The 922,746-nt window shown below is 55.2% G+C and carries 813 protein-coding genes, 7 tRNA genes, 5 pseudogenes and 3 riboswitches (2 of these 828 cut by a window edge); of the genes and pseudogenes, 332 read left to right on the forward strand and 493 right to left on the reverse strand.

Annotated features, from left to right (window positions below; all coding sequences use genetic code 11):
- The 3 genes and pseudogenes from FE788_RS09230 to FE788_RS14375 form a co-directional block, all read left to right on the forward strand.
- Positions 1-441: the 3' end of a Card1-like endonuclease domain-containing protein gene (locus tag FE788_RS09230; protein WP_138380366.1), read on the forward strand. 711 nt of this gene lie to the left of the window's left edge; 441 of the gene's 1,152 nt are visible here — the last part of the coding sequence; the start codon falls outside the window, past its left edge; the stop codon is at positions 439-441.
- On the forward strand, positions 438-1,490 hold the full coding sequence (gene csm6 / locus FE788_RS09235) for a CRISPR-associated ring nuclease Csm6 (protein WP_138380367.1): 1,053 nt from the start codon (positions 438-440) through the stop codon (positions 1,488-1,490). Before FE788_RS09230 ends, csm6 begins: the two co-directional genes overlap by 4 nt.
- 537 nt (positions 1,491-2,027) lie before the next feature.
- Positions 2,028-2,156 (forward strand): annotated as a pseudogene (locus tag FE788_RS14375) (CRISPR-associated endonuclease Cas2); the annotation flags it as partial.
- A gap of 304 nt (positions 2,157-2,460) precedes the next feature.
- Here the strand turns inward: FE788_RS14375 and FE788_RS09245 are convergent.
- From FE788_RS09245 to FE788_RS09260, 4 genes are all read right to left on the reverse strand, one after another.
- Complete coding sequence (locus FE788_RS09245; RefSeq protein ID WP_210413857.1) at positions 2,461-3,129, reverse strand: GntR family transcriptional regulator; 669 nt, start codon at positions 3,127-3,129, stop codon at positions 2,461-2,463.
- A 45-nt stretch (positions 3,130-3,174) separates the two neighbouring features.
- Positions 3,175-4,617 (reverse strand): aldehyde dehydrogenase family protein, encoded by a 1,443-nt coding sequence (locus tag FE788_RS09250; RefSeq protein ID WP_138380368.1) that lies wholly within the window; start codon positions 4,615-4,617, stop codon positions 3,175-3,177.
- A 90-nt stretch (positions 4,618-4,707) separates the two neighbouring features.
- Complete coding sequence (locus FE788_RS09255; protein ID WP_138380369.1) at positions 4,708-5,709, reverse strand: 4-hydroxyproline epimerase; 1,002 nt, start codon at positions 5,707-5,709, stop codon at positions 4,708-4,710.
- A gap of 65 nt (positions 5,710-5,774) precedes the next feature.
- Positions 5,775-6,683 carry a dihydrodipicolinate synthase family protein gene (locus tag FE788_RS09260; RefSeq protein WP_138380370.1) on the reverse strand — a complete coding sequence of 303 codons (909 nt, stop codon included), beginning with the start codon at positions 6,681-6,683 and terminating at the stop codon, positions 5,775-5,777.
- Between the two features lie 256 nt (positions 6,684-6,939).
- Here FE788_RS09260 and FE788_RS09265 point away from each other — a divergent pair, with 256 nt between their 5' ends.
- Both FE788_RS09265 and FE788_RS14265 read left to right on the forward strand, forming a co-directional pair.
- Positions 6,940-8,199, forward strand: a complete 1,260-nt coding sequence (locus FE788_RS09265) for an NAD(P)/FAD-dependent oxidoreductase (protein WP_138380371.1) — start codon at positions 6,940-6,942, stop codon at positions 8,197-8,199.
- Positions 8,200-8,292: 93 nt separating this feature from the next.
- Positions 8,293-8,817 (forward strand): annotated as a pseudogene (locus FE788_RS14265) (proline racemase family protein); the annotation flags it as partial.
- A 14-nt stretch (positions 8,818-8,831) separates the two neighbouring features.
- Here FE788_RS14265 and FE788_RS09275 read toward each other — a convergent pair.
- Positions 8,832-9,586, reverse strand: a protein-coding gene (locus FE788_RS09275; RefSeq protein WP_138378788.1) for an IS5 family transposase whose coding sequence is annotated in 2 segments (ribosomal slippage) — positions 8,832-9,253 and positions 9,253-9,586 — 756 coding nt in all. Because the reading frame shifts where the segments join, the coding sequence is not laid out codon by codon here.
- 73 nt (positions 9,587-9,659) lie between these two features.
- Here FE788_RS09275 and FE788_RS09280 point away from each other — a divergent pair.
- Positions 9,660-10,157, forward strand: a complete 498-nt coding sequence (locus FE788_RS09280; protein ID WP_168190354.1) for a proline racemase family protein — start codon at positions 9,660-9,662, stop codon at positions 10,155-10,157.
- 21 nt (positions 10,158-10,178) lie between these two features.
- A complete protein-coding gene (lhpI, locus tag FE788_RS09285) occupies positions 10,179-11,156 on the forward strand; it encodes a bifunctional Delta(1)-pyrroline-2-carboxylate/Delta(1)-piperideine-2-carboxylate reductase (RefSeq protein ID WP_138380374.1) in 978 nt (325 codons plus the stop codon).
- On the opposite strand, the gene FE788_RS09290 is transcribed toward lhpI, so the two are convergent.
- On the reverse strand, positions 11,138-12,937 hold the full coding sequence (locus FE788_RS09290; RefSeq protein ID WP_138380375.1) for a DUF885 domain-containing protein: 1,800 nt from the start codon (positions 12,935-12,937) through the stop codon (positions 11,138-11,140). The two genes, lhpI and FE788_RS09290, sit on opposite strands and share 19 nt — an antisense overlap.
- Positions 12,938-13,286: 349 nt before the next feature.
- Between FE788_RS09290 and FE788_RS09295 the strand changes: the two genes are divergently transcribed.
- On the forward strand, positions 13,287-14,312 hold the full coding sequence (locus FE788_RS09295) for a methyltransferase (RefSeq protein WP_138380376.1): 1,026 nt from the start codon (positions 13,287-13,289) through the stop codon (positions 14,310-14,312).
- Between the two features lie 76 nt (positions 14,313-14,388).
- Here FE788_RS09295 and FE788_RS09300 read toward each other — a convergent pair whose 3' ends face one another.
- Together FE788_RS09300 and rimK are read right to left on the reverse strand one after the other, a co-directional pair.
- Positions 14,389-15,435, reverse strand: a complete 1,047-nt coding sequence (locus FE788_RS09300) for a succinylglutamate desuccinylase/aspartoacylase family protein (protein WP_138380377.1) — start codon at positions 15,433-15,435, stop codon at positions 14,389-14,391.
- Positions 15,432-16,337 (reverse strand): 30S ribosomal protein S6--L-glutamate ligase, encoded by a 906-nt coding sequence (rimK, locus tag FE788_RS09305; RefSeq protein WP_138380378.1) that lies wholly within the window; start codon positions 16,335-16,337, stop codon positions 15,432-15,434. Before rimK ends, FE788_RS09300 begins: the two co-directional genes overlap by 4 nt.
- Positions 16,338-16,766: 429 nt before the next feature.
- Between rimK and FE788_RS09310 the strand changes: the two genes are divergently transcribed.
- From FE788_RS09310 to gabD, 3 genes are all read left to right on the forward strand, one after another.
- Entirely contained in the window at positions 16,767-18,437 is a 1,671-nt protein-coding gene (locus tag FE788_RS09310; protein WP_138380379.1) for a tetratricopeptide repeat protein, read from the forward strand.
- A 159-nt stretch (positions 18,438-18,596) separates the two neighbouring features.
- A complete protein-coding gene (locus FE788_RS09315) occupies positions 18,597-20,198 on the forward strand; it encodes an FMN-binding glutamate synthase family protein (RefSeq protein WP_138380380.1) in 1,602 nt (533 codons plus the stop codon).
- Positions 20,199-20,294: 96 nt separating this feature from the next.
- Positions 20,295-21,749 carry an NADP-dependent succinate-semialdehyde dehydrogenase gene (gene gabD / locus FE788_RS09320; RefSeq protein ID WP_138380381.1) on the forward strand — a complete coding sequence of 485 codons (1,455 nt, stop codon included), beginning with the start codon at positions 20,295-20,297 and terminating at the stop codon, positions 21,747-21,749.
- Between the two features lie 228 nt (positions 21,750-21,977).
- Here gabD and FE788_RS09325 read toward each other — a convergent pair whose 3' ends face one another.
- The 3 genes from FE788_RS09325 to FE788_RS09335 all read right to left on the reverse strand — a co-directional run bounded on the left by FE788_RS09325 (position 21,978) and on the right by FE788_RS09335 (position 27,076).
- Entirely contained in the window at positions 21,978-24,869 is a 2,892-nt protein-coding gene (locus FE788_RS09325; RefSeq protein ID WP_138380382.1) for a phosphoenolpyruvate carboxylase, read from the reverse strand.
- Positions 24,870-24,983: 114 nt separating this feature from the next.
- On the reverse strand, positions 24,984-26,405 hold the full coding sequence (locus FE788_RS09330; RefSeq protein WP_138381350.1) for an aldehyde dehydrogenase family protein: 1,422 nt from the start codon (positions 26,403-26,405) through the stop codon (positions 24,984-24,986).
- Between the two features lie 68 nt (positions 26,406-26,473).
- The gene (locus FE788_RS09335) at positions 26,474-27,076 is read right to left on the reverse strand and encodes a glutathione S-transferase N-terminal domain-containing protein (RefSeq protein ID WP_138380383.1); all 603 of its coding nucleotides are present in this window, start codon (positions 27,074-27,076) and stop codon (positions 26,474-26,476) included.
- Between the two features lie 259 nt (positions 27,077-27,335).
- On the opposite strand from FE788_RS09335, the gene FE788_RS09340 reads away from it, so the two are divergent.
- Entirely contained in the window at positions 27,336-27,761 is a 426-nt protein-coding gene (locus tag FE788_RS09340) for an Lrp/AsnC family transcriptional regulator (RefSeq protein ID WP_138380384.1), read from the forward strand.
- A 78-nt stretch (positions 27,762-27,839) separates the two neighbouring features.
- Here FE788_RS09340 and FE788_RS09345 read toward each other — a convergent pair whose 3' ends face one another.
- The 4 genes from FE788_RS09345 to FE788_RS09360 all read right to left on the reverse strand — a co-directional run bounded on the left by FE788_RS09345 (position 27,840) and on the right by FE788_RS09360 (position 30,445).
- The gene (locus FE788_RS09345; RefSeq protein ID WP_210413864.1) at positions 27,840-28,391 is read right to left on the reverse strand and encodes a carboxymuconolactone decarboxylase family protein; all 552 of its coding nucleotides are present in this window, start codon (positions 28,389-28,391) and stop codon (positions 27,840-27,842) included.
- 194 nt (positions 28,392-28,585) lie between these two features.
- Complete coding sequence (locus FE788_RS09350; RefSeq protein ID WP_138380385.1) at positions 28,586-29,062, reverse strand: RidA family protein; 477 nt, start codon at positions 29,060-29,062, stop codon at positions 28,586-28,588.
- 61 nt (positions 29,063-29,123) lie between these two features.
- Positions 29,124-29,492, reverse strand: a complete 369-nt coding sequence (locus FE788_RS09355) for a Rieske (2Fe-2S) protein (protein ID WP_138380386.1) — start codon at positions 29,490-29,492, stop codon at positions 29,124-29,126.
- Between the two features lie 212 nt (positions 29,493-29,704).
- On the reverse strand, positions 29,705-30,445 hold the full coding sequence (locus FE788_RS09360; RefSeq protein WP_138380387.1) for an iron-containing redox enzyme family protein: 741 nt from the start codon (positions 30,443-30,445) through the stop codon (positions 29,705-29,707).
- 263 nt (positions 30,446-30,708) lie between these two features.
- Here FE788_RS09360 and FE788_RS09365 point away from each other — a divergent pair, with 263 nt between their 5' ends.
- The 3 genes from FE788_RS09365 to FE788_RS09375 all read left to right on the forward strand — a co-directional run bounded on the left by FE788_RS09365 (position 30,709) and on the right by FE788_RS09375 (position 33,625).
- Entirely contained in the window at positions 30,709-31,179 is a 471-nt protein-coding gene (locus tag FE788_RS09365) for a GlcG/HbpS family heme-binding protein (protein WP_138380388.1), read from the forward strand.
- Positions 31,180-31,181: 2 nt separating this feature from the next.
- Positions 31,182-32,639 (forward strand): aldehyde dehydrogenase family protein, encoded by a 1,458-nt coding sequence (locus FE788_RS09370; protein WP_138380389.1) that lies wholly within the window; start codon positions 31,182-31,184, stop codon positions 32,637-32,639.
- 227 nt (positions 32,640-32,866) lie between these two features.
- Complete coding sequence (locus FE788_RS09375) at positions 32,867-33,625, forward strand: sulfite exporter TauE/SafE family protein (protein WP_138380390.1); 759 nt, start codon at positions 32,867-32,869, stop codon at positions 33,623-33,625.
- A 24-nt stretch (positions 33,626-33,649) separates the two neighbouring features.
- On the opposite strand, the gene FE788_RS09380 is transcribed toward FE788_RS09375, so the two are convergent.
- The 6 genes from FE788_RS09380 to FE788_RS09405 all read right to left on the reverse strand — a co-directional run bounded on the left by FE788_RS09380 (position 33,650) and on the right by FE788_RS09405 (position 40,726).
- Positions 33,650-34,423, reverse strand: a complete 774-nt coding sequence (locus tag FE788_RS09380) for an SDR family oxidoreductase (RefSeq protein WP_210413866.1) — start codon at positions 34,421-34,423, stop codon at positions 33,650-33,652.
- 13 nt (positions 34,424-34,436) lie between these two features.
- On the reverse strand, positions 34,437-36,008 hold the full coding sequence (locus tag FE788_RS09385) for an FAD-dependent oxidoreductase (RefSeq protein ID WP_138380392.1): 1,572 nt from the start codon (positions 36,006-36,008) through the stop codon (positions 34,437-34,439).
- Positions 36,009-36,103: 95 nt separating this feature from the next.
- On the reverse strand, positions 36,104-36,472 hold the full coding sequence (locus tag FE788_RS09390) for a Rieske (2Fe-2S) protein (protein ID WP_138380386.1): 369 nt from the start codon (positions 36,470-36,472) through the stop codon (positions 36,104-36,106).
- A 212-nt stretch (positions 36,473-36,684) separates the two neighbouring features.
- The gene (locus FE788_RS09395; RefSeq protein ID WP_138380387.1) at positions 36,685-37,425 is read right to left on the reverse strand and encodes an iron-containing redox enzyme family protein; all 741 of its coding nucleotides are present in this window, start codon (positions 37,423-37,425) and stop codon (positions 36,685-36,687) included.
- Between the two features lie 194 nt (positions 37,426-37,619).
- Positions 37,620-39,113 carry a gamma-glutamyltransferase gene (locus FE788_RS09400; protein ID WP_138380393.1) on the reverse strand — a complete coding sequence of 498 codons (1,494 nt, stop codon included), beginning with the start codon at positions 39,111-39,113 and terminating at the stop codon, positions 37,620-37,622.
- A 146-nt stretch (positions 39,114-39,259) separates the two neighbouring features.
- Positions 39,260-40,726, reverse strand: a complete 1,467-nt coding sequence (locus FE788_RS09405) for a hypothetical protein (RefSeq protein ID WP_138380394.1) — start codon at positions 40,724-40,726, stop codon at positions 39,260-39,262.
- A 435-nt stretch (positions 40,727-41,161) separates the two neighbouring features.
- Between FE788_RS09405 and FE788_RS09410 the strand changes: the two genes are divergently transcribed.
- Positions 41,162-41,845: a GntR family transcriptional regulator gene (locus FE788_RS09410; RefSeq protein ID WP_138380395.1), complete on the forward strand. Its 684-nt coding sequence runs from the start codon at positions 41,162-41,164 to the stop codon at positions 41,843-41,845.
- A 155-nt stretch (positions 41,846-42,000) separates the two neighbouring features.
- Here FE788_RS09410 and FE788_RS09415 read toward each other — a convergent pair whose 3' ends face one another.
- A complete protein-coding gene (locus FE788_RS09415) occupies positions 42,001-44,658 on the reverse strand; it encodes a TonB-dependent receptor plug domain-containing protein (RefSeq protein ID WP_168190355.1) in 2,658 nt (885 codons plus the stop codon).
- 1,179 nt (positions 44,659-45,837) lie between these two features.
- On the opposite strand from FE788_RS09415, the gene FE788_RS09420 reads away from it, so the two are divergent.
- Together FE788_RS09420 and FE788_RS09425 are read left to right on the forward strand one after the other, a co-directional pair.
- The gene (locus tag FE788_RS09420; RefSeq protein WP_138380397.1) at positions 45,838-46,365 is read left to right on the forward strand and encodes a PAS domain-containing protein; all 528 of its coding nucleotides are present in this window, start codon (positions 45,838-45,840) and stop codon (positions 46,363-46,365) included.
- A gap of 110 nt (positions 46,366-46,475) precedes the next feature.
- Positions 46,476-47,810 carry a methyl-accepting chemotaxis protein gene (locus FE788_RS09425; protein WP_138380398.1) on the forward strand — a complete coding sequence of 445 codons (1,335 nt, stop codon included), beginning with the start codon at positions 46,476-46,478 and terminating at the stop codon, positions 47,808-47,810.
- Positions 47,811-47,856: 46 nt separating this feature from the next.
- On the opposite strand, the gene FE788_RS09430 is transcribed toward FE788_RS09425, so the two are convergent.
- The 5 genes from FE788_RS09430 to FE788_RS09450 are packed head-to-tail and all read right to left on the reverse strand — an operon-like array spanning position 47,857 to position 53,627.
- On the reverse strand, positions 47,857-49,059 hold the full coding sequence (locus tag FE788_RS09430) for an acetyl-CoA C-acetyltransferase (RefSeq protein WP_138380399.1): 1,203 nt from the start codon (positions 49,057-49,059) through the stop codon (positions 47,857-47,859).
- 6 nt (positions 49,060-49,065) lie between these two features.
- Positions 49,066-50,298, reverse strand: coding sequence for an acetyl-CoA acetyltransferase (locus FE788_RS09435; protein ID WP_138380400.1), 1,233 nt, complete (start codon positions 50,296-50,298; stop codon positions 49,066-49,068).
- Positions 50,295-50,903 (reverse strand): 2-hydroxychromene-2-carboxylate isomerase, encoded by a 609-nt coding sequence (locus FE788_RS09440; RefSeq protein WP_138380401.1) that lies wholly within the window; start codon positions 50,901-50,903, stop codon positions 50,295-50,297. The genes FE788_RS09435 and FE788_RS09440 overlap by 4 nt, the downstream gene beginning before the upstream one ends.
- Positions 50,896-52,623: a class I adenylate-forming enzyme family protein gene (locus tag FE788_RS09445; protein ID WP_138380402.1), complete on the reverse strand. Its 1,728-nt coding sequence runs from the start codon at positions 52,621-52,623 to the stop codon at positions 50,896-50,898. Before FE788_RS09445 ends, FE788_RS09440 begins: the two co-directional genes overlap by 8 nt.
- Before the next feature lie 50 nt (positions 52,624-52,673).
- Entirely contained in the window at positions 52,674-53,627 is a 954-nt protein-coding gene (locus FE788_RS09450; RefSeq protein WP_138380403.1) for an NAD(P)H-dependent flavin oxidoreductase, read from the reverse strand.
- A 142-nt stretch (positions 53,628-53,769) separates the two neighbouring features.
- On the opposite strand from FE788_RS09450, the gene FE788_RS09455 reads away from it, so the two are divergent.
- Positions 53,770-54,714 (forward strand): winged helix-turn-helix transcriptional regulator, encoded by a 945-nt coding sequence (locus FE788_RS09455; protein ID WP_168190356.1) that lies wholly within the window; start codon positions 53,770-53,772, stop codon positions 54,712-54,714.
- Between the two features lie 161 nt (positions 54,715-54,875).
- Here FE788_RS09455 and peaD read toward each other — a convergent pair whose 3' ends face one another.
- From peaD to FE788_RS09530, 15 genes are all read right to left on the reverse strand, one after another.
- Positions 54,876-55,949 carry a quinohemoprotein amine dehydrogenase subunit beta gene (gene peaD / locus FE788_RS09460; RefSeq protein WP_168190357.1) on the reverse strand — a complete coding sequence of 358 codons (1,074 nt, stop codon included), beginning with the start codon at positions 55,947-55,949 and terminating at the stop codon, positions 54,876-54,878.
- 25 nt (positions 55,950-55,974) lie between these two features.
- Positions 55,975-56,292, reverse strand: coding sequence for a quinohemoprotein amine dehydrogenase subunit gamma (qhpC, locus tag FE788_RS09465; protein WP_138380406.1), 318 nt, complete (start codon positions 56,290-56,292; stop codon positions 55,975-55,977).
- Positions 56,293-56,335: 43 nt separating this feature from the next.
- Positions 56,336-57,946 (reverse strand): quinohemoprotein amine dehydrogenase subunit alpha, encoded by a 1,611-nt coding sequence (gene peaA / locus FE788_RS09470; RefSeq protein WP_138380407.1) that lies wholly within the window; start codon positions 57,944-57,946, stop codon positions 56,336-56,338.
- Between the two features lie 92 nt (positions 57,947-58,038).
- Complete coding sequence (locus FE788_RS09475; RefSeq protein WP_138380408.1) at positions 58,039-60,312, reverse strand: TonB-dependent receptor; 2,274 nt, start codon at positions 60,310-60,312, stop codon at positions 58,039-58,041.
- Between the two features lie 152 nt (positions 60,313-60,464).
- Positions 60,465-61,436 (reverse strand): transcriptional regulator FeaR, encoded by a 972-nt coding sequence (gene feaR, locus FE788_RS09480; RefSeq protein ID WP_168190358.1) that lies wholly within the window; start codon positions 61,434-61,436, stop codon positions 60,465-60,467.
- Between the two features lie 149 nt (positions 61,437-61,585).
- The gene (locus tag FE788_RS09485) at positions 61,586-61,966 is read right to left on the reverse strand and encodes a hypothetical protein (RefSeq protein WP_138380410.1); all 381 of its coding nucleotides are present in this window, start codon (positions 61,964-61,966) and stop codon (positions 61,586-61,588) included.
- A 64-nt stretch (positions 61,967-62,030) separates the two neighbouring features.
- Positions 62,031-63,413, reverse strand: a complete 1,383-nt coding sequence (locus FE788_RS09490; RefSeq protein ID WP_210413868.1) for a spinster family MFS transporter — start codon at positions 63,411-63,413, stop codon at positions 62,031-62,033.
- Entirely contained in the window at positions 63,410-65,107 is a 1,698-nt protein-coding gene (locus FE788_RS09495; RefSeq protein ID WP_138380411.1) for a hydantoinase B/oxoprolinase family protein, read from the reverse strand. The genes FE788_RS09490 and FE788_RS09495 overlap by 4 nt, the downstream gene beginning before the upstream one ends.
- 6 nt (positions 65,108-65,113) lie before the next feature.
- Positions 65,114-66,433 (reverse strand): purine-cytosine permease family protein, encoded by a 1,320-nt coding sequence (locus tag FE788_RS09500; RefSeq protein WP_138380412.1) that lies wholly within the window; start codon positions 66,431-66,433, stop codon positions 65,114-65,116.
- The gene (locus FE788_RS09505) at positions 66,430-68,103 is read right to left on the reverse strand and encodes a hydantoinase B/oxoprolinase family protein (RefSeq protein WP_138380413.1); all 1,674 of its coding nucleotides are present in this window, start codon (positions 68,101-68,103) and stop codon (positions 66,430-66,432) included. The genes FE788_RS09500 and FE788_RS09505 overlap by 4 nt, the downstream gene beginning before the upstream one ends.
- A 6-nt stretch (positions 68,104-68,109) precedes the next feature.
- Entirely contained in the window at positions 68,110-69,783 is a 1,674-nt protein-coding gene (locus FE788_RS09510) for a hydantoinase B/oxoprolinase family protein (protein WP_138380414.1), read from the reverse strand.
- 3 nt (positions 69,784-69,786) lie between these two features.
- Complete coding sequence (locus FE788_RS09515; RefSeq protein WP_138380415.1) at positions 69,787-71,874, reverse strand: hydantoinase/oxoprolinase family protein; 2,088 nt, start codon at positions 71,872-71,874, stop codon at positions 69,787-69,789.
- 123 nt (positions 71,875-71,997) lie between these two features.
- Positions 71,998-74,166: a TonB-dependent receptor gene (locus FE788_RS09520; RefSeq protein ID WP_138380416.1), complete on the reverse strand. Its 2,169-nt coding sequence runs from the start codon at positions 74,164-74,166 to the stop codon at positions 71,998-72,000.
- Between the two features lie 186 nt (positions 74,167-74,352).
- Positions 74,353-77,079 (reverse strand): winged helix-turn-helix domain-containing protein, encoded by a 2,727-nt coding sequence (locus FE788_RS09525; RefSeq protein WP_138380417.1) that lies wholly within the window; start codon positions 77,077-77,079, stop codon positions 74,353-74,355.
- Between the two features lie 280 nt (positions 77,080-77,359).
- Positions 77,360-77,434 (reverse strand) — tRNA-Gln (locus tag FE788_RS09530).
- A gap of 191 nt (positions 77,435-77,625) precedes the next feature.
- On the opposite strand from FE788_RS09530, the gene FE788_RS09535 reads away from it, so the two are divergent.
- The 3 genes from FE788_RS09535 (at position 77,626) to FE788_RS09545 (ending at position 80,750) form a co-directional block, all read left to right on the forward strand.
- Positions 77,626-78,624, forward strand: coding sequence for an NAD-dependent epimerase/dehydratase family protein (locus FE788_RS09535; RefSeq protein ID WP_138380418.1), 999 nt, complete (start codon positions 77,626-77,628; stop codon positions 78,622-78,624).
- Positions 78,625-78,636: 12 nt separating this feature from the next.
- Entirely contained in the window at positions 78,637-79,485 is an 849-nt protein-coding gene (locus FE788_RS09540) for a YdcF family protein (protein ID WP_138380419.1), read from the forward strand.
- Positions 79,486-79,931: 446 nt separating this feature from the next.
- Positions 79,932-80,750 carry a hypothetical protein gene (locus FE788_RS09545; RefSeq protein WP_138380420.1) on the forward strand — a complete coding sequence of 273 codons (819 nt, stop codon included), beginning with the start codon at positions 79,932-79,934 and terminating at the stop codon, positions 80,748-80,750.
- A 30-nt stretch (positions 80,751-80,780) separates the two neighbouring features.
- Here the strand turns inward: FE788_RS09545 and FE788_RS09550 are convergent, their stop codons facing one another.
- From FE788_RS09550 to FE788_RS09565, 4 genes are all read right to left on the reverse strand, one after another.
- Entirely contained in the window at positions 80,781-81,050 is a 270-nt protein-coding gene (locus FE788_RS09550) for a tetratricopeptide repeat protein (protein ID WP_138380421.1), read from the reverse strand.
- Positions 81,051-81,293: 243 nt separating this feature from the next.
- Positions 81,294-82,064 carry a response regulator gene (locus FE788_RS09555; protein ID WP_138380422.1) on the reverse strand — a complete coding sequence of 257 codons (771 nt, stop codon included), beginning with the start codon at positions 82,062-82,064 and terminating at the stop codon, positions 81,294-81,296.
- A 152-nt stretch (positions 82,065-82,216) separates the two neighbouring features.
- Positions 82,217-83,170 carry an alpha/beta fold hydrolase gene (locus tag FE788_RS09560; protein ID WP_138380423.1) on the reverse strand — a complete coding sequence of 318 codons (954 nt, stop codon included), beginning with the start codon at positions 83,168-83,170 and terminating at the stop codon, positions 82,217-82,219.
- Positions 83,171-83,354: 184 nt separating this feature from the next.
- Complete coding sequence (locus FE788_RS09565) at positions 83,355-84,992, reverse strand: vWA domain-containing protein (RefSeq protein WP_168190359.1); 1,638 nt, start codon at positions 84,990-84,992, stop codon at positions 83,355-83,357.
- A gap of 414 nt (positions 84,993-85,406) precedes the next feature.
- Here FE788_RS09565 and FE788_RS09570 point away from each other — a divergent pair, with 414 nt between their 5' ends.
- Positions 85,407-86,012 carry a peroxiredoxin gene (locus tag FE788_RS09570; protein WP_138380425.1) on the forward strand — a complete coding sequence of 202 codons (606 nt, stop codon included), beginning with the start codon at positions 85,407-85,409 and terminating at the stop codon, positions 86,010-86,012.
- Positions 86,013-86,164: 152 nt separating this feature from the next.
- Positions 86,165-87,049: a LysR family transcriptional regulator gene (locus FE788_RS09575; protein ID WP_138380426.1), complete on the forward strand. Its 885-nt coding sequence runs from the start codon at positions 86,165-86,167 to the stop codon at positions 87,047-87,049.
- A 38-nt stretch (positions 87,050-87,087) separates the two neighbouring features.
- On the opposite strand, the gene FE788_RS09580 is transcribed toward FE788_RS09575, so the two are convergent.
- From FE788_RS09580 to FE788_RS09590, 3 genes are all read right to left on the reverse strand, one after another.
- A protein-coding gene (locus tag FE788_RS09580) for an IS5 family transposase (RefSeq protein WP_425462971.1) occupies positions 87,088-87,887 on the reverse strand; the annotation gives its coding sequence in 2 pieces (ribosomal slippage) (positions 87,088-87,558 and positions 87,561-87,887; 798 coding nt in all).
- Positions 87,888-88,409: 522 nt separating this feature from the next.
- Positions 88,410-89,051, reverse strand: a complete 642-nt coding sequence (locus tag FE788_RS09585; RefSeq protein ID WP_138380427.1) for an HAD family hydrolase — start codon at positions 89,049-89,051, stop codon at positions 88,410-88,412.
- Between the two features lie 87 nt (positions 89,052-89,138).
- The gene (locus FE788_RS09590) at positions 89,139-89,627 is read right to left on the reverse strand and encodes a ferritin-like domain-containing protein (protein WP_138380428.1); all 489 of its coding nucleotides are present in this window, start codon (positions 89,625-89,627) and stop codon (positions 89,139-89,141) included.
- A 324-nt stretch (positions 89,628-89,951) separates the two neighbouring features.
- Between FE788_RS09590 and FE788_RS09595 the strand changes: the two genes are divergently transcribed.
- Entirely contained in the window at positions 89,952-90,452 is a 501-nt protein-coding gene (locus tag FE788_RS09595) for an SRPBCC family protein (RefSeq protein WP_168190360.1), read from the forward strand.
- Between the two features lie 144 nt (positions 90,453-90,596).
- Positions 90,597-91,292: a DUF998 domain-containing protein gene (locus FE788_RS09600; protein ID WP_138380430.1), complete on the forward strand. Its 696-nt coding sequence runs from the start codon at positions 90,597-90,599 to the stop codon at positions 91,290-91,292.
- A gap of 27 nt (positions 91,293-91,319) precedes the next feature.
- On the opposite strand, the gene FE788_RS09605 is transcribed toward FE788_RS09600, so the two are convergent.
- Entirely contained in the window at positions 91,320-92,522 is a 1,203-nt protein-coding gene (locus FE788_RS09605; RefSeq protein WP_138380431.1) for a pyridoxal phosphate-dependent aminotransferase, read from the reverse strand.
- A 113-nt stretch (positions 92,523-92,635) separates the two neighbouring features.
- On the opposite strand from FE788_RS09605, the gene uvrB reads away from it, so the two are divergent.
- Positions 92,636-94,813 (forward strand): excinuclease ABC subunit UvrB, encoded by a 2,178-nt coding sequence (uvrB, locus tag FE788_RS09610; protein WP_138380432.1) that lies wholly within the window; start codon positions 92,636-92,638, stop codon positions 94,811-94,813.
- A 266-nt stretch (positions 94,814-95,079) separates the two neighbouring features.
- The gene (ccsA, locus tag FE788_RS09615; RefSeq protein ID WP_138380433.1) at positions 95,080-97,320 is read left to right on the forward strand and encodes a cytochrome c biogenesis protein CcsA; all 2,241 of its coding nucleotides are present in this window, start codon (positions 95,080-95,082) and stop codon (positions 97,318-97,320) included.
- On the opposite strand, the gene FE788_RS09620 is transcribed toward ccsA, so the two are convergent.
- Positions 97,263-98,192, reverse strand: coding sequence for a LysR family transcriptional regulator (locus tag FE788_RS09620; protein ID WP_138380434.1), 930 nt, complete (start codon positions 98,190-98,192; stop codon positions 97,263-97,265). The genes ccsA and FE788_RS09620 overlap by 58 nt on opposite strands.
- A gap of 107 nt (positions 98,193-98,299) precedes the next feature.
- On the opposite strand from FE788_RS09620, the gene FE788_RS09625 reads away from it, so the two are divergent.
- Positions 98,300-98,806 (forward strand): tetratricopeptide repeat protein, encoded by a 507-nt coding sequence (locus tag FE788_RS09625; RefSeq protein ID WP_138380435.1) that lies wholly within the window; start codon positions 98,300-98,302, stop codon positions 98,804-98,806.
- 128 nt (positions 98,807-98,934) lie between these two features.
- Here FE788_RS09625 and FE788_RS09630 read toward each other — a convergent pair whose 3' ends face one another.
- The 5 genes and pseudogenes from FE788_RS09630 to FE788_RS09650 form a co-directional block, all read right to left on the reverse strand.
- Positions 98,935-99,438, reverse strand: a complete 504-nt coding sequence (locus FE788_RS09630; protein WP_138380436.1) for a periplasmic heavy metal sensor — start codon at positions 99,436-99,438, stop codon at positions 98,935-98,937.
- Positions 99,435-99,782, reverse strand: a complete 348-nt coding sequence (locus tag FE788_RS09635; RefSeq protein WP_138380437.1) for a hypothetical protein — start codon at positions 99,780-99,782, stop codon at positions 99,435-99,437. Before FE788_RS09635 ends, FE788_RS09630 begins: the two co-directional genes overlap by 4 nt.
- A pseudogene (locus tag FE788_RS09640) lies at positions 99,779-100,387 on the reverse strand (RNA polymerase sigma factor); the annotation flags it as partial. The gene FE788_RS09635 and the pseudogene FE788_RS09640, both read right to left, overlap by 4 nt.
- A 242-nt stretch (positions 100,388-100,629) precedes the next feature.
- Positions 100,630-101,646 carry a 2-oxoacid:ferredoxin oxidoreductase subunit beta gene (locus tag FE788_RS09645; RefSeq protein WP_138380439.1) on the reverse strand — a complete coding sequence of 339 codons (1,017 nt, stop codon included), beginning with the start codon at positions 101,644-101,646 and terminating at the stop codon, positions 100,630-100,632.
- The gene (locus FE788_RS09650; protein ID WP_138380440.1) at positions 101,643-103,517 is read right to left on the reverse strand and encodes a 2-oxoacid:acceptor oxidoreductase subunit alpha; all 1,875 of its coding nucleotides are present in this window, start codon (positions 103,515-103,517) and stop codon (positions 101,643-101,645) included. The genes FE788_RS09645 and FE788_RS09650 overlap by 4 nt, the downstream gene beginning before the upstream one ends.
- A gap of 367 nt (positions 103,518-103,884) precedes the next feature.
- Between FE788_RS09650 and FE788_RS09655 the strand changes: the two genes are divergently transcribed.
- Positions 103,885-105,306 carry an MATE family efflux transporter gene (locus FE788_RS09655; RefSeq protein WP_138380441.1) on the forward strand — a complete coding sequence of 474 codons (1,422 nt, stop codon included), beginning with the start codon at positions 103,885-103,887 and terminating at the stop codon, positions 105,304-105,306.
- Positions 105,307-105,431: 125 nt separating this feature from the next.
- On the opposite strand, the gene arsC is transcribed toward FE788_RS09655, so the two are convergent.
- Positions 105,432-105,779 carry an arsenate reductase (glutaredoxin) gene (gene arsC / locus FE788_RS09660; protein WP_138380442.1) on the reverse strand — a complete coding sequence of 116 codons (348 nt, stop codon included), beginning with the start codon at positions 105,777-105,779 and terminating at the stop codon, positions 105,432-105,434.
- Positions 105,780-106,014: 235 nt separating this feature from the next.
- On the opposite strand from arsC, the gene FE788_RS09665 reads away from it, so the two are divergent.
- Positions 106,015-106,263, forward strand: a complete 249-nt coding sequence (locus FE788_RS09665; protein ID WP_138380443.1) for a (2Fe-2S)-binding protein — start codon at positions 106,015-106,017, stop codon at positions 106,261-106,263.
- A 134-nt stretch (positions 106,264-106,397) separates the two neighbouring features.
- Complete coding sequence (bfr, locus tag FE788_RS09670; RefSeq protein WP_138380444.1) at positions 106,398-106,877, forward strand: bacterioferritin; 480 nt, start codon at positions 106,398-106,400, stop codon at positions 106,875-106,877.
- A gap of 145 nt (positions 106,878-107,022) precedes the next feature.
- Here the strand turns inward: bfr and FE788_RS09675 are convergent, their stop codons facing one another.
- The 12 genes from FE788_RS09675 to FE788_RS09730 form a co-directional block, all read right to left on the reverse strand.
- Complete coding sequence (locus FE788_RS09675; protein ID WP_138380445.1) at positions 107,023-108,093, reverse strand: quinone-dependent dihydroorotate dehydrogenase; 1,071 nt, start codon at positions 108,091-108,093, stop codon at positions 107,023-107,025.
- A gap of 206 nt (positions 108,094-108,299) precedes the next feature.
- Positions 108,300-108,722, reverse strand: coding sequence for a helix-turn-helix domain-containing protein (locus FE788_RS09680; protein ID WP_138380446.1), 423 nt, complete (start codon positions 108,720-108,722; stop codon positions 108,300-108,302).
- A 108-nt stretch (positions 108,723-108,830) separates the two neighbouring features.
- Positions 108,831-110,468, reverse strand: a complete 1,638-nt coding sequence (gene lnt / locus FE788_RS09685; RefSeq protein ID WP_138380447.1) for an apolipoprotein N-acyltransferase — start codon at positions 110,466-110,468, stop codon at positions 108,831-108,833.
- Complete coding sequence (locus FE788_RS09690; protein ID WP_138380448.1) at positions 110,458-111,423, reverse strand: hemolysin family protein; 966 nt, start codon at positions 111,421-111,423, stop codon at positions 110,458-110,460. The genes lnt and FE788_RS09690 overlap by 11 nt, the downstream gene beginning before the upstream one ends.
- Before the next feature lie 32 nt (positions 111,424-111,455).
- Entirely contained in the window at positions 111,456-112,013 is a 558-nt protein-coding gene (gene ybeY / locus FE788_RS09695; protein ID WP_138380449.1) for an rRNA maturation RNase YbeY, read from the reverse strand.
- Between the two features lie 2 nt (positions 112,014-112,015).
- Positions 112,016-113,074, reverse strand: a complete 1,059-nt coding sequence (locus FE788_RS09700; RefSeq protein ID WP_138380450.1) for a PhoH family protein — start codon at positions 113,072-113,074, stop codon at positions 112,016-112,018.
- A gap of 16 nt (positions 113,075-113,090) precedes the next feature.
- Positions 113,091-114,482, reverse strand: coding sequence for a tRNA (N6-isopentenyl adenosine(37)-C2)-methylthiotransferase MiaB (miaB, locus tag FE788_RS09705; RefSeq protein ID WP_138380451.1), 1,392 nt, complete (start codon positions 114,480-114,482; stop codon positions 113,091-113,093).
- Between the two features lie 119 nt (positions 114,483-114,601).
- Positions 114,602-115,447, reverse strand: coding sequence for a lysophospholipid acyltransferase family protein (locus tag FE788_RS09710; RefSeq protein WP_138380452.1), 846 nt, complete (start codon positions 115,445-115,447; stop codon positions 114,602-114,604).
- Between the two features lie 71 nt (positions 115,448-115,518).
- A complete protein-coding gene (locus FE788_RS09715; RefSeq protein ID WP_138380453.1) occupies positions 115,519-115,929 on the reverse strand; it encodes a Fur family transcriptional regulator in 411 nt (136 codons plus the stop codon).
- Between the two features lie 147 nt (positions 115,930-116,076).
- Positions 116,077-116,544: a ribosomal protein S18-alanine N-acetyltransferase gene (gene rimI, locus FE788_RS09720; protein WP_168190361.1), complete on the reverse strand. Its 468-nt coding sequence runs from the start codon at positions 116,542-116,544 to the stop codon at positions 116,077-116,079.
- 4 nt (positions 116,545-116,548) lie between these two features.
- Positions 116,549-117,268 (reverse strand): tRNA (adenosine(37)-N6)-threonylcarbamoyltransferase complex dimerization subunit type 1 TsaB, encoded by a 720-nt coding sequence (gene tsaB / locus FE788_RS09725; protein WP_168190362.1) that lies wholly within the window; start codon positions 117,266-117,268, stop codon positions 116,549-116,551.
- A 24-nt stretch (positions 117,269-117,292) separates the two neighbouring features.
- On the reverse strand, positions 117,293-117,889 hold the full coding sequence (locus tag FE788_RS09730) for a malonic semialdehyde reductase (protein ID WP_138380456.1): 597 nt from the start codon (positions 117,887-117,889) through the stop codon (positions 117,293-117,295).
- Between the two features lie 261 nt (positions 117,890-118,150).
- On the opposite strand from FE788_RS09730, the gene FE788_RS09735 reads away from it, so the two are divergent.
- Positions 118,151-119,239: a polysaccharide deacetylase family protein gene (locus FE788_RS09735; protein WP_168190363.1), complete on the forward strand. Its 1,089-nt coding sequence runs from the start codon at positions 118,151-118,153 to the stop codon at positions 119,237-119,239.
- Positions 119,240-119,303: 64 nt separating this feature from the next.
- Here FE788_RS09735 and FE788_RS14380 read toward each other — a convergent pair whose 3' ends face one another.
- From FE788_RS14380 to mutS, 8 genes are all read right to left on the reverse strand, one after another.
- Positions 119,304-119,858, reverse strand: a complete 555-nt coding sequence (locus tag FE788_RS14380; protein WP_138380458.1) for a NifU N-terminal domain-containing protein — start codon at positions 119,856-119,858, stop codon at positions 119,304-119,306.
- Positions 119,859-119,951: 93 nt separating this feature from the next.
- The gene (locus FE788_RS09745; RefSeq protein WP_138380459.1) at positions 119,952-120,443 is read right to left on the reverse strand and encodes a universal stress protein; all 492 of its coding nucleotides are present in this window, start codon (positions 120,441-120,443) and stop codon (positions 119,952-119,954) included.
- A 120-nt stretch (positions 120,444-120,563) separates the two neighbouring features.
- On the reverse strand, positions 120,564-121,529 hold the full coding sequence (locus FE788_RS09750) for a DUF2333 family protein (RefSeq protein ID WP_168190364.1): 966 nt from the start codon (positions 121,527-121,529) through the stop codon (positions 120,564-120,566).
- Positions 121,530-121,616: 87 nt separating this feature from the next.
- The gene (locus tag FE788_RS09755) at positions 121,617-122,270 is read right to left on the reverse strand and encodes a DUF4136 domain-containing protein (RefSeq protein WP_168190365.1); all 654 of its coding nucleotides are present in this window, start codon (positions 122,268-122,270) and stop codon (positions 121,617-121,619) included.
- 54 nt (positions 122,271-122,324) lie between these two features.
- Entirely contained in the window at positions 122,325-123,335 is a 1,011-nt protein-coding gene (trpS, locus tag FE788_RS09760; protein ID WP_138380462.1) for a tryptophan--tRNA ligase, read from the reverse strand.
- 149 nt (positions 123,336-123,484) lie between these two features.
- A complete protein-coding gene (gene murJ, locus FE788_RS09765) occupies positions 123,485-125,038 on the reverse strand; it encodes a murein biosynthesis integral membrane protein MurJ (protein ID WP_138380463.1) in 1,554 nt (517 codons plus the stop codon).
- Between the two features lie 20 nt (positions 125,039-125,058).
- Positions 125,059-127,866 carry a [protein-PII] uridylyltransferase gene (locus FE788_RS09770; protein ID WP_210413870.1) on the reverse strand — a complete coding sequence of 936 codons (2,808 nt, stop codon included), beginning with the start codon at positions 127,864-127,866 and terminating at the stop codon, positions 125,059-125,061.
- Entirely contained in the window at positions 127,859-130,525 is a 2,667-nt protein-coding gene (gene mutS / locus FE788_RS09775; protein WP_138381353.1) for a DNA mismatch repair protein MutS, read from the reverse strand. Before mutS ends, FE788_RS09770 begins: the two co-directional genes overlap by 8 nt.
- 442 nt (positions 130,526-130,967) lie before the next feature.
- Here mutS and FE788_RS09780 point away from each other — a divergent pair, with 442 nt between their 5' ends.
- Positions 130,968-133,265 (forward strand): NADP-dependent malic enzyme, encoded by a 2,298-nt coding sequence (locus FE788_RS09780; protein WP_138380465.1) that lies wholly within the window; start codon positions 130,968-130,970, stop codon positions 133,263-133,265.
- Positions 133,266-133,499: 234 nt separating this feature from the next.
- Positions 133,500-134,186, forward strand: coding sequence for a DVUA0089 family protein (locus tag FE788_RS09785; protein WP_138380466.1), 687 nt, complete (start codon positions 133,500-133,502; stop codon positions 134,184-134,186).
- 262 nt (positions 134,187-134,448) lie between these two features.
- On the opposite strand, the gene FE788_RS09790 is transcribed toward FE788_RS09785, so the two are convergent.
- Entirely contained in the window at positions 134,449-135,294 is an 846-nt protein-coding gene (locus tag FE788_RS09790; RefSeq protein WP_210413874.1) for a GNAT family N-acetyltransferase, read from the reverse strand.
- Between the two features lie 599 nt (positions 135,295-135,893).
- Here FE788_RS09790 and FE788_RS14095 point away from each other — a divergent pair.
- Complete coding sequence (locus FE788_RS14095) at positions 135,894-136,067, forward strand: hypothetical protein (RefSeq protein ID WP_168190366.1); 174 nt, start codon at positions 135,894-135,896, stop codon at positions 136,065-136,067.
- On the opposite strand, the gene FE788_RS09795 is transcribed toward FE788_RS14095, so the two are convergent.
- The 7 genes from FE788_RS09795 to FE788_RS09825 form a co-directional block, all read right to left on the reverse strand.
- Complete coding sequence (locus tag FE788_RS09795) at positions 136,068-137,429, reverse strand: AmpG family muropeptide MFS transporter (RefSeq protein WP_138380467.1); 1,362 nt, start codon at positions 137,427-137,429, stop codon at positions 136,068-136,070.
- Positions 137,430-137,551: 122 nt separating this feature from the next.
- Positions 137,552-139,072: a YifB family Mg chelatase-like AAA ATPase gene (locus FE788_RS09800; protein ID WP_138380468.1), complete on the reverse strand. Its 1,521-nt coding sequence runs from the start codon at positions 139,070-139,072 to the stop codon at positions 137,552-137,554.
- A gap of 185 nt (positions 139,073-139,257) precedes the next feature.
- Entirely contained in the window at positions 139,258-139,929 is a 672-nt protein-coding gene (locus FE788_RS09805; protein WP_210413876.1) for a hypothetical protein, read from the reverse strand.
- Positions 139,930-140,113: 184 nt separating this feature from the next.
- Positions 140,114-141,868 (reverse strand): hypothetical protein, encoded by a 1,755-nt coding sequence (locus tag FE788_RS09810; protein WP_138380470.1) that lies wholly within the window; start codon positions 141,866-141,868, stop codon positions 140,114-140,116.
- A gap of 424 nt (positions 141,869-142,292) precedes the next feature.
- Entirely contained in the window at positions 142,293-143,108 is an 816-nt protein-coding gene (locus tag FE788_RS09815) for an outer membrane lipoprotein-sorting protein (RefSeq protein ID WP_138380471.1), read from the reverse strand.
- 19 nt (positions 143,109-143,127) lie between these two features.
- A complete protein-coding gene (locus FE788_RS09820; RefSeq protein WP_138380472.1) occupies positions 143,128-145,461 on the reverse strand; it encodes an efflux RND transporter permease subunit in 2,334 nt (777 codons plus the stop codon).
- Between the two features lie 143 nt (positions 145,462-145,604).
- Complete coding sequence (locus FE788_RS09825; RefSeq protein WP_138380473.1) at positions 145,605-154,457, reverse strand: tandem-95 repeat protein; 8,853 nt, start codon at positions 154,455-154,457, stop codon at positions 145,605-145,607.
- Between the two features lie 403 nt (positions 154,458-154,860).
- On the opposite strand from FE788_RS09825, the gene FE788_RS09830 reads away from it, so the two are divergent.
- The 3 genes from FE788_RS09830 to FE788_RS09840 are packed head-to-tail and all read left to right on the forward strand — an operon-like array spanning position 154,861 to position 160,347.
- On the forward strand, positions 154,861-156,576 hold the full coding sequence (locus FE788_RS09830; protein ID WP_168190367.1) for a peptidase domain-containing ABC transporter: 1,716 nt from the start codon (positions 154,861-154,863) through the stop codon (positions 156,574-156,576).
- Positions 156,573-158,885 (forward strand): peptidase domain-containing ABC transporter, encoded by a 2,313-nt coding sequence (locus FE788_RS09835; RefSeq protein ID WP_138380475.1) that lies wholly within the window; start codon positions 156,573-156,575, stop codon positions 158,883-158,885. The genes FE788_RS09830 and FE788_RS09835 overlap by 4 nt, the downstream gene beginning before the upstream one ends.
- Before the next feature lie 13 nt (positions 158,886-158,898).
- The gene (locus FE788_RS09840) at positions 158,899-160,347 is read left to right on the forward strand and encodes an HlyD family type I secretion periplasmic adaptor subunit (protein ID WP_168190368.1); all 1,449 of its coding nucleotides are present in this window, start codon (positions 158,899-158,901) and stop codon (positions 160,345-160,347) included.
- A gap of 115 nt (positions 160,348-160,462) precedes the next feature.
- Here FE788_RS09840 and gshB read toward each other — a convergent pair whose 3' ends face one another.
- The 4 genes from gshB to rsmI form a co-directional block, all read right to left on the reverse strand.
- Positions 160,463-161,407: a glutathione synthase gene (gene gshB / locus FE788_RS09845; RefSeq protein WP_138380477.1), complete on the reverse strand. Its 945-nt coding sequence runs from the start codon at positions 161,405-161,407 to the stop codon at positions 160,463-160,465.
- Between the two features lie 3 nt (positions 161,408-161,410).
- Positions 161,411-162,298 carry a SirB1 family protein gene (locus FE788_RS09850; RefSeq protein ID WP_138380478.1) on the reverse strand — a complete coding sequence of 296 codons (888 nt, stop codon included), beginning with the start codon at positions 162,296-162,298 and terminating at the stop codon, positions 161,411-161,413.
- A gap of 89 nt (positions 162,299-162,387) precedes the next feature.
- Positions 162,388-162,780 carry a YraN family protein gene (locus FE788_RS09855; RefSeq protein WP_138380479.1) on the reverse strand — a complete coding sequence of 131 codons (393 nt, stop codon included), beginning with the start codon at positions 162,778-162,780 and terminating at the stop codon, positions 162,388-162,390.
- Positions 162,770-163,645 (reverse strand): 16S rRNA (cytidine(1402)-2'-O)-methyltransferase, encoded by an 876-nt coding sequence (rsmI, locus tag FE788_RS09860; protein ID WP_138380480.1) that lies wholly within the window; start codon positions 163,643-163,645, stop codon positions 162,770-162,772. Before rsmI ends, FE788_RS09855 begins: the two co-directional genes overlap by 11 nt.
- A gap of 141 nt (positions 163,646-163,786) precedes the next feature.
- Between rsmI and FE788_RS14385 the strand changes: the two are divergent.
- Positions 163,787-164,485 (forward strand): annotated as a pseudogene (locus FE788_RS14385) (penicillin-binding protein activator); the annotation flags it as partial.
- Between the two features lie 607 nt (positions 164,486-165,092).
- On the opposite strand, the gene hemW reads toward FE788_RS14385, so the two are convergent.
- From hemW to rph, 3 genes are read right to left on the reverse strand one after another with little or no spacing between them, the layout of a single operon-like run.
- On the reverse strand, positions 165,093-166,262 hold the full coding sequence (gene hemW / locus FE788_RS14285) for a radical SAM family heme chaperone HemW (protein ID WP_246057907.1): 1,170 nt from the start codon (positions 166,260-166,262) through the stop codon (positions 165,093-165,095).
- The gene (gene rdgB, locus FE788_RS09875) at positions 166,249-166,887 is read right to left on the reverse strand and encodes an RdgB/HAM1 family non-canonical purine NTP pyrophosphatase (RefSeq protein WP_138380482.1); all 639 of its coding nucleotides are present in this window, start codon (positions 166,885-166,887) and stop codon (positions 166,249-166,251) included. Before rdgB ends, hemW begins: the two co-directional genes overlap by 14 nt.
- Before the next feature lie 17 nt (positions 166,888-166,904).
- Positions 166,905-167,621: a ribonuclease PH gene (gene rph, locus FE788_RS09880; protein WP_138380483.1), complete on the reverse strand. Its 717-nt coding sequence runs from the start codon at positions 167,619-167,621 to the stop codon at positions 166,905-166,907.
- A 187-nt stretch (positions 167,622-167,808) separates the two neighbouring features.
- Here rph and hrcA point away from each other — a divergent pair, with 187 nt between their 5' ends.
- Positions 167,809-168,849, forward strand: a complete 1,041-nt coding sequence (gene hrcA, locus FE788_RS09885) for a heat-inducible transcriptional repressor HrcA (RefSeq protein WP_138380484.1) — start codon at positions 167,809-167,811, stop codon at positions 168,847-168,849.
- Positions 168,850-168,868: 19 nt separating this feature from the next.
- Positions 168,869-169,537, forward strand: a complete 669-nt coding sequence (gene grpE / locus FE788_RS09890; RefSeq protein ID WP_138381356.1) for a nucleotide exchange factor GrpE — start codon at positions 168,869-168,871, stop codon at positions 169,535-169,537.
- A 183-nt stretch (positions 169,538-169,720) separates the two neighbouring features.
- On the opposite strand, the gene FE788_RS09895 is transcribed toward grpE, so the two are convergent.
- Positions 169,721-170,227, reverse strand: a complete 507-nt coding sequence (locus FE788_RS09895; protein ID WP_138380485.1) for a copper chaperone PCu(A)C — start codon at positions 170,225-170,227, stop codon at positions 169,721-169,723.
- A gap of 274 nt (positions 170,228-170,501) precedes the next feature.
- On the opposite strand from FE788_RS09895, the gene dnaK reads away from it, so the two are divergent.
- Positions 170,502-172,415: a molecular chaperone DnaK gene (gene dnaK, locus FE788_RS09900; protein ID WP_138380486.1), complete on the forward strand. Its 1,914-nt coding sequence runs from the start codon at positions 170,502-170,504 to the stop codon at positions 172,413-172,415.
- A 123-nt stretch (positions 172,416-172,538) separates the two neighbouring features.
- On the forward strand, positions 172,539-173,672 hold the full coding sequence (dnaJ, locus tag FE788_RS09905) for a molecular chaperone DnaJ (RefSeq protein WP_138380487.1): 1,134 nt from the start codon (positions 172,539-172,541) through the stop codon (positions 173,670-173,672).
- A 60-nt stretch (positions 173,673-173,732) separates the two neighbouring features.
- Here the strand turns inward: dnaJ and FE788_RS09910 are convergent, their stop codons facing one another.
- Together FE788_RS09910 and FE788_RS09915 are read right to left on the reverse strand one after the other, a co-directional pair.
- Positions 173,733-174,281: a response regulator gene (locus tag FE788_RS09910; RefSeq protein ID WP_138380488.1), complete on the reverse strand. Its 549-nt coding sequence runs from the start codon at positions 174,279-174,281 to the stop codon at positions 173,733-173,735.
- 164 nt (positions 174,282-174,445) lie between these two features.
- A complete protein-coding gene (locus FE788_RS09915) occupies positions 174,446-174,883 on the reverse strand; it encodes a MarR family winged helix-turn-helix transcriptional regulator (protein ID WP_138380489.1) in 438 nt (145 codons plus the stop codon).
- A 276-nt stretch (positions 174,884-175,159) separates the two neighbouring features.
- Between FE788_RS09915 and FE788_RS09920 the strand changes: the two genes are divergently transcribed.
- Positions 175,160-176,602, forward strand: a complete 1,443-nt coding sequence (locus tag FE788_RS09920; protein ID WP_138380490.1) for an oxidoreductase — start codon at positions 175,160-175,162, stop codon at positions 176,600-176,602.
- Between the two features lie 71 nt (positions 176,603-176,673).
- The gene (locus FE788_RS09925) at positions 176,674-178,110 is read left to right on the forward strand and encodes a pyridoxal phosphate-dependent decarboxylase family protein (RefSeq protein ID WP_210413881.1); all 1,437 of its coding nucleotides are present in this window, start codon (positions 176,674-176,676) and stop codon (positions 178,108-178,110) included.
- 106 nt (positions 178,111-178,216) lie between these two features.
- Here FE788_RS09925 and FE788_RS09930 read toward each other — a convergent pair whose 3' ends face one another.
- From FE788_RS09930 to paaN, 5 genes are all read right to left on the reverse strand, one after another.
- The gene (locus FE788_RS09930) at positions 178,217-178,795 is read right to left on the reverse strand and encodes a cytochrome b (protein ID WP_138380491.1); all 579 of its coding nucleotides are present in this window, start codon (positions 178,793-178,795) and stop codon (positions 178,217-178,219) included.
- Positions 178,796-178,909: 114 nt separating this feature from the next.
- Positions 178,910-179,170 (reverse strand): DUF6460 domain-containing protein, encoded by a 261-nt coding sequence (locus tag FE788_RS09935; protein ID WP_138380492.1) that lies wholly within the window; start codon positions 179,168-179,170, stop codon positions 178,910-178,912.
- 27 nt (positions 179,171-179,197) lie between these two features.
- Positions 179,198-179,536 carry a hypothetical protein gene (locus tag FE788_RS09940; RefSeq protein WP_138380493.1) on the reverse strand — a complete coding sequence of 113 codons (339 nt, stop codon included), beginning with the start codon at positions 179,534-179,536 and terminating at the stop codon, positions 179,198-179,200.
- A gap of 166 nt (positions 179,537-179,702) precedes the next feature.
- Complete coding sequence (locus tag FE788_RS09945) at positions 179,703-180,143, reverse strand: hypothetical protein (protein ID WP_138380494.1); 441 nt, start codon at positions 180,141-180,143, stop codon at positions 179,703-179,705.
- A gap of 239 nt (positions 180,144-180,382) precedes the next feature.
- Entirely contained in the window at positions 180,383-182,050 is a 1,668-nt protein-coding gene (gene paaN, locus FE788_RS09950) for a phenylacetic acid degradation protein PaaN (RefSeq protein WP_138380495.1), read from the reverse strand.
- Between the two features lie 266 nt (positions 182,051-182,316).
- Between paaN and paaG the strand changes: the two genes are divergently transcribed.
- From paaG to paaK, 5 genes are all read left to right on the forward strand, one after another.
- A complete protein-coding gene (gene paaG / locus FE788_RS09955; protein WP_138380496.1) occupies positions 182,317-183,108 on the forward strand; it encodes a 2-(1,2-epoxy-1,2-dihydrophenyl)acetyl-CoA isomerase PaaG in 792 nt (263 codons plus the stop codon).
- Between the two features lie 127 nt (positions 183,109-183,235).
- On the forward strand, positions 183,236-184,753 hold the full coding sequence (gene paaH / locus FE788_RS09960; protein ID WP_138380497.1) for a 3-hydroxyacyl-CoA dehydrogenase PaaH: 1,518 nt from the start codon (positions 183,236-183,238) through the stop codon (positions 184,751-184,753).
- On the forward strand, positions 184,750-185,250 hold the full coding sequence (gene paaI / locus FE788_RS09965; protein ID WP_138380498.1) for a hydroxyphenylacetyl-CoA thioesterase PaaI: 501 nt from the start codon (positions 184,750-184,752) through the stop codon (positions 185,248-185,250). The genes paaH and paaI overlap by 4 nt, the downstream gene beginning before the upstream one ends.
- 22 nt (positions 185,251-185,272) lie before the next feature.
- Positions 185,273-186,478 carry a 3-oxoadipyl-CoA thiolase gene (gene pcaF, locus FE788_RS09970; RefSeq protein WP_138380499.1) on the forward strand — a complete coding sequence of 402 codons (1,206 nt, stop codon included), beginning with the start codon at positions 185,273-185,275 and terminating at the stop codon, positions 186,476-186,478.
- 43 nt (positions 186,479-186,521) lie between these two features.
- Positions 186,522-187,829 carry a phenylacetate--CoA ligase PaaK gene (gene paaK, locus FE788_RS09975; protein WP_138380500.1) on the forward strand — a complete coding sequence of 436 codons (1,308 nt, stop codon included), beginning with the start codon at positions 186,522-186,524 and terminating at the stop codon, positions 187,827-187,829.
- 113 nt (positions 187,830-187,942) lie between these two features.
- Here paaK and FE788_RS09980 read toward each other — a convergent pair whose 3' ends face one another.
- The 5 genes from FE788_RS09980 to qhpG form a co-directional block, all read right to left on the reverse strand.
- Complete coding sequence (locus FE788_RS09980) at positions 187,943-188,719, reverse strand: enoyl-CoA hydratase-related protein (protein ID WP_138380501.1); 777 nt, start codon at positions 188,717-188,719, stop codon at positions 187,943-187,945.
- Between the two features lie 2 nt (positions 188,720-188,721).
- Positions 188,722-189,333: a TetR/AcrR family transcriptional regulator gene (locus tag FE788_RS09985; protein ID WP_138380502.1), complete on the reverse strand. Its 612-nt coding sequence runs from the start codon at positions 189,331-189,333 to the stop codon at positions 188,722-188,724.
- 98 nt (positions 189,334-189,431) lie between these two features.
- A complete protein-coding gene (gene qhpE, locus FE788_RS09990; protein WP_138380503.1) occupies positions 189,432-190,157 on the reverse strand; it encodes a subtilisin-like serine protease QhpE in 726 nt (241 codons plus the stop codon).
- Positions 190,150-191,868 (reverse strand): ABC transporter ATP-binding protein, encoded by a 1,719-nt coding sequence (locus tag FE788_RS09995; RefSeq protein WP_138380504.1) that lies wholly within the window; start codon positions 191,866-191,868, stop codon positions 190,150-190,152. Before FE788_RS09995 ends, qhpE begins: the two co-directional genes overlap by 8 nt.
- The gene (gene qhpG / locus FE788_RS10000; protein ID WP_138380505.1) at positions 191,865-193,220 is read right to left on the reverse strand and encodes a flavin-dependent monooxygenase QhpG; all 1,356 of its coding nucleotides are present in this window, start codon (positions 193,218-193,220) and stop codon (positions 191,865-191,867) included. The genes FE788_RS09995 and qhpG overlap by 4 nt, the downstream gene beginning before the upstream one ends.
- 336 nt (positions 193,221-193,556) lie before the next feature.
- Here qhpG and peaB point away from each other — a divergent pair, with 336 nt between their 5' ends.
- Both peaB and FE788_RS10010 read left to right on the forward strand, forming a co-directional pair.
- Positions 193,557-195,053, forward strand: a complete 1,497-nt coding sequence (peaB, locus tag FE788_RS10005; protein ID WP_138380506.1) for a quinohemoprotein amine dehydrogenase maturation protein — start codon at positions 193,557-193,559, stop codon at positions 195,051-195,053.
- Between the two features lie 217 nt (positions 195,054-195,270).
- A complete protein-coding gene (locus FE788_RS10010) occupies positions 195,271-196,488 on the forward strand; it encodes a M24 family metallopeptidase (protein ID WP_138380507.1) in 1,218 nt (405 codons plus the stop codon).
- 167 nt (positions 196,489-196,655) lie between these two features.
- Here FE788_RS10010 and FE788_RS10015 read toward each other — a convergent pair whose 3' ends face one another.
- From FE788_RS10015 to FE788_RS10050, 8 genes are all read right to left on the reverse strand, one after another.
- Positions 196,656-196,976: a chorismate mutase gene (locus FE788_RS10015; protein WP_246057911.1), complete on the reverse strand. Its 321-nt coding sequence runs from the start codon at positions 196,974-196,976 to the stop codon at positions 196,656-196,658.
- A gap of 134 nt (positions 196,977-197,110) precedes the next feature.
- Entirely contained in the window at positions 197,111-198,712 is a 1,602-nt protein-coding gene (locus tag FE788_RS10020; protein ID WP_138380508.1) for an oligosaccharide flippase family protein, read from the reverse strand.
- Between the two features lie 23 nt (positions 198,713-198,735).
- On the reverse strand, positions 198,736-199,893 hold the full coding sequence (locus FE788_RS10025) for a hypothetical protein (RefSeq protein ID WP_138380509.1): 1,158 nt from the start codon (positions 199,891-199,893) through the stop codon (positions 198,736-198,738).
- Positions 199,894-199,900: 7 nt separating this feature from the next.
- The gene (locus FE788_RS10030; RefSeq protein ID WP_138380510.1) at positions 199,901-200,791 is read right to left on the reverse strand and encodes a CDP-alcohol phosphatidyltransferase family protein; all 891 of its coding nucleotides are present in this window, start codon (positions 200,789-200,791) and stop codon (positions 199,901-199,903) included.
- A 17-nt stretch (positions 200,792-200,808) separates the two neighbouring features.
- Positions 200,809-202,167, reverse strand: coding sequence for a CDP-alcohol phosphatidyltransferase family protein (locus FE788_RS10035; protein ID WP_138380511.1), 1,359 nt, complete (start codon positions 202,165-202,167; stop codon positions 200,809-200,811).
- 133 nt (positions 202,168-202,300) lie between these two features.
- Positions 202,301-203,734 carry a pyridoxal phosphate-dependent decarboxylase family protein gene (locus FE788_RS10040; RefSeq protein ID WP_138380512.1) on the reverse strand — a complete coding sequence of 478 codons (1,434 nt, stop codon included), beginning with the start codon at positions 203,732-203,734 and terminating at the stop codon, positions 202,301-202,303.
- A 115-nt stretch (positions 203,735-203,849) separates the two neighbouring features.
- Positions 203,850-205,454: a tetratricopeptide repeat protein gene (locus FE788_RS10045; protein ID WP_138380513.1), complete on the reverse strand. Its 1,605-nt coding sequence runs from the start codon at positions 205,452-205,454 to the stop codon at positions 203,850-203,852.
- 136 nt (positions 205,455-205,590) lie between these two features.
- Positions 205,591-206,799, reverse strand: a complete 1,209-nt coding sequence (locus FE788_RS10050; RefSeq protein WP_138380514.1) for an acetyl-CoA C-acetyltransferase — start codon at positions 206,797-206,799, stop codon at positions 205,591-205,593.
- Between the two features lie 174 nt (positions 206,800-206,973).
- Here FE788_RS10050 and FE788_RS10055 point away from each other — a divergent pair, with 174 nt between their 5' ends.
- The gene (locus FE788_RS10055) at positions 206,974-207,573 is read left to right on the forward strand and encodes a TetR/AcrR family transcriptional regulator (RefSeq protein ID WP_138380515.1); all 600 of its coding nucleotides are present in this window, start codon (positions 206,974-206,976) and stop codon (positions 207,571-207,573) included.
- A gap of 82 nt (positions 207,574-207,655) precedes the next feature.
- Positions 207,656-207,970, forward strand: a complete 315-nt coding sequence (locus tag FE788_RS10060) for a PilZ domain-containing protein (RefSeq protein WP_138380516.1) — start codon at positions 207,656-207,658, stop codon at positions 207,968-207,970.
- Between the two features lie 383 nt (positions 207,971-208,353).
- Here the strand turns inward: FE788_RS10060 and FE788_RS10065 are convergent, their stop codons facing one another.
- Positions 208,354-209,070: a phosphocholine cytidylyltransferase family protein gene (locus tag FE788_RS10065; protein WP_138380517.1), complete on the reverse strand. Its 717-nt coding sequence runs from the start codon at positions 209,068-209,070 to the stop codon at positions 208,354-208,356.
- Positions 209,067-210,188, reverse strand: coding sequence for an inositol-3-phosphate synthase (locus FE788_RS10070; RefSeq protein WP_138380518.1), 1,122 nt, complete (start codon positions 210,186-210,188; stop codon positions 209,067-209,069). Before FE788_RS10070 ends, FE788_RS10065 begins: the two co-directional genes overlap by 4 nt.
- A 452-nt stretch (positions 210,189-210,640) precedes the next feature.
- Between FE788_RS10070 and FE788_RS10075 the strand changes: the two genes are divergently transcribed.
- Together FE788_RS10075 and FE788_RS10080 are read left to right on the forward strand one after the other, a co-directional pair.
- Positions 210,641-211,165 carry an FKBP-type peptidyl-prolyl cis-trans isomerase gene (locus FE788_RS10075; protein WP_138380519.1) on the forward strand — a complete coding sequence of 175 codons (525 nt, stop codon included), beginning with the start codon at positions 210,641-210,643 and terminating at the stop codon, positions 211,163-211,165.
- 37 nt (positions 211,166-211,202) lie between these two features.
- Positions 211,203-211,634, forward strand: coding sequence for a DUF423 domain-containing protein (locus FE788_RS10080; protein ID WP_138380520.1), 432 nt, complete (start codon positions 211,203-211,205; stop codon positions 211,632-211,634).
- A 183-nt stretch (positions 211,635-211,817) separates the two neighbouring features.
- On the opposite strand, the gene FE788_RS10085 is transcribed toward FE788_RS10080, so the two are convergent.
- The 5 genes from FE788_RS10085 to FE788_RS10105 form a co-directional block, all read right to left on the reverse strand.
- Entirely contained in the window at positions 211,818-212,291 is a 474-nt protein-coding gene (locus FE788_RS10085; RefSeq protein ID WP_138380521.1) for an RT0821/Lpp0805 family surface protein, read from the reverse strand.
- Between the two features lie 105 nt (positions 212,292-212,396).
- Positions 212,397-213,785 (reverse strand): ATP-binding protein, encoded by a 1,389-nt coding sequence (locus FE788_RS10090; RefSeq protein WP_138380522.1) that lies wholly within the window; start codon positions 213,783-213,785, stop codon positions 212,397-212,399.
- Positions 213,786-213,858: 73 nt separating this feature from the next.
- A complete protein-coding gene (locus tag FE788_RS10095; RefSeq protein ID WP_138380523.1) occupies positions 213,859-214,536 on the reverse strand; it encodes a response regulator transcription factor in 678 nt (225 codons plus the stop codon).
- A gap of 5 nt (positions 214,537-214,541) precedes the next feature.
- The gene (locus tag FE788_RS10100) at positions 214,542-214,964 is read right to left on the reverse strand and encodes a PepSY domain-containing protein (RefSeq protein WP_138380524.1); all 423 of its coding nucleotides are present in this window, start codon (positions 214,962-214,964) and stop codon (positions 214,542-214,544) included.
- Between the two features lie 56 nt (positions 214,965-215,020).
- Positions 215,021-216,052 carry an NAD(P)/FAD-dependent oxidoreductase gene (locus tag FE788_RS10105; protein ID WP_138380525.1) on the reverse strand — a complete coding sequence of 344 codons (1,032 nt, stop codon included), beginning with the start codon at positions 216,050-216,052 and terminating at the stop codon, positions 215,021-215,023.
- Positions 216,053-216,229: 177 nt separating this feature from the next.
- Here FE788_RS10105 and FE788_RS10110 point away from each other — a divergent pair, with 177 nt between their 5' ends.
- The 4 genes from FE788_RS10110 (at position 216,230) to FE788_RS10125 (ending at position 221,524) form a co-directional block, all read left to right on the forward strand.
- Positions 216,230-217,234, forward strand: coding sequence for a right-handed parallel beta-helix repeat-containing protein (locus FE788_RS10110; protein WP_138380526.1), 1,005 nt, complete (start codon positions 216,230-216,232; stop codon positions 217,232-217,234).
- Positions 217,235-217,411: 177 nt separating this feature from the next.
- On the forward strand, positions 217,412-219,697 hold the full coding sequence (locus tag FE788_RS10115; protein WP_138380527.1) for a hypothetical protein: 2,286 nt from the start codon (positions 217,412-217,414) through the stop codon (positions 219,695-219,697).
- Entirely contained in the window at positions 219,694-220,863 is a 1,170-nt protein-coding gene (locus tag FE788_RS10120; RefSeq protein ID WP_138380528.1) for a mechanosensitive ion channel family protein, read from the forward strand. The genes FE788_RS10115 and FE788_RS10120 overlap by 4 nt, the downstream gene beginning before the upstream one ends.
- Positions 220,864-220,897: 34 nt before the next feature.
- Positions 220,898-221,524 (forward strand): DUF938 domain-containing protein, encoded by a 627-nt coding sequence (locus FE788_RS10125; protein ID WP_138380529.1) that lies wholly within the window; start codon positions 220,898-220,900, stop codon positions 221,522-221,524.
- Positions 221,525-221,646: 122 nt separating this feature from the next.
- Here FE788_RS10125 and FE788_RS10130 read toward each other — a convergent pair whose 3' ends face one another.
- Complete coding sequence (locus FE788_RS10130) at positions 221,647-222,978, reverse strand: dihydroorotase (protein ID WP_210413883.1); 1,332 nt, start codon at positions 222,976-222,978, stop codon at positions 221,647-221,649.
- 219 nt (positions 222,979-223,197) lie between these two features.
- Here FE788_RS10130 and wecB point away from each other — a divergent pair, with 219 nt between their 5' ends.
- Genes wecB through FE788_RS10145 form a run of 3 tightly spaced genes read left to right on the forward strand, consistent with a single transcriptional unit; the run spans position 223,198 to position 225,750 of the window.
- Positions 223,198-224,352, forward strand: a complete 1,155-nt coding sequence (wecB, locus tag FE788_RS10135) for a non-hydrolyzing UDP-N-acetylglucosamine 2-epimerase (RefSeq protein ID WP_138380530.1) — start codon at positions 223,198-223,200, stop codon at positions 224,350-224,352.
- Positions 224,324-225,154, forward strand: coding sequence for a CAF17-like 4Fe-4S cluster assembly/insertion protein YgfZ (ygfZ, locus tag FE788_RS10140; protein WP_138380531.1), 831 nt, complete (start codon positions 224,324-224,326; stop codon positions 225,152-225,154). Before wecB ends, ygfZ begins: the two co-directional genes overlap by 29 nt.
- A 2-nt stretch (positions 225,155-225,156) precedes the next feature.
- Positions 225,157-225,750, forward strand: a complete 594-nt coding sequence (locus FE788_RS10145; RefSeq protein ID WP_246057914.1) for a DNA-3-methyladenine glycosylase I — start codon at positions 225,157-225,159, stop codon at positions 225,748-225,750.
- A 487-nt stretch (positions 225,751-226,237) separates the two neighbouring features.
- Here FE788_RS10145 and rodA read toward each other — a convergent pair whose 3' ends face one another.
- The 10 genes from rodA to miaA form a co-directional block, all read right to left on the reverse strand.
- Positions 226,238-227,386, reverse strand: a complete 1,149-nt coding sequence (rodA, locus tag FE788_RS10150) for a rod shape-determining protein RodA (RefSeq protein ID WP_138380533.1) — start codon at positions 227,384-227,386, stop codon at positions 226,238-226,240.
- The gene (gene mrdA, locus FE788_RS10155; RefSeq protein ID WP_138380534.1) at positions 227,386-229,239 is read right to left on the reverse strand and encodes a penicillin-binding protein 2; all 1,854 of its coding nucleotides are present in this window, start codon (positions 229,237-229,239) and stop codon (positions 227,386-227,388) included. The genes rodA and mrdA overlap by 1 nt, the downstream gene beginning before the upstream one ends.
- Before the next feature lie 10 nt (positions 229,240-229,249).
- Entirely contained in the window at positions 229,250-229,762 is a 513-nt protein-coding gene (mreD, locus tag FE788_RS10160; RefSeq protein ID WP_138380535.1) for a rod shape-determining protein MreD, read from the reverse strand.
- Positions 229,762-230,649 carry a rod shape-determining protein MreC gene (mreC, locus tag FE788_RS10165; protein WP_138380536.1) on the reverse strand — a complete coding sequence of 296 codons (888 nt, stop codon included), beginning with the start codon at positions 230,647-230,649 and terminating at the stop codon, positions 229,762-229,764. Before mreC ends, mreD begins: the two co-directional genes overlap by 1 nt.
- A gap of 212 nt (positions 230,650-230,861) precedes the next feature.
- The gene (locus FE788_RS10170; protein ID WP_138380537.1) at positions 230,862-231,899 is read right to left on the reverse strand and encodes a rod shape-determining protein; all 1,038 of its coding nucleotides are present in this window, start codon (positions 231,897-231,899) and stop codon (positions 230,862-230,864) included.
- A gap of 356 nt (positions 231,900-232,255) precedes the next feature.
- Complete coding sequence (locus tag FE788_RS10175) at positions 232,256-233,797, reverse strand: 2-isopropylmalate synthase (RefSeq protein WP_138380538.1); 1,542 nt, start codon at positions 233,795-233,797, stop codon at positions 232,256-232,258.
- A gap of 530 nt (positions 233,798-234,327) precedes the next feature.
- The gene (ilvC, locus tag FE788_RS10180; protein WP_138380539.1) at positions 234,328-235,347 is read right to left on the reverse strand and encodes a ketol-acid reductoisomerase; all 1,020 of its coding nucleotides are present in this window, start codon (positions 235,345-235,347) and stop codon (positions 234,328-234,330) included.
- Positions 235,348-235,410: 63 nt separating this feature from the next.
- Positions 235,411-235,929: an acetolactate synthase small subunit gene (gene ilvN, locus FE788_RS10185; protein WP_138380540.1), complete on the reverse strand. Its 519-nt coding sequence runs from the start codon at positions 235,927-235,929 to the stop codon at positions 235,411-235,413.
- 85 nt (positions 235,930-236,014) lie between these two features.
- On the reverse strand, positions 236,015-237,769 hold the full coding sequence (locus FE788_RS10190) for an acetolactate synthase 3 large subunit (RefSeq protein ID WP_138380541.1): 1,755 nt from the start codon (positions 237,767-237,769) through the stop codon (positions 236,015-236,017).
- 330 nt (positions 237,770-238,099) lie between these two features.
- Positions 238,100-239,020 carry a tRNA (adenosine(37)-N6)-dimethylallyltransferase MiaA gene (gene miaA, locus FE788_RS10195; RefSeq protein WP_138380542.1) on the reverse strand — a complete coding sequence of 307 codons (921 nt, stop codon included), beginning with the start codon at positions 239,018-239,020 and terminating at the stop codon, positions 238,100-238,102.
- 141 nt (positions 239,021-239,161) lie between these two features.
- Between miaA and serB the strand changes: the two genes are divergently transcribed.
- Positions 239,162-240,061 carry a phosphoserine phosphatase SerB gene (gene serB, locus FE788_RS10200; protein ID WP_138380543.1) on the forward strand — a complete coding sequence of 300 codons (900 nt, stop codon included), beginning with the start codon at positions 239,162-239,164 and terminating at the stop codon, positions 240,059-240,061.
- Here serB and glpK read toward each other — a convergent pair.
- The 3 genes from glpK to FE788_RS10215 all read right to left on the reverse strand — a co-directional run bounded on the left by glpK (position 240,051) and on the right by FE788_RS10215 (position 243,517).
- Positions 240,051-241,547 carry a glycerol kinase GlpK gene (gene glpK, locus FE788_RS10205; protein WP_138380544.1) on the reverse strand — a complete coding sequence of 499 codons (1,497 nt, stop codon included), beginning with the start codon at positions 241,545-241,547 and terminating at the stop codon, positions 240,051-240,053. The genes serB and glpK overlap by 11 nt on opposite strands.
- The gene (gene glpD / locus FE788_RS10210) at positions 241,544-243,124 is read right to left on the reverse strand and encodes a glycerol-3-phosphate dehydrogenase (RefSeq protein ID WP_138381360.1); all 1,581 of its coding nucleotides are present in this window, start codon (positions 243,122-243,124) and stop codon (positions 241,544-241,546) included. Before glpD ends, glpK begins: the two co-directional genes overlap by 4 nt.
- Before the next feature lie 75 nt (positions 243,125-243,199).
- A complete protein-coding gene (locus FE788_RS10215; protein ID WP_138380545.1) occupies positions 243,200-243,517 on the reverse strand; it encodes a hypothetical protein in 318 nt (105 codons plus the stop codon).
- Positions 243,518-243,897: 380 nt separating this feature from the next.
- Between FE788_RS10215 and modA the strand changes: the two genes are divergently transcribed.
- From modA to FE788_RS10265, 10 genes are all read left to right on the forward strand, one after another.
- The gene (gene modA / locus FE788_RS10220) at positions 243,898-244,677 is read left to right on the forward strand and encodes a molybdate ABC transporter substrate-binding protein (protein ID WP_138381361.1); all 780 of its coding nucleotides are present in this window, start codon (positions 243,898-243,900) and stop codon (positions 244,675-244,677) included.
- Positions 244,677-245,357 carry a molybdate ABC transporter permease subunit gene (gene modB, locus FE788_RS10225; RefSeq protein WP_138380546.1) on the forward strand — a complete coding sequence of 227 codons (681 nt, stop codon included), beginning with the start codon at positions 244,677-244,679 and terminating at the stop codon, positions 245,355-245,357. Before modA ends, modB begins: the two co-directional genes overlap by 1 nt.
- Positions 245,354-246,424, forward strand: a complete 1,071-nt coding sequence (gene modC, locus FE788_RS10230) for a molybdenum ABC transporter ATP-binding protein (protein WP_138380547.1) — start codon at positions 245,354-245,356, stop codon at positions 246,422-246,424. Before modB ends, modC begins: the two co-directional genes overlap by 4 nt.
- 358 nt (positions 246,425-246,782) lie before the next feature.
- On the forward strand, positions 246,783-248,258 hold the full coding sequence (locus FE788_RS10235) for a sigma-54 dependent transcriptional regulator (protein ID WP_138380548.1): 1,476 nt from the start codon (positions 246,783-246,785) through the stop codon (positions 248,256-248,258).
- The gene (locus FE788_RS10240) at positions 248,251-249,558 is read left to right on the forward strand and encodes a transporter (RefSeq protein WP_138380549.1); all 1,308 of its coding nucleotides are present in this window, start codon (positions 248,251-248,253) and stop codon (positions 249,556-249,558) included. Before FE788_RS10235 ends, FE788_RS10240 begins: the two co-directional genes overlap by 8 nt.
- A 582-nt stretch (positions 249,559-250,140) precedes the next feature.
- On the forward strand, positions 250,141-251,163 hold the full coding sequence (locus FE788_RS10245) for a hypothetical protein (protein ID WP_138380550.1): 1,023 nt from the start codon (positions 250,141-250,143) through the stop codon (positions 251,161-251,163).
- Between the two features lie 122 nt (positions 251,164-251,285).
- Positions 251,286-251,747 carry a hypothetical protein gene (locus FE788_RS10250; protein WP_138380551.1) on the forward strand — a complete coding sequence of 154 codons (462 nt, stop codon included), beginning with the start codon at positions 251,286-251,288 and terminating at the stop codon, positions 251,745-251,747.
- Between the two features lie 262 nt (positions 251,748-252,009).
- Entirely contained in the window at positions 252,010-252,726 is a 717-nt protein-coding gene (locus FE788_RS10255) for a C39 family peptidase (RefSeq protein WP_138380552.1), read from the forward strand.
- An 8-nt stretch (positions 252,727-252,734) separates the two neighbouring features.
- A complete protein-coding gene (locus tag FE788_RS10260) occupies positions 252,735-253,916 on the forward strand; it encodes a hypothetical protein (protein ID WP_138380553.1) in 1,182 nt (393 codons plus the stop codon).
- Positions 253,917-254,179: 263 nt separating this feature from the next.
- Positions 254,180-256,867, forward strand: coding sequence for a winged helix-turn-helix domain-containing protein (locus tag FE788_RS10265; protein ID WP_138380554.1), 2,688 nt, complete (start codon positions 254,180-254,182; stop codon positions 256,865-256,867).
- On the opposite strand, the gene FE788_RS10270 is transcribed toward FE788_RS10265, so the two are convergent.
- The 10 genes from FE788_RS10270 to FE788_RS10315 all read right to left on the reverse strand — a co-directional run bounded on the left by FE788_RS10270 (position 256,836) and on the right by FE788_RS10315 (position 271,861).
- Positions 256,836-258,125, reverse strand: coding sequence for a purine-cytosine permease family protein (locus FE788_RS10270; RefSeq protein ID WP_138380555.1), 1,290 nt, complete (start codon positions 258,123-258,125; stop codon positions 256,836-256,838). The genes FE788_RS10265 and FE788_RS10270 overlap by 32 nt on opposite strands.
- A gap of 49 nt (positions 258,126-258,174) precedes the next feature.
- Positions 258,175-260,319 carry a TonB-dependent receptor gene (locus FE788_RS10275; RefSeq protein ID WP_138380556.1) on the reverse strand — a complete coding sequence of 715 codons (2,145 nt, stop codon included), beginning with the start codon at positions 260,317-260,319 and terminating at the stop codon, positions 258,175-258,177.
- A gap of 59 nt (positions 260,320-260,378) precedes the next feature.
- Positions 260,379-261,464 (reverse strand): S-methyl thiohydantoin desulfurase family protein, encoded by a 1,086-nt coding sequence (locus tag FE788_RS10280; protein WP_210413889.1) that lies wholly within the window; start codon positions 261,462-261,464, stop codon positions 260,379-260,381.
- Between the two features lie 2 nt (positions 261,465-261,466).
- Complete coding sequence (locus FE788_RS10285) at positions 261,467-263,050, reverse strand: hydantoinase/oxoprolinase N-terminal domain-containing protein (protein WP_138380558.1); 1,584 nt, start codon at positions 263,048-263,050, stop codon at positions 261,467-261,469.
- A gap of 194 nt (positions 263,051-263,244) precedes the next feature.
- A complete protein-coding gene (locus FE788_RS10290) occupies positions 263,245-264,090 on the reverse strand; it encodes a hypothetical protein (protein ID WP_138380559.1) in 846 nt (281 codons plus the stop codon).
- Between the two features lie 186 nt (positions 264,091-264,276).
- Positions 264,277-265,650 carry an aminotransferase gene (locus FE788_RS10295; protein WP_138381362.1) on the reverse strand — a complete coding sequence of 458 codons (1,374 nt, stop codon included), beginning with the start codon at positions 265,648-265,650 and terminating at the stop codon, positions 264,277-264,279.
- Between the two features lie 37 nt (positions 265,651-265,687).
- Complete coding sequence (locus FE788_RS10300; protein ID WP_138380560.1) at positions 265,688-267,178, reverse strand: aldehyde dehydrogenase; 1,491 nt, start codon at positions 267,176-267,178, stop codon at positions 265,688-265,690.
- 162 nt (positions 267,179-267,340) lie between these two features.
- Entirely contained in the window at positions 267,341-268,702 is a 1,362-nt protein-coding gene (locus FE788_RS10305) for a glutamine synthetase family protein (protein WP_138380561.1), read from the reverse strand.
- 516 nt (positions 268,703-269,218) lie between these two features.
- Entirely contained in the window at positions 269,219-270,997 is a 1,779-nt protein-coding gene (locus FE788_RS10310; RefSeq protein ID WP_138380562.1) for an amidohydrolase, read from the reverse strand.
- A 30-nt stretch (positions 270,998-271,027) separates the two neighbouring features.
- The gene (locus FE788_RS10315; RefSeq protein ID WP_210413893.1) at positions 271,028-271,861 is read right to left on the reverse strand and encodes a type 1 glutamine amidotransferase; all 834 of its coding nucleotides are present in this window, start codon (positions 271,859-271,861) and stop codon (positions 271,028-271,030) included.
- Between the two features lie 382 nt (positions 271,862-272,243).
- Between FE788_RS10315 and FE788_RS10320 the strand changes: the two genes are divergently transcribed.
- The 3 genes from FE788_RS10320 to FE788_RS10330 all read left to right on the forward strand — a co-directional run bounded on the left by FE788_RS10320 (position 272,244) and on the right by FE788_RS10330 (position 276,924).
- Positions 272,244-272,966: a GntR family transcriptional regulator gene (locus FE788_RS10320; RefSeq protein WP_210413895.1), complete on the forward strand. Its 723-nt coding sequence runs from the start codon at positions 272,244-272,246 to the stop codon at positions 272,964-272,966.
- 242 nt (positions 272,967-273,208) lie between these two features.
- The gene (locus tag FE788_RS10325) at positions 273,209-274,519 is read left to right on the forward strand and encodes an NAD(P)/FAD-dependent oxidoreductase (protein ID WP_138380564.1); all 1,311 of its coding nucleotides are present in this window, start codon (positions 273,209-273,211) and stop codon (positions 274,517-274,519) included.
- Between the two features lie 74 nt (positions 274,520-274,593).
- Positions 274,594-276,924 carry a TonB-dependent receptor gene (locus FE788_RS10330; protein ID WP_138380565.1) on the forward strand — a complete coding sequence of 777 codons (2,331 nt, stop codon included), beginning with the start codon at positions 274,594-274,596 and terminating at the stop codon, positions 276,922-276,924.
- A gap of 333 nt (positions 276,925-277,257) precedes the next feature.
- Here FE788_RS10330 and aptA read toward each other — a convergent pair whose 3' ends face one another.
- Entirely contained in the window at positions 277,258-278,571 is a 1,314-nt protein-coding gene (gene aptA / locus FE788_RS10335; RefSeq protein WP_138380566.1) for an omega-aminotransferase AptA, read from the reverse strand.
- A gap of 151 nt (positions 278,572-278,722) precedes the next feature.
- Between aptA and FE788_RS10340 the strand changes: the two genes are divergently transcribed.
- On the forward strand, positions 278,723-279,271 hold the full coding sequence (locus FE788_RS10340) for a cupin domain-containing protein (RefSeq protein WP_138380567.1): 549 nt from the start codon (positions 278,723-278,725) through the stop codon (positions 279,269-279,271).
- A gap of 255 nt (positions 279,272-279,526) precedes the next feature.
- Positions 279,527-280,282: a Card1-like endonuclease domain-containing protein gene (locus FE788_RS10345; RefSeq protein WP_138380568.1), complete on the forward strand. Its 756-nt coding sequence runs from the start codon at positions 279,527-279,529 to the stop codon at positions 280,280-280,282.
- 77 nt (positions 280,283-280,359) lie between these two features.
- On the opposite strand, the gene FE788_RS10350 is transcribed toward FE788_RS10345, so the two are convergent.
- The 6 genes from FE788_RS10350 to FE788_RS10375 form a co-directional block, all read right to left on the reverse strand.
- Complete coding sequence (locus FE788_RS10350; RefSeq protein ID WP_138380569.1) at positions 280,360-281,577, reverse strand: NAD(P)/FAD-dependent oxidoreductase; 1,218 nt, start codon at positions 281,575-281,577, stop codon at positions 280,360-280,362.
- A gap of 261 nt (positions 281,578-281,838) precedes the next feature.
- A complete protein-coding gene (locus FE788_RS10355; protein ID WP_138380570.1) occupies positions 281,839-282,834 on the reverse strand; it encodes a threonine ammonia-lyase in 996 nt (331 codons plus the stop codon).
- Positions 282,835-282,845: 11 nt separating this feature from the next.
- The gene (locus FE788_RS10360; RefSeq protein ID WP_138380571.1) at positions 282,846-285,269 is read right to left on the reverse strand and encodes a zinc-dependent metalloprotease; all 2,424 of its coding nucleotides are present in this window, start codon (positions 285,267-285,269) and stop codon (positions 282,846-282,848) included.
- 105 nt (positions 285,270-285,374) lie between these two features.
- Entirely contained in the window at positions 285,375-286,658 is a 1,284-nt protein-coding gene (locus FE788_RS10365; RefSeq protein ID WP_138380572.1) for an amidohydrolase family protein, read from the reverse strand.
- Positions 286,655-288,085, reverse strand: coding sequence for an amidohydrolase (locus FE788_RS10370; protein ID WP_138380573.1), 1,431 nt, complete (start codon positions 288,083-288,085; stop codon positions 286,655-286,657). Before FE788_RS10370 ends, FE788_RS10365 begins: the two co-directional genes overlap by 4 nt.
- A 214-nt stretch (positions 288,086-288,299) precedes the next feature.
- Positions 288,300-288,737: a GcrA family cell cycle regulator gene (locus FE788_RS10375; RefSeq protein WP_138380574.1), complete on the reverse strand. Its 438-nt coding sequence runs from the start codon at positions 288,735-288,737 to the stop codon at positions 288,300-288,302.
- A gap of 225 nt (positions 288,738-288,962) precedes the next feature.
- Between FE788_RS10375 and FE788_RS10380 the strand changes: the two genes are divergently transcribed.
- The 4 genes from FE788_RS10380 (at position 288,963) to FE788_RS10395 (ending at position 293,102) form a co-directional block, all read left to right on the forward strand.
- Entirely contained in the window at positions 288,963-289,772 is an 810-nt protein-coding gene (locus tag FE788_RS10380) for an ABC transporter permease (protein ID WP_138380575.1), read from the forward strand.
- 174 nt (positions 289,773-289,946) lie between these two features.
- Positions 289,947-291,200, forward strand: coding sequence for an aspartate aminotransferase family protein (locus FE788_RS10385; RefSeq protein ID WP_138380576.1), 1,254 nt, complete (start codon positions 289,947-289,949; stop codon positions 291,198-291,200).
- Between the two features lies 1 nt (position 291,201).
- Positions 291,202-292,149 (forward strand): ornithine carbamoyltransferase, encoded by a 948-nt coding sequence (gene argF / locus FE788_RS10390; RefSeq protein WP_138380577.1) that lies wholly within the window; start codon positions 291,202-291,204, stop codon positions 292,147-292,149.
- Positions 292,150-292,169: 20 nt separating this feature from the next.
- On the forward strand, positions 292,170-293,102 hold the full coding sequence (locus FE788_RS10395) for an Hsp33 family molecular chaperone HslO (RefSeq protein ID WP_246058012.1): 933 nt from the start codon (positions 292,170-292,172) through the stop codon (positions 293,100-293,102).
- A gap of 119 nt (positions 293,103-293,221) precedes the next feature.
- On the opposite strand, the gene FE788_RS14105 is transcribed toward FE788_RS10395, so the two are convergent.
- The 8 genes from FE788_RS14105 to FE788_RS10430 form a co-directional block, all read right to left on the reverse strand.
- A complete protein-coding gene (locus tag FE788_RS14105; protein ID WP_168190261.1) occupies positions 293,222-293,374 on the reverse strand; it encodes a hypothetical protein in 153 nt (50 codons plus the stop codon).
- Positions 293,375-293,434: 60 nt separating this feature from the next.
- Positions 293,435-294,007, reverse strand: coding sequence for a nitroreductase family protein (locus FE788_RS10400; protein WP_138380579.1), 573 nt, complete (start codon positions 294,005-294,007; stop codon positions 293,435-293,437).
- Between the two features lie 15 nt (positions 294,008-294,022).
- On the reverse strand, positions 294,023-295,195 hold the full coding sequence (gene argE, locus FE788_RS10405) for an acetylornithine deacetylase (protein ID WP_138380580.1): 1,173 nt from the start codon (positions 295,193-295,195) through the stop codon (positions 294,023-294,025).
- Positions 295,196-295,298: 103 nt separating this feature from the next.
- Positions 295,299-296,747 (reverse strand): TrkH family potassium uptake protein, encoded by a 1,449-nt coding sequence (locus FE788_RS10410; RefSeq protein ID WP_210413897.1) that lies wholly within the window; start codon positions 296,745-296,747, stop codon positions 295,299-295,301.
- Between the two features lie 45 nt (positions 296,748-296,792).
- On the reverse strand, positions 296,793-297,404 hold the full coding sequence (gene folE / locus FE788_RS10415) for a GTP cyclohydrolase I FolE (RefSeq protein ID WP_138380581.1): 612 nt from the start codon (positions 297,402-297,404) through the stop codon (positions 296,793-296,795).
- A gap of 75 nt (positions 297,405-297,479) precedes the next feature.
- On the reverse strand, positions 297,480-297,890 hold the full coding sequence (gene apaG / locus FE788_RS10420) for a Co2+/Mg2+ efflux protein ApaG (protein ID WP_138380582.1): 411 nt from the start codon (positions 297,888-297,890) through the stop codon (positions 297,480-297,482).
- Between the two features lie 5 nt (positions 297,891-297,895).
- Positions 297,896-299,116 (reverse strand): O-succinylhomoserine sulfhydrylase, encoded by a 1,221-nt coding sequence (gene metZ, locus FE788_RS10425; RefSeq protein WP_138380583.1) that lies wholly within the window; start codon positions 299,114-299,116, stop codon positions 297,896-297,898.
- A gap of 166 nt (positions 299,117-299,282) precedes the next feature.
- A complete protein-coding gene (locus tag FE788_RS10430; protein WP_138380584.1) occupies positions 299,283-300,221 on the reverse strand; it encodes a radical SAM protein in 939 nt (312 codons plus the stop codon).
- Positions 300,222-300,439: 218 nt separating this feature from the next.
- On the opposite strand from FE788_RS10430, the gene FE788_RS10435 reads away from it, so the two are divergent.
- The 9 genes from FE788_RS10435 to FE788_RS10475 all read left to right on the forward strand — a co-directional run bounded on the left by FE788_RS10435 (position 300,440) and on the right by FE788_RS10475 (position 307,765).
- Positions 300,440-301,399: a bifunctional enoyl-CoA hydratase/phosphate acetyltransferase gene (locus FE788_RS10435; RefSeq protein WP_138380585.1), complete on the forward strand. Its 960-nt coding sequence runs from the start codon at positions 300,440-300,442 to the stop codon at positions 301,397-301,399.
- A complete protein-coding gene (locus FE788_RS10440) occupies positions 301,396-302,589 on the forward strand; it encodes an acetate/propionate family kinase (RefSeq protein WP_138380586.1) in 1,194 nt (397 codons plus the stop codon). Before FE788_RS10435 ends, FE788_RS10440 begins: the two co-directional genes overlap by 4 nt.
- 156 nt (positions 302,590-302,745) lie before the next feature.
- On the forward strand, positions 302,746-303,147 hold the full coding sequence (locus FE788_RS10445; protein ID WP_138380587.1) for a MerR family DNA-binding protein: 402 nt from the start codon (positions 302,746-302,748) through the stop codon (positions 303,145-303,147).
- Between the two features lie 25 nt (positions 303,148-303,172).
- Positions 303,173-304,024: a transporter gene (locus FE788_RS10450; protein ID WP_138380588.1), complete on the forward strand. Its 852-nt coding sequence runs from the start codon at positions 303,173-303,175 to the stop codon at positions 304,022-304,024.
- Between the two features lie 17 nt (positions 304,025-304,041).
- Positions 304,042-304,350 (forward strand): heavy-metal-associated domain-containing protein, encoded by a 309-nt coding sequence (locus FE788_RS10455; RefSeq protein WP_138380589.1) that lies wholly within the window; start codon positions 304,042-304,044, stop codon positions 304,348-304,350.
- The gene (locus FE788_RS14340; protein ID WP_138380590.1) at positions 304,335-304,553 is read left to right on the forward strand and encodes a GDCCVxC domain-containing (seleno)protein; all 219 of its coding nucleotides are present in this window, start codon (positions 304,335-304,337) and stop codon (positions 304,551-304,553) included. The genes FE788_RS10455 and FE788_RS14340 overlap by 16 nt, the downstream gene beginning before the upstream one ends.
- Complete coding sequence (locus tag FE788_RS10465) at positions 304,546-304,935, forward strand: hypothetical protein (protein ID WP_138380591.1); 390 nt, start codon at positions 304,546-304,548, stop codon at positions 304,933-304,935. The genes FE788_RS14340 and FE788_RS10465 overlap by 8 nt, the downstream gene beginning before the upstream one ends.
- Positions 304,936-305,092: 157 nt before the next feature.
- A complete protein-coding gene (locus tag FE788_RS10470; protein ID WP_138380592.1) occupies positions 305,093-305,539 on the forward strand; it encodes a DUF2946 family protein in 447 nt (148 codons plus the stop codon).
- Between the two features lie 96 nt (positions 305,540-305,635).
- Positions 305,636-307,765, forward strand: a complete 2,130-nt coding sequence (locus FE788_RS10475) for a TonB-dependent copper receptor (protein WP_138380593.1) — start codon at positions 305,636-305,638, stop codon at positions 307,763-307,765.
- Between the two features lie 355 nt (positions 307,766-308,120).
- On the opposite strand, the gene pseH is transcribed toward FE788_RS10475, so the two are convergent.
- The 6 genes from pseH to pseB are packed head-to-tail and all read right to left on the reverse strand — an operon-like array spanning position 308,121 to position 313,750.
- Complete coding sequence (pseH, locus tag FE788_RS10480) at positions 308,121-308,684, reverse strand: UDP-4-amino-4,6-dideoxy-N-acetyl-beta-L-altrosamine N-acetyltransferase (protein ID WP_138380594.1); 564 nt, start codon at positions 308,682-308,684, stop codon at positions 308,121-308,123.
- 11 nt (positions 308,685-308,695) lie between these two features.
- The gene (pseI, locus tag FE788_RS10485) at positions 308,696-309,769 is read right to left on the reverse strand and encodes a pseudaminic acid synthase (protein WP_138380595.1); all 1,074 of its coding nucleotides are present in this window, start codon (positions 309,767-309,769) and stop codon (positions 308,696-308,698) included.
- A 45-nt stretch (positions 309,770-309,814) separates the two neighbouring features.
- Positions 309,815-310,870 carry a UDP-2,4-diacetamido-2,4,6-trideoxy-beta-L-altropyranose hydrolase gene (pseG, locus tag FE788_RS10490; RefSeq protein WP_168190371.1) on the reverse strand — a complete coding sequence of 352 codons (1,056 nt, stop codon included), beginning with the start codon at positions 310,868-310,870 and terminating at the stop codon, positions 309,815-309,817.
- The gene (pseF, locus tag FE788_RS10495) at positions 310,867-311,568 is read right to left on the reverse strand and encodes a pseudaminic acid cytidylyltransferase (RefSeq protein WP_138380597.1); all 702 of its coding nucleotides are present in this window, start codon (positions 311,566-311,568) and stop codon (positions 310,867-310,869) included. Before pseF ends, pseG begins: the two co-directional genes overlap by 4 nt.
- Complete coding sequence (pseC, locus tag FE788_RS10500; RefSeq protein WP_138381365.1) at positions 311,565-312,725, reverse strand: UDP-4-amino-4,6-dideoxy-N-acetyl-beta-L-altrosamine transaminase; 1,161 nt, start codon at positions 312,723-312,725, stop codon at positions 311,565-311,567. The genes pseF and pseC overlap by 4 nt, the downstream gene beginning before the upstream one ends.
- A 23-nt stretch (positions 312,726-312,748) precedes the next feature.
- Positions 312,749-313,750, reverse strand: a complete 1,002-nt coding sequence (gene pseB, locus FE788_RS10505; RefSeq protein ID WP_138380598.1) for a UDP-N-acetylglucosamine 4,6-dehydratase (inverting) — start codon at positions 313,748-313,750, stop codon at positions 312,749-312,751.
- A 214-nt stretch (positions 313,751-313,964) separates the two neighbouring features.
- On the opposite strand from pseB, the gene FE788_RS10510 reads away from it, so the two are divergent.
- Positions 313,965-314,038 (forward strand) — tRNA-Gly (locus FE788_RS10510).
- A 302-nt stretch (positions 314,039-314,340) separates the two neighbouring features.
- Here the strand turns inward: FE788_RS10510 and FE788_RS10515 are convergent.
- The gene (locus FE788_RS10515) at positions 314,341-315,681 is read right to left on the reverse strand and encodes a hypothetical protein (RefSeq protein ID WP_138380599.1); all 1,341 of its coding nucleotides are present in this window, start codon (positions 315,679-315,681) and stop codon (positions 314,341-314,343) included.
- Between the two features lie 174 nt (positions 315,682-315,855).
- Here FE788_RS10515 and rfbA point away from each other — a divergent pair, with 174 nt between their 5' ends.
- Genes rfbA through rfbB form a run of 4 tightly spaced genes read left to right on the forward strand, consistent with a single transcriptional unit; the run spans position 315,856 to position 319,234 of the window.
- Complete coding sequence (gene rfbA / locus FE788_RS10520) at positions 315,856-316,731, forward strand: glucose-1-phosphate thymidylyltransferase RfbA (protein ID WP_138380600.1); 876 nt, start codon at positions 315,856-315,858, stop codon at positions 316,729-316,731.
- Positions 316,732-316,740: 9 nt separating this feature from the next.
- Positions 316,741-317,289 (forward strand): dTDP-4-dehydrorhamnose 3,5-epimerase, encoded by a 549-nt coding sequence (rfbC, locus tag FE788_RS10525; protein ID WP_138380601.1) that lies wholly within the window; start codon positions 316,741-316,743, stop codon positions 317,287-317,289.
- Positions 317,286-318,155: a dTDP-4-dehydrorhamnose reductase gene (gene rfbD, locus FE788_RS10530; RefSeq protein WP_138380602.1), complete on the forward strand. Its 870-nt coding sequence runs from the start codon at positions 317,286-317,288 to the stop codon at positions 318,153-318,155. The genes rfbC and rfbD overlap by 4 nt, the downstream gene beginning before the upstream one ends.
- Positions 318,156-318,157: 2 nt before the next feature.
- Positions 318,158-319,234 carry a dTDP-glucose 4,6-dehydratase gene (gene rfbB, locus FE788_RS10535; protein ID WP_138380603.1) on the forward strand — a complete coding sequence of 359 codons (1,077 nt, stop codon included), beginning with the start codon at positions 318,158-318,160 and terminating at the stop codon, positions 319,232-319,234.
- A 266-nt stretch (positions 319,235-319,500) separates the two neighbouring features.
- Here rfbB and FE788_RS10540 read toward each other — a convergent pair whose 3' ends face one another.
- The 11 genes from FE788_RS10540 to FE788_RS10585 form a co-directional block, all read right to left on the reverse strand.
- Entirely contained in the window at positions 319,501-320,232 is a 732-nt protein-coding gene (locus tag FE788_RS10540) for a glycosyltransferase family 2 protein (RefSeq protein WP_138380604.1), read from the reverse strand.
- Positions 320,225-321,301, reverse strand: coding sequence for a glycosyltransferase (locus FE788_RS10545; RefSeq protein ID WP_138380605.1), 1,077 nt, complete (start codon positions 321,299-321,301; stop codon positions 320,225-320,227). Before FE788_RS10545 ends, FE788_RS10540 begins: the two co-directional genes overlap by 8 nt.
- Before the next feature lies 1 nt (position 321,302).
- A complete protein-coding gene (locus tag FE788_RS10550) occupies positions 321,303-322,106 on the reverse strand; it encodes a hypothetical protein (protein WP_210413901.1) in 804 nt (267 codons plus the stop codon).
- A 327-nt stretch (positions 322,107-322,433) separates the two neighbouring features.
- Positions 322,434-322,682 carry a hypothetical protein gene (locus tag FE788_RS14225; RefSeq protein ID WP_210413903.1) on the reverse strand — a complete coding sequence of 83 codons (249 nt, stop codon included), beginning with the start codon at positions 322,680-322,682 and terminating at the stop codon, positions 322,434-322,436.
- A gap of 136 nt (positions 322,683-322,818) precedes the next feature.
- The gene (locus tag FE788_RS10555) at positions 322,819-324,219 is read right to left on the reverse strand and encodes an MOP flippase family protein (RefSeq protein WP_138380607.1); all 1,401 of its coding nucleotides are present in this window, start codon (positions 324,217-324,219) and stop codon (positions 322,819-322,821) included.
- Between the two features lie 183 nt (positions 324,220-324,402).
- Positions 324,403-324,906: a class I SAM-dependent methyltransferase gene (locus tag FE788_RS10560; RefSeq protein WP_138380608.1), complete on the reverse strand. Its 504-nt coding sequence runs from the start codon at positions 324,904-324,906 to the stop codon at positions 324,403-324,405.
- Position 324,907: 1 nt separating this feature from the next.
- A complete protein-coding gene (rffA, locus tag FE788_RS10565; protein WP_138380609.1) occupies positions 324,908-326,050 on the reverse strand; it encodes a dTDP-4-amino-4,6-dideoxygalactose transaminase in 1,143 nt (380 codons plus the stop codon).
- Between the two features lie 286 nt (positions 326,051-326,336).
- Positions 326,337-326,906: an acyltransferase gene (locus FE788_RS10570; RefSeq protein ID WP_138380610.1), complete on the reverse strand. Its 570-nt coding sequence runs from the start codon at positions 326,904-326,906 to the stop codon at positions 326,337-326,339.
- Positions 326,907-327,133: 227 nt separating this feature from the next.
- On the reverse strand, positions 327,134-328,156 hold the full coding sequence (locus FE788_RS10575; protein WP_138380611.1) for a TDP-N-acetylfucosamine:lipid II N-acetylfucosaminyltransferase family protein: 1,023 nt from the start codon (positions 328,154-328,156) through the stop codon (positions 327,134-327,136).
- A 180-nt stretch (positions 328,157-328,336) separates the two neighbouring features.
- Positions 328,337-329,311: a Wzz/FepE/Etk N-terminal domain-containing protein gene (locus FE788_RS10580; RefSeq protein WP_138380612.1), complete on the reverse strand. Its 975-nt coding sequence runs from the start codon at positions 329,309-329,311 to the stop codon at positions 328,337-328,339.
- A 148-nt stretch (positions 329,312-329,459) separates the two neighbouring features.
- The gene (locus FE788_RS10585) at positions 329,460-330,929 is read right to left on the reverse strand and encodes a capsule assembly Wzi family protein (RefSeq protein WP_138380613.1); all 1,470 of its coding nucleotides are present in this window, start codon (positions 330,927-330,929) and stop codon (positions 329,460-329,462) included.
- Between the two features lie 263 nt (positions 330,930-331,192).
- Here FE788_RS10585 and galE point away from each other — a divergent pair, with 263 nt between their 5' ends.
- Positions 331,193-332,212 carry a UDP-glucose 4-epimerase GalE gene (gene galE, locus FE788_RS10590; RefSeq protein WP_138381366.1) on the forward strand — a complete coding sequence of 340 codons (1,020 nt, stop codon included), beginning with the start codon at positions 331,193-331,195 and terminating at the stop codon, positions 332,210-332,212.
- Positions 332,213-332,232: 20 nt separating this feature from the next.
- On the opposite strand, the gene FE788_RS10595 is transcribed toward galE, so the two are convergent.
- Positions 332,233-333,186, reverse strand: a complete 954-nt coding sequence (locus tag FE788_RS10595) for a complex I NDUFA9 subunit family protein (protein ID WP_168190372.1) — start codon at positions 333,184-333,186, stop codon at positions 332,233-332,235.
- Positions 333,187-333,337: 151 nt separating this feature from the next.
- Here FE788_RS10595 and FE788_RS10600 point away from each other — a divergent pair.
- Positions 333,338-333,424 (forward strand) — tRNA-Leu (locus FE788_RS10600).
- 544 nt (positions 333,425-333,968) lie between these two features.
- Here FE788_RS10600 and arsB read toward each other — a convergent pair.
- From arsB to FE788_RS10640, 8 genes are all read right to left on the reverse strand, one after another.
- The gene (gene arsB / locus FE788_RS10605) at positions 333,969-334,991 is read right to left on the reverse strand and encodes an ACR3 family arsenite efflux transporter (RefSeq protein ID WP_138381368.1); all 1,023 of its coding nucleotides are present in this window, start codon (positions 334,989-334,991) and stop codon (positions 333,969-333,971) included.
- A 17-nt stretch (positions 334,992-335,008) separates the two neighbouring features.
- On the reverse strand, positions 335,009-335,416 hold the full coding sequence (locus FE788_RS10610) for an arsenate reductase ArsC (RefSeq protein ID WP_138380614.1): 408 nt from the start codon (positions 335,414-335,416) through the stop codon (positions 335,009-335,011).
- Entirely contained in the window at positions 335,416-335,889 is a 474-nt protein-coding gene (locus FE788_RS10615) for an ArsI/CadI family heavy metal resistance metalloenzyme (protein WP_138380615.1), read from the reverse strand. Before FE788_RS10615 ends, FE788_RS10610 begins: the two co-directional genes overlap by 1 nt.
- The gene (locus tag FE788_RS10620; RefSeq protein WP_138380616.1) at positions 335,889-336,221 is read right to left on the reverse strand and encodes an ArsR/SmtB family transcription factor; all 333 of its coding nucleotides are present in this window, start codon (positions 336,219-336,221) and stop codon (positions 335,889-335,891) included. Before FE788_RS10620 ends, FE788_RS10615 begins: the two co-directional genes overlap by 1 nt.
- Positions 336,222-336,464: 243 nt before the next feature.
- Complete coding sequence (locus tag FE788_RS10625; protein WP_138380617.1) at positions 336,465-337,013, reverse strand: hypothetical protein; 549 nt, start codon at positions 337,011-337,013, stop codon at positions 336,465-336,467.
- An 18-nt stretch (positions 337,014-337,031) separates the two neighbouring features.
- Complete coding sequence (merA, locus tag FE788_RS10630) at positions 337,032-338,477, reverse strand: mercury(II) reductase (protein ID WP_138380618.1); 1,446 nt, start codon at positions 338,475-338,477, stop codon at positions 337,032-337,034.
- A gap of 2 nt (positions 338,478-338,479) precedes the next feature.
- Positions 338,480-338,815 carry a heavy-metal-associated domain-containing protein gene (locus FE788_RS10635; RefSeq protein ID WP_246057923.1) on the reverse strand — a complete coding sequence of 112 codons (336 nt, stop codon included), beginning with the start codon at positions 338,813-338,815 and terminating at the stop codon, positions 338,480-338,482.
- Between the two features lie 21 nt (positions 338,816-338,836).
- Positions 338,837-339,211 carry a mercuric transporter MerT family protein gene (locus tag FE788_RS10640; RefSeq protein ID WP_138380620.1) on the reverse strand — a complete coding sequence of 125 codons (375 nt, stop codon included), beginning with the start codon at positions 339,209-339,211 and terminating at the stop codon, positions 338,837-338,839.
- A 125-nt stretch (positions 339,212-339,336) separates the two neighbouring features.
- Between FE788_RS10640 and FE788_RS10645 the strand changes: the two genes are divergently transcribed.
- The 8 genes from FE788_RS10645 to ptsN all read left to right on the forward strand — a co-directional run bounded on the left by FE788_RS10645 (position 339,337) and on the right by ptsN (position 346,553).
- A complete protein-coding gene (locus FE788_RS10645) occupies positions 339,337-339,747 on the forward strand; it encodes a MerR family transcriptional regulator (protein ID WP_138380621.1) in 411 nt (136 codons plus the stop codon).
- A gap of 828 nt (positions 339,748-340,575) precedes the next feature.
- A complete protein-coding gene (locus FE788_RS10650) occupies positions 340,576-341,190 on the forward strand; it encodes a ribonuclease D (RefSeq protein WP_138380622.1) in 615 nt (204 codons plus the stop codon).
- A gap of 246 nt (positions 341,191-341,436) precedes the next feature.
- A complete protein-coding gene (gene lptC / locus FE788_RS10655) occupies positions 341,437-342,144 on the forward strand; it encodes an LPS export ABC transporter periplasmic protein LptC (RefSeq protein WP_168190373.1) in 708 nt (235 codons plus the stop codon).
- Entirely contained in the window at positions 342,141-342,695 is a 555-nt protein-coding gene (locus tag FE788_RS10660; RefSeq protein ID WP_138380624.1) for an LptA/OstA family protein, read from the forward strand. The genes lptC and FE788_RS10660 overlap by 4 nt, the downstream gene beginning before the upstream one ends.
- A 159-nt stretch (positions 342,696-342,854) precedes the next feature.
- Entirely contained in the window at positions 342,855-343,661 is an 807-nt protein-coding gene (gene lptB / locus FE788_RS10665) for an LPS export ABC transporter ATP-binding protein (protein WP_138380625.1), read from the forward strand.
- A gap of 16 nt (positions 343,662-343,677) precedes the next feature.
- Positions 343,678-345,225 (forward strand): RNA polymerase factor sigma-54, encoded by a 1,548-nt coding sequence (gene rpoN / locus FE788_RS10670; RefSeq protein WP_138380626.1) that lies wholly within the window; start codon positions 343,678-343,680, stop codon positions 345,223-345,225.
- Positions 345,226-345,497: 272 nt separating this feature from the next.
- Complete coding sequence (gene hpf / locus FE788_RS10675; RefSeq protein ID WP_138380627.1) at positions 345,498-346,067, forward strand: ribosome hibernation-promoting factor, HPF/YfiA family; 570 nt, start codon at positions 345,498-345,500, stop codon at positions 346,065-346,067.
- Between the two features lie 18 nt (positions 346,068-346,085).
- Positions 346,086-346,553 carry a PTS IIA-like nitrogen regulatory protein PtsN gene (gene ptsN / locus FE788_RS10680; protein ID WP_138380628.1) on the forward strand — a complete coding sequence of 156 codons (468 nt, stop codon included), beginning with the start codon at positions 346,086-346,088 and terminating at the stop codon, positions 346,551-346,553.
- 213 nt (positions 346,554-346,766) lie between these two features.
- Here ptsN and FE788_RS10685 read toward each other — a convergent pair whose 3' ends face one another.
- From FE788_RS10685 to FE788_RS10700, 4 genes are all read right to left on the reverse strand, one after another.
- Entirely contained in the window at positions 346,767-347,204 is a 438-nt protein-coding gene (locus tag FE788_RS10685) for an Hsp20 family protein (RefSeq protein ID WP_246057925.1), read from the reverse strand.
- 78 nt (positions 347,205-347,282) lie between these two features.
- Positions 347,283-349,022: an SPOR domain-containing protein gene (locus tag FE788_RS10690; RefSeq protein ID WP_138380629.1), complete on the reverse strand. Its 1,740-nt coding sequence runs from the start codon at positions 349,020-349,022 to the stop codon at positions 347,283-347,285.
- A 51-nt stretch (positions 349,023-349,073) separates the two neighbouring features.
- Complete coding sequence (locus FE788_RS10695; RefSeq protein WP_138380630.1) at positions 349,074-349,658, reverse strand: hypothetical protein; 585 nt, start codon at positions 349,656-349,658, stop codon at positions 349,074-349,076.
- A 41-nt stretch (positions 349,659-349,699) separates the two neighbouring features.
- The gene (locus FE788_RS10700; RefSeq protein ID WP_138380631.1) at positions 349,700-350,410 is read right to left on the reverse strand and encodes a ParA family protein; all 711 of its coding nucleotides are present in this window, start codon (positions 350,408-350,410) and stop codon (positions 349,700-349,702) included.
- Positions 350,411-350,643: 233 nt separating this feature from the next.
- Between FE788_RS10700 and FE788_RS10705 the strand changes: the two genes are divergently transcribed.
- The gene (locus FE788_RS10705; RefSeq protein WP_138380632.1) at positions 350,644-351,720 is read left to right on the forward strand and encodes an SPOR domain-containing protein; all 1,077 of its coding nucleotides are present in this window, start codon (positions 350,644-350,646) and stop codon (positions 351,718-351,720) included.
- A 91-nt stretch (positions 351,721-351,811) separates the two neighbouring features.
- Here the strand turns inward: FE788_RS10705 and pabB are convergent, their stop codons facing one another.
- Positions 351,812-353,677, reverse strand: coding sequence for an aminodeoxychorismate synthase component I (pabB, locus tag FE788_RS10710; RefSeq protein WP_138380633.1), 1,866 nt, complete (start codon positions 353,675-353,677; stop codon positions 351,812-351,814).
- A 184-nt stretch (positions 353,678-353,861) separates the two neighbouring features.
- Between pabB and purU the strand changes: the two genes are divergently transcribed.
- The 3 genes from purU to FE788_RS10725 all read left to right on the forward strand — a co-directional run bounded on the left by purU (position 353,862) and on the right by FE788_RS10725 (position 356,593).
- On the forward strand, positions 353,862-354,713 hold the full coding sequence (gene purU, locus FE788_RS10715; protein WP_138380634.1) for a formyltetrahydrofolate deformylase: 852 nt from the start codon (positions 353,862-353,864) through the stop codon (positions 354,711-354,713).
- Positions 354,714-354,914: 201 nt separating this feature from the next.
- Positions 354,915-355,502, forward strand: a complete 588-nt coding sequence (locus tag FE788_RS10720) for a GntR family transcriptional regulator (protein ID WP_168190374.1) — start codon at positions 354,915-354,917, stop codon at positions 355,500-355,502.
- 281 nt (positions 355,503-355,783) lie between these two features.
- Positions 355,784-356,593, forward strand: coding sequence for an undecaprenyl-diphosphate phosphatase (locus FE788_RS10725; protein WP_138380636.1), 810 nt, complete (start codon positions 355,784-355,786; stop codon positions 356,591-356,593).
- Positions 356,594-356,681: 88 nt separating this feature from the next.
- Here FE788_RS10725 and FE788_RS10730 read toward each other — a convergent pair.
- Positions 356,682-356,756 (reverse strand) — tRNA-Val (locus tag FE788_RS10730).
- 202 nt (positions 356,757-356,958) lie between these two features.
- Here FE788_RS10730 and FE788_RS10735 point away from each other — a divergent pair.
- Complete coding sequence (locus FE788_RS10735; protein WP_168190375.1) at positions 356,959-357,558, forward strand: DUF4136 domain-containing protein; 600 nt, start codon at positions 356,959-356,961, stop codon at positions 357,556-357,558.
- 47 nt (positions 357,559-357,605) lie between these two features.
- On the opposite strand, the gene FE788_RS10740 is transcribed toward FE788_RS10735, so the two are convergent.
- Positions 357,606-359,195 (reverse strand): peptide chain release factor 3, encoded by a 1,590-nt coding sequence (locus tag FE788_RS10740; protein ID WP_138380638.1) that lies wholly within the window; start codon positions 359,193-359,195, stop codon positions 357,606-357,608.
- Positions 359,196-359,415: 220 nt separating this feature from the next.
- On the reverse strand, positions 359,416-359,778 hold the full coding sequence (locus FE788_RS10745; protein ID WP_138380639.1) for an SEL1-like repeat protein: 363 nt from the start codon (positions 359,776-359,778) through the stop codon (positions 359,416-359,418).
- 474 nt (positions 359,779-360,252) lie between these two features.
- Here FE788_RS10745 and FE788_RS10750 point away from each other — a divergent pair, with 474 nt between their 5' ends.
- Positions 360,253-360,888: a glutathione S-transferase family protein gene (locus tag FE788_RS10750; RefSeq protein ID WP_138380640.1), complete on the forward strand. Its 636-nt coding sequence runs from the start codon at positions 360,253-360,255 to the stop codon at positions 360,886-360,888.
- Here FE788_RS10750 and FE788_RS10755 read toward each other — a convergent pair.
- From FE788_RS10755 to FE788_RS10765, 3 genes are all read right to left on the reverse strand, one after another.
- Complete coding sequence (locus tag FE788_RS10755) at positions 360,881-361,429, reverse strand: hypothetical protein (RefSeq protein WP_138380641.1); 549 nt, start codon at positions 361,427-361,429, stop codon at positions 360,881-360,883. The two genes, FE788_RS10750 and FE788_RS10755, sit on opposite strands and share 8 nt — an antisense overlap.
- 45 nt (positions 361,430-361,474) lie before the next feature.
- On the reverse strand, positions 361,475-361,906 hold the full coding sequence (locus FE788_RS10760) for a hypothetical protein (protein ID WP_210413905.1): 432 nt from the start codon (positions 361,904-361,906) through the stop codon (positions 361,475-361,477).
- A 165-nt stretch (positions 361,907-362,071) separates the two neighbouring features.
- Positions 362,072-363,298 (reverse strand): polyhydroxyalkanoate depolymerase, encoded by a 1,227-nt coding sequence (locus FE788_RS10765; protein ID WP_138380643.1) that lies wholly within the window; start codon positions 363,296-363,298, stop codon positions 362,072-362,074.
- A 212-nt stretch (positions 363,299-363,510) separates the two neighbouring features.
- Between FE788_RS10765 and FE788_RS10770 the strand changes: the two genes are divergently transcribed.
- Positions 363,511-364,317 carry a 3-hydroxybutyrate dehydrogenase gene (locus tag FE788_RS10770; protein ID WP_138380644.1) on the forward strand — a complete coding sequence of 269 codons (807 nt, stop codon included), beginning with the start codon at positions 363,511-363,513 and terminating at the stop codon, positions 364,315-364,317.
- A 303-nt stretch (positions 364,318-364,620) separates the two neighbouring features.
- Here the strand turns inward: FE788_RS10770 and meaB are convergent, their stop codons facing one another.
- The 9 genes from meaB to FE788_RS10815 form a co-directional block, all read right to left on the reverse strand.
- Positions 364,621-365,601 carry a methylmalonyl Co-A mutase-associated GTPase MeaB gene (meaB, locus tag FE788_RS10775; protein ID WP_138380645.1) on the reverse strand — a complete coding sequence of 327 codons (981 nt, stop codon included), beginning with the start codon at positions 365,599-365,601 and terminating at the stop codon, positions 364,621-364,623.
- Positions 365,602-365,620: 19 nt separating this feature from the next.
- A complete protein-coding gene (locus FE788_RS10780; protein WP_138380646.1) occupies positions 365,621-366,049 on the reverse strand; it encodes an OsmC family protein in 429 nt (142 codons plus the stop codon).
- A gap of 22 nt (positions 366,050-366,071) precedes the next feature.
- Positions 366,072-368,738, reverse strand: coding sequence for a pyruvate, phosphate dikinase (gene ppdK / locus FE788_RS10785; RefSeq protein ID WP_138380647.1), 2,667 nt, complete (start codon positions 368,736-368,738; stop codon positions 366,072-366,074).
- Positions 368,739-368,812: 74 nt separating this feature from the next.
- Positions 368,813-370,867 (reverse strand): glycine--tRNA ligase subunit beta, encoded by a 2,055-nt coding sequence (glyS, locus tag FE788_RS10790; protein ID WP_138380648.1) that lies wholly within the window; start codon positions 370,865-370,867, stop codon positions 368,813-368,815.
- On the reverse strand, positions 370,860-371,798 hold the full coding sequence (locus FE788_RS10795) for a glycine--tRNA ligase subunit alpha (protein WP_138380649.1): 939 nt from the start codon (positions 371,796-371,798) through the stop codon (positions 370,860-370,862). Before FE788_RS10795 ends, glyS begins: the two co-directional genes overlap by 8 nt.
- Before the next feature lie 119 nt (positions 371,799-371,917).
- Positions 371,918-372,205, reverse strand: coding sequence for a hypothetical protein (locus tag FE788_RS14230; RefSeq protein ID WP_138380650.1), 288 nt, complete (start codon positions 372,203-372,205; stop codon positions 371,918-371,920).
- Between the two features lie 85 nt (positions 372,206-372,290).
- Positions 372,291-373,172 carry a S49 family peptidase gene (locus tag FE788_RS10805; RefSeq protein WP_138380651.1) on the reverse strand — a complete coding sequence of 294 codons (882 nt, stop codon included), beginning with the start codon at positions 373,170-373,172 and terminating at the stop codon, positions 372,291-372,293.
- 34 nt (positions 373,173-373,206) lie between these two features.
- Positions 373,207-373,977 (reverse strand): tRNA1(Val) (adenine(37)-N6)-methyltransferase, encoded by a 771-nt coding sequence (locus tag FE788_RS10810; RefSeq protein WP_138380652.1) that lies wholly within the window; start codon positions 373,975-373,977, stop codon positions 373,207-373,209.
- Positions 373,978-374,048: 71 nt separating this feature from the next.
- On the reverse strand, positions 374,049-374,285 hold the full coding sequence (locus FE788_RS10815) for a putative signal transducing protein (RefSeq protein WP_138380653.1): 237 nt from the start codon (positions 374,283-374,285) through the stop codon (positions 374,049-374,051).
- 218 nt (positions 374,286-374,503) lie between these two features.
- Here FE788_RS10815 and FE788_RS10820 point away from each other — a divergent pair, with 218 nt between their 5' ends.
- Positions 374,504-375,547 (forward strand): polyprenyl synthetase family protein, encoded by a 1,044-nt coding sequence (locus FE788_RS10820; protein ID WP_210413907.1) that lies wholly within the window; start codon positions 374,504-374,506, stop codon positions 375,545-375,547.
- Positions 375,548-375,559: 12 nt separating this feature from the next.
- Here the strand turns inward: FE788_RS10820 and FE788_RS10825 are convergent, their stop codons facing one another.
- From FE788_RS10825 to megL, 4 genes are all read right to left on the reverse strand, one after another.
- Entirely contained in the window at positions 375,560-376,525 is a 966-nt protein-coding gene (locus tag FE788_RS10825; protein ID WP_210413909.1) for a tRNA-dihydrouridine synthase, read from the reverse strand.
- 11 nt (positions 376,526-376,536) lie between these two features.
- On the reverse strand, positions 376,537-377,220 hold the full coding sequence (locus tag FE788_RS10830) for an RluA family pseudouridine synthase (protein WP_138380654.1): 684 nt from the start codon (positions 377,218-377,220) through the stop codon (positions 376,537-376,539).
- A 13-nt stretch (positions 377,221-377,233) separates the two neighbouring features.
- Positions 377,234-378,649 (reverse strand): DUF3422 family protein, encoded by a 1,416-nt coding sequence (locus FE788_RS10835; RefSeq protein ID WP_168190378.1) that lies wholly within the window; start codon positions 378,647-378,649, stop codon positions 377,234-377,236.
- A gap of 160 nt (positions 378,650-378,809) precedes the next feature.
- Positions 378,810-380,003 (reverse strand): methionine gamma-lyase, encoded by a 1,194-nt coding sequence (megL, locus tag FE788_RS10840; RefSeq protein WP_138380656.1) that lies wholly within the window; start codon positions 380,001-380,003, stop codon positions 378,810-378,812.
- Between the two features lie 152 nt (positions 380,004-380,155).
- On the opposite strand from megL, the gene FE788_RS10845 reads away from it, so the two are divergent.
- The 4 genes from FE788_RS10845 (at position 380,156) to nadC (ending at position 384,514) form a co-directional block, all read left to right on the forward strand.
- Entirely contained in the window at positions 380,156-381,043 is an 888-nt protein-coding gene (locus tag FE788_RS10845) for an MBL fold metallo-hydrolase (RefSeq protein WP_138380657.1), read from the forward strand.
- 113 nt (positions 381,044-381,156) lie between these two features.
- On the forward strand, positions 381,157-382,461 hold the full coding sequence (locus FE788_RS10850) for a Y-family DNA polymerase (protein ID WP_138380658.1): 1,305 nt from the start codon (positions 381,157-381,159) through the stop codon (positions 382,459-382,461).
- Positions 382,462-382,611: 150 nt separating this feature from the next.
- Positions 382,612-383,643: a quinolinate synthase NadA gene (gene nadA / locus FE788_RS10855; protein ID WP_138380659.1), complete on the forward strand. Its 1,032-nt coding sequence runs from the start codon at positions 382,612-382,614 to the stop codon at positions 383,641-383,643.
- Positions 383,644-383,653: 10 nt separating this feature from the next.
- Positions 383,654-384,514, forward strand: a complete 861-nt coding sequence (nadC, locus tag FE788_RS10860) for a carboxylating nicotinate-nucleotide diphosphorylase (protein ID WP_138380660.1) — start codon at positions 383,654-383,656, stop codon at positions 384,512-384,514.
- Here the strand turns inward: nadC and FE788_RS10865 are convergent.
- Positions 384,496-385,665: a phosphatase PAP2 family protein gene (locus FE788_RS10865; protein WP_168190379.1), complete on the reverse strand. Its 1,170-nt coding sequence runs from the start codon at positions 385,663-385,665 to the stop codon at positions 384,496-384,498. The genes nadC and FE788_RS10865 overlap by 19 nt on opposite strands.
- Complete coding sequence (locus FE788_RS10870) at positions 385,652-386,755, reverse strand: phosphatase PAP2 family protein (RefSeq protein ID WP_138380662.1); 1,104 nt, start codon at positions 386,753-386,755, stop codon at positions 385,652-385,654. Before FE788_RS10870 ends, FE788_RS10865 begins: the two co-directional genes overlap by 14 nt.
- A 371-nt stretch (positions 386,756-387,126) precedes the next feature.
- Here FE788_RS10870 and FE788_RS10875 point away from each other — a divergent pair, with 371 nt between their 5' ends.
- The gene (locus FE788_RS10875) at positions 387,127-388,011 is read left to right on the forward strand and encodes a DMT family transporter (RefSeq protein WP_138380663.1); all 885 of its coding nucleotides are present in this window, start codon (positions 387,127-387,129) and stop codon (positions 388,009-388,011) included.
- A gap of 140 nt (positions 388,012-388,151) precedes the next feature.
- On the opposite strand, the gene FE788_RS10880 is transcribed toward FE788_RS10875, so the two are convergent.
- Both FE788_RS10880 and FE788_RS14345 read right to left on the reverse strand, forming a co-directional pair.
- The gene (locus FE788_RS10880) at positions 388,152-389,735 is read right to left on the reverse strand and encodes a Rieske (2Fe-2S) protein (protein WP_138380664.1); all 1,584 of its coding nucleotides are present in this window, start codon (positions 389,733-389,735) and stop codon (positions 388,152-388,154) included.
- 40 nt (positions 389,736-389,775) lie between these two features.
- Positions 389,776-389,904: a hypothetical protein gene (locus tag FE788_RS14345; protein WP_281277153.1), complete on the reverse strand. Its 129-nt coding sequence runs from the start codon at positions 389,902-389,904 to the stop codon at positions 389,776-389,778.
- A 90-nt stretch (positions 389,905-389,994) separates the two neighbouring features.
- Between FE788_RS14345 and FE788_RS10885 the strand changes: the two genes are divergently transcribed.
- Positions 389,995-390,696 carry a helix-turn-helix transcriptional regulator gene (locus FE788_RS10885; RefSeq protein ID WP_138380665.1) on the forward strand — a complete coding sequence of 234 codons (702 nt, stop codon included), beginning with the start codon at positions 389,995-389,997 and terminating at the stop codon, positions 390,694-390,696.
- A gap of 150 nt (positions 390,697-390,846) precedes the next feature.
- Here the strand turns inward: FE788_RS10885 and FE788_RS10890 are convergent, their stop codons facing one another.
- Entirely contained in the window at positions 390,847-391,332 is a 486-nt protein-coding gene (locus FE788_RS10890) for a urate hydroxylase PuuD (protein WP_138380666.1), read from the reverse strand.
- 14 nt (positions 391,333-391,346) lie between these two features.
- Positions 391,347-391,496 carry a hypothetical protein gene (locus tag FE788_RS14110; RefSeq protein ID WP_168190380.1) on the reverse strand — a complete coding sequence of 50 codons (150 nt, stop codon included), beginning with the start codon at positions 391,494-391,496 and terminating at the stop codon, positions 391,347-391,349.
- Between the two features lie 199 nt (positions 391,497-391,695).
- Here FE788_RS14110 and FE788_RS10895 point away from each other — a divergent pair, with 199 nt between their 5' ends.
- Positions 391,696-392,550: a phytoene/squalene synthase family protein gene (locus FE788_RS10895; RefSeq protein ID WP_138380667.1), complete on the forward strand. Its 855-nt coding sequence runs from the start codon at positions 391,696-391,698 to the stop codon at positions 392,548-392,550.
- A 51-nt stretch (positions 392,551-392,601) separates the two neighbouring features.
- Here FE788_RS10895 and FE788_RS14115 read toward each other — a convergent pair whose 3' ends face one another.
- The 4 genes from FE788_RS14115 to FE788_RS10910 all read right to left on the reverse strand — a co-directional run bounded on the left by FE788_RS14115 (position 392,602) and on the right by FE788_RS10910 (position 397,444).
- A complete protein-coding gene (locus FE788_RS14115; protein WP_168190381.1) occupies positions 392,602-392,754 on the reverse strand; it encodes a hypothetical protein in 153 nt (50 codons plus the stop codon).
- A 91-nt stretch (positions 392,755-392,845) separates the two neighbouring features.
- Entirely contained in the window at positions 392,846-394,198 is a 1,353-nt protein-coding gene (gene trmFO, locus FE788_RS10900; protein ID WP_138380668.1) for a methylenetetrahydrofolate--tRNA-(uracil(54)-C(5))-methyltransferase (FADH(2)-oxidizing) TrmFO, read from the reverse strand.
- Between the two features lie 484 nt (positions 394,199-394,682).
- Positions 394,683-396,236, reverse strand: a complete 1,554-nt coding sequence (locus FE788_RS10905) for a pentapeptide repeat-containing protein (protein ID WP_138380669.1) — start codon at positions 396,234-396,236, stop codon at positions 394,683-394,685.
- A 26-nt stretch (positions 396,237-396,262) separates the two neighbouring features.
- Positions 396,263-397,444 carry a DNA recombination protein RmuC gene (locus FE788_RS10910; protein WP_210413913.1) on the reverse strand — a complete coding sequence of 394 codons (1,182 nt, stop codon included), beginning with the start codon at positions 397,442-397,444 and terminating at the stop codon, positions 396,263-396,265.
- A gap of 82 nt (positions 397,445-397,526) precedes the next feature.
- Between FE788_RS10910 and def the strand changes: the two genes are divergently transcribed.
- From def to truA, 3 genes are read left to right on the forward strand one after another with little or no spacing between them, the layout of a single operon-like run.
- Positions 397,527-398,042 (forward strand): peptide deformylase, encoded by a 516-nt coding sequence (gene def, locus FE788_RS10915; protein WP_138380670.1) that lies wholly within the window; start codon positions 397,527-397,529, stop codon positions 398,040-398,042.
- A 31-nt stretch (positions 398,043-398,073) separates the two neighbouring features.
- Positions 398,074-398,994: a methionyl-tRNA formyltransferase gene (gene fmt, locus FE788_RS10920; protein WP_138381373.1), complete on the forward strand. Its 921-nt coding sequence runs from the start codon at positions 398,074-398,076 to the stop codon at positions 398,992-398,994.
- A complete protein-coding gene (gene truA / locus FE788_RS10925; protein WP_138380671.1) occupies positions 398,991-399,749 on the forward strand; it encodes a tRNA pseudouridine(38-40) synthase TruA in 759 nt (252 codons plus the stop codon). The genes fmt and truA overlap by 4 nt, the downstream gene beginning before the upstream one ends.
- A gap of 30 nt (positions 399,750-399,779) precedes the next feature.
- On the opposite strand, the gene FE788_RS10930 is transcribed toward truA, so the two are convergent.
- The 4 genes from FE788_RS10930 to FE788_RS10945 form a co-directional block, all read right to left on the reverse strand.
- A complete protein-coding gene (locus tag FE788_RS10930) occupies positions 399,780-400,391 on the reverse strand; it encodes a hypothetical protein (RefSeq protein ID WP_138380672.1) in 612 nt (203 codons plus the stop codon).
- Positions 400,392-400,423: 32 nt separating this feature from the next.
- A complete protein-coding gene (gene dapE / locus FE788_RS10935) occupies positions 400,424-401,572 on the reverse strand; it encodes a succinyl-diaminopimelate desuccinylase (protein WP_138381374.1) in 1,149 nt (382 codons plus the stop codon).
- Positions 401,573-401,584: 12 nt separating this feature from the next.
- On the reverse strand, positions 401,585-402,442 hold the full coding sequence (dapD, locus tag FE788_RS10940) for a 2,3,4,5-tetrahydropyridine-2,6-dicarboxylate N-succinyltransferase (RefSeq protein ID WP_138380673.1): 858 nt from the start codon (positions 402,440-402,442) through the stop codon (positions 401,585-401,587).
- Positions 402,443-402,544: 102 nt separating this feature from the next.
- Entirely contained in the window at positions 402,545-403,285 is a 741-nt protein-coding gene (locus tag FE788_RS10945; RefSeq protein ID WP_138380674.1) for a pyrimidine 5'-nucleotidase, read from the reverse strand.
- 182 nt (positions 403,286-403,467) lie between these two features.
- Here FE788_RS10945 and FE788_RS10950 point away from each other — a divergent pair, with 182 nt between their 5' ends.
- Together FE788_RS10950 and FE788_RS10955 are read left to right on the forward strand one after the other, a co-directional pair.
- A complete protein-coding gene (locus FE788_RS10950; protein ID WP_138380675.1) occupies positions 403,468-405,291 on the forward strand; it encodes a sensor domain-containing diguanylate cyclase in 1,824 nt (607 codons plus the stop codon).
- On the forward strand, positions 405,288-406,541 hold the full coding sequence (locus tag FE788_RS10955; protein WP_138380676.1) for a DUF2336 domain-containing protein: 1,254 nt from the start codon (positions 405,288-405,290) through the stop codon (positions 406,539-406,541). The genes FE788_RS10950 and FE788_RS10955 overlap by 4 nt, the downstream gene beginning before the upstream one ends.
- A gap of 122 nt (positions 406,542-406,663) precedes the next feature.
- Here the strand turns inward: FE788_RS10955 and argB are convergent, their stop codons facing one another.
- The 6 genes from argB to rpmH all read right to left on the reverse strand — a co-directional run bounded on the left by argB (position 406,664) and on the right by rpmH (position 411,176).
- On the reverse strand, positions 406,664-407,581 hold the full coding sequence (gene argB, locus FE788_RS10960) for an acetylglutamate kinase (protein WP_138380677.1): 918 nt from the start codon (positions 407,579-407,581) through the stop codon (positions 406,664-406,666).
- A 70-nt stretch (positions 407,582-407,651) separates the two neighbouring features.
- On the reverse strand, positions 407,652-408,317 hold the full coding sequence (gene yihA / locus FE788_RS10965) for a ribosome biogenesis GTP-binding protein YihA/YsxC (protein ID WP_210413919.1): 666 nt from the start codon (positions 408,315-408,317) through the stop codon (positions 407,652-407,654).
- A gap of 45 nt (positions 408,318-408,362) precedes the next feature.
- Positions 408,363-410,114 (reverse strand): membrane protein insertase YidC, encoded by a 1,752-nt coding sequence (gene yidC, locus FE788_RS10970; protein WP_210413921.1) that lies wholly within the window; start codon positions 410,112-410,114, stop codon positions 408,363-408,365.
- An 89-nt stretch (positions 410,115-410,203) separates the two neighbouring features.
- The gene (gene yidD, locus FE788_RS10975) at positions 410,204-410,476 is read right to left on the reverse strand and encodes a membrane protein insertion efficiency factor YidD (RefSeq protein ID WP_210413923.1); all 273 of its coding nucleotides are present in this window, start codon (positions 410,474-410,476) and stop codon (positions 410,204-410,206) included.
- Positions 410,473-410,952: a ribonuclease P protein component gene (gene rnpA / locus FE788_RS10980; protein ID WP_210413925.1), complete on the reverse strand. Its 480-nt coding sequence runs from the start codon at positions 410,950-410,952 to the stop codon at positions 410,473-410,475. The genes yidD and rnpA overlap by 4 nt, the downstream gene beginning before the upstream one ends.
- An 89-nt stretch (positions 410,953-411,041) precedes the next feature.
- Positions 411,042-411,176, reverse strand: a complete 135-nt coding sequence (rpmH, locus tag FE788_RS10985) for a 50S ribosomal protein L34 (RefSeq protein ID WP_138380679.1) — start codon at positions 411,174-411,176, stop codon at positions 411,042-411,044.
- 290 nt (positions 411,177-411,466) lie between these two features.
- Here rpmH and FE788_RS10990 point away from each other — a divergent pair, with 290 nt between their 5' ends.
- The 3 genes from FE788_RS10990 to FE788_RS11000 are packed head-to-tail and all read left to right on the forward strand — an operon-like array spanning position 411,467 to position 415,094.
- Positions 411,467-412,228, forward strand: a complete 762-nt coding sequence (locus FE788_RS10990; RefSeq protein WP_138380680.1) for a TVP38/TMEM64 family protein — start codon at positions 411,467-411,469, stop codon at positions 412,226-412,228.
- A complete protein-coding gene (locus tag FE788_RS10995; RefSeq protein WP_138380681.1) occupies positions 412,225-413,679 on the forward strand; it encodes a dihydrolipoyl dehydrogenase family protein in 1,455 nt (484 codons plus the stop codon). Before FE788_RS10990 ends, FE788_RS10995 begins: the two co-directional genes overlap by 4 nt.
- 5 nt (positions 413,680-413,684) lie before the next feature.
- A complete protein-coding gene (locus FE788_RS11000) occupies positions 413,685-415,094 on the forward strand; it encodes a sensor histidine kinase (RefSeq protein ID WP_138380682.1) in 1,410 nt (469 codons plus the stop codon).
- 78 nt (positions 415,095-415,172) lie between these two features.
- Here the strand turns inward: FE788_RS11000 and FE788_RS11005 are convergent, their stop codons facing one another.
- The gene (locus FE788_RS11005) at positions 415,173-415,814 is read right to left on the reverse strand and encodes a hypothetical protein (protein ID WP_138380683.1); all 642 of its coding nucleotides are present in this window, start codon (positions 415,812-415,814) and stop codon (positions 415,173-415,175) included.
- Between the two features lie 216 nt (positions 415,815-416,030).
- Here FE788_RS11005 and FE788_RS11010 point away from each other — a divergent pair.
- A tRNA-Arg gene (locus FE788_RS11010) sits at positions 416,031-416,107 on the forward strand.
- A 137-nt stretch (positions 416,108-416,244) separates the two neighbouring features.
- Here FE788_RS11010 and FE788_RS11015 read toward each other — a convergent pair.
- Genes FE788_RS11015 through FE788_RS11050 form a run of 8 tightly spaced genes read right to left on the reverse strand, consistent with a single transcriptional unit; the run spans position 416,245 to position 427,729 of the window.
- The gene (locus FE788_RS11015) at positions 416,245-417,474 is read right to left on the reverse strand and encodes an alginate export family protein (RefSeq protein ID WP_138380684.1); all 1,230 of its coding nucleotides are present in this window, start codon (positions 417,472-417,474) and stop codon (positions 416,245-416,247) included.
- A gap of 48 nt (positions 417,475-417,522) precedes the next feature.
- The gene (locus FE788_RS11020; protein ID WP_138380685.1) at positions 417,523-417,975 is read right to left on the reverse strand and encodes a hypothetical protein; all 453 of its coding nucleotides are present in this window, start codon (positions 417,973-417,975) and stop codon (positions 417,523-417,525) included.
- Positions 417,976-417,977: 2 nt separating this feature from the next.
- Positions 417,978-418,661, reverse strand: a complete 684-nt coding sequence (gene narI, locus FE788_RS11025) for a respiratory nitrate reductase subunit gamma (protein ID WP_138380686.1) — start codon at positions 418,659-418,661, stop codon at positions 417,978-417,980.
- Between the two features lie 9 nt (positions 418,662-418,670).
- Complete coding sequence (gene narJ, locus FE788_RS11030) at positions 418,671-419,369, reverse strand: nitrate reductase molybdenum cofactor assembly chaperone (RefSeq protein WP_138380687.1); 699 nt, start codon at positions 419,367-419,369, stop codon at positions 418,671-418,673.
- Positions 419,366-420,919 (reverse strand): nitrate reductase subunit beta, encoded by a 1,554-nt coding sequence (narH, locus tag FE788_RS11035; RefSeq protein ID WP_138380688.1) that lies wholly within the window; start codon positions 420,917-420,919, stop codon positions 419,366-419,368. The genes narJ and narH overlap by 4 nt, the downstream gene beginning before the upstream one ends.
- 11 nt (positions 420,920-420,930) lie before the next feature.
- Complete coding sequence (locus FE788_RS11040; protein ID WP_138380689.1) at positions 420,931-424,689, reverse strand: nitrate reductase subunit alpha; 3,759 nt, start codon at positions 424,687-424,689, stop codon at positions 420,931-420,933.
- A 24-nt stretch (positions 424,690-424,713) separates the two neighbouring features.
- Complete coding sequence (locus FE788_RS11045; protein ID WP_138380690.1) at positions 424,714-426,357, reverse strand: MFS transporter; 1,644 nt, start codon at positions 426,355-426,357, stop codon at positions 424,714-424,716.
- A 40-nt stretch (positions 426,358-426,397) separates the two neighbouring features.
- Positions 426,398-427,729, reverse strand: coding sequence for an MFS transporter (locus tag FE788_RS11050; RefSeq protein ID WP_210413928.1), 1,332 nt, complete (start codon positions 427,727-427,729; stop codon positions 426,398-426,400).
- A 246-nt stretch (positions 427,730-427,975) separates the two neighbouring features.
- Between FE788_RS11050 and FE788_RS11055 the strand changes: the two genes are divergently transcribed.
- The 3 genes from FE788_RS11055 (at position 427,976) to FE788_RS11065 (ending at position 432,143) form a co-directional block, all read left to right on the forward strand.
- On the forward strand, positions 427,976-429,643 hold the full coding sequence (locus tag FE788_RS11055; protein ID WP_168190382.1) for a nitrate- and nitrite sensing domain-containing protein: 1,668 nt from the start codon (positions 427,976-427,978) through the stop codon (positions 429,641-429,643).
- 49 nt (positions 429,644-429,692) lie between these two features.
- A riboswitch (molybdenum cofactor riboswitch) is annotated at positions 429,693-429,833 on the forward strand.
- Positions 429,825-430,802 carry a GTP 3',8-cyclase MoaA gene (gene moaA, locus FE788_RS11060; RefSeq protein WP_138380692.1) on the forward strand — a complete coding sequence of 326 codons (978 nt, stop codon included), beginning with the start codon at positions 429,825-429,827 and terminating at the stop codon, positions 430,800-430,802. It overlaps the preceding riboswitch by 9 nt.
- 72 nt (positions 430,803-430,874) lie before the next feature.
- Positions 430,875-432,143, forward strand: coding sequence for a molybdopterin molybdotransferase MoeA (locus tag FE788_RS11065; RefSeq protein ID WP_138380693.1), 1,269 nt, complete (start codon positions 430,875-430,877; stop codon positions 432,141-432,143).
- Positions 432,144-432,251: 108 nt separating this feature from the next.
- Here the strand turns inward: FE788_RS11065 and FE788_RS11070 are convergent, their stop codons facing one another.
- The 9 genes and pseudogenes from FE788_RS11070 to FE788_RS11110 form a co-directional block, all read right to left on the reverse strand.
- On the reverse strand, positions 432,252-433,058 hold the full coding sequence (locus FE788_RS11070) for a sugar phosphate nucleotidyltransferase (protein WP_210413930.1): 807 nt from the start codon (positions 433,056-433,058) through the stop codon (positions 432,252-432,254).
- A gap of 36 nt (positions 433,059-433,094) precedes the next feature.
- The gene (locus tag FE788_RS11075) at positions 433,095-434,570 is read right to left on the reverse strand and encodes an aldehyde dehydrogenase family protein (RefSeq protein WP_138381378.1); all 1,476 of its coding nucleotides are present in this window, start codon (positions 434,568-434,570) and stop codon (positions 433,095-433,097) included.
- A gap of 23 nt (positions 434,571-434,593) precedes the next feature.
- Entirely contained in the window at positions 434,594-435,784 is a 1,191-nt protein-coding gene (locus FE788_RS11080; protein ID WP_138380695.1) for a saccharopine dehydrogenase family protein, read from the reverse strand.
- Positions 435,785-435,828: 44 nt separating this feature from the next.
- Positions 435,829-437,346: an aldehyde dehydrogenase family protein gene (locus FE788_RS11085; protein WP_138380696.1), complete on the reverse strand. Its 1,518-nt coding sequence runs from the start codon at positions 437,344-437,346 to the stop codon at positions 435,829-435,831.
- 28 nt (positions 437,347-437,374) lie between these two features.
- Positions 437,375-438,385 carry an aminoglycoside phosphotransferase family protein gene (locus FE788_RS11090; protein WP_168190383.1) on the reverse strand — a complete coding sequence of 337 codons (1,011 nt, stop codon included), beginning with the start codon at positions 438,383-438,385 and terminating at the stop codon, positions 437,375-437,377.
- A 15-nt stretch (positions 438,386-438,400) separates the two neighbouring features.
- On the reverse strand, positions 438,401-438,745 hold the full coding sequence (locus FE788_RS14390; protein ID WP_138381379.1) for a cupin domain-containing protein: 345 nt from the start codon (positions 438,743-438,745) through the stop codon (positions 438,401-438,403).
- A 72-nt stretch (positions 438,746-438,817) separates the two neighbouring features.
- Positions 438,818-439,162 (reverse strand): annotated as a pseudogene (locus FE788_RS14395) (cupin domain-containing protein); the annotation flags it as partial.
- Positions 439,163-439,164: 2 nt separating this feature from the next.
- A complete protein-coding gene (locus tag FE788_RS11105) occupies positions 439,165-440,481 on the reverse strand; it encodes a glycosyltransferase (RefSeq protein ID WP_138380698.1) in 1,317 nt (438 codons plus the stop codon).
- Positions 440,482-440,609: 128 nt separating this feature from the next.
- The gene (locus tag FE788_RS11110; RefSeq protein ID WP_168190384.1) at positions 440,610-442,952 is read right to left on the reverse strand and encodes a TonB-dependent receptor; all 2,343 of its coding nucleotides are present in this window, start codon (positions 442,950-442,952) and stop codon (positions 440,610-440,612) included.
- Between the two features lie 349 nt (positions 442,953-443,301).
- Between FE788_RS11110 and FE788_RS11115 the strand changes: the two genes are divergently transcribed.
- Positions 443,302-443,916, forward strand: coding sequence for a TetR/AcrR family transcriptional regulator (locus tag FE788_RS11115; RefSeq protein WP_138380700.1), 615 nt, complete (start codon positions 443,302-443,304; stop codon positions 443,914-443,916).
- Between the two features lie 126 nt (positions 443,917-444,042).
- Here the strand turns inward: FE788_RS11115 and FE788_RS11120 are convergent, their stop codons facing one another.
- Positions 444,043-446,310 (reverse strand): nitric-oxide reductase large subunit, encoded by a 2,268-nt coding sequence (locus FE788_RS11120; RefSeq protein WP_138380701.1) that lies wholly within the window; start codon positions 446,308-446,310, stop codon positions 444,043-444,045.
- 284 nt (positions 446,311-446,594) lie between these two features.
- On the opposite strand from FE788_RS11120, the gene FE788_RS11125 reads away from it, so the two are divergent.
- Both FE788_RS11125 and FE788_RS11130 read left to right on the forward strand, forming a co-directional pair.
- Positions 446,595-447,161 carry an AraC family transcriptional regulator gene (locus tag FE788_RS11125; RefSeq protein ID WP_138380702.1) on the forward strand — a complete coding sequence of 189 codons (567 nt, stop codon included), beginning with the start codon at positions 446,595-446,597 and terminating at the stop codon, positions 447,159-447,161.
- Between the two features lie 214 nt (positions 447,162-447,375).
- Positions 447,376-449,736, forward strand: a complete 2,361-nt coding sequence (locus tag FE788_RS11130) for a heavy metal translocating P-type ATPase (protein ID WP_246057927.1) — start codon at positions 447,376-447,378, stop codon at positions 449,734-449,736.
- Between the two features lie 45 nt (positions 449,737-449,781).
- Here the strand turns inward: FE788_RS11130 and FE788_RS11135 are convergent, their stop codons facing one another.
- Entirely contained in the window at positions 449,782-450,792 is a 1,011-nt protein-coding gene (locus tag FE788_RS11135) for a DUF3179 domain-containing protein (RefSeq protein ID WP_210413936.1), read from the reverse strand.
- Between the two features lie 195 nt (positions 450,793-450,987).
- Between FE788_RS11135 and ppk2 the strand changes: the two genes are divergently transcribed.
- Together ppk2 and FE788_RS11145 are read left to right on the forward strand one after the other, a co-directional pair.
- Positions 450,988-451,752 carry a polyphosphate kinase 2 gene (ppk2, locus tag FE788_RS11140; RefSeq protein WP_138380705.1) on the forward strand — a complete coding sequence of 255 codons (765 nt, stop codon included), beginning with the start codon at positions 450,988-450,990 and terminating at the stop codon, positions 451,750-451,752.
- Between the two features lie 216 nt (positions 451,753-451,968).
- Positions 451,969-453,219 carry a serine hydrolase domain-containing protein gene (locus FE788_RS11145; RefSeq protein ID WP_138380706.1) on the forward strand — a complete coding sequence of 417 codons (1,251 nt, stop codon included), beginning with the start codon at positions 451,969-451,971 and terminating at the stop codon, positions 453,217-453,219.
- A 5-nt stretch (positions 453,220-453,224) separates the two neighbouring features.
- On the opposite strand, the gene FE788_RS11150 is transcribed toward FE788_RS11145, so the two are convergent.
- The 11 genes from FE788_RS11150 to FE788_RS11200 form a co-directional block, all read right to left on the reverse strand.
- Entirely contained in the window at positions 453,225-453,995 is a 771-nt protein-coding gene (locus tag FE788_RS11150; RefSeq protein WP_138380707.1) for a copper resistance protein B, read from the reverse strand.
- On the reverse strand, positions 453,992-455,821 hold the full coding sequence (locus FE788_RS11155; protein ID WP_138380708.1) for a copper resistance system multicopper oxidase: 1,830 nt from the start codon (positions 455,819-455,821) through the stop codon (positions 453,992-453,994). Before FE788_RS11155 ends, FE788_RS11150 begins: the two co-directional genes overlap by 4 nt.
- 106 nt (positions 455,822-455,927) lie before the next feature.
- Entirely contained in the window at positions 455,928-456,368 is a 441-nt protein-coding gene (locus FE788_RS11160) for a hypothetical protein (protein WP_138380709.1), read from the reverse strand.
- Positions 456,369-456,715: 347 nt separating this feature from the next.
- Positions 456,716-457,597 (reverse strand): ribose-phosphate pyrophosphokinase, encoded by an 882-nt coding sequence (locus FE788_RS11165; RefSeq protein WP_138380710.1) that lies wholly within the window; start codon positions 457,595-457,597, stop codon positions 456,716-456,718.
- Entirely contained in the window at positions 457,594-459,117 is a 1,524-nt protein-coding gene (locus FE788_RS11170) for a thymidine phosphorylase family protein (protein ID WP_138380711.1), read from the reverse strand. Before FE788_RS11170 ends, FE788_RS11165 begins: the two co-directional genes overlap by 4 nt.
- 13 nt (positions 459,118-459,130) lie before the next feature.
- Positions 459,131-460,498: an MBL fold metallo-hydrolase RNA specificity domain-containing protein gene (locus tag FE788_RS11175; protein ID WP_138380712.1), complete on the reverse strand. Its 1,368-nt coding sequence runs from the start codon at positions 460,496-460,498 to the stop codon at positions 459,131-459,133.
- 21 nt (positions 460,499-460,519) lie between these two features.
- Positions 460,520-462,961, reverse strand: a complete 2,442-nt coding sequence (locus FE788_RS11180; RefSeq protein WP_138380713.1) for a phosphoketolase family protein — start codon at positions 462,959-462,961, stop codon at positions 460,520-460,522.
- A 32-nt stretch (positions 462,962-462,993) separates the two neighbouring features.
- Positions 462,994-464,259: a Na+/H+ antiporter NhaA gene (gene nhaA / locus FE788_RS11185; RefSeq protein ID WP_138380714.1), complete on the reverse strand. Its 1,266-nt coding sequence runs from the start codon at positions 464,257-464,259 to the stop codon at positions 462,994-462,996.
- Positions 464,260-464,411: 152 nt separating this feature from the next.
- A complete protein-coding gene (locus FE788_RS11190; RefSeq protein ID WP_138380715.1) occupies positions 464,412-465,050 on the reverse strand; it encodes a methyltransferase family protein in 639 nt (212 codons plus the stop codon).
- A gap of 15 nt (positions 465,051-465,065) precedes the next feature.
- Positions 465,066-465,326, reverse strand: a complete 261-nt coding sequence (locus FE788_RS11195) for a DUF2933 domain-containing protein (RefSeq protein ID WP_138380716.1) — start codon at positions 465,324-465,326, stop codon at positions 465,066-465,068.
- A gap of 4 nt (positions 465,327-465,330) precedes the next feature.
- Complete coding sequence (locus FE788_RS11200) at positions 465,331-466,230, reverse strand: DMT family transporter (RefSeq protein ID WP_138380717.1); 900 nt, start codon at positions 466,228-466,230, stop codon at positions 465,331-465,333.
- A gap of 222 nt (positions 466,231-466,452) precedes the next feature.
- Between FE788_RS11200 and FE788_RS11205 the strand changes: the two genes are divergently transcribed.
- From FE788_RS11205 to FE788_RS11235, 7 genes are read left to right on the forward strand one after another with little or no spacing between them, the layout of a single operon-like run.
- Positions 466,453-467,727 carry a TolC family protein gene (locus FE788_RS11205; protein ID WP_138380718.1) on the forward strand — a complete coding sequence of 425 codons (1,275 nt, stop codon included), beginning with the start codon at positions 466,453-466,455 and terminating at the stop codon, positions 467,725-467,727.
- The gene (locus tag FE788_RS11210) at positions 467,724-468,845 is read left to right on the forward strand and encodes an efflux RND transporter periplasmic adaptor subunit (RefSeq protein ID WP_168190385.1); all 1,122 of its coding nucleotides are present in this window, start codon (positions 467,724-467,726) and stop codon (positions 468,843-468,845) included. Before FE788_RS11205 ends, FE788_RS11210 begins: the two co-directional genes overlap by 4 nt.
- A complete protein-coding gene (locus tag FE788_RS11215; protein WP_138380720.1) occupies positions 468,845-471,910 on the forward strand; it encodes an efflux RND transporter permease subunit in 3,066 nt (1,021 codons plus the stop codon). Before FE788_RS11210 ends, FE788_RS11215 begins: the two co-directional genes overlap by 1 nt.
- Before the next feature lie 19 nt (positions 471,911-471,929).
- Positions 471,930-472,241 (forward strand): DUF3240 family protein, encoded by a 312-nt coding sequence (locus tag FE788_RS11220; RefSeq protein ID WP_138380721.1) that lies wholly within the window; start codon positions 471,930-471,932, stop codon positions 472,239-472,241.
- On the forward strand, positions 472,234-472,581 hold the full coding sequence (locus FE788_RS11225) for a PepSY domain-containing protein (protein ID WP_138380722.1): 348 nt from the start codon (positions 472,234-472,236) through the stop codon (positions 472,579-472,581). The genes FE788_RS11220 and FE788_RS11225 overlap by 8 nt, the downstream gene beginning before the upstream one ends.
- Positions 472,582-472,585: 4 nt before the next feature.
- Complete coding sequence (locus tag FE788_RS11230; protein WP_138380723.1) at positions 472,586-473,263, forward strand: response regulator transcription factor; 678 nt, start codon at positions 472,586-472,588, stop codon at positions 473,261-473,263.
- Positions 473,250-474,587, forward strand: coding sequence for an ATP-binding protein (locus FE788_RS11235; RefSeq protein WP_138380724.1), 1,338 nt, complete (start codon positions 473,250-473,252; stop codon positions 474,585-474,587). Before FE788_RS11230 ends, FE788_RS11235 begins: the two co-directional genes overlap by 14 nt.
- A 50-nt stretch (positions 474,588-474,637) precedes the next feature.
- Here FE788_RS11235 and FE788_RS11240 read toward each other — a convergent pair whose 3' ends face one another.
- From FE788_RS11240 to FE788_RS11435, 40 genes are all read right to left on the reverse strand, one after another.
- Positions 474,638-476,068 (reverse strand): pyridoxal phosphate-dependent decarboxylase family protein, encoded by a 1,431-nt coding sequence (locus tag FE788_RS11240; RefSeq protein ID WP_168190386.1) that lies wholly within the window; start codon positions 476,066-476,068, stop codon positions 474,638-474,640.
- Positions 476,069-476,126: 58 nt separating this feature from the next.
- Complete coding sequence (locus FE788_RS11245; protein WP_138380726.1) at positions 476,127-477,086, reverse strand: FAD:protein FMN transferase; 960 nt, start codon at positions 477,084-477,086, stop codon at positions 476,127-476,129.
- Positions 477,083-477,652: a nitrous oxide reductase accessory protein NosL gene (locus FE788_RS11250; protein ID WP_138380727.1), complete on the reverse strand. Its 570-nt coding sequence runs from the start codon at positions 477,650-477,652 to the stop codon at positions 477,083-477,085. Before FE788_RS11250 ends, FE788_RS11245 begins: the two co-directional genes overlap by 4 nt.
- A 3-nt stretch (positions 477,653-477,655) precedes the next feature.
- Positions 477,656-478,477, reverse strand: a complete 822-nt coding sequence (locus FE788_RS11255) for an ABC transporter permease (protein ID WP_138380728.1) — start codon at positions 478,475-478,477, stop codon at positions 477,656-477,658.
- A complete protein-coding gene (locus FE788_RS11260; protein WP_138380729.1) occupies positions 478,474-479,397 on the reverse strand; it encodes an ABC transporter ATP-binding protein in 924 nt (307 codons plus the stop codon). The genes FE788_RS11255 and FE788_RS11260 overlap by 4 nt, the downstream gene beginning before the upstream one ends.
- A complete protein-coding gene (locus tag FE788_RS11265; protein ID WP_138380730.1) occupies positions 479,390-480,703 on the reverse strand; it encodes a nitrous oxide reductase family maturation protein NosD in 1,314 nt (437 codons plus the stop codon). Before FE788_RS11265 ends, FE788_RS11260 begins: the two co-directional genes overlap by 8 nt.
- A complete protein-coding gene (gene nosZ / locus FE788_RS11270; protein WP_138380731.1) occupies positions 480,700-482,661 on the reverse strand; it encodes a TAT-dependent nitrous-oxide reductase in 1,962 nt (653 codons plus the stop codon). Before nosZ ends, FE788_RS11265 begins: the two co-directional genes overlap by 4 nt.
- 48 nt (positions 482,662-482,709) lie before the next feature.
- Positions 482,710-484,860: a NosR/NirI family protein gene (locus tag FE788_RS11275; protein ID WP_168190387.1), complete on the reverse strand. Its 2,151-nt coding sequence runs from the start codon at positions 484,858-484,860 to the stop codon at positions 482,710-482,712.
- Between the two features lie 397 nt (positions 484,861-485,257).
- Positions 485,258-487,039: an aminotransferase class V-fold PLP-dependent enzyme gene (locus FE788_RS11280; protein ID WP_138380733.1), complete on the reverse strand. Its 1,782-nt coding sequence runs from the start codon at positions 487,037-487,039 to the stop codon at positions 485,258-485,260.
- An 82-nt stretch (positions 487,040-487,121) separates the two neighbouring features.
- Positions 487,122-487,583 carry an Lrp/AsnC family transcriptional regulator gene (locus FE788_RS11285; protein ID WP_138380734.1) on the reverse strand — a complete coding sequence of 154 codons (462 nt, stop codon included), beginning with the start codon at positions 487,581-487,583 and terminating at the stop codon, positions 487,122-487,124.
- A 372-nt stretch (positions 487,584-487,955) separates the two neighbouring features.
- Entirely contained in the window at positions 487,956-488,585 is a 630-nt protein-coding gene (locus FE788_RS11290; protein ID WP_138380735.1) for a glutathione S-transferase family protein, read from the reverse strand.
- Positions 488,586-488,696: 111 nt separating this feature from the next.
- Complete coding sequence (locus FE788_RS11295) at positions 488,697-489,368, reverse strand: YceI family protein (protein ID WP_138380736.1); 672 nt, start codon at positions 489,366-489,368, stop codon at positions 488,697-488,699.
- A gap of 208 nt (positions 489,369-489,576) precedes the next feature.
- Positions 489,577-491,271, reverse strand: coding sequence for an FAD-binding protein (locus FE788_RS11300; RefSeq protein WP_138380737.1), 1,695 nt, complete (start codon positions 491,269-491,271; stop codon positions 489,577-489,579).
- The gene (locus FE788_RS11305; protein WP_138380738.1) at positions 491,268-492,026 is read right to left on the reverse strand and encodes an SDR family NAD(P)-dependent oxidoreductase; all 759 of its coding nucleotides are present in this window, start codon (positions 492,024-492,026) and stop codon (positions 491,268-491,270) included. Before FE788_RS11305 ends, FE788_RS11300 begins: the two co-directional genes overlap by 4 nt.
- A complete protein-coding gene (locus tag FE788_RS11310; protein WP_138380739.1) occupies positions 491,962-493,275 on the reverse strand; it encodes an NADH:flavin oxidoreductase in 1,314 nt (437 codons plus the stop codon). The genes FE788_RS11305 and FE788_RS11310 overlap by 65 nt, the downstream gene beginning before the upstream one ends.
- A gap of 94 nt (positions 493,276-493,369) precedes the next feature.
- Positions 493,370-495,514, reverse strand: coding sequence for a TonB-dependent receptor (locus tag FE788_RS11315; RefSeq protein ID WP_210413940.1), 2,145 nt, complete (start codon positions 495,512-495,514; stop codon positions 493,370-493,372).
- A gap of 300 nt (positions 495,515-495,814) precedes the next feature.
- On the reverse strand, positions 495,815-496,687 hold the full coding sequence (locus FE788_RS11320) for an SDR family NAD(P)-dependent oxidoreductase (RefSeq protein WP_138380741.1): 873 nt from the start codon (positions 496,685-496,687) through the stop codon (positions 495,815-495,817).
- Positions 496,688-496,765: 78 nt separating this feature from the next.
- Positions 496,766-497,968, reverse strand: coding sequence for an acetyl-CoA C-acyltransferase (locus FE788_RS11325; RefSeq protein WP_138380742.1), 1,203 nt, complete (start codon positions 497,966-497,968; stop codon positions 496,766-496,768).
- A complete protein-coding gene (locus tag FE788_RS11330) occupies positions 497,961-498,437 on the reverse strand; it encodes a MaoC/PaaZ C-terminal domain-containing protein (protein WP_138381380.1) in 477 nt (158 codons plus the stop codon). Before FE788_RS11330 ends, FE788_RS11325 begins: the two co-directional genes overlap by 8 nt.
- 2 nt (positions 498,438-498,439) lie before the next feature.
- Positions 498,440-499,225 (reverse strand): SDR family oxidoreductase, encoded by a 786-nt coding sequence (locus FE788_RS11335; protein ID WP_138380743.1) that lies wholly within the window; start codon positions 499,223-499,225, stop codon positions 498,440-498,442.
- A complete protein-coding gene (locus FE788_RS11340) occupies positions 499,218-500,405 on the reverse strand; it encodes an acyl-CoA dehydrogenase family protein (protein ID WP_138380744.1) in 1,188 nt (395 codons plus the stop codon). The genes FE788_RS11335 and FE788_RS11340 overlap by 8 nt, the downstream gene beginning before the upstream one ends.
- Positions 500,402-501,574, reverse strand: a complete 1,173-nt coding sequence (locus FE788_RS11345; RefSeq protein ID WP_138380745.1) for an acyl-CoA dehydrogenase family protein — start codon at positions 501,572-501,574, stop codon at positions 500,402-500,404. Before FE788_RS11345 ends, FE788_RS11340 begins: the two co-directional genes overlap by 4 nt.
- A 5-nt stretch (positions 501,575-501,579) precedes the next feature.
- Positions 501,580-502,461: an SDR family oxidoreductase gene (locus tag FE788_RS11350; RefSeq protein WP_138380746.1), complete on the reverse strand. Its 882-nt coding sequence runs from the start codon at positions 502,459-502,461 to the stop codon at positions 501,580-501,582.
- Between the two features lie 9 nt (positions 502,462-502,470).
- Positions 502,471-503,622, reverse strand: coding sequence for an acetyl-CoA C-acetyltransferase (locus tag FE788_RS11355; protein WP_138380747.1), 1,152 nt, complete (start codon positions 503,620-503,622; stop codon positions 502,471-502,473).
- Positions 503,623-503,657: 35 nt separating this feature from the next.
- The gene (locus FE788_RS11360; RefSeq protein WP_138380748.1) at positions 503,658-504,686 is read right to left on the reverse strand and encodes an acyl-CoA dehydrogenase family protein; all 1,029 of its coding nucleotides are present in this window, start codon (positions 504,684-504,686) and stop codon (positions 503,658-503,660) included.
- A gap of 3 nt (positions 504,687-504,689) precedes the next feature.
- The gene (locus tag FE788_RS11365; RefSeq protein ID WP_138380749.1) at positions 504,690-505,856 is read right to left on the reverse strand and encodes an acyl-CoA dehydrogenase family protein; all 1,167 of its coding nucleotides are present in this window, start codon (positions 505,854-505,856) and stop codon (positions 504,690-504,692) included.
- Entirely contained in the window at positions 505,856-506,617 is a 762-nt protein-coding gene (locus FE788_RS11370) for an enoyl-CoA hydratase family protein (protein ID WP_138380750.1), read from the reverse strand. Before FE788_RS11370 ends, FE788_RS11365 begins: the two co-directional genes overlap by 1 nt.
- Positions 506,595-507,698, reverse strand: coding sequence for an NAD(P)H-dependent flavin oxidoreductase (locus FE788_RS11375; protein WP_138380751.1), 1,104 nt, complete (start codon positions 507,696-507,698; stop codon positions 506,595-506,597). The genes FE788_RS11370 and FE788_RS11375 overlap by 23 nt, the downstream gene beginning before the upstream one ends.
- Positions 507,698-508,603 (reverse strand): enoyl-CoA hydratase, encoded by a 906-nt coding sequence (locus FE788_RS11380; protein ID WP_138380752.1) that lies wholly within the window; start codon positions 508,601-508,603, stop codon positions 507,698-507,700. Before FE788_RS11380 ends, FE788_RS11375 begins: the two co-directional genes overlap by 1 nt.
- Positions 508,600-509,391 (reverse strand): CoA-transferase subunit beta, encoded by a 792-nt coding sequence (locus tag FE788_RS11385; RefSeq protein ID WP_138380753.1) that lies wholly within the window; start codon positions 509,389-509,391, stop codon positions 508,600-508,602. Before FE788_RS11385 ends, FE788_RS11380 begins: the two co-directional genes overlap by 4 nt.
- Before the next feature lie 10 nt (positions 509,392-509,401).
- Entirely contained in the window at positions 509,402-510,277 is an 876-nt protein-coding gene (locus tag FE788_RS11390) for a CoA transferase subunit A (RefSeq protein ID WP_138380754.1), read from the reverse strand.
- Between the two features lie 3 nt (positions 510,278-510,280).
- The gene (locus tag FE788_RS11395; protein ID WP_138380755.1) at positions 510,281-511,240 is read right to left on the reverse strand and encodes a VOC family protein; all 960 of its coding nucleotides are present in this window, start codon (positions 511,238-511,240) and stop codon (positions 510,281-510,283) included.
- Between the two features lie 79 nt (positions 511,241-511,319).
- Complete coding sequence (dmpG, locus tag FE788_RS11400; RefSeq protein ID WP_138380756.1) at positions 511,320-512,363, reverse strand: 4-hydroxy-2-oxovalerate aldolase; 1,044 nt, start codon at positions 512,361-512,363, stop codon at positions 511,320-511,322.
- Complete coding sequence (locus FE788_RS11405; RefSeq protein WP_138380757.1) at positions 512,360-513,298, reverse strand: acetaldehyde dehydrogenase (acetylating); 939 nt, start codon at positions 513,296-513,298, stop codon at positions 512,360-512,362. The genes dmpG and FE788_RS11405 overlap by 4 nt, the downstream gene beginning before the upstream one ends.
- A gap of 8 nt (positions 513,299-513,306) precedes the next feature.
- Complete coding sequence (locus tag FE788_RS11410; RefSeq protein WP_138380758.1) at positions 513,307-514,092, reverse strand: fumarylacetoacetate hydrolase family protein; 786 nt, start codon at positions 514,090-514,092, stop codon at positions 513,307-513,309.
- 2 nt (positions 514,093-514,094) lie between these two features.
- On the reverse strand, positions 514,095-514,925 hold the full coding sequence (locus FE788_RS11415; protein ID WP_138380759.1) for an alpha/beta fold hydrolase: 831 nt from the start codon (positions 514,923-514,925) through the stop codon (positions 514,095-514,097).
- 42 nt (positions 514,926-514,967) lie between these two features.
- Positions 514,968-516,131, reverse strand: coding sequence for an acyl-CoA dehydrogenase family protein (locus FE788_RS11420; protein ID WP_138380760.1), 1,164 nt, complete (start codon positions 516,129-516,131; stop codon positions 514,968-514,970).
- A gap of 139 nt (positions 516,132-516,270) precedes the next feature.
- The gene (locus tag FE788_RS11425) at positions 516,271-516,741 is read right to left on the reverse strand and encodes an Lrp/AsnC family transcriptional regulator (protein WP_168190388.1); all 471 of its coding nucleotides are present in this window, start codon (positions 516,739-516,741) and stop codon (positions 516,271-516,273) included.
- A complete protein-coding gene (locus FE788_RS11430; RefSeq protein ID WP_138380762.1) occupies positions 516,738-517,229 on the reverse strand; it encodes an Lrp/AsnC family transcriptional regulator in 492 nt (163 codons plus the stop codon). Before FE788_RS11430 ends, FE788_RS11425 begins: the two co-directional genes overlap by 4 nt.
- A 19-nt stretch (positions 517,230-517,248) precedes the next feature.
- Positions 517,249-518,805, reverse strand: coding sequence for a FadD3 family acyl-CoA ligase (locus FE788_RS11435; protein ID WP_138380763.1), 1,557 nt, complete (start codon positions 518,803-518,805; stop codon positions 517,249-517,251).
- A 104-nt stretch (positions 518,806-518,909) separates the two neighbouring features.
- Here FE788_RS11435 and FE788_RS11440 point away from each other — a divergent pair, with 104 nt between their 5' ends.
- A complete protein-coding gene (locus FE788_RS11440) occupies positions 518,910-519,704 on the forward strand; it encodes an SDR family oxidoreductase (protein WP_210413944.1) in 795 nt (264 codons plus the stop codon).
- Positions 519,705-519,927: 223 nt separating this feature from the next.
- Positions 519,928-521,004 (forward strand): aromatic ring-hydroxylating dioxygenase subunit alpha, encoded by a 1,077-nt coding sequence (locus tag FE788_RS11445; protein WP_138380765.1) that lies wholly within the window; start codon positions 519,928-519,930, stop codon positions 521,002-521,004.
- A 178-nt stretch (positions 521,005-521,182) separates the two neighbouring features.
- Here FE788_RS11445 and FE788_RS11450 read toward each other — a convergent pair whose 3' ends face one another.
- The 5 genes from FE788_RS11450 to FE788_RS11470 all read right to left on the reverse strand — a co-directional run bounded on the left by FE788_RS11450 (position 521,183) and on the right by FE788_RS11470 (position 526,704).
- The gene (locus tag FE788_RS11450; protein ID WP_138380766.1) at positions 521,183-522,883 is read right to left on the reverse strand and encodes an FAD-binding protein; all 1,701 of its coding nucleotides are present in this window, start codon (positions 522,881-522,883) and stop codon (positions 521,183-521,185) included.
- Positions 522,884-522,942: 59 nt separating this feature from the next.
- Positions 522,943-524,175: an NAD(P)H-binding protein gene (locus tag FE788_RS11455; protein WP_138380767.1), complete on the reverse strand. Its 1,233-nt coding sequence runs from the start codon at positions 524,173-524,175 to the stop codon at positions 522,943-522,945.
- A gap of 37 nt (positions 524,176-524,212) precedes the next feature.
- The gene (locus FE788_RS11460; RefSeq protein WP_138380768.1) at positions 524,213-525,478 is read right to left on the reverse strand and encodes a cytochrome P450; all 1,266 of its coding nucleotides are present in this window, start codon (positions 525,476-525,478) and stop codon (positions 524,213-524,215) included.
- A gap of 424 nt (positions 525,479-525,902) precedes the next feature.
- The gene (locus FE788_RS11465; RefSeq protein WP_138380769.1) at positions 525,903-526,244 is read right to left on the reverse strand and encodes a cell division protein ZapA; all 342 of its coding nucleotides are present in this window, start codon (positions 526,242-526,244) and stop codon (positions 525,903-525,905) included.
- An 88-nt stretch (positions 526,245-526,332) separates the two neighbouring features.
- The gene (locus FE788_RS11470; RefSeq protein ID WP_138380770.1) at positions 526,333-526,704 is read right to left on the reverse strand and encodes a hypothetical protein; all 372 of its coding nucleotides are present in this window, start codon (positions 526,702-526,704) and stop codon (positions 526,333-526,335) included.
- Between the two features lie 323 nt (positions 526,705-527,027).
- Here FE788_RS11470 and tkt point away from each other — a divergent pair, with 323 nt between their 5' ends.
- From tkt to thiE, 5 genes are all read left to right on the forward strand, one after another.
- Positions 527,028-528,998, forward strand: a complete 1,971-nt coding sequence (tkt, locus tag FE788_RS11475; protein WP_138380771.1) for a transketolase — start codon at positions 527,028-527,030, stop codon at positions 528,996-528,998.
- 42 nt (positions 528,999-529,040) lie between these two features.
- Entirely contained in the window at positions 529,041-530,045 is a 1,005-nt protein-coding gene (gap, locus tag FE788_RS11480; protein WP_138380772.1) for a type I glyceraldehyde-3-phosphate dehydrogenase, read from the forward strand.
- 25 nt (positions 530,046-530,070) lie between these two features.
- Positions 530,071-531,282 (forward strand): phosphoglycerate kinase, encoded by a 1,212-nt coding sequence (locus FE788_RS11485; protein WP_138380773.1) that lies wholly within the window; start codon positions 530,071-530,073, stop codon positions 531,280-531,282.
- An 84-nt stretch (positions 531,283-531,366) separates the two neighbouring features.
- Positions 531,367-532,287 carry a class I fructose-bisphosphate aldolase gene (locus FE788_RS11490; protein ID WP_138380774.1) on the forward strand — a complete coding sequence of 307 codons (921 nt, stop codon included), beginning with the start codon at positions 531,367-531,369 and terminating at the stop codon, positions 532,285-532,287.
- Between the two features lie 114 nt (positions 532,288-532,401).
- Positions 532,402-533,046 carry a thiamine phosphate synthase gene (thiE, locus tag FE788_RS11495; protein ID WP_138380775.1) on the forward strand — a complete coding sequence of 215 codons (645 nt, stop codon included), beginning with the start codon at positions 532,402-532,404 and terminating at the stop codon, positions 533,044-533,046.
- A 22-nt stretch (positions 533,047-533,068) separates the two neighbouring features.
- Here thiE and FE788_RS11500 read toward each other — a convergent pair whose 3' ends face one another.
- Positions 533,069-533,962, reverse strand: a complete 894-nt coding sequence (locus FE788_RS11500; protein ID WP_138380776.1) for a hypothetical protein — start codon at positions 533,960-533,962, stop codon at positions 533,069-533,071.
- Between FE788_RS11500 and FE788_RS11505 the strand changes: the two genes are divergently transcribed.
- Positions 533,953-534,180, forward strand: coding sequence for a hypothetical protein (locus FE788_RS11505; RefSeq protein WP_138380777.1), 228 nt, complete (start codon positions 533,953-533,955; stop codon positions 534,178-534,180). The genes FE788_RS11500 and FE788_RS11505 overlap by 10 nt on opposite strands.
- Before the next feature lie 70 nt (positions 534,181-534,250).
- On the forward strand, positions 534,251-534,703 hold the full coding sequence (locus tag FE788_RS11510) for a GNAT family N-acetyltransferase (protein WP_138380778.1): 453 nt from the start codon (positions 534,251-534,253) through the stop codon (positions 534,701-534,703).
- 82 nt (positions 534,704-534,785) lie between these two features.
- On the opposite strand, the gene FE788_RS11515 is transcribed toward FE788_RS11510, so the two are convergent.
- Positions 534,786-535,124, reverse strand: a complete 339-nt coding sequence (locus FE788_RS11515) for a DUF4870 domain-containing protein (RefSeq protein ID WP_138380779.1) — start codon at positions 535,122-535,124, stop codon at positions 534,786-534,788.
- A gap of 174 nt (positions 535,125-535,298) precedes the next feature.
- Here FE788_RS11515 and FE788_RS11520 point away from each other — a divergent pair, with 174 nt between their 5' ends.
- Both FE788_RS11520 and FE788_RS11525 read left to right on the forward strand, forming a co-directional pair.
- The gene (locus FE788_RS11520) at positions 535,299-536,039 is read left to right on the forward strand and encodes a glutathione S-transferase (protein WP_138380780.1); all 741 of its coding nucleotides are present in this window, start codon (positions 535,299-535,301) and stop codon (positions 536,037-536,039) included.
- Between the two features lie 107 nt (positions 536,040-536,146).
- Positions 536,147-536,575, forward strand: coding sequence for a DUF3775 domain-containing protein (locus FE788_RS11525; RefSeq protein WP_210413946.1), 429 nt, complete (start codon positions 536,147-536,149; stop codon positions 536,573-536,575).
- Between the two features lie 212 nt (positions 536,576-536,787).
- Here FE788_RS11525 and FE788_RS11530 read toward each other — a convergent pair whose 3' ends face one another.
- The 6 genes from FE788_RS11530 to FE788_RS11555 form a co-directional block, all read right to left on the reverse strand.
- Positions 536,788-537,771, reverse strand: coding sequence for a zinc-binding alcohol dehydrogenase family protein (locus tag FE788_RS11530; RefSeq protein WP_138381382.1), 984 nt, complete (start codon positions 537,769-537,771; stop codon positions 536,788-536,790).
- A 100-nt stretch (positions 537,772-537,871) separates the two neighbouring features.
- Entirely contained in the window at positions 537,872-538,288 is a 417-nt protein-coding gene (locus tag FE788_RS11535) for a DoxX family membrane protein (RefSeq protein ID WP_138380781.1), read from the reverse strand.
- Positions 538,289-538,367: 79 nt separating this feature from the next.
- On the reverse strand, positions 538,368-538,847 hold the full coding sequence (locus tag FE788_RS11540) for a GNAT family N-acetyltransferase (protein ID WP_138380782.1): 480 nt from the start codon (positions 538,845-538,847) through the stop codon (positions 538,368-538,370).
- A 191-nt stretch (positions 538,848-539,038) separates the two neighbouring features.
- Entirely contained in the window at positions 539,039-539,521 is a 483-nt protein-coding gene (locus tag FE788_RS11545; protein WP_138380783.1) for a peroxiredoxin, read from the reverse strand.
- Positions 539,518-540,942, reverse strand: coding sequence for a sodium/proline symporter (locus FE788_RS11550; RefSeq protein WP_138380784.1), 1,425 nt, complete (start codon positions 540,940-540,942; stop codon positions 539,518-539,520). Before FE788_RS11550 ends, FE788_RS11545 begins: the two co-directional genes overlap by 4 nt.
- A gap of 54 nt (positions 540,943-540,996) precedes the next feature.
- A complete protein-coding gene (locus FE788_RS11555; RefSeq protein WP_138380785.1) occupies positions 540,997-541,872 on the reverse strand; it encodes a protein-disulfide reductase DsbD domain-containing protein in 876 nt (291 codons plus the stop codon).
- A gap of 165 nt (positions 541,873-542,037) precedes the next feature.
- Between FE788_RS11555 and FE788_RS11560 the strand changes: the two genes are divergently transcribed.
- Both FE788_RS11560 and FE788_RS11565 read left to right on the forward strand, forming a co-directional pair.
- Positions 542,038-542,643, forward strand: coding sequence for a YqgE/AlgH family protein (locus FE788_RS11560; RefSeq protein ID WP_210413950.1), 606 nt, complete (start codon positions 542,038-542,040; stop codon positions 542,641-542,643).
- Between the two features lie 502 nt (positions 542,644-543,145).
- Positions 543,146-543,514, forward strand: a complete 369-nt coding sequence (locus tag FE788_RS11565; RefSeq protein ID WP_168190389.1) for an energy transducer TonB — start codon at positions 543,146-543,148, stop codon at positions 543,512-543,514.
- A gap of 149 nt (positions 543,515-543,663) precedes the next feature.
- On the opposite strand, the gene ggt is transcribed toward FE788_RS11565, so the two are convergent.
- Positions 543,664-545,445 carry a gamma-glutamyltransferase gene (gene ggt / locus FE788_RS11570; RefSeq protein ID WP_138380787.1) on the reverse strand — a complete coding sequence of 594 codons (1,782 nt, stop codon included), beginning with the start codon at positions 545,443-545,445 and terminating at the stop codon, positions 543,664-543,666.
- Positions 545,442-546,980 carry a S10 family peptidase gene (locus FE788_RS11575; protein ID WP_210413952.1) on the reverse strand — a complete coding sequence of 513 codons (1,539 nt, stop codon included), beginning with the start codon at positions 546,978-546,980 and terminating at the stop codon, positions 545,442-545,444. The genes ggt and FE788_RS11575 overlap by 4 nt, the downstream gene beginning before the upstream one ends.
- Before the next feature lie 204 nt (positions 546,981-547,184).
- Between FE788_RS11575 and FE788_RS11580 the strand changes: the two genes are divergently transcribed.
- Both FE788_RS11580 and FE788_RS11585 read left to right on the forward strand, forming a co-directional pair.
- Positions 547,185-547,820 (forward strand): carbonic anhydrase, encoded by a 636-nt coding sequence (locus tag FE788_RS11580; protein WP_138380788.1) that lies wholly within the window; start codon positions 547,185-547,187, stop codon positions 547,818-547,820.
- A gap of 50 nt (positions 547,821-547,870) precedes the next feature.
- Positions 547,871-548,293 (forward strand): SRPBCC family protein, encoded by a 423-nt coding sequence (locus FE788_RS11585; RefSeq protein WP_138380789.1) that lies wholly within the window; start codon positions 547,871-547,873, stop codon positions 548,291-548,293.
- 144 nt (positions 548,294-548,437) lie between these two features.
- Here the strand turns inward: FE788_RS11585 and FE788_RS11590 are convergent, their stop codons facing one another.
- From FE788_RS11590 to ispH, 4 genes are read right to left on the reverse strand one after another with little or no spacing between them, the layout of a single operon-like run.
- Positions 548,438-549,088 carry an ankyrin repeat domain-containing protein gene (locus FE788_RS11590; protein WP_138380790.1) on the reverse strand — a complete coding sequence of 217 codons (651 nt, stop codon included), beginning with the start codon at positions 549,086-549,088 and terminating at the stop codon, positions 548,438-548,440.
- Positions 549,089-549,135: 47 nt separating this feature from the next.
- Positions 549,136-549,570: a ribonuclease HI gene (gene rnhA, locus FE788_RS11595; protein WP_138381385.1), complete on the reverse strand. Its 435-nt coding sequence runs from the start codon at positions 549,568-549,570 to the stop codon at positions 549,136-549,138.
- Positions 549,570-550,535, reverse strand: a complete 966-nt coding sequence (locus FE788_RS11600) for a homoserine kinase (protein ID WP_138380791.1) — start codon at positions 550,533-550,535, stop codon at positions 549,570-549,572. The genes rnhA and FE788_RS11600 overlap by 1 nt, the downstream gene beginning before the upstream one ends.
- 2 nt (positions 550,536-550,537) lie before the next feature.
- The gene (gene ispH, locus FE788_RS11605) at positions 550,538-551,488 is read right to left on the reverse strand and encodes a 4-hydroxy-3-methylbut-2-enyl diphosphate reductase (RefSeq protein ID WP_138380792.1); all 951 of its coding nucleotides are present in this window, start codon (positions 551,486-551,488) and stop codon (positions 550,538-550,540) included.
- Between the two features lie 99 nt (positions 551,489-551,587).
- Here ispH and FE788_RS11610 point away from each other — a divergent pair, with 99 nt between their 5' ends.
- The 5 genes from FE788_RS11610 (at position 551,588) to gcvPB (ending at position 556,876) form a co-directional block, all read left to right on the forward strand.
- A complete protein-coding gene (locus FE788_RS11610) occupies positions 551,588-551,827 on the forward strand; it encodes a CDGSH iron-sulfur domain-containing protein (RefSeq protein WP_138380793.1) in 240 nt (79 codons plus the stop codon).
- Positions 551,828-552,025: 198 nt separating this feature from the next.
- Positions 552,026-552,114: riboswitch (glycine riboswitch) on the forward strand.
- Between the two features lie 252 nt (positions 552,115-552,366).
- Complete coding sequence (gene gcvT, locus FE788_RS11615; RefSeq protein WP_138380794.1) at positions 552,367-553,500, forward strand: glycine cleavage system aminomethyltransferase GcvT; 1,134 nt, start codon at positions 552,367-552,369, stop codon at positions 553,498-553,500.
- Between the two features lie 39 nt (positions 553,501-553,539).
- Positions 553,540-553,914 carry a glycine cleavage system protein GcvH gene (gene gcvH, locus FE788_RS11620; protein ID WP_138380795.1) on the forward strand — a complete coding sequence of 125 codons (375 nt, stop codon included), beginning with the start codon at positions 553,540-553,542 and terminating at the stop codon, positions 553,912-553,914.
- 41 nt (positions 553,915-553,955) lie between these two features.
- Positions 553,956-555,302: an aminomethyl-transferring glycine dehydrogenase subunit GcvPA gene (gcvPA, locus tag FE788_RS11625; RefSeq protein WP_138380796.1), complete on the forward strand. Its 1,347-nt coding sequence runs from the start codon at positions 553,956-553,958 to the stop codon at positions 555,300-555,302.
- Positions 555,299-556,876 carry an aminomethyl-transferring glycine dehydrogenase subunit GcvPB gene (gene gcvPB, locus FE788_RS11630; protein WP_138380797.1) on the forward strand — a complete coding sequence of 526 codons (1,578 nt, stop codon included), beginning with the start codon at positions 555,299-555,301 and terminating at the stop codon, positions 556,874-556,876. The genes gcvPA and gcvPB overlap by 4 nt, the downstream gene beginning before the upstream one ends.
- Positions 556,877-557,133: 257 nt before the next feature.
- Here the strand turns inward: gcvPB and FE788_RS11635 are convergent, their stop codons facing one another.
- The 3 genes from FE788_RS11635 to FE788_RS11645 form a co-directional block, all read right to left on the reverse strand.
- Positions 557,134-557,430, reverse strand: coding sequence for a type II toxin-antitoxin system RelE/ParE family toxin (locus tag FE788_RS11635; RefSeq protein ID WP_138380798.1), 297 nt, complete (start codon positions 557,428-557,430; stop codon positions 557,134-557,136).
- Between the two features lie 6 nt (positions 557,431-557,436).
- Positions 557,437-557,685, reverse strand: coding sequence for a type II toxin-antitoxin system Phd/YefM family antitoxin (locus tag FE788_RS11640; protein ID WP_138380799.1), 249 nt, complete (start codon positions 557,683-557,685; stop codon positions 557,437-557,439).
- A 122-nt stretch (positions 557,686-557,807) separates the two neighbouring features.
- Positions 557,808-558,671 carry a MipA/OmpV family protein gene (locus FE788_RS11645; RefSeq protein ID WP_138380800.1) on the reverse strand — a complete coding sequence of 288 codons (864 nt, stop codon included), beginning with the start codon at positions 558,669-558,671 and terminating at the stop codon, positions 557,808-557,810.
- Positions 558,672-558,874: 203 nt separating this feature from the next.
- On the opposite strand from FE788_RS11645, the gene FE788_RS11650 reads away from it, so the two are divergent.
- Positions 558,875-559,303, forward strand: coding sequence for a RidA family protein (locus tag FE788_RS11650; RefSeq protein ID WP_210413954.1), 429 nt, complete (start codon positions 558,875-558,877; stop codon positions 559,301-559,303).
- An 81-nt stretch (positions 559,304-559,384) separates the two neighbouring features.
- On the opposite strand, the gene FE788_RS11655 is transcribed toward FE788_RS11650, so the two are convergent.
- The 3 genes from FE788_RS11655 to FE788_RS11665 all read right to left on the reverse strand — a co-directional run bounded on the left by FE788_RS11655 (position 559,385) and on the right by FE788_RS11665 (position 564,105).
- A complete protein-coding gene (locus FE788_RS11655; RefSeq protein WP_138380801.1) occupies positions 559,385-560,623 on the reverse strand; it encodes a bifunctional alpha/beta hydrolase/OsmC family protein in 1,239 nt (412 codons plus the stop codon).
- Positions 560,592-561,959, reverse strand: coding sequence for a glycosyltransferase family 4 protein (locus FE788_RS11660; protein WP_168190391.1), 1,368 nt, complete (start codon positions 561,957-561,959; stop codon positions 560,592-560,594). Before FE788_RS11660 ends, FE788_RS11655 begins: the two co-directional genes overlap by 32 nt.
- Before the next feature lie 160 nt (positions 561,960-562,119).
- Entirely contained in the window at positions 562,120-564,105 is a 1,986-nt protein-coding gene (locus FE788_RS11665; RefSeq protein ID WP_138380803.1) for a sodium-translocating pyrophosphatase, read from the reverse strand.
- Positions 564,106-564,304: 199 nt separating this feature from the next.
- Between FE788_RS11665 and ppa the strand changes: the two genes are divergently transcribed.
- The 4 genes from ppa to FE788_RS14120 all read left to right on the forward strand — a co-directional run bounded on the left by ppa (position 564,305) and on the right by FE788_RS14120 (position 569,323).
- A complete protein-coding gene (gene ppa / locus FE788_RS11670) occupies positions 564,305-564,850 on the forward strand; it encodes an inorganic diphosphatase (RefSeq protein WP_138380804.1) in 546 nt (181 codons plus the stop codon).
- 220 nt (positions 564,851-565,070) lie between these two features.
- A complete protein-coding gene (locus tag FE788_RS11675; protein ID WP_168190392.1) occupies positions 565,071-567,497 on the forward strand; it encodes a bifunctional diguanylate cyclase/phosphodiesterase in 2,427 nt (808 codons plus the stop codon).
- Between the two features lie 73 nt (positions 567,498-567,570).
- Positions 567,571-569,079: a UbiD family decarboxylase gene (locus FE788_RS11680; protein WP_138380806.1), complete on the forward strand. Its 1,509-nt coding sequence runs from the start codon at positions 567,571-567,573 to the stop codon at positions 569,077-569,079.
- Between the two features lie 91 nt (positions 569,080-569,170).
- Positions 569,171-569,323, forward strand: coding sequence for a hypothetical protein (locus FE788_RS14120; protein WP_168190393.1), 153 nt, complete (start codon positions 569,171-569,173; stop codon positions 569,321-569,323).
- 139 nt (positions 569,324-569,462) lie between these two features.
- Here the strand turns inward: FE788_RS14120 and FE788_RS11685 are convergent, their stop codons facing one another.
- Entirely contained in the window at positions 569,463-569,828 is a 366-nt protein-coding gene (locus FE788_RS11685) for a MarR family winged helix-turn-helix transcriptional regulator (protein WP_138380807.1), read from the reverse strand.
- Between the two features lie 471 nt (positions 569,829-570,299).
- Between FE788_RS11685 and FE788_RS11690 the strand changes: the two genes are divergently transcribed.
- Positions 570,300-571,661, forward strand: coding sequence for a TldD/PmbA family protein (locus FE788_RS11690; protein ID WP_138380808.1), 1,362 nt, complete (start codon positions 570,300-570,302; stop codon positions 571,659-571,661).
- A 68-nt stretch (positions 571,662-571,729) separates the two neighbouring features.
- Here the strand turns inward: FE788_RS11690 and FE788_RS11695 are convergent, their stop codons facing one another.
- A complete protein-coding gene (locus FE788_RS11695) occupies positions 571,730-572,440 on the reverse strand; it encodes a TorF family putative porin (protein WP_168190394.1) in 711 nt (236 codons plus the stop codon).
- Between the two features lie 249 nt (positions 572,441-572,689).
- On the reverse strand, positions 572,690-572,863 hold the full coding sequence (locus tag FE788_RS14125; protein WP_168190395.1) for a type 1 glutamine amidotransferase family protein: 174 nt from the start codon (positions 572,861-572,863) through the stop codon (positions 572,690-572,692).
- Between the two features lie 152 nt (positions 572,864-573,015).
- Here FE788_RS14125 and FE788_RS11700 point away from each other — a divergent pair, with 152 nt between their 5' ends.
- Positions 573,016-574,017: a GlxA family transcriptional regulator gene (locus tag FE788_RS11700; RefSeq protein WP_138380810.1), complete on the forward strand. Its 1,002-nt coding sequence runs from the start codon at positions 573,016-573,018 to the stop codon at positions 574,015-574,017.
- A 12-nt stretch (positions 574,018-574,029) separates the two neighbouring features.
- Here the strand turns inward: FE788_RS11700 and FE788_RS11705 are convergent, their stop codons facing one another.
- The gene (locus FE788_RS11705; protein ID WP_138380811.1) at positions 574,030-574,860 is read right to left on the reverse strand and encodes a M23 family metallopeptidase; all 831 of its coding nucleotides are present in this window, start codon (positions 574,858-574,860) and stop codon (positions 574,030-574,032) included.
- Entirely contained in the window at positions 574,857-576,464 is a 1,608-nt protein-coding gene (gene xseA / locus FE788_RS11710; protein WP_138380812.1) for an exodeoxyribonuclease VII large subunit, read from the reverse strand. The genes FE788_RS11705 and xseA overlap by 4 nt, the downstream gene beginning before the upstream one ends.
- Before the next feature lie 82 nt (positions 576,465-576,546).
- On the opposite strand from xseA, the gene purD reads away from it, so the two are divergent.
- Positions 576,547-577,827: a phosphoribosylamine--glycine ligase gene (gene purD, locus FE788_RS11715; protein ID WP_138380813.1), complete on the forward strand. Its 1,281-nt coding sequence runs from the start codon at positions 576,547-576,549 to the stop codon at positions 577,825-577,827.
- A gap of 20 nt (positions 577,828-577,847) precedes the next feature.
- Here purD and FE788_RS11720 read toward each other — a convergent pair whose 3' ends face one another.
- Positions 577,848-578,216 carry a PIN domain-containing protein gene (locus FE788_RS11720; RefSeq protein WP_342779521.1) on the reverse strand — a complete coding sequence of 123 codons (369 nt, stop codon included), beginning with the start codon at positions 578,214-578,216 and terminating at the stop codon, positions 577,848-577,850.
- Between the two features lie 258 nt (positions 578,217-578,474).
- Positions 578,475-578,921, reverse strand: coding sequence for a helix-turn-helix domain-containing protein (locus FE788_RS11725; protein ID WP_138380814.1), 447 nt, complete (start codon positions 578,919-578,921; stop codon positions 578,475-578,477).
- Positions 578,922-579,213: 292 nt separating this feature from the next.
- Here FE788_RS11725 and FE788_RS11730 point away from each other — a divergent pair, with 292 nt between their 5' ends.
- Complete coding sequence (locus FE788_RS11730; RefSeq protein ID WP_138380815.1) at positions 579,214-580,368, forward strand: Na/Pi symporter; 1,155 nt, start codon at positions 579,214-579,216, stop codon at positions 580,366-580,368.
- 15 nt (positions 580,369-580,383) lie between these two features.
- Complete coding sequence (locus FE788_RS11735) at positions 580,384-580,614, forward strand: hypothetical protein (RefSeq protein WP_138380816.1); 231 nt, start codon at positions 580,384-580,386, stop codon at positions 580,612-580,614.
- Between the two features lie 20 nt (positions 580,615-580,634).
- Here the strand turns inward: FE788_RS11735 and FE788_RS11740 are convergent, their stop codons facing one another.
- The 3 genes from FE788_RS11740 to FE788_RS11750 are packed head-to-tail and all read right to left on the reverse strand — an operon-like array spanning position 580,635 to position 583,111.
- The gene (locus tag FE788_RS11740) at positions 580,635-581,993 is read right to left on the reverse strand and encodes a mechanosensitive ion channel family protein (protein ID WP_138380817.1); all 1,359 of its coding nucleotides are present in this window, start codon (positions 581,991-581,993) and stop codon (positions 580,635-580,637) included.
- A gap of 41 nt (positions 581,994-582,034) precedes the next feature.
- Positions 582,035-582,607: a TMEM165/GDT1 family protein gene (locus FE788_RS11745; RefSeq protein ID WP_138380818.1), complete on the reverse strand. Its 573-nt coding sequence runs from the start codon at positions 582,605-582,607 to the stop codon at positions 582,035-582,037.
- A 48-nt stretch (positions 582,608-582,655) separates the two neighbouring features.
- Complete coding sequence (locus FE788_RS11750; protein ID WP_168190451.1) at positions 582,656-583,111, reverse strand: nucleoside deaminase; 456 nt, start codon at positions 583,109-583,111, stop codon at positions 582,656-582,658.
- Between the two features lie 226 nt (positions 583,112-583,337).
- On the opposite strand from FE788_RS11750, the gene FE788_RS11755 reads away from it, so the two are divergent.
- The 3 genes from FE788_RS11755 to FE788_RS11765 all read left to right on the forward strand — a co-directional run bounded on the left by FE788_RS11755 (position 583,338) and on the right by FE788_RS11765 (position 585,225).
- Positions 583,338-584,360 (forward strand): pseudouridine synthase, encoded by a 1,023-nt coding sequence (locus FE788_RS11755; RefSeq protein WP_138380819.1) that lies wholly within the window; start codon positions 583,338-583,340, stop codon positions 584,358-584,360.
- On the forward strand, positions 584,357-584,920 hold the full coding sequence (gene rsmD / locus FE788_RS11760) for a 16S rRNA (guanine(966)-N(2))-methyltransferase RsmD (protein ID WP_138380820.1): 564 nt from the start codon (positions 584,357-584,359) through the stop codon (positions 584,918-584,920). Before FE788_RS11755 ends, rsmD begins: the two co-directional genes overlap by 4 nt.
- A 98-nt stretch (positions 584,921-585,018) precedes the next feature.
- Positions 585,019-585,225, forward strand: a complete 207-nt coding sequence (locus FE788_RS11765; protein ID WP_138380821.1) for a hypothetical protein — start codon at positions 585,019-585,021, stop codon at positions 585,223-585,225.
- A 24-nt stretch (positions 585,226-585,249) separates the two neighbouring features.
- On the opposite strand, the gene mutL is transcribed toward FE788_RS11765, so the two are convergent.
- Entirely contained in the window at positions 585,250-587,190 is a 1,941-nt protein-coding gene (mutL, locus tag FE788_RS11770) for a DNA mismatch repair endonuclease MutL (RefSeq protein WP_138380822.1), read from the reverse strand.
- Between the two features lie 241 nt (positions 587,191-587,431).
- On the opposite strand from mutL, the gene FE788_RS14130 reads away from it, so the two are divergent.
- On the forward strand, positions 587,432-587,605 hold the full coding sequence (locus FE788_RS14130; protein ID WP_168190396.1) for a hypothetical protein: 174 nt from the start codon (positions 587,432-587,434) through the stop codon (positions 587,603-587,605).
- 22 nt (positions 587,606-587,627) lie between these two features.
- Here the strand turns inward: FE788_RS14130 and FE788_RS11775 are convergent, their stop codons facing one another.
- The 7 genes from FE788_RS11775 to FE788_RS11805 form a co-directional block, all read right to left on the reverse strand.
- Complete coding sequence (locus FE788_RS11775) at positions 587,628-589,055, reverse strand: M16 family metallopeptidase (RefSeq protein ID WP_138380823.1); 1,428 nt, start codon at positions 589,053-589,055, stop codon at positions 587,628-587,630.
- The gene (locus tag FE788_RS11780) at positions 589,052-590,467 is read right to left on the reverse strand and encodes a M16 family metallopeptidase (RefSeq protein ID WP_210413956.1); all 1,416 of its coding nucleotides are present in this window, start codon (positions 590,465-590,467) and stop codon (positions 589,052-589,054) included. The genes FE788_RS11775 and FE788_RS11780 overlap by 4 nt, the downstream gene beginning before the upstream one ends.
- Before the next feature lie 100 nt (positions 590,468-590,567).
- On the reverse strand, positions 590,568-590,783 hold the full coding sequence (locus FE788_RS11785; RefSeq protein ID WP_168190397.1) for a DUF3035 domain-containing protein: 216 nt from the start codon (positions 590,781-590,783) through the stop codon (positions 590,568-590,570).
- Positions 590,784-590,853: 70 nt separating this feature from the next.
- A complete protein-coding gene (lspA, locus tag FE788_RS11790; RefSeq protein WP_138380824.1) occupies positions 590,854-591,363 on the reverse strand; it encodes a signal peptidase II in 510 nt (169 codons plus the stop codon).
- Positions 591,363-594,224 (reverse strand): isoleucine--tRNA ligase, encoded by a 2,862-nt coding sequence (gene ileS, locus FE788_RS11795; RefSeq protein WP_138380825.1) that lies wholly within the window; start codon positions 594,222-594,224, stop codon positions 591,363-591,365. Before ileS ends, lspA begins: the two co-directional genes overlap by 1 nt.
- A gap of 152 nt (positions 594,225-594,376) precedes the next feature.
- Positions 594,377-595,375, reverse strand: a complete 999-nt coding sequence (locus tag FE788_RS11800) for a bifunctional riboflavin kinase/FAD synthetase (RefSeq protein WP_138380826.1) — start codon at positions 595,373-595,375, stop codon at positions 594,377-594,379.
- A gap of 81 nt (positions 595,376-595,456) precedes the next feature.
- A complete protein-coding gene (locus FE788_RS11805) occupies positions 595,457-595,888 on the reverse strand; it encodes a MaoC family dehydratase (protein ID WP_138380827.1) in 432 nt (143 codons plus the stop codon).
- Positions 595,889-596,155: 267 nt separating this feature from the next.
- Here FE788_RS11805 and FE788_RS11810 point away from each other — a divergent pair, with 267 nt between their 5' ends.
- Both FE788_RS11810 and FE788_RS11815 read left to right on the forward strand, forming a co-directional pair.
- Positions 596,156-596,542, forward strand: coding sequence for a response regulator (locus FE788_RS11810; RefSeq protein ID WP_138380828.1), 387 nt, complete (start codon positions 596,156-596,158; stop codon positions 596,540-596,542).
- A complete protein-coding gene (locus FE788_RS11815) occupies positions 596,542-597,579 on the forward strand; it encodes a protein phosphatase CheZ (RefSeq protein ID WP_138380829.1) in 1,038 nt (345 codons plus the stop codon). Before FE788_RS11810 ends, FE788_RS11815 begins: the two co-directional genes overlap by 1 nt.
- A gap of 218 nt (positions 597,580-597,797) precedes the next feature.
- Here the strand turns inward: FE788_RS11815 and FE788_RS11820 are convergent, their stop codons facing one another.
- Entirely contained in the window at positions 597,798-599,039 is a 1,242-nt protein-coding gene (locus tag FE788_RS11820; RefSeq protein WP_138380830.1) for an EAL domain-containing protein, read from the reverse strand.
- A gap of 198 nt (positions 599,040-599,237) precedes the next feature.
- Between FE788_RS11820 and FE788_RS11825 the strand changes: the two genes are divergently transcribed.
- The gene (locus FE788_RS11825) at positions 599,238-599,723 is read left to right on the forward strand and encodes a hypothetical protein (protein ID WP_138380831.1); all 486 of its coding nucleotides are present in this window, start codon (positions 599,238-599,240) and stop codon (positions 599,721-599,723) included.
- A gap of 245 nt (positions 599,724-599,968) precedes the next feature.
- Here the strand turns inward: FE788_RS11825 and FE788_RS11830 are convergent, their stop codons facing one another.
- From FE788_RS11830 to FE788_RS14135, 7 genes are all read right to left on the reverse strand, one after another.
- Complete coding sequence (locus FE788_RS11830) at positions 599,969-601,369, reverse strand: tetratricopeptide repeat protein (protein WP_138380832.1); 1,401 nt, start codon at positions 601,367-601,369, stop codon at positions 599,969-599,971.
- A gap of 14 nt (positions 601,370-601,383) precedes the next feature.
- The gene (locus FE788_RS11835; RefSeq protein WP_138380833.1) at positions 601,384-601,989 is read right to left on the reverse strand and encodes an energy transducer TonB; all 606 of its coding nucleotides are present in this window, start codon (positions 601,987-601,989) and stop codon (positions 601,384-601,386) included.
- Positions 601,986-602,390 carry an ExbD/TolR family protein gene (locus FE788_RS11840; protein WP_138380834.1) on the reverse strand — a complete coding sequence of 135 codons (405 nt, stop codon included), beginning with the start codon at positions 602,388-602,390 and terminating at the stop codon, positions 601,986-601,988. The genes FE788_RS11835 and FE788_RS11840 overlap by 4 nt, the downstream gene beginning before the upstream one ends.
- Before the next feature lie 10 nt (positions 602,391-602,400).
- On the reverse strand, positions 602,401-602,928 hold the full coding sequence (locus tag FE788_RS11845) for a MotA/TolQ/ExbB proton channel family protein (RefSeq protein WP_138380835.1): 528 nt from the start codon (positions 602,926-602,928) through the stop codon (positions 602,401-602,403).
- Positions 602,929-602,930: 2 nt separating this feature from the next.
- Positions 602,931-604,304, reverse strand: coding sequence for a MotA/TolQ/ExbB proton channel family protein (locus tag FE788_RS11850; RefSeq protein ID WP_138380836.1), 1,374 nt, complete (start codon positions 604,302-604,304; stop codon positions 602,931-602,933).
- Complete coding sequence (locus tag FE788_RS11855; RefSeq protein ID WP_138380837.1) at positions 604,301-605,086, reverse strand: DUF3450 domain-containing protein; 786 nt, start codon at positions 605,084-605,086, stop codon at positions 604,301-604,303. The genes FE788_RS11850 and FE788_RS11855 overlap by 4 nt, the downstream gene beginning before the upstream one ends.
- An 899-nt stretch (positions 605,087-605,985) precedes the next feature.
- Entirely contained in the window at positions 605,986-606,159 is a 174-nt protein-coding gene (locus FE788_RS14135) for a hypothetical protein (RefSeq protein ID WP_168190398.1), read from the reverse strand.
- Between the two features lie 12 nt (positions 606,160-606,171).
- Positions 606,172-606,256, reverse strand: a riboswitch (cyclic di-GMP riboswitch).
- A gap of 760 nt (positions 606,257-607,016) precedes the next feature.
- Here FE788_RS14135 and ccoN point away from each other — a divergent pair.
- The 8 genes from ccoN to ccoS all read left to right on the forward strand — a co-directional run bounded on the left by ccoN (position 607,017) and on the right by ccoS (position 615,386).
- Positions 607,017-608,690, forward strand: a complete 1,674-nt coding sequence (ccoN, locus tag FE788_RS11860; protein WP_138380838.1) for a cytochrome-c oxidase, cbb3-type subunit I — start codon at positions 607,017-607,019, stop codon at positions 608,688-608,690.
- Positions 608,691-608,707: 17 nt separating this feature from the next.
- On the forward strand, positions 608,708-609,433 hold the full coding sequence (gene ccoO, locus FE788_RS11865) for a cytochrome-c oxidase, cbb3-type subunit II (protein WP_138380839.1): 726 nt from the start codon (positions 608,708-608,710) through the stop codon (positions 609,431-609,433).
- 35 nt (positions 609,434-609,468) lie between these two features.
- Positions 609,469-609,624 (forward strand): cbb3-type cytochrome c oxidase subunit 3, encoded by a 156-nt coding sequence (locus FE788_RS11870; RefSeq protein WP_168190399.1) that lies wholly within the window; start codon positions 609,469-609,471, stop codon positions 609,622-609,624.
- A 2-nt stretch (positions 609,625-609,626) separates the two neighbouring features.
- Positions 609,627-610,490 (forward strand): cytochrome-c oxidase, cbb3-type subunit III, encoded by an 864-nt coding sequence (gene ccoP / locus FE788_RS11875; protein WP_138380840.1) that lies wholly within the window; start codon positions 609,627-609,629, stop codon positions 610,488-610,490.
- A gap of 173 nt (positions 610,491-610,663) precedes the next feature.
- The gene (gene ccoG, locus FE788_RS11880; RefSeq protein ID WP_210413959.1) at positions 610,664-612,232 is read left to right on the forward strand and encodes a cytochrome c oxidase accessory protein CcoG; all 1,569 of its coding nucleotides are present in this window, start codon (positions 610,664-610,666) and stop codon (positions 612,230-612,232) included.
- A 55-nt stretch (positions 612,233-612,287) separates the two neighbouring features.
- A complete protein-coding gene (locus tag FE788_RS11885; protein WP_138380841.1) occupies positions 612,288-612,812 on the forward strand; it encodes a FixH family protein in 525 nt (174 codons plus the stop codon).
- On the forward strand, positions 612,809-615,082 hold the full coding sequence (locus FE788_RS11890) for a cation-translocating P-type ATPase (RefSeq protein ID WP_138380842.1): 2,274 nt from the start codon (positions 612,809-612,811) through the stop codon (positions 615,080-615,082). Before FE788_RS11885 ends, FE788_RS11890 begins: the two co-directional genes overlap by 4 nt.
- A 40-nt stretch (positions 615,083-615,122) precedes the next feature.
- Positions 615,123-615,386 carry a cbb3-type cytochrome oxidase assembly protein CcoS gene (gene ccoS, locus FE788_RS11895; RefSeq protein WP_138380843.1) on the forward strand — a complete coding sequence of 88 codons (264 nt, stop codon included), beginning with the start codon at positions 615,123-615,125 and terminating at the stop codon, positions 615,384-615,386.
- On the opposite strand, the gene FE788_RS11900 is transcribed toward ccoS, so the two are convergent.
- Positions 615,365-615,889 carry a cupin domain-containing protein gene (locus FE788_RS11900; RefSeq protein ID WP_138380844.1) on the reverse strand — a complete coding sequence of 175 codons (525 nt, stop codon included), beginning with the start codon at positions 615,887-615,889 and terminating at the stop codon, positions 615,365-615,367. The two genes, ccoS and FE788_RS11900, sit on opposite strands and share 22 nt — an antisense overlap.
- 196 nt (positions 615,890-616,085) lie before the next feature.
- On the opposite strand from FE788_RS11900, the gene dapB reads away from it, so the two are divergent.
- Complete coding sequence (gene dapB, locus FE788_RS11905; RefSeq protein ID WP_138381392.1) at positions 616,086-616,892, forward strand: 4-hydroxy-tetrahydrodipicolinate reductase; 807 nt, start codon at positions 616,086-616,088, stop codon at positions 616,890-616,892.
- A 186-nt stretch (positions 616,893-617,078) separates the two neighbouring features.
- Here the strand turns inward: dapB and FE788_RS11910 are convergent, their stop codons facing one another.
- Entirely contained in the window at positions 617,079-617,471 is a 393-nt protein-coding gene (locus FE788_RS11910) for a hypothetical protein (RefSeq protein ID WP_138380845.1), read from the reverse strand.
- 115 nt (positions 617,472-617,586) lie between these two features.
- Entirely contained in the window at positions 617,587-618,180 is a 594-nt protein-coding gene (locus FE788_RS11915) for a DUF2244 domain-containing protein (protein WP_138380846.1), read from the reverse strand.
- Between the two features lie 90 nt (positions 618,181-618,270).
- On the opposite strand from FE788_RS11915, the gene nth reads away from it, so the two are divergent.
- Positions 618,271-618,915 (forward strand): endonuclease III, encoded by a 645-nt coding sequence (nth, locus tag FE788_RS11920; protein ID WP_138380847.1) that lies wholly within the window; start codon positions 618,271-618,273, stop codon positions 618,913-618,915.
- Here the strand turns inward: nth and FE788_RS11925 are convergent.
- Positions 618,845-619,399, reverse strand: a complete 555-nt coding sequence (locus tag FE788_RS11925; RefSeq protein WP_138380848.1) for a hypothetical protein — start codon at positions 619,397-619,399, stop codon at positions 618,845-618,847. The genes nth and FE788_RS11925 overlap by 71 nt on opposite strands.
- Positions 619,396-620,151, reverse strand: coding sequence for an EI24 domain-containing protein (locus FE788_RS11930; protein ID WP_168190400.1), 756 nt, complete (start codon positions 620,149-620,151; stop codon positions 619,396-619,398). Before FE788_RS11930 ends, FE788_RS11925 begins: the two co-directional genes overlap by 4 nt.
- Positions 620,152-620,429: 278 nt before the next feature.
- Here FE788_RS11930 and FE788_RS11935 point away from each other — a divergent pair, with 278 nt between their 5' ends.
- On the forward strand, positions 620,430-621,440 hold the full coding sequence (locus FE788_RS11935) for an adenosine kinase (RefSeq protein ID WP_138380850.1): 1,011 nt from the start codon (positions 620,430-620,432) through the stop codon (positions 621,438-621,440).
- 14 nt (positions 621,441-621,454) lie between these two features.
- On the forward strand, positions 621,455-621,859 hold the full coding sequence (locus FE788_RS11940) for a hypothetical protein (protein WP_138380851.1): 405 nt from the start codon (positions 621,455-621,457) through the stop codon (positions 621,857-621,859).
- 114 nt (positions 621,860-621,973) lie between these two features.
- Here the strand turns inward: FE788_RS11940 and FE788_RS11945 are convergent, their stop codons facing one another.
- The 9 genes from FE788_RS11945 to hisB form a co-directional block, all read right to left on the reverse strand.
- A complete protein-coding gene (locus FE788_RS11945; RefSeq protein ID WP_138380852.1) occupies positions 621,974-622,432 on the reverse strand; it encodes a PAS domain-containing protein in 459 nt (152 codons plus the stop codon).
- A gap of 94 nt (positions 622,433-622,526) precedes the next feature.
- Positions 622,527-622,886: a histidine triad nucleotide-binding protein gene (locus tag FE788_RS11950; RefSeq protein ID WP_138380853.1), complete on the reverse strand. Its 360-nt coding sequence runs from the start codon at positions 622,884-622,886 to the stop codon at positions 622,527-622,529.
- A 41-nt stretch (positions 622,887-622,927) separates the two neighbouring features.
- Positions 622,928-623,269 (reverse strand): phosphoribosyl-ATP diphosphatase, encoded by a 342-nt coding sequence (locus FE788_RS11955; protein ID WP_138380854.1) that lies wholly within the window; start codon positions 623,267-623,269, stop codon positions 622,928-622,930.
- Positions 623,270-623,289: 20 nt separating this feature from the next.
- Positions 623,290-624,048, reverse strand: a complete 759-nt coding sequence (hisF, locus tag FE788_RS11960; protein ID WP_138381393.1) for an imidazole glycerol phosphate synthase subunit HisF — start codon at positions 624,046-624,048, stop codon at positions 623,290-623,292.
- On the reverse strand, positions 624,048-624,788 hold the full coding sequence (gene hisA, locus FE788_RS11965; protein ID WP_138380855.1) for a 1-(5-phosphoribosyl)-5-[(5-phosphoribosylamino)methylideneamino]imidazole-4-carboxamide isomerase: 741 nt from the start codon (positions 624,786-624,788) through the stop codon (positions 624,048-624,050). Before hisA ends, hisF begins: the two co-directional genes overlap by 1 nt.
- Positions 624,789-625,334 carry a GNAT family N-acetyltransferase gene (locus tag FE788_RS11970; protein WP_138380856.1) on the reverse strand — a complete coding sequence of 182 codons (546 nt, stop codon included), beginning with the start codon at positions 625,332-625,334 and terminating at the stop codon, positions 624,789-624,791. It abuts the gene before it with no gap.
- 56 nt (positions 625,335-625,390) lie between these two features.
- Positions 625,391-626,044 carry an imidazole glycerol phosphate synthase subunit HisH gene (gene hisH, locus FE788_RS11975; protein WP_138380857.1) on the reverse strand — a complete coding sequence of 218 codons (654 nt, stop codon included), beginning with the start codon at positions 626,042-626,044 and terminating at the stop codon, positions 625,391-625,393.
- Positions 626,045-626,150: 106 nt separating this feature from the next.
- Positions 626,151-626,561, reverse strand: coding sequence for a DUF2628 domain-containing protein (locus FE788_RS11980; protein ID WP_138380858.1), 411 nt, complete (start codon positions 626,559-626,561; stop codon positions 626,151-626,153).
- A gap of 20 nt (positions 626,562-626,581) precedes the next feature.
- A complete protein-coding gene (gene hisB, locus FE788_RS11985; RefSeq protein WP_138380859.1) occupies positions 626,582-627,193 on the reverse strand; it encodes an imidazoleglycerol-phosphate dehydratase HisB in 612 nt (203 codons plus the stop codon).
- A gap of 224 nt (positions 627,194-627,417) precedes the next feature.
- Here hisB and hslV point away from each other — a divergent pair, with 224 nt between their 5' ends.
- Positions 627,418-627,972 carry an ATP-dependent protease subunit HslV gene (gene hslV / locus FE788_RS11990; RefSeq protein WP_138380860.1) on the forward strand — a complete coding sequence of 185 codons (555 nt, stop codon included), beginning with the start codon at positions 627,418-627,420 and terminating at the stop codon, positions 627,970-627,972.
- The gene (gene hslU / locus FE788_RS11995; protein ID WP_138380861.1) at positions 627,969-629,279 is read left to right on the forward strand and encodes an ATP-dependent protease ATPase subunit HslU; all 1,311 of its coding nucleotides are present in this window, start codon (positions 627,969-627,971) and stop codon (positions 629,277-629,279) included. Before hslV ends, hslU begins: the two co-directional genes overlap by 4 nt.
- 406 nt (positions 629,280-629,685) lie before the next feature.
- Here the strand turns inward: hslU and rpsA are convergent, their stop codons facing one another.
- The 3 genes from rpsA to aroA all read right to left on the reverse strand — a co-directional run bounded on the left by rpsA (position 629,686) and on the right by aroA (position 633,541).
- Positions 629,686-631,398 carry a 30S ribosomal protein S1 gene (gene rpsA / locus FE788_RS12000; RefSeq protein WP_138380862.1) on the reverse strand — a complete coding sequence of 571 codons (1,713 nt, stop codon included), beginning with the start codon at positions 631,396-631,398 and terminating at the stop codon, positions 629,686-629,688.
- Between the two features lie 170 nt (positions 631,399-631,568).
- On the reverse strand, positions 631,569-632,222 hold the full coding sequence (gene cmk / locus FE788_RS12005) for a (d)CMP kinase (RefSeq protein ID WP_138380863.1): 654 nt from the start codon (positions 632,220-632,222) through the stop codon (positions 631,569-631,571).
- Positions 632,219-633,541, reverse strand: coding sequence for a 3-phosphoshikimate 1-carboxyvinyltransferase (gene aroA / locus FE788_RS12010; RefSeq protein ID WP_138380864.1), 1,323 nt, complete (start codon positions 633,539-633,541; stop codon positions 632,219-632,221). The genes cmk and aroA overlap by 4 nt, the downstream gene beginning before the upstream one ends.
- A gap of 346 nt (positions 633,542-633,887) precedes the next feature.
- Between aroA and FE788_RS12015 the strand changes: the two genes are divergently transcribed.
- The 11 genes from FE788_RS12015 (at position 633,888) to FE788_RS12065 (ending at position 642,249) form a co-directional block, all read left to right on the forward strand.
- Positions 633,888-634,226: an FYDLN acid domain-containing protein gene (locus tag FE788_RS12015; protein ID WP_138380865.1), complete on the forward strand. Its 339-nt coding sequence runs from the start codon at positions 633,888-633,890 to the stop codon at positions 634,224-634,226.
- 124 nt (positions 634,227-634,350) lie between these two features.
- A tRNA-Ala gene (locus FE788_RS12020) sits at positions 634,351-634,426 on the forward strand.
- Between the two features lie 262 nt (positions 634,427-634,688).
- Positions 634,689-635,597: a signal peptide peptidase SppA gene (sppA, locus tag FE788_RS12025; RefSeq protein ID WP_138380866.1), complete on the forward strand. Its 909-nt coding sequence runs from the start codon at positions 634,689-634,691 to the stop codon at positions 635,595-635,597.
- A gap of 23 nt (positions 635,598-635,620) precedes the next feature.
- Positions 635,621-635,902: an integration host factor subunit beta gene (gene ihfB / locus FE788_RS12030; RefSeq protein WP_138380867.1), complete on the forward strand. Its 282-nt coding sequence runs from the start codon at positions 635,621-635,623 to the stop codon at positions 635,900-635,902.
- Between the two features lie 220 nt (positions 635,903-636,122).
- A complete protein-coding gene (locus tag FE788_RS12035) occupies positions 636,123-636,431 on the forward strand; it encodes a LapA family protein (protein WP_138380868.1) in 309 nt (102 codons plus the stop codon).
- Between the two features lie 61 nt (positions 636,432-636,492).
- On the forward strand, positions 636,493-637,215 hold the full coding sequence (gene pyrF / locus FE788_RS12040) for an orotidine-5'-phosphate decarboxylase (protein WP_138380869.1): 723 nt from the start codon (positions 636,493-636,495) through the stop codon (positions 637,213-637,215).
- A 3-nt stretch (positions 637,216-637,218) separates the two neighbouring features.
- A complete protein-coding gene (locus FE788_RS12045; RefSeq protein WP_138380870.1) occupies positions 637,219-637,869 on the forward strand; it encodes a phosphoribosylanthranilate isomerase in 651 nt (216 codons plus the stop codon).
- Between the two features lie 27 nt (positions 637,870-637,896).
- Entirely contained in the window at positions 637,897-639,120 is a 1,224-nt protein-coding gene (gene trpB / locus FE788_RS12050) for a tryptophan synthase subunit beta (RefSeq protein ID WP_138380871.1), read from the forward strand.
- Between the two features lie 12 nt (positions 639,121-639,132).
- Positions 639,133-639,972 carry a tryptophan synthase subunit alpha gene (trpA, locus tag FE788_RS12055; RefSeq protein WP_138380872.1) on the forward strand — a complete coding sequence of 280 codons (840 nt, stop codon included), beginning with the start codon at positions 639,133-639,135 and terminating at the stop codon, positions 639,970-639,972.
- 67 nt (positions 639,973-640,039) lie between these two features.
- Complete coding sequence (accD, locus tag FE788_RS12060) at positions 640,040-640,921, forward strand: acetyl-CoA carboxylase, carboxyltransferase subunit beta (RefSeq protein ID WP_138380873.1); 882 nt, start codon at positions 640,040-640,042, stop codon at positions 640,919-640,921.
- Positions 640,922-640,941: 20 nt separating this feature from the next.
- Positions 640,942-642,249 carry a bifunctional folylpolyglutamate synthase/dihydrofolate synthase gene (locus tag FE788_RS12065; RefSeq protein WP_138380874.1) on the forward strand — a complete coding sequence of 436 codons (1,308 nt, stop codon included), beginning with the start codon at positions 640,942-640,944 and terminating at the stop codon, positions 642,247-642,249.
- A gap of 202 nt (positions 642,250-642,451) precedes the next feature.
- Here the strand turns inward: FE788_RS12065 and trxA are convergent, their stop codons facing one another.
- The 7 genes from trxA to ahcY form a co-directional block, all read right to left on the reverse strand.
- The gene (gene trxA / locus FE788_RS12070; RefSeq protein WP_138380875.1) at positions 642,452-642,772 is read right to left on the reverse strand and encodes a thioredoxin; all 321 of its coding nucleotides are present in this window, start codon (positions 642,770-642,772) and stop codon (positions 642,452-642,454) included.
- A gap of 108 nt (positions 642,773-642,880) precedes the next feature.
- Positions 642,881-646,303, reverse strand: a complete 3,423-nt coding sequence (addA, locus tag FE788_RS12075; RefSeq protein ID WP_138380876.1) for a double-strand break repair helicase AddA — start codon at positions 646,301-646,303, stop codon at positions 642,881-642,883.
- Positions 646,300-649,386, reverse strand: coding sequence for a double-strand break repair protein AddB (gene addB, locus FE788_RS12080; RefSeq protein WP_138380877.1), 3,087 nt, complete (start codon positions 649,384-649,386; stop codon positions 646,300-646,302). The genes addA and addB overlap by 4 nt, the downstream gene beginning before the upstream one ends.
- Entirely contained in the window at positions 649,386-651,164 is a 1,779-nt protein-coding gene (locus tag FE788_RS14240; protein ID WP_138380878.1) for a phosphotransferase, read from the reverse strand. The genes addB and FE788_RS14240 overlap by 1 nt, the downstream gene beginning before the upstream one ends.
- On the reverse strand, positions 651,157-651,675 hold the full coding sequence (tsaE, locus tag FE788_RS12090) for a tRNA (adenosine(37)-N6)-threonylcarbamoyltransferase complex ATPase subunit type 1 TsaE (RefSeq protein WP_210413963.1): 519 nt from the start codon (positions 651,673-651,675) through the stop codon (positions 651,157-651,159). Before tsaE ends, FE788_RS14240 begins: the two co-directional genes overlap by 8 nt.
- A 104-nt stretch (positions 651,676-651,779) precedes the next feature.
- Positions 651,780-654,287, reverse strand: coding sequence for a PAS domain-containing sensor histidine kinase (locus tag FE788_RS12095; protein ID WP_168190401.1), 2,508 nt, complete (start codon positions 654,285-654,287; stop codon positions 651,780-651,782).
- Positions 654,288-654,490: 203 nt separating this feature from the next.
- On the reverse strand, positions 654,491-655,786 hold the full coding sequence (gene ahcY / locus FE788_RS12100) for an adenosylhomocysteinase (RefSeq protein WP_138380880.1): 1,296 nt from the start codon (positions 655,784-655,786) through the stop codon (positions 654,491-654,493).
- Between the two features lie 285 nt (positions 655,787-656,071).
- Here ahcY and FE788_RS12105 point away from each other — a divergent pair, with 285 nt between their 5' ends.
- Positions 656,072-656,464: an NUDIX domain-containing protein gene (locus tag FE788_RS12105; protein ID WP_168190402.1), complete on the forward strand. Its 393-nt coding sequence runs from the start codon at positions 656,072-656,074 to the stop codon at positions 656,462-656,464.
- 57 nt (positions 656,465-656,521) lie between these two features.
- Positions 656,522-657,031, forward strand: a complete 510-nt coding sequence (locus tag FE788_RS12110) for a CYTH domain-containing protein (protein WP_138380882.1) — start codon at positions 656,522-656,524, stop codon at positions 657,029-657,031.
- 79 nt (positions 657,032-657,110) lie between these two features.
- Here the strand turns inward: FE788_RS12110 and FE788_RS12115 are convergent, their stop codons facing one another.
- A complete protein-coding gene (locus tag FE788_RS12115) occupies positions 657,111-658,703 on the reverse strand; it encodes a CHAD domain-containing protein (protein ID WP_138380883.1) in 1,593 nt (530 codons plus the stop codon).
- A 152-nt stretch (positions 658,704-658,855) separates the two neighbouring features.
- Complete coding sequence (locus FE788_RS12120; RefSeq protein WP_138380884.1) at positions 658,856-659,353, reverse strand: J domain-containing protein; 498 nt, start codon at positions 659,351-659,353, stop codon at positions 658,856-658,858.
- 421 nt (positions 659,354-659,774) lie between these two features.
- Between FE788_RS12120 and FE788_RS12125 the strand changes: the two genes are divergently transcribed.
- From FE788_RS12125 to FE788_RS12190, 14 genes are all read left to right on the forward strand, one after another.
- On the forward strand, positions 659,775-660,479 hold the full coding sequence (locus FE788_RS12125) for a response regulator transcription factor (protein ID WP_138380885.1): 705 nt from the start codon (positions 659,775-659,777) through the stop codon (positions 660,477-660,479).
- A gap of 26 nt (positions 660,480-660,505) precedes the next feature.
- Positions 660,506-662,155 carry a stimulus-sensing domain-containing protein gene (locus FE788_RS12130; RefSeq protein ID WP_138380886.1) on the forward strand — a complete coding sequence of 550 codons (1,650 nt, stop codon included), beginning with the start codon at positions 660,506-660,508 and terminating at the stop codon, positions 662,153-662,155.
- A gap of 92 nt (positions 662,156-662,247) precedes the next feature.
- Complete coding sequence (locus FE788_RS12135; RefSeq protein WP_138380887.1) at positions 662,248-662,667, forward strand: HPr kinase/phosphorylase; 420 nt, start codon at positions 662,248-662,250, stop codon at positions 662,665-662,667.
- A gap of 106 nt (positions 662,668-662,773) precedes the next feature.
- Positions 662,774-663,691 carry an RNase adapter RapZ gene (gene rapZ / locus FE788_RS12140; protein WP_138380888.1) on the forward strand — a complete coding sequence of 306 codons (918 nt, stop codon included), beginning with the start codon at positions 662,774-662,776 and terminating at the stop codon, positions 663,689-663,691.
- Between the two features lie 32 nt (positions 663,692-663,723).
- Positions 663,724-664,128 (forward strand): PTS sugar transporter subunit IIA, encoded by a 405-nt coding sequence (locus FE788_RS12145; protein WP_138380889.1) that lies wholly within the window; start codon positions 663,724-663,726, stop codon positions 664,126-664,128.
- Between the two features lie 44 nt (positions 664,129-664,172).
- Positions 664,173-664,451, forward strand: a complete 279-nt coding sequence (locus tag FE788_RS12150) for an HPr family phosphocarrier protein (RefSeq protein WP_342779566.1) — start codon at positions 664,173-664,175, stop codon at positions 664,449-664,451.
- Positions 664,452-664,948: 497 nt separating this feature from the next.
- Positions 664,949-665,635, forward strand: a complete 687-nt coding sequence (locus FE788_RS12155) for a hypothetical protein (protein ID WP_138380891.1) — start codon at positions 664,949-664,951, stop codon at positions 665,633-665,635.
- Positions 665,625-666,071 (forward strand): D-Ala-D-Ala carboxypeptidase family metallohydrolase, encoded by a 447-nt coding sequence (locus FE788_RS12160; RefSeq protein WP_138380892.1) that lies wholly within the window; start codon positions 665,625-665,627, stop codon positions 666,069-666,071. Before FE788_RS12155 ends, FE788_RS12160 begins: the two co-directional genes overlap by 11 nt.
- A 1-nt stretch (position 666,072) precedes the next feature.
- Positions 666,073-666,483 carry a 3TM-type holin gene (locus FE788_RS12165; RefSeq protein WP_138380893.1) on the forward strand — a complete coding sequence of 137 codons (411 nt, stop codon included), beginning with the start codon at positions 666,073-666,075 and terminating at the stop codon, positions 666,481-666,483.
- Between the two features lie 111 nt (positions 666,484-666,594).
- A complete protein-coding gene (locus tag FE788_RS12170) occupies positions 666,595-667,293 on the forward strand; it encodes an AsmA family protein (protein ID WP_138380894.1) in 699 nt (232 codons plus the stop codon).
- 43 nt (positions 667,294-667,336) lie between these two features.
- Entirely contained in the window at positions 667,337-667,897 is a 561-nt protein-coding gene (locus FE788_RS12175; protein ID WP_138380895.1) for a LemA family protein, read from the forward strand.
- Positions 667,898-667,955: 58 nt separating this feature from the next.
- The gene (locus tag FE788_RS12180; protein WP_138380896.1) at positions 667,956-668,903 is read left to right on the forward strand and encodes a DUF3137 domain-containing protein; all 948 of its coding nucleotides are present in this window, start codon (positions 667,956-667,958) and stop codon (positions 668,901-668,903) included.
- 85 nt (positions 668,904-668,988) lie between these two features.
- Positions 668,989-670,944: an alpha/beta hydrolase family protein gene (locus FE788_RS12185; RefSeq protein WP_168190403.1), complete on the forward strand. Its 1,956-nt coding sequence runs from the start codon at positions 668,989-668,991 to the stop codon at positions 670,942-670,944.
- Between the two features lie 198 nt (positions 670,945-671,142).
- Positions 671,143-672,231, forward strand: coding sequence for an AI-2E family transporter (locus FE788_RS12190; protein WP_168190404.1), 1,089 nt, complete (start codon positions 671,143-671,145; stop codon positions 672,229-672,231).
- A 39-nt stretch (positions 672,232-672,270) separates the two neighbouring features.
- On the opposite strand, the gene FE788_RS12195 is transcribed toward FE788_RS12190, so the two are convergent.
- The 6 genes from FE788_RS12195 to FE788_RS12220 all read right to left on the reverse strand — a co-directional run bounded on the left by FE788_RS12195 (position 672,271) and on the right by FE788_RS12220 (position 679,422).
- Positions 672,271-672,615: an ArsR/SmtB family transcription factor gene (locus FE788_RS12195; protein ID WP_138380899.1), complete on the reverse strand. Its 345-nt coding sequence runs from the start codon at positions 672,613-672,615 to the stop codon at positions 672,271-672,273.
- Positions 672,616-672,828: 213 nt separating this feature from the next.
- Positions 672,829-673,995: an isovaleryl-CoA dehydrogenase gene (locus tag FE788_RS12200; RefSeq protein ID WP_138380900.1), complete on the reverse strand. Its 1,167-nt coding sequence runs from the start codon at positions 673,993-673,995 to the stop codon at positions 672,829-672,831.
- A gap of 124 nt (positions 673,996-674,119) precedes the next feature.
- Positions 674,120-675,016, reverse strand: coding sequence for a hydroxymethylglutaryl-CoA lyase (locus FE788_RS12205; protein ID WP_138380901.1), 897 nt, complete (start codon positions 675,014-675,016; stop codon positions 674,120-674,122).
- Entirely contained in the window at positions 675,013-676,998 is a 1,986-nt protein-coding gene (locus FE788_RS12210) for an acetyl-CoA carboxylase biotin carboxylase subunit (RefSeq protein ID WP_138380902.1), read from the reverse strand. Before FE788_RS12210 ends, FE788_RS12205 begins: the two co-directional genes overlap by 4 nt.
- A 6-nt stretch (positions 676,999-677,004) precedes the next feature.
- Entirely contained in the window at positions 677,005-677,811 is an 807-nt protein-coding gene (locus FE788_RS12215; protein ID WP_138380903.1) for an enoyl-CoA hydratase-related protein, read from the reverse strand.
- 3 nt (positions 677,812-677,814) lie between these two features.
- Positions 677,815-679,422: a carboxyl transferase domain-containing protein gene (locus FE788_RS12220; protein ID WP_138380904.1), complete on the reverse strand. Its 1,608-nt coding sequence runs from the start codon at positions 679,420-679,422 to the stop codon at positions 677,815-677,817.
- Positions 679,423-679,633: 211 nt separating this feature from the next.
- Between FE788_RS12220 and FE788_RS12225 the strand changes: the two genes are divergently transcribed.
- Entirely contained in the window at positions 679,634-680,536 is a 903-nt protein-coding gene (locus tag FE788_RS12225; protein ID WP_168190405.1) for a LysR family transcriptional regulator, read from the forward strand.
- Positions 680,536-681,411 carry an AEC family transporter gene (locus FE788_RS12230; protein WP_138380906.1) on the forward strand — a complete coding sequence of 292 codons (876 nt, stop codon included), beginning with the start codon at positions 680,536-680,538 and terminating at the stop codon, positions 681,409-681,411. Before FE788_RS12225 ends, FE788_RS12230 begins: the two co-directional genes overlap by 1 nt.
- A gap of 392 nt (positions 681,412-681,803) precedes the next feature.
- Here the strand turns inward: FE788_RS12230 and FE788_RS12235 are convergent, their stop codons facing one another.
- Positions 681,804-682,067 (reverse strand): BolA family protein, encoded by a 264-nt coding sequence (locus FE788_RS12235; protein WP_138380907.1) that lies wholly within the window; start codon positions 682,065-682,067, stop codon positions 681,804-681,806.
- Positions 682,068-682,206: 139 nt separating this feature from the next.
- Here FE788_RS12235 and FE788_RS12240 point away from each other — a divergent pair, with 139 nt between their 5' ends.
- The 7 genes from FE788_RS12240 to FE788_RS12270 all read left to right on the forward strand — a co-directional run bounded on the left by FE788_RS12240 (position 682,207) and on the right by FE788_RS12270 (position 692,709).
- A complete protein-coding gene (locus tag FE788_RS12240; protein WP_168190406.1) occupies positions 682,207-682,812 on the forward strand; it encodes a J domain-containing protein in 606 nt (201 codons plus the stop codon).
- Positions 682,809-683,816 (forward strand): cobaltochelatase subunit CobS, encoded by a 1,008-nt coding sequence (gene cobS, locus FE788_RS12245; protein WP_138380909.1) that lies wholly within the window; start codon positions 682,809-682,811, stop codon positions 683,814-683,816. The genes FE788_RS12240 and cobS overlap by 4 nt, the downstream gene beginning before the upstream one ends.
- A 69-nt stretch (positions 683,817-683,885) precedes the next feature.
- Positions 683,886-685,787 carry a cobaltochelatase subunit CobT gene (gene cobT, locus FE788_RS12250; RefSeq protein WP_210413966.1) on the forward strand — a complete coding sequence of 634 codons (1,902 nt, stop codon included), beginning with the start codon at positions 683,886-683,888 and terminating at the stop codon, positions 685,785-685,787.
- Between the two features lie 138 nt (positions 685,788-685,925).
- Positions 685,926-686,939, forward strand: coding sequence for an SAM-dependent methyltransferase (locus FE788_RS12255; protein ID WP_138380911.1), 1,014 nt, complete (start codon positions 685,926-685,928; stop codon positions 686,937-686,939).
- Between the two features lie 14 nt (positions 686,940-686,953).
- Positions 686,954-687,928 carry an SAM-dependent methyltransferase gene (locus FE788_RS12260; RefSeq protein WP_138380912.1) on the forward strand — a complete coding sequence of 325 codons (975 nt, stop codon included), beginning with the start codon at positions 686,954-686,956 and terminating at the stop codon, positions 687,926-687,928.
- 72 nt (positions 687,929-688,000) lie between these two features.
- Entirely contained in the window at positions 688,001-689,806 is a 1,806-nt protein-coding gene (gene lepA, locus FE788_RS12265; protein ID WP_138380913.1) for a translation elongation factor 4, read from the forward strand.
- A gap of 497 nt (positions 689,807-690,303) precedes the next feature.
- Positions 690,304-692,709, forward strand: coding sequence for a TonB-dependent receptor (locus FE788_RS12270; RefSeq protein WP_168190407.1), 2,406 nt, complete (start codon positions 690,304-690,306; stop codon positions 692,707-692,709).
- Between the two features lie 118 nt (positions 692,710-692,827).
- Here the strand turns inward: FE788_RS12270 and FE788_RS14150 are convergent, their stop codons facing one another.
- Together FE788_RS14150 and FE788_RS14155 are read right to left on the reverse strand one after the other, a co-directional pair.
- Positions 692,828-692,980: a hypothetical protein gene (locus tag FE788_RS14150; protein WP_168190408.1), complete on the reverse strand. Its 153-nt coding sequence runs from the start codon at positions 692,978-692,980 to the stop codon at positions 692,828-692,830.
- 326 nt (positions 692,981-693,306) lie between these two features.
- Positions 693,307-693,471: a hypothetical protein gene (locus FE788_RS14155; RefSeq protein WP_168190409.1), complete on the reverse strand. Its 165-nt coding sequence runs from the start codon at positions 693,469-693,471 to the stop codon at positions 693,307-693,309.
- A 157-nt stretch (positions 693,472-693,628) separates the two neighbouring features.
- On the opposite strand from FE788_RS14155, the gene FE788_RS12275 reads away from it, so the two are divergent.
- Positions 693,629-694,222: a DUF924 family protein gene (locus FE788_RS12275; protein ID WP_138380914.1), complete on the forward strand. Its 594-nt coding sequence runs from the start codon at positions 693,629-693,631 to the stop codon at positions 694,220-694,222.
- A gap of 102 nt (positions 694,223-694,324) precedes the next feature.
- Positions 694,325-694,831 (forward strand): YHS domain-containing (seleno)protein, encoded by a 507-nt coding sequence (locus tag FE788_RS12280; protein ID WP_138380915.1) that lies wholly within the window; start codon positions 694,325-694,327, stop codon positions 694,829-694,831.
- A gap of 208 nt (positions 694,832-695,039) precedes the next feature.
- Here FE788_RS12280 and FE788_RS12285 read toward each other — a convergent pair whose 3' ends face one another.
- Together FE788_RS12285 and phaR are read right to left on the reverse strand one after the other, a co-directional pair.
- Complete coding sequence (locus tag FE788_RS12285) at positions 695,040-697,100, reverse strand: M13 family metallopeptidase (protein ID WP_138380916.1); 2,061 nt, start codon at positions 697,098-697,100, stop codon at positions 695,040-695,042.
- Positions 697,101-697,155: 55 nt separating this feature from the next.
- Positions 697,156-697,779: a polyhydroxyalkanoate synthesis repressor PhaR gene (phaR, locus tag FE788_RS12290; protein ID WP_210413968.1), complete on the reverse strand. Its 624-nt coding sequence runs from the start codon at positions 697,777-697,779 to the stop codon at positions 697,156-697,158.
- 268 nt (positions 697,780-698,047) lie between these two features.
- On the opposite strand from phaR, the gene FE788_RS12295 reads away from it, so the two are divergent.
- The 6 genes from FE788_RS12295 (at position 698,048) to FE788_RS12320 (ending at position 703,878) form a co-directional block, all read left to right on the forward strand.
- Entirely contained in the window at positions 698,048-698,245 is a 198-nt protein-coding gene (locus FE788_RS12295) for a hypothetical protein (protein WP_138380918.1), read from the forward strand.
- Between the two features lie 318 nt (positions 698,246-698,563).
- The gene (locus tag FE788_RS12300; protein ID WP_138380919.1) at positions 698,564-698,974 is read left to right on the forward strand and encodes an ExbD/TolR family protein; all 411 of its coding nucleotides are present in this window, start codon (positions 698,564-698,566) and stop codon (positions 698,972-698,974) included.
- Positions 698,975-699,142: 168 nt separating this feature from the next.
- The gene (locus FE788_RS12305) at positions 699,143-700,429 is read left to right on the forward strand and encodes an alpha/beta fold hydrolase (RefSeq protein WP_138380920.1); all 1,287 of its coding nucleotides are present in this window, start codon (positions 699,143-699,145) and stop codon (positions 700,427-700,429) included.
- 269 nt (positions 700,430-700,698) lie between these two features.
- Positions 700,699-701,874, forward strand: coding sequence for an acetyl-CoA C-acetyltransferase (locus FE788_RS12310; protein WP_138380921.1), 1,176 nt, complete (start codon positions 700,699-700,701; stop codon positions 701,872-701,874).
- Positions 701,875-702,136: 262 nt separating this feature from the next.
- Positions 702,137-702,859, forward strand: coding sequence for an acetoacetyl-CoA reductase (phbB, locus tag FE788_RS12315; RefSeq protein WP_138380922.1), 723 nt, complete (start codon positions 702,137-702,139; stop codon positions 702,857-702,859).
- 215 nt (positions 702,860-703,074) lie between these two features.
- On the forward strand, positions 703,075-703,878 hold the full coding sequence (locus FE788_RS12320; protein ID WP_138380923.1) for a class I SAM-dependent methyltransferase: 804 nt from the start codon (positions 703,075-703,077) through the stop codon (positions 703,876-703,878).
- Here FE788_RS12320 and FE788_RS12325 read toward each other — a convergent pair.
- From FE788_RS12325 to FE788_RS12335, 3 genes are all read right to left on the reverse strand, one after another.
- Positions 703,815-704,789: an alpha/beta hydrolase gene (locus FE788_RS12325; RefSeq protein ID WP_138380924.1), complete on the reverse strand. Its 975-nt coding sequence runs from the start codon at positions 704,787-704,789 to the stop codon at positions 703,815-703,817. The two genes, FE788_RS12320 and FE788_RS12325, sit on opposite strands and share 64 nt — an antisense overlap.
- Positions 704,790-704,859: 70 nt before the next feature.
- Entirely contained in the window at positions 704,860-707,040 is a 2,181-nt protein-coding gene (locus FE788_RS12330) for a TonB-dependent receptor (RefSeq protein WP_210413970.1), read from the reverse strand.
- Positions 707,041-707,425: 385 nt separating this feature from the next.
- Positions 707,426-708,499 carry a helix-turn-helix domain-containing protein gene (locus FE788_RS12335; protein ID WP_168190410.1) on the reverse strand — a complete coding sequence of 358 codons (1,074 nt, stop codon included), beginning with the start codon at positions 708,497-708,499 and terminating at the stop codon, positions 707,426-707,428.
- A gap of 302 nt (positions 708,500-708,801) precedes the next feature.
- Here FE788_RS12335 and FE788_RS12340 point away from each other — a divergent pair, with 302 nt between their 5' ends.
- Positions 708,802-710,322, forward strand: a complete 1,521-nt coding sequence (locus FE788_RS12340) for an NfeD family protein (RefSeq protein WP_210413972.1) — start codon at positions 708,802-708,804, stop codon at positions 710,320-710,322.
- On the forward strand, positions 710,312-711,115 hold the full coding sequence (locus tag FE788_RS12345; RefSeq protein WP_138380927.1) for a slipin family protein: 804 nt from the start codon (positions 710,312-710,314) through the stop codon (positions 711,113-711,115). The genes FE788_RS12340 and FE788_RS12345 overlap by 11 nt, the downstream gene beginning before the upstream one ends.
- A gap of 83 nt (positions 711,116-711,198) precedes the next feature.
- On the opposite strand, the gene metW is transcribed toward FE788_RS12345, so the two are convergent.
- Both metW and metX read right to left on the reverse strand, forming a co-directional pair.
- Complete coding sequence (gene metW, locus FE788_RS12350; RefSeq protein ID WP_138380928.1) at positions 711,199-711,831, reverse strand: methionine biosynthesis protein MetW; 633 nt, start codon at positions 711,829-711,831, stop codon at positions 711,199-711,201.
- Complete coding sequence (gene metX, locus FE788_RS12355) at positions 711,828-712,991, reverse strand: homoserine O-acetyltransferase MetX (protein ID WP_138380929.1); 1,164 nt, start codon at positions 712,989-712,991, stop codon at positions 711,828-711,830. The genes metW and metX overlap by 4 nt, the downstream gene beginning before the upstream one ends.
- 232 nt (positions 712,992-713,223) lie before the next feature.
- Between metX and hisC the strand changes: the two genes are divergently transcribed.
- Together hisC and FE788_RS12365 are read left to right on the forward strand one after the other, a co-directional pair.
- Complete coding sequence (hisC, locus tag FE788_RS12360; protein ID WP_210413974.1) at positions 713,224-714,321, forward strand: histidinol-phosphate transaminase; 1,098 nt, start codon at positions 713,224-713,226, stop codon at positions 714,319-714,321.
- Position 714,322: 1 nt separating this feature from the next.
- Positions 714,323-715,264, forward strand: coding sequence for a prephenate/arogenate dehydrogenase family protein (locus FE788_RS12365; RefSeq protein WP_138380931.1), 942 nt, complete (start codon positions 714,323-714,325; stop codon positions 715,262-715,264).
- 132 nt (positions 715,265-715,396) lie between these two features.
- Here FE788_RS12365 and FE788_RS12370 read toward each other — a convergent pair whose 3' ends face one another.
- The 5 genes from FE788_RS12370 to ftsE all read right to left on the reverse strand — a co-directional run bounded on the left by FE788_RS12370 (position 715,397) and on the right by ftsE (position 719,675).
- The gene (locus FE788_RS12370; protein WP_168190411.1) at positions 715,397-716,461 is read right to left on the reverse strand and encodes a DUF2125 domain-containing protein; all 1,065 of its coding nucleotides are present in this window, start codon (positions 716,459-716,461) and stop codon (positions 715,397-715,399) included.
- Between the two features lie 127 nt (positions 716,462-716,588).
- On the reverse strand, positions 716,589-717,371 hold the full coding sequence (locus FE788_RS12375; protein WP_138380933.1) for a lysophospholipid acyltransferase family protein: 783 nt from the start codon (positions 717,369-717,371) through the stop codon (positions 716,589-716,591).
- Positions 717,372-717,452: 81 nt separating this feature from the next.
- On the reverse strand, positions 717,453-718,031 hold the full coding sequence (locus FE788_RS12380) for a YdcF family protein (protein WP_168190412.1): 579 nt from the start codon (positions 718,029-718,031) through the stop codon (positions 717,453-717,455).
- A 19-nt stretch (positions 718,032-718,050) separates the two neighbouring features.
- Positions 718,051-718,932, reverse strand: coding sequence for a cell division protein FtsX (locus tag FE788_RS12385; protein ID WP_138380935.1), 882 nt, complete (start codon positions 718,930-718,932; stop codon positions 718,051-718,053).
- Positions 718,933-718,934: 2 nt separating this feature from the next.
- The gene (gene ftsE, locus FE788_RS12390; protein WP_138380936.1) at positions 718,935-719,675 is read right to left on the reverse strand and encodes a cell division ATP-binding protein FtsE; all 741 of its coding nucleotides are present in this window, start codon (positions 719,673-719,675) and stop codon (positions 718,935-718,937) included.
- A 205-nt stretch (positions 719,676-719,880) separates the two neighbouring features.
- Here ftsE and FE788_RS12395 point away from each other — a divergent pair, with 205 nt between their 5' ends.
- Positions 719,881-720,783: a DUF3426 domain-containing protein gene (locus FE788_RS12395; RefSeq protein WP_138381397.1), complete on the forward strand. Its 903-nt coding sequence runs from the start codon at positions 719,881-719,883 to the stop codon at positions 720,781-720,783.
- A gap of 128 nt (positions 720,784-720,911) precedes the next feature.
- The gene (locus FE788_RS12400; protein WP_138380937.1) at positions 720,912-721,286 is read left to right on the forward strand and encodes a response regulator; all 375 of its coding nucleotides are present in this window, start codon (positions 720,912-720,914) and stop codon (positions 721,284-721,286) included.
- A gap of 67 nt (positions 721,287-721,353) precedes the next feature.
- Here FE788_RS12400 and FE788_RS12405 read toward each other — a convergent pair whose 3' ends face one another.
- From FE788_RS12405 to FE788_RS12415, 3 genes are read right to left on the reverse strand one after another with little or no spacing between them, the layout of a single operon-like run.
- Positions 721,354-723,417, reverse strand: coding sequence for a DUF4175 family protein (locus tag FE788_RS12405; RefSeq protein WP_138380938.1), 2,064 nt, complete (start codon positions 723,415-723,417; stop codon positions 721,354-721,356).
- Positions 723,418-723,461: 44 nt separating this feature from the next.
- Positions 723,462-724,733, reverse strand: coding sequence for a diaminopimelate decarboxylase (gene lysA / locus FE788_RS12410; RefSeq protein WP_138380939.1), 1,272 nt, complete (start codon positions 724,731-724,733; stop codon positions 723,462-723,464).
- Positions 724,734-724,749: 16 nt separating this feature from the next.
- The gene (locus tag FE788_RS12415) at positions 724,750-724,947 is read right to left on the reverse strand and encodes a hypothetical protein (protein ID WP_138380940.1); all 198 of its coding nucleotides are present in this window, start codon (positions 724,945-724,947) and stop codon (positions 724,750-724,752) included.
- Positions 724,948-725,132: 185 nt separating this feature from the next.
- Here FE788_RS12415 and FE788_RS12420 point away from each other — a divergent pair, with 185 nt between their 5' ends.
- The gene (locus FE788_RS12420) at positions 725,133-725,519 is read left to right on the forward strand and encodes a VOC family protein (protein WP_138380941.1); all 387 of its coding nucleotides are present in this window, start codon (positions 725,133-725,135) and stop codon (positions 725,517-725,519) included.
- A 174-nt stretch (positions 725,520-725,693) separates the two neighbouring features.
- Here FE788_RS12420 and FE788_RS12425 read toward each other — a convergent pair whose 3' ends face one another.
- Both FE788_RS12425 and argH read right to left on the reverse strand, forming a co-directional pair.
- A complete protein-coding gene (locus FE788_RS12425; protein ID WP_168190413.1) occupies positions 725,694-726,380 on the reverse strand; it encodes a PEP-CTERM sorting domain-containing protein in 687 nt (228 codons plus the stop codon).
- A 340-nt stretch (positions 726,381-726,720) separates the two neighbouring features.
- Complete coding sequence (gene argH / locus FE788_RS12430; RefSeq protein WP_138380943.1) at positions 726,721-728,148, reverse strand: argininosuccinate lyase; 1,428 nt, start codon at positions 728,146-728,148, stop codon at positions 726,721-726,723.
- 35 nt (positions 728,149-728,183) lie between these two features.
- On the opposite strand from argH, the gene FE788_RS12435 reads away from it, so the two are divergent.
- Both FE788_RS12435 and FE788_RS12440 read left to right on the forward strand, forming a co-directional pair.
- Positions 728,184-728,771: a TlpA family protein disulfide reductase gene (locus tag FE788_RS12435; protein ID WP_138380944.1), complete on the forward strand. Its 588-nt coding sequence runs from the start codon at positions 728,184-728,186 to the stop codon at positions 728,769-728,771.
- Between the two features lie 152 nt (positions 728,772-728,923).
- Positions 728,924-731,011 carry a TonB-dependent receptor gene (locus tag FE788_RS12440; RefSeq protein WP_138380945.1) on the forward strand — a complete coding sequence of 696 codons (2,088 nt, stop codon included), beginning with the start codon at positions 728,924-728,926 and terminating at the stop codon, positions 731,009-731,011.
- Positions 731,012-731,153: 142 nt separating this feature from the next.
- On the opposite strand, the gene FE788_RS12445 is transcribed toward FE788_RS12440, so the two are convergent.
- Complete coding sequence (locus FE788_RS12445) at positions 731,154-731,600, reverse strand: universal stress protein (RefSeq protein WP_138380946.1); 447 nt, start codon at positions 731,598-731,600, stop codon at positions 731,154-731,156.
- A 429-nt stretch (positions 731,601-732,029) separates the two neighbouring features.
- Here FE788_RS12445 and FE788_RS12450 point away from each other — a divergent pair, with 429 nt between their 5' ends.
- From FE788_RS12450 to FE788_RS12510, 13 genes are all read left to right on the forward strand, one after another.
- Positions 732,030-732,800: a cyclic nucleotide-binding domain-containing protein gene (locus FE788_RS12450; protein ID WP_138380947.1), complete on the forward strand. Its 771-nt coding sequence runs from the start codon at positions 732,030-732,032 to the stop codon at positions 732,798-732,800.
- A gap of 233 nt (positions 732,801-733,033) precedes the next feature.
- A complete protein-coding gene (gene rplU / locus FE788_RS14400; RefSeq protein WP_138380948.1) occupies positions 733,034-733,555 on the forward strand; it encodes a 50S ribosomal protein L21 in 522 nt (173 codons plus the stop codon).
- 3 nt (positions 733,556-733,558) lie between these two features.
- On the forward strand, positions 733,559-733,816 hold the full coding sequence (gene rpmA / locus FE788_RS12460; RefSeq protein ID WP_138380949.1) for a 50S ribosomal protein L27: 258 nt from the start codon (positions 733,559-733,561) through the stop codon (positions 733,814-733,816).
- A gap of 154 nt (positions 733,817-733,970) precedes the next feature.
- Positions 733,971-735,080 (forward strand): GTPase ObgE, encoded by a 1,110-nt coding sequence (gene obgE / locus FE788_RS12465; RefSeq protein ID WP_138380950.1) that lies wholly within the window; start codon positions 733,971-733,973, stop codon positions 735,078-735,080.
- A 95-nt stretch (positions 735,081-735,175) separates the two neighbouring features.
- Positions 735,176-736,306 (forward strand): glutamate 5-kinase, encoded by a 1,131-nt coding sequence (gene proB / locus FE788_RS12470; protein ID WP_138380951.1) that lies wholly within the window; start codon positions 735,176-735,178, stop codon positions 736,304-736,306.
- Positions 736,307-736,425: 119 nt separating this feature from the next.
- Positions 736,426-737,694 carry a glutamate-5-semialdehyde dehydrogenase gene (locus FE788_RS12475; RefSeq protein ID WP_138380952.1) on the forward strand — a complete coding sequence of 423 codons (1,269 nt, stop codon included), beginning with the start codon at positions 736,426-736,428 and terminating at the stop codon, positions 737,692-737,694.
- Positions 737,675-738,328: a nicotinate-nucleotide adenylyltransferase gene (locus tag FE788_RS12480; protein WP_138380953.1), complete on the forward strand. Its 654-nt coding sequence runs from the start codon at positions 737,675-737,677 to the stop codon at positions 738,326-738,328. Before FE788_RS12475 ends, FE788_RS12480 begins: the two co-directional genes overlap by 20 nt.
- Before the next feature lie 23 nt (positions 738,329-738,351).
- On the forward strand, positions 738,352-738,795 hold the full coding sequence (gene rsfS / locus FE788_RS12485) for a ribosome silencing factor (RefSeq protein WP_246057934.1): 444 nt from the start codon (positions 738,352-738,354) through the stop codon (positions 738,793-738,795).
- 9 nt (positions 738,796-738,804) lie between these two features.
- Entirely contained in the window at positions 738,805-739,275 is a 471-nt protein-coding gene (gene rlmH, locus FE788_RS12490; protein WP_138380955.1) for a 23S rRNA (pseudouridine(1915)-N(3))-methyltransferase RlmH, read from the forward strand.
- A gap of 204 nt (positions 739,276-739,479) precedes the next feature.
- Positions 739,480-741,090 (forward strand): 2,3-bisphosphoglycerate-independent phosphoglycerate mutase, encoded by a 1,611-nt coding sequence (gene gpmI, locus FE788_RS12495; protein ID WP_138380956.1) that lies wholly within the window; start codon positions 739,480-739,482, stop codon positions 741,088-741,090.
- Positions 741,077-742,414 (forward strand): murein hydrolase activator EnvC family protein, encoded by a 1,338-nt coding sequence (locus FE788_RS12500; protein ID WP_138380957.1) that lies wholly within the window; start codon positions 741,077-741,079, stop codon positions 742,412-742,414. The genes gpmI and FE788_RS12500 overlap by 14 nt, the downstream gene beginning before the upstream one ends.
- Positions 742,415-743,749, forward strand: coding sequence for a S41 family peptidase (locus FE788_RS12505; RefSeq protein WP_138380958.1), 1,335 nt, complete (start codon positions 742,415-742,417; stop codon positions 743,747-743,749).
- A 122-nt stretch (positions 743,750-743,871) separates the two neighbouring features.
- On the forward strand, positions 743,872-745,155 hold the full coding sequence (locus FE788_RS12510) for a divergent polysaccharide deacetylase family protein (RefSeq protein WP_138380959.1): 1,284 nt from the start codon (positions 743,872-743,874) through the stop codon (positions 745,153-745,155).
- Between the two features lie 43 nt (positions 745,156-745,198).
- Here FE788_RS12510 and FE788_RS12515 read toward each other — a convergent pair whose 3' ends face one another.
- Positions 745,199-745,489, reverse strand: a complete 291-nt coding sequence (locus tag FE788_RS12515; protein WP_168190414.1) for a glutathione S-transferase C-terminal domain-containing protein — start codon at positions 745,487-745,489, stop codon at positions 745,199-745,201.
- A 16-nt stretch (positions 745,490-745,505) separates the two neighbouring features.
- The gene (locus FE788_RS12520; RefSeq protein WP_138380961.1) at positions 745,506-745,907 is read right to left on the reverse strand and encodes a Tom37 metaxin N-terminal-like domain-containing protein; all 402 of its coding nucleotides are present in this window, start codon (positions 745,905-745,907) and stop codon (positions 745,506-745,508) included.
- A 206-nt stretch (positions 745,908-746,113) separates the two neighbouring features.
- On the opposite strand from FE788_RS12520, the gene FE788_RS12525 reads away from it, so the two are divergent.
- The 3 genes from FE788_RS12525 to FE788_RS12535 are packed head-to-tail and all read left to right on the forward strand — an operon-like array spanning position 746,114 to position 748,376.
- Positions 746,114-746,593, forward strand: coding sequence for an RNA pyrophosphohydrolase (locus FE788_RS12525; RefSeq protein ID WP_138381398.1), 480 nt, complete (start codon positions 746,114-746,116; stop codon positions 746,591-746,593).
- A gap of 41 nt (positions 746,594-746,634) precedes the next feature.
- Entirely contained in the window at positions 746,635-747,468 is an 834-nt protein-coding gene (locus FE788_RS12530; RefSeq protein ID WP_138380962.1) for a hypothetical protein, read from the forward strand.
- Positions 747,469-747,521: 53 nt separating this feature from the next.
- Positions 747,522-748,376 carry a hypothetical protein gene (locus tag FE788_RS12535; RefSeq protein WP_138380963.1) on the forward strand — a complete coding sequence of 285 codons (855 nt, stop codon included), beginning with the start codon at positions 747,522-747,524 and terminating at the stop codon, positions 748,374-748,376.
- On the opposite strand, the gene FE788_RS12540 is transcribed toward FE788_RS12535, so the two are convergent.
- A complete protein-coding gene (locus FE788_RS12540; protein WP_210413975.1) occupies positions 748,373-748,744 on the reverse strand; it encodes a winged helix-turn-helix transcriptional regulator in 372 nt (123 codons plus the stop codon). The two genes, FE788_RS12535 and FE788_RS12540, sit on opposite strands and share 4 nt — an antisense overlap.
- A gap of 105 nt (positions 748,745-748,849) precedes the next feature.
- Between FE788_RS12540 and FE788_RS12545 the strand changes: the two genes are divergently transcribed.
- Positions 748,850-749,281 carry a GFA family protein gene (locus tag FE788_RS12545; RefSeq protein ID WP_138380964.1) on the forward strand — a complete coding sequence of 144 codons (432 nt, stop codon included), beginning with the start codon at positions 748,850-748,852 and terminating at the stop codon, positions 749,279-749,281.
- A gap of 8 nt (positions 749,282-749,289) precedes the next feature.
- A complete protein-coding gene (locus FE788_RS12550; RefSeq protein WP_210413976.1) occupies positions 749,290-749,991 on the forward strand; it encodes a DUF2461 domain-containing protein in 702 nt (233 codons plus the stop codon).
- A gap of 236 nt (positions 749,992-750,227) precedes the next feature.
- On the opposite strand, the gene FE788_RS12555 is transcribed toward FE788_RS12550, so the two are convergent.
- The 9 genes from FE788_RS12555 to FE788_RS12595 all read right to left on the reverse strand — a co-directional run bounded on the left by FE788_RS12555 (position 750,228) and on the right by FE788_RS12595 (position 759,519).
- On the reverse strand, positions 750,228-750,677 hold the full coding sequence (locus FE788_RS12555) for a VOC family protein (RefSeq protein ID WP_138380965.1): 450 nt from the start codon (positions 750,675-750,677) through the stop codon (positions 750,228-750,230).
- Positions 750,678-750,795: 118 nt separating this feature from the next.
- Positions 750,796-751,269, reverse strand: a complete 474-nt coding sequence (locus FE788_RS12560; protein ID WP_138380966.1) for an SRPBCC family protein — start codon at positions 751,267-751,269, stop codon at positions 750,796-750,798.
- A gap of 1 nt (position 751,270) precedes the next feature.
- Entirely contained in the window at positions 751,271-751,606 is a 336-nt protein-coding gene (locus tag FE788_RS12565; RefSeq protein WP_138380967.1) for an ArsR/SmtB family transcription factor, read from the reverse strand.
- Between the two features lie 528 nt (positions 751,607-752,134).
- Positions 752,135-752,545 (reverse strand): F0F1 ATP synthase subunit epsilon, encoded by a 411-nt coding sequence (locus FE788_RS12570; protein WP_138380968.1) that lies wholly within the window; start codon positions 752,543-752,545, stop codon positions 752,135-752,137.
- A 26-nt stretch (positions 752,546-752,571) separates the two neighbouring features.
- Positions 752,572-753,993 (reverse strand): F0F1 ATP synthase subunit beta, encoded by a 1,422-nt coding sequence (atpD, locus tag FE788_RS12575; RefSeq protein ID WP_138380969.1) that lies wholly within the window; start codon positions 753,991-753,993, stop codon positions 752,572-752,574.
- Between the two features lie 47 nt (positions 753,994-754,040).
- The gene (locus FE788_RS12580) at positions 754,041-754,919 is read right to left on the reverse strand and encodes a F0F1 ATP synthase subunit gamma (protein WP_138380970.1); all 879 of its coding nucleotides are present in this window, start codon (positions 754,917-754,919) and stop codon (positions 754,041-754,043) included.
- Between the two features lie 40 nt (positions 754,920-754,959).
- Entirely contained in the window at positions 754,960-756,489 is a 1,530-nt protein-coding gene (gene atpA / locus FE788_RS12585; protein WP_138381401.1) for a F0F1 ATP synthase subunit alpha, read from the reverse strand.
- The gene (locus FE788_RS12590; protein ID WP_210413977.1) at positions 756,489-757,073 is read right to left on the reverse strand and encodes a F0F1 ATP synthase subunit delta; all 585 of its coding nucleotides are present in this window, start codon (positions 757,071-757,073) and stop codon (positions 756,489-756,491) included. The genes atpA and FE788_RS12590 overlap by 1 nt, the downstream gene beginning before the upstream one ends.
- A 247-nt stretch (positions 757,074-757,320) precedes the next feature.
- Positions 757,321-759,519, reverse strand: coding sequence for a primosomal protein N' (locus tag FE788_RS12595; protein ID WP_138380971.1), 2,199 nt, complete (start codon positions 759,517-759,519; stop codon positions 757,321-757,323).
- Positions 759,520-759,745: 226 nt separating this feature from the next.
- On the opposite strand from FE788_RS12595, the gene fsa reads away from it, so the two are divergent.
- The 4 genes from fsa (at position 759,746) to FE788_RS12615 (ending at position 763,840) form a co-directional block, all read left to right on the forward strand.
- On the forward strand, positions 759,746-760,399 hold the full coding sequence (gene fsa, locus FE788_RS12600; RefSeq protein WP_138380972.1) for a fructose-6-phosphate aldolase: 654 nt from the start codon (positions 759,746-759,748) through the stop codon (positions 760,397-760,399).
- A 44-nt stretch (positions 760,400-760,443) separates the two neighbouring features.
- The gene (locus tag FE788_RS12605; RefSeq protein ID WP_138380973.1) at positions 760,444-761,166 is read left to right on the forward strand and encodes a DUF484 family protein; all 723 of its coding nucleotides are present in this window, start codon (positions 760,444-760,446) and stop codon (positions 761,164-761,166) included.
- Entirely contained in the window at positions 761,145-762,104 is a 960-nt protein-coding gene (locus tag FE788_RS12610) for a tyrosine recombinase XerC (RefSeq protein ID WP_138380974.1), read from the forward strand. The genes FE788_RS12605 and FE788_RS12610 overlap by 22 nt, the downstream gene beginning before the upstream one ends.
- Positions 762,105-762,232: 128 nt before the next feature.
- The gene (locus tag FE788_RS12615) at positions 762,233-763,840 is read left to right on the forward strand and encodes a SulP family inorganic anion transporter (RefSeq protein WP_138380975.1); all 1,608 of its coding nucleotides are present in this window, start codon (positions 762,233-762,235) and stop codon (positions 763,838-763,840) included.
- A gap of 86 nt (positions 763,841-763,926) precedes the next feature.
- Here the strand turns inward: FE788_RS12615 and lpdA are convergent, their stop codons facing one another.
- The 7 genes from lpdA to zapE form a co-directional block, all read right to left on the reverse strand.
- Positions 763,927-765,333 carry a dihydrolipoyl dehydrogenase gene (gene lpdA / locus FE788_RS12620; protein ID WP_138380976.1) on the reverse strand — a complete coding sequence of 469 codons (1,407 nt, stop codon included), beginning with the start codon at positions 765,331-765,333 and terminating at the stop codon, positions 763,927-763,929.
- 21 nt (positions 765,334-765,354) lie between these two features.
- Entirely contained in the window at positions 765,355-766,965 is a 1,611-nt protein-coding gene (odhB, locus tag FE788_RS12625) for a 2-oxoglutarate dehydrogenase complex dihydrolipoyllysine-residue succinyltransferase (protein WP_138380977.1), read from the reverse strand.
- Positions 766,966-767,135: 170 nt separating this feature from the next.
- Complete coding sequence (locus tag FE788_RS12630) at positions 767,136-770,078, reverse strand: 2-oxoglutarate dehydrogenase E1 component (protein WP_138380978.1); 2,943 nt, start codon at positions 770,076-770,078, stop codon at positions 767,136-767,138.
- 46 nt (positions 770,079-770,124) lie between these two features.
- Positions 770,125-771,000, reverse strand: a complete 876-nt coding sequence (sucD, locus tag FE788_RS12635) for a succinate--CoA ligase subunit alpha (RefSeq protein WP_138380979.1) — start codon at positions 770,998-771,000, stop codon at positions 770,125-770,127.
- The gene (gene sucC, locus FE788_RS12640) at positions 771,000-772,169 is read right to left on the reverse strand and encodes an ADP-forming succinate--CoA ligase subunit beta (protein WP_138380980.1); all 1,170 of its coding nucleotides are present in this window, start codon (positions 772,167-772,169) and stop codon (positions 771,000-771,002) included. The genes sucD and sucC overlap by 1 nt, the downstream gene beginning before the upstream one ends.
- 116 nt (positions 772,170-772,285) lie before the next feature.
- Complete coding sequence (gene mdh / locus FE788_RS12645; RefSeq protein ID WP_138380981.1) at positions 772,286-773,248, reverse strand: malate dehydrogenase; 963 nt, start codon at positions 773,246-773,248, stop codon at positions 772,286-772,288.
- 451 nt (positions 773,249-773,699) lie between these two features.
- Entirely contained in the window at positions 773,700-775,016 is a 1,317-nt protein-coding gene (gene zapE / locus FE788_RS12650) for a cell division protein ZapE (protein WP_138380982.1), read from the reverse strand.
- Between the two features lie 183 nt (positions 775,017-775,199).
- On the opposite strand from zapE, the gene FE788_RS12655 reads away from it, so the two are divergent.
- Together FE788_RS12655 and FE788_RS12660 are read left to right on the forward strand one after the other, a co-directional pair.
- Positions 775,200-775,412 carry a hypothetical protein gene (locus tag FE788_RS12655; RefSeq protein ID WP_138380983.1) on the forward strand — a complete coding sequence of 71 codons (213 nt, stop codon included), beginning with the start codon at positions 775,200-775,202 and terminating at the stop codon, positions 775,410-775,412.
- A 204-nt stretch (positions 775,413-775,616) separates the two neighbouring features.
- On the forward strand, positions 775,617-775,838 hold the full coding sequence (locus FE788_RS12660; RefSeq protein WP_138380984.1) for a hypothetical protein: 222 nt from the start codon (positions 775,617-775,619) through the stop codon (positions 775,836-775,838).
- Between the two features lie 218 nt (positions 775,839-776,056).
- Here the strand turns inward: FE788_RS12660 and FE788_RS12665 are convergent, their stop codons facing one another.
- Together FE788_RS12665 and FE788_RS12670 are read right to left on the reverse strand one after the other, a co-directional pair.
- Positions 776,057-776,497, reverse strand: a complete 441-nt coding sequence (locus FE788_RS12665) for a GFA family protein (protein ID WP_138380985.1) — start codon at positions 776,495-776,497, stop codon at positions 776,057-776,059.
- Positions 776,498-776,611: 114 nt separating this feature from the next.
- Positions 776,612-778,045, reverse strand: a complete 1,434-nt coding sequence (locus tag FE788_RS12670) for a M20/M25/M40 family metallo-hydrolase (RefSeq protein WP_210413979.1) — start codon at positions 778,043-778,045, stop codon at positions 776,612-776,614.
- 304 nt (positions 778,046-778,349) lie between these two features.
- On the opposite strand from FE788_RS12670, the gene FE788_RS12675 reads away from it, so the two are divergent.
- From FE788_RS12675 to FE788_RS12710, 8 genes are all read left to right on the forward strand, one after another.
- Entirely contained in the window at positions 778,350-779,243 is an 894-nt protein-coding gene (locus FE788_RS12675; RefSeq protein ID WP_138380986.1) for an HpcH/HpaI aldolase/citrate lyase family protein, read from the forward strand.
- A gap of 2 nt (positions 779,244-779,245) precedes the next feature.
- Complete coding sequence (locus FE788_RS12680) at positions 779,246-780,343, forward strand: MaoC family dehydratase (protein WP_138380987.1); 1,098 nt, start codon at positions 779,246-779,248, stop codon at positions 780,341-780,343.
- A gap of 159 nt (positions 780,344-780,502) precedes the next feature.
- On the forward strand, positions 780,503-780,898 hold the full coding sequence (locus tag FE788_RS12685) for a PA2779 family protein (RefSeq protein WP_138380988.1): 396 nt from the start codon (positions 780,503-780,505) through the stop codon (positions 780,896-780,898).
- Positions 780,899-780,905: 7 nt separating this feature from the next.
- Positions 780,906-781,847, forward strand: a complete 942-nt coding sequence (locus tag FE788_RS12690) for a PA2778 family cysteine peptidase (protein ID WP_168190415.1) — start codon at positions 780,906-780,908, stop codon at positions 781,845-781,847.
- Between the two features lie 205 nt (positions 781,848-782,052).
- Positions 782,053-782,439, forward strand: a complete 387-nt coding sequence (gene sdhC / locus FE788_RS12695) for a succinate dehydrogenase, cytochrome b556 subunit (RefSeq protein ID WP_138380990.1) — start codon at positions 782,053-782,055, stop codon at positions 782,437-782,439.
- Between the two features lie 13 nt (positions 782,440-782,452).
- A complete protein-coding gene (gene sdhD / locus FE788_RS12700; protein WP_138380991.1) occupies positions 782,453-782,827 on the forward strand; it encodes a succinate dehydrogenase, hydrophobic membrane anchor protein in 375 nt (124 codons plus the stop codon).
- Between the two features lie 25 nt (positions 782,828-782,852).
- Positions 782,853-784,640, forward strand: a complete 1,788-nt coding sequence (gene sdhA, locus FE788_RS12705; protein ID WP_138380992.1) for a succinate dehydrogenase flavoprotein subunit — start codon at positions 782,853-782,855, stop codon at positions 784,638-784,640.
- A 17-nt stretch (positions 784,641-784,657) separates the two neighbouring features.
- Positions 784,658-785,440, forward strand: coding sequence for a succinate dehydrogenase iron-sulfur subunit (locus tag FE788_RS12710; RefSeq protein WP_138380993.1), 783 nt, complete (start codon positions 784,658-784,660; stop codon positions 785,438-785,440).
- Between the two features lie 291 nt (positions 785,441-785,731).
- On the opposite strand, the gene FE788_RS12715 is transcribed toward FE788_RS12710, so the two are convergent.
- From FE788_RS12715 to ffh, 12 genes are all read right to left on the reverse strand, one after another.
- Positions 785,732-786,706: a DUF2971 domain-containing protein gene (locus tag FE788_RS12715; RefSeq protein ID WP_138380994.1), complete on the reverse strand. Its 975-nt coding sequence runs from the start codon at positions 786,704-786,706 to the stop codon at positions 785,732-785,734.
- 321 nt (positions 786,707-787,027) lie between these two features.
- Positions 787,028-788,833, reverse strand: a complete 1,806-nt coding sequence (locus FE788_RS12720) for a M2 family metallopeptidase (protein ID WP_138380995.1) — start codon at positions 788,831-788,833, stop codon at positions 787,028-787,030.
- A gap of 135 nt (positions 788,834-788,968) precedes the next feature.
- Positions 788,969-790,786, reverse strand: a complete 1,818-nt coding sequence (locus tag FE788_RS12725; RefSeq protein WP_138380996.1) for a DUF885 domain-containing protein — start codon at positions 790,784-790,786, stop codon at positions 788,969-788,971.
- Positions 790,787-790,977: 191 nt separating this feature from the next.
- Positions 790,978-791,997 (reverse strand): aspartate-semialdehyde dehydrogenase, encoded by a 1,020-nt coding sequence (locus FE788_RS12730; protein ID WP_138380997.1) that lies wholly within the window; start codon positions 791,995-791,997, stop codon positions 790,978-790,980.
- 44 nt (positions 791,998-792,041) lie between these two features.
- Positions 792,042-793,157 carry a 3-isopropylmalate dehydrogenase gene (leuB, locus tag FE788_RS12735; RefSeq protein ID WP_138380998.1) on the reverse strand — a complete coding sequence of 372 codons (1,116 nt, stop codon included), beginning with the start codon at positions 793,155-793,157 and terminating at the stop codon, positions 792,042-792,044.
- Between the two features lie 79 nt (positions 793,158-793,236).
- Entirely contained in the window at positions 793,237-793,854 is a 618-nt protein-coding gene (gene leuD, locus FE788_RS12740) for a 3-isopropylmalate dehydratase small subunit (protein ID WP_138380999.1), read from the reverse strand.
- A 15-nt stretch (positions 793,855-793,869) separates the two neighbouring features.
- Positions 793,870-795,267, reverse strand: coding sequence for a 3-isopropylmalate dehydratase large subunit (leuC, locus tag FE788_RS12745; protein WP_138381000.1), 1,398 nt, complete (start codon positions 795,265-795,267; stop codon positions 793,870-793,872).
- Between the two features lie 178 nt (positions 795,268-795,445).
- Positions 795,446-795,841: a 50S ribosomal protein L19 gene (rplS, locus tag FE788_RS12750; RefSeq protein ID WP_138381001.1), complete on the reverse strand. Its 396-nt coding sequence runs from the start codon at positions 795,839-795,841 to the stop codon at positions 795,446-795,448.
- Between the two features lie 241 nt (positions 795,842-796,082).
- On the reverse strand, positions 796,083-796,835 hold the full coding sequence (trmD, locus tag FE788_RS12755; RefSeq protein ID WP_210413981.1) for a tRNA (guanosine(37)-N1)-methyltransferase TrmD: 753 nt from the start codon (positions 796,833-796,835) through the stop codon (positions 796,083-796,085).
- 3 nt (positions 796,836-796,838) lie between these two features.
- Positions 796,839-797,447 carry a ribosome maturation factor RimM gene (gene rimM / locus FE788_RS12760; protein ID WP_138381002.1) on the reverse strand — a complete coding sequence of 203 codons (609 nt, stop codon included), beginning with the start codon at positions 797,445-797,447 and terminating at the stop codon, positions 796,839-796,841.
- A gap of 5 nt (positions 797,448-797,452) precedes the next feature.
- Positions 797,453-797,869 (reverse strand): 30S ribosomal protein S16, encoded by a 417-nt coding sequence (gene rpsP / locus FE788_RS14405; protein WP_138381003.1) that lies wholly within the window; start codon positions 797,867-797,869, stop codon positions 797,453-797,455.
- A gap of 108 nt (positions 797,870-797,977) precedes the next feature.
- Positions 797,978-799,345 (reverse strand): signal recognition particle protein, encoded by a 1,368-nt coding sequence (gene ffh / locus FE788_RS12770; protein ID WP_138381004.1) that lies wholly within the window; start codon positions 799,343-799,345, stop codon positions 797,978-797,980.
- Positions 799,346-799,799: 454 nt separating this feature from the next.
- Between ffh and FE788_RS12775 the strand changes: the two genes are divergently transcribed.
- From FE788_RS12775 to FE788_RS12800, 6 genes are all read left to right on the forward strand, one after another.
- Complete coding sequence (locus tag FE788_RS12775; RefSeq protein WP_168190416.1) at positions 799,800-800,483, forward strand: outer membrane protein; 684 nt, start codon at positions 799,800-799,802, stop codon at positions 800,481-800,483.
- A gap of 114 nt (positions 800,484-800,597) precedes the next feature.
- Positions 800,598-802,022 carry an SLC13 family permease gene (locus FE788_RS12780; RefSeq protein ID WP_138381006.1) on the forward strand — a complete coding sequence of 475 codons (1,425 nt, stop codon included), beginning with the start codon at positions 800,598-800,600 and terminating at the stop codon, positions 802,020-802,022.
- A 90-nt stretch (positions 802,023-802,112) separates the two neighbouring features.
- A complete protein-coding gene (gene dapF / locus FE788_RS12785) occupies positions 802,113-802,997 on the forward strand; it encodes a diaminopimelate epimerase (RefSeq protein ID WP_210413983.1) in 885 nt (294 codons plus the stop codon).
- Positions 802,997-804,304 carry a tRNA (N(6)-L-threonylcarbamoyladenosine(37)-C(2))-methylthiotransferase MtaB gene (gene mtaB, locus FE788_RS12790; protein WP_210413985.1) on the forward strand — a complete coding sequence of 436 codons (1,308 nt, stop codon included), beginning with the start codon at positions 802,997-802,999 and terminating at the stop codon, positions 804,302-804,304. Before dapF ends, mtaB begins: the two co-directional genes overlap by 1 nt.
- 9 nt (positions 804,305-804,313) lie before the next feature.
- Positions 804,314-805,252 (forward strand): signal recognition particle-docking protein FtsY, encoded by a 939-nt coding sequence (gene ftsY / locus FE788_RS12795; RefSeq protein ID WP_138381007.1) that lies wholly within the window; start codon positions 804,314-804,316, stop codon positions 805,250-805,252.
- A 34-nt stretch (positions 805,253-805,286) separates the two neighbouring features.
- Entirely contained in the window at positions 805,287-805,847 is a 561-nt protein-coding gene (locus FE788_RS12800; RefSeq protein ID WP_138381008.1) for a septation protein A, read from the forward strand.
- A 111-nt stretch (positions 805,848-805,958) separates the two neighbouring features.
- On the opposite strand, the gene FE788_RS12805 is transcribed toward FE788_RS12800, so the two are convergent.
- The 9 genes from FE788_RS12805 to FE788_RS12845 all read right to left on the reverse strand — a co-directional run bounded on the left by FE788_RS12805 (position 805,959) and on the right by FE788_RS12845 (position 812,787).
- Entirely contained in the window at positions 805,959-806,525 is a 567-nt protein-coding gene (locus tag FE788_RS12805) for an NUDIX hydrolase (RefSeq protein WP_138381009.1), read from the reverse strand.
- A 43-nt stretch (positions 806,526-806,568) separates the two neighbouring features.
- Positions 806,569-806,964 (reverse strand): hypothetical protein, encoded by a 396-nt coding sequence (locus FE788_RS12810; protein WP_138381010.1) that lies wholly within the window; start codon positions 806,962-806,964, stop codon positions 806,569-806,571.
- Positions 806,965-807,074: 110 nt separating this feature from the next.
- The gene (gene ccmI / locus FE788_RS12815; RefSeq protein WP_138381011.1) at positions 807,075-808,232 is read right to left on the reverse strand and encodes a c-type cytochrome biogenesis protein CcmI; all 1,158 of its coding nucleotides are present in this window, start codon (positions 808,230-808,232) and stop codon (positions 807,075-807,077) included.
- Positions 808,229-808,759 carry a cytochrome c-type biogenesis protein gene (locus FE788_RS12820; RefSeq protein WP_138381012.1) on the reverse strand — a complete coding sequence of 177 codons (531 nt, stop codon included), beginning with the start codon at positions 808,757-808,759 and terminating at the stop codon, positions 808,229-808,231. The genes ccmI and FE788_RS12820 overlap by 4 nt, the downstream gene beginning before the upstream one ends.
- Positions 808,756-809,286 carry a DsbE family thiol:disulfide interchange protein gene (locus FE788_RS12825; RefSeq protein WP_138381013.1) on the reverse strand — a complete coding sequence of 177 codons (531 nt, stop codon included), beginning with the start codon at positions 809,284-809,286 and terminating at the stop codon, positions 808,756-808,758. Before FE788_RS12825 ends, FE788_RS12820 begins: the two co-directional genes overlap by 4 nt.
- Positions 809,276-811,327 (reverse strand): heme lyase CcmF/NrfE family subunit, encoded by a 2,052-nt coding sequence (locus tag FE788_RS12830; protein ID WP_246057936.1) that lies wholly within the window; start codon positions 811,325-811,327, stop codon positions 809,276-809,278. Before FE788_RS12830 ends, FE788_RS12825 begins: the two co-directional genes overlap by 11 nt.
- Complete coding sequence (ccmE, locus tag FE788_RS12835; protein ID WP_210413987.1) at positions 811,324-811,839, reverse strand: cytochrome c maturation protein CcmE; 516 nt, start codon at positions 811,837-811,839, stop codon at positions 811,324-811,326. Before ccmE ends, FE788_RS12830 begins: the two co-directional genes overlap by 4 nt.
- Positions 811,836-812,042 (reverse strand): heme exporter protein CcmD, encoded by a 207-nt coding sequence (gene ccmD / locus FE788_RS12840; protein WP_138381014.1) that lies wholly within the window; start codon positions 812,040-812,042, stop codon positions 811,836-811,838. The genes ccmE and ccmD overlap by 4 nt, the downstream gene beginning before the upstream one ends.
- A 13-nt stretch (positions 812,043-812,055) precedes the next feature.
- Positions 812,056-812,787, reverse strand: coding sequence for a heme ABC transporter permease (locus FE788_RS12845; protein WP_138381015.1), 732 nt, complete (start codon positions 812,785-812,787; stop codon positions 812,056-812,058).
- A 265-nt stretch (positions 812,788-813,052) separates the two neighbouring features.
- Between FE788_RS12845 and FE788_RS12850 the strand changes: the two genes are divergently transcribed.
- The gene (locus tag FE788_RS12850) at positions 813,053-813,325 is read left to right on the forward strand and encodes a PGPGW domain-containing protein (RefSeq protein ID WP_168190417.1); all 273 of its coding nucleotides are present in this window, start codon (positions 813,053-813,055) and stop codon (positions 813,323-813,325) included.
- Between the two features lie 58 nt (positions 813,326-813,383).
- On the opposite strand, the gene ccmB is transcribed toward FE788_RS12850, so the two are convergent.
- The 4 genes from ccmB to FE788_RS14160 all read right to left on the reverse strand — a co-directional run bounded on the left by ccmB (position 813,384) and on the right by FE788_RS14160 (position 817,355).
- Entirely contained in the window at positions 813,384-814,052 is a 669-nt protein-coding gene (gene ccmB / locus FE788_RS12855; protein WP_138381017.1) for a heme exporter protein CcmB, read from the reverse strand.
- Positions 814,049-814,843, reverse strand: a complete 795-nt coding sequence (ccmA, locus tag FE788_RS12860) for a heme ABC exporter ATP-binding protein CcmA (protein WP_210414218.1) — start codon at positions 814,841-814,843, stop codon at positions 814,049-814,051. Before ccmA ends, ccmB begins: the two co-directional genes overlap by 4 nt.
- A 7-nt stretch (positions 814,844-814,850) precedes the next feature.
- Positions 814,851-815,081, reverse strand: a complete 231-nt coding sequence (locus FE788_RS12865) for a hypothetical protein (RefSeq protein ID WP_138381019.1) — start codon at positions 815,079-815,081, stop codon at positions 814,851-814,853.
- A gap of 192 nt (positions 815,082-815,273) precedes the next feature.
- Positions 815,274-817,355, reverse strand: coding sequence for a methyl-accepting chemotaxis protein (locus tag FE788_RS14160; protein ID WP_168190418.1), 2,082 nt, complete (start codon positions 817,353-817,355; stop codon positions 815,274-815,276).
- A gap of 433 nt (positions 817,356-817,788) precedes the next feature.
- Between FE788_RS14160 and acnA the strand changes: the two genes are divergently transcribed.
- Entirely contained in the window at positions 817,789-820,473 is a 2,685-nt protein-coding gene (acnA, locus tag FE788_RS12875; RefSeq protein ID WP_281277164.1) for an aconitate hydratase AcnA, read from the forward strand.
- A gap of 70 nt (positions 820,474-820,543) precedes the next feature.
- Here the strand turns inward: acnA and FE788_RS12880 are convergent, their stop codons facing one another.
- Together FE788_RS12880 and FE788_RS12885 are read right to left on the reverse strand one after the other, a co-directional pair.
- Positions 820,544-820,720, reverse strand: coding sequence for a DUF2783 domain-containing protein (locus tag FE788_RS12880; RefSeq protein ID WP_138381021.1), 177 nt, complete (start codon positions 820,718-820,720; stop codon positions 820,544-820,546).
- On the reverse strand, positions 820,717-822,408 hold the full coding sequence (locus tag FE788_RS12885) for an FAD-dependent monooxygenase (RefSeq protein ID WP_138381022.1): 1,692 nt from the start codon (positions 822,406-822,408) through the stop codon (positions 820,717-820,719). Before FE788_RS12885 ends, FE788_RS12880 begins: the two co-directional genes overlap by 4 nt.
- 135 nt (positions 822,409-822,543) lie before the next feature.
- On the opposite strand from FE788_RS12885, the gene FE788_RS12890 reads away from it, so the two are divergent.
- Positions 822,544-823,284, forward strand: coding sequence for a helix-turn-helix transcriptional regulator (locus FE788_RS12890; RefSeq protein ID WP_138381023.1), 741 nt, complete (start codon positions 822,544-822,546; stop codon positions 823,282-823,284).
- Positions 823,285-823,302: 18 nt separating this feature from the next.
- Here FE788_RS12890 and FE788_RS12895 read toward each other — a convergent pair whose 3' ends face one another.
- Positions 823,303-824,172: a hypothetical protein gene (locus FE788_RS12895; protein ID WP_138381024.1), complete on the reverse strand. Its 870-nt coding sequence runs from the start codon at positions 824,170-824,172 to the stop codon at positions 823,303-823,305.
- Positions 824,173-824,366: 194 nt separating this feature from the next.
- Between FE788_RS12895 and FE788_RS12900 the strand changes: the two genes are divergently transcribed.
- The 5 genes from FE788_RS12900 (at position 824,367) to FE788_RS12920 (ending at position 832,872) form a co-directional block, all read left to right on the forward strand.
- Positions 824,367-825,113: a DUF1223 domain-containing protein gene (locus tag FE788_RS12900; RefSeq protein ID WP_168190419.1), complete on the forward strand. Its 747-nt coding sequence runs from the start codon at positions 824,367-824,369 to the stop codon at positions 825,111-825,113.
- Positions 825,114-825,417: 304 nt separating this feature from the next.
- Positions 825,418-828,213, forward strand: coding sequence for an SBBP repeat-containing protein (locus tag FE788_RS12905; protein WP_138381026.1), 2,796 nt, complete (start codon positions 825,418-825,420; stop codon positions 828,211-828,213).
- 747 nt (positions 828,214-828,960) lie between these two features.
- Positions 828,961-829,416 (forward strand): hypothetical protein, encoded by a 456-nt coding sequence (locus FE788_RS12910; RefSeq protein ID WP_138381027.1) that lies wholly within the window; start codon positions 828,961-828,963, stop codon positions 829,414-829,416.
- A gap of 103 nt (positions 829,417-829,519) precedes the next feature.
- Positions 829,520-829,909, forward strand: a complete 390-nt coding sequence (locus FE788_RS12915; protein ID WP_138381028.1) for a hypothetical protein — start codon at positions 829,520-829,522, stop codon at positions 829,907-829,909.
- Positions 829,910-830,163: 254 nt separating this feature from the next.
- Complete coding sequence (locus FE788_RS12920) at positions 830,164-832,872, forward strand: TonB-dependent receptor plug domain-containing protein (RefSeq protein ID WP_168190420.1); 2,709 nt, start codon at positions 830,164-830,166, stop codon at positions 832,870-832,872.
- A 147-nt stretch (positions 832,873-833,019) separates the two neighbouring features.
- On the opposite strand, the gene FE788_RS12925 is transcribed toward FE788_RS12920, so the two are convergent.
- From FE788_RS12925 to FE788_RS12945, 5 genes are all read right to left on the reverse strand, one after another.
- Positions 833,020-833,229: a hypothetical protein gene (locus FE788_RS12925; protein WP_168190421.1), complete on the reverse strand. Its 210-nt coding sequence runs from the start codon at positions 833,227-833,229 to the stop codon at positions 833,020-833,022.
- A gap of 8 nt (positions 833,230-833,237) precedes the next feature.
- Positions 833,238-833,504: a hypothetical protein gene (locus FE788_RS14165; protein ID WP_168190422.1), complete on the reverse strand. Its 267-nt coding sequence runs from the start codon at positions 833,502-833,504 to the stop codon at positions 833,238-833,240.
- A gap of 285 nt (positions 833,505-833,789) precedes the next feature.
- Positions 833,790-834,062, reverse strand: a complete 273-nt coding sequence (locus FE788_RS12935; RefSeq protein ID WP_138381032.1) for a hypothetical protein — start codon at positions 834,060-834,062, stop codon at positions 833,790-833,792.
- 519 nt (positions 834,063-834,581) lie between these two features.
- Positions 834,582-837,359 (reverse strand): DNA polymerase I, encoded by a 2,778-nt coding sequence (gene polA / locus FE788_RS12940; RefSeq protein WP_138381033.1) that lies wholly within the window; start codon positions 837,357-837,359, stop codon positions 834,582-834,584.
- A 137-nt stretch (positions 837,360-837,496) separates the two neighbouring features.
- Positions 837,497-837,715: a zinc-finger domain-containing protein gene (locus tag FE788_RS12945; protein ID WP_138381034.1), complete on the reverse strand. Its 219-nt coding sequence runs from the start codon at positions 837,713-837,715 to the stop codon at positions 837,497-837,499.
- Positions 837,716-837,946: 231 nt separating this feature from the next.
- Between FE788_RS12945 and FE788_RS12950 the strand changes: the two genes are divergently transcribed.
- Both FE788_RS12950 and nadB read left to right on the forward strand, forming a co-directional pair.
- A complete protein-coding gene (locus FE788_RS12950; protein WP_138381035.1) occupies positions 837,947-839,035 on the forward strand; it encodes an ABC transporter ATP-binding protein in 1,089 nt (362 codons plus the stop codon).
- Positions 839,036-839,117: 82 nt separating this feature from the next.
- Positions 839,118-840,752 carry an L-aspartate oxidase gene (nadB, locus tag FE788_RS12955; protein ID WP_138381036.1) on the forward strand — a complete coding sequence of 545 codons (1,635 nt, stop codon included), beginning with the start codon at positions 839,118-839,120 and terminating at the stop codon, positions 840,750-840,752.
- A gap of 69 nt (positions 840,753-840,821) precedes the next feature.
- Here the strand turns inward: nadB and FE788_RS12960 are convergent, their stop codons facing one another.
- Entirely contained in the window at positions 840,822-841,382 is a 561-nt protein-coding gene (locus FE788_RS12960; protein WP_138381037.1) for a porin family protein, read from the reverse strand.
- 315 nt (positions 841,383-841,697) lie between these two features.
- Entirely contained in the window at positions 841,698-842,066 is a 369-nt protein-coding gene (locus FE788_RS12965) for a DUF2794 domain-containing protein (protein ID WP_138381038.1), read from the reverse strand.
- 371 nt (positions 842,067-842,437) lie between these two features.
- Here FE788_RS12965 and FE788_RS12970 point away from each other — a divergent pair, with 371 nt between their 5' ends.
- From FE788_RS12970 to FE788_RS13005, 9 genes are all read left to right on the forward strand, one after another.
- Entirely contained in the window at positions 842,438-843,127 is a 690-nt protein-coding gene (locus FE788_RS12970) for a glutathione S-transferase N-terminal domain-containing protein (protein WP_138381039.1), read from the forward strand.
- A gap of 98 nt (positions 843,128-843,225) precedes the next feature.
- Positions 843,226-845,130 carry a molecular chaperone HtpG gene (gene htpG, locus FE788_RS12975; RefSeq protein ID WP_138381040.1) on the forward strand — a complete coding sequence of 635 codons (1,905 nt, stop codon included), beginning with the start codon at positions 843,226-843,228 and terminating at the stop codon, positions 845,128-845,130.
- A gap of 163 nt (positions 845,131-845,293) precedes the next feature.
- Positions 845,294-845,584 carry a YggT family protein gene (locus FE788_RS12980; RefSeq protein ID WP_138381041.1) on the forward strand — a complete coding sequence of 97 codons (291 nt, stop codon included), beginning with the start codon at positions 845,294-845,296 and terminating at the stop codon, positions 845,582-845,584.
- Positions 845,585-845,593: 9 nt separating this feature from the next.
- Positions 845,594-845,917, forward strand: coding sequence for a DUF167 family protein (locus tag FE788_RS12985; RefSeq protein WP_138381042.1), 324 nt, complete (start codon positions 845,594-845,596; stop codon positions 845,915-845,917).
- Positions 845,914-846,798, forward strand: a complete 885-nt coding sequence (folD, locus tag FE788_RS12990) for a bifunctional methylenetetrahydrofolate dehydrogenase/methenyltetrahydrofolate cyclohydrolase FolD (protein ID WP_138381043.1) — start codon at positions 845,914-845,916, stop codon at positions 846,796-846,798. Before FE788_RS12985 ends, folD begins: the two co-directional genes overlap by 4 nt.
- 5 nt (positions 846,799-846,803) lie before the next feature.
- Positions 846,804-847,445, forward strand: a complete 642-nt coding sequence (locus tag FE788_RS12995; RefSeq protein WP_138381044.1) for a MarC family protein — start codon at positions 846,804-846,806, stop codon at positions 847,443-847,445.
- 215 nt (positions 847,446-847,660) lie between these two features.
- The gene (locus FE788_RS14350; RefSeq protein WP_281277165.1) at positions 847,661-847,789 is read left to right on the forward strand and encodes a hypothetical protein; all 129 of its coding nucleotides are present in this window, start codon (positions 847,661-847,663) and stop codon (positions 847,787-847,789) included.
- A 192-nt stretch (positions 847,790-847,981) separates the two neighbouring features.
- Positions 847,982-849,358, forward strand: a complete 1,377-nt coding sequence (locus tag FE788_RS13000; protein WP_168190423.1) for an MATE family efflux transporter — start codon at positions 847,982-847,984, stop codon at positions 849,356-849,358.
- A 105-nt stretch (positions 849,359-849,463) separates the two neighbouring features.
- On the forward strand, positions 849,464-850,198 hold the full coding sequence (locus FE788_RS13005; protein ID WP_138381046.1) for a lysophospholipid acyltransferase family protein: 735 nt from the start codon (positions 849,464-849,466) through the stop codon (positions 850,196-850,198).
- Positions 850,199-850,321: 123 nt separating this feature from the next.
- On the opposite strand, the gene FE788_RS13010 is transcribed toward FE788_RS13005, so the two are convergent.
- The 4 genes from FE788_RS13010 to FE788_RS13025 form a co-directional block, all read right to left on the reverse strand.
- Complete coding sequence (locus FE788_RS13010) at positions 850,322-852,625, reverse strand: TonB-dependent receptor (protein WP_168190424.1); 2,304 nt, start codon at positions 852,623-852,625, stop codon at positions 850,322-850,324.
- 161 nt (positions 852,626-852,786) lie between these two features.
- A complete protein-coding gene (locus FE788_RS13015) occupies positions 852,787-855,225 on the reverse strand; it encodes a TonB-dependent receptor (protein WP_168190425.1) in 2,439 nt (812 codons plus the stop codon).
- Positions 855,226-855,538: 313 nt separating this feature from the next.
- On the reverse strand, positions 855,539-856,603 hold the full coding sequence (locus tag FE788_RS13020; RefSeq protein ID WP_138381049.1) for a FecR family protein: 1,065 nt from the start codon (positions 856,601-856,603) through the stop codon (positions 855,539-855,541).
- Between the two features lie 132 nt (positions 856,604-856,735).
- Positions 856,736-857,266, reverse strand: coding sequence for an RNA polymerase sigma factor (locus FE788_RS13025; RefSeq protein WP_138381050.1), 531 nt, complete (start codon positions 857,264-857,266; stop codon positions 856,736-856,738).
- A 125-nt stretch (positions 857,267-857,391) separates the two neighbouring features.
- On the opposite strand from FE788_RS13025, the gene FE788_RS13030 reads away from it, so the two are divergent.
- The 4 genes from FE788_RS13030 (at position 857,392) to FE788_RS13045 (ending at position 860,591) form a co-directional block, all read left to right on the forward strand.
- Positions 857,392-857,961 carry a helix-turn-helix domain-containing protein gene (locus tag FE788_RS13030; protein WP_138381051.1) on the forward strand — a complete coding sequence of 190 codons (570 nt, stop codon included), beginning with the start codon at positions 857,392-857,394 and terminating at the stop codon, positions 857,959-857,961.
- A gap of 199 nt (positions 857,962-858,160) precedes the next feature.
- Positions 858,161-859,375 (forward strand): glycine C-acetyltransferase, encoded by a 1,215-nt coding sequence (locus FE788_RS13035; protein ID WP_138381052.1) that lies wholly within the window; start codon positions 858,161-858,163, stop codon positions 859,373-859,375.
- Positions 859,372-860,403, forward strand: a complete 1,032-nt coding sequence (gene tdh, locus FE788_RS13040; RefSeq protein ID WP_138381053.1) for an L-threonine 3-dehydrogenase — start codon at positions 859,372-859,374, stop codon at positions 860,401-860,403. The genes FE788_RS13035 and tdh overlap by 4 nt, the downstream gene beginning before the upstream one ends.
- A 111-nt stretch (positions 860,404-860,514) precedes the next feature.
- A tRNA-Pro gene (locus FE788_RS13045) sits at positions 860,515-860,591 on the forward strand.
- Between the two features lie 123 nt (positions 860,592-860,714).
- On the opposite strand, the gene FE788_RS13050 is transcribed toward FE788_RS13045, so the two are convergent.
- A complete protein-coding gene (locus tag FE788_RS13050) occupies positions 860,715-862,382 on the reverse strand; it encodes a sensor histidine kinase (RefSeq protein WP_168190426.1) in 1,668 nt (555 codons plus the stop codon).
- 335 nt (positions 862,383-862,717) lie between these two features.
- On the reverse strand, positions 862,718-863,194 hold the full coding sequence (gene msrA / locus FE788_RS13055; RefSeq protein WP_138381055.1) for a peptide-methionine (S)-S-oxide reductase MsrA: 477 nt from the start codon (positions 863,192-863,194) through the stop codon (positions 862,718-862,720).
- Positions 863,195-863,427: 233 nt separating this feature from the next.
- Here msrA and FE788_RS13060 point away from each other — a divergent pair, with 233 nt between their 5' ends.
- On the forward strand, positions 863,428-864,480 hold the full coding sequence (locus tag FE788_RS13060; protein ID WP_138381056.1) for a cytochrome-c peroxidase: 1,053 nt from the start codon (positions 863,428-863,430) through the stop codon (positions 864,478-864,480).
- Between the two features lie 467 nt (positions 864,481-864,947).
- On the opposite strand, the gene FE788_RS13065 is transcribed toward FE788_RS13060, so the two are convergent.
- The gene (locus tag FE788_RS13065; RefSeq protein ID WP_138381057.1) at positions 864,948-866,333 is read right to left on the reverse strand and encodes an EAL domain-containing protein; all 1,386 of its coding nucleotides are present in this window, start codon (positions 866,331-866,333) and stop codon (positions 864,948-864,950) included.
- A 98-nt stretch (positions 866,334-866,431) separates the two neighbouring features.
- A complete protein-coding gene (locus FE788_RS13070; RefSeq protein ID WP_168190427.1) occupies positions 866,432-867,142 on the reverse strand; it encodes a transglutaminase-like cysteine peptidase in 711 nt (236 codons plus the stop codon).
- Positions 867,143-867,500: 358 nt separating this feature from the next.
- On the opposite strand from FE788_RS13070, the gene FE788_RS13075 reads away from it, so the two are divergent.
- On the forward strand, positions 867,501-869,711 hold the full coding sequence (locus FE788_RS13075) for an HD domain-containing phosphohydrolase (RefSeq protein WP_138381059.1): 2,211 nt from the start codon (positions 867,501-867,503) through the stop codon (positions 869,709-869,711).
- A 39-nt stretch (positions 869,712-869,750) separates the two neighbouring features.
- On the opposite strand, the gene FE788_RS13080 is transcribed toward FE788_RS13075, so the two are convergent.
- The 4 genes from FE788_RS13080 to FE788_RS13095 form a co-directional block, all read right to left on the reverse strand.
- Positions 869,751-870,191, reverse strand: coding sequence for a hypothetical protein (locus FE788_RS13080; RefSeq protein WP_138381060.1), 441 nt, complete (start codon positions 870,189-870,191; stop codon positions 869,751-869,753).
- A gap of 186 nt (positions 870,192-870,377) precedes the next feature.
- Positions 870,378-870,587 carry a hypothetical protein gene (locus FE788_RS13085; protein ID WP_138381061.1) on the reverse strand — a complete coding sequence of 70 codons (210 nt, stop codon included), beginning with the start codon at positions 870,585-870,587 and terminating at the stop codon, positions 870,378-870,380.
- Positions 870,588-870,750: 163 nt separating this feature from the next.
- Complete coding sequence (locus tag FE788_RS13090) at positions 870,751-870,960, reverse strand: hypothetical protein (protein WP_138381062.1); 210 nt, start codon at positions 870,958-870,960, stop codon at positions 870,751-870,753.
- A 212-nt stretch (positions 870,961-871,172) separates the two neighbouring features.
- Positions 871,173-871,799 carry a cell wall hydrolase gene (locus FE788_RS13095; protein ID WP_138381063.1) on the reverse strand — a complete coding sequence of 209 codons (627 nt, stop codon included), beginning with the start codon at positions 871,797-871,799 and terminating at the stop codon, positions 871,173-871,175.
- A 392-nt stretch (positions 871,800-872,191) separates the two neighbouring features.
- Between FE788_RS13095 and FE788_RS13100 the strand changes: the two genes are divergently transcribed.
- Positions 872,192-872,527 carry a hypothetical protein gene (locus FE788_RS13100; RefSeq protein ID WP_138381064.1) on the forward strand — a complete coding sequence of 112 codons (336 nt, stop codon included), beginning with the start codon at positions 872,192-872,194 and terminating at the stop codon, positions 872,525-872,527.
- A 50-nt stretch (positions 872,528-872,577) separates the two neighbouring features.
- Entirely contained in the window at positions 872,578-873,399 is an 822-nt protein-coding gene (locus tag FE788_RS13105) for a class I SAM-dependent methyltransferase (RefSeq protein ID WP_210413991.1), read from the forward strand.
- Positions 873,400-873,483: 84 nt separating this feature from the next.
- On the opposite strand, the gene FE788_RS13110 is transcribed toward FE788_RS13105, so the two are convergent.
- From FE788_RS13110 to FE788_RS13120, 3 genes are all read right to left on the reverse strand, one after another.
- Complete coding sequence (locus FE788_RS13110; protein WP_138381065.1) at positions 873,484-873,876, reverse strand: DUF983 domain-containing protein; 393 nt, start codon at positions 873,874-873,876, stop codon at positions 873,484-873,486.
- A gap of 54 nt (positions 873,877-873,930) precedes the next feature.
- Positions 873,931-874,818: an NAD(P)-dependent oxidoreductase gene (locus FE788_RS13115; RefSeq protein ID WP_138381066.1), complete on the reverse strand. Its 888-nt coding sequence runs from the start codon at positions 874,816-874,818 to the stop codon at positions 873,931-873,933.
- An 86-nt stretch (positions 874,819-874,904) separates the two neighbouring features.
- Positions 874,905-875,141 carry a SlyX family protein gene (locus FE788_RS13120; RefSeq protein ID WP_138381067.1) on the reverse strand — a complete coding sequence of 79 codons (237 nt, stop codon included), beginning with the start codon at positions 875,139-875,141 and terminating at the stop codon, positions 874,905-874,907.
- A gap of 137 nt (positions 875,142-875,278) precedes the next feature.
- Between FE788_RS13120 and FE788_RS13125 the strand changes: the two genes are divergently transcribed.
- The gene (locus FE788_RS13125) at positions 875,279-877,129 is read left to right on the forward strand and encodes an autotransporter domain-containing protein (RefSeq protein WP_138381068.1); all 1,851 of its coding nucleotides are present in this window, start codon (positions 875,279-875,281) and stop codon (positions 877,127-877,129) included.
- Between the two features lie 70 nt (positions 877,130-877,199).
- Here the strand turns inward: FE788_RS13125 and FE788_RS13130 are convergent.
- The 4 genes from FE788_RS13130 to gltB form a co-directional block, all read right to left on the reverse strand.
- A protein-coding gene (locus tag FE788_RS13130) for an IS5 family transposase (protein WP_425462971.1) occupies positions 877,200-877,999 on the reverse strand; the annotation gives its coding sequence in 2 pieces (ribosomal slippage) (positions 877,200-877,670 and positions 877,673-877,999; 798 coding nt in all).
- A 330-nt stretch (positions 878,000-878,329) separates the two neighbouring features.
- The gene (locus FE788_RS13135) at positions 878,330-878,560 is read right to left on the reverse strand and encodes an HP1242/YdcH family protein (protein ID WP_138381069.1); all 231 of its coding nucleotides are present in this window, start codon (positions 878,558-878,560) and stop codon (positions 878,330-878,332) included.
- 217 nt (positions 878,561-878,777) lie between these two features.
- Positions 878,778-880,199, reverse strand: coding sequence for a glutamate synthase subunit beta (locus tag FE788_RS13140; RefSeq protein WP_138381070.1), 1,422 nt, complete (start codon positions 880,197-880,199; stop codon positions 878,778-878,780).
- Between the two features lie 2 nt (positions 880,200-880,201).
- Positions 880,202-884,857 (reverse strand): glutamate synthase large subunit, encoded by a 4,656-nt coding sequence (gene gltB, locus FE788_RS13145; protein ID WP_138381071.1) that lies wholly within the window; start codon positions 884,855-884,857, stop codon positions 880,202-880,204.
- 652 nt (positions 884,858-885,509) lie between these two features.
- Between gltB and hrpB the strand changes: the two genes are divergently transcribed.
- From hrpB to FE788_RS13165, 4 genes are all read left to right on the forward strand, one after another.
- Positions 885,510-888,074: an ATP-dependent helicase HrpB gene (gene hrpB / locus FE788_RS13150; RefSeq protein ID WP_138381072.1), complete on the forward strand. Its 2,565-nt coding sequence runs from the start codon at positions 885,510-885,512 to the stop codon at positions 888,072-888,074.
- A 686-nt stretch (positions 888,075-888,760) separates the two neighbouring features.
- Positions 888,761-890,605, forward strand: a complete 1,845-nt coding sequence (locus FE788_RS13155; RefSeq protein WP_210413993.1) for a ribonucleoside-diphosphate reductase subunit alpha — start codon at positions 888,761-888,763, stop codon at positions 890,603-890,605.
- 77 nt (positions 890,606-890,682) lie between these two features.
- Positions 890,683-891,642: a ribonucleotide-diphosphate reductase subunit beta gene (locus FE788_RS13160; RefSeq protein WP_138381074.1), complete on the forward strand. Its 960-nt coding sequence runs from the start codon at positions 890,683-890,685 to the stop codon at positions 891,640-891,642.
- Positions 891,643-892,107: 465 nt separating this feature from the next.
- Positions 892,108-893,265, forward strand: coding sequence for an NnrS family protein (locus FE788_RS13165; RefSeq protein ID WP_138381075.1), 1,158 nt, complete (start codon positions 892,108-892,110; stop codon positions 893,263-893,265).
- 56 nt (positions 893,266-893,321) lie between these two features.
- On the opposite strand, the gene prsT is transcribed toward FE788_RS13165, so the two are convergent.
- Positions 893,322-896,270, reverse strand: coding sequence for an XrtA/PEP-CTERM system TPR-repeat protein PrsT (gene prsT / locus FE788_RS13170; protein ID WP_138381076.1), 2,949 nt, complete (start codon positions 896,268-896,270; stop codon positions 893,322-893,324).
- 416 nt (positions 896,271-896,686) lie between these two features.
- Here prsT and FE788_RS13175 point away from each other — a divergent pair, with 416 nt between their 5' ends.
- Complete coding sequence (locus FE788_RS13175; RefSeq protein WP_138381077.1) at positions 896,687-897,448, forward strand: hypothetical protein; 762 nt, start codon at positions 896,687-896,689, stop codon at positions 897,446-897,448.
- Between the two features lie 162 nt (positions 897,449-897,610).
- Here the strand turns inward: FE788_RS13175 and FE788_RS13180 are convergent, their stop codons facing one another.
- The 3 genes from FE788_RS13180 to FE788_RS13190 form a co-directional block, all read right to left on the reverse strand.
- Positions 897,611-899,746, reverse strand: coding sequence for a prolyl oligopeptidase family serine peptidase (locus FE788_RS13180; RefSeq protein ID WP_138381078.1), 2,136 nt, complete (start codon positions 899,744-899,746; stop codon positions 897,611-897,613).
- Positions 899,747-899,991: 245 nt separating this feature from the next.
- Complete coding sequence (gene msrB / locus FE788_RS13185; RefSeq protein WP_138381079.1) at positions 899,992-900,387, reverse strand: peptide-methionine (R)-S-oxide reductase MsrB; 396 nt, start codon at positions 900,385-900,387, stop codon at positions 899,992-899,994.
- 46 nt (positions 900,388-900,433) lie between these two features.
- Positions 900,434-901,813 (reverse strand): FAD-binding oxidoreductase, encoded by a 1,380-nt coding sequence (locus FE788_RS13190; protein ID WP_138381080.1) that lies wholly within the window; start codon positions 901,811-901,813, stop codon positions 900,434-900,436.
- A gap of 130 nt (positions 901,814-901,943) precedes the next feature.
- Between FE788_RS13190 and FE788_RS13195 the strand changes: the two genes are divergently transcribed.
- Positions 901,944-902,993 carry a TIGR00341 family protein gene (locus tag FE788_RS13195; RefSeq protein WP_210413995.1) on the forward strand — a complete coding sequence of 350 codons (1,050 nt, stop codon included), beginning with the start codon at positions 901,944-901,946 and terminating at the stop codon, positions 902,991-902,993.
- A 42-nt stretch (positions 902,994-903,035) separates the two neighbouring features.
- Here FE788_RS13195 and FE788_RS13200 read toward each other — a convergent pair whose 3' ends face one another.
- On the reverse strand, positions 903,036-903,941 hold the full coding sequence (locus FE788_RS13200) for a DUF1853 family protein (protein ID WP_138381081.1): 906 nt from the start codon (positions 903,939-903,941) through the stop codon (positions 903,036-903,038).
- 114 nt (positions 903,942-904,055) lie between these two features.
- On the opposite strand from FE788_RS13200, the gene FE788_RS13205 reads away from it, so the two are divergent.
- Both FE788_RS13205 and FE788_RS13210 read left to right on the forward strand, forming a co-directional pair.
- The gene (locus tag FE788_RS13205; RefSeq protein WP_138381082.1) at positions 904,056-904,298 is read left to right on the forward strand and encodes a GlsB/YeaQ/YmgE family stress response membrane protein; all 243 of its coding nucleotides are present in this window, start codon (positions 904,056-904,058) and stop codon (positions 904,296-904,298) included.
- A 153-nt stretch (positions 904,299-904,451) separates the two neighbouring features.
- On the forward strand, positions 904,452-905,501 hold the full coding sequence (locus tag FE788_RS13210) for an aldo/keto reductase (RefSeq protein ID WP_138381083.1): 1,050 nt from the start codon (positions 904,452-904,454) through the stop codon (positions 905,499-905,501).
- Between the two features lie 18 nt (positions 905,502-905,519).
- Here the strand turns inward: FE788_RS13210 and FE788_RS13215 are convergent, their stop codons facing one another.
- Entirely contained in the window at positions 905,520-906,098 is a 579-nt protein-coding gene (locus FE788_RS13215) for an ankyrin repeat domain-containing protein (RefSeq protein ID WP_138381084.1), read from the reverse strand.
- 83 nt (positions 906,099-906,181) lie between these two features.
- Here FE788_RS13215 and FE788_RS13220 point away from each other — a divergent pair, with 83 nt between their 5' ends.
- The 3 genes from FE788_RS13220 to FE788_RS13230 all read left to right on the forward strand — a co-directional run bounded on the left by FE788_RS13220 (position 906,182) and on the right by FE788_RS13230 (position 908,064).
- Positions 906,182-906,823 (forward strand): SCO family protein, encoded by a 642-nt coding sequence (locus FE788_RS13220; protein WP_138381085.1) that lies wholly within the window; start codon positions 906,182-906,184, stop codon positions 906,821-906,823.
- Between the two features lie 12 nt (positions 906,824-906,835).
- On the forward strand, positions 906,836-907,300 hold the full coding sequence (locus FE788_RS13225) for a YcgN family cysteine cluster protein (protein ID WP_138381086.1): 465 nt from the start codon (positions 906,836-906,838) through the stop codon (positions 907,298-907,300).
- A 62-nt stretch (positions 907,301-907,362) separates the two neighbouring features.
- The gene (locus tag FE788_RS13230; RefSeq protein ID WP_138381087.1) at positions 907,363-908,064 is read left to right on the forward strand and encodes a M48 family metallopeptidase; all 702 of its coding nucleotides are present in this window, start codon (positions 907,363-907,365) and stop codon (positions 908,062-908,064) included.
- A gap of 2 nt (positions 908,065-908,066) precedes the next feature.
- Here the strand turns inward: FE788_RS13230 and FE788_RS13235 are convergent, their stop codons facing one another.
- Entirely contained in the window at positions 908,067-908,543 is a 477-nt protein-coding gene (locus tag FE788_RS13235; protein ID WP_210413997.1) for a MaoC family dehydratase, read from the reverse strand.
- 56 nt (positions 908,544-908,599) lie between these two features.
- Positions 908,600-910,546 carry a transglycosylase domain-containing protein gene (locus tag FE788_RS13240; RefSeq protein ID WP_168190429.1) on the reverse strand — a complete coding sequence of 649 codons (1,947 nt, stop codon included), beginning with the start codon at positions 910,544-910,546 and terminating at the stop codon, positions 908,600-908,602.
- 412 nt (positions 910,547-910,958) lie between these two features.
- Between FE788_RS13240 and FE788_RS13245 the strand changes: the two genes are divergently transcribed.
- The 3 genes from FE788_RS13245 (at position 910,959) to FE788_RS13255 (ending at position 913,727) form a co-directional block, all read left to right on the forward strand.
- Positions 910,959-911,579: a PAS domain-containing protein gene (locus tag FE788_RS13245; RefSeq protein WP_138381089.1), complete on the forward strand. Its 621-nt coding sequence runs from the start codon at positions 910,959-910,961 to the stop codon at positions 911,577-911,579.
- 174 nt (positions 911,580-911,753) lie between these two features.
- Positions 911,754-912,293, forward strand: coding sequence for a VOC family protein (locus tag FE788_RS13250; RefSeq protein ID WP_138381090.1), 540 nt, complete (start codon positions 911,754-911,756; stop codon positions 912,291-912,293).
- Between the two features lie 483 nt (positions 912,294-912,776).
- Positions 912,777-913,727, forward strand: coding sequence for an SDR family NAD(P)-dependent oxidoreductase (locus tag FE788_RS13255; protein WP_138381091.1), 951 nt, complete (start codon positions 912,777-912,779; stop codon positions 913,725-913,727).
- Here FE788_RS13255 and FE788_RS13260 read toward each other — a convergent pair.
- The 5 genes from FE788_RS13260 to FE788_RS13280 all read right to left on the reverse strand — a co-directional run bounded on the left by FE788_RS13260 (position 913,709) and on the right by FE788_RS13280 (position 919,658).
- Positions 913,709-914,449: a sirohydrochlorin chelatase gene (locus FE788_RS13260; protein ID WP_138381092.1), complete on the reverse strand. Its 741-nt coding sequence runs from the start codon at positions 914,447-914,449 to the stop codon at positions 913,709-913,711. The two genes, FE788_RS13255 and FE788_RS13260, sit on opposite strands and share 19 nt — an antisense overlap.
- A 60-nt stretch (positions 914,450-914,509) precedes the next feature.
- Positions 914,510-915,652, reverse strand: coding sequence for a CoA transferase (locus tag FE788_RS13265; protein WP_138381413.1), 1,143 nt, complete (start codon positions 915,650-915,652; stop codon positions 914,510-914,512).
- Between the two features lie 127 nt (positions 915,653-915,779).
- Positions 915,780-917,288 (reverse strand): L-piperidine-6-carboxylate dehydrogenase, encoded by a 1,509-nt coding sequence (amaB, locus tag FE788_RS13270; protein WP_210414001.1) that lies wholly within the window; start codon positions 917,286-917,288, stop codon positions 915,780-915,782.
- A 60-nt stretch (positions 917,289-917,348) separates the two neighbouring features.
- Complete coding sequence (locus tag FE788_RS13275; RefSeq protein WP_138381093.1) at positions 917,349-919,022, reverse strand: thiamine pyrophosphate-binding protein; 1,674 nt, start codon at positions 919,020-919,022, stop codon at positions 917,349-917,351.
- A gap of 195 nt (positions 919,023-919,217) precedes the next feature.
- Entirely contained in the window at positions 919,218-919,658 is a 441-nt protein-coding gene (locus FE788_RS13280; protein WP_138381094.1) for an Lrp/AsnC family transcriptional regulator, read from the reverse strand.
- 435 nt (positions 919,659-920,093) lie between these two features.
- Here FE788_RS13280 and FE788_RS13285 point away from each other — a divergent pair, with 435 nt between their 5' ends.
- Positions 920,094-922,746: the 5' portion of a helicase-related protein gene (locus FE788_RS13285; protein ID WP_210414003.1), read on the forward strand. 527 nt of this gene lie beyond the right edge of the window; 2,653 of the gene's 3,180 nt are visible here — the first part of the coding sequence; it begins with the start codon at positions 920,094-920,096; the stop codon falls past the right edge of the window.

Raw genomic sequence — 922,746 nt, forward strand, 5'->3', positions numbered from 1 at the left:
GAGGATCATATCTTTTATCCCTCAAAAAACCACCGCAAGTTCATCTGCGGGGTCTGGCTGGAATGCGCGGTGGAAAACGCTGTCAAACGTCTGGAAAAACAACATCCGGGACTAATAGATGACATCCGCGCCGGAATACAGTTTAATCAGCACAGGGGGGAAGCCGACGTTCTGGTCAGTCGTCCGACGGGGCTCGCCGTCATCGAATGCAAGACAGGTTCCTATGGGAAGGAAGATGGTCAAATCAAGGCCGGCGATGTGATCAAGCAAACCATGGAACAGAAAAAATATGGCGGCCTGACCACCACCAACATTCTGGTTAGCCTGAATCCGCTGGGCAATGATCATGCCTATAAGAAAGCGGGACGCAACCATATCCGGATCATCGAGGGGGATATGCTGGGCGACCTCGAACATCATTTGTACAAGTGCCTGCAATGACCCGGCCGGCAGTAACCGTTCTGGCCCTGTGTGGGCTGACCCCCCAAGTGATCACCGAAACCCTGTGGGCACTGCTGCGGGATGGAATCACCATTGGCCGGCTGCATATCGTGACCACTTCGCGGGGTAAGGAACTGTTCGATGCCAAGCTGGCCGGACCGGACGGTGCGTTGACCCGATTGTGGCGCGATCTGAACCACGACGCACCGCTGCCCCCCCACGAATTCCATCTGATCCGGCAACAAGGCAACACCCCCATTGAGGATATGGTTTCCGGAGATGATCATCTCGCGGCCACGGAACTGATCGGCCAACTGGTGCACCGTATGACCAGGCCGGAGTGCCCGCCACTTCATGCCTCCGCTGCTGGGGGGCGCAAGACCATGAGCATCATGCTGTCGCTGGCCATGAGCCTCTATGCCCGGCCGGAAGACCGATTGAGTCATGTGCTGGTCTCCCCAGATTACGAACGGGATCCCGACTTTCTGTACCCACCACCGGGGGACCAGCCGCCAGGGTCGTTCCTGGAATTGATTGACGTGCCGTTCCCCCGGCTCACCCCTCTGTTAAAAGACATAGCGGTGCCTCCTTCCATGGCAGAACTGATCGACAGCCTGGACCGGCGCCTGGAGTCCTTGGACATAGTGCATCTGGATCTCACCCAGCGACAGTTATTGATTCGGGATCAGTCGGTATGTCTGCCGCCGATATTGCTAGCAGTGTATCTCTTGTTTGTGCGCCATCGTCAAAAGGACGAAAGCGGTATTGAACCGCGTTATCTGGACATTGATCTGATGGCAACCTGTTACCGGGACGCCGGTGCTGCTCCCAATGATGTTGCAAATCTCGTCAAAAGACTGTCCGGTGATAACGTTCACGCCTGGTTTCTGGAACAAATTTCTCGCCTGCGGCGACTGATGACCGACCAGCTAGGACCGATCCTGGCGCAGGAGGCCGGCATTGAATCCCTGGGTAAACGCCCCCGGACCCGCTACCGGCTGCGCCTTCCGGCCTGGCGGGTGCTAATTACACCTGATGTTCCTACATAAAAGTTCTGCTCTCAGGTCCTTTTCAGGGCGAACCGGGCCCACATCTTACTCACTCTGCATGGATTTTATTTACAACTTATTATATACTCTCCACACCCTCTATAGGGATTTATGCCAACGGGGGATTTATGTATCGTCTGCACCACGCCAGACGGGCAGACGCAAGGGAGGGGGGAAATGTTTTACGCACATTCAACAGAAGACAAAAGCCGGCGCGACTGGCACCGGCTCCGCGATCATTTGACGGCGACCGGCGACATCGCCGCCCAATTCGCCGCCACATTCGGGGCCGCCCGCGCCGCCCGCCTGAAAAGGACGCTGGAGCCGCTTGACCCCGTCTGGCGGGAAGAGATCAGTCCGTACGGCGCTGGCCTCATGCCGTCTTTTAAGTGGAACCGGGACGAGAAAACATCCGCCCTCCAGTTAGGCCTTCTCGGACGGATGATTTTTTTCTGCCTGATCGATGCCGATTATCGCGATACGGAATCTTTTTATGGCCAGGTCAGGGGGGAGGCGAAAGACCGGGACTGGCCGGCGCTCGACGCCATCATCGACCCCGATCAAGACAGCCTGCGCTATTATCATCTGGACAAAAACTGGCGGCGCCGGGTGGAGCATGTGGGGGCCAAGCCCGCCGTCGATCTGGGCGGTACGCTGATCGTCTGACGGGGAAAGGAACCCATCTCTTTCCGGACCCGGAACCCCGGGTAAGGGGCCGTGCGAACCCCAAGCGTGCCCCAGAATCCCGGCTCGTTCGCACCGGCTCCAGCTCTTTGATATTGTGCATAAAAATCCGTTTTCTGATAAATTCCGTCTCCCGCGGCACGGTCAGCCCCTGCGGTTCGCACCAGAAAACTACTTTTCTTTTTTCCCTCAATAGGTTAGAAAAAAAGAGTCGCCCCTCCTGCAGGGGCGTGGCTTGAAACCGCGATATAGCAATATTTTCAGACAAGAGGCGTGATCAAGGCCTTCAGGAGTTGTTCTGGCCCAATTCGGCCTTGACCTGCTCAAAGGCGTTTTCGATATGCCGGCGCAACAGATTGGCAGCGGCCTCCACCTTTCCTTTTCTGCCAAGCTCCAGAAGCGCAGCATGTTCTTCATGGGCCCGCTCAGGGGCACCTTCCTTCAGCAACTGCTGGCGGATATAACGGTCCGTGTTGCCATGCAGCGTTTGTAGGGTCTTGATGGTATAGGGCCGTTTTGCGGCCTTGTAAAACTGGTAATGATATTCCCAGTTCAGGCGAGTCCAATGGTCAATATTGTCCAGACTGACCACCACCTTATCAAATTTGGCCAATGCAATTTCCGCTTCGTCAAAATCCTCCGGCCGCATATGAGGCAGGGATTTTTTCAACAGATCACATTCTATCAGAATCCGCAGGTCAAATAATTCGGTCGCCTCTTCCAGGGACAACCGGCGAACCACCCCCCCTTTATGCGGGATAATCTCAATCAGCCCCTCGGATTCAAGTTTGACAAGCGCCTCTCGGACGGGAATACGGCTGGTCCCCATTTCCCCGGCCAAAAGGTCCTGGCGCAGCTGGAAACCAGCCTTGTATTCTCCGGAAATAATGCGCTTTTTCAGCTCCTCAAAAACGCTATCGACAATCGTATTTCGACGAAAAGGCAATGTAGACAATGCTTAACCTGCTCTATGTATTTGTAAAATTCTCCTCACTTTACCCTATTCGCCGGCCCAAACATAGCTTGTTTTTACGATGGTATAAAATTCACGGGCATAGGCTCCCTGTTCGCGAGGGCCATAGCTTGATCCCTTCCGGCCGCCAAACGGTACGTGGTAATCCACCCCCGCCGTAGGCAGATTCACCATCACCATACCCGCCTGGGATTTCCGTTTAAAATCACGGGCATATTTCAACGATGTTGTGCATATGCCGGACGACAGACCGAATTCCGTATCATTGGCAACCGTGAGCGCCTCATCATAATCGGCAGCCCTGATTACGCTGGCCACCGGACCGAACACCTCTTCCCGGTTGATCCGCATATCCGGTGTGGTGTCCGTAATCAGGGCCGGCTGCATATAATATCCTCTTTTCTCAAGGTCGAGACGCTGGCCGCCACAAACAAGGGTCCCGCCTTCCCTGATGGCGCTTTCCACATATTCCAGATTCGATTGCAATTGTTTTTCGTCTATAACCGGGCCAATCTGGGTGGTCGCGTCACGCGCATCCCCCACCTTGAGCGCCGCCGTGGCCGCGGTCAGTTTTTCCACAAAAGCTTCATAAATGCCCTCGGTCACGATCAGCCGGCTGGAAGCCGTACAGCGTTGGCCAGTGGAATAAAATGCTCCCTGAAGGGCACAATTCACCGCCACATCCAGATCGGCATCATCCAGCACCACAAGCGGGTTCTTGCCGCCCATTTCAAGCTGGACCCTGGCGCCGCGGGCTGCCGCCGTGGCGCGGATCCGATGGCCGATCGCAACCGAACCGGTAAAGCTGATACCATCCACCTGTTCCGAAGACACCAGGGTCTCCCCCACCACCCGGCCAGGCCCCATCACCAGGTTCACCACTCCCCGGGGCAGACCGGACCGGGAAATAATTTCCACCAGCGACCAGGCCGATGCCGGCACCAGTTCCGCCGGTTTGAATATCACAGTATTGCCATAAGCAAGGGCCGGGGCAATTTTCCAGGCCGGAATGGCAATCGGAAAATTCCACGGCGTGATCATGCCAATCACGCCCACCGGCTCACGGGTGATTTCCACATCCACACCCGGGCGTACAGAGGCGCCGGTCTCCCCGCTCAGGCGCAAGGCTTCCCCGGCGAAAAACTTAAAAATCTGACCAGCGCGCAGAACCTCGCCCTTGCCTTCGGGCAGGGTTTTGCCTTCTTCCCGGCTCAACAACTCGCCCAGTTCATCGGCCCGGGCAAAAATCTCAGTGGCTATAAAATCAAGGATGTTGAACCGTTCCTGCGGGGTGGAATGAGCCCAGCTTTCCGCCGCCGCCCGGGCCGCGGCAATGGCTTCCCGGGTTGCCACCTCGTCCGCCGAAGCATACTCACCAATCACATCAGAAATATCAGACGGATTGATATTGGGGATATACCGATCCGCCGGAATCCATTCGCCATTGATGAAATTGTTAAATTTTGTCATGTCGTCTCCTTGATCTTCTTAAACTTTCCGGGATCTTCTTAAACCTTCCAGGCAGCATTACGCGGCCGCACCCCTTTGGGATCAAAGCCGTTATTTGACCTGAAAACCATAAGCATAGGGGTCGCGGGGATCCACAAAAATACGGTTCAGTCCCGTCACCCGGGCCCAGCCTTTGATGCTGGGCAAAATACCATCATACCCGCCAATTCTGGCGGTATTTTCCACCCGTCCCACAAAGCGGCTGCCGATAATGCTTTCATGGATAAATTCCTCTCCTACAGCCAATTTGCCTTTTGCAACCCATTGCGCCATGCGGGCGCTGGTCCCAGTGCCGCAAGGCGAGCGGTCAATGGCTTTATCACCATAAAACACCGCATTGCGGGCATGAGAGGTGTTGTCCTTTACCGGCCCGGTCCAAAGAATGTGGGATACGCCGCGAATGGTGTCGTCTTCGGGATGCACAGGCGTGATTTTCTTATTCAGCAGATCCCGCATCACCGGCGAATAGCGCAATACGTTTTCGGCTGTGAAGTCATCCTGTCCGTCATAATTTTTCTGCGGATCCAGAATGGCGTAAAAATTGCCGCCATAGGAAATGTCAAACACCAGTTCGCCGAAACCCGGACAGTCGATCGCAACCTCCGTATGGGCCAGATAGCTTGGCACATTGTAAATTCGCACCCAGTCAATAAACGCGCCGTTCTGTCCATATTCTATGCTGATCTGCCCGGCCGGCACATCAAGCACCAATTCCCCCGGGTTTTGCGGCGTGACAAGCCCCCGTTCGAGAGCGGCGGTCACAGTGCCAATGGTGCCGTGACCGCACATGGGCAGACAGCCGCTGGTTTCAATGAACAGGACAGCCATATCGCTGTCCTTATTCACGGGCGGATAAAGGATGGACCCCGACATCATGTCATGGCCGCGCGGCTCGAACATCAGGCTCAATCTGATCCAGTCATGATGTTTCAGGAAATCCTGACGTTTTTCGCTCATGGTAATGCCCCTGAGGTCCGGCCCCCCGTTCGTCACCACACGAACGGGGTTGCCGCAGGTATGGGCATCAATGCAGTCAAAAATATGAGTTTTCATCAATATTTCCCAAAATCACTCACCGTTCGGGTCCTTCACCATTCAGATTTTACACCATTCAGATTTTACAGGCCGTATTTGGACAAGTCCGGACGGGTGGCCAAGGCCTTTTCGGTGATTTCGATCACTCTGCGGCGGTCTTCCCCGGTCAGGGTCAGGCGCGGTGCCCGCACCATTTCGGACCCCCGTCCGCAAATCTGTTCACACAGTTTGATACACTGCACCAGTGTGGGAATAGTATCAAGATGCAACAATGGCATGAACCAGCGATAAATTTCCAGGGCCTCGGCATATCTGCCTTGGCTCGCAAGGGTGTAAATCGCCACGGATTCATGGGGAAAGGCACTGGTCAAACCGGAAATCCAGCCGGCCGTACCCAGCATCAGGCTCTCCAGTGCAATATCATCAACGCCGCAAAAGACGGTGAAACGGTCGCCAAAGGCATTATACAGATCGGTGATCCGGCGGGTATCCTCGGTGGATTCCTTAATCGCCACAATGTTTTTCACCTCTGCCAACTCCTGCATCATATCCAGCGTGACATCAATGCCATAGGTCACCGGGTTGTTATATACCATGACCGGCAGGCCGGTGGCACCGGCCACCGTTCGATAATGGGTGAGCACTTCCCGGCGGGTCGCCTTATAGGCCATCGCCGGCAATACCATCAGCCCATCCAAACCAATCCGTTCAGCCGCCTGGACATAGTTAACCGCATTCGCCGTCGTAAATTCCGATACCCCGGTGAGCACAGGCACCCGCCCGCCACCCACTTCCCGGGCGGCTTCCAGCACCTTGATTTTTTCTTCGGGCAACAGGGAATTATTTTCCCCACAGGTGCCCAGCACAATCAACCCATGCACCCCGTCCCGGATCAGGTTGTCATAGACTCTCTGGGTCCCATCAATATCCAGAGACCCGTCATTCTTGAATTGCGTTGTTGCTGCGGGAAAAACCCCTTTCCAGTCAATCATGGCATCACCTTATTTCACTTCACAAATTATCACTGTCGCGGCCATTCTTCCCTGGCGAAAAAACGGGGCGTCCGCCCCCTGTGCTCCACCCCGGAAGAATGCCTGTTGAATGTTTGGATATTTTATCGTATATTTTATACAATTTGTCAAAAGAACAATTGAAAATATTTTTATTTGTTAAATAACAATTAGTTAGAGTGAATTTCGTCAATCTTATCACCATTCACCCCGGAAGAGTTTTCTGAGAAATAACGTTATGCAAGAGAAAAAACAAAAAGAGGACTGCGTTGTCATCGGCGCCGGAATCATTGGGACCGTTCTCGCCTACGAATTGCGCCGTGAAGGCCGATCCGTCACGCTTATGGACAAGGCGGATCCCGGGATGGGCTGTTCTTACGGCAATGCCGGGCATTTCGCCACAGAACAGGTTTTTCCCATGCCCAATCCGGCTCTGCTGACGCAAATCCCAGGCATGCTGCTACGCCGCGACAGCCCGCTTATCCTCAAGCCCTCCCATCTCATGGTGTTCTTTCCCTGGGCCGCGAAATTCCTGTGGCACTGCCGCCCGGCGACGTTCGAGGCCGGCACGGCAGCTCTGAAACGGCTCAACCGAACGGCGCTGGAAGACTGGAAAGCTCTGCTCAAGGAAACGGGACTGGAAAAATATCTGGTCCACAGGGGCACATTGGAAGTATTCAAGACCGCCAGGGGCCGGGCGCACGGCGCGGCCGCCCTGGAGTCCTTCCAGCAGCACGGCGTGCCGGTCCGGCTTCTTTCCGGCGCAGAGGCGCGCGACAGGGTGCCCGCCCTCACGCCAGATCAACACGGCGCACTCTATTTCCCCGATACCGCCCATTGTCTCGACCCCTATGGCCTCACTCAGGCGCTGTATGAGAAATTCCGTAACCTTGGTGGCCACTTTCTTCAGGCGGAAGTGCGCGCAATCGAAAAGGCCTCGCCGGAGGAGGCCTGCCTCATCACACCCGAGGGAGACCTTGCGGCGCGCCACGTTTTTCTCTGCGCCGGGCTCAACAGCCGGCCGCTGGCCGCCACCTTGGGGTACGCCGTGCCCTTGACGGCGGAAAGAGGGTATCACCTGATGCTGCCCCGACCGGCTCTCAAGCTAGATTACCCCCTGACCTATCATGAGCGAAAATTCGTCATCACCCCGATGACGAACGGCATCCGACTCGCCGGAACAGTGGAATTTGCCCGGGAAAGCGATCCGCCGACCCTGGGCCGAGCCCGGATGTTAAACCGCTTCGCCCGGGAGATTTTGCCGAACCTCGACGCACAAGACGCCACGGAGTGGGTGGGATGCCGCCCCACCCTGCCCGATTACCTGCCGGTCATTGACCGCCGGGATAATATCTTTTTTGCCTTTGGCCATAGTCATCTGGGCCTGACCCAGGCAGCCACCACCGCAAAACTCGTAACCGACATGCTGCTTGACGATTCTGCTGCTGCCCCGGTCGGGGAACATGAACATAACCCGTTCCGTATCACCCGGTTTTGACATTCCGCGACGTGTTGAGCCAGGATATTGAACCAGGGTAGTGAAAATGAGTATATTTTGATGATGATCCCGAACAATCTGAACATCCTCGACATGCATGCGGCAGGTGAACCCGTGCGCATCATCCTGCCCGGGCAACTCCCCCTGAAAGGCATGACCATTCTGGAAAAACGCCAGGATATGAAACGGCGGTTTGATCCCTTACGGACCGCACTGATGCAGGAACCCCGGGGCCATGCGGATATGTATGGCGCCGTGCTCACCGAGCCCTGCGACCCGCGCGCGGATATCGGGGTGCTGTTCATGCATCATTCCGGCTATAGCACCATGTGCGGCCATGCCACCATCGCGCTTGGGCGGTATCTCTATGACGACCATCTCAAGGGCCATCCTGATTCTCCCCGTAGAACATTTCGCATCGAATGTCCCTGCGGCCCGGTGGAGATCCGCTTGACCGAGGACGACACGGGCGAACTCGCCTGCGCATTCGACAGCGTGGACTGTTTTGTCGAGGGCATGGGCGAGATTGCCGAGGTTGAGGGCCTCGGGCAGGTGACCTATGACATCGCTTATGGCGGCGCTTATTACGCCATTCTGCCGTCCTCCGCCCTAGGGCTAGGCCGAATCGACATTCATCGCATCCATATGATTGATGCGGCGAGGAGGGTGAAGGCGAGGAAGTTGCAGGCTTTTCGATCATATCGGGTTGCGAAGCGGCGGAAATGTTTGAGTTTGTTGAAGGCTCGCTCGATGGCGTTTCGCGCCTTATAGATGGTTTTATCGTAGGGGATCTCGATTTTTCTGGTCCGGTTTGACGGGATCACCGCCTCTGCCCCCATATCCCTGATGATCTGGCGCAGGGCATTGCTGTCATAGGCTTTATCGGCCAGTACATGGCTGGCGCTCAACCCGTCAAGCAAGGCGGGAGCCTGTGTGATGTCGCCCCGCTGTCCCGGTGTCAGGATGAACCGGAGGGGGCGCCCAAGGGCATCGCTCGCCATATGAACTTTGGTGGTCAGTCCTCCTCGGGAACGCCCCAGAGCCTGATTTTGGTCCCCCCTTTTCCGGTCGCTGCCTGCTGATGGGCGCGGACCAGTGTGGCATCCAGCATCACATAATCATTGTCGGGATCCTCCACCAGGTCATTGAAAATCCGGTCCCAGACCCCGCGCTTCGCCCAGCGCGTGAAGCGCTTGTGGACAGTTTTCCACTTGCCGTAGCGGGGCGGCAGATCGTGCCAGTGGGCCCCCGAGCGCAGCACCCACAGCACCCCGTTGACAAATTGCCGGTTATCGACCGCGGTACGGCCGGGATCACCCGCCTTGCCGGGCAAGAGCGGCGCGATCCGGTTCCATTGTGTGGTCGTCAGTTCATAGCGCTTCGACATCAAAAGGGCTCCAACATTAAAGGTGAAACCCTATGAATCACATAAAACACATCTTGTGAAGTATGAATGTCGATTGAACCTAGACTTTTACGCCACGGACGTGACCCGCCTCGCCGATGCCGCCCGCAAAATTATCAAACATCTGCGCAAGACCCGGCCGATTGCCCATCCCATGGCAAAAGATCTGTCCTTTCTTTATGGCACCATCCTTACCGATGATATCGGGCCGCAAGACAATGCCATAAGTCATAATCTCTGCCTGTTCGGAGCGGGACAAATCGATCGCAGCCCGACCGGCAGCGGCGTCAGCGCTCGCATGGCGCTCTATCATCACAAGGGTCTGCTGCGGGAAGGGCAAACACTTGCCTTTGCCGGCCCTTCCGGTATTCCCTTTTACGCCCGCCTTTGTCGTGAGACGCCGCAAGGTGTATCCGTCACCGTGTCAGGCAGCGGCCATTATCTGTCCCGGAGCGAGATTCGTTTTGACACCCGCGACCCCCTGGGTCAGGGTTTCACATTGCCCCAACAGTTCGCCGCCCTCAAACATGTGGATCAAACCGAGACGCCATAACCCCCTATCGAGAGATTCCCCATGAGTTTCCCCATGAATTTCCCCATGTCTTTTTCCCGACCTCCTTTTGTGACCGCCGCCGAAATCGCCGAGGCGTTGCCCTATGACCGTCTGGTGCCGGAATTGGAAAAGGCCTTTGCCATAAAAACCCATATTCCCGAGCGCGCCCATTATCAGATGGGGACGGACTGGGGACGGGACGCCCAGATGCTGATCATGCCCGCCTGGCGCGCAGACGGGTTTTTCGGCGTCAAGCTGATCTCCCTTTACCCGGACAACCCCAAGGCGGGCCTGCCGAACATTACCGGCGTCTATTGTCTTTTTGACGGCGACAGCGGCCAGCTGCTCGCCATGATGGACGCAGGCGAGATCACCCGGCGGCGCACCGCCGCCGCATCCGTTCTTGCAGCCCGTTATCTGGCCCCTGAAAATGCCCGAACTCTGCTGATTATTGGCACTGGCGCCCTGGCCCGGCCCTTTATCGAAGCCTATAGCAGCTGGTTCGATCTGGACAACATTCTGATCTGGGGGCGCTCGGAAGAGAAAGCGCAAAAAGTCGTTTCCGACCTACAGGATCGGGTCAAGGGACTGTCCATGGTCAAGGATCTTGAAAAAGCCGCAGCCCGGGCACAGATCATTACGACGCTGACCACTTCCAGGTCGCCACTATTACACGGGGACTGGGTTCCTAAGGGCACGCATCTTGATCTGGTGGGCAGCTACCGCCCGGATATGCGCGAAGTGGATGACAGGGCGATCCTGAAATCAACCCTGTTTACGGACATCATGGACGGCGCGCCCCGGGAAGCAGGGGATCTGGTGATTCCTCTTAAGGAAAAGCTGATTAGCCTGCAGGACATCCAGGCCGACCTGCACGCCCTGGTCACCAAACAGCATCCCGGCCGGACCTCCCCGGAGGAAATCACCCTGTTCAAGGCCGCCGGCGCTGCGCTGGAAGACCTTGCCGCCGCCGTCCTCGTTCATCGCTCCCGGCAATAGACCTTATCCGGAGTCTCGCCGCCATCGGCAATGAATTCCTTCATCCGCGCTTCCAATACCGGCAACGGCACAGCACCCAGAGCGAGAATGGCATCGTGAAATTTGCGCTGGTCGAATTTTGCCCCCAGGGCAGCCTCGGCCTCGCGGCGATGACGGCGAATTTGCAATTCGCCAAGTTTATAGGCAAGGGCCTGCCCCGGCCAGGAGATATAGCGGTCCACCTCGGTGGTGATTTCATGCTCGGACATGGCCAGATTGTCCTTCATATAGGTCAGGGCCTGCTCACGGCTCCAGCCATAATGGTGAAGACCGGTGTCCACCACGAGCCTGACCGCCCGCCACATTTCATAGGTCAGCCGCCCGAATTCCTCATAGGGTGTCTGATAGATGCCCATAAGAGTGCCCAGCCATTCGGTATACAGCCCCCACCCTTCCCCATAACCGGAAAAATACACTTCCTTGCGAAACTCCGGCCGTTCGGGGGCCTCCAGGGCCAACGCCGCCTGAAAACTGTGGCCGGGAGTGCATTCATGGAGGACAAGAGCCGGCAAGGTATAAAGCGGCCTTGCCGGCAGGTTATAGGTATTGAACATGCAGTTTTCCAGGCCGCCGCGTCCCCCCGTATAGATGGGCGCCAGATCCTTTGGTACGGGAATGAGTCCATGCCGGAAACGCGGCAGGAAACCGATTACATCCTTCAGTTTCCCATCTGCCTGTTTGACGATATAGGCCGCCCGGCCCAAAAGCTCCTCCGGTGTTTTCGCATAGAATTGCGGATCATTGCGCAGATACACCATGAATTCTGATAAGGTGCCTTCGAACCCTGTTTTTTTCATGGTTGCCTGCATTTCCGACTTGATGCGGGCCACTTCCTTAAGACCGATCTGGTGAATTTCTTCCGGCTCCATCTTCAACGTCGTGAATTTTTCGATCATGGCCCGGTAATAAGCCGCCCCATCAGGAAGCGCCGAGGCGCCGACGGTCATGCGCGCCTGGGGCAGATATTCATTACGCAGCATGGTCAACAGCCTGCTATAGGCGCCAACTGCATGATCCCGGATCGCGTCCCGCGCCGCCGCTTGCAGCGCCGTGCGCTGCGAAGCCGGGATGGTCGGCGGCATTTTTGTAAAAGGTTCAAACAGGGGATTGCCATCATCGGCCCGCAGATAGGGCTCAATCGTCTTGTCGCGCCCAGTTACTGCGACCCTGGGAACAGTGAACCCCCGCGCCAGCCCAGCCCGCATATTGGCGATCTGTTCGTCGAAATACCGCGGAATGTCTTTGAGGCGCCCGATATAGTTTTGATATTCCTGAACGGTGCGAAAGCCGCCCCGTGGGGTAAGCGCGGTCCAGAAAAAACTGTCTGAATTGAAAGGCGCTTCATAGGTTTTATAGCGAATGTCGGTGACGAAACCTTCCAGGATTGTACGAAAGATTTGGGCATTGACCTTTTCCGCATCCGACAGTTCGTTATGGGGGATGGCGTCAAGTTCATTTAATACGGCCGTCCAATACTCAAGGCGTTTCTGCTGGGTGGCGGCATCGACTTTCGGCAAATGATCCGAAGCAACATAGTTGCCCTCCTCGTCCAATTCCCGCGCCTCCTGAACCATGCGCCACGCCCATTCGGCTTCATACAGGGCGCGCAACCGCGCCTCCGCCCAAGTGATTGCTTCCTCAGGCGCCGAGCTTTTCCCCTTATTGGGCTGGGCACTGAGTTGACCAGGCAGAATTGTGCAGAACAGCGTCAGAATTAACGCCAACAATGAGCTTGCTCTCATCGGTCTCCCCTTGATTGATGAAACTGGCAAGCGCTCCTTTATTCCGCAGGGAGCGAGCATGTTTTCATAGGTTACATTTAATATAGTATATTTTATGCAAAATTTATCACGGCGGGGAAATTGCGTCAACACGACAGAAGTTTCGACGACAGCCGCCCTGGATGTGCAGTCCCCCGGGTGGGGGGCACGCCAAAGTCCGACGGCATTGGGCCAAACCGCCAGAACCGCTTCCCTTTCTTCACAACTCACGCCGCCCCCCTGATTGGACTTTGACCGGGAAATATGTCATGATTTCCCCGCCGATTTTCGGTGTACCAGCCTGTTCTCAGGTCGCTTTCGAGGAAGAACAATGGAACAACATCTGGATCCCGGCCGGATCATGCAAACCGCCACCGCCTTCTGGGCCTCGAAAGTGCTACTTTCGGCAGTCGAACTTGATCTGTTTTCCACCCTGGGGGAGGACGCCATGACGGCCCGCGACCTGGGCAGGGCCCTAAAGCTGCACCCGCGCGGCACATTTGATTTTTTTGACTCCCTGGTGGCGATGGGATTTCTGCAACGCGACGGCGACGGTGCCGAGGCCCGCTACAGCAACACCCCCGAAACCGCAGCCTTTCTGATCCGGTCCCGGCCCACCTATATTGGCGGCATGGCAGAAATGCTGAATGCCCGGCTGTTCGGGTTCTGGAACAATCTGACCACCGCCCTTAAAACCGGCGAAGCCCAAAGTGAAACCAGCAACGGCGACAAATCCTTCTTTGAGGAACTATATGCCGATCCCGACCGGTTGGAACAATTTTTACAGGCCATGAGCAGTTTTCAGGCCGCAAATTTTTCCGCTTTGGCGGAAAAGTTTGATTTCTCTGCTTATCACAGCGTTGCCGACATTGGGGGCGCACTTGGCCTGCTGTGCCAGATTCTGGCCCGGCACCACCCTCACCTCTCCCTTACTTCATTCGACCTGCCGCCTGTGCGGCCACTGGCCGAAGCCAGCATCGAGAAAGCAGGCCTTTCGGCGCGGATCACCGTGATGGAGGGGAACTTTTTCCAGGACCCCCTGCCCAAGGCGGAAGTGATCACCATGGGCAACATCCTGCATGACTGGAATCTTGAGAAAAAGAAATATCTGATCCGCAAGGTATTTGACGCCCTGCCGGACGGCGGCGCTTTTATCGCCATCGAGAACCTGATAGATGATGCCCGCAGGGAAAATATTTTTGGTCTGCTCATGTCCCTCAATATGCTGATTGAACTGGGCGATGCCTTTGATTATTCCGCCGCCCAGTTCCGCGACTGGTGCGGGGAAGCGGGTTTTCACCATGTCGAGGTCCTGCCCCTCACCGGCCCGACCAGCGCGGCCATAGCCTATAAATAGGATAATCTATAAATAACGGCCGCTCACCCTCGTTCCGGAACCTCTTGCTCCCAGAACGATGATCCAGAAAGAGGATTCAGATAATTTCATCCTCGTCAAAAAGCGGATCTTCATCCAGCTGGGCAGCAAGACTGTCCAGAGTCGCTTCCACATCCTTGTTGCGTCTGAGCCTGGCGATATGAAACAGGGCGTCGCCTTCATTGACAACGGGCAGATTGCTGCGGCCGATAATCAGCCCCCCTTCCTTCACCAGAACTTCGGTTTCCATCTCACCAAACGGGTCCGACACCACCCCCAGGACATCTCCCTCATTTACCTGTTCCCCAATGGTCTTGAAGGTGCGCAGCAGGCCCCCGGCCGGGGCCCGCAACCAATAACTTGACGTGGCCCGGATCGGTGCCGTTTTGGGTTTTGTCACGCCCCGTCCTGAAATCATGCCCAGATGGTGCATCACCCGCAATATGCCGGTCACGCCCGTACGGACGGCATATTCATCAAACCGCAATCCCTCCCCCGCTTCATAAAGCAGCACGTCGGTCCCCTGTTCCTGCGCCGCATGCCGCAGTGAGCCGTTGCGGACCTTTGACGTCAGTGTCAGCGGCGCGCCGAAAGCCTCCGCCAGCGCCATGGTCTCGGCGCGCGAAGGGGAAACCCTGATCTGCGGCAGATTGGTGCGGTGAATGGCCGCCGAATGGATATCAATGCCGGCATCGGATTTTTCCACGATTTCCCGCATAAAAAGATAGGCGAGCCTTGAAGCGAGAGAGCCTTGCGGGCTGCCCGGAAAGGAGCGGTTCAGATCCCGCCTGTCCGGCAGGTAACGTGAATGGCTCATAAACCCGAACGCATTCACGATCGGTACCGCAAGAAGGGTTCCCCTGAGCCGGTTCAGGCTAGGAGCCCGCAGCAGTCGCCGCACGATTTCAACACCGATGACCTCGTCCCCATGCACTGCCGCGCTGACAAACAGCGTCGGCCCCGGGCGGCGGCCGTGCACAACCTGCACCGACATGGTGATCGGGGTATGGTCCGACAGAACACTCACCGGCAAATCGACAATCTGCCGGGTCCCCGGGTCGATCAGCACCGACCCCAGTTTGAAGGCGTCGGGCTGCCGAATCATCCCCGGCCTCTTGTTCTGGTTTTACCCGGTTTGGCCTGTTTTTCCAGAAGTTCAATAATCCGGCCCGCCACATCAATGCCGGTTGCCTTTTCCACTCCCTCCAGGCCCGGAGAGGAATTGACCTCCATCACGACTGCCCCATGATTGGCCCGCAGCATATCCACGCCACAGACATTGAGCCCCATGGCCTTGGCCGAGCGCACCGCCGTGGATCGTTCCTCCGGTGAAATTTTCACGGCCTGGGCACTGCCCCCACGATGCAGGTTGGACCGAAACTCCCCTTCAGCGCCGGTGCGCTGCATTGCTGCAATAACCTTGCCCCCGACCACAAGAGCACGAATATCCGTGCCCCCCGCTTCCTTGATGAATTCCTGCACAAGAATATTCACCTGGGCCCCGCGGAAGGCCTCAATCACCGACTTTGCCGAACGGTCCGTATCGGCAAGCACAACACCAATGCCCTGTGTCCCTTCCAGCAGCTTGATGACAAGCGGGGCTCCGCCGGCCAGCTTCAACACCTCCTCGGTCTGTTTGGGGTCATGGGCAAAGGTTGTCACCGGCAGGCCCAGCCCTTCGCGCGACAAGATCTGCAGGGAGCGCAATTTGTCCCGGGACCGGCCAATGGCAACAGATTCATTCAGGGGATAGACGCCCATCATCTCGAACTGACGCAACACCGCAAGACCATAAAATGTCACCGAAGCGCCGATGCGCGGGATGACCGCATCATAAGGCGGCAGTTTTTCGCCGTTATAATAGATTTCCGGACGACGGGACGCGATGTTCATATAACAGCGCAGCGTATTGATGATATCCAGTTCATGGCCGCGGGCCTCTGCGGCTTCTTTAAGGCGCTGATGGGAATATAGATTTGGGTTCCGGGCCAGCATGGCTATTTTCATTATCTTTCTCCCAGGATGCGACACTGATGACCTGCCTGCCCCATACCCTGCTGCATTCATGCCGCATTAAAGCAATGCATAAGATTCCCGGTCGCGCCGATTGTGACAGAAGCAATACACTATGGATCTACTAAGATGATCATATCATAACCGGTCCTACAGGAAAACGGCTATGGGCCATGGAAACAGACTGACTGAAAACAATGGCTATCCCGTCAGTGATGGGTCAAAATTTACTCCCGGTATAGTATATATTATGGTATTCTTATGCAGGACGCTTTCCTTCTCACATCGATCGTTGCGTCTCTCCTGTACAGTCTGACAGATTTAAGAACCATCCGGTACCTGTAAATATCCAGTTACTCTCGTAAAATTCAAAAAGTCTGAGTCTATCCTTATTAAAACTCACTCTAAACAGAGGAGAAGCATATGCTTATGCGTTTCATTTTCTCTGCGGTCCTGTTGTTTTCCGCCGCACCTGGCCTGGCTCAGATCCACGATCCGAAAGCCCTTGAGGCGGACCCCCGGACGGCAACTGGTCCCATCGCGCCGGTGCTCAGTGGTCTGGGCAACCATCATTTCCCGGTTACCACCCAAAATGACCGCTCGCAGTATTTTTTCAATCAGGGATTTCGTCTTACCATGGGCTTCAATCATTCGGAAGCTCTCCGGGCTTTCAAGGAAGCCGCCCGGCTGGATCCGAATAACGCCATGGCTTATTGGGGCTGGGCTCTGGTGCTGGGCCCCAATCTCAATTTGCCCATGCAGGCGGACGTGATGCCCCAAGCTTATGCCGCGATCCAGACCGCTCAGCGGTTGAAAGACCGGGTCAGCGCCCGGGAAAGAGCATATATCGAGGCCTTGGCAACACGATATTCCAACGACCCGGAAGTCGACCGGGGGCTGCTGGACAGGGCCTATGTCCAGGCCATGAAAAAACTGATGGCGCAATATCCCGACGACCTGGACGCCGCCACCCTTTATGCCGCGGCGATCATGAATACCAACCCCTGGGATTACTGGTATCCCGATGGCACGCCCAAACCTCAGACAAAGGTGGTCATGGCCACCTTGCAGTCAGTGATTGAGCGTAATCCCGACCATGCGGGGGCCCATCATTACCTGATCCACACGGTTGAGGCCTTCCGCCCAGAGCTTGGCGTGGCAAGCGCCGACCGGCTGGGCAAACTGATGCCGGGTGCCGGACACCTGGTGCATATGCCGGCCCATATTTACATGCGGGTTGGTCGCTATACGGATTCTTACGCCGCAAACGTCGCGGCCATCAAGGCGGACGAAGGGTATATTACCCAGTGCCGGGCCCAGGGTCTCTACCCGTTGGGGTATTATCCCCATAACATTCATTTCCTCGTCTGGTCCGCCATGTTCATGGGCCGCAGCCAGGCCGCCCTCGCCGCAGCCCGCAAGGTGGCCGCAAAAATCCCGCAGGGCAACACCAGCAACACCTGGGCCCTGAATGAAACATTCCGCAGCCAACCCATGTTCGTGATGGTACGGTTCGGCTTGTGGGAGGACATGTTGGCAGAACCACAGCCGGACAAAAAAGCCCTGTTCATGACCGGTATCTGGCATTATGGCCGAGGCATGGCTTATGCGCATCAAGGCGACCTGTCCCGGGCCGAACAGGAACTCACCCGGTTAAGAACCATGCAGCAAAACGCCACAAAAACGCCCGCTTATATGCTGGGATTTGGGCAGGCCGGGCGGCTTCTGGCCATTGCCGAAAGGATCCTGACGGGCGAAATTGCCGCCAAACAGGGCCAGTATGACGCTGCCATCGCCTCTCTTGAAAAGGCCGTGCGGCTGGAAGACAGCCTGCTGTATAATGAACCACCCGACTGGTATTTCCCGGTGCGCCATATTCTGGGGGCCGTACTTCTCGAAGCGGGACTGCCGACGGAAGCGGAAGTGGTTTATTGGGAAGACCTGCGCCGCAACCCGAATAATGGTTATTCCCTGTTCGGGCTGAAACAAAGCCTAGAAGCGCAGGACAAAGCGGAACTCGCGGCTGTGGTCGAGAATCGCCTGGAACGCGCCTGGAAGGCTGCCGACGTGACCCTGAAAACATCACGTTTTTAAACACAGTGCGGGAACACGCAATCAGCAATCATCTGGGGGCATCCTCCCAATAAAAATCCATGAGCGGGGCCGGTATGAAACCGGCGCTGCTTGTGTTTAGCGGGGGCAGCGATTATCCTTGAAACCATTCTGAAAAATAAAACAAAGATCGTTGCGCTCATGAAGTCTCTTTCCCGTTATAGTGTGTTTTTTATCCTCCTTCTGTTGAGTTTCCTCTTTTTCGGGGCCGGATACTGGATTGCCCCCGGTTTTTACTGGGGCTTGTTGCTCACGCTGCCGCTCAGCGTGATGGGGGTCTATGATATGTGGCAACGTTCGCACAGCCTGTGGCGCATTTACCCGGTGATTGCCCATATGCGCTGGCTGTTTGAAGAGCTGCGTCCTTTTCTCAGGCAATATATTGTTGAAAGCAATCTCAGTGAGCGTCCTTATAACCGTGAACAGCGCACCACCATTTACGCCCGCGCCAAGGGGCAGGAGGACTATCATCCGTTTGGCACCGATCTTGACGTTTATACCCCTGAATATGAATGGCTGAATCAAAGCCTGACCCCGTGTGATCCCCCGGCGGAGGATTTACGTCTGGACATCGGCAGTTCCCAGTGCACCCGACCCTATAACGCCTCCATTTTCAACATTTCGGCCATGAGTTTTGGCTCCCTCGGTCGCCGCGCCATCGAGGCGCTCAATCTGGGCGCCCGGCAAGGGAATTTCTTTCACGACACCGGCGAAGGCGGCATCAGCCCCTATCATACAAAGCATGGCGGGGACCTGGTCTGGGAACTGGGCACGGGCTATTTCGGCTGCCGCACCCGTGACGGTGATTTCGATCCTGAGCAGTTCCGGGACAAGGCCCGCCTGGACCAGGTCAAAATGATTGAAATCAAGCTCAGCCAGGGGGCCAAGCCGGGTCATGGCGGTGTCCTGCCGGCCCAAAAAGTCACAGCGGAAATCGCCCAGACGCGGGAGGTGCCGATGCATCAGGATTGTGTCTCCCCCCCTTATCACCGGACATTTTCAACGCCGGGCGGACTTCTGGACTGGGCAGCGCAGTTGCGCGAACTGTCCGGCGGCAAACCGGTGGGCATCAAACTTTGTGTCGGTCAGCCCCATCAGATCTTTGCGCTAACCAAAGCCATGCGCCAAAGCGGTATTTATCTGGACTTCATTGTGGTTGACGGGGCCGAAGGCGGCACCGGCGCCGCCCCCCAGGAATTTGCCGACCATATGGGCATGCCGCTCAGGGAAGGACTAGTGATTGTTCGAAACGCCCTGGTCGGTTGCGATCTGAAACAGGACGTCCGCCTCGCCGCCAGCGGGAAAATTCACGACGCCTACAGCATTGCGGCCAATTGTGCCCTCGGGGCGGATTGGTGCAACGCCGCCCGCCCCTTCATGTTCGCGCTCGGCTGCGTCATGACCAAAAAATGCCATACCGGCAAGTGTCCCACCGGGGTCGCGACCCAGGATCCCATGCGTCAATATGCCCTGGTGGTACCAGACAAGGCCCGTCGGGTGGCCCGTTATCATGAAAGAACCGTCAAAAGCCTGAAAGAACTGCTTGCCGCTGCCGGGCTTACCCATCCCGGACTTCTGCAACCTTCTCATCTGTGTCATCGCATCAGCCCGGCGGAAGTAGGCATGATGGATAAGATGTACCCGTTTCTCAAGAATGGCGAACTTCTGGACGGTACGAATCATGACGTCTATCGCCAGTGGTGGGATATGGCCTCACCAGACAGTTTTGCGCCTCAGGGATAGCCCCCCGAGAGCTACCCTTGATTGCGTCTACCCCCCGCGATACCATAGGGGGAAACACCTTTTCCCTCCCCGGAACACACCCGAAAGGACTGTCCGATGAAAGACCTGCAAAATCCCGACTTGTTCCGTGAACAGTGTTACATCAACGGGCAATGGATCAACGCCCATAGCAACCAAACCCTTACCGTCACCAATCCTGCTACCGGGGAAACGCTGGGGACTGTGCCGAATATGGGCAGTGGTGAAACCCGGGCCGCCATCGCCGCGGCCAAAGCTGCCCTACCAGCCTGGCGCGCCAAAACCGCCAAGGAGCGCGCCACCCTGCTGCGTCGGTGGTATGACCTGATCATGCAGCATGTCGATGATCTGGCCCTGATCATGACGCTGGAACAGGGCAAACCGCTGCCAGAAGCCAAAGGTGAGGTGGCCTATGCCGCTTCCTTCATTGAATGGTTCGCCGAGGAAGGCAAACGCATTTACGGCGATGTCATCCCGCCCCATCAGGCGGATAAACGGATTGTGGTCTTGAAACAGCCCGTGGGAGTTGTCGCCGCCATTACACCGTGGAATTTCCCCGCCGCCATGATCACGCGCAAGGCGGGACCGGCGCTGGCGGCCGGCTGTACCTTTGTATCAAAACCGGCCAGTATGACTCCCTATACCGCATTGGCCATGACGGTTCTGGCCGAGGAAGCCGGACTGCCCGCCGGCGTTTTCAACATGGTTACCGGCTCCGCCCGTGAAATTGGCGGCGAAATGACCGCAAATCCAGACGTGGCCAAGGTTACATTTACCGGCTCCACCGCCGTGGGACGGCAGCTTCTGGCACAATCCGCCAAAACCGTGAAAAAAGTCTCCATGGAGCTTGGTGGCAATGCGCCATTTATCGTTTTTGATGATGCCGATCTGGACGCCGCCGTCGAAGGAGCGATCATGTGCAAATACCGCAACAGCGGCCAGACCTGTGTTTGCGCCAACCGCCTTTATGTCCAACAGGGGATCTATGAGGACTTCCTCGCCCGTTTTAAAGAGGAGGTCGAGAAACTGAAAGTCGGCCCCGGCACCGAACCCGGCGTGACGCAAGGCCCGCTGATCGAGGAAGCCGCCGTCCGCAAGGTCGAAGAACACGTAAAGGATGCGCTGGACAAAGGTGCGCGGCTGATCACCGGCGGCCGGCGTCATGCCCTGGGCGGCACCTTTTTTGAGCCCACGATTGTGGCCGACACCACCCAGGAAATGCTGATCGCCCATGAAGAAACCTTCGGCCCCCTCGCCCCGATAATTCCTTTTGCCACCGACGAGCAAGTCATTGCCATGGCCAATGATACGGAGTTCGGCCTGGCCGCCTATTTTTACGCCCGCGACATCGGACGCGTCTGGCGAGTGGCCGAAGCACTCGAAAGCGGCATGGTGGGCATCAATACCGGCATTCTGTCCACCGAAGTGGCCCCCTTTGGCGGCATCAAACAATCCGGAATCGGGCGCGAAGGATCCTACTACGGCATTGAAGAATATGTAGAAATCAAATATCTCTGCCTAGGCGGGATATAGGAATCTAATGTGAATTGTGAATGAGGAACACGTCATCGCAAACCCGCGCCATATATCTTGGGCCATATATCGTGGGAAAGGAGTGTGGCGATCCAGAATATGGCCCTGGATTGCTTCGTTGCCGCGTCTTGCAATAACGATAATGATGTCAAAAAACATCATCCCGGATCGCTCTTAAGCTTATCCGAAAGGACAGACCGAAAGGACAGACCAGATGACAGGAACAACTCAGCCCACAGCCCCGACATAAGCGGTAATCGCCAGGGAGATTTTGCGGATCTGGTCATAAGTGCTGCTGATTTCGTCAAAAATCACCCGGTTTTCATATTCATAGCCATGCGCATCATCCCCCCTGAACGTAATTTTTTCGGGATTGTCCGGGTCAATGTCATATTGGGCCTCCATCGGAAAAATTTCTCGCAGCATGTTTAAAGCCGGCGGGATTTGGAAACGCAAAATCTGCATTACCAGATCATCCACCGTCACCCCTTTATGATCCCGGAAACGTGGAATCCGGGTTACCAGCAGGAAAATTTTCTGAATCAGAGCCAAACGCAGCACATGCAGCAGAATATAAAAGGTCCGGTCTTCCCCGGTCAGCCGCAGTCCCGCTCGATGAATTTCCCCCTTGTCCGCCTTGCGCTCCTTGAGCTTGTCCTTAAGGAAGATTAGATCTTCGCGCAGTTTCAGCTCAATACGGTTTAATCCCTCATATACCCCGTGTTTTTCCAGCATCTTGGCCAATCTCAGCATACGCAGATGCATCGAACTGTCTTTTTCAAAACGGGCGCAGTGCATCCAGTAGCGCGGCCGGAACAATGCCATATAGGCCCCCAGAACATCCTCGTCCGTGAGGTCCGCCGCCGCCAGCACCAGTTTCATAATATGCCGTAGACGCGATGAGCGATCATAAGTTTTCCAGAACGCATCCCCGTCCTGGGCCAGGGCCGTACCAATGCCGCCGATGCTGTTGGCCAGATAACCTAACTGATGCAACAGCATATTGTTGGGGATGGCCCGGATCTGGGACAATTTTTCGAGCCCTCGGGACAATACCCCTTCATCCTGACGCAACGTCATGCGCGAGCCTGATGGATAGGAGACTTCCGGGCCCAGCAACGACAACAGCTTGATGTAATCCGGGTCCCCGGAAAGGCGCGTGTTATACTCCTTGACCGTCAGGAAAAAATCCAGCGACCAGTCGGTATCCTCATAAAGCCGGTCATTTTCCTCCACCGGCGACGCCAGCAGATTTTCCATCACCCGGGTGAGCGTGGCAAAGGCCAGATTTTCCCGACGCAGCCACAAATAGCCGTCGCCGCCCTGCAAACTGAACTCCTGCTTATAGGATATCCCCAACCGCCGGATCAGCCGCCGGGCTTCCAGGGGGTGTTTGTATTCCAGCCGTCCTTCGAACCCGTCCGAATGCGCGCCCCGGCCCAGACTTTCCCCCCCGGTATCGAAAATCACCAATTGCACATCATCAAGATCAAATTTTTTCCACAGACACGCGAGCTTGATACGCAGCCGCTCAATGCCAAGACCAGCCGCCACCTGGCCCAGATACCGCCCGGCATCCGAATACCCCGCCTGCACACACAGCCGTCCCCGCTTTTTCACATAGGCGTAATAATGTTCGTTTTCCAGAAGCTCCTCGATAATGCGCGCGCCGCGTTCCAGAGCTTCATCCGTTTCAAACAGGGGCGAGATATCCACCCGGTCCTCCACTCCAAACATTTTTGCGTAACACAGCGCCGCAAGAACCGTGAACGGCGTATCCGATTCCGCAATCAGAAACCGGATCGGGGTTTCCGGATCTATATATTTCAGAAACTGGGCCACGATCATAAAAAGCCGTTTGGCCGTCGTCTGTTCATGGAGAATATTTTCATAACCCGCCGTCACCGGCGTCATATGGTCCAGCACCCGGGTGGCTGCCTTCATATAGCGGCGCCGGTTGGAGGCATCATCGGGATCCTTTTCCAGCGCCACAAGCGGCCGAATGGCATTGTGCAACTGTACGGCATTAAGCCGAAAATGAATATGCGACAAGCCAATGCCGAAATTGGCAAATAGGGCTCTATAGACCAGAAGCCGGCGCAGAAGGCTTTGATCCCCTTCACGCGCAATACGGTCTGCCAAATGATCCAGTATGTCCCGCATCAGGTCCTGCACACGGCCTTTTTCTTTGCGGTTACGCACCACTTGCCGGCTGAATTCTCGTACTTGAACGACTTCCGACGGCCGGTCCGGCAGCGAGGCCCGGTCCTCCTGCAAAATTTCGTACACGATGGTCAACGCGGCCCGCACCGGATCTTCCGCCCGGCTCTCCTGAGACCCCGTTTTTGTGCTGATCCTGTCCCAATGGTCCAGATATCTTGTCACCTGCCGAAGCGCCATATCATATCGGAACGCCACGCTTTTCAGCCAGGTGATGTCATCCCGGCCGTCCACATCAAAACCAACCCAGCTGGCGGCGGTTGTCAGGCGTGGGGTCAGCTGTGTCCAGTCGTCCGGATAATGTTCCGCCGCCACCTCAAGGGCAATGTCATACAGTTCCGCAATCGCTTCCTGCAACTGGATCAGGGCCTGTTCGGCTTCCGTAAATTCATAATCCAGGCTCAACCCCTCATCCGGGCGTGCGGAAGCCACCTTCAGTTTTCTCCCCGCCTCATCCTTGTTGATCCGGCGATCCACAAGATCGGCAAGGATGTCGTATTGTGCCGCGCTGAACCCAAAAGTGGGATGAGCCGTAATCACAATGCCGGCCACATCAGATTCCAGCTGCGCCTGGAACCGGTCAAAGGGGCGTTTTCCTCCCGTTTCGTCCCACACAAGACGTTCCAGGCTTTGGCGCATCCGGATACGGTTTTTCCGCCGGTCCGTTTCCTTAAGGTAAGCACGGGCTCTTTCAGCGCGGTTTAAAAAAGCTTTTAGCGTCAGTTCATCAATCACCTCATTCAGGGCCTTCCCTTCCACATCGCCCTGTTTCATGGCATTCAGCAGCCTGTATGAAAGCTGCTGGTAAGGGTTGACCAAGGGGGTATCTTCGGCAAGCCGAAGACAATCCTGAAGTTCAGTTGAAAGCTTTCCGAGAAGCGCCGATACGGTTTTGTCCATCCTAAATGCCTTGTTGTCCTGTTTTTATATAATTAATGCCCGCAAGAAGCCCCCGCGCCATATCACGCTCGGGGGCTTTCCAGTTCCCGCGATCAATGTTCCCGCTCAGCGGGATTATTTGGGGATCTTGACGGTCTGAATGGAAGTGTATTCCTCCAGCCCATACCGGCCGAATTCCACCCCAATTCCAGAATTCTTGATGCCGCCAAAGGGCGCATCAGGCTGAACGGCACCATGTTCATTGATCCAGACGGTGCCACATTCCAGCCGCTTAGCCAGTTCCGACGCTTTCGCCCGGTCACTGGACCATATAGACCCGCCCAGCCCGTTCGGGCTGTCATTGGCCAGTCGGATCGCCTCGTCTTCGTCCTGATATTTAATAACCGGCACAATGGGCCCAAAGGGTTCTTCATCCACCAAACGGCTGCCATTAGTCAGATCCGCAACAATGGTCGGTTCGTAAAAATAGCCGGGGCGATCCATTTCCCGCCCTCCTGTGAGAAACCGCCCACCACTGCGCCGGGCATCTTCGGCAAGCTCCTTGACGATATCCAGCTGCCTGGCGTTTTGCAGCGGCCCCAGTTCCACATCCTGTTCCAGGCCGTGACCCACCTTCACCGTTTTGGCGATGGCGGCCAGTTCGTTACAGATATCATCATAAATGGATTCATGTACATAAAGCCTTTTCAACGCGGCACAGGTCTGCCCGCTGTTATGGAAACAGGCGCTGAACAGGGCGGGGGCAATTTCTTTCGGTTTCACATCTGCAAGCACAATGCCCGCATCATTACCGCCCAGTTCCAAAGTCAGGCGCTTCAATGTGCCTGCGGCATTTTCCATGATGCGTTTGCCCGTACGGCTGGATCCAGTAAAAACAATCTTTGCCACATCCGGATGTTGAGCAATGGCCTGCCCCACATCGCCCGCGCCTGTAACCACATTGAGCACCCCTTTGGGCAGGATCTCATTGGCCAGCTCAACAAAACGCAGAACGGAAACCGGGGTGTATTCGGAAGGTTTAATCACCACGGTGTTGCCGGTTCGCAGGGCGGGGATCACATGCCAAACGGAAATCAGCAAGGGCCAGTTCCAAGGCGTAATGGAACCGACCACCCCAAGGGGCTTGCGATGTACTTCAATCCGAGCTTCCTCATTGTCCTGAATCACCTCTACGGGCAAATCGAACTGGGCCGTGACCCGCGTCCAGGCCACCGCGCCGCCCACTTCCATGCCGGCCCCCACACCTTTATATCCCCCCTGGGGTTTGCCGGTTTCCAGGGTGACCAGTTCCATGAATTCAGGCATATGGGCTTCCAGTGCATCAGCAATGCGATTGATCATGTCCCTGCGATCTTCGTCACTGCTTTCCCGCCAGTCGGCAAAAGCCGCCTTAGCCGCCCTGACGGCCTGATCCACATGTGCCGGCGTACCCAACGCACATTCCGCAAAAGGTTCTGCCGTGGCCGGATTGATCACCTTCAGAGTCTGTTCCGTGGCCACGGTCGCGCCGTCAATCATCATTTCAAAACGTTTCATCATCTCTCATCCCTTCGGCTTGTGAAAACTCCCCTTTGTCCGCCCTGTCTGGCCTGATTTTATGTTGGTTATTTTGGCGGCCGGGTGGATGTCATGGAAACCCGTTCGGAAATTTCAGAAAACCATTCTGCTGTGGCTTCATGCCCCCTCCGCCAGTCGATTTCCGGCAGGCGGAAGTCAAGATACGCCAAGGCACAGGCTAGGGTGATCTGACCCAACTGGAATGGCTCTTCAAACATTGCTCTCTCCTGTTCCACCATTCCTACCGCCTGGGTGATGGCCTGACGCCAGCGGCTGATCCAAGAGGGAGACTGTTCATTTTCCGGCCGCCGCCGTTCTAACACCGTCGCCACAGCCGCATCCATGATACCATCCCCCAGCGCCTGATGACGCAACACCCGCCACCGCGCCGCGCCCTGAGACGGGATCAGCGGATTTTCCTTCGACAGGCTGTCAAGATATTCGGCAATCACCGGGCTGTCATATAACGCCGCCCCATCCTCCAGCATCAATGTGGGAATTTTGCTCAAGGGGTTAAGGCTTCTCAATCCGGTTGTTTCATCCAGTGGATTGCAGGACACGAGGTCAATGTCCTCCGTCACTCCTTTTTCAACCATGACCACCCTGACCTTGCGACTGTAGGGGGAGGTCTCCGTATAATATAACCGCATGAAAAACTCCTTAAGCAAAAACTCCTCAAATACACACCAGCGGCATGATCCCGAGTCATTGCCGTATATCCCGATTTTCCCCCAGAGTCAGGACCCTACCATAATTTCCGATCAAAAAGAACCATGACACAATACGTGATACTTACATAATACTTACATCCCCCCAGCCGTCAGCGACGGCCCGACGCGCTGCACTCGGGCCTGGCGAATTATAAAACGGCCATTGACATATCGCAGGAAATCCCGTTAATTCAACGGAATGGATCAGATTGATGAAAAACTAATTGAGTTGTTGCGACTGAATGCCCGTGAACCTACGGCGTCACTGGCCCGGAAGCTTAATTTATCCCGTTCCACCGTTCAGGACCGCATCGCACGGCTGATCGACCGCAACATCATTTCCGGGTTCACGGTGCGCTTTCATGGCGATTACCAACAGAAACTGATCACCGCCCATGTGATGATCTGCATCACTCAGCGCCATGCGGCCCAGGCCATTGTGACCATGCGCAAACACCCGGCCATCCGCACGCTCTATGTAGTCAGCGGCGTTTATGACATGATAGCGATCATCAAGGCGCCGACCATGGAGGAAATTGATAAAACGCTGGACGACATCTGCGCTATTGAAGGGGTGGAAAAAACCACCACCTCGCTGGTCCTGTCCACCAAGATCGACCGGTAAGCTCTCCCGGTAATTCCGTTATCCCCATCAGCACCAATACCGCAGGCCGGGCGACCCCGAATGCCAAGGGTCAAATAATCACGCGGACCATTCCGCCGGCCTGAAGGCGTCATCAAGCGGCGTTTCCGCCACATGGTTGACATAGTTGGACAGGGTTTTCATGGTCACGCCGACCAGTAGCTCCAGATAGTGTCGCGGATCATAGCCCGCCTCAAAAAAGGCCTGTTTGGCGCTTTCTTCGGGCCAACCGCGGGTTTCCACCACAGAACGGGTCAGTCGCGCCAGGGCATCCAGCTTGCCATCAGGTAACGTCCGCCCCTGACGCAGCGCCTCAATAACTTCTTCCGGCACACCGTTCATACCGGCAATGGCCGTATGCGCCGCCATACAGTAAGTGCATTGATTCACATAACTGGCGGACAGCAAGATGACCTGCTTTTCCGCAGCCGAAAAGGATGTTTTGTCAAAAATATCGTTCAAGGCCAGATAGGCTTCGACCGCAGCCGGCGCTTCTGCCATAATCCCGATCAAGTTGGGCACAAAACCGTATTTTTTCTGGGCTGTTTCGACAATAGTTTTGGAATCCTCGGGGGCGGTCTCCGGGGTGTGTATGGTGAACTTTGTCATCATCCTTATCCTTTCCTTGATTTGATCATTGAACCGCTAAAGTGACTCTAGAGTGAATTGTGAATAGATTGACCCATTCACAATTCACTCTAGGCCCTCCCCTCGATATATGCCGGGAGCGCAACACTTCAATGGACCGGACCGCTCCTGACCGATCAAGAAAATGTGAGGAAAATGTTAGTGAGACCTGACCCGGCTCAGAGTGAGCGGGGATCCAGTTCAAATATGCCGTCAATCTCGACGCTCGCCCCGCCCGGCAGGGAACTGCAACCCACGGCCGCCCGGGCATGCTGCCCCCTTTCTCCCAGACACTTCCTGAACAGATCGGACGCCCCGTCGGCCACCCGGGAATGATCCCGAAAATCAGCCGCAGCATTCACATAGACGGTCAGTTTGAGACAGGACTGCAAATGGTCCAGATCTCCCCCACAGGCGATTTTAAGTTGCAAGAACAGGTTCAGGGCGCAAAACTCAGCCGCCTTGATCCCCTCCTCTAGGCTTATTTCCTGCCCTACGGCGCCACGATAAACCAGCTTGCCGTTCCACTTACAGGTCTGTCCGGAAACATAGACCAAAGCGCCATACCTGCTATAGGCCACATAATTGCCCACCGGACCGTTTCTTTCCGGCAGGGACAGGCCAAGTTTTCGCAGTTTTTGTTCCACTTGGGACATTGTTACCAATTTTTCCCTGGTATTATGGTCACCCCACGCTGGAGCCACAATATTTCAGTTTTTATTTCGGGCATTTTTCGTTTTCCTGGGGAGGGGTTGTACGGATTTTTGGGGTTGGATCGACATAGACGTCTTGGCCGTCGATTTTGACGTTATAGACGGGCTGGCATTTGGCCCATTCATCGACCCATCCGGTCTTGAGATCGAACGCCCACTGATGGCCGGGGCAGATCACATTGCCCTGAAACACCAGCCCCTTATGCAGGCGGCGCTGTTTGTGAATGCAGATGTCATTCATGGCATACACGTCGCCGTCCACATAAAACAGCGCAATCTCCTGAACCTCCCCCTCGGCCCCCTCAACTTCCACCACCTGTTTCTTGCGCCGCTTCAGCGCCGCAAGATCCGTTACCCTGATCCATTCAGACATGTACCCTGCCCTTTCCTTGTCGTCTCCCTTAGCCTGATCATCCCTTGGGCCTGATCATCCCTTGGGCCTGATCATTCCCTGGGCGCGCGCCCCCTAAGATAGTTCTCGATAGTTCTTTGAGGCTTCTCTCGGTGATCTCTTTTGGCAATATTTCTCCGGGATAGTCCCGGGCACCAGGCGGCCCCCTCAGAAGCCGCCTGTCCGCTTTTCCCTCATACCGAGCCGATCGACGCCAAATCCGCCTCCGAATGTTCAAAGTCCCGCACATAATAATCATACAGCGCCTTGGTATAGGAAAACCGCATGTCCGCCGCATCCCGTACCGCTTCCAGACAGGCCTGCTGCAATTCCGGCGTCGTGGCCTGGTTCAGCACAATCTCATACCCCCGCTCCCCATGGACCTCATCCGAGGAAATATGCAGCTCGAAAAATTCCGCCTCATCTTCCGTAAACCCGTATTTCTCAATCAGCGGCGGATATTGACGCCGGTAAATGTCCGGCACTTGGGATTCCAGTCCCACCACCAAAGCCGCCGTCGCCACCACCCAGTGATCACGCATCGCCTTGGCGTAACACCAGCCCTGCAACCCCCGCGTCACCGGGTTCATGTTCCGCGGATCCTCAACCCGTTCCCGCGTCGTCCCGCAGGCTTCCGCAAAACGGATCAGAAGATCCGTATGGCGAATGTCCGCCAGTTCCTCCTCATACATGTTCTGCAACAGAAAATCCTTCGCCTCCGTCGCACTCTCCGGCGCATTGGCGTAAATATAGCCCAGATAATCCGCAAACGGCCCCACATAATGATAATGGTTCTCCGCCCAGCGCGCAAAATGCTCCCGCTTCAGCTCCCCGTTCGACCAGGCCAGGCTGAACGACGCATCCTTCGCCTCCCGACCCTTCATCGCCTCCTTGATCGCCTTGCGAAACTCGTCCTTGCTTAACAATTCTGCCATCTCTCTCTCCTGTCTCCTCAATACGTGGCCAAACCTGTTTAACTCAAAGTTCTCCAAAACTGTATACTGTATACAGATTGTTGTCAATGTACTTTTTTCCCCTTTACACCGGTTCCACTTTACATGCGTCACCTTATACATTTTATAAATAAGCCAGAGGCGTTTTCCCGCTCAGAATTCTTAAATATACACTTGACACAAATTACATACTGTATACAGTAATTGCTCATCTAATCCAAAACAAATCCACAGGAGAAGGGCGCATGATCACCAAAAAAGTACTCAGTCTGGCCGAAGCAGAATTCCTGCTTGACGCCGCTCAGAAAGCTTCCGAAAAATTCGGCGGCAAACACGTTATCTGCATTGCCGATGATACCGGATACCCCATTGCCTTGCGTCGACTGGACAATGCCAAGGTAACCGGCGTGCAGATTGCCGAAAACAAGGCGTTCACCGCCGCGGCGCACCGCCGGGTCACACACACCTTCACCAACACCTATCCGGGTGAAGAGGCCTGGGGCATTTTCACCCAGCATGGCGGCCGTATCACCGTGTTTGTCGGCGGTTATCCGATTTATGTTGACGGCGCCGTCGTCGGCGGCATCGGTGTATCCGGTGGCAATGGCGAAGAAGACATCGCCGTATGCGAAGCCGCCATCGAGGCCTTCAAGGAATATATGAAGGAAACCGGCGGTGGTGAAGTCACCATTCCGGAACAAGCCCAAAAGGCATGAGCATGTCACAAGATTTTATCGGCAAGAACTTTATCGGTGGCGCCTGGGTTCCCGCGAGCAACGGCGGAACCTTTGAGCGCAGAAACCCGGCAGACAATGAGGATGTGGTTGGACACTTCCCAGCATCCACGCCAGAAGATGCCAAGCGCGCCGTGGAAGGGGTGGATCAGGGCCGCCATGACTGGGCGGCCACCGATCCGGAAAAACGTATGACCGTCCTGGAAAAGGCGGCGGACCTTATCCTGGAACGTGTGGACGACCTGGCGCGGGAACTCACTCGCGAGGAAGGCAAGCCGCTTGGCTCAGCCACCATGGAATGGAAACGCACAGCGGCCAATTTTCGGCTTTATGCCGGGGAAGCCCTGCGCAGCCTCGGGGAAACCTTCCCGGTCGCGGGCAATAGCCTGGTCTGCTCCATCCGCGAACCCGTCGGGGTTGTGCTGGCCATTACCCCTTGGAATTTCCCGGTCTCCATCCCGTCACGAAAAATCGGTCCGGCCCTGGCCACTGGTAATGGCGTGGTGTTCAAACCATCCGAAGTCACCCCGCTTTCAGGCCAGAGAATGGTTGAAATTCTTCTGGAGGCTGGCGTCCCTGAAGGCGCCATCGCCCTGGTACAGGGGGGTGGGGCGGAACTGGGCACGGCTCTGGTCACGGCCCCGGCCGTCAAAGCCGTAACCTTTACCGGTTCGTTCGCCACCGGCAGCGCCATTCATCAGGCCGCCGGCCCCTCGAAACGCCTGCAACTGGAAATGGGGGGGAAAAACCCCTGCATCGTATTGGAGGATGCGGACACCGAACGGGCCGCCCAAATCATTGCCCAGGGCGCCTTTAATCTGACGGGGCAGGCCTGCACGGCCACCAGCCGGGCCTTTGTCATGGACAGTATTTATGATGAGGTTCTGGAAAAAGTCGTGAACAAGGCACGGGCCATCAAAGTGGGCAACGGTCTGGATAAGAACACCAAAATGGGCCCGCTCGCCACCCAGGCGCAGTTTGACAAAGTGCGCGAGATGATTGAAGTGGGCAAAGCCGAAGGTCTGCGCATGGCCTATGGGGCTGACGATCTGGAAACACCGCTGCCACAGAACGGCTTTTATGTGGCGCCCACAGTGTTTGCGGATGTGCCCAACTCTTCCCGGCTCGCCCAAGAGGAAATCTTCGGGCCGGTGGTTTGCCTGCATCGCGTTAACAATTATGAGGACGCCATCCGCCAGGCTAATACAGTGGAATACGGCCTTGCCGCGTCTCTCGTCACCCGGGATATGGGCCGCGCGCTGTCTTTCGCTCATGACATTGAGGCCGGTGTAATCAAGATCAACAGCGCAACGGGTGGGGTTGCTCTCACCGCCCCCTTCGGCGGCATCAAACATTCCAGCAACCAGACTTACAAGGAACAGGCTGGACACGGGGTGATGGATTTTTACACGACCACTAAAACCGTTTACCTCGCCAACTGATCCGTCCTGCCACATTGGCAAGAGGATATGAACCATAACTCCCGGATGGCATAAAACTCATCCGGGAGTTTTCAAACGCCCGGCCAAATTATCCCCGGCACTGGCGGACCAGTTGGGCGGGATGAGGGGAGCCCCCACCTTCCCTATAAAAACAAACAACAATATTGGACGACATCTATAGAAACGCCGATGGATCTGCTATAAGCGGCCGGAAAAAAAGGTATCACATGGACAATTTCGGTTTTGACATTATTCATCAGCTCCCCTGGTCCAGTCTGCTGCTGGGGGTTGTGGCTGTTTTTGCGGGATCCGTCATTCAGGGGGCCACGGGACTGGGGCTCGGTATGGTGGCGGCCCCCGTTCTGATGATCATCGACCCGGTTTTTGTGCCAGGACCATTATTGATGTTGGCCATGCTGGTTTCCTTTTTGATGGCGGTCCGCGAAAGACATCATATCGACCACAAGGGCCTCGCCCTCGCCTTGTCGGGACGAATTCCAGGCACCATACTGGCCGCCCTCACCATTTCGGCAATTCCTCTGGCTCTTTATGGGCTCATTTTCGGTCTTATGGTGCTCGCTGCGGTTTTGCTCAGCATTAGTCGGTGGAAATTCAAAACCTCTCCCTCCAACCTGTTTACCGCTGGTCTGGCTTCGGGCTATATGGGAACACTGACGTCCATAGGCGCGCCTCCCATCGCCCTGGCATACCAGCATGACACCGCGGCCGTGATCCGGTCTACGCTAGCAGCCTTTTTCCTGGTGGGATCAGCATTTTCCATCCTGACGCTGGTCTGGTTTGGCGGATTTTCGCTCAATCATTTGCTGGTCAGCGCGGTGTTTGTTCCGCCGCTACTGGTCGGTTTCCGGGTGTCCAGCTGGATGGTTCCCCGCATGAATTCCCGAATGGTCAGGCTGTCGGTGCTGGGCCTGTCCGGCCTGTCCGCCCTCATCCTGATCATCCGGTCTGTAATGTCGCTGCCCTGATTGAGAGTGCAGGATAAGGCGGGTTCAGAATCCCACGACCGCGCCGCCATCCACCCGGATGACCGAACCGGTCACAAAACTGGCGCGGGCGCTGCACAGAAAAGTCACCACATCAGCCAGTTCTTCGGCCCGGCCCAACCGGCCCAGAGGAATGGCCTTTTCATTCTCCCGGCGCATGGCTGCCGCCTCAATCCCTTCCCGGCTGGCCAGCCAGGCTTCGAAACGGGTATAGGCCGGTGTATCAAACTGGCCGGGCACAACCACATTCACCAGCACCTCAGGCGCAAGTTCCAGGGCCAGGGATCGAGCTGCCGCCGCCACTCCGCTTCTGAACACTGAAGACAATGCCAGTTCCGGCGTCGCTTCCAGCACAGAGCGCGCCGTGATGAAGATCATGCGTCCCGCGAATGAGTTGCCCTGAGAGGATTTTTTCAGATAGGGCACAGCTGCCAGCGCCGCCTCCAGAGCCGGTCGCAGCATGCTATGATAGGCCTTGTCCCGGCTTTCCCCCGTCATATCCAGAATGCCGCCGGGTGTGCCGCCGCCCGTATTGACCACGATGACATCCAGCCCCCCGAGCCCCCGGGCCGCCTCTTCTACTAGCCGGGTGGCCTCCCCTGCGACACTCAGGTCTCCGGTTACAGCCAAACGGCCACCGCATTCCTCTACCGCTTTGCGGGCCCGCCCGGGATCACGCCCGGCAATCGCAACCTCGGCCCCTTCAGCAGCCAGGGTATGAGCTATGGCCCGGCCCAGTCCGGAACTGGAGCCGAGCACAAGGGCTTTCCGATTTGTCAAGCCAAGATCCATGTCAGTTTACCTTGACATAGATATGGCCGTTCATTTCACGAACCGGATAGGTTCTCACCGGTTTGGTGGCCGGCGGGTTGACCGGAATCCCCGTTTCCAGTTCGAACATGGACCCATGACACAGACAGGTCAGACAATCGTCTTCCACTTTCCCGGAGGCCAGATGACAGGCCAAATGGGTGCACAGATTGTGTACGGCATAAGCTTTCCCTTTGGAGCGGGCAATGGCCAGTTCCACATCCCCCACCACAAAACGGCGCACCATGCCTTCCCCGATCTGGCCGCTGCGGGCGGCTTTAAGGTATTCCCCTTCACTCTCTGGGGCATCCGCGGCGCTTTCCGGTTCGGCTTCGCGTTCCTTGCTGGAGAGAATATCCTGCAGGTCCGCATCCTCATCTCGAAGCATGGCTGGATCCACCTTGATCTGTTCGGCGATGAAGGTCTTGGCCATCATTACATCCGCCCCCCGGTCCACGGCGAATGCCGCGCCAATCTTGCCGTCCACCATATAAAAGGCGGTAAAGTCCATCTCCTCAAGTGAGCCGCGGATCACAATGTCATCCCATTTGTCCGCATACCCTGCATATTGTAGGTTATGATCATACTGATCCGACCAGAACCAGTGCGGGTCATCATAGACCGTACGGATGCCCATCATATTCTTGGCCGCCACCGCGCCCTGCCGGGTGGCGTTATCGAAATGTTCAACCCGCATCCGCCGGTCATAAAGCGGATGATAATGATTGGCCACATCACCGGCGGCAAACACCCCTTCAGCAGAAGTCCGGCAGAACTCATCCACCCGGATTCCGTTTCCAACGGTGATTTCGGAGGCCCGGGCAATCTGGTCATTGGGCTCAATGCCGATCCCCACAACCACAAGGTCCGCTTCCAGCGTATCACCGGTGCTCAGCTTCACAAGTTTTTTACCCCCCTTCTCACTCACCGTTTCCACACTCACCTCGCAGCGCAGATCGACACCATTTTCTCGATGCATTCTGGCGCAAACTTCGCCAATTTCCGGGCCCAGAACCTTCTGTAACGGGGTATTCATGGCTTCCAGCATGGTCACCTTGGCCCCCAGCGCCCGAGCAGACGCGGCCACCTCCGAGCCGATAAAGCCGGCACCCACAACAACCACATGGCTGTCCTTGGTGATCTCCTCGCGTAACTGGTCTGAGTCTTCAATATTTCTCAGATATCTGACCAGCGCATCATCCACGCCATCCAGACGACGCGGCCGCCCACCTGTGGCCAGCAGCACCGCATCGGCCACCAGATGGGTTCCGTCTTCCAGTTCCACATCCAGATTGCCGGTATTGATCCGCGCCACCCGGCTGTGTAACCTGAGCTCCACATCATTGGCTGAATACCAGTCAAGCGCCGCAGCCCAGATTTCCTCCTTATCGGATTCGCCCTGCAGATACTCCTTGGACAAGGGCGGTCGCTGATAGGGAGCGATGGATTCTTCGCTCACTATGATGATATGACCATCAAATCCCAGACGGCGCAGCGTGCGCGCAGCGGAAACGGATGTCTGTCCGCCACCGATCAAAACAAATTGGCGTCTCATATTCACTTGTTCCTTTCTTATTGGCCCTTAGGCCCCTGCCTCACCACTATTTCCCAATTTTCCGTTGTTCACCAATGCCCGTGTGGAGTGGGCTCCTATTTCGGGCATTTTTCGTTTTCCTGGGGAGGGGTTGTACGGATTTTTGGGGTTGGATCGACATAGACGTCTTGGCCGTCGATTTTGACGTTATAGACGGGCTGGCATTTGGCCCATTCATCGACCCATCCGGTCTTGAGATCGAACGCCCACTGATGGCCGGGGCAGATCACATTGCCCTGAAACACCAGCCCCTTATGCAGGCGGCGCTGTTTGTGAATGCAGATGTCATTCATGGCATACACGTCGCCGTCCACATAAAACAGCGCAATCTCCTGAACCTCCCCCTCGGCCCCCTCAACTTCCACCACCTGTTTCTTGCGCCGCTTCAGCGCCGCAAGATCCGTTACCCTGATCCATTCAGACATGTACCCTGCCCTTTCCTTGTCGTCTCCCTTAGCCTGATCATCCCTTGGGCCTGATCATCCCTTGGGCCTGATCATTCCCTGGGCGCGCGCCCCCTAAGATAGTTCTCGATAGTTCTTTGAGGCTTCTCTCGGTGATCTCTTTTGGCAATATTTCTCCGGGATAGTCCCGGGCACCAGGCGGCCCCCTCAGAAGCCGCCTGTCCGCTTTTCCCTCATACCGAGCCGATCGACGCCAAATCCGCCTCCGAATGTTCAAAGTCCCGCACATAATAATCATACAGCGCCTTGGTATAGGAAAACCGCATGTCCGCCGCATCCCGTACCGCTTCCAGACAGGCCTGCTGCAATTCCGGCGTCGTGGCCTGGTTCAGCACAATCTCATACCCCCGCTCCCCATGGACCTCATCCGAGGAAATATGCAGCTCGAAAAATTCCGCCTCATCTTCCGTAAACCCGTATTTCTCAATCAGCGGCGGATATTGACGCCGGTAAATGTCCGGCACTTGGGATTCCAGTCCCACCACCAAAGCCGCCGTCGCCACCACCCAGTGATCACGCATCGCCTTGGCGTAACACCAGCCCTGCAACCCCCGCGTCACCGGGTTCATGTTCCGCGGATCCTCAACCCGTTCCCGCGTCGTCCCGCAGGCTTCCGCAAAACGGATCAGAAGATCCGTATGGCGAATGTCCGCCAGTTCCTCCTCATACATGTTCTGCAACAGAAAATCCTTCGCCTCCGTCGCACTCTCCGGCGCATTGGCGTAAATATAGCCCAGATAATCCGCAAACGGCCCCACATAATGATAATGGTTCTCCGCCCAGCGCGCAAAATGCTCCCGCTTCAGCTCCCCGTTCGACCAGGCCAGGCTGAACGACGCATCCTTCGCCTCCCGACCCTTCATCGCCTCCTTGATCGCCTTGCGAAACTCGTCCTTGCTTAACAATTCTGCCATCTCTCTCTCCTGTCTCCTCAATACGTGGCCAAACCTGTTTAACTCAAAGTTCTCCAAAACTGTATACTGTATACAGATTGTTGTCAATGTACTTTTCTAATCGGAAATGTCTTTCCGCCAAATCATCTGCTGCTGTGTAAATTCGCTGCATAAATTTAAGAAATTTTACGCTTCCGCTTTCACCACTGGACAGGTCAAAATGCCATCACACTGCCTACAGTGCGGGGATCAGCTGCCGCCGAAACACATAGACCATCCCCATCGGCGGCAATAATCTGCATCGCCGAACTGGTGGCCCACAGCTCGACTTCTTCAAGCCGTGAAGCCTGAGATCTGAGCAACGCCATTTCACCAGCGGTGAAACCGTCCTCCACCACAAGGGAATCATCAGCGGGAATCCATTCCCAGCGCGGCGCCACAATCAGTCGGCCGATATCCTCCTGCCCGGTGAGCAGCCGCGCCAGGGTTTGCGCATTCCATGGCATCTGATTGGCCCCGCCAGGCGTCGCCCCCAGCAAGCGGGTTTGGTCCTTTTTTTGTACAGCCCAGGCATGAAGAGTGGTGGCGGGACGGCGCCCAGCCACCGGGAAATTGGGATGTGCCGGATCACTGCTGTAGCCGCGCCCCGCCCGGTTGGACAAGATCAGGTCATAGTCATGAACGATCAGCCCGCTGCCAAAACGCGGGTAGGAATTGGAATGGACAATGGTCACCATGGTGCCATCCTGATCCACCGCTGAAACCATAGAGGTGCCGCTGGGGTCCGCCAGTTCCCGACGCTGCCAGGCAATGGCTTTCATCACCCCGGCATAGACCGCCGCCGCCGCATATTCTGTCGAAGGCGTCACCTCCTGAACCGCATGTATCAAAGAGGCGCCATGCGTAGGCGCCGGAGTCACATAAAGCGGCATATCCCCGAGCCTGCCGGCCTGACACGCCGTCCATTCCGCCGTCGCGAAGGCAAAATCATCCTGCTCCAGGATACCGCCATGCTCACGCACACAGCGCAGAATGGCCTCGCCCACCTCCCCGGCAAGAAATTCCGGACCGTCCGCCACCAGGGCCTCCAACGCCCGCGCCAGTCCCGGCAGGCGGGTTATTGTTCCCGGCCGGATTTCTTTGCCCTCAGGATAATAACAACACCCCGAAGGATTGTGGCGCGCCACAAGTTCGGCCGATTCCTGCGCCAGCGCCGAACAGATCCGGGACCAGCAAAACCCTTCCCGCGCCAGATCAATCGACGGTTGGGCCAGCTGTGCCAGCGGCAGGCGCCCCCGTTCAGCAAGCGCCAGATACCCTGCCGGGGCGGCCGGCACGCCCACGGAAGTGGGACCGGTTCTTTCCAGCTCGCCCCGTTCGGCCACCGCTCTCAGCCCCCGTGGTGCGCCGCCAATAGCCAAAAGCGTTTCGGGATCTTTGCGGTCTTTGTGCCAAACCAGCGCCACCAGATCCCCAGCCAGCCCGCATTTGGGGGGCAACAGCACCGTTTCCGCCAGGGCTGCCGCCACCGCTGCATCATAAGCGTTACCGCCGGCCCGCAACATTTCCGTCCCGATCAGCGCCGCCAGAGGAGCGGCTGCAGCTACCGCCGCGTGAGGACCGCGCGCCTGACACTGTTCTGCCATGACGGCTTCGGCCCCACCCAATCGCCAGCTTTCCTGCTGTGTGTTTTCCTGCTTGGCTTGCATGTTTTTTCCCTGCCCATTTAATGGTTTTCACACTCATCCAGCCTCTTCTCCCCGGTTTCAGAGGCCGCAGATCTCCTGTCCAACATCGTTTCCAACAGATTGGCCAATGTACTGACCAATATACTGGTCGAACTTGTTTTAAAGCCCTACATCATCACAATCGCCAGAATGGTGATCACCAGAATCCCCGATATCACCGGAACAAAATTACGGCGCACCAGATCCGATGGAGAAACACCGGCAATACCGGCATCGGCACAGGCCCCAAACGCCCAGGCCACCAGGGTGCCGCCGCCGGTAAAGATAGTGACCACCTGCCCCAAAGCCGCCAGCACCGCCACATCAAACCCCGCCCCATGGGCCAGGGCCCCTGACAAAGACCCCACCAACGGCAACCCGGAAAATCCTGAGCCATCCATTCCTGTCAGCAAGCCAATGGTGGTGACCCCAAATCCCAGCATCCATCCGGCACCGGCCACATGCTGCCCCAGATAATTCCCCACATCGAACAGAAATCCCGGGGTGCCTTCCCCCATGACCGTTTGGGCATATTCCGGATTGCCCAGCAGGAAAAATCCCGCAATGGGAATGATCGGCGCAAAAATCTTGATGGCGAAAAAGAAACCTTCCCGAATATGCAGGCTGATTTCATCCATCGCATGATGGCCGCGGGTGGCGAAGGTGGACAACACCAAAAGCGTCGTTGCCGTCCCACCGAGCAAGGCCGTGGCCGCCCCGCCGCGAATCGCCTTTTCCGGGACAAACAGGCCCCGGTAAATCATCAACAAGGCAATGCCGAGCAGAATAACCGGTACGGCAATGGCGAACAGTTGGGCATAAGGCCCCTTGGACTCATTCACCAGAACATGGTCCTTGCCTGTCCCCGCCGGCGCAGCGGACCCATTTCCCGCCAGGGGAAGCTTGCCCTGCGAGGTTTCCAGTTTACCGGCTCGCATGTCCCGTCGCAACGTCCATGCGGCCACCGCAAAGGCAACCATCCCCGCCACCAGGGAAAACAGAATTGTATAGGGCAGCAATTCATTGGTGGTGATGCCTGCCGCGCCTGCTGTTAGCCGGGTCGCTCCCTGAATTACCGGGTCCGCGGAAAGCGCCATGCCATGCCCGGACAGGTTAACCGCTACGGCCCCGCCCATGGCCGGCAACCCCACGCGCATCGCCACGGGAATAAGAACCGTCCCCACCAGAGCCACGGCAGGCGTCGGCCAAAAGAATACCGCGGCGATATACATGGTCACCGCCAGAACAAAAAATGCCGTCTTGGGTCCCACCATCAGCTTTTGCATCGGCGCCACCATGATCTGAGCCGCCCCCTGGGCCTGCAGGGATTTCAACATGGCCGCCATCATTGCAATCACCAGCATAATATCAAACAGCTCCACCCCTGCATTGAGCAAAGCCTTGAACATCACCTGCACGGCAAAAATGGTCTGATTCAGGACGCCGTCATCCTGCTGATAGGACAACAGCCCCAAGATAAAGGTTCCGACAATGGACGGAATAATCACACCCTTTCGAAATCCTATGGAAATGAAAATCGACACAACGACCAGCAGAAAAGCCCAATGGGCAATCGTCAACTCTATTTGTTCCATTTTATACCCTATCCTGACTTGGAAGCCTCCAAGCACCCTATATTTCATGCGAATTCTTCTTTTTTGTTTTGTTTCGCATGGCCCTAAACCAGTACTCTGGCATCAATACTCTAGCATCAGTGCCCTGATGACACTATAATTCCCGTTACATCACCCCCTACGCTCCGGTTCACCGGGTGTGATGTGCAGAGTGACCGGATTATTCCGTGACATTTCCGCAAGGCGAATTATTCTGTTGGAACAAGACCCTACGCTCCCAACTCAAAGCCTGCCACACATCCCAGTAATTCATTTTTCTTTTTTTTCGGGTATGCTATGTTAATTATACCATGACTTAATTCTGTATACAGTATACAATACGCAAAGCAAAAAAAGTCAAGTCCTAAATGTAACAACCGAGGTAGTCTGACTTTGAACGACGAAAACAGAACCAATATGTGGACTGAGGTCGGCCAACAGCACCAGTCCCTGAACGACACCGTCGCCAACGCCCTGCGCAAGGCTATATTCCGGGGCGACTTCAAACCGGGTGAACGACTAACAGAACCCGGCCTGGCGAAACTGTTTGGTGTTTCCCGCAATCCCATCCGTGAAGCGCTGCGCAAACTCCAGAGTGAGGGGATTGTCGAAATCCCGCCTCGCAAAAGCGCCCGGGTCGCCCTTCTTTCCCGCCAGGAAGTGGAAGAGATTATCGAGCTGAGAGCGGAACTCGAAGGGTTAAGCGCCCGTTTCGCTACACGGCGTTTGACGGACGAAACCCGAAAATCTTTCCAGAAACTTCTGGACGAAGGAAATGAGGCGGCAAAAAACAATGACATTGACAAAATCCGTGAGTTGAACAGTGAGTTCCATGGCCTTCTTGCCAGTTCCGGAAAAAATCGTTATCTGGCGGACTTCATGCGCATGCTGCGCGAGAGAACGTTATGGCTATTTAACCAGGTCATGCAGGATCGGGGAATTGACTCCTGGTACGAACATGCCGCAGTCCTGGAAGCGGTAATGTCCTCTGACGAGAAACTCGCGGGTCTTCTTGCGGCGCGCCATGTCAGAAAGGTCGGAACCGATATTCTGACAGCAACCGGTGAGGAAGACAGCCCAGAAGAGAACGACACGGCGTGACACATTTTCCCTTTGCCAGGAAACAGGACACGCCGTTGTCTTCCCTCAACATTTTCGTCATCTAGACGGTTTTTACTCACTTGTCCTCTCTTAAGTCGTATAGATCACAAAAAAGAGAGGCTCATCATCGAGCCCCTCCTCATTACAGTTATGACTTAGAAGTCGAAACGCAGTTTGGCGTAATAGAAGCCGCCATTGATCCCGGCCGGCGCCGTGGTCGGGTATTTTGACCCGACGATGAAACCGAAGGGGTTTTCATCGGGGAAGCTGTTGAACACATTATCAGCCCCCACCGCCAACTCGATTTCTTCGGTCAGATTGATCCCGGCTTCCACATCCACAGTAATCTGGGATCCGGCATCAATTCTCAAAGACCCCGCATTCACATGCAGTTCCGTAAATGGCCCGTAATAATTGGCCCGGACATGCGCGCGCCAGTTATCTTCACTATGGCGCAGGGTCAGATTACCGCGGAAGTTCGGATTATTGTCTTCCAGCTGAATAACCCGCGTTTCACTGAGCAGCTCATTGGGATCATCCGGATCAAAGGATGTTACTTCCGTTTTTGTCCAGTTGGCCGCCACCAGGATCTCCGTAGCCCCCGTCTCCGTCAGGTTCAGCGGAATGGTGGCCACCACATCAACGCCCTGGGTTTCGGTACTGAAGTCGTTGGTAAAGAAACGGAACGTGCCCAGCCCCGCTGCGGCGAAGAAACCTTCGGCGATCAGGTCTGCGCGCTGCTGATCCGTCAACTCATTACTTGCGGACTGGGTAATGCGGTCATCCATTGTGATGTAATAATAATCCACGGTCAGGCTCAGCCACTCGGTTTCATATACAAAACCCACCGAAATACTTTCCGAGGTTTCCGGCTGTATCTGCCTGCCGCCGACCGCCATGGCCACCGGGCTTGTGGGCGGGATCACCCCGGTTTCAATCAGATCCCCTTCCGGTGAGATTTCCGTGGTCAGGGCGCTGAAATTCTGCTGTCCGGGGGTGGGCGCATGAAAGCCTGTGGCAAAGGTTGAACGAATGCCCAAGGAATCCGTGACGTGATAAAGCCCCGCTACCTTATAAGTGGTTTTGCTGCCGAAATCATCGAAGTCCTCGAAACGTATGGCACCGCCAAGAACCAGTTTCTCGGTGATGTCCGCTTCTACATCCAGATAGAAGGCAATGTTGCTGCGGTCAAAAATGCCGGCAATGGTAGGCGAGAATCCGGGGAAGGCCTCTTCCCCGATCAGGAAGCCCTGATCCGCAAGAATACCAGCCTCAAAGGATTCCGGTGCCCCGGCCACAATCTCGAACATTTCCTTATGCCATTCAAACCCGGCCGCAATATTCAGCGGTGAATGCAACCCGGATATTTCCAGCGGATAAGTCAGGTCTATATTGACGTTGGTTTCCGTCTGAATCCTATCCCCGAGATCATCGAAGGTGGTCGGAGACAAGGATCCCAGGCTGGGGTTCAGCACATTATCAATATTAAACGCCAGCTTGTTACGTCCGGCACTGGCACTGACATCATAGGTCAGACCGTTTTCCAGCTCTCCTCGCACCCCGAGGGCCCCGCTCATATCTGTCAGCTTGCTACCGAAAAACGGCGTATAACCGCCGGGGAAGAATTCAAGGGCGGAAAAACAGTTGGGGTCTGCAAAAATGGCTGCAAGTCGGGCCTCCGCATCCGGGGATCCTACAGGAATCGGGTCATTGACCACACCTGTGCCACCAAAATCTATGCCGCCGTCACAGGTGATGCCGTCCTCCGGTGTCATGTCGCCAATCAGAAAATTTCCATTTTCATCTGCATCGGTGAATACACCAAAACGGCCTTCTGGATTACGGTAGAAGAAATCACCTGCCGTTTTTCTTTCCGCATAACCGGCAAACATATAAAATTCCCGGTTATCCCCAGCCTCAACTGCCATGTTCACAAACAGTTTGAGATCATCGTCAATCTGCGGAGTCCCGAAACGGGTCGCCGGATCAGGCACCGCCGTATTTCCGGCAGCTATCAACGCCGCCGCATCGGCACGCTGTACCGCGCGGGTGGTCAGGTCGCTTTCTCGGAACTCACCGCTAAACCTGACAAAACCGGAATCGCCAAGTGGCATGCCCCAGGTTGCAGCAATCTGATAGGCGTCACCGTCACCTTCATAGGTGCTGCCCACCTTGGCTTCGATGGTCCCGCCTTCCGGGTTATCATTCAGAATAAAGTTCATCACTCCGGCGATCGCGTCAGATCCGTACTGCGCCGCGGCCCCGTCACGCAACACCTGAATCTGTTTCAGGGCAATGGTCGGAATAGAGGACAGATCAGGCCCCTGCGAACCATCAGAAATCCCACCGGAGAAAGTGGCAATATCCGCCGCCCGATGTCGGCGTTTGCCATTCAGGAGAACCAGCACATGGTCTGGCGCCAGCCCCCTGAGTGTGGGTGGGCGCACATGCGAGGACGTTCCGCTCAACGGATGGTCCCCAATATTCAACGACGGAATTGACGTCCGAAGCAAATTGGCGATATCCACCCCACCCTGCGCAGCAAGCTGGTTGGCATCAATAATATCCACCGGCGCCGGAACGTCCGAGGGGGAACGGGCTTCGCGGCGCGACCCGGTGATGGTGATTTCTTCAATGACAGCGGCTTCGTCCTCCTCAACAGCCGAGGCCTCTTCGGCCCGACTGGACGTCACATTCGCCTGAGTAAGCGTGACGCCGGCCAAAAGCGTGACCAAAGCCGTGCTAAATGTTGCCCTTTTCCCTGCCGTCACGGGCAACCAGACGGTTTGTTTCTCATATTCCAAGCTCGACATTTTCATTCTCCTATAAGCGCTTCCCTTGTGCTCTGTTATTGCTTGCTCTGTTATTACTCTGTTTTCGTTATTTTTTCGGAGCTGCATGACTCTTTATATCTTACGGCTCTATTCACTACAGACCCGCCATACCCTGATCATACAGCTCGCTTATGGATGATTTAGTATTCTATACAGCACCTCATGTTTTGTATATGAATAATGATTACTGTATACAATTATAAGATTTTGTCAATTTTTAATAATAATCCGCAACAAAAAAATAGATCCCCCCTTTTCAGCCTAGGAAAAATGCGCCATGCCAAATCCAGAAAAAACATTATTTTTCATATATTAGAAAAGCTTAACCCAACCGATAACCAGGGAATACCAGCCTTTTCCATCTTTGCAAAAAAGCGCTCTTTGCGACGGGATTTGGGATTTAGGAGATATTGGCTAACTATAAAATACGTCAGGATTTCTTTTAAAATTGTATACAGTATATTATTTCAAAGATATTTATACCAATGATCCGAATACCCAAACAAAATCAGCAGACGGCCCTTTTCAACGGACCTGAAAAATATTTCTTTACAGCTCCCCCTTCCTCCCTTCCCGAAAAATTTTTGTGAGCGACCGTTCCCGACCCTCCCCTTTCTGTTTTTTCGGTGCCGGGAAACAAACCGGAAAAAAGTGTCCCCTCAAAAAAGACTCGCAGCAGGCGACCGTGAAATTCGAAAACCTAGGGTGAATTGTGCATAGGTTGGTCAATTCACTCTAGCAGCATTCCCTTCCTGGCCTTGATGTGCTCAGAACAGAATGTTGCTTTTTTAACCATGCGCTGGAGAGAAGAAAAGGTGAGGGAAAAGTTCACGATTAATCAATATATAAGAATATTACAATATTTTACTGTGATTTATGATTGAAAGTCTGCGAAATCCTAGGTAAGATATTTTCATACAATAATGTATCACAATAAAAGATTTACGAACCAAAGTATTCGCAAAAATAACTTCGCAAAAATAACTTCGCAAAAATAACAGGGCACAAAAAATTATCGGGCGTACTCAGCTGTGGTGATGACAGATCACCTTCAAAACCGGCCGCAGGAATTTTTGCGGAGGGGTGGCTGACATCACAGGACCCCAAAACGCAGTATGACTTATCAAGTTCAGATCAGTAGAGTTACGGAGTACGCTCATGTCCAGACCTATCACCTCCCCCACAGGTCACGAAAGAACCTTTGGCGAGAATGAGATCATCGTCAGCAAAACCGACCTGAAGGGAAAAATCATCTATGTGAATGAACTGTTCGAAAAAATTTCCGGCTATACCCAAAAAGAACTTCTGGGCCAGCCCCACAACATCATCCGCCATCCCGACATGCCCCGAAGCATTTTCCATCTGGCGTGGGAAACCCTGAAACAGGGTAATGAAATTTTTGCTTATGTGAAAAACATGTGCAAACAGGGAGACCATTACTGGGTCCTGGCACATATGGCGCCAAGTTACGATCTTCAGGGCACCCCCGTCGGCTATCATTCGAACCGCCGATGTCCGAACAGGGAAAATGTGGCGATTATGGAAGGCATTTACGCAGAGCTGCGACAGATTGAAAGCCGCGCCACCACTCCCAAAGAGGCCATCCTCAAGGCCAGGGCGCATCTTGATAACCTCCTGTCGCAAAAAAAACTTGCCTATGATGAGTTCATCTTTTCCTTGACCTGATCGCGAATGTTACGCCGCCATCATAGATGTGAAGAACCATAGAGATAAATCGGCCGAATTAGCGCCACTATCGCAAAAAAGAAAGAGGCAGACACAAAGGGAGAGTATAAATGAGTCTTTTTCGCACACACCGCCCCGCCCTTCCTGAAAGCGGGGATCACATATCCGCCGAAGACATCAAAAAACTGATCAACTATTGCCAAGCCCTCACTCAAAGGCCGGAACATGCCTCCTCACCGGCAAGTGCGGACCTGCCGGATCATCCTTTGCTTACCGAAGCCGCCACCGCCATCCAGCGTTTGGCCGAGCGGTCATCTCCCTCTGAGACCGGACGTTCCGAATTTGAAGACGCCGCCGCGGTCTGTGAACAGATTGCCTTGGGCAATATGGAAGCCCGGATTACAAACCGCAGTCTGTCCGGTTCCGCCGGGCAATTTTTTCTCAGGCTGAATCATATGCTTGATGTTGTTGACGCCTTTATGCGCGAGGCCGGGGCCTCGCTCATTGCCGTGCGGGACAAAAAATATTTCCGCCGTATTCTGCGTGAAGGACTTCAGGGAGAATTCCGGCGGCAAGCCAATAACATCAACAGCGTATTGCAGACCATCAGCGAACAAAACGCAAATTTCAAGGCGCTCACCGAAAAATTCATTGGCAATGTCAAGGCCGTCATTCAAAGCACATCGGAAATGGCCCCGAAAACTGACACCATGTATCAAAGCGCGGCCAAGACCAAGAAGTCCCTGGAGAAGGCTGTAGAGGCCGCCAATACCACAATGGTCAACGTCAATACAGTGGCCAGCGCCGCGGAAGAGATGACCGGATCCATTTCGGAAATCAGCAGTCAAATCGACCGTTCCAGCAAGGCCGTACAGGAAACCGTCGCCGATGTGAAACAGACCATCGATTCCGTGCAGGAACTGGATGCCGCCGCCACACAAATCGGTAATGTTCTGAACATTATTACGGAAATCGCCAACCAGACCCACCTGTTGGCGCTCAATGCCACCATCGAGGCGGCACGGGCGGGAGAAGCCGGCAAGGGGTTCGCCGTGGTCGCCAGTGAAGTGAAAAACCTGGCCCAGAAAACCGCCGAAGCCACAGAGGAAATCGCCAATCAGATTTCCGGCATTCAGGACGTGACCGGCCTGACGGTCAACGCTATTACCAATATCGGCAATAAAATCAACGATATCGACGAAACAACCCAGAGCATTGCCAGCGCCATTTCCCAACAAACCGCTGCCACCCGGGAAATCAGCAAAAGTGCCCAGATGGCTGCAACAATCACCGATGAAATGCTGGCGCTGATCAAGGAGGTCTCGGCACTGGCCAGTCAGACCGGCGCCAATGCCCAAGACCTGAACGCTGCCGTCAGTACGCTCACGTCAACCTCCCAGCTCCTTGAAAGTGAAATTCATGATTTTATGCAGTCGGCAGGATAATCCGATCCCTTTAGAGTGAATTGTGCATAGGTTGCCGCAATTCACTCTAACAGCGCTCAATAATCATGGCTTCGCCAACGCCAGCTCCGCCGCACAGGGAGACCAGCCCCCGTTTCAGGTTTTGTCGTTCCAGCTCATCCAGCAAGGTGCCCAGAAGGATCGCCCCACTAGCGCCCATCGGATGCCCCATGGCAATGGCGCCGCCATTGACGTTCATTTTCTCCGGGGCCAGATTAAAATCTTTCTCGAACTTCAGGGCCACGGCAGCAAACCCTTCATTGACCTCATAAAGATCAATGTCCTCCGGCCTGAGCCCGGCTTTATCCAGCGCCTTTTGTGCCGCCTTTTGCCCAGCGGTGAGCATCACCACCGGTTCCACACTGGCATTGGCAAAGGCCACCACCCGTGCCCGCGGCGTAAGCTCCTGTGCCCGTATCTGTTGGTCCGAGGCAAAAAGGACCAGCGCCGCCCCGTCAACCATGCCCGGTGAATTGCCGGGATGATGGACATGGTTGATCGCTTCCAGCTCGGGATACTGGCTAAGGGCGATGGCATCCAGACCCTTTTGTCCCAATTCCGCAAAGCTGGGCTCCAGCGCCGCTAGCTTTTCCATCGACGCATCCTCCCGGATAATCTGATCCTGGGCCAGCGCCACATTGCCCTCATTATCCCGGATCGGAATAATCGACCGCTCAAAATATCCCTCGGCTCGCGCCCGGGCGGCCCGTTGCTGGGAACGTAGGGCATAGGCATCCACATCTGTGCGCTCAAATCCTTCCAATGTCGCCACCAGATCGCCGGAAATGCCCATATGGATGAAGCGGGTCTTCTTCATCACCTCCTTGTCTGAATACCACGGCCCCCCATCGGAAAACATGGGGCAGCGGGACATGCTTTCCACACCGCCCCCGATCACCAGATCCTCCATACCGCTCATGATTTTCATGGCGGCAGTATTGCAGGCCGTCAGTCCTGAGGTACAGAAGCGGTTCACCGTATGGCCCGAGGTTTGTTCGCTCCAGCCCGCATAAAGGGCAGAGATCTTGGCAATATTCCCCCCCTGATCCCCGCTCTGGGTCACACAGCCCAGGATAATATCCTCCACCTCCGACGGGTCCAGATCATTACGCGCCTCCAACGCCTGATAAAGCTGCGCCAACAGTTCCACCGGTTTGATACTGGCCAGGCCACCCCATTCGCGCGCGGCGCCGCGCGGACTTCTGAGCGCATCAACAATAAAAGCTTCCATCGTTCTTTAATCCTTTGACAAAATAAAACTGACCGCGGTGGTGCCGCTACCGCCGATATTGAGGGTCTGTACCGTTTTTGCTCCAGAGACCTGATAATCACCGGCTTTTTCCATAAGCTGCTTCCACCCGTCCAGCATCATGCGCACGCCAGTGGCGCCCACAGGATGGCCACAGCCGATCAAACCGCCACTGGGATTGATGGGAATATCGCCGCTCATGGCAATTCGTCCCTCTTCAATGGCTTTCCAGCTTTCCCCCGGGGCGGTAATGCCCAAATGATCAATGGCCATATATTCCGTTGTGGTGAAACAGTCATGGGTTTCTACCACGTCGATTTCCCCGACACCAGAAAGGCCCGCACGTTCATAGGCATCAGTGATGGTGCCGCGCACATGGGGGAAAACATAATCTGCATCCCTGCTTTGCGCGATCTTGCGGTCATATTCGATGGGGGCGGAGCGATGCCCCCAGCCCCGGATATAGGGCAGGCTTTCAAACGGAATATTCCGGGCCTGAGCATATTCACGGGCTCGTGCGGCAGAGGCCAGAAACACCACGGCCGCCCCATCGGTGACTTGTCCGCAGTCCTGCTTGCGGATGCGCCCGTCAATCACCGGGTTGGCTTCGTCATCCTCGGTAAAATTGATGTCGGAAAACTGCCAGTGGCGGGTCTGGGCATGGGGATTGTTTTTGGCGTTGTCAAAATTGATCCGGGCAATAGCCGCCAGATGTTCATGTTTCAGGCCATAACGTCGATCATATTCATCTCCCAGCTTGCCAAACATATGTGGCCAGGGATATTTCACATCTTGACATTCATGACCGGCCCAGGTCGCCGCGCCCAGATATTGAGCCGCCTGCTCGCCCGGCACATTACGCATCTGTTCAATGCCCAATACACAGGCCAGGCCATAACGCCCCGCCTCGATTTCCGCCGCCGCCGCCAGAAGCGCAATGGAGCCCGAAGCACAGGCCGCCTCGTGCCGCGCCGTCGGCAATCCCGCAAGTGACGGATCCACCATGCCGAAAAATCCGCCGAGAATGCCCTGTCCGTTAAACAGGTCTCCGACAAAATTCCCCACATGGCCGGTTTCAAGATCCATATATTCGAGCCCGACCTCTTCTAGCCCCTGATTCAGGGTGTCAGAAAACACCTCAAGAAGATCAACGCCTTCGCGCGCCCAGTTGCGGGCGAAATCCGTCTGCACACCGCCCAGAATGTACACCCGCTCACTCATCTCTTATCCCCTGTTTTCCGAATGAAAGCCTCAAGGGACGCTAACCGGTCCGCACCCCAGAACATTTCCCCTCTGCATAGAAAAGTCGGGGCTCCGAAGATGCCCTTTTCCTGCGCCGCCGCTGTTTCGGCTTTCAGGCGGGTTTTGATATCTTCGGATGAGATACCGGTCTTGAAGGTCTCAGGGTCAAAACCCAGCCGTTCAACAATGCCGATCAATATATCCGGGCGGGCGATGTCCCGCCCTTCACCAAAGGCCGCTGCGAAAACGGCTCTGGCATAAGTTTTGGCCAAAGCCGGGTCCTGATCCTGCAGAAAATAGAATCCGCGCATGGCCGGAATGCTGTTCATGGGAAACGGATCAGGCCAGACATAAGGCAGGCCCTGTTCCGCTGCCGAGCGTTCCACGTCATGCCAGATATATTTCTGTTTCGCGGACCCCATCTTGGGCAGTCTGTGCTCCAACGCGGTAAAAATCGCCCCCAGAGAAATGGGTTTCCAATGAAGCGAGAGTCCTAACTCCCTGGCTAGGTCTTCAATTTTTCGATGCGCCACATAAGAATAACTTGACGAAAAATCAAAATAAAATTCAATGGGCTCAGACATGTTTCGATCCTTCTAAATACTGAAGCAGGTCCCGCCGGATCACCTTACCCAGCGGATTACGGGGCAGTTCCTTAACAAACACCAGTTTTTCCGGCAGCTTGAAACTGGCGATATGTTTGCCTTTTAAAAACTCGACAATGTCTTCGAGCGACAACTCCACGCCCGCACGCGGCACCACAAAAGCAGCAATCCGTTCCCCGAGCACATCATCGGGATAGCCAGCCACAGCGGCCTCTTCGATATCGGCATGACTGTTTAGCAGGTCATCCAGCTCCGCCGGGGCGATATTCATGCCACCGCGAATGATGATGTCCTTGCACCGGCCGACAAACTGGTAAAAGGCTTCCTCTTCCCCGTCACCGGCAATCTGAAACATATCGCCGGTTTTGAAATACCCATCATCGGTGAAGGCTTGCCGGGTCTGTTCCGGCGCCTTGAAATATCCCGCAAACACCCCGGCCCCTTTAATCTGTAGTTCTCCGGGGCGGCGGGGGGTCGTAATTTCTTCCCCGGTTTCCGGATCCACGATCCGGGTCACAAGACGCTCCGCCACCCGGTTCGCCCAAGCGTATCCCTTAACCCCGAAACGGGGAAAATACCGCGCCCGCCTTTCCGGATCGGGCACGTCCTCGGCTCCGCTGATCAATGAAACACCTTCGTTGGAGCCGAAATGATTGATGATCTGGATGCCATATTTTTCCAGATAGCCTTTCACCATCCACTCATCGAGCGGCGCCGAACCGGACCCGATGGCGCGGATGGACCCGATATCCACCCTGGACATAAGCGCTTCATCCTTCAGCAGCATATTCAGCAACGCCGGCGGCACCAGAGTAAAGGTGACTTTTTCTGTGGCGATCTGACGCAGAAAGGTGGGCAGATCCAGCGGATGATGCAGAACCAGGGTCCCCTTCGAATGAAGCCAACTCATGAACAGGCCGCCAATACTAGCCATGTTGATCATGGGAAACGGGTTCAGCAGAATGTCACCTTCCTGGATATGGCTGCCATCAAAGGTCCCATAGCTGATGGCGATCCAGTGATTATGGGTTCGGGGAATCCCCTTGGGTTTGCCTTCCGTCCCGGAAGTCCAGCAGATGGTAAACACATCATTGGCCGTCACGGTAATGGTTTCGAGATAAGACCGCAGGGTTCCCTCCGGCAACTCCTGCTCCATCAATTCGTCAAGACTGATAGCTCCGTCTGGTGTCTTGTCCCCCCAGGACAGCACCATCGGACGAGCCAGGCCGTGTTCTTCCATATAGGCCGCTCCCAGAAGCGCCCCTTCCGCATGATTGCCCCCCTTGAAATTATTGGTGGTGACAATCGCGGCAGGTTCAAGAATACGGGCAATCTGTGCCAACTCCCGGTCCCGGTACTGCATGGGCACGGGACTGACAATAATGCCAAGCCGGGAGGCTGCGAGATAGATGTAAAAATATTCCATGACATTGGGCATCTGGATCAGCAGGATATCATCCTTTTTGAGACCCAGATGCACCATGAGACGGGCAAACTGATCGACTCGCTCCTTCAGTTCCCGATAGGTATGTCGTTTTGGGGCACCATCGGTAAAGTCCGTCCTGTTCAACGGGTCTATCGCCGCTACCCGGTTCGGTACCGCCGCTACATTGCGCTCAAAAAGATCATGCAGACACTCCTGCCCCCACCATCCCCGGTCCGTATACTCCCGGATCTGTTGTTCATCACAGACAATCATGCTCTTCCCTGATAATTCTGGTTTTTTGTCATTATAAATAAAATAAAGGATCAAAAGGCGGGTTTTCGGCTGGCTTCCCTGTATTCCTGATACAAGCGCTCCACCATTTCCCCCAGCGGCTCGACCTTTTTCACCGTATTGATCCCGTGCCCCGCCGACCAGATATTTTTCCACGCCTTGCTTTCGCTTTGCGGGTCCGTAAAGTCGATCTTGTCTTTGGGTTTAAGATTGTCAGGATCAAGCCCTGCCTGCCGAATGCTGGGTTTGAGCATATTCGCCCACGCCCCCGTAAAGGCATTGGTGCAAACAATATCCTCATATGTGCTGTTCACCAGCATCTGTCGATACTCTTCCTGTGCCAAACTTTCTTTCGCGGCAATGAATTTGGTGCCCATATAAGCAAAATCAGCGCCCAGCACCTCGGTCGCACGAATGGCCCCACCATCACAGATGCTGCCGGCAAGCACGATCATGCCATCAAAAAATTCGCGCACCGCCGCCACAAAGGCAAAAGCCGCCATCTGTCCGGTATGGCCGCCAGCCCCGGAACACACCAGAACCAGGCCATCCACGCCGGTGGCTGCCGCCTTGCGGGCAAAGGCCACGCTGTTGACATCGGCAAACACCTTGCCGCCATAGGACTGCACTGCCTCGACCACAGCCGCTGGGCTGCCCAGCGCCGTAATCACGATTGGCGGGCGATATTTCATCACCAGCTCCATATCCGCCGGAAGCCGGTCATTGGAGGAATGAACCACCAAATTAGCGGCCCAGGGGCCAATCTTGCGATCAGGGTCAGCCGCCCGCGCCGCCGCCAGTTCCGTGGTAATCGCACGCATCCAGTCGTCAAGGGCATCGACCGTGCGGGCGTTTGGCGTGGGGAACGCCCCCACAATACCCGCTTTGCAGGCCGCAATAACCATTTCGGGGCCGGAAACCAGAAACATTGGTGCAGCAATGAGGGGCAAACGAAGGTTGTCTTTTATCTCAGGCGGAATGGCCATCTGAATACTCCCTGATAAGAACAAGTTTGGTGAACGAGGAAATTATGATTTTTATAACTTTCATAAAAAGACTAACTAAAAAGGATCATTTAAGCAAGCGACAATTGATTATTTTGTGGAAGCGGTTATGTTTCTGGATGTTATGTCTGTATCAGATCGCATTAGAGCCAGTTCCGTCACCCGCACGCTTAATCTCATCGGAGACAAGTGGACCCTGGTCATTCTCAGGGATGCATTTCTGGGCATTAAACGTTTCCAGGACTGGCAACGGCGCAACGGCATGGCCAAAAGCCTGCTCACCAACCGGCTGAACAAACTCCTCAAAGCCGGCTGTTTCAAAAAGGTCCTCTATCAGGAGCGGCCCAAACGGTATGAATACCAGCTCACGGAAATGGGCAAGGACCTTTACCCGCTATCACTTTTGATGTGGGAATGGGAACGCAAATGGATGAAACAGAGCCAGCGCCTGCCAGAAATGCTGGTACACAAGAGCTGCGGCAAAGCCTTTCATCCCGTAACCACCTGTAATCAGTGCGAGGGTGAGGTGCACATCCGCAACACCACCTATCGCAACGGCCCCGGCGCGGGTTATGACGTAAAAATGCCGCCCCGTTTTCAGCGCCGTTCCCGGCTGAAAACCAATCACGACACAGACAGTTATATTTTTGAACAGGCCGTGGACATCATCGGCGACCGATGGAGCAATATGGCGCTGGCGGCGGCCTATTTCGGCCTGAAACGTTTTGATGACATTCTTAATGAACTGAAAATCGCCCCCAATATTCTGTCAAACCGGCTGACCAGTCTGGTGGACTGCGGCATTTTTGAGAAAGTTCTCTATTCCGATAAACCGCCCCGCTATGAATACCGCCTGACCGACAAAGGACGCGATATATTCCCCATAGCCGTGGGCATGATGATGTGGGGGGACAAATGGCTCGCCGATGAAAAAGGCGCCCCCCATATCCTGATCCATATTAGCTGTGGGCAGGATATGCGCCCACATGTCACCTGTTCCGAATGCGGCAGCCTGCTACGCCCGGAAGATGTGGTTTTCAGCCGCCCTCCACAAAATCCCGCCACATAAGTTTTGACCACCAACACCTTGACGACCGCATCCTCTATCCTGTTTTTAGAGTGAATTGTGAAGAGGTTGCGTCATCGCCACAGAAACATGTATTGCTTCGTCGCCGGCGCGCCGCGCAATGACGGTGAGGGCGTACCGTCATCGCGCGCGCCCTATCAAATTTACCGGTCAACCATTCGCATCACACTGGCCCCCATATCAGCACAATCCGGCAGGATCACCTCGCCTTTGCGGGCCAGTGTATCGCTGTCGTAAATGGCAATGTCACAGGCGGTACCGCCAATATAAACCTCGCTGCCGTCATGGGAGATTTCCACCTGATAATAGCTGTGGTCCACGTCGATACGTTTTTCCGTCCGTGGCGTTTCCAGATCAATTTTCAGCAACGTGTTATAAACGGCATAGGCTTTTTTCCTGTTGGGGTGCAAAACAGAGGTGAACAACACTTCCGCTGCGCCCTGAAAATCATACAGATTGAACTCTTCGGTTTTCAGGTCAAGCGCCAGGATCGCCGCCCGATACCGTTCAATATCATCCACCGCCCGGTCGGTGCGCTCAAAAAACAACGGCGTGGACAAAACCCCATTATTATCCCAGGTTTGCCAGAAGGCCAGCGCATCGGGTTGTGTCGTATTTTCCCGGGTCCAGTGGCGCAGGGGAAAGGCCACTTCATAGGCGCCGGTCTGGACGTCAATTTTGTAGAAATCCCAGCCCATAGCATACAATGCCCCGCTTTGCGCAGCCGCCAAAAGATGAATGCGGCGGGGCATGGGAAACTGGCGGATGGGTTTGGCGTCAAGTCCTGCATCCGTGCGCCAGACACTCAGCCGCGTCTCTGCGCTTTCATAACGATCCGGGTGCAAAATGGTGGGAATGTCATAGGTATAGAGTTCCTTGCCATCGGGGCTGATTTCAACCCCGTAATTCCAGACCCGTTCGTTATCCTCTGTCGCCAGGTCGGCCCGGAACACCACCTCGCCGCTGTCCAGGTCGATGCCAACAATGGACCCCATGGAATTGGTTTGTAGATAGGCCACCTTACCATCCGGCGAAGGCACAATGGCCTGTGGCGCTGTGCTGTCGGGGATGGTGTAGCTTCGGGCCACTTTGCGGGCTTCCATATCCACCAGAAACAGCTTGTCCGGACGTGCCCCCACCAGAAGATATTCCTTGGCCAAGGCCAGGTCAGTCATGCCGAAGGCAAGCACCCCCATCAAGAAAAGTATTTTTTTCACAGAGTCTCTCCTCATTCTTCGGCTTTTACTCTTCGGGGAAGACAGCCTGAAGCTGACGCCAGTTCTTGCGGGTATCGGTCAGTTCGGACCAATCCGGATAGGTATTGACGGTATCCGGCACTGCCGCCGGCCACCAGCAAGGGTCAGAACAGCCGTAAAGATCCGCCTCCATCGGTTGGCACAAGGATGCCACGCTGCCAAACGGATCCACTTCCCAGCCCGGATCAAGGGAGGTGGTACAGCCGGCCACACTCTGCATGGCCACCACTTCCTCAGAGGTGCCGTCCGCCCGCGCCTCAAAGTAGCGGGCGGCTTTTTTGTTCAAGGGTTTTAAGCGTGTCATCTGTTGGTCTCCTCGCTCAAAAATCGGGCCAAAGATCGGGAATTCAAAGAATGGGGGGCGTGTTCCAGCGCTGCACCGTCGCAATCAGATGCGCCCGGGCACTGAGTTCCCGCTCCCCGTCTTTAACCGTCGCCACAATCGCCAGATCCCCAGCATTGTTGGTGCCATATTTCCGCTCCGGATTTGGTCCAGCGCCAGCCGGAACGAACAGGCCGTTCTGACGCAGTTCACCGGCATATTTCACATCTTCCATTTCCCGCGCGATTTCATTGTAGGGTTCGGCATGCCAGCGGGCTTCCATTACCCCCAGGCGGATGTCATCGGCGGTTTCCGGCTTACCGTCGGGGCCATTATGATACCCGATGGCTTCGAACTGAGCATGAACCTTGGGGATCGGTCCCCCGTTATCGCCGACCCGGGAAATCCCGTAGTCTGGGGTCACCTTGATATAATCCACCCGATCATACAGCACAATCTGCCCGCGGGCCTCTCCGATGGTCATCTCCGCTTCGCCCGCATTTCCTGTGGCCCGCGCCTTGACCACCAAGCGGGTTGCACTGCGTTCAAGGATTTCGGTTTCCACCCCCGGAATGACCAAATCGCCACTGAGCCCTACCCCATTAATGGTCAACGTGGCCTCTTCACCGATTTTAAGCGCCGCGGGGATCGTGGACAAAATTCTGCTGCCGGTCCCTTCCAGGCGCACAGCCGTCACATGGGCGCCGATTTCCTTGTATTGATCCAAAAAGAGTCGCCCCTTGAGCATCTTCCCATCGGGGGTGGCGGCCAGAACCTGCCGAACCTTATCTCCTCCAAGCGTACCACTGCCGCGCCACTCATAACCAGTGTGCACCGTGGATTTAGCAGTGCCTTCAAGGGCTTCACCGCCGGATAGACGCATAGTATAAAGCGCCTCGTACCGGTCATCGCCCAAGGCTTTTATCGTCATCATGCCCTCAAGGGCCCCCTTGCCGGGCCAGTGACCCACCAGGCGCCATTCGCCGGCATAATCCGGCCAGGGTGTATTTTTCCATTCCGTCCAGGCTGCCGTTTGCAAGGGATACATCTGCCCGAGCTGATCGGCAATGGGGCCCAGCGCGTCATCGCGCCAGTCACGATGACGGGCCAGCATCTGATATTCGATAGACGCCCATTGTCCCAGATGCATATGCACCAGTTTGCGCCATTCCTCCGCATCCCGCCGTTGCAACGCCACGCGGGCATAGGTATGGCAACGGGCACACATGTCCATTATGTTCTGATCGTCATTCTGTTCGATCACGTTATGTTGGCGTTCCAGTATGGCCCGGTGCGCCGTTGTTTCCGAAGGAGCCAGGCCTTGCGTATCCGATAAGAACTTCACCATTGCCCGACGGTCTTCGGGCTCGAAATAGGCGCCGTGGAAAATCATCATACGGGCAATATTCATGTCCCAGCCTTCCGGTGTCTTGCGAACCTCGCTGATCCGCGAGAGCGTGCCGTCCGCCCTTTCCACATGACAGCCGGAGCAGTTATTGACCAGCAATTCGTGTCCGGCCTCCAGTTCCGCCTGAGTCAGATTGGAGATGGGCCGCGACGTTTCCTGTTTTTCACCACAACCCATAAGAGCCAAAGTACCAATAACCGAAAGAAGCAAACCTGCGGATCGCACCATAATGAAGCCCTATCCTGTTAGCCGTTACGTATGGTTATGCAGGCCGCCCATTGCGGGCGACCTGCTGTTTATGTATGTCGCCTGCCCTGTCCTCAGTTAAAGCGAATGCTGAACTGAGCACCGAACCACTGCGGATGACCGATCATCTGCTGATAGAAACCATCCTCAAAGAACGGGAATTTATATGTGGTGTATTCCTTGTCGAACAGATTGTTCACAAAGGCAGCCACCTGCCACATATCATCAGCGGATGTATAGCTGATCCGGGCATTGACCAAGGCATAACCGTCCTGGCTCAACAGCGGGTCATTATCAATAGAATACCACTGATCGCCAGTGTAGGTGAAATCAACCTGGTAGTTCATCGTACCGCCAGTGCCAATGGTGTGGAAATAACGGAATACGCCATTGGCATTGAAGTTGGGGGCAAAGGCCAGTTCGTTACCGATAAAGGCTTCATTGCCGGCCGGAGCTTCCTTGATCTCGGAATCAATCAGACCGGCTCCCAGAACCACCTCAAACCCTTCAAATGGCTGGGCAATCAGTTCTGCCTCGACCCCGTATACATCCACCTGATCCAGGTTCAGCAATACGGAGGTCGCGCCACCGCCGCCTTCAAAAACCACGTTCAACAGGGCCTGCATGTCTTCATAGTCATAGAAAAAGGCCGTAGCGTTGAAGCGCACCGCCCCATCGGCGAATGTGGACTTGAAACCCAGTTCGTAACTGGTCAGGGTTTCCTTGTTATAGGGACGCAGGCCTTCCAGATCGAACAGGAAGGTACCGTTATACCCCCCGCTCTTGAAGCCACGGGCCGCATTGGCGAAAATCATCAGATCTTCACTGGGCCGGTAGGTCAAACCGACCTTGCCGGAAACAGCACTATAGTCGGTTTTGTCATCACCGGTTGTGGCATCGGTGCTTGGTCCCGGACCACCGTCGATCACGCTATTGAAGAAGAATTCCTTGCTTTCATCCGTATAACGCAGCCCCAAGGTCCCGGCGAGCTTTTCGCTGAAGTCATAATCCAGCTGCCCGAAGATGGCATAGCTGTCCGTATCAATGCTGTAGACCCCTTTATAGTCCAGCAGCACCGGTACGACATCCGCAGGCGGCGCAGCACCTACATCCACCAGGAACTGATCCAGGGCATTATTCACCAGAAGATCGGCCTGACCGTCTTTGCTGTCGGTGTAATAATAACCGCCGATGACCCATTTAAACTGATCGGTGCTGCCGGAGACACGTACCTCCTGGCTGAACTGTTCAGACTCAACGCCAAATGTGGGCTCAAGATAATTGCTTGGCCCCATATCAGTATCTTCCTGGTGCAACTTGTCCACATTTTCATAAGCGGTGACCGATACCACCTCAACCTCTTCCCCGGCATATTCAAGCTTGCCGGAAAAACCGTAGGTATCCACTCTCAGGAAACTCTGGCGGTCATAGGATCCGGTATAAATGTCGCCGTCCGCATCCCGATACCCGGTGACATCCTGACACTGATCCGCCAGAATCGCGTCCATGGCGCACATTTCGAAATTCTCATCCAGAAGCCCGACATGGTCATAATCCGCAGCATTCTGGTCCACCTTGCCGAAATGACCGTTCAGCAACAGGCTCAGCTGCTCCGTCGGCAGGAACTCAAGCTGCAAGCGACCGGCGTAATAATCAGTATTGTTGGCGTCGTGATCGCTGTTCAGACGGTTGGTGACAAACCCGTTATCCACATGACGCACGCCTGAAATACGGGCTCTGACTTTTTCATGCAGCGCACCACTGGCGGCGGCTTCCATCCTGATCTGACCGTGTTCTGCAATGGTCAGATCCGCATACCCCTGCAATTCCTCGGTCGGTTTGGCGGTGATGAAGTGCACCAGCCCGCCAGTGGCGTTACGGCCATAGAGCGTGCCCTGCGGGCCACGCAGCACCTCGATCCGCTCCATATCAAAAAGCTGGATTGTCTGCCCGGCCAGGGTCCCGATATAGACCTCGTCCACATACATGGCAATCGGCGCTTCGTTTCCGTCCCCGAAATCATTCAGCCCCACCCCACGCAGGGTAAAGCCCGGATTATTGCCTTCCCCAACCGGCGTTCCGAAAGTGAAGTTGGGAACCTGGGATGCCAGGCTGGTACTGTCTTCAAAGCCCAGGTCTTTCAGGGCCTCGCCGGAAAAGGCTGTGACCGAAACCGGTACGTCCTGAAGATTTTCCGCACGTTTCTGAGCCGTCACAACGATTTCATCGAGAATCGTCTGGGCCATGACAGTTTCTGCCGCAAAAGCGGAAAACACAAATAGCCCGCCCATCAGGCAGGTTGTCTCTCTCAGCGTTTTTCGAAAATTCTTTTGATTTTTGCTCCGCATATTCCTCTCCTGAATTTTAGTCTGGATTTATGGTTATTTATTATGTGTGTAGGATAAATAATAAATGAACTGTTCCGGTGACTCTTGTCTGAGCGCGCCTCAAATATTGTTATATAGTGACGACAATTACGCTACCACGGCACCATCACCACCTAGTTTAGATCTTTCCGCTCACGCATGGACAAGCGGTACTCCCGCGGTGAAAGACCAAATTCTTTTTTAAAGGCCCGGCTGAAATGCGCCGCATCATTAAACCCCCAGTGAAATGCCACCCGGATGATGCTGTAATGATCAAACCGGCTGTCCAGAAGATAACGCCGTGCCTCTTCCAAACGCCGGCGGCGCACCCATTCCCCGAATGACGTGCCGTTGGTCTGAAACAGCCTGTGCAGATGGCGGGTGGAAATGCCGCAAAGCCCGGCAATCATCGCTGGCGAGAGTTCCGGGTCGGTCAGATATTGTTCAATATGTTTTTGAATCTGGCGTAATTGAATGCCTTTAAAGGGGATCTTCTGGGCCTCGGCCACATCCGCGTCTTCATTTCTCAGGGTCGAGCTTAACAGATTAAGAAGCACCTCCCGCACGGACCCGAAATAACTGTCAGTGATCGTTTCCGCTTCGTCATAAATGGAATGTAAAAAACGGCTGGTCACTGCGCCGATCCCGCGACGCCCGGGAATGGTCTGGGCCTCGGGAATGTGACATTCCGGCAGGCAGGCTTCCAGCGTTTCCCGGGGGATATGAAGTGACAATTGTCGCATGAACCCGTCATAACGAAATTCCGACGGCATGCCGGAATCGATCAGCACCATGTCACCGGGTTCCATAAACGCCTCATTTCCGTTCTGACGCATGAGGGCCCGGCCTTCCATCTGCATGATCAGGAAACAAAATTTGTCGTTGCTTTCAGCAATTTGTTTTTGCGACCGACGCACAATCTCCGCATTAAGCGCAATATGGGCCACATCAAAGCCGCCGGCATTGCGTACCTCAATGCCGCCGCGAAAATTTGACCAGTCTTTCATGATGGTTTGGAAATTTCCACAAACCTCCACAATGGACCGGTTCCAGAGCTCCGCCTTTTCCTCGGCAGGGAGATCACCTATCTGATACAGCCTGCTCATTGTCCGATGAAAGTCTCCCTCGTACTTAAAGCCCCCTGATTTTTGCCCCTCCTTCAACATGAGAGGTGATCTGTAACAAGGCAGAAAAACGGTATCAGATTACATCTTTAGCGTCAATGAAGTGTCACGGTCCCCATACCTCTGCAACCTTAAACAATTTCCCCGGAAACTGACCTGAAAAGCGTAAGGGAAAGGACAATTACCCCGAAAATATTAATAACGATGGCCGCCGCCCAAGCGGTACGCGACGCATAGTCTTGGTCATTATACCCCACGGCGTGGCGATATATCCCGAACCGCAGGATCAATAGCAGAAATACGATAATCAGCACCCCCCAGGCCATCTCGCCCAGACCCTCCTGAGCGGTATAGACCACATAAAGAACGGTCATCATGACAATGGCCTGAACCGGTTCGGTAGGCGCCAGCGTGCGCCCTCTGAGGTCATTCAGAATCAGACTGAGGACATTATAGCCAATGGCCAGGATGAAATAGAGATTGACAGACTGTTCCAGTAACGCAGTGGTCATTCGTCAGACTCCCCAGATTTTTATTCGGTCAGATTTTATTCAGAAATTTATCCGGCGATATGGTTCAGCCTTGCCAGGCCTTCGCCCGCTCAAGGCTGTTCCCGAAATGCCGGCTTCCCCATTTGAGAAGAAAGGTCGCCGTAATCGCGGCTCCCCCGGCGACAAGGGCCATGGAATATCGGAGGTCCAGAGGGTCAGCAAAATAATAATCCGTGATAAGGGCAATCAGCGTCGGCCCCAGGCCAATACCAATAAGATTAACGGTAAAAAGATAAACGGCCCCCACCTGCCCGCGCAGTTCATTGGGGGAAATTTGCTGCAATGCTGAAACCGCCACCCCCCAGGGGGCACTGGAACACAAGATCATCGGCGCCATCAGAACCAGTGCCCCGGCGGCCGTAGGCATAAGGGGATAAGCAGCCGCCGGAAGGACAGCCCCGGCGGAAAACAGCAGGGCAGATTTGAACGGCCCGCCGCAACGCCCGTTCCGATCGAACCAATCGGCAAGCCAACCGCCAAGATAAACGCCACTCCCGCCAAATATCAGCAATAAGGCCCCATAGGCGACCCCTGCCTCTGCCATGTTCCAGCCGTAGGTGCGAAACAGGAACGTTGGCGTCCACAATGCCATGCCATTAACCAGCAACGCCATGCCGCCAAACCCCAGGGAATGGGCCAGGAAAGTCCGCCAGTTGGTTTTCAGGAAGGCCACAAATTCGCCCAATGTGGCTCCTTGGTGGACGCCGGTTTCCCGGTGCAACCGGCCGCGGCGCAACGGTTCGCGAATGGTCAAAAACAACAACAGCAGGAACAATCCCGGCGCTGCCACATAAAAAAAGGCAACCTGCCAGGAAAAAATATGCCCCAGGACAGGCAGCTCAAGATCCGGCATGTTGCTCACTGCCCCAACAACTGTGCCGCCGACAATATAGGCAATGCCAAATCCCAAATAGGTCCCCATCACATAGGTGCTGGTGGCGCGCGAAATTAAGTGCGGCGGAAAATAATCGGCAATCAGGGAATAGGCCGAAGGATTAAGCGCCGCTTCGCCAAATCCGACCCCAACCCGGGCCAGAAACAGGCTCCAGAAAGACTTTGCCAGGCCACAGGCCGCAGTCATGAGGCTCCAGATCATCACCCCCGCCGCGATGATACGCACCCGGTGATGACGATCCGCAAAACGGCCGATGGGAAATCCCATTAAGGTATAGAACAAGGCAAAAGCAATGCCGTGCAGAAGGCTGACTTCCGTATCTGACAGGCCGATGTCCCGTTTGATGGGCTCCACCAAAAGGGTCAGGATAGTCCGGTCCACATAGGACAGGATATAAGCCAGCATCAGGATCACAACCACATACCACGCATAGGCCGGGCGGGGATAAGGTTCAATATCGTCCGTTGCCCCGACAGCCCCGGCCATATCCGCTGTACCCGCTTTCGATTTCATCCTGTTTTCCCCTCCTGATCAAGCAGCGTGCTGTCCAACCCGTACAGATCTATAGCCTCACGGCGGGTGATATAACCGTTTTTCAGGTCCGCGAGCACTTCCGACGCCGGGCGGGTGCGCGGATCCCCAAAGCCCCCACCATTGCCCGTGACAATGCGCACAATGTCCCCTTGTTCAAGCGGCCGATTGCTGGCGTGATCCAAACATTCCGTCGTTCCATCCGCATGGAGAATTTCCAGCCGGTTCAGAGACCCCTCTCCCCCGCCTTTTACGCCCCAGGGCGGAATACGCGTGCGGGTATATCCCGCAGTAAGCCACGCCCTTTCCCCGAGAATCTTATACCGCAGGTCGATCCCCTTGCCGCCCCGGTAGCGTCCGGGCCCTGCCGGTTCATCATTCAATGCCAGCCGCTCCACCGCTATGCCGTTGCGCGCCTCATTTACTTCTACCGGGCAGGTAAAGGTATCGCCGTGCGAGGCGGAAAACTGAGCATTTTCACCATCCTTGCTGGCACCCGCGCCCCAGCCGCCGATTTCCGGTTCGATGAAGGTGTGCTCCCGTCCCTCGGCATCCCGACTGCGGATAAGGGTTGCACAGATGGAGGCAAAATGTCCGGCAGGCATACGATCGGGCATATGCGGCGCCAACGCCTTGCAGATCAGATCGGCAGAGCGAATCTTGTTTTCATAATACAGGCCGACGGCCGCGGGACGTTCGGCATGAAACAATGTCCCCGGTGTTGTCATCAGCTTGAGAGGGCGAAAACTGCCGGCATTGGCCCAGCGCTCCGGGGCCGCCACCCCCTTGAAAACCGCCTGAGCACTGACCAGCGTGGCGTAATAACTGGCATTTACCGGGCCCTCATCCTGCGGCGGGTTATCGCGCAAATCGACAATAAACTCATCATCCGTAATGGTCACTACTGCCCGAATTTTCCGTCCGTCATCCAGTTTATCTTCCGCTTCAAAACGGCCCTTGGGAAGTTTGCGAAGACCATGACGGGCAACCATCTCGCCGTATTCGAGATAACGACGGATGGCCTGTCTCACAGTTTTCTGACCGTATTTGCGACACAAATCCTCCAGACGCTGTGCCCCGATACGCAGCGCCGATATGCCGGCCCACAGGTCGCCCGTCGCCTGATCCGGCAAACGGCTGTTAGCGCGGATGATGTCAAAAACCGCCTCTACCGGCCGGCCGCCATCAAACAGCCGGATTTCCGGCAGGATCAAGCCTTCCTGAAAAAGTTCAGTGGCCAGCGGCGACAGCGAACCTGGCGTCATGCCGCCAATATCCACCCAATGCCCCTTATTTGCCGTCCAGGCAATGATCTCACCGTCATGAAAGACGGGCATCGCCAGAACCACGTCATTGGCGTGACTTACCCCCCCGGTAAAGGGGTCATTGGCAATAAAGACATCACCGGGCCGGAAGCCCCGCTCCTTGTATTTATGGATAATGGCCTTGACCGAAGGATCCAGCATGCCCACAAAGCTTGGGATTCCGGCGCCGGCGCTGGCCAGTTCCCCGTCGGCATCGGTTATGGCCACACCAAAATCAAGCACCTCATAAATCACCGAACTCATGGCCGCCAGGGCCATGGCGGCAAACATCTCATCCGCAATCGCGGTCAGCGAATTCTGGATAATCTCCAGCGTGATAGGGTCTATATGATCGGTCTGTAAAGACGGCATGGCCCCTTATCCTTCTATTTTGCCTTGTGTTTCCGGCGCCCCGGTCGTTTTTTTGCGCCATTTCAGCAATACATATAAAACCGCCGCCAGCAGGATGGAATCCACTGAGGCAATATAGGTAAGGCTGATCACCTCATGAGCGGCAAGATAACCCATCACCGTGGCTGCCCCCCAGGCAGTAAAGGCCGCCACGTCATAGGAGGGTTCCCGCTCAAGATCCTGTGGATCCACACCCCGTCGACGCAACAGCAAAACATCCAGCACATAAATCGCCCCGATCGGCGGGATGGTAATCCCAAGGAACAAAAGAAAATCAGTGAAATATTCCTGCGCCCGCATCAGGGCAAGACCCGTGCCAACAAGACCGATCACCAGAATGATCTGCCACAAATGGACACGCCGGATGATGGTCGATAAGGAAAGTCCCGAGGAATATAGACAGAGGACGTTGGACGACCAGGCCCCGAGCAGCAGCAGGAAAAAGGCCGGCAATCCGATCCCGATGGCAATCATAATGCCAATCAGATCGCTTTCTCCGGTTGCGCCACTGGGTACCGCGGTCAGAAACAATATAAGGGGAAACGTGAGCCCAAGCGCCAGAAATGCCGCCCAGACAGCATGAGTGACATTGCGGGCAAAGCGGCTGTAATCCGGCTGGATAATAACCCCGACAATATAGGTGCCCACCACCGCTGATACCGCCCAGGAAAAGCTGATGGGGGGTGTGTTCGCTACCGGCCGGGTCCAGGATTTCACATCGCCCCAGGACAGCCAGGCGGCATAGCCGATAAACGCCACCATAAACGGCACCAGATATAACGCCAGTTTGTCTATGCCCTGAAAACCGGACAATGTCACCCCGATCATCAACGCGCTTCCCAACAGGATGAAAAGCCAAACCGGAAGTTTGATACCGTAAAGGTCAGCCAGGACAAAACTGGCCGCTTGTCCAAACACATTGCTGATCACCCCATACCAGCCAATCAGGGTCAGCGCGATCAGCGCATTGACCCAGAGCGCGCCCTTACGTCCAAAGGCGAATTCCGCCAGCATATAAGTGGAATAGCGAGACTTTGCCCCGACATAGGAGGTGAGCGCCCCCAAAATGCCCAGAATCAGACTGCCGGATACGAATGCCAGTGCGGCCTTGTGAATTCCCAGGGCACTTCCCACTTGCGCCGCCATTAGGAACACAGCCATACCGATGGTACCGCCAATAATAATAAGCGCAATATGGACACCGGAATAGGTATGGTCTTCCGGAACCTGGCTTTGTGCGAAATCTTCGGTCTCTGCGACGCCCAACCCGGAATTATCCCTGTTCATGAGCCGTCCCCGATACCATAGACCTCCCGAGCTTCCTCCGGCGTGATAAAGCCGTTGCGCAAATCCGCCTCAATCGCTTCCGGCGCCCGCTCTCGTGGATCACCATAGCCCCCGCCGGTCGCCGTCACCAGGCGCACCACATCATCTTTTTGCAGCGGCAGCGCCGTCACCATGCTGTGGCGTTCGCGGGCGCCGTTGGCGCGCAAAATCTCCACATAGTTGGGGGTGCCGTCCTGTCCGCCATTCAGGCCCCAGGGGGGACAACTATCCCGGCTGAACGTAACGGTGAGCGCCGCCTCATCCGCCCTCATACGATAATCGAGGACCACCCCCTTGCCCCCGCGGTACTGCCCGGCCCCGCCAGGGTGGTTATGAAACGCATACTGATCTACCTGGATGCCATAGCGGGCTTCCGTGAGCTCTACCGGAATGTTATAGGTTTCCCCGTCACCACAGCAGAACTGTCCATTCTGGCCGTCCGCATCATGGGCCGCGCCCCAGCCGCCCACCAGCGGTTCGCCAAAAATGTAATATTCCCCTGTATCGGCGTGCCTGCCGGACAGAAACGTCCCACACACCGAACGCATATGCCCGGCCGGCAGGCGGTCAGGCGCAATCGGCGCCAGCGCCTTCCACATCAAATCCGCCGCCGCCGTATCCGTTTCATAATAAATGGAGGTCGGCGCGGGACGTTCCGCGGAAATAATTGTGCCCGGCGGACAAATGATGTTCACAGGGCGGAAGCACCCACCATTGGCCGGAATATCCGGGTTGGTCAGGCTTTTGACAATGGTCCTGACCGCACAGGACAGGCTGGTCAGCGAACAATTGATCGGCCCAGGCGCCTGGGCCGCCGTTCCGGTGAAGTCCGCCGTCACGCTCTCGCCATCCACAATGACCCGAACCTTGATCGTGAACGGCCCATTGCCCAGTCCGTCACTTTCGATGATGTCTTCGGCTTCATAGACCCCATCCGGGATCCTGCGCAGTTCCAGCCGCGTCATCCGCTCGCCATACTCCAAAAGGTCAGCCATCGCCCCCTTGACGTTTTCACGGCCGAACTTCCGCATCAACTCATGCAGCCGGCGGGCGCCGACCCGGGCGGCGGCAACCCCGGCCCACATGTCACCAATGGTACTTTCGGGCAAGCGCACATTGGCCGCAATCATGTCAATCAGGGCCTGGTTCACCCGCCCCTGCTCGATTAATTTCACATAAGGAAACTGCAAACCTTCCTGATACACTTCCGTGGCATTGGCCGATACGCTGCCGGGAGAGGCGCCGCCCACCTCCGTCCAGTGCGCCTTGTTCACGGTGAATGCCACCAGTTCCCCTTCGAAAAAAACTGGCAGCACAATCGACACATCCGAAAGATGGGTTCCGCCCCCGCCATAAGGGTCATTGGCGATAAAGACGTCGCCATCGTGAATGTCGTCTTTTGCGCCGTACCGGGTCAGGATTTCCTGCACCGTGGTATCCAGAGTGGCCAGAAACAGCGTCACCCCGTCGCCCTGGGTCAGCAATTCTCCCTTCGCATCCGTCAGTCCCACGGCAAAGTCCAGGGTTTCATAGATAATCGTGCTCATGGCCGTGCGGGCAAGCGCACTGAACATTTCGTCTCCTGTCGCCACCAGCGCATCCTTGATGATTTCCGAAGTAAAACGATCCATGCCCTGTCACACCTTTACGTTATAATCTGCGTGCGCCTGTTCCGGCGTGATATACCCGTTTTTCAGATCCCGCTCGACCGCCCGGCGATCCCTGGCGTCGGGATCTCCATACCCCCCGCCATTGGCCGTCACCAAGCGAATAACTTCTCCCTTTTCCGCCCGCACCGTAGTGCACATGCCATAGCGCTCCACACGGCCGTCATGACGCAGGATCTGGGCATAGTTGTTGGTCCCTTCCCGGCCCCCGACCATACCCCAGGGGCGGCTTTCGGTACGGCTTGCGGCATAAGTCAGAAACGCCTCTTCCGATGTCACCCGGTAATCCAGGACAACCCCCTTGCCGCCGCGATACTGTCCGGCGCCCCCCCCTTCCATGTTGAAGGCATATTGATCAATCTGAAGGCCGTAACGGGTTTCAAAAAGCTCTACCGGAATATTGAAGGTTTCCCCGTTGGCACAGCAGAACTGGCCATTATCCCCGTCCATCCCGTCGGACGCCCCCCAGCCGCCCACCAGCGGTTCGCCCATGACAAACAGCTCCCCGCTGTCGGGATGAATGCCGGAAATGAACGTTGCCCCGACGCTGCGCTGATGCCCTGCCGGCAGGCGGTCCGGCACCACGGGCGCCAGCGCCTTCCACATCACGTCTATGGCCGCAATCAGGGGCTCATAATATAACGATACCGGGGCCGGCGATTGGGCCGAAATCAGGGTCTTGTCAGGACAGATGACCTCCAGCGCCCGGAAACAACCGCCATTGGCCGGAATTTCCGTATTGGTCACCGCCTTGAACAGACACCGCGCCCCGGTGACCAGCCCGGTATAGGAACAATTGATCGGTCCTGGCACCTGCGGATCTGTGCCGGTAAAATCCGTAATCATCTTGTCATCTGTGATCGTCACCTTGACCCGGATTTTAAACGGCCCGTTGCCAAGACCGTCATCCTCGACCACATCTTCCGCTTCATAAACGCCATTGGGCAGTTTCTGCAATTCCACCCGGGTCATGCGGTCGCCATAATCCAGAAGCTCCTCCATGGCTGTGAGCACCTCATCCCGGCCATATTTTTCCATCAGTTCCAGAATGCGTTTTGCCCCGACCCTGGCGGCGGCAACCCCGGCATGCATGTCCCCGATGGTGGACTCCGGCAGGCGCACATTGTCCCGGATCAGGCGCACCAGGGAAGAATTCTGACGGCCTTCCTCATAGAGTTTCAAAAATCTGAAATGCAGGCCTTCCTGAAAAATTTCCGTCGCCTCGGTGGACACGCTGCCAGGCTTCGTGCCGCCCACCTCTGTCCAGTGGGCCTTGTTCACCGTAAAAGCCACCAGTTCCTCACCGAAAAATACCGGCAGCACAATCACCACATCTGACAGATGAGTCCCTCCGCCTTCATAGGGTGAATTGGTGATGAACACATCGCCAGGGCGAATATCTCCGGGGTTTGGGTAATGCTGCAACGTGCTTTGTACAGCCGTATCCAGTGTCGCCAGAAACGCTGTCACCCCGTTGCCCTGGGCCAGCAGATTGCCGCGGGCATCTGTGGCCCCCACTGCAAAATCGGTTGTCTCATAAATGATCGGGCTCATGGAGGTGCGCACCATGGCGTTGAACATCTCATCCCCCAGCGCCACAAGGGAATCCTTGATGATTTCGCTGGTAAAAACATCACCGCTCATGGCTCAGTCCTCCGCCCTTATCTCGACGTGGTAATTCCCATAATCATCAATGGTAACCCGATGACCGGGGGAGACCACCAGCGTGACCGATGGTTCCTGTACAACAGCCGGACCATACAACTCCATGCCCGGTTCCAGCTTCAGCCCGTCATAGATCAGGGCCTCATGGAGTCCGTGCTGATCAAAATCGACCTTGCGGGTATGCAGAATGGTTTCTTCCAGTGCCCGACCGGTGACCGGTTTTTTCGCAAGTTCCGGTTTCGGCACCTCCACCTTGGCGACCAGATGGAAATTGACAATCTGCACGCCGGTGTCCAGCCGATAGGTAAAACGTTTTTCATGGGCCGCGTGGAACCGCGCGATTGCCGCGTCAATGTCCGGACCGCCGTCCTCGCGCAACGGAAACGGCACCTTGACCGTATGTTCCTGCCCGCGGTAACGCATGTCGGCAAAATATTCAAATGCTATCTCCGCCTCTGCGACCTTCACTCCGTCGGCCTGATAATCCTGATGGGATTGGGCAGTCATGGCGGCAAAAGTTGCGGCGATCGTGGCGGCATTTCCCGCTTCAACCGATAAGGGTTTGGTTTGCAGATAATCACGTCTGAGATCGGTCAGCAACATGCCCCAAGCAGAAAACACAGAAGAATTCACCGGTACGATCACGCGCGGCACCTTTAATTCTTCTGCCAGGGCGACGGCATGCATTGCCCCACCTCCGCCAAAGGCGATCAGGGCAAAATCACGCGGATCGTGTCCCTTGTTGGTGGAGACCAGCCGCAGCGCATTGGTCATATTGGCATTGGCGATGCGCACAATTCCCCGCGCCAGTTCCTGCCGGTTCATCCCCAGTTCCTTTTCAAGCGGGGCGAAAGCAGCCGCAACAGCATCCCAGTCGGGTTCCACTTCCCCGCCTACAAAACTAGCCGGATCAATCCGGCCCAGAACCAGATTGGCATCCGTGGTGGTGGGCTTGGTGCCCCCCTTGCCATAAGCCGCCGGGCCTGGCATGGCTCCGGCCGACTGCGGCCCCACATGGAGTTTCCCGCCTTCATCCACCCACGCGATTGATCCGCCGCCATTACCGATTTCAACAATTTCGGAAACCGGGGTCTGAATCGGATAGCCGGGGTTTTTCCGGTCCTTTTCAATATAATATTCCGTGGTAACCTTGACCTCGCCGCCCTCAATCAGGGTGCATTTCGCCGTCGTCCCCCCGATATCCAGAACAATCAGGTTTTCCTCACCAATTGCCCGGCCCAGATAGGCGGCCGCGAAAATGCCGCTGGCAGGTCCGGATTCCACCATGGTGATGGGGTTGGCCTTGGCCGCCTCCACCGTGGCGATGCCGCCATTGGATTGCATCATATAGGGCTTTTCCTTAAATCCTCCGGCGGCCAGTTTTTCTTCCAGGGATTCAATATATTTTTTGGCGATGGGATGTACATAAGCCGACAAAACCGTGGTGTTGGTCCGCTCATATTCCCGCCACTCACGACTGATTTCATGGGACGCGAGCACAGATACTTCCGGCCACAATTCCTTTAGCCCTGCCACAACCTTCCGTTCATTTTCCGCATTGATATAGGCATGCAGAAAACATACGGCGATGGCCTCGACCCCTTCCGCCTTGAAGAATTTCACCAGCTCCGGCAGCGGTGTCAAATCAACCTCTTTCTGAATTTCCCCCTTATAGCTCACCCGCTCATCCAGTTCCGTACGCAGATACCGCTCCACAAAGGGTTTGGGTTTGCGGAAATTAAAGTTAAACAGGTCCGGGCGGTTGCCACGGGCGATTTCCAGAACGTCCCTGAATCCCTTAGTGGTAATGAGTGCTGTTTTGACCCCTTTCTTTTCGGTCAGCGCATTGATCACCACCGTTGAGCCATGGGCAAAAAAAGCCAAATCACCGGCACTAAGCCCAACCTTGGCCATGGCATTCATCACCCCGGCTTCAAAATTCGGCGGGGTTGTGTCCGCCTTGGCGGTTTTTACCTCGCCGCATTTTCCTGTTGCGGGATCAAGATCGTAATACACCAGATCAGTAAATGTACCGCCAACATCACTGGCTGCGCGATAAAGATTGCTCATTTTTTTCATCCTGATTGTTGTGCCGCCACCAATGGCGGTGCCAAACCACGTCCCGGCGCTGTTTTCCGGGATTCATTACGGGGTTAGGGCAGGCACCTGTCAGGGGTGCCCGCCCCTCACGGATCAGAAGTTGTATCTGAAATCCACACGCCACACCCGGGGATTGGCCTTGTGGGAGAAGGCTGGAATAACAAATTCCGAATTATACCGTTCATCGGTCAAGTTATTCACCGACCCGGCCAGGGTCCACCGCCCCGCCGCATCTTCCAGTGCAACGCGGGCATTTACCAGATCCAGCGCCGAGCGCGGGAAGATGTTGTCCGGCGACCAGAACTGCTTGCCGCGCCGTTCATAGTCCACCCGGGTAATAAGATTCAGGGTGCTTGAGATGCCGACGTTCCACTGAAAACCGGTGTTAAAGGTCATATCCGGCGTATAAGGGGCCTTGTTGCCGACAAATTGCGGATCGGTGGTATAGGCCTTGATTTCGCTGTCCGTGTATCCATAAGACGCATAAAGGTCCAACCCTTCCGCCGCGCGGAAGACAGCCTCAGCCTCAACCCCCCTGATATCCACATCGTCAATATTGATCAGCACCTGCGCGCCAATCCCGCCGATAAAGACAAAATACTGTTGCCCACTCAGCGAGGTATCAAAATAAGCCAGATTCAGCCGCAGACGGTTGTCAAGCAGGGTGGCCTTGGCACCCACTTCCCAGGATTTGGACACTTCCTGATCCACGACGTCATCCACGCCGGCAATTCCCGCGGCTTCGGCTGCATCGCGGGTGCCATTCTGGTTGAACTGACCACTGCGGAAACCTTCCCCGTATGTTCCGTAAAGGTTAATGTCCTCCGTAGCAGCATAACTGAGGGTGACTTTGGGGGAGAAATGGTTAAAGGTTTCAGAGTTCTGCGCACCGGGCACTCCACCCGTATTCTGGGGCGAAACGGACTGATCACGCTTTTCTTCGTCATAACGCCCTGCGACGGACAATTCCAGATTATCCAGAATGTCGTAGTTCAACTGGAAAAACAATGCCCAAGCGGTATTGTCATTATCATCAGCAAAGAAGGAAACCGTCGGATTGTCCGCCACATTAAAGAACGGTGTTCGGGTTACCCGGCGGATACCGTCTCCGGTGTCCAACCCGACGGTGGAGGAAATAAAACGATCCCAACTCAGAAAATAGGCCCCCACCTGCCAGCGCAAGCGCTGATCGGAAGGTGACGTCAGGCGAAGTTCCTGACTCCACCCTTCAATATCTGTATACTGGGACTGGGTGCCATCCCCAAACGGCACATTATCATCCACGCCATTGGCCAGTTCGGTATAGGGGAACTGGTCGGCCCGGGTCAGCGTGTTGATCTTGTCATAGGAAGTGACGGACAGCAACGTGCCAATCTCGAAATCCTTTTCAATTTTCAAAGAAGCGCCGAACGTTTCCCGCTCACCCAGATCCTCATTATTGGCCCGGAACGGCAGGCTGGTGTCATCGGCACTGGCCGCACCGAACTGGAAGCCAATGCCCCGCCCGTCATGTTTGGAATAGTTGGCATTAAAATCCACGGAAAGGGTATCATTGGGACGCCAAGCCACACGACCACGCAGCGCCCGGTCAAAGAAAGGATCATCCGGTGCATCGCGAGTGATGTTTGTGAAATAACCATCCCGGTTCACCATCCGGCCCGACAGGCGCACATAAAGCTCATCTTCAATGATCGGGGTGCTGACGGAACCTTCCGTGGTTACTTCATCCCCCTTACCATACCCAAATTTCAGATAACCTTCCGTTTCGTTTGAGGGTTCCTTGGTGTTGATGATAATGGCGCCGCCAGCTGCATTGCGGCCATAAAGCGCACCCTGTGGTCCTTTGACCACCTCGATCTGCGCCACGTCAAAAAGCTGCTGGACGAACTGACGATTGTTAAACTGCAACACCCCGTCGATGACCACAGCAACCGGAATTTCCCCGTTACGGACCTGGGTCAGGCCACGAATGGTCAGGAACGAGGTGCTGATACTCTGCGATTCCGCCAGCGTGATGTTCGAGGTAAGCTGAATAAAATCCGCCGTCTCCCTGATTCCGGCGTCTTCAATCGCCTGGGCATTAAACGCCGTCACGGAAATCGGGGCATCCTGGATGCTTTCCGCCCGTTTCCGGGCCGTCACGGTGATTTCCTCAATGGTTATTTCCGTATTTTCATCCGCTTCCAGCGCCCAGACAGGGCCCTGGGCAGCACTTATCGCAATCAGCGATGTGGCGCTGAGCATATGGCGAAGTCGAGACATTTACACCTCCCTTGGAATAATGGGGTCCATAGTTAAAGTTTTTTGTTTGTGACATGTGCCGAACATGTGCGAACCATTATCTGTTCGACACAATATCGACGCAATCTGCAGGAAGGGTAGCTTATCGTTTTAAAGGGATAGGCGGCGGCTCGGAACGGGTAGGCCACCCCCCGCAAAGGGATAGGGTCAGATAACAATATTTCTTGAGCGGATTTTGGCGATGGCCTGGGCGCGGCGTTCCACGCCAAGTTTCTTATAAATATTTTTCAGATGGAACTTCACCGTATGTTCGGTCATATCCAGCGCCCGGGCAATTTCCTTATTGGACAGATTTTGGGACAGCTCTTCCAGAACTTCAATTTCACGAGGGCTGAACATCTCCACCTCTCCCCCGGAAACACAGCCATTTCTGGCCTTTAAGGCCTCCAGACACTCGCCAATAAAACTTTGGGTCAGCATGTCCACAACCTCTGCCCGGCCATGTTTTTGCGCCGCCCGCAACAAGGGTTGAATGGAACGATGCACCAGAAAAGGCTGACTGATTTTTTCCGGCGCCGCCATCTCCAGCGCCGCCAAAATATCTGTAAGCCCGCCAGCACGATCCCCGGCCCGGTCCAACAGGATCGCCCGTAGGATAAGCGCTTGGATAAGATGGAAACGCGCCCCGATCCCCCGGCAACACTCAACAAGGTCGCCGGCAATAACAATCGCCCTGGCCCGGTCATGAGGCTCGTAATAAAAGGCCAGGGCCTGCCCGGCCACCTGATAGCCCCGCCAGGCAAAAGACTCTTTCTTCCAGCATCCGACCGGAAACTGACGCTCCAGACGATGGGCAAGCCGCATCAGTTCCTTATCATCCCTGTCTTCGCCGCCAGTGAGTAATAAATGGGCCTCCACCAGCGAGGGCAAGCGGACAATGCCCCGCTCTTCCGCAATACGGGCACAGCGGGAAATGGCATCATGGCAAATGGAAGGGTGCTGATCGCCGATTTTGCTGAAGGAATGAATATCCAGAACCGTGGCATAAATATCCAGCCATCCATCATATTTTTCCACATAATCGAATGCTGCCGAAAGCCGGGCCTGGCGCGCCTCATCCGCGAGCCCACCACGCCAAAAAAACAATGCGCTCAATAGGATACTGGCCAGAAATTTTAGGCCGCTATCCGCCCCGAAATTATCTTCAGCCAAACGGTAGGCTTCCCAAAAACTGGCTTCGGCCAATTGAAACCGCCCCTGATAAAAAGCGCTTAGGCCCGCATGCAGATACGCGTAATTCAGCCCCAGCACACTGTTGGCCATCCGCATGGACCGCATGGCTTCCCGGCAGGCCGCATCTGCCTCATTAAAAGCGCCGTTGGCCAGATAATGCATGGCGCCAATGCAGTGAAGCACCCCCAAGGTCACCCCGTCGGCGGGGCTGATGCGCGCCTCAAGCGCCTTATAATGCCGGGGCCAGTCCGGGTGATTCAGACGGTCTTCATAACTTTCCATCAACAATCGTATATTCAGCAGGTCACGCCCGAACCCCGGTCTGTCCACCATCTGAGCATCCGGACCGAGTGGATTGTTTTCCGCCGCATCGAGATAGGCCCGGGCCAGTCGGATTTCCCCGTCTTTGAGCGCCAGATAGGACCGTGCAATCTGGATTCTCGGGAAGCGGGGCAAGTCACGTTCCGGAATATTGCGCAGCAGGTTGCGCAAATAGCCAATGCCACCAAACAGGATCAGTTCCCAGCCGCCCGCTTCCTCAATCAAATGCGCACAGCGGTCAAGATCACCGGCCAGACGGGCATGGCGCACCGCTTCACTCACATATCCTTCCTGCTCAAACCACAAAGATGCCCGGGAGTGCAGGGCGTTAACCTCTGCCCCGGAACATCTTCGCCGCAGCAGATCCTCAAGGCATTCGGCAAACAGATGGTGATAACGAAACCATTCCGAAGCATCTTCAAGCGGCACCAGCAGCGCATGCAGGGGCTCCAGCCGTTTGAGAATGTCCCAGCTGTCGTTACTTTCCCGAATGGCGTCAGCCAGCGGCGCATTGAAGCGTTCCAGGATCGACGTTTTGATTAAAAAATCCTGAATATCGTCCGAGAGATTCCCCACAACCTGGTCGGTAAGATAAGTGGCGATATGGGAACTGTGGCCGTGAAACTTTCCAATACCGCCGGCCCCGTTGTAATCGCCGCGCACCACCAGCCGCGCCAGCTGCACCGCAACCGCCCAGCCTTCCGTGCGGTCAAACAGGATATCCAGGGCCGCATCATCAATGGCCGCATCCACAGCGGCCCGGGTTTCCTCTCGTGAGAATCGCAACTGTTCCGGGCCGATTTCCCGCGCCTGACCCGCGGCCATATAATGGGGCAAGTTCAACGCCGGCCGGTTACGGCTGTTGATCACCAAAGTGAAATTCGGCGGACATCCGGCAATCAGGTCATCAATAAAATGATCCACCGGCTCATAGTCCAGACGATGATAATCGTCCAGAACCAGAACAATTTTGCTGTCTGCCTTTGCAATACATTCCAGAATCGAGGCAAGCGCCACCCGAGGGGCAATATCCCCCTGCTCCGCCACTTTTTCCAAAGCTCCCATTTCCAGACCGGCTTCGGCAAGGGCAAAAATCATATAGACAATGAGCTGATGGACGTCCGCATCCCCTTCATCCAGTGTGATCCAGCCCACCTTTGTCCCCCGGGCCAACAGGCTTTCCCGCCATTGCGCCAAGAGGGTTGTTTTGCCAAATCCGGCCGGGGCCACCACCAACGCCAGCCCCCGCCCCAGCGCCTCATCCAAAAGCGACAGCAAATGGGGGCGGGGCACCAGGGAAACCTGCTGTCGGGGCACCCGCAGTTTCGCCCGAATAAGCCAGTAACGTTTCTCCATGTGCTCCTGATTGGTGGGGGTCATTGTTGATTTTGCGTCCTTTTATGCCTCAAACATTTCCTCAGCATTCTTGCATAACGGCATAGAAGGTCAATACTTTCCCGGATTTCTGATTTCGCGCCGTCCCTCTCCCCCCACCCCTTCCGTTTTGGGGCCGGGGGTATTCCGGCTCCAGAATGGATGGCATCGTTTCCGCTCGCGATGACGACAAAATGAGGCCGTCATCACGACCCCTGCCATATGAGGGGTGCGGCATCTCATTATCGTCAACGAATAAATAGGGGAAAATACAATGGGATAAAGATGGCTGGGGTGGCAGGATTCGAACCTGCGCATGGCGGTACCAAAAACCGCTGCCTTACCACTTGGCTACACCCCATTCTAACAAGGTCGCTGCGCCGGTGGCGCGGAAAGTGACGCGAACATAGCAAATTCATCTGAAGTTGCAATCCCGTTTTTTATTTTTTGTTATATTCCCGGTTTCGGCCCATTTTTTAAAGATTTGGCAACAAGGATCGGCTATAACCCCTAAAAGTGAGTGATGTTTAGTCAATATTGCAGAGGTATTTCATGGCCATTGTCGTAACCGGGGCTGCCGGTTTTATCGGTTTTCATGTTTCCCGTACTTTGCTGCAGCGGGACGAACAGGTTGTCGGCATTGACAATCTCAATGATTATTATTCCGTGGCGCTGAAAAGGGCCCGGCTTGCAGAACTGGAGCAGGACAAGGGATTTACCTTCGAAAAACTGGATTTTTCCGACTTCGAGGCCCTGAAAGAGGCGCTGGATCACTATACCATCACTCATGTGGTGCATCTGGGCGCGCAGGCCGGCGTGAGATATTCGCTCACCAATCCTTTTGCTTATGCCCGGAGCAACCTGGTCGGACATCTCAACATCATGGAATATTGCCGTCATCTGGACGGGTTCGATCATCTGGTCTACGCCTCCTCCTCCTCGGTCTATGGTGGCAACACCAACATGCCGTTTTCCGTCGATGACCGGGTGGACAATCCCGTCTCGCTTTATGCCGCGACCAAAAAGGCCGATGAATTGATGAGCCAGAGTTATTCCCACCTGTTTCGCCTGCCACAAACGGGGCTCAGATTCTTTACCGTCTACGGTCCGTGGGGGCGTCCGGACATGGCCATGTGGATTTTTACCGAAAAGATTCTCGCCGGCCAGCCGATCCCTGTCTTCAATTATGGCGACATGCGCCGGGACTTTACCTATATCGACGACATTGTGGATGGCGTCATCCGCTGCATGGACAATCCCCCCAGGGATGACGGCACCCGGCATACACCAGGCTCCAGCGCCCCGCACCGGGTCTATAATATTGGCAACAACAATACCGAAAACCTTCTGGACATGATTGCCGTACTGGAAGACGCGCTGGGCCGGAAAGCGGAAAAAGACCTTCTGCCGATGCAACCCGGCGACGTAAAAGAAACCGCCGCTGACATTACCGCCATTCGCAATGATCTGGGCTTTGCCCCCAAAACCAAGATCACCGAAGGCATCCCCAAATTCGTCCATTGGTACAAAACCTATCACAAAATTAACTGAACAGGATAACGGATGGAATGGGGGAATATCATATCACGAGGCATTTGGGCGTTACTACAGCCCAGCAATTCTCTTGTTCTTCTGGCGTTGGTCGGAACCTGCCTATTGTGGCGGGGATACAGAAAATGGGGGTTTTGGCTTAGTCTCGTGCCCCTGAGCTGCCTGATACTGGTCGGCATCACCCCGCTGGGCAAATGGCTGGCCATTCCATTGGAGAACCGTTTTGCCGCCTTCCGGGACCTGCCCCGGGGCGATTATGCCGGCATCCTTGTTCTGGCTGGCACCGAACGCCCCTCTCTTAGTACCGTTCATGACCAGCCTGCCCTTACGGGGCGAGCCGAGCGGCTGATCGGCGGGGTGAAAATGGCCCGGCTGTTCCCGCAATTGCCCCTTATCCATAGCGGCGGCACCGGAAAAAAGGGCGAATGGACAGAAAATGATGTGGCCCGACGGGTGTTTGAGGATGTGGGCCTCGACCTGAAAAAGGTTTATTTTGAAAACCGCTCCTATAATACCTATACCAATGCCACAGAAAGCCGGGAGCTGATACGTACGCAAGGCCTGGACAAGAGCGGCACCTGGATTCTGGTGACCAGCGCCAATCACATGCCGCGCGCCGTAGGCGCCTTCCATGCAGCGGGGCTCAGGGTCAGACCATATCCCGTGGATTTCAAAACCGATCTGCAGTATGCAACCTTTCCCAAATTCGCCGTGGCGGCCAACCTGAATGATTTTGATGATGTGGCCCATGAATGGCTGGGACTTGTGGTCTATTACCTCACCGGCCGCTCCAGCAGCCTATTTCCCGGGCCGGATACTCTGTCCGTCCCGCCTCCCCCAGCGGAACTTGCTGTTCCATAAAAAAAAGACCACCCATAAAGGGTGGCCCAAGTTTAGGGAGGAAACGCCCACGTAGGGCTCAAGCGTGTATTCCTACACCAAGAACAACGCTCTTCTCTATATTTAGGAAGACCCTTCCTAAAATCAAGGACAAAAAGGTATTTATTTTCCAACGACTTAGCGTAACATACATGTCACAGTGTTGTATTTTTGCACCACCTCTATAATCCTGAAAAAATTATATTTCCCATAGAGATAGCTCATGCTGTGTTGGTGTGGACACATAAAGATCACACCAGAAGTTCGGGATATATTTTCTCCAAACCAGCGTCTGAAAGAAGCCTCAACGGTCCGAGATGCGTTTTTTCTTGCCGGGTGATTCGAATTCCGCCATTACTTTTGCTGCAAGAACTCGGGGGTTATCGTCAGGGCACCCGGAAAACCCGAACGGAGGGGATAAAAAGAAAATGGTGGATTTCAGTAAAATTTATATCTCCGCGCTTTTGCTGCCCTTTTGCCTGAGTCTGGCCGGGCTTGCTCTGATCCGCTTTTTTGCCGGAGAAGGGTTGGGCCATGCGCTGGCCAGCGTGGCGGTCAGTATTGCGTTTCTCACGGGGTTCCTGATTCATTTCGGCTTGCCGGCGCTGCCGCCTGCTCAGACGTTTGAAAAACTTTTTTTTCTCACTCTGGTCGCGGCCGGATATGGGTTGCTTCAGGATCGTTTCCCCCGCTTTCCCCTGCTCTCCTCTCTGATAAAGACGGCGTTTCCCGTCATCACCGTTTTCTGGATGGTCGGCCATACGGAGCAATATCCGCTCACTCTGGCGGAATATCGGGACCTGGCTGTTTTGACCATTCTGGGCACCGGATTGTTTTTCAAGATGGAAAAGGACTGGGAAAACGGTCTGGATATTTCCCGCAATTTGCTGGGCTTCGCATTAGGGCTTCTGGCCGTGAGCTGGAGTTTTGGTCATGTCGCGATCTGGACCAGTGCCATGATCATCGCAGCCGCACTCGGTGGGTATATGGCCGCTGGTCTTTACAGGCAGGTGTTTCCTTTTGGAGCAGCGGCATTTTATCCGGCCTATATCGCCGTGCTGGGCAGCAGTGTCGATCTTCTCGCACGGGAAGAGGCCGCATTGCCGGCGCTGCTGGTCCTCTGTGCCGTCTTCTACAGTCAGGATATTACGGAACGCCTGCCCCTGAACATGCGACATGGCGTCAAAGGAACACTTATGCTCGCGGCCATCCTGCTGGTCGTTCTAGCCTTGGCTCAGTTCGGATGAGCCAGGAAGGGACATCCCCTGTAAGAAAACCTATTCCAATGTCTCCAGAAGCGCCTGCTGTAAATGAAAACGCATGCTTTTATCGCCCTTTTCCCGTTCAAGAACGGAAATCCCGTCTTCAAAATGCTGCCGGGCTTTCAGACGATTATTCAGGTTTTTATAAACCATCCCCAGCTTGTAATGGACATACACCTTTTCCTTAGGGGCCTCAGCATGATCCATGGCTTTCTGATACAGCTCAACGGCATCCTCGTAGCGCTGCAATACAAGTTGCTGATCCGCTTTTTCAATCAATGCCATATATTCTGACTTCGGAGTGGCTAGTGACAAGTTTGAAAAACCGAGAATAACCGCCATACCGGAAAACAGAAATAAACGTGCCGCTAACATAAATTCACCTTTCATCCGATCATAGGTCTTCCCCCCTTCCTCACACCATCACAACAAGAAAACTTGTTGTTTTTGCGGCAACGATTAAAAATTCTTTCCCGGAAGCCGGTTTTATACCTCTGAAATATTTATACAATAATTTTATGTGGTTTTTCAGGTGATGCCGAAACGCTGCAGGACTTCGGCAAGGTCAGCCCCGAAATTTTCTCCCCGGCGGATGATTCCCACCGTCATGGGCAGGGCCCGAAGATCCGGATGATTGAGATCCATACTGGTCAGCAATGCGACGGCCACATCCCGGGTTGTCGGCATGGCTTTCAGAGCACAGGCAAGATCAATACCCGACAGCCGGGGCATGACTGCCGTGGTAATCACCAGATCCGGGCGAGATTCCAGAATAATCTCAAACGCCTCAAGGGAGTCCAGTACAGTTGTGACGCGGTAACCGCATTCGGTAAGCTCCCGCCCCACCAGTCGTGCCGCGGACTTCTGCGGCAGGACCAGAGTGACTTCCTTGTCAATTTTCTTGACTTCACTCACATCAAAAGTGGTGTGATGCGGCAGATTCCTGATTTCTGCGGCCACATCTATTTTGGGTTCGGTCGGCCCGTCGAGCAGACCGAGGATCTTATCAGCAAACTGCTGAATATCGCGCACATTCTGATCGGTTATATCGTCAATATTCCACAGATAATCATCCAGACGCTGACAGATGGAAGACAGACCCGGCAGTTTGACAACCTTGACTTTAAGGCGCAGATTGGACGCATCCTGCGCCAGAAGGTTCCTTGCCTCCTCCCCCTTGAGTTCGCCACACAGGACCTGATTGATCCGGATTTCAAGACTTCCCGCCACATCACGCGCCTCATCCAGCGCTTCCCCTTCATGCAGCTTTTCAACTTCTTTTTCTGATAAAACAGCCATGAAACCTGCTTTTGCTTCCGTTGTCAGTATTGAACAATCTGATGATTCACTCTAGGAACAAGTCCTTAAAATATGCCTAACATAGGCATCGGCTTCGACATGACATGACATCAGACGAGGACCGAATGCGATAGCTGCCGCGCCAGAAACCATCAGAGATCAAGGAACTGCCGCAAATGATCCCACATCACCTGGCGCAGCGGCGCCGTTTCCCGGTAAATTTCATGATAGGCGCCTTTCACTATATGTATTTCCGCATTGGGCAAGCGCGACAAAAGACGGCGCGCGGCTTTGTTGTCCACCAGTTTTTCCTGTTGCGCCAACAGGGCCAGGAGCGGGGTCTGGATGGATTCTGCATATCCCGGCTGCCAAACCGTCTCCAGGCTTTTCAACGCCGCATCAAGCCAGCCAAACGTGGCCCCGCCGGAATAAAGATCGGGACAACGTTCCAGAATCCGGCGCTCTTCGTCATACCGCCGGGCATCATGGGTCAGGAGCGTATTGACCAGAAGTTTCAGAACCTCCCTGTTTTTGGCCCCCTGACCGGGGGCATAAACCGCGTCGAATCCCAACCGCATCGCCAGACGAACCAGCCCCCTGGACAGGGACGAAAAGAAGGGTGGCCCCAGATTAATGCCCATCATTGGTGAGAGCAAAACCGCCTTATCAAAAACCCCCGGATGGTCGTAAAGATACCGCAACGCAATATGCCCCCCCATGGAATGCCCCAATATATACTGCGCCCCGCCTGACGATACTGTTTTCCCCTCGCCCATATTTTTTACCAGACCAAAATGGTCAATCATCCGGTGCAGGTCCGCGATATAATCATCAAACGTTCTGATATAACTTTTCCTGCGATCCTCCAGCAGGCGACTAGACAATCCCTGCCCCCGATGGTCCATGCTGTAGACCGTAAAACCGCATTCCTGCCATTCGGTAATGAATTCCGCGTATTTTTCCATATATTCGCGGTGGCCGTTCACAATCACCAGTTGACCACGTTCAGGGGACCGGGCAGGAAAACGAGCCGTTCTGAGAGAGATATGATCGGCCGTTTCCAGCCAGACCACCTCCGTTTTTTCGGGAAGATCCGGATAGTGCAAGAGACTGTTACCTCACCCTTTTTTGCTTTTTTGAACCATTGTTTTGCGCCATGAGACTACCCTGATCTTTCAGGAAAAGAAATTAAAAAGGCGTCACCATAAGGCGACGCCGGTGAGAATTTTATGCCTGCAAGATCAGGAAAAACATCTGATTATAGGGTCAGAACCCCTCAATTATTCAGAATTATTTAGACAGACGCAGATTCGACAGCTCATTGGCGATTTCCCGAAAAACATCATTCAGGGAATCTTCATCCGGCGCAAAGAAATAATGATCCTCGTCCGTAGCCACCGCCTTGAGCAGATCGCCCAGAGAACCACTGCTTTCGGCAAACTGGATGGTGTAGATGATGATCCCTTGCTGTTTCATATTGGTCGCTATCGCCTTCAGTCGGTCATCGCGACCAGTAATCATCCGGTTATAGGCATCCCCCGAACGGCGGGTGTTTGCCCCGTCGGTAAGCAGGATCACCACCTTGTTCAAAGTCGTCGTGCTGTCCACCACAGTCCCCAAGAACGGCGCAGCAGCGCTGATGGTCCGCCAGGCCCAGGCAAGTCCCTGGGGAATATTGGTATAAGATCCGCTCAACGCATCCAGCTCGTCAATGGCATTCCAGATGGTTGTCTTGGTGTTCTGTAACGGCGTAATTCCGAATTCCGGGCAGGGCGTACATTTCTCAGTGCGGTTGTTCAGCCGCCCCAAGTGACAGCGATAGCCGTCATAATATTTTGGCTCATCTTCATCATCCGGGTCATCTTTCGGCGCATAACGATTATATTCCAACTCTTCGCCCATCGGGTACCAGCCCACCCAGTTCGGCTTGCTGCCCCCAAGGTCTACCGGACCATCATAGGTATCGGCGGAATTGTCATTGGCCGTGGAATTGTTGTTGGCCGGATATTCGTCATAATCCCATTCTTCCTCACGGGCATAACGGGCATAGACACAGCCTTTCCAGCCTTTGGGCGGTTTCGCCAGCAACGGCACAGACGGCGCATTATGGGCATAATACACCTTATCCAGGGTGGCCTCATAATTCTGCAGGACCTCATAATATTTCCCGGACAGGTCACTGCTGTTTCGGCTGCCGCCATTTTTGTTCTGAAAATACCCTTTGTCAAAGCGGTAATTTTCAATTTTATAGGGGTTGTTCACAGCAGGGCTCAACGCCACTGTTGTATATTTGTCGGCTTCCGCCAGTTCAGTCACCCCATCTGACTCAAAACCGTATTTTGTGCCATTTAGCGCCACATTTACGGTGCCTGACCACGGCACAAGTCCAATGTTCAGCAGCGTGTTTTGCTCGTTCTCCCCGAACAAGATTTCGACCATGGTCTTCGCCGCGTTTTTGGCCGCCCCAATTCGGGTTTCACTGCCGACATCAGCTGTCCGCATGGACCCCGACAAGTCAATGGCCAACACCACATCCATCAGCGAAACTTCGCGGGTCACCTCGGCCTCTTCTGACACCCGCATGCTGTCATGACCGAAAAGCTGCATGAACAGGGTATTAAACTCCGCACTTGCCCTCAGCCGCAAGATGGTGTCATCAGCCGTGTAGACATGATCATCCGGCAGCACCGTACCGTCCGCCGCCACCTCATCCGGGCCGCTCACCGAGGCTCCCATGAACCCATCGGGGAAATTGGCCACAAAAAACTTCTCGATAATGTCATGGCGGTTGGTTTCGTAATAGCTGCGCCCGCCGGCCAAAGCCGCCGCATCAAGTGCAGTACCGAGACGCTGTTTGACAATATAAGCCCGACTGACGTCCGTGGCGACCCCGATGACCGCCACAATAGGGATCAGAGTTGCCGCCATGATCACCCCGGACATGCCGCTACAATCAGTCCGCAGCCGTCGCCACATCCTGCCAAGGCGGCCTGTATTCAAACGGCACGCCCGTTCGAGTCTCGACCGATACAGTGCGGAAAAGAGGTGCTGTTTGCCAGAGACTCCCCTGCCGACTTTTCGTTCACTACCCATAAGTGGCCTCATCAGTTTACAAGTCAGGGGAGTATTCTGCGACAAACTTGTTAAAAAAACACTTATGGCAATAAACAGTTATATTAATATTTACATAAAATATTAGGATCAGGTCTCCTAGGCCCTTCCGGCCGGACAAACACAAAAAAGCCTAAAATTACGTCTTGACTTGAACTAAGGTTGCCTTATCTATTAGAATAATTCTAAAACAAACCATCAACTGAAAATTCCCTTACATGGAGGTCACTTATGGCATCATTAATTGGTCAGAAAGCCCCTGATTTCACCGCCGCAGCCGTCATGGAAAATGACGAGATTGTGGAAAACTTCACGCTCTCCGAATATCTCAAAGGCAGCTACGGCCTGATATTTTTCTATCCGCTTGACTTCACCTTCGTTTGTCCGTCAGAAATTATCGCCTTCAGCAACCGCATGGACAAATTCGCCGAACTCAACACCAAAGTGGTTGGAATCAGTGTTGATTCTCAGTTCTCACACTATGCTTGGCGCAACACACCGCCGGAAAAAGGCGGTCTGGGCAAAATCAAATTCCCGTTGGTGGCCGACATTACCAAGAAAATCGCCAGCGACTATGGTGTGCTGATTGAAGATGCCGGTGTCGCGCTGCGCGGCAGCTTCCTGATCGACAAGGAAGGCAATATCCGTCATTATGTCATCAATGACCTGCCGCTGGGCCGCAATGTGGACGAAAGCATCCGTATGGTCGAAGCCCTGCAATTCCATGAACAGCATGGTGAGGTATGCCCGGCCGGCTGGCAGAAAGGCAAATCCGGCATGAAACCGGATGCCGAGGGCGTGGCCAGCTATCTGGCGGAGAATGCCGAAGGACTTTGATCCGTCGTCATAAATTTTTTGAAGGCGGGATTTTGTCCCGCCTTTTTTATTGTCCAATAAAAATCTTACGGGTTAGTATGGTCCGGCCCGGGCTTTTTATAGTTTCATAGAACATTTTTCTTAGGCTTCTTTAGGCGTTTTTGGGGTGCGTAATGGATTGGGACAAACTCAGAATATTTCATACCGTGGCTTCCTCAGGAAGTTTCACCCATGCGGGTGAAAAACTGAATCTCAGCCAGTCCGCCGTCAGCCGGCAGATCCGGGCCTTGGAAGAAAGCCTGAATGTTTCTCTTTTTAACCGGCACGCCCGAGGCTTAAGCCTGACCGACGAAGGCGAAACCCTGTTCAGAACCGCCGAAGAGGTGGTGGACAAAATCCATTTTACGGAACAATTGCTCCTTGAAGGCACTGATGTGCCGCGCGGCGAACTCAGGATTTCCACGACTCAGAGTTTTGGCTCCACCTGGATGATGAACCATATTCGCGGATTTATCGACCGGTATCCGGAAATCAGCGTTCAGCTTATTGTCTCCGATTACGACCTGGACCTGACCACTCGCGAAGCCGATGTGGCCATTCGATTCCACCCGGCAGAACATCTGGACATGGTACAGAAAAAGCTGGGAATCTTTCATCACCATCTTTATGCTTCCCCGGAATATTTAAGCCGCAAGGGCCGTCCGGAAACTGTGCAGGATCTGGATCATCATGATCTGATTTCCTATGGCGACCTGCCCATCATTCCCGTTAAAAATATTGACTGGGCCCTGACCATAGGTGCCGAAGCGCCCCGACAGCCGGTGCTCAGAATCAACAGCATCTATGGTGTGCTCCAGGCCGTAAAGGCCGGCACCGGCATCGCCGCCCTGCCCGACTATCTGGTTCAGGGCTCCATGAATGTTATGCGTATTCTGGAAGATGTTGAAGGGCCGAACTTCGCCGCCTATCTCATTTATACCCAGGAACTGAGAAATTCGAAACGCATCACCGCCTTCCGGGATTATCTGGTTGAACAATTCAAAAGCTCCCGCTTTTAGAGTGAATTGTGAATAGGTTGACCCATTCACAATTCACTCTAGGTTACCGACTCATAAAACCGCATCCATATTTTGATGGCGGCGAGTTTGACGAGGGCGAGATAGTTTTCGGCATGTTTTTCGAAGCGCGTGGCGATGGCCCGGAAGTGCTTGAGTTTGTTGAAAAAGCGCTCGACGAGGTTGCGATATCGGTAGAGGAAGGTGCTGAATGCGGGCTTGGACTTGCGATGCGCCAATGGCCTGATGCAGGCCCATCCGCCCTGATCGGCGAGCCGTTGGCGCAAGGCGTCCGAGTCGTAGGCCCGGTCGGCCAACAGGATTTGTCCTTTGCCAATGACGCCCAGCATATCCTCGGCCGCGCGCCCGTCGTGCGCCTGTCCAGGCGTCAGCTTGAGCCCGACGGGCAGTCCATTGGCGTCCACCAGGGCATGGATCTTGGTCGTCAGACCGCCTCTCGAGCGCCCCACGCATCGGGCGTCAGCGGAACTTCCGGGGCTGGCATCGGGCCCCCCTTTTTTGCGTTCGCCCCATGCTGGTGAACGCGGATGGATGAGGAGTCGATCATTTGCAGATCGCCGTCATAAGCGGCCGATATCGCCGCAAAAATCCTGTCCCACACCCCCTGTTTCCGCCACCGCACAAAGCGATTGTAGCAGGTCGTCGCAGGGCCATAGCGCTCCGGAATGTCCGCCCACGGCGAGCCCGTCCTGAGCCGCCAGTAAATGCCGTTGAGCACCCGACGGTCATCCACTCGCGGAACACCCCGCGGCTTGTTCGGCAACAGTGGCTCAATGATCGACCATTCAAAGTCAGTCAGTTCATAACGACGACGCGACATCCGTCAACCCTCCTTGTTCAAACTGAACCAAGAGAATCAGATGTCGCCAAATCTCGCTAGCCCCTTTATGAGTTTATGACCTAGACCTTTACGCGCAATGACGGCGCAGCGGAAAACGTCATCGCGCCCCCTGCATATATCTTGGGCCTGTCATATATCTTGGAAAAGAGAGGTGGCAATCCAGCGGGATTATGGAGGAGGACGGCGGCAGTCGGGAAACTTGTCCGGGATTTGTCGGACAAAATATTTCAAGCCATGCATATTGTGCATGGCTGCCAGACGCAATCAGGGGTGGTCAAGGGAGCGGGTTCTGCCTATATTGTTTCTCAGATGTTGCGACGCAGCATCTTCTGGAAAATCTCCTCCCTGATTTTTCAGAACGCTGTAACCCATGACCTCCCTTTTGGGATACAGCATTGTTTCATTGTCTCCCAGACGTGAAGCCTCCCTATATTTTTCACTGTGCCGGGCTTGTCCCGGCATTTTTTTGTGCCTATCCCGGGCCCGTCTGCAAAACTCTGCTCAGATATATTTTTTCACGTCCAGTATGTTGTGAATCACCCTGCCCCCAGCCCGGGCCAGTTCTTTATCCTCGCCCCGCGCCGAATAGGCCAGCACGATCATACCGGCAGCCACGGCTCCTTTCACCCCAGGCAGGCTGTCTTCCACTACCAGACAGTTTTCAGGACGCGCCCCCATCTGTTCCGCAGCAAAGAGATACAGGTCCGGATGGGGTTTGCCGCGGGTCACTTGCGAGGCGCTGAAAATCCGCCCGTTAAAATCCACCTTAAGACCGGTAAGGCCCAATGTGACCTCCATCTTGGCAAAATCGCCGCTGGAGGCCACGCAACTGGCAATGTTTTTCGCTTTGAGATAGGCGACCACTTCGTGAATCCCTTCCACCGCCTGCAGGTCTTCGTGAAAGGCGGCAAAGGTCCTTTGCTGCACCCGGTCCAGAAAATCGGCCGGTAACGGCGTCCCCAACATTTCTTCCGCCCGGTGCACCACTGATGACATGGACAGACCGACAAATTCCCGCACCACTTCGTCAAGTGTCAAGGAAAGGCCTTCCTTAGCCAACGCCTCCCGCAAAACCCGGTTGGCGATGGGCTCGCTGTCCACCAGCACCCCATCACAATCAAAAATCACCAACTCTACTGTCATTCTTTCCTCATTAAAAAAGGCAGCCCTGAAGGGCTACCTCTTTACACGCATATGAACCGGTTTTCCAGCGTAAGAAACGCCGCCCGCTTATCCCAGCAGAGACCGCAACATCCAGGCGTTTTTCTCGGAAACCTCCATCCGGTCGCCAAGCAGGCCCAAAGAGGGTTCATCACCGGCTTCATCCACAATCGGTACAATTTCCCGGGCGGTTTTCACCACTGCCTCGTTGGCTTGCACCAAATTACGAATCATGTCTTCGGCCAACGGAATGCCGTCATCTTCCGGAATCCGGGTCAAGGCAGCAAATTCCTTATACGTGCCCGGGGCATATTCCCCAAGCGCCCTGATCCGCTCAGCAATCACATCAATGGCATTCCAGAGCTCGGTATATTGTTCTTCAAACTGAACATGCAGGGTCTGGAACATAGGACCCGTCACATTCCAGTGATAATTATGGGTTTTCAGATACAAGGTGTAGGTATCGGCGAGGAGTCGACTGAGGCCCTTGGCAATTTCCATCCGGGTTTTTTCTTCCATACCAATATCAATCTTCATAACGATCTCCTCTTTTTCCATTGAATAGGCAGGTTACCATTTAGTTTAGAATACTTCTAGTTCAAGGGGCGCATATAAAAATCCCCTATGATCGCGTGACGGCTTACCAAGGGCAGAATACCAAAAAAATACGACACTTGCATGTCCCTTGGAATTTACTTTGAGCATCTGCTCCGGAATGGGGGTGAAGGAGGTTATGGTTTTCGCGACACAGAAATTTCTTCATTTGACGTTTCCAGTGAGTATTTTATGGTGAAAAACTTTTACAATCCGGATTCAGGGAGACACGCCATGCGTTTATCATGTATTGCAAGGAGAAGGGGGGTTTTCCTTTGGACTTTGCTGATGAGTTTATGGCCCGGACTTGTGACGGCGCAAGATGATCCCGCCGCGCCCCTGCCCCCGGTCGTGGCGGAGGTGATTGTCCGGGATGATCTGGAGGATGTCTGGCTAGATTGGACCACTAGCGAGGGGCTCAGCGCCGTCATGGGTACGCTCGCCCATGTGGACCCCGATCTGAAACCGCGTGGCCTGTATGAAGTCCTGTTCCTGCCCGATGCGCCGGAAGGCGAGCGCGGAGCGGAGAAAGGCGCAATTCTCGCGGTGGAGCCGAAAAAAATGATTTCCTTCACCTGGAAGCAGCCGCCTTATATGCCCATTGGTGAAAATTATACTTTTGTCCAGCTCTTCTTTGAGCCAGTGGGGGAAAATGAAACCCGCCTGCGGCTGTATAACTGGGGCTGGGGCACCAGTCCGGACTGGAAAAAGGCCCGCGCCTATTTCGCCCAGAGCTGGCCCGCCGTTCTGGACATGTACCAAAAGCAAAAGGCCGCCCAGGCCGAGTGACGCCGGGCCAGGCAAAGACGGGCCGAAACGGCTTCCCTGCCTGAAGAATGAATTCTCTGTCGGAAAAGCGGCAGATCAGGTAAAATTATTCCCTCAACGCCATAGGCGAACCGTGCCAAAATTCACCACCGAAAGGAGGGGCCCATGTCACACGAGAGCACCAAAAGTAGATCTCTGGTGATTTCCTATCTTACCCTGAGAAAAGCCATCGGGGTTCTGGGCCTCAGCCTGCCTTTTGTGCTCGTACTTGGTGCCCTGATTCTGTTCGCCACGCCTCTTCAGGGCTCCATAAGTGACTATTATTATACCGGCATGAGGGATGTATTTGTGGGGATCATGTGCGCCATCGGGGTGTTTCTGTTTTCTTACCGGGGGTATGAACGGAAAGATGACCTGGCCGGGGATCTGGCCGGCCTGTTTGCCATCGGCATTGCCCTGTTTCCCACCAAACCGTCGCCGGCGGATCTGGTGACGGCACAGCAGCAGGTCATCAGCCAGATTCATACCCTGTTCACGGCGCTGTTCTTTCTCACGCTCGCCTATTTCTGTCTGCGCCTGTTTATAAAAACCACGCCCGACATGCCGCCAACGCCGGAAAAATTGATGCGGAACCGGATATATCGGATCTGCGGGTATACCATTCTGGCTTCGATCCTGCTGATTGCCCTTTATCTGTTTGTGCTTAACGGCGAAAAAAAGCCCTTTACCGCCCTGAAACCCGTTTTTTGGTTTGAAACTCTTGCCGTTCTCGCCTTTGGGCTGTCCTGGCTGGTCAAGGGCGAAGCAATCCTCAAGGACCAGAAATACGATGCCCCGGCAGGAAACCGGGGCGATAATTAAAATATATAAGTAGAGAAGGGTCCGGCCTTATTTCAGGGCGGCGCAGGCTTTTTGAATCCGCCGGCAGGCTTCGGTCAGCACCTCTTCTGAGGTGGCGTAGGACACCCGGAAATGGGGTGACAGGCCAAACGCCTCGCCATGCACCACGGCCACACCTTCGGTATCCAGCAGATAAGTACAGAAATCCAGATCCGTCTCGATCACCTTGCCAGCCGGTGTGGTCTTGCCGATGACGCCGGCGCAACTGGGATAGACATAGAAAGCCCCTTCCGGCGTGGCGCATTCAAGGCCCTCAGCGTCATTGAGCATACCCACCACCAGATCCCGGCGTTTCTGGAACGCGGCGGCGCGTTCTTTCAGAAAATCCTGTGGGCCAGTGAGCGCCTCAACGGCGGCCGCCTGGGAAATGCTGCAGGGATTGGAGGTGGTCTGCGACTGGATCTTGCGGATGGCGCTGATCAGTTCCACCGGTCCCGCTGCATACCCGATGCGCCAGCCGGTCATGGCATAGGCCTTGGACACGCCATTGACGGTGAGAGTGCGCGGGTAAAGATTGGGTTCGACCTGGGCCGGGGTGACAAATTCAAAATCATCATAAACAATATGTTCATACATATCGTCACTCATCACCCAGACATGGGGGTATTTCAACAGCACATCAGTCAGCCGCTTCAATTCATCACGGCTATAGGCCGCGCCAGAAGGATTGGACGGGCTGTTGAGGATCACCCATTTGGTTTTGGGTGTAATCGCCTTTTCCAGATCCTCGGGCATGAGTTTAAAACCATTTTCCTGCCGGGTTTCCACAATCACCGGCACGCCGCCCACCAATAGGGTCATGTCCGGATAGGACACCCAGTAAGGGGCGGGGATGATCACTTCATCGCCCGGATTGATGGTCGCCATCAGGGCATTGATCAGGGTATGTTTGCCACCGTTATTGACGGTGATTTGCGAAGGGTCATAATCCAGACCGTTTTCGCGTTTGAATTTTTGGGCAATGGCCTGCTTCAGTTCCGGTGTGCCGTCAGCCGGCGTATATTTAGTCTTGCCGTCGCGGATCGCCTGAATGGCGGCCTCCTTGATATTGTCCGGCGTATCAAAATCCGGTTCCCCAGCGCCAAGGCCGATCACATCCCGCCCGGCCGCGCGCAGTTCGGCGGCTCTGGTGGTGACGGCTATGGTCGGGGAAGGTTTCACACGGCTCAAGGAATCAGCAATAAACGCCATTGTTTTTCCCTTTCTGATTAAATAGTCCTAAATACCAGCGCGACCCTACGAAAACTGCCGTCCTTCTGCAAGAGGTGTTTGCAATATCGCTCATTTCTTTCCATATTAGGGACATGAGCACAGAAAACATCACCACCGATCGTCCCCAAATACCTGTTAGCGGGTTGAAACGCCCGGAAAAAACCGAAGGCGGGATCCGCTTTCGCATCGACTCAGAGTTTAAGCCCAGCGGCGACCAGCCCCAGGCCATTGACGCCCTGGTCGAAGGGATTGAAAACGGCCTCAGTGATCAAGTGCTGCTTGGCGTGACCGGTTCCGGCAAGACCTTCACCATGGCGCAGATCATCGAACAGACCCAGCGCCCGGCCCTGATCATGGCTCATAACAAGACCCTCGCCGCCCAGTTGTACGGCGAGATGAAGTCCTTTTTCCCAGACAATGCGGTGGAATATTTCGTATCTTATTACGATTATTACCAGCCCGAGGCCTATGTGCCGCGCTCCGACACCTATATCGAAAAAGACGCCAGCATCAACGAACAGATTGACCGCATGCGCCATGCCGCAACCCGCGCCCTGTTCGAACGCGACGATGTGATCATCGTCGCCTCGGTAAGTTGTATCTACGGCATGGGGTCACCCGAAACTTACCTGGAAATGACCATTCCTTTTGAAGTGGGCATGATCTTTGAACAGCGCGAGTTGCTGCGCCAGTTGGTCACCCTGCAATATCGCCGCAATGACCAGGCGTTCCAACGCGGCACCTTCCGGGTACGCGGCGATGTGATCGAAATTTTCCCGAGCCATTATGAGGATCGGGCCTGGCGACTTGACTTTTTTGGTGACGAACTGGAAAAAATCACCCTGTTTGATCCGCTGACAGGCGAGAAAATCAATGATCTGGAGCGGGTCAAGCTTTACGCCAACAGCCACTATGTAACGCCTGGCCCGTCCCTGGAACAGGCCATGAAAACCATCCGCATGGAACTGGACGAACGGCTCAAGGAGTTGCAGGCCCAAGGTAAAATCCTTGAAGAAGCCCGCCTGCGCGAACGGGTACAGCTGGACCTGGAAATGATGGCGGCAACCGGCACCTGTGCGGGCATCGAAAATTATTCCCGCCATCTCACCGGCCGCAATCCTGGCGAGCCGCCACCTACCCTGTTTGAATATCTGCCGGACAATATGTTGTTGTTTGTGGATGAAAGCCATGTGAGCGTACCGCAGATCGGCGGCATGAGCCGGGGCGATTATAACCGCAAGAAGACCCTTGCCGATTATGGCTTCCGTCTGCCCAGTTGCGTGGACAACCGGCCGCTCACCTTTGATGAATGGAACCGGATGCGTCCACAGACCGTTTATGTTTCCGCCACCCCCGGCAAATGGGAACTGGAACAGACCGGCGGCGCCTTTGTGGAACAGGTGATCCGGCCCACCGGGCTGATTGATCCGCCCTGTGACGTGCGTCCCGTGGAAAGCCAGGTGGACGATTTGCTGCATGAAGCACGCCGGACCATCGAGGCCGGCTACCGGGTGCTGGTCACCACATTGACCAAGCGCATGGCCGAGGACCTGACTGAATATCTGCATGAAAACGGTCTCAAGGTCCGCTATCTGCACAGCGACATTGATACGCTGGAACGCATTGAGATTATCCGTGACCTCAGGATCGGCGCCTTTGACATCCTGGTGGGCATTAACCTGCTGCGCGAAGGGCTTGATATTCCCGAATGCGGGCTGGTGGCGATTCTGGATGCGGACAAGGAAGGTTTCCTGCGCTCCGAGACCAGCCTGATCCAGACCATCGGCCGGGCGGCGCGTAATGTGGACGGGCGGGTGATCCTCTATGCGGACAAAATCACCCGCAGCATGAAAGCGGCGCTGGACGAAACCGAACGCCGCCGCGCCAAACAGCTGGCCTATAACGCCGAACACGGCATTACGCCCGAAAGCATCAGGAAAAATATCGGTGACATTCTCGACAGCGTGGCGGAAGGCGATCATGTGCTGGTGGATACCGGCATGGATGACAACAATCTGGTCGGCCACAATCTGCGCGCCTATATCGAAAGCCTGGAAAAACAGATGAAGGAAGCCGCCGGCAATCTGGAATTCGAGGAAGCCGCCCGCCTGCGCGACGAAATCAAACGGCTGGAGGATGCGGAACTGGGGATTGCGCCACTGGAAAAATATGCCCGCAAACCGGCGACCAAAGGCCGGTCTTCCGCGGGCCGCCCCGGCACCCGCCAGTATCGCAAGAAAAGCAAACATCCCAGCCCGCGCAAATTTTGAGGTTTTTGCCATATGGGGGATCGGGGCACGGGGCGGCACCCCCTGTCATGACGTGATGGATCGCCGTCCCCCCGCTGGCGGCACAGCCTCACCATCATTGCGAAACGCGACAGCAACGAAGCAACCCATATAACATTATGAGCACCTGCCGAAACATCTCTTGGAGTCCCCCGGAATCATTTTTTATGGCGCTGTTTGGCATGCAGTTTTGCCATTATGCTGTATGATGGCAGGCTACCGCACACAATCAGGGGGAGAGCAGGAACATGCTGACAGGGAAGCAGCTCAAGGATCAGCTGATCCGGATTCTGGTCCTGATGACCCTGACAAGTGCCGGGCTGGCCCTGGGCCCACTGGCGGAGCGGGGCCTGATCCTAGTGGCGGGTGTCTCCGCCCTCATGGCGCTGTTCTGGCCCACTTCAAGATGCCTATTTCTGCCCCTGATGCTGATCAGCCTTCTGGCCGCCAGTTTGGGCCTGGTCATCCATCTTGCGCAGGATCATTTCCATTACGCCTATGTCTGGCTGTACAGCGCGCCGGAGTTGCCGCTGTATCTGAAAATCAGCAATTTCTGGGGCGGTGAAGAAGGCACCCTGCTGCTGCTGGCTCTGCTGGCCGCCGTCTTTGGCGTGGTGCTTTGTCGTCACGGCGGCTGGGGAGGAACCGGCGCCCTGCTTTTGGCGGGAGTGTTCAGTGCAGGCGCCTTATATTGGCATCCCTTTTCCCTCACCACCGCTGAACAATTGGCCCATGCCCCCTATCAGGGCATGAATGCCCATCTCACCGAATTCTGGATGGCCATTCATCCACCGCTGATTTTCCTGACCTATATGTTACTGGTGGCCCCCTTTGGGGCGGCGGTGGAGGCCCTGGTCCGGGGCACGGGACAGTGGGCCCGGATCACGCGCACTTATGGCCGGCTGGCCTGGCTGGTGCTCAGTCTTGGTCTTGCCAGTGGCATGTGGTGGGCGTATGGCGATTATTTTTACGGCCAGATCTGGCACTGGGACCCGGTGCAGACGGCCACTTTTGTAGTCTGGTGCCTGCTGACCGGTCTGCTGCATGGCCTCAGGCTCTATCATCCTGAGCGGCGCTATGCCCGCCTGCTGCCGTTTTTGTCGCTGCTGACCGCCGCCGCCTGCCTGAGCTCGATGCTGGTGACTCGCAACGGCCTGCTGATCAGTTCCCATCGTTATCTGGGGGAAACCTCCATCGCCATCCTTGCAGGGCTCAGCCTGGTTCTGGTGCTGACGGCTTTTGTCAGTCTCGCATTGTCCTGCCGCAGGACCTTGCCCGCCAACGGCACAAAGACCAGTGAAGCACGGCTGATGATCACCTTGTCCATCTACGGGTTTTTCCTGCTGGCCCTGATTGGCTGTTATTTTCTGGGGGAAGCCTATCTGCGCGCCCTGTGGGACGTGCCTAAGGACAAACCACCGCTGTTTTTCAAATTTATCGCCAGTGTCAGCCCGCCGGACCTGGTCGCTCTTTTAAAAGAACAGCATAAAAAGTGGGCCCCCGATCTGTTTGCGCTGAATGACGGCCTCCTGATCCCCGCCATTGCTGGGGCTTTGATCGGCGGACACCGGTTTTTGCCAGCCTGGTCGCGACACGTCCGGTGGGGGATTAGCCTGGGGGTCATATTTCTTATGATTCTGATGGCCGAATATGTCCGGCCACTGGAATATTTTTACGACGCTTCCGGCACGTCTTCGGTACATACCCGGCGCAATTTTTATGAACTCAACATGCTGCTGGTGGGAGTTGTCTATTTCTGTCTGGCCTGTCTGGTCTATGCCGCGCCGATAGGGGTCAACCGCCGGAACCTTAGAGCCTATTACGGCTATGTCGCTCCGGTGGGGCTCATTCACATGGGTATGATGATCGCGCTGTTTTCCGCACTCTGTGCCACCATCCTGGACAGTACCAGCAAAACCCAGGTCAGCTTCCCCCAGGCCTTTCATACCCCGGTACGCTTGCCGGGGGGATATCTGCTGGACATTGCCCCACCGCAATATTCCACGAAACCTGACGGTATTTACATCCCCGGCGGCGGACAAAGCCTGCGGGCACTTACCAATGTCCGTCTCAGCCTGAGTACCGCCGACCGGGAGCTGCGGCTGCTGGGCGCGGGACAAACCCTGTACCGAGACGAACGCCGCGCCTTTAACGACGACAATATGCCGATCCGGCAGTATTGTGAAATGATGGATTACCGTTTTGCACGTCTCTCCCGGGGGCCGGAACATATTCTGGCACCCTATATTTATCGGGGACCGAGTTATGATCTTCAGGTCTGGCTGCCGTCAGTGGATGCCTATGGGGACTCCCCACCGGCGGCCGTTTCTCACGAGACGGCCAAGGCCACCTACACAATCGTCATCCGGAAATATCCAATGATGACCTGGCTTTGGCTGGGGCTGGCTCTGTCTCTGGTGGCAGGGATCGTTTATTGTGTGGTCGCCTGGATACCCCGGAGCGCATCAAACGGATCGATAAGATCCTGAAACCGGGCCCGGATACGTTCGCCAAGAAAATCATAAAGCGCCCGGATGCGGGCATTGTGGCGAATGTCGGCATGGGTCACCAGCCAGACCTCCATCAAAACCGGCTTCACCCCTGGAATATGCAATGGTTTTATTTCCCTGTAACGCTGCAATGATAACTCCGACACCAGACCAAGGCCCAGACCATTCCGGACAGCCTCAACCGACCCCAGAAGGCTGTTGCATTTAAACAGGATTTTTGCCGGATCACACGCCCGGAAGATTGTCCACACGGACGGATGGGTCATCATCTCATCAGAAAACCCCACAATCTGATGCTCCTTAAGGGCAGCACTGTCCCTTGGGGCCCCATACCGTTCCAGATAGGCCGCGCTGGCAGCCATGTGATTTTCAAACTGGCCCAGCTTTTTGCCAATCAGATCCGGCTGCATGGGCCGACCCAACCGGATGGCAATATCCGCTTCCCGGCGCAACAGGTCAATGGGTTGCATGCTCACATTCAAATCCACACAGATCCCGGGATAATTATCACGAAACAGCTTCATTTCTTCGGTGATCCAGTAAGTGCCAATAAATTCCGTCGTGGTCAGCCGCACCGTGCCTTCCAACCGCTTGTTCTGCCCCGTAACCGCCTTTTCCACATCCAGCGCCATTTCTTCCATCGCCCTGACGGCACTCAGAATCTTTTCCCCGGATTCCGTCAGCACAAGCCCCTTGGGCAGCCGCTGGAACAGCTGGCTGTCCAGATCCTGTTCCAGTTGCATCAGTTTACGGCTCAGGGTCGGTTGGCTCATGTGCAGTTTGCGTGAGGCGGCGGACAGACTGCCAGCTTCGGCAATCGCTAAAAAAATCTTTAACGCATTCCAGTCCATATCATTTCCCAGTCAATTCAATAATGAATAGATATTATAGAATAATATGATATTTCCATTCAATATTTTTATACTAAAATCATTCTTGATAAAAAGGAGACCTTATCATGCTTAACCTCAGGAAAATAACGGGCGGCGCCATGATCGCCGCTCTTCTTCTCAGCCCGGCGGCCTTTGCCCCGGCTCATGCGGAAAATGTCACGCTTGATCAGTCCCTGTTATGGCATGCCGTCAAGGGCGACCTGCCCCGGCGCGCCATGAAAGCAGTTTCGGAGGGCAAACTGGACAAGGCCCGCGCGCTTTATGTCAAGGCTTTCAAGAAACCCTATGCGGAAAAACAGCGTGGGCAGCTTTACGCCAATCTCTGCGCGCTGGATGTGCTGAGCGGCTCCTACGATCGGGCCCAAAGCCTGTGCAGCAAAGCTTTGGAAATCAACAGCAAGGACTGGACGGCTTTGAATAACCGGGCGGTAGCCCTGTATCATGCGGGACAGGTGGACGCCGCCATAAAAGATATCGAAACGGCACTTAACGTTAATGATGGGGATCAGGTGTTGCAGAATAATCTGAAGAAAATTTCTGCCGTTTCAGCCAACACGGTTGTCAAAAACTGAATTTTACCTTCCCGAAACCTGCATCCCCTCACTTTGCGCCCTCGTATAGACGGGGGCCCACTTTTTATGCTGTTCTTTTAAAAGAGCGACCAGGTCCGGCGTTCCTGACACTGTCCGAAAGTACAATATCAGGGCCCGGGGCTCGGGGGTGATTTTCGGGGACCATTATCAGCTCTCTTGAACCGTTTGGCCCTCAAGGTTTCCCGGGTTTCTTCAATAATCTTGCGGCGTTGCTCCAGCGGCATGGCCATCAGGCGGTCCACCAGCGCATTCTGCACCCGGCTGATAATCTTCAGATGCGCCTCCCTTTCCGCCGCCAACACCTTTTCCAGACGTGCCCGGTCCACATTTTCCGTCATCAGGAGATCCATCGCCTGCTGGCGCAAACGGGCAAGCTGTTCATGACTTTCCCGAAACGGATGACCATCCCGTTTCAAATGCCGGAACAGCTCCCGCCGGTCCTCCGGGGACATGTGCCGGGCAATGGCGGAAAGCCCATGCGGAGAATGAGAGCGGGCATGGCCGGACGGCATCATGGCGCGCGAAACCAGAAAACCAGCCAGAAACAGGTTAACCGCCAACGAGACAAACAGGATCACATGAAGCCATTTTCTACTCAGAAATTCTTTCATGACGCCCCCTCTTCCCCAAATAAAAACAAGATGTCATCTCCCAGAATAAGATACTGGTTATAGGCAAGGTCAAGATTTTCTTCGGTATCAACGGGGGGCATTGCCAGACCAAGATACACCCCGAGGAAACAGGCCATAACAAGCCCCGCCAGACGCGGCGCCAGGTACCCCCAAAAGGTTTTGCGCCCCAAACAATACCACAGCGAGACGGGAGACTGCACCACCTCGTCCGGAATCGCAAGCACGGCTTCCCGCAAACGGCGCGAGGGAGCCGGGCTATACCTCTGTTTATAGGGCTCCAGAAGTTTCTTCATTTCATCGGGTGTCATATCCTCATAGGTCATTTGCCGATCTCCTCCAGAAGCTCCTTGCGTTGCACGGCCAGAACGGTCGCCAGTTTTCTGCGCGCCCGCACCAAAAGAGCCTCCATTGCATTCACACTTACTCCCATAATATGAGCCGCTTCCTTGTTGCTCAGTTCTTCAAGATAACACAGGACAACTGCCATTTTCTGACGCTCGGGCAGGCTCTCCAGGGCCTCGCGCAGGCGGTAGCTTTTCTGCTGCCGGTCCATTTCCTCTTCCGCCGAAGGCTCCTCCGACGTGACGTCATGGGCATTTTCCAGATCATCACCGGGTTTGCGTTTGCGCAGCACATCCAGGCATAGATTCATCACAACCCGGTAAAACCAGGTGGTAAATTTGGCATTGCGCGCCGGATCCCAGTTCCCGGCATGTTTCCAGACCCTGACAAAGGCTTCCTGCATCACATCTTCAGCATCCTGGTTACTGCTCAAAAGGCGGGCCGCAAACGCCAGATGAGTAGCCAAGTGCCGATCCACCAGCATTTTGTATGCCGTACGATCTCCCTTCCCCACCCTCAGGATTAACGCCTCGTCACTTGGCTCCGTCAGCTTATGTTGTTCGCCCACCCTCGCCATACAGCCTTTCGTTTCCTTTGCCGATCTGTGGGATTATACGCATAATCCCGCAATACCCGTCACCGAAAATAAGATGAATTGAGGCATCTCATGACGAACATGAGAGGGAGTTTTGAAGAAATGGACTCGTTATTGCGCGGCGCACCAGCGACAATGCAATCATGCCACGGCCCCGTCTGTGGATCGCCACACCCCGCAGGAACTGGTCCAGGCCAGCCCGGCAGAATGGATCATATTTATGAGTTTACGACCTAGTCCACAACCCAGGTACGCCCCTTGCGCAACAGGGCATTGATGGACGGCGCGGGTTTGGCCTTGCGGGCCTGTTCGATCTGCTCATACACGGCGGTTTCATAACTTTCCGCCGGATTGCAATAGATGACCCCCACCACCACCGGCACATCGGGCCCGTGCAGGTCCACCAGAAGCCGCGCCAGGGTGAGATTGGTTTCGTCATGCACCAGGATATCATCCTCGCCCACGCCATTCTCGCCAATGGTCACCACCTCAAGCCGCAGGTCCCGGGCATTCAGCACAAGCCCCTTGTTCCGCTCCTTGCCGAAAATCAGCTTTTCGCCATGAACGGCATGCAGCTGGCGGTCGGCAGCAACCTTTTTGTCGGTAAAATGTTCGAAAGTCTTGTCGTTATAGACGATACAGTTCTGGTAGATTTCCACAAATGACGCGCCGTTGTGGTCTCGCGCCCGGGCGAGAATACCGGGCAGGCTTTTCAGATCCGTATCCACCGCACGGGCGACGAAACGGGCCCCGGCGCCGAGCGCGAAATGACAGGGCACCAGCGGCGCATCTACGGAACCCAGCGGGGTAGAGGGTGTGCGGGTACCCAGTTTGGTGGTCGGGGAATACTGGCCCTTGGTAAGCCCGTAAATCTCGTTGTTGAACAGCATGATCTGCATGTTTACATTGCGGCGCAGAACATGCAGCATATGATTGCCCCCGATGCTGAGCCCGTCCCCGTCGCCGGTGACCAGCCAAACATCCAGATCCGGATTGGCCAGTTTGACCCCGGTGGCAATCGCCGGCGCGCGGCCATGAATGGTGTGAAAACCGTAAGTTTCCATGTAATAGGGAAACCGTGAGCTACAGCCGATTCCTGAGACAAAGACCGTATTGGACGGTGTTGCGCCTATATTGGCCAGCGCCGTCTGAACCCCTTTCAGAATGGCATAATCCCCACATCCGGGACACCAGCGGACTTCCTGATCCGTGGCGAAATCTTTAGCTTTGAGTTTTACCTGTTCATTCATTTGTCCGCTCCCAATGTGGTGCGAATGGCATCCAGAATTTCCGAAATCTTGAAAGGCTGGCCCGTGACCTTGGACAACAGTTTCGTGTCCAGCAGATACTGGCTGCGCAACAGCGTGTTCAGCTGTCCCACATTCATTTCCGCCACGATCACCTGATCATAGGACTTCAGCAAGTCTCCCAGGTTGCGCGGCAACGGCCAGATATTGCGCAGATGGATATGTGACACATCAAGCCCTTGGCCCCGGGCCTTTCTGACCGCCTGATGTATGGCGCCGCGGGTGGACCCCCAGCCCACGACCACCAGTTTACCCCCGGCCTGTCCCTGATCCACAACCTGCTCCGGGATGTCATGGGCGATATTTTCGATTTTCTGGCGGCGAATATCGGTCATTTTCTGGTGATTGAGCGGATCATAGGAAATATGACCGCTATCATAACCTTTTTCCAGCCCCCCGATCCTGTGCATCAGTCCCTCCGTTCCCGGCTTGGCCCAGACCCGGGCCAGCGTTTGCGGGTCCCGCAGGAAGGGATGGAAGCCTTCCCGTTCCGTATGGAAACGCGCCGGGAAAGGTTTGAGCTTATCCACATCGGGAATTTTCCAGGGTTCGGCCGCATTGGCAATATACCCGTCGGACAGGATAATCACCGGTGTCATATATTTGGTGGCGAGACGTACGGCTTCGATGCCCACCTCAAAACAGTCCGTGGCATTGGAGGCCGCCAGAACCACCAGCGGCGCATCGCCGTTGCGGCCCCAGACCGCCTGGAACAGATCGGACTGTTCGGTTTTTGTCGGCAGCCCCGTTGACGGCCCCGCCCGTTGAATATCCACAATCACCAGCGGCAGTTCCGTACTAATGGCCAGGCCAATGGCCTCGGTCTTGAGCGCAATGCCCGGGCCGGAGCTGGTGGTCAGGCCCAGAGCCCCGGCAAAGGACGCCCCGATGGCCCCGCACACTGCGGCAATCTCGTCTTCCGCCTGGAAGGTGACCACGCCAAATTCCTTAAGACCCGACAGAATGTGCAGCAGAGGTGACGCCGGGGTAATAGGATAGGAGCCCAGCACAAGCTTAAGATCCGCCAGCTGCGATCCAGTCAACAGTCCCCAGGCCAGCGCCTGGTTGCCATTCACGGTCCGATATTCGCCCGGTTCTTCCTCATAGCGGCCCACATGATATTGGCGAATATTACCGGACATTTCCGCTGTTTCCCCATACGCATGACCGGCATTGAGCGCAGCAATATTGGCTTTGGCGATTTCCGGCTTAGAGGCAAATTTCTCTTCAAGCCAGTCGATAATGGGTTGACGCTTGCGCCCGAACATCCACAGCAGCAGCCCCAAAGTCCACATATTCTTACATCTGAGCGCATCCTTATTGCCCAGACCGTATTCCTTCACCGCCTCCAGCGTCATTTTAGAAATATCCAGCGCGCTCAACTGATATTCCGCGAGCGAGCCATCGGTCAGCGGGTTGCTGTCATATCCCGCTTTACGCAGGTTTTTGTCATCAAAGGCCGTTTCATCCGCAATGATCAGCCCCCCCACTTTGAGCCCCGCCAGATTGACTTTGAGCGCCGCGGGGTTCATCGCCACCAGCACATCCGGCTCATCCCCGGCGGTGGACACTTCAACAGAACCAAAATTGATCTGAAAGGCGGATACCCCGAAAGTGGTGCCCACAGGGGCACGGATTTCGGCCGGAAAATCGGGAAACGTCGACAGGTCACTGCCTTCAAGCGCCGTTGCCACCGAGAACTGGTTTCCGGTAAGTTGCATGCCATCCCCGGAATCACCGGCGAAACGGACGACAACGGATTCCATTTCCGTTATTGCTTGTTCATGTGCCGCGGCAGTGCTTTGCCCATCCATGTCTGAATTCCTTAACTTTCTTTCATCGCATCCGGAGACAGAACACCCGGATTTTCCTTCTGATGCTACGACTTATATTATTGCATATAATATCGGTAACGGCCGGAAACAACAATTTACAACACCGTCTTTCCCCGGCTTTTACACTATCATGATCCATATTCCAGTTTTATTTTTATTGCAAGTTTTAATGTAAAATATTTAATTTTACATTTGTTTAATGTTTTATCGTCGGCATTTTTATTTAATATATTAAATAATTACTGGCTCGTCTACCTTCATTTGCCGGATAAAGTTTTGCTCATTGAAGCCTTGTCACCTGAAGTTTGCCAGTTCCCTTTTTACCCTTTGCCGGTATGATGCAACCATGACCAAAAAAACCACAGCGCCCTCCCTTCCGCAGAAAACCGGCTTGAGCCAGGAAATGTGGCGCATTGCCCTTCCCTCTATTTTGGCCAATCTGTCCATTCCCCTGCTGGGACTGGCGGACAGTTATATTATGGGCCACTTGCCGGACCCGCGTTATCTGGCAGCCATCGCGCTCGGTGCCATGATTTTCGGCATCCTCTATACCGGGTTTAATTTTCTGCGCCTGGCCACCACCGGATTTACGGCCCAGGCGGAAGGCCAAGGCGATGCGGCAGAAGCCGGCCTGACCCTGCTCCGGGCCGCTTTGCTGGCTGTATTGATCGGCGCCTGCCTCATTCTGATCCATCCGCTGATTGCCCAGGCCGCCTTCGCCCTGACCGATGCGGAACCGCAGGTAGAGCGGCTGGCAGACGGTTATTTTGCCATCCGTATCTGGAGCGCGCCTTTCGCCCTGCTTAACTTCGTGGCCGTGGGCTGGCTTTTGGGCCTGCATCGGGCCGGCGATGCATTGATTGTGCAGATTTTCATGAACCTACTGAATATCGCGCTGAATGTTTTGTTCGTTTATGGGTATCAGATGGATGTGGACGGGGTGGCTCTGGGGACCTTGTGTGCGGAAGCACTGGCAGCGGCACTGTCCTTTATTTTGATTGCCCGGGCCTATCGCATACGTTTCAGATTGTCCCTGTTCAGCGCCCCGGCCCGCAAGGGGTTTTATAATCTTGCGGCTTTTGCCAGAATGTTTCGTCTCAACCGGGATATTTTTATCCGGACTCTGCTGCTGACGGGATCCATGGCTACCTTCACCATTCTGGGCGCGGGATTTGGCAAAACCATTCTCGCCGCAAATGCCATATTAATGAATCTGCAAATGCTCACATCCTACGGTCTGGACGGGTTCGCCCAGGCGGCAGAGATCCTGGTGGGACGGGAAACCGGGCGGCGGGATCCCGCCCGCCTGCGCGAGGCCGTCAAAATATGTGGGAAATGGGGGCTGATTGCAGCCCTTGCCTTCAGCCTCCTGTATGCCTTAGGGGGATCGGCAATTGTCGCTCTGCTGACCGACCTGGAAACTGTCCGCGAAACAGCCGGATCATATTTGATCTGGCTGATCCTGCTGCCGCTGGTGTCGGTCTGGAGTTTTCTTTTGGACGGCATTTTCATCGGCGCCACCGCCGGTAGCGCCATGCGCAACAGTATGGTGATTGCTGTGCTGGCTTACGGCCTCAGCCTTGCCATCGGACTGCCGCTCTGGGCCAATCACGGCCTGTGGCTAAGTTATTGTATATTTATTCTGGTTCGCGCCATCACGCTTGTCCAACGGTACCCGGCCATCGAACAGGCCGCCACCAAGGGTGGCCCGGCGGACGCCGGATCGCGCTTAAGCTTGTCCGGCATGACCAAGCAGAAGAGGTCATGAGATTCCCATGGATTGCTTCGCTGCTGGCGCGCCTCGCTATGAGGATTCCGGGATGAGAATTCCGGGATGAGGATTCCGGAACGGTCCCGGCTCATCAACATTCAGTCAAACCCCAAACATCCGGTTCAAAGAATATCCAGGACACTTTCCGGCGGACGGCCAATCGCGGCCTTGCCATTGGCTACCACAATCGGCCGCTCTATCAGGATCGGATGTTCGGTCATAGCCCGGATCAGAGTATCGTCATCAAGACGTTCATCATCCAGACCGTTTTCCTTATACGCCGCTTCTTTCTTGCGCATCAGATCCCGCGGCGCCATCCCCAGCATACGCAGAATGTCCTTCAGTTTTTCTACAGAAGGCACGTCTTTCAGATATTCAACAACCTGTGGCGTAATCCCCTTTTCCTCCAGCAGGGCCAAGGTCTGCCGGGATTTACTGCAGCGGGGGTTGTGGTAAATGGTGACCGTCATGAGCACTTTCTCCTTATAAATTTTTACTGCATAAATCTCTGCTGAGATGCTGTTTATCTCTTTTTTCCCGGAAAATCCAGTTTCCTGCGTCACGTCTTATAACCGCTATCTTCTTATAATTACTTATGGTATTAAGAAGCATTCTTATTTTTGTTGACAATCATTATTAATTTCATATATATTTTTCCAGAATTTGGTGAGTCGCAACACACGTGTTGAAGAGGACATTTCCGGGATGCCTCACGGATCCGAACCCGCGGAAACAGAGGCCCGAAAGAACAGCAGGGAGCAGGTTAAGGTGTATATCTGTATTTGCAACGGTTTGAATGAAAATGCAGTCCGGGAAGCCGCGCGCAATACCACCCCGGAAACCAATGTTATTGACCTGTACAAATCCATGGGGGTCAAACCGCAGTGCGGTCTGTGCCTGTGTGAAGCGGAAAATGTCTGTCAAAACGAAAGACAGGCCGCCTCAGCCGGATAACGTCAGGCTGACGTAACGAAGATTAAGAACGTTACTTATTATCACAATCAAAATCCTTTTAAAATCAATACGTTGACATAACCCTCCCCGGAATGTATCCTGATCTTAAATCTTCAGGATCAGGAGCATTAGCTATGAAGGGTGATAAAAAAATAATTGAGTATCTGAACAAGATACTCAAAAACGAACTCACAGCCATTAATCAGTATTTTCTTCACAGCCGCATGTTTGGAGATTGGGGGCTCAAGGCGCTGGAAAAGCATGAATATGATGAGTCCATCGACGAGATGAAACATGCCGATGAGCTGGTCAAACGCATCCTGTTCCTTGAGGGGTTACCCAATCTGCAAAGCCTCAATCGCCTGCGCATCGGTGAAAATGTGCGAGAAATGCTGGAAGGGGATCTCAAGCTTGAACTTGAGGCCACAAAAGACCTGCGCGAAGCCATCGCCTATTGCGAAGACATCCGGGATTATGTCAGTCGCGACCTTTTGGAAGACATTCTGGAATCAGAAGAAGAACATATTGACTGGCTGGAAACCAATCTGTCCCTGATCGACAAGGTCGGCGAACAGAATTACCTCCAATCCATGATGGGCGACACGGACGATTAGAGTGAATTGTGAATGGGTTGGCCCTCCCGGAAGGGACACGGTGATCCGCTGGGTTTATGGATTGCTTCGCTGCTGCTCGCGATGACAGCGTAAAGGGAAAATGTCATCGCGAGCCTGTGAGACGGGCGTAACGATCCCTCAAAACTTAGCGATGAGCCGCGCCGACCGCCTCCATGACAGAAGAAAAACCGTCTTCCCGCAGGCAGGCCAGCAACTCCCTCTTGATTTTCTGCACCAGACCCGGCCCGTGATAGGCCAGAGCCGAATAGAGCTGGATGAGGGATGCTCCGGCCCGGATCTTGGCATAGGCCTGCTGCCCCGTGCTGACCCCTCCCACACCGATCAGTGGGATCCTGCCTTCCGTCAACCGGTACATATCTTCCAGAACCTGAGTGGAAAATTCAAATAGGGGCTGGCCGCTGAGCCCTCCGGTTTCCTCCCGAAAAGAAGATTTCAGCTGGTCCCGCAGACCCACCGTAGTATTGCTGACAATCAGACCGTCAATCCCATGTTTAAGGATGATTTCAGCAATATCCGACCGTTCCTTGTCGTCCAGATCCGGGGCAATCTTGACCAGCAGGGGTGGCAGGTAAGACAATTTCTCCCGGGCATGGTTGCGCACTGTCATCAGGCGGCTGAGCAGTTCATCCAGTGCCTCACGGCCCTGAAGTTTGCGTAAGCCAGGGGTATTGGGCGAGGAGATATTGACGGTGAAATAGTCTGCAAGTCCCAGAAGACGCTCCAACCCGGTCACATAATCGGCAATCGGGTCTTCACTGTCCTTGTTGGCGCCGATATTGGCCCCTACGATGCCCTCCTTAGCCAAAAGACGCCGGCGCTCCAGATTGGCGGCATAACGCTGAAGCCCCTTATTATTAAATCCCAACCGATTGATGATCGCCTCATCCTCGGTCAGGCGGAACAGGCGCGGTTTCGGATTGCCGGGCTGGGGACGCGGGGTTACTGTCCCGGTCTCGACAAACCCGAATCCCTGCGCCAGCATGGCATCCGGCACTTCTGCATTTTTATCGAATCCCGCCGCGAGACCCAGCGGATTTGAAAAGTTCAGGCCCCATAAACTGATCCCAAGTGCAGCATCGTCCCCGCCGCCCTGTGCCGGGACCAGCCCCGCTTTTAAGAGACGGATCACTAGGCCATGGGCCGTTTCCGGTGACAAGGCAAAAAACAGCGGTCTGGTCAGAGCATAAAGGTCCATCAAACACCTCAAAACACAAAAAAACTGTCTCAGAGTGAATTGTTATTAGGTTGACCCGATTCACTCTAAACGTAAAGACAGATCATATACATGATCTGTCATACCAAACGGAAGCTTTTCATGCTAATGGATATCTTTTTATACTGCTGGAGCCTCTTCCCCTCTCTTGGGAAAAAGGCTCTGCCAGACGAATATGGTCACGGCACTTAATCGTTGGCCTGAATCGCCAGTGCAGAATTGCCCAGTGCCTTGACCAGTTCAAACGCTTTTTTGCGTACGGCCGGATCCGAAATCCGGTAATAAGCCCGAACCAGTTCCAGGGTTTCCCGACGTGACAACTGATCCACCTCGAATGTCTGCTTGCCCCCCTCAGACAAACCCCGCTGGCCAGCCTCCTTCTGGTCCATGTCATCAAAGAAAAACGACACCGGGACATCCAGAATCTGGGACAGTTGATAAAGACGGCTGGAACCAATCCGGTTCGCGCCACGTTCGTATTTCTGAATCTGCTGGAACGTCAGGCCAAGCGCATTGCCCAGCTTTTCCTGGCTCATGCCGAGAAGCGTTCTGCGCAGCCGGACTCGTGAACCTACATGCACGTCAACAGGATCGGGTTTTGATTTTTTCATAAGTTGTTCCCAAAAAAACCTTTTATATTTATCTACCTATCTGGATTATATGCGTTATGTATTATCCGACCCCATACTCTATTTTTTTAGAGGTGAATAATAAACAGGTCAAGTATTATCTCTGCGCCCTCGCCTCCCGGCACATAGAACGATACCGCCAATCAGGCAACTCCCTACCATGATAAAGAATATCACATCCCGCACATGTGTATAAAGTGTTCCGCCAGAAATTTTCCGCGGCAGATACTGGTCCAACACGCCTCTGCGATTCAGGTCAATCTGCCCGACCACCTGACCATATGAATCGATCACAGCAGAAATACCGGTACCCGCGGAACGGATGATGGGGATGCCTTCTTCAATCGCCCGCACCCGGGTTTGAAGGAAATGCTGATAAGGGCCGGTCCGGTCGCCGTACCAGGCGTCATTGGTCAGATTAAGCAGCCAGTCGGGCCGGTCCTTTTCATCAATGACAGCTCCCGGAAAAATGATTTCGTAACAGATCAGCACCCCAAACGGCGGCAGGCCTGGCATATGTTGCGTGACCCGTCCGGGGCCAGGGGAATATTCCAGCCCGCCCAGTGCCTCCTCGACCCCCAGCAGGGAAAACAGCAGATGAAAAAAATCCGGAATATATTCCCCAAAAGGCACTAAATGGCTTTTGTCATAAAGCCCGGCAATCTGACCGTTATGATCTATGGCGATAAATGAATTCCAGATGGATACTCCGTCCCGCCCCAGTTCCCGCCGGGGAAATCCGGTGAGTACCATGCCCTCATCCCCCAACATATCGGCGATCAGATAACGCCGGGAAGGCTCCTGGTCCAGAAAATAGATCACGGCCGTTTCAGGCCAAATAACATGGGTGATGCCTTCCTCGGGCTTGCGACGGCTCATATTCAGATAGTCCAGAAAATTATCCGCCCTTTTTTCCGGGTCCCATTTGTCCCATTGATTGATGTTAGGCTGAACCAGGCGCAGTTTGACGTCCTTGATAAAATCCGTCTGATCCGGCAGACGCCAGGCGCCATAGGCATAGAGGCCCCCAAGCCCTCCCAAGAACAAGGCCAGACACAACCCGCCTTTTATGGTCTTCAGACCAAAATGAAACATAAGATAAGGCAGAAACGCCAAAATCAGCACCACAGCGCCCAGACCATATACCCCCACCAGGTTTGTAACTTGTAACAGGGCATCGGAAAATCCGAAAACATATCCGTTCAAATTCCACGGAAAGCCCGTAAATAAATGCCCCCGTAGCCATTCGGCAAAACTCCACATCCCCACAAATACCAGCACGGCCGCAACGACCTGCCGCTCCGTCGGGCGCCGTCGGAAAAACAATCGAAACCCAACGCCTACCAACCCGGGATAAACCGCAAGAAGAGCCGACAATCCCGCCACCGCCACAACCCCGCCCCAGGCCGGTACATCATCCTGAAAATAAAAGGCGTTGGCGATCCATAAAAGGCCGATAAAAAACTGCCCGAAACCGAACCCCCAGCCATAAAGAAATGCCTGTTTTTGCGTGGTGGCCTGATGAAAACACATCATCAGCAACGGATAAGACAAGCACAGCAGAAAAACCAGATAGAACGGCGCAAAGGCAAACGCAGAAAGCATGCCGCCAATCAGACACAGCAGCAACCGCTGATGCAAATGGCGCCGGGCGAGCCAGAAGGTTACATCACGCAAAAGAGGATTTCGAGGCAATTGCACCGCCAAAACCTTTGCCTCAGCCTCCATTCTCGCTCTCCCTGGCCGATAAAGGCTGGACCTGGGTCAGCATTTCCGGTTTGGGACGATGGATCAAAACAGTTTTGATCCGTCGGGCGTCTCCCTCCATGATTTCAAACCGCAACCCCTTGTCATGGTCTATGATTTCGCCAATCTGCGGGATATGCCCCGCCAGGGTAAAGACCAGTCCCCCCAAAGTGTCCACGTCGTATTCTTCTTCATCTGGCAACAACTCAAACCCCAGAAGATCTTCCAATTCATCAATCTCCATACGGGCATCCACCTTGAGCCGTCCATCGGGCAATTCGGACAACAACTCCTCGGCGGCGATATCGTGTTCATCTTCGATATCCCCGACGATTTGCTCCACCAAATCCTCAATGGTCACCAACCCGTCCGTTCCGCCATACTCGTCCACCACCAGGGCCATGTGAATATGTGTCGCCTGCATCTTGACCAGAAGATCCATCAGACGCATGGAGGGCGGCACAAAAAGAATGGGGCGTTGAATGGTGCGCAACGCCGGACGTTTCCCGAACTGCTGATATTCATCAGACGCAAACACCCGGAACACATCTTTGATATGGACCATCGCGATCACTTCATCCAGGCTTTCCCGATAGACCGGAAGCCGGGAGATAGAGGCTTCCCGGAAAATCCGCATCAATTCGTCAAAGGGGGTGGAAGCCTCAACAGCAATAATATCGGCGCGGGGGACCATGACCTCCTCCACGCGCTTGTCGCCAAAAGCAAGCGTATTTCTGATGATGGAGCGCTCTTCTTCCCTGAGCGACAAATCGTCCGCTTCCAGCTCTTCCATCACCTCCTCAAGGCTTTCCTTGAGGCTTGTATCTCCATTTCGGGCAGTAAAGAGTTTTTTCAGCCAGCTCCATATACTGCCCCTGTTACTCGAAGAAGGGTCGGGGTCTGAACTTTCCCCGGCAAGGCTCTGATGTGTGTTCATTGTCCTGTTCTGTGATAGACTGCAATATATTTTTACGTTGACATTTCCTGATAGGGGTCGTCAATCCCAAAAGTCGCCAATAGACGTTTTTCAAGGGCTTCCATCACTTCGGCGTCCTTTTCGTCGATATGATCATACCCCAGAAGATGCAAAAAGCCATGCACGACCAAATGAGTAAAATGATCCGCGACGGTTTTCCCGGAAGATATGGCTTCCTTTTCCACGGTTTCAAGAGCCAGGATTATATCGCCCAACGATAAGGGGTATTCAGGAAGGTCAGGTTCAGGCCCAAAAAACTGCTTTAGCTCCGCCTCGTCCAGACCGGGAAAAGACAACACATTCGTCGCCTTGTCCTTATCACGGTAGTCCCGGTTCAAAACCCGGATCGCCGCATCGTCAGTCAGGACCACACTGAGTTCCAAATGGGGGAAGGCGGCAATATTCGCGGTTTCAGGCAATTCATGAAACAAGGCGGTTACAATCCGCGCCACCTCGATCTCGGGATCAGCGAAATGCACCCGCCATCCCTTTTCCTCGACGCTCACATCGAGGTGAAAACTGTCCGGCAGATGAAACCTGTCCGACGGCATGATCAGTTCTTTTTCCGTACCGACCGGGAAGATGTTGCCGAGGCGTTTTTCACCGGGTTTTTTTTGTCATAGGCTTCGACAATTTTACTGACCAGGGAATGGCGCACCACATCTGCTGCCGTAAAATTGACAAAGGCGATATCACGAAGACGGCCCAAAGTCTCAAGGGCATCAGCCAGCCCGGATTTCGAACCGTCCGGCAGATCCACCTGTGAGGGATCACCCGCCACCACCATACGGCAGTTTTCCCCGAACCGGGTAAGAAACATTTTCATCTGCATGGGTGTGGTGTTCTGGGCTTCATCCAGAATCACAAAGGCATTGGAAAGGGTACGCCCCCGCATAAACGCCAACGGCGCAATTTCGATCTCTCCCCGTTCAATGCGTTTTTCCGTCTGTTCCAGGGAAATCATCTGTCCCAGTGCATCAAACAACGGCCTGAGATAGGGGTCCACCTTTTCCCGCATATCTCCCGGTAAAAATCCCAGCTTCTCCCCCGCTTCCACCGCAGGGCGCGACAAAATAATGCGTTCCACCCGCCCCTCCAAAAGGAAAGAGACCGCCATAGCCACCGCCAGAAATGTCTTGCCCGTGCCCGCCGGTCCCAGACCAAACACCATGTCATGATCTCTGAGCGCTTCAATATATTTCGCCTGATTGGGGGACCGTGGGGAAAGCACCGTCTTGCGAGTCCGGATCACAATATCTGTACTGCCGGAAACTATACTGCCGGAAACTTTTCTAACCTTGTCTTCGCCAAGGGACGGTTTTTCCGTCAGCTGAGCCAGGCGCACGGCCGCATCCACCTCATTCAGTCCCACTTCCCGGCCCTGGTCCACCATATCATACAATTTCAACAGCACCGATTTGGCAATATCGCAGGCTTCGGACGCTCCATAAATGGCAATCAGATTGCCCCGGCTGTTGAGCATCACATCCAGATCCTGCTCCAGACGGGACAAATGAATATTATATTCCCCGCACAACAGCGCCAATAGCGCGTTATCCTCGAATTCCAGGACGATTTCTTCGTTGATCTGTGTGCTTTTGCGGGAAGGCATACGCGTCACTACCTTTTCAGGCCGCCGGCTGGCCGGCCTGTGCGGGCCCCACTACTTCCCCTTTCAGGCTGTGCGGTCCGGCAGCAAGGATTTTGACATCAACAATCTGGCCAAACAGCGCCGCCACATCTTCCTTGTTCGGCAAAGTGACATGCACGGCCTGCATATACGGGCTGCGGCCCACCAGTTGCCCGGTTTCCTTGCCGCGCCGTTCCAGAAGCACCGGCATCACCCGCCCCACCGTATTTTCGTTAAAAGCCACCTGCTGACGGGACAGCTCCGCCTGCAATTCAGCCAGTCGCGCAGCCTTGACATCCTCGGGCACCTGATCGTCCATAACGGCGGCGGGCGTTCCCGGCCGGGCGCTGTATTTAAAGGAATAGGCCTGGGCATAACCGATGTCCCGGACCAGGTGCATGGTTTCCCCAAACTCCGCATCCGTTTCCCCGGGAAACCCGACGATAAAGTCTCCGGAAAGGGCAATGTCAGGACGCGCCCGGCGCAATTCCTCAATAATCCTGCGATAGGACTCGGCCGTATGGTGGCGGTTCATGGCTTTCAAAATCCGGTCGGATCCGGCCTGTACAGGCAGATGCAGATACGGCATGCATTCTTCCACCTCCGCATGCACCCGGATCAGATCCTCACTCATGTCGGCCGGATGGGATGTGGTGTAACGAATTCTCCTGAACCCTGGATCCTTGGCCAATTCCCGGATCAGGCGTGCCAGTGACCACTCCTCACCAGAAACCGTCAGGCCGTGATATGCATTCACGTTCTGCCCCAGGAGCGTCACTTCCACCACGCCAGCTTCCGCCAGCCGGCGGGCATCATTCATCACATCTTCGACCGAGCGGGAAAATTCCGCCCCCCGAGTATAGGGCACCACGCAATAGGTACAGAATTTGTCGCAGCCCTCCTGAACCGTCAGAAACGCTGAACTTTTCCGTTCCACCTGTTTCCTGGACAGACTGTCGAATTTTTCATCCACCGACAAATCCGTATCCAGAATACGCGGCTTGCGCCCGGCGGCCTTGGCGGTGATGGCCCGGTTGACCATATCCGGCAGACGGTGATAGGTCTGCGGCCCAAAAACCATATCCACCGCCGGCGCGCGTTTCATGATTTCGCCGCCTTCCGCCTGGGCCACACAGCCACCCACGGCCAGAACCATGTCCCGCCCCTCGCGGTTGTGCTTTTCTTTCATCTGGCGGATACGGCCAATGTCCGAATACACCTTTTCAGCGGCCTTTTCACGAATGTGACACGTGTTCAGCACCACAAGGTCGGCATCATCTGGCTTGTCGGTCACCTGATAGCCTTCAGGCGCCATCACGTCCACCATACGTTCCGTATCATAGACGTTCATCTGACAGCCATAGGTTTTAATATAAAGTTTTTTCGTCACATTCAGACCTGCTCAAAAATAGGCACGCGCTCGTAAAACATCTTCAGGGCTTCTTCCCTGAAAATCCGCATCAAGGCTCGCAATCTACCACTTGCGGCGCAGGAGTCAACTCACGGGAGTTAACTCAGAAGCAGCCTTCCCCCGGCCTGCCGGCCCCGCAAGGTGTCCACCAGACGTTTTTCAATGGTGCGATGACAATAACTGGCCAATTCCTTACGGGACTTGAACAGGTTGCGGGAAACCGGCTCATGAAAATGAACTTCCACATCCACACAAAGCAGCTTCAAAAATGCCTTCAGATGCGGTGTCAGTTCCATGTCCCCATACCAGGCCACTTTCGGCAGCGTCGAACGCAACACCGGCATATTATTGATCCGCCGGTAGACAAGCGTGACCGGCTGCACCATCAGCGGCTTACGTTGACCTGCGGCTTCATCCTCAACATGCATGACCTGTTCAGTAACCCCAAACAGGGCACTTTTGAAGGGCAACACCCGGGACCCGTCGGATGTGGTACCTTCAGGAAACAGGATCAAATTGTCTCCGTTCTGCATGCGCTCATGGAGCTCCTGTTTCTGGTTATGGACGTCACTGCGTTTATTGCGATTGATAAAAATGGTCCTTTGCAGCGTCGCCAGATAACCGATCAGCGGCCATTCCGCCATGTCACCGCGGGCCACAAAACAGGCCCCTTTGAGGATCCGTCCCAACACCAGTATATCAATCCAGGAAATATGATTACAAACATATAAAACAGGGCGGCCATTCTGTACTGGCTGGCCCACCGTCCGGATCCGGATATTCAGGGCATTGCACAAAGAGCCGTGCACCATATGGGGCAACCGTTTATATCCGGGTATCCTGAATTTATGGAACAGGATCGTTGGCGGCAAAAGGACCATCATATAGGCCAACGCTTTAGCAATCCTGAAATACACCCGCATAGCGATCCGTCTTATCCGCATGAAAGCCCTTCCGCCGTTGCCCTGTGGGCATTTTCCACGGGATCAGGAAGGGCTTTTTGTGATTAGGTTTTTTACGATTTGATCTTCGTGCCATACAGCTCCAGGCGATGATCCACCAGTTTATATCCCAGTCGCTTGGCAATCGCATCCTGCAGAGCTTCGATCTCCTCGTCATTGAATTCGATGACTTCTCCGGATTCGATATCAATCAGATGGTCATGATGTTCCTCAGAGACCGGTTCATACCGGGAACGGCCATCCCGAAAATCGTGGCGTTCAAGGATACCTGCTTCTTCAAATAACCTTACGGTGCGATAAACGGTCGCAATGCTGATATGAGGGTCGATATTGGTGGACCGACGATAGACTTCTTCAACATCAGGATGATCATCAGCTTCCGAAAGAACCCGTGCGATAACCCTGCGCTGTTCCGTCATGCGCATACCCTTGTCGATACAGATTTTCTCAATTTCCGAAGTCATCTTGTTTCCTTGAGATTATTTCTGATAAAGCCTGATAAGTGCAGTAAAGTATATTTGTTGCACGGAACTATACACATATTAGCACCTGTTGCCAGAACTTTTCAAGAAATGTAGGTCCCGGAAAGCCCCCCCCTGTCCAACCGAACTTTACAGACGACAATGCATCACACAAGCGTCTTCCCGCTCCCCGCCTTCCAGCGCGTAATACCCTTTTCGGTTTCCCCTGACCTCAAACCCCATCTTGAGATACAGCCGCCGTGCCGCCTCATTTCCCTGACGTACCTCAAGATACAGATCCTGCACGCCCTGCCCCCTTAGGTGATCCAGCACATAGACCAGTATCCTCTGTCCCAGGCCCTTGCGACGAAAGGCGGGATGTACCGCCAGGGTCAGGATTTCCGCCTCGTCATTTACTCGCCTGAACAGGACAAAAGCCTTAGGACTTCCCCCCTCGCTCAGGAGACAAGCCGAAGTTCCCGGCATGGCGAACAGCTCCCCGAACTCCTTTGCAGACCAGGCTCGTTCCGGGCTTTCCCGGAAACAATCCTTATGAAGTTCCGCCAGAAGTGCCGTGGCTTCCGCCCCCATTATGTTGACACCTTCGCCGGCCGTCATGGCCCTAATCCTGAAATGGGAGGATGACCGGCTGAGGCAGCACCGCATCGGGCGGGCGAAGATACAGCGGCTGGACCAGATTTTCTTCCTGTGCCGTATCCCGTCGCTCCCAGGCGAGACGGGCCAATATGGCCGCATCGGGCTGGGTCTGTACATCCGGGAACAGCATATCGGCTCTGCCGGCCTGCATCAGCCTCTCCTTCACCAACCCCGCTCCTGTGCCAAACAGGAACCCCACCTGCGGATCAAGACGGTTCGGTACATCGTCCAAGGGCACCGCTTGCGGTTCCGTAAGCGGATGTATGCGGGAGCCTGTCCTGCAAAATTGCTGTAAATAGATTTCACCCCGGCGGGCATCATGGGCTACGGCGAACCCCCCTTCCGGAACCTCGTCATATTCCAGAACATTCATGGCGATGCTCTCAAGAGTTCCCACTGCGATCAACGGACGCCCCAGCGCCAGCCCCAGCCCCTTGGCCACCGCCAGCCCGATGCGCACCCCGGCAAAAGTGCCGGGGCCGCGGGTCACAGCGATATAATCCATCTCCCCAAGCGCAAGCCGGGCTTCTTCGCAAACTTCAGTAATCATGGGCACCAGCCGCTCGGCGTGGCCGCGCTGACGCTCTTCATAAAGACTCGCGACAAGCTCGCCCCCGGAAACGCCCCCGGAAACGATTGCAGCGGAACAGGCCCCGAAGGCCGTATCCATAGCCAGAAGATTCACAATATCTCCACTTACGTTCATCAATTAGATAATCGTGCAGGCTTCGTCGAAACCCAGCCTGTCTTCCTGCGGCGGCAAGGATGCGGGGTCCCCGTATCCCATGGCGCATAAAAAGTTTACCCGCACACTGCTGTCTTTGAAAAAGGTTTCGTTAACGGCCTTTTCGTCAAAACCGGACATGGGGCAGCAATCCAGCCCCAACGCCCGGGCGGCAATCATCATATAAGCACCCTGCAAGGATCCGTTACGCAGCGCCGTTACACGGGTGAAATCATTATTGCCCTCAAAAAATTTACTGACTCCCGGTGTCAGTTTGAACAGCCGGTCCAGAGTTTTCGGAAAATCAAGATCATAAGCCACAATAACTGTAAAGGGGGCTGTCAGGATTTTCGACCGGTTACTTTTCATGGCGCAAGCCGCCAATTTCTCCTTAGCCTCCTCACTCTGGGCGATCACAAAACGGGCAGGACTAGAGTTAAAACTTGTTGGCCCCCACCGCAGCAGGTCATACATGGCCCGGATGGTAATTTCCGATACCGGCCGGTCCTGCCAGCCTTTGAAGGAACGCGCCTTGCGAAAAATTACGTCCAGATCCTTGTCCGAAAGAATTTGATCAGTCATCCAGAATGCCTTTCCGTGTTTGGGCCAATGTTATTGACCCTAATGTTATTACCCAATGGTATCAAAATGAATTAATGACCAGTTCCCGCTTACAAAACGGGGGCGATCTCTTGAATGTATACAAATCCCTCCCGCCTTTGGGAAACATTAAATGGCACCAGACGAAGTGTTTTTTCCGCCGCAGAAAGCTTCTCTTCAATGATTCACATTTTGACAATTCCTGTTATACTCCCGCACAGTCTGTCAGAGATCGGAGTACACATGGATTTGAGAACTTCGGCGCACACAGGGCGCAAAACTGTTCTTGTGATATTATGTCTTCTGGTGTTGATGCTGTGTGCACAATACGACAAGGCCCTCAGCGAGGAGATGACCGCGGAAGATTCGGCCGTGGTTCTCATGTATCACCGTTTTGGCGAAGAGCGCCTGCCGTCAACCAATATCCGACTGGATCAGTTTGAAGCTCATCTGGAAGAATTGAAACAGCAAAAATACAATATCGTTCCCCTGTCAGTCATTGTGGACGCCTTCCGCTCCGGCACAAAACTCCCCCCCCGGACGCTCGCCATCACCATTGATGACGCCTATCTGTCCATTTACACTGAAGCCTGGCCCCGTCTTAGAGAAGCCGGGTTCCCCTTTACCATTTTTGTGGCGACTGAGCCGGTTGACCTGGAGCTTAAAGGGTATATGACCTGGGACCAGATTCGAGAGATGGAAAAGGATCCCCTGGTCAGCATCGGTCATCACGGCCACAGCCATACTCATTTGCTTCGGATAAGCCCAGAAGACGCCCGCCGGGATCTTGAGATCGCCTCCGAACGGTACCGACGTGAACTGGGATATGTGCCGAACATTCTGGCCTATCCCTATGGAGAATATGACAAAAATATCAGAAAAATCGCCAGAGAGATGGGGTTCAGGGCCGCTTTCGGACAACATTCCAGTGCGGCAAACAGTAACTATGACCGTTATGCTCTGCCTCGTTTTGCCTTTAATGAAAAATATGCCGGGATCGGGCGATTTCGCCTGATCGCCAATGCCCGTGCTCTACCGGTCAAAGACATATTGCCACAGGAACCTCTGATCACGAGTCCCAATCCGCCGCTCGTGGGCTTTACCGTGGAGCCATCCGTTACAGGGCTTGCCGCCATGAGCTGCTTCCCGTCCCATTTGGGCAAAGCGGCCAGACTCGAACGCATTGGCGGCAACCGGGTGGAAATACGCTTTGACAAACCCTTCCCCCCGGGACGCAGCCGCATCAATTGCACCATGCCGGGACCGGACGGCCGTTGGTACTGGTTTGGCATGCCGTTTTTTGTCCCCGGCGGCACAGAACCCGGGGCCTAATTACTCCGGATAGGTCTAAAGTGAATAGAGCCAACCTCACAATTCGCTCTAGAGTGAGTTGTGATTAGATTGCCTCGACGCTTTCCACTTCGGGAATATAATGCTTCAGCAGGTTCTGAATCCCGTATTTCAGGGTTGCGGTTGAACTTGGGCATCCGGAACAGGCCCCCTGCATGTGCAGATAGACAACCCCGTCCTTGAAGGCGTGATAGATGATATCCCCCCCGTCACGGGCTACAGCCGGGCGAACGCGCGTATCCAGAAGCTCCTTGATCTGTTGGACAATTTCATCGTCCTCCTCGGCCCCACCTTCGACCACCGGCGCCGGGGTGGCCCCGTCATCCATCACCGGTTCGCCAGCCGTGAAATGTTCCATAATGGTGCCCAGAATGACAGGTTTCAGTTCTGCCCAGTCCCGGCCATCGCTGGTGATGGTAATAAAATCATACCCGAAAAACACCCCCTTCACGCCGTCAATGGCAAACAAATGACGGGCCAGCGGAGAACAGGCAGCCTCTTCCGCCGTTTCAAAATTGGCCGTGCCCTGCGCCATCACAACTTCACCGGGGATAAATTTCAATGTTGCCGGATTCGGCGTCTGCTCAGTCTGAATAAACATATTCTTGCCCTGTTAATTACCCTTTCCCCATACATGGCGACAGATCAGGCAAAAATCAAGACCAAAATAGTCGAGTTTAGAAAAAAGCGGAGGTCAGACGAATTTATCTATTTCTTCATCAGTCATGTTCCCAGGCACGACAAGAACCGGCATATGCAGAACTTTTAGCAGCTCTTCTCGAAAAGCCCGGACAATCGGACCGGGGTCACCATCAACATTCGCCCCCAGAACCAGCAGGTGCACGTCCTGATCTTCCCGGATATAATCAACAATCACTTCCCGGAAATCCCCTGTGCGGATCACAATTTCGGGGGTCATGCCGCTCAGGGCCTCGGCCTCACGCACAAATTCCTGCAACATTTCCTCGGCCTCCTGGCGGGCTTCTTCCTCCATGAGTTCCTTGACACTGACCCAATGCTGAAAATCCTGCGGCTGGATGATATGCAGCATCACCATGGAGCCACCGACCTTGGCGGCCCGGAGACTGGCAAGACGCAACACCTTCCGGAATTCAGGTGTATTGTCGGCAATAACAAGAAACTTCCACTTGCTGTCTGTTTTGTCCGTTTTGTCCGTTGTGGACATATATCCCGATCCTGTTGTTATAACCTGCTTATTTTTTATGATTATTTATTTTCTGAGATGCTCCCTGGTATTTCTTTGGGCAACATTGTGCCATTGGCATACAGGCTTTTGCAACAGGAATTATTTTAGCAGAATATTGGTGAGTTCCTTGAGTTGGGTGCGCGCACGGAGCAGATAAAATCCCTGCGCCGCCAGATGATTGGGGAAAGCCATGCCGTCTGGTTGACAATTGGATATGATCGTGGGATCAAGATCCACGACAGAAGCAAAACTTTCTTCCATCTCATTCCAGGTGCTGTTCAGTTCCCTGTCCTTGATCACCTGTTCAAAATCGTGTCTCAAAGCCTTGAGAATCATGCTGTAGGCATACGCCTGACCCTTGACATTATAAAACAGGTCATCAGCTCCCATATCAAAAACACACCCAAACCCTTCCCGGATATATTTGTCCAGCGCCGCCGATGACGCGCCAAGATCCAGCGCAATCCGGTCAAGGGTGGCCAGAAGATTATCCCCGCGTCGTTCAAAGACAGCCTCGCCCGCGGCCAGACGCTGGTTATAATTTCGCAGCTTCTTCAGGGCAGAACGATACTGGGCTTCGGAAGTGGATACCGGCAGCAGGGATACGGACGGATCCCACCACCATTTGTCGGCCGGATATTGCAACAGACCCGATACTTCCTGCAAATCCGGATCCGCCTTGCTGGACCCCCGCGTCCGGCCCAACTGATCCACAAGTTCAAAGCTGAACCGGGCAATGGCGGCAATTATGCCTTGCTGGTAATTGGCCATATTGTCGAGGGGACCGCTGGGATAAAAAAACGGATCATTGCTGATCCAGCTGTGCTGATTCACTTCCCGGTCAATCAACGCCGACGACATCGCCACGGCGTAACTGGCGTTACCGGTCATGGTATAGTTGGCCGGCCGAAAGGTCCGGTCATCATCAATCACATGAATGACGATCATGCCGATCGGGTAATACAGCAGAAGAATGGCCAGAAGAACCAGAAATATTCTTTTGATACCAACGCCCCGGATATTTTCCGTAATCCAGAACCTAAAATCCTTCAACCATTCCCACATACAATCCCCCGTCCGGCCGGAAATCATTATGATATGTCTAAGTGTTACGCCTGCCTCTGCGCAGTTTTCCCGGGGCAGCCCCCAGGGTCAGTAGTCTTTTTGTTCTTCAAGGTCAATGACCACCTTCTGGGTCGTCCCGCTCACGCCGGGAAAATTCTCGAACATGGCCTGCACCAGATAAGGCATCAACGCCGGCAGGTCATTACTGCGCCCCATGCTTTCGACCCGTCCTTCATACAGGTTCTTGGCCCCGTCGAAATTGGGACGGATATTCATTTTCAGCACCCGCGTATATTTGACATAACTGCGGACATCCCGGCCATAGGGATAGCCCCAGTATCCGCCATAATACCACCTGTGATGCGGCCAGAAATGATGGAAATGATGATGCCCGAAATGGTGAAAATAGGGATATCCCCAATACCCAAAACCGGTACCATAGGAACGGACAAACACCTTGCCATCATCCACCCCGTAATCCAGTTCCACCACCAGGTCCGCAGGCTGGCCATTGGCCGGCCGATAGCCCAGCTTACCCAGCTCATTGCCCACCATGTTGGCGTATGTGGCGAATTCCAGACTGCCTTTCAGGCTGTCATCCATCGGCACGATCACAATTTTCTCTCCGGATGGCTGCGGAAGAGAATGAAAGGTGGTGACAGTGGAACGAAGGTTGTTACTACAGGCGGCCAGAAGACTCAGTACCGCCATTAATCCGACTGTTTTAATGACTCTATTCATAAGAATGGCCTTTCGCATCCCCTGACCCTATGGATGAGTATATAACATTCCTGGTCAAGGTTTCAAGAAACCCACAATCTGTTTTATGTTCTCCAGGATCGGCTCCGCCAGCGTCGCCGCCTTTTCCGCCCCATCCCGCAAGATGCTGTCCACATAGGATTTCTCCTCGCACAGCCGTTTCATTTCTTCGGTAATCGGTCCCAGGACCTCCACACTCAGAGCCGCAAGGTCGCTCTTGAAGGTGGCAAATCCCTGCCCGCCGTAATCTTTCAGGACATCTGCCACACACCGATCCGACAGGGCCGCATAAATGGTAACCAGGTTCCGGGCCTCAGGGCGATTTTCAAGACCGGCAGGTTCCGACGGCAAGGGGTCGCTGTCGGTACGGGCCTTGCGGATTTTTTTGGCAATGGTTTCCCGATCGTCGGTCAAGTTGATTCGCGCCATGTCGGACGGATCAGATTTGCTCATTTTCTTGCTGCCGTCGCGCAAGGACATTACCCGGGTGGCTTCCCCCAGGATAAGCGGCTCCACTTCCGGAAAGAAATCCACGCCATAATCATTGTTGAATTTCTGGGCAATGTCCCGGGTCAATTCCAGATGCTGTTTCTGGTCTTCGCCCACAGGGACATGTGTGGCCTTGTACAACAGGATATCCGCCGCCATCAGATTAGGATACACATACAGGCCAGCACTGGCCCGTTCACGATTCTTGCCCGCCTTTTCCTTGAACTGGGTCATGCGATTCAGCCAGCCAAGACGCGCCACACAGTTGAAAATCCAGGCCAGTTCTGCATGACCGGATACCTGGCTCTGGTTAAAAATAATAGATTCCGCAGGATCAATCCCGGCCGCCAGCATTCCCGCCGCCACCTCCCGGGTGGCCCGGCGCAGCTCTTCCGGATCCTGCCAGACGGTAATGGCGTGCATATCCACAACGCAGAAAATGCTTTCATACTGCTTCTGAAGTCCCACCCAGTTGCGGATCGCCCCCAGATAATTGCCCAGGGTCAGGTTGCCGGACGGCTGTACGCCGGAAAAAACGCGGTCTTGCTGTGTTGTCATCTTACTTTCCTTTGGGATTATCATTGCTTGGGGGCATTGTGGACATGCCCCTTATCTTTGAGCCCGTAAACTCTGGGTCCCATAAACTCTCTGGGTTATGACGATTAATCATGTCGCGGTCAAGGGAAGTGTTGTCGGTCGGGTCTGTTTCACTTCACAGCGCGTCGGCGGGTCAGCAGATCCAGGTCTTCACGACGAACCGCTCCAACGACAAATGCCAGCACAACATAACTGGCCACACCGCCGATCACCAGCACCGCCAATCCCACTAGCTGTGCGGAAAGTTCCCCGGCGATCCAGGGCGCCACAAGATGCGAAAGCTGCCAGACCAGAAGTCCCATGCCCAAACTACACAAGACATAACGCCCAAGGCGGGTCAACACCATACGGTCAAACCGGTACTGCCCCCGCCGGATCAGCCCCGTGCACAGCAGCGCCACATTAACCCAGGCGGATATGGCCGTTGCCAGCGCCAAGCCCACATGTTTGAAAGGAATCATCAGCGCAATATTCAGCACCAGATTCACCATCAGCGCCACCATCGCAAACTTTACCGGTGTTTTGGTGTCCTTGCGGGCGAAATACCCCGGGCTGAACACCTTGGCCAGTACATAAGCCGGCAAGCCAACCGCATACGCGGCCAGCGCCAGTGCCGTCTGCCGGGTATCCTCAGCTGTAAACTGATTGCGTTCCAGCAGCACGTGAATCAGCTCATAAGGCACAATAATAAACGCCACGGCAGCGGGAATGGTAAAAAACAGTCCCATCTCAATAGCCCGGTTCTGATTGGCACTAACCTGTCCTTCATTGCCGGCGGCAATTTCCCGTGCCAATAGCGGTAACAAAACCGTACCCAGGGCCACCCCGATCACCCCAATGGGCAATTGATTCAGCCGGTCCGCATAAAACAGAAAAGACAAAGACCCATCCGGCAGATGCGAAGCCAATATCATGTCCAGCATCAGGTTAAGCTGGATCACCCCGGCCCCAAGGGCCGCCGGCGCCATAATGGTCAAAAGCTCCCGCACCCGGGGGGTAAGCCGCGGCCAGCGCAGATGCAGGCGATACCCGGCCTTGCGACAGGCCATATAGAGCAAAACGAGTTGAAGGAACCCCGCCAGCGAGACAGCAATAGCCAAAGCATGAGCCGGGGTTTCCAGCACCTCTTGGGCAAAAACCAGTGCCGAAATCAGACAGATGTTAAGCACAATCGGCAAAGCCGCGGTTTCCGCAAACCGCCCCAGGGCATTCAGGATCCCCCCCAGCAGGGATACCAGGGAAATAAACAGAATAAAGGGGAAGGTAATCCGGGTCAGCACCACGGCGAGGGAAAATTTAGCGGCATCGTCGGCAAACCCGCCCGCCAACACGTAAATCACAGCTGGCGTGAACAGTTCCATCACCCCTACCAGCCCCAGAAGCGCCACTAAAAGCCCCGCCAGGGCCTCTTCTGCAAAATTCAGGGCCTCCTGTTTACCCTCCTTTTCCAACGTGGCGGAAAACAGCGGCACAAAAGAGGCGCTGAATGCCCCTTCTGCAAACAGCCGTCGGAAAAAATTGGGCAGCTTGAAGGCCACCACAAAACAGTCCGCCACAATACCCGCCCCCAAAATGGACGCCATCAGAATGTCCCGGACAAAACCCAGAATACGGCTCAGAAAAGTGAAACTGCCAAAAATGGCGGTGGCTTTTAAAATGGACATGTGAATACCGTGGCCCTACCCTATGACGCTTCCCTGACGGAAGGCTGTTGTTTTTTTGCCGCATTATCTGGGTCCTCCTGTCCGGTCAGGACCGCCATAAGCGCCTTTTCAATCTGGGCCAGTTTCTGCTCATGCGTCACCTTGTGGCCAAACAAGTCTCGCACAAAAAAGACCGTCACAGCACGCTCACCATAAGTCGCAATATGGGCGCTGCCGATGCTCAGTTTCAAATCCACCAGCGTGCGCGACAAGTCATACAGATATCCAACCCGGTCCAGGCCGTTCACTTCGATCACCGTATAGGTGTTGCTTGCCTTGTTGTCGATCAGAACCACCGGCTCCACGGTAAACACGGCGGTGCGTTTCGATTTCTTTTCCTCCTGCCGTTTCTGCAACACCTTGCGCGGCAGGATTTTACCCATCAGCGTTTCCTTGATCGTTTTTTTCAGCTTTTCCTGTTTATGGGGATCCTTGAACGCCGACCCGTCGGCTTCTTGGATCCAGAAAGTGTCCACGGCCATGCCATCCTTGGTGGTCAGGATCTTGGCGTCCTGAATGGTCGCGCCGCTCAGGGCAATTGCCCCGGTGATGCGGGCAAACAGGCCGGGGTGATCCTGGGCATAAATAATCAGTTCGGTGATTTCTTGAAATTCGTCGGAACGGATGTCAATGGTCAACCTGTCATCCCGAGCATCTGCCTTTTCCATGATCCGGGCGATCCGTTCATGATTGGTTTCGTCCAGCGCCATCCAGAAACTGTCATAAAAACGCTCCTTGAACGCTTCGAACTTTTCATCGGACCAGTCGGACAGCACCTGCCGCAAGGCATTGATCCTTTTTTCCACACGGAACAGATTGCTTTTTTCAATCTGTCCGCCCAACAGATATTCTTCGGCCCGATAATACAGGTCTCTGAGCAGCTGCCCCTTCCAGCCGTTCCAGATCTTCGGCCCCACAGCCCGAATATCCACCACCGTGAGAACCAGCAAAAGCCGCAGCCGCTCCGGGCTCTGCACTGCATTGGCAAAATCAATGATGGTTTTGGGGTCATTCAGATCGCGTTTGAAGGCAATACCGCTCATCAACAAATGCCAGCGCACCAGCCAGGCCACAGTCTCCGTCTCCGCCGGGCTCATACCAAACCGGGGGCACAGTTTTTTCGCCACCTCGGCGCCAAGTACGGAATGGTCCCCTTTGCGCCCCTTGGCAATATCATGCAGCAGCACCGCTACATACAACACCCGGCGGGAGAGCACCTTGTGAACGATTTCGTTGGCCAGCGGGTGATCCTCGGCCAGCTCACCCCTCTCTACTTCCGAAAGCAGTTCAATGGCCCGGATGGTATGTTCATCCACCGTATAGACATGATACATGTCATATTGCATCTGGGCCACCACCCGCCCGAAATCCGGCACAAAACGGCCAAACACCCCGGCCTCGTTCATTAGCCGCAAAATAAAGCCAGGGCCTTCACGGAACGTCAGAATCTCCATAAACAGCTCATTGGCCTCAGGATCATTACGCACATCTCGATCAATCAGCTTGAGATTCTGCCGGATCAGCCGCAAGGCGCGCGGATGCACGTCCAGGTGATATTTCTGGGCGACATAAAAAATGCGGATCATTTCCACGGAGTTTTCCGTAAAGGTACGCACGCCCTTGACCGAAAGGCGGCTGCCGTCAATGGGAAAACCGTCAACGCTTTTACGGCGCAGCCCAAAGCTCGGGATTTTCAGCCGGGTCTTACGTTTGTGCTGAGCTTCGAGATAGGAGCAGAAGATACGCGTGAGATCCCCGACATTCTTGGCATTCAGGAAATAATGCTTCATGAACCGTTCCACGCCGGAAGATCCCGGCCGGTCCATATATCCCAGTCGCCGGGCTAATGTTTTCTGCACATCAAAGGTAATGCGTTCTTCCGGGCGTCCCATGATGTAATGCAGATGACAACGGACCGTATACAGAAATTTTTCAGCCTTGCGGAACTGGCGGTACTCCTCGCGGGAAAAAACCCCCTTGCCCACCAGTTCGGAGGCCGATTGAACCTTATAGATGAATTTGGAAATCCAATAGAGCGTCTGCAGGTCTCGGAGCCCGCCCTTCCCGTCCTTCAGATTGGGCTCCACCACATATCGACTGTCCCCCATCTTCAGATGGCGCGTATCCCGTTCGGCCAGTTTTTCTTCCACAAATTCGGGTTCCTGGCCTTCAATAATCTCTTTATCGTAACGGGCGACAAATTCATCAAACAGGCTTTTATCCCCCCACAGATAACGCGCCTCCAGCAATGAGGTCTTGATGCTGAGGTCTCCCTGCGCCAACCGGATGCATTCCCCCACCGTCCGGGTGGCATGGCCCACTTTCAGCCCCATATCCCACATCATATAGAGCATATATTCCACCACCTGCTCCCCCCAAGGAGTCTGCTTGTAAGGCAACAGGAAAAGCAGGTCGATATCGGAATAAGGCGCCATTTCGCCCCGGCCGTATCCGCCCACCGCCACAAGACACAGTTTTTCCGCGCTGGTGGGATTGGGCTGGTGATAGATATATTCCGACGTCACATCATACAGCGCACGGATAATTTCATCGGTCAGATAAGTCTGGGCCCGCACCAGGGTAATGCCCCCTTCCCCGGCCTCGCAACGTCTTTTGATTTCTTCAAACCCCGCCTGATACGCCACCTTGAGCCGTTTCAGCAAAGGCTCCCGTACGTCGGCCGGGGAAAACTCCTCCTTGAGGGCTGCAATTTCCGCCCGCAACGCCTTGCCGTCCACAATATCTAGATGGTTCTTTACTTTTCGCATTCTCACATAAGGTCTAGTCACCAGCGGCATCCTTCAGCCGGTATATCATATCCAGGGCTTCCCGGGGCGTAAGCTCGTCCGGGTGTATTTCTTTTAACATGTCCTTCAGCCTGCTGTCGCGACTTTCTTCTGCGGGCATGGTTTCCTTAAAAGCAGAAAAAAGCGGCAATTCCTCGACCAGCGTCCCTAGGCCGCCCCCCGGCTTGCCCCCTGGCCCTGTGGTCCCATCCCCCTGTTCCAGACTGTACAGCACCTGTTGCGCGCGCTCGATCACCACCTGCGGCAATCCCGCAAGACGCGCCACCTGAATACCATAGGAGCGATCCGCCGCCCCTGGCCCCACCTCATGCAGAAACACCACTTCGCCGTCCCATTCCTTGACTTTCATATAATAGAGCGACAGATGATCCAGCCTGCTCGCGAGGGCGGTCAATTCATGGTAATGGGTGGCAAACAGTCCCCGGCAGCGGTTTTCCTCGTGCAGGTGCTCCACCGCGGCCCAGGCAATGGACAGACCGTCATAGGTGGCCGTGCCACGGCCGATCTCGTCCAAAATCACCAGGGCACGCCGCCCCGCCTGATTCAGAATGGCGGCGGTTTCCACCATTTCCACCATAAAAGTGGACCGCCCGCGAGCCAGGTCGTCGCTGGCCCCCACCCGGCTGAACAGCCGATCAACAATACCGATATGGGCCCTCTCGGCAGGCACATAGCTTCCCATCTGCGCCATCACAGCAATCAGGGCATTCTGACGCAGAAAGGTGCTTTTCCCGGCCATGTTGGGTCCCGTAATCAGCCACAGCCTGTTGGCCGGCGACAGGTCACAATCATTGGCCACGAACGGCCCTTCCTGAGCAACCTTCAACGCCGCTTCCACCACCGGATGGCGCCCTCCCACAATGGTAAATTCAAGACTGTCATCCACCTTGGGACGGCAATAATTATTTTCGGCGGCAAGTTCCGCCAGCGCCGAGGCCACATCCAGCTGCGCTAGCGCCTGCGCCGCTCGGGAAATGCTGTCCCATTCGGCCATGACCGTTCCGGTCAGATCTTCGAAAATTTCATGCTCCAGAGCCAGACATTGTTCTCCCGCCTGGCTGATCCTGCCGGCCAGCTTGGCCAGTTCCGTACTGTTGAAGCGCACCACATTGGCAAGCGTCTGACGGTGAATGAATTCTTCGGACAGCGGCGGCGACATCATTTTATCCGCATGGGTCGCCGTCACCTCGATATAATAGCCTAGGACGTTGTTGTGACGCACCTTCAGGGTCGAAATGCCGGTCTGCTCCCGGTACTGACCTTCCAGCGCGGCAATCAACCGACGGCTTTCATCCCGCAACATCCTGAATTCATCCAGGGCGGCATGATAGCCCCTGGCGATGAAGTTGCCGTCGCGGATGATGGTCGGCAGGTCCTCGGCCAGCGCCCGGTGCAACATATCCACCAGAGCCGCATGACGGCCCAGATGGCTGATGACCTTCTGCATGTCTTCGGGCAGCCCCAGCATATCGGCGGTCTGCTGCCCCGCGGCCTTTTCCAAAAGCTGGCGAATTTCCCCAGCCTGCTCCAGACCGTCCCGGATCGCCGCCAGATCCCGCGGTCCTCCCCGGCCCAGCGACAGCCGCGACAGGGCCCGTTCCATGTCTGGACACTTTTTCAGCAGGTCGCGCATCTTACGCCGCAGACTTTCTTCCTCCAGATAAAAGGACACCAGATCCAGACGCCGGTTAATGGCCGCAGGATCCGTCAGCGGCGCACTCAGGCGGGTGGCCAACAAACGGGCACCGGCCCCCGTGACGGTCCGGTCCAGCACACTCAACAAACTGCCCCGGCGTTCGCCGCTCAAGGTTTGCGATAGCTCCAGATTGCGGCGGGTCGCCCCGTCGATCATCATGGTCGCCTCTTCGCCGATGGGGTGCGGGCGGGATAGTTTGGGCAGTTTGCCCTTCTGGGTTTCCTGCACATATTCCAGCAACGCCCCACAGGCTGCCGCTTCGGCGCGGCCGATCTGCCCCAGCCCGTCCAGGACCGACAGGCCGTAATATTCTTTCAGTCGTTTTTCCCCAAGACGGCTGTCAAAATACCGGGTTTCCTGAAGGGAGAGACTGTCCCGCCAGGGCCTCAGACCGTCAGCCAATTCATCGCGGTCCAGAAGGGACGACGGCAGAAGCAGTTCGCCGGGTTGCAAACGCGCTAGTTCTGCCTCCAGATTGGCCGGATCCAGCCGCGACACATAAAAATCGCCAGTGGATATATCCAGCCAGGCCAGCGCAAATTCCCCCTGTATCTGACACAGCGCCGCCAGATAATTATGCTGTCGTGCATCCAGAAGATTTTCTTCGGTGATGGTTCCCGGCGTGACAAGCCGAATCACATCCCGTTTCACCACCGCTTTGGAACCGCGTTTTTTGGCCTCCGCCGGGTCTTCCATCTGCTCGCAGACGGCAACTTTGAATCCTTTGCGGATCAGGCGCGCCAGGTAGGTTTCTGCCGCATGCACCGGGACACCACACATGGGAACGTCTTCGTCCAGATGTTTGCCGCGTTTGGTCAGGGTGATGTCCAGCGCCTCGGACGCCTTGATGGCATCCTCAAAGAACAGCTCATAAAAATCCCCCATCCGGTAAAACAGCAGATAACCTTCATACGCCGCCTTGATCTCCAGATACTGGGCCATCATGGGGGTTGGCTGGGCCGGTTTTTTGCCAGTTTTTTTGCCAGTTGCTGTGGCAGCTTTTTTCGGCTTTTTCTCTGGGCATTGCTCCTCACGGGCCGCAGACGGCCGCCCCCTCTCGTCACTCTTTTGTTCCGGCTTGTGATGATCTGTGTCGAGCAATTCGGTCATAAGCGTCTTAATATCCGCAGTCTTTTAAAAATTTTCAGATAGTTTTTGAGAGAATTTTATTCAAAAATTCCAATAGACATTCTTATTAAGAAATATTAATACAAAAAACGAGCATGTTCACAGAACATAGGACTATTGGACAGTTCCTGTGCCTGTAACAAGCAAGGTTGAGTGACTCTATCCGCTTCGGCCCCGGAAATCAAACCCTCCGGCGTGGACGCTAAACAAAAAACCATCTGTCATAAGACAGACAAAAAAGACAGATAAGACAAGTGATATGACCAATAGTAAAAAACCTTTCGGGGACAAGGAAGCCCTGCATTACCATTCTTCCGGCCGGCCCGGCAAAATCGAAATTGTCGCCAGCAAATCTATGGCCACCCAGCGGGACCTATCTCTGGCCTATTCGCCCGGCGTCGCCGCCCCGGTGCGCGCCATCGCGGATCACCCCGCCATGGCCTGGGACTATACCGCCAAGGGTAATCTTGTGGCGGTCATTTCCAACGGATCGGCCATTCTGGGGCTTGGCAATCTTGGGGCTCTGGCCTCAAAGCCGGTAATGGAGGGCAAGGCTGTTCTGTTCAAGCGTTTCGCCGATGTGGACGCCATTGACCTGGAAGTGGATACCCAGGATGTGGAAGAGTTTATCAATTGCGTGCGGCCGCTAGCGCCAACTTTTGGCGGCATCAACCTTGAGGACATCAAGGCGCCGGAATGTTTTATTATCGAACAACGCTTGCGCGAGGAAATGAACATTCCCGTATTTCACGATGACCAACACGGCACCGCGATTATTACAGCGGCTGGCATTATCAACGCCCTGGACCTGACAGACCGCGACATTCACGATGTGCGCATCGTGGTGAACGGTGCAGGCGCCGCCGCCATTGCCTGCACGGAACTGGTCAAGGCCATGGGCGTTCCCCATGACAATGTTATCCTGTGTGACAGCAAGGGGGTGATCTATCAGGGCCGCAAGGAAGGTATGAACCAGTGGAAATCGGCCCATGCGATCAAGACCGACCTGCGCACCTTAGAAGAGGCGCTGAAAGGCGCAGATGTGTTTCTGGGGCTTTCCGTCAAGGGAGCAGTGACCCCACAGATGGTGAAAAGCATGGCCGACCAGCCAATCATTTTTGCCATGGCCAACCCGGATCCGGAAATCACCCCGGAGGAAGTGGAAGCCGTGCGTTCCGACGCCATTGTCGCCACGGGACGTTCAGACTACCCCAACCAGGTCAACAATGTTCTGGGGTTCCCGTATATTTTCCGCGGAGCGCTGGATGTGCGTGCAAGCCGGATCAACGACGAAATGAAAATCGCCGCCGCCCGGGCTATCGCCGAACTGGCGCGGGAAGACGTCCCGGACGAGGTGGCCTCGGCCTATGCCGGCGAACACCCCAAATACGGCCCCAAATATATCATCCCGGCCCCCTTTGATCCCCGACTGATCAGCGCCATTCCCCCCGCTGTGGCCGAAGCCGCCATGGAAAGCGGCGTGGCGAACAGGCCCATTATTGATATGGAAGAATACCGCAAGGAGCTGGCGGCGCGCCTCAATCCCACGACCGGCACCTTGCAGATGATATACGACCAGCTGGATGCAGCCCCCAAAAGGGTTGTCTTTACCGAAGCCGACGAGGAAACGGTGCTGCGCGCCGCGCTGGGTTTCGAACAGAACGGCTACGGCAAGGCGGTCCTAATTGGTCATGAAAACAAGATCCGCGATCTTCTGGAACATATTGGCCATGACCGCAATGATGATCTCGAAATTCATCATGCCCGCGCCAGCGACAAAAGCCAGAAATATGCGGAATATCTGTTTGCCAAACTACAACGCAAAGGATATCTGTTTCGGGACTGTTTGCGGTTGGTGCATTCCGACCGCAACGTATTTGGCGCTCTGATGCTGGTGCATGGTGACGCGGACGCCATGGTTACCGGCCATATCCGCCATTATGCCGCCGCACTTGAGAGTGTCATGAAAGTCATTGACCCTATCCCGGGGCGCAAGGCCATGGGCCTGTCCATCATGGTCAAGGGGGAACGAACCATTTTTGTGGCCGATACCGCCATCAATGAAATGCCCACCGGGGAAGACATGGCTGACAGCGCCGAACACGCCGCCGAGATTGTCCGTCATTTCGGCATGGAACCTCGGGTTGCCTTCATGTCCTATACCAATTTCGGCAACCCCGAAGGCGGCATTTTGGCCCAGTCCTCCCGCGAGGCCGTGCGTGTCCTGGACGAACGCCAGGTGGATTTTGAATATGAAGGGGAGATGCACGCCGGGGTGGCGCTTAACCCGGAAATCATGGCCAAATATCCCTTCTGCCGCCTGTCAGGTCCCGCTAATGTGCTGATCATGCCGGGCATGCATTCCGCGCACATTTCCACCAAGCTGATGCGGGAAATGGGTGGGGGGACGGTGATCGGCCCCATGCTGGTGGGGCTTCAACATTCGGTGCAGATCATTCCCATGGGCTCCTACGCCTCGGAAATCATCAATCTTGCCGCGCTTGCGGCCCATAATGTGAAACTGGTGCGAGGTAAAAACGGCGGGGGTCCTCGATAACAAGAAAGGCCCCGCCGTCATGGCAAGCTGAAGCGCAGCAATCCGTGGCGCCGCTTCATGGATCGTTCCGCGCCAAACACGCCAAAAGTGTCAGGATTTTTTACACTTCATCAGACTGTTTCGTAATAAGATTTCCCAATACATTGATATGAAAAACTTTTTTCTTTCTGGCATACTTTTTGCTTAATCACAGTAGTTGCACAAAACATCGTAATCAATGAAAGGATTACTCAAATGTTTGGGAAAAAATGGTCCATTCCAGCGGTGGCCTTGACTGCATTTTTTTACAGCAGTATGGCAGAAGCCGTCGTCATGGACGTCGAGGGGACGTCAAGTTCAGGCTTGAATGATACTGCTGCTACGGCACAAGCACTGGGAACACTCCCTGGCACCTTGACCGCGTTTGGTTGGATTTCCGATCAGGACATGAATGACTTGGATCTGTTCAGCTTCTCTGTGGGCGAAGGAGATCCGCTGACAGTCTATTTCGACGTGGACTTCGCCAATGACATTCTGACCCCCGATACGGATGACGATGACAGTCTCGATGCCGTGCTGAGCGTTTTCGATTCCGCGGGAAATCTTATCGATGATGATGACGATGTCGGCTTTCCACCCGATCCAGGATCCGACCCGAACGGAGACTATGATCCGTTCCTGGAACTCCAACTTGACCCGGGATCCTATTTCGTCGCCATCACGTCATATTCAAACTTCTCCAATGGCACGATTGACGATTTCGAGAATGAGGGCGATACATTCGGTCAATATTGCCTTCAGGTGCGCACCGGTGCCGGCTTTAACGCCCCGGCCAACGACTGCGGGAATTCCATCACGGTTGCGGAACCGGCAAGCCTGGCCCTATTCGGAATCAGCCTCGTCGGCCTGGGGCTGGCAAGGCGCCGTAAAAGAATCCTCTGATCCGTCTTTCGTTTAATGAACAATCAGGACGGCGGCTTTTCTTTTCGGAGCCGCCGTTTTTTGCTGGGGGAGCCGGCAGGAAAAATTTATGAGTTTACGACCTAGAGTGAATTGTGAATAGGTTGACCCATTCTGCCGGTCAGGTCTGGTCCAGTTCCGGCGGGGTTTGGCTTGGCCGTACCGCCAGTATGGCCTGCGCCAAACCCCTGGCTCCTGAACCAGACCTGACCGGCAGAATGGGTCAACCTATTCACAATTCACTCTAATCAAACAGGCCGAGATAACGCTGCTGAATCCGATCCACCGGCAGCAGGATGAACACATCCGTGGTGTTGAACTGTTCATCCACCACGGCCCCATCCCCAATATAACAGCCGAGCCGCAAATATCCCTTGACCAGCGGCGCCAAGCCCCGGCGCGCCATCCGGTCGTCGTAATCGCCCGGGGAAAGATAATTCATGGTCCGATATCGGCTGGAGATGGCCGGCACGTTAAATTCATCGGGTGTTTTGTGGCTGTGATACAGATAACTGAGCGGCAGTTTCAAGTCCTCCGGATTAGCCCCCGGCAGACTGGCACAGCCAAACAGATAGGCGATTTTATGTTTCTCAATATAGCGCGCAATGGCCCGCCACATCAAATGCATGATGTTGTTGGTGCGGTAATCGGGATGGACGCAGCTGCGCCCCAGTTCCAGAAGTTGCCGGTCGCCCATTTTTTTCCGGAACGCCGGTTTGAAAAGGTTGCTGATGTCATATTCCTGAGAGGAATAAAAATCATCAATCCCGCTCACCACCTCTTCCCGCAATAGCCGATAGGTCGCAACAACAGACTCCGGCCCTTTTTTGGTGGTGTCAAAGCACAAAAGATGGTCACAGATAGTGTCAAAATCATCAAAATCCCGCGACAGGCTTTTCATGGCTTCCGTGGGGATCGCCGACATTTCTTCATAAAAGACGTGATAACGTAAAGCCTGCGCAGCAGCGACTTCCTCATCATTACGGGCGAGCCTGACTTCATAAGGACCGCTCTTGATCAGAATCGGCTCCTTGTCTTCAGGGTGCCATCTGATTTTTTCCGCGCTTGCTTTCATCGGTTCCAGTTTCATAAGTTATAACTTAGGTCCTCTCAGGGACATATTCATGACAATAATGTAAAAGTTTTTTGTCAAAACCCCCAGAAGAAAAACGGTTTTTCTATACTTCCTGCCGAAGCTACTATATATAAATCGGAAACACATTTCAAAATCTGACCGTTTTTTCTTACGGAATCGGCATGAACATCACTCGCTGTCCGGCCTGCGGCGCCAGAATGCATGAGAGAATACGCGAGTCCGGCACGGTGTCCCCAAAAAAACGTGCACTGGTCTGCGACTTCTGTCATTACGAATACCATGCCCCTACCAATTGTGCACAAGGTATTGCGGGTGCGTCTGTGGCTTCCTGTTCCCCGGTGATTTTCCCCAAAGACATTGTAGAAAAAAGCGTCTTACGGTTACACAAGGTGTGCCCAAACGCCCTTGTGCATGTGGACCACATGTCCCCTTCCCGCTCGACTTTGCCCTCAGATGCGCAGCCGCTGCCCCATAACACAGCTCATCTGAAAAACCTTGATGCAATTCTTTCTGTTCTGGGACTGATATATGAAGAAGATCTGAACCACTGGTTCCGGCAGCGTTATCAAAATCTGAGAAAAGGGGGAGTTCTAATGATGCTTGTACCTGTTAAGGGGCGGTTTGGCGCCGCGCCATACCAATCGGGTCAGCGGCATGTCTTCGGGCCGCGATCCCTGATGTATCTTCTGGAGCGGCACGGCTTCAAACTATATTGGAAAAGCCGGCTCCGGAAAAACCCGCTGTGGCTGATTGCGCGCAAGATGTGATCAGCTTTGCTGGCGCAGCTTCTCGGCCACGATTCCCCGACGGTTCATGGCCACAAGCAACAGAATCGCCGGCACCGCGGCAAAGGTGGTAAAAACAAAAAACGCCGCCGCGCCCCATTCGCTGTAAATAAAACCCGATGGCGCTGACAAAAACCCCCGTCCCACTGACGCCAGCGAGGACAGCAGTGCATATTGGGTCGCCGTATAGGCCAGATTGCACAGCCCGGACAAATAGGCAATGGCCACTGTCCCCCCCACACCGGAAGCAAAATTCTCAAACCCGATGGTAAAGGCCAGGAATGGCACATGATGGCCCAGCTCCGCCAGCACCGCAAAACTCAGGTTCGACACTGCCATCAGGATTGCGGAAATCAGCAGCCCTTTATAGGTACCGGCAACTTTCAGCAACAACCCGCCGGAAAAAATGCCTGCCAGCAAAGCGAAAAAACCCACTGTTTTATTGGCGAAAATAATTTCCACATTGGTAAACTCGTTATCCACAACCAGTTTCGGTGTCATGACCGAAGCCATGCCATCCCCCACTTTGAGCAACATGATAAACAACAGAATCACCAGCCAGCCACGCCGCTCCATAAACTCCTTGAACGGCACCACCACACTGAGATAAAGGTTTTCCACCAGCAGCGCCCCGGCAGACGGCAGCCGCCTTTCACCACGCAGCCAGCGTTCCACCGCTCGGGTTTCCTTTTTGACCAGCTCCCGGCCATCGCCCTTCGGTTCCCCCATCAACAGCGCGGGGATCATGCCGAACAAAATCTGTAGCGCCAGAATCCAATAAGCCACATGCCAGCCATATAACGCCGCCAGATATAACCCGCCCGCGCCGGAGACAAAATTGCCAATACGGTACCCAAACTGGATCATGGCGGCCCCGGCGGGCAGTTCCTCGTCCTCAAGAATCTCGATCCGGTACGCGTCCAGCACAATATCCTGCGAGGCGCTCATGAACGCCACCAACAATGCCGCCAGCCCTGTGAGCAGCGCCCCTTCCGCAGGCGAGGTACTGCCCATCAGCACAATAGACACCGTCAGCCCCGTCTGAATCACCAACAGCCAGGAGCGGCGGCGTCCCAGCCGGCCATGCAATCTTGGCAACTGCAGCCAGTCAATCAATGGAGCCCAGAGAAATTTCAGGCTGTAGGGCAAGGTCACCAGGCTGAGCACGCCAATGGTTTCCGGGCTCACCCCTTCCTGACTGAGCCAGTACCCCAGTGTGGACAACACCAAAGTCAGCGGAAAGCCGCTGGAAATCCCCATACTGAAAATCCCCAGAAGCCGGGGTCTGCGGTAGATTTCTATGGCCTGCCACCAGCGGGAAAAATTCAATAAGGGATTTGTCACGGAATAGCGTCTCGACCGGTTATTGTTCTCAGGGTTGGCGATATGTGTGTTGCGTGAGTGTGGCCGATCCGCCGTCCTGCGTCAAGGCAGGCTCTATGCAGAATGGGGATAATTACCGGCCCCTAGAAAATATATTTCTTTTGACGGTAACTGAGTGCTTCGGCAATATGCCGCTGCCCAATACCCCCTGCCCCATCCAGATCCGCCAGCGTTCGCGCCACCCGCAACACCCGGTGGTAGCCCCGCGCTGTCAGTTTCATACTTTCCACTGCCTGCGCCAGGAGTTCCCGACCGGCATCATCCGGGCGCGCCACCTCTTCAAGGGCTTCGCCGTCCACCTCGGCATTGGTACGCACCTTGTCGCCCAGTCCCATCTTTCGATACCGGTCATTCTGGACCTCACGGGCGCGGGCCACCCGCGCGGCCACCTCCCGGCTGCCATCCGCCGGGGGCGGCAGGGTCAGGTCGGCGGCGCTCACCGCCGGAACTTCGATATGAAGATCAATGCGGTCCATCAAAGGACCGGATATTTTCGCCTGATAATCCGTCGCACAGCGTGGCGCCCGGCTACAGGCCCGGGCCGGATCATCCAGATAACCACAACGACACGGGTTCATGGCGGAGATCAGCTGAAACCGCGCCGGATAGGTGACATGCATATTGGCGCGCGCCACTACCGCCTGCCCGCTCTCCAGAGGCTGGCGCAGACTGTCCAGCGCCCCGCGCTGAAATTCCGCCAACTCGTCCAGGAACAGCACCCCCCGATGCGCCAGCGATACTTCGCCGGGGCGGGCCTTAACCCCGCCGCCCGTGAGCGCCGCCATGGACGCGGAATGATGAGGGTTGCGAAAAGGGCGCTGGCGGGTAATCCTTCCTTCTGTCAACAGCCCCGCCACTGAGGAAATCATGCTGACTTCCAGGATTTCCAACGCCTCCATCGGCGGCAGAATACCCGGCAGACGCGCCGCCAACATGGACTTCCCGGACCCTGGTGGGCCGATCATATTCAGATTATGACCACCGGCCGCCGCCACCTCCAGCGCTCTTTTAGCGCTTTCCTGTCCTTTAATATCCTTCAGATCTGGATAGGACCCGTCTTCACCCCCAACGATCGGGGTCGGTGCCTCAAGAAGCTGGGTTCCCTTTAAGTGATTAATCAACGCCAACAGATGAGCAGCGGCAACGATTTCAATTTCCCCGGCCCAGGCCGCCTCGCCCCCACAGGCCGCCGGACAGATCAGCCCAAGATCCTCACCAAGGGCGAGCATGGCTGATGGCAGTACCCCCGGCACGGCCTGCAGGCCACCATCAAGTCCCAGTTCTCCCAGGACCAGGTATCCGTCCACCATGTCACTGGCCACGGCGCTCATGGCCACCAGAAGTCCCAACGCAATGGGCAGGTCATAATGGCTGCCTTCCTTTGGCAGGTCCGCCGGCGCAAGATTAACGGTGATACGCTTGGGTGGCAGCGCCAGACCGATGGCCCCAAGGGCGGCGCGCACCCGTTCCCGGCTTTCCGCCACCGCTTTGTCGGGAAGTCCCACTATGGTGAAGCTGGGCAGACCACTGGCGATCTGCACCTGTACATCCACCAGACGCGCTTCAATCCCGACAAAGGCTACTGTCCCGATATGGGCAACCATCCCCCAACTCCCCCTGTTTTGTCCTATTTACAGGGTAACAGCAATCATGACGGGAAAAAAGCCTCTAGAGTGAATTGTGAAGAGGTAGAGTCGTCATGGCGAGACGCGACGGCGACAATAAATAAAACATCAGACATTCAAAGGAAACAGGTCACATCTTCGAGAAAACGGGTTTCTGGGGAAACTCAGACAAATGATAGGGATTCAAGGAAGCCTTCACGGCCTTTCTTTTTCCCGCGTTTTTCCGCATCGCCGTTTTTATCCTGATGATCACAGCTGTAATTGCGGGGAGCGGGCAAGGAATGATTTTTGGCTGAATGATTTTTAACTGCCGGGGCGCGTGGCGGTATCACCGGCGCAATATTCCCGGTAACCTTTTCCGCGGCAACATGAATATCTTTCACCTCAAGAAGAACGTGTTTGATCTGTTTTTCCGCCTCTCGAATCTGCAAAGTAATTTCCGCCAAAATCTCTTTGCGCAGAGCATCCGGAATGCGCGCCTGTCTTGCGACTTTTCCCAACGCCTTTGTCAGCTCATTAAGCCGGTGTTCCTGAACGACGAGTTCCTGTTCACGGGTCGCCAACAACTGTTCCAGTTCTCTCACTTCATGGCGTTTCAGGGCATCTGCATAGACGCGCGCGTGCGCTTCATCAATTACTTCGGCAGGATGAAAGATCACATCTTCACTGATCTGGGAAGAAACCCGGACCAATGACGCGGAAGGCAGCCCCCCGTTCATGGCACGTTCTGCATGATCAGCAGCATTTCCATGAAGCAGAGTGCCGGCGCCTACGGACATACCGGCCACAACCAGCAACGCCAGACAGAGTCCGGCGAGTTTGTCAATGACTGTCATGTCCTTGAAAGGTTTCATCTTTTCCCTATGCGGCTGAAGAATATCCCTATCCTTTTAGGTCTTGCAGTATAAGATGAATTCACAACCGACGCAATAGCTTACTGGCTCTGACGGCCGGCTCTCACCAAAAAGTGAAGATCACCGGTTCCTGTGAGGTTGCGAGGGTTTCTGAAAAATATTGGACCTAAAAATATCGGGCCACACGCAACTGTAGGAAATCATCCCGGCTGATCGGAAACAACGGGTCGGTCATGGGCACATTCAGGAAAAACCGTGCATCCAGGGAAATTTTCCAATAATCCCCGAGACGGCGACTGCCTTCCAGATTGATAAATTTGGCGGAACTGTCCAGATCCAACAGGGCCCCAAACAGAAGTTCCGTGCTGTCCACATCATTGGCGGTCCAGCGCAACCCCACGAATATATCGTCTTCCAGCAGACTGGGAGCCAGCTCGCCCCGATCATCATAGCTGTATTCCGCCAACAGTCCCAGATCAGAGTCCCCGCCGAACGCCCCATAGAGCGTATATTCCACTCCCCCGGCCAGGGCAAAGAAATCATCGCCCCACGGGCTGCCCTCGTTACCGCTCTGATAGATGGCTTCCAGTTTCCATAAAAAACCACCTCGTGTGGCCTGCACGTCGACCCCCGTCTGGTCAATCAGGTCATAACGGGGAATAAGCACTGGCTGGCCATTTCCGTCCACACCCATGACAAAGGACGGATCGCGTCCGGTGCCGTGAAAATGATACAGCCCAATATCAAAATCCCCCACCACACGGCTCCAACGCAGGGCCCAGTCCAGATGCCATTCTTCCGCCTCCGCCTCGTAAATGGCCCGCTCTTCATCCACCGGCAAGGCGAAACGCAGGCGACCATCGCGGCCGGGGAAGCGTCGTTCCCGGAAATAGGTCATGAAATAGGCGGAAAAGGTACCGAAATCGGTCATATAGCTGAGACTGACCATCGGCTGGCCCAGCTTGTCTTCCTGGTCCACATCCTCCAGCATGTCATCCTGATTGAGAATATCCACCAGATGATTGGATTCCGTCACGCCCCAGAACACCGTATTGATACCGGCCGTCACCGTAAGGGGGCCAAAAACGCCAAGCCATTTGAACTCACGCACGTCAAAATGACTGCGCTCCTCATCGGCAAGGTCCACTCGGCCAAACAGATTGGCAATAAAAATATGGTCGCCGCTTTCCGACACATATTCCAGGCGCGGTTCAGCCGCAAAGGAGAGGGTCCCATCATCCTGCCCGGGAAAACCTGCCGACTGGGTAAACAGGCGTCCCTCGCTTTCCACATAACCGGAAAAGCTGAACCCGTCATAATCGTCATCATACACCGTGTCGTCATACACCGCGGCGTCATAATTCGGCATTACGGTCTGTGTTTCACCAGAAGAGCGGTCATCAAGAGAAGGCGTGTCCTCCAGCGCGGAAAGCTCAGACGTGGGCCCTGCCGCCTCCTTTTTATCCCAACTTGCCGGTTTCGGCGGGATTTCCCCCGTCTTGCCCGGCGGCGCTTCTTGCGACTTCTGGTCAGCCTGTTGCGCCAGCATCCGGCGGTTCCACTCGGCTTCACTGACCGGCTTCAGATCAAAAACAAAACGATAGGGGCGGTTCTGATCGGGACGTAATGCAAAACTGCGCGATACCGTTGCCGGGTGGCGCAACGGAAAGGTGATTTCCATATTATCGCCGTGCCACCCCACCCGGATTCCCTTGAGCACCCCGACGGCCTCAAAATCTTTGGCCAGTTCCCCGGCCTCCCCCGCCAATGCCTGGTTTTCCAGAAGAATCTTGAGTTGATGGGGATTGTCTTCATAGAGCAGGGCATAGCGCACAGATTCCGTCAGATCCACCACCACACGGGTCATGTCGGGATGTGCCCCGCTTCTGATTGCCAGCACCTTTGCCCAACTGGGACTCATGATCGGCATGATCCCCGAGCACAACAACGCCACCGCAGCAATCATCCTGCCACGATACCATGCTCTTCGTTTCAGAGCCCTTCCACGTTTCAGAGGCTGTTGTGGTGGTTGAGTTTTTGTTCGGTTAACCGACACTTGGCCTTACCCCTTTGGTCATTCAACGAGTCTCGGAAAATCTGACAGAAACAAATGTACAAGCCGATAAAAACCAATGGCATTTAATGTGCTTTTTCTGCGAAGTTGAATAAAGTTTTTCATTACTGACGCATAACGTCTTCGCGCCTTAAGGTTAATTTTCCCCTCCCGAGTATGCCGACAACCTTAGCCCGCGTTAACCATAAATAAAGCAGAAAGTCCGCCCCTGAGGGGCAAACTGGTCGAAAAAACGCAGAATTCCTGGAGTTTATTCCGGGGCTTTCGCAAATTATTTTGCCGTCTGCATACGCTGGCGGGTGAAATCCCGTTCCTCAAGCCCCACCCGGAAGTCGAACCGACTCCACAGCAGGCGAGTCGTTTTTCCCGTCAGGGCATTAACCATATACATATCATGGGCCCGCCAGAATTTATCGAGATATTTTCGGTAATCGGAAAAGGTCAGGGTCTTGAGCAAATCACCCCGCCGGTTATAAAATTCGATTTTCTGAAACCGGTATTCCTGTTTGTCGATCCAGTTAATCAGCTTGCTGTAGCCGGAATCCTCATACAACGGATAGGATTCCACCACAAAACACTCCAGATCGCCGCCAGAACCATCGCCCCCATCCCCACAGGGTTCGTCTCTCAGCCATTTATAGCTGTATTTACCCACCTCACGCGATGACATATCCTCATAGGCGAATTCACTGCCCATGAAGGGACCGGATTTATTGCGGCTGTCGATCCGTTTAATGCGCCCTTTCTGCCCCAGGGCCGGCAGATACATCCACTGATCATCCGGTTCCAGGATTTTGGAGTGGGTCAACAGCACGGTCCCCTTGACGTCTCGCGGTTGGTCAAAAATCACAAGCGACTTGTCACCCAGCCCTTCTTCCGGCACTTCAAGAGTTTTGATTTTCAGTTCCCGGCGGCTGATCTTGCCCTGCCGGTTGCTAAGTATCATCTGTAATTCCGCCACGCTGTCGCCGAACCCGCTGTCCCTGCGGTCGGCTTCCTCGGCGATGGCCAGGCCTTTTTCCTCGGCCGTTTGCGTCATGCCCTGATGGGGCAGAACAAAAAATCCTGCCATCAGCAAAGCTGCCATCCGGCTAACCGTCAGAAAATCAGGCTTTCTGTTCGGAAAGAGCATGTTTTTCTCCCTTTTTCTTATCGACAAAAAGCAGAATTGTCGGCAGCAGCAAAAAGTCCGTCACCATGGCCACTGCGATAATCTGCGCGGTCAATATACCCATTTTGGCATTCATCACATAATCGGACAGGCCCAATGTACAGAAACCGAAAATCAGCACCAGCGACGACACCCAGAGCGGCGCCCCCACCATGGCAAAGGCATAACGCACTGAATCCCGCGCGCCAAAATTCTTTTCTTCCCGGGCCCGTTTGTATTTACTCAAGAAATGGACCGTGCAATCCACAATCATGCCCAGCGCCGTAGCCGTCACCCCAGAGGCATACAGGCCAATTTCGCCGACGAAGGCGGCCCACAGACCAAAGGCCACGATGGCCGGAATAATGTTGGGCACCAGGCTGACCAACCCCAGTTTCAGGCTTTTCAAGGCGAAAACCAGACACAGGGAAATCAGCAGAAAGGCAACCCCGGTGCCCCAAAACATGCTGTCAAAAGTGCGCTGGGTCAGAAACGCAAAAATCAGCGCCACACTGGTGCCACCGGCAGATCTCAACTCCTCTTCTGCAACGTTTTCACGAAACCACTGGTCCGTACGCTGCTTCAGGTCGATCATTTCATGGCTGTTGATATTGCCCAGAATGGCCGTGACCCGGGTCGCCGATTTACCCACGTCAATCTGGTTGTTCAGGTCCAGGCCATAAGGCAACGACATTTCATACAGCAGCAGATATTGCGCCGCCAGATCCCGCCTGTCCGGCAACCTGTACCAGCCGGGATCGTCCCCATGCATGCTTTTGTTCAGGCGTTTCATCACATCCACCATGGAAAACACATGCACCACTTCCGGCTGCACTTTCAACCATTCGGTAAACGCTTGTAGACGGTTCAGATAGGCCGGTTCAGCAATGGCACCGTCCTCCCCGGCGGGGACCGAAACCTCCATGGTGTAAGGCCCCGCCAGATGTTTCATCAGAAAATCCGAATCCCGTCGGAATTCAATGTCGGTATCGAAAAATTCAATGAATTTATCGTTATAGACCAGCCGGGGTATAAACACTGCCGTGCCCACAACCATAAGAATCATCAAAGTCAGAATGCGGTTTTTGCGGGCAATAACCCATTCCACATAATTTTCCAGCAACACCTGCCCCCGCTGTTTTTCACCCCTTGGCTTCATGGGCAGGATCACCATTAAGGCCGGCAACAGGGTCATGGAATAAAACCACGCCGCCCCCACGCCAATTGCAGAAATATTCCCCAGATCCCTAAACGGCGGGCTGTCATTGAAATTGAGGCTAAGAAACCCGATCGCCGTGGTCAGCGACGTGAGAAACACCGGCTGAAAATTAATGCGCAGGCTTTCAATCGTGGCCGCTTTCCTGTCCATGCCCCGGTGCATATAGACATAACAGGTCATCAGCAAATGAATGGCGTCCGCCACGGCAATGGTCAGAATGATGATCGGCGCGGAAATTGAGGCACTGTTGAGCTGAAACCCCAGATGCCCGACTAGGCCAAGCGCGCTCAGCACCGAGAACAACACCACCAGCATACTGGAGATCATGCCGCTGAAAGACCGTAGGAAAAACCACATGCCCAGCGCCAGTACCCCGAACATGCCCGGGATCAGGGTGCGGGAGTCATTTTCCGCCGCTTCGGAAAAGGCATTGGAGAGCATGATATTCCCCGACAGCGCCACGTCCACATCGGGGTGCTGCGCCTCGATCCGGGCAGCCATCCCGCGCACCGGATCCACGATCCGTTTCAGGGTCTCAGGCGCCGTATCACTGATTTCCAGGGTGATCATGACCTGACTGGTGGTCCCATCGGTCGAGATCAGCCGGCCAGCCAGGGACGGTTCGGACAGGGCCACATCCCGGATCTCAGCCAGTCGGGCCGGCGAAAGATCCGCTGGATCCCGGACCAAGTCATCAACCACCAGGTCATCCCCGTCCGCCACCGTATGCTGGTAATTGGACAGGGAATCGACCCGGACAACATAGGGAATTTGCCAGGCCTCCTCCGTCAGTTCATACAGGATTTCCAGCATCCGGGGCGTGAACATATCACCCTCGCGCGGACGGACCCCAATGGTCACCATATCAACCTTTGTATAGGTCTGTTCCAGATGATCCTGGGCCGCAAGCTGCGGGTTGTCGGGGCCGAAAAATACCCGATAATCAGTCGAAAAGGTCAGGTTTTTCATACCGACAATCAACGCGACGGCTATGGCCAAGGAGACCACCAGAACCGGCCAGCGCCAGCGGACGACAAATTTTCCGTATGATACTGTCAGATTTTGACCCATATCTCAGCTCCCTGATCAGCGCGGCTGTATCCCGGACCATTTTCTAATCCGCAGTGCCCGACGCCCTAATCTCACGCCCGAAAAAGCGCCTCTCAAGGGAGCATATATGAATTTACCGTCTGGTGAAGCCTTAAAACTGGATATCACCACACAATTTTTTCAATACCGTCAAAAGTGATCTCTCCACCGTCTTCAAAGACAATTGTACCGGAAGAATCTTCACTGAGCAGCATTTCCCCATTCACATTATCGGTAGAAGATATGCTGCTGCCTGCCTCCAGCACCAGCGTCCAGCCCTGTTCGGCATCCTGTCCGGCAAAATCGCTGAGCTGGATTGTGTCCGTCCAGCCGGCGCCGCCATGCACCGCGTCATGGCCTTCATTGACCCCAAAAATAAAGGTATCATCGCCCGCGCCGCCATGCAGGTTGTCGTTACCGGTACCACCATACAGGGTATCGTTGCCAAGCCCGCCTTCCGCGTAATCATCACCGTCACCTGCATGCAGGATGTCATCACCGCCGCCACCATAGAGCTGGTCATTGCCCTGATAGGCAGAGATAAATTCATCCGCCTCACCGCCGGTCAGGGTTTCATTGGCCGATGTGCCATAGATTTCCTCGCGGGCAAAGTCATTGTCCCGCACATCAACAGCCACTGTTCTGGTGACGGTCTGGCTATCGCCATTACTGGTTTCGGTACTGGTGACATTCACGGAAAGTTCAAAATCCGGCGTGCCGTCCACTACCGTGATCTGCAACTGGTCCAGATTCCATGCCGTCACATCAACCGCCGCCGCATCGGCCGTGGCCGTATAACTGTTCTCTCCGTCACTGATTACGGCGCCCTGCGGAAGGGCTGACAGGCTTACCGACAGGCTTTCGGAGCCGTCCACATCTCCCAGCACGGCTCTGATCTGCGGCAGGTCCACAGCCACATTTTCCTCGGCCTGAACCACCTCGCCCTGTTGTGGAGCAAAGGATACTTCCACCTGGGTATTCACATCCGTGTAATCACCATCACCCCCGCCCCAGAGATCCTCCCAGTTCTGATTGCCATGCGAAGCGGAATCCGAAAAGTGGTCCTGACCGTCAGGATTGAGGTCCTGATTACTGAAATAAGCCGGAGCATTTTGTCCGCGAAGGGCCACGCCGTCAACAAACGGAGTCCACACGCCGTCCACATTCTGGAAGATCACCGGCGTATCGTCCTCCAAGCCGGCATTTTTATTATCCCCATTGGGAATGATAAAAAAGCCCAAGGAAGCGGCCCCATCATACTGGGACGTATCCACCGTGACTGTTTTCGATCCACCGTCTTTGACATTATCCTGGATCACAGCCCCCCCGATGGGGTTTCCGTCGGCATCTGCGATATAATAGCCGTGAGAGTTTTTATATCCCGCATTGACGCTCAGATAACTCACATCAATGGTAATTATGCCGTTTTCGGGAATTTCATAATTGCCATGGCTGGCATCCAGGGTAAGGGTATGTGATAAATTGACATCCGGCTGATCGGCCACTGCCGTCACCTCCAGGGTGGCGGTGGATTGTACGGTTTGCGTGCCGTCACTGACCGTGAAACTGAATGGCACATCCGAACCACTCCAGTTTTCCGCCGGGGTAAAGCTGTAACTGCCCGCGCCATTGTCCACAACTGTGCCATAGGCCGGATCCACAGAAACCGCTGTTACACTGAGCGTGTCGCCATCCTCATCCGACGCATGAGCCAGAAGGTCGGCAGCGCTGAATGTAAACGCCGTATCTTCCGCCGTCGCCCCCAAATCCACAGCCCCCACCACCGGGGCTTCATTGACATCCGTCACCGAGATGCGCAGATCAGCCACATCCGTGCCGCCCTTGCCGTCCTCGACCGTAATGCCCAGCACCCTTTCGGACACATTTTCATGGTCCAGCCGGGACGGATCGGCAACACTGATTTCACCCGTGGCCGCATTGATCGCAAACGCCCCGTCTTCATTGCCGCTCGTAATGGCATAGGTCAGGCTGTCGCCATCCACATCCATCGCATCCGCATCCCCGATGACCGTACCCGCAGCGGCATTTTCCGCCACGGCTGCTATCAACTCCTCTCCCTCTGGAAGCGGAACCTGGTCCGCTTCATCAAATCGCACTGAATGGATGGCGAAATCACTATCCCGGAAACCGTTATAGTCCTCACCCGCCGCCTCAATTACTATTTTCGAAATCGGCGCACCAGCATCAATGCCATACCAGAATTCATTGCTGGAAACGGCACCAGCCGCCTGATCCGGATCCAGGACACCTTCCGCAAGCAGATTTCCCTCGCCGTCATAGGCTTTCCAGATCCCCACTTCATGTCGGCCTGCCCCACCTTCATTGAGGAACTGACGGTCCGTCATAAGCTCAAGATTGGTGACGGGATTGTCAAATTCCAGGACAAGCTGTTCACTGGTGCCGGTGGTACGGTCATAATCAATCTGGGAAGAAATGTCCCCATACGCCCGCGAATTGATACCAATGCCATGACGACCCGCCGTAATCTGCGACGGATTACCGTCTTCATCTAGGGCCGATATGGACACATTATCCCCCAACCGGCCGGTGGACCGTGACGGATCCAGAACCAGATTGGACCGGTCATATTCATAATGCTCCCCGGAACCGCCGACCATAATGACCGGATCATCATTGACCGCCGTCACCTCCAGGGTGGCGGTGGAGGTCACACTCTCCGTGCCGTCACTGACCGTGAAGCTGAACGGTACATCCGAACCATGCCAGTTCTCCGCCGGGGTAAAGCTGTAACTGCCCGCGCCATTGTCCACCAGCGTGCCATAGGCCGGATCCACACTGACCGAGGTCACCGTCAACACATCCCCGTCCACATCCGACGCCTGCGCCAGAAGATCATCGGCACTAAACGTAAAGGTCGTATCCTCCGCCGTCGCCCCCAGATCCACAGTCCCCACCACCGGACCGTCATTCTCCGGACTCACCGTCAGGGACACCGTGCCCGTGGCCGTGGCGGCGCCATCGGTCACCGTATAGCTGAAACTGTCCTCGCCATGAAAATCAGCCGCCGGAGTATAGGTGAAGCGGCCATCCGCCGCCAGCACCACCGTGCCCCCTTCGGCCGTCTCATAGGTGCCCGCCACCACACTTAAACTGTCCCCGTCCACATCCCTGTCATTGTCCAGAACAGCGCCGCTCAACGCCCGGTCCTCACCCCCGGCAAACCGGTCCTCAACCGCCACCGGACCATCATTGACCGCCGTCACCTCCAGGGTGGCGGTGGAGGTCACACTCTCCGTGCCGTCACTGACCGTAAAGCTGAACGGCACATCCGAACCATGCCAGTTCTCCGCCGGGGTAAAGCTGTAACTGCCCGCGCCATTGTCCACCAGCGTGCCATAGGCCGGATCCACACTGACCGAGGTCACCGTCAACGCATCCCCGTCCACATCCGACGCCTGCGCCAGAAGATCATCGGCACTAAACGTAAAGGTCGTATCCTCCGCCGTCGCCCCCAGATCCACAGCTCCCACCACCGGGCCATCATTCTCCGGACTCACCGTCAGGGACACCGTGCCCGTGGCCGTGGCGGCGCCATCGGTCACCGTATAGCTGAAACTGTCCTCGCCATGAAAATCAGCCGCCGGAGTATAGGTGAAGCGGCCATCCGCCGCCAGCACCACCGTGCCCCCTTCGGCCGTCTCATAGGTGCCCGCCACCACACTTAAACTGTCCCCGTCCACATCCCTGTCATTGTCCAGAACAGCGCCGCTCAACGCCCGGTCCTCACCCCCGGCAAACCGGTCCTCAACCGCCACCGGACCATCATTGACCGCCGTCACCTCCAGGGTGGCGGTGGAGGTCACACTCTCCGTGCCGTCACTGACCGTAAAGCTGAACGGCACATCCGAACCATGCCAGTTCTCCGCCGGGGTAAAGCTGTAACTGCCCGCGCCATTGTCCACCAGCGTGCCATAGGCCGGATCCACACTGACCGAGGTCACCGTCAACGCATCCCCGTCCACATCCGACGCCTGCGCCAGAAGATCATCGGCACTAAACGTAAAGGTCGTATCCTCCGCCGTCGCCCCCAGATCCACAGTCCCCACCACCGGACCGTCATTCTCCGGACTCACCGTCAGGGACACCGTGCCCGTGGCCGTGGCGGCGCCATCGGTCACCGTATAGCTGAAACTGTCCTCGCCATGAAAATCAGCCGCCGGAGTATAGGTGAAGCGGCCATCCGCCGCCAGCACCACCGTGCCCCCTTCGGCCGTCTCATAGGTGCCCGCCACCACACTTAAACTGTCCCCGTCCACATCCCTGTCATTGTCCAGAACAGCGCCGCTCAACGCCCGGTCCTCACCCCCGGCAAACCGGTCCTCAACCGCCACCGGACCATCATTGACCGCCGTCACCTCCAGGGTGGCGGTGGAGGTCACACTCTCCGTGCCGTCACTGACCGTAAAGCTGAACGGCACATCCGAACCATGCCAGTTCTCCGCCGGGGTAAAGCTGTAACTGCCCGCGCCATTGTCCACCAGCGTGCCATAGGCCGGATCCACACTGACCGAGGTCACCGTCAACGCATCCCCGTCCACATCCGACGCCTGCGCCAGAAGATCATCGGCACTAAACGTAAAGGTCGTATCCTCCGCCGTCGCCCCCAGATCCACAGCTCCCACCACCGGGCCATCATTCTCCGGACTCACCGTCAGGGACACCGTGCCCGTGGCCGTGGCGGCGCCATCGGTCACCGTATAGCTGAAACTGTCCTCGCCATGAAAATCAGCCGCCGGAGTATAGGTGAAGCGGCCATCCGCCGCCAGCACCACCGTGCCCCCTTCGGCCGTCTCATAGGTGCCCGCCACCACACTTAAACTGTCCCCGTCCACATCCCTGTCATTGTCCAGAACAGCGCCGCTCAACGCCCGGTCCTCACCCCCGGCAAACCGGTCCTCAACCGCCACCGGACCATCATTGACCGCCGTCACCTCCAGGGTGGCGGTGGAGGTCACACTCTCCGTGCCGTCACTGACCGTAAAGCTGAACGGCACATCCGAACCATGCCAGTTCTCCGCCGGGGTAAAGCTGTAACTGCCCGCGCCATTGTCCACCAGCGTGCCATAGGCCGGATCCACACTGACCGAGGTCACCGTCAACGCATCCCCGTCCACATCCGACGCCTGCGCCAGAAGATCATCGGCACTAAACGTAAAGGTCGTATCCTCCGCCGTCGCCCCCAGATCCACAGTCCCCACCACCGGACCGTCATTCTCCGGACTCACCGTCAGGGACACCGTGCCCGTGGCCGTGGCGGCGCCATCGGTCACCGTATAGCTGAAACTGTCCTCGCCATGAAAATCAGCCGCCGGAGTATAGGTGAAGCGGCCATCCGCCGCCAGCACCACCGTGCCCCCTTCGGCCGTCTCATAGGTGCCCGCCACCACACTTAAACTGTCCCCGTCCACATCCCTGTCATTGTCCAGAACAGCGCCGCTCAACGCCCGGTCCTCACCCCCGGCAAACCGGTCCTCAACCGCCACCGGACCATCATTGACCGCCGTCACCTCCAGGGTGGCGGTGGAGGTCACATTCTCCGTGCCGTCACTGACCGTAAAGCTGAACGGCACATCCGAACCATGCCAGTTCTCCGCCGGGGTAAAGCTGTAACTGCCCGCGCCATTGTCCACCAGCGTGCCATAGGCCGGATCCACACTGACCGAGGTCACCGTCAACGCATCCCCGTCCACATCCGACGCCTGCGCCAGAAGATCATCGGCACTAAACGTAAAGGTCGTATCCTCCGCCGTCGCCCCCAGATCCACAGCCCCCACCACCGGGCCATCATTCTCCGGACTCACCGTCAGGGACACCGTGCCCGTGGCCGTGGCGGCGCCATCGGTCACCGTATAGCTGAAACTGTCCTCGCCATGAAAATCAGCCGCCGGAGTATAGGTGAAGCGGCCATCCGCCGCCAGCACCACCGTGCCCCCTTCGGCCGTCTCATAGGTGCCCGCCACCACACTTAAACTGTCCCCGTCCACATCCCTGTCATTGTCCAGAACAGCGCCGCTCAACGCCCGGTCCTCACCCCCGGCAAACCGGTCCTCAACCGCCACCGGACCATCATTGACCGCCGTCACCTCCAGGGTGGCGGTGGAGGTCACACTCTCCGTGCCGTCACTGACCGTAAAGCTGAACGGCACATCCGAACCATGCCAGTTCTCCGCCGGGGTAAAGCTGTAACTGCCCGCGCCATTGTCCACCAGCGTGCCATAGGCCGGATCCACACTGACCGAGGTCACCGTCAACGCATCCCCGTCCACATCCGACGCCTGCGCCAGAAGATCATCGGCACTAAACGTAAAGGTCGTATCCTCCGCCGTCGCCCCCAGATCCACAGCTCCCACCACCGGGCCATCATTCTCCGGACTCACCGTCAGGGACACCGTGCCCGTGGCCGTGGCGGCGCCATCGGTCACCGTATAGCTGAAACTGTCCTCGCCATGAAAATCAGCCGCCGGAGTATAGGTGAAGCGGCCATCCGCCGCCAGCACCACCGTGCCCCCTTCGGCCGTCTCATAGGTGCCCGCCACCACACTTAAACTGTCTCCGTCCACATCCCTGTCATTGTCCAGAACAGCGCCGCTCAACGCCCGGTCCTCACCCCCGGCAAACCGGTCCTCAACCGCCACCGGACCATCATTGACCGCCGTCACCTCCAGGGTGGCGGTGGAGGTCACATTCTCCGTGCCGTCACTGACCGTAAAGCTGAACGGCACATCCGAACCATGCCAGTTCTCCGCCGGGGTAAAGCTGTAACTGCCCGCGCCATTGTCCACCAGCGTGCCATAGGCCGGATCCACACTGACCGAGGTCACCGTCAACGCATCCCCGTCCACATCCGACGCCTGCGCCAGAAGATCATCGGCACTAAACGTAAAGGTCGTATCCTCCGCCGTCGCCCCCAGATCCACAGCCCCCACCACCGGACCGTCATTCTCCGGACTCACCGTCAGGGACACCGTGCCCGTGGCCGTGGCGGCGCCATCGGTCACCGTATAGCTGAAACTGTCCTCGCCATGAAAATCAGCCGCCGGAGTATAGGTGAAGCGGCCATCCGCCGCCAGCACCACCGTGCCCCCTTCGGCCGTCTCATAGGTGCCCGCCACCACACTTAAACTGTCCCCGTCCACATCCCTGTCATTGTCCAGAACAGCGCCGCTCAACGCCCGGTCCTCACCCCCGGCAAACCGGTCCTCAACCGCCACCGGACCATCATTGACCGCCGTCACCTCCAGGGTGGCGGTGGAGGTCACATTCTCCGTGCCGTCACTGACCGTGAAGCTGAACGGTACATCCGAACCATGCCAGTTCTCCGCCGGGGTAAAGCTGTAACTGCCCGCGCCATTGTCCACCAGCGTGCCATAGGCCGGATCCACACTGACCGAGGTCACCGTCAACACATCCCCGTCCACATCCGACGCCTGCGCCAGAAGATCATCGGCGCTAAACGTAAAGGTCGTATCCTCCGCCGTCGCCCCCAGATCCACAGTCCCCACAACCGGACCGTCATTGCTGCCCATTACCGTGAGACTCACCGTGGCTGTATCGGTACCGCCAGCCCCGTCTGACACTTCATAAGTGAAGCGGACCGTTTCCTCTTCTCCCGCGGCCAGGCCATCAAACCGACGGCCGGGATCAAAACGGAACGACCCGTCAGGATTAATGACAAGGTCTCCCTTTTCAGGACCGGAAAGCAAGTGGTAGCTGAGGCTATCTCCATCCACATCAGTGGCCGTCAGCTGCCCTTCATACAGGCTGTGTTCCGCCGTCTGGCCAGACAGGTCTGAAGCCTCGGGGGCCTCGTTCACATTTGCCACATCAATAGTGAAGGTTTTGCTGAATTCCGCCCCGGCCTGGTCCCGGGCCGTGACCGTCACGTCGATCGAGGCGGCCTGCTCATAGTCCAAGCTGACCCCGTCTTTCAGTTTCAGGATACCGTTTTCCACCTCGAAACGGGAATCACTGACGTCATAAGTCACCGTATCATTACGATCTATATCCACACTCTCCAGCGCGCCGACCGCCGCTCCGGCATGATTTTCCGCAATGCTGTTGCCGGCAAGGGTAATATCCAAAGGACCGTCATTGTTGCCGGTTACCGTCAGGGTTAAGGTTGCCGTGCTGGTCTCTCCCGCGCTGTCGGCCACTGTATAGATCACGGTGACCGTTTCCTCTTCACCGGGCGAGAGATAATCATAGGCGCTGCCGGGGTTAAAGGTAATCTGTTGCCCGTCATGACTGATCGCCCCTTGTCCGTCTGACAGGACGGCATCTGTGATGATCAGCCGATCCCCGTTTGCATCACTGTCATTGGCCAGCACATCAATGATAAAGGCGCTGTCCTCATCTGTGTTGGCAACATCATCCACCGCCACAGGCGGCATATTTGCCTCTTCCGCCTCATTTCCAGCCCCTAAAGCATTTTCTACCGGCAGAGACCCCGCCGACGGGTCATCGACTTCCGCCTGCCCAGGAGCCGTATTTTCTGATACTCTCGCGGCACCCCCCGTGCGCGACTCTTCAAAATTCAGGGGAGTTGTCGCGCGCCCTGAAGAAACTGCCCCCCCCGAAAACGGCTCCTGAGTTTCAGAACGGGGTGTGGAGGCATCCTCCGTTTCACGCTCCACATCATTTCCGTCAGCGCCGGCCTGAAATGGCGATTCAGAAGCGTCCTGCGGCACATCCTCCGAACGCCATACGGAGGCCCCACCAACACCGCGAGTACTAGGAAGAGCTGTCCCTTCAGACTGATCACTGCCCTGATGAATATTGGCCCGAGTCTGGGTGTCCTGAACAACATCGTCTTGCTCTGTATTCAGGCGACTTTCAGGCCGTTCTACCTTTCTGACCCTGTCCGCCCCCTGCAATTTGGGATCCAGGTCAATATTAAAGACAGATGTTGTGGTGTTTCCGGATTCCTGAGTCATCATCAACTCCGCGTGGCGACTTGGGTTTCTTGTACGCAATAATAACAGGTGGCTCCAAAAGGTCGCCGCACCTTTGAGCCCTTTTAGAAATTATCAGACAGAGGTGAACAAAACCTTTCCAGTCATGGTTAACAAAATTTAAAGGAATAGATAAAAAACTCTTAAAAAACAAAATATTAGAAGATTCAATTGATAAAATTTTCATAAAATTGAAACCATCTTTTTAGTTAAATTGAAAATATCTTTTTATTCCTTGCGGTCGTTAACCATTATTCAACGCAATATGGGGTAAGAAAGAGCATCAGGGGCTAAAACCCCTTTTGCTGCCAAGATATTGAATATTTTGGAATATGCCCAAAAGGTTAACCGCAAGAAGTAGTAAGCGTTGATGTTCAAAGACAGCAATATGACAGGAACAGGATTGGAAAACCTTGGGTTTATGCCTATCCTGCGCAAAGATATCCTTCTGGCTTCATTGGTTTTGAATGCCTTGTCCCTGGCACTGCCCATGGTGCTGTTGCAGGTTTATGACAGGATTATTCCCAACGCTGCGCTGAATACACTGACCCTGCTAATCATCGGTTTGCTTGGGGTTCTGATCATTGATGTCCTGCTGCGCTCGGCCCGGGCCTATCTTGCCGGCTGGATTGGCGCCAAATTTGAACATGACATGGGCAGCTTCGCCGTCGAAAAAATTCTCAACGCCGAACTGACCGAACTGGAAAAAACACCCCCTGGTGTTCACCTGGACCGCTTGAGCGCAATTGATTCAGTTCGTGATTTTTACTCAAGCCAGGCCGGACTCACTCTGGTGGACCTCCCCTTTGTTTTTCTGTTTCTGGCCCTGCTTGGCATTATCGGCGGCAGCCTGCTGGTGGTGCCTGTGCTTTTACTTCTGCTCCTTGGCGCACTGGCTTTTGTTCTCGGAGTACGACTCAGAGACGCCATTGAAAAAGACGCTATCTGGGAAGACCGGCGTTACAGCTTCATCATCGAAGTGCTAAACGGCATTCATTCCATCAAAAGCCTGGCTATGGAACATCTGATGAACCGGCGTTATGAAAAACTGATGGAAAGCTGTTCCGCCGCCAGTTATTCCGTGATTTACCTCAATGGCCTGGCCCAAAGTCTCGGCAATATCTTTTCCCAGATTACCATGATTGCCGTGGTCAGCATCGGCAGCCTGATGGTCATTGACAGCCAGATGACCATCGGGGCGCTGGCCGCCAGCACGCTTCTGGCTGGGCGGACCGTCCAGCCCTTGCTCAGGGCATTGGGCATCTGGACCCGGTTTCAGCATATTCAGATCGCCAAAGACAAACTTGACGCCATCACGCACCTGCCCCAGGAACGCCCGACAAAAACAACGGAACCCGCGAAGGACCTTATCGAAGTGGACCGGATCGACAGCATTTCCCTGAAAAATCTGTCTTTTCGTTATACGCCGAATGCCCCGCTCATTCTTGAGAATGTCAGCCTGGATATCCGGCGCGGCGACATCATTGGCATCCGGGGCGGCAACGGGGCGGGTAAATCGACCTTGTTATGGGCTTTGATGGGCGGACTGACACCCCAACAGGGAGAAATCCTGATCAATGGTCACCCGCCAGAGGCGTTCACGACAGAAAGCCTGCGGCAGAAGATTGCCTATCTGCCCCAGAAACCCGTCATGTTCCGTGGGACGATCCTCGACAATTTGACCATGTTCCGCGGTGATGAACATATTGACGCGGCTCTGAAAGTAGCCGAAATGCTTAATCTCAACAGCATTTTGGCCCGCTTGCCGGACGGATATGAAACACAGATCGGAGACGGCGCCGAAAACGAACTTCCCACGGGCATCGCCCAACGCATCGCCATCGCCCGCACTCTGGCCTGGCAACCGGACGTCATTCTGTTTGACGAAGCCAATTCCGGTCTGGACAACCAGTCCGATGAGGACCTGATCAACGTCATGACGTCTTTGAAAGGGGTAAGCACCATGGTTCTGGTCAGTTACCGGCCTTCCCTGCTGAAACTCGCGGACAAGCTCTATGACCTTAATAAAGGCCACCTGACCCTGTCGTCCCATAGGGACGAGAAGACATCCGGCCCGGCCCCCAAAAAGGGAGAACACGTATGAACACGCGCGTCATTTCCCACAAGACGGCCCGGGAAATCCCCGCCAGCGCGCCAGACAAGACAAGCGCCGCAAAGCAAAAAGGGCCGGCACGGAAGATGATCGAGGACCTGCACGACAAATTCCGGGACAGCGCCCGCCTGACAGTGGCTAAATCAGATCAACTGGCCGAAGCCCTGCATTCCGGCCAGATCGGGTCGTTTCGCGCCTCTTCGGATTATGCGGCCTGTCTCCTGCCCCTCCTGCAAGCCCTGGGCTGGCGCGGCAATATCCGACGGCTGTTTGAAGCCCTGCCGCATTTTGCCGACAGCCTCAACCTGACAGAATTCAGAAACACCCTGGCGCATCTGCATTATATGACAACACCGGCAGAGGTGGATATGGCCTCTATTGACGCCCGTCTGTTGCCGTGCCTGTTTGTGGAACACGGCAAACCGGTAGTGCTCTTGTCCCGTGATGAAAAGGGCATTCGTTATTTCGATGGCCAGGATCAGCAGGAAAAATATACAGACGGCCGGAAACGTTTTGGCACAGCGTTTTTCGTTTCCACCCAATATGGCAGCCAGACCAACAAAGTGGCCAAGGCGACGACCCCGCAGAACTGGTTCTGGGATCTTTTTTTGCGATTCAAGGGGTCGCTCCGACAGCTTCTGGCCATGACGTTAATGCTGAATCTGTTTGCCCTGCTTGTACCGCTGTTTGTCATGAGCGTGTATGACAAGGTGATCCCGTCCCAGTCCACCAGTACGCTTGGATATCTGGTGACGGGCATCGGCCTTGCCGTACTATGCGAAATCGGCCTCAGGATCCTGCGGGCCCGACAGGTGGCCTATCTTGGCGCCAGAGTGGAAAACATCATCGCCAACGCCACCTTCCAGAAACTCTTATCGCTTCCGCCGATGATGACTGAATCGGCCCCCATCGGCAGCCAGGTCTCCCGTCTCAAGGAATTTGACTCCATCAAGGGATTTTTTTCCAGCACATTGGTCAATGTGATCCTGGAATTACCCTTTGTCTTTCTTTTTGTTGCAGTTATTGCCATCCTCGCCGGCAACCTGGCCTGGATTCCAGTGGTGATGATGGGGATTTTCGTCTTGGTGGCCGCCATTATTTTACCGGCCATGAAGCGCAATGTGGTGGCCTCCTCCCGGGCCCGGGCCCAGCGCCACAGTTTTCTGGTGGAAACCCTGTCCAATCTGCGCACCATCAAACAGACGGCAGCCGAAAGACCTTGGATAAAGCGCTATCGTGACTTGTCTGCCGAAAGCGCCTATACCCATTTCAGAACATCCCAAGTCAGTCTGCTGCTGCAAAGTCTGGCCCAGGCCATTATGATGGGTGCCGGCATTGCTACCGTGGGTTTCGGGGTGCTCAAGGTTCTGGACGGCAGCATGACCATCGGGGCGCTGATTGCCAGCATGGCGCTGATCTGGCGTGTGCTATCCCCTTTACAGCAACTGTTTTTGACCCTGAGCCGGGTGGAACAGATTCGCAACAGCATCCGCCAGATCAACCAGTTGATGAAACTGCCCTCCGAATATAATCCGGACCCCAACAGCCTGACCCAGCGTCGTTTTGCCGGCAATATCATTATGGACCGGACCAGTTTCCGTTATAAGCCGGACTCGGAACCTGCGCTGCTCGGCGCAGGCTTCAAGGTGAATGCAGGCGAAATGCTGGCCATTATGGGCCCCAATGCTGCCGGCAAATCCACCCTTCTCAAACTGCTTTTGGCCATGCATAAGCCGCAGGCAGGGCAAATCATTCTGGACGGCATGGACATCCGACAAATCAACCCGGCTGTCCTGCGCCAATCCATCGCCTATGTGCCCCAGCAGGCCCACTTTTTCCACGGCACCATTGCCCAGAACCTGCGCCTCAGCCAACCGACCGCATCTCAAAAGGAGCTTGAGGAGGCCTGCCGTATGGCCAATGTCCTGGACGATATTCAAGCCTTGGAAAACGGGTTTGACACACGTATCGGCGATCAGTCTATACAAAGCCTGCCCTCCAGTTTCAAACAGCGCTTGTCGCTGGCCCAGGCCTTTTTGAAACAGGCCCCCATTTTGCTGCTGGATGAGCCGGCCAAGACGCTGGATTTTGAGGGCGACAGGGCCTTCATGAAAACTCTGGCTACCCTAAAAGGGAAATGCACCATCCTGATGGTCTCCCACCGGCCCAGCCACATCAAGATGGCCGACAAGGTGCTGGTCCTTCAGGATGGCATGGTCCGCAATTTCGGGCCGCCGGACCAGATCTTCCCAAATCAGGCCCCGCGCCCTCTCGAAAAAACAGCCGGTGATCAGAAATAACAAGGCACAGATCATGACGAAAAAAGACATACATCCCCAAACCGCCCAGACCGGACCAGCCGGCGGGCCCGAAATGATCCATAAAAGCCGCAAACTTGCCCGGAACCTGCTGCTGAAAGCCACTGAAGCGGCCCGGGCAAAAAAAGAAAAACCGACCACTTATTACACCCGGTTTCTATCCCGCGCCATCCTGTTGGAAGAAGCCGGACCGCCCAAGGCGGTCATCTCCACCATCGGCATTATCAGCTTTTTTGTCTTGAGCTGCATTCTGTGGGCCGCTGTCACCAAATTAGACGAAGCCAGCATGGCTCAGGGACAGATTGTACCCGCCGCCTCAATCCAGCCGGTGCAGCATCTGGAAGGCGGCATTGTCGCCGAGGTGCTGGTGGAAGAAGGCGAGATGGTAAAAAAGGGACAGACCCTGCTCAGAATGGCACCCACACAAGCCACTTCCGAACGGGGCCGAATGCTGGCGCGCCATGCCGCGCTCAGCATGCAGGTAGAGCGCTTGAAAGCCTTTGCCTTGGACAAAACTCCGGACTTTTCCCGTTTCGAGGCCACATATCCCACTCTGGTGCGGGACCAGCGGGATATTCTGCAACAACAAATCCGCTCTCGCAAAGCGCAGGAAGACGTTATCCTGGCCCAGATCGCCGAACGGCGTAATGAATGGGCCACTCTGCTTGAGCAGGAAAAAAACCAAAGGCAAGCGCTGGAGATCATTGCCGAAGAACTGAAAATGCGTCAGGAACTGACTGAAAAAGGGCTGGGATCCAGACTCCGCCTTCTCGAAGCCCAGAAAGAATATAATAAAACCGAAGGCAGTCTTCAGGAGACCCTCACCCGCAAGGCCGGAATCAAGGCCAGTATCACGGAAGCCGAAAGCAACCTTGTCCAGCTCAGGGCCAATCTGCGCAATGACGCCCTGATACAGATGGGCAACCTGTCCAAGGAACTGGCCGAAGTCACGGCCGATCTTGAGCGTCTGGATGACCGCGTGACACGGCTGAATGTCAAGGCCCCCACGGACGGCATTGTCAAAGGCTTGAAATACCGGTCTGCCGGCAGTGTTGTACCTCCCGGTGACGTGGTAGCGGAAGTTGTTCCCTATACCGGAAAAATTCAGGCCGAGGTCCGGATCTCCCCCCGGGATATTGGTCATGTGAAGGTGGGCGACGAGGTATTGGTCAAGGTGGATACCTATAACTACGCCCGGTTTGGCGGCGTGGAAGGTCGACTGGAAAAGGTGTCGGCGTCATCCTTCATGGATGAGGAAGGCGTCACCTATTTCAAAGGAATCGTTGAACTGCCCCGTAATTATGTGGGCACAGACCCCTCTTCAAACCGGATCACCCCGGGAATGACGGTGGTCGCCGACATTAAAACCGGGGAAAAAACCTTGCTACAATATCTGGTTAAACCCATCAATAATGCGCTCAGCACCTCGTTCCGGGAACGGTGAAGAGCCCTGAGAAGGCGTGACGACCCAAGGGAGCGCGGGCCTTAAGTGTACAGAACTGTGTTGATGACAAGGAAGAGAACGCAATGACGAAAAAACAGCCCGCTGTGTCTCCCCCTCAGGAGGCCCGTTTTTCGATGGCGTCCCAGATAATGGCGGCAATATTGGTGCCGTCAAATCGTTCGATTTCCTGAATTCCCGTGGGCGAGGTGACATTGATTTCTGTCAGATAATCCCCAATCACGTCGATCCCCACAAAAATCAGCCCCTGTTCCCGTAAGGTGGGACCGATAGCTTCGCAGATTTCCATCTCACGTTGGGTTAGCTCGGTTTTTTCCGCCCGGCCGCCCACATGCATGTTGGAACGGGCTTCGCCTTTGGCCGGCACCCGGTTGATGGCTCCCACAGCCTCCCCATCCACCAGTATGATCCGCTTGTCGCCCTGACGCACTTCGGGCAGATATTTCTGAACAATGAAGGGTTCCACATAAAAATCCTGAAACAGCTCAATCAGGCTTTTCATGTTTTCATCATCATCACGGACCCGCACAACACCTTTACCACCATTGCCATAAAGCGGCTTGATCACCACATCCTTGTATTCTTCACGAAAGGCTTCCACATCACGGCCGTTGCGGGTGATCAGAGTCGGCGGCATAAGCTCGGGAAACTTGGCAAGGAAGATTTTTTCCGGCGCATTGCGCACGGAAACGGGATCATTGACCACCAGCGTCTCGTTGCAAATAAGTTCCAACAGATGAGTGGCGGTAATATATCCCATGTGAAAGGGCGGATCCTGACGCATCAGGATCACATCGGTCTCGGCCCCTAGATCCAGACGGCGCGGAGTTCCCAGGGAAAAATGGTTGCCGATTTCCCGGCGCAGAGTCAGCGGCCGGACATGCGAGAGAACCCGGCCATTCTCATAAGAGAGATCATTGACCAAGTAATGATACAGTCGATGTCCCCGCCGTTCCGCCTCCAGTCCCAAGGCAAAGGTGCTGTCGGCGTTGATGTCGATGCTTTCGATGGGGTCCATCTGTATCGCTACGGACAAACTCATAATTTATTCCTTTTCATGGTCGTTACTGACTAACGCAACAATATCCGGTTTATGGGCGCGGGAAATATCTCGCAAGGTTTCCAGCACATGTTTCTTCATTTTGTCCCCATCAGGCCGGTCCTGTAACCGGTCCAGGCAGATTCGCAAAATATGCCGGCTTTTCTCAAGCTCGCCCTGATAGGCCTGAAGTATGCCCAGCTCATATGTATGTTCGATTTTCTCAGGATCAATAAGACACATCCGTTCCAGGATGTCACAGGCCATTGTCAGGTCACTGATTTGCAGGCATCTGATTTTAATGTTGTTGAGCATTCTGGTAAGAACCCGGCGGTTTTCAACGGCGGCATAATAGGCCGGTTCCAATTCCGCTTTCTCCCCGCCAACCGCACGAATCATCGCCCGCAGGTCCCGTGCCGTCAACAACCGCCCCCCATGAAACGGATCAAGGATTGCCTGGTCATTCAGACCATAAACGCGCACCAGAAAATGGCCGGGAAAATTAACGCCTTCCGCCTGCCACCCCCGGGAACGGGCCGCATGAATATACAGAATGCCAAGTGTCACCGGAATCCCCAACCGGCGGTCGATCACCGACATCAGATTCGCGTTCTGTAAATCATCATAAAATTTTTCGTTGCCTTCGTAATTATGACGTCGCCACAACACTTCGGATAATGCTTCCGCCCGCTCCCCGGCTGTCTGCGCCGCATGACCATCATTGGCCAGATCCAGGCCCAGGATTTCCAGGTGATGGTGATATTTCTGCAACGCAACGCCCGGCCGGTCTAGCGCCGCCAGCACAAGAGCCGTATGAGCCAGGTCAACCTCCTCATCCGGCAGAGTGCCAACTTTCTTCAGATAGGCCATATGATCGCGTTTGTTTCCCGTCATCCCTTGGTGCTGCCTTTCCTGTTTCCTGAACCGTTTTCATCCTGTTCTGCGGGGCGCCATGCAGTACAATATCCGTGTCATGCTCCGTGTCATACCATGTCCTGCTCCATCTGCCAGGCGTTTTTCACATGCACTGGCCAGCGCCAGGGCGCCATCAGGATGGCATCGAACCGGCAGAAAGCCGCCTCGCGCCGCTCCCTTACCCCGACCCGATGCGCCAGATACCACTCCGCCGCCCGGTTAATGCGGCGTTGCTGGCGTCCGGTCACGGCCTCAGCGGCCTGGGCAAGTGTAGGCCGGACCTTGACCTCAACAAATACGATCCACCGGCGGCTTTCGGCGATAATATCGATTTCACCAACCGGACATTTAAAACGGTGCCCGCGAATTCGGTAGCCTTTAAGTCTGAGAAACAGAATAGCTAGGTTTTCGGCCCATATTCCCCGCCGATAAGTCCTGTTTCTGTTCGCCTCAGACCTCATGCTCCTCAGCCTCCCCCGCCAGCTCCAGAGCCCGGCGGTACACTTCCTTGCGGCGGCGCCCCGTTATATAGGTAACGGCCGCCACGGCCTCCCTGACACTCAGTTTTTTCAGCGCCGATCTCAGCGCCTCATCCAGATCATCCTCCGTGGCCTGTACCGCCTCTGGCGGCCCAACCACCAGGACAATTTCCCCTTTCGGTTCCCCTGCCGTGGCATAATGGCACGCCAGATCATAAAGGCCATCCTGGCGGATTTCTTCGTATAATTTGGTCAATTCCCGACATACCGCCGCCGGACGATTTCCCAATATGTCGCCAAGATCCCGCAAGCTGTCTGCAAGCCGGTGCGGGGACTCATAAAATACTAGCGTGGCCGCCAGCCTTTTCAATTCTTCCACCACTTTGCGCCGCGCCGCGGTTTTCCCCGGCAGAAAACCGGCGAACAAAAAACGGTCTGTCGGCAAGCCAGCACTGGATAACGCCGCCAGAAGCGCGCTGGCCCCGGGCAGGCTGGTAACATAATAGCCGGAATCCCGGGCCGCTTTCACCAGCCGGTATCCGGGATCGGAAATCAGTGGCGTGCCGGCATCACTGACCAGCACCACCTTCTTCCCCCGCGCCAAACGGTCAAGAAGCTGCGGCAACACCCGGTCTGCATTGTGATCGTGATAGGCCACCAACCGCGCCTCAATCCCGAATCTGGACAACAGCTTCCCCGTTACCCGCGTATCCTCGCAGGCAATGACATCCGCCTGGCGCAACACAGACAGGGCCCTGAGGGTAATATCTCCTAAATTACCAATCGGCGTGGCCGTGACATACAGCCCCGGCGTAATTTTTTTATCTGTTTTTTCAAATGCTTCCATGCAAGGATTCACAACTTTGCCGTAATTCAAGGCTAGCCTAGCCCACTCATACAGGCTATTAAAGTATTTATTGGCAGGTTATGAAAGTCTTTACTGCACAAAACAGAAAATTCGGAATCTATACAGAGCCCTACCGCCAACATGATCTCTATAAGGAAGCTACCAAATATCATCCTGTTTCTCTTCGTAGGCCTGTTGGGCCTGCAGGGATGCGGTCCCAAACCGACCCCTCTTGTGCGGGATGAAGCGCCGCCGCGGCAGAAGGACACGAAGCAAGAGACCCCGGACAGGGACCAGATTCGCCAGGAAATCCGGATTGGCATGCTGGTGCCGCTCAGCGGCCCCAATTCAGTTGTCGGCGAAGCCCTGTTTAACGCCGCAACAATGGCGCTGTTTGATTCCCGCGATAAACGATTACGGCTCATTCCCGCAGACACCCGGGGCACCCAACCGGGGGCACGGGGGGCCTTCGTATCCCTGCTGGAGCAAAAGGTGGACATCATTCTGGGCCCGTTATTTGCCGACAACATTCGCGCCATAAAGGACGACGCCCGAAAGGCGGGGGTGAAAATCATCGGGTTTTCCACTGACCATACTGTGGCCGGGAACGGTGTATATCTGCTGAGTTTCCGTCCCGAGGAACAGGTCCGGCGCATTCTCCACTTTGCAGCGCTGTCAGGACATGAGCGTTTCGCCGCCCTGATCCCAGAAACCAGCTATGGCCGTCGCGTGCTGGAAGTGTTCGGCCAGACAGTTGCCCAGCTGGGCAAGGAAATGACAGCGGTGGAATTCTACAAACCGATCGCCAGCGAATTGTTTGAGCCCGTCAAAAAAATTGCCAATTATCAGCAGCGCCGCCGGGAATATCTTGACGAAGTGGAATTTCTGGAATCCCTGGGAGAGGATGACTTTGCCCGGGACCTTCTGGACGAAATCAAACATCTGGAAACCCTAGGGGATGTGGATTATGACGCGATTCTGATTCCAGAAGGCGGTGCGCTACTGCGCACTCTGGCGCCACTTCTGCCCTATTACGAGGTGGACCCGGCAAAGGTAAAATTCCTGGGAACTGGCCTGTGGGATGATGAAACCCTGCGCCATGAACCGCCTCTCCGGGGAGGCTGGTACGCTGCCCCTGCCCGTGAGCAGGCCAATCGGTTTCTGGAACGCTATGAAAAAACTTTTGGCAAAACAGCTCCGCGTCTGGCCACGCTCGGCTATGATGCCCTGGCTCTGGTCGCAACCCTGGTTCGTCCCCGTCCCATCCCGGATTTTTCCGATCACCTCCTGACAGATCCGGCTGGCTTTATGGGTATAGACGGACTATTCCGCTTTAGCGAAGACGGGCTGTGTCACAGGGGGCTGGCGGTCTATGAAATTTCCGCTGAGGGCTTTACCATGGTCAGCCCCGCCCCACAGACATTTATGCGTCCTCGGGAAGATGATCTTATGCCAGAATCTGCCTCAGAAGAGCATTCAGAAGCGGACGGCCCCGACGCGTCGTTCGAAGAGTTCCGTCCCGCCAGTCCAGAAGGCCCTGATCCACAAGATTTTCCAGCCGGGTCTGATCCAGAAAATCGCTGATCGAGCGTCCTATACGCTTTTCCACGGCTTTCAGGGATACGCCTTCCCTGAGCCGCAACCCCATCATCACCATTTCTTCCGCCATCATCAGCGCGGATAAGGGCTCCAAAAATTCTGTGGCGTGCCCATCGGCTTCTACCTGCCTCAGCCAGTCTTCCGGTTTGCGTTTCTGAGACAAGGCATACACCTTTTCTCCCATGGACAGCCGGCCATGCGCGCCGGGACCTATGCCCAGATATTCCTCGTACCGCCAATAGGCGAGATTATGCCGGCTTTCCTCGCCGGGTCTGGCATGGTTGGAAATCTCATAAGCCGGGAGTCCTGCTGCTGCGCAGATATCCTGGGTAATGTCATACATGTCCGCCGCCACCTCTTCCTCCGGCAGGCGCAACCTGCCCCGGTGATAGGCATTGTAAAAAGCGGTGCCCTGTTCAATGGTAAGCTGATACAGCGACAAATGGTCCACCGCCAGCTCCAGAGCCTCCTGCAATTCCTGTTCCCAGTCGGACAGGCTTTGTCCCATGCGGGCATAAATCAGATCAAAACTGTGACGCCGGAAATATTTTTGTGCCAAGTCGATGGCCGTCCTGGCCTCGGCAACGTCATGTTCCCGGCCCAGCGCCTTGAGATCCGCATCTCTGAGGGATTGAACACCAAGAGACACCCGGTTAATCCCGGCAGCCGCAAAATCCCGGAATTTGCCCGCTTCCACGCTGGTGGGATTGGCTTCCAGAGTAATTTCTACTGTCTCCTCCAATTGCCAGTGATTCCCAACACGCTCCAGAATCCGCCCGACAGTGGTCGGCGACATCAGGGACGGTGTACCGCCTCCAAAAAAAATACTGGTGACCCGGCGCGGCCCGGCAAAAGTGGCAAAATAATCAAGTTCCCGGCACAACGCCTCGGCCCAGGCTGTTTCGTCAATGCGGGCGCGCACATGACTGTTAAAATCACAATAAGGACATTTGGACCGGCAAAACGGCCAATGCACATACACCGCAAGAGGCGGCATCTGGGTTTTATGCGTTTTCAAAGCAGGCCCTGATCAGTTTGCGAAAGGCATCCGCCCGGTGGCTGATGTCATGTTTTTCCGCGGGCTCCATTTCTCCAAAGGTAATCTCATACCCGTCCGGCCGGAATATAGGGTCATAGCCAAACCCCCTTTCTCCACGCGGCGGCCAGACCAGCACACCGAACACCCGCCCTTCAAAGGTTTCCACATGCCCTTCCGGCTCCTCCCGGCTTGGCGGCCAAGCGAGGCTCAACGCACAACTGAAATGGGCATGGCGCTTATCCACGCCTTTTTCCTCAAGGCACTGGTGCAACTTTTCCATACCATAGGCAAAATCCCGCTTGCCAGTATCCGGGCGCACCGCCCACCGGGCCGAATGCACGCCCGGCTGACCGTCAAGTGCACGCACCACAAGCCCGGAATCATCCGCCAGCGCCACCAGACCCGACGCCTTGGCCGCAGCCCGGGCCTTGAGTTCGGCATTTTCCATAAAGGTGGTGCCGGTTTCTTCCGGTTCGGGCAGGTCCAGTTCCGCCGCAGAATAGATGTCCACCCCGTAAGGTCTCAGAAGGTCGGAAATTTCCCGCACCTTCCCGGGATTATGGCTGGCCACTACAAGCTTGTCCTGAGTAAACTTTCTAGCCATGACATCTTTACCAGAGCTTATTTTTGCACTGCGGCCCGCTGCAAACTCACCAATTGCCCGACCCCGATTTTCGCCAGACGCAGCAACCGCAACAGTTCTTCTTCACTGAACGGGTCTTCCTCGGCAGTGCCCTGAATTTCCACAATACGTCCATCGCCGGTAAGCACAAAATTGGCATCGGTTGCCGCGGCACTATCTTCCTCATAATCCAGATCCAGCACCGGCACCCCATTGTAAATGCCACAGGATATGGCGGCAACCTCGGTCTTCAGGGGAATGGTTTCAAGTTGCCCCTGCTCCACCATATTTTCAAAACATTCATAAAGCGCCACATAAGCCCCGGTAATGGCCGCCGTACGAGTACCGCCATCTGCCTGGATCACATCACAATCGATGCGGACCTGGCGTTCACCAAGGGCCTCAAGATCACAAACCGCGCGCAAGGCCCGGCCAATCAGCCGCTGAATCTCCTGGGTGCGGCCGGTCTGCTTGCCCCGGGCGGCTTCCCGGCCCATACGCTGATGTGTGGACCGAGGCAACATGCCATATTCCGCCGTTACCCATCCCCGGCCCGTATCCTTGAGAAAAGGCGGGGCTTTGTCTTCCAGGGTCGCTGTGCACAGCACATGAGTATTTCCGAAACGGGCCATGCAGGACCCTTCCGCATATCTGGAAAATCCTTTTTCCAGTTTGACGTCGCGTAATTGATCGGGGGTACGGCCGGAGGGACGCATAATTATATGTCTCCTGAATATTTCGGTGAAAAGGTCATTAATGCTGTCAAGCTGTTCGGTTCCTGCCTGTTCTTCTAACGTGAACTGTTCCCATCGTCCAGACCTAACGCAGAAAAACCACAGGTAAAACGCATTTTTCACCGGGAGTGACATTGAAATTCTCCGAGGGAAGAATAAATTCAGGAACATGCTACTGGAAAAACTGAATGACAGATCGCGGGATATTTTCCGTCGTATTGTGGACACCTATCTGTTGACGGGTGACCCGGTGGGCTCGCGCACCCTGTCGAAACAGATTAACCCGCCGCTTTCCCCGGCCTCCATCCGCAATGTCATGGCGGACCTGGAGGAAAGCGGCCTGATTTATTCTCCGCACACTTCCGCCGGACGCATTCCTACGGAAGCGGGATTGAGACTGTTTGTGGACGGCCTTCTTGAAGTGGGCAACCTGTCCGAGGAGGAACGCACCACCATTCGCATCAAATGCCATGAAAGCGGCACCCGGCTGGAAGACGTTCTGGACAAGGCCACCGGATTGTTGTCCGGCCTGTCCCATTGTGCCAGCGTTGTCGTGGCCCCCAAGGCGGAACGCCCCCTGAAACATATTGAGTTTGTCAATCTGGGATCGGGGCGGGCCCTTGTGGTGCTGGTCAGTGAAGGCGATGACGTGGAAAACCGGATTATCGAGATTCCCGCAGGCCTGACGCCATCCGCCCTGATCCAGGCCGGCAATTATCTCAGCACTCGGATGGTGGGGCGCACCTTCAGCGAAGCCCGCAAAATCATTGAGGAGGAACTGAAACAACACAAAGCCGAGCTGGACGCCCTCACCCAGCAGGTGGTAGAACAGGGACTAGCGGTACGCACGAGCACAGATGCTCATGACGAAGGCACGCTGATTGTCCGTGGCCAGGCCAATCTGCTGGAGAATCTGGAGGCCATGGAGGATCTGGAAAAAATCCGGCTTCTGTTTGAAGATCTGGAAACCAAAAAGGATCTGGTCAACCTTCTGGATCTGGCCAGGGAAGCCGAAGGCGTGCGGATTTTTATCGGTTCTGAAAATAAACTCTTTTCCCTGTCGGGTTCATCTGTTATCGCTTCGCCCTATATGGATGCCAACAACAATATTCTGGGCGTTATTGGCGTGATTGGACCGACCCGACTGAACTATGCCCGTATCATTCCGATGGTGGATTATACGGCCAAGGTTATCGGTAACATTCTTTAGGAAACTGACTGGTATGGATATGAACGAGACGACAAATCACACCCCGGAAAAACCGGAGGCCGAAACGGAAAAACAGAGTCAGGCAGAAGGAAAACAGATGTCAGAAGAACAAACGTCTGCGAAAGCTTCCTCTGATGCTGCAAATCCGGAGGCGCCGGCACAGAAAACAACGCCTGAAAAAGACCCTCTGGAAGCGGCACAGGCGGAGATCGCCGAGCTCAAGGACAAGCTGCTCAGGGCCGTGGCGGAAACGGAGAACCTGCGGCGTCGCGCCGAACGGGAACGTCAGGATGCGGCCAATTTTGCGATTACCAATTTCGCCCGTGATCTGCTTTCCGTCGGCGACAATCTGCGCCGGGCTCTTGAAAGCCTGCCCGAGGGTGCCGAAAAGGATGAAACCATGAAAACCCTTCTGGACGGGGTGGAGATGACCGAACGGGAGCTGCTCAACAGTTTTGAAAAACACGGCATCCGTAAGATTGACCCCAAAGGGGAAAAATTTGACCACAATTATCATCAGGCCATGTTTGAAGTGCCAAACAGCGGCGAGCCGGACGGCACTGTAGTTCAGGTCATGCAGGTGGGCTATGTCCTGAAAGACCGGTTGTTGCGACCGGCCCTGGTGGGGGTTGCCAAAGGCGGCGACAAGGCGCAGCCGTCCCAGGAGCATGTGGACACCACCGCCTGATCCCCTCAGACACATGATATTCACCCAAAAGGCCGGCTCGAAACCTCGCGACCGGCCTTTTTCTCTGCTGGAGTGAATTGCAATCGGATAGAATCGTCATTACATGGCGCGCCATGACGCAGGCTCTCCGGAATAAAAACCTAAAACAGGATAGATGCCTCGGTCCCCCATTCGCCAAACACTCTAATGGTGTTTATGGTGTCCATCCTGGTGAGGGAGGGGGGTGATGCCCTGCGCCTCGGAAGCGGCCGGCGGGTTCATCATCACTTCCGCCTCTAGTGTCACTTGAGCGTGCTTTTCAAAAGTCAACGTCAGGGGAAATTTCTGACCAGGCAACAGCTTGTCCTTCACGTCAAATATCATGACGTGGTATCCGCCAGGCTGGAAGGTCAGCCTGCCGCCGGCCGGAATTTCCACCGCAGTCACCTGACGCATTTTCATCACCCCGTTTTCCATTTTATGCACATGCAGTTCCGCACGCCCTGCCAGTGGGGTTGAGACGGCCAGAAGCTGCTCTGGCATATTTGTCTGATTATGCAGATCAAAATAGACGGCACCCGGACGCCCCGCCACCAGCACAGGTCGCGCCCAAGCCCCTGAAACGACAATATTTTCCCCTTCGGCATGGACCCCAAAAGGCATCAGCAACCCTCCCACGACCATAAGCAGTAATAACCGTATTTTTTGCATAAAACCTCCTATTTGACCTGAAATACCCGCGCGGGCAGAAATATCTGATCTTTCTATAGCAGGTTCCTGCCCTCTGAAACATACAGTTTTCTGCCGTAAAAAGCATTTTTTCTGCTCTGGTGACTTGCAGCCTTCAAAAAGCAACTTATATAAGCTGCATACAACGCGATCGGCCTGTAAAGGCGGCTAGAGTTTTATTACAGATGGTAAATATGGTGTTCCGTCAGGTGCTTTTATATGGTCTTTCGGAACAGCCGAATAAAAGAGGATTAAAATGGGTAAGGTAATTGGAATTGACTTAGGGACCACAAACTCCTGCGTGGCCATTATGGATGGCGCCAAACCGAAAGTCATTGAAAATGCCGAAGGCGGCCGCACCACACCGTCAATGGTAGCCTTCACGGAAGATGGTGAAAGACTTGTCGGGCAACCCGCCAAACGGCAGGCCGTCACCAACTCCGAAAATACGTTTTTTGCAATTAAACGGCTGATTGGCCGCCCCTATGATGACCCTGCCACCAGAAAAGATATGGAAATGGTGCCTTACAAGATCATCAAGGCAGACAATGGGGATGCCTGGGTGGAAGCCCGTGGCAAGGAATACAGCCCGAGTCAGATTTCCGCCTTCATTCTTCAGAAAATGAAGGAAACCGCGGAAAACTATCTGGGCGAAAAAGTGGAACAGGCCGTCATCACGGTTCCGGCCTATTTCAATGACGCCCAGCGCCAAGCCACCAAGGACGCCGGGCGGATTGCCGGACTTGAAGTTCTGCGTATCATCAACGAACCCACAGCCGCGGCTCTGGCCTATGGTCTGGATAAGGAAGACGGCAAGACCATCGCCGTTTATGACCTGGGCGGGGGGACCTTTGACATCTCCATTCTGGAAATCGGCGACGGTGTGTTCGAAGTGAAATCCACCAACGGGGATACGTTCCTCGGCGGGGAAGACTTTGACATGCGGCTGGTGGAATATCTGGCTGAAGAGTTCAAGAAAGAAAACGGTATTGATCTGCGCAATGATAAAATGGCGCTGCAGCGTTTGAAGGAAGCTGCGGAAAAGGCGAAGATCGAACTGTCCAGCTCTCAGCAGACCGAAATCAACCTGCCCTTCATCACTGCGGATCAGTCTGGTCCGAAACACCTGACCATGAAACTGACCCGGGCCAAACTGGAAACCCTGGTGAAGGATCTGGTGGACCGGACCATCGCCCCTTGTAAAGCCGCGCTCAAAGACGCCGGCATCACCGCTGGCGAAGTTGACGAAGTGGTTCTTGTGGGGGGGATGACCCGCATGCCGAAGATCATCGAAACGGTGAAGGAATTCTTCGGCAAGGAACCCCATAAAGGCGTTAACCCGGATGAAGTGGTGGCCATGGGCGCCGCTATCCAGGCCGGGGTGCTGCAAGGGGACGTGAAAGATGTGCTGCTGCTGGATGTGACACCGCTGTCTCTGGGGATTGAAACCCTGGGTGGGGTGTTCACCCGTCTGATCGACCGCAACACAACGATCCCAACCAAGAAATCCCAGGTCTTTTCTACGGCCGAAGACAACCAGACGGCCGTGACCATCCGGGTGTTCCAGGGGGAACGCGAAATGGCGGCCGATAACAAACTTCTTGGCCAGTTCGATCTGGTTGGCATTCCGCCCGCCCCGCGTGGCGTACCGCAGATCGAAGTGACCTTTGACATTGACGCCAACGGTATCGTGAACGTCTCAGCCAAAGACAAAGGTACCGGCAAGGAGCAGCAGATCCGCATTCAGGCCTCTGGCGGTCTCAGTGAAGAAGAAATTGAGAAAATGGTTAAAGACGCCGAAGCCCATGCGGAAGAAGACAAGAAACGCAAGGAACTGGTAGAAGCCCGGAACCAGGCGGAAAGCCTTGCCCATTCCGTCGAGAACCAGCTGACGGAGCATGGCGACAAGATTTCCGCCGAGGAGAAAACCGCCATCGAGGACGCCGTCAAGGCGGCCAAGGATGCTGCTGCGGGTGATGACAAAGAGGCCATCGACCAGGCCGTGCAGAATCTGCAGCAGGTGGCCATGAAACTGGGTGAAGCTGTTTATAAGGCCCAGGGTGAGGACGCCGGTGCTGGCGCCGGAGCCGAAGGCACCGGGACTACGGACGGTTCCGATGATGATGTTGTGGATGTCGATTTCGAAGAAGTCGACGACGACAAGAAATAACAGCTCATCATGCGTGAACGCGTCTTCGCGTATATGTTCGATCTGATTTGACCGGCCGCCCCGTTTTCGGGGCGGCACGGCCGTAATTGGTGAACGGGACAAGGGGTAGTCATCGGGGTAGTCATGGCGAAACAGTGTTATTATGAAATTCTTGGAGTGGATCGCACGGTTTCTTCGGCAGAGCTGAAAAAAGCCTTTCGGAAGAAAGCCATGCAATTTCATCCGGACCGTAATCCCGGTGATTGCGAAGCTGAAGCCAGATTCAAGGAAATCAACGAAGCCTACGACATACTCAAAGACGAGCAAAAACGGGCCGCTTATGACCGTTATGGTCATGCCGCCTTTGAAAATGGCGGGATGGGCAATCATGGTGGCGGTGGATTTGGCGGCTTTGAATCGGCATTTTCCGATATTTTTGAAGACCTGTTCGGGATGGGAAGCTCCCGCGGGCGTCGCGGCAACCGGGGGCGACGCGGGGCAGACCTACGCTATAATCTGACCATTACTTTAGAAGACGCCTTTACCGGCAAAGAGGAAAAAATCACCATTCCGCGGGCCGAACTCTGCGGCGAGTGTCAGGGCAGCGGTGCAGAAGCCGGCAGCTCCCCCGAAGTCTGCATGACCTGTAATGGCATCGGCAAGGTTCGCACTCAACAGGGTTTTTTCATGGTCGAACGAACCTGTCCCGCCTGTCAGGGTCGGGGGCAGGTGATCACCAGCCCCTGTAAAAATTGTCACGGCGCCGGCAAAGTCGAAAAACGCAAAACCCTGTCCGTCAAGATTCCCGCTGGTGTCGAAGACGGCACCCGGATCCGGCTTCAGGGAGAAGGCGAATGCGGCAGCCGGGGGGCCCCGAACGGCGATCTTTATATTTTTATTCATATGGAATATCACCCGATTTTCCAGCGGGACGGTTCGACAATTTTCTGTGAAGTTCCCATCCCCATGACCGTGGCGGCGCTGGGCGGGGAAATCGAAGTGCCGACCGTTGACGGTCAAAAAACTGCGTTGAAGATCAGCCCCGGCACCCAGACCGGCAAGCAATATCGACTGCGCGGTAAAGGCATGCCGATCCTGCATTCCTCCCAATATGGCGACATGGTCATCCAGACCCGGGTGGAAACTCCGGTCAACATGACCAAAAAGCAAAAACAGCTGCTCCGGGAATTCGCTAATGAATGCGGCGATGATGTGAGTCCCGAATCCTCAGGATTTCTGAACAAAGTCAAGGAGTTGTGGGACGACCTGACAGACTAGAGTGAATTGAGCCACCCTATGCCCCATTCATTCTAGCCCCATAAGATCTCGCTAAGCAGCTCAGAAAATCCAGACCGATTCGTCTTCCCCGGTGTCGGGATTAAGTTCAGGGCCGAGTTCAGGATCAGCCCCCTGTCCCTTAACCTCCCCTTCTCCCAAAGCCATTTTTTCAACAATCGGAACATACCGCCCATCCAACAGGCGATACTGAAACTGTTGTTCAATGGTCCACATGATCCGACGGTATAACGATTCCGCAGAAATCGGTTTGACCAGAAACTGATTCACCCCGGCGGCACGTGCTTCTTGCACCCGGGTCAATTCACTATAGGCACTGACGGCGATTACCGGAATAAAACAGGTTGGGTAGTTTTTTTCGGCCCTGAGCACCTTGACGAATTGCTCACCATTCATGGGGGACATCCGCCAATCGGTCAAGATCATATCCGGCGTATGGGTTTTCAGTATTTCGAGCGCTTCTTCCCCGCCTTGTGCCACGACAAGCTGCCTTACCCCGAACGCCTTCAGCATAACCTGCAACAGGCTGATCATGTTCTGATTGTCATCAATCACCATCAATGACAGAGTGGAGAGATCATATGTTTTCATCACAGAGTTTTATGTTTTTATCATCTTTGTCTCGTTTACAGGGGACAACCAGCAGGCCTAACCGCGCTTTGCCCATCTGCGGCCTGAGCGGGAAACTTTATAGATCCGGTTAACGGCACAGATTCAGTTAGCAGGACCGACTCCTACAAAATCGCGGCCCTGTTTCACAAATCTTTTCGAAGCTTGTCCATCAACCGAATCGCCAGATCAGCCTCCTCTTCTGACAATATGTCAAAAATTTCATCCACCCAGATTTTGTGATACCCAATGGCCTCATGGAGGATGTCGCGCCCTTTGGAGCTGAGGGTTACCGTCTGCACCCGGCGATCCTTGCGGGAAGTCTTTTTCACCACCCAGCCTTTTTCAGCAAGACGTCCAACCATACCGGTGCTGTTGGCATTGGAGACCAACAGCGACCGCGACAGGTCCGTCATGGTCAGACCTTCCGCCCCAGCACGATCAATAGCCACCAAGGCGTCAAACTGTGCCAACGTCAATGGCGTCTGTTTGGACATCCGTTGATTCAAATCTTGTTCAATAAGTTTCGTGGTGCTCAGCATCCTGATCCAGAGCTGCAAATATTTTGGATCTTGCGTTTCCATTTATTGTCGTTTTCCCTTGGTCCGCTGATCAGGGCCGGAACTCTGTTGCCAAATCCCTTCATATCCCCTTCTTGGTATCCACAGATTACCGCCGCAAAGAAATAACTGCAAGCCCGGCTGCCCGTTTCCCTAGAGATAAATACAAAAATCGTCAAAGAAACCGCTTCATCAGACAACATGACAGGACGATCAGGGAAATAATTAATTAATATATTAAATATTTCTTTGCGAATGCCGCCTCTCATGTTATTTTAGCGCATAATGGAGGATCAAAACATGCAGCCAAATATTCTCAGCCCGCTGACCATCAATGGCATGACATTACCCAACCGGACCGTTGTTCCAGCTATGGTTACACGGCTTTCCGGTGAGGACGGTTATGTCAATCAGGACATTATTGACCGCTATGTGCGATTTGCTGAGGGGCGCGTCGGCCTGATCGTGGTTGAGGCCATGGCGATCCACCACTCCAAATCCGGCCCGCTATTGCGGCTCTCCGATGACAAATTTATCCCCGGCCATCGTGATCTGGTGCAACAAGTCCATGACACCAGCGACTCCAAAATCGTACCGCAAATCATTCATTTTATGAAAGTGGCCCGGTCCGGCTGGCGGCAAACCATTGACATGCTGGAAGAAGATGACATCAAAAAAATCATCGCGGATTTCGGGGCAGCAGCAGCCCGGGCGCGCGAGGCCGGTTATGATGGCATCGAGCTGCATTCCGCCCATGCCTATACCCTGTCTTCCTTCCTGTCGCGTCATAACAAACGCCGCGACCGGTATGACGGACGCACACTGGAAGGGCGCCTGCGCATGATCGGGGATGTGGTGGCCGAAGTGCGCCGCCAAGTGGGACATGATTATCCGGTGGGCGTGCGGTTCCTGGCTGATGAAATGATCAAGGACGGCTACACGCTGGAAGATTCCCGTCTCATTGCCCTGCGCATGGCCCAGCTGGGTCTGGATTATATCTCGCTCTCTGTCGGTGGCAAATTCGAGGATGCCATCAAAAAAGAAGGCCAGCCCCCCTACCCCTATACCGGATATTCCGGGGAACGCTGTATGCCGGGGGCCACCTTTCCCAAACTGCCGCATTATCAATATGCCTCCAGCATCAAAAAGTTCATTAATGAAAAAGGCTATAACGTACCGATCATCTCCGTCGGAAAAATCAATGATCCCGCCGACGCCAACTGGTTGTTGCGCGAAGGCCATGCGGATCTGATCGGTATGGCGCGGCAGCTTCTTGCGGATCCGGACTGGCCCAAAAAAGTGACCGAGAACCGCCAGGACGATATCGTCAAATGCGTCTATTGCAATGTTTGCAAACAGCTGGATGAAAATTTCAAGGAAGTCACCTGCTTCCTGTGGCCGAAACACCACAAACAGGCTCCGGCCGATGATCCGGCAGCGCAGGCGCCAGCCTGGACCGGCGAAGCCCCGGTTCTTGAAGCCAGCTATGACAACGGGACCGTCCATCTGAAATGGCGTCGGCCCGATACGGGTCAGGCCGCCGGGTATGATGTCTATCGTTCCGAAGGCGGCGAAGTCAAGATCATCGAAGCCATGAAAGGCCACAAATACGCCGACAAACTGGTGCTGGAAGGCCTGGAATACCAGTACTTCATCCGCGCCTATGACAGCAGCGGCAAGGCCAGCAAACCGTCCAATACGGTTACAATCAGACCCGGCGCGGCCCTCGCCGCCGCAGAATAGTCTTGCGCCGCCTTGCCTTGAGGCAAAAAAGCCCGTATTCCTCGTCAAGAACACAAAAACGAGGATATACCGTGAGCACTCCCTATGCCGGTTTTACCGAAGATGCAAATATCGTAGTCCGGGAACTGACCCGGTTTCTGGAACAATCCAGGAGCCGGGCGTATCCGGCCATTCATCAGAAACCGCTGGGCGACATTGTCGATGCCCTGAAGCTGGAAGATCTGCTCAGCCAGGGCGGCCTGGCTGGCGAGACCCTGGAACACTTTCTCAAAACCTATCTGATCAACACCACCCGGCTGCATCATCCGGGGTATCTGGCGCATCAGGTCACGGCTCCCCATCCCACCGGGGCCCTTGGTTCGCTGATTGACGGTTTCAGCAACAATCCCGGCACGATCTATGAAATGGGGCCGGCCGCTACCGCCATTGAAATCTTCATGACCAACTGGATGCTAAAAAGGATCGGCTGGACGCCCGCGCCTTATGACAGTGCGCAAAGCGCCGCACAGGAGCATGGCGGCGGGGTGCTGACCCATGGTGGGTCCCTGGCCAACCTCACAGCCCTATTGGCGGCGCGCAGCCATATGGTTCCCGACTTCTGGAAAAAGGGAAACCCCGGCAACCTGGTGCTGCTGGTACCGGAACAATCCCATTATTCCCTGAAACGCAGCGCCGCCATTCTGGGTTATGGCGAGGACAACTGTCTTGCCCTGCCAGCCGACAAAGAAGGCCGGGTCGATGCCGAACGTTTGCCTGAAATTCACGATCAGCTCAGTGCAGAAGGCAAAAAAGTCGTAACCTTAGTCGCCAATGCCTGTGGCACAGCGGCCGGATTGTATGATCCGCTGGAGGAAATCGCCCGCTTCTGCCGGGACAAAGGGATCTGGCTACATGTGGATGCGGCCCATGGCGGCGGGGCACTGCTGTGCGAGGAGTTGCGCCCTCTCACCCGCGGTATTCATTTGGCCGATTCCGTAATCTGGGATGCGCATAAAATGCTGCGCACCCCGGCGGTCTGTGCCGCTGTTCTGGTGCGCGATCACCGCACCCTTGACCGGGCATTTATGCAAGACGCCAGCTATCTGATCCATGAGAAGGATCAGCCAGGTTATGACTTGCTGCATCGCCATGTGGAATGCACCAAGGCGGCATTGGGGCTACGGTTTTTCATGGCCTTCGCGGCAATGGGAGAGAAGGCCATGGCGGACTATATTCTGGATCGGGTACGCCTTGCCCAGGATGCGGCACGGCTGATTGCAGAAGATGCGGCGCTTGAACTTGCCGTCATGCCGGAAACCAACATTGTCTGTTTCCGCCTGCCAGGGGATGACGAGCTGCAACTCACGCTGCGCAAGCGGCTTCTGGAACGGGGTGATTATTATATTTCCTCTACCATGTACAAGGGAAAGCGCTGGCTCCGGCTTGTGTTTATGACACCTGAAACCACGTTGGAGGACGTGCGGAACATGCTGGAAACGATCAAGGCGCTTCGCGCGGAACTGCCCTGACCCTTGCCGGGAACCTGCAAGGGACAATGCACAATACCTACCAGAAATATCAAAAAGGAGCCGGCAGAAAACCGACTCCTACGATAGTTTCGTCTGCTCCTATCCCTTATGGCCCGACTTTTTCCCCCCGCGGGGACATGCGGATGAGGACATTGTCCTTTTTGATAAAGTGATGATACAGGGCCGCGAAAACGTGCAGAACAAAAGCCAGCAACAAAAGCTTGGCGGAAATTTCATGCAGCTCTTCAAAAAATTCATGCATCTCATGATCCTTACCAAGCAGGACGGGCATCTGGAACAGCCCGAAGACGTCCACCGGCTGGCCATTATAGGTGGTGCTCATGAACCAGCCGGACAACGGCATCGCCAGCATCAGCACATAAAGCAATAGATGCACCCCATGGGCCAGATATTTTTCCCAGACCCGCATGCTTTCCGGCAGACGCGGAACCGGATTGCTCAACCGCCAATACATTCTGAACAGAATAAATAACAGCGCGATGACGCCTAAGGATTTGTGCAAGGCATAAATCCCGAACTTATAATCCCGCTCTTCCGGGGTCGTGGCCGGAAGGCCATGCATGTAATCCCCTGCAAGCCATAACCCCACAATCAGCAGGGCCATGATCCAATGCACCCAGATGGCCATACGGCCGTAATGTGTTTCAGTATTCCGGATGGTCATTTTCTTATCCCTTTCTACTCATACCCCATACATGATAAGGGGATAACCTGAAGTGAAACTGAAAAATACAAACATATTTCGGTATTTGATCCCACAATTTTAGTTTTCGCGATTTCATTTTCGACGCCGGAATTTTTCCAAAACCCCCGGCAGGTTCAGCAAAAGCCAGACCGGCACCACAATCACGGCCCCCAGTAAAATGTAATCTATGGCCCAACGCAACCCGTTCCAGAGCAGCTCAAAAATATGACCAATGGTTTCCGGAACTTCGCGGATCAGCTCCGCAGGGGTAATATCAAAATAGCTGAGCACCAGCCCCATGATCAACGAGGCCAGAAGCAGTTTCCAGATCAGTCCCACTGTGGTTTTGGTCAAAGGCAATCCCCTGGTGGTTTCAGCGTCTCAAGACCCGTTGCTTTGCTGGCGGGCAAGTTCTTTTTCTTCCATGTCATAGCGTAATTGACGCATTAAATCATCTACGGCGCGTTTTTGCGCCGCAGTCAGGCGAGTGGTATGGGAAATCAGCGCCAGTTCATTGAGGGCCTGCTGATAGGCCTTGGCGTCACTGTCAGCCACAACCTGATCAATACGCTGGCGCATCTCATCGGGCATGGTCGCAAAGGCGTCCACCAATCTTTCCTCCACCGTTTTTTTATGTTTGGTTTCAAAATTATCGCAACCCGTTAGGCTAAACGTCACCGCCAAAGCCAGAAACGCCATCACCAAACCCAAGATACGCATTTTCGTGATCCCTCATTGCCACCGGCGCAAGATATTAAAATATTATTGTCTGTGAACAGACTATCGACAGAGCCCGCAAAAAACAATCCCCGACAGATTTCTTTATGCTGTCGGGGACTGTAGGATTGAGTGTTTCGGGAAAGACCGAAAAAAAACTGAAAAAGGTCTATTTAAAGACGATCTCCTCGGCAATGCGCTCTCCCAGAATGGTGCGCAAGGCGCCCCGGTCAATGGTGGCTTGTTGGGCCTTGTCCATGGACCCCATGACTTTTTCAATCAACTTGTCCCAGTCATCATAGGACCGGTCAAAAACCGCCCAGTTCTTGTATTCCACCATCAGGACAAGATTGGCCCGTCCTTTGTCCGTTCCAATCATGTTGAACATTTTATAGGACAGGACATTGCCGGCTTTCTTCTCTTCTTCCATGAATTTGCGCCAGACGTTTTTCAGATCCGCCAGATAATCATCATACATTCCGGGTTTGGTTTCCACCAATGTGATATGCCAGGGATGTTTTTTGTCATATGCCCGGTCTGCGGCTATGGCCGCCGTGGAAAACGTGCTTGCAATTATGATCAGCAATACTGTTTTGAAAATTCTAGACATTTGTACCCTCCTTTTTCCCATAGGTCGATAATAAGAGGCCATCGGAACTGGCGTTCCGATGTGCCCCAGCCATGCTTGTGCAAAATGGCTCAAATAAAGATTACGGGTACAGATAAAAGGTACGTATACAATGAATATGTTCTTAGCATACCCCAAAGCGTATAAAAAAAGAAGCATTGTATGACAATTACAACGCTTCTTTAGTTTATTCATTTTAATAGTCTGTCTTCTAAGACAGCTCAGCCCTTAGGATGCCAACGGCTCTGCACAACCCGGTAGCGGTTGGACACATAGGCCGTATCGCTGAGCGCCGCATTGGCCGCCGGATTGGCGCCGGTGGCATGAAAATCACTAAAGGCCGCCGTCTGGTTGACAAAAACTCCGCCGGTGAGGTTGAAAGACACGGCCACACCAGCCTCGCAGGCCACCTCTTCCGCCTTGGCCAGCACCTCGTCAGAGGTGGAATAAATACCAAAGCTGATGGCGCCATGATTTTTAACACTGGCTTCAACCGTTTTCAGGCTATCATCGGTATCCTTTGTGGACACCACAAAGGAAATCGGCCCAAACAGCTCTTCCGTATAAGAGCTGTCATCGGTCGCCCGCAAAATCAGGGGGGTGCGGATCCGGGCATTGTCAAAGCCCTTCATGGGCACCGCACGGGGCGCCAGCAGCACATTGTCGCCAGCGGCATATTTTTCCAAGCGCTGCATCGTCGCGTCACTCTGAATGGCCCCCAGTACGGCAGCGGCCCGTTCATCGTCGCTGTTGAATTTTTCCACCCCCTTGGCGATGGCCTCAGCCACTTCATCAAAACTCTTGTGGCCTTCGTCGGTCTCGATGCCACCTTCGGGAATAAAGATATTCTGCGGTGTGGTGCACATCTGGCCGCTATATAGCGACAGGGTGAAGGCAATGTTGCCAATCATGCCGCGGAAATTATCAGTGCTGTCAATGACGATGCAATTGACACCAGCTTTCTCCGTATAAACCTGGGCCTGTTTGGCGTTTTCCTCAAGCCAGTTGCCGAATGCACTGCTGCCGGTGAAGTCGATCAGTTTCACCTCCGGCCTGAGCGCCAGCTCCTTGGTGATCGGCGCCGCGGCATCATCCACGGCCAAGGTAATTACATTGGGATCGAACCCTTCTTCTTTTAACACCTCACGGGCAATCTTGACCGTAATCGCCAGCGGCAATACCGCGCCGGGGTGCGGTTTCACAATCACCCCATTACCGGTCACCAGATCGGCAAACAGTCCCGGATAGCTGTTCCAGGTGGGGAAAGTGGAACACCCGATTACAAGACCGATGCCGCGCGGCACGATGGTGAATTTCTTGTCCATGACCAGCGGATCCCGCTTGCCCTGGGGCTTCACCCAGTGGGCCATGGCCGGGGTCCGTTTCATATCCTCATAAGCATAAGCGATCGCCTCAAGACCGCGATCCTGGGCATGCGGGCCGCCGGCCTGAAACGCCATCATGAACCCCTGACCGGTGGTGTGCATCACGGCATAGGCCATCTCAAAACTGCGTTTATTGACACGATCCAGAATTTCCAGACAGATTCCGGCGCGGGTGTCCACATCAGCCCGGCCCCAGTCTTTACGCGCTGCCTCAACCGCGCTGACAAGCTGATCCACATCCACCTTGGGATAGGTCACGCCCAGATCAAAACCGTAAGGTGATTTTTCCCCACCAACCGTACCGGATGCCCCGGGCAGGTCAAGGTCGAAAGCCTTGTTAAGATATCCCTTAAAGGCGACTTCCCCGTTCTTGTTGGCATCTTCGCCATACACTTTCGGGCTCGGCATTTCCGGATAGGCCGTCCAGTATTCCCGGCTGCGGCTGGCCGCAATGGCTTTTTCCAGGGTGTCCTTGTGTTTTTCGAAAAGGGGTGAAGCTGACATATTCTTATCTCCTGAGCATGTAACTAGAGCCTGTGATCGGTCCGATCGTCCCGATCTGATCCTTAATACCGTGCGCCTGCGCTCTCGGCCCGGGCCGCATATCTTTTTTATTGACCGATATCATTAAATATGTAAATTAATAAACCGAACGGTTGGTCAATTCAAGAAAATAAAAATTCCAAACCTGAAACAGGCCGTCATTTTAGGCTATACTATCAGGACGACCAATCCAAGCATTCAAGTGACAAAACAGGGTGGCCCTCCTCATGACTTATGACACCATTGAATTCGGGATCTCCGACGGCCTGGCCGTTTTGACTCTCAACCGGCCGGACTCTCTCAACAGTTTCAATACCCAGATGCACGAAGAAGTTCGTGATGCCCTCACCAGGGTGGAACAGGACGGCACTGTGCGCTGTCTGCTGCTGACCGGCAACGGCCGTGGCTTTTGCGCCGGACAGGACCTGTCGGACCGTTCCGTGGCGCCGGGCGATACCCCACGGGATCTTGGCGAATCCATTGAAACCAATTACAATCCCCTTCTGCGCCGGCTGATGGCCCTGCCCATGCCGGTCCTGTGCGCCGTGAATGGGGTCGCTGCCGGCGCCGGCGCTAATATTGCCCTGGCTTGCGATATTGTATTGGCCGCCCGATCCGCCAAATTCATTCAGGCCTTCTGCAAAATCGGCCTGATTCCGGACAGTGGCGGAACCTATACCCTGCCGCGTCTCGTAGGACAGGCCCGCGCCATGGGGCTAGCGATGCTGGGGGACGCTATTACGGCAGAGCAAGCCGAAAGCTGGGGCATGATCTGGAAAGCGGTGGACGATGATAAGCTTAAGGATGAGGCTCTGGCGCTAGGCCGACATTTCACGACCCAGCCCACCAAGGGACTGGCACTCATCAAAAAAGCCATCCGCGCCAGCTTTGATAACGATCTGGACACCCAGCTTGACCTGGAACGTGACTTGCAGCGAGAAGCCGGTTTTACTAAGGACTATCAGGAAGGCGTGGCTGCTTTTCTGGAAAAACGCAAACCGGTCTTCAAGGGGGAATAGGTCATCTCAGCACCGGCTTTGCCGCCTAACCAGAAGTCCATGAAATTGTTGCAGTGCGACAAATATTCGGGCAGACTATTATTTTATATCTAAAATAAATCTGTTGAAAAATGAGGTTCACTCGACCATGACTGCTTTGACGACGACTTCCCCCATCGCTGTAATCGGCGCCGGCACCATGGGTGCGGGCATTGTTCAGGTGGCGGCCACTGCCGGCCATGACGTTTATATTTACGACACGTCGCAGGAGGCCATCGAACGCGGTCTGGCGCAGATCGAAAAATTCCTGGCCCGCTCCGTGGAAAAAGGCAAACTGGAGGCGGGCGAAAAGGCGGCCATACTGGGCCGGATCAAAAAAGCCGACACGCTGCAAGACCTGGCCCCAGCCAAACTGGTGATTGAGGCCATTGTTGAAAATCTCGATATAAAACGCAAGGTATTCGGGGAACTGGAGGATATTCTGGCTGAAGACGCCATCCTCGCTTCCAACACGTCCTCTATTTCCATTACGGAAATCGGCGCTACACTGAAACGCCCCGAAAATCTGGTGGGCATGCATTTTTTCAACCCTGCCCCGCTGATGAAACTGGTGGAAGTGGTCCATGGTCTCGCGACCGACGCCAAGGTGGCGGAAACCGTGTTTGATACTGCCACGGCCTGGGGCAAAAAAGCCGTCCACGCCAAATCCACGCCTGGATTTATTGTCAACCGGGTGGCCCGGCCTTTCTATGGCGAAGCGCTGCGTATTCTCCAGGAAGGCGGTGCCGACATCCCGACCATCGATGCCTGCATCAAAGAAGCCGGAGGATTCCGCATGGGGCCGTTTGAACTGATGGATCTGATCGGCAATGATGTAAATTTTGCGGTCTCCAACTCTGTCTATAACGCCTATTTCCAGGATCCGCGGTTCAAACCTTCCCTGATCCAGCAGGAACAAGTGGCCGCTGGCCGGCTGGGCCGGAAAAGCGGTCAGGGCTATTATGATTACCGCGAAGGGGCGAAAAAGGCCGAACCGCACACCGCGCCTTCTTATCCCGCGCCCGAAAAAGTCACCGTGCTGGGTGAAAACCCGATCCTCGATCCTCTTATCGACCTGGCCCGGGAGGCCGGCATCAAACTGACGCACGAAGAAGACAGTCCCGAAACCGGCTTCCGCATTGGCGACCTGTTGGTCGTCCTGACCAATGGTGCCACGGCGACCGAAATGACCGTGTTGACCGAGGAACCCACTGTAGTCTTCGACCTGGCATTGGATTACAAAGCCGCGAGCCGCATTGCCATTGCCAAGGCCGACCAGCTGACCGATACGGCCTATGAAGCCGCCGCCGGTTTTTTCCAGGCGCTCGGCAAACAAGTCAGCATCGTGGATGACTGCCCGGGTCTGATTGTGATGCGCACTCTGGCCATGCTCGCCAATGAAGGAGCAGACGCCGTTCATCAAGGCGTCGCCACGCCTGAAGCCGTTGACATCGCCATGGAAAACGGTGTCAACTATCCTAAAGGCCCCATGGCCTGGGCACAGCAGGTGGGACTTTCCCACATTGCCGAAGTGATCGACAGTCTTGCAGTCTTTTACGGGGAAGACCGCTATCGTCTGTCCCCCTTCCTGCGCCGGGCGGTGATTGCCCAGAGGGACATCGTATGAGCGGTCCCGTCACCTCAAATACCGGCGCTGTAGATACTGGCGCTGTCCCGGCCGAAAAGGATCTGGTAGAGGCTATTGCCCGGGAGTTATCAGCCCGCAAGACCCTGGATGATCTTTTGGGCGTGAAACTGCTGGAAATGGCGGCAGGATATGTAAAAATGCGCATGACGGTTACCGACCGCATGACCAATTTTTACGGTTCTGCCCATGGCGGTGCCATTTTTGCGCTTGCCGACAGCGCCTTTGCTTATGCCTGCAACAGTGGCAACCGCATCACGGTTGCCGCCGGCTGCTCCATCGAGTATCTGGCCCCGGCCCATCCCGGCGATGTGCTGACGGCCACAGCCCGGTATCGGGGCGGCGTCGGTCGTCAGGGCATATATGACATTGACATACATAATCAGGAAGGCCGGCTGATTGCCACATTCCGGGGCAAATCCCATTCCACCAAAGACAGCATTCTGCCTGAGGCACAGGCCCTCCCCCCTTCCGAATAAGCGCAGTTTAAGGAGAATTAACATGACCGAAGCTTTTATCTGTGACGCCATCCGCACCCCCATCGGCCGCTATGGCGGCGCGCTTTCATCTGTGCGGGCAGATGATCTGGGCACCATTCCCTTGAAGGCGCTTATGGAACGCAATCCCGATGTGGACTGGTCACAAGTGGATGATGTGATTTTCGGCAATGCCAACGGCGCTGGCGAAGACAACCGCAATGTGGCCCGCATGTGCGCCCTGCTGGCCGGTCTGCCCGTGACCGTGCCCGGCAGCACCATCAACCGACTGTGCGGGTCCGGCATGGACGCCGTGGGCACTGCGGCCCGGGCCATCAAGGCCGGGGAGACCGATTTGATGATTGCCGGCGGCGTGGAAAGCATGTCCCGCGCCCCCTTTGTTCTGGCCAAAGCGGAAACCGCCTTTTCCCGCAATGCAGAAATTTATGACACCACCATTGGCTGGCGTTTTGTTAATAAACTGATGAAACAACAATATGGCATCGACAGCATGCCGGAGACGGCCGAAAACGTGGCCGAGGATTTTAACATCAGCCGCGAGGACCAGGACAAGTTCGCCTATAATTCCCAAATGCGCGCCGTTGCCGCTCAGGAATCCGGCCGACTGGCTGAGGAAATCGTGCCTGTCACCATTCCCCAACGCAAAGGTGATCCCCTCATTGTGGACAAGGACGAACATCCGCGCGCAAATACCACGCTTGAAGGACTGGCCAAATTGCCGACCCCTTTCCGCGAAGGCGGCACTGTTACCGCCGGCAACGCCTCCGGCGTCAATGACGGGGCCTGTGCTCTGATCCTCGCATCCGAGAAAGCCGCAGCGGCCAATGGCCTCACACCGAAGGCCCGCGTTGTCGCCATGACCACCGTGGGGCTCGAACCCCGTATCATGGGTTTCGGACCGGCCCCCGCCAGCAAAAAACTTCTGGAAATGACCGGCCTCAGCCTGGACCAGATAGACGTGATCGAACTTAATGAAGCCTTTGCCTCCCAAGGGCTAGCCGTGCTCAGGGATCTGGGCCTGCCGGACGATGCGGAACACGTCAACCCCAATGGCGGGGCCATTGCCTTGGGCCATCCGCTAGGAATGAGCGGGGCGAGGCTGGTCACCACCGCCATGTATGAACTGCATCGCCGGGGAGGCCGTTATGCCCTGTGTACCATGTGTATCGGCGTTGGTCAGGGCATTGCCATGATTATCGAAAAAGTCTGAGCCACCACAAGAAACAAACCATCGGAAAATACAGGGGTATATCATGTCTGACAAAGCCAAAACCCTGGGCCCCTATGAGCCCATCGAAGTTGCCAGCCGGGATGAAATCAGTGCGCTTCAGCTTGAGCGTCTGAAGTGGTCCGTGCGTCATGCCTATGAGAATGTCGCCCATTACCGTAAGGCATTCGACGAGGCAGGCATTCATCCGGATGACCTTAAGGACTTGTCAGACCTGGCCAAGTTCCCCTTCACCACCAAAAACACGCTGAGGGACAACTATCCTTTCGATATGTTTGCCGTGCCCATGGAGCAAGTGGTGCGCATCCACGCCTCCAGCGGCACCACCGGCAAACCCACCGTGGTTGGCTATACCCGCAAAGACATCGACACCTGGGCCACACTGGTCGCCCGCTCCATCCACGCGGCTGGCGGCCGACCCAGTGACAAGGTTCATGTGGCCTATGGCTACGGGCTGTTTACCGGCGGGCTCGGCGCTCACTATGGGGCCGAAAAACTGGGCTGCGCCGTGATCCCCATGTCCGGCGGCAGTTCGGAGAAACAGGTCCAGTTGATCGGCGATTTCAAGCCGGACATCATCATGGTCACGCCCAGCTACATGCTGGCGCTGGCCGATGAATTCCGCCGTCAAGGGCTGGACCCGCGGAAAAGTTCTCTCAGGATCGGCATTTTCGGTGCCGAGCCCTGGACCCGGGCCATGCGGGATGAAATCGAGGAAATTTTCGACATTGATGCCGTGGACATTTATGGCCTGTCGGAAATGATGGGACCGGGCGTGGCCAATGAATGTGTGGAAACCAAAGATGGCCCGACCATCTGGGAAGATCATTTTTATCCGGAAATCATCAATCCGGAAACCGGCGAAGTGCTGCCCGACGGTGAGGAAGGCGAACTGGTTTTCACTTCACTGACCAAGGAGGCCATGCCCATCATTCGCTACCGGACCCGTGATCTCACCCGGCTTTTGCCCGGCACCGCCCGCAGCATGCGGCGTATGGACAAGATCACCGGCCGCAGCGATGATATGATGATCATTCGCGGAGTAAACGTCTTCCCCAGCCAGATCGAGGAAATCATCCTGGAAGATCCGCGGCTTAGCCCCCATTACCAGTTGGTGATCGACAAAAAGGGGCCGATGGACATCCTTACGGTTAATATGGAAGCCGCCGATGCATCCATCAGCCTGGAAGACCGCGAGGCCGCCGGCAAGCTGGTGGCCAAACATGTCAAGAATCGTATAGGCATCTCCGTCATCACCAATGTCAACAGTCCCTGGGCCGTTGAACGCTCGGAAGGTAAGGCCAAACGGATTGTGGACCTGCGCAAGAAATAGGTTCACTAGAGTGAATTGAGCCAATCTATGCACAATTCACTCTAGAGTGACCAGTCATTACGGTCGCCGGCGGGACAATCCATGCCTGCCGCCTGCGGACCGCCGCGCTCCTCCTACCGGCCGGTGAATTCAGGGCGGCGTTTTTCGAGAAAGGCGCTCACGCCCTCTTTTTTGTCCTCACTGGAAAACAGGACACAAAAGGCGCGACGCTCAAAGGCCAGCGCGTCTTTGAGCGGCATATCCTCGGCTGCAAGCACGCTTTCCTTGATATAACGGAGCGCCAGTGGGGACTTGCGGCTAATCTTGGTGGCCAGTTTTTCCGCCCGGGCCATAACCTCATCGGACGGTACCACCTCGCTGACCAGGCCGCAGGCAAACGCGGTCCGGGCATCAATAAACTCCCCGGTCATGGCAATTTTCATGGCCACCGCCTTGCCGGCCATACGGGTCAACATCTGCGTGCCGCCCGCTCCCGGCATAATACCCACATTGATTTCCGGCTGGCCAAACTGGGCATCCTCACCAGCGATGATGATATCCGCCCGCATGGCCAGTTCATTACCCGCCCCCAGGCAAAAACCATTCACGGCCGCGATCAGAGGTTTGCGGAAACTGCGGATCATTTCCCAGTAATCGACCCGCGGATCATAGGTCGCATCCACCGCCGTGGCGTCTTTCATTTCATTAAGGTCTGCCCCGGCCGCAAAAATTTCCTTGCCGCCCGTGACAATCACACAGCGCAGTTCGGGGTCCTTGTCCGCATCGATCAGCGTATCGGCAATGGCCTTCAGCAACGAGGTCCTCAGCGCATTGCGGGCCTCGGGACGGTTCAGGGTCAGAATCCAGATGGCCGGGTTATCTTTGTTAACCAATAATTCTTGTTCACTCATTGTTACACCTGTTGTTCAAATTTTTCAGACATTAAACCGTTCAAAAAAAGATCCACAGCCAGATCGGCAAACTGCCGCACGCTCAGCGGGCCATTTTCATCAAACCAGGTATAGGTCCAGTTGATCATCCCCATAAACGCCATGGTCACCGGCTTGCGGTAGTGAGGGGTGTCCTTGAGCCGGGGGTTGATATCCTGAATAAGCTCCAGCACAATATTCACCACATCATCCTGCATTTTACGGATTTCCCGCTGTTTATCTTCCGGCAAACAACCGATGTCATTCAACAGAATGACATGCTGCGAGCCCGCATTGATGTAAATCGACATAAAATTCTGTACCAGTTGCCGGAAACGCTCTTCCAGGGGGCCCGGCGCGTCCCGATATTTCCGGGCACAGTCCAGCAGCTCCTCCACATGATAGGACATGATATCAAAAAGGATCGCTTCCTTGGACGGATAATAATGATACAGCCAGGATTTTGACGCATTGCAGGCTGCCGCAAGTTCGGATATGCTGGTTCGGGCATAGCCCTTTTCCGCAAAAAGATTGGCGGCCTGCTCCAGAATATTACGCCGCCTGTCATCATAATCCGCTGCCTGAGTTCTTGCCATCTGGTCTCTCAATTTTTTTGTTATGTTACGTAGTCCCCTGCGCCTACTTTGGCAGAATTCGGGACAAAAATCAAAACTTAGACCGGATATCCGGTCTATTATTTTTCATATGTTCCGTCATCCTGCGCCGTTTCCCGGACAGAAGGCCAAGCTTTTCGTTCAGGTCCGAAATATGTTGCTGTCTGTTGTAGCGCCTCAAGGCAGTCCTCTCGCCTCCAGTTCGCCTTCAGCCGGGCGGCGATGATCCCTGTCATATGGGCGGTGCCCAGACTCGCCCCGGCAGCCTCAGGGGTATCCGGCGCAGAAGGCACAATTCCCCGGGGGCAGGCCCCAAAGTCCGCCTGGGCCGAATTGAGATAGGAATATTCATGGGGAGCGCAGCGGGCATCCCCGGTGGTGCGGATCACCCCCGCATATGCCGCCGGATAGACTGCCGCACCCCGCGCCGGTGATGCGGCACAGATCACAACCCCCGCCGCCACCGCCCGGGCACAGGCTTCCGAAAGAACCTGCCGGTCATGGCGCAGGCCAAAGCTCATATTGATGACCTGAACCCCACGGCTGACCAGCCAGTCAAGCGCCGCAGCAACCACCACCGGAGCCGTGACTGCGCGGCCGTGAAATACCTGGGCGCTCAGGATTTCCACATCGGGCGCATGAAACGCAATGACCCGACTGATGGCTGTGCCATGCCCGAGACGGTCTGGACGTACGGCCATATCCTCCACCCGACCCGCCTCATCGAGCATAAAAGCCCGGCTGTCCACGACCCGGGACGACAGTTCAGGGGCCACGCCGCTGTCGATCAGGCCGACCTTAACCATGCCCGTCCTCCGCCACGAGTTTCTCCCGTAGCCCTCCCCGCTCCATGATATAGGTTCGGTCCGGACAGAAGGCGGCAAGGGGTCGGTGACTGATGACAATCAGGGTCACCCCCGGCATGGCACCTTCGATGGCGCGAAGCAGATCGGCTTCCGTGTCCCGGTCAATGGCGGACGTGGCCTCATCCAGAATAACCACTCTGGGCTGACGCAGCAGCGTCCGCGCCAGCGCCAGGCGTTGTTGCTGCCCACCGGACAACATGGCGCCCTTTTCCCCAACCAGCGTGTCATACCCGTCCGGTAGTTCGTCGATGAAGGTATCGAGACGCGCCAGGCGGGCCGCCGCCTTCACCTGTTCCAGGGAGGCGTCGCGCCGGCCAAAGCGAATATTGTCGGCGATGGTTCCCCTGAACAACTGCACATCCTGGCTTACCAGGCCGATCAACTGTCGGATTTCTTCCGCCTTCAGGCGGCGCAGGTCCACCCCATCCAGATAAATGGCGCCCTGATCCGGGACATAATGCCGGCATAACAGGTCCATCAGTGTGGTCTTCCCCGCCCCGGACGGTCCGGTAATCAACACCTTTTCCCCACGGCGAATGCCGAGATTGATATCTTTAACCCCCTGCCCGTCCCGGCCAGGATGGGTAAAGGAGACCCCTTCAAGCCGCAGTTCTCCCAAGGCCGTTTCCCCCAGATGCTCTGGCGCCTCCGGGTCACGCACCTTCACCGGTTCGGCGCGAACTTCTCTCACCCTTTTGAGACTTACCATCATACGTTGCCAGCCCACATAGAGACCGAGAAAAGTCTGCACCGGCCCCGTCGCCCGGGCCATATAGGCGGAAAAGGCCACCAAGGTGCCGACTGTCGCCTCACCTTGAATCAGCAGATAAGCCCCAGCGACAAAGACCGCCGCCGTCGCCACTGTGGTCAAAAGCCCCGGCACCCCGGACGTGACGTGATTAAGGATCTGCAACTTGAGAAGGCGATCCAGATATCCGCTGTTCAGTTGGTGCAGACGACGTCGTTCTGCCTCTTCCACGCTCATGGTCTGAATCAGCTTGACGCCCATAAGGCTTTCCATGAGATAACTGACAATGTCAGAAGATTTTTCGCGCACCTCACGGGTCTGTCGTTCCACCCGCGGCCTCAGACGTTTCAAGAACCAGACCTGCACCGGCAACAGCACAAACACCACCAATGTCAGTTTCCAACTCAAATACAACATCACCAGAAGACTGCCCAAAAGGGCCAGCAGGCCATTGACCACTGCCAGCAGGCTGTCGGTGGCAAACCGCTGCACTTCGGCCACATCGCCATCCAGCCGGTTCAGAATATCCCCCCGTCGCCATCGGGCAAAAAAATCCGGCGCCAGACGCAACAAATGGGCATAGACATCTTCGCGCAGGCGAAACAGGATACGCCCCGACAACGCCACATAAAGCCAACGATTAATGCCGCCCAGCACAAACACCACCACCGCCATCAGGACAATTAGCCCGGCAAAGGTAATCACCCGGTTAAGGTTTCCGGCGATCAGGCCCTCATCAATCAGGAGTTTGGTAAAATAGGGCTGCGCGAGGGCAAACAGGGTCATGATGGCGGCCATCAGCATCACCATCAATAAGTGCCCTGCCTCCGGCCGGATAAAGGACATCACCCAGCGGCGAATCTGTTTTTTATCCTGATCATTCAGGTCCTGGAAACGGGTCATGACAGCTCCAGCAAGTTGCGATACGCCAGCCAGTTCAGCGCCGTACCGATATGTTCCGGCGCCTGGTCAAGCTGTTGCGCGAGCGTAGAAATATCCTGACATCCCTGTTGGTAGAGGTCCAGCAACGTCACCAGTTCCACCCCAGCAACCTGCCATACCCCGCGCGGATGATCGGGGGTCACCACCACCTGCGCCGCCTCAACGATCCCGTTGCACACGACCGGTTTTGTCTCGATCTGTGCCGGCGCGGACAATGGCGGTGGATGTGATGCTGCCCGGAGGGGCAGATCATGGCGTTTTTTCCAGAAATGACCCTTGGACCAGCGCTGTTCCTGACGATAAAATTCCTGTTGACTGCCCAGCAGCCGGACAAAGGATTGTTCCATACGGCTTTCATAATACGCCTGCGCCAGCGCCCGGTTTTCTGGTTTGCGAAGCCAGGTATTGACCACCGGTACAGCGGCAAGTCCGCCCCCCAGCGCCTCGAAAATACCGTGACCGGACAACGGATCCATCGCTACGGCCGCATCCCCCACCCGCAGGCTGCCCAGCCCAATCAGTGGGCGACTGATGCGGCTTGCGGCATGACGCACCTTAACCTCTCCTCTGGCTTCGGCATCTTTCAGGAACGGCCATATCGCCTTCAAGCCTTCGGCAAGGCCTGTAAAATATTCCCCCAGCCGTGCCCGGGGCGGCAGATCTCCCCGCTCGCTATCGACAAAAATTTGCAAAACAGCTTTGCTTTTTTCGCCCGACACAAACCAGGCCCAACCGTGTTCAAAACTGGCCACTGCCGTCATCGGCCGAACGTGACGCGGCAGGACGTAAGGCCGATATAGCGCCGAAAGCGGCAGAGTGATCTCGCGCCCCCTATTTTGGGACAACCCCAGGGCAAGACCCGATTTTTGGCCCTGACCGGCCTCCCGTCCGCGCGCTTCCACCAGGTAATCTGCCTCATACACATATCCCCCAGCAGAAACCTGCCAACTTTTGTCTTTCAGAGACACCCCGCCCGCGCTGGCTTCCACCACATTCACATGACGCCGGGCCGCATCCCACAGAAGCGCCTGATCAAACAAACGGCGGTTCAGGATATATTCGTGATTGACACGGCGCCGCGCGCCACCCCAGGAGACTTGCCTAGGCACCCGCGGCCCCACACTGTCCAGTGCGGCGTCCAGCCGGTGGGCTTTCAGGGTTTCATATCCCCGCTCAGACAGCCCTTCCCAGGCATCAAAGGGCCGCATGCGGGTAATCAGCGTGACATGATGCCCAAGATCTGCAAGCCCCACCGCCGTCATCACCCCGGCCGGGCCACCCCCCATCACAATGATGACCTTGTCTTCCGCCACGCGTTCTGTGCCTCCTGTCCCTGTTCATCTTATCGGGACATAGCACAGATTGAGGTTGTGATAAACAGCGGGATCACCCGAGCGCCCCTGTACCGCTCAACACATTTCCGGCAAACACATTTTATGTCACTTTGAGACAAGCTTTGTGCCATGGTCACGATATAGTAGACTGCGAGTCTATGGATGCGGGCATAAAAAACACCGTCACCGCGAGTCCCGAAAGGGGCGCGATGATCCATAAGCGGTAAGATGCAGGATAGCCTGGATCGCATCGCGGTGTGTGCCATGACGATGCCAAGAACGGCAAGGAAAAAGGAACTGGGTCAGGAGCAATAAATGTCAGGGTTGGTCACGGAAAATCAGAAAACTCAGGGACTGAAATTTCTGTCGCATAACGCCCATGAAGTCCGGGTCGGAAACCGCAGGATTCTGTTCCATATTCCCACCTCTTCCCTGTTTGACCTGGATGAGGTCACCGGCGATGTGCTCGACCTGTTTCGGGAAAAGGGGGACGTTACGCTTGAGGACCTCAAAGGCCGTTTTGCCGGGCGTTATAGTCCGGAACAGATTCTTGACGTGCTCAACGACTTTCAGGACATGCAGATCATTTCCGGCAAAGGAGCGTCCCGCCCTGATTATCCAGCCATCAAGATCGAAAACTACCCGCTCAGCACCATCATCCTGAATGTGAATACCGGCTGTAACCTGGGCTGTAGCTATTGTTACAAGGAAGACCTCACCACGCCTGCCAGAGGCGAACGCATGGATCTGGACACCGCCAAAAAATCCATTGACCTGCTGTTTAAGGAAGGCCAGAACCGTGACCGCGTCAATGTGGTGTTTTTTGGAGGCGAACCGTTAAGTAATATGCCCCTCATCCGCGGCGCCGTGGAATACGCAGAGGATCGGGCCCGAAAAGAGGGCAAGAAGGTAGATTTTTCACTCACCACCAACGCCACACTTTTAACCGAGGATATTGTTGATTACCTCAACGCCCATAACTTCGGCATCGCCATCAGCATGGATGGCCCCAAAGCCATTCATGACAAGAACCGTAAGACCGTTGGCGGCAAAGGAACCTATGACGTGGTGGCGCAGAAGGCAAGAATGTTGCTGAACAGATATACGGCGCGGCCGGTGGGCGCACGGGTGACCCTGACGGCCGGGGTTACCGACGTGATCGGCATCCATCATCACCTGAAAAACGACCTGGGTTTCGCCGAGGTGGGCTTTGCCCCGGTGACCAGCGGCGAGATCGCCATTTTCAACCTGAACGGCCCGGAACTGGCGGAGGTATTCGCCAATATGAAACAACTGGGCCGTCAATATCTGGATCATGCCCTCGAAGACCGCAATAACGGTTTTTCCAATATGCATCAATTGATGACCGATCTGTATGAGGGCACTAAAAAGGCCCTGCCCTGCGGCGCAGGGATCGGGCTTCTGGCCGTGGACCATGAAGGTGAACTGAATCTGTGTCATCGCTTCACCGGATCCGATGTACCCACCTATGGCAATGTGGAGACCGGCATCAACAAACCGGAACTGGGCGCCTTTCTGGAAGCCCGGGCGGAACGGGATGGCACCTGGTGTGATACCTGCCGTATCCGCAATCTGTGTTCCGGAGGCTGTTACCATGAATCCTACGCCATGTATGAAGATCCGCAGCACCCCACCTATCACTATTGCGACCTGATGCGCGACTGGGTAGATTTCGGCATTGAGGTCTATGCCACCATTCTGGACAAGAATCCGGGATTCTTCGAGCGGCATGTAAGCCCCAGAGTGGTGCTCAACACCGAACGCAGCTACAGCGTCCTCCCTGCGAATTAAAAAGGGAGCAGGCTTTAAAAAGAGGCCTAAACTGGGCGATAAAAATTTGTGATATTTTTATGCCCCCTGGCAAAATAATATGCTGCCTGTATGTTTCTTTACAGAAATAAAAACCAAAATTATTTCTGATCTGCGTTATGTCTTGCCCCCTTCTGCTGATATTGCCATATATATTTTATACAAAATATCATTCCACCATAAAAACAGGACAGGCATCATGACAATAGGCGTAGGCGGTTCCACCATCGAAGCAGAACTGGACAAACTTTCCGACATGACGGCGGATATTGTGCCTATTGATATAGCAGAGTTTCAGGCCCGTCTGGACAAAGCCCGTACCCTGATGAAAAGGCAGGGACTGGACGCCATTTATCTCAATGCCGGCACCAACATGACCTATTTCACCGGCACCAAATGGTATGCCAGCGAACGCATGGTCGGGGCAATCCTGACGGCCGACGGATCGCTTACCTATATTGCGCCGGTCTTTGAGATCGGCACGCTCAAGGACTTCATGGTGATCGACGGGCCAATCGCTGGTTGGCAGGAACATGAAAGCCCCTATGCCCTGTTTGCCAGTCGGCTCAAGAACATGGGACTTCAAGGCGGGCGCATCGGTCTTGACGAGGCGACGCCCTTTTTTATTGTTGATGGTCTGCGTCAAGCCGCCCCGGCCTGTGACTTTGTCAATGCGACCCCCGTCACCGCCGGCTGCCGGATGATCAAAAGCCCCGCCGAAATTGCTCTGATGCAGCGGGCCAAAAACATGACGCTGGAAGTACACAAGGCCGCCGCCCGTATCCTTCGCCCTGGCATTTCCACCACGGAAGTGACGGCCTTTATTCATGAAGCCCATAAAAAGGTGGGGGCTCCCGGCGGCTCCAGCTTCTGTATCGTGCTGTTTGGCGAACCCACCGCCTACCCACATGGGGTTAAGGATCCCCAGATCCTCAGGGATGGCGATATGGTACTGATCGACACCGGATGTCTGTTGCATGGGTATAATTCCGATATCACCCGCACCTATGTCTATGGCCCGCCAACCGACCGTCAGCGCGAGGTGTGGAATATCGAAAAAGCGGCGCAGGCAGCAGCCTTCGAAGCGGCACAGATCGGTGTGCGCTGTGGCGATGTGGACCGGGCCGCCCGCACCTATCTGGAACAGCAGGGATTCGGTCCCGGCTATGACCTACCCGGCCTGCCGCACCGGACCGGCCACGGCATCGGCCTGGATATCCACGAATGGCCCTATCTGGTCCTGAGCGATGACACCCCGTTGGCCCCCGGCATGTGTTTTTCCAACGAACCCATGATCTGTATCCCCGGGGAATTCGGGGTCCGGCTCGAAGATCATTTTTACATGACCGAGGACGGGCCGCGCTGGTTCACAACCCCCAGCCCCAGCATTGATGACCCCTTCGGGCTTGGGCAATAGGCTTTTTCCAGAACAACACCCCCGTCATCTACCATGTTTTTTATTGGCGGGACGTTTTATTTATGGGCTGGATTGCCGCCTTCTCGGCAAAGACGTAGGAAGGGGCGGCAAAGACGTAGGAAGGGGAGGCAAGGACGGTGACGAAGGGGAGACAATAAAGACGCTCCCTACTCTCCTTCCGCCTCGCGGATCTGTTCATGATGGCGGATGACTTCCCGGATGATAAAATTGAGGAATTTTTCGGAGAAATCAGGATCCAGATGCGCCTCTTCCGCAAGCCGGCGCAACCGTTCGATCTGGCGCTTTTCACGTTCCTTATCGGCGGGCGGCAGATTATATTTCGCTTTGTATTCCCCGACTTTTTTGGTGATCTTGAAACGTTCCGCCAACATATAAACCAGGGCGGCATCAATATTGTCGATACTTTGCCGATAAGCCGTCAGCTGGGCTTTAAGCTGTTGCTGGTCCGGCATGTCCCTGTCATTCATATGGCGTCTCCTCTGCTGTGGGTGGTGGCAAACTGTTGTTCTGTTGAAGCAAAATTTACCCCTTCGCGCAAGTTTTTTGACGCGGCCACCTCTGACCCCTAGTGTGAATTGTGCATAGGTTAGCCCAATTCACTCTAGCCGGCCTGCTGCGCCGCCCGTTTGCCGCCCAGCCGGGCCCGCAATTTTTCCTTATCTTCCGGTTCCAAGCCAATCAGAATAAGGCTTGCGCCATACAGAAAAATCAAAAGAGGAATACCCAGGAAAACGCCCCACCCATGTATCAAATCCAGCGGAATGAAATTCAGGGCCTGATAAAAAATGCCGCTGCAGATCAGCGCCGCAAACGGCACTTTGAACAGTTTGGCGCTGAACATCCGAATTCCGAACAGGCGACGGATGAGATAAAGCCGAATGGCATTCATGGTCATATAGGTCAACATCAACGCCAGCGCCACACCGCTTGCATCCATGCCAAATAATTGCGTGAAAATCCAGGCCATAAGCACATAAAGCGGGATCATCATCAGGGAAATCGCCGGATTATACAGTGGGTTACGATAAATCAGCGGCAGATCCGATGTGCCAAACCCGCCATTAATGGTCTCCCCGATCATCAGCATCAGGAGAATGGTTCCCCCCATGGCCAGAATGCCCGTTTGCGTATCGCCATTGGCCACGGCGGCAATCACCGCCTCGCCATAAAAACCGGACCAGACCACTATCAGACACTGCACCATCAAAATCCAGCGCGACACCATAACCATATGCCGCTCGACCCGGGGATAATCCCGGCGCACCAGGCTGCTGGACATCACCGGCGCAAGGATCGGATAAAAGCTCTGATAGATTTTTTCCACGCTGGTGGCAAATTGCTGGGCGATGGTATAGACACCAAGCACCGCTTCGGAAAAAAAGAATTTTACGGTGAAAATATCCATTCGCATGAAAATCAGCAGGGCCATGTCATGAAAGGCGGTCGGGGCGGAAAAATTGGCGATTTTCAGGATCAGGCGGGGACAGGGGCGGGCAGAAAGGAAACTTTTCAGAGAATACAGATTAAACAACCCCCACAAAGCCACCGCCAGCGCCGAGAATAGCGCCACGGCATAAGCCATGAGCAATCCGTATTCATGATAGCCCAGCGCATAAAACAGCAACATGCTGCCCAAAAGGACATAAGGCTCCACAATGCTGCGGGACCAGACCTCATAACGCATCTTGCGGGTCGCCCGGGTCCCCGACAGCAGAACATCAACCGATGTGATCACCAACAAAATGGGCGCCAGGGTCTTGAGACCGGTTACCATTTGCGGATAATCAAAAATCTCTGCCAGAAAATCCGCCGAAAAAATCAGCAGCGCCGTCAGAATTCCCCCCACAGTCAACGACCAGCACAGGGCCGTAAGGATGACCTGCTCCGGACAATACAGCTTGGCATAGGCCCGGTCATGAATAAATTTAAATAAGGAGCGCTTCAGTCCGAACGTGGCGAACGCCGCGGCGATTTCAATGGTGGTAATGGTATAATTGTAACGGCCATAAAGTTCATTGCCGAACAGGGCCACAGCCAGAAACAGAAATGGCAGACGCGACCCCAGCCGGACCAGGAACCCGGCAAAATTGGCCCCGGCGCCACGGGCAATATCCTTTTTGTCCTTTTCCTCGCCGGGCTCTTTCCCTGCCTCCCCGCCCATCGCTGCGGACAAGGCCTGTTCGTGATTATCACTCGGGGTCATGATTTATCCTTATCCCCTTATCTTTATCTTTTTTTTCTGACCCTTTTCTTTTTTTCCACGGTCGGGGAAAGGATATCGACAAACTCGCTCAGCGCCTTGCCGGTTACCTTTTTCGTTCCCACCCCGGTTTTGTATACCAGATCATATTCGGCAATGTAACGATATCTGTTCAGCGAGGGATATGCTTTTGCCAGCATGCGTTCCAGGCTGCCCATATGGTCGTTCAGCCGGAAATGTTCTAATTTTTTGGTCAGAGTCAGGGTCCCTTCCAGCATACTATCGCCATTCCTGGCGGACAGGTGAAGTTTCACGGGATATTGACCAAGTTCTTTATCTTCCCCATAAACCAGGGGCGTCACCCTGATGTCCCTGAACCCGTCAATGATATCCTGGGCCCCGCGCAAATACAGCATATTTTCCTGCGCGCCTTTCGGCAAGGTAATGGAAGACAGGATCAATTCCGGGCCGGCCCCATTGTCCAGAGAAAACACCCGGAGCCAAGTATCCATTAGCTTATCCAGGTTGTCATTCACCAAGACGCGCATGCCAAACCCTGCCCCCTGCCCCAGGGAAATCCACGGGCCATGTTCTTCGCCGCCCACTTCCGGTCCGATCCGGAAACGCCCCGTCGCCGTAAAGTAAGGAGCATAGGCCATCATCTGAATCTTGTCAGCTTTAAGATTTTTGCTGTTCTCCGGCAGCAAAGGCAAGGCCACAGGAAGATGGGACGTCAGGTCAAGCTCGACTTCCGCCGTCGTATTATGCAGTTTCAGCTGATAATCGGGATAGGCGCCGCGAATATAATGATCAACTTCGTCGCCGAAACGGATGTCGAATTTGTCTTCCGCATAGACCCAGTCCCCAAATGCCCGGCCGTTCTTAATAATATACGTGGCCCCATCCGGACGCACCAACGTTGCCAGCACGATTCCCCGGTGTTTGTTAAACGGCAGGTTGAGCACGGAAAACTGGGTCGTCAGCAGTGTGCCGTCCTCAAAAACAAAATACTGATCCCAGTATTCCTTGTATTCCTGGGCATCTCGCAATTCCGGTTTATGCCGGTCGGGGTGACGCGACTGTGTGTTCAGCCCATCGGCGAAACCGGACTGAACAGAGAGGGACGAGGCAAAAAACAGAAACAATAAGGCCACCGCCTGCCGCTTCAGAATACATATCTTCATTCAGGAATTACTCCGCAAGTGCGTCTCTCAGCCGGCTTGTATAGAGTGTATTATATCTTTTCTGTTTCTGGACAAGCGCGAAAAGCACAAGGTTCAAGACCGCAATTTCAAACCAGAAATACCATAAAGGTTCTTTGAAAATACAGGCAATAAATATGGCAAAAGTGCGGTAGTTGGCGCACATCACAGACCATACTTTCACCGACCGGGCAAACGTTTCCCGATACAGCCGGCGCATTTCGGCATGTCGGTCGGGATGTTTGAGAAAAATTTCATGAATATGCCGCCGCTGTTCACAGGTCACCCCGGAAAAGGCATATTGCATTTTTACATACCCGCAATTGAGCCAGAAGGAGAGTCCCTGCACCCCCCCATTAGTGGGTTTTTTCAGGTCGTGAGGGTCCGGCAGGCGCGCAGAAGCCTTGCCATGCCCCCAATAATCATATTCCTGACGCTGAACTTCATAAGCGCCCGATTGAATGGCGTGGGATGCGCCGGCGCCCAGCACCACGATCCAGACCCAAAGACCCAGTTCCGCGGACAAGGCCAAAGCCAGCCCCACATAAACGGAAATGAACACGACATAATCACAAATCCCGTCGATCACCTTGCCGAATTCCGACTGGGTCTGTGTCAGTCGCGCCAGCTGCCCGTCCGCACCGTCCATGATATGCCAGATCAACATGAACGCAAAACCGGCCAGGGCAAAAGCGGTGTTCTGATATTGTGAATAGGCCACCCCTGCCAGAACCCCCGAAAACATACCACTAAGAGAGACCGCATTCGGGCTGACCCGCAAACTGGCCAGCCGGGGAACCAGCCAACTGCTGATGGGGTGAATGAGATAAAGATTCGTAAACTCCTCTATCTCACTGGTGCGTTTTACTGTTTCTGACATGATACCTGATTATATTATTAGAAAATCTTGGTTTTTTGGAAGGTTTTGACAAACTCCTCGCTGGTCGCCTCCATCAGATTTTTCGCATGGTATATGATTCTGATCTGATGAACAAAGAAAGTAATGATGCCGTAAGCACAAATAAAAATGAACCCGGCATACCAGGCCCCGAACAGGCCAAAGGGGATGAGCGCCCACATCTGGGTATTGCGTCGCCCGCCAATTAGACGAAACTTACGATCAAACGCCCCAGCATCACAGATCTGCCGATCTGACATGCGGCGGAAAAATTCGGCCTGAATTTCATCGGCCAGATGGAACAGCACCAAAGCCCCGGCAAAAACCCACGGCGCAAAGCCGTAAAGCGTGGACAAATAGCCGCCAATAGCAAAATACCAGCCATACTCCACAACCTTGTCCACCACATGTTCGATTTCCCCGATCTTGGTCTGCATCAACTTGGTACGGGCCAGTTTACCGTCAACCCCGTCCAGAACCCCGACGACCAGAGCCCCGGCCAGGGCAATCCCCATCTGCCCCGTGGCAAACAGATACATGATATAAAATCCCAGAATACCGGTCGCCACCGTAACCTGGTTTGGGGTGATAGGCAGATTGCAGATGTTTTTGACAATCCAGTTTTCTATGGGGCGATGAATAAACCAGGCCGGCCAGTCCAGGGTTCCTTTCTGGGCATTTTGCAACAACGCCTCAGTACCTTTTTCCCCGTCACGTTTGTTTAAAATCGGCAACCAGAGAATTTCCACATCCCGACGGCGGTTGGCGAGATACAGCGGGAGGCTGGAAATATTGAAAATTTCGCAGTCATTGGACACAGCGATATGCTCCAACGCGTCTTTCAGCGTTTCCAGACTGTTCAGTTTGTCCGCATGGGTCTGCATGGTCTGGCCTGAAATCAGCGCCACCGAAGCAAAAATTGTCTCTTCACCCCGCAAGGACAACGGAATACCGTAACTGGCTTTTTCTTCGGGCATATAGTTCCGGTCCATTACCGCAATCACAGACCCCGACTCATGACCGGCCACAGCTCCTAAAATCCGATCGTCCACCAGCACCCCTTCTTCCAGCAGAAGCCATCTGTCCAGCTCATGATTGCTTTCCAGCAGTTTGACCGGGGCTTCCTTGGTACGATGGATAAAAACCTTTTCAGGTTTGTTACGATAAGACAGAACGGCCTTTTCGAACTCGCTCACAAACCAGTCGGTAATCAAATGCACTTCCTCAACGCCATATCGCTTGAGAAGCTTAAGCTGGCGTTCCAACAGCGTAATCCCTCCAACGGGGATCAGGTTGCGCGCGAGTGTGCTCTCTGTTTCGGATTCCTGCCCTGTAATCAGGATTGCCTTATTCGCCATATTTTCCTCGCCTGTTTGCCCCAATCATGCCTGTTATGTTGCAAAAAATTATGTTGCAAAAAATTTCCAACATTATGGCCGCATATATGGGGCTAAAATGGGACAAGAAAAGGGGTGCTGGCAAGAATTTATTTCACATTTTTGAGAGAAAACGGGCTTTTTCCTGAATAAGTCGCCATGAGTCGTCGATATGACGCTGTTCCGTATAGGGGGACCCCGACACAAAACGCAGAACATACCGCCCCTGAACCCGGGTCTGTGTCAGATACAACTGCCCGCTGTCATTAATATCTTCCAGCAGTTGGGCATTCAAACGATCCAGCGCCTCGTCGGTCAGACCGCCCGGATTATACCGGAAACACAACAGCGCCAAAGGATGCGGCGCGACAATTTCAAAATCCTTTTCCTGTTTCATCTTCTGGGCCAGCTGCTGACAAAAGTCTATATGCCGGCGAATATGTGCCTGAAGCCCCTCGACCCCATAGGCACGCAGCACAAACCACAGTTTCAGTGCCCGAAACCGCCGCCCCAGCGGCACCCCCCAGTCGCGATAATTAATCACTTGGTCCCCTTCACGGGTCTTGAGATATTCTGGCAGGATTTCGAAAGTACGGACCAGAGTCTCCCGATCCCGCACATAAAAGGCGGAACAGTCAAACTGGGTCAGAAGCCATTTATGAGGATTGAAAACAAAACTGTCTACAAATTCGATGCCATCAATCATCCAGCGATATTCCGGCAGCACCAGAGCGCTTCCCGCCCAGGCGGCATCCACATGCAACCAAATCCCGTATTTGTGGCAGATTTCGCCGATGGGCCGCAAGGGATCAATGGCGGAAACGGACGTGCTGCCCAATGTCGCCACCACGCAGGTGGGCAGGCAGCCGGCGTTCAGATCGCTTTCAATGGCATGTTCCAGTTCCTCAGGGATCATGGCAAATGTTTCATCCACCGAAATCTTGCGCAGATTTCCGCTGCCAAGCCCCGCGATGCGAATGCCTTTATCCGTCGAACTGTGCACCTCTGCCGAGGCATAACAGGTATGCTGCCCGGTCACACTGAGCCCCGTATGATTGGTGGTGAAATTGTGCAAGCGTTCGCGGGCACATAAAAACGCGGAAAGCATGGCCGACGATGCAGTGTCCTGAATGCTGCCGTGAAACCCATCGGGCAGTCCGGTGATTTGTCTGAGCCAGTCCAGCATACGGGTTTCAAGTTCGGTGGCCGCCGGCGACGTCTGCCAGCTCATACATTGCGCTGCAAGCGTCGCGGTCAACATTTCCGCCAGCACAGACGGCGGGCTGGCATTGGCCGGGAAATAAGCCATAAATCCGGGATGTTGCCAATGTGTCATCCCCGGCAGAATGATGTCCTGGAAGTCCCTGAAAATATCTTCCATCGCTTCCCCCGTTTCAGGGGCGGCCGACGGCAGTTTGGCGGCAATTTCTCCCGGTTTCACCGGCGCCTTGACCGGATATGCTTCAATATTTTCCAGATAATCAGCCATCCAGTCGACAAATTTGTGAGCCTGGGCACGAAAATCTTTTCTGAAATCCTTGAAGGCCATGACCTTCCCCTATCGTATGCCTGCGTACAAAATATAGAGGCGTATAAAATATTATAAACTATTATAAACTATGTAGAACAGTCTGCGCTGACGCGGCAGGCAGCCCCTTTTCAGATTAACGCAACAACCCTGCTTTTTTTAGGCCCACCAGATATTTTTGCAGATCTTCTTCCCGGCGAAACCATTTCCGGCATTCCAGCTCGGCCTTGTCAGGAAACTCCGGATACAACCGCAAGACATTATCGGCGGCACGTTCACTTTCCTGGGGTTTGTCCAGCATGGCGTAATTGATCGCTTGCAGGGCATGCGGCCAGAACCAGTCAGGCATATCCACCACCCGCACGTGATCCATGGCCTCTTCATATTCGCCCTGTACAAAATGGTTATGAAACAGGGCGAAGCGGCACCAACCGGGATGTTGGGGATTAAGCGCCATCGCCTTTTGCACCAGCGACAGCCCTTTTTCCATTTCCCCACATAGACACAGATAAACCCCGCTGTCCGCCAGCAGTGCAGGACTATTGGGGGCAATGCTGAGCCCCATACGGACATTATTTTCAAACTTGTCCAGCTCCCACGCATGATAATGGATAATGGTCAGCGCATACCAAGCGATGCTGTAGGTGGAACTCATGCCGATGGCTTTTTCCGCATACTGGCGGGCCCGTTCCAGCGGGTCGCCCTTGTCATGCTGCACGTTGAAACTGAAACGGTATTCATCCAGGGCCATATAGGCCATGCCTGCCCAAGCATCGGGATAGTTAGGATCTATTTCAATCGCTTTTTCCAGGCTCTGGCGGGCTTTCAGGTGAGTTTCAGGACTCAGTTCAAACAGATAATCATGCAGCAGCAACATGCTTTCATAAGCTTCCAGATATTCGGTGCTGCTGCGTTTCATGGCCACGGCGCTGGTGCGCATAATGGCGCCGTAGGTATCCCCTATGGTGGCGGCCACCTGGGTAGCGATTTCATCCTGAACAGAAATCAGGTTATCCGGGGTCAGCTGGCGGTCATAGCTGTTGGCCCAAACCACCGCATCATTGGTGGCATCCAATAGCTGGGCTGTTACCCGCACGGTGCTGCCGGCGCGGCGAATACTGCCTTCCAGCACATAATGAACTTCCAGTTCTTCACATAATTTGCGGATGTCCACCGGCTGGCCTTTGTAACGCAATGTGGATTTTCGGGATACTACATAAAGGGTCGGGCTTAACGACAGCTGGGTGATGATTTCTTCGGAAATGCCATCACAAAACAGATCCGTTTCCTGATCCCCACTGAGATTGTCAAACGGTAAAACCGCAATGGCCGGCCCCGTAGGTGGTGCAGCAGCGGCAGAAATCAGCGGATCGCGTGCCGGACTGACACCCGCCGGAGCGCGTTTTTCGATTTCCGGGATATAGGTTCCTTTGGGCAGGGAAATGTGGATGGGATCATGCGTGCCCTCTTCCAAATAATAATGCTCCAAAAGCCGGCGCAGGCGGCCCGCCTCCACCCGCACGATGGCGTCGGTTTGCGGATCGAAATCCTCATCCTTGTCAAATACTTCGATCCCCAGCGTATACCCCTTGAGAAGCTCCGCGCGCCCCTTAAGCGTTTCCTCCACCACATAGGTAAGAAAACGTTTCGGTCGGTTTTTGTTTTCAAAGAGCCGGCTGTTCAGGATACGGTCCAACTGGTCCTTGACCTGCTCAGGCGACAATGGGGAAGCCGCTGACATACTTATTTTAATCCCTGCCTTCCGGGTCGTGGATGATCCCCCAAGATTATTACAGCTTAACGGTGAAGGCAACACGCCCTCACCGTTAATATAACCTATACAAAGGCCTGTGCAAGAAATGGAAGGATGTCACCGCTCAACACAGTTCCACGGCCACGGCTGTGGCCTCGCCCCCGCCAATGCAGAGGCTGGCGATACCGCGCGTTCCCCCATGGGTTTTCAGCGCGGAAATAAGCGTGACAATCAACCGTGCTCCGGTAGCCCCGATGGGATGCCCCAACGCACAGGCTCCGCCATGTACATTCACCCGGTCATGGTCAAGCCCCAAATCCCGCATCGCCGCCATGGCGACCACGGCGAAGGCCTCGTTGATCTCATACAAATCCACATCCGCATCGTTCCAGCCGACTTTTTCATACAGCTTTTTAATAGACCCGATCGGCGCCGTGGTGAACCAGGCCGGTTCCTGGGCATGGGTGCTGTGACCGCGGATAATGGCCAACGGCGCAAGCCCCCGTTTTTCCGCTTCGGACCGGCGCATCATGACAAGCGCCGCCGCCCCGTCGGAAATGGAACTGGAATTGGCGGCGGTCACCGTGCCATCCTTGGCAAAGGCCGGGCGTAGAGTGGGGATTTTTTCAGGATTGGCCTTGCCCGGCTGTTCATCCGTATCTACCACCACGTCCCCCTTGCGGCTTTTGACCGTGACCGGGCTGATTTCATCCTTGAACCAGCCTTTTTCAATCGCTGTTTTGGCCCGGGTCAGCGAGGTAATCGCGTAATTGTCCTGATCCTCGCGGGTAAACTGATAATGACTCGCGCATTGTTCCGCAAAAGTCCCCATCAGGCGGCCGGGTTCGTAGGCGTCTTCCAGCCCGTCAAGAAACATATGGTCGTAGACTTTTTCATGGCCGATACGGGCGCCAGCACGCATTTTCGGCAGAATATAGGGGGCATTGGTCATGCTCTCCATACCGCCGGCCACCAGAATATCGGCACTGCCTGCCAGCAAATGATCATGGGCCAGCATCACGGCTTCCATCGCGGACCCGCACATTTTATTCACTGTGGTACAAGCGCTCGCATAGGGCAACCCGGCCCCCACAGCCGCCTGACGCGCCGGCGCCTGGCCCAGGCCCGCCGGCAACACACACCCCATAAGCACTTCGTCAATGTCTTCCGGTTTGACACCACTTTGGTCCAGCGCTCCCTTGATGGCCACGCTGCCCAGTTCAGGCGAACGGACGCCGGCAAAATCCCCCTGGAAGCCCCCCATGGGGGTTCGGCTCATGCCGACGATGACTACCGGGTCCTTGTCCTGTTGATGTGTCTGTGACTCTGTCATAATGATTTTTCCTCATGGTTTAGCTGGCATTGTTTTCGCCGGAACAATATGATACGTTACTGGCTGGTAACATATATTAGGTGATCTGGTCAAACTTGGCAAGATACGTTACATACAGCTACAAAGCATCATGATCGCAAAAACGAAATAAAAACAAGGCAGTCGGTACACTATATGAAACGGGAAGAAAAACGCCAGCAAAAGCTGGATGCCATATTACGCCATGCCGCCAAGGCCTTCATGGAAAATGGCTATTACAAGACGTCGCTGGATGACATTGCCAAAATGCAGAAGGTGACAAAACCGACGCTGTATTATTATATCAAGAACAAGGAAGACATTCTTGTTAAATGTGAAAATGTCGCGAGCGAACGCATTAACGGCCTCTTGGACGAGGTGGAAGCACGCGGCGGCACCGGGTTTGAGCAGCTTTATAATTTCGTGCGCGGTTATATCGAAATCATCACCGATGACATTATTCGTTGTCACGTGCGTCACCGCGGTCAGCGCGAAGATCCCGCCGCCCGCGAAGCCAGTCTGAAAATGCACCGCGGCATCGAGCAACGGGTTCGCGGCATCATCGCCAAAGGGGTTGAAGACGGCTCCATCCGCCAGGACGCCCATCCCACCATCAACGCCATTTTGCTGTTTGACGCCATTAACGGCATTACAGCCTGGTACCGTGAAGACGGGGCACTGGACATGACTGCGTTGACCGAACAGATCCTGGCCCTGATTACCAAAGGGATGGAGGGCAATTGTCGGCAAGGATAAAATCCTTTTTGCCTTGATCCGGAAAATCCGATATTATCCACTCCTCGGTTGCAACCAGGAAAAAAATGTAGAGAGAGCACCCATGGATCAAAGCCATTTTCCGGAAAAAAAACGTGCAGATTCTCGCCTGGACGTATTCTGGGCGGCGGAAATGACCCTGGAGGGGAAAAGATATCCCTGCCAGTTGAGTAATGTATCAACGGCAGGGGCGCTTTTGAAAAGCGAAGAAAACCTGGCCCTGAAACAGGAACTGATCCTGCATATACCAGACTTCGGCGAAGCCGGCGGTATCGTTGTCTGGCGAAACGCGCCTCTTTACGGTCTGAAGCTGCTGATCGGGGATAATCTGAAACTGAAGGAATATGCCGACGAAGTTGGCCTTGACAACCATCGCTGAAGATCCAATACCCCCGTCTTTCAAACGAAAAGCCAAACAATACCGGACCTGAAGCCCGGTATATGAACCATATCAAAGTGAATTGTGACGAGATGGAATTGTCATTGCCAGACGCGATAGCGGCGAAGCAATCCAGTGGACCGGAGAAATGGATCACCACGCCCGCTGACACGGGTTCGTGATGACGTTTCCCCCTGCGCCGTCATTGCCGCTTTTCCTACGTCATTGCCGCGTAGGCGGCACCCCAGCCCCTCGCCAACAATGCGGTCTGCAAGCTCTGGGCTCCCGCCTGCGCGGGAGCGACGGAAGGGGGGCTTCCAGGGGGGTCGATGACGGCCTAGCTTTTAACGTCATTGCGGGCGGAAGAGACGCACCAAAACGACCTACAGCTTGCCTTCGTTGACCAGCACAACAGCCTTACCGAAAGCCATCGGGTCATCCACGTCAAGCCACAGACGGCCTTCGATGTCGAAGGTGCGCGCCCGCCCCTGATGACCCAGAACATTCATGGCCCCGGAAATGCTTTCATCCCCTTCCCTGGCGCTTTGTTCAAGGGCCTCGAACATGGCCGGCGTGCAATAAAAGATGCCCGTATCAAACGCATTATAGTCCCGGATCACCTTGCCAATCTGTTCGATGCCGCGGGGTGTGCATTTGACCCGCGTCACATCCTCCAGATCAATGAGCGGATTATGAATATTATAATCCACACACAGGGTCACCGTGTCCGGCTCATGTTCCGTCGCCGCAAGCGCGCGCAGGATTTCCGGATCAAAGAGATGATCACACATGGTGAGGATAAAATCCCCCTCAATCACATCCTTTGCCGCATAGACGGACAGGCCGTTGGGGCGTTGCCACTCTTCATTAATGATGTGGGTAATCTTGAGATTGTCACGTTCAGCCAGCCGGTCGAGGAAGGCGCGCACCTTGGTCCCACGATACCCTGTTACAACATAGATATCGTCAACGCCTCCCTTGACGGCATTGGTAATAACCCGTTCAATAAGGGGAGTGCCCAGCAACTCGATGAGCGGCTTGCTCTCCCCCTTTTCACGAAGTCGGCTGCCCTGACCGGCAGCAACGATCAGCAGTTTCACTCGGCCGCACTCGCCATAACCCGGTCCGCGATGAACTTTTCGGTCATTTCATAAGCCTGATCATCGGTATACTGAACCGGCGGATGTTTACAGAAATAGGCGGATGGCGCTTCCAGGATGCCACCTTCCCCACGATCCAGCGCCAGCTTACAGCAGCGAATCATGTCGATGGCCACGCCGGCGGAGTTGGGGCTGTCCTCAACAGAAAGTCTCAGTTCCAGATTCATGGGCACACCCCCGAACAGGTCGCCTTCCATACGCAGGAAGCAGACTTTGTTGTCATTCTGCCAGGGGATATAATCGCTCGGCCCCACATGAATGTTTTCATCCGCCAGCCGCGCCCCGGCCACAGCCTGGACCGCTTCGGTCTTGCTTTCCTTCTTGGACGCCAGGCGGGACTGGTTTTTCATGTTTAGAAAGTCGGTGTTCCCGCCAGTATTCAGCTGATAGGTCCGCTCCAGGATCACCCCGCGCTTGGCAAACAGGTCGGTCAGCGTCCGGTGTGTGATCGTGGCGCCCAGCTGCGCCTTGATGTCATCACCGATAATCGGCAGGTTCTTTGCCTTGAATTTCTCGGCCCACTCCGGATTGGAAGCGATAAAAACCGGCATGTTGTTGATAAAACCAACACCAGCTTCCAGCGCACATTCGGCATAGAATTTCGCGGCTTCCTCGGACCCTACCGGCATATAGTTGAGCAGAATTTCAGCACCGCTGTCTTTCAGTTCCTGTACGATGCTTTCTTTGGTGCCTTCGGGCACATCGGCAATCACAAAAGTCCGGTCTTCATCATAATTGGCCATATGTTCGGACACACCGTCCAGAATTTTGCCCATTTTGACGGTGGTGCCACTTTTCGGCAGGTCGCCGCAGAACACCGTTGTACAATTGGGTTTGGCGAAGATGGCGTCATTGACGTCCTGCCCCACTTTGCGTTTGTCCACGTCAAAAGCGGCAACAACCTCAATATCGCAGGGACGGAATCCGCCCACTTCCCAATGCATCAAACCCGGAACCTTGCCATCGGACACCCGTTCTGGGGTATAATAATAAATGCCCTGAATCAGGGAACTCGCACAGTTACCAATACCCGCAATGGCAATTTTGATTTTAGACATTTTTGTCACCTTATCTTTATGTAATTCTTTCTGATGTTCGTCTTACCGGATGAGTGAGGAAGAAAAGCGCCTCTGAATCCAAGTAGATAGGCAATCATCAATTTGCCACGGTTATATCACACAACTGTTACACAACAACAATATAACTGTTACATTTCGCGGCAAAAATGACTGCCTCCTTGTTTCTTTAAGTTATCTTTTCAGATAATGGCATGAATACGGCAAATCAATGGCTTACGCCCGTCTGTAACCGTTACATGAGCTGCGATGTGCGGCATTTTACAACGCTATGCATATAAAACAGGCCCCCTGCCCCACTTTCCACAAAATTCTGCCCCAAACTTACCGCCATAAATATACGGGCTTCATAAATATACGGGCTTGGAGCCCCGGAGGTTTTAAGTTATACGAATAAACTAGACCCTTTAAATCTAGAACACTGGAGCTTTGGAATGCTGAAACAGCTTACCCTTTTCCCTTCCCGACGCGGTAAAATTCTACTGGCGTTTTTGCTGGGAACATTTCTCGTAGCGTGTTCGGATCAGGACAAAACAGCTGAAAACAGTGATTCCACGGACCAAAACAAGGAAGAAAACGTGAGTGAAAACAAAAGTTTCCTGGAACTGAACAAAGACAAACCCGGCGTCATCGTAACCGAGTCCGGCCTGCAATATATTGTGCTTCTGGAAGGCACAGGCAAAAAACCCAAAGCCACCGATACCGTAACCGTCAATTATGAAGGCACACTGACCGACGGCACCAAATTCGACAGTTCCTATGATCGCGGTGCTCCGCTCAGCTTCCCGCTGAACCGAGTGATTCCCGGATGGACTGAAGGTTTGCAATTGATGAGAGAGGGGGCAAAATACAAATTCTTCATCCCCTCCGATCTGGCCTATGGCCCCCACGGGGCGGGAAATGTCATTGGTCCCAATGAAGACCTGATCTTCACGGTGGAACTGATCCGCGTAAATTAAGTTTAAATTCACTCTCACATTCCCTGGGGAGGGATGAATGACGTTCTGGCGGTTTCTTTTGATTATCACCGCAACGAGCGGCTTTCTTGCCGTATTGCTGGGTGCCGCCGGAAGTCATGCCCTGACCCCCCTCATGCAGACAGAAAAAGGACCGTCCCGTTTTGATATGGCAAGCCAGTATCATATGTGGCACACGCTTGCCCTTCTCGGCTGCTGCACCATGGGATTAGGGCGGGAGCGGCTGGCCTCCCCGACGAGCCCGCCGAGCAAAACCCGGCCTTTTCCCTTTGATCTTCTGAAGCTCGCAGCCCTGATGTTCCTGCTGGGCATCATGCTGTTTAGCGGCAATCTTTATCTTCACGCCTTTCAGGAACCTTATGCATTAAGCATTCTGATTCCTGTGGGGGGTATTTTCCTGATGGCAGGCTGGCTGATGCTGGCGCTCAGCGTGATTTGCCTGGAAAAATAAAGAAACGGGAAAAGGAAAAGGTTTAAGCGGCCCCGGGGGTGCAACATGCACAAGATGTGGGGGAGGGGATTTTGCTACATATTAATCCCGGGACCGCTTAACTCGAAAAACTCCTGAACTCGTTCTGTAACTCCTTGACAAAAACTTTTGGCATCCGTTGCAAAATTTGCCTTACCGTCCTGTTTAAACGATTTCCCAGCTTCCGTCCGGCTGGCGGCAGGCTTTCCCATAGGCCTGTTCGGTCCTGCCGCCGATGGTGACAGTCTGCTGGTACTCCCGGCAATACCGGCCATCTTCATTCTGATACGCCGGCTGGGGCACAAATGTGCCGGAATTTCCCGTATCCGGATTGTGCCAGGTTACCGTCTCGCCGGAAGGAAACCTTTCCAGAGCGACCTGCCGGCTTTGTGCCATTTTGATCCGGTCCGCCTCATCAAGAGACTTGCCGATATTATTGCCAATGGCAGCCCCAGCGATGGCGCCGGCCGCAATGGCGAACCCTTTCCCCGGCCCGTCGCTGTCTCCGGCAATGGCGTTGCCGATGGCCGCGCCACTGATGGCCCCAAGAACGGTGCCAAACCCCTGCTTGGAGCCGGTTTCACATCCAGCCAGCCCCAGGGTCGAAGCCAAAACCGCGATGACGGCAACTTTTTTCATTCATCTCTCCCTTGCGGCACGTCTTATTAACGCCTTAGCATCACGTCTTATGCGTTTAAGGTAGTCCATATAAACTGAACCGTGCATGAACAATAAATTCAGGTTTCAGGAAAAAGCCGCCGCCAGGGAAATTTTCACCAGAAGCCCCCGGTTTCCGGACTTTTCCTTCACGGAAAAGTGATCTCCCAGGGTAATTGACCCATCATACAAATCCACCAGATCCCGGACAATCGAGAGGCCAAGCCCGGCTCCAGGCTTGTTCTCATCCAATTTTTCCCCGCGGGCAAACACCGCCTCGCGTTCGGAACGGCTGATACCCGGTCCATCGTCCGCAACCTGAAGCAAGATCCTGTCTCCCTTACGACACACCGTCACCTCAATCTGTTCCTGAGCCCATTTGGCGGCGTTTTCCACAAGATTGCCGACGATTTCCTCAAGATCCTGTTTTTCCCCCCGGAACAGAAGCCGTTTTTCGTCTCCCTGAATGGTGACGTTAATCCGCCGGTTTTTATAGATGATCGACATGGCCCGGGCGATATCCCGAACCACCGGGGCGACCTCGGTGCGGCTGCCAATCACCTTGATGCTGGCGGCCACCCGGGCCCGTCGGAGATAATGGTCAATCTGACGCCGCATGAGTTCCGCCTGACGCGTCACCAGCCCTGCAAGGCCCACATCTTTTTGCAGTTCCGCCTCATTCATCAACACCGCCAGCGGTGTTTTCAATGCATGGGCCAAATTGCCCACCTGGGTGCGGGAGCGGGCAATGACCTCTTCATGATGTTCCAGAAGCGCATTCAGTTCATCAGCCATGGGCTGGATTTCGGACGGCAGGTTGTCAGGCAGACGTTTTTGCGCGCCGCTGCGAATTTGGGCCAACAGGGTTTGAATCCGACGCAGCGGTTGCAGGCCATAAACCAGCTGGAAAACCGATGCCAGAATCAACCCGGCCCCGAGAATCCCCAGAGACCAGATCAGAATCCGGTTAAAATCCTTTGCCTGCGCCTCAATTTCGGATTTGTCGATGGCAACGCTGTAGCGAAACGTGACCTCAGTGCCGGGCATGGAAATATCCTGTTCGATCACCCGGATCAACTGGTCCTCAGGACCGATCGCATCATAATATATCGGTCGCGGCCGGGGGGTTTCCAGATCCGGGTTTAAACTTTGATCCCACAGGGAACGTGACCGGAACGGGGTATACCCGCGGGCGGAAATCTGCCAATACCATCCGGAATAGGGTTGTTCAAAACGTGGATCAGACAGGGCACGATAGAAGCTGACATCTTCCTGAAATTCTGCATGGCTGATGCCGACAAGATTATCCAGAAAGCCGGCCAGCCGATCATCCAGATTTTTTTCGATAATCCCCCGGAATGTAAGGGACAGGATATAACCGCCCACCAGCAGCACAAATACCGTCCAGATCACGGATACTGTCAGCAACCGAAACCAAATGGATTTGTTTTTGGGGCGGGTCCTGGGCACAATCATCCGTCGTGGTTATCTTCCTTTTTTACGGGATGGTTTGATGGGATGGCGTCAAAACTTCATTTCAGCCCTGCCCCTATTCCGGGCTTTCTTCTTCGGGATTGATCAGCTGATAACCCATGCCCCGTATGGTTTTAATGATATTGACGCCAAGTTTTTTACGTACCCGGGTCACAAAAACCTCAATGGTGTTGGAATCCCGGTCAAAATCCTGATCATAGATGTGTTCGGTCAGTTCGGTCCGGGAAATGACCTTGCCGGGATGATGCATCATATAGGCCAACAGCTTGTATTCCTGTGCCGTAAGCCGAACCGGCATGCCTTCCACCGTCACCCGGCTGCTATTGGTATTAAGCACCACAGGACCGCAGACAATTTCGGGCGAGGCCTGACCGGCGGACCGGCGGATCAGCGCCCTCACCCGCGCCAACACCTCTTCCATCTTGAACGGTTTGGTCACATAGTCATCCGCCCCGGCATCAAGTCCCGACACCTTATCGGACCATTCATCCCGGGCCGTGAGGATCAGTACCGGCACCGCAATCCCCGCCTGACGCCATTTTTTCAGCACGCTCAATCCGTCCATAACCGGCAGGCCAAGATCCAGGATAATAGCATCATAACTTTCGGTTTCACCGAGAAAATGGCCTTCTTCCCCGTCATGGGAGACGTCCACGGCATAGCCGCTTTCTTCCAGCAGAAATTTCATCTGACGGGCCAGATCCCGGTCATCTTCGACAAGCAGAATACGCATTAGTCTTATTTTCCCCGTCCTTTTGGCCCCCGGACGCTGAGAATCCGGGCGGTTTTGGCATTTAACGTCACATTTAGAACCTGCCCCTCTGGGGTCAGCACCTTGACCATATAGGTATAAGGCATACTCCGGCGACCACTTTCCAGAAGCTGTACATCAACAATGCGTCCCGGATAGGACTTCTGCACCGTACGGCGGATCACCCTGAGCGACACGATTTCCCCGTTCCTCAGGGCCTGCTGTACATTGTCATGCCGGTAAAATTGTGGCATGGGTTTTTTGTATGAGGGCCTTAATTGCTGCATGACCGGTGGTGGTTTTTTGGGGTTAGCTTTGCGATGTTGCGCCGCAACTTCACCCGTCCCCGCCGCCATCACCAGCAGCAGAGCCAACACGCCCCCGATGATCCTCCGTCCGTTACCCATCATATTATACTCATACCCAGCCCCGGCTTAATCCAGGATGAATATCCTCACGACCCGAATTATTTTACCCCCAGCCGGTCCTGCAAAACAGAACTGGTTGTGGTATAACCGCCGGCGATCTTGCGGTCGGGATAAGCATATTTGAAGGCCGCCCGCGCCATAACAGCCGCTTCATAAAATCCGGTCAAAATAAGTTTCAGCTTACCGGGATAATTACAGACATCCCCGATGGCGTAGATTCCCGGCGTCGAGGTGGCAAAGGTGGCAGGGTCCACATCCACATGGTTCCGGGTCAGGTTCAACCCCCATTCCGCAATGGCGCCCAGGCTGATTTTCAGCCCCAGGAACGGCATCAGGATGTCGCACTCCTCCAGCACTTCTTCCCCGTTTTTTTTGTGAATATGCACGGCCTCAAGCTGCCCGTTCTTGCCAAAAAGCCCGGTGATTTCCCCCACATGGTGATCTATTTTTCCTTCTTCCGCCATCCGGAGAACCCGCGCGGCGGAATCCGGTGCGCCTCTGAAAGCCTCACGGCGATGGACCAGTGTAATCCGGCGGGCCAGGGGATACAGATTCATCACCCAGTCCAAAGCCGAATCTCCGCCGCCGACAATCACCAATTTCTTGTCCCGGTAATTATCCATGTTTTTCACGGCATAGCGGACGGATTTTTCCTCAAACAGCTCCAGATCGGGATAGGGTGGTTTCTTGGGCACAAAACTGCCGGCCCCGGCGGCCACCACCACAACCGGCGCCTCGATCGCCACGTCTCGCGTTGTCTCGATCCGCCAGTGACCGCTGGACAGTTGCCGCAGGGCGCCGGCCTGCTGCGAGAGGTGAAAACGCGGCTCAAAAGGACGGCATTGTTCAATCAGATTATCCACCAGTTCCTGACCGGTCACCTTGGGACGAGAAGGGATGTCGTAAATGGGTTTTTCCGGGTAAAGTTCAGTACACTGCCCTCCCGGCCGGTCCAGATTGTCGATAAGATGGCATTTCATGCCCAAAAGTCCTGCTTCAAAAACAGCAAACAGCCCCACAGGACCGGCACCGATGATAATCATGTCGGTCTGGTACGTTTCCTCACCCATACAGCTCCCCTTAACATAAAAAAATTACAGACACGGCCCCGATACCCTGTTACTTTTTCCGATAACCCGTTATTCTGATAATACTTTGTCGCGTCCTGAAAAACCAGAACAAAACCCTTTATCGGCCATAAGGCGGGCCGACGGATAAAGACAGAGCAGGAACAGTAAGGATAGGAAATGCATAGATCCCGCCAAAAGCTCCCCTTCCTCGCATGGGCCCTGCTGGTTATTTTCCTGTGGCCCAAAGAACAGGGTATGGCCGCTCACCTCTATGTTGGGGCGGGGCATCAATATCAGACGGTTCGGGATGCCCTCAATAACGCCCAAAGTGGCGATACCATTCTCATTGAAGAAGGCCTTTATGAAGGAGAAACCGCGGTTATCCAGCAAAATGACCTGCGGATCATCGGCCTTGGCAGCGGGGCCACAGGCCGGCCGCGTCTCATTGCGCCGGCTCATATTCCCAACGGCAAGGCAATCTGGGTAATCCGGGGCGACAATATCATTCTGCGCAACCTTGATCTGTCCGGTGCCCGGGTCCCCCACCTGAACGGCGCCGCCATTCGTCATGAGGGCGGGCATTTGCAAATCGAGAACAGCATCATCCATCACAACCAGATGGGCATCATGACCGCCAATCATGCCGGGACAAGCCTGTCGATTATCAACAGCACGATCCATTCCAATCATCTGAGCCAGGCAGGGCGGCGGATCGGTCACAATATCTATGTCGGCCAGATTTCCCGATTTGAGCTTCGCGGCAGCCATGTTTATAACGCCTGGATCGGCCATAACGTCAAAAGCCGCGCCCGGGACACCCTGATCCGACATACCACCATTGAGGATAGCCAGAAAGCATCAAGCTACCTCATCGACTTGCCCAATGGCGGCCGGGTCACCATTGACAATTGTGTTTTGAAAAAGGGTGTTGAAAGTGAAAACAACGCGCTGATCAGTTTTGGGTCCGAAGGTCTGCCGGACGATCTGCACACCCTTACCATCAGCAACACCCTGGCGCAGGCGGAAGGCCCCGGCAGAATTTTATTGCGCAATCACAGCGACATCCGCCCGGAATTCAGAAACAACGAACTGGTGGGCCTGAAGCCGTTCGCTGAGGAAAACAGTGGTCTGGGGCGATATTTCCGAGCATTCAAGACCATGATCAGGGATATTTTTAAATGAGGGGATCTCCATCATCAAAGGAACATCCCGCCGCAGGCACGGGGGTGGACATCTCCCCTGGAAGATCAGGCAGAGAAAGATCATGCAGAGAAAGATCAGGCCGAGGCCAGATTGAAATCAGGGGGAAAACGCCTATGAAAGACGGCCTATGTTGCTGATAATAAAAACAGAGGGGGAATGATGGTGACAAAAAAAATACTGCATGGGGGCGCGACCACGGTTTTTCTGCTGGCCGGGGGATATCTGGCCTGGGATTTCCCCTATGCCAGAACCGTTGTGTTCGCGCTCTCCCTGATCTGTTTCCTGGTTCTGCTGCGCAATGATAAGGCCTGGTTGTTTTTTCTGCCTGCCCTGTTACCGGTTTATGACCTTGGACTTTATTCCGGGCGGATCTTCGTGACGGAATTTGACATCCTTGTCCTGTTCTGCCTTGCCGCGCTGCATGCTCGACATATGATCCGTCCCGCCCCTTCCCTGACCATCGGCAGGGAGGATGTGCTGGCTTCAGTGCTGATGATTTCCGCACTGACCAGTTTACTGATTTATTTTCCGTATGGCGCGGGAACAGACCCCAACAGTTTCAGCAGTTACAAAAGCCCCTATAATGGTCTTCGGGTGATCAAGGGGGTGATATGGATCTGGTTGTTCTGGCCCTTTTTAAAACGGGCCTATCGCCATGAACCGGACAAAAGCCGCCAGTATCTGATAACCGGCATTCTCTGTGGCCTTGTGCTGATGGGCATTGGCGTGTTGTGGGAACGGGGGGTGTTCCACAGCCTGGTACAGGATCGCAATATCTATACAGTGCTCAGAACCCTGCTCGACTTTTCCGGCAGTTATCGCATCACCGGCCTATTTTCCAGCATGCATGTGGGCGGAACGGCCCTTGACGGTTATCTGGTCATGGTCATTCCCTTTGGCTTTGCCGCCTTTTTTGCCCACGGCACATTTCGGGACCGGTTATTTTCCCTGATCTGTCTCAGTCTGGGCAGCTACGCCATTATGGTCAGCTTTTCCCGCGGGCTGTATATGGGCTTTTTTGTGGTGCTCAGCGTGTTGGCCCTATCCTATCTTGTCCTGCAACATCATGCCAAAACCATTTCCGTGCGCAGCATGGTCCTTGCCGCCTTGGGTTTTGTCGGCGGCACCCTGTATATGTACGGGCTTTTTCAGTATGGAGGATATCAGGTCATGCTGGCCGCCATCCTCACCCTTGCCGGGGCGTTGCTGACGGCCCAGCTGTTTAAAAAACATCCGCAATATCTTGACGTGATCCTGCTGGTTTGCGGCACGCTTTTGATGATTTATGTCAGCTATGACGGTTTTATGGAAAGCCGCTGGTCCAGCAACAGCCGTCTCTTCTCCCTCGTCACAGCCGTGCTGTCCTGCAGTTTCTTGGCGCTGATCACCTACGGCCTGACCCCGAGGACGGCCCGCCGGCGCACCGTGGCCAACAGCGTCACGGTGGTCCTGATGGGCGCCATTTTTTGGCTGGCGGTTATTCCGTCTGTTTCGGGATACCGTATGAGCGCCCGTTTTTCCGCCTCCTCGGAAGACCTTGCCCACAGAACCGGTCAGTGGCTGAAAGCCCTCGATTTTATGGATAAGGGGATCAAAAGCACCCTTCTGGGCATGGGGACCGGCTCTTATCCCCTGCACTATTTTTATTATCACCTGGAAGATAACAGCAAAGTCCATTACAGTTTCCACAAAACTGCCCAGACCAGCTATCTGGCGTTGGGGGCCGGCGATTTCAATATCATCCAGAAGGTCCCCCTCAAGCCGCACACGGATTACCTTCTCAGAGCCCGCCTCAAAACGGACCGCCCCTCAGGCGTGACATTCAAATTTTGCCCCAAACATATTATTTTCAGCGAGCGCTACACCCCGCAATGTATATCGCGACAGCTGAAATCCCCTGGCGGCGAAGACTGGGTCGAAGTGGAGACCACCTTCAATTCCCGCCATCTCGGGCAAAGCGGCCTTTTCTACTGGCCGACCACATTGCAACTGCATTACGGCCGCACCGGCAGCATCGCTCGGATCACGGATATCCAACTGCTGGATGCCTTTGGCACCAATCTGATTGCCAACGGGGATTTTTCCCAAGGTGCGGATCGCTGGATCATGGTACGTGATTTTTCCCATGACGACTGGCACACCAAAAATATTTTCCTGCATTATTATTTTGAGCAGGGGCTATTTGGCCTTGGCGCTTTCCTGCTTCTGACCGGGGTTGCCCTGCGGCGTCAATATACAGCCACAAAAGCCGGCGACTCCCTGGCCCCCATTCTGTTTGCCGCGATCCTCGGCACCCTCACCGTCGGCTTTTTCGGCAGCATCATTGACAATCCGCGCATTGCTTTTCTATTTTACCTGCTTGTTTACTTGGGGCTCCTCAACAGGCAGGCGCGCCCGGCCACAGTATCTTCACAATCTTCCAATACAGAATCACAGCCATGAACGAAGACAGCCTTAAAGATTTCATCACCCTGGTCAAAGACGTCTGGACCCACGGGGTCTATGGCGTCGACATCGGCAAAATAATTCTCGCGCTGCTGGTTCTGTCCCTGTTTTTTATGTTCAGGGGACTGTTCAGCCGTTTTGTCATCAATCGTCTGAAAAGCCTTGCCCAAAGAACCAAAAGCGACATGGACGACGAGATTATCGACGCCCTCGGAAACCCGCTGCGGTTCATCCCGGTGGTCATCGGGGTTTTTCTGGCGACTGAAGTGCTCACACTAAACGGCATCATGGAGACTGCCGCCTATAACCTGAACCGTTCGCTGGTGATTTTCACCATTTTCTGGGCCCTGTTTAAAATGGTTGGTCCGTTGAGCTTCGCCATTCGCAAGCTTCAGGACATTTTCACCATCAGCATGATTGAATGGATGGTCAAGGCCCTCAAGCTGCTGGTGATTTTTCTTGGCGGGGCGTCCATCCTGGAAATCTGGGGCATTGAGGTCGCCCCGCTGATCGCCGGGCTGGGCCTGTTCGGTGTGGCGGTGGCGCTGGGGGCGCAGGATTTGTTCAAAAACCTGATAGCCGGACTGTTTGTGATCGGCGAGCGGCGTTTTAACCCAGGCGACTGGATCCGGATCGACGGGGTGGTGGAAGGCACCGTGGAACATATCGGCTTTCGAACCACCACCATACGCCGTTTTGACAAGGCGCCGGTCTATGTCCCCAACTCCAAGCTGGCGGACAGCGCCGTGACCAATTTCAGCCGCATGACTCATCGGCGGATCTACTGGAAAATCGGTGTGGTCTATGATACGACCATCGACCAGCTCAGGGCCATTCGGGACGGAATCGAAAAATATATCCTGGAAAGTGACGATTTTGCCTCCCCTGACGAGGTCTCCACCTTTGTCAATGTGGACAGCTTCAACGACAGTTCCATTGATTTTATGTTATACTGTTTCACCCGGACCACAAATTGGGGCGAGTGGCTGAAGATCAAGGAAGAGCTGGCTTATGCCGTCAAGGATATTGTTGAGAAGAACGGCAGCAGCTTTGCCTTCCCGAGCCAGTCCGTCTATTTGGAAAGCCTGCCGGACGGCGCGGAATACTTTCAGCCACCCGAAGACCGCCCGGCAAAAAAACTGCCTGCCGACGTAATGGCTTAACCGTTTTGCAAGAACTCGCTGCTATAGCGAACTGATGACCAGGAAACAAACATCCCCGGCAGCGGAACGCAACAAGGGCCCCATCCTGGAGGTTCTGAAAGACACGCTGCCCCGCTATGGAACCGTGCTGGAGATCGCCAGCGGCACGGGGCAGCATGCCGTTTATTTTACCGAACATCTGCCCCCGTTGCTCTGGCAACCCACCGACCCCGACCCCGAAGCCCGGACCAGCATTCGGGACTGGTGGTGGGAAGTGCAGCTCAAGAATATTCTGCCGCCGCTGGATCTGGATGTCTGCAAAACCCCCTGGCCAGTGGAAATCACTCCTCCGCCGGAACCAATTACGTCAATTGTCTGTATCAATATGATCCATATTTCCCCGTGGGCCGCCTGTGTCGCGCTGATGGAAGGTGCCGGACGCCTTCTGCCGCCCGAAGGAATCCTGTATCTTTATGGCCCCTATCGCCTTGATGGCAACCATACCGCCCCCAGCAATGCGGAATTCGATCGTTGGCTGAAAAACCAGAATCCGGAATGGGGGGTGCGAGATCTTGGCCACGTCCGGCAGATGGCCGCAAAGAACGGTCTTGAATTTGTCAGAACCGTTGCCATGCCCGCCAATAACCTGTCGGTTATTTTCCGGAAAAATCCTGGGTTATAGACTCATTAGAGTGAATTGGGCCAACCTATTCACAATTCACTCTAAATCCAAATCTGAGCCAGATCCATAAAGCCTATGGCCATAAAGCCTATGGCCATAAAGCCTATGGATCGCCACGCCCCTCACTCATGCCCCAGGGTTTCCTGGAAACGCACCGGCTGTCCCACAGGGGTTTCCGCGAGCGCACCTTCCCAGACCACCTTGTTGCCGCGCACGAAAGTCCCCACCGGTTTGCCCACGATCTGACGCCCTGTGAAGGGACTCCAGCCGCATTTGCTCTGCAGCCAGTCTTCTTCGATAACCCATTTTTTCTTCAGATCAATCAGGGTGAAGTCGGCATCATAGCCCACCGCCAGGCGGCCCTTGCCAGCAATATTGAACACCCGGGCCGGGCCGGCACTGGTCAAATCCATAAACCGCTCCAGCGACAAGTTGCCCTTGTTCACATGGTCAATCATCAGTGGCACCAAGGTCTGCACCCCCGGCATGCCGGACGGGCTCGCCGGATAATCCTTGGCTTTCATTTCCTTTTCATGGGGCGCGTGATCGGAACCGATCACATCCACAATGCCCACGGCCAGCGCCTTCCACAACCCCTGACGATGGCGTTCATCACGGATCGGCGGATTCATCTGGGCATAGGAGCCCAGTTCCTCATAACAGTCCGGGGCGGACAGGGTCAGATGCTGTGGCGTCACCTCCACAGTGGCAATATCCTTATAGGCGGCGAGGATGGCCATTTCATCCTCCGTCGTCACATGCAGCACATGGATACGCCGGCCGGTTTTGCGGGCGATACGCAAAATACGTTCGGTGGCCAGGATCGCCGTTTGTTCATCCCGCCAGACCGGATGCTGGGCCACGCCCCCCGTTTCGGCCAGCGCCTTGCGCTCAATCAACCGGCCTTCGTCTTCCGCATGGATCGCAATCCGCCGCGTGCCATTGGCCAGAACTTTTTCCAGCACCTCATCCTCCGCAACCAAGAGATCGCCGGTGGACGACCCCATGAAAATCTTGATCCCGGCACAGCCCGGCTGCCTTTCCAGATTGGCAAGGCGCGACACATTGCCGGCCGTAGCCCCCACATAAAAGGCAAAATCACACCACATGCGCCCCGTAGCACGTTGTATTTTGTCCTTTAGCGCCTTGATGGTGGACGTAGCGGGCTTGGTATTGGGCATTTCAAACACCGTCGTCACGCCCCCCATGACCGCAGCGCGACTGCCGGATTCCAGATCTTCCTTCTGTTCCGCACCGGGCTCGCGGAAATGAACCTGTGTGTCAATAACCCCGGGAAACAGGTGCAGGCCATTAGCATTGATCACTTCGGCTGCCTCCGCATGGCCCAAATGCCCCAACGCCACGATGATTCCGTCGCGCACGGCAATATCGGCAAGTTCCACCCCGTTATGGGACACACAGACGGCATTGCGGATCAAAAGGTCTAGGGTCACTGGAATGTCCTTTCTGTTTGCTTTTATTTGATTGGCATTCTGCAATATATATGCAACTATAGGGTGTTTTTATCACTGCTGCTACAGTTGTTACACTCCCCGGGCTCACAAATACCCGTATAAAAGTGAATACTATTCTTGGCCCGCAACAACAAGAACTTCTTGGGGCAGCGTGTTTTTCTGTAACGCAAAAGGATACTGAAAAAGCGCGAGGGAAAAATGGGGGAAAAATACCGAGTGATGCTATGCGCCGGCTCCCGGCCGGAACTGATTAAACTGGTGCCGCTCTATCGTCTTTTGCACCAGAACCGGATTATTCGTCCTGTGTTGTGTCTGACGGGACAACATCAGGATCTGCTGCAGCCGTTCCTGGCGGAATTTGGGATACAGCCGGATGTCATGCTCCAGGGGGAAACGGTGCACAGATCCCTGGAGGAATTAAACCGGCGGCTTTTCCGCCAGCTTCCCCATGCCATAAAAAGACATGCCCCTCATCTGGTTATTGTTCAGGGGGATACCACCAGCGCCCTGACCGCCGCCGTCGTCGCCACCCGGCTGTCTATCCCGGTTGCCCATGTGGAAGCGGGCTTAAGAACCTATGACGTCAATGCCCCCTTTCCGGAAGAAATCAACCGTCAGACCATCAGCACACTGGCCAGCTGGCATTTTTGTCCCACCGAGCGCAACAGGCAGAATCTGCTGAATGAAGGCCGGCATCCCGCGCATCTGTTTGTCACCGGCAACACCGGAATTGATATGCTGCTCCAAACTCTGGGGCAGCGACAGAAAGATCCCCAAAATCCGGACCCGGCGCCCCCCCGTCCCTATTTCCTGATCACTCTGCATCGCCGGGAAAGTCACGGTTACCCCCTGCGGCGTATTCTCAATGCGCTGCGAAAATTCGCCGAAGCCTGGACAGATTATGATTTTATTATGCCCGTTCATCCTAATCCCGCTGTCAAATCCGCGGTTCATGCCCTGTTTCAGGGACCGGAAAACGTCAGACTGCTGCCCCCTGTGGCTTATGGCCGGTTTGTGGGGTTGATGCAGAAGGCGTTCGCCATTCTCACTGACTCCGGAGGTATTCAGGAAGAAGCCCCGGCGCTTAATGTGCCGGTGGTGGTGCTCAGGGATAAAACTGAACGTCAAGAAGGAGTTCAGGCCGGTTGTTTGCGCCTTGCGGGGACCGGACCGAATGGAATTTTTACGGAACTTGCCTTGTTAATTCAGAACCCTGACCATTATATAAGAATAAGCCGTGCGCCAAATCCGTATGGCGACGGCCGGGCCAGTGAAAGAATTGGCGTTCATCTGAACAAGATACTGACAGGGCAACATTTCAACGATGACAAAGGCTTATACAATTCTGAATGACCGCGCCGTGCTCACCCTTAGCGGACCGGACCGATATACATTCATGCAGGGACTGATCACCAACGACATTGAAAAGGTCAATGGCGGCAAAGCAATCTATGCCGCCCTGCTCACCCCCCAGGGCAAATATCTTTTTGATTTTTTTATTGTTGAGGCGGGTGACATTCTTTATGTGGATTGTGAAAAGGCACGGGCCGCAGACCTTATGCGCAAACTGATACTTTACAAACTGCGCTCTGATGTGGACATCCGGGATCGCACAGAAGAGCTGACCGTCATCGCCCTGGACCAGGCGGACAAGGACATCCCTCTATGCTTTGCGGACCCGCGTCATCAGAAGATGGGATACCGGGCCATTGTGGAAACCCTGCCCGAAGGATATACGCCCCAGAACCCGACCGACTATGATATAAAAAGGCTTGCTCTTGGCTTGCCGGACGGGGCACGGGACTTTGTGGTGGACAAGATGCTGATCCTGGAAGGCAATCTGGAGGCGCTGAACGGCGTTTCCTTCAGCAAGGGATGTTATGTGGGTCAGGAACTCACCGCCCGCACCAAATATCGCGGTAATCTCCGCCGGAAACTTGTCCCAGTGCATATCGACGGACCGCTCCCCGAACCGGGAGCCCCTATCCTGAATAAAGCAGGACGGGAAGTCGGCTCTCTGCGCAGTGGCCGGGGGGACAAGGCCATCGCCTGGATGCGCCTGGATGCACTTGAATTTGGAACCGCCTATCGCTGCGGCGACAGCCATGTGATCCCCCAACGCCCGGACTGGTGGCGCCACCTTGAGGAAGAATGAACATGACGACAATACACAGATGCTGCTGGCCGGGTGAAGACCCCCTTTATTGCGCCTATCATGACGAAGAATGGGGTGTTCCCGTCTATGAGTCCCGGGCATTGTTTGAAAAACTGATTCTCGACGGATTCCAGGCCGGTCTGAGCTGGATCACCATCCTCAGACGACGAGATCATTTTATCCGGGCCTTTGACGGTTTCGACCCCCGGATTATTGCCGCTTATGACGAAAAGGACATTGAGCGGCTGATGCAGGATCCGGGCATTATCCGCAACAGACAGAAAATCATGGCGACCATTAAAAATGCGCGCGCCTATCTCGCCATCGAAGAGAAACAGGAGGGCGGTTTTGCCGATTTACTCTGGAGCTTCACAGATGGCAAGCCACGCCAGAACGAATGGCGCGAAGATCATCAGATTCCTGCTGAGACCGCGGAATCCCGGGCCATGAGCAAAGCCCTGAAAGAGCGGGGATTCGGCTTTTGCGGCCCGACAATCTGCTATGCATTCATGCAGGCCGTAGGCATGGTCAACGATCATGTGACAGACTGTTTCCGGTATGAGGAAATTCGTCGCCTTTCCTCCGGTACGAGGTGATAAGCAGAGCTGCCAGCACCACAATTATTATACTATTATACAGGAGATATCAGAAGAGGGGCCATCCGCCCCCTCTGGATCGCCGCCCCCCTTTCCCAAGATATATGGCGCGGGTTCACGATGACGTTTCCCCTTCATTGTTCTTGCCGCTTTTTCTGCGTCATTGCCGCGAAAGCGGCAATCCAGCTCATCCCCAAAGACGTTCCCGCCCAGCTTGTCCGGGAGGGCTTTGTGTGAAAGGACACTTAGATAAGGACTCTTGAGAAAGAACTCTTGTAAAGACTCTTAAGGACTCTGGGCTCCCGCCTGCGCGGGAGCGACGGAAGAGGGCTTCGGGGCTCACGATGACGGCACAGCCTCAACGTTATTGCGAGGCGCAATAGCGGAGACGCAATCCATTTTGCTGTAAAGATGGATCACCATCCCCCAAAATTTGGAAACATGGCGTGTCAGCGCCTACGCCCGAAAGGCCAACCCCCGTATCCCCTCAGGCAAAGGCGCCGCCGCGGGAAATCATTGTATTTTTGTGGATTGCCACACACATGACAAACCCGAGTCCCACCAGCACAGTCAACATGGCCGACCCGCCATAGGACACGAGCGGCAACGGCACGCCCACCACCGGCAACAGGCCCATGACCATGGCGATATTGATAAACATATATAAAAACAGTGTTACCGCCATGCCCAGTGCCAGAAGTCGGCTGAAATGACTGCGCACGCTCATACTGACCAATATGGCGTATCCCAGCAAAACAAGATACAGAAGAAGAAGTGTCAGCCCCCCGACCAATCCGAACTCCTCCGCCAATACCGTAAAAATGAAATCAGTCTGTTTTTCAGGCAAAAAGTTCAACTGACTCTGGGTGCCCTGCATATACCCCTTGCCATAAAGACCACCGGATCCGAACGCAATCTTGGACTGAATGATATGATATCCAGCCCCTAAGGGATCCCGTTCAGGATCCAAAAAGGTGAGCACCCGTTCCTTTTGATAAGGTTTCAAAAAGGACCAAGCCCCGAAAGCAGCCGGAATCATGGTAATAATCCCGGCCACAAACAGCCACATGCGCATTCCTGCAGCAAACAACACTGCAATCCCGCCAAAGGCGATCAGCAAGGTGGTGCCAAGATCCGGCTGCCGCACGACAAAAAACGCCGGCATGGCAATCAGCAACAGCGGCCAGATCAGGCTTTTATAGCGGCCCGTATCCTCGGGCGGCAGGCAGTGAAAATACCGCGCCAGTGCCAGAATAAGGGTAATTTTCATAAATTCCGAAGGTTGCAGATTCATGAATCCCAGATTAAGCCAGCGCGTCGCGCCCATACCCGTGTGTCCCTTGATTTCGACAATCACCAGCAGGGCCAGAGACAGAAAATACAACGGATAGGCCAGAAACATCCAGATCCGGATATCTACCAGCGCGATCACCAACATCATCCCCAGTCCCAGCGCAAAACGGATCAGCTGTTTTTTGGCCCAGGGATCAAAACTCCCCCCAGCTACGGAATACAGCAAGGCAATGCCCACACCGGTGATCATCACGACCACCAGCACAATCAGCCAGTTGATTTCAGAAATCTTCTGAAACAAGGGTCTGCTGCCACGGTTGTGGCCGGGGCTGAGTATGGTCATCAGGCCCGACGCTCCTTTCCAAGCTCCTGCTTTCTTTCCCGGTCCTGCTGCATCACAAATTCCAATATATCACGGGCCACCGGCGCAGCACCGCTGGCGCCGCCCCCGCCATGCTCCACCAGAACGGAAACGGCATAACGCGGATGGTCAAGAGGACCATATCCTACAAAAATGGCATGATCCCGTTCAATCCAGGGCTTTTCCTCATTCTTGCGGATGCCGCTTTCCCGTTCCGCCTTGCTGATGCGACGCACCTGCGACGTCCCGGTCTTTCCTGCAATCATCATGTTCTTGTCCCGGATGCGCGACCTGAAGGCCGTGCCCCGCGGATCGTTCATGACGTCTTCCATGCCCTTTTGTACCAGTTTAAGGTGATAGGGGGAGACACCAAGTTTTTCCGCCGGGGCCAGTATGTCATCTTTTGCACCACTGAGCAGGCGGGGAACCACTGCCCGCCCGCCATTGGCAAGGCGCGCGGTCATCACCGCCAGCTGTAACGGCGTTGCTAACACATATCCCTGGCCAATTCCCGCATTGACCGTGTCCCCGCCCTGCCAGCGCACCCCCTGGGTAGCCAGTTTCCAGCCTTCACTGGGAATAAGTCCACGGGCTTCGCCGGGCACGGTAAGACCATATCGTTCACCAAGACCGAAGCGCAGGGCCATTCGGCGAATTTTTTCGATTCCCACACGGCGCGCAACATCAAAGAAATACACATCACAGGATCTGGCAATCGCATCCACCAGATTCATATGGCCATGCCCCTGCCGCCGCCAACAATGAAATGTGTGATTGCCAAGCTGATATTTCCCGTTACAGAAAATTTTTTCCTCTTCCCTCACCACCCCGTCTTCCAGGGCGGCCAAGGCTACAATCATTTTGAAAGTGGAGCCCGGCGGATATTGTCCAGTCACAGGCTTGTTAATCAAAGGTTTGCGCTGGTCATTGACCAGTTCATTCCATTTCTTTTGACTGATGCCCAGATTAAAATCATTGGGATCAAAGGCCGGGGTCGAAGCCAAGGCCAGCACATCGCCGTTATGGATGTCCATCACCACCGCAGCCGCGCTCTGATCCCGCAACCGGCCGGCGGCAAAATTCTGGATGTCCCGATCAATGGTCAGACGAATATCTGTGCCCGGCTGACTGTCCTGACGCGACAATTCCCGGATCACCCGGCCTAGGGCATTCACCTCCACGCGGCTGTTGCCGGCCTGGCCGCGCAGCAGATGCTCCAGTTCGCGCTCAATGCCGTTTTTGCCGATCTTGAACCCCGGCAGTTCCAGTAACGGGTCCTCCCCCTGGCCCAGATCCGTCTCACTGACCGATCCCACATATCCCACAAGGTGAGCGAAATTTTCCTTTTCCGGATAATACCGTGTGGTGCCCACATCCGGCTGAATACCCGGCAGATCGGGAATATTGATATTCACATTGGCAAAGGTTTCCCAATCAAGGTTTTCTGCCACCGCCACTGGCAAAAACGACCGCTGACGTTTTACCGCTTTGAGAATACGGCTATAATCCCGTTCCGTAAGGGGGATATAACGGGCCAGGGTGTTGAGAGTCTGGCGCACGTCATCTGCCTGTTCCGGAATGAGGTTAATGCGATAATCGGAACGGTTGAGCGCCAACGGACGGCCATAACGGTCCAGTATTTTTCCCCGCTCCGGCGCCAGAAGCCTGAGGCTGATACGATTCTCATCCGCCAACAATTCATACTGATCCCGGCTGACCACCTGAAGATAATACATGCGCCCCACCAGCGCCGAGGACAAAACCATCATGCCGCCGGCAACAATTGTCGCACGACGGGTATAGGTTTTGTATTTCACTTCATCAGAAAAGGTCATGCCGGTTCCATTACCCGCCTTTCAGCCTTTTGCGTACCCCGCCCAGCACCCAGGTAATCACCGGAAACAGCGCGATGGTCAGCAGGCTTTGCCCCAGCGCATTCCAGAAATTCAGAACAGCCTTGTAATATAGTGACGCCAAGGCCCAGCTTACAGCCCCAAAGGCCAGAGAAATCAGCATAAAAATCAGCCAATTAAACAAAAAATCCCGTTCCAGGAAATTACGTCCCTGCAAAAGCACGAATTGCCGCACCAACAACAGCAGCAACGCCATCATCCCCAGCGGTCCGCCGGATAAAATATCCTGCACCAGCCCGACCAGGAAAACCGCGCTTACTGGCAACAATTCCGGACGCACCACAGTCCAGTAATAGACCGCAATCAGAGTCAGAAACGGCATCAGATTGACAAAATAGGGAATTTTATACGGCAGCACCATCACAATGGCCAAAAGCAGAACCGTGCCAACGGGTAAAATCCCCCGCAAGCCAACACCGGTTTTGTTTTGATCTGCGATGGCCATCAGTTCTGTCCCGTTTCCTTATCTTGCGGCGGCACAACCGCCTTCGTTCCCGCCTTTGTGCCGTTTCTGTCACGCGATGGACCGGGCGGCGTTTCCGCAATATCATACGCCAGAACGGAGACATAATTCAAACGATCCATATTGGCGCTGAGCTTAACCCGGATACCCTCCGTTTCGCTGACCTCAACCACCTGTCCAACCGGCAGATCGGGCGGGAACACCTTACCAAACCCGCTGGTCAATACAACATCCCCCACCATTACTTGTGCTTCCAGGGGCAAAAAGTTCAACCGCGGCAGACCCGAATTGTCCCCTTCCAAAATCATATTGATTCCACTTGATGCAATTTTCACCGGTACTCGGCTGTTCAGATCCGTCACCAGCAACACCCGGGACGTCCCGGGCCCCACATTGATGGTGCGCCCGACAATGCCTTCCTCATTGACCACGGCCATGCCTTTTTTAAGGCCATCCCGGGCACCGGCATTGATCAGAACACTTTTGAAAAACGGACTGCCGCTGTCAGCAACCACCCGCGAGGTAGCAATGGGGCGCACGCTCCCCTCCCGGATATTAAGCAGCTTTTTCAAACGCTGATTGTCAATGGCCATCTGCGACGCGGTGATATGTTCCTGGCGCAGCCGGATATTTTCTTCGCGAAGCCGTTTGTTTTCGGAATAGACCAGCGCAATTTCCTGCGTCCAGCGCACCAGATTATCCGCCGCTTCGAGTGGCTTGGACAGAGTCTCCAGCACGACGGCAAACCCATCAAAAACCACTGCACGGCCCCGGTCCAGTATTTCATGATGATTTCGCCCAATCAGCAGCAGAGCTACAGAAAGCATGATGAAGAAGATGGCTGAAAAACGTTGTCCAAACCCCTTCATACTGTTTCTGATCCCTTACCTTTGAATAGGCCGGCCTTCCACCGCCGGTTCATGATTTCTGCCCAGACTTGTATAAATATCAACTACATTCCGCCATTTTGACCATTACGATCTTCTTGAGCGCGATCCTCTTGCGCGGCGTAATGCCCCAAGAAACACAACAAACAAATGACGTGCCGTGCCGCCCCCCGGAGCGGCTTAACAGGAGCGGCTTAATAGGAATCGCTCAACACATGTTTGAGAATTTCATCCTCCAGCGAACGCCCCGTGCCCAAGGCCACACAGGTCAGCGGTTCATCCGCCACAAACACGGAAAGCCCCGTGGCCTTGCGCAGGACCTTGTCCAGGTCTCTCAGCAACGCACCGCCGCCGGTGAGCACAATTCCCTTTTCCACAATATCCGCCGCCAGTTCCGGAGGAGTCTGTTCCAAAGCATGTTTCACGCCCTCCACAATGGCGCCAACCGGTTCGGCCAGAGCCTCGGAAATCTGCAACTGGTCAATCACGATTTCCTTGGGCACGCCGTTCATCAGGTCACGGCCCTTGATTTCCATGGTTTCACCCACGCCGTCCTCCGGCGGCGCCGCCGTGCCGATTTCCTTTTTGATCCGTTCCGCCGTGCTTTCCCCCACCAGTAGGTTATGGTTACGGCGGATATAGGCGATGATGGCTTCATCCATCTTGTCGCCCCCTACCCGGACCGAAGACGCATACACAATACCGCCCAAGGAAAGAACCGCCACCTCGCTGGTGCCACCACCGATGTCCACAATCATGGATCCGGTGGGTTCGGTAACCGGCAGCCCGGCTCCGATGGCAGCCGCCATGGGCTCCTCGATCAGAAACACCCGCCGGGCCCCGGCCTCAAGGGCACTGTCGCGGATCGCCTTGCGTTCCACCGGAGTAGAGCCGGACGGCACACAGATCACGATCTGCGGGCTGGCCATCATGCTGCGATTATGCACCTTGCGGATAAAGTCCTTGATCATGGCCTCGGCCACCTCGAAATCAGCGATCACCCCGTCCCTGAGTGGCCGGATGGCTTCGATATTGCCGGGGGTGCGACCCAGCATCATTTTCGCCTCTTCACCAACGGCAAGAACTTCTTTTACGCCGCCCATATTTTTCAGCGCCACGACAGAAGGCTCGTTGAGCACAATGCCCCGGCCTTTTACATATACAAGAGTGTTGGCGGTTCCCAGATCAATCGCCATGTCGGAGGAAAACATCCCCAGAATTTTTTCAAACATACAAGTCTAGCCTATCCCAATACGATGCGCAGAATGAGCCCGCGCGCTGAAGTGTTAACACTTCCGGCTCGGGCCGGTTAACTATAACGGAATCACTTATAAAGTCTATCTCTTAAGATAAGGTTTTTCGTGCCGCAATTTCATGACAAAATCTGGGCACCCCCCCTAAAAAATAAAAAGTCAGGCCCTTGGTCTGCTCATTGGCACTGTCTGCGGCAATGACGGCCCGAAAGGCGGCTCCCCATTAAGAGGAGCCTGGATAGGACGGCGATCCACAGGCGACAACCATGGATTGCGGCACTTCCGCCCGCAATGATGGAACCATCTGAAAAAAACAAGGCAAACGATATGTTCGCTTACGCCGACATTTCCTCCGGCGCGGTTTTTTCCCGTTTTACCAGAAGCTTGTTCAGCGCATTGACATATGCCTTGGCGGAAGCCACCAGGGTATCCGTATGGGCGGCATGACCGTTGACCGTCTTGCCGTCCTCCTCCAACCGAACGGTCACCTCAGCCTGCGCATCAGTACCACGGGTCACCGCATGTACCTGATACAGCTGCAGGTGGGGTTCTCCGCCCACCAGGCTGCGCAATGCCTTGAAGGCGGCGTCCACCGGCCCGTTGCCCTCGCTGAACACGGTTTTGGTCTCACCATCAATTTCCAGTTCCAGTTCAGCACTGTTGGCCTTGCCTTTTTCGCAGACGAATTTCCAGCCGGTAATCTTCATGCGGTCATTGTCGCGCAGATTATCGTCTACGATGGAAATAATATCCTCATCATAGACCGTTTTTTTACGGTCGGCCAGATCCTTGAATTCAGTAAAGGCGCGCATGAATTCATTGTCCGCCAGCTCATACCCCAGGTCCTTGAGCTTTTCCCGGAAGGCGTGACGGCCGGAATGTTTGCCCATCACCAAAGAGGATTTCTTGAGTCCCACGGATTCCGGGGTCATGATTTCATAGGTGCCGGCATCCTTCAACATGCCATCCTGGTGAATGCCGCTTTCATGGGCAAAAGCGTTGGCGCCCACAATGGCTTTGTTGTTCTGAACCGCAAGCCCCGTCACGCTGGACACTAGGTGAGAGGTTCGGGTGATATTTTCTGTCACTACTCCCGTTGTATAGGGCAGCATGTCGTTGCGGGTGCGAAAAGCCATAACGATCTCTTCCAGTGCCGCATTACCAGCCCGTTCGCCAATACCGTTGATGGTGCATTCGATCTGTCGCGCCCCGCCCTGCACAGCGGCAATGGAATTGGCCACCGCGAGCCCCAAGTCATTGTGGCAGTGAGTGGAAAAAATAGCCTTGTCCGAATTGGGTACATTTTTGATGATGTTCTGAATCATCACCTTGTATTCCTCAGGCGTCGTATACCCCACCGTGTCCGGCACATTGATGGTGGTGGCCCCCGCCTTGATGGCGATTTCCACGGCTTTATACAGGAAGTCGGGTTCGGTGCGGGTGCCGTCCTCACAGGACCATTCCACATCCTCGCACAGATTACGGGCATAAGACACGCTGTCAGCGATGGCCTCCAGCACCTCTTCCGGCGTCATTTGCAGTTTCGCCCGCATATGCAGCGGACTGGTGGAGATAAAAGTATGGATGCGCGGACGCACCGCCGGCCTCAACGCTTCCCAAGCGCGGTCAATATCCTTGCGAGACGCCCGGGCCAGGGAACAGACACTGGTGTTTTTCAGGCGCTTGGCGATTTCATTCACGGCTTCGAAATCCCCATTGCTGGCAATGGCAAAGCCGGCTTCAATAACATCCACACCCAGTTCTTCCAGCGCATCGGCCACACGGATTTTTTCTTCAAGGGTCATGGAGGCGCCCGGCGACTGCTCGCCGTCACGCAGGGTGGTATCAAAAATAATCACGCGGTTTTTGTCAGTCATCGGTTTCAAACCTTCTTCAAATCTTAACGAAGTATATCATGTCGTCGCGCAAAAGACAGCTTGCGAACGTCGGGTGGTTGGCTCCCCTAAACGCCTGCTGGGTACACAGCTTGTCACAGGATAAAGGCGCTCAGGGGCGACTAAGTCGACCGAGGCTTAGCAGAAGAGATAGAAGAAGTGCGGAAGACAAAAAAGGCGCACGCCCGGAACCGTCTTTTCCGGCAGACATCAGTTCGTCAATGTGGCGCGTGCTTCGTATCATCTGTCTTCATTTCATCAGAGTCGACCTCTGTTTTACCCAATAAAATACGGTTTGTGAACCACAAAAATAAGGATTATGCGTCTCTTTCCGTCTGATTTACCCATCTCTCCGCCCGCGAATAAAACAAGAGCACGTTTATCCGGCAAATACAGGGCATCTGGTTCTGGTCGGTTTCAAAGATGGTGCCAGCCGGAATAAGTTTTTTCAATGGCGAAAAAAAGCCCCCGGCATAACCGGAGGCCTTCCCACGTTTTGTGACAAAAATTTTTTAATTCTTGTCCTTGTCGACCAGCTTGTTTTCCTTCAGCCAGGGCATCATGCCGCGCAGGCGCTCGCCCACTTCCTCAATGGGATGGGCCGCACCCTTGGCCCGGGCCGCTTTCAGTTTCACCTGCCCCACTTTATTGTCCAGCATGAAGTCATTAACAAAGCGGCCTTCCTGAATGTCAGCAAGCACGCGTTTCATTTCCTTCTTGGTTTCCTCAGTGATGATGCGCGGGCCGGTGACATAATCGCCGTATTCGGCCGTGTTGGAAATGGAATAACGCATGTTGGCAATGCCGCCTTCATACATCAGGTCCACAATCAGCTTCAGTTCGTGCAGGCATTCAAAATAGGCCATTTCCGGCGCATAACCGGCCTCCACCAGGGTTTCAAACCCGGCCTGTACGAGCGCTGTCGCGCCACCGCAAAGTACGGCCTGTTCACCGAACAGGTCGGTTTCGCATTCCTCCTTGAAGGTAGTTTCGATAATCCCGGCACGCCCCCCACCGATGGCTGATGCATAAGACAGCCCCAGATCCAGGCTGTTGCCGGAGGCGTCCTGATAGACCGCGATCAGGGTTGGCACCCCGCCGCCGCGCAGATATTCTGAGCGCACCGTATGGCCGGGCCCTTTGGGCGCAATCATGAACACATCCAGGTCCGGGCGCGGCTCGATCAACTTGAAATGAATATTCAGGCCATGGGCAAACAGCAGCGCCGCGCCCTGTTTCAGATTATCCCGGAGGTCATCCTTATAGAGATCGGCCTGCAGTTCGTCCGGCACCAGCACCATGACCACATCGGCCCATTTGGCGGCTTCGGCCGGGGTTTGGCATTTAAAGCCGGCCGCCTCGGCCTTCTTGCGGGAGGCAGAACCTTCTCTGAGGCCCACAACAATTTTTTCCACTCCGCTGTCCCGCAGATTGGCGGCATGGGCGTGTCCCTGGGAGCCATAGCCAATGATCGCCACATTCTTGGTCTTGATCAGGTTTACGTCTGCATCGCGATCATAATACACGCGCATGGTTTTTTCCTTTCTGTGCTAAAAATATCTGACAAAGTCTCTGCAATATCTTTTCTGCAATACCTAAAGAGGGTCCCGGCCGCGGGTGAGCGCCGCAACACCGGTCCGCACCAGTTCCACAAGTCCGAATTCCCCCATTAATTCAATAAATGCCTTGATTTTTTCCGTTTTCCCGGTGATCTCAAAAATAAAGCTGTCGCGGGTGCTGTCTACGACGCGGGCGCGGAAGGCGTCGGCGATGCGCTGGGCTTCATCCCGTTCTGTCCCTTCACAGCGCACCTTGATCAAGGCCAGCTCCCGTTCCACGGACGGCCCGTCCAGGGTCAGATCACCGACCCGATGCACCGGCACCAGCCGCTCCAGTTGCGCCTTGATCTGTTCAATGACCATGGGCGTGCCGGCGGTAACAATGGTAATGCGGGATTCCGCGCCTTCCAGATCCACGGGGGCCACGGTGAGATGTTCAATATTATAGCCCCGTCCTGAAAACAGCCCGATCACCCGGGCCAGCACCCCGGCCTCGTTATCCACAATAACACTAATCGTGTGACGGGCGATCTCTTCCAGTTGTTTTGGTGTCATATTTCTGTCTTTCCTGTTGTATCGCAGCAGCTCTATTCCTTTTCTCCCGCTCCCGACCGCTTCCTCGCGGGCAAGCGGCAGGCCCTCAGACTAATGCCGCGCCCCCTTCATATTCCTCAAACTCTTCGTCATCAGGAAGGATCATTTCATTATGGGCTGCTCCGGATGGCACCATCGGGAAACAGTTGGCCAGTTTCGAGACCCGACAGTCAAAAATCACCGGCTTGTTCACGTCCAGCATTTCCTGAATGGCGTCGTCCAGATCCCCCGGCTTGTCGCAGACAATACCGTGCGCCCCGTAAGCCTCCGCCAGTTTCACAAAATCAGGCAGGGATTCGGAATAGCTGTGGCTGTAACGGCTGCCGTGGTTCAATTGCTGCCACTGGCGGACCATGCCCATATATTCATTGTTCAGAATAAACAGCTTCACCGGCAGGTCATATTGCATGGCGGTGGCCATCTCCTGAATATTCATCTGGATGGAGGCTTCGCCGGCAATGTCGATGACCAAGGCATCGGGATGCGCCATCTGCACCCCGATGGCTGCGGGAAAACCGTACCCCATCGTGCCAAGCCCGCCGGATGTCATCCAGTGATTGGGGTCATCAAAACCGAAATACTGTGCGGCCCACATCTGATGTTGCCCCACTTCGGTGGTGATATAGGGATTTTTGTCCTTGGTCAGGGCATAAAGCCGTTCCAGCGCATATTGCGGCATGATCTCATCGTCGCGCATTTTGTATTTCAAACAGTTGCGCGCCCGCCAGGACTCAATCGTGGCCCACCATTCCTTGAGACCGGTGTCATCCAGGCGATGAACGCCGCTTTTCCAGATCTTGATCATGCTTTCCAGAACATGGGCCGCATCCCCGACAATGGGCACATCCACATGCACATTCTTATTAATGGAGGACCGGTCGATATCCACATGAATTTTTTTGGATTTCGGCGCAAAGGCATCCAGCCGGCCGGTCACCCGGTCATCAAACCGGGCGCCAATGCACACCATCACGTCGCAATCATGCATCGCCATATTGGCCTCATAGGTGCCATGCATGCCCAGCATTCCCAGAAACTGTTTATCCGAAGCCGGATACGCCCCAAGCCCCATCAGCGTCGAAGTAATCGGCGCCCCGGTCAACTGGACAAACTGGCGCAGTAATTGACAGGCCGCGGGACCGGAATTAATCAGCCCCCCTCCGGTATAGAAAATGGGTCTTTTGGCGGCGGCGATCATCTTGACCGCTTCTTCAATACGTTCCAGATCCCCCTTAACCTGGGGCCGGTAACTGCGATGCTCTACCCGCCCGCTATGGATTACATCGCTTTTGTCGATCTGAACGTCCTTCGGAATGTCCACCACAACCGGACCCGGCCGGCCGGAACCGGCCACAAAAAAGGCCTCATGAATGACCCGGGACAGTTCATCCACATCCTTCACCAGATAATTATGTTTGGTACAGTGCCGGGTAATGCCGACCGTGTCGGCTTCCTGAAACGCATCCGATCCGATCAGATGCACAGGAACCTGACCCGTAAGACAGATTACGGGAATGGAATCCATCATGGCGTCCGTCAGCCCGGTCACCGCATTGGTGGCTCCGGGGCCGGAGGTGACGAGAACGACCCCCGGTTTGCCGGTGGAACGGGCATATCCTTCCGCGGCATGGACGGCGGCCTGCTCGTGTCGCACCAGAACATGTTTGATTTTGTCCTGCTTGAAAATCTCGTCATAGATCGGGAGCACGGCACCGCCCGGATATCCGAAGATCACCTCCACCCCCAAATCCTGCAAGGATCTGAGAACGATTTCCGCGCCACTGATCTTGTTCGAAGACATTTGTCTACCTTTCACTTATTTTGTTACTCACAGGTTTTAATATATAAAATTCTGCTTTTTAAGCTTTTTCAGAAAAATATTTCAAACCGCCTTTTAATTCCTTTCATGCTGCCTCAGACCAACGTCCGGCACCTTTTCCCCGCCTATGGGGCCGGTTTTGTTCGTCGCCAGACCGGTTGTCTCAACGACCCCGTACGGTTTTCGGTTTTGGCTGCACTGCAACATCCCCTCGCACCTGCGGGAGAAGCCGGAAAAATATAGACATATAATTTCTCGGTCAAGTGGTTTTCTTGTAATATTAATACATAATGATCGAAAAATGTGTAATTTTTATTTCACTGGCGAAAAATCCGGTCCTTGGTGATGGATCCAATCCCTGCATTGATTGCGGAACCAGGTCATTTGCCGCTTGGCATATTGCCGGGTCGCTGTCTGCGCCTGCTGAATGGCCTCCTCCAGAGGCAGACGGCCTTCAAGATAAGCCGCCAGTTGCGACACCCCCAGTGATTTCATTACCGGCTGATCCGGGCTGTATCCCCTGGCCATGAGGGAACGCACCTCCTCAAGCGCCCGCCCCTCACGCACCATTTTCTCAAAACGCGCATCACACCGAGCATAAAGCCACTCCCGGTCCGGCATCAGTACATGTTTTTCCAAGGCCAGGTCCTCCCGCTCTTCAAGCCCCCCCTGACCCGGCTGACGTTGCCACCAGCTTAAGGGCCGTCCTGTGGACAGGGCAACCTCCAGCCCCCGTGCGATCCGCTGCCGGTCGGTCGGGGCAATTTTTGCAGCCCAGTCAGGATCAAGCGCCTTCAGGCGTATATGGGCGGCTTCGGCCCCCTCCGACGCCACCTCCTGCCGCACGGCCTGCCGAATCTCCGGCGCTACGGATGGGATCGGAGACAGCCCCTGAAGCAAGGCCCGAAAATACAGTCCCGTCCCCCCGACCACAATTGGCACCCCGCCCCTGGCCCAAATATCCCCAAGAACATTCAGCGCCATTTCCCGCCAGGTTTCGGCAGAACAGGCATCATTGCCGCCCAGCACGCCATAAAGATGATGCGGCACCTGGCATTCCTCCTCTTCCGATGGACGCGCCGTCAGGTCCCGCAATTCCGCATAAACCTGCATGCTGTCCGCGTTGACGATCTCACCGTCCTTTTCACTGGCCCACCGCAAGGCCAGTGCCGATTTGCCGCTGGCCGTCGGCCCCGCCAGAAGAATGATTTCTTTTCTGCTTTCCGTATTCATCTTTTTTCACTTGTTCCACTTGCGCCGGGAACTGGTTTCCCCACAAAACCCTCAAAATTTTCATAGCCTTCCTGACCGACTTGGTGTACCGATAAGGCCACTGATCTCTTTTTGTTGTAACGGATTTAAAAACCCTGCGCCATGACGAATGTTCTGACCCTGATCTGTAATCCGGAAACAGCCACACTGGATACCACCGTGGCAGACAAATATTACGATGCCCTGCATGACGCCGGCCTGAGGCCGGCCGCGCCGATCTGGCTGGCGGCGGGGGAAGCGATGGACCTACCCTTTTCCGGCTCCTTGGACACCGCCCGGGAAACACTGACACCGCTTCTTCAGGCTGAAGCCCTGGATTACGCCATCCAGCCTCAGGCAGAGCGTCGCAAACAGCTGCTGATCGCAGATATGGACAGCACCATCATTCAGGTGGAATGCATTGACGAACTGGCGGATTTTGCGGGTCTGAAGGAAAAAGTGGCCGCCATAACCGAGGCCGCCATGCGCGGCGAACTGGATTTCGCAGCAGCATTGAAAGAACGGGTCAGCCTGCTCAAAGGCATAGACATCGCCGTACTGGACCGGGTCTTTCATGAACGGGTCCGCCTCACTCCTGGCGCTGTGGAAATGGTGCAGACCATGAACAAGACGGGCGCCATGACCATTCTGGTGTCCGGCGGGTTTACCTTTTTCACCCACCGGGTGGCAGAAGCCACCGGCTTTCAGGTGAACCGGGGCAATGTGCTGGGCATTTCCAATGGCAAACTGTCCGGCGAGGTGGTCCCCCCCATCGTGGACAGCTCCACGAAGCTCAACTCCCTGATCGAATTTCGGCAGTCCTCCGCTCTCACGCCCCGCCAGACTCTGGCCGTCGGCGACGGCGCCAATGACATTCCGATGATCCAAGAAGCCGGGCTGGGCGTCGCCTATCATCCCAAGCCAGCTGCAGCCGCAGCCGCTGACGTGGTCATCCGTTATGGCGACCTCACTGCCCTGCTCTATCTTCAGGGTTTTCACAAAGAGGAATTTGTCACGGCGTAACAGAAAGGGTACGCACCACGGCCTGACGCCATCCGGCAAGCAACGCCTGCCGCATCTCTGGCTCCATACGGGGCTGATATTGCTTGCGAGCGGTCCAGCACCGGGAGATTTCCTGTACGCCGGACCATTCCCCTGCCGCCAGTCCCGCCAGATAGGCCGCACCCAATGCCGTGGTTTCGTGATGCCGGGGCACTTCGACCGGCAGATCCAGAATATCGGCCACAAAAGCACAGAACCAGTTGTTAACCGACATCCCGCCATCAATGCGCAGGGCCGTGGGGGCCGCCGCCCCGTCCCGACGCATGGCGGTCATCAGATCATGACTTTGATACGCCACCGATTCCAACGCAGCGCGGGCCAGATGCGCTGGTGTTGTCTCCAGAGTCAAGCCGCAGATCAGGCCCCGGGCTTCGGGATCCCACCACGGCGCCCCCAGACCAACAAATGCCGGTACCATATAAACCCCGTGATGATCGGACAGGGATCCGGCCAAGCCCTCCGTCTGGGCGGCCTCGTCAATGAGCCGCAAGCCATCCCGCAACCATTTCACGGCCGCCCCGGCGCTGAAGATTGCCCCTTCCAGAGCATAATTCATCTGCCCGCCCAGGCGATACGCCGGTGTGGTCAGAAGCCGCGCGGAAGAGGAGAGCGCCTTTTCCCCGGTATTCATCAGCATGAAACAGCCCGTGCCATAAGTTGCCTTAATCATGCCCGGCGCAAAGCAGGCCTGGCCAATCAACGCCGCCTGCTGATCCCCCGCCATGCCGGTCACGGGAACAGCGCGCCCCAGCACCGCGGAATCGGTTTCGCCAAACGCATGGGCATTGTCACAAACCTCGGGCAAAAGGGCAGCGGGAATGCGAAACAGCCGTAACAACTCCTCGTCCCAGCATTGCCGGTGAATGTCATAAAGCAATGTGCGGGATGCGTTGGTGACATCAGTGGCGTGAACCGTGCCGCCGGTCAGCCGCCAGAGCAGAAAGCTGTCGATGGTACCTACCGCCAGCGCCCCATTTTCGGCCTTTTCCCTGGCGCCGGACACATGGTCCAGCAGCCAGGCAATTTTTGTAGCGGAAAAATATGGATCCAACAAAAGTCCCGTCCGGGCCCGCACCATGTCTTCGACCCCCGCCTCTTTCAGACGCCCGCACACATCGCTGGTGCGCCGGTCCTGCCAGACAATGGCCCGATACACAGGTTTTCCAGTTTTGCGTTCCCATAGGACCACGGTCTCGCGCTGATTGGCAATGCCAATGGCGCTGATGGCCCGCACCCCGCCTGGAACCATTTCAAGGGCTTCCCGCGCTGTCTCCAGAACGTTTCTCCAGATTTCCTCCGCATCATGTTCGACCCATCCTGCTTTGGGGTAATATTGCGGAAATTCCCGTTGCGCCTGACTGACAACCTGCCCTGTCAGATCAAACACGATGGCCCGGCTGCTGGTGGTGCCCTGGTCCAGGGCGAGAATATGGCGTTTTGCCGTCATTGTTCGCTCCTCAGTAGGGTTTCATACCGGCCAAGAGCGCCGCTTTGACGGAGCGCGACCATATAACGGCTGAGCCGCTGCAGCGTCTCCGGCGGGACATGCAGGCCGAGCTTGCTGCGCCGATACAGAATATCTTCCGGTCGACGCGCCCATTCTTTGAGCACCAGATAATCCACTTCTGCCTGATAAAGTCCACCGCCAAAATTCTCCCCCAGATCCTCCAACGAGACGGCTTCACCCAGCACTTCTTCCACCCGTGTGCCATAGGCCCGGCACAAACGTTCGGCCAGCACCAGTGGCACAAAAGGACGCCGGCGACGAAAATCTGCAAAGAATGCGTCAAAATCCGCATCCGGCATGTCCCCTCCAGGCAGGGGACTGGTTGCCGTCCAGGAGGGCACGTCACAGCCCAAATGAGGCGCAAGGCGGTTCACCGCCGCTTCGGCCAGTTTGCGATACGTGGTAATCTTGCCCCCATAGACATTCAGCAGCACAGGGCGAGCTGCCCCGCCCTCATGCGCGGCCTCTCCTTCCAGATCCAAGACATAATCCCGGGTGATCACTGACGGATTTTCGACGCCATGGTCAGGATCTTCATCATAAAGCGGGCGGATTCCGGCATAGCTCCAGATGACATCCCCGGGTGTAATGGCATGGCGAAAATAACCATTGACGCTGTCACACAAATACCGGATTTCCTCGGGCGAAATCCGGGCCGGGCCAGGCGCTTCCTGCCACAGAACATCCGTAGTGCCAACCAGGCTGAAGGTCTTTTCAAAGGGGAGGACAAACACCACCCGGCGGTCCGGGGTCTGAAGGATATAGGCATAATCTCCGTCATAAAGCCGTGGTACCACAATATGACTGCCCTTGACCAAGCGGATGGTTCGGGGGCGATTGTCCCCCATACAGTCCTTTAACAGGTGGGCAACCCAAGGCCCAGTGGCATTGACCAGGGCCCGGGCCAGAACACGCCGGTCGGCGCCACTGTCCTCATCCTTCAGCTCAACCTGCCAGAATTTCCCCCGCGGCACCGCTTTCACCAGCCGGGTGAAGGTCCTAATTATGGCTCCCCGTTCCGCCGCATCCAACGCATTCAGAATGACAAGCCGGCTGTCCTGTACTTGACAGTCAGTATATAAAAATCCGCGCCGAAGATCTGGTTTCAGCCCGGCCCCGTAAGGCGACCCCCTGAATTTAATGCTGCGCGAGGGCGGAAAAGATCCGCGACCGCCCAAGTAATCATACAGGAAAAGCCCCAAACGGATGAGCCAGGCCGGGCGCATGCCCCGCTGATGTGGCAATATGAACGTCAGGGGACGGATGATATGTGGCGCCAGCCGCCAGAGCCGTTCGCGTTCCTGAAGAGCTTCTCGCACCAGTCGAAACTGCCCCTGCTCCAGATACCTGAGTCCGCCGTGAATAAGCTTGGTACTGGCCGACGAGGTATACGCGCCAAGATCGTCCTGCTCCACCAGCATCACCGAAAGACCGCGCCCCGACGCATCGCGGGCAATACCGACACCGTTAATTCCGCCCCCGGCCACCAGCAGGTCCACAGAAGACTCACGCTGCATCACGTCTCCCCTTCCTGACGGCATTGGTATGGGCGACACGGATCCTTTCTGTGTTATGGTGTTTCGGCCCCACGATCACTCCGGTGGTTCCTCTTTGCGCCTGGGGGGACGGCGGATCATGTAACGCGCTCCTAAAAAAGCCGGCACCACCATGATCAGACCCGCAACTATGCCGGCCCAAATCGTCTCCAACAGGCTCTGGGACTCTGATGATGTCCAAAAAAGCAGGGACACAAACAGCAGGGCACCCGCCTCAAGTACAATAAAAACCGTCACAAAAATCAGATAGGCTTCCACAGGTTTTAACTGAGGGTGCCGTGCATGTGTGGCGTAAGGCCAGGCCACACATAAAAAAGCAATCCAGCCAACCCAAGCCAACGCGCTGAAATCCATGCCTCCTCCTTACCAATCCATTCCGTGCATCTGCCAGACATATTATATTGTATATTTTATCATAAACCAAAATGGCATCATTTCACCACATTTGTCTTGGGACACTTGTCTCGGGCTATATGTCTCGGGCTATATGTCTCTGGGCACACCGTCTTGCCGCCCGCCGTCAATCCCTATATAGTCACTTCAAAAACGGACAGGATTTTTACCCAGAACAGGGAACGGATCGGCAAGATTGCCCGGGGATCATGCCTCAAAATCAGGGCCTCAAAATCAGGTAAGACGTAAAAATGAGTCATCACAATTCGGTCATCCCTGAATATTCCAGCAACTTATCCAGAAGATTATCCAACAGGATGTTCAGAATGGCCCTGGGGATAATGACCTGTCTCATGCTGTGGGCCTGTCTCATGCTGTGGGGAAGTGGAACACATGCCCGAACCGAAGAGATTACCGTGGCCGTTGCTTCCAATTTTGCTGCCGCCATGCGGGATATTGCAAAAACCTATGAGGAACGGTCGGGGCACAAGGTGGTTCTGGCATTCGGCTCCACCGGCAAACATTACGCCCAGATCCTGAACGGCGCACCGTTTGACGCTTTTTTCGCCGCCGACAGCACGCGGCCCCAAAAGCTTGAAGAACACGGCCTCACCGTGCCTGGATCGCGATTTACCTATGCCCGCGGCCGCTTGGCGCTCTGGAGTGCGACCCCCGGTTTTGTGGATGATCGGGGAGACATCCTTGCCAAGGGAAAGTTTGCCCATCTGGCCCTGGCTAATCCCAAACTCGCCCCCTACGGTCGGGCCGCTAAGGAGACGCTAATGCGTATGGGGCTCTGGAACAAACTCATGCCCCGTCTTATCCGCGGGGAAAATATCGGACAGGCGTTTCAGTTTGTCAAAACCGGAGCAGCTGAACTGGGATTTGTAGCCTATGCCCAGATCGTCACACTCACACTGCCCCTTTCAGGGTCATATTGGCTGGTGCCCGAACATCTTCATATGCCCATCGACCAACAGGCCGTCCTGCTCAATGACAGGCCCGCGGCTCGGGACTTCTTTGCCTTTATCAAAGGGGAAAGTGCACAAGAAATTATTCGGGCGTATGGTTACGACAGACAGGCGCGGCCCCTGAACAAGCCGGGGAAGGAGACAGACTGATGTTATCTGCCGAAGACCTCACTGCGCTGGGGCTGACCCTGAAACTGGCCGGCCTGACCACCTTGATCCTGTTATTGCTGGGAACACCGCTGGCCTGGTGGCTGGCGCACAGTCGCTGGCGCCATAAATTTCTGATCGAAGCGGTCATTGCCCTGCCTCTTGTTCTGCCCCCCACCGTGTTGGGGTTTTATCTGCTGATTGCCCTGGGTCCGCAAGGCCCCCTGGCGGCGGTGTTTGATCTCATAGGCATTCACGCCCTCAGTTTTACTTTCAGCGGTCTTGTCATTGGTTCGGTGTTTTATTCCCTGCCCTTTGTGGTCCAGCCCTTGCAGCACGCCTTTACCGCCATGGGGCAACGCCCTTTGGAGGTTGCGGCAACGTTGGGCGCAGGGCCTGTGGATCGGTTTTTCAGTGTTGCCCTGCCGTTAGCCCGCCCCGGTTATCTCACCGCCGCCGTGTTGGGCTTTGCGCACACTTTGGGCGAATTCGGCGTGGTACTGATGATCGGCGGCAATATTCCGGGCAAGACCCAGGTACTGTCCATCGCCATTTATGATCATGTAGAAGCCCTTGAATATACCCATGCGCACTGGCTGTCCGCAGGGCTTCTGGCGTTGTCTTTTACACTGCTGCTCGGTCTTTATGCGCTAAACCGCCGTTTTGGAGTGATGCCGCAATGAGCCTTGATGTGTCCCTCACCCTCACCCGCGGCACTTTTCGACTGAACGTAAATTTTTCTGCCCCCGGCCACGGCATCACCGCGCTGTATGGCGTGTCCGGAGCAGGGAAAACCACCCTTCTGCGCGCCCTGGCCGGACTTGAGACAAACGCTCAGGGCCAGATCAGCGTCAACGGCCAGCTCTGGCAATCCCCGAAGCAATGCCTGCCCCCGCATCAGAGGGCAGTGGGATATGTGTTCCAGGAAGCCAGTCTGTTTCCCCATCTCAGCGTACAGGGCAATCTGGACTATGCCTTAAAACGCGCTCACCCCGCCCGCCGCAACCTCAATCGCAATGAGGTGATCAGGCTGTTGGGCCTGGAGCCGTTTTTGGGCCGCCCCCCCCATACCCTGTCCGGCGGAGAGCGTCAGCGGGTGGCCTTGGCCCGGGCCCTGCTCAGCGGCCCTCGGCTGCTGCTGATGGATGAACCTCTGGCCGCACTCGACATGAGCAGCAAGGCGGACATTCTGCCTTATCTGGAACGGCTGCACGACATTCTGTCCATCCCGGTATTGTATGTCAGTCATGCGGCCGAGGAACTGGCGCGACTGGCCGACCATCTTCTGGTGATGGAAAGAGGACGTATTTCGGCACAGGGTCCGCTGAACGATATCCTCACGGCGCTGGAGGCGCCGCTAGCCCAACAGGAAGACGCCTTTAGCGTATTGCAGGGCCGCGTCATTACCCCTCGGAATGCCCACCATCTGACCCTGGTGGCTTTAGGTCGCCATGAAATTCGGCTGCCCCGTGTGGAGGCGAAGGAAGGGCAAGGTCTCCGCCTCAGGGTCTATGCACGGGATGTCAGTTTATGCCTGGACCCCCCGGGACGCACCAGCATCCTGAACGTATTACCGGCCAGGATCGTCGCCATCAGCCCTGCCCGCGGGGACGGGCAGAGACTCATCCGCCTGATGATCGACGACCAGCCCCTGCTGGCTCACCTGACGGAATATTCCTGTGCAGCACTGGGGCTGGAGCCGGGACTGTCTGTATATGCCCAGATCAAGGCACTTGCCTTGCTCCGGTAAGACCCGTCTCCGGGAAATTATGTTTCGTCAAGAACAGGACGATCTTCCAGATTCTTGCAATTGTCATACAATATTCATTGAAAAAAATCTGAATATATATAATATATTCTAATATAAAATCATACAAATAGCCGTAATGACTACGGCAATGACTGCGGCCGTCCGGCCCTTCCACACACAGTTTTGTATACCACCGAATCTTGCGAGTAGCGTCCCGAAGTTTCCAGAGTTCCATTTCTAGTATCAGTTAGCGCGTTGGGGTGAATTGAGGCAATTTGATCACAATTCACTCTAAAAAGAGGGCATCTCTACTTTTCTATACTTTTCTATCCGTCACCACTCACGAGGGGGCAACGGGATGATGTATCTGGAGTTTACGCACAGCAATCCAGAAACGGCAGAACATACACACACAAAAGAGAACAGCGACAGGGAAACATCGCTGCCAAACCGGCTTGTCCTTTTTTCCGCGCGGGGCGAGAAGGATTTAAAAAATCTTGCCTCCTGGTTTGACCAGCACAACTACCTTGTGGCCGTCTTTAGCAAATTCCAGGATATGTGCCGTCACCTGGACCAAAACACTTGTATTGCAGTCCTCATTGACACCCATTCCAATGGAGACGCCTTCCCCTGTTCCGAACAACAGCTTGCCCAGCTTATGGCCCGCTGGCCGCATTTGCGCCTGATCGCGCTCACCTCGCGCAATTTATCAAAACAGAGTAAATTAGGGAACCTGATCCGTCAGGGCTTGATCTATGACTTTCATACCTTGCCGGTAGACCGGACAAGACTGCTTTATTGTCTGGGCCATATCCAGGGGCTGGTCTCGCTGGAGAAAAACACCTGTCCGCCCTCACTTCACAACCGCAACGGTTTCGGTCATCTGCTTGGCGTCTCCGAGGTCATGAAACGTGTCTATCACACCATTAACCGGGTGAGTCAGGTCAATACCCCGATTCTGATCACCGGCGAGAGCGGCACTGGCAAGGAGCTCGTCGCCCGGACCATTCACGATCATTCCCCTTTTCGGGAGGGGGAATTTGTCGCCATTAATTGTGCGGCTCTTCCCGTTTCGCTGATTGAATCGGAACTTTTCGGGCATGAAATCGGCGCCTTTACGGGGGCGTTGCGCCGCAAAACGGGCAAAGTGGAACTGGCGGATAATGGCACACTTTTTCTGGACGAAATTGGGGACATGCCCGCCGACCTGCAAACCCGTTTTTTGCGTTTCCTGCAAAACTCCACTTTTGAGCGGGTCGGTGGTTTGAAGAGTCATAACATCAATACCCGCATTATTGCCGCCACCAATGTCAATCTGCAGGAAGCCATTCAAAACGGCCGGTTCCGCAAAGATCTTTATTATCGCCTGAATGTTATTTCCATCATTCTACCCGCGCTGCGCAAGCGCGAGGAGGACATCCGTCTGCTCGCCGAGACATATCTTGAAAAGTTTAAAACCCGGTATGGCAAACCCCGGCTGATGTTTTCACAGGCCAGTTACGAACTCATGAATAAATATCCCTGGCCCGGTAATGTCCGGGAATTGATCAGTGCCGTGCGTCGCGCCACCATTCTGACCCGGGGACGGCTCATTCACCCGGAAGACCTGGCCTTGCATTTTTCCTTGAGAGAAGCCCGTGAAACCAGCATTCCCCTAACCCAGGCCCGGGCGGATTTTGATCGCCGCTTTATCCGCACCACCCTTATCCGCAACTGCTTTAATGTCTCCAAAGCCGCAGAGGACCTGAGCATTTCGCGAGCCGCCCTTTATCGTCTTATCAAACGCCTTGGACTTGACTTTACAAAAATGAAAGGGGAGCACACCAATGTCTGATTATAAGTCCCTGTTATTTCTGTCCGGCCTGATGGCGGGCAGCTTAACCCAGAATGTGACGGCTCAGGAAACCTCCACGCCGGATCTCGAAACCCTGCTCAAAATCCTCGAAACACAGGCCCAGCAAATCGACCGGCAGGCGCGTGAACTGGAACGCCAGCGCCTAGAGATTGCCATCCAGAAACAACGGCTCGACCGCCTCACCGGCCAGGAAACAAACGCGGCCCCTTACCCGTCGGGGACGATCGCCTCTCCCCCGCCGGCACGGCTGATACGGACCAAAGCTGTGCAGACAGCCTCTGCGCCGGAAACCTCTGTCCCGGAAGATGCCGCCACCCGCCCCAGCGAGGAACAGCGCCCCCAACAGGAGATCACCGTAATTGCCGATGTGGGCGGGGTACTCACCCCCAAAGGACAGCTGACCATTGAACCCACCCTGACGGCCTCTCATACCTCAAGCAACAGATTTTTCTTTCAAGGCGTTGAATTTGTGGATTCCGTCCTGATCGGCGTGATTGAAGCCACGGAAACCCGCCGCAATTATATTTCCGGACAATTGGGGTTCCGTTACGGCCTGACCAACCGGATGGAGGTTTCGACAAAGGTTCCTTTCATCTACCGGGATGACCGAGTGGAATCCACCATAGTCAGCGAACAAAACGATAATGACGGCAGCTCCACCACCTTGCAGGATCTGAGCGGAGAGGGATTGGGCGATATCGAATTCGGAATCCAGTATCAGCTGAATGACGGCCAGGAAAACTGGCCCTATTTTGTTGCCAATATCCGCGCCAAATCCAGGACCGGTGAAGGGCCGTTCGAGGTGGACCGGGACGAAGACGGGCTGGAAACCGAATTGGCCACCGGGTCCGGTTTCTGGAGCGTGGAGCCCAGCCTGACCATGATTTATCAGACGGATCCGGCGGTGTTCTTCACCAATTTCGGATATATCTGGAATATTGGGCGGGACGTCAATTTTCAGAACGAAGATATCTTTATCAGCCATGTCGACCCCGGGGATGCCGTGACCGGGAATTTCGGCATTGGTTTTGCCTTGAATGAAACCCTGTCCATGAGCTTCGGTTATCAGCATAACTATATTTTTGGTACCGAGACGGAAATCAATGGCCGTTTTACCCAATCCCGTGATTTTCAGGTGGGGTCACTGCTGTTCGGGCTGGCGCTGGGCCTCGGGGAACGCACAGGGCTCAGCATGAATGTGGCCGTGGGCGTGACAGATGATTCCCCGGATGTGGAATTCACACTCAGAATGCCCTTCTCCGTCATGCTGTTTGAATGAAAAATATTAACCACCCTTCTAAAGTGAATTGAGCCAACCTATGCACAATTCACCCTAAGTCCCGGCCTTCTGGCCGGGAACTTTTTGTCTGTACCCGCAAAATTTTTCTTTCCATATTTCCTGAGGAGGCCAAGAATAAGAATTGTAACCGAAAGGTTACAGTTTTAGCCAGCAAAACCGCAGAAACTATATTTATATAATATTACCCTAAAGTACAGATATTATAAAAATTTCATAGATATCATGGGGCTACAAAGTTGTTCTCAGACAATAGTTCTCATTCTTCCTTTTCCCGCTCGCCTGACATCATTCTCCGTGTCAGGATTCTGCGTCTATTCCCTGAAAAGTCGCCGTACGTATACAGTTTGCTAACCATAATCTTCCTCTGACTTCCTCCCCCATCTTCAACCTTCAGAAAAAATCTTTTTCTTCTTTTATATTCAATAAGATAAACAAAATAATCCGCTATGGCACGCTCATTGCAACAGAGAAGGCGATGGGCACGACAGTCCTGTCACGAGCAAGAGGGCTCCGTATTTACTGCCGAGCCAGATTTCATTCACCATTGAAGTGGAGGACGATATGAACAGACTAAAACTATTGGGCAGCGTCTCTGCCATTGCCTGTATCATAGGCTTGGCCAATATTACATATGCCCAGCCGGAACAGAACGCCGACGCCGATGAATCTTCCCAGGCCTCAACAACAGGCGGGGAAAATGTGGCCGCGGGCGGTAACGCATCCAACGCGGGTGGTCAGACCGCCGGCAGCAATGCATCCGATGACGGATCGCAGGCCGGGGATGGGGGGAACACCTCAGACTCTGACGGGCTGGATCTGGATCTTGCGCTGGATAATGTTGCCAATGACTATTCCACCACCGACGACAATAGCGATGACGACGGTTACGATAATGACGGTACCATCGACAACAGCTATACCGAAGTCACCGACGACAATAGCGATGACGACGGCATAGACGTGGATGCCCCGGTCAATATCGGCAATAGCGACGACAATAGTGATGACGACGGTTACGATAATGACGGCACCATCGACAACAGCTATTCCAGTGACGACAACAGCGATGACGATGGCGTCGATGTGGATGCGCCGGTTAATATCGGCAATACCGACGACAACAGCGATGACGACGGCATAGATGTGGATGCCCCGGTCAATATCGGCAACAGCGACGACAATAGCGATGATGACTGGCTCGACAATGACGGCACCATCGACAAAAGCTACACCGAAGTCACCGATGATAATAGCGACGATGACTGGATCGACAATGACGGTATGATTGATAAAAGCTATACCGACAACAGCGATGATGATGGTTTCGATCTTGACCTGACCATGGGCGACGTGGCCGTAAACCTGTCATCCCTGTCAAGCTCAGTCTCCGGTAACTATTTTGTCTATGACACCGCACGGCGGGGCCGGGTGACGGTTACCACCGGGGATATCCGGGATACCAGCATCTCCAATGCCCGCGGCATCACGCAAATCAACCAGAACACTGGTATTGCGTCCCAGACCAACAACATTTCCATCAGCGCCAAGGTGGACATGGCTGGTGGTGGCGGAACAACCAACTAAGCGTTGTCTGGCACTTAAAAGACTGCCGCACTCATCCAATACTAACATGTCAGCGGTTTTATTCCGCTGGCATGTCCCACTTCCCGGTAACAACCTGATAAGGGACAAGGAAAATGTTGTACATGCCTGACTTGCTTACGGTTGACTTACGCAGGGTCACGGCCTTGTGCGTCATATTCGGCTTTATGACCGGCGGTCTTGCCCAGACGGGATATGCTCAGGATAGCTCGAAACATTCACTCTCTTTGCCCCCATCACAGATGGCATCTTCTGTCCTTTCTTCAGAAACTGAAGTTCTCCCTGACGGTAGTTTTGACGAGAATTTTGCGGGCTGGACAACCCTGTCTGCCGCCGAGATGTCACAACATAATGGCGGGACTGAAATCAATCTGGGGGATGTCGGGGTTAATCTCGCCACCAACAATGCCGCGTTACTCGGTAATAGCGTCGACGGCACGGTAACCACCGGACAGATCAAGGATCTGAACCTGAATGATGTGGGCGGTATTAACTCCCTGATGTTCAACACCGGAAACAATGTGAATTTTCAGAGTAACATGCTGATCAATATCTTCGTGAAATAAAATAACAGGTGGAAATGGCGGAATTGACTGAAGCCGTACCTCCTGACGCCCGACATGATTCCGCCAGAACGGGTAAGATATCAATGGGTAAGATATCAATGGGGCGCCGGATAATGCTTTCCCCGAGAAAGCTTCAACAAGAAAGCTTCCAAACATGACGCCCGGCAAACTCAAGAGCTTATTCCTGCGAAGGAAGACAACGAAGACAACAAAACTTAAACGGAATACGAGACACCCCATGCCCGCGTTGTACAAGAAAACCATGTCTGATAAAATCATAGCTGGCAAAACTCTGCTCGCATTTTGCACCGGCTTTATCTTTGCTCTAGTTTCCGCAAGCGCCCAGGCGGGAACGGTTTATCTACCTACACATCTTGGCGGACCGGCCAAAATAAAAGTTGTCAGCCTCAAGGAAGCCCGTTTCAAGACCGTTATCAAACAGCAGTTTGACTTTAGCTGCGGATCAGCCGCTCTAGCGTCTCTGCTCACATTTCACTATAACCATCCGGTTTCCGAGATTGACGTTTTCAAGACCATGTTTGAAAAAGGCGATCAGGAACGCATCCAGAAATTCGGGTTTTCTCTTCTGGATATGAAAAAATATCTGGCCAGCATTGGCTTTAATTCCGACGGCTTTCGGGTGGACATTAACCGGCTGGAAAAAGCCGGCATTCCCGCCATTGTGTTGATTAACACCGATGGCTACAAACATTTTGTCATCATTAAGGGGATTTCCAAGAATGAAATTCTGGTCGGTGATCCGGCGCTAGGGGTGCGCATCATGGACCGGGAAGAATTTATCCAGAACTGGAACGGTATCATTTTTGTCTTACGCAGCAACATCCGGCAAGGCCAGACCCATTTCAACATGGAAAAGGATTGGAAAGTCCGCGCCCAAGCCCCCTTTGGCAGCGCACTGAGCCGTCATAGCCTGGCCGGCTTTTCCGTGCATTTAACAGGAACACTTAACAGCTTCTAGGTGTAACCATGCCTCAGAAAACCGCATCATGCGTTACCTGTCCCGTCATACCCGGCGACGCTATCCATGCTCCCACCTCAAGCTTGCCGAAAAAAATAGCGCGCAGGCTTCTGCTGTCCATCTCTCTTCTGGCTTTCTCAACCGGTTCCCTACCCCGTGTTCAGGAAGATGGGTTGATCTGGCTTGAAGCCGCCCAAGCTGCCGGAGGGAGCCCCCAAGAGCTTTTTGCAGACCTTGCTCCCCTAGAAGATGATGATTTGGCCAGACAACGCGGCGGGTTTTCCGCCGGTGGTTTTGACATTGATGTGGGGGTCACGGTCACAACAACCATAGACGGCTTTGTGGAAGTCTCCACCTCTTATTCCTATACGTCCCCGGATGGCCTGGTTCATCTGGGCAGCGATGTCAAAACGCTGGCTCAGGACCTTTCCCAAAACATCAAAGCAGCCGTTAGTGAAACCGTTGCGGACGCCCAGCAGGAAAAGGTTAAAGTTGTTTCCGCGGCCGCCGCAACAGTTGCAGCCCTCAATCTGGCCGTGGAGGAAAGCAACAGTTATGATAACAATATGTCCGCCTCCGAACAGGCCACCGCCCCATCCGTTGCGGCCAATACATCCTCACCAGATCAGGGAGGCTCTCCGGTTCTGACATTATCGTCGGCACCATCATCTGGAGTAGCGCCATCATCTGGGGCGGCTCAGGCACCTGTCGCAGCTTCGTCCCCGACTTCTTCTGCACCGCCTGCGGCAGAGGAAACAGGGATAAAAGTGACGGTACAGAATACATCTTCCGGTCCGACCACGACGCCCGTACACGCGTCGGCAGCCGCTCAGTCCGAACAATCCCCAACATCCCCTGTCCCGATGTCATCGGAAGTTACCCCGCCGCAACCTGCAACTACGCCTTCTCCGGCCGTAACAGCAGCCGCCGCCGTACCAGCCCCCACGGCATCCCAGGAACAGGAGTCCCCGGTCCCGCACGCCCCCGTGCCCACCACGGAAATTATTCACCAGAATGGTCAGGGACATACTACCGTTTTGACAAATACGCAAAACGGCATGTCAATCCGTCAGACCATCACCTACAACATTACTTTGCAGAATTTCTCCCAGATTCAGAAATTCTCCAAACTGCAAAACAGCCTGACCCACCTCGCCCGTCATATCAGCCTGTTCAGCCTGCGCCATTAACTCTTCTCTCATTGCGCTGGACAGATTTAAAGGAAGGAGGTCGTCTACCGGCCCCCCTTCCTGTTTTATGCCCCATTTGTGGCCCTGTTTTATGCCCCGAACGCATTCAGGTGATATTCTTGTGTTACTGGGCAACTCACATTGTTATACTTCCCGGGTTATACTTCCCGGGTTATACTTCCCGGGTTATACTTCCCGGGAAATCCATGATCCGTAACGTATCTTCGGAATAAGTGAGCAGCGAAAAACAGGCATCGTGTTTCATGAGTTCTTCAAACGCCCAACACTCCCGTTTTCCCAGATGGTTATTACGTTCCAAACTGTTGCCGCAAAAACAACTGATCTCCCTTTTGCCGCGCAAGGAGCTGCTGCGGCGTCTAAGCGAAGGACTGGAGCGGAAAATAACTGTCATTTCAGCTCCTGCCGGATACGGCAAAAGCACCCTAGCGGCCTCCTGGCGCAAGGAACTGCAGGAGCGGGAGATTCTGGTGCCCTGGCTCACACTGGATAACGATGACAATGAGTTCGGAATTTTTGTAACCTATCTTGCCTACGCCTTCCATACAGGGGGATTTTCAGAGGAATTGGATGCCTTAGCCCCCGATGGTTTCAATATATCTCAATCCCCCCGGCAAGTAATCGGCCTGATCTGTTCCATGCTCACTGCCTCATCCCGCCGGGCCGTGCTTATACTCGACGATTTTGAAAAACTGTCGTCGCGCATCTGCCGGGAACTGATTGATCCCTTTATCGCCTATATGCCGGAAAATTTGCATCTGGTGGTGCTGTGCCGGGGACACCCTGCATTGTCGCTGAATCATCTCCGGCTTCAGGGGCAGCTCAATGAAATTGACGCCAGGGATCTGAAATTTACCCTTTTCGAAATTCAGGAATTTCTGCCGAAAGGATTTTCACGCCAGCATTTGCAGCGTATCACCGAACGCAGCGAGGGCTGGCCCGTGGCACTTCAGGTTCTGCGCCATACCCTGCATCAGAACCGCGACTATGAGGCCGTAATGGAAAAATTCTGTCACAGCAGTGAAATGACAGACGACTATTTTTCCGAACAATTTTTCAGCGGGCTGGAGGAAGAAACCCGGGACTTCCTGCTGGACGTTTCCATTCTGGACAGAATCGACGCCAAAACGGCCGATTATATCCGCAACCGCCAGGACAGCGCCCGTTTTCTTGACGAACTCGGCGAACAGGAAACCTTTATTGTGCCACTGGAGACGGAAGACCCCAGTTTTCGCCTGCATCCTCTGCTGCGGGATTTCCTGATGGCGAAATTGTCGGTTTATCACGCAGAACGCAAACATGAGCTTCACACCCGCATGGCCGATTTTGAGGTGGCGCAAGGCCATCTGATCCGTGCCATGCGCCACGCTCTTGCCGCACATGATGCGCAAAGGGCAGGACGCATTCTGGAACGTGCCGGGGGAATTCTGCTCTGGAATCGGGAAGGAATGACCCGCCTGCGCCGGGCCCATGAACTCCTGCCCGATCATGTGGTCAACAGCCGCCCCCGCCTGCAACTGGTCCGGGCGCTGATTTACCTGAAGAGCGGGCAGATCAATGTCGGTCGCGATATCTATCATCATGTTCGGGCTGCGGCGGAATTCGAACGGTTGCATGACCCGCAGCTGGATTATGATCTGGCGCTGATTGCGGCCACACTGGCGGTTTATGAAGGCATGCCGCTGGACGATCAGATCTGCCGGATCCTCATGGAACCCACGGGCCACATCCAACAGGATGATCAGGCCCAGCTTGGATTCGCGCATACCTTTCTGTGCGTTCAGCATCTGCAAAAAGGACATTTCGCCGAAGTGGAAAAAACCGGACGCAAAGCCATTGCCCTGTTCCGTCAGGTTAAATCCATTTTTGGGGAAGCTTATATTTATTTTCATCTCGGCGTCGCCGCCATGGCCGCCGGCCAACCGGACCAGGCCATGACTCATTATCACAGAGCCCAGGATATGGCCCGGCGTCACTTTATTGACGATCCGGAAATGAAACTGATCGCCAATATCCTGATGGCTGAATGCCTGTATGAACAGAATGACATCCCCGCCAGCCACCGCCTGCTAACTGATGTGGTGCGCCGGCTGGAGAAACACGAAGCCTGGTACGAAATATATGCCGCCGGGTATATTACTGCCGCTAATATCACCTTCCTGAAAGAAGGCCTGGAACCGGCTCTCACCCTTCTGGACCAGGCTCAGGATTATATCCAAAGGGAGCGTCTCACTCTGTTAAACAGGCTGGTAATCAGCCAGAAAGTTCATCTTCTGACCCTGGCCGGGAACCCCGCCAAAGCCCGCAGGACGCTACAAAAGGCAGGATTGTCGCTCGAAGATTATACACAAAGCAATACCTCCATTCGGGAAACCTGCCACGTGGTTCAGGCCATCGGCCGGTTGTTGCTGAGCGAAGAACGCTATGATGACGTATTGCGTGAACTCCCGGCTTTCCGGGACAGGTTTCATCGCTGCGGTTATCCTTATGCCGCCCTGAAATTTGACATTTTTCTGGCTGTGGCATTGTACAAAACCGGGGCGATGGCAAAAGCTTTTGAACAATGCCGGGCGCTGTTTGCCACATTGCGCACTCACCGGCTTGTCCGGGTATTTCTGGACGAAGCGGTTTTGGTTCGGGATCTTCTTACGGCCTATATTGCACACTCCGACGCACAGGAAAAAGATCATGCTGCCTATCTTTTGGATCTTCTGGAACCTCAGGAGATCTCCGATATCTCAATATCCCTGAGCAAACGGGAAAAACAGGTGCTCGTACTTCTGGCGGAAGGGCATCCCGACAAGGTGATTGCCCGCCAGTTGGGCGTTTCGGAGAATACGGTCCGGTTCCACCTGAAAAACCTCTATGGCAAGCTCCGGGCTCAAAACCGCCTTCAGGCGGTCAATGAAGCGCGCCGGCAATCTTTGCTTTAAACCATTTATGTCCGACCACATAGGCGAGAACGGCCACTATCACGGAATCGCAGGCAGCAATGCCGGTGGGTGACAGGCCAGTGAGAGAGCCAGCATAAGCCAGTCCCACCGCCAGTACCCAGACCAGCATGGCCCGAAGGGAAATGCCAGGGAGCGGTGTTTTCTTGTGGGGGGCAGCGTTCATCATAAAGTCCGTCACATAGATCCCGGCAATGGGGGGAACCGCCACACTGAGAAACACCAGAAAAGACACCAGATGCTCCATGATACCCGCTACCGCCATAAGGCCGCCGATAGCCCCGGCACCAACCGTAATTTTCCAGGATGCGGCCCGCGGAAACAACTGGGCCATCCCTAGCGATGAGGAATACAGATTGCTGATATTGGTGGTGAGGGTGGCAAACACCATCACAAACAGTGCCGGCAGGCCAAGACCGCTCTTATACATCAGGGTGATCAGGTCACTGTCCCCGGAGATCAGGGCCGGCAATCCCGCCCCGATCAGAATAAGCGGCGCCGCCAGCACATAACTGAGCAGCGAAGCCGGCACGGCGTCCCGCCGGCGGCGCAGAAAACGCGCCACATCCGGTACCACCGTGAGTCCCACCATGAAGGAGCCGACCATCAAAGAAATCCCGGCCCCGAGACCGGAAATCTGCGCCGAAGGCCGCCCATCCAGCGCCATCATCGGCATTTCACCAGCCGCTGACAACACATTGTACAGACCAAGTCCCAGGATAAATAACATAAAAGGCACCGTCAGGCGGCTCAGCAGATCCATGGCCCGAAAGCCAAAGATGGTGATTACCGTCATCAAGGCACTGCCTGCCAGACTGAGGACAGCAGGAGACAGTGACAGATCAAAAATCTCCTTAATCGCGGGGGCCAGAGCCCTGCCAAACAGGGAGGCTGTCACCCCAAACCACCCCAGCAATGTAAACGCAATAAAACCACTGACCATCCGGCTGCCCAGGTCGCCAAAAGCAAAAGCGAGAATCTGGTAAGTGCTCATCCTCAGGCGCGCCGCCAGTGACATATTGATCACGCCCAGAGCGCCCAGAATACTGCCCCCAATGAAAATCGCGATCATGCCGTTGACAGTGCCCAGCGCCGTCATGATTTCCGCCCCCACCAGAAAAGCGGGCAAGGTGATGGTGATCCCCGTCAAAACCAGGGCAATGTGCCAGCCCTGCACCGTCTGATTTTCGGGAACCCGGCTGTGGGTATAGTTGCTGTCGGCGGAAAAACTGTCTGTCATGGACTTTCATGCCCGGCGCCGCACAAGACGCCGGGCCTTCCTGGTATGGTCAGAAACGCACTGAGGCTTCAATGCCGTAAGAACGCGGCAGATTGTTGGACCGGACAAATCCGATGCCGATAAACCCGAAGTCATTAGCCTGGCGTTCGTCAAACAGATTATTCACAAAGCCGCCAATGGACCAGGTGTCGTTGCGGAACATCAGCCGGGCATTGACATAATCCTTTTCGCCCACTTCAAAGGCCGTACCGGTGCCGTCCACAATCAGGAAGGTGCCCTGATGACGGTAGTCCACACGGGCATAAGCTTCCCAAACATCGGTGATCGGCTGGGTGTAACTTACCGACAGATTCAGGGTATATTCCGGGGTGGCCGGACTTTTATCCCCTTCTACGGTTTTCGCATCCGTGACGCCAAGTCCGCCGGAGACCTCCAACGCCTCGGTCACCAGCGCGGTCATTTCCAGTTCCAGCCCGTCAATATTGGATTCCGGAATATTGGTGGTCAGCCGGAACGGCGCCTCACCAATGACAGAAGTCAGTTGCTGGTCGGAATAATCAATATGGAACGCCGCCCCGTTGAGGCGCATCCGCCCCCCCGCCAAGGTTGACTTGAACCCAATCTCATAATTCTGGGTGCTTTCGGGCGCCGTCAGGTTGCCGGTGTTGAAGAATCCCGACCGGAACCCTTCGGCATAGGTCACATAGGTCATGAAATTGTCTGACCAGTCATAGGAGAGCTGCACCTTGGGCTGCCATTTGCTGTCATTGGCTGTCTGGGTCTCAACGCCGTCCGGTGTCGGCACCACGGTTTCCAGATCCAGCCCCGTGAACTGGGTGGTTTCATAGTCGTTTTCGTCATAACGCAACGCCAGGGTCAGCTCCAGACGGTCGGTAATGTCATAGTTGGCCTGGCCGTAAATGCCCCACATGCTGTCCTTGCGCAGATCCGCCTGTTCCACCAGACGCAGCATATTTTCCTCAACCTTTTCCAGACCGCTCAACAAACCGCCGATGCTCAAAAAGTTGACCACTTCCCGATCCAGATAAGATGCCCCCACCAGCCACCGGAACCGCCCGTCCGAACGTGAGGTAAAACGCACATCCTGGGTGAAGGTTTCGATATTGTCAGCCAGATCCTGAAACGCGTCTGTGAACGGATCAGCCGGTCCGCCCACCGGACCCAGCAGGCTGATGGCCGGTGGTTTCTGCCAGGACACACTGCCGAACAGGTCCTGGTCGATATCGCTATACCCGGTAACGGAAGTAAAAGTACCATAGTCCGTGTCCCAGTCGATCTTGGCAGACAGTTCCACAAACTGACGGTTTTCTTTGCCGATGATGCCCCGGGCCGGCCCCGGCGCAGCAGGCGTGTCAAACGCGTCAATCAGGTCAGCGCTGGTCACCAGTTCCTGGGTCGCGGCCCCGGCTTCGATATCGGAATAAGACGCCCGCAGATCAAACACAAGATTTTCGAAATCCGCGATCAGACGGCCACGGATGGTCGCCTGTTCCTCAAAATCCAGTCCCTCTCCATCGGTGGACTCCAGGATGCCATCCGTATTACGGTAATAGCCATTCAGCCGGAACAACAGCTTATCCTGCACCATCGGCCCGGACACCGCCGCCGACAGTTTCAGGTCGTTGCCATTGCCAAAGGACGCCTTGCCGGCATATTCCATGTCGTTGGTGGGTTTTTTGGTCACCACATTGATGGCCCCGGCAATGGCGCCTGCACCATAAAGTGCACCTTGGGGGCCTTTCAGCACCTCGATACGCTCAATATCGGTAAGCGCCCCCTGGTTAATGGCATCCAGCGAGCCGGCCTGCACCCCGTCTACCACATAGGTCACCGGCGCCCACCCCTGCTGTCCGGTGGTAATGCCGCGAATGGTGATAAAAGTCACCCCGGCCCGGAAGGTTTCCCGCATGATGATATTGGGGGTGAGATCCACAAAATCCTGCACGTCGTCAATGCCGGCATTTTCAATGGCCACGGCGTTGAAGGCGGTCACGGAATCCGGCACGTCCTGAAGGCTTTCTTCCCGTTTCCGAGAGGTCACGACGATTTCGTCCAGCACGATGCTTTCTTCATTTTCCCCGGCTAGTCCTTCTTCGGCCATTACCGGACTCGAGGGCAGCCATAAAGCCAGTGCCGCAGTGGTCAGCACACCCTGTCTGAAAGGTTTTTTCATTTTGTTTCTCCCTTGCTTATCCTGAAATTATCGTTTTGACAAAGTCGCATTTTCATAAGTCATAGTCGTTCGATGGGAACAAAATCCTCATCAAGGCCAAAAGCCCGCGGCCCCATGACCGCCAGTGATTCCGGCGTACGCATGATCGGCGCCGCGGAAACCCCCAACACCTTGAGCCGCTGGCCGAACCGCAATTGTTCCGCCGGCACCGGTTCCGCGGTTTCCCGGTCCACGGTACAGATCAGATCCGGCACAATCGCCTTGGTCACCCCCTCTTCCCGGGCCACCAGATGCTCATTCTGGAAAATCACTTCCAATTGCCGCCCGGACCCGTCCAGTGCTTCCAGCAGACAATGGCCAATGGACCAGCCCCGGGTAATCTCCCGGCGCATATCCACCACCTTGCCGTCAAAAATCACCTTGCATTTGTTGTAATAGGGGGTGCTTCTGAGATAGGTTAGAAGATATTCGACAGGATCGCCCCCCGTGCGGCCTTCCCGGATGGCGCGACCGATGCCCAGCGCCAGGCTGAGCGTGCCCCGCACCGCGGCACGTTTGACATCCGCGCCGGTCATGGGATAAGGCGAGGTCATGGCGCTGGCGCCCATCTGTGTGGCAATGACGCGCGCAAATTCCTCCGCCTTTTTACAACTTCCCGTCTCCAGGATGACCGCATTCAGATGTTCGTCGGTCATCACCATTGGCGTGGCGGAAATGCCGTAAATGTTAAAGGTCACCATGTCCAGTTCCGGGAAGGCCCGGCCCATGCCGTCCGCATCAATGATCGGCAGCCCCAGCCGGGCCGCAGCCATGATCGGCAGCATGGAATTGATCCCACCCATTTCCGCGGGCAAGATGGCCTCGGTCTTGCGGCCCAGATATTCATCAAGCTTGCGGATGGCCAGATCAATGTCATCGCCGCAAGCCCCTTTTTCCAGGATCACCGGCGGCGAGCCCAGCATGGCAGCCGTGGATACCGCCATATCGTCGTCCAATTCTTCCACCGGCAGAATCTCAGGCGCTCCGAATTCCCAGATGGCATTTTGGGCCAGAAGTTTTCCAATTAACGGATCGCCGCCGCCGCCAGCACCCAGAAACGCGGCCCCCGTGGCAATATCTTCCAGATCTTCCAGATGAATTTTCATGATCATACTCCCTGCTTCTCGCTGTCCTGTGCAGACCCGCCGATCAGGGACAGATCACCCGCGGCTTTCACCCGTACCCTGACCGCCCCGCCTGGTACATAGGCCAACGGAACCTCCTCCACATCCAGAATGGTGACACTGTTTTCTTCGGCTCCGGCGGCCACCGCCTGCCGGGTGGCCTCTGCCTTGGCTTGCGCAAGAGCGGTCTCCCGGCCCACCTCTTCATAGCTGAAGACCTTGTCGATCTCGCCGCCAATCTGGGCAATGGAAGCGCCGATGGCATTGGCGACCCCGGCATAATCGGGGATGATCACCTCACTGGCTCCGGCAATGTCCCGATCGACCAGAACCGCGCCCCCACCCACCAGGATCAAGGGCACGGGATCGCCACTGGTTTTCATGCGATCCAGCCCCTCGGCAATCATGTCATGGATTTTCTGCACAGCAGTTTCGACCAAAGCCGGGGAAAGGTCCGCCACGCGGGTTTTGTCGCCCATTTCCGCATAGCCCGCCGCAACGGCGATGTCGCTGGTGGTCAGGGTTCCCCCTCCGAAAACCATCGCTTGTTCTGTCAGACGATAGCCCACCGAGCGGGGACCGATGATCACCTGTCCGTTTTTATTCTGCACCAGGCTGCCGCCGCCCAGGCCCAGTGCCAGAATATCCGGCATACGGAAATTGGTCCGCACCCCGCCAATATCCACGGTGACCGAAGATTCCCGGGGGAACCCCTTATTCAGCACCCCGATATCGGTGGTCGTGCCGCCGATGTCCGCCACAATGGCGTCTTCCAGTCCCGACAGGAAGGCCGCCCCGCGCATGCTGTTGGTGGGGCCCGAGGCAAAGGTCAGGACAGGATATTTTTCCACAAATTCAGCGCTCATCAGGGTGCCGTCATTCTGGCTGATATAAAAGGGCGCCGTAATATTCAGGTCCTTAAGCGCGGTCTGGAACGCGCCGACCACATGGCGCGCCATGTCCGCCAGCGACGCATTCATGATGGCGGCATTTTCCCGCTCCAATATGCCCAGCCGACCGATGGTGTGCGACAGGGTCAGGTTCACCTCCCCCATTTCCTCCTGCAAGATTTCCGCCGCCCGTTCCTCCATGTCACTTTTGACCGACGAAAACACCCCGGTCACGGCCACGGTCTGGATGCCTTTGCTTTTAAAATTTCGGGCCGCAGCCGCGACGGCCGCCTCATCCAGCGGCGCATACATGCGGCCGTCAAACTGATACCCACCGCCCACAAAATGCACATGGCCGCCAACCGCTTCGGCAATATCCGCCGGCCAGTCAATCATCGGCGGCAGCGCCCGCCCGGCCGGCAGACCGATCCGCAGCACCCCGACCGGCAGAAGGCCGCGCCGTTCCACAAAGGCATTGGTGAAATGGGTGGTGCCGATCATCACGCCGCTCAAACTTTGCGGATCAACCCCGGACTCACTGAGCACCTGACGAATGGCCATCTTGATGCCGCTGCCTACATCCGGGGTGGTGGACATTTTGGTCCAGGCCTTGACGTCCTTGCCGTCAATCAGCACCGCATCCGTGTTTGTGCCTCCTACATCTACGCCGATACGCATAAAACGGTTTTCCCTTCTGATGACTTTTTTTGTTGCCGTTTCTTTTTTTTGGAAGAAAACCGTCCTGTTCTCAATGCCGCTCACCGGTAGGTTTGGTGGTTATTCCGGTAGGTCACAAAAAACAGGGTGCCGCGAAGGCACCCTACTAAAATCGGTAGGTTTTGAAAATTCTGAGGCCCCAACCTCCTTTCGAATTAGGTCGAAACCGTTTCAGGATGGGAGGTATGTTCGTGCCATTTGAACAGATTCATTTCGATAAAGACGAACGCCATGATCCACAGGAAAGCATCCCAGAAATCCAGGAAATCCCCGAGAAAACCCCAGTAGATTGCCGCCATCAACAGGATACCATAGACCACAACCTTGAAAATGGTGCTGACTCTCAGCACCATTCCCTCATACATGCCCTTCAGCTGTAGCCAGACATCCACTTCCAAGATCACCACAACACCAATCCAGGCCCCGGCATTCAGCACATCGACCACCGCAAGGCCCCGAGTGTCCATGAGTTTGGCATGATCGGTAATCACCAGCTGGTCCCCCACCTGGTAGAACGGGGCCGTCAGTTGCCGGCAGGTCTCCATTGTCAGCGGCAGATAATCGTCCATATTCAACAGGATCGAATAACCTGCATGTACCAGGCTACACGGCTCCACGCTTCCCAGAGGCGTGACATTCAGGCTCATCAACAATTTGGTGATATAGCCGTAAAAGGCATAGACAATAAACCCGTAACACAGGAACCGTACAGCCATCAGGCTGCCCTTTACCACCGCCTTTTTCAGCACTCGATCCGGGATCACAAAGGTTTCCAGCTCAAACATCATCAGCAGCACAAACCAGAAAAAGGTATCTATAAATTGTGCAAAAGCGCTGATCAGCTGTCCCAGCCCGACTTCCTCCCCAAACAGATGCCGGGACGTTTCCAGGTCTTCCCTAAAGAAAAAATAAACATTGCCCAGCAAGGAAAGATAGATGGCATATTTGAACAACATATACAATCTGGCTTTCAGGACAGACGGCTCAGACATGACGTTCATCTGCACTCCCTTGTTTTTTCAATCTTATCACCCCAGCATATGATTTTAAGGACGGCCTTATCCGCTTTCTCTGCTTTTTCCTTTTATCCGCTTTCCCTGCAAAGACAAAGGGCCTGAAAGATAAGGGCCTGAAAGATAAGGGGAGGAAAGATAAGGGGAGGAAAGTTGCCTTTCCTCCCCTTATCCTCACATCAACCCGAAATCCTTTGCCGTGAGATCCAGGCACAAACGCGCCTTTTCGATCAGTTCGTCAATCTCGCTTTTGGTAATCACCAACGGCGGACTGGCAATCATGCTCTGATCCACCGCCCGCATGATCAGATTATTGCGGAAACAATAATCCCGGCACACGGTCCCGGCGTCTTCCTCGCCGCTGAAAATGGTTCGGCTTTCCTTGTCCTTGACCAGTTGCAAAGCCCCCATCAGCCCCCGCCCGCGGGCTTCGCCCACAATCGGGTGTGTCTCTGCCAGGTGGTGAAGCGCCGCCTGAAAATAAGGGCCCGTTTCCTCGCGCACCTGGTGCACCAGGTCATGCTCCTGCGTATAGCGGATGCTGGCCAACGCCGCCGCACAAGCAGCCGGATGCCCAGAATAGGTATACCCATGATTGATGTCCCCGCCTTCAATCAGCACCTCGGCCACGCGGTCATGGATTCCGACGGCGGAAATCGGGATATAACCCGACGACATGCCCTTGGCCATGGTCATCAGATCGGGTTTGATGTCAAAGGTTTCCGACCCGAACCAGTTGCCGGTGCGGCCAAAACCGCAAATCACTTCATCAGCCACCAGCAAAATGTCGTATTTGCGGCAGATGCGCTGAATTTCCGGCCAGTAGCTGTCTGGGGGTACGATCACGCCACCCGCCCCCTGAATGGGCTCACCAATAAAGGCCGCAACATTTTCCGCGCCAAGTTCCAGAATCTTGTCTTCCAGCTCCCGCGCCCGCTGGAGGCCGAACTCCTCCGGGCTCATCCCGCCACCTTCGGCATACCAGTAAGGCTGGCCAATATGTTCAAAGCCCGGCAGAAGGGACCCCCCCTCGCCGCCCATATTGTGCATGTATTTCATACCACCCAGGCTGGTGCCTACAAGGGTGCTGCCATGATAGGCGTTCAGCCGGCTGATGAAGGTCCGTTTGCCGGGTTGTCCTTTTACAGCCCAGTAATGTCGGGCGAGGCGCACAATCGTATCATTGGCTTCGGAACCGGATCCCGCAAAAAAGAAATGATTAAACCCGTCCGGTGTGACCTCTGCCAAGAGGGTCGCCAGTTCAATCTGCGGGGGGTGGGAAGTCTGGAAAAAGCTGTTGTAATACGGCAGCTCCTTCATCTGCTCATGCACCGCCTCGATAAGCTCGCTGCGGCCATATCCCACATTGACACACCACAGTCCGGCCATGCCATCCAGAATTTTGTTGCCTTCGGAATCATAGATATAGACCCCTTCGCCGTGGGTAATTACCCGGGTGCCTTTACTGTTCAGCGCCTTGGGGTCGGTAAAGGGGTGCAGGTGATGCTCCCGGTCCAGTTTCTGCCATTCCGCCGTTGTATTGCGTATCATCATGTTCATCACATTTACCTCACAACCTTATAGTTCAGGACAACTGCACCCAGGTGGTTTTCAGGTCCGTATATTTTTCCAGAGCATGCAAAGACTTATCCCGGCCAAAACCGGACTGCTTGAAGCCGCCAAAGGGGATGGTCATGTCCCCCGTCGGGTCCCAGCAATTGACCCAAACCGTCCCCGCCCGCACAGCGCGGGCCATGCGATGCGCCCGGGAAATATCCCGGCACCAGATCCCCGCCGCCAAACCATAGATGGTATCATTGGCGATTCTCACAGCCTCTTCTTCCCCTTCGAAAGTCATAACGGACAGCACCGGACCAAAAATTTCTTCGCGCGCCACGGTCATGTCCGGGGTGACATTGTCAAAAATGGTAGGATCCACAAAATACCCTTCCCTGTCCGCCGGGCGCGTGCCGCCCAGTTTCAACTCCGCACCTTCCTCCCGGGCCCTGTCGATATAGCCCAAAACCCGCTCAAGGTGTTTCTCCTCGACCAGGGCGCCCAGAGTTGTGGCAGGATCCAGCGGATCACCTACCACCTGTTTTCCGGCGGCCGTCATCAATTTGTCCATAAATTCGTCTTTGATGGCCCTATCCAGAAGCAACCGCGATCCAGCGGTACAGACCTCTCCCTGATTGAAAAAGATCGCCCCCGCCGCCGCAGAGGCCGCCGCATCCAGGTCGGGACAGTCACCCATGACAATATGCGGGGACTTGCCGCCGCATTCCAGGGACACCCGTTTCAGGTTGGACTGACCGGCATATTGCATAAAATATTTGCCCACTTCAGTGGAGCCGGTAAAGGCAATCATGTCCACATCCATATGCAGGCCAAGGGCGCGGCCGGCCGTTTCCCCAAAGCCCGGCACCACATTGAACACGCCGTCCGGCACGCCCGCCTCCTGCGCCAATTCCGCCAGCCGCAACACAGACAGCGGGGACTGTTCCGCCGGTTTGATCACGATGCTGTTGCCGGCCGCGAGCGCCGGGCCGATCTTCCAGCAGGCCATCAGCAATGGAAAGTTCCAAGGCACCACAATGCCGATTACGCCCAAAGGTTCACGGGTCACCATCGCCAGCGCGGATGGATCCGTAGGGGCAATTTCGTCCATCAGCTTGTCGGCGGCTTCGCCGTACCAGTGCAAACACCGCGCGCAGCCCGGAATATCAATGGCCATGGCGTCGGAAATGGGCTTACCCATATCCAACGTTTCAAGAAGGGCCAGCTCTTCCCGGTTCTCCCGAACCAGATCCGCCAGTTTCATCAGGATGCGGCCGCGTTTGGCCGGGTGCATGCTTGCCCAGTGCCCCGCCTCGAAAGCCGCCCGAGCGGCTTTGACCGCCTCGTTGACGTCGGCCTCGTCACATTCCGCCACCTGCGTCAACACCTTGGCCGTGGCCGGATTGATATTTTCGAACTTTTTGCCGGACAGGGCATCCACAAAACGCCCATTGATAAATGCCTGACGGCGAAAGTTCAGTCCGGCCGCCTTTTCCACCCAATACTCACGCGTTGTCATGATATTGCTCCATATCTTTATATCTTTCCTCTTCAGGCCCAAAAACATTCTGTCCGGAAAACAGTCTGGTCCGGGAAACAGTCTCACCCTGGGAAGCCCGCCCAAGGCAGGCTTACCTCTCATCGTTCCGGTGCCTGACGGTTGTAAAAATTAAGGTCTCCCCTAAACGTTAAACAGCAGATATTTACTGTCCCAAGGGGACAAAACGCCTACATTAGCGTCATATTCCTGGCGTTTGATGTCCGCATATACATCCACAAACGCATCTCCCAAAAGATCCCTGATTGGCTGACAGCTCTCAAATTCCGCCAGCGCCGACAGAATATGATCCGGCAATTTGTTGCTGTCCAGATCATAGGCCGGCTCATCCATGGACGGACTTGGGTCGATTTTTTCGACCATGCCCAGATAACCACACAACAGCGTTGCGGCCAGGGCCAGATATATATTCACGTCCGATCCCGCAATACGGTTTTCAACCCGGCGCGCCGCCCGGCCGCCAAAAGGCACTCGCAGGCCCACCGACCGGTTTTCCCGGCCCCAGTGGGTATTGGTCGGCGCACTCCAGCCACTTCCGATACGAAGGTAAGAATTTACATAAGGCGCCAATATGGGCATCACGGCCGGCAGATATTTCTGCATGCCGCCAATATGATACAGGAACAGAGGCGTATCCTTGCCGGCCTCATCGGCAAAAATGTTTTCTCCCGTTTTCATATCCACCACGCTTTGGTGAATATGCATGGCGCTGCCGTAATCTTCCGGATAGGGTTTCGCCATAAAACTGGCAAACAGATCGTAGCGAATGGCGCATTGTTTGACGATGCGTTTGAAATAAAAGGATTGATCGGCAACATTCAGCGCCTCTCCATGCAGGACGTTGAACTCGAACTGGCCTGGCCCTGCTTCATGGATCAAAGTATCCACCTGGACATTTTGAATTTCACAATAATCATAAATCTTGTCAAACAGGTCCCCAAACTCATCCACGGCATCAATGGAATAGGCTTCCTGGGAACGGTCCACCTTGCCAGAGCGCCCGCGCGGCGGCAGAGGCGGGCTTTCCGCCACATCTTGCTTGGCCAGAAGGTAAAATTCAAACTCCGGCGCGACAATGGGCTTCCATCCATTATCCGCATAAAGTTCCAATACCCGGCGCAGCACCTGCCGGGGAGAGTAGCTGGCCGGCGTGCCATTTTCATGCACCACGTCACAAATCACCGACGCCGTGGGCGATGTCTGCCAGGGCACCATCACCAGAGTGCTGAAATCCGGCACCATGATCAGATCCTTTTCCAGCGCCGTCAGATGATCGTTGCGGATAAAGTCCCCATCCACCGTCATGGCAAACAGGCTGTCCGGTACCCGGTGAGAACGGGAGCGTATGCCATCCAGAAACTTGTCCCGCGGCATGGATTTGCCGCGACTTATTCCGGCATGATCGCAAATCATCACCTCCAGATCATCGACGTCCCGTTCCACCAGCCATTTTTCGATTTCCTGCAACTGTTTTTCGTCACTCATGACTCACCTGTTATGTTTTTTTAGAGCTTGCTGAAGAAGATCAACCCTATCACGTTTCTCCGCTTCAAAGACGCAAAACTCAATTGTTTACCGAGTATGCCCGATTTCCAGGGAACTTTCCAGAAAAATGTGATCACAAAATGTAAATAAATCTTTGGACAAAGAAAAGACACTCCGAAACGTGGAAAACACGCTCCCCTCCGACTCTTGTATTCTGGACTGAATTCTATGGAGATGGACTTGTCAGTGCCAATAGCACCAAATTTCTCCGGGGCGGGAAGCACTTCACCTTTCTTTACCTCTTTCCTTTCAAGACAACAGGTTATGGATCAAAACTATAGATTACCACCCCCTTTTCAGGGGGCGCGATGACACAATCATCAATTCGCAAACACACCTATTTATCTCAAACTAATTGCCATGACCCTAGACATATAGAAGGCCCTGGGGAGACAGAAGACCTTGGGGGACGCTAAACCTTTTCACCATTTTGCCCCCGACTAAAGCCATTTGTGATCACTTGTATTTCTTATTCTGCTCCGGTTTTTCGTAAACCACCTTGCCACCCATCATGGTCAGCAGTACTGGAATACGGTGAATGTCATAGGCATTCACGTCAAAGGGATTCTGTCCCAGCACCACCAGGTCCGCCTTTTTCCCCACTTCGATCGACCCGATCTGATCTTCCAGATGAAGCTGATAAGCTGCATCCAGCGTATACCCCCGGATCAGCGAAGCAATATCCAGGCGTTCACTTTCCCGGGGTTGAATCGGCGCATCGGGCGTCCCGGCATACTGACGGGTATGGCCAATTTCCATATTATAGAGGGGTGACATGCCCAGCGTGCCGGCCCCGGACGCCGGATAATCGCTGCCGAAGGTCAGACGCACCCCGGCCTGTTTCAGACTGTTATACCGAAAATATCGCTGAAACTGATCATCGCTGACAAACTGCCGGCCCATATCATCATAACTGGCCCATAGGGGGGTGCTTTGGGCAATGACGCCGAGCCGGGCAAAACGTTCCAGATCCTTGTCTACAATCACCTGCACATGGCAGATGGTAAACCGACTTGGGCTGTCGGCGGGGGCGTCTCTTTTAACAATTTCAATGGCATCCAGCGTTTCAGAAATGGCCCGTTCTCCCAGGGCATGAACATGAACATCATATCCCCGCGCCACCGCTGCATTCATCAGACTAACCAGTTGATCCACCGTGAACACGGTGGCGCCTTTATTGCCGGGATCGTTTTGATATTCTTCAAACATGCCCGCCGTGCGGCCTTCTATGGTACCGTCATCCATGATTTTCAGAACCCGGAATTCCACAAGATCGGATTTGGTTTTTTCTTCCAACGCTGCGAGCTGATCCAGCGCCCCCTCCATCTTGTCCGGATGATTGACCATCAGCGATCCCACCAGCCGTACCGTCATCGCCCCGCTCTTCTGCAGGCTGGCAAGAATATCGGGCAGCATCTCCCCCACATCAAGCGATCCGGCGTCAAAGGCCGAAGTCACCCCATAGGCATTCATAATGCGGAACACTTCTGCTGCCCCTTCACTCACCCGCTCTTCATTCATGATATTAAGATCTTCCATCGCCATCCCCGCTGTGCCTTCCAGAAACCAGCCGGTGGGGTGACCATTTTCATCCCGTTTGTACATACTAAACCCAGGCACCGGATCCGGCGTCTCCTTGCCAATACCCAGCTTTTCCAGTGTGCGGCTGTTACCCCAGGCAGTATGGAATCCTTCATCCATGATCAGCACCGGGCGGTCCGATACAATCTCATCCAGCATCTGGCGTGTCGGGCCACCTTCCCCAAAGGCAGTCGCCAGATAACCATATCCAAATACAATCGGCATGTCCGGATGTGTCGCCGCATAGTCCTTAATGGCTTCAAGCCAGGCGTCCACAGAGGCAAACGGATCCAGCGCCAACGCCTTCACAAAACCACCACCATCAATGGGGTGACTGTGGGTATCAATGAACCCCGGCATCATCACCTTACCGCCCAGATCCCGGACCTGGGTTGCCTCCCCCATATAGGCCCGGCTTTCCTCCATACTCCCCACATAAAGGATCCTGTCGTCCTTGATGGCCACCGCCTCGGCCCAGGGCCGGGTTTCATCCAGGGTATAAACGCGACCATTGGTGAACACCAGATCCGCTTTTTCCAGATCTGGCGCTGGTTTTTCCGCCTCACAGCCCACCAATAGCCCAAACGTCAGCATCAGACCGATCCCGCGGATCATGCGTCCTGCCTGCCCCCATACAGTTTTGACATATCTCATGACTTCTCTCCCTCCCTCCAGATCATTTCATTACTCACGGACTTCCAGGCTGTCCAGCCAGTTGGAAATTTCCCTGAGCCGGCAGGCCGGGTCCAGAACATCCGCCCCCAGGCCATAACGCCATTGCAAATCCTTGCGATCGGGCCGGATTGCCGCCAGCAGATCCGCCGTCAGCTGCTCCACATCCTCCTCATCACGACAAAAGCCTTCCGCCACCATCACGTCCCGATACCGCCACATCAGGCCCGCAATATAAGGAATGTCAAACTCGGGATGATACTGCACCCCCCAGAACACCGCGCTCCCCCGCCGCAACTCCATTGCCTGCACCGCACTCATCTCATTTTCCGCCAGGACCACGGCCCCGTCCGGCAGGCGCGTGACATGATCCTTGTGAATAGCCACAGAATCAAAGGCTCCACCTTTATACTGATATAACGCATGAACCCGGCCGGCCTCCGTCAGACGGATATTGCGGGCGATGCCGATTTCACGCCCCTTGGCGTTGGCTTGAACTACGCCGCCAGCGGCCACCGTCGCCACCTGCAACCCCCAGCAACTGCCAAACATCATAACAGGACGGGAAAGGCATTCTCGCATCAGGTCCACCTGACGCATGATTTCCGGCGTGCCGTCATAAATATTCAGAGACGACCCCGTCCAAACCAGCCCATCATAATCTTCCAGAGCCATGCCGGCAGGCAACGGGGCAGCCCCATCAGCCGGACAAATGATGTCACAGGCCACATCCGGCCGCAGACTTTTCAGTACAGAGACATAAAGCTCACTCTGACTCGGCAGCCCTGCGGCTTCCGCCTGACGTCGCGCCTCAGCCGTATTCCCCTCAATAATCAGCAGTTTCACGATATTTTCCTCACATTTCGGGCCCTTATCGGGCTCAGCCTCTTGACCCGCATTCCGGCTTATCCCACCAGCGCGCAGCCTAACATCCCTTTTGCCTTACATCAATCCATAAATATGATCACAAATTATAACAATAAGTTCTCAGGAATCTTTTCCCCAAAAAGATTTTTCTCAATTGTTATTTATTTATATATAGTTATGTATAATATACCTTTAGAGCTAAAAATAACTTCACTACATTCCCTAAAAATATAAAACAATATTTGTGATCATATTTTTCGAAGGCAAGCAGAAACTCTATAAAATTCACTTCACCCCCCGCATAAATAATGATAAGCCCTTAAAGAAGTTATGGCCTTAACAGAACAGGGAACCGCCGACCTTGTCAACAAGAAGCCCCACTGCTAAACCCCAATCCGCTTCCGCCCGCCCGGAGGATACAGCCCCCCCGGATCGCCAGATCACCTATGAAACCGTTTATGACTCGCTGTATCACCGAATCATCACGGGACGCCTGAAACCCGGTAAAACCCTGACCATACGCGGGTTGGCCGAAGACATGAATGTCAGCCCCATGCCCGTACGGGAAGCCGTGCGTCGTCTGGTGGCCGTCGGCGCCCTAGAAATGCAGAACACGCGGCGGGTAGCGGTCTCGCGCATGACCGAGGAACGTTTCAGCGAGATCGTCAAGGCCCGCACCCTGCTGGAACCGGAACTGGCGGCACGCGCCCTTGACCATACTGACAAATCCCTGATCCAGCAACTCAAGGACATTGACGCCGAAGTGGACGAGGCGCTGGCGCGGGGAGATGCCGACAACTACAGCCTGAAAAACTGGGAATTCCATTTTACCCTGTATCACGCCGCTCGCGCCCCCATCCTGATGCGCCTGGTGGAAAGTCTGTGGCTGCAATTCGGCCCTTTCATGCGCACCGTTGTTGGACGCATGGGCACTTCCACAATTGTCGACCAGCACCACAACACCCTGGACGCCTTGAAAAATCGCGACGAAACCGCGCTCAGAGAAGCCATCCGGCTGGACATCTATGATGGCATGGACAGCATCGGACAGGAACTCCTGGGGCACAAGGCCCGGCCGGAATAACCCCCGTTTTTCCTGAAGACTTCCTGGCATTTCCCGCGACTCTGAAGCCCTGTAAATGATGAGTCCGTAAATTACGCCTTGACAAACCCCTTTTGTGATCACAAAATGTTTTGCAAAAGAATAAAAACGCATCATAACAAAACATATTTGGCACAAAACTTACCCCTCCTTTATCGTTGTCTCGTTCCTCATGACCAGAGACAGGAAATGTGTATTTATGGCATCAGCCAGGAGAGATTTGTATGAGCCAGCGCGCCAAGTTTATTTTGTCACAGGACCGTCGGCACGCGCCTTCCTATTACCACGCCACCCTAAAATATCAGGATGCCTACCCGCCCCTTACCGAAGGCAAGGACTGTGACGTCTGTGTCATCGGCGGGGGATTTACGGGGCTATCCGCGGCGCTTCACCTGCGCCAGAAGGGGTATCGCGTGATCCTGCTGGAAGCCCATAAAATCGGCTGGGGCGCCTCGGGCCGTAATGGCGGTCAGGTGGGATCCGGTCAGCGCGTGGACCAGATCAGTCTGGAAAAAATTGTCGGCATGGAACGGGCCAAGGTGCTATGGAACCTGGCCGAAGAATCCAAACAGCTGGTCCGAGATCTGGTCGCCAAATACAACATAGATTGTGATCTTAAGTCCGGTGTGCTGCATACGGCGCACAAAGCCCGCTATTATCCAGAATATGTCCGGGAGGCTGAACATCTCAACAAGGTTTATGGTTATGATAAAACTCGCGTCATGGACGCTGATGAGGTGGCCGAAATGCTTGGCATGCGCACCTATCATGGGGGAGTACTGGATTTGGGGGCGGCGCATCTGCATCCGTTGAATCTGGCTCTCGGCGTGGCGCGCGCCTGTGCTGCCGAAGGCGCAGAGCTTCACGAAGGCAGCCCGGTCACGGATTATACCGAAGCCCAAGGTAAAATTCACCTCACAACCCCGCAGGGGCATGTCACCGCCACCGAGATGGTTGTAGCCTGCAATGGCTATCTGGGGGAACTGGTACCGGAGCTTGCAGGCAAGATCATGCCCATCAACAATTTCATCGTTGCCACGGAACCGCTGGGTGAGGCCCGCGCCCGCACCATCAACCGTGACGATGTGGCGGTCGCCGATTCCAAATTTGTGATCAATTATTTCCGCATGAGCCCGGATCACCGGCTGCTGTTCGGCGGTGGGGAGAATTATTCATCCCGCTTCCCGGAAGACATCGCTTCGTTTGTGCGCAAATACATGCTCCAGATTTATCCGAACCTAGAGGACGTCAAAATAGACTATGCCTGGGGCGGCACGCTGGCCATCACCTTAAACCGTCTGCCTCATTTTGGCCGGCTCGGGAAACACATCTATTACGCCCAGGGTTATTCCGGTCACGGCGTGGCGCTGGCCCATCTGGGCGGCAAACTCATCGCCGAAGCCATCAACGGCACCCGTGAGCGGTTTGACGTCATGGCTGATCTGCCCACATACAGCTTCCCCGGCGGCCGCATGCTGCGCACCCCGTTGTTGGCGTTGGGCATGATGTATTATGCGTTGCGCGACAGGATCTGAAAATTAATTTACCCGGCCCCTGTTGGAAATTATATAGTTGCGAGAGAATACCTAAAAAAGGAGGAGGAAAACTCATGTATGATACAAGCGTTCCCTGGACCAGACGACTGGCTGTACCAGTCATGGCCTGTAGTTTCGTCGCTCTGGCCCCCGCCGCCATGGCTGCCGAGGAAAGCACTGCCGTGATCGAGGAAATCATCGTGTCGGCGCAGAAACGGGATCAATCCATTCAGGACGTTCCGATTGCCATTTCCGCTTATGATGCCAATTTTATCGAAAGAACCAAACTGGATGATGTGAAGGATATGATCACCTTCACCCCGGGTTTTTCCGGACAAACCAAGGACAGCTTTGTGGATGCCATTAATATTCGCGGCATTTCCACCAACAGCTTCGGGTCCGCCGTTGACCCCTCTATCGGCATTTTCAAGGATGGCATCTATCAGGGTCGCACGGGTTCCGCCATCACCAGCTTTTTTGATATTGAGCGGGCTGAGGCCCTGCGGGGGCCACAGGGATTCCTGTTTGGCCGCAACGCCAGTTCCGGCGCCATCAGCATCATTACCCAAAAACCCACCACAGAAGGGGTTGAAGGCTATGTCCATGCCGGCATCGCCGAACGCGGCCACATCGAACTGGATGCGGCGCTGAATGTGCCCCTGAATCAGAACTGGGCGATCCGTATGGCCGGATATTCGCTGGAAGAAGACGGCCATGTCACCAACCAGTTCGCCCCCGAGGCCGACAAGCAGCAGTTTCAGGATAAAAAGGCCGCCCGCGTTTCCATCGGATACGAAAGCGAAGACCTGTCCTTTACCCTGATCGCCGAAGCCGAAGACCGTCGGCAGTCCGGGACCATTTACCGGGCCATTGATGCCAGTGATGGCACGCTGGATTTTTTCGGGGTCACCCTGCGCGGTAGCCGGGAGGATTCCGATTCAGACTTTCTTGAAGACATTGACGAAGGCAATATCCTGAGCCTGACAGCCCTGCTGGACTGGAAATGGGGAGATCTTACATTTACATCCATTTCCGGATATCGGGATTATGATTATCGTTATGCCGAGGATTTCGACGGCGCGCCGTTTACCTCCAACCATTATCTTCAGGATCAGGAAGGCGATTATTACAGCCAGGAATTCCGCCTCCTCTCCCCGGATACGGGACGCCTGACCTGGTATGTGGGGGTTTCCGCCTATAAGGAAAACATCAAAACCCTGTTTACCCAGATCGCCGACGAAGAAATCATGTGCCAGGCGTTTTATGAAACCGATTGCACCACCGCCGTGACCGATCCGGACGGCGATTTCGGATTTGATGAGTTCATTCCCAACCCGGACGGGCTTGTGGAAAGCAACGACATTATTGGTGAATATACCGGATGGGCGGCCTATGCGGATCTGACCTATGCCGTAACCGAAAAACTGGAACTGAGCTTCGACCTGCGTTACACCTATGACAAAAAGGATTTCTCCCTGCGCGTGCATGAAGTGGAAAGCCAGCTCGGGCCGTTCTTTGCCTTCGGCTATATTACGGACGGTTATGTGAGCGGCTCAGAAAGCTGGGATGACTTCACCCCCCGTTTCGTCGCCCGCTATGCGGTCACTGATGACCTGAATGTCTGGGCCAGTGTCACCCGTGGCTATAAAGCGGGCGGCTTCGGCTCCTTCACGCTTGATATCCCGCTGAATGGCGCCACGGATATTTTTGAAGTTCTCGACGAAGACGGTGTTGTGCCCGAAGGCACCAAACCCGCGGCGTTTGACCCCGAAACCCTATGGTCCTATGAGGCAGGGCTGAAAGCGGACTTGGCCGACCGGAAAGTACAGCTTGCCGTCAATACCTATTATTACACATTCAAGGACCTTCAGGTCAGCTTCTTTGACGAGGATACCTTCAATACGATGGTCGCCAATGTGGGGGAAGTTGACGGCTACGGCATCGAGGCCAGCGTGCGGGCCCTGGCCAGCGATAATGTGGACATGCTGCTGGGCTTTGCCTGGGCCGATACCTCGGTCGAAGGGGCCGATGCCATCTGTGATGATTGTGATGGCAACCGGCTGACCAACAACCCAGAATGGACCCTGACCGGGGTGATCAACGGCCACTATCCGATGGGCTCGGACGAACTGTTCGCCACGGCCGAATTCCGCTATCAGAGCAAAGTCTATGGCGGCCTGGAAAATGACGAAACCATTTCCATTGACGGCTGGACCGAGGTGAACCTGCGCGTGGGATATGAATCCGCCAATGGGTGGGAAGTTTCCGTTTATGCAGAAAACCTGCTGGATGATTTCCACTATGATGGCGTATCCCTCAATGAACTGCCGATCCCGTCCCATAATTTCGGCTTTGCCCGCCCACGGACATTCGGGGTTGATTTCACCTACCGGTTTGGCAAATAAGCCCGTTCGTCCGTCTGCCCCCTCTTCTTCCGAAGACGGGAAGCCAGACCAAAATAAAACATGCCCCTTCCGGAAACCGGGAGGGGCTTCTTTGCTTGTTTATGGGCTGGAGTGCGTTTATGGGTTGGACTACCGCCTCTGCGGCAATGACGTTGAGGCCGTGCTATCATCGCGACCTCTTCCATATAATTTTGGACCATATATTTTGAAAAGGTACGTGGTGATCCACATGTTGTATTTTATCCAAAAAAACTGCCCGGCTGATGGGCCGGACAGATCAGTTGAGGCACTAAACATCCGGCGCCTTTGCCGGATCACCCCTCGCGGGATTCTCTAGACCATCGCCAATACCTCATCCAGGATATTGGCCAGGCGTTCAATTTCCGTTTCCGTGATAATCAAAGGTGGGGACAGGGCGATAATGTCCGCCGTCGTGCGGATCAGCAGGCCCTTTTCAAAACATTTCAGATAGGCTTCGAACGCCCGTGCTGTCGGCTGTCCTTCCCGTGGCTCCAGTTCGATGCCCGCCATGATGCCATAATTGCGAATATCCTTCACGATTTCATGGCGGGACAGGCTGTGTACCGCCTTTTCCCAGATCGGCGCCAGGTCCCGAGCCCGGTTGAAAAGGCCATCCTCCATATAGACGTCCAGGGTCGCCAAACCGGCGGCACAGGCCAGCGGATGCGCAGAATAGGTATAGCCATGAAACAGTTCGATCATGTTTTCAGGGCCCGTCATCAGCGCCGCATGAATTTTGTCGCTGATCATCACCGCCCCCATAGGCACCGCCCCATTGGTCAGTCCCTTGGCCGTCGTGATGATGTCCGGCTGCACACCGAAAACCTCTGCCGCTGAGCCCCCGCCCACACGCCCAAAGGCCGTAATCACCTCGTCAAATATCAGCAGAATATCATGGGCGGTGCAGATTTCCCGCAGGCGCTGCAAATAACCCTTCGGCGGTACCAGAACACCCGTAGAGCCCGCCACGGGTTCAACGATCACCGCCGCAATCGTGTCTGCCCCATGCAGGGCAATCAGGTCCAACAACACATCGGCCTTTTCCCGGCCATAATCCGGCTGCCCTTTGCTGAAGGCGTTGCGCTCAAGGGCATGGGTATGGGGCAAATGATCCACTTCCGGCAGAAGCGGCGCAAAAGCCGTTCGGTTGGGCATAATGCCCCCCACCGAAAGCCCCCCGAAATTAACCCCGTGATAGCCGCGTTCGCGCCCGATCAGCTTGACCTTGCCCGCCCGGCCCATGGCCTTGAAATAGGCGCGCGCGACTTTCAGCGCCGTTTCCACGGATTCTGAGCCGGAATTGGTGAAAAAGACATTATTCAGATCGCCCGGAAACAGATCGCTCAACCGTTCGGCAAATTCAAAAGCGAGCGGATGACCGGCCTGAAACGCCGGAGAATAGGTCATCACATCCACCTGATTTTTGATGGCGTCGTTGATTTCGCGCCGACCATGACCAGCATTGACACACCACAGTCCCGCACAACCATCCAGGATTTTCCGCCCTTGATCATCGGTATAATACATACCTTCGGATGCCGTAATGATGCGCGGAGCTTTCTTAAAGGCCCGGTTGGCGGTAAACGGCATCCAATAGGCGTCAAGATTGTTTCTGTTCCCAGTCATTTTAATGATCCCAAACACTATTTCATTTCCTTTGACTATAGGTAAAGAAAACCACCCTCGACAAGACGTTATTTTCAGGGCAATAAGTCCTTGAAAAAGCCGAAATTCATCGTAAAATGTTTACTATCCTAAACAACCTTAAAGAAACAAGATGAGTTTCGAGATCGGAGAAAGGCTGAAAGCCGTGCGCATGGCCCGCGGATTGTCACAGCGGGAGCTGGCAAAACGCTCCGGCGTGGCCAATGCGACAATCTCACAAATCGAATCCAATCGGCTGAATCCCACGGTCGGTGCCCTCAAACGTATTCTTGACGGTATCCCCATCAGTCTTGGCGCCTTTTTCGAAATGGAACTGGAAAGCGAAGAACAGATCTTTTTCTCGGCCGATGATCTGGTAGAACTGGGAGACGGCCAGGTTTCCTTCCGGCAAATCGGCATGAATCTTCAGGGCAAGGCCATCCAGTTTCTGCACGAGAAATATCAACCAGGCGCCAGTACAGGCAAGATTGCCCTCAGCCACGATGGCGAGGAATGCGGACTGGTCCTCAAAGGTCATCTGGAGGTACAGGTGGGGGACAAACGCAAGATTCTAGGCCCCGGCGACGCCTATTATTTTGACAGCCGCAAACCGCATAAGTTCAAGAACCCCGGCAAGGAAGTCTGTGAAGTGGTCACCGCCTGCACCCCACCCAGTTTTTAGCCCCTCTCAGAGAGAAGCAGTCGTCGATATAAGGGGCGTCAGGCCTTGTGTGGTTTCTGAATTTGAAGTTCCTGTTATTGATTATGTCATACGACTTAGGAACTTCAAATTCAGAAACCACACTAGAGTCAAATAATTAACTAGTCTTCTTGTTGACTCTGAAATTCGAATAGCCTGCTACAAATATGATACGAATTTCAGAGTCAGAAGAATAGAGTGAATTGTGCAGCTCTGGACAGAAGGTTTAAGAAAAACATGCAAAAAATCATCAAACTTCTGGCACAAAAATCAGCCCGTCTGTCAAAACGGGAGACCGGTGATATCGAACTTGCGGTCCGGCGCCAAAACCTGACCAAATATCTGTCGCGGAATTTTGTCCCGTTTAACCATGTCAAAGATTATCTGTTTCATGGCGGCCAACGCAAACTCTCCGGCCGGGATGAGCAGGTGCAACACGTCATTGAGCGGCTGATGGATATGGACATGATCGTTGCAAGCCCCCGGGGAAGCGCCCGCTACCGCCTCGTCGATGACGCCGGTGTCCGGCGTTATCTGGGGGGCGGCTGGCTCGAAGAACTGGCCTGGCTTGCAACTCTGGAAGCGGGGGCGGATGATGCGCTTTTCTCCCAAGTGATCGAATGGGAAACAACCGGGTATGAGGGGCGCAATGAAGTGGATGTTCTGGCCCGGGTGCGCAATCACCTGCTGTTTATTTCCTGCAAGGCCCTGAAACCGGATTTTCACGCCTACAGCAATGTGAAAGCCAAGCTGGAAAAACTGACCTATTTTCTGCATGAGGCAGACAATCTGGCGGATCATTTCGGCAGCAGCGACGACAAGGTTGTTCTGATCATCACCACAGACCTGATTGACGAGGCTGCCGGGGACAAAGCTCGCTTCCCGCAGATTTTCGGCAAGGCCGAGGCGCTGGGGGTCACCATACTCGGCCTTGAGGATTTGCGTTATGAAATTCTGGTGGACAGGCTGCGGGAGATTGTCGGAAACATCTGAAGGCCAGTGGACCGCCATGCCCCTTGCGAGGGCCTTGCCCCCTCCACTCCCTTCACACAATCCTCCGAAAGCTTTGGCTACAGGAATTCCTTCATAGATACGCTGCTATCGGCCAGTTTTTCCGGATCCGGCGTGGCTTTCTGTGCAATCAGTTTTTTACTGGCCATGAACTCGCCTGGGCTGTTGACCCCGTCCATCGCAATCAGCACCCCGTCTTTTAGATAAAAGGCCGCCAGATGGCGACTGTCCGGATCGCCCCGCAGGACAATCTGGTCATAGCCCTGGGACAGGCCGGCGATCTGCAATTTCATGTCATACTGATCGGACCAGAACCAGGGGATTTCATCATATACTTCCAGCTTACCGCAAATGGCCTTGGCGGCGACTTTCGCCTGTCCCATGGCATTGGGCACACTTTCCAGACGGATGCGCCGGCCGTAAAGCGGGCTCGGGTGCGACGTACAATCACCGATGGCATAAATATCCGGCGCGCTGGTCCGGCAATATTCATCCACCTTGATGCCGTTATCCAGGTCCAGTTCTGCCGACTCGGCAAGTTCCTGGGCCGGGGTAATGCCAATGCCAATGATCACCAGATCCGCCGCAAACTCCTGCCCGTCGCCGGCAATCACCCGGCTGACGCGACCATCCTGGCCATCAAAGGCCGTGACTCCGGTATGACACAGGATCCTGACACCCTCTTCTTCGTGAACCCTATGGTAAAATTCGGACATTTCCGGTGCCACAACCCGGTTCAGTATCCGGTCTGCCATTTCCAGAACCGTCACCGCCTTGCCTTTCTGCCGGGCCACCGCCGCAATTTCCAGACCGATATAGCCGCCCCCCACGATGACGACATTTTCTGCGCCGTCGAAATCCGCCTGAATGGCATGCACATCGGCAACGGTGCGCAGATAATGAATGCCCTTCAATTCATGTCCCGGCGCATTCAGCCGGCGGACATTGCTCCCGGTGGCAAGGATCAGATGATCCCAGGAAAGAATCTCATCCGTCTCCAGGCTGGCGGTTTTGGCAACCGGGTTGATGCTGGTCACACGGTGCCCCAGCTTCAGCTCCACATCCCGATCAGCATAGAATTTTTCCGGTTTGATATAGAGGCGTTCCAACGGCAGCTCCCCTTTCAGGAAATCCTTGGACAGTGGCGGACGCTGATAGGGAATATAGGGTTCATCCCCTACGACAATGATTTTTCCATCAAATTTTTCCTGGCGCAGGCTGGCAACCGCCTGGGCACAACCGTGCCCCGCGCCGACAATCAAAACTGTTTCAGTCATAATGGTGGCTCTCTACCTCTATAATATATTGTTCGTTATGGATTGTTCGTTATGGCTTAGTCATACCTTATATTCATAACGAACAAAATGATCAAATCCTCAAACAAGACATGACATGGAAACGTCATCGCAAGGCGCGGCAACGACGACGCAATCCAGTGCACCGGGGAATGGATCGCCACACCCGCTGACGCGGGGTCGCGATGGCGCAGGCTCTCCGGAATAAAAACCTAGAGTGAATGGCGCGGTCATCAATTCACTCTAGGTTTCCAGGGCGCGGATCAATGTCTGCCGGTCAATATTACCGCCACTGAGAAGAAGACAGACTGTTTTGCCCTCTACCTCCAGTTTACCACCAAGAAGCGCGGCCAACGCCACGGCCCCGCCCGGCTCCACCACCAGCTTCAGCTTTTCCCAGGCATATTTCACGGCCCGAAGGGCCTCCTGATCCGTAACCGCCCTCATGCCGGTGACATTCCGCCGGATAATGGACCAGGTCAGCATACCGGCCGATGGCGACAGAAGAGCATCACATACCGAGCCCGACAAGCGGTCATTTCGTTCCAGTCGGCCGCTTTGCAGTGAGCGGCCCACATCATCAAAACCGGCAGGCTCCACCCCATAGATTTCTGTCTCAGAGGTCAAGGCCCGCAAGGCAATAGAGCAGCCGGAAATCAGGCCTCCGCCCCCCACGGAACAGGCAAACAGGTCAAACCGGGCATCGGGATTGCGGGTCTGTCGGCGCAGTTGCTCGACACTCTCCAGCGCTGCCGTGCCCTGCCCCGCTATAATATGCGGGTCCTCAAAGGCTGGCACTACAGTCGCGCCGCTGCGCATGGCAAGATCCGCGGCAATTTCTTCGCGGCTTTCCCGTTCCCGGTCATACAACACCACCTGCGCCCCGTAAGAGCGGGTGTTGTCCACCTTCATTTGCGGTGCATCCGAGGGCATGACAATGGTCGCCTGTATCCCCAGAATCCGGGCCGCTGCCGCCACCCCCTGGGCATGGTTTCCGGAAGAAAACGCCACCACCCCACGGGCCTTTTCCGCTGCGGTCAGCTGCGCCAACCGATTATAGGCCCCCCTAAACTTAAAGGCCCCGACCCGTTGCAGGTTTTCCGGTTTCAGAAAAACGCGGGCGCCAGTATCCTCTGACAAGGGCGCGGAAGGCAATAAGGGCGTGCGCACTGCCTCATCCCTGATCCGCGCCGCTGCCCGGCGGATCTCTTCCAAAGACGGAATAGCATGTTCTGTCACGGTTTTTCTCCTCAGATCGGCGATCCCGGCGGCATAGCGGCAATTTTCTCTTCGGCGGGATCAAACCGTCCCTGCAGAAAGGCCTCAATGCGGGAGGCTTCGAACCGGTAATGAGCGCGCCAGCCGCTTTCCCGAACCGTCTTGGCCTGTTTCTCCAGCCAGTTTTTGAGGATCATCAAATGCTGGCGCAGCCCAGCCCGAACGGAATCGCTGGCCGTGGTGCTGCCAGCCCCTGTCATCATCCGGTGAAACAGCACATGATTGACCCGCCGCTGCACCGCCCCGGCAAACCCGTCTTGTCGCGCCGCCATATAGGTGGTGCGGGCAAGACGTTCAAAATAAGTACCAAGGGACAATGCCACCAGTCCTCTCAAATTATGCTCTTCCAGCCGGGCCAGACGACTTTCTTCCAGAAGAATGTCAAACACATGCCCCGCCAGGGCTTCGGCGCTGGTCAGCGGATCAAAACTGCGTCCGGTGCGACGCGGGAAACTTTCCCGGCTGAGATTATATCCATACGCCTTGGGCGGCAGAAGCCGCATCACCCGTTCCGGCAGGATCAGGTTTTCCGGCGCAAGCCCCGCAAGAAGCTGATCCAGGGCGGCTACCTGCTGTTCTGAAGGCACCGGATCATAGGCGTTCGTCACCTCCTCCATACGCAGGGCATAGTCATATTGCAGCCCCCCGATCAGCTTGCCCACCGCTTCCATCTGATAACGCGGCAGATAATAAAGCGGCACCAGAACCTCTTCCAGCGACGACAACGGCGCCCCGAACGGAATGGCCGCGGCGGAAAAGTTGTCAAGCGCCACCCGGCGCAGCTGATAAAGGCGCGCCAGTTCCGCCACCATGTCCGACCCGTTATCCCACAGATGAGCGGTGGCGTGAAGATTGCCGATCCCGCGGGCGGCTTCATCGGAAATAAACCTTAAACCTTCCGCCTTCTGTTTTTCCAGAATGGCGGCAAGGTCGGCTTCTTCCGCCGTCTTATCGGAAAATTCCCGATAGGCATATTCCACGGCCAACTTATCCCATTCCCCAATCCCCGTATCATAAGCATCGGAAAGATCAACGGTGCCATCCTCTTTTAAGGTGACCCAGGGATGGGGGTAATCCATGACCGAAGCCCGGTCTGTGGGGCTGGCGGCAAAGTTATGGGCAAATCCCAGTGTATGGCCGATTTCATGGGCCGAAAGCTGCCGAATTCGGGCCAGCGCCATATCTTTTTGCGTCTCAATCGTGCTGTCCTTTGTGGCATAAGGAGAGGTCAGGGCCGTGGCAATCAACAGGTCCTGGCGCACACGCAGGGAGCCTAAGGTTACATGCCCTTTGATGATTTCCCCAGTGCGCGGGTCCACCACGCTCGCCCCATAAGACCAACCCCGCGTAGCGCGATGCACCCAGTTGATCACATTATAGCGCACATCCATCGGATCGGCCCCTTCAGGCAACATTTCCACCCGAAAGGCATTGGAAAAGCCTGCGGCTTCAAACGCCTCCGCCCACCAGTTGCCGCCTTCGATCAGAGCACTGCGAATGGGTTCCGGCGTACCAGGATCCAGATAATACACAATCGGTTCCACCGGATCGCTGACGGCCCGCTCAGGATGTTTTTTCTTCAATCGGTGACGAATGATCAACCGCCGGGTCATGTCTTCGCCCAGCGGTGCTGCATAGTCCTTATATTCCAGATAGATGGCACCGCTGCGTGGGTCAAACACCCGCGGTTCATACCCCGGTTCAGGCAGGGCGACGAAAGAAATATGCTGGCGCAGGGTGAGAAAATGGCTGTGCGGCGCCACATCTTGCACATAAGGGCCGGGATTGTCGCCGGTCAGGGTGAGCGTGGCTTCAAATTCGCTGTTGCGCGGAAAGTTCCGGATCCGGGGCAGATAAAGCGCTGAACGGGATGGCTCCACACTGAAACGGCCCTGTCCGCGGGCCGCGATGGTCCGGGCAATGCCGTGCTGGTCACTGAGCAGAAAATCGGTGATGTCCACCAGGAAAGTCTTGTCTGCCGTGGCCTGGATGGGAAAACCCCATAACACGGAAGCGGCAAAGGCGTCCTCAACCGCCCTGACTTCCTCCAGGTTGTCGCTTAGAGCTCTATAACGGGTATTAATTTCCTGAAGCAGGATCCTGTTACCGGATCGTGTGAACTTCACCAGTCGCGTGGCCCCGATCTGGCCGCGATCAAGACCGATATCATTGGACCCCAGCCCCTGCGGCAACCCTACCTGATAAATAAAGGGATCATCCAGGCGATCCACCTGCAGATAAATTCTGCTCTGATTTTCATCCACAAAAAAGGTAAAAAAGCCCTCGCGGGCTGTCATCCCCTTTGTAAATTCCGCAATGGTTTCCGCGTGGGCAGTCCAGCTCGCCCCGCTGAACGCTATCACGATCACGACCCTGGCAATAATTTTCCGTATCATGTGCATCCCCGATTAACCTGATCACTGCTTATTCGCAGAAAATGACGGCCTTGCAACCGATAAAAAACGGGCGGCGCAATCCCGCCGCCCGGTAAGATGGGGTTATCAATAATAGGCCGGCGGCAGATCCCGATCCAGTTTCATATACCGGTCCCTCAGCAAAGTCCGCCGGGAAATGAGCGGATATTCCACACCTTTGACCAGCACATGTTCCGGGTTGGTGGCGACCTCCAGCGGATCCCCGTCCCAGACCACGATATCCGCGTCCTTGCCCTTTTCCAGAGTGCCGTAGCGGTCCGCGATACCGAAGATTTTTGCCGGATTCACGGTAATGGCTTTCAACGCCGCTTCATAGCTGAGCCCGTGTGCGACCGCATTGCCAGCAAGCTGTCCCAGGAGATATGCCCGGTGCGTTTCGCCCAGTGAGGAAATGGCAAACAGAACGCCGGCTTGCTCCAGACGGGCCGCATTGCTTAAGCTGGCGCCGATGGACGGGAACTGATACGGCAGGTTCGCCACCGCATCTATGACGACCGGAATCCCCGCTTCCGCCAGTTCGTCGGCCACTTTCCAAGCTTCAGGCACATCCATAAGGATCAAATCCAGATCATAATCCTTCTTCAGGCGAATGGCTTCACGAATGTCTGCGGCCCGCTCAAGAGCAAGCACCAGTTTCCGTTCCCCCCTGACCACCGGAATCAGGGCGTCCATGTCTTCAAGCGGCAGCAGATACTCCTGCCGCCACCGCCCCTTCATCACGTCGGAACGGCGATCCTCATACTCCTTGACCTGGTCCAGGATCAGACGCAGTTTGGTCCAGGCCACCGCATGATTGCCTCCGTCGAGAAGATTAGCAAACAGCGGCCCAGGCCCGGCCGTGACCCTATCCCCATCACCAAGGGCCAGAATCATGCCTCCCCCGGAAAAAAGCCTTCCAGAACCGGATGGGGCGGAAACGGCACGAGTCAGCCCCTCGACGCGGTTGGCGTCAATCACCACAGACTCCGGATTAAGGCCATAGCGCACCTCAAAGGCCGCGCTGAAGGGTTCTTCCCTGGCACTGTGGGAATTGGAATCCTCCGACAGGGAGATTTCGGTAATGCCCAATCGCGAATGGGAATTCATGAAACCGGGGGTGACCACTTTTCCACCCGCATAGATAACTTTTACCCCGTTAGGAATGCTCACATTGGGACCCACATCACGGATTTTCCCGTCTTCAATCAGGATTGTGGCCTCTTCCAGCGTGCCCTGCTTGCCCAGGGTCATGACCTTGCCGCCGGTAATGGCAATGGTTTCCGCCAGCGCCTGCCCCGAAACGGCGGAAAGAAGAAGGGCTGCGCCGAGGGCGGCTTTTCTAACAATCTGTTTCAGTGCCGGCTGTTTCATTGGTGGTCTCCTTTCCGGTTCTGGCCCAATTCAAAATCGCTCTGTGGATAAAGGTCGGGATTATGCCGGTCATACATCAGCGCCCCGTCGATATAGACCTTCTCGGCCACACTATAGGTGCTGAACGGATCCCCAGACCACACCACCACATCGGCCATCTTGCCGCTCTCAAGGGTGCCTGTCTGATCGGCAATACCCAAGGCTTCGGCCGGCTTTGATGTCAGCCAGGTGAAGGCTTCCGCCTTGGTAAATTCGATTCCGGCCTTGCGCCCATCAGCCCAGGCCTTTGCCAGTTCCTGATTGAGCCGCTGAATACCAATGTCGGAATCCGAATGCACAATGGCACAGGCCCCGGCCTTGGCGACCATGGGAATATTTTCGTTAATGCCGTCAAAGGCTTCGAGCTTGAACCCCCACCAGTCGGCCCACATGGCCGAACAAATGCCTTCTTCGGCCAAAATATCGGCAATCTTGTAACTTTCCACCGCATGGTGGAAGGTGGAGATCTTGTAACCAAATTCCTTGGCCATATTAATCATGGAGACCATTTCATCGGCCCGGTAGCAATGGTTATGAATCAGAACCTCTCCTTCCAAAACCCCGACAAGGGTTTCCATTTCCAGGTCCCGGGCCGGTGGAGTGGGATTTTTGCCGGCGTCATAATCGGCGTAATATTTATCCCATTTCGCCTTGTATTCCTTGGCCTTGATCCAGGCTTCGCGATAGCCGGCCATATTGGCCATGCGGGTGCTAGGACCGCCTTTGTTACCGTAAACCCGTTTCGGATTCTCGCCGCAGGCCATTTTCAGGCCGTAAGGCGCACCGGGAAACTTCATCGCCTCCACCGTGCGCGCCGGCACATTTTTCAGCGTCACACCCCGACCGCCAATCAGATTGGCCGAACCGGGCAAAATCTGAAGGGTGGTAATCCCGCCGGCCAGCGCCCGGGAAAATCCCGTATCCTGCGGCCAGACAGAATGTTCTGCCCACACCTTTGCCGTCACCGGGCTGGTGGCTTCATTGCCGTCAGCCGTAGACTTCACATCCGGCGCCGGATAAACCCCGAGATGGGAATGCACGTCAATAATACCTGGGGTCACCCATTTGCCCTGGGCATCAATCACCTTAGCGCCCACAGGGATATCCAGATCGTGGCCTACTGCCACAATCTTGCCCTCGTCCATCAGAATCGTACCCCCTTCGATCTGCCGGCCCGTCCCATCCAGAATGGTCGCGCCGACAATGGCCGTCATCTGGGAAGGAAACGGTTTATAAGTGCTTGGATAAGGATCCTTGTTGATGCGGACGAGCGGCGCCTGTTCTTTGGCCGGGTCCGCCGTTTCCTGGGCCTGAACCGCCCCGAAGCATAAAGAAAAAGCCATTCCGGCGCTCATCAGCCAGAAGGCAGTTTTTTTGTGATAGTGCATATCTATCCCCGTATTGTTGCGTGCGTTTTCTTGTTCATATTTTTCAAGCACCGGAACGGTAGCAAATAATGTTCCGCAAGAAAATATGAAACATCATAAAAAGGGGAAAAGGCAGAAAAAATACAAACAGGCACAACCTGTCGAGGATAGGCGCTCTCTCCTTCCTTACGGGGAATAGACTTCAGAAAGGAGAGAGCGATATTTCAAGAGAGCATCAGCGAATGGGAGAAGCACTGATCCGGCCGCGGTTGGTACGCCGGTCGCGGCGGGGCTGCTGCACCTGATAGGCTTCGGCGCAATGTTCCTGACAATAGGGAAAACCAGGCCGGGAAGGTTTGCCGCAAAAATGGAAATCCGGCTCTCCAGGATGGCCAATGGGCCATTTACACATTCGGTCCGTCAGCTCCAGAAGAGAGACCTTGCCCCCGGCGGCTTTCCTGGACGGTTTTTTCTTCTCGACAGCCTTTTTGACTTTTTTGGCCGGGTCGGTTTTCACCGGAGACGGCCGCGAGGCGAGCCCCATGCGATGCGCCTTGCCGATCACCGCATTGCGTGTCACCCCTTCACCCAGTTCTTTGGCAATCTGACTGGCGCTTAAGCCCTTGTCCCAAAGTTCTCTTAACTTTTCAACCCGTTCATCTGTCCAGGCCATGAGATATTTCCTTCATTCAGACTATCAAGAAGCAGCGTCACCAACGCTTAAATATATACTGATTATATAGGCAACATGAAGGGCCTTGTCTAATGCTCTGTCACAAAAAGGTCAAGATCGCAGTATTCTTCCCCTCCCCCACTGCCCCGGGCTTGTTCCATTGGCGATTCTCCTGTACAAGAAGCCTTCGATACGCCCGAGGAATAACTTTAAGGCAAACAGGACATGAGTGACCAACAGCTTCCCGCCTTTGGCAGCATAAAAATCGGCACCGTCAACTGGTACGGGGTGTGGACCCTTTATGGGAAAGAAGTCTGGCGCTTTTGCAAGGTTCTGGGACAGACGGTTCTGGCGCCTGTGGTGACCACATTTCTGTTTATGACCATTTTCACCCTGGCCTTGGGCGGCGGCACCCGGGTCAGCGGGGATATTTCCTATCCGCTGTTTCTCGCCCCGGGGCTGATTATCATGTCGGTGCTGCAAAATGCCTTTGCCAATCCCTCGTCTTCCCTGATGTCCGCCAAGATGCAGGGAAACATTGTGGACATCCTGCTCGCGCCGCTGGGCCCGGGGGAGATTGCCGTCGCCTATATGTTGGGCGGTGTGACCCGGGGTCTGCTGGTGGGGGTGATCCTCACGCTGGCCATGTTCCTGTTTGTACGTCTGCCGTTCAGCCATGTCTGGGCCATGCTGTATTTTGGGATCGGCACCGCCATGTTGTTGTCACTGCTGGGTATTATTGCCGGCATCTGGGCGGAAAAATTTGAACAGTCCGCAGCCATCAACAATTTTATTATCGTGCCGCTATCCTTTCTGTCCGGTACGTTTTATTCCATCGACCGGTTGCCGGGGATCTGGCATGATCTCAGCCATATCAATCCCTTTTTCTATATGATTGATGGTTTCCGTTACGGCATGATCGGACGGGCGGATGCAGATCCGCTGATTGGCATGTTGTACTTGGCAGGCTTGAATCTGTTTCTTTGGATTGTCACATACCGTATGCTGAAATCCGGGTATAATCTGCGCCCCTGAATTTCCGCATTGAATTTTCGCGTTAAGTCTCCGCGTTATGTCTCCGTATTTCTGGGGACAACCGGCCGAACACAATAGTTTCTATTGACAGGCCCTGGAGTTCCAGGGATATTTCGCGGTTCCGGCATCCGGTTTCCGCGGCCCCAACGACATTGATAAATCGAGATTAAGGTAATGATTAAAAACAGCAAAAACGATAACACGGAAGAAAGCCTTGTTCCGCCTGTCCTGCCGACCTATGCCCGTGCAAATGTCGCTTTTGTCCGCGGTGAAGGCGTCTATGCCTATGACCGGGAGGGCAACCGCTATCTCGATTTCGGCAGCGGTATTGGCGTGAACAATCTGGGTTACTGTCATCCGGCGTTGGTGGCTGCGCTCACCGACCAGGCTAGCAAGATCTGGCATACCTCCAATCTCTACCGTATTGAAGGCCAGGAGCGCCTGGCGGAACGTCTGGTGACGGAAAGCTTCGCCGACAGCATGTTTTTTACCAACTCAGGGGCCGAAGCTCTGGAATGCGCCATTAAAATGACGCGTAAATATTTTTATGACAAAGGCGAAGCGGACCGCAACCGTATCATCACCTTTGAAGGCTGTTTTCACGGCCGGACCATTGCCACGATCTCGGCCGCAGGTTCGGAAAAACTGGTCAAGGGATTTGGTCCCTTACTTGACGGTTTTGACCATCTGCCGTTCTACAAGGATATGAACAAGGTGGAAAAGGCCGTGACCGAAGAAACCGCCGCCATTCTGATTGAACCGGTTCAGGGCGAAGGCGGCATTCGCCCGGTCAGCCCCGAAAACCTTCAAAAACTGCGCGATATTGCCGACAAACATGGTCTGCTGCTGATCTTTGACGAAGTCCAGTGCGGTATGGGCCGGACCGGCAAGTTGTTCGCCCATCAATGGAGCGATGTAACCCCCGATATTCTGGCCACGGCCAAGGGCATTGGCGGCGGTTTCCCGCTGGGCGCGTGTCTGGCCCGGGATCATGTGGCGCAATGTATGACGGCCGGGAGCCATGGCTCCACCTATGGCGGCAATCCGCTGGCCATGGCGGTGGGAAATGCGGTGCTTGACGTGCTGCTGGCGGAAGGGTTTCTGGAGCATGTTGACAGCATGTCCTATGAACTGAGAAAATCCCTGGTCAAGCTTGGCGCCACCTATCCCGATGTCATTGAGCTGGTGCGGGGCATGGGCCTGATGCTTGGCTTGAAACTGAAGGTGCCGGTTCCGGATTTCGTGGCCGAGGCGCTTAACAACAAATTGATGGTAATCGGCGCCGCAGACAATACCGTCCGGCTGTTGCCGCCGCTGATTATTACCGAGGAGCATATTGAAGAAGCCCTGGCAAAACTGGAGAAAACCTGTCAGACCCTGAACAAGGCACTGGCCGCCGCCCGGCAGGCGACGGAAACAGAGGACTAAAATGGGTACATTCAAACTGAATCCCCCCCAACGGCATTTCCTGGACCTGGCCTCCTTAACCCCTGAGGAAGCCCGGGAAATCATTGACAAGGGCAAAGCCCTGAAACAGGCCGTCACAGGAAGCGGAAAGGGGTTTGTGCACCCCGACCGGCCGCTGGCGGATAAAAGCCTGGCCATGATTTTTGAAAAACCTTCCACCCGGACCCGGGTCTCCTTTGAAATGGCAATACATCAGTTGGGAGGATCTGCCGTGATTCTGCAGGGCCAGGACATGCAATTGGGCCGTGGAGAAACCGTTTCTGACACGGCGCAGGTGCTCTCGGGGTTTGTGGACGCCATCATGCTCCGGGCCAACAGCCATGAGGCGCTGCTGGAAATGGCCGAACATGCCCGTGTCCCGGTGATTAATGCGTTGACGAATTTTTCCCACCCCTGTCAGGTCATGGCCGATATTCTCACTTTTGAGGAACATCTGGGCGCCATCGGGGGGCGCAAGATCGCCTGGTCCGGAGACGGCAATAATGTGGCCACCTCGTGGATCCACGCCGCCGTTCTGTTTGACTGTGAACTGGCGCTGGCCTGCCCGAAAGAATTCATGCCTCCTGCCCATGTCCTGGACTGGGCCCGGGACAAGGGCGGCAGGGTGACACTCACCCATGACCCGCAGGAAGCGGTCCGGAACAGCGACTGCGTGATCACCGATACCTGGGTGTCCATGGGCGATACAGATGCAGAACAGCGCCTTAAAATCCTCGCCCCCTATCAGGTCAACAAACAGCTCATGCGTGAGGCCCGCAAGGAGGCCATCTTCATGCATTGCCTGCCGGCCCATCGCGGTGAGGAAGTCACTGACGAAGTGATTGATGGCCCCCAATCGGTGATCTGGGACGAGGCAGAAAACCGGCTGCATATTCAAAAGAGCATCCTGATGTGGTGTTTTGGCAAATAGGATTGAAAGCTGCTGTGACCATGACGGACCAGATCACTCTTTCTTACCGCGATATATGCCTGCCCTTCAGCCTGGAAAACCGGGACATCAAAGGACGCATTGTCCGGCTGGATCACACCCTTGACCAGGTATTGAAAACCCATGCCTATGCCGAGCCGGTCAGCACTCTTCTGGGGGAGGTTATGCTGCTGTCCACCCTTCTCGGCAGTATGATGAAATATGACGGCATCCTGACCATTCAGATCAAAACGGAAGGGGCTATCCGTTTCCTGGTTAGCGATTTTGCCACCGACGGAACAACGGATGGCGGCGTGATCCGGGGGTATGCCCAATATGACGCCGACGCCGTCGCCCAGGCTTCACAGGAGGAACGGAACGCTCCCATACGACTGTTGGGTGGGGGATATATGGCCATCACCCTGGATCAGGGACGGTATATGGACCGGTATCAGGGAATTGTCCATCTTAAGGGGGAGAGCCTGGCTGAAGCCGCCGAAGAATATTTCCAGACCTCCGAACAATTGCGCTCTCATGTCAAAGTCGTCTGCCGCAAGGAGGCCAGCGGCCAATGGCGCGGCGCAGCCATCATCATTCAGCATCTGGCCCGCAGCAGCGAACAGGACCGTCACAGGGAACTGGAACAGGAAAAGCTGGATGAAGATTGGCGCAATGCCTCAACGCTTCTCGCCAGCCTGACTGAGGCGGAAATGCTCAATCCCGACCTCTCACTGCAGGAAATCCTGTTCCGGCTGTATCATGAGGGCGGAGTGAGGGTCTATGAGCCGGTCGGTGTGCGCAACGGCTGTCGCTGTTCCGAGGACAAACTGCGTCAGGTCCTCAGTAATTTCAGCCGCGAAGACCTGGAACATATGGCCCAGAACGGTATCATCACCATGGATTGTGAGTTCTGCAAAACCAGCCATCAGTTCGAGCTGAACAAGCTGATCAATTAGAGTGAAGTGAATGGGAATGAGATCGAGGCCAGAGTAAATTGCGCCACCCTATGCACAATTTACTCTAGAGTGAATTGTGAATAGGTTGGCTCAATTCTGTTGGCGGATTGCGGCCCGCTTCACGCGGAAGACGGCGCCGGGCGATGCGGGGCATCGGGCCAGGCGTCTGACAAGGTGAGCGGCCCCAAGCCGCCAACCCGAAGGGCCGGGCCGATCTGGTCCAGTTCCGGCGGGGTTTGGCTGGGCCGTACCGCCAGTATGGCCTGCGCCAAACCCCTGGCTCCTGAACCAGACCTGACCGGCAGAATGGGTCAACCTATGCACAATTCACTCTAGTCCTCCAGCCATCGGGTAAAGCTTTCCCCCGGCGGCCGTTCAGCCGGCGGCAGCGGACGGACCGGATGCCCCAGATACATGAACCCCACGATCTGCGTCCCTTCTTCAAACCCCAGAAGATGACGCATCCGGTCATTATAGGCAAAGGATCCGGTGCGCCAGATACAGCCCAGCCCCAATTCCTCTGCCGCCAGTAGGATATTCTGGCAGGCAACCGAAGCCGACGCTACATTTTCCGCCATCAGCGCCTTGGGATGGTCGGAGCGGGCGGCCGCCACCACGATGATTACCGGCGCACGAAATGGTTTAGCCGCCAGGGTTTCCATTTTCTGCCGGACCTCGGGGCTGTCGGGATTATCCTGTTCCGCCGCAAAACATTGCGCCATATAGCTGCCCAGGCGCGCCCGCCCCTCTCCCCGGATCACCAGAAACCGCCAGGGGTTCGTGTTGTAATGTACCGGCGTACAGACCGCGGCATCGAGGATCCGTTCAATCAGTTCCTTTGAAACGTCACGCTCTTGCACAAAGGGATTGCTGCGCCTTGTTCTGATGGCGGTAATGACAGACATACACTTTTCCTGTTCTTAATCTGAACTTTTCTCACAAACCACGTCCTGAAGGCGTTTCAAAAACGCATCACAGGCGTCGAGTTGGGCCTGGTCAATATATTCATCCGGCCGGTGTGCCTGCAAGATACTGCCTGGGCCGCAGACCACGGTCGGCACCGCGGCGGTTTTCTGGAAGGCCCCCGCTTCGGTGCCATAAGAAACCGCCGATACGCTGTTCTGTTCCGCCAGCGCCAGCACCAGACTTTCCGCCGGCGACCCTGTTTCCGGCAACAGCGGCAGAACATTAGCGATCTGTTCGGTCTGAACCGCTTCCGGAGTACCGCCTTCCGCCCTCATTTTCGGCAGAATTTCATCTTCCACAAATTCCTGGAAGCGGGTCAGAATTTCGTCCGGGTCGCTCCCCGGGACGGGACGATATTCCCATTCGAATTCACAATGGGCCGGGGTAATGTTGGCGGCTTCCCCCCCGCGAATAGTGCCCACCTGCACGGTGGTATAGGGCGGATCGAATCCTTCAGATGGGGCTGGACGGGTTTTCATCTCTTCCCTTAGGCGGTTGAGATATGAAATCAGTTCCGCGGCATAATAGATGCTGTTGAGTCCCCGATCCGTGCTGGAATGAGCTTCCCGGCCCTGGATACGGGTTTTCATATATCTGATGCCCTTATGGGCGTTGACCACCTTCATGTCGGTGGGTTCACCGACAATACAGGCCCGAGGCCGCGGGGACATATCCCGGATCATATCCAAAAGACTGCTCACTCCGGTGCACCCCACCTCCTCATCATAGGAAAAGGCCAGGTGAACAGGCTCTTTCAGTCCCCGCCGCAGGAAATCCGGGACGGCCGCAAGACAGCAGGCAATAAACCCTTTCATATCGCTGCTGCCGCGCCCATAAAGACGCCCGCCCCGTTTGGTCAGTTCAAAAGGCGGGGTTGTCCAATCCTGCCCCGTTACCGGCACCACATCGGTATGACCCGACAGGATGATCCCCCCCTGATCCGCCGGGCCGAGTGTGGCAAACAGATTGGCTTTATTTTGCGCTTCATTGAACAAGAGTCGCGAAGGGACGCCATATCCAGCCAGATAGCGTTGCACAAAACGGATCAGATCCAGATTGGACTTCCAGCTTGTGGTATCAAAGGCAACAAGCCGGGCAAGAAGCTCACAGGAGGTATATTTGTCCATATTGGTTTCAGCCCCTGTTTGGGAAGTTGTTGACTGCCTGATATACATAACAGACTTGTTCCCAGATACAATCTGTTCCTAGATACAATGGGTCTCTCTTTCATCAGTTTCGCCAGAATTGCGGCATGAACAGTACCATGACGGCAAACAGTTCAAGGCGGCCGATCAGCATGGCGAAGGTCAGAAACCATTTCGCCACATCCGGCAGATTCTGAAAATTGCCCGCCGGCCCGATCAGGGCCCCCACCCCCGGGCCCACATTAGCCAGCGCCGTCCCCACGCCGGAAGCCGCGGTCGTAAAATTCACGCCCGTCAAGGTGACGCCAAAGGTCAACACCACAAAACTGACAATAAAGATAAACAGATATGAGGCAACAGAGCCGGCCACTTCGGAGGAAATAGGTTTGCCGTTGAATTTCGGTATATAAATGCCGTTGGGCCGTAACATACGCTTCAGCGAAGTCACTGTGCTGGCGAAAAAAACCTGGAACCGAAAGACCTTGATACCGCAGGAGGTGGACCCGGTACATCCACCGATAAACATGATAAAAAAGAACAACGGCGTGGCCACTGGTCCCCACAAGGTATAGTCGGTGGTCGAAAAGCCCGTTCCGGTAATCACCGAAATCACATTGAAAGTAGTGTATCTGAGCGCCTGCGCCATATCATATCTGCCGTCCAGCCAAAGCCATAGCGACAGGGAAATAATCAGTACAGCAAACAGCGCCAGCAACATACGCACCTGGGAGTCCTGGAACAATATGCCCGTCTCCCCCCGGATCATCTGCAAATACAAAAGAAACGGCAGACTGCCCACCACCATAAAAAAGGAAATCAGATAATCAATCAGCATGCTGTCGAAATACCCCACGGACCCGTCCGAGGTGGAAAATCCGCCGGTGGCCACCGTGGTAAAGGCATGACAGACGGCCTCAAAAGGCGTCATGCCTGCAAGCCACAAGCTGATACCGCAAAACAGAGTGATGGCGATATAAAGAATGGACAGCACCATGGATAACTGGGTGGCCCGGGGAATTTCGCTGCCCATGGTGTCAAAGGCCTCCACCTTAAAAAGCTGCATCCCCCCCACCTGCAGATAGGGCAAGATCGCCACCCCCATGACCACAATGCCCACACCGCCAAACCATTGCAGAATGCTGCGCCACAGCAACAAGCCCGGTGGCGCCCCGTCGAGTCCCGTAATGACCGTCGAGCCGGTGGTGGTAATGCCCGACATGGCCTCAAAAAATGCATCCGTGAAGCTTAAGGACAGTTCGGAATAAATGAAGGGTAAGGCCCCACAGGCCGGCAGGATAATCCAGGTCACCACTGTCAGCAGAAAAGCCTGCTGAATACTCAACCCTTTCTGTTTGGTGCTGTTGCTGAGAAAAAGCAGGCTGCCCAGAAACAACACCAGTCCGGAAGTAACCGCAAAAACCTGCCAGTCGGGATTGCCGACGGCTGCATCCACCAGAGCCGGGAACAACATCCCTACACCGAGGATCAACAGAAACAGACCGTTGATTTGCAAAATAGGCCTGAAATCAATCAAGCCGGCCCCTCCCTTGTCAACCCGGGCCTGAAGCCCCTCTACTCTTTACCCGCCATAGGGCGAAAACTGCCCCACGACAGAGAGGAATTCCTTGCGGGTTTTTTCATCCTCGCGAAAAGCCCCGACCATACGGCTGGTCACCATGGACACCCCGTGTTTATGCACCCCGCGTGTGGTCATACATTGATGAGCCGCCTGGATGATAACACCAACCCCATAGGGCTCCAAGACATCTTGTATGCAATCTGCGATCTGAGCCGTCATTTTTTCCTGCACCTGAAGCCGCTTGGCGTAGGTTTGCACTACCCGCGCCAACTTGCTGATGCCAACCACCTTGTTCCGGGGCAGATAGCCCACATGGGCCTTGCCGATAATCGGCGCCATATGATGTTCACAATGGGATTCGAAGGGGATATCCCGCAACACCACCATTTCGTCATACCCTGCCACTTCCTCAAAGGTGCGGGACAGAATATCACGCGGGTCTTCCTCATAGCCCCGGAAAAATTCCTGATAGGCCTCCACCACCCGACGGGGCGTATCTTTCAATCCTTCGCGGGACGGGTCATCCCCGGCCCATCTCAGTAAGGTGCGCACGGCTTCTTCCGCTTCGGCCCGGGAAGGCTTGCGAAAGCCCTGTTCCTTATGTGACGTCACTAATTTACTCCTTCTTACCCTGAAACCCTGAATATTGCGTGTCCTGGTGTTACCACCCCCTTAACCGGGCGCGGATCAGTTGATCATCAGATTGCTGTGGGGACTGTCCAGGGAGAAGGCCGGCACCTCCACATTGAAATGAGTCCCGTCCTTTTTGCGCATCTGGAAACTGCCCACCATGATCCCCGACGGCGTTTTCAGGGGCGCCCCGCTGGTATATTCAAACACCTCACCGGGACCCAGCACTGGCTGTTCCCCGACCACGCCTTCTCCGCGCACTTCATGAACCTGCCCCAACGCGTCAGTGATGACCCAGTGACGGCTTTCCAGCTGCACTGTTTCCGCGCCAAGATTTTCGATCTGAATCTGATAGCCCCAGAAATACCTGTTTTCTTCCGGATTGGACTCATCTTCCAGATAAAAGGGCTGGACCGACACGCTGATCTGCCGGGTCACGGCCCTGTAGGTGTTGCCGGTGTCATCCATCTGGTTTACTCCGCAATGCCTGCTTGGGCCGCAGCCTGCAGCAGGTCTTCCATCAAATCCTCTACATGTTCCAATCCGACGGACAGACGCAACATGCCTTCGGTGATCCCCATTTGCAGGCGCGCTTCTTCCGCCACACTGGCATGGGTGGTGCTCGCCGGATGGGTCATCAAACTTTTGGCATCCCCGATATTATTGGAGATATCAATAATTTTCAGACTGTTCAGAAATTTGAACGCCTGTTCCCGCCCGCCAGGCACTTCAACGCATAAAATCGTCCCGCCGCGGCTCATCTGTTTCATGGCCAGCTCATGTTGGGCAAAATCCTTACGCCCCGGATAACTGACCCGCACGAACCCCTTCATATCGGCCAGCATATCGGCAAGACGCGCCGCATTGTCGCACATGCGATGAATCCGCAACTCCAGGGTCTCAAGCCCCTTGAGCATCACCCAGGCATTAAACGGGCTGATATTGGGGCCCGTGTTGCGCAAGAACGGCAGAAGCTGTTCTTCAAGAAGCTGTTCGGAAGACAGGATACAGCCGCCCAAACATCGTCCCTGCCCATCAATATGTTTAGTGGCGGAATACACCACAATATCAGCACCATAAGCCATGGGTTTCTGCAACACCGGCGTGGCAAAAACATTGTCCACCACCACCAGCGCCCCATGATCATGGGCCAGGTCACAAACAAACTGAAGGTCCACCACATCCAGTGTCGGATTGGCCGGTGTTTCCAGGAACACCGCCGCCGTCTCCGGCCGCATGGCCGCCTTCCAGGCTTCGACATCCCTGCCATCCACCAGCGTCACCTCCACGCCAAAACGAGGCAGAAGGGTTTCCACCACATAACGACACGACCCGAACAGCGCCCGGCTGGACACCACATGATCGCCGGCCTTGAGAATGGCCAACAAGGCAGCCGTCACCGCGGCCATACCAGTGGCTGTAGCGCGAGCCACTTCCGCCCCCTCGATTAGCGCCATACGGTCCTCGAACATGGCAGCTGTGGGATTCCGCAGACGGGAATAGGTATAACCGTCTTGTTCTCCGGCAAAACGCGCGGCGGCATCCTCGGCGCAGTCATAGGCATACCCGGAGGTCATGAACATGGCTTCGCTGGTCTCCCCCATTTCGCTGCGCCAGGTTCCCCCCCGCACCAGCCGCGTTTCCAGCCGCCAACTTGACGTTGCCTCTTTATCCTGCCCGGTATGCCTTTTCATGACCTATAATCCCAGAGTTTCTCAAAGGGTTTTTCAAAGGGTTTCTCGAAGAGTTTTTCGACCAGCTCTCCTCCGGTCAACCTTCCTTAAGTCTCAATTCAAACTTGGTATCGGGTAAATGCGGCAGCGTCAAGACAAGCCTGTAAAAATCCGGGCAGGTCGTGTCTCAGCCGCTACAAGATGCCCCGCCCAGAACACAGAAGCGGGCACAATGCGGATGGTTGAGCGCCACGGTTTTTTTCATATCCCCCAGGCATTCGCCCATCTCGAAAGCCTTGTCATACGCCAAAAGTGTGCAGGGCATGAGCACTGGACGCGCCGCTCCCCGGCGTTTGACCACCATGCGCGATGTGGCACACATCATATCTTCCGGCGCCACATTGAGAATCTCCCAGCATGCCGTGGTAATTTCGGGAACATCAGCCGTCTCATCCATTTCCGGAAACAGAACCAGCTCTGTCGGGTCCGAAGCTGTCAGGGAAATTCCCAGTTGGTCAAACAGGTGCTGATAGCCGATCCGCAGCCGGGCTTCCGACTCATGGGCAAAAGTACGGCCCGCAACACTAAAATTAAACCCGTTTTCGGCCAACCATTGAAGCCCGCGTACCATGGGCGCCCAGCTTCCCGTCCCTCGTTCCCGTTCATGCACAGCCGGATCATAATGATCCACAGACACCCTGAGACGCAGCGCCGGACCGTATTTTTTCTTCAAGGCCAAAAGCCCCACAGTCTTGTGCTGCATCGGTTTCATGGCGTTGGTCAGCACCAGAACCCTGAATTCGCGCTGCAAACAGTCTTCCAGCATTTCCATAATATCCGGGTTCATGAACGGTTCGCCGCCGGTGAAGCCAATGTCACGAACCGGCCAGCCCTCGCGGTGGACTTCCTCAAGATAGTCCCGCACCTCCTCTGCCGAAATATAGGACAAGCGGTCATTGGTCGGTGAAGACTCAATGTAACAATGACCACATTCCAGGTTACATAATGTACCTGTATTGAACCACAGAACTTCTAGTTTTTTAAGGTCTACCCGCGCCCGCGGCGCGCCAGTGGTAGTTACATGGGGATCGGAAAATTTTTTCTTTTGTGGGATTATGGCATCCATACTGTCCTCGTTACCCTTTAGTTGTTCCAAGCCCTTTGCTCATTCCCGCATCTTATACCCGTATTTTATCAACTTGCCAGCCGGGGATGAATCAACTTGTCGTGAAAGTCATCTGCCTTATGATCGCCTTATCATGAAAAGGTCACAAAAAGGTGAGAGACTTCTTTTTGCTTGATCCAACTCAATGATTTTTCTCCCGGCAATGACAAGATATCATCATGACAGATATTTTCCCCTCCCCAACAAAACCCGCGGACGGCCGTTATACGGAGATCATCGCCCGCACCCACACCATTCCGCCCCGGGTTACGGCAATTGTGCATCCGGTAGACGCCCCTTCGCTTCAGGGGGCGCTGGATGCAGCGCGGGAAGGCATGCTGATTCCCCTTCTGGTGGGACCGGAAGCCAAAATCAAGGCCGCGGCGGAAGCAATACACCAGGACATTTCGGGGTATGACCTGATCAACGTGCCTCACTCTCACGCAGCGGCGGAACGGGCGGTTGAGCTTGTGCGGGAAGGCCGGGCGGTGGCACTGATGAAAGGGGCCTTGCATACGGACGAACTGATTTCCGCCGTACTGCACAAGGAAAAAGGACTCAGGACCGAACGCCGGCTCAGCCATATTTTTGTCATGGATGTACCACGCTATCACAAGCTGTTGTTTATTTCCGACGCCGCCATCAATATTTATCCGGACCTGACCGTCAAGAAAGACATCGTGCAAAATACCATCGACCTTGCACAGGCCCTGGGGATCGAAACCCCCAAAGTGGCCATTCTGTCAGCGGTTGAAACCATCAACCCCAAGATTACCTCTACCGTTGACGCGGCAGCTTTATGCAAAATGTCGGACCGAAACCAGATCACGGGCGGCATCCTTGACGGACCGTTGGCCTTTGACAATGCCATCTCCCTCAGCGCCGCCAGGACCAAGGGAATCAAATCCGAAGTGGCCGGCGATGCGGATGTGTTGATCGTGCCGGACCTTGAAGCCGGCAACATGCTGGCCAAGCAACTTGAATATCTCGCCGGGGCCGAGGCCGCCGGCATCGTGCTGGGGGCCAAAGTGCCCATCATTCTCACCAGCCGCGCCGACAGCGCCCACTCCCGTCTGTGTTCCTGCGCCGTCGCACAGCTTCTTGTCAGCCATCGGGAAAAAACGGGATCTCCCCTATGACGCCCCGCCAGAACGCCATTCTCGTCTTCAACGCCGGATCTTCCAGCATCAAGGCCGCCTTGTATGGTTTGTCGGAAGATCGGCACGCGCCCCTTGAGCTCATCAGCCGCTTTCATCTGTCGGGGCTCAGAGGCCCGCATCCGCAAATCCGACTTACCGACGCCCAGGAAAAGGTTCTGCTGGAACGCTCCTTGCCCGCCTCCTGCGATCATGAAACCGGCGCTCAAACCGTTTTGGAACGATTACTGAAAGACGGGCAGATCAATCTTCTGGCCGTCGGCCACAGGGTTGTGCACGGCGGCAGCACATATACCGCTCCCGTGCTCATCACCGATGATGTTTTAAGGGATCTTTCCACATTTATCCGGCTTGCGCCCCAACATCAGCCCCACAATCTGCGGGCCATCCGCCTGATCCAGGAAATGCTGCCGACCCTGCCCCAGATAGCCTGTTTCGATACCGCCTTTCACAGCAGCATGCCCGACATGGCCACGCTTGTGCCCTTGCCCCGGGACATCCGGAACAAGGGGGTGCGCAATTACGGTTTTCACGGCCTGTCTTATGAATATATCGCCGGGCGGTTGCCGCAATTACGCAAAGACGGGCGCATATATGGACGATGTATCGTCGCCCATATGGGGCATGGGGTCAGCATGTGTGCCCTGAAAGACGGCAAAAGCATCGCCACAAGTATGGGATTTACGGCACTGGCGGGATTGCCCATGGGATTTCGTTCCGGCACTGTGGATCCCGGCATTCTGCTTTACCTTCTGGAAGAAGAGGGGCTCTCCGTGGCCGAACTCAAGGACCTTTTATACCATAAATCAGGGCTTTACGGCCTGTCAGGCGTGAGCGATGACGTACGGGACCTGTTACGGAAGGACAGCCCCGATACCCGGCGGGCGCTCGACTATTTCGCTTACCGCATAAACCGGGAAATCGGCTCGCTTACGGCCGCTTTGGGCGGGCTGGACGCACTGGTTTTTACCGCCGGCATCGGAGAAAATTCCCCGGAAATCCGCCGCCAGGTCTGTGCGCTTGCCGCCTGGCTCGATATTCGCCTTGATGAGGGGAAGAATGCCCAAAATGCCGCGCTGATCAGCACCCCCGACAGCCCGGTCGAAGTCTGGGTCATCCCGACCAATGAGGAAGTGATGATCGCCCGGCATACCATCGCCCTGCTCCCCTGATCCTCGCCCTCCCGACAGCGTTATCATGATACCCCTGTCCTGGTCTCACTAACATGTGATGACACCCCCCTAATCTTGCCTTGACTCTGGAGTATACTTCAGAGTCCAGAATTGAGATCAGACATCGGATTCTGATACCGATCACAAGAGGCAACCATGTTCATAGGCGATCTGGCGAAAAAAACAGGGATTAGCATTGATACGATCCGCTACTATGAGAAGGCCGGATTGATCTTCCCGGTTTCTGTATGCAAATCCGGATACCGTGAATTCGACGACACGGCGGCAGAAACATTGCGCTTTATCACGCGGGCCAAACAGCTTGGCTTTTCACTCCGGGAGATTCGCGACCTGCTTGCCCTGAAAAAGACCCCTGAGACAACCTGCAAACAGGTCAAAGCACGCGCCGAACAAAAACGCGCTGAAATCATCCACAAAATACAAAGCCTCCAGGAAATGAAAAAAGAACTGGACGCCCTTGTCCACGCCTGCCGGGGAGATGAGTCCGGGCTGGAGGCCTGCTCTATTGTAAAAACGTTAGAAGGAAAGGAGCAATAAACTGCGACAGTATGGGCTAAATCTGATGTTTATATTTGTGCTGCTTGCAGCCGACAAAGCCGCGGCGGCGCCGATCACCTTCAACACAGCTCTGCCGATCAGCAAGGGCGAAATCATTTTTCGTGAACAGCTCATCTATGGCCGTGCAAAGGAGGGCGGACGCGAGATGACACGGCTGACCTTCCTGTCGGTGGCGGCCTATGGCGTCACTCCAGATCTGGCCCTCTTCGCCGTGTTGCCCGTCCTCCGAAACAAATTGAGCATGCCGGGGCTTGAACGACAGGCCACGGGCCTTGGGGACATGCGCCTGTTTAGCCGATATACCATTTACCGGCGGGATTTCCGGGGCGGCACCTTCCGCTTTGCCCCCTTTGCTGGGCTTGAACTGCCGACCGGAGAACATCAGGAACGAGATGAGCGGGGGCTACTGCCCCCTGCTCTCCAGGCTGGTTCGGGAAGCTGGGATATTGTTTTTGGTCTTATCGGCACCTATGCCACGGTGGATTTTAACCTGGATGCTCAGGTCTCCTGGCAAGAGAACCGCAAAGCCGGCGGCATTGAGACCGGTGATGTTTTCAGGACAGACGTTTCAGTTCAATACAGACTTTATCCGCAGGAAATCGGAGACGGCGAAATAACGGGTTTTCTTTATGGCGTGCTGGAAGCCAGTCTGGTTCATGAAGGCAAAAACCGCACTGCAAATCTGCCTGATCCCAATTCGGGCGGGACAAAACTGTTTATCTCTCCTGGCCTACAATATGCGGCAACACGCTGTATTGCCGAGGCAACTGTGCAGCTTCCCGTACTCCAGAACTTAAATGGTGCAAACCTGAAACAGGACTATGTCTTGCGCGCGGGCTTCAGGATCAATTTCTAAAGGACGGGGCAAAGATCATGAAAAGATATTTATGGTTATTGGTTTTTTTGGCACTAGGAACAGAGACAGCGCTGGCGGAAGAGGTGCAATATATCCTGCATATCGACGGAATCACCTGCCCTTTCTGCGTGGCAAGCTCGGCGAAAGCCCTTAAAAAGATCGAGGGCGTCAAGGATATCAGATCAGACTTGAAGGCGGGCACGATTACGGTATGCGCCGATGCCCGAAAGGTTGCCTTTACGGACGAGCAGCTTACGGCGCTCTTCAGGGAAAAAGGATTTACCTACCGGGGTATGGAAAGAGCTGAACAATGCCAGCCTCTGTAAGACGACACTCCATTATCACGTGCCCCTTATGCGGCTTCTCCCGGGAAGAAACCATGCCGCTCAATGCCTGCTGGTATTTTTATGACTGCTCGAAATGCGGCGGCTTGATCAAGCCGAAGACCGGCGACTGTTGCGTGTTCTGTTCCTATGGAACAGTGCCCTGCCCGCCCGTTCAGGCAAAACGGGGGTGTTGTCATGGATAATATCAGAAAGCCAAAACAATGGGGATGGCTTGTTCTGTTCACTTCCACCGCAACGCTGGTCTGCTGCGTCATCCCCATTCTTCTCGTCAGCCTGGGCCTGGGTGCCGTCGCCGCAACCCTTTATGCAACACTGCCTATACTCACCTTTTTAGGGCTTCATAAGGCCTGGGTTTTTATCCTGACGGCCGCTATCCTGGCTTTGGCCGGCTGGGCCCTTTACCGGCCCGGCTGGCGCTGTCCGGCTGATCCCGTACAGGCCCGGGCCTGCCTGACCACGCGAAAATGGAACATTCGCTTGTTTTGGTTATCTTTGCTGATTTGGGGCGTGAGCTTCTTGGCGGCCTATCTTCTTCTCCCCCTCACCACATGGCTTGGCATATAGAGATATAGGTTTCTGACAATTATACAAAGATGCCCCTATACAGATGCCTCCCGAAACAGACAAACATGCTTACAAAGCCGCCGCCTGATTTTTTTTGTGGCGGGCGGGGAAAAATTGGTTTACATCATTGGAAAAGCCGGGGGAGAAACCTTCACTCATGTCACAGATTATTCGACAGAAAAGCCTGCTCAGCGGCCTGATGCCCCGCCTTAACCGGGCCGTCAGCCTGATGCTGTTCCTGTCGATATTCTTCAACATCGTCATGACGGTTTCGGCGGCCCGAGCTGCGCCGCTCAGCCAGATTGACGGTTCATCGACCCTGGCCACAGGCGGCACTTTCTATTTGTGTTCCCCTTACGGCCTGAAATCCGTCACGCTTGATGAAAACGGCAACCCGGTGGATCATGATATCGCCTCCACCGTATTCTGCGTCTTCTGCCTGCCGTTCAACAAAACGGATCTGACACCGCCGGCGATGGCACACGTGCCTCTCGCCCCCGCCCCTGTCACCGCGCCTTCATATCCCATATCCGACGCCACGCCTTTGCCGGTCGCCTTGGTTGCTGTCCCCCCGGCCCGCGCCCCCCCAATCTTTTTCCTCTAAGTCCATATTTCTCAAACCCAAATGCACCAGCCATCTTCCCAAGAGGAAGGGTAGCGTTCGCGTGTTTCAAAGACCATTTCGAGGAAAAACAAAGTAATGAGTTCTTATACAAAGTTCACCACCACACAAGCGGCCTCGCTCGCCTCCTGCCTGGCCCTGATGCCTTTTATGGCCACAGCCCAGACCACCGTGATCACCGAGGGGGGAAAACAGCACACCATGATGGAGGAAGTCACGGTCACCGGCCAAATGACCGACACCCCCACCCTGTATATTGCGATCCCCAAGGATTCCGGCCTGATATCCCCCGCCGATGGCGGCGATTTTCTGCGCACGCTGCCCGGGGTCACCGGCAGCCGTATGGGCGGACACGGCATAGACCCCGTCATCCGCGGGCAGACGGCCAACCAGCTCAACATCATCAATAACGGCGCCTATATTTACAATGGATGCCCGAACCGGATGGACCCGCCGTCCTCCTATGCGGATATTCTGACCACCGACCGGGTGATTGTGCAGCGCGGCTATCAGTCCGTGCAACATGGGCCCGGCGGCAGCGGTGGTACCGTGATCTTTGAACATCAGCCGCCCGAATTCGACACCGGCGAGACTTTCAAGGCCGGCCTGGCGGCAGGCTATGAAAGCAACGGCGACAATGTCTTCACCGCCGCCGACCTGGCCGGCAAGATGGGCAAGGGCTATGTGCGCGCCACAGGGCACTTCCGGGATGCCGGCAATTATGAAGACGGCAACGGTGATGAAGTGCGCTCCTCTTTTACCCAGTATGGCGGCGCCATCGAGGCCGGTTTCAAAAACGAAACAACCGAAGCCAGCCTGGGACTCGATTATGAAAAACTTGAGGACGTGCTGTTTCCCGGCGCGGGCATGGACAGCCCCTCTTCCGAAAGCTATACCCTCCGCGGCAAACTGCGTCATGAACTGGCCGGCGGTGGCAGCCTCAAGGCCCTGGAGGCCAGCGCCTATTACTCCGACGTGGATCACCTGATGGATAACTTCTCTTTGCGCGACCGGACAATGATGTTCCGCGCCTCGCCGTCGCAGGCCAAAACCACGGGCGGCAAGATCGTTGCCAACCTTGTCCTCGGCCAGTCGGAACTGGATCTGGGGGTTGATCTGCAAAACGCCAACCATGACGGCCAGCGCCTTGGCAATGACATGACCCCGGACATGCTGAATTTTGTCCAGTCCGTCCTGCTGCCGGACACCACGGTGCGCCAGATCGGTTTTTTTGCCGAGAATGTCGCGCCCATGGCGGACCGGATGCGTCTTAAAACAGGGCTGCGGCTTGATATTGTGGATGCCTCCCTCGACAAGGCTGATGAGGTCACCACCATGAGCATGAGGCGCGCGCCCAATGACCTATACATCAAATATTACGGCCACGCGGCCGAAGACCAGACGGAACATAACCTGGGCGGTCTTGTGCGCCTGGAATATGACGCCACCGACGACAGCACTTTTTTCCTGGGCCTAAGCCGCAGCGTCCGCACCGCCAGCGCCACCGAACGCAGCATCGCCAGCGACATGGGCAATGCGCCCGCCATGAATATGAGCTGGGTCGGCAACCCCTTTCTGGAACCGGAAAAACACTATCAGATTGACCTTGGATACGGCATCCGCAAAACGGATTGGCAGCTATTGATTTCCGCCTATTACGACAAGGTGGATGATTATATTTTCCGCGATCACGCCCGCGCTCAGGCCGGCATCCTGGTCAGCGACGGCGCGACCATCTATCGTAATATTGATGCGGAACTGATGGGGCTGGAAATCGAGGGTCACGCCAAACTGAGCAAGCACTGGCATGTGAGCGCCGATGCCGCCTGGAGTTATGGCCAGAATGAAGATCTAGACATTCCCCTACCGCAGATTCCGCCGTTGCAGGGACAAATGACACTGACTTATGAACAGGCTGATTGGCAACTGGGCGGGCGTCTGCGGGCGGCCACCAAACAGACCCGGATTGACGATAATCCCATGACCGGCAGCGGTCGGGATACGGGTGAAACCCCGGGCTATGTCACCGTCGATCTATTCGGTCGCTACGCCATACAGAAGAATGTGACGCTGAAAGCCGGAATTTCCAACCTTTTTGACAAGACTTATGCCGATCATCTGAATCGGGAAAATCTGGATACGGGGGCTGCCGTCCAGGTTAATGAACCGGGCCGCTCCGCCTATATCCGGTTTGAAGTAAAACTCTGAATTATTGATTCTGAATCATTGGGCAACTGCGTTTGGGGAAGGGCCTTCGAGCTCTTCCCTCTTTTTTTTGAGATTTGAGTTTTGCGGATTGATGACCGTGTCATCTGTCATGTTTTCCCCCGTCCGTCGCTCCCGCGCAAGCGGGAGCCCAGAGTCTTTAGTCTACCAGAGTCTTTATTCTAAGAGTCCTCCCGGACAAGCCGGGCGGAACGTCTTTGGTGAAGGGCTGGATTGCCGCCTGCGCGGCAATGACGGGCATAGGAGAGGCATCATTGCGAACCCGCCCCAAATTTTTTTTTGGGGGGGGCGGCGATCCACAGGGTTCATGTATTGCACCGCCACTTTAATGGACCCTTCATCCTCCGGCGAATAAATTTCTCTGATGCCTGTCCCGTTCCTCTCGCCATACTGCCTCGAATAACGCCAGTTCCACCATATCGCGTGGTTCACCGTCAATGACATAATGCTCCTTTCGCAAACCCTCCTGGATGAAACCAAACCGTTCATGAAGCCGGATCACCCCGACATTGCTGGTCAATACCTCACAGCAGAGCTTATTCAGCCTCAGCCGGTCAAAGGCATGATTCAGCGCCAGAAATTCCATGACCGGTCCGCACCCTTTCGGGGCGTCGCTCTCCCCGAGATAAAAGGCCCAATCGGCCCGCCTGTGCGTTACCTGTATGTCATAAAACCCCACCACGCCCATCGGGCGCCCCTGATACAGAAAAATATGATATTCCTTGTCCGGCGCCGCCATCATTCCTGCAAACCAGCGCTCATGTTCTTTCGTTGAAATGATATGGTTTGTATACATATGACGGCGCACATGATCCCGGTTACGCCAGTCCAAAATCCGCTCTTTGTCGCTTTCCTCGACAGGACGCAGGACATAATCCGCATAATTCAAATTCAAAGCCATCCAGCGCCCCCTTATTCTTCATGCGTTAACACATCATGCCGCAGCGGGGTTCCCCTGCTCACATCCCGAACAAAACGCTGCCCCATCACCCGGTCCAGTTCCTTGGGCGCAAGACCGAAACCGGGGCGGATGCTGCGGACATTTTCCGGCGTAACCCTCTCCCCTGCCTTCACATCCCTGACCACATAAAGCGAACGGCGGAATTTGATATTGCCCTTTTCACTTTCAGCCCGCTCAAACCGGCCATGACCCAAAGCCTGCCAGGCGGTGAAACTGTCGCGGCACAGGGCCTTCAGGGCGTCTGGCTCCAGAGAGAAACTATCATCCGGTCCGCCGCCATCACGGTCCAGCGTCACGTGTTTTTCGATTACACAGGCCCCCAAGGCCACCGCCGCTATGGCGGTTACATTGTCAATGGTATGATCTGACAGACCCACCGGCACCTCAAAGGTCTGACGCAACCGTAAAATAGCGTTCAGATTATAATCGGCGGCCGGAGCCGGATAGCCGCTGATGCAATGCAGCAGCACCAGTTCTTCACACCCCCCTTCCGCCGCCGCGGCAATGGCTTCGGCAATTTCCGTTTCACTGGCCAGACCGGTAGAGATAATCAGCGGTTTGCCCGTCTGCGCCACCCGCCGGATCAGCGGCAGATCAATGGCTTCGAAAGAGGCGATCTTATAGGCTGGCGTCCCCAGATCTTCCAGAAGATCCACCGCGGTCTCGTCAAAGGGAGAACTGAAAATGGTGATGCCCAGGTCCCGGGCCTTGTCAAACAGGGGGGTGTGCCAGTCCCAAGGCATATGCGCGTCCGTATAAAGCTCATACAGGGTTCTGCCGTCCCACAGCCCGCCGCGAATCCGAAACTCTTCCGTATCACAATCCAGAGTGATGGTATCGGGCCGATAAGTCTGCAATTTGACTGCATGGGCCCCGGCCTCTTTGGCCGCCTCCATGATTGCCATGGCCCGCCCCAGGTCTCCGTTATGATTGGCGGACAGTTCGGCAATAATGTAAGGAGGATGGCCAGGGCCGATCTTCCGGCCGTCAATGGTCACTGTCTTGAGAAAAGCCTGTCCCGTCATTTTATTTCGCCTGTTTGTCGTCTTACCCACTATAGCCTGCCCGGGTTATGGAAGAAACTCCCTGATTTTTTGTGCGACGCGCTCTGCTCCCCTGCCGTCGCAGACACGGGCCGCCGTTGCGGAAATCCTGTGCAGTCCCGACATGTCGCGCAGAAGCGGCCGCAGCTTTTCCGCCAGCCCGGCCACGGTCAGGGTCGCCGCCTCACCCCCGTTAATGGCTGCCCCAAACCGGGCCAGATTTTCTGAGGCTGTTTTCTGATTTTCCGCCACCACCAGTTGCAGCGTGGGCAGGCCCAGACAGCACCTTTCCCAGGCCGTGCTGCCCGTAGCCCCAATGCAGAAATCCGCCATTGCCATCAGTTCCGCCATATTCTCCACCCCGACCCGCAATCGGGCCTTGAGGGCACTGCGTTCAAGATAGGCCGCCAGCATATCCCGATGTGGCGCCGACGCCCCCATTACCACCGTCACCTCATGGGTTTCCGGCAAAGGGATTTTCTCCAGCGCCTTCAACACCACAAGTGTGACATTGTCCCGGTCCATGCCGCCCAGCGTGACAAGAATATGCCGGACCTTCTTCAGATCCGCGCGCCGGTTCAGACTGCTCTCTCTCAAGGCCGCAAATTCCGGGCGCAGCAGGGCATACCGGCTGCCCGCATATACCGTGCCGCCTTCCGGCACCAGTTCCCGATAGGCCGTGGCCTCTTTGCCGAATGTCTGATCCAGAAGGAAATGGCAAAAATGGGGACGATCGTTCAGGTCATCAATCACGCCGACAAAAGGCAAATGCTCATAAAAAGGCCGCTCCCACTCGGCATCCAATTCGTAATGATCCACCATCAGGCCCGTGACCGCGGCGCCGGTGTCCGCTTCAAGCTGTTTTAAAGCCGATATGATGCTTTCTTTATTCTCGTCCTGCACCAGCCGTACCGGGTACCCCTTATCCTGGATCAGACCGCCCAGATGCCCTTCACGTTCACGGCACAGGAATGAAGACCGCACCTCCCGGTCCCGCAAAGCACCGGCCAGCGTGAGACAGCGCATCACATGCCCCGCGCCGATATCAATACTACTGTCGGTGCGGAAAACAATATGGTTCACCCGTGTCCCTCCGGTGTGGTCATCACCCGATACATCAGTTCCGCCCGGGTCCAGTCTTCTTCCGTATCAATATCCTGTACCCGATGACGCGGCAAAATGATCGGCAGGGAATGGGGCGCAAAAACAGGTTTTCCTTCCCGAAATGCCGTGGTTTTGCCCCAATAAAACTGCCCCGCATCGTGAAAGGCCTCTTCCAGATCCTGTGAACGGGTGGTGTTATATTCCGGCGTGAACGCTTCGACCCGGCCCCGTTTGGTGATCTTGACGGCCCGCTGGATGGGGAAGGCATAGCTGGTCACCGAAAAGGCATAAAGCGCATCGCTGTTTTTCAGTTTATCCAGCCCGTCCCGTAAGTCTTCCGGCCTTAAAAACGGGGCCGTCGCATAAATGCAGCATACAAATTCCGGCAGTTCCTCCCTCTCCGCCAGCCAGTCCAGCGCATGGGCCATTACCGCCTGGGTGGTGGCATGATCATCGGCCAGGTCCGCCGGACGCAAAAATGGCGCCTCCGCCCCCGCCGCCCGGGCAACAGCCGCGATTTCCTCATCATCGGTGGATACAATGACCCGGTCGAAACAGCCGCTCAGTTCCGCCGCCCGAATAGAATGTTCGATCATGGGCCGGCCCGCAAAGGGGCGGATGTTCTTGCGCGGGATACGTTTACTGCCGCCACGTGCCGGAATAATGCAGATGGTCATGATATTGCGTCCTTCACACTCCGGATCACCTTATCCTGCGCCTCTTCCGTGAGCGCCGGATACAGCGGCAATGTGATGGCGCGGGCGTAATACGCCTCGGCCAAAGGAAAATCCCCTTGTTCAAACCCCAGGGCGCGGTAATAGGGCTGGGTATGCACCGGAATATAATGCACATTGACCCCGATGCCGCGTTCTTTGAGCCTCTCGAAGACCGCGCGGCGGCTTTTGCCGATTTGATCCAGATCCAGCCGCACCACATAAAGATGATAGGCGGAATAAACATCGCTGTCCTGGCGTAGCGGGGCGAGAGGAAGGTCCCTGAATGCCACGTCATAGCGGGCGGCAAGCACGTGCCGACGGCGGACATAGTCTTCCAGCCGCGCAAGCTGGCTCAACCCCAGCGCCGCCTGCACATCAGTCATACGGTAATTATAGCCAAGGTCCACCTGTTCATAATACCATGGGCCATCGCTTTTTCCCGTCATCTGTGCCGGGTCGCGGGTAACGCCATGACTGCGTAGCAGGGTCATCTTTTCGGCAAGATCGTCCCGATTGGTCAACGCCATGCCGCCCTCGCCGGTGGTGATGATTTTTACCGGATGGAAGCTGAACACGGTAATGTCCGAATAGGCGCAGGCCCCCACTGGCCGGTCCCGGTAGCGCCCGCCCACTGCATGGGAGGCATCCTCGATCACGGCGAACTCATACTCCTGCGCGAGCGTCGCCAAGGCCGCCATATCGCAGGACTGCCCCCCGAAATGCACCGGCATCACCACCTTGGGCAGACGACCGCCCATCTTTGCGGTGCGGGACAGCTTTTCGGCCAGGGCCGGAACAGACATATTGGCCGTGTCCGGGTCGATATCCACAAAATCCACCTCTGCCCCGCACATTCGCGCCACATTGGCGGTTGCCACAAAGGTAATCGGCGAAGTCCAGACCACGTCCCCCGCTCCCACCCCGAGCGCCCGGCACGCCAGATGCAGCGCGGAGGTGGCGCTGTTCACAGCCATGGCATGTCGTGTACCACATTGTTCCGTCATCGCCTTTTCAAAGGCGGGCACGGCCGGCCCTTGGGTCAGGAAATCGGAGTTGAGAATCTCCCCCACCCGGGCGATATCTTCTGCCGTAATGTCCTGGCGGCCATAGGGGATCATGGGCAAAACTGTCATGGAGGCGGTCATAGGGCGGCCTGTTGGTCAAACGCCCGGATTTCCGCCACACTGAGAAAATGCGGATTGTTGCCGGAATGATATTCATACCCCTGCGGGACCGGTGTGCCGGTCTCGCCCAGCGCATTGCGACTATAATCATTTTCGCGGCTGTAGAATTTTATTGTCGGGGTGATCACATAATGATCCTCAAACTCCAGGGTAAGGTGGCTGTCATCGGCCGGACACATGATTTCATGCAGTTTTTCCCCCGGACGGATGCCGACAATTTTTGTGGGAATGCCTGGAGCATAGGCTTCGGCCACATCGGTGATGCGCACGGACGGAATCTTGGGCACGAAGATTTCCCCGCCCTGCATGCGTTCGAAATTTTTCAACACAAAATCCACCCCCTGCTGCAGGGAGATCCAGAACCGCGTCATCCTTTCATGGGTGATGGGGATATGGTCATGGCCTTCGGCCGCCAATTTTTTGAAATAGGGCACCACGGATCCGCGTGAGCCCACCACATTGCCGTAGCGCACGGCAGAAAAGCGGGTGCGGGCCTTGCCCACCATGTTATTGGCGGCAACAAACAGCTTATCGGACGCCAGTTTGGTCGCCCCATACAGATTGATGGGGTTGGCCGCCTTGTCGGTGGACAACGCGATCACCTTTTCCACATTATTGGCGATGGCGGCCTTGATCACATTTTCCGCCCCGTGCACATTGGTCTTGATGCATTCCATCGGGTTATATTCGGCCGCCGGTACCTGTTTGAGCGCCGCCGCATGGATCACAAAATCCACATCCCGCATGGCCTGCATCATGCGTTCGCCGTCGCGGACATCGCCGATGAAATACCGCATGGCAGGATCGTTGAACTCCTGCTGCATTTCATATTGCTTGAGTTCGTCGCGGGACAGGATGATCACCCGGCGCGGGCGGTAGCGTTGCAAAATGGTTCTGGTGTATTTCTTCCCGAAAGAACCGGTCCCGCCGGTAATCAGTACAGACTTGTCGTTAAACATGTATTTTCCGGTCCTTGTCAATGCCAGAAGGCCGCCCCCAGAATGGGCCCCTTTCCCCTTTTCGGAAAGAGTACCCCAAAGCCGGAAAATTGCAAAGTCCGGAATACGGGGGAATGGGGACGCGTTTGATCCGCACGAAAAAATTATCCGCAAAGACAAAATTTCGGATTGCACGAAAAAGGCAAACAGGTTAGAAAATGGGGGCTTTGGATCGGCGGGTGTAGTTCAATGGTAGAACGAAAGCTTCCCAAGCTTTAGACGAGGGTTCGATTCCCTTCACCCGCTCCAGAATTACACGGTCCGTTCATTCCTAAATGTTAGCTACTAAGACGGCTTTATTACCTGATAGTGATGGCTCAACCTTATCCGGATACACCCGGATAAGGTTGAGCTATGCATCTTCTGATTATTAAATTTTGCTTTGCAAACACCCAACGATCAGAAGACCAAGAAAGGTAAGGTAGCTCGCCACAATCTCAATTTAATAAAACCAGCAGGTGAGTAAAGAGTGTCCAGACTGAACACCCTTCAGCTGGTTAGGACTCAATACGGACAACCTTATGAGACTGCACAGCGGACTGGCCACAATATTAATCTTGTGGCCGGTAGGACTCAATACGGACAACCTTATGAGACTGCACATGTAGCTGAGTTAATATTTCTTTGGCGTACCCCTTGCCTTTTTCAACCATGGGCTGATCAAAGGGGTTAACACCTAGCATTGAGGCAGCAAATATGGTTTCCAACATGAAGTGCATCATCAGTGCTCCCATGTAAAACTCATTCATTTCTTCAATTTTTATTTCACGACACGGTATCTTCGAATCTGTCAAGCTTTTTAATGTCCCTTGAAAAAAGGCGTTTGTGATGGAGTCCAAATTTTTATGTTGTAGATGGTCTATTTCCTGTGAGTTAAAAACGTCAGGATTTATATAGGATCCGGTTTTTTTTCGGTTCAGAGTGATGAAGGTAAAGGATTTATCTTTTTTGCCATCAAGGAACATTTGCAACAAGCTGTGTTGATCTCTGGGGCCCAAGGCGGGAAGAGGCGTCGTTCCACGCCCTTGTTTTCCCAAGCTTTCTGCCCAGAGCTGTACATACCAGTCGTTAAATCGGGCCAACCGGTTGATATAAGGCATAATTACATTGATGGATTTATTATGATTAGCATCAGCACTGACCACAAATGCGGCCCCCATGATCGCGGGTATATGTTCGGGGGGAAGGCCAGAAAGCGTGTAATCTAACACGCATTTTGCACCTTCACGTATTTCTTTTATATTCAAACCAGCAATTGCTGCAGGCAGAAGACCGACGTTAGAGAGGACTGAAAAACGCCCCCCTAGATTGGGGTCATGAGTCAAAGTTTCAATGTTATATCTTTGTGCAAGTCGTCTTAAAGTATTGTCTCCCGGTTGAACCAGAAAGATAAAGCTGTTCTTTATATCGTTTTCTGAAAGTCTGTTTTTTACTTTCTGAATGGCGATCAGAACTTGGGCAATAACTTCTGTTGTCTCACCTGATTTGGAAATCACGAGAAACTTTGTTCTGCTATAGTTTAGATCGTCAAGAAATTCTTCATAATCACCGCCTGCCAAATTCGGCAGAGTCTTGACCACGGGGGATGTTTTATGGGCAATATTTCGTAAAGGGAGAAGAGCCCGGGCACCAAGACTGGAACCACCTGTCCCCAATATAATTACAGTTTTTGTATCTTGTTTAATTTGTTCAGATATTCTGTATATTTCTTGTAAATCGCATGTGGTGCCAGGCAGTTCAAAGAGTGGATGGCCCCCACGACCAAGCTTGTCGTTAATTTCAGCAATCTTTTGTTGTGCCTTGGCGATCAGCCTTTCAGACGAAGACCAAACCCTGAAGTCATTTTTGAGGTCGGATAAAAGATTTTGCCGAAGAGGGTAAATAAGTGACATTTTCGAACAAGCTCCGCGCTCTGAGTAAGACGTATTTTCTGTAGAAATTAGCTTGAAAGGTCATGGCATTTTCAAGGAAAGTGTTAAAATACCGTGTATGGCTTGCTAGTCCATATAAAAATAGATATAGGTGCTCTAAGACTGTGAACAGAATCTAACAATTGGAAAACTTATATGACAAGGAAGAAAGGAATTATTCTGGCTGGGGGGTCTGGAACACGGTTGCACCCTTTGACAATCCCTGTCAGCAAACAATTGATGCCTGTGTATGATAAGCCTATGGTTTATTATCCCCTATGTACATTAATGCTGGCGGGCATTACGGATATTCTCGTCATTACGACACCCGAAGACCAAGCTGCATATCAAAAGCTTCTAGGGGATGGCTCACAATGGGGTATTTCATTAGCCTACGCTGTTCAACCTGAACCTGGGGGTCTTGCTCAGGCTTTTTTAATTGGCGAAGATTTTATTGGTGATGAACCAGTGGCCTTGATTTTGGGGGACAATATCTTTTTTGGCCATGCGCTAGAAGATTCTTTGGTAAAAGCCGCAAACAGACATGAAGGCGCAATTGTATATGGGTATCACGTTGACGACCCGGAACGATACGGGGTTGTCTCATTTGACGATAATGGCAGGGCTATAGAAATCGTTGAAAAACCCACACACCCCAAATCCAACTACGCCGTCACTGGACTCTATTTTTACGATAATAATGTCGTAAGTTACGCCAAGACTCTTCAGCCCTCCGCACGAGGGGAGTTAGAAATCACTGATATTAATAAGATTTATTTGGAAGAGGGAACGTTAAGCGTAGAAATACTCCAAAGAGGTTGTGCCTGGCTGGATACTGGGACCCATGATTCTTTGTTAGAAGCTGGACAATTCGTTCAGATTATTGAAAAACGCCAGGGGCTGAAGATTTGTTGTCCAGAAGAAGTCGCTTATCGCAAGGGCTATATTGGTCGTGAAGAATTATATCTCCTAGGCAAATCTCTGGAAAAGAGTGGGTATGGAGCCTATCTTTTGAAAATTCTGCAAAATTGAGGTTTGCCGGTGAAGTTTATTAATACAAAAATTCCTGATCTGGTGATTATTGAACCGAACGTTTATGGGGACCATCGCGGTTTCTTTATGGAGACTTGGCGAGCAGATATTTTTAAAAAAAATGGCATAGATGCAAATTTTGTTCAAGACAATCATAGTCAATCCAGACAAGGAATTTTGAGAGGTTTGCATTATCAGATAAGACAATCTCAGGGAAAGTTGGTTCGTGTAATTCGGGGGGAAGTTTTTGACGTTGCCGTTGATATGCGTCAGCATTCCGAGACATTTGGGCAATGGGTTGCTGTAACACTTTCTGCTGAGAACAAAAGGATGTTCTGGATACCAGAGGGTTTTGCGCATGGATTTTATGTCATGAGTGATGAAGCAGAATTTGTTTATAAATGTACAGATTTCTATGCGCCAGAACATGAAAGGTGTCTTCTGTGGAATGACCCTGATTTGGCTATCGAGTGGCCCTTGGTCGATGAGGCCCCCCCTATATTGTCGGAAAAAGACAAAGCAGGAGTTCCTTTTCATAAGGCAGAAACATTTTCATGAAGGTTATGATAACAGGCGCCCGTGGTCAGCTTGGCCGAGAGCTGGCTGATACAGCGCCCCAGAACATAGATATAAAATCATGCGCCCGACAAGATCTGGATATTACGGATAGTAAATCCGTTGTCCAATGGGTAAAAGATTTCTGTCCCGATGTGATTATCAATGCTGCTGCCTATACTGCTGTTGATAAAGCTGAGAAAGAAAAAGAACAAGCTTTTGCAATCAATCAGGATGGGGTAAGGAACTTGGCTGTAGCGGCAAACATAATTGGCGCCAAGTTACTCCATATTTCAACTGACTTTGTATTTAACGGGCAACGATCCGAACCTTATACCGTAGAGGCCTTGCCCGATCCCTTGAATGTGTATGGGGCAAGCAAACTAGCGGGAGAAAATATATTACGGGAGGTCATGCCAGGCCGCCATGTTATAGTGCGGACGTCATGGGTTTATTCTTCGTATGGGCATAATTTTGTGAAAACCATGCTGAGACTCATGAAAGAAAGGGAAAAATTGTCGGTTGTTGCGGATCAAATTGGAGGTCCCACTTGGGCCAAAGGGCTAGCAAGATTCCTGTGGGAAATTGCTAAAAGAAATAATTTTTCAGGTACTTTGCACTGGAGTGACGCTGGTGTTGCTAGTTGGTATGATTTTGCGATTGCCATATTCGAAGAGGCCAAAACAAAAAACATGTTAACACGAGACATCTTGATCAGTCCTGTGCCCTCGACAGCCTATCCAACACCGGCTAAAAGGCCCAATTTCAGTGTACTTGATAAAATGTTGAGTTGGGAGATATTTGATGTAAAGGCTGTTCATTGGCGTGAAAATTTAAGACTAATGTTGTCAGAATTGAACGAGAAATAGTTATGGTTAATTTTTTGGTAACTGGTGGTGCAGGTTTTATTGGATCAAACTTTGTTCATTACATGAGGAAGAGGAGACCTGAAGACAATATCATTGTCTTGGATGCTCTAACCTATGCAGGGAACAAAAAGAACCTTGATGCTATTCAGGCTGACGAAAATTTTTCCTTTATTCATGGGGATATCTGCGATACGGCCCTTGTTGAAAATATTTTAATTGAGAACGATATAGACACAATTGTGCATTTTGCGGCTGAATCTCATGTGGATAGGTCGATAGAGGGCCCTGACGTCTTCTTGCAGACAAATATTGTCGGCACGCACAGCCTTTTGAAGGCGGCTAAAAAAGTTTGGCTTGATGAGAAGGGCAAAAAAGATCATCGTTTCCATCATGTGTCAACGGATGAGGTATATGGAACGCTTTCGCCTGATGATCCCGCTTTTTCAGAAACAACGCCCTATGCACCGAATTCACCTTATTCCGCAAGTAAGGCGGCCTCAGATCATTTGGTCAGAGCTTATCACCATACTTATGGTTTAAACACGACAATCAGCAATTGTTCCAACAATTATGGTCCCTATCAGTTCCCTGAGAAACTGATCCCTTTATTTATCCTGAATGTGCTGCATGGAAGACCCTTAACCATTTATGGGGATGGTCAACAAATCCGGGACTGGTTGCATGTGGAGGATCATTGCCGAGGAATTGAACTGATTCTTGATAAAGGAAAGCCTGGAGAGGTGTATAATATTGGCGGGAACTCAGAACTGACGAATTTATTTGTCGTGGATACGCTTTGTAACGCGATTGATGAGGCCTTTGAAAAGGATGAAACTTTAAGAAAGCGTTTTCCTGACGCGCCCTGCAGCAAAGGGAAGCCCAGTCAGGAGCTTAAGGTTTATGTAAAAGACCGCCCGGGTCATGATCGTCGATATGCCATCAATGCCTCCAAGATTGAAAAAGAATTGGGCTATAAGCCTGTGCACACTTTTGAAGCAGGGTTTTTCAGTACATTAGAGTGGTATCTGAATAATGAAAAATGGTGGCAAGAAATTCTAGACGGCAGTTATCGTGAATAAAAAAATAAGGGGCTGTCCTAAATAACTGATTAAGGTTATTGATAGGGACATGCGTAAGAGCCGATTAAGTAAAGCGAAGCAAGAGCGGCTGATTAGTGTACAGAGACCGTAATTACCTGACAGATGCCGCTTCTGGGTTTTCATTTTAGGCGGCTTTTGTCAGGTAATTACGGTCTCTGTACACCCGATGTTGAAACCGTTGCTGAAATCAACCTAACAGCCAAGGACCACTAACCCTCAAGAAAATGTGCGAAATTTTTTATACGTTATCCTTTGTTAAGTCTTTTATTTTTATAAGATTTGTAATGAAAATATAATCCTGAGTATATTGCTTTCAAAATATATTTATTTTTTGACTCCCCTCCCAAACCGTGCATTAACTTAACACGTGAAATTTCTTCGACCGGATATCCCAAAGCCCTAGCACGATCACATAACTCTGCATCTTCAGCATACATTGGAAACCCTAAATCAAACCCACCAAGTTTGTAGAAGAAAGTTTTATTGCAGATCAGTGCCGCTGCAAAATACCAATAACTTCCCTCAGGTGATTCACGTTTAAGACCGAATACAGACGCAAAAAAAGTTACAATTTGGTCTAAGATATTTGGCTTTTGCTTCCCATGAATTTGGGGAGAACCATCTGGATATATCAGTTTAGGATAATATAAGCCGTCATTTATAATATTTTCAGACAAATAATCAGATAATGAAGTATCAAACAGGGTTATATCCGGATTTAGCAGCACAATCGTCTCGTTGGAAGCAAGACTGACTCCAATATTATTATTATATGAAAATGACATAGGAGAAATATTTCTAATAATTGAGAATTTTTCCAAGCCACATTTTTGACAAAGGCCTTCAAAATCAAAGGTAGAATTTAAATTATCTATTAAAATAAACTCAAAACAACACTCCATATATTCAGAAAGCGAAAATACTAATTTTTTTATATCCGACTCGTGCCCGTGAGAAACTGTAATTATACTAATCATTTAATATTACACTCACTAACGTTTTTTTAAAATTTTCAAATTGGTATTTCCGAGCAGAGATTATAGCCTTTTTCTTTAATATTTTTAGCTCAGCTGTAGATAATTTTAATATATATTCCAGTTTGTTCACAAAGTCACTTTCCGAATTTCTATTAAATACTAGCTGCTGCAATGGGTTTATTTCAGAATAAGCCCCGGAATCGCTTGAAACCACAGGCGTTCCGACACAACAACCTTCAATCAAAATACGTCCAAATGTTTCGGGCAACAAAGAAGGGGCAACCAGGGCCCTCGAAGCTTGAATAAGCGGATAAGGATCATTTTGAAATTCAAACAGAGTAATTTTAACTCTTTTAAAATCAGCTTGAGCCTGAAAAATACGTGATAAAATATATTCTTCACCTCTTTTTACGTTCCCTACAAAAGCCACTTTGATTGTGCGCTCTAATTTTGAATCTAAAACATTCAGAGCGCTCAAAAAGCTGAGCACACCCTTGCGTTCACTTAAACGCCCCACAAACGTTAAATCATAATCGTAGCGGGTTTTAGCCAATGCTGTTTCCAAAGAAAACCCTTCTGGTGGGTCAATTCGATTATATAGAAGGCTAACCTTGTCCCTACCGTTCAGCATCATACTCGTATATTTTGAATTAGTGATCAATTTTTCAGAAACCCAAATTAGAAACTTTCTATATAGCCAATACAATTTTGGATAGTCTGATAAGCTCTCCCTAACAAACACATACAGTTTAATTCCCATAATACGGCACGCAAACATAACCTCAGGCATCAACGATATATTTACAATGACCTTATCTGGTTTCTCATTTCTTAGAATTTGGCTGATCTTCCATACAGTATTTAAAGATAGACGCATCCTTCCCTTGGATAGAACATTCATATCCACACAACGAACGTTGTTTTTTATACGGTACCAAGATGGAATTTCGACACTCGGGTTCATATAAGTTTTTACACAATTATTATCTTTTAAAGCCGCAAATATATCTTCTAACGACTTTTCAGATCCAAAATATCCTGAGTAATTGGAAAATATCAGAATCTTCATACTAATATACCCGGGCAGAATAGTTTCTAGAAAATGCACAAACAAATATTAGAAACATTGCGTAATATGAATAAATTACATCTGCATAGAATGCGTAACCAAGAAATAACGAAATTGCGAAAAAAGATTTTTGATCTTTGGACGCTTTTAAGCAGTAATAAAGAAAAATTGGTAACCCAAATATAGTAAACATGGAGACTATACTGAGGTACGAATTATCATAAACAATTTCCGCGGACGCTGTGGGAAGCATAAAATTCACATTTTTGTTGTTTTCATAAAATGCTAAAAGTGTTTCAATCCTCGCATTGAATGTACCAAAGACAAAAAGTCTTTTCTCTGGAAAGAGGAGAGCGACTGCTGGTCCAACTATGGTTAATAAGAAATAGACACCAGCATTTATAACTAATGATACTAAAGCCAACACTTCATATGAACCACGATGCCAGAAGCGAGCCTTGAAGTACATTAAGAAAGAAGCTACCCAAAAGGCTACAATTACACCTCTCGATCCGCTAACAAACATCATAGACAAACAGAAAATGCACCCCAAAAAACTCTTTCGCCGATAGAAATAAAGGAAATATAAGCAGAAAAATATAGTAAGCTCCGGTGTCCCCGCTAAAAAGGAGATTGGTCTAATGTCATCTCGAATAAAATAACCCACTTCACTGACTTGTCCCAAACCCGACTTAATCCAGTTCAACTCAACTTGTGTATAACCAAACAAATTTTGGTAAATGGCATATAATGATATCAAGAGAAAAAAGGGAAAGAATTTTGCGAGGATGACATTAAACGTCATCTCTTTAAACACAGGAATAAAGAGTATTAATGCTATTATTGGAATGGTTACAAACAAAAGATCAACATTAATAACACTGATATAAATCAGTATCATTATTGATGCAAATAATGAATAAAGTGATATGCGCAAACCAACACAGGATATGACAGAAGAAAAAGACACAAGCTGGTAAATTAGAGGCTCAAAAAAAAACAACCGCTTTACAAACGGGCTAAAACAGACCCAAAACATTCTCAAAACATGCATCGATTTTACCAGACAATTGCATCAGGCCAGAATAGTATTCCTAATACTTGCTATCACACAAAGTAAATTAATAAGACTTCATTTTTTCAAAAACTTATACGCCAGCCTATATATCAATTTAAATTTGGAAAACATAGGAAGTGTACGATCGTCATAAACAAAAGCTTTCCTGATTAAATCTTCATTCGCGGCTCTAAATTTGCAACTTCTAACCAGATCTGGAATCACCTTGCTATTCTTGAACCAATCAAGATTTTCAATAGCATGAGCTCTTGCAGCTTTTTTATAACGTTCCAAATTTTCAAAATTCTGAATAAAGTGTTTCATTTGACACGTAAGATCCTTACGAGAAGCAATCGCCAAAGGCCAACAAAACTTTCATTTAGGATCCCTAATGTGTCTTAAAACAATAATTGCCCAGATAATTTAATGTTCCGGAAACTAAAATGGATTGTGAGCTATTTTATGTTTTAGCCATTAGCCCTAGCCAAAGTTGCCTATTAACATATATATATGTCGCCCCTCCAAGAAGAGCTATAACGATTTTGACCCCAAGGGGTTCAACCAAAAGAAGTCCCCCAAAACACCCAAGGGCCCAAAGAACAAGTTCAGTAATTTTACCAAAATATTCCCAAAATCCAGCACCGCATAATTTGAAAACAAGAAAATACCACCCAGGAATTTGCAGCATCAACATCATCCCGACCAATCCCCAAGCTACACCTTGATTTCCCCAGCCAGAAAAAAACAATACGACAGAAACAGTGATAACTAACAATATAGCATTCCAATAGAAACTTACATCTACCTTACCTTTTGCCATCAAAAGGCTCCCAACTGGGTTGTTAATTGCCCGCTGAATACCATAGAAAGATAGGATCATCATTAACAACACCCCCTCTTCCCATCCACGCCCCAAAAATATCCAAACTATCTCATAGGCAAACCCGGCCATTAAGAAATAAATCGCGCAATGAATAAAAGACAATGCATGTATGGTTTGTAAAAACCCATATTTCAATCTTTGATGATCACATTGGACTTTTGCAAATAAGGGTAATGTTATTTTGGTAATTACTGGATTAATAAGTTGTATAGGGCGCAATACTAATTGTTTAGCCATAAAATAAACACCTAAGGATTCCGGACCTAATATTTTCCCAATCACCATAATATCAATTTGCAAATTGAAATAATTAACCGCATTTTCCCCAATTTTAAACGCGCCGAACTTTAAAAAGTATTTCGCTCTGTTCCAAGAGAAGGCTATTTTAAAACCGAAGAGCTTACTACCATAATATAAGAGAATAAATGTACGAAGCAGGGCCATTAGAATTTGTGAATAAACTAAGGCCAGCACACCAAACCCATTGTAAGCTAGCAGAATAGAAAAGACCGCCCCAACAATGACCGTCAATATATCTATCTTCGCCAGAAAATTGAATTGCAAGTCACGCTGGAATTGCGCTGAATACAGCATGCCCCAAGGAAGAATAATAAAAATAAACGCCATAATATGTATATACTCTACGAGGCGCTGGTCATTATAATAGGAAGCAATCGGATAAGCTAAAACCACCACACAGACGTACACAACTAAACCAAGGATAAGGTTCACCGTATATACATTGGCCAGCTCTTCTTTCGTAGCATTTTGTCTATGAATTACCGCATTATTTAAACCTGCTTCCACGAAAATCGTGCCAAAGCCAAGAATAACCGTAATGATTGCAATAAGGCCAAAATCATTTTGAGAAAGTAGCCTAGCCAGAATAGCAAGCTGAGCAACTTGTAAGCCCCCATTACATATAGATGCCAAACTGGTCCACTTGAGCGCAGAAAGCCCTTGCACTTTCAAGCTCATATCATACCTTCTTAGCCGTCACAAAATATCCGGTTGTTTCTAAGGCCCAGTTTTTATCCAGCTTATCTAAATAAGGTGCCAGAAATTGCCCTAAATACCAAAACGGCAAAAGAAGCCCCCCAAACAACCACCGAAAAGGGCCGGAACGAGGAATAAACCGCCCGCTAAAATAAGTCATTTTCATCACACACATCGAAATCCGACCTGCGGTTCCACGCATACACTACTAAACCCAGCCTTTTCAAACATATATTTTAGTCCGTAAGGTGTATATCGAAAAAAATCATAGGGCTCTTCATGAATTTTCCACTGCCATGGAACTTGAAGTATTATTGCACCCCCAGGTTTTAGAATCCTAAACGCTTCGTTCAACATGACTTGAGGCTCACATAAATGTTCCATAACTGATAACGAGACAACAGTATCTGCTGTTTCTGAAACAATTGGCAGAACCTGGTTAAGGTCAGCTACAATATCGAAATCAGCTTTGTGCATACTTTCTGCCCAATCTACAGCGATATATTGATCCACATATTTAAGGAAATAGTCTTTATATGGCGCTTCTCCGCACCCCAAGTCATGTAAAACACCTTGATAATATGCAGAGTATCTCTCTAGGAATCTATCATTAATATTGTATATTAGCCAATTGCTGTGCCTTCTATTTGAATGATTTGCACTGATCATTTCAAATCTCATAAAAAGCGTTGACAGAAGTAATTACTCTACCCACTTCCCCCTCCGTCATACCAAAATACATTGGTAGTCTGAGCAATCGTTCACTCTCTAAGGTAGTGTATTTATCAACACCATTAAATCTAGAAAATTTCTTGCCTGCCGCGGCACTATGGAGAGGAATATAATGAAATACCGCCATTATTTTATCTTTTTTAAGATGTTCTATCAAAGCGTTTCGCTCTGATAGATCTTTTGTCTTAAGATAAAACATGTGAGCATTATGGACACAGCCCTGAGGAATGTTAGGCAAGGCTAAAAGCTTTCTATCTTCGAGATAGTTAAACGCCTCATAATAACGCTGCCAAATTTGCAATCTGCTGGTATTAATTTCCTCTGCTTTTTCAAGCTGCCCCCATAAGTAAGCAGCTTGTAACTCACTCGGCAAATAGCTGCTTCCTATATCAACCCAGCTGTATTTGTCCACCATTCCTCGAAAAAACTGACTACGGTTCGTCCCTTTTTCACGTATGATCTCGGCTCGCTCAGAAAATTGCTTATCATTTATAATCAGCAGCCCTCCTTCTCCACCACTTGTATAGTTTTTTGTTTCATGAAAACTATAAGCCCCAATATGCCCGATTGTTCCGAGATGTCTGTTTTTATAGCGAGACATCATAGCCTGTGCAGCATCCTCAACTACGAACAAACCATAGCGGTCCGCAATGTCCATAATGGCGTCCATATCACAACCAACACCAGCATAATGAACCGGAACAATCGCACGGGTTTTAGAGGTAATAGCTTGCTCCACAAGAGATTCGTCAATATTCATGGTATCCGGGCGTATATCGACAAAGACGATTTTAGCGCCACGCAATACAAATGCATTTGCTGTACTAACAAAAGTATAGCTGGGCATAATTACTTCATCACCTGGCTGAATACCAATCAAAAATGCTGCCATCTCTAAAGCATGCGTGCATGACGGAGTTAATAAGGCCTTAGGACACCCCAGAAACTTCTCGAACCAAGCTTGACATTTTCGGCCATAAAAACCATCCCCTGAGATTTTCTCACTTCTTACAGCATTCAAGAGGTACTGCTCCTCATTGCCAGTATATGGAGGCTTGTTGAACGGGATAGAATATGTCATGTTTTTAATCTTCTGAACATTTCGATCAACTGATCCTATTTTTTATTTATCATACTATTCAAGTAAAGTAACAAGGAACCACAATTCACAACACTCTTCTTATAGCAGACCTCACCCCCAACAAAACCCAAACAAACACAGAAGCAGTCCCCAATGTTTGGACACATCAGCAGCCTGATTAAGGTGGAACCTTTGTTAAACTTAAGCCACCACACTCATACCAAGGCTATGCCCCTGATATGAGAAATAAGCCTGTCAGAGAAATACTAAATATTAACGTTAGACGTTATTTAGGATGTGATAATTTTGTTAAATATTTTTTCTCTAACTCTAACAAATCTTTTCTACGCTTTTTTATCTTTTTTGCAGGATTTCCGATGTAAATATGCCATGGATCCGTTGACTTTGTTACCACTGCCGAAGCCCCAACAGCTGTACCTTCCGCTAGTGTAACTCCAGGGAAAACTATTGAATTAGTCCCTAAGATGCAATGACGACCAATATATACTGCGCCCTTAATCTCTTTTTTAAATTCAGTTGGAATAGTTGGATTAGTCATTGTCCGCCCACTATAATCATCACTTTGCGAAAAAACATGACATCCATAAGCCAAACCAGAAAAATCCTCCATTACAATCCCTTCTGTTCCGCCAGCAAGGTTACAAAAAACCGCAATGTGAACATTTCTTCCTATTTTGACTTTTCCTGAAATTACACAATAATCATCTATGCGCGAATTATCGCCTATTTCAATCTGGAACGCATCATGGATGGACGCTCTGTCACTAATTTTTACATTTACGCCTATTTTTTTAAAACCCAGTTTTCTCACTTCTTTATCAGACAAAAAAGGCATTATGTATTCCTGTTCATATTTAGCAATAAAATTAAAGAATATTTGACAAACTGCCCCATTTTTACTGTTATACTACACAAGAAAATTTAATTTATAATAAGATTTTTCATCTTCTCAGTGACTATAAAAAATACAAGAGAACCTACCGGCGCTCCCAAAAGAATCTAAAAATCAATAACACCCTCGAATATTTTTTAGAATTTTCCATATACTTTTACTATACGGACTTAAAAAATAGTTTGATATTGCCTTTTAAGGTTTTCCTCAGAAAAATATTCCTTAACCTTCTCTTTATTCTGAACCAAGGCTTCTTGATCTGCTGGGCAGATATCAAAATTTTCAAAATCAAACACTTTCACGCCAATATCTTCAAATAATTTCCATTGCACTACATCATTTCGCATATACACTTTTTTACCCAAGCCTATAAGGGTAATGCTATTACCCATTCCCTGTTGACGCGTATGAGCGAATACAGCAATATCCATTTCCCCTAAAAACTCCAAATACTTGTCTAGAGGCATAAACTCAAATATTGGTATAAATTTTTCACCAAAACGCTTTTTGCCTTCTTCAGCAACATTCTTCGCTGTTTTTTTACAACCATAGGAAAGAGGACAATAAATTTCGATATTTTGTTGTTTATAAGGCTCGAGCTTTTCAAAAATAGCGAAATGATTATTAGTCGGGCTTGCAGAATTCCCAATCAGAATTCGAGTAGTAGCGTCGCTTTTTGGTTTTAAAGCAATATGTTCTCTATAAAGATTACTCAAATACATAAAACATTCATGATGTTTTGCTTGGGCACCATACCACCTTTGGGCTAACTCATAATCACCTCTAATATATGTTATAATATGCCCGATCCTTTTTATCACTATGGACCTCACTCTGTCGTAAAGAAAGTATTTGAGACCTTTTTTTCGGTCCTGATAAAAATAAAGATCCCTCCCCCAAATAACCCAATAACATTTTTTAAGCAGCCAAGGCTGGAACAGTAATAATATAACAACTAAAGGATCAGATAATCCATGCAGGATGACCTTTTCAGATCTATTAGCAAGTTTTATGAATTTTCCTGCCCAGACAACAATATTCCCTGTTTCCATATTTATGCTGTTTTTTGGCCTTGGCTCGGAATTTGCTTCTCTATAAAGAAATATATGATCTTTTATAGGAAAGTTTTTTTCAAGGAAGCCCCAGAAAGGAATAGTAAATTTCTCGAGATTACCAATATGCAATACTTTCATAATTTATAACAACCACCAGGTGCCTCTAGAAAAATATTTCTGTATCAAATAAACGGTTTCAGGCTATTGCTTTACTTGGTTTTCTGTTCTCCATCAATTCTAATGAGGCATATTCAGAATTTTACTGTAATGTTTCAATAGTGTTTTTACGCGATTAGAGTCCCCATATAGTACTAGGCATTAACTCTTCACTTCAGTATCTGACACACCCCCATGGCTCTGACCCAAACTATATTTAACCAATACCCAAAATATGCCTAAGAAACTTCCTAATAAAAATCCCATTATAACAATCAAAACGCGCTTAGGCCTCGACTTCTCTAACGGAGCAACTGCAGGATCAATGACTTCAAAAATATACTCGGTTTTGGTTTCAGCTAATAAAACCTTACGCATTTCATTCTCAATTAACTTGAAAAAAATATTCTTTATTTCAGCAACTTGAGTTTTTTCTAGCTGGTTCTCAAGATAAGCAATGCTTTGTGTGGCTTCTTTAATATCTTTTTCTCGCATTACTCTATTAATATCTTCAACTAACCAATCCACCCATTGTTTAGCAACATTTGGGGAATAGAATTCAATAGAGATTCGAACAAAGCCTGTATCTTCATCACGCGACACAGAGAGTATTTCTTGGAATTCAAGGTAGGCCTCCCAATCACTCGGTATAGGCTTTTTGGGAGCTCTTACCTTTCTCGTCCACTTCTGTTTCTCAGAATCATATATATCATCATCATATATAAGTTTATCTTTTTCACGATCCCAGCCATCCACAGCAAAAAGGGGAATCAAAATATCGTGTGCCTTAATATACTCCGTAATAAATTTGCGTGACTTAATTATTTCTGTAGCTAAAGTTACTTTATCACCCTCAACAGAACTAAGATTTGCACCCGCTAAACTTGCAAGGCCTTTAAATTGATTAGATAGTGTTGAAAGTTGGTTTTGCTGTTGCGTAATGGGAGCAAGAAGAACATCTGCCTTGTACATATCTTTTAGATATAAAGCAATAGCTACTGCTGCAATGGTGATTATCAAGGTTATCGTTAAAATTAACAATTTACCTTTCCAGATAATCTGCCAAAGCAGATAGACATCTATTTCACCTTCTCTATCTGGTACATTCAAAGAATATTGGTCAGTACGCTCGTTCATATTGTAACCCCATTATTTTTTATTCTGGGAAAAATCATAGCGACCTTATATCGGACCCATCTATTAAAATCACCCACATTAAGATAACAACAACCTTTAACACTTCACCCATATATAATTTTGTAAAGAATATATGGAATACACAATGTTAGAAGTAGAGAAACCATCCTAAGTTAGCAGTAAATTCTCTTTTATTAATAAAAGGGGTGTTAGGGCGGTCATCATGAAACCTAAAGTCAAACCTGATTTCTCCTAGACGGGTTTTTGTTATAAAATTAGCCTCCGTTATATTTATTTTTTCCCGTGACTTACTAGAAACTTTTCTAGAGTCACCAGTTCGGTTTAATAAGACATTGTGATATTTTATTGTGACCCCCCAGTTCTTTGTGGCCATAAAGTTAGCGATTACGGATATTAAACGCCCATCCCCATCAATGCTATGTCCCAGGGACCGGCCTTTGAACCGATATCCCGAACGATAGATGTGATGTTCGTATATCAGATTATTTCGTCGATCCCCAAACAGCCAGTATTCGGTAGAGGTAGTATCAGCGTATTCCGCGGTTAGCCTCCACTGAGCCCCGCCATCGCCCCACGGACCATAAGCACTCGCTCCCAAAAGGCGAGCGAACCGTTTCGGCAGGAACAGCTGCCCGGCTTCATCCTCTGCCGTGGCCTCACCATAAATCTTCAGCGTCGTTTCTTTGCCGATGCCAAAGCTGTAGGCCATGTCCACACTGGCCAACTGGTTGCCGGGTTCTCTGGCGGTGCCGGTATTGTCCAGATCCCCCCCCGCAATCAGCGCCCGCGCCCAGGTTTCCAGATCACACGGCCGGCCCTCCCCGCACAACTGAATGGTCCGCGCCAGGCCCACCTCGAAATTCTTCACCGGTTCAAAGGTCAGACGCAGCCCCGCAATCAGCGCATCAGGAACATGCCGGTCTTCCTCCATCTGCGCCACAAAAGCCCGCAGCTGCCACGGCCCCATCCAGCTCAGCCACTTGCTTTCAAAAGCTTCCGGCTCCATGCGCATGATGCCTACCGACGGCATCGGCCGCGCATTGTTGCTGAGCAAAAGCGTGCCCTCGCGCCCCGGGCCCCACCACCGGTCAATGGCGCCGGCATAAACCTGCCAGTTGCCCAGTTCCTGGGCCAGATAGCTGCCATCAAAATTATAATCATCGGTGCCGTTACCATTGCGATAGCCCACATTAAGCTTCGCTGTGGTGCTCGTCCCGTTATATTGCAGGGTGGCCGACGTATCCAGGTCATTACGGGCCGTCTCATCAAAGCCGCGCACGATCTCGGGCTCCGTGGTCGCCATCACCTTAAGTCCCACGCGCCATTCCCCCGGCACCTTGCGCTCAACCCGGCGCAACGCCATAATTACATGGGGGGGCAAATCCTGACCATCCGCCTTGTGAAAATCCCGGGTGATGTGTTTCCAGGACAGCGGCCACGTGCCCACCGGGCCGGAAATCAGCCCATACCGCGCAAGAAGCTCCACATCATTACGAAGCTGCTGATCCCCCACTTCCGCAAACGGCGCCGCCGCCGCAACCGACACCGTAAAAGCAACACCAAGTCCCAAACCTGCCAGATATCGTTGTAAACGCATTTATAATCCAAGCCCCAAGAATTACCTTCTGATCAAATCCGTAACCTTGTAGCCCAGAAGACGGCTCTGGCCAACCCAAAACTGACCTAACCGGCAAAGCTCAGGAGCCCGCGCCCTGCCCGATACAGGAAAATCCCCGCGTGGCCAAGATGGCCCCAACAAAGCGCTGGATTAATTACTCCGTAATCTTTAGGCTTTATAGGTTCTACTGACGATACAGGACCAGACAAAGACAAGATATACATACAGATATAATTATGACCATGAACATACTGGTGACCGGCGGCGCAGGGTATATCGGCAGCCACACGGTGCTTGAACTGCTTGAGGCCGGATATGACGTGACGGTCATTGACAATCTCTGCAACGCTTCGGAGGAATCCCTGCACCGGGTTCGCGCCATCACCGGAAAAAACAACCTTCAGTTTCATTATCTTGACATTCGTGACCGCGAAGGGCTCGATGAGCTGCTGGCCGCCGAACAGTTTGACGCGGTAATCCATTTCGCTGGCCTGAAGGCGGTGGGCGAATCCGTTACAAAACCGCTGGATTATTACGAAAACAATGTGGGCGGCACCATCACCCTGTGTCAGGCCCTGCGGGATCATGGGGTAAAAAACCTGGTTTTCAGTTCCTCGGCCACGGTCTATGGCGCGCCTCGCAGCGTGCCCATCCGCGAAGACTTTCCCACCGGCGGCACCACAAACCCCTATGGCACGTCGAAACTGATGGTTGAACAGATTCTCGCGGACTGTCACCGGGCCGACCCGTCCTGGAATATTGCCCGGCTGCGGTATTTCAATCCCATTGGCGCCCATGAAAGCGGCCGCCTCGGCGAAGACCCGCGGGACATTCCCAACAATCTCATGCCCCATATCACCCAGGTGGCCATCGGCAAGCGGCCGCATCTGGCCGTATTCGGCAATGATTACCCCACCCGGGATGGCACCGGGATCAGGGACTTTATTCATGTGGTCGATCTTGCCAAAGGGCATCTCAAGGCACTGGAGAAACTGGCCACGGGCCCGGGACTCGTCACCTATAATCTCGGCACCGGCACCGGTTACAGCGTTCTGGAACTGGTAAAAACCTTTGAACGAGTCAACGACATCCCCATCCCCTATGAAATCACCGATCGCCGCCCGGGCGACATTGCCGAATGTTTCGCCGATCCCTCCCTCGCCCGGAAAGAACTGGGCTGGAAAGCGGAAAAAAGCCTAGAGGACATGGTGCGTGATGCCTGGCGCTGGCAAAGCCAGAACCCGGACGGTTACGAAGCCTGAACACCTGAAAAGCCGCGGCCTTAAGCCTCCACCTCAAACTGTCCCTTGGGCCGGTAGTGAATCATATAGGACGGGATCACCGATTCCACTGGAGTCGGGGTGAGGCCAAGCTCTCTCAACCCGTCCGCTCCCTCACGAACCACATTGTCCTTTTCAAGCTGCCTGAGCTGATCCAGGGTCAGCATCGGTTTTGGCAAAAGCCCCAGGAAAAACGCCTGTAGCCGAGCCAACGGCAGCGGAATCTCGATCATCGGAATATCGTTGCGGGTTTCCTTGAGGATGAGTTTCAACAGCTCGCGGAAGCTGTAGACTCGTGGCCCGCCGAGTTCAAATGTCCGGCCCTCAAATCCGGGCGTGTCGATCACCTTCAGGATAGCATCCGCCACATCGCCCACATAAACCGGCTGGAATTTTGTATCGCCACAAATCACCGGCATGAAGGGCAAACACTTGGCCAGCGCGCCAAAGCGGTTAAAAAAGCTGTCATCGGCGCCAAAAATAATGCTGGGGCGAAAAATGGTCGCCGACGGGAAATAGTGGCGCACGGCTTCCTCACCCTTGGCCTTGCTTTTGGCATAGGCGGACGGGGACTCGGCATCCGCGCCGATGGCGGAAATATGCACCAGCTTCCGGACCCCTGAGGCCGCTGCGTTTTTGGCAATCAGCCCGGCCCCCAACGCCTGCACCGTATTGAATTTCTGCCGGCCGCTTTCATAAAGGATACCCACCAGATTGACCACGGCATAAGAGCCCTGCACCGCCGCCCGCACCGATTCTTCATGTCGGATATTGGCCTGGCATACCTGAATCTGACCCACTTCACCAAGCGGTTTCAGAAACAGCGCCGAATTGGGATGACGTACCGCAACACGAACCCGATAGCCGGCCTTGGCAAGATGCTGCACCAGGGTCCGCCCCACGAATCCCGATCCGCCGAATATGGTCACCAGGCGTGCGTCCTTTTCCATCGCCATGTTTTTCTCCAGAACTATCCGTTAACCTGCTGAAATCTACTCCGTCTTTTAGACATTATTGCCGCCTGTCGTCCAGTCTATTTTATTTTTTTAACATAACACCTTGACAATACGTTCATCTGAGCGTAACAAACCGCTCACACCAACCGTTGCCCAGATGGCGGAATTGGTAGACGCGCTAGCTTCAGGTGCTAGTGTCCGTATGGACGTGGAGGTTCGAGTCCTCTTCTGGGCACCATTCCCCCATAAGCCCCCCCACCATTCCCCCCTAAGCCCCCATGGATTATTATAGATATAATTCCTTACGCACTTCCATGATCATTTTCACAATATGATAGGCATTTCTGGAAACGGGCGCGCACAAAACTTTTCTAAGGCCGAAGATATCTCGAATATTCTTGCATAAATAATACTCAAACAGTCTTACAAGAGATGGAGGACGTCGCACCACCCGGCCAAAATAATTAAGCTTATGCCATACCCAAATCTTGCGCTCCATAGACATCAAAATCCAGAGTATGCACTGCTCCAGCCCCTGTAAATATTATAGTGTGGACCGTTATCAGGTTGCCCGATCCTTCATCGCCGGGAAGGGCTGCCTGAACCTCTGGACGATTAGAAAATGTTTTTCAGACCGGCGCCCGTCCCCTTTCAGCGTCCCCTCATGTACCGGCATCTTTCCCACATTCTCATAAAGTTATATCCCAAGGTCGGACTAAAACTTCTCAGGAAAATCTGCATCTCCAAAGCCAGGCTACAGGGCTGAATGGTATGGAAGGGATTTACGCTGTTCTAAAATAGTCTTTGGTTCTATTGGCAAAAGCAACTAGTGAAAGCATCACTGGCACTTCAACCAGGACCCCAACAACCGTTGCCAAGGCCGCACCAGAATGCAGTCCGAAAAGGCTAATTGCCACCGCCACTGCAAGCTCAAAGAAATTTGATGTCCCAATCAATGCTGCGGGTGCGGCGGTACTGAAGGGCACGCGCCACAGGTAAGACCAGCCATAAGCAACGGCAAATATACCATAACTCTGAATCAATAGCGGGATGGCAATGAGGCCAATAACCATTGGCTTTTCAATAATTGTTCCAGCCTGAAACCCAAACAACAATATAACGGTCGCCAGTAAACCCATTATAGAAAAAGGCTTTATTCGTGCCGTAAAGTGATCAATTTTTTCTTGAGTATGCTTGTTTTCTAAATTCTTTCGGGTGATGTAGCCCGCCGCCAATGGAATAATCACATAAAGCACTACCGATAGCAAAAGTGTCTCCCACGGGACAACAACATCCGTGATGCCCAGTAACAACGCCACCAACGGCGCAAAGGCAAAGACCATAATGATGTCATTGATCGAAACCTGCACCAGAGTATAGTTGGCGTCCCCGCGCACAAGCTGGCTCCAAACAAATACCATAGCAGTACAAGGCGCAACACCTAACAGAATCATCCCTGCGATATATTCTTTAGCGTCTTGCGGTGCGACCAGACCGGCAAAGATATATTCGAAAAACAAAACCCCCAACGCGGCCATGGTAAAAGGCTTTATTAGCCAGTTGACGACCAGCGTAATGCATAGGCCCTTAGGTTTCTTACCTACATCCTTCAGGCTCTTGAAATCCACATTGACCATCATCGGGTAAATCATCACCCAGATAAATACAGCGACCACCAGATTAACCTGAGCGTATTCAAAATTGGCTATAACCCGGAACACACTGGGTACAAGCAAGCCAAACCCAACGCCAACAACAATGCAAAGCCCCACCCAAAGAGAGAGGTAGCGTTCGAAAATACCCATAGGAGAAGTTTGGCCACTCATAGCAATTCACTTTCTATTTTGGCTTTAAGTAAGTTAAACGCCTCGTCAAAGGCGGTGTTAATTTCTTCCTCATTACCGGTGACAGCGGCAGGGTCTGGCGTACTCCAATGTAGTTTTTTATGCTTGCCAAGAAACACTGGGCAGCTTTCAGCAGCGGCATCACAAACCGTAATCACCAGATCAAAATTCATGCCTTGAAATTCATCCCATGACTTGCTGCGTGCCTCACCCGCTTGAACACCGTGGCGTTTTAGAGTTTCAATGGATTTAGGATGCACATACCCTTCTGGCTTACTGCCAGCGCTGACCGCGTGATAGCGCCCCTGAGCGAGTTGGTTAATCAAAGCCTCAGCCATAATGCTGCGGCAGGAATTCCCGGTGCACAGTACAAGTACATTTTTCATCAACTGCAACAACCCACTGTTTTTTCAGAAGGTTCGCAACAGTCTGGAAGTCCTTTTGTTTCAGGTACACAGCAAGCGCTTTGTTTCTCTTGGATCTCATCTGAATATATCTGTGCATCATCCATGGTATGGTAAGCTTCCCAGGCAATGCCATTAGGGTCGTTCACCCATGATTTTTCTGATTTGGCATAACAGCAGATTGTTTCGCCATCGCTGTGGGTTAAAATGTTCGCAGCAGACATTTGCTCTCGAATAGTGGCTAATTCTTGAGCTGAGTCTACCTGAATACCTAAGTGGTCCACCCCCTTCTTACTTACGCGCGTTGATATGGCAAAGTTTACAGAAGGGTCATCAAGCATCCATTTTGCATAATTTTCTTTTGTCTTAATAGGTTCAGCACCAAAAAACGCTGTATAAAAACGGATGCTTTTTTCCAGGTTTTCTACGCCCATATGTATGTGTAAACGCTTCATCAGCAACATTCCTTTTTTTGTTTTATTTCAATGCGGCAATCCATGTCGCTTTCTTTACAGCAATTTTCAGTGAGATATTTAATCGCGCCCACAAGAACATCATAATTTGCCTGATAAATTGTAGTCCTTCCTTGTTTCTCACTCACAATCAACCCTGCCTGGCGCAGCTTATCCAAATGAAAAGACAGGGTGGCATGAGGTAAGCCCAACTTTTCGCCTATAATCCCAACGGGATATCCGGTAGGCCCTTTTTCGACCAATAGGCGAAAAATATCCAGACGGCTTTCCTGAGCCAAAGCATTAAGGGTATTTATGACAGCTAATTTATCCATATCTCTAGATATATAGATATATCTGAGATTCTGTCAAGACTTAAATATGCGACGGCGTAAAATAAAAATCGGTGGTTTGATAATGAGCAGCACTAAAAGCCATATAAAGACAGTATGTTATCTTGAAAAGTCAAGCTCTCGACTTCGCTCCAGTTCGCGGCGTCGCTTCATATACCGGTCGCGGGAGCAGCACACGCTATGAACTTGTCGTGTCTCGGGTATAAACATAAAGGCTTACTCAAGCTATCTCATCCATTTTTGTTGCGCTTCCCATTTATCAATAGGTGTGAGCGGGCCAACAGGACAATGATGCTCTTTGGTCGGTATTCTAGTAATTAAAGAAAAAAGATGATGAAAAGCACGCATCTCGCAGCCCGGGGTGCCGAGCATAGCGGCAAACATAAATGCCAACCCCAAATGGCTGAAAACATATACCTCCCATGCATGGACAGTATGCGCCAACAGGGAAGTCTCTATCGAACCCGTCAGTATATATCCTGTGCCGGCTACTCCCAGCATAATTACCACACTTGCAATCGCAGGCCATTTTTTCCAAGCACGGGAAAAACCGATATTGATGACATAACTCACGAGAAAAAGGCCCGGCAAAATACCGTTCCAGATAAGCGGAATAATAGCGCCCGCAGGCGTCAGGATATGGCCCCATGCAGTGATGAGACCGTATACATAATAAAGACACAACAATCCAAACACTAATCTGACACCCCTACCTACTGGCCCCGGCTTTTTCAGCGCCCCGCTTTCTTCCAATTTTAAGTCTGTAGTTGCCATTGTTTGGCTTTCTATTATTTATCCTGCACAGCAGGACAGCGTGTTAACATCCTTATCAAAGGTTTGCGCGGCCAGTTTGAGACCTTCAACACCCGTAAGATATGGGAATATGGTCTGCCCCAGTTCTGTTGCGGTCATACTAGCTTTAAGGGCGATTGCAGCGGTCTGGATTAACTCACCGCCTTCGGGTGCCAATACATGTGCCCCCAACAGTTTGTCGGTGTCTTTATCAGCCACAAGTTTGATTAAACCGCGTGTATCCCGTGCTGCCAGATAACGCGGAACATGATCAAGCGTGATAACGCTTGTTTTTACACTATAGCCTTGCTCACTTGCCTGAGATTCTGTCAGACCAACACTGCTGACTTGCGGATCGGTAAAAACAACCGAAGGCATGGTAGCATTATTGTAAGACTGTGCATCACCACCTACGGCATTTTGGGCGGCAAGCTTTGCACCATAAGCCGCCATATAAACAAACATATCCTTACCCGTGACATCACCAGCGGCATAAATATCCGGGTTGCTGGAACGCATAAAAGCATCAACTTCAATCCCGCCGTTTTTTGTAAGCAAAACGCCTGCCTCTTCAAGTCCAAGGCCAGCCGTATTTGGCTTGCGTCCGGCGGCAAGCAAAATTCTGTCTGCTTCCAACATACGCGCCTTGCCTTCATTCTTGCAATGAAGCCTGACACCATCCCCGTGTTGTTTAACTGATTGATAGCCGATGCCCGCGCATACAGTGATACCTTCAGATTCCAGATAAGTTTGCAAAGCTTTGCTGATCTCTGGTTCCATGTCTGGCAGCAAACGACTTCGACAGCATAAAGTAACTTTCACGCCAGCACGGGCAAACATCTGCCCCAGCTCACACCCGATAACACCCCCACCAATGATGATCATGGAACCAGGAAGCGTCTCAAGCCCGAGAGCAGACGTGCTGTCAAGGTAATCAATCGTTTCAATGCCGAGGATCGAAGGCACCCTGTTTGAAGACCCCGTGGCAATGATAATCTTGTCAGGCGTATGAAGCTTGCCGTCCACCATAACGCCGTCTTTGCCAAGCTGTGCCCGACCTTCCATATAACGAATATTCGGATACGCGGACAGCACATCACTATATTTAGCTTGACGCAGATCTTCCACAAGCTGCTGCTTGTGCGCAACAACGGCCTGCCAGTCGAGCACGCTGGCCGAGGATGTGATGCCGTGAAACCGTGCGGCATGGGGCGCCTGATACAGTATTTCCACAGCCCGGATCATGGTTTTAGACGGCACACAACCAACATTCACGCACGTGCCACCAATGGTGCCTTCACCAACAAGTGTTACATCAGCACCAGCTTCCGCCGCTGTAATAGCGGCTGAAAACCCGGCCGATCCAGCACCAATGACCATAATCCTTATTTTGGCTTTACTACTGCCTGATACACAGCAACTGCTTTCTGGTTTGTCCAATACCATACTTAGGAGCCCTGGCTATCAACAAGAATAGCAGGGTAGCCCGCATTTTCAGAAGCCTTGGCAATGTCTTCAACGTTTGCCTTTGCCGGGTCAAAAACCACAACCGCTGTTCTTGTGTCATAATCTGTTACCACAGACAGCACGCCCTCAACCTTCTCCATCGCTTTGCGCACAGTGATAGGACACATGGCGCAGGTCATTTTTTCAATAGTGAAAGTCACTTTTTTTTCAGTGACCTGCTGTGCTATCGTGCTGACATCATCCGCAATGACAGCGGTAACCGGCATCGCTACGCCGAGTACAGCAGCGACTGCACAGGTTCTGATCAATCGTTTCACCTTCATACTCCTTGTTTGCATTTAAATATATTCACCTAGGACTGGTGCCCAGAAATCAACCGTCAGCGCCAGTAGAACCAGCACTATTGATATCCATAGAACAGCTTTAATGACACGCTCAGACTTTGGTGTTGCGCAATACCCCTCATCACATTGTTTCTTCGGTTTGAAATAAACCTGCCAAAAACCGATCCCTAAAAACCCAAGTGCAACCACTGCAAAATAATCCTTATAAGGCTCCATAACTGTAAGGTTGCCAATCCATGAACCACTAATACCCAGCATCAGGAAAATAAACGGCAAAATACAACAGGACGAGGCCAATATTGCTCCAATAGCACCAAGGCTGGCGCTCCAGTTTTTGCTCTTGTCTATTGGTCGTCTAATATCACTCATTACTGTTGTCTTTCTTTGATTGCTAACGTCATTCTTGCCTATGTATCCGGGCAAAATACTATTTGCATTACGTCTGAATTTAATGTAGCCTACACCCTGTATTAATTACAGGGTAAAGCAAAAAAGTGACTACATCTCAAAAACGTGAATATACGAGAGGTAAACTTGCGAAAGAGGCTGGTGTAAATCTGGAAACAATCCGATTTTATGAGAAAATCGGTCTTATGCCTGACCCACCGCGCTCTGCTGCGGGATATCGGTGTTATTCGTTAGAGCATCTGAAGCGACTTAAATTTATCCGCAGATCACGGGAGTTGGGATTTACCAACAATGAAGTTGCGGGACTTCTGGAAATGGTTGATGGAACCTATACCTGCAATGATATTAAAGAGCTCGCGTTGACAAATATTGATCTCATCGCTCACAAGATAGCAGACCTGAAGAAAATGAAAAAGTCATTGGAGATCATGGCATCTCAATGCAGAGGAGGAGCCACGCCTGACTGTGCCATTGTTGATCACTTATTTGAAACCTGATTTATGAAGACCGGTTGTCCTTTGGTGACAATCAAAATCGAAATAGCCAAGGTGTCATAATTTCCTTACCTATCATTCTACTAATCCAGATAATCTAGCTCTAGCTCCCAGTTATATTCAAGGTAGCATGCCCAGCCGCACAGCTCGCTTGGCTACCGTCCGCCGGCACCGCAGGCCGTCGTCAGCCATGAGCCGTATGGAGCGTAGCGGAATATGGCTCATGGCCAAGCGCATTAAGCATACAACGAAGCAGAACGATGGAAGAACATCACGAGATTGCAACTGGACCTAAAATCGGGGGTTGACCAAATTGATTCCCAAAGGCACAGGGACACACAAGTTGATTGGCGTCGCAATCAAGCCCTAAATATGTATCAACCATATGAATTACCGCAGGAAATCAAAGAAAAGATTCGAAAGTTCCAAAAACTCTATAACTTGAGTTATGGTGCTTATGACTTTATTGTTATCCCAGACGGTCAATATGTTTTTCTGGAAAATAATCCCAGTGGTCAATGGCTTTGGCTTGAACGGGCCCTCAATATACCGATAAGCCGAGCCGTCGCCCCCGAGGTCGCGACGCTCAGGGCCCGGTCGATCTCGGCCCAGAAGCCCATGCATTCTGGCGAGAACTTCTCCGCCCCATTCACAAGAAAAAAATTGTATATAATTTCCAAATATATAGTCATCATATATATTCATCCTGGCGATACATGTCACGGCCATTTTTTTTACTCCCGCCGTCTGCAAGACTTTGCGGTTGCCTGGACAGGTTCTGTGGTACTATAACAAAAACAACTGCAACGACGATCTTGGCATGGACATCTGATGAGTATAAAATTGTATAAGGGCGACCTACCCGAGGATCTGAAATTTGACGGCCCCGTCGCCGTGGATACGGAGACGCTGGGGCTGAAGCCGCACAGGGACCGGTTGTGTCTGGTGCAGATTTCCGGCGGCGACGGCCAGGCCCATCTGGTCCAGATCGCCCAAGGTCAGCACCAGGCGCCACACCTCAAGGCCCTGTTGGAAAATCCCAAAATCCTCAAGATTTTCCATTATGCCCGCTTCGATGTGGCGGTACTCAAACACCATTTAGACATTGAGGTGGCGCCACTTTATTGCACAAAGATCGCCTCCAGACTGGTGCGCACCTATACCGACCGCCACGGCCTGAAAGATTTGTGCAAGGAGCTTTTGCAGGTGGACCTTTCCAAACAACAGCAGAGTTCCGACTGGGGTGCCGATGAATTAAGCCACGCACAGCAGGAATACGCCGCCGCGGACGTGCTTTATCTGCACCGGCTGATGGACCGGCTCAACATCATGCTGGACCGGACCGGCCGCAAACACATGGCCCAGGCCTGTTTTGATTTTCTCAACACCCGGGCGGAACTGGATCTTGCGGGGTGGGACGACACCGATATTTTCGCCCATAGCTGAAGACCGGCCCCGAAACGGACAGAAACGGGGGGGACGAACGGCAGGCAGACTGATCTGGAGCTTGCCCTTCAGCGAGCTCCCCTTCTGGAGATTGATCTTTTGGGATTGATCTTTGGGGATTGGCCTTTGCACGATCCCCGCTTATGGGTAGAATGTCGATAAGTTGATAACATGCCGCACCAGCCATAACGCCGGAGCAATTATCTTGAGCAACCATGCCGTAGTAACACTCTGGAGAGAGATACCGTGACGGGCAGCCCTACCCACAACCTTGACCAGAACGATCAGGATCATTTCAGAAACCTGTCGCCCAAGTCCCTGTCTTATAAAGACAGCCAGAAGGAAGTCAGGCTTGTGACGCTGCTGAAAAAAACCGTACCCGTCTTTACGGGCCTGGTGCTGGCTGCCCTGGTTTTGTGGCCGCTGCTTAGCCAGAAGGAAGGCAGTTTCACGCTGGCCGTTGACCGGCTGGAGAAACGCGATGAAACGGCCAAACTGATCAAACCGCAATATGTGGGCATTGACCGCTATGGCAATCCGGTCAGAATTGCCGCCGAAAGCGCCTATCGGGAAAGCCATGGTCAGATGGATTATCATCTGAAAAACCTGTTGGCGGAACTGAAACTGAAAGGCGGGGAAAATATGCAGGTGAAAGCCTCCAGCGGTATTTTCCAGGCCGACGCGCAAAAAATGATTCTGGATGGGGATGTCAAAATCACAACGGATACCGGGTATAAACTGACGGCAACCGAATCCGCCTTCCTGATTAATGAAAAACTGGCCACCGGTGATAAGGGGGTTTCCGGCACCGCCCCCTTCGGCAAATTCAGCGCCACCCGTTTTGAGGTGGATGTGGACGAAGAAATTGTCCGCTTGTCCGGCAATGTGAAAATGCATATAAATCCTCGCAGTCCCCTGGATCTTGCGCAACCAACCAAAGAAGAAAGAGAATGAAACCGGCTTTGTTTTTCCCCCGCCATCTTCTGATGGCTGTTCTGTATTTCGGTCTGATGGTTTTGCCTGGTGCTGTTGTACCGGCCCACGCCGAGGTCTCGGCGCTCAAGGATCATGACGTCAAAATGCCTGTCGATATCAGCGCCGATAAGCTGGAAGTCCGGCAAAAGGAAAACATTGCCGTCTTTGCTGGCAATGTGATGGTGACTCAGGGCGACATGACCATGACCTCTGACAGGATCACCGTTTTTTATGAGCCCCAGGAAAACGGGGAACTGTCTTCCGCCATCACCCGCCTGGATTCTTCGGGCAACGTGGTGCTGAAATCCCCCACAGAGGAAATCACCAGCACCTGGGGCGTTTATGACCTTTCGGAACGGATCATCACACTTGGCGGCAAGGTGGTGCTTAAACGGGAAGACGGCGTGTTGCAAGGCAAACGCCTGCAACTGAATATTGACACCGGCACCATCAGCATTGAAGGAGCCGTTACAGGAGAAACCGGTGAAAACCGGGTCAAGGGACAGTTTACCATCCCGGACAAAAAATAGACAAAACCGGCTTTGCCCTTTGATTTTCCACGCCCGAGACATATATTTATTTATATCTGTCAGGGCTCATAAAAATAGTTTCTTAATCTTCTATGGGCTAAATATTAGGACATGGATCATAAAAACGCACAAATAACGTCCGAGAAGGAAGCTGCCCGAATGGCAGACTCCGATCCGTCGGCCATCAGCCCGCAGGTGCAGGCAACGGCCGGGGGAGAAAAACCCGTGGAGGTATCTTCCACCGATACGGGGCTGGTCGTGGATTGTATTCAAAAAAAATATCGCAAGAAAACCGTATTGCGGGGCATTAACCTGGAAGTACACCGGGGCGAAGTTGTCGGCCTTCTGGGCCCGAACGGTGCCGGGAAAACCACCTGTTTTTACACCATTACCGGCCTGATCGAACCCGATTCCGGGCGAATTCTCCTTGACGGTCATGACATTACGCGGCTGCCCATGTATCGCCGGGCGCGGCTGGGAATCGGCTACCTGCCACAGGAGGCATCTATTTTTCGGGGCATGACGGTGGAGGAAAATATCTGGTCCGTTCTGGAAATTTCCGAACCCAACCCCAACCGGCGGGCCGAAATGCTGGAAGATCTGCTGCATGAGTTTTCCATTACCCATATCAGCCAATCTCCGGCCCTGGCCCTGTCCGGGGGAGAACGGCGCCGGGTGGAGATTGCCCGGGCGCTGGCGACGCGCCCCAGCTTCATGCTGCTGGATGAACCTTTTGCAGGGATTGATCCCATCGCCATTGCCGATATCCGGGATCTGGTGTCCCATCTGAAGGACCGCGGCATCGGCGTGCTGATTACGGATCACAACGTCCGGGAAACGCTTGATATCATCGACAGAGCCTATATCATTCATGATGGACAGGTTCTCATGTCTGGCACGCCACAGGAAATTGTCGCTAATGAAGACGTCCGTCGTGTATATTTGGGTGACAGATTCAGTCTGTAAAATGGGGTAGAATGTTATGGCTTTAACGCCACGTCTGGAATTAAAACAGACTCAGACACTGGTCATGACACCGCAATTGCAACAGGCCATTCGCTTGTTGCAATACTCCAACATGGAATTAACGGACTTTGTGCTTCAGGAAGTGGAAAAAAATCCGTTCCTGGACGTGGCAGATTCTTCCGCCGAACAAAATAACCCGGGGGCGGATCAGGACAACCAGTCCCCCCCAAAGCCGGAAAATGACCGCAGTGAAAAACCAACAGGGTCTGATGAATATCTTTCCCAGGATGTCACCCGTTCGGATCAGACGGACAGTCCGCTTGATACCGATTATGAAAATGTTTTCAACAATGACACGACCACCGATGGCCTGGGCAGCCTGTCCGATTCCCTGAGCCTGAACGGCAGTCGCCCGTTGAAAGGATCAAATGGCGGGTTTGAAGAATCGGACTTCCCGCTCGACCAGCGGCTGGAAAGAAGTGAAACCCTGGCCGAACATCTGGAGGAGCAGCTAAACATGATGCCGCTGCCTCCTGAGGATAAGCTGATTCTGCAATATATGATCGGCATGCTGGACGAGGCCGGTTATCTCCTGGAGGATCTGGAGACCCTTGCCGAGCGTTTCGGATGCAGTACGGCAGAAATTGAAAGAGTGCTGCTCATCGGTCAAACATTTGACCCTTCAGGCGTTTTTGCCCGCAACCTGTCGGAATGCCTGAAAATACAGCAACGCGAACGTAACCGGCTGGATCCTGCCATGGAAACCCTTCTTGATAATCTGGATATCCTGGCCAAAAGGGACTACAATACGCTGAAGCGACTCTGCAGGGTGGATAATGAGGACCTGAAGGAAATGATAGAAGAAATCCAGTCCCTGAATCCCAAACCCGGACTTATTTTTGACGGCGCTATTGTCCAGACAGTCATCCCCGATGTTTTTATCCGCAAAGATCCCAAGGGGGAATGGTATGTCGAACTCAATAATGAAACCCTGCCCAAGGTCCTCCTGAACAATGTGTATCACGCCAAAATCCGGGAACAGACCAAAAACAAAGAGGATCGGGAATATCTCGCTGATTGCATGGCTTCGGCCAATTGGTTGGTCAAAGCCCTGGACCAGCGCGCCAGAACAATTCTGAAAGTTTCCAGAGAACTGGTTCGCCTGCAAAAGGAGTTTTTTGAAAAAGGAATCAAATACCTGAAACCCCTGAACCTGAAAACCATCGCCGAAGCGATCGACATGCATGAAAGCACGGTCAGCCGGGTGACGGCCAATAAATATATTGCCACCAACAGGGGGATCTTTGAAATGAAGTATTTCTTCACCACCGCCATTTCCGCCACCAAGGAGGGAGATGCCCATTCTGCTGAATCTGTAAAATACAGTATCAAGTCTCTGATTGATAACGAAGACCCCAAAAAGATATTGTCCGACGACAAGCTGGTCGAACTTCTTCAGGCCGAAGGTATTGATATCGCACGCAGAACTGTCGCAAAATACCGGGAAGCCATGAATATTCCGTCATCGATTCAGAGACGCCGCATCAAGAATTCTACCCTGTAGGTTCGGCCTGTCCCCGGCCTGGCGGCTGAGTCTGACGTATCCGGCCGGCGCGTTTGCCGAAACCAGCGGGACAAAAAATTAACCAGACAGCGTTTTTTGTCCCAGCAGGGTGTGATTATGAAAGACCGTCCGGGCGCAAACCGGGGTCTTTCCGCGGGAATTGAGGGAAACCTTGACAAAGTGTCAACTTGCCTCTAACTTCCGCGGCCTTGTACTGATAAATGCACGAGGCTTACTTCGGTTAAGCTGTCTGAGAAGGATCTGAGTTGAACATGAGAATAGTTGTTACCGGGAAACAAATTGATATTGGCGATGCTCTTCGAACCCATGTGGAAAGCCATTTGGAAGGCGCCGTCAATAAATACTTCAACCACCCCATTGAGGGGACCGTGACATTCTCGAAAGACGCGCATTTATTCAGGGCGGACTGTCATGTGCATCTCGGACACGGCATGGATTTGATGACCCATGCTGAAGAGACAGACATTTATGCTGCGTTTGACGCCGCAGTGGAACGCATGGAAAAACGGCTGCGTCGTTATAAACGGCGTCTGACCAATCATCATAACCAGCGGACCAACGGCGAAGCGCTGATCCCGGCTCAATACAATGTCCTCGCCGTGGAAGAGGATGAAGTGGAAGAACCGGAAGATGGTCAGCCGGCTATTGTCGCAGAAACTGAAACCCAAATTCCCGAAGCTTCCGTCAGCGAGGCCGTGATGCGGCTGGATCTTGGCAATTTGCAAACGCTGATGTTCCGCAATCGGGCTCATGGCAGAATGAACGTGGTCTATCGACGGGCAGATGGCAACATAGGGTGGATAGACCCCCAAGTGGACTAACAACAAAAAGTGATCCGTATGGATATTGCTGATTTAATAAGCCTGGAATCGATCATTCCGGATATGAAGGCGACCAGCAAGAAACAGATCTTGCAGGAACTCGCCACAATCGCAGAAAAAATTGTCGGGCGGCCGGCTCATGAGATCGTAGACGTTCTGGTGGAACGGGAACGGCTGGGCACGACCGGTGTGGGGCATGGCGTTGCCATACCCCACGGCAAGATCAATGACCTGGATCGGCTGTATGGGTTTTTTGCCCGCCTGAAACAGCCGGTTGATTTCGATTCCCTGGATGGGGAGCCAGTCGATCTGATTTTCATGCTGCTGGCGCCGGAAAGCGCTGGAGCTGATCATCTGAAGGCACTGGCCAAGGTCTCCCGGCTGTTACGTGACAAGTCAATCTGCGAAAAACTCCGGGGCTCAGAAGGCGGGGATGCCATCTATGCTATCCTTACCGCCTCTTATAAAAATTCCCACGCGGCCTAAGCGCTGATTACCCTATATGTGGTCGTTTGCCTTAGAGTGAATTGTGATGAGATTGATGCAATTCTCTTGAGTCCCTATCCGGATGGAATACGGAGAAATAAATTCGTCGTAGCGGACACCGTCATGACCTATGGCGGTGTGCGTATCCTGGATGAGCTTTTGTCCCCTCATCCAGGTCTTTTCTCGTATTCTCCCCCCTCATCCAATCCCGCTTCACTCGATCTCGATGGTGATCCGTTCAGGGGTCGGGTCCGGTTCCTCAAGGTCAATATGCAACAGGCCATGCCGCAGGCTGGCCCGGATCACACGCACCCCGTCCGCTAGCACAAAACGGCGCACAAACTGGCGTGTGGCAATTCCCCGATGCAGATAGGTCTTATCTTCTGCGTCCTGGCGTTTGCCACGGATCATCAATTCCCTGTTTTCCACCGTGACCGCCAGGTTATCCCGGCAAAAGCCCGCAACGGCAAGTGTAATGCGCAACCTGCCGGGCTCCGGGGTTTCAATATTAAACGGCGGACATCCCTCACTGCCGGTTTTCGCCGCCTGCTGTAAACGTTGTTCGAGATATTCAAACCCCAGCAACAACGGATTATCGGAAATGCTGTACCGTGGAATGGCTTTTCTCCCGCTTTTTGATGGGCTTGTCATCTCATAAATGGGGGGAGGCCGAAAAAAAACAAGAGGCGGGTCTGCACCCGCCCCTTAGAGTGAATTGTTCCATCGGGGTTATTCTTCGGAATCATCCTCTTCAGGGCCGCCTTCCTCAGTCGGGGCACCCTGGGGATCTTCTTCTTCCAGTGCCGGCTCGACTGCGGCGTCGGAGTGAACGGTTTCAGGGGATGCTTCAGCCGTCTGCTGATCCTGCTCCGGAATACCGGAGTCCCGGAACAATTTCCAAACGATAGCGCGGGCTTTTTCCCTGTCCTCTGGTGAGGCGGTCACCGTTGCAGAGGTTTCGGCGTCAATCACCTCTTTCTGTGGCTTTTCACCCGCGTCCTGATCCGGGATCTCATATGGATCAGCGGACGGCTGCTGTTGCGGTGTTTCCTTCACCATATCGTTCTGGTCCAGGACGCGGAACGGTTTGGCCTTCTCCAGATCCGTCTCGGGAATTTTGCCTTCGCTTTTCTCCGGGGGACGCACCCAGCAATCCGTACCGCGTTCGCGAATCTTACGGCAGGCCTCATTGGCTTCTTCATAAGAGGTCAGCGGGCCGGCATTCAAACGATAATAAAATCCGCTCGGCTGCTTACCACCCCGGTCTCCGAAATCCACCTCTGAACGGCGCGGTTCCAGATGGCCGATAATATCTTCGTATTTCTTTTTCAGTTTTTCCCAGCCGGGACGCAGTTCCGACTTCTTGCGATAGGCCGCAATCTGTAAGGCCCAGCCTTCCGGCCCCAAAAGCGGCGGAACGGACGGGTCCTCGGGCTCTGGTTCGGGCGCCGGCACGACCACCGCCACCGGTTCGGGTTTTTCCTCCACCAGGCGAGCAACCGTCATGTTTTTGGTCAGGCTGTCATCCTTGAAACTTTCATAGCCGGGTTCCTCCAGGTCCTTCTTAGCAGAAACCGACCGGCGCAAAACCTGGTCAAAACGTTTCTCCGCCGGCATATTGGCGAGCACCCGGTAATAATTCAGATTGTCATCGGTCAACTCCGGGCCGCTATCAATGGATAACAGCCGCGCCGCCATCATCTCATTACCGGCCAGCGCATAAGCCATCGCCAGATTTTGACGATGCGTAGCATCGGCGCCCTTATGCTGGGCGGCCTGTTTGAGGATCCGGATCGCCTCATCATGGCGGGACTGCAACGCCAGGGAAAGGCCATAATTATTCAACAGTTTCAGGTTATCGGGATCAATCTCCAGACCATCCCTGTAGACTTCCAGCGCCGCCTGTTTATGCCCCTGCAGTTCCAGGGCCAACGCCAGGTGACTGATGGCATCCCCGTCGGCAGGCGCAAGCCGGACAGCTTTGTTCAACACCGGCACTGCCATGGTCGGGCGGCTCAGTGCCAGATAAACCTTGCCCAGACCTTTCAAGGCCTCGATATTTTCCTCATTACGATCCACCGCCTTCTGGAAGGCTTCCAGCGCATCGGGATATTGCCCCACCGCGCTCAGGGACTGTCCAAGCCCCACCAGAGGCTCGGACGAAAACGGATGCCATTTATGGGCCCGACGAAACAACGGAATGGCCGCGTTATGGTCCCCTTGCGCCACCATCTCCCGCGCCAGATTGAGAAAACTATTGTCTTCGCGGCTTGAAATTTCATGGGAGACCCGGGCAACACCAGGAGACATCTGCGCAGAAGGACCGGCCCCAGCAGAGGAAGGCGCCTCACCGCCCGTCGTCGTGCAGGCCGCCACCATCAAGGGGACCGCCACCGTTGTCATCAGACGGATCAGCCCGCGGGATTTCCCCGAGCGGGTGTTCAAAGTTCGTTCTGCAGGTGCCTTCATGGTCTTTATCCTCAGTTTCCGGCCGCAATATGCAGCCCTGTCATTGCCGCCTCATTCGGCCAGGCAGGAACAGTTCTTTTTATCCAGATCACAACAATGCTGCTCAAAATACATTTCCAACGCTTCCATCAAAACTTCCTGGCAGCTTTTACGGGAATGTGCCGTATACAGCCGAAGTCTCAAGTGGCTCTCCTTGTCCATGCGCAGGGTCATGGCAATACGTTTTCCTCCAGAGTCTTCTCCAGACTCTGGATCCGGCTTCGCCGCCATGGGACGGCCCTGGCCGGTCAGCGAACGGGCCTTCGGGGCCGGCTGGCCGGAACGTCCGCCAGGTGTGCGCTCCCGAGATCTTTGTTTTTTGCGTGGTTGGTTCTTTGTTTCAGCAGCCGTCCCACCCGCTTTTTCCGGAACCGTTTCCTGTTGAAAACTTTCCGGTGTGGAGGCTTCTTGTGCCGTTTCAGAAGGGACCATAGGCACATCCTGCGCCGGCGCAACATCGGCTACCGGGTCGGCAGCCACATATCCTGTGCCAAACCGGTCTATTGCCGGAACAGAAAGTTTTGGCGTTGCCAGGGAGGGGGCGGCGTGCCCTTTGCGGGCCAATAGTGAACTCGTTAACCTAGCCTCTTTTTTCATTGTGCTCTCTTCCTGCCTTACACTTCTTTACCGGAATTTTCTCAGTTCTGGATCTGGCGCCGACCAAATCCCTGAGATGATGCGGGCATGCGACGCTGCTGGGCGGTGCTCTGGAAAACAGTGCGGCGGAAATTTTTCTCCAGCCGGTCGCTGATATATTCCCACAGATCGGCAACTTCCTGGGCCGATTTAGAGGCCGGGTTGACTTCCATGACCGTACGGCCATCAATCATGCTGGAGGCATAATCGGTGCGCTGATGCAACGTCACAGGGGCCACCGTGCCGTGCTGGGACAAAGCAATGGCCGCATCGCTGGTGATTCTGGCGCGAGGGGTTGCCCCGTTGACGACGAACATGAAGGGTTTGTCGGTGCGGTCTGCCAACTCAACCGTGGCCCCCGCGGCCCGCAGGTCATGGGGACTGGGACGGGTGGGGATAACAATCAGATCGGAAACCGCAATCACACTCTGGATCGCCAGCGTGATGGCAGGCGGCGTATCAATAATCGCCAGTTTGAAACCCTGGGAACGTAACTCGTCCAGGTCCGTAATCAAGCGGGAAACATTGGTTTGGGCAAAAGCGGGCGTCGGAGCCTCGCGTTCATTCCACCATTCTGTCAGGCTGCCCTGAGGGTCAGTGTCCACCAACACCACCGGACCTTCACCAGCAAGTTCGGCCTGGACCGCGATGTGACCGCTCAGAGTGGTTTTCCCGGACCCGCCCTTCTGTGAAGTAAATGCCAAAACACGCATATGATCCAACCTTGTTCGTCGTTTATAAATTCTGTTATAGTTTTATTATCGGGCAGCTACAGAATGCGTAGTCCCTTTCATTGGACCATAGTGCCGTGCAGGTCTTAATAAATCGTAAAATAGAAAACAAAATTTTAACTACTAACTTATTATAAATAAAAGATATTCACCGCAATTGGGATAAACACCTCCTTGTACAGGGGGGAGTGACCTCTCTTTTTAAGAGCACCGCCATGAGAAAAACACCGTTGATCTGCCTGCTTTTGACCCTTGCGCCCCTGGCGTCTTCGCCCCTGTCCGCCTCCGCCACCATTGCCGATGGCGTGCGCGCCTATGAAGTGGGGGATTACGAACGGGCCCGGGAGGAGTGGCTGCCCTATGCGGCCCTGGGCAATCCCAATGCCCTTTATAATCTGGGGCAGCTATACAGAATGGGGCGCGGCGTCGAACAGGATTATGCCCGGGCGGCGGAATATTATCTACGGGCCGCCGGAAAGGGACATGTGGGGGCCCAGCGCAATCTGGGCACGCTGTATTATTTCGGACGCGGAGGAAAGAAAGACCTGGAAAAGGCCATGCTCTGGCTCAGCCGCGCGGCAGCCAATGGCGATGCCCGCGCCCAGAATATGGTGGGCATCATGCATTACACCGGCGAAGGCGCCCCGCAGGACCGGGTAAAGGCCTATGCCTGGATCTCCTTATCTGCCCGCCAGGGCCTTGGGGATGCGATCCGCGCGGAGCAGCAGCTCAGGCCGTTTCTGACGGATGCCGAACGACAGGAAGCCAGCGCACTGGCCCCGACCCTGGTGGCAGGATATGATCGCAGCGACAATACCGCCCTAATGGTCAACGGTCAGGAAGAAGACGAGATATCGCAGCAAGCGGCTTCAGAAGTAATTCCCACCTCCCGGGCAACGCCCGAAGCTTCTCTCCTTCCGGCCCCAGGGGACGGGAATGAATCGGCTCAAGCCGGTACCATCGTAGCGCCGTCCTCCTCTGAAAAAAAAGCTCCAGAGAACACTCTGGCTAAGGACATTCTGGCCGAGGACCTGTATCGGGTTCAGATTGGCGCCTATCGCAGACAGGAGGAAGCCCGGGCTGCCGGCGACCATTTGACCCTCAAATATCCCGATATCCTCGGACCATACGGCCATGTGGTCGAAACGGTTGATCTTGGCCCGGACAAGGGAGTTTTTTATCGTCTACAACTGCGTCCCTTCGCCAGTCGCGAAGAGGCCAATGCCCTTTGCACCCGGTTGAGCGCCGCCGGTCAAAGCTGTTTTGTTCTGAAAACACCCAATGATAAATGATAAAAGCTGACAGGGCCTTTGGGGATTTTCCGGATACTTTCGAATTTTGGGTATGCAGATTTAGAATGAATTGAGTCAACCTCTTCACAATTCACTCTAGACGTCCTCTGATCAGCCCCCGAACCGAATTGCCCACATAAAGTTTGTCTGCGGCACGCAAGTCTTCCGGGAAAAGGCGTTTCTCCCGGGCCCGCCCCTCGTCAAGGAGGCGCTGACGCAGAATGCCGCCCAAAAGCCCGGCTTCGAGCGGCGGGGTATATAACCGTCCGTTTTTTTCCACAAACAGATTGGTGAAACTGCCCTCGGTCAGTTCTCCCCGTTCATTGGTGAACAGCACCTCGAAACAGCCGCTTTCCCGGCGGGCCTGCTGCAAAGCATCATCGTAAAAAGACCGTCTGGTGGTCTTGTGATAAAGATAGGGGGAACGACTGTCCACCGCCTCGGGCCAGAGCCGGAAGCGCCTTTCTTCCCCTTCCGGCGACGGGTTCAGGCGGGTTGATGTCACTGACGTCATGCCGTCCCGTGACAAGAGCAGGCGCACTCGCCACGATCCAGTCGGATCCAGCCGGGCGCAATGCCGGATCAGATCATCGCGGATCCGGACCAGATCACAGGCAAAATCAAAATAGATGGCGGAGTCTTTCAGTCGCGCCAGATGAGCGTCCAGATGCTCCAGTCCCCCCGCTCCCGTCCACCGCATGGTTTCAATTAGGGCAAACTCCTCTTGCCGTCGGGTCAGGAACGCGGCCTTAAGCAGACATTCTTCATATTCTTCCTGCGCGGCGGAATCCGCAACGATGCCGCTGCCGATTCCCATTTGGCCCCCGCCGGTCCGGTTCAGGGTGACTGTGCGGATCGGAACATTGAAACACATCTCCCCATCGGGCGTCAGATACCCAATAGCCCCGGTATAAATTCCTCGCGGCACGCCTTCCAGTTCCGCAATGATTTCCATGGCGCGGATTTTGGGGGCGCCGGTAACCGAACCACAGGGGAACATGGCCCGCAGAATATCGGTATTTTTCACTCCCGCCGCCACTTCCGCTTCGATACTGGAGGTCATCTGAAACAGGGTGGCATATTTTTCCACATCATACAGGCTGTGGACCTTCACCGATCCCGGCCGGGCCAGTTTTGACAGGTCATTGCGCAGCAGATCCACAATCATCAGGTTTTCGGCCCGGTTCTTTTCATCCTCTCGCAACCGTGCGGCAAGGTTCTGGTCCTCCGCGACCGTGCGGCCCCGGCGCAGGGTGCCCTTCATGGGACGGGTCAGCAAACGATTGCCGTCCCGGCGCAAAAACAGTTCCGGACTGAGGGAAAGAATATCCTGGTCCGCTGTCTGGATATAGGCCCCATAGGAGACCCTCTGCGCCCGACGCAGCGCGGCATAAAGAGCCGAACTATCTCCCTCAAAGTCGAATTCCGCCCGCAGCGTATAATTCACCTGATAAATGTCCCCGGCCCTGAGATATTCATGAATCCGGGCAATGTCTGAAAGATAAGCCGCCTTGGCCTTTGACAGACGAATATCGCCGATCACCGCCCGCCCCCGTTCTTCCCGCTCACGCCAGTAGCGTTCAGCCTCATCCGGCAAATAACGGCGGCGTCCGTCAAAAACCCCGAAACACAGGTAGGGCACCTCCACCCGTGGCGGCAGATGAACTCTCAGGCGTTCTTCAAGGGTAAGTCCGCTCTCATAACTGATCCAGCCGGCCAGGTGATAACCTGCGGCAAGGGCCTCTTCCATTGCCGTAAACCCCTGCGTCAGCTCCTCCGGATGGTTGACCGTAATCACGTCAAGCGGGGACTCGTATAAATATGAAACACCCCCTGTTTCATTGCCATACCCATGCCGTCCATGTCCATGTTGGCGACCGGCCGTCCCTTGGGCAAGGCTGTCATCCAGAAACAAGCGAAGATGTTGTTTTTGTCCTGCACCGTTCTTAACCGGCATGGTTACCGAACCTTAAGCTTTTTACCTTAGTGATAAGGCATATTGTCATATTGTGCGTTTATTTGTCGCACAAATGTCATATGCTATCTTGCATCAAATCACAATAACCGGAAATAAAGCATCAGAACATTCCACCGGCAAATACCACCAGGAAATATCAACGGGAAATACCAACGGGAAATAAATGTCCGATTATATCCTTACCATCACCTGCGATGACCGAACCGGCATCGTCTCAGCCGTCTCCACCTTCCTTTCCGAACGCAGCTGTTTTGTCAAAGAGGCCGCCCAATATGGCGATCCCGACACCAACCGTTTTTTCCTGCGGTTGGTGTTCACCATTCAGGATCAGGCCCTGTCCCTGCGCCAGATTGAAAAGGATTTCGACCCCGTCGGACAGAACTACCGGATGACATGGAATTTTTACGATACCGACGAAAAACCCCGGGTGATGCTCATGGTTTCCCGTTTCGGCCATTGCCTTAATGACTTGCTGTATCGCTGGCGGCAGGGCTTTTTGCCCATTGAAATTACCAGCATCGTTTCCAACCATCGGGATTTTGAAGAAATTGCCAGCTGGCACAAATTGCCCTATTATTATTTGCCGGTCACAAAAGAAAACAAACCTCAACAGGAAAAGGCCCTTTTTTCCCTGATTGAAACCCAGGAGGTGGACCTGGTGGTGCTGGCCCGTTACATGCAGGTTCTTTCCGATGAATTGTGTCAGAAACTGAAAGGGCGGGCCATTAATATTCACCATTCCTTTTTGCCAAGTTTTAAAGGGGCGAAGCCATATCATCAGGCCCATGCCCGGGGTGTAAAGTTGATCGGGGCGACGGCCCATTTTGTCACGTCGGATCTGGATGAAGGGCCGATTATTGATCAGGACGTGGAACGGGTTGATCATTCCTTCAGCCCGGACGATATGATCGCGCAGGGACGGGACATCGAAAGCCGGGTTCTGGCGCGTGCCGTTAAATATTTCGCAGAAAAAAGAATTCTGCTCAACGGCACCAAAACGGTTGTATTTAAGTAAGATCAGACAATGACAGAAAGGGCCACAGAAAGGCTAAAGAACCAACAAAATATTGGCATATACATTATATATATGCTAAGCCAATTCTGCTGATAATGAGATTCATAAAAAATACATGATACAGGCAATGTCATTTAACTACACAAGGGATATACGGTAGTGTCAGTTGGAATTTTAGAGGCAAAAGAACGCCAATCAAGGGTGGACACCATAACCCACCACCTTGCATCGGGTATTCGTCAGGGGCGATATGTTCCGGGTCAGAGACTGGTTGAAGCGGACTTGACCAGAGAGTTGAATATCAGTCGTGGTCCATTACGCGAAGCCCTGCGGCTGCTTGCTGCCGGCGGCCTCATTGATCTGATTCCCAACCGCGGCGCTGTCATCAAAAAACTCGAACCGGAAGAAATCATTCAGCGTTTTCAGCTGGTCGATGTAATGGGGGCTTTGGCCATTCGGGGATACAATCCCAAGGACGAAAATATCAAGGCCTTGTCCGAGATGACAGAAGCGCAGCTTGAGGATCACGCCAGCCTGCTCAGCGCCAGTATGGAATTTTATTGCGCCATCGCCAAAAGCAGTAATAACGGCCTGTTGGAGGAAATGCTGTACCGGCTGAATATTGCGCATTTCTCCCGCCATATTTTGCAGGTCCTTAATCTTGATGCCACAGAACTGAAAAAGCACTTTCAGGTTTTGGTCAAGGCCGTCCTTGAGGGCAACCGGGAAAAAGCTTTGCAAGCGCACAGCTCATGGATCAAGACAATCCTGACGCAGCACAATCTTTGAGAGTGCAATAACGTCCCGGATACAGGTTTTGATCCCGACCTTTCAGAAAGGGTGTTTCTTGGTACGGAACCGCGTGGCTTCGGCCTTTCCGGTTCCGTATAAGGTGGCCCATGAACGCCCCTTCCCTATTTTTCTTTTCATATAAATCCCTCCGTCACAAATCCCTATTGCCAGATTCCGGCGCAGCGCATATGGTGAGGCAAACTTTCAGCATTAAACCACCCCCGACAGATCGCCGCGCCTGTCGGTCTCATGTCATTTGAGCGGAAAAAGGGGAAGTCGTGAGTTTTTTACAGATTGTTGTCCTGGCCATCGTTCAGGGGATTACCGAATTCCTGCCCATCAGTTCTTCGGCCCATCTGATTCTTGTGCCCCGGCTGACGGATTGGCCCGATCAGGGGGTGATGATGGATGTGGGGGTGCATCTGGGCACATTGGGGGCTGTCATGCTGTATTTCCGCACGGATGTCGGGCGGTTGTTCAATGCCTTCTGGCAGATGCTGACTCTGAAACAGGATTATGACCGTATGGAACGGCGGCTGTTTCTGGCGCTGATCCTGTCCACTATTCCGATCATTATCTTTGGCGGGCTGGCTGCGGCATTTGACCTGAATGATTTGTGGCGGACGCTGGAAGTGATCGGCTGGACCAGCATTCTGTTCGGCCTGTTGCTGTATGTTCTGGACATGCGTGCGCCTGTCACAAAAAAAATCACCGATATGCGTTACGGGCACGCCCTGATCATGGGGTTTGCCCAGGTGCTGTCCATCATTCCGGGCACCAGCCGCGCCGGGATTACCATGACCGCCGCCCGGGGGATGGGGTTCAGCCGGACGGAAGCGGCACGGTTTTCCATGCTGATGTCGATTCCCACCATTATCGCCGCCGGTAGTATGGAAGGGGTAAAGCTGGCGCAATCCGGTGACTTTGTGCTGGGGCTGGATATCCTGCTGGGGGCGGGGCTGTCTTTCCTGGCGGCCCTTGTCGCCATCGCCGCGCTGATGAAGTGGCTAGAGCGGGCCAGCATGACACCCTTTGTGGTCTATCGGGTCATGCTCGGCGCCGCCTTGCTGGTCTGGGCCTATGCCTAGAGTGAATGGGTCAACCTATTCACAATTCACTCTAATACGCGATCGGTAAACCGAGAAAGCAAAGAGAAACGATATGTCAGGAAAGAAATGGTGGGCGGTACAAGGTTCGAACTTGTGACCCCTACGATGTCAACGTAGTGCTCTACCACTGAGCTAACCGCCCGTGCAAAACTGTGTGAAAGGGATTTATAATGATTTCCTCTCAAGAAGCAAGCCCTTTGATGCGGTTTTTTATCTACTGCCCCCGCAGGCCTCATGGCGGTATGCTGTCATGGTTCAGGTTACATATGGTTCAGGTTACATATGGTTCAGGTTATATTCAGGCAAGTCGTTCTAAACTTTTGGGGAACACTCGGAGGCGTCCCATGTTAAAAAAAATCGGAATCCTGTCCATCGTCGCAGGTGTCCTTGTGCTTTCAGCCTGCAGCAGCAAACTCACCGGGACCGTGACCCGCTTCCATCAACTGCCCGAACCGCGCGGGGAACATGTCGAAGTGGCCGCCATGACCCCCCAATTGCAAAACAGCATTGAATTCAGCCAATATGCCAACATGATTGGGGCCCGTCTCGGACAATATGGCTACCAGCCACCGGGGAATGCCCCCAGCGAGCTGATCGCCCGGATCGGTTATGGCGCCAGGCCCGTCAGCTCCGTCGGCTATGAAGAGGGGTCTTCCGCCGCTGTCAGTGTGGGCACGGGCAGTCACGGCAGCCATTTCGGCCTTGGCGTCTCCTTTCCCCTCGGCGAACGCCAACCGCGCCAGGATTATGTCTATGGCCTCAGTCTCGACATCATACGTCGCAGCGACGGCATGAAACTCTATGAGGGGCAGGTCAGCATCCGCCGTACCGACAGCAGCATGGCGGAAATGATGCCCTATCTGATCGACGCCCTGTTCCAGAACTTCCCCGGTCCCAGTGGCACTTCCGAACGGGTCAAGGTGGATCGCCGCACCCCTCCCTAAAAAATATATGGCGCGGGTTCGCGACGACAAAGGCCGCTACATAAGGTTTAAGCCGTCTGTTCCTTGACCTTGAGAAAGCGGATGTCGGGATAGTCTTCTTTCGCCTTGTCCAGACGCCAGCTGTTACGGGCCAGAAAAACGGGGGCACCGGTATGGTCTTCGGCCATATTGGCCTTATTCGCCTCAATAAACTGTTTCAGCTTGTGCCGGTCATCACAATCCACCCAAACGGCGGTATAAAGTGAGGTCGGCTCAAACCGGCAGGCCACGTCATATTCGGTCCGGATGCGATCAGCCATCACATCAAACTGCAACATCCCCACCACCCCCACATACCATTCGGACCCGATCGTGGGTTTAAACACCCGCGCCGCGCCCTCTTCGGCTAGTTGCTGCAACGCACGGGCCAGATGTTTGGCTTTCATGGGGTCTTCGGGCCGCACCGTCTGGATATGTTCGGGCGCAAAACTCGGAATTCCGGTAAATTGCAGGTCCTCCCCCTCGGTGAGGCTGTCGCCGATCCGCAGATTCCCATGGTTGGGAATGCCGATAATATCGCCGGGCCAGGCTTGTTCGGCCAGTTCCCGGTCCCGGGCCAGGAACAGCACCGGATTATGCAGATTGATCAGTTTTCCAGTGCGGTTGTGTTTCAGTTTCATGCCGCGCTTGAATTGCCCAGAACAGAGCCGGAAAAAAGCGATACGGTCCCGGTGTTTCGGGTCCATATTGGCTTGAATCTTGAAAACAAAACCGGACACTTTTTTCTCTTCCGGGTCCACCTTGCGACTTGTTGTGCTGTACTGCCCCGGCTTTGGCGCAAAACTCCCAAGCCCTTCCAGAAGTTCCCGCACCCCGAAATTGTTAATGGCGCTGCCGAAATAAACCGGGGTCAGCGTGCCGTCCAGAAATGCCTGCTGATCAAAGGGCGGGCACAGTTCCCGAACCATGTCCACTTCCTCACGAAACTGGGCCAACAGATCCGCCGGAATCAGATCATCCAGTTTCGGATCATCAGTGCCGTTACAGGTGATGCCTTCATCCGGACGCTCGTCCGTTCCCTTGTCGATCAGAATCAGCCGGTCATTGAAAATATCGTAACAGCCCTTGAAATTCCGGCCCATGCCGATTGGCCAGCTGGCCGGGGTGACATCCAGCGCCAGGGTCTGTTCGATTTCTTCAAGCAACTGGAAGGGGTCCTGCGCTTCTCGGTCCATTTTATTGATAAAGGTGATGATGGGCATATCCCTGAGCCGGCATACCTCAAACAGTTTGCGGGTCTGGCTCTCGATCCCCTTGGCCGCGTCCAGCACCATCACCGCGCTATCCACGGCCGTAAGCACCCGGTAAGTGTCTTCGGAGAAGTCTTCGTGGCCCGGCGTATCCAGAAGATTGAACATACGCCCATCATATTCAAAGGACATCACCGAGGACGCCACGGAAATACCGCGTTCCTGCTCCACCTTCATCCAGTCGGAACGAGCCCGGCGCTGTTCGCCGCGAGCCTTGACGGCACCAGCCATCTGAATGGCGCCACCAAACAGCAACAACTTTTCGGTCAGAGTGGTCTTCCCCGCATCCGGGTGAGAAATAATGGCATAGGTCCGCCGCCGGTTAACTTCCTGTATCTGGCTTGTCATCAATCTTGTGTCGGTTTTCGGTTGTTCTAAAAATCCTGCGGACTGTAAAAATTTGCCTTTCACTTGTACAGCGAAAAAGATGCTTTTGGGGGAAGAAGCCCGCTTTTCTCCATAAGACATACCGTTTTTCAGCAGCCAACAAAACTGCAGGCAAAAGAAAACCGGGCGTTGATAGCGGCGCCCGGCCTGCCCTTTTGGGATACCCTCCTGAAGGGTGAGATTACTCCAGATTAAATTGTCCGAGGGCCTCTTTGGCTTCCTCGCTGCCGTTACGCATGGCTTCCCCCAACCACCATTTGGCCAGGCTAAGATTCTTTTCCACGCCTTCCCCCAAAGCATACATCAGACCGGTCACCAGCTGGGCGTCTCTCATGCCGCCCTGAGCCAGCGGCAGACACACCGTGTGGGCCAGATCAAATTCAGAATTGATAAACGCTTCTAGGCAGCGGATTTCCTCAACCGGATCTGCACCCCGGGCCATTTCCAGGGACTGGTCACTGCGTGTGGCAGCAGATGAAGCCGCCAGAGCGCCAAAAACGGTAAAAATGACGGCGGAAATCCCCATAAAAAATTTTCTAGACATAAATTTCCCTGTTCCCAACTTTCATTTAAGTTAATTTTTCGTTAACGCCTTCAGTATAAGCAAATCACAGGCCAGAACGGATTACCCCTTTATTTTCAATAGCTTTCCGAAAAACCAGTCTTTTCAGCTTTGTTCAGCCGCTCCCAACTGTAACATTTTTTAACATTTTTTATAGAAGATTGTGCCAAATCGGGATTTTCAGAGCGCCATTTTTCCGACTGCCCCGCCCCTTGTCCGTAGATCCTCGCCCCTTTGCAAAAGATCCTCGCTGGTTTCCGCTCCCGGTGCTGAAGTTAGAGTGGCCCGAGCTTGAAGTTAGACTAGAGTGAATTGTGAATAGGTCGCCGCAATTCGCTCTGGAATCCTGGTACTCTGGGGTCCAGATCATCAGGAAACTATGATATACTGCGCAAAAGCTGGCCCGGTTGCGTATCCGGCATCTGAAATCTGGATTCGTACCGTGGAACCCTTCGGATGAAACTCTATTACAATCCCATCTCTAGCTACTGCCAAAAAGTCTTAATTGCCTTTTATGAAAAAGGGTTAAGCTTTGATCCCCAGACCGTAGACTTGCGAGACAAGCTTGCGGCCGCCAATTACCGCAAGGTACATCCCCTCGGAAAACTGCCCCTGCTGATCACCAACCAGGGGCGTAAAATTCCCGAGTCGAGCATTATTATAGACTATCTGGATGCCAATTATCTGACCGGCTGCCGGCTTATTCCCTCTGACCTCGAGATGGCAAGAAATGCCCGACTGAAAGATCGTATGTATGATCTTTATCTCAACGACCCGACCACCACCCTGCTTTTTGAGCTCCAGAAATCACCGGATAAACGGGACCCTACTATCCTTCTCAAGTCCCGTGAGACGCTCAATATCATGTATGACCAGATGGACCGGGATCTGCACGATCACAGTTGGGCTAATGGTCAGGATTTCAGTCTCGCCGACTGTGCGGCGGCCCCCGCCCTGTTTTATGCGCAAAGGGTACATCCCTTTACCCATCATCCGGAAATCAAGGCGTATTTCTCCCGCCTTATGGGACGCCCTTCGTTACAGAAAGTAATGGGACAGGCGGAGCCGCTGATCAGAGGGTTTTTCAGTTAGAGGTCTCGCTGAGCCGTTCATAATAGATCACCCACAGATCGGTCCAGTTTCGGCCTCCATCCTCGCTTTTCTGCCACCGCCAGGTCAGGCTGTCCGCGGTAATATCCGTAAACAGCATCCGCCGCAGCGGCCCTGCCCGGGACGTCTCTGGCCGGGTTTCAAACACAAACTCTTTGCCCAGATCCTTGCCATAAAAATCAAAATAGCCCCCCTGGTTATCCACCCAGGTCTGGCGCCACTGGCCGCTGTGTTTGTCAAAAATGGAATAACTGCCGCCGCGGAAATGATGACCACCCATCACCCCGCCATCAAACCGTTCCTCCACCACGCAGCCCTCATAAATCTTACGGATCCGGTTTATGCCCTCACCCCGTTTGTCCCCCTTGCCCCAGGACACTTTCCAGGTTCCAAGCCAGAAATCCAGTCGGCCATAGTTGGCGTCCGCGCAATAGGCCTTGGCGGACGTCTCTTCGGCGGTTGCCAGAGCCATGCCCTCCAGCAGCAGAAACACCCCCACCAGAAAACCGATGATATGTTTCATTGTCATCTCCCTTTTTCCAGAATGAATTCTGATGAGGCACCGAAATTATTTGACCCGTTTGACCCGGACAAAGGAGGTTTTGCCGGGAATATTCATATTATAGCTGCCCAAGGCCCCCTTGTTGATGGTCACGGTCACCCCCGGTTCCAGAAAAGAAATTTTCCGGCCCGACGTCTGTTTCCAGATCTGTCCGTTTTCCAGCTTCACAACAAAATAATCGCGAGGGGAATACACCACCTTGACAATCTTGGCGGAAATGGATTCCAGTTCCTCGTCTTCTTCCCGCTCTTTTTGAGTTTTTTTGATTTGTTCACTTCCGAAAGCCGCCACTCTGGATGCCCCATCTTCTTCCGGCACCGGGTGCGGCGGCGCTTCTTCGCCCGGCTTTGTATCCGCGCTTGCGGACAATGACCGGCTCAACGCGTCATAGCAGGCCAAACGCGCGTCATCATTCCCGATTTGAGAACAGCTCAACATATCCGCTAAAGGGTCTGCCCGGCCAGGCGTCAACGGCAGAAAAACCAAAAGGCAGCCTAAAAAAATCCATACAATCGCAGAACTCCTGATAGCATTCATTACATATCATCCCCTTTTTTTGGACCGGGGACACTCTGCTTTGATCAGGAAATTTTAAAGTTGTCCTCAGTCCCGTTGATGTTTCAGGATAAACTCTTTTACTTTGGGAGCAATCTTGTTTTTCCATTTTCGGCCGTTAAAAATGCCATAATGGCCAACGCCTTTCTGTTCATAATGGCGCTTCATATCGGAAGGGATATTGGGGCAAATATCATGAGCGGCACGGGTCTGGCCGATGCCGGAAATATCGTCCAGTTCGCCTTCTACGGTCATCAGGGCGGTCCGGGTGATGGCGGAACAGTCCACCGGTCGCCCGCGTGATGTCATTTCCCCCTTGGGCAGAGCATGATCCTTGAACACGGTTTTAACCGTTTGCAGATAAAATTCTGCCGGCAGATCCATCACCGCGAGATATTCCTCGTAAAATAGCCGATGCTTATCCGCGCTTTCCTCATCCCCCTCAACCAGATGATCGAACATCTTACGATGTGCATCCATGTGGTCGTCCAGATTCATGTTCACAAAAGCGGACAATTGCAGAAAACCGGGATAAACCTTGCGCATGAACCCCAGATTGGGCCAGGGCACGGTATGAATGGCGTGTTGCTCAAACCACTCCATACTGCGTTTATAACTCAGTTCATTGACCACAGTGGGGCTTTTGCGGGTATCAATGGGCCCGCCCATCAATGTCATGCTGAGCGGAACACAAGGGTTGTTTTCCGCCGCCATCAAGGCCACCGCCGCCAGAACCGGCACGGAAGGCTGACAGACCGCCAGCACATGGGTATCGGGCCCGAGATGCTCCAGAAACTCGATCACATAATCAATATAATCGTCCAGGTCGAACGCCCCCTCATACAGGGGCACATCCCGGGCATCCTGCCAGTCGGTAATATAAACATCATGATCCGGCAGCATGGCCTCCACCGTGCCCCGCAACAGCGTGCAATAATGGCCGGACAACGGCGCCACGATCAACAGTTTCGGATCATTGCGGCCGTCAATATCCCGATCAAAATGTTTGAGATGACAGAATGTCTTGCGCAGAACATCATGCTCACGAACTTCCACCTCCATGCCGTCAATCTCGGTGGTCTCCAGGCGGAATTTCGGTTTCCCATACCGCCGGGTCAGAAGCTCCATCACATCACAGGCCGCTACAATCTGTTTGGCGCCCGGCATTTGGGAAAAGGGATTGAGAGGATGCTTCAGGGATTGTTGTGTCAGGTCGATCATAAATCTCGCAGGTGCAAAAACCGTGTGCTGAAACTCGTACATATGATACAGCATCCTGAACCCCTTTGACTTAACTTTTTAACCCTGACACATAATTTTGTGGAACTAAAGCCATACACCACCAATATATAGAGCCTAGCATAACTGTCACCCTGGACCAAAGGTTATTTGCGCTGCAATATTTTTTATGACACAGTCAGGGCTGTGTTCCATAGATAACATCTCTTATCATAATTATGAGACGGCAAGGTTAACGGGAGTTTAAAATGAGCAACATTCTGCAAACAGATATCCTGAAAGGAAAGAATGCCCTGGTCACCGGCTCCACCAGCGGGATTGGCCTGGGCATGGCCCGGGCGTTGGCCAGCGCAGGGGCCAATGTGATGATCAATGGGCTGGGCGAGGCGGACGAGATCGAGGCCACCCGGGCGGCGATTGAAGCGGATTTCGGGGGGCGCGCCCTGTTTCACGGGGCCAACATGCTGAACGGGGAAGAAATCCGGGACATGGTCGCCACCGCAGAGGCCGAACTGGGCAGTGTGGATATTCTGATCAACAATGCCGGCATCCAATATGTTTCGGCTATTGACGAGTTCCCGGAAGACAAATGGCAAGCCATCATCGCGATCAATCTGGTGTCCAACTTTCATACCATCAAGGCCGCCCTGCCCGGCATGAAGGCGCGCAACTGGGGCCGCATCATCAATCTGGCCAGCGCCCATGGTCTTGTGGCCTCGCCCTATAAAAGCGCCTATGTGGCCGCCAAGCACGGGGTGCTGGGGCTGACCAAGACAGTAGCCCTAGAGATTGCCGAAACGCCGATCACCTGCAACGCCATCTGTCCGGGATATGTGCGCACGCCGCTGGTGGAGGGACAGATCAAGGACCAGGCCAAAGTGCACAAGATGAGCGAGGAACAGGTCATTCGTGACGTGATTCTCGCCGCCCAGCCCAATAAACGTTTTGTGGAGATTGAAGAACTGGGGCAACTGGCCGTTTTCCTGTGCGGTCCGGCTGCGAACAGCATCAATGGCGCCAGTCTGCCGGTCGAAGGCGGCTGGACCGCTCGATAAATTCAGGGGAAAGGGAATTCAGGAAAAAGAGAATGTGGCGATCCAGGGGGTCATGGCCTGTGAGCATGAATTGCAACGGGGAGATCGCCATGATAAATATATTTGAAGTCAATAAAAGAGACGTGCTACCCTGAGACCCCAGTAGCCCGTTACGGCGCAACTGTATGATTATGGGGATGAGATGAGCAAATTTCACCGGAACAGAAAAAAAAAGCCTGGCGGAAATGAAAAAAACACCTTGTGGCTGCTGATTATTGCCGCCGCCATTCTGGTCATTATTCTATCCATTGCAAGCTGAAGCGGTTATTTCTCCAGTCCCCCGGCCAGAACCCCAGAATGTTCCAGTTCCCACAAGCGGGAAAAAGGGGAGGCACCGGGCGGCAGATCAAGCTGGTCCGCCACTTTTTTCAGGCCCTGCGTGCCATATTTTTCGCGTACACTTTCCCTAAGCCACGCCTGCCCCTGCGCCTGACGGAATTTTTCCAGCATTCCGCTGCGCTTCAGCCAGTTTTCATGATCATCCACTGCCTGCAAGAGCTCTTCAAGCCCCTCCCCCTGCGCCGCGCTAAGCTTGAGCACCGGAATGGCCCAGTCCGCCACGTCTTCGCTTCCCTCTCCGGCCGGGAGATGTTCCGAAAGTCCCAAGGCCCCGGCCACATCGGCACGGGCCCGCTCAGCCCTGGCGCCCATATCGGCCTTGGTCACCACCATAATGTGCGGCACTTCCATGATGCCGGCTTTCATGAATTGCAGGCTGTCGCCGGAGCCCGGCTGAATACAGAAGATCACCGTGTCGGCCACCCCGGCCACATCGGTTTCCGACTGTCCGACGCCCACCGTTTCCACCAACACAATATCATAGACCGCCCGCATCAGGATCATGGCCGGCGCGGTAAGGCCCGCGAGCCCGCCCAGACGATCGCGCGCCGCCATGGATCGGACATAAATGCCCTCATCTTCCGGATCTGTGGCCAGCCGGGTTCGATCTCCCAGCAGCGCCCCGCCCGTTCTGCGGGAACTGGGATCGACGGCAATCACCCCCACCGTCCGGCCCATTTTCCGCCAACCGGCAATCAGGCTGCCGATCAGGGTGGATTTTCCTACCCCTGGTGGTCCGGTCAGCCCCAGTACATGACCATGCGGACTTTTCCAGGCTTCATCCAGAAGGCGGATCACCTCATCGCTGTCGGGGGCCTGCTCAATAGCGGCCAGCGCCCGGGCCATGACGGCCTTACCGCCGGCCTTGAGGTCCTTGATGGTCTGGGGAACTTGCGTGCGGTTCATGAAACCCCCGATATGGTGATCAGGCTTGTTTTATATCCCAATCATAGGTAAGTTTCGCGCCCTTGGCCAGCGTGGCGGAGGCGGAACAGTATTTGGTCATGGACAGTTCCACCGCCCTTTTGACGGCCTCTTCCCTGAGATCCGTGCCGGTGACAATGAAATGCATATGAATGTCCGTATAGACCTGGGGCATTTCCTCGGCCCGGACGCCGGAAACCTGGCAAACACAGTCCACCAGCGTCTGGCGCGCTTTTTTAAGGATCATGACCACATCAATACAGGCGCAGCCCCCGGCCCCCATCAGCAAGAGGTCCATAGGGCTGTGGCCAAGGCCAAGACCGCCATTGTCCTTGCCCGCATCCATGGTGACGGTATTGCCGGAGGCGGCTTCGCCGATAAATGTCATTTTACCGGCCCAGGAGACCGTGACGTCCTTCTTCATGCCCATTGCATTGCTCCCTGTTGTCGTCTCAGGCTTCTTCCTTAAGGGCAGCCTGGGCCGCCGCAAGACGCGCAATCGGCACCCGGTACGGGGAACAGGACACATAATCCAGTCCCACCCGGTGACAAAATTCCACCGACGCCGGATCGCCGCCATGTTCACCACAAATGCCAAGCTTGATATCCGGCCGGGTACTGCGGCCCCGCTCTGCGGCGATTTTCACCAGCTCACCCACCCCATCCTGGTCGATGGTGACAAAGGGGTCCTGTTCAAAAATACCGTTGCGGATATAATCATCCAGGAAGCGCGCGCTATCGTCACGGCTGATGCCATAGGTGGTCTGGGTCAGATCATTGGTGCCGAAACTGAAAAATTCCGCTTCATGGGCGATTTCCGCTGCCTGCAACGCCGCCCGCGGCAATTCGATCATGGTCCCGACCATATAGTCCAGTTTTGTCCCGGCCTCGGCGATCACTTTGTCGGCCACCGCACAGACCTGAGCTTTCAGGATTTCCAGTTCCTTGCGGGTCCCGACCAGCGGAATCATGATTTCCGGCACCACCGGCTCGCCGCTGTCTCTGGCCACCTGCAAGGCAGCCTCGATAATGGCGCGGGCCTGCATCTCGTAGATTTCCGGATAGGAAATCCCCAGACGGCAGCCCCGATGCCCCAGCATGGGATTGAATTCATGCAGTTCCCCGGCCCGCCATTTCAGATGTTCCACGGAGACGCCGGCAACTTTCGCTACATCGGCGAAATCTTCCTCATGCTGCGGCAGGAACTCGTGCAGCGGCGGGTCCAGAAGACGTACCGTCACCGGCAGCCCCCGCATGATGGTAAACAGTTCCACAAAATCCTGACGTTGCACCGGCAGCAGTTTATCCAGCGCGGCGCGACGTCCGGCTTCATCCTCGGCCAGAATCATCTGACGCACGGAGATGATCCGGTCTGCGTCAAAGAACATATGTTCCGTACGGCACAGGCCGATGCCCTCGGCCCCGAATTCCCGCGCCGTACGAGCATCCAGCGGCGTTTCCGCATTGGTGCGCACCTTGAGCTTGCGCACCCGGTCCGCCCATTCCATCAGCGCCGCAAAATCGCCGCTTAGTTCCGGTTGAACGGTGGCCACCTCGCCAAACATCACTTCGCCGGTACTGCCGTCGATGGTGAGTGTGTCGTGCCGTTTCACCTCGCGGCCGTTCACCTTGATGATGCCCGCGGCCTGATCAATATACAGGTGACCGGCGCCGGAGACACAGGGACGCCCCATGCCACGGGCGACCACGGCCGCATGTGACGTCATGCCGCCACGAGAGGTCAGAATTCCCTTAGCCGCATGCATGCCGTGAATGTCTTCCGGGCTGGTTTCCACGCGCACCAGAATCACATCTTTGCCCTGCTTGGCCAGTTCTTCGGCTTCATCAGCGGTAAAAACCACAATCCCGCTGGCCGCACCGGGGGACGCCGGAAGGCCGGTGGTCAGGACATCCCGTGTTGCGTTGGGGTCCAGGGTCGGATGCAGCAATTGATCAAGTGCCGCCGGGTCCACGCGCAAAACGGCTTCTTCTTCACTGATCACGCCATCGCGGGCCATGTCCACAGCGATTTTCAACGCCGCCTTGGCGGTGCGTTTGCCGGAGCGGGTCTGGAGAATCCACAATTTGCCTTTTTGCACAGTGAATTCAATATCCTGCATATCCCGGTAATGGGCCTCCAGCTTGTGGAAAATATCGGTGAGTTCCCGATACACTTCCGGCATGCTTTCTTCCATGGAGGGCTTGTCAGAGCCGGACGCCTCGCGGGAGGCCTTGGTCAGGTTCTGTGGCGTGCGAATGCCGGCTACCACATCTTCGCCCTGCGCATTGATCAGATATTCACCGTAAAAGGCATTCTCGCCGGTGGACGGATCGCGGGTAAAGGCCACGCCGGTGGCGGACGTCTCGCCCATATTGCCGAACACCATGCTCTGTACATTCACCGCCGTTCCCCAGTCTTCCGGGATGCCGTGCAGCCGGCGATAGGTCTTCGCCCGCTCAATCTGCCAGGAGCCGAATACCGCATTAATGGCGCCCCAGAGCTGTTCCTTCACATCCTGCGGGAAAGGATGTCCCAATTCCTCTTCGGCCTTGGCCTTGAACGCCTCGCTCAACGCCTTCCAGTCTTCGGCGCTGAGTTCCGTATCCAGGATGTAGCCGTTTTCTTCCTTGTGAATTTCCAGAAGTTCCTCGAACACATAATGTTCAACGCCCAGCACCACGTCGGAATACATCTGGATAAAACGGCGATAACTGTCATAGGCGAAACGTTCATCGCCGGACTGTTTGGCAAGTCCCTTGACCGTCTCGTCATTGAGGCCGAGATTAAGGACCGTATCCATCATGCCGGGCATGCTGACCCGGGCCCCGGAGCGAACAGAAACCAGCAGCGGGTTTTCCGCATCGCCGAATTTGGCCCCGACCGTGGCTTCCACCTGGGCCATGGCCGCATCTACCTGCGCGGCGAGGTCTTCAGGGTAAGTGCGATCATTTTCGTAAAAGGCGGTACAGACTTCGGTAGTGATGGTAAAGCCCGGTGGCACAGGCAATCCCAGATTTGACATTTCCGCAAGGTTGGCGCCTTTCCCGCCCAGCAGGTTTCTCATGGAAGCTTCGCCTTCCGCCTTGCCGTCACCGAATGTATAAACCCATTTTGTCATTTTATCCTAAATCCTGTTATTACTTTCCGGCCCGTTATTATTTTTATCTGAATATTAATTTACAGAACGCGACCTCATCCTTCAATTTTTGAAAAATCCGCCACCAGGTTCATGGTGCTGCGGATGTGCGACAAAAGTTTCAGGCGGTTTTGCCGCTCCCTCTGATCCTCGCTGTTGACGGTCACCTGATCAAAGAAGTTGTCAATGGGCGCACGCAGGGTGGCAAGCTGCGCCATAGCCTCTTCGAACAGTTCCCGCCCAACGGCGTCCTTCACGGCGACGGCCACCTGGCCGAGACTGCCGAAAAGCTGTTTTTCCTCCGCCGCGGACAACAGTGCCTCGTCCACCGGCCCATCATAAGAGGTTTGATCCCTTTTCTCTTCAATACGTACAATATTCACGGCCCGTTTGTACCCGGCCAGCAGGTTCGCCCCGTCTTCGGTATCAAGGAAGTTTTTCAACGCCTCCACCCGGGCCAAGAGCCGCACCAGATCATCTTCCCCGCCCAGCGCAAACACCGCCGTGATCAGGTCATGGCGCACGCCTTCGCCCTTCAGATGTACTTTCAGCCGGTCAGCGAAGAAATCGAGGAGATCGGAGATATCCTGTAAGTGTACAGCATGACAGGATTTCGCCTGTTCAAACAGGTCAACAAGATGAAGCCGCAAGTCGTTTTCCACAATCAGCCGGATCACGCCCAGGGCGGCGCGGCGCAGGGCAAAGGGGTCTTTGGATCCCGTGGGTTTTTCATTAATGCCGAAAAAGCCGACCAGCGTGTCGATTTTTTCCGCCAGCGCCACGGCCACGCTCACCGGATCGGACGGGCATTGATCATTCGGCCCCTTGGGAGCGTAATGTTCAGCGATGGCATGGGCGACAGCAGCGTCCTCGCCTTGGGCTTCGGCGTAATATTTGCCCATCATCCCCTGAAGTTCGGGAAATTCACCAACCATGCCCGAGACCAGGTCGGCCTTACTAAGCCGCGCGGCGCGTTTGCTTTTTTCCACATCGGCACCGATTTTTCCGGCAATAAAGCCGGACAATTCCACCAGCCGCCTGACCCGGTCGCCCACCGTGCCGAGTTTTTCATGGAACACAATATCATTTAATGCCGGCAGGCGGTCTTCAAGCCGCACCTTCCGGTCCTGGTCCCAGAAAAACTTGGTATCCGCCAAACGGGCGCGCAGGACGCGCTCATTACCGTCCACGATCTTGCCGCCGTGGTCATTGGTTTTCATATTTGAGACGAAGATGAACCTGTTGGCGAGCCGGCCGTCTTTATCCAGAAGCGAGAAATATTTCTGATGGCTTCTCATGGCGCTGGTCAAGGCTTCCGGCGGCACGTCGAGGAATGCTTTGTCAAATTCGCCCATCAAGGTCACCGGATATTCGGCAAGTCCCGCCAGTTCTTCCAGCAGCCCCGGATCCTCAAGCAATTCAAGCCCGGCATCCTGGGCGAGAGAGCGGGCATCATTCAGAATTTTTTCCTGCCGGTCCGCGGCAGCCAGAATAACGCAGGCCTTTTCCAGCTTGTCGCGATAATCGGCGAAATCCGCCACAGTGAAACTGTCAGGGGCAAGGAAACGATGGCCGCGCGTTCGGTTGCCCGACATCAGGCCCTCATCCAGGTCAAAGGGTACCACCTCGCCACCATGCAGGCACAGAATGCTGTGCAACGGCCGGACCCAGCGCAAGCTGCGGCATCCCCAACGTTGTGATTTCGGCCAGGGGAAATTGCGGATGACCTCGGGCAGGATCTCGGCCAGCACTTCGGCGGCGGGACGCCCCTTACGTTCGATCACCGCATAAAGGAAGGTGCCTTTTTTCTCCTCCCGCATCTCCAGTTGATCTCGGCCAAGCCCGGTGGATTTGAGAAATCCTTCAATCGCCTTATCCGGGGCATCGGCCCGTGGGCCGCGGCGTTCTTCCCGCACGTCCGGCTGCACCTGCGCCAGCCATTTGATATGCAGCACCAAACGCCGCGCGGTAACATAGGCGGTGGCCTCTTCAAAGGCCAGGCTGTGTTCGGCAAGTTTGTCGGTCACCAGCCGTTTCAGATCGGCAGCGGCCTTTTTCTGCATCCGGGCCGGAATTTCTTCGGAGAACAGTTCGAGCAGGAATTCAGCCATGCGCGTGGCCTCCCCCGTTTTCCACCCCTTCGCCGATGGCGTTGAGATAAGCTTCACAGCATTTTTTGGCGAGCGTGCGCACCCGGGCAATATAAGCCTGACGTTCGGTCACGCTGATCACGCCGCGCGCATCCAGCAGGTTGAAGATATGGCTGGCCTTGATGCATTGGTCATAGGCGGGCAAGGGATAGAATTTACCGTCTTCACGCCCCCGTTCCAAGATATGCTCACATTCCGCTTCCGCATCCCGGAAATGCTGAAACAGCATGTCGGTATTGGCAATCTCGAAGTTATAGGCGGAAAATTCCCGCTCATTCTGCAAAAACACGTCGCCATATTTGACACCCCCCTCTGAGTCCGGCAGCCCGTTCCAGTCCAGGTCATACACATTGTCCACGCCCTGGATATACATGGCGAGCCGTTCCAGACCATAGGTCAGCTCCCCCATGACCGGGCGACAGTCAAAGCCACCAACCTGCTGAAAATAGGTAAACTGGCTGACTTCCATACCATCGCACCAGACTTCCCAGCCCAATCCCCAGGCGCCGAGCGTTGGGCTTTCCCAATCATCCTCCACAAAGCGGATGTCATGCTCCATGGCATCAATGCCCAGGGCTTTGAGACTGTCGAGATACAGGTCCTGAATATTGTCCGGCGAAGGTTTGAGCACCACTTGAAACTGATAATAATGCTGCAAGCGGTTGGGGTTTTCGCCGTAGCGGCCGTCCGTCGGCCTGCGGCAGGGCTGCACGTAAGCGGCGTTCCAGGGTCTGGAGCCCAGAGAGCGCAGCGTCGTGGCTGCCTGAAAGGTGCCGGCCCCCATCTCAAGATCGTAAGGTTGCAGAATCACACACCCTTGATCTGCCCAGTATTTTTGCAGCTTCAGTATCAGATACTGAAAAGCCGTTTCCTTTGACGACGCGGCATTCATCGGCTTGTGGTTTCCTTCTGGGATCCTTTCGGATGATGTTTTTATCATGCAATCGCAAATTACCGCGGAAACTACCCACCCGTCCCACACTCGTCAAGAAATGAATCGGCTTTTAACGGTTAGAGGCTGGGCCGATAGAGTGAATTGTGAAGAGGTTGACCCATTCTGCCGGTCAGGTCTGGTTCAGGAGCCAGGGGTTTGGCGCAGACCATACTGGCGGTACGGCCCAGCCAAATCCCGCAGGAACTGGGCCAGACCGGCCCGGCCCTTCGGGGTGGCGGCTTGGGGCCGCTCACCTTGTCAGACTCCTGGGTCAGACGCTTGGCCCGATGCCCCGCATCGCCCGGCGCCGTCTTCCGCGTGAGGCGGGCCACAATCCGCCAACAGAATTGGGCCAACCTCTTCACAATTCACTCTAGTCCTCCTTTTGGGTCATTCCCGATAGCCTGCAGCATCGCGAGCCCGTCACACGGATGTGGCGATCCATGAATCTTACAACCCGTAACGGCTCCATTCCGCCCGTTCTTCCAGCGCAGCCAGGATCTCCTGGGGCAATTTGCGGGACTGGGGCAGGCTGGCCTGGGGCACATAGCGCCGGACAATCCCCAAAAGCCCTTTCAAAAATCCTTTTTCCCCCTGAATGCGTTTAAAACGGGTCCGTTTGCCGTATTTCTCCCGCATGACGGTTCTGAGATCGCCAAGTCCATCTACAAGACCCAGCTTGACAGCCTCTTCCCCGGTCCAGAACAGGCCGGAAAACATGACCTTCTGGGTGCCCTTGAGTTTGCCTTCTCGACGCTCCTTGACGATTTCCTTAAAGAAATCATGGATCCGGTTTTGCAGGCCCTTGATAATTTTCACGTCTTTTTCCTGTTCCGGCTGAAACGGATCAAGGATGGATTTATGTTCGCCGGCCGTATAGACCCGCCGGTCCACCCCAAGCTTTTCAATGGCCTTGTCAAAACCGAAACCGGCAGAAATCACCCCGATGCTACCGACGATGCTGGCCCGGTGCGCGTAAATTTCATCTCCCGCCAGGGACAAGAGATACCCGCCGGAAGCCGCCACATCCTCGGCAAAAGCGAAAACCGGTATGTTCTTTTCTTCGGACAGGGCGCGGATGCGGCGCATGATCAGGTCGCTTTGTACCGGGGAGCCGCCCGGCGAATTAATGGCCAGCGCCACCGCTTTCACATTATAAACGTCAAAAGCGGCCTCAATATCCTTTTCCACTTTCGCCAGATTGAGGCTGCTGCTAAAGCGGCCGGAGACGCCAATTGGCCCTTCCAGCGGCAGCACCGCCACCACGGGCGCCGGATCCTTCAGATACGGCAACGGAAGTCTGGCCAGCATAGCGCGAATTTTTTTGAGCATATCAGTTCCCCTGATTAGATGTCTGTTTATCAATTTATCCTGTAATATCAAGGCCCTCGCCATGACGTAGAACAGCCTCCGCCGCGGCGGTATAGGTCCCATCAGATTTATGCACGACAATGCCAGCTTTCAAGGCCGTGGCTCCCCGACCGTCCTTGCGGGCCCGCACCAGAACCCGCCGCGCATCCCGACCCGGCACCGTCCAGATGGGAAAAACCGTGATGCTGCCGCACCGACCATGCAGGACCGCGAGAATATCATCCAGGCGGTCAGCCCGCTGCACCAGACTGAGATACCCCCGCGGGCGCAGCATACGCAGACACAGCCCGATCCAGTCTTCCAGCGGAATGTGACTGTCCATATGCGCCAGCGCCTTGCTGTCATAGGGAGATGGTGTCGCCATGCCGTTCTCCAGATAGGGCGGGTTGGTCACCACATGGTGATAGCTGCCCGGCACACACAATTCCGGCGGCGTCGCAATGTCCCCTTCAAAATAGGTGATTTGATCGGCAAAACCGTTAAGTTCGGCATTGGCCCGGGCAAAGGCCACATGATGGGGCTGCAACTCTATTCCATGCAGCGTCAATGTGTTGACCCGCTCTCCGAGCCGCCCCGCAAGACAGGTCAAAATACCGCCGGTTCCAGCCCCCATATCCAGAATCCGCTCCCCCTTTTTCGGGGTGAGGCTCGCCGCCAGGAACACGGTGTCATTCGCAACTCGGTATCCCTGTCGCGGTTGATGAAGTTTGATAATCCCGCCGAGAAAATCATCGGTGGTATAGTCAATACCGGATAAATCACTCATGAAACCCAATCACTCGCCAAACATTTATCGGATCATTCAGGCACAGGATAACTCAGGAGATCGGGACGCAATCAGTCGATATCTTCCGCAAAATCCACTTCGGTTTCCAGCCCAGCCTCCCGAATCAAGCGGCGGGCCTCGGACAGAAATTCCGTCTCCACCATCATGTTTCGGGGAATGGCCCCAATTCCGCCGCCAAACAGACTGGCATTGGCATCCAGAACGGTATAGGGGATGTTTGCCCCTTCAAAAAGGGCAGAAATCCTCGACATCAGCACCATATCATTTGTTGAGAAAAGAAATTTCACGGTAATTTGATCCTCTAAAAGCCACCTGTATGTTCATGTATGCTTGACCTGATGGTGCTGCCATGACTATTTTGCCCGAGACATATTTCTCTGTCCTGATATATTTCAGGCATTTTTATGGCCCACTGCGCCGGACAGGACATAAAATATAACGCGCTTAAAGGATAACAAGCATTAGGGCTTAAAAACAACGCTTAAACGAGTAGCAGAGACAGAACGTGGGTGTAGTCGTACAATTGGAAGAAGAAAAATCGGCCGCCGCTGGCAAAGACGCCAACAAGGGCGAAACTGCACTCGCGCGGTTGCAGGCGCTGGTGCGCGAGGATATGGAAAAGGTCAACCAGACCATCCTCCATAAGATGCAAAGCCCCGTGGCGCTGATCCCGCAACTGGCCGGCCATCTGATTTCCTCCGGTGGCAAACGGCTTCGGCCTATGCTCACGCTGGCCTCCTCGCGCCTGTGCGGTTACGAGGGCGAGCGCCATGTGGAACTGTCGGCCTGTGTGGAATTTATCCATTCCGCGACTCTGCTGCATGATGATGTGGTGGATGAAAGTGATCTCAGACGCGGTCAGGATACCGCCAACGCGGTCTGGGGCAACAAAGCCAGCGTGCTGGTGGGTGATTTCCTGTTCAGCCGGTCCTTTGAGTTGATGGTGGCCGATGGCTCGCTGGAAGTGCTGCGTATCCTCTCCAATGCCTCCAGCGTGATCGCCGAAGGCGAAGTGCTTCAGCTGGTCACCGCCAATGACACCGAAACCACCGAAGACAGCTATATGGAAGTGATTGCTGCCAAGACCGCCGCACTGTTTGCCGCGGCCTGTGAGATTGGCGCGGTCATCGCCGAACGCCCGGCGGCGGAACAGGACGCGCTTCAAAGTTATGGCCGCAACCTGGGCATTGTGTTCCAGTTGATCGACGATGTGTTGGATTACTCTGCCCAGCAGGAAAAGCTGGGCAAAAGTATCGGGGATGATTTCCGCGAGGGCAAGATCACCCTGCCCATCGTGCTGGCCTTCCGTCGCGGCTCCGAAGAAGAACGCCAATTCTGGCGTCGGACCATGGAAGATCTTGACCAGAAAGACGGCGATCTAGAACAGGCCCTCGAACTTATCCACAAACACAATGCGCTCAAGGACACCATTGAGCGGGCCCGCCATTACGGCGCCAAGGCGCGGGATGCGCTGGTCATCTTCCCAGACAACGCCTATCGCCAGGCGCTGATTGATATTGTGGACTTCTGTATCGACCGGGCATATTAGGGCGCGCAGGTGCTAGACGGTCTCGCCGTCGCGCAACAACGCCACAATGTCCTCCAGATTCTGCAATCTCTTGAGCCGGACGAACATCTGTTCCGCCTCGGGATATTGGCGCCTGAGATAGGTGAACCACTGTTTGATGCGGGCCGGCAGAAAGCCAGCGCCATGTTCAGGGCGCTTTTCTCCCGCGTAACGAATCAAGAGCCGTTTCACCCCGTCCCAGTCAAGCGGTGGGGCGCCCGCGCGGATACAACGGGACAGATTGGGCAGAGACAATGCCCCGCGCCCGATCATAATATCGTCACAGCCGCTCTCCCGCCGGCAACTCTGGGCGTCATCGGCCGACCAGATCTCGCCATTGGCCACCAGCGGCAGACGCACCACCTCGCGTACCCGGGCAATGACATGCCAGTGGGCCGGGGGACGGTATCCTTCCGTCCTGGTTCGCGCATGAATGGTCAACAGGTCCGCCCCCGCCGCCTCCACCGCCCGGGCATTGTCCAGTACCAGAGACTTGTCGTCATAACCTAAGCGCATTTTCACACTGACCGGTTGATCGGCAGGTACGGCCCGGCGCACAGTCGAGATAATCCGATACAGTGTTTCAGGCTCCTTCAGCAACACCGCCCCGCCCTTATTCCTGTTCACCGTTTTGGCCGGACAGCCGAAATTGAGATCCACGCCGGGCGAACCCAGTTCCACTGCTCGCACCGCATTTTCCGCCATCCAGTCCGGATCCTGCCCCAGAAGCTGAACCCGTACCGGCGTTCCGGCAGGGGTCCGTCCGCCCTGTTTCAATTCTGGACAGAACCGGTGAAACAGCGCCGGTTTATACAGCTGATTGGTGACCCGGATAAATTCAGTCACACACAAATCATAATCGCCCACGGCCGTCAGCAGATCGCGCATGATATGATCCACCACGCCCTCCATGGGGGCGAGAAAGATTTTTCCAGAAGACATACCCAGATTCACACTCATCCGGTCTTTATTCAAAATGGCGCAGGCGATGTAAAGGTGATTCTGTCTCCCCCCGTGGGATGATACAGGGTCAGGCTCTCGGCATGCAATTGCAGACGATCCGCCATACGAACCACCTCTGGAGGGGCGTAAAAGGGGTCGCCAAGGATCGGATGGCCCAGACTCATGCAATGCACACGAAGCTGATGCGAGCGACCGGTTACAGGCCTGAGCTCCAGACGGGTCGCCGTTGTTTCCCGGGCCAGCACCCGCCAATGGGTGAGCGCCTTCCTACCCCGTTCATGATCCACCATTTGCCGGGGCCGGTTGGGCCAGTCGCATATGAGCGGCAGGTCAATCGCACCCTCGTCTTCAGATACCAGACCCGCCACCCGGGCGAGGTAGACCTTTTCCGTATGGCGACGTTCAAACTGCAACCCCAGATGCCGGTGCGCCGCCCGGTTCAGCGCCATCACCAGGACCCCCGAGGTTTCCATATCCAGCCGGTGCACTGTGGTGGCCGTGGGGAATTTTTCCTGTGCCCGACGTTCCAGACAATCCTGGAGGTGGGCCCCGCGCCCCGGCACACTCAACAGTCCGCTTGGCTTATTCAGCACCAGAAGATCATCATCCTGATACAGAACATCCAGATAGGGCTTCCGGGGCGGGGTATACGGATTTAACGCATGTTGTTGTGCTTCAGAACCGGTGCTCATAACAGGCCGCCTCTCACTCATCCCCACGCCGGATCAGACGATGCAAACGCCTGAGCCCCCAATAGACCCCGCCAATCACGAAAGGCGCCGCCCCCGCCGTCGCCACATAGGGGTTGAGCAACGGCCAGAATTCCTGTCCCCCCTTGGCCAGGTAATTGATGATGCCAAGCGCATAATAGCTGATGGCCACAACAGACAGACCTTCCACGGTCTGTTGCAAACGAAGCTGTACGCGCGCACGACGATTCATGCTTTCCAGCAATTGCTTGTTCTGCGCCTGTAGCGTGGTGTTGATCCGGGTTTGCAGCAGCGTGCTGGCCCGGTTTACCCGGCGGGAGAGAATGGCAATCCGGTCTTCCATCGCCAGACAGGTACGCATGGCCGGTTCCAGCCGGCGTTCCAGAAAACTGGAAATGCGCTGAAACCCTTCCAGCGGCTCTTCCTTGATATTTTCCAGGCGTTTTTTCACCAGCGCATAATACGCCTTGGACGCATTGAAGCGAAAGCTGCTTTCCGCCGACATATGTTCGACCGTGGCCGCCAGCCGGGTCAGTTTGGCCAGCAGCTCTTGTTCCTTTTCCGCCTCATTCCCCCCTTCCGGCGCCAGGGTCATATGTTCGACGCTTTCCGCAAGCTGCTGTTCAATCTGCCGGGTGCTTTTGGCGATCCACCGGGTTTGCGGCACCGCCAGCAAAGCCATCATACGATAGGTTTCAAGCTCCAGCAGCCTCTGTACCAGTCGCCCGGCGCGGCTGGCGGACATGTTGAGATTATTGACCAGAATGCGGGAAAAGCCATCACTGTGAATCTGAAAATCCGTCCAGGCAAGGGCGCTGGCATCGGCAACCCGGACCCCCGCTACCATATTGCCACCGAAAATATGCTCCAGATCTCCGGCGGATTGATAGGCGTCTTCCGGCGGCCGGTCCAGAAACAGATGCACCCCCACCAGCATTTCCCCGGGGATCTGCCGCAACCATTCTTCGGGGACCACCCTGAGCGCCGTGTCCCGAAACGACTCCACCCCCGCTCCCTGGGCCGCCCCGTGACGCAAAAAGGTGTAACTACAAAATTCCGTATGCCGTTCCCATTTCAGCCGAAATGTTCCAAAATCAAAGATATGGTGGCTGCTGCCTGATTGAGGCGCCGGCAGATTATAATGCCGGCACAATGTCGCCAGATGATCCCGGTCTGCCCGCGCGCCGTTTTCACCGCTGAGTACGGCAATATGGGAACACCGGGTCGGACTGTCCACATTAATGAAAGGCCGACTGTGCAATTCGTTATTCAGAGCATGCCGGGTCGGATATTCCCTGAGCAGACAGGGGGTGACCTGCTGCGCCGGCAGGGTCGCGCCGATACGTGTTTCATGCCCGGCCTGCTGCTGGCTGTTATTTGGGCCGCTGTTCTGGTCCGCCTGCCTCGCCATCTCCCTCTCCGGCATTCTTTCACCCGCCATAAATCCCACCATAAATCGTGGAATCAAAAGCCATAGAGGAATTGTGGCACAGACACAATAATTTTGTCAGTAGCCCAAAAGGTATAACCCCAAAAGATATAATAATACCGGTCTTTTTCCGTTTGCTCTCTTATACTCGATCCAGGGCGCGGGAAATATCCTCCAGAATATCCTCCGCCGTTTCCAGCCCGGCGGACAAACGCACCAGGCCGTCAGTAATGCCGTATAGCGCCCGTTCCTCGGGGCTATAGGGCGAATGGGTCATGCTGGCCGGATGCTGCACCAGGGTTTCCGCATCCCCCAAGCTAACGGCAATCCGGCACAGGGCCAGATTATTGAGGAAGGCGAGCCCCGCCTCCATACCGCCTTTCAGTTCACAGGCGATCATGCCCCCGGGCCGGCGCATCTGTTTGCAAGCGATATCATATCCTGCAAAGGACTTGAGTCCCGGATAATAAACCGTTTCCACCTTGGGATGCTCCGCGAGCAGCACGGCGATTTTTTCCGCCGTTTCCGAATGACGTTCCATGCGCAGCTCCAGGGTCTTCAGGCCCCGGGTAATCAAAAAGGCATTCATGGGAGAGAGCACCGCCCCGGTCATGTCTTTCAGGCCCACAAGACGGATTTCATCCAGGGTTTCCCGATCTCCCATAATCGCGCCGGCCATGAGATCCCCGTGGCCGCCCAGATATTTGGTTGCGGAATGCACGACAACATCCGCGCCCAAGGACAGCGGTGTTTGCAGATAAGGCGTGCAATAGGTATTGTCCACAACAACCCTGGCCCCGTGCGCATGGGCAATCTCGCTGATCCGGGCAATGTCAATCAGGCGCATATTGGGATTGGCCGGCGTTTCAAAATAGACCACTTTTGTATTCTTGCCGATTTCCCGCGCCAGGTTTTCAGGGTCGGTCATGTCCACATGCCGCACATTGACCCCGAATTTGGACAGGCCATGCCGGAAGTAAGCAAAGGTGCAGCCATAGAGCGTCTTATCCACAATCAGTTCTTCCCCCGGCGCCATCAGGGTCCAGAACACCGAAGTAATGGCGCCCATGCCGGAGGCCGTCATCAGACAGGCATCCGCACCTTCGAGACCGGCGAGTTTTTGTTCCAGATGGGTGAGCGTGGGATTGCCAAGACGGGTGTAAATATATCCTTCTTCCTCGCCGGCAAACCGGGCCCCGCCCTGTTCCGCCGTATCGAATTCAAATGTGGAAGTCATGTAAATGGGCTGGGTCAGGGAGCCATACGGATCTCGGTCCGCATTTTCCAAATGTATTGCCCGCGTGGCGAAGCCTTTGTTATTATTGTTGAATGCCATGATGGCCCTCCTTTACTTTACGTCTTAACCTGCCTGCAAAGGCAAAGTGTAATAAGTCAAACGAGAACAACGCAATGGTTTGAACGTCTTTCCTGAAAATTCGATGACAGATGGATAACCATTGCCGCAACACTGAAAAAAGATTTCTTTAGATGCTGAATTTTGATAAAAATTTTTCTCCGGAATACGGCGTGGTGACTCGTCTCAGCCCGCTGGTGCGGCGAATCGTGGCGCATAACCCCTCGCCTTTTACCTTTATGGGTACCGGCACCTATATCGTGGGACAGGGAACGGTTGCGGTTATTGATCCGGGGCCGGCCATGCCGAGCCATCTTCATGCCCTTGAACAGGCACTGGAAGGCGAGGTTGTCAGTCACATTCTGATCACGCACAATCATATGGACCATTCCCCGGCCGCCCGGCCGTTCCAAAAAGTGGTTGGCGGCGGAATTTATGCCTTCGACCCGTCACAACAAACCTACAGCGACAACCATACGGAAGAAGGTCTTGATACATCCTTCCACCCGGATCATCTGCTACGGGACGGGGACGTGATCAAGGGCAACGGCTGGACCCTTGAAGTACTGCATACGCCGGGGCACCTGTCCAACCATCTGTGTTTTGCGCTCAGGGAAGAAAAGGCCCTGTTTTCCGGCGACCATGTCATGGGCTGGTCCACCACCGTGATCTCCCCGCCGGACGGCCATATGGGCGCCTATTTGCAAAGTCTGGAACGCCTGTTGGCGCGGGATGATGAAATCTATTACCCGACCCACGGCAACCCGATTCCCAACCCGCAACACTATGTGCGGGGACTGATCGCCCACCGCCAACATCGGGAAGAACAGATCTTGCAGGTCATCCGAACCGGCGCTGCCACCATCCCGGAAATGGTGGACATCATCTATGCCGACGTGCCGAGTTATCTGCATCCGGCAGCGGCACGTTCCGTGCTTGCACATCTCATTCACATGGTGGAAGACGGTCGTCTGGTGACCTCGGGCCACACCGATGAACAAGCGGTCTACCGCCTGCCCTAGAGTGAATTGAGCCAACCTAGTTGACATCCCAAATGTTCTTGATTTGTTCTACATATGGATTTATCATTTAGCTTATCGGGAATCGGAAATATTCTGTTCAAGAAAGGCTGTTCATGCGTGCGACGCTTTCTGATCTGCCCCTGCTGCGAAACATCCCTGATCATCCGCGCTGGCTGTATCTGGATCTCAACAGTTATTTCGCCAGCGTGGAACAGCATCTTCAGCCCCGCCTGCGAGGCCGGCCAGTGGCCGTGGTGCCCATCCGCGACACGGACACGACCTGCGCCATTGCCGCCAGTTACGAGGCCAAGGCGTTGGGGATCCGAACCGGTACCATGATTTATGAGGCCCGGAAAATCTGCCCTTCGCTTCAGATTGTGCCCGCCCGCCACGACCGTTATGTGGACTATCACCACCGCATTCTTGATGAAATCAACCGTCATTTACCCATCACCAGGGTCTGCTCCATTGATGAGGTAGCCTGCCGGCTTCCCCCCACGGTGCAGGCCCCGGAGGCGGCGCTGACCCTGGCCCGGAACATCAAACGGGGCATTCACGATAATGTAGGCGAAAGTCTGAAAAGCTCCATCGGCATTGGCCCCAACCGGCTTTTGGCCAAGATCGCCAGCAACCTGCAAAAACCGGACGGGCTAACGTTGCTTACTAAACGGGACCTGCCGGAAAAAATCCTGCATTTGTCTTTACGCGACTTGCCCGGCATCGGTCGCAACATGGAACGACGGCTGCACCGGGCGGGTATCACAAACCTTCAGGGGCTTTGGGACATTGCCCCCAAACAAGCCCGCAAAATCTGGGGCAGTGTGGAAGGCGAGCGGTTCTGGTACGCGCTGCATGGGGTGGATCTGGGCGAGGAGATGGAAACCACCCGCCGCAGTGTCGGTCACAGCCATGTTCTGGAACCCGCCATGCGGCCGCCGGAACGGGCCCGGCTCGTGGCCCGGCGGCTGACCACCAAAGCGGCCAGCCGGTTACGCCGCGAAGGGTATTATGCCGGTGCGCTGAGCCTGTATGCCCGCTATGAAGGTGCTGGCCGCTGGCGCAGCGATCTGAAATTTCCTGCGGCTCAGGATAATTTCACCTTTCTTAAGGCACTGAATAAACTGTGGGCCGAAATGATACGACAGGACCGTCCAAAACGCCTCAAACATGTGGCTGTGAGCCTGTTCGGGCTGACCCCGGAACAGGAGATCATGCCCGACCTGTTTGACCGGCTTCACGATCCGCTGCATACCAAACAGCAACGCCACATCCGGCTGTCCCAGGCCATGGACAAGGTCAATGCCAAATATGGACTGGACACTGTGGTCCTCGGCTCCTTACCGCAGCCCTTGGCCCGCTTTACCGGCACCAAGATTGCTTTTACCCGCATTCCCGAGCGGGAAGAGTTCCATGAATGAGCCCCAAAGCCTTTCAGTGTAACTTTCATTGTGGCTTTCCGGATGGCCGCCGCTTGCATTTCTGGTGCATTTATAGTCTTGCCAAGCTTGATTCCAGCCGCTAAACCACCATCTTTAAAGAAGATGCAGTCAAGGAACGGGGTAAAGAGCATGTCCATACCTTTAACGGCGCCCATCGCCAAGACCACCGGTATGAGCGATGACGAACTGATTGCGGAAATCAACCGTCTTCGCAAGGAAAGAAATGCCGTTATTCTGGCCCATTATTATCAGGACGGCAGAATACAGGATCTGGCGGATTTTGTCGGCGACAGCCTGGACCTGTCACGCAAGGCCGCCGCAACAGATGCGGACGTGATTGTGTTTTGCGGGGTGCGTTTTATGGCGGAAGTGGCCAAAATCCTGAGTCCCGAAAAAACCGTGATCCTGCCGGATATGGAAGCAGGCTGCTCCCTGGAAGACAGCTGCCCGCCGGAGGATTTTGCGGAATTCCGCAAAAAATACCCGGATCATCTATGCATCACCTATATCAACTGCTCTGCGGCCGTAAAGGCGCTATCGGACATTATCATCACCTCGTCCAATGCAGAATACATCATTAACCAGATTCCTGAGGATCAGCCCATCATCCTGGCGCCGGACCGGCATCTGGGTGCCTATCTGTCCCGCAAGACCGGCCGCGACATGGTGCTGTGGCCGGGAAGCTGCATTGTTCATGAACGGTTTTCCGAACAGGAACTGATCCGGTTGAAAACCGAACATCCGGACGCCCCAGTGGCAGCACACCCGGAATGCCCGGAACATATTCTGCGCCATGCGGATCATGTCGGGTCCACCTCGTCCATCCTGAAATTCGTTCTGGAAAACCAGGCGCAAAAATTCATCATCGCCACGGAACCGCATATTATCCACCAGATGCAAAAAACCGCGCCGCACAAAACCTTTATCGGCGCACCGGGCATGGATGATGATTGCAACTGCAATAACTGTCCCTTTATGGAGCTGAATACGCTGGAAAAGCTTTACATCTGCATGCGCGACATGACCCCGGAAATTCTGGTGGATGAAGAAACCCGCATCAAGGCCCTGGCCCCACTGGACAAGATGCTGGAAATGTCCCCGCCGGTACCGAAAGACCAGCGGCCGCCCCAGAACTTTCCCATGACCGGCCGGGCCTATTGACGGGGATATGATGAGCGACCTGCCCCTGTTCAAGGAAGAACTGCGCCAATTTGTCAAAAATGCGCTGGATGAAGATATCGGCCGTGGCGATATCACCACTTTGGCCACTATTCCGACGCATCTGCGCCTCAGTGCGGCCATGAACAGCCGCGAGAATCTGGTGGTGGCCGGCATGCCGCTGGCGGTGGAAATCCTCAAGACCGTTGACTCTTCATTACAGATCGAGGTGCTGGCCGGAGATGGCCTTGAAGTGACTTCTGGAAACACGCTGATGCGCCTGGAAGGCAACGCTCAGAAGATTCTGACCGCCGAACGGACAGCGCTGAATATTCTGCAACATCTGTCGGGCATCGCCACCCTCACCCGCCAGTATGTAAAAGCCATCAGCCATACCGACTGCAAGCTTCTGGACACCCGCAAAACGCTGCCACTATACCGTAAGCTGGCGAAATACGCCACCCGTCTGGGCGGCGCCATGAACCATCGTATGCGGCTGGATGATGGCGTGCTGATCAAGGACAATCACATCGCCCGGGTGGGCAGCGTCAAGGCGGCCATCGACGCGGCCAAAGCCTTTGACATCAGCGCCAGCCGGATTGGCATTACCGTGGAATGCGATACCCTCGATCAGGCCGCCGAAGCCGTGGAAGCCGGAGCTGACCGTCTGCTGCTGGACAATATGACGCTGGATCAGTTACGCGAGGCTGTCTCACGCTACAAGGGACAGGTGGAACTGGAGGCTTCCGGCGGGGTGACGCTTGAGACCATCAGCGCCATCGCCGAGACCGGCGTGGATTATATTTCCGTCGGGCGCATTACCCAGTCCGCCCCCGCCGTGGATATCGGTCTGGATTATCTGAGCGAATCCTGAGGCAGCGGGGTTCCGCGCCGGGTTCTGTAAGCCTGATAACGATCCACAAGCCAGCCGGAGAAACGCCACAATCCCCAAGTGCCCAACATCGACACATAGCCGTCCACCGCATAATGCCAGCCCAGATGCACCGACCCGATCTGAATGATGATCAGATAGGCCAGCATCACATAACCCAGCGGCCGGTTAAAAGCCCGACTTGAAAGAAACAGCAGCATGGCAAAGGCCACATGCATGCTGGGCATGGCGGTAATGCCGCTGCCCAGCCCCAATTCGCCGTCCGTATAATAGTCCCAGAGCAGTTTCTGGTATTCAAGCGCCGAAAGACCCATCTTTCCGTCTGCCGTGCCAATGGCGGCGGCGATTTCCTGAAGCCGGGCCATCAGCGGGGAAAAAACATCCGGCCCGTCCACAATATTGCCGTAAAAACAGGGTCCAGCCGCAGACAGTGTAATGGCCATCAACGATCCCAGAACGGACCAGGACAGAAAATAGGTCAGCAAATACTGATGATGGATCTTCCCCAAACGCCTGTGATGAACAATCATCCACAGGGTATGAAACATCAGAAACAGAAACCACAACCGGTAAAAGAAATCCAGAACCCTGGTCGACGTCACATCCCCGAACAAGGCATGCGTGATCTGCCATGGATGAACCCCGAAATGCAAAAACCGATCCGCCTGCATGAAAAATTCGTCAAGATAAAAAGGGTTTATCGCCGGCAGCAGGGTCTTGACGCTGCTGAACACCGACATAAAGAAGGAAATCATCACAAAAGGAATGAAAATGCGCACCAGCGCCGACGGATGCACCCCATATATATAAAGGTCCCGCAGCGCCCTACGGGAAAACGCATACCGGCCGTGGCGAAGGACATAACTTGCCAATTTCACGAACAATACAAATCCTAGCGAAAGCAAAAAGGGCAGTTTGTAAATTTCATAACTGACCAGATCGTTCACCCCATAGGCTGCCAACAGGATATTGACGCCCAGCACATAGGCCAGGAAAACGCCGGTCATTGGCATATAGCTCGCCAGCACTGCCGTGAGCCGTTCCGCCTGAGCAAATCCAGATTCTCTTCCGGATTTTTTCCCGGAGTCTGCCCCGACTTTTGTGCCGGACATTGTCAACTCAGCTTGCGACATGGCCTGTTCCCCGTCCGCGGCACTGGACCAGCCAGCCGGACACCCGCCACAACCCCCAGGTGCCCAACATCGACACATAGCCGTCCACCGCATAATGCCAGCCCAGATGCACCGACCCGATCTGAATGATGATCAGGAAGGCGAAGAAAAAATATCCCACATAGCGGCTGACCTCGCGGCCGGACAGGTAAAGCAGCATGGCAACGGAAACATGCATGCTGGGCATGGCGGAAATGCCGCTGCCCGCGCCGGTCGCATTATCCTGGTAATAGGCCAGCAGGTCTTTCTGGATGTCCAGAGCATAAAGCTGAAACAGGCCGCCGGTAGCCTGGCGCTGGTCATAAAAGTCCTGCAGGCGGGCCATCAATGGCGCAAACACATCCGGCCCGTCCACAAATACACCATAATAACAGGGCCCCGCCGAAGACAACATCACCGCCAGCACCGAGCCCAGCACAAACCAGCACAACAAAAACGCCAGTAAGAACTGGGCCCGTTTTGCCCCGAAAGAGACATTCACCACCTGCCATAACACATAGGAGAACATCAGGAAAAACCAGAGATTATAGAAAAAATTGATTACCCCGCTCATCAATGCGGTGCCAAATAGGGCATGGGTGATTTTCCAGGGATCAACGCCAAAATGGAGCAGGCGGTCCAGTTTCATGAAAACTTCATCCAGATAAAAAGGCTGGAGCGCCGGAATGACACTTTTCAGGGAGGAAAAAATGGAAATATAGCCGGGGAGAAACAGGAACGGCACGGCAAAGGCCAGAAGATAATCCGCATTCAGCCAACCGGCCCGGAAATCGGAAATGATGCGCCCGGCTCCTTTTTCCGAACGGTCATAGGACAGATACCGCAACAAATAGGTGGTGGTTTTGATAAAGACAATCGCCGCCAGACTGATATAAATAATCTCCACATACAGGCTGATGGTAAAATGTGCCGCCAGCCCCTGCCACCACATCACGGTCCAAATGCTTGCCGCCTGAAGAAGAAACACCGTCAGCAACACCATATGCCGATACAGGTTTTCCCGATCCAGTGCCATATGGCGGTTTAATATGTTCAAAACGGCTTCGCTCATTTTCCCTGCCCTCGAAATTCCTGTTCAAGGCTATTCCGAGGAAGTTAAAAAAAAGCAAATAAGTCTCCACTCCCTCCCCGAAAAAGCGGTAGCCTCAAACCACTTTTTCGGTGTATACAACCGCTTCGCCCCCATATTAGAATGAATTGAGCCAACCTATTCACAATTCACTCTAGAGACACTCTCATCACGGTTCACTCCAAAGGCATGACATGACCCGATCACAGGCTAGGTCGTAAACTCATAAATATGATGCAATTCTGTAGGGAAATAACGTCAAACCGGTGCGAAGAACAGGGCTTGCCAATAGCCCCGCTATTGCTGGCGCCTGTTCGCGAAGCAAAAGCGCGCGCGCAGAATGGAGCATATTTATGAGTTTACGACCTAATCTTCTGTTGACTTTGGCGGCTCTGATCTGGGGCGTGGGGTTTGTGTTCCAGAAGGAAGCCATGGCTCATATGGGCCCCTTTATGTTCAACGGGCTGCGCTTTCTGATCGGCGGCGGTGTCCTGTTGCCGCTGATTTACCTCCAGCGCCACAAAAGACAACGCTACGGCACACGCCTGTCCCGTCCCCTTCTGAGAGGCGCAGGGCTCGCCGGAACCATTATGTTCGCCGCCGCGGCCCTGCAACAATTCGGTATTGTTCATACCACCGTCACCAATACAGGATTTATTACCGGATTGTATATGATCCTGGTGCCGGTGCTGGGCTGGTTTCTCGGCCACAGATATCGCCCGGGTATCTGGGGGGCGGTGTTGATGGCCTGTGTGGGGCTTTATCTTCTTTCCGGGGCGGGGCAGGTGATGCCAGCCTACGGCGATATGCTGGTATTTGCCGGAGCCGTGTGCTGGGCCGCCCATGTGCTGACCATCGACCATCTAACCACCCAGTATGACCAGATCCTGATCGCTATGATCCAGTTTATGATTTGCGGCCTGTTAAGCTGTCTGGCCGCTTTTCTCGCAGGGGAAACCCTCCCGGTTACCTCCGCTGCCGCCTGGACATGGATTTTATTGAGCGGGATATTGGCCGTGGGGATCGCCTTTACCCTGCAGGTGGTAGGACAGGCGGTTGCACCACCGGCCCAGGCGGCCATGCTGATGAATCTGGAAGCCGTCTTTGCCGCCGCTGCCGGATATATGTTTTTCGGGGAATATCTTACCCCTCTCGCGCTGACCGGTTGTGCGCTGATGCTGGCGGGATGTGTTCTGGCGCAGCGTTATCCACCGCTGCCAGCCGGCCATCGGGCCTAGAGTGAATTGTGATGACATGGAACGGCCATTGCGGGTGGAAGCGACGCAATCCATCCCCCGTGAGACGGCACGCCCCCTTTCGGGAGTTTGCTATAACGCGTTTATCAATTCGCCCCCCCAGAGCCCGGACTCTGGGCCTATTACTCCCGGCTCGTAAAGTCCAGCGCCTGGCGCGCCGTGCGCAGGCTGTGTTTGCGCCGCACCGGATGGGCCCGGAACCGCTTCAGCGCCGCCAGGGCCTCGGCCTGCCAGGACGCGTCGGGAAAGGCCGACCGCTCTTCCTCTACCGCACAGAGGGTTTTCAGATAATGACAGGAAATGATCGGTTCCGGCAGGCCGTGATTCAAAAGGAATTCGTGAAAATCCCGCAAAAAAGCGGTAGTGTCCGGAACCCGCCAGTCCTCAAGGGACACCGTTTTATCCAGATATTTCATATTCCGGCCGGCGAAACAAGCCATCTGTAACAAGGCTGCTGGCCACAGGTCCGGTGTCTCCCGACACAGGTGACGGACCGCATTGGCGAAAGTCAGTCCATGGGTGAAATCCAGCCAGTCCACATTATCCGCCACCTTGTTGTCCGTGCGGGCCGCCAGCCTCACATCAAAATGCAACAAATTCCGAACCAGTACCTGAAACAGAATCGAAAACAGATGGGCAGGACTGTTGCCGCTGCCCCCCACTCGCGTCAGTATTCTGTTGACCGGCATGTCCTGAATCTCTTCGGGCGCAAGGTCCGTTTTCTGCCCCACGGTCCAACCCGCCAGCGCCGGACCATAAGCCCGAAATTCCGGAATAAGGTCTTCGCGGGTGGCATAGACGAGCCTTCTGACCAGAGGAAGCAGCACCACATCCAGACTGTCTTCACCAATCTCCGCCAGAAGCTGCCCGCTTTTGTAAACATAAATAGCCGCATGGCCAAAATCATTGTAATGGGCCAACGCTGCCCGGGCCAATACGGGTCTCAGTTCGGCATAGGTCATGCCTTCCCCTATGGCTCCGCGAATTCGGGCCACGGCCTCGGCTTCGTTTTCTTCCTCCACCGCTTGAAGAAACGCCTCCGCCTCAAAGGGAAGTACTTTTTCCGGATAGGGAAAGCGGCCGTAACGCAAGCTGTCCCAGGCAAAATGACTAACACATTCCAACGCCGCCACCAGCGCCGCTTCGGGGCGGTCTTCGGCTTCATATCGACGGATCAGGGAAAGCCAGTCGGCGGCCGCGGCAAAGGCGTGGGACATACCATATTCAAACCGGTCCCAGGTCCGACGGATCACCTCCGCCACCGCCGCCGAATACTCTCCGCCCGCCTTTCTGAAACGCGCCAATTCACGCCCCATGCGGGCATAGTCATAGCGATAAAAAGCCTCCTGTAGACTGTCCAGCGCTTTTTTCTGCATCTCTTCAGGGGCAGGTCCAGAGAGATCAACATAAAGATTCCCCTCCTGCCAGCGCAGCGGATAGGATCTCAGACGGTCTCCACCGACAAGGGTTTCCCCGCTCTTCAGATCAAACTTCCAGTTATGCCAGTTGCAAGTCAGGGTGCAATCCGCAGAAAGCTGCCCTTCGCTTAACGGGTATCCTTCGTGAGGACACCGGTTATTGACCGCGAAAAACCTTTCCCCCTGTTTCAGGATCAAAATCTGGCGGGAAGCGGCGCGGAATACCATCCGCCCCGTTTTCAGAAGTGGCGAAAGATCCTCAACCTTGGTCCATTGGCCGTGCGACATGTTCAGTCCTCATTTAGGCTGCCAGTATATTACCAGTATATTATCTATAATCCCACGGCCCCAGATCTTTTGGATTACGGGAAGGAAAACCGCGAATAACCCGATCCACAAGATCTCCCCACCAGCCAGAAGCGATATGTTGAAAACGATAAGAATAAGAAACAGTCATGGCTCTTCTCCTTTTCCAAAGTTTTTTCTTTACAAATCTAAATAGCATATTTTCTTTACTTTAAAAAGATTTTTCTTTAAAAAATAAACCATGAACACAAAACCCCAAAAAAACACCCCGAGAAACACCCCGAGAAACACTAGGGAGCCGGCCAAAACCAAAGACCGGATTCTGACGTATCTGAAACAGGACGGCCCGCAGGAAGCCCCGGAACTGGCGGCCCGTCTCAACATCACCGACATGGCTGTGCGTCAGCATCTTTATGAATTACAGGATCAGGAGCTGGTGGCCCCCATAACACGCCCGCGCCCCAAGGGCCGACCGGGCAAAGCCTGGTCCCTGACGGAAAAAGCCAACCGCCATTTTCCCGATAGCCATGCAGATTTTGCACTGGGCCTGATCCAGTCCATTCGCACGGCATTCGGGGAAGAGGGCATGAACCGGCTTCTGGACCTTCGCGCCGAGGAGCAGACGGCGGAATACCGCCGGCAACTGGAGAAACAGCCCACATTGAGGGAGCGACTGGACCACCTGGCCCGTATCCGCAGCCGCGAAGGATATATGGCCGAGGTGCTGCCGGCAGAAAAAGAAGGTGAATATCTGCTGGTGGAAAATCATTGCCCTGTCTGCGAGGCCGCCCGGGAATGTTCGGGCATCTGCGCCCGGGAACTTTTGGTTTTCCGCCAGGTCTTGGGCGCGGAGGTAGAAATCAAGCGGATGGAACACATTATTGAAGGCGCCCGACGTTGCGCCTATCTGGTCAGGCCGGCAAGAAATCGCCCCCCGAAGTAATCCCAAAAGGAAACCGTCATTATCTCAGACTGTTGTGATAAGGGGGAAACATTATCGCAAACTCTTGAACAAGGTGCGGGAAACTTTGTTAGCGAACTGAGGCCGGCACAAGCCGGCCTCTCTTTAAAGACGTTTTTTCAAAACGATCTGTCAAAGTCCCACACTGTTCTGCCCGGACACCATGCTGAACAGCATGGGAATGGACAACAGGGTGTTGGTGCGGGAAAACAGCATGGCCGTGCGTGCCGCCGCCGGTTTCGCCTCCGCCGGCGCCTCTACAATGCCTAAGGCCTTTTTCTGGTTCGGCCAGATCACGAACCAGACATTAAACGCCATAATCAGGCCCAGCCACATGCCGAAACCGATATCCGGACGCTGCAACACCAGGGCATCCACCAGATAGCCGTTCATCCAAGCCAGAAGCAGACCAAAAATAACCGTGCTGAGCGCCGCCCACCGGAACCAGAACAACGCTTCGGGGGCGATCACCTTGCTGATGGCCGGTTTCTGATCATCAGGGATTTTCGGCATGCTCGGGATCTGGACAAAGTTGAAATACCACAAAATGCCGATCCACATAATGCCGCTCAATACATGAAGATACCGTACAATAAACAGTCCGAATTCATGGGTCATGATACCCGCCTCCCTTATTTCATTTTATCCATACTGTTTGAAACGGCGGACCCCACATCCGCAGTGCTTCCGCTGTCAAGATAATTGGTTGCAAGTACCATGATAATGGTCAGCACAACCCCCGCGATAATCGTTAGCGGCAATGATTCCAGTATTTTGCTCATTCTTTACATCCCTATATTTTTGTCCCTGTAATTGTATCTCCGTTGCGGAAAATACTCCCTCTATCCTGTCATAAGGATTTGTTAAGGTTATCAGTTTCTTTGGAAATCGTCAAAATAAGCTTGTTGGGACCTGGCAGCACTTGTTTTGTGAGAAAATATCGGCCATGTAAGGACATTATTCAAAAAACATGAAAAGATCATGCCACGTCACAACAAACTTCGGCTCAGTTATTGCGCGGAGCAGGTTCGCCGACAGGATCACGATCGGTTCCTGACCGTACTATTTGCTCCCCAGAACCGGCGGGAGGCATTATTCGCCCTGTACGCCTTTAATCAGGAGCTGGCCAGAATCCGGGAAACTGTGTCCGAACCGATGCTCGGGGAAATCCGCCTGCAATGGTGGTACGAGGCACTCAGGGACATCTATGCCGGTCAGATCCGCCATCACGAGGTAGTCCAGGCTTTGGCCCAGGCCATCCGGGATCATGACCTGCCCCGGGAGGCGTTCGAGCAACTCATCGAGGCCCGCCGGCAAGATCTGTATGATGAAACGCTGGCAGATCTGGACAGTTTGCGGGACTATCTGAGGAAAACACCCGGCACCCTCGCCGCCCTTGCCGCCCGGATCCTTCAGGACAGTGACTCCCGGCTTCAGGCGCGCGCCGTGGAAATGGGGGAACTTTGGGGGTTGGTCGGCATTATGCGTGCCGTGCCCTATCATCTGTCCCTCAACAAACTACTGTTGCCCGAAACGATGATGAAAAAATACGGCCTGACCAAAACCGGCCTCGCAAACGCCCAAAATCAGGACAACCTGCAACGGCTCATTGCCGAGCTGTGCGGAACGGCCGAAGACCAACTGGCTGCCTTGCGCCGCCACAGGAAAACCATCCCTGCCCGGGCGCATTCGCTGTTTCTTCTGGCGTCCCTGAGCCAAAGTTATCTGAAATCCCTGCGCAAGGCCGGGCATAATCCCTTTGCCCTTGCCGAACGCGCAGACGCCCTGCCCCGACAATTCCGCCTAATCCGGGACGGCCTATTCCGCCGGTTCTAGAGTGAATTGTGAAGAGGTTGGCTCAATTCTGTTGGCGGATTGTGGCCCGCCTCACGCGGAAGACGGCGCCGGGCGATGCGGGGCATCGGGCCAGGCGTCTGACAACGTGAGCGGCCCCAAGCCACTAACCCGAAGGGCCGGGCCGGTCTGGCCCAGTTCCTGCGGGGTTTGGCCGGGTCGTACCGCCAGTATGGCCCGCGCCAAATCCCTAGCTCCTGAACCAGACCTGACCGGCAGAATGGGTCAACCTATTCAAAATTCACTCTAGAGTGAATTGAATCGATCTCATCACGATTCACTCTGCCGCCGCGAGCCACTCCTGCAATGCGGCCAAGGCCCGCCGGCTTTTGGCCGGTTTACGGTCCCGGCGCTTGATTTTCTTGCCTTCCAGCGGCGGCATGATACCGAAATTGATGTTCATGGGCTGAAAGGTTTTCTGTTCCGGCGCGCCGGGAATATGGCCGCCGGTAATGTGGTTAAGCAGCGCGCCAAGCGCCGTGGTCGGCGGCGGCGGGCTGACTGTTCTGCCCAGACGTTCGGCAGCAGCAAACCGCCCTGCCAATAATCCCATGGCGGCGCTTTCCACATATCCTTCCACCCCGGTGATCTGCCCGGCGAATCTGAGCCGCGGCATGACTTTCAGGCGCAACTGGTGATCAAGCAGTTCCGGGCTGTTGATGAATGTGTTGCGATGCAACCCGCCGAGCCGGGCAAATTCCGCATTTTCCAGCCCAGGAATGCGCCGGAAGATTTCCTTCTGGGCGCCGTATTTCAATTTGGTCTGGAACCCCACCATGTTATAGAGAGTGCCCAGCGCATTGTCCTGACGCAACTGCACCACGGCAAAAAGTGGCTCGTCACTGTGTGGATTTTTCAACCCCACCGGCTTCATGGGCCCGAACCGCAACGTGTCCCGGCCCCGTTCCGCCATCACTTCGATCGGCATACAGCCTTCAAAATAGGGGGTGTTTTTCTCCCATTCCCGGAATTCGGTCTTTTCACCTTCCAGAAGGGCATCTACAAAGGCATAATACTGGGCTTCGTTGAGCGGGCAGTTGATATAGTCGGCCCCATCCCCCTTATCATAGCGGGACTGGAACCAGGCCTTGGAAAAATCAATGCTGTCCTTATACAGAATCGGGGCAATGGCATCAAAAAACGCCAGGGATTCCTTGCCCGTAAGCGCCATGATCTCCTCGGCCAACGCCGCCGAGGTCAGCGGCCCCGTGGCAATGATCACACTGTCCCAGTCTGCTGGCGGAATGCCGCTCACTTCCTCACGCACCAGGGTAAAATCCGGTTCCGCCTCCAGGGCGCTTTGCACCTCGTGGCTGAACGCGTCCCGATCAACAGCAAGAGCGCTGCCGGCAGGCACCCGCGCCTTTTCAGCGGCGGCCATGATCAGGCTGTTGCAGCGGCGCATCTCTTCATGCAACAGACCCACGGCGTTATGTTCCGCATCGTCGGAACGGAAACTGTTGGAACAGACCAGTTCCGCCAGCCCGTCGGTCTGATGCGCATCGGTTTTCACCCGGGGGCGCATTTCATGCAGAATGACAGGAAGGCCAGCCTTCAGAATCTGCCAGGCAGCCTCTGTCCCGGCCATGCCGCCGCCGATGATATGAATGGGCTTGTGCTCTGCTGTCATCCGGTTGTCTCCTGAACCTGCGGCCCATACAGCCGCCGTCCCGATTTTGTCATACCGGCTAAATAGCACCACAAGAGGGGGAAGAAAAGAGCCTTTTCCGCGCTACGCCGCTGGCGAACAGACGACAGAACAAAAAGCGCCCCCCCCGGAAAACCGGGCAGGCGCCAAGCACATGGAGATACCTATCGGAGATACAATCGTGTAACAGAGTTCCAGAGTATTGCCGGAGTATTCTAGGAGAGCCAGAGTTCCGTAATGGCCTCAGCTTAAGGGGTTTATGGTAAATAAAGGGTTAAAAAACAAAAAATTTTAGAAAGGTTCCGGCCATAAAGAAGGCCTCTTCCGGGGATCAGGGAAGAGGCCTTGAATGGCAGAAAGGATAATGTCCAAAGCGGGAACACCATCCGTCCGTGAGAAAATGCCTGAGACCAGGCAACTTCCTTTATATTAGACAAATATTAACAAAAGATTTCTGTAGGACAACCTAATTTCTTTTTACTTTATTGCGTATTGATAACGCGATCAGAGCCAATTGGAAGGGACCAATAATCCTAAACGCCAGGTCAAGCCATTGATGAACTCCTTCAATACCTAAAGTATTGGCCGACGCCTTTAAGGTCATCAAGGAAAACCCACTGTAATATCTTTCCAGCCCATGAGAAAAATCACCGCTGATCGAGGCTGATATTAGTACATACAGGGTCAGCAAAAAGAAAAAGGCTATAATGGCCCGTACTGGTTTTGTCGCATAACCGCTAAGAAGTTTATACCAACCTATAATGCTAAAAAAATATCCTTTTACGCCAAGCCTTTTCAGCCTGTAATCCATCTCCCCGACATAAAAATCACTTGCCGCCAAGAAATCCTTATTTGCTTCCAAAACACTTCGTAAATGACGGTATTGGGTTTCGATTTCCGGATTAATATATCTTTTGAAGTTCCAGTCAGGGGTCTCTAATGCACTGACATCATCATAAATCCCATTACGCCGCAGCTTTTTTTGATACCAATTCACATCGATCAGCTTTACTTCTGAAAAGTTGGTACCCCTAATATAAGCTTTTCGGAAATCGGCACGTTGTATTGTCACCTTTTCTGGCGTTAGAAATTCTACATCTGTAAAATCAATTGGGCCGGATAGTGATGGTATAGCGTTGCCATAACCATCTCCCAATCTATTTCGTACATTTTGTATTAAATTTTTGAACCATTTCAAAAAAACATCTTTTTTTTCATTTATAGTTTTTTTGAAGCTGATCAAACAGCTTCTCCTTCTTCGAAAGAAAATCTGCCAATATCTATTTATATTATAGGATATATACTTACCAATACCATCCCGCTTTATAGAAATGGGAGATTGAGAGGAAACAACATCTTCACTCAAAGTTTCCACATTAGTAGAAAAGCTTACATCAATATCAATATCCCTAGCTCCTAAGAATTTCACAACACTATGGAACACGACGGAATTAAAATTCCCCCCATGTGAAAATGCCCCCCGTGCAATAAACGGCCCTTTAAACTCACATTCGTTAAAAACTGGCAGCATGTTAAACTTAACGCGTGTTAATTCAACAATCTGGCCAAATCTAGCCTTGGAGAATTTGGCTGCTCCACAAAAAGTCGCATCCCTTAATATACGGACAGGACAATTGAAATATGCTTCAGAAAAATCTGCATTCTTCTCAAAGGTCGTCTTGTCTTTTAATTCGAAATTATCTTCAAAAATAGCGCTCGTGAAGTCAACATCCTCTTTAAAGCTCACGTTAGATAGATCAAGCCCTTTTATGGTGGCGGCACGGGCACATATGGGAAAGTCAATTTCTATATCAGATAAAGTTATGGGGTCTCGAAGCTTGAAGCCGGTCCATTCACCATCTTTTTCTTCAATCAGTTTTTTCAAGTTAGATGAAGAAATTCCGGACTCAGAATGTCCGAGACAATAATCACGATTATTTACAGTTCGTCTTCCACAACTGTAATTCCATTCCTTGCCTTCTTTTCTATATTGGCAAACGGTCTTTTTAACATCAGACATTTTCATAACCCCCAAATCACTGTTCCTCACGCTTCATTATTCGGCTTGGTTTTCTCCAGATGTTTCTGGGCGGGGCTGAGCACGGCTTCGGGGTTTTCCCCTTCCTCCAGTTGCAATGCGCCGATTTTTTCGGCCCGGGAGGTGATTTTGCGGGTCGAGGTAGAAATTTCCGAAAGATCCTTTTCCGCCTGCCGGAAGTGACGGTTCAGGTTATCCACCCGCCCTTCCAGCCGCCCCACATCGGTCAGCAGCGTTGTCACCTCTTTCTGAATGACCCCCGCCTGTTCGCGCATACGCACATCTTTGAGCACCGCCCGTACCGTATTCAGGGTCGCCATCAAGGTGGTGGGGCTCACAATCCACACCTTGGCCCGAAAGCTTTCTTCCACCAGTTCCGGGAAATTGGCGTGCAGTTCCGCATAAACCGCCTCACTGGGCAGGAACATCAGCGCCGATTCCGCCGTCTCTCCCGGCAGGATATATTTTTCGGCAATATCCTTCACATGTTTGCGGATGGCGGTGCGGAACGCTGCCACGGCCTGCTTGGCCTGAGCCTCGGTTTCGGCCTGGCGGATCTGGTGATAACTTTCCAGTGGGAATTTGGCATCCACGACGATAGGGCCCGGCGGGTTGGGCAGCTTGATCAGACAATCGGCGCGCCGGTTGTTGGTCAATGTTTCCTGAAAGCCATAGGCGCTAGGCGGCAGAATGGTGCTGACCAGGTCATTGAGCTGAATTTCCCCGAACATGCCACGGGCCTGTTTGTTGCTCAGGATATCCTGTAACCCCACCATCTGGCCGGACAGTTCGGTAATATTCTTCTGCGCCTCGTCAATCACCGCCAGGCGGGTCTTGAGTTCGCTCAGACTTTCAGACGTGGTCTTGCGGGTATGCTCCAGACTCTCGCCCATGCGCTGGCTGACCTTGTCGAGCCTCTCTTCCAGCGTGCGCGACAGTTCCGCCTGGGTCTTGGTCGTGGCTTCGGACAGCTGGCTGAGGCGACCTTCCAGCGCCGCCTGAGATTGCATCATGCGCATCAGTGCCTCCTGGGCCCGGGCCTGGGCCTCGGCCTGTTGCTGACGCTCCGCTGCCAGGGTCTCCATCAGGGTATTGTTCCGCCGCGCCGTTAGCCACACCAACAGCAGAACAAGTGCCAAACCAAACAACACGGCCGCACCGGCCATCATATATGTCGGAGTAAAGTCCACGCCTTATTTCCTTATCTCTTGACGTTGCGGGTTTCACATATTACCTACCAGATGGAGAACATGAAACACAAGATTGGCTGCCATGGCAATATTACCGATACTCACTGTTCCGGACCCACTTTTGAAGACCGTTTCCAAACCGGTGGAACGGGTGGATGACGATCTGCGCCGACTGATGGATGACATGCTGGAAACCATGTATGACGCGCCGGGTATTGGTCTTGCCGCCATTCAAGTGGGCCACCCCCTGCGGGTGTTAGTGATCGACCTGGCCGGTGAGGACGAAGAGCCCCGCCCGATGTATTTTGTTAATCCGGAAATCTACTGGACGTCGGAAGAAATGGCTAATTATACCGAAGGCTGTCTGTCGGTTCCGGAACAATATGCAGAAATCACCCGCCCGGCCGAATGCAAGGTCAGATATCTGGATTACAATGGTGAGGAACAGGACCTGCATTGTACCGGTCTGCTGGCGACCTGTCTTCAGCATGAAATGGATCACCTGAACGGCATTCTGTTTGTGGACCATCTATCCAAACTCAAACGCGACATGATTGTCCGCAAGGTGAAAAAACTCACCCGCGAAGCCGCCCTTTAAACCACCCGGGGGAAATCCGATGACTACACGCCTGCGCCTTGCTTTCATGGGAACCCCCGATTTTTCAGTTCCTACCTTAAAAGCCCTTCTGGACGCTGGCCATGAGGTGGCCGCCGTTTATTGCCAGCCCCCACGCCCGGCGGGACGCGGGAAAAAGGAACGCCCCTCCCCCGTCCACAGCTTTGCCGAAGCTCATAACCTCCCGGTATATTGCCCCACAAGCCTGAAATCTCCGAAAGAACAGGAAAAATTCAAAGCCCTTGATCTGGATGCGGCGGTGGTGGTGGCTTATGGCCTGCTGCTGCCCAAAGCTATCCTGGAGGCGCCAAGGCTGGGCTGTATCAATATTCACGCCTCGCTGTTACCACGCTGGCGGGGGGCGGCCCCCATTCACCGGGCGATCATGGCCGGGGACAAGGAAACCGGTGTGAATATCATGCTGATGGAGGAGGGCCTCGACACCGGTCCCGTACTCCTGGAACGTCGTCTGCCCATCCACCCGCATGACACCACGGGCCTTCTGCATGACAAGCTGGCCGCGCTGGGCGCGGAAGCCATCGTGCCCGCCCTCGAAGGATTGGCCGCCGGCCGCCTCACCCCACGCCCGCAGGCCGAGGAAGGTGTCACCTATGCGCACAAGATCGACAAGGCCGAAGCGCGCATTGACTGGCGCCGCCCGGCTGAGGAACTGCGCAACCATATTCATGGCCTCAGCCCCTATCCCGGTGCCTGGACGGAAGTAAACGGCGAACGGCTGAAAATTCTCGAAGCCGAAGTGGAAGGGGGGCTCGGCGGCACCACCGGGGCCGTGATCCAGGGGCCGCTTGTGGTCGGCTGCGGTGACGGCAACGCGCTCAGAGTGCTGACGGCGCAACGGGCCGGCAAGGCCCCCATGGCGGCCGGTGACCTGCTGCGCGGGTTTCCCATCCCGCTGGGAACCATTCTCAAATGAGCGAAACCTTTCGCTATAAGCTCACTCTGGAATATGATGGCAGCAGCCTGGTAGGCTGGCAATATCAGACCAATGGCCCGTCCGTTCAGGGACTTCTGGAAGACGCCACCCGAAAATTCTGCCCCGCCTACAACCCGGCGGAAAGCCGGTATGTGGCGGCAGGACGCACCGACGCCGGCGTGCATGCCCTTGCCATGGTCGCCCATGTGGACCTGCCGCAGGAAGTCGAAGCCCGCCGGCTGTGCGAGGCGCTGAACCATTTCCTTAACCGCGGCCCGGTGGCCGTGCTTGAGGCTGAACCGGTGTCACAGGAATTTCACGCCCGCTTCTCCGCCAAAAGGCGCGCATACCGTTATCATATCATCAACCGTCGTGCGCCACTCACCCTGATGCGGCACAAAGCCTGGCACGTCAAACATCCGTTGGATACCGACGCCATGCATGAGGCCGCCCAGCAGCTCGTCGGACGTCACGACTTCACCACTTTCCGCAGCGTCCAGTGTCAGTCCCGCTCCCCTGTCAAAACGCTGGACCGGCTCGACGTCCGGCGCGAGGGGGAAAATATCTATGTGGAAACCTCGGCCCGCTCCTTTTTGCATCATCAGGTCCGCAGTATGGTCGGCTGCCTGTATTATGTGGGGCTCGGCAAATGGAGCAAGCAGGACCTGAAAGAGGCACTTGAGGCGGCGGACCGCACCCGGCTGGCCTATAACGCCCCGCCCGATGGACTGTATTTCACCGGTGTGGACTATTGAATCAATCTATGCACAATTCACTCTAAGACCCTAAAGCCCCTTGGTCATATACCCAAAATAATCCGGGCTCAGGACACGGATCAGGATCATGTCCACGGTCAGGACAAACAATTGCTGGAACAGCAACACGCCGATCGACAGCCACCCACTGATCTGCAATGAAACCTTAAAAACAAACCAGCGATAAATATAGACATAGCCGGAAACAATCATGGTCATCAGAATCCCCACATCCGGCCTCACAACCCCCGTCATAATCAGCAGATGCACCGGTACCGTGACCAGATAGGTGATCACTGTGGACCAGTTATAGGTGATAATCATTGGCGCATAATTGGCATCAATCTTCATGTAACGGGTAAAATAAATCATGATGAAAGCCGTAAGCGGAAGATGCAGCGCATAACTGATCAGGGAGGGCAACAATGTGCTCGGCAGGTCATTTAGACGTGCGGCCTCCTGTCCCACATAAAGCGACGCCAGAAACAGCGGGGCCGCCACCGCCATGGCCCAGAAGGATTTCCAAAACCCCTCGGCTGACATGTCAAAATAGGCCAGTCCCAACGGATTAAACTGGGCCAGGGCCCAGGCTCCCTTGACAGACTGGACCCATTCGGCGATCAGCGACTCTTTATGTTCCATCCCTCAAATTCTCTTTATTTTATTTATTGTCTCTAACCCGTTTCAAAAAAACGTTCTAAAATGGCGGCATAGATATCGGTTAGCTGTTCAATATCCTCCACCCTCACCCGTTCATCAATCTTGTGCATGGTCTGACTAACCAGGCCGAATTCGGATACCGGACAATAATCCTTGATGAATCGCGCATCGGAGGTGCCACCGGTGGTGCTGAGTTCGGGTTCCCGCCCCGTAACCTCCTTTACAGCCTGGGTAATCAGATCACTTAACACCCCGGGCGGCGTGAGAAAGGCATCACCGGACGCCTTCATCTCCAGCTCATATTCACCGCCCACGTCATCGCACACACTGCGGATCCAGTCCTTCAAACCGTCGATGGTCTGTTCATTGTTAAAGCGGATGTTAAAGCGGGCTGTGGCCTCGGCTGGAATCACATTGCTGGCCTCGTTCCCCACATCTATGCTAACCACTTCCAGGTTGCTGGGCTGAAAATGAGCATTGCCCTGATCCAGTTCCCGGCTGACCAGACGGTCCAGAATTCTGATCAGACGCGGAATCGGGTTATCGGCCAGATGCGGATAAGCCACATGCCCCTGGGTACCCTTGACCACCAGACGGGCATTCAGACTGCCGCGACGGCCGATTTTGGCCATTTCCCCCAGTGTCGAGGGGTTGGTGGGTTCCCCCACCAGACAATAATCCAGCTTTTCCCCCCGTTCTTCCAGCCATTTCAACATCTTGACTGTACCGTTGATGGCCGGGCCTTCCTCATCTCCGGTGATCAGGAAACTGATGGATCCTTTAAAACCTTGCGGCCGCCGGGCCAGAAAGCGGGAGGTGGCGGCGACAAAGGCCGCAATGGCCCCCTTCATATCCGCGGCCCCGCGCCCCATCAACCAGCCGTCCTTGATATGGGCTTCAAACGGTTCAACACTCCAGGCGTCTCGCGCCCCCACCGGCACCACATCCGTGTGCCCGGCAAAACAGAAATTGGGGCCGTCCTGTCCCAAACGCGCATACAGATTGTCCACATCCGGCGTGCCGTCGTCGGAAAACCGGAGGCGATGACAGACAAAACCCAGCCCCTTCAGGGCCGTTTCCAGCACATCAAGGGCGCCGGCATCCTCAGGTGTGACACTGGGACAACGGATCAGTGCCTGGGTGAATTCCACGGGATTGATAATGGTGACCAAACCCTAATCCCTCAGCAAATCATTAATGGAGGTTTTGGCCCGGGTTTTTTCATCCACCCGTTTGACAATAACCGCCGCATACAGATTGGGCCCTGGCGTGCCGTCCGGCAACGGTTTGCCCGGTAGCGCCCCCGGCACCACCACACTATAGGCCGGCACGCGGCCATAAAAAATCTCGCCCGTCTCCCGATCAATGATTTTCGTGGAAGCCCCGATATAGACCCCCATGCTCAACACGGCGCCCTCTTCCACGATCACCCCCTCGGCCACTTCGGACCGGGCCCCGATAAAGCAGTTATCCTCAATGATCACGGGTTCCGCCTGCAACGGTTCCAGAACGCCGCCAATGCCCACGCCCCCCGACAAATGCACATTTTTGCCGATCTGGGCGCAGGATCCTACGGTGGCCCAGGTATCGACCATGGTGCCTTCGCCCACATAGGCCCCAAGATTGACAAAGGACGGCATCAGCACCGCCCCCGGGGCAATATAGGCCGAATGACGCACCACTGCAGTCGGCACGGCCCGAAAACCGGCCTGATCAAATTCCGCCTGGCCCCAGCCTTCGAATTTTGACGGCACCTTGTCATACCACGGCGCGGTCTCACCAGGACCGCCGGGAATGATTCGCATGGGATTCAGGCGAAACGACAACAACACCGCCTTTTTCAGCCATTGATGCACGACCCATTGACTTTTTCCGTCCGCGCCGGGTTCTCTGGACGCCACGCGGACTTTGCCGCTGTCCAGAAGGTTCAGGGTTTCCTGTACCGCTTCGCGGATCTCCCCTTGAGTATCGGGACCAATTTCCGTACGATTCTCCCACGCCTGCTCAATGACGTTTTCCAGTGAGGTAGACATTGTTTTTATCCTTTATGCTAACGGGCTCTCTAAATCTGTGGCACTCAAAATACAATTGCGGACTTTCTTAACGGCCTGACAATAGCGATCAGGGGCCGGCTGTCAATAAGCCCCTTGCCTGCGCCGGGCGTTTTTGCCGGCGGCGGGCTCTTCTGCCTCTGGCACCGTTTCACCTGAAGAACGGTCCAGAAGGGACTGCAACCATCCGGTCAGATCTTCTGCGGTATGGTCGATATGTTTTTCTTCCATACCGTCCCGGGACCAGGACAGTGCTGTGGGCACCCAGACCGTTTTCATGCCCAGATGATGGGCGGGAACAAGATTCCGGGCAATATCCTCAATCATGACGGCTCGCTCCGGGGTAATGCCAAACAGACGGATCATTTTCTGATAACTTTCAGGGGCCGGCTTGGACCGATAATCCGCCTGATGAATATCGAAAACCCCGGAAAAGGCCCGGCTTAGCCCCAGACGGTCAAGGACTTTTTCCGCATAACCGACATCCGCATTGGTATAGATCACCTTGGTGCCCGGCAAACGGCTCAAAACCTCTTTCAACGGCACATTTTCCGTCAAAACCGAAAAATCAATATCATGGACATAATCCAGAAATTCCCGCGGAGGAATGTCATGTTCGCTCATCAGGCCACGCAGGGTGGTGCCATAGGTACGAAAATAGGCTTTCTGACGTTGACGGGCCTGATCATAGGGCAGGTTCAGCCGTTCGGCGATGAACTCCCCCATCCGCCGGTCCACCTGGGTAAACAGGTTACAGTCCGCTGGGTAAAGCGTGTTATCCAGGTCAAAAACCCAATGATCAAGCTGTGCGGGATCAAAAGTCATCCTGTATGTCCCAATTTATATACCTTAATCTTAATATGCCTTAATCCTGACTTGGACAGTTATCTGCCTCAAAACACCCTCTCTGCACAAACACCGAGTAAACCAGTTGTTAACAGCTTGCCTCTAACATGGGTCAGATCGGGGCTTCACTATAGTACAGGGTAACAAGAGCGTTCAGAGTCATGGAAGTGAATATTGCACGGATCATTCAGAAAGCCAATCTTGAAGACCAAAAGGATCATCTTCCCGATCTCTCCACCTATCGGTTCCAGACAGAAGTTATTATAGAACTTTTCCCCGGCCCTGCCCTGATGGTGGGAGCGGACTTTAGCGTTCTGCATCATAATGTTCATGCCAGTGGTCTGGTTGAGGCCCTGCATCACAAAGACCCTGCCCTGCACAGCCTCATCAGTCGCAGTCTGAACAACAACAGTCCGGAAGCCCAGAAAATGACGCTCCATGACACAAAAGGTCGCCGTCATTATTATCTCTGTGCCCTTCCGGCCTGTGAAGAAGCGGTCAAACGCCCGCAGGCGGTGCTGGTTACGGGCCGGGAGACCACTGTGGAACACAATCTGACCACCGCCCTGGTGGACAGCCGCCAGATGTTCAAGGATCTGGTCAGTTGCTCATCCGATTTTTCCTGGGAAACCGACGGTCAGGGTCGGTTTAAATATGTTTCTCCCAAAGGGATGCTGGGATATACGGCTTTTGAACTGAATGGTAAAAAAGCCGCCGAACTGATTATCGACAGCGGCGGCAAAAACCCCTTTGATACCCTGGATGTCGTGCAGGATATGGAGCTGTGGGTTCGCCGCAGCGACGGCTCCAAGGCCTGTCTTCTGGTGTCTGCCGTTCCCATCATCGACAAAGACTCCTGCTGGCAGGGCGCGCGCGGGGTTTGCCGGGATGTGACCACCATTCGGGAACGTGACGCCATGCTGCGCAAGGCGCGCAAGCGGGAGCATGTACTTAACCGAATCGTTACCTCCATCCGGGACCTGTCCAACCCCGAAGACATGCTCAACACCATTCTGAAGGCGAGCCTGGACGCCGTTCGCGCCACATCCGGCGGCATCTATGAACTGGTTCACACCTCTGCGCCGTCCCAGGACAACGTCGCCACGGTTCATCCCCGGCTGCGCCACGACCTCGGAAAGATGAAAGAGACCGACATACAAGACGGCATTTATCAGATGGTTTTGGAATTGTGCCGACATATTGAACAGGGGCCGGGTCGGGCCGCCCAATCCATTTCCCTCAATGGTCATCATATTCTGGTGGGGGTGAGTTCACATCACAATCGGCCCAATGGAGCCCTATATCTGATCCGCGAAAAAGATACGCCGGGCTGGAACGATGACGATGCCCTGTTGTTCGGTGGCATCCTCAGCCATCTGGGCATCGCGCTGGACCAATTGCAAAACCAGGAAGAGCTAGTTCGCCTGTCCTGCACAGATGAACTGACCGGCCTTATGAACCGGCGGGCTTTTTTCAATCATGTGGAAAAAAGGCTTTCGCACCTGCTCCATAATCCGCAAGACTGCGCCCTGCTGTATATTGACCTCGATAATTTCAAGACCGTCAATGATACACTGGGACATGCCACAGGTGATGTGGTTTTGCAAAAACTGGCCCTGGAATTGCGGCGGCATGCCGGGGCCGGAACATGTGTCGCCCGCCTTGGCGGTGATGAATTTGTGTTGTGGCTGGAAGGTGTTAGCGAGGAAGAAGTCACAGAAAAAGCCCAGAAACTGCGGTCTCTCAGGGACCCGCTTCAGGCCATTACTGGCCCACTCATACCGGCTCTTTCCCTGTCTATTGGGATTTGCCATCAGCCAACCGGTCACAACAACAGCCTTTACGGTCTTTTGGAACAGGCTGACGCCGCCCTTTATCATGTCAAAAAAAATCGCAAAGACGCCGTAGCCTGCCATGTGACGCCAGAAACTGCCCCTGACAAGCTGACAAACGGCAAGCTGACAAATGGGGAGTCTGATCCATGAAAAAGCTCCTGACCCGTCTCTTTGACAAACCGGCATCGAAAAAAAAGCTGTCCTATGAAGAGGCCCGGACGATCCTGGAACAGGAAAAAACTGCGGATAAGCGTCTTTTGGCCCAACAGGAAGATACGCGGCCGGAAATGTTATATTATCTGGCGACAGACGCCGATCCGGTTATCCGCCGCCATGTCGCAGGAAATCCCGGCACTCCGATCCAGGCGGATGAAATACTGGCCAATGATAATGATGACGAGGTACGTAGCGAACTGGCCCGCAAGATCGCCCGTATTTTTCCCGACCTTTCTCCATCAGATCAGGCACAGATCCGGGAGAAAGCCATCGAAATTCTTGAAAAACTGGCTCAGGACCAGTTCCCGAAAGTGCGCCGCATCCTTGCCGAGGAACTGAAATCCTGCGCTGAGGTGCCTAAAAACATCATCCGGCGGCTGGCCGAGGACGAAGACCTGAAAGTATGCATTCCAATCCTGGAATATTCTCCGTTGCTCAGCGACGTGGATCTCAAGGAAATCATTGCGGCCAGCACCCTTAGCGGGGCGCTACAGGCCATCGCCCGGCGTCGTCATGTTAGTGAGGATGTGGCCGAAGCCATTACCAACTCCTTGGATATCCCGGCCGTGGCCACGTTGCTGGCCAATAAAAATGCACAGATTCGTGAAGATACCCTGGACAGCATCATTGACCAGGCCCACACCGCAGACATTTTGCATCCACCGCTTGTGGAGCGGCCCAATCTGTCACTCAGGACCATAAAACGTATCGCCACCTTCGTCGCCTCCTCCCTTGTTCATCGCATGATCGAGCACAACCACCTGGACCAAAACGTCGCCGATGAAATTCTGGCCAAAGTCCGGGCGCGTATTCAGGAACAGAAAGTCGATGAGGAAGACATCGAAACCCTTGCCCAACAGGCCCGGGACCTTTTTAACAAGGGCGTTGTGGACGACGCCTTCATCAAAAACGCTCTGAACAATCGTCAACGGGAACTGGTGATTCAGTGTCTGGCGTTATTGTCCGGTCTGGAGGCCAATACGGTACGGAAAATCCTTCAGAGTAAGAAAGGCCAGCGGGTCGTCTCCCTTGCCTGGCGGTCCAATCTCAGCATGCGCACCGCCATTGAGTTACAGAACAAGTTGGCGTTCATTCCGCCGGACAGCTTTCTTCATGCCAAAGGCGGCATTGATTATCCGCTGAGCCCGGCGGAAATGGAATATGAACTGGCCCTGTATGAATGAACTTTTGACCCCCGGTCGAGAGCGAATTTAAAGACGAGGGGGATCATCATTGCGAGCGGCCGCGACGCAAGCCACAAAAAAACATCCTAGAGTGAACTGAGTCGACCTTTTCACAATTCACCCTAGCGGCGGATAAAGGTTCCCGCGCCATGTTCGGTGAACAACTCCAGAAGCAGGGCATGTTTGACCCGCCCATCAATAATCACCGCCGCCCCCACGCCGTGATCTACGGCATGAATACAGGTGTCGATTTTGGGGATCATACCGCCTGAAATCGTACCGTCCGCAATCATGGCTCTGGCTTTTTCTTCGGTCATCTCGGTAATCAGATTACCTTTCTTATCCAGAACCCCCGTCACATCGGTAAGCAGCAAAAGCCGTGTCGCCCCCAACGCTTCAGCGATGGCACCGGCCATGGTGTCCGCATTGATGTTATAGGTTTCCCCATTTTCGCCCAGACCAATGGGGGCGATCACCGGAATCACATCGGTTTTTTCAAACATGCGCAGAAAATCCGCATTGACCTTCTTGGGATATCCTACAAAACCCAGATCCAGAACCTGTTCGATATTTGAATCGGGATCCTTGCGCGTACGGCGCAGCGGTTCGGCAATAGCGAGATTGCTGTCCTTGCCCGACAGGCCCACCGCCTGCCCGCCCACATTATTGATGGACGCCACAATCGCCTTGTTGATGCTGCCACACAGCACCATCTCAGCAATGCCAATGGTATCCTTGTCGGTCACCCTCAACCCGTCGATGAAGGAACTTTTGATCTGGAGCGCGTCTAGCATACGGCCGATTTGCGGGCCGCCGCCATGCACCACCACCGGGTTCATACCCACCTGTTTCATCAGCACCACATCATGGGCAAAACTGCGGGCCAGATTTTCATCCCCCATGGCGTGCCCCCCGTATTTGATCACGATGGTCTGACCCGCATAACGCCGCATATAGGGCAAAGCTTCGGATAGGGTCGCGGCTTTTTTGAGAAAAACTTCCTTCTCTGCATCTGTGACTGTTTTATATTCTTCACTCATCTGGTCCTGTACCCCGTCTTGTTTCTCGCCGTTCGATCCTGTCCCGGTGTCATGCCGGCCTTTACGACCTTTAGAGGGCGGCCACAGAAGCCACCGCCGCCCGCAGCTCCGCAATACCGTCTCCTTTGACGGAACTGGTGAGAATCACCTCGGGATGGGCCGCAACATGTTTAACGATGGCCTGTTGCGTCGCGTCTTTAATCTTTTCCTGCGCTTGTTTCTTCAGCTTGTCAACTTTTGTCAGCACAATCTGATAGGAAACGGCGCTGTCATCCATCATTGTCATGATCTCCCGGTCCGCCTCCTTAAGACCATGCCGGCTGTCGATCAACAGATACACCCGCCGCAGATTAGGCCGCCCCCTGAGATAGTCCTTCATCACCCGGGTCCAGTGCCGCACCTGGGACTGGGACACCTTGGCATAGCCATATCCCGGCAGGTCCACCAGATACAACGCCAGATCCTCAGGACGCCCGAGCAGGAAAAAATTCAATTCCTGGGTGCGGCCCGGCGTGTTTGACGTTCGCGCCAGGGTCTTACGTCCGGTCAGGGCATTAACCAGACTGGACTTGCCCACATTGGAGCGTCCGGCAAAAGCAATCTCGGCATAATCCGCCGGTGGCAACTGGGCGAGATCATACACGCCCAGAACAAAGTCGCAATTTTGCGCAAAAAGCCGGCGGCCCTGCTCCAGCCAGGCCGCCCGCTCTTCTTCGGTCATCTCGACTGTCATCATGTTACCCGACAGAATGAATATACCAGATCTTGGCACAACAGGACATTAGGACGTCGCATTCTCAGGAAGCTCTTCTTCCACACGTCGCATAATGATCCATTGCTGAATGATGCTGAGGATATTGTTCCATGTCCAGTAAATCACCAACCCGACAGCAAACTGCGCCAGAATAAAGGTAAACATGATCGGCATGAACATGAAAATCTTCTGCTGCACCGGATCCCCCACCTGCGGGTTCAGCTTCTGTTGCAACCACATAGTGACCCCCATGAGAATCGGCAACACGCCAATAGCCAGAAAACCCGGCGGATCCCAGGGTATCAGCCCGAAAAGATTAGTGACCAACAGCGGATCCGGGGCTGACAGGTCCTTGATCCAACCGAAAAACGGCGCATGACGCATGTCAATGGTCACATAGAGCGTCTTATACAGGGCAAAGAATACCGGAATCTGAATAAAAATCGGCAGGCAGCTGGCCAGTGGATTGACCTGTTCCTTTTTATACAGCGCCATGGTCTCCTGCTGCAGACGCATCCGGTCATCCCCGTATTTTTCCTTGAGCGCCTTGAGTTTTGGCGTGAGCTTCTTCATCTTGCTCATGGAAATAAACTGCTTGTTGGCAATAGGGAACAAAATCAGCCGGATCACCACCGTAAACAGCAGGATCGCCACGCCAAAATTGCCGGTCAGGCCATAAAGGTAATCCAGCCCATAAAAAATCGGCTTGGTGAGAAAATCAAACCAGCCCCAGTCAATGGCGTAGTTGAACAGCTTGATATCCAGCTTGTCGCGGTAATTTTCCAGAAGACCAACCTTCTTGGCGCCGGCAAACAGGCGGTTCGTGACCTTGACGCTTTGGCCCGGCTGAAGCGTGACCGCTTCGCGGATATAATCCGCCTGAAACTTCTCAGAACCGCCAGAGAGATACCGTTTCAGGCCACCGGTAAACAGCCCCTTCTGATCCGGAATCAACGCCACCAGCCAGTATTTGTCAGTGATCCCCAGCCAGCCGCCGTCATGGCTTTGCTCCTGGCGGGGCTCTTCTGCAATCTCGTCATAGCTGAACTCTTCCTTGCCTTCATCCATGACCCAGATCGGGCCTTCATGCAGGATATAAAGAGCCTTGTCTTCGGGGCGCCCATGACGCACCACCCGCCCGTAAGGGGCAAGGGTCACCGGCTGGGCAGAGGTGTTTCTCACTTCCTGGGTGATGGTAAACATATAGTTTTCATCCAGCGCAATGGTCCGGACAAACAACAGCCCCTCCCCATTGGCCCAAGTCAATGTCACCTCGCTTCCAGCCACAAGTTCGTCCTTATCGGCCTGCCAGACCGCATTGTTACGCGGGGCGTTCTCTATGCCCGCCCAACCGAATTCCGCGAAATAGCCTTGAGCAGTTTCAGACGGAGACAGCAAAACCACTTCCGGCGCATCCTTGTCCGCTTCCACCCGATAATCCGCCAGTGTCAGATCGTCGATACGCCCCCCCCGCAGTGAGATGGAGCCGTGCACCCGGTCCGATCTGATCGGCAGGCGGGGCGCATTGGCCAGCACATTATCCCGCGCCACGGGAACCTGCTTGACAATCGGTTGTTCCAGCGCCGGAATGCTGCCGGCATCCACGGCAGCACCGGCTTGAGCGCTCTTTCCGTCAGCTTCCTTCTGGGCGGCCAGCTGTTCCTGTCTGGCTTTTTCCGCCGCTTCCTGACGCGGCTTAGTATAAAAATAGTCATAGCCCAGCAGGATCCCCATGGTGAGAACGATTGCCAGTATAAAGTTACGGTTTTCCTGCATCATCCCTGCTCAATATCCATCAAAACTTTACGGCCGCACATTGACCGGATTTGCTATCCATTGCCGGCATCCACATTTCCAGCAACGCGCGATTAACACATATGCTTTTTATTCCGACTGTTCTCCTGCTCCAGCGGGGGCACCGGATCGAACCCATGCCCACCCCAGGGATTGCAGCGCAAAATCCGCCACACAGCCAGAACCGTCCCCTTGAAAGGCCCAAACCTGTCTATGGCTTCATAGGCATATTCCGAACAGGTCGGCAGATACCGGCACTTGGGCCCCAGAAGCGGGGAAATCAAATACTTATAGAGCTTGATGAGCCCTTTCAAGACATAAGAGAGGATCAGGGAGAGAAATCTCATTTTTTCACCTCTGTTTTTGCGGCGCGATTGATCTTTCCGCTCTGCTTTCCCGGAACGGGCCGAGGGCTTTTGGAGTCCGGTGCACCACCCGATTTTTGGCCTGCGAGACGTTTCAATGACCATTTCAAATCACGAATCAGATCATCAAAGGCCCGGTTTTCAATCCCCGCGCGGGCAATGAGCACATAATCATGCCCCTTGTGCCCTTTGTCCGGAATGACCCGCCGAGCCACTTCCCGAAGGCGCCGTTTGGCCCGGTTTCGCTGAACCGCCGAGCCCACCTTTTTGCTGGCAGTGAACCCCACCCGGATCTGTTGGTCCCCGGCCCCGTCCTGATGTGGCTGAGGGCAAACCTGAACCACCATACCGGGAGAGACCCAACGGGTCTGTGCCTTTGCCACCCGCAAAAAATCCTCGCGCTTTTTCAGCACGGAAATTTTTTCCTTTTTATATCCAACCGGTTGGGTGATCGTCATTCTTTTCTGCCTAAAAGCTCAAAACAAAACCGGCCGCTGATTGCTCAGGGCCGGTCTGTCACTTGCCTTGTCAGGCGAATTCTGGGCCTTTACGCAGAAAGGCGCTTCCGTCCCTTGGCGCGACGGGCAGCAAGAACCCGGCGGCCACCAACAGAAGCGGAACGTGCCCGGAAACCGTGGCGACGTTTGCGAACCAGAACACTGGGTTGATATGTACGTTTCACTGGTGTACTCCATTTGCCGCTGCGGGCTGTAACAGCCCTCTGCACCGAATCCCATGATTCAGCGCCTGCTATTGAAGTGGGGTGTATAATGCCTTTCCCGACACAAGTCAACGCATCTTGACTCTTTTTCTTGTCCTTTGAGGACCTCGCCTGTCCTTATTGCCGGCCACATGGTCCTGCCGCCTGTGACCAATTTCACGCAGTCGTGATAACGCGTTATTTTATCTATGGTAATTTCCCCTATATTCTGGCTTCCTAGAGCAAATCCTATGGAGCCTGAAACAATATCAATGAAAGACGACATTTCCGCAAAATCCGCTAAGGCGCTAACCCGTGCCCGTCGATATTTGCCGCTTGGACTCATTGCCGCCGGTTTCATTCTGGCGTTGGCCTTTGATCTGTCCACCTATCTCAGCCTGCAAAGCCTGAAAGATCATCGTGAAATGCTCAGCTCCTATGTTTTCGATCATTTCTGGATGAGCGCCGGCCTGTTCAGCGCCGCCTATACCGCCGTAGTTGCCTTTTCCATTCCCGGCGGGGCGGTCATGACACTGGGCGCCGGCTTTCTGTTCGGCACCCTGATCGGCGGCAGTCTGGTGGTTGTCAGCGCCACTGTTGGGGCAACGCTTATTTTCCTAGCCGCCCGGACCGCCGCCGGTGGGTCGCGCTTTAGCGACATTCTGGCCCGACGCGCGGCCCCCTGGCTTAAAAAAATGGAGCAAGGCTTCGCACAAAATGCCACGAGTTACCTGCTGACCCTGCGGCTGGTGCCGATTTTTCCGTTTTTTATTGTCAATCTGGTGCCAGCTTTCCTGGGGGTCAGGCTGCCCGTCTATGTCCTGACCACCTTTTTCGGCATCATTCCGGGCACCTTTATTTATGCCTCGGTGGGCAGCGGTATGGGACATCTGATTGATCAGGGGCAGGACCCGGATCTGAATATTATCTTTTCCCCGGAAATCCTGCTGCCGCTTCTGGGGTTGGCGGTGCTAGCGCTGCTGCCGGTTCTTTATAAAAAACTGAAACAGTATCGAGGGGGGCAAAATACATGACAAATTTTTTACAGGCGGATCTTTGTGTGATCGGGGCTGGGTCCGGCGGCCTGTCTGTGGCTGCGGGAGCCGCGCAACTGGGATTGAAAACCCTGTTGCTGGAAAAAGACAGAATGGGCGGAGATTGTTTGAATTATGGCTGCGTGCCGTCCAAGGCCCTGCTTGCCGCCGCACATGCCGCCTGGCATGTGCAGGCTGGGACGGATTTTGGCATCGCTCCGGCCACCCCGACAGTGGATTGCTCAGCGGTAGATTTTTCAAAGGTGCACCGCCATGTCCATAAAGTGATCGCCGCCATCGCCCCCAATGATTCCGTACAGCGGTTTAGCGCTCTAGGCGTAAAAGTCATTCGGGAGGCCGGCCGTTTTATTGACGACCGCACCGTTGCCACCCCCTCCTGCCGGATTCGCGCCCGGCGCTATGTCATTGCCACCGGGTCCCGCCCGGCCATTCCGCCATTGCCCGGCCTGGACACAGTAGACTACCTGACCAACGAAACCATCTTTGATCTGGAAGAACGACCCGATCATCTGATCATCATTGGCGGGGGACCAATCGGCCTGGAGATGGCGCAGGCCTTTCGTCGCCTGGGATCCAGAGTGACAGTACTGGCGCTCGCCTTTATGGAACAGGACGATCCGGAACTGGCCGCAGTGGTGCTTGAACGCCTGCGCCGTGAAGGCATTCGCCTTGAAGGCGGCATCGACATTACCGCCATTCACAAACGCAACGACCGTTATGACGTTTGCTTTTCCGGAAACGGACAGGCGCAAACAATCACCGGATCGCATCTTCTTGTCGCCACAGGCCGCAAGCCCAACCTGGACGGCCTTAATCTCATGGCCGCTGAAATCAAACATTCCCCAAGCGGCATTACCGTTGGTCCCGATCTGCGCACCAGCAACAAACGGGTTTATGCGCTTGGCGACGTCACCGGCGGACCACAATTCACCCATAAGGCAGGTTATGATGCCGGCATTCTAATCCGTCGCCTTGCCTTTGGCATGTTCTGGACCCGAACGGACTATTCCGCCCTGCCCCGCGTGACCTATACGGACCCCGAACTGGCGCAGGTGGGGCTGAGCGAACCGGCGGCCCGGGAAAAATATGGTGATGATTTTTCACGACAGATCCGAATATTACGTTGGCCCTATAGCGAAAATGACCGGGCCCAAGCCGAACGCCGAACCGAGGGCCTGATCAAGGTCATCACCAGCCCCAAAGGACACATTCTGGGGGCCGGAATCGCCGGGGCCGGGGCCGGAGAACTGATACAGGTCTGGGCGCTTGCCATGAGCAAGAAGCTGAAAATATCTGCGCTGGCCAGCATGATTTCCCCCTATCCCACCCTTGGCGAAATCAGCAAACGCGCTGCGGGCAGTTTTTATACCCCTTCCCTTTTCAGCACAAAAACCCGTAAACTAGTACGCCTGTTGTCAAAATTGGGATAACCGGGATGGCCGACGAACAACACCCTCTGGCTCTGCGTCACAGCCTGTCCAACAGGCTGCTTTTGCTGACTATCGCCTTTGTCATGCTGGCGGAAGTGCTGATTTACGTGCCCTCCATTGCCAATTTCCGCAAAACCTGGCTGGAAGAACGTTTGGCCGCCGCCCAAATCGCCATTCTCGCCATTGAGGCGGCCCCGGATTATATGGTCAGCGAGACCCTGGCCAAAGAGCTTCTGCAATCCGCCGAGGTGATGGCCATTGTCCGCAAAAAGGACGACAACCGTCTTCTGGTGCTGGGCACCGACCGGCCGCTGGAGGTGGAGGCCCGGTATGATCTGCGCAATGCCGGTTTTCTGGACCTGATCCGGGACGCTTTTATCACCATGATGCATACCCATCCCCACAGCCGGGTCATCGAGGTTACAGGCTACACCAATGATGAAAGAATGGACTTTCTGCAAATTATTTTCGAGGAAGAGAAGCTGTGTCATGCCATGCTCGTTTTTTCCCGGAATGTATTGCTGCTGTCCATCATCATTTCCCTGATCACCGCCGGCCTGGTTTATTACAGCCTGAGCTGTCTTCTGATCCGTCCGGTCCGCAAAATCACCGACAGCATGGTCGCCTTTCGCAACGCCCCGGAAGATCACCGCCGACAGATCGTACCCGATAACCGCCGTGACGAAATCGGCATTGTCATGCGAGAACTGGCCGTGATGCAGGACCAGTTGCGCCGGGCCTTGAAACAAAAAACCCATCTGGCAGATCTTGGCAGCGCCGTCAGCAAAATCAATCACGACCTGCGCAACATCCTGGCCAGTGCTCAGCTTGTCTCAGACCGGTTCATCACCGTTCAGGACCCCACGGTCCGGCGGCTCACCCCCCGTTTCGTGCGCGCCATTGACCGGGCAGTGCGCCTGTGCGAAGCCACATTGCAATATGGCCGGGCCGAACCGGAAAAACCCGATTATACAAAGGTGGAGCTGCACCCTTTGGTTGACGAAGTGGGCATTTCTTTGGGCCTTGCCGAAAACAGCCCGATAAAACTTCGCAATGACGTGCCCGAAAATTTTACGCTTCAGGCCGATCCGGATCATTTGTTTCGGATTTTTATGAATCTCGGTCGCAATGCGGTACAGGCCATGACCCAGGCCGGACGGCTGTCCGGGACCATCAAATTTTCCGCCCATCGCCACGGCAATGACGCCGTCATTGATATCTGCGACCAAGGGCCCGGGATTCCCGCCAAGATCCGGGAAAAACTGTTTGTGCCATTTCACGGCAGCGGCAATGGCGGTACCGGTCTTGGACTTGCCATAGCACGGGAGCTGGTCCAAGGGCATGGCGGCAGTATCGAGCTTCTGTCTTCCGGTCCGGAAGGCAGCTGTTTCAGAATCACCCTCCCCCTCGCCTAGAGTCAATTGAGTCAACCTATGCACAATTCACTCTAAGGCCCACCCCCAACAATAATCAGGGCGACAAACAAACATCCATCAGGGCGAAAGACCGAGACTCTCCTGCGCCCGGCGGATCAATGCGTCGGTGTGGCGCTGTTCCAGACGCGCTCGATCTAGCAATTCTTCAAGCCGGTGGTGGGGTGTTGGCGCTTTATCCGCTGTGGTCTTCGGGGGCTGTCGAAGGCGAACGTGAATGTCCTGCAATTCCACAATCAATTTTTCCAGCCGGTTTTCCCGATCCATGAGTCGGGACAGGGCAAGCTGCGCCCCACGCCAAAGTTCGCCGCGCCGTGCCGCACGCTGTTGTGCGGAATCATCTGCCGTCCCCCCAGACGCCTCCTCATAGGTTTTAAGCATTTGGATCAGGTCTTGGCGGAACCTGTCAAGCTCCCCGCTGAGATTCTGAAAGGTTGTTTCGTATTCTTGCAAGCTTTCTTCCGCCACCATCTGAGGGGCAGACACATCTGGCGCAGAGGCCAAAACATCCTCTTTTGGTGCGGGCGCCGACTCCGGCGTCAGGGGCTTTTGACGTTCGGCCTCAATCTCCTGCCAGGTCCGGTCTGCCTGCAACGCCGGCCAACCCTGTTGCGCATCGCGGGAACATGCACCCAGCACCCCGCCGGCTGAAATCGCAAGAATTATGCCTAACACCTTGGTATTATAGAGCTTCTCTAACATACGGACTTCTCGATTTTTGTTTTTGGCGGGACGTTTTTCCCGGTTCAGGTCCTGTCGTGGCCGCGAGTTTAGGGCAGCCCCCGGGCAAGGACAAGCGGCCCATTGTCGAAAGCGTAAAAAAATGTCATATTTTTTGCAAAGGGGGCTTGCATTCCCCGGTCATTCTGGGTAGGTTGCGCGCCACAGGATGATTCCTGTTTCAAGGAAACGACATGCGCGCTCGTAGCTCAGCTGGATAGAGCACCAGACTACGAATCTGGGGGTCGGGAGTTCGAATCTTCCCGAGCGCGCCATTCTCTTCAAGGACTTAGCAGTTTCAACGCTGAGTCTTTTTTTATTTGGGGGCACAGCGGACAGCATTGCGCCCCGGACATGGCCGGGGCGGCAATCACTGAGATAAATATAAATCAAGATCAGACAGCGGAACGGCCTAGAATTTGGCCGCCAGCGTCAGCCAGATTTTTGTCGTATCGGTGGCAAAGGCATCGGCCTCATAAAACGCCGCCTTGACAGAAGCCGTATAGTGTTTGGCAAAGGGTTTGGAGACCAGAAAGTCCCATTCGCTGCCATAACTTACCCCGCCCACATCCGAAGAAAAGTCATGATAGATGCCTTTCAGCAGCAGGCCGGCAAGCGGTCCCTCTCCCATCATTTTATAGGCCAGGGAAACACTGATGTCTTCCAGGCCCTGGGCCGGTGTGGAGAGGAACTTGTCCGCCCAGCCGTTAAATTTATGCAGCGTGGCCAGAGGGGTCTGGAAACTTACCCCATTGTCGCTCCCCAGAAGCTCATATCCAAAACCCGCCGTGAAGCCAGCGGTTGACACGCTGAGCGCCGCATTCCAGTAATCCGCCTGATACTCAGCCGGGTTGTCCTCATAATCGCTCTGGCGCGCATATTCCAGTTCATATCCCAGCCGGACGGTGTCCGTGACCGCTTGGGCGCCCGCAAAACGCACCCCGTAGGTGCTGCTGGACAGGCCAAGCACCGGCGCGTCATTGAGGTCGAGCAGATAGGCATAAGCGGTGAGTTTGCCGAATTCCAGTCCCGAATAGCTCACATTGATCAGATGGGTATTCGTATCCAGATCACCCAGTGGATGATCATCGCTGAAAATCCGGTTGACATTCCAGACATAGCCATACAACGCCGTCAGCTCTTTGATCGGTGTCACGGTCGCCGTGACGATGTCATAGGTCTGGTCATTCTGGCGAAATCCGACGGTACCGATAAAGCGCTGATTGTCCAGATTAACGCCGATGCGGCCCGCCTTCAGCGTGAACAGGTCCTGGGTATAGGCCAGATAAGCCTGGTTGACTTCCGTGCTTTCCGGATCAGCAACCACGGGGCGGTCGGTCTTGCCATTGATGGTATTGTTGTAATTCTCGTCCCCCACCACGGTCACATTGGTGACTTCCGCAAATCCGCTTATCCCTTTCAGGCTAGCGGTTTTGTACCATAGTTTGCTTAACAGGGTGGATGCCGTGGCATCTTTTTCAAAACCATCCTGATCGACATTTTCAAACCGGTAGCGGAACGCCAGTCCGGCATCGCCCTGGGTGAACATTTCCGTAAAATTTGCGGCCTCCCCGGCCCCGGCTGGCGCACTGGCCGACAGCGCCAGTACCCCAGCCAGACATGAAAGGGCAATTTTTTGCATCACTCTTACTCCTTAAAACAACATTTTTGGGAAAAACATCTTCGAATGTTAGAGCGAAGCTGCGAGGTCAAATCCCGCAATCTGCGCCCGATGTGCCAAGTCCAATATGTAAGACTGTATTCCATGACGAATGCTCCTGACATGCAGGTAATCCCGAATGCGATTTTCCACGTCCTCAAACGGCAGTGGCGCACCATCACCGTTTTCCACCGTAAACCGGTCAATATTCTGATCGTAATAGCGGCGACAGGCTTCGGTTGTGGCCTCGGGCGTCGTCACCATGTTTTCCACCAAACGCATGATCCCGCTGTCCACAGCGTCTGCCGCGGCCTGCGGTTCAAGAAACCCCTGCTCCACCGCTTCCTGGCGCAACAATTCACGGATCAGGAGCGCCCCTGCTGCCTCATCACGGGCTTTTTCTTGAGTGGGCGCCGGATGAAACTGCATTTCCCGGAACACCTCATCATCGGTAATTTCCACTTCATTCACATATATCGGCATGATCAGGACCTCTTACGAACGATCTGGTATCCGGAACGGAACAGATATTTGACCGGCGCCGACAGCACATGCACCAGTCGGGTAAAGGGGAACAACAAGAAAATCGTCAGCCCCAGCACAATATGCAGCTTGAAGATCAGTGAGGTTCCGGCCACGAAATCCGCCGCCCCACCCCGGAAGGTGACAATATACTGTGCCCAGTTGGCCAGCGCGATCATGGAACTGCCGTCCGGATGACTGGCAGAGGCGGGAATGGTGGCCAGCCCCAGAATGAGCTGCACATACAGAACCAGAAGGATCATGATGTCCGCAGGCCGACTGGTTGCCCGGATGCGGGGGTCCGTCAGCCGCCGGATAATCAAGATCGTCAGACCAATAAAACAAATCACGCCGAAAATGCCGCCGGCCACCATCGCCAACATCTGCTTGGCCGCCGCCGACATCACCAGATGATAGACGGGTTCCGGCGTCAACAGCCCGATCAGATGGCCGAAAAACAGCAAAATAATCCCGATATGGAACAGATTACTGCCAATCCGCATGCCGCGTGACCGCAGCAGCTGACTGGACCCGGCCCGCCAGCTATAGGGATCCTGATCATAGCGCAGGATCGTGCCCAATATCATAACGACAATCGCAAGATAGGGGTAAATCCCGAAAAAAAACTCATTCAGATATGCGCTCATGCTCGCCTCCTATGAATGATGAGGGCTGGAAGCCCCGCTCCTCCCGGCGCGGTGCCGGGTAACCTGCGGGCAAAGATTGCAGTCCGCCGTGTCCGTGCCATCGAAGGCGGGAGCTTCTTCCCATTCCCTGTCAAGCGCCTCAAGACTCGTATCCTCGCGGGCGGCATCGTCCATCGCCTGCTGGACGATCTTCTTGTCCACCTTGACGCTGCTTAACGCTTCCAGCGCCCGGAAGACATGCCGGTAGGAACTCCCTTTCACTTTCATCTTGGCACCGATGGTGGCGATGATATGCACCGTGTCCCCCAACAGCTCCTGCGCCTCGGCGAAAGGCGACACAGAAAGGAATTCCAGAAACAGCGGCAGATAATCCGGCAGTTCGTTGGCGGCGATTCTGAAACCCTGCCGGGCGTAATATTCCATAAGATCAACCATGGCCGGACCGCGGTCCCGGCTTTCGCCGTGAACATGTTCAAACAGATACAGGGAATGAGACCGTCCCCTGTCAAACAGGGACACGTACTCTTCCTGGATGGAGAGGATATCGTGACGGGCCAGATCATCCATGAACACAAACAGCGGTTTGCGAATTTTTTCGGGGATCAGCCCCTCATCAACAAGAATGGTTTTCATCTCGGCCATATGCTGCTGCAGTTCCTCATGGGGATATGTCAACAACAGCCCGAGGACTTTAAACGTACGCATCATGATTTCCTTATGTTGCCGTTCATGGTGTTTTTGTGGGTCGGACCGCCAAACAGTCCCCCGGTGCGCGCCGCCCCCCCGGCACAGCCATTGCCAAAGCTGAAACCGCAGGCGGAACGGGTTTCAAAGGCAATGTCATTATCAAACGGGGTCTGACCGGCATATTCCCGGTGGTTGGTGGGGATCACAAAACGGTCTTCATACTCCGCCAGCGCCATGATCCTGTACATTTCCTCTACGGTTTTGGCCTCCAGCTCAACCCGTTCAAGCGCCCTTATATCCCCATTTCCGTTGATGGTTTTGGCCCGCATATAGCTGCGCATGGCCAGCATGCGCTCCAGCGCGTGCACCACCGGTTGTTCCCGGCCACCCGTCAGCATATTGGCAAGATATTTCACTGGAATGCGCAGATTTTTCACATCCGGCATGATGTCATCCCCAGCGATCTTGCCCTCTGTATGGGCGCTTTGAATGGGGGAAAGCGGCGGAATATACCAGACCATCGGCAGGGTGCGGTATTCGGGATGCAACGGGAAAGCCACCTTCCAGTCAATCGCCATTTTATAGACCGGCGATTTTTTTGCCGCCTCAAGCCAGCTGTCGGGCACGCCATCCTTGCGGGCCTGTTCAATCACCTTGGGATCATGCGGGTCAAGGAAGATGTCGCACTGGGCTTGATACAGGTCCCCTTCATCCGCCGTCGCGGCCGCTTCCTCGATACGGTCCGCGTCATACAACAACACGCCAAGATAGCGGATGCGTCCGACGCAGGTTTCCGAACATATAGTCGGATCACCGTTTTCAATACGCGGGAAACAGAAAGTGCATTTTTCCGATTTGCCAGACTGCCAGTTGAAATAGATCTTTTTGTAAGGGCAGCCAGACACACACATGCGCCAGCCCCGGCATTTGTCCTGGTCGATGAGCACAATGCCGTCTTCCTCGCGTTTATAGATGGCACCAGAAGGACAGGCCGCCACGCAGGTCGGGTTCAGGCAATGCTCGCACAGCCGCGGCAGATACATCAGGAAGGTGTTTTCAAACTGACCATAAATATCCTTCTCAACATCTTTGAAGTTATAGTCCCGGGAACGTTTTTCGAACTCGCCGCCGAGAATCTCCTCCCAGTTGGGCCCCCATTCCGGTTTTTCCATTTTCTCTCCGGTAATGGCGGAATGGGCCCGCGCCGTCGGCGGTGTCTTCACGTCGCCCGCCGTTTGCAGATGGGCGTAATCAAACGTGAAGGGTTCATAATAGTCGTCAATTTCCGGCAGGTCCGGATTGGCAAAGATTTTGGCCAGGAGCCGGAACTTTCCGCCCATTTTCGGCTGGATCTTGCCATTGGACTTGCGCACCCAGCCGCCGTTCCAGCGGTCCTGGTTTTCCCATTCCCGCGGATACCCCACACCGGGTTTGCTTTCCACATTGTTGAACCAGGCATATTCAACGCCTTCACGGCTCGTCCAGACATTCTTGCAGGTCACCGAACAGGTGTGGCACCCGATACATTTGTCCAGATTGAGAACCATCCCGATTTGTGCACGTATCTTCATTTCTGCTACTCCTATTCCGCGACCTGAACAGATGTGTCACCATCCGCCGGGTCTTCGCCCCACTCCACATTTTCGGCCTTGCGCACGACCACAAACTCGTCCCGGTTGGATCCAACCGTACCGTAGTAGTTAAATCCGTAAGACAGTTGCGCATACCCGCCGATCATATGGGTGGGTTTGAGCACCGCCCGGGTGACGGAATTATGAATGCCGCCGCGGGCGCCAGTGATTTTGGACAAGGGGGTGTTAACGATTTTCTCCTGGGCGTGATACATCATCGTCATGCCTTCGGGCACCCGCTGGGACACCACGGCCCGGGCCATAATCACGCCGTTGCTGTTATACAGCTCCAGCCAGTCGTTATCTTTCACGTCCATCTTGCGGGCGTCGGTTTCTGAAATCCACACCACCGGCCCCCCCCGGTTCAGCGTCAGCATCAACAGGTTGTCGCTGTAGGTGGAGTGAATGCCCCATTTCTGGTGCGGCGTGATCCAGTTGAGCACCACTTGTTTTTTGCCGTCACCATATTTGTCGATCACCGGTGCGATGGTTTTGGTGTTCACCGGCGGCTTGTAGACGCAAAAGCCCTCGCCGAAATCGCGCATCCATTCATGGTCCTGATAGAATTGCTGGCGACCGGTTAGCGTGCGCCACGGGATCAGTTCATGCACATTGGTATATCCCGCATTATAACTGACATGTTCATCCTCAAGACCGGACCAGGTGGGTGAAGAAATGATCTTCCTCGGCTGCGCCTTGATGTCATGGAAGCGGATCTTCTCTTCCTGTTTCGGTTTGGCAAGATGGGTATGTTTACGACCCGTCACCTCGCCCAGTGCCGCCCATGATTTTACAGCCACATTGCCATTGGTTTCCGGCGCGAGGGAAAGCACCACTTCCGTGGCATCCACATCCGTAACAATTTTCGGCAGCCCCTCATTAACCCCAGGGTCATTGTGAGTGCCGTTCAGGCGCGCCAGCAATTCCACCTCCTCATCGGTGTTCCAGCTGATGCCCTTGCCGCCATTGCCCAGTTTCCCCATCAGCGGACCAAGCGCGGTAAAACGCTTATAGGTATTGGGATAATCCCGGGTGACTTCCACAAGGGCGGGCATGGTTTTGCCCGGAATGGGTTCGCATTCGCCTTTTTTCCAGTCGGCCACGCCCAGGGGTTGCGCCAGTTCACCCGGCGTATCATGCAAAATGGGCAGGGTGACGACATCCTTTTCCACGCCCAGATGTCCCTCGCAAACTTCCGAGAATTTTTCTGCAATCCCGCGGTAAATGTCCCAGTCGCTGCGGCTTTCCCAAGCCGGATCCACCGCGCGGGTCAGCGGGTGAATAAAGGGATGCATGTCGGAAGTGTTGAGGTCGTTCTTTTCATACCAGGTGGCCGACGGCAACACGATGTCCGAATAGACGCAGGTGGTAGACATCCGGAAATCCAGCGTCACCACAAGATCCAGCTTGCCCTCCGGCGCGTCCTCATGCCAGACCACTTCGCTGGGTTTCTGTCCCCCGCTTTCCCCCAGATCCTTGCCCAAGAGGCCATGCTGGGTGCCCAGCAGGTGTTTGAGCATATATTCATGCCCCTTGCCCGAGGATCCCAACAGGTTCGACCGCCAGATAAACATGTTGCGAGGAAAGTTTTTGGGATTGTCCGGATCTTCGCAGGCAAATCCCAGCTCCCCGCTTTTCAGCTTGTCCACCACATAATCCGCCACCGGCTGGCCGGCTTCTTCTGCGGCCCGGGCCACCTTCAGGGGGTTATCATTGAGCTGCGGCGCGGACGGCAGCCAGCCCATGCGCTCTGAACGCACATTACAATCCACAAGCGTGGTGTTCTGCCATTTGTCCCGGTCCGCAAGCGGCGAAAGAATTTCATCCACTTCCAGTTTTTCATACCGCCACTGATCCGAATGGGCGTAGAAAAAGCTGGTGGAATTCATCTGCCGCGGCGGACGCGCCCAATCCAGCCCGAACGCCAGCGGCAGCCATCCGGTTTGCGGACGCAATTTCTCCTGGCCCACATAATGGGCCCAACCGCCCCCCGATTTGCCAACACAGCCGCACATGATCAGGAGATTCATAATCCCACGGTAATTCATATCCATATGGTACCAGTGATTGATCGCCGCCCCCAGAATCACCATGGACCGCCCGCGGGTCTGGTCCGCATTCATGGCGAACTCCCGCGCCACCTGGATCACCTTGTGGCGATCCACGCCGGTGATTTTTTCCTGCCAGGCCGGCGTATAGGGCACATCATCGTCAAAGGAAGAAGCCACATTGTCGCCGCCCAACCCCCGGTCCACGCCGTAATTGGCGACCAGCAGGTCAAACACCGTGGCGACCTTCACCGGGCCATCCTTGGTCTCAACGACTTTCAGCGGCACGTGCCGTTCCAGAACGCTGTCATGATCCGTGTGTTTGAAGATGGGCTGGTCATTGACGATATTGCCGAAATAGGGGAACGCCACCGGCGCGACCTCATCACGGTCCTCCAGAAGAGAAACTTTCGGCCACACATCACTGCCATCAGCCACATTCTTCAGTTCCAGATTCCATTTTTTGCTTTTGTCCCAGCGTGAACCGATGGTGCCGTTCGGCACACAGACTTTGCCGGACGTCCCGTCAAGAATGGTGGCTTTCCATTCGGCATGCTGCGCCTCGCCCAGACTATTTTCAAAATCAGACGCCCGCAGTAACCTGTCGGGCACCAGTTTACCGTCTTTTTCTTCAAGCCGCACCAGGAACGGCATATCGGTATACATGCGGCAATAATCGTCAAAATATTCGGATTTTCCGGCAACATGGAACTCTTTGAGGATCACATGTCCCATGGCCATGGCCATGGCGCTGTCGGTTCCCTGGCGCGGATTGAGCCAAATGTCCGTCAATTTGGCCACTTCCGAATAGTCCGGGGTCACGGAGACGGTCTTGGTGCCTTTATACCGAACCTCGGTGAAGAAATGGGCGTCGGGCGTGCGGGTTTGCGGCACGTTGGAGCCCCAGGCAATGATATAGCCGGAATTATACCAGTCGGCGCTTTCGGGCACGTCCGTCTGCTCGCCCCAGGTTTGCGGCGAACTGGGCGGCAGGTCGCAATACCAGTCATAAAAAGACATGCACACCCCGCCGATCAGCGACAGATAACGGCTTCCGGCGGCATAGGAGATCATCGACATGGCCGGAATCGGCGAAAAGCCGATGATACGGTCAGGGCCAAATTCTTTTGCGGTATAGACATTTGCCGCGGCAATAATCTCATTCACCTCGTCCCAGCTGGAGCGCACGAACCCGCCCAGACCTCGGACCTGTTTATAAGCCCGCGCCTTATCCGGATCGCAGACAATGCTCTGCCAAGCCTCCACAGGATCCGGATGTTCGGCCTTGGCCGCGCGCCACAGTTCAATTAGCCGACGGCGGACCAGGGGAAATTTAAGCCGTGCCGCGCTATAGAGATACCAGCTGTAACTGGCGCCACGGGCACAGCCGCGGGGTTCGTGATTTGGCAGGTCCGGCCGGGTCTTGGGATAATCCGTCTGCTGGGTTTCCCAGGTCACCAGGCCGTTTTTGACATAAATTTTCCAGGAACAGGACCCCGTGCAGTTCACCCCATGGGTGGAACGCACCACCTTGTCATGGGCCCAACGGCCACGATAGGCCTTTTCCCAGTCCCGGCGTTCATCGGTTGTGATGCCATGCCCGTTCGCAAAGGTTTCGGGCGTTTTGGTGAAATAGGAAAGTCTGTCGATAAAATTGCTCATGAAGTATCTCCGATACCCGCTGCTTCAAGGATTTTTCACATAGGCGTTGCGACGCAGATAGAACCACCAGTTGATCAGGATGCAGACCGTGTAGAAAATGGCGAAACCATACAGTGCATATTCCGGTGTGGTGGCCTTGATCTGTTCCCCGAAAACCTGCGGAATGATGAAAGCGCCGTAAGCCGCCACCGCTGAAGTCCAGCCCAAAACGGGACCCGCCTGTTCCTTGTTGAACACCATGGCAATGGTGCGGAAGGTGGACCCATTGCCGATGCCGGTGGCCGCAAACAGAATGATAAACAGGATCAGGAAGGGATAAAAATAATCCTCAGGGGTGGCGGAGGCATAGGCCGCCTGCATGAAATAGGCCACACCCAGTGCCGACAAGACCATTACCACGCTGATGATCTGGGTCACTTTCGCCCCACCCATCCTGTCCGCCAAGGCGCCCCCCAGCGGGCGGATCAAAGCGCCAATGAACGGCCCCATCCAGGCATAGGTTAGGGCGCTGGGACCATTGGGATTGACTGTGCTGTGGGTCATGACTCCATCAACCAGAATATGCTGATAGCCGAACACCACCTTGATCGCGAGCGGCAACGCTGCGGAAAAACCGATGAAAGAACCAAAGGTCATGGTGTAGATAATGGTCATGGCCCAGGTGTGCTTGTTGCTGAAAATCTGGAACTGACGTTTCAGATTGGCCTGGATCTTGCCCGGGATCAGCCGCAACAACAGCAGGGTGAGCACGATCACCAACGGCAACACGATCCACTTGTTGAGTTCTGTCCCCGCCCCGCCGGTCGCCGCCGGCAGCATCAGCCACAGTCCAAACGCCGCCGTCAGCAAACCAATGGCCAACATGCCCAGAATTTTAGCGAAGGCCGGCAACGCCGCCTTGGCATCCGGAGAGACATGTTCGTCACGAATGTTATTCATGCCAAACCAGATGGCAAACGACAGCGGAACAAGGAACAGAAGCCACACCCAGCCGGCATTAAAGATATAGGTTTCAGTCCCTGCCGGGATTTTGCCGATCAGCGTGCCGGAGGTGTTCTGAAGCGTCATGCTTTCGCCGCCGAACAGTCCAAACGTCATCACCAGCGGCACCAGGATCTGCATTGTCGTGACCCCGAAATTCCCGAGGCCCGCATTCATGCCCAGCGCATATCCCTGAATTTTCTTGGGATAAAAGAAGCTGATATTGGACATGGAGGAGGCAAAATTACCCCCGCCCAGGCCCGACAGCAGAGCCATCAATTGAAACTGCCACAGAGGGGTTTCAGGATTCTGAAGCAGGTACCCAGTCCCAGCCGCCGGAATAATCAGCAACGCCGTCGTGAGGAAAATGGTATAACGTCCGCCCGCAATGCGGATTAGAAAAGAACTGGGAATCCTCAACGTGGCCCCGGAAAGCCCGGCAATCGCCGCCAGTGTGAAAAGCTGGCTTTGCGAAAACGGAAAGCCGAGATTAAGCATCTGCACCGTGATGATGCCCCAGTAGAGCCACACCGCAAACCCGCATAGCAACGCCGGAATGGAAATCCAGAGATTGCGGGTGGCAATGCGCCGGCCTTCCGACTGCCATTGTTGTTCATTATCCGGGTTCCAACCGATAATATCCCGGCCTGTTTGCTGAAAACCTTGTACTGTTTCCTCGGATGACATTGTTTCTCTCCTTTAAAACCGTGGGGAAGCGGAAGGGGGGTTACCCCTTCATCCCTTCCAGTTCCGGCAGGTTGTGAGGCCCGCGCAGTTCGGGATTGCGCTGTTTTTCAAGGCGCCGGATCGCAAAGTGCATCCAGGTCAGCGCTATGGCGATAATGACAGTCAACAGCATGAAACAACTGGTCCAGACCCCGATCAGGTCATTCATTGCCCCAAAAATAATCGGCAGGAAAAAGCCGCCCAGGCCGCCAACCAGTCCAACCATGCCGCCCACGGACCCCACATGGTTCGGGTAATAAACGGGGATATGTTTGTAGACAGCGGCCTTGCCCAGCGACATGAAGAAGCCGAGAATCACGGTCAGCGCAACAAATACCTCAAGCGGAATTGTGATGTTGAATTCAATGGGGCCGTTAATGCCAGCCACCCGGTAATCCGTGGAAGGATAGGACATGATGAATGTACAGATGACGCTGGCGATAAACGTCCAATACATGACAGTCCGGGCCCCGTATTTATCAGACATCCAGCCGCCCAGCGCCCGGAACACTGATCCTGGCAGGGCATACATGGCGGCCAGCATACCGGCCGTTTTCAGTTCCAGCCCATAGGCCCCCACATAATAACGCGGCAACCACAAAGCCAGCGCCACATAGGCGCCGAAAACAAAGAAATAATACAGTGAAAACCGCCAGACCTGCTGCTTCTTGAGCGGTTCGATCTGTTCCAGGAAAGAGGGATGTTTCATCCCTGAAGTCTTGTGGGTGGCATGAACCGGATCGTCTTTGGAAAACAGGTAAAACAGAATCGCTGTCACCGCCAGCACGATGGCATAAACCTGGGCCACACCCTGCCAGGCGCCACCCATGGCCGCCAGCAGGAACGGCGCGCCGAAATTGGTGACCGCCGCCCCCACATTCCCCATGCCGAAAATACCCAGCGCCGTCCCCTGTTGTTCCTTGGGGTACCAGCGCGAAACATAGGCCACGCCAACGGCAAAGCTGCCCCCCGCCAGGCCCACGCCCAGCGCCGCGACAAGAAACATTTCGTAACTGCTGACCAGAGTCAGCAAATAGACTGCCACCGCCGTGGTCAGCATCTGCAGGGTATAGACAAGCCGTCCGCCATACTGGTCCGTCCAGATCCCCAGAAACAGCCGACTCAGGGAGCCAGTCAGAACCGGTGTGGCAACCAGCAGGCCGAATTGAGTATCATTCAGCCCGAGTTCGGCCTTGATTCTGATGCCGATAATGGAAAAAATCGTCCAGACGGCAAAACATACGGTAAATGCCAGTGTGCTGGTAGACAGCGCACGATACTTATCCCCCGGCCTTACCGGGACATCGCCTTTATTTGCCAACGTATCGGTCACAACTTCCTCCTGATACTGTCGCGTTTCAAAATTGAGAACATTGTGACCGCAGGACCGGACCCTGTGCTTGACTTTGGTCAAGTAACGTCGTTTTTTTGGAAAGGCGTCCCGTTCCCCACTCCGGGAGATATGGACAAGACAGCAAAAAAAGTATATTCCTCAGCCTTACGTAAAACACAAACGCCCAGACAAATTCCAAAAATAAACAACCAAGAGCCGGCAGATCAGGGGATAAAGGCGGAAGGCGTGACTAAACCGACTGAGAATACGTTGCTGGTGCAGGACCTGTTGCACAGACTTGGGGATGTTGTGCATCAGATTCAGCGCGAGCGCGGCTGTGCCGGACTTTTCCTGGACAGTATGGGAAAAATCTTCACCGAAGAGCTGAATGCACAAAGCAAAACCGTGGATCAGGCCATTGCCAATCTCCATGACTTTTGCACCCGCCGTGACGTCAAGAACGCCTTGCCGGCGAATTTTGAAGGGCGCCTGAACTTTCTGTTTGTCAAATATGATGGCCTGACCGAGTTGCGGGACAAAATGCGCCTGCTGGCCATGCGCTACACCCAGGCGCTTAATACCTATACGTTCAATTTTATCATTCCGACCATCGACGCCATGATTGAACTGGCGCAGCGCGAACCGTCCCACAATTCCGCCCTTGTCTCGGCCTATGCCAATTTTTTGCAATGGAAGGAAAGGGTCGGCATGGAACGGGCCTTCGGCGCACGCGGTTTTTATACCTTTGCCTTCCGCAATCAAGAATTTTGTGACCGGTTTGTGGCCCTGATCGCAGAACAGAAAACCTATTTCGACACATTCAAGGCGCTGGCGTCGCCCTCCCAGATCGCCCTATTGCAGGAAACAGTGGACACAAACGCCCTGGAGGCGCTGAATACGATCAATCGGCTCCTGGAACAGGAAGCCCCGCCGGGTGAAATTGAGCAATATTCCGGCGAAGCATGGTTTGACATCCTGACCCGTATTATTGACGGCCTCCGATGCGTCGAGAAAGAACTGGTCCGGGGACTGGTCGGTGTTGACAAGAGAGAAATCAACGCCTCGGCACAAAGCAGGCCCGGGCGATTCACAGATCTGCCCCCGCCGGATGCCGGCAGCCGGGAATGCCGCAAGCAACCGGGGGTTAAAACCAAACTCGATCAGTATCGCCCGTTTCTTCGCTCCCTGCCCATTTTTGCCGCACTGGAGGAAAAAGATCTGGAAGAACTGCTGGCCTTTGCGCAGATCAGGGAATATGAAAAGGACAAGCTCCTGATTCTCAGGGACGAACCCGTTTCGCGCCTGTATATTGTCCTGGACGGCTGGGTCAAGGTCTACAACGGTCTTGAAACCGGGGAAGAGGCCATTCTGCAAATGCTGGGCAGTGGGGAAACCCTGCTGGAATCTGCGGTTTTTCTTAATGTGCCCACGCCGGTCAATGCCCAGGTGGTCGAACGGGCGCTGCTGCTGTCCCTTCCCGCGCCGGTGATCCGGCAATATATCCAGTCCAGCCCACAACTGGCCATGAACATGCTGAATACGGTCTCTCTGCGTTCCCAGCGGCTGGTGCAGCAGATCGAACTGTCCCGCCTCAAAACCGCCCAGGAACGTGTAGGCTGGTTTCTGCTTCGTCTGGCACTGAATCAGAAACCGAAGGATGGCAGGGTGGTTCTGCCTTATGAAAAATCCATCATTGCCTCTTATCTGGATATGCGGCCGGAAACCTTTTCCAGATCCCTGAAAAAGTTTAAGGCAGAAGGCTTTGATGTGAACACCGATAGTGTCAGAATCCCTCATGACCGGGCCCTGTGCGACTATTGTGACGTGGAACTGGCCAGCCAGTGTGATAGCGCCGGAACCGAGGATTGCCCCCGCCCCGAATTGGCTGATGCGGTCAATTCCACCGACACTTGACGCAGGTCAAGCCGCCCATCTGCGGTTCGGATTAAAAGATTCATACTATAAGATTTTTTAACTCCGAAGCCTCTGCGCCTAAGTCCGCCGCATCGGATAAGGCGCCTTGGCCGCAGCGCTGATGCTGCCGGGTCAGAAGGGGAAACCGTCTGGCCTCTCGTGTTCAGAAAGGAGACCGCTTGTGACTCTTAGCGACGGATTTGGCCGCACCTTCAGATATCTTCGGCTATCAATTACCGAAGCCTGCAACTTTCGCTGCAGCTACTGCCTGCCAGACGGATATAAAAAACGGCCCGGTCCCGCGCCATTATCCCGCGTCGAATTGCGACGCGCAGCTACGGCATTTTCCGAACTCGGCCTGACAAAAATCCGCCTCACGGGCGGCGAACCAACCCTGCGCAAGGATTTCGAACAAATTGCTGCTGATATCAGCGCTTTGCAGCAGGTCCGCACCCTGGCCCTCACCACCAATGGCTACCGGCTGGAAAAACGGGCCCATCTCTGGCGCGCCGCCGGCATCAACGCGCTCAATATCAGCCTGGACAGTCTGGACCGCGAACGTTTCCGTCAGATTACCGGCCATGACCGCCGTGACGAAGTGCTGCGCGGCATTGACGCCGCCTTTGAAGCGGGGTTTGAAACCATCAAAATTAATGTGGTTTATATGAAGGGGCTGAATGATCATGAAGTTGGGGATTTCATTAACCTTACCCGTGAACGCCCCCTGTCTGTCCGGTTTATCGAACTGATGGAAACCGGTGAACACGCGGCCTTTTTCACCCGCCATCATATTCCGGCTGACACCATCGCCCGCAAGCTGTATCAGCAGGGCTGGACCCCGAAACTAAAGGCCGCTGATGCCGGTCCCGCCAATAACTTCATCCATCCCGACCATCGGGGCAGTATCGGCCTGATCGCCCCTTATTCAAAGGATTTCTGCCAAAGCTGCAATCGCCTGCGGTTTTCCAGCTTCGGCAATCTTCATCTGTGTCTGTTTGGTAATTTTGGTCTTCCCCTGCGCCGTTATCTCCAGCATGACGAACAGATCGGGGATCTGAAACAGCAGTTGATCAAAGCCGTCCGGCGCAAAACCGCCGGGCATCAGCTGGCACAACACCAGACCGGCATGACCGGCAATCTTTCCGCCATCGGCGGTTGATATGAAACCCGCCGCAAGCTCGCCGTGAAGTTCTTACCGGCAAATCATTGTCTCTGACAGGAGATTACAGCCATGTCCAATACCCCGTCCTCCCAAGGCATGCCGATGACCATGCAGTCCTATGACGACAGCCTGGCACGCATTTGTGCCGAAGCAGCCCCCCGCCCCCCCGTCTCCCGACCGCTTTTTGAAAGTGTGGGCCTGGTGCTGGCGGAAGACCTCACTGCGCCCCTTTCGGTCCCGTCCTTTGACAACAGCGCCATGGACGGATTTGCCTTTTCCGCTGCGGCGGTCGCGACAGCCACGCCGGACAGGCCAATAAGGCTCACCGTAGCAGGCGCCAGCATCGCCGGCGCAGAACCCCCGCCGCCCTTGCAGAAAGGAACCGCCGTCAAAATCATGACCGGCGCCCCTCTGCCGAAGGGGGCCGATACCATCCTGCCGGTCGAAGCGGCAGGATGGGATCACGAAACGCTGATCTTCGACCGCCCCTATCCCGCCGGCCGGCATGTGCGGCGGGAGGGAGAAGATATCATGGCGGGCGCTCCCCTGCTTGCCGCCGGAACTCGGATCGCACCGCAACATCTGCCGTTGCTGTGTGCAGCGGGACAGGCCCGTCTGCCGGTTTCTCCCGCTCCGAGAGTGGTTTGGATTTCAACGGGACAGGAAATTTCCGACGATTTCAACGCGCCGCTGACCGCCGGGCAGATCTATAACGCCACCCGGCTTTATGGACAGGTCATGGCCTCTGACATAGGCATGAAGATAATCGGCAGCTTCACCGTCAGGGACACGCCGGAAGATTTCGCCGATGCCCTGCATCAGGCGCTGGAGAGCGACCCGGACCTTATTCTTTCCACCGGCGGGGTTTCGGCAGGACAGTATGATTTTGTCCGTCCGGTCCTGGAACGCATCGGCGCGGATATTATCCTGCACAAGGCACGGATCAAACCGGCCAAGCCGGTGCTGTTCGCCCGCCTGCAACAGGGCAGTTTTTTCTTCGGCCTGCCTGGCAATCCGATCTCCACGGCCCTGGCGCTCAGAATTTTTGTGGCTCCATTCATACGCCGGTTTACCGGACGCGCACCGGAAACGATGCGGAAGGCCCGGCTGGCCGGCGCGATTGAAACCGCGGACGACAAAACCGTGTTCCTGATGGGCACGGTGGCACCGGACGCCACAGGCGCTCTGATCGCCACCGCCCAAACCGGCCAACATTCCTTCCGAACCGCATCTTTCGCTGCCGGCAATGCCTGGATCATTGTGCCCGAAGGCACCGGAAGACTGGAAGCCGGGGCCGAAGTCATCTGGCTACCGTTTCATCCTGAAGCGGCCCTGTAGGTCTCGTGTGAATTCTGATGAGATGGAAACGTCATAGCGAGATGCATTAACGACGAAGCAATCCATGGTTCTGTGGCGTCTGTGGGTTGCCACGCCCCTTTCAGGGGCTCACGATGACGGCCCAGCTTCATCGGCATGGCGAAAAGCATCAGTGGCGACGCAATCCTGTCCGTCTCTGAGCAGTTCCTCAAGGCGGGATAATTCGGCAGGGGTGTTCACCCCTGTGACTTCCAGAGGTGATGTTTCCAGGGCAGCCGAGAAATAGCCGGCCTCACGGGCGAGACGGACAAGGTCCGTCAGATAATATTCTCCCTTGGCATTTTGATTGTCTAGGCTGTCCAGTAACCGAAACAGCAGCTCCCCACGGATCATCATGATACCTGAATTACACAGTCCGATCCGCCGTTGTGCCGTCGTTGCCTCCTTATATTCAACAATGGCCTCAAGCTGACCGTCTTCCGACATGACAAGCCGACCGTATTCCCTGCCGTCTTCCGGCCGGAAGCCCAGAACGGTGACTGCGGGACGTTGGCCCCGGATTGCCGTCTGATGCACCGATTTCATCCTGTGTATGGTTTCGCAGGAAATCAGCGGCACATCCCCATAAAGCACCAGAACATCCCCGGAAAAACCAGCCAGCTGCTCCCGACAGGTCATGACCGCATGCCCGGTGCCCCATTGTTGTTCCTGAACAGCAAAATCAACATTGCGGACAGCCGCCATGACCTGCTCTTTCGCCTCTCCGACCACAACAATCCTTTTCTGTGCCCCCAGCTTCCCGGTCATTTCAAGAAGATGACAGATCATGGGTTTGCCGGCCAGCGGATGCAATACCTTATGCAGGGGCGATTTCATGCGGGTCCCTTGTCCCGCCGCCAGTATGATCACGGCAAGGGGACGGGACTGTAACGTCACAGCATGTTCCATATGATTTTCTCTTGATTCCCTAAGCTAACCAATGCCGTACCACCCCAATTTCTCGCCATCACGAAATCGGGTGACCTGTTTTGTCTCAAGGTAGTTCTCCAGCCCCCAGGGGCCAAGCTCACGGCCAATACCGCTCAGCCCTCTGCCGCCCCAGGGCGCTTCGCAGAATGTCGGTTGTGAACAATTGAGCCAGACAATGCCGGCCCTGAGCGCTCGTGCCATACGCAGCAGGCGATCCTCGTCTTGTGTCATGACGGCGGCGGCCAATCCGAAACGGCTTTTATTGGCCTGACCGATGGCATCTAATTCATCTTCAAATGTTCTTGCTGCCAAAACAGGGCCAAAAATTTCCTCCCGCCAGATTTCGCTGTCTTCTGGCACCTGATCAAAAATGGTGGGTGCAAGAAAATATCCTTTGGACAAATGTGCCGGCCGTACCCCGCCCGTCAGCAGCTTCAGTCCCTGGGCCTTTGCCCGCTGAAGATAAGCCGAAACCTTTTCATACTGTCCCTGGCTGACCAATGGGCCTAGCTGGATACCCTCTGTCAATCCATCCCCAATTCTGAGTTTCTCTGCGGCATCCACCAGCTTTTTCATAAGCGGTTCATATATGCCTTGCTGCACCAAAAGGCGTGAGGTTGCAGAACAGACTTCCCCCTTGTTCCAGAAAATCCCGAACATGATCCACTCTACGGCAGTGTCAAGATCAACGTCATCAAACACCAGGATCGGAGACTTCCCCCCCAGTTCAAGACTGACCGGGGTGATGTTTTCCGCCGCCGCTTTCATCACAGCGCGGCCGGTCTCCACACTGCCGGTAAATGCGACTTTCTGAACATCCTGATGCCGACACAAAGGCGCCCCTACTTCGAGGCCTGTACCGGTTACAACATTTAACACCCCGGCCGGCAAATGCACCTGATGGGCAATTCTAGCCAGTTCCAGAGCCGTCATGGACGTCAGTTCAGACGGTTTCAGAACCATGGCGCAGCCCGCCGCAAGGGCAGGGGCAACCTTCCAGGCGGCCATTAACATCGGATAATTCCAGGGAATAATCAGCCCTGCCACACCGGCCGGTTCACGCACCGCCTGCGACTGGAACCGTGGATCAGGAAGCTCGACCGGGCTGACGCAGCCCTCCTCCAACTCCCGCGCCAGGCCGGCATAATATCTGAAACATCCCGCCGTATCTTCAATATCCCAGAGGGCTTCGGCAAGAGGTTTGCCATTATCCAGAACTTCGAGGCGGGCAAGATGTTCTTGTTCCCGTTCGATGACCTGCGCAATCTGTTCGAGAAAACAGGCTCTCTCCCGCCCTGATGTATGCCCCCAGGATCCGTGGAATGCTTTTGTAGCTGCCGAAACGGCACGCTCAATATCCTCCGCATTGCCGGCGGCAAAACTGCCGATCTTTTCTTCGGTCGCCGGATTGATGATCGGCAGGCTACCCCCGCTGCTTGGCCGGCACCATTGTCCTCCGATATAGATTTCTTCCCGGATGAACAGATCTCGCATGATGTCCCCTATCCTTCCTGAATGTCCAGCCTGTAGTCAAAATGACGTTTTTGAACTTCCGCAAAATATGCGTTGACGTCAAAAAACTCCTCCGGCGCCCACACGCCGGGGCGGGGGGATTTCAGCAGCAATTGCGCGCTGATCGACGCATTCATGGATGTTGCCGCATCCACATAAGCCTCATAATCGGCATGAGGGCGCACGATGACTTCCCCCCGCACCGTACAGGGCCGGCCGTTTTTCTGCCCCCGTCCAATGACAAAATGAATTTCATGGCTTTCCTGCTGCGGAATATCCGTTTGGTTTTTCTCGATATTCTGGGTGATAACCGCATTCAGAAGATCCAGTTTTCTGAATTTGACCCCATTCACCTCTACATCTTCATCAAAATCGCCGAACCCCGCCTTGACCAGCCCGATCCAGGCTTCATGCTCACGACGCGGCAGATGCAGCTTCCACGTAAATTCCCGAATACCTTTCTCCCGGATGCCTTCCGCCAGTGGCACTGTCAACTGTTCCGAATGAGGGGAATACATAAATTCCGCTTGGCCCCAAGGGTCCGGCAGTTCGATGACCTCTACCCCTGTGCGCGGCGGACAGGACACATGCGCGCCGTTGAGAAACTGGGTACTTTCCTGAGCATATTCGGCAAGCACCGTGGAAAGGCTGTAGGGCGGAATAAGAATCGGGTTTTCAGGGCCAACAAATTCCGCCGCCCAATACAGATTGAGGCGATCAATCGTCTCCAGCTGATCCGCCACCGCCCGGCACAGAACGTTGGACATGCCTGGGTCCGCCCCGACACCAATCACCGCACAAACGCCCGCCGCCTTGAATTTTTCGTGATATGATTTTTGTTCCAGGGTATAGATCCCCATTCCCCCCAGATCAATATAGGGCACCCCCGCCGCAAGGCAGGCCTCGAAAATTTGCATTTGTTTCCCGACAAATGTCGGCACCGAATTGATGCAGAGGTCATATCCTTCCAGAATACCGGCCAGGTCATCGGAAGCCCTGATGTCAAGCGTCAACGCCGACAGACGCGGATCGCCCATCTCGTCGATAAAGGCGCTGATTTTTTCGGCTGAAATATCGGCAATGCACAATTCTGTGAAATCAATGATGCATTTTTCCGAGACCAGGTCGCGCACAATACCGGTGCCCATCAGCCCGGCACCACCCAAAATAATGATTTTCATCCGATAATCCTCTTGCAACAGTATTTGTTTTTCACATTTCCCGATCAGTTCTGCTGACGGCCTTTGGCGCCATAGAACCAGTCATCCGCATAGGGGTACCACCAGTCCTGAACGTCCGGCTTGTAGTCCATAAAAACCATCTTGGTTTGTCGGAAACTGTCCAGCCCAAACTTGCCCAGCGATCGGCCAAGGCCGGAATTTTTCCATCCCCCAAAAGGAAGCGCATCATTGTCAGGCATCGGGTTATTGATCCAGACCATACCGGCCTCAAGCCGATCAGCCGCCGTCATGGCTTCCTCAAGATTGGCCGTAAAAACACATGCCCCGAGGCCAAAATCGCTGTCATTGGCCAGGCACAACGCCTCTTCAAAATCCTGAACCCTGATGATGGACGCCACAGGACCAAAACTTTCTTCTTTCAGGATTGACATATCAGGCGTCACCCCGGTCAGAAGCGTTGGTTCATAGAACCAGCCCTTGCCACAATTTTCAGGGATTTTTCCGCCACAGGCGAGGGTCGCCCCTTCCGTCACTGCCTGTTGGACCAGTTCCATCACCCTCGTCCGGGCCGCCTCGCTCACCAACGGGCCGATTTCGTTTTTCCCCAAACCATCGCCAATGCGCAACTTCTGTGTGGCTGCGACAAAACGGCGGACAAATTCATCATGGACAGTATCTTCCACATAAAACCGTTCCGTAGAGACACAGATCTGACCGGACAGGTGAAATGCCGCCGTTACCGCCGCCGGAACGGCCACGTCCAGATCACAATTTTTTGAAACAATCAGGGGATCACTGCCTCCGGCCTCAATCACGCAGGGTTTCATATGGGCCGCACAGCTCATGGCGACCCGGCGCCCGGTCTCAACCCCGCCGGTAAAGGCCACCACATCGGTACCACCATGCTCAATCAACTGCTGGCCGACCCGGCCATCGCCTGGCAGGCAGGCGACCAGTCCTTTGGGAAGCAGTGAAAAATATTCCATGAATTTCAATGTGGACAGCGTCGTGGCCTCGGCCGGTTTAATGAGAACCGCATTGCCCGCCGCAAGGGACGCTGCCACGGTCCAGACCATCAGAATGATGGGAAAATTAAAGGGAACAATATGCACACTTACCCCATAAGGGTACTGACGCATATATTCCAGGGTATGGGGATGGGTGCTGCCCGCCACATGACCTTCGTCATGACGGGCCAGTTCGGCAAAATACCGGAAAATCGGACCGCAATTTGCCAGTTCCCCCTCTGCCTCGGGATAGGGTTTCCCCATTTCCAAAGTAATCAGCTTTGCCACATCATGAAAAGGGTTTTTTTCAATCCTGTCGGCCAGTTGATGCAGATGTCGCGCCCGGCTTTTGGCATCCAACCCTGCCCATTCTTTTTGCGCCCTTCGCGCCGCCGCCACGCTCTGGTCAATCTCCTGTGCTGTGGATCGTGTCCTGTGCCCCACCGTCTCCAATGTCGAAGGATTAAGGACCGGGATCCGCTCCCCTCCTGCCGAAGGAACATAATCGCCGTCCAGATAAAGGCAGGGGCAAAAAGGATCGAATGAACCCACCATTGTATGACTCCTTGATAGAGGTTTATGATCAGGGCAGATAGGGCAACGCCACTCTGCCAAAATCGGGAACCATTGTTTCCATGACCGATTTCACTTCGACCAAAGCAGAATGATTGAGAGATGTTTCCAGCAGCTTCATCACGCGCGGCAGGTGTCTGAGATACGCGGCCTTTCCGTCACGGACATAAAGCCGGACAAAAATGCCGGCGACCTTGGTATGGCGCTGCGCCCCCAATATGGCCATATCCGTCAGAAAGATTTCACTCAGAGCCCCACAGCCTTGGGCATAACGGTGCAAGACCCGCGCCTTTAGGTCCGCAGAAACATCCTTGCGGGCATCTTCCAGCAAAGACACCAGATCATAAGCCCGCGGCCCGGCCAGCGCATCCTGATAGTCCAGAAGCCCACAGGCCCGAACGCCAGGACGCCCCTTCAGCAGCATTAGATTGTCCACATGATAATCCCGCAACACCAGGGTTTCCGGTCGATCAGCCACTCGTTCCAGAACCTCCCGCCAGGCCATATCAAATGCCCGGCGTTCTTTTTCAGTCGCGCTGCGCCCCAATGCCGCCGGCACATACCAGTCAACAAAAAGAGAAATTTCCTCTTTCATCCGCGCAAGGTCATAGAGGGGCAGGTCGGCATCAAGAACCCTTTGATTTTGATGCAAGGCCACAAGAACATCCGTCGCCAGGAGATACAGACTTTCCTCATCCCGGCCTTCGGTAAAAAGCCTGGTGAAGGTTGCATCGCCAAAATCCTCGATCAGGGCAAATCCGGTGGCCCGATCTTCGGCGAATATTTCAGGAACGGAAAATCCATGTTTCCGGAGATGGCCAGTCATATCAAGATACGCGCCAATATCTTCATAAGGCGCCGCGGCATCCATCAATAACACGGACCGATCCTCGCCTGTCAGGCGGTAATATTGCCTGAATGATGCGTCCGAGGTTAACGCCTGCCAGTGGACATTTCCCCAACCATGCTTTCTGGCGAAGGCCTGTCTTTGCTGATCCCGGTTTAAAGTATAAAAATTCACAGGAACACCCAGAGCTTAGCGGATCATATAAACCTTGCGCACCGTTTCATGAACCGTGCAGACTCCTTTCCAACCTTCTGGGAAAAACGCGATGGTATCCGGTTTAATCTCAATCACTTGCCCATCTTCCCCCACATAGGTGCACCGTCCTTCCAGAAAGTGACAAAATTCGTCCCGCGTCACATGACAATCCCATTTCCCGGGCGTACATCTCCACAACCCGCATTCGGACTGCCCTTTAGGTCCTTTATGCAGCAAAAAACCGGATATATGAGACTGCCCTTCGATCATGGTGGGGATCACCCCCCAATCCGTCACATTGGTTTCCGCCAGAGGATTTTTCTTGTAACTGACCTTCATCGTTCCCTCCTTGTCCATCTTCGAAGTGCTCTCTGGAGCATCTGTATCTGGAGCATCTGTTTCGGATTTGACCAGAATGTAGGTGTTGCGCATGGTTTCATGCACCGTGCAAATCCCTTTCCAGCCCCGCGGAAACAGCACCGCTGTTTGAGCCTGCACATCAATTTTCTCACCCTCCACGCTTTCATAAGTGGCTTTGCCTGCGGTGAAATAACAAAACTCATCATCAGGGATGTGCAGGAACCATTTGCCTGGCGTGCACCGCCACAGGCCGCTTTCCTGAGCGCCGCCATAACGTTTATTCAGCACCAAGCCGGAACTTTGGGACAGTCCCTCGATCATATTTGGCTGATTTCCCCAGTCATTCAGATCCATACGTGTAGAGGCCCGGGAAAGCAGCGAAACCGTATTGCCCATGATCATGACCTTTCCATTTCCTGCCCCAGCAGCGCATCAAGCAGCGCATCAAGCAGCGCCGCCGCCTTCGCTGGCCCCTTGGCCGCCTGCATCACGGTTTTGCTGTGGTGCAATTTTTGATGCATGTCCCGATCGGTCAGAACACGCTCGATCGCACGGGCCAGGTCTTCTTCCGCCCAGTTATATCGGTCCAGTTTCAAGCCATGTCCGGTTTCCTGAATTCGCATGGCATTGTCATGCCCATCCCAGCAATAGGACATGATAATGGCCGGTTTGCCGAAATACAGGCATTCCGTAAAACTGTTATTGCCCCCGTGATGAATGACAGCATCCACCTGCGGGATCACGGAAGGTTGGGGATACCAGCTGGCCAGATGAACATTGTCAGGCACCTGGTCATAACTTTCGATATGTTCCCCGACATTCACAAGAGCCCGCACCGCTAGCTTGCCGATCGTTCGGATGACACGTTTCATCAACGCCGTATCCCCGGCGCCAAGACTTCCAAAACTGATATAAAGAAGCGGAGCGTCCTTATTGGCCCTGAATTCCGGAATTTCATAGGGGTCATCCTGGCGCACACAGCCTTCCAGATACTGAAATCTCGCAGGGTCCAGGGGGATCTTGCGCGCGAACCGTACGACATCGGGATACAGCAGCAGATTCAAATAAGGTGACGTTTCACAAAATTCCGTGGGGGGATAAGGCGGAATGCCGCATTCGGCAAGAAAAGCATTATATTTGTCATGAACGTCTTTCAGGCTGGCGTCATAATGGGCCCTGAAACGCACAAAGCCTTCCTTGTCATCCTGCGATAATCCCGACAGATAAGGAGGAATGTTTTCGTCGGGAATTTCATTTTCGCTACAGGATGTTATCCTCACCCAGGGCACCCCGTGCTGTTTGATTGCCGGATGCATGATCACCGCATCCATACAGATCAAATCCGGGTTTATCCGATTCAGAACGTCCGGCAGTTCTTTATGGGCCCAGATCGCCGTATCCACCGTCGCTTCCCAGCATTCCCTGATATAATTGTCAATCTGCTCTTCGGGACTCAGGCGGAAATTAGGAATATGGCGATTGACAAAATCCACCCAGTAGCGAGACATTGCCTCCGGCGGCATCGGTTCCGAGAGATGAACCTCATATTCGTCAAAACCGTATTTTTCAAAAACCCCTCTAAAACCGGGGTCGCAGATAAAAACAGCTTTATGGCCTCTTTTTTCGCAAGCCTGGGCGATGGCAACGGAATTCAGGGCCGGGCCATAGGCCGCTTCGGGAAAAAAGGCAATAATCTTCTGTTTTTTGGTATCCATCTCTGTTCCAGTTAAAGTCTTGGGAAATCGTCTTTGTATGGCAACCGCGCAGGCGCTCTCTTTTTCTGAATAAAAAGGGCCGGAACTTTCCCGGTGCGCCGCCCGAACGGCACACCGGGCTTGTGTGATCAGAACGCGTAATTGGCTTCCACGCCGTACCAGCGCGGCGGACCATAGACATCAAGGGAATATCCGAAGCCGCTGACATCAAAACCGTATTGTTTGTAGCGTTTGTCTGTCAGGTTCTTGACATATGCCGCAAATTCCCACTCGCCCCCCGCATTGGTATATCCAATCCGGGCATTCATCAGAAAATACCCGTCAGCCTGAACGGTGGGATGGTTTACCGTGTTGAACACCTGATCATCCACATAGGCACCGTCTATCTGGGCGGCTACCGTCCCCCAGTCTCCCTGCCAGGTTTTTACAAATACCGCATTGGCGGTGAAATCCGGAGCCAGCACCAAATCCTGGTCCCGTACCGTCACCGTATCCGGCATGGGGACGTCATATACCACGGAATCCATCAGCGAGATGCCGGCCATCAGATTAAACCCGTTCCCCAGATCCGTGACCAATTCCGCTTCCATGCCATAAATCCGCGCATCCGCGTTAAACTGAAACTGGGTCAGGCCAACAAAGTTAAATGCTTGAAAATCGTTATAGTCATAATAAAACGCCGCCATATTCAGCCGGGTTCTGCCGTCATTCAGGGTGGATTTCAGCCCAACCTCATAGGAAATCAGGACTTCAGGATCAAACGGTACCTTATCCTGCCCCACGGCCGGATCGGCATCTCCCAATCCGTCGATCGGCGCGTTAAATCCCCCGCCCTTGGTGCCCCGGCTCACACTGGCATAAAGCAAAATATCCTCCGTCGCCCGCCAATCCAGCTGGACCTTTCCGGCCCATTCATTATCTTTGCGCGCGCGAGATACAATTTCGTGTTCATTAAGCTGTTTCACCCCATCATCGGGGAAATAGAAAAACTCGATACAGGACGCCCCGCCAGGATTATCAACCGCCACGCCATTTTCAAAGGTGATAACCGGCTCCCACTGATCACGAGCCGACAGATCCGCCGCCTGGGGATAGCCCGGCACCCCAAAACACCGGCTGACCAGATCAATGGATTTTTTATCCTGATACCAGCGCCCCCCGACCGTCAGGGTCAAAGCCTCATTCAGGTCATATTCGATCTGGCCGAAGGCAGAGAATGTTTCAGTTTCCTGGGTGAAACGGTTGCGGCTGTCTGCAACGGCTACCGTCCCGTCCCCTAGCGGCCAGACCGACCAGATGGAAGATGAATACTCCCCATCCACTTTCAGATAATACACCCCCGCGGTCCAGCGTATCCGTTCCTGCGTCCCGTCCAGGCGCAATTCCTGGGTAAACTGATAGGAATCCTGGCCTGAAATAAACTGCAACAGTTCGGTCGGCGAAGAATCGCTGTCTTCCATATAAGATTTCTGCACGTCCAGATAATCCGTAATGCTGGTGAATTTAACCGCCTCAGAAAACTGCCATTCAAAAGTGGCGGACGCATTCCAGGATTCCTTGTCGATAAACCCGAGCGGGTTAAAGGCCCCGGCCAGCACATCTCCGTCCGTATCCCGATACCCGGCAAAATCTACATCATCGACAACCGCACCCAGACCGAATTCCCCGGTCCGTGACGGTTTGTGCTGATAAACCCCGCCATCCGCATGATCCACACGATTATAGCGGCCAATGAAGGTCGCCATCAGCTCGTCACTGAGATCCACCTCCACAATTCCCCGCAACGATGTGCTGCGGTCCTCACGCGCATCCTTGCCCAGCCGGTTTTCGATATAACCATCATGCCGGTTATGGACCCCGGCAATTCTAGCCCGCACGGCATCACTCAACGGCCCGCCCACGGCCCCCTCCGCTCGTACCATGTTATAGGAGCCGGCCTGAATATTTATATATCCATTCGGTTCCTGTCCGGGGCGACGACTGATAAAATGGACCAATCCCCCTGTGGCATTCCGCCCGTACAGCGTTCCCTGCGGCCCCCGTAAAACCTCGACCCGTTCCAAGTCAAACATCTGAAGCCCGGTGGCGCCGGGAAAGGATACATAAGACCCGTCCACATAAATTGCCGTGGGTGTTTCCTGATGGTCTGAAAAATCATTCTGGCCGACGCCCCGCAACGTAAAAAAGGACACCGATTTGTCACCGGAAAAAGATCCCGTCTGCAGACCCGGGACATGCAGGTTCAGATCCTCGGCGTTTTTCAGACTAAGCAGCCGCATCTGATCCCCGGACAGGGCCGTGACGGAAACCCCCACCGACTGAAGGCTTTGTTCCCGCTTCTGAGCCGTTACGGTAATTTCCTCCAGGAGGAGAGAGCCATCATTGTTGTCCGCCGCCTGGGCCGCCACGATCATACTGCCCGCCAAAGCCGTCGACACGCATAAACCCGACACTTGTTTTGAAATCGACATTGTCTTCCCCTTTGCCTTTCCTCTTGCCAGCGCCATCAAAAGCGACGCCTTTTCCCTATAGATGATGATATTTTTCATTATTGTTTTTAGTCTATCGTACTAATTAGTACAGTCAATAGTTTTTTTGACAGAAATAAATCTTTTTTGAAAAACGCCCCACCAAGATATTTTTTCTTTAAAATACATACAATTAAGCGAATCTTAGTTTTGTCTTATTTGATCTCATGACTTGACCCGAACCTGGAGACACTCTATTTTTTAGTCAAATAAACTAAAGATGGAGTCTCTGGAGGCCTAACCAGTCCTTCCTGTTCTCCTCATCAAAACACCAAAGGGCACGACTTTCGACATGAACAAAACTCCTGCCAAAACGCAGCGCACCAGCACCAAAGGCAAACGCACCCGCGACAATATTGTCAAAGTGGCGCGGGACGTTCTGGCCCATGAAGGATATGAAGGATTTGTGTTACGGCAGATTGCTGCCAAAGCCGGAGTCAAACCCGGAAATCTGCAATATTATTTTTCCAGCAAAAAAGAACTTCTTCAGGCGGTTCTGGAACAGGAACTCCATCGTTATCAGGAAACATATGGGAAGGTCGCCGAAGACAAACACGGCAAAACTGCCCGAATTCTGGCCATCGTGGATTTCCTGTTGGATGAAATCAAAAACAACAAGGCCACCAGCAACATCTGGTATACGGTCTGGGCCCTGGCTCCTCTGGATCCGGAAATCGCGGAACTGATGGATGAGTGGTATCAGCAATATATGGAAAAACTCAAGGACGTTTTTAAAACGGCCGCCCCCGAAATCAGCGATATCCAAGCCGGCCATACGGCCAGCATCCTCACGGCCCTGATGGACGGGCTGACCAACCAGATCGGGTATGGCAAAACCCCGCATGAAATTCATGACGGTATAGAAAGCGCCGTCAGGTCCCTGATCCTGGACCTGATTGACAGCTGAGACCTTACAGCTGAGACCTTATGGTGTGTCAGACACAGACAGAGTGTAAGATGACGAAACGCACGACGCAAAAGCGCCGTGCGTTACCGCTTGGGATCTCCCTTTGGGATATTCCGGACCGGAAGATCATGACGTTTCCGTCACCGGAACCGCCTCGCTGCTGCGTTTCAGCCGGAACATCACCTTCAGCGCGAACCAGACAATAAACAGGCCGCCAAAGGCGAACAGAACGTCGCCCGGAAGCCGCATCCAGACCAGTGTTTCCACCAGCGGCGAATGGATCACCTCCGGTGAACGGGCATACCAGTAACCATGTTCCAGCGCGGCCGTAAACTGCACCACGCCCACCGGCAGCAATGAGAACAGCGCCATCATCGCCAAGCCACCATTCAGCGTCCAGAAGGACCATTTCAGTAGCCGGTCGTCCCAGAAGCGGCCGTCCGCGAACTGTCGCGTGCAATACAGGATCAGGCCGATCCCCAACATGCCATAGACGCCCATGAAAGCAGTATGGGCATGCAGCGGCGTGGTGTTCAGACCCTGCAGGTAATACAGTGAGATCGGCGGATTGATGAGAAAGCCGAACATCCCCGCGCCCACCAGGTTCCAGAACGCGCAGGCCACGAAGAACATCACCGCCCAGTGATAGCGGCTCATCCAGGGCGATGCCTTGCGCAGTCTGAAACTCTCATAAGCCTCAAACCCGATCAGTGCAAGCGGCACCACCTCTAGGGCGGAAAAGCTCGCCCCCCAGGCAATGACCGAGGTTGGCGCCCCGGTCCAGTACAGGTGATGCAGTGTCCCCAGAATCCCGCCAGTGAGGAAGATCACCGTGGAGAACAGCACTGCGGAATTGGCGGATTTCGCCCGGATCAGGCCCAACCGCACGAACATCAGCGCAACAACCGCCGTGGCGAAGGTCTCAAAAAAGCCCTCAACCCACAGGTGAACCACCCACCAGCGCCAGTATTCGGCAATGGCGATATGAGTGTGTTTCCCCATGAACAGCCCGGCCGCATAAAACAGGCCAATAGCAATGGACGACAGGAACAGGACATACACTACCGGCCGATGGTCATGCCGCTCCCAAAGCGCTGGGCGGATCGCCCGGACCACCAGGGTCAGCCAGATCATCAGACCAAACAGCAGCACGAACTGCCAGAACCGGCCCAGATCGACAAATTCATAACCTTGATGTCCGAACCAGAAGCTTGTGTCCAGGTCCCAAATCTGTTGAACCGCCGCCCATTCGCCGAACATGGAACCCAGCACCAGCACCACCAGCGCAAGCCACAGGATATTTACGCCGGCCTTCTGAAATTTCGGCTCATGCCCCGACAGGGCCGGAGCAATGAACAGCCCCGTGCCCAGCCAGGCCGTGGCGATCCAGAACACAGCCAGCTGGGTATGCCAGGTTCGGGTCACCGTATAAGGCAGCAATTCCGACAAAGGAATGCCATAAAAATCCTGACCTTCCACAGCATAATGGGCGGTAATCCCTCCCAGGCCGATTTGCAGCAAAAACAGCCCCAGGGCCGTGAGAAAATATTTTCCCACCGCGCGCTGCGACGGCGTCAGCTTCGCCGACAGCAGGGGATCATTGGCGGACGGCTGCGGCAACGGCTCATGCTTGAGTGACGCATGATACCAGGCCAGCGCCCCGATCCCGGCAATCATGAGCACGATGGAAAACAGCGACCAGCCGAGCACCCCCGGCGTCGGCGTATTCTCCACCAACGGTTCGTAAGGCCAGTTGCTGGTATAGCTGATCGTCTCGCCCGGCCGGTTGGTCACCGTGGCCCAAGTAGACCAGAAGAAAAAGGCAGCCAGACGCTCCCGGCGGCCAGCATCCGGGACGGGGTTTTCCTTGAGGGCATATTGTTCCCTCAGGCTCTGGAACTCGGGGTCGGCCCCGAAAAGCCGCGCATAATAGGCGGTCAGGTCTTGCACCGCGTCAGCACGGATCTCCGATAATGTAACGACGCCGGTCGCCGCGTCATAGCTGTTGCGACGCATATCCTGGGTCAGCTTTTTCTGCAAAAAAGCCTGGGAGGCCTCGTCCAGGCTGTCATAGGCGGCGCCATATTCCTGCTGCGCCAGACTTTCCAGCATCAACAACGCCTCACGGTGCAACCAGTCCGCGTTCCAGTCCGGCGCCACCAGGCTGCCATGCCCCCAGATCGACCCCGTTTGATGTCCACCCATGGACCGCCAAACCAGCTGGCCGGCCTCAATATCCTCTTTTGTAAACAGCACCTCTCCCTCCACGGAAATGATTTTCTCCGGAATGGGCGGGGCTTTCTGATAAATCTCACTTCCGAGATACAGCAATATGCCAAAAGAGACCACACACACGGCAATGAGTGCGATCCATATACGACTTAAATGACTCATCGTCTTTTCTCATTCTCACATGATTTTTGCCTGACCCTCATCCCCCATAATGCGACTCAGATCAGGACGGTTCTGAATTATGACGCCGGAGGTCGTTGATTTTCCTCACTTTTCCGACACAAAAAGATCACAGGGCTGTCGGGTACCGTATTTTAAATAATAAAAGATGTATGTCAAATACATCTTTTATTAACCCCAGAATGAACCCTCTTTTCTGACTGGGTGGTCCGGTTTATGATAAAAAGGGTAAAAGCGCCCTCACCCTGAAGGAAAACAAACTCTCCATGAAATTATATGTTAAAAATATGGTCTGCCAACGCTGTGTGATGGTGGTGAGGGATCTTCTTGAGAAGACCGGTTTTCCTCCTATGGTGGTCAATCTGGGAGAAATCGATTTTGGGGACAGGACGTTAAGCCCTGAGGAAATCAGCCAGATCGGCAAAAAGATTGAAGATTGCGGTTTTGAGCTGATCGACGATAAAAAAAGCCGCCTGGTCAACAGCATCAAGACGCACATCATCGAACTGGTGCAGAACCGGGATGACCCGGCCCCTATCCGCATCTCGGCCTATCTCACTGAAAGGCTGCCGTATGAATACAGCTATCTGAGCAACCTGTTTTCCGCGGTGGAGGGCACCACTATCGAACAGTATCTGATCCGCCAAAAAGTGGAAAGGATCAAGGAGCTTCTGGTCTATGATGAACTGAGTCTGAAGGAGATTTCCTACCTTTTGGGGTATAGCAGCCCGGCTCATCTCAGCACCCAGTTCAAGAAGGTGACCGGCCTCAGCCCCAGCCATTTCAGCCGGCTGAAAAACACAAAACTCAGAAAATCTCTTGATAAACTTTAAATTCTGTAAATCTTTTCCAGAATCTTGTAACGGGAAAATTGCAGGTCGCCTGTATGCTGTGATCAATACATCCCTTCCCGAGGCATCATAACGGCCCGGCTCTTCAAACATCCGGGCAGATATCTGAAGCCGGCCAGATCAAAAAATCCGAGGGAAGGGCACTCTTTATCCGTATACGAAAAATGTATTCATGTCATTTCAGGGAAGTCATCTTATGAATAACCGCTGTTCGCACCACACCCCGTCACATAAACATAAACACAATCACCAGCATCAAAACACAGCAACACAAAAGGATCCCGTCTGCGGTATGGCGGTCGACACCGATGTCACCTCCCATGTTATGGATCATGACGATAAAACCTATTATTTCTGTTCTGCGCGCTGCAAAGACAAATTCGCGCGCGATCCGGAACGCTATCTTGGGGATCACCCTGTTCAGGACGCCATGCCCCCGGGCACCCGCTACACCTGTCCCATGCACCCGGAAATCATTCGTGATGAGCCGGGCTCCTGTCCTATCTGTGGTATGGCCCTGGAACCCATGGGGGTACCAACTGGTGAAGAAGGCCCCAATCCCGAGCTCATCGATTTCACCCGACGGTTCTGGGTCGGTCTTGTCCTGTCGCTTCCTGTTTTATTTCTGGAAATGAGTGGGCATTTCAGCACCGCCTTCCATGAGCTGGTGAGTGAAAAACTTTCCCTCACCCTGCAATTTTTGCTGGCAACCCCCGTCATGCTGTGGTGCGCGGCACCGTTTTTTGTAAGAGGCTGGCAATCGATCCGCAGCCTAAACCCGAATATGTGGACCCTGATCAGCATCGGTACCGGAATTGCTTATGTCTATAGTGTGGTGGCTTATTTCGCCCCGGACATCTTCCCCGAAACGGTCAAAACCGAAAGCGGGATTGTGCCGGTGTATTTCGAGGCGGCGGCGGTAATTATCGTGCTGGTGCTTTTGGGGCAGGTGCTGGAACTCAGAGCCCGGGAGAAAACCGGTGGTGCCATCCGGGCACTTCTGGATCTTGCGCCAAAAACCGCCCTGCGCCTCCGTGAGGATGGCACCGAGGAAGAAGTCCCCCTGGACGAGATCAAAAAAGGTGACAGGCTGCGCGTGCGCCCCGGCGAAAAAGTCCCGGTGGACGGCACCGTTGTGGAGGGACGCTCCGCCATTGACGAATCCATGTTGACAGGCGAACCTGTGCCGGTGGAAAAAACCATCGGCGACAAGGTGACCGGCGCCACACTCAACGGCACGGGTAGTTTTATCATGCAGGCCGAACGGGTGGGCGCGGAAACCATGCTGTCCCAGATCGTCGCCATGGTGGCTGACGCCCAGCGCAGTCGGGCCCCGATCCAGAAATATGCCGATCTGATTGCCAGCTGGTTTGTGCCCAGCGTGATTGTCATCGCCATTGTCTCATTTTTTGTCTGGTATCTGTGGGGACCTGAACCGGCGCTCCCCATGGGCCTGATTGCCGCCGTTTCTGTGCTGATCATCGCGTGCCCTTGCGCCGTGGGACTGGCTACCCCCATGTCCATCATGGTCGCCACCGGCCGGGGCGCCCAGTCCGGGGTGCTGATTAAAAATGCCGAAGCCCTGGAAGTTTTCGCCAAGGTTGACACGCTGATCGTGGATAAAACCGGCACCCTCACCCGCGGCAAACCGGCACTTACTGATGTTGTGGCGTTTGAGGGATTTCAGGAACAAGACGTTCTGGCCGCTGCCGCCAGCCTGGAACGGGGCAGTGAACACCCCCTCGCCGCGGCCATTGTCAGCGGTGCCAAAGAAAAGGGCGTGAACCTGACAAAGGCGGAAGAGTTCGACGCCATCACCGGCCAGGGGGTCAAGGGCGTTGTAGACGGCCGCAAGGTGGCGCTGGGCAATGCACGACTGATGGAAACCCTGAGCCTGTCCACGACCGGCCATGCTGCACAGGCTAACACCATGCGCAAGGAAGGCAAAACCGTCATGTTTGTAGCCCTCGACGGAAAACTGGCGGGGCTGGTGGCGGTGGCCGATCCGATCAAGGAAACAACGGCCGAGGCCTTGGACGCCTTGCACCGGGAAGGTTTGCGCATTGTCATGGTAACCGGCGATAATGAAACCACGGCCCGGGCGGTGGCAGAACGGCTGGGCATTGATGAAGTCCGGGCCGATGTAATGCCAGAGACCAAAGCCGAAATTATCAAGGAATTTCAGGCCCAAGGAGCCGTGGTTGCGATGGCCGGAGACGGCGTTAATGATGCCCCGGCCCTGGCCCAGGCAGAGGTGGGAATCGCCATGGGCACCGGGGCCGATGTGGCCATGGAAAGCGCCGGCATCACCTTGGTCAAGGGAGATCTCAATGGTATTGTCCGGGCCCGCCGCCTGTCACAGCTCACCATGCGCAACATCAAACAGAATCTTTTTCTGGCGTTTATCTATAATACCCTGGGCGTTCCCGTGGCCGCCGGTGTGCTTTACCCCTTCTTTGGGGTACTGCTCTCCCCTATTATCGCAGCCGCGGCGATGAGCCTGTCCTCCCTTTCGGTGGTCGGTAACGCCCTGAGGCTGAGAATGATCAAATTCTAGGGTCAGGACCTAGTAAATAAAGGGGAAAAAAGTCATCGCAAACTTTTATGGGGATGGCGCCTTGCCGTCCTCACGCGCGGTGCTGTGAATGACGCCGTCAGGGTGGAAGGCCTTGAAGGCAAAGGCGAAGGTCATGTGGTGAGGCACCTCCTCATGGCTTCCGCCCGGCAGCAGGCGGCGGACATTGACAAAACCGATATCGCGGCCTTTGGCGATGCGGCGGCTGTCGAGCGCAGAATTCATACCCGCCCGCCATTCGAGACGCAAATTGCCATGATCTATGCGCCCCGCCCGCCTGATATCTTCCAGTAACCAGGCCTCCTTTCCGACGCTGATCACATAGGACAGCGGCAAGCCGGGGCCGTCATAGCGGCCATCATAAAGAAACGGCGCGGTGGCCCGATCATAGCCGGCATAGGGATTATCGCCATAGGGCCGGACGCGGCGGTCCGGCGGGATCAGCACCCGCCCCCCGGGAAACGCCGCCCTGAAGGCAGAGAAGGGGCGGAGGACGGCGGGCAAATGCCTGAGCCGCATCCCGGTCATGACACCAACGATTCCCTCTCCGACAAACTGCTGCCACCAGCTTTCCGTCTGCCGGTCATACATTACCATGTCCGAATGACGCAGCTTGCCCGAAACGCCGAAATCCAACACCCGCCCCTCGATGCGGCGATCAAAGGCCACGGCGGCATTGCACAGCGGGCAATAGGTCACCGCGACCGGTACATCGCCAATCTGGTCATTGACAATTTCATGCCACATCAGAATACGCAGGGGATACGCCCTGGCCTCACCTTTCATGTTCAGGACGATCACCGGTTCCCGGGGGTCAAGGTCGCGAATCTCCCGTGCCGGCCTGAAGCGTGGATTGTCAATGGCGGGGATGCCATCCTTGGGCGGCCCGCCGGACAGGATTTCGGAAAACTCAACAGACGAGCGGCTGAAATCCGTGCGCGGCCATTCCCGCACCCATTCCTCGGGCACAGGGTCGGCCCACACCACCAGGCCGCCTCCCCCCAATATCCTTATGATGATCAGAAAAGCCGCAAACAACAGGACGTTCCTGACCGGGAAGCCAGGTTTCATGATAAGAAGTTACTAAATCTGCTATTATCTTTCTATGTTTTTCTTTCTAAAAAGACCGAGCAGAACAACGGATCAGAAAAAAAGGCCCCCTCACCAAATCCTTTTTAGGTTAGAATAAAACAGAAATGACGTGGCTTTTTCCCTTGCCTCAAGGAACCGGTTATGAGTGTTACGCCTGACGATTATAAAAAAAACCTGCGGCAATTACAGATCGAACTGGTCAAATTGCAGCGGCACATCATTAAATATAATCACAAGATTCTGGTGATTTTTGAAGGCCGTGACGCTGCTGGCAAGGATGGGGTGATCAAACGGATCATCCAGCATCTCAGCCCCCGCGAAACCCGGGTGGTGGCGCTGGGCAAACCCACAGAACGGGACCGCCATTCCTGGTATTTTCAGCGTTTTGTGCCGCATCTGCCTGCGGCACAGGAAATGGTGCTGATGAACCGCAGCTGGTACAACCGCGCCGGGGTTGAACGGGTGATGGGCTATTGCACAGACCCCGAATATGAAGACTTCATGAACAGCGTGGTGCCCTTTGAACAGATGTTGGTGCATTCCGGCATCCAGATCTTTAAATATTATCTGGATATTTCCAAAACCGAGCAGCGGAAACGACTGGAGGAACGACGCACCAACCCGTTGAAACAGTGGAAGATCAGCCCCATAGATGAAGTGGCTCTACACTACTGGTCGGCCTATAGTTCCGCCCGGAATGAAATGTTTGAGCGCACCCATAACCCGCTTACGCCCTGGGTCGTGGTACGCGCCGATGACAAAAAAACCGCACGCCTGAACGTCATCCGGCACCTGATGTCAAAGGTGGATTGCCCGGACAAGGACCACCATGTGGCCACGCCGGATGAAAATATCGTTTTTCCCTATCACCCTGACCATCTCAAAAACGGAAATATCGCGTTTTAACGGGATACGGGATACGATCCTGAGCGGAATACAATACCGCGCATCGTCTTCCCCATAACCGAAATTTATACCCTGCCAAACGCGTGATAATGGACAGATCCGGATCCGGTACCTACCCTGCTCCGGGATCATAGAGGGAATTGTTATCAGATTCACTCTAGCTAGAGTGAATTGTGAAGAGGTTGACCCATTCTGACGATAAAACGGGGAAGATTTATGACACACCAACCCAGGCACATCAGGCAGGCGGCAATCATGGCGGTCATGGCAACACTCATGATCTGCAGCCTTGAAATCCGGACGGCATTGGCACACTCCCCCACCGCCCCCGGGACCGGCACTCCGGCCACAGTGCTTTCCCCTGGTATTCCCGAAGAAGTCGGCATGGATGCCGGAATTCTCAAGGCCGGAATTGAGATGTACCGCCGAGCCATCGCCCGGGACGAGGGGCGCGGGGCGGTATTACTGGTGGCCCGGAAGGGCAAGGTGATCTTGCATGAGGCCGTAGGCTGGCGAGACAAGGAACAAGACCTTCCAATGCAAAAAGACACCATGTTCCGTATGGCCTCCAACACCAAGCCGGTCATAGCCACGGTCCTCGCCATGCTGGCGGACCAAGGCAAGCTGAATTTTGAAGATCCGGTGCATCATTATCTGCCCTCTTTTGACCACGGCCAGGCCCGGGACATCACGTTGCATCATCTCCTGACCCACAGCAGCGGCCTGCGCATCCGGCCGATTTTCTTCCAACCGCTGATTGAAAAATCATCCGACCACCCCGAGGCCCCCAGCCTGCAACTGGAAGTGGCCCGGTTCGGCGCAGTGGGCCCCGAAGCGCCGGTGGGTGGCCCCTATCAATACAGCAATGCCGGTTATAACACGCTCGGCGCCGTGGCCGAGGTGATCACCCGGCAGCCGTTGGACAAACTCCTTCGGGAAATGCTGTACCGCCCGCTCGGCATGACGGACAGCTATCACCATGAAGTGGCGGACAAGCTGGATGGCAAGCTCGCACGTATGGGCACGGTCTATTACTGGCGCGAAGGGCGCTGGACCATTGGCTGGAAACCGGGGCAGCCGCCCAAATACCCGTTTGTGCGGGCCTCAGGCGGCATGATTTCCACGGCATTGGATTACGCCGCCTTCTGCCAGATGCTCCTCAATGGCGGGGTTTATGACGGCCAGCGGCTGCTGAGTGAGGAAACCATCGCCCGGATGATACACCCCCATGTGAAGGTGCTAAACCGCAATGGCGTCGCGCCGGAACCCCCGGAATATTATGGTTATGGCTGGCGCGTCCGGCCCGACGGCGTCTATCATCACGGTGGCTCCGATGGTACCGCCGCCTGGATCGATCCCGAACGGCAGTTGGTTGTGCTGGTCCTCACCCAAAGCCCGAGCGCCGCCGGCAAGACGCTGCGCCGGCGGTTTTTCGAACTGGTCCGGTTGGCTGTGGAAACCCCCTAGCAGGCTTAATACCAGAGACGCAGGCCAACCACAAAGGACAGGCTATCCACCGTCTCCCCTTCCAGGCGGGCGAAATCTGCCGTATCACCTATTTTGCGGTTCCAGGCAAAGCCGATATAGGGAGCGATCTCACGCTTGATTTCATAACGCAGTCGCATTCCGGCCTCCACCGTAGACAAGCCGGAGCCGATCCCGAGTTCTTCCACATCCTGTGCGGCAAAACTCAACTCTGTGCGAGGCTGTAAAATAAGACGTTGCGTCAGCAACAACTCATATTCGGCTTCGATGCGGGCCGTTACCTCTCCTTCGTCACTGACAAAGGCGGCGGCGTCCACTTCAAACCAGTATGGCGCCAGCCCCTGGATGCCGATCACCGCATGCGTACGTGACGGATTGGGAGTTATGTCATGACGCAGGCCGACCTGCAGATCGAAAAAGGGAGAGATGGCCCGACTATAGAGCGCCTGGACTTCCGCCTCCTCAAATTCATCAGCATCCAAAAAATATTCGCCTTCTGTCTTGAACCAGAATTTGTTGATATCACCGCCAATCCAGCCCTGGGCATCCCATAACAGCACCCCTTCCCCTTCATTGGTCTGATATTCCAGACGATCAGCCTGAACAAAGGTGAAGGTCTGCCCTCCGGTTTCCTGCCGCAGGGCGGTACGGGCCTTTTCCATCTCCGCCGGATCATAATAGGCGTCAGCGGCTGTTTGCGCATGAACCGATGTTGCCGCCAAAGACAAAAGAGCACATAACGTCAGAAGGTATTTCATTGGGCCTTCTCCCTGGTTTTCTCACGGACGGACACGACCTGCATCATGCCGGCGTGCATGTGGTACAACAGATGACAATGAAAGGCCCAGTCGCCAACGGCATCCGCCGTAATGTCCACGGACAGTTTTTCACCGGGTTTGACGATAATGGTATGTTTGCGCGGCTTGTGGTGATGTTCCCCATTCACCACATCAAAGAACATACCGTGCAAATGAATGGGATGGGACATCATGGTATCGTTGACCAAGGTCATCCGCAGACGTTCGTCCTTGTAAAACAGGATCGGTTCCGTCACTTCCGAAAATTTGACCCCGTCAAAAGACCACATATACCGTTCCATGTTGCCGGTCAGATGAATTTCGATTTCCCGTTCCGGCGTCCGGTGATCAGGATTGGGATCCAGACTTTTAAGATCGGCATAGGTCAGAGCCCTGTGTGGCACATCTTCAAGACCGAGACCCGGTTCATGCAACCGGTTGACCGGCATCATGGCCGTGCTGTCAACGCCCACCCCCGTGGGATGATTATGTTTCTGCATGGTCCCCCCTTGCGCCATGGTATCATGTCCCATGGCGGCATGATTCATGCCAGAATGGCCCATATTTGAATGATCCATACCGGAGTGATCCATACCGGAGTGATCCATCGCATCTTGCCCGCTCATATCCCCATGTGTTGTCATGTCCCCATGTGTTGTCATGTCATGAGCCATACCCATGTCTTTCATGGTCAGCAGCGGACGCGGACGCAAGGGCGGTATCTCGGCCTCCATACCGGGGCGGGGGGCGAGAGTGGCGCGGGCATACCCGCTGCGGTCAATGGTTTCACACATCAAGGTAAAGGCCCGGTCCGCCTGCGGATGGATAATGACATCATAGGTTTCGGCCACCCCGATCTGGAATTCATCAATCTCTACCGGCTGCACATTCAGCCCGTCCGCCTGCACCACAGTCATGGGCAGTCCCGGGATACGGACATTGAAAATCGTCATGGCGGCCGCATTGATAAATCTGAGCCGGACCCGCTCGCCCGGAGTGAACAGGGCCGTCCAGTTGTCTTTGGGGCCATGACCGTTCACCAGATAGGTATAGGTCGCGCCGGTCACATCCGAAATATCCGTGGGGCTCATACGCATTTTACCCCACATCAGGCGGTCGTTGAGGGTAGCGCCCAGCCCCTCCTCGCGCACCTCCCGGAAAAAGTCGCCGATGGTGCGTTGCTGGAAGTTATAGGTCTCGCTCATTTTTTTGAGCTTGGCAAAAAGCCGGTGCGGATGCTCAAAGGTCCAGTCCGACAAAACCACCACATATTCCCGGTCATAGGCAACCGGGTCGGCATCTTTCGGCTCGATAATAATCGGACCGTAATGACCGGACTGTTCCTGCAGGCCGGAATGGCTGTGATACCAATAGGTACCCGCCTGCTTGAGGGGAAAACGATAGGTAAATGTTTCGCCCGGTTTGATGCCGGGGAAAGTCACGCCTGGCACCCCGTCCATCTGGAACGGCACCAGAAGCCCGTGCCAGTGAATAGAGGTATCTTCTTCCAGGTTATTGGTGACGCGCATGGTCACCTCGTCCCCTTCGCGAAAACGCAGTAATGGCGCCGGCAACTGGCCATTTACGGTAATGGCATGCCCACGCCGACCATCAATCATAACCGTGGTTTTGTCGATAATCAGATCAAAATTTGTACCCGACAGAGCCCTGAGCCCCTTAACGTTATTATGAACTCCGCTGCGGGCCCAGGCGGGCAAAAGCGCCTGAACGGCCACCCCGGCGCCAAAAGCCGCCGTTGTTCCAAGGAGTTTTCTGCGTGTCAGCATTTTTTCGTTCCAAAAGTGCAAGAGTAATGAGTTGAAGATAATAGACAAAATGCATCAGTCCGCCAGACGGCATGAGACCGCAGACGGGATCATATTGCAAAAAGTCTTAATTCAGGAGAAGGGTGCCCATCTCGAACAGTGTCGTCACAATTAGGGAAGGAGAGACACCGTTGGGAAAATCGGTAGTCGCGAGGGGCGCAATTTTTTCCTCGGGAGGAGCCGTAGCAAAAAAGCCGCCCGTAATTTCAGAATGGCCGGAATTTGCCAGTGTGACCCCGAATGCTGGAGATGGCATCTCCACACAGACTTCAGGATCAGAACAACCTATCGCACATATGTCGCAATCATGCTTTACGGACGGATCATAGCCCCCGCCATAATTGTCAACGCCCTCATTGCCAGCTGTGTGATGGAGGGAATATCCCTGCCCCCCGGACAGGACAGGCGAAATATCGCCCTCATTGCCGGAAACACACCGTGCCAGTGCCTCGCCCGAGAGCGAAACGACCAGCAAAAACATCAAAACTGAAATCAGTTTCTTGTACATGGCTTCCGACATAATGATGGGGAAAATACATTCCCCATATAGAAGTTGTCAATGTGCGAAACAGCCCTGCCCCGTTATGTCACATTAGAGTGAATTGTGAAGAGGTTGGCTCAATTCTGTTGGCGGATTGTGGCCCACCTCACGCGAAAGACGGCGCCGGGCGATGCGGGGCATCGGGCCAGGCGTCTGACAACGTGAGCGGCCCCAAGCCGCCAACCCGAAGGGCCGGTCAGGTCTGGTCCAGTTCCGGCGGGGTTTGGCTTGGCCGTACCGCCAGTATGGCCTGCGCCAAACCCCTGGCTCCTGAACCAGACCTGACCGGCAGAATGGGTCAACCTATTCACAATTCACTCTAGATGATCCAGATGCCGGGCAATCATGGGACAAAGATCAATTGCATTGGTGAAGTGGGAAATTGTGTTGCAGGTGACAATGCTGTCCACCCCCGCAGCCTTCAGGGCCTCATACCCATCGCCGGCAAACACCGCATGAACCCCCACGCAGACCGGCGGGCGCATCCCGGCATCACTTAAATGTTTTACCGTTTCAATCATGGTCCGTGCGGTGGAGATAATATCATCAACCAGAACCGGCGTATGATCTTTATAGTGCTCTGTGTCCGGGACGGAAACCTGCACATCTTTGTCGCCTCGGCGTCGTTTGGTCAGAACCGTATAGGGCGCTCCGGCCCGGCCCGCCACATCCGACACCCACTGCCGGCTTTCTTCATCAGGGCCGATCAGAACCGGCTGGGTTACATGCCGACTGATCCATACCGCGATAGACTCCGCCGCATGAACTACTCTGGCCGGAATACTGTATATTTCCTCCAGGGATTTATGGCGATGCAGATGCGGATCGACAGTGATCAGAGCGTCGAAATATCGGGACAAGAACGCCGCAAAGATCTTGGACGTCACCGCCTCGCCCTCATGGAACCGTTTATCCTGGCGCATATATCCCAGATACGGCGCAACCAGGGTCACGGAACGCGCCCCGAACTCCCGCGCGGTCTGGGCAAAAAACATCACCGTCATGGCCTTGTTGTCGGGGTGGTCCAGGCTACACAACAAGATCACGTCCTTATCCCGCACCTCTGACTCCAGCCGCACCAGGCTTTCCCCGTCCGGAAAATGGTGCACCGTCATCTGTCCCAGTTCAGCCCCGCTTTCCCGAGCCAGAGAGACCGCCTGATCTTCATTGCCAGGATAGGCAAACAAAAGCCTCATTCCTCGTTCCCTTCTGTAATATCAATTATATCCTGTTTTTCTTCGAGATAGGAAAGCGCATAATCCAGTTCGCCCGGCGAGCCGGCATATACGGTAAACAACGGCTGTCCCACATCCACCCGGGTTCCGACCGGTGCATGAAGATCGACACCGGCGACATGATCAGCCGGAGCCCCCGCCAGTTTGGCCAGACGGGAAATGGATCTGTTGTCAATGCCCCTTACAAAACCCGCTCTTTTGGCTGGCACGGCATAGCTGTACTGCCCCTTCGGAATATCCCGCATGCCCCCCTGAGCTTCGCAAATCGCCTGGAATTTTTTCCAGGCCCGGCCATCCTCCAGAATCGTCATCGCCAGAGTTCGGCCCTGCCCGTTTTTAACATCCGGCGAAAATTCCAAAATATGCCCGGCCAGATCAAGGGAGCGTTTTTTCAGATCCTCCGGTGCGTCCTTATCATTTTTCAGCACCGCCACCAGATCACGAGCTTCCAGCGCCGGACCAATGCCGCGTCCTACCGGCTGGCTGCCGTCGCTGATATGGACCCGGACACCGGTGCCCATTGTGGAACCGGTGGCTTCCAGATAGGTGGTCAATTCCTCCGCCATAGCCATACTGCGCACCTTGGCGGTGGGGCCGACCGGCATGTCAATCAGCACATGCGAGGACCCGGCGGCGATTTTTTTGGACAAAACGGAGGCCACAAGCTGTCCTTCGCTGTCAAGATCGAGGGCTTTTTCCACCCGGATCAGCAGATCATCTGCCGGGCTGAGGGACACTGATCCTCCCCAGACCACACATCCCCCTTCCTGTTCAACCACCCGACGCATCTGCGGTACATCCAGATCTACCGGCGCCAAAACCTCCATGGTATCCGCAGTCCCCGCTGGCGAGGTGATCGCGCGGGACGATGTTTTCGGCATTGTCAGCCCATAAGCGGCCACAATGGCGACAACGATGGGAGTGGTCCGGTTGCCCGGCAGCCCGCCGACACAATGTTTGTCCACCACCAGTTCCCGCCCCCAGTCGAGTCTGTCGCCGCTGTCCACCATGGCGCGGGTCAGACTGACAATTTCTTCCCTGTTCAGCCGCCCGCCGGCGCAGGCCGTCAAAAAGGAAGAAATATGAATGTCCGAATAATGCCCGGCCACGATGTCCTCAATAATGGTTCTGATCTGGTGATCCGACAAAGCATTGCCATAGATTTTCGAGCGCACAAAACTTAATGAATGCACGGCAGGGGGGTGGGAAACATGAATTTCATCCCCTTCCCGGGCTCCCAATTTTTCAAAGGCATATTTGGAAAGTCCTGCTTCTCCCTGTTTGAGAATATCCGAATTCACCATATTCAGGGTCGCCGTCAGCGACGCACCGTTCAGCGAAACCTTGACCCGCGCCTGAACCTCAAATCCTTCGGCCCGGCAGACCGCACAATCCTCGCGCATGTAGATCACAGCTTCCTTATAGGTATCAATACCCAGACGGCGCAGTTTCAAAACAGATTTTACCTGGTGCTGTTGCATGATCATCCCCCTGTTACAGTTCCACCGTCTGCTTGTATTCCGGCACTGCGCAGTCCCAATCGAACCTGTCTTCTATTTTTTCCTTCATGCTCTGGGCCGCCCCTTCCTCGCCATGGACCACAAACACCTTCCGCGGGGGCGCGGTGAAATTTTCCATCCAGGCCAGGATTTCCTCATAATCCGCATGCGCCGACATGTTGTCCAGTTGCACGATCTGGGCCTGAACCGGCCACATTTCGCCATGAATCTTGATTTCCTTCTCCCCGCGCACCAGCCGGTCCCCCCGGGTACCGCCGGCCTGAAACCCTGCCAAAAGAATGGTATTGCGCGCATCACCGAGATAGTGTTTCAAATGGTGCAACACACGTCCGCCCGTCGCCATGCCGCTGGCGGAAACGATTACTTTCGGCATACTGTTGGTTCTGGTATAGATGGCCTTAGACTGTTCCACCGTCCGGGTATAGTCCGCCACACCGCACACCTCCATGCATAACTTCTGTGGCAAACGGTGATCGTTTAAATGCCGACACAGCAAGCTAGAGACATTGATCGCCATCGGGCTGTCCAGGAAAATCGGCAGATTTGCCGGAATCCGGCCCTGCCGTTTCAATTCATAAAGATAATACAGGATCATCTGGGCCCGCCCCACAGCAAAGGACGGGATAACCACCGTACCACCCCGGATTATTGTTTCCTGAATGATGTGCTCAAGATCATCCACAGGATCCGTCGCGCCATGACGGCGATCGCCATAGGTGGATTCCACAATCAGATAATCGGCATTCTGTATCTTGGCCGGTTCTTTCATGACTGGGTCGTTTGGCCGGCCAATATCGCCTGAGAACAAGACGGAGGGGCCGTTTTCCTGAGTGATCCTGACAAAGGACGCCCCCAGGATATGTCCTGCCCGGTGCAGCGTGAACCCCAGTTCCTCGCTCAAGGCGTGGAACTGTCCGAAATCCACTGGCCGGAAATGCTGAAGCGCGTCGCGGGCTTCCTTTGCCGTGTACAAGGGCAAGGCAGGCTTATGCCGCGTATAACCGTACCGGTTGGCACGCTCGGCATCTTCTTCCTGAATGCGCCCGGAATCAGGCAACAGGATTTTACACAGCTCAAACGTGCTCTCGGAACAATATATCGGTCCTTTGAACCCGGCTCGGGCCAGTTTGGGGATATAGCCACTGTGATCCAGATGGGCATGGGTCAACACCAGCGCATCAATATCCCGGGGATTGACCGGCAACACATTCCAGTTTCGCAGGCGAAGCTGTTTGTGTCCCTGAAACAGGCCGCAGTCAATCAGGATTTTCCGGCCCTCGGCCTGGAGCAGGAATTTTGACCCGGTAACGGTTCCCGTTGCGCCTAAAAATGTGAGTTTCATCAAACGATCCTTGGTTCTGTATTATGAGAGTTTGGTGATCACGCCGTCCGGGGACAGGGTACCGTCCAGGGCCTGACGTTCCGCATCGGACAGGATTTCCGCCTCATCCCCTCCCAGAAGAGCGATACTTTCCCGCAAGATATGCGCCCAGCTGCAACGATTGACAAAATGCATATCGTCCACACCCAGCGTGCCACCCCGATTGATAAACCCCAGCGCGCTCACCGCCCGCCCCCGCCACAAGGGCTGCAACGTGCCCAGCATCACCTCGGGACGGGTATGACTGACAATCAGCAAATTTTGCACCGCCTTAGGAAGCAGCCGATCCTGTACGCTTCCGGGGGCAACAAGCGCCGCCTCCCCAGGGTTGCGGGGCCGGCGAAAGCGTCCCGGTTCGATCAGATAGGATACGGTATGCGGGATTTTTTTGGCCGTAAGCCGGCGTGAGGCTTTCAGGACCTCAACAAGTTGATAGGCGCCGATAGCCACAAGGGTTAGGCGGGCCTTGTCCGGTTCATATTCTGTCCAAGTCAACCGAAGGCCGCCCTCCCCCAAAAGGATGCGAGCCTCCGCCGGGGAAAACAGGACGGGCATCTTGCGTTTCGGAACAACCAATGTCCAGATCTGTCCCTGGGTCTGATACAGCCGGGCGAGCGTTTCCGCCGCGGTGTTGAAATCTGCCGGAAACAGCACCCGGGAAATATCCGACGTTTCCGACAACATGCTTTCCGCAAGCGACGGGTCCTGATGGGACAGTTCATTCTTGCTGTTCTCCCAGGTATTGGAGGTCAGCACCAGGGGCACAGAAAGCCATTTCGCCGGTCGGCCAAGGTCTTTTTGGTGTTTGGAAAAGATCACTTCCTGACGCGCACCACCGAACATCTTGGCGCCGAAAGCCTCATAGGTCACGATCAGATTGATCCCCCCTTTATTCCCGAAAGCCGCCCCGGCCACAGCTTCCTCATTCAGCGCGGTAATCACTTTCCCGAGGGTAGATTCTTCCGCGCCTTTTTCCGGATCCACCACCCGAAATTCAAGAGCCTCCAGCGTATCATCCATGCGGTTGGACAGCATCTCATCCGGATTGCCGACCCGCGGCCTGAGATGCGGATTGGCTTTAACAATGGCGAGAAACGTCTCATCAACTGCATCCATGGGGCTGACAAATTCCCCTGTTCCGGCCTCCACTGCCCGCTCCTTCACCTGTCGGGCCGGCAGGGCGGGAAGCGCCTTGAGACTGACATTGCGATGGGCCAGCGGATGATCCCGTTCCCGAGGACGAGCGGATGCCTCATGGTTCTGGAACAGGCCGATGGCCTGCTCCAGTTCGGGACGGGGGACAAACAGTTTTTTGCTATGGGTGTTGAACCGTCGGGCGGCCACCTCATTAAACCGGGGGTTGTCTACCAAAGGCAGGTTATGGGCATAGTTGGTCCCCTCGTTATAAAACCCCGCGCCTTTGGGGGCTACTGCAATGCCATAAGGGATGGGGACATAATAGCGGTCAATCGAGGTCAGGTTGTCCGCGTAAGCCTGCAACCGGCGTTCCTGTTCCCAGATCGCCCAAGCAAAGGCTGCCGGATCGCGGCCGTCAAACACGATTGGTTCAAAGCCGTGCAGCTTGAGATGTTTGACAAACCAATCCACACCGCCTTCCTGCGACAGCGTTGTGCGTTGGTCGATACGGCGGCCATTGGCAATCATGATGGGCACCACGCTGCCGCAATCCTCGGCCCGCCACCAGCGCGGCGTCCAGTCCGCCCCGCGCTGCTCCTCGAAAGCACCGTCACTCAAAAACGCCACTAGGGATTCCCCCGGCAAGGGCATATGGACATATTGCAGGGACGCAAATCCCAGATAGCCACCTTCCAGATGCCCGCCAGCCGTATGAGGATTGACATGGCTGCCCAGGGGCGAGTCCTGCTGTCCCTGGGCATTCAGTCTGTAGGAATAAAAATCCTGTGCAAACCGGCTCAGCCCCTCCTCACTGAGATCATACCGTTCGGCATGGGCGGGGGTCATATTGTTCAGCAGCAGATTGACGCTGTCAATGGCGGCTACCGCGTGGCCCTGCCCCATGACCCAGCTGCGCGTGAAACCGGTCAGGGCATTGGCCAGCATATAGCCCACATAGGCCGGAATCATGTTCAACGAGCCGCCGAGATGACCCTGCGGATCCGTCTTGAAATCCTCCGGCGCCAGCGCTCGTCCGTCCAGATACACCCGACGGGCATAGGTCTGGTGCACCGCCAGCCACATGGCCGCATTGGTGATACGGTCCGCCGCTGCCAACAGAGTATAAAACGGCGCGCCGTCACCAGAAACGCCTTCTGCTGCCAACGCCGCCGCCATGTCCTCTATGCGCCGGACTGTTTCCGGGGCATGCCGGATGACACCATATCCCTTACGCCATTCTTCCGCCCCCTGTGGAGACAAGGAAGCCGCGTCTATTTTATCCTGCATTGTGTTACTCCGTCTTTAGGATCAGGATTCATTTAAGTTGTTTCCCCGTTAGTTATTTCCCCGTCAGTCATTTCCGGTTGGCCCATTCGTTCTGCTGGCAGCTCATCGGACTGGTCTTCCGACTGTTTTGCGGGCAGATGGACATGGAGCCAGACAGAACCGATCACCGCCGACAGCAGGGAACCGATCAGAACCGCCATACGGCCGGTTTCCGGATTGCCATTATGGGGAAAAGCCAGGGCGTTCAAAAACAACGCCATGGTAAACCCGATGCCCCCCAGCAGCGCTACACCAAAAACCAGCCGCCAGGTGACATGACTGCCCAGCCGGGCAATTCCCGACATATGAGCCAGCCAGGCAAAGGAAAAGATACCCAGCGGTTTACCCACCACCAGCCCCGCGACAATGCCAAGCGATGGCATGACAAGCAACTGGGAAAAAGTAAAATCCGCCAGCACAATCCCGGTATTAAAAAACGCAAACAGCGGGACGATAAAAAACGTAACCCACGGATGCAGCCCCCTTTCAACAAAGTGGAGCGGGACATAGACACCGTCTTTATGGAGGCGCAGGGGCAAGGCCGCTCCTACCATCAGCCCTGCCAGCGTCGGATGAATGCCGGAGTCCTGAAACGCGGCCCATAAAAAGATCCCGATCACAATATACAGGGATGCATGGGTAACGTCGAACCGGTTCAGAAAAAACAGCGTGACAAGTCCCAGAACCGTCACGGCCAGAACATTCAGGCTCAGATGGCCGCCATGCAGCAGAACAATAATCAGAATGCCCCCCAGATCGTCAAAAATGGCCAACGAGGCCAGAAACAGTTTCAGTTCTACTGGCACCCGCCGGCCGAACAGAGACAGCACCCCCAGGCTCAGCGCAATATCCGTCGCCGTCGGAATGGGCCAGCCCCGGGAAAATTCAGGATTATTTCCGTTTATCAGAAGATACAGCGTCGCCGGCACCACCATGCCGCCCAGCGCCGCAAAGGCCGGCAGAAAGATCTGCCGCTGGGCCGACAGGTGACCTTCCAAAATTTCCCGTTTGATTTCCAGGGCAACCGCCAGAAAGAAAAACGCCATCAGCCCCTCATTGACCCAGACCACCAGTGGTTTCTCCAGGCTGAAACCGCCAAGACTGATGGACAGCGGGGTATGATGTACCAGGTCATAAAACGGGCGAAGCGGCGTGTTGGCCCAAAGCAGCGCCACACCGCAAGCGCCGATCATCATCAGGCTGCCCCACTGGTCCATACTCGCGGTTTTGCCGGCAATGATAAAATGACGTTTGCGCATATTTTGGTGCCGCTCCCGAAAGCGTGAAAAATTAAAATAACGGCCAGTTGTCCCCTTCGGCCCTGAAATCGCTTTCCATCTTATTCTGTTATACGTTTTATGGAACTGATCTGTGTCATGAATGTGTCTCTGGAAGACCACAAAAGGAAATGTTACGCACCGGACCCTGACAATACTCTTGGAATGAACCCCGGCACCGCTTTGGCGTACTCGTCATAGGCTGTACCGAATGCCGCCCGGGCGTCCGCTTCCTCTTTGCTGGCCAGCCGGATATACATATACGCCAGCACGGGAAACAGCACCAGGGTCGGCAGGGTCGGCCACTGCAACAGAAAACCGAACATGATCAGGATAAAACCGATATACTGTGGATGACGAACTTTGCTGTACGGTCCCGTCACCGCCAGCTTTCCTTCCTTCTGAGCCTTGTAGAGAACACTCCAGGCCGCCGACAATATCCAGAACCCACCGCCGATAAACACAAAACTGAGAAGATGCATGGGATCGAAATGGGCATCGCCCTCAAACCCCAAAATAGTATGCCACAAATGACCATTCTCATGGGTCAGAAAATCCACGCCGGGATATTTTTCCGCGAGCCATCCGGACAGCAGATATATCGTCAGCGGAAAGCCGTACATTTCCGTAAACAGCGCCACAAGAAAGGCTGAAAACGCCCCGAATGATCGCCAGTCGGTTTTGGTTTGCGGTTTGGCAAAACTGAAAGCAAAAATAATAAAAATCAGCGAATTCAGGATCACCAGAGACCATAACCCATATGCGTTGTCCATGCCGTTTTCCATCATTTATTCTCCGTCTCTGCCATCCGAATTTCCGGGATGGCCATGTCCGCCATGTCCCCCATGTCCGCCATGCATAAAAATATGCAGTAGCGGACATAACAGCAAAATCAGCCAGATCCAGTTGCCCAAGAGATGGGCTTTATGCTCGGCAATCAGGAAATAGCCGATGAGGCCGAAAAAAAAGATTGCCACAATCCCCGCCGGGGTGCGCCACCAGGCCTTCTGCTTTTCAGGTTTATGGTAATGTTCATGATGTTGGTCCATGATCCTATCCTGTGATGTTTTGCCTGTTTTTGTCGTTCCCGTTCACCAGAACGATTCCCAGGACTGTCATAACAATCCCCGCCGCCACCATGGCCCCGATTTTTTCCTGAAAGAAAACTTGTCCCAAGGACAGCCCGAAAACCGGCACCAGAAAACTGAAGGCGTTGGCGTGGTTGAGTTCCGCCTGTTCAAGAATACGGCACCAAAGCCAATAAGCCAGCGCCGTCCCCGGCACGGCCAACCCCAGGAGACTCAGCACAAACGGCCTTTCCCACATAACCGTCCCGACGTCTTCTGTTGCCAAAGCGGGTATGGCCAAAAAAACACCGCCAAGAACCAACTGCCATCCCATGGCATGTAAGGCATCCATCCGGCCCGCCTGATACCGGATCAGCACATTGCTGACCGTAATGCCCAACGCGGCAAGAATAATATAAACAACGCCACGCACATACCTATCGTCGGTGCCGGTTTCCGAGAACAGCGTCGGTAAAGCAATGAACAGAACCCCCAGAAACCCCAGAAAAAGACCGGCTTTCCCCCGTCTGTTCAACCGTTCCTTCAACACAATCGCCGCCAGACCGGCGGCCATGAGCGGCTGGGTATTGGCGATCACCGTGGCAATGCCTGGTGACACAAATTCCGCCGCATGAAACATGCCGAGAAATCCCAATGTCGTCGCCCCGAGCCCGATTGCCCCCAGCATCATCCATGTTCTGAGGCCAGTGGGGAACGAACAATTCATCATCAGGGCGGGAACAAGCAAAACAACACCCGCCAGAAACGCCCGCAATGCGGCAAAAGTGAGATGTGGCGCATAGGGCAGTCCCCAGTAGATCAGGGGAAAACACATGGCCCATAAAAACATGACCAGAATTGTCTGAACCGTCAAACTGGCCGTCATTCTAATTCCCAAAAGCCCATGGTATACCCCGCATCTCCCTTTCTTTTACTAGCAACGGCAATCCTGATACCTCTGATACGTCATCAAAGGGGGTCATCCCTCAAAAGTTTGCCCCCGACAATCTACTTGTCCGGCCACTTGTCCGGCCACCTGTCCGTGAAAATTCAGTTTTATTTCAGTTTGAGCTGTTAAAACCTCTCCCATGAGTGAAGGAGCATCTCTATGCCGTTAAGAAAAACCGTGCCGTTTGAAAAAACCGTTCTCAGGGCTTGTCTTCTGGCCACACTGTGTCTGTGGCCAGGCCCGGCGATATCCGCTGAGGAGGAAAGCGAGCATGTCAGGCTTGTTCCGGACAGCACCCTGTCCCTCAGCAACGTCATAGATGCCGCCGCGAACCAGGCCCCGGACCGGCTCATGGCCGCGGCACGGGAGACGACAAGCCGCGCCTATGCCAAACACGCCGGCAGCCTGTTTGCCGACAGCCCGCAGCTTTCCGTCAGCCACCAGAATGATTTTCTGCTCTCAGACCAGGGGTTGCGGGAATGGGAAGGCCGGCTGGAACTTCCCCTCTGGATCCCCGGCGAAAAATCGGCCTATCAGAACAGGGCCCGCACCGCCGAAAACGAGGCCCGGGCCTATCGTGCCCGGATGATCTGGAATGTCGCCCGTGAGGTCAGGGAATTGGTCTGGCAGGTAAAACTGGCGGAAGCGGCGCTTGAAGAAAGTCGCAAGGGGCTGGAGATGGCCGAAAAACTGCTGCACCATGTGGAACGGCGCATTGCTTCAGGAGATCTTCCCAGAAACAGCTTGATCCTGGCCCGACAGGAAGTCGCCGCCCGAAAAATTGCCCTCAAGGGGGCCGAACGGGATTATGTGGACAGCGCCGTTGCCTATCAGAGCTATACCGGGCTGGAAGCCATCCCCGCTGAAATCAACGAGTCCCCTCAAGAGGTCGAAGACGCGTACGCCGTCCCCCCTGTGCTTCATGCCCGGCGGCTGGTTGAATATTACCGTGCCGAATATAACGCCGTTCGACAAAGCTGGAGCCGTTCTCCCACACTCTCCCTTGGTGTGAAACGCGAACGCGGCGGCTTTGATGACCGTTCGGTGGATTCCGTAAGCCTTGGCATTTCCATTCCCTTGGGCAGCGGGGCGCACACAGCCCCGAAACGGGCGGAAGCCGCGGCAAGGCTGGCCGAAGCGGAACGGCAAAAGGAACGCGCCCTCAGGGCCCAGAAAATTGCCCTGCATGAAGCGGAACATGAACTGGAAGTCTGCCTGATCCAGCAGAAGATTTCCCGGGAACACCATGACATGGCCCGTGAAAACCTGCAGCTGGCCCAAAGGGCCTTTGACCTCGGGGAAAGTGACCTGATGGACCTTCTGCGGGTTCAGGACCAATATGTGCGCTCTTCCACAGCCCACACCCGACAGCAACTTGAATGCGGCCGGGCCATCGCCCGGCACAATCAGACAAAAGGACTCCTTCCGGAATGAAGAAAAAGACCTTGACCCTATTGGCTGTGTGCCTGACGGCGGGTTCAGCCCTTCCCCCTATAATCTCCCCGGTTCATGCCCAGGAGATCATTGCCCTGGATGAAACAAAATTCGATACACTCGGTATCCGCACCATCAGACCGGAGCCCGCCGAAAATGTCTGGAGTATGGCCTATCCCTCACAGGTCACCATCCCCAATGACCAGATCCGGATCATCACCTCTCTTTATCCGGGGCTGATCAAAACCCTTTATGTGGCGGAAGGAGACAAGGTCAAACGCGGTCAGAAACTCGCCGAAATCGCCAGCCCTGCCTTTCTGGATGCCCAGCAGAACTATCTGGATGCCGTGGCAGCGCTGGAAATGGAACGGAAAAACTTTGCCCGGGACAGTTTGTTGCTTGAGGAAGGTATCATTTCCGAAAAAAGATATCTGGCGGCGCGCACAGCCCTTACTCAAGCAGAAAACAATCATGCCCGGCAAAAACAGGCCCTGATGGTTTCGGGAATTGACGCTTCACAGATTTCCCGACTGGATCAGACCCGGCAGATTTTCGGCACACTCCCCCTCACGGCACCATTCGACGGCGTCATTCTGGAACAGATGGGCCGCCCGGGAGAAAAAATTGACGAAGCATCAGCACTGTACAGCCTGGGACAGACCAGCCCCATCTGGCTTCAGATCCATGTCCCGCTTTCCTTCCGTCAAAACCTCACACCGGGCGGGCGCGTCAAGGTCGCTGATCCGTCCCTTGAAGGCCGGATCATTTCCATCGGGCGTATGATTCATGAGGCGGATCAGGGCATTCTGGTGCGGGCCGAAATCCGTGAGGAGGCCAATAAACTGATCCCCGGCCAGTTTGTGCGCGTTCATCTGGAACAGAAGTTTGACACCCGCACCGCTTTCCGCGTGCCGCGCCAGGCGGTTGTTCGCGAGGGCAGCCGGGCCTATGTTTTCCGGCAGGCGGCGCAGGGGTTTGCCCTGCTGAGTGTCTCGGTTCTGGCGGAAGAGCAGGACGCGATGATCATAGAGGCGGAACTTGCCGCAACAGACCGGTTGGCCATCAGCGGCATTGGCACCCTAAAAGGCATGTGGCAGGGACTGGGGAGTGAGGAATAATGCTGAAACAGCTGATCAAGTTTTCCCTCACCCAGAGGCTGATGATCCTTCTGGTCTCTCTGCTGATTGTCGGCGGCGGCTGGGTGGCGTTCCAGGCCACCCCCATTGACGCTTTCCCCGATGTATCAACAACCCAGGTCAAAATCATCCTCAAGGCGCCCGGCATGACACCCGAGGAAGTAGAAGCCCGCATCACCGCGCCGGTGGAGGTGGAGATGCTGGGACTGCCGAAACAAAGTATCCTGCGTTCCATCACCAAATATGCCCTCACCGATATCACCATCGACTTCGAGGAAGGCACAGATATTTACTGGGCCCGCCAGCAAGTGGCCGAACGGCTGAACGCCATCATGGAAGACCTGCCGGACGGGGTGAGCGGCGGCATCGCCCCCATGACGACGCCCCTGGGCGAAATGTTCATGTTCAGCATCGAAGGAGACAGCCTGTCCCTGATGGAAAAACGATCCCTGCTGGACTGGGTGATCCGGCCGGCGCTCAGGACCGTGCCGGGGGTAGCTGATGTGAACGCCTTGGGCGGTCATGTACGCAGTTTCGAGGTGATTCCCGACAATCAGGCGCTTCTGGCGCGGCAGATCCCGTTGGGCGAACTGATCGACGCACTGAAACAGAACAACCGTAATGACGGGGCTGGGCGCCTTGATGAAGGTGAGGAAGTTCTCTTGGTGCGGACCGGTGGCAGCATCAACACCCTTGAAGATGTGGCCAATATCGTGGTCCGCCCCCATGCCACGGAGCCTGTCCGGGTGCGCGATATCGCCCGGGTGCAGCTGGGGGCTATTACCCGGTATGGCGGCGTGACCGCAAATGGAAAAGGCGAAACCGTGGAAGGGCTGGTGCTGGGGCTGCGCGGCGCCAATGCACGGGAGGTGGTGGACGGCGCGCGAGCACGTCTTGCCGCCCTGGAACCCAGCCTGCCGGATGGCGTCAGCATCAATATTTTTTATGACCGCGGCAAATTGATCGACAAGGCCATTGCTTCCGTGTCCAAGGCGCTGGCCGAAGCCATCGTCCTGGTTTTGCTGTTGCTTGTGGTGTTTCTTGGGGATCTCAGAGCCGCCCTTACCGTCGCCCTGATTTTGCCCTTGGCGGCACTGAGCACCTTTATCCTCATGCATCGTTTTGACATGTCCGCCAACCTGATGAGCCTTGGAGGACTGGCCATTGCCATCGGCATGCTGGTCGATGCCGCCGTGGTGGTGGTGGAAAATATTGTCACCCATCTCGGACAGCACAAAAACAGCCGCCAGCCCCGCTTGCATATGATTTATCGAGCGGTGAGCGAGGTTTCACTGCCGGTGGCATCCGGCATCCTGATCATTATTATCGTGTTCCTCCCGCTCTTGTCGTTGCAGGGGCTGGAAGGCAAGCTTTTTGTCCCCGTGGCGCTGACCATCGTTTTTGCCCTATCGGCCTCCCTTGTGCTGTCGCTGACGGTGATTCCGGTTATTGCCTCTTTTCTGTCGTTTAATTCGGGGCACAAGGAAACCTGGCTGGTTCGCAACCTGCAAAAATATTACCGTCCCATATTGGCCTGGTCGCTGGATCATAGCCGGATTGTCGGAATGGCCTCTGTGGTCCTGCTTGTCCTGGCGGGCGTCACCTATAGCCAGGTGGGCAAAACCTTCATGCCAACCATGGATGAAGGCGACATTATCCTTCAGGCCGAAAAGCTGCCCTCCATTTCCCTGAATCAGTCCCTGGAAATCGACCTGATGACGCAGAAAAAACTGATGACGGAAATCCCCGAAATCATCGGTTATGTCTCCCGCGCCGGGTCCGATGAATTGGGGCTGGACCCGATGGGGTTGAATGAAACTGATGGCTTTCTGGTCCTGAAACCCCGGTCAGAATGGACCGTGGACAGCAAGGAAGACCTGATTGAAAAAATTCAGGCCGTTATCGCAGATATTCCCGGCGTGGCCTTCAACTTCACCCAGCCTATTGACATGCGCGTCTCCGAAATGCTGACCGGGGTGCGCGGCGACATTGCCATCAAGATTTTCGGGGAGGATCAAGACAAACTCAACCGCCTCGGCGAAGAAATTGTCAGCCTGCTGTCCGGCATTGACGGTGCGGGCAACATTTACAAACCGGCCAATGACGGGGCACAGTATCTGCGCCTTTCCGTCGATCGGCTGGCGGCCGGACGGCTGGGGCTGAATGTGGATGACCTGACCACGGCGCTCCGGGCCCAGATTGAGGGCATTACGGTAGGCACCGTCTATGAAGGGGCCCGACGCACGCCGCTTTTGGTGCGGGGCGCAGAACAACTGCGCAACAATCCGGCGCGATTTCAGAATCTCACGCTCACCCTGCCCGACGGCCGGAACGTGCCGCTATCCAGCGTGGCCCGTATTGACCGGGTCGAGGGCCCGGTTTCCATCAAGCGGGAAAAAGGATCGCGCATGGTGGTGGTGATCGGCAATGTCAAGGGCCGCGATCTGGTGGGTTTTGTGGACGAAGCCAAACAAATAGTCGCAGAAAACCTCACCCTGCCCAGCGGCTATTATCTGGAATGGGGCGGCCAGTTTGAAAACCAGCAACGCGCCTCCAAACGGCTGGCGTTGGTGGTGCCGGTGGCCATTGGCCTGATTTTCCTGCTGCTGTTTTCCACCTTCGGGTCGGTTCGCCAGGCGCTTCTTGTGCTCAGCAACATTCCCTTCGCCATGACCGGCGGCATCATCGCCCTGTGGCTGTCCGGGGAATATCTGTCGGTACCTGCTTCTGTGGGCTTTATCGCCCTTCTGGGCATCGCCGTGCTTAACGGCGTCGTGATGGTCACCTATTTCAATCAGCTGAAGGCCATGGGCAAACCGGTCATGCAGGTGATTTTTGACGGTGCCAGCCGGCGGCTGCGCCCGGTGATGATGACCGCCAGCATCGCCGCCTTCGGGCTGGTGCCGCTGCTGCTGGCCACGGGACCCGGCTCGGAAATTCAGCGCCCCTTGGCGGTGGTGGTCATTGGTGGCCTGTTCACCTCGACGCTGCTGACCCTGATCCTGCTGCCCATTTTGTACCGCCGTTTCGGTTTCACGGAAAATTAGAGAAGTAAGGAAGTCCGCCATGTCTCTTTGCCTTCTGAACATTATCGTGCCCGCCGCACTGGAAGACCATTTCGTCGACTGGCTCATGGAACATCCCCGTATTGAAGGATTTACCAGCATGGCAGTGTCCGGTTACGGCGCCGCAGAACACAAAATGTCACTGGCGGAAAAGGTCAGTGGCAGGTCCCGCCGGGTGATGTTCCAGATCCATCTGCTGGCCTCCGAGGCAGAACAGATCCTGGACCAGATGAAAAGGGACTATGCGGGCGCCGATCTCCACTATATGCTATATCCGCTTTTGGACGCAGGACACCTGGAACCACATGCCTAAACATTTAATGCTAAATCTCTGCCGGACCGGCGCGATCTTTTCCCTGCTTGTTGCAGGCATGCTGCCTGTGCAGGGCAGAGCAGAGGATGATCCTCAATACAGGTCCCACCACCTCAGCCCCGAACAGTTGCAGAAGCTGCGCCAGGACGGCAGCATCCTCAGCCTGGAAGAAATCATCCGCCTGATCCGGCGCAATGACACGGACCGGCTGCTGGAAGTGGAACTTCTGGAAAAGGACAATATCCTGTTCTATAAGGTGGAACTTCTGGAACAGTCCGGCATCGTGCGGAAATATTTCCTGGACCCCAGGACCGGTACCCCTTTCAGCCTGGAGGACTAACCCCATGCGTCTTTTGCTTGCCGAAGACGACCCCAAGCTGGGCCCCCATCTGCAAAAGGACCTGCAACAAAAAGGGTACGCCGTGGATCTGTCCGCCTCCGGGCGGGAGGCCGAATATATGGGGTTTGAAATTCCCTATGACATTGTGGTGCTTGATATCGGCCTGCCCGACAAGACCGGCACCGAAATCCTCAAAAACTGGCGTAAAGGTAATCTTGACGTGCCTGTTCTCATTCTCACAGCCCGGGACAGCTGGCAGGAAAAGGTGGAAGGGTTTCAGGCCGGGGCCGATGATTATCTGGCCAAACCATTTCATTTCGAGGAATTGGTGGAGCGCCTGGCTGCCCTGATCCGCCGGGCCAATGGGCAAACCGCCCGCATGATCACGGCCCACGGCCTGAAACTGGATGAGAACAGCCAGTCGGTTATCCTGCCGGATGGCACCAGACAGGCCCTCACTGGAACAGAATACCGCCTGCTGCGGTATTTTATGCTGAATCCGGGAAAAATCCTGTCCAAAACCACCCTGACCGAACATGTCTATGACTTTGATTCGGACAAGGATAGTAACGTCATCGAGGTCTATATCCGCCGCCTGCGCCGGAAACTTCCGGACGGCCTGATCCACACCCAGAGAGGACAGGGATATATTTTCAAAGGGCCATCAGATGCAGAGCCTTAAAGATCGCCTGACCGGGAATGTGCTGGTCGTATCCGTCCTGTTTTTCATTTTCCTGATCGGGTTCAACATTTATTATTTCAACAGGTTCGGACAGGAATTTGTCAAAACCCGCCTGGAACACGATATTGACACCCTGCTGGCCGCCCTTGAAATGGATCCGGCAACCGGCCGTCTGCGTCTGGAGGAAAACCGGATCAATCCGATTTTCCTGCAGCCCTATTCAGGACATTATTTCCGGATTGATACACAGGAACAGACCTTTCTGTCCCAATCCCTGTGGGATTTTGAAATCCCCTCTCATAAACACCGGCTTGGCACCACTGATCTGCACCGCATTCCCGGCCCGCAGAATCAATCTTTGCTGTTGATGGAAGGCAGCTACCGTAAGGAAGACCAGAATGTCTGGATTACCGTGACCGAGAATTATTCCCCGATCCTTGATAATCTGAAATCACTGGGCCTGCTGATCGGGGCACTCGGGGCAGGTGTGATAGTTTTGCTCAGCCTTTTACAACGCTGGATCGTGATCAAGGGGCTAGAACCCCTGACCGAGGCCCGGCAGGACCTGAAACGGCTGGACAAAGGTGACGCCACGCTGTTGCGGGAAGACGTCCCCGAAGAAATCCGCCCGCTGGTCCAGGAAATCAATCAACTGCTCAGCCTGGCCGACAACCGGATCAAACGCTCCGCCACAGCGATCGGTAATCTGGCTCACAGTCTGAAGACCCCGCTGGCGCTGGTGGAACATGTGCTGAATAATTCCGACACCCGTCTGAACCCCGAGGACAGGGCCGAATTGCAGCAGGCGCTGGGCGACATCCGTTATCTTTTGGACAGCGAACTCAGAAAGGCCCGCATCATTGGCACCCCGACCCGGGGAAAAAAGGTGTCCGTGGCGGCGTATGTCCCCCCGCTTGTCGATATGCTGAAAAAAGTTTATGCCTCAAAGGGGCTGGAATTCACCGTTGACATTGACAAAGGAGCAGAATTTGCCGGGGACAGTCATGACCTGATGGAACTGATGGGCAATCTGCTGGACAATGCCTGCAAATGGGCCCGTCAAAGGGTCGGGCTTTGTGTGCGCCAGACACCTGAGGGGCTGACCATTGAGGTCAGCGATGATGGGCCGGGGGGGACGCCAGAAGTCTTTGCCCGACTTGAACAACGGGGAGTGAGGCGGGACGAATCCGGCGAAGGGCACGGGTTGGGCCTGGCCATCGTCCGGGAAATCATCGACCTATACCACGCCGATATCGACTTTTCCCGCAGTTCTGATGCCGGCGGGCTCAAGGTTGCCATTCACTTTCCCGAGAAAGACACCTAAAGACACCTAAAGACACCTGGAGTGAATTTTGAAGAGAAGGCCCGGCGGTCTCAGGGGGTGGTTTCATCCCCGATCTGTTTCAGCAGGGCCAGCAGCTCCCGGATTGCCTTTTTCTCCACCCGCGGATTAATGGTGCACAGCCTCAACGCCTTGCGTCCCTTCAGTTCCGTTGACGACAAAAACACCCGTTTCGTGGCGTTCACCTGCTGATTAATTTTTTCATTCAGCCGGTTCAGGGCCCCGTCATCCAGTCCCGGCCGCCGATAGCGAAAAGCGATAATGCCCAGTGTCGCCGGCGAGGCGATCTGCCAGCAAGGATCGGCCCGCAGCAACTCTTCGGCATATTCGGCAAGCCCCAGCCCCCATTCCACGGCGTCCCTGAACGCCTGCTCCCCAAAAGTCTGCAACGACATCCATAATTTCAGAGCCCTGAGCCCCCGAGTCAGCTGAATACCGTGATCCCGATAATGGATGCTGCCATGACCTTCCGCCGAGTCTTTTAGATAGCCCGGCAGGATATGAAAAAATTCATGCAGCCAGGCCATCTCGCGGACCAGGATGGTGCCGCACTCATAGGGCTGGAAGAACCATTTATGCTGATCCATGGCAACGGAATGGGCCCGTTCCACCCCCTTCAGCAGCGATCGTTTCCGCGTCGACAGCAGGGCGCCACCGCCATAGGCCGCATCCACATGAAACCACAAATCCTCCCGCTCGCAGATCTCCGCCAGCGCCTCCAGTGGATCGACCGTGCCCGAACTGGTCGTGCCCAGCGTACCCACAACCAGAAACGGCCGCCGCCCCGCCTTGCGGTCTTCGGCGATACGCTGTTCCAGTAAGTCCGTGCGCATACGAAAGTCCAGATCCGTCGGAATCCGGATCAGCTGGTGCGGTTTAAAACCCAGGATCCGAAGCGCCTTATCCACACAGCTATGGGTTTCATCGGAACAATACAACACCGCCTGGCGGATATCATCTTCCAGCTTGTTATGCCGTGCCAGGATAAGCCCGGTCAGATTGGCAACCGACCCGCCGCTGACAAAGGTGCCGCCGGCCGTGGCCGGATAGCCGACAAGCCCCTTAAGCCAGTTGATCGCCGCTTCCTCCACTTGGGCGGTGCCGTGGCTGTGGGTGGCGGTGCCGGCAAAAATATTAAATCCGGCACACAGCGCATCGGCCATGGCGCCCACAAAATTGCTGGGTCCAGGCACATAGGCGAAAAAATTGGGGTCAGAAACATGCTGAATATCCGCCAGAACATGTTTTTCCACCAGTTCCAGAACCTTGAACGGGTCTTGCCCAGCGGCCGGGATTGGCACCTCGCGGGTGCCCAGCCCCGGATCGCGGCCCTCGATGTTGCGGATCATCTCCCGCTGGCCATGACCCTGATAATAATCGACAATCATGTCCACCACCTTATATCCCAAAGCGATCATCTGCTCGCGGGACAGGGAAAGCTTGTCATTATCCAGTCGGCTCATCGGCAGGCTCCTTTGATTTTTTTTGGGCGAGACTATACGGAATCCGGTACCCCTAGGATCAGGCCCCGGCAGCAACAAAATATCCGGTGACCCCCCTATAGCGATCCAGCAGGGCCCGGGCCTTGGCGTCAGGCAGCAGGCTCGCCGCGGTGGACAGACCATCGGCCAACAGCGCCGTTGGCGCCCGCACCGCTACTTCCGCCACATAGGCCGGACTTTGGCCCGTTTGCGGGTCCAGAAGGTGATTGAGCCCCGGCCGGCCGGGGAACGGGCTGGCGCTGCCGCGGCTCACCGCCAGGGCGTTATCGTCCAGCGTCACCTCGCGCAGCGCCTGGCCGGGCCGGGCGGGATCCTCGATGCCCACCCGCCAAGGCGCGCCGTCGCGACGCGGTCCCAGCGTGCGCGTCTCGCCCAGTTCCACCAGCGAATGTGTCAGGCCATAGTCCTTAAGTAGCGCCACCACCCGGTCGGTGATGAAGCCCTGGGCGATACCATTGAAGGTCAAGCCCATGCCCAGCGCCTTGAAGCGAATCCCGTCCGGCGAAAATATCACCCGCCCAAAGTCCACGCGCGCCAGCGCCTGTTGCAAGTCTTCCCCGGAGGCTCCGGCCGCATGGGCCTGCCATACGGGCAGGATGCTGGGATCGAACGCCCCGCCGCTCTGCCGCCAGAGATCCCGGGATAGCCCCAGCACCGCCAGAAGCTCCGGCGGCGGATTGTCCACCCGGCCTTCCCGGTTTAGTTGGCACAGGACGGAGTCTTCGCGATAGAGGCTGAAAATATTCTCCAGCCGGTCGATTTCCGCCGTGGCGTGGCGGACGAACTGTTCCGCGACTTTAGGATTTTCCACCCCCAGGACCATCTGCGCCGCGCCGCCCAGCACCACCCCCCGCCAGCGATAGGCCTCGACCGAAGAAGGCGATGCCAGAGCATCGGGGCGCAGCAGGCCCGGCAGGCTCAGCAGCGGACTCGCCGCTGCCGCGATCAGCAACCGTCTTCTGGTGTCTCGGAATGTCATTGGCTTTTCCTCTTCTCGCTGTTGGGTTGAGGCCGCTGCGGCTCATTCCTCGGGGACAGGGCGTTTTCTTCCGCCCCTGTCCCCAGGATATAACTCTCCGGGATGTCCCCCAGAGCCACGATTTGCCCGCCATGCTCCTTTACAAAGGCCTGTGCCTTTGTCCGGTCGGAAAAGGGCACGGTCTCAAGCGCCCCCATGCCACCCCGGCGGTTACTGCCGATCACATAAATAGCGTCTTCCGCCGGGACCCAGGCGTCATCTCCCGGATTTTCCCAGCTTTTGGCCCGGGCCATGTCATGGACATACACGCCGGTGATGCGAGGACCACCTTCCGGCATGCGCAGATACGCCACCGCATCCCGCACGGAAGTGAACCAGATTGGTGTCGGCCGGTCCTCCAGATGGATCTGCGCCTTGGGGCCTTTATGATCCGCAACAATCATACCGCAGAAGAACCCCTGCGCCGTACGGTCCAGTGCCGCCGGCGGAGGGGGCGGGACCTGTTCGTCACAGCCGGCCAGTGCAAACAGCCAGACCAAGCCAAAAAGATGCCAAACAACCTTCACAGCCTATAACTCCTTACGCCGAAAAATCAGCCAGCACCCTCCCAGGCCAGCTACCAACCAGAGCATCATGACCAGAACCAGCAGCTCGTGCCCGATATCCGTCCCCGCACTGCCCATGCCGGAAGCCAGCGCCATCGCCTCGGTCGAGGTGAGATTGAGCAAGCGGAACAAATCCGCAGGATTCAGAAAAAACAGCCCTGTTACCAGCCAGGATGGCAGATTTTCCCCTGCCAAAACCAGCAGACCCAGGAAAAGCAGGTCATAAATGATCACGAAAATCAACCAGATGCCGATGGCCAGACCAATCGCCGTGGCCCTTTCCTTTACCAGCACGCTGGATATGTACCCCAAAGCCAGGAAAATGGCACTCATCAGCAGGGCGCTGCCCACCAGCGCAGCAAAAGCCGTGATCGCATCGGTGCCGGGCGCGCCGGAACGCAGCCCTACCACCAGCGCCGCCGCCCCATACCCCATCAGGACGGCGAAACCAATGATCCCCATATGACCAAGAAACTTGCCCATCAGAAACTGTCCGCGCGTTACGGGATAGGACAGGGTCAGCATCAACGTACCCCGTTCCGCTTCGCCGACAATGGCGTCATGGCCTAAAAGCAGCGCAATCAGCGGCAACAGGAAAATGGACAGGCTGGCGAGGCTGACTGTGACGACGGACAGTGCACCCACGCTGACCTCACCGCCCGGCGCATTGCCCAGAAGCGCCAGCGACAGCGAGAACAGAATCATCAGGGACACCGCGGCCGTCACCCAGAAATTACGCATCCCGGTCTTGATTTCCTGCCGGGCCAGGATCAGAACGGGGGTCATGGATTATTCTCCTGTGCCATATGGGCGTAAAGTTCCCCCAGCGTGGGGGGAAAGGTTTCCAGATCACAGATCCCATCCGTCTGGCCCAGAATATCCCGCAGAATCTCCAACTTATGCGCGCCGGCACAGATAATTTCCAGATGCTCCTCTGCGGGGCTGGTCACCGTCGCCCCATTGGGCAGTAAAGCCCGGATCCGGTCCTGACAACCGGGTCGAGTCTTGAGCCTGATCCGCACCGGCAGGTCCGCCGCTGCCCGGATCTCCGGAAGGCTGCCGACCTTTAACAATTTTCCCCGCGCCATCACGGCAACCCGGTCCGCCTGATGTTCTAGTTCACTCAGCGCGTGCGAAGAAATCAGCACCGCGATGCCGGAAGCTTTCAGTTCCGCAACCAGGTTGTAAAATTCCAGCCGCGCCTCGGGATCAAGCCCGGTGGTGGGTTCGTCCAGCAACAGCAACCGCACCTCACCCAGCAGGGTTTGGGCAATGCCGAGCCGCTGACGCATACCCTTGGAATATTGCCGCACCCGCCGTCCCGCATCCCGTGACGACAGGCCCACCCGCTTGAGAAGCGGCTCACCGGCCTCGGCAGATAATCCCTTGAGGCGGGCATAAAATCGTATTACCTGGCGGCCGGTCATCCCTGGATCGAAGGCGACATTTTCCGGCAGATAGCCGATCAGCCCCTTCTCCCGGGCATTGCCGGGCTGGTTGGGGCCCCGCCCCAGAATTTCTACATCGCCAGCTTCCGGCTGGACAAACCCTAACAGTGTCTTGATCAGGGTGGATTTGCCGGATCCATTATGGCCCGACAGTACCAGACATTCCCCCCGCCGAATGTCAAGAGACACCTCCTTAAGGGCCTGAGTTCCATTATAAGTCTTGGAAACATTCATCAAACGCGCAATCGCATCAGTCATGGATTACCTCCCGCGCCCCGTCCATCAGGTCGGTTTCCAGGGCCAGTTTCGGGGGCTGCATCAACGGCGCCGGGTCAATCACACCGCCCGGGTGCAGCGCCGGCAATTGCCGTTGCGCATAGCGCAAAATCTCAATGGCCGGGCTTTTCAACAGCAGCTTGGCGTCTGGATGAGCCCAGATGATATGATCCACCAGATCATTGGGGCGATAGGGGCGATCGCCAATACCGTCACCACCCAGGTCATAATTGGCATAGTCGCTCCAGTAATTGCCACGCCCATCCCGTGACCAGTTCAATCGCCGCGTGCCCACATATTTCACCTGATGGCGATTACCGACAAAGGCATTACCGGTGATGACATTGCGTTCCGAACCGGCCGTAAAATGAATACCGATGGCGCAGCCCTCAAACCAGTTGCCGGTAAAAACATTGATATTGGCATTGTAGATGAAGGTGCATTTGCCGGCACTGTCTTTCACCTTGTTACCATCAATGGTCGAATTCAGCACATAATTCAGGAGCAATCCGTGATCCCGGTCGCCGACCGACAGATTGCGCCGAACATCAAGCTTTCGGGAATACATCAACGCATACCCCACATGATTGCCGTAGGAGCGATTCCCCCTCACCCGGCTGTCTTCGGTATACATGTAATGAATGGCAAAGCGCACATCCCGAAAGTCGTTATTGGTAAATTCATTGTCCCGGCTGGTGGTCACGAAAATGCCATCGCGACCATAGCGGACGACATTACGGTCCACAACCGCGCCCGGCGCGTTCCAGATATGGATGCCGTTGCCGCGTTCATTGAGGCGTGCGTCGCGCTGGCCGTGGATCACATTGTTGCGCACCACCGCCTTTCGGGCACCTTTTAGATAAATGCCGATCAGATTATTGCCCAGCCGGTTGTCCCGAATCACGCTACCCTCGCCCTTTTCCGTGACGAATATGCCGGCGTCTTCCCGCGACAGGTCGGACCCGGAATTCACCACCGTCACTCCCTGCACCACAACGCCGGGCGCATCCACGGTCAACACCCGGCCGCGTCCTTCACCATCCAGGCGGCTGTCAGGTGCCCCGATCAGGGTCAGGGGTTTGTCAATAACGAAATTTCCCGCATAGCGGCCATCCATGAGCCGGAGTACATCACCGGCCGACGCCTGGCGCAGACTGTCAGCCAGCGCCCCTGGCGCCACGGTATATTCGGCGGCATTTGCCGCCGAAATACCGAGCCAGAGTCCGGCAGTCAGAGTACCCCCCATTCCTGCCAGACTCAACAGGACTCTCACAATCCATCGCGTCATGTATTCCGCGGCTCCACCAGCATGCGGCCCCGCATTTCCATATGCAAGGCGTGGCAGAAGAACTGGCAGTAATACCAGTGCACGCCCGGCCGATCGGCCGTAAACGTGACGGAGACGGTCTCCTGCGGCGCAATTTCCACGGCAATACCGTAACCACCCAAGGTAAACCCATGACTCAGGTCATCAACCTCATCAATATTGGTGAGGATGATTGTCACCTCGTCGCCCTGTTTAACCTTGAATTCCTCCAGGCCAAATTGAGGCGCCAATGAATACATATAAACCCGGACCTTGTTCGGCCCCTTGCGGATGACCTTCGCGTCCTCTTCCAGGATGATGCCATCTTCCTTGGCCCACTGCCGTTCGACTTCAAACAGCGGATCGTCCCGATCAAATACGGCCTTCGGATTCACGATATCCCGACGCACGATAATACAGTCATGGGGTTCCGCATAGGTGGGGCCGTCATGGACCAGTTTCATCTTATCACCGGAAATGGAAATCAACTGGTCGTTCTCGGGCTTCATGGGACCCACATTGATGAAGCGATCCTTGGAGAACTTGTTGAGGGAAACCAACCACTTGCCGTCGGCTTCCTTGGTTTCGCCCATGGACGTGTGGTTATGTCCCGGCTGATAATGAACGTCGAGTTTTTCGATAATCGGATCAACTTTCTTACCGGCATAGGCCTGCTTGGCCTTTTCGATATTCCACTTGGCCACCTGGCTGTCGATAAACAGCGTGGTAAAGGCATTGCCCTTGCCGTCAAAGGCGGTATGAAGCGGCCCGAGCCCCAGTTCCGGCTCCGCCACCACCACGTCGCGGGGCTTGATCTTGTTTGCAAACAGGTCTGGCAGACGACGCACGTCAATCACCGTCACGGTCGGGGATAACTTGCCATTGATGCACAGATGTATCCCGTCCGGCGCCATATTACAGCCGTGCGGGCTGGAGGAGATAGGCACATAACGGGTATAGGGAGAATTCGCCTTTTTGCGGCCGTCAAGCACCTTGACGCCATTCATGACTTTATAATCCCCCTTCTTTACGCCTTCCTCAATGGCCTTGATGTCAAACATGACAGCCCAATCCTGTTCATTGGCGGTCATGCCAGCAAGGTTGGTGGCCTCTTCGGAGTTGTAGCAGGTGGAAAAGGCGTATTTGCCTTCATAATCCGCATCACAGTTATCCAGGTTGCCATCAACCAGCACCTGCCAGGCCACTTCCATCTTGTCGCCATCAATGGCGGTGAAGACGCATTTATATTTGCTGCTGTCTTCAAGAACGCTGCCATCATTAGGCATGGGCACCCGGTGTTCCGCATTAACGAAGACATAGCCGGTGCGCGGATAACGTTGCAGGCGCAGGCCGTGCATGTCGGACCCATTGGGCACCTCGATGACCTTGTCCACGCGCATAATGTCGCAGCGGATGCGGCACACCCGGGAATTCGCCTTGTCCTGGGCGAAGATATAACGGCCGTCATAGGTGCCGTCGGTAAACGACATATGCGGATGGTGCAGATCGCCATTCATAAACATGCCACCGCGGTTTTTCAGAAATTCCTTGGTTTCCGGCAGCAGGCCCTCAGTCATGATGCGTTTGCTGGCATTGGTAAAGCCCCAGCCGCGCGCGCCGTCAATATTGAATACCGGAATGCGCATCAGTTCGCGCATGGACGGCACGCCGAAGATGCGCACCTCGCCGCTCTGACCACTGGACCAAAACCCGTAATATTCGTCCAGTTGGCCGGGCATTACTGCCCCCTCGACGCCTTCTGCAGCCTGCGCCGAAGACAGGAGGTGACCTCCTTCGCCGAAAGTAAGGCCGCCAACACCGGCAAGACCCGCCAGCGCCGCCCCCCCGGCTGTTCCTCCAAGAAGGCCACGGCGGCTGATGGTCAGCGCCTTGTCCTTCTCGTGACCCGTATTCGGGTTTTCCTTCTTATCATTGGGCATAATACTCTCCTTTTTTGGATAAGTGATTTTTGGATAGGCTGTTATTTTTTATTTCTGTTGTTTTTTATTCTTCCCGGAATTGGCTTTTCTCTCCTGCAGCCTCGCTTTTTCCTCCCGTTGTTTTGCGCTAAGAGTGGAATCCGAAGCTTTCAGCAGGCGCTGCTCACGCTTGATGCGCTGCTGAATCATATGTGGGCAAAGCTGATCGTCATAATAGAGTTTCTGACAATCCAGGCAGTAGATGCATTCATTGACATTGATGCGCCCGTCCGGATGAATCGCCGCCGTCGGGCAGATATTGGCACAGCTCTGACAAGGGTTGCCACATTCCTTGTAGCGCTTTAGCCAGTCAAACATGCGCATCTTACCGGGAATAGCCAGCGCCGCGCCCAGCGGACACAGATAGCGACAGAAAAACCGTTCAATGAACAGGTTGACAACAATCAGCCCGCCGGCAAACAGCACATAGGGCCAGGCGCGATTGAAATTCATGATAATTGCCGTCTTGAACGGTTCCACCTCGGCCAGTGTTTCCGCCAGGCTCATGGAATAGAAAGAGACCGCAAATAACCCCAGGAAGATGATATATTTCACCGGCCACAGACGCTCATTCAACCCCCAGGGCAGTTCGATCTGCGGGATTTTCAGGAACCGACCCAGCCGGTTGGTCAGTTCCTGCAATGCGCCATAAGGGCACAGCCAGCCACAGAATACACCCCGCCCCCAGAACAGCATGCCGGCCGCAACACCGATCCACAAGATGAAGATCAGCGGCGCCATCAGGAAATACCCCCAACTGAAATCCGTAATCAGGGCGTTGGCAAAGGTCAATACATTGACCACCGACAACTGCGCATTCAGATAGAAGCCGAGCCAGAGCAGGACGATCACAAGAAAGGAAGTGCGCAGCCAGGTCATCAGCTTCTGCCGCCGCACCAACCAGTCCTGAAAGAAGAAAATCACCGTCAAAACGCCCAGTAACACGGCAAGAATCGCGATCTCGACCACGCTGCCCTTCCACATGCGCTGCCACAACAGGTTACGGGCCTCGGCCTCATCCTGAGGGGCGGCGGCGGTCGTCCCCTGCGGCGACACAGCCGGCAACAGTTCAATTCGCTTCAGATAGCGTTCCGGCAACTGATACCCCAGGTCAAAGCTTGTGAAACCTTTTTCCCGCGGTCCCGTCGCGCGACTGACCAGCAATTCGATGCGCCAGGGCTGGGTCGCCTCAAAGCCGGCACGCCGTGGAATATAAAATAGAGACACTTCTGTGAAATCCGGCGCGCCTTCGGCCTTCACATCGGACAGACGCTTGTGATGCCGGTCCCGGAACCGCACCGACCGGTCGCCTTGCACCAGTTGCAGGCGGTCAAAGACCCCGCCGCGCACATAGCCGGACCCTTTGAAGGAATACAGTCCCGATCCCATCACCAGAAAAGCCTGCTGCCCATCCTTGAGGCGCTTTTGAAGATTTCTGTATTCACGTTCCCCCAACAGGCTTTTGCCAATGGTAGGAACGCTGACCTGGGCCACATAAAGATCAATAAAACTGGCATTGGGATCTGGGTCTTCAACATTCTGCGCCGCAGCCATCTGACCGCTCTGCTCAAATGCCCGGGTGACCTCGCCCACCGTAAGCGACATGCGTCGGACCGACCCGTCCCCCACCAAATCCTCCCAGCTCCGTGTTTCCACGGGCCCATCTTTAAGGACCACCTTTTCCGATACGTCCTTTTTCTCGGCGGTCAGATGCCCCAAACCATATTGCCGGGCAATGATCAGCGCAGAGCGGCGGATGGAATCATCAATCACCATAATGGTTACTGTGGCCCCGGCGATAATGTCCAGGTCTGACAGATCCACCGGCGTGATGGTCTCCTGCACGATGTCATGCCCCACATAACCGTTGATATAATCACGGATCTGCGGTTCAGGAATGCCGATCAGAACAATCGGTTCATGATGATCCATCAAACGCGCGCCAATGATCTTACCGTCCATATCCAGGGCCACCAGCACATGGATAGGTTTGCCGGAATACCCCACGGCATTGACCACATCAGTATTGAGGAACGCATATCCTGCGTGTCTGCCGTCTTTCATCACCGGTGCCACGGGCGGTGTGCCCTCAATGGCGCCGAAGGCCTCTGCCCCAGACACCAGTTCACTCGCAGAAATTTCCCGCAGATATTTTGCCAAACCGGCGTTTGCCGCCTGGGCCGGCGATACCAGAAACACAAAACACAGCAGTAAAAACAGAACCGGAAGAAATAAAGAAAAGGAAATGACGCCGGGGTGGCATTTGCAATAACCTACTGAGCACATATTCAGAAATCCTCCGGATCCTTTATTACAGTTTCTTCAGAAACAACATATGCCGTCCCGGAGCATTTATCCAAAACAGGCCACAGCATTTGCCTTATCCCCCCGCTCGTTTCAGACCTGAAAAGACTAGCACATTGCGTTTTCTGAACAAAATGGAAAACAGAAAAAGTCATTTACACCACAGAGATAACCGATTCACAGCAGACTCCGGCACAACGCCGTCTGCGCAAAGTAACAAATGAGCCATGTCCCAGACTTGACCCACGTCAAGTCAGCTCTGACAATTTTCCCAATCCTGGGGAAGGGCAAACCAACGCAACCTTTCCACCTCTTCAGGCAGAGGGGACGACAGTAGGCGATCAGGCACCCGCGGCGCGGCGCGAAGGATGTCTTCCGCCGCCTTAAGATAATTCCGAAGATCGCCGGGCGAACAGGTCGTTGCGGCAGTTTCGCCTCTGTGGGCGAGAGTTTCAGACATGTTTTTATGCAGGGGGAAGACCAACGGCACTGCATCATTTTCCCCATCATCCCGGTGGATCCATTCCCCGCTACCAGCATGAAAGTCATATAGCGCATAGAGTTTCCAGCCATGTTCGGCAACCAGTTCCACGGCACGCAGGATATAATCGAATGTCTCGCGGTCGATGAAATAATTGAAATTGAGCCGCACCCAGCCCATTTTCAGAATATGAAACCCGGCCTCCACCGCCTTTTCCAACGCCGCGCTGCGGGCAGAATCCAGCCCCAGTAGCTCGTGACCATAAGGCCCTGCGCAGGAACACCCGCCGCGCACCTGGATCCCGAACAGATCATTCATCAACGCCGCCACAAACCCGAAATGCAGTGGGCGCCCCTGACGCAGAATATTAAACGATACGATGGAAATACGCGGCAGTTCCGGATTGCCCAGGATCTGAATATTCGGATTTTTTCCCCAGCGCCCAAGGGCCGTGCTGACCATCTCCCGTTCCAGCCGTTCAATCCGTTCTGCCCCGACGGTCTCTTTCAGTTTAAAAACCAGCCCGGCCCGGATCGATTCCACAATGGCCGGGGTGCCACCTTCCTCCCGGGCCTCCCCAGCCGGCAGATAAGTATGGGCCTGAGGCGTGACATACAGCACCGTTCCGCCCCCCGGCACCGCCGGCACCCGGTTGGTCAGGAGCGCCTTTTTAACCACCAGAACCCCCGGCGTGCCGGGCCCGCCAATAAATTTATGGGGCGAAATGAAGACTGCATCCAAACTGCTGTCGCCCTGATCGTCGGTCCTGCCGGTCACATCAATCCCCACATAGGGGGCGGCGGCCGCATAGTCCCAGAATGCCATGGCCCCGTGGCGGTGCAGAATCCGGCTTATGGCCCTCACCTCGCTCAACACGCCGGTGACATTAGAGGCGGCCGAGAAACTGCCAATTTTCAGGGGACGGTCCTGATAATGGTCAAGACAGTCTTCCAGGTGTCGCTGGTCAATAAGCCCTTCCGGAGTAAGGCGGATCACCACCAGATCGGCAATGGATTCCCGCCACGGCAGTTCATTGGAATGATGTTCATAAGGACCGATGAACACCACCGGTCGTTCCGCTTCGGGGATCCGGGCCAGAAAATCATAACGATCATTCAGGTCCGCTGGCAGGCGCAGGTTCAGAATGTCGATTAGCTTGTGAATGGCGGCCGTCGCCCCTGAGCCGTAAAAAATCACCAGATGATCCTCCCCCGCCTTGACGGCCTGTTTGATCATCTGGCGGGCGGCTTCCCGGCAGGCCGTGGTCCGTTTGCCACATACCGAACTTTCCGAATGGGTGTTGGCGTAAAAGGGCAGCACCTGATCACGGATATAGTCCTCGACGAAACCAAGCGCCCGCCCGGACGCTGTATAATCCGCGTAGATCAACGGCCGCCAGCCAAAGGCGGTGCGAAACAGTCGCCGTTCGCCAATTACCGACCGGCGAATTTTTTCGATAATGTCCGCCCCTGCCCCGGTCCCGGGTTCGGCCCCGGTCGGGACACCCCTTGCCCCGCCCCGGGCCGCCAAAATGGTTTTGATCAACTGTCTCATGATCCGGCTGCACTTTGTCGTTTCATGCCATCCTGTTCTTTCATTCAGGACGAATTGGGCACCGGGGTTTCTTGTCTGCGCCCTATTTCCTCAGCGGCAGTTCCGTGGTGTTTTTCAGCTCTTCCATCGCAAAATTGGAGGTCACATCGGTCAGGCTGGTGGCATCAATCAGACGTTTATAAAATTCGTCATAGGCTGCGATATCGGAAACCACAACCCGGAGCAGATAGTCATATTCCCCCGCCATCCGGTAAAATCCCACCACTTCGGGAAAACGTTTGACCGTTTCCGAAAATTTCTCCAGCCAGGCACGATTGTGCTGCGACGTTTTGACCTGAACAAACACCGATACCCCAAGATTAAGTCTCTCTGCATCCAGCAAGGCCACCCGGCGTTTGATCACACCGCTTTTTTCCAGCTTCTGAATGCGCCGCCAACAAGGGGTTTTGGTCAGTCCCACACGCTGCGCCAACTCGTCGATAGAAAGACTAATATCCCTCTGAATTAAGTCAAGAAGTTTCAAATCTGTGATATCAAAGTCCATTTTGATCTATCTTTTTAGTTATAAAGAGAATTTTATTCTATAGCCTATACCCTGAAAACAGGCTCTCGGCAACCCCGTTCCCGCCGATCGCACGCCTGCGAAACACAGTTTCCGGAATCGCCCCGAAAAAAGAGCCGCTCGGAGCCCAAAAAGTTCGTTTAAAACAAAATAAAGGAGGCTTTTCCCGCGCCGGTGCGCGCCGCACACCCGAATGGGTATAGTCTGCTCCACCGACTCGCCTGGAGCCTCAAGGTGGTGTGCAAACTCCATGGTTCCCTTAAGAAGACGACAGATATGTCGCAAGATTTTCAAGCGCGCCGGCCCACCCCAGACGCTGCCCGGCAATCATGGTCACACCGACCAATACCGCGGTCATGTGTGGTCCTGCTGGGGGGTAAGCTGATCATCCAGTTCCTTGGCCCGCCTGCAAGCAGGCCGATCTTTGAGACGGTCCCAGTAGGCGATAAATTCCGGACGTTCCGGCATGGTGCCAAACTGAATCCCCCATCCGACATGCGCCCCCACATAGACATCAGCAGCCGAAAACTTTTCTCCGGCGATATAGTCGCTCTGGGAAACGGCATAGGCCAGCGTGTCTATCACGTTCTCATAGGTACCATATCCTGCCATCCTTTGTTGGTCCGCGGGCACCTCAACCCCGAGCGCCTTATTTGTCAGCGCCGCCTCCATCGGCCCCGCCCCGAAAAAAAGCCAGCGATAATAGGCGCCTCGTCGTGCCGGGGGCGGCGCCAAACCGGCCTCGGGAAAAGCATCGGCAAGATAAGCACAGATGGCCGCGCATTCCGTTACAATCATATCCCCGTGGCGCAGGGCCGGCACCTTGCCCATGGGATTGATCGCCAGATAGTCGGCCGATTTCATGGCGGGCCCATAGTCGATCACCCGGGTATCATAGGCCACACCGGTTTCTTCCAGCATCCAGCGCACAATACGCCCGCGCGACATGGGGTTGGTATAAAAAACAAGGCTTGTATCGGACATGGACGATCTCCTTTTACGGGCTCTGATCTGAAAAAAATCTGTTTCTGCGATTATACTTCTTTGGGAATGGCAGGACTTCAACTCCGTCCGGCCTGTTCTCTAACACAAGGCTCATTCGACAAGCGGCGGGCCGGTAAACTCAGCTTCGATGATAACGTCTACCCTGTCCCCGACACCAAAACTGGACCCTTCCGGCGGCAAGCCGTAAGCCATGCCGAACTCAGAACGTTGAAAGCTCCCCATAGCTGAAAAACCGATCCGTGCGGCCGGGTCATGGGGAATCATGCCCGCATAGCCGCCGTTGAAACGGGCTTCCAGCGCGACGGGTTTTGTCACCCCGTGCAGGCTGAGGTGACCATGAATGCGCATGGTCCGCGGGCCGGTCATTTCGATGGCGGTTGAAGCATAGGTGATTTCCGGATAACGCGCCACATCAAGCCAGCCCGGCCCCTGTAGTTTTTTATTAAAATCAAACCCCGGATCGGGATAATCGGTTTCAAGGGAAGTCGGATCAATTTTTGCCCGCACCCATGATGCGACAGGATTGACGGGATCGAAATGAACGCTGGCCTCGAAACGGGTAAAGCGCGCCGTATAATTGGAAAATCCCAGATGATTGACCCGAAACAGCAGGCTGGCATGCGCCTGGTCAAGCGTATACAGCCCCGCTGGCGCTGCTGTCTCTGCCGGGATTGGCGCCTGATCCCCGCCATAGACCGCGCCGCCTGCCCCGCAAAACGCCATGACGAACACTAGCCCCGCGGTCTTCCCAACCCATTTCATGCCTCTCTCCCTTTTGACCCTGATCAGGGCAACCCGGCCCGGATGGCGCCCTATCGCCCCCTTTCCCCCCTTTGGAACAAAGGGCATCGAATGTGGCCCGACATCTCGACAATACCGCAAAACGGCATGTGATGACAGGCCCAAAGCTGTCTTTGGCCTCTCATTATACAGGATAGGGGCTGGATAGGGGCTATGTCCGGCCCAGTGCTCAATTGGTGGTCAGGTCAAGGGCGGCCAGATAGCCGAACGTCATCGCCGGCCCCAAAGTGGAGCCGGCCCCGGGATAGCCCGCCCCCATCACGGAAGCTGCACAGTTGCCTATGGCATATAACCCTTCGATGGGGCAGCCGGTTTTGTCCAGGACCCGGGCCTTGCTGTCCGTCAACAGCCCGCCTTTGGTACCGATATCACCGGGGTAAACTTTCATGCCGTAATAAGGAGGTGTCTCAACAGGCATCAGACACGGATTGGGCTTAACCTGCCGGTCGCCGTAATATTGGTCATAATAACTTTCGCCCCGATGGAAGGCCGGGTCCTCCCCCTTCCGGGCATGCCGGTTGAATTCTTCCAGCGTCGCCATGAGCCCGTCCGGATCAACCCCCATCTGCGCCGCCAGCTCAGATATGGTTTCCGCCTTGAACAAAAGGCCCTCGCGCACCGCCTTGGGCAATGCCCTATCGGGCTGGATATTGCCCGGCATCAGGGGCCCCAACGGATATTGCTTCCGAAACCGGGAGTCAAAGATGATATTGGCTGGCACGGCACCGCCGCCTTTTTCATGGGCTTCATAATAGGACACGGCGGATTCCAGATAGGGCATCGCTTCATTACTGAACCGCTGGCCATGGCTGTTGACGACGACAAGGCCGGGCAAGGAGCGTTCCGCAAACAATACGCGCGCCGTTGGTTCTCCCGGCACCGGAATTGTTGGCGCCCACCATGCGTGTTCCATCAAGCCGGTCGCCGCGCCATGCGCCAGGCCGACCCGGATCGCATCGCCCGTATTGTAGCGGTTGCCCCCGCTCCACCCGGCAGAGGTCGGCGAGGGCAGATATTGTTCGCGCATTTTCTGATTATGTTCAAAGCCGCCCGCCGCCAGCACCACGCCCCGACGCGCCCTGACCCGGAGCTTCCCCCCCTTATGGTTTAGCACAGCTCCGTTCACCCTGCCGTTCTGGACGATCAGGTCGGTAAAGGCGGTCTGCAACAACAGGTCAACCCGTCGCCGTTTCAGGGACAGGCGCAGCCGTCCGGTCAATGCATTGCCCAGGGTCAGCCGGCGGTCCTTTCGGCTTTGCAGGCGGGTCCGCAAATCCAGCCAGTATTTGGCCATAAGCTTCAGGCCCAGCTTCTGCGCCCCCGGAGCCTGTGTGAGCATCATGCGTCCTTCCGCCATGGTAATGGCAACCCGCCCGTAAATCAGGGTTTGTACATGCGGGGGGCGCTGCTTTAAAAAATCCTCCCCCAGCAGCCAGCCATCCAGCGGCACAGGCTCCAGGGTGCGGAACCCTTCCCGTCCGCCCGGCTTTTCGGGAAAATAATCCGGATAGGGGGCCGGCTGATATTTGACATCCGAATGATCTTCAAGATATTTCAGCATTTCTGGCGCATGGGTGATATAAGCCAGAAGTTTTTCCTCTGGAACCAGTCCTCGGGTCATTTCCTTCATATAGGCCAGGGCCGCCTCAGGAGAATCCTGTTCTCCCCGAGCCCTCATCAAATGATTGTCGGGAATCCAGATGGCGCCCCCGGACATGGCGGACGTGCCCCCGAACAGATCACTTTTTTCCACCACCAGAACCCGGGCCCCATGATCATGCGCCACAAGAGCCGCAGTCATGGCGCCGGCGCCGGAACCTATGACCAGTACATCCGTCTCCTGCTCCCATTGCGCCGCGCTCATACGCCATATCCCCCGGCCACCGAAATGGTCTGCCCCGTGACATAAGACGCCCGGGACGACGCCAGATACAACACCGCTTCCGCCACATCTTCGGGCTGGCCGAAACGTTTCAGCGCCAGACCTTTCAGGACCTCCTCGCACCAGGTTTCATCAAACACGCCCTTTTCTCGCAGCCGTAAAAAGATTCCGGTTTCGATCACCCCCAAAAGAACACTGTTGGCACGTATCCGATATTTGCCTTCCTCTTTTGCAATGCCCTGGATAAGGGATTCAATGGCGGCCTTGGGAGCAACAGACAACACATCTTTTTCCGGCCATTTCAGCAACCCGGCCGAACTGATATGAACATATGATCCCCCCTCCGCCCGCAACAGAGGAAGGGAATGACGGACCACATGAAAAAAACCGTTCAGATCCTGTTCAATAACGTCACGCCATAACGCCGGGGAAACCTCACTGATGTGGAGCTGGGGAATATCATATCCCGTAGCCATCACCACGGTATGAAGCCCGGCATATGTGCTGGCAACATGATTGAAAAAGGCCGCCACAGCCTGTTCATCGCGCACATCCAGCGGTCTGCAGGCAACGCGGGCTCCCCCACGGCTTAATTCTTCAACGATCTGTTCAGCCCGGCATAGGTTATTATGATAGGTAAAACACACCTCTGTACCGGCCTCAACGAGTTTTTCACATATGGTCCGGCCGACACCGCCCGTACCGCCGATCACCACCGCCACCCCTTCTGGAAACATGATTTTTCCTTTCTTGGATCGTTTCTTTGATCATTTCTTGGATCTGGAGTTGATCATTATCCGGCAAGGACAGGGCACACCTTACCCCGCCCGGACGCGCCATTTCCCCCACGCATTTGTTACACGGCCTACAGGTGGATGTTTTCTGTTTTCCCGCCTGATAGCGGGCAATCAGGTCCGGTTGATGAATGAGAGCCCTCCCCATTGCCACCATGTCAAACCCTTCTGCCATCGCCTTGTCCAGATGCGCCAGATGCTTGATCCCTCCAAGCAGAACCAGCGGCATCCGAACCGCCGTGCGTATTTTCCGGGCCAGTGGCAAAAAATACATATCCTCATAAGGCATGTCATAAAAGGCTGCCTTGCCCCCCAGTTTCAGGATCCAGCGATGCCACCAGGATGCTTCGCTGGCGATCATGGCCTCAAGCGGAGACTGTCCGCGAAACAGATACATGGGCGTGCGACTGACAAAACCGCCGGACATGACAAGAGCGTCCGCCCCTTCTTTTTCCAAAATTTGCGCCACCCGTATCGCCTCCTCGATCGTCAGTCCTCCCTCAAAACCGTCACACAAGTTCATTTTGATCAGGATCGGCAGATCCGCCCCCACCTGCCCGCGCACCCGTTGAAGCACTTCTACCGGGAAACGCATTCGGTTGATAAGTGTCCCGCCATATTGGTCCTGGCGGCGATTGGTGGCGGGACTGATAAACTGGCTTAACAGATATCCATGCCCCATATGGATTTCTAACGCATCAAACCCAGCCTCTCTGGCGACGGCTGCGGCCCGGCCATACGCCTCCACCGTCCGGGCGATTTCATTGACGGTCATGGCTCTGGCAAAGGGAATGCCAGAAAACAGGCCGTAACTGTTCAACGAAAAAGACGGGCCCTGAGCCCAGAAGGAGGACAGGGTGGGGCTGCGGGTAAAGGCCCCGCAATGACTGAGCTGGATGGCCGCTGCTGCCCCTTCCCGATGCACCGCATCGGTCAGTTTTCTCAGAGGGGAAATGACCCGGTCATCGAGTATAATCTGATCCTTGAAGGTCAGCCCGTCGCCCGAGACGCCCCCATAAGCCACCGTGGTTAACGCCACCCCGCCCGCCGCCATCCCCCGATGGTATTCCGTCAAGTGTTTTGTCGGAATACCCCCGGGGGTCATGCCTTCATAAGTCGCGGCCTTGATCACCCGGTTGCGCAGTCTCAAACTGCCCAAGCGCAGCGGCTCAAATGCTTTACTTTTCACCATATCGGCATCCTGCTTACGCGATCCGACGGGCCGTTTCCCCGACCATGCCGGCCCCGTTCCTAGAGTGAATTGAGCCAACTATTTACAATTCACTCTAGAAAGTGAATTTTGCTGCAACCCCGTAGGTGCGGGGATCGCCATAATAATTGATGGAATATCCCGCCGATGCGATGGGAATTCCGTTCAGGCGATATTCACTGTCGGTGAGATTCTTGCCCCAGACACTCACTTCGATTTCCTGACGATCATTAAACGGCACCATCAGCGCAATCCGTGCGTTCAGTACATCATAAGCCTCACTTTTCGACAACAGGGCCTGGTCCACCTCATGGTAAAAGAACTGCTCATCCGTCCAGCTATAATCCAACCGGCTGTGTAGTTCGCCAAATCCCAGATTGACGACATGTTCCAGGCCGACGGAAACCTTGTTTTCCGGCATGTAGGGAAATTTGGCAATATCCTTTTTCTGGACACCGCCGCTGGAAAAATCCTGATAATCGCCTTTCATATAACCATAATTCAGGAATGCGGTGAGAGATTCCGTAACCGCAAGAACACCCTCAAATTCAACCCCCTTGACCGTGGCCTCCCCGGCATTTTCGATGAAGGAATAGGCCCCGAGGAAACTGGAAAGCTGCATATCCTCCACCGTATTGTAGAAGGCGGCGATATTGGTTTGCAGCCGCCCGCCAAGCCAGCGGGCCTTCAAACCAATTTCATAAGACGTCAGCGTTTCCTCATCATAGGGTTTCTGTGCTTCTTCTGCCGTTGTGGGCTCGCCATTGAAACCGCCGGCCTTCCATCCCCGGGCCACACGGGCATAGGCATTGACGTCATCGTCAATTTTATAACTCACTGTGGCCATCGGCGAAAAATTGTCCCATGAGGCATTGGCTTCCACGTCAAAGGTCGGGGCCCCGATCAGCGCCCCATCCGGATGGCGGACGAAACTGTCTTTTTCTTCCGTGGTCCAACGTGCCCCAAAAGAAACCGTCCATTTTTCCGATATGGTCCAGTCCACCTGACCAAAGGCCGCATATGACGTACTTTCCACACCATAAAAATTCCGGATCGGGACACCGAAACCGAAGTCAAACGGATTGACGGCATCCGCCTTTTCATTGAAATAAAACAGACCCAGCACATAGGACAGGCTTTCTCCGTTGCCGACCAACTGGAATTCCTGAGAGGTCTGTGAGTGTTCCACATCCCGAATGGTATGGAACCCCGTAAACGGCACCCCGTCATAATCATTGCTGTCATTAAACTCCATTTCCCGATAAGCGGAAATGGACTTGAACGTCACCGTATCACTGATATCCCAGGTCACATGCACCGCATGCCCCAGGCTTTTGGACCGGTCAAACAGCGTGCCATCCAACGACCCCTCTTTCAGACGTTTCGTTTCCGCCGGACCGATCAGTTCGCCGCTGTCATTAAAAGTACCCACCTCGAACTGTCCGAAAGCCGGGGTATTGTCCCGCCTGGCCCAGTCGAAGGTATAATAAAGCTCAAGATTTTCGGACAATTCAAACAATGCCGCCACGCGGGCCGCTTCCGAATCCAGCCGGTTAAATTCGTCAATGACCGGCGGATTGGCAAAAGGCAGGCTGGAGGGAACATTGTCATAAAGCCCGTCCCGCTCCCGCTTTTTATAGGAAAAGCTGAGGCTAAGCAAATCGCCCAGCCGGGCGGTATCCAGCGTGCCCCCAAATTCGTAATACCCGAAATTTCCAAGGCCGCCATGCACCGAACCACTGAATTCTCCCGCCGGACGCCGGGTGATCAGATTAATGGCCCCGCCGGTGGTGTTTTTCCCATAGAGGGCGCCCTGCGGGCCGCGCAACACCTCAATCCGTTCCAGTTCAGCCACATCAAACAGCCCCCCCACATTCTTGGCCACAAAAACACCATCAAAATATATCCCCACGGCCGGTTCCCAAGTCACCGCAGGATTGATCATTGCCGAGCCGCGAATGGCCACCGTCGCCCCCGTTGTCCCGCCCGGGGACGGCGCAATCTGCAAGTTTGGCGTCAAGGCGCTGACATCGCTGATATCACGAATAACCTGAGCCTCCAGAGCCATCCGGTCAAAGGCCGCCAGTGAAACCGGCGTTTCCTGAAGATTCTGTTCCCTTTTCTGGGCCGTAACCACAATCTCTTCAAGGCTGAAACCGGCCCCGACATCTTCCCCGAAACTTTCTTCCCCAAAACTTTCTTCCTCTGAAACGGCCGCCAAGGCCGTATTTCCCCAAGCTCCTGACGCCAGTATTGTCGATATCATAAGCGTTACTGTTTTATTATGATTATTGAGGATCAACATCATACAACCTCCCAAACGATAAACCCTGAATTTGTTTCTATGTATCAGGAGCCTCCCGCTCCCTCCTCTTCTCACAACACAGACTCTATACAACACAACTCAATCAATCAAGATATTTCGTAATATTTTATATAAATAACTACGCAAACGGCAAATTATATTCTGATTCATGTTTTTTATACGCACATATAAGCCTTCTTATATCCCTGTCTGCCGTTACATAATTTCAGCTTCTGACGGCTCAGCCGGCCCTCCCAGGATATGCCGGTAAGACGCGGGAATGTTGCCATCACGGTCTTGCACGTCATATATTTGCCCCAATTCCGCGGTGTACCAGCTCCTGCCTGACCTTTGGTGCAGATCCGGCGCCTGAAAAAGCGCATCAATGATGCGCCCGGCATACTCTTGGCTTTCAAAACCGTCTTTCAGCGCCGCATATTCCGGCGGCAACTGTCCGGATTCGACGGCCGGCATGACCCGTTCCGTCAACACAATACCCGGCCACAACGAAACGGCCGCCACCTGATAGGCGCGCAACTCCCGCGCCATGTCATGCGCCATTTTATCGGTCGCCGCCTTACCCATTCCATAGATGACTGAATGCATATAACAACGGGCCCCGGGGGAGGAAATATTGACAATCAGCCCATGCCGCTGCGCCACCATGATCGGCGCCGCAAGCCGACTGGCCACATAATGAGCACGCAGGCCCAGATCTATCATATCGTTCCAATGCGATAAGGGGCGCTGCCAGAATGGCTTGTGCTGCTGAAGATCGCCGGGAACCGCAAACACATTATTGACTAGGATATCAAGTCGGCCCTGCTCCTGTTCTATCTTGCGGAACAAGGCTTCAATCTGTGCATCATCCCGATGGTCGCAAGGCACCGCGATCCCCTCACCGCCGCGATTGGCGATTTCTGCCACCGTCTGTTCCAGACTGCCAGGCAGTCCCGTAGGGCGCTGATGATCGGGTCGGGCGGTGACATATAGGATCGTGCCCTCGCCCGCCAACCCCAGCGCCACCCCCTTGCCAACGCCGCGAGACGCGCCGGTGACAATCACCACACGATGTTTCCCCGATGCCATAATCCGCTCTCCCTCATACCTTTATTATTCATGGGTCATTTATTATTCATCGGTCGTTCAAGAACAGGACGCACACACCTATACAACCTCGAACAGGCCAGCCGCCCCCATGCCACCACCGACACACATGGTGACCACCACATATTTCGCCCCCCGGCGCCGGCCTTCCCGCAAAGCATGGCCCACCATGCGCGCCCCCGACATGCCAAAGGGGTGTCCGATGGCAATCGCGCCCCCATTTACATTCAACCGCTCCTCAGGCAGGCCCAACCGGTCCCGGCAATACACCACCTGACAGGCAAACGCCTCATTAAGTTCCCACAGATCAATGTCAGAAATTTTCAGACCGTGTTGTTTCAGCAGCTTCGGCACGGCAAAAACCGGCCCGATGCCCATTTCCTCCGGCGCACATCCGCCAAAGGCAATGCCGCGAAAAACGCCAAGCGGGGCCAGTCCTTTTTGTTCGGCTCGCCGGCCATTCATCACCACGACGGCAGCCGCGCCATCAGACAGCTGAGATGAATTTCCGGCAGTGATGAATTTCCCCTTTGGGACAAAAGCGCCGTCCTTCCAGACCGGTTCAAGCCGCGCAAGATCCTCGGCCGTGGTCTGCGGCCGGTTGCCTTCGTCCCGCGTCAAAGTGACTTCTTGATGGGTAACCTCGCCTGTTTCCCGGTTGCGGACTTCCTTTATGGTGCAAAGAGGAACGATTTCATCATCAAACAAACCGGCCTCCTGTGCCCGGGCTGTCCGCTGCTGGCTGCTCAGGGCATAATCATCCTGCGCCTCACGGGAAATACCATATCGTTCCGCCACAATTTCGGCGGTTTCGATCATCTGGATATACGCCGTTGGCGCTGCCTCAAGCACGGCTTGTGATGGGGTACGGTAGCTGTTTTTATATTTGTTCTGCACCAGGCTGATGGATTCCACTCCGCCGCCGACGACCACCGCCGCCCGGCCGGTCATAACATGATCCGCCGCCATCGCAATCGCCACCAAGCCGGAAGAACACTGCCGGTCCACCGTCATGCCCGGCACGCTGTGGGGTAGGCCAGCGGTATAGGTGCACAAACGCCCCAGATTATACCCTTGGGTGCCCTGTTGCGCCGCGCATCCCAGGATCACATCCTCCACTTCCGCCCCTTCAAGGCCGGCCCGCTCAACGGCCGCCCGTATCACATGCCCGCCCAGAACCGGGGCTTCCGTATTGTTAAATGCCCCTTTATAGGCTTTCCCAATCGGGGTTCTAGCCGTGGAAACAATTACCGCTTCATTCATGTTCCGCTCCTTGTTGCGGGTAAAAACGACTGATGGTGTCAACAACACAACCGGGGCGGTCTTCGCCGTCAATGTCGATTGTTATCCGAATGACCGCTTGCACACCGCCTTTAACATCCTCGGCACTGAGAATTTCGCCACGAGCGCGAATACGTTGCCCCACTTTCACCGGCTGGGGAAAGCGGACCCGGTCGCAGCCATAATTGATGCCCATCGCCACACGGCGCACCTCGATCAGTTCCGGCAGGAACTTATTGGCCAGGGCCAGGGTCAGATAACCGTGGGCAATGGTGCCACCAAAAGGCCCTTCCGCCGCCCGCCTGGGATCCACATGAATCCATTGATGGTCTCCGGTGGCCTCGGCAAACTGATCAACGCGTTTCTGGTCAATCTCCAGCCATGTCGTGGGCCCCAGCCTGTCTCCCGTGGCCTTCCTCAGTGCAGCGGGTGTATCAAAAACCTTTTTCATCATCAGGCCCTCTGGCTGGAAACCGAGATCGTTTCCCCGGTCATATAGGTTGAATAATCGCTGGCCAGGAAAATCATCACATTGGCCACTTCCCATACCTCGGCAGGACGGCCATAAGCTTCTTTCGCCGCCAGTTCCGCAAGCAGTTCCGGCGTCGTCACCTTATGCAGAAAGGCATGCATGGCAAGACTTGGCGCCACCGCATTAACCCGGATGCCAAGCTCCGCCCCTTCCACCCCGGCACATCGCGTCAGCGCCATGACACCGGCCTTGGCGGCAGCATAATGCGCCTGCCCCTTCTGTGCCCGCCAGCCCAGAACCGAGGCATTGTTGACAATGACGCCACCCTGCCCCTGCATGCGTCGAAAAGCTTCACGCACCATGCGGAAAGTGCCGTTTAATGTGACGTCCAACACCGCATGCCACTGATCATCCCGCATCTCTCGGATATCCGCCGTCCCCCCCAGTCCGGCATTATTGATCAGGACATCCACCTTGCCCAGTTCCCGTTCTGCGGCCTGAAAAAGAGCCTCCACCTCTTCCTGCTGTGTGACATTGCACAAGGCATGCGCCGGCCGGACACCAGTGGCCTCCTGAATATTTTCCACGGCCTGGCGCAGTCGTTCCTCATGGATGTCCGACACCATGACATGGGCCCCTTCTTCCACGCTGCGTTTGGCCACGGCATAACCGATTCCCGTCCCCGCAGCAGCGGTGATAAGCACCGTTTTATCTTTCAAAAGGCCATGCGCCGGCGGATAAGGGGGAACATGTTTTAAATCAGCCATGACATTCTCCTCTCGGTTCGCGGGGCAATTCCAGAGCGCGTTCCGCAATAATGTTGCGCTGGATCTGGTTGGTCCCGGCATAAATCGTGTCAGAGCGGGAAAACAGGAACAGCCGCTGCAACAGATTAAAACCGTCCTCACCGACAACTTCCGCCTCCGGCCCCATAACCTCCATGGCCAGTTCCCCCAGATCCCGGTGCCAGGTCGCCCAGAAAATTTTGGTGATATAGGCTTCGCGAGGCAGACCTCCAGCATGGTCATGGCTGAGCATACGCAGGGCGTTGTACCGCATGATTTTCAGACCTGCATAGGCCGCAGCAAGACGACGGCGGATTCCGGCGTCTTCAACGGCGCCATTTTCCCGGGCTGTCTCCATGATCCGGTCCAGTTCATTACGAAACAGCATTTGCTGCCCCAATGTGGAAATGCCCCGTTCATAGGATAGGGTGGCCATGGCCACCTTCCAGCCCGCGCCGATCTCACCCACAACATTTTCAGCAGCGGTTTCTGCACCATCGAAATACACCTCGTTAAATTCGCTTGTGCCAGTAATCTGTACAATCGGGCGCACCGTTACCCCTGGTTGATCCATCGGCACCAGAAGATACACCAACCCCTCGCGCCCCCGGGAGCCGTCCACCGCCCGCGCCAGCACAAAACACCAGTCCGCCTCATGGGCCAGAGACGTCCAGATCTTTTGCCCCTCAATACTCCAGCGCCCCCCCGCAAGGCGGGCCCGGGTTTTAATATTAGACAAATCGGATCCGGCATTGGGTTCCGAATATCCCTGACACCAGAATTCCTCCCCGCGGCGGATCTTGGGCAAAAATCGCTCTTTCTGCGCTGTGGTTCCAAACGCCAGAAGCGTCGGTGCCAGAAGGGTTTCCCCGATATGTCCAGCCCGGCCCGGCCCCCCGGCGCGGGCATATTCCTCGTTAAAGATGACTTGTCGAGACAAATCCAGGTTCCGCCCGCCCCATTCTTCCGGCCAGCCCAATCCAATCCAGCCGCCTTCTCCCAAACGTCTTTCCCAGCGTTTGCGTTCTTCGACAAAAGCATCTTCATCGCCCGGACCGCCGCGCCCTTTCAGGAGGGCAAATTCCCCCCGCAGATTGTCCGACAGCCACTGCGCCACTTCCGCCCGGAAAGCTTCATCCTCAGGTGAAAACGTCAAATTCATGCGGTATTCTCCCGTGACTGTTTCGGCACAGAAACAAGACCGATCATGTGGGCCAGGGTGTCCCGGTGACAGTCGGGCGCGCCAAAATATGACCGAGAAGCCCGGGCCCGCTTGAAATAAAAATGCAAATCATATTCCCAGGTAAACCCAATCCCGCCATGCAATTGCAGAGCGTTGCCCGCCACCTGGAAATAGGCGTCTCCGCAATAAGAGGCGGCAATGGCGGCCGCCTCGGCAATCTCCTGTGCAGCCTGGGCGGAAACCGCAGCCGCATAATAGGCCGCCGAGCGGGACGCTTCAGTCGCGACCATCATATCCGCGCAACGGTGTTTAACGGCCTGAAACGATCCGATCTTGCGGCCAAATTGTACGCGTTCCTGGACATAATCCACCGTCATATCCAGACAACGTTGCATGCCACCCACCTGTTCCGCCGCAAGCGCCGCCATACTATGACACAGGGCCGCATAAAATGCCGGCCATGCATCGCGGCCACTGTCCCCCAGTCGTGCCGTTTCCGAGGCGATAACATTGTCATATTGCAGGATAAAAAGCGGTCTTGTGGGATCCATGGAACCGGAAGACCGTCTGTTCAAGCCAGGACTATCGGCTTTCAGGGCAAAAACCGCAACCTCACCGGTCTGAGACTCCCGGGCGGCCACCAGCACAAGGCTCGCCGCCTCCGCCGCCAGCACATAATGCGTTTCACCAGTAAGAAGATATCCCTGCGGTGTTTTTTCGTATCTCACCCCTAGCGTATCGGGAGACAAAGATCGTGCCCCCTTTGCCCACCACCCCACGGTGGCGCTTTCCCCCTCGTTCAAAATCGGCGCCAACAGCATTTTTTTCTGTTCCTCATCAGCCAGCGCCAGGATCACATCCGTCGCCAAGCAGCAAGTGGCAAAAAACGGGGCCGCAAACAACACCCGGCCCATTTCCTCCATGAGAATGGCCCGTTCCACCGCGCCCAGCCCGCTACCGCCGTACCTTTCGGGCACAACAATCCCGGCCCAGCCCAGATCAACTGCCACCTCACGCCAGGCTCCGCCATCATGGGACAGTTTGCCATCCGCAATCCTGCGCAATCCACCACTTGAGGCCCAGTCAGACAGATATTGCCGCGCCATATCGCGGATCATGTTCTGTTCATCGGTGAAACTGAAGTTCATCTTCCTCAGCTCCCGTAAACTTTCTGTGCCGGTGGGGTGCGGGCAATCAATCGGGGAAGCGCCTGATCCAGTTCCGCCACAGTCCACCGTGCCCCCTTACTAAGGGCTTCTCCGCTTCGCCAGCCATCCGCCACGGAAATTTCCCCCCCACAAATTTCAAAACACCGCCCAGTCACTTCGGCCGAACACGCGCTGGCCAGCCAAACCACCAGCGGCGCCACATTCGCCGGGTCAAAGACATCAAAACCGCCATCCTCGGGTTTTTTCATCATGTCGGCAAAGACCTCTTCGGTCATACCGGTCCGGGCCTGCGGAGCGATGGCATTGGCCGTGATTCCATAACGCGCCAGTTCCGCCGCCTGCACCAGCGTGAGGCTGAGAATACCGCCTTTGGCGGCGGAATAATTCGCTTGTCCCACAGATCCCTGAAGTCCGGCCCCGGAGCTTGTATTGATAATACGTCCGGAAACGGCGCCACCCGCCTTGGCCCGGGCGCGCCAGTATTTTGCGGCATGACTGGAAATACAGAAATGCCCCTTCAGATGCACCGCCATTACCCGATCCCAGTCTTCCTCGGTGAGGCTGACAAACATGCGATCCCGGCAGATCCCGGCATTGTTGACCACCGCATGCAGATCCCCAAAAATCTCAAGGGCATCACGGACAATACGGCCCGCGGCCTCATAGGACGTGATGTCCCGGGTATCGACCCGTGCTTCCCCCCCGGCGCGGCGAATCTCGTCCACGGTTTGCGCAGCAGTTTGCTCATTAATGTCATTGACGATCACCCTGGCCCCTTCTGCTGCCAGCGCAAGGGCGTAGCCGCGTCCCAGCCCGCTGCCCGCCCCCGTCACAATCACAACACGGTTTTGACAGAACCCACTCATTGCTGCCTCCTATAGTCTTTCAATAATGGTCACATTGGCCTGGCCGCCGCCTTCACACATGGTCTGCAATCCGTAACGGCCGCCCGTGCGCTCCAGTTCATGCAGCAAAGTGGTCATCAGCCGCGCCCCGGTCGCCCCCAAAGGATGGCCCAGGGCAATGGCCCCACCATTCACATTGGTTTTCTCATGGGCAAACCCGGTTTCCTTGAGCCAGGCCATGGCGACGGAGGCAAAAGCCTCATTCACCTCTGCCAAATCAATGTCCTGCATCGACAAGCCGCTTCGCTTGATAGCCTTTTCGGTCGCCGGGATCGGCGCCGTCAGCATCCAGACCGGGTCATCCGCCAACACCGTCATATGATGAATGCGGGCCCGCGGCTTCAGGCCATAACGCTTTACCGCGGTTTCAGATACAATCAACAGGGCTGCCGCCGCATCGGCGGTCTGGCTGGATACTGCGGCGGTAAGTCGTCCGCCTTCCTGTAGCGGCTCCAGAGCCGCCATTTTCTCCAAGGACGTCTCCCGGCGCGGCGTTTCATCCGCCATAACACCTTCAAGTGCCACGATTTCCCGGTCAAACCGGCCTTCGTCAATGGCCGCCAGCGCCCGGCGATGGGATTCAAGCGCAAAAACCTCCATATCTTCACGGCTGACCCCCCACTTTTCAGCAATCATTTCCGCCGACCTGAACTGGGAGATCGGTCCGTCACCGAACCGCTCTACCCATCCCCTGGACCCCGTAAAGGGGTCATCGAAACCATATTCCCGCCCTGCAAGCATCGCCGCGGAAATGGGGATTTGCGTCATTGTCTGCACCCCTCCCGCAATCACCACATCATTCATGCCGCTCATAATGGCCTGAGCCGCAAAATGTATCGCCTGCTGGGAAGAGCCGCATTGCCGGTCAATGGTCACCCCTGGCACATGCAGCGGCAAGCCCGCTGCCAGCCAACAGGTGCGGGCAATATCCCCCGCCAGACTGCCAATCGTATCCACACATCCGAACATCACGTCATCGTAATCGGTAGCCGGGACGGCATTGCGTTCCACCAGCCGTTTCAGGACAAAGGCACCAAGGTCCGCTCCATGGACATGGGCCAGCCCGCCCTTCCGCCGCCCGACCGGTGTTCTCAAGGCGTCAATAATGTAGGCTTCAGCCATTACCTTTACTCCCCTTCCGTCTCATCTCTTCTTTTTTACTCAAATGTCTGCCCCGGCCCCAAGGCAGCACCATCCGCCAACACATATCGTTCCAGGCGACTGGTATGGAAATCTCGATCGCCCCAAAGCCCTTGGAGCGCCCAGACGCGCTTCATCCAGAAATGCAGGTCCGCCTCATAGGTGTATCCCATGCCGCCAAACACCTGGATTGCAGTTTCCGCCGCAAAACAGGCAGCATCCCCTGCTGCCAGTTTGGCATGAGCAACGGCAACATCAATTTTTGATGTCTGCGGGGAAAGAGCCGCCGCCCGATAAACCACGGGCCGGGCAAATTCCAGTTTGACAAAGGCATTGGCCAGATGATGTTTCAGCGCCTGAAAGGAACCAATGGGCTTCCCGAACTGCTCCCGAGTCTTGGCATATTCCGTGGCCATTTCAATCATGCCGGCCGCCAGCCCCAGCAATTCCGCCGCCGTCAACACTGCGGCACGGGTAAACACCTGTTTTTCCATCTCCCCTGCCGCCTCGCCGACCAGCACTTCTTTGCCGTGCCAGGCGTCATAACTCACCCTGGAAAGGGATCTTAAGGGATCAATACTGTTGACTTTTTCCAGGCGCAGCGCCGCCGCGGGCAATACCCCTATCCTTTCCCGTTTACAGATGATCGCGGCACAGGCCTGTTCCGCATGATTGACAAAAGGCACCGCCGGATGCACCACAATGACACGTCCACTCCCGGACATCACCTTGTCCAGCAGTTCGCTCTCCCCGCATTGCGCCAGCAACGGCACAGCCAGTCCCGCATTCTCCACAACCGGCAAGGGTAATGCTACCCGGCCCGCCTGCTCTACCAAAAGAGTAAGATCAATCAGGTCCAGCCCCAAACCGCCAACCTCTTCCGGCGCCAAAATCCCCAAAAACCCCATCTGGGCCACCTTGGACCACAGCTCTTCGCACATGCCCCCTTCCAGACGGCGCAACACGGCAGGCGGACATTCGCCCACAAAAAACGCCGCAGCCCCTTCAACCAGATCCTTTTGATCCTGTGACAGTCGAAATTCCATAGTCTATGACCTCGGCAAACCGAGACACCGCTCGGCGATAATATTGCGTTGAATTTCATTGGTCCCTGCATAGATCGGCCCGGCCAGCGAAAACATATACCCATCCAACCAGCGCCCATCGTCAATCGCCTCGGGTGTCCCCTCCTCCAATTCTGCAAACGCCCCCATCAGCGCCATTGCCGCACGATGCATGCGCCGATCCATTTCAGACCAGAAAATCTTGTTGCAACTGGCTTCCGGACCGATGGCCGCCCCGGACATCAACCGGGAAGCCGTATAATAGGTATTCAGGCAATAGGCTTCCGTCTCCTGCCAGGCTCTGAGAACAGCCGCCTTGGCTTCGGGTGTGGCCCTGTCCGCTCGACTTTTATACAGAGCCACCAGCCGTTCGGCAGTTTTCTGAAAACGGGCCGGGCTGCGCAACATCAGCCCCCGCTCAAACCCGGCGGTTGCCATAGCGATGGACCAGCCCTGTCCTTCCGCGCCAAGACGGTTTCCCACGGGCACCTTGACATCGTCAAAAAAGATCTCGGCAAATCCCGGATCCCCATCAAGCTGTTCAATGGGACGAACCGTTACGCCCTTTGCCGACAGCGGGATCAACAGGAAGGACAATCCCTTGTGGCGCCGGGAAGCGGGATCAGTGCGGAAAATACCGAAACACCAATCGGCAAACACCGCCCGGGAAGACCAGATTTTCTGACCGCTGACCACATAATGATCGCCCTCGCGCACGGCCCGGGCGCGGATCGCGGCCATGTCGCTGCCGGCATTAGGCTCCGACCAGGCCTGAGCCCAGATTTCATCCCCATTGGCCATCGGCGGCAGAAAGCGGGCTTTCTGTTCCGGCGTGCCAAACTCCATCAATGTCGGCCCCAGAAGAAAAATACCGTTCTGGCTCACCCGTAAGGGAGCCTCCGCCCGGTAATATTCCTCTTCAAAAATCAACCACTCAATTAAATCACATCCCCGTCCCCCATAATCGCGGGGCCAGGTCACCATGCTCCAGCCGCCGGCATGCAAGCGACGTTCCCAGGCGCGGTGCTGCGCGAATCCCTCGGCTGTATCCAAAGAAGGCAAACGTTGTCCGGGGACATTTTCCGCCATCCACGCCCGCACTTCGGCACGAAAGGCTTTCTGACGGTCGGTATAGGTTAAATCAAACGACATTACGCCTCTTCCTCAAATGACGCGGCCGTACCGGATTCAACAAACGCGTCTCGCGCCTTCTGGGAATCCGCATGCATATACATTTCGAAGGTAAACCCCTGCTCCCAACGATAAGAACGATCCACATCAAAAGGTTCGATTCCGTTGAGGGCCTGCTTGGCAATACGAAGCGCTGTACGGCTTTTGGCGGCAATAACCGCGGCAAAAGCCCACGCCTCTTCCACCAGATTTTCCCGGGGCACCACCTTTTCCACGCCGCCCAGCCGATAGGCTTCCCGGACCGGAATGCGCCCGCCGGTCAGAAACGCCGCGCGCACCTTAGGCAACGGCAAGATGCGTTGCAAATGCGACGCCCCGCCCATGGCGCCCCGGTCGATTTCCGGCAGGGAAAAGAAACAATCCTCCGCCGCAATAATCGCGTCCGCCGCCCCGCAAATCCCTATTCCTCCCCCAATTACAAATCCGTGAGGCGCACAAATCACCGGCACCTGACACTGTCGGATTGCCTGAAAGGTCAGGAAATTGCCTTTATTGACTTCGACAATTCTTGAGGCGTCCGCCTGCAACTCCTTTATGTCCACGCCGGCGCAAAACCCCTTGCCTTCCGCCCGGATCAAAAGACAGCGTACATCGGGCCTTTCGCCAAGCTCCCGAATAAGAGCAGGCAGGCTGTTCCACAGCGCCGCGTCAAAGGCATTGACCGGCGGGTGATCAAATATGATTTCCGCAATCCTATCCTTAACCTGCGTGCGTACCGGCATGAGCCTGCCTCCTTCCTTGTTCCAAATCCTCACCGATTAATGCCAGACGGCTTTCGGCCTCCTGGATAAGGGTCATGATCAACTCCCGGCATGAGGGCAGATCCCGGATCAGCCCAGCGACCTGCCCTGCCGGCAGGATACCCTTTTCCGGATCCCCTTCCACCATAGCCTTCTGGATCAGCATGGGCGCGTTGGCCGCCATCAACGTCTGCCCCAGTGTCATGTCGGTTTTGCGCGACAGGGTCCAGGCTGTACACAGCAGATCCAGAAACGATGCCCTGGTCCGAGAACGGTATTTCAGTCCATTGACCACCCCCCGACACAACATCGCCAGCGGGCCGGAGTGTTCCAGGCGGGCCAGAGTTTGGTTCATCACCATGCGTTGGGGCAGGCCATCCAGTTTTTCGGAAACAGGAATGCCCGTCACCCGGGCCGACAGATAAGCCTGTTTGGTGGCTTCCGGCACAGGGCTTTCCGCCGTCAGCAGAAAACGGGTTCCCATGGCAATGCCAGCCGCTCCGAAAACAAGTGCAGCCGCCAGGCCGCGCCCGTCCCGGAAACCGCCGCAGGCCACCACCGGCACCTCCACCTGGTCCAGCACCTCCGCCAGTAACAACCAGGTAGGGGTAGCCCCAGTGTGGCCGCCGCCTTCGGTCCCCTGGCACACCAGGATATCCGCCCCCATCTCCACGGCCTTACGGGCGTGTTTACCAGCACCGATGGTCGGTACACATTTGATCCCGGCCGCCTTCAGCTTTTCAATCAGTTTTGCCGACGGTGCTCGCCCATAGCTCACGGCTTTGACCTGATAGTCGATACACAGGTCAACAATTCTTTCCGCTCCCGGCTGGAAAGCATGAAAATTGACCCCAAAAGGCCGATCAGTGGCGGTTTTGATCCGTTTGACTTCCGCTTCGGCCTCTTCCGGCGTCATCACCGCCGCTGCCAGAAAACCAAAGGCTCCTGACGTAATACTGGCCAACACCAGATCCGAAGTGGAAACCCAGCCCATCGCTGTCTGGATAACGGGATAATCGCATCCCAATTCCGCCGTCAGCGGAGTATGTCTTACGCGGCTCATCAGCTTTCACCCTCCCCGGCCCGGGACTTGTTGGAACGGGCCATGGACTTGCCATCAAAGCCGGCAATATAATCTCCCCGAGTCAGCTGGTTCTGGGCATGGGCAAAGTGATGCATGGCGAAGACCGCATCCATGCCGCTGCGTTTCCCCTGCAAATCCTCCATGTGGTTGACAGCCTGCTTGACCAACAGAAGCGCCAGGCGAGGCTGTTGTGCAATGGCCTGGGCCATGGCCGTCACGGTCGCCGCAAGGTGCGCACGCGGCACGACCCGGTTGACCATGCCCATCTGCCATGCCCGTTCTGCCGGCATGCGTTCTCCCAGAAACAGAAATTCCTTAGCAAGACGCGGGTTGAGCTCATGGGCATGGGCGAAATATTCCACGCCGGGAAAGCCCATCTGCACCACCGGATCCTGGAAATAGGCGTCCTCGGAAGCGACAATCAGGTCACAAATCCACGCCAGCATCAGCCCGCCGGCAATACAGGCGCCATGCACCTGGGCAATGGTCGGTTTCGGGATGTCACGCCAGCGCCGACACATGCCCAGATAAACCTCCTGCTCCCGGATAAAGGCCTTCTCGGCACCGGGTTTATTGGCATGGTCATACCACATCAAACGGCGCTCAAAGGAGGCATGGAAGTCCCGGCCTGGCGTGCCGATGTCATGACCGGCAGAAAAATGTTTTCCTTCCCCCTGCAACACAATGACCTTGACGGCATCATCATCGGTGGCCCGGCGAAAGGCATCATCCAGCGCATAGATCATCTGCGAGTTTTGGGCATTGTGATATTGCGGGCGGTTCAGGCTCACCCGCGCCACGGGCCCCTCTACCTCATACAAAACCGGTTCGTCGGTCTCATAAGTGGCCTTAGCGTCCACGGGGGGAATGGTCTCATCGCTCATGCCGCCCTCCTGTCGCCCGCGGGATTACCTTCAAACACCGTCGCCCGTAGATTATGGGGATCCAGAACCTCGCGGATCAGGCGCAGCTGCTCTTGGCTGGGTGCCGGAGTTGGGCCCAGCTCCGGCGCTTTATACAACTCAAACCCGGTCTGATCTTGCACCTCGTCAAAACTGACGCCCGGATGCAATGACACCACCCGGATGGCATGATCCGGCCCCTGAAAATCCATCACACATAAATTCGTCACAATACGCCGGAGATCCAGATAAGGCGGTTTACGCCCATCAGGCCAGCGGGCCGGATTGTAGCCCACGGAACACACCACATCCACTTCCCCCGCCACAAAGGCCCGTGGACTATGATTGGGCACAAACATGGAATTGATATTATTGATGCTATTGCCGGGAAAACCCCGCACGCCGAGCAAGGCCGCCTTGGGCCTATCATATGCCCCGATCGCGGAAATATTCATTTGCCCGAAACGGTCTACCTGAACAGGCCCGACGAAACAATGCCGCTGACCGCGATAGACAATATCAAAGACCCGTTCATAGGTCATCAGTCCTTCGATTTTCGGGCGATAATCCCCCCGCGGGCCAAGCGGCACCGGCTCGGACACAAGATAAGCCTCGCCATCAGTCATCATCAGATCTGGCGCCAAAGTCAGTTTCGCCAGCCCCCCCGCCAGCCGCGGCACCACACCAATAAGGGTGGCAAGTTTTTCCCCGTCGCCGCGAAAGGCTTCCGCCCCGGCGCATATACAAAGTTCTGCCAGACTATAGTCCATGAACCTCTCCTCAGAATACCGGCAACGGCAAGCGGCGGATCATTCCCGCACCACCCACGGCCGCGCGGTAGCTTTCTTCATCCCGGCCATCAATATAACTGCCACGATAGTCCGCAAATGCCGCCCCCGTAGCTTTGGAATATTCCCCCAGATGATCGATATCTATGCCATAGCCGGGCGCACAGGAGGTAGGATGCGCCCCGAACGGCACCTCACACACCCCATGCACCAGCGCGCGTTCAATCGGCATGCGCAAGGCCATCTCCGGGCTGTCGAACTCCGCCGTCTCCACCAGTTCCTCACAGGTCAGAAACGCCCGCTCTGCGGCCCGGCAAAACCATTCGTCAAAAAACGGGTCGGGTCCGTAAATCCAAGAATTGCCTTTCACATCAGCCTTGTTCACATGCACAATTGCCGCATCCAGCTTCAAGGCCGGCATGGCCACAAGTTCTTCATTGTCTTCATAAGGCGAACGGATGCATTTAAGCCCCGGATTGTATCGCAACACATCAGTCGCCACTCCGACCCGCGTCGGCAAAAACGGCAGACGCATCGCGGCCGCCTTCAGGCCCAGCTGCACCATTCCCTCATCCAGTTCCATCACGTCGAACGCTCCGACCTGACGCGCGCGGCGAAAATGCGCATCCAGCGGAAACACATCCAGCGAAACAAACCCGAAAATCAGCTTTCTGATTTTTCCGGCACTGGCCAAAAGGCCCACATCCGGCCCGCCGTAACTGACGATCGTCAGATCCTTAAGGTCACTGCGCAGGATTTCCCGGATCACGGCCATAGGTTTACGCCGGCCGCCCCAACCGCCAATGCCGATGGTCATGCCGTCGCGCAATTCACCGACCAGTTCGGACAAAGACAAACTCTTATCCATGTCTCATCCCTCCCCCCGGGGAAACTGGTAGTCATGCCCCCAGATATCGCCGCTTGTGCTTTGTGTCGCGGTGAAGGCGGACCAGTCCTGAACCTGCAGCCCATCATAACCGAATTCAAATCCAATACCCCCCGGCGCCATCACATAGAAGGAAACCATATTGTCATTGGAATGTCGCCCGAGAGAGGCAAGAAACGGCACGCCGGCCTCTTTGGCCCGATCCATGGCCAGCCCGACTTCATCTAGCGTGCCCACCTCGGCCATGATATGCACCACACCCGAAGGCGTATCAAAATTATACAGGCCCAGACTGTGATGCCGCGGATTGTCCGCATGCAGAAACAGAATTCGTTGATTGGGCAAGCCGTCTCCGGGCGGCGGCAAAACAAGGTCATCGCTGATGCCGAACCCCAGCAGATCACAATAAAATGCCGAGACCGCCTCAATCTCCGGCGCCGGCAGGACCAGATGCCCCAGCCCCATCTCGCCGGTAATAAATTCCTTGACATATTCCGTTGCCCGGTATGGCTCCGACGCCGGTTTTCGACCATAAAACAGCTCAAAACGGTTGCCGGCCGGATCCTGCGTGATGACGAATCTTTCCACTGCCCGAAGCGCCGCGTCATCAGTCTGCCCTTCGGTCACCGACATACCTGCCGTCTCCAGACGCCGGCACAGCAGATCAAAGGTAGCCTCGTCTCCCGCATCCCAGCCGGCGGCGACGTACCCCTCCCGATCGCCAGGCCCCTCTTGATCGCCAGGCCCCTCTTGATCGCCAGGCCCCTCTTGATCAGCCGGAATAATCATATAACGGAACGGCGCCTCATCCATGCGCAGAAAACGCTCTCCTCCCGGACCCGGCTGATCCACGGGCCTCATACCCAGGATATTGGCGCCAAACGCCACCCAGTCATCCGGTTTCGCCATCCGAAGAATAATATAACCCAGATTGGCTACAGACATGCTCCCTCCCTTCAATATGCGAATCTAGTAATAATTTATATTATAAAACCACTTTATGCAAATTATTTTGGGATAAATTTTACGAATTTAATTTATTTTTGGTCAAATCCAGGGCCACATCAACAATCATGTCTTCCTGTCCGCCGACCATTTCGCGCGCCCCCAGTTCCACCAGAATTTCCCGCACATCAAGGCCGTATTCCGCCGCGGCCCTTTCCGCATGACGTAGAAAAGAGGAATATACGCCGGCATATCCAAGGGACAGCGTTTCCCGGTCCACCCGCACCGGCCGGTCCTGTAGGGGCCGCACCAGATCTTCGGCCGCATCCATCAACCTGAAAAGGTCACAATTGTGCCGCCAGCCCTTGCGACTGGCAGCGGCAACAAACACTTCCAGCGGCGCATTGCCCGCTCCCGCCCCCATGGCGGCAAGGGACGCATCCACCCGTCGCGCCCCACTTTGAACCGCCACCAGGGAATTGGCTACTCCCAACGCCAGATTATGATGGGCATGTACTCCGCGTTCGGTTTCCGGCTTCAAGACGGCATCAAACGCCTCCAGCCGCGCCTGGATGCCATCCATATCCAGCGCGCCCCCGGAATCGGTGACATATACACATTGGGCCCCGTATGACTCCATGAGCCTGGCCTGGTCGGCAAGCGTTTGCGGATCAGTCATGTGACTCATCATCAGAAACCCGACCGTATCCATGCCCAGCTCCCGGGCCATACCGATATGTTGGCGGGCCACATCCGCCTCGGTACAATGGGTCGCCACCCGCACCGACCTCACCCCAAGCTCATATGCCTGTTTCAGCTCCTCAACAGTGGCAATGCCCGGCAGGATCAGCGTTGTCAGAACCGCCCGCTCAACCACCTCCGCCACGGCGGCGATCCACTCCCAATCGGTATGAGCGCCAAAGCCGTAATTGAAACTGCTGCCATTGAGCCCGTCACCATGAGCGATTTCAATGGCATCCACCCCTGCCTCATCCAGCGCCCGGGCAATGGCTTGCACATGGTCCAGACTGTATTGATGGCGGATGGCATGCATCCCATCACGCAATGTAACATCCTGGATATAAAGGTTTTCCCGGGTAGGATCGTTCAGTTTGCCCGTCATGCTGCTGCTCCGAAATGTTTGATGGCCAGACGCTCCGCCGTCGCCAGGCCGGCAGACGTCATAATGTCCAGATTGCCCGCATAGGGCGGCAGATAGTGGCCGGCCCCCTCCACTTCGAGGAAAATGGACGTCTTCACCCCCGAAAACATCCCATATCCCGGTATGTTCAGCGGGCTGTTATGCCCGAACCGCTCAAACTGCACCTCCTGCTTCAGCCGGTAGCCCGGCACATATGCCTGAACCTCCTGCACCATAGCCGCAACAGACTCCGCGATTTCCGTCTCCTCGGCACCTTCGGAAAGGGTATAGACCGTATCCCGCATGATCATGGGCGGTTCCGCCGGATTAAGAATAATGATAGCCTTGCCGCGCTTGGCGCCGCCGATGACCTCAACCCCTTTTTTTGTAGTCCGAGTAAATTCATCCAGATTAGCCCGCGTGCCGGGCCCGGCCGAACGTGAGGAAACCGAAGCAACAATTTCCGCATAAGGTAGAGCTTGCGAAACCCGCCGGACGGCATACACCATGGGAATCGTGGCCTGCCCCCCACAGGTCACCATATTCACATTCTGCTGATCCAGGTGATCCTCCATATTCACCACTGGCACGCAATAAGGACCAATGGCCGCAGGAGTGAGATCCACCATATATTTGCCATCCATGCGGCAGATGTCGTTATGATAGGCGTGCGCTTTGGCGGACGTGGCGTCAAATACGATCCGCACCTCCTGCCATTCCGGCAACATCCGGGCGCCGTCAATGCCGTCATGACTTGTGGCAATACCCAGCGACCGCGCCCGCGCCAGGCCCTCTGACTCCGGATCAATCCCGATCACAACAGCAAGTTCGAGATGGGCGGAAGTTTCGCGGATCTTGATCATCAGATCCGTGCCGATATTGCCCGATCCGATAATGGCACATTTTGTCTTCGGCATGATTTTCCTCACTTGAATTGAACTTTTGCCTCCCCGATCCCGGGCACACTCATATGCAAAACATCGCCAGGTTCCACCGGCTCCAGCGGCACCAGAGACCCCGACAAAATGATTTCTCCCGCCTTGAAGGGAATACCGAACGCCCCCAATGTATTGGCAAGCCAGGCCACAGCATTTTGTGGCGCCCCCTGAACCGCCGCACCGCGTCCCTCGCTCAGGAACCGGCCGTTTTTATGCACCTTCACCACACAGGCCGACAGATCCACATTTCGCGGATCAACCCGGTCCCGCCCCAGGACAAAAACGCCACAGGAAGCATTATCGGCCACCGTGTCCTGAATTTTGATTTTCCATCCCTCAATACGAGAATCCACAATTTCAAAACACGGCGTGACATAGTCGGTCGCTTCCAGGACCTGCTCCGCCGTCACGCCCGGCCCCTGCAGATCCTGCTTCAACACAAAGGCCAATTCGGCTTCCGCCCGGGGCTGAATCAACCGCCCGGTCTCCACGCTTGCATTCCTGATGAGCATGGCGTCCGTCAAAAATCCAAAATCCGGTTCAAAAACCCCCAACATGTCCTGAACGGCCTGACTGGTCACACCAATCTTCTTGCCAATAACCCGTTCCCCATTTCCCTGAAGCCGCTGATCCAGAAACGCCCGAGAGATGGCATAGGCATCCCCAAGGTCCATGTCCGGCAGCCGGTCCGTCAGGGCTGGCACGGGTTGGCGCGTCTCCATCGCCAAGAACAGCTCCCGCCCCAGATGACAGCAGGTTTCCTGCGTCAACATCTTCACTCCCCCTCTTTGAGAAAATTCAGACAGGCCCGGTTGAACATGTCCGCATGTTCCATCATGACCCAATGACCACAGTCGGGAACAATCTCACAACGGCACCTGGCACATTGGGTGCGGAATTTTTCTGCGCCGGAAACGGGACAGAAGCCATCTTCCCGTCCCCAGAACACCAGAACCGGACAGGCAATCTCCCCCAGACGCGGGGCAAGATTGGGAATCTTCATGCGCGAAAGCACATCGCGGGGCTGGGTCTGGAGAATGACAAACCGCTCCTCGACCAGCTCCGGCGTGACAACCGACGGATCGTAAGTCAGTGTCTGAAGCACCTCCCGCAAGGCCGCCCTGTCCATGCCCCCCGCCACGAAACGGGCAATCATGTTTTTCATGCCGGGCATGGCCAGATACGTTTCCAGATCCTCGACCCCCCCGGGGGCCATCATCACCATCCGCTCCACAAATTCCGGGTGATCCAGCGCGATCTTGAGGCTGACGGCCCCGCCCAGCGAATTGCCCACCAGCGCGCATCGCCTCACCCCCAGCGCCTCCAGCGCCTGTTTTAGTGTTTGCGCAAAAAAATCCAGGGTATAATCAATGCCCTCCGGCTTGTCGCTATAGCCAAAACCGATCATATCCGGCACGATCACCCGATAACCGGCTGCAGCAAAGGCTTCTATATTCAACTTGAAGTTGCTGTAGCCGCTGGCCCCGGGACCGCTGCCATGCACAAAAACAACTGCTGGCCCCTTGCCCCTCTCATGATAATGCAGCCGGTATTCTCCGGCCCTGACAAACGCGCCGCGCGGCGGCGCTCCGTTTCTGTCGCGCATTGTCGTGTCCCGTTCTGTCAAGATGAAAGTCAGCTTTCGCGCTCAGACGAACTGATCCTGGTTTTCGGCCCCCAGATACATCCCCCCGTAATTACGGGCAAATCCCACGGGATTGTTGGCCACATGGGCGCGGGCGATATGAATATCGTGCCAGATGTTCTGGATCGGCGCCCCTGTAAAGACGCTGCGCCCCCCTGCCACATCAAACAACATGTCCACCACCTTGATCATTTTTTCGATCACCAAGCTTGCCTGGTAACGATATTTCACCCGGTCGATCATGGGAATTTCCCGCCCGGCGGAAACACAGTCCATCATGGCGTCAAAATTACGGAACAGAACAAGCTCTGTCTCATCAATGATATTGGCGGCTTCCGCAACCCGGCGGGTGATGTCCGGGTCAGTCTGTAATTTGGTCGGATCGGTACTGCTGCTGGCGGCATTATCCCGAAACAGCCGAAGCGCGCGCCGGGCCGCCCCAATGGCCGGCGTGGACACCACACGTACAAAAAACTGCGCCCAGGGAATACTGTAGATGGGATCGTCCTGCTCATGCCGGGCAAGAAAACCGTCGATGCGCTTATGGGTTCGATAGTCCGGCACAAACACCGGTTCTTCAATAACAATATCGTTGGAGCCCGTCCCCTGTAGCCCCATGGCAAACCAGGTATCCTCAATACGATAGTCCGCCCCCGGCACCAGAAAAGTCCGATAACCTTCGCCTTTTACGATTCCCCCCAGCAGCGCCCAACTACAATGATCGGCCCCGGAACTCCAGCCCCAGCGGCCAGACAGCATAAATCCGCCATCGCAAGGCTCCACCTTTGCCCCGACGGGATTGTAGGAACTGCTGATACAAACATCCGGCCCGGCGGCATAAACCTCATCCCGCGCCTGGCGGGACATCAGCGCCAGCTGAAAGGCGTGCACTGCGACAACGCCGCCAACCCAGGCCGCGCTCATATCCCGCTCGGCAATTTCCATCTGTGCCCTAAAAAACGCCTGCGGTGAAACGGCAAGTCCCCCATGATTTTTGGGCAACAACGAGCGGATAAATCCGGCGGCCTTCAAATCCGCCATGGTCTGCGCCGACAACCGCCGCACCCGACGACCTTCTTCGCCCCGCTCCTCAATACCATCAAGATAGGGGGCAATATTTATGCCCTCATAGTCGCCCCCCGTGATCGCTTCCGCATAGTCGTTCATTATGATCTCTCCCGTTTAGACAAAATTGTTATGCCATAAACGGGAGAGGATTGTAAACTAAATTCGTAATTTATTAGTTTATTTTTTACGTTTTTAGTTCTTTATTGGTTTTGTTGTTGCTTTTATAGTGAAATAACTCCTAACTTTTTTCGACTATCCTCCCCCAGCGATAATCGTATTTTACGGAGTGCACTGCCAGAGTCGTTTCCACATGCCGCACCCCCTCGACCCGCATCACCTGGTCATTGACCACATCCAGCAGTTCCCGGCCCGAAGAGACCACCACAAAGGCCAGAATGTCATAACGGCCCAGCATAGTGGCCGCAAAACGCACAAAATCGAAATCGGCCACCTCCCGGGCCACTTCCTTCAGCCGGTTCAGGTCCGCGCGTATGCCCATATAGGCCATCAGATAATTCTGGGTGTCCGGGGTGCTGGTGACAGCGGTGATCTTGATAATTTTAGCTTTCTGCAACTGCTTGATCCGCCCGCGCACCGTGCCTTCTGTTACCCCGATATGCGAAGCGATTTCCCGATTACTCATCCGGGCATCCCGGGACAAATGCTCCAAGATCAGTCTGTCGACATCATCTATTTCATGTTTTTTCATAATTCCGGAGTCCATTCAGATTGATATTTCAACACATCCATAGCCAGCCCCGGAGACAGTTTTGCTATACCGGGGATCGCGGCCACCTTGTCCTGCAAGAACGTGGACAGGTCCGAAAAATTCTTTGCCGCCACCAAAATCTCGATATCATATTCCCCTGTGGTCAGGGTGACGGAAAAAACATCCTCCAACTGCGCCAGTTCATTGGCAATATCGCGGGCCGGACGACTATCCACCACAATGCCGATCGCCAGAAGCAGCTCGAACCCCGCGGCGGCAAAGTCGGTCACCGCCACCACACGCAGCATGCCGGCCTCTTCCATTTTTGTCATGCGGGCCCGCACTGTGGCCGGCGTTGCGCCGCTGCGTTCGGCGATTTCCTGCACAGGCATTCGCCCATCCTCCCGCAGCAACATCACAATTTTCTTATCCAATTCATCCAGACCCGGCAGGCCGTCCAGTGCAATACGCGAATAATCTGCGCTCACCACCTTGATCCCTTCCTATTCAGACCAGTTTATATTTTTCCACTTTGCCCGATGCATTTCTGGGAAAGTCGTTTACGAAAGTAACATAACGCGGCACCTTATAATTAGCCATGTTTTTTCTGGCCCATTCCATTACCTGCGCAGCATTTAAATCTGCGCCTGTCGCTGGAATAATATAAGCATGTCCCACTTCGCCCAGCCGCTGGTCCGCCACCCCCTTCACGGCCACATCAGCGATTTCCGGATGCCGGCGCAGAATAGTTTCAATTTCCGCCGGGAAACAGTTAAAGCCACCGGTGATATACATATCCTTTTTACGGTCAGTGATGGTGATGTATCCTTGCTCATTCATGACGCCGATGTCCCCGGTGTGCAACCACCCCTCTTCGTCGATCGCCTCCCGGGTTGCCGCCGCATCATGCAGATAGCCCCGCATCACATTGTATCCACGCACCAGAATTTCCCCCGCTTCCCCCGGCGAAACCCGGCATCCCGCCGCATCACGGATACAAACCTCCACTCCCTTTATGGGACGTCCCGCCGTGGCCGACACCGTCTCCAAACTATCGCCCCGCTCACACAAGCTCACCACACCGCAGGCTTCCGTCAGGCCATATCCCGTCAACACATCCGCAAATCCGAGGTCCTCGCGCATGCGGCGCACCAATTCCACCGGCACCACCGCCGCGCCCGTAATGGACACCCGCAGCGACGACAGATCATATGCCCCGCGCGCCCCATGTTCCAGGAGCGACTGAAAAACCGTCGGCGGCCCCGGGAACACTGTAATGCGCGCCCGGGAGATGATCTCAAAAACTTCAGCTGTATCGAATTTGGCCAGCGGATACACCGTCGCCCCGGTCAACAGGCAGGCCAGCCAGCCGGCCTTGTAGCCAAAGCTGTGAAAAAACGGATTCACCACAAGATAACGGTCTCCCTGCCGCAATCCCACCGCCGCGCTCCAGCTCCGGAAGACCCGGACATTCTGGCCGTGACAGGTCATAACCCCCTTGGGAGCGCCCGTTGTGCCCGAAGTAAATATAATATCCGAGACATCCCCCTCATCCAGTGCCGCCAGGCGCGTCCACAAATCTGCCGCCGTGACGTCAGACCCCATTGCCTCAAATTCCGCCAGCGGCAGAGCCCGCGCCGACCGCCCCCGCAAGGTAACGACCATTTTCAGGTCCGGCATGTCCTCATCCGCCAGCAACGTCGGGTAATCACATCCCAGAAACCCTGACACCGTAAACAGGATTCGCACATTGGCGCGACGCAGGATTTCCGCAGCCTCTGCCCCCTTATAGCGCGTATTCAGAGGCACCAGCACGCCGCCAGCCATCTGCCCGGCCAGTGCCGCCACAATCCATTCCGCACAATTAGGCGCCCAGATCGCGAACCGCTCCCCCTTTTCAAGCCCCGCCGCCAGCATGGCCCGTCCAAGTCGCTCGACCCGGTCCATCAAACCGGAATAAGTCATCCGGATCTGCCCATCGCAGACAGCAGGAACCGCCGCCCAGCGCCGGACCGCCTCACACAACATCCCAGGAATGGTTACCGTATTTTCAATTTTGCGCATTTTTTATAACCTTAATTACGCTTATAGACATTTATTATCGGTTATGACACATTATATGCGTAATGTTAAGTTTTAAATCATCGCACCGTGAAGGGAGCACTCACGTGACAGAATTTCAGAAAAAAACCGTAATTGTCACCGGTGGAACCAAAGGCATTGGCCGTTGCATCGCCCGGCGCTTTTTACAGCAAGGCGCCCGGGTCTATGTCTGCAGCAGATCCACCCCCGACGACCTGCCCACTTACGAAAATAACCGGGCCGCTTTCATCCCCGCCGACATCCGTGATCCGGAACAGATCCAGCAGGTCATCGACACGGCCTTGGAAGAAGCCGGCCGGCTGGACATTTTGATCAACAACGCCGGCGGAAGCCCGGAAACCTCCGCCGCCACAGCTTCGCCGCGCTTTTCGGACTCGATCATCCGGCTTAACCTGATTGCGCCCCTGATCTTTAGCCAAAAAGCCTATGCCGCCATCAGGGCCACTGCAGGCACCGGAAGCATTATCAATATCGCTAGTGTATCCGGCACCCGCCCCTCACCCGGCACCGCTGCCTACGGCGCGGCCAAGGCCGGCCTGATCAGCCTCACCCGCTCTCTGGCCCAGGAATGGGGGCCGGATGTGCGCCTTAACGCCGTGGTGGCCGGCCTTATTCAGACCGATGCCGCCGACGACCATTACACCGGCACACACGGACCGGAAGCCATCGCCCGCGCCCTGCCGCTCAAGCGTTTGGGCCGGCCCGACGACATCGCCGAAGCCTGCCTGTTCCTGGCCTCCCGCGCCGCCTCATATATCAGTGGTGCGGCACTGGAAGTTGCGGGCGGCGGCGAACCGCCGGTCCATCTTGTTCTGACAGGACAGCCCCTAAAAACAACCGACAAAGACACAGCCGGCTGAGGAGAGCGGGCTAACAGCCCCGCAACCATCAGCCTGCCCTCACGAACCACAAAAAAGAAAACTACGAAAAAAGCGAAAATATATTAATATAATTTTCAATATTAGTAATTATTCATTGATATTTTTGCTGTTTTATTGTAGTTTTCACAAAACATCCATAAAATACCATAATCTTCAGGGCGGTACATCGTCATAGATTAAAAACAATTTTGGGAGACATATCTTGGCTCAAACCAAAGATTACAATCTGGGAGAATTCACCTATCCGCGGGGCTGGTTTGTGATTGCCGAATCCTGCGAACTGGACAACGGCCCCAAAGCCGTGCGTTTTTTCGGCAAGGATTTTGCCCTGTATCGCGGCAAGAGCGGCCGGCCGGTTCTGCTGGATGCCTATTGTTCCCATATGGGCACCCATCTTGCGGCCAGCACCAGCACCTCTATCGTCCGCACCGGGGAACAAATCGAAGGCGATTCCATCCGGTGCCCCTATCACGGCTGGCGGTTTGGCCCTGATGGCAGGTGCGAGGAGATCCCCTATTTTGAGGGACGCTGTCCCACTGCCGCCAACATCCGTTCTTATCCCGTCAGGGAAGTCATGGGCTGCATCGTCACCTGGCATGACCCCGAAGGCGGCGAACCGGATTACGACCCGCCCGTCTTAGAAGAATGGAACGACCCGGCCTGGGTACGCTGGAAACTGGACCACTTGGGAACGCTCGACGTGCATCCCCAGGAAATCATCGACAACATGGCCGACGCCCATCACTTGGGCCCCACCCACGGCGCGCCCAGCGAATATTTTGAAAATGAATTCAGGGACCATGTTTATATTCAACGCCAAGGCGGCGTTCACAAAGGCTATCAGACTATGCTCATGACCAGCACATGGTACACTGGCCCCGGTATTTTGTTGTCCAAACAACAATTTGGGGACAAGCTGATTTATGAGTTCATTGCCAATACGCCGGTGGAAGACGGTAAGGTCCAGGTCTGGCACGCCACCCTGTACAAGGCTGCCAACACCCCACCAACGGAACAGGACATTGCCGCCGCCCGTGACGTGCAGGCCAACGCCCTGGCCTCTTTCGCCCAGGACTTTGAGGTCTGGAAAAACAAACGCCCAGCACTGAATATTCTTCAAATCGTCACCGACGGCCCCTTCGCCAAAGGACGCCTCTGGTACAAACAGTTTTATAATCCCCGCGCCATGGCCGCAACCTTCCAAGAAAAGGTCAACGGCAGGCGGAATCCCACCAATCTGCCGGATCCGACCGAAGAACGCCGGGCCTTCGGCATATAGTCGCCTGTGGCATTCAGAGTGAATTGTGCATAGATTGACCCATTCATAATTCACTCTATTCTTCAGGATTCTGGGGACCCTTGACACGTTTGTCACCGCTTTGGGCACGTCTTCCCACAGCCTCAAACGCAACTTGCCCCGGCACAGTTAGTGCCGGGGGCCTTTCAGCCTCCTTTGTTTAAGGAATATTCCCGTGACCGGCACCCACTGCATGCCGGGCCGCCCGGCGACCTGAAAAAACACAATCCGCCAGAGACAGGCCGGACACATAAGAACGGGAACAAATCCCCACTGCCGCCCGCCCGACGGCATAAAGCCCCCGCACGGGCCGGCCATCCTCGCACAGCACTAGCCCGCTTTCCTCTGCCACCACCAGGCCACCAAGCGTCAGCGTCGCCATCGGATAGACCGAACTTGTGATGGACATGTCCAGGGCATAATAGGGAGGTGCTTGCAACCGGGCCATATGCGCCGGGTCTTTGCGGTAAAGGTCATCTTCCCCCTTGAGAACCGCCTGATTATACTCATCCACCGTTGCCTGAAGCGCCGCTGCCGGTATCCCAAGCTTCCCCGCCAATCCGGCCAGGTCAGCGGCTTTCTGACAATTAAACATCATATTGACAACCCCAAGCAGCCATTGCAGACCCGTCATCCTCCGCCCCAGAAGATTTCGTATATGCCACAGCTCGCGCCAGGTCGCCCGAACCAAATCCGCATCCAGGATCAAATAACCGCGCCCCTGCCCCTTTTCACAAATTGCCTCCCCAAGCGTGCCGCCATATTGCGATTCATCGTCCAGGCGCCGACCGTCGCCATCGACCAACACGCCCCGAATCCAGTTTTGCGGCGGATTGATAAACCGCCAGGCCGAAACACGCTGCATATGGGCTGTCGCCCCGCCAACCGATTGTCCCAGCGCAATGCCGCTACCGTTACATCCTGCGGTTCCAAGAGGAAACCCCCGGGCATAAGACGGCGCATAATGTGCCATCATGTCGCGATTAAACACAAACCCGCCCGTTGCCAGAATCACAGCTTTGCGGGCCTTTAGAAAAACCCTTTCCCGTGGCGCACCGGCTTCGATCTCAAGCGCCTTTTGTCGTGCCGCCCGGGCCTTGTCCGGCCGGGACAAATGACACACCCGCGCCCGGCGCATATATCGACAAAAACGACGGGCTGCATTGCTCTTCGGCGGCAGGCGCAGCATTTCCACCCCGATCACCCGCCCCGATACGTCCTGTAGCAAACGGACCACTTCACACAGCAGATACGGCACAGCCCCTTTGTCCAGGGCCGCCCGTTTCAAGGGCGCAAACAGATCCGGGCGACCGGAAGACGGCGACCGTCTTTTCCGGGGATGACGGGCCCGATGCCCGCGGGGAGCGGGCTTCGCCTGATCACGAAAACGCAGGCCCAATTCATTACCGGAATGATACAGAGAATAAAGCCCCGGAGGCAAGGCGGTCTTCCCAGGGAAATACGCCCCTCCAAAGGTCACACCCTGCCGCTCCAGCCAGTCAATCATGCCCGCACTCCCCTCACAAAAAGCCCGCAGCGTATGGTCCGTGACCACCTCCCCCACTTCTTGCTTCAGATAAGCAAACATATTTTCAGGACTGTCGAAGATATTGTTCTGCCGTTGATACCTGGTGCCCCCACCAGCATAGACCACATTGCCGCTTATGGCCGTTGCACCGCCCGGCTCAAACCGCTCCACGAGCGCCACCTGTGCCCCTTTATCCAGCGCCTCAAGAGCTGCCACCACTCCGGCGCCGCCAAATCCCACGACCACCACATCATACGAGGCCGCCCACGGAATAGCGTCTTCCGATGCCACGATCTGTGGAGGACTGATACGGTCATGAACAAAGGGGAGCATCACCCTCTCCCTGATTAAGGTGAAAATGGACGTGCCCCGACAACAGAACCATCAGCCTGTCATCCGGAGCCTTCCTGTCTCGCAACGGCCTGTGTCACCGGATGATCTGCATCCGCGCGCCACAGCTCATCAAACAGGTTCAAGGTATCCACCGCGTAATGAAAGCCGGCCTGTCGGGCCTTGGCCATTGAATAACAGACATCCCAGTTGCAAATCATCGCCATGTCTATGAAGCGCAGATGGTATACCAGCATCTCTTCCATCGGCAGCCCCCGCCCGCGCACTTGCTCCAGAATAAACCGCTCGGCGCTCACGGCCTGCTCCGGCACCTGCCAGGCCAAATCATAATGTTGCGCCAGACGTGGCCATAATTCCTGCCAGGTAAAAGGGTCGCCATTGGCGGCTGTAAAGCTCTGGTTCACAACTGGAGATGCTGCCCCATCTTCGTCATTTTCCTGACATCCCGCATGAGAAGCCACCCACCAGGCCATTTTGGCCAGCAGATCCGTGCTGGTCACCTCCCACAACCGGGAAAAAATCTCCCGCCCGCCGGGGAACAGCAGCGGCACCCCCATCCGCCGACAGGCCTGGGCATAACAGGACAACGCAAGGACCAGATTTTGGAACGAATATTCATTCTGCCCCACCAGATAGGTCGGGCGCAAAATATTCCAGGCCACCCCGGAAGCCTTCAACTCATCCTCAACGTCAAAATACCAGTTGGAGACTTCAAACCGTCGATCTGTTTCCCTAATGGGAAGCTTCCAGTGAGGATTGAATACCGGTCCTGCCTGAATGCCGTAATAACGGGTCCCCGTCACCAGCGTCACATGTTTCAGATCGTGCGGCTCTTCTCTTAACACCATAAGAACATTGCGGAAAGCCGCCAGATTGCGCTTTTCGGGATCGTGGGTGAATGTCAGCGCGGCCAGTTTATGCAGAATGGCTTCGGAAATTTCCCGCCGCCCCGCATAGCGGCGCAACAGCCGCCGAAACGCTTCAGGATTTATGGGAAATTTCCCTCCCATGGCCGCCGTGACCGGAATATGCGCCGCATAAAACAAATGGGTCACACGGTAGCCTTCCAGGGCCTGACGCAACCCGCCGCTGTCCTGAATATCGGCATTTATAATCCTGACCGATGCAGAAGGCGGCGTAAATGGGCGCCGCGCGAGTGCCAGCGGCTGAACCGTTGCCTTGCCCGCAAGTTCCCGTAAAATGGCGCTGCCCGCCATCCCGGATCCGCCCACCACAAGGGCCGTCATAGAAGGCTGGTTTGCTGGCACCGTCATGCGGAACTCACCCCAGCGCCTTTGTTCGGAAAAAATTTCATGAGTCCCCTCCCTGTTTGTGTACAAGAAAACGCTTCAGGGCTCGTAACACTTTGTTGTGTTCGTCATAAACCGGTTCGGAAACCAGGGTCAGATCTGGAAAATGTTCAAACAACATGGACACGGCAATCCGGCTTTCCATAATGGCAAGGAACTGCCCCACACAAATATGTTTGCTGCGTCCGAAGGCAATCACCTTGGACGTATCGCGGGTCACATCGAAGACATCGGGACGGGGAAACACCTCCGGGCAGAACTGCGCGGCCGCAGAAATGGGATAAACCATTTCTCCCTTGCCGATCCGACAGCCCTTCCATTCCACATCTTCCAGCGCGTAGCGGGGAACTCCCATTTTCATAAAGAAGTCATATCTCAGCACTTCCATAATGGCGTTATCCCAAAGCTCCGGCCGCTCTTCGAGAATCTGGCGTTGCTGCGGGAAACGCATCAGATTGAGCACAGCATTGCAGATCAGATAGATTGTGCTTTCCGAGCCCCCGGCCATCACCATCCCCACCAGCGCCACCAGCTCATCATCGCTGAGACGATCCTCCTGGTCACAGGCCAGGATCAGATGCTCCAGGATGGTCTCTGCCGGGCGCCCCTGCTGAATCTGGCGCCGCTGCCTCTCGATAACCTCACGAACCAGCCTCACCCCGTTGGTGATCAGCCGCCTTTTCTCTGCCACCTCTTCAGGCGGGAAATCCAGAGACGGATCAAACAGCTCCACATAGGCCACAGCGAACTGCTGAAATTCCCGATGCAGGTGGAAGGGAATGCCCAACAGGCCCTGCATGACCTGAACGGGAATATCATAAGCAAAATCATGCACCACATCGAAAACCTCCCTATCCCTGAGAGTGTCTATTTTTTGAGCCACGATGTTTTCGATAATGGTTTTGTATTTCTGAAGGGGCCCCCTCTGGAAACTGGGCATGATCAAACGCCGGACCCGGTTATGGTCAAGACCGCTCAGCGCCAGAAGATCGTTGCTTTTCAGGTCATCCCATTCCTTGTTTTCCCCGACCTCCCCCGGATCGTAATATTTCCAGTCGGCCAGATTGATGGAAAAACGGCTGTCCGACTGAATGCGAACCACATCCTCATAATCCGACATCAGCCAGGCCCGGCCTTCTCGCCAATAGGCCACCGGCGCCTTTTCCCGCAACTCCTTATATGCCGGATACGGATTCTTCAGGAATTCTTCCGAATGCGGATCAAAGGAAACTCTATTTTCGACAGCCTTTTCTTCCACAACACTCATCTTCCGCCCCCTTTCGTCACATTACGTTAACTGTCCAGATCAACTCGCTGACCCCCTACACTTCGACACCCCTTATTTACTGCTACATAATTTACGCATATTTTTATATTAGTCAAACTTAATTGACTTTTACTGCAAAAAAATTGTTATTTATTTACGAAATATTCAATATATGCATCCCCTAAGAACACAAAAAGCCCCCTCGCCCTGACCGGGCGACACACCCAACAGCCGTTTTATGAGAGACTTATTCTGTGCAAGAATTATAGAGTGAATTGTAAATAGGTTGACCGGCGCCGAACCCCGAGCCCATAAATATCCGCATGAATATCCGCGCGAATATTCCTGTGGATATCATTGTGTATATCCTTGTGGATATCGTTCCGCCCCAGAAGCTCTTTCAGGCCGGGGAAAAACGAAAACCTCATTCGTTCTCCAAGGAACGGGCGAGGGTTTCAACCCTTTTGACGGCTGTCTCCAGAAGGCGTTCATATTCCGGCGCATCCCTCGTGGAAAGAGGAATTCCGGACGGTGTTCCCCCCTCTGTCGCAACGCCCGCCCCATTACGAAGTTCAAACAGTTCATCAGCGATCAGAATAGAGGTCATCAGTAACAAACGGGTATCGGTAATCAGCGGAAGCCGGTCTTTCAGTTGCTGTGCCTTTTCATCCACATAGGCGGCGAGCTGGGCCAGACGCTCCTCTTCGCCGTCGCGACAGGCAAGGTGATAGGACTGATTGTTAAAGGTGACGGTAATTTCGGCCATGATGTTTTCTGTTTCCTGAAAGCTGATGTTGTGGAGCAGATGCCATTAACACCCGCGTTCTCCCCGGGGTCTCTTCAGAGTCGGAGTCTCAGTGCAGTCGTTCGTCCGCCATGATCCGGTCCAGCCGGTCAATCACGGCCTCCAGGTCCCGATCTGCCGATTCGGTCCGGTTTTCCAGTTCCCTGACATAGTCCCGGAGTTTTTCATGCTCCCCCTCAAGCGTTTCATATTCTTCCCGGAGCTTGTCCAGTGTCCTGAGCAAGGTGCGGTTTTCCGCTTCAAGCCGGGCCAGATATTCGGCCTGTTCATCGCCAGCAGCCGCCTGATCCGGGCCTACCTTACGGGCCCGCCCCTTAAGGTCAAGCGCCGCCCGTTCCAACCGGACCAGCGCTGCTTCCAACGCTTCCTCAAGGGCGGCAATTCCGTTTTCTTCTGTAGTCTCTTTTTTGTTTTGCGTCATGTTCTTCCCCCTGATCCGTCCGCGCACGGGGCCGGATATGCCTATGGCATATAGCCTAGAGTGAATTGTGCATAGGTTGGCTCAATTCACTCTAACGCCATTTCCCCCGGAAAATCCACCGAAAACGAATCCCGTCCGACAATCCGCCCCATTTCTGCCCGCCCCACCATAAGGATTAAAGCACTGAATCTGTTTTAATTGTCAGAAAATGTTGACGCAACGACGGGTTTTGTCCATTGTGCGCGCGATTAACGTGTAGTTTTGCATGTCGTGTGCTGGCTCACCCGACATGTCCATTGAACATACAGATCGGCAAGAGGAATATGACAGTATCACATGGCGATATGGCCAATGCCATCCGTGCGCTCAGCATGGATGCGGTGCAGGCGGCAAATTCAGGTCATCCGGGCATGCCCATGGGAATGGCGGATGTGGCGACAGTTCTTTTTACCCAATATCTGAAATTTGACCCAGCCTGGCCGGAATGGCCCGATCGCGACCGGTTTGTGCTGTCCGCCGGTCACGGCTCCATGCTGATCTATTCCCTCCTTTACCTCACCGGCTATGACAGCCCGACCCTGGAGGACATCAAAAACTTCCGCCAGTTGCATAGCCCCTGTGCCGGCCATCCGGAATATGTGGAAATTCCGGGCGTGGAAATGACCACCGGACCGCTGGGCCAGGGACTGGCGACTTCCGTTGGCATGGCGCTGGCCGAACGCCTGAGCGCCGCCCGCATGGGAAATATTATTGATCATTATACCTATGTGCTGGCCGGGGACGGCTGCCTGATGGAAGGTGTCAGCCACGAAGCCCTTTCCCTTGCCGGCCATCTCAAGCTCGGCAAGCTGATTGTGCTGTGGGACGACAACAGAATCTGTATTGACGGCAGCACCGACATGACCGTCAGCGATGACCAGATGGCGCGCTTCGCCGCCCATAACTGGCATACCATTGCCGTGGACGGCCATAATCCGGATGAGATTGCCGCCGCCATTGAAGCCGCACAACAGGATGAGCGGCCATCGCTGATTGCCTGCCGCACCACCATTGGCTATGGCGCGCCCAACAAGCAGGGAACGGCCGCCACCCACGGCGCGGCTTTGGGCGAGGCGGAAGTGGCAGCCGCCCGGGAATTCCTCGGCTGGCCCCATGCGCCTTTTGAGATTCCGGAAGATATTCTTCAGGCCTGGCGCGCTGCCGGCGCCCGCCACAAGGCCACGGTGGCCGCCTGGAAAGAACAGTATGAGGCCCTCGACGCCGGCCTTAAGGCCGATTTTGAACGGCGCCTGAACCGGGACCTGCCCGAAGGTCTCGAAGCCGCCATTGTCGATTACAAGAAACAGCTTGTGGCCGAACCGAAAAAAGTCGCCACCCGCAAGGCGTCCGAAATGGCGCTCAATGTCATCAATCCGCTGATGCAGGAAACCATTGGCGGGTCTGCCGACCTTACCGGCTCCAACAACACCAAAACCGCTGATATGACTGTCGTCACCCGCGATGACTTCTCCGGCCGCTACATCCATTACGGGGTGCGCGAGTTTGGCATGGCAGCCTGCATGAACGGCCTGGCGCTGCATGGGGAATATGTCCCTTACGGCGGCACTTTCCTGGTCTTTACCGATTATTGCCGCCCGGCCATTCGTCTGTCCGCCCTGATGGAACAGCGGGTGATTTATGTGATGACCCATGACAGTATCGGTCTGGGCGAGGACGGTCCGACCCATCAGCCGATTGAACATCTGGCAAGCTTGCGCGCCATGCCCAATCTGGCCGTCTACCGGCCTGCGGACGCGGTGGAGACCGCCGAATGCTGGCTTGCGGCCCTGGAAGACAAGGACCGGCCGAGTATTCTGGTGCTGACCCGTCAGGGGCTGGAACAGGTCCGCCTCAGCCATACGGATGAAAACCTGTCCGCCAAAGGCGGTTATGTGCTGCATGAGGCAGACGGTGAGGCCCAGGCCACCTTGATCGCCACCGGCTCCGAAGTCGAGCTGGCCGTCAAAGCGCGAAGCGAGCTGCAACAGGCCGGCATCCCGACCCGCGTGGTGTCCATGCCGTGTCTCGAACGTTTCGAGGAACAGGACGATGCCTATAAATCCCATGTCCTCGGCAACACCCCCACCAATGTTGTTGTGGAAGCGGGCGCCACTTTTGGATGGGAACGGTATGTGGGCCGCAAGGGCATCATTATTGGTATTGATCGTTTCGGCGCCTCCGCCCCGGCGAAAGACCTGTTTGCGCATTACGGCATGACGGTTGACGCCATTGTCAATGCCGTTAAAAACGCGTAAGAACAAGAAAACAGCAAAATCTATCAACTGGAGATACACCTCATGGCAACACGTGTAGCAATCAACGGTTTTGGACGTATCGGCCGCCTGGCCCTGCGCGCGATTTACGAATCAGGTCGGGAAGACATCGAAGTGGTCGGCATCAACGACTTGGGCGATGTTGACATGAATGCCTACCTTCTGAAACGGGATTCCGTGCACGGCCCCTTCCCCTTTGACATCAAGGTGGAAGGTGACAGCATCAATCTTGGCCGGGGGCCGATCAAGGTCACCGCGGAACGCGATCCGGCCAATCTGCCTTGGGGTGAACTGGGTGTGGACATCGTTTATGAGTGCACCGGCATCTTCACCCATCGCGACAAAGCCAAGGCCCATCTGGACGCCGGCGCCAAAAAAGTGCTGATTTCCGCGCCTGGCACCGAAGTAGATCTGACCGTTGTTTACGGCGTCAACCATGACAAGCTGGAAGCCGGCCACACCATTGTCTCCAATGCCTCCTGCACCACCAACTGCCTGGCGCCTGTGGCCCAGGTGCTCAATGAAACCGTGGGCATTGAAAAAGGCTATATGACCACGGTGCATGCCTATACCGGGGATCAGCCGGTGCTTGATACGCTGCACAAAGATCCGCGGCGCGCCCGTGCCGCCGGCCTCAGCATGATTCCGACCTCCACCGGTGCGGCCAAAGCCGTGGGTCTGGTGCTGCCGGAACTGGCCGGCAAGCTGGACGGTTCCGCCGTGCGGGTCCCGACTCCGAACGTGTCCATGATCGATCTGAAATTCGTGGCCAAAAAATCCACCACGGCCGAGGAGGTCAATGCCGCCATCCGCGAGGCGGCCAATGGCCGCCTGAAAGGCGTTCTGGCTTATGTGGACGAACCGTCCGTTTCCATCGACTATAACCATGACGCCCACAGCTCCAGCTTCGATGCCTCCCAGACCAAGGTCATGGACGGCACACTGGTGCGGGTCTTAAGCTGGTATGACAATGAATGGGGCTTCTCCAACCGGATGTCCGATACCGCCAGCGTGATGGCGTCTCTGTAAGACCAAAAAAGGGGGACGCGCCATTATGGCAACGTTCAAGAATATTCAATCCCTGGGCGCGCTTGAAGGCAAGCGCGTCCTTGTTCGTGCTGACCTCAATGTGCCCATGAAGGCCGATCATGAGGGCGACATGACCGTCACCGATGACACCCGCATCCGTTCCGTGGCGCCTACACTCAAGGCCCTGTCCGAACAGGGCGCCAAGGTCATCGTCATGTCCCATTTCGGCCGCCCGAAAGGCCAGACTGTTCCGGAAATGTCTCTGGAACCGCTGGGACAGCCGCTGGCCAACATCACCGGCCTGCCGGTATTGTTCATTAATGACTGTATTGGCGCCGAAGTGGCGGAAACCATCGACGGCATGGAAAACGGCGCTGTGTTGCTGTTGGAAAATGTGCGCTTTTATCCGGGCGAAGAAGACAACGACCCTGAATTCGCCAGGGCGCTGGCCCAGAATGGCGATGTTTTCGTCAATGACGCCTTTTCTTGCTGCCACCGGGCACACGCCTCCACCGAAGGCATTGCCCATTTGCTGCCGAGCGCGGCGGGCCTTGCGCTGGAAGCGGAACTTAAGGCGCTGGAAAACGCCTTGGGCAATCCGCAACATCCCGTCGCCGCCGTGGTTGGCGGGGCCAAGGTGTCCACCAAGCTTGATGTGCTCACTCATCTGGTGGAAAAGGTCGATCATCTAATTATCGGCGGCGGCATGGCCAACACCTTCCTTGCCGCCCAAGGGGTGGATGTGGGCAAGTCGCTGTGTGAACATGACCTGGCTGACACCGCCCGCGATATTCTCGCCCGTGCCGAGGCCGCCGGCTGCACAGTTCATCTGCCCACTGACGTGGTAGTGGCAAAAGAATTCAAGGCCCATGCAGACAACCGCACCGTGGCCCTTGATGACGTGGCCCAGAATGAGATGATTCTGGATGTGGGGCCGGCTTCCGTCGCCAAGCTGGCGGAACAGCTGAAAAGCTGCAAGACCCTGATCTGGAACGGCCCGATGGGGGCCTTCGAAATTGAACCGTTCGATGCCGCCACCGTCACCCTGGCCAAGGCGGCCGGGGCGCTGACCGAGGCCGGTAGTCTGCTGAGCGTTGCTGGCGGCGGCGACACGGTGGCGGCCCTCAATCATGCGGGCGTGGCGGAACAGTTTTCCCACATTTCCACCGCTGGCGGGGCCTTCCTCGAATGGATGGAAGGCAAGGAACTGCCCGGTGTGAAGGTTCTAAAACAGTAGCCTTATCTTAAGGACCCCGCCGTATAAGGACGGGGTCCCGTTTTTCCAAAATAACAACCGATATCTGTGACTAAGGATAATCCCATGAAAATAACACGCAAAGTTAAACAGATCCTGTCCTATTACGAAAGCGACAATCCGGGCACCAAGGCCAACCTCGCCCGCATTCTGATGACCGGCAAGCTGGCCGGAACCGGCAAGATGATCATTCTGCCGGTGGACCAGGGCTTTGAACACGGCCCGGCCCGCAGCTTCGCCCCCAACCCCCCGGCCTATGATCCCCATTATCATTACAAGCTGGCCATTGATGCCGGCCTGAATGCCTATGCCTCGACGCTCGGCATGCTGGAAGCGGGCGCGGATACCTTTGCCGGCCAGATCCCGACCATCCTGAAAATCAACAGCTCCAACAGCTGGGCCACCACCAAGGACCAGTCCGTCAACGCCTCCGTTAATGACGCGCTCCGGCTTGGCTGTTCCGCTGTCGGCTTCACCATGTATCCAGGCTCCGAACATGCCCTGGAACTGATGGAAGAATTCCGGGAAATCGCCGAAGAAGCCAAAGCCGCCGGCCTCGCCGTGGTGCTCTGGTCTTATCCGCGCGGCGGGAAGTTGAGCAAGGACGGGGAGACCGCCATGGATGTGGGCGCCTATGCCGCGCACCTGGCTGCCGAGCTTGGCGCCCATATCATCAAGGTGAAACTGCCGTCTGACCATCTGGAGCAGCCGGAAGCCAAAAAAGTTTTCGAAGAACAGGGCATCGACATTTCCACCCAGGCCGCCCGAGTGCGCGAAGTGATGCGCTCCGCCTTTAACGGCCGGCGGCTGGTGGTCTTCTCCGGCGGGGCCAAGAAAGGCGCCAACAGCGTCTATGACGACGCCCGCGCCATCCGCGACGGCGGCGGCAACGGCTCCATCATCGGCCGCAACACCTTCCAGCGTCCGCGCGAGGAAGCCCTTGAAATGCTCAATAAAATCATCGCCATCTATAAGGGCCAGGACTAAGGCCCCCACCAAGCAATTCGTTTCGGAAAAGCCGGGTCCCGACGGGCCCGGTTTTTTATTGACCCTTCCGCGCTTTGCGCTATCAATGAAACAGTATTCACAGAGGGACACGTGATGGCACAAACGCGACTTTATCTGATTACGCCCCCGAAAATTGACCTGAACAGGTTCCCGGAACAATTAAGCGCGGCACTGGACGGTGGGGACGTGGCCTGTGTGCAATTGCGCCTCAAGGATGTGCCGGAACAAGACATACTTCATGCTGCCGAGCGGCTGATGCCGGTCTGTCACGACAGGGACGTGGCATTTCTTATCAATGATCATGTGGAGCTTGCGGCCCGAGTCGGGGCCGACGGCGTCCATGTGGGTCAGGACGACATGCCGTACAAGGAGGCCCGCGCGATGCTTGGCAAAGACGCCATTGTCGGCGTGACCTGCCATGCGAGCCGCCATCTCGCCATGGTCGCAGGCGAGGCCGGCGCGGATTATGTAGCCTTTGGCGCCTTTTATCCCACCACCACCAAAGAGCCCAAAGCAACCGCCGATCCGGAAATTCTGCGCTGGTGGGCGGAGCTGTTCGAGGTGCCCTGTGTCGCCATCGGCGGCATTACCGTGGACAACTGCCGTCCCCTGATCGAGGCAGGGGCGGATTTCATCGCCGTCAGCAGCGGCGTCTGGGGCCATCCCGACGGTCCCGCCGAAGCGGTCAGGCAGTTTAACGAAGTGATTGCCAACGTACCAGCCGGCGAGGATGTTTAGAGTGAATTGTGGATAGGTTGGCTCAATTCACTCTAGACAATCTTTTCTTTGAGGATTGCTTGGTCTTGAACAGCCACCGCATGCCCCAGCCCAGCATGCCCGACAGCCCAAGCACCAGTCCATACGGCAAAGTTTGATACAGCAGGATGTTTTGCCCTTCCGCCTCCCCCGCGACGCCCGGCAGCGCATACCCCTCATATTCCAAACTTGCCTCCATCAATAGATAATCCCCCCGCCCGTCCAGCGTGAACGGCAGGATCCCGTCTTCGGTCAGATCCCGCATGGCCGCGAGGCTGAGCATTTTGCGGCGAATAGCGAAACGGTCGGCGTAACCGTCCCATTCCTCCCGCAGCCGACGCTGGGTAATCTGGTAAAGCGCCCGCCTTTCCCCGCTTACCGGATCATCCCGCAGTCCCATGAAACTGCGGGCTTCGCCCCGGTCCAAAGTCCTCTCATGCCGTCGACGACTGGACGCCGCGAAAAACATGTCGGCACCGATGCGCAACCGCGCCAGTTCTTCGGGATTGGAATAAGTGACCACCACTTCCTGCATATAGGTTTCTTCCACCGCCGGACGCGGCGCACGGTTCCCCCCTTCCGTCATAAACCGTCTTGACGCATTGACCTTCTGCGGCAGCCCCCGCCGCTCCCTGCGGTGCCATATATCATTGTCCTGAAAAAGAAACGTTACCGAAAGCCGAGTGAGAATAACCCGGGGCGCGTCCCCCCATTTGCCGGTCAGGTCAAAATGACCGGTATAAGGGTTCTCCGCCGTGATCAGAAGAGCGTCGGGCCGCAAGGTCAACCGACCAGATATTTCCCGCCCAACTTCCCGTTCAGTTTCCCGCCCCTTGGCCCCGCCCGGCGGCGCGACCAGCGACAGGGCCATCAGAAACTGCCAGAGACGTGTATTCAAACGGAATTTCCGGAGCGAATGCAGCAAAACTGGCACCTTTATCAACAAAGCTTTATCAACAAAAAGGGAAAAGCGCCTTTCTGGCTGCTACCCTGCTGGCGGGGGACATTCTACACCCGCATCATCATACAAAACGCTATCTGAAAAACCTCATCAAGCTCTTAACAAAAGGTAAAACCTTAACAATCTGCCGTTTTTTTCCTCGCCTGGTCCTTTAACCCTAAAAAATTTGTTTGAGCTGTCATTTTCCTGTTTTCTCAGCCGCCCCCGATATGGCATGATGCAGCCATGCCAAGAAACATCCCCGCAAATATCACCGTACGGTGCCTCGGCCCTGAAGATTCCCGCGATCCGTGTTTTATGATTCGCCGCAAGGTTTTTATCGAGGAACAAGGCGTACCCGAGGAAGAAGAGATGGATGGCCTGGACGACCAGGCGGATCAGTATCTGCTATATGTAAACGGGGCGCCTGCCGCCACGGCACGGATTCGGTATCCCGATCCTGAACGCGGCAAAATAGAACGAGTCGCCGTCCTGCCCCGGTATCGCAACCTGGGAGTTGGCGAAAAGCTGGTGATCCGCCTGATGGCGGATATTAGTACCCGCAATACGGTCAAGGAAATCATTCTGGCGGCCCAGACTTCTGTGGTCGGGTTTTATGAAAAGCTGGGTTTTACGGCCTTTGGCGAGGAATTCCTCGACGCCGGCATTCCCCATTTATGGATGAGCCGTAAACTGTAACGTCGATATCACGAAAGAGCACCGGCATTGCGCCCGCTCGTTGAGGCGTCTCAAGCCTGTTCGCTGATATCACAATTTAACATCACAATTTAATATCTCCGGCCCATTTTTCGGCCAGATTGCCCACAAGAGGCAATTTGAACTTTTCCCCTTGATAAGCCTTGATCATCAGAATGATCCAGCAGGCCACGCCCAGAATATACAACAGCGGCACCAAAAAAGCCCCCACAAGGGAGATGGCGAGCAGGAATCCCAGAACCTGCAATCCTCCAAAGGTCACGATGGATTGCATGGCGTGAAAACGCACCGTTTGGTTTTTCTTTTCAATAAGCAGGAATATCAGTCCCGTGATCCAGCCCAGAAGATAGCATAACAGACCAGCGATATTTTCCTCAATTCCCGTGCTTGTTTCCTCGGTCATGGTTTCTCCCCTATTGTACCCGTGACTTATGCTCTAGAGTGAACTGTGAATAGGCTGACGCAATTCACTCTAGTTTACCGTGTTTTAGCCTGTTGTACCAGCACCGTTCATCAAGGCGCATAAAATTCATCATCAGGACTTGTACTTTGAGAGCGTCTTGGGTAAGCCATCTACATGACCTTGCCAATACTCTATAGTTTCCGCCGTTGCCCCTACGCCATGCGGGCCCGCCTGGCGCTGGCCTATGCTGGACAGCAATGTGAATTGCGCGAAGTGGTGCTGCGCGACAAGCCGCCAGAACTTCTGCAAGCCTCGCCCAAAGGCACCGTACCGGTCATAGTTCTGCCTGACGGGCGAGTGCTGGAGGAAAGTTATGACATCGTGAAATGGGCACTGGGGCAAAACGATCCGAGGAGCTGGTCCCGCGTTCTCCCCGAAACGGATGAGCTGGTGGCACAAAATGACGGGCCGTTCAAAGCGGCGCTGGACAAATACAAATATGCCAGCCGCCACCCGGAACAACCGCCGGGAAGCTATCGCCGGGAAGGCGAAAAATTCCTGGCGCAGCTTGAAAAAAAGCTCTCAGAAAACCAAACCCGGGCCGGGCAGGCTTACCTTCTCGGGTCAGAGCAGACCGTGGCGGATATTGTGATCTTTCCTTTTATCCGCCAGTTTGCCTTTGTGGATGAGGTATGGTTTTTTTCCAGCCCTTACAAAGCCCTGCAAAACTGGCTTCAATGGCATCTGGACAGTCCGCTTTTTGCGGCCGTCATGCATAAATACCCGCAATGGCAACCGGGAGCCAACCCGGTTATATTTCCGTCCCCGTCAATTCCCGGCCAAAATTCGGGCCAAAATTCGGGCCAAAATTCGGGCCAGAATTCCGGTCAGAACTCAGGTCAATCCTCCTCATGACCTGGGTCAATGACCATCAAGAATGCTTGGCGCAATTTAGGGGGGATGTTATGATCCTTAAAGGTGGAACACACAACCGGGTCCCCGTATAAAGAGGTATATAGTCCATGCCAGCCATAAATACAGATACTGTCAATTTCATCATCGCCTTGGCCCGTGAGGTTCAGGAAGCCGCCGAAGCCATGATCGAGGAAGAGCTGGGGGAAGATAACGGCACAGATTCCTTCAGCGAAGATGACGTCATTAGCATGGACGAACTGACCAAACTTGACGAACGGGCCCATGACATCGCCTATCAGGAATTTGTTGCGGCCGTGGACCGACTCAATCAGGACGACAGGAATGCCCTTGTGGCGCTGATGTGGGTGGGACGCGGCACCTACGGCCCAGACGAGTGGGACGCCGCGTTTGCCGATGCCGCAGATGCCGATAACGACCATACCGCGGATTATCTGCTGCGCACACAGCTTCTGGCCGATTATCTTGAGGAAGGGCTCAGCCAGATGAGTGAGATTTGGGACAGTGAAGAGGACTGAACCTTTTCACATTGACGTTTCCCCCGAACGCCGCCATGGCGAAACGATGACGTTTCGCTCTTTGTTGCCATTGTCGTTTCTGCTTCTCCGCCGTCATTGCTTTTTCCTTCGTCATTGCCGCGAAGGCGGCAATCCAGCTCATAAATAAAACGTCCCACCGGTTTTGAGGAGAGTTTCTAGAGTGAATTGAGCCAACCTATGCACAATTCACTTTAAGGAACCAATACCGCCGCCCCGTCAAAGCGCCCCTGCCGGAGGTCTTCCAGGGCCTTGTTGGCATCTTCCAGCGCATAGAGCGTCACACTGGTCTCAATCGGCAGGCGCGCGGCCGCCTCCAGAAATCCTTCGCCGTCGGCCCGGGTCAGATTGGCCACCGACGAGACATGTTTTTCCCGCCACAGATCCGCGTAAGGAAAGGCTGGAATGTCGCTCATATGAATTCCGGCGCAAACCACCTGCCCACCAGGACGAATTGTCCTCAGCGCCTGGGGTACCAGCGCCCCTACCGGCGCAAATAGAATCGCTGCATCCAGAAGGCAGGGCGGCGCATCTCCTGACTCTCCGGCCCATACCGCGCCTAGGGAGCGGGCAAAATTTTGACTTTTGTGGTCTCCTGGCCGGGTAAAGGCGTAAATTTCCTTGCCTTCGCCTCGCGCTACCTGAGCGATGATATGGGCCGCCGCCCCGAAGCCGTACAGTCCGATCCGTTGCGCCGTGCGCACCCGGGCATAGGAACGAAACCCGATCAGCCCGGCGCACATCAACGGCGCCGCATGAACATCGTCATAGGGTTCAGGGATCCTGAAACAATATTGTGCCGTGGCCACACAAAATTCTGCAAATCCACCATCCAGCGTATAGCCCGTGAATTTGGCCTCCCCACACAGATTTTCCTGACCCGAACGGCAATAGTCACAGCTCCCGCAGGTCCAGCCAAGCCAGGGCACCCCGACCCGTTCTCCGGGCGCGAAGGCCGACACGCCCGCCCCGGTCTCCTCCACGATTCCAATGATTTCGTGACCCGGGATCAACGGCAATTTCGGGGAAGTAAGATCCCCATCCACAATATGAAGATCGGTGCGGCACACAGCGCAGGCCAGAACCCGGATCAACACCTGTCCGGGACCGGGCTCGGGCCGTTTCACATGTTTAAGGGCCAGGGGCACCCCCGGGCCTTCATAAATCATCGCGCGCATGGTTTTCATCATGACCTGAGCATAGCACAGCCCCGCCCTATCCCAATGATGTGCATCAAAGGATATTGCTAGAATGAATTGCAATTAGGGTGACGCTGAATCACCTGCCCCGCTCATCCAGGGCCAGTTTCACATCCCAGTCCCGTAAACGGTATAACAGCCAGAACCCGGCAAGAACCGGCACCCCGGTCATAAACAAATGATGACCCGGCGCATAGGGGGTAATCAGCTGCTGCCAGGTGGACACCGTTGAAATGCCGTGAATGATCAGACCGATTAAATAGGAATATTTCTTTTTAAACCCGGTGATGATCGCCAGAGCCAGAAGACTCTGCAATACCCCCAGGATGGGGCTGATACTGATTGGCAGATCCACCATATAGAAATGGCTATATATTTTTTGGGTGGTTTCCGGCTGGATGATCTTTTCCCCACCCCATTGCAACAAAAAAACCCCCAACGTCACCCGGAGGATCAAAAGCGGCGTCTGGATTTTCTCAGAGAGCTGTTCCGACATATAGCCTACCCCTTTATTCTGTTTTAGGCAGACAGAATAAGTCAGGAAGGATCAAAGGCGAAGTCACGTCTTCGTGAGGTTAATCCAGCAGTCTGTCCATCTTTTCATCTTCCAGATGATAAATGAAATGGCTGTCTTCCCGGCGTGCACCTAACGATTCGTAAAAGGCAATGCCGCTATGGTTAAAATCAGCCACCCACCAGCGCAGGAAATACCCGCCGGCCTCTTTCACTTCCCGTACCAGAAAACGGAACAACGCCTTGCCCACCCCCCGGCCGCGGGCTTCGGGTTTGACAAAAATATCTTCCAAATAAATGCCCGGCTTGCCGCGGTAAGTGGCGAAAAAATAAAAATATACAGCGAAACCCAGCGCTTCTCCATCCATTTCGGCAAAAACCACCCGGGCCATGAGGGGTTCCCCAAACAGGTGCTCCCTCAACGTCTCCGGCGTTGCGGTCACATTATCCAGCTCATTTTCATAGTCGGCAAGAGCCCGGATAAATTCAAGGATCAGCGGCACGTCCTCTTCCGTGGCCCGACGCAGGGTGATTTCCGGCATAGATTGTTCCTTAATTATATGTCTTGATGATATGTCTTGGATTGGTGACTTAGAGGGTTTTGGGGAGCGAGGCTAGATGTCGTGCCCCGATCCCCCATATTTTATCCTGTCCAACAGGCGTGTGGCGCGGCGCTTCCTTATCGTCGCCTCATGAAATACCGCGCCCCGGTGACATAGAGGGTGACATAGAGTCAGAGTTGGGACAGCACATGTTCGGCGCTGGATACCCGAAACTCGCCCGGCGCCTCCACATTGAGTTGCTTGATCACGCCGTCTTCGACAATCATGGCAAAACGCTGGCCACGAAGGCCCATGCCATAACCGCTGGCATCCATCTCAAGACCCAGCGCCCGGGTAAATTCCGCATTGCCGTCCGCCAGCAACGTCACCTTGCCCTCGGCATTCTGATCCTTGCCCCAGGCCCCCATCACAAAGGCATCATTGACCGCAATGCAGACAATCTCATCCACACCCTTTTCCTTAAACGCCGCGGCATGGGAAACAAACCCCGGCAGATGTTTCGCCGAACAGGTGGGTGTAAAGGCGCCCGGTACGGAAAACAGAACCACCTTGCGCCCGCCAAAAATTTCGGAGGTTGTACGTTTTACCGGCCCATCCGCCGTCATTTCAATAAGGGTGGCTTCGGGAATTTTATCGCCAATGGAGACAGTCATGTTGTTTTCCTTTCCGTATGTTTTACCCTGAATACAAAAAGCATCAAACTGGCCAGCAGGAAAGGTAGCATTCTTTCAAGAATGTCTCCAACAGAATCCGGACGCAGATAAAAATAAACGGTGAGCCCAAACCCCGTTACCATGGCCGGGACAATGCTCTGTGCCCTGAGTCTGAGCCCTGCCAGCCGCAACACCACCACCGGCCCGAATGCCGAACCCAGCGCATTCCAGGCAAACAACACCCGACTAAAGATACTTTCCGGCAAGGTCAGCGCCACCACAATCGCCAAGGCACATAAAACGGTTATCACAAACCGGGATATTTTCAGCCGGCTTTCTCCCTCATTGGGCTCTCCCATAATGTCATGCGCGACCGCCGCGGCGGAGACCAGAAGCTGACTATCCGCCGTAGACATGATCGCCGACAACACCGCGGCCAGGAAAATTGCCCCGATCACCGTCGGGAACAACTGCTCCGTCAGAATAAAAAACAGATTTTCCGGATTGCCGGCCTGATGCACCAGAATTTTACCACACAGGCCCAGCAAAATCATATTGCCCAAGACAATGATAAACCACAACACCGCCATGCGTTGGGCAATACGCACGCTTCTTTGATCCCGAAGCGCCATATAGCGGGCCAATAAATGGGGCTGTCCGACGGTCCCCAACCCCACAGACATCGTGCCCAGAACAAATCCCAGCGCCATCAGCCCGGTATTGGGCCCCGTAGGCGATAGTTCCGATGGTGAAGCCACCCCTTCCAGCCCCTGCCAGAAACCGGACCAGCCGCCCACCTCCAAGAACGCCGTGACCGGCAGCACAAGCGCGGCAAGCAGCATCAACATGCCTTGCAACATGTCGGTCATGCTGACCGCCCAGAAGCCGCCGAGCAGGGTATATATAAGGATAATGACCCCCCCACCCACCACACTTTCAGTGACGGAAATGTCGAATGTGGCGGCAAAGCTGTTGCCCGCCGCCTGAAACTGGGCGGCCACATAAAAAAGGAAACAGAAGGTGATCATCCCTGAAGCCGCCCAAGTGATCCACCGCCGGCATCGCGCGTCCCCTTCAAGCGCCAGAAAATCGGTCAGGGTCACAAGACCCTCCCGATGGGCGATCCGGTGCAATCGGGGAGCCACCCAGAACCAGGAAAGGGCATGCCCCATAATTAGCCCTGCAAAGAGCCACAAAACAGACAGCCCCATCACATATGCCGCACCGCTCAACCCCAGCAGCGACCATGCAGACGCGGAACTGGCGGCATAACTGAAAGAAGCCACCACCGGCCCCAAATGCCGCCCGGCGATAAAAAAATCGGCATTGTTATGCGTCCGTCCTCGCGCCCAAAGCCCAATCAGAACAAGTGTAACCTTATAGACCACCAACGTGGCCAGTATTGTCATCTCCCGTGACATGGCTTCCCCTTCCATCCTTACCGGATGCTGTTATTCGTTATTCTGTAATATATATTATGGGGAGCTGACTGTAGCACGAATTTCGTGGCCATGCCCGGTTTCTGTGACAAAGGTGAGAATAATGTCCTGGCCGGATAACGTCGGGGCATGCTTCTGTTTTTCATAGCCGATGCGCAGATCCAGCGAACCGTCCGGGCCGGACAGGACCGCTTCATCCGTCCTTTCCGGGCGGGAGAAAGAATATCCCTCTGGTGCTTCCACATACAGGTCCCGAATTGGCCCGGAGACCAGTTTCGCAAGGTTCCCCCGGATATGCAGGCGGCCATTTCCCTGATCCACCACACGAACCCGCCCGGCCGGCAGCTGTTCCGGCAACCGCGCCCTGTATTTCTGCAACAACGCCCGCTGATACGGTGAAAAGGACATATCGGCAGCTGGCGGCAGATCCAGATGATATTCCCCGTTGAGCGGCACACAGATATCCTTGCAGACCATATAATCCAGCGCCAGGGATAGCTGTGTGGCCGCTGTGGGATCTTTCAGGTCCACCTCCACCGGCAGAATCACCTCGTCATGATAGACAAAAGTATCATATCCATAAAAATTGAGCCGTTCCGGTACCGGCCATTTGACAGAAATCTGCCGCAGGTTTTTTGTCTCATGCCAGTTCCAGCGCGGTGGCATGCCCGCCTCCCCCGGTGAACGCCAATAGGTCTTCCATCCCTTTGCAAGAAGGACATGCCATCCGAGATGCAGCTTCTGTGTCGCCGGATCATAACCGCCGACCATAAGACGCGACTGTGTATAAGGAGTCTTGACCCAATCGGAAGACAACCCCGCCGCCGCGGCCTGACCGGCAAGCCACGGCGCCACAAAACAGATACTGAGAATGGTGAAAACAAGGCTGGAAAGATGCTGGTAATATTTCATGTCGGTTATTTTAGCTGTATCCCGTGTGACGAAAAAATCACTTCTTTGTGAAACCGTTTCCCGAAATAAGTGGCAAACATTTCTGGCGTGACCCGCAAGGGTGTTGTACAATTATCCCCTGCACAGACCGTGTTTATTAACCCATATAAGCGATCTGGAGTTTCTTTGAAAGTGACAAGAGAAGGTTATCTGGAAGGACAGCTGCTGATTGCCATGCCGGGCATGACAGACCCCCGCTTTGCCCATAGCGTCATCTATATTTGTTCCCATAACGAAGATGGGGCCATGGGGCTGGCCATCAATAGGCCGACACAGCATATTGATTTCCCTTCCCTTCTGGATCAGCTCGACATCGACCCTTATCAGGGCGGGAACTTTACCGAGACGACCGAGATCCCCCCCGAGATCCCCCTGCCGCAACTGCATGCCGGAGGGCCTGTAGAAGTAGGGCGAGGGTTTGTGCTGCACTCCGCCGATTATGTACAGGACAGCACTCTGGTCATTTCCGAAACCATAGCGTTGACGGCCACAGTGGATATTCTGAAAGCCATTGCCCGCGGACGGGGCCCCCGACACTATTTGGTGATTCTGGGGTATAGTGGCTGGGGCGCAGGCCAACTTGAATATGAACTGCAACGTAACAGCTGGCTGACCACAGAAGCGGATGAGGAACTGGTATTCTGCACCGAACCGGATATGAAATGGCCACGCGCCATGGCGAAGCTCGGGGTGGATGTCACCATGCTTTCCTCCGAAGCCGGTCACGCCTGAGACCAGGAACATCGAGTACCAAGTTTCACGGCCTCAAGACCATGCTTTGGACCATGCTTTGAGGCCATGCATTTTTTGCATGGCTGCATTGAAATATTAAGACTTCTCATCCTTGCGGAACATCCCTATATATCCCCCCAGATGTTGTATGCGTCTACTGACTGAAATCCTCCCTTTTTTCAGTCCGTTATGGCCTCCTTCCTCCCCTTAGAAGGTCATAACATTGTTTCATTGTCTCCTAGACATGAAGCCTCCCTATATTTTTGGACTTGCCGGGCCTCGGGCCCGGCATTTTTTTTATTTTGGGCATTTTTTTATTTTGGGCGGCAAATTCAAAAAAAAATATCTAAAATTTGATCCATTAAATTTCCATTAACCCCTCTCCGATACAACTTTTCTCAGACAGGCCGGAGAATCCATGGGCACTAGGCCCTATGAGAAAGCCTGAAGCGTATAAAATCAGGTCATATACAAAGTAGTTAGGATGAATCGAGTAATGAAAATGTCCCGTTTTTTTAAATCTGCCGTCGTGGCGCTCACTCTTTCCGTTTCCTTCATCATGGCCAACACGTCATTTGCCTCGGACTTCAAATCGTGGCAGACCGAAGTCGTAAAACTCGTGGCAAAAAAGCAGGTTTACCCGCGCGCCGCCATGCGACAGGAGCTGGAAGGCAGGGCCAAAGTCAAGATCAACATTGACCGCTCCGGCGCCATCACCAGCTATGAACTTGTCGAGCCGAGCGGGGTAGAGATCTTCGACAAGGAAATCGACAGTCTGGTAGAACGTCTCAACCCGTTGCCTGCCCCGCCGGCCAGTGCCAGCGAGTCCCAGCTCAGCTTTATTCTGCCGCTCACTTGGCAAATTCAGTAATTGCAAATCCAGTAATTTTCTGTCAGTCGTTTCCAAAGTTTTCCGCTGTCTCATCAAGACAGCCTGTACCGCGTAAAGGGCTGCTCTGCGGAGCAGCCCTTTTTCTTGAATGGATTGCCACACCCTTTCATGCCGAAAAGGCTTCCCGTTTAATAACCCGCGACCAGTCCGTCCTTGCGCATTTCGCTGGCGCCCTTATAGACGCCCTGTTCCGCATCCCACAGGATGGCCTGATAACCACCAAAGCCGCCCTTGCCTACCCGGACCTTATGGCCTTTGGCTCGCAAGGCTTCAACGACAGGCATCGGCACACCGCTTTCCACATTCAGGACACCGCCATCGCTCATATGTTCTCCCGTAGGCTGGGATGAGCCGTCATGACGGTAACGCGCCGCATCGCCGGCCTCCTGAACATTCATGCCGAAATCAATGATGTTGGAAATAATCTGGGCATGCCCCTGAGGCTGCATTCCGCCCCCCATCAGGCCAAAACTCATGATCGGCCTACCGTCCTTCATGATAAAGGCTGGAATGATGGTATGGAACGGCCGTTTGCCCGGCGCATAGTCATTGGGATGCCCCGTCTCAAGAGCAAACAGCTCCCCCCGGTCCTGGAGCATGAACCCCAGACCATCCGGCACCAGACCGGACCCCATGCCCCGGAAATTGCTCTGGATCAGGGACACCATCATGCCATCCTTATCGGCCACGGTCAGATAAATGGTATCGCCGTCTTCCAGAATTTCAGGATCGGCATAATCCACATCCGTCATGGCGCGATCCATGCTGATCAGCTTGCGCCGTTCGGCAGCGTATTCCTTGGACAACAGTTTTTCCAGCGGCACCTTGTAAAATTCGGGATCTGCATAAAACCGCGCCCGGTCCTCGAAAGCCAGCTTCTTAGCCTCCACATGCACATGCAGATAGTCGGGGGAATTATGCCCCATGGATCTGAGGTCAAAACCTTCCAGAATATTCAACTGCTGCAGGGCGGCGATCCCCTGGCCGTTGGGCGGCAGTTCGAAAACATCGTACCCGCGATAGGTTACACTGACCGGCTCCACCCATTCGCTTCGATGCGCGGCCAGATCCTCTTTGCGCAGATATCCGCCGAGGCGGCGCATATAGGCGTCGATCACCTCGGCAATTTCGCCTTCATAAAAAACGTCGCGTCCCCCTTCGGCTATTTTTTCCAGGCTTCTGGCCAAATCCGGATTGCGGAAAATCTGCCCTTCCGCCGGTGGCTCGCCCCCCGGCAGATAGGTTTGGACAAAATTGTCCGTTTCTTCGACCCCCGCCTCAGGATCAAGATAGCGATCCCGGGCCATGCTAATATAATGAGCGACGAGCTGGCTGACCGGGAACCCCTCCCGGGCATAGGTGATGGCCGGCGCCAAAATGTCCCGCATCTTCAGACGCCCGAAGCGGTTATGCATATCATACCAGCCATCAACCGTCCCGGGCACGCTGACCGGCAGAACCCCAAAGGGCGGGATTTTGTCCACGCCCCGTTGGCGTAATTCATCTTCCAGCATCGCTTTGGTCAGCCCCATCGGCGAGCGGCCGGAGGCATTCAAACCATACAGCTTCCTGCTTTTCGGGTCCCAGATGATAGCGAACAGGTCCCCACCGATGCCATTGCCGGTGGGTTCCATAACCCCAAGCGCGGCATTGGCGGCAATGGCCGCATCAACGGCGTTACCACCCTGTTTGAGGATATCCAGCGCAATCTGGCTGGCAAGCGGCACGCTGGTGGCGGCCATGCCGTGCTGGGCAATCACTTGGGAGCGGCTGGCAAACGCCGCGCCTACATTGCGATCTCCCTGCCCTGTGAAAGGCCAGGGAAAAACAGTATTGGCTTGCGCCTCGACCCTGGAAACAGAACTCAGGCCCGCCACCACGACACAACAGAGCAAAAGCAGGTGTTTCATTTTTCCTGCCCCTCAAGAATGAAGCGACGCACAGTCGAGGCCAGTTTTTCCAGAGACGGTTCATGAGTATACATCATGTGACCCGCCTCGTAATAGGTCATGGTCACCCGGGAAATATCCATGCCATACTGGCTAAAGGTTTCCTCGGTGGCAAAAAACGGCGTGGCCAGATCATAATAGCCGTTTGCCACATAAACCCGGAAATCCTTGTTCTGGCGCAGGCCGCGGGCAATGACGGGGCCCAGCGTGGGATAACCGCCGGTCCAGGACTCATCGGTTTTCCAGTTCCACTCCTTGCCGGGTTTATGGCTGAGCACCTCATAGGTGTCGTCCCGATCCACCTTCAGGCCGCGGCTCAGATAATCATTGATGGCCGCGGTATAGGCGGCGCTGATGCCATAGCCGGACGGGTCAGCGGTAAAAGTCTCTCCGGCATCGTCCTGCTCTTCGCCCGTATAGCGACTGTCAAGACGGCCGACCACCTTGCCTTCCTCCCGCAAAAGCTCGCGCATAAAACGAAACTCATTGACCCGGAGCCGGGTTTTCTCAAGATAGTCCCGGTCCAAACCGGTATAAAGGGACAATTTATCCAGAATCTCGGCCCGCTCTGCGTCTGTGAGGCGATTGCCCTTGAACAGCGCGACGGCATAGTCATTGAGGGCGAAGTCCCGGGCTTCCTGAATAAAGCTTTCCAGCGTACGCCCCTCCTTGTCCACCTTGCCATGATACCAGGCCGTTGCGGCATAGGTGGGCAGGAAGAAAATATACGGCTCCACATTACCCGGGCCACCGTCCACCGTCTGAAAATCCAGAATGCTGGAAACCAGGATTACCCCGTTCAGCGCCATACTGTTATATCCTTCCTGCAACTCCTCCACCAGGGCCGCGGTGCGGGTGGTGCCATAACTTTCCCCACCCACATATTTCGGGGAATTCCAACGGTTGTTCTGGCTGATATACAGACGAATGAAATCACCGACAGACTTGGCATCTTCCTTGATGCCCCAGAAATCCTTGCCATCGCCCTTGCCAATGGCCCGGGAATAACCGGTACCCACCGGATCAATAAACACCAGATCAGTCACATCCAGCAGGCTAAGCTCATTATCCACCAGCGGATATGGTGCGGCACCGGCATTTTCGGCGTCAGAAGGAACCACAACCCGTTTCGGGCCAAACGCCCCCATATGCAGCCACAGCGACGCCGATCCCGGCCCACCGTTAAAGAAAAACGTGATCGGACGTGTGGAAGGATCCTTCACCCCGTTTTTGGTATAGGCGATCGAAAAGATGCTGGCGACGACCTCCCCCTTGTCATTCTTCAGATGAGTATCGCCTGCCACCGCGGTATATTCGAAAGTCTTGCCATTAAAGCGGCCCTTGTGTGTGGTTTTGAAGACACGCGGTTCGGGAATGTTTTCCGCGGCCCCGGCGCCGTTTTCTTTCCCCGGCGCTTCTTTGGCAACACCGGGAAAGACAGGAGCCACCATCATCCCGATCAAAACAACGAATTTCAAAAAATGATTTTTCAGCATGCTATCCCCGTAGTAGATATGATGTGTTTGATTCTTCTTTGTGCCGGAAGTCTGACAAAAAAAACCGGCCGAAGCAATCATTTCAGGGATACCGGTACGGCTTGTGCTGGCATAGCCGACCGCATCGGTGCCTGGAAATTCACACAACACCGGGGTAACTGGACAAGAAAAACAGGGTAGAGAAAAACAACTCGGAGAAAATTAATGCCACTGAAAAAACTGATCGCCGGACATAAAAACTTTCGTGAAGGGAAATATCAGGAACAGAAAGATCTTTACCGGGAATTGGTGGAAAAAGGCCAATCTCCCGAAGTCATGATCATCTCCTGCTGCGACAGCCGCGCCGATCCAGTAATTATTACCGAGGCCGAACCGGGCATGGTCTTTTCTGTACGCAATGTGGCCAATCTGGTGCCGCCCTGCACTCCCGACGGTAAATATCACGGCACCAGCGCGGCGCTGGAATTCGCCGTTCGGCATTTGAAGGTCAAGGACATCGTGGTCATGGGGCACGCCCATTGCGGCGGTATCAAGGCGCTCTATAAGGGAGATTTTGATCATCAGGAAAATGTGGACTTCATCGAACCCTGGATGAGCATTGCCGAACCGGCCCGCCGCGCGGCCCTGAGCCAGAGCGAAGGGGAAGCAGAAGACGTCATTCTGCGCAAAATGGAAGAGGAATCCATCAAACTCAGCCTGAAAAACCTGCGAAGTTTTGACTGGATTGCCGAGGCGGAAAAGAAAGGGACGCTGCGCCTTCATGGCTGGTATTTTGAAATTTCCAGCGGCAGACTGTTTGGCGTGGATGAGGACACCGGGGTTTTTTCCCCTCTTCTCTAGGGAAAACTTTTCAGGCATAGTTCCTGTGTCATAAATAACAGGACCGGGCCATGATTTCCGTTAGCCTTGATATAAAAGCCACCCCCGCCACCGTCTGGAGTTGCCTGACCCGGCAACAACACCTCCTGTGCTGGTGGGGAGAGAATGTCAGCCTGGATGCGTCTCCTGGCGGAAAGTTCAAAGAAGTCTGGATCGACCGGGATGGGACGGAAAAAGTCACGACCGGTGACGTCAAAGCCATCGAGGCTGGCAAAAAACTTCATATCAGTTGGACAGATGAAGACTGGGAACTGCCTACAGATGTCGTGATTCGCCTCGACGCCAGTCCCCAGGGGACCCGCCTCACGCTTGAACATACGGGCTGGGAAAACTTCATGGGCGATTTGATGGACAGTCTGCGCGAAGATCATGAAGCGGGCTGGCGCAGTCATCTGTACAGCCTGAAATCCTATGCCGAACGGCTGAAGGAATAACCGCCACCCGGCCATGATTGCCCCCGTGGACAGCGTCGTTAGGCGTCGTTACTAACGCGCCTCACAATGACATTGAGGCTGTGCCGCGGGCCCAGATGTGCCCCCGGATATGCCCATATGCCCCTTGCACAAACCGGGAATGAACTATTCCAGAAGTTCTCGCAATGCCGTCTGGCCGGCCGCACGAGCAAAGTCCGACGCCTTACGCCCGTCCGCGGCAATGATTTCCTTGTTCGCGCCGTGATCCAGTAGCACCCGCACAATATCTTCATGGCCCTGATGCGCCGACGACATCAGCGCCGTATACCCGCCATCCTGCTGCGCGTCCGGATCGGCTCCGGCCACCAGCAACGCCTTGACGATATCCGTCTGCCCGCTTGCCACCGCGCTGTGCAATGGACAAAGCGCCGACCCGTTGGGGGCCATCGCATTGGGGTCCGCCCCGCGCGCCAGAAGCAGATCCACCGTCTCCGCCTGTCCGAAAAACGCTGCCAGATGAAGGGCGGTAAAGCCATCGCCGGCAAACATGTTTACATCCACCCGCTGGTCTTTCAGCAGCACATCCAGAAGATCGTTCATCCCCAAAGCCGCCAAATCGAACAGATCCAGTTTCGGCTCATAGGACATAAGAATATCGGTGAGCTCCTGTTTTTGCAGATACAGGGTGAACAGGACGGCAGACAGGCCATCGGCGCTGCGCGCGGAGGCAAGCCCGGGATCCTGATCAAGGATTTCCTTAAGCTTCCCACCATCCGCCACATCAATCGCCTTGAACACGTCATCCCTGTTTGCCATGCTGCACCCCTGTTTCGAAATATAATCGTCTCTTTGCGTGAGATCCCTTACTGGTAATCCGCCATACCGCGCCGGGCCAATTCATCGGCCCGTTCGTTCCCCGGATCCCCCGCATGACCCTTGACCCATTTCCAGGTCACGTCGTGGCTGCTGAGCGCGGCGTCAAGCTCCTGCCACAGCTCGGCATTTTTCACCGGTTTTTTGGCCGCGGTGCGCCAACCGTTTTTTTTCCAGCCATGAATCCATTTGGTAATGCCGTCTTTCAGGTAAGTGCTGTCCGTATGCAAAATGATCCGGCAGGGATATTTGACGGCATTAATAGCCTTGATGGCGGCGGTAAGCTCCATCCGGTTGTTGGTGGTTTCCGCCGCACCGCCAAAAATTTCCTTTTCATGCGGCCCCGATTTCAAAACCGCGCCCCAGCCGCCCGGGCCAGGATTGCCGGAACAGGCCCCGTCCGTATAAATCACCACCTCTTTCATCACATGCCATACCCATAGGCCGTGGCGCTTTGTACGCCTTGATGAAACTTCAATTTCTTGAGATATTCCACCGGATCCTTGATCTGCACCAGTGCCCCCTCCGGCCGGTTGAGCCAGTCATAAAGCCGGGTGAGCAGGAACCGGAGTGCCGCCCCCCGACAAAGTAGCGCAAACGCCTCAATCTCTTTTTGTTCCAGAGGGCGGATTTCATTATATCCTTTCAGAAGCTGCGTCGCCTTGGTGATATTAAACGACACATCCGCCTCAAAACACCAACTGTTGAGACAGACGGCAATGTCATAGGCCAGAAAATCATTACAGGCGAAATAATAATCAATCAGACCACTGAGCTGTCCGCCCAGAAAAAACACATTATCCGGGAAAAGGTCCGCATGAATCACACCGGTCGGCAGATCCGCCGGCCAATGGTTTTTCAGATAGGCCAGTTCGGCGGCGAGCGTGCGGCGCATTTCCGGAGCGCATTCATCAGCCCGGCCTTCACAGGCAGCCATCAGCTTTTCCCATCCCGCAACAGATAGATCATTGTCCCGCCGCATGCCAAAGTCCGCCGCCGCCAGATGCATGCGCGCCAGTTCCCGGCCTAATTGCCGGCAATGATCAGGCTGGGGTTTTGTGATGGCCATGCCCTGCAGAAAGGTAATCAGCGCCGCCGGACGCCCGCACAGGGTTTTAAGATAGTTCCCTTTACGATCCCGCACCGGCGTGGCGCAGACGATGCCCTTGTGATTGAGATGATCCATCAGCCCCATGAAAAACGGCAGATCTTCCTCACGCACCCGCGCCTCGAACAGGGTCAGGATAAACTGATCCCTGGTGGTTTGCAGGATATAGTTGGAATTTTCCGACCCTTCGGCAATGCCCTTGAAGGTGACCATCTCCCCCACATCATATTCGGCAATAAATCGGGAAATTTCCTCAGCGGTAACATGGGTATAGACGGCCATTTCTACTCCTGGTCCTTCAGCAGAATTGCAGGTACCTTGAACTGGACATTTTCCTCAACGGTCATGACCGGCTCCAGCCTCACGTCATAACGTTCCTTAAACGCCGCAATTACTTCCTCTACCAGAACTTCCGGCGCGCTGGCACCGGCGGAAATACCGATTCTGGTGATGCCCTCCAGCCACGTCCAGTCAATGTCAGAGGCCCGCTGAATAAGCCGGGAACGGCAACCGGCCCGGCTGGCGACCTCCACAAGGCGTTGAGAATTGGAGCTATTGGGCGCGCCGATGATCAATACGGCCTCGGCCTTTTCCGAAACAGCCTTCACCGCCCCCTGCCGGTTGGTGGTGGCGTAACAGATATCTTCCTTTTTCGGATCCTGGATTTTCGGAAACCGCTTTTTCAGCGCGGCAATGATATCGGCGGTGTCATCCAGGGAAAGGGTGGTTTGGGTGATATAGGCCAGATTGTCCGGATCGCCGATTTCCAGCGTCTCGACATCTTCGACCGTTTCCACCAGCTTGATGCGCCCTTCGGGCAACTGGCCCATGGTGCCGATCACTTCCGGATGCCCCGCATGGCCGATCATCACAATCTCATACCCATTGCGTTCATGACGTTCGGCTTCGCGGTGGACCTTACTGACCAGGGGACAGGTGGCGTCCACATACAGCATCTTGCGCCGTTCCGCCTCCGCCGGCACCGACTTCGGCACGCCATGGGCGGAAAACACCACCGGCGCATCATCCGGCACCTCATGCAGCTCGTCTACAAAAATAGCGCCGCGCCCTTTCAGGCCCTCAACCACATATTTGTTATGGACGATTTCATGACGCACATAAACCGGCGCGCCGAATTTTTCCAGCGCCATTTCAACGATCTGAATGGCCCGATCCACACCGGCACAGAAGCCGCGCGGATTGGCGATATAAAGTGTCACGGGGGTCTTGCTCATAGGCTCGCTTATACACAAACTTGCCCGACTTGAATATAGTTTATTTCGGGGTCATACTGACAAAGTCAAAGAGAAATCAAGAGAAATAAGGAAGCACTCATGAGCGAACCGCATATCCCCCAGAAGGCCCCCTATGTGGTTGAGGTGGTCGCGGGCAAAAAATATTTCTGGTGCCGTTGCGGGCAAAGCCGTCAACAGCCTTTCTGTGATGGCAGCCACAAGGGCAGCCCCTTCACCCCCCTTGAATGGCAAGCTCCGAAAAACCAGCAAGCCTTTTTCTGCGGTTGCAAACACAGCAACACCGCCCCGCTGTGCGACGGCACCCACAAAAGCCTGTAAAACCGGCTGGTCAGCCCCCTGGCCGGTCAGCCCCATTGTCCTCACCTTCCTTGTTTCGTGATTCGCGGAACAGTCGCTGCAGATCAACGCTCTCATGCCACCCCGACATCAGAATTCACTCTAAAAAGCACGTATTTTTTCATAAGGCCTGTTTCCGGGTTTGACTCTTTGGTCAAGCTTTCTATTATGGAGAGGCTGATTAGACCTGCGGGAGAGACTGAACATGTTTCAGCGCCGAAGGAGCAACCGCCCCGGAAACTCTCAGGCAAAAGGACCGCATGGATAAAGCACTCTGGAAAGCAGAGAGTTCGATCGGACCCAGACGACAAAAATGTTCAGGGTATCTGAAGCTCTCTCACCGACGGGGTAAATCAGAGTTCCGTTGAGGCCGCCCTTAAATTGACTTGGACAGCGCGCCCAGGAAGACTGATCAAATCTCTCAGGTTCCATGACAGAGGGGGCAAAACGGGATTTATCAAACAGGATTTTGCCAAGTCCATGTTGCCAAGTCCCCGGAACACCCCTTATTGGAGAATTTTATGAGTGCTGATCAGACAGATCTGAAAAAAACCCCGCTATTTTCCCTGCATGAAGAACTGGGGGCAAAAATGGTGCCTTTCGCCGGTTATGCCATGCCGGTGCAATATCCGTTGGGTGTGATGAAGGAACATTTGCACACCCGCGCCGCCGCCGGGCTGTTCGATGTCTCTCATATGGGACAGGTGGTGATCCGTGGCGAGAATGCCGACGCCTGGATGGAAACGCTGGTGCCTGGCAATATCACGGCCCTGAAACCCGGCCGGCTGCGTTATACCCAGTTCACCAATGATGAGGGCGGCATTCTGGACGACCTGATGGTCACCAAACGGGAAGATGACCTGTTCCTGGTGGTCAATGCCGCCTGCAAGGAACAGGATATTGCTCATCTCAAGGCCCATTTGCCAAAGGGGTTCACCCTGACCGAACTTGACGACCGGGCGCTGGTGGCGCTGCAGGGCCCCAAAGCAGCCGAGGTCATGGCGCGCTTTGTCCCCGATGCCGCCGACATGCCGTTTATGTCCTATATGGAAAAAGACATTGAATCCGTGCCCTGTTATATCAGCCGCTGCGGCTATACCGGCGAAGACGGGTTTGAGATTTCCATACCGGCGGATCAGGCGGAAATGCTGTGCCGCCGCTTACTAGCAGAACCAGAAGTGGAAGCCATCGGCCTTGGCGCGCGCGACAGCCTGCGCCTTGAATCCGGCTTGTGCCTGTATGGTCATGACATCACCACCGACACCACCCCGGTAGAGGCCGATCTGGTGTTTTCCATTGCCAAACGCCACAAGGATCAAACCGGCGATGAAGGCGGTTTCCCCGGCGATCACATTATTCTGGAACAATTGCGCACCGGCCGCATCGCGCGCAAGAGGGTTGGTATTCTGCCCGAAGGCCGGGCCCCCGCCCGCGAAGGCACCGAAATTCTCAACGACCACGATGAAGTGATCGGCCATATCACCAGCGGCGGCTTCGGCCCGACGCTGGGCGGCCCTGTGGCCATGGGCTATGTGAAGGCGGACTACGCCACCAGCGGCCAGCCGGTTTTCCTTCTGGTACGCGGTAAGAAACTGCCGGCCCACGTGGCCGACATGCCATTCGTGGAACAACGTTATTACAGAAAGCCCAAATAATTTTTGACCATTTTTCAGTGTATCTTGAGGAAACAAACCATGACAACCTATTACACAGACGAACATGAATGGATCCGCGTCGACGGCGAGATCGGCACTGTCGGCATTACCGATTATGCCCAAGAGGCCCTAGGCGACATCGTTTTTGTGGAACTGCCGGAAGTGGGCGCTACCCATAAAAAAGGCGACGAGGCCGCAGTAGTGGAATCCGTAAAAGCCGCCAGTGAAATCTATGCCCCTGTGGACGGCGAAGTGACCGAAGTCAATGACGCGCTCGAAGGCGAACCGGCCCTCGTCAACAGCTCAGCCGAGGCCGACGGCTGGTTTTATAAAGTGAAGATCACTAATACCGCTGATCTGGAAGGCCTGATGGACGCCGACGCCTACAAAAAATTTGTCGAAGGCCTGAACTGATCGCCTGTCAAATATTTATAGGGAAACTTTAAGGGACCACCATGCGTTATTTACCCCTGACCCCTGAGGACCGTGCCCAGATGCTCGCCAAAATCGGCGTTAGCCATATTGACGAGCTGTTCCGGGACGTACCCAAAGAGGCGCTTCTGGACAAACCGGTCAACCTGCCACCGCATGCCACCGAAATGCAGGTGGAAGCCGATTTTCGCGCCTTTGCCGCACGCAACCTGGCTGCCGGCGACGCGCCGTTCTTTATTGGCGGCGGCGCCTATCGGCACCACGTGCCAGCTACCGTGGATTACATGATTCAGCGCGGCGAGTTCCTCACCGCCTATACGCCGTACCAGCCGGAAATTTCCCAAGGAACCCTGCAGGCCCTATTTGAATTCCAGACCCAGGTAGCGCAGATTTTCGGCATGGATGTGGCCAATGCCTCCATGTATGACGGCTCCACCGCCGCTGCCGAAGCGGTGCTCATGGCCCGGCGCATCACCCGCAGGAAAAAGGCGATCATCTCTGGCAGCCTGCATCCGCAATATATTGATGTCATCAACTGCACCACCGCCTTTACCGAGGATGTGACCGTAATTAATCCGGTCGCGGTGGACGGCGTGGAAGACCTGATCGGCCAGATCGACGATGAAACCAGTTGCGTGGTGGTCCAAAATCCGGACTTTTTCGGCAACCTTCAGGATTTCAGTCAATTGGCCGAAGCCGTGCATGAGAAAAAAGCCCTGCTGATTGTGGTGGTCACCGAAGTGGTCTCCCTGGGCGCGATCAAATCACCGGGGGAGATGGGGGCCGATATCGTGGTCGGCGAAGGCCAGTCGCTGGGCGTCGGGCTTAACTTCGGCGGTCCCTATGTGGGCCTGTTTGCCACCAAACAGCAATATGTACGTCAAATGCCGGGCCGGCTGTGCGGCGTCACCAAAGATGCGGACGGCAAACGCGGTTTTGTGCTCACCCTGTCCACCCGGGAACAGCATATCCGTCGGGAAAAAGCCACCAGCAATATCTGCACCAATGCGGGACTGTGCACCCTCGCCTTTAGCATCCACATGACACTTTTGGGCGAAGCGGGGTTTCGCAAACTGGCCAAGATCAACCACGCCAAGGCCGCCATCCTGGCCAACCGGCTCGCGGCACTGGATGGGGTTGAGGTGTTGAATAAGACATTTTTCAACGAATTTACTGTAAAACTCCCCCGCCAGGCCGCCCCTGTGGTGGAAGAACTGGTGGAGCGGGGCGTTCTGGGCGGTCTGCCGGTAAGTCGTCTTTATCCCGATGACAAGGCGCTTGAAAACCTGCTTCTGGTGGCCGTCACCGAAACCTGTAGTGACGAGGACCTGGACACGCTGGTCCATGAACTGAAAGAGGTGCTGAAATGATGAATAATCAGGGACGCCCCACCAATATCGACAATGTTGCGGCGCTCAGCGGCGATCGCATCGACACCTTCACCGGCAACCAGGCGCTGGAACAGGAAGAAAAGCTGATTTATGAAATCGGCGATACCGCACGCAGCGGTGTCGACCTGCCTGACGTACCGGAAGCCCAAAGCCGTCTTGGCGGTTTGGAACGGGACGGAGAGATTGGCCTGCCGGGGCTTTCCGAACCCGAGGCCATGCGCCACTACACCCGTCTCAGCCGGCAGAATTATGCCATTGACATGGGGCTTTATCCGCTGGGCTCCTGTACCATGAAACACAATCCGCGGCTTAATGAAAAGGTCACCCGGCTGCCGGGACTTTGCGACATTCACCCGTTGCAGCCGCAATCCACGGTGCAGGGCGCATTTGATCTGATTGACACGCTGGCCCACTGGCTCAAGGAACTGACCGGCATGCCCGCCGTCGCCATGTCGCCCAAGGCGGGCGCGCATGGGGAACTGTGCGGCATGATGGCGATCCGCGCCGCCCACGACAAGGCCGGGGAAAAGCAGCGCACCATCGTCCTGGCGCCGGAATCGGCCCATGGGACCAATCCCGCCACGGCGGCGCTGTGCGGCTACAAGGTCAAGGCGATTCCCGCCACCGAAGACGGCCGGGTGGATCTTGAGGCGCTGAAAGCGGCCCTGGGCCCGGATGTGGCGGCAATCATGCTGACCAATCCCAACACCTGCGGCCTGTTTGAGCGGGACATCCGCAAAATTGCCGATGCCGTACATGAGGCCGGCGCTTATTTCTACTGCGATGGCGCCAACTTCAACGCCATTGTCGGCAAGGTCCGCCCGGGCGATTTGGGCGTGGACTGCATGCACATTAACCTGCACAAAACCTTCTCCACCCCCCATGGCGGAGGCGGTCCGGGGGCCGGTCCGGTGGTCTTTTCCGAGGCGCTGGCCCCGTTTATTCCCGTCCCCTATGTGGTCATGAACGAAGACGGGTTCGAAATGGTGGAACATGTGGGCGAAAGCAGCAGTTTTGGCCGCATGACCGCCTTCCATGGCCAGATGGGCATGTTTGTGCGGGCCCTGGCCTATATGATGTCTCACGGCGCTGACGGTCTCAGGCAGGTAGCCGAGGACAGTGTGCTGAATGCCAACTATATCCTCGCCAGCCTGCAAGACGTCATGACGCCCAGTTTCGACGGCCCCTGCATGCACGAAGCGCTGTTTGACGACCGCTTCCTGAAAGGCACCGGTGTGGAAACCCTGGACTTTGCCAAGGCCATGATCGACGAGGGGTATCATCCCATGACCATGTATTTCCCGCTGGTGGTGCATGGCGCCATGTTGATCGAACCCACGGAAACCGAAAGCAAACAGTCCCTGGATCAGTTCATCGGCATGATGCGGCATCTGGTGGAACGGGCCACCTCCGGCGACAAGGACCGCTTCAGCGGCGCCCCCTATCTCGCGCCGCGCCGGCGTTTGGACGAAACAACGGCGGCCCGAAAACCGGTGTTGCGCTGGACGCCCGAAATTTCCGCCCCGAATGACACCGCTGCTGCTGCGGAATAACACAAATATAAAAGGGAGCCTCCGGGTTCCCTTTTATATATCGGATCTATATCGGATGGGAATGCGCCGAGAGGGGCTTGTGAGTGCATCTGGACGTCGCGGGCTCGGTACTCCATTATCACTCTATGGATTGCGTCGCTTTCTCCCACAACGACAATAAAGGGAAAACATCGTCATCGCGAACTCCCGCAAGGGAGTGTGGCGATCCAGAAAAGGCGGCGACAGGGAGTTCTTCGGACCTGCCATTCAAACAAATATCAAGGACCTTGGATATTTCGCTTTGCGGCGATTTTATAGACCTGATTGCGTTCGCGTTTACCCACCGCAATCACCGTCACAAGGATTTCGCGGTCACTGACTTCATAGACCAGCCGGTACCCCGCAGCCCTTAACTTTATTTTATACCGCTTCTGGCTGCCGAACAGGCGCGAAGACGGGACATGCGGATTTTCGAGCCGCTCAGCGAGTTTTTTCTTGAACTGACTGCGCACCGGTGCATCCAGCACCCGCCACTCCTTTAACGCCGGGGCCAAGAATGCCAAGTCATACGCCATCTCCGCTTATAACTCATCCAGGGTGACTTTCACCCGCGCTGCATCTTGGCGGGCGTCGGCCAGAGCATTAAGCTCCATATCCTCAAGTTTGTCCATCAACGCCTCATAGGCCTCGGCTGGCACACAGTAAAAGGCCGGCCGGTTCCGATTGAGAACCGCCACGGGAAAACCTTCGCCCTTCTCAATCACCCGCATGGGGTTTTTTTTCAGATCAGAAATGCTCACCGTCATATCGGCCAGAATAACATGGGTCATAAGATCACCTAAAAGACTGTTCATTAGGTCTAATAATAGGTCTTGTAAATGGTTTTGTCAAGGGGTCCGCAGCCGCCGAGAAGTGACTTTTTGATACCACATTCCTCAATTTACAAAACACTTTAAAACCGATACACCACACCGGCGAGAGACATGAATTGGTTTTTGCTGTCGATCAGCGGACTTTTACCCGCATCACCAACCAAATGGCTGTAATTGGCCAGCGCAAAAAAGCCCACACGACGGGAAAAGAACGTCAGCAGATTGGCCCGTAGTCCCAGTTTTTCGATCCCCGCACCGGCCGAGAAGGTCTCAAAGACACTGCGAGCCGCCTGGTCATCGGTAATCCCGTAAAAAGTTTGCATATAATTGCCATCACCAAAAGACGCAAAGGGACCGAAACGCACCATATAATGGCCAAACAGACGCTGGATATATTCCAGATACAACGTGGAGGAAATGCCTTCGTGTCCCCCGCTATTCAGCGCCTTGGCCCCCTCCCAGCCCACATTCCAGTCCCCGAAACGGTAATTGGCGAACATCATAACTTCGATGGAATTATCCACCTCGCCAAGCCCGGCAAAACGCGGGTCATCGTCTTCATCGCGATTGGCGAAGCCGTATCTCAGGGATGCGGACAGGGAAAAGCTGTGTTTCTCATCAAACTTTTTTTCAAAAAGACGGCCACCGATGCCGTAATAGGCATTGAGAAAAAACCGGTCCTGATAGCGGATTTCCCCGAATGGGATCGGCGTGACGTTATAAGAGGAACTGCCGGGAAATTCGGGATGAACCACGGTCCCGACACCAGCGAAAATTTCCCAGCTCTGCGCCTTTGTGTTTTCTGGTGATGGCGCCGCGCCTGTTTCCGCCAAAGCAGGTGAGGCTACTCCCACAGCCAATAACAGGACAACACAACATCCCATAAAAACCAGACCCAGAACTTTACTCAGGTTTTTCCACATATCCGCATCTCTCTTACCCATCCCCCTTTTGTAGAGGTCTTTTAAAGACCGAATGGCTCTTTCCCCCAGCGACCCGTAATATGTTCTGCATCAACAATTTGTTGTGATTAGGGCTTTTTTACTGCATCCTTCATAAAAATACTTACTCTTTTTTCAAAAACGTTTCCATGTTGACAAAGGTCAAGAATATGAGAAAAAAACTTTTCATCCGGAGACGAGGCCTAATGCCGCTGGTCATCGCCGCTCTAATGACCAGCCCGGCCCTGGCCGAACGTCCGCTTTATCTGAAATCAGAAATGACCGCCGGATTGCCGTTTTCCGATGCTGTCAGGCATAATGGAGTGCTTTACCTTTCCGGACAGATTCCGGCAACCCCTGATGGCACGCTCGCCAAAGGCGGTATGGCAGCACAGGCCAGACAGGTTATGGACAATATCCGCGCCACCGTGGAAAAATACGGCTCCGGCATGGACCGGATCATCAAATGCACCGTGTTTCTAAGCGATATGGACCAGTGGGCCGAGTTCAACAAGGTTTATGTGACCTATTTCGACAAGGGCCGTCTACCGGCACGCTCCGCCGTGGAAGTCAGCGGTCTGGCCATGGGGGCACTGATGGAAGTGGAATGTCTTGCGGCTATGGACGACGACTAGAGTGAATTGTGAAGAGATTGACCCATTCTGCCGCTCAGGTCTGGTTCAGGAGCCAGGGATTTAGCGCAGGGCAGGGCAGGGTTATTCCCCTTCCTTTTCGATTTTGGTGATCACTTCCGGCCGGCTTTCAAGGGTGCGATGCACCGGACATTTGTCGGCAATGCGCAACAGGCCGTCCAACTGCTCCTGCGTCAGATCCCCCCGCACCACAACCCGGCGGCGCATCACTTCGATCTTTGCATCGGGATCTTCCTGTTCGGAGCAATCGGCGCAGTCGCGGGCATGAAGACGGTCATGTTCCAGCGTGACCCGGACATGCTCCAACGGCAGGTTTTTGTGCCGAGCATACATGCGCAGGGTCATGGACGTACACGCCCCAAGTGCCGCGAGCAGATAAGCATAAGGCGTCGGCCCCTCATTGTCACCGCCGACACGTTGTGGTTCATCCACCAGAAAAGCATGATCGCCATAGATCACTTCCTGCAGAAAATTGCCGAGCCCCGTCTCTTCCACCAGAACCTTGTCGCCGTCGGGAGCGTCCCGTTTTTCAAGGGGGCTGATATACCGGCCGCACCAGGCAGACAACATTTCCGCGGCAAATTCCGCGTCCCGCTTGCCCCGAAGCAGGTGATCGGCCCCATCCAGGGAAATAAAGCTTTTGGGATGGCGGGCATGTTCATACAGTATGCGGGCATGATCCACACTCACCACCTGATCCGTGGGCGAATGCATCACCAGAAGGGCTTTGCCCAGATCTTTCAGACGGTCGACAATTCTGTGATTCTGCACATCCTCAATAAACTGCCGGGTGATGGTAAAAGGCCGACCCGACAAATCCACCACCGCCTCGCCGTGGCGGGTGATTTCGTCCATCTTTTCTTCAAACATATGATTGATGTGCCCTGGATCGGACGGCGCACCAATGGTCGCCACCGCCTTCACGTCAGGCAAATCCTGAGCCGCGGCCAGCACGGCAGCTCCCCCCAGGCTATGGCCAATCAGAAGTTCGGGCGCGACATACTGCTGTGCAAGAAAAGCGCAGGCCGCCATAAGGTCCCCGATATTGGAGGTAAAATTGCTGTTGGCGAAATCGCCCTCGCTTTGACCCAGGCCGGTAAAATCAAACCGCAACACCGCAATCCCCCGCCGCGCCAGCGCCCGGGCAATGCGCGACGTGGCAAAAATATCCTTGTTGCAGGTAAAACAATGGGCAAACACCGCATAAGCGCGCACAGGACCAAAGGGCGGTAGTTCAAGACGCGCATCCAGGGTATCGCCCTGCGCCCCCTCAAAAGTGACTTTCCGGCTGTGATGAATCATGGCGGTCTCCTTTTCCCGCAACACGGAACAGGAATTTTTCCAGTTTGGCGAATTGCGCATTCCGATCATACCCCGCCCGCCTGTCGGGGTCCAGAGCACTGCGCTCACCAGCCATCTTGGCCGCCAGCCGTTCCTTCAGATATCCGGCAATAGCGTCAGGATCACGAGAGACAAACCCGAAGCCATTGTCACGGATGATGTCCGCTGCCTCGCCCGTCTCCAGCCCCACCGACAGAATGGGTTTGTCAGCCCCGATATATTCGAACAGCTTGCCGGCGATCACCCCTTCCTCACGCGGATTATCCCAGCGTAGCAGCAGCAGGACATCCATCCGCGCCTGAACCGCAAGAAGCTCTTTCTGGGGGATATACGGATGAAATTTCAGCTTGTCGTCCAGACCATATTTCCGGATCACCGCCTCCTGTTCCTCATCCAGGTCGGCCCGGCCGTTCGGAGTATAAAACAGCACCCGGATCTTGTCCGCTTCCGGCCCCAAACGGCCCAGCGCCTCAAACAAAGGCATCGGGTCGCGCTTGCGGCCATACAGAATACCCGCATAAAGCAGGGTCAGCCTGTTCATCTCCTGTGGGGTCCGGTCCAGACCGGCAAAGTCATCAGGATCATACCCGTTCATCACACATATGACCGGTTGGGACCTTTTTTGTCGCAAAAGATCGGTCCAGGTCCGGGTCACGGTGACGATCCCCCGACAATTGGCCAAGGCGCAGTTTTCCAGAAAGCGGTCAATCTTTGCCCGAAACCAAGGGGCGTCATAATAACCGTGATCCGCCCACAAATCCCGGTAGTCCACCACCCAGGGCACATCCACCAGGCGCGCCAAGCGGCTTGCCACCAGAAGCGTGGTATGGGGCGGGGTGGTGGCAAAAATAATATCCGGGCTCCAGTGGCGGAACAGCGCACGGCCGGCACGCACCGCGTGGGGATACCAGCCAATCAGGCTGTCGGGAATATTGGTCAGCATGCGATAGGCGCGGCTGAGGCGGGATTCGGGCCGGTGGGAAAGTTGTGCCCCGGAGTTGGCACCTTGTTCCTTTTTTTCATCACGCACCGCCGCCGTGTCTTCGGAGCGGGAGAAGGTGTTTTTCAAGACGGTTTTCACCCGCCCCGGCAGATCATTGATGCGGCTGTAGCCGGAATAAATAATCTTGTCCGGAGAAATTTCCGGCTGTAACGTCGGCGGGAAATCAGGATTTTTCGGGCCCAGCACCCGCACGTCATGGCCACGCGCATCCAGATATTTGACAAATTTGTTGACCCGGCTTGCCGAGGCCGGGGCATAGGGGGGAAAATACCCGGCCACCACCAAAATACGCAAATCAGGACCCTCCCGAATAAATGCTTTTGTTCATCATATTGATATTGATGAGAAAATAAACACGAGGGTGTAAATTTTTGATGAAATCCTGCCGCCAGCGGCATAAAAAACCCGCCGGAAAGCCTCCCGGCGGGTAGAACAAGGTTTTCTGAAATCCCCCTTACAACAGCGGAGCGATCACCAGCGAGACAATGGCCATCACATTGATCAGGATGTTCATGCTGGGCCCGGAGGTGTCCTTGAACGGATCACCTACCGTATCGCCAACCACGGCCGCCGCATGCACCGGGCTGCCCTTGCCGCCGTGATGACCCTTTTCAATGTATTTCTTAGCATTATCCCAGGCCCCGCCCGCGTTGGCCATCATCAGCGCCAGCAGCACACAGCCCAGCAGCGCCCCACCCAGCATGCCGCCGAGGCTTTCGGCACCAAGACCAAAGCCCACCACCACCGGCACAATAATGGCAATGGCCCCCGGCAGGATCATCTTTTTCAACGCCGCCGTGGTGGCGATATCCACACAACGGGCATTGTCCGGTTCAGCGTTCCCCTCCAGAAGACCGGGGATTTCCTTGAACTGGCGACGGATTTCCACAATCATTTCCATGGCTGCATCGCCCACTGCCGTCATGGTGATGGACGCGATAAGAAACGGCAGCGTGCCACCGATCAGTAAGCCCACCAGCACCTTCGGATTATCCAGCGCCAGGGCAAAGCCCGGATTATGCATGCCCACCGTCTCCACAAAGGCGGCGATGATGGACAGCGCCGCCAGAGCCGCCGCACCGATGGCAAAACCTTTGCCGATGGCCGCGGTGGTATTGCCCAGTTCGTCGAGACTGTCCGTGATGTCGCGCGTTTCCTTACCGAGCCCCGCCATTTCCGCAATGCCGCCCGCATTGTCGGCCACCGGACCATAGGCGTCAATGGCCATGGTGATGCCCACGGTCGCCAGCATAGCCACGGCAGCAATGCCCACCCCATACAGACCCGCCAACATGGTGGACACAAAGATGATGGTGGCAATAGTCAGGACCGGGATCACCACCGACTGCATGCCTACCGCCAGACCGGTAATCATCACCGTCGCCGTGCCCGTCTCGCCGCTGCTGGCGATTCGGCGCACCGGCCCCGCGGCGGTATAATATTCCGTGACCAGGCCAATCACAATGCCGCCCAGTGCCCCACACAGAATGGCGAACCAGATATGAATATTCAATCCGAAATGATCAAGCAACAGATACGCCACCAGAATAAACAACAGCGAGGCCCCGATGGTGCCGGTCCTCAGTGCCTTTTCCGGAGAATTTCCAGACATGAGCTTGACCAGCCCGATTCCGAGCACCGAACAGATCAGTCCCATACTGGCCAGTGCCAACGGCAGGAACATCAGAATATTCTGGTTCGGCACCTGCATGGTCGCCGCCAAGGCGATGGTGGCGATCATGGACCCGCAATAGGATTCGAAAATATCGGACCCCATGCCGGCCACATCGCCCACATTGTCACCCACATTGTCGGCGATCACGCCCGGATTGCGGGGATCATCTTCGGGAATGCCAGCTTCCACCTTACCCACAAGATCCGCCCCCACATCGGCCGATTTGGTGTAAATCCCGCCGCCGACGCGGGAAAACAACGCCACGGTGGAAGCGCCCATGCCAAAACCGTGAATGGCGTGTGCCGTTTCCGGATCGCCGCCGAAAAACCAATACAACGAGCCCAGACCAATAAGTCCGAGAGAGGCCACGCACATGCCCATAATGGACCCACCGTAAAACGATACCTCCAGCGCCGCCGGGGCCCCCTTGTCATGAGCCGCCATGGTGGTGCGCATATTGGCGCGGGTGGCGGCATACATGCCCAGATACCCAGCCAGGGCCGAGGCAATGGTGCCCACCGCGAAGGCGATGGCCGTGTTGGTGCCCAGGAAATACCACAACGGCAGGATCACAAGAATATTAAACCCGAGAAGCATCTTATATTCCCGGTTCATAAACACCATTGCCCCCAGATGAATGGCGTCTCCGATCTTTTTGACTTTTTCATTCTCCACCGGCTGTCGGACAACAATCCGGTACAGGATAAACGCGACAATCAGGCCCACAACCCCCAAAACAGGAGGATAATTTACTAACTCTTTCATGTCCTCTCCCTTGACTTTGCATAAATCCCCTTGTAGCTGTATGCGTTTGCTTTCGATATAAGGGTCGGGAAACGTTAAATCATCAATTCCCCGATAGCAAGATTCATGCTGACAAAGTCGAGATTTTCAGTATATTGCGGCGCAACAGGCAGCAATGCCCTGCACGTTGTTCAACCCCAGACAAACAGGTGGAATTCCCATGCCCCTCGTCAGCAAAATCAGCCCGGGTAAAAACCCGCCCGAAGAAATCAACGTCATTATCGAAGTGCCCGCCGGCGGCGCAGCCGTGAAATATGAAATGCATAAACGCTCCGGCGCCATTCTGGTAGACCGGATCTTGCATACTCCCATGCGTTACCCCACCAACTATGGATATATGCCTCATACCCTGTCCGAAGACGGCGATCCATGCGACGTCATGGTAGTGGTGGATGAGCCGCTGGTGCCCGGATGCGTGATTCGCGCCCGGCCGATCGGGGTTCTGCTTATGGAAGATGAAGCCGGCGGGGATGAAAAGATCCTTGCGGTGCCGGATCTCAAGACCGACCCCACCTACAAACATGTCAACAGCTATGAAGATCTTCCGGAATTGCTGCTGCAACGGATCCAGCACTTCTTTGAGCATTACAAGGATCTGGAAAGCGGCAAATGGGTCAAGGTCAAGGGCTGGGAAGGCCCGGACAAGGCCAAAGCCATGATCCTCGACGGCCTGAAACGCGCAAAAGACGCACCGGAAGAAGAATAAATATCCTGACAACACAATGCCCATAGGCCTCCTGACGGGGGCCTATGGGTTATTTTATGCGCCGTGTGGCCTAGAGTGAATTATGAACCGCGCTTTCTTCAGGAATAGGCTGGGCATCAGCCTGTACAGGAGTGTTTTTCTTGTTGTTGTCCTGGAAAATTGACACATTATTAACTGAGTCAAAACTAATATGCCCTTCCCGACATCAAGGGCATATTCCATGTTTCCAAGGTTATATTTCCATCTGTTGACCTATTACAATTTTGGGTTTGTTCTGCTCGCTGCGGCAATTTGCCTGCTCACCTGTTTTGTGGCTTATCTTCTGATCAAGCGGGTGAAGACGTCCAAAGGCAAAGCGCCGTACATCTGGACCATTATCTACGCCATAGCAGTCGGCAGTGGATTTTGGACAACCCATTTTATCGCCATGCAGGCCTGTCCTCTTCCCTATACCGCACATTATGATCTCAGCTTCACGGTTTTGTCGGTGCTGCTGACCATCCTGGCCTGCGGGCTCGGTCTGGCCCTCACCCTGTTAAAAAGGTGGCGCTATAACAGGCTGACCGGCAGCCTGGTGATGGGGGGTGGTCTTGCCCTGATGCATGTGACTGGCCTTGAGTCTATGACATGGCCTGAGGAATCGGCTTATGCCCCGCTTCTTCTGGGTGTGGCGTTGACCTTTGGCGCGGGAAGCGTAGGCGCTGCGCAGCTCGCGCTGGTCACCCATCGACAGGGGCAAAGTGTACTGCCGGGCATCATTGGACTGGCAAGTGGTGTCTTCCTGTTGCATTTCATAACCATACTCCCCATGGACGGGGGACAGAACAGCCCGCTGCCAACGGGGGAAACTGGCGATGCCTACAAGGCATTTTTGACACTGGCCGTCACAGTGACCAGCCTGGTTATCCTGAGTTTCACGCTTTTGGGCATTTATCTTGACAACAAGATCATGACAATTGCCGCCCGTGAAACTCAGCGTCTCAGAACCCTGGCCAATGCCAGCATGGAAGGACTGCTTCTGATCCGCAACGGCTGTATCATCGACGCTAATCAGCAGGCCTGCACCCTGATCGGACAGGCCCGCAAGCGGTTAAAAAGGCTGCCTTTTAAAGCCTTGTTCAACTTTCCGGATCACATGGCCGAACGTAAAGACCTGTTGACAGTGGGAGCGCAGTATGAAGCGGGACTGACCACCGTCGCAGGCGACGTCATTCCCGTCGAAATTCGCATCCGAACCATGCAAACCTCTCGACATTCCCACCTGATCGCGGTGATTCGGGATTTGAGGAACGATCAGGCCCAGAAACATAAAATCCGGCAACTTTCCACCATGGACAGCCTGACCGGTCTGATCAACAGAAGTTATTTCAACATCCGGCTGGATCAGGCCATTCAGCAGGCCAAGCGATCCACCACGAAACTCGCGCTTCTAATCCTTGATATTGATGAATTCCGGGATACCAACCTTCTTCTGGGATTGGAAGATGGCGACCGCCTGCTCCAGGAAATCAGCAAAAGACTGCTGAGCGTTACCCTGGCTTCTGACACACTCGCGCGCCTCTCAGGCGACGAATTTGCCATATTACAGGAAGATATTGACGGCTTTACCGATCCGGAACATCTGGTCAAGCGCCTGAAAGAAGCCTTTATGCTGCCATTTACCCTTCAAGGCAAGGAAATCGCCCTCACCCACTGCATTGGCATCGCCCTTTATCCGGAAAATGGGACGACGGCCCCCGAGTTGATGGCCAACGCCATCAACGCACTGGAGCGGGCCAAACAGGAAGGGACCAACACGGCCCGGTTTTTTGAGGCCATCATCGATTCGAAAATCCGCCTGCGCCGACGGTTGGGCCTGGACCTGAAGAAAGCCCTCAAGCGCAATGAACTTCTGCTGCATTATCAACCGCTGATCAATCTTGACCAGAACCGCCCCACCGGGTTCGAGGTTCTGTTACGCTGGAAACATCCGGAACTGGGATATGTCCGGCCAGATATTTTTATCCAAGTCGCCGAAGAAAACGGCCACATTATCGAGATTGGAGACTGGGTGCTGCATCAGGCCTGCCGCGAAGCCGCCTCCTGGAAGGTCCCCTTGCAGGTGGCGATCAATTTGTCCCCCGTTCAGCTCAGGGACAACCAACTGCCTGACAGGATTCACTCGGTGCTGGAAGAAACCGGGCTGCATCCTTCGCGGCTGGAGCTGGAAATCACGGAAGGCGTTTTTATTAAAAACCAGTGGGAGGCTCTGCAGATTCTCAATCGACTTAAAAAACTCGGCATCCGGATTTCCATGGATGATTTCGGCACGGGGTATTCCTCACTGGCCTACTTGAAGAATTACCGCTTTGACAAAATCAAAATCGACCGGTCCTTTATTCACGGACTGGGCGAAGACGAACAGTCGGCCACCATCATCCGCGGTATTATCGGCTTGGCCAAGGGGCTGGACCTGCCCGTTCTCGCCGAAGGCGTGGAAACAGAAGCCCAGAAAGACTTTCTGAAAAACGCCGGATGTACGGAAATTCAGGGATATTTGATTTCACCGCCGGCCCCTATCGATACCTTCAGGCACATCACCACAGAAACAGCCAATACCGATGCCGCCGCCGGACAACTGCGACAGGGACTCCGGTCGGCAGAATAAAAGCTGTGCGGATTTCCTTGCCGCATCGGGACAGATCACTATAATCCCGCAAAACATGTTCTGAGGTGAGCTTATGGCGTATCAGTCCCTGCGGGATTTCATGGATCAACTGGAAAAAGCCGGCCGTCTGGTGCGGGTCCGTGAACCCGTCTCGACCCATCTGGAAATGACCGAGATCCAGACCCGGGTAATTGCCGAGGGCGGCCCGGCGATCCTGTTTGAAAACCCGGTGGGCCCTCATGGCGAAACCTATGACATGCCGGTTTTGGTCAATCTGTTCGGCACAGTGGAGCGCGTCGCCTGGGGTATGAACCGCAAACCGCATGAACTGCGCGAAATTGGCGAGGCTCTCGCGGTGCTGCGTCAGCCGCAGCCGCCCCGCAGCCTGCGCGACGCCGTGGACATGCTGCCGATCCTCAAGCAGGCCATGACCATGGCCCCCAAGACCGTCAAAAAAGCGCCGGTGCAGGACGTGGTGCTGAGCGGCGACGATATTGATCTTGGGCGCCTGCCGGTCCAGGGCTGCTGGCCAGGCGAGCCGGCGCCGCTGATCACGTGGCCGCTGGTGGTCACCAAGGGCCCCGGCAACAGCGCGGAAGATGATTTTAATCTGGGCATTTACCGCATGCAGGTTTTGGACAAGAAGCGTACCCTGATGCGCTGGCTCAAACACCGCGGCGGGGCGCAGCATTATCGCCGCTGGAAAAATGAAAAACCGGAGCCCCTGCCCGCCGCCGTGGTGCTGGGCGCCGATCCGGCCACCATTCTGGGCGCGGTGACGCCGGTGCCGGATACTTTGTCGGAATATAAATTCGCCGGCCTTCTGCGCGGGCGCAAGACCGAACTGGTGGATTGTGTGAGCGTACCGCTGAAAGTGCCGGCCACGGCTGAGATCGTGCTGGAAGGCCATGTTTCTCTGGACGAATACGCGCCCGAAGGTCCTTATGGCGACCATACAGGATATTACAATTCCGTGGAACCCTTCCCGGTCTTTACCATCAGCGCCATCACCATGCGCAAAAATCCCATTTATTTAAGCACTTATACCGGACGGCCGCCGGACGAACCATCCGTGCTGGGCGAGGCACTCAATGAGGTGTTCATCCCGCTCTTGCAACAGCAGTTCCCGGAAATTGTCGATTTCTGGCTGCCGCCGGAAGGCTGCTCCTACCGCATTGCCGTGGTCAGCATGAAAAAGGCCTATGCCGGCCATGCCAAACGGGTGATGATGGGCGTGTGGTCCTATCTCAGGCAGTTCATGTACACCAAATTCGTGATTGTGGTGGATGACGACATCAATTGCCGCGACTGGAAAGATGTCATGTGGGCCATTTCTACCCGCATGGATCCGGTCCGTGATACCACGCTGATGGAACATACGCCGATTGATTATCTTGATTTCGCCTCCCCCGTCTCGGGACTGGGCGGCAAAATGGGACTCGACGCCACCAATAAGTGGCCAGGGGAAACCGACCGGGAATGGGGCGAAAAAATCCGCATGGACGAACAGGTGATCCGGCGGATTGATGACATTTGGGACACGCTGGGCCTGCCCGGTTCCGGAAAAAGCCATCTAGAGTAAATTGCGAATAGGTTGGTTCAATTCACTCTAGAGTGAATTGTGAATAGGTTGCCCCATTCTGCCGGTCAGGTCTGGTTCAGGAGCCAGGGGTTTGGCGCAGGCCATACTGGCGGTACGGCCCAGCCAAACCCCGCCGGAACTGGACCAGATCGGCCCGGCCCTTCGGGTTGGCGGCTTGGGGCCGCTCACCTTGCCAGACGCCTGGCCCGATGCCCCGCATCGCCCGGCGCCGTCTTCCGCGTGAGGCGGGCCGCAATCCGCCAACAGAATTGAGCCAAGCTATTCACAATTCACTCTAGCCTTCCAGGAAACAGCCTTCCTGATCTATCTCCGACTCAAGTTCCTGCCCTGCAATCTCGGGGCCTGAATCTTCCCAGGTCGTCTCAGGACAGTTGCGGATCGTGAATCTTCAACACCGCATCAGATATATTGTTGATTGCCGTCAGGTTATTCTCAAACTCTTCCTCTGAGAATGCCGAGAAAATCTTGTTTTGCGCCTTGTTCCAATGTTCCAGACACTCCTCGACCCTCTCCTGCCCCTTGGCGGTTAGCGACACAATTCTTTGTCGCCTGTCGGTCCCCGGAATAATCTGGATCAGCCCCTGTTTATGCAACGGACGAAGGTTGCGCGCCACCGTCGAGGCATCCATGACAAGCTCTTCGGCCAGTTTGCTTACCGTAACTTTTTCCAGATGTTCCAGAACCATCAAAATGATCAGTTGGGTGGACCTGATCCCCGTTTTCTGCAAGGCTTCGTCATATAACCGTGTGACTGCCCTGGATGCTTTTCTTACATTCAGGCATACACAGTTATCTATATAATCTTTTATATGCCTTTTAGATACCCCCGGACGTGATATGTCCACTTGTCTTCCCCACTCTATTTATACAAATATTCCTACTAAGACCTTGTTTCCTATAATATTTATCGAAGAACATTTTTCCCTGGAACACTATAGAAAACATGTATTTTTACCTGTACTTTTCTACTATCTTAAAAAATGATGACTATAATGTCATACAATATTAACCATATTCCCCCGGTACTACAATCGAATATGACACCCGGACAGCAAAAAATTTAACAAGATAAGTAACAAACCTTTCAAAATTTTGCTGTCCTGACCCCGTCCCGCTCTTTTTCCTTCGGGATTTTATCGCTATGTATAGGATGGTCAGTCACACTTCATGATTCAATGATAATGAGAACAGGAACCTATATGTCCCAGATTGCAATCCCCTCTACTGCAGACCACCTGGACAGGTTAGAGGATTTAATCAAGAAAGCCCTTCGGGCCGGCGCGGATCAGGCCGACGCCATCTTTTTCACCTCCCGGTCAGAATCGGTTTCCTGGCGGCTTGGCAAACTCGAAGATATTGAAAGATCGGAAAATGTGGATCTGGGCCTCAGGGTTTTTATCGGCCAGAAACAGGCCATTGTCTCCTCCAGTGATCTCAGCGCCCAAAACATGGATCCCCTTGTCGAACGCGCCGTCAGCATGGCACGACATGCCCCGCAAGACCGTTTTGCCGGCCTTGCGGACCCGGCGCTTCTGGCTCAGCCGCCGTTTGAGGACCTGGATCTGTATGATACAACCACCCCTTCTGCGGAAACGTTGCAAGACATGGCCCGGGAAACCGAGGCCCTGGCGCTTGCCACCGAAGGCATCACCAATTCACAAGGTGCCGGCGCCGGGTATGACAAAGTGGAAATCGTGCTCTGCAATTCTGACGGCTTTGCGCAAAGCTACCGCCGCAGCAGTTTCAGCCTCAGCCTTTCTGTCATCGCCGGCGCCGGCACCGCCATGGAGCGGGATTACGCCTACAGCTCAAAACACCACCTGGCTGACCTGGACAGTCCGGCGGAAATCGCCCGGGAAGCCGCGGAACGGGCGCTCAGACGCCTCAACCCCCGCAAGGCGGCCACGGCACAAGTCCCAGTGGTTTATGATCCCCGGGTTTCCAAAACCCTGCTTGGCCATTTTGCCGGAGCCATAAACGGCCAGTCCATCGCCCGGGGCACCAGCTTTCTCAAAGACCGCATGGGGGACCGCATTTTTCCCGAGCACATCACCATCATTGACGATCCACACATTGTGCGCGGGCCGTCTTCCCGGCCGTTTGACGGGGAAGGTGTAGCCAATGACAAACTGGTGCTAGTGGAAAACGGCATTCTGAAAAGCTGGTTTCTAGACAGCAGCAGCGCCCGTCAGTTAGGGCTGAAAAGCAACGGTCGAGCCAGCCGGGGAACCTCGTCACCACCCGCGCCATCTTCCACCAATATCTATATCGCGCCCGGCAAACTTTCGCCGGAAGAGCTGGTGGCCGATATCGCCAGCGGATTTTATGTCACAGAGCTCATCGGCATGGGGGTGAACGGAATCACCGGGGATTACAGCCGGGGCGCCAGCGGTTTCTGGATCGAAAATGGCCAGATCACCTATCCGGTCAATGAGGTGACCGTGGCTGGCAACCTCAAGGACATGTACCGTCACATGCAGGCGGCCAGCGACCTGGAGTTTAAATATGGCACCGACGCCCCCACGCTGCGGATCGACAGCATGATGGTCGCCGGGAATTGATCCGCCAAAAACAAAGGGCCTGCCCCGAAAAGGCAGGCCCCCACACCCTTCAATCCATATGAAAGTCCTTAGAAATAGGCCCCGACGCTAAATACCACCGTGGCGTCGGACAAATCCCCGGCATTATTCGTATCCACATATTTCAGACCGAAATCCAGGCCGCCATAATTCACACTGGCCCCCAGACTCCAGTCCAGCTTGGTGGTATCGCCAATCCCGGCATAGTCAAAGCCGTCTTCGTATCCGATATGGGCGCTGATGGTCAGGGGCGTATCGGGAATGGCGCTTTCCACATCCGCATAAACATAGATGTTATCCGTATTGCCGGTATTTTCGCTGGAAAAGGCGTAAGCGGCGCCGAGACTTGCCGATGCCACGCCAAGATCAACGCCGGCAGAACCGTAAAGTTCCAGATAGTCCACATTCTCCCCGCCGGGATAATGATAGAGCAGCAGGCCAATATTATAGGAAATACTGTCGATCTGACCGCCATATCCGGCATAGATATCCTGCTCGATTTCCGCGCCGCCAAACTCGGAAATATTGGACGCCCATGTGCCCACATAAAACCCGCTGTCATGCGCATAATCAAAGCCGCCCTGCAACGCAAAATTTTCATCATTCAGGGACACCCCGCGAAAACGATAATCATTCAGCATGGCCACATTGGCGCTGATCTCTCCTCCCAAAAAGCCCTCCTCCGCAAAAGTCGGAGCTGAGGAAAAAGCTGTTACAGCCACGGCAACGGTGGCCAACATAGCGGTTCTCAATTTCGTCACGTTTCTCTCCTTAAACTTGGAATTATTTTCTGCACCATAATCTGGATTGCGCATAAAACTCTACAAGATACGTGCCAGATTTTTGAAGCTATATGGGTTCTTATATAATTTCAAATAGTTAACAGCAGTTTATAGTCCAGCATATCATTGCAGACGACGCCGCTTTTGTTATCTTCACGGGAAATAGGGCAAAATTTTGGTCACAAAATGACTATTTATTACTCATGATTAAAAAATAGTCATATCGAGTCATCCCGTTTTCAATCCCTTGGCCGCGTGCACATCTCGCCCGTCAGGGGACAAGATTACACAGTTCAGTTCGTCAGGTTTCAAATCTTGCGCCACGCGGAAAATTTCCCATGGGCCGATGGCGTCAAGCTCCTCATACCCGTCAAATACCAGGATGGCGATCCTAAAAGTCATATCCTTACCTCCTTGCTTTTTATTTCTCGTCTATATGGTGAAACTCTTGTCAGGGTCTCACTCTAGCTTGACGGCATATTGTCATAAATGACATAATACCCATGAATTATGACATACCGATCCACGTCAGGATCGCCCCCAGGATCTGACCCATGCCCCGACCGAAAGAATTTCCCCGCAAAACCATTGCCTTTATCTGCTATGACAAGTGTGAAATTCTCGACCTGGCCGGGCCGGCAGAAATCTTTTTCAGCGCCAGTGAGTTGTGTGAAAGGGACTATGGATTTCCGGCCTATCAGGTCCAGTATCTCTCTCTCGGGGGTGGCCCGGTGCGCGCCTCCAACGGCATGGTCTTCAACACCCAACCCCTGAACAGCGTGCCCGAGGAAGACACGCTGATTGTTGTTGGCGGCCGAGGGGCGGAACATGCCGCTAACAGCCCGGCCCTGACCGGCTTCCTGCGCAACCGTTATTCCATAGTTCGCCGAATGGTGTCCATCTGCACCGGGGCCCTCATTCTGGCCAAAGCTGGTCTTCTGGAGGGCCGGACCGCCACAACCCACTGGGATTACACAGACAAGCTCAGACAAATGGCTCCCCAGGTGCATCTGAATCCGGATGCGCTTTATGTGCGGGACGACAAACTCTATACTTCGGCCGGGGTGACCGCCGGCATGGATCTGGCGCTGGCATTGGTGGAAGAGGATCTGGGTCGGGACCTGCCGCTCACCGTGGCCCGGCATCTGGTGATGTTTTATAAACGCCCAGGCGGGCAATCCCAGTTTTCTTCATTTCTCAAAGCCCAGACCGCCGAGACCGCCCCGTTTCGCGAGCTTTGCCTGTATATTGCCGAAAACCCGACCGACGATCTGTCCGTGCCTGCGCTTGCGCAGCGGCTGGCCTTGGGAGAAAGAACCTTCATTCGCCATTTCACCCGCCATGTGGGCTGTTCCCCGGGGCGATTTGTGGAACAGGCGCGATTGGAACATTCCCGCCGGCTGCTGGAAGACACGTTCGACAGCCTTGAACAGGTGGCCCTCAAGTCCGGCTTTTCCAGTGCGGAAATTCTGCGTCGTCTGTATCAGCGCCACCTTGGCATTTCGCCCCGCGAATACCGCGAACGGTTCGGACGTCGCCGGACGGCCGTGTTCTGATCACAATATCGCTCAAGACGCCGGCAAGGACAGTTCCGGATTAAGCCGCTCTCCTTCCCAGTTCATCCCCCAATGCAGATGCGGCCCCGTCGCCCGGCCGGTCATGCCCACAGTGCCAAGAGGATCTCCTTGGCCGATTTTCTGTCTTTCCCGAACCGCCACACTGTCCAGGTGACAATACACCGTGCTCACGCCATAACCGTGATCAATGATCACCGTATTCCCCGTGTAATAAAGATCGGCGACCATGATGACTATGCCCCCCAACGGAGCCACCACCGGCGTGCCCTTGGGAGCGGCAATATCCATCCCGGTATGCGGGCTTTTCGGGGTGCCATTCAGAATCCGGTGATTGCCAAAATGTCCAGAGACTCGCCCCTTGACGGGCCAGATCATCTTGCGGCCAAAATCGGTCAGGTCACTGAGGACTGAACGGGCCTCGCGCACCCGCGCCGCATCATTGGCAATGCGCTGCCGCACCTCCGGCGGCGGCGTGACCATTTTCGGGGGCAGCCCGTCAATCACAGACACATCATATTTGTGTTCCTGCACCGGAAACCGGTATTCCCGGCGCTCGCCATCGGGGGGTATTACCGTAAAGGTGACCGTGCTCCCCTCTTTCCAGTTCAGTCCGAATGGGAAATAGCCCGCCGGCGTGAGCCGCAGCTTTTTGCCCTTGAAGATCACTTCACTACCCGCGGGGGCCTTGCCCACATAAAACCCGCCCTGAACCAGCGGGGAAGGCACCCGGAACTCAGGCCGGATCGCTTCTGTTGCGGCATTTACCGCCCCGGCAAAAAACAGCCATACCAAACACAATCCAAAACAAAGGACACCCCTCATAACAGTCTCCCCTGGCGCTCATCCCCGGAAGGGGGTTTTGTCTTGTTTTTGGTTTTTTTTGCCGGTTTCACCGGCTCGGAGGGCATGGGGGCGCTCACTGCCTGTGCCGAAACATGCCCATCCCGGAATTCGATATCCATCACATCACCGGCAGAAACCCGCGCCGCATTGGTAAGGGTCTTGCCTCGGGAATCGCGGATCACCGCATAGCCCCGTTCCAGCACCCGCTTGTAATTCAGGCTATCAAACAGACGCACCGGACTGTCCAGACGGCTTTTCTGCTGCTGCATCAGACGGGTCATGGCCGGCTGCAAACGTTCCGCCAGCATAGTAACCTTCTGCCGTTCCCGCCCGACATCCTGCACCAGAATATCCCCTCTCAGCCGCTCGCCAAGGGTTTCAAGCCGCATATGCTGCCGCTCACACATATGCCGCAGCGCTCGCGGCAAACGCACCGTTTTTTCGGCAAGGGTCTGCTGGTGGCGGCGTAGATCTCGCACCAACATATCGGCCCTGAGCCGCGCGCCCAGCGTATCAAGCCGCATGTGTTGTTTATCGCTGAGATGTTGCAGCGCCCGCGGCAGGCGGTCGGCAAGTTCATCAAACCTCTGCTGACTGAGCGACAGCAGGTCCTGCGGCCTGGGCAGGCCCCGTCCCAATCCCTCAATCCGTTGCCGCCGGTCCAGAAGCAGGCGCTGTTGGGCCCGCCCCAGCCGCACGGACAGATCCTGCACCGTATAGACCAGATCGGCCTTCACCGGCACGGCTATTTCCGCCGCCGCCGTGGGCGTCGGCGCCCGCCGGTCCGCGGCATAATCAATCAGGGTGGTGTCCGTCTCGTGCCCCACGGCGCTGATCAGGGGAATTTCGCTCGCCGCCGCGGCCCGCACCACCACTTCCTCATTGAAGGCCCACAGATCTTCGAGGCTGCCCCCGCCACGTGCCACAATCAGCACATCCGGGCGCGGAATATCGCCGCCCTCCTCCAGTCGGTTAAACCCCTCGATGGCTTCGGCCACCTGGGCCGCCGCCCCTTCGCCCTGCACCAGAACAGGCCAGACAATCACGTGGCGCGGGAAACGGTCCTCCAGCCGGTGCAGGATATCGCGGATCACCGCCCCCGTCGGGGACGTGACGACACCAATCACCTGCGGCAGGTAGGGGATCGGCTTCTTGCGTTCCGAAGCAAACAGTCCTTCAGCCGCGAGTTTTTTCTTGCGTTCCTCCAAAAGCGCCATTAACGCCCCGGCGCCCGCCGGTTCCATACGGTCAATGACAATCTGATATTTGCTGCGCCCCGGATAGGTGGTGAGCTTGCCGGTGCAGATCACCTCCAGCCCGTCTTCTGGCCGAAACGTGAGCCGGCCTGCCATGCCTTTCCACATCACCCCGTCAAGGACCGCTTTGTCATCCTTGAGGGCCAGATACATATGGCCGGACGCAGCGCGCTTAAGGCCGCTGAGTTCGCCGCGCACCCGCACATAACCGAAATTTTCCTCCACCGTACGCTTGAGCGACAGGCTCAACTCACTGACCGAATATTCCGGGGCATTGCTGCGGGCCGCCTGCGGGGGCCGGCCCGGGAAATGGGAATGATCTGACATGGACCGCTTACTTCTACTGCTTGCTTGAATCTCAGGCATCTTATGTTACAAGAGAGGAAATTTTTTAAAAGGACAAATCATCATGAATATTCTGGTCATCGGTTCCGGCGGCAGAGAACATGCGCTGACCTGGAAAATCGCCCAGTCTCCATTGGTGGACAAAATTTTCTGCGCCCCCGGCAATGGCGGCATGCAGGATCTGGCGGAATGCGTCAGCCTCGATCTTGCCGATCACGGCGCGGTCATCACCTTTTGCGACGAAAACGACATTGATCTGGTGGTTATCGGCCCCGAAGCCCCGCTGGTGGAGGGGCTGGTGGATAGTCTGGATCTGGCGGAAATTCCCGCTTTTGGCCCCACGGCCGCTGCAGCCCAGCTGGAAGGCTCCAAGGGGTTCACCAAGGATCTGTGCGCCAAATACAATATTCCCACCGCCGCCTACGGCCGGTTTCGTAACGCCGAGGCCGCCAAGGCCTTTATCAATGAAAAAGGCGCCCCCATTGTGGTCAAGGCCGACGGCCTGGCCGCGGGCAAGGGCGTGATTATCGCCCAGACCGTCGAGGAAGCCCACCAGGCCGTAGACGACATCTTCGGCGGACAGTTCGGTGCGGCCGGGGCGGAACTGGTGATCGAGGAATTTCTGGAAGGCGAAGAGGCCAGCTTCTTTGTGCTCACTGACGGAGAGACCATCCTGCCGCTGGCCACTGCCCAGGATCACAAACGGGTGGGAGACGGGGATATCGGCCCCAATACCGGCGGCATGGGTGCCTACAGCCCGGCCCCGGTGATGACTGAAGCGCTGATCGAACGCACGCTCAACGAGATCATCCTGCCCACAGTGCGCGGTATGAAAGAGGAAGGCATGCCGTTCGCCGGGGTGCTGTATGCCGGACTAATGATTACAGACAAGGGCCCGCAGCTCATTGAATACAATGTGCGCTTTGGCGATCCGGAATGCCAGGTGCTGATGATGCGACTGAAATCCGATATCGTGCCGGCACTTTTGGCCTGCGCCGCCGGCACATTACAGGAAGAAAGCCTGGACTGGCATGACGATGCGGCACTGACCGTAGTGATGGCCGCCAAAGGGTATCCGGGGTCTTATGAGAAAGGCACGGAAATCCGGGGACTTGATCAGGCCGGAACCACAGAAGATGTGGTTGTTTTCCATGCGGGAACAACCAGACAGAACAACCGGGTTCTGGCCACGGGCGGACGGGTGTTGAATATCACTGCCCGCGCCGGCAGCATCACAGCGGCCCGGGACCGCGCCTATGCCGCACTGGATAAGATCGACTGGCCCGAAGGTTTCTGCCGTCGTGACATCGGCTGGCGCGCCATCGCCCGCGAAAATGAAAAATGAAAAATAGAGTCGTTTTGATTTTAATGAAATGGGGGTTGACGAACTGGTTTGGCAAGAGTGCCATGTGAAAGCAGCCCCAATTCCCTCAGCCTGAAAGCCGACTTCGTTAACCCCCGTTTCTCCAAGCTCACCAAATATTGCTCGACAGAAAGAGGCGGGGCTTTCAGACTTTGTAATTGTTTGCTGATCGCCTGAAAAACAAGTCTGTAATTTAAATCAATCTGGCAAAGTACAAAATCATCCGGATGCTGAATTTCAATCTGCATTTCCCATAGATAGTCTTCGGGGAAATCAGCAAGATTATACGTCACAATCATATCGGCACGAGCCTTGAGAGCCGCCGCCAATACATGGCGGTCATTCACATCCGGTAACTTCAAATCCCCCATCAGTGTCTCATAATTTGTGATCAAGCTGTATTTGTGATCAAGCTGTCCGGGACTGCCTCGTTCATCAGTTTTCTGGTTCTGGACAACTTCGTTTCAGATATGTCAGGACGGTTTTGCCGCAAAGCACTGATCCATTCGTCATGGATTCTTTCAGTCCATTTTGCCCGGTATAATCCCGTTTGCGAAATCCTGATCAACAGGTCCCGCAAAACAGATGGATATAAAACACATGCATCCAGTACAACAACAAACGCCAATCTATGAATCCACCCCTAATTCTTGGGACAGCACCGCCAATTCATCCGCCGCCTTGTCCATTTCTTCATCACGACGTTTCTTATATTTCACAAGCTCTCCAAACAAAATTCGCCGATGTGTCCCCACTTTGTGATAGGGCAATTCTCCCCGCTCGAGCAGTTTGATCAGGAAAGGACGCGAGACATTTAAGAAATCCGCGGCCTCCTGAGTTGTCATCTCCTTATGCACTGGGACTATATTCACCGCATCCCCTTGAGCCATATATGTCATAATGTCGACCAGCAGACGTACGGCCTGACGGGGAAGAATAATCGTTTCGCGATGATCTTCTGCAATTTCGACACGAATTCCTTCTTCCCGGTCCAGAAAGCGGGCAAGACGACGACTGTTTTCCGTCGCGATTTTTCTTTCTTTGTCATCCGGCAATACAGGCATGATACCAACCATTATTAACACTCCCTTGTCGGACGAAACAGATCGCTCTGACAATCTCAGAGCACTTTAATGAAAGACATTATACATGATAATCGAAATAACCGCAACAAACAAAACAAGCAAAACAATCGAAATAAATGAAACTCAAACCTTATTCCAGAACCCCTTTCAATAGGTCTGCTGATACGATGCATAAACCTTCGCCTCTCTACACAATTCGTGACAGTTTTGTTGCATTTTCATGACGGGCGTGAAATTATGCGCCCGAACGATTCTGAAAAATTCTGAAACGCCGGGGTTTTGCATGACAGAAGCACCTGTGGTGGGGGAAACAACTGAGAATTACGGCCAGCGCCTCCTGCACTGGCTGTTTGTGTTTTTTCTGATTTATATGCTGATCTGCGCTGTAGGCATGATCGGATCAGGCTTCAAAGGCGCCACAAAAGGGCATGCGGAAGACTTGTTTGCCTTTGCCACAAATCCCTTCATGGGCCTGATTATCGGGGTGATTGCCACCGCCATGATCCAGTCTTCATCTACCGTTACCTCGATTATTGTCGGTCTGGTGGCCGGCGGTCTGCCGGTGGGAACCGCCGTGCCCATGATCATGGGAGCCAATATCGGCACCACCATCACCAACACCATTGTCAGCCTCGGCCATGTGCGCAAGAAAAAGGAATTCCGCCGCGCCTTTGCCGCTGCCACCATACACGATTTCTTTAACGTAATGGCGGTGGCAATATTCCTGCCCCTGGAAATCATGTTCGGCTTTCTGGAAAAGGCCGGGGCCCTGCTTGCCGGTATGATGGTCGGCGGAGATGATATGAGCGTCAAGGGTTTTAATTTCATCAAACCCCTGACCAAACCTGTCATTAATGAGGTGAGCAATGCCGCCCATTTCATTTCCGGTGAACTGGGGCCGATCGTGTTGATTTTCATCGGCATCGGTATCATTTTCCTGGCCATCACCTGGATCGGCAGGGTGCTTAAGAAACTGATGGTGGGGCGGGCCAAAAAAATCCTGCATGCCGCCATCGGCCGGGGGCCTCTGACCGGTATCTTTTCCGGAACGATCATCACCGTCCTTGTGCAGTCTTCTTCCACAACCACCAGCCTGATGGTACCGCTCGCCGGGAGTGGTGTGTTCCGCCTGAAACAGATTTATCCCTTCACCCTTGGTGCCAATATCGGCACCACCATCACGGCCCTTCTGGCCGCAACCGGCGCCGTTGGCCCTCTGGCAGTATATGCCCTGCAGATTGCCCTGGTGCATCTTTGTTTCAACATCGCCTCAGTGGTCCTGATCTACGGCATTACCCCATTGAGAAAACTGCCCCGGGCCGGGGCCATGTGGCTCGCCCGGATCTCCACGGAAAACAAAATTTATGCTATTCTGTATCTCTTGATGGTGTTTTTTGTTGTCCCGGGCCTATTGGTCCTGCTGTACCGGTTTTTCTAACTTTAAGGGAAGTGAATGATGATTGAGAAAGACCTGAGTTCCCTGTCCAACAAGAAACTAAAAAAAATGATTGCAGATACCGAAGAAATGCTGGCCATGATGAAGGAGGAACTCAAGCGCCGCAAACTGGCCAATCAGCATGAGGAGGTGGAGCATCTCGAAGATCACATGAACGAGGCCGAACATCGCATGGCAAGCCTTAAAACTTTCCTTACCGCCCTGTTCAAGGAAATGAAGAAGAGCTGATGTAATTCAGGAACCTGGGGTTACTCTCCAGCCCGGTTCGGCTGATCCTTATCCCCGTTATGCATCGCTTCGCGAATGGCGTCCTGCACCTGATCCTTCAACCCCTGGGCGGAGACGATGTGAATGTCCCGTTGTGGGAACGGCATTTCGACTTTGGGGTCTTCGGAGAATTTTTTCCAGATCAGGTAGTTCACATCGCTGGCCACATTGCTCACGCCCTGTTCGCTGTCGCGGATCCAGATCCTGAGCTCCAGGTCAATGGAGCTGTCCCCAAATCCCTTCACCTGCACCGTCGGGGCCGGCATTTTCAACACCCGCGGCACTTCATGGGCCGCTTCCAGCATCAGCTCCATGGCCCGGTCCAGATCCGAGGCATAGGAAACGCCCACCGGTAAGTGGCGGCGCACCTCGCTATTGGTATAGGTCCAGTTGATCACCGGTTGGGTGATCATGTCTTCGTTAGGCACCAGGAACTCCCGCCCGTCCCGGGAAATGACCGACGTATAACGGGCGGCCAGTTTGTCGATCCGCCCATAGGTACCGGACACTTCAATCACATCGCCGGGCTTGATGGATCGGTCCAACAGCAAGATCACCCCGGAAATAAAGTTGGATACCACCTTTTGCAGGCCAAAGCCCAGCCCCACACCGATCGCCCCGCCAAACACCGCAAGCGCCGTGAGGTCGATCCCCATGCTGCTGAGCGCCACCAAGAAGGCGATGGACACCAGCAGAATCTTGGTCAGTTTTCCCAGCAACACCCGGGCCGAAGGGGTCACCGTCGGCACCTTGCGCAACCAGTTTTCCATCAGCCCGGACAGAAACACCCCGATCCAGATCAACACCAGCAACGTGATCATGCCGGTAATAATGCCCAACACGCTGACTTCCGCCCCGCCCAGAGAAAAACGGGTATTTTCCAGCACCGCCATAACCGGTTCCAGCCAACCGACAATATTGAGCGCCACCAGGAGCCACACAAACACCCGCACCAGCCGGGCAATTTCCCTGTTCCGAATGAGATTGGTCGCCAGCCGGATCACAATCCAGGCTGACAAGAGACTGATGGCAATGCGCACCACATCATCGGGGTAGGCCTGGACTCGCATGACGGCCTGGGCAATTTGCAACAACAGAAGCCAGAAGATCGGCAGATATAGCGGATTGAGGTAACGGGCTTCGAGTTTCTGATAGATGATTTTGTCCCCCCAGAGTTTTTTCACCAGGGGTTTGAGCCAGAATACAATGCCGGTGCTGGTCAGCCACAAAAACAGAACGATGCCCAACTGCGCCAGAATGGTATAGGTCAGAACCCGCTCATCCATCCACAGGACGAGACTGTCCAGAATTTCCTGCCCCTTTATAAATAATTCTTCCATAGGCGAAGTTTAGCTTTTCCCGCCAGAGATGTAAAAGAATATCAGAAGGGCATCTTCTGCCCTTCCAGGAGCGTCCACAGCCCGATTCCGACAAACAGCAGGCTGGCGCCCCAGCGCGCGGCGTTGAGCGGCAGGCGCTGCATCAGCCAGTTGCCGGCGTAAATCACGGGCACATTGGCGATCATCATGCCCAGTGTGCTGCCAACAACCACCGCTCCCAAGGGCTCATACCGCGCGCCCAGCAAGACCGTCGCCACCTGGGTCTTATCCCCGATTTCCGCAATAAAGAACAAGATCAGACTGGCTAAAAAAGCACCATATGCCATAAACCGGCTCTCCTCCTCATCCTCATGGTCTGGGATCAGCAACCAGCCAGCCATCAACAGGAAACTTCCCCCCACGATCCAGGACAATAGCTCCACCGAAATCAGACCGGCAATAAGCTCTCCAAACCATGCCGAAGGCGCATGGTTAATGACGGTGGCCAGGAATATCCCGGCGATCAGCCCGATACGGTTGGAAAATCGGGTGGCAAGCACCAAGGACAATAATTGTGTCTTATCGCCAATTTCGGCAAGAGCGACAGAGAAGGTCGAAGTCAGTAACGCATCCATTTTAAACCATATTCCTGTTGAGAAATCCCCCAAAATAGAATCCCGCCGTTACCGGCGATCCTGAAAAAACGCCTTTAGCAATGCTGACGCCTGCTTTTCGCCAATCCCCCCATAAATCTCCGGCTGGTGATGGCACGTCGGCCGATGAAAAATGCGTGGGCCATGTTCTATCCCGCCGCCCTTGGGATCACTCGCCCCGTAATAAAGGCGCCGCAGGCGGGCAAAACTGATTGCCTGGGCACACATGGGGCAGGGTTCCAGCGTGACATAAAGATCACAATCCACAAGCCGTTCGCTGCCCAGCATCCGGCATGCCGCGCGAATGGCCAGAAGCTCCGCATGGGCCGTGGGATCCCGGTCCAGAATCACCCGGTTGGACGCCGCGGCCAGTATTTTTCCCGTCGCCCCATGCACGATCACCGCGCCCACGGGCACTTCCCCGTGTTGGGCGGCCCGCCGCGCTTCTGCCAGCGCCTTGTCCATATATGTGGTTTTCAGAATCATGTCCGGACCATGCGCATTCCGGTGCCAAAGGTCAAGGCCAAGATTCCAAAGCCAAGATTCCAAGGCCAAGTTTCATTGAAGAAGAGATTGATTTTTGCCGTATTTCCCTCTACATCGCAGCTCTGATAGTATGCCTCGGAGAGTATTTACTGATATTATTTAGGGCCAATATCCCCCGACGCGTCCCCAATGGACAAAGTGTTACCCCAATGGACAAGGTTTTACCATGAGCGACAAACCGGATCTTTCGAGTCCCTCAACTCCCACCGCCAAACCGGAACGCATCGCTAAGCTGCTGGCGCGGGCTGGGGTCGGCTCGCGCCGGGCCGTGGAACGCATGATCGAGGCCGGCATGGTCCGGCTCAACGGCAAACTGGTCACCACACCCGCCACTTTGGTGACATCGGTGCAGGGCATTACCGTAGACGGTGAAAAAGTCAGGGAACCGGAACCGCCGCGCTTGTGGAAATACCATAAACCTGCGGGACGGGTGACCAGCTATTTCGACCCCGAAGAGCGCCCCACCATTTTTCAGGCGCTGCCCGAGCATATGCCCAGGGTGATTTCCGTGGGCCGTCTCGACATCAACACCGAAGGTCTGCTGCTGCTCACCAATGACGGGGAATTGAGCCGCTGGATGGAATTACCGGATACCGGCTGGCTGAGGCAATATAAGGTGCGCGCCCATGGCCGGCCCAATCAAAAACGGCTGGAGGAAATCCGCGCTGGGGTGACTATTGACGGGGTGGTCTATCGGGAAGTGGATATCGAAATCCCCGAGCAGGCGGAAACCTCCAACATCTGGCTAACCATTGGCCTTCGCGAAGGTAAAAACCGCGAGGTCCGTAAACTTCTGGAATACGCCGGACTAAAGGTCACCCGCCTCATCCGTCTGCGTTACGGTCCCTTCGACCTGGGGCGGATGACCCGGGGCCAGGTGGTGGAGATTCCCGAGGCGGAACTGAAACTGAAATGTCGGGAATTTTTTGAAACCAGAGGGATCGAGATCCCAGAAGAGCCCCAGCGGGAAAAACCAAAACCCAAAGCCGGATGGGCCAAACCTAAGCCCAAGGCTCACCCGCGTCGCCAGGGCAAACGCCGCGCCGCGCTTTCCGCAAAACCGGAGAGTTTACCCAAATCCCCAAAAAAATCCGGAGCAAAATACACGACGGAATCTGGAGTCAGCCGGGCACGCCCTGCAAAACCCAAAACGGTGGGCGGGGCCAAGACCAGCAGGACCAAAAAATGAGAATCATTGGCGGCATACACAAGGGACGTCGTTTGACCCCCCCAGAGTCCCGAAATATCCGCCCGACCACGGACCGCATGCGGGAGACCCTGTTTAATCTTCTGCAAAATTCTCTGGGCCTCTGTTTCGCCGATTGTCATGTCCTTGATGCCTTTGCGGGAACCGGAGCTTTGGGGCTGGAAGCCCTGTCCCGCGGTGCCGCCCATGTCACCTTCGTGGAAAAAAACCCCCGCGCCCTGCGGCTGCTCAAGAAAAACGTCGCCCTGCTCAAGGCAGAAAAAAATACAACTGTAAAGAGTACAGATGCCTGCTCCATTAAGCGGCCTGACAGGCCGTTCGCTCTGGTTTTCCTAGACCCACCCTATCACCGGGATCTGCTGCGACCGGCATTGGATAATCTGCACACTCAACAGGCGCTAACCCCAAACGCCTATATTGTTGCAGAATATTCTTCAAAGGAAGATATTGTTTTTTATGAATTTTTAGAAAAAATAAGCGAACGCATCTATGGCGACAGCAAAGTTTCCATTTTTCGCTACCATCCTCATTCACAACTTTGAAAAATATATATTTGATCCGGAACACCTGGAAGCTTATACTCTCCTGCGCGAAGGAAATACACGCATTAGGTGTTTTTACTCTCATAAAAGAGTCCCCGATGACAACGGACAAAAACCGCTTTTCCCACAACGACTATGAACGTTCCATGGAATTGGAACGGCGGGGGCTGATCAGTTGCCTGAGCTATATTCTCCAGGAGGTGGAACTTGCCGGGCTGGACCTGGCGGCACTCCATCTGAAAATCGCCATTGAAGAGATCAGAGACGCCCCCCGCACGACCTCGACCGGCCCTGTCGCGGAATAGCCCTCCTTCTTGCCCAAATTCACTCTAACGCCGGCCAAACAGCTTTTCCACATCTGCCAGCTTAAGCTCCACATAGGTCGGACGGCCATGATTGCATTGCCCGGAATGGGGCGTGGCTTCCATCTGCCGCAACAGGGCGTTCATTTCCTCGGTGGTCAGCCGGCGGCCGGCCCGTACGCTGCCGTGACAGGCCATGGTGCCGCACACCTCTTCCAACCGTTCCTTGAGGCTAAGCGCCTCATCCAGTTCCGCCAGATCGTCCGCCAGATCCCGCACCAGCCCCTTGATATCCACCTCCCCCAGAAGGGCAGGGGTTTCCCGGACCACCACGGCACCTTCCCCGAAAGGTTCCAGCACCAGCCCCATTTCCTCAAGCTCCTCCCGACGGGCGCAGAGCCTGTCGGCCGCCGCCGGATCCAGCTCCACCACTTCCGGCAGCAGCAACGCCTGCCGGGCCACGCCGTTTTCCGCCATATGGGCTTTCATTTTTTCATAAACCAGCCGTTCATGGGCCGCGTGCTGATCCACAATGACAATGCCGTCACGGGTCTGGGCCACAATATAGGTTTCATGAAGCTGGCCCCTGGCCGCACCCAGCGGATATTGTGCATAATCCTGTTCCGGCAAGTCCGGTGAACCGCCCCCCTGTCCCGAGATCCCCCCCGCATCGGTGCGTCCCACTGGCGGGGCAAAATCCCGGCTTTCCCGGTCCAGCAACATTTGTTGAGACGGGCCAGGCAGCGGGCCGGCGGCCGCCGGCATTCCCAAAGGCTGGTAGAACGCCTGGGCCTGATCCGACATTCCCTGTGGTGGTGGCGCAGGAGAGGACAGATGGCGGGTTCCGTACTGGCCCTGGTAACGGCCCGAATGTGCCGAAAGAGACGCCCCTTCCGGCGTCAACGCCCCTAAGGCGGAACTGGCCACGGTGGTGGATGCCCGGTGGCCGGCCTCGGCTAGGGCATGTTTCAAAGAGCCCACAATCAACCCCCGGACCAACCCACTATCGCGGAACCTTACCTCAGCCTTTGCCGGATGCACATTGACATCCACCAGTTCCGGCGGCATGTCCAGAAACAACGCCAGAACCGGATGGCGGTCCCGGGCCAGAAAGTCCATATAGGCGCCGCGCACCGCCCCGGTCAGAAGTTTGTCTTTCACCGGCCGGCCATTGACAAACAGGTACTGATGCTGGGCATTGCCCCGGTTATAGGTGGGCAGGCCCGCATATCCGGTAAGGCGCACATCCTCCCGCGTCACATCAAGCGGCAAGGCATTGTCTGCAAATTCGCTGCCCAATATGGCCGACAAGCGCCGCAAACGGCTGTCTGCCGGATTGTTTTCGAGACTGTCCTCAAGGTCAGGTTGTTGGGCGGAGACCTGAAAGGCCCGCCGGGCACCATCATACAAGGTAAAGGAGATCTGCGGATGCGCCATGGCCAGCCGCTTGATCACATCCAACGCATAAGAAAATTCCGTCCGCTCGGTTTTCAGGAATTTAAGCCGGGCCGGAGTGGCAAAAAACAGATCCCTCACCTCAACCCGGGTGCCGCGGTTCAACGCCGCCGGGACGGGAGGGGATTTGCGCCCGCCTTCAATGTCAATTCTCCATGCCTCTTCGCTGCCCTCGGCCCGACTGATCAAGCTGAAACGGGCCACGGAGGCGATGGAGGGCAACGCCTCTCCCCGGAATCCCATCGTGGTGATATGGGTCAGATCGTCTTCACGCAGTTTGGAGGTGGCATGACGCTCCACCGCCAGCTCAAGCTCCTCTGCCGTCATGCCACAACCGTCATCGGTTACTGAAATCAATGTCCGGCCGCCATCGCTCATCACCACATCAATGGTTTTCGCCCCCGCATCAATGGCATTCTCCACCAGTTCCTTAACGGCACTGGCCGGGCGTTCAATCACCTCGCCGGCAGCAATATGGTTGATGGTGCGTTCTGACAAACGACGGATTTTCAATGAAGTTTCTCCCGAACAACGGTTCTTTCTGATTGCTGTAGTTTATTCTAGAGTGAAAAGTCACAAGATGGAACCGCGCCATAAAATAGCCCCAACTTTTTCCCTTTTCTGACACCTCAGCGACATATTCCCCAATTAATCTCCGCTCATATAGATACGGGCAATTTTTTTGGAAACTCTAGACTTGTTATTCACGACACATGAAGATACAAGACACATGAAGACACCGGGGATTATCATCATGACACTTTTTCACGGACTAACTTTCGGGCTGGGGCTCGGCGCGCTCAGCGCGACTTTTTTAACGCCTTCCGCAGACCATGTATTCATTTTGGCCGCGACCGGTTCGCTTTTGCTGATCATCGAAGGCGCCCGGCTCATGGCCACCCGCCCCCGCCGGGCCCAACAGAATTGAGCCAACCTATTTACAGTTCACTCTAGTGAGCGGCGCCGGCGTCCTTACCGGCCTGCCCCAGTTTCGTGAGAGGAAGGTCATCCAGACCTGCCGGATCGCCGACCACAACCCAGAAAAGCCGATCAGGATGCAGAAGCCGGCGGGCCACGCGACCGATCTGTTCGCGGGTGACGTTGTTGATATATTCATTGCGGCGGGCAAAATAGCTGGGCTCAAATCCTAAAATCTGGGCCCCAATCAACTGACTGGCAATGGCGCCGCTGGTGGCAAAGTTCAGGGCATAGGATCCCGTCAGATAGGTTTTGGCGTCCTGAAGTTCCTCTTCACTCACCCCATTCTCGACAAGATTGCGGATTTCCTGCTGCACAAGGGCAATGGCTTCCGTCGCGCGCTCATTCTGGGTGCCCAGACTGCCGATAAATAGCCCGCCATATTCCATGGGCTGAAAAGAGGTGCCGACGCTGTAGGCCAGCCCCTTTTCCTCACGCACACTTTCTGCCAGCCGCGATGTCAGCCCGCCCCCACCCAGAATATAATTCATCACATAAGCCGCATACCAGTCCGGATCCAGCCGTTTGAGGCCCTGATGGCCGAACAGGATGGTGGACTGATGCCCCGGGTGACGGTGCAGATACACAGCACCGGGAGTCTTTGCCTTCACATCCTGAAGGTACCCATCAATCGCCTCATCCGCCAGCCGACCAAACGCCAGATCCAGAAGCTCGGCGAGTTCCTGCGCCGTAATATCCCCTACCACGCCGATCACCAAGCGGTCCCGGGTCAGGCGCTCTTCCCGATAAGCCACCAGATCGTCCCGCGTGAGCGCACGAATGGTGTCTTTGGTCCCGTCGCCATCGCGGCCATAGGGGTGTTCGGGATAGACCATCTCGCGGAAAATTTTACTCGCAATGCTCCCTGGATCTTCCTGTTTGCGAATCAGGATGGTCAACATTTGCTGGCGGATACGTTCAATGGCGTCCTGATCAAACCGCGGTTCGTTCAGCGCCAGGGATAAAAGACGAAAAGCTTCATGGCGATTTTCGCTCAGGGTTTTTAGCGATCCTTCAAGACGTTCACGCCGTGACGAGAAGCCCAACTTGATGGCTTTGTTTTCCAGGGCCGTCTGGAATGCTCGCGCATCCATATCGCCTGCCCCTTCATCTAGAAGCGCCGCCACCATGGTGCTAAGCCCTTGCTTGTGAACCGGATCGCGCACCTCGCCCCCCTGGAAGGCGAATTTCATGCTGATCAGCGGGATAGTGTGGTTCTCCACAAGCCAGGCTTCGATCCCCAACGGGGTAATCACTTTTTGCACGGGAATATCGGCCCGCGCCGGCACAAGAAACAGGCCCAGGAGCCCCCCAATCACTCCCCCAATCACCAGGACAAGGCGTGATGAATTTTTCAAGGAATTCATCAGAGGATTCATCAAGGGTTTCATGATGCTCATGGGGTTTCTCCCGTTTGCGCCCCATCGGCGGGCAGCAACAGCCCGGTGACGGATTTACGAAGATCCAGCACATACCCGGCCGCGGCCCGAACATCTTCCGGGGTCACCGTCCGGATGCTTTGCGGCCAGTTTTGTACGTCTTCAATCGTGCTGCCGGTGGTCAGCGCCTGACCGTAAATCTGCGCCATGGTGCTGATGCTGTCGCGCGCATAGACAGCCTCCGCCACCAGGCGGGTCTTCACCCGTTTCAAATCTTCGGCCCACATACCCGGGTCTGTCTGGTCGGCCAGAAATTCAGCAATCACCTGATCCACCGCCTGTTCCACAATTTTCAGGGCTTCTTCCGGGGTTTCGGCAAGACCGGGCCGGGGAATGGCATAAAGCAGGAAGGTATCCGGATCATATGAAGTGCCGTTATAATTGCTGCCTGCCGCCACCGCAATCTTCTGTTCCACCACCAGTTTCTGGTATAAAAGGCTGGTGGTCCCCGATCCCAGGAGGCCACTCAGAACATCCAGAGCCGGGGCATGATGAGAAGCGCCCGCGCTATAGCTAGGCGCATGATAGCTGCGGATCCAGGTAGGCTGCTGCACCCGTTCGTCGCGATGCTCCACCCTGAGGGCGGCCTCTTGCGCGGGTTCCGGGGGCCGGCGGCGTTCCGGAACAGGGGTACCGGGAATTGGTGCGTAATATTTTTCGGCCAACGCCCTGACCTGATCCGGGGTAACATCCCCTGCCACAATGAGGATGGCATTGGCCGGATTGTAATATTTTCGGTAAAATTCCCGCACATTTTCCAACGACAGTTTTTCCAACTCCCGCCGCCAGCCGATAATCGGAATGCCGTAAGGATGTTCTTCAAACAAAGCCGCTGCCATTTTTTCCCGCAGCAAGGCCAAAGGCTGGTTGTCGATGCGCATGCTGCGTTCCTCCAACACCACGTCCCGCTCCGACAGCACATCCTGCTCATCCAGTTCCAGGTTGACCATGCGGTCCGCTTCCAGCTGCATCATCAGCGGCAGACGGTCTGCTGCCACCGTCTGGTAATAACCGGTATAATCCGCCGAGGTAAAAGCATTATGCCGGCCACCGTTGCGGGCGACAATGCGGGAAAATTCCCCCTCGGGCAGGGTTTTGGTGCGCTTGAACAGCATATGCTCCAGGAAATGAGCAAGGCCCGACTGCCCCTCAGGGTCATCCGCCGCGCCCACCCGGTACCAGACCATATGGGTGACAATGGGCGCCCGGTGATCGGGGATCACCACCACCTGCATATGGTTATCGAGAACAAAACTTTCGATCTCCGTCCCGTCGGCCCGCACAGCCGGCGCGGCAAAGATCAGGACCAGCATCACACAGGTGAAAAAACAGTGCTTTATCAAAATGCCCCGACCAGCCCAAAAATCAGTCACTGTTTTCTCCTTGATGTTTTTCCGTCCCCTTCTGCAAAGAGAGCAAAAAGGGAAGGAAACATGACGAAGCAATAAAGAGGCATTGCCGCGGGGGTATACCCTAACGCCCGAAAAGCGCCTGCCGGGCCAGTTGTTCAGGCGTATAGGTGCCGGAGACTTCCGTATCGTCCCCCGGCGGGCGCAAATGATATTCCGGCGGGACAACCAATGCCGGATTGCGCAGAACCAGAAACTCATCGGGCGCATCCTTGCCGCTGCAAGCTGCCAGAAGCATCACCATAAATGCCGCCCCACTCAAAAGAAGTTTATTCGTCACAGATCAATTCCCTTTCACACATTTTTCCGCCCCGGTATCACCTTCGGGACGTCATCGCGACTGTCCTGCGTCACTTTTGTTTCGTCCCGTTTTCCGTATCGTGTTTCTTTCGGCCCGTGGTCCCCTGCCGGAAAAAGGCATCCCACACCAAAAGGGCGGCCCCGGTGGAGATAAACGCATCCGCCACATTAAAAATGGCGAAAGACCAGTCTCCCCAGTGGAACTGGAAAAAATCCGCTACGGCCCCAAACACGACCCGGTCGTAAATGTTACCCAATGCGCCGCCAATGACAAGCCCTATTGCCACCATAGCGAGACGAGACGGCACGGATTTGAGCCAAAACAGCAACGCCAGCACAATGGCGCTGGTCAAAGCCACCAGTGCCCAGCGTCCGGTATCGCTTTCGGCGCTGAACAATCCAAAGCTCACCCCCCGATTCCATACCATAACCACATTAAAGACCGGCAGGATTTCCACCACCCCTTTTTCCGGCAGGCGGAAAATATCCAGGAACCACCATTTGCTGGCCCGGTCGATCAGAAACACGGCCAGAGCCAATGCGACCCCCCGGATAAACATCAGCCTTTTCCACCATTTTGGGCGGCTGCAGCCTCTTTTTCAGGAAGGTCGATATCCAAGGCCTCCACCGCCTCGGCACAGCGCCCGCAGATATCCTCATGACCAGGAAGGTTGCCCACTTCGGGCAGCACCTGCCAGCAGCGTTCGCATTTTTGTCCCTCGGCCAGCGTCGATACCACCGCCACACCGGCCACATCCTCAAGACGGAAGGCGCCTTCCGGCGCGGCCTCCAGGACCAGTTCGGCCGCCGATGTGATGCTGAGCTCCGCCAGATCAACCCCTTCCAGCGCCGCGCCATAGGCCGGATCATCCACATAGACCCGGACCGCCGCCTGCAGGCTGGAACCAATGCGCTTTTCGCGCCGTTCCACTTCCAGCGCGCCCGTCACGACCCGGCGCAAGTGCCGGATTTTCACCCATTTTTCCGCCAGCGCCGCATCGTGCCAATCGGCGGGAACGGGATAAAATTCCTTCAAATGCACACTGTCCGCCTCATCGGGGAAACGCGCCTGCCAGACCTCTTCGGCGGTAAACACCAGGATCGGGGCCAGCCAACGGGTCAAGCAGTGGAAAATCGCATCCAGTACCGTCCGCGCTGCCCGCCGTCGGGCGGAAGCGCGGGCATCGCAATACAGCGCATCCTTGCGAATATCGAAATAAAACGCCGAAAGGTCAACGATACAGAAATTATACAGCGCATTATACATTCGGTGGAAATTGTAATTTTCCACACAATCCCGCACCAGAGCGTCCAGCTCGCTCAGACGATGCAGAACCCAACGGTCCAGTTCCGGCATTTCCGCAACCGACAGGCGCTCCGTCTCCTCGAACCCCGCGAGATTACCGAGCAGAAACCGCAAGGTGTTGCGGATCTTGCGATAGGCTTCCACCTGTCCCTTGATGATGTTTTCGCCGATACGATGATCATTGAAATAATCGGTGGACGTCACCCACAAGCGCAGAATATCCGCGCCGTACTGTTTGACCACTGCCTGCGGTTCAATGCCGTTGCCCAGTGACTTGGACATTTTCATGCCTTTTTCATCCAGCGTAAAGCCGTGGGTCAGTACCGCCTTGTAGGGCGCATGGCCCCGGGTGCCGCAGCTTTCCAGAAGAGACGACTGGAACCAGCCGCGATGCTGGTCGGTGCCTTCCAGATAGAGATCTGCGGGGCTGCGTAAGTCCTCGCGGTCTTCCAGGACAAAACTGTGTGTGGAACCGGAATCAAACCATACGTCCAGAATATCCATAACCTGCTCATACTCTTCGGCCGCATAGTCATTGCCCAAAAAGCGGGACGGGTCACTGTCAAACCAGGCATCGGCCCCTTCCGCCGCCACCGCCTCGGCAATGCGGGCGTTGACCGCCTCGTCCCTGAGCAGCTCGCCACTTTGTTTGTTGACAAACACCGCAATGGGCACGCCCCAGGCGCGCTGGCGGGAGATAACCCAGTCGGGACGACTTTCCACCATAGCGGTAATCCGCCGTTCCCCGCTGTCAGGGATCCAGCGGACCTCACCAATAGCCTTCAGCGCCTTGTCGCGCAACCCGTTGGTCTCCATCGAGATAAACCACTGCGGCGTGTTGCGGAAAATCAGCGGCGCCTTGGAGCGCCAGCTGTGGGGATAGCTGTGTTCCAACGTATCTCGCGCCAGCAGCGCATCAACCTTTTCCAGTTCCTCACACACCCGATCATGCACCTTGAACACATGGTCGCCAGCAAAAAGCGGCACATGATCATAATACCGGCCGCCGTCATCCACCGTGAACGGCACCTCAAGACCGAATTCCAGTCCTACCTCATAGTCTTCCTGGCCATGACCCGGGGCGGTATGGACAAACCCGGTCCCCGCCTCCGTCGTCACATGCGCCCCCGGCAACAGCGGTACATCAAAATCATACCCCTTGCCATGCCAGGGATGATGGCAGACGCTGCCCTCCAGCGCCGCCCCTTTGAACCGGGTCAGCGTGGTGAATTCAGTGATGCCGCAGCGGCCCCTCATCTCCTCCAGAAGCGCTTCGGCCACCACAAGGCGCCGCCCGGAGCGGACCCGGCTGTCTTCAGCCACGCCAGCCACCTCGATCACCACATAGTCGATCTCCGCGCCATAGGCGATGGCCCGGTTGCCCGGCAGGGTCCAGGGCGTCGTGGTCCAGATGACGATATCAGCACCTTCCAATTCCGCCAGGGAAGGTTTCACCACCGGGAACGCCACATCCACCATATGCGAGGTATGAGTGTGATATTCCACTTCCGCCTCGGCCAGCGCGGTTTTTTCCACCACCGACCACATGACCGGTTTGGAACCGCGATAAAGGCTGCCATTCATGAGAAATTTGTGTAATTCACGCACGATCTGTGCTTCGGCGGCGTAATCCATGGTGAGATAAGGATTATCCCAATCCCCGAAAATGCCCAGCCGTTTAAATTCCTCACGTTGCACGTCGATCCATTTTGCGGCAAACTCCCGACATTCCCGCCGGAATTCCACCAACGGCACCTCGTCCTTGGATTTTTTCTTTTTGCGGTATTTTTCCTCGATTTTCCATTCAATGGGCAGGCCATGACAATCCCAGCCCGGCACATAGACCGCGTTATAGCCGGACATCTGCCGCGCGCGCACAATCACGTCTTTGAGAATCTTGTTCAAGGCGTGACCGATATGGATATTACCGTTGGCGTAGGGCGGACCATCATGTAGGATAAACTGCTCCCTGTCCTTGCTTTTCTCGCGCAGCCGGCCATAAATGTCCATGGTCTGCCAACGGGCGAGCCAGCCCGGTTCACGATTGGGCAGATTCCCCTTCATGGGGAAATCCGTCACCGGCAAAAAGATCGAAGGACGGTAATCTCTGGTCATGACGCACTTTTCATATCTACTGTGAGTAAATAAATATCCTGCTTACTTCCCAAGGCGGAAAATTGCCACTTTGTAGCAAGGGAAGCTCCCGGCTGTCGAGCCTTTTTCGCGGTTATCTGCCTCTTGAGGCCGATATTTCCCCGATCCCCTGTTCAAAGATAATCTTCCAGACGCGGCGGCGGAATGAAATCATGCTGGTTTTCCGGTTTGGCCAGTAACATCCGGGCGACATCGCAATCCTGGGCAATCTGAGCCTTCAGCGCCTCCAGACCATCAAATTTGCGCTCTTCACGGATAAATTCGACAAATTCCACCTTGACCGGCATTTCATAGATATCTTCTTTGAAGTCAAAAAGATGCACCTCCAGGGTCACATCCTTCTTGTTGAAAGTGGGTCGCCGTCCCACATTGGCCACGCCGTCAAGAATGCGCTCCTCCCTCCCGCCGGGCCCTTCCCCGGGAATCAGCATACGGACCGCATACACCCCGAATTTTGGTTTGATATACCCCTCCATAGACAGGTTCGCCGTCGGAAAGCCAATGGTCCGCCCACGTTGGTCACCTTTGCGCACATGGTCTTCCACATGCCACCAGTGCCCCAGACGATCGGCCACAATGCGCACCTGCCCCTCACGCAAGCTGTGGCGAATATTAGTGGAAGAATAGATATGATCGCCCTCCATCACCCGTTCCACAATGGTCAGTCCGAACTGTTCCATCTCACTGAGCCAGCTCAACACTTCCGCCCCCCCGCCGCGACCGGCGCCGAAACGGTAATCGTAACCGACCACCACATGCAGGGCGCCAATTTCCTTCAGCAGGATCTCGGTCACAAAGTCCTGGGCCAGAATGCGCGAGAAATCCCGGTCAAAGGGCAGGGTGAACAGGAAATCCACCCCAAACTGTTCCATCAGGTGGGCCTTGGTGCGAAACGAGGTCAGACGAAAGTCGGGCTGTTCAGGGTTAAAAAACAGACGGGGATGCGGTTCCACAGTCAGAACCGACAAAGTGGTACGCATGTCCCGGGCCACTCGCCCCCCCTCAGCGATGACTTTCTGATGGCCTTTGTGAAATCCATCAAAATTGCCCAGCACAATGACCGAACCCTTGCAGGCATCGGGAAGGTTGGTGTAATGCCTGAAAATCTTCATCGCGGTAAAGCTTCGTCCTTATCCCTTGTTTGAGTCACGGGTTTTGTTCACGGGGTTCTCTTTCACGGGTCCCCGATCCGATCAGGCCGGCCGGCTCGGCACCATCAATTGGGCTTCGCCTTCCATAACCACCGTATCGTTCACCCGACATACACAGGATAACCGCACCCGCTTTCTGCTCACAACCACTTCCTCCACTGTAACCGTCGCATGGACCGTATCGCCAATTCTGACCGGTGCCTTGAAGGTCATATTTTGGGACAGGTAGATGGCGCCCGGACCCGGAAGGCGGGTTCCCAAGACAGCCGACAGCAGGCCGGCGGTCAACATACCGTGCGCAATACGGCCTTCGAATATGGTGGTTTTGGCATATTCTTCATCAATATGCAAAGGGTTCGTATCCCCCGTGATCCCGGCAAACAGGGTAATATCGGCATCGGTAATTGTCCTGCTGAGGCTGCTGCTTTGCCCTTCTTTCAGGTCCTCAAGATAGTTGATGACCACATCAGACATGACAAACTCCTTTAATAGCTTAAGTTTCTGTCCCTGAAGTCATCTCAACGGACCTCGAACAGGATTTTTTTGCGCTGCACCATATCCCAATTTGAAAAAAAACGGAAGCATTCAGTTTCATTAACTTTTTTTTTAACCCCAGAGGCTAACTTAAGCCGAAAGGGCCGGCACTGTGCGCCAGCCCCCTAAATTATGTAAAAAGTGAATGTGTAAAAAGTTAGTTTGTAAAAAGTTCCAACTTATTTGCTGCAAGAGCGGGGAAAAAGAATGGCTGTAGACAAGTCAATGCCAATCCTGATCGTAGATGATTACAAGACCATGCTGCGGATTATCAGAAACCTTTTGAAACAGCTGGGTTTTCAGAATGTGGACGAGGCCAGCGACGGTTCTGAAGCGCTGAACAAGATGCGTGCCAAGAATTACGGTCTGGTGATTTCGGACTGGAATATGGAACCGATGACCGGATATGAGCTCCTGAAAGAGGTGCGTGCGGATGAAATGCTAAAATCCGTCCCCTTTATCATGGTGACCGCCGAATCAAAAACCGACAATGTAATCGCGGCGAAAAAAGCCGGCGTGAACAATTACATTGTCAAACCGTTCAATGCGGCGACCTTGAAACAGAAACTGGTTTCAGTGCTCGGAGAATTCTGATGGCATCGGGGCTTTTGCCGGATCATATCGGGCCGCTAGTGGATCGTTTGAGACGTGGCGACCACCAACCGGTCTCCCTGCCGGATGTTGCTGCCCTCACCGAAGTTCTGATGCGCTCGCTGGAAAGTTATTTCCGGTCAATCGACCTCACGCTGTATCAGGAATGTCAGTCTCTGGCGGATTACATCAATGATGCGCGGGCTGAAATCGCTTCCCTGTCCCCTGACCATTCCGACAGCGCCCAGATTCCCCGCGCTGGCCAGGAACTGGAAGCGATCGTTCAGCAAACCGAAAACGCCACCCATATCATCATGGAATCTGCCGAAGCCATCATGTCCGCAGAAACCGATGATCCGGAAGCCTTCCAAGCCACCGTCCATGACGCCGTCATGAAAATTTTCGAGGCCTGTTCTTTTCAGGACATTACCGGCCAGCGCATCAGCAAGGTGGTCCGCACCCTGGAATATGTGGAAAACCGGATCGACAGGCTGATCAATATCCTCGGGATTCAGGAAGAAGACCTGAAAAAACATGCCGAAAATACATCGCCCCCAGAGGAAGAGGATGAGAACAAAGCCTTACTGCATGGTCCCGCGTTGGAAGGAGAAGGCATTGACCAGACAGAAGTGGATGCGCTAATGGAGGACACTTCAGCCTCCAAGCCCCCCACAAAGACCGCAGGCGGCGAGGATGCCGAAACGCCAGAACCGGCGGAGCAGAGTAGCGCAACGACCGCTCCCGCGGCCGATGCCGAGTCAACTCAGGTCCAAACTTCCCAGGCCCAAACTTCCCAAAAAACGGCCTCCCCGGCGAGCGACGCCGTTACCGAGGACCTGCCTGAAAATCTGGACCCCGATGATATTGATGCCCTGTTCGCCGAGCCATCGGCAACGGCGCCAGCCCCAGCGGCGCCGCCGCCGAAACCGGCCAAAAAGCGCGTCGCCCCGCCCAAATATGAAGAAAATGCTGAAGTGGCGCTTGATGTCAAATCATCGGACAAGACCACTCAGGCCGACATCGACGCCTTGTTCGGATAACCTCTGGTGGGAATTCCAGTGTATTGGCGCATTACTGAATGCGTCATCGCGAACCCCTGCCATATATCTTGGGCCATATATCTTGGGAAAGGGGTGTGGCGATCCCTAGCCTGGAACGCGTTCCTCTCATCAGAATTCATTTCAAAGATTTTCCGGCCAAAGATTTTCCGGTCAAAGATTTTCCGGTCAAAATATGGTTAAGCAAGACCGGAAGGTTCCTATAACGACATGGAAAGTTCGCTGCTGAGCCGGGGTTCCCCGAACAGATATCCCTGGCCATAATCCATGCCATAATCTAGGATTTCAAGGATCTCCCGCTCCTCCTCGATTTTTTCAATAATCAAATCAATGTCAAAACGGGCATAGGCTTCTTTCAGATCCTGCGGATGAATGTCGCCCTTCTCATCAAGAAGCAAAGCCGGTTTGAGCTTGATATAACGAAAATATCGTGAGGCCAGATCCGCCAGGTCAATATTGGTGTCAATGACATGATCCATGGAAAACCTGAATCCCCGCCGGCCCAGCGCCACCAGGCTACGTTCCACCTCGGGCGTGTGACGTATCACGTCCTGTTGGGCAAATTCAAACACCAAGCGATCTGCAAGCTCCTGATTTTCCAACATAAAATCAATAAACTGCGGAAAAAATTCCTGATCATTCAGGGACACGGAAGAGATGTTACAGAAAAACCGTAATCCCGGCCGGCGCGGCCCCAGACGCCGGATTACCTGAATACAGCGAAATAGCAGCAGATTGTCCAGTGTCCCCACCAAACCGCTGTCTTCGGCAAGTTTAAGATACTGATTGGGAAAAATCACATTATTATGGTCATCGCGCACCCGGGAATAGGCCTCAAAATACACCACCCGGCGCGCCGGCAAAGCCACAATCGGCTGAAGGTACAGATCCACCCGATTATCCTCCAACGCATGATGCATGATCTTGAGGATTTCTTCCTCATTGCGCTCGGCCTCGGCAAAATGGCGAGGGAGCGACACGGCGCCGATGCTTTCTTGCTCCGCCCTATTCTGTCGCCGCTCCTCTGCTTCAAGCCGTTCGGCCAGGGATTTTCCGGACTTCTGGACCACCTGGTTTAGCAGAGTCTGCAACACCCGCATCTCAGAAATAATTTCGGCATTGCGGCTGTAATCCGTCTGGGAGAGCTGTTTTTCCAGCCGGCCCACATCATTTTCCAAATGTTCCAGCTTGTCGAGACTCATCTGATAATCCTGATGCAGCGCCAACATGCGGTTCGCCATATCCTGACGTCCCTGGCGCCAGACATAGGCCACATGGAGCTGAACCCCCAGCAAAAAAATAAGCCCCCCCAAAACAAGCGGCGCGGACGGACCGAGACGGCCGATAAGGTCAGGACCGAGAAGATCAGGAACAAGCAATGCACAAAAAAAAGCAATAATCGCGTAAGACGCAGTAATCAGGATATGGGCCAGCACGTTCATTTGTGTTCCTGTTTAGTATAACCGGGTGTTTCTGACCGTTGACTTGGGGCCAGGATTCTTATCCCCCCGGTTCCCTCCTCTGGACAGGCTGTATTATTCACTTGCGGTTAAGATACGATAGAATAGTATAAATTACCGATCAAGCTTTGTGAAGAAATAGACAAACACCACAAAGTCTTCAGGAAGAGCCCAAAGTATATGACAATCACGTGTTCTTATCGCCCCACAGTACTGAGCGTTGTTCTTCTGGCCGGGCTCTGCGGGCTGGTCTTTGGGACACTGATGACACCAGATAAAACCTTCGCCCAAGATACACCAACCAAAGACATCCCTGCCAAGGACCCACCCGCCAAGGACCCCTCTTCCTCCTCTTCGGAAGCGGAAACCGTACGCCGCGAAGAAAGATGCCTAAATGTCCGCCGGATCCGACAAACCCGTGTTGTGGATAACCAGACCATTCTGTTTTATATGTATGGCGGAAAAGTCAAACGGGTCACGTTACTCAATACCTGTTATTCACTGGCGTTTCACGGTTCCTTCAGCTATCGCACCTCTACCGGCCGGCTGTGTTCGGGGTTTGATCATATCGTTTCGCGGGCCGGGAACTACTGCCTGATTGACAGCATCATCGACGTCACCGAAGACCTTAAAAATCAGAAAAAGAAAGACCAAAACGATCAATAGAGTGAAGTGTGAATGGGTCAACCTATTCACACTTCACTCTAAGCCCTAAAGGGCCGCAACATCTGGATCGCCATGTCCCTTTAGGGGCCCGCAATGACGTTGTTCTGTTGTCATCGCTAGCGCACACGACGCCATTCATATAACATTACCGATTCTCATCTTGAAAAAAGGAGGGGGCAAAAAAACAGGGCGGAAAACCGCCCTGTCTGTTTGTTTTGGAAATTCAGCCTCTTGAAAAAGAGGTATTACTTTTTGCGCTTGTCTTCGCCCAGGAATTCCTTGATGTCGGCGAGACGTTTGGCCTCTTTTGACAGGTAGGAAATCCATTTATTGGCCATGTTGCGGCTACGGTCATATTTCTTGGCCTTGACAAATTCCTGGCGGGCTTTTTCCAGCTCGCCCATATTGAAATAGGCCATGCCGCGAACCACATGCGCCGTATCGGGTCGTTTCAAGCCCCCTTTATCAAGGGCCAGACCGATATATTTGGTCGCATTTTCATAATCGTCGAGCTGCATGTAAACCTGACCCAGGCGCATATAGAGATTGCCGTCTCCGGACATCTCAGCCGCTTTTTTCAAAGGCTCCAGAGCCTTGCGCATCTCCTGGCTGTTGATATAAGCCTGAGACAGATACTCCCAGTTTTTCTTGTTCTGTTCCACCAGCCCCTTTTTCAGCCCCTCAGCCAGGACCTTGGCGGCTTTATAGGGAATTTCGTGATACAGAAACAACTGGGACATATTCACCAGTTCGCTGTTTTTCTCCAACAGTCCCTGGCGATGCGCAAGCTCATAAACGGTGAGCTGTTTTTTCTCCAGCTCTTTTTTCTCGGCCGCGCTCAGCCCCGGTTCATTGGTCAGTTCGCCATACATGCCCGCAAGCTGGATCCAGTACTCCTTCTTGGGCCATTTGGTCACGAGCAATTCCAGAATATCGGTCACTTTCTGATATTCCTTCAACTCGAAATACATGACCCGCAGAAGCAGATACCAGTTTTCCTTGGGTTCTTTCCCCTTTTCCTCATACAGGCTGATGGCCTGTTCAATATAGGGGATACCCTTGCGGTAATAGGACAGATCGTTCTTCTTATCCCCCAAGGCATAATAGGCCTGGCCAAGAAGAATCAGCGCCTGTTCGCTGGGGGCCTCCTGGTATTCCATCCACCGGTTCATATAGTCGATGGACTTCTGGTAATCCTCCTTCACAAAATAGAGCTGAGCCAGCGTGTAAATCATATTATCCTCCATGGCGGGAGGCAGATTTTCCTGTCTCAGCACATTCTGATAGGCAGCAATGGCTTCGTTATATTTTTCCTGGCTGTAGGCCAGAAAACCTTTGAAGTTGTAATACTGGGCCCGTTCATAACTGTTGAGACTGTCCAGTTTCTGACCCAGGCCGTCTTCAAGCACCTTGTTGGCTTCGACCCAGTTTTCGGCATCGGCAAATTCCTGCGCCTTACCCAGCACTTTGTAGACTTTTTCGCGCAAGGCCGGAGTCTTGCGTGTTTTACGATTGGCGTATTTGCTTTCTTCTTCGGCCGCATAGGCCCGGTCCGTTGACACAGAAGCCAACGGAAACACAGCCAATACACCGGCAAGAGCCGTAGCGGAAATTAGAGTTTTCGTAAATTTGCTAAAGGTCGTCATTACGCACTCTCCGCTTACTTCTCAAGCTCGAAGGTGATTTTATGCAGAACCCCGGCCACATCAACCGGCTCGCCATCCACCACTTTGGGCTTGTATTTGAACTTTTCGGCCGCCTTGATGGCCGCCCTGTTGAACAGGGAACTTGTGCTTTCAACCACACGGATATCCGTGACAGTACCGTGTTTGGTCACGGTGAATTCCAGGATCACATATCCTTCAATTCCCCGCTCCGCAGCACGGCGTGGATAAACCGGCGCCACTTTCACAATCGGCAGGTAATCCCCGTCGCTGGCGGCAAATCCGCCCGTCCCGGCAACTTGCACTTCTGCGGAAACCGGCGCATTACCGATTTCGATTCCGGTATTCACGTTACTGAGATTGGTATCCATCTGGATTTCAGGAGTTTCCGGAGGGGCTTCCACCTCTTCCGGCTTGTCGGGTTTACGAATTTTCTGCTCAACTTCCTGAGCTTTTCGTACCTCGGCGATCTCAACACGGATCTTTTCCCCTGTGCCTGTCAGCGCTTTTTTACCGGTGGCAATCAGCAGCTGCATCGCAAAGAAGAGCATGAAGGTGATGAGAGCGGCAAAGGCAAATGAGACTGTATATCTTGCAATCATTGTTCTCTCGTCGATACCACATAATCCGTGACACCAGCCTGACGAACCGCATCCACGACGTCCATGACTATGCCGGATTTGGCATCCTTGTCAGCTTGAATCACCACACTTCCTTCCGGGTTTTCAGCCCTCAGGCGCTCCACATTGGCCCGGATAGCACGCACGTCGACCCGACGTTTCTGCATCCAGACTTCATTTGTGTCGCTAACGGCAATCATGATGTTTGCCTTGTCCTGCTTGAGGGCTGTTGCGGACAGAGGACGGTCTACGTCGATCCCGGCTTCCTTGATAAAGGAGGCCGTCACGATAAAGAAGATGAGCATGATAAACACGATGTCGAGCATCGGTGTCATATCGATAGCTGCTTCATCCCCGCTTTTTGCAGAAGAATGTTTACGCATACCTGTCCTCTTAGTGATCCATTGTCAAATGGTCTTCAAGAAGTTCGGCTTCCTTATTGGCGCGGTTCTCCAGATAGCTGGAAGCAAACACGCCCGACAGGGCACCGACCATTCCGGCCATAGTGGGAATTGTGGCTTTGGATACCCCCGCGGCCATTGCCCGGACGTTACCACTTCCCAAAATCGCCATCACATCAAAGACCTCAATCATTCCGGTTACGGTTCCAAGAAGACCCATCAGCGGACAAACCGCCACCAATGTCTTGATCAAAGGCAAGGGTCCTCTCAGATCCATGGTCACTTGACTGATCATGGCTTCGCGAATTTTATGGGCGAACCAGGAAGTTCGCTCAGCGCGAGCTTCCCAGGTTCCCATAACTTCATTCACTTGCTTACGATGTCCGGTCTTGAAATAGATCAGACGTTCGAAAACCAGGCCCCACATCAGCAAGATGACCAGGAAGATCCAGGTCAGGATCGGGCCTCCCCGCTCCATAAAATCCCGGACTGCTTCCAATGCATCCATCAGGGGCATCATGATCAAGCTCCTTTGTTAGACTGCTGTTCCGCGTGTACAGCAATGATCCCGGCGCTCTGCTCTTCGAGCGTATGGATAATGCGCTTGCTCATGCCGGCCACGACGCTATGCAGGAACAGGGTCGGCAACGCCACGGTAATCCCCAGCACGGTTGTGACAAGAGCCTGAGAAATACCGCCAGCCATCAGTTTCGGATCCCCCGTACCGAACAGTGTCATGGACTGGAAGGTCTGGATCATCCCGGTCACTGTCCCCAGCAGCCCCATCAGCGGCGCCACAGCGGAAATAATTTTGATCAGGACCAGGAACCGTTCAAGTGCCGGAGTCTCTTTCATTATAGCTTCATCCAGCTTCAACTCAAGCGTTTCCACATCAACTTCCTTGTTGGCGTCATATACGCTCAACACACGCCCCAGCGGGTTGTTTTCACTAACCACATCGCTGCTGATCTGGGCTTTCACCTTGCGGCTGGCAATAGTCAGATAAATGAAACGCTCTATGATGAAAATCATGCCAATGGCACCGACAATCAGGATCAAATACCCGATGGTTCCCCCTTGGTCGATCCGCTCCCGCAGGGACGGGGCCTGAATCAACAGGGCCAGAATGGAACCACGAGAGGGATCAAGACCAAAAGCGGTAAACCCTTCTTTGGCCTGCTGCAGGGCCGCCGCGGTTTCCAGGAAACGATCCGCCGGCTGACGCACCAGTTCTGCAACACGCTGAGCCTGCGGGCGCCATTCAAGATATTTGCCGTCGGAAACCAGGTTAAAGGGACCGACACGTACCACTTCTTTTTCTTCGGTCGCCCCGTCCGGATACTGAACCGTGGTATCGAAGGCTACCACTTTTCCGGCTTCGGTCATTTCCCGCTGAATTTCAAACCACAGACGTTCGATTTCCTCGATGGTCGGCAGCTTGGAACTGGAAGCGGTCTTCTGCACCAGCTCATCCAGGAATTCATCGCGGTTCGGATACTGGGCGCTGATAATAGAATGTTCAAACACGCCGCGGGCATCACCGGAGACCTGCTGAAGCACCCCGAACAGCTCTTTCAGCGCGCCCAGTTCCTCGGACAGTTCGGTCTGAAGCTGGGCCAGCTTGTTTTCATTGGCCTTGAATTCGGCTTCAAGACGATCAGAACGACGCTCCTCAGCGCGCTGTTCCGCCTGGGCCTTATTCAGAAGAGCCTGCTGCTCAGATTTGTTGCGCAGGAATTCCTGCTCGCGTTTACGATATTCAGCCGTTTCATTGACCTTACCCTGCCGAACGATTTCCAGTAGCTCGTCAAGGTTTTTCACCTCTTTCTGAGCCATTGCCGTTGAGGCCATGCCGCCAAGAGCAACAGCAAGAACAAGTGTAACTAATTTCTTCATTGTGCCCGCTCCGGTGCTAGAATAGGTAATTTCAGCAATCTGTCAGCAGCCGCCTGTTTGTTGGCCACACGCAGGGCTTGGGCCACTGAGCTTCTGTATGAATCGTCAAGGATTTCAAACTGCTTGGTTTGGTTGTTCCAGGCACCGGTAATCTGACCATCCCGGGTCTGATATACCAGAGCGACACGCCCAACCTGCAGGAAGTCCACCTCGCGGGAAACGCCGTCAATTTCAATGGTGTCCGTATACGCTACCAAGGCCCGGCCATAATCGCTTTCAATCTGATACGCCTCAAAAACGCTGCGGAATTTCTCTGACGTGTCGACGCTCGGATCATCCATCAGGTCTTTAAGCCGCTCAATCCCTTCAAGACGCTTATTCAGCTGGAACGGCACATCCATCTTGATGAAAGCTTCGAGAGCATCAACCATCTTCAGCATCAGCGGCGTGATCTGCCGCTTCACATAGGTGACCTGCTTGATGGACGTGCTCAGATCTTCCATCTCTTCCACCTGGCGGTCAATCTGGCGCTGCAACTGCGCGTTATAGATCTTCAGGCCTTCAATGGTTTTCTGAACGGCTTTATATTGGCTGACAATCTTGTCTGTTTCTTCAACAATCTTGTCGATACGTTTCTGAGATTCCTGTGCCAGCTTGTTGATGGCCATGCCCTCATCGAGGACCTCCTTCAACTCGGTAGCACCCGCTGTTCCAGCGCCCATCATAAGGGCACCAGCAGCAACGGCGGAAAGAACAAGTGTCCTTACACGATGCTTATTCATGCGTCTTCCTACAGCTTTTTAAAGGTTGTTAAGATTAAACCATTGAAAATGGCGAAAAAAGCACCCGGGGACCGAGTCCTGTCATACAAAGAGTCATAACGGGCGGCACATAGTGAATTACCAATCCACCCCAGACCTCTTTCTCTCATGCGTGTCCCCTTGTACCTACTTCATTAAAGACACACCTTCCAGCCATTTTCCCGCCACAAAGCATGCCTATAATTTAAAAAATAAATCATGTCCCTTTTGCAGGGATCAGTTGTTGTTATCTGTCTAAAAAAACTGGCACTTGCCAGCCTCTCACCTCACAGACTGTGCGACACACTAGCCCAAAAGATAACCCCATTTCAAGGCTTGCTTCACAGCAAAATAAAAAAAAACGTTTTTTTATTATCGGAAACAAGCAAATGGGCAAATCTTCTGCCCGCCGCCTCCCTCTGCAAAGCAATATTTTTTCAATGAGTTAGAGGCAAAAACAAGCAGCTCCCCAGACCGGAAACACGCAGAAATCAGCTTGGCGTTTTTCCCTTCCGAGAAACAAAAAACTGTCTTTTTTTCAACAAATATGGTGAATTTTGTATACTAGAACCAAAGAATCGCATCAAAAACCGGGTTTTGGTACACGATTCTTTTTTGAGGGCTATTTTTTGTAAGACAATCCTCACTCAGCCCTGATGGCGGCGCAGCAACCGCAGCCCCCGTTAGCGCTAATACCCCCTAGAGTGAATTGTGCAGCGTTGGCTCAATTCACTCCAAGCCACTGCTGTTCCGAAGCTCAGGCGGTATATCACAAAAGAAAATGAAAGATCATAAAAAATCGGAGAATCGGAGATCTTCAATAGGAGACCTTCGAGACGGGATCTACGGAGACCCGGACAGAGACAGAGTCAATAGGGGCGTCAATGGGGGCGAACCGAATTAACCGCTTCCAGGACGCTGTGCCATTTATTTTCGATACAGGTACGCCGGGCCGCCGCCAGACCGAAACGCCTGATCAGTTGATGGGCCAGTTCCTGTTTATAACGAAAGTTATCCTTCCTAACGGAAGCGGGGATTGGTTTTTTTGCAGCCATTCTGTTTCTCCTTGCGGCAGCCCTGCCATCCCGAATATGGTTTCCGGGATCAGTGGTTTTGCGTCCCGCCGTTACCGACGGTTTGCCGTTTGTCACAGGAACGCTACTGCTGAACGCCACCTGCTATTAGAGTAAATTGTGAAGAGGTTGACTCAATTCACTCTAGCATTCACCCTAACAGGAAGAAGTGAAAAGCCGGTAAAAGAACCGGTAAAGTTTTACAGATTCTCCATAACAGATTCTCCATAACAGATTCTCCGTGACAGATTCTTTCTGCCTTGCTCCCGAATTTCGGCCTCTATCAAAAAATCACACCCCCTTGTTCAAAAAATAATGTTTTTCGATTCTCTTTTCCGGTCTCTTTTCCGGCAAGTATCTGTTAGCCTTCTCTGACAGGAAAAAGTTCTGCCCACCGGCATGCGCAGCCGGAAGTCGGACCTGAAGCGGGACCAATAGCAGGAATAGAGTTGACGATAGAAACAGGGAATGACGGGGGTCTGAAATCGTTACAGAATCAACTAATTACGTCCTGCTTGGGCAGCCTCCCATTCCTACCAGCAATTCGGCCGGTAATTTGAAAGCAGACCCCAGAACGTGTTCCCGGAGACGATTCCCCAAGGTGCTGTTTCGCAGAACGGCAGCCTGTGAAATATTAAGAATTCATCAAAAGATGCAACCAGCCGCTTGGAACTATTGATACATGTCCCTGGAACTATTGATACATGTCAATGTGCCCTTGCGCCGATTGGCCTATGTGGAGCATGGTAGATTTTCCCTCAAAAGGGGGCTAACTTGAAGAATATTCGAATAAAGTGAACCAACGTTATGCAGTCTCAACAAAAACAACAGGTTAGGATATGACAACCCACGACACACAAACTGCCGCCAGACCTCCTCAGGTAAGCTCCCTGGCGCAATGGCTGTCCGCCCTGGGGCTTGGGCTGGCCGCCGTTATTGCTCTTCTGATTGCGGCAAAAACCACTTCATCCGCCTTTCAGATACACGCCTTTATCATGCTGGGGGCGTTTATCCTTGGTATCATTGCGATCTTCAATATGGGGTTTGGCAACAATGGCAGACTCGCGGCGGAGGCATCGCCGTCGGGGGTCTATTATAATGATGGCGTTGTCAAAGCCGGGGCCATTGCCACCATCTTCTGGGGCATTGCCGGCTTCTTGGCTGGCGACCTGATTGCCTGGCAGTTGGCGTTTCCGTGGCTGAATTTTGACACCTCCTTCCTGAATTTCGGCCGCATGCGGCCCCTGCATACCTCGGCGGTGATTTTCGCCTTTGGCGGCAACGCGCTGATCGCCACATCGTTCTATGTGGTGCAACGCACCAGCAAGGCGCGGCTGGCCGGGGAAATCGCCCCCTGGTTTGTGTTCTGGGGCTATCAGCTATTTATTGTGCTGGCCGCCACCGGTTATCTGATGGGAATCACCCAGTCCAAGGAATATGCCGAACCGGAATGGTATGTGGACCTGTGGCTGACCATTGTCTGGGTGGCCTATCTGCTGGTCTATCTGGGAACGCTATGGCGGCGGCAGGAACCGCATATCTATGTGGCGAACTGGTTCTATCTGGCGTTTATCGTCACCATCGCCATGCTGCATATTGTCAACAACCTCACCGTGCCGGTCTCCTGGACGGAACCCAAAAGCTATATCCTGTTTTCCGGGGTACAGGACGCCATGACCCAATGGTGGTACGGCCATAACGCCGTAGGGTTCTTCCTGACCGCCGGCTTCCTCGGGATCATGTATTATTTTGTGCCCAAACGGGCAGAACGGCCGGTCTACTCCTACCGCCTGTCCATTATCCACTTCTGGGCACTGATCTTCATTTATATCTGGGCCGGCCCGCACCATCTGCATTACACGGCCCTGCCGGACTGGGCACAGACGCTCGGCATGACATTCTCCGTCATGCTGTGGATGCCGTCCTGGGGCGGCATGATCAACGGCCTGATGACCTTAAGCGGCGCTTGGGACAAGCTGCGCACCGACCCGGTGCTGAAAATGCTGGTGGTCTCCGTCGCCTTCTACGGCATGAGCACCTTTGAAGGGCCGCTGATGTCCATCAAGGCGGTCAACGGCCTCAGCCACTACACCGACTGGACCATTGGCCATGTACATTCCGGCGCGCTCGGCTGGGTCGCCTATGTCAGCTTTGGTGCCATTTATTGCCTGGTCCCCTGGTTGTGGAAACGCGAAGGCCTGTATTCCCTGAAACTGGTCAATCTGCATTTCTGGATCTCTACCGTGGGCATTGTGTTCTACATCTGCGCCATGTGGGTCTCCGGCATCATGCAGGGCCTGATGTGGCGGGCCTATAATGAACTGGGCTTCCTGGAATATTCTTTTGTGGAAACGGTGGAAGCCATGCATCCCTATTACATCATCCGCGCCTTCGGTGGCCTGCTGTTTGTGATCGGCTCCCTGATCATGTTGTATAACGTGATCATGACAATCCGCGGGGCCGGCGCCGCCAAACGCATCGCGACCACGGCCACCCCGGCGATGGCCGAGTAAGGGAAAGGGTAGATAAAATGTTTAAACACGAAATTTTTGAAAAAAACTCTATCCTGCTGCTGATCGGCATTCTGATTGTCGTCTCCATCGGCGGCATTATCGAAATCGTCCCGCTGTTTTATCTCAACAGCACCATTGAAAAGGTGGAGGGCATGCGGCCCTATACGCCGCTGGAATTGGCCGGACGCAACATCTATATCCGTGAAGGCTGCTACACCTGCCATTCCCAGATGATCCGCGCCACCCGGGACGAAGTGGAACGCTACGGCCATTATTCGCTGGCGGCCGAAAGCATCTATGACCATCCCTTCCAGTGGGGGTCCAAGCGGACCGGACCGGACCTCGCCCGGGTCGGCAATAAATATTCCGATGAATGGCATCGGGAACATATGATTGACCCGCGGGCGCTTGTGCCTGAATCCGTCATGCCAGGCTATCCGTTCCTGGCCACCACCGAATTGGACTACACCACCATTCAGCAGGACCTGAAAGCCAACCGTATGGTCGGGGTGCCCTATACGGAGGAGATGATCGAAAACGCGGCGCTGGATCTGGAAACCCAGCTCGATGAATATCACGATAATCTGGATGCCTTCCTGGAACGTTATCCGGGGGCTCAGGTGCGTGATTTTGACGGTAATCCCGACAAGATCACCGAACTGGACGCCATGATCGCCTATCTGCAGATGCTGGGCACTCTGGTGGATTTCTCCCTTTTCGACGCCCAAGAGAACAACAGGTAATTACAGACAGCGAGTCAAAGGAATAAGGACAAGAGATGGATATTACACATCAAGACGCAGCCTCCTTTGCCCAAACATGGGGCCTGGTGTTCTTTGTCGTCATGTTTCTTGCGGTCGTGGCCTATGCCCTATGGCCCAAAAACAAAGACAAATTCAAAAACGCCGCGCGCACTCCACTGGATGAGGAATAATAATGAGCAATACACCTGAAATAGATCAATTCAGCGGTGTCCACACCACGGGTCATGAGTGGGACGGCATCAAGGAACTGAACAACCCCCTGCCGCGCTGGTGGCTGTGGACCTTTCTGGCGACCATCGTCTGGTCCATCGGCTATTGGGTGGTCATGCCCGCCTGGCCACTGATCAGCGATTACACCAAAGGGGTCATCAACTATTCCCAGAGGGATGTTGTCGCCGCCCAGCTTCAGGCGGCACAGAATGCCAGAAAGCAATATGAAGAAAAACTTCTGGCGTCCGATCTGGAGACCATCAAGAACACCGAAGAACTCTGGTCCTTCGCCATGGCCGGTGGAGAGGCCGCGTTCGGGGATAACTGCGCAGGCTGCCACGGCTCCGGGGCCAGCGGCGCCAAAGGGTACCCCAACCTGAACGATGATGACTGGCTCTGGGGCGGCACGCTGGAAGATATCCACTACACCCTCAAGGTGGGCATCCGTGCGGCCCATGAAGAAACCCGTTTTAATACCATGCCGGCCTTCCTGAAAGACGAGATCCTCAGCAAAGAAGAAATCAACAGCCTCGTCACCTATGTGCAGTCCCTTTCTGACAAGACGATTGCTGCCCCGGAAGGCGCCGAACAGCTTTACATGGACCAGTGTGCTTCGTGCCACGGTGAGGACGGCACCGGCATTCAGGAATTGGGCGCGCCCAACCTGACGGATCAGATCTGGTTGTATGGTGGTGATCGCAAGACACTGTTCGAAACCATCGCCTACAGTCGCCAGGGGGTCATGCCTTCCTGGGAAGGGCGGCTTGATCCGGCCACCATCAAAAGCCTGGCCGTGTATGTGCACTCTCTGGGAGGAGGACAGTAAACCAACAGTAAATCACATGATACTCGGAAAACTGTTTTCTGAAGGTCATGATTTCATACCAGATCTCCCGGCGGCACTGCGGGGAGGAGGCCGCATCAGGTCGGTAGTCCGCCGGGGATCTGACAACCATATGGTACAGACAGGGTATCACCAATATTAAGGGTATATAGATTATGGCCAATTCGCCTGAATCACATAGCGGCATGTCCCTTGACGGCCGCACCGCCACCTCCCCCGCAACCACCGGCGCCACCGTCTCTTCGTCCTTCCGCCCGCATGAGGCGGTCGAACGGGCGGATGTGGAAGCCGTCAACAAAAAAGAAGCCCGTTCGCTTTACAAAAAACGCGAACCCATCTACCCCAAACGCGCCAAGGGAACGTTCCGCACGATCAAATGGGTCATTATGGCGATAACGCTTGGCATTTATTATCTGGCTCCCTGGATTCGCTGGGACCGGGGAGAGGGCCTGCCAGATCAGGCCATCCTGATTGATTTCCCGGCCCGTCGGTTCTATTTCTTTTTTATCGAAATCTGGCCGCAGGAAGTCTATTACATCACCGGATTGCTGATCCTCGCGGCCATCGGCCTGTTTCTGGTGACCAGCACCGCCGGGCGGGTCTGGTGCGGTTATACCTGTCCGCAGACGGTGTGGGTGGATCTGTTCCTGGCGGTGGAACGTTTTTTTGAGGGGGATCGCAACGAACGCATGCGCCTGGACAAGGCCCCCTGGAGTTTTTCCAAACTGCGTAAAAAGACGCTCAAGCATATCACCTGGCTGCTGATCGGAGTCGCCACGGGCGGGGCCTGGGTGTTTTATTTCGCCGATGCCCCCACCCTGTTTAATCAGCTTATCCACTTCGAGGCGGATATGACCGCCTATTTCTGGATCGGGCTGTTTACCACCACGACTTATCTTCTGGGCGGTTTCGCCCGCGAACAAGTTTGCACCTATATGTGTCCCTGGCCCCGTATCCAATCTGTGATGCTGGACGAGGATTCGCTGGCCGTAATGTATCGTTATGATCGCGGCGAACCGCGAGGCCCCCATAAAAAAGGCGACAGCTGGGAAGGCCGCGGCGACTGTATCCAGTGCCGCCAATGCGTTGTGGTCTGCCCCATGGGCATCGACATTCGCGACGGCATGCAGCTGGAATGTATCCAGTGCTCGCTCTGTATTGACGCCTGTAACGCGGTCATGGACAAGGTTGGCCGGCCGCGGGGGCTGATCGCCTATGATTCCCTGGCCAATTTCAAAGCCAGGGCCAAGGGAGAAAAAGAACGGTTTCGTATCATCCGGCCGCGGACCATCCTGTATACTGCACTGATTCTGGTGGTGGGCGGCGTGATGCTGTACAGCCTGCTGACCCGCAGTGAGCTGGATGTGAATGTGCTCAGAGACCGCAACCCGGTATATGTGCAATTGTCCAATGGCGACATCCGTAACGGTTATACGCTGAAAATCCTCAACAAAGCCCGGGAGCCACGCCGTTTTGCCGTAGCCGTTCATGGGCTGGAAAACCACCAGATGTGGATTGAAGGCATCCAGAGCATGACCGAGGATGGCCTGCCTGTTGTGGATGTGGGTCTTGATCGCCTGCGCTCCGTCAAGCTTTATGTGGCCGCCCCGCGCACCGCCCTGCAAAGCGACAGCACGGACATCACCATCGAGGTTCGCGATCTTGACGGTAACGTGCGCGACATCCATGAAACCACCTTCAAGGGACCGGACCCGCGGCGCTGAATGCGCCGTTCCGCGTCTCTGATTTATAAAGCTATTGACCTAAAAGGTTACGGATATGAGCAAGATGGATAAACCGCTGACGGGGAAAACCGTTCTCCTCTGGCTGATCGGCTTTTTCGTATTTGTCTTTATCGCCAATGGAATTATGGTCTGGGTGGCGCTTGAAAGCTGGTCGGGGCTGGAAACTGAAAACGCCTACCGCAAGGGGCTGGCCTATAATGAGCAGATCCGGGAAGCCCGCCGGCAGGCGTCCTCGGGATGGGCCATGACGTTGGATCAGCGCCCGACACAGCAAACAGGCGATACCCTGCGGATCACCCTGTCCGTGCCAAAAGGCGAACAGGTCCCGCAGACCCTGCTGGTTCGTTTTATCCGCCCGACTGCCGAAGGTTATGACCATGATCTAATTCTTACGCCGCAGACCGGACACCCCGGCGTGGTGTCCTATGGTGCGCCGGTCGCATTGCCGCTGCCGGGGGTGTGGGACATGGTGATTCTTGCAAAAAGCGAGGATGAGGTTAAATATACCCTCAAGGACCGTCTTTTTGTCCAATCACCATCTGACGAGCGGCAGCCATGAGCACAACCAACCTGGAAAAACACTATCCGGTCGATCATTTTGTGGTCGAAGGGCTGCATTGCCCCTCTTGCATCCGAGAGATTGAGGGTACCCTGCGCAAAAATCCCGCCATTCGTCATGCCCGGGTCAATCTCACGACCCAGCGGCTGGCCGTGGAATGGGCCAATGACGACGGCCCATCCGACAGAACGGCCTCCCCCAGCCGCACAGATGTCGTGATCGGAACCCTGAAAGATCTTGGATTCCGTGCCTTCCTGTTTCGGGACGATCCGGCCCTGAAACAGGCGGACCAGGAAAGCAAGATGCTGCTCAAGGCCATGGCCGTGGCCGGCTTTGCCATGGCCAACGTGATGCTGCTGTCGGTATCGGTCTGGTCCGGCGTGGTGACCGACATGGATGAAGGCACCCGGTTGCTAATGCACTGGCTGTCAGCGTTAATTGTATTGCCCGCCGCCGCCTATGCGGGTCTACCCTTTTACCGATCCGCTTGGGGGGCCATCAAAAATCGCAGCCTGAATATGGATGTGCCCATTTCACTGGCCGTGATCCTCGCTGCTGGCATGAGCCTGTTTGAAACGATTCAGGGGGCAGTACATACCTATTATGACGCGGCGGTCATGTTGTTGTTTTTCCTGCTGATCGGCCGCTATCTGGACCGCAAGATGCGCCAGCATGCCCGGTCGGTAGCGCAGAACCTGATGTCATACCGGGCCCACCGGGCCACCGTGGTGCAGGAGGATGGGGAGACGGAGAACCTGCCGGTGGAAATGCTGAGCCCCGGCCAGACGGTGCGCATCATGCCCGGCGAACGTATCCCCGTGGATGGCATTGTGACCCGCGGCCTTTCGGACATTGACACCAGCCTGGTGACCGGTGAGACTCTGCCCTCCAAGGCGGAAACCGATACAAAGGTGTTCGCCGGCACCATGAATCTGAGCGGTGCCCTGGACGTAAAAGTCACTGCACTGAGCGGGGAAACCCTGCTGGATGAAATTATCCGGCTGATGGAGGTTGCCGAACAGGGCCGGGCCAAATATGTGCGTCTGGCCGACAAAGCGGCGCAGGTCTATGCCCCCGTGGTTCATCTCCTGGCGCTTTTAACCTTTGTCGGCTGGATGATCTTCAGCAGCGTCGGCTGGGAACAGTCGCTGATTACCGCCATTTCCGTGTTGATCATCACCTGTCCCTGCGCGCTGGGCCTGGCCGTGCCGGTGGTACAGGTGGTCGCCTCCAGCTTGTTGTTTAAATCCGGTATTTTGGTCAAGGCCGCTGACGGGTTGGAACGGCTGGCGGAGATCGACACTGTGGTATTTGACAAAACCGGCACGCTGACCCTGGGCCAGCCGGAACTGGCCAATGGTGATGATGTTGCGCCCGCACATCTGGAACTTGCCGCCAGCCTCGCCAAAAGTTCCAGTCATCCATTATGCCGGGCCCTGATTGTGGCCTGCCATGAACGGGACATCCCCACCATCGCCACCGACAGCCCCCTGCATGAGGAAGCCGGCATGGGTCTGAAAGCCGTGATTGACGGCCGGGAAGTACGGCTTGGCAACCGCGACTGGTGCGGCATTCCCGCAGACCAGATAGACAATACCCGCTACAGTGAATTATGGCTGGCCGTTGAGGGCGAAGAGCCCGTCTTTCTTGCCTTCCAGGATCGCCTGCGCCGGGACGCCCGTGACGTGGTGACCTGGCTCCGGAATGACGGCCTTAAGATTATCCTGCTGAGCGGCGATCGCGAGGAAGTGGTACGGGACGCGGCAAGAGACCTGGGCATTGACGACTGGCAGGCCGGCTGCAAGCCCCAAGACAAGATCCGGGTCCTGGAGGACCTCAAGACGCGTGGCCGCAAGGTGCTGATGGTGGGCGACGGCCTGAATGATGCGCCGGCCTTGAGTGCCGCCCATGTGTCCATTTCCCCGTCCACCGCGGCGGATGTAAGCCAGACAGCCGCAGATTTTGTGTTCCAGTCCCAAAAACTGGAAAGTCTGGTGCGCACATTGCAGGTCTCCCGTCACAGCCGCCGGCTGGTGTTTGTCAATTTCGCCTTTGCCGCACTTTACAATGTGGTGGCGGTGCCGTTTGCCGCCGCTGGGTATCTGGAACCGCTTTATGCGGCGCTGGCCATGTCCGGCTCATCCATAGTGGTGACCGCCAACGCGCTCCGGCTCAATCTGGCGAAACTCTACACCAGCCCGACGCCGGCGGCCCCGATCCAGGCAGATTCCCCCCGGCCTTCCCCGGCCTCCGCGCCGGAACAGGCCTAAAGGGGGAACGCCGGATGGAGAGCCTGATGGAGAAAATGTGATGGACATCATCATTTACCTGATTCCGATTGCCCTGTTTCTGGGACTGGTGGGGCTGGGCGCGTTCCTGTGGTCCCTCAAAAGCGGCCAATATGACGATCTCGACGGCGCCAGCTACCGGGCGCTGTTCGAAGAAGACGACATGGCCGCAGAACAGCAAGGGAAAGAGGATAAGTTGTCCAAAACTAATGGCATCGAAGATAACGGGACAGGCAAAAACCAGGGCAAAACACTGCCTCCCTCTCACTCCTCCCCATCCCAGTAACCTGCGTCCTGTGGATAAAAGAAACGGGTCATGGTGCGCTTTTTCGGATCGCCGCCAGGGGCAATGCCGGCGAGGATACCGATCTTGCCACTGTCGGGATAGACGGCTACTTCTGGCTCCTTCATCGTGGATATACACAGATACACCAGATCCTTGTCCGAGCTGTTCCAGACCTGATGGGCATGATCAGCGCCGCGCCTGAGCGCCACATAGTCACCCGCCCGGATCGGCACCTGCTGATCTGCGTAAATCAGTGTGCCTTTCCCCTCCAGCACAAAGATGGCTTCCTCATTGGTCAAATGATAATGTTTCGGAAACGCCTTTTTGCCTGGCGGCTGACGATACAGCGAACTGCCCAGTTCCTCGGCCCCGCTGGCCATAGTGAAGGATTTGCGGAAATAATGATAGGCCGCACCGTGCCGCACCTCTTCCCAGTTCAGGTCCGCTGCATTCACCACATTGTCTGGACGTTTTTTGCCGTCCGAAGCCGCTGATTTGTTCATCCTTCGCTCCCCTGTTTCCCCCGGTTATCCCCTCTTTGCCCCCTACGGGCTTTCCTTGATGAAAAATATCCTTTAAAACAGATCAAGAGATGAGAGAGTATAGGGGGCAGGTCCAGATCCGGGCAAGGCCAAATTCAAGCCCATAATTCAGGCAAAATTCAGGCCCCATACATTCAGGAGAAACAAGATGACCGATATCAGCGTAGGCGTTGTGGGATGTGGCGGCCGCATGGGCCAGGCTCTGGTCAGGGAGGTTCTGGACAACCCGCGGACCGTCCTTTCCGGAGGCACGGAACGCTCGGACAGCCCGCTGATCGGCAAGCCGCTGCGCCATCCCGCCACCGGTGAGGAAACCATTCTGAAGATCACCGATGACGCGGAACACCTGTTTAAGGTTTCTGACGTGGTGATTGACTTTACCTGCCCCACTGCGACCAACCTGCACGCCAGTTTCGCCGCGCGGCACAAGACCGCTCATGTGATCGGCACCACGGGCCTGTCAGAAGAGGATGAGGCCGCCATCTATCAGGCGGCCGGCACCGTGCCGGTGGTTTATGCCTCCAATTTTTCCTTCGGCGTTAATCTGCTGTTTTATCTCACGCGGCTTGCCGCCGGTATTCTAGACGAGGATTTCGACATTGAAATCCTGGAAATGCATCACCGCCACAAGGTGGATGCCCCCAGCGGCACGGCGCTCAGCCTGGGCAAGGCGGCGGCGGCCGGACGCGGCGTCAATCTTGCGGAAGTCTCAGAACGGGCCCGCGACGGCATCACCGGTGAGCGCGGCCGCGGCTCTATCGGTTTCGCGGTACTGCGCGGCGGCAACGTGCCCGGGGAACATGTGGTCAGCTTTAACGCCGATGATGAGCGGATCGAACTGACACACAAGGCCGGCGACCGGGCCATTTTCGCCCGCGGCGCCGTCAAGGCCGCCATCTGGGCGCTGGAGCGGGGCGAAGGCCTGTATGACATGTTCGACGTGCTCGGCCTGCCGAAAGAATAGCCTGCGGCACGTCATCGGTTAAGAAGTTTTCCCGCACCCCCTCCGAGGAAAAACGGGGAGAAAAACGAAAAACGAAAACGGGGACAGTATACTATTTAATTGAGAACGGAATGAATAAGATTATAAATAGTATACTGTCCCCGTTTTCGCCGTTTTCCTGTCCCCGTTTCTCTTTTTCCAGAACATTTATCCATACAAAACCAGGCCGGCGACATAGGGGGCCACAAGGTTCACCAGCAACACCACCAGCCATAGTCGCCCTTCCCAAAGTTTGTAATCAAGACCCAGACGGGTCCAAGGAAGTTTGCGGATAAAGCGGAAAAACACCACCTCGAAAATCACGGTGGCCAGAACCCATATAACCCCGGTCTTGAGCGCGTTGACAGGCCATTGGGCCGCACCGGAACGATCCATGACGAACCATGCCACCCCAGCCGTAGCCGCCATCAGCACCACGCTTTTATAAAGGTGGTTGACATATTCCCCAAAGCGGCGCTCGATAAGAACCTGGCCCAGAATCCCGTTGATTACAGCCACGCCCAAAAGGATACACCAGCCCCAGAAAATCCACACGATCATCCCTCAAAAAATCCCCTAACTCTCTCTTGATTCATATTTTGACGCGATCCGCACTGCGTAATCCGCCCTTGTTGTTGGCATCATTCATCAGCCATACCGCAGATTTTTGATCAACTTATGACAGCCCCGCCCCGGACGATACCAGGCGTTCGGCCACCGGCGCGGTCTTATAGGCCCTAAGCGCCTTTTTCAGTTCGCCCAAGACTTCCCGCCGTTCCTGCTGCGTCAGAAAGGTACCGATGAACAATCCCCGGCCATGAGACGTCACAAGAATGTGTTTTTCCCGGAACGTGGCCGCATCTTGCGCCCTGTATTGCAAATTCACATTGACCCAGTATGGATTGAACGACCAGCTTTGTTCGCTTCCCTTATGGTCAATGCGCCGGACCAAAAGCTCATCCCCGGCCAGACGGACCTGTTCAACACAGTTTCCCGAGCGGTAGTTGAGCTTGAAAGCGCCGTAAATCAGCAGCACATCCAGCCCCATAAACCCGAACACCGGCCATGCCCCACGCAGGAAAAAAAACGCCCCTACCGAAAAACTCACCAACGCGACCAGACTCATCAGAATGACAAAGCCTCTGGGACTGAGGGAGCGGTGCGGATACAAAACCGCATCAAACCACACCCGCGTCCCGGGCGGGGGCGGCACGGCGGGAGAAGGCGGGGATGTTTCCGCAGACGGGGGGTATGTCTTTTTTTGTGCCATAAGAACAGTATAGCCCTCTTCCCTTCCCTCTCCAACCCCGTTAATATCCGCCTTTATCCTGAACCGACCATAAAAGCAGCCGGCAAACACATGAACAAAAAAGATATTCACGAATTTTTCGCCCGCCTTCACGCCCGGGATCCGGAACCCAAGGGAGAGCTGAACTACACCAATCCCTATACCCTACTGGTAGCTGTCGCCCTGTCCGCCCAGGCTACGGATGTGGGGGTGAACAAAGCCACCAAAGATTTGTTCAAAGTGGTCTCTACCCCTCAGCAGATGCTGGAACTGGGGGAAGAACGGCTCAAGGGCTATATCAAAACCATCGGCCTGTATAATTCAAAGGCCGCCAATATCATAAAGGCGGCACGGGTATTGGTAGAAGACTATGACGGGGAAGTCCCCCAAAGGCGTGAAGATCTGGAGAAACTGCCGGGTGTGGGGCGCAAGACCGCCAATGTGGTGCTCAATATCGCCTTTGGCCAGCCGACCATCGCTGTGGACACCCATATTTTCCGGGTCTGCAACCGGACGGGCCTCGCCCCGGGAAAAACCCCATTGGCGGTGGAAAAAAAGCTGGAAGAAGTGGTGCCCAAGGAATTTGCCCTGCACGCCCATCACTGGCTGATCCTGCACGGTCGTTATATCTGTAAGGCGCGCAAACCTAATTGTCCGGTATGCCCGGTTGAGGATCTGTGCCGTTATCCCCAGAAGACGGTCGTTGAGGAAGCGTAAAATTGCCGGCTTTCAGCCGTTCCTTGTCCACATGGCTGTCAATGCAGGCATCCGGGGAGACGGTGGGATTGACGCTTTGCAGGTCAACCGCATGGCTGTTGACATAATCGAGCTGAAGATCCCCGTTTTCGTTTTCATAAAAGAACAGGTGCGAGATGCACTGGGGGCTTTTATACATCCAGACCTCGGCCTGTTTTTCCCGGCGACGCAGGTCCGGTTCGCCAAAAATAACCTCTATGGTCGCCGGCGTAAGCCCCAGAATATTTTCCAGTCCAAACAACGGTGCCGGATCAGGTTCTTGTGTCACAGAGGGCACCGCCGCCTGTAGCGTTTCAGGAACGGGGGCAGGCGCGGAAACGGTTTCGGCCCGGTCTGCTGCGCAGCCCGCCAGTCCCCCCGCAAACCCCATCGCCACCATCAGGACGAAAAGCCTGAACAATACTTCCTGTCTGATCTCTGCCTGTCTGATCTCTGTAATGTTCATTCTATATCCGTTTTTGGCGTTACCCTGTCTGCGGAAAACTCCGGCGCAGCCGCACCCCCCGCTGTCCGCGCCCGCAGGGTCAGATGAAAAATATGGCAGATGATGGCCACCGACAGGATCGGTGCCGCCAGATTGACGATTGGTATGGTAAACAACACCGTCATCAACAAACCGGACAACAACACATAGCCGCGAATGGCCCGGCGGTGATACCCCGCCTCGCGAATGCCCAGATGCCGCACCGCCACCATTTCATAATACCCCCAACCCAGAAGATAACCGTTCAGGAGGTAAAAAATCAGAAGCGGCACAAAAGGCATCCAGAAAAACGCGATATAAAGTGGAATGACTAGAATGTTAAGCACAATGATCAGCACAGCCAGACGGACCGCCAGATAAGTCAGATGGCCCATACCCAACCGTTTCCCCGCCTTGCGTTCAGGGTAATAGCGATACTCCACCGCATCCACCACATCATCCAGAAAAATGGATACAAAAATAGTGGAAATCGGGGGAAAGAAAATGCCCGCCAGCCAGAAGAACACCAGCCCGAACACCCACTCAAACAGGCTGTTCAGCCAATCCCAGTCAAAATTGAGATAGGGAACTTCATCCTTGAGCAGGATGACCAGAAAAAATGTCACAATGACGGCCACGATGGTGGTTAGCATGCCCAGAAGAAAGACACGCAAAAAAGCGGGGTCGAACAGCTGAGACAGCGTTCTTTCCAGTGATGCTACAAGATATCGCACAATCCGGTCCTGTTTTTGTCGCCCCCTACCCTTCCTGAGCAAAATATGGGATGTTCAGGTCAAAAGACAAGGTGTTTTTATTTTCCTTTCCCCGTGAGAAGGAGAACATCGCTCTGCGATCGGTATTTTCCCTTTTTCATGCCCCTGCTTTCCCTGTCTCTGCTTTTCATATCCCTGTCGCTCAGACCAGGAATATTGTTTCCATCCCACAAATCTGCCGCACAAGACTTTAAACCTGCTAAAAAATCTTATACTGTGCCCCAAACAAGGAGTTCTGCATGAAAACAAAATACGACGTTCTGGGGATTGGAAACGCCATTGTGGATATTCTGACCCATGTGGAAGAAGAATTCCTGATCCGCGAAGGACTCACCAAAGGCAGCATGCAACTGGTGGACGAGCCGACCGCCGCGACGCTGTATGACAAGCTGGGGCAGGCCATCGAATGTTCCGGCGGGTCCGCTGCGAACACCGTAGCTGGTCTCGCCGCACTCGGCAGCCGCACCGCCTTTATCGGCAAGGTGCGCAATGATCAGCTGGGCCGCATTTTTCGTCACGATATTCAGGCTTTGGGAGCGGATTTTCCCACCCCTGCGGCTGAGAACGGCCCGACGACCGCCTATTGTCAGGTGTTGGTAACTCCGGATGCGGAACGCACCATGTGTACGTATCTCGGCGCCTGCGTGAATCTCACCGAAACCGATATTGACCCGGATCTGGTTCAGAATGCCGCCATCACCTATTTGGAAGGGTATCTGTGGGATCCTGATGCCGCCAAGGCCGCTTTCCGCAAAGCGATTCGCCTGGCCCATCAGGCCGGGGGCAAAGTCGCCCTCAGCCTGTCGGATCCGTTCTGTGTCACCCGACACAAAGAGGAATTTCTCTCCCTGGTGAAAGAGGATATTGATATTCTTTTTGCCAATGAAGAGGAAATCCTCACGCTATACGGAACCCGCGATCTGGACGAAGCCAGCCACCGGGCGCGGGAAGATTGTGACATCGCCGTGATTACCCGCAGCGAAAAAGGCTGCCGCATTGTAAATGGCGGAAATGGCGGCAACCTGCTGGACATTGCAGCCCGGCCGGTCCACGCCCTTGTGGACACCACCGGTGCCGGAGACATGTTTGCCGCCGGATTTCTCTATGGGCTTACCCGGGGAGATGACCTTGCCACCTGTGGGCGTATGGGTAATCTTCTGGCCGGCGAGGTCATCACCCATCTGGGCGCACGCCCAGATATTGACCTCAAAAGCTTTCTGGATGAAAATCTGGAGAATAATTTAGCGTAAAGGACGCTCAAAAGATGTTCAAAACTTCTGCGATTATCCTGGCTTCCACATTGATCTTGGGCAGTGTCAGCACGGCGGCGCTGGCCGATTGCACCTTTCCGAAAAGACCGGAAATTCCCGACGGCACCACAGTCAGCAAAGAAGACCTGATGGCCACCATCCGGGAATTCAAAAACCGCTTCCAGCCGGCCGTCAAGGACTTTCAGCGATGTATTGAAAATGAAAAGGCCATTGTCGGCGATCTTGCCACCGAGGATCAGATTGCCGAATGGGACGCCAAATATAACGCCGCCTATGAGATTGAAGCACGCCTGGCCAACCAATTAAACGAAACCATTCGCGCCTTCAAGGCCCGCCAGGCCAAAGACAAAGCCAAAGATAAGGCCAGCGATAGCCCCGGCAAGCAAGGCAGCCAATAAAGCTGGCGATGAGGGCAACATCCGGCGCCTGGACTAGAGTGAATTGTGAAGAGATTGACTCTGGGTCTCTGATTGACCCTTTGACTTTGAGGGGCTGTTTGATTCTGGGGGCCGTCAGACAGGTTCCGGCAGAAAATAATACATGCCGAACATAATGATATTGACGTCTTCCCCGTTTTTGGACAACGGCAGGCCAAGGGCATAATAGTCCATGAAATTTTTCGGTGACCATTCCAGTTTCTGTCGGGAAAAATAGGGTTTTTTGTTGTCAATCAGCCACAGATAACGGTCATGGACAGGCGCAAAATTTTTCAGGGTATCCGTATATTTTCCGGTGACATCCTCCCCCATGGCTCGGACGGTTTCGGTGCCTACCAAGCGCACCCTGAAACGGCGGGGATGTTCTTCCACGTCAATCAGCGAGATATGCGGCAGAAGATGCGGAATCTCGGCCGGGCGAATATCGGCGCGGACAGGCATCCGCCGGCCCGCACATTTCGAGCACCAGTAGTCATACAGTTCCCGTAATGGCCTGACGGGAATATCTTCGGAGTCAAAATCACTTAGAAACATTCAAGTGTCCGCAACATCTCGCCCTTGTTTTTTTCACAAAATACCCAATCTTAAGTCAAAGTCTTAAATCAATATCCGCCTGCCGAAAGCGCCGTTATCGGGATAACATGGGCCCCAAGGGCCGCCCGCCGAAAATATGAATATGCAGATGCGGCACTTCCTGACCGGCATGGGAACCGGCATTGGCCAGAATACGGTATCCGGGCTCCACCAGCTCCAACTGTCGGGCCACTTCCCCCACGGCCCGGAAAAACCCGGTGATCAGATCAGCCGGAGCATGCGCGGTGAAATCATCCATGTTCACATACTCCCCCTTGGGGATGACCAGTACATGAACCGGCGCCTGAGGGTTGATGTCATGAAACGCCAGCGCATAATCATCCTCATAAACCTTTTTGCAGGGAATTTCGCCGCGCAGGATTTTGGCGAAAACATTATTCGGATCATAGGTCATGGCAACTTCCTCATTCTGTAGACTTATTACTGGCTGTAAACTTATTCACTGGCCGGCTTGGATGCCGCACGTGATTTTTTCTCCTCAATCCCGGAAAGCCCTTCCCGGCGCGCCAGTTCAGTATAAATTTGTTCCGGCCGAATATCCATATCCGCCCACAAAACCATCAGATGAAACAAGAGATCAGCAGATTCCGCAATGACGTCCTCTTGACTGCCCCCCGTCGCGGCAAGCGCTACTTCCACGCCTTCCTCCCCCACTTTCTGGGCAATTTTACGCCGCCCCTTGTCATACAGCCGGGCCACATAGCTGGTTTCCGGATCGGCTTCCCGGCGCGCGCGGATCACATCGGTCAGCCGTTTGAGAATATCAGAACTCGTCATGGTGGCTCCTTTGGCGATCCCTATAGTCTGACCGGAATACCGGCCTTGTGCATATAGTTTTTGGCATCCTGAATACTGTATTCCCCAAAATGGAAAATCGACGCGGCCAGCACCGCAGACGCATGCCCTTCCTTCACTCCTTCCACCAGATGTTCCAGGGTACCCACACCGCCCGAGGCAATCACCGGAATGGGCACCGCATCGGCAATGGCACGGGTGAGCGAGAGATTGAACCCGCTGCGGGTACCATCTTTGTCCATGCTGGTCAGCAGAATTTCACCCGCCCCATAGTCGGCAACTTTGCAGGCATAGTCAACCGCATCAATGCCGGTGGCTTCACGCCCGCCATGGGTGAAGATCTCGTATTTTCCGGGGCCGGTCTGTTTCGCGTCAATGGCCACCACAATGCACTGGCTGCCGAATTTTTCCGCCAATTCGCGCACCAGTTCGGGCCGTTTCACCGCCGCTGTCATAACCGATACCTTGTCCGCACCCGCCAGCAGCAGTTTGCGCACATCTTCCTCGGTTCTTACTCCGCCCCCCACAGTCAACGGCATGAAACACTGTTCGGCCGTCTGGCGCACCACATCCAGCAAAATGCCACGATTGTCGCTGGAGGCGGTAATATCCAGAAAACACAGCTCATCGGCGCCTGCCGCATCGTAAATCTTCGCCTGTTCCACCGGATCGCCCGCATCCCTGAGGCCTACGAAATTCACCCCCTTGACCACCCGGCCGTCCTTGACGTCAAGACAGGGAATAATCCGCGCTTTCAACATCACGCCGTCCCTTTCAGAAAGTTGAGCGCCTCGGTCATATCCAACCGGCCATCATATAGCGCCCGCCCGGAAATCACTCCTTCAATGGTGCCCCGGGCCGTCTCGGCCGCGGCCTTGAGCCGTTTCAGATCTTCCAGGGACGCCACCCCGCCTGACGCGATCACCGGGATTTCCAGCGCGTTACACAATTCTACCGTGCTCTCCACATTCACCCCCTGCATGGTGCCGTCCCGGTCAATATCCGTATAAATCAGCGCCGCCACCCCGGCATCCTCGAATTTCCGCCCCAGATCGACAGCCGTCATTTCCGAAGTTTCGGCCCAACCTTCCACCGCCACGCGGCCCCTACGGGCGTCAATGCCCACCGCAATGCGTCCGGGCCAGTCCCGGGCGGCCTGGATGACAATGTCCGGATTTCTGAGCGCCACTGTGCCCAGAATCACACGCCGGACCCCCTTATCCAGCCATAACGCAATGGTTTCCAGATCTCGGATGCCCCCGCCAAGCTGCACCGGAACATCCACCGCCGCCAGAATGGCCGTTACCGCCGCCGCATTGACCGGCTTTCCTGCAAAAGCCCCGTTGAGATCCACAAGATGCAGCCATTCACATCCGGCCGCAACAAACTGGCGGGCCTGATCTGCCGGATCAAGGTTAAACACCGTAGCCTGGTCCATTTCGCCTTTGTACAGACGGACACAGGCCCCGTCTTTCAGATCAATTGCGGGAAACAGCTTCATCTAATCAAGATCCTTTGTATAAAAATAACCCGGCACAAATTTACCGTTAATCATGGCATAACGTTCCTTGGTGCCCCAGCGTTTCATGCCCAGCCATTCACAAACCGCGATGGCCGCCTGCTGATCGGCACGCATATTGACGTTCAAGGATCGGAACCCCTGACCAATGGCATGATCTTCCACTTCTTTCAGCATCATCTTGGCCAGGTCATGCCCCCGGGCCCACGGGGCCAGGAAAAAATTCACCACCTCGGCGGCAAATGCCCCGGCTTCGTTATTGGCCGGCGGTCGCACCAACTGGCAGGCCCCGGCCACCTGCCCGTCAAGGCGGGCAATAAACAGGGTCCGGTCCGGCATGAGCATGACCCCTTTCCAGTAATTTTCCAGGGTCTTTTGCGGCGGCTGGTGCAACCAGCCAAAACCGACGCCATCGTCAATCGCTTCCCGGGTAATGGCACATAACTGCGATAATGTGACGTTGCCCAGTACGGATGGTATTTCCACGCCCAGCCGTGAAGAAGATTTGTAGGTATTCGTCTTGTCCATAACCTGTTTCCGGTTTTGCCCTGAGTTGCCGGCCTTTCTTCATCAGTCACCGGCGCCTACGGGGTCCAGTTCAGAAAATTCCGGATCAATCTTAACCCCACATTCTGGCTTTTTTCCGGATGGAACTGGGTCCCAATGATATTGTCCCGGCCGATGATGGCGGTCACCGGGTCGCCATAATCCACCGTGGCCAGCACGGCCTCTGGCTGCGCCGCCTGAAAAAAATAACTGTGGACAAAATAGGCATGATCGCCATCCTCTAGTCCCGCAAGTACCGGATGATCCGCCGCACCGGGAGCAAATGTCAGTTCATTCCACCCCATATGAGGAATCTTGAGCCCGCTCTCCGGCGGAACCCGCAGCGGTTCCACCGTACCTTTGATCCAGCCCAGCCCCGTATGATGGCCATGCTCATGCCCTTCCTCCGCCAATAGCTGCATGCCGACACAGATGCCAAGAAACGGGCGGCCCCGCCGGAGTATCACCTCTTCCAATGCCTCGCGCATGCCAGACAGCGCCGACAGCCCCCGCATACAGTCCCCATAGGCCCCAACCCCTGGCAGAATAATCCTGTCCGCCCCGCGCACATCCTCGGCCCGCGAGGTGACAAGAATCTCCATCTCCAGACCCGTTTCCCGAGCCATACACTGCGTGGCCTTTTCCGCTGAGCGCAAATTACCGGATCCGTAATCAATCAAAACTGTTTTCATCACTTCGTGGTATTCCCCACAGAAACAGGTGAAATCTGTCCACCTGCCTTCTCCCGAAATTTCCTGTTAATCCTCATATGGCGCCTCATCATGATATGGCGCCTCATTATGACGCCTCAGGCCCAAACCGGGGTATGTTGAACTGTCCCCTTTGCAGAAGTCGGTAAAACCGTTCGGCGGCCATGTCCTCATCATCACCGCCAACCACGCCCAGTTCCACATATCCCTTAAGAGACAAGGACCAGCGTTTCAAATGAAACCCTTCGAGCCCCAGAAAGATCGCCAAGGCCAGGACGATCACATCCTGATGCTGAAATCCCGTAAACGCGCCACCACCAAAAATAATCAGCAATAAAACCGCGGCCAGACCCCACATGCGATGGTACAAGGCCCAGAACGGTCCAAACAGAAAAGCCCAGAAAGACCCTTTTTCCGGCACCAGAACCACGTCATGCGCCGATACCTCCGCCCCCCAGGGCAAGGGGCGCATATGGGCGGTATAGGTCCTATATTCCATTGTCCCACAGCTCCCTGGGCCTATCCATCAAGATCCTGCTGATCGCCCAGAACCCCTTTGGTGGACGGAATGGCATCCGCCTTGCGGGGGTCGATTTCAATCGCTTGCCTGAGCGCCCGGGCCAGGGCCTTGTAGCTGGATTCGATAATGTGGTGGTTGTTTTCCCCATACATGTTTTCCACGTGCAAGGTCAGCCCCGCGCCAAAGGCAAAGGCCCGGAACCATTCCAGGAACAACTCGGTATCCATGTCGCCCAGTTTATCACGGGTAAAATTCACTTTCCAGACGATGAAGGGCCGCCCGGACACATCCACACTGGCGCGGGTACAGGTCTCATCCATAGGAATGATGGCATTGCCGTAACGCGTAATCCCCTTAAGATCCCCCAACGCCTTGGCCACCGCCTGTCCCAGCACAATGCCCACATCTTCCGTGGTATGGTGATAGTCAATATGCAAATCTCCCTTAGCCCGGATAGTGATGTCAATCAAGCTATGACGGGAGAGCTGTTCCATCATATGATCCAGAAACCCAATACCGGTATGCACGTCATAGACTCCGGTGCCATCCAGGTTCACCGAAACGGAAATTTCGGTTTCCTTTGTCTTGCGCTCTATGCTCGCCTGGCGCATAGGGACCTCCGCTGTTTTTGTTGCTTGGCATTGATATAGCAGCGCTGGGTCAAAAAACCAACAAAACTTATTACAAGACGATACAGGCGTGCTGTCTAGCCCCGGCCTGTCCCGCCAATTCCCCAAAAGCTTTTGAGGCTTTTTTCTGCTGCCCCCTTGACCCTTCCGGAATAATTCCCCAAATGTGAGGTCAACGCATAACGCAACACAACAGGAACCACCTTATGACCGAAACTCAAAAAGGCTGGCGCGGGACGACCATTCTGAGCGTCCGCAAGGGAAACAAAGTTGTCATTGCCGGAGACGGGCAAGTCTCTCTGGGCGACACTGTCATTAAGGCCAATGCCCGCAAGGTGCGCCCTCTGGGTGACGGCAATGTGATCGCCGGTTTTGCCGGATCAACCGCCGATGCTTTTGCCCTGTTTGAGCGGCTGGAAGAAAAGCTGGAACGTTATAGCGGGCAACTGACCCGCGCCTGTGTGGAAATGGCCAAGGACTGGCGCACGGACCGCTATCTGAGGCGGTTGGAAGCCATGATGATTGTGGTAGACCCTGAAGTCAGCCTGGTGCTAACCGGCAATGGCGACGTCTTGGAAACGCCGGACGGCATTCTCGCCATTGGGTCGGGCGGCAATTATGCCCTGGCGGCGGCCCGGGCGCTAATGGATCAGGACCTGGATGCGGAACAGATCGCCCGCAAGGCCATGGGTATCGCCGCCGACATCTGTGTCTATACCAACGACAACCTTATTGTGGAAGTATTGGAAGCCAAAGAATGACATCATTTTCCCCCCGTGAAATTGTTTCCGAACTGGACCGCTATATTATCGGCCAGAAGGACGCCAAACGCGCCGTGGCTATTGCCCTGCGCAACCGGTGGCGGCGGCAGCAACTGCCCGAAGATATGAAAGAGGAAGTTCTGCCGAAAAACATCCTGATGATTGGCCCGACCGGGGTCGGTAAGACGGAAATTTCCCGTCGTCTCGCCAAACTGGCCAATGCCCCCTTTGTCAAGGTGGAAGCCACCAAATTCACCGAAGTGGGATATGTGGGCCGCGACGTGGAGCAGATCATTCGCGATCTGGTGGAAGTCGCCATCGGCATGGTGCGTGAGGAAAGCCGGCGCAAAGTCACGGCCAAGGCGGAAATCAGCGCCGAGGAAAGAATCCTTGATGCGCTGGTGGGCGAGACGGCCAGCCCGGAAACCCGACAAAAATTCCGCAAGATGCTGCGGGAAGGGGAACTGGACGATAAGGAAATCGAGGTGGAAGTCAGCGACACGTCCCCTGCACAGATGCCCACTTTTGACATTCCCGGCATGCCCGGCGCCAGCATGGGCATGATCAACCTGAATGACATTATGGGCAAGGCATTTGGCCCCCGCACGGTAAAGAAAAAAATGACCGTCCGTGAAGCGGCCGAAATTCTTCTGGCGGATGAAGGCGACAAACTTCTGGACGAAGAAGCCATTATTCGTGACGCCTTGGAACGGGTGGAGCAGAGCGGCATTGTTTTCATCGACGAGATTGACAAGATCGCCGGACGTGAAGACCGCCGTGGCGGGGAAGTCAGCCGCGAAGGCGTGCAACGCGACCTGCTGCCGCTGATTGAAGGCAGCACCGTCGCCACCAAATACGGCCAGGTCAGAACCGATCATATCCTGTTCATCGCCTCCGGCGCGTTCAGCCTTGCCAAACCCTCGGATTTGTTGCCCGAACTTCAGGGCCGCCTGCCGATCCGGGTGGAACTGCGCGCCCTGACCGAGGAAGACTTCAAACATATCCTGCTGGAACCGGATTATAGCCTGATCAAGCAGTATACCGCGTTGCTCGGCACCGAAGGCGTCAAACTCAGCTTCACGCCGGACGGGATTGATGCTATCGCCCGGCTGTCCGCCGAAATCAACGACACGGTGGAAAATATCGGGGCGCGGCGGCTGCATACGGTGCTGGAACGTATTCTTGACGAAATCAGCTTTGAGGCCACCGATAAACCCGGCACGGAAGTTGTGGTGGATGAGGCCTATGTCACCAAACATATTGGAGATCTGGCAGATACCTCAGACCTGACCCGGTTTATCCTGTAAAGGGCCGCGTCCCAGAACCGGAAAAATGGGTTGCCACAGCCTTCCCAATATATATGGCCAAAATATATAACGGGCCAAAAATATATGGTGGTGCGGGCGATGAGGCTGTTTTCCGTCCTTGCCGCTTCTCCTTCGTCCTTGCCGCGAAGGCGGTAATCCAGTCCGTAAATAAAGACATCTGCCCGGTTTCCGGGAGGGGTTTTTGAAAGAACTCTGGGCTCCCGCCTACGCGGGAGCGACGGAAGAAAAAAACGGAAACAGCGCCATCCATACTCACAGCGCCATGATTCATGTGGATCTCCGCATTCCTTCCACGGGCGCGCAATGACCATATTCCCAAACAAATCCCCGCCCCGACGAACCGGAGCGGGGATATATCTTTTTACCGCAGGGAGACCTGTCCGGCTTATTTGGACTCGTCTTCCTTGCTTTCGGCCAGAGCGGCCCCCAGGATATCCCCCAGGCTCGCGCCGCTGTCGGAAGATCCGTACTGGGCCACAGCTTCTTTTTCTTCGGTGATTTCAAGCTGCTTGATGCTGAGGCCAATCTTGCGGTTCTTTTTGTCCACGGAGGTGACCATGGCATCGACCTTGTCGCCGACGGAAAAACGCTCCGGACGCTGTTCGGAACGATCCCGGCTGAGATCGGAACGACGGATAAAGGCGTCGATGGACTGCTCACCCTCGCCGATGCTGACTTCCAGGCCATTGTCGGTCACATTGGTCACCGTACAGGTCACCACACCGCCTTTTTTCAGGCCGGAAATGCTGCTCATCGGGTCGCCACTGAGCTGTTTGATGCCCAGGCTGATACGCTCTTTTTCGGTATCAATATCCAGCACTACAGCCCGCACCACATCGCCTTTCTTGTATTCGGCAATGGCTTCCTCACCGGATTTGTTCCAGTCAAGGTCAGACATGTGCACCATGCCGTCCACATCGTTATCCAGCCCCACAAACAGACCGAATTCGGTAATATTCTTGATCTCGCCTTCGATCTCGGAGCCGATCGGGTGTGTTGCGGCAAAGCTTTCCCACGGATTGTCCATGCATTGTTTCAGACCCAGGCTGATGCGGCGTTTCTCCGGTTCGATTTCCAGAACCATGACTTCCACTTCCTGGCTGGTGGACACGATTTTACCCGGATGAACGTTTTTCTTGACCCAGCTCATCTCGGACACATGGACCAGACCTTCAATGCCGTCTTCCAGCTCCACAAAGGCGCCGTAATCGGTGATGTTGGTGATCCGGCCCTTGAGCTTGGTGCCAACCGGGAATTTCTCTTCGATATTGTCCCACGGATCGGCCTGAAGCTGTTTCATGCCAAGCGAAATCCGCTGAGTTTCCGGATTGAGCCGGATAATCTGGACCTGGATGGTATCGCCGATATTAAGCACTTCGGAGGGATGGTTGATCCGCTTCCAGGAAATGTCGGTCACATGCAGTAGACCGTCAATACCGCCAAGATCCACAAAGGCGCCGTAATCGGTGATGTTTTTCACCACACCTTCCACCTGCATGCCTTCATGCAGGCCGCTGATCAGCTCAGCCCGCTGTTCGGCGCGGGTTTCTTCAAGGATGGCCCGGCGGGAAACAACAATATTGCCCCGCTTGCGGTCCATTTTGAGGATCTGGAAGGGCTGTTCGATATTCATCAGCGGGGAAACATCGCGGATCGGACGAATATCCACCTGGCTGCCCGGCAGGAAGGCCACGGCGCCGTTCAGGTCAACGGTAAAGCCGCCTTTCACGCGGCCAAAGATGACCCCCTTGACGCGTTCGCCGGCCTCATAGGATTTCTCCAGCTGAACCCAAGCTTCTTCGCGGCGGGCTTTTTCACGGCTCAGGATGGCTTCGCCCTTGGCGTTCTCAACCCGCTCCACATAGACTTCCACGGTATCGCCGACTTTCAGGTCGGGCGTCTGTCCGGGTGCGGCAAATTCTTTGAGGGGAACACGGCCTTCGGCTTTCAGGCCAATATCAATTGTTGCAGCTTCTTTATCCAGTGCGATGATGGTGCCGGTCACAACCTTGCCATCAAATTTTTCTTCTGCACCCAGGGTTTCGTCAAGAAGCGCGGCGAAATCCTCGGTGGTGGGTACTGATTGTTCAGCAGTCATTAAGTATCCTTCTTTCCTTTACGTCATGTATTCCGGCCTGCCGGTTGTCTCCGACGGTCTTGGAAACCATTTTACACTAAAAACGATTCTTCCGCGGCGGTTCACACGGAAGAGGGTATTTTATCCGATGATCCAAAAAGCCTTGCGATCAGCCGTATACGGGCCGTCAACTACCCACGGATCAGACTCAGAGCCTTTTCGAACACGGCCTCTATATCCGAATTTGTGGTGTCAAGCAAGTGTGCGTTTTCCGCGGGTTTCAGGGGCGCAGTGGCCCGGGTCATGTCACGTTCATCCCGCAGGCGCAACTCCTCCAGAATCCGAGCATATTGTTCCGCCGTCCCCTGTTCGCCAAAAAGCTCCAGAAACCGCCGTTTTGCGCGGGTTTCCACATCCGCCGTGATAAAAAACTTATGGGTTGCATCAGGGCAGACCACGGTGCCGATGTCCCGGCCATCCAGCACCGCCCCCCGCTTGTTTCCCGGTGGCGTGGCCGCGAATTGCCGCTGATAGTCCAGAAGAATCCGGCGCACCTCAGGGATTGCCGCCACTTTCGAGGCTGCCGCCCCGGTCGATTCGCTTCTGAGTGCCGGATCGTCAAGATCAATTTCCGCCACATGCTCAGCGGCCCGGACGGCGTCGGCCTCATCCTCCGGATTGCCTCCGGCCCTGAGCACGCCAAGTCCCACGGCCCGATACAGCGCCCCGGTATCCAGATGGGCATAATCAAAATGGGCCGCCAGCCGCCGCGCCAACGTTCCCTTGCCAGACGCGGCCGGCCCGTCAATGGCGATAACGGTTATGGATTTGGCGGGGGCTGTCATGAGGATTCTCCAATATGAGCCCCAAGGCTGTTCATCAGTGGTGCAAACCCTGGAAAGCTGGTTTCAATTACCGACCCGTCATCCACCGTCACCGGATTTTTCGTTCTCAGCCCCAGGGTGAGAAAAGACATGGCGATCCGATGGTCCAGATGGGTGGCAATCAGGCAGCCGCCTTCAGGTACTGCGCCGCCAGTCACGGCCATGCCATCCTCAAACTCTTCCACCTGGACCCCGACTTTGCGCAGCCCCTCAACCATCAGGGCGATACGGTCGCTTTCCTTGACCCGCAGTTCCCCGGCACCGCGCATCACGGTAATACCTTCGGCAAAGGCGGCGGCAACACACAGAATCGGATATTCGTCGATCATGGACGGCGCCCGCCCGGGCGGCACGTTAATGGCTTTGAGTGTGCTGTGGCGGACCCTGAGATCGGCCACCGGTTCGCCGCATTCCTCACGGGCGTTCAGAAAGTCGATTTGCGCCCCCATATCCTTGAGCGTAAGAAACAGTCCGATGCGGTTCTCATTCAATCCCACATTTTCAATCAGGATGTCCGACCCCGGCGTAATCAGGGCGGCCACCACCGCAAAGGCGGCCGAAGACGGGTCTCCTGGCACTGCCATGGACCTGGCGACAAGTTCCGGTTGCCCCATAATGTCGATGACCCGGCCGCCCTTTTCATCCGTTACCGTTATCTCCACGCCGAAATGACGGAACATGCGTTCCGTATGATCTCGGGTCGGCACCGGTTCAATAATCGTGGTCCGCCCGGGCGTGTTCAGCGCCGCCAGCATTACGGCGGATTTGACCTGGGCCGAGGCCACAGGCACCTCATAGCGGATGGGCAAGGGGCTGGCCGTGCCCATAACCGTCAGCGGCAGGGTGCCATCTTCCGCACCGCTGAAGGTGGCCCCGAAGCGCTCAAGGGGGATCATGACCCGTTTCATGGGCCGGGACGACAGGGAGGCGTCCCCAATAAATGTCGCACTTATGGGATGAGTCGCTACCAGTCCCATCAAAAGCCGGGCCCCAGTGCCGGAGTTCCCCATGTCCAACGCCTGGTCCGGCTGTTTGAGAGCCCCAACGCCCCGCCCACGGACATGCCACACCCCGCTATCATCCCGCCGGATATCCGCCCCCAGGGCCTGCATCGCCCGGGCGGTATTGAGCACATCCTCACCTTCCAGAAGCCCCGTAATGAGGCTTTCGCCAAGCGCAAGAGCCCCCATGATCAGGGCCCGGTGAGAAATGGACTTGTCCCCGGGAACGGTGATCCGGCCCGTAAGTTTTTCGGCGGGGGAAGAAATCAGTTGTGGCATTGTATCAGGCTCTGTTGAATGGTCGGTATTGAACGATTCGCTGTTGAACAGTCATTGAACGATTATCGATAATGGGAACGATTACCGATAATGGAAACAGTTATTGATAGGGACCGTCCCGATATTATATCGATTATATCGCTTTTATTCCGGGTTTCTTTTTCTCTTGTCAAGCAAAGAACAAAAAGCCCCTGCAAAGTTCAGCACAAATGTCAGTTGTCAAAAGTTCGCCTCCAACATCAGCCTCAGGGTACGTCAAGATTATATTAAGCTTTGACACATGAGAAATATCATGGCAAAGGAAGCTTTTTGTAATGGAATCGATACAGGTTTAAGGAGACGACTATTGGCTAAACCTGAATGGGGCACAAAACGCCAATGCCCGAAATGTGGAACGCGCTTTTATGATCTTGGCAATGATGATCCGATCATGTGCATCAGCTGCGATCATAAATTCAAGCCTGAAATCATCTTGAAAAGCAAACAGCATCCTCTGGAGATCGAGGAGCCGGAAGACAACGTCAACGATGATGACGATCTGCTGCTGGATGAGGACGATCTTCTTGAGGATGATGATTCCGTCGACATTGACGAAGATGACGACACCACGATCCTGAGCGATGATGACGATGATGATGTGACCGGCGTCGTAGACGCCCCTGTCAAAAAGAAAACTGACGACTGATTAAAAAAATCACAATTTGGTCTTGATTATCGTCGCAAGGATGAATATGTATTGCATCGCCTGATTCACTTGAAGGGATTCCTCCCCCAATCCCCGAAGAAAACAGGCGAAAGTTTTGGAGAATGGGGCTATAGCTCAGCTGGGAGAGCGCTACAATGGCATTGTAGAGGTCAGCGGTTCGATCCCGCTTAGCTCCACCAAAACTTCAAACCTCCCCCCAAAAATCGCCCGGCCTCTGGCCGGGCTTTTTTGATCTGCGTCGTCAGAGTAAATTGTGAATAGAGAGTAAATTGTGAATAGGCCGTAGCTTCTCCCCAGCCGTTGCAGCGTTCTGTTTTTCACCCTCCCCTGCCTGACAACAGACGCTCACAACAAAATCTGGACAGTTTGCATCCGGGACCACATAATGCCCCGATTACAACCTGTTTTCTTCTTTATTGGGGATTGATTTGGGAGTTCCAGATGACCGACAATTACGATCTGATTATTGATCGCCGCCGCCTGCGCAAAAAAGTCACCTTCTGGCGCATCTGCGCCATTGTTCTGGCCGTCATTCTGTTCATCACCATGGTCAGCCCCGCCGGGCCGGTCAAGGGTCCCTATGTAGCGCGCATCACCGTTGAAGGGGTCATTCTGGAAAATCCGCGTCAGCTTGAAATCATCGCCGGCGTTGCCGAAGACGACTTCGCCAAGGCCCTGATTATTCATATCAACAGTCCCGGCGGCGGCAGCACCGCCAGCGAACAACTTTATCATGCCATCCGGCAGGTGGCCGCCATCAAACCTGTGGCAGTGACCATGGGATCGCTGGCAGCATCGGGGGGATATATCACCGCCCTTGCCGGGGACAGGATATTCGCCCGTGAGACCACCATCACCGGCTCCATCGGCGTGATCATGCAATATACCCATATCGGGGAACTGATGGACAAAATCGGCATTGGCAGCCAAAAAATCGCCAGCGGACGACTGAAAGGTGAACCTGATGGTTTCAATCCCCTGAGCGAAGAAGCTCGCAAGGTCTATCAGGGCATGATCGATGACAGTTACGACTGGTTCACCACCCTGGTCGCTGAACGCCGGGATATGGCGCTTGACGAGGTGCGCGCCCTGGCCGACGGACGAGTTTATACCGGCCGACAGGCACTCTCAAACGGCTTGGTCGATTCTCTCGGCGGGACACCCGAAGCCCGGGCCTGGTTGAAAGAGGAACACGGCATAAATCCTGATTTGCCGGTCATTGACGTGGATAAAAGCCCCCGGGAACGCCTGTTTGAAGAATTTCTTACTACAATTGCAGGAAAAACTCCTTTTAATGAAGTACTTAGCCTTGACGGGCTGGTCTCACTCTGGCAACCTAATTCCTATTGATAACAACAAATAGGGAAAAGTCGATGATAAAGTCGGAGCTGATCAACCGTCTCGTGGAGGCCAACCCGCATCTTTATCAACGTGATGTTGAACGCATCGTGAATACGATTTTCGAGGAAATCACCAACGCTCTGGCGGAGGGAAACCGGGTCGAGCTTCGGGGATTTGGGGCATTTTCGGTAAAATACCGGCCTGCACGCTCCGGCCGCAACCCTCGCACCGGGGAAAATGTTCATGTTCCTGAAAAATATGTACCGTATTTCAAGACCGGCAAAGACCTCAGGGAAAAACTGAACGGGAAATAAACGGGCGATCGACACAATACCATCCCGCAGGACCGCCTGCGGATGTTTTGGTGTGTTTGGCTCTGATTTTTCCCCTCATCGCCCGGCCAAAGATCAACACAACCCGTGCGGAACAGGTTGTCTTCACGCAGAATGGGTTGTATGTACACATTGTATGTACACAGTTGTATGCACACAATGTGACAACTTAATTGTGACAACTTAATTTCGGCTTTTATTCATGCGCTTTTTTTCCTGGGCCGTTTTTGCGGTTTTTACCCTGTTTTGTGTGATCATTGCGGTTTCCAACCAGGACATGGTTCATTTTTCCCTGTCTCCCTTTCCTGTGGAACTGGAAATGCCGGTTTATCTGCTGGTGTTTTTGGGCATTTTCATCGGTCTTGGCGCCGGCTGGCTGGTGGCCATCAGAAGCTCTTTCCGCGAGGCCCGCATTCGCCGGCGCCAGGAAAAGCGGATCAGGGATCTAGAAAATGAGCTAAAATCCTTGTCAAGCCCCGCCGTTCATGAGACAAACGGCCCCAAGACATGACTGCGGGCCGGCCCCTGCGGCCGGGTCCGGGACAGAACCCTAAACACCGGAACAGTACAGCATGACATTTCTGGACGCATACCAGCGCATTTTCTGCGCCCTGGATACTACGGAAACGGATCAGGCCTTTACTCTGGCAAAGCGCCTCAAATCCCATGTGGGCGGCGTTAAACTGGGGCTTGAGTTTTTCGGCGCCAACGGTCCCGCCGGGTTCAGAACCGTCGCCGAAAGCGGTCAATCCATTTTTCTGGACCTGAAACTGCACGATATTCCTAACACCGTGGCAAGTGCAATCCATGCCCTGATGCCGCTGAAACCGCATATTATGACCGTTCATACCGCCGGTGGTCCCGCCATGATGGCCGCAGCAGTCCAGGCCGCGAGCGACGCCGCGGACCGGGCTGGATGTGCGCGCCCGCTGATGGTCGGGGTCACGGTACTGACCAGCCTGGACGGTGACGATCTGGCGGCAGTGGGATATCAGCCGGATGTGGCGGCCCAAGTGACCAAAATGGCCCGTCTGGCCCAGGACAGCGGCCTTGACGGCGTGGTCTGCTCCCCCCTCGAAATCGACCTGATCCGCGAAGCCTGCGGCCCCGGGTTCAAACTGGTGGTTCCCGGTATTCGCCCCGCCGGCAGCGCCCGCGGCGATCAGAAACGCATCATGACCCCGCGTCAGGCGGTAGACCGCGGGGCCGATTATATTGTTATTGGCCGGCCCATCACCCAGGCCGCTGACCCGGTTCAGGCCGCCCGGGCCATCGCGGAAGAGCTGAAAGGCTGACCTATGCCAGTAGCGGTAAAGATATGTGGTCTCAGCACACCAGAAACGGTGCGGGTCGCCGCGGAAGCCGGAGCGGCCTATGTAGGATTTGTTTTCTTCCCCCCCTCACCGCGCCACATCAGCACGGAACAGGCCGCAGCATTGGCCGCCGGGGTTCCCGGTCGGATGCGCAAAGTAGGGGTTTTTGTGGATCCCACAGACGCCCTTCTGGACGAGACTATCGCCCGGGTGGATCTGGATATCCTGCAATTACACGGCCAGGAGACCCCGGCGCGGGTTCGGGACATCCGCGCCCGCTATGGCCGCGACGTGATGAAAGCCATTGCCGTGGCGGAGCCCGCAGACATCGAGACGGCAAAATCCTATGAAAGCGTCAGCGACCTATTGCTGTTTGATGCAAAAGCGCCTAAAACTCTGGAAAATGCGCTGCCCGGCGGCAACGGCCTGGTGTTTGACTGGCAGTTGATCCGACAGGAAAACTGGAGCCGTCCCTGGATGCTCTCCGGCGGTCTGGACAGCGACAATGTCGCCGAGGCCATTACCACCAGCGGCGCCAAGATCGTAGACGTTTCCAGTGGTGTCGAAAGCCGCCCGGGACAGAAAGACGTCGGCAAAATACAGGATTTTATCAGGGCCGCCCACACGACGCGTTGATGGGCGGAGGCAAGACGAGGAAAATTCATGACGGGCAAAGATACGCCACAGCCCAACAGCTATCGCAAGGGACCGGACCCAGAAGGACATTTTGGCATTTTCGGCGGCCGTTATGTGGCCGAGACCCTGATGCCGCTGATCCTGGACCTGGAACAGGCCTATAAGGAAGCCAGGAATGATCCGGCTTTTGAGAAGGAATTCAAAAGCCTGCTCAGCGATTATGTCGGCCGGCCCAGCCCGCTCTATTTTGCCGAACGGCTGAGCGATCACCTGGGCGGCGCAAAGGTTTACTTCAAGCGCGAGGAACTCAACCATACCGGCGCACACAAGATCAACAACTGCATCGGGCAGATCCTTCTGGCGCGGCGCATGGGCAAGACCCGCATCATCGCCGAAACCGGTGCCGGCCAGCATGGGGTAGCCACCGCTACTGTCTGTGCGCGGTTTGGCATAAAATGCGTGATCTATATGGGGGCCAAGGATATTGAACGGCAGAAACCCAATGTGTTCCGGATGAAACTTCTGGGGGCGGAAGTGGTGCCGGTGACCTCTGGCTCGCAAAGCCTTAAAGACGCCATGAATGACGCCTTGCGCGACTGGGTCGCCAATGTGGCAGATACCTTTTATCTGATCGGCACGGCAGCCGGGCCGCACCCCTATCCGGAACTGGTGCGGGATTTCCAGTGTGTCATCGGCGAAGAAACCCGCGAGCAAATCCTGGCCCTGGAAGGCCGTCTGCCCGACAGCCTTGTGGCCTGCGTCGGCGGCGGGTCCAACGCCATCGGCCTGTTTCATCCGTTCTTGGATGAGGATTGCGAAATTTACGGCGTGGAAGCGGCGGGGCATGGTCTGGACACTGACAAACACGCCGCCTCACTCACTGGCGGACGCCCGGGCGTGCTGCATGGCAACCGTACTTATCTGCTGATGGACGGGGACGGACAGATTACCGAAGCCCACAGCATTTCCGCGGGCCTCGACTATCCGGGGATCGGACCGGAGCACAGTTTCCTGCATCAGTCAGGGCGCGTCACCTATGTGCCCATTACAGACCGGGAAGCGCTGGAAGCCTTTCAGGTCTGCACCGAATATGAAGGCATCATCCCAGCCCTGGAAAGCGCGCACGCCATTGCCTTTGTGCTCAAAAAAGCTCCGACACTGCCCCGGGATCATCTGATGGTGATGAATCTGTCCGGACGGGGGGATAAGGATATTTTCACCGTTGCCGAAGCGTTGGGTGCCGAGATCTGAGGAAAAGAGAGTATGGGTGTAGAACGTATTGAGCGGAAGTTTGCGGACCTGAAAGCCCAGGGACGGGCGGGGCTGGTGACCTTCACCACTGCTGGTGACCCAACTTATGACCGCTCGCTCCGGCTGCTCAAGGGACTGCCCAAGGCCGGGGCCGACATTATCGAACTGGGAATGCCGTTTTCCGATCCGATGGCTGATGGGCCCGCCATTCAGGCCGCAAGTCTCCGGGCGCTCCAGGCTGGCATGACGGTGCATAAATATCTTGATATGGTGCGGGCCTTTCGCGAAGGGGACCAGGACACGCCGCTTATTCTGATGGGCTATTACAACCCCATTTATGTTTATGGGGTTAATACCTTTCTCAAAGATGCGCTTGAGGCCGGCGTGGATGGCCTGATTATCGTGGACCTGCCGCCGGAGGAAGACGCCGAACTGGCCGTGCCCGCGCGTAAGGCCGGTATGGGGTTCATTCACCTGGCCACGCCGACCACCGATGCGGCGCGGCTCAAAAAAATTACCGCACATGGTTCAGGATTTCTGTATTATGTATCCATTGCCGGCATTACCGGCACACGCACGCCGGATTTGGCCTCCGTTAAACGGGCGCTGGAGAGTTTCCGGGGAAAAACCGATCTGCCGCTGGCGGTAGGCTTTGGTATTAAAACCCCGGCCCATGCGGCGGCTTTTGCGGAATTTGCCGATGCAGTGGTGGTGGGATCGGCCATTGTCGACCTAATGGCCGAGCTTGTCGCCGGTGAGGAAAATCTTGCAAATTCCGAGGCAGAGGCTAAAGTCCTCTCTTTCGTCAAGGAGCTTGCCACGGGAGTCCGCAGGGCCCGGCAGAAGGCCTGAAACCGGCCCCTGGAACCGGCCCTTGATATCGGCAAGCGTTATCAGGGATTATGGAAGAAGGTAGAAGATGAACTGGCTGACCAATTATGTACGTCCCAAAATCCGGGCGGTCCTGAAACAGAAGAAAGAAACCCCGGACAATCTTTGGCATAAATGTAAAAATTGCGGACAGCTCCTCTATATCAAGGACCTGGAAGCCAATCTTCACGTCTGCCCCCATTGCGATTATCATGAGCGGATTGGGCCCCGTCAGCGTTTTGACAACCTGTTCAACGGTGGGGAATACACCCTGATCGATCTGCCCAAACCCAAGGAAGATCCGCTGAAATTCAAGGACCAGAAAAAATATACCGACCGCCTCAAGGCGGCTCGGGCCCGGTCCGAATTTGATGATGCCATTGCCGTGGCCTATGGCAAGATTGGCAATGTGAATACCGTTGTGGCAGTTCAGAATTTCCTGTTCATGGGCGGTTCCATGGGTATGGCCGTCGGCGAAGGGATCATTGCCGCCGCCCAGCATGCCGTGGAGAAAAAAGCCCCGCTGGTGATTTTTTCCGCCGCTGGCGGCGCGCGCATGCAGGAGGGCATCCTGTCGCTGATGCAGATGCCGCGCACCACTGTGGCCATTGAAATGGTCAAGGATGCGAAACTACCCTATATTGTAGTGCTGACCGATCCCACCACCGGCGGGGTGACGGCATCTTACGCCATGCTGGGCGACGTGCATATTGCCGAACCCAATGCGCTGATCTGTTTTGCCGGCCCCCGGGTCATCAAGGATACCATCCGCGAAGAACTACCCGAAGGATTCCAAAGATCCGAATATCTTCTGGAACACGGGATGCTGGACATGATCGTGCACCGCAAGGACATGCGCAACAAGCTGGAACAGCTGCTCTCGCTGCTGATGAAGCAGCCTGGCACCCTTGCCCTTACTCATGACACCTAAGTTTGTCCATAAGTTTGCCCATGACAATACAGTCCGCCGGTCGGCCCGATGACAAGATCAGTGACAAGATCCTTGAGCGGCTTTACCGGCTGCACCCCAAAAAAATCGACCTGTCATTGGGACGTATGGAACGGATCCTTGCCGCGCTGGATCACCCCGAACGCCGCTTGCCGCCCGTCATCCATGTTGCCGGAACCAACGGCAAAGGCTCCACCACCGCTTATCTGCGCGCCATGCTGGAGGCGGCAGGGCTTAGGGTGCATGTCTATACCTCGCCCCATCTGGTAAAATTCGCCGAACGGATCCGACTGGCGGGCCAGCTCATTCACGAAGAACATCTGGCCAGAGTTCTGGAAGAGTGTGAAAAAGCCAATGGCGGGGCGCCGATCACCTATTTTGAAATCACCACCGCCGCCGCTTTCAAGGCCTTTTCTGAGACGCCCGCGGATGTGGTGGTGCTGGAAGTGGGATTGGGCGGACGTCTTGACGCCACCAATGTCATCGACCGCCCCCTGTCCACGGTGATTACCCCCGTCTCACTGGACCATGAACAGTTTCTAGGCAATGAGGTTGCCGGAATCGCCCGGGAGAAGGCCGGAATCGCCAAACCGGGCGTGCCGCTGGTCATTGCCCCACAAGTCCCGGAAGCGGCGGCCGCCATCGCTGAGGAAGCCGCACGCCGGGGCGCCATCACCCTGCCCTGTGGCGTGGCCTGGCGGGTGCAACGCACAGGGAAAGGTTTTGTTTATGAAGACGAAGGGGACCGGCTAACCCTGCCCCGTCCCAATCTGCATGGAGCGCACCAGATCGACAATGCCGCCCTTGCCCTTGCCGCACTCCGTCATCAGGACCATTTTACCCTGACCCACGAACAGATATGCCGGGGACTCACCTCGGCCGTGTGGCCCGCCCGCCTTCAGGATCTGTCGCGGACGGCCCTCGCCGCGCCTTTGCCGAAAGGCAGTGAATTATGGTTAGACGGCGGTCACAACCCGGCGGCGGGGGACATCATTGCCGCGGCCTTTCGCGACAGGACGGATCTGCCGCTATATCTCGTTTGCGGCATGATGGCCAACAAGGATACACGCGGGTTCCTGAAACCATTGGCCCCGCTTGTCCAGGAAGTGTTTGGCCTGAAAGTGGAAGGCGAAGACAGCCATTCAGCCGAAGACATCGCCGCCATGGCCCGGGACGTGGGGCTCAATACCCGGGCCGTCACAGGTTTGGATCAGGCCCTGCACCAGATTGCCGCCCGGTCTGCACCGGCGCGGGTGCTGATCTGCGGCTCGTTATATTTGGCGGGGCAGGTACTGGCACGACTGGAATAACCTGTCCCATGAATTGCCGCGATAAATTGCCGCACCGGCCCAGAAAAATCTGGTACTTACTCGCAATCACAGGAAACAGGAAACTGCCATCGCAACCTCCCGGAAAGGCTTCAGAAAGATAAGGTCTCAGAAAAATCACAGAATCAGAAAAGGCGCCGGTCTCCCGGCGCCTTTCCCGCTCTAAGCTTCTGGGGGGTGAAGCTTAAAGATTTTCGTTCAGCCAGTTGGCCAGATCCGTTTTGGAGGTGGACCCGATCTTCATGGCCGCTACCTCGCCGTTTTTGAACAGCAGCATGGTAGGAATGCTGCGCACGCCGTAACGAGTAGGGGCTTCCGGGTTTTCATCAATATTCACTTTGGCGATGGTCAGCTTATCGGCCATGTCCCCGGACAATTCTTCCAGCACCGGACCAAGCTGTTTACACGGACCGCACCATTCCGCCCAGAAATCCACAAGAACCGGTTTGTCTGATTTTAAAACCTCATTTTCAAAACCGGCATCCGTTACTGCAATCGTGCTCATTATTCTTTCCTTAGATTTGTTATTTAAACAATTGCGTCAAATGTAAGAAGCCACCCCTGCAACGTCAAGGGGAGAAACACCTCAAACAAATGTGAACGGCAAATGTGATCATAACTTTATGCTCGCCAGCCGTTCTTCCGGCAATTCCATCAGCCGGGCCTCATCGGTCCATAGCAGGGCACACCGCACACGCCTGTCGGGATAAAGATCGGCAAGAATGCGGCGATAAGCGGCCATCTGTTTCAGATACACCATCGGTACCTGCGTTACATCGGCCGGCGGCGGACGGTTGGTTTTGTAATCCACAATCATGATGTCCCGTTCGGTAATCACCAGCCGGTCCACCTGGCCGGAGACCGGCGTGGTACCGATCACCCCCACTAGGGGCACCTCTGCCCGGCTGCCCGGGCCATAAAGCGGGGCGAACTCCTTGTGCTCCAGGATAGTCCGAACCTCATTCAGGATGCGGTCCTGTTCTTCGGGCGGAAGGTCATGCGCCGGTTGAGAGAGAAAACGCCGCGCTGCCGCCATCCGTTTGTCCGCAGCGAGTTCCGGTAAAATTTCCAGCAGGCGATGCAGCAACCGCCCTCGATGGAAACGACGCTGGTCCTGTTCCCGACGCGCCGCCGCCCGCAACGGGCTTTGCACGGCGGGCTCCTCCTCATCGGGGCGGGACGGGCTGAGCGGACGGGGGGGTACCGGTTCCGCCCGGGGCGGGGTACGGGCCCAGACCGGCAACGGCTCAACCGGCCGCTCCTGGGCGGCGGCCGGAGGCGGCGGCGTTTCTGCCTTGGTCTGGGCGCATTCATATCGCCGCAACGGCTGATCATTCCAGCCTTCTGTCTCCACAACGCCCTCAAGGGTTTGCATAGCCCCCTCGATCAGACTGTACCAGCAGCCAGCCTCGCGCCCGTTGCGGCCTTCCCAGCCGGTTACATACAAGCGGTCTTCGGCCCGGGTCAACGCCACATACAACAACCGCAAATATTCCTCGTCCCGAACCTGATTGATCCTGTCCCGGGCGGTTCTCGCAGGTCCCAGCTCATTTTTCGCCCCCCCCGGCCACAGCATCATCGGGCCGTCTGCAGTTTCCACCCACAGAATTTTCGACCCTTTTTTGGGCCGCTGACAGGTATCGGGCAGAATCACCACCGGCGCCTGTAATCCCTTGGCCCCATGAACGGTCATGATCCGTACCTCGCCCTTACCCTGCTCCATGTCCCGTTTGATTTCCAGCCGGCCGCTTTCCAGCCAACTTAGAAAACCTTGCAACGCGGGAATATTGTTTTGTTCATAGGACATGGCGAGGGTCAGAAATTCATCCATCGGATCAATGGCCTCTTCCCCAAGGCGCGCCAGAAGCCTCTCCCGCCCGTCAAGCGGCCCCAGAAGATAGGAATAAAACTCGAATGGCGGCGCAAAATCCGCCGCATTGGTCAGTTGCACAAGCCAGGCGGCGGCATCGGCAAAGACCGGTTTTTCCTCCCGCCGGCGCAACAGGGACGCCCACAGGCTTTCCCCCGGCGCTTTACCTCGACACAAAGCATACAGATCATCTTCGGAAAACCCCACAAACGGGCTTTTAAGCACCACAGCCAGGGTCAAATCATCCTCGGGCAGCAGCACGAAATTCCCCACCGCCATCAAGTCCATCACCGCCAGTTGCTCCAGCAGTTTCATTTTATCCTGCCCGGCTACCGGAATGCCGCGCAGCTTCAATGCCCGGATCAGATAATCGTCAAACTTAGAACGGTGCCGCACCAGAATCAGAATATCGCCGGGGGTAATGGGGCGGTTCCTGGCCTCAAGTATTTCCCCGGTGTCCAACCAGTCCTGAATTTTATCGGCAATCCGCGTTGCCAAGCGCATTTCCGCACTCAGGGACGGTTCCTGTATCACCGGCGGGGCCCAGTCTTCCGGGGCCGACACCTCGCGGGGCTGCTCCGTGGGCCATAACTCCACCAGCCCCGCCTCCCCTGTGCGGTGGGCGATATGGGCGATTTCGGCTTCACTAAAGGCCAGCGCCAAGCGTCGCTCAGACGCCCTGAACACTTCATCAACTACCGTCAGAACGGCTTGGGTGGATCGGAAGGACAGGTCAAGGCTCACCTCATGAAACCCCAACCGTGCCGCCGCGGCCCGTTCTGCGAAATGCTGACGGCTGGCCACAAATTCCCGCGGCTCGGCCCGCTGAAAGCTATAGATGGACTGCTTGACATCGCCCACAGCAAAAATGGTGCGCGGAATATCCCGCGCCCCTTCCCCAACAAAAAATTCATTGGCAAGGGTACGGATCACCTGCCACTGTTCCGGGTTGGTGTCCTGGGCCTCGTCAATCAGAATATGATCAATGCCGCCGTCCAGTTTAAACAACACCCAGTCCGCCACATCAGCCCGCCCCAGAAGCCGGGTCACCGTGAGGATCAGGTCATCATAATCCAGCACCGCATGACGCCTTTTACTGTCCCGGTAGGCCCCGATAAAGGCCGCCCCAATGGTCAGCAGCGCCTCGCTGTTTTCCAGCATCTCCACAAGCCTCAATTTCTGGGAGAGCAACCGCAACCTCTCGGCCTCGGCCTCAAGAATAGTCTCTGCCTGGGGAAAGGCTTCAGCCGGTTTTTTGGTGATCAGGCGAGCCAGTATTTCCCCATCCTGCTTCAGGAATTGCCCCATATAGGTGACAAGAAAATCCGGCCGGCCTTTCGGGTCTGAAAGCCAGCGGGCGATGGCCTCGCCACGGGCCCGGTCGGTTTTCGTGCCCTCAAGCAGTGCCGCCATAACCAATCGCAGGCCCACTTCGTTAAAGGCCAGGTTGTCACAGGCCGCCGCAATAATATCCTTGCGGCTTTCCGTGGGGGAAAGTCCCAGAAACCGGCGCAGCACCAGAATCGCCCGATTGACGGTCCTGAAACGCCCCATCAGCCGCTCCAGCCGGCCGCGCTCCCCCACCAGCTCCCCAATCAGTTCGGCAAAGGTCTGTTCTGTCATGCGCCGGGAAATATGCCCGAGCGCCTCTGCCAGTTCCGGATTGGCTTCGGCTCGGGCCTCCCCCAGCACGACATCACGGGCCTGTTTGAGATAATCCCGCGCCGTCAGTTCATCAATCACCTCGAAATGAGGAGCGATACGGGCTTCCAGGGGGAACCGTCCCAGCATGGACTGGCAAAAAGAATGAATGGTCTGGATTTTGAGCCCGCCCGGCACATCCAGCACCTCGGCAAACAGTTTGCGCGCCTTGGCGCAGGTCTGTTCATCGGGCAGGCCACCCAGAAGGTCTGCAAGCTGGTGCAGTAACAGAGCCTCGTCACACACCGCCCATTCAGCCAGGCGGTCATTAAGACGGTTGGCCATTTCCGCCGCCGCCGCCTTGGTGAAGGTCAGACACAACAGCCTTTCCGGCGGCGTGCCCGACAACATCAGCCGCAACACCCGGTTGGTCAGGACAAAGGTTTTGCCAGTGCCCGCCGAGGCCCCCACCCAGGCAGACGCGTTAGGATCCGCGGCGCGGGTCTGTTCCGGTGTCTGGCTCATGTCCTTTCTCCCCGGTCTTTAGTGTTGGTGTTATGATTCGTGTCTTTGGGAGGTATATCTTTCAGACGCCCCTGCCATTCCTTGACCCGGGCCAGGTGGTCATATTCCCCGTACCCCAGCACGTCGGGGCGGGGGGTACTGAGATAAGGCGTTTCACGCTGGTCAAAGCTGGCAATCAGCTGAACAAGCCCCGCGCGGGATTTGTCGATCAACTCGGACACATTAATCTTGGCCTGACGGATGCCGGCTTCATGGAAACTGGTGATCTTTGCCGGCTCATCCCCGCCTTTCAACTGCCAGTAACTCAGCTCCCCGACCACTCCTGACAGCCCCTTGAAACCGCCAGCCTGCAATATGACGCCTTCCAGCGGCAATTGTGGGGCATATCCGGCATGAAGCTGGCGGGGCGTGGCGCTCTGCCCGGTCTTATAATCAATAATGCTGTAACTGCCATCTGCACGCCGGTCGATCCGGTCGGCCTGGGCTGTCAGGCAGAACACGCCCCCGGGCGCGTCAAGCTCAAGCCTGCCGGAGATTTCCGTCGCGACCGTGGTAAGCCCCTCGGCCCGGCGGCGACGTTCATTATCCACAAACCATTCGGCAATCTGGACAAACCGCGGCCACCAGAATGCCCAGACCGTCGGCCGGTCCAGCACATGCGTAAATTCCTCCCGCCCCATCTCGATCAACCGGTCGTGGGCGTCTTCGGGCAGGTGATCAGCATATTCCCGCATGAACCAGTCCAGTGCCGCATGAATGATGATCCCTTTGTCCGCAGCACCGGGGTCTGCATCCAGCGGGTCAAGCGGCTTGAGATTCAGAATATACCGGGCATAGAGGCTGTAGGGATCACGCATCCAGGTCTGTATGGCCGTGACCGACAACTGTCGTGGCCGGTCCTCCACGGGCGGAGTCGGACGCGGCGGGTGGATTTCGACCGGCTGGGCGGGCTGATCCAGTAACCGGTACCAGTCGGCCCAGCACGCCGTCTTGGGGTGCAGATAGCCGGGCGGCACAATCGCCTCCATACGGGCGAGCCACCGGGACTTAACTGTTGGCGTGCCATCCTGTTTTTCTGCCCGGGTCAGAACCACGTTCGGGGCGGAGGCGGCCTGAATAAAATCATGGGCGCTCAGGCCGATTTTCTGTTCCAAGGATGGCAGACCAAACTTTTCCCGCATGGGCCGGCTCATCCACGGATCGATGGTGGCCTCTGGCGGCCAACTGCCTTCGTTCAGACCGGCGAGAATGACTAGATCCGCATGTTGCAGCCGTGCTTCCAGCGGCCCCCAGATATTGAGCCGTGGATGCTGTCCATAACGCGGCCGGACCGTCACCTCGCGCATAAAAACTTCCAGAAGGGCGGGATATTGCTCGGGCGGCAGGGATGGCAGGCTGTCCGCCGCCAGCTGTAATTCCTCCACCAGCCGGGCGGCCTGTTCTCCGGCGTCGCCTTTCCAGAGGCGCGCTTCCCCGACTTCCTCATCCGTCGCCGCCAGCGCTTCGGCCATGGTGATATGGGCCTTGAGCAGGGCCCCAAAAGAGGCCGCCTTACGGTTCAGAAGTGTCTCCATCGGCGCCAGATGGGCCGCCACGCCGCTCCACCATTCCTCCAGCGCCTGAAGCGGGCCGGTCTCGGGGCCTTTTTCCTCAATCGCGGCCATGAGCGCCGCACGGATGCCCTTCAGTCCCCCACCCGGACGAGGGCCTCGCAACAGGTTTTTTTCAAGCTGGCGTACCCGCTTGCGGAAAATGCCCGGGTCCTGCCCGGCGCACATGAACGGGTGTTTTAGGGCGCTCAGCAAAGGCACCGGCGCAAATTGCTCGGCCACCATGCGGGCCGTCAGCCGCAGATACACGCCCGGCGGCGTGTTAAACAGGGGGGTACCGGCGCTGTCGTCAATGACAATATCCCAGCGGCGCAATTCCCCCGCCACTCGACGGGCCAACTGGCGGTCCGGGGTAATGAGGGCGGCAGTCCGTCCTTCCTCCTCCAGCGCCCGACGCAGCATGAGCGCAATCACACCAGCCTCCTCCCGAGGGCCGGGCAGGTCAAGGCGGATCAGCCCCTTTGTTGCCGCCTCCAGATCCACATCCATCTCCCGCCAGCGGTCCGTGGTTGCCGCCGGGCGCATGATTTCCGTCAGCAACCGTTCCCGTGCCGGCGGACTTTGTGACAGGGCGGCGCTGACGCCGGCGCAAAAATGCGACAGCCAGTCCCGCACCTCGATACGTTCGGCACCTATCTTTTGCAGCAACTGTTTCATGGTATATTGCGGATGGGTCGGCTCCAGGGCCTGCCAGCTTTCTTCATCCATATTTACATCCATGCCGGGCAGAACCACCATTCCCCGGGGCAAACGGGCAATCACCTCCAGCAGATCAGCCGTCGCCGGAATCGACCCGGTAGACCCCGCCGCAATCACGGGATGGGTCGGCGGATTTTGCAGCCACTGTTGTCTAAGTCCTTCCAGTAACCGGTTGCGCCGGGCCGCCGCATCCATATGCCCTGTGGCCGCAAGCACACCGGGCCAGTTCTGGGTCAGAATTTTCAGAAACTCCAGGGTTTCCTGCCAGTGGACGGCATAATCTTCCGGCACCAGCTCCTTCAGGTCATCAAACGACAGCCGCTCCGTCTGCACCTGGTCAAGAAACCGCCCCAGCGCCCCTGCCAGAATGGCCGACTGGGCCACTTCGGGCGGATCTTCCCCCCGGCGTTTGTACCAGCGGGTAATAACCTCCATCAGTAGCATTTGTCGCTGATATGGGGAAATCGGCGGCGGCAGGTCCGGCGTGTCGATGCCCTGTGGCAGCGCCGCCGCACCTAGCAGCATTTCGTCCTCCTCCACGTCGCCAATGGGCTGCAAACGCGGCAACAGGATGGACTTTCCTCCGCTTAGGCGCAGAAAAGCCTCCCTGAGGGAGCGGACCCCCCGCCGGTTGGGCAGCAGGATCAGCACATCGCTTAACGATAGCGGGTCCTGACCGAAACGCGTCATCACCCCCTGGGCCAGCGCATCCACAAAAGAATAGCGGGCCGGGATGGTATAAAGTTCCGGTGCCTTGCCCAGTTGTCGCGCCATCAGTTAGTCTCCCCCCCTGTCGTCAGAAGCTGTTCAATACGGGCCAGCGCCGCCGGTGTGCCCACGTGATACCAGCCGCCTTCATGCACCTGCCCATACAGACGGCCCCGCCGGGCGGCCGCCTGAAATATGTCCCGCAGGGAAAAAGGTCCCTCTGGCGTTTGCTGAAAAAGCGTCGGGCTCATGATCATCACGCCGGCATACATATAATCTGCCCCGGCATCTTCCTCATTCCCCCTTTTGCGCGGCGTGAGCCGACCATCGCCGGCCAGATGGAAGTCTCCCGGCCCGTCATATCCCACCGCCTTCGTTGTGGGCATCAGCAGCATCAGGATGTCCATTTTATCCGCATCCCAGCCGGCCGCCAGACGATGCAACATCAGTTCCGGCGCGGTCGTGTCCGCCTCTGTCCAGATCAGATCGCTGTTCAGGACATAAAAAGCCGCCCCGCCAAGATGAGGCAACGCCTTTTTCACCCCGCCGCCGCTATCCAGCAATCGGTCCCGTTCATCGGACAGAATAATCTTCGGCCGCGGATCCGGGCGTTGAGCAAGGGCCTGTTCGATCTGGTCGGCGCGGTAATGCACATTGATGACCGCCTGACTTACCCCGGCGGCGGCAAGACCGTCGAGAATCCGGCTCAACATGTCCCGACCCGCAACCGGAATCAGGGGTTTGGGCACATGATCAGTAAGCGGGCGCATACGAGTCCCAAGCCCCGCCGCTAGCACCATAGCCCTGTCGGGCATGGATGGTTTAAGACGGGGGGGCGTCTCCCGGCATTCAGCCGGTACCGCCGACGTCATCCACTGTCTGATTTCGGCTAACGCCGGATGCCGCAGGTCCCGTTCCAGAAGCCCCCAGACCCGGGGAATGAGAGACAGATATTTATGTTTGCTGTCGCGGTGGGCCAGTCGGGCAAAAATGCCTATGATCTTAGTGTTGCGCTGGGCCCCAAGCAGGGCGTAATCCCTTAAGAAACTCCCCCGCGACAATCCCGATTTTTCCAGATAATAATCCAGCAGCCGCTCTTCCAGTTCCGCCGGCACATCCCGCCGCGCATCCTGCAACAGGCTGACCAGGTCATAGGCCCGATGTCCCACCAGCGCATCCTGAAAGTCCAGAAGCCCCGTCGCGGCCACCCCTTTTCGGTCGTCAAGAGCAATCAGGTTTTCGGCATGATAGTCCCTGAGCACCAGACAATCGCGACTGTCCTTCACCGGGGCGAGGGCAACAGCCCAAAGATCAAGGAATGTTCGGCGTTCGTCAGAAGACAGCCGTTTTCCCCGCAGCGCCGGCAGATACCAGTCCACAAACAGGGCCACCTCGCGCAACAGGGCCGCCGCGTCATACGGCGGCACGGTCCAGAACGCCTTGTCGGCGACAAACAGGGTCCCGGGCGGCGGCTGGTTATGCAAATGAAGTAACAGGTCCACCGCTTGGCGATACAGGGCGCGTTCTCGGCCGGGGTGTGTGGCGATGACCCGGGCAAACAGATCGTCCCCCAGATCTTCCAACAGCAACAGGCCCGCCGCCTGATCCGCCGCTAGAATCGCTGGCGCGGACAGGGAGAGATCCCGCAAATGCCGGGCTATGGCCATAAAGGGGACTACATCCTCAAAGGCCGGCGGGGCATCCATGAGAATGGCCGTCAGCCCTGCCTTTTCCAGCCGCTCATAGCGCCGGAAAGAGGCGTCTCCGGCCACGGGACGGCGCCGGGCATCCGCCCATCCTTTGCGGGCGAGAAAAGCGGTGATGATTTCCCCCCGTTCAGTCATTGCCGGTCCCGGTTGTCCCTGTCTCTGTCTGTTCCAGTCCGGCAAGCCGCCCCTTCCAGTGCGCCGGCCCTTCCAGGGTCAGAAGACGCTGTTGTGCCGAGGGCAGGATTTCCAGCCTAAGCCGCAAATGATCCCGTGGCAGCATCCCGCCCATACGATCCGGCCATTCAATCAGGCTCACAGCCCCTTCAAACGCCTCCTCAATGCCCAGTTCATACACCTCCTGCGGCTCTTCCAGGCGATACAGGTCAAAGTGCCAAACGGCGGGGGTTTCCAGGTCCTCTGCCGGTGGTTCATAGATTTGCACCAGGGTGAAGGTAGGACTGGGAACTTCCTCGTCATAGCCGAGAGCCTGGATAACCGCCCGGCAAAAGGCCGTTTTTCCCGCCCCCAGATCGCCTTCCAGCGCGATAATGTCTCCCGGCTGCAACCGTCGTGCAAATGCCGCCGCGAATGTTTCCGTGTCCGACAGGCCGCCGAGTTTTTTCTGAAAAATAATGTTTTTTGTCACCGTTTCCTGTCACAGTTTCATATCATGGAGATTACCCATGAGTGTTTGGTCTGGGATGTTGTCATAAGGGAATTATTGGCGCGGTTCGACCGGAATGGCAAGTCTCATTCCCCAACCATACGCAGATGGGGAGCCACCGGCACTTCCTTGGGCAGATAACAGGTGACGGTCGTGCCGATGTCAGGCTGCGAGTCCACTTCAACCCGGCCGCCATGCATTTCCATGAAACTCTTGACTAGAGACAGGCCCAGTCCGACCCCCTGGCCATTGGACACGTTGCTGCCAGTATAGAATTTCTCAAAAATCCGGTTCTGTTCCTCAGGCAGGATACCAATCCCGCTGTCCTTGACAAATATGCGGTACTGGGTCTCTTCCTCTCGTACCCCGATGGTGACAAATCCTGGCGCGGGGGTGAATTTCACCGCATTGCTAAGCAGATTCAAGATACAATGCTGTAGTCTCTTGCTGTCACCGCAGACCATGCCCAGATCATCCGGACAATCCAGCTCCACCTCCAGCCCCTTGGCGCGGATTGCTTCCGTCATCTCGTTCATGGCAGCCGCCAACATGTCCTTGAGCCGGAAACGGGACACCTCCAGGGTCATGCCGCCCGCCTCGATCACGGCCAGATCAAGAATATCGTTAATCAGGCCCAACAGGCGGTCGGAGGCCTGGAGAATATGCCGCATATAGGCATGCTGGTCATCGTTGAGCGGCCCCTGATATTCTTTGGCCAGAAGCTCCGCAAAACCAATAATGCTGTTAAGCGGGGTTCTGAGCTCATAGGACATATGCGCCAGGAATTCGGTTTTGATTCTGTCGGTTTCCTCCAGCGCCTGATTGCGTTCCCGCAGCGCCTGTTCAATGCGGAAACTGTCGGTGACGTCGATATAGGTGGTCAACACGCCGCCATCCGGCAGGGAAACCGCAAAAAAGTCCACCACTGTCTCGTCACTGCGCCGCAGCCGCCGGGAGGTGCCTTCGGTTTTAACCACGTCGCCAACCACAACCCCGCGGATTTCCTCACTCTGGTCCGGGCTGGTGAAATACCCGTCACAGGCGGCCATTACATCGGAAACATGCGGCCCTTCATTCAGAAATTCACGATCAAGCGCCCACATCTCGGCAAACCCCGGATTATACAGCTGTAACCGTCCATCCACCCCGAACACAGCCACCCCTTCGTGAAGATTGTTCAGCGTCTCCTGCTGCACAGCGAACAGTGTATTATAGGAGCGTTCCAGCGCCAGATGATCGGTCACATCCTCATAAAAAATCAGCAACCCTCCCTGGGGATGGGGCTGCGTCACTACTCTGAGCGTGGTTTCGTCCGGCAGATGCCACATTTCCTCTACCGGTTCCAGAAGCTGGGTATAGGCCTCAAGCTGCTTGCGTTTCCATTCCAGGAAGTTAGCCTGTTCCGGCAGCTTTCGGGCTTCACGCATGGCTTCCAACACCTCTCCATGATGCGGGTGGCTGAACAAAATTTCTTCGGGAATTTGCCACAGCCGGGCAAAGGCACTGTTGTAATACTCCAAGCGCTTGTCAATGCCGAAAATTGCCACCGCCGTCGAGAGTTTATTCAGGGTTTCCGAATGGGACTCCGTATGATGGATCAATTCGCCGCGGGCCTCTTCCAGCTCGGTAATATCCACGGCATAGCCCGCAAAGGCGCACAACCCCGTTTCGTCATAAAGCGGGATATTGTGAATATCCATGGCGCGGCGTTCCCCGCGGATCACTACAAAATGTTTGTCCCGCTGCACCTCCCCGGTTTTTTCTGCCATCAACGCCATGTCGCGGGCGCTTTTGCCAAGACTGGTGGTCACCAGCTCCTGATTGTCCCGCAACACCTGCTGGCGACTTTCCCCCTCCACCGCGTTCACATAGGCCTGATTGACCCAGGTTAGATTCAGGTCCTTGTCACGAACCCAGAACGGCAGCGCGACCTGATCAGCAATCATTTTATAGAACTGCTGCTGCTGGCGCAGGCGGACATATTCCTGCTGCTGGTGCAGGGCGATACTTTCTTCCCTGCTTAACCCCCTGAACCAAATGACGCTCTCGCTGCCTTCACTGACGCGGCGCGGATCCTTTAGTGGCAGACCCTGCACCGCAATCCAGCGTTCCCCCTGTTTGAGGCGAAGATGCAGAGAAAATTCCCTGGCCTCTTCCACCAGACGGTCACAACAGTCGCGGAACCGGTGAAATTCTGAGAGCGAGCTTTGGGCAACCCCCTTTTTCAGATTGTCAAGAGAACGCACCACGCCATCCACACCGAACCATTCCTCGAACCCGTTACTGACCTTAAGATGGCCCCGGCCGCTAATGGTCAGGTACACTTCATCGCGTGAGGATAGAAGTCGCTTGAGCGTGTCGTAACGCTGTTCAACAGTGTTCAGACGACGGTTAAGGCGGGTCCGGTGATACAGCATCAGCCCCAGAAGGACAAAGGCCAGCAGGCAGAAAATCGCAAAAGCCACCAGCAAGGTCTGATCCCCCGCCCCCCCTATCCCCGCCGGGACCTCAATCGCACAAAGGGCAGGAGACGGCAACAGCATGGCCGCCATCATCATTGCTCCGGTCCACACGCTTGCAAAAACTGTCGCCACCGGAATCCTTGTGTTTTTTTTGTCAGAAGACCCTGTCATTTACGGTGTGATGTCATAAGTGCCAAAAACCCTCGTTCCTAAGTTAGCCCGTCGCCCGGCAAAAGAAAAGCCCGTTTATGGGTAAGATCTATCCATAAACGGGCCGTAAAATTGCTTTTTTCGAGGGGCGCCCCCCTATTTACCCTTATTTAGAAACCATCCAATTAATACCGGTAATGTTCCGGCTTAAAGGGACCGTTCACAGGCACATCAATATACTGGGCCTGCTTTTCGGTCAGTTTGGTCAGTTTTACGCCAAGACGCGGCAGGTGCAGGGCGGCCACTTTTTCATCGAGATGCTTGGGCAGCACATGGACCTTGTTGTCATATTTGTCAGCATTGTTCCAGAGTTCGATCTGTGCCATCACCTGATTGGTGAAAGATGCACTCATAACAAAGCTGGGATGCCCCGTGGCGCATCCCAGATTGACAAGCCGGCCCTTGGCCAGCACGATCAGGCGCTTTCCATCCGGGAAGATCACTTCATCCACCTGCGGTTTGACTTCTTCCCATTTATAATTTTCCAGCGCGGAAATCTGGATTTCGGAATCGAAATGCCCAATGTTGCAGACGATCGCGCGGTCTTTCATTTCCCGCATGTGATCCAGCGTGATCACATCCACATTGCCGGTACAGGTCACAAAGATGTCCCCGATTTTAGCGGCTTCTTCCATGGTGGTGACTTCATACCCTTCCATGGCCGCCTGCAGGGCACAGATGGGATCAATTTCGGTGACCAACACCCGGGCTCCCTGCCCGCGCAGGCTGGCCGCAGAGCCCTTGCCCACATCACCATAACCGGCAACAACCGCGACCTTACCGGCCAGCATCACATCCGTGGCCCGTTTGATGCCGTCCACCAGGCTTTCGCGGCAGCCATAGAGGTTGTCAAATTTGGATTTGGTCACGCTGTCATTCACATTAATGGCGGGCACGGTCAGACGGCCTTCCTTGGCCATCTGGTAAAGCCGCAACACCCCGGTTGTGGTTTCTTCGGAAATGCCGCGCACATCGTCCAACAATTCCGGAAATTCATCATACATCATGGCCGTGAGGTCGCCGCCATCATCCAGGATCATATTGGGACGCCAGCCGTCAGGTCCCAGGATCGTCTGGCGAATGCACCACAAAAATTCCTCTTCCGTTTCCCCCTTCCAGGCGAAAACCGGAATGCCCCGTGCGGCAATGGCGGCAGCGGCATGATCCTGGGTCGAGAAAATATTGCAGGAAGACCAGCGCACCTCGGCCCCCAGCTCGATCAGGGTTTCGATCAGCACCGCGGTCTGAATGGTCATGTGCAGGCAACCGGCAATACGCGCACCTTTCAGCGGCTTTGACGCGCCATATTCCTCCCGCAGCGCCATCAACCCCGGCATTTCCGTTTCCGCAATGGCAATTTCGCGCCGCCCCCAGTCCGCCTGGGCAATATCGGCGACTTTATAATCAGTAAATTCGGTCATACCTCGCCTTTCCTTTCAGAAATCATATGCGGCTTATACCAAGATCGCCCCCCTGCCACAAGACATAAATAAAGAAATCTTTATATCTATATACATATAATCAAGAGACCCCCGTAAATGGCATTTATGTCCTGGCACAAATGACGTCTTCAGGGGGACAGTTGAACGGGCTTTGACCATATTCTGGACATCCCCAGACGTGGTTGCCATAATGGACCAATACACCAGATATAAACAATACTGAAACCAATGGGCGTAAAATCAACCAAAAAGGAAATTTACAGGGTGGCGAAGGGACTCCCCATTTCCGTCAAGGGGATTATTCTCAAGGGAGACGGCGCGCTGTTGCTACAGGAACCGGATGGGGAATGGGAATTGCCGGGCGGCAAACTGGAAGACGGCGAGGATCTGGAAAAAACCCTGATCCGGGAAATTTATGAAGAAACCGGCCTTAATGTCAGATCGGTCAGATTTCTTGAATATCATATTCGCACCCGGGACCGAGGCCGGTCAGATCTGTGTGTGGCAATATATTGCTGTGAGGCGAATTTTTCCTCTCTCAAGGACATTCGCCTGTCCAGGGAGCATATCCACGCCGGCCTGTTTGCTGTCTACGAACTGGATGATCTTTATCTGCTTGATATTTACCGGCAGAGCCTTAAAAAAGCGCTTTCCTGACCCGTACCGCCCTGTCCCAGCATAAGGATCACTGTCCCGATATAAGGATCTCTGTCAATGATACCCCCTTCCGATCACATGGAAATCGAACGCAAGTTTTTGGTCCGCAAACTGCCTAAGGAAGCGCCGGTCAAACAGCAGAATATTCGCCAAGGATATATTGCCCGTGAAAATGGCAATACAGTCCGCATTCGCCAGAAAGATCAAAATTATATCCTCAGCATCAAGGCCGCCCGCAGCGCAACTGTCCGTTATGAACTGGAATATGACGTGAGCGAACGGGACGCCAGGCTTTTGTTCGAGATCTGCACCGGACCGGTAATTGAAAAAACCCGGAAAATCTATCATCATAGGGGGCATGTCTGGGAGGTGGATATCTTTCACGGCCGTAATGCTGGGCTGGTCATTGCCGAGGTTGAGCTGAAAAGCGCCGAGGAGGGGGTGAAGGTGCCGGACTGGATCGGCCGGGAAGTAAGCACCGATGAACGGTTTTTTAACGCCTATCTGTTTTCTCGGCCGTTTCAGGACTGGGGGCTGAGTTATGAGGACCTCCTGGATGGCAAATAGAGTGAATTGTGAATAGGTTGACCCATTCTGCCGGTCAGCTCTGGCCCCAAGACATCCCGGGAGGGGGGGAAGGTTTTTTTTATTGACGAGTAAGCCCCGACCCAAAAAGCGTCTGAAAACGATTATAGATGTCTTTTGTATCAAAAGCCGTAAAACGGGCGGCAAATTCCTCCCGGGCGGCCTGCTGCCCCTTCAGAAGATGGGAACACAGAATGCCCATGGCCATAAAAGTCTGGGCCGTCCCCATGCCACGCGCCTGCATAGCCTGGGAAAACCCGGAAATGGAATGCGCCTGCACTTCGTAATCCTGAAAATCACCAAGATTATCCTGAAGGTTTTTCAACGTCTTGATCAAACCCCGTATGGCGCCGGCCGGATACAGCGACTGAAAAAACTCCAGCAGATAACGCAACTTCTTCCCGGTTTTGCGTAATTCGTGCAGATCTTCGGCCGGACTGTCCGCCGTGATCGCGCGCCCTTCGGCAATAATCCGGACAAACATTTTCCAGATACGCTTGTCGGCCACCTGCTTGATGGGCCGGAGTGCGTCTGATGCCGCCTCATCCCCGCGCGCTTCCCTCCTCAGGAAGGTTTTATAACGCCTGATCAGGTCCCGGTATTTTTTGCTTCTGAGGGCGCGGACCAGCTTTTTCTGCTCCTCGCACTGGCGGATCAAAAGAAATTTTCTCAACTCCGCCAGCGTCTCCCGATATTCTGGAGGCAGCAGGGCAAGATATGCATCGAATTTCAGCACATAGACATCCAGGTCGCGTTTGGGGCCGGTAATCTGCCCCAGCCAGGAGAACTGCTCTTTCCAGAAAGCCGCCTCCGGCCCTGGGAACACATTCTTGATCTGACTGAACGCCGAACGGGTGCGACGCACCGCCACCCGAAAATCATGCAGGAACTCACTGTCCAGATCGGCAATAAGGCCCTCTTCATTGGCGCGCAGGGTATCAAACAGGGTGTTCAGAATCTGTTTGGTGGCCGTCCCTGCCGGGGCTTGCGGATCCAGGGCAAGAGACAGTTTCGAGGAATATCCCCCCGGCGTGATCTCACACCGGCGGAGCAGATGTGACAGATAAGGAATATCACGCGTTTCAAATCCCATATCCTGTTGTAGCCGCTGCGCGAGCTTTGCAGCGTCCTGTTCATACCCCCTTACCGGCAGCAACCGCATGATCCAGCCATCCTCGATGGTGATGTCCTGCCCAGCGGGGTTGACCCGGCTATATTCCAGAAACACCGTAGCGATTTTTTTTCGGTCCCGCCCAAGCAAATGATATTCGCGGCGTGTCGTTTTCAGATCCAGAAGAGGCAGCAGACGCCGCATGTCCAGGACTTTTTCCAGACGCCGGCGAACCGGACTGGACGGCAAATCCCACACAAAAGCCGGTTTGGCGGATACCGTCCTCACAAGATCCTGTTTGCGGTCCGACAACACAACCCGGCCCAAAAGCCGGTCATCCTTGAGGCTGCGCCAGATCATCTGACGCCCCGCTTTATCCTCTTCAAACAGCAGATACCCGCCGGCGTTAAACAGCCGTCCGTCAAAAGTATCCAAAAACTGCTGGTAACAGTCTCCTTCATGGACCTGCACCAAACCGGTTTTCCGACAAAGATCGGAGGAAAAATGTTCAGGGCTCAGGGTTTCTGGACCATAAAAATACATGACCAGTCTTTTTTGCTTGGGCAAGCCCGCACCGCAGGGGCTTGCACAACTGTGGCATGACGAAAATATAACAAAACCATAAGAACCGCCCTATGATAACACAGCGCCGCACGCGTCCCAGACCTTATCCGGGTTAATTTTACCCTGAATTGTCATTTTACGCTGAGAATATCATAAGCGGCGGTGACCTGCTGAAATTTCCGCGCCGCCTCCTTATCGCCGGGATTAGTATCCGGGTGATATTTTTTCACCAGGCGGCGAAAAGCCGCCTTGATTTCTTTCTGACTGGCCGTCTCTTCCAGATCAAGCACGGCAAAAGCCGCCGCTCGCCGTTCCCCCGCGCCATAACTCTCTGCCCCGTTGTCATAGGCGCCGCTGTGGGTATACCCGGCGCTGGTGCGGGCTTCTTCCTGCGCCCGTCGGAAGGCTTCCGCCTTGTTACGGCCGGCAAAATAATTCCAGTTACGGTTATATTCCGTTACATGCTGCTGACAGAAATACCATTTTTCCGGGGAATCCGGTGCCTTGGGAGCGGGAAAGTTACCGGGCTGATCACATCCGTCATAATCACACAGCCGGACGGAAACCGGCTCGCGGTCCACATTATAGCCGTCCCACCTCGGGAATCCCCAGCTTTTTGAACGCGGCATGATCAGGCACCCTCCATATACACACTGTTTTGATGTAGCGTCCTTCGTCCCATCTTTCAAGCACCTGTCGCAATCATATCATTTTTTGCGGACGGACAGTCCGTTTTCTGTTTTCCGGCACCAGGCCTCCCTGTATTGAGGATGTATTGAGGATGTATTGAGGATGTATTGAGGATTTATTGAGGTTGTATTAAAACCGCCATCTCTCTCGGCTCCCGATCCACTGAGCGGCCCCCGTCTTGTAGCCGTAATTTAGCCATGAAGTTGAGGGTATAAGGTTTTTCTGTCGTTTCGGGGAAAATTCATGATAGTGTAGAGGCCAGGCCCTGGCGACAAAATTATAAGCCACTGCCTCTTGCAAATACAAGCTGGGGGACAGGGGTCCAGCTAAGGATAACCAGAACAAGGACGACGGAAATTTATGGCGACAACGATTGCACTTGTAGATGATGACCAGAATATTCTGACATCCGTAAGCATGGCGCTGGAAGCGGAAGGATTTGCCGTCAAAACCTATACCGACGGCGCCAGTGCCCTTCAGGGGATGAATGAAAATCCCGTGGATATGGCGGTACTGGACATCAAAATGCCGCGCATGGACGGCATGGAACTGCTGCGCCGGTTGCGGGAGAAACACAATTTCCCGGTCATTTTCCTCACCTCCAAAGATGATGAAATAGACGAAATGCTGGGTCTGAAAATGGGCGCGGATGATTACATCAAAAAACCCTTTTCCCAGCGGCTGCTGATTGAACGCATCAAAACCGTCCTGCGCCGGGTGGAAGCGGTGAAAAAGAGCACCCAGGCAGAGGAAGACGATGATGGCGTCATGGTCCGCGGACGACTGCGCCTGGATCCGGTGCGCCATCTGTGTCAATGGGATGGCCAGGATGTGAAACTGACGGTGACAGAGTTTCTTATTTTGCAGGCCCTGGCTTATCGGCCCGGGCATGTGAAAAGCCGGGACCAGCTGATGGATGTGGCCTATAATGATGATGTTTATGTGGATGACCGCACCATTGATAGCCACATCAAACGCCTGAGAAAAAAATTCCGGATGGTGGATTCGGACTTTGACGGCATTGAAACCCTGTACGGCGTTGGGTACCGTTACAGCGAAAGCTGAAAACGATCCAGACCCGATACCGAAACATGACTCTTGACACCCACGGGGACCAAACCAGAAAAACTTTCCGCACCCGCCCGAAGCGCCGCATCTCGCCGCTGACCTTTCGCATCATGCTGGTGAATGTCATGGCACTGGTCTTTCTGGGCGGCGGCATTCTTTATGTGGACCAGATGCAGGAAAGCCTGATGGAGGCCCGCATCGAGGACCTGTTGAAAGATGCCAAAATCATGGCGGCCTCCATTGGGGAAGCTGCCACCCGGGGACCGGAAACCACGGAAATCGAATTGCTTCCGGCGCAGCAAATTATTATCCGTTTGGTAGAGGTTACCGACATTCGCTCGCGTCTGTTCGACGTTTCAGGAACCAAGCTGATCGACAGCCGGGATTTGGCTGTGGAACACGCCATCATCGTTGACGAATTGCCGCCCGAAGGGGGCATCGCCAGTTTCTGGGAGCGGTTCGGCTGGGAAGTCTCTCACCTTCTCGACCGGCTGCACCGGCGATATGCGCTGGAAGAATACCACGAAATTGCCGGGGAAACGGCCGCCAATTATCCCGAGGTCCAGCAAGCCCTGGAAGGGGAAGACAGTTATCGGGTCCGGGTACTCACGGACCGCTTTGACATTATCACGGTGGCCGTACCGGTCCAGAGATTCCGCCGGGTGCTCGGGGCGCTTATGCTATCGGCCGATACCCGGGATATCCGGGAAGCCGTCCAGAACGCCCGCATGACTATCCTGGAGCTGTTTGGCGCGGCGCTGCTATTGACCCTGACCCTGTCGGCGTTTCTGGCACGGACCATCGTCTCGCCGATTCTCCGGCTGGCCCGGGCGGCAGACCGCATCCGCATGGCCACCAATGCCGAACACCGCATCCCGGATTATTCCGCCCGCAATGACGAAATCGGGGATCTGAGCCGTTCGCTCAGGGAAATGACCGATACGCTGGCCCGCCAGATTGATGCCATAGCCGCCTTTGCGGCGGATGTGGCGCATGAACTGAAAAATCCGCTCACTTCACTGCGCAGCGCCATTGAAACCCTGGAACTGGCCAAGACCGATGCCAACAAGAAAAAGCTGCTGGGCATCATCCAGCATGACGTCAAACGTCTGGACCGGCTGATTTCCGATATTTCGGATGCTTCGCGCCTCGATGCAGAACTGGCCCGCAGCCGCATGGAGCGGGTCAATATGACGGCGCTGCTGGAAACGCTGGTGGATATATACACCACGACCCAGCGCGACCGGCTGCCCCAAATTATCCTTGAAGTCGGTTCCCGGCGGCGTCCCCCCGAGGCGGGACGTCCGGCCTGTTATGTGATGGGACTGGAAGGCCAGCTGGGCCAGGTGGTGCGCAACCTGATCGACAATGCCATTTCCTTTTCCCGGCCGGAGGGCCATATCTGGGTCAGGCTGCGCCAGAACAAGGGCATGATCGAACTTGTGGTGGAAGACGAAGGGGTCGGCATCCCGGAAAACAAACTGGAAGATATCTTTAAGAGATTTTATTCCGAACGCCCGAAAGGCGAGGCATTCGGCAAACATTCCGGGCTGGGGTTGAGCATCTGCAAACAGATTGTGGAATCACACGGTGGCAGCATCCGGGCGGAAAACCGCCCGGACGGTCCGGGGGCTCGCTTTACGGTCCTGCTACCCGCCGCACCGAAGTCCTGAGATCAAATTATAAAATTCAGGTTGTAAAGTCCCCATAAATTTCGGATCTTGGGACACAGCTCCCAGAAAGAACGGCAATCAGGGTGAACGGTATGGAACTCTTACATGCAACAGTGGTGGAATGGCAGGGAAAAGGCATCATGATCATGGGGCCACCCGGCGCTGGCAAATCCGATCTGGCATTGCGTCTGATTGATGCGGGGGGGATTCTGGTGGGGGATGATTATGTCAATATCAGCAAGGAAAAGGACCGGCTTATCGCGCGGCCGGCGGAAAATATTGCCGGACTGATGGAGGTGCGCGGGGTGGGGCTGGTACATATGGCTTATAAAAAACAGGCCGGCCTTGACCTGGTGCTGGATCTGAAAGCCGAGCGCAGCGCCATCGAACGCTTGCCCGAAGCGGCATATTTTGAACGGCTAGGCGTACGTCTGCCCCGACTGGAGTTTTACGCTTTCGAGGTCTCGGCGGTGGCGAAGCTGCGCTGTGCGATCGATTTTTTCAATCTCTGACTTTTCACACAGCGGGGATTGACTCAACTGGCGGAATAGCCCTTACTAGAGTGAATTGTGATGAGATTGACTCTAGAGTGAAAGTTGAACAAGGTGTTTCCCGAAGATGTCACAGGCCGTTCCACAAGACGCTGCTGAAGAGGCCGGCAAAAAGCTGAAGCTGTTGTTGATCACGGGGTTGTCCGGGGCCGGAAAATCCACAGCACTCAAGGCGCTGGAAGACATCGGATATGAGGCCATCGACAATCTGCCACTCAGCCTGCTGCCCAATCTGATTGATCTGGCCCGGGGCGATGACCCCGATCACGCCAATCCTGCCTTTGCCATTGGCATTGACGCCCGGACCCGCAACTTCAATCCGCAAAAAATTACCAGCCAGCTGCGCAAACTCAAGGCGCGGGCCGATGTGGACATCCGTGTTCTGTTTTTCGACTGTAACAATAACATTATTGCCAAACGGTTCACGGAAACCCGGCGGCGTCATCCGCTGGCCATTGACCGTCCTATGGCCGACGGCATTGTCCGTGAGCGCCAGATGATGGAGGTGCTCCGCGCTGAAGCGGATTATGTTTTCGATACGACGGATCTTGGCGTACACGAGTTAAAGCGTCTTTTAAGCCAACGGTTTGAACGTTCCATCGGCGGCGACATGACCATCTCTATCTGCTCGTTCAGCTATCCCAAGGGGTTGCCCCGGGATGCGGATCTTGTCCTGGATGTACGTTTTCTCAGAAATCCGCATTATGTGGAAAATCTGAAACCGTTGAGCGGCCTTGACCCCGAGGTTTGCGCCTATGTGGAGGGAGACCCGGACTATCAGACGTTCTGGGACAGAATTGCCAGCTTGATTTTATGGCTTCTCCCTGAGTATAAGAAGGAAGGAAAAGCCTATCTGACCATTGCCTTCGGCTGCACGGGCGGTCGTCACAGGTCGGTGTGTGTGGCTGAAAAAATGGCTGGATTTTTGCGTCAGAAAGGATTTCTGGTGACGCTTCATCATCGTGAACTTCCGTCTGCGGACTAGGCGGAGGACCTCACACAACACAGGATGTGTATATGATTGGTATGGTTGTTGTAACGCATGGCAGACTGGCGGAAGAGTTTGTATCCGCCATGGAACATGTGGTTGGGCCGCAAAAGGCCGTCAGGTCCATCTGTATTGGCCCCGATGATGATATGGAACAGCGACGGCAGGATATTTTCGATGCCGTCAAGGATGTGGACGAAGGGGACGGCGTCATTCTTCTCACCGACATGTTTGGCGGCACCCCGTCCAATCTGGCCATCTCCATCATGGACAACGCCAATGTGGAAGTGATTGCCGGTATCAACCTGCCCATGCTGATCAAGCTGGCCAGTGTGCGGGTGGCTTCCTCCATGGAAGATGCTATCAAAGCCGCCCAGGACGCCGGCAAGAAATATATCAACGTGGCTTCCCATGTGCTGTCCGGAGAAGCCTGATGACCACCGCCTCCCGTAATTTGACCCAGGAGAGGGCCGCCGACATGGCCCAGGAACCGCAACGCCGGACCGTCACAATCGTCAACCGGCGCGGGCTTCACGCCCGGGCGTCGGCAAAATTCGTCTCCGTGGCAGAACGTTATCAGGCGGATATCGAAGTTTCCAAAGACGGAACCACCGTCAGCGGCACCTCGATCATGGGGCTGATGATGTTGGCAGCGGCCCCGGGGGACCAGATCACGCTCAGCGGCAGCGGCCCCGATGTGGGCGCCGCCCTCGACGACCTGCAACAGATGATCGAAAACAAATTCGGTGAAGAATAACGCCTTTTGACGTCATCGCTATGCCCCTGCTCAAAAATATATGACAGAGCAATATATGACAGGGCGCGCGATGACAGCTTTTCTTTCATCATCCTTGCCGCAAAGGCGGCAATCCAGCCCCTCACCAAAGACATTCCGCCCAGCTTGTTCGGGAGGGCTTTGTTTGAAAGAGAACTGGAAAAGAGCTCTTATAATTAGGACTCTTATAATTAGGACACTGGTAATAAGGACTCTGGGCTCCCGCCTGTGCGGGAGCGACGGAAGGAGTCTTCGGCAGTCGCGATAACATTTTCGGCGATAGCCTCCAACACCCCTGAAAACATTGAAAAAGCGCTCCCACACCTGTGTCAGCAGCTCATGAACTGTGCGATCCTTTCCCATTACGCATAAATGTTCTTGATTTGTTCTTATTTGTCCCTATAATAGTCTTATTGATGTGATTCTTGCCTATCACACAACACAACATAGGACTGTTATTCAGCCTCTGGGGGACATTCATGAACACCATCAAACGCAACCCATCCGACACAGATCCCGAAATTCGGACAGGGCACCCCGTGCACTCCCGCGATGCCCCGGGGCGGCCCAAACCGCCGGTCTCCTCCTTTCGCAAAGCCCGCGCCACCCGGCGGCGCAAACGGGCGGAACAAGGATTGGCCGCCAGCCTGTCCCCACAGGGCGCAACCGGCGCCAGGTCCGCCCGACGGCCCTGTCCGATCACCTCCCCCGTCCCGGCCCCGGTGGGTCCCACCCGGGAGACGGCGGCCAAATTGCGCCCTGACCCGCTGCTGCGTTTGGCAGAAACCGGCAGTCTTGACGCCCGTCATGTGTGGGCGGCCCATCAGATTCGTCGATGTTTCCAGCTGATCACTGCCGAAGCCGGGGTGAGGGTCACCCGCTATTCGGATGTGGTGGTCCACAGCGGCCCGCGACCGGCGCCCGTAGAACGGGACACGGAGATCCGCCTCAAAGAACGTTATCTCGACTGGGTCGAGGCCATGACGACCGCCCGTCTTCAGCTCGGGCCGGTCCTTGATGTGGTGATTGATGAACACTCGCTGAGCATGACAGACCGGAAATGGCAGCGGCGCAAGGGATGGGCCCGCGATCATCTGCGCCACAGCCTTGATCTGTACCTGACGGTGACCACCCAAAAACGGCGTGGGGGCAACCATGAAGCTTAGCGCCCACTTTAGCCTGGACGAACTGGTTCGGTCGGAAACCGCCCTGCGCCGGGGTCTGGACAACACGCCGCCACCCCCGGTTATTGAAAAACTTGCCCTTCTGGTCCGCCATATTCTGGAACCGGTCCGCACGGCCTTCTCCCTGCCCTTTTCGCCCAGCAGTGGCTATCGCTGCCCGGCCCTGAACCGACTTCTGGGGTCCCGGGAGACGTCTCAGCATATCCGCGGCGAAGCCGTGGACTTCCGCCTTCCAGGTATCCCGTTGATCGAGGTGGCCCACTGGATCCGGGACCATCTGGACTATGACCAGCTTATTCTCGAATTTTATGATCCGCTGTCGCCGGGGCGGGGCTGGCTCCATTGTTCCTGGGTTGGCACCGAACGGAATCGTCACGATGCCCTGATTTTCGACGGCCATATGTATCGGAGGTTTTGACATGTCTTTTCTGGGAAAACTGTTTGGCGGGCCGGCAGTGGATGCGGTTTCCGCCCTTGGCAATGTGTTTGATAAGTTGTTCACCAGTGATGAGGAAAAAGCCCGGGCCCGGGCGGTGCTTGAAAAAATTCGCCAGCAACCGCACCTGCTTCAGGCGGAAATCAACCGGGTGGAAGCCGCGCACCGGTCCGTTTTTGTGGCCGGTTGGCGGCCATTCATCGGCTGGGTCTGCGGACTGGGGTTTCTGTGGGCTTTTTTGTTGCATCCGCTGGTGGAATGGCTGGTAGCGGTGCAAGAACTGGATATTGTCCCTCCGGAAATCAGAACGGATCATATGATGGAACTGGTGCTGGCGCTTCTCGGTCTCGGGGCCCTGCGCAGTGCCGAGAAAATGACGGGTCGCAGCAAATAAGTCTCTCTCAAATCTTGCTTTTTGCCCGAGGATCAGGGACACTTACCCACAGTCTCATGAAACAAACCCAAGAGATTGACGGACCAAAAAAAACCATTGAGGGGAAGGCCGATGAAAAAAGCTCTGTTTGCCGTTCTTATAATCCTGGCTCTAATCATTGGCGCGCTGGTGTATATCGCCTCGCAGGCCGGGGCGCTGATTCAGAAAGCGACACTGGATTATGGCCCGGAAGTCACCGGCGCGGCCATTGAACTGGATGGGGTGGACGTGTCCTTTCTCGGCGGGCAGGCCCGCCTCAACGGGCTGGTGGTTCACAATCCGGAAGGGTTCAAATCCTCTCATGCCTTCAAAGTGGATGAGGTTGCCGTCAGGCTGGACGTGATGTCAGTGATGGACGATGTGATCCGTATTCAGGAAATCCGCATCCAGGGCGCCGATCTGGTCTATGAACTGGGCAGCAAAGGCAACAATATCCACCAGTTGCAGAAAAATGTGGAAAACTACATCGCCCGCTTTGGGGCCCGTGAGGACAGCGAAAGCGTCAAAAAATTCATCATTGACGATATTTATGTCAACGGCACCAAAGTGCAGCTGGCCACTGACCTGATGGGCGGCAAAAGCGCTGGCCTGACCCTGCCGGATATCCATCTGGAAAATGTGGGTAATGAAAACAAGGCGGCCACCGGCGCCGAGGTGCTGAAAAAAGTCCTGAGTGCGGTCAATACCAGCCTTGGCAAGGTGGTGACCAAGGACATGATCAAAGACGCGCTGGGCGAAGCGGAAAATATACTCAAGGATATTTTCAAATAAGGCGCTGGCATCCGTTTAAACCCAGCCCACAGGAGAACAACAGATGATATGGATCATTCTGATCGCCGTTCTGATCGGCCTTTACCTGTTATATTACGCGCTGATCTCGCGCCGGAACAAGGTCCTGGAAGCGTTGTCGGGCATTGATGTGCAATTAAAAAAACGTCATGATCTTCTGCCCAACGTCCTGAGCATTGCCAAAAAATATATGGAGCATGAACGAGATGTGCTGAATCGGGTGACGGAAATGCGCAGCCGCGCCGACCAGTCCTATGACCGCCGCAAGCCGGAGGAAGTCGAACGCCACCTGGAGGCGGAAAAGGGGCTGCAAGCTGCCATGATGCAGCTTTTTGCGGTGGCCGAAAACTATCCCGACCTCAAGGCGCACCAAACCATGATTCAGGCCCAGCAGAGCTTTGAAGAGGTGGAAGGCCACATTGCCGCCGCCCGGCGGTTCTATAACAGCGCAGTGACGGATCTGAACAATCTGGTACAGATTTTCCCCACCAGCGTCATTGCCGGCCTCATCGGTATCAAAAGCATGCCTTATCTGGAAGCGGACGACACCGAACGCAAGCCGGTTGTGGCTACAGATTATTTGTAACCCCCTTACGCTTTCCCAATGAATCATAACACCATGATCAGCGCCCAGGGGGAGTAAGATGAACTGGTCAGGCATTTTGCCGGAACTGGAAGGGTTTGAAGCCTATGTGCAGCAGGACCTGCGCCCGCAGCTGGAGGCGTTGCAGGCCGAGCGCCCGCGCGCCATAAAAAGCCTTGTCCTTGGCGTGGCCCTGGCCCTTCTTGTGTTTAGCGCGCTGGCTGTCTTCATCTGGCTACAGGAGCAGGACCTCCGGCTTCTGTTGCTTGCCGCTTTTGCGGCTGGTGGCATCGGGTGGCTGGGATCCCGCCCCCTCTTGCGGCTTCATAAAAAGGCCAAAGTCAGGATCATGGACAGCCTGTGCGGGTATCTGGGCCTTAACTATCGCCTGAAACCGCAAAACTGTTCCGTTAGCAGATTCAGAAAACTCGCCCTGGTGCCGGGCCATGACGAACGCAAAACCGAAGACCAGATTTATGGCCGGATCGGCGAGGTGGATTTTAATCTGTTTGAGGCCAAACTGGTGCGCATTTCCCGGGACAGCAAGGGACGGCGCCGCCGCACCACTGTGTTTCGGGGACTTCTGGCCGAATTTGACTTTCACAAAAACTTCTCCGGCACCACCATCATCCGCAAGGACCAGACTTTTTTGGGAAACATCCTTGACGGGCTGGGCCGGGGAGACCGGGTGAAGCTGGAAGATCCGGTTTTCGAAAAATATTTCGAGGTTTATGCCAGCGATCAGGTGGAGGCCCGGTATCTGCTCACTCCCGCCTTTATGGAACGCATTCTCAATCTGGGACGGATCGTGGGCGAAGGCAATTTGCAGATGGCCTTTGATCGGGGCGCTTTATCCCTGGCGATCCGCAAATCCAAAAACAGTTTTGAAGGCGGCGGGATCTTCATGGATTTCACGGACCCCGCGCGGCTAGTGGAAGCAGCACGGGAACTGGCCCTTATTTATGGCATTGTGGAGACCTTGCGCCTGGAACTCAAAACCAGGATCTGAGCCTGCCCGGATCACGATCAAAGCTTGCTGATTGGGTCTTTTTTGATTACTCTTGTAAGAACCATAAAAAATTGGGGGAATGGGGATGTACCGTATAGCCGTTCTGGCGTTTCTTTGTATCGTTTATATTCTTCCTGTCCACGCCACGGATGAGCCCAGAAGTGTTGCCGCCAAAATTTTCGGCCGTCTGCCCATGGTCAAGAGCCTCAAGCTGTCACCAGACGGCACCCGACTGGCCATCCTGCAACGGATGGGGGGACGCACCGGGATGCTAACCATGAGCCTGAGGCCCGAAGAAAAAGGCAAAAAGTTTCTCATCGGCTTCAAGGATGGGGAATTCAACTGGGTACGCTGGCTGACCAATGAGCGTCTCGCGGTGAGTATACGTTTTCCTGCAAAACGTTTTGGCACGGAAACCATCGAAACCCGGCTTCTTGCCATGGACTGGACCAAACAGAACCAGATCAACCTGGTTCAGAAACAGAAACATAAGGCCAACGGATCTACAACCAGCTCCATGACCTGGGCTACCCAGTTCCAGGATGCCGTGGTCAGTTTCCTGCCCGATGATCCGGATCATATTCTGCTCGCGCTCGATACCTATGACACGATGAATCATCCCGATGTGTACAAGGTCAATATTCACACTGCGGATCGGAAAAAAATAGTGCGCAGCAGGAGCACCATTATGAACTGGCACGCGGACCAGAAGGGGGTTGTGCGTCTGGGCACCGGGTTAAGCAAGGACAGAAGATACAAGGTCCTTTACCGCAAAAGTGAAAACCACAGGTGGACATATATCGCCGACTATGACCTGATCGACGCCAACGCCCCCTTTGAATTTGTGGAATTCAGCACCGAGCCCGAAATGATTTTTGTCTCCCGCCTGGATGAAGCAGGCCGCAAAGCATTTTACAAATACAATACCGAAACGGGGGAATTCGTCGAAAAAATCGCCGGCAGCCAGAAGGTGGATATTGAAACCATTGACGTGGATGAGGATGGCAATCTGCGCAGCTATGTCTACCCCGATGAAAATCCGCAAATCGTACATCTGGATAAAAAGCGTAAGGCGATACAGGGGTTTCTCGACAAACAGTTCCCCGGCGAAGAAGCCCGTATTGTCTCCGCCAGCAAAGATCAGAAAAGTTTCATCATTTATGTAACCTCCCCGCAAAATCCAGGCGACTATTATTATCTGAACCTGGACAGCCGACGCATGGACTGGATCGGAGAAAACTATCCGGGACTGGATCGCAGCCGGCTATCGGACATGACGCCTCTCACCTATACGGCCCGCGACGGCCTAGAAATTCCCGCTTATCTATCCCTGCCGAAAGGAAAAGAAGCCAAAAACCTGCCCACCGTGATTTTACCCCATGGCGGGCCAGCCAGCCGGGATTACTGGGGTTTTAATTATTGGGTGCAGTTGCTCACCACCCGGGGGTATGCGGTGTTGCAAATGAATTACCGGGGGTCCACCGGCTATGGCGCGCAGTATGAAAGCCTGGGCGATCATGAGTTTGGCGGCAAGATGCTGGAAGACATCATTGATGGGGCCCGGTGGGTGGCCGCGCAAGGCATCGCCGACCGGGATCGCCTGTGTATCATGGGCGGCAGTTACGGGGGCTATGCCGCATTACAAACCGTGGTGAGGGAGCCGGACCTGTTTCAATGTGCGGTGGCCTTTGCTCCCATCACAGATGTCCGCAAGATGGTTTCCGATATGAAAAAGTATGTCGGCAGCAAAGTGAGGCGCGACTATGTGCGCCATGATGACCTGTCCTATGGCGACATTTCCCCTTACCTTCATGTGGACAAGATCAATATTCCTGTACTTCTGGCCCATGGTACCAAGGACCGGCGTGTCCGTTATCTTCAGGGGGAAAAGTTCGCCAGGAAAATGAAAAATAAAGGCAAGGATATTCTTTTCCTGAAATTTGAGGACGGCAACCATCACTTAAGCCGCGAACAACACCGCATCAGATTTATGGTCGAGGTGGAAAAATTTCTCAAAAAACATCTGGAATACCCCGAATAAGGCCTGTTCCCAAAACGTCTTGCGGCTTTTCCTGGGAACGACGCAAGGCGCAGCGATGAATGCCCCTTGACGTCCGGCGACGTTTGTCGGAATAATCCCGTTTTCTGGACCGGAACCCGGTCCGGGGTCGTGCTCTAGAGTGAATTAGGTCAATCTATTCACAATTCACGCTAAATGAAAACAACTGAAGGGAAATCCATGCGCATCTTGACTTTTGCCGGGGGACTGGGGCTGATTACCCTGATTGTTTTCATTATGGTCATTGGCCGGGATCTGCTTGTGCCGTTTATGATTGCAGTGGTGATCTGGTATCTGATTCATACCCTGTCCGACTATTTTCAGAAAATCCGCCTGGCCGGCAGGAGCTTGCCGCCCAAGCTGAGTTTCGCGCTGGCGTTGCTGACCATGATGATGGCGCTGGTGCTACTGTTTGACATGATCAGCAACAACATCACCGACGTGAAAACCGCCGCCCCCCACTACCAGGAAAATTTTCGTTCCCTTACAGGGCGGTTTTTTGCCCTGATCGGTCTTGACGACCAGGTCAATCTCAACCAGTTTTTAAGCCAGATCAGCCTGGCGCCGTTTATCACCAATATTGCCTCGACCATGGCGGCGCTCGCGGGCAATGCCAGTCTGATCCTCATTTATCTGCTGTTTCTGATCCTGGAAGAGAAGTTTTTTCCGCAGAAGCTGGACGCCCTGCTGAAAAATTCCCGTTATGATGAAACGGTGCGCACCATTCTAACCCATGTGGCGCAGGATATCGAAAAATACGTGGCGATCAAAACCTTTGTCAGTCTGCTGACGGGGCTGGCCTGTTATGTGGTGCTGATCCTGGTGGGCGTGGATTATGCAGAATTCTGGGCGTTTATTATTTTTCTTCTGAACTATATCCCCACCATTGGTTCGCTGCTGGCAGTGATATTTCCGGCCCTGCTGTCTCTGGTGCAGTTTGACACCTTTACACCTTTTGTGGTGGTGCTCGTCACGCTGGGGACGATTCAGTTCAGTGTGGGCAACATTCTGGAACCCAAACTGATGGGCAATTCTTTGAATCTAAGCCCGTTGGTGGTGATGTTGTCGCTGGCTTTGTGGGGCAGTATCTGGGGTATTGCCGGCATGTTTTTAAGCGTGCCGTTCACGGTCATCCTGATGATTGTGTTTTCCCAGTTTCCAGCCACCCGACCGGTGGCCATCCTGTTGTCCCAGGACGGTTATATCAAGGCACGGAAAGTGGTCAAAAATTCCGGATCACCACAGCAAGAAGAGGCGGCCGGCGTCTGATACCGAACCCGCAAGAAATCAGGTAAACAAACGATCAGCTCACGCGCTGGCGGCGACCTGCTGTTCTATTTCTTCCTCACAGAACAGCTTATAGGTCAGCAACAAGATCTCTTCCACCCGTTTGTCTTTGATGCGATAAAAAATCTGCTGGCTTTCCCGTCGCGTCGCGACCAGCCCTTCCGCCCGCATTCGACTCAAATGCTGGGACAGCGCCGATTGGGATATATTCAGATTTTTTTCGAGGTCCCCCACACACATCTCTTCGTCAAGAAGACGAGACAAAATAACTAACCGGTTGGGGTTTGCCAGAGTTTTCAGGAAATCCGCGGCCTGCAACGCATTCTCCTGAAGTTTCTCAGTATCAATCCGTTTTGTATGCTTCATTATCTTTTTGCCTGTAACGCTTCATCCGCCTGTAGATTAATCGGGAATCATTTCTGAACGAGTTGATCACCCCGCTCTGTTTTTAGCTTTTGTGTAAATAACTATATCCCAATTCCCGGAAAGCGCTAACAAAAAAATATTTTCCACAAGGTACGGGACCAGAACCCACAAAGGGGCCCTAGTCCCGGCACACCATATGGTTGAATTTTATATTCAGGCCGTCTCCCCGAACAGCTCCCGCCCAATCAGCATACGACGGATTTCGCTGGTGCCAGCGCCAATTTCATAAAGTTTAGCGTCCCGGAGCAGCCGACCGGTAGGATATTCATTGATATAGCCATTGCCACCCAAAGCCTGGATCGCCTGCAATGCCATCTGGGTCGCCCGTTCGGCGGAATAGAGGATGCAGCCGGCGGCATCCTTGCGGGTTGTCTCACCCCGATCACAGGCGGCGGCAACCGCATAGACATAAGCCCGGCAGGCATTGAGTTCAGTATACATGTCCGCGATCTTGCCCTGCATCAGTTGAAATTCGCCGATGGGCTGACCGAACTGCTTGCGTTCATGGATATAGGGCAATACCACATCCAGACAGGCCTGCATGATGCCAAGCGGTCCACCGGACAGCACCACCCGTTCATAATCCAGACCACTCATCAGCACCCGCACCCCGGCGTTTTCCTGTCCCAGAACATTTTCTTCCGGCACTTCGCAGTCTTCAAACACCAGTTCACAGGTATTGGAGCCACGCATGCCCAACTTGTCCAGCTTCTGCGCCGTGGAAAACCCTTTCATGCCTTTCTCAATCAGAAAAGCGGTGATGCCGCGGGGGCCGGCGTCAAGATCAGTTTTGGCATACACCACCAAAGTGTCCGCATCGGGACCGTTGGTGATCCACATCTTATTCCCGTTGAGCACATACCGGTCGCCTTTTTTATCGGCCCGAAGCCGCATGCCCACCACGTCAGAGCCCGCCCCCGGTTCGCTCATGGCCAGCGCCCCCACATGTTCCCCGCTGATCAGCTTGGGCAGATATTTGCGTTTCTGCTCTTCCGAACCGTTGCGATAAATCTGGTTGACGCAAAGGTTAGAATGGGCACCGTAGGAAAGACCCACGCTGGCTGAGGCACGGGAGATTTCCTCCATGATCACACAATGGGCCAGATACCCCATATCGACCCCACCATATTCTTCGCTCACGGTCACCCCCAAAAGACCCAGATCCCCCATCTTGCGCCACATGTCGGCGGGGAACTCGTTTTTGGCGTCAATTTCCGCCGCACGCGGAGCCAGCTCCTTGTCTGCAAAAGACTTTACCGTCTCGCGCAGCATGTCAATCTCATCGCCCAGATTAAAATTCAGAGAAGGATAAGAAACCATCTATTGGTCCTTTCTTGGTTCATAAAATTATTTTGTCTAAGGTGTTCCATAAATTGATAAATGCGACATCACGATCCCCTAAAAAGGGTGCGGCGATCCATAACTTTTTTGTGTGCCAAAGAAATTATTTTCCCATTGCCACCGCCACCTTGGAAGTCGGCGGACGGCCCAGGAAGTCGGCAATATACCAGGCGGCTTCGACCAGTTTGTCGAGATCCACGCCGGTCTCTAGTCCCAAGCCCTTCAGCAGATACAACACATCTTCCGTCGCCACATTGCCGGATGCGCCTTTGGCATAGGGACAACCGCCAAGCCCCGCAACAGAGCTGTCGATGACGCTAATGCCCCGTTCAAGCCCGGTCAGGATATTGACCAATGCCTGACCATAGGTGTCGTGGCAATGAAGGGCAAGCCGCTCAACCGGTGCCACGGCCAGCACCGCATCCAGCATGGCATTGAGGCTTCTGGGCGTGCCAACACCAATGGTATCGCCGAGCGAGATTTCATAACAGCCCATTTGCAAAAGCGCCTGTGTTATCTCCGCCACAGCCCTTGGCGCAATCTCGCCTTCATAGGGGCAGCCCACGACGCAGGAAATATAACCGCGCACGGACACACCTTCGGCCCGCGCCTTTTCCGCCACCGGCCGGAACCGGTCCAGGCTTTCGGCGATACCACAGTTGATATTCTTGCGGCTGAAACTTTCCGAAGCAGCCCCGAAAATGGCCACTTCCCGTGCTCCCGCGGCCAAGGCCGCATCCAGCCCCTTCATATTCGGGGTAAGCACCGGATAAACCACTCCTTCCCGCGCGGGCAATGCCGCCATGACGTCAGCATTATCCGCCATTTGCGGCACCCATTTGGGAGAGACGAAACTGGTAGCCTCGATCTTTGTAAGGCCCGCATCAGCAAGAAGCCCAATCAGCTTCACCTTCACCTCAGTCGGCACCACCGTCTTTTCATTCTGCAACCCGTCGCGGGGTCCCACTTCATAAAGGCGAACCGTGGCCGGCATAGTCATGCTTCATCCTCCGTAATCTTTACCAGAAGCTGGCCGTCCGTCACCTGCTCCCCTTCCTGGGCCGCCACTTGTTCCACCGTGCCCGCCAACGGCGCCTTCAGGGTATGTTCCATCTTCATGGCTTCGAGGACCAGGAGCGGCTGGCCCGCCTCCACCCGGTCGCCCTCCGCCACCATCAGCCGACTGAGGCGGCCGGGCATGGGGGTGATAATTACGCCGCTACCGGTCATATCCTCACCCGCTTCTGCGCCCGGCAGATAATGATGCAGGTAAAACACCCTGCCGTCCTGGAATATGGTGTACTCCTGCCCGTCACGGATGACCTTGGCCTGGACCTTGTGGCCGTCAAACAGAATGGTGAAATCCTCCCCGCGTCGCTCCGCCACACAGGCTTCATGTTCGCGGCCATCAATCAACAGACGAAAGCCATTTTCCTCATAGGTCACCTCAATGTCGCGCTTGCCTTGCTGGTCCACAAAAGTGAGGGTGCTGGTCAACGCCATATTCATACGCCAGCCATCGGTCCAGTCCCACACGTCGGCAGAAGACCGGTCAGGCACCAGTTCATTCAACACGGCCAGGGCCAGAATTTCCGGCCAGGCCGGCCCTGGCTGCGGGATAAGGTCCTGTTCAAAGCGGGAAATGAACCCCGTGTCCACATCCCCTTTGGCAAAGGCGTCATGATCGAAAATCCGGCCCAGAAACTCCAGATTGGTCTTCAGGCCCGCCACCGCTGTCTCGCGTAGCACCCGGCGCATCTGCCTGAGCGCACCGGGCCGATCCCGGTCCCAAACAATCAGCTTGGCAATCATGGGATCATAATGGATACTGACCTCGTCGCCTTCCTCCACCCCGCTGTCAAGACGAAAATGCTGGTCCTGCGGCGGGGTTGAAAAATGATGCAACCGGCCGGTCTGCGGCAGGAACCCGCTGGTCGGGTCCTCGGCATAAAGCCGCACTTCAAAAGCATGCCCATCAAGCGGAATCTGGTCCTGGGTCAGCGGCAACCGCTCTCCTGCCGCAATGCGCAGCTGCCAGTCCACCAGATCAAGGCCGGTAATCAGTTCCGTCACCGGATGCTCCACCTGAAGACGGGTGTTCATTTCCATGAAATAGAAACTGTCCTTATGAAGGCCTTTGCTGCTGTCTACAATAAATTCGATGGTGCCCGCCCCGCAATAGCCAATGGCCTTGGCCGCCTTCACCGCCGCTTGTCCCATGGCCCGGCGCATGTCTTCCGGCATGCCCGGCGCGGGCGCTTCTTCCACCACCTTTTGGTGGCGGCGTTGCAGGGAACAGTCCCGTTCATAAAGATAAACCGCCTCGCCGTGACTGTCGGCGAAGACCTGCACTTCGATATGGCGGGGTTTGGCGAGGAATTTTTCAACCAGAACATGGGCATTGCCAAATGCGGCTTCGGCCTCGCGTTGGCAGCTTTCCAGCGCGCTCAGAAATTCCTCCGCCTTTTCCACCAGCCGCATGCCCTTGCCGCCGCCGCCGGCCACCGCCTTGATCAACACGGGATAGCCGATGCGGTCCGCCTCTGCTTTCAACACATTCGGGGTCTGATCCGCCCCCTGATAGCCTGGCACCACCGGCACCCCGGCCCGGGCCATCAGCTCCTTGGCCCTATCCTTTAATCCCATGGCCCGGATGCTTTCCGGGCCGGGGCCGATGAAAACCACCCCCGCTTTTTCACAGGCTTCCGCAAATTCGGCATTTTCCGACAGAAACCCATATCCCGGATGAATGGCCTGAGCCCCGGTGCGTTGCGCCACCTCGATCAGTTTTTCTGCACACAGATAACTCTCGCGTGCCGCCGCGCCGCCGATCAGGTGCGCCTCATCGGCAAGCCGCACATGCCGGGCGGCACTATCGGCTTCGGAATAGACAGCCACCGTAGCAATCCCGCTTCTACGGGCGGTTTCGATAATACGGCAGGCAATTTCCCCGCGATTGGCAATCAGGATCTTGTCAAACATGCGCCCTCACCCTTCCTTGTTGTCTTTCACCCAAGCTGCCGGCCGTTTCTCAAAAAAGGCGGTGATCCCCTCACGGGCTTCGGCGCCGGCCCGGGTGGCGGCAATGCGGTTCGCTGTCTCTTCGATAATCTCCAGATCCAAGGGGCGCCCGGCAAAATCCAGCACCAGACGTTTTGAAGCCGCCATGGCCCGGGGGCCTGCCAGACGCACTTCCTTGAGAATCTTCTCCAACACCAACTCAAGGCTTTGTTCATCTTCCGCCAGCTCGTGCACCAAACCGATCTCTTTGGCCTTGTCCCCGAAAAACGCTTCACCGGTCTGGAAGAACCGCCGCGCCTGACGGGCGCCGATAGCTGTCATCACATAAGGCGAAATGGTCGCCGGAATAAGCCCCAGCTTCACTTCCGACAGAGCAAACCGCGTATCCCGCACGGCAATCACCACGTCGCAGCAGGCCACCAGACCCAGCCCGCCGCCCATCGCCGCCCCCTGCACGCAGGCAATGGTCAGCTTGGGCATTTCATACAAAGCCTTGAGCATGGCGGCGAGCGCATCAGCATCCGCCTTGTTCTGTTCGTGGCTGTAGCTTGCTGCCCGCTTCATCCAGTCGAGATCCGCCCCGGCGGAAAAACTCTTGCCCCGGCCGGAAAGAATCACCGCCTTGACCGTCTCGTCCTGCCCCAGCGTACGAAAGGTTTCCGACAGCTCGCGGATCATATGTTCGTTAAAAGCATTGCGCACCTCAGGCCGGTTCAACGTGACCCGGGCCAGGCCGTCCTTGTCTTTTTCTATTACAACAGTGTCGGTGGTCATGCGTTACATCCTGAATATGCCAAAGGTGGTTTTTTCGATAGGCGCATTGAGGCTGGCGCTAAGGCCCAGCCCCAGGACCCGGCGGGTATCCCGGGGGTCAATCACCCCGTCATCCCACAACCGGGCCGAGGCATAATAGGGATGCCCCTGACGCTCATACTGTTCCATGATGGGGGTGCGAAAGGCGGCTTCCTCTTCTTCGGACCATGTCTTGCCGGCCCGCTCCAGCCCGTCACGTTTGACGGTGGCAAGAACGCCGGCGGCCTGTTCTCCGCCCATCACGGAAATCCGCGCATTGGGCCACATCCACAAAAAGCGCGGATTATAGGCCCGTCCGCACATGCCATAATTACCGGCCCCGAAGGATCCGCCGATAATGACGGTGAATTTGGGCACTTGGGCACAGGAGACGGCCGTCACCATCTTGGCGCCATCGCGGGCAATGCCGCCGGATTCATATTTACGCCCGACCATAAACCCAGTGATATTCTGTAAAAAGACCAGCGGAATGCCCCGTTGGCAGCACAGTTCCACAAAATGCGCGCCTTTGAGGGCGGATTCCGAAAACAGCACCCCATTATTGGCAATGATCCCCACCGGCATGCCGTAAATATGGGCAAAACCACAGACCAGCGTGGTGCCGTAGCGTTTCTTGAATTCATCAAATTCACTGCCGTCCACAATGCGGGCGATGACCTCGCGCACATCATAGGGCTTTTTCAAATCCGCCGGAATTACGCCATACAGCTCTTCGGGGTCATATAACGGTTCCCGCGGAGGACGCCGGGTCAACTGCCCCGGTTTTTGACGATTGAGGGTACCGACAATGCGCCGGGCCATTTCCAGTGCATGATTGTCGTCATGGGCCAGATGATCAGCCACCCCGGAAATACGGGTATGCACATCACCGCCACCCAGTTCCTCGGCACTGACCACCTCCCCTGTTGCAGCCTTCACCAGAGGCGGCCCGGCGAGGAAAATGGTGCCCTGCTCCTTGACGATGATACTTTCATCGCTCATGGCCGGAACATAAGCACCACCGGCCGTGCAGGAGCCCATGACCACAGCAATCTGGGGGATGCCCTTGGCGGACATATTGGCCTGATTGTAAAAAATACGGCCAAAATGATTCTTGTCCGGGAACACCTCGTCCTGATTGGGCAGGTTGGCCCCGCCGCTGTCAACCAGATAAATACAGGGCAGGCGGTTCTGTTCGGCAATTTCTTGGGCGCGCAGATGCTTTTTCACCGTCATCGGATAATAGGTGCCGCCTTTGACGGTGGCGTCATTACACACGATCATGCATTCCTGTCCACCAACCCGGCCAATGCCGGTGATGATCCCGGCGGCGGGAATCTCCGCATCATACATATCATAAGCCGCCAACTGGGACAGCTCCAGAAAGGGAGAACCTTTATCCAGCAATCGGTTGATCCGATCGCGTGGCAACAGTTTACCCCGGCTGAGATGGCGCGCGCGAGCCTTTTCCCCACCCCCCTGTTCGATTTTTGCAATTTTGGCTCTCAGATCGCGCACCAGCGTGCGCATGGCCGCAGCATTTTCGGCGAATTCCGCCCCTGTCACATCCAGTTCCGTGTGCAACTCGGTCATGTCATGATCTCTTTTAGTTGGTCTCGCAACAGACGGTTTTTGTGGAGATTGTGGGCCTGTTACGGCGTTTACCCGTGCCGATCAGCATAGCAAAAATTAGATCATAGAAAAAATCATTAATATTTATTCAAATCATAGAATGTTTCTATTATTCTGCCTAACATCGACAAACAAGACCTCTAGAGTGAATTGTGATGAGGGGTGGAGTATCATGTTTGAACTGTATCAGTTGCGCTATTTCCTGGCGGTCGTGGAAACCGGAAGTTTCACCAAGGCCGCAGACCGGGTGTTTGTCACCCAGCCCACCTTGTCCGCAGGGATTCACAAACTTGAACAGGCGCTGGGCGTGCGGCTTTTCGACCGCTCCAGCAAACGGGTTTTCCTGACCGAAAGCGGCAGCCGTTTTGTGGACCGCGCCAAGGCCATTTTGCATCAGGTCAGTCTGGCGGAAGCGGAGATGCGCGCGGCCGAAAGCCCGAAAATCCTGAGACTCGGGGTTTTGATGACCATTCCCGGCGCAGTGGTTCACCACCTTCTTCATCCGTTCCGACGTGAAGAACCCGGCCTGGTGATCGAACTTTTTGAAGGCACCGAGCAGGAAATCCAGAACCGCCTGGATTCCGGGCGTATTGATATTGCCCTGACGATCCTCAGGCCTGGTTACAAATCCGGTCTGAAATCCCGGACCTTGTCTCTATACAGGGACCGTTATTCCGTGGCCATCGCCAGTCATCATCCGCTGGCCGCCAAACGCAGCCTGCATCCCCGGGATCTGGCGGATGAGCCAACCATTGTGCGCAGCCGCTGTGAAATTCTCAGTGAAACCAGCCGATTTTTCACCGATCACAATGTGCGCCCGCGCCTGGTTTACCGCACGACCCAGGATGAGCGGGCCTTGATGATGGTGGCGGCCGGCATCGGCTTTACCACCATGCCCAACCAGTACCGGATGGAAGGGGTTGCGCGCCTGCCGCTCGAAGGGTATGACTTTGACCGCATTCTGGGCCTTGTTTGGACCTCGACCCCCCTGAGCGCGGAACGCGAGAACCTGCTCACCCGTTTTGGAGATTTTGCCGGAACCCTCCTGCCTGCCCTGACCTATGAGACAACCTGATGTTTTCTGAACTTTTCGCCATCATCGCCCCGGTTTTTCTGATCGCCTTGATCGGATATGTTCTGGTCAGACAGGGCATGGAATTCCCGTCGGATTTCATCACCAGAATGAACATGAATATCGGCGCCCCCGCACTGGTTTTTAACGGCATCATGGGCATGGGCGACAAAATTTTCGCGGCCAGCGACTTTTTTATTGCCGCCTTCATCGCCATTATGGGGTTATTGCTGGTCAGTCTGGCAGTCACAACATTCGCCGGCCTGCCCCGGCGGGGATATGTGATCGCCCTTTATTCGACCAATTCCGGTAATATGGGGTTGCCGCTGTGCCTGTTTGCCTTTGGCGAACAAGGATTCGGCCTCGGGGTGGCGTTTTTCGCCGTCAGCGTGATTTTCCAGTTCACCCTGGCCCTGTTCATCGCCCACGGCAATCTCACGGCCGCCAGCCTGACCCGGGTAACCCTGCTATGGGGGATTGCGCTGGCCTTTGCCTTTATCCTGACCGACACCACACCCCCGGCCTGGTTCAGTAACACCACACAACTTCTGGGGGGCCTGACCATCCCGCTCATGTTGCTGACCCTGGGGGCGTCTCTCGCCCGACTCAAGGTGGACAAGTCCGGCGAATTGATCCTGCTGTCGTTTTTCAAGATCCTGATTGGTGTGGGCATTGGTTACTTCACAGCCGTCCTGTTCGGTTTTACAGGCATTGAGAGAAATGTGCTGATCCTGCAAAGCTCCATGCCGGTCGCCATTTTCAGTTACCTTCTCGCCAGTCAATATAACCGCAATCCGCAAGACGTGGCCGCCATGGTGCTGATCAGCACTCTGATGTCCACCATCAGCATCCCCGTCCTTCTGACCTGGATGCTTTAGAGTGAATTGTGAACAGGTAGACTCGATTCACTCTTAAAAGGGAAAATACGCCTCAGGAAAGAGGAGCGCCATGGAAAAGAAGCCGAACTCCCAAACAGGCCGTGGAAAGAGAAAATCATGGAAAGAGAAAAATGGGGACGGGGCTTTTATGATTATTATCATAAAGTACCACACAGACCTGTTACCACACAGGAACAATCCGCATCTGCGCCGGGCCTGCCTACAATTTCTGCTCCAGCCCCGCACCCCTATACTTCAGCGCTGCTTCCGGCGCTGCGAGATTGTATAAAATCCTTTTATCACTCCGGGGCGATAAAAACAAGATTTATATCTAAGGGATATAAAGGCGTGGTCGGCACAGGGGACGCTGACTCTTTGGCCGGCGTCCCGTTTTACTCTGGTGCGTCAAGGCTGAGCGAAAGCGCATGAACCGGCCCGGCCAGTTCGTCGGCAAGGATTTTATAGACCAGGCGCTGCCGGGCGACCCGGTTCAGCCCGGCAAAGGCGCGGGCGGTAATTTTCAGATGGAAATGGCTTTCCCCTTCGGGCCGGGCGCCGGTATGCCCGGCATGTTTGGCGGACTCGTCAATAACCTCAAGGTGTTCCGGGGACAATTCCCGGCGGATTTTTTCTTCGATAATTCTGGCAACGCGCATATTATTTCCTTGGGCTCTGGTTTCTTGTTCGGTTATTTTTTAGGCTTCTTCTGATATTCGGGCTTACACACCCTATATGTATATAGTCACAAATGACGCAAATAAAGCAGCACAGGATAATATCCCCCGGGAAAAGATCATGAGCGCAGAATCCCGTAAACCCCGCCGGAAAAGCCCCCACCCCGCCCTTGACCTGAACCAGGGCCGGTATATGCGCCATTGCGACCGGGAAGGCTGCCCAGAGGAAGGGGTGTGCAAGGCCCCCAAATCCCGCGAGAACTTAAGGGAGTATTATTGGTTCTGCAAAGCTCATGCCCGGGAGTATAACGCCCGTTGGGACTTTTTCGCTGACATGACTCAGGATGAAATTTACGCTTTTGAACGGGATAGCCGCACCTGGCACCGGCCTACCTGGAAAATAGGCACCATCTTCCAGGGCGAGGCTAACCTTGAGGACAGGATGGGTATTTTTGATGACCTGGACGGGTTCGGTCCCCGCTTTACTCACCCGGGCGCCCCCACCCCCGGCCACAGCGCCTATTCCGCTGAAGATATGCAACAGCTTGGGATTCTGGGACTTGACGAAACCGCACGGATGGACGACATAAGAAGAGCGTACAAAAAGCTGGTTAAAAAATATCATCCTGATGTGAATGGCGGTGGCAAGGAGACCGAAGAAATCTTCAAAAGGATCATCAATGCCTATCACCATTTCACCAGCAAACAGACAGGGAAACAAGCATGACATCAACAGGCCCAGCCCCCAGCCCTGCCGACACCCCGGACATCAAGGTAAATGTCCGGCAGGTGTTCGGCATTGACAGCGATATCGAGGTTCCGGCCTTTTCCGACAGCAGCGATCATGTGCCGGACCTGGACGAAACCTATATTTTCGATCACGATACCACGCTCGCCATTCTGGCCGGTTTTGCCTATAACCGGCGGGTGATGATTCAAGGCTATCACGGCACCGGGAAATCCACCCATATTGAACAGGTGGCCGCACGCCTCAACTGGCCCTGCGTCCGCATCAATCTGGACAGTCATATCAGCCGGATTGACCTGGTGGGCAAGGACGCCATTGTGTTGCGGGACGGCAAGCAGGTGACGGAATTTCAGGAAGGCATTCTGCCCTGGGCACTGCAAAACCCCACGGCGTTGGTATTTGACGAATATGACGCCGGGCGGCCAGATGTGATGTTTGTGATACAGCGGGTCCTAGAAGTTTCCGGCAAACTCACTCTGCTGGACCAGAACAAGGTCATTCGCCCGCATCCCGCCTTCCGCCTGTTTGCCACGGCCAACACCATCGGCCTGGGCGACACATCGGGGCTGTATCACGGCACCCAGCAGATCAACCAAGGACAGATGGACCGCTGGAGCATCGTGACCACCCTGAATTACCTGCCTCATGAAATGGAAGAAAACATTATTGTCGCCAAGCTGCCGAATCTGAATAACGACGCCGGCCGCAAACTGATCAAGCAGATGGTGCAGGTGGCCGACCTCAGCCGCACCGGCTTTATCAACGGGGATATTTCCACGGTCATGTCGCCCCGAACCGTGCTGACCTGGGCGGAAAACACGGCCATTTTCCATGATGCCGGATTTGCCTTTCGGGTCACCTTCCTCAATAAATGCGACGAAATGGAACGCCCCATTGTGGCGGAATATTATCAGCGCTGTTTTGGTGAAGAACTGCCCGAAGTGACCGCGCCGGGACTGAACCCCGTCGTCACCGGACATTAATTCTACGGCCCGTCATGTCGAAGCACTGACCTTGAACCACTGACCGGCCCGTTGCAGGCAGGAGCAAATGTGAGAAAAAATACCACACGCCGGATCGAGCAATACAAACAGGCGCTCACCTCCACCATCCGGGCCATCGCCCGGGACAGGGAGGTGGAGGTAAGCTTCACCCCGACGCCGGAACCGGGGCGGGGGCTTAACCTATCCGGCGGTGCAGGCCGCACCAGTAGCGCTAAACAAGCTGCCCTGCCTGTGCTCAGCCATGACCTGCCGCCGGAAGAAATCACCCGGACCCGCGCACTCGGGGACCTTTACGCCCTGAAGCGGCGCTATCACAATACTGCACTGCACTACAGCAATAGCCCCGACTCCCCGTTGGCAAAAACCGTTTATGATGCCTTGGAAGAAGCCCGGATCGAAGCCCTAGGCAGTCGCCGCCTGAGGGGAGTTGCTGCCAATATCACCGCCCTGACCGAACAATATTACCAGGACCATCGCATGGATGTGGCGGACACGCTGGATAAAGCCCAGCTTGGGGACGTGCTCAAACTTCTGGTGCGGGAACGGCTCACCCACCAGCCGCCGCCTGCTGTCGCGCGCGATGCGGTTAACGCGCTTCGCCCGCTGATTGAGGAAAAGGCCGCTATTCATCTGGGCGAACTTCAGGAGGCGATCGCCGATCAGGATCGTTTCAGCCGCCTTGCCCGAAAGATTATCGCCGACCTTGATCTGGCCGAAGACTTAAATCCGGACGAACAACCCGAAGACGGCGATTCCCGCAAGGAGGACCAGCAGCCCCAGCCCGAGACAGAGAACAGCCAGGACGAAGGCAGCGACCAGGCGGCCGAGTCCCGGTCGGATATGTCCGAGGGACTGGAGGGAGAGGAAGACAACGCCGCCACCGACATGGCCGCGGAGCTGGCGCCACAGACCCTGGACGACCTGATGAATGAGGACGCCGTGGAACAGATGGCCGAAGTGCCCTGGAACCACCTGCCCAATAATCTGCATCAGGGCCCCCTGGTGGAGTATCGGGTCTTTACTACAGAATTTGACGAAATTGTCACCGCCGAGGACCTCTGCGATCCGGATGAACTCCTTTATCTGCGCAAGTCTCTGGACCAGCAGCTCAGCCACCTTCAGGGCATGGTCACCAAACTGGCCAACCGACTGCAACGTATGCTGATGGCGCAACAGATGCGGTCCTGGGAATTTGACCTGGAGGAAGGTCTTCTGGATACGGCGCGTCTCACGCGGGTGGTCACCAATCCGCTGCACCCCCTGTCCTTCAAGATGGAACACGAAACCGATTTCAAAGATACGGTGGTGACCCTGCTGATCGACAATTCCGGTTCCATGCGCGGACGTCCCATCACCATTGCCGCCATGTGTGCCGACATCCTCGCGCGCACGTTGGAGCGTTGCGGGGTTAAGGTGGAAATCCTGGGTTTTACCACCCGCGCCTGGAAAGGCGGCAAGTCCCGCGCCCAATGGCTGGACGCGCACAAACCCAAAAATCCCGGCCGGCTCAATGACCTGCGCCACATCATCTATAAAACCGCGGACACCCCCTGGCGACGCGCCAATGTTAATCTGGGACTGATGTTGAGAGAGGGCCTGCTGAAGGAAAATATTGACGGGGAATCCCTGTTGTGGGCCCATAGCCGGCTGGTGGTCCGCCCCGAAGAACGTCGCATCATGATGGTCATTTCGGACGGCGCGCCGGTGGACGACAGCACCCTGTCCGCCAACAGCGCCAATTATCTGGAAGACCATTTGCGCGCCGTCATTGACTGGATCGAGAAAAAATCGCCGGTGGAACTTTTGGCCATTGGCATCGGCCATGACGTCACCCGCTATTACCAGAACGCTATCACGCTGATGGATGCGGAACAGCTTGGCGGGGCCATTACAGAACAACTCGCCACCCTGTTTGATGAAGACAAAAGATCCCGCCGACGCGTGCTATGACCCTCCCTCACCCCAAAAAGGGGGCGGCGATCCATATACGGCACAGACTTTCGCGCGCAATTCATTCTGGTTAACTATATGTAAACGCCTTATTTGTAATATCCTGCCGGGATAAGATTATGTTCCGGGAATAAGACAATGGCAAAGGCGAGAAACAAGCCCAAGATCCCCCTGAAACTTCGTCTCAAAGCCTGGTGGGAGGGATATGATGTTGACGATCTCGCCAGGGTGGAAAACCGGGAGGTGAATACGACGGACCATCAGGAAGGCTCCCCCGCGGCTGAAACCGCCGAGCCGCCTACAGTCACGCCCGCGCAACAGATGAGCGAAACAAACCGCCTGTCCGATAATATTGCCATCCTGCCCTGGGACGACCGCCGGATCGGCGTGGCCCAGCTTGTGTGGGGAGAAGGATATTGTGGTCCCGGCGGGCCGGAACACATCAAATCCATGTCCAAACTTCTGGCCATGACACCGGAAATGAGTGCAGCGGTCATTGGCGCGGGGCTGGGCGGCCCTGCCCGGGTCATGGCCGATGAATTCGGTGTTTGGATTACCGGATATGAGGAATCTCCGGAACTTGCCAAACGGGGCATGGAACTTTCAACAATGGCAGGGCTCGCTGCAAAAGCCGAAATCATCAATTACAATCCCCGTTCGGAACAGCCCTTCACCCGCCGGTTTGACCGTGCTTTCGCCAAGGAAACCCTGTATACTGTGGAAGACAAGTCAGGACTGGTGAGAAAGCTTCATGACAAACTGAAGGACGACGCCCTGTTCCTGGTGACGGATTACACCCTGGCCGGCCCTGAGGTACTGGAAGACGAAAATGTCCAGAAATGGCTGAAACAGGAAACCGTGCGCCCCTATCCCGTTACCGCCGAAATGATGGCCGCCATTCTGGAAAAGGCCGGCTTCATGATTCGTGTGAATGAGGATGTGTCCGATCTGTATATCGAATTGATTGCCAAAAGTTGGGAAAACGCCGATAAAATCGCGGCCCAACTGGCCAGCGGCCATGGCGAAAACTGCCCGGAAATCAAGGTATTGATGAAAGAGGCGGCGTTCTGGTCACTGCGGGCGCGTCTCCTGAAGGAAAAATCCGTGCATGTCTGGCGCTTTCTGGCTTATAAACCCGGACCTACGGGCTGACGGAAATTTGTATTATGGCAAACATGGATGCAAATCACAAAAAGATCAAGGTTCCCTGGCGGTGGCGTCTCAAAGCCTGGTGGGAGGGATATGATGTGGCCGATATGGAAGCCCGGCTCCGGGCCCGGGGCGGCAAGGCCAGTTACAAGGAACTGACTCAGAAGGAACCGGAACCACCTGCAGAACCGGTGGAAAAGGTCAACTGGGACGCGCTCAGAATTGAAGTTTCCCAGTTGATCTGGGGAGATGGGTATTGTGGGCCCGGGGGCCCCGAAAATGTGGTTGCCATGTCCAAACTTCTGGCGCTCTCTCCCAAACACAGCGCCATGGTGATCGGCGCCGGGCTCGGGGGGCCGGCCCGGGTTCTGGCCCAGGAATTCGGCGTCTGGATCAACGGCTATGAATCCTCCGCCAAACTGGCCGCCGCCGGCATGGAAATGTCGAAAAAGGCCGGGCTGGAGAAAAAAGCGCCCATCTATCACCAGGATCTGGAGAACATCGAAGCCTTTGAGCGAAACTTTGACCGGGCTCTGGCCAAAGAGGCCCTCTTCACGGTGCGGCGGAAGGACAATCTACTCAAGGTCGTCCATACCCATTTGAAAGACGACAGCCTGTTCCTGATCACTGATTACGTGATCCGGGACATGGACAGCCTGCAACATCCCGATGTTCAACAATGGTTGAGCCAGGAACCCCATGACCCGCATCCGGTTACCTCAGACATGATGGTCCAGTCCCTGGAAAAGGCGGGGTTCCGAATCCGGGTTAACGAAGACATCACGGAACATTATCTGGACATGATTGCCGAAGCCTGGGCCACTGCGGACCAGGTTGTCAAATTGTTGTCCCGCCAGGGCCCCGAAGCGTCCGACAGCCTCAATGCCATTATGCGGGAAGCACAATTCTGGAACCGGCGCACCAAAATCATGCGCAGCGGCGAATTGAAAGTCTGCCGGTATTTGGCGCATAAACCAGCGGTCATCCGGTAAAATAGATCAATTCATCTTTTGGCCTCACATCGTGCTTGCCCCCGGGGCATAAGGAGTGATAAAAGCGCCGTCATGACCGATATCAGTAATATCAGAAACTTTGCGATTATCGCCCATATTGACCACGGCAAGTCCACGCTTGCCGACCGGCTGATTCAGCATTGCGGCGGATTGAGCGACCGCGAAATGAAGGAACAGGTGCTCGATAATATGGAGATCGAGCGCGAACGCGGCATCACCATCAAGGCCCAGACCGTGCGTCTGGAATACAAGGCCCGGGACGGCGAAACCTATCTCCTCAACCTGATGGACACGCCCGGCCATGTGGACTTTGCCTATGAGGTAAGCCGATGCCTATATGCCTGCGAAGGATCGCTTCTGGTGGTGGACGCCAGCCAGGGCGTCGAGGCTCAGACTCTCGCCAATGTTTATCAGGCCATCGACAATGACCATGAAATTGTCCCCGTACTGAACAAGATCGACCTGCCGGCGGCAGAACCCGACCGGGTACGCGAACAGATTGAAGACGTGATCGGCATTGATGCTTCGGAAGCTATTGAAGCCTCTGCCAAGACCGGCCAGGGCATTGAAGAGGTTCTGGAAACCCTGATCAAAACCCTGCCTCCGCCAAAGGGCGAGGCGGACAAGCCGCTTAAGGCGCTGTTGGTGGACAGCTGGTATGACACCTATCTTGGCGTCATGGTGCTGGTCCGCATTATCGACGGCAAACTGAAAAAAGGCCAGCGCATCAAAATGATGAACGCCGGCACGGAACACCAGGTGGACCGGGTGGGCATCTTCACCCCCAAGCAGGTGAGTGTTGATGAATTGGGTCCGGGCGAAGTAGGCTTTTTCACCGCCTCCATTAAGGAAGTGGCCCATACCCATGTGGGGGATACCATCACCGATGCCAAAACCCCGTGTGAAACGCCACTGCCTGGCTTCAAACCGGTGCAGAGTGTGGTATTCTGCGGTCTGTTTCCGGCAGATGCCGCCGATTTTGAAACCTTGCGCGAAAGCATGCACAAGCTGCGGCTCAATGACGCCAGTTTCGAGTTTGAAACCGAAACCTCCGCGGCCCTGGGATACGGCTTCCGCTGCGGTTTTCTGGGCATGTTGCATCTGGAGATCATCCAGGAACGCCTGATGCGTGAATTCGACCTGGATATCATCACCACCTCGCCCAGCGTGGTCTACAAGGTTCATTTGACCGATGGTAGCATGATTGAGCTGCACAATCCGGCCGACATGCCTGACCCGGTAAAAATCAAGGAAATCGAAGAACCCTGGATCAAGGCGACCATTCTGGTGCCGGACGATTATCTGGGCCCGGTGCTGACCCTGTGTCAGGAAAAACGCGGCGAGCAGCTGGATCTGACTTATGCCGGCAACCGCGCCATGCTGGTGTACCGGCTGCCGCTCAACGAAGTGGTGTATGATTTTTATGACCGCCTGAAATCCATTTCCCGCGGCTATGCCAGCTTTGATTACCAGATGGATGACTACCGCGTCGGGGATCTTGTCAAAATGACCATATTGGTGAATGGGGAACCCGTTGATGCCCTCAGCACCATGGTGCACCGCAGCCAGGCGGAATATCGCGGCCGGGCGCTGTGCGAGCGGCTCAAGGATCTCATTCCGCGCCAGTTGTTCAAGATCCCGATCCAAGCGGCCATTGGCGGCAAGATCATCGCCCGCGAAACCATTTCCGCCATGCGCAAGGATGTGACCGCCAAATGTTACGGCGGCGACATCACCCGCAAACGCAAGCTGCTGGAAAAACAGAAAAAGGGCAAAAAGAAAATGCGTATGTACGGCAAGGTGGAAATTCCCCACGAAGCCTTCATCGCCGCCCTCAAGATGGGCGACGACAAATAACATTTTTCCCTCATGGACCCGGAAAAGTTTTAGAGTAAATTGTGAATAGGTTGACCCATTCTGCCGGTCAGGTCTGATTCAGGAGCCAGGGGGTTTGGCGCAGGCCGGAGCCCAGAGGCCTTTCATCCCTTTCCTTTCAAAAAAGTCCTTTCCGGACGGCCGGACGGGATCCGTTTATTTTATGGGCTGGATTACCACCTTCGCGGCAATGACGCAGAAGAAGCGGCAAGGAGGAGGGCTATGATGCGTCCATCTTCTCATCACTCCCCCCGCCCCGGGGTTGCAAAAATGCCACACCCTGCCCCTTTATAAAAAAAATCCGGCGAAACATTCCCAAAAGTCCCGCGTCATTTGTCTTGGGGAGTAGGCCCGAAATAGGACAATCCTGTTTTCGTGCCTTGTCAATAAGCGGAATAATCATGCCGCATAACTATCTATAGCAATCTGTCAATTTGATGATTGGGCATCAATTTTGACAAACTGGGAGTGAAATCACAATGAAACATAAAAATCTGTTACGTCATGTCTCCATGGTGGCGCTGATGAGCGCGGCGGGGTTTAGCATGGCGCAGACCACATTTGCCGCCGAAGAGGAGGAAGAAGAGCTGCTTCTTGAAGAAATTGTGGTCACCGCGACAAAACGCGCCGCCCTGATCAAAGACGTGCCGTTTTCCATTAACGCCCAGACCCAACAGGACATTCGTCGTTCCGGGGCGAAAACCCTTGAAGATCTGTCCCGGAATGTGGCCGGCCTGATGATCCAGAACCTTGGCCCGGGGCAAAGTCAGGTTGCCATCCGCGGCGTCTCCGCGGGTCAGATCGTGCGCGACCAGCCCGGGGTTAAGGAGCAGGTCGGGGTCTATCTGGATGAATCCGTTATTTCCCTGTCCCTGTTCACGCCGGATCTGGACCTGTTTGACCTGAACCGCGTGGAAACCCTGCGCGGCCCCCAAGGGACCCTGTTCGGCTCCGGGTCCATTGGCGGAACGATCCGTTATATTACCAACCAGCCGGCGCTGGATCAGTTTGAGGGCGCCGTGGAAGGCGAGATCAATACCATTGATGGGGGTGGCACGGGCGGCCATCTCAAGGGCATGCTGAATATCCCGGTCGTAGAAGAAAAAGCCGCCATCCGTGCCGTGGGATATTATACGGAATATGGCGGTTTCATTGACGCTTTGCGTGAAGGCGGCAGCATTGATGAAGACGTCAACAGCGGCTATCGCGCCGGGGGACGGATCGCCATTAAATTCCAGCCGTCCGAAACGGTTTCCATCACCCCGCGTCTGATTTATCAGAAAGTGGACACCGATGGCTTTAACCGTCAGGAAGTTTTCAACCTGTTTGCCAACCCCTTCACCACCACGCGCCCGCCTGTGACTTTTGAGGAGCGTCAGCAGTTCCTGCTGCTGGATGAAGGGTTTGAAGACGAAACCCTGATTGCGGACGCGGTCATTGAAGTCAATTTCGAAGGGGTCGACCTGACGTCTGTCACCAGTTACACAGACCGCGATATTCTGGTCAGCCGCGACGCTAGCGCGCTCACCGGCAGTGTTTCTGTTGACCTCGGATTCCCGGACGAAGCCGTGCTGCTGCCGTCCAACCTGCTGGATACCACGCAGGTTGAACAATTTACCCAGGAACTTCGCCTGAGCTCAAGCGGTGACGGCCCATTCCAGTGGATCGTCGGCGGATTTTATTCCGACACCGACCGTTTCTATAACCAGTTCTTGCCCACACCGGGCTATGACGCCTTTATCGACGCAACATTCGGCCCGGGTACAGCCGAAGCCGCCGGCATGGGCGTGGCCCCGCCAGATTCACCTTTCTTCTCCCTGCTGCCCTACAGCCTGGAGCAGGTGGCGATCTTCGGGGAAGCAACCTATGACGTGACTGAACGACTGCATCTGACCGTCGGGGGACGTTATTATGATTACAACGAAACCCGGACCGTGACCCAGGTCGGGCTGTTTGGAAATGGTGTCGTGGACCAGATGGATGAAACCTCCTCAAACGGGTTCACGCCGCGTTTCCTTGCCAGCTATGATGTCAATGATACGGTAACGGTGAATGCCCAAGTTTCCAAGGGATTCCGCCTGGGCGGGGTGAACGACCCGCTGAACACCGCGTTGTGTAACCCGATCGATCTGGAAATTTTCGGCGGCTTCCAGAGCTACGATGATGAAACATTGTGGAACTATGAAGCCGGGGTCAAGGTGAACACCAACAATGTCTCCGTCAATGCCGCCGTCTTCTATACGGATATTTCCAACCTCCAGGTCACACTGGACGCCGGGTCCTGTTCTTCGCGGATTTCATTTAACGTGCCCGAAGCCCATACCCAGGGCGTGGAATTTGAAGTAAAGGCCCAGCCGGCAGAAGGACTCGATCTGTCACTCGCCATGAGCTATGTGGAAGCCGAGTTTGATTCCACGGTTATCGACAGTACTGGCGCCGTGCTCGGTGGGGTGCGCAAGGGCAACCGCCTGCCCTCCGTGCCCGAATTCAGCATGGGGGCCACGGCCACCTATACCTTCCCGCTTGAAATAGTCGGCAACGGCGTCGAAGGGTACGTGTCCGCCACGTTCCAGCACCGGGGCAGCGTCTTTACCCAGCCGTCCGACCAGGAACCGGGCGCGGGGGATTTTGTCTCCGGCCTGCCTTTTGGCGGGGCCAGCGGGAACGACGTCACCTCGCTTGATCTGGAGCTTGACGGCTATGAGACCCTCAATCTCAGCGCCGGCATTCTGAAGGACAACTGGGAAGTGACCATCTATGTCAACAATGTCACGGATGAAAACGCCAACCTGTCCTTCGACCGTGAACGCGGCGGCCGGGCCCGCCTCGGCTTCCGGACCAACCAGCCGCGGACCTTTGGCCTGATGGCGCGGACAACCTTCTAAATCCGTATCACGGGAAGGGGCCTTGCGGTCCCTTCTCCTTACCGCCCCTATGCACAATTCACTCTAGAGTGAATTGTGAATAGGTTGGCTCAATTCTGTTGACGGATTGCGGCCCGCCTCACGCAGAAGACGGCGCCGGGCGATGCGGGACATCGGGCCAGGCGTCTGACAACGTGAGCGGCCCCAAGCCGCCAACCCGAAGGGCCGGGCCGATCTGGTCCAGTTCCGGCGGGGTTTGGCTTGGCCGTACCGCCAGTATGGCCTGCGCCAAACCCCTGGCTCCTGAACCAGACCTGACCGGCAGAATGGGTCAACCTATGCACAATTCACTCTGGGCCGTGTTCTCTCGACTTTTGGCAGGCGACTTTTTTGGCAAGCGACTTTTCGGGCAAAACTGTCATATTTTTTTACAGAAAGATCACCAACTGTCCTATTTTAAAACAGTTCTCAAAGTGAAATTTTTATCAGGGGCCAAAAAACAGCCAGACCGGAAATGCCGGGCATAATCTTGCAATACAGGAAAATTTGGGAAATAGCTGGCCATACGCCAGTTTGCCGCAGGATGCGACAGCCACCAAAAAAACAGGATTAACAGGGTTACTGCATCGTCCGTTCTTTTCTTATCTTTCTGATTTCATTGGCAATTCCCATCCACTGGCTGTCCTTGCAGTAGGCTAGCGCAGCAGTCATGCCCATACATTTGATCAGACGGATCGCGGTTTCCCGGGTATGAGACAGTTTAGCGGTCTGTTCGTTTCTCATCCTTTTTACTCCATCTACCCTGAAAGGGCACAGGCCAAAGCCCGTCACTCCTTCATCTCAAGCATAAATCATGCCATATAGAAATGGCGGATTTCGGACCGGAATATGTCAAGAATGCGGTATAAAAGTAAGAGAAGCCTTAACCGAAAGATAAAATATGGCCAAAACATTACAGCCCTCTTCCCCTTTTCTTCGCACTCGGCTTGCTGAAGTGCACGACTTCTGGTTTCATCAACTGACGCCGGACGACTGGTTTAGCGTCGATGAACGCCTGGACCAAACCATTCGTCAGAATTTTTCCGCATTTTATGAGCAACTGCGCCAGAGCCCGCCGGCCACAGAGAGTCTGTCCGCGCGAGAGATGCTGGCGCTGATCCTGCTGTTTGACCAGTTTCCCCGCAACATGTTTCGCGGATCGGCCCGCGCCTTTGAAAGCGACCCTCTGGCCCGGCGGCTGACCCGCAAAGCCTTGGAAAGGAAGCTGGACGAGGAGCTCAGCGAAAATGAACGCGCCTTTATCTATATGCCTTTGGAACACAGTGAAAATCTTGACGATCAGGAACTTTGTGTCCGTCTTTTTGAGGAAAAGACCCGGCTTGAGGAACAACAGCGCTATGCAGTCTGGCACCGGGACATCATCCGGCAGTTCGGCAGATTCCCCCACCGCAACGCCTTGCTGGGACGGCCGTCCACGGCCAAGGAACAGGACTATCTCCAAAAAGGAGGGCCGGCCTTCGGCACCCGCAAATAATCTCTTGCCGCCACCGGCGTCTTTTGCGATACGATAAGATAACAAAGAAGATCAAAAAGAAAATGCCTTTGAGCCCGGCTTTATTGCCCTGAAGAGGATCCAATGACCAATATTACCAAATATCTGCTGATCATATCCGCCCTTGTTGTCGCCATTGGCGGAGGGTTGTCATTCTATTATGCCAGCCAGAGTTATTATGCAGAGAGCCTGGTTTATGGCAATGATCAGGGGATTGCCCTGAACGGTTACGACCCGGTGGCCTATTTCACCGAAAAATATCCCATCCGCGGCAAGGCGGATTATGAGGTTCAGTGGGCGGGATCGACCTGGCGTTTCTATACACCGTCCCACCGGGACGCCTTTGCCGCCGCCCCCAATAATTATGCCCCTCAATATGGTGGATATGACCCGCTATCGGTGGCCAAGGGCTATACCACGCCTACCGATCCGGAAGTCTGGCTGGTGGAGGCCGGCAAGCTGTATCTGTTTTATTCCGAGGAACGCAAAAAATACTGGCAGGAAAACCGGCATAATACGCTGTTGCAGGCCAACGCCAACTGGGAACGTTTAAGAAGCCAACTCCAGTACCGCCAGTCCCAGAAAGACTAGAGTGAATTGAGCCGACTTATTCACAATTCATTCTAACACATCATTCTAACGCATCATTCTAACGCAGGCCCGTGGATTGTTTCGTCGCTGTCACGCCTTGCCATGACAAGCCCCGTTCATAACAGCTCTCTCAGAACCTGTCCCGGACATCAAAAACGGCCCCGCCGGATGAGGTCGGGGCCGTTCCTTATTGTTATGTATGGAAACCTTACCAGATTTTTACCCGTTTTTCCGGAGGCAGGTAAAGGTCGTCTTCTTCGGTCACGTTAAAGGCGTCATAAAAAGCCGGCACATTACGCACCACCCCGTTCACCCGGAAACGCGCCGGTGAATGCGGGTCCGTATTGATACGCTGGCGCAGCGCCTCGTCACGGTATTTGCCCTGAAACGCCTGGGCCCAGCCGATAAAGAAACGCTGTTCCCCGGTAAAGCCATCAATCACCGGGGCTTCCTTGCCCCCAAGCGACATCTGATAGGCTTTGTAAGCAATGCTTAGCCCCCCCAGATCCCCGATATTTTCCCCGAGGGTAAAGGTGCCGTTCACATGCAGGTCGTCAAACACATAATAGCCGTCATACTGCGCCACCAGGGCCTTGGTGCGTTTTTCAAATTCCGCCCGGTCCTGATCTGTCCACCAGTTGACCAACGCCCCGGTCCCGTCAAAGGTGCTGCCCTTGTCGTCAAAGCCATGCCCGATTTCATGGCCGATCACCCCGCCAATGGCCCCGTAATTGACCGCATCGTCGGCATTCATGTCGAAGAAGGGCGGTTGCAAAATGGCCGCTGGGAACACAATCTCGTTCATGGTCGGATTGTAATAGGCATTGACCGTCTGCGGAGTCATGAACCACTCATGCCGCTGGATCGGCCCGCCCAGTTTAGCCAGTTCCCGCTCATGCTCGACCAGAGCCGCCCGTTTCATGTTGCCGAAATAATCATCGGCGCGGATGTCCAGCTTGGAATAATCTTTCCATTTGTCGGGATAACCGATTTTCGGGGTAAAGGCGTGCAGTTTTTCCAGGGCTTTCTGTTTGGTTTCTTCCCCCATCCAGTCCAGTTCCTTGATGCTCACCTCATAGGCCCGAATCAGGTTCTGCACCAGTTCCTCCATACGCGCCTTAGCTTCGGGTTTGAAATGCTTGGCCACATAAACCTGGCCGACCACTTCACCCAAGGTGCTGTTGACCGCCTGAACCGCACGACGCCACAACGGACGCTGCTCCTCGACACCGTACAACACCTTGCTGTAGAAATCGAAATTCGCCTGGTCGAATTCTTCGGTCAGTCGGCTGGCCGTGGCATTGACCACCCCCCATTTGAGATAGGTTTTCCAGGTCTCAAGATCGGTTTCCGCCAGAATGGCATCAAAACCTTCCAGATAGCTGGGCTGGCTGATCACAATCTCGTCCAACCCTTCCAGGCCGCTGGCCGCCAGATATCGCCTCCAGTCAAAACCGGGGGTCAAATCCGCAAGTTCTTCCATCGTAAACTTATTGTAGCGCTTGACAGAGTCCCGGTTGTCTTCCTTGAGCCAGTGCTTTTCCGCCAGGCGGGTTTCCAGATCCATGATGGTTCTGGCTTTATCCGCCGCCCCGTCAATGCCGGCAAGGGTCAGCATCCGTTCAATATGCGCCACATATTTTTCCCGGATCATGACGGACTTTTCATCTGTCTTGAAATAATATTCCCGATCCGGCAGCCCCAGGCCGGTCTGCCAGCTATAAACCGCATAACGATCCGGCTGTTTGGCATCCACATCAATATAGAGCGCGAACGGCGCCTCAAATCCCACTTTGCCCGCATAGGCAAAATATTCCAGCAGATCAGCCTTGCTGTTGATCGCGTCAATGGTCTCAAACTCCGGTATGAGCGGCTCGATCCCGCGCGCATTGCGGGTTTCCAGATCCATATAACTGTTAAAAAAGTCACCGACCTTCTGTTCGTTACTGCCCGGCTCGTGATGGCCGCTGGCCGCCTCGTCAATAATGGCTTTGACATCCTCTTCGGCCTTGTCGCGCAGATAATAGAAGGTGCCGATGCTGGCCCGGTCCGCCGGAATTTCCGTATTCTCCAACCAAGTGCCATTCACATATTCAAAAAAGTCATCACCAGGGTCGATTTCCTGGTTCATATGTTCCAGATATACCCCCGAGGCGAGCATCGCCCCAGCACCGGTTTTATCTTCTTCATCGGCCGGCCCACAACCCGCCAGAAACGTTGTCGCCGCCATGAGCGCGGCATATCCCGTCTGTTTCAGATACTTTTTCATTATTTTATTTTCCCTTTGATATTTTGCCATTAATCATAATTGTGGTGAAGGGGGGTTATTTTTTCTGCAGTTCCTTCAGTTGTTCCTGCATGGCGGCCAGTTGTTCCTGCAGTTTGGCAAGTCTGTCTTCCTCCTCTTCTTTCGCCTTAGGGCGTTTGCTGCCCGCCCCTTTATTCTGACCTGTATTCTGGGGCGGCATGCCGTGAAATGGCGAGAACATCTGCATGGCGTTTTCAAATGCCGCCATATTCTGTCGGGCCATATCCTCGAAAGGTTTCAGAGATTTGAAGGAAAACGGCGTGCCTGAAGCAAAGTTTTCTTCCACAAAATGGCGAAACCTTTCCTGATTTTCCGCAAACAAGCTCATGCTGGCTTCCAGGTAATCCGGCACGATCTGCTGCAATCCGCCGCCGTAAAAGCTGATCAGCTGCCGCAGGAAATTGATTGGCAACAGGGTTTCCCCTTTGCTTTCTTCTTCAAAAATGATCTGTGTGAGCACAGACCGGGTAATGTCTTCCCCGCTTTTGGCATCCCGGACAACAAAATTCTTGCCCTCCCGAACCATCTTCGCAAGATCGTCGAGGGTGACGTAACTGCTGCTGTCTGTGTTATACAAACGCCGGTTGGCGTATTTTTTGATGACAATCTGGTCGTTGTCTGCTGTGTTTTTTTTTGCCACGTCCCAAAACCTTAAAAGCTGTTGATGAGTGTTATGTTTCACCTGCCCCGAAAATCGCTGACTGCCCGGCAGCGTATCATGCGGCATAAATGCTGCAAAGCGCAAGAAAAATGCTGCGCAACAAAATATACCATTTTATATCCACGAGTCCAAAAAAGCTTCCCGGTATTCTATGTCGCATGATAAGATTTCGTCTAACTCGCTTTGGGTAATCTTCGGGCGATCATTGAGACCACAATTTATAGGACCAACGGCTATATGGTGCGTGATGGTGCGTGACAAGACATCCCCCTCCTCTTCAGAAGAGCTCGACCAACTGGCCGAACAATATCTCGACTTCTGGCAGGAAAACCTGGCCAACTGGGCCACAGATCCCCAAGCCCTGGAAAAATGGGTGGAGGCGTTGTCGTCCCTATCCCCCTCGTCTTCCCGGAAACCTTCCCAGGAATCACCGGATAAGACATAACCCGCCACGTCAATCCCGTTAAAGTGCCCTGTGATGAAATTGACTTAGAGTGAATTGTGCATAGGTTGCCCCATTCTGCCGGTCAGGTCTGGCCATACCCTGGACAAAAAAAGATGTATGTATTTGAATCTTCATAAAAAGTTTTGGGCAACATTCGGGACAAGACGATCTCAGAAAAGCGCAGCCCTGTGGACGCCCTGTCCTGATCCGCCACGAAAATACCGTTTTTGTAAAGAATCTGACAGATAAATTCAGTTTTGAGTTGGAAAACGCAACTTAATCCAATATACATACTTCCCAGCAGAAAGGGAGTAATACATGCGCCATAAACATAGATCAACTGAAGGGGATGAAGCCGAAATCGACATGACTCCGATGCTTGACATCGTGTTTATCATGTTGATCTTCTTCATCGTGACCGCCTCCTTCCTGAAAGAATCAGGAGTGGAAATCAATCGTCCGGATTCCTCCCAGAAATCCGAGAATCAGGAAGCCGAGAGCATCTTTATTGACGTAACAGCCCGCGACGAGGTCTGGATCAACAAACGCCGCGTTGACGTGCGCGCCGTACGGGCCAATGTGGAACGTCTGAAAGCCAAGATGGAAAAACCCTCCGTGGTTATCAAAGCTGACCGGGATTCCTCTTCCGGCAGAGTGATCGAAGTGGTGGAAGGCGTGCGCACCGCCGGTGTTTATAACTATGTCGTTGCAACACCGAAAAAGAATTAGGGCTTTAAAAGGGTGTCTCTGACGGCCCCTTTCCTTTGAGATCATGCCCCCCGCCAAATACCTTGGCGGGGGTTTTCTTTATCGTACTGTCTGTCCTGATCCTGTCCTGATCTGTATTTTGCCCCTGATTATATTTTGCAAGCTCAGGGGATACGCTATACTGCGGGCATGAACAAGACGCCTCCCCCTGCTTCTGAAACAACCGCCCCCCCGCGTCGCTGCGGCCCGCGGCCCCTGCCATTGCATATCGCCAACGCCACTTCCCACTGGATGAGCGCCGCCGCATCGCTGCCGCTGTTCCTGATGGATGGCCTGCACTGCCACCCGGACAAACGCTCTGCTGCGGCCAACTTGCGCGCCAAAATGGGCCGCCAGAACATGATGGCCCTGCAACAGGCCGTGGCCGTCCGCGCCCAGAAGCGGCTTGTGGACATGATGACCGGAATCAGGGCGTATCAGAAACATCCCTATCGCCGCACCGTCACCCCACCCGCCACCGCCTTGCAAAGCGGTACCACCAGACTATTGGGCTACGCCCCGGAAACAGCCTCAGGCGTCGCGGATCGCGACAAGCCGGTCATGATCGCCGTGCCGTCCCTGATCAACCCCTCTTATGTGCTTGACCTGATGGAAGATCACAGCCTGATGCGCTACCTTGCGACAGACGGATTTGCCCCGTATCTGGTGGATTGGAGCCATCCCGGCCCGCTGGAACAGCATTTCGGCCTGGACGACTATATTGTCCAGCGCCTTATCCCCTTCATTGAAGAAATCAGCCGGCGGCATCAACGCCCTGTACATCTTCTGGGGTATTGTATGGGCGGCAACCTGGCGCTGGCCGCCGCACAACTGATACAGGAGAAGGGCGTGCTGCAAAGCCTGACCCTAATCGCCACACCTTGGGATTTCCATGTCGACAAAAATGTACAGTTAAAAAGCTTTCTGGGGCAGATGGAGAAATCCCAGCAGCTTTTTGCCGAACTTGGTCTGGTGCCCATGGACATTATGCAGCTGTTTTTTTTCAGTCTGGACCCCACGTTATCGGACCGCAAGTTCCGGCGGTTTGCCCAGATGGACCCCGAAGACCCCAAAACGAAAATCTTTGTCGCCATTGAAGATTGGGCCAATGACGGCCCGCCACTGGCGCTGAATCTGGCCTATGACTGCCTGATCCAGTGGTATCGGGACAACCTGCCGGTCCAGGGCAAATGGCAGGTGGCGGGACAAACCATTCTGCCGGCGAACCTTAAACTGCCCTGCCATGTCATCACCCCGAAACGGGACCGTATTGTTCCTCCTGCTTCCGCCAAAGCCATTCTGGCAGACTTGCCCGCAGTGCAACATACAGAGGCCGCCCGCGGACATGTGAATATGATTGCCGGCGCCGGCGCCGAAACAATTTTATGGCCCAAAATCACAAATTATATAAAAGAAAATTTCAAAAAAATATTATAGAAAGTAATAATTGAACATTGCGCAAGAATCATATATGAGTTGGCCGCAATGATACTTCGACAGATACGTCACAAATATTTTAACAGACGGCGATTGCCTAACCATGCTGCGCTGCAGTATAAAGAGGGAACGGCCATAACCATAATAATGAATCATAACAACGAACCATAACAACAATGGCCATAACAACATTGAAAAGGGCCCGGGCCTGAACGCCGCCCCATTTCAAATGGCCCTTTAAGGACTGAAACAAACCAAGGAAACATATCATGACAGACGTAGCCATTGTCGCCGCCAAACGCACCCCCATCGGATCTTTCAACGGTTCTCTCAGCAGCGTACCGGCCCATTATCTCGGGGCAACCGTCATTCAGGCCCTCCTGGAAGAAACCGGCGTAGCGCCCGGTGACATCGACGAAGTGATTCTGGGACAGATCCTGACGGCCGCCGCCGGGCAGAACCCGGCCCGCCAGGCCGCTATCAATGCCGGTCTGCCCAAGGAAACCACCGCCTGGGGCATGAATCAGGTGTGCGGGTCAGGACTGCGTGCCGTCGCACTTGCCTATCAGGCCCTTAAATGCGGCGACGCGGAAATCATGATCGCCGGCGGCCAGGAAAGCATGAGCCAGGCCCCCCATGCGGCACAGTTGCGCGGCGGAGTCAAGATGGGCCCGGCCACCTTTGAAGACACCATGATCAAGGACGGACTGACCGATGCCTTCGGAGTCATGCATATGGGTATTACAGCCGAAAACATCGCCGAGCGCTGGCAAATCACCCGCGAAGAACAGGACACCTTCGCCGTCGCCTCCCAGAACAAGGCGGAAGCCGCCCAGGCCGCCGGTCGCTTCAAGGACGAAATCACGCCCGTCATCATCAAAACCCGCAAGGGCGAGACCGTGGTGGAAGAAGACGAATATATCCGCAAGGGCGTCACCTTTGAGAGCATTTCCGGTGTACGACCGGCCTTCAAGAAGGATGGCACCGTCACAGCCGCCAACGCCAGCGGCATCAATGACGGCGCCGCCGCCACGTTGCTGATGCGCGTGGAAGAGGCCGAAAAACGCGGCCTTGAACCGTTGGCCCTCATCAAATCCTGGGCCACGGCCGGGGTGGATCCGGAGATCATGGGCATCGGCCCGGTTCCGGCCAGCCGTCGGGCCCTGGAAAAAGCCGGCTGGGGGGTGGATGACCTGGATCTGATTGAGGCCAACGAAGCCTTTGCCGTGCAGGCCTGTGCCGTGAACAGGGACATGGGCTGGGATCCGGAAAAAGTGAATGTAAATGGCGGCGCTATCGCCATCGGACATCCTATCGGGGCCAGTGGAGCACGGATCCTAACTACCCTGCTGCATGAAATGAAACGTCGTGAGGCGAAAAAGGGCCTGGCCACCCTGTGTATTGGCGGCGGCATGGGCGTTGCGCTGTGTGTGGAGCGCCCGTAACGGCCTAATCCTCGCTGGGGGCGCGTGTGGAAGAGAGCCCCCCAGCAAGAAAGCGCCGCAGCCCGCTGTGTCCCTCCGGGGGCACATTGTCACGGCGCTGTAACCGGAACACCTTAAAAAAAAGCCAGGTGGGACAGACAGTAACAGGCACAGCATAAACAGACCTAAAATGTCATCCCCCTTTTCGAATAATAAAACAACAAACCCATAAACCCAGCAACCCTGAAACTTTAAAAACAGACTTTGAGGTGAGGAGAAGAAAATGACTAAAGTTGCCATTGTTACAGGAGGCACCCGGGGAATCGGGGCCGCCATTTCCATTGGCCTAAAAGAAGCGGGATATACCGTTGCCGCCAATTATGCCGGCAATGACGAAGCCGCCACCCGTTTCAAGGAAGAAACCGGCATTGCCGTCTATAAATGGAATGTGGGGGATTATGACGCCTGCCAGGCCAGCGTGGCAAAAATTACCGCGGATCTTGGGCCGGTGGACATTCTGGTCAATAATGCCGGGATCACCCGGGACACCACACTCAGCAAAATGACCAAGGAAATGTGGGATGCGGTGATTGAAACAAATCTCACCTCCAATTTCAACATGACCAAGGCGGTCTGGGACGGCATGAAGGAACGCCGTTATGGCCGCGTCATCTGTATCAGTTCCATCAACGGCCAGAAAGGCCAGGTGGGACAGACCAATTATTCCGCCGCCAAGGCGGGCGCGATCGGTTTCATCAAGGCTCTAGCCCAGGAAGGCGCACGATATAACATCACCGCCAACGCCATTGCGCCGGGTTATGTAGGCACCGATATGGTGCGGGCCGTACCAGAAAAGGTTCTGGAAAAAATTGTCGGTCAGATCCCCGTTGGACGGCTGGGCGAGCCGGAAGAAATTGCCCGTGCAGTGGTCTTTCTAGCCGCAGAGGAAGCCGGTTTCGTCACCGGATCCACCCTGACCATTAATGGCGGGCAATACATTACCTGAAGATCGGATAACGCCTGAAGAACTAGCGCCAAATGCCGCTGGCCGTTGGTTTTGCGTCTTTAAAGCTTTCCGGTTTGCGGTTAAGATGGCCGCAAACCGGAAAGCTGTCCGAAATTTTGGGCCTTGGAGTGAATTAGGTCAGCCTCATCACAATTCACTCTGTTGGATCCGGAGAAAAAAAGGGTGAACATTACGACAAAAGGGAGGCGCAAAACGTGTATCAGGATGTAGTAGCCCTGCGCGCCTTTTATGAATCCCCGCTGGGCAAGGTCGCCACCCGGTTGATCCGCAACCAGATCCGGCGCCTCTGGCCCAGTGTCCATGGCATGGAAGTTCTGGGGCTGGGCTACAGCCCGCCTTATCTGGAATGTTTTCGCGACGAGGCCCGCCACACCATTGCCATTATGCCGGCCCAGCAAGGTGTGCTGCGCTGGCCTCGCCACCATAACACGCCGTCCGGAACATCCCGCTACAAGGGCAATCTTGCTGCCCTTGCCCATGAAGAAAATCTGCCCGTGCTTGAAGCCAGCATGGACCGGATTCTGATGGTGCATATTCTGGAGCATGCAGAACACAAACGTCATCTGCTTCGGGAAATCTGGCGGACCCTGGCACCGGGCGGGCGGCTCATTGTGGTGGTTCCCAACCGCATGGGCTTCTGGGCCCGCAGCGACCTGACCCCTTTTGGTTTCGGCACCCCCTATTCCGCTGGTCAGATCCGTCAGATGCTGGCCGACAACATGCTGACCCCGACCCGCTGGACTTCGGCCCTCAGCCTGCCGCCGTTCCAGAAACGTACCTTTATTTCACTGGCCGCCGGTCTGGAAAATACCGGCCTCAGATGGTGGGGAAATTTTTCTGGGGTACTGATCATCGAAGCCGAAAAACAGATCTACGCCACCAATGATCCCGCCGCCCAGCGCAAAGCCGCAACCCGGCCCGTCATCGCCGGCAATCAGATGCGGCGGGCAGATGCAACAGAACCATCCAGAAACGCCCTGAGCCGGTCCGCCAGATAACGTCGCCCGGCCCAGGCCTGATCCAGAATGCCAAATGACAGAAATGCATGGATGGCGCCTTCAAAAACTTTTACCTCGCAGGGCACCCCGGCCGCGACCAGTTTCCGGGCATAGGTCATCGTTTCATCATGCAGGGGATCATATTCCCCCACCACCAACACCGTGGGCGGCATGATCTCAGGCTTTGCCTGACGCAACGGCGAAATCTCCGGCCGGGATCTTAGCGCCCTGTCCGGCACATACCAGTCTGCCGCCCTGTCGATCCCCTCACGCGAAAGCAGATAGTCCCCATTGCCCCAGGTCATCCGCGAGGCATAATATTCATGGGGCTGGGAAATATCCAGTACCGGATAGAGCAGAAACTGGGCCTTGAGCCGCAAGGAGGAACGGGAATGAATTCGCCCTGCTACCGCTGCCGCCAGCGTGCCGCCGGCGCTATCGCCCATCACCGCCACCCGCGCGGTGTCACAACCGATCTTTTCCCCATGATCCAGCATTTCGCGGGTCACCGCCAGACAATCCTCAAATGCGGCGGGATAAGGATGCTCCGGCGCTAAACGATAGTCCACACTCAGGAAATTCACCCCGCTCAGGCAACACAGCGCCCGGACCAGCCCGTCATAAGCCGCCACATTGCCCAGAGACCACCCACCGCCGTGAAAAAACACAACTGTCGGCCGTCCCCCCTCAGCCGCCCCAAGAGGAGTATAAAGCCGCACCGGGATTTTGCCCTCAGGGCCCGCCATTTGCAGATCCCGGGTCGCACAGCCCGGCATATCCGGCCCGGCAAACCCGGTAAACAGGGCGTAGGCCCCTTCGCGGGCGGTACTGATGTCGATAGGTGAGTCAGGCACCACTTCCTGGCTGTTGAGCTCCTGGAGCAGCCGGGCCGTTTGACGGTCAATTGTCATGATACCCCCTTCGGATCACTAATTATATGGTCTGGTTGCACGGTATGAGTTCGGGGCTGACATCCCGACGTCAGAATTTGTATCTCAGGGTCAGGCTGTAGGTCCGGGGAGCCCCGTAATAGCCCAACTGTACCCCAGGCGAGGCGCTAAGGTCAAAACCGTGTTCCCGGTATCTCTGATCCGTCAGATTATGTCCCGCCAAGATAAGCGTCCAGTTTTCGTCGGGTGAATGATACCGCACACTGGCGTCCAGCAGAGCATAGCCATCCTGGGCCAGGACTTCGCTACTGCTGACCGTGAGAAACGTTTTCGAGCGGTAACTGACAGCGCCGGCAAGGGCCAGACGGCCGCCATTATCGCCCAGGTCAATATCATAGGCAAGACCCGCCCGGAACGAAAATTCCGGCGCATTGACCAGCGAGCGGTCATCACTGACATCCACGTCGAAATCCCCCAGCAATTCGTCATAACCACCCCCCAGCCAGGCCATATTGACATCGGCGGTAAAATTTTCCGCTATGAGAGCGGTCAGTTCCATTTCCGCGCCATAAATGGTCGCCTGCCCGGCATTGTCGAACACCGGCAGGAAATTACCCTGTTCATCAGCAGAAAAGCGGCTGAGCTGAAAATTTTCATAATCGTTATAGAAGGCGGCCATATTGAGCCGCACCCGGTTGTCAAACAGCGTGGATTTGACCCCGGCCTCATAGCTCCACAGGGTTTCCGGATCAAACGCCTGCGCCCGGTTGGTCAGACGACCGTTAAAGCCCCCGCTTTTAAACCCGCGACTGGCGCTGGCATAGATCATGATCTCTTCAGTGATCCGGTAATCCAGGCCGATCTTGGGCGAAAAGGAGTCCCACTCGTCTTCCGCCACAAACCCTGTCCGCCCGAAGCCGACCCCGGTCCCGAACGCCTCTTCCATCTCCTGCGGGGTGGTAATCCCGGTGCCGAAAAATTCCTCGCCGGCAGTATCAACTTCCTTTTTCTCCTTGGTGTAACGGGCCCCTAGGGTGATAGAAACACGCGACGCAACGTCATATTTCACTTGGGAATAAATCGCCTTGCTGGTATTGGTCTGATCCCGCAGGCTGGCGTTGATCACCGGGAACGGAAACACCCCGATATCCGGCAGGAAAACAAAAAAGTCCGGCGCCACCGCCCCGGCAAAGGTGGCATCATTTTCGCGGAAATAATAGAGGCCGGAGACCAGCGTGACCCGCTCGCCGCTATAGATGAACTGAATTTCCTGGCTGAGCTGGTCCTGATCCTCAAAATCATAAATACCAAAAGAGCTGTCCGGAGTGCCATCCAGGTCAATTTCCGTGCGATAATCCATTTCCCGGTAGGCGGTGATCGATTTCAGGGTAAAATCCGCCCAGTTATATTCCGCCGTCAAGGCCACCCCGAAGGTTTCCAGTTCTTCCAGGTTGTTGAAGTTCACATTGACGGTGAAGGGATCGTCTCCCGGGGCCAGAAACCCGCCCGATGGAACCGAAAAAATAGGCGTTTCCCGGTGCGGCGTGCGCGAATGATCCGGGCTGTTGCGGGAACCATCCGCCACCAGGTAAAAAGACAGATTATCATCCGGTGTAAACAACAAACTGCCCCGCCAGGCGAAGGTGTCCTTGTCATAATCGTCTTCACCGTCAAAAAGATTGTTGGCATAACCATCCCGCACTGAATAGGCCACGGCGGCCCGCGCCGCCAGCCTGTCCTCGACCAGCGGGCCACTCAGCATGGCCTTGGCCTGAATCGCGTCATAATTCCCATACCCCGCTTCCAGATATCCTTCCCGCTCCTGAGCCGGACGCGCACTCACAAATTTCACCGCGCCGCCGATGGTGTTACGACCATAGAGCGTGCCCTGCGGCCCGCGCAGCACCTCGATGCGCTCCGGGTCCACCACATCCAGAAACGACCCCTGCGCTCGCCCCATATACACATCATCCACATAAACGCCCACCCCCGGATCGGTAAAGGAAATGGAATCGATCTGACCAACACCCCGAATATAAATCACCGCATTGGCCGCATCCCCCACATGCAGGCTGAGATTGGGCACATGGGATTGCAGGTCGCCCAAGTCGTCGATCCGTTCCGCAAACAGTGTTTCGCCACTCAATGCCGTCACCGACACCGGCACCGATTGCAGATTTTCGCTCTGGCGACGGGCCGTCACAATAATTTCATCCAGCGCCACCACTGCGTCACTGTCCTCCATCGCCTCGGCGGCCATTCCCGCAGACATTCCCGCAGACATTCCCAACGCCAGAACGCTCCCCATTCCCAGAACGATACCTCTACCCGGGATGCCCCCGCGATAATGTTTGGTTTTTGGTTTTACGATCATTTTGACGGTTCTCCCTAATGGCTTTTCCCAGCCTGTCTTCAGAATATTTGTGTCTACATCATCTTATCATCGCAACCCGCGTCAGCAGCGGGGGCGATCCATACGATCCACGGATGGCACCCAATCTATGGGCGGCGTTTCTGGCGCTCGCCATGACAGTGCCATCTCATCACCAAACACTTTAGGGAAAAATCCACCCCGAGAACATGATGCAAAAGATCATAATTTGTGGACAATTTCGCTCAAGAGAGGCTCCCAAAATCCTGCCTATGGAAGAGGTTACTTAATTTTTTCGCGGCGCGGTCCGCAGCGCCTTGACATAGGCCGCCGGAGTCATACCGTTCCAGCCTTTAAACGCCCGGATGAAACTTCTGAATTCCGCGAATCCCAGGTCTTCGGCCACCACCGTGACATGATATCCCTGAGCCAGCATCTGGCAGGCTTTTTTATTCAACACGTCATGGGAAAGCGCCCGGAAGCTGCTGTTTTCCTCCTGCAATCGCCGGCGCAGCGTCGCGACGCTAAACCCTAACTGACGCGCCACCTGGGGCTGGGCATATATGCCCCGTTCCAGCACCTCCCGCACCTGGGCGGTCACATTGCCCCGCCGGAGAGGAACCGCCGCCCGCGCCGCGATCATATCCGTGACGCTGTAGTAAATATCCGCCATCGTCGGAGGCGGCGCGGGAAGCCTGACCGGCAAATCGGCCACGGACAAATCATAAATCAGGGCGTAGGCGGCAGACTGATATCTGACCGGCACATCCCAGAAAGCCATATGGCGGCTTTTAAGAAGGCCGCGCTCTCTCTTGCTGTAAACTTTACGCAGGGCCCGCATGATCTGCTCCCCCGAAATCAGGCTCAGCATGCCATGCAGAAAAATCAGCACACATTCCAGCGTAAAATAAATATAGTCACGATTATCGGTCATATAGGGGAAGTTGCTGTCATCAATAAGGTAAAACAGGTTGCCGTCCCGCTCTTCCACCCGATTGTAAGGCCCGCCATGCAGCATATTATAGGTCTTGGCAATCAACCGCATGGCTTCCCCCAGCGTTTCACAGCCTGTCAGACGGGATAGAATATAACCGGTGGATCCGGGCATCAGATGGCGGGACGAAAGATGAATGGTTTCATCATTGAGGTCCACGGACAGTTCCCGCAGCATGTGAAAATAATCCACCAGCGGAATGGGCGAAACTGACGCCGGATCCCGGGTCTTAAGCAGCCGGCTGTATTTGCGCAATGTGGGGCTGGTAAAGCTGTCACGATTCATGTCCAGCAACGGCGCTATATCGGCAAAGTCAACCGTCAATTCTGCTGTCGGCTCCGCTGCCGGCTGGTGTTCTGCTCCCATATCACGCTCCCAAACCACTCTGCCCTGCTTGCGCCATGACGGACGGAAGATGTTCCTTCCCCTTGAGACACAAATAATACTTATTCCTCCGGACCCTGACAATGGCCGCCTGTGCAGGGCGGTTTTATTCCCACCAATTGGCGGCAAGAAGGAAGGGCCGAAACAAGACATGTCCTTACAGGCTGTCCTGTGTTAGAATACAGCTGTTAATTGATTGGAATATACCGTTTTTCAGGCAATTTGGCCCGAAGAAAGCGTTATCCCGGCGCCGATCGGCAAGGAAAAAACCGGGGGTAAACAGCATGGAAATCATGATCTGGCAGAAAAACAGCAGTATCCTTAAGCGGCGTCCGTTCGCCCGAACCGGTCCTACTGCCCTGCTCGGGTTCCTGTCCCTGCTCCGGCCCTTCCTTGTGGCCACCGCCCTTATCCTTTCTGCCTTCGCCTTGTTGCTGTCCAGCTTTTTCGCCAGTTCGGCCCAAGCCGTCCCCGACACAGCCGTGGTGCTCGACATCAAAGGGCCAATCGGTCCCGCCGTCAGCGATTATATTGTACGCAGCATCGAACAGGCCCCGGAAGACGGTACCCCCCTGATCATTCTGCGCATGGATACTCCCGGCGGTCTCGATAGTTCCATGCGCGACATCATCAAGGCGATCCTGGCCTCGCCGATACCAGTGGCGGGATTTGTTTCCCCCAGCGGCGCGCGGGCCGCCAGTGCCGGCACCTATATCCTTTACGCCTGCCATGTGGCGGCCATGTCCCCCGGCACCAATCTGGGGGCGGCGACCCCGGTCCAGATCGGCGGCATGCCCAACCCGGCATCACCGGACAAATCGCCCGCGAAATCTTCCGGAAAATCCCAAGAGGATAAAGAAGGCGCATCAGAAGAAGACAGCAAGGCGCATCCCTCACTTGCCGACAAGGCCGTCAATGACGCCGCCGCCTATATCCGCAGCCTGGCCGAAATGCGCGGCCGCAATGCCGAATGGGGGGAACTGGCCGTACGGGAAGCCGTGAGTCTTTCCGCGGAAAAAGCCGTGGAAAACAAAGTGGTGGACATTCTGGCCCGGGATATTGCCGAACTTCTTGAGAAAATGGACGGCCGCACCGTACAGATAAGCGGTCAGGATCAGGTCCTGGCCACCCGCAACCTGGAAACGGCGGAAATCGCACCGGACTGGCGTACGGAATTTCTGGCGGTGATCACCAATCCCAGCGTGGCCTATATCCTGCTGATGATCGGCATTTACGGGCTGATCATCGAATTCTGGAATCCGGGTACCGTTCTGCCCGGTGTCACCGGCGCCATCAGCCTGCTTTTGGCGCTGTATGCGCTGCAACTGCTACCGGTTAACTATGCCGGGCTGGCGCTTATCCTGTTGGGGCTTGTGTTGCTAATTGCGGAAATGTTCGTGCCGGCCTTTGGCATATTGGGGTTTGGCGGCCTAGTGGCGCTGGTCATCGGATCGGTGATCCTGATTGATACCGATGTGCCGGGTATGACCATGTCCATGCCGATTGTCGGCTCTTTTGCCTTTGTCTCGGGGCTGTTGTTGCTCGGCATTATGTATATGGCCGTCAAGGCCTGGCACCGGCCGGTGACCATGGGACCCGAATCCCTGATTGGCGAATATGGGGAAGTCATTGACTGGCAAGACGGCGCAGGACATGTCCGGGTCCAGGGCGAAATCTGGCAGGCTCAGGGCCCCGCGGAACTGAGCCGCCGGAACCGGGTGAAAGTGACCGGCCTGGACGGACTCAAACTGTTCATTGAACGGGACAACGGCAATAACGGACAGGAGCACAAGCATGACGTTTGAATTTTCCATCCCGCTTTATGTGGCCATTTTTGTTTTTGCGGGACTTTTGCTGTCGGCCATCAAAGTTCTGCGTGAATATGAACGCGGTGTGATCTTTCAGCTGGGCCGCTTCTGGAAAGTGAAAGGACCGGGCCTGATCATCGTCATCCCCATCATCCAGCAAATGGTGCGGGTCGACCTGCGGACCACAGTCATGGATGTGCCAGAACAGGACGTCATCTCCCGCGACAATGTATCGGTACGGGTCAATGCGGTGGTCTATTACCGGGTCATCGACCCTCAGCGGGCGATCATCGCGGTAGAGGATTTCCAGTTCGCCACCAGTCAGCTGGCCCAGACCACCCTGCGGTCGGTTCTGGGGCAACATGAACTGGATGAAATGCTGGCCGAACGCGACCGGCTTAATGCGGATATTCAGAAGATACTGGATGAGCAGACCGACGCCTGGGGCATCAAGGTGTCCAATGTGGAACTGAAACATGTGGATCTGGATCCCAGCATGGTTCGGGCCATTGCCAAACAGGCCGAAACCGAGCGAATCCGACGGGCCAAAATTATTTCTGCCGAAGGGGAACGCCAGGCAGCCGATGAGTTGCTGAATGCCGCCACCATCCTGAGCCGGCGTCCGGAAGCCCTGCAAATCCGGTATCTTACGGCACTCCAGGACATCTCCAACGACAAAACCTCCACGGTGATCTTTCCCGTACCGCTGGAATTTATGAAGGCCTTTATGGGGCAGATGGCATCTTCAGAGCCGGAAACGTCCCGCAATTCCCCCGGGGAGTCCGGCTAAGGCTGCGAGCCCCTTAGAGCTGATAAAGTTCAGTGTGTTCTGGGGAATTAGAGTGAATTGAGTCAACCTATCCACAATTCACTCTAGCGCGGGCGGCTGATCACATAAAGCCCCTGGGTCGCAAACAGATTGGCAAAAAACAGGGTTTCGACCGGCATGCGATAACCGGCGCTGTTAATCGCCATATGCTGTTCAATGCGGATGTTTTTCTCCCGGCACAAATTGACGAAATCCCGGATGGTGCAGAAATGGATGTTGGGCGTGGAATACCACGGATAATCCAGATTCCGGGTGACCGGCATGGTGCCCTTGAACAACAGGTTGAACCGAACCTTCCAGTTGCCGAAATTAGGGAAAGAAACAATGGCCCGCCGCCCCACCCGCAATAGCTGGTCCAGCATCCGGTCCGGCCGGTTCATGGCCTGCAGGGTCTGGCTCAGGATCACATAGTCAAAACTGTTATCCGGATAATAGGTAATATCGGTTTCCGCGTCCCCCTGAATGACCGACAGCCCCCGGGCGATGCTTTTATTAACGCCTTCCGGGCTGATTTCAATGCCTCGCCCGTCCACTTTCTTGTGACGGACCAGATAATCCAGCAGCACCCCGTCACCACAGCCCACATCCAGTACACTAGCCCCATGCGGAATCATATCCGCAATCAGCAGCAGATCCACCCGAATATCCTTGGGCCCATATTCGCCGGCTTTGTTCATGAGGCAAACACTCCCAGCCGGTCACCCTCTGAGGTGAGGAACCCGTGCACAATGTTATCCAGCTCGGGGCAGGGCAGCAGGAAACTGTCATGGCCCCTGTCCATATCAATCTCGGCAAAGCTCACCCGCGCGCCCACCGTATTGAGCGCCCGCACAACCTCCCGGCTTTCCTCAGTGGGATACAGCCAGTCGGAGGTGAAAGAAAGAATGCAGAACCGGGTCCTGGTGCCCTGAAAGGCCCGGGCCAGAATGCCGCCATATTCCGCCGACAGGTCATAATAATCCATCGCGCGAGTGATATAGAGATAGCTGTTGGCGTCAAACCGGTCGACAAAGGAAATGCCCTGATGGCGCAAGTAACTCTCGATCTGGAAATCCGCATCAAAACCAAAGGTCAAAGCGTCGCGATCCTGAAGATTACGGCCGAACCGCGCCATCAGGCCACTTTCCGACATATAGGTGATATGCGCAGCCATACGGGCGACGGCGAGACCCGCATGGGGACGTTTATCGGTTTCAAAATAACGGCCGTGATTCCAGTTGGGATCGGCCATAATGGCCTGACGCCCCACCTCATGAAAGGCAATGTTCTGGGCTGAATGCCGCCAGGTGGTGGCGATGGCAATGGCACTGTGGACCCGTTCGGGGAAAGTCACCGACCATTGCAGCACCTGCATCCCCCCCATGGACCCGCCAATGATACAGAAAATCTTGTCAATACCCAGATGATCCAGCAACATGGCCTGGGCCCGCACCATATCGCGAATGGTGATCACCGGAAAATCCAGGCCATAGACATTACCGGTCTCGGGATTGATTTCCGCCGGCCCCTCCGTCCCCGCACAGGATCCCAGCACATTGGCACAGATCACAAAAAACTTGTCCGTGTCCACCGGTTTTCCAGGACCCACCATATTGTCCCACCAGCCGGCTTTCCCGGTAATCGGGTTTTTGCCCCGCACATACTGATCTCCGGTCAGCGCATGACAGACCAGCACGACATTGGATTTGTCGGCATTGAGCCTGCCCCAGCTTTTATACGCCACCCGGAACGGCCCCAGCTTTTCCCCGGAATCCAGCACAAGCGGCGCCGCCTTCCCAAGGATCACCACCTCGGTATCCCGATTTCTGGCCTTTGCGGTTTCTGTCTGCTGCGTCATTATGTTTCCTGATATTCCTGTGGCTCAGGCGCTCGATCTTCAACCTGTCATAACCAAGGCAGGACATATGTCAATAAATTCTTTGTTTCTGGAAATTCTTAGTTTCTGGCAGGCTTGTACCGAATATCATCTTGCAGTCCCGGCCTGATAAAGCTAGAACACTCTCACCGGCTCCACAGGGAAGACCGGCGCGCCTATGAAAAGCGGCAACCCCTAGAAACAATAACAGGTAATGACGATGACCGGACTGGTGCCCCGTCCCTGGATTGAAACGCTCGACATTTATGTGGGTGGCAAATCCAAAACGGCCGGCGTGAAAAACGCCGTCAAGCTTTCCTCCAACGAATCTGCCCTTGGGCCTAGCCCAAAGGCGCTGGACGCCTATGCAAAAGCCGCCGCCAGTCTGCATCGTTATCCGGACAGCTCCTATCGTAAGCTACGCGAGGCCATTGCCGAAAAACACCGGCTGGACCCCGAACGCATTGTCTGCGGCATCGGCTCTGATGAAATCCTGAAGCTGGCCTGCCGGGCCTATTTGGCGCCGGGGGATGAGGTAATTTACAGCCGACATGGTTTCATGATGTACCCTATTGCCGCAAAGTCTGTGGGCGCCGTACCGGTGGAAGCGGAGGACAAGGAATATACCGCCGACGTAGACAACATCCTCGCCCGGGTGACAGAGCGCACCCGCATTGTCTTTCTGGCCAACCCCAACAATCCCACCGGCACCTACCTTCCCCGGACAGAGGTTGAGCGTCTGTGGCGGGGGCTGCCGGATCATGTATTACTGGTGCTGGATGCGGCCTATGCCGAATTTGTCGAGGCGGCGGATTATGAGGCTGGCATCGACTTGGCCGGACGGGCAGAAAATGTGATGATGACGCGAACCTTTTCCAAGCTTTACGGCCTGGCGGCTCTGCGTCTGGGCTGGGGGTATGGGAACGAAAAGATCATTGCCACCCTGAACCGGCTTCGGGATCCGTTCAATGTGCCAACCCCGACAGAACAGGCCGGCATTGCCGCATTAAAGGATACGGTCTTTGAACATCAGGCCATAGAGCATAACCGCCATTGGCGCAACTGGCTGGAAGAAGAGCTTCAGGGCCTTGGCCTTGAGGTGGTGCCCAGTGTGGCCAATTTCCTGCTCATCCGTTTCCCGGAAGGCGAAAGAAATGCACAAGCGGCCAATGAGTTTTTGCTGAAAAACGGCTATATCCTGCGCTGGCTGCCGGAACAGGGCCTGGGCGACTGCCTGCGGCTTACCGTCGGGCGGGAAGAGGAAAACCGGGCCGTGGCGGCACTTCTGAAAAAGTTTATGGGAGAGGCCTGACATGACGCTCTACAAACATGTCACCATCATCGGGTTCGGCCTGATCGGATCGTCCGTGGCCCGGGCGCTCAGGGAAAATGGCCTGTGCGAAACTATCGTCGCCTGTGACCAGGATGCGGCCTGCCTGAAAAAGGTCGAGGAACTGCATCTGGCGGATCGCACGGAAGCGGACCCCGCCAAAGCTGTACTCGGCGCCGATCTCGTTATGCTGGCCACGCCGGTGGGCACCTTTGGCCCCCTTGCCAAAACCATTGGCCCTCATCTGGACTATGGGGCCACGGTGACCGATGTGGGGTCCGTCAAGGGCAGTGTGGTTCGGGCGCTCAGGCCGCATATGCCGCCCCATGTGCATGTCATTCCCGGGCACCCGGTCGCGGGGACCGAACAGTCCGGACCGGAAGCCGGGTTTGCCAGTCTGTTTTTCGGGCGCTGGTGTATTCTGACCCCGCCGGAGGATGTGGACGAGACCGCGCTCACCACCCTGAAAAAAATGTGGGAAGCTTTTGGCAGCACCGTGGAAATCATGACCCCGGAACATCACGATCTGGTGTTGGCGATCACGTCACACATTCCGCATCTGATCGCCTATAACATTGTGGGCACCGCCCATGACCTGGAAGGCGTGACGGATTCGGAGGTGATCAAGTTTTCCGCCGGCGGGTTTCGGGACTTCACCCGTATTGCCGCTTCCGACCCCACCATGTGGCGGGACGTTTTCCTGCACAACAAGGAAGCGGTGCTGGAAATGCTGGGACGGTTCACAGAAGATCTGACCGCGTTGCAACGCGCCATTCGCTGGGGTGACGGGGATAAGCTGTTCAAGCTGTTCTCCCATACCCGGGCAATCCGCAAACAGATCATCGAAGCTGGTCAGGATGACGCCGCCCCGGACTTTGGCCGCGAACACGACATTCCCAAAAACAACATGTCGCCCAAGAGCTGAACCGTTAGAGTGTATTGTGCATAGGTTGACCCATTCACAATTCACTCTAGACCTTGTCCGGGTTCTCGATGCCCTGATAGGCTCAGCAGTGGCATAGTCATCCAATAACAGTTAGATCGCCGCGCCCTCCACTCAGCGTATGACCGGGCTTAATTCGTAAACTGGGATAGGGCCCACAAACAGCAAGCCGTTCTGCAACGCAATGGACAATGACAAAACCTTGATCATTTCGTCATTACCATTCCGACGTTCTTCCACCATATCCTTCAGGTCATCCAGAATTTCATCGCCGGGTTCTTTCTGAAAGGCCGAAAGACCTGAGAGGACTTCGATAATATGCTCCACCCCGGTGATTTCGGCGCTGAAGGCGCCCAGGGGCCGAAACTCCTGGTCCAGGCTCATATCCCCCTTGAGCGTAAGGTCCAGCTTGCCGGAATCGATGCGCAATGTTTGCAATGTGACCGTGCCGCCTTCATCGCGCCAGGGAGCCAGGCCAGCCGGGGTAAACTCCGGCAGACGGCTGCCATGGACCGCCGCATGGACCATCACAGTGTCAGCTTTTTTGCCGAAAATTCCCACCGGGATCTCATAGGCCATAATGTCCTTTGCCCGCAACGCCATTTCACCGACAACCGGCATGTCCAGCTGGTCCGTATCCGGACTTTCCCCGATCGGACGACGGACATGAATCTGCACGTCGCGCGCTTCTGACAAACGTTCCTGTGGCCGGGCCGGGCCATAGCCCCACTGCATCTTGTCCATCACCACTGACAGGCGTTGGGGGCGCCTTTCCTCAATGTCCAGAATCAGGGAGGATTTGATGTGATCCGCCGCCAGCCGGAAAACCGCCTCTTCGTTTTCGCTCACAACCAGATCAGCATAATCCGCCACCATCACGCCATGGGTGAGTTTCCAGGGCTGGGCCACCACAGCCACCTCCGGGAAGGCAATAGACACCGTGCGTCCGGCCAGTTCCGGACCACCATAACTGACTTTCAGGGACGAACTTTTCAGCACGATTTTATAGGGAAACCCTTCCACCTCAAGGTCATCATAAAAAACCCCGACACCGCTGCCTTGCAAGTTCGCAATGGCTTCAAGCGTCTTTTCTTCAACCTGGGAGGCCAGATAAAACCAGAAGGCCACATATGCCCCGATCACCAACAAAACAATTGTGACAAGTACTTTAAAACGCATCAGCTTTTTCCACATTCCCCCCTGTTCATCCTGTCATCACCATGATGGCATAACACAACAGACCGTCTGGCGAAAAGATCATAATGAAATGACGGCCTAAAAGCCTTACGTCAACTGGCCCCTATTTCTACACAGCTTCCAACAGTTTCAGGCTGGCATCCTCAATGCGCTCTTCCAGGACGGCCAGGAATTCTTTTTTCTCTAGCCCCGGTTCAATGGGCGGCAAAAATTCAAAGATAATGGTTCCTGGGGACCATCTGAATCCTTTTTTCGGCCAAAACAATCCCGAATTCACCGCCACAGGCACCACCGGCTTTTGGGTATGTTTATAAAGGCCATAGATGCCGGAACGATAGGCATGACGCTGGCCGGGCAGGGTCCGGGTGCCTTCGGGAAAGATGACCACGCTGCGCCCTGCGTCAATCATTTTCCGGGCCGCTCTCATCATGGTGCGCATCGACCGGGGACCCGCACTGCGGTCAATGGGAATCATTTCCGATTTTTTGCAATACTGGCCATAGAGGGGGATCTTCAAAAGCTCCCTTTTCATCACGAATGCCGGATCCTTGAGCAGGGCATGCATGATCAGGGTGTCAAAGGCGGACTGATGCTTCATGGCAATGATGCAGGGGGTGCGGGGAATGTGTTCCGCCCCTCGGACTTCAAAATGGATTCCCGCCACGGTGCGCGACAAAAACAGGATGCTGTGAGACCAGAAGGTCTGGGCTCGGACCAGAAATCGACGATGCATCAGCAGGGCCGGCAGGCAAAAGGTACAATAGACACCCCCCCATACATAAAAAACAGCCGTGAAGACCAAGGACCGCAATCGGGCCATCATCCGTTTTTTCCCATATTCATATTCCCTGTGTCGTCTTTCCAGCCCATTGATTTCTGAAAAGAGAGGCAAGGTTTCCTCCCCGCTGAGACGCCCGGCGATGCTCGGCCCGATGCCACAATCCGGAGCCCCCGGAAACCGACATGTTTTTCGTCAAAATTCTGACTCGCTCACCGGTAATGTATCAGTCAGAGACGACCTGACAAGACTGAAAAGATATTTATTATATTCCCGGGCCAGAGAATAAAATTTGGTGTTTTCCGGACGCCACTGGCCAACCGGATGCGGGGTAAGCGGCAGGTCTGGCAAATACCGCTTCAGTTCCACCATGGCCCGCGGCATGTGTTCCAGCGACGTCACCACCCGCACGGACCCCACTCCCGCCGAGGCCACCCAGTGGGCAATTTCCCGGGCATTGCCTTCAGTATTTTGGGCCCGCTTGCCGATCTCGATACAGCAGGCCGCCAGCTTCGGGCTGCCCCCCAGATATTCCAGCAGCTCGTCTTCGGTGACTTTTTCATTGACCCCGGAAATAAACAGCCGCCGCGCCTGTCCTTCTTCCAGAAGGCGCATGGCCTCGTCCAGACGGTTCGCCCCCCCTGTCAACGCCACCACAGCATCGGTTTTTTCATCGGAAATCACCGTGTCCCGGGACAAGCCATAAAGAAACCACAAAAAACCACCGACCCAGAGCAGGAAAAGCACCATCAAAACATAAAAAAAGATCCGCATGCCTGTTCTCATCCCGTCCCTAAACGGTCCTGGCCAGTTCATTCATCACGGTAATCTGCGCCGTCACCATGGAAATCAACGCCGAAACAAAGGGCAAGGTCAGCAAAAGCGCCATTTCCAGATAAGGTATACGGGGCGTTTCCACCAGACCTGCTGCCAGATTTTGCACCAGATGCGCCAGACCAAAAATGGTCAGCAAGGCCAGAATAAGCCCGATAATCCCGCCTTTCAGGCCATGGCGCATGAACCGGCGCCGATAGGCCCGGGCGATCAGCCCGTCCTGGGCCCCCATCAGATGCATGATTTTGATAATTTCCTTATGTTCCGCAAGCCCCGCCTTGGTGCCAAAAATCACAATACACACACTTGCCATCACCACCAGCAGCAAAATGCCCAGCGCCACATATTCCAGCATGGTGACAAGTTTCAGGAAATGCGCCAGCCATTTCTGATGATCATCAATTTCGACCTTGTCCGAAATCTGTTTCAGCCGGCTGCGCAACGCATCCAGATTCAGAGACAGGCGGGCCTCGGTCCTCACATCCAGCATGGCCGGCACCGGCAAATCATCCGTAATATTTCCCGCCCCGAGCCAGGGTTCCAGAAGGTCAGCAATCTGGCCCTCTGACAGCACATGAACCTCGGTCACGCCCGGTGTCTGGCTGAGTACGGCGCGAACCCTTTCCACTGCTTCGCGTCGTTTTTCCGCTTCCTCTATGGTGATCTGTACAGTCAGCCGGTTGGACAGGCTTTGTGTCCAGTTGTCAAATCCGGAATGCACTAGCAAACTGCCCGTAAGCGCCAGAGCGCTAAGATAAACCATGACCGCCATAACCCAAGGCAACAGGCGGGTCGCCTCATGATCTTTTTCTTCGGGAAGGAATTCAAAATACGCCGTCATGCTCAGGCCCTTTCCTCAGGCCCCGGCGGCGACGTTGTCGGGCGCAGGGCTCCGGCATCAATGGGGCTTATGGGACTTTCGCCAGCACCGAGCAGTTGCAGCCGGCCATCATGAAGATGCATGCGGCTGGCCCCGATTTTGCGAACCAGCGACATGTCATGCGTGGCAATCACCGTCGTGGTGCCCAGCTTATTCAGCTCTACAAACAGATGCATCAGCCTCTCGGCCATCTCCGGATCCACATTGCCTGTCGGTTCATCCGCCAACAACAGATCCGGCCGGTTAATTACGGCCCGGGCGATGGCGACACGCTGTTTTTCCCCGCCCGACAGGGTGGACGGCCGGGACGCCATGCGATGTTCCAGCCCGACCCAGCTTAACAGTTCCTGCACATGTTCCTCGATTTCCGGGCCTCGACCACCGGCAATCTTCAGGGGCAGCGCCACATTTTCCACAGCCGTCAAATGGTCCAGCAGGCGAAAATCCTGGAACACCACCCCAATCCGCCGTCTCAAACGCGGCAGCGCCTTACGGTCCAGCGCCCCCACATCCTGGCCGAACATGGTAATCGTCCCCCGCGACGGCCGGTGCGCGAGATACATCAGGCGCAGCAAGGACGTTTTTCCCGCCCCGCTCGGGCCTGTAAGAAAATGGAAAGAGCCCGGACTCAATTCAAAAGTGATATCCTTGAGAACTTCTGCCCCCATCCCATATCGCATACCGACATTTTCAAAACGGATCACGCGAAAACCTCTGTGTCATGTGCCTCTGCTATGTATTTGACACATTTAAAGCATATCAGCCTTAATCTGCCAAGCCCCGCCACAAAAAGAATTGAGACGCCAGAAAATGGCCGTCATCAGACCTCGACTCTTGCACTGAACTATTCGGCGGATTATAAAATAAACTCCACTAGTGACAAAAAAACGCTATTTTACAGGCACCTGTATGATCCTCACCTGTCCGGAATGTTCCGCAAAATATGTGGTGGACCCCAAGGCCCTGATGCCCGCAGGGCGTATGGTGCGTTGCGCAAAATGCCGGCATACCTGGCGGGAGATGCCCCCGTCGGCGGACATTCCCGTGGTCAGTGAAGAAGAAGAACGACGTAATCTTGCCCCCGAACCGCCCGAAGATCAGCCCGAAGATCAGAGTGGCGGCAACCGCAATACAGAAGCAACGGTCCCGACCTCCAATTCCCCCTCACCGGAGCCAGGCACCAATCCAGGCACCAATTCTACCACTACAGCGGAACCGAACCGCGAAGCCACCACAAAGGATCAGGAACTGCCGTTTATGCAGCGCGCCAAACGGCCGCGACCAATCCCCCGGGGGTCCAATCTGCCGGCCCTGCAAAATCATCAGCACGGCCATAATATGTGGGGCTGGATCAGCCTTGTCGCCTTTGTTGTCCTGAGTATTGGCTCTATTCTGTTGTTTCATGAAACCATCAGCGAAACCTGGCCGCCCGCCCGCAAGCTGTATCAGATCATCGGCATGCAGGATTCCCCCGCCGGTGCCGGACACGCCGCCACGGCCACAGCCGCGCCCAAAGTACCGATCAGCAAACGGCTGGTGATTGAAAATCTTGAACCGGCACAGGAATATCAGGGCAATGTCCCTATCCTTATTGTCCGCGGGGAAGTCCGCAATATTACCGACGAACCCCAGAAAATCCCACCGCTGAAGGTGGCGTTGCAAGATGCCCAGCGTACTACAATCCGGCAATGGATTTTCCACCCCTCCCCCGGTATGGTCGCAGCAGGCAAGCATATCCGTTTCGAAACCAGATTGCCGGACCCGCCCCAGGATGCCCGAGATCTGCGCATCGCCTTTACCGAAGAAAAATAAAAAAGCTGTGATGATGTTGCCTTAGTCGTCAAAATTCACTCCAAAACCCGCCGCAAATCAGCCGTAAAGCAAATATAAAGCTTTTTTCGCTAAAACCGGTTGAGACAAAATATTGTGGTGAACAGGCTATGGCACATATACTGATTGCAGAAGATGAAGAAGCCGTACGCTGTTTCGTGAGTCGGGCTCTGGAACTTCGGGGACACAAGGTGACCGCCGTGGCGGATGGGGGCGAGGCGCTGGATGCCCTTGAGCGGGAAGAATATGACCTGCTGTTGACTGATATCGTCATGCCGGTAATGGACGGCATCGCCCTTGCCCTTAAAGCTTCGGCTGCCTATCCGGCCCTGCCAATTCTGATGATGACCGGCTATGCCCATGAAAAGCAGCGGGCCCACAATCTGGACGCCCTGATCCACGAGGTCATCAGCAAACCGTTCTCTCTGGAAGATCTGTGTCAAGCTGTGGAGACGGCTCTGGAAAATAAGCCCCCCCTTCACTGAGAAAGTTACACCAGGAAATATTCACACCAAGAAACATTCGCCGGGCGGGCCGGTACTCTTCTTCCCTTTATTGGGAGGGGAGGATGGCGCTGTTCGGGTCGGCGTCATCTGGCATCGGGGACGGCGCCAATTCCCGGATCAGTGGGGTCTGGGGGATATTGGCCCCAAGACGGTGTTTCAGATTGTTCAGCACCACCAGAATCTGAGACTGATACTGAGCAGCGCTTTCCATCTCCCCCGCTTCAAGACTGGACAGGGTATCACGAACCAGCCGATCCGCTTCCGCCAGCAGGTCTTCTGTTTCAATGCCGGTTTTGGATAAGGTCAGGCCCAGCCGGCTCAAAGACTGTCCCAAGCGTTTCTGGGTCTGCCCCCATTCCTTCCATTCCCGGCTGATCCGCGCCTCAAAGGCACTGGAACGGTCCGTACTGGCCAGTTCGGTGACAATCCGGCCCTTATAGCTGTTGGCCAGAAGCTGTTTCTGAATGGTGATCAGGTTGTCTACAATCTGTGCCCCCTGGCTCGCGGCCACATAACGGCCATAGCCGCCGGAAGTAAGAACGGCCAGATCGTCATTGACCAGGGCCTGCCGCAGATTGTCCACCAAAGCAATGGCGTGTTCATGGTCATTGCGGGACACATATCCCAGAATACGGTCATAGAGGCGACGAACCACCAGATAATCCGGCACCGTTTGTTGCGCATAACCATCAGACAATGCGCGTACACGCACAAAATCGCTAAAATCGTGATCCAGTTCCTGGAGGTGGCGCAAAATGGCCTCGGGGGATTTATTCTGACGAAGCGCCAGCGCCAGCCGGTCCAGCCCCTGCAACAGGGCCAGTTCCTTCTGACCGCTCTCCCCATATTCTAACAACAGGGCCAGATCCCACAAAATCTTGCGCGCCTCTTGCCAGTCGCCCGGCCGGGCGGGTCTCACCAGCCGCCAGTAGGCCGAACGCAACGCCATATAATAAACTGGCGGGCGCAGGGCAGTCTGGTCGGGCACGAGCCCCAAGGCCATCACCTTGCGCGCCAGGGTCTGGCGATCTTCGGGCCGGGTCAGAAGTTTTTCCCGAATGTCATTCAGCAGATCGGCCTCGGCGTCATGAAAAAACCGTTTGGGCAACAGTACTGCGTCCTTCCCCACACGACTGGCCTGCCCCGCCTCATCTTCCGCCACCAGCGTCACGGTGGCCAGCCGCCCCGCCATATCAACCGCCGAAAGATCCACATACAGGGTACCGGAAAATTCTGTCACCCCACTTACGGGCAGATCAAGATGCGCCACCGCCATATCGGGATTTTCCGGCTCACGCACCTCCAACGACAGGCGTTTCAGGGCATAATCATCCGCGAGGCTGATCTGAAGAGGCGTCAACCCAAGGGGGGTGGTTTCAGCCCCCAGGGCAAAATCCCGGATTTCAGGTGCTTCATCCTGCACCAGAATCACCGGCCATCGCCCCAGTCGGTAAGAACCGGTCCTGACCTGCCAGTCCGTTGCCTCCCGCAGGGTCAATTGCGCTTCATAGCTGCCGTCTCCCCCCTGTTCAAAGGGCACGACGCGCCCTTCGGCCACCAATACCGGACGCCAGCGGATATTATCAATCCGCACCTTCAACAGGCTGCCTTCAGGTACCGGATTGATCCCCGCCGCGGGAAAGGACCGCGAACCGTCCGGAAGGGGCTTCGCCGTTAAGACGCCTGATATTTCCATGCTTTCGGCTTCGGTATAGGGGGGCGGCACAAGGCGCGCCGTCATATGGGGAACGGGATAGGTAAACAGCGCCCGGGGTTTGAGCGCAATCTCCAGCCGGCGCCCCGCATCTTCTCCGGCCAAAAGCGCAAATACTCCCACCAGAAGGATCGATATCCCAAGAGTCTTGAGTGGCGCCCCCAGCCGCCGCGGCCGCCTTCCGGAAAACCCGGCCAGCACCAGCAGCCCCATCAGCGCCAGCATCAGCCCGTAAAGAGCTGCATGAATCCCCTCCGGCACATATCCCCACGGGTCCAGAAAAGAAATACCCAGATACAGAACCAGGATCGCGCCGGCCTGCACCCCTCCATAAGCCAGACCCTGCCCTGGCATTCCGGCGGCGGGACGTTCCGATCCAACAAAAGTGACCCTCATCAACAGGTCCTGATCTTCATGGTTTTATCTCCGGTAAACTCCCCTTATTGTGCCAGCCAGTCGGGAAGTCGATCAAGCCCGATCAGATCTTCATAACTCTGACGCGGCCGCACCACGGCAAATTCATTTTCTTTTACAAGCACTTCCGGCACAAGCCTGCGGGTGTTATAGGTCGAGGCCATCACCGCACCATAGGCGCCGGCGGACCGAATCGCCACCAGATCGCCGCTTTGCATCGGCACCAGGCGGCGCCCGCGGGCAAAGGTATCTCCCGTTTCACAAACCGGGCCGACCACATCATAGGGAACTTTTTCCGCCTTTTTTTCCCGCACTGGCACTATTTCGTGATAGGCGTCATACATGCTGGGCCGGATCAGGTCGTTCATGGCCGCATCAATAATCAGAAAATTGCGTTCCTCGCCCTCTTTTACATAGATCACCCGGCTGACCAGAATGCCGGCATTCCCCACCAACAGCCGACCGGGTTCAATGATAATCCGACAGTCAAGGCCGCCAACCACCTCCTTGACCATGGCGGCATAGGACTCGGGATGGGGCGGTTCCTGATCCGTAGGATCATAGGGGATTCCCAACCCGCCGCCCAGATCCAGGCGACGAATGTCATGACCATCCGCGCGCAGGGTTTCGATCAGCCCAGCCACCCGCTCGAATGCTTCCCGGAATGGTTCCAGCCGGGTCAACTGCGAGCCGATATGCACATCCAGTCCCACCACCTCAATCCCCGGCAATCGCGCGGCCTCGGCATAAATGCCCCGGGCCTGTCGCCAGGGCACACCAAACTTGTTTTCCGACTTGCCGGTGGAAATCTTGGCATGGGTGAGGGCATCCACATCGGGATTGATGCGAAAGGCGATGCGGGCGGTCAAGCCGAGATGCTCGGCCACCCGGCTGAGCTGATGCAGTTCCGGCACACTTTCCACATTAAACTGGTAAATGCCCGCCTTCAGGGCGAAAGCCATTTCGTCTTCGGTTTTGGCGACCCCGGAATAAACAATTTTCTCGGCCGGAATGCCGGCCTTAAGCGCCCGGCGCAACTCGCCCTCGGACACCACATCGGCGCCGCTGCCCAGCGCCGCCAGGGTGGCGATGACGGCCTGATTGGTATTGGCTTTCACCGCATAACACAATAAGAGGTCCAGCCCCTGTTGCTCAAAAGCCCGGGTCAGAACCCGATAATGACGTTCAAGGGTCGCGCTGGAATAACAATAAAAGGGCGTGCCTACCTGATCCGCGATGTCACGAACCGGCACGTCCTCCGCATACATTTCTCCCTGCCGATAACCGAAATGATCCATAGGTTATGATATCCTTTTAATATTGTGGCGTGCCCGTTCCAGATTTTTTCATCCCGGCGGGGGTGGCACTGCTTTCGGCCTGCGGTTTCTGATAACCGGGCGGGGGCTCCAGCGGGCTTTTCTTGCCGCAGCCATAAAGCGCAAAAAGCCCGGCCACAATCACCGCCAGCACCACACCTTTGGCCACAAAGGCAAGAATCAGTTTTTTACTCATCACGACATTCCCGGTTCCCGAATATGCAGTCCAATGGACTACAAGACAAATTGTCCCCTGTAAAGCCGCGCCTGTCAAAAAACCGTCCAGGGCGTTCACAAATCCGTGACTGTCATTTGCGGGAAAATGAGGTAAAATCCTGCTTCTCTCTTTTGACCTCAACCTTTCTTATCAAGGAGATTCCCATGATCGGGTATGTGACATTGGGCACCAATCATTTTGAAAAAGCTGCGGCATTTTATGACAAGGTTCTGGCCGTGCTCGGGGCCAAGCGCACCATGGAAGCCGACAGCTTCATTGCCTGGGGCACCGCCCCGAATGAGCCCATGCTGTCCATTATCCTGCCCTATAACAAAGAAGCCGCCACCGCGGGCAACGGCACCATGGTGGCCCTTTATGCCCAGTCTCCGGAAGTGGTCAAGGCGGTGTACGAGGCCGCTCTTGAGGCCGGCGGCACGGATGAAGGTACCCCCGGCCCGCGCAGCGAGGGCGGTGACGGCTTTTATGCCGCCTATTTCAGGGATCTGGACGGCAATAAACTGAACGCCTTCTGTATGGTTCCCGCTTCTTAGGGTGAATTGAGCCTGTCTCATCACTAGCTCCGGAAACAGACAAGCCCCTTTCCCCGCCCCGGAATATCGGGGACACTAGAAAGGGGCTCAACAATCTGCGCCGGGGCATGAGACGCCGTTTAAACCTGATAAAGCCTTAATCCTCATAATCCGGGCCCTGACCTGACCCCGGTCTTACCGGCGGCGGCGCAACGCGGCAATTCCCAACAGCCCAAGCAGCAAAAGCCCGACCATTTCGGGTTCCGGAACGGTGGGAATCTGCCACAGCACAATCGTCTCCAGCCCGGTTCCGGAAATATTGGGCACCTGGATGCCCAGCCAGAAGGTCGCGGTCTCACCCACCGGCAGGAAACCATCAAACCACAGCATATGTTGATCCGACAGCTCATTAAGCACAAAATGCCCACTGCTGCTTACTGGCGGCAGCGGGTCAAAAATGAACCCCAGCCCATCGGGCTGAATCAAAGCGCCGCTGGCATCCAGCATGGCCAGTTCGATATGGAAATCCTTCCAGTCAAGAATGGGATAATCGGGATTGTTGAACACATCCTTGTCGATAGCAATTTGCACCAGGGGTGCATCAATGGGGTCAAACCCGATCTGAAACTCGATATGGCAGGGCTGCACAGCCTGGAAATATTCCTGAACCTGCCCCGTATCAAAGCCCAGATGCTGTGACTGTGGCCCTACCGGCGTGGCCACACAGGGCCCCTGAACATTACTCAGATTGATGGTTGTGGCCCGTACCGGCAACGCCGCAAAGAGAACCATCCCCGTCAGCGCAACCGCCCAGCCGTATTTTTTGAGTACAGACTTTTTCATCATGGTGATCATGGCGAGCGTCCTTAAATATGTTGTCATTACAAAACGACCCGGAACTTGTTGAACTCGCAAACTCAATAGAAGTATATGCAAGTTTTGTTCCAGCCATGACATATGACTTCCTGACGGAACGCTTAAGCGGTCATTTAGAGGGGTTTTAATATAAGCATTTCATAACACTGTAAAATATTCCGACACTTAAACATATTCTGGTGAACATATTCTGGCAACTTGCGCCGGGCCTCTTCCAAAGAAAACCTTATCACAGAGGACCTGACACAGCCTCATGGGGGGGGAGGCCGAGCGGAGTCTGCCGGAATCTTTGGCCGGAATCTTTGGCTGGGATCTTTAACCGGAATATTCTATCGGGATGTTCGGATCAGGATGCAAGACGTTTGCGGGCGGCCTTGACCTGGGCGCGCACCTGATCAGGGGCGGTACCGCCATAGCTCTGGCGGCTGGCGACGGAATTTTCCACACTCAGCACGCTGAACACGTCTTCGGTAATGCGCGGTTCCACCTCCTGCATTTCCTTGAGACTGAGACCGTCCAGATCGCAGCCCTTCGCTTCCGCCCGCGCCACCAATGTGCCGGTGACATGATGCGCCTCCCGAAACGGCATGTCGAGCACCCGCACCAGCCAATCGGCCAGATCGGTGGCGGTGATAAATCCGGCTTTGGTGGAGGTCAGCATCTTGTCCGACTTGACCCCCATATCCTCGATCATGCCGGTCATGGCGGCGATGATCAGGGAAAAATTCTCCGCCGCATCGAAAGTGGCTTCCTTGTCTTCCTGCATATCCTTGGAATAAGCAAGCGGCAAGCCCTTCATCACAATCAGCAGGCTGTTCAGCGCGCCGATGATTCGCCCGGCCTTGGCCCGGCACAGTTCCGCTGCATCCGGGTTTTTCTTCTGCGGCATGATGGAGGAACCGGTGGTGAATTTATGGCTCAGCGTGATATAGTCAAACTGCGCCGAGGACCAGATCACAATCTCCTCCGCAAGCCGCGAGACATGGGTCGCGCAGATGCTCGCCGTCGCCAAAAATTCCAATGCAAAATCCCGGGCTGACACGCTGTCGAGGCTATTGGCCGTTGGCCGATCGAACCCCAGTTCCCGGGCCGTCATGAACCGGTCGATGTCAAAGGACGTGCCTGCCAGCGCTGCCGCTCCCAAGGGACATTCATTCAGTCGCTTGCGCACATCCCTAAGCCGGTCCCGGTCGCGGGAGAACATTTCAAAATAAGCCAGAAGATGATGGCCGAACGTGATCGGCTGGGCGCTTTGCAGATGGGTGAAGCCGGGTAGGATCACCTCGGCGAATTTTTCCGCCTTGTCCACCAGGGCCGCCTGCAGCCGCCCCAATGCTGCCTCCATCTGGTCAATGGCGTCGCGTATCCACAACCGGAAATCGGTCGCCACCTGATCATTCCGCGAGCGCGCCGTATGCAGCCGGCCGGCCGCCTCGCCGATAATTTCTTTAAGCCGGGATTCCACATGCATGTGGATATCCTCAAGCCGGGCATCATAGGTAAAGTTTCCGGCTTCGATTTCTGTCTGAACCTGATCCAGTCCTTTCAGGATCGCCGCGCCATCTTCCCTTGAAATTATGCCTTGTGCCACCAACATTTTGCAATGCGCCTTTGACCCCTGGATATCCTGGGCATATAACTTCTTGTCAAAATCAATGGAGGCATTGATTTTTTCCATGATTTCCGAAGGACCGGCAGCAAAACGTCCGCCCCAAAGTGCGTTTGCGGATTTTTCCGAGGCCGGTTTTCCGGAGGCCTTCTTCTGGTCAGACATGACTTTATCCTGTTTTTGTGGCATGTGAGGGAGTAATGAATAAAACGATTATCGGTTTGGCGGTTTTTATTGCCCTTGTTTTCGCGGCACTCTTGTTCGCAAACAACTTCCTGAACGACGGAAATACGCCAAAAGTGAGCCCGCTGCAAGCCCTGGCGGTGGGAAATATGGCAAAATTTAGCGCCCATTCACAGCCCAAGTCCCTACCGGATATTCCCTTTATCGCCCCGGACGGCCGCCAGGTCACCCTTGACGCCTTCCACGGCAAAGTGATTCTGCTGAATATCTGGGCCACCTGGTGCGCCCCCTGCCGCCATGAAATGCCGGGTCTCGACCGGTTGAACCAGACCATGAAAAATCAAAATTTCGAGGTGGTGATCCTGTCTATGGATCGCAGCGGCCGGGACGTGGTGATGAAATTTCTGAATGAGGTGGGCATTCAGTCCCTGAGCCCCTATCTGGACCCCACGGGCAAATTCAGCCGGGCGGCCGGCGCACTGGGCCTGCCGGTCACGCTGCTGATCAATAAAGAGGGGAAAGAACTCGGCCGGCTGACCGGTCCCGCGGAATGGGACTCCGAAGACGCCCGCGCCCTGATTCGCGCCACCCTGGATCCGGCCTAGAGAAAATTGAGCCAACCTATTTACAATTCACGCTAACGCAGCGGAAGCGCTGCGTCCCTTCCTCTGCCAAAACACCCTTGACACCACTGTTATATTATAACATAAATCACAAACAAGGTTATAACATAACATATTAAGGGATACTCTGAACTATGCCTGACCTTTCCGCCAGCCGCCTGTTTTGTCTGTTGTTTTCCGCCGCCGCCAGCGTCGGCGTAACGGCGCTCCCGGCAATCAGTGACGACGGTGCCCCGGCACACGATCACGGCCATGAAATGGAAGAAATCTTTGCCACCGCGGCCCCCCATGAGAAAAACCGCATGGATGTGCTGCAAGGCAACAGCCTGCTCAGCGGCGAAGATCTTGATCGGCGCATGGCCGGCACCATTGGCGAGACGCTGAGCGGCATGCCGGGCATTTCCTCCACCTATTTCGGGCCCGGTGCCAGCCGCCCGATCATTCGTGGCCTGGGCGGCGACCGGATCCGGGTGCTGATTAATGGGATCGGCAGCATCGACGCTGCCAGCACCAGCCCCGACCATGCCGTGGCCGGCGATCCGCTTACCGCCGAACGGGTGGAAGTCCTGCGCGGGGCCAGCACTCTGATTTACGGCAATAACGCCATTGGCGGCGTGGTCAATATCATTGACAACCGGATTCCTGCTGCCCTGCCGGAGGCGGGCTTTGAGGGCCGCGCGCGCCTCGGTTATGAAACAGCGGGCGAAGACATTTCCGGCGGCGCAGCGATCACCTCTGCCGTGGGGAACCGGTTCGCCCTGCATCTCAACGGGTATTTCCGCAATTCGGAAGATTACGACATCCCCGGTAAGGCCGAAAGTGAACGTCTGCATGCCGCCGAGGGCCATGATGACTCGTCGCTTGAGAATGAGACTTCCGGCACGGTGGAAAACTCCGACGTGGACAACAAAGGCGGGGCCGTTGGTTTCGGCTGGTTCGGGGAAAACGCCAAGCTCGGCGCGTCCTTCAGTCTTAATGACAGCAATTACGGTGTTCCTGGTGGTCATGGACATGAAGAAGAGGACCATGAAGAAGAGGATCACGAAGAAGAAGTCGTGCGCATCGACCTGGACCAGAAACGTTTTGATCTGGCCGGGGAAATCACCCGGGATTTTGCCATTTTCCAAACCGCCCGCCTGCGTTTTGGATATGCAGATTACGAACACAAGGAACTGGAAGGCGAGGCCATCGGCACCCGCTTCCTGAACGAGGGCTGGGAAGGACGCCTGGAACTGATCCAGAAAGACATGGAAAAGCTGCACGGCTCCATGGGCTTGCAAATCAGGAAACGGAACTTCAAGGCCATTGGGGATGAGGCCTTTGTGCCGCCCTCCGAAACCCTGCAATGGGGTGTCTTTGCGGTGGAGGAAGTAGTCCTTGACCCGCTGACCCTGGAATTCGGGGCCCGCTTTGATCATCAGAACACCGAAAACAAGACGCTGGGCATTGACCGCAGCTTCAACAGCATCAGCCTGTCGGCCGGCGCCGCCTATCATCCAACGGATGACAGCCTGGTGGGCCTGAGCCTCAGTCACACAGAACGGGCGCCCACGCCCGAGGAACTGTTTTCCAATGGCCCGCATCTGGCCACCAATGCCTTCGAACGAGGCAATATCGGCCTGGACAAGGAAAAAGGCATTACCGCAGAACTGACCCTCAAGAAAGAAAGCGAAACGTTCCGCGGCAGTCTCAACCTGTATCACAGCTGGTATCAGGACTTTATTTTCGAGCAGGAAACCGGTGAAGACATAGACGGCCTGCGGGTATTTGAATTCCGCCAGCAGGATGCCCGCTTCTACGGCGCGGAAGTAGAAGCGGAATGGACCCTGTTCCAAAAAGGACTGCATCAGGTCAGCCTGGACGTGGCCGGGGATTATGTCCGCGCCAAATTCACGGACAATGGGGGCAATGTCCCCCGTATTCCCCCGCTCAGCGCCACGCTGGGGCTGAATTACATCGGTGAGGCGCTGGAAGCCCGCGCGGAAGTACGTTTTGTGGATGATCAAAACAAAATCGGGGCCAATGAACTGGCCACGGACGGCTATACCGAACTGAACCTGGAACTGGGCTGGCAACCGGCGGAGGCCATTCCCGAGCTGATGGTGCGGCTGGCGGCAGAAAACCTGACCGATGCGGAACGGCGCACCCACACCTCGTTTCTCAAGGACAGGGTGCCGCTGCCCGGGCGGAATTTCAAACTCAGCCTGACTTACGGGTTTTAGGGTGAATTGTGGGGTCTCTCAGACATCCCACCAAACGGTTTCATCGACGCCGGTTCGAAAACCGGCGTTACGTATGGTGATTGAAAAGAAACCTCTGGCCGGATTGGCGATGGGTGTGAAAGACAGGAAAATAAATTCTTCCTTACGGCACCACCGTCACCGGCACCTTGGCTTTTTGCAGCACGCCGTATGCTACGCTGCCCAGCCCCAGCTTGGCGAGAAACCCCTTGCCCTTGTGCCCCATGAAAATCTGGTCCGCATTCTGTTCCTCGGCCACCGAGGTAATCACGTCTGCGGCATGGCCCACCTGGACAAAACTTTCAATGGTCACGCCTTCGCGCGCCAGGCGTTTTTTGGCCGGTTCCAGAATTTCCTCTTCCGCCGTTTCCAGCTGTTCCATCTGCTGGGAATGACGCACGGCCAGCTCTTCCACACTCATCACCTCAAATTCGGACCAGTCGACCACATAAACCAGCAGCAGCCGCCCCCCGCCATGTGAAACCAGTTTATCCGCGGCAAGCTTGGCGGCGCGCTCACTGACCTCTCCACCATCATACCCCACCAGATAAGTTAATTTTCCCTTGGTCATGGAAATACCTCGTTCATCTGTTAACGAAAATTGTTGTACGCCATAAGCTTAACCTTACTGCCTGGATCTAGTGAAGCATTGATCGGCATCAATTGCAAGACATCATCCCGGCGATGCTTCCTTTGTCGAAAACTAATACAAAAAAAATATGGAAAAATTTTCTAGGATAGCGCGTTATAATGTTCTAAATTAACAGGCAGCCCGTGGGGGGCGTGTTGAAGAAAGAGATGTGGGAATCATCTGAAAATTTCAAACTCCAAACTGCATACGCCCAAAATGCATATGCTGAGAATACACATGAACGACACACCCCTTTCATCGGGGCTGAACTATAACTTATAACTGAACCATAATTTACATAAAGTACCAATCAGGGTTAAATAACAGAAATGAGTATTACCGAATACAAGATTCATTCAGGGGCATAAAATGGACAGGTCAGTACACAAAACGCCTTTTAATCATGCCCGTTCCAATTTGAAACTGGTGACCTCTTCGACCTGTTCCGGAAACACGGCCTGCGAAGACTGTTCCGTCCGGCATATCGCCATGTGTAGCGCCCTTGACACGAAACAGGTGCAGCAGTTGGCTGATATTTCCACAGACTTCAAACGGGATGCGCGGCAGATTTTATGTTCCGAGGGCGACCCGGCAGATTATCTGTATAATATCCGCGAAGGCTGTGTGCGTATTTCCAAAATGTTGCCGGACGGCCGCCGGCAGATTACCGGCTTTCTGTTCCCGGGAGACTTTTTCGGACTGGCCTGCAAGGATGTCTACACCTTCACGGCAGAAGCCATTTCCCCGGTGGATATGTGTCGCTTTCCGCGCAAGAAAATCGCGCGGCTGTTCAGTGAAATGCCGGAGCTTGGCGAACGGGTTTTCGAGATGACCTCGACCGAATTGGAAGCCGCCCATGACCAGATGCTGCTTTTGGGCCGTAAAACCGCCAGCGAAAAACTGTGCTCCTTCCTTCTGGCTATGGCGGAAAAGTCCGCGCTGCGCACGCCTCGCGCCGCAGATCACGTTCATCTGCCCATGAGCCGCTCGGACATTGCCGACTATCTGGGGCTGACCGTCGAAACTGTCAGCCGGCAGTTCACCAAACTGGCCAAGGCCGGGCTGATCAAACTTGAAGGGGCTCATGATGTGCACCTTCTGGACCGTGACGCCCTGGCGGATATGGCAGAAGGAGACTGATCTCTCCCGGCATCGGTGGTAAAACCCTTGACCAAAACCGATGCTGGGAAACAGCCTTGAAAACGGCCAAAAACCGGTCAAAAGCCTTGACAAGACGATCCCCAACGCTATAGTGCGCCATCACCGCAAAAGGCCGTGAGCCTGCGGAATGACGAATCGTCATATCCCGGTCTGTAAATACGGGCCTGTGTCCGTTACCGGCTATGACCAGAAGAATAAACAGGATGTTGAACATGTTTGCAGTCGTCAAAACTGGTGGCAAACAGTATAAAGTAGCCAAAGACGATATTCTCAAGGTAGAGAAACTTGAGGGCGAAGCCGGCAGCAAGGTAACCTTGGATGAAGTGCTGCTGGTGGGTGATGACAAAGGGGTTCAAGTTGGCTCCCCAACGGTGGCTGGTACGGTTGTGACCGCAGAAATCCTGGAACAGACCCGGGGCGACAAGGTCATCATCTTCAAGAAAAAACGCCGCCACAACTATCGCCGCAAAAAAGGCCATCGTCAGGAACTGACGGTGCTTAAGGTCCTGGAAATCGGCAAGGGCGGGGCGAAGAAAGCCGCGCCGAAGAAGGCCGACAAGGCGGAAAAAGCAGAGAGCGCAAAGGCGGAAGACAGCAAACCTGCCGCAAAAAAAGCGGCGCCGAAAAAGGCCGCTGCCGCAGAGAAGAAAACCCCTGCCAAGAAGGCCGCACCGAAAAAAGCCGCTGCGACCAAGGCAACCAAAAAGTCACCCAAGACAACTGAGGAGAAATAAGACATGGCACATAAGAAAGCTGGCGGGAGTTCCCGCAATGGTCGCGACTCAGCCGGTCGCCGTCTTGGTGTAAAGAAATTCGGTGGCGAAGCCGTGATTCCCGGTAACATCCTGGTGCGCCAGCGTGGCACCCAATTCTATCCGGGTGAAAATGTCGGCATGGGCAAGGACCATACCCTGTTTGCACTTACGGAAGGCAAGGTCAAATTTTCCAAAGGCAAACTGAAACGCAGCTATGTAAGCGTTGTCAGCGAAGCCTAAACCGCCTGACACTGTTGAAAGTTTCCGTAAAAGGGGAATGCCGGTCATTCCCCTTTTTATATGCCGCTCCCCTTATATATAATGGATATATTGTGCTTTCGGTTATATCTTGGAAGAGACCTCATCTGTTATCCCGGGGACTAGAGAATTAAACATGCAGTTTCTCGATCAGTGCAAGATTTATATCCGTTCCGGCGCCGGCGGCGATGGCTGCGTCAGCTTCCGGCGGGAAAAATATGTGGAATTCGGCGGTCCTGATGGCGGCAATGGCGGGCGCGGCGGCCATATTCTGGTCGAAGCCGTCGAAGGTCTCAACACCCTGATCGACTATCGTTACAAACAGCATTTCAAAGCCCCGCGCGGCGGCCATGGCATGGGCAAGAACCGCACCGGCGCACAGGGCGGAGACCTAGTGTTACAGGTACCTGTCGGCACCCAGATCTTTGATGAAAATTATGACGTCATGCTGGCGGATCTGACCGAACCCGGCCAGGTGGTCATGATGCTGGAAGGCGGTAAGGGGGGGTTAGGCAATACGGCTTTCAAGTCCTCCACCAATCAGGCCCCACGCAAATTCACCCCCGGAGGACCGGCCGAAGAAATGTGGATCTGGCTGCGTCTGAAACTGATGGCCGATGTGGGGCTGGTGGGCCTGCCCAATGCCGGCAAGTCCACCTTTCTTGCCACCACCAGTCGCGCTAAACCGAAAATCGGCGATTATCCCTTCACCACGCTCGCCCCGCAGCTGGGGGTGGTGCGCGTCGGCGACCGGGAATTTGTCATTGCCGATATTCCCGGCCTGATCGAAGGCGCCCATGAAGGCCACGGTCTGGGGGACCGTTTTCTGGGCCATGTGGAACGCTGCGGCATCTTGCTGCATTTGATCGACGGCACCGGTGAAGATGTGGTTGAGGCCTACCGTACCGTACGTCATGAACTGGAAGCCTACGGCGCAGGACTGGACCGCAAACCCGAAATCATCGGCCTGAATAAGTGTGATGCGCTGGATGAGGACTTGATCAAGATGTTGAGCGATGAACTGGCCCAAGTGACAGATGCCCCTGTCCTGCCCGTGTCCGGCGTCACCGGGGCGGGGGTAAAAGAGGTGCTAAGCCTGCTGCTCAAACAAGTGGACGCCGCCCGCGAAAAAGAAAAGGATGCTGTCTCTTCCCCGTCCTATGCCGCTTCTGCCACCAGCGCGCCGGAGGAAGAAGAAGACAACACGCCGCAAGAGGAGGACCCCACAGGCTGGTCTCCTATCTGAGCAGCGCAAAGACAGGAGAGACACGCCTCCCCCAGAGCCGGCTAAAAATCATGGGCCGAAAATCATGGGCCGAAAATCATGGAAAGCCACCATTCATGAAAGATATCCTGAACGACAGCCACCGTATCGTGATCAAGATTGGTTCCGCCCTGCTGGTCGATGCCCAGACCGGACAGCTTCGCGAAAACTGGCTGGAAAGCATTGCCGCGGATGTGGCCCGCTTGCGGTCCGCAGGCAAGGATGTGATTCTGGTCTCGTCCGGCTCCATCGCACTGGGGCGCAAGCTTCTGGACCTGAAAATCAGCAAACGGCTGGAAGACAACCAGGCCGCCGCCGCCATGGGCCAGATCGAATTGGCCGCCGCCTACCGACAGATTCTGGGCCGTCACAACATTCCCGTGGCGCAAATTCTGCTGACCTATGGCGATACGGAGGAACGCCGCCGCTATCTTAATGCCCGCAACACCATGCTGCGACTGATGAAACTGGGCGTGGTGCCGGTCATCAATGAAAATGACACTGTGGCCACAGATGAACTGCGTTATGGTGACAATGACCGGCTGGCCGCTCGGGTCGCAACCATGTGTGAGGCAAACTGTCTGTTTTTGCTGTCGGATATAGACGGCTTGTACACCGCCGATCCCCACAAGGATGAAAACGCGCAATTTATCGCCCATGTGGACCAGATCACGGCGGAAATTGAAAGGATGGCCGGCACCCCCATTTCCACCGGCTTTGGCTCCGGCGGCATGATCACCAAAATCGCCGCTGCCCGAATCGCCACAGCCGGTGGCTGTCATATGGTTATTGCCAGTGGTAAACCCCTCAATCCAGTCAGCCGCTATCTGGATGGTGGTCCCGGCACCTGGTTCCAGGCCAGCGACAGCCCCTATGCCGCCAAAAAACAGTGGATCAATGGTACGCTGGAAATCAGCGGCCGCCTGGTGGTGGACGCCGGCGCCGCACAGGCCTTGGGACAGGGCAAAAGCCTGTTGCCTGCCGGTGTTGTGCGGGTGGAGGGCAACTTTGACAAGGGGGACGCAGTGAGCATTCTCGACCTGCACGGCCGGGAAATCGGCCGAGGCCTGATCGCCTATGGCGCGACCGAAGCCCGCAAGCTTATTGGCCGCCGCAGTCAGGAAATCGAACAAATTCTTGGTTATGTGGGGCGTGAGGAATTAATTCACCGCAGTGACCTTGTCATGACCGGTAACGGGCATAAATAATGATAATGAATAGGGAAATATGGTGCCGTTCAGGTCTCAACACTTGAAACAGGCTGAACCGGGAAAACCATTCACATCACCTACACCAAAAACATAACACCACAATATGGGAACGCTTGATGAATACAGAGCAGGACATCAAAAAACTGATCCAGGAGATGGGACAGGCCGCTCGTAAGGCAGCCGCCATCCTGGCTACGTGCCGTACCGAAGCCAAGAATACCGCCCTGCGGGCCGCCGCCGCCGCGCTGCGGACAAATGAGAAAGATATTCTATCGGCCAATGCCCGGGATATGGAAATTGCCAAGGGTCGCGGCCTGACCGGGGCCCTGCTTGACCGTCTTTTGCTTGATTCCGCACGGATCGAAGGCATGGCGCGCGGCCTTGAGGATATTGCCGATCTGCCCGACCCGGTAGGGGATGTGATGGCAAGCTGGGACCGGCCCAATGGCCTGAAAATTTCCCGCGTTCGCGTACCACTGGGCGTCATCGGAATCATTTATGAATCCCGACCCAATGTCACGGCAGACGCCGGCGCATTGTGTCTTAAATCCGGTAACGCTGCGATTCTGCGCGGCGGCAGTGAAAGTGCACATTCCAGCCGCGCCATTCATGCCTGCCTGGGTGAGGGCCTGCGTCAGGCCGGCTTGCCGGAGAGCGCCATTCAGCTGATTCCTACCCAGGACCGTTCCGCCGTAGGGGAACTTCTGGGACTTGCGGGTCTGGTGGATATTATTGTGCCGCGCGGCGGGCGTTCGCTCATTGAACGGGTGCAAAATGAAAGCAAGGTGCCGGTCATGGCCCACCTGGACGGCATCTGTCATGTCTATGTAGACCGCGACGCGGACCTGGAAAAAGCCATCAATATTGCCGTCAATGCCAAGATGCGCCGCACAGGAATTTGCGGGGCCATGGAGACCCTGTTGATTGACAAGGCGGTCGCCGATAAATTTCTGCCTCCCCTTGCCGAAGCATTGCGGGAAAAGGGGTGTGAATTACGGGGGGATGAGCTGGCCAGAAGCCTGTACCCGGGCATGGAAGCCGCTACCGAAGAAGACTGGGACACGGAATATCTGGAGGCCATCCTGGCGATCCGCTGTGTGGACGGCGTCAAAGGCGCCATCGAGCACATTGCCCGGCATGGATCCCACCATACGGACTCGATTGTCACCGAAAACGCCGACACCGCCGCCCTGTTCCTCAATGAGGTGGACAGCGCCATCGTCATGCACAACGCTTCCACCCAGTTTGCAGATGGCGGGGAGTTCGGCATGGGCGCTGAAATCGGCATTTCCACTGGCAAAATGCATGCCCGTGGCCCGGTGGGGCTGGAGCAGCTCACCAGCTACAAATATCAGGTCCAGGGCAATGGCCAAACGCGCCCCTGAGGCTCCATCCAGGAATGCTGGCGTCCCCCGACGCCCGGGGCTCATCCCCGGACAGCACCTCTGGCGCGGCCTCAAGATCGGTCTTCTGGGCGGATCATTCAATCCGGCGCACCAGGGACATCTGGACATCAGCCTCATGGCGCTCAACCGCCTGGGGCTGGATTATGTCTGGTGGCTGGTATCGCCGCAAAACCCGCTGAAAAGCCCCGCAGAAACGGCGGAACTTGACCGGCGGTTGGCCAAGGCGCGCCGCTTGGTGCGGCACCCACGGCTCAAAGTCATGGATCTGGAACGCCGGCTGCATACGACCTATACGGTGCATACCCTGGCCCATCTGATCCAACGTCTGCCGGACACCCGTTTTGTCTGGCTGATGGGAGCCGACAATCTGGCGCAATTCAGCCGCTGGAGAAACTGGCAGCAAATTGCCCTTATGGTTCCGTTTGCGATTTTTGACCGTCCCGGTTATTCTATGTCTGCTGTTGCCAGCAAGGCCGCCCGGCGGTTTGCGATGGCGCGGCTGCCGGAAAGCCGGGCGGGATGTCTGGCGGCACAAACACCGCCGGCATGGGTTTTTTGCCACGGACGCAAAAATCCCGTATCTTCAACGGCTATACGACAACAACAACTTTAACTGCGAAAGGTGACTGGAAAAACGTGCCTAGAACACAAGAGTTGGAAGACGTTTCAAAGTCTTCGGAACCGCCGAGTACGGAACGTCTGAAAGAGATCATGCTCAAGTCTCTGGAAGACGACAAAGCAGAAGAGATCACCCTGATTGACCTCGCCGGAAAAACCAGCATTGCCGATTTGATGATTATTGCGTCGGGACGATCCACCCGTCAGGTGGCCGCCATCGCCGATCATCTATTGCGCAAAATCAAGGACAGCGGTCGCGGCAGCTGCCGGGCCGAGGGCCTGGAAAAAGCGGATTGGGTGCTGATTGACGCCGGGGACATTATTGTCCACATTTTCCGCCCTGAAGTACGGGCCTTTTACAATCTGGAAAAAATGTGGATGCCCGATTTCACGCCGGACAATTCTTCCCTATCCCGACCAGGACCGGAAAAAGGGTCAGGCAACGGGCCACGCTCTTCCTGACCGGCAACGATGCAGATTCATATTATCGCCGTGGGGCGTTTGAAAAAAGGTCCTGAGCTGGACCTGGTCCGGGAATATGTCAAACGCACCCCGTGGCCGGTCACCATCACCGAAGTGGAGGAAAAGCGCCCCGTCAAGGGAACGGAACGGCTGATGCGGGAAGCGGAGCTGATTCTCAGTGCGCTTTCCCGTCTAAGAAGCGGATCTTCCCCGATCATTGCCCTGGATGAACGGGGCAAAAATATGCGCAGCACCGACTTCGCAGCACACATTGCCCAGTGGCGGGACAGCGGGCACAACACCCTCACCTTTTTGATTGGCGGCGCCGATGGCTTTGCCCCCGAAATTCGGGAGCAGGCCGACCTTAAACTGTCCTTCGGGGCCATGACCTGGCCGCATATGATGGTGCGCCTGATGTTGTGTGAGCAGATTTACCGGGCCTCAACCATTCTTGCGGGCCACCCTTATCACAGGGAGTGAAGGCTCTTTTGCACTTGGGATTGAATTCTTGGGCAAAGCATGGCAAAACACCCTGCAAGGCTTGATTTTACAAGCTATTAACCCAACTTCTGTAAAATAGTCCCAACGCGGATACAACAAAGAAGAGGGCAAGCCCGGGCCTCCCGAAAGCGGCCCGCGAGATGACGCCAAGGCGGCAACACAAGGAAAACGGAACCAGACGTAATGAATAACGCCACCGTAACCCCCACCAAACCGGTCGTTCTTTGTATTTTGGACGGCTGGGGAGAACGCAGTGAAACGGTCAATAACGCCATTGCCCTGGCGCAGACCCCCACTTACGACGATTTTGTCCAAACCTGCCCCCGGGGTTTTCTGGAAACTTCCGGCATGGCCGTGGGACTGCCTGACGGCCAGATGGGTAATTCGGAAGTGGGACACATGAATCTGGGCGGCGGCCGCGTGGTGTTGCAGGATCTGCCACGTATTGATACCTGCATTGCCGAGGGTCGCCTCGCGCAACTTCCCGTTTTTCGTGACTTTGTCCAAAAACTGAAAAACTCCGGTGGTGTCTGTCATCTGATGGGGCTGCTCTCACCGGGTGGGGTGCATTCCCATCAGGATCATATGCTGGCGCTGGCCCGGGCCCTTGAGGACAGCGGGATTACGGTCGCCATTCACGGCTTTCTGGATGGCCGGGACGTACCGCCCAAAAGCGCCGGAGAGTTTGTCGCCGCCTTTGAAAAGGCACTAAGTGCCCTGAAAAATGCCCGCCTTGTCACCTTAAGCGGTCGTTATTACGCCATGGACCGGGACAAACGCTGGGAACGGGTGAAGCTGGCCTATGAGGCCATGGCCGAGGCCCGGGGCGACCAGGCCGCCACGGCCCAAGAAGCCATAGCCAATAGCTATGCCGCCGGCATCACCGATGAATTTGTGCGTCCTGTCATTATTGGTGACTATCAGGGCATGAAGAATGGCGACGGATTGCTGATGGCCAATTTCCGGGCGGATCGGGCGCGGGAAATCCTGACGGCTTTTCTTGACCCGGCCTTTGATGGTTTTGAACGCGACCGTCAGGTCCATTTTGCCGCCCAGGCCGGCATGGTGGAATATTCCGCAGCACTTAACAATTTCCTGCCGGCCCTGTTCCCCGCCGAAGAAATCCGCGATACGCTGGGCGAGGTGGTAGCACAGCGGGGGCTGAAGCAGCTGCGCATTGCGGAAACGGAAAAATACGCCCATGTGACCTTTTTCTTCAACGGCGGATCCGAAGAAGTTTATGAGGGGGAAGACCGCATTCTGATCCCCTCTCCCGATGTGGCGACCTATGATCTGAAACCGGAAATGTCCGCGCCGGAAGTGACGGAAAAACTGGTGCAGGCCATTCGTGAAAAGGCCTATGACCTGATTGTGGTGAATTACGCCAATCCCGATATGGTCGGTCATACCGGTGTTTTGCCCGCCGCCATCAAGGCCGTGGAAACCATCGACCAGTGCCTTGGCCGGTTGCGGGAGGCGCTGGTAGAGGTTGGCGGCACCATGCTGGTGACCGCCGATCATGGCAATATTGAAATGATGGAAGACCCCCAGACCGGGCAGCCTCACACGGCGCATACCACCAATCTGGTACCGTTTCTGCTGGTCAATGCCCAGGCCGCCCTGGGGGAGAAGGCACAAGAACTGAGCATTGAGCTGGACAATGGCCGCCTGGCGGATGTGGCGCCTACGGTGCTCACCCTGATGGGACTGGAACAGCCCACGGCCATGACCGGTCGCTCCCTCATCAGATTGATCCAGAAACACCAGCAAACGGAGGTTCGTGCAACTGCTTAAGCGTGTGGCATTTCAGGAACTGGCCCAGATCCGGTTATCGCTGGATCTGTTATCTCTGGGGACACAACGTCTCCTCAAGATGCTGTTGTGTCTAGCTGTCCTGCTCTTGCCTTGGACGGCTTCGTCTGTGGAAGAAGACCCCAGCCGGCAAAAACTGGAAGATGTTCAGCAAAAGATCGAGGAAACCACCCGCAAGGCCCTTGAATATGAAAAACAGGCCGCCTCCCTGGAACGGGAAATCGCCGATCTCAGCCGCCAACTGGTGAAAACGGCGCATATCCTCCAGGAAACGGAAAGCCGCCTCAATGAACGGGAGGCCCGCCTGGTGCTTTTGGATCAGAAACAGGACCAGCTCGAAACCCGCCTCAAGACCCGCAGTGGGCAGATGGCAGAGACCCTCGCCGCCTTGCAACGTCTCAGCCAGCAACCTCCGGAACTGGTGGCCTTTCGTCCCGATGAAGCCATTAACAGCCTGCGCAGCGCCAGCCTGTTGCGCCGTATTCTTCCCACGCTGCGGGACAAAGCCCGTCGCCTTCGCGAAGACATGGATGAATTGCAGAATGTCCGGCAGGAAATTTCCCTGGAACGGGAAGAACTGCGCCAGGAACTGGCCAGCCTCACCGTCACCCGCGAAGAGCTTGACGGACTGATGGCGGAACGCAAGAAACGCCAGCAAATCCTGCACAAGGCTACCCGGGAAGAACGCAAGAAACTGGCAAAATTTGCCGCTACCGCCAAAACGCTCCAGGAGCTGATCGCCAGAATCGAAAAAGAAAACCGGGCCCGTGAGGAAGCCGCCCGGGCGGCGGCGCAAAGGCTGAAAGACAAACCCAACCGCCAGAGCGCCCGTTCCACGGTGCCGGAAACCCGGCTGCCGGGCGGTGGCGACAAATTCGCTCTGGCCAAGGGCACGTTGCCGCTACCGGCGCGCGGCGCCATTGCGATTCGTTTCGGTCAGAAAACGCCGGAAGGCCATGTTTCCCGGGGCATTACAATTCTGACCCGACCCGAAGCCATGGTGGTTGCCCCCCATGACGGGCGGGTTATTTTTGCCGGGAAATTCCGGACCTATGGGCAGATTCTCATCATTTCCCACGGGGACGGATATCATACCCTGCTGGCCGGCATGACGCGACTTGACGCCGTCGTCGGACAGTGGATACTAAAAGGAGAACCTGTCGGCCAGATGGCCGTTACGGACCTGGCCGCCAGCAATGGGGTGGGAAATTACGGCCGGAAGCTCTATATTGAATTAAGACAACAGGGCAAACCCATTAACCCCCTGCCCTGGATCGCGGCGCGCGACAGAAAGGTACTTGGATAGATGAAGAAATTTGTTGTAACTGCTGTTCTGGCCCTTTGTCTGATGGGCGTGGGCCTGATGGGCACGGGCCTTTCCGGACCGGAAACGGCCTATGGCGCCAATTCTGATACCTATAAACAGCTGAACCTGTTCGGGGATGTGTTTGAACGCATCCGGTCCCAGTATGTCAAGGAGGTAAAGGACGAGGAGCTCATTGAAGCCGCCATTAACGGCATGCTGGCGTCCCTGGACCCCCATTCAAGTTACCTGAATCCGAAAAACTTTGAGGATATGCAGGTTCAGACCCGCGGGGAATATGGCGGGCTGGGACTGGAAGTCACCCAGGAAAACGGCGTGGTGCGTGTCGTCTCCCCCATTGACGACACCCCGGCGGCAAGGGCCGGAATCCAGGCCGGCGACTATATCACCCGCCTGGATGGAGAACAGGTGATTGGCCTCACCCTCACCGAAGCCGTGGAAAAGATGCGCGGTGAGGTGGGCAGCGACATTACCCTCACCATTGTGCGCAAGGGCGAGAAAAAACCCCTGGAAGTGACCGTGACCCGCGACATCATCAAAATCAAGTCGGTCCGGTATCATATTGAAGACGAGGTGGGTTATATCCGAATCACCAGTTTTACCGAAAAAACCGGCGAAGGCCTGAAAGAAGCGCTTGAAGCCATTCATCAGGAATTGGGCGATCGGCTACAGGGGGTGGTGCTGGACCTGCGCAACAATCCCGGGGGGCTTCTTGATCAGGCCATTGCCGTAACCGATGCGTTTCTGGACCGCGGGGAAATTGTGTCAACCCGCACCCGCAACGACCGCTCCATTCAACGCTATAACGCCCACAAAGGGGATATGCTTAAGGGCAAGTCGCTTGTGGTGTTGATCAATGGCGGGTCGGCCTCCGCCTCGGAGATCGTCGCCGGCGCCCTTCAGGATCATCAGCGAGCCGTAGTGGTCGGGACCCAATCCTTCGGCAAGGGATCCGTACAGACCATTATTCCGCTTGGGGCCAATGGCGCCATGCGGCTGACCACCGCTTATTATTTCACCCCGTCCGGCAACAGCATCCAGGGCGAAGGCATCCACCCGGATGTAGAGGTGGAACAGTTGCGTCTGGATGAGGCGGAAGAAATCAACACCAGCCGCCGTTCGGAACGCAGCCTGAGAGGCAGCCTGGAAAACCCCAACAATGGACATGAAGAGCTTCTGGAGGCGGAAACCAGAACCGAAGAGGACAAGCAGAAGGAGGAGGACAAAATCAAGCTGACCAGCGCCAAGGACGACTATCAGCTGAACTATGCCATCAACCTGATCCGGGGCATGTCTATCGCCAAATTTAACCAGTAACATGGTTCGTCACGAAACATAACACAGGAATAAGACAGGGACAGGCGGCAAATGCCGCCTGCCCGCCATCAGGAAAAACCGTCCAAAACCGGAACGGACACCACAGCCAGAAGACAGTCATCATGGATACGGAACCCGAATTACCGATCATGACTCGCAGACGCACCATCAGCCCTCTGGTCGCGGCCTGGGCGTTTGTTTTGATCAGTTTTAGCAGTGTCATTCTGTGGCTGTCCCTGTCCGACGGTCCGCCGCCCTCCACCCGCCCCGCAGATGAACAGGTGGCGGTGGGCGAAGATACCGGCACCTCTGCCGGGCCGACACAAGCCGCCCCACCGCAAACGACACCGGAACCCGGGGAACAGGTTATTGTGCTGGACGCTTCTGCTGCTGACGGCTCCGAAACCGATGCGGAAAATGCTCTTTCGCCCCTAACACAGTCAAAGACCCCTCCAGAATCAGAAAATCCCTCTGTCGCGGATACGGATATGGTGGCTGAAGACACCCCTGTCAGGGACAATAGGGCCGCCCTTGCCCCCACCCCCCCCCCCACCGTTCAGAACTCGGCAGACACAGCCATGCCCTATACCCGGGAAATGTCACTTGCCCCCGCTCCCGATCCCGGCCTTGTCATAGACGGTCCGCACGGACCGCTGCCGGTATTGGGGCCGGACGGCAAAGTAGCGTGGAAAGAATATGCCAGGCCCCATGAGGAGTTGAGTGCGGCCCCCAGAATTGCCATTCTGGTGACCGGGATTGGCCTGAACAGCCGGCGCAGCGAAAAAGCCATCCGCGACCTGCCGGGGGAAATGGCCTTGGCCCTGTCCCCGTATGGACGTAATTTGCAAGACTGGGCGGATCGGGCACGCCAAGCCGGGCATGAACTTTTTCTCATGTTGCCCATGGAGCCGCAAAACTACCCCCAGAATGACCCCGGCCCGCATACCCTGATGACCACTTTTGCGGTTCGGGACAACCTGAAACGCCTTGAATGGCTGCTGTCCCGTTTTACGGGATATGTGGGTGTGGTCAATGATATGGGATCCAAATTCACCGCCTCGGAAGAGGCTGTGGGGCCCGTTCTTGACGATCTCAATGGCCGGGGCCTGATGTTTCTGGATTCCCGCTCCAGCCGCTACAGTATTGCAGCACAATATGCCCGGCGCATCGGTATGCCCCGGGCCGTTAACACCCGCTTTCTTGACAATGTGGTGCGCCGGCAAGAAATTCTCAAACGGCTCGAAGAACTGGAAAACACCGCCAACACCTATGGCGCTGCTGTCGGCATCGCCCGACCCTATCCCCTCAGCATCGAGGTTCTCAACGAATGGGCCCGCACCCTGCCAGAAAAAGGGTTTCAGCTGGTCCCGGTCACCGCCGTCGCAAACCGCCAACCGATCCGATAGACCTTATCAACACAATAATCTGTCAGCCTTTCTGCTTCTTTGGTCAGCTTTCATAATAGGTACGGTGGAACCGCTGGGTGAAACTGACCAGATTGTCAAAGGACTTTGCTTTCTCATACAAAGGGCCGGTAAACTCCTCCTGCAAGAAAAGTTGCGCCAAAACGCCATAAGCGCAGGCATCCAGACTGCTGGCCTTTTCCCCATGGAACCAGACCTTCTCCCCCAGGAAATCCGACAACGCCTTGAGATCCCAAGCGCAAAGTTCAGCAATTTCCGCATCGCTGTGGCGACCAATGCCATGACCATAAAGGCTGCTTCTGACCTTTTTGCGCACCCGCGGAGCAATGAACTCACGAAGCAGCGCCGGAATCCCACCAAAAAAAAATCCGTTTCAGTTTTGGCCAGTTTTCCTCAAGCATCCAGCGACTGTGCAGCACCCCCCAATACAGATTTTCATCCATCATTTTCATAAAGGCGTGGGTGATCGCCTTTTCTTCGTCATCCAGATGGCCATCCACCGAATCACCGTATTTGTCTTTCAGATAATGCAGAATGAAGGTGGAATCCGGGATCACCGCCCCATTGTCCTCAATATAGGGCAGTTTGCCCTTGGGAGCCTTGCGCAGGCCGTCCACCCCATCAACCGCCTGATATTCCAGACCCGCCATCCTAAGATAGGAGTCAACCTTCAGGCATGGCGGGCTGGGATCCACGAGATTGCCGAGCCGGCCAAATTTATACAAGGTAATCATGCCCCCTCCTATAGATGAATGTCATAAATTGTTCCAGACGAATGCCCTGCGTCTTAAGGAAACTTTATTTTGTTCAGTTTTTGTTCCCGTTGCAACAGCTTTTTTTTTGATTCATATAGACCTTCATTAAGCTTTTTGGCATGGTCCAAGAACAGGACCACCAGCTCATTTCCGTTACGCCAACCTTCAAAATCCGACTGAAGAATATGACCGATCCGCAACACCTTCCCTATCGCCCCTGTACCGGCATAATGCTGCTCAACCCCGAAGGCAAGGTTTTTGTCGGACGGCGTATTGATACCGTCGCCGAAGCTTGGCAAATGCCCCAGGGCGGTATAGATGAGGGCGAGGAGCCGAAAGACGCCGCCCTTCGGGAACTGGAAGAAGAGATCGGCACCTGCAAGGCGGAAATCATTGATGAAATTCCGGAATGGCTGTATTACGACCTGCCCGAGCACCTGATTGGCAAGGTCTGGAAAGGCCGGTATCGGGGTCAGAAAATGAAATGGTTTGCCCTGCGCTTCTTGGGACGGGACGAGGACATCAACCTGGAAACCGATCATCAGGAGTTTAACCAGTGGAAATGGGTCGACATGCACCGCCTGCCGGATATGATCGTCCCCTTCAAACGGGATCTTTACCGGACTCTGGTGGCCCGTTTTAACCATCTGATCCGCAAGGACTGACCTGCCATGTCCGTCCGGCGCCACAGTCCGTCACGAGAGGTATGATGATACAGGATGAGACCGGCAAACTTGCCATCTGGGACATATTCCGCGAAACCTATGCGGTCTTTTTTACTCATTTGAAGTCACATGTGATTCTGTCCTATCTCTATAGCCTGCCGATAGGTTTCTTTGTTCTGGGCGGTGGGCTGGACCTGTCCAGTATTTCCCCTGGCCATGGTATGGCGGAACTGGATCTGCCCCCTGTTTTCTGGGGCTTTATTGTGGTGGCATTCCTTTGGGCGGCGGTGATTCACCTGTTATATTTCCGGCTGTATCTTTTGGGACGGGACCGGTATTTAAGCTTCAGCCTGCCAGATCTTGGCCGGATGGTCGTCAAATTCGTGTTGTACAGCGTATTATTTATCCTGTTGCTGTTTATTTTCATGTTGTCGGCCAATATGGTTATCGGGCTGGTCACCCTGATTTTCAGCGCCCTTACCGGAGGCAGCCCCCTGACCACCACCATCACCGTGCTCTCAGGCCTTGCCGCCAGCGTATTTCTGTTCATCATTGCACTGCGAATGCTTCCTACATTTGCCAGCATTGCGGAAAACGCCCGTTTTCTGCCGTTCAGAGAATCCTGGTATTACACCCGGGGAGAGGGGCTGAAACTGGTCTTTATATATCTGACCATCCTGGCGCCGGCCTGGTTTGTGGTATTTCTCACTTCCGCCGCCGTCACCGCCGTGATGCCGGGCGATCTGTCAGATGTGTCACCCTCTTCAGGGTCAGGCCTGCTCATACTACAGCTGCTGCTCAGCCCCGTTGGCGTGGCTCCCGGCGCGTTGATAGGAGCTGCCACCACCCGCGTCTACTGCCTTCTTGTTCGCTGATCCTCAGCTTTTATTGCCACAAATCCGACGCAATGTTCTGAGAGAAAAAATCCATGCAGAGTCAAGAAAACGGATATGGCATCAGATTATCCTCAATTCCGGGATGTGCCGGGCAGGCCTATGCCTGCCTCTGGCACTATTTTCTGCCGCATGTGGTGATTTCCTTGTTTGCCTTTCTACCGTTTTGCCTGGCCGGATATTTCGGGTATCTCGCTCCTGTGTTCACGGCCTCTACCGGGCAGGGAGCAGTTCCCGAAGGGTTTCATTTGTCTTTCCTGCTCCTGATGTTCACCACCTTTTTCTGGGCCATTCCCAGCCTTATTCTCTGGCATCGCCTGTTTCTTCTGGGCCCCGAACATCTGATTCGCCCAAATTTCTGGCCACTGATGACCCGCAGCCTGCATTATATCGCCAAATTCCTGATTCTTCTGGGTGGCATTGTGTTGCTGACATTTGTGCTGACGGCGTTTCTGCTTTTTCTTCTGAACAACATCTTATCTTTCGACGGCAGCTCCGTGGCGGAAATTGGGAAGCTGGAAATGGCCCTCTATATCGGGGGCGTCATATTTGTCTTTCTGTTCACATTCATGATTGCGCTGCGTCTGTCACTCGCCTTTTCTGCCCAGGCTATCGGTAAGAAGCTGGGATTCAGGGCCTCCTGGACCCTGACCCGGCAGCACACAGGACATATGGTCCTCAGCGCCCTGCTCTCTCTGCTGCCGGCGGCTCTTGTGGTGTTGAGCGCCTCTTATGTTCTGGATCGGCTGTTTGAAGACCCCAGCCGCAATCTGTATCTGGTACTGTTTATGCTCGCCCCGGTGCTCAGCCTGCCGCTGGCCGTCTTTTGCTCCCAGACCTCAGTCTATTATCGCGGCTGCGGCGCATGTCATCACCGGGAGGAACATTAGAGTGACCAGAACCGTTCCGGCGGATCCCAGCAGCCGAGACGGTATTTCAAGGACCATTTCGCCAGAACATGCAGCAGGGGAATAAGGTCCCGCCCCTTTTGCGTTAGCCTGTATTCATAACGGGGCGGGCGCTGCTGATAAGCGGTTTTGACCAGCAGATCATGCTCTTCCATACGGCGCAGCCGGTCCGCCAGAATGTTGCTCGGAATGTTTTCGGGAGACTCCTGAAACTGCTTGTACCGGCTTTTTCCCAATGCAAGATCCCGCAGAATCACAAGCGTCCATTTGTCCCCCACCAGATCAAGGGCCGAGGTGATCGGGCAAGGCGACCGGGCAAAACCGGACTGTGAATTATTTTTACTCATCATCCACTCATAACACAAACTTGTTACTTGCAAAATAAAAGTTAAAGGCTACACTTTAGTGACTTTTATTTTTAAAGTCATAAAAAACCATTTAGAAGGGGAAAATTCATGACCAGTACCACAGGCCCCAGTATCACCGGCCAATGCATGTGCGGCAGCGCCTCTTACGAAGCCCGCTCGGAAGCCGTTATGGCCGCTCATTGCCATTGCAACAACTGCCGCAAGTCAAGCGCCACAGGACACAGTTCCCTTCTGGGGGTGCCGCGTGACGCCTTCAGTATAAACGGCTCCCTTTCCAATTACAGCTGGCGGGCCGATAGCGGCCATAAACTGACCAAACATTTCTGCCCCACTTGCGGCTGCCTGGTCTATACGGAAAATGATGCTTGGGCAAACCTGGTTATTCTGTCTCCTAACCTGCTGGATGATCCGGAAAATTTCAAACCGCAGATTGTGGTCTATGCCTCCCGCGCAGCAAGCTGGGACCAGCCTGACGACAGCCTGCCGGCCTTTGCGGAAATGCCGCCGGCCCCGGCCTGAGGGAGAGCATGATGAGCGCCGCTTTCACCGGATTCGGAGACTCATTTTTTCAGTTTTTTGAGGATCTCAAACAGAATAATAACCGGGACTGGTTTACCGCCCACAAGGGGCGGTACAAAACCGAGGTGGTGGCCCCCATTACCGCCTTTATCACCGACATGGCGCCACGCCTGAAAGAGATTTCCACACATGTCACCGCCGACCCGCGCCCCAATGGCGGGTCCATGTTTCGCATCTACCGGGACATGCGCTTTTCCCGGGACAAGAAACCCTATAAGGAACATGCGGGCGTGCAGTTCCGCCACCGGCTGGGGCGGGACGCCCATGCGCCGGGATTTTATGTGCATCTGGAGCAAGACAACCTGTTTTTCGGTGGCGGGATCTGGCAACCGCCGGGCCCGGCGTTGTTTAAAATCCGCGACCGCATCGCCCGGCATCCGGAGAAATGGCGGCAGGTTCTGGCGAACCCCGATCTGCGGCGGCTCATTGGCGGGATCGGTGGTGAGGCGCTCACCCGTCCCCCGCGCGGTTTCCCGGCGGATCTTGAGCATCTGGAGGACATCAAACGCAAGAGCTTCTTCGCCATGCGTCACGAAGCGGATCACCGCATCGCGGCGTCCGAAGACTTCCTAGAGGAGGTGACCAGAACTTTCAACGCCGCCCGGCCGCTGATGGTCTTCATCGCCGAAGCGCTCGACGTGCCGTTTTGATAACGCGAAAATGCCTCCTCATAAGATTTACGTCAAGCGCTCATGAATTAGTCCTTCTGCGGGCGCTTATTCAGTCAATATATCCTATTGATACAGAATGCTTTTCTGTATTATTGGCCAATAAGATCACTCGCTTGATCTTATTGGAACAGGGCTCATCATCAGCCGGTAACAAAAACCCCCGCCAGGACCGCCTCGCGGGGGTGCAGGTTGTTCAACAATAGTTATGCCGACATTCAGCCGGCCATTTCCTGGATCATTTTTTCCAATTCCTCGGGGCTGACGTCGCGGATATGGGTGGCAAAGGTCCAGTTATACCCGAATTCGTCCTGGGCCACGGCGGTCCGGTCGCCCCAGAACATGTCTTCGGGTTTGCTCACTTCTTTCAGGCCCTGCTCCACCGCATGGGCATAGGCCCCGTCGCAGTCTTCCACGTACAAATAAAACGCCACGGGCGACAATCCATCCTTGGGCGGTTTGCGATCCACATTGGGCATCGGGTCACTCAGAAAAAGAATGGACGTCCCGACCTTCAGCGCCGCATGCAACACCTTACCGTCCGGCGCCTCCAGCTTGCCCAGCAGTTCCGCGTTCAGGGCTTTCTGATAAAGGTCAATGGCCTTGTTTGCCCCATCAACCATCAGATGGGGCGTCACGGTTGTGAAACCTTCCGGTATGGAAGCCATGTTCTTCTCCTCATAAATATCAATGGCGGTTATCGGGATCTACGCGGTTTACTGAAGAAAAATTACTGGGGTAAAATTACTGGGGTAAAATTACTGGGGTAAAATTACTGGGGTAAAATTACTGGGACAAAAACCTCTCAAGACAGTGGAGAGATGAAGTCCAGCCCTCATGATGGCTGGTTTTCTGTTCTTCGGTGTCAAAGACTTTCTGTACAAGACGTAATCTGGTGCCGGCCTCTGTTTGCTGCAACGTCACCTCCACCAGCGTTTCATGGCCCGGAACACCTTCCGTGAGCCAGGCCCAGGTCATCACCAGACGGGTCGGACGCTCAAGAGTAACATATTTGCCCTGAACCGTATACGCCTCCCCGGCCGCATTGACCATGGTGGTTTGCCATTTCCCACCTTCGCGCACATCCATTTCATATGTCGGCACCGTCATGCCTTCCGGCCCCCACCACTGGACAAGATATTCGGGCTTGGTCCAGGCGTCATAGACCCGTTCGACAGGGGCGTGAAACTCCCATTCGAGTACCAGGGTGCGCGCGGCAGCATCCTGATCCGAAAGGCCGCCGGTTATATTTTCTGACATGTTATTGATCCTCTTCCTTCAAATTTTGGTCCAAAAATGCCTCCAGTCGGTCAAAACTCCCAATCCAGAAACTGCGGTATCGCTCCAGCCACTCATCCAGCGAAACAAAACATTCTTTTTTCAGACGGCACACACGCCACTGTTTTTTCACCCGTCGCTCAATCAGTCCCACATCTTCCAAAATCTTAAGATGCCGGGATATGGCCGGTGCGCTCATCTGAAACGGTCGGGCCAGATCCCCCACACTCTGATCCCCCTCCCGCAACAGTTTCTCCACAATAGCAAAACGAGTCGGGTCAGACAGGGCGGAAAAAATTTCGGGTATCTGTGGTGACATTTCAGGGATCCGGAGCAATTTATGTTTAACTATTCATTTAATTAACATTATCGTTAAATAAGAAATGTATTACTGTCAAACAGTATTTTAGGGATCAGGATATATTTCTAGAGTGAATTGCGTTGCTTGCGCTCGCCATGACGGTGCAAGAAGAAACATCATCACGACCTCCGGCAGCTCCTTACGTCGCTCCCGCGCAAGTGGGAGCCCAAAGTCCTTTTTAAGAGTCCTTTTCTGAGAGTCCTTTTCTGAGAGTTCTCCCGGACAAGCCGGGTAGAACGTCTTTGGGAGGGGCTGGATTGCCGCCTGCGCGGCAATGACGAAGGCAGAGGCGGCAAGAACAATGAAGGGAAAACGTCATCATGTCACGGCGATCCACAAGGTTTCAGAGACCTGGGAATCGTGGATTGCATCGCTTCCGCTCGCCATGGCATTTCATCTCATCAAAAGCCACGCCACAACAAAAACCCCCCGCAAGGATCTTCCTTGCGGGGGTGTCGTATCTGAAATTTTAAAACCGTCCGGGTGTCAGGCGGCTTGGCTGTTAAGCACCTCTACAATGGCCGCCAGACGGTCACGGGCCTTTTCCGCCCGCTGGCGGGTCACCTCATCCTTGGCGTCCGCCACATCTTCCTCGGCATCCCTCAGTTCTGCCGTCAGCTTGTCGCGATCCAGTTCCGCCAGCGGATAGGCTTCTTCGGCCAGGACCGTCAGGCCCTTCGGATTCACTTCCGCAAATCCGCCGCGCACCAGAAGTTTATCCGCCGCGCCGCCGTTGTGGACCTCGATAATCCCGGTTTTCAGGGTCGAGATCAGCGGAGCATGGTTGGCCATGACCCCCATATATCCCTCGGTCCCGGGAACCACGACCATTTCTGCTTCTGTCGAAAGCAGCAGGCGTTCGGGCGAGACCAGTTCGAAATGTATTTTATCCGCCATAGTGGCTTCCCTTACCTAAATCAGCGTTAGGCCGCTTCGGCCGCCATTTTCCGGGCTTTCTCGATGGCTTCCTCGATGGTGCCCACCATGTAGAAAGCGGCTTCGGGAAGATCGTCATGTTCCCCGTTCACAATCGCCTTGAAGCCTTTGATGGTGTCTTCCAGGGCCACGAATTTACCCGGTGCACCGGTAAAGACCTCAGCCACGTGGAATGGTTGGGACAGGAAGCGTTGCAGCTTACGGGCCCGCGCCACCACCAGCTTGTCTTCCTCGGACAGTTCGTCCATGCCGAGAATGGCGATGATGTCCTGCAGGGACTTATAACGCTGCAGAGTTTCCTGAACCCGGCGAGCCACTTCATAATGTTCCTCACCCACCACATCAGCGGTCAGAATACGGGATGTGGAGTCCAGCGGATCCACCGCCGGATAAATACCGAGCTCAGCAATCTGACGGCTTAGAACTGTGGTCGCGTCAAGGTGAGAGAAGGACGTTGCCGGGGCCGGGTCGGTCAAGTCGTCGGCCGGCACGTAAATGGCCTGCACGGAAGTAATGGACCCTTTGGTGGTAGAGGTAATACGCTCCTGCAGGGCCCCCATATCGGTCGCCAGGGTCGGCTGATACCCCACAGCAGACGGGATACGGCCGAGGAGCGCGGACACCTCAGCGCCAGCCTGGGTAAAGCGGAAGATGTTGTCCACGAAGAACAGCACGTCCTGGCCTTCCTGATCGCGGAAATATTCCGCCAGGGTCAGACCGGTCAGCGCCACACGGGCACGGGCCCCCGGCGGTTCGTTCATCTGGCCATACACCAGCGCCGCCTTGGAATTGCCGCCTTCCAAGTCAATCACCCCAGATTCGATCATCTCATGATACAGGTCGTTCCCTTCGCGGGTCCGCTCGCCCACCCCGGCAAACACGGAATAGCCGCCGTGGCCCTTGGCGATGTTGTTGATCAGTTCCATGATAAGAACGGTCTTGCCCACGCCGGCCCCGCCGAACAGTCCGATTTTACCGCCTTTGGCATAGGGCGCCAGCAGGTCTACAACCTTAATGCCCGTGACCAGGATCTCGGCTTCGGTGGATTGTTCGGAAAAGTCCGGGGCCTCGTTATGGATCGGAGCTTTCTGTTTGGTGGCAATCTCGCCGCGTTCGTCAATCGGCTCGCCAATCACATTCATGATCCGCCCGAGCGTCTCCGGTCCCACCGGCACACTGATCTGCGCGCCAGTGTCTTTAACTTCCTGGCCGCGGACCAGACCGTCGGTGGAGTCCATGGCAATGGTCCGGACCGTGTTCTCGCCCAAATGCTGGGCCACTTCCAGCACCAGACGGTTACCGTTGTTATCAACTTCAAGAGCTGTCAGGATCGCGGGCAATTCGCCGTCGAACTGAACGTCGACAACGGCACCGATCACCTGGCTGATACGTCCTGTGTTTTGTGTCATTTTCCTCAACTCCCGGGGCGCCCGACGCCCTCGCTCCAATTTTCTGATCAGAGCGCTTCCGCGCCCGAAATAATTTCAATTAATTCATTGGTGATCACGGCCTGACGGGTCCGGTTATAGGTGGTCCGCAGACTGTCGATCATTTCCCCGGCATTGCGGGTCGCATTGTCCATGGCGGTCATGCGCGCGCCCTGTTCGCTGGCGGCATTTTCCAGAAGTCCCCGGAAAATCTGGATGCCCAGGTTGCGGGGCAACAGATCTTCGAGGATTTCCGTCTCATCCGGCTCATAATCATAGGCTGCTCCGCCCAGATCCACGCCATTCTCTTCCTCGAATGAGGCGGGAATCAGCTGCTGTCCGGTCACCACCTGCACCAAAGCGGACTGAAACTTGGCATAAAACAGGGTGCAGACATCAAACTCTCCCCGTTCAAACAGTTCCAGAATACGCTCGGTAATGGGTGTGGTGTCGCCATAATGCAGATTCTTGACATGGGACAGATCGAAATGTTCGATCATGCGTCCGCCGAATTCCCGGCGCAGAGCGCTGCGTCCCTTTTTGCCGATGGTGATGATTTTCACGTCCTTGCCTTCCGCCAGAAGGTTGTTGATTTTCTGGCGGGCGGCCTTGACGATATTGGCGTTGAAGCCACCACACAGGCCGCGCTCGGAGGTGGCCACCACGATCAGATGCACATCCTCCCGACCGGTCCCGGCCAGGAGTTTTGGTGCCCCGATCTGGCCTTTCATGCTGGCCGCCAGAGAACCGAGAACACTTTCCATGCGTTCCGCATAGGGCCGGGTGGCTTCCGCGGCATCCTGGGCCCGACGCAGCTTCGAGGCCGCCACCATTTTCATGGCTTTGGTGATCTTCTGCGTGGACTGAACGCTGGAGATCCGGTTTCTGAGGTCTTTAAGGTTAGCCATAGTGACTTGTCCTTATCTTTCTCTGTTTGTCTCCGGACACTCAGGCAAAATTCTTGGCGAAGGTGTCAAGAATACCTTTCAACTTCGCGATCGTCTCATCAGAAAGCTTGCCTTCGGTGCGAATAGTGTCCAGCACATCTTTATGCTTGCTGTGCATTTCCGCAAGGAAAGCTTCTTCGAAACGTCCGACGGCAGACACGTCAATGCCGTCCAGATAACCGTTCACGCCGGCAAAAATAGCCACTACCTGCTCTTCCACTGCCATCGGTGAATATTGCGGCTGTTTCAGAAGTTCAGTCAGCCGGGCCCCGCGGTTCAGCAGTTTCTGGGTCGCTGCATCCAGGTCAGAGCCGAATTGGGCAAAGGCGGCCATTTCACGATACTGGGCCAGTTCCAACTTAATAGTGCCGGCCACCTGTTTCATGGCCTTGATTTGTGCAGCAGACCCCACACGGGACACGGAAAGACCCACGTTAATGGCGGGACGAATACCCTGATAGAACAGTTCCGTTTCCAGGAAGATCTGGCCATCGGTAATGGAGATCACGTTGGTCGGAATATAGGCGGACACGTCCCCGGCCTGGGTTTCAATGATCGGTAGCGCCGTCAAAGACCCCGCACCGGCATCATCGCCCATTTTCGCCGCACGCTCCAGAAGCCGAGAGTGCAGATAGAACACATCCCCCGGATAGGCTTCACGCCCCGGCGGACGCCGCAGCAGCAGGGACATCTGACGATAGGCGACGGCCTGTTTGGACAGATCGTCATAAACGATCACGGCATGCATGCCGTTGTCACGGAAGAACTCACCCATGGCACAGCCGGTATAGGGAGCCAGGAACTGCAGCGGGGCCGGTTCGGAAGCCGTTGCCGCCACCACGATGGAATATTCCATGGCGCCACGCTCTTCGAGGGCTTTCACAATTTGCGCCACAGTGGAGCGCTTCTGCCCTACCGCCACATAGATACAATAAAGCTTCTTGCTTTCGTCGTCGCCTTCATTGACAGCTTTCTGGTTCAGGAAAGCGTCGATGGCGACAGCGGTTTTACCGGTCTGACGGTCGCCGATGATCAGCTCACGCTGCCCCCGACCAATCGGGACCAAAGCGTCCACGGCCTTGAGCCCGGTCTGCACCGGCTCATGCACGGATTTACGGGGAATAATGCCCGGCGCCTTGACTTCCACGCGGGAACGGGCCACGTCCGTCAGCGGCCCCTTGCCGTCAATAGGATTGCCTAGCGCGTCAACCACGCGGCCCAGCAGACCCTTGCCCACCGGCACGTCCACAATGTTGCCGGTTCGCTTTACCGTGTCGCCTTCCTTAATGTTGCGGTCGTCACCAAAAATCACGACCCCCACATTGTCGGCTTCCAGGTTCAGCGCCATACCCTGAATGCCACCCGGGAATTCAACCATTTCCCCGGCCTGTACATTGTCAAGACCATAAACGCGCGCAATGCCGTCCCCGACAGACAGCACCTTGCCAACTTCTGAAACTTCTGCTTCCTCGCCGAAATTGGCAATCTGCTCTTTCAAGATCTTGGAAATTTCCGCTGCACGGATGTCCATCATCCAACCTCTTTCATAGATTCTTCAAGATTTTCAAGTTTGGTCTTCAGCGAGCTGTCGATCATGCGGGATCCGATATTGACCACCATGCCGCCAAGCAGGTTTTCATCAATAGACATTTCCACATTCACGTCACGTCCGACCAATGATTTCAGTTTAGCCTTCAACGCATTCTGCTGAGTTTTTGTCAGGGCATGCGCCGTCACCACGGAGGCATTGACTTCACCTTTGTGATGCGCCAGGTGTCTATTATATTCACGGATGATATTTTTCAGCTGGCTGAGACGGCGGTTCCTGGCAAGCACCCCGAGAAAATTGGCGACCAGCTTGCTCAGCCCTGCATGCGACACGACGGCGTCCATAGCCTTCCCCTGTTCCTCACGGGAAAAGACGGGATTGGCGACCAGATTCGCAAGTTCAGGACTTTCATTAAGGAGCGCTTCAAGAGCAGCCAGATCCTTGGCCACATCATCCAGCGCATCTGCTTCCTTGGCAAGATCAAAAAGCGCAACGGCATAACGCCCGGCAAGACCGGAAATCGTCAGCTTTTCAGAAGCAAGGTTTGAGGCCTGTTCAGATGACACTTACGTCTTCCTTGGGTTAATTTTTTAAAACCGATCCCTGTCATGGCCCCTATGCCCAAATATGGTTTTCCCGAACACGGCTTTCCGGAAACGCCGTTTCTCGAAAACCCCTTCCGGGAGCGGGCTCCATAACAGTCAAAATTTCATCATGCGCGGGATACCTAGCACAGTGATCCTGAGACTGCAACCCAACTTTGCCCCATGATGTCGCGATTTGTTGTTTTTCTTCTCCGAATTTTCCTTTTCCTTAAAAAAAACTGATGGGGTCGATGTCGACCTGCACTCTCACCCCCCCGTCCAGGCGCGTGGAAAAAAGCCAGTTTTTTAACACGTTCTGTATATTTACCGTTTTTCCAGCCTTGACAAGGAAACGATACCGGTGTCGTCCCCTGAGATAGCTCAGTGGCGCGGGGGCCGGTCCCAGAATCATCACATCCCCACTCCGCGGCGCGCCCTGGGCCAAATGACGGGCCAAACGCAGCACCGCCTGATGATCCGTACCAGACAGAATCACGGCCGCCAGCCGACCGTAAGGCGGCATGCGCTGATGCTCCCGCTCTTCAGCTTCCTGTTCCAAAAACGCATTACGGTCCCCGGAAATTAGTGCCCGGATCACCGGATGGTCGGGCATATGGGTCTGAAACAGTACTTTTCCCGGCTTTTCCGCCCGTCCGGCGCGACCGGCCACCTGTTCCAGCTGCTGCCAGGTACGCTCTGCCGCCCGCGGATCACCGCCGGCAAGGCCGAGATCCGCATCCACCACCCCCACCAGGGTAAGGTCAGGGAAATGATACCCTTTAGTGACAATCTGCGTGCCGATGATCACATCCACCTCGTGGCGGGCAATGCTTTCGACCATCTCGCGAATCTCGCCGGGTCCGGCCAATTCATCACTGGCCATGACGGTAAGACGGGCCTCGGGAAACAGTCCGTGAACCTCTTCCGCCACCCGTTCCACCCCCGGCCCCCAGGGAATCAGCCTGTCTTCCGCCCCACAGGCCGGACAGTTTCTAGGGCGGTGCTGAGAATACCCACAATGATGGCATTGCAGCCGCCCCTGTTTTTTATGTTCCACCAGCCACGCCGAACAATGTGGGCAGTCCAGCCGATGCCCACAAGCCCGGCACAGGGTCAGCGGTGCATATCCCCGGCGGTTGAGATAAAGCAGCACCTGCTCGCCGCGCTTCAACGTTTCCGCCACCGCCTCACGCAGTGGAGCGGACAGCCATTCACCCCGGGCCGGCGGATGGGCCCGCATATCAATAGCCGTCATATCCGGCAGTTCGGCCACACCATGCCTTTCCCCCAGATACAGCCAGTCATATTTGCCGCTTTCCGCATTGACCAGAGTTTCCAGCGACGGGGTGGCGGAGGCAAGAATGACCGGGCAAGCCGCCTGATGGGCACGGACCACGGCCATGTCCCGCCCATGATACATGACCCCATCCTCCTGTTTGTAGGTGGGCGAATGCTCTTCATCCACCACCACAAGCATCAGATTCTGGAACGGCAGGAACAGTGCCGAACGAGCCCCCACCACCACCCGGGCCTGACCGCGGATCACCGCCCACCAGGCCCGGCGCCGCTGGGCCGGCGTAAGGCCCGAATGCCAGACCACCGGCGCCACCCCGAACCTGTCCCGAAACCGGTCCAGCCATTGAGCCGTGAGCGCAATTTCAGGCACCAGGACCAAGACCTGACTCGGGGAATCCTTATTTTTTTGCTGCAACGCCTCGTGAATGGCCTCGAAATAGACTTCCGTCTTGCCCGCGCCGGTCACCCCCTCCAGCAGACTGGCCCTGAAGCGGTGCGCGCGAACCAGGTCCCGGAAATGTCGGGCGGCTTCGGCCTGTTCGCGGGACAGAACCGGTGCCGTCAGACGGAGATCCGGTTCCGGAAAGGGGGCATCGCCGGCCACTTCCACCGGCTGCAACTGTCCCGCCTCGCGCATCCCCCGCAGTGTCCCTTCCCCCACGCCGGCCAGCTCGGCCCAGTCCTTCAGCGACAAGGCCATGTCCCCCAGGGCCGCCGCCCAGACCTTGCGTCGCGCCGGGGTAAGCTCGTCCGGATTGTCCACCGCCAACCTATATAAAGTGCGCATTTTGGGAGTCTGAAACGCCCGTGGCACAGAAATTGCCATTTTCAGCACCGCCCCCGGCGGCGAAAGGGTATAGGCCGCCACCCAGTCAATAAATGTCAACAGACTTTCAGGCAACGCCGGCAGCTCAAAACGCCCCAGCACCTGTTTCAGTTTATTTTCCGGCACCTCCGACGGCGGCGGATCCAGCGCCCACACCACCCCTTGCAGAATGCGTCCCGACAGCGGAACGGAAACAAAATCCCCCCGTCGCAGCGGCATCTCTGCGGGGGCCAGATAATCCAGTACTCCCTGCAGGGGCAGCGGCAGCAGAACCTGGAGTCGTCGTGCGGGAAAAAGACCGGTCACGGCATGTCGCTCATTAAAAGGTTAGGCCCAAAAGGTTAGCGCATATTTTTTGATCCCGCCCCGGGCGGTTTGCCCCACTATAGGATATTCTGTAAAATGGGCAATATCGGGCTTGCACTGAAATCCGTTTCGGGGTACCGAGTACCCACGATAATGCGCCGGAGAGTGTTTCAATTCCCCTTGGCAAGGATAGAAAGCCCTGGATTTTTGGAAAGGTACAAGAGACATGAAATTTTTCCTGGACACCGCAGAAATTGATGAAATCCGCACCCTGGCCGAAAGCGGTCTGGTGGACGGGGTTACGACAAACCCCTCTCTGATCATGAAATCGGGTCGGGATATTTTTGAGGTCACCCGTGAAATCTGCGAGCTGGTTGACGGCCCGGTCAGCGCCGAGGCGACCGCACTGGATTTCGACGGCATGAAACGGGAAGCCGACAAGCTTTACGCCATTGCCGACAATATCTGCCTCAAGGTGCCGCTCACCGTGGACGGGCTTAAGGCCTGTAAATATTTCACGTCCCAAGGCAAAATGGTCAATGTGACATTGTGTTTTTCCGCTTCCCAGGCGTTGCTGGCGGCCAAGGCCGGCGCCACCTTCATTTCACCCTTTATCGGCCGCCATGACGATATTTCCCAGGACGGCATGGCGCTGATCGAGGATATTCGGGTAATTTACGACAATTATGATTTCCGCACCGAAATCTTGGTGGCCAGCGTACGCCATCCCCTGCATGTGGTGGAAGCGGCACGGATCGGCGCCGACGTGGCGACCCTGCCGCCGGCAGTGATGCACAAGCTGTTCAAACATCCGCTGACTGATGTGGGGCTGGAAGCTTTCCTGAAGGATTGGGAAAAAACCGGCCAGAGCATCGCCTGACCCCGCTTCGCCCAAAAAGGTTTACGGCAAGAAAGGTTTATTATATGCCAGATGGTCTGAAACACCCCCAGGACGACCTTACCGCGACTCAGATCCGGGACTGGCTGCTGCGTCATCCTGACTTTCTGACCGGTTTCCTTATGGACCATCCGCATCTTCTGGCCCAAATGAACTGGCTGGACAATCCCGGAGAGACGGGGGAGAATGTGGTGGATTTTCGGGGCGCTATCCTGAAACGGCTGCAACAGGAAGTTCAGGAATTGCGGCAATTCCACGGGTCACTGATCACAGCCTCGCGCAATAACATGTCCACCCAGCTTCAAATCCATGATGCCGTGCTGGCGCTGCTGGACGCCGAAGATCTTGCCCATTTAAGCCACATCCTGACCCGGGACTGGCCACAGATCCTGAGCGTGGATGTAATTTCCCTGTGTTTTGAAGATGACGGCAGCTCCCCGCTGCCGTCTTTGCCGGAACTGCGCCGCTTGCGCCCGGGTCGTGTCAATGAACTTCTGGGACAGGAAGACGCCACCCTGTTGCGCGACAATATTCAGCCGGAAGAAGATGTCTTTGGCCCTGCCACCGGACTGATTCGGGCAGAGGCGCTGATCCGACTGACCCCTACGGCTCATACCCCGCCCGGCCTTCTTGCCTTTGGCAGCCGGGATGCGGATATGTTCACGCCCGGCCAGGGCACGGAACTTTTGCGGTTTCTTGAAGCCGTGTTCAGGAAATGCCTCATCAGATGGATGACACAGACCGCCTAGAGGACACACTTTCCCCCGCGCTGGCCCCTTTGGTACGGGGCTGGCAGGATCATCTGCGGGCCGAACGACGCCTGTCTTCTCATACCCTTGACGCCTATCTCAGGGATCTTGGTCAGTTTCTCGCCTTCTTGAACACCCATCTCGGCGGCTTCCCTGACAGAGCGGACCTTGCAACACTTGAGGTGCGGGACTTTCGGGCTTTTCTTGCGGAACGCCGCAACAGAGGTGTCTCTCCCACCAGTCTGGCCCGTAATTTAAGTGCGCTTCGGGCCTTTTTCAGCTATCTCAGGAAAAACAACATCCTGCAAAATGACGCCATCGCAGCCATTCGCTCTCCAAGACGGTCCAAGCGCCTGCCCCGCCCGCTGGGGGAGCAGGCCGCGCGCCAGACCCTTGAAACGGCCCGGGAGCACACGTCCCCTTCGCCCCGGGACTGGGTAGCGCATCGGGATGTGGCGGTGCTGACCCTGCTTTATGGCTGCGGCCTGCGTATTTCAGAAGCTTTGGACCTGGACGCGCAGGACTGGCCGACCAGGGACGACATGCTGCGTATCCGCGGCAAACGCGACAAGGAGCGGCTGGTACCGATTCTGCCGGTAGTGCGCCAGGCCGTGGAAGAGTATCGCACCCGCTGCCCTTTTCCTCTGCGGGAAGGACCACTGTTTCGAGGCGTGCGGGGCGGCCGTCTCAACGCCCGTAATATCCAACTGCTTCTCGCCCGGGTCCGTAGCGCCCTGGGCCTGCCGCCATCGGCCACGCCGCATGCGCTCAGGCATAGTTTTGCGACCCATCTGCTCACCGCCGGCGGCGATCTGCGCACCATCCAGGAACTGCTGGGCCATGTCAATCTCAGCACCACTCAGCAGTATACGGATGTGGACACCGCCTATCTCATGGACGTCTATAATCACACCCATCCGGGCGCTAAAAAAAATTAGCACAAGATTGCATCAGCAAAAACAAAATGGAAATAAATTAAAATAACACTATAAAATTGTTATAATGATGTCTCTTATCGTTTTCTGAATTAATATTTCATTTATTTTCTTTTTATGAGTATTTACAAATGCAACCTCTCTTTCCTGATTTGAAATCCGTTACTCCCACTTCCCTGCGTCAGGATCTGTTCGGCGGCATGACTGCTGCGATCGTGGCGCTTCCCTTGGCTCTGGCCTTTGGCGTGGCTTCAGGGCTTGGGCCCACGGCCGGCCTGTATGGCGCTATTGTGGTTGGTTTTTTTGCCGCGTTGTTCGGCGGTACGCCACAGCAAATTTCAGGCCCCACTGGCCCCCTAACCGTGGTCATAGCAGGACTTGCCGTCACCTATGGCCACAATCCAGATATGCTGTTCAGTATTGTTATGCTGGCCGGGATCATTCAGGCCTTGTTTGGCATCTTTCGGCTTGGCGCTTATGTGAATTACGTACCGCTGCCGGTGGTATCGGGCTTCATGTCGGGGATAGGCTGCATTATTATTATCATGGAGCTTCTGCCGGTGCTCGGGGATTATTCCCCGCATCAGGGCATTCCAGACGCCATCCAGTCCTTGCCCCATGCCTTTGTTGCTGTGGATATCTCCTCCCTCACACTGGGCGCCCTGGCGCTTGGCATTACCCTGATCACTCCGCGCCGCCTCAGTCAGCTCATCCCCGCCTCCCTGCTTGCATTGGTGATCGGCACCATCGTTGGGGCAACGCTTTTTCCAGAGCTTAAAACCATAGGCGAAATTTCCACCCGCCTGCCGGAACTGAAACGAATTGAGATAACATTCGCCGCACTACCAGGCATGATCACCGGCGCCTTCATGCTGGCGCTACTGGCCTCCATTGACAGCCTGTTAACCTCCACAGTGGCAGATCGCATGACCCGGCGCAGTCACCAGTCCGACCGGGAACTCATCGGTCAGGGAGTAGCCAACATGCTGGCCGGGCTGGTCGGCGGGTTGCCGGGGGCGGGCGCAACCATGCGCACCGTGGTCAACATCAAGGCCGGCGCGCAGAGCCGCCTGTCCGGCATAGTCCATGCGATTGTCCTGCTGCTGATCGTGGCCTTTGGCGCCGAACTTGCCGCCCATATTCCCCTGGCTGTGCTCGCCGGCATTCTGCTGAAAGTGGGGTTTGACATTATAGATTGGGATTTTATCCGGCGCCTTGGGATGTGGCCCCGGGATAAGATTTTCCTGATGAGTGCGGTGCTCGTCCTGACGGTGTTTTCTGATCTGGTAACCGCAATTGGTTTAGGCCTTATTCTCTCTCATATGATCTATTCCCGCCGCTTAGGTCGAAGCCAGTTGCAACAGATCCGGGCGTTTGAGGAAAGTCCCAATGAACCTACATATTTGGCTGATGTGGTTCAGGTAGAAACACCCTCCTCCGACCGTAAGGGCGTTACCCTGCATCTTTCCGGTCATCTCAGTTACGCTATCACCAAAGACCTGACCCGACTCATCAGTGAGGCGCTGGAACAGTATGACAAGCTCACATTGGATATGGAGGACGTCCTGTCCATGGACCTCAGCCTCGCTGTAACACTGGAAGAGATTCTACAAGCGGTGCCAGAAAAGCACCGGAGCCTTCACCTACGCTTGCGCGAAGGGGAAACCCAGAAATTGCTCAATGTGATTGGCCTGTTCAAACACATCCCGGCAGAAAACTTGCATGTGATTGCCGCGTAGGGATAACGGAAACATCTTTTTACATAACATAAAAAAACGGCCCGCGCGGGGCCGTTTCCATTTTCATAAAACCGTTAGGCCCCCCCTCACATATGAATCGGGCGTCCTTCGGTGGCCATGGCGGCTTCGCGCACTGCTTCGGTTTCCGTCGGGTGCGCGTGGGACGTATAGGCCACATCTTCGGCCGTGAGCCCCTTTTCGACGGCCAGCGCCAGTTCGGCAATCATATTGCCCGCATCCGCGCCGATAATATGTGCGCCGAGAATCTTGTCGCTCGCCTTATCGGTCAGGATTTTCACAAACCCGTCCGTTTGCAGGTTGGATTTGGCGCGGCTGTTGGCGGTAAAGGGGAATTTGCCCACCGCATAGTCCACACCCGCCGTTTTCAGCTGTTCCTCGGTTTTGCCCACGGCGGCCACTTCCGGCATGGTGTAGATCACGCTGGGGATGGCGTCATAATTCACATGCCCAGCATACCCCGCAATGATTTCCGCCACGGCCATGCCTTCGTCCTCGGCCTTGTGGGCCAGCATGGCCCCGCGCACCACATCGCCAATGGCGTAAATACCCTGCACGCTGGTACGGAAATGATCATCAATCTCCACCCGGCCGCGATCGTCCAGCTTGACCCCGACGTCTTCGAGTCCGAGCCCGTTGGTATAGGGCCGCCGCCCGACGGACACCAGCACCACGTCACATTTGATCTTTTCCGCCTCTCCGCCCTTGGCCGGTTCCACCGTTACGGTCACCGCCGTTTTGGTTTTCTTCACCTCGGTCACCTTGCTGGAGGTCTTGATGGTCATGCCCTGTTTTTTCAGGATCCGCTGGAAGGTTTTGGATACCTCCCCATCCATTTCCGGGGTGATACGATCCATATATTCCACCACCGTAACCTCGGCGCCCAGCCGCCTCCAGACAGACCCCAGCTCCAGCCCGATCACACCGCCGCCAATCACCACCAGGTGTTTCGGCACCTTGGGCAGTTCCAGTGCGCCGGTTGAGGAGACGATCTGCTTCTCATCAATCTCGATACCTGGGAGACTCGCCACATCGGAACCGGTGGCAATGATGATATTTTTGGCTTCCAGGGTTTTCTCCCCGCCATCATTCAGCGCCACATGCACCCGTCCCTGGCCCTTGATGGCGCCGGTGCCTTCGACATACGCCACCTTGTTTTTCTTGAACAGGAAAGCAACCCCCCCCGTCAGATCCTTCACGGTTTTGGCCTTGTGCGCCATCATGGCATCCAGATCGAGCGACACCTTGCCGGTTTTGATGCCGAATTTTTCCATGCCGTTGCCGGCTTCCTCGAATAGCTCGGACGCATGCAGCAGCGCCTTGGACGGGATACACCCCACATTCAAGCAGGTGCCGCCCAGAGCCCCGCGTTTTTCCACACAGGCCACCTTTAGCCCCAGTTGGGCCGCCCGAATGGCCGCCACATAACCGCCGGGGCCGCCCCCGATTACAACCACGTCATACATTTCACTCATTTTTCGTTTTCCCGTTAGCGGTTAGAGGTCAAGAATCAGACGCTGCGGATCTTCAAGATTTTCCTTGATGCGAACCAGGAAGGTCACGGCCCCCTTGCCATCCACGATCCGGTGATCATAGCTGAGCGCCAGATACATCATGGGACGGATCACAATCTGACCGTTCACCACCACCGGCCGCTCCTTGATGGCGTGCATGCCGAGGATGCCGGACTGTGGGGCATTAAGAATGGGCGAGGACATCAGCGACCCGAAAATACCGCCATTGGAAATGGTAAAGGTGCCGCCGGTCATCTCTTCCATGCTCAGCTTACCGTCGCGTGCGCGTTTGCCAAGCCGGGCAATTTCCGCCTCGATTTCAGAGAAGCTGAGGTTTTCGCATCCGCGCACCACCGGCACCACCAGACCGGCCGGGGTGCTGGCCGCCACGCCAATGTCATAATAATTCTTGTACACGATGGCATCATCGCGGATTTCCGCATTGACTTCGGGAATTTCCTTAAGCGCCTGCACACAGGCCTTGACAAAGAAGGACATGAAGCCCAGCCGCGTGCCATGTTTTTTCTCGAACACTTCCTTGTACTGATTGCGCAGGGCAATCACCGCAGACATATCCACCTCGTTATAGGTGGTCAGCATGGCGGCCGTGTTCTGTGCGTCCTTGAGCCGTTTGGCAATGGTGCGCCGCAGCCGGGTCATGGGCACCACTTCTTCCCGCGGCAGAACCTCACCATTGTCGCCGCGCGCGGCCGGGGCCGGAGCTGCTGCCGTCGGTGCCGCCGGTGCTTCAGTTTTCTGCCGCCCGGCCGCATACGCCAAGACGTCAGCCTTGGTGATCACACCGCCTTCGCCGGTGCCTTTCACCTTATCCAGATCAATGCCTTTCTCCCGGGCCAGTTCCGCAGCGGAAGCCCGCACCTTCGCCCCGGATGGGGCGGCGGAGACCGCCTTGTCCTGAGCCGGCGCCGCTACCGTTTCGGCAGCGGCCGGGGCCGGCCGCGGCGTTGTGCCAAGTGATGCCGCATCAATTTTTGCCAGAAGTGCGCCCACGCCCACCGTGGCCCCTTCCTGAGCAACAATTTCCTTCAGTTCCCCGGATACCGGCGCATTCACCTCCAGCGCCACCTTGTCGGTTTCCAGCTCACAAATCACTTCATCCTGGCTGACCCCTTCGCCTTCCTTTTTCAGCCATTTACCAACAGTGGCCTCGGTCACGGACTCGCCCAAAGCCGGCACATGCACCTCGACCAGCGTATCGCCGGACGCCCCGTTGCCAGAGCCGCCATTGCCGGATGTCTTGGACACCACCTCGGCGGACTCCCCATCCCCCTTGGCGCCGGCTTTATTCTGCGACGCGGGGACCTCTGATTTCGCTGACGGCGTTACCTGTTCGCCCTGTTCGGCAATCCGGGCCAGTAACGCGCCCACTTCCACGGTATCCCCTTCATCGGCAAGGATTTCCATGAGAGTGCCGGCCGAAGTGGCATTCACCTCAAGGGAAACCTTGTCCGTCTCCAGCTCGCAAATCGGCTCATCCATTTTGACGTTGTCGCCGACGGATTTAAACCATTTGCCGACTGTGGCATCCGTGACGGATTCCCCCAAAGCCGGAACCTGAATATCAATGGCCATAAGCCCAACTCCTTATCTTTATCTTTCCTGCGCCGGCGTTCGGTGTGATCCTTCGCCTTTTTTGATCCTTTTGGAACGACCGGCGCGCAACGGTTGTCACTCTGTTCTATGCCGGTGTCCCGGCTTGACCTGGAACCCCAATCCGATCAATGTAATTTGCCCACTCAGCATTATTTGATCGTCAGGGCCTGATTGACCAGATCACTCTGTTCCTGTTTATGCCGCGACATCAGCCCCGTCGCCGGGGAGGCTGCGGCCTTGCGTCCTGCATAAAGCGGCCGGGTCGGTTTGCAGCCCACCGCTTTCAGCGTTTCTTCGATATAGGGATTGATAAAGCCCCAAGCGCCCATGTTTTTCGGCTCTTCCTGGCACCACACCACCGTTTCCAAGGACTTGAAGCGTTTCAGTTCCTTGACCAGAGCGTGCTCGGGATAGGGATAGAGCTGTTCCACCCGCAACAGATAGGTGTCAGCCTGTTCGCGCCGATCACGTTCTTCCAGAAGGTCATAATACACCTTGCCGGAACACAGGATCACCCGTTTGATGTCCTTGTCCTTCTTCAGCCGGATGCTGGTTTCCGGGTGGGTTTCCGCGTCGTCCCACAGGACACGGTGGAATTCCGTGCCCGGCCCCATATCCGCCAGGGTGGAAACACATCTCTTATGCCGCAACAAGGACTTCGGAGTCATCAAAACCAAAGGCTTGCGGAACTTCCGTTTCATCTGGCGGCGCAGAATATGAAAATAGTTGGCCGGCGTGGTACAGTTGGCCACCTGCATATTGTCTTCCGCACAGAGTTGCAGATACCGTTCCAGGCGAGCAGAGCTGTGTTCCGGCCCCTGCCCTTCATACCCGTGCGGCAGCAGCATCACCAGACCGGACATACGCAGCCATTTATGTTCGCCAGAAGAAATGAATTGGTCGACAATCACCTGCGCCCCATTGGCAAAATCACCAAACTGCGCTTCCCACAAGACCAGGGCATTGGGCTCCGCCAGGGAATACCCATATTCAAACCCCAGAACCCCCATTTCGGACAGCGCACTGTCAATCACTTCAAAAGTGGCTTCGCTGTCCTCACTTTCCGCCAGCGCCTTGAGCGGGGTATAGCGTTCTTCCGTTTCCTGATCCACAAAAACGGAATGGCGCTGGGAGAAAGTGCCGCGCTGGCTGTCCTGACCACTGAGGCGCACCCGGTGGCCTTCCTTAATCAATGTACCGAAAGCAAGGGCCTCTGCGGTGGCCCAGTCGATATCTTCGCCCGTTTCAATCATCCGGGCCTTGGCATCCAATACACGTTGCAGGGTTTTGTGAACGGTAAAACCTTCGGGAACTTCGGTCAGAACCTTGCCGATTTCCCTCAGCACGCTAATGTCTACCCCCGTGCCGGCAGAACGGCGCGGGTCCTGATCCGGGCGTTCAAGGCCGCTCCAACGGCCGCCGAACCAGTCCGCCTTGTCCGGTTTGTATCCTTCGGAAGCTTCCATTTCCACATCCAGCTTGCGCTGGAAATCCCGGACCATCTGGTCCACTTCCTCCTGGGTAACCAACCCTTCCCGAATCAGCCGTTCAGCATAAATCTGGCGAGTGCTGGGATGATTTTTAATCCGCTTGTACATCAGCGGTTGGGTGAACATGGGCTCATCGCCTTCATTGTGGCCAAACCGGCGATAGCAGAACATGTCCACCACCACATCCGATTTAAAGGTCTGCCGGAATTCTGTAGCGATTTTCATGACATACACGACGGCCTCCGGGTCGTCTCCATTGACGTGGAACACCGGCGCCTGAATGGCTTTGGCCATGTCCGAAGGATATGGCGAAGAGCGGGAATAATGCGGGGATGTGGTAAAACCGATCTGGTTATTGACCACCACATGGATGGTGCCCCCTGTCCGGTATCCTTTCAGACCGCTGAGCGCGAAACATTCCGCAACCAGCCCCTGCCCGGAAAAGGCCGCATCCCCATGCAGCAACAGGGTCATGACCGACGTGCCGGTTTTGTCCCCCCGCTGGGTCAGTTTGGCCCGGGTCTTGCCCAGCGCCACCGGATTGACCGCCTCCAGATGCGACGGGTTGGCCGTCAATGACAGATGCACACTGTTGCCGTCAAATTCCCGGTCGGAGGATGCCCCCAGATGATATTTCACATCGCCGGAGCCTTCCACATCATCCGGATTGGATGATCCGCCGTGAAATTCATGAAAAATAGCACGATACGGTTTGCCCATCACGTTGGCCAAAACATTGAGACGGCCCCGGTGCGGCATACCGATCACAATTTCCTTGACCCCGTTATGACCGCCCGTTTTGATAATGCCCTCAAGGGCCGGGATCAGGGACTCGGCCCCGTCCAGCCCAAACCGTTTGGTACCGATATATTTTTTGGCCAGATACTGCTCAAAAATTTCGGCTTCGGTCAGTTTCTGCAAAATGGCCCGCTTGCCCTCGGCGGTAAAATGGATTTCCTTGTCACGCCCCTCAATCCGGCTTTGAATCCAGGCTTTTTCTTCGGGTTCATTAATATGCATAAACTCCACACCCACATGGGAACAATAGGTGCGTTTGAGAATTTCCAGGACTTCCCGCACCGTGGCGGTTTCCAGGCCAAGGACATTGTCGATAAAAATCGGCCGGTCCATATCCTCCGGCCCAAACCCATAGGTGGCCGGGTCCAGCTCCGGATGATAGGTCCGTTCCGTCAGTTCCAGCGGATCCAGCTTGGCCACCAGATGCCCACGCACCCGGTAGGTCCGGATCATCATCAGACAGCGGATGGAATCCAGCGTTGCCGCCCGGACCTCTTCCTCAGTGAATGTCCCGGTTGTTTCTTTCTTCGGAGGGGGCGGGGGCTCATACCCCGGATCGAGCGCTTCGATATAATCATTGGTCCCGCTGCCAAGACCGGGCCAGTCCTGACGACGCCAGGAGGCTTCTGTGCGTTCCTTGCCGGCCTGCATCAAGGCCCGGGCATCCGCCGCAAGCTCCTTGAAATAGGTCTGCCAGGACGGATCCACACTTTCGGGATCCTTGCAATAACGAAGGAAAAGTTCTTCGACAAAGGCTCCGCTGGAGCCGTTAAAGAGACCTTGAGTGTCGTATTCTGCGCTCATCAGTTGGCTGGATGCGGGATTGAGCCCGCACCCTCCCCGAAAAAAGTTAATGATTAAGAAGTGAAGCCAGAGTAGTCCCCAGTTCGGAGGGCGAATCCGCCACAACAATACCAGCACTCTTCATGGCTTCGATCTTGTCTTCTGCACCGCCCTTACCGCCGGAAATGATGGCACCGGCATGGCCCATGCGGCGGCCCGGAGGCGCCGTCCGGCCGGCGATAAAGCCGACCACGGGTTTCTTGACCTTGGAGGCTTTCAGGAATTCAGCGGCTTCTTCTTCCGCGGACCCACCGATTTCCCCGATCATGATCATGGAATGGGTATCCTCATCTTTCAGGAAAGCGTCCAGCACATCAATGAAGTTGGTGCCGTTCACCGGGTCTCCGCCGATCCCCACACAGGTGGACTGACCAAGCCCCACGGCCGTGGTCTGGGCCACAGCCTCATAGGTCAGCGTGCCGGAACGGGACACGATTCCCACATTGCCTTTTTTATGGATGTGGCCCGGCATGATGCCGATCTTGCATTCCCCCGGCGTGATCACGCCCGGACAGTTGGGGCCGATCAGACGGGTTTTGGACCCTTGCAGCGCCCGCTTGACCTTCACCATATCAAGCACCGGAATGCCTTCGGTGATACAGACGACCAGCTCGATTTCCGCATCAATGGCTTCGAGAATGGCATCCGCCGCAAATGGCGGCGGCACATAAATCACGGACGCGTTGGCCCCGGTTTTTTCCCGGGCTTCTTCCACCGTGTTGAACACCGGCAGATCAAGATGGGTTGTACCGCCCTTGCCCGGAGTCACGCCGCCGACCATTTTGGTGCCGTAAGCAATGGCCTGTTCGGAATGGAACGTCCCCTGCGCGCCGGTAAAACCCTGACAGATTACTTTTGTTTCGGAATTGACAAGAATAGACATCAGGAGGCCTCCTTCACCGCTTTCACCACTTTCTCAGCGGCATCACCAAGATCATCTGCAGACAGAATGGTCAGACCGGACTCCGCCAGGATCTGTTTGCCTTTTTCCACATTGGTTCCTTCCAGCCGCACCACCAGCGGCACCGCCAGGGAAACCTCTCTCGCCGCCGCCACGACGCCTTCGGCGATCACATCACACCGCATAATACCGCCGAAAATATTGACCAGAATCCCTTCCACATTGGGATCAGACAGAATGATCTTGAAGGCTTCGGTCACCCGCTCACGGGTGGCGCCACCGCCCACATCCAGAAAGTTGGCCGGCTCGCCGCCTTTCAGCTTGATGATGTCCATGGTCGCCATGGCAAGCCCGGCGCCGTTCACCATACAACCGATATTGCCATCCAGCTTGATATAGTTCAGCTCGTGCTTGGCCGCTTCCAGCTCCATAGGATCCTCTTCATCCGGATCCCGCAGCTCCACCACATCTTTGTGACGGAACAGGGCATTGCTGTCGAAGCTCATCTTGGCGTCGAGGACCACCATGTCCCCGTCTTCGGTCACCACCAGCGGGTTGACCTCCAGCAGGGAAGCATCCTTGGCCACAAAGGCATTATAGAGCGCGGCGACCACCTTGGTGCAGGCCGAGGCGGTCTTGCCTTCAAGGCCGAGCCCATACGCCACTTTGCGGCAATGGTATCCGCTGAGTCCGGTGGCCGGATCAATGGTGATGGTGATGATTTTTTCCGGAGTCTGTGCGGCCACTTCCTCAATGTCCATGCCGCCTTCGGTGGACGCCATGATGGCCACATGACCGGTGGCGCGATCCACTAGCAGGGAAAGATAGAGTTCATTGGCGATGGCGCAGCCGTCTTCGATATAGACTCGTTTGACTTCCTTGCCTTCGGGGCCCGTCTGATGGGTGACCAAGGTCATGCCCAGCATTTCGCCAGCAACCTTTTTCACGTCCTCAATGGATTTGACCACCTTGACACCGCCGCCCTTGCCGCGGCCGCCGGCATGAATTTGGGCCTTGACCACCCAGACCGGGCCGCCCAGCTCCTTAGCGACCGCTTCCGCTTCCTGGGGAGTGTAGGCCACACCGCCCCGCAATACAGGCGCGCCGAACTCCTTCAGCAGCCCCTTGGCTTGATACTCATGGATATTCATAGTTCCATCCTCTTATCTTGCCGCGCGCTCAGCTTGCGGCAAATTACTGTGTCTGTGTTCCGGAAATCGTCCCGAAACAGCCAGCCCGGCAGGACCGCCTGTTCCGAAACAGAAGTTTAGGCCAGCGACGGGTCGATTCTTTTCACCGCTTCAATCAGCCCCTTTACGGCGTTCACGGATTTTTCAAAACCGGCCTTGTCTTGCTCATCAAACTTGATTTCGACAATTTTTTCGACGCCGTTTTCACCGATGATCACCGGCACGCCCACATAGATGCTCTCAAGGCCGTATTCACCATTGAGCTCCGCCGCACAGGGCAGCACCCGGCGCTTGTCTTTCAGGTAGGATTCCGCCATGGCAATGGCGGAAGTCGCCGGCGCATAATAGGCAGAACCGGTTTTCAGCAGGCCCACGATCTCAGCGCCGCCGTCACGGGTGCGCTGAATGATCTGATCCAGCTTCTCCTGGGTCGTCCACCCCATTTCCACCAGATCCGGGATTGGAATACCGGCCACAGTGGAATAGCGCGCCAACGGCACCATGGTATCCCCATGACCGCCCAGCACAAAGGCGTTCACATCCTCGACAGATACATTGAATTCTTCGGCCAGAAAATGGCGGAACCGGGCAGAATCCAGAACCCCTGCCATGCCGACCACCTTGTTGGCGGGCAGACCGGAATATTTCTGCAATGCCCAGACCATAGCATCCAGCGGATTGGTGATACAGATCACAAAGGCGTTGGGGCAGTTGTCACGAATGCCTTCACCAACGGATTTCATCACTTTGAGATTGATTTCCAGAAGATCGTCACGGCTCATGCCCGGCTTGCGGGGCACGCCGGCGGTCACAATCACCACATCGGCATCCTTGATGTCCACATAATCCTGCGTCCCGGTCATTTTGGCGTCAAAACCTTCTACCGGCCCGGACTGCGCAAGATCCAGCGCCTTGCCCTGGGGCAGGCCTTCTGCAATGTCAAAAATTACCACATCCCCCAGTTCCTTGAGACCGGCGAGATGGGCGAGAGTTCCGCCGATCTGACCGCCGCCGATTAGCGCAATCTTGTTTCGTGCCATGGTGATTTCACTCCTGATTTTTCTTTAAAGATTGAGTTCCTCTTTCAGCCGGCCAGACGGACCCTCAACAGGCCAGAATGCACCAGGCCGACATGCGTCGTAATTATTTTATATCTGTATTTCGGTCCCGTATTTTTGTGCCCTGACATGTCTGCGCATGTAACGTGTTTCCTAGGTCTTGGCAACTTTTTCTCATTCAAAAGCCTGGCCCTGTAATTTTTTTGCCTTTTCCGGGGGATATCGCCATGTTTTTTGCGGACCAAATCCCCGGCAAATGACGAGGCAAATCATATTTCTGGTAATATTTCTATGGGTTTTACCCTATTTTCCCAGCTTAATAAATCACTCTTTTCAAAAATACAGGGTGGAATAAGAAAAAAGCCAGAAAAATATACAGACCTGTCTGTTTATTTCGCCGACTCGCCCGAATCTCCATGGGATCAGAACTGGATCAGACCGCATGGCCTTTCGCCAGATAATCTTCAGACTGCATTTCCATCAGCCGCGAGACGGTGCGCTGAAATTCAAAATGACCATGTCCTTCTGCATAAAGTTCTTCGGGCGGAACTTCAGCACAGCACAGAAATTTGACGTTATTCTCATAAAGCGCATCAATGAATGTCACGAATCGTTTGGCTTCATTGCGATTGTGGGGACCAAGACGCGGGATGCCCACCATAATCACGGTATGATAATGCCAGGCGATTTCCAGATAATCTGCCGCCCCGAGCGCTGCACCGCAAATTTTCTTGAACGAGACCACCGCTACCCCGCGACTTGCGACGGGTATGGTCAACGTGCGGCCCTGCACCCTCAACTCTTCCGGCCCCACCTGAGAGCGGTCGGCCACATCATGATCGGTCAGGCGCCAGAACGCCTCAGAGAGCGCCCGCGTCGCCTTCTCCCCCAGCGGGTAATGATACACCGGCATGCCTTTCATACGTTCCAGCCGGTAATCCGTCGGGCCGTCCAGCGCCACCACCCGCAGTTTTTCCTTAAGCATGTCGATGGTCGGCAGAAACAATCCCCGATTCAGACCATTCTTGTACAGGTCGTCAGGAATGCGGTTGCTGGTCAGCACGATCACTACCCCTTCGGCCATCAGCTCCCGGAACAGTCGGCCCAACAGCATGGCGTCGGTGACATCGGTGACCTGAAATTCGTCAAAACACAATAACAGGCTGTCGCGCGCAATTTTCCGCGCCAGCGGCGGCAGCGGATCGTCCTGCGTCGTGCCCCATTTGGCCTGGCGGTCTTCGGGCGACATGTAGCGCCATTCATGCAGGCTGGCGTGAATTTCCAGCATAAAGGCGTGAAAATGCACCCGTCGCTTGGCGGTCACCGGCGCCGTCTCAAAAAACAGATCCATAATCATCGACTTGCCGCGTCCCACATCGCCGTGAATATAAAGCCCTTGGGGCGGGACAGAAGAAGAAGACCGCCGAAACAGGCGCGCCCAAAAACCGGACGGCCTTTGCCGGCGACGATGCCTGTCTTCATAACCGGTGAGACGGTCATGCAGACCCTGGAGAAGCCGGACCACCTGTTCCTGGGCGGCATCAGGGTGCAACTCTCCTGCCTGACGCATGTCATGATAACGCCGAAGCGGCCCCTCACCAGAGCGGGGAATCGCCCCGCCCCGCCCCGATTCCTGATCGCCAGCCGGTGCCGAATCAGCCCCCGCAGCCTTGGAAGATACCGCAGAGGCCGAAGAGCCAGAAGACACTGAAGAACCAGAAGACACTGAAGAGATCGAAGACTTATCCATGCACGCCGCCGACAATGATGAACAAAACGCCGTTATTTAAAATTTTAACGATTTGTACATTAGTCCTATCTAAAGTCCTATCTAAAATCAACCTCACCCAAACCGGCCTCGCCCAATCAGGGGCCGCACCGGAATGAAAAAGCCCAACAGGCACCATAATCAATAACTGGAAAAGATCAAACCATGAAAAAAATATTTGAAATCCCCGTCTATAATCAAGAAGTCCGTGATGCCGTGCGCGCCGGACGCTCCCACGGAGTGCTCGAAGACAGCTGGGCCGACATGCACCTGATCGAAATCCGCGCCCATACGGCCGATGAAGCGATGGAGATCTGCCGCCGTAAACATCCACAGAAAATGGGTTTTGTTCTAGGGGAAGCCGCCGAAAGTCTATGATGGCCTTAATATGATAGTGATTTCCGTATTGTAATGACGTCTTTTATTTTAGGGCGGCACAACGGCGCGTTCATATTTTCTTAAGCTTCTTTACCTAAATCATAGAGGGACCGCGTTTCCTCTCTCCCTGACCAGACTTGGTTGCATATACATCAGAGGACACAACGGCAAAAAAATGTGTGATTAACCGGATAGCCACTGCTCATGAACCGCTACGAAGTTGCTCTTTACAATCAGGATGTGCGCGAGGCCTATGCCGATGGCAGGAAACACCCCAATTATGGTCCCGAATGGGGCGATTTGCGGTATCTAGAAGTGGAGGCCGAAACCGAGGAGGAGGCCCTAAAACTCATCCGTAAACACCATCCGGAACGTCAGGGGTTTATCATCCGGGACGTCATTCTGATCAAAGAATTCGTCGAATAACAGCATCATCTTTAAATTTTCCAGTGCGTTTTGCAAATTGAGGGACGCGTCATCAGCCATGCGTCATGGTTTTCAATCCGTAGAGCATGCACCATCTCAAACATCGCCATAGATTTTAGGCGGGGCCATAGATTTTAAGCGGGGCGCAGCGATTCATAGGTGAGCGCAGTATGGATTGCGTCGCTGCTGGCGCGCCTCGCAATGAGGGTTCTATCCTTTTACAAGTCACTCTGGATGAACACAACCGTTGCGATCCAGTTTTTTTTGCGCCGCGCCAATCTGTTCGTCCCCGCTTCCCCCTCATAATCATGAAGGTGTTGCGGGGTCGCAATCCGCTCAGCCCCATCCAGCGTGTTGACATTCACAATGCCATAAAGGCGGCCATCCAATTCACATGTTACGACCGGCATCACCCCACAAGACCGGCAGAACATAAAATCCGCCGTCTTGTGGCCGAAACGATATCGGCCCAACAGGGTCACATCTTTGACGCTGATCTCCAGCCGCCCAGACGGGTTGCTGGCATAACACGCCCCCTGCCTGACACAAAAGCTGCACCCGCATTGCCGCGGCACCACCGCATCCAGGTCTTGTGACGTCGCGAAGTCATAGCGAATGGCGCCGCAATGACAGCCGCCAGGATGAATAAATTCTGTCATGCCGTTCAGTCTAGGAGGCTTCACCAGAAAAGGGAAGCCTTATCGGCCTCCCTCCCAGGCCTTTGGCTGGCGGATTTTGGCTGGCGGATTTTGGCTGGCGGATTTGCGGGCCGTTTATTTGCGAAAGTCCACACCGCTTTCCGCGGCGATATAGGCAAACACCGTATAAATGGCGGTGTTGATTTTCATGGCTTCCCGATCCACCTTGTCCAGCGTGTCGTTTTCCGTATGGTGATAATCAAAATACAGGCTGCCGTCCGGGCTGAAATTTACGGCCGGCATACCCGCTTCCCCCAGGACGCTGAGATCAGACTGTCCTTTGGCCGTATTATCCGGATTCAGTGACACGCCGAGCGGGGCCAGAATCCCGGCCATCGCCCGAATGGTATTCAGGGCCTCAGGCCCCACCCCGGGCCGCATGTCATAAATCCTCCCTACACCGAAATCCCATTCCGCGCCGATCACATGGTGATCCAATTCGTCCCGATGCCGTTCAAGATACTGCTTAGCCCCCACCAGGCCCACTTCCTCGGCGGCAAACAACACCACTCGGATGGACCGTTTCGGCCGTTCCGGCAGATCCAGGATATGCCGCGCCGCCGCCAGGGTGATGCCAACCCCGATACCGTCATCCACGGCGCCGGTCCCCACATCCCAACTGTCCAGATGCGCCCCCAGCACTACAAAATCCTCCGGAGTTTCCCGGCCCGTCACCTCACCGATCACATTGGCCGTTTTGATCACGGTCTGATCATGCCGCTCTGAGGTCTGACGCAGGCGCACCACCACCGGCTTGCCCCGGCTGAGTTGAGCCATCAATATGTCCGCATCCGGATTCGACAGCGCCGCGGCAGGGATTTTTCCCGCATCAGCGTCATATTTCACACTGCCTGTATGGCCCAGACGGTTATCGTCGGTCCCGATCGACCGAATCAGCAGCGCCAGCGCGCCCTTGCGGGCCGCCTCACTCGCCCCCTTGGTCCGGGCCACCACCGCTGGCCCATAGCCGGAGCCGTCGATCCGGCGTTCCATCCGGTAAGAAATAAAGGCGATTTTCCCTTCAAGACTGCCCGGCGCGGCCGCCTGCAATGCCGCGTAAGAAGGAAAATGCACAATTTCGGCCTTAAGGCCCGCCTCGGGCGTGCCCACAGACCCTCCCAGCGCAATGGCCACCAGTTTTTGCGGATAAGGCGCGATAATTTCGGCCTCAATCTCTCCCCTTTCCCACATCACATGGGTGACTTCCTCGGTCCATACCCGGTCAAACCCCAACTCTTTCATTTTGGCCACCGCCCATTCCACGCCTTTGCGATCGCCCGGCGTGCCCACCAGCCGCGGCCCTACCTCCGTGGTCAGTTGCTCATCCAACCGGTAAGACAAATCCGATTTCAATACGGTGTCGCGCAATCGGATTGCGGTGGCCTGCATCTCCTCGGACACCCCGTCCACACGCCCCTCAGAGAGCGCCGGGTTGACAGTTAACACACAAAACATCCCCAGTATGGAAAGGCCCAGTATGGAAAGGACACCCTGAAATACTCTGTTCACTCTACTTATCCCCAGTATGATGATTGGTTATGCCGTCATTCTTAGAAATTGTTTCTTGAAATTATTTCATGAAATAATTTCTGGCCGCAGTCTTGCGCATCTTGGAGGGAAGTTCAACCTTTTCCCCGCGCCGCCGAAACAGTTTTTGACCCTCCAGGATCAACGCAAAGTTCAACGCAGACGCAAAAAAGACTTTTTGCGCAGTGCAGCATCTTGCCAGCTCTGCCAAAAAAGTTTATAACCATGTTTCAAAAGTTGCGGCGATAATGAAATTTTATAATACCAAAAGGATTGTGAGAAAACCATGACCGATCAGCCCAAAGCCCCCTCCCGCCCCCGAAGAAGCATGCTGTATATGCCGGGTTCCAACCCGCGCGCCCTGGAAAAAGCCAAAACCCTGGCCGCAGACAGTCTGATCCTGGATCTGGAGGATGCGGTGGCCGTGGATGCCAAAGCAGAAGCCCGGCGCCTGGTCGCGGAAGCCGTCAAGGGCGGGGGCTACGGTCCACGCGAGCTGATCATCCGGATTAACGGCCTGGACACCCCATGGGGGTTGGAAGATCTTCAGGCGGCCTGCGCGGCGGGGCCTGACGCTATTCTGCTGCCCAAGGTGGAAAGCGCGGAAATGGTCCAGCATGCGGAAGCGTTGATGACACAATACGGCGCGCCGGCCCGCACCACCATCTGGTGTATGATGGAAACCCCGCGCGGCATTCTCCGGGCCGAGGAAATCGCCGGCGCCAGCAAACGGCTTGGCGGTTTTGTGATGGGCACCAACGACCTGACCAAGGAACTTCAGGCGCGGCATACCCCGGACCGCCTCCCGCTGATTCCGAGCTTTGCCCTGTGCCTGCTCGCGGCCCGGGCCGAAGGTCTCGCCATCATTGACGGCACCTTCACAGATCTGAATGACGATGAGGGGCTGATCGCCTCCTGCCGGCAGGGTGTGGAACTGGGGTTTGATGGCAAGACCTTGTTGCATCCCAAACAGCTGGCGGCCGCCAACGAGGCCTTCGCCCCGAGTGATGCGGAAATCGAGCAGGCCCGACGCATCATTGAGGCTTTTGAAAAAGCCGAAACCGAAGGCAAGGGTGTGGTGCTGCTGGATGGCAAACTTGTGGAAAACCTGCATGTCGCCGAAGCCAAAAATCTTCTGGCTAAAGCGGAGATGATTGCCAGACTGAACGCGGAGGCCTGATCATGAGCCAGAATGACCCCAAAAAGAATGAACCCAAAACTTTTGCCAAAACCTTTGAAGGCAATTATTTTGAGGATTTCCAGGTCGGACAGGAACTTATCCATGCCACCCCGCGCACTGTGACAGCCGGCGACATGGCCCTGTACACCGCGCTGTATGGCAACCGGTTTGCCGTACAATCCTCGACGGAATTCGCCCGCAGCTGCGGCCTTACCCAGGCGCCGGCGGACGATCTTTTGACCTTTCATATTGTCTTCGGCAAGACCGTGCCCGACATTTCCATCAATGCGGTGGCCAATCTGGGGTATGCCGACTGCCGGTTTCTCAACCCGGTCTATCCAGGCGACACACTTTCCGCCACCAGCCAGGTCATCGGACTTAAAGAAAATTCCAGCGGCAAGAACGGCAATGTCTATGTGCGTACCACCGGATACAATCAGCGGGGGGAAAAGGTTCTGGAATATGTGCGCTGGGTGATGGTCAATAAAAAATCTCCCCAAAGCCCGGCCCCCAAAACGGAAATTCCCGACCTGCCCGACACGGTGGCGGCCAGCGACCTGACCATGCCGCCGGGACTGACGTTCAGATCCTATGACCGGGACCTTGCCGGATCTCCCTATGTCTGGGAAGATTATGATATTGGCGAGAAAATCAATCATGTGGATGGCATGACCGTGGAAGCGGCGGACCATATGATGGCAACCCGATTGTATCAGAACACGGCCAAGGTGCATTTCAACCAGCACATGATGAAAGACGGACGTCTTGGTGAACGCATCGTCTATGGCGGACATGTGATTTCCCTAGCCCGGGCCCTAAGCTACAACGGCCTCGGCAACGCCCAGTTTGTCGCCGCCATCAATGCCGGACGTCACGTCAATCCCTGTATTGCCGGGGATACGGTCTATGCCTGGACCGAAATCCTGGACAAAGCGGAACTGAGCGGCAGCCCCGATGTGGGCGCGCTTCGTGTGCGGCTTGTGGCCGTCAAGGACCGCAACCCTGCCGATTTCCCCTATAAGGATAAGGATGGCAAATATGATCCTTCGGTGTTGCTGGATTTGGATCTGTGGGTGCTGATGCCGCGGGCGACAAATTAGGCTTTATCCGGTTTTGCTGTCTCTCTTTTGCTCTTTATTGGGCTCTATTGAGGGTGGCAATATTTCTGCCGTATTTTCCATATAGGGTCCTTTCCCGGACTCATCCATAACAACACATACAACATGGCTTTGAAGCCGGGAAAGGGTAAGGAAATGTTTATGGCAAGATTCTTGAGGATTATTCTGCTGTCCATCACTGTCCTGTCTTTCCTGACAGGGGTGTCCAGGGCGGAAATCCTGGCCACGGACCAGGTCGTGGAAAAATACGCCACCCAGGCGGACAAGGCCCAGATCACCGCCCTGCTGAAGCGGGCGGATGTGCGCCAACAACTTAAGGAATATGGGGTAGAGCCGGAAGAAGCCGAAAAGCGCATCGCGGCACTTTCGGATGAGGAAATCCGTCAGATTGCCGACCAGCTGGAAAGTGAACCGGCCGGGGCCGGCGAGCTGGGGACGGTGCTGGGCGTGGCGCTGACCGTCTTCCTGGTCTTGCTGGTGACCGATATTCTGTGCCTCACTGATGTCTTCAGCTTCACCCGCTGCGCCCGCCGCTAGGGCGGTGATGCCGACATTTCCATTCTGGCGTGGTATCGTGCTGATGGCTTTCAGCGCGATGCTAAGCGCTTGTTCCTCCATACCAACTACGGACCCCGCCCTGCTGTCCCATCTGCCGCAGACCGGGCGGGCGGAGGCCGTTCCTTTCTACCCGCAGGAAGAAAAATATTGCGGCCCGGCCACACTGGCGGCGGTTCTGGAATGGACCGGCAAGAGAATCAGCCAACACAAGGTGGCCCACGAGGTGTATACTCCCGGCGCCGATGGCACCTTCCGACACGACATGATTGCCGCCGCACGCCGGCATGGCCGTCTGGCGGTGCCGGTTCGCAGTCTGCCGGCGCTGCTGGAAGAAGTCGCCGGGGGAACACCGGTCATCGTGTTCCAGAATCTGGGTCTGAGCTGGTGGCCCCGCTGGCATTATGCAGTGCTGACCGGTTATGACCTTGGCAGGGAAAACGTCATTCTCAATTCCGGGGATGAGCAGAATCGCGTGACGGGCCTCACACTGTTTGAACGCACTTGGCGACGGGGCGGCAGCTGGGCACTGGTGGTCCTGCCGCCCGACAGACTGCCCGCCACGGCAAGCATTTATGACGTCATGACAGCTGCAGCCGGCCTGGAACGGGCGGGGCGACTGGACGCGGCGGCCACCGCCTATCAGGCCATCGCCCGGCGCTGGCCCGGCCACTGGTTGGCCCTGTTGGGGCTGGGCAACATACACTACCGCCAGGGCGACTATGACGCCGCCGAAACCTCTTATAGGGCCGCTCTCGCCCTTGATCCCACAGTGGCGGAAGTATGGAACAATCTGGCATATGCGTTAAAAAAGCAGGGCCGAACGTCGGAAGCCCACGCCGCCGCACAACAGGCCGTCAAATATGGTCAGGAAAGCCGCTATGACGCCACCTTGCAGGAAATGCAGCCGGTCGCCGATTCCCCACAATAATACAGACCGACCTGTCTATTTTTGAAATCTTTTTGCCCCAAATTTACAAAATAAGCAAAAAAATCACAAAATCTCTAAGAATCATTCTCATAAAGGCAGGAAGCCTCTTGCTCTTGGGCGCCGAAATGACTAAGACAATTTTTCAGGGTATTCATCTTAACACATAAGACGGTCAACTCATCTTATTTGAGGAAGGGAGTAGCAGATGGCTCGAGTACAGCGGCCCCTGTCGCCGCATTTGCAAGTTTACAAATGGGGCCTGCATATGGTCCTGTCCATTCTGCACCGGGCAACAGGTGCGGCGCTTGGAGCGGGCACACTTCTTTTGGCCTGGTGGCTGATTGCCCTGGCCAGCGGGCCGGAACAGTATGATCGGTTCCTCTCCTGCATGGAAAGCATACCGGGACGAGTGGTGCTGCTGGGCTTTACCTGGGCCTTAATGCTGCATTTGTGCAACGGCATCCGCCATCTGTTCTGGGACATGGGTAAAGGTTTTGAACTTGCCACCGTCTCCCGCTCCAATCAGGCGGTACTGCTGGGCTCCATTCTGCTGACCGGGCTCGCCTGGGCCTTCGGATACGGCCTGATCTAAGGGAGAAGAAAAGATGAGTTTAAGAACACCTCTGGGCAAGGTTCGCGGTCTCGGCTCCGCCAAAAGCGGGACCCATCACTGGTGGATGCAAAAGGTCTCCGCCGTGGCGTTGATCCCGCTCACGGTCTGGTTCGTGGCTTCCATAGTGCAGATGACCGGCGCCGATTATGAAATGGCCGTGAGCTGGCTGTCTTCCCCCATTCCGGCGGTACTGATGATCCTGTTTATCAGCACGGCACTCTATCATTTGAAGCTGGGGCTGCAGGTGATCGTGGAAGATTACGTCCATACCGAAGGCCTGAAACTGGCATGCCAGATGGCCATCACCTTTGGCTGCGTTCTTGTCGCCGTCGCCGCCATCTTCTCCGTTCTCAAGGTGGCTTTATAAGACAGATCATTATTTAGAGGGTATTATGAGCAAGGCATATGAACTGACAGATCACGTCTATGACGCCATCGTCATCGGAGCCGGGGGATCCGGACTCCGGGCCGCCATGGGAATTGCCGAAGCCGGTCTCAAGACCGCCTGTATTTCCAAGGTCTTCCCCACCCGCTCCCACACCGTGGCCGCCCAGGGGGGCATCGCCGCATCGCTCGGCAATATGGGGCCGGACAAATGGCAATGGCATATGTATGACACCGTCAAAGGGTCCGATTGGCTGGGCGACCAGGACGCCATCGAATATATGGTGCGGGAGGCACCGCAGGCGGTATACGAATTGGAACATTTCGGGGTACCGTTCAGCCGTACCGAGGAAGGCAAAATCTATCAACGCCCCTTTGGCGGCATGACCACCGAATTTGGCGAGGGACCGCCCGCCCAGCGCACCTGCGCCGCCGCCGACCGGACCGGCCACGCCATGCTGCATTCGCTTTATCAGCAGTCCCTGAAATACGACACTGACTTTTTTGTGGAATATTTCGCCATCGACCTGATCATGGTGGATGGCGAGTGCCGCGGCGTGATCGCGCTCGACATGAACACCGGCACCCTGCACCGTTTCAAGGCGCACATGACTGTGCTCGCCACCGGTGGGTACGGCCGCGCCTATTTTTCCGCCACCTCCGCCCATACCTGTACCGGTGATGGCGGCGGCATGGTGCAGCGTGCGGGCCTGCCGCTACAGGATCTGGAGTTTGTCCAGTTCCATCCGACCGGCATTTATGGCGCCGGCGTGCTGATTACCGAAGGCGCGCGCGGTGAAGGCGGCTATCTGGTGAACTCTGAAGGCGAACGCTTTATGGAACGTTATGCGCCCTCCGCCAAGGACCTGGCCAGCCGCGACGTGGTCAGCCGCTCCATGTCTTCCGAGATTCGCGAAGGCCGCGGGGTGGGGGAACACAAGGACCATATCTATCTGCACCTGGATCATCTGGATCCGGACATTCTGGCCGAGCGCCTGCCGGGCATTTCCGAAAGCGCCCGTATTTTCGCCGGTGTCGATGTGACCAAAGAACCGATCCCGGTGATCCCCACCGTGCATTATAATATGGGCGGCATTCCGACCAACTATCATGCGGAAGTTCTGAACCCGACGCCGGATGATCCGGATCGGGTGGTGCCGGGCCTCATGGCCGTGGGCGAAGCCGCCTGTGTCTCCGTACATGGCGCCAACCGGTTGGGCTCCAACAGCCTGATCGACCTGGTGGTGTTCGGCCGTGCCGCCGCACTCAGGGTGGCCGAGCTGGTCAAACCGAACACGCCGCACAAACCGCTGCCGGACGACAATGCGGACCTTGCGCTCAGTCGCCTGGACAAATACCGCCATGCCAACGGCAGCATGCCCACCGCCCAGATCCGCGACAAGATGCAGCGCACCATGCAGTCCAACTGCGCCGTGTTCCGCACCGCCGAGGTTCTGGAGGAAGGCAAGAAACTCATTGACGAAGTCTATGCCATGATGCCAGATGTGAAAACCTTCGACCGATCGCTGGTCTGGAACTCCGACCTTATCGAAACGCTGGAGCTGGAAAACCTGCTGCAACAGGCGGTGGTCACCATGCACTGTGCAGAAAACCGCAAGGAAAGCCGCGGGGCGCATATGCATGAAGACTATCCCGAACGCAATGATAAGGAGTGGATGAAACACACCGTCGCCTGGCTTGAGGATGGCAAAGTCAGAATCGATTACCGCCCGGTTCACGATTTCACGCTGACCGAGGAAATCGACTACATCAAACCCAAGGCCCGTGTGTATTAAGCGGAGGGAGAGGCAATATGGCAGAATTCAGACTTCCCGCAAATTCCCGGTATAAAAAAGGCAAAACCTGGAAAGCCCCCGAAGGCGCGACCAACATCAAACGGTTCAACATCTATCGCTGGAACGAGGATGACGGCGAAAATCCGCGCATTGACACCTATGAGGTGGACATGGACAAATGCGGGCCCATGGTGCTGGATGCGCTGATCAAGATCAAAAACGAGATTGACCCCACACTCACCTTCCGCCGCTCTTGCCGCGAAGGGGTGTGCGGATCCTGCGCCATGAATATCGGCGGCATGAACACGCTGGCGTGCACCAAGGCGATCAGCGATTTCAAGGGCGATGTGAACATCTATCCGCTGCCGCATATGGATGTGGTCAAGGACCTGGTGCCGGATCTGACCAATTTCTATGCGCAATATGCGTCCATCAAACCCTGGATGCAAACCCAGACCCCTGCGCCCAGCGGCCGCGAACGGCTGCAAAGCCGCGAGGACCGCGCCAAACTGGACGGGCTTTATGAATGCATCCTGTGTGCCAGCTGCTCCACCAGCTGCCCGAGCTACTGGTGGAACTCCGACCGCTATCTGGGCCCGGCGGTACTCCTGCAGGCTTATCGCTGGCTGGTGGACAGCCGGGACGAAAATACCGGCGAACGACTGGATGCGCTGGAGGACCCTTTCCGGCTCTATCGCTGCCACACCATCATGAACTGCACCAATACCTGTCCCAAGGGCCTGAACCCGGCCAAGGCTATCGCCGAGATCAAGAAAATGATGGTTGAACGCCAGGGGTGAGTCAAAATTCAGTGAGTCAAAATTCAGACAACGTCAAAGCCGGGCCTCGACCAAGGTCCGGCTTTTTTGATGCTGAAGATACTGTCTTTCCCTCATCCTTCTATTCTCGTCGCGCCCGACTCCCCCTCCCGTCATTGCCGTGCAGACGGCAATCCATGAAGGAAAAATGGGGAAAATGGGGAAAATGGGGACAGTATACTATTTATAATCTGGAAAATGGGGGAAAACAGAGTATATAAGATTATAAATAGTATACTGTTCCCATTGCTGGACTTCCTTGAATGCTTGAAATTATTGCTGCTGCTGTAATTCGTCTATGTAAAAATACTGGTTCAGTACGTTATAAAACTGTGTTGGCACATTTGTTTCATATTGTACGAACACAGCGGGCTTTCCGTCCCTTTCTTTATAGGTGCTGAAATCCACTAAAACTATTTTTTCACAGGAACTATCGCGGCGAACTATCTCAGCGGCTTTTGTCAAATACTCATAGAACGGCTTGTACTCTTCTTTGATATCCTCCAGACCCGGTATGGCGGACTCTTCAATAGGCGCTAAGTGTTCTATTCGCTCTCCATCAATAGCCGTATCATATTCAAGGTCTCGCGCCACCATTGAATAAGAGTTGTCAGAAAACTCTATCTTATAATATCTAAGATCACGCCCTTTTAGTTTTCCGCGAACTTCCTGAATGAATGATCCTTCACACCTGCATCCGAAATATATTCCCGTCATAGCAGCAGGAGCATAGTGGTTTTTTCCGGCCGTTCTAGTAATTATTCTTACTTCCTTTTCATGCGCCCAGCGGCTAGACTTTGTTCCTATCATCTTGCCAAGAATTGCCGTTTCATTTTGGGTCTGAAACATATCGTCAAATACGATTTTTTGAGGTTCAGGATGATAGGCTACATCAACTATATTCCATGAAGTTCTGGCTTCATGGACAAGTCTGTTCAAATCATATTCTATACAAAACCCCTTATGACCTCCGGCATAGTAGGCCCACATCAATTCATCAAGCGGTGTCCGGCTTAGTGAATATACGCCAACGGTATGTCGCATTTTTGTAAGATTATCGAATTCGGTTTCTACGTCCTTAGCCCCTAAAGCCTTAAAAAGGATTCTAGCATCATTTTCATTAACGTAAGCCTCAGATGGATCATTCAACTGATCGGCTGTAGATGCCCAAAAATAATTGCTCGCAATGCTTTCCAGATCACGCGCCATGATTTCCGGGCTACCGCCTCTGTATTTATAAACTTTCATGGTGAATCCAAAAATAGCTCTGTTCTTTGGTATGCTTGATTATAATCTAAAATAGATGATGAAAAATACACCCAAAAGAACGCTTAAAGGAAAAATGGAGGAAAAATGGGGCCAGTATACTATTTTTTATCTTATCCGCTCCGTTCTTGGTTAAATAGTATACTGTCCCCATTTTTCCATTTTTACATGACGTACTGGCCATAACTTATAAGTCTCTCCCCTTGACGGACCGTTTACCCACAAAAAGGGCTCTTCCGACAACGGAAGAGCCCTTATCAAATGGTTACCCCTGCCACGGGAGGCGGGGAAATTCAGGATGGTTTACCAACCGCAGTTGCGGTCCTTGTTCTGCTCATCCAGCCAGGCTTTGAGCGGCGCAAAGTATTCCAGTACCGCGCTGCCGTCCATTTCACGGGTGCCGATAAAGGCTTCCAGCGCATCCTGCCAGGGCTTGCTCTGGCCCATTTCCAGCATGGCGTTGAGTTTTTCGCCCACTTCCTTGTTGTTGTAAATAGTGCAACTGTGCAGCGGCCCTTCAAATCCGGCCATTTCGCAAGCCGTCTTGTGGAACTGGAACTGCAGGATATGAGCGAGGAAATAGCGCATATAGGGCGTATTGCCCGGAATGTGGTATTTGGCGCCCGGATCAAAGGCCTCAGGCGTCCGCTCTGCCGGTGCAGCTACCCCCTGATAGGCTTCGCGCAGTTCCCACCAGCCCCGGTTATAGTCTTCTGGGTTCAGCTCGCCGTTAAAGACTTTCCAGCGCCACTGGTCCACCAACAGGCCGAACGGCAGGAACGCCACCTTGTCCAGGGCCCGGCGCAGAAGAAGCCCGATATCGCCTTCCGGTCCCGGCACTTTGTCAATGAGCCCCACCTGTTTCAGATATTCCGGGGTGATGCTGAGCGCGATGGTATCCCCGATGGCCTCGTGGAACCCGTCATGGGCGCCGCCCTGATACAATACGCTCTGATCCTTATAGGCGCGCTGGTAAATATTGTGCCCCAGTTCGTGATGGATGGTTTCATAATCTTCGGCCGTGATGGTGGTGCACATCTTGATACGGATGTCTTCCTTGCCGTCAATATTCCAGGCGCTGGCGTGGCACTGCACTTCCCGGTCCCGCGGTTTTTTAATCAGCGAACGTTCCCAGAATGTCTGCGGCAGGGGCTCAAAGCCCAGCGAGGTGAAGAAATTCTCCCCCGCCTTGACCATCTGAACCTCATCATAACCTTTTTCTTTCAGCCGTTCGGTGAGGTCATATCCCACATCGCTTTCTTCCGGCGCCACCAGGGGATAGATATTGCCCCATTGCTGCGCCCACATATTGCCCAGAAGATGCGCCGGAATCGGGCCGTCCTGAGGGACCACATCGGTGCCATACTGTTCGCCCAGCTTCGCGCGCACATGACAGTGCAGGGCATCATACAACGGTTTGACCTGACCCCAGAGCCGGTCGGCTTCCTTACGGAAATCATCCGCCGGCATATCGTATCCGGCCCGCCACATGGCGCCCACATCCTGATAGCCCAGCTCGCGCGCCCCTTCATTGGCGATGTCCACCATCCGCGCATATTTTTCCTTCATGGACGGGGAGACGGTCCGCCAGCCTTCCCAAGCCTTGCGCAACTCCGCCTCATCCCGGGAATTAGCCATCAGCTCGGTCAACTCGCCCAGAGTGCGGCCTTCGGGGTCCTTGCCGGTGGCATACATACTGTCCAGTTCGGCGGTAATGGTCGCCAGTTCCTTATTGGCTTCCGGATCGCTCGGCGCGGGCAGGGTAATCCCCTGTTTGATGATTTCCAGCTTACGCCGGGTATCCGGGTCAAGCTCCAGATCGTTAAACTTTTTGGCTTCATTGGCGAATTTGACCGCCAGAGCCGTCATGTCCGCGCCGACCTTGGCGACCAGCGCATTGGTATCTACGGTCATGAAATTGGCCTGAACCCAGTAGGCCCGCGCCGTATGGGGGCCCTTTTCTTCATATTCCTTTTCCACCATCGCCACAAAGGCTTTGGCGTCTTCGGCCGTGACCGCCTTGCTTTCGGCCTCTCTTTCCCCCTCCGGTGAACAGGCCGCCACAAACAGCGCAATGGCCGCGGTGCCGGCCAGAAGTGTTTTCCTCATTTTTTTCTCCTTAACTAATCCCCATCAAAGATCAAATGGCTAAGATCAAATGGCTAAGATCAAACGGCATAGGTCAAACAACAAAGATCAAAAAGCGGGCCGCCAAAAGACCGGCCCGCCCTTTCAGATCACAGCTTAGGCAGCGCCTTTCTTTTGCGCAATATACGCCTCCACCAGATCTTCGAGAATGAACAGCGGTACCGCCCCATTGGTCAGGATCACATCATGGAATTCGCCCATATCGAACCGGTCGCCTAGTGCGCGGCGCGCCTTTTCCCGAAGCTCTAGTATTTTCAGCATACCCACCTTATAGGCCAGCGCCTGACCCGGCCAGACCATATAGCGTTCAATCTCACTGACCACATCGGACATCGCCTGTCCGGTGTTTTTATACATATAGTCGATCGCCTGTTCCCGGGTCCAGCGCTTATAATGCAGACCTGTGTCCACCACCAGGCGCACGGCCCGGAACAATTCGGCCTGCAAGCGGCCAATATCGTCAAAGGAATTTTCCAGCAGCCCCAGTTCTTTGGCCACCCGTTCCGCATACAGCGCCCAGCCTTCCACATAAGCGGTAAAGAACATATATTTGCGGAACAGCGGCACATCCTTCAGTTCCTGGGCAATGGCAATCTGGAAATGGTGACCTGGCACCGCCTCGTGATAGGTTAGCGTGCGCATGCCATATTTCGGGGTCGCCTTGATATCATAAAGATTGGCCCAAAAAATACCGGGACGGGAGCCATCCAGCGCCGGATCGGTATAATAGGCGCCGGGGGCTGATTCTTCGCTGAATTCGGGGACACGGCGCACTTCAACCCCGGCCTTGGGTTTGACGTTGAACACATCCTGCACCCGCTCATTCACCTCCGCAATCATCTTGCGGTAATCTGCCAGAATCTGTTCCCGGCCCTCGTCGGTATCCGGATAATAAAACCGCTCTTCGTCCGCCAAGTCCTGGATCAAAACTTCAAACCCTTTCGAGATATCGTACCCTTCCTTCTCGAACAGCGCCAGCATTTCCCCCTGAATGCGGGCCACTTCGGAAAGACCGATCTGGTGAATTTCCTCAGGGGTAAGATCCGTTGTGGTCATGCGGGCCACCATGGCCTTGTAATAATTGTCGCCATCAGGGAATTTCCAGACCCCGGCATCATTGGTGGCTTTTTGGATCAGCTTTTCATGAAAAGCCGTAAGGTTGCGGAACGCCGGATAAACATCATCGGCAATGGCGGCGCGGGCCTGTTTCAGAAGGGCCAGTTTATCCGCCTCGTCCAGATCGCTTACCCCGTTCAGCTTATCCGCGAAGCTGACATAAAGCAGGTTTTCTTCAGGGGCGACAGCGGTGTAGTCTCGCCCCGTCTTGATCACTTTCTCCATCAGCATCTTCGGCAGGATAATGCCTTTTTCCGCCTGGGCCCGGATGCGCTCTTCCACCTGATCAAACACCCGACGGGCTTCTTTCAGGCGGGCGACATAATCTTCGGCATCCGCCTTGCTGTTTATGGCGTGAAAATTGGCCATAAAGTTGGGATAGTCAATAATGACCCCGCCATTTTGCGCCACGATATATCCATAGTCCCGGTATTTATCGAGCGCGATATTCTGCTCCATATCCCATTTCATAATGTCCCGGGACAGTTTCTGGGCCGGGCTCAAATCTTTGTCCTTATAGCCTTTCAGAAGTTCGTAATTGCGCACTTCCAGGTCATGCATTTTCTGCAAATGAGCCGCAGAATAATCGTCCAGCCGGTTATGCCGCCATGCCTTGCCCCGGGTTTCCATATAGCGGGTATAGGTGAGCATTTCCGGCGATTCCATCAGGGCCTCTTCAAAGACCTCGGCAAAAAAATCGTCGATATTGGCAGGCGCCTTGTCCAGCGCCGAAGCCCCCGCCGACGTCATCAAACCGCCAATGATGCCGACAAGAAAACTGTTCCGTAAGAATTTCATGGGTTTACTCATGTGATTAAACATCCCCTTGTTATGGCGCCGCCAGTGGACGCAGATTATCGGGAGAAGGTAGCAGTCCGTGCTGTTTTCCACAGCAAAAAAACGACAAACCCCACAAAAAAAGGGACGAGCAGCACACCGCCCATCCCTATACAGAATTTTATGTCGCTAAGTCTGGATACTGCCCTATTTTATGCTTTCCGGAGAAAGTTATTGCACAGGCTTTCGGCGATCTGTACCGCATTCAGCGCTGCGCCTTTGAGCAGGTTGTCGGATACACACCACAGATTGAGGCCATGTTTCACCGTTTCGTCGCGACGGATGCGACTGATATAGGTAGCGAATTCCCCGGCCGCTTCCACCGGTGTCACATAACCGCCGTCTTCGCGTTTATCGACCACCATTACCCCGGGCGACTGGCGCAGGATGTCCCGGGCCTCGTCATCGCTTAAGGGATTGTGAAATTCGATATTGACCGATTCACTATGGCCAATAAAGACCGGCACCCGCACGCAGGTGGCCGTCAGTTTAATATCCGGATCCAGGATCTTGGCCGTCTCCGCCACCATTTTCCATTCTTCCTTGGTGTCGCCATTGTCCATAAAGACGTCGATATGGGGAATGACGTTAAAGGCGATCTGTTTCGGATACACCTCGTTTTCCACCGGATCGTTGACGAAAATGGCCCGGGTCTGGGTCCAAAGTTCGTCCATGGCGGCTTTGCCGCTGCCAGACACGGACTGATAGGTGGACACCACCACGCGTTTGATTTTCGCCCGATCATGCAGGGGTTTCAGCGCCACCATGAGCTGCGCCGTGGAGCAATTGGGATTGGCGATGATATTTTTCTTTTTATATCCGGCAATATCTTCGGCATTGACTTCCGGCACGACCAGCGGCACATCCGGATCCATACGGAAATAGGAGCTGTTGTCGATCACCACACATCCCTGGGCGCCGATCTTTTCGGACCACGCCTTGGACACACTGCCGCCGGCGGACATCAGACAGATATCCACACCGGAAAAATCGAAATCATCCAGGCATTTGGTCTTAATGGTCTTGTCGCCAAACGTAACTTCCTGACCGATAGAACGGCGGGACGCCAGCGGAATAATTTCCGAAACCGGGAACTGACGTTCATGCAAGACATTCAGCATTTCGCGGCCGACATTTCCCGTCGCGCCAACGACAGCGACCTTATAAGACATAATGTTCTCCTGATTTTTTGAGGTTCATAATACCGTATATTTTGTTATTTATTCAGCTTTTCCAGCTGTCTGAGAATACTGTCGCCCATCACCGAGGTAGACACCTTGGCCTTGCCCGGCTGCATGATGTCGGCCGTGCGCATGCCCCCGGCCAGCACCCCGTTGATCGCCTGTTCGATCATGTCGGCTTCCGTCCCGAGATCGAGGCTGTAGCGCAGGGCCATGGCGAAGCTTAAAATGGCGGCAATCGGATTGGCAATGCCCTTTCCGGCAATATCAGGGGCGCTGCCGTGCACCGGCTCATACAATGCCCCGCCTTTGTCACCGCCCAGCGATGCTGACGGCAGCATGCCTAGAGAACCGGTCAGCATGGCGGCCACATCGCTCAACAGGTCGCCAAACAGATTGTCCGTCACAATCACATCAAACTGTTTCGGCGCGCGCACCAGCTGCATGCCGCAATTGTCGGCCAATATGTGTTCCAGCGCCACATCCGGGTAGTTTTTGGCCACCTCGGTCACTTCCTCACGCCACAACAGGCCGCTTTCCATGACATTGCTTTTTTCCGCGCTGGTCACTTTCGCCTGACGTTTGCCGCCGGCGCGTTTTTGCGCCAGATCAAAGGCAATATGGGCAATACGGTGGATTTCGCTGGTGGTATAAACCTGGGTATTGATCCCCCGGCGCTCCCCATCGGGCAAGGTTTCAATACCGCGCGGCTCCCCGAAATAGATCCCGCCCGTAAGTTCGCGCACAATCATGATATCCAATCCACTGACCAGCTCCGGTTTCAGGCTGGAGGCCTCCACCAGCGGCTCAAAACACAAGGCCGGGCGCAGATTGGCAAACAGCCCCAGTTCCTTGCGGATTTTCAGCAAGCCGGCTTCCGGGCGTTTATCATAGGGCACATCAGTCCATTTGGGTCCACCCACTGCCCCCAGCAGAACCGCATCCACCTCTTTGGCCTGTTCCAGCGTATCCTCGGCCAGCGGCGCGCCATAGGCATCATAGGCGCACCCGCCGATCAGGTCTTCGCTCACATCGAAACGTATTCCCCGGTATGCCGTCAACCAGTCGATGATCCGGCGGACCTGTTCCATGATTTCCGGACCGATGCCGTCCCCCGGCAGGATCAGGAGGCTGTGGGTTGTGCTGGTCATGTGGTTATGTTCCTTATGTCTATGGCCTTATATCTTATCTGTGACCCTTGTGTCTGTCGGAGATGAGCCGGCGGCGGGATTATGAGGCGCCGTAAAGCCAGGGCTGCACAGTTTTCTGTCGGGCTTCAAAAGCGTCGATTTTATCCACCTTCTGCAAGGTCAGCCCAATATCATCAAGACCGCCCAGAAGGCACTGCCGGCGAAAGGGATCAATCTCAAACCTGATTTTGCTTCCGTCAGGAGCGGTGATTTCACAGTTTTCCAGATCCACCGTCACAACGGCACCCTCCCCCTGTTCGGCATCCTCCATCAGCTGGTTGACCAGCTGGCGCGGCAGGGTAATGGGCAGAATACCGTTTTTAAAACAGTTCCCGTAAAAAATATCCGCGAAACTCGGCGCGATGATGCAACGAATCCCGAAATCCAGAAGCGCCCACGGGGCATGTTCTCGACTGGAACCACACCCGAAATTATCGCCGGCGATCAGAATCCGGGCGTTACGATAGGCCGGTTTGTTCAGCACAAAATCCGGCTTCTCGCTGCCATCCTCATTATAGCGGATATTGGCAAAGGCGTGTTTGCCCAGCCCAGTGCGCCGGATGGTTTTCAGAAATTTCTGCGGAATAATCATGTCGGTATCCACATTGATCATCGGCAGGGGCGCCGCCACGCTGGTCAGTTGAGTGAACTTTTCCATCTTATCCGGCCTTCCTTACAATTTTCTGACATCACACAGATGCCCGGTGACAGCCGCCGCCGCCGCCATGGCAGGACTCATCAGATGCGTGCGTCCCTTGGGCCCCTGTCGACCTTCGAAATTACGGTTGGAGGTGGACGCACAGCGCTCATAAGGCTCCAGCTTGTCGGCATTCATGGCCAGACACATGGAACAGCCCGGCTCCCGCCACTCAAATCCGGCCTCGATCAGGATCCGGTCCAGGCCTTCCTGTTCCGCCTGATGCTTGACCAGACCGGAGCCCGGCACCACCATCGCTTGGACATGATCCGCCACCTGGCGGCCCTTGGCCACTTCGGCAGCGGCGCGGATATCCTCGATCCGGCCATTAGTGCAGGATCCGATAAACACCCGGTCAATTTTAATCTGGTCCAGCGGCGTGCCCGGTTCCAGCCCCATATAGGCCAGCGCCCGTTCCGTGGCCACCCGGCGGTCGCCGTCCTGGTCGGCGGGATCCGGCACCCGGCCGGTGATGGGTAGCACGTCCTGCGGGCTGGTGCCCCAGGTCACCTGCGGTGCAATGTCCTCGGCCTTGAGAAACACCTCCTTGTCATAGGACGCGCCCTCGTCCGATTTGAGGGTTTGCCAATAGGCCACCGCCTGCTCAAACGCCCCGCCCTTGGGCGCTTTGGGGCGGCCCTTGATATAGTCAAAGGTTTTTTCATCGGGCGCGATCAGCCCGGCGCGAGCGCCGGCCTCGATGGACATATTGCACAGGGTCATGCGCCCTTCCATGCTGAGTCCGGTGATGGCGGAGCCCGTAAATTCAATCACATGGCCCGTCCCGCCCGCCGTACCGATGGCGCCGATGATCGCCAGCGCTACATCCTTGGCCGTCACCCCAGCCCCCAGCGTGCCGGAAACATCAATGCGCAGGTTTTTCGCCTTGCGCAGAATCAGGGTCTGGGTCGCCATGACATGTTCCACCTCACTGGTGCCAATGCCAAACGCCAGCGCCCCGAAAGCCCCGTGGGTGGAGGTATGACTATCGCCGCAAACAATGGTCGTGCCGGGCAAAGTGAATCCCTGTTCGGGCCCGACAATATGCACGATCCCCTGACGCACGTCCACCATGGGGATATATTCCACCCCGAACTCCGCACAATTCTTTTCCAGCGCCTCAAGCTGGATCTTTGACTGGGGATCACTGATCACCGTGGCCCGGTCCTGGGTGGTCGGCACGTTATGATCGGGTACGGCCAGCATGGCGTCCGGACGGCGCAATATGCGACCGGCTAGGCGCAGCCCTTCAAAGGCCTGCGGGCTGGTGACCTCGTGAATGATGTGCCGGTCTATATAGATCAGGCAATTACCGTCCTCCTGGCTGTCCACCAGGTGGCTGTCCCAGATTTTGTCATATAACGTCTTTGCCATGTTTCACGCCACTTGTTTCCCGACCGCTTGCGGCGGCCGGCACCCCATATCCAACCATAAGGGGCTCAGGTTTTGTATACAATCTTCCCCACATATGCAAATGGGACCCGTTTTGGCGAGCCCCATTTTGGCGGGGCCTTTATGACATGGCCCCGGAATCATTATGTTGCGTACAGCGTTACGCGTCGTTTTCCGAAGCCGACTTCTTGACAAGCCAGTCTTTTTTCTCGGCAATACGCGCCTTTTTCCCGCGCAGTTCACGCAGATAGTACAGCTTGGCCCGGCGGACACGACCGCGGCGCACCAGCTCAATGCTGTCCACATTGGGCGAATAAAGCGGGAAGACACGCTCCACCCCTTCGCCATAAGAAATTTTACGCACGGTGAAAGAAGAGTTCAAGCCCCGGTTGGAACGGGCAATACACACTCCTTCATAGGCCTGGATACGTTCACGTGTCCCTTCCACCACTTTCACATTCACCCGCACCGTATCGCCCGGCGCAAATTCGGGAATGGTTTTCCCCTGGGTGAGTTTCTCGATCTGCTCTTTTTCAAACTTTTCGATAATATTCATTGTTCTTCTCTTCTCTCATGTCCCTCAGAGGTTCCGAGCCCATTATTTCTTCGGAACATTCAGAGATCATTACCTCAAAAACCACCGGTTATCCCCTGGCCGGTTTTCGACCTGTCAAACGGCCCGAAGCCGCCTTCTGCCCCGGCTGCGACCCAAACTGGCAAATCCGGGTGACGGCATTTCGCTAGCCGCTTTAACAGAAGTTGCCCCAAGACGCAATTTTTTTCGGCATCCTGGCGGCCTATTTATCGCTTTTTTGCCGCAGATACCTTTCCCAAAGGTCCGGCCGCCGCTCCCGGGTAAGTTTCTCCGCCTGTTCCTGACGCCAGGCCCGAATCCGTTCATGATGCCCCGATTGAAGCACTTCGGGAATTTCCCGCCCTTCCCAAACTTTGGGACGGGTATAATGGGGATATTCCAGAAGCCCGGATTCGAAACTTTCTTCCGCCAGGGTTTCCGGCTCGCCGATCACCCCCGGAATCAGCCGCACCACCGCATCCATCAGCGCAAATGCCGCCGGTTCCCCGCCGCTCAAGATAAAATCCCCCAGGCTGATTTCCTGAATCTCGCGGGCCTGAAGCACCCGTTCATCGATTCCTTCAAACCGGCCACAGATCAGCGTGAGCCCCTTCCCGGCGGCAAACTCGCGCGCCAGGCCCTGATCAAAAACCCGCCCCCGCGGGGACAGGTAAATCACCGGCCAGTCTTCAACGCTCAGGGGTGTCTGCGGATCCGCCGGCCGTTTTTTCAATGTTTCATCCAGCGCCAGCCCCAGCACATCGGGACGCATCACCATGCCCGGCCCGCCCCCCGCCGGGGTATCATCCACATTCCGGTGTTTGTTCAGGGCATAATCCCGGATGTTCACCACATCAAGAGCCCACAGCCCCGCCTCCAACGCCTTCCCCGCCAGAGAATGCCCCAGCGGCCCCGGAAACATTTCCGGATACAGTGTCAAAACCTGCACCTGCCATTTGGGGGACGTCATGGTCATTTCTCAATCCCGTTCACCAAAGGCGGCCCGGTCAATCACCACATAGCCGGCCTCAAGGTCCACCCGGGGGACGAATTCCGTGGCAAAGGGATAGAGCCTTACGCCCGTCTCCCCATCATTGCGGGCCGGATCCAGCGCCACTTCCAGAATATCGCCCGCGCCGAAATTGAAAACCGCCCTGACAACACCGAAACCAGCATCCGTTTCATCCCGGGCCTCCAGCCCCACCAGATCCTCGTAATAAAAAACATCATTCTCTTCTGGTTCCGGAAGGGCCTCGCGGCGGACGTAAAGTTTTTGCCCTTTGAGCGCCAGCGCCTGATCCCGGTCGGTAATGCCCTCCAGGCGCGCCGCCACCCCGGCCTTGATGTTATGAAGCAGTTCGATCCGAAAGACGCGCCCCTCGGGATATTCCGGACTGAACAGGGTCAGCGGGCCATAGTCGGCAATGGCCGAAAAGTCCTCTGTAAAGGGTTTGAGGCGTACGGCACCCCGCACGCCCTGAGCGCCGACAATGACCCCGAGGCAAACCCATTCCGGCCCGACCCAGATGGCGCTGCTGCCCCCGTCCCGGGATGGTTTCCGGCTTTTATGCAAAGCACGGGGCGCCATAGGTTTTAAGCTTCGGCTGCGGCTTCCTCAGCGGGAGCCTCTTCAGAAGCCGCGGCTTCCCCTTCTGCCGCAGCGGCAGCAGCTTCTTCGGCTTTCTGGCGACGCTCTTCCTCACGCTCCAGCGCCTTCTGACCCGGCTTGCCTTTGATCGGGTTGTTCCGCGCCGGGCGTTTTTTCAGACCAGCCGCATCCAGGAAACGCAGAACCCGGTCCGTGGGCTGCGCGCCCTGTTCCAGCCAATACTGAACCCGCTCGGTCACCAGCGTAACCCGGTCTTCCCGGTCTTTGGGCAGAAGCGGGTTATAGGTCCCTACTTTTTCGATGAACCGCCCGTCGCGCGGAGCGCGGCTATCGGCAACCACGATACGGTAATAAGGACGTTTTTTAGCGCCACCACGGGCCAGACGAATTTTCAATGCCATGTCTTCAATCTCACTTTCTTGGTCTTCAATAAGTTTTAATACTGCTGTTCTTGAACTCTCTGCTCATCCCTTCGGGATAACGCGGTTTATGTCTTTTCCGAAACGCCATCACTTCGGAAACAGATTCTCCATGCCCGGCGGCAACTGGCCCGGCAGGGGCAGACGGCCTTTTTTGCCCATCTTGCCCATTTTTTTCATCATGGTGGCCATCTGTTTCTGCATTTTCATCAGCTTGTTGATATCCTGCACGGAAACACCGGCCCCCTGAGCAATACGTTTTTTGCGCGATGCGTTCATCAGGGCTGGATTGGCTCGCTCCTTCGGCGTCATGCTGTTGATGATGGCCTCCTGGCGAGCCAGAAGTTTGTCATCCACATTGGCAGCAGCGAGCTGTTTTTGCATTTTGCCAAGCCCGGGCAACATCCCGAGAACGCCGGACATCCCGCCCAGTTTTTTCATTTGACGAATCTGGGACCGCAGATCATTAAAGTCGAACTGTCCCTTTTTCATCTTCTTGACCATTTTCTCGGCTTCTTCGGCCTCAATGGTCTCAGCCGCCTTTTCCACCAGCGAAACTACATCGCCCATGCCGAGAATCCGCGATGCGACGCGCTCGGGATGGAACTCTTCCAGATCATCCAGTTTTTCGCCGACCCCCACCAGCTTGATAGGTTTGCCGGTTACGGCCCGCATGCTGAGTGCCGCACCGCCCCGGCCGTCCCCGTCCATACGGGTCAGCACAACGCCGGTAAGCCCCACCTGCTCGCTGAACTGCTGTGCCACATTAACCGCATCCTGACCGGTCAGCGCATCTGCCACCAACAGCGTCTCATGGGGATTGATCTCGTTACGGATCGCGGTCAGCTCGCTCATCAGACTCTGATCCACATGCAGCCGCCCGGCCGTATCCAGCAGCACCACATCAAACCCCTGCAGGCGCGCGGCGGTCATGGCTCGCTTGGCAATATCCAGCGGCATCTGGCCCGGAATAATCGGCAGGGTGGCGACCCCGGCCTGCTCACCAAGGATCTTCAGCTGTTCCATGGCGGCCGGTCGGCGCACGTCCAGTGACGCCATCAGAACCTTTTTCTTGTCTTTCTCCTGCAACCGCTTGGCGATCTTCCCGGTGGAGGTGGTTTTCCCTGACCCCTGAAGCCCGACCATCAGGATCGGCACCGGCGGCGGGGCAGCCAAAGAAATGGTTTCGCCTTCCCCGCCCAGCATTTCCACCAGGTGATCGTTGACAATCTTGATGACCATCTGACCGGGCGTGACGGATTTCAGGACTTCGCGCCCGACGGCTTTCTCCCGAACCTTGTTGATAAAGTCCTTGACCACCGGCAGCGCTACGTCAGCCTCAAGCAAGGCAATACGCACCTCGCGCATGGCCTCGTTGACATCTGCTTCCTTCAACGCCCCACTGCGTTTGAGTTTGTCAAATATGCCGCCCAGTCTATCGCTTAAGCTGTCAAACATGTCTTTTCCACCATCCCCGCATCACGAGGCTTTTCACAAAACAAAAACGCACCAGTGGGCGAACTCTCGCTGACTGGTGGGTATCCTCTTTCACAAGAAGGACACTGAAATCCTGATCTCCTTACGGAATGCGGGCAAAATATGGGCTTTCTTCGCCAGAGTCAAGAAGTTTAGGTCAAGAAGTTTAGGGGCAAAAAATAAGCCAGTCCTTTTTCCCCAGCCCTTTTTCCTATGCACAATTCACTCTAAACTCATTAATTGCCCCACAGATGTAGGGAATAGCTGTAGGGAATAGCAAATCAAATCCGGCCTGATGGCGGTTTTGGCATCTCTCCTGTTTTCAGCGGGGAAAAAAGCTGTAATATGGTCGCCATCTTAAAAAAGGGTGGCCTTACCAAGGCCAGCCATGCCGACAGAACCTGAACAAAACACAGGACAAAGGATACAAAAGATAATGCGAAACATATTTCTTAAGCTCTTTTTGCTGATGGGACTGACGGGCAGCGCCAGCCTTGGAACCTCTTTCCTGGGCGCGACACCGGCACAGGCCGGTCTGGACAACAATCCCTTCGAAGGGTTTTATCTGGGGCTGCGTTTTGACTACAACAAGGAAAGCGCTAACGCCGCCTATACGCAGATTGCCGGCGAAGAGACGAGCGGTTTTACCGGCATTACGGACGAAACCTCCGGCAATGGCCTTGGGGGGGGATTTTATGGCGGCTATGGCATGAGTCTCGGTCCGGTCTATACCAGTATTGAAGCCGGCTGGGCCATTGGCGGGGGTGCGGGGCGCGTCACCGATGGCACCGCCGAGTTCGGCATCAAAAATGGCAACACTTTTGACATTAACGGCCGGGTGGGGGTTGTGCCGTCCGACCGGTTCCTGATTTACGGCCTGTTTGGATACGCCGCCACAAAATATAATGGCGATGGTTTTGAAGGCGATGTCGGGGAACGGCTGAACGGTTTCCGTTATGGCGGCGGCCTGGAAGTAGGCGTATTCGAAGACGTAGCCCTCAGGATTGAATATACCCGCGCCGAATTCGGCAGCACCACCTTTACGCAGGGTGTGGACCAGTTTACGTTTGACCCGTCAGAACAGCGCCTGTCCATCGGGCTGGTGTTACACATGAATTAGCTGCACATGAGTTAACCGTCGTTTTTGTTGTGCGTAACCGGTCAACATAGACCCCAGTCATCATAACATCACGTGAGGGACGTGTCATAAAGGGAGGCAGAACTGGGCTACAGGATGATTAAACTTGCCCTGGGCATGATTCCGATCCTTCTGGTGCAGATTTTTCCGGCACCGGACGGCATGGGCGGGACAGCCTGGATGACAGTGGGCGTGGCCGGACTCATGGCCATCTGGTGGGCGACCGAAGCCCTGCCGGTACCGATCACCTCGCTGATGCCGCTGATCCTGTTTCCCGCCTTCGGGATCGCCCAAATGAACGAGGCCGCAGCTCCCTATGCCCGGCCGACCATATTTCTGCTGATGGGCGGATTTATCATTGCCACGGGGCTAGCCCGATGGAACCTGCACCGGCGCCTTGCCTTGCATATTCTGGTACGCGCCGGACACCATCCCGGCGCTATCATCGCCGGTTTTATGGCCGCCACCGCCATCACCAGCATGTGGATCAGCAATACGGCCAGTTCCATCATGATGATTCCCATCGCCCTGTCACTGGCCGGAGAACTGGTTCATGACAACAGCCGTTCTCACAAAGGGTTTGTGCTGTGTCTTATTCTGGGCATTGCCTATTCCGCCAGCATCGGCGGCCTTGGCACCATGATTGGCACCCCGCCCAACCTGTTTGTGGTCGGCTTCATGAAAGAAACCTACAATGTGGACATCAGTTTTCTGCAATGGATGCTGTTTGGCGTGCCCACAGTAGTGGTGCTGGTCCCCGTGGCCTGGTTCGTCCTGGTAAAATGGACCTACCGGTTCGACCTGAAGGATATTCCTGCCGCCCGGGACCTGTTTCAGGCGGAACTGAACAGGCTGGGCTCCATCACCGTGCCGGAACGGCGCCTGACGGTGGTCTTTGCGCTGATTGCCGGGGCCTGGATTTTCCGCCAGGTGATCCAGAAAGATCTGGGGCTCATGCCCTGGCTCAGTGACGCCATGATCGCCGTTATCGGCGCCGTAGCCTTGTTTATGATTCCTTCTGGCTGCAAAAAGGAAAAAGGCACGGCCCTGCTGGACTGGGAAACGGCGGTAAAAATTCCCTGGGGGGTTCTGCTGCTGTTTGGCGGCGGGCTCAGCCTCGCCGCCGCCGTCTCAGAAACGGGGCTGGCCCTGTGGCTGGGCGAGGCCTTGTCGGGACTGACCAGCCTGCATTTGTTTTTGATGATCATGGCGCTTACCAGTCTGGTAATTTTCCTGACCGAACTGACCAGCAACACCGCCACGGTGGCGACCCTGCTGCCAGTGCTGGGGGCACTGGCCGGGGCCGGCGGATTCGAACCCATGCTGCTGTTTGCGCCCACGGCGCTGGCCGGCAGCTGTGCTTTCATGCTGCCGGTAGCCACCGCTCCCAATGCGGTGATTTATTCCACTGGCCGGGTGACGATTCCGGAAATGATGAATGCCGGGGTGCGGCTCAATCTTCTGGGCATTCTGGTGATCACGTCGCTTAGTTACCTGTTGGTGCCGATTCTGTTCGGCTGACCCCCGCCAAGCCCATAAAACAAACAGATTTTGCCGGTTTTTTTGGCCTTTTTAGTGGACTTTTTCCCTCATCCGCCCATATAAGGCAGTATGAGCCAGGAAACAGACACCACACGCACCACCATTGAACCGCGGCCTTTTGTCAAGATGCACGGCCTCGGCAATGATTTTGTCATTTTTGACGGCCGGATGGATCGCTTTGATCTGTCCGGGGATGGCGTGCGTTATGTTGCCGACCGCAAGCGTGGCATCGGCTGTGATCAGGTGATCACCTTGTGGCCGTCGGACGTGGCCGACGCCTTTATGCGCATCCAGAATGCCGACGGGTCCGAAGTGGCTGCTTGCGGCAATGCCACCCGCTGCGTCGCCGATCTTCTGATGCAGGAAGCCGGCACAAACGCCGTAACCATCGAAACCCTCGCCGGACTGCTCAAAGCCACCCGCGAAGGCGCCTTCATCCGGGTGGATATGGGACCGCCGCGACTGGACTGGCAGGCGATTCCGCTGGCCCGGGAAATGGACACGACCACCCTTGATTTTACCTTCGGGCCCCTGAATCAGCCCGTGGCGGTCAATATGGGCAATCCTCATGTGGTGTTTTTTGTGGACAATGTGGATGATGTACCACTTAGCGAATTTGGTCCCGAAATCGAATATGATCCTTTGTTTCCCGAACGCGCCAATGTCAGCATCGTGGAAAATCGCGGCGGGGGAGAGTTGCGGCTTCGGGTGTGGGAACGGGGGGCAGGCATCACTCAGGCCTGTGGTTCGGCCGCCTGTGCCGCCGTGGTCGCCGCTTCCCTGCGGGGACTTGTGGAACGGCGGGCTCGAATCGAACTGGACGGCGGGTTTCTCACTCTGGAATGGGACACCAATGATCATGTACTGATGACCGGCGCGGTAAGTTATGTGTTTGCCGGCCATGTGTTTAGCCCCTACAGCCTGGAAGGGTCCTTTGATCAGGAGGCCGACTGATGAGCCGCGCGCCGAGCCTGTCGCCAGAAATCGTCACCTTTGGCTGCCGTCTCAACACTTATGAATCGGAAGTCATGCGCAACCATGCCCGGGCGGCGGGGCTGGAAAACACGATCATTTTCAACACCTGTGCGGTGACCGCCGAAGCCACCCGCCAGGCGCGGCAAACCATTCGCCGGATGAAACGCCGGAATCCCGGCGCAAAAATTGTGGTCACGGGATGCGCCGCCCAGATCGATCCCGAACAATTTGCCCAAATGGCCGAAGTAGACCGGGTGATCGGCAATCAGGAAAAACTGGCTGCCGAGAGCTGGACCGAACTGCGGCAACAAAGCCCGGACTTTGGCCTGGAGACCACGGAAAAGGTTACCGTGAACGACATCATGAGCGTGCGCGAAACGGCGCCGCAGCTAATTGACGGCTATGCTGAACGGGCCCGAGCCTTTGTCCAGGTGCAGAATGGCTGTGATCATCGCTGTACCTTTTGCATCATCCCCTATGGCCGCGGCAATTCCCGTTCTGTACCGGCCGGAGAAGTGGTGCGTCAGGTGCGCCGCCTTGTGGAAAACGGTTATCAGGAAGTAATTCTGACCGGCGTGGACATCACCTCCTATGGGCCGGACCTGCCGGGTCGTCCATCGCTCGGCAAACTGTGCCAACAGATTCTTGATCATGTGCCGGAGCTCAAACGCCTGCGCCTCAGCTCTATCGACAGTATCGAAACGGACGAGGCGCTGTTCCGGGTGATCACCGAAGAAGAACGCATGATGCCGCATCTGCACCTAAGCCTTCAGGCCGGCGATAACATGATCCTGAAACGCATGAAACGCCGCCATAGCCGCGAGGACAGCATCGACTTCTGCCGCCGGGTGCGGGCGGCGCGGCCCGATGTAGTGTTCGGGGCCGACCTGATCGCCGGCTTTCCAACTGAAACGGAAAACATGTTTGAAAATTCCCTCAGGCTGGTGGATGACTGTGACCTGACCTTTCTTCATGTCTTCCCCTATTCCGAGCGCGAGGGGACGCCGGCAGCGCGCATGCCTCAGCTGCCCAGGGAAGTGCGCAAGGAACGGGCGGAACGGCTGCGCCGCAAGGGCGAGGAACATCTGGACCGCTTCCTCAAAAGCCAAATCGGCCGCACCGTCAGCATTCTGGTGGAAAAACCCCTGACAGCCGGGGAAAGCGTGGTCGGCCATACGGAACATTTCGCCCCGGCCCGCCTGATGGCGGATCTTCCGGCCGGTCATATTGCCAAAGCGGTTGTGACCGGGTATCAGGATGGCATACTTATCGCGGAACTCAAATAAGTGGACTCCATGAACGAAGAAGCACCCAAAAAAGGCTGGTTTCGACGCCTGAAAGACGGCCTGAAACGCAGCACCTCTGCCCTCAGCAGCGGCATATCCGGGATTTTCAACAAACGCCGGCTGGATGCCGCGACCCTGGAAGAGCTGGAAGACCTGCTGATCATGTCTGACCTGGGCGTCGAGGTCAGCCGGCGGGTCTGCGACCGGCTTGCCAAAAACAAATATGACAAGGAAATTGCCGCCGAAGAGGTGCAAAAGGCCCTCGCCGAAGAAGTTTCCGGCATTCTGGAACAAGTGGCCCGGCCGCTCGCCATCAATCCCGCGCACCGTCCGCATGTGATTTTAATGGTGGGCGTGAACGGGTCCGGCAAAACCACCACCATCGGCAAGCTGGCCAAACAGTTCCAGCTGGACGGCAAATCAGTCATGCTGGCCGCCGGAGACACTTTCCGGGCGGCGGCCATTGAGCAGCTCCAGGTCTGGGGCGAACGCAACAAGGTGCCGGTGATTGCCGGCAAGGTGGGCGGCGATGCGGCGGGGCTCGCCTATGATGCGCTCCAGCAGGCGAAAGCCCAGAATATTGACGTGCTTCTGATTGATACGGCCGGACGGCTGCAAAACAAGAATCACCTCATGGAGGAACTGGCGAAAATTGTGCGCGTCATCAAGAAATTCGATCCCGAGGCGCCCCATGATACCGTACTGGTGCTGGATGCCACCACCGGGCAGAATGCGCTGATGCAAGCGGAAGTGTTCCGTGAAGTGGCCCAGATCACCGGCCTGATCATGACCAAACTGGATGGCACGGCCCGCGGCGGGGTGCTGGTGGCATGTGCGGAAAAATTTGCCCTGCCCATTCACGCCATCGGCGTTGGCGAGAGCATAGATGACCTTCAACCCTTTGACGCCGATGAATTTTCCCGTATGCTCGTAGGGCTGGAAGCGTAACAATACGCCGGAGAGAAAAGGGATCTGACACCAGATGAACCAGCTTTATAAACTGTTGATCGAGGCCGGCCCGCTGGTCATTTTCTTTATTGCTAACGGCCAGTGGGGCATATATGCGGCGACGGCGGTTTTCATGACAGCCATGATTATTTCCATGGTGGCAAGCCGAATTTTGCTCAAGGAAATCTCGCTTATGTTATGGCTGTCCGTGGCGCTGGTGACCATTTTTGGCGGCGCGACGCTGTATTTTGAGGATGAAGCTTTTATCAAGATCAAACCGACCATTCTCTACAGCCTGTTTGCCGCCGTACTACTGCTGGGCACGCTGCTCAAGAAACCCTTTATCCGCAATGTGATGGAGGCAGGCTTTCCGCCATTGGAAGATGTGGCCTGGACCAAGATGAATTTCCGCTGGGGGGTGTTTTTTCTCTTTTGTGCCCTGCTCAACGAATATATCTGGCGCACCTATGACACCCAGACCTGGATCGCTGCCAAACTATGGCTGTTCATGCCGCTGAGTTTTGTCTTTGCCATGGCCCAAGTGCCGCTGATCATGAAATACCAGATCGAAGAAGACGCCCCGGAAAAGGAATAAGGTCTAGAGTGAATTGAGCCAACCTATTCACAATTCACTCTAGAGCGTGGCCTGGCAGCCGCGCTCTTTTATCGCGGGGTTGCGGCAATGCTTCCGGCCGATCTCTGGCCCCTATCTCTGGCCGGTGGCGCCGTCAGGGTTGGTAAAGGGGGCAAAGACGTCCCGATCCGCGACCTCGCGGTAATGGTGAAGCGCCCAATGCACGCTGGGGAAAGCGATGTCATCCCAGGGAATCTCCTCCCAACGGAACAGGGCCACTTCCTCGCTTTCCTCCCCGGCCTTGATCTCTGGGGTCTTCAGGTCCGCCACATACATCATTTGCACCTGGGAAATATGCCGGATGGAATAGACGGCAAGCAAAGCGCGCGGACGAATTTCAGCGCAAGCCTCTTCCCGGGCCTCACGCATGGCCCCTTCTTCGGGGCTTTCTTTTTCTTCCAGAAATCCCGCCGGAATGGTCCAATAACCTTTGCGCGGGTTGATTGCTCGACGGCACAGCAAAAAACGGGGCTCTGCTTCGGGGCTTTCCCGCCAGACCGCGACCGATCCCACCACAATCTTGGGATTTTCGTAATAGACAAAATCACAGGTGTCACAGACATGACGTTCCCGATTGTCCCCGTCAGGCACGCGCCGGGAAAAGGAATGTTTGTTATAGGGCTGGTTTTCAAAAGGCATGGCGGATGTTCTGCATCATAAGAGTCATTCAAGGATAACAAGCTCAGATTTTGATATCAATGATCTGACCCAGGCGTTCGAACCGGGGTTGTCCCACTGGCCCGCCGAGACTTTCCCGCAGATTGAGGTTCGGAGCGCCCGCCATGCCGCTCCCGGGGGCCTCATCCGATCCGGCGGCAAGAACATGACTCAGCTTTTCCAGATTCCGGTTGCGCAGCTCTTCCTGAATCCGGCTAAGGGCATCGCGGTTCTCCTGAATCTGAGTCTCGCGAATTTGCGCCTGCCGATCCAGTTCCCGGGCCTGCTGTCGTTCGGACCGGGCCTGCATCTGTTCCCTGGTTTGCTGCTGGTCTGCTAACTGCTGCTGGGCCTGGCGTTGATTAGGGTCCGCCAACCCGATCAAAGACGACAGCAAATGTGAATGTGATGTGATTTTCATCGGTTCTCAGCCGGGGATCTCACCCCCATAAACAAACGGAACGTTTCTCTAAGACTTTGTGTCCATTTTTTCTAATGGGAACCGCCAATTTCTGTGACAGGGCATCTATTTTACTCTGAATCCCCCAGTTTATCCAGTTCTTTCCGAATCGTCGGACGGTCACTTTCCTGTGAATATTCGAGCGCCTTTTCATACGCGGCCCGGGCTTTGGCTCTCTCGCCCAGGACCCGATATGCCCGCCCCAGCCGCGCCCAGCCCGCCCCATCCTGGGGGTTTTCCTGCAACCGGGCGGCAAGGCGTTCAACCATGTCCCGGATCATGGCCTGCTGCTGTTCGGGGGACATGTTTTCAACGGCCTGGATCTGTTCCTCGCTCAAGGGCGGCATATTTGGGGCTGGATTTTGGGCCGGAGCCCCCTGACGGGAGCTGTCTTTGCGGGGCCTGCCGTCGCCCCGGGCCGCCGCCATTACCGTCTTGACCTGATCCACCCACGGGGCGTCCGGTGGCGAGATTTCAAGGATTTTCGTCCACAGCGTAAGAGCCTTGTCCACCTGCCCCGCCTGATATTCAGCCAAGCCCAAATAATAGAGCGTGCCGGGCTGGTCCGGCCGCAGTCTGTCGGCCTGTTGCAAAGCAAACAGCGAGGCCGGCGTGACGCGCCCCTCAGCAGCGGCGATCAGGGCTTCTGCATACATCAGCAACAGATCGAAATTGTCCGGCTCCAGTTGCCAGGCGTTCTGTAACGCCCGGGCCGCCGCCCCATAATTGCCGCGCCGGTTTTCCAGTTGCCCCAGCAGCAGCCAGCCGGTTTTTTCCTCCGGATGGTCCGCAAGACGCGCTTCTACCTTTTCAATGATTTCCAGGACCTTGCGGCTTTCGTCATCAACCGGCGCATCCTGCGCAGGGCTTGCCGTCGGAAAGTCCGGCATACCCGGACGCCCCAGCTCCAGATAAAGCGCTGACATGGCGAAGATAATCACCACCGCCAGCAACGCCGTCCGCGGCATGACCTGCCCTGCCTTAACGCTCCCTTCTTCACGTTCTGCCGCCCTGAGAAGACGCCGTTCAATTTCCAGACGGGCCGCGGCGGCGGCCTCTTCGGCCAGGCGGCCATCGGCCACATCCTGCTCCAGCTCCCGAAGCTGCGCGCGGTAAACCGCAAGATCCGCCCGCTCATCCTCAGCACAAGGTTGCTTTTTCAACAGCGGCAGCACTACAAAGATCAGCGCGCTCACCAGCAGCAGCACCATAACCAGCCCGGTCATCATGGCCGCTCTCCTTGTTTTGTTTCTTCTGGGCCCGTTTCTTCTGAGCCCGTTTCTTCTTTCGGCAACAACCGGGCCAGCCGCTCCTGTTCTTCCGGACTTAGTGGTGTCACATCAGGAGTGCGGGGCGTGCGGCGCAGATACAGAATGACCAATATTCCCCCCAGCAGCAGAAATCCGACCGGCAGGAACCACAGCGCCAGAGTTTCTTCCTTAAGCGGTGGTTTCAGCAACACCCAGTCACCATAGCGCGACGTCATGAACGCGATGATTTCCGCATCCGTATCGCCCGCCATGACCCGCTCGCGCACAATCATCCGCAGATCCCTGGCCAGATCCGCATTGCTGTCTACAATCGACTGATTCTGACACACCAGACAGCGCAACTGCTTCATAAGCGTCTGGGCGCGGGCCTCGGCGGCAGGGTCCTTCAGGCGCTCGTCATCGACCCCGATGGCAAAGGTGGCCGTCCCGGAAAAGGCCAACAAGGCAAACACGACAAGAGCCCCCCCTAAGAACAGCTTTTTCACCGGTCAAGCTCCCGTATCTTGGGCAAGATCCTGTCTTCCAGATCGCTTTCATGAATGGGACCAATATGTTTGTGCACAATGCGCCCCTCCTTGACAAAATAGGTCTCCGGCACCCCGTAGACGCCCCAGTCGATGCTGACCCGGCCCTTAAGGTCCGCCCCGGTCTTTACATAGGGGTCGCCCAGCGCAGTCAGAAACCTCAAAGAATCTTCCGGTTTATCCTTGTGGCTGATGCCGTAAATGCGCACGCCATACTCCCGCGTGAGTTTTTCCAGCTGTGGATGTTCCACCCGGCAGGGCGCACACCAGGAAGCAAAAAAATTGACCAGCACCAGTCCTTCTTCCGCCCGCAGATCCGCCGCACTGAGGCCCGGCCCCGGTCCGTTCAACCCCGGCAGGGAAAATTCCGGAATCGGTTTATCAATCAGTGCCGAAGGAATTTCCCGCGGATTGAGCGTGAGCCCCACGCCCAGCGCTATGGCCAGCGCCACGAAAAGAATCAAAGGAACAAGAGCCTTAAGACGCATGCACTGTCTCTCCCGAAGGTTTTTGAGCCGCCGCTGTTTTTGGCATTTTCTTTTTAGGGGCGCCGACCCGGAACCGCCGATCGCTAAGTGAAACAAATCCTCCCAGCACCATTATCGCCGCCCCGCTCCACAACCACAGCTGCAAGGGCTTGTAATATACCCTCACTCCCCAGCGCGGCGCGCCGCCCGGGGTTTCGCCCTGCGCTTCACCAAGGGCAATAAACAGATCACCCCAGAAGGTGGCATGAATGGCCGCTTCGGTGGTGGACATGGGCGGGCTGGTATAGGTCCGGCTTTGCGGATAAAGATGTTTGAGCACCGCACCCTCCTGATCCCGCAGCACAAAATCGCCCTCAAGAGCCGTATAATTAGGTCCGGCCACCGGGGTCACCCCCTGAAACTCTACCACATAACCGCCAAGCGTGACCTCATCACCGGCCCTTAACACGTCCAGATGTTCCCGCTGCCAACCGGACGTTACCGTCATCCCCAGAATGGCAATGGCCAGCCCCAGATGCCCCAGAGTCATGCCCCAGCTCGCCCGGGGTTGCCGCCCCAGCCGTCGCAGGCTGTCTCCAAGGGAGGTGCGAAACAGCTTGATCCGTCCGGCAAGCTCCAGCAGCGTGCCCATGAGCAACCACACCCCCAGTCCCATCCACAGCGCCATCATGACCTGAACCGATGTCACCCCGTCGCCGCCGATGAGCAGGGTTGCGACCACCGCCACCAGACTGATCAGCAACATCAGCCCCAGACGCTGGCTGATCCCGCGAAGGTCGGCCCGTTTCCAGGTCAAGAACGGCCCCACCGCCATAATCAGCACCAGTGGCATCATCAGCGGCACAAAAGTCCAGTTGAAATAGGGGGCCCCGACGGAAATCTTCTCGCCCGTGAGGGCATCCAGCAGCAGCGGATATAATGTACCAAACAGCACCGTCGCCGCCCCCACCGTCAGCAGCATATTATTGAACACCAGCGCCCCTTCGCGGCTCATGGGCGCAAACAGTCCGCCGGGCTGAAGCTTGTCCACCCGTAAGGCATACAGGGTAAGACTGCCGCCAATGACGAGCAGCAGAAACAGCAGGATAAACACGCCCCGCTCCGGATCAGTGGCAAACGCATGGACCGATGTCAGGACACCGGAACGCACCAAAAACGTCCCCAGCAGGCTGAAGGAAAAGGCGATAATCGCCAGCAACACCGCCCAGCTCTTCAGGGTATCGCGTTTTTCCACCACAATGGCCGAATGCAGCAGCGCCGTCGCCACCAGCCACGGCATGAACGAGGCGTTTTCCACCGGGTCCCAAAACCACCATCCCCCCCAGCCCAGTTCGTAATAGGCCCACCAGCTGCCCAGTGTGATCCCGATGGTCAGGAAACACCAGGCCAGCAGGGTCCACGGCCGCACCCAGCGGGCCCAGGCCGGGTCCACCCGGCCTTCGAGCAATGCGGCCACCGCAAAGGAAAAGGCCACCGACAGCCCCACATATCCCAAATACAAAAACGGCGGATGAAAGGCGAGTCCCGGATCCTGTAGTAACGGATTAAGGCCGTTGCCCTCCATCGGCACCGGATTGAGCCGTTCAAACGGGTTGGAAGTCAAAAGCAGAAACAGATAAAACCCTACGCCCACCAGCGCCTGAATGGACAGAACCCGGGCATAAAGACTGGGCGGTAAGTGCCGGCCGAACCGGGCCACCAATGCCCCGAACAGCGCCAATATCAGCACCCACAGCAGAAGCGAACCTTCATGATTGCCCCAGACGCCGGAAATTTTATACAGCATCGGTTTCAGGGTATGGGAATTGGCCGCCACATTCTTAACGGAAAAATCGGAGGTGACATAGGCCTGGGTCAGGGCGAGAAACGCCAGAAACACAAACACAAACTGTCCGTATGCCGCCGGGGCGCCCACCCCCATGAGCCGCCGGTCCCGCCGGGCCGCGCCCACAAAGGGAAAACCCGCCTGAATTATGGCCAGCGCCAGCGCCAACACCAACGCAAAATGGCCGGCTTCCACAATACCCGGGCCCATATTCATGGCATATACCCTTCTTCCGGGCCGTCTGCGCCATGCTGCCAGAGGCCGCGTTTTTTTAACGAGTCGGCCACTTCCCGGGGCATGTAGTTTTCATCATGTTTGGCCAGCACTTCGCTAGCCCGAAAGGTTCCGTCGGCTGTCAGTTCGCCTTCGGCCACAACCCCCTGGCCCTCGCGGAACAAATCCGGCAACAGGCCCCGGTAACTGACTTCGATGCGTTCATTGCCATCAGTGATGGCGAAACTGTAGGCCAGTTCATCGCCCCCCTTGCGGAAACTGCCTTCTTCCACCAAACCGCCCAGACGGAACGGCCGGCCCGGACCGATTTGCTTTTCCTTCACTTCGGTGGGATCGTAAAACAGGCGCACACTATCGCCCAACGCCAGAATCACAAGCATGGTCGCCAGTCCCAGCACCAGCAGAGATGACAGCACCAGAATCATGCGGCGACGTTTGCGCCCAGCGGCCCTTTTACGAGGCGGGAGAGGGGGCATGGTCTGCGTATCCGTCATGAAACGCTACTCTCCTGTTGCTCTGAGTGTAGTTTTTCCTGTTGTCCAGACTGTTGACCGGATGATTCCCGGGGCAGAGCCCGTTCCAGTTTTTCCAGTTCGGCTTCGTCCCGCCGCCGCCCGATCCAACTGCCCAGCGCCAAGGCGGCCATCACCCCCACGACAATGCCAAAACTCGGCCAGACAAAAATTCCATATTCCATCGCGCCGCCCCCTTCAGTCCACGACCTTAGCTGCCAGCTTGAGGCGCAGGGTCCGAATGCGCCGTTTGAGAATAAGGCTTTGCAGCCGCCAGATCAGCACCATGACAAAATAGGCATTAAAGGCCAAAATCATGATGATCAGCGGCCACAGCATATCCGGGTGAATGCTGGGCCCGTCGAGCCGCATCAGGCTGGCCGGCTGATGCAGGGTGCTCCACCATTCCACGGAAAATTTGATAATCGGAATATTCACCAGCCCCACAATGGCCACGATGGCGGCCACCCGGGCGGCGCGGGCCTGATCCTCAATCGCCTGCCATACCGCTAGATACCCCAGATACAGGAAAAACAGAATCAGTACCGATGTCAGCCGCGCATCCTGCCACACCCAATAAGCGCCCCACATGGGTTTGCCCCACAGGCTGCCGGTGATCAGCGCCAACAGGGTAAAAGCCGCACCGATGGGCGCGGTGGCACGGGCGGTATAATCCGCCAGAGGGTGTTTCCAGATGATGCCCACAATACTGGCCAACGCCATGAGTACATAACCAAACATGGCCATATAAGCAGACGGCACATGCACAAAAATAATCCGGTAAGCGTCCCCCATTTGGTAATCAGCGGGCGCCACAAACAGCGACAGATAAAGCCCCACCGCCAGCAGCCCCGCCGCCAAAAGCGCCACCCAGGGCAGGATTATTTTACTGAGCCGCATAAAGCGGGCCGGATTCGCGAACTTATGCATAGGTGTGGTCTATCGCCAACTGTTCCCTGAATCAAGTCAAATAACCTCATAAACCGCATATTTCCGGTCGGTCAGCCGATGCTAGGGCCTAAAACATTAACATCACGGCAAGCGCCCTTCGTCGCACACCATGAAACTTTCATCGACAAGCCATAGTTTTGCCGTCATCCTATGGCGTAATATGATATGTTAGAAATAATACAAGGCCTTGTTTTCAAACTTTTATTAACAAAATGGCGGTAATTTTCGCTTCATGATCTGGTATGTGATTAAAAAACCTCTGAAACTTCTGATCGGCTGGATCCTGTTTATTATCGGCCTGATCATTGCGCCGCTGCCCATGCCCATCGGGCAGATCATTGCGCTGGTGGGGCTGAGCGTTCTGGTATCCGAAAGCGAAACCGTGCGGATCGGAGTGCAAAAACTGCGCCGCAAACTTCCCGGTCTCTGCCGCCAGTTAAAAAGAGTCCGCCCGCACATGCCCCGTTTCCTGAAAAATCTGATCGACACCACCGACCCCCTACATCTGGGAGAATGAGTCCCGGCCCGCCAAAGATTGAGCGGAGCGGAGATGAGTCTGAAAGAACCCTGCCGGCCTATTCCAGACCCGACCGCAGCGCCGCCGCTGCCGCCCAAGGACTGAGCGCCCCGCTGCCCAAAGTCACCCCCGACAGCAGCATGATATGGGACTGCATCTCGTAACCGCCGACAGCCGCCTCCACCGCCAGGACGCTGAAAATCAGCACGGGGATATACAACGGCAGCACCAAGAGCGACAACAGCACCCCACCGCGCCGTAAGGTTACTGTAAGAGAGGCCCCGATTGCGCCGATAAAGCTCAGCGCCGGGGTGGCCAACGCCATCACCAGAACCAACGGCACATATCCGCGGGCCGGCAGGTTCATCATCAGCCCCAGAAGCGGAGCCAGCAGAATAAGGGGCACCGCCGTTGTCAGCCAGTGCGCCACACATTTGGCCAGAACCACCAGCTCCAGAGGCAGGGGACTGAGCAGAAACTGGTCCAGCGACCCATCCTCATAATCCGCTTGAAACAGACGGTCCAGCGACAACAGACACGATAACAGCGCCGCCACCCACACGATACCCACGGAAATGCGGGCCAGAATATTCTGTTCGGGGCCGACCCCAAACGGAAACAACGACACCACAATGGCAAAGAAGGCCAGCACCATGCCGGTGCTGCTGCCCTGCCGCCAGGTGAGGCGAATATCCCGGGCCATAATGGCCACAAACCGTCCCGTCATGCTCCCGCTCTTTCCGTGGCCCCGGCTGCAATGTTCCCTGACAGTGGCGCGTCCTGCCTGCCGGGCACCAGCCGGGAATAGCTCTCCAGGTCAAGCTGGCTCACATAACCAGGCTCAAGCCCCAGATCCATATGGGTGGCGGCCATAATCATGCCTCCCTCCGCCAGATGCCGATTCATCAATCCGGCCAGCCGCTCGACCCCGCTTCGGTCCAATCCCACAGTCGGTTCGTCCAGAAGCCAGATTCGCCCGGGCTGACACAAAATCCGCGCCAGCGCCGTGCGCCGGGCCTGTCCCGATGATAAATATCGCGCCGGCTGGTCCTCTAGATGAGCAATTCCCAGCGCCGCCAAGGCGTCCTTTACGGCCAGCCCCCTGTCTCCATGAACATGCCGCCAGAAAACAAGATTTTCGCCAACCGTCAGTTCCGGCTTCAGACCATTTTTATGGGCCAGATAACAGATGTTGCGGGCAATCCAGTCTCGCTCCCCCGCCAGACTTTCGCCCTGATAACGAATCTCTCCTATAGCCACCGGAAGAATACCGGCCAGGCTTTTCAGCAGGCTGGATTTTCCGGACCCGTTAGGCCCGCGTAAGATCAGCGCCTGTCCGGGTGCCAGCGCAAAGGACAATCCCGAAAAGACGACCGTCTCGCCGCGAATGACTGTAAGCTGTTCTGCCGTAAGAATGATGTGCCCCCGTATAGTATCGTTATGGGATAGAGGTTTTGATCTATCGGGAGCTATAACATTTTGTGCGGGCTTTAAGAAGCAAAAAGCAAACCCCGTGATGGCCCCTTCAGCGCTTTAAACGCCGATATTTGTCCGCGGCATGAAAGGCCAGCGCCACCGCCAGGGCAAAGGCCAGGCTGCCGATCAATACATCCCCCAGCCGCCCGCCATCTCCAGCCAGGGACATGTCAGTGGAAAAGACCAGAAATACGCTTACCATCAGAATGAACACCACCGCCCGAACCCAGCGCCTGAATCGGGTGTCAGCGGATGAGGTGTTGCGGGTTCTGATTTTCATGTGAACCTCCTGTTTGTACTGTCGGGGGTTTTGTTCGGGAGACTACACTAGAGCGAAGTGAGCCAACCTATTCACAATTCACTCTAGACAACAAATGCGGTCAGGCCGGGGCGGCATTATGGAAAAAACACGGCAGGTCATGATCCTTCCGCCATAATTCGCCCGGACAGGACCTATATCGCCCAGAAAAACCTATATCGCCTTGACGTCACTCAGGAATTTTTCGAACTTTTCGGCAAGTAACGCAGATTCCTCACCGAGCCTGTTGGCATTGCGCAACACATCCGTGGCGACAAGCGTGCCCTTGCTGGCACCGTCACTGACCGTCGCAATGGTCTCCAGCATGAACGACATCTCCGCCGAAACCTCGTTCACATTGCGGACGATGCCGTGGGTGGAGTGCTCCTGGCTCTTGACGGAAGAGGTGATCTGTTCAGAAGCACAGGAAATCTGGTGAATGATCTCACTGATCTGGCGCATAATGCGCACCGCCCCCTCGGTCGCGCTGCGCATGTCGCCAACCTGGGCGGAAATTTCCTCGGTCGCTTCGGCAGTCTGCCCGGCCAAGGTCTTGACCTCATGAGCCACGACGGCAAATCCCCGCCCGGCCTCCCCGGCCCGGGCCGCCTCAATGGTGGCGTTCAGCGCCAGAAGGTTGGTCTGTTCTGCAATATCATGAATCAGCTTGATAACATTGCCAATGCGCGCACTCGCCTCTTCCAGTTGCCCGATCTGAAGGTTGACCCTTTCGATTTCCGCAACTGCATGGGTCGTGGACTGATGGGCTTCCATGACCTGCACGGTGACTTTATCCACGCTATGCAGCAGCTCACCGGATGTCGCCGAAACCTGCGACATGTTCCGGCTGGACTGGTGTGACGCCTCGGTCAGCGCCCGGGTTTTTTCGCTGGTCTTGTCCGCCATGGAAAACATCTGTTGTGCGGAGCCTTCCATTTCCCGCGCGGCAGTGCGCAGCTGAGACAACACACCGCGCATGGTCTGTTCGAAGGTTCGGCAGACCTGCTCCAGCCGTTCGCGCTTCTCTGCGGCCCGCTTATGCTCCTCTTCTTCTTTGCGCACCCGCTCCAGAGCCTGTTGGCGTTCCTTTTCCATCATCCGTTTTTCCGCCGCCAGACGCCGTTCCTGTTCCTGCGCCTGTTGGCGCTGAACCCGTTCCATTTCCTCGCGGTTTTTACGAAAGGTTTCGATGGCCTCGATCATCTGCCCAAGTTCATGTTTTTGCGGCGGAATACGGGCAATCATTTCTTGCTCACGGATCCGATCCCCGGCCGTCAGGGCCCTCAAAGACTCCGTTATCAGCCGGATCGGGCGGGTCAGGCTCAAAGACAGAGGGATGCTGACCAGAATATAAAGCCCCAGGGTGACCAGCGCTATCCCCCCCATCATGACTAGGAACCGGTTTTTTGCCGCGGCATAAGAAATGGCGGCAGCCTGCTGGCCCTCACGAGCATAACGGGAAATGGCGGCAAAGTCGGGCGCCATGTCCTGATAGCCCTCTTCCAGCAACCGCACGGCGTCTTTTACCTTCGTATCGGTTTTTACATATTCCACAAAACCCTTCTCATATTTCTGCACCAGGGCGAGGATCTTTTCCCTGCGTTCTTCGGACATATTGCTTAGCGAGAGGGCACGGGTCACATTGCGTAAATGAATCCCGAACCAGCGCTGGCTCAGCTCGTCTGGCTCCACCAGATAGGATTTTTCGAATTTGCGCATTTTCAGGAAGTCCGTGCGAAGGGACGGCAGGTTGGTTTCATCCAGAGCCTCTTCAGCCTTGACCCCTGCCTGTTTCAGCGCACCGCGCAAACCGCTGTCACTGGTAAAACCCATGCGACGGACCCCTGCGCTCACCGTCTCAAAACGATTCTGATATCGCTGTATTTTTTCTTCCAGGGCGGCAAGGGAACGGATCAGGTTTTCATCGGCAGCACGCTGGCGATATTCTTCAAGAACCGCCATGACCTCCCGGCGCACGCCGCTGTGTTTCGCCAGATTCTTTTCCTCACGGGAAAGCAGAAAATCCTTCTCGGCCTGACGCAGTTGGAGTCCCAGCCGATACAGTTCCGCGCCCAACCGCCCCTGTTCCTGAAAATTTCTGTATTTCAGAAAACTGTCATGCATGCGCGCGTAATTCCAGGCAAAACCCGACGCCAGAAAAATCATGGAGATGACGGTAAGACCGGTCAGAAAGGATATTCTGCGGCTAATGGAAAACCGGCTGAAAAAAGCTACGGCGCGAGACGGACGGATCATAATGTCATTTCCCAATGTTCAAAACAGTTTTCAGGGCCCAACGTCCCAATAAGTGTCCCAATAAGTGTCCCAGTGAGTATCCCAGCAAATACCCTGGTAAATGTCCCAACACATCACACACCTGCAACGCACTGAACCACGGACACAAATGTATGTGCCGGCTCCCTTAAAAAAGGGTTATCCGTCCGTGAAGCTTTTGTGACAGTTTCGCCTCTGCTCCCGGGTTGGTGGGCCACAAACACAATTAACGCGCCTGAACCGGCCCCCTATCTCTCTATTAAGAACCTCTCGCAATAACATATTTTCCCTTGAGAAATCCGGCTTTTTGGTGCAGAAAACGGCTATATTTCCCCGCAGACCGGAAATGTTGCGCCAAGCCACCAGGAGGTTTTCGGTCTGCCACCATGATAACATTACCCAAAGGAGAAGAGTTGTGGCATCTGTTGGTCAAGACAGCCTGAAAACACGCCGGACCCTCAATGTGGACGGCAAGGAATATGATTATTTTTCCCTTCCCGCCGCCGGCGAGGCGCTCGGTGATGTAAGCCGTTTGCCATTTACCATGAAAGTGCTTCTGGAAAACCTGTTGCGGCATGAAGATGGGGTCACCGTCACCACCGAGGATATTCAGGCGCTTGTCGACTGGCAGAAGGAACGTCGTTCCGACCGCGAAATCCAGTATCGCCCGGCCCGCGTACTGATGCAGGATTTCACGGGCGTTCCCGCTGTGGTGGACTTGGCCGCCATGCGCAACGCCATGGTGGAGCTTGGCGGGGATCCGGACAAGATTAACCCGCTCAGCCCTGTGGATCTGGTGATCGACCATTCCGTCATGGTGGATTATTACGGCACACCGGATGCTTTTCAGCAGAATGTGGACCTGGAAATGGAGCGTAACAAGGAACGCTATCAGTTCCTGAAATGGGGCCAGAAAAGTTTCAATAACTTTTCCGCCGTGCCCCCGGGCACGGGCATCTGCCACCAGGTGAACCTGGAATATCTGGCGAAAACCGTCTGGTCCGCCGACGTGGACGGGCGCACCATCGCCTATCCCGACACCTGTGTGGGCACCGACAGCCACACCACCATGATCAACGGTCTTGCGGTGCTCGGCTGGGGTGTGGGCGGTATCGAAGCCGAAGCGGCCATGCTTGGCCAGCCGGTTTCCATGCTGGTTCCCGAAGTGATCGGCTTTAAACTGACCGGCGCCATGAAAGAAGGCATCACCGCCACCGATCTGGTGCTGACCGTGGTGCAGATGCTGCGTGAAAAAGGCGTGGTCGGCAAATTTGTGGAATTTTATGGGGACGGTCTGGATCATCTGACCATTGCCGATCAGGCCACCATCGCCAATATGGCCCCGGAATACGGCGCCACCTGCGGCTTCTTCCCCATCTCCGCCCAGACGCTGGACTATCTGCGGTTCTCCGGCCGGAATGAAGAAACCATCGCGCTGGTGGAAGCTTATGCCAAGGCACAGGGCATGTGGCGTGACAGTAACACGCCGGATCCGGTCTTCACCGATACGCTGGAACTGGATATTTCCACGGTTGAGCCCAGCCTCGCCGGTCCGAAACGGCCGCAGGACCGCATCCTGTTGGCCGAGGCCCCGCAAGGATTCGCCAAAGCTCTGGACGGCTTCGGCAAAACGGCTGAAAAAGACAAAGGATTCGCCGTCGAGGGTGAGGATTATGAACTTCATCATGGCGATGTGATGATCGCCGCCATCACTTCCTGCACCAACACCTCCAACCCCGGCGTGCTGATGGCGGCCGGTCTCGTGGCCAAAAAGGCCAACGCGCTGGGGCTCAAGACCAAGCCCTGGGTCAAGACCTCCCTCGCCCCGGGGTCCCAGGTGGTGACTGACTATCTGAAAAAAGCCAGGCTGCAGGAACATCTGGACGCGTTGGGATTTGATCTGGTGGGGTATGGATGTACCACCTGTATCGGTAACTCCGGGCCGCTGGCCCCGGCGCTCAGCAAAACCATCAACGACAATGATATGGTTTGCGCCTCTGTGCTCAGCGGCAACCGCAACTTTGAAGGCCGCGTCAGCCAGGATCTGAAAACCAACTTCCTGGCCTCACCGCCGCTGGTGGTGGCTTACGCCCTGGCCGGCAACATGAACATCAATCTCACCACCGATCCGATCGGTCAGGACAAGAACGGCAATGACGTGTATCTGAAGGACATCTGGCCGACCAACGCGGAAGTCCAGGAAGCCATCAATGCCGGACTGAGCCGCGAGATGTTCATTGAACGCTATAAGGACGTCTTTGCCGGCACGCCCCAGTGGCAGGCCATCGACGTGGCCGAAGGCAAAACCTATGACTGGGACCCCAAAAGCACCTATATCCAGCACCCGCCCTATTTCCAGGGCATGTCCAGAGAGCCTGGCGGCTTTGCCGACATCACCGGCGCGCGGCTGCTGGCGCTGCTCGGCGACAGCATCACCACCGACCATATCTCCCCCGCCGGCGCCATCAAGGCCGACAGCCCGGCCGGCAAATATCTTCTGGAACATGGCGTGGAGCCCAAGGACTTCAACTCCTATGGCTCCCGGCGCGGTAACCACGAGGTGATGATGCGTGGCACCTTCGCCAATATCCGCCTGCGCAACCTGATGGCGCCGGGCACCGAAGGTGGCTGGACCACCCATTATCCGTCCGGCGAGGTGATCAGCATCTATGACGCCGCCATGCGCTATAAAGAAACCGGCACGCCGCTGGTCGTGGTGGGCGGCAAGGAATACGGCACTGGCTCCTCCCGTGACTGGGCCGCCAAGGGCACCAATCTTCTGGGTGTGAAAGCCGTGCTGGTGGAAAGCTTCGAGCGGATTCACCGCTCCAATCTCGTCGGCATGGGCGTGCTGCCGCTACAGTTCAAAGATGGGGATAACCGCGAAACCCTCGGCCTCACCGGTAAGGAGACCTTTGACATTACCGGCATTGCCGGCGGCATCACCCCGCGCCAGGATGTGGATGTAAAGATCACCTACGAAGACGGCTCCACCCGGGAGATCAAGGTGCTGTGCCGCATCGACACTGCCAACGAGGTGGATTATTACGTGGGCGGCGGCATCCTGCATTACGTACTGCGCAACCTCGCCACGTCATAAAGCGGGCTCAGGAAATCACACGGAAAAGGCCGGGTCATCCGATCCGGCCTTTTTTATAACCTTATCAGGTTTAATCCAGATCCTCGCGGGCGATGGTGATGGCGTCCCGGACCGCATCGGCGTCGCCCAGCTTATGGGCCAGGGTGAGGCTCAGCTTTGCGAGAAACAGGGCGTGCCGGTCTTCCCCCACCTCATCCAGTGTTTCCGCCATCAAATCGTAAATCCGTTCCAGGTCGGTGAACTTCATGACCGCTCTCCCAGAGCAATATGAAAGGCCCGCAAAACCTCTTCGGGATTGATCTGCCGCCAGCGGGCCGTCACGTGCCGGTCCGGACGGATCAGATAAAAACTGCCCGCCGCCGCCCCATAAGCTTTGAACACAGGGGCATGGATGCGCCGGTCGAGGATAATGGGCGTGAAACTTTCCTCTCCCACGGCCAGCCGCTCAAACAGCGCGCGGACCTTCCCGGGCACCGTCCCGTCTTCGGAAAAATAAAAACCGCTGAACCCCCGGCCCAGATGGTCCAAGAGATAATCGTTATCCCCCAATCTGCGGTTGAAGACGGCCGCACCCCGGCCCGGGCCGGCGCTGAACTCGGCATCCCGGTCCGCAAAACTGGTCAGCGGGCTGTCCACATAGGTATAGGGCTGTACCTGTCGGGGATCGACAAACTGCCGGGTGAAATCATGATGCAGCGCCAGCGACAAAGCGGCCCGGCGCATCAGCGCATAGCCGGGGCTCGGCGGGGTCATGAACTTCGCACTTTTGGAGGCATTGGCGAACACGTCCAATGTGGCGCCGCGCCGTTCGGGCGTGTAACTGTCCAGCAGGCTCTCGGGCGCAAACCCCTGGACCACATAAGCCAGTTTCCAGGCGGCATTGGTGGCGTCCGAAAAGCCGTTATTGAGCCCCCGCACCCCGAATATGGGCACCAGATGGGCGGAATCGCCGATAAACAGCACCCGCCCCACCCGATACTCATCCAGGCACAGACTATAAGCCTTATACAGGCTCCACCATTCCAGGGCCCACGGACCCCGGTGGCCAATCATGTCCAAAATGGCCTGAATGCGTCGGCGGATCTCCCCTTCCTCCAACGCCGTCTCTTCCGATTCCCCCTCCTGAAGCTGATAATCTATGCGCCAGATATTATCCGGCTGTTTGTGGATCAGAATGGTCGCCTTGGCGGCATCCCGCGTAATGCCTTCCGGTTCGAAAAAGGCGCGGCGTTCGGTGGGGAAATCATGATCCATCTGAATATCCACAATCACATAACGGCCTTCATACGCCTCCCCTTTCAGTTTCAGGCCCAGCGTCTCGCGCACCCGGGACCGCCCGCCATCCGCCGCCAACAGCCAGTCCGTTTTCAACTCATAGGCCCCTTCCGGCGTTTGCACCGTGAGCCGCACCCCGTCCATATCCTGCCGGACATCCGTGACCTTATTCTGCCAACGCATCTCAATCAGCGGTGAAGCCATCGCTTTTTCCGCCAGAAACTGTTCAATATATTGTTGTTGCAAGTTATACATGGGTTTGAAGCGGTCTTCGGCGCTGTGCGGCATTTCCAGCCGGTAAATCATCCTGTTTTTGTAATAACAGCGCCCATGGGTCCAACCGAGTCCCTTGGCGGTGAACGCCTCATGCACCCCGAGTTGTTGCAGGGTTTCATAACTATGGCGGGAAATGCAGATGGCCCGACTGCCATCATTCAGCGTGTCCTTTTCATCCATCACCACTACGCGCACCCCGTGCCGCGCCAGTTCCAGCGCCGCCGTAAGGCCCACCGGCCCCGCCCCCACAATGGTCACGGGGTGGCGGATGTCCAGCTCGTGCGCCGCTTTTTCCATTTCTTCCATTTCCGGGGGCCGGACAAAAGGAAAATGCGGATACCGGAAATATAACGAGTCATTCGGGTTTTTGCCGGCCGGGCGCATGGAACACCTCTTGTGTTTGTGGACCGGACAATCATATCCGGTTTGCAGGGGGCTGTCTGTCCCCTTTGCCGGGGGACAGGCCCCGCTGAGCCCCGCCATATTGCCCGGGTCCATCCCATATGGTATAGCCGGGTTATGGTCACGAAATCCCCCAAATCCTTTCCCTTCAAAGCCCTGGCTGAATGTACTCGCGATTCCGGCGGGGCGGCATTTGCGGATGCGTTTGCCCGGATGCTGGAACAAGAACTTCGGGTCGATCAGTGTATGTTGTTTGTCTGGCGCGAAGACCAGCCCATGCGCTGTCTGCTGTCGCTGAACTTCCAGGATAAAACCCTGGCGCGCCCTCTCGCCGGCGCCTATATCGGGGGCGGCTACCTTCAGGACCCCAATCTCGACCTTCTGAAAAATGCGCCGTCTGGAGAATGGCAAATTATCCGTTTTCGGGACGTGGAACAGGGGTTCCCGGAAGAGTATCGCAACCGTTTTTTCAGCATTCCGGGCATCATCGACAAGATCTCCCTGATCCGCCGGGATCAGGACCAAGTTTATTACCTCAATCTCTATCGCAGCCGGGATCATGGCCCGTTCGGCGACCAGAACCCCTTGCAGGAAGAGGATTTTGCGGCCCTGATCGGTTCGCTGCTGCTCAGCCATTTTCGGCATATGAGGCCGGGTCTCCATGCTGGCCCCCTGTCTTTCCTGTCACCGCAGGAACAAACCGTTTGCAGCGGCATTCTCCAAGGCCAAAAAACCGAACGCATTGCCCATGAAATGGGGGTCTCTCCCCATACCGTCACCACCTACCGCAAGCGGGCCTATACCAAGCTGGGCATACGTTCCCGGGCAGAATTGTTTGAGTTATGCCGTGAAGCATAATTCCGCCCCGCGTTCCGCCTATTCCGGCTGGGGCAGGGCAGCCTCTCTTCTGGGGCCGGCATTGGCACGATGCGGCGCATCCCCTTCGCGGACGCCAATCAATACCCGAAAAGCTTCTGCATTGGCGGCCACCACAATCGCCAGCATGAAAAAGGTCAGCAGCCCCGCCGGAATATTCACCACCAGCGTCGCCACCACATAATGCAGATCAAGCTGTTCGGTTATGGCCTGCAACAGCCGGGTCATCACATAGGCATAAATGGTGATGGGCAAAAACGCCCGAAAGGTCAGCAGCCACAGCGCCAGACTATATCCCCGGGTTTTGTCCCAGACATCCCGCAAGGTCATGCTGCGCCGGCCGAGCGCGATACCGGCCGTAAAAAGGGACAGGCGCACCAGAAAAGGCGAAACCAGCAACATCACCACAAAGGTGCATTTAAGGACAATTTCGTTCAACTGGTTCTGACTAAAAGCCTCTCCCTGACTTTGATAATAAAACAACGCCACAAGTGACAGCAGGATGGTTGGGATTACCAGTGCCAGAGAAATCACCACCACCCGCAAAAGGCTGCGCAGCAAACGGCCCGGGGAAAACCCACCACCGGTGAACCCCTGTTTAAGCAGCCGGCCATAGGTCGCCAGTTCCGCCCCCAGCAGAAACTGCCGGTACCAGACCAGGGCAAAAGCCGCCGTCACCAGACTGAGCAGATAAGAGGCCTCAAAGGAAAGCCCATAGGCGCGGGGCAGATATTCTTCCAAAAGCCGCAGCAACAGCCAGAGCACGAGCGGCCCCAAGGACAGCCGGATAAAATGACGGATATGATTTTGGAAGAATGTGTAACTTTCCGAAATGGACGACCCGACATGAAATTTTTCTGTTTTACTCAAAACCCGTCGCTCCCTTGCCGACATGCCCCCTTTTCGGGCACGGTTCATGCGCGTCCCTACCAAACGCCCCAGGGCCGGAGACCTCCCGGGCATCTGCCGCCATCCCAAAACTGTGTCGTTTCATCACCATAGTGTGATTGGCAGTTGAACGTTAAAAAATATACCTTTAAAGCATGAAAAAGACATTATCATTTGTGCAGTTTTTATCTTTTTTTGTGGTTCTCTTGCCGGGACTGGTTCTGCATGCCCCCGCCCTGACGGAAGAACGGCTTTCCGTTGTTGAGCTGTTCACGTCCCAGGGATGCAGTTCCTGCCCGCCAGCAGACGAACTGCTGCATGAATTAAGCCAGCAGGAAAATATTCTGGCGCTGAGCTTCAATATTGACTACTGGAATTATCTGGGCTGGAAGGATAGTTTCGCCAAGCCGGAATTTTCCGCCCGGCAACGGGAGTATAACCGCAGCCTGGGACGCCGCAACGTCTATACGCCGCAAATGATCATTAACGGTCGGGAAGCCGTGGTCGGATCGCGTAAGGAACAGGTGTATCGCACCCTGGAAGATGCGGACCTGAAACCCGCCGCCCGTCCCCGGATCACCCTGAACCACCAGAAGAACCTGATCCACCTTACCATAGCCGCCGGAGAAACCCGCCGCCCAGCAACCATCTGGCTGATTGCCTATGACATTGATGAAACCGTAGACATCAAAGGCGGCGAACTGGCCGGACAGACCCGCCATTACCGTAATGTGGTGCGGGCGCTGAAACCGCTTGGCAGCTGGACGGGACAGGAAACCCGGCTCACCTTTGACCCGTTGACCACGGTGGGGGGACTTTGTGACCGGCTGGCGGTGCTGGTCCAGGCACAAAAAACCGGACCGATTCTGTCCGCCGCGCAAATCGATTTTAAAGCTTCTGTCTATAATAATAACCCCGAGTAACCTCTCATTACCCCCCACAACTGGATGGGCTTTGCCATACATTTTGCCGGCAAAGCCCTTTTTTATGGGGGAGTAATGGCTTATAGAGGAGTAATGCAGGCCACTGTCTCATTTTGGGACACTTTGGGACACTTTGGCACATTTCAGCACAGGGACTAGGCAAAATCGTCCTATTGGCAGGGTTTCGGGGCCGTGATAGAGTTTTGATATCAAGAAAATATTAAGGACTCCGGGCCATGATCAGTCCTGAAGGAGTCCGGTCGGGAAAGAGGCTCCCGTCATAGCGTTGAACAAAGTGGTCCCCATGTCGAACTTTACGCTGATCACTCTGGATACTGGCTTACTGGGCAGTTATTACACGGCGCAGTCCAATTTGCGTACCCTGGCGACGGCCTCCGCCTCTTCGGTGCCCGCAACACCCCCTTCCGGCTCCAGCCCAAAGGACATCACCCCTTGGGCCAATGAAGGGGAGCAGGACAGTCTTCTGGTCAGCCGATACAACAAGATCCGCAATGAAACCAGCTTTCTTGATTTGAATGACGAAGCGGTGAAAAAGGCCGATGGGGATGCGGATTCCGAGGCCCTGTTTGCGCTGTATGTGGCGCTCGACAAACTCAAGACCATTGCCGACTATGCCGCCGATGACAACACCCTGGACTCACAGCTCGGCCGCCTCAGCAGCCAGTTCAATACAGGCATGAAGGAAGTCCTGGACTATGTGGCGAATGTGGAATTGGACAAACTCACACTCCTGGCCGGGGAAAAGAAAGCCGGATATGAATCCGGTATTGCATTGGGCAAGGATCAGTTTGACCTGGTCGGCCGGGTGGTTTCCATCGGGTCTGCCGACAAGGTCATCTCTGGCCTGAACGGCACGGAATCTTTCACCCTGAACATCAGCAAGTTCACCGATAATGACGATATCCAGATCAATCTGGCGGACATTGCCGGAGACATCACCCTCAATAGTCTTGTCAGCCATATCAATGCCCAGATCGCGGCGGTCAAGACCCTGAACAGCGAAGGGGAAGAGGTTGGTAAATACACCACCCGGTTTGCCGTGGAAGAAGTCAGCGAAGGCCGGTTCGCCCTTAAAATCGACGGTCTCAGTTCGGAAAAGCTGACTTTCACCGCTGCGGCACCAGAGCCGGCCCTGTATATTACCGGCACCACCAGAGCCTTTGGGGAAAACCGGGAACAGGCCACGCTCAGCAAACTTGAAGATGTGCTTGCCCCCGCCAGCAGCCGGAAATTTACCGACACCATAGCCGCCACGGATCTGAGTACGCCTCTGCCACCGCTGGAAGATGAGGACGGCAACGAGATAGAGGCAGAACAGGATCCCTTGCACACCACGGCGGCGGGCACGGCCGTGGACAGTCAGGGAAATGTCTATATCCTGGGTTCCACCGAAGGAGATTTTGACACCCAGCGCAACGCTGCCGAAACGTCCGATGTCTATCTGAACAAATATGACGCCAATGGCCGGCTGTTATGGTCCCGGCTGGTGGGCGGCACTGGCGCGGCCACAGCCTATGACATTGCCATTGATGGCGAAGACAACGTCATTATTGCCGGCCAGGCCGACAGTGAACTGGTCAGTTCGGACGTTTTCGACGGCGCGGACAGCTTTGTGCGCAAATATGATTCGCAGGGCGAAACTTTATGGACCCGCCAGCTTGACACCCTGGCCGAGGATCAGGCCAACGGTCTGGCCATCGACACCAATGGGGACATTTATGTGACCGGAACCATTCGCGGGCGGCTCGACAGCACCACCACGCCGGGCGGCGGGGAAGATATTTATGTGCTCAAGTTGAGCGGGGAAGACGGTGTCGTCAGCCAGTCCACGCAGATCGGCGGGGCCGGCACGGAACGGGGCAAGGCAATCGCCATTGCCAGTGACGGCAGCATTCTGGTGGCTTCGGAAGAAGACGGGCAAGCTATCCTGCGCAAACTGGATGCGGCGGATCTTAACACGGAACTGGCCAGCTACGCCCTGGGAGATCTGGGGTATGGCAGCATTGAAGGGCTGGCGGTGGAGGGGGGCGCCATCTATCTTGCCGGCACCACAAGTACCAACGGCCTGTCCGGGGGCACCGTGGTGGAAGCCTCCAAGGGAGGCAAGGATGGTTTTGTCACCCGACTGAGCGATAATGGCACGTCTTTCACACCTGACTGGACTCACTTTCTGGGCACAGGCTCGGCGGACAGCATCGAAGACATCGTGGCCCAGAACGGTGCCGTCTATGTGGCCGGAAAGACCTATGGAACCCTGAACGGGCAGCAGAAATCCGGCATTATCGACGGTTTTGCCGCCAAGCTGAACGGCACCACGGGCGCACTGGACTGGCAGCATCAATTGGGCGGCGTCACCGGCTATGGCGGCAGCACCGGCATCGCCTTTTCCCAAAACGGCACCTCCGTATTGTCGGTTCTGGGCCTGCCGACGGGACAGATTGAGAACCGGGAGACGAGGGATATCGCGACCCAGACCACGGCCCGGCCCGGCGATCATTTTTACATTTCCATCAACGGCAAAACCCCGGTCAAGGTGACCATTCGCGAGGGAGACACCTATGACGATCTGGCCAAACGCATCGACCGGCTGTCATTCAGCTTCATCAAGGCCACGGCCCCTCTGGGCTCCGAAGGGCCGCGACTGAGCATCAAGGCGCAGAACGACGCGGAAATCAAGATTATCGCCGGAAAAGGCGCGCAGGATGCCCTGGCCAAACTGGGCATGAAACCCGCCACCATTCTGACCTCCGAGGCCCTGTTCGAGATTGGCGAAGAAGCCACGGGCACGGACCCGGACAATCTGGGCGGGGTGTTTGGGCTGGGCATCGAAAAGCTTCGGGTGCTGCGCACCAAGCAGGAAGCGAAATATGTGGCCGGGCAACTGGAACAGGCCCTGTCTACCATCACCCGGGCCTACCGCTCCCTGACTTATGACCCCATCAAGGCGGAAATCCTGCGTCAGGGACAAATCGCAGGCCAGGCACCGGCCCATCTCACCAAACAGCTCGCCAATTATCAGAACGGCCTCAACCGTCTGCTGGCGGGCGGCGGCACTTCGGGCGCAAGCTTGTTCATCTAGAGTGAATAGTGATGAGATGGACACGTCATGGCGAATGAGCGTCAGCGACGACGCAATCCAGTGGACCAGAAAAATGAATCGCTACGCCCCTTTCCCAAATAATGGCTGGAGAGCGCGATGACGCAGGCTCTGCAGAATGAAACCCCCCAACGGGGTAGATAACGCGATCATCAATCCTCAATGCGCAAAACACATAAATGGAAAGAAAAAAGGGAGAACAGGCGACAAAAGCCCAGAGGGCGGAGCCAGGCAAGTGTGTTCCGTTGGGGGGTCGGATAGTGGGCCTGACTCCGCCCTGCTCCAGAGGCATGGTTTAATCAGCAAACAGCGTGCCAGTTTTACATGGAGCTTTTAAAACCTAAAAACAAAGATCTATATCCCACTCAAAAACCAAGAAAAAATATAAAAAAGATACCATTCTTCTTTGGGTCAAAAGTTTTTTGAGAAAAGTGCGGCATTCAAATTTTCTTAAAATGCATTGCGTTTTGCAAAAATCTTGATTTTTTTTCATATTGCAAAAGTCTAAAATAGTATTTTTTATAGTGTATTTTTTATAGCCGGTTTCTTATTAACCCCCTGCTCACTTTTCTTTTCTAAACTCAAATCCGCAATGATAATACTGTTTTTATGGACACAATAACGTTAGGGTCCTGACCCTAGAATAAAACGGGGCATGGAATGTTCTTAAAATTTCCCTTGACCAGAGCCAGGATAAGCTTTTCCATCCATCAGAAGGATCAGAGGCTCATGGCCCCCCGGTGGCGGGATGCGGCGCTGGTGCTGATTCTGCTGGGAGTCCTGTTCGCAGGACCAGCCGGCCCCAGTTCAGCCCTGGCCGCAACAGTACCCCAGGACAATGGAAAACCCCAGGACAATGGAAATCTGGGGGAGGAAATATATTTGATGGTCCCCCCTGTCAACATCAGCCTGTTCGATCATGGCCGCCCTGCGGGCATTTTAACCATATCTGTGCAGCTGAAAGTTGTTGATGCCAAAAAGCGCGCCGAGGCGCTCCGGCAGATGCCGCGTCTGAGCGACCTTTACCTGAGAAAAGCCAACAGGCTGTCGCTTGAATATTTTGATATCAATCGTCCGATAAATGTTGCATTATTAACCAGGGTTTATCAACAGGCCACCGACCGTCTTCTGAAACACGGGGACGCCAGGGTTCTGATTTCCAACGTCGTGGTGCAAAAAAGATAAAAAGATAATCGGTCGGGTGAGTCCCCTTTTCCTTTGCGGCACATGTCGACGAGACCGAAGGGAAATCCCGCCGACAATATGCCACAGCTTAACCGGGGCAGGCATGGTAAAGACAGAACAAACCATTCTGAATGCAGCAGCGCTGGAGCAGATCTTCAAAGGGATCCAGGAGCGCTTGCACTGGCCCATTATTCATGAATTGTTGAACGATCTGTCCGCACGGGAAAAAAAGCTGTTCTGCGCCCTGCATGAAGAGAATAATGCTGCCTGCCGCCTCCAACTCCATAGTCTTAAAAGCCTGGCCGAAACGTTCGGCCTTACGGCTCTGTCTTGTTATCTGAAGGAAATGGAAAATATTCAGGGGCGTGGTCTCTATACAGCGATCAAAAAAGACGCCCCTTATTTTGCCCGGCTTGTTGGCCAGTCCCGCGAAGCCCTGCTGGCCTATATGAGCCGTCACCGCCCCGGCTCCAAAAGGTTAAAACGCGCCTGACAAAAACGAGGATCATTCGCAAAAAACGAACGACTGTTTTAAGTTGAAGGGGTCTTTCTTTTCGAGTATGATGAACACCCTGAGAAGTGTAAATAGGTGGCGGTCCGAACCGCCTGGCTGAAGAATACCAATCGCGAGCACCTATGCCAATGGGGAAACATGACATTGGGGAAATGCCAATCCAACATGATCTGAAATCATCTTGCCTTTTCAGGAAAACCTTAACGGGCCAACAGACAATTACGGGAGGATCCATGTCTTACTCAAAATATCTCAAAACCACATCCGCTTTACTGGGGGCCAGCCTGCTCTATGCCCTGCCGTCCCTGGCGACGGCCCAGGAAGAAGACATTCTGGTTATCGAAGAGGTGGTGGTGACCGGCTCTTACATCAAACGTAAATCCCAGGAAGATTCGCCTTCACCGCTGAATATCCTGGGCCGTAGCGACATTTCAGCCCAAGGGCTGAATACAGTAGGGGATATCGCGCGCAATTTCACCTTTGCCTCCGGGTCGGAAATCAATACCGACGCCTTTACCCAGAACTTCAGCACCGGCACCGCCAATGTGAACCTGCGAGGTCTGGGACTGAGCTCCACGCTGGTGCTGCTGAATGGCCGCCGTCAGACCCTATCCGCTGCTTATGCCGATGACGGTAGCACCTTTGTGGATACCAATTCCTTGGTGCCGATGATTATGGTGGAACGCGTGGAAACCCTCAAGGACGGGGGATCTGCCACCTATGGGACGGACGCCGTGGCCGGGGTGGTCAACTACATCACCCGCAAGGATTTCGTCGGCTTTGAAATCGAAGGCCGGTTCCAGACCACCACCGAGGATTCCCAGCGGGACTATGACCTCGGCGCCATCTGGGGTACCGAAGTGGGCGAAGGAGGCAATTTTGTGATTGCCGCTGCCTACAAGAAACGCGATCCCTTGCGCGCCAGCGACCGGCCGGAGTTGACAGACGGCACCGGCATTTCCGGGTCCGGCCAGCCTGGCACCATCTTCATTCCCGGTGTGACCAATCCGGCGACCGGCGACACGCTGCCGCTGATTGATCCGGCCTGTGAAGGCTCGACCCTAAGCATTCCCGACGTCATCGCCCCGGGGGCGGCGCTGGGGCTGCCGCTGGATGTGGGGCTGTGCCGGTTCCAGTTCGATCCTTTCTATGACCTGGTGGCGGAAGAAGAAAACTTCCAGGCTTTTGCGTCCTTCACCCAGGACTTTGCCGATGACATGAATTTCTATATGGAAGTGGGATACGCCAATAACAAGGCCAACCGCAGCAACGCCCCGGCCTTCCCCATCGCAGAAACCGTTATTGTCCCCTCCACCCATCCGGGCACCCCGCTGGAAATCCAGGGGATTCGGGCGGCACTGGGGATCAATCCTGCGGTGCCAAACGTCTTTCTGGGCCGCCTGTTGGGGGGCGATGCGGATCCGCTGATTACTGACCATGATAATGAAACCTTCCGCATCGCGGCCGAATTATCCGGATCCATGGGCAGCTCATGGAGTTGGAATCTGGCAGGCACCTATAGTGAGAATGAATTCTTCCTCACTGTTGAGGACGTGTTGCGGGATGCTTATTTCAATGCGTTGGCTACGGGCACCTATAACCCCTATGGCACCAATCAGACCACCCTGCCCAACAGCCCCGAAGTCATTGACAGCCTGATTGCCGAATTAAGTGTTGTGGGCAATACCAGCCTGTTTACCTTTGACGCGGTGGTCACCGGCGAGTTGTTCGAACTGGGCGACAATATGGTCAGCGCGGCCTTTGGGGCGCAGTACCGCAATTCGGACATGGACTATGACTGGTCCGATGATTACAACGGCCCCAATGGCGACGGCACCAATGGCGGCAACCTGATTACCGGACCAGGCACGGGCGGTAACCTGATGTTCCTGTTTGGCGGCGGCGACTTTGGCGCGGATCAGGATGTGTATGCCCTGTTTGGCGAATTTCTGGTGCCGCTGGGCGATACGCTGGAAGTCACCCTCGCCGCCCGTTATGAGGATTACGGCGATGGGCTGAACAGCTTTGACCCGAAAATCTCTGCCTTGTGGCGGCCTATGGACAACCTGTCCTTGCGCGGTTCCTTTAGCACCGCTTTCCGGGCACCAAGCCTGTTCAACACAGTGGCGCAGCAGACCTCACTGGTGGAAATTGATCTGGCCGGAACCTCCACCTTCCGCCCCGTCACCTCTTTCGGAAGTGCCGATCTGCAACCGGAAGAAGCCGACATCTATAATGTGGGCTTCACTTGGGAAATTGTGGAGAACCTGTCCTTCAGCACCGATTACTGGCGCTATGAGTTCACCAACCTGATCACTCAGGAAAATGCCCAGTCCATCGTGAACCGGGCCCTGGCCGGGGATATGGCAGCGCTGGCCAAGCTGGATTTCGGAACTCCCGGCGACTTCTCAACCCTGTTCCGGATCCGCACCGACATCATCAACGCGCCGACCGTGACCACTGACGGGCTTGACCTCAGCCTCAATTACACCCATGACATGGGCACGAGTGGCACGCTCAACTTTGGCGCCGAGGCCACCTATGTGTTCCAGTACAGTGCTGTGGATCAGGCTGGCATGGAATTTGACGGGGCGGGCAGCCGCAACTTCAACAACTTTGCCCGCTCAATCCCTGAATGGCGCGCCAACGCCCATGTGAGCTGGTATAAGGACAACCATGCGGTGGCGTTCTTTGCCCGCTATATCGACAGCTATCTGGATGACCAGAACAATGTGACCGTGCCGAGCTATACCACCTTTGATGCGCAATACAGCTATCTGCTGGGCGATGCGGATGAAAATACCGGCACCCGTCTTACGGTTGGGGTGATCAATATCTTTGACAAGGATATTCCCCGGCTGGACACCAATGCGGGCTTTGATGTGAAGGTGCATGATCCGCGCCAGCGCATGGTATATGTCAGCGTAAAACAGAATTTCTAAGACTTTTTTGATCCGGAACATTGGGCGGCCCCTCAGGGGGCCGCTTCGCGTTTCCGGCCACATCACGCGGCGCCGGGCTCCCATGGCATGCCCCCCGCCCCCCGGATCAGGGGTGCCTGTCCCTGTCGGGCCGTCTTCTTCGGCTCATTATGGGCGATTCTGCGCGGGCGGATCCTCGGGCGGCGGTAATCTCTTGCGGCGCAGCAGCCGCCAGGCGGGCGGGATCAGCAGGGCGAGAAACACTGCCGGGATCAGAATGAAAATATTGGTCAGCAGTTCCGCGAAAAAATAAAATAGCGCATAGGCATGATCCGCCCGCATGGAACAGGCAAGATAAACATATAAGAGCAGGATCATGCTCAACATCACGGCGTCGGCCAGATAAAAATTCTCGGCCACAGCAGCGGCAAAAGCAAGGTCAGTCCTGCCAGCCCTCCAAGTGTAGTATAGAGAATAAGCTGAAAATATACAGGGTCCCGCAAGATACTGTCTTCAGGCGGCATAGGCGGTGGATGCATTTTGAAATATAAAGCCAGATCCACCACGCCATATATAATCAGTTGCAGCCCTGCATATGTAGAAGCAAGCGTCAGAAGCACCCGACCGGGCCAGCGGCTTATGTCCGTGATCATCAGAACTTCCACTCTCACTCAGGGAGTCCGACCACCGCGCCCTGATCGGGAAAGGGGTGCCGCCGGGGATTTCTATGTCATTATTCCACCAGTCAAAGATGTCAACAGGATCGGCAAATCTGTCATTGATCTCAAAGGTCATTTGGCCTTTGAGATTAATTCTTTTCCGAAGGCAGTCCGCCTGAGCGGTTACTTCTGCCGCCATGGCCAGATAACTATTGCCGAGGGAGAAAAAATCGGCGGTAAAATCGACAGGCTGGCGGTCGGAAAACCGGCGTGTGAATTTCACCATCGGCAGCGCTCCATCAGTTGCGCATCTTTCTCGGGCCTCTGAGCGAAAATATTGAAGGATTTTTTCTGGAAATCCGTTTTGGCTTCCCGAAACGCGCGGCTGCGGGTGACATAGGACAACAGATTCCGGGCCACAAGGTCAAACGTTCGGCCCACGCGATCTCCTATAATTTTTGTGTCGAGATTGTCTTGTTTCGTAAGCCTGCGGCCGGTGTGCAGGTAATGGGTGAAGCGCTGTTTTTGAAATTCCCGGTCCTGGAGATGCATCTGGAATCCCCCAATAAGATGAGAAAGTTCCTGTCTTATATCCTAAAACGCGCAAAAAATAAAGAACAAAAAGTGAACAATTGAATTAGAAGAATCGGAAGTCGCCCGGCGCTGGAGGTCACGCCGGGACCGATCAGCCCCAGGCTTCACGGCTTATGGATTGTGTCGTTGCGGGGGCACCTCGCATGACGGTGAAGCTGTGCCGTCATTGCAATTCCCGAAGCCTCCTTCCGTCGCTCCCGCGCAGGCGGGAGTCCAGAATTCTTATTGCCAGAATTCTTATTGCCAAAATTCTTATTGTAAGCGTTCTTTCAAAAAAACCGTTTCAGACAAGCCAGACGGGACGTCTTTGGTGAGGGGCTGGATTGCCGCCTTCGCGGCAATGACGCAGGAAGAAACGGCAAGGACAGAGAGAAACGGCAATGACGGAGGAAGAAGCGGCAAGGACAGGGAAGTAGGGAAATGCGCCGGCCCAGATATTTTTTCCCTATGGGCAGTGCCCTTTGAGACGCCGTTTTCTTAATGCGCCTCGTCCCAATTGTCGCCGACGCCGCAGTCCACAATCAGCGGCACGGCGATCTCGGCGGCGGGCCGGGCTGCGCCTTCCATTACCTCGCGGATGACGGGGATGCTGTCCTCCACTTCCGCTTCGGGCACTTCAAAAATCAGTTCGTCATGGACCTGCAACAGCATTTTGGCCTTGAGTCCCGCCCCCTTTAGGGCCTCGGGCATGCGGATCATGGCCCGGCGGATGATGTCCGCGGCCGAGCCCTGCAACGGCGCATTGATGGCCGCGCGTTCGCCAAAGGCGCGCCGGGCGCCGTTTTTGTCATTGATGCTGGTGATATGGCAGCGCCGCCCGAACACGGTTTCCACATAGCCGTGACGGCGGCAAAACGCCTTGGTCCTGTCCATATATTCGCGGATGCCGGGGAAGCGTTCAAAATAGGTGTCGATATATTTCTGGGCTTCGCCGCGCGGAATGCCAAGCTGGCGGGCCAGGCCAAAAGCGCTGATGCCATAGATGATGCCGAAATTGATGGCCTTGGCCTGACGGCGGACGATCGGGTCCATACCTTCCATCGGCACCCCAAACACCTCGCTGGCGGTCAGCGCATGAATGTCGAGCCCGTCATGAAAGGCCTGTTTCAGGCTGTCCATATCCGCCACATGGGCAAGAAGCCTAAGTTCGATCTGGCTGTAATCAGCGGCGATGAATTTATGGCCCGGCGCGGGGATAAAGGCGCGGCGGATCTTGCGGCCCTCTTCCGTACGGATCGGAATATTCTGCAAATTGGGATCGTTGGAGCTTAAGCGGCCGGTGGTGGTGGACGCCAGGGAATAGCTGGTATGAATGCGCCCCGTCTTGGCATTGATCTGGGACTGTAGCGCATCTGTATAGGTGCTTTTCAGTTTGGACAACTGCCGCCAGTCCAGCACCCGTGCCGGCAATTCGTGTCCTTCCGCCGCGAGCGTCTCCAGCACCTCGGCATCGGTGCTATAGGCGCCGGTCTTGCCTTTCTTGCCCCCGGGCAGCCCCATATCCCCGAACAGCACCTCGCCCAACTGTTTCGGCGAGGCGATGTTGAATTCTCGCCCGGCCAGCTCGTGAATTTCTTGTTCCAGATGGCTTAAACGTTCGGCAAATTCATTGGACAGGCGCGAGAGTATCTGCCGATCTACCAGCACACCGGCCTGCTCCATTTGCGCCAGCACCGCCACCATGGGCCGTTCCAGGGTTTCATAAACCGTCATCATGCCCTCGCGCGCCAGCCGCGGTTTCAACAGACGGTGCAGTCGACCGGTAATATCGGCATCCTCAGCCGCATAGTCGGTGGCCTTGTCAATCGCCACTTTGTCAAAGGTAATCTGCTTTTTGCCGCTGCCGCAGATGTCCTTGAAGGAAATGCATTTATGATCCAGATGCAGTTCCGCCAGCTCATCCATACCATGGCCGTTCAGTCCCGAATCCAGAACATAGGAGATCAGCATGGTATCATCAATCGGGTGAATATGAATGCCGTGTTTCGCCAGAATCAGATAGTCATATTTCAGATTCTGGCCGACCTTGAGCACAGCGGGATTTTCCAGAAGCGGCTTGAGCAATGCGAGGGCTTCCTCAAGGGGAATCTGTTCCGGTCCCTTCTGCCCCTCCAGTTCCAGTTCGCCGTCCTCTCCCGAAACATGGCCCAGCGGGATATAGCAGGCCCGCCCGGCCTCCACCGACAGCGAAATACCCACCAGTTTTGCGGCCATGGCATTCAGCGAGGTGGTTTCCGTATCGACCGCCACCTGATGAGCCTGTTCCGCGCGTTTGATCCAGCGTTTCAGCGCCTCCACCGTGGTCACGGTTTCATACTCCGCCTCTCCCGGGGGGATTTCTTCCGGCGCCGGGGTCCCCGCCGGCAGGCTGTTGCCCATATGGCTTAAGACCTTGGCCTGAAGGCTGCGGAATCCCTGTTCTTCGAGAAAAGGCATCAGCATGTCGGCATCCAGATCCTGGACCTTGAGCTCATCCAGGTCCACAAGGCCCGGCACATCCCGCTTGAGGGTGACCAGCTCCCGGCTGATGCGCGCCATGTCGGCATGTTCCAGAAGCCGTTCCCGCCGCTTGGGCTGCTTGATTTCCCCGGCCCGCTCAAGCAATTCATCCAGACTACCATATTCGTTGATCAACTGCGCCGCCGTTTTGACCCCGATGCCGGGAATGCCCGGCACATTATCGGAACTATCCCCGGCGAGGGCCTGGATATCCACCACCTTTTCAGGGGTGACACCGAATTTCTCGATCACCTCCTCAACCCCGATTTCCCTGTTTTTCATGCTGTCAAACAGGCTGATCCGGTCATTGACCAGCTGCATCAGGTCCTTGTCGGAGGAGACGATACTGACCTCAAAACCCTGTTTTGCGGCCTCCGTGGCATAGGTGGCGATAATGTCATCGGCTTCATAACCGTCGGACTCAATGGCTGGCACGTTAAAGGCCCGCACCGCCTCGCGGATCAGCGGGAACTGCGGCACCAGATCTTCGGGCGGCGGCGGGCGGTGGGCCTTGTAATCGGGATAGATGTCGTTACGAAACGTTTTTCGGGCGGCATCAAAAATCACGGCAATATGGGTGGGCCGTTCCGCATCCTCCAGATCCTGCAACAGCTTAAATAACATGTTGCTGAAACCAAGCACGGCATTCACCGGCGTGCCGTCATGGCGGGTGAGCGGCGGCAAGGCGTGATAGGCGCGGAAAATAAAACCCGAGCCATCGACAAGATAAAGATGTTCGGGTTTTTTGGTGGTCATGATGCGAACCTGTAATGTTTGAGTCTAAAACCGAAAAGGTGACGTAAAAACGGAAACATGAAATGATTTGAAATATTGAAAACATCCGGCAAAGACAGGGGCCGCTGATCGACCCACCGCCTCATGATCGGACTTCTTCACCTGTTTTCGGAACGCTCTCTGGTGACGAATTTGCGACTGCAATAGGGACAGGTTACCTCTTTCCTGCCCGCCATTTCCAAATAAATCAGCGGGTGGCCCAGCGGCCCCTCCCCGCCATTACAGGACACCCGATGATCATCCACCAGAACAATATCCTGGTTGAGGATCGCATCGGGAGACATAGCCTGAACTGCAACCGGGGTTTCTTTATTCATGGATGTATCCCTCTTCCTGGATGGCTGTTATTCATCCCATTTCGCTTCATCTTTGAGCATCCCCCGCCCCGCCCAAAACTTTCCGGACAAAACCCGGCACAGATCGTGACATATTTGTCATTGACCGTCACGGGGCCTGATGCTACCGATAGGTTCCTGTTTAAGAGAATTAACCCTGAGGCTGCAAATAAACAAGATTTTTTTATCCATCCGGCAAGGTAGCGTTTTCCCATGACCCAGTCTCCCTCCTCCGCCACAGATTTCCCCCCTCATCCAGCCGGGACGAACGCGGCCAATACCGCAACGACGGCATCGAAGGTTTCGGGGAAAGTTTCCGGGAAAATTTCCGGGGATGCGGCCGCGTCAGTCGATGCCGATCTTGCCATTGAAATCCGGGGACTTGAAAAAGTTTATGCCGGGGGGCGGGGAACTGCCCCCAAACGAGCGCTCAAGGGCATTGACCTGAGCATTCCCAAAGGTAGTATTTTCGGCCTGTTGGGCCCCAATGGCGCGGGCAAATCAACCACCATCAACATTCTGGCGGGACTGGTGCGCAAAACCGCCGGTACGGCGCGGATCTGGGGATTCGATATTGACGAACATCCCCGCAACGCCAAGGCCCATATCGGCATCGTGCCCCAGGAAGTTTATTTTGACGCCTTTTTCACCCCCCGGGAAATGCTGGAATTGCAGGCGGGATATTACAATATCCCCAAATCCCGGCGGCGCAGTGATGAAATCCTGGAAATCCTGCGGCTCAGCGACAAAGCCAATGCCTATTCCCGCACCCTTTCCGGCGGTATGAAACGGCGCCTTCTGGTGGGCAAGGCCATGGTCCACAATCCGCCCATTCTGGTGCTGGACGAACCCACGGCCGGGGTTGATGTGGAACTGCGCCAACAGCTCTGGGACTATGTCCGGGATCTGAATGCGCGCGGCGTGACCATTGTGCTGACCACCCATTATCTGGAAGAAGCTGAAGAACTCTGCGACCGGATCGCCATCATCAATCATGGGGAGGTGGTAATTTGCGATACCACGCCTAATCTGCTGCGGCAACTGGATGAAAAAGTGGTCATTATTCAGCCAGCCACGCCCTTGTGCGAGGTACCGGAACCGTTACGCGACCTGAATGCCAGCCTTCGCGAGGACGGCGCATTGCTGATTCATTTCAGCCCCAGCGCCATCAATGTGGGGGAAATCCTGAAACGGGTGCAACAGGCTGGTATCGACATCATTGACCTGTCCACCCGGGAAAGCGATCTGGAGGATATTTTCCTGCAGCTCACCCGGAGCGCAGACATGCGCGCCGAAGGATAACCCTCCCTGCCGGAAATTTCCGGCCGGAAGAAAACAACGATTTCAGGAAGCCACAGGGAATCGAGCCAACAGGAAAACAAAAATGCCGGAAAATCATGTTTTTGATGTATTGGTGATTGGCAGCGGCGCATCGGGCCTGAGCCTGGCGTTACGGGTGGCGTCCCGCGCCAAAGTCGCCGTGTTGTCCAAAAACAAATTATCTTCAGGCAGCACCAGCTGGGCGCAGGGGGGAATCGCCGCCGTCCTGCATAACCGCGATACCATGGAATCCCACATCGAAGACACCATGAATGCCGGGGCGGGATTGTGCCACCGGGACGCCGTATCCTTTATGGTAGAGCGTGGCCCCGCCGCCATTAACTGGCTCACGGAGCAGGGCGTGCATTTCACCACCCGGGAAGAAATCGACGGCCGCGATTCCTTTGTGGAAAAGGAATATCATCTGACCCAGGAAGGCGGCCATTCCTTCCGCCGGGTGATTCACGCTGCCGACGCCACCGGCAAGGCCATCCAAAGCTCCCTTGAGGACAAGGCCCGGGCGCACCCCAATATCACCCTGTTTGAGAATCACATGGCGGTGGACCTGGTCAGCAATAAAAACCCCGATCCCAAAAAACGCAAATGCATCGGGGCCTATGTGCTGGACACCCGGCACGGCAGAGTGGAAACCTTTCGCGCCAAAATGACAGTATTGGCCACAGGCGGGGCAAGCAGGGTTTATCTGTACACCTCCAATCCGGATGGCTCCACCGGCGACGGCATTGCGCTGGCCTGGCGGTTCGGCTGCCGGGTGGCCAATATGGAATTCAACCAGTTCCACCCCACCTGCCTGTACCATCCTGAGGCGCGGACCTTTTTGCTGACCGAGGCGCTTAGGGGCGAAGGGGCCTATCTGCGCCTGCCGAATGGGCGGCGTTTTATGGATAAGTTTGATCCGCGCGCCGAACTCGCGCCCCGCGATATCGTTGCCCGCGCCATCGACCATGAAATGAAACGCCTGGGCTCACAAAGCGTTTTCTTGGATATTACCCACAAAGAGCCGGCGTTTATCAAGGGCCACTTCCCGACCATTTATGAACGTTGCCTCAAGCTGGGGTATGACCTGACCAAGGAACCGATCCCGGTGGTCCCGGCGGCGCATTATACCTGTGGCGGGGTGATGACCGATCTTCATGGCCGGACCGATGTGAACAACCTCTATGCCATTGGCGAGGTCACCCATACGGGGTTGCATGGCGCCAACCGCATGGCCAGCAATTCGCTTCTGGAATGCGTGGTCATGGCGGAAGCCGCCGCCAACGACCTGCTGTCCAGATTGGGCCAGGAAAAAATTTCCGGCGACATCAAGCCCTGGGACGAAAGCCGGGTGACAGATTCGGACGAAGAGGTGGTGGTGACCCATAACTGGGACGAACTCAGGCATTTCATGTGGGACTATGTGGGCATTGTCCGCACCACCCGGCGGCTGCAACGGGCGGCCCGACGTATCGACATGCTGTCCGGTGAAATCCGGGAATACTACAGTTCCTTCCGGGTGACCCCCGATCTTCTGGAATTGCGCAATCTGGTGACAGTGGCGGACCTGATTGTGCGTTCGGCGTTGCGCCGCCAGGAAAGCCGGGGGCTGCATTATACCCTTGATTTCCCGGAAACGGACCCCACCATGGACGGGGTGGACACCATTCTCAAACCGGCCCGCCGGCCCGTAGCCCGCTGATGCGAAAACGGCCCTCCAGGATATGGAGGGCCGCAGTAAATCCGATGATTCTCCTCTAAGAACAAAATCTTAGAAGTTATACACCAGACCGGTCAGGACCTGGATGTTGCGCAGATCGCTTTCATAATCGGTATAGGCAAACGTGGCGCGCAGATTCAGGTTCTGGGCCAGGGCATATTCCCCGCCAACACCGAAGCGGATGCCGTCGAGGTCCTCGGATTCTTCCATGCCAGCTTCCTTCAGCGTCAGACGGGCATTTTCGTAACCGACAAACGCAAAAGCCAGCATGTTGTTTTCAGAACCCAGGGTGGTGCCGATGGTGGCGTCGATGCCGAGCTGACGACCGGCGTCAATTTTCGCACCGGCTTCTTCGATAGAAGCGGTGGATTCACCCACACGGGCTTCCAGACCCAGCACCAGGTTGTTGCTCATTTGGCTGCGGTAACCAAAGAAACCGCCATAGCTGAACCCGTCGGCCCCAACGTCAACACCATCCACATCCACGTTGAAGTCATTGTAGCCGACCTCAACGCCCGCATACGGGCCATGGAACAGCCCCTCTTGAGCAGAGGCCAGAGCCGTACCAGACAGGAGAGCAGCGCCAGCAAGGGCGATCATCATCTTTTTCATCTTTATGCCTTTACATTATTTTACAGAATATAATTTGGTGTAATACCGGTTGAGCCGGTACAGCTGATATAAATCCGAAAAAATCTATTTCAAGGGGAAAATTTCAAAAAAATTTAATAATAACAATCTATTGTAAAATTTTATAGAATGAAAACAGAATCTATATTACAGAAATATGGTGAAAATATGGAATATCATTCCCCATATCAAGGATGCTCATATTTAGAATGTCAAAATATTATTCGGGGTAGATTCGCCGTCGCCATACTGCCTTTGAGAGAGAAGATCAGCAGGAAAACCAGGGAGGCAAACAGGTCAGGGGATAAGTTTAAAAAACTTGCGATCAAAATATTTCAGCAGCTGTCTGAGGTCATGACCGCGTTTCAGGATCTGCCCTTGGGCGGAGATCAGCGCATACGCCCCCTGTTTGCGCTCCAGCTTCGGGGTTTTGGTAATGCGGTACAATGGCCGTTCGCTGGCCCTCTGGAAGATGGCGAAACAGGCCTGTTCCTTTCCGGCCTGCATGGCGTAATCTTTCCAGTGGCCGGCCGAAACCATACGGCCATAGATATTCAGAATATGCTGCAATTCTTCGCGGGTGAAAAAAATCTGCTGCGGCGAGGAAGCGGCGGCGGCACCGCCGCCATGATGAAATGGAATGATCGTGGACGTCTCATCAACCATACCCTAAAGATGCGGCGAAACGGCCAGAATTGCAAGCCCTGAATAATGGCGCCATCATGACCATGACCGCCCATAGACACAGAACCGCCATTAGAGTGAATTGTGCATAGGCTGACACAATCCACTCTAGGATCAGGCCCCAACACAGGATTTGCCATAAAATTGCCGCGTTTCCATCTCACTCGCGCCCCAATCCGCCATTACTCTTAAAAATTGCTAAATCCCCTCTGCCAGTTATCCGGATTTTGATCATCTTTACTACCCCTTACACCCTGTCATCTTTCGGATAACTGGCTTCTTTTTTTCTCCTGTCATGTTAAGCTGATCTCCCTACGGCAGGTCTATATGAGATGGTATGAAGGAGAGTCCGCATGAAATTGTACGAACTGGTCGGCCAGGACCGTAGTCAGGGCTTCAGCCCCTATGTCTGGCGCATCAGAATGGCCCTGGCGCATAAGGGATTTGCGCCGGAACGGGTGCCGCTCACCTTCACGGAAATTCCGGACAAGCTTGCCTTTGCCAACGCCAAGACGGTGCCGGTTCTGGAGGACGGCGACCAGGTGGTGGTGGACAGCTGGAATATCGCCTGTTATCTGGAAGACACCTATCCGCACCAGCCCAGCCTGTTTGGCGGCGACACGGGACGCACGCTGGCCCGACATTTCAACATGTCCAGCATCTATCATCTCATGCTGCCGCTTTTTAGGGCCATTGTCGCAGACATCTTCGAGGTGATTGATGAAAAGGACCAGGACTATTTCCGCCAGAGTCGCGAATCCCGGCTCGGCCAGACGCTGGAGGAAATGCGGGCCCGCAAACCGGAAAACCTCAACATCTTTCGGACCAATCTCTGGCCCTATAACGCCACGCTGAAGGAATACGCTTTTCTGGCTGGGGACAAACCGGCATATGTGGATTATATCCTTTATGGTATTTTCCAATGGGCCCGATATTGCAGTCCCGATCCCCTTCTCGAAGAAGAAAGCCCCCTCTATAGCTGGCTGGAGCGCATGGATGAGCTGTTTGACGGGCTGGGCCAGACTCTGAAACGGCGCACCTGAGACAGAAATATGCTTTTTCAGCGGCGCTCTTGAAATTCCGCCCTGTTTGTCCATATCTGAAACACGACAGAAAAGGATCAACAGGGGTAAAAGTCACGATGACCACAGAAACACACAACACGGATAGTCAAACGGCCAACGCCGAAAAACACGGCTTCCAGGCAGAAGTTTCACGACTCCTGCATTTGATGGTGCATTCCGTTTACAGCGATCGGGAAATCTTCCTCAGAGAACTGATTTCCAACGCGTCTGACGCTTGCGACAAACTGCGTTACGAAAGCCAGACCAACAAGGACCTGCTGGGCGACGATACCGAATTTTCCATTACGGTACGCAGTGACAAGACCGGCAACCGCCTGATCGTCAGCGACAACGGCATCGGTATGAACCGGGAAGATCTGATTTCCCATCTGGGCACCATTGCCCGCTCCGGCACATCAGCCTTTCTGGAACAGCTCACCGGAGACACCAAAAAAGACCTGAACCTGATTGGTCAGTTCGGGGTCGGCTTTTATTCGGTGTTCATGGTGGCCGACAAGGTGACCGTGCTCAGCCGCAAGGCCGGAGAGGACAACGCCTGGACCTGGGAATCCGACGGTCTCGGGGAATATACGATCTCCTCCGCGGAAAAAGCCGGGCGGGGCACCGACATCATTATTGACCTGAAAGAGGACGCCAAGGAGTTTCTGGAAGAACATCGCCTCAGAAACATCATCAAAACCTATTCCGACCACATCGCCATCCCGATCAATCTGGTGAGCGAAAAAGACGGCAAGGAACATCAGGACAAGGTTAATGACGGCACGGCCCTGTGGGTCCGGCCCAAATCCGAAATTACGCAAGACCAGTACAAGGAATTCTATCATCATGTGGCCCATGCCTTTGATGATCCCTGGATGACCCTGCATTACCGGGCAGAGGGGGTCATTGAATATACCGTATTGATGTTTGTTCCCGGCCAGCGGCCCATGGACCTGTTTGACCCGGCCCGACGCCCCCGCACCAAACTGTATGTCAAGCGGGTGTTCATCACTGATGACTGTGAGGACCTTGTTCCGGGTTACCTGCGGTTTATGCGCGGCATTGTCGACAGCGAGGATCTGCCGCTGAACATCAGCCGCGAAATGCTGCAAAACAACCCGGTTATGAACAAAATCAGAAAGGCGCTGACCAATCGCATCCTGTCCGAACTGGAAAAGAAAGCGGAAAAGGATCCCGACGCCTATGCCACTTTCTGGAAAAATTTCGGCGCGGTGTTGAAAGAAGGCATATATGAGGATTTCGAACGCCGAGAGCAGCTTCTGAAACTGGCCCGGTTCGAAACCACCGCCGACAAGGGCCTGTCTTCTCTCAAGGAATATGTGGAGCGTATGAAAGACGGGCAGAACACCATTTATTACATTACCGGTGACGACCCGGAACGCATCAAACGCTCACCGCAACTGGAAGGATTCCGCGCCAAGGGGCTGGAAGTTCTGCTGCTCACCGACCCGGTGGATGACTTCTGGCTACAGATGGTGACCGAGTTTGACGGCAAAAAACTGCAGTCTGTCACCCGCGGCATGGCCGATCTGGATGAGGACAAGGATAAAAAGGACAAGGCGGACAAAAAGGAAACCAGGCCTGAACTTGAGGCTCTGGTCGGTGTGCTGAAAGCCAATCTGGGCGATGAGGTCAAGGACGTGCGCCTGTCCAAGCGTCTTACCGACAGCGCCGTATGCCTGATCGCAGATGACGGAGACATGGACATGCATCTGCAACGCCTGCTCAAGGCCCATAAGCAGATTGACCAGATGTCCAGCCGGGTTCTGGAGATCAACCCCGATCATGACCTGATCAAGGGCTTGGCAGCGCAGGCCACGGCGGACGGGGCTGCTGCCGCCCTCAAGGACGCCGCCCTGCTGCTTTTGGATCAGGCCCGCATCATGGAAGGCGAAACCCCGGCCGATCCGCTGGCATTTGCCCGGCGTCTCAGCGAGGTAATGAAAAAGGGGCTGCTTTAAGGGTGTTGCCCCGATGGAGTTCTACAAACCGGGTGGCCGGGAGAATATCCTCCTGGCCGCCCGCGCCTTGCGCCAAACTCCCGAACAAACAGTTGAACTCTTGTCCCACAAAACTTAAGTTATGAGAACAGTTTCCTAACAGTTTTGACAGCAGGTGCGGTTCATGCAGGCGTTATATTTTCTGATTGATACGGTTTTTACTCTTTATATCTGGGCGATCATTATTTCGATTGTGATCAGCTGGCTGGTGGCGTTTGGTATCATCAATACCCATAACCAATTTGTCTATAACATTTCCTATGCCCTGAACCGGATCACGGAACCCGCTCTGCGCCCCATTCGCAACCTGTTGCCGGATCTGGGCGGCATCGATATTTCCCCCATTATCCTGATTATTGCCTTGCAATTCCTTAAGGTGTTTATCTTACATGATATCCTGCTGCCGTTGATGTAGGGCAACAAGATGGCCACCTGGCTCCACCGCACCCCCACCGGCGTTCGGCTGGCCATCCGCCTCAACCCCAATGCCGCCCGCAATGATCTGGGCCCCCTGGAACGTCGTGCCGACGGCAGCTGGCATCTCAAGGCGCGGGTTACAACCGCCCCCGAAGGGGGGCGGGCCAATGCGGCGTTGATGAAACTCCTGGCCAAAACCTTCCGTCTGCCCGTCAGCAAGATTTCAGTTGCATCCGGCGCGACAAACCGTAATAAACAGATCGACATTGAGGGCGACCCGGAGGCGCTCCACACCCTGTTCAACAACTGGATAAAGGATCGGTTCCCGTGACTGCAGATATCATCGATGGCAAGGCCTTTGCCGCGCGGCTGAAAGAGAATGTCGCCCAGCAGGTGGCACATCTTAAGGAACAACACAATCTTACCCCCGGTCTTGCCGTGGTCATTGTGGGCGAAGACCCGGCCAGTCAGATTTATGTCCGTAACAAAAACAAATCCACCCGCGAAGCTGGCATGAACAGTTTTGAACACAGGCTGCCGGCGGAAACCACTCAGGAAGAGCTTCTGGCTCTGGTGGACACACTGAACAACGATCCTGCGGTTCATGGCATTCTGGTGCAGCTTCCCCTGCCCGGTCATATCGAGGAAAATGCCGTGATCGACGCCATCAGCCCTGCCAAGGATGTAGACGGCTTCCATGTGATCAATGCCGGTCTGCTGGCGACTGGGGGCAACGCCATGATTCCCTGCACGCCGCTGGGTTGCCTGTTGATGCTGAAGGACCGGCTGGGTGACCTTTCCGGTCTGGAAGCCGTGGTGATCGGCCGCTCCAATATTGTGGGCAAACCCATGGCGCAGCTTTTGCTGAAGGAAAACTGCACCGTCACCGTGGCCCACAGCCGCACCCGGGACCTACCCCAGGTGATCGGACGGGCCGACATCGTGGTCGCCGCGGTGGGACGGCCGGAAATGATTCAGGGGGAATGGATCAAGGAAGGCGCCACCGTGATTGACGTGGGCATTAACCGGTTGAGCAGCCCAGATGGCAAAAATCGCCTGGTAGGGGATGTGGAGTTCGAGGGAGCCCGAACCCGCGCTGGCGCCATCACCCCGGTCCCTGGCGGCGTGGGCCCCATGACCATTGCCTGCCTGCTCAAAAACACCGTGACTGCCGCCTGCCGGCAACATGGCGTTACGGAACCGGAGGTCTGAACCTGATGCTGGAGACCTTTCTCGCAGCCTTCATTACGTTGTTTGTGGTGATTGACCCGCCGGGCATCGCGCCCGTCTTTGCGGTCATGACCAGCGGCACGGACGCCGCGTACAAGCGAAAAATGGTCTTCAAGGCGACGCTGACCGCCGCCGTGATTCTGCTGCTGTTTGCCTTTCTTGGCAAAAGCCTGCTCAGCGCGCTGGGCATCAGCATGTCCGCCTTCCGGACTGCGGGCGGTTTTCTCCTGTTTCTGATCGCCATGGAAATGGTGTTTGAAAAACGCACTGAACGACGTGAAAAAAAGGCCGAGCCCGACCGGTTTTATGATGCGCTGGAAGAAGATCCCGACGATATTTCCGTCTTTCCACTGGCAATCCCCTTTCTATCGGGCCCCGGCAGCATCGCCACCATCATGCTGCTGATGAGCGAGAACCACGGCCATTATCTGGACCAGGCGCTGATTATCGGCGCGCTGCTGGCCACACTGCTGTCTGCCGTGGTAATCCTGCTGCTGGCCAGCCGTATCATTGAATTTCTGGGCCATACCGTCGCCAATGCGGTCACCCGTATTCTCGGCGTCATCCTCGCCGCCCTGGCCACACAATATATGTTTGACGGCATTCGCACCGCCTTTTTTGCAGCATAAATAAAAGACGAAAAATTAGCGCATAAGACAAAACTGCCTTTTGAAATGCGCTAACTTTAGGTTTCTCCTTTGTCTCCTCCTTCTTAAAAATTTTAAATAAATGTTATTTTACAATATGTTATAATTTTCTTCAAAAAACTGGCACGTCTCCTGCATTTGATAAGGCAACACGAAAGACACACCAACGTTTCGCATAATGCCAAGGAGATGTACTAATGGAAATCTGGACCCTGATCAGAAGCACCAAAAAATCCGACACCCCCGCGTCAAAAGCTGTCCCGTTGAATGACCGCCATGGCCGCCGGCTGCGCCGCTGGCGGCGGGCCGCCCTTATCGCGGCCTGACCCCCTCACCCTCACCTGATCTCTTCCGCCCGGCCGCTGTGCCGGGCTTTTTTTGTCTTGCGCAAATCGTTGTTTTTTGCTGACAAACCCCCTAAAGCGGCGTATGTGTTGAGGCCTTTTTACTAGAGTGAATTGTAAATAGGTTGGCTCAATTCACTCTAAAATACCACCACCATGACAGGACTGCCGGACATGCCGAGTGACAACTGGTTCAGGGATCGACTCAAACGACAGCTTAGCGAGCTGCTTCGTCTGTCTTTTCCTATCGTTCTGCAACGCCTTGGCATCATGTTGATGGGCATTGTAGACGTGATCATGGTCGGCCGGTATTCGGCGGAAGAACTGGCCTATGCCGGCATTGCCAATGTGCCGGCCTCGACCGTGATTGTGATCGGCATCGGCCTGCTCATGGGGGTGATGGTGCTGTCCTCCAATGCCCTTGGGGCGCAGCGCTACCGGGAATGTGGGCGAATCTGGCAGCGGGGCATGGTCTATGGTTTGGGCCTGGGAATATTGGCCGCGGGCATTTGTCTCGCCGGTGAAGAGATTCTTCTGATGTTGAATCAGGCCCCGGAACTGGCCCGCGGCGGGGGTGCGGTGCTGAAGGTACTGGCTCTGGGTATGCCGCTGATCTGTTTGATGCTGGTGTGCAGCTTCTTTCTGGAAGGCATCGGACGGCCCCTGCCTGGCATGATTTTCATGATATTGGCCAATCTCCTGAACATTTTCCTGAACTGGGTGTTTGTCTATGGACATCTGGGCTTCGACCCCATGGGAGCCGTGGGCTCCGCCTGGGCTACCACCAGCGTCCGCCTGTTTCTGGTCGTGGCCCTGGTCAGTTATATCCTGACCATGAAAGACGCGGATCAGTTTGGCATCCGCCAAAAGGTAGATCTGACGTGGCGCAAATGGAAACGTCTGCGCCATATCGGATATGGCGCGGGTCTGACCAACGGTGCGGAGCATCTGGGGTTTGTGGTACTCAGCATTTTTGCCGGCTGGATCGGTACCATCGCCCTTGGTGCCACCACCATTGCCCTGAACATTTTGGGCTTGCCTTTCATGATGTCGGTCGGCATTGCAGGGGCGACTGCCGTACGTGTGGGACTGGCACACGGTCGGCGGGACTGTCGCGACATGATGTTGGCGGGCACCGCGGGGCTGGGCCTCAACATCCTGGTCATTTTTCCCGTGGCGCTTGTGATGGGGATCTTCGCCCCGACGCTTGCCCTCCTGTTCAGCACTGAGGCGGAACTGATCCGAGAACTGATTCCGCTGGTGGGACTGGTCAGCTGGTTATTGGTGTTCGATACCAGTCAAGCGGTGATGGGCAATGCGTTGCGTGGACGCCAGGACATCTGGTTTCCCACACTGATCTATATATTTGCCTATAATGTGGTACAGATTCCATTGGTCTGGGTGCTGGCGTTCCCGCTAGGCCATGGCACAAGGGGACTGTTTGAAGGCATTATTTATACCAGCATTCTATCCTTTATTTTGCTCAGTTCGCGCTTTTTTTATCTGTCGCATGCGGATTTACAACGGGAAAAACACCAAGCACTTCCCTAGAACACAAGAATTTCCTTTTGCCGGATAAGAAATCGCCTTAGGATATGGCCGAAAATTAGGGAACTGTCCCTGGATCATCAACTGACCAAAACGTGTTTGTGGAGTATGCTGTATCTTCGTTCGATCTGTTTTAACACCTTTTTCTGGACGGGAACGCCGTTATGGATTCTCTTTGTCCTGATGCCCCTGATGTTTTGCAACACCGACCAACCCATGCGCCGGGCCATTCGCGTCTGGCTGCGTTTCGTGATCCGCATGCTGGATCTGATCGCCGGCATTCGGGTGGAAGAGCGCGGGGTTGAACACCTGCCCCGGGACCAGGGTTTTCTTCTGTGCTGCAAACATATGAGCAATCTGGACGCCTTTGTGCTCTTCAACCGGCTACCCGATCTGACGGCTTTGGGCAAAAAGGAACTGTTTCGGGTGCCCTTGCTCGGTCAGGTGCTGAAGAAACTCAACATTATCTCAATCGACCGCCAGTCCGGCACCGCCCATAAAATCACCCCGCAAGTAGCCCAACAGATCAAAAACCAGAAAAAACCCCTATTAGTCTATCCCGAAGGCACTCGGACACTTGTTGGGGAACGACGCAAGCTGAAAAGCGGTGCTTTTTACATGCAGCAAGAAGCGGACTTGCCGGTGATCACTGTCGCCACCAATTCGGGCCAGCACTGGATGAAACGCAATTTCCGCAAATATCCGGGAACCGTGGTGGTCGAATATCAGCCAGCCCTGCCGCGCGGGCTGAGCAAGGATGACTTCATGAAGCGCCTTGAAAAAAATATTCTGGACCGCAGCGAGGAACTGATGGGGCTGCGTCCGCCATCAAAAGAAGCCTAAAAGAATCAAGAGAAGCGTAAAAAAGCGCCGGGGTGAACATCACTCCGGCGTTTGGTTTCAGCGCTTGGTTGCAACGTTGGGGGTCAGACCCCGGACCGCATAAAGGCGGCCCGGGTTTTGCTTTTAATAATTATAGGTGATGGTCAGACCATAGGTGCGCGGATCGCCATAGGTGGCAAAGGCAATACGGCTGCCGCGCTGGGAGAAGATATGGGTGACATAATCCTCATCCGTCAGGTTTTTCACCCAGGCCGCCACATTCCAATGATTATCCGCCGAAGTCCAGCCCAGCCGGGCATCAAAAATGTCATAGGCCGGGATAATGGTGATCGGATTGTTGTTGGGATCATAAAAGCTGAGGCTCTGATAGCGGTAGCTCAGCTTGGCGGACAGTTCGCTGCCGTCTTCCAGCTGGTGGGTGTATTTCCCATAGAGCGACAGCATGTGTTCCGGCGCCTGACGCAACCGGTTGCCGGAGAAATCCCCGCCGCCGGACACATCCGGCGTGCCGTCAAACTCGGTATATTCCGCATCCAGGTAAGAATAGCTGCCGCCCATCTCCAGCCCTTCGGTAAGCAGGGCAGTGAATTCCAGCTCAATCCCCTTGATTTCCGCAGACCCGGCATTTTCGGTGATGAATTCGCCAAAGGTGCCGCCCTGCGGCTGGAAGAAGCGGGTCACCTGAAGATCTTTGTAATCGGTATAGAACCCGGCCAGGTTAAGCCGCAGACGGTTGTCCCAAAGCTGGGTTTTGATGCCGATTTCATAGTTGGTGGCGGTTTCATTGTCGAACGGCGTTGTCGCCCGCTCGGCCGTTGACGCCGAACCGGTGAAGCCGCCGGCTTTAAAACCGGTCGCCACGCTGGCATAGGCGAGGGAGTTGTCATCAAACTTCCAGTCCGCCACCAGACGCCAAGACACATTATCCCAGTCTTCCGAAGCCGCGACCTTATCGAAATCCTGCAGCAACAGCCCAATGCCGGACGTGACATCCGCCGCGGCCGTCATTTCCTTTTCCTCATAGGAATAACGGATGCCGCCGCGAACCGTCAACTGTTCAGAAACATCATAAGAGGCATCCGCATAAGCGGCGTAACTGTTGGATTCGTTGGTCTGAATAGAAGCCATGGCGCTCGGGAACTGCTCTCCGTTAATTTCCAGGCCAATAGACGGAAAGAAGAAACTTTCCGTCCGGTCCACTTCTTCATGAGAATAGAAAAGACCGGCCACCCAGTTGAATTTTTCACCACTGTTGGACAGCAGACGGAATTCCTGGGTGATCTGTTCTGTCGTTTCGATGGCCGCGTCATTCACGTCAAAGGCGAAACCGGAAGACGCCGGCGCCAGGAAGTTGGCCGGGCTGACATTCAGCGGCACAAAGGCACTTGACGGCGGTAGGCCCTCGGAATCTTCCAACCAATCGAAGGTGCTTTCCCGATAGGCGGAAATGGACATGAAAGTGACACTGTCCCCGTCCCAGGTAACTTTCATGTTATACCCTTCTACGTCCCGTTCGGTGAACCCTTCGGTATCAGACAGGGTGGTATGCGGATCACCCGCGCCGCCCAAAGCTTCATTGACGGCAATCGGATCAGAGGCACAGCCACAGTCGTGCAGCGGCCCGGCGGAGCCAAACGGCTCACGATTGGAGGCGCCCATATTATCATCCGCGCCGTCGGCGGTCAGCATCACTTCCAGTTTTTCGGTCGGCAACCAGCGCAGCGTCGCCCGGTAGGCGAAGGTGTTGCTTTCGCCCCATTGTTCCCCGAAATGCTCGGATCCCTGTAACACATTGGTCAGGTAACCGTCATGGCTGCGGCGGCTGAAAGAGAATTTTCCGAACAGGTTTTCGGCAATCTGGCCGCTGAGCATGGCCCCCGTGTCAAACCGGCCGTAATTGCCCACAGTCTGACGGATGCGCAATTCGGTTTCTTCGGTCGGTTTGCTGGTCACAAAGTTAATCGCCCCGCCAATGGTGTTTTTCCCGTACAACGTGCCCTGTGGACCGCGCAACACCTCGACCCGCTCCAGGTCGAAAATATCAAACACCTGGGCTGTGCGCGCCGCGATATAAACATCATCCACGGACACCACGGTGGAATCACTGGCGGAGGCACCGTCTTCCTTGGTGCCAATACCGCGAATGGCGATTTCTGGCTGCCCCACGCTGAAGGCGGCAAAGGCCAGACCCGGCGTGCGGTTGCCGATGTCCTGAAGATTGGAAATATCGTCCTCACGCAGCTGATCACCGCCAATGGCGGTAATGGCGATCGGAATATCCTGCAGGCTTTCGGCCCGTTTCTGGGCGGTGACGGTTATTTCCTCAAGCACAAGGGCTTCTTCTTCAGCGCCTTGAGCAAAAGAGAGGGGCAGCAGAGCCGCCGCAAGGGCAATAACAGAAGTTGTCGTCGTTAATTTTCTGATCATAAGTAGCCTCCCAAATGGCATTGAACACAGTACCGGTCCGCTCATTTCAGCTGGCGGAATCTTTCGGCATCACGGGTTCAACGTACCGGTTTAAAAACCCCTCAATATTTTTTTAATAAATTTAACAATTGTTCGGATAATTCGGTCCCGCACGGAACGGTTTACTGAAAATTATAGGTGAACGTCACCCCATAGGTGCGCGGCTCGCCAAACAGGGCATAATCATTGCCCCCAAGAATATAGAGATGAGAAATATATTCCTCATCCAGAAGATTTTTGGCCCAAAGAGTAATTTCCCAGTCACCTTCCGCCTGCTCATACGCGACAGATGCATCCAGAATGTCAAAAGCCGGTTGGTTGGTCACCCGGTTGTCGGGTTCGCGAAAACTTTCATCCTGATAGCGGTATTCGGCCCTGAACCGTAAACGCCCTTCGCCCAGGGGCCGTTCATAATATACCCCGATATCAAAACTGTTTTCCGGTGCCTGACGCAGCCGGTTGCCGGAAAAGTCGCGGCCCAAAACATCCGTAAACTCATCATAGACCGCCTCCAACCAGGCATAAGACCCCGACAGCTCCAGGCCGTGCCAGAGATTCAGAACAACTTCCAGTTCCACCCCCGTAAGACTGGCAGACATGGCATTGCTGGTGCGGAACACCCCGAAATTGCCTTCGGTGACAAACTGCACCACCTGTAAATCCCGATAATCGGTATAAAAACCTACCAGATTAAAGCGCATCCGGTCTTCCCACCACTGGGATTTGATACCCAGCTCATAGTTCCAGGCGGATTCCGGGCGAATGATACGTTCCGCCAGTTCGCGCGTGCCCGGTGCCCCCTGAAAACCACCGCTTTTAAACCCTCGCGACAGGCTGCCATACAGCATCAAATCCCGATCCGCCTGCCAGCTGAGCACCAGACGCGGGGAGAAGTCCGTCCAGTCCCCCTTGTTGGTCAGCTGGAAATCTTCGCGGATGATGGCCGGGGCATTGCCGCTGAGGGCAAGCTGATCCATTTTCTTTTCTTCATAGGTGAGCCGGGCCCCCAGCTTCAGATCCCAGCCTCGGGCGAAACGATAGCTTAGTTCCCCAAAACTGGCGAGACTCTGGGTGCGGTTGTTCTGATCCGTCACCGCTGCACGGTCCGGAAACACAAAGGTCTCAACCCTGTGGGTTTTTTCATAAAGGTAATACAGCCCAAACACATACCGCAGGCGTCTGTCGTCGGGTGAGAGCCAGCGAAATTCCTGGGAAAACTGCTGATGGTCCTCGTCCACCACACTGTTCACCTGCTGATCGGTCAGGTCATTGGGCAGGGCCACCGAATCCTCCGCCCAGGCAAAACTGTTTTTCCGATAGGCCGTCACGGACAATAGCTGTCCGGCATCGGTCTGCCACGACGCCCGGCTGCTTATCCCCCACATGTCCCGGTCGGTAAACCCCCTCTCATCATTGGCAGCCCGGCGGACAGACCCGCCCAACGCCGTGAAAATGTCCGTCGGCAAGGCCGCCTCGCCGGTGGGCTGCCCCGTCTCGTCCAGCAACCGCAATGGCACCCGCCCCACAACGGGAATGCGGCCGGTACTGCCCAAATCATCCCGGCTGTAATCGGCAATCAGATCAAATCGCAGATCATTCTCCGGCTGGTACAGCAATTTGGCGCGCAGGCTGAGGTTATTGTCATCCATCTGATCTTCCCCCGGCAGGAAAAGGCTTTCCTGCCACCCCTCCCGGCGGCGGGAATGAAAGGACAGTTTGCCCAATAGTTTTTCCTCCTCCAAGGGTCCCCCGATTTCCGCCCGAAAGTCCCGACGATCGTAATTGCCGATCGTGGCCTCCCCGACCATTTCGAACTGGCGGGACGGGTTGCGGGTAATGACATTAATGGCCCCGCCAATGGCATTCTTGCCATATAACGTGCCCTGCGGCCCGCGCAGGACCTCCACCCGTTCCACATCAAACAGCGCCAAATTGATGGCCGTGATCCGGCCCACATACACATCATCCAAAAACATGGCCACGGAATTGTCTAGCGCCGCCCCGTCATCTCCCGAGCCGATCCCCCGCATATGAATGGTGGGCTGGCCCAAACTGAACGAAGAAACGGTCAGCCCCGGGATCCGGGTACCGATATCATCCAGATCATAAATGCGCGATTCACGGATATAGGGAGGTCTGATCACGGAAACCGCAAGTGGCACAGTCTGCATGTTTTCCGTCCGCCTCTGGGAAGTCACAATCACCTCATCAATGGCAGGCACCCAGCCCACAATCTCTTGCGGCGGAACCAGATCTTCCTCTGGAGCGGGGTGTGCCGAATCCCTTTTATAAACCGGCCGCGGCAGACCGGGCCCCACGGAAATCGTATTCTGGTCAATAAACCGAAACCCCAATGAGCTGTCCCTGAGCAGCACAGACAGGGCCTCCCACGGATAATACCGGCCTGACAAAGGCGGCGCAATCAGATCTTTCACATCTTCCTTACGAACCAGAACGGACAGTTCGGCCTGCCGGCCAAATTCCAAAAGGGAAAGCGCCAGATCCTGGCGGGCAATATCAAAGGTGAGGCGGCCATAAGACTGGGCCTGGCTTTTTGTCACCGACAAAAAAACCAAAACCAACAGGACTAAAGCTGACCCTGAGGCAGATGTCTTACGCCATAAACCAGAGATACAATACAGACCAGGGGGCCCCCCCCTTGTTCTGTGATGCCACATATGTGTGACTCCTCCCGAGACTTTATTATCCGTTACCTGTTCTTGTTATATAAATTATCATGACAGGGGCCACGCCCTTTTTGAGGCCATTATGACATGTTTTTCCTATTCAGGTAATGATGGTGTTGATTTTCGGGATAACATCTGATTCTCAATTTGATTTTCAGAGCGATATCCGGCTTGGGATAGGCCAGATTCAGGGGCGTGGGTAGAACAGGATCTTCCGATCCGCCGTTCTGACCGCCACCACGTCAAAGGTATTTTCCACAGCCCGGAGGGTTGCGTCGCGGTCGCTCACCTGCAGAATGGCCACCACCTGCATCTCTTCCAGCGCCGGATCGGCGATCAGGATCTGTTCCTCAAAATAACGGTCCAGATCACGCACCAGCCGGGCAAAACTGTCCCCGTTATAGATCAATTTGCGCTCGCGCCAGGCCATCACCGCTTCCCGGTCAATGGCATAGGCCTGATTGGGCTGACGGTCATCGCCCAGGACGAAGCCTTCCGCTGGGGCCAGTGTCGCATCAAAAACCGCCCCGGTTTTATTCAATTCCGCCAGACGCGCGTGATCCACGACCCCAACCGATCCTTCCACCACCTGCACCTCGCTGGTGGTCATCCCCCGGCGGATATTGAATTTCGTACCCAGCACCCGCACCACTCCGCCAGCGGTTTCCACCAGAAACGGCCGGGATTCATCACGCGTCACTTCAAAAAAGGCCTCGCCACGATCAAGGTAGACCCGGCGTTGCCCGGAGCGATAGGCCACCCGCAATTTGGTATCCGTGTTCAGGAAAATGTGGCTGCCATCGTCAAGCACCATATCTGCCTGCTGCCCAATGCCGGTTTCATAATGATCCGCCAGAATAATATCGCGATACATAAAAACCATCGTCACGGCAATCAGCAAGACCAGTGAGGCGGCCAAGGCGCCAAAGGTGCGCGCCGGCTTCTGGAACGTTGTTTTCCAGTGGCGGCGGGCCCTCTCCTGCATCAAAGAAAGGGGATCGGGATCCACATCCGAAATAGCGAGTGTATTGGACAGGCCGGTTTTATCCTGTCTGGCTTTATCCTGTTCCAGGATTTTAAAATCATTCCAGAAAACCTGGATTTCTTCATAGGCTGCGCCATGGGCCTCGTTACGGTCGAGCCAGGCCTGAAATTCATCCCGCAAAACCTCATCCGCCTGAGAGTTCCTCAGACGTACGAACCATTCGGTGGCCTCATCCAGCAGTGCTTCATCAATATACTTTTTATTCATTCTTCCCGAATCCCGCTCTTCCTTCCATAACGATTTAGCGCGGCATTCCCTCAACAAAAACTTCTACAAAAACTTCGGCGGACACGACTTCCGCCCCACAGTCAATAAAATTGCTAACCCCCCATTATGGTGTTATCCCTTTTCTGCCGGCCGCAACCGACGCCGTAAATGTTTCAGCGCCCGGATCATGTATTTTTCGACCATACTGACGGAAACATCCAGTTCCCGTGCAATCTGATCATAGGTTTTATGGTGTGCCCGATGCAGCAGAAAAGCCGTGCGACATTTTTCCGGCAGGTCTTCCAATGCCCTGTAAATACGCCCCAGCTCCTGTCGGCCGGACACATGCTGTTCCGGGGACAGTTGCAGGGTTTCTGCAGACATCACCGGCACGGCATCATTGGCCGCTTCCCGAAGATAGCCGCGCTGGCGGCGTTGGCGGCGCTGACGGTCAACCACCAGATTGGCGGCCGTCTGAAACAGATAGGCCCGGGGATTTTCCATCTTTTCCCAATCCTCGCGGGTCATCAGTTTTTGAAACGCCTCCTGCATCACCTCAAGCGCATCTTCCTTGTCCCTTAGACGCGAGACAAGAAAACGCAACAGGGACTCGTTATAGTCCCTGTACATTTTTTTCAGAAACTGATGATCCGGCTCAGGCATTTTTTAATTTCGGCACTCCCTATGACCTCATCCTACACGAGCACATGCCTCTTTTCAAAAGCTATATAGTTCAATATAGTGGAAATACGCAACAACACGGATCACCTGTATATCGCCAACACACCATGTCACGAAACGCTCCCCCCGACGTAGGCCGGAAAATCAAGGAATTACGCAGTCACCGGCATCTGACCCTGGAACAACTTGCCCAGGCGTCGGGAGTCTCCAAATCCATGTTATCCCAAATCGAACGCGGCCGGACCAACCCGACGGTCGCAACACTGTGGAGCCTGACCGGTGCGCTGGGCGTGGCACTCAGCGATCTTCTGGATAGCGGCAGCGACGGCCCCGACCGCCATGACATCGAGGTGCTGAAAACCCACCAGACCCCGGAAATCCAAAGCGCCGACGGAAAATGTTCCTTACGTATTCTTGGGCCCATCGACCTCGTCTCCCGCACGGAATGGTATGACATGACCCTGGAACCAGGGGGAATTCTCGAATCCGAGGCCCATGCGCCAGGAACGCGGGAACATCTGACGGTTCTACAGGGCCGGCTCAGGGTAAGCAATGGCATCCGTCATCAGGATTTGGAGAAAGGGGATACCGCCCGGTATGATGCCGACACGCCCCATGCCATTGAAAATCCGGGAAACAAGCCGGCGCGAGCCATCTTGATGGTTCTGACCGCATAGGATGTGCCCTTGTGCCCGGCGGGCAGCAGAAAACACAATATAGTGAACTATATATCTATTATATTGAACTTTTCAATATCCTATATTATACCCTTATCGTTAAGGCGGTTTCTTTTTTCGGGCGATCAGGCAGGTTGTCCTCATATAAGGCGCGCCGCACAATCATCGCAAGGCAAGACTTTTAAGGCGGGAAAAACGAATGAGTGAAAAATACACAACATATCTGAGAGGGCAGCTTGAGGCCCTGAAAGAGGCCGGGTTGTACAAACGGGAACGCACCATTACGAGCCCGCAACAGGCCGTGGTCCGGGTGGCGGAACAGGCCGGTCAGGACTTTATCAATTTTTGCGCCAACAATTATCTGGGACTGGCCAATGATCCGCGGCTGGTGGCGGCAGCGAAACAGGCCTTGGATGACTATGGCTATGGCATGTCGTCCGTACGTTTCATCTGCGGCACCCAGTCCATTCATAAGGAACTGGAACGGAAGCTGGCCGATTTTCTGGGCACGGAAGATGTGATTCTCTATCCCAGTTGTTTTGACGCCAATGCCGGACTGTTTGAAGCACTGCTCGGAGAAGAAGACGCCATCATTTCCGATGCGCTCAATCACGCCAGCATCATCGACGGGGTGCGGCTGTGCAAGGCCAAACGTTTCCGTTATGCCAATAATGACATGCAGGCACTGGAAGACTGTCTGAAACAGGCACAAGACTGCCGGTTCCGGCTGATTGCCACGGACGGGGTATTTTCCATGGACGGTATCCTCGCTAATTTGCCGGCCATTTGCGACCTGGCCGAAAAATACGATGCCCTGGTGATGGTGGATGACAGCCACGCCGTGGGTTTCATGGGCGAAAGCGGCGCCGGCACCCCGGAATTCTGGGGCGTTCAGGACCGGGTACATATCCTGACCGGTACATTGGGCAAGGCCATGGGCGGCGCGTCCGGCGGCTATACCGCAGCCCGCCGGGAAATCGTGGACTGGCTACGGCAGCGTTCCCGTCCCTATCTGTTTTCCAATACCCTGGCGCCGGTAATCGCCGCCACCAGTTGTACGGTGATTGACATGCTGAAGGAAAGTGGGGAACTGCGCCGCAGACTGCATGACAATGCCCGCTACTTCCGGACCCGGATGGAAGAGGCCGGCTTTACCCTGGCCGGGGCGGATCACCCCATCATCCCGGTGATGCTGGGCGATGCGCGCCTGGCGGGCGAGATGGCTGACCGGTTGCTCGAAGAAGGCATTTTTGTCATCGGCTTTTCCTATCCGGTGGTACCCCGCGGCGAAGCCCGCATCCGCACCCAGATGTCCGCCGCCCACACCTTTGAACAGATTGACAAGGCCGTGGACGCCTTTGTCCGCATCGGACGGGAGCTTGGGGTCCTCAACGGAGAAGGACAGAAGAAATGAAAGCGCTGGTCAAAGCCAAGGCCGAAGAAGGCATCTGGCTGGAAGACATTCCGGAGCCGGAAATCGGTCCCAACGACGTGCTGGTCAAGGTGCGCAAGACCGCCATTTGCGGCACCGACATTCACATTTACAACTGGGACAAATGGGCGCAGGACACCATCCCTGTGCCCATGCAGGTCGGCCATGAATTTTGTGGCGAGATTGTTGACATGGGGTCCGAGGTTCAGGGGCTTGCCCTCGGCCAGCGGGTGTCAGCCGAGGGACATGTGACCTGTGGCCATTGCCGCAACTGCCGCGCCGGCAAACGCCATCTGTGCCGCAACACCGAAGGCATCGGCGTCAATCGGCCGGGGGCCTTTGCCGAATATATTGCCGTGCCGGCGGTCAATATCTGCCCGCTGCCGGACAGCATCAGCGACGATCTCGGGGCCATCCTCGACCCTTTCGGCAATGCGGCCCATACCGCACTCAGCTTTGATCTGGTGGGCGAGGATGTGTTGATTACCGGCGCCGGCCCCATCGGCATCATGGCCGTGGCCATTGCCCGGCATGTGGGCGCACGCAATGTGGTGGTTACCGATGTCAATGATTACCGGCTTGGCATCGCCAAACAGATGGGCGCAACGCGCGCGGTCAATGTCACCCGGCAGAATTTGCGGGATGTAATGGCAGACCTGCATATGCATGAAGGCTTTGATGTGGGGTTGGAAATGTCGGGGGTACCGGCCGCCTTTGGCGATATGCTGGAAACCCTCAATCACGGCGGCAAGGTGGCGCTTCTGGGCCTTTTGCCGCAGGATACCGGGGTGAACTGGAATCACGTCATCTTCAAGGGGCTGGAGATTCACGGCATTTACGGCCGAAAAATGTTTGAAACCTGGTACAAGATGATCGCCATGCTGGAAAGCGGCCTTGATCTCAGCCCGGTGCTGACCCATCATTTCGAAATTTCAGAGTTCCAGGAAGGCTTTGATGTGATGCGGTCTGGCCATTCGGGCAAGGTCATTCTCGACTGGCAAACACGGTGATTTTCCGACGACGGGCGCTTTGGCGCCCTTCCGCGGCCCGACAGGCAAAAAATCAAAACAGACTATTGACGACAGCACACCATCAGGTGTAAATGAGGCACCTTCAAAGGTCGGGGAGTAGCTCAGCCTGGTAGAGCACTACGTTCGGGACGTAGGGGCCGGAGGTTCGAATCCTCTCTCCCCGACCATTTTCTCCTCTCTTTACAGATTACAAAACTGCACAGATTACAAAACTGCTAGAGTGAATTGTAAGTAGGTTGGCTCAATTCACCCTAAATGACGCGGTCATCAATTCACTCTATATCATGATATCATGACATCACGGTCAGATGGGGCGGGAAGGTAACTCGGGCCGTCGTCCCTTTGTTCGGGAGGCTCTCCAGGAAAAGTTCGCCCCCCTGCAATTCCACAAACGCCTTGACCAGGGGCAATCCCAGTCCTGTGCCCTGGTAACTGCGGGTCAGATAGGATTCAATCTGACCAAAAGGCTCAAGCGCCACCTTGATCTCTTCCGCCGACATGCCGATCCCCGTATCGGAAACGGAAATGGTCATCCCGGCCCCTTCATCGTAAACCGCCCTGATCTTTACGTGCCCGCCGGGGGGCGTGTATTTGATGGCGTTGACCAGAAGGTTGATCATCACCTGTTTCATCAATCTCTCATCAGCCACCAGACCAGGCAACGGCTCCGCCACATCACTTTCCACCGTCAGGTTTTTTTGCTGCGCCGTTTCCTTGGTCAACCGGATCACCTGGGGCACCAGCTCATCAATCCAAACCGTCTCCTCATGCACGTCGAACTTGCCGGCTTCCACCTTCGACAGATCAAGGATATCATTGATAATCTGTAAGAGATGAATGCCGCTTTCATTGATGTCGCGGGCATATTCGGCATATTTTTCGGGGCCGATTTTATTATGGGCCGGGTTTTTGAGAATGTCGGAAAAGCCGATAATCGCATTAAGCGGCGTTCTCAGCTCATGGGACATCTGCGCCAGAAACTTCGATTTCGCCCGGTTGGCCTTTTCCGCCTGAAACAAGGCCCGCTCCAGCCGCGCCTGGATGTCATACCGGTCTATCAGGAACCTGATTCGCTGCGCGGTGAATAAAGCCACCACCACAATCAGAAAAATTCCCGATCCCCAGATCCCCAGGCTCACCTGGCGGGACGCAGCCAGCGCCGAAATATGCGGCAACGGCGTAGCGATTTCCCATGTGCCTCCCGCAACCTGGATGGGCAGGGCGATCTTCTCCTGAAAAAAAATTTCGGGATCTCCGTAAAAAACGTCTCCCTCGGGCCCGAGACCATCCGCCCCCCGCAACGCCACAGGCATCTCCAACGTTTCCAGGCCCACATCCCTAAACAACTGATCCACATCCAACCGGGCACTGACCACCCCCCAGAACGCCCCGGCCCTGTGCTCCGCCGGTATGACGTTGGAAGCCAGATAAACCGGCGCCCGGGCAAAGAGAAACCCGCCACCCTGAATGGATTTTACCGGACCGGCAAGAATCATTTTTCCGCTATCCCGCGCCCGGATCACGGCATCTACCTGATGTGGCAGCTCCTGATAGCGTTTGCCCAACACCATCCGGTTTTCCTCTAGCGGATAGACATAGCGGATTACCATGTCCGGGGCGGCGCCGATGCTGCGAATGTGGGATTCCTGGCGAAAAAGATACCGGCAATAGGCATCAAACTCTTCCGCATCCAGGTCCGGACGCACCGCGATATATGACGCCAGCGCCCCCAACTGATAAAAATCCTTCACCAGCTGATATTCAATTCGATACTGAATCATAGACAGGTCATTAAGGATTTTCAGGCGGGTTTCCCGTCGGGTATTTTCCTGGACAATCCGGCTCACAACCAGCGCGGCAGCCAAAATACATACGATCAGAATCAGGCCAAAGCCCAGATGCATCAGAATTTGCCGGCTTTTTTCAGTCCTGGCCAGCCGGGAAAATATTTCTGGCATCCTGTATCCCATGCGGAAACAATCCCTTCATTATTACAGAAAGTATAAAGACGGCATGTTTAAGATTTTCTTACAATGTCTTTATGCAATATCTTTGCACCCTATAATAGAATGAGTTGAGCCAACCTATTCACAATTCACTCTAGTCTTGTGACTCTGAGATTCGTATCATATTTGTAGCAGGCTATTCGAATTTCAGAGTCAACAAGAAGACTGGTTAATTATTTGACTCTAGTGTGGTTTCTGAATTTGAAGTTCCTAAGTCATATGACATAATCAATAACAGGAACTTCAATTTCACCACACTAGCGCACCTGGCAGGTTCTATCCCTGCCTCAGTGACAGGCAATGGTGATTCCGCGTTTTTCCAGATATTTCTGATGATAGTCTTCCGCCGGCCAGAACGTGCCGGCAGGTACAATTTCGGTCACCACGGGATTGTTCCAGCGCCCGGAACGATCGGCTTTTTCCCGCGATGCTTCGGCAAGGCGTTTTTGGGTATCGTCCAGATAAAAGATGGCGGAACGGTATTGCGACCCCACATCCGGCCCCTGGCGATGATAGGTGGTGGGATCATGAAAGTCCCAGAACTTTTCCAGCAGGTCTTCATAGCTGATGACCGCGGGATCAAAGGTAACTTCCACGGCTTCCGCATGGCCCGTTGTATCGGCGCAAACATCCTCATAGGTCGGATTGTCATAATGACCGCCAATGTAACCGACCCGTGTGGCCACAACCCCCTCGACCTTGCTGAAGTTCAATTCCACGCCCCAGAAACAGCCCGCGGCAAAAATTGCTCTTTCTTCTTTCATGGTGCCTTCTCCTGGATATATTCTATTTTTTATTAATTATTAATAAGTTGTAGAGCTTTTTAGAATTTATAAATTTTTTCTTGTTTTTAGTGGCCCAAGCCCCTATTTATCATAAAGAATATTTAACATTGGAAGTGTGTTATTTCCTGTGGACGCTTTGCGGACAGGTTTCGTCTGTCCGCATGCTTCCCGCATACCTCCAATGGTCGAATATATAGTGTAAGGTATTGATCATGAAACTCACCAGATTATTTTTCTTCTTTCTGACATATCTGACGGTATTTTTAACCGCCTTTAGCGTCCAGGCCGATGATCTGCTGCGTGAAGCCCGGGACTATTTTTCCCCGCTGCCGGAAAAAGCCCCCGCCCGCCCCGATAACCCAATTACGCCGGAAAAAGTGGCGCTGGGGAAAATGCTGTATTTTGAGCCGCGTCTGTCAAAAAGTTGGGTCTTCAGCTGCAACAGCTGCCATAACGTGGCCACGGCCGGCGTGGATATGCGCCCCAAATCCATCGGCCATCGCTGGCAGCTTGGCGGTCGCAATTCCCCGACCGTTCTGAACGCCGTCTTTAACGAAAGCCAGTTCTGGGACGGGCGTGCCGAAACCCTTGAGGAACAGGCAAAGGGGCCGATCACCAATCCGGTGGAAATGGCCCATAGCGAAGAGATGGCGGTGAAAACTCTGTCCGCAATTCCGGCTTATGTGGAGCGGTTTAAGGCGGCGTTCCCGGACGAACAGAACCCGCTCACCTATACCAATGCGGCCAAGGCCATTGCCGCCTTTGAAGCGGCCGAACTGCGCACCCCCGATGCGCCTTTTGATCAATATCTGAAAGGGGATACAAACGCTCTCACCGCGCAACAAAAGCGCGGCCTCAGGGCGTTCATGGATTATGGCTGCACCGCTTGTCATTCCGGGGTCAATCTGGGCGGCAACGGGTTCTTCCGGTTCGGCGTCTTCAACCTGCCGGATGAACAGGTTCTGCCGCGAAACGACAAGGGGCTCCAGGACCTCACTGGTGACGAGGCCGACGCCTATGTGTTCCGGACCCCCACCCTGCGCAATGTGGCGCTTACTGCCCCCTATTTCCATTCCGGCGCCGTATGGGACCTGGGGGAAGCCGTGCGCATTATGGCCGAAAGTCAGTTGGGCGAAACCCTGACCAACAATGAGGTGGCCGATATTGTGGCTTTTCTGGAAAGCCTGACCGGCAAGCAGCCGGAAATCGCCCTGCCGGTTCTTCCGATCGGTCCGGCCACCATGAATAAACCCGATGAAGGCTAACCAGAACTTGCCAAATTAGAGCTTATCAGGGCGGGAGCCTTCCGGACTCCGTTTCCAGGACTCTCCGGAAAGCTCCAAAACAAAGAGGGAGCCATTTGGCTCCCTCTGCGTTAACCGCTTCTAAAATACATTGCGAATTGATGACCGCGTCATCTGCCATGTTTTAGGTTCTCATCCGGATATATCCGGATAGCCTACATCATCGCGATCTTCCGAAGCCCCCTTCCGCCGCCCCCGCGCAGGCGGGAGCCCAAAGTCTTTGGTGATGGCTGGATTGCCGCCTTCGCGGCAATGACGAAGGAGAAGCGGCAAGGACAATGAAGGGGAATCAACGTCATCGCGACCCCCGGAAGGGGGACGACGATCCACAAAGGTATATGGCTTGCTTCATCGCTGGCGCTCACTCGCCATGACGTGTCCATCTTCATCACAATTCACACGAGACCTTATCCCTCAGGCGCCTCGCCTCAGCGCCGTTGAAGTTTGTCGATATAATATCCCTGGAACATGTGAATGCCGATTTCCTGGCCGAAATGAACGGCTTGCTCGCTATCACAATGGCAGAAAATCAACCGCATTTTGCCATGCAGCTTCAGGGCCTCGATCACCTTGAGCCGTTCAACATCCTGCACCATGGCCGGATACGCCTTGGACCAGCGAATTTTCAGAAAATCCACATTCAGCAGCTTCCGGTCCAGAACACAAACCGATTGCAGGTCCATGGCGTCAATGGACATCTTGCAGCCCTGCGCAGCCAATTTCCTCTGCGCCTCGTAATAGGCGCCGATGTCGGAAAGCACATCAAACAGTTTCATTTCCAGAATCAGCGGCTGGGAAGAAACCTGTTTATACTCCTGAATAAAGCTGTCAAAGGACGGGGACAGAACGGTGTCCACATTGATGTTGATGCTTTTAACAGTAGTAAAATCCCTAATCTGACTGATCAGCGCCTGTTGCAACTTGATATCAAAGGTGCGGGTCAACCGCTGAAACAGCCATTTGTCCGCATGCAGGTCATATCCTGGCAGAATGGTGTTTTTGATTTCGTCTACGGAAATGAAAATTTCCGTAAAAACCGGTTGCGGCGGGGCATTCCCCACAATGACGCAGGCATCCTGACGGCCGATCAGACGGCTGATGTCCATATTCTGCAAGCCGCGCTCCAGCTTGTCCAGCTCCAAGGGGCCCATGGGCGGCACCTCCGGTTGCCGCAGAAGCGGGTTATATAATGGGCGGGTCGTGGCGGTTTTCCTGTCTTTCCCGGCCAAGGAAGCGCCCCCCTCAACGGTTTTCTGAGGCATAGCATGGGCGTTGACCTTCTTATCCAGCTTCTCCACCAGTTTCTTAAGGCTCGGCAACGCGCCCCCGGCCGGTTTCGGCGCGTCAGATTCCTCCGCGTTAGGAGAGCTGCCTTCTTCGCTCTTCAGGGTTTCCACCTTGCCTAGAAAGGCGGTAAAATCCTTTTCCAGATCATACCAGTCACATAATTCCTCGTCCCGGCCGGCATCCAGATATTGTTGTAATACCGGCGACTCCTTGACCGCCCGGCGGGCTTCCAGCACGGCCCGATCCAAAGCCGTCACACTGGCGTTTTTGCAGACAAAAAACAGATCAAAATTACCGAGCCAGAACAGGCGGCCATCATTTTTGTGGACCAAACTATTAAAGGCCGTGGCGATTTTCCGGCGGTGAACGGGTTGTTTGTGCAGGCGGTCCAGCAGCGAAAAATGCAAATGCAGCGCCCGAAAGCCTTTGGGGTGACGGCGCAAGGATCGGGCATAGCTGTACAGATCGTCAACCTGAGACGGCGGGGCCGAGCTTTCCGCGTATAGAGACCTTTTTTCAGATTGCATGCCTGAACGCTATCCGAGCTTCGCTGATGAGTGTATCTTTTTGCCGTATCATGCCCAATATCATATCGGGGCAATGGTTAAAATTTAGTATTAATTTTTTACATCTTGTGCAGCCACCAGGCCGTTTCGTTGATGGAATAAAATGGCCGGTAATGGACCACCGCCTGAGCGCGCACCACGTAGGGGATCTGGTTATCCAGAACCCAGGCGGTCTTGCCCTCATATACCACTAGCACCGCATGCGCCACATCCAGATTGGTATCCTGGACCACCACAATCCGCATATTTTCCGGCGGGATGCCCAGCTCCTTCAGAGAATAATATTTGGCAATGGCGTAATCCTCGCAATCCCCGTCCTTGGTGAAAAACTGCCTTAAAGTGGCCCAATAGTCCTTGACCCCCCAGTTGACAATGTCGGTGATATAGGGGGCCCGGTTCATATAACGGTTCACCTCATCCAGCTGCGTGGCGAAATCCTGCCCCTTAAGTGCTGCGATCAAATCCTTCCACTCATCCACCGGACACCGGAAATTGGCCGTAACCCGACAGGGCCCTTTGCGCCGGGCGCCAGGGCGGGTTTCTTCAGCATGTCGTTCGACCATGCTGTTCCATTTCTTGAAGGCGGATAGCTGGGTGCTGCGCACCTCCCGGGACCCAAACAGCCCCGTCTCTTGGGCCACGGCGCGGGAACTGCCGGAACCGACCAGAACAAGACCCAGTGCCACAACAAAACACGGAATCACAACCCGGGAAATCATCACCAGAAAACGACGGAAACAATATCCAGAAGACATCACCCCCAAAGACATCTGGCGGCCCCTCCCCCAACCTGTTCCGGCTCCTGAGGCCGGGGGCAAAGGGCTTGTCCATCCCGACCGAGACTCCCCCCTCCCATTATCAATGCAGATCCCCACCTGATTTCTAAACATCAACAGGTCCTAATAAAAAACTTTATTTATTAATAACTTGCAACACTATAATATCATGGACGATAATCAGTAAATATCTTCCGAGCGGACCGGGAACCTTTTTTAAACTTCTTATGAGTATGATATTGATTATAGGCAGAGGATGGTTACCGCTTTCTTAATTTTCAGAAAGCGCACCGTGTTAAAGGACCAATAAGCTTTTAAAAAAACACAAACAGGTCTCAGAGGGCTGGATATAATGGCGGACTTTTCCCCCTGGAAAATCAGAAGCGCAGGCGCCGTAATTGCCGTGCTGGTCCTGGCAGCGGCGGTAGCCGCCATGATCTTTGCGCTCAAACTCGCAGACGCGGAAAAGACCCGGGATGAAATCACCTGGCAACAGCAGATGTCGGTGATCGTGGCCGGCCGGGAAGCCGCCATTGAAGACTGGCTGGAAGAACAGACCACGGCGCTGTCGCGACTGGCGGATAACGCGGCCTTACGCATTTATCTTGCCCATGTGATTGAAGACAACGCCCCGACAGGTGAGAAGAACGAAGAGGCGCTGGCGCAAATGGTCTATCTGGAAAATCAGCTTCTCGCCCACGCCCAGCGTTACGGATACGCCCCTTCCCGCCCGGAAGGCATCGCCGACATCGGGGCCAGTCTCGATACCGTGCCCACGGCGGGGCTGGCGCTGACCACCCCTGAAGGGCAGCTTTTGGTTTCCACGCCGGCCATGCCCCCGGTAACCCGCCCCATTGCCGCGTATCTGGAAGCCGGGGCCGGCAGCGATCCCATAATATACGGCCCCTATCCGGGGGCCACCGGCGCCCCCCAGATTGCCTTTGTCACGCCGGTGTTCGGGGTTCAAGAGGATGAAACCGGCCTGGCTCTAGGGGTATTGGTGGGCATCAAGATTTTGGACCAGTCATTCTACAAGAAACTGCACCAACCCGGCGACATGGCACGCACGGCAAAAAGTTACCTGATCCGTCGCAACAACGGGATTATTGAATATCTTTCGCCAATCGAAAGAAGCAATGGCGACCGACACGCCCCACTGACCCTGCTGATGGACGAAAATACCCCGTCTTTGATCGCGGCCGAGGTCAGTAAAAATCCGGGAAGTTTTGTCCAGGGGCTGGATTATGACGGCAGGAAAGTCATGGCCACCGGCCGGCACATTCAGGGCACGGACTGGACCCTGGTGCGCAGCGTTGAAGCAAAGGAAATCCTCGGCCAGGTGGAAGAACGCCGGCGCAACATCATCTGGATTTCCGGTCTGATTATTGTGACGGTGGCGGTATTGTTGCTGTTGATCTGGCGGCATGGTGTATCCGTCCGGGTCAGCGAAGCGGCCAAACGCCAACGCGCCCTGACAGCTAAATTTGAAAAGCTGAGCCATTTTATGGAAGTGGTCACCGACAGCCAGCCCACGTCGATCACGGCAGTGGATGAAAACGGTCAGTACACATTCGCCAACCGGCAAGCGGAAAAGGAGCTGGGGCTGATGCGCAATGACATTGTGGGGCAGCCGGTGAAGAAAATCCTGGATCCGGCCCTGGCCCGCGAAACCCTTTCTCATGTGCAAGAAGTTCTGGATGAAGGCCAACCCGTTTCCCGCCTTGAGACCCAGGAAGAAAACCGGACGACGGTCAAGGCCGATTATCTGCCGTTGATGGTGGGACCGGAAAAAGGAGTGTTGATCGTGCGGGAAGATATTTCCCTGCTGGTGCGCGAACGGGAACGACGGGAACAGGCATTGAAAAACCTGGTGCAGACCCTGACCATGATCATTGACCGGCGCGATCCTTACAGCGCCAGGCATTCCACCCGGGTCAGCCAGGTGGCCCGGACCCTGGCCCGGGAAATGGAATGTGACGAAATTACCGTGGAGACCGCAGAAATTGCCGGGGCGCTGATGAATCTGGGAAAGATTCTCGTGCCGCGGGAAGTGCTGACACGACCGGGGGAACTATCTTCGGAAGAGCTGATCACAGTACGCGAAAGCATTCAGAAAAGCGCCGATATGCTGGAAGGGCTGGAATTTGAGGGGCCGGTGGTTGAAACCCTGCGCCAAATCCGGGCCCACTGGGACGGCAGCGGCAGCCCTGCCGGCCTTAGCGGTGAAGACATCCTGCTGCCGGCCCGAATTATTGCCGTGGCCAATGCCTTTGTGGCCATGGTCAGCGCCCGGGCCCATCGGCCGGGCCTGGACATGGAAGAGGCCGCCATGATTCTAATGAATGATGCGGACAGAATTTATGACCGGCGGCCGGTGGCCGCACTGCTGAATTATCTTGAAAACAAAGGCGGGCTTGAGGCCTGGAAAAGTTTTGGCCAGCCTCCCGAATCGCCTGCTTCGGCGCCCCATGCCCAAGAAAAACGGCAGAAGGCTGAAGAACAGGGCATAGAAAATACCTCCCCCGCACCCAAAGGGCCCGGAAAGGATCCCGAAACCGGGTAAAACGCCAGATAACCAGATAAATTGTTCAGAGAGGAAAGCTCAGGCTTCTGCCTTGGCCAGATCCTGATGTGCTAGCACCGACAGACGCTCCACCAGCCGGCGCCCGACATCACCGCCGCTGCCGGTGATATTATCCCGCAGAATCAGGTCCAGCGCCCGAATATGTGCCGTGATCAGCCCCGGATGGGCTTTTGTTTCGGCTGTTTTGACACGCCGCAGATACGCGCATAAAAGGCGCCCCACATCAGTCATCAGGGGATAGTTAAAACTGCCGCCCAACCCCTTGATGTTATGGGAAAGATCATAAATCTTGTCCAAAGTGAGCTGATCCGGCACCTTTGCAGTGCCGTCAAATGGGGCCATCAGTGTCCACATATCCTGCACCTGAGTCCGGGTCCAGTCCAGATAGCTCTCGGCAAGCTGATCAATGGCCATCGCGGCCTGAACAACAGGATCAGTGTCCTCCCCGGATGTGGTCATTTACTGCCCTTTCTCCTGACCAATCTCTTGATCAATTCGGCCCAAAATCACCGCTCATACGCCTTATTTATATTTATCTTGGGCCCGATAAAAAACGAGAGTGAATTGTGAATAGCTTGGCTCAATTCATTCTAGAGTGAATTGTGAATAGGTTGGCTCAATTCTGTTGGCGGATTGTGGCCCGCCTCACGCGGAAGACGGCGCCGGGCGATGCGGAGCATCGGGCCAGGCGTCTGACAACGTGAGCGGCCCCAAGCCGCCAACCCGAAGGGCCGGGCCGGGCCGGTTTGGCCCAGTTCCTGCGGGATTTGGCTGGGCCGTACCGCCAGTATGGCCTGCGCCAAACCCCTGGCTCCTGAACCAGACCTGACCGGCAGAATGGGTCAACCTATTCACAATTCACTCTAATATACTATATTCCCGGCCGGCGCACCGAAAAAAACGCCTTGCCATAAAGGCAAGGCGCTAAAGTAAAGTACTTATCAGGGCTTAAGTACTCAGGGTATATCGAGCTGGAAAAGAAACGCCGGAAAAAAAACCGCTGCATGCGGCAAGGGCGTTATTCCTGATGTCTGGCTTCCCAGTCCTTGACGACTTCTTCGCGTCTTTTCAGAATGCCGGTAACGACATGAATGCAAAGACCGCCGACAAAAACCGTTACGATCATAAATACTGCGGGCAACAGCAGGTCAGGACCTGCAAATTTGATGCTCCCCAGCAGAATCAGGGACAGCAAAATTCCACTTATAATCGTAATCTTGTTCGCCATAATCTCTTTTCCTGTACCGAGTCTTAAGTTACAGCCCTGTGAAACCTTTCACATTGACATAGGTCAAATACCCCGAAGTCCGGAAAAATTCAAGCATCTAATTTTTCCTGCGGCACAGGAACCACGAAAACCCTGAGAGGCTCCCGCCTTTGCAGGCGGTCGCCTCACCGGAAACAATGCGAAATAAATGATCCGGAATAACAGGATAGAGATCAGGATTCTTCGCGGTAAAAAATATGAGTCCCCACTTTCATTGTCGGCTGCATGTGATTGGCCCAGGACGGGCTGACATAATCCGCATGATAATGGGTCGAGCGATTGGTGACATCGCGATAATTTTTCAGAAGTACCTTTTCCGCAATGCGCTGGGCCTGCCGCCAGGCGGCCATTTCATAGGGATTATCCGAGCGTCCGTCACAGGCAAAGGAAAACTGGCACAGGTGCCGCATATGTTCATTCTGAAACACCACACCACAAATGCTGTTGGGATAACGCGGACTTTCCACGCGATTCATGATGACATGGGCTACCGCCACTTGTCCCTCATAAGGTTCGCCCCGGGCCTCAAAATAAATGGCCTGGGCCAGGCATCGAAATTCCCTTCTGGACAGGCCGCTCTCAAAAAGTTGCGCCAGCCGGTCACTGTCACCCGGTGAAGCGTTCTGGCGCCCAAAAGCCCGACGAGGCTGTGCCGAGGATCCGGCCACGGCCGGCGCCGCATTTTTTTCCGGGCCGATTGAGGCCTTGCTTTCCGTTTGCAACGCCATATAAATGGCCGTCAACCCGACAAGCAGGAAAACAGGAAGCAGAGCATATATAATCGACTGAACCCTTTTCATGAGCTTTCTCCTTTTGGTCCGGTCAGTACCGGACCGAATGAAGCAGGATAAGCCAAAACCCGCATTCACAGCACAAGACAGACGTCACCACCGTAACGCCAGGACCAAAACCCTGAACGGAATCCGTTCTGCAAATTTTCCTTGCAACTATGCTGTCGTGATTTCTTGCGAGTTCAGCGTTTCCTCATAAACTCCGGCTCAAGCCATCTTCCGGAATTTTCTTGCTGCTTATACGCTTCTGAATTACTAATTTACTTTACAAGCAGACTCATTAACGCGCTCAAACTTTACTTGAGTCGCGGGGAAACTAATAAAATTTTAATGAAATGTCAATTTTTAGGCAAGGTTTTCTTAACCTTTGCCCCTCTTCAACCAGGAAACCGGTTTCGCCAATGAATAAAAAATCCATAAAACTCAATGCCTTACAAAAAAGAACACTGGCCCTGTTTCAGCAACTTGCCAAACGTCCGGAAACGGGGAGTCCGGATGCCGAAACCGGAGAAGTGACCATTTCCTATCTGCCGCGGCCCCATGGCGATCATGTACATATCGGGGATTTTGTGATCTCCAGCCGCGATGCCAGCGGTTTTTCCAATGAAAATGTCTGGCGGGCCCTGGAACGCAAAGGGCTTGCCCGGTCCGCCTATCCGCTGCAAATTACCTTGACCCGGGCGGGACTCGACTATGACACGGGCCTTTTGGACAGTTTTGAGATTTCCGATCATTAGGTCGTAAACCAAACCAGTCACAGACAATAAAATCACTTAAGGGGAAGATCATGATTTCAGGACAGCAAAAACCGTTTATCGTTGTGTTGAGCCTTATTTTCGGACTGCTGCTTGGTGGCGGCCAAAGCACTGTCACACGGGCCATGACCCTGGAAGAGGCCATTGCCGGCGCCCACCGCAGCCCCCAGAACGTGGCCCGGGACCGCTATCGCCATCCACTGGAAACCCTCCGCTTTTTCGGGATTGAACCCCATATGACCGTCGTGGAAATCTGGCCCGGCGGGGGTGGTTGGTACCAGGAGATCCTGGCACCTTATCTGCGGGATCAGGGGCGCTATATTTCCGCGTCCTATAACCCCGATTCGTCCCGTGACTATTATGTGCGCTCGCTGAAAAAGGAAAAGGACCGTCTGCAAAGCCGGCCGGACCTGTACGGCAAGGTGGAAATGACAATCCTGGAGGATCCCGATCATTACGACATCGCTCCTGCGGGCTCTGCCGATATGGTGCTGTCATTCCGAAATTTCCATAACTGGATGAGCGGCGGGTATGATGAAAAAGTTTTGCGCGCCGTATACAAGGCGCTGAAACCGGGCGGTATTTTCGGTCTTGTCGATCACCGCAGCCCGACCAAAGAGTCCAAGGGCGGTTATGTCAGTGTGGGTTATGTCAAGGAGCTGGCAGCAAAGGTAGGCTTCGAATTTGTGGCCGCCTCCGAAATTAACGCCAATCCAAAGGACACCGGCGATCATGAAAAAGGGGTGTGGACCCTGCCGCCCACCCTGGCCGGGAATCCGGTCGATCATGCGCGCATGAAAGCGATCGGGGAAAGCGACCGGTTTACGCTCAAATTCCGCAAACCGGCCCATTAGAGTGAATCCGGCCCATTAGAGTGAATGGTGAATAGGTTGACCCATTCACTCTAGGCTTCTACACGAAATTTTGACAAAAGCCTCTTAATGCCGCTCGTCCCCCTTGAGATCCAAAGACCACATCAGGCCCACAACCCCGCCTTTCAGATAAGGCAGGAAAGCAAGCGCCAAGATCAACGAAATCAACGGCCAGACGGTAATCTGTACCCAGGTCGGTGGCTGGAAGGCGGCTTCCACATAAACCAGTAGCGGGACCACAATATGCCCGACCAGGAAAATGGTCAGATAAGGGGGGAAGTCATCGGCGCGGATCTCCCCAATTGGCGCCTGACAACTGGGACAAGCCGGTTTCAGCTTCAGATAGCCGGCAAAAATCCTGCCGGTTCCGCATTGCGGGCAGGCTCGTCGCAGCCCCTTGGCGATGGAGGCAAACAGGGTGTCTTTGCGGCCATAGAACTTGGTGTCGGAATCGGTCATGAAATGCCTTTCTGTAATTTTTCGGCTGTCATAAGCGTGTTTCAATCTGTACCGTTATTCTTCTGTGAAACGGGGTTTTGGAAACCGGGCAATCAGGCTTGACGTGTCCCAGCGACCACCGCCCATATGCTGAATATCGGCATAAAACTGGTCCACCAGGGCTGTCAGCGGCAGCTGCGCCCCGTTGCGGCGGGCCTCATCAAGCACAATCCCCAGATCCTTGCGCATCCAGTCAACGGCAAAACCGAAATCAAATTCCCGGGCAACCATGGTCTTGTGCCGGTTGTCCATCTGCCAGCTCTGCGCCGCCCCTTTGGAGATCACTTCCACCACCGCCTCGGGATCAAGTCCGGCCGCCTCAGCAAAATGCAGCCCCTCAGCCAGCCCCTGGACCACCCCGGCGATACAGATCTGATTGACCATCTTCGCCAGCTGGCCGCATCCTGTGGGCCCCAGAAGTTGCTGTTTTCTGGCATAGGCGTCCATAACCGGGGCCACCAAATCGTAATAGGCCGCATCTCCCCCGACCATGATGGTCAGCGTGCCCTGCTCCGCGCCGGCCTGACCGCCAGATACGGGGGCATCCAAAAAAGCGATGCCCCGGTCCTGGGCCGCAATATCCAGATGCTGGGCCAGTCCTGCGGAGGCTGTGGTATGGTCCACAAAAATACTGCCCGCTTTCATGCCGTAAAAGGCGCCGTCCACGCCAAGGGCAATCTCCAACACATCGTCGTCATTGCCCACGCAGGAAAAAACAATATCCGCTCCTTCCGCCGCTTCGCCCGGCGTGGGCGCGGCGCGCCCGCCATATTCCCTGACCCAGGCGTCAGCCTTGGATTTGGTGCGGTTATAGACCGTGACGTCATTTCCGGCTTTCTGCAAATGCCCGGCCATGGGATACCCCATAACCCCCAGTCCGATAAAGGCTAGTTTGCGGTTCATGATTTGATACGCCCCCTTAATTTAATCTGTGAAAGCCCGTTTTTCCGGTGGGCCCCTTTATGCCAGACCTCCGCCCCCATGATGCCTTAATAATGAGGCGGTTTTTCATATAACGGCCGGCCCCCGGGCCCGTCCTCCTCAAGGCTGTCCAGTCGCCCTTCCGCCTTTTTCAGCAAAAGTCGCAGCCGGTCAATTTCCTGCCACTGACGGTTCACCATATCGCTCAAGTCCTGAATTTGCAGGTCCTGATGCGCGATACGGATTTCAAGCTCGGTCAGTTTGTCTTCTTCCGGGAATGTGGTGTTTTTTGTCATACCAGCCATATACCACGACCGTTTCCCGGCACCAAGCCTAAAACCGCAGATCCGGAAGCTTGCGCGGGGAAGAAAAAAATTGTCTGAACGCAACTAAACCGATAAGCTGTTTATCCTGGACGACAACAACAATATGGGGAGAGAAAATGATCAAGCACCTGCTCAGCGGAACGGCCTTCATGGCCCTGACATGTTACGCCGCCACAACATATTCTGCCGAATTTGAGAATGTCTATGTCTTCGGTGACAGCCTGTCGGACAACGGTAATGTGTTTGAACAGACCGGCAATACCACCCCGCCGCCGCCCTATTTCGAAGGTCGCTTTTCCAACGGCCCGGTATGGGCGGAAAAATTCGCCCCGGGCCTCACGCCCATTTCGATCAATCCCACGGCCACAAATCTGAACATGGCCTTTGGCGGTGCGGAATCCGGTATCGTGGATGCGGGGGGCATTCCCGGTTTCCTGGGACAGCTCGGCCTCTTGCAGCAGGCGGTGGATGGCGGGGTGGCGCCCCCAGACGGCAATGACCTGATCACCCTGTTCATTGGCGGTAATGACTATCTGGGTCTTCTGGGAACCGCGCCTGATGTGACGGCGGAAGTGGCCACCGTGCAAAACAATATCGCCACCGGCCTGGGGGGACTGTATCAGTTGGGCGCCCGGAATTTTCTGGTTTTCAACCTGCCGGATCTGGGCACCACGCCGCTGGTCAATGATGATGCCGCTCTGTCCGCCTTCGCCACCAACCTGAGCGGCGCCCATAATGCCGCTCTGCCGGAGACCATTGCCGCCTTGCAAGGCAATTTCGCTGACGCCAATTTTATTTTTTTCGATACCGAAACGCTTTTTAACTATGTACTCGACAACAGCGCCCTGTTCGGGTTCACCAATGTGACGGAAGGCTGCCTGAACGATCCCGCCTGCGCCACCGCGGACAAAGCAACCCAGGACAGCTATGTGTTCTGGGATGACATTCATCCGACCGAAGGCATGGGCACCCTCATTGCGGCGGCAGCCAGTGAACTGGTGAATACGGACCGCCATCTTGTGGGGGTTCTGAGCCAGAGTGAGGTGGGGCTGAGCCTGGCCCGAAGCATGACCCGCCCGCTCACCACCCGCCTTCATCAGAGCCGCAGCGGGCTTGAGCGCCGCTCCGAAGGGGATCGCGGTTTCGGTTTGTTTTTCACCGGTCAGTATATTCAGGGCGAACGTACTCTTGAAGCCACCGCAGCACGCACCGCTTTTGAGTATAACTACAGCCTGTTCACCCTGGGGGCGGATTATCACAACGGGGAAAACCTCTTGATCGGGATTGCGGGATCCTATGCCTCGGGCGATGCCACACAGGATCTGGGCGGGGGGTTCGACCTCGACAGCTGGCAGATCGCCGGCTACGCCACCTATCTGTATAACGCCTTTGCGCTCGAACTATATGGCGGGTATGGCTCAACGGATTATGAAAACATCCAGCGTCCCACGGCCCTGTCCCCCATTGTGGCGACCGCAGAGACCGGCGGCGATCACACCACCATCGGCGGGCAGGCCGCCTATCGTTTTGAAGACGAATTGGGCAGCGTCGAAGCCTTCGCCGGCCTGCGCTATATCGACCTCGGCATTGACGGTTATCAGGAAACAGAGGGGGTCATCTTTAATCTGGATGTGAACCGCCAGGACGTCTCCTCCCTGGTGGGCTTGCTGGGACTGCGATTTGCCGGCACCTTCACCAGCGGCGAAATTCAGTGGGCGCCGCGGGCCAGCATTGCCTATGAACACGAATTTGACGGGGACCGCAGTCTGACCGGTCGGATTGTCAACAATACAGCCACCCCGGTTACCGTGTCCGATGACCTGCTGAAGGACCATGTGATCGCCCTTGACCTGGGCCTGGATGTGGCCGTGGGCAGTCTGGTGCTGAGCGGCGGTTATCAGGCGGAACTTGGCCTCACCGGCGGCCAGCATGAGCAGGTCGTTGGCTCTGTCAGGATGAGATTCTAGTGTGGTGAATTTGAAGTTCCTGTTATTGATTATGTCATATGACTTAGGAACTTCAAATTCAGAAACCACACTAGGTTACCGACTCATAAAACCGCATCCATATTTTGATGGCGGCGAGTTTGACGAGGGCGAGATAGTTTTCGGCATGTTTTTCGAAGCGCGTGGCGATGGCCCGGAAGTGCTTGAGTTTGTTGAAGAAGCGCTCGACGAGGTTGCGATATCGGTAGAGGAAGGTGCTGAATGCGGGCTTGGACTTGCGATGCGCCAATGGCCTGATGCAGGCCCATCCGCCCTGATCGGCGAGCCGTTGGCGCAAGGCGTCCGAGTCGTAGGCCCGGTCGGCCAACAGGATTTGTCCTTTGCCAATGACGCCCAGCATATCCTCGGCCGCGCGCCCGTCGTGCGCCTGTCCAGGCGTCAGCTTGAGCCCGACGGGCAGTCCATTGGCGTCCACCAGGGCATGGATCTTGGTCGTCAGACCGCCTCTCGAGCGCCCCACGCATCGGGCGTCAGCGGAACTTCCGGGGCTGGCATCGGGCCCCCCTTTTTTGCGTTCGCCCCATGCTGGTGAACGCGGATGGATGAGGAGTCGATCATTTGCAGATCGCCGTCATAAGCGGCCGATATCGCCGCAAAAATCCTGTCCCACACCCCCTGTTTCCGCCACCGCACAAAGCGATTGTAGCAGGTCGTCGCAGGGCCATAGCGCTCCGGAATGTCCGCCCACGGCGAGCCCGTCCTGAGCCGCCAGTAAATGCCGTTGAGCACCCGACGGTCATCCACTCGCGGAACACCCCGCGGCTTGTTCGGCAACAGTGGCTCAATGATCGACCATTCAAAGTCAGTCAGTTCATAACGACGACGCGACATCCGTCAACCCTCCTTGTTCAAACTGAACCAAGAGAATCAGATGTCGCCAAATCTCGCTAGCCCCTTTATGAGTTTATGACCTAGAGTCAAATAATTAACTAGTCTTCTTGTTGACTCTGAAATTCGAATAGCCTGCTACAAATATGATACGAATTTCAGAGTCAGAAGAATAGAGTGAATTGCAAAGAGGTTGGCTCAATTCTGTTGGCGGATTGCGGCCCGCCTCACGCGGAAGATCACGGAAGACAAAAAAACGGACAAACGAAAACCCGCCGTCGATCTCAGGTCCGGCGGCGGGGTATTTTCGTGTCCGGTTTTTTAGGCCGGAGCCTATAGCATAGCGAAAATCTCGTCTTTTAACAAGAGACGTTTTTTATTCAATTCTTTCAAGACCTTGGCCGAAGCTTTCCGGCCGCTGGTCTCCATAAGCCGGATTTCCCTGATCACCCGGTCATAGGCATAATGCAATTTGACAAAATACGCATATTTCTGATCAAAATTATTTAACTCTTCCGGGGCCCTGGGAAATTCTTCTGCCAAGGCTTCCTGCATATGCGGCATGGTTTTTCCTTTCTTCTGGCCCGGTATATTCCGGGGATATACAGCTACCTTACCCGCTTTTCATACCGCGCCTGAAAAATCTGCCTTTGATCTGAATCAAGCTGTTCAGGAAAATTTCTCAACATATAAAAAAAAGCCCCGGACCCAGGGTCCGGGGCAAGTGAATTGATCGATATTGGGTATTTACGATCAAGAATTCTGTTTCATCATGAGGCCGTTATCTCGGCAGTTTGGTGCGCCCCATCAGATATTCATCCACAGCGCTGGCCGCCTGGCGGCCTTCGCGAATGGCCCAAACCACCAGAGATTGCCCCCGGCGCATATCACCGGCCGCAAAAACCTTGGGCAAAGACGTCTGGTATTTACGGGTATCGGCCGCCACATTGCCGCGGCCGTCCAAAGCCACTCCCAGCTGCGTCAGCATGCCTTCCTTGACCGGATTGGTGAACCCCATGGCCAGCAGCACCAGGTCGGCTTCAATCTCAAAATCGCTGCCCTCTATTTTCTGGAAATTCTCATCCACCCGGTGACATTTCAGCGCCGTCACATGGCCATTGCCATTATCCACAAATTCGGCAGTGGCCACACTCCAGTCCCGCTCCGCCCCTTCTTCTTGGGAGGTGGAGGTGCGCAACTTCATGGGCCAGTTGGGCCAGGTCAGGCCTTTGTCTTCCTTCAGTGGCGGCTTCGGCATGATCTCCAGCTGGGTCACCGAAACGGCTCCCTGGCGGAAAGAAGTGCCGATACAGTCGGAGCCCGTATCACCGCCACCGATCACCACGACTTTTTTGCCCGCAGCGAGAATATCCCGCTCATTCCCCAGCGGTTCATCCGCAACCCGCCGGTTCTGCTGAGTGAGAAAGTCCATGGCGAAATGAATGCCTTCCAGGTCACGGCCCGGCACCGGGAGATCACGCGGCTGTTCGGAGCCACCGCACAGCAGCACGGCATCATAATGATCCACCAGTTTCTGGGCCGGAATATCCTTGCCCACATGGATGCTGGTCCAGAAGGTGACCCCTTCTTCTTCCATCTGACGGACCCGGCGGTCAATGAGATGTTTTTCCATCTTGAAATCGGGAATGCCATAGCGCAGCAAGCCGCCCACACGCCGGTTTTTTTCATACACCGCCACATCATGCCCAGCCCGAGCCAACTGCTGAGCCGCAGCAAGGCCGGCAGGACCGCTGCCGACAATGGCGACTTTTTTGCCGGTCTTTTCCTGCGGCGGCTCCGGTTTGACCCAGCCATTTTCCCAGCCTTTGTCAATGATGGCGCACTCGATGGTTTTGATGGTAACCGGCACATCCTCAATGTTCAGCGTACAAGCCGCCTCACAGGGCGCCGGACAAATACGCCCGGTAAATTCCGGAAAATTATTGGTGGAATGCAGGGTTTCCAGCGCCTCTTCCCAGTCTTCGGTCCAGACCATGTCGTTCCAGTCGGGAATCATATTGTTGACCGGGCAACCGGTGTGACAATAGGGAATACCACAATCCATGCAGCGTCCACCCTGCTGCACCACCACATTTTCCGGCAACGGATTGACAAATTCATGATAATGGCGCACCCGGTCACCGGCGGGGGCATAAGTCCGGTCCTGACGCGGAATTTCAAGAAATCCTGTTACTTTCCCCATGATTATGCTCCCTTCTCGGTATACGCTGACAACGTAGTCTGGGCAGAGGCCATTTCCTCCAGCGCCCGGCGGTATTCCACCGGCATGACCTTGACGAATTTGGGCAGATAATCCTCCAGATTATCCAGAATTTCCCGCGCCCGCCGGCTGTTCGTATAACGGGCATGGTTTTCCAGCAGGGTGACCAGGCGTTCCCGATCGTTGCCGGACATATTGTTACGCAGCACATCCACCCGTCCGTGGCCTTCCAGCTCACCGGACTGGTGCTGCAGTTTCGCCATGGCATCCTCATCCGGCAACGGCTCCAGCTCGACCATCGCCAGATTACACCGGCGATCAAAGTCACCGGCTTCATCAAGCACATAGGCGATCCCACCGCTCATACCGGCGGCAAAGTTGCGTCCCGTGGGGCCAATCACCACCACACAGCCCCCGGTCATATATTCACAACCATGGTCGCCAACCCCTTCCACCACGGCAATGGCGCCGGAGTTGCGCACCGCAAACCGTTCGCCGGCAATACCGCGGAAATAACATTCCCCGGTGATGGCGCCATAGAGCACCGTATTGCCGACAATGATACTTTTTTCCGGCACAATCCTGCTTTCGGCGGGGGGATAAACAATCAGCCGGCCGCCGGACAGGCCTTTGCCCACATAATCATTGCCTTCTCCTTCCAGCTCCATCGTAATGCCCTTGGCGACAAAGGCCCCGAAGCTCTGGCCCGCCGTCCCCTTGAGCTTGATATGAATGGTGTCATCCTCAAGCCCCTTGAAGCCATACCGTTTGGCCAGCTCGCCGGACAGCATGGCGCCGGCGGAACGGTCCGTATTGCCGATCTTGGTTTCAATCTTGACCGGCGTGCCGTCTTCCAGGGCGGGGCGGGCCTGCTCGATCAACTTGCGATCCAGCACGTCCTCAATATCGTGTTGCTGGGCCCGGGCGTTATAGATTTTGTCATCCCCGAACGGTTCGATCTTGTGGAACAGTCTGGTGAAGTCCAGGCCATCGGCTTTCCAGTGTTTGATCGCCGCATCTTTTTCCAAAAGATCGGAACGACCGATGATTTCATCCAATTTGCGCACGCCCATTTGGGCCATGATTTCGCGCACTTCTTCGGCAACAAAAAAGAAATAATTGATCACATGTTCCGGTTTGCCGGTGAATTTACGGCGCAGAACCGGATCCTGGGTTGCGATGCCTACCGGGCAGGTATTCAGATGGCATTTGCGCATCATGATACAGCCGCTGGCAATCAGGGGAGCGGTGGCAAAACCGAATTCGTCGGCCCCCAGCAACGCCCCGATGATCACGTCGCGCCCGGTCTTGAGGCCGCCATCCACCTGCACGCACACCCGGTCCCGCAACCGGTTCAGCACCAGGGTTTGCTGGGTTTCGGCGAGGCCGATTTCCCACGGGGAGCCCGCATGTTTGATGCTGGTCAACGGACTTGCGCCCGTGCCACCATCATAACCAGCGATGGTGATATGATCGGCCTTGGCCTTGGATACCCCGGCCGCCACGGTCCCGACTCCGATTTCGGAGACCAGCTTCACACTGATCCGGGCGTCAGGGTTGACATTTTTCAGGTCATAAATGAGCTGCGCCAGATCCTCGATGGAATAAATGTCATGATGCGGCGGCGGAGAGATCAGCCCCACCCCCGGCGTCGAATGACGCACCTTGGCAATCACCGGATCCACCTTATGCCCGGGCAGCTGACCGCCTTCGCCGGGCTTGGCACCTTGGGCGATCTTGATCTGGATATCGTCCGCATTGACCAGATATTCCGTGGTCACACCAAATCGGCCGGAGGCCACCTGTTTGATGGCGCTGCGGCGTAGATCACCGTTGCGGTCCGGGGTAAAGCGGTCCGGTTCCTCGCCGCCCTCGCCGGTATTGGACTTGCCGCCGATGCGGTTCATGGCAATGGCCAGCGTGGTGTGGGCCTCGCGGCTGATAGAGCCAAAAGACATGGCCCCGGTGGCGAAACGTTTGACGATTTCAGAAGCCGGCTCCACCTCATCCAGCGGGATGGGGGTGTCGGCAAATTTGATCCTGAACAACCCCCGCGGCGTGAGCAGCCGTTCCGATTGTTCATTGATCAGTTTGGCAAAGGCGCGGTATTTGTCCCGGCTGTTGCCGCGCACCGCATGCTGAAGGTTGCTGATGCTTTCGGATGTCCACATATGGGCTTCGCCGCGCAGGCGCACGGCATATTCGCCGCCCACATCCAGTTGGTTGCGGTATATCAGATTATCGCCAAAGGCGTCCCGGTGACGCATCACCGTCTCACGGGCAATGGCGTCGAGCCCCACCCCTTCGATGGCGCTTTTGGTATTGGTGAAATATTTCTCGATAAAGGCACTGTTCAGCCCTACGGCGTCAAATATCTGCGCCCCGCAATAGGATTGGTAAGTGGAAATGCCCATTTTGGACATCACCTTGAGAATGCCTTTGTCAATGGCCTTGATATAACGGGCCTGAACCGTCGCCACATCCACCTCTTCCGGCAGCTTTTTAGCCAGTTCGGCAATGGTTTCAAAGGCGAGATAAGGGTTGATCGCTTCAGCGCCATACCCGGCAAGCACACAGAAATGATGCACTTCACGCGCTTCGCCGGTTTCCACCACCAGCCCGACGGAGGTCCTCAACCCCTTGCGGATCAGATAATGATGCACCGCTGACGTAGCCAGAAGCGCGGGAATGGCGATGCGTTCCGCACTCACCTTGCGGTCTGAAAGGATAATAATATTGTCGCCTTCGATCACGGAAACCTCGGCCAGCAGGCAGATGCGTTCAATGGCCGCCTCCATGCCCTGGGCCCCTTCCTTGGCGTCATAGGTGATGTCAATGGTCACGGTGCGGAAATTATTATCCGGAATGTCGCCAATGGTGCGGATTTTTTCCAGATCCTCGTTGCTGAGAATGGGCTGGCGCACCTCAAGCCGCTTATGGGTGCCGACCCCTTCCAGATCCAGAAGGTTGGGGCGCGGCCCGATAAAGGAGACCAGCGACATCACCGCCTCTTCACGGATCGGGTCGATCGGCGGGTTGGTGACCTGGGCAAAATTCTGCTTGAAATAGGTATACAGCAGTTTCGGTTTATCGGACAGGGCCGAAATCGGCGTGTCAGTACCCATGGAGCCGAGCGCCTCCTGGCCGCTGGTGGCCATGGGCGGGAACAGAATCTTCATATCTTCCTGGGTATAGCCGAAAGCCTGCTGTTTTTTCAAAAGCGGGACATCCCCATGATCGCGCGGCACGGATTCCGCCGGCAGATCCTCCAGTTTGATCTGGGTGCGGTTGAGGATCGCCTGATAATCATGGGCGGTGGCGAATTTGGTTTTAATTTCCTCGTCGGAAATAATGCGGCCTTCCGCCGTGTCGATCAGCAGCATCTTGCCCGGCTGCAGGCGCCATTTTTCCACAATCTTTTCTTCCGGAATATCCAGCACCCCCATTTCGGACGCCAGGATCACCATATCATCATCGGTCACCAGATAACGGGCCGGACGCAGGCCGTTACGATCCAGTGTGGCCCCGATCTTGGTGCCATCGGTAAAGGCTACAGCTGCCGGACCGTCCCAGGGCTCCATCAGCGCTGCGTGATATTCATAAAACGCTCGGCGTTTTTCATCCATCAGCGGATTGCCGGCCCAGGCTTCGGGGATCAGCATCATCATGGCATGCACGATGTCATAATTGCCGGCCACCAGCAATTCCAGGGCATTGTCGAAACAGGCGGTATCGGACAGACCCTCGGGAATCAGCGGCCAGAGCTTCTCCAGATCATCGCCGAGAACCTTGGATTTCATGCTGTACCGCCGCGCGGCCATCCAGTTCACATTGCCGCGTACCGTGTTGATCTCCCCGTTATGACAGACCATGCGGAATGGCTGCGCCAGGCTCCAGGTGGGGAAGGTATTGGTGGAAAACCGCTGATGCACCAGCGCCAATGCGGTTTCCATATCCGGATCGCGCAGGTCCTGATAATATTCCCCCACCTGTCCGGCCAGCAGCATGCCTTTATAGAGTACCGTGCGGCTGGAACAGCTGTTGGCGTAATAGAAGCTGGTATCCTCTTCCATGGCCACCACGGCATTGCTGAGCTGCTTGCGGATGATATAGAGTTTCAGTTCGAAATCCGCATTGGTTTTGCAATTGTCGCCCATGCCGACGAAACCTTGCGCAATATAGGGCTCGGTTTTTTTCACCCCTTCGCTAAACTTGGAATTGTCCGTCGGTACCCGGCGCCAACCCAAAAAGATCTGGCCTTCCTGCGCCACCAGCTCCTCGAACTTGGCCTTGATCTTGCCGCGCACCCTTTCGTCATGGGGCAGAAAAATCATCAACACCCCATATTTTCCGGCCTCCGGCAGATCAATATTCAGTTTGGCGGCCTCTTTTTGCATAAATTTGTCCGGCATCTGAATCAGGATGCCAGCCCCGTCCCCAGCCAGGGGATCCGCCCCCACGGCACCGCGATGGGTCAAATTCTCCAGAATTCTGAGGCCCTGCTCAATAATGGCGTGGCTTTTTTTGCCTTTGATATTGGCGACAAAACCGATACCGCATGAATCGCGTTCATTTTCGGGACGATACAGTCCTTGAGCAAGGGGCAGACCCTTATTGTTCAATGGCACCTGATGGGTCATCTATATAAGTCTCCTAAGTCCAAATTTACTGCAGGCGCGTCAAAACACTTTTCCGAACCGGGTAATGGGGCGCGGAACTGCCTGCTTTATTATTTTTCTTTAAGACCATGAGCCGTAAAGTGAGCCGCAACGTCGCTCTCCACCTGTCTCAGACAGGCGCAAGGCCGAGAGAGCCCGCTTCACCCCTTCCATAAAAACGAGTGAAGATACACTTTCAGCGCTGGCCGTAATTTTCCTGCAGATTTGTGGTCTGTTTTATAAAATATCTGCAGTTTAACCCTGTATCCGATAATATTCCTACCTATACCGTTGCCAAAATGCAAGTTTTTCGTTGCACTGCACACTGATTTTATCTTTTTTCCGATTGCGGATCTTCAGAAAAAACAAAGTTTTTCAACAAATTAATTCCACGCCACAAACAGAAAAAAAATTCGTATAAACAATTTTTACAGCATAAAATCCTGCAAGAAACTGTTTTCAAACAATTTAATTTGCAGAGACCAGAGAGCTGCCGGGCGGGGACGCGGGGGACTGGTCCTGGCCGTCATTCTCCGTTATGAACTCTGTTGGTGAACTTTTTTGCAAACGGGGCCTTGGACCTAAAGTAAATCCAATCATAATTCACTCCAAAGATGACATGACAGACAAAACAATGACAGACACCATAAAGGATATTGTTCGGCACACCGCACTGCCCGTCCGGGAGATCCTGCAGGATCTGGGCCGGAAGTTGCGCCAAACCCCATCAGTCGTGTTACAGGCCCCACCCGGCGCCGGGAAAACCACTCTGGTGCCGCTGTTTTTGTTAAGCGAGGGGCTTGCGGGAAACGAAAGGGCGGCAACCGGACGTATCCTGATGCTGGAGCCGCGCCGTCTGGCGGCCCGGGCAGCGGCCCGGCGTATGGCGGCCATGATCGGTGAGAAAGTTGGCGAAACCATCGGCTATAAAGTGCGTCTCGACAGCAGGGTAAGTGACAAAACCCGCATCGAAGTGGTGACCGAAGGGGTTTTTATTCGCTATCTCCAGGAAGATCCGTCCCTGGACGGAATCGGGCTAGTCATCTTTGATGAGTTTCACGAACGGTCGCTGGATACAGATCTGGGGCTGGCGCTCACCCTGGATTGCCAGCGGGGCCTGCGTGAGGACCTCAAACTGTTGATCATGTCTGCCACTCTGGACGGGGACCGGGTGGCGGCACTGCTGAACAACGCCCCGGTCATCACCAGCGCCGGCCGCAGTTATCCGGTGGACATCCGGTATCTGGACCGCCCGGTGCAGGGGGCTGTGGAACAAGCCGTAGCAGCAACTGTAGGCCGCGCTCTGCGGGAGGAGACAGGCAGTGTGCTGGCCTTTCTGCCGGGGGCCGCGGAAATCCGCCGCACCGCCGCACTGATTGCGGAACAGGCGGGCAATGACATACTGATCTGTCCACTTTTCGGCCAGATGAGCGGCGAGGATCAGGACCGGGCCATTGAACCCGCCCCGCCCGGGCAACGCAAGGTGGTGCTGGCCACCGATATTGCAGAAACCAGCCTGACCATTGACGGCATTCGCATCGTCGTGGACAGCGGCCTTGCCCGCCGCCCCCACTATGATGTGCAAAGCGGCATGAGCGGACTGGACACCATACGAATCTCCCGGGCCTCGGCGGATCAGCGGGCCGGACGGGCCGGACGACTTGAACCGGGGCTTTGCTTCCGACTCTGGCCAGAACCGGAACAGCGCGGCCTGCTGCCGTATACGCCGCCCGAAATCACCCAGGCGGATCTCACGCCGCTGATGCTGCAACTGGCCTGTTGGGGGGTAAGGGATAGCGGCGAACTCCGTTGGCTGGACTCGCCGGATAACGCAAAAATCGAAGCGGCGCGGGAGGTGCTTACCTCCCTCGGGGCGCTGGATGCCAACGGCATGATCACGGCCCATGGCCGGGATATGGTGGCGCTGGGCATGCATCCGCGCTTGGCTCATATGGTGTTGAAGGCCCGGGAAATGGGGCTGGGGTGGCTGGCCGTGGATGTGGCAGCCCTTTTAAGTGAACGGGACATTCTTAAGCTTCGGGAACCGGAAGCCGATTTCCGGTTGCGGCTGGAAGCCCTGGCCATGGTGGCCCAGAATGAAACGGGGCAGGCCCGGCGGCTCGGGGCCGACATTGCCGCCTGTCGTCGGGTGCTGCGACAGGCGAAACAGTGGATGAAAGAACTGGGCATCAAAAAACGTCCCGGACAGTCCCTGGAAAAAGCCGGGCTGTGTCTGGCGCTGGCTTATCCCGAACGGATTGCCGGCAACCGGCAGCGTCTTTCCGCTTCGTCCCAGCGGCAGGGCCAGTTCCAGCTGGCGGGGGGCCGGGGCGCCGTCCTCCCCCCAGAAGATTCACTGGCGGCTGAGGATTTTCTGGCCGTCGCCAGCCTGGACAAAGGCACCCGGGATGCCCGGATTTTTCTGGCGGCGCCGTTGCACCTTTATGACCTGGAAGACCATTTCGAGGACCGGATCACCCGGGAAACGCTCATCCGCTGGGACACCCGCAGCGCCGCCGTCCTCAGTCAAAACCGCCGGTTGTTTGGTCGGTTGGTGTTGCAGGACACCCCCCTGGCGGATCCGCCGGCGGATCTGGTTGCCACTGCCCTGATTGACGGAATCCGGCGTATGGGACTGGGCTGTCTGCCTTGGGATCGAAAAAGCCTGTCACTCAGGGAACGGGTGGCGTTTATACGCCAACACCGCGAAACCAACCTGCCAGACCTGTCAGAAAAGGCGCTGACGGATACGCTGGAAGACTGGCTGATGCCGTATCTTGACGGGATGCGGCGCAAGGAGGATCTGGGAAAGCTGGATCTTTATGCCATCCTGACCGACTTGCTCGGCTGGCACGCCCAACAGGAACTGGACCGGTTGGCCCCGCCCCGCATCACGGTACCCAGCGGGTCGTCCATGGCCATAGATTACAGCCAGGATCCGCCGGTTCTGGCGGTACGGATGCAGGAAATGTTCGGGGCCACGGAAACACCAGCGGTGCTTGAGGGTGAAGTAAAGCTCCTTGTCCACCTTTTGTCCCCGGCGCAGCGTCCGCTGCAGGTCACCCAGGATCTGGCCGGGTTCTGGGCCAGCGGTTATGAGACCGTCAAAAAGGAGATGAAAGGCCGCTATCCGAAACATTACTGGCCCGATGATCCGCGACAGGCCACACCGACACGGCGGACCAAACCGCGCAGCTGAGCCTGCGGCTGAGTCTGCGGCTGAGTCTGCGGCCCCGGTTTTATCCGGTCTGTTCCTGTGGGCCTGGCGGTGGAATCGGGCATCGCCAAAGCCGGTTAGAGTGAGCCGGTTAGAGTGAATTGTGAATAGGTTGGTTATGGCATGAGGCCGCTTCGGAAGTAACCTGTTTGCGGATGAAATGCCTGCGGCTGTTGTGTATACTTGTTCGCCAGACTGGTGAGTCAGTGGACTCAGCGATGAAAAGACCCATGACGGCGGTTTCGGGCAGTCGTCCCTTTGCGGCCCCTGATGTATTTTTTGCCCTGATGTATTTTTTTGCAATGAAAATTTAAGTATAAACAGCCGTTTTTTGCGAAAAAATGACCGTCAAGAAAAAAGAGTAAAATACTAGTTATTGACAAGATGTAGGGGTGTAAATACCATATCTTGTGTCGAGGGTGATACTAAGGGGATGAAAGGCCGAAAGCCGTTGCCACACAGGGCTCTAGCAGGCTTGCGTGGGAAAAGTACTGGACAAACCATTGGGCAAATCAGGGCTTTCTTTTCGGCTTCTTCCATGTTTCAGGGTCTTCCTCATCGGGCAAACTTCAGGCCCAATTCCGACCGGTAGAGTCCATAGTCTCAGGAAAGTTGGCTGTGCCGGTAAATGATTCGGATGAGGGACAATTAACCATAAGAGGTGGGATGTGTCGGTTTCAGTTTTAACAGATGCGGTGCAGGTCAAAGATCACTCACGGGTTGAAACGGATCCCTCGCGGGATGCCTTGTTGACGGAATTTGGCAAGGCCACGCTGTCGGATCGCTATTTGATGCCGGGAGAAAGCTATCAGGACCTTTTTGCGCGGGTGGCCAGCTATTATGGTGATGACCGGGCGCATTCCCAGCGGCTTTACGATTATATCAGCCGGTTGTGGTTCATGCCGGCAACCCCAGTCCTCAGCAATGGTGGCACCAAACGGGGTCTGCCTATTTCCTGTTTTCTCAACGAAACCCAGGACAGCCTGGAATCCATCGTCGGCCTATGGAACGAGAATGTCTGGCTTGCGGCCAAAGGCGGCGGGATTGGCAGCTATTGGGGCAATCTGCGTTCCATTGGTGAAAAGGTCAGCACCAATGGCAAAACCAGCGGCATCATCCCCTTTATCCGGGTCATGGACAGCCAAACCCTGGCGATCTCCCAAGGTTCTCTGCGGCGCGGCAGCGCGGCGGTTTATTTGCCGATCAGCCATCCGGAAATCGAGGAATTCATAGAAATCCGTCGCCCGACCGGCGGAGATCCAAACCGCAAGGCGCTTAATCTGCATCATGGTGTGGTGATTTCCGACGCGTTTATGCGGGCGGTGGAAAATGATGAGGAATGGGCGCTGGTCAGCCCTCATGACGGCAGCGTGCAGCGGACGGTCTCGGCCCGCAGCCTGTGGATTCGGATTCTTACCGCCCGAATTGAAACCGGGGAGCCGTATATGCTGTTCGGGGATCATGTGAACCGCAACATCCCGGAACATCACAAACTGGCTGGCCTGAATGTCAAAACGTCCAATCTGTGCTGCGAGATCACCCTGCCCACCGGGGAGGATCACCTGGGCAACCAACGCACGGCCGTCTGCTGCCTGTCCTCGCTGAACCTGGAAAAATATGACGCCTGGAAAGACAATGAGCAGTTCATTCCGGATATCATGCGGTTCCTCGACAATGTGCTTGAGGATTTCATCGAGCGGGCCCCGGACACCATGGCCCGGGCGAAATATTCCGCCATGCGCGAACGCAGCGTGGGGCTGGGCGTGATGGGTTTCCATTCTTTCCTGCAAGACCGGATGATTCCCTTTGAATCCGTCATGGCCCAGGTCTGGAACAAGAAAATCTTCACCCATATCCAGGAAGAGGTGAATAAGGCCTCCCGTTTGCTGGCGGAAGAACGCGGCCCCTGCCCGGATGCGGCCGATTACGGCATTATGGAACGTTTTTCCAACAAAACCGCCATTGCGCCAACGGCGTCCATTTCCATCATCTGTGGCGGCGCAAGCCCGGGAATTGAACCCATTGCCGCCAACAGCTTTACCCAGAAAACCCTGTCCGGGTCCTTTGCCGTGCGTAACCGTGCCCTGACCCGCCTGCTTGAAGAAAAAGGCAAAAATACCGACGAGGTCTGGTCTTCCATCACCGTCAATGGCGGGTCCGTGCAACATCTGGATTTCCTCAGCCAGGATGAAAAGGATGTTTTCAAGACCGCTTTTGAACTGGATCAGCGCTGGGTCGTGCAGCATGCCGCCGACCGGGCGCCGATGATCGACCAGGCGCAGTCCGTCAATGTCTTCCTGCCGGCGGATGTGCACAAACGGGACCTTCACCAGATTCATTACCAGGCCTGGAAAAAGGGTGTGAAAAGCCTGTATTATTGCCGCTCGCTGTCCATTCAGCGGGCCGAAAGCAGCGAAGCCTCCAAGACGGTTCAGCAGCGCAGCGCAGAGATAAACACTGCACAGCCGACCACCGAAGTGGCCAATTATGAAGAATGCCTGTCCTGCCAATAAGGCGGGGGAGGCGCGATGACGCGATTATTTGTTCGTGAAACATCCTGATGTCCATTTCAGCAAAATGAGGACTTTCCATGTCTCTCCTGAAGGAACGAGTTGTCTATAAACCTTTTCAGTACCCCTGGGCCTATGATGCCTGGCTGACCCAGCAGCGCATTCACTGGCTGCCGGAAGAAATTCCCATGGCGGATGATGTCAAGGATTGGAATCTGAAACTCTCGGAAGTGGAAAAACACCTGCTGACCCAGATCTTCCGATTTTTTACTCAGGCCGATGTGGAAGTGAACAATTGCTACATGCGCCATTACACCCGGGTGTTCAAACCCACCGAGGTGCAAATGATGCTGGCGGCCTTTTCCAATATGGAAACCATTCATGTGGCCGCCTACAGCCATCTGCTGGATACGCTGGGCATGCCGGAAGTGGAATATGAAGCCTTCCTGAAGTATCAACAGATGAAGGATAAATACGATTATATGCAGGTCTGGGGCGTGGACACCAAGGAAGACATCGCCAAAACCCTGGCCGTATTCGGCGCGTTTACCGAAGGGCTGCAGCTGTTCGCCTCCTTTGCCATTCTGATGAATTTTCCGCGGTTTAACAAAATGAAAGGCATGGGGCAGGTGGTCACTTGGTCGGTGCGCGACGAGACCCTGCACACCAACAGCATCATCAAGCTGTTCCACACCTTCCTGCGGGAAAACCCAGAGGTCTGGACCGAGCAGTTGCAGAAGGAACTTACGGAAGCCTGCCAGACCATTGTCGAACATGAAGACGCCTTTATTGATCTTGCCTTTGAACTGGGCGATGTGGAAGGCCTAAGCGCCCGGGAGGTGAAGGATTACATCCGTTATATTGCCGATCGGCGCCTGACCCAGCTGGGCCTGAGCCCGATTTATTATGTAGGCAATAACCCGCTGCCCTGGATGGACGAGATCCTGAACGGCATTGAACATACCAACTTCTTTGAAAACCGGGCCACGGAATATTCCAAGGCCTCCACCCGGGGAACCTGGGAAGAGGCGTTTGAATAAAATATGTGGTGACCAGGGTGACGGGTGATGAGAGCGTCTCGTCATTGCGGGTAAGCGTCTCATTGTAAGTAAGCGTCAGCGATGAAGCAATCCATGCTGGCCTCTAGAGTGAATTGTGCAGAGGTTGACCCATTCTGCCGATCAGGTCTGGTTCAGGGGCCAGGGATTTGGCGCAGGCCATACTGGCGGTACGGCCCAGCCAACCCCCGCAGGAACTGGGCCAGACCTGATCGGCCCTTCGGGGTGGCGGCTTGGGGCCGTTCACTTTGTCAGACGTTTGGCCCGATGCCTGGGTCAGACGCCTGGCCCGATGCCCCGCATCGCCCGGCGCCGTCTTCCGCGTGAGGCGGGCCACAATCCGCCAACAGAATTGAGCCAACCTCTGCACAATTCACTCTATGGGTCACCGCCCCCTTTCAGGGGCGGAAGCGTTGTTTTACGGGGAGAACGTAGGGGCGACCGATCATGTTACAGAATCTCTTCGCCTTCCGCCGCGGTTCCGCTGACCGCCTGTTTTTCAGCCTGGCCTGTCTGTTCGCGGCAGGGGCTGTGCCGGTTCTTGTTTTGCACTATGGCGGAAGGCTGTCCTTTCTGACGCTCCCCCCGCCATACTGGCATGCTCATGAAATGATTTTCGGATTCGGCTTGGGCCTGATGGGCGGATATTTTGCGGCCGGCCTGCCCTTGCAGAAAAATGTTCTGTTGCTGATAAGCTGGCTGCTGGCCCGGATTGTGTTTCTTATTCCACCACCAAACATTTTTCTGCCAAACCTTTTCCTGTTTACGCCGCTTGTGATCCTTTATCCTGGCCTGTTGTTTTTCTTTGTCGGCGGGCCCATGCTGAAAGCGGCCAAATCATGGCGCAACAGCATTTTCGGAATTATTCTGGCCGCCTTCCCGATCCTGGATCTGGCGCTTGGCATCATGATATTCCGCAATGGGGACATGCCCGCGCCCGGCTTTTTTTCTTTCGGTTTGCTGCCCCTGATCGCCATGATTTACGCCATGGGGGGACGCATCACCGCCGCCGCTACCAATGGCGCCTTGCAAAAACAAGGCCTCCGCCTGAACAAACCGTCCCAACCCCGTCTGGAATGGCTGGGCCTGGGGTGTCTCGCGCTGATGATTTTCAGTTTTGGCATGGGCCTACCCCCTTTCGTCAGCAGCCTGCTGGCGCTGGGATTTGCCGGCATCACCGCCCTGCGTTTGATCCGCTGGCATTTCTGGAAGCTCTCGGATCTTTCCATCCTTGCCCTGCACGGGGGCTTTTTCTGGCTCGCCGGCGGCTTCATCCTGATTGCCGCCCACCCGCTTCTTGAGCTGTTCAGCGTTGCCGATCTGCTGCACAGCCTGACCATTGGTGCACTCGGCACCCTGTCCATCACTATCATGACCCGCCTAACCCTGCAACGCAGCCGCCAGCTGGTACGTCTGCCAGCTCTCACCCTGCTCATTCTTGGCGCCGTCAATCTGGCCGCGCTGCTGAGGCTGCTGTCCCCTTATGCCTCCCCCGCGCTGCCAATGCTGGAGGCGGCGGCAGCCTTATGGTCCACCGCCTTTCTGTTGCAGCTTTTCTTCCTGATATCCGCCAAGCCCACACCCCCTAGAGTGAATTGTGAATAGGTTGACCCACTCACACTTCACTCTATTCCTTCTGTGGGTTAATTCCTCATCCGGGGTTAATTCTGGCGCCAGCCGGCGAGCAGTTTTTCCGCCTCTTCGCGTCCCTCAAAATCTTGACCCGACTGCAACGCTTCCCGGAGCGGACGGAGAGCTTCGGCGCGCCGGCCCAGTTTGTCGAGGGTTACTGCCAGATGATATTTGATTTCCGGATTGCCATATTCTAGCGCCAGGGACTTCCGCAACAGCGGCAACGCCACCTCGGGCCGGCCCCGACGGGTTTCGATCCACGCCAGCGTGTCCAGAATCGTGACATCTTCCGGTCGCAGTTCCTGCGCCCGGCGAGCATATTCCACGGCCTTTTCTTCATTTCCCAGAAGGAACTGCACATTGGCGGCATTATTCAGAACGGCGGGCATATCGGGGAACCGCTTGAGCAGCGTTTCATAATGAACCACGGCTTTTTCAAGCTGCCCATCCAGCTTATAAGCCGTCCCGAGCGTAAGGCCCAGGGGCAGATCCTGGGGATATTTTTCCGTCCATTTTTCCAGCAGAGCAATGGCCCGCGGCAGGCGGTCGCTGTCCCGATACACTTTGAACAGACCCAGGACCGCCAGGGGATTATCCCCGATCGTCATGGCCTTTTTATAGGAGGCTTCGGCCTTGTCCAGATCCCGCAGCGCATAATACAGATTCCCTTCGAGAATATCCGCCGCCGGCGATCCCGATGTGATTTTGCGCAAGGATTTGAGCAGTTCCAGACCATTAAGCCGGTCCCGTTCTTCAATGGCGATATTGATTAGGGCGATATAGGCCTCCCGCAGCTCAGGGTCCCAGGCGATAGCCTTGCGAAAGGCAGACGCCGCGCCCTTGCGGTCATTGGTCCGCAATTGCGCCGCGCCCAGCGCCATCAGCGCCTCCCCCCGATTGATGGCATATTCCACCGCCATTTTATAGGATTTAATGGCCGCCACCGGATCATTGGCCTGCATATAAAGGCGTCCCAAAAGATCATAGACGTCCTTGTCTTCGGGGAACCGGATGGTGAAGGACTGCGCCACCTCAATGGCTTTGTCCAGCTCCTCCACAGCCGCATAGCCCTCAGCGAGCTTGGCCAGTGTGGCAAATGTCTCCCCATCCAGGGAATAGGCCTTTTTATACCAGAACAGCGCTTCTTCGGGCTGACCGGCCTTGGTGAACAGGTCTCCCAGTTCCGTCATCAGCACCACGGACTCGGGATGCCTGCCCAGTTGCCCCTTAATCCGGTCAATGGCCTTGCGGACGTCCCCGGCAATCAAATCCATCCGCGCCAGATGAATATGAGCGGAGATATTTTCCGGATCAAGTTCCAGCGCTTTCTCAAAACTTTGCCGCGCCAGGTCATGCTGCCCGTCTAGCCCCACAGCCACAGCGTGAAGCTGATGCAGGAACGAACTGTCCGGATCCTGTTTTTTCAGCTCTTCCACGATGGCAATGGCTTTTTTATGGTCTCCGGCCTTCTGATAGGCCTGGGCCAGCAGCAACTTGATCCGGGTTGAATCCAGATTATGCTGTTCCGCCTTGATCAGATTCTGAATGGCTTCGGAAATGGACCCGGCCGCCATTTTCCCCCGCGCCAGATTGGTCAGGCCCTGGGCCGAGGTGGGCAGCAACGAAACTACCCGTTCAAAATAATAATTGGCTTTGCGTACATTGCCCATTTCCAGATAAGCCATGCCCAGAAGCGTAAGAATGGTGGGGTTGTCCGGCTGTTCCCGATAGGCATCCACAAGGACAAGGCTTGCCGCCATCGGGTCCCCGGCCTGCAATTCCAATGCCCCCAGAACCCGGCGGGCGCCAATGTCGTTTTTCTCCAGTTTCAAATATTCCTGCAAAAACTCCCGGGCCTCATCAAGGTTCCCAAACTGGAAATTCGTCAGTCCCGCCAGATAATAATAGGACGGGTTGTTTTTCATGATCTCTTCGGGAACGGCCCGCAGGGTATTAATCACTTCATCCATTTTCTCCCGCGATTCCCCCAAATCCCCTGTGGCGGCCGCAATCACCGCCTTCAGATATTTGGCCCGCGGTTCGCGGGGAATTCTTTCCAGAATATAATCCACATCCTCTTCGGCTTTTTCGTATTCCCTGAGATCCACATACAGAGCCGCCCGGGTCAGGCGTGCCGCCAGATGATCCGTCGCCAAAGCCAAAGCTTCATTAATGGCGGTCAACGCTTCCCGGGGAAACCCCTGCATTTTGTATATCTGGGATTTCATAAGCCAGGCATTGGGCAAAGGGGTCAGGCCTTGCAGGGCCTGATCAATATACGCCATGGCCGCCCCATATTGTTTTCGGGTGGCGGCCACCTGGGCGCGCCCCAGCATGGCGTTCTGATGATCGGGGTTAAGCTCCAGGGCCCTGGCAAAGCTGCGGTCCGCATTGGCCAGTTTGCGTTGTCCCAGATACGCCTGCCCACGCAGAAAAGCGATTTGTGTTTCGATCAGCCGGCCGCGATTGCCAGGGCGGATGGTCTCCAGCACCTTGTCATATTTGTTTTGCAGAATGTAGGATTCGCCGAACAACACCGCCAGGCGATCCGCATCCGCGCCAAGAGAGCGGGCGAAGTTGAGTTCGATTTCCGCCGCCGCCCCGTCCCCGCGGGCAATCAGCGCCTCGGCCATCAGAAGCCGCGACGCCAAATGATCGGGGTCGGCTTTCAAAGCATTACGCAAATGAATGATGGTGGCCTCGATATCCCGTTGATGGAAACTGGTCAGGGCTTTTTCATAGGCGCTATTGGCGTCAGCGCCCAAGGCCGGAAAAGGGGTCATCCCCCCGCCCAGACACAGCGCGATCACAAGAATCCCTGTCCTCAGCAAAGACTGCGGCCCCCGAGCCCGCACCACGGCTCTTTGGGAGCCGTCAAAGGTTGTGCTGTTGTCCCGGTCCCTGTCCGGGCCGCACAAAAGACGAAACCCTGTGTCTATCTTCCAGCGGATCTGTTCAAAACTTTTTTGATATCTCATGCCGTCCGTGTCTTTGATTATTAAAGATTTATTTAGAGCTCTGCCCCTAAACAATGTAAAACCATATATTACTGCAACAGAGTTATGAATAAGAAAGGTTACAATTTCTCTAAAATACGGTTTTCACACAGAGAGGGGCGAGTTCCCAAAGACGATCGGTTCTGCCAAATATGGCGTGACCCATAAGACGTGTGCCCTAAGACAAAAGCGGGCAGGAAGCGCGCCTGTATCATTTTAAGACATTGCCAGACATGCTGTCGGGAATCTTTACACAATACTGAAGCGCCTCCATAACTAATTTTATTAACGTACTGACTCTATTGCATTTTATATATTGGCACATTAATTGCTTTACAAGTTCAGAGACTAACGAAAGACGTATATTGCGACATTTTAAAAAGAACAGGTTGGGTAAAATGAGAATAGTGAAACTGTTAGGTCTTGCCGCCGGGCTGAGCCTCGCCATCGTTTCATCGGCATTCGCCATTGATTACGATATTACCGACAATTACATCGGCAAAGGGGATAGCCGGGATGTCATCGGGGGCTACAGATATGATGTTTACGGCATGACCGTGGACAGAAGCGACAGCGGTGTCATGACCGTGCGCATTTACACCAAATTTGTGGATCATGTGGGGACCTATGAGTACGGGGACCTGCTGATGACCACCTCCGGCTGGAATCCGTATGGTTCCGCTCCGTATTACGGTGACGACTTTCAAAGAACCGGCACCACTTGGGAATATGCCTATGACCTGAATGGCGCCCGGGACACACAGGGCAGTTTTGTCGACCACAACTCCGCCGAATTGGTGCAGATGCAATATCCTTCCTGGTCAGGATCCTATGAATATGGCAGCGAACGTTATGATGGTCATAGCGTGAATGACCATATTTATCGGGTCAATGACCGCTACACCACATCGCTTGGCGGCGGCAGCGTCGAAGCCAATACGGCCGACAATTATCTGGAATTTATTTTTGATGTCAGCGGCACGTCCCTGGCGACGGCAAACCAGATCGCCTTCCACTGGACCATGAGCTGTGCCAATGACATTATCGAAGGCGTGAAACATTTCAACGGCACCACCGTGTCGGAACCGGCCGTGATGTCTCTGCTGCTGGCCGGTGTAGCGGGCCTGTTATATCGTCGCCGGCGTCTCCGGTTGTACTGAAACCCACCTGATTTCCTAAAAGATTTACCCAGCTATAAAAACGGCTCCCCCACGGAGCCGTTTTTTATTCAGATAAGAAAAGCGCCCGGGAAAGGGGGCAAAAGGAAACAGAATAAGGGGAAACGAGGCTATCCAAGGGGACGCACCCGTCGCCCTCAGCCTTTATTCCTTTTCCAGATGACGCTTTAGATACAAATATTCCAGCGCCCGCATGGTGGCTTCCTGCTCGTGATTGGCATCGCCCTTATGTCCCCCTTCGATATTCTCATAATAATAATAGTCATGGCCCAGAAGCCCCATCTTGGCGGCCATCTTGCGGGCATGCCCCGGATGCACCCGGTCGTCCTTGGTCGAGGTGAAGAAATAAACCTTTGGATAGTCCACATCGGCGCGCAAATTCTGGAATGGTGAATATTCCTTGATAAACGCCCAATGTTCCGGATTGTCCGGATTGCCATATTCCGCCATCCAGCTGGCCCCGGCCAGAAGCTTATTGTAGCGCTTCATATCCAGAAGCGGCACCCCGCAGACGATGGCGTTAAACAGGTCCGGCCGTTGGGTAAAGGCCACACCCATCAGCAAACCGCCATTGCTGCGTCCGATGGCGCCATAATGACGCGGAGAACTGAGCCCGCTTTTCTGCACCGCCTCGGCCACGGCGAAAAAATCGTCATAGGCCCGTTGGCGGTTTTCCAGCAGCGCCGCCTCATGCCAGCGCGGCCCATATTCACCACCGCCGCGGATATTGGCGATGACATAGGCGCCGCCCTTTTCCAGCCATAACTTGCCCATCAGCGGGCGGTAATGCGGCAAAATGGAAATCTCGAACCCGCCATAGCCATATTGCAGCACCGGCGTGGTGCCGTCCATCGGGCTGTCGTTGTGATAGACCAGGAAATAGGGAATGCGGGTGCCATCCCGGCTTGTTGCAAATTTCTTTTCCACCTTGAGGCCTGTGCTATCAAACCGAGGTGGCAGGGATTGCACCAGTTTCTGGTCCCCCTTGACAAAATCAGCCCAATACAGGCTGTCAGGGGTCAAAAGACCATCGCGGCTGAGCAACAGATCATTGCTGCGCGGATCCGCGGACATCAGACTGATCACATCCCCGTCCCCGAACGCTAGCGAACGGCCTGTCCAGGCCCCGTTCACCAGACGAAATTCCCTGAGCCGGCTGGACACATGTTCCAGCCCCTGCACATAAACCGCATCCCGGGTGGTGACCACCCTTTCAATGGTGCCCTCAAGCCCCGGGTCAAAGACCTGGTGAAGGTGGTCAATCTGGCCTTTTTCCATAAAGGCCGCCAGATCAAAACTGATCAGGCTGCCGGCACGATGGCCCTGCCAGTCTTCTTTCAGGGTGACAAGCACCTGCCCTTCGAACATGCCCGACAGATCGGATTTTGGCGGCAGGGGCAACTGTTTCAACCCACCCGTGTCATCCACCACATAGTAGGTAAAACGATAAAAGTCATGACCGCGCATAATAAAATTGGCGCCGCCTTCGGGCCGATCGAAACTGACCGGAAAGACAAAGGTTTCCTCAACCGCCATCTCCAGCAGGGGATCTGCGGCCGTCATCGGGGTACCCCGCTGCCAGCGTTTGAGGATACGGGCATAGCCGGACGTATTCAGACTCCCCTCGCCCCAGTCCGTGGCAACCAGAAGCGTGTTTTCATCCTGCCAGCCGACCGAGGATTTGGCCAGCGGCACATAAAATCCGTCTTTGACAAAATCCTTTGTGGGAATATCAAACTCCCGATACACCGCGGCATCCGTTCCCCCGGGCGAGAGAGACAAAATGCAGCGTTCAAAGGCCGGCGCCAGACAGTCAGCCCCCTTGAAGATCCAGTTCTTCCCCTCCCGCCGGGCCAGATCATCCACATCCAGAAGCACCTCCCACTCCGGAGCGCCGGCCTTGTAGGTTTCGATCGGCGCGCGCCGCCAGATGCCACGGACATGGCTTTCATCCTGCCAGAAATTATAGACATACCCCCCGCGCAGCCGGCCGGCAGCGATCCGGTCCGGAGCGGTAAGAATGGCCAGGGCCTCCTGTTTATATTGGTCAAAGCGCGGATCTTTGGTGAGCTCCTCAAGGGTGCTGCGATTCTGTTCGCGCACCCAGTCAAGGGCCTTCTCCCCTTCGATATCTTCCAACCATAACAGGTCCTCATCCTGCACCTGTCGGGGTTTATCCGCCATATCCGCCGCCCCTGCCGACACCGACAGGGTCGTGCCCATCACCGTCATCCATGCGCCCGCCATTGCGGAAAAATTCACCCATCTGCCGAAGGTCATGTGTCACACTCCCTGTTTATGGCCCCAATCCCGGTCATGGGCAGGGCTGTTGGTCAACGCAAAAAAGGAGTCTACCTATTTTCGGAAAACGCCCCAAGACATATTTCACAGGCTCGGGAAAGGATAAAACGATCCCCTGTTATAACCCTGTTTTCCAGATAATTATGCCGTTCTTTTGCAATAAGATGGCCCTTAGAGTGAATTGAGCCACCCTATTCACAATTCACTCTAACGCTTCCAAAGAACTAGGCTTTCCGGAAAACAAGAGCTGCGGAATTGATGCAGTAGCGCAGGCCCGTCGGCGGCGGCCCGTCCGGGAACACATGACCCAGATGGGCCTCACAACGCACACAAATTACCTCGTCGCGGATCATGCCGTGACTGGTATCCCGTCGTAGGGCCACCGAGGAGTCCGAGACCGGTTCATAATAACTGGGCCAGCCGCTGCCCGACTCATATTTGGCTTCGGAACTGAACAGCGGCGCCGCGCAGCAAACACAGTGATAAATGCCCGCCTCCTTGTGATTCCAGTATTTGTTCATAAAGGGGCGTTCCGTATCTCCCTGGCGGGTCACCCGATATTGCTCTTCCTCAAGCTGCTCCCGCCATTCCTGGTCCGTTTTGCTGATTTTATCGCTCATGAGACACCCCTTTGCCGATTGTGGTCCTGTTTCAGCGCATCTTACTTCAGAATATCTTGCCGGGATTAAGAATATTATGCGGATCCAGCGCCCGTTTCAGGGTTTTCATCACCTCCACCGCCGCCGTGCCATGTTCTTTCACCAGAAACGCCTTTTTACCGAGGCCAATGCCATGTTCACCGGTGCATGTGCCGCCCAGGCGCAGCGCCCGTTCCACCAGACGGGCATTCAGCTTTTCCACCCGGTCTATTTCATCCGGGTCGGTTTTGTCATAGGCCAGGATCAAATGGAAATTACCATCGCCCACATGGCCCACCAGCGGCGCCGTAAGCCGCTCCCGCTCAATATCTTCACGGGTGTGCAGAATACATTCGGTGAGTTTTGAGACCGGCACACACACGTCAGTGGTCAGAAAATCCCGCCCCGGAAAATAGGTGCGAACCGCGTAGAAGGCATCGTGGCGGGCCTTCCACAACCGTTTGCGGTCCTCAGGGCGGCTTGACCACCGGAAATCACCACCCCCTTGGCCAAGTGCGATTTCTTCGACCATTTCCGCCTGTTCCCGAACGCTGGCAGCGCTGCCGTGAAATTCCATGAACAGGGTTGGCTTTTCAGCATAGTCCAGATCCGCATACTGGTTGAGGATCATCATCTGCACCTCGTCCAATAATTCGATCCGGGCGATGGGGATGCCCATCCGGATGACGTCCACCACGCTTTCCACCGCCTGCTGCAAGCTGTCAAAGGCACAGACGGCGGCGGAAATGGCCTCGGGAATACCCTGTAGTCTGAGGGTCAGTTCGGTAATGATACCCAGTGTCCCTTCGGAGCCAATCATGAGCCGGGTCAGGTCATACCCTGCAGCGGATTTGCGGGCCCGGCCCCCGGTCTTGATCACCCGGCCATCGGCCAGCACAACCTTGAGGGAGAGCACATTGTCCCGCATGGTGCCGTAGCGCACCGCATTGGTGCCCGATGCCCGGGTTGCGGCCATGCCGCCGAGAGTGGCATCGGCCCCGGGGTCAATGGGGAAAAACAGCCCCTGATCCCGCAAATGGTGATTGAGCTGTTCCCGAGTCACGCCGGCCTCGACAGTTACGTCCATATCCTGCGCCTCCAGCCGCACAATACGGTTCATACCGTTCATATCCAGGCACACCCCGCCCTGCGAGGCCAGAAAATGCCCTTCCAGCGCCGTGCCGGCACCAAAAGCGATCACCGGCACCTGTGCGCCATGACACAGACGCAGAAGGTGGCTCACTTCCTCCGTATTCTGGACAAAGGCCACGGCGTCCGGCGGCGGGCTTTTAAGATGTGTCAGGCCCGTGCCGTGATGTTCACGCACCGCTGCCGCCAGCGACAATCGCTCGCCCAGCAATTTTTTCAGGTCAGGCAGGATGTGCTCCATATTGGGGTTTCGGCTCATAAGCCTACCATACTCCAGGATGCCGGACGTGACCAGCCCGACAGGGAGCAAGCACAGGAAAAAACGCCGCAGGGCTTTTCAAGACCGGCCTTTTGAGGCAATGTTTGAAAACGCCGAACAGGGAGGAAACATGTCCTATCGTCTTGTACAGATCCGCGTCACAGACAGTGCCGGCGATCTGGCCCATAAAATCGGCCGGATCAAACCGGTCAGCGACAGCTGGCCGTTGGGCAATGAAGGGACGAGTTATGCGCTCCTGGTGCGCACCCAGGACGTACAGACAGTTACCGACCGGCTGCGGGATATTTTCCCGCCCAGCCAGATTCGCCGAATCGTTGTTCTGCCGGTGGAGGCGGTCATGCCCCTGCCGCAGGTGGACAAGGGCCTGCCGCCACTCCAGGAAGGAGACTCCGCCCCGGAAGAGGACAAGAAAACCCCGCCTAAAAAACCGCGTCCCTTTGCCGGGATCAGCCGCGAAGAACTTTACGCCGACATTTCCCGTGGGGCGGAAATCAGCAACAGTTATCTTCTTCTGGTGATCTTTTCCACCATCGTCGCCAGTATCGGTCTGCTTGAAAACAATGTGGCTGTGGTGATCGGTGCGATGGTCATCGCTCCCTTGCTGGGGCCCAATCTGGCGCTGGCATTGTCCACGGCGCTGGGCGATCTGAAACTGATGAAACGTGCCATCCGTACCATGTTGACGGGGTTTGGTCTGGCGCTCGCCCTCAGCATCGCCGTGGGCTATCTCTGGCCCTATGAGCTTGACAGTCCGGAACTGATGAGCCGCACCGATGTGGGGTTTGACAGCATTGCGCTCGCGTTGGTCTCGGGGGCGGCGGCCGTCTTGTCACTGGCCAGCGGCATTTCCAGCGTACTGGTAGGGGTGATGGTGGCCGTGGCGCTGCTGCCGCCCGGTGCAACCATGGGCATTATGATCGGCGCCGGCGAGCTGGATTTGGCGCTCGGGGCCGGATTGCTGCTGGCAGTAAACATTGTTTGCGTCAATCTGGCGGCCAAACTGGTGTTCTATTTCAAAGGGGTGCGGCCCCGGGAATGGTACGAACAGCAGAAAGCCCGCCGGGCCATGCGGTTTTATATTATTTTCTGGGTCATCACGCTTGGCATTCTGGCGGCCACGATCCTAAACCGCTCGGTAACGGATCTGACGTCCCCGTGACCCGACGGCAACAGAATTGAGCCAACCTATTCACAATTCACTCTAGGCGCCCCGAAACGGCCAGACCACAGGCGTAATAAACCCCCGGTGAACTTCCCGATAGCTTTGCCCCCAGGTTTCACCCTGACAGTCTTCCGGCAGGAGGGCCGCCACCAGAAGCGGACTTTTGGTAAGGCAAAAATGTTTTTCCAGACGGCGGAAGAGCTCATCAGGGGTTAGAATATCCACCTCTCTGGCGCTTTGGCCGGTAGAAAGCCAGTGCGGTTTTTTCAGAATGGTCCAGTATTCGGCGGTATGGAGAATTTCCTGTGCCCGATCCAGCGGACACCACCAGCCCTTAAGATGCGCCGGGGCGATCACGTCAGGCCAGGAAAATGCGGCCCGGCTCCAGCGATCATAAGGGTAAAACAACATACCCTTGACCAGGTGACAGGGCACCACCTCCCCATATCCCAGTTGGGCGAGACAATCTTTTCCAGCCGACGTCTGTGAAAGTTTCAGCTGTTTCTGGAACATCTTGTCCAGTTTCAGCGACAGCCGGTCGTGACAGTTGGGACCGAACCAGTTTTCCGCCCGGGAAAGATCTCCGCTGCCCAGATAAAATTTTATGGCCACTTCCAGATGGCAGGCCAGGTCGTGGCGGCGAAACAGGAAATCGAATTCGCCAATGGTGTTTCTGCCGTCGCTGACCTGAACATTGCGGACCAGGTCTGAAATCTGCCGGTCTCCTGTCAACGCAAAGGCCAACAGGTTTTCAAAATACTGCCCCAGAAGAGGACGGGCGTGAGCGGGGATAAACGACACAAGATCATCTGCGCCTGCCGCATTTAGCGGACGCCAGGTGACCTGGTAACAGCCGCGCACCAGATCGGGGCACTCCATCAACCATTGATAGTCCCAGGCCAGAAACGATTTTTTGATCATGGCGGCCATTTTTATCCTCTTCACATAAAAGACTCTTCTTCACAGAACATTAGCTGTAGAATAGCCTCAGTCCGGCGGCAAGGCGGACACAACATAACATCACACCATAACACACCAAAAATATAAGGAGAAAAATCCATGAATCTGATCGGGTTTTTGCTGATTGGCATACTTGCCGGGTTTCTGGCCGGAAAAATCATGAAGGGCGGAGGGTTCGGCCTATTGGGTAATCTGATACTGGGCATTGTCGGCGCGTTTCTGGGCGGCGGTGTTTTGGGGCTTCTGGGGATAAGTTTCGGCGGAATGATCGGCAGTCTGGTAACCGCCGTGATTGGGGCCGTGCTGCTGCTGTGGGTCGTTGGCATGGTCAAAAAAGCCTGACATAGATCCAGGCGATACTGTAAAACCAGTAAGAGGAAAAAGTAGGGGCTCCCCTTCTTTTTTTGAGCGTTTTTCTTGTCTGGCGACACAGCTGCCGTATAGAGTTAACGCTATTGAATGAATTGTGATGAAGAGAAAAACAGGGGAGTATCCATGGACTATCGACGTCTCGGCTGCACTGACCTAAACGTTTCTCAGGTCTGTCTTGGCACCATGACCTGGGGAGAACAGAACAGCGAGGACGACGCTTTCGCGCAACTGGATTACGCCCTGGATCAGGGAGTCAATTTCATTGATACAGCAGAGCTGTATCCGGTGCCGCGGCGGGGCGACACCCAGGGACGCACGGAAACCTATATCGGCAACTGGCTGGCCCGGCGGGGCGGACGTGACCGCCTCATTCTCGCCACCAAGGTCACGGGTCGTTCCCAGGACGCCTGGTTTCGTCCCTTTGCCAACATGACAAGGCTCAACCGGGAACAGATCACCTATGCCCTGGAACAAAGCCTGCGCCGCCTAAAAACCGATTATGTGGATCTGTATCAGCTGCACTGGCCGGACCGGCCGCTGAATTTGTTCGGCGACTCCAAGGGATATCGCCACATCCCGGAGAAAGATGTGGTGCCCCTTGAAGAAACGCTGGCCGTATTGGACGATCTGGTCCGCGAAGGCAAGATCCGATATGTGGGACTCTCCAATGAAACCCCGTGGGGGGTAATGTCATGCCTGCATCATGCAGAAGTCCGTGGCCTGCCGCGCGTACATTCCGTCCAGAACGCCTATAATCTGCTCAATCGGCTGTATGAACAGGGCCTGGCCGAAATTTCCCTGCGCGAAGAGGTCTCCTGCCTGCCCTATTCCCCGCTGGGTGGCGGGTGTTTGAGCGGTAAATATCTGGACGGTGCCCTGCCCCAGGGCAGCCGGCGGCAGTTGTTCCCGGACTTTACCTGCCGTTATCAGAAGGAAAATGTGGATGAGGCCATCAGGGCCTATCGGGACCTGGCCGCCCAACATGGCCTGAGCCTGGTGCAACTGGCCCTGAAATTCGTTGACAGCCGCCCCTTCGTAGCCGCCAGCATTATCGGCGCCACCACGCTGGATCAGCTCCGCGAAGACATTGCCGCCTTCAGAACCAAATGGACCGATGAGCTGGAACAGGGGGTAGAGCACATTCACCGGCGTTATCCCGACCCCGCCCCGTAACCGGGACGGACGGGCCCGTCAATATTCCGCGCCGGCGTCTTCCAGAAGACGGACAATATCCCGACGCCGTTGTTCCCGGGCATGCATCAGCGCCGTACGCCCCGAATAATCCTCCAGCGTCAGATCAGCCCCGGCCTCGACCATCAAACGGACAATATCCCGGGCATTGGCCCGGATGGCTTTGATCAGCGCCGTCTCCCCGTTCCGGTCCGCCAGATCCACATCCGCCTGGTACTCCAGCAGCAGGCTGGCGGAACGTTTGTCCCGTTGTCGGGCCGCCACCATCAGGGGGGTTTCGCCGGTTTCCCGAAGATCCAGATCGGGGTTGGCGCCGTTTTTCAACAGATATCCGACCAGCGGCGCATCCTTGTTGCTGACCGCGATATAAAGCGGCGTGGTCCCGTCATCCAGATCCCGGGTATTGATATTCACCCCGCGTTGCAGCAATATCTTGATCTGGCGGTAATCCTGCTCCCGGACCGCCTTAAGAAATTCATAAGAGTCGGAAAATGCCAGCGCCGAGGATAATGGCACCGCCACAGTGCCGATGGCCACCAATATCAAAACTTTCATCGCTGTGAACAATTTGCCCGACATTCCTTACTCCAGTTTTTAATCTCTTGTTCCTGATCGCAGAGGCTCTATATTTAGGGGATTCCAACAAAAAAGCAAACGGACCCATGGCAAAAAACTCAAAAGCTTCTTCATCCGCCGCCGCCCGACGCTTCCCCCGCGGCGTGTTTCTGGGATTTGCAGCGCTGGCCGCTGTGGCGGTGCTATTGATCACCTGGCTGGGCGAGGCTCCCCAGAACAGAAGTGCCCGTGAAAATGCAAAAGCCCTGATCGGCGGCCCCTTCACCCTTGTCACCCACAAGGGCGAGACGGTCACCGAACAGACCTACAAAGGCAAATATATGCTGATTTATTTCGGCTACACCTTCTGCCCGGATGTCTGCCCCACCGAACTTCAGGCCATGACCTCGGCGTTGGACCTGGTGCCGGAAAACGTGCGCCAAAAAATCGCCCCGCTGTTCATCACCGTGGATCCCGAACGGGACACAGTGGAGATCATGGCCCAGTATGTCCCCCTGTTTCATGAGGCGTTGACCGGTCTGACCGGCAGCCGGGAACAGGTTGATGCCGTGAAAAAGGCCTATCGGGTCTATGCGGTCAAAACCGAAGAAACCGATGCCTCAGAGTATCTGGTGGATCATACATCACTGATTTATCTGATGGATAAAAACGGCGACTATCTCAGCCATTTCAGTTATGGCACCCCGGCGGACCAGATTGCCGCCAGACTTGCCAAACTGGTCAGGTAAAGGACCGACCAGATGGGAAATATCGCCGTCACGCCTTTCTGGAAAACCACCCCCCTCGAAAAGATGACCCGCGAGGAATGGGAATCGCTCTGTGACGGCTGCGGACAATGCTGCCTGCATAAACTCCAGGACGAGGACACGGACGAAATCGCCTATACCAATGTGGCCTGCCGGCTTCTGGACCTGCATAGCTGCCGCTGCCGCAACTACGATATACGCAAACTTCTGGTACCGGATTGCGTGGTGCTTAGTCCCGATCAGGTGGCGGCATTTTCCTGGTTGCCTACCACCTGTGCCTATCGGCTGATTGCGGAAGGCCGGGACCTGTATCCCTGGCATCCACTCATTTCCGGAAACCCGGACAGCGTGCATGAGGCCGGCATCTCCGTACGCGGCAAGGCGATTTCCGAACGGGACGCCGGCGAGCTGGAAGACCATGTGGTCGAGAAACCTTTGACGGCGGGAGAAGTCTCATAATCCGCCGACGCAAGACCCTTGACACCACAGCAGGGCATCTGTCCGATCCACAGGTGCCGCTGATGGTTCGCCGCCATCCCCGCGCCCGGCGCATGAAATTGCGTTTCGATCCCCACCAGGCGGCCGCGATCGTCACGGTACCGTCGCACCTGCCGGCAGGCAGCGCCCATGACCTCGCCCATGCTTTCGCCAGCGAACACCGTGCCTGGCTCAGGGCGGAAATGGCCCGTTATCCCGCCGAAAACCTGGTCCGCCCCGGCGGCTTTATCGCCTTTCGGGGTCATGACCACAAACTGCTGCACCGGGCCGACCTGCCGGGCGGGGTTCACCACTCAGAGGGCAGAATTCATGTGGGCGGACCGATCCACGGGTTTGAAAAACGTTTGGAACTTTGGCTCAGGAAAGAAGCGCGGCACAGTCTGGAAGCACAGGCCCGCAGCCACGCGGAACGGTTGGAGGTAAGGTTTCGGCGGTTGCGTATTACCGACACCAAAAGCCGTTGGGGAAGCTGTTCCGGACGGGGGGTATTGTCCTTTTCCTGGCGGTTGGTGATGGCGCCGGAGCGGGTGCTGGATTATGTGGCCGCTCATGAGGTGGCGCATCTGAAAGAAATGAACCACAGTGCCGCATTCTGGGCACTGGTGGACAGGCTTGTCCCCCATGCCAAAACTTCCCGCGCCTGGCTTAGGCAGCATGGCCCCGCTCTTATGGCGTTGCGGTTTGATCCCCACCCCAATTGCCCCCCCTTGCAGAGTCCGGATTAGGTCTAACCGTCTGAGTCTATCGGGGCCAGAAGAATCAGTGTTTCACTGATCATCACCGGCCGTTCCTGCCCCTGTCGTTCCATCACCATCCCGAAATGCCCCAGAAGGGTTCCGTCCCGCCGTTTTTCCAGCTTGTCCAGGCTCATCCGCCCCCGTACCAGTGACCCCACGGGCACAGGCGAGGTAAAGCGTACCTTGTTGACCCCGTAATTCAGCCCATAGCGCAGGCCGGAAATCTCGATGATTTCTTCAAAAAACTGGGGTACCAGAGACAGGATCAGATAGCCATGCGCAATGGTCTTGCCCCCCGGCATTTCGGTTCTGGCCCGTTCCACATCCACATGAATCCACTGAAAGTCCCCGGTCGCCTCGGCAAATTTGTTGATCCGGCTCTGGTTGATTTCCATCCAGCTAGACACCCCCAGCTCCCGGCCCACATAATTTTCAATATTCGCCATATCCACTTTCAAAGCACACATTATCCTGTTCCTGTCGGTTAGGGGCTAAGTTATCAACGTGACTTGGGCCGATTTCATCATAATTCACTCTTGTCGGGCGGCGGCCCGTCCGGTGACGGTTTGTTTCGGGGCCGCACATCAGGAGTGGTCAACGTTGCATCATTACGCCCCAGACTAACCCGGATCATGAAATTTTTCCAGATCCGCGCCGGGGTGCCGCCGCCGGTGACGCCGGCGGTGGGCGTCGCCTGATCATTGCCCACCCAGATGCCGTTGATCATATTTTTGGCATATCCAACAAACAGTGCATCCTTGTAATCCTGGGTCGTCCCTGTTTTCCCCGCCACGGGAAAACCCAGCCGGGCGGCACGGGCGGTGCCGTTTTCCACCACGCGGGACAGCATCTGCTGCATGGTGGCGGCCACCTCTTCCGATAAGAGCCGCCGGGGCGGGCCCGGCATATGGCGATACAGGATCTGGCCGGTACTGTTCTGAATTTCCACAATGCCATAAGGATTGACCTCATAACCGCCATTACCCACCACCGCATAGGCGGCGGTCAGCTCCAACAGCGATACTTCGGAGGTTCCCAGCGCCAGACTTGGCTCCTCCACCAGCGGCGAGCTCAAGCCAAGCCGGCGCGCCATGGCGGCCACGGTACGGCGATTGACCTTTTCCGCCAGTTTGACGGCCACCGTATTGATGGACTGCTCAAACGCTTCTGCCAAGGTGACCTCGCCCCGGTACGTGCCCGAATAGTTTTTCGGCTCCCAGCCGCCAAGACTGACCGGACTGTCCCGCAATACAGTTTCGGGGCCAAAGCCCCGTTCCAGCGCCGCCAGATAGACAAACAGCTTGAACGCGCTGCCCGGCTGGCGGCGGGCCTGGGTCACGCGGTTAAACTGGCTTTCGGCATAATCACGCCCCCCCACCATGGCGCGGATGGCCCCATCCATATCCATGGACACTAGCGCCGCCTGCTCCGCTTTCAGCACTGGCCCGTCCCGGTCCATAACCTGTTGCAAAGCACCAGTGGCCATGGCCTGAATTTCGGAAACCAGTGTGGTATAGACCACAATCGGCTCCTCCACCGGTCCGATCAGATCGGGCAGCTGTTCCACCACCCAGTCGGTGAAATAGCGCACATTGTTGCTCACCACCTGCTCCGCCAGCGTCACATTGGCTTCTTTGGCAGCGGCGGCCGTCGCCGGTTGAATAAAACCGGCCTCCACCATGTTATCCAGAACTTCTTCGGTGCGCCGATAGGCCCGCTCCACATCCCTGAGCGGCGAATAAAGCGCCGGCCCTTTCAGCATCCCCACCAGCATGGCCGCCTCGGTCAGGGTCAGGTTCCGCCCGTCATGGCCAAAGATGGTTCGCGCCGCCGCATCCAGCCCGTAAGCGCCACCGCCGTAATAGACCCGGTTGATATACAGGGTCAGGATTTCCTGTTTGGAAAAATTCATTTCCAGCCAGAAAGACAACATCATTTCCTGGACTTTACGTTTTACGGTCCGCTCAGGGGACAGAAACAGATTTTTGGCCAGCTGCTGGGTAATGGTGCTGCCGCCTTCCACCACATCGCCGCGCTGAATATTACGTACCAGCGCCCGCGCCACCCCGCGCAGATCCAATCCCACGTGACTGAAAAACCGCCGGTCTTCCGTCGCGATCAGGGCCTGAATGTAGGGGATGGGCACCTCGTCATATTCCAGCCATTCCCCATAGACGTTGCCATAACTGGCCAGGCGTTCGCCCTGACGATCCATCACCATGATCGTGGCGCGCCCGGGTTTCTGGGCTATTTTTGAAACATCCGGAAGGTCAAGGGCAAAATAAATAACCACAGGCACCATGATCACCAGCGCCCAGATGAAAAGCGCAGACAGAATATAAAGGGTCTTTGCAAATCGCCCCCGGGGCAGGGCTTGCCGATCCCGGGGCGCACGCTGCGCCTTACGGGACGCGCTGTGTTTCTGTTTGCCTGTTCGGCCCTTTTGCGAAGGGGAAGACTGTCGTGCCATTACGGTTCCGTTATTATTCGCCCCAAATTTCTTGGCCCATAAAATAGGTGAAGCTTTCCTGGGGGACAACCGGCAAATCATCGAAAATCACTGTGATTTTTCCTTGCGCCCCCTGTTCTCTGACGCGTCCTCTCCCCTTTCAAGCGAATCATTGCGCCCCGCCGATACCTTGGCCCGCCAGTTTCATGAGCCTGCTTCATATAACAGAAGGCACAAAAATGACTGTTTGAAGGCCAGCCCCAAAATATTGCTTCAGAAAAACTCATAAAACAGCAATTTAAATTTTATTTTCCGGCTGGCCTGTTTTTTTCTTTTACATATTCGAATGTCTTGATATTAGGGATTTCTGAAATACATATTATTTTCGTAAATATGCATTGAAAACACGAATTTATTTCATGGAATTAACTCCATGGTTGAGTATATTTTACCGCTAACTCGACATTTGCTGGCCGGAAACAGCAAAAAACTCGAGGCTTTCATGGTAGAGCGGGGATTTGCCCGGGTGCAGGTGGTCCCGTCTCCGCTTCATACCCTGTTGCCCTGTGCCAAACTGCGCTATACCTACCATTATTGGGAAACACTGCGAAGCCACGAACCCCTGCCTTCCCGGAAACAGATTGATCCGCGTCGTCTCGGCATCGCTTTGGGAAATATTTGTCTATTGGAAGCGGTCAATCTGGGGCGGGACATGAAATACCGGCTTTATGGCAGCAACATTGCCTATCATGCCGGTCATGATCTGCAGGGGATGACACTGAGGGAAATTCCCCGGCACTTTCCACGCAAAGATTTTTCCGATCTTCCGTTTCATCTGGCTCTCTTTCAGGCCTGCCTGATTGAAAAGAGGCCCTATTTCAGCGAATATATGACCACCTCTGCCCAACGGCGAACCCCCAGAATCTGGAGCCGTCTCAGCCTTCCTCTGGCCAATAACCGCGGCGAGGTGACAATGATATTGCATTGCATCAGTCCACGACCCACCGAACAGCCCGCCGCCCGGGTCCCGTCCGATATGAAAATGGTTGTCTGATCTTCCTGCCTGCCACATCAGCTCGACTTCCCTCCGCGCGGCACTTCACTTTGGCCCATGAGATGGAGCACCACCCCCTTGCCCTCTTTCACGCGGGCAGCACCCCCCTTGACAAAAGTTTCATATGTAACTATAAAGTTTCAATTGAAACTTTTGCCCTGAGAGGACAAAGCCATGAAAATCGAACAAATTCATCATGTGGCCTATCGCTGCAAGGACGCTAAAGAAACCGTTGAATGGTACCAGAAACATCTGAATATGGATTTTCTGCTGGCCATTTCCGAAGATCACGTGCCCTCCACCAAGGAGCCGGACCCTTATATGCATGTTTTCCTGGATGCCGGAAACGGGAATATCCTGGCCTTTTTTGAGTTGCCCAACTCGCCAGAAATGGACCGGGACCGAAACACACCGGAATGGGTGCAGCATATCGCCTTCCGGGTCAAAGATATGGATACTCTGCTTCAAGCCAAAAAAGATCTGGAAGACGCCGGTATCGAGGTCGTAGGGCCAACCAATCACGAAATCATCCAGTCCATCTATTTTTTCGATCCCAATGGCCATCGCATTGAACTGACCACCGTGACCGCCACGGAGGAAATGCTTCAGGAGCTCAAGCGGCTGGGTCCGGAGATGCTGGAAGAATGGTCCCGCACGCGCAAGGCCGTCAAACACGCCGCTTGGCTTCATGAAAAGGAATTCCGGAAGCCCTGAGCAGACTTTCACGGGAAGAACTCTCTCTGAAGAGAGGCTTTGTTAAGCCTCTCCGAACAGGAGAACGCAGCCCTTTTATGGGGCATCGGCGTCCTTGCCTGCTGGAGTGAATTGTGAAGAGGTTGGCTCAATTCACTCTAAGCACCATCCCCCCATAACCCCCGTGGATCGCCAGATCATAAATGATAAATGGCGGCGTAGCCGATGCGACAATCCATAGGGCTTCATCCCGCCTGGCTATTTCGTCATGCCGGACACGCGTAAGCGCGATCCGGTATCCACCGAACCTTTGGTGAGGGCCTCTGGGTGGGAGCCTCTGGGTGGGGTCTTCTGAGTAGTGAGCTGCGTAATGTTCCACCCAGCCAGACACCCTGATCAATATGACTGGCATCACTTCTTGCGGAAAAGCTTCCCTTTCTTCCCAAATATGATAAACCAGATATAATAGAAACAAACGTATGATTTCTTGCCAAGGAGAGTGCCATGTCTGCTGATCTTTCATCTTCCACCCCCCCTTCTTTTGAATTTTCAGGCGATTTTTCAGGCCGGGTGGCCATTGTCACCGGTGCGGGTGGCGGGCTGGGCCGCTGTCATGCTTTGGCCTTTGCCGAACGCGGCGCGGCGGTTGTGATCAACGATCTGGGCGGCGATGTGCATGGGCAGGGCGCCTCTGAAAGCGCCGCGCAAAAAGTGGTGCGCGAGATCACCGACAAAGGCGGTAAGGCCATCGCCCATGGCGGCAACGTCACCAAATTCGCCGAGATGCAGGATATGGTGGAGGCGGCCTGTAAGGCCTTTGGCCGGGTAGACATCCTGGTCAACAATGCGGGCATCTTGCGGGACAAAACCTTCGCCAAGATGGACCTTGAGGATTTCCGGGCGGTGGTGGATGTGCATCTGATGGGCTCTGCCAATGCCACCAAGGCCGTCTTTCCCGTCATGCAGGACCAGAATTATGGCCGCATCGTCATGACCTCGTCGTCATCCGGCCTGTATGGAAATTTCGGGCAAAGCAATTATGGCGCCGCCAAGCTGGGGCTAGCCGGGTTGATGAATACGCTGAAACTGGAAGGCGCCAAATACGGCATCAAAGTCAATGCAGTGGTCCCCGTGGCCGCCACCCGCATGACGGAAAATATCATCCCGGCGGAGATGCTGGACCTGCTCAAGCCGGAACTGGTCTCGCCGGCGGTCCTGTTTCTCGCTGCCGAAGAAGCGCCGACGGGGGCGATTATATCGGCCGGGGCCGGAACATTTGCCCGCGCCGCAGTGGTGGAAACGGACGGGGTTTATCTGGGCGAACAGCCCACCCCGGAACAGATTGCGCAACATTGGGCAGAAATCTCCGATCTGGCGCGCGCCAAACCCTATGATCAGGGCAGCGCCCACACCCAGAAAGTGGTCTCCCTCGCCTTTCAGGGCAAAAATCGCTGAAGCTGCTCCAGGATAGCGGCCCGTACGCCGGCCTGATTGTATAGGGCGCCCGATATTCGGATGTCGGGCGCAGCATATGTGCGCCGGAACCGTTCGACCGTTTTTTCCGCGCAGTCCAGCAGACGGCCTGAAAACAGGAAATAGGGACACACCGCCACCTGCGAAATACCGTCCCGGACCGCTTCTTCCAGGACCTCCTCCAGACCCGGGGACTTGTCGCCACTGAAAGCCAGGCGGGTGCTCGCATAACCGAAATGGTGTTCCAGTGCGCCCAGCACGTCCTGTGCGCGTGCCGCAATGGCGGGGTTGGAAGCCCCCTTAACCAGCAGGACCAGCCGGTCGGCCTGATCCGCCGCAACGGCGACCAACGCATTCCGGGTGGCGTCGATCAGTTTTTCGCTTTTGCCGATTTCAACACCATACTGAATATGCATGGCCGGATGTTGTTGCTGGTAATGAGCCAACCGCCCGGGAATATCCTCCGCCACATGCAGGGCCGGAAACAGCATGACCGGCACGGCCAGAATCCGGTAAAGGCCCCGGTCAATCAGCCGTTCCAGACACTGTTCCAGCGACGGCTCCGCCAGTTCCAAATACCCTGCTTCCACCGGCAAATCCGGCCACTCCCCCCGTATCTGCGCCGCCAGCGCGTCAAACTCCGCCGCCGCCCGCACCGAGCGGCTGCCATGAGAAATCAAAAGAAGGCCCGTTTGTGCTGTCATTCTCCTAGGATACGCCAGTCCGCGCCTACGGTCATCTGGAATCAGAGTTTTTTGGCAGAATCAGGGTTTTTTGGGTGGTGCCTTGCGATAAGTGACGGGAGTCCTGGAAAATTTAATCGGATTGGCAACAGTGGGGATGCAGGTACCGTCCTCGCGCATAAGCTCCCTAAGCAGGCCACGATGTTTCACCTGCGGGTCCTCAAATACCTGATCCAGCCGGTTCACCGGTCCACATGGCACATTGATGTCTTCCAGCGCGGCAATCCAGTCCGCCGTGGTCTTCTCACGCAGAACCTCCCCAATCAGCGGGATCAGCAGATCACGGTGCTGGACCCGGGCGGCGTTGGTTTTAAAACGCGAATCCGCTGCCCAGTCGTCCCGGCCGATGAGCGCCGCAAAGCGGGCAAACTGTCCGTCATTGCCCACCGCCAGAATCAGATGCCCGTCTTTGGTGGCAAACGCCTCATAGGGCACGATGTTGGGATGGGCATTGCCCAAAAGCCCCGGCGGCGTGCCCCCGATCAGGTAATTCATGTTCTGGTTGGCCAGCATGGCCACCTGACAATCCAGCAGCGCCAGATCAATATGCTGTCCTTCGCCGGTGCGTTCCTTATGATTGAGCGCCGCCACAATGGCCACGCTGGCATACATGCCGGTCATCAGATCGGCAATCGCCACCCCCACCTTCTGCGGACCGCTCTCAGGACTGCCGGTAAGGCTCATCAACCCGCCCATACCCTGGATCAGAAAATCATATCCCGGCCGTGCCGCATAGGGGCCGCTCTGGCCAAAACCGGTGATGGAACAATAAATCAGTCCGGGATTAATCTGTTTCAGGCTGTCATAATCCAGACCGTATTTTTTCAAGCCGCCAACCTTAAAATTCTCCACCACAACATCGCTTTCGCGCACCAAGTCACGCACCTGCGCCTGACCCTCAGCGGTGGTGAAATCAATGGCCCGGCTGTCCTTGTTGCGATTGGCGCACAGAAAATAAGCCGCATCCCCCTGCGTGCCATCGGCGTTTTCGAGAAAAGGCGGCCCCCAGCCACGCGTATCATCGCCCCCCGGATGACGGGCCGAGGCGGGCTGTTCGATCTTGATCACTTCCGCCCCCAGATCCCCCAGCATCTGCGTCGCCCACGGCCCCGCCAGAACCCGGCTCAAATCCACAACTCGAACATGCGACAGCGGTCCATTCATCGTTCCATCCTCATTTTTCAACGCGTCTTTTTTCACCATTTCCGCCCAACAGATCCACATAAGACCCAAAAAACCGCAGGCCGGTCCGGCCTGCGGCATTGGGATTTCATTTCATCGACCTTTGGCCTCAGTCTTCGGCGCCGAATTTGATGCCCTGGGCCAGCGGCAGCTCTGTGGAATAATTCAGCGTGCTGGTCATGCGGCGCATATACCCTTTCCAGGCATCAGAGCCGCTTTCCCGGCCGCCGCCGGTTTCTTTCTCTCCGCCAAAGGCCCCGCCGATTTCCGCACCGCTGGTGCCGATATTCACATTGGCGATACCACAATCGCTGCCCACCTCGCTGGTGAACAGCTCCGCTTCGCGCACATCGCGGGTGAAGATCGCCGAACTCAGGCCCTGTGGCACCGCATTCTGCCGCGCGATGGCATCTTCCAGATCACGGTATTTGAAAATATACAGGATCGGAGCGAAAGTCTCTTCGGTCACATTGTCCACGCTGTCCGGCATTTCCACAATGGCCGGATGGACGTAATAGGCGTCGGGATACTGGTCTTCCAGCGCCCGGCCACCGCCGAACACCTCGCCGCCCTTCTCCCGGGCTTTTGCCAGCGCGTTTTGCATGGCCTCGAAGGCCGCCTTGTCAATCAGGGGTCCCACAAGTGTCTTTTCGTCCAAGGGGCTGCCGATGGAAAGACCCTCATAGGCTTGTTTCAGCCGGGGCACCATGCTGTCATAGACGCTTTCGTGCAGGAACAGACGCCGGGTCGTGGTGCAACGCTGGCCACAGGTGCCGACTGCACCGAACAGGATGCCCTGAAACGCCAGATCCAGATCCGCGTTCGGGGTTACGATCACGGCATTATTTCCCCCCAGTTCCAGAATGGACTTGCCGAAACGGGCGGCCACTTTCTGGCCCACCTCGCGGCCCATGCGGCAGCTTCCCGTCGCGCTGATCAGCGGAACGCGGGTATCCGTCACCAGTTCCTCGCCAATGTCCCGGTCCCCAATGATGATCTGGCTCAAATGCTCCGGAGCTTCGCCAAACCGGGCGCAGGCTTCCAGAAACAGCTTCTGGGTGGCCAAAGCCGTGAGTGGGGTTTTTTCTGACGGTTTCCAGATCACACTGTCCCCGCAGACCACGGCGAGCGCCGCATTCCAGGCCCAAACGGCCACGGGGAAGTTAAAGGCGCTGATGATGCCCACCGGCCCCAATGGCTGCCAGTATTCGCGCATCTTGTGACCGGGCCGTTCGGAGGCGATGGTGAGACCGTAAAGCTGGCGGCTGAGGCCCACGGCGAAATCGCAAATGTCGATCATTTCCTGTACTTCGCCGTAACCTTCCTGCAGGATCTTGCCGCATTCCAGGCTGACAAGGGCCCCAAGATCCTCTTTTTTCTCTCTCAAAAGATTGCCGAACAGGCGGACCAGTTCCCCCCGTTTCGGGGCCGGCACCGACCGCCAGGCCTTGAAGGCGTGCACGCTGTTACGGATTTTCCGATCCACATCTTCCACCGTATCCATATGCACATGGGCAATTTCGGCCCCGTCCACGGGACTGGTGACCTTGAGTTTGCCGCCTTTGACATCGGCATCGCTGAGGTTCAGACTGTCAAAAATTTTCTGTTTATCCATCATATATCCCCGTTGTAAAACGTTATGGTCAGGTTACTGAAATGCCGTCTTTGACAAGAGGCGTCATTTTGGCTGCCGGGCCTGGCGGCGAATCTCCTCCAGAGTCGCAGCGGGGGTGAGCGCCTGCGGGTCCACCCGGACCTCCAGCAGCGTGGTTTTGCCCGCTGTGAGCGCTGCCTCGAAAGCAGGTGCGAAATCCTCTGTTTTTTCCACCACCACCCCATTCAGGCCATAAGCCCGCGCAAGGGCGGCAAAATCCGGGTTGCTGAGGTCCGTGCCGATCACCCGGGCCGGATAACTGCGTTCCTGATGCATGCGGATTGTACCATACATGCCATTATTAAACAGCAGGATGATCACCGGCAAATCGTGATGGGCAGCGGTGGCCAGTTCCTGCCCCGTCATCATGAAATCCCCGTCCCCAGTAAAACAGACCACCGGCCGGTCGGGCGCCGCCACCTTCGCCGCCAGCGCCGCCGGCAGGCCATAACCCATGGCCCCACTGGTGGGAGCAAGCTGGCTTTTGAAGCGGGAATACCGGAAAAACCGGTGCAGCCAGATGGAAAAATTGCCCGCGCCATTGGTGAGAATGGCATCTCTGGGCATTTCGGCATTCAGATACTGATAAACCTGTCCCAGATCCACCCCGCCCGGCGAGGCCGGCGGCGTGCTCCAGTGGTCATAATCGCGCCGCGCCGCCTGCACTTCTTCCCGCCATAGGGGATTATCCACCGAGGGCAGATCCCTGAGGGCCCGCGCCAGTTCCGGCAGGGATCCCGAGAGGCTCAAATACGGGCAATAGACATGGCCACTTTCTTCCGGGGCCGTGTGCATCATAATCAGCTTCTGCTTTGGAAAGGGAACATCAAACAGCGTATAACCACTGCTGGTCATCTCCCCCAGACGCGGCCCGATGCTGAGCACAAGGTCGGCCTCCCTGATCCGCCTGGCCAGCTTCGGATTGATGCCGATGCCCACATCCCCGATATAATGCGGATGCGTGTTGTCAAACAGATCCTGACACCGGAAGGCGCAGGCCACAGGCAGATGATTGTTTTCCGCAAAAATCCGGATGTTCGTGACCGCTTCCGCTGTCCAACCACTGCCGCCCAGCAGCAGCAGCGGGCGTTCGGCCTGGATCAGCGCCTTCTGCACCTCAGCGAGGCTTTCAGCCGCCGGCGCAATCCGTGGCGGGCAGGCGGGGCGCAACTCCTGCGGGTTGACCGGCTCCACCAGCATATCTTCGGGCAGGGCGAGAACCACCGGGCCGGGCCGGCCGGACAGGGCCGTATGAAAGGCCCGGTTGACATATTCGGGAATCCGGCGGGCATCGCGAATCTCGGCCACCCATTTACACAGGGGCCCAAACATCTGGGTATAATCCACTTCCTGAAAGGCTTCCCGGTCCGCCTGATCGCGGGCCACCTGGCCGATAAACAGGATCATCGGCGTGGAATCCTGAAACGCCGTATGAACCCCGATGCTGGCATTGGTGGCCCCCGGGCCACGGGTCACAAAACAAATCCCCGGCTGGCCACTCAGCTTGCCATAGGCTTCCGCCATATTGGCCGCGCCGCCTTCCTGACGGCAGGTGATCAGATCCAGCCGGTCCCGCACGTCATACAACGCATCAAGCACCGACAGATAACTTTCTCCCGGCACACAAAAGGCGTGCCTCACGCCATTCACCAGAAGACATTCGACCAGAGAACGGGCCGCGGTCATCCTTTCTGTCATGCTGTCACCTTCAAATTTGGCATCTTCAAAACCGAACCTCAGCCAGCGCCTTTCCAGCACCGTAAATTCTTTGGATTAAGACGGCAATATCTACAAAAGTCAAGAAATAACGAACAAATAGTTCTTAATATGAACAATAATTAGTTATTATAGATAATTCGATACTTTCCTGCCGGTGTCCTGCTATTTCTCCGCCTATTTCCCAATACGGCGGTCGAACTTGGGCGACAGGATGATGTGAGTCTCGGTTTTAATAATACCGGGCAACAGGGCGATACTGGTCAACACATCATCCAGTTCGGCATGGGTGGTGGTGCGCACCAGGGCAATAAAATCATAGGCCCCTGCCACTGTGCTCAGACACTCCACGCTAGGCATATCATAAAGCGCCTGTTCGATTTCCGCAGTTTTTTTGGGGTCGCGGGTGATCATCACATAACAGCTGATTTTCGGGACATCCAGTTCGGGCTTCAGGGTGATGGTATAGCTGTCGATGGCCTTTTCTTCCAGTTTTTGCAGCATCATATGAATGGTGGAACGAGCCAGCCCCAGCTTGCGCCCCAGCTCCGCCGCACTCAACCGACTATTCACCTTCAACAGCTCCAAAAGCTTCTTTTCATTGTCCTGAAGATCCATATTTTGCCCTTTTGTTCAATGATTTTGAACGACCGTAACACAAAAATGACGAATGTTCATTATTTTTTGCATTCATGGCGGACCGGCGATACAAGCCCTCTCTCTGACAACCCGCCCTTCCGAGCGTAAGCAATGGCGGCACAGTCTCACCGTCATGACGAGGCGCGCCAGCATCGAAGCCATCTAGAGTGGTGAATTTGAAGTTCCTGTTATTGATTATGTCATACGACTAAGGAACTTCAAATTCAGAAACCACACTAGAGCCAAATAATTAACCAGTCTTCTTGTTGACTCTGAAATTCGAATAGCCCGCTACAAATATGATACGAATTTCAGAGTCAGAAGACTAGCCCCGCGGATCGTGGCGACGGTTTGACGGTGATTTTTCTGTCTATTCTGCATGACGACCTGACCGTTTCATGCTAAACCGCAGGCATGATGACTGTATCCAACCGGGCCGTGGAAAGTTCCCTGCATCAGCCGGGTTATGTCAAGGCGGTGCTGGGCCCGACCAATACGGGGAAAACCCATCTGGCTGTCGAACGCATGCTGGGTCATTCCACAGGAATGATCGGACTGCCGTTGCGGCTTCTGGCCCGGGAAATCTATGACCGTATCATCACCTCGCCACAGAATCCAGGCGGACGTAATACCGTGGCGCTGATTACCGGCGAGGAAAAGATCATGCCCAAAAATCCGCGCTGGTATGTGTGCACCGTGGAAAGCATGCCGATGGAAAAGGAGGTGGCGTTCCTCGCCCTCGATGAAGTGCAACTGGCCGCAGACCGGGAGCGGGGCCATGTGTTCACCGATCGGCTGCTCAGGGCGCGAGGGCGGGAGGAAACCATGTTTTTGGGCGCCGACACCATGCGTCCGCTGATTCGGCAACTTGTGCCGAATGTGGACTTTTCCACCCGCCGGCGCTTTTCAACCCTGAGCTATGTCACGCCGAAAAAACTCTCGCGTCTGCCGCGGCGCTCGGCCCTGGTCGCCTTCAGCGCCAATAATGTGTACGGTTATGCGGAAATGATCCGCCGGCAAAAAGGCGGGGCCGCCGTGGTCATGGGCGCACTCAGCCCGCGCACCCGCAATGCCCAGGTCGAATTATACCAGAACGGCGATGTGGATTATCTGGTGGCCACCGACGCCATCGGCATGGGGCTCAATATGGACATCGACCATGTCTGTTTCGCCCAGACCTGGAAATTCGACGGTCAGCGGATGCGCACGCTCACCCCGGCGGAACTGGGTCAGATCGCCGGACGCGCCGGCCGCCACATGAACAATGGCACCTTCGGCATCCTGAGCGAAGGCGCGGATTATGAACGCGGCCTGCCGGAAGAGGTGGTTCGTGCCATTGAAGATCATGACTTTGCCCCGGAAACCGTCCTGCAATGGCGCAATGCCTATCTGGATTTCAGTCACCCGGACGCCCTGATTCGTTCGCTGGAGGCCCCGCCGGAGCGGCCCGGCCTCACCCGCACCCTGGAAAAGATCGACCTGCTGGCGCTGCGCCGCCTGGTGGACAACCCCCGGATCAGACCCTTGCTCGGGGGCCCCGCAGCCCTTAAGACATTATGGGAAGTATGCCAGATTCCGGACTTCCGCAAAACCTCAGACGAGGAACATGTCAACCTCCTGGCGGAGATTTTTTGGCAGATTTCCTCGGACAACGGGGTGTTGTCCCATGATTGGGTTGCCCGCCAGATCGCTCCCCTGGATCGTACCGATGGCGGGATCGATAGCCTGTCATCGCGTATTGCGCATATCCGGACCTGGACGTATATTTCCCACCGGGCGGGATGGCTGGACAGGGCGGCACATTGGCAGGATGTGACAAGAGATATTGAAGACAGGCTGTCAGATGCGCTACATGAACGCCTGACACAACGATTCGTCGACCGGCGCACGTCGGTCTTGATGAGAGAGTTACGCCAAAAAGGAAGGTTGATGGCAACGATTGATACAGACGGCAGTGTTTTCGTGGAAGGCCATTTCATCGGAACACTGGAAGGATTCCAGTTCCGGGAGGATCCCGGAGCCTATGGAGAAGACAGCAAAACGCTGCGTCATGCAGCCGACAAGGTGCTGGCTGAAGAAATCGCCCGGCGGGCCCGGGACCTCAGTGAAGCGAGTGAGGGCGAACTCTCGCTGATTTTTGCACAAGACCTGACCCAGAGCACCATCAACTGGCGGGGCATCCCCATCGCCCGTGTGATCAAGGGGGCGGACATCCTCTCTCCGCGGACGCAGGTGATCCCCACACCGCTGCTGCAGGGTGACAGCCTGGCACTGGTTCAGGAAACGGTGAGCCGCTGGCTGAAAAATCATGTGGAAGAGATTCTGGCCCCGATCTTTGTCCTCAAAGAGGCCGTCGATGGCGGCACGGACGAAAACGGCACCCCCTTGATTGAAGGGTTGGCCCGGGGCATCGCCTTCCAGATGGTCGAAAAGCTGGGCACCATTCCGCGCCGACTGATCGCCCGAGATTTCAAACAGGTGGATCGGGAAGGCCGGTTCCAGATCAAGAAACTGGGCGTGTGGCTGGGGGCGGCGAGCCTTTATATTCCAGCCGTCCTCAAACCCGCGCCGGCGCAGCTCAGGCTGTTTCTCTGGGCGCTCTATAACGATATGTCCAACCTGCCGGAAATGCCGCCGGCGGGCCTATGTACCATCAAGATTGATGAGACAGCCCCGCGCACCTTTTACGAAGTTTCCGGCTACCGGGTGACCGGCAAGAATGCCGTGCGGCTTGATATGCTGGAGCGGCTGGCCAATGCCGCCCGGGAAATCTCCCTCAAGGGCCCCTTTCCACCCAGCCCTGATCTGATGAGTCTGGTGGGCGTCAGCGGTGAGGATTTTGAGGAAATCATGCGCTATCTGGGATATGTGCTGAAAGAATTCAGCCCACAGGAAGCGGCCGAAATCGAACAAAAACGGGGTGCCGCCGCAACAGAAACACCCCCCGCAGCCGAAACGCAGGCAAGCACAGACAACCAGACCGAAGCCCAGCCTGAGCCCAGTTCCGAGAACGGATCAGAAGACGCCCCGGTAACCGCTGCTGAGGCGCCCCCGGAAGCCCCCTCTG

Source organism: Luteithermobacter gelatinilyticus, assembly GCF_005849285.1.
Classification (GTDB): domain Bacteria; phylum Pseudomonadota; class Alphaproteobacteria; order Sphingomonadales; family Emcibacteraceae; genus Luteithermobacter; species Luteithermobacter gelatinilyticus.

What these genes read in the sequence shown, in the direction of transcription:
- csm6 (WP_138380367.1), top strand. Translation starts at nt 438, where the DNA reads ATGACCCGGCCGGCAGTAACCGTTCTGGCCCTGTGTGGGCTGACCCCC.
- FE788_RS09250 (WP_138380368.1), bottom strand. Translation starts at nt 4,617, where the DNA reads ATGACAAAATTTAACAATTTCATCAATGGCGAATGGATTCCGGCGGAT.
- FE788_RS09255 (WP_138380369.1), bottom strand. Translation starts at nt 5,709, where the DNA reads ATGAAAACTCATATTTTTGACTGCATTGATGCCCATACCTGCGGCAAC.
- FE788_RS09260 (WP_138380370.1), bottom strand. Translation starts at nt 6,683, where the DNA reads ATGATTGACTGGAAAGGGGTTTTTCCCGCAGCAACAACGCAATTCAAG.
- FE788_RS09265 (WP_138380371.1), top strand. Translation starts at nt 6,940, where the DNA reads ATGCAAGAGAAAAAACAAAAAGAGGACTGCGTTGTCATCGGCGCCGGA.
- lhpI (WP_138380374.1), top strand. Translation starts at nt 10,179, where the DNA reads ATGAGTTTCCCCATGAATTTCCCCATGTCTTTTTCCCGACCTCCTTTT.
- FE788_RS09290 (WP_138380375.1), bottom strand. Translation starts at nt 12,937, where the DNA reads ATGAGAGCAAGCTCATTGTTGGCGTTAATTCTGACGCTGTTCTGCACA.
- FE788_RS09295 (WP_138380376.1), top strand. Translation starts at nt 13,287, where the DNA reads ATGGAACAACATCTGGATCCCGGCCGGATCATGCAAACCGCCACCGCC.
- FE788_RS09300 (WP_138380377.1), bottom strand. Translation starts at nt 15,435, where the DNA reads ATGATTCGGCAGCCCGACGCCTTCAAACTGGGGTCGGTGCTGATCGAC.
- rimK (WP_138380378.1), bottom strand. Translation starts at nt 16,337, where the DNA reads ATGAAAATAGCCATGCTGGCCCGGAACCCAAATCTATATTCCCATCAG.
- FE788_RS09310 (WP_138380379.1), top strand. Translation starts at nt 16,767, where the DNA reads ATGCTTATGCGTTTCATTTTCTCTGCGGTCCTGTTGTTTTCCGCCGCA.
- FE788_RS09315 (WP_138380380.1), top strand. Translation starts at nt 18,597, where the DNA reads ATGAAGTCTCTTTCCCGTTATAGTGTGTTTTTTATCCTCCTTCTGTTG.
- gabD (WP_138380381.1), top strand. Translation starts at nt 20,295, where the DNA reads ATGAAAGACCTGCAAAATCCCGACTTGTTCCGTGAACAGTGTTACATC.
- FE788_RS09325 (WP_138380382.1), bottom strand. Translation starts at nt 24,869, where the DNA reads ATGGACAAAACCGTATCGGCGCTTCTCGGAAAGCTTTCAACTGAACTT.
- FE788_RS09330 (WP_138381350.1), bottom strand. Translation starts at nt 26,405, where the DNA reads ATGAAACGTTTTGAAATGATGATTGACGGCGCGACCGTGGCCACGGAA.
- FE788_RS09335 (WP_138380383.1), bottom strand. Translation starts at nt 27,076, where the DNA reads ATGCGGTTATATTATACGGAGACCTCCCCCTACAGTCGCAAGGTCAGG.
- FE788_RS09340 (WP_138380384.1), top strand. Translation starts at nt 27,336, where the DNA reads ATGGATCAGATTGATGAAAAACTAATTGAGTTGTTGCGACTGAATGCC.
- FE788_RS09345 (WP_210413864.1), bottom strand. Translation starts at nt 28,391, where the DNA reads ATGATGACAAAGTTCACCATACACACCCCGGAGACCGCCCCCGAGGAT.
- FE788_RS09350 (WP_138380385.1), bottom strand. Translation starts at nt 29,062, where the DNA reads ATGTCCCAAGTGGAACAAAAACTGCGAAAACTTGGCCTGTCCCTGCCG.
- FE788_RS09355 (WP_138380386.1), bottom strand. Translation starts at nt 29,492, where the DNA reads ATGTCTGAATGGATCAGGGTAACGGATCTTGCGGCGCTGAAGCGGCGC.
- FE788_RS09360 (WP_138380387.1), bottom strand. Translation starts at nt 30,445, where the DNA reads ATGGCAGAATTGTTAAGCAAGGACGAGTTTCGCAAGGCGATCAAGGAG.
- FE788_RS09365 (WP_138380388.1), top strand. Translation starts at nt 30,709, where the DNA reads ATGATCACCAAAAAAGTACTCAGTCTGGCCGAAGCAGAATTCCTGCTT.
- FE788_RS09370 (WP_138380389.1), top strand. Translation starts at nt 31,182, where the DNA reads ATGTCACAAGATTTTATCGGCAAGAACTTTATCGGTGGCGCCTGGGTT.
- FE788_RS09375 (WP_138380390.1), top strand. Translation starts at nt 32,867, where the DNA reads ATGGACAATTTCGGTTTTGACATTATTCATCAGCTCCCCTGGTCCAGT.
- FE788_RS09385 (WP_138380392.1), bottom strand. Translation starts at nt 36,008, where the DNA reads ATGAGACGCCAATTTGTTTTGATCGGTGGCGGACAGACATCCGTTTCC.
- FE788_RS09390 (WP_138380386.1), bottom strand. Translation starts at nt 36,472, where the DNA reads ATGTCTGAATGGATCAGGGTAACGGATCTTGCGGCGCTGAAGCGGCGC.
- FE788_RS09395 (WP_138380387.1), bottom strand. Translation starts at nt 37,425, where the DNA reads ATGGCAGAATTGTTAAGCAAGGACGAGTTTCGCAAGGCGATCAAGGAG.
- FE788_RS09400 (WP_138380393.1), bottom strand. Translation starts at nt 39,113, where the DNA reads ATGCAAGCCAAGCAGGAAAACACACAGCAGGAAAGCTGGCGATTGGGT.
- FE788_RS09405 (WP_138380394.1), bottom strand. Translation starts at nt 40,726, where the DNA reads ATGGAACAAATAGAGTTGACGATTGCCCATTGGGCTTTTCTGCTGGTC.
- FE788_RS09410 (WP_138380395.1), top strand. Translation starts at nt 41,162, where the DNA reads ATGTGGACTGAGGTCGGCCAACAGCACCAGTCCCTGAACGACACCGTC.
- FE788_RS09415 (WP_168190355.1), bottom strand. Translation starts at nt 44,658, where the DNA reads ATGTCGAGCTTGGAATATGAGAAACAAACCGTCTGGTTGCCCGTGACG.
- FE788_RS09420 (WP_138380397.1), top strand. Translation starts at nt 45,838, where the DNA reads ATGTCCAGACCTATCACCTCCCCCACAGGTCACGAAAGAACCTTTGGC.
- FE788_RS09425 (WP_138380398.1), top strand. Translation starts at nt 46,476, where the DNA reads ATGAGTCTTTTTCGCACACACCGCCCCGCCCTTCCTGAAAGCGGGGAT.
- FE788_RS09430 (WP_138380399.1), bottom strand. Translation starts at nt 49,059, where the DNA reads ATGGAAGCTTTTATTGTTGATGCGCTCAGAAGTCCGCGCGGCGCCGCG.
- FE788_RS09435 (WP_138380400.1), bottom strand. Translation starts at nt 50,298, where the DNA reads ATGAGTGAGCGGGTGTACATTCTGGGCGGTGTGCAGACGGATTTCGCC.
- FE788_RS09440 (WP_138380401.1), bottom strand. Translation starts at nt 50,903, where the DNA reads ATGTCTGAGCCCATTGAATTTTATTTTGATTTTTCGTCAAGTTATTCT.
- FE788_RS09445 (WP_138380402.1), bottom strand. Translation starts at nt 52,623, where the DNA reads ATGATTGTCTGTGATGAACAACAGATCCGGGAGTATACGGACCGGGGA.
- FE788_RS09450 (WP_138380403.1), bottom strand. Translation starts at nt 53,627, where the DNA reads ATGGCCATTCCGCCTGAGATAAAAGACAACCTTCGTTTGCCCCTCATT.
- FE788_RS09455 (WP_168190356.1), top strand. Translation starts at nt 53,770, where the DNA reads ATGTCTGTATCAGATCGCATTAGAGCCAGTTCCGTCACCCGCACGCTT.
- qhpC (WP_138380406.1), bottom strand. Translation starts at nt 56,292, where the DNA reads ATGACACGCTTAAAACCCTTGAACAAAAAAGCCGCCCGCTACTTTGAG.
- peaA (WP_138380407.1), bottom strand. Translation starts at nt 57,946, where the DNA reads ATGGTGCGATCCGCAGGTTTGCTTCTTTCGGTTATTGGTACTTTGGCT.
- FE788_RS09475 (WP_138380408.1), bottom strand. Translation starts at nt 60,312, where the DNA reads ATGCGGAGCAAAAATCAAAAGAATTTTCGAAAAACGCTGAGAGAGACA.
- feaR (WP_168190358.1), bottom strand. Translation starts at nt 61,436, where the DNA reads ATGAGCAGGCTGTATCAGATAGGTGATCTCCCTGCCGAGGAAAAGGCG.
- FE788_RS09485 (WP_138380410.1), bottom strand. Translation starts at nt 61,966, where the DNA reads ATGACCACTGCGTTACTGGAACAGTCTGTCAATCTCTATTTCATCCTG.
- FE788_RS09490 (WP_210413868.1), bottom strand. Translation starts at nt 63,413, where the DNA reads ATGAAATCGAAAGCGGGTACAGCGGATATGGCCGGGGCTGTCGGGGCA.
- FE788_RS09495 (WP_138380411.1), bottom strand. Translation starts at nt 65,107, where the DNA reads ATGCCGTCTTTACAGACCGATCATATAGACCCTATCACGCTGGAGATT.
- FE788_RS09500 (WP_138380412.1), bottom strand. Translation starts at nt 66,433, where the DNA reads ATGAACAGGGATAATTCCGGGTTGGGCGTCGCAGAGACCGAAGATTTC.
- FE788_RS09505 (WP_138380413.1), bottom strand. Translation starts at nt 68,103, where the DNA reads ATGGATCGTTTTACTTCGGAAATCATCAAGGATGCGCTGGTGGCGACA.
- FE788_RS09510 (WP_138380414.1), bottom strand. Translation starts at nt 69,783, where the DNA reads ATGAGCGGTGATGTTTTTACCAGCGAAATCATCAAGGATTCCCTTGTG.
- FE788_RS09515 (WP_138380415.1), bottom strand. Translation starts at nt 71,874, where the DNA reads ATGAGCAATCTTTATCGCGCAGCCAGTGATGTTGGCGGTACATTTACT.
- FE788_RS09520 (WP_138380416.1), bottom strand. Translation starts at nt 74,166, where the DNA reads ATGTCTCGACTTCGCCATATGCTCAGCGCCACATCGCTGATTGCGATA.
- FE788_RS09525 (WP_138380417.1), bottom strand. Translation starts at nt 77,079, where the DNA reads ATGACCCCCACCAATCAGGAGCACATGGAGAAACGTTACTGGCTTATT.
- FE788_RS09535 (WP_138380418.1), top strand. Translation starts at nt 77,626, where the DNA reads ATGGCCATTGTCGTAACCGGGGCTGCCGGTTTTATCGGTTTTCATGTT.
- FE788_RS09540 (WP_138380419.1), top strand. Translation starts at nt 78,637, where the DNA reads ATGGAATGGGGGAATATCATATCACGAGGCATTTGGGCGTTACTACAG.
- FE788_RS09545 (WP_138380420.1), top strand. Translation starts at nt 79,932, where the DNA reads ATGGTGGATTTCAGTAAAATTTATATCTCCGCGCTTTTGCTGCCCTTT.
- FE788_RS09550 (WP_138380421.1), bottom strand. Translation starts at nt 81,050, where the DNA reads ATGGCATTGATTGAAAAAGCGGATCAGCAACTTGTATTGCAGCGCTAC.
- FE788_RS09555 (WP_138380422.1), bottom strand. Translation starts at nt 82,064, where the DNA reads ATGGCTGTTTTATCAGAAAAAGAAGTTGAAAAGCTGCATGAAGGGGAA.
- FE788_RS09565 (WP_168190359.1), bottom strand. Translation starts at nt 84,992, where the DNA reads ATGGCGGCAACTCTGATCCCTATTGTGGCGGTCATCGGGGTCGCCACG.
- FE788_RS09570 (WP_138380425.1), top strand. Translation starts at nt 85,407, where the DNA reads ATGGCATCATTAATTGGTCAGAAAGCCCCTGATTTCACCGCCGCAGCC.
- FE788_RS09575 (WP_138380426.1), top strand. Translation starts at nt 86,165, where the DNA reads ATGGATTGGGACAAACTCAGAATATTTCATACCGTGGCTTCCTCAGGA.
- FE788_RS09585 (WP_138380427.1), bottom strand. Translation starts at nt 89,051, where the DNA reads ATGACAGTAGAGTTGGTGATTTTTGATTGTGATGGGGTGCTGGTGGAC.
- FE788_RS09590 (WP_138380428.1), bottom strand. Translation starts at nt 89,627, where the DNA reads ATGGAAAAAGAGGAGATCGTTATGAAGATTGATATTGGTATGGAAGAA.
- FE788_RS09595 (WP_168190360.1), top strand. Translation starts at nt 89,952, where the DNA reads ATGAGTTTATGGCCCGGACTTGTGACGGCGCAAGATGATCCCGCCGCG.
- FE788_RS09600 (WP_138380430.1), top strand. Translation starts at nt 90,597, where the DNA reads ATGTCACACGAGAGCACCAAAAGTAGATCTCTGGTGATTTCCTATCTT.
- FE788_RS09605 (WP_138380431.1), bottom strand. Translation starts at nt 92,522, where the DNA reads ATGGCGTTTATTGCTGATTCCTTGAGCCGTGTGAAACCTTCCCCGACC.
- uvrB (WP_138380432.1), top strand. Translation starts at nt 92,636, where the DNA reads ATGAGCACAGAAAACATCACCACCGATCGTCCCCAAATACCTGTTAGC.
- ccsA (WP_138380433.1), top strand. Translation starts at nt 95,080, where the DNA reads ATGCTGACAGGGAAGCAGCTCAAGGATCAGCTGATCCGGATTCTGGTC.
- FE788_RS09620 (WP_138380434.1), bottom strand. Translation starts at nt 98,192, where the DNA reads ATGGACTGGAATGCGTTAAAGATTTTTTTAGCGATTGCCGAAGCTGGC.
- FE788_RS09625 (WP_138380435.1), top strand. Translation starts at nt 98,300, where the DNA reads ATGCTTAACCTCAGGAAAATAACGGGCGGCGCCATGATCGCCGCTCTT.
- FE788_RS09630 (WP_138380436.1), bottom strand. Translation starts at nt 99,438, where the DNA reads ATGAAAGAATTTCTGAGTAGAAAATGGCTTCATGTGATCCTGTTTGTC.
- FE788_RS09635 (WP_138380437.1), bottom strand. Translation starts at nt 99,782, where the DNA reads ATGACCTATGAGGATATGACACCCGATGAAATGAAGAAACTTCTGGAG.
- FE788_RS09645 (WP_138380439.1), bottom strand. Translation starts at nt 101,646, where the DNA reads ATGAATGAACAGGTAAAACTCAAAGCTAAAGATTTCGCCACGGATCAG.
- FE788_RS09650 (WP_138380440.1), bottom strand. Translation starts at nt 103,517, where the DNA reads ATGGATGGGCAAAGCACTGCCGCGGCACATGAACAAGCAATAACGGAA.
- FE788_RS09655 (WP_138380441.1), top strand. Translation starts at nt 103,885, where the DNA reads ATGACCAAAAAAACCACAGCGCCCTCCCTTCCGCAGAAAACCGGCTTG.
- arsC (WP_138380442.1), bottom strand. Translation starts at nt 105,779, where the DNA reads ATGACGGTCACCATTTACCACAACCCCCGCTGCAGTAAATCCCGGCAG.
- FE788_RS09665 (WP_138380443.1), top strand. Translation starts at nt 106,015, where the DNA reads ATGCCTCACGGATCCGAACCCGCGGAAACAGAGGCCCGAAAGAACAGC.
- bfr (WP_138380444.1), top strand. Translation starts at nt 106,398, where the DNA reads ATGAAGGGTGATAAAAAAATAATTGAGTATCTGAACAAGATACTCAAA.
- FE788_RS09675 (WP_138380445.1), bottom strand. Translation starts at nt 108,093, where the DNA reads ATGGACCTTTATGCTCTGACCAGACCGCTGTTTTTTGCCTTGTCACCG.
- FE788_RS09680 (WP_138380446.1), bottom strand. Translation starts at nt 108,722, where the DNA reads ATGAAAAAATCAAAACCCGATCCTGTTGACGTGCATGTAGGTTCACGA.
- lnt (WP_138380447.1), bottom strand. Translation starts at nt 110,468, where the DNA reads ATGGAGGCTGAGGCAAAGGTTTTGGCGGTGCAATTGCCTCGAAATCCT.
- FE788_RS09690 (WP_138380448.1), bottom strand. Translation starts at nt 111,423, where the DNA reads ATGAACACACATCAGAGCCTTGCCGGGGAAAGTTCAGACCCCGACCCT.
- ybeY (WP_138380449.1), bottom strand. Translation starts at nt 112,013, where the DNA reads ATGCCGTCGGACAGGTTTCATCTGCCGGACAGTTTTCACCTCGATGTG.
- FE788_RS09700 (WP_138380450.1), bottom strand. Translation starts at nt 113,074, where the DNA reads ATGCCTTCCCGCAAAAGCACACAGATCAACGAAGAAATCGTCCTGGAA.
- FE788_RS09710 (WP_138380452.1), bottom strand. Translation starts at nt 115,447, where the DNA reads ATGCGGATAAGACGGATCGCTATGCGGGTGTATTTCAGGATTGCTAAA.
- FE788_RS09715 (WP_138380453.1), bottom strand. Translation starts at nt 115,929, where the DNA reads ATGACTTCGGAAATTGAGAAAATCTGTATCGACAAGGGTATGCGCATG.
- rimI (WP_168190361.1), bottom strand. Translation starts at nt 116,544, where the DNA reads ATGACGGCCGGCGAAGGTGTCAACATAATGGGGGCGGAAGCCACGGCA.
- FE788_RS09730 (WP_138380456.1), bottom strand. Translation starts at nt 117,889, where the DNA reads ATGACTGATCAAATTCTTTCGGACAAGGATCTGGACGTAATTTTTCGC.
- FE788_RS09735 (WP_168190363.1), top strand. Translation starts at nt 118,151, where the DNA reads ATGGATTTGAGAACTTCGGCGCACACAGGGCGCAAAACTGTTCTTGTG.
- FE788_RS14380 (WP_138380458.1), bottom strand. Translation starts at nt 119,858, where the DNA reads ATGTTTATTCAGACTGAGCAGACGCCGAATCCGGCAACATTGAAATTT.
- FE788_RS09745 (WP_138380459.1), bottom strand. Translation starts at nt 120,443, where the DNA reads ATGTCCACAACGGACAAAACGGACAAAACAGACAGCAAGTGGAAGTTT.
- FE788_RS09750 (WP_168190364.1), bottom strand. Translation starts at nt 121,529, where the DNA reads ATGTGGGAATGGTTGAAGGATTTTAGGTTCTGGATTACGGAAAATATC.
- FE788_RS09755 (WP_168190365.1), bottom strand. Translation starts at nt 122,270, where the DNA reads ATGAATAGAGTCATTAAAACAGTCGGATTAATGGCGGTACTGAGTCTT.
- trpS (WP_138380462.1), bottom strand. Translation starts at nt 123,335, where the DNA reads ATGACAACACAGCAAGACCGCGTTTTTTCCGGCGTACAGCCGTCCGGC.
- murJ (WP_138380463.1), bottom strand. Translation starts at nt 125,038, where the DNA reads ATGTCCATTTTAAAAGCCACCGCCATTTTTGGCAGTTTCACTTTTCTG.
- mutS (WP_138381353.1), bottom strand. Translation starts at nt 130,525, where the DNA reads ATGATGGCCCAGTATCTGGAGATCAAGGCGGCGTATGAAGGTTATCTG.
- FE788_RS09780 (WP_138380465.1), top strand. Translation starts at nt 130,968, where the DNA reads ATGACCAATAGTAAAAAACCTTTCGGGGACAAGGAAGCCCTGCATTAC.
- FE788_RS09785 (WP_138380466.1), top strand. Translation starts at nt 133,500, where the DNA reads ATGTTTGGGAAAAAATGGTCCATTCCAGCGGTGGCCTTGACTGCATTT.
- FE788_RS09790 (WP_210413874.1), bottom strand. Translation starts at nt 135,294, where the DNA reads ATGAAACTGGAACCGATGAAAGCAAGCGCGGAAAAAATCAGATGGCAC.
- FE788_RS14095 (WP_168190366.1), top strand. Translation starts at nt 135,894, where the DNA reads ATGATGCTTGTACCTGTTAAGGGGCGGTTTGGCGCCGCGCCATACCAA.
- FE788_RS09800 (WP_138380468.1), bottom strand. Translation starts at nt 139,072, where the DNA reads ATGGTTGCCCATATCGGGACAGTAGCCTTTGTCGGGATTGAAGCGCGT.
- FE788_RS09805 (WP_210413876.1), bottom strand. Translation starts at nt 139,929, where the DNA reads ATGACAGTCATTGACAAACTCGCCGGACTCTGTCTGGCGTTGCTGGTT.
- FE788_RS09810 (WP_138380470.1), bottom strand. Translation starts at nt 141,868, where the DNA reads ATGAGTCCCAGTTGGGCAAAGGTGCTGGCAATCAGAAGCGGGGCACAT.
- FE788_RS09815 (WP_138380471.1), bottom strand. Translation starts at nt 143,108, where the DNA reads ATGGCAGCTTTGCTGATGGCAGGATTTTTTGTTCTGCCCCATCAGGGC.
- FE788_RS09820 (WP_138380472.1), bottom strand. Translation starts at nt 145,461, where the DNA reads ATGGGTCAAAATCTGACAGTATCATACGGAAAATTTGTCGTCCGCTGG.
- FE788_RS09825 (WP_138380473.1), bottom strand. Translation starts at nt 154,457, where the DNA reads ATGATGACTCAGGAATCCGGAAACACCACAACATCTGTCTTTAATATT.
- FE788_RS09830 (WP_168190367.1), top strand. Translation starts at nt 154,861, where the DNA reads ATGACAGGAACAGGATTGGAAAACCTTGGGTTTATGCCTATCCTGCGC.
- FE788_RS09835 (WP_138380475.1), top strand. Translation starts at nt 156,573, where the DNA reads ATGAACACGCGCGTCATTTCCCACAAGACGGCCCGGGAAATCCCCGCC.
- FE788_RS09840 (WP_168190368.1), top strand. Translation starts at nt 158,899, where the DNA reads ATGACGAAAAAAGACATACATCCCCAAACCGCCCAGACCGGACCAGCC.
- gshB (WP_138380477.1), bottom strand. Translation starts at nt 161,407, where the DNA reads ATGAGTTTGTCCGTAGCGATACAGATGGACCCCATCGAAAGCATCGAC.
- FE788_RS09850 (WP_138380478.1), bottom strand. Translation starts at nt 162,298, where the DNA reads ATGACGGGAAACAAACGCGATCATATGGCCTATCTGAAGAAAGTTGGC.
- FE788_RS09855 (WP_138380479.1), bottom strand. Translation starts at nt 162,780, where the DNA reads ATGAGGTCTGAGGCGAACAGAAACAGGACTTATCGGCGGGGAATATGG.
- rsmI (WP_138380480.1), bottom strand. Translation starts at nt 163,645, where the DNA reads ATGGAAGCATTTGAAAAAACAGATAAAAAAATTACGCCGGGGCTGTAT.
- rdgB (WP_138380482.1), bottom strand. Translation starts at nt 166,887, where the DNA reads ATGGCTAGAAAGTTTACTCAGGACAAGCTTGTAGTGGCCAGCCATAAT.
- rph (WP_138380483.1), bottom strand. Translation starts at nt 167,621, where the DNA reads ATGCGTCCCTCCGGCCGTACCCCCGATCAATTACGCGACGTCAAACTG.
- hrcA (WP_138380484.1), top strand. Translation starts at nt 167,809, where the DNA reads ATGCTACTGGAAAAACTGAATGACAGATCGCGGGATATTTTCCGTCGT.
- grpE (WP_138381356.1), top strand. Translation starts at nt 168,869, where the DNA reads ATGAACGAGACGACAAATCACACCCCGGAAAAACCGGAGGCCGAAACG.
- FE788_RS09895 (WP_138380485.1), bottom strand. Translation starts at nt 170,227, where the DNA reads ATGCAAAAAATACGGTTATTACTGCTTATGGTCGTGGGAGGGTTGCTG.
- dnaK (WP_138380486.1), top strand. Translation starts at nt 170,502, where the DNA reads ATGGGTAAGGTAATTGGAATTGACTTAGGGACCACAAACTCCTGCGTG.
- dnaJ (WP_138380487.1), top strand. Translation starts at nt 172,539, where the DNA reads ATGGCGAAACAGTGTTATTATGAAATTCTTGGAGTGGATCGCACGGTT.
- FE788_RS09910 (WP_138380488.1), bottom strand. Translation starts at nt 174,281, where the DNA reads ATGAAAACATATGATCTCTCCACTCTGTCATTGATGGTGATTGATGAC.
- FE788_RS09915 (WP_138380489.1), bottom strand. Translation starts at nt 174,883, where the DNA reads ATGGAAACGCAAGATCCAAAATATTTGCAGCTCTGGATCAGGATGCTG.
- FE788_RS09920 (WP_138380490.1), top strand. Translation starts at nt 175,160, where the DNA reads ATGCAGCCAAATATTCTCAGCCCGCTGACCATCAATGGCATGACATTA.
- FE788_RS09930 (WP_138380491.1), bottom strand. Translation starts at nt 178,795, where the DNA reads ATGACCATCCGGAATACTGAAACACATTACGGCCGTATGGCCATCTGG.
- FE788_RS09940 (WP_138380493.1), bottom strand. Translation starts at nt 179,536, where the DNA reads ATGCGTATCTTGGGTTTGGTGATGGCGTTTCTGGCTTTGGCGGTGACG.
- FE788_RS09945 (WP_138380494.1), bottom strand. Translation starts at nt 180,143, where the DNA reads ATGTCTAGAATTTTCAAAACAGTATTGCTGATCATAATTGCAAGCACG.
- paaN (WP_138380495.1), bottom strand. Translation starts at nt 182,050, where the DNA reads ATGTCAGCTTCACCCCTTTTCGAAAAACACAAGGACACCCTGGAAAAA.
- paaG (WP_138380496.1), top strand. Translation starts at nt 182,317, where the DNA reads ATGACTTATGACACCATTGAATTCGGGATCTCCGACGGCCTGGCCGTT.
- paaH (WP_138380497.1), top strand. Translation starts at nt 183,236, where the DNA reads ATGACTGCTTTGACGACGACTTCCCCCATCGCTGTAATCGGCGCCGGC.
- paaI (WP_138380498.1), top strand. Translation starts at nt 184,750, where the DNA reads ATGAGCGGTCCCGTCACCTCAAATACCGGCGCTGTAGATACTGGCGCT.
- pcaF (WP_138380499.1), top strand. Translation starts at nt 185,273, where the DNA reads ATGACCGAAGCTTTTATCTGTGACGCCATCCGCACCCCCATCGGCCGC.
- paaK (WP_138380500.1), top strand. Translation starts at nt 186,522, where the DNA reads ATGTCTGACAAAGCCAAAACCCTGGGCCCCTATGAGCCCATCGAAGTT.
- FE788_RS09980 (WP_138380501.1), bottom strand. Translation starts at nt 188,719, where the DNA reads ATGAGTGAACAAGAATTATTGGTTAACAAAGATAACCCGGCCATCTGG.
- FE788_RS09985 (WP_138380502.1), bottom strand. Translation starts at nt 189,333, where the DNA reads ATGGCAAGAACTCAGGCAGCGGATTATGATGACAGGCGGCGTAATATT.
- qhpE (WP_138380503.1), bottom strand. Translation starts at nt 190,157, where the DNA reads ATGGTTAAGGTCGGCCTGATCGACAGCGGCGTGGCCCCTGAACTGTCG.
- FE788_RS09995 (WP_138380504.1), bottom strand. Translation starts at nt 191,868, where the DNA reads ATGACCCGTTTCCAGGACCTGAATGATCAGGATAAAAAACAGATTCGC.
- peaB (WP_138380506.1), top strand. Translation starts at nt 193,557, where the DNA reads ATGTCAGGGTTGGTCACGGAAAATCAGAAAACTCAGGGACTGAAATTT.
- FE788_RS10010 (WP_138380507.1), top strand. Translation starts at nt 195,271, where the DNA reads ATGACAATAGGCGTAGGCGGTTCCACCATCGAAGCAGAACTGGACAAA.
- FE788_RS10015 (WP_246057911.1), bottom strand. Translation starts at nt 196,976, where the DNA reads ATGAATGACAGGGACATGCCGGACCAGCAACAGCTTAAAGCCCAGCTG.
- FE788_RS10020 (WP_138380508.1), bottom strand. Translation starts at nt 198,712, where the DNA reads ATGACCCCGAGTGATAATCACGAACAGGCCTTGTCCGCAGCGATGGGC.
- FE788_RS10025 (WP_138380509.1), bottom strand. Translation starts at nt 199,893, where the DNA reads ATGAAGATATGTATTCTGAAGCGGCAGGCGGTGGCCTTATTGTTTCTG.
- FE788_RS10030 (WP_138380510.1), bottom strand. Translation starts at nt 200,791, where the DNA reads ATGTCAGAAACAGTAAAACGCACCAGTGAGATAGAGGAGTTTACGAAT.
- FE788_RS10035 (WP_138380511.1), bottom strand. Translation starts at nt 202,167, where the DNA reads ATGGCGAATAAGGCAATCCTGATTACAGGGCAGGAATCCGAAACAGAG.
- FE788_RS10040 (WP_138380512.1), bottom strand. Translation starts at nt 203,734, where the DNA reads ATGGCCTTCAAGGATTTCAGAAAAGATTTTCGTGCCCAGGCTCACAAA.
- FE788_RS10045 (WP_138380513.1), bottom strand. Translation starts at nt 205,454, where the DNA reads ATGTCAGCGGCTTCCCCATTGTCGCCTGAGCAGGTCAAGGACCAGTTG.
- FE788_RS10050 (WP_138380514.1), bottom strand. Translation starts at nt 206,799, where the DNA reads ATGACAGAGTCACAGACACATCAACAGGACAAGGACCCGGTAGTCATC.
- FE788_RS10055 (WP_138380515.1), top strand. Translation starts at nt 206,974, where the DNA reads ATGAAACGGGAAGAAAAACGCCAGCAAAAGCTGGATGCCATATTACGC.
- FE788_RS10060 (WP_138380516.1), top strand. Translation starts at nt 207,656, where the DNA reads ATGGATCAAAGCCATTTTCCGGAAAAAAAACGTGCAGATTCTCGCCTG.
- FE788_RS10070 (WP_138380518.1), bottom strand. Translation starts at nt 210,188, where the DNA reads ATGTCTAAAATCAAAATTGCCATTGCGGGTATTGGTAACTGTGCGAGT.
- FE788_RS10075 (WP_138380519.1), top strand. Translation starts at nt 210,641, where the DNA reads ATGCTGAAACAGCTTACCCTTTTCCCTTCCCGACGCGGTAAAATTCTA.
- FE788_RS10080 (WP_138380520.1), top strand. Translation starts at nt 211,203, where the DNA reads ATGACGTTCTGGCGGTTTCTTTTGATTATCACCGCAACGAGCGGCTTT.
- FE788_RS10085 (WP_138380521.1), bottom strand. Translation starts at nt 212,291, where the DNA reads ATGAAAAAAGTTGCCGTCATCGCGGTTTTGGCTTCGACCCTGGGGCTG.
- FE788_RS10090 (WP_138380522.1), bottom strand. Translation starts at nt 213,785, where the DNA reads ATGATTGTGCCCAGGACCCGCCCCAAAAACAAATCCATTTGGTTTCGG.
- FE788_RS10095 (WP_138380523.1), bottom strand. Translation starts at nt 214,536, where the DNA reads ATGCGTATTCTGCTTGTCGAAGATGACCGGGATCTGGCCCGTCAGATG.
- FE788_RS10100 (WP_138380524.1), bottom strand. Translation starts at nt 214,964, where the DNA reads ATGATGGGTAACGGACGGAGGATCATCGGGGGCGTGTTGGCTCTGCTG.
- FE788_RS10105 (WP_138380525.1), bottom strand. Translation starts at nt 216,052, where the DNA reads ATGGGTGAGGAAACGTACCAGACCGACATGATTATCATCGGTGCCGGT.
- FE788_RS10110 (WP_138380526.1), top strand. Translation starts at nt 216,230, where the DNA reads ATGCATAGATCCCGCCAAAAGCTCCCCTTCCTCGCATGGGCCCTGCTG.
- FE788_RS10115 (WP_138380527.1), top strand. Translation starts at nt 217,412, where the DNA reads ATGATGGTGACAAAAAAAATACTGCATGGGGGCGCGACCACGGTTTTT.
- FE788_RS10120 (WP_138380528.1), top strand. Translation starts at nt 219,694, where the DNA reads ATGAACGAAGACAGCCTTAAAGATTTCATCACCCTGGTCAAAGACGTC.
- FE788_RS10125 (WP_138380529.1), top strand. Translation starts at nt 220,898, where the DNA reads ATGACCAGGAAACAAACATCCCCGGCAGCGGAACGCAACAAGGGCCCC.
- wecB (WP_138380530.1), top strand. Translation starts at nt 223,198, where the DNA reads ATGGGGGAAAAATACCGAGTGATGCTATGCGCCGGCTCCCGGCCGGAA.
- ygfZ (WP_138380531.1), top strand. Translation starts at nt 224,324, where the DNA reads ATGACAAAGGCTTATACAATTCTGAATGACCGCGCCGTGCTCACCCTT.
- FE788_RS10145 (WP_246057914.1), top strand. Translation starts at nt 225,157, where the DNA reads ATGACGACAATACACAGATGCTGCTGGCCGGGTGAAGACCCCCTTTAT.
- rodA (WP_138380533.1), bottom strand. Translation starts at nt 227,386, where the DNA reads ATGACCATACTCAGCCCCGGCCACAACCGTGGCAGCAGACCCTTGTTT.
- mrdA (WP_138380534.1), bottom strand. Translation starts at nt 229,239, where the DNA reads ATGACCTTTTCTGATGAAGTGAAATACAAAACCTATACCCGTCGTGCG.
- mreD (WP_138380535.1), bottom strand. Translation starts at nt 229,762, where the DNA reads ATGGCCATCGCAGATCAAAACAAAACCGGTGTTGGCTTGCGGGGGATT.
- mreC (WP_138380536.1), bottom strand. Translation starts at nt 230,649, where the DNA reads ATGAAGGGGTTTGGACAACGTTTTTCAGCCATCTTCTTCATCATGCTT.
- FE788_RS10170 (WP_138380537.1), bottom strand. Translation starts at nt 231,899, where the DNA reads ATGTTTGAAAAAATTCTGGGGATGTTTTCCTCCGACATGGCGATTGAT.
- FE788_RS10175 (WP_138380538.1), bottom strand. Translation starts at nt 233,797, where the DNA reads ATGACTGACAAAAACCGCGTGATTATTTTTGATACCACCCTGCGTGAC.
- ilvC (WP_138380539.1), bottom strand. Translation starts at nt 235,347, where the DNA reads ATGCGCGTGTATTATGATCGCGATGCAGACGTAAACCTGATCAAGACC.
- ilvN (WP_138380540.1), bottom strand. Translation starts at nt 235,929, where the DNA reads ATGACACCAAAACAACTGGAAGAGATCGCCCGTCACACGATTAGTGTT.
- FE788_RS10190 (WP_138380541.1), bottom strand. Translation starts at nt 237,769, where the DNA reads ATGTCTTCGAACAAGATCAGTGGCGCGGAAATCGTTCTCAGATCCTTG.
- miaA (WP_138380542.1), bottom strand. Translation starts at nt 239,020, where the DNA reads ATGAATACGGAAAGCAGAAAAGAAATCATTCTTCTGGCGGGGCCGACG.
- serB (WP_138380543.1), top strand. Translation starts at nt 239,162, where the DNA reads ATGACGAATGTTCTGACCCTGATCTGTAATCCGGAAACAGCCACACTG.
- glpK (WP_138380544.1), bottom strand. Translation starts at nt 241,547, where the DNA reads ATGACGGCAAAACGCCATATTCTCGCCCTGGACCAGGGCACCACCAGC.
- glpD (WP_138381360.1), bottom strand. Translation starts at nt 243,124, where the DNA reads ATGCAGCGTGAGTCTTCTGTGGACCTGCTGGTGGCCGGGGGCGGAATT.
- FE788_RS10215 (WP_138380545.1), bottom strand. Translation starts at nt 243,517, where the DNA reads ATGGATTTCAGCGCGTTGGCTTGGGTTGGCTGGATTGCTTTTTTATGT.
- modA (WP_138381361.1), top strand. Translation starts at nt 243,898, where the DNA reads ATGACCTGTCTCATGCTGTGGGCCTGTCTCATGCTGTGGGGAAGTGGA.
- modB (WP_138380546.1), top strand. Translation starts at nt 244,677, where the DNA reads ATGTTATCTGCCGAAGACCTCACTGCGCTGGGGCTGACCCTGAAACTG.
- modC (WP_138380547.1), top strand. Translation starts at nt 245,354, where the DNA reads ATGAGCCTTGATGTGTCCCTCACCCTCACCCGCGGCACTTTTCGACTG.
- FE788_RS10235 (WP_138380548.1), top strand. Translation starts at nt 246,783, where the DNA reads ATGATGTATCTGGAGTTTACGCACAGCAATCCAGAAACGGCAGAACAT.
- FE788_RS10240 (WP_138380549.1), top strand. Translation starts at nt 248,251, where the DNA reads ATGTCTGATTATAAGTCCCTGTTATTTCTGTCCGGCCTGATGGCGGGC.
- FE788_RS10245 (WP_138380550.1), top strand. Translation starts at nt 250,141, where the DNA reads ATGAACAGACTAAAACTATTGGGCAGCGTCTCTGCCATTGCCTGTATC.
- FE788_RS10250 (WP_138380551.1), top strand. Translation starts at nt 251,286, where the DNA reads ATGCCTGACTTGCTTACGGTTGACTTACGCAGGGTCACGGCCTTGTGC.
- FE788_RS10255 (WP_138380552.1), top strand. Translation starts at nt 252,010, where the DNA reads ATGTCTGATAAAATCATAGCTGGCAAAACTCTGCTCGCATTTTGCACC.
- FE788_RS10260 (WP_138380553.1), top strand. Translation starts at nt 252,735, where the DNA reads ATGCCTCAGAAAACCGCATCATGCGTTACCTGTCCCGTCATACCCGGC.
- FE788_RS10265 (WP_138380554.1), top strand. Translation starts at nt 254,180, where the DNA reads ATGAGTTCTTCAAACGCCCAACACTCCCGTTTTCCCAGATGGTTATTA.
- FE788_RS10270 (WP_138380555.1), bottom strand. Translation starts at nt 258,125, where the DNA reads ATGACAGACAGTTTTTCCGCCGACAGCAACTATACCCACAGCCGGGTT.
- FE788_RS10275 (WP_138380556.1), bottom strand. Translation starts at nt 260,319, where the DNA reads ATGAAAAAACCTTTCAGACAGGGTGTGCTGACCACTGCGGCACTGGCT.
- FE788_RS10280 (WP_210413889.1), bottom strand. Translation starts at nt 261,464, where the DNA reads ATGAAAATTCATCTGGAAGATCTGGAAGATATTGCCACGGGGGCCGCG.
- FE788_RS10285 (WP_138380558.1), bottom strand. Translation starts at nt 263,050, where the DNA reads ATGCGTATCGGCGTAGATGTAGGAGGCACAAACACGGATGCGGTGCTG.
- FE788_RS10290 (WP_138380559.1), bottom strand. Translation starts at nt 264,090, where the DNA reads ATGAACGTCATGTCTGAGCCGTCTGTCCTGAAAGCCAGATTGTATATG.
- FE788_RS10300 (WP_138380560.1), bottom strand. Translation starts at nt 267,178, where the DNA reads ATGACAACGCGTGAGTATTGGGTGGAAAAGGCGGCCGGACTGAACTTT.
- FE788_RS10305 (WP_138380561.1), bottom strand. Translation starts at nt 268,702, where the DNA reads ATGAGTGACGAAAAACAGTTGCAGGAAATCGAAAAATGGCTGGTGGAA.
- FE788_RS10310 (WP_138380562.1), bottom strand. Translation starts at nt 270,997, where the DNA reads ATGAGATATGTCAAAACTGTATGGGGGCAGGCAGGACGCATGATCCGC.
- FE788_RS10325 (WP_138380564.1), top strand. Translation starts at nt 273,209, where the DNA reads ATGAGCCAGCGCGCCAAGTTTATTTTGTCACAGGACCGTCGGCACGCG.
- FE788_RS10330 (WP_138380565.1), top strand. Translation starts at nt 274,594, where the DNA reads ATGTATGATACAAGCGTTCCCTGGACCAGACGACTGGCTGTACCAGTC.
- aptA (WP_138380566.1), bottom strand. Translation starts at nt 278,571, where the DNA reads ATGACTGGGAACAGAAACAATCTTGACGCCTATTGGATGCCGTTTACC.
- FE788_RS10340 (WP_138380567.1), top strand. Translation starts at nt 278,723, where the DNA reads ATGAGTTTCGAGATCGGAGAAAGGCTGAAAGCCGTGCGCATGGCCCGC.
- FE788_RS10345 (WP_138380568.1), top strand. Translation starts at nt 279,527, where the DNA reads ATGCAAAAAATCATCAAACTTCTGGCACAAAAATCAGCCCGTCTGTCA.
- FE788_RS10350 (WP_138380569.1), bottom strand. Translation starts at nt 281,577, where the DNA reads ATGACTGAAACAGTTTTGATTGTCGGCGCGGGGCACGGTTGTGCCCAG.
- FE788_RS10360 (WP_138380571.1), bottom strand. Translation starts at nt 285,269, where the DNA reads ATGATACGGAAAATTATTGCCAGGGTCGTGATCGTGATAGCGTTCAGC.
- FE788_RS10365 (WP_138380572.1), bottom strand. Translation starts at nt 286,658, where the DNA reads ATGAAACAGCCGGCACTGAAACAGATTGTTAGAAAAGCCGCCCTCGGC.
- FE788_RS10370 (WP_138380573.1), bottom strand. Translation starts at nt 288,085, where the DNA reads ATGCACTATCACAAAAAAACTGCCTTCTGGCTGATGAGCGCCGGAATG.
- FE788_RS10375 (WP_138380574.1), bottom strand. Translation starts at nt 288,737, where the DNA reads ATGGCCTGGACAGATGAACGGGTTGAAAAGTTAAGAGAACTTTGGGAC.
- FE788_RS10380 (WP_138380575.1), top strand. Translation starts at nt 288,963, where the DNA reads ATGAGTGACCAACAGCTTCCCGCCTTTGGCAGCATAAAAATCGGCACC.
- FE788_RS10385 (WP_138380576.1), top strand. Translation starts at nt 289,947, where the DNA reads ATGATTAAAAACAGCAAAAACGATAACACGGAAGAAAGCCTTGTTCCG.
- argF (WP_138380577.1), top strand. Translation starts at nt 291,202, where the DNA reads ATGGGTACATTCAAACTGAATCCCCCCCAACGGCATTTCCTGGACCTG.
- FE788_RS10395 (WP_246058012.1), top strand. Translation starts at nt 292,170, where the DNA reads ATGACGGACCAGATCACTCTTTCTTACCGCGATATATGCCTGCCCTTC.
- FE788_RS10400 (WP_138380579.1), bottom strand. Translation starts at nt 294,007, where the DNA reads ATGTCTGTCATTACCGCCATCAGAACAAGGCGCAGCAATCCCTTTGTG.
- argE (WP_138380580.1), bottom strand. Translation starts at nt 295,195, where the DNA reads ATGGACAAATATACCTCCTGTGAGCTTCTTGCCCGGCTTGTTGCCTTT.
- apaG (WP_138380582.1), bottom strand. Translation starts at nt 297,890, where the DNA reads ATGGATGACACCGGCAACACCTACAGGGCCGTGACCCGGCAGATCAGC.
- metZ (WP_138380583.1), bottom strand. Translation starts at nt 299,116, where the DNA reads ATGAAAAGGCATACCGGGCAGGATAAAGAGGCAACGTCAAGTTGGCGG.
- FE788_RS10430 (WP_138380584.1), bottom strand. Translation starts at nt 300,221, where the DNA reads ATGGATGCCATAATCCCACAAAAGAAAAAATTTTCCGATCCCCATGTA.
- FE788_RS10435 (WP_138380585.1), top strand. Translation starts at nt 300,440, where the DNA reads ATGACAGATATTTTCCCCTCCCCAACAAAACCCGCGGACGGCCGTTAT.
- FE788_RS10440 (WP_138380586.1), top strand. Translation starts at nt 301,396, where the DNA reads ATGACGCCCCGCCAGAACGCCATTCTCGTCTTCAACGCCGGATCTTCC.
- FE788_RS10445 (WP_138380587.1), top strand. Translation starts at nt 302,746, where the DNA reads ATGTTCATAGGCGATCTGGCGAAAAAAACAGGGATTAGCATTGATACG.
- FE788_RS10450 (WP_138380588.1), top strand. Translation starts at nt 303,173, where the DNA reads ATGTTTATATTTGTGCTGCTTGCAGCCGACAAAGCCGCGGCGGCGCCG.
- FE788_RS10455 (WP_138380589.1), top strand. Translation starts at nt 304,042, where the DNA reads ATGAAAAGATATTTATGGTTATTGGTTTTTTTGGCACTAGGAACAGAG.
- FE788_RS14340 (WP_138380590.1), top strand. Translation starts at nt 304,335, where the DNA reads ATGCCAGCCTCTGTAAGACGACACTCCATTATCACGTGCCCCTTATGC.
- FE788_RS10465 (WP_138380591.1), top strand. Translation starts at nt 304,546, where the DNA reads ATGGATAATATCAGAAAGCCAAAACAATGGGGATGGCTTGTTCTGTTC.
- FE788_RS10470 (WP_138380592.1), top strand. Translation starts at nt 305,093, where the DNA reads ATGTCACAGATTATTCGACAGAAAAGCCTGCTCAGCGGCCTGATGCCC.
- FE788_RS10475 (WP_138380593.1), top strand. Translation starts at nt 305,636, where the DNA reads ATGAGTTCTTATACAAAGTTCACCACCACACAAGCGGCCTCGCTCGCC.
- pseH (WP_138380594.1), bottom strand. Translation starts at nt 308,684, where the DNA reads ATGGCTTTGAATTTGAATTATGCGGATTATGTCCTGCGTCCTGTCGAG.
- pseI (WP_138380595.1), bottom strand. Translation starts at nt 309,769, where the DNA reads ATGACGGGACAGGCTTTTCTCAAGACAGTGACCATTGACGGCCGGAAG.
- pseF (WP_138380597.1), bottom strand. Translation starts at nt 311,568, where the DNA reads ATGACCATCTGCATTATTCCGGCACGTGGCGGCAGTAAACGTATCCCG.
- pseC (WP_138381365.1), bottom strand. Translation starts at nt 312,725, where the DNA reads ATGATCCCCTATGGCCGCCAGGACATTACGGCAGAAGATATCGCCCGG.
- pseB (WP_138380598.1), bottom strand. Translation starts at nt 313,750, where the DNA reads ATGTTTAACGACAAGTCTGTACTGATTACCGGCGGGACCGGTTCTTTC.
- FE788_RS10515 (WP_138380599.1), bottom strand. Translation starts at nt 315,681, where the DNA reads ATGTCACTTATTTACCCTCTTCGGCAAAATCTTTTATCCGACCTCAAA.
- rfbA (WP_138380600.1), top strand. Translation starts at nt 315,856, where the DNA reads ATGACAAGGAAGAAAGGAATTATTCTGGCTGGGGGGTCTGGAACACGG.
- rfbD (WP_138380602.1), top strand. Translation starts at nt 317,286, where the DNA reads ATGAAGGTTATGATAACAGGCGCCCGTGGTCAGCTTGGCCGAGAGCTG.
- rfbB (WP_138380603.1), top strand. Translation starts at nt 318,158, where the DNA reads ATGGTTAATTTTTTGGTAACTGGTGGTGCAGGTTTTATTGGATCAAAC.
- FE788_RS10540 (WP_138380604.1), bottom strand. Translation starts at nt 320,232, where the DNA reads ATGATTAGTATAATTACAGTTTCTCACGGGCACGAGTCGGATATAAAA.
- FE788_RS10545 (WP_138380605.1), bottom strand. Translation starts at nt 321,301, where the DNA reads ATGAAGATTCTGATATTTTCCAATTACTCAGGATATTTTGGATCTGAA.
- FE788_RS10550 (WP_210413901.1), bottom strand. Translation starts at nt 322,106, where the DNA reads ATGACGTTTAATGTCATCCTCGCAAAATTCTTTCCCTTTTTTCTCTTG.
- FE788_RS14225 (WP_210413903.1), bottom strand. Translation starts at nt 322,682, where the DNA reads ATGAAACACTTTATTCAGAATTTTGAAAATTTGGAACGTTATAAAAAA.
- FE788_RS10555 (WP_138380607.1), bottom strand. Translation starts at nt 324,219, where the DNA reads ATGAGCTTGAAAGTGCAAGGGCTTTCTGCGCTCAAGTGGACCAGTTTG.
- FE788_RS10560 (WP_138380608.1), bottom strand. Translation starts at nt 324,906, where the DNA reads ATGATCAGTGCAAATCATTCAAATAGAAGGCACAGCAATTGGCTAATA.
- rffA (WP_138380609.1), bottom strand. Translation starts at nt 326,050, where the DNA reads ATGACATATTCTATCCCGTTCAACAAGCCTCCATATACTGGCAATGAG.
- FE788_RS10570 (WP_138380610.1), bottom strand. Translation starts at nt 326,906, where the DNA reads ATGCCTTTTTTGTCTGATAAAGAAGTGAGAAAACTGGGTTTTAAAAAA.
- FE788_RS10575 (WP_138380611.1), bottom strand. Translation starts at nt 328,156, where the DNA reads ATGAAAGTATTGCATATTGGTAATCTCGAGAAATTTACTATTCCTTTC.
- FE788_RS10580 (WP_138380612.1), bottom strand. Translation starts at nt 329,311, where the DNA reads ATGAACGAGCGTACTGACCAATATTCTTTGAATGTACCAGATAGAGAA.
- FE788_RS10585 (WP_138380613.1), bottom strand. Translation starts at nt 330,929, where the DNA reads ATGCGTTTACAACGATATCTGGCAGGTTTGGGACTTGGTGTTGCTTTT.
- galE (WP_138381366.1), top strand. Translation starts at nt 331,193, where the DNA reads ATGAACATACTGGTGACCGGCGGCGCAGGGTATATCGGCAGCCACACG.
- FE788_RS10595 (WP_168190372.1), bottom strand. Translation starts at nt 333,186, where the DNA reads ATGGCGATGGAAAAGGACGCACGCCTGGTGACCATATTCGGCGGATCG.
- arsB (WP_138381368.1), bottom strand. Translation starts at nt 334,991, where the DNA reads ATGGGTATTTTCGAACGCTACCTCTCTCTTTGGGTGGGGCTTTGCATT.
- FE788_RS10610 (WP_138380614.1), bottom strand. Translation starts at nt 335,416, where the DNA reads ATGAAAAATGTACTTGTACTGTGCACCGGGAATTCCTGCCGCAGCATT.
- FE788_RS10615 (WP_138380615.1), bottom strand. Translation starts at nt 335,889, where the DNA reads ATGAAGCGTTTACACATACATATGGGCGTAGAAAACCTGGAAAAAAGC.
- FE788_RS10620 (WP_138380616.1), bottom strand. Translation starts at nt 336,221, where the DNA reads ATGGATAAATTAGCTGTCATAAATACCCTTAATGCTTTGGCTCAGGAA.
- FE788_RS10625 (WP_138380617.1), bottom strand. Translation starts at nt 337,013, where the DNA reads ATGGCAACTACAGACTTAAAATTGGAAGAAAGCGGGGCGCTGAAAAAG.
- merA (WP_138380618.1), bottom strand. Translation starts at nt 338,477, where the DNA reads ATGGTATTGGACAAACCAGAAAGCAGTTGCTGTGTATCAGGCAGTAGT.
- FE788_RS10640 (WP_138380620.1), bottom strand. Translation starts at nt 339,211, where the DNA reads ATGAGTGATATTAGACGACCAATAGACAAGAGCAAAAACTGGAGCGCC.
- FE788_RS10650 (WP_138380622.1), top strand. Translation starts at nt 340,576, where the DNA reads ATGAGTATAAAATTGTATAAGGGCGACCTACCCGAGGATCTGAAATTT.
- FE788_RS10660 (WP_138380624.1), top strand. Translation starts at nt 342,141, where the DNA reads ATGAAACCGGCTTTGTTTTTCCCCCGCCATCTTCTGATGGCTGTTCTG.
- lptB (WP_138380625.1), top strand. Translation starts at nt 342,855, where the DNA reads ATGGCAGACTCCGATCCGTCGGCCATCAGCCCGCAGGTGCAGGCAACG.
- rpoN (WP_138380626.1), top strand. Translation starts at nt 343,678, where the DNA reads ATGGCTTTAACGCCACGTCTGGAATTAAAACAGACTCAGACACTGGTC.
- hpf (WP_138380627.1), top strand. Translation starts at nt 345,498, where the DNA reads ATGAGAATAGTTGTTACCGGGAAACAAATTGATATTGGCGATGCTCTT.
- ptsN (WP_138380628.1), top strand. Translation starts at nt 346,086, where the DNA reads ATGGATATTGCTGATTTAATAAGCCTGGAATCGATCATTCCGGATATG.
- FE788_RS10685 (WP_246057925.1), bottom strand. Translation starts at nt 347,204, where the DNA reads ATGACAAGCCCATCAAAAAGCGGGAGAAAAGCCATTCCACGGTACAGC.
- FE788_RS10690 (WP_138380629.1), bottom strand. Translation starts at nt 349,022, where the DNA reads ATGAAGGCACCTGCAGAACGAACTTTGAACACCCGCTCGGGGAAATCC.
- FE788_RS10695 (WP_138380630.1), bottom strand. Translation starts at nt 349,658, where the DNA reads ATGAAAAAAGAGGCTAGGTTAACGAGTTCACTATTGGCCCGCAAAGGG.
- FE788_RS10700 (WP_138380631.1), bottom strand. Translation starts at nt 350,410, where the DNA reads ATGCGTGTTTTGGCATTTACTTCACAGAAGGGCGGGTCCGGGAAAACC.
- FE788_RS10705 (WP_138380632.1), top strand. Translation starts at nt 350,644, where the DNA reads ATGAGAAAAACACCGTTGATCTGCCTGCTTTTGACCCTTGCGCCCCTG.
- pabB (WP_138380633.1), bottom strand. Translation starts at nt 353,677, where the DNA reads ATGCCGGTTAAGAACGGTGCAGGACAAAAACAACATCTTCGCTTGTTT.
- purU (WP_138380634.1), top strand. Translation starts at nt 353,862, where the DNA reads ATGTCCGATTATATCCTTACCATCACCTGCGATGACCGAACCGGCATC.
- FE788_RS10735 (WP_168190375.1), top strand. Translation starts at nt 356,959, where the DNA reads ATGTTAAAAAAAATCGGAATCCTGTCCATCGTCGCAGGTGTCCTTGTG.
- FE788_RS10740 (WP_138380638.1), bottom strand. Translation starts at nt 359,195, where the DNA reads ATGACAAGCCAGATACAGGAAGTTAACCGGCGGCGGACCTATGCCATT.
- FE788_RS10745 (WP_138380639.1), bottom strand. Translation starts at nt 359,778, where the DNA reads ATGTCTAGAAAATTTTTTATGGGGATTTCCGCCGTCATTTTTACCGTT.
- FE788_RS10750 (WP_138380640.1), top strand. Translation starts at nt 360,253, where the DNA reads ATGAAACTCTATTACAATCCCATCTCTAGCTACTGCCAAAAAGTCTTA.
- FE788_RS10755 (WP_138380641.1), bottom strand. Translation starts at nt 361,429, where the DNA reads ATGAAACATATCATCGGTTTTCTGGTGGGGGTGTTTCTGCTGCTGGAG.
- FE788_RS10760 (WP_210413905.1), bottom strand. Translation starts at nt 361,906, where the DNA reads ATGTTGAGCTGTTCTCAAATCGGGAATGATGACGCGCGTTTGGCCTGC.
- FE788_RS10765 (WP_138380643.1), bottom strand. Translation starts at nt 363,298, where the DNA reads ATGCTGTATCATATGTACGAGTTTCAGCACACGGTTTTTGCACCTGCG.
- FE788_RS10770 (WP_138380644.1), top strand. Translation starts at nt 363,511, where the DNA reads ATGAGCAACATTCTGCAAACAGATATCCTGAAAGGAAAGAATGCCCTG.
- meaB (WP_138380645.1), bottom strand. Translation starts at nt 365,601, where the DNA reads ATGAACCGCACGCAAGTTCCCCAGACCATCAAGGACCTCAAGGCCGGC.
- FE788_RS10780 (WP_138380646.1), bottom strand. Translation starts at nt 366,049, where the DNA reads ATGGGCATGAAGAAGGACGTCACGGTCTCCTGGGCCGGTAAAATGACA.
- ppdK (WP_138380647.1), bottom strand. Translation starts at nt 368,738, where the DNA reads ATGACAAAATGGGTTTATACATTCGGTGACGGCAAGGCGGAAGGCGAA.
- glyS (WP_138380648.1), bottom strand. Translation starts at nt 370,867, where the DNA reads ATGGCTGAATTCCTGCTCGAACTGTTCTCCGAAGAAATTCCGGCCCGG.
- FE788_RS10795 (WP_138380649.1), bottom strand. Translation starts at nt 371,798, where the DNA reads ATGAATGCCGCGTCGTCAAAGGAAACGGCTTTTCAGTATCTGATACTG.
- FE788_RS10805 (WP_138380651.1), bottom strand. Translation starts at nt 373,172, where the DNA reads ATGCTCAAAAAAATTCGCGCTATGCTGGCCAGACTTCCGTTGCCGTAT.
- FE788_RS10810 (WP_138380652.1), bottom strand. Translation starts at nt 373,977, where the DNA reads ATGAGTGATTTATCCGGTATTGACTATACCACCGATGATTTTCTCGGC.
- FE788_RS10825 (WP_210413909.1), bottom strand. Translation starts at nt 376,525, where the DNA reads ATGAGTGTGAATCTGGGTATGTCTTCTGGAAAAATCTTTCTCGCCCCC.
- FE788_RS10830 (WP_138380654.1), bottom strand. Translation starts at nt 377,220, where the DNA reads ATGAGCACCGGTTCTGAAGCACAACAACATGCGTTAAATCCGTATACC.
- FE788_RS10835 (WP_168190378.1), bottom strand. Translation starts at nt 378,649, where the DNA reads ATGGCGAGGCAGGCGGACCAGAACAGCGGCCCAAATAACAGCCAGCAG.
- megL (WP_138380656.1), bottom strand. Translation starts at nt 380,003, where the DNA reads ATGGCATTCAACAATAATAACAAAGGCTTCGCCACGCGGGCAATACAT.
- FE788_RS10845 (WP_138380657.1), top strand. Translation starts at nt 380,156, where the DNA reads ATGCTGAATTTTGATAAAAATTTTTCTCCGGAATACGGCGTGGTGACT.
- FE788_RS10850 (WP_138380658.1), top strand. Translation starts at nt 381,157, where the DNA reads ATGCGTGCGACGCTTTCTGATCTGCCCCTGCTGCGAAACATCCCTGAT.
- nadA (WP_138380659.1), top strand. Translation starts at nt 382,612, where the DNA reads ATGTCCATACCTTTAACGGCGCCCATCGCCAAGACCACCGGTATGAGC.
- nadC (WP_138380660.1), top strand. Translation starts at nt 383,654, where the DNA reads ATGAGCGACCTGCCCCTGTTCAAGGAAGAACTGCGCCAATTTGTCAAA.
- FE788_RS10865 (WP_168190379.1), bottom strand. Translation starts at nt 385,665, where the DNA reads ATGTCGCAAGCTGAGTTGACAATGTCCGGCACAAAAGTCGGGGCAGAC.
- FE788_RS10870 (WP_138380662.1), bottom strand. Translation starts at nt 386,755, where the DNA reads ATGAGCGAAGCCGTTTTGAACATATTAAACCGCCATATGGCACTGGAT.
- FE788_RS10875 (WP_138380663.1), top strand. Translation starts at nt 387,127, where the DNA reads ATGAGTTTACGACCTAATCTTCTGTTGACTTTGGCGGCTCTGATCTGG.
- FE788_RS10880 (WP_138380664.1), bottom strand. Translation starts at nt 389,735, where the DNA reads ATGTCGCACGGCCAATGGACCAAGGTTGAGGATCTTTCGCCACTTCTG.
- FE788_RS14345 (WP_281277153.1), bottom strand. Translation starts at nt 389,904, where the DNA reads ATGACTGTTTCTTATTCTTATCGTTTTCAACATATCGCTTCTGGCTGG.
- FE788_RS10885 (WP_138380665.1), top strand. Translation starts at nt 389,995, where the DNA reads ATGAACACAAAACCCCAAAAAAACACCCCGAGAAACACCCCGAGAAAC.
- FE788_RS10890 (WP_138380666.1), bottom strand. Translation starts at nt 391,332, where the DNA reads ATGACCCATGAATTCGGACTGTTTATTGTACGGTATCTTCATGTATTG.
- FE788_RS14110 (WP_168190380.1), bottom strand. Translation starts at nt 391,496, where the DNA reads ATGAGCAAAATACTGGAATCATTGCCGCTAACGATTATCGCGGGGGTT.
- FE788_RS10895 (WP_138380667.1), top strand. Translation starts at nt 391,696, where the DNA reads ATGCCACGTCACAACAAACTTCGGCTCAGTTATTGCGCGGAGCAGGTT.
- trmFO (WP_138380668.1), bottom strand. Translation starts at nt 394,198, where the DNA reads ATGACAGCAGAGCACAAGCCCATTCATATCATCGGCGGCGGCATGGCC.
- FE788_RS10905 (WP_138380669.1), bottom strand. Translation starts at nt 396,236, where the DNA reads ATGTCTGATGTTAAAAAGACCGTTTGCCAATATAGAAAAGAAGGCAAG.
- def (WP_138380670.1), top strand. Translation starts at nt 397,527, where the DNA reads ATGGCAATATTACCGATACTCACTGTTCCGGACCCACTTTTGAAGACC.
- truA (WP_138380671.1), top strand. Translation starts at nt 398,991, where the DNA reads ATGAGCGAAACCTTTCGCTATAAGCTCACTCTGGAATATGATGGCAGC.
- FE788_RS10930 (WP_138380672.1), bottom strand. Translation starts at nt 400,391, where the DNA reads ATGGAACATAAAGAGTCGCTGATCGCCGAATGGGTCCAGTCTGTCAAG.
- dapD (WP_138380673.1), bottom strand. Translation starts at nt 402,442, where the DNA reads ATGTCTACCTCACTGGAAAACGTCATTGAGCAGGCGTGGGAGAATCGT.
- FE788_RS10945 (WP_138380674.1), bottom strand. Translation starts at nt 403,285, where the DNA reads ATGACTTTTGATCCCGCACAGCTTGATCATTGGGTTTTTGACCTGGAT.
- FE788_RS10950 (WP_138380675.1), top strand. Translation starts at nt 403,468, where the DNA reads ATGGAAGTGAATATTGCACGGATCATTCAGAAAGCCAATCTTGAAGAC.
- FE788_RS10955 (WP_138380676.1), top strand. Translation starts at nt 405,288, where the DNA reads ATGAAAAAGCTCCTGACCCGTCTCTTTGACAAACCGGCATCGAAAAAA.
- argB (WP_138380677.1), bottom strand. Translation starts at nt 407,581, where the DNA reads ATGAGTGAAGAATATAAAACAGTCACAGATGCAGAGAAGGAAGTTTTT.
- yihA (WP_210413919.1), bottom strand. Translation starts at nt 408,317, where the DNA reads ATGATGACAGTCGAGATGACCGAAGAAGAGCGGGCGGCCTGGCTGGAG.
- yidC (WP_210413921.1), bottom strand. Translation starts at nt 410,114, where the DNA reads ATGATGCAGGAAAACCGTAACTTTATACTGGCAATCGTTCTCACCATG.
- yidD (WP_210413923.1), bottom strand. Translation starts at nt 410,476, where the DNA reads ATGAGATTTCTCTCCCTGATCCTCTCTTATGTCTTGAAAGGGCTCATC.
- rnpA (WP_210413925.1), bottom strand. Translation starts at nt 410,952, where the DNA reads ATGACGATCACCCAACCGGTTGGATATAAAAAGGAAAAAATTTCCGTG.
- FE788_RS10990 (WP_138380680.1), top strand. Translation starts at nt 411,467, where the DNA reads ATGAAAGACGACATTTCCGCAAAATCCGCTAAGGCGCTAACCCGTGCC.
- FE788_RS10995 (WP_138380681.1), top strand. Translation starts at nt 412,225, where the DNA reads ATGACAAATTTTTTACAGGCGGATCTTTGTGTGATCGGGGCTGGGTCC.
- FE788_RS11000 (WP_138380682.1), top strand. Translation starts at nt 413,685, where the DNA reads ATGGCCGACGAACAACACCCTCTGGCTCTGCGTCACAGCCTGTCCAAC.
- FE788_RS11005 (WP_138380683.1), bottom strand. Translation starts at nt 415,814, where the DNA reads ATGTTAGAGAAGCTCTATAATACCAAGGTGTTAGGCATAATTCTTGCG.
- FE788_RS11015 (WP_138380684.1), bottom strand. Translation starts at nt 417,474, where the DNA reads ATGCAAAAAATTGCCCTTTCATGTCTGGCTGGGGTACTGGCGCTGTCG.
- FE788_RS11020 (WP_138380685.1), bottom strand. Translation starts at nt 417,975, where the DNA reads ATGCCGATATATGTGAATGAAGTGGAAATTACCGATGATGAGGTGTTC.
- narI (WP_138380686.1), bottom strand. Translation starts at nt 418,661, where the DNA reads ATGAGCGCATATCTGAATGAGTTTTTTTTCGGGATTTACCCCTATCTT.
- narJ (WP_138380687.1), bottom strand. Translation starts at nt 419,369, where the DNA reads ATGATGCGTACGTTTAAAGTCCTCGGGCTGTTGTTGACATATCCCCAT.
- narH (WP_138380688.1), bottom strand. Translation starts at nt 420,919, where the DNA reads ATGAAGATACGTGCACAAATCGGGATGGTTCTCAATCTGGACAAATGT.
- FE788_RS11040 (WP_138380689.1), bottom strand. Translation starts at nt 424,689, where the DNA reads ATGAGCAATTTTATCGACAGACTTTCCTATTTCACCAAAACGCCCGAA.
- FE788_RS11045 (WP_138380690.1), bottom strand. Translation starts at nt 426,357, where the DNA reads ATGTCATCCGAGGAAACAGTACAAGGTTTTCAGCAAACAGGCCGGGAT.
- FE788_RS11065 (WP_138380693.1), top strand. Translation starts at nt 430,875, where the DNA reads ATGTCCAATACCCCGTCCTCCCAAGGCATGCCGATGACCATGCAGTCC.
- FE788_RS11080 (WP_138380695.1), bottom strand. Translation starts at nt 435,784, where the DNA reads ATGAAAATCATTATTTTGGGTGGTGCCGGGCTGATGGGCACCGGTATT.
- FE788_RS11085 (WP_138380696.1), bottom strand. Translation starts at nt 437,346, where the DNA reads ATGGTGGGTTCATTCGATCCTTTTTGCCCCTGCCTTTATCTGGACGGC.
- FE788_RS14390 (WP_138381379.1), bottom strand. Translation starts at nt 438,745, where the DNA reads ATGAAGGTCAGTTACAAGAAAAATCCTCTGGCGGAAACCAATGTGACG.
- FE788_RS11105 (WP_138380698.1), bottom strand. Translation starts at nt 440,481, where the DNA reads ATGGATACCAAAAAACAGAAGATTATTGCCTTTTTTCCCGAAGCGGCC.
- FE788_RS11110 (WP_168190384.1), bottom strand. Translation starts at nt 442,952, where the DNA reads ATGTCGATTTCAAAACAAGTGTCGGGTTTATGCGTGTCGACGGCTTTG.
- FE788_RS11115 (WP_138380700.1), top strand. Translation starts at nt 443,302, where the DNA reads ATGAACAAAACTCCTGCCAAAACGCAGCGCACCAGCACCAAAGGCAAA.
- FE788_RS11120 (WP_138380701.1), bottom strand. Translation starts at nt 446,310, where the DNA reads ATGAGTCATTTAAGTCGTATATGGATCGCACTCATTGCCGTGTGTGTG.
- FE788_RS11125 (WP_138380702.1), top strand. Translation starts at nt 446,595, where the DNA reads ATGAAATTATATGTTAAAAATATGGTCTGCCAACGCTGTGTGATGGTG.
- FE788_RS11130 (WP_246057927.1), top strand. Translation starts at nt 447,376, where the DNA reads ATGAATAACCGCTGTTCGCACCACACCCCGTCACATAAACATAAACAC.
- ppk2 (WP_138380705.1), top strand. Translation starts at nt 450,988, where the DNA reads ATGAGTGTTACGCCTGACGATTATAAAAAAAACCTGCGGCAATTACAG.
- FE788_RS11145 (WP_138380706.1), top strand. Translation starts at nt 451,969, where the DNA reads ATGACACACCAACCCAGGCACATCAGGCAGGCGGCAATCATGGCGGTC.
- FE788_RS11150 (WP_138380707.1), bottom strand. Translation starts at nt 453,995, where the DNA reads ATGAAATACCTTCTGACGTTATGTGCTCTTTTGTCTTTGGCGGCAACA.
- FE788_RS11155 (WP_138380708.1), bottom strand. Translation starts at nt 455,821, where the DNA reads ATGCTGACACGCAGAAAACTCCTTGGAACAACGGCGGCTTTTGGCGCC.
- FE788_RS11160 (WP_138380709.1), bottom strand. Translation starts at nt 456,368, where the DNA reads ATGTACAAGAAACTGATTTCAGTTTTGATGTTTTTGCTGGTCGTTTCG.
- FE788_RS11165 (WP_138380710.1), bottom strand. Translation starts at nt 457,597, where the DNA reads ATGAGGCTTTTGTTTGCCTATCCTGGCAATGAAGATCAGGCGGTCTCT.
- FE788_RS11170 (WP_138380711.1), bottom strand. Translation starts at nt 459,117, where the DNA reads ATGCAACAGCACCAGGTAAAATCTGTTTTGAAACTGCGCCGTCTGGGT.
- FE788_RS11175 (WP_138380712.1), bottom strand. Translation starts at nt 460,498, where the DNA reads ATGAAACTCACATTTTTAGGCGCAACGGGAACCGTTACCGGGTCAAAA.
- FE788_RS11180 (WP_138380713.1), bottom strand. Translation starts at nt 462,961, where the DNA reads ATGCAGGATAAAATAGACGCGGCTTCCTTGTCTCCACAGGGGGCGGAA.
- nhaA (WP_138380714.1), bottom strand. Translation starts at nt 464,259, where the DNA reads ATGCGCAAACGTCATTTTATCATTGCCGGCAAAACCGCGAGTATGGAC.
- FE788_RS11190 (WP_138380715.1), bottom strand. Translation starts at nt 465,050, where the DNA reads ATGGACAACGCATATGGGTTATGGTCTCTGGTGATCCTGAATTCGCTG.
- FE788_RS11195 (WP_138380716.1), bottom strand. Translation starts at nt 465,326, where the DNA reads ATGGACCAACATCATGAACATTACCATAAACCTGAAAAGCAGAAGGCC.
- FE788_RS11200 (WP_138380717.1), bottom strand. Translation starts at nt 466,230, where the DNA reads ATGACGGCCAGTTTGACGGTTCAGACAATTCTGGTCATGTTTTTATGG.
- FE788_RS11205 (WP_138380718.1), top strand. Translation starts at nt 466,453, where the DNA reads ATGCCGTTAAGAAAAACCGTGCCGTTTGAAAAAACCGTTCTCAGGGCT.
- FE788_RS11210 (WP_168190385.1), top strand. Translation starts at nt 467,724, where the DNA reads ATGAAGAAAAAGACCTTGACCCTATTGGCTGTGTGCCTGACGGCGGGT.
- FE788_RS11215 (WP_138380720.1), top strand. Translation starts at nt 468,845, where the DNA reads ATGCTGAAACAGCTGATCAAGTTTTCCCTCACCCAGAGGCTGATGATC.
- FE788_RS11220 (WP_138380721.1), top strand. Translation starts at nt 471,930, where the DNA reads ATGTCTCTTTGCCTTCTGAACATTATCGTGCCCGCCGCACTGGAAGAC.
- FE788_RS11225 (WP_138380722.1), top strand. Translation starts at nt 472,234, where the DNA reads ATGCCTAAACATTTAATGCTAAATCTCTGCCGGACCGGCGCGATCTTT.
- FE788_RS11230 (WP_138380723.1), top strand. Translation starts at nt 472,586, where the DNA reads ATGCGTCTTTTGCTTGCCGAAGACGACCCCAAGCTGGGCCCCCATCTG.
- FE788_RS11235 (WP_138380724.1), top strand. Translation starts at nt 473,250, where the DNA reads ATGCAGAGCCTTAAAGATCGCCTGACCGGGAATGTGCTGGTCGTATCC.
- FE788_RS11240 (WP_168190386.1), bottom strand. Translation starts at nt 476,068, where the DNA reads ATGAGCCGACTGGATAATGACAAGCTTTCCCTGTCCCGCGAGCAGATG.
- FE788_RS11245 (WP_138380726.1), bottom strand. Translation starts at nt 477,086, where the DNA reads ATGACATTCCGAGACACCAGAAGACGGTTGCTGATCGCGGCAGCGGCG.
- FE788_RS11255 (WP_138380728.1), bottom strand. Translation starts at nt 478,477, where the DNA reads ATGACCCCCGTTCTGATCCTGGCCCGGCAGGAAATCAAGACCGGGATG.
- FE788_RS11260 (WP_138380729.1), bottom strand. Translation starts at nt 479,397, where the DNA reads ATGACTGATGCGATTGCGCGTTTGATGAATGTTTCCAAGACTTATAAT.
- FE788_RS11265 (WP_138380730.1), bottom strand. Translation starts at nt 480,703, where the DNA reads ATGACGCGATGGATTGTGAGAGTCCTGTTGAGTCTGGCAGGAATGGGG.
- nosZ (WP_138380731.1), bottom strand. Translation starts at nt 482,661, where the DNA reads ATGCCCAATGATAAGAAGGAAAACCCGAATACGGGTCACGAGAAGGAC.
- FE788_RS11280 (WP_138380733.1), bottom strand. Translation starts at nt 487,039, where the DNA reads ATGAGACAGTTGATCAAAACCATTTTGGCGGCCCGGGGCGGGGCAAGG.
- FE788_RS11285 (WP_138380734.1), bottom strand. Translation starts at nt 487,583, where the DNA reads ATGGACTTTGATATCACAGATTTGAAACTTCTTGACTTAATTCAGAGG.
- FE788_RS11290 (WP_138380735.1), bottom strand. Translation starts at nt 488,585, where the DNA reads ATGTCCGATACAAGCCTTGTTTTTTATACCAACCCCATGTCGCGCGGG.
- FE788_RS11295 (WP_138380736.1), bottom strand. Translation starts at nt 489,368, where the DNA reads ATGAAATGGGTTGGGAAGACCGCGGGGCTAGTGTTCGTCATGGCGTTT.
- FE788_RS11300 (WP_138380737.1), bottom strand. Translation starts at nt 491,271, where the DNA reads ATGAGCGCGGCGCAATGGGAGCAGGAGACGGATGTACTGGTCATAGGT.
- FE788_RS11305 (WP_138380738.1), bottom strand. Translation starts at nt 492,026, where the DNA reads ATGTTTCCAGAAGGGGTGGCGGTGGTGATCGGCGGTACGGGCGGTGTC.
- FE788_RS11310 (WP_138380739.1), bottom strand. Translation starts at nt 493,275, where the DNA reads ATGGTGAAAAGTAAAGCATTTGAGCCGCTGCGCTTGGGCAGTTTGAGA.
- FE788_RS11320 (WP_138380741.1), bottom strand. Translation starts at nt 496,687, where the DNA reads ATGGCATCGGGGAAACATCGTGTGGTGATTGTCACCGGCGCGTCTCGC.
- FE788_RS11325 (WP_138380742.1), bottom strand. Translation starts at nt 497,968, where the DNA reads ATGAATGAAGCGGTAATTGTTTCCACGGCTAGAACCCCGATTGGGAAA.
- FE788_RS11330 (WP_138381380.1), bottom strand. Translation starts at nt 498,437, where the DNA reads ATGAAAAAGGTTTTTGATACACCCGCTGCACTGAGGAAGGCCACGGGA.
- FE788_RS11335 (WP_138380743.1), bottom strand. Translation starts at nt 499,225, where the DNA reads ATGGCTGATTTAAAACATGTTCCCCCTTATCCGCCGGCGCATGGCCTT.
- FE788_RS11340 (WP_138380744.1), bottom strand. Translation starts at nt 500,405, where the DNA reads ATGAATTTGACGTTTTCACCTGAGGATGAAGCTTTCCGGGCGGAAGTG.
- FE788_RS11345 (WP_138380745.1), bottom strand. Translation starts at nt 501,574, where the DNA reads ATGAACTTCAGTTTCACCGATGAACAGAACATGATCCGCGATATGGCG.
- FE788_RS11350 (WP_138380746.1), bottom strand. Translation starts at nt 502,461, where the DNA reads ATGAGTGGGTTCTGTCAAAACCGTGTTGTGATTGTGACGGGGGCGGGC.
- FE788_RS11355 (WP_138380747.1), bottom strand. Translation starts at nt 503,622, where the DNA reads ATGGCTGAAGCCTACATTATTGACGCCTTGAGAACACCGGTCGGGCGG.
- FE788_RS11360 (WP_138380748.1), bottom strand. Translation starts at nt 504,686, where the DNA reads ATGGAATTTCGACTGTCACAGGATCAAAAGGATCTGGTTGAAGGGGCT.
- FE788_RS11365 (WP_138380749.1), bottom strand. Translation starts at nt 505,856, where the DNA reads ATGTCGTTTGATTTAACCTATACCGACCGTCAGAAAGCCTTTCGTGCC.
- FE788_RS11370 (WP_138380750.1), bottom strand. Translation starts at nt 506,617, where the DNA reads ATGCCGGTACGCACGCAGGTTAAGGATAGGATTGCGGAAATCATATTT.
- FE788_RS11375 (WP_138380751.1), bottom strand. Translation starts at nt 507,698, where the DNA reads ATGAGCCGCGTAAGACATACTCCGCTGACGGCGGAATTGGGATGCGAT.
- FE788_RS11380 (WP_138380752.1), bottom strand. Translation starts at nt 508,603, where the DNA reads ATGAGCGATGAGACCATTCCCCCCGTGGACGCTAAGGCCACTTATGAG.
- FE788_RS11385 (WP_138380753.1), bottom strand. Translation starts at nt 509,391, where the DNA reads ATGGACTATAGTCTGGCAGAACTTTGTATATGCGCCGGGGCGGAAGCC.
- FE788_RS11390 (WP_138380754.1), bottom strand. Translation starts at nt 510,277, where the DNA reads ATGGATAAGAGTTTGTCTTTGTCCGAACTGGTCGGTGAATTGCGCGAC.
- FE788_RS11395 (WP_138380755.1), bottom strand. Translation starts at nt 511,240, where the DNA reads ATGTCTGTAGCCAATCTGGGTTATATTATTCTTCGGATGGCGAAACCG.
- dmpG (WP_138380756.1), bottom strand. Translation starts at nt 512,363, where the DNA reads ATGACGGGCAAACTGAACGATCCTACCCGGGAAAACCTTTATATCCAG.
- FE788_RS11405 (WP_138380757.1), bottom strand. Translation starts at nt 513,298, where the DNA reads ATGCCGAAGACAAAATGTGCCATTATCGGATCGGGCAATATCGGCACG.
- FE788_RS11410 (WP_138380758.1), bottom strand. Translation starts at nt 514,092, where the DNA reads ATGTTGACGCAGGAAACCTGCTGTCATCTGGGGCGGGAGCTGTTCTTG.
- FE788_RS11415 (WP_138380759.1), bottom strand. Translation starts at nt 514,925, where the DNA reads ATGCGCGACAGAAACGGAGCGCCGCCGCGCGGCGCGTTTGTCAGGGCC.
- FE788_RS11420 (WP_138380760.1), bottom strand. Translation starts at nt 516,131, where the DNA reads ATGAACGACTATGCGGAAGCGATCACGGGGGGCGACTATGAGGGCATA.
- FE788_RS11425 (WP_168190388.1), bottom strand. Translation starts at nt 516,741, where the DNA reads ATGAAAAAACATGAAATAGATGATGTCGACAGACTGATCTTGGAGCAT.
- FE788_RS11435 (WP_138380763.1), bottom strand. Translation starts at nt 518,805, where the DNA reads ATGCGCAAAATTGAAAATACGGTAACCATTCCTGGGATGTTGTGTGAG.
- FE788_RS11450 (WP_138380766.1), bottom strand. Translation starts at nt 522,883, where the DNA reads ATGCTCCCCTTTGTTCATGACCGTATCAGTCCTCCACAGATCGTGGCA.
- FE788_RS11455 (WP_138380767.1), bottom strand. Translation starts at nt 524,175, where the DNA reads ATGACGGTGCCAGCAAACCAGCCTTCTATGACGGCCCTTGTGGTGGGC.
- FE788_RS11460 (WP_138380768.1), bottom strand. Translation starts at nt 525,478, where the DNA reads ATGAGTGTTGTGGAAGAAAAGGCTGTCGAAAATAGAGTTTCCTTTGAT.
- FE788_RS11465 (WP_138380769.1), bottom strand. Translation starts at nt 526,244, where the DNA reads ATGGCCGAAATTACCGTCACCTTTAACAATCAGTCCTATCACCTTGCC.
- FE788_RS11470 (WP_138380770.1), bottom strand. Translation starts at nt 526,704, where the DNA reads ATGACGCAAAACAAAAAAGAGACTACAGAAGAAAACGGAATTGCCGCC.
- tkt (WP_138380771.1), top strand. Translation starts at nt 527,028, where the DNA reads ATGACAGTATCACATGGCGATATGGCCAATGCCATCCGTGCGCTCAGC.
- gap (WP_138380772.1), top strand. Translation starts at nt 529,041, where the DNA reads ATGGCAACACGTGTAGCAATCAACGGTTTTGGACGTATCGGCCGCCTG.
- FE788_RS11485 (WP_138380773.1), top strand. Translation starts at nt 530,071, where the DNA reads ATGGCAACGTTCAAGAATATTCAATCCCTGGGCGCGCTTGAAGGCAAG.
- FE788_RS11490 (WP_138380774.1), top strand. Translation starts at nt 531,367, where the DNA reads ATGAAAATAACACGCAAAGTTAAACAGATCCTGTCCTATTACGAAAGC.
- thiE (WP_138380775.1), top strand. Translation starts at nt 532,402, where the DNA reads ATGGCACAAACGCGACTTTATCTGATTACGCCCCCGAAAATTGACCTG.
- FE788_RS11510 (WP_138380778.1), top strand. Translation starts at nt 534,251, where the DNA reads ATGCCAAGAAACATCCCCGCAAATATCACCGTACGGTGCCTCGGCCCT.
- FE788_RS11515 (WP_138380779.1), bottom strand. Translation starts at nt 535,124, where the DNA reads ATGACCGAGGAAACAAGCACGGGAATTGAGGAAAATATCGCTGGTCTG.
- FE788_RS11520 (WP_138380780.1), top strand. Translation starts at nt 535,299, where the DNA reads ATGACCTTGCCAATACTCTATAGTTTCCGCCGTTGCCCCTACGCCATG.
- FE788_RS11525 (WP_210413946.1), top strand. Translation starts at nt 536,147, where the DNA reads ATGCCAGCCATAAATACAGATACTGTCAATTTCATCATCGCCTTGGCC.
- FE788_RS11530 (WP_138381382.1), bottom strand. Translation starts at nt 537,771, where the DNA reads ATGCGCGCGATGATTTATGAAGGCCCGGGGGTGCCCCTGGCCCTTAAA.
- FE788_RS11535 (WP_138380781.1), bottom strand. Translation starts at nt 538,288, where the DNA reads ATGTCGGAACAGCTCTCTGAGAAAATCCAGACGCCGCTTTTGATCCTC.
- FE788_RS11540 (WP_138380782.1), bottom strand. Translation starts at nt 538,847, where the DNA reads ATGCCGGAAATCACCCTGCGTCGGGCCACGGAAGAGGACGTGCCGCTG.
- FE788_RS11545 (WP_138380783.1), bottom strand. Translation starts at nt 539,521, where the DNA reads ATGACTGTCTCCATTGGCGATAAAATTCCCGAAGCCACCCTTATTGAA.
- FE788_RS11550 (WP_138380784.1), bottom strand. Translation starts at nt 540,942, where the DNA reads ATGTCACGGGAGATGACAATACTGGCCACGTTGGTGGTCTATAAGGTT.
- FE788_RS11555 (WP_138380785.1), bottom strand. Translation starts at nt 541,872, where the DNA reads ATGAAATATTACCAGCATCTTTCCAGCCTTGTTTTCACCATTCTCAGT.
- FE788_RS11565 (WP_168190389.1), top strand. Translation starts at nt 543,146, where the DNA reads ATGTCCCGTTTTTTTAAATCTGCCGTCGTGGCGCTCACTCTTTCCGTT.
- ggt (WP_138380787.1), bottom strand. Translation starts at nt 545,445, where the DNA reads ATGAAACACCTGCTTTTGCTCTGTTGTGTCGTGGTGGCGGGCCTGAGT.
- FE788_RS11575 (WP_210413952.1), bottom strand. Translation starts at nt 546,980, where the DNA reads ATGCTGAAAAATCATTTTTTGAAATTCGTTGTTTTGATCGGGATGATG.
- FE788_RS11580 (WP_138380788.1), top strand. Translation starts at nt 547,185, where the DNA reads ATGCCACTGAAAAAACTGATCGCCGGACATAAAAACTTTCGTGAAGGG.
- FE788_RS11585 (WP_138380789.1), top strand. Translation starts at nt 547,871, where the DNA reads ATGATTTCCGTTAGCCTTGATATAAAAGCCACCCCCGCCACCGTCTGG.
- FE788_RS11590 (WP_138380790.1), bottom strand. Translation starts at nt 549,088, where the DNA reads ATGGCAAACAGGGATGACGTGTTCAAGGCGATTGATGTGGCGGATGGT.
- rnhA (WP_138381385.1), bottom strand. Translation starts at nt 549,570, where the DNA reads ATGAAAGAGGTGGTGATTTATACGGACGGGGCCTGTTCCGGCAATCCT.
- FE788_RS11600 (WP_138380791.1), bottom strand. Translation starts at nt 550,535, where the DNA reads ATGGCCGTCTATACCCATGTTACCGCTGAGGAAATTTCCCGATTTATT.
- ispH (WP_138380792.1), bottom strand. Translation starts at nt 551,488, where the DNA reads ATGAGCAAGACCCCCGTGACACTTTATATCGCCAATCCGCGCGGCTTC.
- FE788_RS11610 (WP_138380793.1), top strand. Translation starts at nt 551,588, where the DNA reads ATGAGCGAACCGCATATCCCCCAGAAGGCCCCCTATGTGGTTGAGGTG.
- gcvT (WP_138380794.1), top strand. Translation starts at nt 552,367, where the DNA reads ATGAGTGCTGATCAGACAGATCTGAAAAAAACCCCGCTATTTTCCCTG.
- gcvH (WP_138380795.1), top strand. Translation starts at nt 553,540, where the DNA reads ATGACAACCTATTACACAGACGAACATGAATGGATCCGCGTCGACGGC.
- gcvPA (WP_138380796.1), top strand. Translation starts at nt 553,956, where the DNA reads ATGCGTTATTTACCCCTGACCCCTGAGGACCGTGCCCAGATGCTCGCC.
- gcvPB (WP_138380797.1), top strand. Translation starts at nt 555,299, where the DNA reads ATGATGAATAATCAGGGACGCCCCACCAATATCGACAATGTTGCGGCG.
- FE788_RS11635 (WP_138380798.1), bottom strand. Translation starts at nt 557,430, where the DNA reads ATGGCGTATGACTTGGCATTCTTGGCCCCGGCGTTAAAGGAGTGGCGG.
- FE788_RS11640 (WP_138380799.1), bottom strand. Translation starts at nt 557,685, where the DNA reads ATGACCCATGTTATTCTGGCCGATATGACGGTGAGCATTTCTGATCTG.
- FE788_RS11645 (WP_138380800.1), bottom strand. Translation starts at nt 558,671, where the DNA reads ATGGGTAAGAGAGATGCGGATATGTGGAAAAACCTGAGTAAAGTTCTG.
- FE788_RS11650 (WP_210413954.1), top strand. Translation starts at nt 558,875, where the DNA reads ATGCCGCTGGTCATCGCCGCTCTAATGACCAGCCCGGCCCTGGCCGAA.
- FE788_RS11655 (WP_138380801.1), bottom strand. Translation starts at nt 560,623, where the DNA reads ATGATTCATCACAGCCGGAAAGTCACTTTTGAGGGGGCGCAGGGCGAT.
- FE788_RS11665 (WP_138380803.1), bottom strand. Translation starts at nt 564,105, where the DNA reads ATGAAAGAGTTAGTAAATTATCCTCCTGTTTTGGGGGTTGTGGGCCTG.
- ppa (WP_138380804.1), top strand. Translation starts at nt 564,305, where the DNA reads ATGCCCCTCGTCAGCAAAATCAGCCCGGGTAAAAACCCGCCCGAAGAA.
- FE788_RS11675 (WP_168190392.1), top strand. Translation starts at nt 565,071, where the DNA reads ATGTTTCCAAGGTTATATTTCCATCTGTTGACCTATTACAATTTTGGG.
- FE788_RS11680 (WP_138380806.1), top strand. Translation starts at nt 567,571, where the DNA reads ATGGCGTATCAGTCCCTGCGGGATTTCATGGATCAACTGGAAAAAGCC.
- FE788_RS11690 (WP_138380808.1), top strand. Translation starts at nt 570,300, where the DNA reads ATGTCCCAGATTGCAATCCCCTCTACTGCAGACCACCTGGACAGGTTA.
- FE788_RS14125 (WP_168190395.1), bottom strand. Translation starts at nt 572,863, where the DNA reads ATGACTTTTAGGATCGCCATCCTGGTATTTGACGGGTATGAGGAGCTT.
- FE788_RS11700 (WP_138380810.1), top strand. Translation starts at nt 573,016, where the DNA reads ATGCCCCGACCGAAAGAATTTCCCCGCAAAACCATTGCCTTTATCTGC.
- FE788_RS11705 (WP_138380811.1), bottom strand. Translation starts at nt 574,860, where the DNA reads ATGAGGGGTGTCCTTTGTTTTGGATTGTGTTTGGTATGGCTGTTTTTT.
- xseA (WP_138380812.1), bottom strand. Translation starts at nt 576,464, where the DNA reads ATGTCAGATCATTCCCATTTCCCGGGCCGGCCCCCGCAGGCGGCCCGC.
- purD (WP_138380813.1), top strand. Translation starts at nt 576,547, where the DNA reads ATGAATATTCTGGTCATCGGTTCCGGCGGCAGAGAACATGCGCTGACC.
- FE788_RS11720 (WP_342779521.1), bottom strand. Translation starts at nt 578,216, where the DNA reads ATGGGGGATTTGAAGTTACCGGATGTGAATGACCGCCATGTATTGGCG.
- FE788_RS11725 (WP_138380814.1), bottom strand. Translation starts at nt 578,921, where the DNA reads ATGGTTGGTATCATGCCTGTATTGCCGGATGACAAAGAAAGAAAAATC.
- FE788_RS11730 (WP_138380815.1), top strand. Translation starts at nt 579,214, where the DNA reads ATGACAGAAGCACCTGTGGTGGGGGAAACAACTGAGAATTACGGCCAG.
- FE788_RS11735 (WP_138380816.1), top strand. Translation starts at nt 580,384, where the DNA reads ATGATGATTGAGAAAGACCTGAGTTCCCTGTCCAACAAGAAACTAAAA.
- FE788_RS11740 (WP_138380817.1), bottom strand. Translation starts at nt 581,993, where the DNA reads ATGGAAGAATTATTTATAAAGGGGCAGGAAATTCTGGACAGTCTCGTC.
- FE788_RS11745 (WP_138380818.1), bottom strand. Translation starts at nt 582,607, where the DNA reads ATGGATGCGTTACTGACTTCGACCTTCTCTGTCGCTCTTGCCGAAATT.
- FE788_RS11750 (WP_168190451.1), bottom strand. Translation starts at nt 583,111, where the DNA reads ATGATTCTGAAAACCACATATATGGACAAGGCGCTGGCAGAAGCGCGG.
- FE788_RS11755 (WP_138380819.1), top strand. Translation starts at nt 583,338, where the DNA reads ATGAGCGACAAACCGGATCTTTCGAGTCCCTCAACTCCCACCGCCAAA.
- rsmD (WP_138380820.1), top strand. Translation starts at nt 584,357, where the DNA reads ATGAGAATCATTGGCGGCATACACAAGGGACGTCGTTTGACCCCCCCA.
- FE788_RS11765 (WP_138380821.1), top strand. Translation starts at nt 585,019, where the DNA reads ATGACAACGGACAAAAACCGCTTTTCCCACAACGACTATGAACGTTCC.
- FE788_RS14130 (WP_168190396.1), top strand. Translation starts at nt 587,432, where the DNA reads ATGACACTTTTTCACGGACTAACTTTCGGGCTGGGGCTCGGCGCGCTC.
- FE788_RS11775 (WP_138380823.1), bottom strand. Translation starts at nt 589,055, where the DNA reads ATGAGCATCATGAAACCCTTGATGAATCCTCTGATGAATTCCTTGAAA.
- lspA (WP_138380824.1), bottom strand. Translation starts at nt 591,363, where the DNA reads ATGTTTATCCGGGGGGTCGCATTGGCTCTGGCCGTGTTTCTGATCGAC.
- ileS (WP_138380825.1), bottom strand. Translation starts at nt 594,224, where the DNA reads ATGACCAGAGATTACCGTCCTTCGATCTTTTTGCCGGTGACGGATTTC.
- FE788_RS11800 (WP_138380826.1), bottom strand. Translation starts at nt 595,375, where the DNA reads ATGAAGATTTTCAGGCATTACACCAACCTTCCCGATGCCTGCAAGGGT.
- FE788_RS11805 (WP_138380827.1), bottom strand. Translation starts at nt 595,888, where the DNA reads ATGTCTGATGTGGTCATCAACTATCTTGAGGACCTGAAAGAAGGGCAA.
- FE788_RS11810 (WP_138380828.1), top strand. Translation starts at nt 596,156, where the DNA reads ATGGCTGTAGACAAGTCAATGCCAATCCTGATCGTAGATGATTACAAG.
- FE788_RS11815 (WP_138380829.1), top strand. Translation starts at nt 596,542, where the DNA reads ATGGCATCGGGGCTTTTGCCGGATCATATCGGGCCGCTAGTGGATCGT.
- FE788_RS11820 (WP_138380830.1), bottom strand. Translation starts at nt 599,039, where the DNA reads ATGAACGTGCTGGCCCATATCCTGATTACTGCGTCTTACGCGATTATT.
- FE788_RS11825 (WP_138380831.1), top strand. Translation starts at nt 599,238, where the DNA reads ATGACAATCACGTGTTCTTATCGCCCCACAGTACTGAGCGTTGTTCTT.
- FE788_RS11830 (WP_138380832.1), bottom strand. Translation starts at nt 601,369, where the DNA reads ATGACGACCTTTAGCAAATTTACGAAAACTCTAATTTCCGCTACGGCT.
- FE788_RS11835 (WP_138380833.1), bottom strand. Translation starts at nt 601,989, where the DNA reads ATGATTGCAAGATATACAGTCTCATTTGCCTTTGCCGCTCTCATCACC.
- FE788_RS11840 (WP_138380834.1), bottom strand. Translation starts at nt 602,390, where the DNA reads ATGCGTAAACATTCTTCTGCAAAAAGCGGGGATGAAGCAGCTATCGAT.
- FE788_RS11845 (WP_138380835.1), bottom strand. Translation starts at nt 602,928, where the DNA reads ATGATGCCCCTGATGGATGCATTGGAAGCAGTCCGGGATTTTATGGAG.
- FE788_RS11850 (WP_138380836.1), bottom strand. Translation starts at nt 604,304, where the DNA reads ATGAAGAAATTAGTTACACTTGTTCTTGCTGTTGCTCTTGGCGGCATG.
- FE788_RS11855 (WP_138380837.1), bottom strand. Translation starts at nt 605,086, where the DNA reads ATGAATAAGCATCGTGTAAGGACACTTGTTCTTTCCGCCGTTGCTGCT.
- FE788_RS14135 (WP_168190398.1), bottom strand. Translation starts at nt 606,159, where the DNA reads ATGGCTGCAAAAAAACCAATCCCCGCTTCCGTTAGGAAGGATAACTTT.
- ccoN (WP_138380838.1), top strand. Translation starts at nt 607,017, where the DNA reads ATGACAACCCACGACACACAAACTGCCGCCAGACCTCCTCAGGTAAGC.
- ccoO (WP_138380839.1), top strand. Translation starts at nt 608,708, where the DNA reads ATGTTTAAACACGAAATTTTTGAAAAAAACTCTATCCTGCTGCTGATC.
- FE788_RS11870 (WP_168190399.1), top strand. Translation starts at nt 609,469, where the DNA reads ATGGATATTACACATCAAGACGCAGCCTCCTTTGCCCAAACATGGGGC.
- ccoP (WP_138380840.1), top strand. Translation starts at nt 609,627, where the DNA reads ATGAGCAATACACCTGAAATAGATCAATTCAGCGGTGTCCACACCACG.
- ccoG (WP_210413959.1), top strand. Translation starts at nt 610,664, where the DNA reads ATGGCCAATTCGCCTGAATCACATAGCGGCATGTCCCTTGACGGCCGC.
- FE788_RS11885 (WP_138380841.1), top strand. Translation starts at nt 612,288, where the DNA reads ATGAGCAAGATGGATAAACCGCTGACGGGGAAAACCGTTCTCCTCTGG.
- FE788_RS11890 (WP_138380842.1), top strand. Translation starts at nt 612,809, where the DNA reads ATGAGCACAACCAACCTGGAAAAACACTATCCGGTCGATCATTTTGTG.
- ccoS (WP_138380843.1), top strand. Translation starts at nt 615,123, where the DNA reads ATGGACATCATCATTTACCTGATTCCGATTGCCCTGTTTCTGGGACTG.
- FE788_RS11900 (WP_138380844.1), bottom strand. Translation starts at nt 615,889, where the DNA reads ATGAACAAATCAGCGGCTTCGGACGGCAAAAAACGTCCAGACAATGTG.
- FE788_RS11910 (WP_138380845.1), bottom strand. Translation starts at nt 617,471, where the DNA reads ATGATCGTGTGGATTTTCTGGGGCTGGTGTATCCTTTTGGGCGTGGCT.
- FE788_RS11915 (WP_138380846.1), bottom strand. Translation starts at nt 618,180, where the DNA reads ATGGCACAAAAAAAGACATACCCCCCGTCTGCGGAAACATCCCCGCCT.
- nth (WP_138380847.1), top strand. Translation starts at nt 618,271, where the DNA reads ATGAACAAAAAAGATATTCACGAATTTTTCGCCCGCCTTCACGCCCGG.
- FE788_RS11925 (WP_138380848.1), bottom strand. Translation starts at nt 619,399, where the DNA reads ATGAACATTACAGAGATCAGACAGGCAGAGATCAGACAGGAAGTATTG.
- FE788_RS11935 (WP_138380850.1), top strand. Translation starts at nt 620,430, where the DNA reads ATGAAAACAAAATACGACGTTCTGGGGATTGGAAACGCCATTGTGGAT.
- FE788_RS11940 (WP_138380851.1), top strand. Translation starts at nt 621,455, where the DNA reads ATGTTCAAAACTTCTGCGATTATCCTGGCTTCCACATTGATCTTGGGC.
- FE788_RS11945 (WP_138380852.1), bottom strand. Translation starts at nt 622,432, where the DNA reads ATGTTTCTAAGTGATTTTGACTCCGAAGATATTCCCGTCAGGCCATTA.
- FE788_RS11950 (WP_138380853.1), bottom strand. Translation starts at nt 622,886, where the DNA reads ATGACCTATGATCCGAATAATGTTTTCGCCAAAATCCTGCGCGGCGAA.
- FE788_RS11955 (WP_138380854.1), bottom strand. Translation starts at nt 623,269, where the DNA reads ATGACGAGTTCTGATATTCTCAAACGGCTGACCGATGTGATCCGCGCG.
- hisF (WP_138381393.1), bottom strand. Translation starts at nt 624,048, where the DNA reads ATGTTGAAAGCGCGGATTATTCCCTGTCTTGACGTCAAGGACGGCCGG.
- hisA (WP_138380855.1), bottom strand. Translation starts at nt 624,788, where the DNA reads ATGAAGCTGTTTCCCGCAATTGATCTGAAAGACGGGGCCTGTGTCCGT.
- FE788_RS11970 (WP_138380856.1), bottom strand. Translation starts at nt 625,334, where the DNA reads ATGGACAAGACGAATACCTACAAATCTTCTTCACGGCTGGGCGTGGAA.
- hisH (WP_138380857.1), bottom strand. Translation starts at nt 626,044, where the DNA reads ATGAAAACAGTTTTGATTGATTACGGATCCGGTAATTTGCGCTCAGCG.
- FE788_RS11980 (WP_138380858.1), bottom strand. Translation starts at nt 626,561, where the DNA reads ATGGAATATAGGACCTATACCGCCCATATGCGCCCCTTGCCCTGGGGG.
- hisB (WP_138380859.1), bottom strand. Translation starts at nt 627,193, where the DNA reads ATGCGCCAGGCGAGCATAGAGCGCAAGACAAAGGAAACCGAAATTTCC.
- hslV (WP_138380860.1), top strand. Translation starts at nt 627,418, where the DNA reads ATGACCGAAACTCAAAAAGGCTGGCGCGGGACGACCATTCTGAGCGTC.
- hslU (WP_138380861.1), top strand. Translation starts at nt 627,969, where the DNA reads ATGACATCATTTTCCCCCCGTGAAATTGTTTCCGAACTGGACCGCTAT.
- rpsA (WP_138380862.1), bottom strand. Translation starts at nt 631,398, where the DNA reads ATGACTGCTGAACAATCAGTACCCACCACCGAGGATTTCGCCGCGCTT.
- cmk (WP_138380863.1), bottom strand. Translation starts at nt 632,222, where the DNA reads ATGACAGCCCCCGCCAAATCCATAACCGTTATCGCCATTGACGGGCCG.
- aroA (WP_138380864.1), bottom strand. Translation starts at nt 633,541, where the DNA reads ATGCCACAACTGATTTCTTCCCCCGCCGAAAAACTTACGGGCCGGATC.
- sppA (WP_138380866.1), top strand. Translation starts at nt 634,689, where the DNA reads ATGACCGACAATTACGATCTGATTATTGATCGCCGCCGCCTGCGCAAA.
- ihfB (WP_138380867.1), top strand. Translation starts at nt 635,621, where the DNA reads ATGATAAAGTCGGAGCTGATCAACCGTCTCGTGGAGGCCAACCCGCAT.
- FE788_RS12035 (WP_138380868.1), top strand. Translation starts at nt 636,123, where the DNA reads ATGCGCTTTTTTTCCTGGGCCGTTTTTGCGGTTTTTACCCTGTTTTGT.
- pyrF (WP_138380869.1), top strand. Translation starts at nt 636,493, where the DNA reads ATGACATTTCTGGACGCATACCAGCGCATTTTCTGCGCCCTGGATACT.
- FE788_RS12045 (WP_138380870.1), top strand. Translation starts at nt 637,219, where the DNA reads ATGCCAGTAGCGGTAAAGATATGTGGTCTCAGCACACCAGAAACGGTG.
- trpB (WP_138380871.1), top strand. Translation starts at nt 637,897, where the DNA reads ATGACGGGCAAAGATACGCCACAGCCCAACAGCTATCGCAAGGGACCG.
- trpA (WP_138380872.1), top strand. Translation starts at nt 639,133, where the DNA reads ATGGGTGTAGAACGTATTGAGCGGAAGTTTGCGGACCTGAAAGCCCAG.
- accD (WP_138380873.1), top strand. Translation starts at nt 640,040, where the DNA reads ATGAACTGGCTGACCAATTATGTACGTCCCAAAATCCGGGCGGTCCTG.
- FE788_RS12065 (WP_138380874.1), top strand. Translation starts at nt 640,942, where the DNA reads ATGACAATACAGTCCGCCGGTCGGCCCGATGACAAGATCAGTGACAAG.
- trxA (WP_138380875.1), bottom strand. Translation starts at nt 642,772, where the DNA reads ATGAGCACGATTGCAGTAACGGATGCCGGTTTTGAAAATGAGGTTTTA.
- addA (WP_138380876.1), bottom strand. Translation starts at nt 646,303, where the DNA reads ATGAGCCAGACACCGGAACAGACCCGCGCCGCGGATCCTAACGCGTCT.
- addB (WP_138380877.1), bottom strand. Translation starts at nt 649,386, where the DNA reads ATGGCGCGACAACTGGGCAAGGCACCGGAACTTTATACCATCCCGGCC.
- FE788_RS14240 (WP_138380878.1), bottom strand. Translation starts at nt 651,164, where the DNA reads ATGACTGAACGGGGGGAAATCATCACCGCTTTTCTCGCCCGCAAAGGA.
- ahcY (WP_138380880.1), bottom strand. Translation starts at nt 655,786, where the DNA reads ATGACCGAATTTACTGATTATAAAGTCGCCGATATTGCCCAGGCGGAC.
- FE788_RS12110 (WP_138380882.1), top strand. Translation starts at nt 656,522, where the DNA reads ATGATACCCCCTTCCGATCACATGGAAATCGAACGCAAGTTTTTGGTC.
- FE788_RS12115 (WP_138380883.1), bottom strand. Translation starts at nt 658,703, where the DNA reads ATGTATTTTTATGGTCCAGAAACCCTGAGCCCTGAACATTTTTCCTCC.
- FE788_RS12120 (WP_138380884.1), bottom strand. Translation starts at nt 659,353, where the DNA reads ATGCCGCGTTCAAAAAGCTGGGGATTCCCGAGGTGGGACGGCTATAAT.
- FE788_RS12125 (WP_138380885.1), top strand. Translation starts at nt 659,775, where the DNA reads ATGGCGACAACGATTGCACTTGTAGATGATGACCAGAATATTCTGACA.
- FE788_RS12130 (WP_138380886.1), top strand. Translation starts at nt 660,506, where the DNA reads ATGACTCTTGACACCCACGGGGACCAAACCAGAAAAACTTTCCGCACC.
- FE788_RS12135 (WP_138380887.1), top strand. Translation starts at nt 662,248, where the DNA reads ATGGAACTCTTACATGCAACAGTGGTGGAATGGCAGGGAAAAGGCATC.
- rapZ (WP_138380888.1), top strand. Translation starts at nt 662,774, where the DNA reads ATGTCACAGGCCGTTCCACAAGACGCTGCTGAAGAGGCCGGCAAAAAG.
- FE788_RS12145 (WP_138380889.1), top strand. Translation starts at nt 663,724, where the DNA reads ATGATTGGTATGGTTGTTGTAACGCATGGCAGACTGGCGGAAGAGTTT.
- FE788_RS12150 (WP_342779566.1), top strand. Translation starts at nt 664,173, where the DNA reads ATGGCCCAGGAACCGCAACGCCGGACCGTCACAATCGTCAACCGGCGC.
- FE788_RS12155 (WP_138380891.1), top strand. Translation starts at nt 664,949, where the DNA reads ATGAACACCATCAAACGCAACCCATCCGACACAGATCCCGAAATTCGG.
- FE788_RS12160 (WP_138380892.1), top strand. Translation starts at nt 665,625, where the DNA reads ATGAAGCTTAGCGCCCACTTTAGCCTGGACGAACTGGTTCGGTCGGAA.
- FE788_RS12165 (WP_138380893.1), top strand. Translation starts at nt 666,073, where the DNA reads ATGTCTTTTCTGGGAAAACTGTTTGGCGGGCCGGCAGTGGATGCGGTT.
- FE788_RS12170 (WP_138380894.1), top strand. Translation starts at nt 666,595, where the DNA reads ATGAAAAAAGCTCTGTTTGCCGTTCTTATAATCCTGGCTCTAATCATT.
- FE788_RS12175 (WP_138380895.1), top strand. Translation starts at nt 667,337, where the DNA reads ATGATATGGATCATTCTGATCGCCGTTCTGATCGGCCTTTACCTGTTA.
- FE788_RS12180 (WP_138380896.1), top strand. Translation starts at nt 667,956, where the DNA reads ATGAACTGGTCAGGCATTTTGCCGGAACTGGAAGGGTTTGAAGCCTAT.
- FE788_RS12185 (WP_168190403.1), top strand. Translation starts at nt 668,989, where the DNA reads ATGTACCGTATAGCCGTTCTGGCGTTTCTTTGTATCGTTTATATTCTT.
- FE788_RS12190 (WP_168190404.1), top strand. Translation starts at nt 671,143, where the DNA reads ATGCGCATCTTGACTTTTGCCGGGGGACTGGGGCTGATTACCCTGATT.
- FE788_RS12195 (WP_138380899.1), bottom strand. Translation starts at nt 672,615, where the DNA reads ATGAAGCATACAAAACGGATTGATACTGAGAAACTTCAGGAGAATGCG.
- FE788_RS12200 (WP_138380900.1), bottom strand. Translation starts at nt 673,995, where the DNA reads ATGGTTTCTTATCCTTCTCTGAATTTTAATCTGGGCGATGAGATTGAC.
- FE788_RS12205 (WP_138380901.1), bottom strand. Translation starts at nt 675,016, where the DNA reads ATGACTATGCCGGCCACGGTTCGCCTTTATGAAGTGGGACCCCGCGAC.
- FE788_RS12210 (WP_138380902.1), bottom strand. Translation starts at nt 676,998, where the DNA reads ATGTTTGACAAGATCCTGATTGCCAATCGCGGGGAAATTGCCTGCCGT.
- FE788_RS12215 (WP_138380903.1), bottom strand. Translation starts at nt 677,811, where the DNA reads ATGACCACCGACACTGTTGTAATAGAAAAAGACAAGGACGGCCTGGCC.
- FE788_RS12220 (WP_138380904.1), bottom strand. Translation starts at nt 679,422, where the DNA reads ATGACCGAGTTGCACACGGAACTGGATGTGACAGGGGCGGAATTCGCC.
- FE788_RS12225 (WP_168190405.1), top strand. Translation starts at nt 679,634, where the DNA reads ATGTTTGAACTGTATCAGTTGCGCTATTTCCTGGCGGTCGTGGAAACC.
- FE788_RS12230 (WP_138380906.1), top strand. Translation starts at nt 680,536, where the DNA reads ATGTTTTCTGAACTTTTCGCCATCATCGCCCCGGTTTTTCTGATCGCC.
- FE788_RS12235 (WP_138380907.1), bottom strand. Translation starts at nt 682,067, where the DNA reads ATGCGCGTTGCCAGAATTATCGAAGAAAAAATCCGCCGGGAATTGTCC.
- FE788_RS12240 (WP_168190406.1), top strand. Translation starts at nt 682,207, where the DNA reads ATGAGCGCAGAATCCCGTAAACCCCGCCGGAAAAGCCCCCACCCCGCC.
- cobS (WP_138380909.1), top strand. Translation starts at nt 682,809, where the DNA reads ATGACATCAACAGGCCCAGCCCCCAGCCCTGCCGACACCCCGGACATC.
- FE788_RS12255 (WP_138380911.1), top strand. Translation starts at nt 685,926, where the DNA reads ATGGCAAAGGCGAGAAACAAGCCCAAGATCCCCCTGAAACTTCGTCTC.
- FE788_RS12260 (WP_138380912.1), top strand. Translation starts at nt 686,954, where the DNA reads ATGGCAAACATGGATGCAAATCACAAAAAGATCAAGGTTCCCTGGCGG.
- lepA (WP_138380913.1), top strand. Translation starts at nt 688,001, where the DNA reads ATGACCGATATCAGTAATATCAGAAACTTTGCGATTATCGCCCATATT.
- FE788_RS12270 (WP_168190407.1), top strand. Translation starts at nt 690,304, where the DNA reads ATGAAACATAAAAATCTGTTACGTCATGTCTCCATGGTGGCGCTGATG.
- FE788_RS14155 (WP_168190409.1), bottom strand. Translation starts at nt 693,471, where the DNA reads ATGAGAAACGAACAGACCGCTAAACTGTCTCATACCCGGGAAACCGCG.
- FE788_RS12275 (WP_138380914.1), top strand. Translation starts at nt 693,629, where the DNA reads ATGGCCAAAACATTACAGCCCTCTTCCCCTTTTCTTCGCACTCGGCTT.
- FE788_RS12280 (WP_138380915.1), top strand. Translation starts at nt 694,325, where the DNA reads ATGACCAATATTACCAAATATCTGCTGATCATATCCGCCCTTGTTGTC.
- FE788_RS12285 (WP_138380916.1), bottom strand. Translation starts at nt 697,100, where the DNA reads ATGAAAAAGTATCTGAAACAGACGGGATATGCCGCGCTCATGGCGGCG.
- FE788_RS12295 (WP_138380918.1), top strand. Translation starts at nt 698,048, where the DNA reads ATGGTGCGTGACAAGACATCCCCCTCCTCTTCAGAAGAGCTCGACCAA.
- FE788_RS12300 (WP_138380919.1), top strand. Translation starts at nt 698,564, where the DNA reads ATGCGCCATAAACATAGATCAACTGAAGGGGATGAAGCCGAAATCGAC.
- FE788_RS12305 (WP_138380920.1), top strand. Translation starts at nt 699,143, where the DNA reads ATGAACAAGACGCCTCCCCCTGCTTCTGAAACAACCGCCCCCCCGCGT.
- FE788_RS12310 (WP_138380921.1), top strand. Translation starts at nt 700,699, where the DNA reads ATGACAGACGTAGCCATTGTCGCCGCCAAACGCACCCCCATCGGATCT.
- phbB (WP_138380922.1), top strand. Translation starts at nt 702,137, where the DNA reads ATGACTAAAGTTGCCATTGTTACAGGAGGCACCCGGGGAATCGGGGCC.
- FE788_RS12325 (WP_138380924.1), bottom strand. Translation starts at nt 704,789, where the DNA reads ATGACAATTGACCGTCAAACGGCCCGGCTGCTCCAGGAGCTCAACAGC.
- FE788_RS12330 (WP_210413970.1), bottom strand. Translation starts at nt 707,040, where the DNA reads ATGTCTGCGGGAATGGCCGCCGAGGCGATGGAGGACAGTGACGCAGTG.
- FE788_RS12335 (WP_168190410.1), bottom strand. Translation starts at nt 708,499, where the DNA reads ATGGGAGCAGAACACCAGCCGGCAGCGGAGCCGACAGCAGAATTGACG.
- FE788_RS12340 (WP_210413972.1), top strand. Translation starts at nt 708,802, where the DNA reads ATGGAAATCATGATCTGGCAGAAAAACAGCAGTATCCTTAAGCGGCGT.
- FE788_RS12345 (WP_138380927.1), top strand. Translation starts at nt 710,312, where the DNA reads ATGACGTTTGAATTTTCCATCCCGCTTTATGTGGCCATTTTTGTTTTT.
- metW (WP_138380928.1), bottom strand. Translation starts at nt 711,831, where the DNA reads ATGAACAAAGCCGGCGAATATGGGCCCAAGGATATTCGGGTGGATCTG.
- metX (WP_138380929.1), bottom strand. Translation starts at nt 712,991, where the DNA reads ATGACGCAGCAGACAGAAACCGCAAAGGCCAGAAATCGGGATACCGAG.
- hisC (WP_210413974.1), top strand. Translation starts at nt 713,224, where the DNA reads ATGACGATGACCGGACTGGTGCCCCGTCCCTGGATTGAAACGCTCGAC.
- FE788_RS12365 (WP_138380931.1), top strand. Translation starts at nt 714,323, where the DNA reads ATGACGCTCTACAAACATGTCACCATCATCGGGTTCGGCCTGATCGGA.
- FE788_RS12370 (WP_168190411.1), bottom strand. Translation starts at nt 716,461, where the DNA reads ATGCGTTTTAAAGTACTTGTCACAATTGTTTTGTTGGTGATCGGGGCA.
- FE788_RS12380 (WP_168190412.1), bottom strand. Translation starts at nt 718,031, where the DNA reads ATGCGGATCTTTTTTTATGTTTTGATGGTGCTTTTCCTGCTCTGGGTC.
- FE788_RS12385 (WP_138380935.1), bottom strand. Translation starts at nt 718,932, where the DNA reads ATGACGGCGTATTTTGAATTCCTTCCCGAAGAAAAAGATCATGAGGCG.
- FE788_RS12395 (WP_138381397.1), top strand. Translation starts at nt 719,881, where the DNA reads ATGATCCTCACCTGTCCGGAATGTTCCGCAAAATATGTGGTGGACCCC.
- FE788_RS12400 (WP_138380937.1), top strand. Translation starts at nt 720,912, where the DNA reads ATGGCACATATACTGATTGCAGAAGATGAAGAAGCCGTACGCTGTTTC.
- FE788_RS12405 (WP_138380938.1), bottom strand. Translation starts at nt 723,417, where the DNA reads ATGAGGGTCACTTTTGTTGGATCGGAACGTCCCGCCGCCGGAATGCCA.
- lysA (WP_138380939.1), bottom strand. Translation starts at nt 724,733, where the DNA reads ATGGATCATTTCGGTTATCGGCAGGGAGAAATGTATGCGGAGGACGTG.
- FE788_RS12415 (WP_138380940.1), bottom strand. Translation starts at nt 724,947, where the DNA reads ATGAGTAAAAAACTGATTCTTGCCTTTGTGGCCAAAGGTGTGGTGCTG.
- FE788_RS12420 (WP_138380941.1), top strand. Translation starts at nt 725,133, where the DNA reads ATGATCGGGTATGTGACATTGGGCACCAATCATTTTGAAAAAGCTGCG.
- FE788_RS12425 (WP_168190413.1), bottom strand. Translation starts at nt 726,380, where the DNA reads ATGACAACATATTTAAGGACGCTCGCCATGATCACCATGATGAAAAAG.
- argH (WP_138380943.1), bottom strand. Translation starts at nt 728,148, where the DNA reads ATGTCTGACCAGAAGAAGGCCTCCGGAAAACCGGCCTCGGAAAAATCC.
- FE788_RS12435 (WP_138380944.1), top strand. Translation starts at nt 728,184, where the DNA reads ATGAATAAAACGATTATCGGTTTGGCGGTTTTTATTGCCCTTGTTTTC.
- FE788_RS12440 (WP_138380945.1), top strand. Translation starts at nt 728,924, where the DNA reads ATGCCTGACCTTTCCGCCAGCCGCCTGTTTTGTCTGTTGTTTTCCGCC.
- FE788_RS12445 (WP_138380946.1), bottom strand. Translation starts at nt 731,600, where the DNA reads ATGACCAAGGGAAAATTAACTTATCTGGTGGGGTATGATGGTGGAGAG.
- FE788_RS12450 (WP_138380947.1), top strand. Translation starts at nt 732,030, where the DNA reads ATGGACAGGTCAGTACACAAAACGCCTTTTAATCATGCCCGTTCCAAT.
- rplU (WP_138380948.1), top strand. Translation starts at nt 733,034, where the DNA reads ATGTTTGCAGTCGTCAAAACTGGTGGCAAACAGTATAAAGTAGCCAAA.
- rpmA (WP_138380949.1), top strand. Translation starts at nt 733,559, where the DNA reads ATGGCACATAAGAAAGCTGGCGGGAGTTCCCGCAATGGTCGCGACTCA.
- obgE (WP_138380950.1), top strand. Translation starts at nt 733,971, where the DNA reads ATGCAGTTTCTCGATCAGTGCAAGATTTATATCCGTTCCGGCGCCGGC.
- proB (WP_138380951.1), top strand. Translation starts at nt 735,176, where the DNA reads ATGAAAGATATCCTGAACGACAGCCACCGTATCGTGATCAAGATTGGT.
- FE788_RS12475 (WP_138380952.1), top strand. Translation starts at nt 736,426, where the DNA reads ATGAATACAGAGCAGGACATCAAAAAACTGATCCAGGAGATGGGACAG.
- FE788_RS12480 (WP_138380953.1), top strand. Translation starts at nt 737,675, where the DNA reads ATGGCCAAACGCGCCCCTGAGGCTCCATCCAGGAATGCTGGCGTCCCC.
- rlmH (WP_138380955.1), top strand. Translation starts at nt 738,805, where the DNA reads ATGCAGATTCATATTATCGCCGTGGGGCGTTTGAAAAAAGGTCCTGAG.
- gpmI (WP_138380956.1), top strand. Translation starts at nt 739,480, where the DNA reads ATGAATAACGCCACCGTAACCCCCACCAAACCGGTCGTTCTTTGTATT.
- FE788_RS12505 (WP_138380958.1), top strand. Translation starts at nt 742,415, where the DNA reads ATGAAGAAATTTGTTGTAACTGCTGTTCTGGCCCTTTGTCTGATGGGC.
- FE788_RS12510 (WP_138380959.1), top strand. Translation starts at nt 743,872, where the DNA reads ATGGATACGGAACCCGAATTACCGATCATGACTCGCAGACGCACCATC.
- FE788_RS12520 (WP_138380961.1), bottom strand. Translation starts at nt 745,907, where the DNA reads ATGATTACCTTGTATAAATTTGGCCGGCTCGGCAATCTCGTGGATCCC.
- FE788_RS12525 (WP_138381398.1), top strand. Translation starts at nt 746,114, where the DNA reads ATGACCGATCCGCAACACCTTCCCTATCGCCCCTGTACCGGCATAATG.
- FE788_RS12530 (WP_138380962.1), top strand. Translation starts at nt 746,635, where the DNA reads ATGATGATACAGGATGAGACCGGCAAACTTGCCATCTGGGACATATTC.
- FE788_RS12535 (WP_138380963.1), top strand. Translation starts at nt 747,522, where the DNA reads ATGCAGAGTCAAGAAAACGGATATGGCATCAGATTATCCTCAATTCCG.
- FE788_RS12540 (WP_210413975.1), bottom strand. Translation starts at nt 748,744, where the DNA reads ATGATGAGTAAAAATAATTCACAGTCCGGTTTTGCCCGGTCGCCTTGC.
- FE788_RS12545 (WP_138380964.1), top strand. Translation starts at nt 748,850, where the DNA reads ATGACCAGTACCACAGGCCCCAGTATCACCGGCCAATGCATGTGCGGC.
- FE788_RS12550 (WP_210413976.1), top strand. Translation starts at nt 749,290, where the DNA reads ATGATGAGCGCCGCTTTCACCGGATTCGGAGACTCATTTTTTCAGTTT.
- FE788_RS12555 (WP_138380965.1), bottom strand. Translation starts at nt 750,677, where the DNA reads ATGGCTTCCATACCGGAAGGTTTCACAACCGTGACGCCCCATCTGATG.
- FE788_RS12560 (WP_138380966.1), bottom strand. Translation starts at nt 751,269, where the DNA reads ATGTCAGAAAATATAACCGGCGGCCTTTCGGATCAGGATGCTGCCGCG.
- FE788_RS12565 (WP_138380967.1), bottom strand. Translation starts at nt 751,606, where the DNA reads ATGTCACCACAGATACCCGAAATTTTTTCCGCCCTGTCTGACCCGACT.
- FE788_RS12570 (WP_138380968.1), bottom strand. Translation starts at nt 752,545, where the DNA reads ATGGCGGATAAAATACATTTCGAACTGGTCTCGCCCGAACGCCTGCTG.
- atpD (WP_138380969.1), bottom strand. Translation starts at nt 753,993, where the DNA reads ATGACACAAAACACAGGACGTATCAGCCAGGTGATCGGTGCCGTTGTC.
- FE788_RS12580 (WP_138380970.1), bottom strand. Translation starts at nt 754,919, where the DNA reads ATGGCTAACCTTAAAGACCTCAGAAACCGGATCTCCAGCGTTCAGTCC.
- atpA (WP_138381401.1), bottom strand. Translation starts at nt 756,489, where the DNA reads ATGGACATCCGTGCAGCGGAAATTTCCAAGATCTTGAAAGAGCAGATT.
- fsa (WP_138380972.1), top strand. Translation starts at nt 759,746, where the DNA reads ATGAAATTTTTCCTGGACACCGCAGAAATTGATGAAATCCGCACCCTG.
- FE788_RS12605 (WP_138380973.1), top strand. Translation starts at nt 760,444, where the DNA reads ATGCCAGATGGTCTGAAACACCCCCAGGACGACCTTACCGCGACTCAG.
- FE788_RS12610 (WP_138380974.1), top strand. Translation starts at nt 761,145, where the DNA reads ATGGATGACACAGACCGCCTAGAGGACACACTTTCCCCCGCGCTGGCC.
- FE788_RS12615 (WP_138380975.1), top strand. Translation starts at nt 762,233, where the DNA reads ATGCAACCTCTCTTTCCTGATTTGAAATCCGTTACTCCCACTTCCCTG.
- lpdA (WP_138380976.1), bottom strand. Translation starts at nt 765,333, where the DNA reads ATGAGTGAAATGTATGACGTGGTTGTAATCGGGGGCGGCCCCGGCGGT.
- odhB (WP_138380977.1), bottom strand. Translation starts at nt 766,965, where the DNA reads ATGGCCATTGATATTCAGGTTCCGGCTTTGGGGGAATCCGTCACGGAT.
- FE788_RS12630 (WP_138380978.1), bottom strand. Translation starts at nt 770,078, where the DNA reads ATGAGCGCAGAATACGACACTCAAGGTCTCTTTAACGGCTCCAGCGGA.
- sucD (WP_138380979.1), bottom strand. Translation starts at nt 771,000, where the DNA reads ATGTCTATTCTTGTCAATTCCGAAACAAAAGTAATCTGTCAGGGTTTT.
- sucC (WP_138380980.1), bottom strand. Translation starts at nt 772,169, where the DNA reads ATGAATATCCATGAGTATCAAGCCAAGGGGCTGCTGAAGGAGTTCGGC.
- mdh (WP_138380981.1), bottom strand. Translation starts at nt 773,248, where the DNA reads ATGGCACGAAACAAGATTGCGCTAATCGGCGGCGGTCAGATCGGCGGA.
- zapE (WP_138380982.1), bottom strand. Translation starts at nt 775,016, where the DNA reads ATGGATAAGTCTTCGATCTCTTCAGTGTCTTCTGGTTCTTCAGTGTCT.
- FE788_RS12655 (WP_138380983.1), top strand. Translation starts at nt 775,200, where the DNA reads ATGAAAAAAATATTTGAAATCCCCGTCTATAATCAAGAAGTCCGTGAT.
- FE788_RS12660 (WP_138380984.1), top strand. Translation starts at nt 775,617, where the DNA reads ATGAACCGCTACGAAGTTGCTCTTTACAATCAGGATGTGCGCGAGGCC.
- FE788_RS12665 (WP_138380985.1), bottom strand. Translation starts at nt 776,497, where the DNA reads ATGACAGAATTTATTCATCCTGGCGGCTGTCATTGCGGCGCCATTCGC.
- FE788_RS12675 (WP_138380986.1), top strand. Translation starts at nt 778,350, where the DNA reads ATGACCGATCAGCCCAAAGCCCCCTCCCGCCCCCGAAGAAGCATGCTG.
- FE788_RS12680 (WP_138380987.1), top strand. Translation starts at nt 779,246, where the DNA reads ATGAGCCAGAATGACCCCAAAAAGAATGAACCCAAAACTTTTGCCAAA.
- FE788_RS12685 (WP_138380988.1), top strand. Translation starts at nt 780,503, where the DNA reads ATGGCAAGATTCTTGAGGATTATTCTGCTGTCCATCACTGTCCTGTCT.
- FE788_RS12690 (WP_168190415.1), top strand. Translation starts at nt 780,906, where the DNA reads ATGCCGACATTTCCATTCTGGCGTGGTATCGTGCTGATGGCTTTCAGC.
- sdhC (WP_138380990.1), top strand. Translation starts at nt 782,053, where the DNA reads ATGGCTCGAGTACAGCGGCCCCTGTCGCCGCATTTGCAAGTTTACAAA.
- sdhD (WP_138380991.1), top strand. Translation starts at nt 782,453, where the DNA reads ATGAGTTTAAGAACACCTCTGGGCAAGGTTCGCGGTCTCGGCTCCGCC.
- sdhA (WP_138380992.1), top strand. Translation starts at nt 782,853, where the DNA reads ATGAGCAAGGCATATGAACTGACAGATCACGTCTATGACGCCATCGTC.
- FE788_RS12710 (WP_138380993.1), top strand. Translation starts at nt 784,658, where the DNA reads ATGGCAGAATTCAGACTTCCCGCAAATTCCCGGTATAAAAAAGGCAAA.
- FE788_RS12715 (WP_138380994.1), bottom strand. Translation starts at nt 786,706, where the DNA reads ATGAAAGTTTATAAATACAGAGGCGGTAGCCCGGAAATCATGGCGCGT.
- FE788_RS12720 (WP_138380995.1), bottom strand. Translation starts at nt 788,833, where the DNA reads ATGAGGAAAACACTTCTGGCCGGCACCGCGGCCATTGCGCTGTTTGTG.
- FE788_RS12725 (WP_138380996.1), bottom strand. Translation starts at nt 790,786, where the DNA reads ATGAAATTCTTACGGAACAGTTTTCTTGTCGGCATCATTGGCGGTTTG.
- FE788_RS12730 (WP_138380997.1), bottom strand. Translation starts at nt 791,997, where the DNA reads ATGTCTTATAAGGTCGCTGTCGTTGGCGCGACGGGAAATGTCGGCCGC.
- leuB (WP_138380998.1), bottom strand. Translation starts at nt 793,157, where the DNA reads ATGACCAGCACAACCCACAGCCTCCTGATCCTGCCGGGGGACGGCATC.
- leuD (WP_138380999.1), bottom strand. Translation starts at nt 793,854, where the DNA reads ATGGAAAAGTTCACTCAACTGACCAGCGTGGCGGCGCCCCTGCCGATG.
- leuC (WP_138381000.1), bottom strand. Translation starts at nt 795,267, where the DNA reads ATGGCAAAGACGTTATATGACAAAATCTGGGACAGCCACCTGGTGGAC.
- rplS (WP_138381001.1), bottom strand. Translation starts at nt 795,841, where the DNA reads ATGAATATTATCGAAAAGTTTGAAAAAGAGCAGATCGAGAAACTCACC.
- trmD (WP_210413981.1), bottom strand. Translation starts at nt 796,835, where the DNA reads ATGACCATGACGTCCCCCAAATGGCAGGTGCAGGTTTTGACACTGTAT.
- rimM (WP_138381002.1), bottom strand. Translation starts at nt 797,447, where the DNA reads ATGGCGCCCCGTGCTTTGCATAAAAGCCGGAAACCATCCCGGGACGGG.
- rpsP (WP_138381003.1), bottom strand. Translation starts at nt 797,869, where the DNA reads ATGGCATTGAAAATTCGTCTGGCCCGTGGTGGCGCTAAAAAACGTCCT.
- ffh (WP_138381004.1), bottom strand. Translation starts at nt 799,345, where the DNA reads ATGTTTGACAGCTTAAGCGATAGACTGGGCGGCATATTTGACAAACTC.
- FE788_RS12775 (WP_168190416.1), top strand. Translation starts at nt 799,800, where the DNA reads ATGCGAAACATATTTCTTAAGCTCTTTTTGCTGATGGGACTGACGGGC.
- FE788_RS12780 (WP_138381006.1), top strand. Translation starts at nt 800,598, where the DNA reads ATGATTAAACTTGCCCTGGGCATGATTCCGATCCTTCTGGTGCAGATT.
- dapF (WP_210413983.1), top strand. Translation starts at nt 802,113, where the DNA reads ATGAGCCAGGAAACAGACACCACACGCACCACCATTGAACCGCGGCCT.
- mtaB (WP_210413985.1), top strand. Translation starts at nt 802,997, where the DNA reads ATGAGCCGCGCGCCGAGCCTGTCGCCAGAAATCGTCACCTTTGGCTGC.
- ftsY (WP_138381007.1), top strand. Translation starts at nt 804,314, where the DNA reads ATGAACGAAGAAGCACCCAAAAAAGGCTGGTTTCGACGCCTGAAAGAC.
- FE788_RS12800 (WP_138381008.1), top strand. Translation starts at nt 805,287, where the DNA reads ATGAACCAGCTTTATAAACTGTTGATCGAGGCCGGCCCGCTGGTCATT.
- FE788_RS12805 (WP_138381009.1), bottom strand. Translation starts at nt 806,525, where the DNA reads ATGCCTTTTGAAAACCAGCCCTATAACAAACATTCCTTTTCCCGGCGC.
- FE788_RS12810 (WP_138381010.1), bottom strand. Translation starts at nt 806,964, where the DNA reads ATGAAAATCACATCACATTCACATTTGCTGTCGTCTTTGATCGGGTTG.
- ccmI (WP_138381011.1), bottom strand. Translation starts at nt 808,232, where the DNA reads ATGATGACCGGGCTGGTTATGGTGCTGCTGCTGGTGAGCGCGCTGATC.
- FE788_RS12825 (WP_138381013.1), bottom strand. Translation starts at nt 809,286, where the DNA reads ATGCGTCTTAAGGCTCTTGTTCCTTTGATTCTTTTCGTGGCGCTGGCC.
- FE788_RS12830 (WP_246057936.1), bottom strand. Translation starts at nt 811,327, where the DNA reads ATGAATATGGGCCCGGGTATTGTGGAAGCCGGCCATTTTGCGTTGGTG.
- ccmE (WP_210413987.1), bottom strand. Translation starts at nt 811,839, where the DNA reads ATGACGGATACGCAGACCATGCCCCCTCTCCCGCCTCGTAAAAGGGCC.
- ccmD (WP_138381014.1), bottom strand. Translation starts at nt 812,042, where the DNA reads ATGGAATATGGAATTTTTGTCTGGCCGAGTTTTGGCATTGTCGTGGGG.
- FE788_RS12845 (WP_138381015.1), bottom strand. Translation starts at nt 812,787, where the DNA reads ATGCATAAGTTCGCGAATCCGGCCCGCTTTATGCGGCTCAGTAAAATA.
- ccmB (WP_138381017.1), bottom strand. Translation starts at nt 814,052, where the DNA reads ATGACGGGACGGTTTGTGGCCATTATGGCCCGGGATATTCGCCTCACC.
- FE788_RS12865 (WP_138381019.1), bottom strand. Translation starts at nt 815,081, where the DNA reads ATGAAAATCAGAACCCGCAACACCTCATCCGCTGACACCCGATTCAGG.
- FE788_RS14160 (WP_168190418.1), bottom strand. Translation starts at nt 817,355, where the DNA reads ATGATCCGTCCGTCTCGCGCCGTAGCTTTTTTCAGCCGGTTTTCCATT.
- FE788_RS12880 (WP_138381021.1), bottom strand. Translation starts at nt 820,720, where the DNA reads ATGAAGTTCACCGACCTGGAACGGATTTACGATTTGATGGCGGAAACA.
- FE788_RS12885 (WP_138381022.1), bottom strand. Translation starts at nt 822,408, where the DNA reads ATGCGCCCGGCCGGCAAAAACCCGAATGACTCGTTATATTTCCGGTAT.
- FE788_RS12890 (WP_138381023.1), top strand. Translation starts at nt 822,544, where the DNA reads ATGGTCACGAAATCCCCCAAATCCTTTCCCTTCAAAGCCCTGGCTGAA.
- FE788_RS12905 (WP_138381026.1), top strand. Translation starts at nt 825,418, where the DNA reads ATGTCGAACTTTACGCTGATCACTCTGGATACTGGCTTACTGGGCAGT.
- FE788_RS12910 (WP_138381027.1), top strand. Translation starts at nt 828,961, where the DNA reads ATGGCCCCCCGGTGGCGGGATGCGGCGCTGGTGCTGATTCTGCTGGGA.
- FE788_RS12915 (WP_138381028.1), top strand. Translation starts at nt 829,520, where the DNA reads ATGGTAAAGACAGAACAAACCATTCTGAATGCAGCAGCGCTGGAGCAG.
- FE788_RS12920 (WP_168190420.1), top strand. Translation starts at nt 830,164, where the DNA reads ATGTCTTACTCAAAATATCTCAAAACCACATCCGCTTTACTGGGGGCC.
- FE788_RS12925 (WP_168190421.1), bottom strand. Translation starts at nt 833,229, where the DNA reads ATGATCCTGCTCTTATATGTTTATCTTGCCTGTTCCATGCGGGCGGAT.
- FE788_RS14165 (WP_168190422.1), bottom strand. Translation starts at nt 833,504, where the DNA reads ATGATCACGGACATAAGCCGCTGGCCCGGTCGGGTGCTTCTGACGCTT.
- FE788_RS12935 (WP_138381032.1), bottom strand. Translation starts at nt 834,062, where the DNA reads ATGCATCTCCAGGACCGGGAATTTCAAAAACAGCGCTTCACCCATTAC.
- polA (WP_138381033.1), bottom strand. Translation starts at nt 837,359, where the DNA reads ATGACCACCAAAAAACCCGAACATCTTTATCTTGTCGATGGCTCGGGT.
- FE788_RS12945 (WP_138381034.1), bottom strand. Translation starts at nt 837,715, where the DNA reads ATGAATAAAGAAACCCCGGTTGCAGTTCAGGCTATGTCTCCCGATGCG.
- FE788_RS12950 (WP_138381035.1), top strand. Translation starts at nt 837,947, where the DNA reads ATGACCCAGTCTCCCTCCTCCGCCACAGATTTCCCCCCTCATCCAGCC.
- nadB (WP_138381036.1), top strand. Translation starts at nt 839,118, where the DNA reads ATGCCGGAAAATCATGTTTTTGATGTATTGGTGATTGGCAGCGGCGCA.
- FE788_RS12960 (WP_138381037.1), bottom strand. Translation starts at nt 841,382, where the DNA reads ATGAAAAAGATGATGATCGCCCTTGCTGGCGCTGCTCTCCTGTCTGGT.
- FE788_RS12965 (WP_138381038.1), bottom strand. Translation starts at nt 842,066, where the DNA reads ATGGTTGATGAGACGTCCACGATCATTCCATTTCATCATGGCGGCGGT.
- FE788_RS12970 (WP_138381039.1), top strand. Translation starts at nt 842,438, where the DNA reads ATGAAATTGTACGAACTGGTCGGCCAGGACCGTAGTCAGGGCTTCAGC.
- htpG (WP_138381040.1), top strand. Translation starts at nt 843,226, where the DNA reads ATGACCACAGAAACACACAACACGGATAGTCAAACGGCCAACGCCGAA.
- FE788_RS12980 (WP_138381041.1), top strand. Translation starts at nt 845,294, where the DNA reads ATGCAGGCGTTATATTTTCTGATTGATACGGTTTTTACTCTTTATATC.
- FE788_RS12985 (WP_138381042.1), top strand. Translation starts at nt 845,594, where the DNA reads ATGGCCACCTGGCTCCACCGCACCCCCACCGGCGTTCGGCTGGCCATC.
- FE788_RS12995 (WP_138381044.1), top strand. Translation starts at nt 846,804, where the DNA reads ATGCTGGAGACCTTTCTCGCAGCCTTCATTACGTTGTTTGTGGTGATT.
- FE788_RS14350 (WP_281277165.1), top strand. Translation starts at nt 847,661, where the DNA reads ATGGAAATCTGGACCCTGATCAGAAGCACCAAAAAATCCGACACCCCC.
- FE788_RS13000 (WP_168190423.1), top strand. Translation starts at nt 847,982, where the DNA reads ATGCCGAGTGACAACTGGTTCAGGGATCGACTCAAACGACAGCTTAGC.
- FE788_RS13005 (WP_138381046.1), top strand. Translation starts at nt 849,464, where the DNA reads ATGCTGTATCTTCGTTCGATCTGTTTTAACACCTTTTTCTGGACGGGA.
- FE788_RS13010 (WP_168190424.1), bottom strand. Translation starts at nt 852,625, where the DNA reads ATGATCAGAAAATTAACGACGACAACTTCTGTTATTGCCCTTGCGGCG.
- FE788_RS13020 (WP_138381049.1), bottom strand. Translation starts at nt 856,603, where the DNA reads ATGAATAAAAAGTATATTGATGAAGCACTGCTGGATGAGGCCACCGAA.
- FE788_RS13025 (WP_138381050.1), bottom strand. Translation starts at nt 857,266, where the DNA reads ATGCCTGAGCCGGATCATCAGTTTCTGAAAAAAATGTACAGGGACTAT.
- FE788_RS13030 (WP_138381051.1), top strand. Translation starts at nt 857,392, where the DNA reads ATGTCACGAAACGCTCCCCCCGACGTAGGCCGGAAAATCAAGGAATTA.
- FE788_RS13035 (WP_138381052.1), top strand. Translation starts at nt 858,161, where the DNA reads ATGAGTGAAAAATACACAACATATCTGAGAGGGCAGCTTGAGGCCCTG.
- tdh (WP_138381053.1), top strand. Translation starts at nt 859,372, where the DNA reads ATGAAAGCGCTGGTCAAAGCCAAGGCCGAAGAAGGCATCTGGCTGGAA.
- FE788_RS13050 (WP_168190426.1), bottom strand. Translation starts at nt 862,382, where the DNA reads ATGCCAGAAATATTTTCCCGGCTGGCCAGGACTGAAAAAAGCCGGCAA.
- msrA (WP_138381055.1), bottom strand. Translation starts at nt 863,194, where the DNA reads ATGAAAGAAGAAAGAGCAATTTTTGCCGCGGGCTGTTTCTGGGGCGTG.
- FE788_RS13060 (WP_138381056.1), top strand. Translation starts at nt 863,428, where the DNA reads ATGAAACTCACCAGATTATTTTTCTTCTTTCTGACATATCTGACGGTA.
- FE788_RS13065 (WP_138381057.1), bottom strand. Translation starts at nt 866,333, where the DNA reads ATGCAATCTGAAAAAAGGTCTCTATACGCGGAAAGCTCGGCCCCGCCG.
- FE788_RS13070 (WP_168190427.1), bottom strand. Translation starts at nt 867,142, where the DNA reads ATGTCTTTGGGGGTGATGTCTTCTGGATATTGTTTCCGTCGTTTTCTG.
- FE788_RS13075 (WP_138381059.1), top strand. Translation starts at nt 867,501, where the DNA reads ATGGCGGACTTTTCCCCCTGGAAAATCAGAAGCGCAGGCGCCGTAATT.
- FE788_RS13080 (WP_138381060.1), bottom strand. Translation starts at nt 870,191, where the DNA reads ATGACCACATCCGGGGAGGACACTGATCCTGTTGTTCAGGCCGCGATG.
- FE788_RS13090 (WP_138381062.1), bottom strand. Translation starts at nt 870,960, where the DNA reads ATGGCGAACAAGATTACGATTATAAGTGGAATTTTGCTGTCCCTGATT.
- FE788_RS13095 (WP_138381063.1), bottom strand. Translation starts at nt 871,799, where the DNA reads ATGAAAAGGGTTCAGTCGATTATATATGCTCTGCTTCCTGTTTTCCTG.
- FE788_RS13100 (WP_138381064.1), top strand. Translation starts at nt 872,192, where the DNA reads ATGAATAAAAAATCCATAAAACTCAATGCCTTACAAAAAAGAACACTG.
- FE788_RS13105 (WP_210413991.1), top strand. Translation starts at nt 872,578, where the DNA reads ATGATTTCAGGACAGCAAAAACCGTTTATCGTTGTGTTGAGCCTTATT.
- FE788_RS13110 (WP_138381065.1), bottom strand. Translation starts at nt 873,876, where the DNA reads ATGACCGATTCCGACACCAAGTTCTATGGCCGCAAAGACACCCTGTTT.
- FE788_RS13115 (WP_138381066.1), bottom strand. Translation starts at nt 874,818, where the DNA reads ATGAACCGCAAACTAGCCTTTATCGGACTGGGGGTTATGGGGTATCCC.
- FE788_RS13120 (WP_138381067.1), bottom strand. Translation starts at nt 875,141, where the DNA reads ATGGCTGGTATGACAAAAAACACCACATTCCCGGAAGAAGACAAACTG.
- FE788_RS13125 (WP_138381068.1), top strand. Translation starts at nt 875,279, where the DNA reads ATGATCAAGCACCTGCTCAGCGGAACGGCCTTCATGGCCCTGACATGT.
- FE788_RS13135 (WP_138381069.1), bottom strand. Translation starts at nt 878,560, where the DNA reads ATGCCGCATATGCAGGAAGCCTTGGCAGAAGAATTTCCCAGGGCCCCG.
- FE788_RS13140 (WP_138381070.1), bottom strand. Translation starts at nt 880,199, where the DNA reads ATGGGGAAAGTAACAGGATTTCTTGAAATTCCGCGTCAGGACCGGACT.
- gltB (WP_138381071.1), bottom strand. Translation starts at nt 884,857, where the DNA reads ATGACCCATCAGGTGCCATTGAACAATAAGGGTCTGCCCCTTGCTCAA.
- hrpB (WP_138381072.1), top strand. Translation starts at nt 885,510, where the DNA reads ATGACAGACACCATAAAGGATATTGTTCGGCACACCGCACTGCCCGTC.
- FE788_RS13160 (WP_138381074.1), top strand. Translation starts at nt 890,683, where the DNA reads ATGTCTCTCCTGAAGGAACGAGTTGTCTATAAACCTTTTCAGTACCCC.
- FE788_RS13165 (WP_138381075.1), top strand. Translation starts at nt 892,108, where the DNA reads ATGTTACAGAATCTCTTCGCCTTCCGCCGCGGTTCCGCTGACCGCCTG.
- prsT (WP_138381076.1), bottom strand. Translation starts at nt 896,270, where the DNA reads ATGAGATATCAAAAAAGTTTTGAACAGATCCGCTGGAAGATAGACACA.
- FE788_RS13175 (WP_138381077.1), top strand. Translation starts at nt 896,687, where the DNA reads ATGAGAATAGTGAAACTGTTAGGTCTTGCCGCCGGGCTGAGCCTCGCC.
- FE788_RS13180 (WP_138381078.1), bottom strand. Translation starts at nt 899,746, where the DNA reads ATGACCTTCGGCAGATGGGTGAATTTTTCCGCAATGGCGGGCGCATGG.
- msrB (WP_138381079.1), bottom strand. Translation starts at nt 900,387, where the DNA reads ATGAGCGATAAAATCAGCAAAACGGACCAGGAATGGCGGGAGCAGCTT.
- FE788_RS13190 (WP_138381080.1), bottom strand. Translation starts at nt 901,813, where the DNA reads ATGAGCCGAAACCCCAATATGGAGCACATCCTGCCTGACCTGAAAAAA.
- FE788_RS13195 (WP_210413995.1), top strand. Translation starts at nt 901,944, where the DNA reads ATGTCCTATCGTCTTGTACAGATCCGCGTCACAGACAGTGCCGGCGAT.
- FE788_RS13205 (WP_138381082.1), top strand. Translation starts at nt 904,056, where the DNA reads ATGAATCTGATCGGGTTTTTGCTGATTGGCATACTTGCCGGGTTTCTG.
- FE788_RS13210 (WP_138381083.1), top strand. Translation starts at nt 904,452, where the DNA reads ATGGACTATCGACGTCTCGGCTGCACTGACCTAAACGTTTCTCAGGTC.
- FE788_RS13215 (WP_138381084.1), bottom strand. Translation starts at nt 906,098, where the DNA reads ATGTCGGGCAAATTGTTCACAGCGATGAAAGTTTTGATATTGGTGGCC.
- FE788_RS13220 (WP_138381085.1), top strand. Translation starts at nt 906,182, where the DNA reads ATGGCAAAAAACTCAAAAGCTTCTTCATCCGCCGCCGCCCGACGCTTC.
- FE788_RS13225 (WP_138381086.1), top strand. Translation starts at nt 906,836, where the DNA reads ATGGGAAATATCGCCGTCACGCCTTTCTGGAAAACCACCCCCCTCGAA.
- FE788_RS13230 (WP_138381087.1), top strand. Translation starts at nt 907,363, where the DNA reads ATGGTTCGCCGCCATCCCCGCGCCCGGCGCATGAAATTGCGTTTCGAT.
- FE788_RS13235 (WP_210413997.1), bottom strand. Translation starts at nt 908,543, where the DNA reads ATGTGTGCTTTGAAAGTGGATATGGCGAATATTGAAAATTATGTGGGC.
- FE788_RS13240 (WP_168190429.1), bottom strand. Translation starts at nt 910,546, where the DNA reads ATGGCACGACAGTCTTCCCCTTCGCAAAAGGGCCGAACAGGCAAACAG.
- FE788_RS13245 (WP_138381089.1), top strand. Translation starts at nt 910,959, where the DNA reads ATGGTTGAGTATATTTTACCGCTAACTCGACATTTGCTGGCCGGAAAC.
- FE788_RS13250 (WP_138381090.1), top strand. Translation starts at nt 911,754, where the DNA reads ATGAAAATCGAACAAATTCATCATGTGGCCTATCGCTGCAAGGACGCT.
- FE788_RS13255 (WP_138381091.1), top strand. Translation starts at nt 912,777, where the DNA reads ATGTCTGCTGATCTTTCATCTTCCACCCCCCCTTCTTTTGAATTTTCA.
- FE788_RS13260 (WP_138381092.1), bottom strand. Translation starts at nt 914,449, where the DNA reads ATGACAGCACAAACGGGCCTTCTTTTGATTTCTCATGGCAGCCGCTCG.
- FE788_RS13265 (WP_138381413.1), bottom strand. Translation starts at nt 915,652, where the DNA reads ATGAATGGACCGCTGTCGCATGTTCGAGTTGTGGATTTGAGCCGGGTT.
- amaB (WP_210414001.1), bottom strand. Translation starts at nt 917,288, where the DNA reads ATGATGGATAAACAGAAAATTTTTGACAGTCTGAACCTCAGCGATGCC.
- FE788_RS13275 (WP_138381093.1), bottom strand. Translation starts at nt 919,022, where the DNA reads ATGACAGAAAGGATGACCGCGGCCCGTTCTCTGGTCGAATGTCTTCTG.
- FE788_RS13280 (WP_138381094.1), bottom strand. Translation starts at nt 919,658, where the DNA reads ATGGATCTTCAGGACAATGAAAAGAAGCTTTTGGAGCTGTTGAAGGTG.